We start from the raw sequence: 922,746 nt of genomic DNA, 5'->3' as shown, positions 1-922,746 counted from the left end.
GCTGACCGGCGGTACGCCCCACGTACCGTCGCAACGCCCGCGCGAGATGCGGCTCGTCGTAGTAGCCGAGCCGGTCCATGACGGAGCTGACCTGCGTACCCGCCGACAGCAGTTCGGCGGCGGCCCGGACGCGTCCGATCTGCGCGACGGTGCCCCGGGTGAGGCCGGTGGCGGCCCGGAAGCGGCGCTCCACGGTCCGGCTCGCGGTGGCCGGCAGCCGTCCCTCCAGCACCGCCTGCACCAGCGGGTCCCGGACGATGACGCCGCTGCGGACGAGCCGTGCCACCAGGGCCTCGACGTCGTCCACGCGCGGGGTGTGCCAGCGCTCGCCGTCGAGCCAGAACCGCCCGGAGGTCGTGTCCGGCAGTTCGATTCCCGAGTTCCGCAGGGTCGATGGGGATGCCACCCGCAGCACGGTCCCGACGGCGAACTGCACCCCGACGAACCGGGCGTCCGGCGGCACGGGCGCCGATCCGGCCCGGTCCTCCGGGCCGACGACCGCCGCGAACGGCACACCCCGGGACTCCCAGAACACCAGCCCCCAGGTCTCGCAGGCGACCGACGTCATCTGCGAGACCTGGGTGCTGCGGCTGGTCCACACCGAGGAGACCCACGGTGAGTCCGAGGAACGCGACGTGTTGACCAGCCCCACGGCGGCAACACTACGACGTGGCTGTCAGTCCACTGAGCCGCCGGTGTTCCGGATCAACTGGCGGAGCACCTTGAGGGCCGTCACGTTCCGGGCCCACTCGTGCGGCGTGACCGGATCGTACCGGTTGTGAGCACCAGCACCGGCGGTACGCCCTTCCACCGCAGCGGCGCCTGCGGGTTGCGGACCTCGGTCGGCCAGCCATGCAGCCCATCGTCGAGCCCCACGCCCGGAGGTTGACCTTCATCGCCGGTGCCACCTCGGCCAGTCGGTCCCGGTACGTCTGCACCTGGTCGACGTCGCGCACCGGCAACCGCCAGTCCTGGCAGAAGATGGCGAGGCTCGGGTCCTCGACCGGCTCCTGCCCCGTGATCGCGGTGCGCCGTCGTGGGGCGGGCGGCGTCCGGCGCGGGGCCGGGCTCGCCCGCCGACAGGCCCGCCCGCCGCTCCGACAGTTGCGTCCAGTACGGGCCGAAGAACGTCCACTGGAGGTCGCCGAGCAGGTCGACCGGGCTCATCGGTTGCGACGTCGACGGGGCAAGTCGTCCAGGCCCGGGGTGGATGAGCGTGACCGCTTGGAACGACAGCGCACCTGTCTCGGGCTGGATCAAGGTGACGTGTCCACCCCCGCGTGGTACCGCGGTACCACGCCGGATGGGCACCGTGGTCGGATGGCGGGCCACCCGGCCGTCCGTAACGTCGGCCCGGTGATCGAAGTCCACGACCTGACCAGGAGGTACGGCGGCGTCTCGGCAGTGCGGAACGTGTCGTTCCGCCTGGAACCCGGTGTCCTGCACGGGATCGTCGGCCCGGCCGGTGCCGGCAAGTCCACGACGCTGCGCCTGATGGTCGGGCTGGACCGGGCCACGTCCGGCCGGTGCCTGTTCGACGGCCGGTTCTACCGTGATCTGGCGTACCCGCTGCGGGAGGTCGGCATCCTGCTCGCCCCGCCGCCGGCTCACCCCGGCCGCACCGGCCGCGATCACCTGCGGATCCTCGCCCGGACCCACGGGATCCCGGACCGCCGCACCGACGAGGTCCTGGAGATGACCGGGCTGGCCGACGTCGCGCGGCTGCGGGCCGGCGTCTATTCCCCCGGCCTGCGGCAGCGACTCGGCCTGGCCGGCGCGCTGCTGGGTGACCCGCCGGCCCTGCTGCTCGACGATCCGGCGGCCGGACTGGACCCGGACGGTGTCGCCTGGCTGCGCGCCCTGCTCCGCACGCTCGCCCGCGAGGGCCGGGCCGTCCTGGTCACCGGCCGCCTGACCGGGGAACTGGCCCGCGACATCGACCGGCTGGTCATTCTCGGGCGAGGCCGGGTGCTCGCCGACGCTCCGGCGGCCGAGGTGATCTCACGGAACACGGTCCCGGCGGTGTGGGTCCGCCCGGACCGCCCGGACGACCTGGAGAAGCTGCTGCGCGGGCACGGTGCGGCCGTCGCCCTGCGCCCGGACGGCCGCCTGGAGATCACCGGGCTGACCTCGGCCGACATCGCCGGGCTGGCCGCCCGCGCCGGGATCCTGCTGATCGAGAACACCCCGGTGCACGCCTCCCTCGATGACGTCTACCTGGCTCTGGCCCGCGGCCGATGATCCGCCTCGTCGCCGCCGAGTGGCTGAAACTCCGTACCCTGACATCGTTCTGGATCTGCGCGGGAACCGCGCTGGTCCTCACCCCCGCAGCCGCGGCGCTGTCCGGGCTCCTGGCCGCTGCGGTCCTCCAGACGGTGATCATCGTGTTGGCGGCTGTCGTGCCCGGTTCGGAGTACGCCACCGGAACCATCCGGACGACCTTCCTGGCCACACCCCGCCGGATCGCCGTGATGACCGCGAAGGCCCTGGTGGTGACCGTGGTCGCGGCGGTGCTCGGGGCCGTGTGCCTGATGCTGGCGTACGCTGTCGTGATGCCGGTCGATGTGCGCTACGGCACAGTCGTGGGCCGGTCGGCCGTCGATATCGGATACTGCGTGCTCGTGGCGCTGTTCGCGTTCGCCATCACGCTCGCCGTCAAGCACACGGCGTCCGCTGTCAGCCTCGCCCTCAGCGCAGTCCTGCTGGTCAGATTGGTGCTGATGGTGGTGAGCATGATGTTCGGGGCCGACCCGTCGACGGCTCTCTGGAACCTCTGACCCGTGGAGCCCGACGCCGGGATCCGGGTCTTCTGGGCCGACCATCCCCACCTGGCCACCGTCATCGTCGTCGTGGTCAGCCTCACGGCCGGCCTCGACTTCGACATGCTGACCGGCGACATGACCCGCGCCAGTTGGTGGGCGGTGGCCGTCAACACGGTGATCTCGCTGGCGCTGATCTGGCGGCGGTCGTGGCCGTGGGCGGTGCTGGCGGTGACCGTGACCGGCGACGTCCTGTCCGGCGACACCCAGTTGATCGCGTTCGCCGTGGTGATGTATGCGCTGGTGGTACACCGCTCGTTGCAGGCTGCGACGATCGGCGCGGTGCTCTCGGTGGCCGTGCTCGGGGTGGTCACCTTCCAGCACGAGGGCCGCTACGGGCTCGGCCCCTTCATCGGCCTCTACGGGCTCGCGGTGATCATTCCGGTGCTGGTCGGCGCGACCGTCGCCACCCGCCGCCGGCACGTGCGGTCGCTGGAGGACCGGGCCGCCCGGCTGGCCCGTGAGAAGGAGCAGGAGGGCAAGCTGGCCGCCGCCCGTGAGCGCGTGCGGATCGCCCACGACATGCACGACATCGTCGCCCACAACCTGACCATCATGGTCCGTCTGGCCGACGGCGCGACCGCGGTCGCCGACACCGACCCGGAGCGTTCCCGCAAGGCCGTGCAGCGGGTCGCTGCCCTGGGACGGGAGGCGATGACCGACATGCGCCGGCTGCTCGGCGTGCTGCGCGACGACAGCCCGGACACTCCTGGTGACCTGGAGAGCCTGATCGAGACGTTCCGGATCGCCGGCCTGCCGGTGACCCTGCGCCGCCACGGGCCGGATCCGTCCTCACCGGGTCTGCAGCGGGTGGTGTTCCGGGTCGTGCAGGAGTCGCTGACCAACGCGCTGCGCTACGCCGACAGGCCCACCGACGTCCTGGTCGACCTGGACTACGGCGACGACCAGATCCGGATCGTGGTCGCCGACGACGGCCGGGGCACCACGCCGGCCCCGTCGGTCGGCAGCGAGCAGGGTCTGCACGCGATGCGCGAACGCGTCGCCATGTATGGCGGCACCGTCGAAGCCGGCCGTCAGGTGGTCGGGTGGACCGTACGAGTAAACCTGCCCCATCCCGCAGAAGGCGCCGATGTCTGAGATAACCCTGCTGCTCGTGGACGACCAGGAACTGCTGCGCGAGGGCATGGCCATGGTCCTCGGCGCGGCACCCGGCCTGCGTATCGTCGGTGAGGCCGGCGACGGCCGGGCCGGTGCCCTGCTGGCCCGGGAACGCCGCCCCGACGTGGTGCTGATGGACGTCCGGATGCCGATCATGGACGGGATCGAGGCGACGCGGGACATCGTCGCCCACTGTCCCGGCACCCGGGTCCTCATCCTGACCACCTTCGACCTGGACGAGTATGCGTTCACCGGCCTGCGCGCCGGGGCCAGCGGCTTCCTGCTCAAGGACGCGCCCTCGGCCGACCTGATCGACGCGGTCCGCACCGTCGCAGCCGGCGCGGCGGTGGTCTCGCCCCGGATCACCCGCGCCCTGCTCGACCACTACCAGGGCGGGCGGGCCCCCGACCCGGCGGGCACGAGCCTGCTGGAGGAGCTGACCGCCCGGGAGCGGGAGGTGCTGGTCGCGATCGGCCGTGGACTGTCCAACCCGGAGATCGCCGGGGAGTTGTTCCTGTCCGAGTCGACGGTGAAGACGCATGTCGGCCGGGTGCTGGCCAAACTCGGGGCCCGCGACCGGGTGCACGCGGTGATCTGGGCGCACACGAACGGGCTCGTCTGAGTCGTGTGGTACCGCGGTACCACACAGGATGAGCACCGTGGTCGGATGGCTGCCCGGCGGGGCGTCCGTAGTGTCATTCCCGTGAACGAGGTCGATGAGAACGGCCTCTGAACAGGAGAAACCCGCCCCGCGTCTCGCCGGAAGAGGAATGTGTCATGACCACCAGAACCCGCGTCAACCCCCTCGTGATCTGGGCGCCGGTCTCGGTCGCCTTGCTCGTCGCCGCGTTCGTGGCCTGGATCGGCTGGCCGGTCGGGCCCGCCCGGCTGCCGGAAGGCACCTCGACCGTCGACGTCTATCTGATCAGTGACGAGCTGAGCAAGCCGACCGAGCGCGGCCAGACCGACGGCTGGTTCGGCGGTCTCGGCCTGCCGTGCGGCACCGACGCGTGGTACGTCGAGGCGAACAACACCGCGATGTGCGCGGCGCTGGACGGCCCGAAGGGCACCGTCGTCGTGCACACCAGGGACAAGCAGATCTCGCTGCCCGACGCGTCGCAGACCGCGCTGAAGGTCTGGGCCACCGAGGCCGACGCCGGCACCGAACAGCACACCACCCGCGTCCTGCTGGTGCAGGACAGCACCGCGGTCGCGGTCGTCGCCCTGGCCAGTCCGGCCACCGCTGCCCCGGTCGACTAGCCCCACACCCGACCCGCTTGACGGGCGTCACCGACGTCCGTGGCCCAGTCGCGCCTCTTTTCAGAGACAGGAAGTCCGATGAACACCAAAATCTCCCGAATCAGTGCCCTCGCCGCCCTCGTGCTCGTCTCCGCCACCGCCCAGGCGTGCTCGTCCGGGACGACCACGACCACCACCGCGCCGTCCGCCCCCGCCGGCACCGCCGCCCCCAAGCGCGTGGAGCCGGTCGTCAAGAGCGCCCCGCGGAGCACTCCGGCCGGCAGGAAGCCGAAGCTGCCGGAGGCGCAGTCCCTGGTCACGGTCACTGCCGCGGGCTCCGGCGCCTCGATCACCGACCTGGGCAAGGGCTACCTGAGCGCCTCGAAGAACGGCACGGCGCTCCAGTTCCACCTGATCCACGCCGACGACAAGACCAGCGACTATCAGTTCAGCCTGGCCGGCCCCAAGAATCTGTGCCTGGAACAGGCCCTCGACCCGTTCGGCAGTCTCCGGCTGAAGCCGTGCGACATCGAGAAGTCCGAGCAGCTATTCGTGATCACGCCGGCCGCCGACGGCCACTACATCGGCAGCAAGCACGCCGAGTACCTCTACCAGGGCGTCGGCGATGTCGCGTCGTTCGACGTCACCCCCGACTTCGAGCCCGGCCACTGGACCTTCGTCGTGAAGGGCTCCGAGCCGCTCGACTGACCGGGTCGACCTGCCCGATGCCCGGCCCACCACGGCCGGGCATCGGGTGTTTCCCCAAGATCAAGATCAGATTCTTCATGCCCCATCTCCCTTTGGTCCTTCTCCGCCGCTCGGGCTCACGAGGGGCCATCTCATCGAAGGGCGGCTCTAAGAAAGATCGCAAGAAGGGCAAGAAGAAGCAGGTCAACCCGGCTGCCTGGTGGTGCGCCCGGCAGGATTCGAACCTGCGGCCTTGGGATTAGAAGTCCCCTGCTCTATCCGCTGAGCTACGGGCGCGCTGTGATATCGCGCGAGAAGGGTACCGCCGCACGGGCCCGGCGCGACGGAACGGGTGCCCGGTCAGCGTCGCACGTGCCATAGACGCCGCGCACCTGCGAATCTGCGCCATCGGCCGGCTCAGGCGGGTCGGCGGCTCAGGGGGCGGCGTGCGAGGCGGACTCGCTGTCGGCCGGGCGGCGTGGGGCCGGTGGGGGAGGGGGCGTCGGTCCGGCGTCGAGGAAGGCGTCCGCCCAGCGGCCTACCTCGGTGAGGACCTTGTCGCGTACGGCGGGGCCGGACAACGTCAGGTCGTGCAGGCCGCCGTCGAAGCGGGCGAGCGTGACGTGCTGACCGAGGCGGGGTGCCCAGCGGACCATGTGTTCGACGTCGAGGACGGCGTCGGCGAGGGTCGCCGAGTCGTGCCACTTCGCGCCCCGGAACGAGCGGGTCGAGCAGGCCAGCAGCACCGGCACCGGGATGTCCAGTCCGGCGCGCAGGCGGCGTTGGCCGGTGCGGACGGCGTTGAGCCAGCCGGCCCGGACGGGGAATCCGGCGAGCGGCTTCCAGGCCAGGTCGTAGCTCCATTCGCCGCGATGGTCGGCGTGCAGGCTCTCGCCGTACACGGTGCCGAGGCCGAAGGGGAGGACTCGGTGGGGTGCCCGACGGCCCAGGCGCGCGACGGCGGCTGCGAGGGGTCGACGCACGACCCATGGGGCGTTGAGATCGAAGAATGGGCTGTTCAGGAAGATGCCGTCGACCAGTCCGGTGTCGCGGCGGGCGTCCGCCCAGAGCGAGACGATCAGCCCGCCGGTCGAGTGGCCCATGGCCAGCAGGGTGTCGTGTTCGTCCTCGGTGCGGATGATCTGGGCGGCGGCGTCCAGTTCGGGGAAGTAGTCGGTCAGGTCGCGGCAGAAGTTGGCGGTCTGGTGGGGGAGCAGGCTGCGGCCGTACTTGCGCAGGTCGAGTGCGTAGAAGTCCCAGCCCCGGGCGGCGAAGAAGTCGGCCACGTGGGTCTGGAAGAAGTAGTCGACGAAGCCGTGGACGTAGAGCACCGCACGCCCGGTGGGTCGCTCCGCCCGGCGGCGGACCAGGGTGGCGACCACCGGTCCCTCGTCGTCGCGGCCAAGGTCGATGGTGTGCCGCTCGTAGGGCGGGCCCAGCACGTCGGGTTCCACCGGACCGACGGTACGCCGGGAAGCTACCGCACGGTAGTAGCCCCCGTCCGGCATGGGACGAGGGCTACTGTCGTGCGGCGGATCAGTCGCCGTGGGCGTCGCGGTCGGTCGGTTCGTGCGAGGTCGCGGCCCGCCCACGATCCGGCCCGTACGGCGAGATCTGGTCCACCGGGACCGTCCGGTGCTCCTGCTTGGTCGCGGAGCCACCCCCCGGGATCGGTCCGTCGCTGTCCTGGACCAGCCGGGTCTCGCCGCTGCGGCGCATCTCCGGTTGCTGCACGTTGGGCATGCCGTTCACCTCTCCCTGTTCAGCGCCGCCGGCCGGACGCGTGCCCGGCCGGCGACACGGTCACCTCTCGTCGGTCTTCGTCCCGGCGGTGGCCAGTTCCTCGGCCAGTTCCTCGACCGGGGTCGGCTCGCCGGGCGGGGTGGTGACCCGCAGGTGCTTGTTGTTGCGCGGCTCCTGGCGGGTCTTGGAGTCGTTGAGCTTGCGGCGCAGGTCGTCACGGGCGTCGTTGAGCGCCGCGCGCAGGTCCTCCTCGGAGGAGGTGGTGACGATCTTCTGCCGACCGGCGATCCAGCACTCCAGCGTGACCCGCTGACCCTTGGCCTCCCGGTCCTTGACCGAGAGTTCGAGTTCGGTGGAGTCGGCGTGGAAGCCGGCCAGACGGGCGTCGAGCGTGGCGAACTGGGTCACGATCCAGTCGCGGTCGGCCTGCGAGAAGCCGGCACCCATTCGCAGACACTTCTCCACGGTGGCCGGGTTCTCGCTCATCGCTGCACCTGACCAGGGACGCGGGCGGAACAAGCGATGGTCATCATCATGATCGCTGACCTTTCGTTCGACGTCGCAGGTGCGGTTGGCGAGTTCCTACCCAGGCGGACCACTCCGGAACCTGACGGTTTCCTGTGCGAATCGATCGTCCGCCGTCGGGCGCGGGCCGGGCAGGGGCGGTCGGCCTAGCACACCGGGACCTTGATCAGGCGTTCGTCCACAGGCCGCCAGGTTGTCCACAGGTACGACCGGAGGGGCTGCCCGAGTCAGCCGACGGGCCCGAGGCTGGGCGGCGAGTCGGTACCAGCCGATCCGGATCTCCGCTGGAGGAACGATGTTCGACACCTACGTGACCGTCGTCGGGAATGTCCTGACGGCCCCCGAGTGGCGTCGCACCACGCAGAGCAACACCCTGGTGGCCAACTTCAAGGTCGCCTCCACCGCCCGCCGCCTCGACCGGGACAGCGGGCGGTGGGTGGACGGCAACAGCCTGCGCGTACGCGTCAACTGCTGGCGCAAGCTCGCCGAGGGAGTGGCCTCGTCGGTGATGGTCGGTGACCCCGTGGTGGTCTGCGGTCGCCTCTACACCCGCGACTGGACCGACGACGCCGGCAACCACCGCACCCTCTACGAGCTGGAGGCGGTGGCGGTGGGACACGACCTGTCCCGGGGGCGCGGGCGCTTCCTGCGCAACAAGCCGAACCTGGCGACCAGCACCGTCTCCGACGCCGAGGCCGAGCAGCGGGTGCACGGCGAGCCGACCGAGCCGGTGTCGGACGACGACGCGCCCGCCCTGCCCGAGGACGGGGCGCTCGACGACGACTTCGAGCTGTCCGAGTACGTCCCGGCGGGCAGCGGCTACCCGCAGCACCTGGGCGGCGTCGGCCTGCCCGACCGCAGCGACCGGCCCGGCGGCTCGGACCCGTCGTCGGTCACCGCGCAACGGCGACGGCTCGCCGCCGACCTCCTGCCGCCCGACCCCTTCGACGACCTGCCCGGCACGGGCGACGTCGGCGGGGCGGACGGCCTTTCCGGCATGGGCGGTGGCACCGGGGCGGACGGCTTCTCCGGCACGGGCGACCTCCGGATCGCGGGCGGCCTCGCGGGCGATTTTCCGGGCTCGGACGGCTTCTCGCCCACGGGCGATCTCCCGGGCACGGGTGACGGCACGCCGGGTGGGTCCGAGTCCGGCGAGATGGGCGGCGACGTCGCGGAGTCGACGACGGCCTCGCCGGACGTTCCGGCCGAGTCCGGCGCCGGCGGGACGGTGACCGGGCGTGGCCGACGCGGGCGGGGTCGCGCGCCGCAGCCCGTCTGACCTGGGCGGCTCGGTCGAGCGGCGGTTGCGGTGGCCGGGCTCGGCTAGGCTGGCCGGCCGGAGGTGGTGCGGGTGCGACACGCGGGTGCGGTGGCGAACGCGGCGGGACTCGTCGCCGGGTACGCGTTGGACGCGTACTTCGGTGACCCGCGTCGCGGCCATCCCGTGGCCGGCTTCGGCCGGGCCGCCGCCGCCCTGGAACGTCGGCTCTATCGGCCGCACCGCCTGGCCGGTGGCACCCACACCGCGCTCTGTGTCGGGGGTCCGGTGCTGGCCGGGGCCGCCCTCACGTACGCGACGCGGCGGCAACCGCTGGCCCGCGCGGTGCTGGTGGCCGGTGGCACGTTCGCGGTGCTGGGCGGGCAGAGCCTGCGGCGCGAGGCGCAGACCATGGGACGGGCGCTGCGCGGCGGCGACCTGCCGGCCGCCCGGGCGCGGCTCGGGCACCTGTGTGGCCGGGACCCGTCGACCCTCGACGAGTCGGAACTGGCCCGGGCCACGGTCGAGTCGGTGGCCGAGAACACCTCGGACGCCGTGGTCGCCCCGCTGTTCTGGGGCGCCGTGGCCGGGCTGCCGGGCCTGCTCGGCTACCGGGCGGTGAACACCCTCGACGCGATGGTCGGTCACCGCAACGCGCGCTACGCCCGGTTCGGCACCCCGGCCGCCCGGCTCGACGACCTGCTGAACCTGGCGCCGGCCCGGCTGACCGGCCTGCTGACCGTCGCGCTGGCCCCGGCCGGCAAGGGCGACCGGGAGCGGGCCTGGCGGGTGTGGCGTCGGGACCGCGCCGACCACCCGAGCCCCAACGCCGGGCAGTGCGAGTCGGCGATGGCCGGCGCGTTGGGCGTCCGGCTCGGTGGGCGCAACGTCTACTTCGGTCGGTCCGAGGTGCGGCCGTTCCTCGGTGACGGTCCCCGTCCGGAGGCCCGGCACCTGCCTCGGGCCGCCCGGATCTCCGGTGCGGTCGGCCTGGCCGCGCTGGGCCTCGCGGCGGTGTATCCGGTGACCGTCGGTCGGCTGGTCGGCGCGGTGGCCCGACGACTCGCGGGCGTGCGGTGAGCGGTGGCCTGCTGGTCGCCGGGACCACCTCCGACGCCGGCAAGAGCGTGCTCACCGCCGGCATCTGCCGCTGGCTGCACCGGGAGGGCGTCCGGGTGGCACCGTTCAAGGCGCAGAACATGTCGAACAACTCGGCCGTGGTCGTCGGGCCGGACGGCCGGGGCGGTGAGATCGGGCGGGCGCAGGCGATGCAGGCGGCGGCCTGCGGGCTCGCCCCGGACCTGCGGTTCAATCCGGTGCTGCTCAAGCCGGGTAGCGACCTGAGCAGTCAGGTGGTGCTGTTGGGCGAGGCGGTCGACACGATGACCGCCGGCTCGTTCCGGACCCTGCGTCCCCGGTTGTCCGAGACCGCGTACGCGGCGCTGGCCGAGTTACGGTCCGCGTACGACGTGGTGATCTGCGAGGGGGCGGGCAGCCCGGCGGAGATCAACCTGCGTGACGGCGACTACGTCAACATGGGGCTGGCCCGGCACGCCGGGTTCCCGACGATCGTGGTCGGCGACATCGACCGGGGCGGCGTGTTCGCCGCCATGTTCGGCACGCTGGCCCTGCTCGAACCCGCCGACCAGGCCCTGATCGCGGGTTTCGTGGTCAACAAGTTCCGAGGTGACCTCGGTCTGCTGGCTCCCGGGCTGGACACGCTGCGGCAGCTCACCGGCCGCCCGACGTACGGCGTCCTGCCCTGGGCGCTGGACCTGTGGCTGGACGCCGAGGACTCGCTCGCTTACGGCCGGGTGCTCGGCCGCCCGGCCGCCCCGCGCGGCACCGAGTGGCTCGACGTGGCGGTGGTGCGGCTACCCCGGATCAGCAACGCCACCGACGTGGAGGCGCTCGCCACCGAGCCCGGCGTGCGGGTCCGGTTGACCGTCGAACCGGCCGAACTGGCCGCCGCCGACCTGGTCGTGCTGCCCGGGTCCAAGTCGACCGTGGCCGACCTGGCCTGGCTGCGCGAGACCGGCCTCGCCGACGCGGTCACCGCGCACGTGGCGGCCGGTCGGCCGCTGCTCGGCATCTGCGGCGGTTTCCAGATGCTGGCCCGGGCCATCCACGACCCGGTGGAGAGCCGCCGGGGCAGCGTCGACGGCCTCGGACTGCTGCCCATCGAGATCACCTTCGACCCGCGCAAGACCGTCCGCCAGGCGGTCGGCACCGCCGCCGGGGAGCTTCCGGTCCGGGGCTACGAGATCCACCACGGGTACGTCTCCGCCACCGACCCGGAGGCGACCCCGCTGCTGTGGGACACGACCGGTGCCGGCGAGGGGATGGTGTCGGGGGTGGTGCACGGTACGCACTGGCACGGCACCTTCGAGTCCGACGAGTTCCGCCGCTGGTTCCTCGACCGGGCCGCTCGGATGGCCGGTCGGACCGGCTTCCGGGTCGCCCCGGACACCTCCTTCGCCGCCGCCCGCGAACACACCCTCGACCTGCTCGGCGACCTGGTCGAGGAACACCTGGACACCGCCGCCCTGCGTCGGCTCGTCGAGTCCGGCCCACCGGCCGACCTGCCGTTCATCCCGCCCGGCGTGCCCGGCTAGCGCCACCGCTCGCACCAATCGCGGCGAGGTCGTCGCCCGGCACCGGCGGTGCGGTGAATCAGTAGCGGACGTCGGCGGGCTGGTCGGAGATGGGCATTCCGGCCGAGCGCCACGCCTCCACGCCGCCGATCATGTCGGTCGCCTTGTGCAACCCGAGGGCGCGCAGGCTGGCCGCCGCCAGGCTGGAGCTGTAACCCTGGCGGCACACCACGACGACCTCCATGTCGTAGCTGGTGGCCTCGGGGATGCGCCAGTCGCTGGCCGGGTCCAGCCGCCATTCCAGGACGGTCCGGTCGATCACGATGACGCCGGGCAGGTCGCCCTGTTCCCGCCGCTGCCCGTCGGTGCGGGTGTCGATCACGAGGGCACCCCGGGCGGCGGCCCGCACCGTCTCCTGTGGGGTCAGCCGGTTCATGCCCGAGCGGGCCTGCTCCAGCAACGCCTCGACGCCGGGACTCATCACGGAATGGGACACGGCACGATCATGCCGTGCGGCGCTCCGCCCCGCGGTCCGAAGCGGTGCGGGACAACCCGATCGGTAACGTCGGTGTCCGTGGTGGTGGTCTTCGAGTCGTACGCCGGGCTGGCGAGGCGGGTGCTGGCGGCACCGGCCCGGTTGGGGCGTACCCGGCTGGTGGCCGTGGACGGGCCGAGTGGGGCGGGCAAGACGCTGTTCGCCGCGTGCCTGGCCGACGCGCTCGACGGCCTCGGGCCGGAGGCGGTACGACCGCCGGTGGTGCACACCGACGACCTGCTCGACGGGTGGGACGACCAGCTCACCTTCTGGGCCCGGCTGGAGCGTGACGTGTTGCGGCCGGTGCGGTCCGGTCGGGCCGGGTCGTACCGGCGCTACGACTGGGTGCGCGGATGTTTCCGGCCCGAGCCGGTGTCGGTGCCGGTGGCGTCGGTGCTGATCGTCGAGGGGGTCAGCACGTCCCGGGCCGCCGCCGGTCCGGATCTGACGCTCGCCGTCTTCGTCACCGCCCCGCGACCGCTGCGACTGGCCCGCGCGGTGGCGCGCGACGGCCCGGAGATCCTGCCGGAGCTGCGCCGGTGGCACGACACCGAGCAGGCGCACTTCGCCGCCGACGACACGCAGGCGCGGGCCGATCTGGTGGTCGACGGTGACCCCGGGTTGCCGCACGATGACCGTCACTACTATCTGGCTCGGCCGGGAACCGCAGGTCGGGGCGGCATACCATGCCGGTCATGACCTCACCGATCATGACCGAGTCCGAGTTGCGGGAGGCCGTGACCCGGGAACTGCCCGGCGTCCGGGCCGACCTGGAACGCCTCGTCCGTATCCCGGGCATCGCCTTCGAGGGATTCGACCACTCGCACGTGGAGCGCTCCGCCGAGGCGGTGGCCGAGCTGCTGCGCGGCTGCGGTCTCGACGTCGAGATCGTGCGGGCCGGCGGCCAGCCTGCGGTGATCGGCCGTAGGGCGGCCCCGCCCGGCGCGCCCACCGTCATGCTCTACGCCCACCACGACGTGCAGCCGGTCGGGGACCGGACACTGTGGGAGTCCGACCCGTTCGAGCCGGTCGAGCGGGACGGGCGGCTCTATGCCCGGGGTGCCGCCGACGACAAGGCCGGCATCATGGCGCACGTCGCCGCGTTGCGGGCCTTCGGCGACCGCCTACCCGTCGGCGTGGTGCTGTTCGTCGAGGGGGAGGAGGAGTACGGCTCCGACTCGCTGGAGCAGTTGCTCGCCGACCACCGCGAGACGATCGCCTCGGACGTCATCGTGATCGCCGACTCGACCAACTGGGACGTCGGCGTACCGGCGCTGACCACCTCGCTGCGCGGCATCGTCAACTGCTTCGTCGAGGTGCGCACCCTGGACCACGCCGTGCACAGCGGCATGTTCGGCGGAGCGGTGCCGGACGCGCTCACCACGCTGGTCCGGTTGCTGGCCACGCTGCACGACGAGGCCGGGAACGTGGTGGTGGAGGGGCTGGTCGGCCGGGACGAGGCGAGCGTCGACTACCCCGAGGACCGGTTCCGGGCCGAGGCGGGGCTCGCCGAGGGCGTACGCCTGATCGGCTCCGGCCGGATCACCGACCGGCTCTGGACGCGGCCCGCGCTGGCCGTGCTCGGCATCGACGCCCCGGCCACCGCCGAGGCGCCGAACGCGCTGGTGCCGGCCGCCAAGGCGAAGCTGAGCCTGCGGCTGGCGCCGGGCGACGAGCCGAAGCAGGCGTACCTCGCGCTGCGTGACCACCTGGAGCGGTACGCGCCGTGGGGCGCCCAGGTCGACGTCACCTTCGAGCACGACGGCGCGCCCTGCGTCATCGACGCCTCCGGCCCGGTCTACGACGCGGCCCGCGCGGCCTTCCGCGCCGCCTGGGAGGGCACCGATCCGGTGGACATCGGCGTCGGCGGGTCGATCCCGTTCATCGCCACCTTCCAGGAGATGTTCCCGCAGGCCGCGATCCTGGTGACCGGGGTGGAGGACCCGCACGCGCGGGCGCACGGGCCGAACGAGAGCCTGCACCTGGGCGAGTTCGCCCGGGTCTGCCTGGCGGAGGCGTTGTTGCTGGCCAAGGTGGCCGAGGCGGGCACGGCACCGACTCGGTGACTTTCGCGCGAATGGTGGCTGTTTCCGGCGTGTCGGACGCGCGGCTGTTGTAGCCTCTCGAACATGCGTACGAACGAGGTGATGGCCCGTCTGGAGGCCGCCGTCAGCGCTCTGGGGGACGTCGACGTCTCCGCGTGGCCCGAGGCCACGCTCAAGGAACAGCTCGCCGAGCTGTCCGCCGCTCTGGTCGCCGTGGACGCGTCGTTGTCCCGCATCGCCGAGGAGGTCCGCGCGCGCGGTCTGCGGGTCGAGGAGCCGGTCCCGGCCTGACCCGCCGGAGCAGCTCCCGCGCAGGTGACACCCGCTGTCGGGGGTGGCTGGCAGGATGAGGACGTGCGTTTCCTCGACCTGGCTGCCACCTCCGCAGCCGTCGGTGCCGTCAGCGGCCGACGGGCCAAGGTCGAGCTGCTCGCCGACGCCCTGCGCCGGCTGGACCCGGACGAGGTGGCGGCCGGAGCCGGTTGGCTCGCGGGCGAGCTGCGCCAACGACAGACCGGAGTCGGCTGGGCCGCACTGCGCGACCTGCCGCCACCGGCGGCCGAGGCGACGCTGACCGTGGCCGGGGTCGACGCGGCCATCGACGAGATCGCCGCGGTGCACGGCGCGGGCTCGCAGGCCCGCCGCCGCGATCTGGTGGCCGCGCTCTACACCGCCGCCACCGCCGAGGAGCAGCGCGTGCTGACCGGCCTCTTCCTCGGCGAACTGCGGCAGGGCGCCCAGGCCGGGCTGCTGGCCGACGCGATCGCCCGGGCCGCCGAGGTGCCGGTCGGCGCGGTACGCCGGGCCCTGCTGCTCGCCGGTGACCTGCGGGCGGTCGCGGTGGCCGCGCTCGACGGCGGTGCCCCGGCACTGGCCGAGTTCGGGTTGCGGGTCGGGCGACCGCTCGCCCCGATGCTGGCGCAGAGCGCCGCCACGGTCGACGAGGCGCTCACCGCCACCGGCACCCCCGCCGTGGTCGACGTGAAACTGGACGGCATCCGCATCCAGGTGCACCGCAGCGGCGACGACATCGCCGTGTTCACCCGCAGCCTCGACGAGATCACCGGCCGGGTGCCGGAGGTGGTCGCCGCCGTCCGCGCCCTGCCCGCCCGCGAGCTGGTGCTCGACGGGGAGGCGATCGGGCTGGACGCCACCGGCCGACCGCTGCCGTTCCAGCAGACGTCGAGTGCCGCCGCCCGGCGGGGCGGCGGGGCGTCCGTCGCTCCGGCGGTCCGTGCCGCCGCCGCCCGGACCGGCGAGACCGTGCTCACGCCGTACTTCTTCGACCTGCTGCACCTCGACGGCACGGATCTGATCGACCTGCCCGGCCGCGAGCGGTGGGCCGCGCTCGCCGCCACGGTCGACGCGTCGGTGCTGGTCGGGCGGATCGAGGTGGACGGGCCGGAGCAGGCCGGCGCGGCGTTCGCCGCCGCGCTCGACGCCGGGCAGGAGGGCGTCGTGGTGAAGTCGCCCGACGCACCCTACGACGCGGGTCGGCGCGGTGCGGCCTGGGTGAAGGTGAAGCCCCGGCACACCCTCGACCTGGTGGTGCTCGGCGTGGAGTGGGGCAGTGGCCGGCGCGGCGGCTGGCTGTCGAACCTGCACCTCGGTGCGCGTGATCCGGCCACCGGCGGGTTCGTGATGCTCGGCAAGACCTTCAAGGGGCTCACCGACGAGCTGTTGCGCTGGCAGACCGAACGCTTCCTGGAGCTCGCCGTGGAGCGCGGGGACTGGCTGGTGCGGGTCCGGCCCGAGCAGGTCGTGGAGATCGCCTTCGACGGGGTGCAGACCAGCTCACGCTATCCGGGTGGGGTGGCGCTCCGGTTCGCCCGGGTGGTCCGCTACCGCGACGACAAGACCGCCGCCGAGGCCGACACCATCGACGCCGTACGCGCCATCCACGCCGGCCGCGCGGGCGGCTGACCGGCTCAGGCCGGGCTGGTCGGGGCAGAGCTGCTCGCGGCGGGGCTGCTCGGTGCCGGGTCGGCGGCCCGGTCGCGGGGACGGTCGTCGTCGCTGATCCCGGCCAGTCGGCGGGCCTCCCGGCGGGCGATCCAGCCGTAGCCGAACAGCGTCATCGCCGCGAAGATCCACCACTGCACCACGTACCCGAGGTTCTGCCAGTTGTTGGCGTGCCCCACCGGCACCGCCCGGAACACCGGGTCGGCGGCCGGGGTCTGCTCGTCGAGCAGCACGTACGCCCCGTGCACCGGGTACGGCATCTGCGCGGCGAGCTGCGGAACGGCGACCCGACGGGTCTCCAACCGGCCCTCGCGGCGGGCCACGTTCCCGGAGCCGCTCTCGCTGGCGTGCACCCGGCCCTCGACGGTCACCTCACCGGGCGGTGTCGCCGGCACCTCGGGCTGCGCCATCGCCCCGCCCGGCGCCGGTGGGACCCAGCCCCGGTTGACCAGGACGGCGGTGCCGTCGGCCAGCACCAGGGGGGTGAGCACCTCGAAGCCGACCTTGCTGTCCACCGTCCGGCCCCGGACGAGGACCACGTTGTCGGTGTCGTACCGGCCGGTCGCGATCACCCGGATGAAGGTCCGGTCCTCGGCCGGTGCCGGGCCGACGCTGCCGGGGCCACCGCTCGGCGCGGGCACCGCCTCACGCAACGGCACCGGGTCCATCCGTAGGCCGGCGTCGATGCGCTCGTTGACCGCCGTCCGACCGTGGTAGCGGTCCAGTTGCCAGTTGCCGAGCATCACCATGATCGAGGCGAGGACCAGGGTCAGCGCGAGGATGCCCAGCCAGCGCGGCGTCAGCAGGAACCGGTACACGCCACGAGGCTACCCGTATGACGGGCGCCACTGCGCCGCCCCGCCGGTCGACGTGACGGCCGGGAGACGGGCCGGTCGACGACGGAGCGTGTCGGCTCCGGGGCGGTCCGCTCCGGTCGGGCGGATCGAAGCGGATCGGGACGCCGGGCGGCGCCTACGGGCGTCCGGCGTGGGTTATCGTCACGCGCACGGGGCGCGCCGACGGTCGGCACGCTCTCCGCTCGCGAGGAGTCGATGATGACCGTCGTGCCGCGTCTGGTGCTCAGTGCCCCCTCGTCGGGGCACGGCAAGAACGCGTTGGCGATCGGCATCCTCGCCGCGTTCGCCGACCGCGGCCTCGACGTGGCCGGGTTCAAGATCGGTCCGGATCCGGTCGACGCCGCCTACCTCGGGCTCGCCGCCGGTCGACCCGGACGCACCCTCGACCCCCGGCTGATGGGCACCGACCGGCTCGCGCCGCTGCTGCTGCACGGTGCCGCCGACACCGGGCTCGCCGTGGTGCAGGGCAGCATGGGCCTCTACGACAGCCTCAGCGGACGCTGCGAGACCGAGTCGACCGCGGCGGTCGCCACCGCCCTGCGCAGCCCGGTCGTGATGGTGGTCGACGTCGCGGCGATGGGTCAGTCGGTGGCCGCCCTGGTGCACGGCTTCCGGGCCTACGACGAGCAGCTCTGGATCGGTGGCGTGATCCTCAACCGGGTGGCCTCGGCCCGGCACGAGACGCTGCTGCGCGAGGCGCTCGACGACATCGGCGTACCCGTCTACGGCGCGCTGCGTCGTCAGGACCTGCCGGCCGTGCTGCCGAGTCGACGGCACGGGGTGATGCCGGTGCTGGAGAAGGGCGGCGAGGCCACCCGGGCGGTCCGCCGACTCGGTGAGGCGGTGGCCGCCACCGTCGACCTGGAACGACTGCTCGGGCTGGCCCGGTCGGCCCCCGAACTGGCGGTGTCGCCGTGGTCGCCGCAGCCGGAGGAGGCCGTCGCCCCGCCGCTGCCGGCCGGTGCCGGACGCCCTCTGGTCGCGGTGGCCGGTGGACCGGGCGGCAGTTTCAGCCACGCCGAGACCGCCGAGCTGCTGCGCGCCGCCGGTGCCGAGGTGGTGACGCTCGACCCGTTCGTCGACGAGGTGCTGCCGACCGGCACCCGGGCGCTGGTGGTCGGCGGCGCGCTGCCCGAGTCGTACGCCGCGCAGCTCTCCGCCAACCGGCGGCTCTGCATCGCGGTGGCCGAGTTGGCGCGTACCGGTCGGCCGGTCGTCGCCGAGGGGACCGGGCTGCTCTGGCTGGCCCGGGAACTCGACGGGTTGCCGATGTGCGGCGTGCTCGACGCGATCGGCAGCATCCGGGACGGTCTGGTGGTCGGCTACCGCGAGGCGACCGCCCAGAGCGACAGCGTGGTGGCGAACCGGGGCGAGGTGGTGACCGGGCACAAGGAACACCGTGCGGTGCTCACCCCGCGGGGTGGGCCACGTCCGGCGTGGGGCTGGGCGGGTGGCGCGCCGGAGGGCTTCGTCTGGCGCGGCGTGCACGCCTCCCAACTCGTCCCGCACTGGGCCGCGTACCCCCGGATCGGCGCGCGCCTGGTCGCCGCCGCGGCCACCGAGCCGGCCGCGATTCCGGCCGGTCCCGACCTGGGTGTCCCGATCGCGCCGGCCAGTGTGGTGGCGGCCGAACCGGCCGCCGGAGCGCCGGCCTGAGCGGCGCTCCGGCGTGTGCCGGTCCTCAGCCGACTATCCGGTCCGACGGCGGTACGAAGTCCCGCGTCGGGGTGCCCTTGAGGGCGTCGCGGAGCGTGTTCGACACCGCCGCGATCGGGATCTGCGACTGACCGTCGCCGACCGCGTTGAACGGGTTGTCCGGATCGGAGATGAAGCTGGCCGCGGCCAGTTCCGGGGTGTAGCCGACGAACCAGGCCGACCGGGTGCTGTCCGTGGTACCGGTCTTGCCGGCCACCGGGCGGCCCACCGTGCCGCGCACGCTGTCCGCGGTCGACCAGCCACCGCAGCTTCCCCTGGCCGGGGTGTCCCCGGTGGGACAGCGTGCCGCGTCGGTCGCGGCCCGTGCCGCGTCGGCGTCGACCACCTGGCGGCAGCGCGGCTTGGCGATCTCGCGTTGGATGCCGCCCGGGGTGGTGAACATCGCGGGCGTGCCGTCCCGGTTGTAGATCGCGTTCACCGGGATCGCCTCGCAGTAGCGCCCGTCGGCGGCGATGGCCGCGTACGCGTTGGCCATCTCCAGCGGGGTGGCGTCGGAGACGCCGAGCGTGAACGCGCCCCACTTGTTCGCCTTCGCCGGTGAGGCATGGTCGCGGTCCACGTCGGTACGCCAGCGCAGCCCCAACTGCTCGGCGAGCCGGACGGCCTTCTCCGCCCCGACCTGCTCCTCCAGCCAGACGAAGTAGGTGTTCACCGACTTGCCGAAGCCGGACCACATGGTCTGCGTACCGCTCATCGCGCCGCTGGCGTTGGAGGGCTGCCAGCCGTCGTAGATCTCGGAGCGGTAGCTGTGCGGCGCGTTGAAGGTGGTGTTCAGCGTCATGCCGGCGTCCAGCGCGGCCAGCATCGGGAACATCTTGAACGTCGACCCGGCCTGGTAGCCCGGCAGGTCACCGCCGCCCATCAGCGGCGCCACCGTGTTCGGGTAGTTGGCCCGGACGTTCGGGCCCGCCTCCGGGTTGGAGCTGAGCGGGTTCTCGTCCACCTTCAGCGAGTAGGTACGGTTCACCGCCATCGCCTTGACCCGGCCGGTGCCCGGCTCGGAGACCACGATGCCGTTGGCGAACGGGCTGCCGGTGTTGCCCTCGGTGCCGACGTTCTTCTCCGCCGCCTCCTGGACCTTCGGATCCATGCTGAGCACGATGCGGTAGCCGCCCCGCCGCAGCTTGTCCAGGCGTTCCAGGCGGTTCTTGCCGAACGCGGGCTGGGCGCTCCACCAGTTCTTGAGGTAGTCGCAGAGGAAGCCCCAACTGTTCCACTTCTCCGGCACCGCCGCGCAGTCGTTGGGCGGGTAGGTCAACCGCAGCCGGATCGGCTCGCCCTTGGCCGCCTGAGCGGCGTTCGGCGACAGGTAGCCCAGCCGCGCCATGTTGTCGAGCACGTAGTTGCGCCGCGTGGTGGCGTCCTTCTGGTCAGAGCTGGCCGGGTCGTACTGCGACGGGGACTTCACCAGACCGGCGAGGGTGGCCGCCTCGACCGGGGTGAGTTCCTTCGGCGTCTTGGAGAAGAAGATCTCGCTGGCGGCGTAGATGCCGTACGCGCGGTGACCGAAGTACGCCGAGTTGAGGTAGCGCTCCAGGATCTCCTCCTTGCTCAACTCCTTCTCCAGGTCGACCGCCATCCGCATCTCCTTGACCTTGCGGATCGGCGTCTGCGCGGTGGCCTCCTGCACCTCCTTGGGCGTGGTGGCGCTGTCCCGCAGCGCCATCCGCACGTACTGCATGGTCAGCGTGGAGGCGCCCTGGGAGACGCCGCTGGAGCGGGCGTTGGCCACGAAGGCACGGCCGACGCCCTTCGGGTCGACGCCGTGGTGCTGGTAGAAGCGGTTGTCCTCGGCGGCGACGATCGCCTGCTGCATGTGCGGGGAGATGTCGGCCACCTTGGTGTACTGCCGGTACTCCTCGAAGAACATGGTCAGCAGGGTCTTGCCGTCGGGCGCGTACAGGTAGGAGGTCTCGGCGGGCAGGGCGGTGGCCAGCAGGCGGGTCTTGCTCTCCACGGCGTGCGCGGTGGCCTTGGCGCCGAGGCCGGTCACGGCGACCACGGGGTACGCGACGGCGGCGACGACGACACCGGCGATCAGCCCGGCGCGGAGGAGAGGAACGAGTCGACCTGCGGCGGCAAGGGGTCGATTACTCACACCGACAAGTTATGACATTTCCGATTCGTACATGAGAAATACTCATGAAGTGATCAGTGGTGATGCGGAGCACGCCACCCGCTGCTGTCGCCCGCGCCGCCTTCCCGGCAGGATCGCGGGCATGCACGGTCCGCTCACCGGAGCGTCCCACCCGACCCCCGGACCCGACCTCGCGCACCACGGTGACGCGGAGGTCGGCGACGGCCTGGTCGACCTCGCCGTCAACGTCCGGCGCGCCCCGATGCCGACCTGGCTGGCCGACCCGATCAGAGCCACCCTGGCCGACCTCGCCGGCTACCCGGACCCGCGTCCGGCCCGCGCCGCCGTCGCCGCCCGACATCGCCGCCCGCCGGAGGAGGTGCTGCTCACCGCCGGTGCCGCCGAGGGCTTCGTGCTACTGGCCCAGGCGCTGCGCGGGGTACGCCGACCGGTGGTGGTGCACCCGCAGTTCACCGAACCGGAGGCCGCGCTGCGGGCCGCCGGGCACACCGTGGAGCGGGTCCTGCTCGACGCGGCCGACGACTTCCGGCTGCACCCCGACCGGATCCCGGCCGACGCCGACCTCGTCATGATCGGCAACCCGACCAACCCCACCTCGGTCCTGCACCCCGCCGCCGACCTGGCCGCCCTGGCCCGCCCCGGCCGGGTCCTGGTGATCGACGAGGCGTTCGCCGACACCACCGCCGCGCCCGACGTACCCGGCGAACCCGAGTCGCTGGCCGCCCGGCGTGACCTGCCCGGGCTGCTGGTCGGCCGCAGCCTCACCAAGACCTGGGGACTCGCCGGACTCCGGATCGGCTACCTGCTCGGCGAGGCGACGCTGCTGGCACGGCTCGCCGCCGTACAGCCGCTCTGGGCGGTCGCCACCCCCGCCCTGGCCGCCGCGTCCGCCTGCGCCACCGACGTCGCGGTCCAGGCCGAACGCGCCATCGCCGCACAACTCGCCGCCGACCGCGCCCACCTGGTCGACCGGCTGTCGACCATGCCCGGCGTACGCGTCGCCGGCCGCCCGGCCAGCGCCTTCGTCCTCGTGCACCGGCCCGGTGCCGACCGGCTCCGCGCCGACCTGCGCGAACACGGCTGGGCGGTACGTCGGGGCGACACCTTCCCCGGACTCGGACCAGACTGGCTGCGGATCGCCGTACGGGATCGGGCGACCACGGACGCGTTCATCGAGGTGCTGGCGGGGATCCTGGAGGCATGATGCTGGAGACCACCATCGCGGCGATCGGCCCGCTCGACGAGCCGGCGATGACCGCGGCCCGCCAGTTGCAGGCCCGGCTGACCAAGCCGGCCGGCTCGCTCGGCGCCCTGGAGGAGCTGTCCGTCCGCCTCGCCGGCCTGGCCGGCACCTGCCCGCCGCCGCTGCCGACCCCGGCCGCAGTGGCGATCTTCGCCGGAGACCACGGCGTGCACGCCCAACGGGTCAGCCCCTGGCCGCAGGAGGTCACCGGGCAGATGGTCGGCAACTTCCTGGCCGGCGGCGCCGTCGTCAACGCGTTCGCCCGGCAGGCCGGTGCCTCGGTCACCGTGGTCGACGTCGGGGTGGCCACCCCGCTGCCCGCCCCCGACCCGACCGACGCGGACACCAACAACGGCCTGCCCCGACTCGTCACCGCCCCGGTACGCCGAGGCACCCGCGACCTGACCGTCACCGCCGCGCTGACCCGCGAGGAGGCCACGGCGGCGATCGAGGTCGGCATCCGGGTCGCCGGAGAGCTGATCGACGCGGGCGCGAGGATCCTGCTCACCGGGGACATGGGCATCGGCAACACCACACCCGCCGCCGCGCTCATCGCCGCCCTCACCGGCGTCGACGCCGGTGAGGCGACCGGCCGGGGCACCGGCGTGGACGACCCGACGTACCAGCACAAGATCGAGGTGGTGCGGGCCGCGCTGCACCGACACGCCCCCGACCTGGACGACCCACTGGGAGTGCTCGCCGCCGTCGGCGGGCTGGAGCACGCCGCCTTGACCGGGTTCGTGCTCGGCGCCGCCGCGCGACGCGTACCGGTGCTGCTGGACGGCGTGATCGCGGTCTCCGCCGCACTCGTCGCCGCGGCGCTCGCCCCCGACGCGGTCGGCGCGATGATCGCCGGACACCGCTCCGCCGAGCCGGGCGCCACCGTCGCGCTGCGCCGACTCGGCCTGGCCCCGCTGATCGACCTCGGCCTGCGGCTGGGCGAGGGCACCGGCGCCCTGCTGGCCCTGCCCGTGGTCACCGGCGCGGCCCGGGTGCTGCACGAGGTCGCCACCTTCGACTCGGCCGGGGTGGCCGAGAAGTGAGCGTGAACCCCTACCCGCTCGGACTGCGCCTGGCCGGCCTGCCGGTGGTCGTGGTCGGCGGGGGAACGGTGGCCACCCGCCGGGTACCCGCCCTGCTCGACGCCGGCGCGGACGTGCTGCTGGTGACGCCCGAGATCAGTCCGGCACTGCGCGCCCACGCCGACGCCGGACGGCTGCGCTGGGCAGAGCGCCGCTTCGTCCCCGAGGACCTCGACGGCGCCTGGCTGGTGCAGGTCGCCATCGACGATCCGGTCGCCGCCGCCACGGTCAGCGCCGCCGCCGCCGAGCGGCGGATCTTCTGCGTACGCGCCGACGACCGCGAGGCGGCGACCGCCTGGACCCCGGCGGTGACCCGGCACGGCCCGGTCACCGTGGGCGTCCTCGGCGGCGGCGACCCGCACCGCGCGATGACCGTCCGAGACGCCATCCGCACCCTCCTGCACGTAAGGAAGGGCACCTTACTAACGCCTCAGGTAGAGGAAGGGCCCCTTGTTAACACCCGGACGGGTCGAGGCGGCGAGGTCGCCCTTGTCGGTGCGGGGCCGGGCGACGCCGAACTGATCACGCTCAAGGGCTGGCGGCTGCTCACCGAGGCAGACGTCGTGGTCGCCGACCGGCTGGTGCCCGGCCTGCTGCTCGACGAACTGCGCACCGGCGTGGAACTGGTGGACGCCTCCAAGATCCCGTACGGCCCGTCCCGTACCCAGGAGGAGATCAACCAGATCCTGGTCGACCGGGCACGGGCCGGGGCCTTCGTGGTCCGGCTCAAGGGCGGCGACCCGTACGTCTTCGGCCGTGGCGGTGAGGAACTGCTGGCCTGCGCGGAGGCTGGCGTACCGGTGACCGTGGTGCCCGGCGTGACCAGCTCCATCGCCGCCCCCGCGGCGGCCGGCGTCCCGGTCACCCACCGGGGCGTGGCCCACGAGTTCACGGTGGTGTCCGGCCATGTCGCGCCCGACTCGCCGGACTCGCTGGTGCGTTGGGAGGCCCTCGCCGGTCTCCGGGGCACGCTGGTGATCCTGATGGGGCTCAAGAACCTGCCGAAGATCACCGCCACTCTGCTGGCGCACGGCCGACCGGCCGACACCCCGGCGGCCGTGATCCAGGAAGCCACCACCGGCTCGGAGCGGGTCGTACGCGCCCCGCTCGGCGAGGTCGCCGCCGCCGTGGCCGACGCAGGACTGCGCCCGCCCGCCGTGGTCGTACTCGGTGACGTGGTCACCGCCCTCGACCTGTCCGACTGAAATACGACCGGCCGGCACCCCGAGGGGGTGCCGGCCAGCAGGTCGGTGTGCAGGTCGCCTCTCGGCGAGTGGCGCGACGCGGCTCCAGCCGAACGGTATTCCGCGACGGCAATTTAGGTGAGGCCCGGGGACACTGGATCACACCGACGCCCGATACAACGACGCTCCACCGCTCGTTGTTCCCGTTCGCTGTGGGCTCGCTCGGGGTCTGTTCGCGTGGTGGGCAGGTCTGCGCGGCGGGGTTGCGCGGCGGGGTTGCGCGGTGGGGTTGTTTTGTAAGGAGGGGTCCCGTGCTAACGCCTGGTGTAGAGGAAGGGTCCCCTCCTTACCTCCCACCCCCGCGCGGTGCCGCATCTCGCAGGCACGGGAGACGCCGCCGGCCGGCACCCCAGGTTGCGGGTGCCGGCCGGCGGCGTTCTTGCTCCCCCTTGTCGAGGAAAGTCTGTGCCTGGTGTGGGTCAGCTGTTCCAGTGTGCGGCGACCAGGTCGGCGGCCTGCTGCTCCCACTGGGCGTAGTGGTCGGGGAACGCCGACACCTGCACCGTCTGCGCCGCCACCGTCAGCGGCATGTCCTGCCACCCGTCGACCTGCTTCAAACCCTTCAGGAAGGCGAGGGTCGAGTACTCGGGGTCGGTGATCTGCTCCACCGTGCCCCACCCAGACGACGGACGCTGCTGGAACAGGCCCTGCGAATCGTGGTCGTTGCGGTCACCGAGGTGGCCGAGGTTCTCCAACTTCGACTCCTGAAACGCCGTACCGATCGCGATCACGGCGGCACGCTCGTCCATGCCGGCCTTCTTCGTCGCGGCGATGATCGCCTTGGCGTTGGCGACCTGCTCGTCGGACAGGTCGATGCGGGACTGGGCGCCCTGCACACCGTGCGGGATCAGTTTGCCGGTGTCGGGCTTGTCGGCCTGCACCGCCACCAGGGAGGTGGTGACGGGGGTGGCGTCGGCCTGACCGATGGGACCGGCGAACACACCACCGGCGAAGGCGAGACCAGCGACACCGAGAACACTCTTACGCAGCAGCTTCGAGTTCATCACAAGCTCCATTCGGGGGTAGACGCCACCAGCCCGGAAGGGGGGAAGGACAGGCGACGCAAACGCCGTCAGGCGCTGAAGAAGAAGAGGGGAATCCGACGCACCAGATCCGAGGGGATCAGCGGACCCTGCGACGTCGGGTCAATGCACAACCACCTGCCCGGCCGGACCATTCCCCGGAGGAGGTATCCGCGAGGGCCCTTACGGCGCCGGGACCAGGTACAACCACCGACCGAGCCGAGTCATTCCGACATCAGCCGGCCACCCACCACGGGGCGAGGTAAGCCTCGGTCAGCCACCCGGTTACAACGCCGCCGACCCCACCCCGATTCCATCCAGCACCGACCCATATCCGCCCATAACGGAACATGCATCTCACAGGCCCCCAAACGCCACCTCATGCCGGCCGCAGGGTCGCCATGCGGCCGATGCCCGCCCTGTCCGACCACCCAGATGTCCCGCAGCTCGCAAGTCGTCTTGCCGAACACCGACCACGCACCCGAAAGTCACCCCGACCACGCGCGCCTACCCCCGCAGCAATCCCCAAGGCCGCCCCCAAGATCGCCCCTGTTGATCAAGGAGTTTTGGTCTGGATGGGCGGCGGATCCAGACCAAAACTCCTTGATCAACCACGTCCTCGGGCGGGCCTGGTGGGCGATATGGGAGGGATTGTCAGGAAGGGGTGGGTCGGGGAGCGAGGGGAGCGAGGGGAGCGAGAGAGCGAGGGGGAGGGTGGTGGGAGGCTGGGGGGAAAGAGAGAGACGGCGGAGCGGCCGGGGACCTGGGGTCTCCGGCCGCTCCGGGTGCGCGTACGAGGGTTACTGCTTGAGCATGTTGTCCAGCAGCAGGGCGCAGCGGATCACGCCGAGGTGGCTGTACGCCTGCGGGTGGTTGCCCAGCCCGCGTTCGGCGAGTGGGTCGTACTGCTCGGGGAGCAGTCCGGTCGGACCCGCCGTGTCGATCATCTGGAGGAACAGCTCCTCGGCGTCGGTACGCCGCCCGGTGCGCAGGTACGCCTCGATCAGCCAGGACGTGCAGATGTGGAAGCCGCCCTCCCGCCCGGGCAGGCCGTCGTCCCAGTGGTAGCGGTAGACGACCGGGCCGCTGCGCAGGTCCGCCTCGATCTTGAGCACGGTGGAGAGGAAGCGCGGGTCGTCGCCGGGCAGCAGCCCGGACAGGCCGATCCACAGCGACGAGGCGTCCATGTCCTCGTCGCCGTACGCGACGCTGTACGCCCCGGCGTGCTCGTGCCAACCGTGTTCGAGGACGTTGGCGCCGATCCGGTCGCGCAGCTCCACCCACTCGGTGCGGTCCTCGCCGCCGTGCTGCCGGGTGACGTGCAGCGCCCGGTCGACGGTCATCCAGCACATCACCTTCGAGAAGATGTGGTGCCGGGGAGGCAGACGCGCCTCCCAGATGCCGTGGTCGGGCTCGTGCCAGCGGCGACGGACCGCCTCGACCATGTTCTCCAGCACCCGCCACTCCTCGGGCCGGACCGACCCCCGGGCGTCGGCGGTGGCGGCGATGAGGTCGGCGATCGGGCCGAACACGTCGAGCTGGAGCTGGTGGTTGGCGAGGTTGCCGACGCGTACCGGCCGGGAGCCGGCGTAGCCGGGCAGCGTGTCGATGACGGCTTCCGCGCCCAGCTCGTACCCGTCGACGGTGTAGAGCGGGTGCAGCCGCTCCGGGTGTCCGCCGGTGCGCTCGACACAGCCGTCCACCCAGCGCAGGAACGCCTCGGCCTCGCTGATCGAGCCGAGGTCGACCAGGGCGCGGGCGGTCATCGCGGCGTCGCGCAGCCAGCAGTAGCGGTAGTCCCAGTTGCGGACGCCGCCCAGTTCCTCGGGGAGCGAGGTGGTCGCGGCGGCGAGGATCGAGCCGGTCGCCTCGTGACAGAGGCCGCGCAGCGTGAGCGCGCTGCGGGCGACCAGGTCCCGTGCGGTGGTCGGCAGCCGCAGCGAGGCGACCCAGTCCTTCCAGGGGCGTTCCGCGGCGGCCTGCCGCTCGTGGATCGGTAGCCGGTGGTGTTCCAGGCTGTGCGTACCGAACCGCAGCTCCAGCACGACCTGCCCGCCGAGCGCCGAGAGGTCGACCACCGCCTTGGCGGTCTCGTACCCGCCGTCGTTGCCGACCTCCCACTGCACGCCGGGGGAGTAGAGCGCGATGGGCTCGTTGGAACCGAGCACCAGCAGGCCGTCGCCGACCGGTTGGAGCTGGACGGCGACCTGCGCGAACTCGGGCCGGGGGGCGAACTCCACCCGGACCCGGCCGGTGCCGGCCAGCACCCGGATCAGCGTCGAGTCCCCGGAGATGATCGCGGGACCGTCCGGCGTGGCCTTGGGGTCGGGCTTGTCGAGCCAGTCGGTGACGGTCAGCCCGGACCAGCGGGTCTCCACGGTCATGGTGCCCGACCGGTAGCGCTGGCCCAGCGGGATGCCGCCGCGTTCGGGCGCGACGCTGAAGTGTCCGGCCGGGCTGCCGCCGACCAGGTCGGCGAAGATCGCCGCCGAGTCGGGCTTGGGGTTGCACAGCCAGGAGACCTTGGCGTCCGGCGTGAGCAGGGCGACGGTACGCCCGTTGGCCAGCATCGAGTGCCGCTCGATGGGCACCGCGCGCTCGCCGAACAGCCAGTGCCGTCGGGTCTCCAGGAGCAGTCCGAGCGCGCGGGCGGCCTCGATCGGCTCGTCCACCCGGTAGCCGGCCTTGGTCTCGCCAGGCCCGATCTTGATGCCGACGTCGGGGCCGTGCAGGTTGCCGAAGGCGTTCTCGTCGGTGATGTCGTCACCGATGAAGAGCACCGCGCTGGCGGAGAGCTGGGTGCGGAGCTGGTCGACCGCGGTGCCCTTGTGGGTGGCCACCACGGACAGCTCGATCACCTCCTTGCCCTGGGTGACCGTCACGTCCGGCCAGGTGGCGGGGCCGTTGCGGACCGCCTCGATGGCCGCGCCGGCGATCTCGGGCGCCACCCCACGGGTGTGCACCGCGACGCTCGCCGGTTTGCGTTCCAGGCGTACGCCCGGGTGGACCGCGGCGATCTCGCGCAGTGCGTCCCGCAGCCGGGTGCGGACCGCGATCAGCTCGGGGGAGAGCCGCTCGACGAATCCGATGTCGAACTCGGAGCCGTGGCTGCCGACCAGGTGGACCTCGCTGGGCAGCCGGGAGAGCGCGGCCAGGTCACGCAGCGCGCGTCCGGAGACGACGGCCACGGTGGTCTGCGGCAGCGCGGCCAGGGCGCGCACCGCCGCCACCGACTCCGGCAGGGGTACGGCCTTGCTCGGGTCCTCGACGATGGGCGCGAGTGTGCCGTCGTAGTCGCAGGCGACCAGGAGTTGGGGGACCCGGGCGATCCGGCCGATGGCGGACCGGAGTTCCGGGTCCATGGTGCCCGCCGCCGGGGTGATGATCTCGTGTGAGCCGGCGTTCACGCCGCCTCCATGTCAGGCACACCTAGTTCGGTGAGGAAGGACTTCGCCCAGTGCCCCACGTCGTGGGTGCGCAGATGGCGTTGCATTGTCCGCATACGGCGACGAGCCTCCGGCTTCTCCACATGCACGGCCCGTAGCAGAGCGTCCTTGACCGCGTCGGGGTCGTGCGGGTTGCACAGGAACGCCTGACGCAGCTCGGTGGCTGCGCCGGCGAACTCACTGAGTACGAGCGCGCCCCCGTGGTCCGCCCTCGACGCGACATACTCCTTGGCCACGAGGTTCATTCCGTCTCGCAGTGGAGTCACCATCATCACGTCAGCGGCGGCGTACATCGCAGCCAGTTCGGTCCGACTGTACGACTGATGCAGATAATGCACCGCCGGCACACCGACCCGCCCAAATTCGCCATTAATCCGACCAACCTCGCGCTCGACCTTGACGCGAAGTGCCTGGTAGTGCTCGACCCGTTCGCGGCTCGGCGTGGCGACCTGCACCATAACGGCGTCCGGAACTGTCAACTTTCCGTCAGCGAGCAGTTCCCGGAAGGCCTTGAGGCGTAGTTCGATGCCCTTGGTGTAGTCGAGCCGGTCCACGCCGAGGATGATCGTCTTGGGGTTGCCCAGCTCCTCGCGGATCTCCTTGGCCCGGGCCTGGATCGCCGGGTCGGCGGCCAACCGCTCCATCTCCTTGGTGTCGATGGAGATGGGGAACGCCCCGGCCTTGACCTGTCGACCGTCCACCTGGATCATCTGGCCCTCGTACCGCAGGCCGAGCAGGTGGCGGGCCAGCCGGACGAAGTTCTGCGCGGCCAGCCGCTGCTGGAACCCGACCAGGTCGGCACCGAGCAGCCCGCGCAGGATCTCGGTGCGGAACGGCATCTGCATGAACAGCTCGATCGGCGGGAACGGGATGTGCAGGAAGAACCCGATCCGCAGGTCGGGACGGAGCTCCCGGAGCATGGCGGGCACCAACTGGAGCTGGTAGTCCTGCACCCAGACCGTCGCACCCTCGGCCGCGACCTCCGCCGCGGCCTCCGCGAAGCGGGCGTTGACCAGCCGGTACGCCTCGCGCCAGCGTCGCTTGTAGGCGGGCGTCTCGACGGCGTCGTGGTACAGCGGCCAGATGGTGGCGTTGGACTGGCCCTCGTAGTAGCGCTCCAGTTCCTCGGCGCTCAACGGCACCGGGTGCAGGCGGATGCCCTCCAGGTCGAACGGTTCGGGGGCCGCGCCGGTGCCGCCGGCCCACCCGACCCAGGTGCCCTGATGCTCGGCGAGGACGGGATGCAGTGCGGTGACCAGCCCGCCCGGGCTGCGTCGCCACTGCCGGCCCTCAGGTGTGCTCACCTCGTCGACCGGCAGTCGATTCGCCACTACGACAAAGGAGCTACGGACGGTCACGATCGGCCACCTCCGGGTGCTGACGGGTCCACCGCGATGAGCGTACTGAGCGTAGCTGCGGCGTCTGTTCCCCCGTGCCGGAGTCACCTACCCTTCCCAGACTCCGTCAACCGTGAACGTGATCATGGTGACAGGGCCCGCCGCCTGCCCCGACACCCTGGGCTGCCCCGCGTCGCCCCGGTGGTCTGCCCGGCGACGTCGGGCGGGGCGATGTGGGCGCGGGGCGGCGTACCTGTCAGGATTGACGATGGCGTGCGCGCGGCCGGCTTCCCGGCCGGCGGCGGGCGGTCATCCGGCCCGCACCCGCACCACACGACATTCGGCGATCACCACCGACGGAGGGTAGCCCGTACCGTGGCCCAGTACATCTACGTCCTGGAAAAGGCGCGCAAGGCGCACGGCGACAAGGTCGTGCTCGACAACGTGACGCTGAGCTTCCTGCCGGGGGCCAAGATCGGTGTGGTCGGTCCGAACGGCGCCGGTAAGTCCAGCCTCCTCAAGATCATGGCAGGGCTGGACCGGCCGAGCAACGGCGAGGCCCGGTTGATGCCCGGCTACACCGTCGGGCTGCTGGCCCAGGAGCCGCCGCTCAACGACGCGAAGACCGTCCTCGGCAACATCGAGGAGGCGGTCGCGGACACCAAGGCCAAGCTGGAGCGGTTCAACAAGATCGCCGAGCAGATGGCGACCGACTACTCCGACGAGCTGATGGAGGAGATGGGCCGGCTCCAGGAGGAGCTGGACCACGCCGACGCCTGGGACATCGACTCCAAGCTCGAACTGGCCATGGACGCGCTGCGCTGCCCGCCGCCGGACGCCGACGTGACCCAGCTCTCCGGTGGTGAGCGCCGCCGGGTCGCGCTCTGCAAGCTGCTGCTGGAGGCGCCCGACCTGCTGCTGCTCGACGAGCCCACCAACCACCTGGACGCGGAGAGCGTGCAGTGGCTGGAGCAGCACCTGGCCAAGTACGCCGGCACGGTGCTGGCGATCACCCACGACCGGTACTTCCTGGACAACGTGGCCGGCTGGATCCTGGAGCTGGACCGGGGCCGGGCCGTCGGCTACGAGGGCAACTACTCCACGTACCTGGAGAAGAAGGCCGCCCGGCTCGCCGTCGAGGGACGTCGCGACGCCAAGATGAAGAAGCGCCTCACCGAGGAGCTGGAGTGGGTGCGCTCCAACGCCAAGGCGCGGCAGACCAAGTCCAAGGCCCGGCTCGACCGGTACGACGAGATGGCCGCCGAGGCGGAGAAGACCCGCAAGCTGGACTTCGAGGAGATCCAGATCCCGCCGGGTCCGCGTCTGGGCAACACCGTCATCGAGGCGCACAACCTGACCAAGGGCTTCGGCGACCGGGTGCTGATCGACAACCTGTCGTTCTCGCTGCCGCGCAACGGCATCGTCGGCATCATCGGCCCGAACGGTGTCGGCAAGACCACGCTGTTCAAGACCATCGTCGGGCTGGAGCAGCCGACCGGCGGCTCGGTCAAGGTCGGCGAGACCGTCTCGCTGTCGTACGTCGACCAGAACCGGCAGGGCCTGGCCGGTGACAAGTCGGTCTGGGAGGTCGTCTCCGACGGGCTGGACCACCTCATGGTGGGCAAGGTCGAGATGCCCTCCCGGGCGTACATCGCGGCGTTCGGGTTCAAGGGGCCGGACCAGCAGAAGCCGACCAAGGTGCTCTCCGGCGGCGAGCGCAACCGGCTCAACCTGGCGCTCACGCTCAAGATCGGCGGGAACGTGATCCTGCTCGACGAGCCGACCAACGACCTGGACGTGGAGACGCTGTCCAGCCTGGAGAACGCGCTGCTGGAGTTCCCCGGCTGCGCCGTGGTGATCTCCCACGACCGGATGTTCCTGGACCGGGTCGCCACGCACATCCTGGCCTGGGAGGGCGACGACGAGAACCCGGCCAAGTGGTTCTGGTTCGAGGGCAACTTCGAGGCGTACGAGAAGAACAAGGTCGACCGGCTCGGCGCCGAGGCGGCCCGGCCGCACCGGGTGACCTACCGCAAGCTGACCCGCGACTGATCGGGGCGGATCGTCGTGGCTGACCGGTTCGTCTACCACTGCACCCTGCGCTGGTCCGACCAGGACGCGTACGGGCACGTCAACAACGCCCGCTTCCTCACGCTGTACGAGGAGGCCCGGGTGGCGTTGATGTTCGCCGGTGCCCAGGCCCAGGGGATCGACTCGTTCACCAACGGCGTGGTGATCCGGCGGCACGAGATCGACTATCTGCGTCCGGTCGACTTCGCCCTGCACCGTGCCACCGCCGAGGGTGCGCCCACGGTGCGGATCGACCTCTGGGTGGAGCAGATCCGGGCCGCCTCGTTCACCATCGGCTACGAGATGTACGACGGCGACCTGCTGGTCAGCCGGGCGCGTTCGGTGCTGGTGCCGTTCGACCTGGCCCAGCAGGCGGCTCGCCGGCTGACCGAGCAGGAGCGGACGTTCCTGCTCGGGTACGCCCTCGACGGCGGGACACCGTGACCGGACCGACGGGCGACGGCACCGGGCACGGGATCGCCGACGTCGCCGACGCCGGGGCGTTCCTGTCCCGGCTGGTGCGGTTGGAGAACACGGCCCTGGTCCGGTTGCGGCCCGCCGGTGCGCCGGGCCGTACCGCCCTCTGGGCCCGGCTGCCGTGGGGCGTCCTGGTGGCGCGCACGGTGGCCGGTCCGGGCGCCGGGGACGTCACCGTGGCCGCCGGGAGCCTGCTGGCCGAACTGGCGGCCGGTGGGGCCGTCCTGCCCGCGCGACAGGACGCGCAGTGGCGCTGGGCGTTGCCGCCGGCCGGGAGTCGGTGGGTGGAGACGCTGCCGGGCGGGGAACTGCGTCGGCTCGCCTCGGCGGCGGCGGGCACCCTGCGCGAGGCCGCCGCGCACGGGGTGGCCGGTCGGGCGGTCGGGCAGCGTGCGCTGCGGGACGCCCTGCTCGACCACGTGGCGGTGGTGGTCACGCCGGACGACGAGCCTGCCCGTCCGGTGGAGGTGACCCAGCGGTTGGTGCAGGGTCTGGTTCGGATGGGTTTCCTAGGGCCTGCCGGGGATTCGCCGGAATCGGGCGCGGTCCAGGTCCGTACGGCTGGCCGATGGGTCGGACTGGTGGGACCGTATGGAGCCGTCTGGTCGCAGAAGGCCACGGATCTTGTCGTACGGCCCTCCGTGGCTCATGCGAACGGATGACCCTGGTTCATCCTTCTGGGCTGGGGCTGCCGTTGGGGGGGTGCTTCGTTCCGGCTGTCCGGGTACCGTCCATCCTCGGATCCAACCCACCGTAGGCGACTGGATCCGCTGGGGAGTGAGGTGCGCGAGCGATGCCGTGGTGGTCATGGCGCCCCGGTCCCGCCAGTGGCGGTGACCCGGAAACTCGAAGCAGGATCACGGTGGAAGGCACGGTCCGGGTCGGGCCGCCTCCGCCCCGCCGACCGGGGGACGACCGGTCGGGCGGGGAGCATCCGTTGATCGCCGACATGCCGGCGACCGTCGAACCGGTCACCCTGGGCCGGGTCTGCGACGCACTCGACCTGCTCGACGTGCGCTATCTCGCCGACGGCGACGGCAACCTGTTGGCCATGTGGGAGCGGCACGCGGTGCTGGTCACGCTGGAGGGGCCGGAGGACGAGATCCTGGTGCTCCGGGCCCGGCCGCACGCGACCGTGCCACCGGACTGGGCGGACCGCGCCTACCGGGTGGTCAACGAGTGGAACCACACCCGGCGCTTCTGCAAGGCGTACGTGGGTGACGCCACCGAGCGTGGCCAGTTGCCGATCTACGCCGAGTTGCAGGTGCCGCTCGCCGCCGGGGCCCACGACGCTCTCCTGGTCGAGTTGCTCGACTGTGGTGCGGCGGTGGCGACCAGCTTCGTCGACTGGCTGCACGACGAGGGCGCGCTGCTCTGATCAACCCGACGGGTGCGGCCCGCCGCCGCGCGGGTGGCGGGCACGCCCCGGGCGGGGCGGCTACGCCTCACGCGGACGCGCCCGGGTCCTCCATCGAGTTGACCATGAAGAAGGCCGCCCGCTCCAGGTAGTTCCAGAGCTCGGTCTCGATCGTCGGAGGCAGGTCGAGGCGCTCGACCGCCCGACGCATGTGCCGCAGCCAGGCGTCGCGCTCGGCCGCGCCGATCCGGAACGGCGCGTGCCGCATCCGCAGCCGGGGGTGCCCGCGCTGCGACGAGTAGGTGTTCGGGCCGCCCCAGTACTGCATGAGGAACAGCCTCATCCGGTCGGAGGCCGGGCCCAGGTCCTCCGGGTACATCGGCCGCAGCAGCGGATCGGTGGCGATACCGGCGTAGAACTCGTCGACCAGCTTGCGGAACGTGGGCTCGCCGCCGACGGCCTCGAAGAGCGTGACCGTCTCACCGTTGCGCTCGGACTCACCTGCGGGATTCACCGTTCCATCCTGCCAGGCATCGTCGACCGACGGCCCGACCGGGACGGCCCGCCGAGCGTGGTTCAGCTCACCGCGTGCTGTGGTCGGCCCGGACCCACCTGCTCGGAGCCGGGCGCCTCGGACCCGCTGGCACCGCCCTGAGCGGGGTCGGCACCGGCGCGTCGGGCCGCATCGACGGAGGCGGCCACGGCCCGGTGGTCGGGCCAGCGGAGCGCCACGATCGACATCAGCAGCACGCCCGCGACACTCCACACCCCGACCACGACGGGGATCGGGAAGCGCTCGGCGAGCAGCCCGGTCACCAGCACCGCGGCGCCCTGGATCACCTGTACGCCGGTGGCCATCACGCCGAAGGCCCGGGCCCGGAAGCCGTCCGGCAGGGCCTGCACGAAGAGTCCGTTGGCGACCGGCAGCATGCCGGCGACCGCGAACCCGGAGACGGCGGCGAGCAGCGCCACCATCACCGGTGCGGGATCGAGCAGCGACGGCACCAGGGCCAGCGGCGCGAAGACGGCCAGCGGTCGCATCAGGGCCAGTCGGCGGGTCGGCCCGACGAGCCGCCCGATCAGCAGGCCGCCGAGAATGAAGCCGAGCGGGTGCGAGGCCATGATCACGGCTTGCGCCAGGCCGGTGTTCATGTCGCCCGCGCTCTCGTTCGCCCAGGCGGCGGCGAGCCCCTCGGGCACGATCGAGAAGAGCATGGCGCTGAAGACCAGGACGGCGATCGCCCGCAGCACCGGCGTACCGAAGACGATCCGGAAGCCGTCGGCGGTCTCGCGCAGCAGGTGACTGCGGTGAGCGGTGCTCATCGCCGGTGCCCGGTCGCGGACGCCGAGGCGGACGAGCAGCGCGGAGAGCGCGAAGGCGGTCGCGTTCATCAGCAGCGCGGCGGTCGGGCTGACCGTCGCCACCACGGCGCCGAGCAGGTAGCCGACCACCTGGGCGGCCTGTCCCACGCTGGCGTTGATGGAGAGCCCGACGACGAGCCGGTCACCGGGCAGGATCAGCGGCATCAACGCGGACCGGGCGGCCTGACTCGGTGGGTTGGCCAGGGTGGTGGCGAACAACAGCGCCAGGATCACCGGCACCGGGATGCCCGGGATCGCGATGAGCAGCATGAGCGACATGCGGATGAGGTCGCAGACGACCATCACCTGCCGGTAGCGGTGCCGCTCGGCGATGGTGGCCAGCAGGGGCCCGCCGATCAGCCAGGGCAGGTAGCTCACCGCGAAGGCGGCGGCGGAGAGCGCGACGGACTGGGTCGTCCGGTAGACCAGGAGGGTGACCGCCGCCTTGGCGACGTAGTCGCCGATCCAGGTCAGCGTGTTGGCCGCGAAGACGGCGCGGTACTCACTCTGGGCGAAGACTTCACGGAAGGTGGCCGGGCCTTCCGGAGAAGGTCGCTCGTCGGACACCTTCGCCTCCATCGTCCCGGTGGCGGGCCACTCGTGATGGCCGTTCCGGAACCATCGTCAGATCTGTGGGATCAGCGAGGACGTGACCGCGCTTGGTAGCGCGTGAACCGGATTCTGCCCGATCGTCTGACAACTGGCTAGGGCGAACGGGTGGACGGTCGCATCTCCGACTGAACGAACGGACGATACCCGAGGGGCCACTCGGCCGCGACCCCCGTCGCCCCGCTCAGGTGGCGCCCCCCTGACCGGTCTCACTATCGGAACGAGTAGGTAACCCGGGATAGAGGCGACCCGCCGCGATCCGCGCCGTGATGCCGGAGTTCTCCAGCGCCTCGGCGAGCCGGCGACGCAGCTCCCGGCCGACCGCGAACTGCCCCTCGGCGGTCGTCTTGGCCACCGTCCGGATGACCGTGCCCTCCACCGTCACCTGCTCGACGCCGAGCACGTCCGGCGGCTCCACGATCGACTGGGCCAGCTCCGGGTCGACCGCGACCGACGCGGCGGCGGTCCGCAGCACCGCCATCGCCTCCTCGGTGCCGGCGAAGCCGATCGGCAGGTCCACCACCACCAACGCCCAGCCCTGGCTCTTGTTACCGACCCGGACGATCTCGCCGTTGCGGATGTACCAGAGCACACCCCGGCCGTCACGCACGGTGGTGACGCGCAACCCGACCGCCTCGACCACACCGGTCGCCTCGCCCAGGTCGACGTTGTCGCCGACCCCGTACTGGTCCTCGATCAGCATGAAGAGTCCGGCGAGCAGGTCCTTGACCAGGCTCTGCGCGCCGAAGCCGAGAGCCACACCGGCGATGCCCGCGCTGGCCAGCAGCGGTGCCAGCTCGAAACTGAACTCCTTGAGCACCATCAGCACCGCGATGCCGTAGATGAACGCCGTACTGATGCTGCGCAGTACCGAGCCGATCGCCTCGGCGCGCTGTCGGCGGCGTTCTGGCACGAACTCGCCAGGTTCGGCGGTGGCGGTCGGGATGCGCTCGCGCAGCGGGCGGAGCATGGTGGGCACCCCGGCGTCGCTGGTGGTGCGGACCAGCCGGCGGATCGTCCGGTGCACCAGCCACCGGGCGGACATCGCGAGCAGCAGGATCAGGAGGATCCGCAACGGCTTGATCAGGATCCAGTAGCTTCCCTCGGCGAACCACACCGAGTCGGAGAAACCCCAGACCCATTTGCAGAGGGCCTCGTCCAGGCACTCCGGGCTGGGTGTCTCGTCCGCTTCCGGCGCGGCCGGGGACGGCGTGGGGACGACGGTACGAAGGATGCTGACAATCACCCTGTGTTCGTACCGCAACCGCCCGGCGAGTACACCGCCGCCCCACCGGAGGGTGACCTCGGAGCCGACGGGTCGCAAAGCCGCCCCGGCTACCCAGGATTAGTGCGTGCATTCGCGGTTCCGATCAGGGACGATTGGCGCAACGGACGTCGGTGATCCGGCCGGCGTCGACATGGTGTAGGGCTGTGTCCGACACCGGTCGGCGGTGGCGAGTGTGACTGCCGCTTGACCGGGAGGGTGACGCGATGCCTGACATACGACCCACGGTGGGCTCCGGCGCGCTGGTTCTCAACGCCACCTACGAGCCGCTGTGTGTCGTGTCGGTACGCCGTGCCGCGATCCTCGTCCTCTCCGCCAAGGCGGTCTGTGTCGCCGACGGCGAGGGCATCCTGCACAGCGCGCGCAATGCGCTCCCGGTGCCCTCGGTCGTCCGGCTCACCCGGTTCGTCCGGGTGCCGTACCGCACCCACGTCGGCCTGTCCCGTCGGGCGATCTTCGCCCGGGACGGCTGGCGGTGCGCCTACTGCCGAGGGCCGGCCGAGACGATCGACCACGTCTTCCCGCGCAGCCGGGGCGGGCGGCACGCCTGGGAGAACGTGGTCGCCGCGTGTGCCCGCTGCAACCACAGCAAGGGCGACAAGACCCCGGCCGAGATGGGCTGGCGGCTGCACTCCCCACCGGCCGCCCCGAGGGGGATCGCGTGGCGGGTGCTCGGGCACCGCGCCCCCGATCCGCGCTGGGCGGACTGGCTCGACCTGCGCGAGCCCGAGGCCGCCTGAGCCGCGACGGTCAGCGAGCCTGCACCAGCGAGGCGAACACGATCACGTTGTCCGCGTAGCCGGTGTCGCCGCCGACCCAGCGCCCGCCGCACGTGATCAGCCGCAACTGGGGTCGGCTGAAGTCGCCGAAGACGTCGTCGGCCGGCAACTGCTCCTTGTCGTACCGGCCGACGCGTTCGACCTCGAAGACCGCGACCGAGCCGTCGGAGCGGGCCACCTCGACCCGGTCACCGGTCCGCAACTCCCGCAGGTCCTGGAAGACGGCCGGGCCGGTGCTGGTGTCCACGTGTCCGACGATGACGGCGGGGCCGTACTGGCCGGGGGTCGGGCCCTGGTCGTACCACCCGGCCTCCTGGGCCCGCTCGGCCGGCGGGGCGGCGACGCTGCCGTCCGGCGCGATCCCGACGTTGTGCACCGGAGCCGCCAGGTCGATCTTGCTGATCTCGATGCTGACCGGCTCGCTCGCCGACAGGTTCGGATAGTCCTTCGGTGGGCGGGCCAGCCCGGCGATGAACCGGTCCGGCAGCAGGTTCACCCCGGTCAGCCGCTCGACACCGAGCATCGTGACGATCAGCAGCATCAGCGCGCCGATCACCAGGACCGGCACCCCCGGACTGGACCGGCCGTACCGCCGGTACCGGCCGACCTGCCGTCGCCGGGGCGGCAGCGGCGGGGCCGCCGGGTCGGGCGTACTGACGCTGGCCGACCCCATCTGCGCGGTGACCCGGCCCAGCCGGCCCAGCGTCGTGCCCACCACCCGACGCCAGGCGCGAGGCACCCGACGGGCGGTGGTCCGGCGTGGGCCCGGACCGGGTTCCGGCGCGGGTACGCGAGGGCCGCTCATCGCGACAGCGGGTCAGGAACCGGCCCGACGTCGGCTGCTGACCAGCCCGAACACCACCACTGCGGCCACCGTGGCGGCACCGCCGAGCAGCAGCATCGAGCCGGTGCCGCCGCCCGCGGTGCCACCGCCACCGGTCGCCGGTCCCTTGGTCGGCTGCTCCATGTTCAGCACGGTCAGCGAGGTACTCGCCGTCTGGCCGTTGTCGCAGCGCAGGTTGACCGGGTAGTTCCCGGCCGCCTTGTCGCTCGGCACGGTGACGTCCCCGGTCAGGAAGCCGTTGTCCGGCCGGAGGAAGACCTGACGGAACGCGTCGGAGGTCACCTCGGCCTGCCGGTTGTTGGCGTTGTCGCAGCTCGCCTTGAGGTGCACCCGGGAGCCGGCCTGCACGCTGTTCGGCGTCACCTCGACGAAGGTGTTCTCACCTGCCCGGGCGGGCGATGCGCCGACCAGGACGAACGCCCCGATCAGAGCGAACGCGCCGAACAGTCGGACGATGGTCGACGGGTACGAAACCAGACCCCGCATGATCCTCCCTCCCGGCACCGGTGCACCGGTCCTGCTGGGGCGACCCGCGGCGCATTCCCCCTGCCGGGGCGGCTAACCCGACAGCGGGGTGACCGGCTGCCAGCCCAGCGGAGTGGAGAGGACCATCGTGCTCGACGGCTGCCCGTACGGGGCGAGTCGGTCGATGACCGCCTCGAACTCCCCGATCGATCCGGCCGCGACCTTCAGCACGCTGCACGCGTCGCCGGTGATCCGGTGGATCTCCAGGATCTCCGGCCAGTCGGCCACCTCGGGAACGTGCAGGATGCACCGGGCGCCGTAACAGGACATCCGGATCAGCGCCACCACCGTGCGACCGGCCCGGGTCAGGTCGACGTGGGCGTGGTAGCCGGTGACCACGCCGGTCTCCTCCAACCGCCGGACCCGTTCGGCGACCGCCGGGGGAGACAGGTGCACCCGCCGGGACAACTCGCTGAACGACAGTCGCGCGTCGGCCTGCAGCTCACGGAGCAGGGCCCAGTCCATCTCGTCCACGCGGCGACCTTACGTCCGGCAAGCGAACTGCGGCCAGTGCCTTTCGTTCGGTAGGTCCACCTGGGCAACCGCCGTTGAAGAGGCATTCCGTCCGGCGATCCCACCGCGAGATCATGTCTGGACCGACGCCAGGAAGGAGCGGACGCATGGAGCAGACCGAGCTGCGCCCGGGGACCCGGGCGGCGGTGCGTCCGGTCACCGGCCGCCAGCGGGCGGCCCGCGCCGCGCGCAACGGCGGCGAGCCGACGCTGGAGTTCGCCGAGCGGGTGCCGTACGACGCGTACGTGCAGGCCAGCACGCTGCACCGGTTGCAGCAGCCGCTGAGCGACGACCCGGGCGAGATGTCGTTCCTGATGGTCAGCCAGATCATGGAGCTGTACTTCGGGCTGACCTGCCACGAACTGCGCGACGCCGCCCGGCTGCTGCGCGACGACCGGGTGTGGGAGTCGCTCGCCCCGCTGCGTCGGGCCGCGCTGCACCTGGAGGGGCTCAACGCCGCCTGGCGCGGGCTGCGCTGGATGACCCCGGCCGACTTCAACCGCTTCCGCAACCTGCTCGGCGAGGGCTCGGGCTTCCAGTCGGCCATGTACCGCCACCTGGAGTTCCAGCTCGGGCTGCGCGACCCGGCGCTGATCCGGCCGTTCCGGCGGCAGACCGAGGTGCACGCCGAGCTGACCGCCGGTCTCGCCACGCCGAGCGTCTGGGACGAGGTGGTCGCCCTGCTCGCCCGGCACGGCCACGAGCTTCCCGCCGACCTGCTGGAACGGGACGTGGCGGTCGAGCACGAGCCGCACCCCGCCGTCGAGGCGGCCTGGGTGCGGATCTACGCCGACCCCGGCCCGGACAACCACCTGCGGCTGCTCGGTGAGGCGTTGACCGAGGTCGCCGAAGAGTTCGGCGACTGGCGGCACCACCACATCAAGGCGGTGCAGCGCACCATGGGCGCCAAGGTCGGCAGCGGCGGTTCCGCCGGGCTGGCCTGGCTGCAACGCAGCATGGCCCGGGTGGTCTTCCCCGAGCTGTGGTCCGCCCGTACCGCGATGTGAGGCGACGACGATGACGACGAACGACGCCGAGGCGCCACGCCTCGACGAGGCCGAAGCCCTCCGGCTGGACGCCGCCGACCCCGGACACCGGCACCTGTTCCACGTGCCGCCGGCCGACGGTGGTCACCACCCCGAGGCGGCCTACCTGGCCGGCAACTCGCTCGGTCTGCAACCCCGGGCCACCCGGGACGAGTTGCTGGCCGACGTGGACGCCTGGGGACGGCTCGGTGTCGAGGGGCACCTGGAGGCGGAACGACCCTGGCTGCCGTACCACGAGCTGTTGACGGCCCCGGCCGCGCGACTCGTCGGCGCCCGGCCCACCGAGACCGTGGTGATGAACTCGCTCACGGTCAACCTGCACCTGCTGATGGTCAGCTTCTACCGGCCGAGCGGCACGCGGACCCGGATCGTCATCGAGGACAGCGCCTTCCCCTCGGACAGCTACGCGGTGCGCAGCCAGGCCCGGTTCCACGGCCTCGACCCGGACACCACCGTGGTCCGGCTGACGCCGCGACCCGGCGAGGACGACCTGCGCACCGAGGACGTCACCGCGTACCTGGCCGCCGAGGGGCACACCGTCGCGCTGCTGCTGCTCGGCGGCGTCAACTACCTCACCGGCGAACTGATGGACATCCCGGCGATCACCGCCGCCGGTCGGGCCGCCGGGGCGGTCGTCGGCTGGGACCTGGCGCACGCCGCCGGCAACGTGCCGCTGTCGCTGCACGAGTGGGACGTCGACTTCGCGGCCTGGTGCTCGTACAAGTACCTCAACTCGGGGCCGGGCGCGCTCGGCGGGGTGTTCGTGCACGAGCGGCACCACGGCGACGCGGACCTGCCCCGCTTCGAGGGCTGGTGGAGCACGGCGGCGGCGACCCGGTTCGAGATGACCCCGGTCAGCCGTCCACCGTCCACCGTGGAGGCGTGGCAGATCTCCAACCCGCCGATCTTCTCGATGGGGCCGGTGCGTACCTCGCTGGAACTGTTCGACGCGGTCGGGATGCCCGCGCTGCGCGAGCGCAGCCTGCGGCTCACCGGCTACCTGGAGCGGCTGCTGGACGAGGTGACCGTCGACCGGCCGCTGACCGTGATCACCCCGCGCGACCCGGGGCGCCGTGGCTGCCAACTCTCGGTCAGACTCGGCGAGGGCAGCGCCAGGGAGCTGACCAAGCGGCTCCGGTACGAGCACGGAGTGATCGCCGACGCCCGGGAGCCGGACGTCGTCCGGTTCGCCCCGGTGCCGCTCTACTCGACGTACCACGACTGCTGGCGGGTCGCCGACGCGCTGGCCGCCACCGTTGGGAGAGCTGGATGAGCCGGGAGAACGACGAGATCGCCGTGGTCGGCGCCGGGCTGGCCGGCTGCCTGCTGGCCTGCTTCCTGGCCCGCCGGGGCTATCCGGTGGCGTTGTACGAGCGGCGGCCGGACCCGCGTACCGGGACCGTCGAACGGGGCCGGTCGATCAACCTGGCGCTCTCCGAGCGCGGGCTCGACGCGTTGCGCCGGATCGGGCTCGACGAGCAGGTGATGGCCGACGCGCTGCCGATGCGCGGCCGGATGGTGCACCCGGTGCTCGGTGAGCCCGGCTTCCAGTCGTACAGCGTCTCCGGCGACCGGGCGATCAACTCGATCAGTCGGGGCGCGCTGAACAACGCGCTGCTGGAGGCCGCCGCGAAACTGCCCGGCGTGCGGATCGCCTTCGACCACCGGCTGGTCGGTCTGGACCCGGACACCGCGCGGATGACCTTCGAGACCCCGCAGGGCGCGGTCACCGCGGACGCGCGCGTCGTGCTCGGCACCGACGGCGCCGGTTCGGCGGTACGCGGACAACTGCTCGAACACGGCCTGCTCACCGAGAGCGTCGACTTCCTCGACTACGGCTACAAGGAGCTGACCATCCCACCGGTCGGCGGTGACTTCGCCCTGGACGAGGGTGCGCTGCACATCTGGCCACGCGGCACCTCGATGATGATCGCGCTGCCCAACCCGGACCGCTCCTTCACCTGCACGCTGTTCTGGCCCACCCACGGCACCGCGAGCTTCGCCTCGCTGGGCAGCAGGGCGGCGATCGAACGGCACTTCGCCCAGCACTACCCGGACCTGCTGCCGCTCGCCCCCGACCTGGTCGACGACTACCAGCACAACCCGGTCGGCGTCCTCGGCACGGTGCGCTGCGACCCGTGGCAGGTGAACGGGCGCGTCGGCCTGCTCGGCGACGCGGCGCACGCCATCGTCCCGTTCTACGGCCAGGGCGCGAACTGTGCCTTCGAGGACGTGGTGGAGCTGGACCGCTGCCTGTCCGAGTGCGCCGACGACTGGTCCGCCGCGCTGCCGCTGTTCCAGCAGCGTCGGCAGGGCAACGCCGAGGCGATCGCCCGGATGGCACTGGCCAACTTCGTGGAGATGCGCGACAAGGTCGCCTCGCCGGTGTTCCGGACCCGCAAGAAGATCGAGCACGCCCTGGAGCGGGCGCTGCCCGGACGGTACGTCTCCCAGTACGAGATGGTCTCCTTCTCCACCGTCCCGTACGCGCAGGTGCGCCGCCGGGTCCGTCGGCAGTACCAGGTGCTCGGCGCGGTGGCCGCCGGTGTGCTGGCGACGGCGGCCGGTGCGGCGCTGGCGATCGCGCGCGGGAGGCGTCGATGACCCGCTGGGACCCCCGGCTGATGACCGGGTACGCCCCGGACGGCCCTGTCCTGCTGCGCAACTTCGTCGGCGGCGAGTTCCGCGACGGGGGTCCCCGCTTCACCCGACGGAGCCCGGTCACCGGCGAACCGGTCTTCGAGGCGGTCGAGGCCGGCGCGTCGGTGGTGGACGACGCGGTGGCGGCGGCCCGGGCGGCGCTGCGCGGGCCGTGGGGCCGGATGGGGGAGCGGGAACGCGCCGAGGTGCTGCGCGGGGTCGCCGACGAGTTGGAGCGCCGCTTCGACGACCTGGTCACCGCCGAGGTGGCCGACACCGGCAAGGCCATCTCGCAGGCCCGCACCCTGGACATTCCGCGTGGCGCGGCCAACTTCCGGGCCTTCGCCGAGATCGTGGCGACCGCGCCGACCGAGTCGTTCACCACGGTCACCCCGACCGGCGGCCGGGCGCTCAACTACGCGGTCCGCAAGCCGGTCGGCGTGGTCGCGGTGATCGTGCCGTGGAACCTGCCGCTGCTGCTGCTCACCTGGAAGGTCGCACCGGCGCTGGCCTGCGGCAATGCCGTGGTGGTCAAGCCCAGCGAGGAGACGCCCGCCTCGGCCACGCTGCTCGCCGAGGTGATGGCGGCGGCCGGGGTGCCCGACGGTGTGTTCAACCTGGTGCACGGCTTCGGTCCCGGTTCGGCCGGGGAGTTCCTCACCCGGCACCCCGGCGTGGATGCGATCACGTTCACCGGGGAGTCCGCCACCGGCGGCGCCATCATGCGCGCCGCCGCCGACGGGGTGAAGGCGGTGAGCTTCGAGCTCGGCGGCAAGAACGCCGGGCTGGTCTTCGCCGACGCCGACCTGGACGCGGCGGTCGCCGGGTCGGTCCGGTCCAGCTTCACCAACGGCGGCCAGGTGTGCCTCTGCACCGAGCGGATCCTCGTGCAGCGGCCGGTGTTCGAGGAGTTCACCGAGCGGCTCGCCGCCCGCGCCGCCGAGCTGGCGTACGGCTGGCCCGCCGACGAGGCGACGGTCAACATGCCGCTGATCTCGCACACCCACCGGGACAAGGTGCTCGGCCACTACGACCTGGCCCGGTCCGAGGGGGCGCAGGTGCTGGCCGGCGGCGGGACGCCGCAGTTCGGCGACGCCCGCGACGGTGGCGCGTACGTGCAGCCGACCGTGTTGACCGGCCTCGGCCCGGACGCCCGCACCAACCGTGAGGAGATCTTCGGACCGGTGGTGCACGTCGCGCCCTTCGACACCGAGGACGAGGCGTACGACCTGGCCAACGGCACCGAGTACGGCCTGGCGGCGACCGTGTGGACCCGGGACGTGGGCCGGGCGCACCGGGCCGGTGCCCGGCTGGACGCCGGCATCGTCTGGGTCAACACGTGGTTCCTGCGCGACCTGCGGACCCCGTTCGGCGGGGTGAAGGCGTCCGGCATCGGTCGCGAGGGCGGCGTGCACTCGCTCGACTTCTACTCCGAACTCACCAACGTCTGTGTGGATCTCTCATGAGCGAGCGTAGCGAGCGAATCATCAATGCAGTGCTGGTCGAGGCTCGTGGCGGGTCCGAGCGTAGCGAGGAGCTGACATGACCGTTCACCACGATCGAGCCGCCCGGGAACTGATCGAGGCCCGGGAGAGCGGGAAGCCCTGCCCGCCGCTGCGCGGGCGACTGCTGCCCGAGGGGGACGTCGAGGCGGCGTACCGGGTGCAGCAGGTCCAGGTCCGCGAGTGGCTGGCGTCCGGGCAGCGCCGGGTGGGCGCGAAGGTCGGGCTGACCTCCCGGGCCGTGCAGGAGGCGTTCGGCGTGTACGAGCCGGACTTCGGTGTCCTCACCGACGTCATGGCGGTGCCCGACGGGGCCGAGATCGCCCTGGACCGGCTGCTCCAGCCCCGGGTCGAGGCGGAGATCGCCTTCGTGCTCGGTGCCGACCTGCCCGACGCCCGGGTCACCACCGTGGACGTGCTGCGCGCCGTGGACCACCTGCTGCCGGCCATCGAGGTCGTCGACTCGCGGGTCGCCGGGTGGGACATCTCCATCGTGGACACCGTCGCGGACAACGCCTCCAGCGGACTGTTCGTGCTGGGCACCTCGCCGCGCCGGGTGAGCGACGTGGACCTGCGACTGGCCGGGATGGTGCTGGAACACGCCGGGGAACCGGTGTCGGTCGGCGCCGGGGCGGCCTGCCTCGGCAACCCGCTGCACGCGCTGGCCTGGCTGGCCGGCACGCTGGCCCGCGCCGGTGACCCGCTGCGTGCCGGTGACGTGGTGCTCTCCGGTGCGCTCGGTCCGATGGTGCCGGTGACGCCCGGCGCGACGTACGAGGCGCGCATCTCCGGGCTCGGTTCGGTCCGGGCCTGTTTCGCGAAGGAGGCGTCCTGATGGCCGGCGTGGCGGTGATCGGGTCCGGCAACATCGGCACCGATCTGATGATCAAGGTGCTCCGCTCGGGCGGTGACGCCGACGGCGGCCTGCGGATGGTGGCGATGGCCGGCATCGACCCGGCCTCCGACGGCCTGGCCCGCGCCCGTCGCCTCGGCGTGGCCACCACCGCCGGGGGCGTGGACGGCCTGGTCGCGATGCCCGAGTTCGCCGACGTCGACCTGGTCTTCGACGCCACGTCGGCCGGCGCGCACCGGCACAACGACGCGGTGCTGCGCAGCCACGGACGTACGGTGGTCGACCTGACCCCGGCCGCCATCGGCCCGTACGTGGTGCCGCCGGTCAACCTCGACGAGCACCTGCACGAGACGAACCTGAACATGGTGACCTGCGGCGGACAGGCGACCGTGCCGATCGTGGCAGCGGTCCGCCGGGTCACCCCGGTGGCGTACGGCGAGATCGTCGCCTCGATCGCCTCGCGGTCCGCCGGTCCCGGTACCCGGGCCAACATCGACGAGTTCACCGAGACCACCGCCCGGGCGATCGAAGTGGTCGGCGGCGCGGAACGCGGCAAGGCGATCATCGTGCTGAACCCGGCCGAGCCGCCGCTGCTGATGCGGGACACCGTCTACTGCCTCTGCCCCGACCCGGACGCCGACCGGGCCGCCATCGCCGAGTCGGTCGCCGCGATGGTCGCCGAGGTGCAGGAGTACGTCCCCGGCTACCGGCTCAAGCAGGACGTGCAGTTCGACCGGGTGGACGCGTACGTGCCGACGCTCGGGCGGCAGCTCACCGGCGTCCAGGTGACGGTCTTCCTGGAGGTCGCCGGTGCCGGGCACTACCTGCCCGCGTACGCCGGGAACCTGGACGTCATGACGTCGGCCGCGCTGCGGACCGCGCAGCGTCTGGTCGCCCTGCGCGCCGAGGGGGTGCGGGCGTGAGTACGACGAACGGTGGGACGGTCGTGGACGAGAGCCCGGTGACCGAGCTGTACATCCAGGACGTGACCCTGCGCGACGGCATGCACGCCATCGCGCACCGGTACACCGTCGACCAGGTCCGCACCATCGCCGCCGCGCTGGACGCCGCCGGGGTGGCCGCGATCGAGGTGGCGCACGGCGACGGCCTCGCCGGTTCCAGCGTCAACTACGGCCACGGCGCGGCCAGCGACGCCGACTGGATCGCCGCCGCGGCCGAGGTGATGACCACCGCCAAGCTGACCACCCTGCTGCTGCCCGGCATCGGCACCATCGCCGACCTCAAGGCGGCCCGCGCGCTCGGCGTGACGAGCGTCCGGATCGCCACCCACTGCACCGAGGCCGACATCTCCGCCCAGCACATCTCGTGGGCCCGTGAGAACGGCATGGACGTCGCAGGCTTCCTGATGATGTCGCACATGAACGACCCGGCCGGGCTCGCCGCCCAGGCCAAACTGATGGAGTCGTACGGGGCGCACTGCGTCTACGTCACCGACTCCGGCGGCCGGCTGCTGATGTCCGACGTGGCGCAGCGCGTCGACGCGTACCGGCAGGTGCTGGCGCCGACCACGCAGATCGGCATCCACGCCCACCACAACCTCTCCCTGGGGGTGGCCAACAGCGTGCTGGCCGTCGAGCACGGACGCGTCGTCGGTGCCGACCCGGTCGGCCCGGACGCCCCGCACGGGCGGACCGTCCGGGTGGACGCCTCGCTCGCCGGAATGGGCGCCGGGGCCGGCAACGCGCCGCTGGAGGTCTTCGTCGCGGTCGCCGAACTGCACGGCTGGAAGCACGGCTGCGACGTGTTCGCGCTGATGGACGCCGCCGACGACATCGTCCGCCCGCTCCAGGACCGGCCGGTCCAGGTGGACCGGGAAACCCTCTCCCTCGGCTACGCCGGGGTCTACTCCAGCTTCCTCCGGCACGCCGAACGGGCCTCCGCCCGCTACGGCGTGGACGTCCGCTCGATCCTGGTCGAACTCGGCCGACGGCGGATGGTCGGCGGACAGGAGGACATGATCGTCGACGTGGCGCTGGACCTCGCAGGGCAGGAGAAGACATGATCGGGCCGGACATCGCCGGGATCGCGGCGACACTGGACCGGGCGGCCGACACGGCCACCGCCGTACCGCAGATCGCCGCCGAGGCCGGGCTCGACGTCGACACCGCGTACGCGGTGCAGGCCGCGCTCGTGCAACGCCGCCTCGACCGCGGCGAGCGGCTGGTCGGGCTGAAGATGGGGCTGACCAGCAAGGCGAAGATGGCCCAGGTCGGTGTGGACGAGGTCATCTGGGGCCGCCTCACCGACACGATGCGGGTCCCCGACGGCGGCACCGTCGACGTGACCGGCTTCATCCACCCCCGGGTCGAACCCGAGGTCGCGTTCCTGCTGGACCGGCTGCCCGAACCCGGCGAGCCGGTCGGCGACTTCACCGACGCGGTCCGCGCGGTCGCCCCGGCGATCGAGCTGATCGACAGCCGGTACGCGAACTTCACCTTCTCGCTGCCGGACGTCATCGCCGACAACACCTCGGCCGGCGCGTTCGTGATCGGCCCCTGGTCGCCGGTGCCCGACGGGCTGGACAACCTCGGCGTACTGCTGGAGGTCGACGGACGAGTGGCCCAGGTCGGCTCGACGGCGGCCATCCTCGGCGACCCGCGTCGGGCCCTCGACGAGGGCATCCGGCTCGCCGGTCGGCACGGCGTACGGCTGCGGGAAGGGTGGGTGTTCCTGGCGGGGGCGGCTACGGCGGCGGTGCCGTTGCGGGCGGGGGTTCGGGTGCGGGCTGTCGTCGAGAAGCTTGGTGGTGCTTCGGTTCGGGCTGGGTCGTGATGTCGTTGTTTTCGGGGTCGGGGTCGGGGTCGGGTCTCGGTCTTGGGCCTGGTTGCGCGGTGGGGGTTCCGGGCAGCCCGACCGGCTCCGGGCGGTCAGGCTTGATCCCTGCGCCGGTCGGGCTGCCCGGAACCCCTGACGTGGTTGGCGTTCGCGTCGCTCCGCCCGGTGAGGTCGTGGCTGGGGTGGTGGGCGTTTGCGTTGCTCCGCCCGGTGGGGGTGCGGCTGGGGTGGTGGGCGTTTGCGTTGCTCCGCCCGGTGGGGGTGCGGCTGGGGTGGTTGGCGTTCGTGGTGCTCCGCCGGGTGGGGGTGCGGCTGGGGTGGTTGGGGTTCGCGTTGTTTCGCTGGTTGGGGTTCGCGTTGTGGTGGGGGTGGGGTGTGGGGGCTGAATCGGGGCGGGTGGTTTCCGGGAAGGCGGTGCCTCGGGGGGCCTTTCCACACGTGAAGGTGGCCGGGGGGTTCGTGTTCGTGTCCGGGACGTCGTCGCGGCTGCCGGACAACAGCTTCGCCGGCGTGTCCGTGGACGAGTTCGGGACCACCGACCTGGACATCCGGGTGCAGACGCGCGCCGTCATCGAGAACATCGGTGACCTGCTGCGGTCCGTCGGCGCCGAGTTGACCGACCTGGTGCAGGTGACGTCGTACCTGGTCAACATGAACGACTTCGGTGGGTACAACCAGGTGTGGGCGGAGTTCTTCGACGCCACCGGGCCGACCCGGACGACCGTGGCCGTGCACCAGTTGCCGCATCCCCACCTGCTGATCGAGATGCAAGCCGTGGCCCTGCTTCCCGGAGGAGGTAGTCGTGAGTGAGATCGCCGAGCCGTTCAGCTTTCCCGGCTGGATCGCCGACAACCAGCACCTGCTCAAGCCGCCGGTCGGAAACAAGGAGATGTTCCCCGGCTCCGACGACTTCATCGTCATGGTGGTGGGTGGGCCCAACCAGCGCACCGACTTCCACGTCGACCCGTACGAGGAGTTTTTCTACCAGGTCAAGGGCAACATGCACATCAACCTGATGACCCCGGAGGGGCCGCGTACGGTGCACGTGCGCGAGGGTCAGATGTGGATGCTGCCGCGCAACACCCCGCACTCGCCGCAGCGGCCCGAGCCCGGCTCGATCGGCATGGTGGTGGAGCGGGTACGCGCCGAGGGGACGCTGGAGAAGTTCCAGTGGTACTGCCCCGAGTGCGGGCACAAGGTGCACGAGGTCGAGTTGCAGGTCCGCGACATCGCCGCCGACCTGCCGCCGGTCTTCGGCGCGTTCTACGCCGACGAGGCGGCGCGGACCTGCGAGCGGTGCGGCACGCTGCACCCGGGCAAGGGCTGACGATGGCGGCACCCACCGTGGTGGACGTGCACACCCACGTCGTACCCAGGGGATGGCCGGACCTCGCCGCGGCCTGCGGCGGGTCCGGCTGGCCCTGGCTGCGGGTCGACTCGGAACGCGCGGCCATGATCATGGTGGGGGAGACCGAGTTCCGGCCGATCGGCGCCGAGTGCTGGGACGTGCCGACGCGGCTCGCCGACATGGCCGCCGACGGGGTGGACGTGCAGGTGGTCTCGCCCACGCCGGTGTTCTTCGGCTACGACCGTCCGGCCGAGCAGGCGGTCCGGGTGGCCCGGATCTTCAACGACCTCACCCTGGAGGTCACCTCGGCCGGTGGCGACCGGCTGCTGCCGTTCTGCCAGGTGCCGTTGCAGGACCCGGACGCCGCCTGCGCCGAACTCGACCGCTGCCTGGCGGCCGGGCACGTGGGCGTGGAGATCGGCAACCACGTCGGTGACCGGGACCTGGACGACGCCGGCATCGTGGCGTTCCTGACCCACTGCGCCGAGGTGGGCGCGCCGGTCTTCGTACACCCGTGGGACATGCCCGGCGGGCCCCGACTCGACCGGTGGATGGCGCGTTGGCTGACCGGCATGCCCGCCGAGACGCATCTGTCGGTGCTGTCGATGATCCTCGGCGGCGTGTTCGACAGGGTGCCGCCGACGCTGCGGATCTGCTTCGCGCACGGCGGCGGCAGCTTCCCGTTCTGGCTGGGCCGCGCCGACAACGCCTGGCACCGCCGGGGCGACCTGGTGCGCGGTGCCTCCGCCGCCCCGCCCAGCAGCTACCTGGACCGGTTCTACGTCGACTCGGTGGTCTTCTCCACCCCGGCGCTGCGCCTGCTGGTCGACACCATGGGCGTGGACCGGGTGCTGCTCGGCAGCGACTACCCGTACCCGCTGGGTGAGCGTCCGGCCGGCCGGGTGGTGCACGAGGCCGACTTCCTCACCGACGCCGAGCGCGCCCGGCTGCTCGCCGGCAACGCCCTGCACTTCCTGCAAGGAAGGGCACCCTACTAACGCCTCGTGCATAGCAGGGGTCCCCTGCTTACACCCCCGGCCGCGCCTTTCCGGCGCGTGACGGGTGCAACGGACCTGGTCGGACGGCAGGATGACGACATGGCCGAGCCGCACGACCTGACCGCGCTGGAGCAGGCCGCCGCGATCGGTCGTGGCGAGTCTTCCAGCCTGGAACTGGTCGAGCACTACCTGCACCGGATCGACGCCCTCGGCGACACGGTCGGCGCCTTCGTCACGGTCACCGCCGACGCGGCGCGCGAGGCCGCCCGGGCGGCCGACGCCACCCCGCCACCCCGGCGCGGACCGCTGCACGGCGTGGCCACCGCGATCAAGGACCTGACGCTGACGGCCGGCGTCCGCACCACCTTCGGCTCGGCCGCCTTCGCCGACCTGGTCCCGCCGGTCGACGCCGACGTGGTGCGGTTCGTCCGGGCCGCCGGCCTGGTCAGCCTCGGCAAGACGACCACCTCCGAGCTGGGCTGCTCGCTCTACTCCGAGGGGCTCGTCGCCCCGCCGGCCCGCAACCCGTGGGACCTGGCGTACACCGCCGGCGGCTCCAGCGGCGGCGCGGCGGCGGCGGTGGCGGCCGGTCTGGTGCCGGTGGCCCAGGGCTCCGACGGCGGGGGATCGGTACGCATCCCGGCCGCCCTGTGCGGTCTGATCGGCTACAAACCGAGCCGGGGCGTGGTGTCCGGCGGTCCGCTCGGCTCCGGCGCGTTCGGACTGCCCACCAGCGGGCCGATCGGTCGCACCGTCGCGGACGTGGCCGCGTTCCTCGACGTGCTCGCGCAACCGGTGCCCGGCGAGCCGTACCTGCCGCCACCGCCGCCGGTCGGCGGCCACCTGGGCGCCGCCCGCGCGGCCGACCCCGGACGGTTGCGGGTGGGCCGGTTCACCGCGCCGATGCTCGCCGACGAGCCGGTCCACCCGGACTGCGTCGCCGCGGTGGACCGGGCCGTGACGCTGCTCACCGCCGCAGGTCACGAGGTGGTCGAGGTGCCACCGCCACTCGGGCCCGAGGTCTGGCCGCTGTTCGAGGTCGTCTGGTACGTCCTCGCGCTCGCGCCGGTGCCGCCCGAGCGGGAGGCCGACCTGCTGCCGCTGACCCGCTTCCTGAGGGCGCGGGGCGGCGGGATCTCCGCCGGGACGCTCAGCGCCACACTCGGCGAACTCCAGGCACAGGTACGCCTCGGCGCACGCCGTACCGCCGACTGTGACCTGCTGCTCTGTCCCACGTTGGCGGCCCCGCAGGCACCCGTCGGCTGGTTCACCGAGGGGCGTACGCCGGAGGAGGACTTCGACCTGCAACGGCGGTTCTCCCCGTACTGTGCGGTCTTCAACGTCACCGGCCAGCCGTCGGTCTCGTTGCCCGTGGGGGTGACCGCCGAGGGGTTGCCGGTGGGCGTGTTGCTGACCGGTCGGTACGGCGAGGACGCGAGACTGATCGCGACGGCTGCGCAACTGGAGGGTTCGAGTGGCGGGTGGGATCGCCACCCGCCGGTCTGGCGGGGCGTGGGCTCCGCTAACGTGAATGGCAGCGGAGTCGGGAGGTCACCTCGGTGACCCGCCACCCGGCCCGGTCGAAGTTCTCTCTTTCCGCCTGGGGGCGTTGGGATTGTCTGTAACCGACACCTTGCTGGTCTTCGTCGGCATCCCGGTAGCCGTCGTGCTGGTGATCGCCGGCCTCGTCTACGCGGGCAGCCGCGGCGGTAGCGGCGGCGGCGGTGCCAAGCGGTACCGGCCGGGCCGACCCTTCAGCTTCACGCCGGTGTGGTTCCTCGGCAAGCCGGAGGAACTGGCCGACTCGGCCGGCACCGCGCTGGCGGCGGGGGCACAGGCGCCCGCGCTGAGCAGCCGCAAGCAGGAGCAGGCCGGCGTCGAGGCGCCGGCCGGTGGGACCGGAGGCGCAAGTGACCGTTGGTGAGAAGCAGCCCGAGACCGGTGCGGGCACTCCGCCCGACGTGCTCGACGGCCCGTTCTCGACCCGCCAGTTGCTGCGCATCGACGAGGCGCTGCGTCTGGCCGACCAGACCACCGGCCTGACCTTCTCGGTCTTCGTGGGTGGCCTCGACGAGCCGGTGCGCGAGCACGCCGAGCGGCTGCACCGGCAGCTCGCCGACCCCGACCGTTCGGTGCTGATCGCGGTCTCGCCCAACCAGCGGCAGTTGGAGATCGTCACCGGTCGGCACGCCCGCAAGCGGGTGCCGGACACGTACGCCAAAATCGCCGCTCTGTCGATGGTGGCCTCGTTCGGCGGCGGTGACCTGGCCGGCGGCATCATCCAGGGGCTCGACCAGCTCTCCCGGTACGCCGGCAACGCCTGACCGTTCCCGTACGACGAAGCCCGGCCCCACCTGACGTGGGACCGGGCTCTCTCGTGTCCGTGCGGCGTTCCCGCCCGTGCGGCGGGCCGACCGGCCCGCCGCACGACGCGGGTCAGGCGCTGCGGGCGTCCCGGGCGCGGGCGGCGAGCGCCCGGACCACACCGTCGCGGCCCTCGGCCACCAGCCGGCGCAGCGGACCGGGGTGGCCCTCCTGCGCCAACCAGGCGTCGGTGGCCCCGACCGTGTCCTCGTCGACCAGGTACGCCGGGTACACCAGCATCGCGAACTCCTGTGCCGGCTCGCTGTCCCGGCGTGCCCAGACCTGCCCGACCGAGGCGAAGTACCGGTCCCGGTAGGGCGTGATCAGCTCGACCTGGGCCGGGTGACCGAAGCCCTGCAACAACGCCCGGTTCCGCCAGTTCGGCAGCGCCTCGGCACCGGTGAGCTGGGCCCACACCGCAGCCTTGTTCTCCGCGGTGGGCAGCAGGGCGTGCGCGTACGCGGCCTCCCGCTCGCCGCTGGAGGTCTTGTCGTCGGCCAGCTCGGCCTCGATCTCCGGCACACCGGCGACACCGTTGGCGACCAGCGCCTGGAGCACGCTCCAGCGCAGCTCGGTGTCGATGGTCAGCCCGGCGGTCACCTCGGAGCCGTCCAGCCAGCCGCGCAGGACCGCCAGGTCCTCCCCGGAGCGGGCCGCCGAGACGTACGCCCGGGCCCAGGCCAGTTGGAAGCCGCTGCCCGGCTCGGCGGCGGCGAGCGCGGTCCGCGCGGTCCGGGCCAGGTCGGCCCAGCCGGTCGGCGCCCAGTCCGGGTCGGCGTAGAAGGTGATGGCGGTGCTGACCTGGCGCAGCGTGGCGGTGACCAGATTGATGTCCCGCTCTGCCGGCAACCCGGCCAGCACCAGCGCCACGTAGTCGCGGGTGGCCAGCTCGGCGTCGCGGGTCATGTCCCACGCGGCCGTCCAGCACAGCGCGCGGGCCAGCGACGACTCGAAGCCGGCGATGTGCTGCACCACGGTCGCCATCGAGCGCTGGTCCAGGCGCAGCTTGGTGTACGTCAGGTCGTCGTCGTTGAGCAGCAGCACGTCGGCCGCCCGCACCCCGGCGAGTGCGGTCAGCTCGGTCGACTCGCCGTCGACGTCCACCTCGTACCGTTCGCGGCGCACCAGCCGACCGTCGGTGAGGTCGTACAGGCCGACGCCGATCCGGTGGGTCCGCAGCGTCGGGTGACCCTGCGGTGCCTCCTGGCGGACCAGGACCTGCTGGTACGTGCCGTCCTCGCCGATCGTCAGCTCCGGACGCAGCGTGTTGACCTGCGCCGTCTCCAACCACTGGGTGGCGAAGGTGCGCAGCTTGCGCCCGGAGGCGGTCTCCAGCTCGGTGAGCAGGTCGTCGAAGGTGGCGTTGCCCCAGGCGTGCTTGGCGAAGTACGCCCGCAGACCCGCCAGGAACGGCTCCTCGCCGACGTACGCCACGAGTTGCTTGAGCACGCTGGCGCCCTTGGCGTACGTGATGCCGTCGAAGTTGACCTCGACCGCCTCCAGGTCCGGCATCTCGCAGTACACCGGGTGGGTGGAGGAGAGCTGGTCCTGCCGGTATCCCCAGTTCTTCCGGATGGACAGGAACGTCGTCCACGCCTCGGTGAAGCGGGTGGCGTGCGTGTTGCACCAGTGGCTCGCCCACTCGGCGAACGACTCGTTCAGCCACAGGTCGTTCCACCAGCGCATGGTGACCAGGTCACCGAACCACATGTGCGCCAGCTCGTGCAGGATCGTGTTGGCCCGCTGCTCGTACTCGTAGTCGGTAACCTGCGAGCGGAACAGGTAGTACGACTCGGCGTGCGTGACGCAGCCGAAGTTCTCCATCGCGCCGGCGTTGAAGTCCGGCACCCAGACCTGGTCGTACTTGGGCAGCGGGTAGCGCACCCCGAACTGCTCGTGGAAGAAGTCGAAGCCCTGCGTCGTGATCAGGTTCAGGTCCTCGGCGTCGAGGTACTGCGCCATGCTGGCCCGGCAGAAGTAGCCCAGGTCGATGCCGTCGTGGGCGTACCTGACCTCGTGGTAGGGCCCGGCGCAGAGCGCGGTGATGTAGGTGCTCATCCGCGGTGAGGTGGTGAAGTGCAGGGTCTTGAGACCCTCACCCGCCGCCTCCTCGCGCTCCACCGGCATGTTGGAGACGACCTTCCAGTGCTCCGGGACGGTGGCGTGCCAGGTGTAGACGCTCTTCAGGTCGGGCTGGTCGAAGCAGGCGTACGTGCGCTGCGCGTCGGCGGTCTCGAACTGCGAGTAGAGGTAGGTCTCGCCGTCGACCGGGTCGACGCTGCGGTGCAGACCCTGCCCCGAGGTGGAGTACGCGAAGTCGGCGTCGACGACGAGAGTGTTCTCCTCGGCCAGGCCGGTCAGGGTCAGCCCCTTCTCGGCCGACCAGTCGGTCAGGTCGACCGGGTCGCCGTTGAGCGTCGCCGAGCGTACCGAGTCCGCGGCGACCTCGATGAACGTGCTGGCGCCCGGCTCGCTGCACCGGAAGCGCACCTCGGTGGTCGATCGGTAGGTGCGGCCACCGGCCGCGTGTACGGCGCTGGACAGGTCCAGGTTGATGTCGTACCCGGTCACGTCGAGCAGTCGGGCCCGCTCGGTCGCCTCGACCTGTGTCAGGTTGCGCACTCCCGGCACGTTCGTCTCCATCCCACTATCGCCGCACGTCACGGTCACCTCAGCCGTCGACCGCTCGTGACGGCCGGTCCGAGCCTGAGTCTTCCATGTGTCAAGAGCCGTCGGTGGGCGAGGTCACGCGGTCCAATACCGGCCGATCGCAGCGATGCGGAGTAAAGATGCGTGATAGGCCGGTCGAATCGGCATCTCCGTTGCGAAGGGACCTAAACGTGAACGAGCGTGCCAGCGCCGACATGTGGTTCGACCCGATCTGCCCATGGGCGTGGATCACCTCCCGATGGCTGCTGGAGGTGGAGCGGGTCCGCGACATCGACGTCCGCTACCACGTGATGAGCCTGTCGGTGCTCAACGAGGGGCGGGAGCTGCCCGAGGCGTACCAGGAGATCATGAAGACCGGTTGGGGCCCGGTCCGCGTCTGCATCGCCGTCGGGCAGCAGTACGGCCCGGACGCCGTGCGGAACCTCTACACCGCCATGGGTACCCGGATCCACCTCGGCAAGGAGAAGCGCGGGCCGGAGCTGTACGCCGCCGCGTTGACCGACGCCGGGCTGGACCCGGCGCTGGCCTCGGCGGCCGACGACACCACCCTGGACGCGGCGCTGCGGGAGAGCCACGAGGCGGGGATGCGCCCGGTCGGCACCGAGGTCGGCACCCCGGTCGTGCACGCCCCGGGTCCGGACGGCAAGCAGGTCGCCTTCTTCGGCCCGGTGGTCACCCCGGCCCCCAAGGGCGAGGCCGCCGGCCGACTCTGGGACGGCGTGATGCTGGTCGCCGGTACGCCCGGCTTCTTCGAACTCAAGCGCAGCCGCGACATCGACCCCATCTTCGACTGACCTCGACTCCCGTGAGCCCCGGCCCGAGGGCTCCCGTGAAACGAACGGCTTTGGTGAAAGGAAGGGTCCCCTGCTAACGCCTCCGGTAGAGCAGGGGACCCCTCCTAACGGCGGTGCCGCCATGCCGTCGGCGGCTCGCGTCACCGCTGGCTCCGTGGGCTCGTTTGACCAGGTGTCCGTAGCGGCGATCCGGCAGCGCGTAGCCACGGTTGCCGTCCGCGCACCGCAGCTCGTGGAGGTAGCCATGGCCAAGCACCGTGCGCCCGTCGACGACCTTCAGTGGTGGGAGGAACGCGGCAGCGGCACGGAGCGGAAGGCGGCCGACCTGCGCTGGCCCACCCCCGGAAAGGGACCTGCCGACGTACTGGACCGGTTGTCGACCGGTTCGGGTGTGGTGGGCGTGGCTCGGGTGCCCGCCACCTCCCGCCTGACCCCGCCGGACCGCGATCTGCGCGATCAGGGCCCACCGCCAGGTCGGGCCGCCCGCCGCGTTGTCGACGCCCGCCCGCCGATTACAAGCGTGCGCCCGTCGCCGGCAGACGCCCTTCCACGGGTGACAGGCGTGCGTCGGTCGCCAGCGGACGCCCACCCGCCGGCAGTAGTCGTCCGCCCGCCGGCGTCGGCCGCCCCCGGGCGGCATCAACGGCGCACCGAGCCTGAGCGTTAACAGAGGTCCCCTGCTCTACACGAGGCGTTAACAAGGTGCCCTTCCTTGCGCCGAGTTGCCGCCGAGCTGCCGCCGACCTGCGGCCAACTGGTGGACGGCTTGCGGGTCGGCGGGGGGCGCGGTCACCGCCGCCGGTAGCGTCAGCGGACATGACGGTCGTGCACCCGATCAACCGGGCCTGGATCACCACGGGCGGCACCGGCGCCCAGAACTACGACGAGTTCGCCGACGACGCGGAGATCACCGCGATCATCGAGGCGAACCCGCACAGTGCCCTCGGCATCGAGATGCCGCACCGGGCTCCGGAGAGCCTCGGCAAGTCCTTCGCCGACGCCCTGCCGGACGCGGTGAACCGGCTGGCCGAGGCGAAGGCCGACGGTAGTTACACACCGGCCGAGCAGGTGGTGGTGCTGTACCGCATCAGCGCCCCCGGTGAGGAGTCCGCGTACGGGCTGTGGGTGATGGTCGACACCGACCAGATCTCCACCCGCGCCGACGAGCCGGGTCTGGTCATCCGCAACGAGGACGTCTTCATCGCGAAGGTGCGCGAGCGCGTCGCCTTGGCCGAGACGCTGGGGCATCTGCTCTCGCCGGTGCTGCTGTTGCAGACCGGGCGGGGCGACGAGCTGCACGCCGCGTTGGCCGCCGCCACCGACGCCGCCGGTGCGCCGGCCGCCACCGACACCGACCAGTCCGGCCGTACCCACGCCATCTGGCTGCTCGGTCCGGGTCCGCGCCAGGACGAGCTGACCGCGCTGGCCGGCGGCGGCGAGCTGGTCGTCGCCGACGGCAACCACCGCAGCCTGGCCGCCCAGACCGGCGGTCTGCCGCGCTTCCTGGCGGTCGTCACCACGCCCGCCTCGGTGGCCATCCAGCCGTACAACCGCCTGGTCAGCGAGCTGACCACCACGCCCGACGAGCTGCTCGACCGGCTGCGGGCCGCAGGTGCCGAGGTCACCGAGGTCACCGGCCCGGTCGAGGTCCCGGCGACCGGCGGCACCGTCGTGCTCCAGCTTCCCGGCCGGGCGTACGCGGTGACGCTGCCGCACACCGGCGCCAACCGGCTGGAGAACCTGGACCACGCCCTGGTCGAGCGGCTGCTGCTGCGCGACGCCCTGGGGCTGGACCCGGGCGACAAGCGGATCACCTACGTCGGCGGCGACTACCCGGCGAGCTGGCTGACCGGTGAGGTCGAGGCCGGTCGGGCCGAGTTGGCGGTGCTCGTCGCACCGGTGACCGTGGATGACTTCGTCGCGGTCAACCTGGCCCGGGAGAAGATGCCGCGCAAGAGCACCTGGTTCACCCCGAAGGCGCGCGGTGGCCTGGTCGTCGCCGAGCTGGCCGACCGCTCCTGACCCGACGCCGTCCCGCCCGGCGCCCCGGCGCGACCGACCTCGGCCCCGCCCGTCATCACGGCGCGACCGACCTCGGCCCGGCTGTCGTCACGCGATCTCGGCCCCGCCCCGCCGTCACGGCCAGGCGGGGCCGAGGCGCGTTGCGGGCCGGTGCGCGCCGTCACCGGCGAAGGGCCGCCGGGGGTGCGGAATCGGTCCCGCAGTGCGAGTCGGGAATCGGGTTCCCGCTCAGCGGGTCGGGGTGCGGCCCCCGCTCGGTACGCCGGGGCGGGCCTGACAGACTGCCCGGTATGCGCGTCTACCTGGGATCCGATCACGCCGGTTTCGAGCTGAAGGTGCACCTGGCCAACCACCTCGCCAAGGAGGGCTACGAGGTGGTCGACGTGGGTCCGCACGCCTACGACCCGGACGACGACTACCCGGCCTTCTGCCTGCACGCCGGCGTTCGGGTGGTGGCCGACGAGGGCAGCCTGGGCGTGGTGATCGGCGGCTCCGGCAACGGTGAGCAGATCGCCGCGAACAAGGTGGCCGGGGTGCGGGCGGCGCTGGCCTGGAGCGTGGAGACCGCGCAGCTCGGGCGGCAGCACAACGACGCCAACGTGGTCGCCGTCGGCGCGCGCCAGCACACGCTGGACGAGGCGACCGCGATCGTTGAGGCGTTCCTCACCACCGCGTTCTCCGGCAGCGACCGGCACGCCCGCCGGATCGCCCAGGTGGCCGACTACGAGCGTACCCACCAGTTGCCCGACCTGCCTTGAGCGTGCGGCGGCCGGATCGACCGGGATGCCGCACAACGGTGGGTTCGGCCCGGACGGGCCGCCGGGCCCGGAGACGCCTCGACCGCCGACTCCGGCCGGAATCGCCAGGCGTATCGGCCGTCGGCCGAAGGGCGCCGTCAGCGCCGGGGGAGTTCGTCGCGGGGGGTCCAGTTCCGGCGGACGATGACCATCCGGGCGGCCGCCTCGGCCAGGTCCTCGTCGGTGGGCCGGGCGGCGTCCCGGGCCCGCATCGCCGCGGTCACGTTGACCTGCGACGAGCCGGAGCCGACCAGTCCGCGTAGGCCCCGCTCGCCGTCTTCGGCCGAGCCGCCGCCGCGCCGTCCGCGCGGTGGCGGCTCACCGCCGTCGTGCACGTTCGCGGTGGTCGCCGTGGTGCCGCCGTCGGCGGGCGTGTCCTGCCCGCCGTGATGCCGGTGCCGTCGCCGTCGTCGCTCCGCGTCCGCCATCCCTTGACCGTACCCGCCGTCAGAACACCTCCAGGGCGGACGCGGCGCGGTGCCAGCCGAAGGCGGGACCGGCGGCGGCCAGCGCCCCGGGGCGCAACTCGCGTACCCGACCGGCGTCGGCCAGCGCGGCCAGGCCGACGCCGCCGAGGAACAGCTCGCCGAGGCACCGTACGTCGCAGGCGAGGTCGGCCGGGTCGTCGGTACGGGTGCACTCCGCCTTGTCCGGTCCACCGTGCAACCGCCACCGGCCGGTGTTCTCGGGCAGCAGGTCGTCGTCCACCTCGACGACCACGTCGACATCGGTGGCGTAGCGCCGGGCGGCGAGCGCGGCCGGCACGTCCACCACGCGTACCCAGAGTGCGTCGCTGACCTGGCCGACCAGCATGCGCGGTTCGTTCACCATCCGCAGCAGCGGCTCGTCCACCGCCGCCCGCCGCACCACCACCTGCCGGGTCAGGTCGATGGAGAGCAGCATCCGCCAGATCGCCCGGTACGCGGCCGGGGTGGCCGCCACCACCTCGTCGACCGTGGTCACGCCCTTCGGACCGGCGTTGTGCCACTCGCTCTTGGTGCGGAACAGCCCGTAGCCGTCGACTCCGTCCGGCCCCTCGTGCAGCACCACCCGCAGCTCGGTGGCGCCGCCGCGCTGCGGTTCCGGGTCCGTCAGCACGTACCGCCACCAGCGTTCGTCCCGCTCCGACCAGCCGGGACGGTCGCCGCGGACCCGGTCGTAGACCGTCGCGAGGTCGGCCTGCCGGTCGGTGGGCCGGTCCAGGCGGAGCCGGCCCTCGTCCGACGTCGGAGCCGGCAGGCGCAACTCGGTGGTCTCACCGTTGATCATCAACCGTTGGGCGGCCAGGCCGTACCCGAAGCGGGGATAGATCCGCCCCTCGCTGGCCCAGAGCACCGCGACCGGCTCCCGCCCGGCGTCGTGGATCTCCCGGAGCTGCCGGCGCATCATCGCGCTGAGCAGGCCCTGCCGCCGGTGGGTGGGCGCGACACCGACGAGCGTGACGTGCGCGGCCGGCACCTCGCCGCCGGGCACCCCCAGTTCCCGGCTGTACGCGGCGGCGCTGGCCACCAGCTCCGAACCGTCGCGGACCACCAGGGCGCGTCCCGGTTCGAAGATCGCCCGTTCGGTCTCGTGGGCCTCGGGGTCGACCGCGTGGTGGAACAGCGCGCCGAGGAACCTGCCGATGTCGTCGTAGTCCTCGGGGCGGCCGGTGCTGATGGTGGGAGCGAAGGTGTTCACCGCTCGTGTCTAGCTGATCGACGCGGGTCGGGCGACCGATTTGCGCGCTCGTTACTCTCGAAGTCTCCAGCGGTGGCCGGTGGCCGCCGCCGGTCCAGGGGGAGGGAACGACGACATGGCCGACCAGACGCAGCCGTGGGCGGAGCGCACCGTCGAGGTGCCGCCGCAGTCCGATGCGGGCATTCCGCCCCAACGTGACCCGTACCGGCGGGGTGTGGCCTCGGTCGGTGCCCGCGCGCCGCGCACCGAGCCGTTCCCGGTGGTGGACCACGAGCCCACCGGCACCGGCTGGCCGGGCGGGCCTGCGCCGCGCCGCCCGCTGAGCTGGCACGTGGCGCAGCTCAAGCGGGGCGGGGAGTGGAGTGCGGCCGGCGCGCTGGTCGCGTTCGTGTGCTGGGGGATCTGGGCGATCTCGGGCGGTGGTGACCTGGTCGGCCCGTTCCTGATCTTCATCCTGAGCCTGCTGGTGGGGGTCGGCCTGTTCGCGCTCACCCGGCTTCTCGGCCGGCTGGTGCTGGAACGGCAGCTCGGTCGGGTCCGCCGCAGCGCCCGGGGCGCGCACCTGGTCACGGCGGTCTTCCTGACCGGTCTGGGCCTCGCCTACCTGCAACAGACCCAGTGGATCGTGGACGCCTGGAACTGGCTGTTCAGCTAGCCCGACGCCGCGACGAACACCGGGCGGGCCGACCGTACGGCCGACCCGCCCGGAAGCGGTCGCGCAGCCCGCGACCGAGGTCGTCACTCCACCAGGACGGCTGCCTGCTTACCCGGCGTGACGCGGTTCATCCCCGGAGCACGGCACCCGTCCGTGCTCTCCGCACGTTGGGCATGCGCGGCGGGCCCCGGCGCCGTGCGGCCGGTCACGGACCGCAGTAGAGCAGGCGGTTGGGTGTGCCGCTGCTCACCCCGCCGACCACGCCGACCGTGGCCCGCCCGGTCAGGTAGGCGGCGACCTGCGCCGGGGTCCACCCGGGATTGGCCTGGAGGGCGAGGGCGGCACACCCGGCGACGTGCGCGGTCGCCGGGGAGCCGCCGCTGATGGTGGCGGTGGCGGTGTCCGTGGTGTGCCAGGTCGAGGTGATGGTCGCGCCCGGCGCGTACAGGTCGAGGCAGGAGCCGTAGTTGCCCGACGGCATCCGGGCGTCGGTGATCGTGGTGCCGGCGGTGGTCAACGCGGCCGGCACCCGACCGGGCGAGTAGGCGCAGGCGTTGCCGTTGGCGCTGCCGGCGGTCACCGCGTAGGTGATGCCCGAGGCGATCGAGTTGGTCACCGCCGCGTCCAGCGCGCTGCTCGCGGCACCGCCCAGCGCCAGCACCGCCACCGCCGGTCGGACCGCGTTCGCGGTGACCCAGTCCACGCCGCCGATCACCTGGGCGATGCTGCCGCTGCCCGCACAGGTGAGCACCCGCACCGGGTGCAGCCGGACCCGCTTGGCCACCCCGTGCAGCGTGCCGCCGACCGTGCCGGCGAGATGGGTCCCGTGCCCGTTGCAGTCGTCCGCCGGTAGGCCGTCCACCAGGTCCACGCCGGTGCCGACCCGCCCGCCGAAGTCACGGTGGGTGCCCCGCACCCCGGTGTCGATCACGTACGCGTGCACGTCCGGCGCGGTGTTCGGGTACGCGTACCGGCCGTCCAGGGGAAGGTACCGCTGGTCGATCCGGTCCAGTCCCCAGGACGGCGGATCGAGCTGCACCCCCGGGTCGGCCAGGGTCACGATCCGGTTCTGCTCGACGTGGGCGACCGCCGGGTCGGCGGCGAGTCGACGGGCGGCCGGCTCGCTCAGGCGTACCTCGAATCCGCGCAGCGCCGCGGTGAAGACGCGGTCGACGCGTCCGGCGTACCGGTCGGCCAGCCGGTCGGCGACGGCTGCCGGTGCGACGCCGGTACGCGTCGTGGCCTCGTCGCGGAGCACGACGAGGTAGCTGCCGGCGACGGCGGTGGCCGTGTCGGCGTACCTGATCTCGCCGGTGGCCGGTGCAGCGGCGGCCGGGGTGCCGGTCGGCGGGACCAGGACGGCGGCGGTGAGCAGGGCGGCGAGGGAGGCGCGGATGGCGGCCGGATGTGGCCGGTACGGACGGGGGAGTGGCATGGGTCCTCCTCCTGGCTGCGCCCCCGGGCCGGGTTCTCCGGCGGAGGCGTCGACGGTAGCCAGGATCGTACCCAGATATCCACGAGCATGGATTGATCAGGTGGTTCGGCCGAGGATCTCGCGGGCGGTCTCGCCCATCGGGTCCTCCCGGGTGGGCAGCTTCCGGATCGTCTCCACCATCTCGTCGTGGAAGACCTCGAACAGCCGGTGCAGCTCCTTCGCCGGGTGGTCGGCGTCGTCGACCCGCAGGTCCCAGAGCGGGTACGGCTGGTCGCCGATCACCGTCACGGTCGCCGACCGCGAACCCGCCCGGTCGCCGCCGGCCTGCTCGCCGACCTGGATCGCCCGCAGCAACCGCTCGGCCAACTCCAGCTCGGGGCTGTCCAGGAACACCTCCGCGATCTCGTCGAGCGGATCCGGCCCGACCAGCCGGTTGCCCTGCACCGCGTAGCCCGGCCCCACCAGGTGGCCGGACCAGTCCAACGTGTGCCCGCCGGTGAAGGCGTAGGAGCGGCCCTGGTCGTCGACCATGCCGACCTGCCGTACCTCGCGACCCGGGTCCCGGGCCAGCACCTCGTCCATCACCTCCTGCGGCGACCGGCCCTCGGCGAGCATCGGCAGGCCGTCGTACGCCAGGATCGGGTTGGTCACGGCCTGGGTTGCCACGGCCCCGACACCGGAGCGGACATGGGTCACCAGCTTGCCGACTCCGGGCTTGGCGGTGAGCGCGGCGACGCCCAGCTCACCGGTACGCCGACAGCGGCCCACGATCGAGAAGGTCACGGCCGGTGCCTACCCGGTCGCGCCGTCCGGCACTCGTCGCCGTCCGGGTGACGGTCGCCGGACCTGCACCACTGTCGGCGTGCCGCCACAGCGGAGCCCGTCATTCCGCCAGGTAGCCGGTCGCCGGGTCGATCTCGGCGAGGAACTCCCTGATCGCCTGCACCAACTCGTCCCGGGTCAACGCGAGCCCGCCCGAGTTGGTCAGTCCGAAGCCGTACTCGTGCGGCCCACTGAGCCAGTCGAAGTCGTACGACCCCGGCCGACCGGCCTGTGTGCTCACCCGGAACTGTTCCCCGTCGACGGTCAACAGCACCGACTCGCGGTCGTCGTGCTCCGGCCGCAGGTGCTCCGGCACCAGACCCGGCTCCGGCTCGTCCGACATGCCCGCTCCTCCCCGCCGAAACTGCTGTTCCGGCATAAACTACGTCCGATGGACCAGGCGAGACCGCACACCGTCCAGTCGATCAGCGCCGACCTGCACACGCTCGGCGTCGACGCGGGTGACGTCCTGATCCTGCACTCGTCCAACCGCAGTCTCGGGTTCGTCGCCGGAGGCATCGAGGCGCTGGTGCACGCCCTGCTGGCGACGCTCGGTCCGGACGGCACGCTCGTCGTACCCACGCACACACCGCACAACACCGACCCGGCCGGCTGGCAGCATCCGCCCGTACCCGAGCCGTGGTGGCCGGTGATCCGCGAGCAGACCCCCGGCTTCGACCCGTCCCGTACGCCCAGCCGGTGGATGGGCGCCGTCCCCGAGGTGGTGCGCACCTGGCCGGGCGCCCGGCGCAGCACCCACCCGCAGTTCTCCTTCGCCGCCCTCGGCGCGGACGCCGCCGACATCGTGGCCGGGCACCGCCTCGACGACGGACTGGGCGAGACCTCACCCCTCGGCGCGGTCTACCGACGCGACGGCAAGATCCTCCTGCTCGGCTGCGGCTACGACTCCAACACCTCGCTGCACCTGGCCGAGTGGCGGCAGCCCTCGTCCCCACGCGCCGCCACCGGCTCCTCGGTCCGCCGACCGGACGGCACCAGCCACTGGACGACCTGGGTCGACATCGTCACCGACGAGAGCGACTTCGTCCGCCTCGGCGACGACTTCGAGGCCACCGGCGCGGCCACGATCGGCCGGGTCGGCAACGCCACGGCCCGCCTGATGTCCCAACGTGCGCTCGTCGACTTCGCCACCACGTGGATGACCGAACACCGCTACACCGAGAACGACGCCAGCCCGCGCCGGAAGTGACCATGAGGGTCAGGGCGGCGAGCAGGCCGCCGACCCGATCAGGGCGACAGCGGCAGGATGTCTGCGACGGTTACGTCCGCCTCGTGGATCGTCATGGGCATCATCGTGGCGGTGGAGCAGAACAGGACCTCACGCGTCGCTGTTCGGAAGATTCCGCTCGCTCCAGTCGGCCAGAGGTTGAAGGGCGGCGATCAGCTCTCTGGCGTCGGCGGTGAGGGCGTACGTGATCTGGACCGGGGTGCTGGGAACGACGGTCCGTGCGATGAGCCCGCGCTCCTGGAGTTGCTTGAGCCGCAGAGTCAGTTGCGGATCGGAGATGCCCGGAACGAGAGCCCGGTACTCCTTGAATCGGCGTGCCCCGCGTGCCCCGGCGAGCAGGATCGGCCCGTTCCAACGGGCGCCGATGACGGCGAGGGCACGCAGGATGCGGTGGCAGCCGTCCTCGTCGACGGTCGTGCTGGATGGCGAAGTCACTTCTCAAAAGTAAGCAACTTGGATGCCCTTTGCCAACGCCTGTCGGCAGGCGGGACGCTTCCTCCGACCGACGAGAGGCAAAGGCATCATGACCACACTTTCCGCACCGACGGCCCGGCGGGTCGATCGGGTCGTCGACCAGGTGGACCTCGGCCCGACGCCCATGTCAGCGCGCAGCACCCTGGCCATCGCCCCCGGCAACGACGCCTGGACCGACCCGTTCCTGCTGATGGGCGAGGAACTGGTCAACCAGCCGGGGTTCGACTGGCATCCGCACCGCGGACTGGAGACCGTGACCCTGGTCCTGGACGGTGCCCTCGAACACGGCGACTCCCTGAGCAACGCCGGAGTGCTCGGGCCGGGCGACGTGCAGTGGATGACTGCGGGCCGGGGCGTCATCCACCGCGAGGTCGCCGCCCGCGCCGAGCACGCTCGCGTGATCCAACTGTGGCTCAACCTGCCGTCGCACCTGAAGTTCGTCCCCACCGGTTACCAGGACCTCCGGGCCGGCCGGCAGGCCGTGTACACCGAGCCGGGCGTGCTCGTCCAGGTGATCTCGGGCGAGACCGGGACCGCACGCGGTCCGGCGATCAACCAGTGGCCCATCCTCGGTGCGCTGATCACCCTCGATCCGCGAACCGAATACCGGCAGTTCATCGACGGCGCCGAGCGCGCCTTCGCGTACGTGATCGCGGGGCGGCCGACGATCGGGGGGCGCTCCGTGGGTGCCGGACAGACCGCCTGGTCCGATCCCGTGACCGGTCGGGGCGACGCGACCACACTGATGCTGGCCACCGGCGACGGGGACGAGCGGACCACCGTGTTGCTGTTCGCGGGCCGGCCGATCGGTGAGTCCGTCGTCGCCAGCGGCCCGTTCGTCATGAACACCCGGGCCGAGATCGAACAGGCCTACCGCGACTTCCACTCCGGAAAGTTCGGCAGCATCCCTCGCCATACGCGCCTGCCTGCGGGCACCTGAGAAACCCGAGGAGCGACGACGATGACGACAGTCCTGGTAGCAGGTGCGACCGGAAGCCTCGGAAGCCTGATCGTCGAGAACCTGCTGGAACGAGGCGCCGACGTCCGGGCCCTGGTCCGCGGGGCTTCGAAGCACAAACTGCCGAGCCACCCCCGCCTGACGCCGTACGTCGGCGACCTCACCGACGGCACCGCCGCACTCCTGCCGCTCGTCGACGGCGTGGAGGTCGTGGTGTCCGCGGTACAGGGTGGCCCGGAGATCATCATCGACGGGCAACGGGATCTGCTGCGGGCGGCGGAACGCGCAGGTGTGCACCGGATGATCCCGTCGGACTTCTCGATCAACCTCCACGGGTACGGGTACGGGGTCAACGTGCTGTCCGACCTGCGCCGCACGTTCGCCGACGAGTTCGACTCATCGACGGTCGCGCGCACGTCGGTGTCGATCGGCGCGTTCCCGGAGTATTTTCTCGCCGACGTCCACGAGATCCTCGACCCGGCGGCGGGCACCTTCTCGGTGTGGGGCGACGGCACCCGCCCGATCGACATCACCACGATCCCGGACACCGCCGCGTACACGGCCGCGATCGCCCTCGACCCCCGGACCGCCGGCCGCGAGGTGCATGTGGTCGGCCAGCAGCTCTCCATGCTGGAACTTCGCAACGAGGTCGAGGCTGCATCCGGACGCCGGTGGAACCTGGTGCGCAAGGGCACCCTGCGGGACCTGCACGCGGAGATCGCCCGCCGCCAGTTCACGGCGTCCAGCATGTTCGAGTACCTGGCCCTGCAATACCAGATCGCCATGTTCGACGGGACGGCCTCGCTGCGGGACGTCCGCAACGCGGACTACCCGGACGTGCTGCCGACCTCGGTCGCCGCCTACCTGTCGGGCCCCGGCGCGGCACACTTCGCGGTGCCGGACGAGAACTGGCGGCAGGACGAGTGGCCCACCGCCGTCTGACCGGCTGAGCGGGCGGGCTTCAGCGGTGACCAGGCCGGGCACCCACGCGGCAAGAGGCTGAAAGGAGAGCGGCCCAGGCTCGGCGAGAACGCCGCTGACCTGGGCCGGTGGTGCTGGAGCGGGCGACGAGAATCGAACTCGCACCGTCAGTTTGGAAGACTGAAGCTCTGCCATTGAGCTACGCCCGCGTACGCCCCGACGGATCAGGGCGCGCCGACAGCGTACCCAATGCGCGTCTGCCCCGCGCGGCCGTATCCGGTGCGGCGTCCGTGCCGTCGTCCCGGACGGCGTGCGGATCGCCCACGATGGGGGATGCCAGCCTTAATGTCCTGTTCATCCCGTTCGGCGCGTTGGGTGACGCCCCGGCATCCCTTTGTCGGACCGACGGCATAGACTGCACGTCGCCACGGGGTGTGGCGCAGCTTGGTAGCGCACTCGCTTTGGGAGCGAGGGGCCGTGGGTTCAAATCCCGCCACCCCGACTGCCGCTCGCGGCCGGGCCGTCCCGGGCGCCGGTCGCCGTTCCGGGCGCTGCCGTTCGTGCGGTTCCCGGGCGCTGCCGGCCCGCCGTGCTGGCTCGCCTACACTCTATGGGCTGTAAGAGCGCCCGAGACTCAACCGAGATCCGTCAAGGAGTACGCCTGTGAAGAGCACCGTCGAGACTCTGAGCCCGACGCGCGTGCGGCTCGCCATCGAGGTGCCGTTCGTCGAGCTCGAGCCGAGCCTCAAGAAGGCGTACCGGGAGATCGGTCAGCAGATCCAGATTCCCGGCTTCCGCCGGGGCAAGGTACCGGCCGCGATCATCGACCAGCGGGTCGGTCGGGGCACCGTGCTCAACGAGGCGGTGCAGGAGGCGATCCCGCAGAACATCCTCACCGCGGTCCGTGAGCACGACCTGAAGACGCTGGGTCGTCCCGAGGTGGAGATCACCGAGTTCAACGACGGTGACTCGCTCAACTTCACCGCCGAGGTCGACGTCCGGCCGGAGATCACCCTGCCCGACCTCGCCAGCATCGAGGTCACCGTCGACGAGCTCAAGATCGACGACAGCGAGATCGACGAGCAGGTGAAGAGCCTGCGCGAGCGCTTCGCCACCCTCAAGACCGTGGAGCGGCCGGCCGCCGAGGGCGACTACGTGCAGATCGACCTGCGGGCGACCGTCGACGGCGAGGAGGTGCCGGGCGGTTCGGCCAGCAACATCTCCCACGAGGTGGGCAGCAAGCAGCTCCTGCCGGGCCTGGACGAGGCCGTGGTCGGCCTCTCCGCCGGCGAGGACACCACCTTCACCACGCAGCTCGTCGGCGGGGACTTCGCCGGTCGGGACGCTGACGTGGCGGTGACCGTGCGGACGGTCAAGGAGAAGGAGCTGCCCGAGCTGGACGACGACTTCGCCCAACTGGCCAGCGAGTTCGACACCATCGCTGAGTTGCGCGACGACCTGCGCGAGCGGGTCAGCCGGGGCAAGCGGGTCGAGCAGATCTACGCCGCCCGGGACAAGGCCCTGGAGCAGCTCGTCGAGGTCGCCGACGTGCCGGCGCCGGAGGGTGTCATCCGCGACGAGGTGGAGAGCCGTAAGCAGGCCATGGTCGACCAGTTGGAGCGCATCGGCGCGTCGATGGAGGACTACCTCTCCGCCGAGGAGAAGACCGAGGAGCAGATCGACACCGAGCTGACCGAGGCCGCCACCCAGGGCGTCAAGGTCCAGCTACTGCTCGACACCCTGGCTGACGCCGAGGACACCCAGGTCTCCGACGACGAGTTCGGTCACGAGATCGTGCACCGCGCCCAGCGCGCCGGCATGGCCCCCCAGCAGTACTACGACCAGTTGGTCCGCTCCGGCACCGCCGGTGCGGTCTACGGCGACGTGCGGCGGGGCAAGGCGCTCGCCTCGGTCATGGAGCGCATCAAGATCAAGGACTCGGCCGGCAACGAGGTGAGCCTCGACGCTCTCCGTGAGGCGAGCGAGCAGGAGCACGCGCACGAGCACTGATCGCGGGGTGGGCCACCGTCCGCCGGTAGCGGTGGGTGGTGGCCCGATTCCTTTACCGGGTACGCCTCTCAGGGGTCCTGCGCTGAGAGCGAACAGTGCCCGGACCGGGGCTCTGCCGCCCGGCGCAGCGGTTAGTGTCGGACACGACGGTACGGAGAGCGAAGGGCTGCCATGACCGACATGCACATCCCAGCGAAGCCGCTCCGGGCGATCGACGCCCGTGGCGGTGACACCATTGGCAACCTCGACGACTCGGTCTACAACCGGTTGCTCAAGGAGCGGATCGTCTTCCTGGGCAGCGAGGTGACCGACCAGGTCGCCAACCGCATCTGCGCGCAGCTTCTGCTGCTCGCCGCGGAGGACCCGGACCGCGACATCAACCTCTGGATCAACTCGCCCGGTGGCTCCGTCTACTCGGGTATGGCCATCTACGACACGATGCAGTTCATCGACAACGACGTGTCGACCGTGGCGATGGGCATGGCGGCGTCCATGGGCCAGCTGCTGCTCTGCGCGGGCACCAAGGGCAAGCGCTACGCCCTCCCGCACGCCCGGATCATGATGCACCAGCCCTCCGGCGGCATGGGCGGCACCGCGGCCGACATCGCGATCCAGGCCGAGCAGATGCTCTACACCAAGCGGATGTTCCAGGAGCGGGTCGCCTCCCACACCGGCCAGTCCCCGGCGCAGATCGAGGCGGACTCGGACCGCGACCGTTGGTTCACCGCCCAGGAGGCCGTGGACTACGGCTTCATCGACAAGGTGATCACCGGGGCCGCCCAGGTTCCCGAGGGCGCCGGGACCCTGAGCTGATCGAGGAGCAGACGATGACCGACCTGAGCCTGCCGCCACAGTTCGCGGCCGTGCACAACCGCTACGTCCTGCCGTCGTTCGTGGAGCGCACGTCGTACGGGGTCAAGGAGTCCAACCCGTACAACAAGCTCTTCGAGGACCGGATCATCTTCCTCGGCGTTCAGGTGGACGACGCGTCGGCCAACGACGTGATGGCCCAGCTGCTCACCCTGGAGGGGACCGACCCCGACCGGGACATCATCATGTACATCAACTCGCCCGGTGGTTCGTTCACCGCGATGACGGCGATCTACGACACCATGCAGTACGTCCGGCCGGACATCCAGACCGTGTGCCTGGGTCAGGCCGCGTCGGCCGCCGCCGTGCTGCTGGCCGCGGGCACCCCGGGCAAGCGGATGGCGCTGCCGAACTCGCGGATCATCATCCACCAGCCGGCCACCGAGGGCGGCTACGGGCAGGGCTCGGACATCGAGATCCAGGCCCGGGAGATCCTGCGGATGCGGACCCAGCTGGAGGACATGCTCTCCCGGCACTGCAACCGCGCGGTCGACCTGGTCCGCAAGGACATCGACCGCGACAAGATCATGACGGCCGAGGAGTCCCGCGAGTACGGGCTGGTCGACACGATCCTCACCAGCCGTAAGAAGGGCCTGCTGGCCGCCAACTCGGCTGGCTGACCGGTACCACGTCAGAGGTCGGCGGGGTCTGTCGCCCGCCGGCCTCTGACACACCCGTTTTGGGGGTCGGAGAAAGCTCCGACAGCGGGTAACGTCGGGTCCGTACGACTTGGCCGGGTGACCGGCGGGGTAAGAAGACGGGCGGAGCGGAAGCGTCCGCAGGTCGTGGCCGGGGCTCCGGCCGATGAGTGCAGGGAGAACGTAGGTGGCACGGATCGGTGACGGTGGCGACCTACTCAAGTGCTCCTTCTGCGGTAAATCGCAGAAGCAGGTCAAGAAGCTCATCGCGGGCCCTGGGGTCTACATCTGCGACGAGTGCATCGATCTCTGTAACGAGATCATCGAAGAGGAGCTGGCCGAGTCCGGCGAGGTGAAGTGGGAAGAGCTTCCCAAGCCGATGGAGATCTGCCAGTTCCTCGACAACTACGTCGTGGGGCAGGAGCAGGCCAAGAAGGCGCTCGCGGTGGCGGTCTACAACCACTACAAGCGCATCCAGGCCGAGGCGGCCGGCGCACCGGGCGCCGGTAACGACGGCGTCGAGCTGGCCAAGTCGAACATCCTGCTGCTCGGTCCGACCGGGTGCGGCAAGACCCACCTGGCCCAGACGCTGGCGCGGATGCTCAACGTCCCGTTCGCCATCGCCGACGCCACCGCCCTCACCGAGGCCGGCTACGTCGGCGAGGACGTGGAGAACATCCTCCTCAAGCTGATCCAGGCCGCCGACTACGACATCAAGCGTGCCGAGACCGGGATCATCTACATCGACGAGGTCGACAAGATCGCCCGGAAGTCGGAGAACCCGTCGATCACCCGGGACGTCTCCGGCGAGGGCGTGCAGCAGGCGCTGCTCAAGATGCTCGAAGGCACGGTCGCCAACGTCCCCCCGCAGGGCGGCCGGAAGCACCCGCACCAGGAGTTCATCCAGATCGACACCACGAACGTGCTGTTCATCTGCGGTGGCGCCTTCGCCGGGCTGGACCAGATCATCGAGGCACGCACCGGCCACGGCGGCACCGGCTTCGGTGCCCGTCTCCGGGCTGTCTCCGAGCGGTCCACCGACGACATCTTCAGCCAGGTCATGCCCGAGGACATGCTCAAGTTCGGGCTGATCCCCGAGTTCATCGGCCGGCTTCCGGTGATCACCAGCGTGCGCAGCCTGGATCGCAGCGCGCTGGTCCGCATCCTCACCGAGCCACGCAACGCGCTGGTCCGGCAATACCAGCGCCTCTTCGAGCTGGACGGCGTCGAGCTGGAGTTCGAGCACCCGGCGTTGGAGGCGATCGCCGACCAGGCGATGTTGCGTGGCACCGGCGCCCGTGGCCTGCGGGCGATCATGGAGGAGGTGCTGCTCTCCGTGATGTACGAGGTGCCCAGCAACCCCGACGCCGCCCGGGTGCTCATCAGCCGCGAGGCGGTGCTGGAGAACGTGAACCCGACCATCGTCCCGCGTGAGTTCACCGGCCGTCGGGCGCGGCGCGAGCGCGAGGAGAAGTCGGCCTGATCAGGCCGGTGCCGGGGCCACACGCTGCCGTCGACGGCAGTTCGGTCGTACGCTGGCAGACATGCGCGTCGCTGTCTGCCAGCTCAACTCCCGAGACGACCGTAAGGCGAACCTGGTCGCCGCGGAGGCCCTGATCGACCGTGCGGCCGATGCCGGCGCCGACCTGGTGCTCATCCCGGAGTACGTCGACTACCTCGGGCCATCGGCGGGGATGCCCGCAGCGGAGCCGGTCGACGGTGAGGTCGGCCGCTTCTTCGCCGACGTCGCCCGCCGACGTGGCGTCTGGCTGATCGCCGGCTCCTTCCACGAGTCGGGCCCGGACCCCGAGCACACCTGGAACACCACCCTGGTCTTCGACCGCTCGGGCACGCTCGCCGCCAGCTATCGCAAGATCCACCTGTACGACGTGGAGATCCCCGGTCGGGTCTCGTACCGGGAGTCGGCCAGCGTGGCCCCCGGCGACCGCCCCGTGGTGGTGGACGTCGAAGGCGTCCGCGTCGGCCTGTCGATCTGCTACGACCTGAGGTTCCCGGAGCTGTACCGCCAACTCGCCTCCGAGGGCGGCGCGCATCTGCTGGTGGTGCCGGCGGCGTTCATGATGCACACCGGCCGGGACCACTGGGAGGTGTTGTTGCGCGCTCGCGCGATCGAGAACCAGTGCTTCGTCGCGGCGGCCGGCCAGACCGGCGACCACGAGCCCGCCCGCACCTGCTACGGCCGGAGCATGGTGGTCGACCCCTGGGGTTCGGTGCTGTCCCAGGTGCCCGACGGCCCCGGGTTCGCGGTGGCTGATCTCGACCTGGCCCGGTTGGAGCGCATCCGTGCCGAGCTGCCGAGTCTGGCCAACCGGCGGATGTGACCGGAGCTACCCCTGGAGCAGCACGCCCACCAGGGCGAAGCCGGCGATGGCGGCGGCGGTCACCAGCAGCGCCGTGCTCATCCGCGACGGGCCGCGCCGGACCAACCGCCCGATCGAGGCGACCACCGCGAACAGCACGAACGCACCAATGATCAGCTGCCAGAACGGCAGGAGGAGCCCGAGCAGCGCGTCCTCGGCGAGGACCGGACTGGCGGGCCGGGACACGTCATCCATGCCAGACACTCTGGCACGTCGGGACCGGTCACGGTCGTCGCCGACAGGACAGGTTCCACCGCAGGTGGTCGAGGCGCCGACGGGGGAGACCCGGGGAGGCTGGCACGCGCCTTCGCCGCCTCCGCCCCACGCGGCTGGGCCATGAGGACAACCATCGACGAACCCTGATTTGCCTTCTCCGGGACGTCCGCGTAACTTTCTCTCTGCACGAGGGAGGCCGGGGCAAACCGGCCGAGAACGGGCGCCAGGACCAGATCGACACTCTCGATCTGAGACTGAGCCCGGGTGGTGCGACAGGCTCCATGAGATGGAGTTGCGATCGCGAAGCCGACCGGGTAGAGTTTCGAAGCCGGCAGGGAGCCGGGTGAGTCGCCAGAAATGGTGATCGCCGGTCTGCCGCTTCCCGCGACAGAAACGACCGCCCGATGGGCGTGCGTCAGCGCGGGTCCCGAGCAAGCTACGAAGTAAAAGCCTGAATCTTCAGGTTGCACTACGAGAGCGGCTCAGATAGTTTGGAGCGGTTGCCCCAGACGCGGTCAGGCAAGAGCAGGATCGCGGTTTGGTGTGTGGTTGTTCTTTGAGAACTCAACAGGGTGCTTGATAAGCCAGTGCCAAATTGTTTTATGATGCCCCGTGCCAACTTTTGGGTTGGTGGGGATTCCTTTGGCAACATTTGTTTGTTGCTGGGGTTTGCTTTTCCAATTGGTTTTTGTTGGAGAGTTTGATCCTGGCTCAGGACGAACGCTGGCGGCGTGCTTAACACATGCAAGTCGAGCGGAAAGGCCCTTCGGGGTACTCGAGCGGCGAACGGGTGAGTAACACGTGAGCAACCTGCCCTAGGCTTTGGGATAACCCTCGGAAACGGGGGCTAATACCGAATATTCACTCATGGACGCATGTTTGTGGGTGGAAAGTTTTTCGGCTTGGGATGGGCTCGCGGCCTATCAGCTTGTTGGTGGGGTAATGGCCTACCAAGGCGACGACGGGTAGCCGGCCTGAGAGGGCGACCGGCCACACTGGGACTGAGACACGGCCCAGACTCCTACGGGAGGCAGCAGTGGGGAATATTGCACAATGGGCGGAAGCCTGATGCAGCGACGCCGCGTGAGGGATGACGGCCTTCGGGTTGTAAACCTCTTTCAGCAGGGACGAAGCGCAAGTGACGGTACCTGCAGAAGAAGCGCCGGCCAACTACGTGCCAGCAGCCGCGGTAAGACGTAGGGCGCGAGCGTTGTCCGGATTTATTGGGCGTAAAGAGCTCGTAGGCGGCTTGTCGCGTCGACTGTGAAAACCCGTGGCTCAACTGCGGGCCTGCAGTCGATACGGGCAGGCTAGAGTTCGGTAGGGGAGACTGGAATTCCTGGTGTAGCGGTGAAATGCGCAGATATCAGGAGGAACACCGGTGGCGAAGGCGGGTCTCTGGGCCGATACTGACGCTGAGGAGCGAAAGCGTGGGGAGCGAACAGGATTAGATACCCTGGTAGTCCACGCTGTAAACGTTGGGCGCTAGGTGTGGGGGGCCTCTCCGGTTCTCTGTGCCGCAGCTAACGCATTAAGCGCCCCGCCTGGGGAGTACGGCCGCAAGGCTAAAACTCAAAGGAATTGACGGGGGCCCGCACAAGCGGCGGAGCATGCGGATTAATTCGATGCAACGCGAAGAACCTTACCTGGGTTTGACATCGCCGGAAATCCTGCAGAGATGTGGGGTCCTTCGGGGCCGGTGACAGGTGGTGCATGGCTGTCGTCAGCTCGTGTCGTGAGATGTTGGGTTAAGTCCCGCAACGAGCGCAACCCTCGTTCGATGTTGCCAGCGCGTTATGGCGGGGACTCATCGAAGACTGCCGGGGTCAACTCGGAGGAAGGTGGGGATGACGTCAAGTCATCATGCCCCTTATGTCCAGGGCTTCACGCATGCTACAATGGCCGGTACAATGGGCTGCGATACCGTGAGGTGGAGCGAATCCCAAAAAGCCGGTCTCAGTTCGGATCGGGGTCTGCAACTCGACCCCGTGAAGTCGGAGTCGCTAGTAATCGCAGATCAGCAACGCTGCGGTGAATACGTTCCCGGGCCTTGTACACACCGCCCGTCACGTCACGAAAGTCGGCAACACCCGAAGCCGGTGGCCCAACCCTTGTGGAGGGAGCCGTCGAAGGTGGGGCTGGCGATTGGGACGAAGTCGTAACAAGGTAGCCGTACCGGAAGGTGCGGCTGGATCACCTCCTTTCTAAGGAGCACCATCCGGCGAAAGCTGGTATGGAGCCCGCGATCTGCGAATGTCGGGTCGGGGTGCTCAATTGGCGGAGACACTGGTGAGTTTCGTGTCGGCAACGGCCGGCGGTTTCTAGTACGGCCATCTTCTTTTGGGGGGGTGGTGTGGAGGGATGACTGCTGGTGCGGCTGGTGGGAGATGATGGGCACCCTGTTGGGTCCTGAAGGAACAACTGTTGGGTTGTTTGCTTCAGAACCGGATACCACGGCGTGTGTTGTGGTTGGTGGTTGCCAGGCATGGCCTGGTCTTGCATACCGGATGTCGCCTTGTAGGGGTGGTGTTGCTGGTGTGGGGCTGTGGGTTGTGGGTTGGTTGTTTGTTGAGAATTGCACAGTGGACGCGAGCATCTTTGTGGTCAAGTTGTCAAGGGCGAACGGTGGATGCCTTGGCACCAGGAGCCGATGAAGGACGTGGGAGGCCGCGATAGGCCTGGGGGAGCTGTCAACCGAGCTGTGATCCCAGGGTGTCCGAATGGGGTAACCCGGCACCAGTCATGTGGTGTCACCTGCACCTGAACTCATAGGGTGTGTGGAGGGAACGCGGGGAAGTGAAACATCTCAGTACCCGTAGGAAGAGAAAACAAATTTAGTGATTCCGTGAGTAGTGGCGAGCGAAAGCGGATTTAGGCTAAACCGGTTGCGTGTGATACCTGTCAGGGGTTGCGTGGTCGGGGTTGTGGGACTCTGTGTGGTGGGCTGACACTCACTGAAGAAGTTACAAAACCAGTTGTTAGTCGAATGGTCTGGAAAGGCCGACCGTAGACGGTGATAGTCCGGTAGGTGAAAGCAGCTGGTCTTCTATGGATGTTCCCGAGTAGCGGCGGACTCCTGAAATCTGCCGTGAATCTGCCAGGACCACCTGGTAAGCCTGAATACTTCCTGGTGACCGATAGCGGACGAGTACCGTGAGGGAATGGTGAAAAGTACCCCGGGAGGGGAGTGAAATAGTACCTGAAACCGTTCGCCTACAATCCGTCGGAGCCTTGCGGGGTGACGGCGTGCCTTTTGAAGAATGAGCCTGCGAGTTAGTGGCATGTGGCGAGGTTAACCCGTGTGGGGGAGCCGTAGCGAAAGCGAGTCTGAAGAGGGCGTTTGAGTCGCATGTTCTAGACCCGAAGCGGAGTGATCTAGCCATGGGCAGGCTGAAGCGCGGGTAAGACCGTGTGGAGGGCCGAACCCACCAACGTTGAAAAGTTGGGGGATGACCTGTGGTTAGGGGTGAAAGGCCAATCAAACTCCGTGATAGCTGGTTCTCCCCGAAATGCATTTAGGTGCAGCGTCGCGTGTTTCTTGCCGGAGGTAGAGCACTGGATGGTCTAGGGGGCCCACAAGCTTACCGAAATCAGCCAAACTCCGAATGCCGGTAAGTGAGAGCGCGGCAGTGAGACTGCGGGGGATAAGCTTCGTAGTCGAGAGGGAAACAGCCCAGATCACCAGCTAAGGCCCCTAAGCGTGTGCTAAGTGGAAAAGGATGTGGGGTCGCATAGACAACCAGGAGGTTGGCTTAGAAGCAGCCACCCTTTAAAGAGTGCGTAATAGCTCACTGGTCAAGTGGTTCCGCGCCGACAATGTAGCGGGGCTCAAGTACACCGCCGAAGCTGTGGCATTCACATGTGTACTTCGCGCGAGTCTTCGGGCTTGTGTGCAGGTGTGTGGATGGGTAGGGGAGCGTCGTGCCGGGGGTGAAGCAGCCGAGTGATCGAGTTGTGGACGCGGCACGAGTGAGAATGCAGGCATGAGTAGCGAAAGAAGGGTGAGAAACCCTTCCGCCGGATGACCAAGGGTTCCAGGGCCAGGTTAATCCGCCCTGGGTGAGTCGGGACCTAAGGCGAGGCCGAGAGGCGTAGTCGATGGACAACGGGTTGATATTCCCGTACCCGCGAAGGAGCGTCCCTGATGAACCTCGTTGTGCTAACCATCCGATCCATCCAAGACCTTCGGGTTGAGGGTGGAGAGCGTGGGAACCTGGCGGGTAGTAGTCAAGCGATGGGGTGACGCAGGAAGGTAGCTGAGCCCGGCCGGTGGTTGTGCCGGGGTAAGCGTGTAGGCCGACGTGTAGGCAAATCCGCACGTCATGTGGCTGAGACGTGATGCCGAGCCGATTCAGGTGAAGTCAGTGATCCTATGCTGCCGAGAAAAGCCTCTAGCGAGTTTCGAGCGGCCCGTACCCCAAACCGACACAGGTGGTCAGGTAGAGAATACCGAGGCGATCGGGCGAACTGTGGTTAAGGAACTCGGCAAATTGCCCCCGTAACTTAGGGAGAAGGGGGGCCGGAGACGTGAAGCCCCGCGCGGGTGGAGCGTTGTATGGCCGCAGAGAGCAGGGGGAAGCGACTGTTTACTAAAAACACAGGTCCATGCGAAGAAGTAATTCGATGTATATGGACTGACGCCTGCCCGGTGCTGGAACGTTAAGGGGACCTGTTAGCTCTTCGGGGCGAAGCGGAGAACTTAAGCGCCAGTAAACGGCGGTGGTAACTATAACCATCCTAAGGTAGCGAAATTCCTTGTCGGGTAAGTTCCGACCTGCACGAATGGCGTAACGACTTCCCCACTGTCTCAACCACAGGCCCGGCGAAATTGCATTACGAGTAAAGATGCTCGTTACGCGCGGCAGGACGGAAAGACCCCGGGACCTTTACTATAGCTTGACATTGGTATCTGAGTTAGCTTGTGTAGGATAGGTGGGAGCCGGTGAACCTTGTACGCCAGTATGAGGGGAGGCAATCTTGAAATACCACTCTGGTTGATTCGGGTATCTAACTTCGGACCGTTATCCGGTTCAGGGACAGTGTCTGGTGGGTAGTTTAACTGGGGCGGTTGCCTCCTAAAAGGTAACGGAGGCGCCCAAAGGTTCCCTCAGCCTGGTTGGCAATCAGGTGTTGAGTGCAAGTACACAAGGGAGCTTGACTGTGAGACTGACGGGTCGAGCAGGGACGAAAGTCGGGACTAGTGATCCGGCACTTGCGTGTGGAAGCGGTGTCGCTCAACGGATAAAAGGTACCCCGGGGATAACAGGCTGATCTTCCCCAAGAGTCCATATCGACGGGATGGTTTGGCACCTCGATGTCGGCTCGTCGCATCCTGGGGCTGTAGCAGGTCCCAAGGGTTGGGCTGTTCGCCCATTAAAGCGGTACGCGAGCTGGGTTTAGAACGTCGTGAGACAGTTCGGTCCCTATCCGCCGTGCGCGTAGGATACTTGAGAAGGGCTGTCCCTAGTACGAGAGGACCGGGACGGACGAACCTCTGGTGTGCCAGTTGTCCCGCCAGGGGCACGGCTGGTTAGCTACGTTCGGAAGGGATAACCGCTGAAAGCATCTAAGCGGGAAGCTCGCTTCAAGATGAGGTATCCCACCCACCTTTGGTGGGGTAAGGCCCCCAGCTAGACGACTGGGTTGATAGGCCGGAAATGTAAGCCCGGTAACGGGTTCAGTTGACCGGTACTAATAGGCCGAGGACTTGACTATCAAAGTTGCTACGCGTCCACTGTGTAACTCACAACAAACAAACACACCCCGACACGGACAGTGTTGGTGCGGATTGTGTTTGACATGTTGATAAGGTTACGGCGGTCATGGCGGAGGGGAAACGCCCGGTCACATTCCGAACCCGGAAGCTAAGCCCTCCAGCGCCGATGGTACTGCACCCGGGAGGGTGTGGGAGAGTAGGACACCGCCGGACATCTTCTCGTTTTAGGGCCACCCCCACATGGGGGTGGCCCTAAACGCATTTGTGGCCCGATCACACCACCTTGAACCGGGGCAGCGCGTCAGAGCGCCGGCCGTTAGCGTCACGCGAGTGACGGCGCCCATCGGGGGCACAGGGCCCACCACCGCAGAACCGGACCACATCGCCACCGAGAGAACCAGGTCAGGGCTGTGGCGTAGCCGGGATTTCAGCCTGTTCTGGGCGGCGCAGACGGTGTCGGTGGTCGGCGACGGGTTCGCGTCGGTGGCCGTACCGCTGCTGGTCCTCCAGGTCACCGGGTCGGTGGCGCTGATGGGCCTGCTCACCGCGGTCGCCGGAGTGGCGTCGGTGGTCACAGCCGTGTTCGCCGGAGTGCTGGCCGACCGGGTGAACCGGCGACGTCTGCTGATCGGCGGGGACCTCGCGCGGGCGCTGTTGTTCGCCGCCGTACCGGTGGCGTGGCTGTGGGGGCCGCAGCTCTGGCTGCTCTATCTCGTGCTGCCGGCGAGTGCCGCCGTGGGGATGGTGTTCCGGGTGGCGTACGTGACGGCGGTGCCGGGACTCGTTGACGTCGGACGGATCACCGAGGCCAACGGCAAGCTGTCGGCGAGCTATGCGGTAGCCGGGATCGGGGGACCGCTGCTGGCCGGTCTGGTGGCGGCGCGTTTCGGGTACACCACGGCCATCGCGGTGAACGCCGTGAGCTTCGCGGCGTCGGCGCTCGGGCTGACCGCCGTACGGCTGCGGCAGGCGCGCCGGGAACGGACCACGAGGACGCTGGCGGCGCTGCGGGGCGAGCTGCTGGACGGGGCCCGGTTCCTGTGGCGGCATCCGGTGCTGCGGAGTTTGACGCTGCTGCTGTCGGCGTTCCTGTTCCTCAGCTACGGCCTCGACGACGTGTTGATCTATTACGTCGGGCACGAGCTGGGTGGGTCGGAGCGTACGGTCGGGGTGGTGTTGGGGCTCGCCGCGCTCGGTACGGTCCTCGGCTCGCTGGTGGTGGCGCCGTTGCGACGACGCGTCGGGTTCGGGCCCACCTGGTCGGGCAGCATGGTGGTGGCGGGCGTGGCCGTCGCGGCGGTCGGGTCGGCGCGGACGGTGCCGGCGGTGGCGGCCCTGGCGGCGGCGTACCTCGGCGGGCTGGCGATCGGTGCGATCTGCTCGTTGTCGCTGCGGCAGGAGGTCACGCCGAACCATCTGCTCGGCCGGGTCACCTCGGTGTTCTGGGCGACCCACTACGCGCTCGGCCCGGTCGGCGCGGCGGTGGTGACGTGGGGCGCGCAGGGGTACGGCGTACCCCTGGTGTGTCTGCTGGCCGGCGGTGGGTGTGTGGTGGTCGGGCTGGTGGCGCTCGCCACGCCGGTGGCGCGGGTCGGCGGGCGGTGACCCGGCGGCGGACGTCAGTGCCGGGTCTGCACGGCCTCGCGGATCTGCCGTAGCAACCCGGCGGACTCGTCGATCGAGCGGGACGGGAACATGGCGAGCACCACGCTGCCGTGGTCGGCCCAGCCGCAGACCGCGAAGTCACCGCCCTCGCCGCTGGTGCTGCCGCACTTCATCACCCCGGCGAGCGGGCCCGGGGAGACGTCGCGCAGGCCGTCGATCGCGCCGGTCTCGTCGCCCATCAGCGTGAACAGGCTCTCCAGGTCCCGCTCCGGCTGCCAGAGCAGCGTCGTGCCGCCGAAGAGCAGCACCGACCGGCGGGCGTCGGTCGGGTCCTGGTAGACCGCGCCGAAGCTGCTGTCCAGCCGGATGTCGGCTGCGAGGCCGCTGCGCAGGTAGTCGGCGGTGCTCACCGCGCGGTCGCTGGTGTCCTGGCGCAACCCGGCGATCTCACCCGGAGTGCTGATCCGGGCGTCCTTCTGCTGCATGATCCGCCAACCCCAGGAGCCCAGGGCTCCGACGCCCGCGAACACGAGGACCGCGATCAGCGCCACCGCGATCCGCCAGCGCCGGGATCGGACGGGACGGCGTTCGGGGCCGGTCGCCGCCGCAGGCTGGTCCAGTTCGATGGGCTCGGCGGTCAGGTCGACCACCGGGGTGCCGTCGTCGAGGTGGTGGAGGCTGCGGCGCGCGTCGGACATAGCCGACACCGTACGCGAACCACAGGTGGCGCACGTCGGGTCCGCCGAAGCGCTCCGTAGACTTCGAGGGTGACCGAGAACCTGGATGCCCGACGCCTCGATGCCCCGACCCTAGCCGGCCAGTACCAGCCCGGCGAGGTAGAGCAGCGACGGTACGAGCAGTGGGTAGCCGACGGTCGCTTCCGGGCGTCGGCGGAGAGCGAGCGGCAGCCCTTCACCATCGTCATCCCGCCGCCGAACGTGACCGGTTCGCTGCACATGGGCCACGCGCTGGACCACACGGTGCAGGACGCCCTGGTGCGGCGCAAGCGGATGCAGGGTTTCGAGGCGCTCTGGCTGCCGGGCATGGACCACGCCGGCATCGCCACCCAGAACGTGGTGGAGCGGCAACTCGCCGCGCAGGGCCTGTCCCGCCACGACCTGGGCCGCGAGAAGTTCGTCGAGCGGGTGTGGCAGTGGAAGGCGGAGTCCGGCGGGGCCATCCTCGGCCAGATGCGCCGCCTCGGCGACTCGGTGGACTGGGACCGCGAGCGCTTCACCATGGACGAGGGCCTGTCCCGCGCCGTGCAGACCATGTTCAAGAAGCTGTACGACGACGGCCTGATCTACCGCGCGAACCGGATCATCAACTGGTGTCCGCGCTGCCTGACCGCGCTCTCCGACATCGAGGTGGAGCACTCCGACGACGACGGCGAACTGGTCTCGATCCGCTACAGCGACGACGTGGTGGTGGCCACCACCCGGGCCGAGACGATGCTCGGTGACACGGCGGTGGCGGTGCACCCGGACGACGAGCGGTACCGGCACCTGATCGGCACCGAGGTCGAGCTGCCGTTGACCGGGCGGCGGATCCCGATCGTGGGGGACGCCCACGTCGACCCGTCCTTCGGCACCGGCATGGTGAAGGTCACCCCGGCGCACGACCCGAACGACTTCGAGATCGGGCAGCGGCACGACCTGCCGGCGCTGACGGTGATGGACGAGCGGGGGGTGATCACCGCGCCCGGCCCGTTCCAGGGGCTGGACCGGTTCGAGGCTCGGCCCGCGATCGTCGCGGCGCTCCGCGAGCAGGGTCGCGTCGTCGCCGAGAAGCGGCCGTACGTGCACGCCGTCGGCCACTGCTCCCGATGCCGCACCACGGTCGAGCCCCGACTGTCGTTGCAGTGGTTCGTGAACACCTCGCCGCTGGCGAAGGCGGCCGGTGACGCGGTGCGCGACGGGCGGGTCCGGATCGAGCCGGCCGAGCTGGCCAAGCGCTACTTCGCCTGGGTCGACAACATGCACGACTGGTGCATCTCCCGCCAGCTCTGGTGGGGCCACCGGATCCCGGTCTGGTACGGCCCGGACGGCGAGGTGGTCTGCGTCGGACCCGATGAAGAACCGCCGAGCAGCTCCGGTGACGATCAGGGGTGGCACCAGGACGAGGACGTGCTGGACACCTGGTTCTCCAGCGGCCTGTGGCCGTTCTCCACGCTCGGCTGGCCGGAGCAGACCCCGGACCTGGCCAAGTTCTATCCGACCAGCGTGCTGGTGACCGGCTACGACATCCTCTTCTTCTGGGTCGCCCGGATGATGATGTTCGGCCTGTACGCGATGGACGGCAGGCAGCCGTTCGACGTGATCGCCCTGCACGGCATGGTCCGCGACGAGCACGGCAAGAAGATGTCCAAGTCGTTCGGCAACGTGGTCGACCCGCTGGACTGGATCGACCGGTACGGTGCCGACGCGACCCGCTTCACGCTGGCCCGGGGCGCCAATCCGGGTGGGGACGTGCCGGTCAGCGAGGAGTGGTGCCAGGGCTCGCGGAACTTCTGCAACAAGCTCTGGAACGCCACCCGGTTCGCGTTGCTCAACGGCGCGCACACCGGCGGTCCGATGCCGGACGCCGACAGGCTGTCGACCGTCGACCGGTGGATCCTGTCCCGGTTGGCGCACGTCACGGCCGAGGTCGACGAGCAGTTCGAGGCGTACGAGTTCGCCAAGGTGTGCGACCTGCTGTACCACTTCGCCTGGGACGACGTCTGCGACTGGTACGTGGAGTTGAGCAAGCCGGTGCTGGCCGGTGGCGGTGAGCCGGCCGAGGTCACCCGTCGGGTCCTCGGTCACGTGCTGGACCACCTGCTGCGGCTGCTGCACCCGGTGATCCCGTTCGTCACCGACGAGCTGTGGACGGCGCTCACCGGCGGCGAGACGGTGCTCACCGCGGCGTGGCCGGTCGCCGACCGGGCGCTCGTCGACGACGCCGCCGAGGCGGAGGTCGTCACCCTGCAACGGGTGGTCACCGAGGTCCGTCGGTTCCGCTCGGACCAGGGCCTGCGTCCCACCCAGCGGGTCGCCGCCCGGCTCGACGGGCTGGCCGGTGCCGGTGTCGCGGCACACGAGCCGCTGATCCGGTCCCTGGCCCGGTTGGACGCGGCCGGTGACGACTTCCAGGCCAGTGCCACGCTGGCCATGCCGGGCGAGGTCAGCGTCGCGCTGGACACCCGGGGCTCGATCGACGTGGCCGCCGAACGGGCGCGGCTGACCAAGGACCGCGCGGCGGCCGAGAAGGAGGCCGGGCAGGCCCGGGCGAAGCTGGACAACCCGGCGTTCGTCGGCAAGGCCCCCGAGCCGGTCGTCGCCAAGATCCGTCAACGGCTGGCCGTCGCCGAGGCCGACCTGGCCCGGATCGACGCCGCCCTGGAGGCATTGCCCTCGTGACCGACCGCACCGAGCACACCGATCGCGACCGACCGCGCGGCGACCGGGCCGCGCACGCCGCCTTCGCCCAGGCGGAGGCGGAGCTGGCCGGGCGCGGCTTCACCCGGATGGTCTTCGAGCTGGACCGCATCTCGTCCCTGCTCGACCTGCTGGGCAGCCCGCAGCGGGCGTACCCGTCGATCCACCTGACCGGCACCAACGGCAAGACCTCCACGGCCCGGATGATCGACTCGCTGCTGCGGGCGTTCGGGTTGCACACCGGTCGGTACACCAGCCCGCACCTGGAGACCGTCCGGGAGCGGATCAGCCTGGACGGCGAGCCGGTGGACGAGGCCCGGTTCGCCTCGGTCTACCAGGAGATCAAGCCGCTGGCCGAACTGGTGGACGACCGGTCGGCGGAGCCGCTGACCTACTTCGACATGACCACCGCGTTGGCGTTCGCCACGTTCGCCGACGCGCCCGTGGACATCGCCGTGGTGGAGGTGGGTCTCGGCGGCGCCGAGGACGCCACGAACGTGATCCAGGCCGGGGTGTGCGTACTCACCCCGATCGGGTTGGACCACACCGAGTGGCTCGGCGACACGCTCCAGGACATCGCGGTGGCCAAGTCCGGCATCATCCACCCCGGAGCCACGGTGATCTGCGCCGCCCAGGAGGAGGAGGCCGCCCGGCCGATCCTGCAACGCTGCGCCGAGGTGGGCGCGACCGTCGCCCGCGAGGGCGCCGAGTTCGGCGTGCTGCGTCGGGCGGTCGCCGTCGGCGGGCAGGTGCTCACCCTGCAAGGGCTCGGTGGGGTGTACGAGGAGGTGTTCGTCCCGCTGCACGGCGCGCACCAGGCGCAGAACGCGGCGGTGGCGCTCGCCGCCGTCGAGGCGTTCCTCGGTGCCGGTGCACGGCGGCAACTGGACGTCGAGGCGGTCCGCGAGGGCTTCGCGGCGGCCAGTTCACCGGGCCGCCTGGAGCGGGTCCGGACCGCCCCGACGATCCTGCTGGACGGCGCGCACAATCCGCAGGGAATGGCGGCCACGGTCACCGCACTACAGGAGGAGTTCGCGTTCAGCAAACTCGTCGCGGTGGTGAGCACGCTGGCCGACAAGGACGCGGCCAGCCTGCTGGAACTGCTGGAGCCGGTGGTCGACCAGGTGGTGGTGACCCGCAACAGCTCGCCCCGGGCGCTGCCGGTCGAGGAGTTGGCCGCGCTCGCCGCCGAGGTGTTCGGGCCGGACCGGGTCGAGGTCGCCGAGGAGATGCCGGATGCGATCGAGGCGGCGGTGGCGCTGGCCGAGGAGGACGTACCGGGTGAACTGGCCGGGGTCGGGGTGCTGATCACCGGCTCGGTGGTGACCGTGGCCGATGCCCGTCGACTGCTGAAGCGATGAGCGGGCCCACAGGCGCGCCCCGACCGGACGACAGCCCCGAGCCCCTCACCGGTGACGGTGCCGGATGGGGGCAGCCCGAGGACGGTCCCGGGGCGGGCGGCGACGGCCCGCCGGGACAGCGCCGGTCCGGGCTGCGTGATCCACAGCGGGCGGTACGCGGCCTCGGCGCGGGCACCCTCGCGCTGGAGGCGCTGGTGCTGCTGCTGGCGATCCAGCCGATCCGGGTCGTCGGTGGGGATCTCGGCGGCCCGGCGCTCGCGGCGGTGGTGACGCTGGCCGTACTGGCGGCACTGCTGGCCGGACTGATGCGTCGCCCCTGGGCGTGGCAGGCCGGCACCGTGTTGCAGGGACTACTGCTGCTGTCCGGGCTGCTGCACTGGGCGCTGTTCGCGCTGGGCGTCATGTTCGCGCTGGTGTGGGCGTACGCGTTGCACGTCCGTCGGGTGATCCTGGGCTGACCGGCGGGTCACGCCTCGGCGCGTTCCCGCCACTGGGTCAGTGCGATGCCGTGTCCGTCCGGATCGCGGAACGCCGCCGCCCACACCTCCAGCTTGGCGCCCCGGTTGACCACCCGGGGCGCGTAGGTGAACCGGACACCCGAGTCCCGCATCCGCTCGTAGGCCGACTGGATGTCGTCGACGTCGAGGTTGACGTGCACCAGCCGCCGGTTCATCGGCTGCGCGCCGGTCACCTCGCGCAGCACCAGCCGGGTCGCCCCGGAGGAGAGGACCGCGTTCCCGTTGCCCCGGTCGAGCTCGCGGAAGCCGAGCCGGTCCCGGTAGAACTCCAACGATCGGGGCAGCTCGGTGACGAGCAGGGTGATGCCCACGCCGCTGATCGGGGCGGCCGGGTCGGCGGCGTCCGGGTCGAAGCCGAAGATCGCCTCGTCCAGCTCCCGGTCGTCGACCTGCGGGTCCGCGGCACCGTCGGTGTCCCGAGCGTCGGTCTTCCTGCTCGCGTCGGTCGTCGTGCTCGGAGCGGTCGTCGTGCCGTCGTCGGTCGCGGTCCGCGGAGCGGGTGCCGTGCTCGCGGCGGTCGTCGCCGGGATCGGCTCGTTGCCGGGCGGCGTCGAACGGGTGCGCTCGCCGGTCGCCGGGTACGGGTCGTCCAGCGGCAGGTCCAGCGGGTCGAGGCCGACCGGGGCGGGCGGTGGGTCGACCGTGGGCGCGGTGCTCGCCGTACCGGCGGACGACGCGGCGCCGGGGCGGTCGTCGATCGGCAGGTCGGCGAAGAAGTCGGCCTCGTCCGGGGCGGTGGTGGTCGCCGCGAACCGCTCCTCGGCGGGGGTGCGCGGCGCGGGCGTGGCGCGACGGGGCAGCGGGGAGTCGCTGCTCGGCTCGACCACGGTGCCCTCCAGCACCACCGGTCCGCCGGGACGCTGGCGTACCCGGACCGGGTCGCGGGGCTCGGCCGGCTCGATCGGGTCGTCGCGCAGCGGAGCGCCGAGCGGGTCACCCAGCGGGTCGTGGAAGTCGTCCTCCGGCGCCCGGTCGGCCCACGGCGGGGCCTGCTGCCCGATCAGCACCTCGTCCGGCGGGACCTGCCCGGCGAACTCCTCGGCGAACTCGGGCGGGAGGTCGGCGATGCCGGCCTCGGCGTGGGTGGGCACCTCGTCCCAGAGCACCCGGACGTGTCGCGGGTCGTCCAGCGCCACCCGGATCGGCAGCGTCTGGCCCAGCGACGGCCACTTGGCGACCGGTACCCGGGGCTCGATGATCTTCTTGGACCGGGGCGGCAGCCCGGGCGCGTCGATCACGAGCTGGAGTTCGCAGCGGCCGAAGGCGTACTGGGTGGGTGGCTCGGAGGCGCTGTGCACATGGCCGGCGCCGACGACCCACGTGTGCCCGCCACCGCGCACGGTGGCCAGCGCGATCGCCAGCACCAGCAGGGCGACACCGAGCGCCACGATCGCCCAGCTCGTCATGCCCAGGCCGAACAGCACGACGAAGGCGGCCACGGTGCCGAGCACCGCCGCGATCAGTTTGCGGACCGGAGCGATGGGTCGGTTCCCGCCGTTCGCCACAGTGGACCTCCCGGGTGGTCAGGGCCAGGCTAGGCCGGATCGGGGGCCGGGGGAAGGTCCGACCACCGCGCCGGGGCCGGGACCGGGTCGCTAGGCTGAACCGTACCGAGCCCGACCGGCTTCCGCCCTGAGGAGGAACCCAGCGTGTCCAGCAGCAGCCCGGACGAGCGCACGCTCGTACTGATCAAGCCCGACGCGGTCCGCCGCGGCCTGGTCGGCGAGATCGTCTCCCGCTTCGAGCGTAAGGGGCTGCGGATCGACGCGCTGGCGTCCCGGACGATGGACGCCGCGCTGGCCGACGAGCACTACGCCGAGCACGTGGGCAAGCCGTTCTACCCGCCGCTGAAGACGTTCATGACCAGCGGGCCGCTGGTCGCGCTGGTGCTCTCCGGCGACCAGGTGATCGACGTGGTGCGGGGCCTGATCGGCGCCACCGACGGGCGCAAGGCCGCCGCCGGCACCATCCGGGGTGACCTCGCGCTGTCCAACCGGGAGAACCTGGTACACGCCTCCGACTCGCCGGACAGCGCCAAGCGCGAGCTGGCGCTCTGGTTCCCCGAGCTGGGCTGAACGACAGCGACGAGCCGGCTCGTCCACGGGCCGGCTCAGGCCACGGGCCGGCTCAGGCCACCCAGGGCAACTTGTCCGGGTTGGCCACCAGGAAGATGTCGGTGATCCGACCGTCGGCGGTGCCGAGCGTGACCGCGTATCGGGCGCCGCCCGCGGTGACCACCACGGCGGCCGGCTGACCGTTGAGTTCGGTGCGGTGCACGGTGAGCGGCCAGCCCTTGTCCCGCACGCCCAGCAGGAACCGGACCACCCGCTCCGCGCCGCTGATCGGGTTGCGGGCGGCGCTCACCCGGCCGCCGCCGTCGCTCCACGCGGTCGCGTCGGCGGCCACCAGCTCGGTCAGCCTCCGCAGGTCGCCCTCACCGGCGGCGGCGACGAACGCCTCCAACAGCCGCTCCTGCTCCGCCCGGTCGGCGGTGAACCGGGGCTGCTCGCGTCCGATCCGGGCGGCGGCCCGGTGGTGCAACTGCCGGCAGTCCTCGGCGGACCGGTCGAGCAGTTCGGCGATCTCGGCGTACGGCAGCTCGAACGCGGTGTGCAGGACGTAGACGGCGCGCTCCGGCGGAGTGAGCCGCTCCAGCAGGTGCAGCAGCGCGGTGGAGAGCGAGTCGCGTAGTTCGGCGCGTTCCAACGGACCGAACGGTGACGGGACCGTCGACACCGGCTCCGGCAGCCACTGTCCGACGTACGCCTCCCGGGCGGACTGCCGGGCCCGCAGCCGGTCCATCGACAGGTGGGTCACCACCCGGGACAGGTAGCGGCGTGGCTCGGCCACCCGGCTCCGGTCGACACGGGCCCAGCGCAGGTAGGTCTCCTGGAGCACGTCCTCGGCGTCGTGCCGGCTGCCGAGCAACCGGTACGCCAGGCCGAGCAGCATCGGCCGGTGCGCGTCGAGCGCACCGGCCGCCTCCGCCGCCTCGGTCGGGTTCAGTCGTCCGACGGGAGATCGTTGCGGAAGGTCACCGCGATCCGGTTCCACACGTTGATTGTGGCAATCGCCAGGACCAGATCGGCGAGTGCCTTCTCCGGCCAGACCTTCGCCGCGTCCTCCCACACGTCGTCGGGTACGCCGTGCTCGCCGAGCCGGGTGACCGCGTCGGTCAGCGCCAGCGCGGTGCGTTCCCGCTGGTCGAAGAAGGGCGCCTCCCGCCAGGCGGCCACCGCGAACAGCCGTCGGCTCGACTCACCCGCGCCGAGCGCCTCCTGGCTGTGCATGTCGACGCAGTAGGCGCAGCCGTTCAGGATCGACGCGCGCAGCTTCACCAGCTCCAGCACGGTGTGGTCGACGTTCGCCCGGACGTACTTCTCCAGCCCCATCACGGCGCCGAACGCCCCCGGCGCCACCTTGGCCACGTTCATCCGCTGCATGACAATCCTCCGATGTCTCGGTCCGACACCGCCACGACGGGGGCGGCACGTCGGGGCGTGACAGGTCGCTGCTGTGACGCCGGACACCGTGCCGATCATGGACTTGTGGCGCTGGTTTCGCGCCGTTGTGACCCGTTTTCGGGTCGCCACGTCTCCATGATCGGCGGGGCGGGGTTATCGGGAGGAGGCGGGCGGGCGGGGTGGGTATCATGGGTGGGCATGGCGATGATCCGGCTATCACCGGTGAGCCTCCGGAAGAACGGCCGGGTGACCGGCTCAGTAGAACCGGACGGGTCGGCCCGTCACAGCCGGTCAACGAGCGGGCGGTCGCAAACCGATCGCCAAGCGGGGTGGTACCGCGGGCCCGGCCCGGGGCGCCGGTGACGGCGTACCGGTGACGGCTCGTCCTCGCAGACCCACACGACAGTGAGCGTCAGCGAGGAGAGCGACCCCCGATGGCCTATCCGTTGCACGACCCGACCGCCACCGGCGTCCCGGCCAGCCCGGACCTGCCCGCGGTCGAGCGCCGGGTGCTGGAGCACTGGACGGCCGACAAGACCTTCGAGGCCAGCGTCGAGCAGCGTCCCGCCTCCGGCCGGCAGTCGTCCGCCGCCGGCGGCGGCTCCGCCGACAACGAGTACGTCTTCTACGACGGCCCGCCGTTCGCCAACGGTCTGCCGCACTACGGCCACCTCTTCACCGGGTACGTCAAGGACGTGGTGCCGCGCTACCAGACCATGCGCGGTCGGCGGGTGGAGCGGCGTTTCGGCTGGGACTGCCACGGCCTGCCCGCCGAGGTGGTGGCCGAGAAGCAGCTCGGCATCACCAGCAAGGCGGAGATCCTCGACCTCGGCGTGGCCCGGTTCAACGAGGCGTGCCGTTCCTCGGTGCTGGAGTTCACCCAGGACTGGGAGCGGTACGTCACCCGGCAGGCCCGCTGGGTCGACTTCGCCAACGACTACAAGACCCTCGACCTGGACTACATGGAAAGCGTCATGTGGGCCTTCAAGACCCTGCACGACAAGGGTCTGATCTACGAGGGCTTCCGGGTGCTGGCGTACTGCTGGCGGTGCGAGACGCCGCTGTCGAACACCGAGACCCGGATGGACGACGTCTACCGGGACCGGCACGACCCCACGCTGACCGTGTGGTTCGGGCTGACCGCCGACGAGTCCGCGCCGGAACTGCTCCGGGGGCCGCTCCGGCTGGGCGTCTGGACCACCACGCCGTGGACGCTGCCGTCGAACCTGGCGCTGGCCGTCGGACCGGACATCGAGTACGCGGTGCTGGAGCGCGACGGCGAACGGTACGTCGTCGGCGCCGGGCGCCTCGGCGCGTACGCGAAGGAGCTGGAGGGATACCAGCAGGTCGGCACGGTACGCGGCGCCGACCTGGTCGGGCGGCGGTACACCCCGCTGTTCGACTTCCTCACCGCGCAGGCCGGACCGCAGGCGTACCAGGTGCTCGGCGCGGAGTTCGTGACCACCGAGGACGGCACCGGGATCGTGCACCTCGCCCCGGCCTTCGGCGAGGACGACCAGAACGTCTGCAACGCAGCCGGCATCCCGACCATCGTCACCGTGGACGACCACACCCGGTTCACCGGGCTGGTGCCGCCGTACGAGGGCGAGCAGGTCTTCGACGTCAACAAGCCGGTGATCCGGGAGCTCAAGGAGCGGGGGGTGGTGCTGCGGCAGGACACCTACACCCACTCGTACCCGCACTGCTGGCGCTGCGACACCCCGCTGGTCTACAAGGCGGTGTCGTCGTGGTTCGTCGCGGTGACGACGTTCAAGGACCGGATGGTCGAGCTGAACCAGCAGATCAACTGGACGCCCGGACACATCAAGGACGGCTCGTTCGGCAAGTGGCTGGCCAACGCCCGGGACTGGTCCATCAGCCGCAACCGGTTCTGGGGCTCGCCCATCCCGGTCTGGCGCTCGGACGACCCGAACCACCCGCGCGTCGACGTGTACGGATCGCTGGCGGAGATCGAGCGGGACTTCGGCGTACGCCTGACCGACCTGCACCGGCCGGCAGTGGACGAGCTGGTCCGCCCCAACCCGGACGACCCGACCGGCCGGTCCATGATGCGCCGTGTGCCGGAGGTGCTGGACTGCTGGTTCGAGTCCGGTTCGATGCCGTTCGCCCAGGTGCACTACCCGTTCGAGAACCGCGACTGGTTCGAGAACCACTACCCGGGTGACTTCATCGTCGAGTACATCGGGCAGACCCGGGGCTGGTTCTACACCATGCACGTGCTGGCCACCGCGCTGTTCGACCGGCCGGCGTTCCGCAACTGCCTCAGCCACGGCATCCTGCTCGGCTCCGACGGGCGCAAGATGTCCAAGAGCCTGCGCAACTACCCGGACGTCTACCACGTCTTCGACTCGTACGGGTCGGACGCGATGCGCTGGATGCTGATGTCGTCGCCGGTGCTGCGGGGCGGCGACATGCCGGTCACCGAGTCGAGCGTGCGTGACGCCGTACGACAGGTGCTGCTGCCGCTCTGGAACGTCTGGTACTTCTTCTCGCTGTACGCCAACGCGGACGGCTACCAGGCGAAGCGGAAGACCGACGCGGTGGCGACCGGTGCCGGCAGCCTGCTCGACCGGTACGTGCTGGCCAAGACCAACGAGCTGGTCGAGACGGCCGGCGCGCAGATGGACGCGTACGACATCTCGGGGGCCTGCGCCACCGTCCGGTCCTACCTGGACGCGCTGACCAACTGGTATGTGCGTCGCTCCCGGGACCGGTTCTGGGCGGGCGACACCGAGGCGTTCGACACGCTCTGGACGGTGCTGGAGACGCTGTGCCGGGTGGTGGCGCCGTTGGCGCCGCTGACCGCAGAGGAGATCTGGCGCGGGCTGACCGGCGAGCGGTCGGTGCACCTGACCGACTGGCCGCGGGCCGAGGAGTTCCCGGTCGACCACGAGCTGGTCGCCGCGATGGACGCCACCCGGGCGGTCGCCTCGGCGGCGCTGTCGCTGCGCAAGGCCAAGGGACTGCGGGTCCGGCTGCCGCTGGCGCGGCTGACCGTGGCCAGCCCGGTGGCCGAGCAGTTGCGGCCCTTCGCCGACCTGGTCGCCGACGAGGTCAACGTGAAGGAGGTCGTCTTCACCGACGAGGTGTCCGCGTACTGCCAGCAGGTGCTCACCGTGGTGCCCCGGGCGCTGGGACCCCGGGTCGGCAAGCAGGTGCAGCAGGTGATCAAGGCGGTCAAGGCGGGGGAGTGGGAGTTGGTCGACGGCGCCCCGGTGGCGGCCGGGGTGACGTTGGCCGACGGCGAGTACGAGCTGCGGCTGGTCGCGGCCGACGCCGAGCACTCCGCCCCGCTGCCCGGCGGTGAGGGAGTGGTGGTGCTGGACACGGTGGTCACCCCCGAACTGGCCGCCGAGGGGCTGGCCCGGGACGTCGTCCGGGTGGTCCAGCAGGCCCGCCGCGACGCCGACCTGGACGTCTCGGACCGGATCGTGGTGTCGGTGTCGGCATCGGCGGAGGTGCGCGCGGCGGTGTCCGGGTACGCCGAGTTCGTGGCCCGCGAGGTGCTGGCGGACAGCATCGACTTCGCCGACGACCTGGACGGCTTCGCCGGGGAGGTCGGCGAGGGCGAGCAGGTGACGGTAGCGGTGCGTCGTGTGAGCTGACGCGTGAGCTGACGTGTAAGGAAGGGCCCCCTGCTAACGCCCGGTGTATAGCAGGGGGCCCTTCCTAACATCCCACCCAGCCTGCGGACCGGCGCCACCTCGCGCATGTCGGTGTGCGAGGGTCCGCTACGGTGACACCGCCCCTAACCCGCTCGATCCGCCGGAGGACCAGTGCCGCTGCTCTACACCATCGGCAGGTACACCGTGGCCCCGGCACTGCGGCTGGCCTTCCAGCCGAACGTGGAAGGGCTGGAGCACATCCCGGTGACCGGTGGCGCGATCTTCGCCGGCAACCACCTGTCGGTGGCCGACGAGTTGTTCCTCGGCACGGTGGTGCCACGGCACCTGGCGTTCTGGGCCAAGTCGGACTACTACAAGGGCACCGGGGCGAAGGGCGCGTTCCACCGGTTCGTACTCAACGGACTGGGCGCCATCCCGGTCGAGCGGGCCGGCGGGCGGGCGGCGTTGACCGCCTTCGACGCGGCGATCCCCGCCCTACAGGGCGGCGACCTGGTCGCCATCTATCCCGAGGGGACCCGTTCGCCGGACGGCCGGCTCTACCGCGGACGTACCGGCACCGCCCGGCTGGCGCTGGCCGCCGGCGTCCCGATCATCCCGGTCGGCATGATCGGCACCGACAAGGTACAGCCGATCGGCGCCCGGATGCCGCGACCCGGGCGCGCGAAGATCACCGTACGGTTCGGCAAGCCGCTCGACTTCACCGGCCGCTCGGCGGACCGCACGTCGCTACGGGAGATGACCGACGAGCTGATGGCCGAGATCCAGAAGCTCACCGGCCAGGAGTACGTCCCGCGCTACGCCCCGCCCCGCGCGAAGCCGCCGGCCCCCGGCGAGCCGACGCCGGGTGAGCCGACGCCGGGTCAGTCGGGCCAGCCGGGTCAGTCGACGCCGGGCGAGCCGACCGCCGGCTGAGCGGGGATCGGGGCGGACCCGCTCGTCAGCCGTTCGTCGAGACGATCTGCCGCCGCATCGTGGCGAGCAGTTGGGCGCTGTCGTCCACCGAGAGACCGGTGAAGACCGCGCTGGTGATGCTGCCGTGGTCGACCGAGGTGCAGACCACCACCCCGACGCCGTCGACGTTGCCCACCGCGCACCGCTCGTGCCGTCCCCGCACACCGGTCTCCACGACCTGCGCCTCGCCGAGCGAGTACTGCTGGGTGAGCCGTTCGATCTCGCTGTCGGCGTCGGCCGAGGGGGCGAAGCGGAAGCCGGTGCCGCCGAAGACGGTGACCTGCTTGCCGGCGCGTGTGGTGTAGATACCGGCGAAGGTGTCGTCGGCGAGCAGGTGCGTCTGGCGCATCTGTGACTCCAACTGCCGGGCGGCCTGCGTACTGCGGTCGTCCTGGCGGAGTTCCAGGTCGGCGACCTGGCTCGGCAGCGAGGCGTTCGCCGGGTACTGACTCGCCATCGGGACCCCGTAGTAGGCCGGACAGCCACAGCAGCAGGCGATCGTCAGCAGCAGCATCCACGGCCAGCGGCGGCGCTTCCGGCGGCGGGCGTACCCGGGGGGCGCCTGCCAGCCCGGCGGCGGCGCGGGGGGTCCGGACTTTCGTCCCCGCCAGCCCCGCACCAGCGGCGCAGGCGGAGCGGCCGGTGGTGCCGGCGGAGGGGCGTGCCGTACCTGTGGCTGCGCGGCCGGCTGCGGACGAACCGGCGCCGCCGGGGGCCGCATCGGCGCGGCGGGCGCCGCCGGGTTGGGCCGCCCGGCCAGCGGTGGGTACGCGGCCGGCTGGTGTGCGGGTGGGGCGGACGAGACCGGCGGTGGTGGGTACGCGGCTGGCTGGTGTGCGGGCGGCGCGGACGAGACCGGCGGCGGTGGGTACGCGGCTGGCTGGTGTGCGGGCGGCGCGGACGAGACCGGCGGCGGTGGGTACGCGGCCGGTTGCTGTGCCGGTGGTGCGGACGAGACCGGCGGTGGTACGGGGGTGTAGGACCGGGTCGGTGGGGGTGCGGGGTAGGACAACGTGGGCGGCGGCAGGGCGGGCATGTCCGCCGAGGGCAGGTGCCAGCCGCTGGTGTCGGCCCCGGCCCACGGGTCGACCGGGGTCTGGTGCTCCGGCGCGTCGGCCGGCGCCACCGGCGGCAGCAGGGTGGGCTCGGCGGACATGCCCCAGACGCGGCGGCGTGGCGGTGGCGGCGGTACGGCGGCCGACCCGCTCCAGCGTGGCGCGGGCTCCTCCACGGCCGTCGCCTCGGGCATGATCCGGGTGCCCTGCGGGCCGACCTCGGGGGGCGGTGCCACGGTGGTACGCGCGTCGCCCTCGGACGACACCGACCCGTTCCGCTCGTCGGCCTCGTCGACGGACCGGGTCGGGTCGGCCTCGCCCACCGGCTGGGTCGGGTCGGGCTCGTGTACCGGTCGGGTCGGGTCGGGCTCGGTCCCGGCCCGAGTCTGATCAGTCTCGGCCCCGGACCGGGTGGGGACGACCTCGGCTCGGGTCGGGTCGGGCTCGACCCGCGTCTGATCGGGCGCGGCCTCGGACCGAGTCGGGATGATCTCGGCTCGGGTCGGATCGACCTCAAGTTTGTTCGGGGTGATCTCGGGTCGGGTCGGGTCGAGCGGTGCGGCTGGTGGGGTGGGGCGGGTCGGTTCGGCGGGACTGGTCGGGTCGGCGTCGCCGACCGGCTGGGTCTCGTCCGCCGGCGAGGTGGTGGCAGGCGGTGCGGGGTCGAGGGTCTGCTCCTGGGTGACCGCTGACTCCCCGTTCCGGTGTGTGTCCGGACGGTTCCCGTCGACCGGCCGGTCTGCTCCCGGCTGCGGCTCCGGCATCGCGGCAATCTCCTCTCACGCCGACCCGAGGTTAGTACCGGGGTGCCACCGGAGCAGAACCAGGCCGGGTACCACCGCCGGACGGGGCGGCCGACGACCGGTGGTCGTCGCTGCGGGCCGGGGCCGATTCCGCTGGTTCCCGGGTCGGCCAGGTGTGGCGTGGTGGTCGGTGGGTGTGCGCGTACCCTTGGGCATCATGAGCGTCCCGTCCACCACTCCGCGTCCGGTCGCGGCCAACTCCGTCTGGCCCCGCCTGGAGCCGCTGCTGCCGCAGGTGACCAAGCCCATCCAGTACGTCGGTGGCGAACTGGGAGCGGTGGTCAAGGACTGGGACTCCGCGACCGTGCGCTGGGCGCTGATGTATCCGGACGCGTACGAGGTGGGCCTGCCCAATCAGGGCGTGCAGATCCTCTACGAGGTGCTCAACGAGCTTCCCGACACGCTCGCCGAGCGGACGTACGCGGTCTGGCCGGACCTGGAACGGCTGATGCGTACCCACGAGGTGCCGCAGTTCACCGTCGACGCGCACCGCCCGGTCGGTGACTTCGACCTGTTCGGCGTCTCGTTCGCCACCGAGCTGGGCTACACCAACCTGCTCACCGCCATCGACCTCGCCGGTATCCCGCTGCTCGCGGCCGACCGTACCGACGCCGACCCGGTGATCGTGGCCGGTGGGCACGCCGCGTTCAACCCGGAGCCCATCGCCGACTTCGTCGACGCCGCCGTGCTCGGTGACGGCGAGGAGGCGGTCCTGGAGATCACCGCGATCGTCCGGGAGTGGAAGGCGGAGGGCTCGCCCGGCGGCCGGGACGAGCTGCTGCTGCGGCTGGCCCGCACCGAGAGCGTCTACGTGCCGCGCTTCTACGACGTGGACTACCTGCCCGACGGCCGGATCCAGCGGGTCGTGCCGAACCGGGCGGACGTGCCGTTCCGGGTGCACAAGCGCACCACGATGGATCTGGACGCCTGGCCGTACCCGCGCAAGCCGCTGGTGCCGCTCGCCGAGACGGTGCACGAGCGGTACGCGGTGGAGATCTTCCGGGGCTGCACCCGGGGCTGCCGGTTCTGCCAGGCGGGCATGATCACCCGCCCGGTGCGGGAACGGTCCATCACCACCGTCGGGCAGATGGTGCAGCAGGGGCTGGAGTTCTCCGGTTTCCACGAGGTGGGTCTGCTGTCCCTGTCCTCGGCCGACCACTCCGAGATCGGTGACATGTGCTCCGGCCTCGCCGAGCAGTACCAGGGCACCAACGTGTCGCTGTCGCTGCCGTCGACCCGGGTGGACGCGTTCAACATCGACCTCGCCCAGGAGCTGTCCCGCAACGGCCGCCGGACCGGGCTGACCTTCGCCCCGGAGGGCGGGTCGGAGCGGATCCGCAAGGTGATCAACAAGATGGTGTCGAAGGACGACCTCATCCGCACCGTGGTCACCGCGTACACCAACGGCTGGCGGCAGGTGAAGCTCTACTTCATGTGCGGCCTGCCCACCGAGACCGACGAGGACGTCCTCGAGATCGCCGACATGGCCCACGAGGTCATCCGGGCCGGTCGGGCCGCCACCGGCTCGAAGGACATCCGCTGCACGGTCTCCATCGGCGGGTTCGTGCCGAAGCCGCACACCCCGTTCCAGTGGGCGTCGATGCAGCGCCCGGAGGTCATCGACCACCGGCTCAAGCTGCTCAAGCAGGCGATCAACGCGGACCGGTCGCTGGGCCGGGCGATCGGCTTCCGCTACCACGACGGCGAGCCGTCGCTGATCGAGGGCCTGCTGTCCCGGGGGGACCGCCGGGTCGGCGCGGTGATCCGCCGGGTGTGGGAGAACGGCGGCCGGTTCGACGGCTGGAGCGAGCACTTCTCGTACCAGCGCTGGGTGGAGGCGGCCGACGAGGTGCTGCCCGGGTTCGGGCTGGACCTCGACTGGTACACCACCCGCGAGCGCGAGGAGCTGGAGGTCCTGCCCTGGGACCACCTGGACTCCGGCCTGGACAAGGACTGGCTCTGGCAGGACTGGCAGGATTCGCTCAGCGAGTACGAGCAGGACGACTGCCGCTGGACGCCCTGTTTCGACTGCGGTGTCTGTCCGGCCATGGACACCGAGATCCAGATCGGCCCGACCGGCCGGAAGCTGCTCCCGTTGACCCCGGTCAACGGTCTGAAGCTGCCCACCGGCGCGCAACAGTGACCCCGGCGCCCCGGGTGGGGTGCGACACCGAGGAGCAGGACGATCAGTAGGAAACCTCAGCCCGAGGGCGGCCAGGCGCCGGTCGTCCAGCGCGTCCGCATCCGGTACGCCAAGCGGGGCCCGCTGCGGTTCACCTCGCACCGGGACTTCGCCCGGGCGTTCGAGCGGGCGCTGCGCCGTGCCGCCGTACCGGTGGCCTTCTCCCAGGGCTTCACCCCGCACCCGAAGATCTCGTACGCGAGCGCCGCGCCGACCGGGGTCGCCAGCGAGGCGGAGTATCTGGAGATCGGCCTGCGCGAGCCGGTGGACCCGGCGCAGTTGCGCGAGGCGCTGGACACGGCGCTCTCGCCCGGCCTCGATGTGCTCGACGCGGTGGTGGCCACCGGCAGCGGCCTGGCCGACCGGATCCAGGCGTCCCTCTGGCGGATCGAGTTGCCGGAGGTGGACCCCGAGGTCCTGGCCAAGGCGGTCACCGCGTTCCTGGCCGCCGACGAGGTGCTGGTGGAGCGGATGACCAAGCAGGGGCGGCGGACCTTCGACGCCCGCGCGGCCGTCACCCGCGTCGATGTGATCACGTCGTCGGCGACGCCTTCCGTGGCCCCGGCCGTACCGTGTGCGATACTCGAACTGGTCGTGCGGCAGGTCACCCCGTCCGTACGGCCCGATGACGTCCTTTCCGGCTTCCGCGTGGTGGCCGGCCTGGAACCGCCGGTAGCCCCGAAGGTGACCCGGCTGGCTCAGGGCACGCTGACCGCGCAGGGTGCGATCGTGGATCCGCTGGACGCGGACCGCGACGGGGCAACCATCGGCGGGCGCTGACCGACGGTCGGTGCTCAGACAGGCAGACTTCGCCGGTCGCGCACGCCCGTGCGCCCGGGGAAACACCTTTGCGGCGACCCTGCGTGGCAGCGCTCACCCGCGCCCGGGGAAGCCAGAACTGGAGAACGTCCATGCTCGAGAACGAGCCCGAGGGCGGCGAACGGTCCGGTGCGAACCCGGCCGGCGAGACCGCCGAGAACAGCACCGCCGGCACGGCGGGTGCCTCCTCACCGGTGGCCCCCGACGCGTCGGGGGAGACCGCCGGCACGGTGAGCGGCGCGGCCGACCTGGGCAGCCCGTCCGCCGCCGAGACACCGCCCCGCAGACGGGCCACCCGTCGCCGGGCCACCCCGGTCACCCAGCCGGAGCAGACCGACGCCCCGGTCGAGGCGTCCAGCACCCCGGCGCCGGGCAGCGCGGAGGCCCCGCAGGCGGAGGTCTTCGCCCCGGTCTCCGGTGACCTGGACGAGGCACCGAAGACGCCCCGGCGACGCCGCAAGGCCACCACCGCGTCGAAGACCACCGAGGAGCCGCTGGCCGTAGCCGAGGTCGAGGCGGCCGGTGGAGACGTCGTACCGCCGGTGAAGGTGACCCGTACCCGCCGGAAGAAGGCGACCCCGCCGGCCGAGGCCCCGGCCGTGGTCGAGGAGGCGGTGGCCGAGGAGTCGGCAGCCACGGCCGGTACCGACTTCGGTGCGGCCGAGCTGCCCCCCGAGGGCGCCGCGCCGGTCGAGGCCGCCGAGAGCGACCCGGCCGAGCCGGTGACCCCGGCGGAGCCGGAGGCCGAAGCCGCGCCGGAGCCCCGGTCCCGCCGACGCCGTGCCGCGCTCAGCGCGCCGACGGTGCTGTTCATGGCTCCGGAGGAGGTCACGGCCGCCCGCGCCGCCGCCGCTGCGGCTGCCGCCGCGCCGCCCGCCGAGGAGGAGACCACCGAGGAGCCGGCCGAGCCGACCCGGCGTCGCCGCCGGGGTCGGCGGGAGCCCGAGCCGGAGCCCGTCGCCGAGGTCGAGGTCGAGGAGGAGCCCGCCGCGGAGGCCGAGGAGGCCGCCGACGACGAGGACGAGGACGGCTCGCGGCGTCGCCGTCGGCGTGGCCGCCGGGGCCGGGGTCGGGGTAAGGGCGGCGCCGAGGACCTCGACGACGCCGAGGAGAACGAGGCCGAGGAGGCCGCCCAGGGCGAGGCGGACGAGGCCGAGACGGACGAGTCCGGCGACGAGGGCGACGGCGACGGGTTGACCCGCCGTCGGCGTCGGCGCCGCCGCCGGGGGGCTGGCGACACCGACGGCGGCGCCGACGACGGCGTACCCACGGTGGTGAAGATCCGCGAGCCGCGCCGCACGGTCGACGAGGTGCAGGGCGTCTCCGGCTCGACCCGGCTGGAGGCCAAGCGGCAGCGCCGCCGGGACGGCCGCGAGCAGCGCCGGACCCGCCCGCCGATCCTGAGCGAGTCGGAGTTCCTGGCCCGCCGCGAGGCGGTCGACCGGGTGATGGCGGTACGCCAGCGCGGGGACCGTACCCAGATCGCCGTCCTGGAGGACGGCGTGCTGGTCGAGCACTACGTCACCCGCAACTCCGCCGGCACCATGGCCGGCAACGTCTATCTCGGCAAGGTGCAGAACGTGCTGCCGAGCATGGAGGCGGCGTTCGTAGACATCGGCCGGGGCCGCAACGCCGTCCTGTACGCGGGCGAGGTCAACTGGGACTCCACCGGTCTGGAGGGGCGGGCCCGCTCGATCGAGCAGGCGCTCAAGTCCGGCGACTCGGTGCTGGTGCAGGTCACCAAGGACCCGATCGGGCACAAGGGTGCCCGGTTGACCAGCCACGTCGCGCTCTCCGGTCGGCACCTGGTGTACGTGCCCGGCGGCAACGCCTCCGGGATCAGCCGCAAGCTGCCGGACACCGAACGCAAGCGGCTGCGGGACGCGCTCAAGAAGCTGGTGCCGGACGGCGCAGGCGTGATCGTCCGGACCGCCGCCGAGGGCGCCAGCGAGGACGAGTTGGCCCGCGACGTCAAGCGGCTCCAGGCGCAGTGGGAGGACATCCAGGCCAAGTCGACCGAGGGCGGCGCGCCGGTGCTGCTCTACGAGGAGCCGGACCTGGTCATCCGGGTGGTCCGGGACCTGTTCAACGAGGACTTCCGCGAGCTGGTGATCGAGGGCGACCAGTCGTACGACATGGTCGAGTCGTACCTGTCGCACGTCTCGCCGGACCTGGTCGCCCGGCTCCGCCGACACGTGGGCACCACCGACGTGTTCGCCGCGTACCGCATCGACGAGCAGATCCTCAAGGGGCTCGACCGCAAGGTGTTCCTGCCCTCCGGCGGTCATCTGGTGATCGACCGGACCGAGGCGATGACCGTGGTCGACGTCAACACCGGTAAGTACACCGGCGCGGGCGGCAACCTGGAGGAGACCGTCACCCGCAACAACCTGGAGGCGGCCGAGGAGATCGTCCGCCAACTGCGGTTGCGCGACATCGGCGGCATCGTGGTGATCGACTTCATCGACATGGTGCTGGAGTCGAACCGGGAGCTGGTGTTGCGCCGGTTGACCGAGTGCCTGGGCCGGGACCGCACCAAGCACCAGGTCACCGAGATCACCTCGCTGGGTCTGGTGCAGATGACCCGCAAGCGGATCGGTGCCGGGCTGCTGGAGGCGTTCAGTGAGACCTGTGACTGCTGCAAGGGTCGGGGTCTGATCATCCACACCGAGCCGGTGCCGGAGAAGCCGCGTTCCGGTGGCACGGAGAAGGTCAAGGCGGTCGCCTCGGCCGCGCCGGCCGCCGAACAGGCCAGTGGTTCGTCGCGGCGTCGGGGTCGCAAGAGCGCCGCCGAGCGGACCGTGGTCGAGGTCACCGACACCGAGGAGACCGCCACCGGTACGGCGGACGCGGACTACCACGACACGATGGGCTACGACCTGTCCCGGTACGAGACGGACACGCCGGCCGCTGCGGACGTGGCCGACAGCCAGCAGGGCGAGTCGGCCCGCCTGGCCGCCCCGGACGACCCGGACGCGGTGGGCGAGAGCGACGAGGACGAGGGTGCCGAGGGCGGCACCGGTCGCCGTCGCTCCCGGCGTGGTGGCGCACGCCGCCGTACCCGACCGTGACCGCCCGGCGGTAGACCGGACCCGGTCCGCCGCCCCGACGTCGACGAGCCCCGCCCACGGTGACCTCCGCCGGGCGGGGCTCCGGCGTATCGTGGTCGGTGAGTCGGCGGCGGGACGGCACCACGGCCGGTGACCGGGCGATGGCCGACCGGTGACCTGGTCCGGTGGGGGTGGCCCGGTTTGGGGCTGGCCCCGGCCATGGCGTACGCTAACCTGCGGCGCACTTTGGTGTGCCGAGTTCCCGTGTGCCCGCGCCGCCGTGCCTCTGCTACCCGGCGAGCCGCCGCGGGGACGACCGCCAGCAGCCTCAACGACAGGGAGTCCGCCTCCGATGTACGCGATCGTCAAGACCGGCGGCAAGCAGTACAAGGTCGCCGAAGGCGACGTGATCGAGGTCGAGAAGCTCGCCGGTGCCCCCGGCGACGCGGTGAAGCTCGCCGCGGTGCTCCTCGTCGACGGTGACGACCTGGTGACCGATGCGGCCAAGCTCGCCGAGGTCGAGGTGTCCGGCGAGATCGCCGCGCACACCAAGGGCCCGAAGATCCGGATCCACAAGTTCAAGAACAAGACCGGCTACCACAAGCGCCAGGGTCACCGCCAGCCGCTGACCCAGGTCAAGGTGACCGGCATCTCCAGCGGGAAGTAGGTCGTTCTCAGATGGCTCACAAAAAGGGTGCGTCCAGCTCGCGTAACGGCCGTGACTCCGCGGCCCAGCGGCTCGGCGTGAAGCGCTTCGGTGGTCAGGTCGTCAGCGCGGGCGAGATCATCGTCCGGCAGCGCGGCACCAAGTTCCACCCCGGTGACCTGGTCGGCCGTGGCGGCGACGACACGCTGTTCGCGCTGTCCGCCGGTGCGGTCCAGTTCGGCACCAGGCGCGGTCGCAAGACCGTCAGCATCGTGCCGCAGCAGTAGCTTCGAGGCGAAGCGGGCCGTGGACCTGATGTCCCGGCCCGCTTCGCCATTTCTCACGCGGGGTAGCGCCTCGCTGGAAGGATTGCGGCGTGACGACGTTCGTTGACCGGGTCGTCCTGCACCTGCAGGCCGGCGACGGCGGGCACGGCTGTGTGTCGATCCACCGGGAGAAGTTCAAGCCGTTCGGCGGCCCCGACGGCGGTAACGGCGGCCATGGCGGCAGCGTGTCGCTGGTGGTCGATCCGCAGGTGCACACGCTGCTCGACTTCCACTTCCGCCCGCACGTCAAGGCACCCAACGGCCGCGGTGGCGCGGGCTCCAACCGGGACGGCGCCAACGGCGGCGACCTGGTGCTCACCGTGCCGGACGGCACGGTCGTGCAGACCGCCGACGGCACCGTGCTGGCCGACATGGTCGGCGCCGGCACCACCTTCGAGGTGGCCCGGGGTGGTCGGGGTGGTCGGGGCAACGCCTCGCTGGCCAACGCCCGCCGGAAGGCACCCGGCTTCGCCGAGTTGGGCGAGCCGGGCGAGCAACTGGACGTGGTGCTGGAGCTCAAGAGCGTCGCCGACGTCGGCCTGGTGGGCTTCCCGTCGGCCGGCAAGTCGTCGCTGATCTCGGTGATCTCGGCCGCCAAGCCGAAGATCGCCGACTACCCGTTCACCACCCTGGTGCCGAACCTCGGCGTGGTCCGAGTCGACAACCACACCTTCACCGTCGCCGACGTGCCCGGTCTGATCCCGGGCGCGGCCACCGGCAAGGGCCTGGGGCTGGAGTTCCTGCGGCACGTGGAGCGGTGTGCCGTGCTGGTGCACGTGATCGACACCGCGACGCTGGAGCCGGGCCGGGACCCGCTGGCCGACATCGACACCATCGAGGCGGAGCTGGCCGAGTACGGCGGTCTGGCCGACCGGCCGCGCATGGTGGCCCTGAACAAGATCGACGTGCCCGACGGCCGGGACCTCGCCGAGATCGTCCGGCCCGACCTGGAGGCGCGCGGTCTGCGGATCTTCGAGGTGTCGGCGGCCACCCGGGAGGGCCTCAAGGAGTTCACCTACGCGATGGCCGAGCTGGTGGCGCAGGCGCGGGCCGCCGTGCCGCCGGCCGAGCCGACCCGCATCGTGATCCGCCCCAAGGCGGTCGACGACGCCGGGTTCACCGTCGAGGCGCAGGACGACGGCTCCTACACGGTGCGCGGTGGCCGCCCGGAGCGGTGGGTACGCCAGACCAACTTCGACAACGACGAGGCGGTCGGCTACCTCGCGGACCGGTTGGCGCGTCTCGGCGTGGAGGACCACCTGGCGAAGGCCGGTGCCCAGCCGGGCGATTTGGTGCGCATCGCGGACCGGGAGTTCGACTGGCAGCCGACCCTCTACGCCGGGGCGGACTACGTGCCGGGTTCCCGGGGCCGCGATGAGCGGCTGGAGGAGAAGACGAACCGCGCCAGCGCGGCGGAGCGGTTGGCGGCCCGCAAGGCCCGTCGGCAGCGGCCGGCGGACGAGGTGGAGGCGGCTCCGACGCCGGACGACGCCGGATAGCTCGCTGCGCGGTGCGGCGGCCCCGGTCAGGGGCGGTCGATCGGGTCGTCCAGCCGTGAACCGGTGCCCGCCCGGTTGGACAGCAGCAGGCCGAGGGCCAGCATCCCCAGGGCCAGGCCCAGGTGCAGCCAGTTGTCCGCGCCGTTCACCGGGATCCAGTTGGCGCCGGCCGAGTCGACGACCACCAGGCCGTAGATCCAGAGCACGAGGTACACCGCGCCGCCGCCGATCAGGAACAGCCGCGCGCCGGCCAGACTGCGGGCCAGCGCCAGGCCGACCACGCCGAAGGCGAGGTGGACCAGGTTGTGCAGGACGGAGACCTGGAAGACGCCGAGCAGCTTCGCCTCGGAGTGGTGGCCGGCGAAGGACAACTCGCCGTAGTTCGTGGTGATGCCGGGGACGAACCCGAGCACCCCGATCAGGAGGAAGACCACCGCCAGGATCAGGGCGGCGAGCTGGGCGCGGGTGGTGCGCCGGGCCGGCTTCTCCAGCGACCTGTGCGCCATCGTCGTCACCTCCGTGAGCCCGCGACCGTCGCGGGGTGGGTCCCCGGCTCCGACGATCTCGCATGTACGCCGTCGTCGGGGGCGACTCCGGAGAAATGACGACCAGCGTGGCACTGCGTACCGTGCGCCCCGGTCCGGCACGGCGGGACGGACCCGCCGACCGGGGCGACCCGGTGGTGGGCTCAGTCCAGGTCGAACTCGCCGTCCTGGGCGCCGGCGACGAAGGCGTCCCACTCGGCCTGCGTGAACACCAGCACCGGGCCGTCCGGCTCGGCGGAGTTACGCATACCGATGAGGTCGTCGACGAAGGCGACCTCCACCGCCGCCTCCGAGGTGTCGCCCTCGGCCCGCTGCCAGACCGCCCGGGAGAGGTCGAAGTCGCCCTTGGGGTGCGCTGTCATTGCGTCAGTCCTCCAGTGCAGGGGAATGGGGACGCTCGTTCGAGGCCCCATCGGGCAGGATAAGCGGATGCCGAGCCTGAGCCGTGCAGAGTCGACCGCGCGTGGCGCGTCGATCTCCGTCGTTTCCTACCACGTGGACCTCGACCTCACCGGTGGCGACGAGCGGTTCCGCTCGCTGGTCACGATCCGGTTCCGGGCCACCGGCAGGGAGACCTTCGCCGAGGTGAAGCCCGCGACACTGCTGGCGGTACACCTCAACGACTGTGATCTCGATCCGGCCGCGCTGGACGACAACCGGCTCGCCCTGACCGGGCTGGCCGAGGAGAACACGCTGACCGTCGAGGCGGAGATGGCGTACACGAACACCGGTGAGGGACTGCACCGGTTCGTCGACCCGGCCGACGGCGAGACCTACCTGTACGCGATGTCCTTCCTGGACGACGTGCAACGCATCTTCGCCGCCTTCGACCAGCCCGACCTGAAGGCGCCGGTCACGCTCACGGTCACCGCACCGGAGCACTGGACGGTCGCGGCCAACGGCGCACTGGCCGCCAACCCGGCCCCCGGGCGCTGGGAGTTCGTCCCCACCCTGCCCATCGCCACGTACTTCTTCACGCTGATCGCCGGTCCCTGGCACGTCAGGCGGGACAGCCACGACGGCATCCCGCTGGGGGTGTACTGCCGCCGGTCGCTGGCCGAACACCTGGACGCCGACGCCGACGAGATCTTCACCATCACGAGGCAGTGCCTGGACCGGTTCCACCAGCTCTTCACCGAGCGGTACCCGTTCGGCAAGTACGACCAGGCGTTCGTGCCGGAGTTCAACGCCGGGGCGATGGAGAACCCGGGCCTGGTGACCTTCCGCGACGACTACGTGTTCCGCTCGGCGGTCACCGACTCCGAGCGCGAGCTGCGCGCCACCACGATCGCCCACGAGATGGCGCACATGTGGTTCGGCGATCTCGTCACCATGCGCTGGTGGGACGACCTGTGGCTGAACGAGTCGTTCGCCGAGTACCTGGGCACCCGGGTCACCGCCGAGGCGACCCGGTTCGACCAGGCGTGGACGACCTTCGCGCTGCAACGCAAGGCCTGGGGGTACGCGGCCGACCAGCGTCCCTCCACCCATCCCGTCGCCCCCGAGCGGGTGGCCGACGCGGCGGAGGGGCTGCTCAACTTCGACGGCATCTCGTACGCCAAGGGCGCCAGTGTGCTGCGGCAACTGGTCGCCTGGCTCGGTGACGAGGCGTTCCTGGCCGGGCTGAACGATCACTTCGCCCGGCACCGCTTCGGCAACGCCACCCTGGCCGACCTGCTCGACAGTCTCGCCGCCGCCAGCGGCCGGGACCTGACCGACTGGGCGCAGGCGTGGCTGCGTACCGCGCAGGTGAACACGCTGCGCTCCGAGGTGCGGCTGGACGCCGACGGCCGGTACGCCGAGGCGGCCGTGGTGCAGACCGCCCCGCCGTCGCACCCGGTGCTGCGCCCGCACCGCATCGGGGTCGGCCGGTACGCCGTCGACGGCACCGCCGAGCGGCAGGAGATCGACCTCGACCCGAAGTCCGACGACGGACGTACGCTGCTCACCGGGTTGGTCGGTGAACCGGCGGCGGCGGTCCTGCTGCCCAACGACGGCGACCTGACGTTCGCCAAGATCCGCCTGGACCCGGCCTCGGCCGACGCCGTGTCGCTGCTGCTGCCCGAGCTGGCCGACCCGCTGGCCCGGGCGCTGCTGTGGGGCGAGGCGCTGGACGCCGCCACCGACGGGGAACGGCCGGTGCAGGCGGTGGTCGACCTGATCGGGGCGGCGCTGCCCACCGAGACCGAGGTGATCATCGCCGAGGACGTGCTGGCGCTGAGCCGGTCGCTGGTCGACCGCTACCTCGACCCGGCGGCCCGGCGGGCGGCCCTGGACCGGATCGCCGACGCCTGTCGCCGCTTGCTCGACGGTGCCGCGCCGGGGGAGTCGTTGCAGTTGGCCGCCGTGCGGGGCCTGATCGCCGTGACCACCGACGCCGACCTGCTGGGTGGCTGGCTCGCCGGTCGGGGCGTACCGGCCGGGCTGGCCGTCGACACCGAGCTGCGCTGGTCCGTGCTGGCGCGGCTGGTGACGCTGGGCGCCGCCGGGGAGAGCGAGATCGCCGCCGAGGCCGCCGCCGACCCGAGCGCCGCCGGTGCGGAGCGGGCCGCCGCCTGCCGGGCCGCGCTGCCCGACCCGGCCGCCAAGCAGGCCGCGTGGGAGATCATCGTGTCGAACACCGAGCTGTCCAACCGGCTGGTCGAGGCGACCGCCGCCGGTTTCTGGCGTCCGGAGCAGGCGGAGCTGACCGCCGAGTACGTGACCCGGTACTTCGACGACATGCCGGCCGCCGCGCGGCTGCGTACGCCCTGGGTGGCCGACGGGGTGGCCAAGCTGGCGTTCCCCCGGTACGCGGTGGCGCGATCGACCCGGGAGGCGGCTGCGGCGCTGCTGGCCCGCGACGACCTCACCCCGGGCCTGCGCCGGGTGGTCACCGACGCCGACGACGACCTGCGGCGGGCGCTGGACGCCCGGACGGTGATCGAAGGTACGCCCGCCTGACCTGGTGTCGCCGGGTCGGTGCCGTGGGTCACGGCCCGGCCCGGTGTGAACCGGATTCGGCATAGGATCATGGGGTGCGGGAAGACATCCGGCGGGTCGGGATCATGGGCGGCACGTTCGACCCGATCCATCACGGTCACCTCGTCGCCGCGAGCGAGGTGGCGGACCGGTTCGGGCTGGACGAGGTGGTGTTCGTGCCCACCGGGCGGCCCTGGCAGAAGGCGGACGTGCCCGTCAGCCCGGCCGAGGACCGCTATCTGATGACGGTGATCGCGACCGCGTCGAACCCCCGCTTCCAGGTCAGTCGGGTCGACATCGACCGGGGCGGCCCCACCTACACCGTCGACACGCTGCGCGACCTGCGCGCCGAGTACGGCCCGAAGGCGCAACTGTTCTTCATCACCGGCGCGGACGCGCTGGAGCGCATCCTGAGCTGGAAGGATCTGGACGAGATCTTCGAGCTGGCGCACTTCATCGGGGTGACCCGGCCGGGCTTCGCACTCACCGACGCCCACCTGCCCGCCGACACGGTCACCCTGGTGCAGGTGCCGGCGATGGCCATCTCGTCCACCGACTGTCGGGCCCGGGTCTCCCGGGGCGTACCGGTCTGGTATCTGGTGCCGGACGGTGTGGTGCAATACATCGCCAAACGGCGGCTCTATCAGGATGATTAGCCTGTTTCCTCCCGATTACTGCGGAAAACTGCCGAGTCGGCAATCCGCCGGGTGTGAGAGGCTTGGAGGCATCGCACGGGTGATCGAGGGAGAACGGTGACAGTTTCGGAACGCGCTCACGAGCTGGCGATGGCCGCCGCCCAGGCCGCGGCCGACAAGAAGGCTCAGGACATCGTCATCATCGACGTGGGTGACCAGCTCGCCATCACCGACGCGTTCCTGATCGCCGCGGCCCCGAACGAGCGTCAGGTGCTCGCCATCGTCGACGCCATCGAGGAAGCCCTGCTCGACCTGCCCGAGAAGGCCAAGCCGGTGCGGCGCGAGGGCGAGCGCGGCGGCCGGTGGGTGCTGCTCGACTACGTCGACATCGTGGTCCACGTGCAGCACACCGAGGAGCGCGAGTTCTACGCCCTCGACCGGCTCTGGAAGGACTGCCCCACCATCCCCTTCGTCGACCGGGACCTGGCCAGCGCCGAGGCCGCCACCGGATCCGGCGAGTGACCCGGCTGATCGTCTGGCGGCACGGCAACACCGACTGGAACGCCGCCGGTCGGGTGCAGGGGCAGACCGACGTACCCCTCAACGACCTCGGCCGCGAGCAGGCGCGCCAGGCCGCGCCGCTGCTGGCCGCGCTGCGACCGGACGCCATCGTCGCCAGCGACCTGAGCCGCGCCGCGGACACCGCCGGTGCGCTGTCCGCGCTGACCGGTCTGCCGGTACGCTCCGACGCCCGACTGCGCGAACGCCACTTCGGCCGTTGGCAGGGCCTCCTGCTCGCCGAGGCGTCGGCACAGTTCCCGGCGGAGTTCGCCCGCTGGCGGGCCGGTGACCCCGACCCGGGCGCGGAGATCGAACCGCTGGGCGAGCTGGGCAAGCGGATGGGCACCGCCCTCCAGGAGCTCGCCGACGACCTGGCCGGCCGGACGATCGTCGTGGCCACCCACGGCGGTGCCGCCCGGCAGGGCTGCGGCCAACTCCTCGGCTGGGAGCCGAGCGTGCTGCGCGCCGTCGGCGCGCTGCGCAACTGCCACTGGACCGAGCTGCGGCACGACGCCGACCGTGGCTGGCAGATGCGGACACACAACGTCGGCGCGGTCGACGTACCGCCGGTCACCCCCGGCGGCACCGCATCCGCCCGGCCCGGCTCCGCCGAAGCGGTCTGACGCCGCACCACGCCGATCGGCTACCGTGCCGGGCATGCCCGTCGCGGTCGTGACCGACTCCACCGCCTATCTGCCGCCCGAGCTGGTGCCCGCGCACCAGCTCACGGTGGTGCCACTGACCGTGGTGCTCAACGGGGTCGAGGGGCTGGAAGGCGTCCAGACCTCCCCGGCGGACGCCACCCGGGCGTTGAGCGCCCGACGGGTCGCGGTGAGTACGTCCCGTCCGTCCCCGGAACAGTTCGTCCGGACGTACCGGCGGCTGCTGGACGCCGGTGCGGACGGCGTCGTGTCGGTGCACCTGTCGGCGGGGCTCTCCGGCACCGTGGAGGCCGCCGACCTGGCCGCCGCAGAGTTCGGTGACCGGGTGACGGTGGTGGACAGCCGCTCCTGCGGCATGGGCCTCGGCTTCCCGGTGCTCGCCGCCGCCCGCGCCGCCCAGGGCGGTGCCGACCTGGCCGACGTACGCGCCGAGGCCGTCGCCGCGATCGACCGCACCACCATCTACTTCTATGTCGACACCCTGGAGTTCCTGCGCCGGGGCGGCCGGATCAACGCGGCCGAGGCACTGCTCGGCACGGCACTGTCGGTCAAACCGATCCTCTACATGCCGGACGGCGTCATCGTGTTGTGCGACAAGGTGCGCACGGCCAGCCGTGGCCTGGCCCGCCTGGTCGACCTGGCCGTCGAGGCGGCCGGGGATGCGGAGATCGACCTGGCCGTGCACCACCTGGCCGCACCCCAGCGCGCCGAGACCCTGCTCGACGCGCTCACCACCCGGTTGGGTCCGCGCCTGCACGACACGTACGTCTCCGAGGCCGGTGCCGCCGTCGCCGCCCACGCCGGCCCCGGCCTGGCCTGCGTCGTCACCCACCGCCGCCCCTGACCCCCCTGCGCCGTCCTCAGCACGGTCCCGTGCGTCGCTGTGTGCTGCGTTGCCTGTGTGCGTTGCCTGTGCGGGCGGCCCGCTGTTCTGGGCGCCGATCATGGAGTTGTGGTCCGTACTCCGTGCTTGTCTGTCCTGGTCTGCCGGTGCCATAAGTCGCTGATCGACGGGGTGAGTGCGGGGATGCGGAAAGATGGGTGGGGGTGGGAGGAGGGCGGATGTCCTGTGTGGTGACCGGTGGTGGGCGCGGGGTCGGGCGGGGGATCGTGGAGCGGCTGCTTACCGCGGGTGAGACGGTCGTCGTCGTCGAGCGCGACGGCGACGCGGTGTCCTGGGTGGAGCGTCATGCGGAGAACGGGCGACTCATGGCGGTGGTCGGTGACGCGGCCGACGAGGGCGTCGCCGGGCGCGCGGCCGACCTCGCCGAACGAGCCGGGCCGCTCACCGGCTGGGTGAACAACGCGGCGGTGTTCCGGGACGCGTCCGTGCACGACGCCCCCGTCGGCGAGGTGGTCGACCTGATCACCCGCAACCTGCGCCCCGCCGTGGTCGGCGCGGCCACCGCGGTACGCCGATTCCTGGCCGCCGGCACCGAGGGCGCGATCGTGAACGTCTCCTCCCACCAGGCTGCTCGACCGGTGCCCGGCTGCCTGCCGTACGCCACGGCGAAAGCCGCCATCGAGGGGCTGACCCGCGCGCTCGCGGTCGAGTACGGCCCGCGCGGCATCCGGGCGAACACGGTCGCCCTCGGCTCGGTGACCACCGAGCGGCACGAGGCGTTCATGGCCGCCCAGACGCCGGAGCAGACCGGACGGATCGAGGCGGAGCTGCACCGCCTGCACCCGGTGGGCCGGATCGGCCGACCTCAGGACGTCGCCGACGTGGTGGCGTTCCTGCTGTCCCCGGCGGCGGGTTTCGTCACCGGAGTCACGCTGCCGGTCGACGGCGGACGCGCGGCGCTCGGCCTCGACCCGGAATCCCGCTGACCCGGGGCGGCCCACGCACGACTATCGGCCGCCCGCCGCCCGCCGCCCGCCGCCCGCCGCCCGCCGCTCCTCACCGATGGACCGTGCACGCCCGTGCAAGCGTGAAGGTCACGCTCGATCCCGGATCGAGTGGTATCCGAGCGCGACGATGACCACTCGATCCGGGATCGAGCGTGATCTTGCGGTGGAGGCGACAGCATGGGCCTGAGCAAGGCGGTTGCCAGGCCCGATCTGGCCGCGATGCGGGTGCCGACACCGACGCGGCGGGCACCAGCGCGAGCAGCAGAAGGCAGGCCCCTGCGGTGGGTACACGACGAAGTCCCCAGCCTCGGGCTGGGGGCTTTCGGTGGCTCGGGTGTCAGCCGACCGGGCCGATCCGCTTCGCCGACTCGGCGAAGCCCCGCCAGGCGGCCGGGCCGACGTGCAGGGTGCCGCCGTCACCGCGCTGGTGACGATGACGAAGGAGCCGTCGAGACCGGCGTACGGCCCCGACCGACCTCGGAACGACCTGTATCCGGACGTGCGGCAACTCGGCCTACGACAGCCGGGCGTCCAATCGCTCACGACCGGGTCCATGCGGTGGATCAATCGACCGATCGGCCCCGATGGCGGTACAGCCTGGAAGCATCCTCGGTCCGGTGCGTCCGGCCATAGCACGAACGATGCTTGATCAGGCGGTTGTCCACAGCCGACCGGTTGTCCACAGCCGGGGCGATTGACTGCGGCACGCGTCGGGCTCGCCGTCCTAGCCTCGCGCCGTGTCCAACGACGACGAGGAGACGGCGGTCCGGGATCGCCTGTGGCGGCTGATGTCCGGCACGGCAGCGCACGCTGCCGACCTGCCCACCGATCGACCGTCACCGGCAGGTCGTGAGGTCGGCCTGATGTCGCCGGGCGATACCGGCCCGGACTCCGACGACTTCGCACCGGCCTCGTCGTCCCCGTGGCGCGGACCGACGGAGTGGCCGACCGTTTCGCTACCCGTGCACACGTCCGCTGCCCCGGAGGTCTCGGCGGACACCGGGACCCACGTCGCCGCTGCCCTCAGGTATTCGGCGGACACCGGAACCAGCGTCACCGGTCCGCAGCGGCCTCCGTCGACGCCCTCCGCCACCGTGGTCGCCGATCCGTACCTTGCCTCGGAGCGAACCGGCCGGTCGGGTGCCACGGCGATGCCGGCGGACACCGACGCGACCCCTGCACCGTCCCGACTGCCGGGTCCCGGGGCGTTCGATCCCGGGCGGCGCGGGGTCCGGGTGCTCGCCGTGGTCGCCGTTCTGGTCGTGGTCGTCGCCGCCGGCTGGGCGTGGCGGTCCCGTCCGCAGGTCGAGCCGGTCGTCACCGTCAGCGGTCCGAGTGGGGCCGCCGACGTCGACCCGTCCGGTCCACCCGGTGACGAGCCGATGACCGACCCGTCGGCCGTACCCGCCGGTGAGGTGGTCGTCGCCGTGGCGGGCAAGGTGCGTCGGCCGGGTCTGGTGCGGCTCCCGGCCGGGGCGCGGGTGGCCGACGCCGTGGAGGCGGCCGGTGGGGCGCTGCCCGGGGTGGACGTGGCGATGCTGAATCCGGCCCGCAAGGTGACCGACGGCGAGTTGGTCGTGGTCGGCGTACCGCCGCCGACGCCAGCCGCCCCGGCACCCGGCGTCCCGGCACCCGGCGCCGCCGTGCCCGGTGCGGAATCCGGCGGACGGGTGAACCTGAACACCGCCACGCTCGCGCAACTCGACGGGCTGCCCGGAGTGGGACCGGTGCTCGCGCAGCGGATCATCGAGCACCGCGAGCAGCGCGGCGGCTTCCGCGCCGTCAGCGACCTGCGCCAGGTCAACGGCATCGGCGACGCCCGGTACGAGGAGCTGAAGGACCTGGTGACGGTGTGACCGCCGACGCGAGGGTGCCTGATCTCCGGCTGGCCGGACTGGCCGTGGCGGCCTGGCTCACCGCCCTGGCCGGGCTACACCTCACCGCTGCGCGGGCACTGCTGGTGGCCGTGCTGGCGGCGGCGGTGGGCGTACTGGTCGCGGTGCACCTGCTCGGGTTCGCCGGGCGGCAGGGTGCCCTCGCCCGACGCTACGGCTGGACCGTGGTGGCGGTGTTGATCGGGGTCGTCTGCGGGGGCGCGGCCACCTCGGCCCGACTGGCGGTGCGGGACGCCGGCCCGTTGCGTGCCTTGGTCGACGACGGCGGGCAGGTCAGCGCGGAGTTGACGGTCCGGGACGATCCTCGGGCACTACGCGGCGGCATCGTCGGTCGCCCACCGACGTTGCTGGTGTCGGCCCGGTTGGTGACCGTCACCGGCCCGGCGGGGCACCGGGTCACCACGCCGGCCCGGGTGCTGGTGCTCGCCGACGACCCTGCCTGGCGCGGACTGCTGCCCGGGCAACGCATCACGGCCGAGGGCCGCCTGACCGAGCCGCGCGGCGGTGACCTGACCGGCGCGGTGCTGCTGGCCGAGGGCGCACCCGTCCGGCTCGGGTCGGCGTCGGTGCTGCAACGAGCCGCCGGGGTGCTGCGGGCCGGGCTGCAACGCGCCTGCGCGCCGCTGCCCGACGACCCGGGTGGTCTGCTGCCCGGCCTGGTGGTCGGTGACACCAGCGAACTGCCCGACACGGTCGAGGAGGACTTCCGGGCCACCGGCATGACGCATCTCAACGCCGTCTCCGGTTCCAACGTCGCGATCGTGGTGGGGGCGGTGCTGTTGGCCGCACGCTGGGCCCGTGCCGGTCCGACTCTGGCCGTCGTACTCTGCGGGCTCGCTCTGGTGGGCTTCGTCATCCTGGTCCGACCCTCACCGAGCGTGGTGCGGGCGGCGACGATGGGGGCGATCGGACTCGCCGCGCTGGCCACCGGCCGACCCCGGGCGGCGGTGCCGGCCCTCGCCGCCGGAGTGGCGGTGCTGGTACTCGTCGACCCCGACCTGGCCGGGGACGCCGGTTTCGCGCTGTCGGTGCTGGCGACCGGTGGTCTGCTGCTGCTCGCGCCACGGTGGCGCGACGGATTGCGTCGACGGGGCGTACCGGCGGGGGCGGCCGAGGCGCTGGCGGTCCCGGCCGCCGCGCAGTTGGCCTGCTCCCCGGTGATCGCCGGCCTGTCGGGCACGGTCAGTCTGGTCGCGGTCCCGGCGAACCTGCTCGTCGTGCCCGCGATCGCTCCGGCCACGGTGCTCGGGGTGCTGGCCGCGACGATCTCGCCGGTCTGGCCGGCCGGTGCCCAGGCCGTCGCCTGGCTGGCGCACTGGCCGGCGTGGTGGCTGGTGCTGGTGGCCCGCCACGGGGCCCGCGTTCCGGCGGGCAACCTGCCCTGGCCGGGCGGGGTGTCCGGAGCGCTGCTGCTGGCGGCGCTGACCGTGGCCCTGCTGGTGGCGGTGCGGCGACCGGTGGTGCGCCGCCTGGTGGCGGTGCTGACCGCCGCCGTCGTGGTCGGCACGCTGCCGGTGCGGGTGGCGGCACCGGGCTGGCCGCCGAAGGGGTGGGTGGTCGTCGCCTGCGCGGTCGGTCAGGGCGACGTCGTGCTGCTGCCGGTGGCGGCGGGACGCGCCGTCGTGGTCGACGCCGGACCCGATCCGGCGGCGGCGGACGCCTGTCTGCGGAGACTCGGCGTACGGCGGGTGCCGCTCCTGGTGATCAGCCACTTCCACGTCGACCACACCGGGGGAGTGGCCGGGGTCTTCCGGGACCGTCGGGTGGACACGGTGGTCACCCCCCGCTGGCCGGAGCCGGAGATGGGGCGGGACCTGGTGCACGACACCGCCGCCGCGCACGGTACACCCCTGGTGGCCGCCCCGGCCGGATGGCGGTACCGGGCGGGCGCGGTCGACCTGGTGGTCCTCGGTCCGCCCTATCCCATGCGGGGCACCAGGTCGGACCCGAACAACAACTCGTTGGTGCTGCGGGCCACCGTGGCCGGGGTGCGGATCCTGCTCGCCGGGGACGCGGAGACCGAGGAGCAGCAGGCGTTACGGGAGCATCTGCCGCCGGACGGGCTGCGGGCGGAGGTGTTGAAGGTCGCTCACCACGGGAGCGCGTACCAGGATCCGGCCTTTCTGGACGCGATCGCCCCGGCGGTGGCGTTGGTGCCGGTGGGCGCGGGGAACACCTACGGGCACCCCAACGAGGCCGTCCTGGCCCGGTTGAGTCGGGGTGGGGCGCGGGTGCTGCGGACCGACCGCGACGGGGACGTCGCCGTGGTGGTCGGTCCGTCCGGGCTGGCGGTGGTGGCGGGGGGAGTGGACCTGACCAGGGCCAACCGATGAGCGAATCCGACTTATGGAGAAAGAAGGCTAATTGTATATATGTCTGGATTTGCGCTGAGTGCGGGGTCTGCCAGCACAGTACCGACGAGCAGACTGGACCTCGCCGCAGAGCGTGCGAGTATGGGCGGCGTGACCGCCGCCAATGCCGCTCCCATTGTGCTCGTCCTCGGTGACGAGGAGCTGCTCGCCACGCGTGCGGTGACCGAAACCGTCGCCGCCGCCCGCGCCGCCGACCCGGGTGCGGACGTGCGCGAGTACCAGGCGGGCCAGCTCACCGTGGGCGAAATCGACGAGATGCTGAGCCCGTCGCTGTTCGGTGGGCGACGCGTGCTGGTGCTGCGGTCCGGCCAGGACGCCCGCAAGGATCTGACCGCGGCCCTGCTGGCGTACGCGAAGAATCCCGACCCCGAGGTGCAACTCGTCGTCCAGCATCTCGGCGCTGCCAAGGGCAAGGCGTTCGCCGACGGGCTGAAGGCGGCCGGTGCGCAGGTGCTGCCCGCCACCAAGCTCAAGGGACACCGCGATCGGGTGGCCTTCGTGCGGGACGAGTTCCGGCGGGCGGGTGGGCGCTGCACCGACGACGCGGCCGAGGCGCTGATCGCGGCGGTCGGCAATGACCTGCGGGAACTCGCGGCAGCCTGCTCGCAGCTCATCGCCGACACGGACGGCAAGGTCGACGCCGACACCGTCTCCCGCTACTACCGGGGCCGGGTCGAGGTGAGCGGCTTCACCGTCGCCGACGCCACCATGGTCGGCGACCTGCCCGCCGCGCTGGAGGCGCTGCGCTGGGCCCTGCACGTCGGAGTCGACCCGGTGCCGATCGCGGACGCCCTCGCCGACGGGATCCGCACCGTGGCCCGGGTCGCCTCGGCCGGACGGGGTAGCCCGTTCCAGCTCGCCAGCAGTCTGGGCATGCCGCCGTGGAAGGTCGAACGGGCCCAGCGGCAGGCCCGGGGCTGGACGCCGGACGCTCTGGTCGAGGCCATGCGGGCGGCGGCCGAGTGCAACGCGGCGGTGAAGGGCGGCTCCGACGACCGGGCGTACGCGCTGGAGAAGGCCGTCTTCTCGGTGGCCGCCGCGCGCCAGCAGGGCGGCGCCAGATGAGCGGAGCCCTCCGTGGCTCCTGGGCCACGATCCCGGCCGACGAGGAGCGGTACCGACCGCTCTACGCCCGGGTGCTCGGGCTGCGGGTCGTCAACCCGGGCGGGGTGCTCTGCTTCCTCTTCTTCGAGGGGGCGATCGCGTTGGCCGCCCTGCTCGTGCTCGCCGAGTTGGTGAAGTGGTGGGCGGTACTGGTGCTCCCGGCGGCGGTGGCCGTCATGGTCAAGCTCAACGACCTGGTGGCGGCCGTGGTGGTCCGCTCCGCGGCGGCCGTACCCGAGCAGGAACGCGACCGGTTCCGACGGCAGATGGCACCCGCGGTCGGGCGGGCCCGGGTCGACTGGCTGCCGCACACCGTGCCCGGCGTGGTGCTCCGGTCGGAGCCGCTGCCCACCGTCGACCCGTCGTCGGCGTCGCGGCCGTCCGGCCCGACCGCACCCACCCTGCGTCCGGCCCGCCCGGGCCCCACGGAGACCACGCCGCCCCCGGACGTGTCGAATAAGGTGCCCGGACGGCGCCACCGCCCCGCCGAACCCGGCTCCTGAACCAAGCGGGCCCTCATCGGGCGGGGACGTGCGGAAAGCCCCGAGGCAGTGCCCCGGGGCTTTCCGTCAGATCTGAGGTCGCTGACTCAGGCAGCGAGCGACGTGACGCGCTTGGCGATCGCCGACTTGCGGTTGGCGGCCTGGTTGGCGTGGATCACGCCCTTGCTGGCGGCCTTGTCCAGCTTGCGCGAGGCGTCCTGCATGAGGGTGGTGGCCTTCTCGACGTCACCGGCCTCAGCGGCCTCGTGGAACTTGCGGATGGCGGTCTTCAGCGACGACTTGACCGACTTGTTCCGCAGCCGGCGCTTCTCGTTCTGCCGGTTGCGCTTGATCTGGGACTTGATGTTCGCCACGCGACAGCCTCGTCTTGATAGCTCGGGTTGGTCAGCTTGTGCGCGCGACGAGCATGCGTCATCGCTGCGCGAAAAGCCAGGCTACCAGGTCGGTCGGCACGGGCCAAAACAGCCCTCGCGGGCAGGTGCCGTGCGACCGGGGTCGGTCAGGCCCAACCCTGCCGACGGGCCAGCCAGTCGAGCGCCTGTTCGCCGGTCCACCGCTGGTGCGTCGGCAGGTGGGCCGACGCGGTCGGCGGTGCCGCCGCAGCGGCGGTGAGGTGGTAGCCGGACAGGGCGGCCAGGGTCACGTCGAGCGCGTCGTCGGGTGCGTCGGCGACGGTCGGGTGGGCGGCGAAGAGGACGTCGACGTCGAGGCCGGAGGCGTACCCGGTGATCAGCAGGTTGACCAGGTCGAACCAGGCCGGGCCGTGGCACAGCCAGGTCCAGTCGCAGAACCAGGCGGTGCCGGTCGCGTCGATCAGGACGTTGTCCGCCCGCAGATCACCGTGGGTCAGCGCGGTCGTGGCGGCGGCGTACCGGGGGAGCCGGGACTCCAGCGCGGCGAGGTCGGCGATCCGGCCACGCAGCGGTTCGGGCAGCGGCGGTACCGGTTCCCGCCCGGCGGCGACCTCGCCCCACCAGAGGATGTCGTCGCGGGCGAGGTCGGCGAGCCGGGGCAGCCCGAGGGCGAGCAGGTCGGGCGACGGGTCGGCGAGCGCGGCGGCGAGGTCGGCGTACCCGGCGAGGGTGTCGGCCAGTTCGACCGGGTCCCAGGGCAACTGGGGGAGGCGGCCGTGGATCGGTTCCAGACAGAGCGCGTACCAGTCGGCCTCGAACAGCGTCCAGCGCAGGCGCGGGGCGGGGAGACCGGCGGGCAGGCGGGCGAGGATGGCGGCCTCGCGGGCGTACCAGTCGACCAGGTGTGGTTGCTCGACGCGGGACGCGGCCTTGACGAAGGCGCTGCCGCCGTCGCCGGTGCGCAGCACCGCGGCGAAGCCCCGGGTGAAACCGGCACCGGCGGTCTCGGCGGCGACGACCGGAGCGCCGAGCCGCTCCGACAGTGCGGCGCGGACCGCCTCCGGCAGCGTGTGCCACGGCGGGCGTTGGGCGGTCGCGTGGTACGGCACGGGCGGCGGGGCCGGGTTGCTCACCCGACCATGCTGCCCGGTCCGGCCCCGTCGTCGTGCTCCGCGCGCCGCAGACCCCTGTCCCAGGGGTCTGCCAGACTGCCGGGTCATGAGGACCGACGACTTCTGGCAGCTGATCGACCGGGCCCGCGCCGGTGGCGGGGCGGCGGACGCCGTCGCCGTCCGCGCCGTCGCGCTGCTCGCCGCCCGCGACCCGGAGGAGATCGTCGGGTACGCGCAGCACCAGCGGCGGGTGCTCGCCGCCTCCCACCGGGTCGACCTGTGGGGCGCCGCGTACCTGATGAACTACGGTGCCTCGGACGACGGCTTCGAGTATTTCCGGGGCTGGCTGATGACGCGGGGCCGGGAGGTCTTCGCCCGCGCGGTCGCCGACCCGGACTCGCTGGCCGAGTTGCCGGAGGTCCGGGCGGCCGCACTCAGCGGCGAGGAGTTCCAGTGCGAGGACATGCTCGCTGTGCCGTGGGACGCGTACCGCAAGGCGACCGCGTCCGATCTGCCGGTGGTGCGTGAGGCGGCGCGGACGCCGGACCTGAACGACATGTGGGACTTCGACGACTCCGACGAGGCCCGGCGGCGGCTGCCCCGGCTGGCCGCCCTCTTCGTCGAGCCGCCGCCGGAGTGAGTCCGGGTTCGCCCGCGCGGCGGTCGTCCGCCGGGGACGTGGGAGCATAGAGGGGGCCGGCGGTGCCGGCCCGCTCACGTCAGCCGACCAGAACGGACCGCTGTGCCACCGACGCTCGATCCCGGCGCGAACGCTCCTGGTGCCACCGACCCGGCGCGGATCAGGAACTTCTGCATCATCGCCCACATCGACCACGGAAAGTCGACCCTGGCCGACCGGATGTTGCAGCTCACCGGTGTGGTCGACCCACGGCAGATGCGCGCGCAGTACCTCGACCGGATGGACATCGAGCGCGAACGCGGCATCACCATCAAGAGCCAGGCCGTCCGCATGCCGTGGACCATCCGCGAGGGCGAGCGGTCCGGCGAACAGGCCGTGCTCAACATGATCGACACCCCGGGCCACGTGGACTTCACCTACGAGGTGTCCCGCTCGCTGGCCGCCTGCGAGGGTGCGATCCTGCTGGTCGACGCCGCGCAGGGCATCGAGGCGCAGACGCTGGCCAACCTCTACCTGGCGCTTGAGAACGATCTGCACATCATTCCGGTGCTCAACAAGATCGACCTCCCGGCCGCGCAGCCGGAGAAGTACGCCGAGGAGTTGGCGCACCTGATCGGTGGCGACCCGGCGGACTGCATCAAGGTCTCCGGCAAGACCGGTGAGGGCGTGCCGCACCTGCTCGACGAGATCGTCCGGCAGTTCGTGCCGCCGGTCGGCGACGCGGAGGCCCCGGCCCGTGCGATGATCTTCGACTCGGTGTACGACGTCTACCGGGGCGTGGTCACCTACGTCCGGGTGGTGGATGGGCGGATCAGTGCCCGGGACCGGATCAAGATGATGTCCACCGGCGCCGTCCACGAGTTGCTGGAGATCGGCGTCATCTCGCCGGAGATGGTGAAGTCCGAGGCGCTCGGGGTCGGCGAGGTCGGCTACCTGATCACCGGTGTGAAGGACGTCCGGCAGTCCCGGGTCGGTGACACGGTCACCATCAACGGCCGGCCGGCGGACGAGCCGCTCGGCGGCTACAAGGACCCGAAGCCGATGGTCTACTCCGGCCTGTACCCGATCGACGGGTCGGACTACCCGGCGCTGCGGGACGCGCTGGACAAACTCAAGCTCAACGACGCCGCCCTCACCTACGAGCCGGAGACCTCCGGCGCGCTCGGCTTCGGGTTCCGCTGCGGCTTCCTCGGCCTGCTGCACCTGGAGATCATCGGGGAGCGGTTGGAGCGGGAGTTCAACCTGGACCTGATCTCGACCGCGCCGAACGTGGTCTACCGGGCCATCCAGGAGGACGGCGCGGAGATCATCGTCACCAACCCGAGCGAGTACCCGACCGGCAAGATCGCCGAGGTGTACGAGCCGACGGTGCGGGCCAGCGTGCTGACCCCGAACGACTACGTCGGTGCCGTGATGGAGTTGTGCCAGGGCCGCCGGGGCAGCCTGCTCGGCATGGAGTACCTCTCCGCCGACCGGGTGGAACTGCGCTACACGCTGCCGCTGGCCGAGATCATCTTCGACTTCTTCGACCAGCTCAAGAGCCGGACCAAGGGCTACGCCTCGTTGGACTACGAGCCCACCGACGAGCAGGCGTCCGACCTGGTGAAGGTCGACATCCTGCTGCACGGCGAGCCGGTGGACGCGTTCAGCGCGATCGTGCACAAGGACAAGGCGTACGCGTACGGGACCACGATCGCCGCGAAGCTGCGCAACCTGATCCCGCGCCAGCAGTTCGAGGTGCCGATCCAGGCCGCCATCGGCAGCCGGGTGATCGCCCGGGAGACCATCCGGGCGATCCGCAAGGACGTGCTCGCCAAGTGCTACGGCGGTGACATCAGCCGTAAGCGCAAGCTGCTGGAGAAGCAGAAGGAGGGCAAGAAGCGGATGAAGATGGTGGGCCGGGTCGAGGTCCCCCAGGAGGCCTTCATCGCGGCGCTCTCCTCCGACTCCGGCGACGGCAAGCAGGCGGGCAAGAAGTAGTCGGCGACGGGTGCCGGGCCGGTGGGTCCGGCACCCGGCCACGACGTGCGCGAATGGTGGCCGCATCGACCGGCGACATGACCGGCACGTCGGCCGGTGGTACTCCGATCGGTTTGGGAATTCGGCGTCGAGGGAACTGACTCGCCCGACAGAAAACCCCGCCGAATGACATCTTCTGCTGAGGAGGCCACCATGGAGCTCACCGTCTGGGGCATCATCACCGCACTGTTCGTGGGTCTGATCATCGGCGCGCTGGGCCGCCTCGTGGTCCCGGGCCGGCAGGACATGCCGATCTGGCTGCACATGGTCATCGGTGTCGGCGCCGCGCTGCTCGGCACTGTTCTGGCCCGTGCCGCGGGCATCGCCACGGTGACCGCCGGCATCGACTGGGCCGAGCTCCTGGTGCAGGTCGCGCTGGCTGCGATCGCCGTGGCCGTGGTGGCCGGGGTGGGCGGCCGTCGCCGTGGTGTGACCCACCGGTAACCCCCATACGCCTTCGCGGGCGCCCGGCCGTCGGCCGGGCGCCCGCTGGCGTCTGAGGTAAGGAGGGGGCCCTTTCTATACACGAGGCGTTAGCAGGGGGCCCTTCCTTACCTCCGGCACCTGCGCCGGCTGTGGCCGGTGCCGCGGTCCGCGCTGGCGGCGTCCGGCGGATCGCCCTTCCCGAGCTGCGTGAACGCACTTCTGGGTGATCTCGTGCCGTCTGGGGGCGGAAATTCGGTTTGGGGTTCGGTGGGGTCGGGAAATAGCTCTGTCGACGACAGAAAAACCACGAAAACCGTGGGAAGTCTTTTGTAAAGGAGAACGACCATGGAGCTCACCGTCTGGGGCATCATCACCGCGCTGATCGTCGGTCTGATCATCGGCGCGCTGGGGCGCCTGGTGGTGCCGGGCCGGCAGCCGATGCCGATCTGGCTGCACATGGTGATCGGCGTCGGCGCCGCTCTGCTCGGTACGGTCATCGCCCGCGCTTCGGGCTTCGCCGAGACCGCCGGCATCGACTGGCGGGAGCTCATGCTCCAGGTCCTGCTGGCCGCCGTCGCGGTGGCGCTGGTCTCCGGGGTGGGTCGCAGCCGCCGGGGTGTCACCCGGTAACAGCCGAGTCTCGAAAGGCGCCCGACCGTCGAGGTCGGGCGCCTTTCGTCGTCGTACGTCCCAATTTGCCGGTGGTGTGCCCCGTCCGCGCCGCTACGTCCTGCGATACCGTCGGGTCCGCCCTCTGTCGTAAAGGAAATCTTCGTACTAGGGTGCGACGCAGAAGGTTAATGCCAGGCGGGAGGGGAGTCGCGTGAACAGGTGGAAACGGCTGGTCCCGGTCACCGCCGTGGTGGCCACGACCGCGATGGTGCTGGCCGGCTGCGGTGGCTCCGGGGACGACGCGGCCGACACCAGCAAGCTGACGGTCTGGATGATGGGCGAGGGCAGCGAGGCGCAGACCGCCTTCCTGGACGCGGTGGAGACCGAGTTCCGCACCAAACACCCCGACACCGACGTGGTCGTGCAGTACGTTCCCTGGCTGGAGGCGCCCAAGAAGTTCCAGGCCGCGCTCGCCGGGGGCGAAGGCCCCGACATCACCGAGCTGGGCAACACCGAGACGCAGGGTTGGGCGGCGCAGGAGGCACTCGCCGACGTGACCGACCGGATGAACGGCTGGGCCGAGGGCAAGGACATCCTGCCCGACCTGGTGCGCAACGCCCAGCTCGACGGACGGCAGTACGGCGTGCCCTGGTACGCCGGTGTCCGGGGCATCTACTACCGCACCGACTGGTTCGCCGAGGCCGGCGTGCAACCGCCGAAGACCTGGGACGAGCTGGTGGCGGCGGCCAAGGCGGTGCAGGCCGTCAAGCCCGACACCTACGGCATCGCCCTGCCCGGCAACTCCGAGCTGCCGTTCTACTCGTTCCTCTGGGGAGCCGGCGGTGAGATCGCCACCCAGGAGGGCGACACCTGGACCTCCGGCCTGACCTCGCCGCAGGCGCAGCAGGCGGTGAAGTTCTGGACCGAGCTGGTGACCGTGCACAAGGTCGCCCCGCCGGCCGCCGCCGGGTGGAACGAGATCGACGCGCGGACCCAGTTCGCCACCGGCAAGGCGGCGATGGCCTTCGCCGGGAGCTGGCAGCAGGGCGCGATCGCCAAGGACAACCCGGAGATCGAGAAGGTCTGGGGCACCTTCCCCATCCCGAGCCCTGACGGTCGGCCCGCGCCCGCCTTCGCTGGTGGCTCCGACCTCGCGGTCTGGCAGGACAGCCAGCGTCAGGACCTCGCCTGGGACTACCTCACCGTCCTGCTGAACAAGAAGAACGCCCAGGAGTTCGCGGACAGCCTCGGGTTCTTCCCGGTCTACTCCGACCTGGTGAGCGGCGACCGGTACGCGAATGACAAGATCATGGCGGCGTTCGCGACCACGATGCAGAACACCAAGCTCACGCCGCTCACCCCCAGGTGGGTCGAGGTCAGCCGGACCAAGACGGTGACCCAGGCGATGAACAGCTCGGTCATGAAGGGTCAGAAGACGGTCGAACAGGCCACCGCCGAAGCGGCCGCGGAGATGGAAAGCATCCTCAACGCCAAGTGACCACGCTGACCGAGATGCCGGAGGCCGCCGCCGCACGGGAGACCCCCGTGCGGCGGCGCCGCCGGGTGGACCGCCTGCCGTACCTCCTGCTGCTGCCCTGCCTGGTGATCATCGGCGTGCTGCTGCTCTGGCCGCTCGGCCAGGTGGTGGTGATGTCCTTCCACCGGCTCGACAACGTCCGTCAGTTGCGCGGGGACCGGGACTGGCCCTGGATCGGGCTGGGCAACTACACCCAGATCCTGAGCGATCCGTTCTTCTGGACCGTGCTGCGCAACACGGTGCTGTTCGCCGCGGCCAACGTGGCGCTGACGATGGTCCTCGGCACCCTGGTCGGGCTGCTGCTCAACCGGTTGGGCCAGCGGATGGCGGCGTTCGTGGCCAGTTGCGTGATGCTCGCCTGGGCCACCCCCGCGCTGACCGGCACCATCGTCTGGAAATGGATCTTCAACGACACCAGTGGACTGGTCACCTGGGCCTTCAACGCGCTGCCGGACGGGCTCTCGCAGGCGTTGTTCGGCCGCACCGACTGGACCGGGTACGGCTGGTTCAACTCCCCGCTGCTGTTCTTCGCGATCCTCACGCTGGTGGTGGTCTGGCACTCCTTCCCGTTCGTGGCGGTCAGCGTGCTGGCCGGACTCAAGAGCGTCCCGAGTGAGCTGCACGAGGCGGCCCGGGTCGACGGCGCCGGGCCGTGGCGGGTGTTCTGGCAGGTCACCGTGCCGTTGCTCCGACCGGTCTTCGGCATCCTGGTGGTGCTCTCCACGATCTGGGACTTCAAGGTCTTCACCCAGTACTACGTGCTCGCCGGGGGCACCCAGGACCGGCCCACCTTCATGCTCTCCGTCTACTCGTACGCCGAGGCGTTCTCACCCCCGCCCAAGTACGGTCTCGGCGCGGCGGTCGCGGTGATCCTCACGCTGATCCTGCTGGTCGTCACCGGGGTGTACGTGCGGATGGTGCTCAAGCAGGAGGAGGAGGCGTGACGGCCGACACGGCACCAGCCACCGGAGGTGCCCCGCGGGGCGCCGAGGCGCGTACCCCCGCGCGCCGGAGGGGGAGCGGTGGGCGGCGTGGCCGTACCGTCCGGCGGATCGCCCTCAACGGGGCCGGCCTGCTGGTGGCGCTCTTCGCCGCCTTCCCGGTCTACTGGATGATCACCACCTCGCTCAAGCCGAGCAGTGAGATCTTCGCCAGCACGCCGCGCCCGCTGCCGACCGAGCCGACGCTTGAGCACTACCGCCAGATCCTCACCGGGAACCTGATCCCCGGCGTCAGCTACCTCGACTTCTTCCTCAACAGCCTGCTGGTCGCGGTGACCACGGTGGTGCTGAGCGGCCTGGTGGCCCTGCTCGCCGCCACCGCCGTGGCCCGCTTCCGCTTCACCCTGCGGACCAGCTTCCTGATCATGCTGCTGGTGGTGCAGATGATCCCGCTGGAGGCGCTGGTCATCCCGCTGTTCCTGATGATCCAGCGGCTCGGGCTCTACAACACCCTGCCCAGCCTGATCCTCACCTATCTCGGCTTCTCGCTGCCGTTCGCGGTCTGGATGCTGCGCGGCTTCGTCGCCGCCGTACCCAAGGAACTGGAGGAGGCCGCGGCCATCGACGGCGCCAACCGGGCGCAGATCTTCCGCCGGATCCTGTTCCCGCTGGTGGCACCGGGACTGGTCGCGACCAGCATCTTCTCCTTCATCGTCGCGTGGAACGAGCTGATCTTCGCGCTGACCTTCATCAACCGGCAGGACCGCTACACGCTGCCGGTGGCGATGACCTTCTTCTTCGGGCGCGACGAGACCGCCTGGGGGCCGGTGATGGCCGCCTCCACACTGTTCACCCTGCCGGTGATCGTCTTCTTCCTGCTGGTGCAGCGGCGGATGGTCTCCGGCCTGGTGGCCGGCGCGGTCAAGGGGTGAGGCGGCCGTAGGCTGGCCGGCATGACGGGGAAACTGATCTCGGTGAACCTCGCGGTGATCACCGAGGCGGCGTGGGCCGGTGACGCCAGCGGACGCAGCGGCATCGACAAGCGGCCGACCGACGGGCGGGTGACGGTACGCGCCGACGAGGTGGTCGGTGACTTCATCGGCGAACGGGCCCACCACGGCGGCCCCGACCAGGCGGTGTACGTGTACGCCACGGAGGACGCGCAGTGGTGGGCGACGGAACTGGGACGGGACGTGCCGCCGGGACACCTCGGCGAGAACCTGAGCACGCTCGGGGTGGACGTGACCGGTGCGGTGATCGGGGAGCGGTGGGCGATCGGGTCCGCGCTGTTGCAGGTGACCAAGCCCCGTACGCCCTGCCGGACGTTCGCCGGGTTCTGGGGCGTGCCGGATCTGATCAAGCGGTTCACCGTGCGCGCGGCGCCCGGGGCGTACCTGCGGGTGCTGCGGGACGGGACGGTGGGCGCCGGCGATGCGGTCGAGGTCGTGCACCGGCCGACGCACGGGGTGACCATCGGTGAGGTGTTCCGGGCGCTGAGCCTGGAGCCCGCGCTGCTGCCCCGGCTGCTGGCCGCCGACGACCTGCCCGAGCCGACCCGCGCCAAGGTGCACCGGCGGCTGCGTACGCCCACCGGCTGAGCGTCGCCCGATGCGCGTCGGGCGGTTGCGCCGCGCGGCCGGGTGGCTGCCGTGTGCGCCGCGTGCGCCGTGGGTGCTGCTGGATGTAAGGAAGGGTCCCCTGCTATGCACGAGGCGTTAGCAGGGGACCCTTCCTTACATCAGGTCAGCGGAGCCAGGGGATGTTGCGGTTGAGCTGGCCGCGCTCCTTGAGCTCCTTGCGCAGCGGGATCTCGTCGTCGATGTAGCCGTCCCAGTTGATGCCCCAGTAGTTCGCGGTGTGGGTGCCCTCACCGCAGAGCTGGCGCTGCACCGGCGTGCGGTTGTTCCACCACTCGCCGTCCTTGTCGATGTGCAGCTCGTCCAGCGGGCGGATCCACCGGTAGGTGTAGCCCACGAAGAGCATCTTGCGGGTGATCGTCGACAGGTTCGTCGACCGCGAGTGCCACTGGCGGCGGTCGAAGATGAACGCGTCACCCGGCTTGGCGGTGATCTCGACGGTCCCCTCCGGGTCCGGGTTGTGCACCGAGGTGTCCGCCGGACGGGGCAGCGAGTTCCACAGGTGGCTGCCCGGGATCACCTTGGTCGCGCCGCGACCGGTCTCCGACAGGTCGGAGAGCACGTAGGCGACCTTCAGCGAGAACATCGGCCGGGGCAGGTTCGGGTCCATCGTCTCCGGGTCGGAGTTCTGCCGGTACCCGTCCTGGTGCCACCCCCAGTACGGCTTCTCCGGCTCCAACGCCGGCGGGGTGACGTCGAGGTGGTTGTGGTGCGAGTAGATGTTCCACCCGGCCAGACCCCACATGTACGGGAAGGCGATCGGGTGGGTGAGCAGCTCACCGAAGAGCTCGTCGCGCTCGAGGAAGCCGAGCAGGTGCAGGGTGCCGTCCTTGGTGGTCTTGCCCTTGGCCTTCTCCTCCTCGTACACCCGGTCGACCGCGGCCTCCAGAGCGGCCCGGTGGTCCTCGGTCAGGACGTTGCGCAGCAGGAGAAAGCCCTGCTCGTGGAACTCCTTGCGATCGACGTCGCTGATCGGTTCGTAGCCGGTCCGGTCGCCGTAGTCGAATGCCACGTCGTACCCCTCCCCAAGAGGTGAAACCAATTTCGGGCACAGGCCGCCGATCGTAACTCTCGCCGACACGCCCCGGGGAGTGCCCCGGGGCCTTCTCCCCGTCATCGCGACCCAGGGCGGCGGATCAATCACGTTTGGTCACGGTCGGGCGCGTCCGGCGGGGGATAAGGGCGGATAGCCGGTTTTCGCGGTGACTGCGGGTAAGGAGATCGAGGGCTTTCAGACGTCGGCGTGGACCTCGGCGAAGACCTGCGAGTCGCTGCGGTCCTGCTCCGACAGCCGCGTCCAGGTGCCGCGCTTGGCGGTCCACTCCCGGCCGTCGAAGGTCACCCGCTTCACCCCGTGCTCCTTGGCGTGCGACACCATCCAGTGCGCGTACCGCCAGCCGGCGCGCTCGCCGTCGGCCGACGTGGTCAGCCCGGCGGGGCTCTCCACGAAGTCGCTCAGCCCCCAGTCGAGCGTCAGCCCCTCGGCCAACTTCGCGATCGCCGCCGCGCCGCGCAGCACCGGATCGCCCCCGACCGTGCAGGTGACGGCCGTGGTGGCGTTGCCGAGCAGCGCCCGGGTCAGCACCTCCGACTCGTCGGCCCACTTCTCGTACGCCTCTGGGAAGGCGGAGCGCTGCACCTTCTGGGCGGCGTCGGTGACCCGCATGTCCTCCCAGCCGCGCACCTTCTTCAGCGCCGCGTAGAACTTCCGGGACGCGTACCGGGGGTCGCTGATCTGCTCCGGTGTGCCCCAACCCTGGCTCGGACGCTGCTGGAACAGCCCCACCGAGTCGCGGTCACCGCCGGCCAGGTTGCGCAGCCCGGACTCCTGGTACGCGGTGGCCAGCGCCACCACCACCGCCCGCTCCGGCATCCTGCGCTGGGCGCCGATGGCCGCGATCGTCGCCGCGTTGGCCATCTGCTGCGAGTCCAGCGTCACCTCACCGTCGGCCTGCACCGTGCACGCCCGACTGGCGAACGGCAGCCGCAACTGCTCACCGACCTGCCGCAGGCCGAGGACGATCCCGATCACGGCGATCAGCACGAGGACCACGAAACCCGTCACGACTGCCCGAGCCCGCACCCACACCTCCCGTTATCAAGGTCCGCCAAGCGTACGTCCCGTGTCGACCGGTACGAGCGCTCCGACCGGTTTCCGGTCGCCGACATCCGGTGAGGTTCCCCGCTGCGGCCCGTCCTCACCCGTCGAGTTCGGCGACCCACCGGGGTGAACGCTTCTCCCGGAACGCGGTGACCCCCTCGATGCCGTCACCGGACAGGAAGTAGCCGGTGGACAGCGCGGACAGCTCCGCCAACTCGGCGCGCAGGTCGGTGGCGGCCGGGCGGCGCAGCAACTCCTTCGCCCCGGCCAGCGCCGTCGGGGCACCGCGCACCAGCGAGTCGAGGTAGCGCCGCACCGTGGCGTCCAACTCGTCGCCGGGCACCGCGGTGGTGACCAGGCCGATCTCGGCGGCGCGTCGGCCGTCGAAGGCGTCGCCGGTCAGGTACAGCTCGGCGGCGGCCCGAGGCAGCAGCCGGGGCAGCACCGTCGCCGAGATCACCGCCGGGATCACCCCGATCCGTACCTCGGTGAAGGCGAAGGTGGCCTCCGCCGCGCAGACCGCCAGGTCGGCCGCGGCGATCAGGCCCAGGCCGCCGGCCCGCGCCGGCCCGGCCACCCGGGCCAGCACCGGCTTCGGGCACTCCCGGACCGCCGCGAGCACGTCACCGAGCATCCCGGCGGGGACCGTCCCACTGGCGTACGCCGCCGCCGTCTCCTTCAGGTCCGCCCCGGAACAGAAGACCGGCCCGGTGTGGTCCAGCACGACCACCCGGACCGCGTCGTCGTCGACGGCGGCGGCCACCCCGGTCAGCAGTTCGGTCATCAACGGGGTGGAGAGCGCGTTGCGGTTGTGCGGGCTGTCCAGGGTGAGGGTGGTCACCCCACGGGCCGTGGCGACCCGCACGAACGCGTCGGGAGAGGTCATGTGAGGGCACACTAGTGGCCATGCCCGGCCTCCTTCCAGCAGGCGAACCCGTACCCGCCGACGGGTCGCTGCCCGCCTCCGCCCGCGCCCGAGTCGGGCACCGGGGCTTCGGGGTGTACGTGCACGTGCCGTTCTGCGCCAGCCGCTGCGGCTACTGCGACTTCAACACGTACACCGCCGAGGAACTCGGCGGCGGCGCGAGCCGGGAGGGGTACGCCGACACGGTGCTCGCCGAACTGGCACTCGCCGCGCGGGTGCTGGGCGAGACGCCACCGGGCCGGGTGGAGACCGTCTTCGTCGGCGGCGGCACCCCCACCCTGCTGCCCGCCGACGACCTGGCCCGCATCCTCGACGCGATCGACCGCACCTGGGGGCTGGCCGCCGACGCCGAGGTGACCACCGAGGCCAACCCGGAGTCGGTCGACCCGGTCTCGCTGAAGGAGCTGCGGGCCGCCGGCTACACCCGGATCTCGCTCGGCATGCAGTCGGCCACTCCCGGGGTGCTCGCCGTGCTCGACCGTCGGCACCGCGCCGGCCGTGCGCCGGCCGCCGCACTGGAGGCGCGCGACGCCGGGTTCGAGCACGTCAACCTGGACCTGATCTATGGAACTCCGGGGGAGCGGGCGGAGGACTTCGCCGAGTCGCTGGCCCAGGTGGTGGCGGCGGGCGTCGACCACGTCAGCGCGTACGCCCTGATCGTCGAGGACGGCACCCGGCTGGCCGCGCGGATGCGGCGCGGGGAACTGCCGTACCCGGACGACGACGTCGCCGCGGAGCGTTACCTGGCCGCCGAGGCCGCCCTCGGCGCGGCCGGTTTTTCCTGGTACGAGGTGTCCAACTGGGCGCGGACGCCGGCCGCCCGGTGCCGGCACAACCTGTTGTACTGGACCGGCGGCGACTGGTGGGGCCTCGGCCCGGGTGCGCACAGCCACGTCGGTGGGGTGCGCTGGTGGAACGTCAAGCACCCCCGCGAGTACGCGAGCCGGCTGGCCGCCGGTGAGTCTCCCGGACTGGCCCGGGAGGTGCTCACCGGCGGCGAGGCACACATGGAGGACGTCATGCTCCGGCTGCGGCTCGCGTCCGGGCTGCCGTTGGACGTCCTCGACGACGCCGGTCGGGCGGCCGCCACGCGGGCGGTGGCGCAGGGACTGCTCGCCGCACCCGCCCACGCGGCCGGCCGCGCCGTCCTCACGGTGCGCGGCCGGCTGCTCGCCGACGCCGTGGTGCGGGACCTGCTGCCCTGACCAACCCCTCCGGCGAGGGGTCAGCGCTTCACGAAGGCGTAGGTCATCGGGTAGCGGTAGAGGGCGCCCTCGTTGGCCTTGACCCCGGCGATGATGCCGAAGACCACCGGCACGATCCAGACCAGGAACGGCACGAAGAACAGCAGGCCGCAGGTGATCGCGGTGAGCACCCAACTGAGCAACCCGGCGATCGCCCAGGTGATCTGGAAGTTCACGGCGGCCACCGAGTGCGCCCGGACCACCGGGCTCTGCTGACCCCGGGTCATCATCGCGATCAGTGGCGCGACCCAGCCCAGCAGACCCCCGCCCACGATCACCCCGAGCGGGCCACCGAAGTGGGCGATCAGCGTCCAGGTCTTGTCGTCGTTGTTGGCGTAGCCGCCACCGGGGGGACCGTAGCCGCCCGTCGGGTACCCGACACCGGGCGCGCCACCCGGCGGGTACTCGCCCGGCGGGGGATAGCCACCCGGTGGGGGATAGCCGCCGGGCGGCGGGTAGCCGCCGGACGACGGGTGGTCACCGGGCGGGCCGTAACCGCCGGGCGGCGGGGGCTGGTCGCCGGTGGGCGGCGGATAGTCGCCGGGCGGGGGATAGCCGGGCTGGCCGGAGGAGCCCGACAGTGGAGAAGTGGGGTCGTCACCGGACCCTGGAGGACGAGGTGGTTCAGTCATGTGGCCACGGTAGGTGCCAGCGGCAACGGACGCACCATAGCGACACCGGGGCGTGTCAACCCGTCGGCCGGTCTCCGCCACGACCGGGGCGACTTGATCATCGCGGGCAGGGGAACACCGACGTAGACTGGCACTCGCTACAGTCGAGTGCCAGAGTGTTCCTCTGGCACTCTGAGCGCTCCGGACTGACCTGCGACAGGAGGTGGGGGATGGGTCTCGACGACCGGAAACTCGCCGTGCTCCGGGCGATCGTCGAGGATTACGTCGCCACCCAGGAGCCGGTCGGCAGCAAGGCACTCGTCGAACGGCACCAACTCGGCGTCTCCCCGGCCACCGTGCGCAACGACATGGCCGTGCTGGAGGAGGAGGGCTACATCCGCCAGCCGCACACCAGTGCCGGGCGGGTGCCCACCGACCGCGGTTACCGACTCTTCGTCGACCGGCTCAGCCGGGTCAAGCCGCTCAGCCCGGCCGAACGGCGGGCGATCGAACGGTTCCTGGTCGGCGCGGTGGACCTCGACGACGTGGTGCACCGCACCGTACGCCTGCTCGCGCAACTCACCCGCCAGGTCGCCGTGGTGCAGTACCCGAGCCTGGCCCGCTCCACCGTCCGGCACCTGGAACTCGTGCCGATCTCCACCACCCGGCTGACGCTGGTGATGATCGCCGACACCGGTCGGGTCGAGCAGCGGCTGGTCGAACTGCCCGCGCCGGTCCCCGCCGACGACGTCCTGGACCTACGCCGACTGGTCAACGAGAAGCTGGTCGGCATCCGCCTGTCCGACACGCCACCGCTGGTGCAGACACTCATCGACGAGTGCGCGCCGCACCTGCGCGCGGCCATGACCACGCTCTCCACCGTCCTGCTGGAGACCCTCGTCGAACGGCACGAGGAGCGGCTCGCCCTGGCCGGCACCGCCAACCTGGCCCGGGGCGGCCTGCTCGACTTCCAGGGGTCGCTGCGCCCCATCCTCGAAGCGCTTGAGGAGGAGGTGGTGCTGCTCAAGCTCATCGGCGAGGTCGAGCCGAGCACGCTGCGGGTCCGCATCGGCGACGAGAACCAGATCGACAACCTGCGGGCGGCGTCCGTGGTCAGCACCGGATACGGCCCGGGCGCGACCATCGTCGGGGGGATGGGCGTGCTGGGACCGACCCGGATGGACTACCCCGGAACAATCGCCACGGTGAGGGCCGTGGCACGCTACGTGGGCGAGCTGCTGGCCCAGAACTGACCAGTCAGGGCCGACGGCAGGCTGCCGCCACCGACCGGCGTAACGCGAGACGAACACGAGGACACGGAACCCAGTGGCCAGGGACTACTACGGCATTCTCGGCGTGAGCCGAGGCGCCTCCGACGACGAGATCAAGCGCGCCTACCGCAAGCTGGCGCGCCAGTTCCACCCGGACGTGAATCCGGACCCGGAGGCGCAGGAGAAGTTCAAGGACATCAACGCCGCGTACGAGGTGTTGTCCGACGACCGGAAACGGCAGATCGTCGACCTCGGCGGCGATCCGCTCGCCCCGGGCGGCGGCGGTGCCGGTGGACCGGGCGGCCCCGGTGGCGCCGGTCCCTTCGTCGGCTTCCAGGACATCATGGACGCCTTCTTCGGCGGGGCCACCGGCGCCGGGCGCGGCCCGCGACCGCGTACCCGTCCCGGGGCCGACGCGATCCTGCGGCTCGAACTGGACCTGAACGAGACCGCCTTCGGGGTCGAGGCCCCGATCACGGTCGACACCGCGGTCCTCTGCACCACCTGCACCGGGGCCGGCACCGCCGCCGGCACCCATCTGGCCACCTGCGAGGCGTGCGGTGGCCGGGGCGAGGTGCAGTCGGTGCAGCGCACCTTCCTCGGCCAGGTGGTCTCCGCCCGGCCGTGCACGGTCTGCCAGGGCTACGGCACCACCATCCCGCACCCCTGCCCCACCTGCGCCGGTGACGGCCGGGTCCGCACCCGCCGCTCGCTGACCGTGAAGATCCCGGCCGGCGTCGAGGACGGGATGCGGATCCGCCTGGCCCAGCAGGGCGAGGTCGGCCCGGGTGGCGGCACCGCCGGTGACCTCTACGTGGAGATCCACGAACGGCCGCACGACGTCTTCTCCCGCAAGGGCGACGACCTGCACTGCCGGGTCACCGTGCCGATGACCGCCGCCGCCCTCGGCACCCGGCTGACCATCAAGGCGCTGGACAGCGAGGAGCCGGTCGACGTCAAGCCGGGTACCCAGCCGGGCAGCACACTGCGGCTGCGGGCCCGGGGCGTACCGCACCTGCGCGGTGCCGGTCGGGGTGACCTCTACGTCCACCTCGACGTGCGTACCCCGACCAAGCTCGACGCCGACCAGGAGCGGATGCTGCGGGACTTCGCCAAGACCCGGGGCGAGGAGGTCGCCGAGCTGAGCAAGCAGGGCGGCTTCTTCTCCCGGATGCGCGACGCCTTCAACGGTCACGCCTGAGGTGTCCGCGCCGCTCTTCCTGGTCGAGTCGCTGCCCACCGGCGACTCGACGGTGCTCGACGGCCCGGAGGGCCACCACGCGGCCACCGTGCAGCGGCTCCGGGTCGGCGAGGAACTGCTGCTCGCCGACGGTCGGGGCGGCACCGCCGAGGCCGTGGTCACCGCCGTCGGCCGGGGCACCCTCGACCTGACCGTCACCACCCGTGGGAGCGTCGACGCGGCGAACCCACGGCTGGTGGTGGTGCAGGGCATCCCCAAGGGCGACCGGGGTGAGCTGGCCGTGCAGGCGATGACCGAGACGGGCGTGGACGAGATCGTCCCCTGGGCGGCGTCCCGCTCCGTGGTGCAGTGGCGCGGCGAACGAGGCGTACGGGCCCGGGGCAAGTGGGTGGCGACCGCCCGGGAGGCGGCCAAGCAGGCTCGCCGGGCCTGGTTGCCGGTGGTGGCCGGCGCTCCCGACGAGTCCAGCACGGCGGTGGCCCGCCGGATCGCCGGTGCCGCCGTCGGCTACGTGCTGCACGAGGAGGCGAGCGACCGGCTGACCACCGTCGAGTTGCCCGACCGGGGCGAGATCGTGCTGGTGGTGGGCCCGGAGGGCGGCATCGGCCCGGCCGAGCTGACCGCCTTCCAGGAGGCCGGCGCGCAGCCGGTCCGGCTCGGGCCGTCGGTGCTGCGCACCTCCACCGCCGGAGTGGCCGCCCTGGCCGTGCTCGCCACCCGCCTGCTGCGCTGGTGACCGGGGATGTAAGGAGGGACCCCTGCTATGCCGGAGACGTTAGGAAGGTGCCCTTCCTTACACTGCCCCGGTGAGTACTCCTGACTGCCTGTTCTGCCGGATCGTCGCCGGGGAGATCCCGGCGACCGTGGTCCGCGAGACCCCGACCACGCTCGCCTTCCGCGACATCGACCCGAAGGCGCCGGTACACGTCCTGGTGATCCCCAAGGACCACTACGCCGACGTGGCCACCCTGGCCGCCGGTGATCCGGCGTTGGCCGGAGAGGTGCTGGCCACGGCCGCCGCGGTGGCCGAGGACGAGGGGCTGGTCGGGGACGGCTTCCGGCTGATGTTCAACACCGGCGTGTACGGCGGCCAGGAGGTCTTCCACGTGCACGCACACCTGCTGGGTGGTGCACCGCTCGGGCCGATGCTGGCCCGGAGCGTGGCGTGAGAACAACCGCCTCCGGTCGGCTGGACCGGATGGTGCGGCAGGTCCAGGCCCGGGGACGCGTACCGGCCGTGGCGGCGGCACTGCACCGGGCCGACCGCCCGCCGTGGACGTGCGTGGTCGGCGGCACCGGCAACGACACCGCGCTGGACCCGGACACCCGGTTCCGGATCGGGTCGGTGACCAAGACGTTCACCGCCGTGCTGACCCTCCAGTGCCGCGACGACGGCCTGCTCGACCTCGACGATCCGCTGGACCGGCACCTGGACCTGCCGGCACACGGCGAGTCGACCGTGCGTCGGTTGCTGTCGCACACCGCCGGCCTGCAACGGGAGCCGTACGGCGACGTCTGGGACACGTTACGGGCACCGGACACCGAGCGGCTGGTCGCCGAGTTGGCCCGGGCGGAGCGGGTACTGCCGCCCGGCCGTCGCTACCACTACTCGAACCTGGGGATGGCCCTGCTCGGCCGGCTGGTCGGCGAGGTGCGGGGCGGGAGCTGGGCCGAGGTGCTCACCGAGCGGGTACTCGCCCCGCTGGGGTTGACCGCGACCACGGTCGACCCGGGTCCCCGCGCGGCGACCGGGTTCCTGGTGGACGCGTACTCCGACGAGGCGCGCCCGGAGCCGCCGACCGACTTCGGCGCGGTCGGGCCCGCCGCGCAGTTGTGGAGCACCGCCGGTGACATGGCCCGCTGGGCCGCCTTCCTGGCCGACCCGGCGGCACTGGACCCGACCGGCGCGGTGCTCGCACCGGCGACGCTGGAGGAGATGCGCTGGCCGGTGACGGTCACCGACGAGACGTCGTGGTCGGGTGGCTTCGGCCTGGGCCTGATCCTGGTGCCGCAGGGGCAGCGGGTGGTGCACGTCGGGCACGACGGCGCGATGCCCGGGTTCCTGGCCGGCGTGTACGGCCGGCGGGGCGGCGAGGGGACTCCCGCCGCGTTCGGCGCCGCCGTGCTGGGGTCCTCCGGCACCGCCGTGGAGGTGCTGGAGCTGCCGCACCGGCTGCTCGCCGCCTCGGTCGAGGAGGATCCGGCCGACATCGTGCCGTGGCGGCCGGGTACGCCGGCCCCGGAGCACCTGCGCGGGCTGCTCGGTCGCTGGTGGGGCGAGGGTTTCGAGTACGTCTTCGGCTGGCACGACGGCACCCTGCAGGCCCGGGGCGCCGGTGACCCGTCGGAGAAGCCGCCGGCGGTCTTCACGCCGGTGCCGGAGTGGCCGGACGTGTTCCGGACGGTCTCCGGGCGGGAGGTCGGCGAGTTGCTCCGGCTGACCCGGGACTCCGCCGGTGAGGTGGTCCGGATGCACTGGGCGACGTACCGGTTCACCCGACGGCAGGAGACCTTCGACCGGTACGACTTCCGGGCCGGCGGCTGAGGAGTTTTGTCCACTTGTGCACCAGTCGCCGGATGGCGCGGCGACCACTCGGCCCCGCCCCTGTGAGCAGGCGCACCCGAGGCCACGACCGGCCGTTCCCGGGGGAAATGGGCGGCGTGTCCACGCCGTCGAACCGATACGATGGAGTCAACATCCGCACGCCGTGGCAGCATGCCCGGCGCCGAGATCGAGAGCAGGTGGCGCAGGGCCCCTCGGCCCGACCTATGACCGGCACCCCACCTCCCGGCCCGCCCCGCGTGCAGACCAAGATCACGGTCCCCGACTCGAAGATCATGGTCAACCTGCTCGGCGCGGGTGACGAGATCCTGCGACTGGTCGAGCGCTCCGTGAACAGTGACGTGCACGTACGCGGCAACGAGATCACGATCACCGGTGCCCCCGCCGACAACGCCCTCGCCGAGCGGATCTTCAGCGAACTCCTCGAACTGATCGAGAAAGGCGAGACCCTGACCACAGACGCCGTCCGGCGTACCGTCGGCATGCTCGAACAGGGCGGCGCGGAGCGGCCCGCAGAGGTCCTGACGCTCAACATCCTGTCCCGGCGCGGGCGGACCATCCGCCCCAAGACGCTCGGGCAGAAGCGCTACGTCGACGCGATCGACGCGCACACCATCGTCTTCGGGATCGGCCCGGCCGGCACCGGCAAGACCTACCTCGCCATGGCGAAGGCGGTCCAGGCGTTGCAGGCCAAGCAGGTCAACCGGATCATCCTGACCCGACCGGCGGTCGAGGCGGGGGAGCGGCTGGGCTTCCTGCCCGGCACGCTCAACGAGAAGATCGACCCCTACCTGCGCCCGCTCTACGACGCGCTGCACGACATGCTGGACCCGGAGTCCATCCCGAAGCTGATGGCGGCGGGCACGATCGAGGTCGCCCCGCTGGCGTACATGCGGGGCAGGACGCTCAACGACGCGTTCATCATCCTCGACGAGGCGCAGAACACCACGCCCGAGCAGATGAAGATGTTCCTCACCCGGCTCGGGTTCGGCTCCAAGATCGTGGTGACCGGTGACGTCACCCAGGTGGACCTGCCCGGCGGGACGACCAGCGGGCTGCGCGTGGTCCGGGAGATCCTGGAGGGCGTCCAGGACGTGCACTTCGCGCAGCTCTCCAGCGCCGACGTGGTGCGGCACCGGCTGGTCGGTGAGATCGTCGACGCGTACGCCCGGTGGGACGCCGAGCGGGAGAACCAGCAGGCCCAGGGCGTGCACGCGGTGGCCGGGCGTACCGCCCAGGGCAACCGCGCCGGCCGGCGCCGCTAGACCGAGGGAAGACAGTTGTCCATCGAGATCGCCAACGAGTCCGGTGTCGAGGTCGACACCGACGCCGTGCTCGCCGTCGCCCGGCACGCGCTCGACGAGATGGGGGTCAACCCCCTCGCCGAGCTCTCCGTGCTGCTGGTCGACATCGACTACATGACCGAGCTGAACCATCGCTGGATGGGTGGCGACGGTCCCACCGACGTACTCGCGTTCCCCATGGACGAGGGCAGCGTCGACCACGGGCCGGGGGAGAACGCCGCCGCCGGTGGCGAACCGGCCCTGCTCGGTGACATCGTGCTCTGCCCGGAGGTGGCGGCGAAGCAGGCCGCGACCGCCGGGCACAGCCCCGCCGACGAGCTGCACCTGCTCACCGTGCACGGCGTGCTGCACCTGCTCGGCTACGACCACGCGGAGCCGGAGGAGGAGCGGGAGATGTTCGGGCTCCAGGCCCGTCTGCTGTCCAGTTGGCGGTCGACCCGCTCCCGGTGATGGACACTGTGCTGGCCGCGCCCGCCACCGGCCTACCCGATCTGCAACTGCTCGTCTTCGCGGCCGGGCTGGTGGTGCTCGCCGGTCTGATCGCGATGACCGAGGCGGCCCTGGCCGCGGTCTCCCCGGCCCGCGCCGCCGAACTGGCCCGCGACGGTGCCCGGGGCGCCCGTACGCTCCAGGTGGTCGCCGGTGACGTGGTCCGTCACCTCAACCTCCTGCTGCTGCTCCGGCTGCTCGCCGAGCTGACCGCCACCACACTGGTGGCACTGGTCGCGGTGGACACCTTCGGCGCGGGCTGGCGGGCGGCGCTGATCACCGCCGGGGCGATGACCGTGGTCAGCTTCGTGGTGGTCGGCGTCGGTCCGCGTACCCTCGGCCGGCAGCACGCGTACGCGGTGGGTCGCTCGGCCGCGCCGCTGGTGCGCTGGCTGGGCCGGGTGCTCAACCCGCTGGCGTCGCTGCTGATCCTGATCGGCAACGCGGTGACGCCCGGGCGAGGCTTCCGGGAGGGGCCGTTCGCCACCCAGGTCGAGCTGCGCGAACTGGTCGATCTCGCCGAGCAGCGGGGCGTGGTGGAGCACGGCGAACGGCAGATGATCCACTCGGTCTTCGCTCTCGGCGACACCATCGCCCGCGAGGTGATGGTGCCGCGTACCGAGATGGTGTGGATCGAGTCGGGCAAGAACCTGTCCCAGGCGCTCGCGCTGTTCCTGCGCTCCGGTTTCTCCCGGATCCCGGTGATCGGCGAGAGCGTCGACGACGTGCTCGGTCTCCTCTACCTCAAGGACCTGATCCGGCGTACCCAGGGCGGGGCCGCCGAGGACGCGCAGCTCCCGGTGGCCGAGCTGATGCGGCCGGCGACCTTCGTGCCGGAGTCCAAGCCCGTGGACGACCTGCTCTCCGAGATGCAGGCCGCCCGCAACCACCTGGTCATCGTGGTCGACGAGTACGGCGGCACCGGTGGTCTGGTCACCATCGAGGACATCCTCGAAGAGATCGTCGGGGAGATCACCGACGAGTACGACGTCGAGCGCCCGCCGATCGAGCAGTTGCCGGAGGGCGCGGTGCGGGTCACCGCCCGGCTGCCGGTGGAGGCGCTCGGCGAGCTGTTCGACACCGAGCTGCCGCACGACGAGGTCGAGACGGTGGGCGGACTGCTCGCCCAGGCCCTCGGCCGGGTGCCGATCCCCGGCGCCGAGGCGGAGGTGTCCGGCCTCCGGCTGATCGCCGAGGGCACCACCGGCCGCCGCAACCGGATCGACACGGTGCTGGTGCGCCGGGTCGAGCCGTCCGACACGAAGGAGAACCCGGGTGGCGAGGCGACCGCCTCCCGGGGCGACACCGACCGATCCGAGGAGAGGCTGCCCGCCGATGCCTGAGTCACCCGCCGTACCGACCGCCCGGCCCGCCGACGCCGAACTGAGCGCCGAGGACGGCAAGCTGGTCATCCTCGCCCGGGGTGCCCGGGGTCGGGTGGGTGCCGTGGAGGGCGCGGCCGTCCGGGACCAGGACGGTCGCACGTACGCGGCGGCGAGCGTGTCGCTGCCCTCGCTGACCATCACCGCGCTCCAGTTGGCGGTCGCCTCGGCGGCTGCGGCGGGCGCCACCCGGTTGGAGGCCGCCGTGGTGGTGACCGAGGCGTCCACCCTGGACGGTGCCGGCTACGCGGCCGTACGCGACCTGGCCGCCGACGCCCCGGTCCACCTCGCCGCCCCGGACGGCACGGTCCTCGGCACGGTCACCGCATGAGCGAGCGGAGTGAGCGAATCATCAGGTGCAGTGTGGTGGTGCCTCATGGCGGCGCGGAGCGTAGCGGAGTGCCGGCATGAGCGAGCGGGACTATCGGGCCGGGTTCGCCTGTTTCGTGGGGCGGCCGAACGCCGGCAAGTCCACGTTGACCAACGCGATCGTCGGCCAGAAGATCGCCATCACCTCGAACAAGCCGCAGACCACCCGGCACGTCATCCGGGCGGTGCTGCACCGGCCGGACTCGCAGTTGGTGCTGGTCGACACGCCGGGTCTGCACCGGCCGCGGACGTTGCTCGGGGAGCGGCTCAACGACCTGGTGCGGCAGACCTGGAGCGAGGTCGACGTGATCGGCCTGTGCATTCCGGCGGACGAGCCGGTCGGTCGTGGTGACCGGTTCATCACCGGGGAACTGGCCGAGCTGAAGGCGACCGTGCTCGCGGTGGTCACCAAGACCGATCTGGTCGACAAGAAGCGGCTGGCCGAGCAGTTGCTGGCCGTCAGCGAGCTGGGCGAGTTCGCGGAGGTGGTGCCGGTCAGCGCGGTCTCCAGGCACCAGGTGGACACCCTCGTCGAGGTGATGACGGGTTACCTCCCCGAGTCACCACAGCTCTATCCGGACGACATGCTCACCGACGACCCGGAGCAGGTGCTGGTCGCCGAGCTGATCCGCGAGGCGGCGCTGGAGGGCGTACGTGACGAGCTGCCGCACTCGATCGCCGTGGTGGTCGAGGAGATGATCCCCGAGGGTCGGCTGATGAAGATCTACGCCGACGTGTACGTCGAGCGGTCGAGTCAGAAGGCGATCGTGATCGGGCACCGGGGCGCGCGGCTCAAGGCGGTGGGCACCGCCGCGCGACGGCAGATCGAGGAGCTGTTGGGCACCAGGATCTATCTCGACCTGCACGTCCGGGTGGCCAAGGACTGGCAGCGCGATCCCAAGCAGTTGCGCAAGCTGGGTTTCTGACCGACTCTGCCGCGTACCGGACGAAATGGACGACGAGCGCCGGAGTGGCTGATCGGTACCGGTCAGGCATATGGGAAGTTTCACTAAACTGCTGGGTGGTTGGTCGTTTCCGCGGCGCGCATCAGAGGGTAGGGAGGGTATGCCTCTGCCCCCGGACATAGATGCAGGCTGATGCGAAACCGTTACCTTGACCTGTTGCGTGCACTGGCCATCGTGCGGGTCGTCGTCTACCACGTCACCGGTTGGGCGTCGCTGACCGTGCTGTTCCCGGCGATGTCGGTGATGTTCGCGATGGCCGGGTCGCTGATGGCCGCCACGCTGTACCGGGTCGGCCCGGCTGCGGTGGGGCGGCGGCTGCGGCGGCTGCTGCCGTCGCTCTGGGTGGTCGCCGCGATCTTCGTGCCGGCGATGCTGTTCACCGGGCTGCCGTTGACCCCCAAGGTGTTGCTCTGGCTGTTCCCGGTCGCCGACCCACCGGCGAACTACTGGGGTGCGCTGGCGCTGAGTCCGATCTGGTACCTGCGGGACTACCTCTGGTTCGTGCTCGCCTCGCCGATCGCCATCTGGCTGTTCCGACGGTTCCCGCTGCCCACCCTGCTCGCCCCCTACCTCCTGCTGATCTCCATCGAGTTCGGCATCTACGAGAACCCGCACGGCGTCCTGCGCGAGTTCGGCCTCTACTTCGGCGCGTGGCTGCTGGGCTTCGCCCACCAGGCGGGCATGCTGCGCCGGATGGCCAACCGGGTGCTGGTGCCGGTCGTCCTGACACTCGCGGCGACCGGCGGCGCCTGGATCCTGGCCAACCCCGGTCCGCGCGGCTACGACCTCAACGACATCCCGCTCGGCAACGCCCTCTGGTCGGCCGCGTTCATCCTGGTGGCGCTCGGCCGGGCACCGTCGGCTGCCGCCTGGGTGGACCGCAACGAGGTGGTCGGGCGCGTGGTCACCGTGCTGAACCGACGGGCGCTGACCGTCTATCTGTGGCACATGGCCTTCGTGGTCGCGCTCACGCCACTGGTGGACGTGGTGGGCTGGTCGCACCAGAACCTGCTGGGCCAGGCCATCCGGGTGGTGATGGTCTTCGCCCTGGTCGGCGTGGTGACCGCCGCGTTCGGCTGGGTCGAGGACGTGGCGGCGCAGCGTCCGCCGGAGCTGATCCCCGGTGGTCGCCCGGCGTCGTCTGCCCGCGCACCCCGTCGGCCGGGTGGCACCCCGGCACCGTGCGGTCCTGCGGGGTCCGGTGGGGAGGTGCCGACCGATGGCGGCCGTCCGGGATCCGGTGGGGGAGTGCCGACCGACGACGTCCGGGCCGGCGGGGATGAGCCGGTCGGCGCCGCCCGCGCCGCCGGTGGGGCCGCCCGGCGGCGGGAGAAGTCGGTGCCGGGGCAGCGTGGGCGCGGCGACGACGTCAGCGGGACGTGACGGTGAGGTCGCCGCTGCCGGTGGCGACGTCGAGCACGGGCGTCGCGGACGGGTCGTGCGGTACGCCCAGGTCGGCCGAGCCCGAGCCGACCGTCGAGAACACCTGGTACGCACCGGCCGGCACGGTCAGCTCGACGTGACCGCTGGACGCGTGCGCGCGGGCGGAGGCGGGGCGGTCCAGTTCGACGGTGACGTTGCCGGATCGGGCCTCCGCGTCCACCTCACCACCGAGCCGGTTCGCGGTGATGTTGCCGGATCCGCTGCGGAGCACCACCGACTCCGGCACGTCGTACACCTCGATGTTGCCGGAGCCGGTCTCCACCCGGACCGGGCCGGCGGCGCCGGCCACCCGGACGTCGCCGGAGCCGACGGTGACCTCCACCGCGCCGACCCGGCTCAGATCGACCTCGCCGGAGCCGGCCTCGCCCCGCACGCTGACCCCCTCACCGGTGGTGATCTCGTAGGAGACGCTGCACCGGTTGCCGCAGGAGGTGTCCAGGACCAGTTCGGTGCCGGTGATCTCGTACGACGTCTGCGGTTGGTTGCCCTGGTAGCGCACCACGCGCTTGATGCGGACGCCGTCCACCCCGCCGTCGGCGCGGACCATCACGTCACCGGAGCCCGGCAGCACCCGGATCGCGGTGATCCGGGTGGCCTCGGTGTTGTCGAAGTCCAACCGGCCGAAGGAGAGGTTGTCACACCCGGCGAGCACGATCAGGGTGGTGGCCGCGACGGCCGCCACGACACCCCGGCGAGCGGTGGCGTTCGGCCGCGCGGTGGCGGCCGGCGGTGGGGCGGCCGGCGGTGGGGTGGCGGACCGGCGCGCCGGGGTGGTCAGGTGCAGAGCCATGCCGAGCACGCTACGTCCGGTGCCGGGCGGCGCACATCGGGGTAAGACGGCCTCTCGACCCCGAGCCGACCCTGAGATCCGACCCGGGGGCGAACCCGAACTCCGGCGGGGAGGGAGAATGACGCGATGGCCGGGTACCGCCGACAGCTCTACCGCGACGACGCGGTGGTGCTGCGTGTGCAGAAACTCGGCGAGTCGGACCGGATCATCACCCTGCTCACCCGGCGGCACGGTCGGCTGCGCGCGGTCGCCCGGGGGGTACGCCGCACCACCTCGAAGTTCGGCGCCCGGCTGGAACCCTTCGGCCACGTCGACCTGCAACTCGCCGGTGACCCCAAGGGTGAGCTGGGCAGTTCGCTGCACAGCGTCAGCCAGGTCGAGGGGATCGACCTGTACGGCAAGCGGTTCCTCGGTGACTACCCCCGCTACACCGCGGCCAGCGCCATCGCCGAGACCGCCGAACGCCTCACCCCGGTGGAACGGGAGCCGTCGCTGCGGCTCTTCCAGCTCACCCTGGGTGCGTTGAAGGCGCTGGCCGAGGGCAGCCACGCGACGACGCTGGTGCTCGACGCGTACCTGCTGCGCGGCATGGCGTTGGCCGGTTGGGCACCGGCGTTGACCGCCTGCGCGGTCTGCGGCACCCCGGGGCAGCACCGGTCGTTCTCCGTACCCGCCGGAGGCGCGGTCTGCCCGGACTGCCGCCCGCCCGGCGCGTCCCATCCGGCCCCGGCCACCATCGACCTGATGTCCGCCCTGACCACCGGTGACTGGCGGGTCGCCGACGCCACCGAGAACGGCGTACGCCGGGAGTGCAGCGGACTGGTCGCGGCGCACCTGCAGTGGCACCTGGAGCGCGCGCTACGCTCGCTGCCGCTGGTGGACCGGGGCGGCCCGGCGACCGGCACGGTCCGACCCGGCGGTGGGCGTGCCGGGGCGGCCCCGCCGCGCGACCCGGCCGGCGAGGGCTGACGCCCGACCGGGCGTCGATGGAGTCGAGCAGGGAGAGCCGAGTGATCCGATCCACCAGGGCCGACCGGCGCGCGCCGGTGCCGCCGACGCCGCACCCGTCGGGCGCCCGACCTCCGGCGCTGCCGTCGGAGGCGGTGCCCCGGCACGTCGCCGTGGTGATGGACGGCAACGGCCGCTGGGCCAAGGAGCGCGGGCTGCCCCGCACCAAGGGCCACGAGGCGGGGGAGTTCTCCCTCTTCGACACCGTCGAGGGCGCCATCGAGCTGGGCATCCCCTACCTGTCGGCGTACGCCTTCTCCACCGAGAACTGGCGGCGCTCGCCGGACGAGGTGCGCTTCCTGATGGGCTTCAACCGGGACGTCATCCGCCGTCGTCGGGACCAGCTCGTCGACCTCGGCGTACGGGTGGTCTGGTCGGGTCGGGCCGGACGGTTGTGGAAGAGCGTCATCTCCGAGTTGCAGACCGCCGAGGAGATGTCCCGGGGGAACTCGACGCTGACGCTCCAGTTCTGCGTCAACTACGGCGGGCAGGCGGAGATCGCCGACGCCGCCGCCGCGATCGCCCGGGACGTGGCCGCGGGTCGGCTGGACCCGGGCAAGGTCAACGAGAAGACCGTCGAGCGCTACCTGTACCACCCCGAGGTGCCCGAGGTGGACCTGTTCCTGCGCCCCTCCGGCGAGCAGCGCACCTCGAACTTCATGCTCTGGCAGAGCGCGTACGCGGAGCTGGTCTTCCTGGACACGCTCTGGCCCGACTTCGACCGCCGCCACCTGTGGTACGCCTGCGAGCTGTACGCCCAGCGGGACCGCCGCTTCGGCGGCGCGCTGCCCAACCCGGTGGCCCCGACCGGCTGACGCTTAGCGACCGGTCGGACTGGGTATCAGTGTCGTCAGCAGCCACTGACGGAGGTGAACCCACATGATGCGCAAGCGCGTAGCCCAGTGGGCGGTGATGGCCGTTGCGGTTCCGTTGGCGGCCGCCGGTGCCCGCCGGCTCAGCCACTCGATGGAATCCCGGCGAGGCCCGTCTCGGGCCAGTCGCCTGCTCACGCAGGGGGCGGACCTGATCCGCCCGCAGAAGGCCCGGCGTCGCCGTTTCTTCTGACCTACACAGCGCCGCCCCTGCCGCCGAACGTGGCGGCAGGGGCGGCGTCGTGCGGGTGCGCGGGTAAGGAGGGTCCCCTGCTAACGCCTGGTGCATAGCAGGGGACCCTTCCTTACATCAGGTCCTTACGGTCAGGCCGGCGTCTCGGCGCGGTCGGGGGTGGCCCACAGGGTGTGGAAGGAACCGTCACGGTCGACCCGACGGTAGGTGTGCGCGCCGAAGTTGTCCCGCAGACCCTGGATGAGCGCGGCCGGGAGACGCTGCGCGCGCAGCGCGTCGAAGTAGGCCAGCGACGAGGCGAACGCGGGTGCCGGCACGCCGGCCCGGGCCGCCTCGGCCACCACGCGCCGCCAGCTTGGCACACCGTCGCGCACGGTGTCCGCGAACCACGGCGCGACCAGCAGCGTGGGCAGCTCCGGCTGCTCGTCGTACGCCTGCTTGATCCGGTCCAGGAAGCGGGCCCGGATGATGCAGCCGCCCCGCCAGATCTTCGCCGTGCCGCCGAGGTCGATGTTCCAGTCGTACTCGGCGCTGCCGGCACGGATCTGGTCGAAGCCCTGCGCGTACGCCACGATCTTGGAGGCGAGCAGCGCCCGACGTACGTCCTCGATGAACGCCTCGCGGTCGCTGACCTGCCACTTCTCCCCGGAGTCCGGGAACGCCCGCACGGCGGCCTCACGCTGGTCGACGTGGCCGGACAGCGACCGGGCGAACGTCGCCTCGGCGATGCCGGTGATCGGGATGCCCAGGTCGAGGGCGATCTGGACGGTCCACCGGCCGGTGCCCTTCTGCTCGGCCCGGTCCTGCACCACGTCCACGAACGCCTCACCGGTGGCCGCGTCGGTGTGCGCCAGCACGTCGGCGGTGATCTCGATCAGGAAGGACTCCAGCTCACCGGAGTTCCACTCCCGGAAGATCTCCGCGAGCTCCGACGGGGTCGCGCCCAGGCCGGCCCGCAACAGGTCGTACGCCTCGGCGATGAGCTGCATGTCGGCGTACTCGATGCCGTTGTGGACCATCTTCACGAAGTGCCCGGCACCGTCCGGTCCGACGTGCTCGCAGCAGGACTCGCCGTCGACCTGCGCGGCGATCTTCTCGAAGATCGGTCCGAGCTTGCGGTACGACTCGGCCGACCCGCCCGGCATGATGCTCGGCCCCCAGAGGGCGCCCTCCTCGCCGCCGGAGACACCGGTGCCGACGAAGTGCAGGCCCTTGGTCCGCAGCGCCTCCTCCCGGCGACGGGTGTCGGCGAAGTGCGCGTTACCGCAGTCGATGATGATGTCGCCCTCTTCGAGCAGCGGCACCAACTCGTCGATCACCGCGTCGGTGGGACCGCCCGCCTTGACCATGATGATCACCGCGCGGGGACGCTCCAGCGCGGCCACGAAGTCCGCCAGGGACTCCGTCGGGACGAACGTGCCCTCGTCGCCGTGCTCCGCCACCAGCGACCGGGTCCGCTCCGGCGAGCGGTTGTGCAACGCCACGGTGAACCCGTTGCGAGCCAGGTTCCGGGCCAGGTTGCGGCCCATCACCGCCAGCCCGGTCACACCGATCTGCGCCGTAGCCCGATCCGCCATCCTCGTCGCCACCTTCCGCCGTCTACCTGTAGTGCTGCGACGGTATCGCGGCCGGACCCGCTACCGCTCCGTCCCCCCACCGCTGGTCATCAGGTGGTCGCATAGCGCACGCCACCGGGGGGCGTCGACAATTCGGATGCGTTCCTCGTACCGGCCGGATAGCGTCCGGGACATGCGCTACTGACACCCGCTTCATCGAGCCGGTCCGCCGCGCCGAGGCAACGGTTTCAGCTCCGGCCGCGGGCAGCGTGCCGGAGCGGTCCGGCAGTACGCCTTCCGGCGGAGGTGAGCGACCGGGTCGCCGTACGGGGTGGGTGGATCTGTCGTCCCAACGACGACAGATCCACCCATCCCCGTCGCGGCTCAGCCGATCAGCGGGCGGAAGGTGCCGAGTGCGACGCTGACGCCCAAGGCGGTGACGGCCAGCGCCGTCGCGACGACGACCAGCAGCCAGTCGGCCGCACCGAAGTGCTGCCGGCGGGCGACGGTACGCGGCACCCCGGCGTCGAAGCCGCGCGCGTCCATCGCGACCGCCAGCCGGGTGCCTCGGCGGATCGCCCCGACCAGCAGCGTGAACGCGGTGGACACGAAGAGCCGTAGCTTCGCCACCGGGTTGCGGCCCGCCTCCACGCCACGTGCCCGGCGGGCCATCGCGATCATCTGCCACTCCTGCCCGAGCAGCGGCAGCAGCCGGAACGCCGCCAGCGCGCCGATCGCGAACCGGGCCGGTGCGCGGGCGTTCTGCACCAGGGCGTCGGCCAGGTCGGTCGGATCGGTGGTGGCGAAGACGATCACGCCGGGCAGGGCCACCGCGAACAGGCGCAGCACCAGGCCGAGCGCGGTGAGCAGCACCGTCGAGGTGACCACGACCGGTCCGGCGTCGAGCAGTACCCGGCCGGAGCGGTCCGCGGCGAAGAGCACCAGCGTGACCAGGACGCCCACGGCGGCGACCAGCAACGGCCACACCCGACGGAACAGCACCCGGTAGCGCACCCCGAACAGCGGTAGGACCGCCAGCTCGATCGCGATCGCGATCGCCGGTGCGACCGGGTCCAGCGTCGCCAGCAGCGGAAACGCGAACAGCAGCGCCGCCGCCAGCTTGGCCACCGGATTCCGCCGGGCCAGCGGCGCGTCCGGCCGGGCGACCGGTTCGAGGTCGATCATCGGTACCCCGCCGCAGAAGAGGTCGACGGCGGGGCACCGGGCGGCGTTGCGGGCGTCAGCGTCAGCGTCCGGTCGGCGAGCGCGGCGACGAACTCGGTGTCGTGGGTGACCGTGACCAGGGCGTGGCCGTCGTCGCGTTGCTCGGCGAACAGGTCGACCAGCTCCCGCCAGGTGCGCCGGTCCTGGCCGAAGGTGGGTTCGTCGCAGATCACCAGCCGGGGCGCGGTGGCCAGGGCGGTCGCCACGCTCAGCCGCCGCGCCTCGCCGCCGGAGAGGGTGTACGGGTTCGCGCCGGCCAGCCGGTCCAACCGCAGCCGGTGCAGCAGCTCGTCGACGCGTCGGCGCACCTCCGTCTCGGCGGCACCGGTACGCCGGGGGCCGAGCGCCAGCTCGTCGAAGACCGTACCGGTGACGAACTGGTGCTCCGGGTCCTGGAACACCGAGCCGATCCGGCGGGCCAGTGCGGGTGCCCGCCACCGGTGCGGTGGCGTACGGGCGTCGGCCCCGGCCAGCTCGACGCCGGCCATCAGGCGCCCGGTGCCCGGCTTGAGCAGCCCGCCGAGCAGCACCGCGAGGGTGGACTTGCCGGCACCGTTGGGGCCGAGCACGGCGAGGGCGGTACCGGCGCGTACCGCCAGGTCGGTGGGGGCCAGTCGGGGTGGACGGCCGAGCCGGTCGGCGGTGAGCAACACCTCGCCGGGTCCGGTGGTGGCCCGGCGGGGCGGGATCCGGTGGCCGGGTACCCAGACGCCGTCGGCGGCGAGGGCGTCGCCGTGGGCGGCGAAGACGGCCTCCGGTGGGCCGTCAACGCGGACGCCGCCACCGGGGTCGAGCACCACCACCCGGTCGACCAGCGGCAGGGCGTCGGCCACCCGGTGTTCGACCAGGATCAGAGTGGTGTCGCCGTCGAGCGCGCGGGAGACGGCGGTGCGGACCAGGTCGGCTCCGGCCGGGTCGAGGTTGGCGGTGGGCTCGTCGAGCAGCAGCAGGTCGGGGCGGAGCGCGAGCACTCCGGCCAGGGCGAGCCGCTGCTGTTCACCGCCGGAGAGCGCCGCGGTGGGACGGTCCCGGGGGTACGGGAAGCCGACCCGCCGCAGCGCCTCGTCCACCCGGGGCCAGATCTGCCCGGCGGGTACGCCCCGGTTCTCCAGCCCGAACGCGACGTCGTCGCCGCTGCGGGCCATGACGAGCTGGGACTGCGGATCCTGGAAGACGATGCCGACCCGTTCGCGGGTCTCGGCCGGTGCCCGACCGTCGATCTCGATGGTGCCCTCCCGCTCACCGGAGTCCTCCGGCAGCAGTCCGGCCAACGCGGCGAGCAGGGTGCTCTTGCCGGCGCCGGAGGGCCCGAGCAGCAGCACCCGCTCGCCGCGCCGTACCCGTAGGTCCACGTCGCGGATCGCCCAGGCGCGCCGCCCGGCGTGGCGCCAGCCGAAGCCGCGCAGCCGCACCTCACCCATCTGTCACCCCCGCTGTCCGATCCCGACCCTCGGCCCGGTGGAGCCGGTCGGACCGGCTCCACCGGGCGAGGTCAGACCAGGTTCCGTTCGCGTCCGGCGGGGAAGCGGTCCAGGACACCGGTGCCGGCGAGCGCCCTGGTCAGCGCGTAGCCACCGGCACCGGCGACCACGGTGGCACTGAGCACGGTGAGCAGCGCGTACGGGATGCGGTAGGTGCCCAGTTCGTAGGCGGCGTTCCAGGCGAAGAAGTCGAACAGGGCGGCACCGAGGCCGGTCAGCGCACCGGCGAGCAGTGCCGTCGGCAGCCGGAACGAGCGGTACCGGAAGGCGGCGAAGGCCAGTTCCGCGCCGAGTCCCTGGAGCAGGCCCTGGACGATGGTGATGCCGCCCCACTCGGCACCCAGCAGCGCGGAGACGGTGGCGGCGACCGCCTCGCAGAACAGTGCGGCACCCGGCTTGCGGATCACCAGTCCGCCGAGCACCGCCGGGACCAACCAGACGCCGTACATGACGGCCTGGCTGGCCGGGAAGAAGGCGAAGGCCGGGTCGACCGCCCGCCAGAGCAGGCCCCAGGCCCAGAAGATGACACCGAAGCCGACGGCGATCACCGCGGCCACGACGATGTCCACGGTGCGCCATCGAGTGGTGGTCGGTTGGCTCATGAGTGCTCCCAGTCCAGTGTCGAACCAGGCAAGACGCACGCCGCGTCCGGCGTGGCCGGGCGTGGCGGGCCGGAGGTGGACCGAACTCCCTGCGCTGGCATTACCCAGATCAGGTACGGAGGGTCTGCGGGCGGACCCGCACTCTCAGCGCTGTGCGCTCCCCTGTCGGAGGTGGTGTTGTCCCGCCGACGCTAACACCTTCGAAGATCGACGGACAATGTGATCTACGCAGGTCATGCCGGGTACCGACGACGGGCGTTCCGGCGGTGGTCGGCGCGCGCGGGAACCCGCCCGGTTTCGTGACATCCATCGACGTCATCGGCTCCGGACGGTAATCTCAGGCCGCCGATCCACTTGGCCGAGAGGCGACAGGGTGAGCACAGACACGGACCATGCCGCGCCGGCCGGTGATCCGGAGGGCCGTCCGACGGGCGTGGCCACCGAGGAGCGTCCGGCCCGACCGGGCGGTGGCGAGCCGCCCCGGCGCTGGCTCGGTGACCGGATCGGCTCGGTGGAGATCCTCGCGGGCCTGCTGGTCCTGCTGATCATCTTCCGTGATCCGTTGGCCGGGGCGTTGGACGATCCCCGGATCCAGACGTGGACCACCGTGTTCGTCTCGATCATGGTGCAGGCGGTGCCGTTCCTGGTCTTCGGCATCCTGCTCTCCGCCGTGATCGCGGTCTTCGTACCCCGGTCGTTCTGGGCCAAGGCGCTGCCCCGGCACCCGGCGCTGGCGGTGCCGGCGGCCAGCGCGGCCGGCGTGGTGCTGCCGGGCTGCGAGTGCGGATCGGTGCCGATCGCGGGCTCGCTGATCCGTCGGGGCGTCACCCCGGCGGCGGCGCTGGCGTTCCTGCTGGCCGCGCCGGCGGTCAACCCGATCGTGCTGGTCGCCACCGCCGTAGCCTTCCCCGACAACCCCGAGATGGTCCTCGCCCGGGGGGTCGCCAGCCTGGTCGTGGCAATGATCATGGGTTGGCTCTGGCTGCGGCTCGGTCGGACCGAGTGGATCAGGATGCCGCGCCGCCCGGAGTTGGACGACCCCCGGCGGAGCCGGGCCTTCTGGGCCGCCGTCCGGCACGACGTCACCCACGCCGGTGGCTTCCTGGTGCTCGGCGCGATGGCCGCCGCCAGCATCAACGTGCTGGTGCCGGAGCGCTGGCTCCAGACCCTGGCGGACAACGCCTGGCTGTCGATCCTGGCGCTGGCGCTGCTCGCCGTCCTGCTCTCGCTCTGCTCCGAGGCGGACGCCTTCGTCGCGGCCTCGCTGTCGCAGTTCTCCCTCACGTCCCGACTGGTCTTCCTGGTGGTGGGGCCGATGGTCGACCTCAAGCTGATCTCGATGCAGGCCGGTGTCTTCGGCCGGCGGTTCGCCTTCCGGTTCGCCCCGGCCACGTTCGCGGTCGCCCTGCTGGTGGCCACCGGAGTCGGGATGGTGCTGCTGTGAACCGACAGGCACAGGCGGTGATCCTGCTGCTGCTGGGTGGGGCGGTGATCCGGGCCAGCGTCACCGACCTCTACCTGCGCTACGTCAAGGAGGGCCTGCGCCCGTTCCTGATCGCCGCCGGTCTGCTGCTGGTGGTCGCCGCGGTGATGACGCTCTGGTACGAACTGCGGCCCTCCGTGCCCCGGGCGATGGCCCCGACCGGCGGCGGGTCCACCGGTCCGGCAGGCGATGCCGCGCCGGAGCCGGCCGACCACGACGAGCACGACGGCCACGGCCACCACGAACCCCGGGTCGGCTGGCTGCTCATCCTGCCCGTGCTCGGGCTGCTGCTGGTGGCCCCACCGGCGCTGGGGTCGTACGCGGCGGGGCAGGCCGGCACCGCGCTGAACGCCCCCCGCGAGTCCGACTACCCGCCGCTGCCGGAGGGTGACCCGGTGCAGGTCAGCGTGCTCGACTACGCCTCCCGGGCGCTGTTCGACCGGGGCGCGTCGATCGGCGACCGGCGGGTGGTCCTCACCGGCTTCCTCGCCACCGGCGCCGGTGGCGAGCCGATCCTGGCCCGGATGGTGCTCTCCTGCTGCGCCGCCGACGGGCGGCCGATCAAACTCGGGCTCACCGGTGACGTGCCGATCGGGCTGCCCAACGACAGTTGGGTCGAGGTGGTCGGCCGCTACAGCGACCGGATCGGCCGGGACCCGGTCAACGACGCCGAGATCCCGTACCTGGAGATCGAGTCGTGGCGGCAGGTGCCGGTGCCCAAGCGCCAGTACGAGTAGCGTTCCGGGCATGCACGTCGACGCCCGAGGACTGCGGTTCGAGATCCACCCCGGTGGCCCCGAGTCGGGCGAGCGGGTGCTGCTGCTGCACGGCTTCCCGCAGAACTCCGGCGAGTGGGACGCGGTGACGCCCGTCCTGCACGGCGCGGGCCTGCGCACGTACGCGCTGGACCAGCGGGGCTACTCGCCGCAGGCACGGCCGAGCGAGGTGACGGCGTACCGGCTGGGGGAGCTGGTCGCCGACGCGGTGGCGGTGCTCGACGCGCTCGGCGTGCGGCAGGCGCACGTGGTCGGCCACGACTGGGGCGCCATCGTCGCCTGGGCGCTCGCCGCCGGCCACCCCGACCGGGTGCGTACGCTGACCGCGGTCTCCGTGCCGCACCCGGCCGCCATGGCGCACGCGCTGGCCAACGACCCGCAGCAGAAGGCGCGCTCGGCGTACATGCTGCTGTTCCGGCAGGCGGGCGTGGCCGAGAAGACGCTGCTCGCCCTCGACGCGCTCGGGTTGCGGCGACTGTTGCGCGACGTCGGCGACGACGCCCGGGTGGCCGCGTACGCCGATCCGCTGCGCGAGCCGGGCGCGCTCACCGCGGCGCTGAACTGGTATCGCGCGATGTCCCGCGCCGAGCTGGCGGCGGTCGGCCCGGTGTCGGTGCCGACCACCTTCGTCTGGAGCGACCGCGATGCCGCCATCGGACGGACCGCCGCGCAGGCCTGCGCCGCACACGTGAGCGGCGACTACCGCCTCGTCGAGCTGTCCGGCGTCAGCCACTGGATCCCGGACGAGGCACCGACGCCGCTGGCCGAGGCGATCCGGTCCCGCGCCCGCCCGACCGCCTGACTTCTGCCGGTGTCGTAGCGGGAACGCCGCGTCGACCTGGGGCGGCCGTGCCGCCGTCCGGCCGTCCGGCGGCACGGGCCGTGCGGGAAGCTGGGTGGGGTCGTCGGGCGGCGGCGATCCGAGGGAGGCGGGAGAGAGCATGACGCTGAGTGCCGAGGGCTACCTGGCCGAGGTGACCGCGACGATGACCCGGGTGGCGGGCAGCCAGCGGGAGCAGGTGGCCCGGGCGGCCGACCTGATCGCCGAGGCGGTCCGCGCCGACGGGGTGGTGCACGCCTTCGGCACCGGTCACTCGGAGGCCCTGGCGATGGAGATCGCCGGCCGGGCCGGCGGGCTGGTGCCGACCAACCGGATCGCCCTGCGGGACCTGGTGCTGCACGGTGGAGAGCCGGCCGACGTGCTGGGCCCGAAACTGGAACGGGACCCGTCGGTCGCGCACCGGCTCTACGACCTCGCCCCGATCGGCCCGCGTGACGTCTTCGTGCTCGCCTCGAACTCGGGCGTGAACGGGGCGATGGTGGAGTTCGCCTCGCTGGTCGTGGCGCGGGGCCACCCGCTGGTGGCGATCACCTCGGCGCAGCACTCGGCCCGGATGGAGTCCCGGCACCCGTCCGGACGCAAGCTCGCCGACTTCGCCGACGTGGTGCTGGACAACGGTGCCCCGTACGGCGACGCGACCCTGCCGCTGCCGTCCGGCGGCGCGGTGGGGGCGGTCTCCTCGATCACGGCGGCGTTGCTGGCGCAGCAGATCGTGGTCGAGGTGGTGGCCCGGCTGGTGGCCGCCGACGAGCAGCCGCCGGTCTACCTGTCGGCCAACATCGCCGGGGGCGACGCGCACAACGATGCCCTGGAGGCCCGTTACGCAGGGCGGATCCGGCGCGGTTCCTGAGTCGGTTTCGGGTGGTGCACGGCGGGGCATCTGCGTTCCGCCGGTCGGGGGTGCCGACCGGGTGGAGCGTGTTCCCTCGGAGGTTCGCGGTGTCGAAGGAGACCGAGAAGCAGCGGTGGCAGCGGAACTTCGCTGACCTGCTTCAGGAGTTGCGGGTCGCGCAGACCGGCGTACAGATCCTCTTCGCCTTCCTGCTCACCCTGCCGTTCAGCAACGGCTTCACGCGTACCACGGAATTCCAGCGGGACGTCTACGTGGTCGCGCTGATCGCGGCGGCCGGTGCCACCGCGATGATCATCTCGCCGGTCGCGTTCCACCGGGCTCTGTTCCGGCAGGGCCGCAAGCCGGAGCTGGTGCAGTTCGCCCACAAGATGGCCAGCGCCGGTCTCGCCTTCATGCTGGTCGCGATGGTCAGCTCGGTGCTGCTGATCACCGACTTCGTGCTCCCCCGGCCGATCGCCTTCCTGCTCAGTGCGGTCACCGGCCTGTGGTTCCTCACGTTCTGGGTGATCCTGCCGTTCAGCCGCCGCAACTGGGGCGACGACGACATCGACGACGAGGAGGACCCGAGCGGTCTCTCCCCGGGCTGACCTTGCGGGTCTGGACCGACCATCCCTGGGCGGCCCCCTGACCCCCCGCCCCCCCGCCCCCCCCACCGCCCCCACCTTCGCCGCGTTGATCAAGAGGTTTTGGTCATGACTCGTCGGCGCGGACGGCGCAAACCTCTTGATCAACCCGGCGTGGGGTGGGGGTGGGGTGGGGTTAGGGGTGGGGGTGGGGGTCGTGTAGGCCGAGGCGGCGGAGTTCGAGGGCGGCCAGAGCGTTGACGGTGGTGTCGTCGCCGCGCCGCCACGCCTCGGCGACGTCGGGGGAGATCCGGGTGAGCTTGCGTAGCGGCTGACCGGCCAGGGCACGCAGGGCCAGCAGGTCCCGACCGGCGGGCGCGGCGGCCAGCGCCGCCGCCGAACCGGCTCGCCGCATCCAGCGCACCCGCAGCGGCAGCCAGCCGAACAGCACCAGACCCAGCGGCACGATGAGCAGCCCGACGGCCAACGCCAACGCCAACTGGTCGACCAACTCCTGCTGGTCCCGCCCGGCCTCGGCGAGCGAACGGGCCGCACCGGCCGCCCGCTCGAACGGGCCGGTCAGTTCGTCGCCCACCAACGGCACCCGGCCGACCTTGCCGCCCGCGTCGGCCAGGTTGTCGGCCAGTCCGCCGCCGGCCCCCTCCAGCTTCTGCCCGGGTACGGCCAGCTTCTGCACCAGATCGTGCAGCCAGAGCGCACCCCGGATCGCCGCGTACACCCAGGCGACGACGAGTAGATCGGTGAGGAACTGGCGCAGCGCGGTCGGGAAACGATCAGCGTAGATCTTCACGCCGGACAGCGTGCCACGCTCGGACGTGTCGGGCACTCCCACGGACGCCCGATCCTGGGCGCAGGCGGGATCAGCGGGCGCAGTCCGGGCAGGTACCGAAGATCTCCAGGGTGTGGCTGACGTCGGTGAAGCCGTGCTGGGCGGCCACCCGGTCGGCCCAGTTCTCCACCGTCGGCCCGGCCACCTCGACCGTCCGCCCGCAGGCCCGGCAGACCAGATGGTGGTGATGACCCTCGCTGCACCTGCGATAGAGGTGCTCGCCACCGGGCGGGCGCATCACGTCGATCTCGCCCGCGTCGGCCAGACCCTGCAACGTCCGGTAGACCGTGGTCAACCCGACCCGCTCGCCGCGGTCACGCAGCATCGCGTGCAGGTCCTGGGCGCTGTGGAAGCCCTCCAACTCGGCCAGCAACGCGCTCACCGCCGACCGCTGGCGGGTGTTGCGGACCACCGCACTCTCGCTCATGCCGACCCTCCGCTCCGCTGCGTGCCGGCATTTGTGCTGGGTCTGATGATTCGCTCGCATGGCTCGCTCATGCCGACCCTCCGCTCCGCCGCGTGCCGGTGTTTGTGCTGAACCTGATGGAGCACTCGCTCATGATTCCTCCCCGGCATGGCTGACCGCGTCGGCGACGATGTGCGCGACATGCTCGTCGACCAGGGCGTACGCGATCTCCCGGCCACGTCGGGAACCGCGTACGACGCCGGCCCCGCGCAGCACCCGCAGGTGCTGGGAGACCAACGGTTGCGCGACGCCGAGTTTATCCACCAGCTCGTGCACGCAGCGCTCGCCGTCGGCCAGCTCGCTGACGATGGCGAGCCGGATCGGCGCCGAGAGGGCGCGCAGGAGCTCGCTGGCACCCTCGAAGGCGTCATAGCCGGATCCGCTGGTCACCCTGCAACGGTAACCAATACCGAAGCCGAACCCGTGATCAGGACCGGCTGAGCACCACCTCGTGTGGTTCCGGATCGGGCGTGGGCTGCGGTCGGGAGCGGCGGAGTCGACGCCAGGCGGCGGCCAGCAGGGTGACCACCACGAACGAGGCGATCGCGAGGACCACCACCGAGGCGCCCGGCGCGGTGTCGGCGAGCGCCGCCATCCAGATGCCCGCACCGGCGGCGGACAGGCCCAGCGCCATGGCCGCCGTCATGGTGCTGCGGAACCCCCGGGTGACCTGCTGGGCGGTGGCCACCGGGACGACCATCAGCGCACTGATCAGTAGGACGCCGACGGCCCGCATGGCGATCGTGACGGTGATCGCGGTGGTGATCGCCAGCAGCAGGTTCAGCGCGCGTACCGGCAGCCCGGAGACCCGGGCGTACTCCTCGTCGTGGCAGACCGCGAACAGCGCGGGGCGCAGCGCCAGCATCGCGGCCAGCACCGCCACGCCGAGTACCGCGATGGTGACCAGGTCGTCGCGGGAGGTCGTGGTCAACGCACCGAAGAGGTACGCGTTCAGGTTGGCGCTGGTGCTGTCGGAGAGCCCCACCAGCACCACGCCACCGGCGATGCCGCCGTAGAACAGCAGCGCCAGCGCCAGGTCGCCGGAGGTGCGACCGCGTTCTCGGATCAGCTCGATGGCGATCGCCCCGATGGTGGCCGCGATCACCGCCATGATCACCGGGGAGGTCTGGAACAGCAGGCCGGCACCGACGCCGGTGAGCGCCACGTGTCCGATGCCGTCGCCGATCAGGGCGAGTCGCCGCTGCACCAGATAGATGCCGAGCGCCGGGGCGGCCAGCCCGATGATCAGCGCGCCGATCAGGGCGCGCAGCATGAATTCGTACTGGAAGAGACTCACCTTGTGCTCCACATGCCGGCGGGCTCCTCGGGGCCGTGCGGATGCACGTGGTCGTGGTCCGGCTCCGCGTGGTGCCCGGCCGGGTCCGGGACCGCGCCGTCGTGCGCGATCTGCCCCTGGTGTACGACGATCGCGCGGCTGATCAGCGGCCGGAGCGGGCCCAGCTCGTGCGCGACGAGCAGGACCGTGCCGCCGTCGTCGACGAAACCGCGCAGGGCCGCGGCGAACGCCTCCTGGCTGGCCGCGTCCACCCCCGCCGTGGGTTCGTCGAGCACCAGCAGTTCCGGGCGTCCGGCCAGGGCGCGGGCGATCAGGGTGCGTTGCTGCTGCCCGCCGGAGAGCGTGGAGACGGGGTCCTTGGCCCGGTCGGCCAGGCCCACGGCGCGCAACGCCTCCGCCACCGCCTCCCGGTCGGCCCGGCCGGGCGGACGCAGGATGCCGCGGCGGGCCAGCCGGCCGGAGGCGACCACCTCGGCCACGGTGGCCGGTACGCCGCTGCCCGCGCCGAGCCGCTGAGGCACGTAGCCGAGCCGCTGCCACTGCCGGAACCGGCGTACCCGGTGACCGAAGAGGGTGACCGACCCGGCGGTGAGCGGGACGAGCCCGAGCACGGCGCGGATCAGGGTGGACTTGCCGGAGCCGTTGGCGCCGAGGACCGCGACCACCTCGCCGGTGGTCACGGTCAGGGACACGTCGCGGAGCACGGGGCGGCCGTCGTAGCCGACCACCCCGTGCTCCACGGTGATGACGTCAGGTGTCACGAGCAGCTCAACGCCGTCCTCAAGGTCTGCAGGTTGGTGCGCATCACCGAAAGGTAGTCCCCGCCGTTGTCGGCGGACAGACCCTCGATCGGATCGAGCACCGCGGTCTGGGCGCCGACCTCCTTGGCGATGGTCTCGGCGACCTTCGGGCTGACCAACGTCTCGAAGAAGATCGTGGTGGCGCCGTGTTCCCGCGCCTCCTCGGTCACCGCGGCCAGCCGCTGCGGCGACGGCTCGTCCTCGGGGGAGAGGCCGGTGATGCCGATCTGCTCCAGCTCGTACTTCTGCGCCAGGTAACCGAACGCGGTGTGGCTGACCACGATCTCCCGCCGCTGGCAGGTCTTCAGGCCCTCGCTGAACTCGGTGTCCAGCTTCTCCAGCTCGGTGCGCAGGGCGCCCGCCCGCTGGGTGTACTCGCCGGCCCGGTCCGGATCGACGGCACCGAGGCGTTCGGCCAGCTTGTCGCCGATGGTGGCCAGCCGGGTCGGGTCCAGCCAGACGTGCGGGTCCTTGGCACCGTCCGAGGTCTCCTCGGCGTGCTCGGCCGCGTCGGCCGGCTTCTTCTCGTCGTGGTCGTGACCGTGGTCGTCGTCCTCGTGACCGTGGTCGTCGTCGCCGTGGCTGTGGGTGTGGCCACCGGCGGCGGCGTCGAGCAGCGGCTCCACGGTCGCCACGTCGAAGGCGCGGTCACCGCCGTTCTGGTCGATCGCCTCGTCCACCGCGGGCTGGAAGCCGTGCAGGAAGATGATCAACTCCGCCTCGCTGATCTGACCGACCTGCCCCGGGTTCAGCTCCAGGTCGTGCGGCTCGGCGCCGGGGCGGGCCAGGTTCGTGACCGCCACCGCGTCGCCGCCGATCTGCTCGGCCAGGAACTGCAACGGATAGAACCCGGCCACCACGTCGATCCGATTCGGGTCGGCACCGGCCGGGCTGTCCTCGGTCGAGCAGGCGGTGAGGCCACCCAGGGCGAGCAGGGCGGCCGTGGCGGTGGCCAGAGCGCGCGGAGCGGTGCGGTAGGTCATGACACCGACTCTCCGCGACAACGACAATGATTGTCAAAAACGCATGAGTGCATGTCAGAGCAGCTTCACCAGGCCGACGGTGATCAGCAGGGTGAGCGCCAGCAGCCGGATGGCCCGCGTCGGCGGGGTCTGCACCTGCCAGGTCGTCACCAGCAGCGTGGCCAGAGCGGCGGCGATCGCCAACGTCAGCAGCCCGCCGATCACTCCCGGCGCGAAGAACGCGACCAGCATCAGGAACAGGGTGATCAGGAACACCGTCGTCGGGTTGGCCCGGGCCAGCCGCTCGTGGATCCCGCGCTGCGTACGCTGCATCCCACAGACTCTACGAGGAGGGGGAGCCGGTGCTGGTGACCAACCGGTTCGTGGTCGAGGAAGACGCCGCCGAGGACTTCGCCGGCCGGGCCCACGCGGCCCTCGCCGCGCTCGCCGCCCGGCCCGGCTACCTGCGGGGACAGCTCGTCCGGGCACTGGACGACCCGCGCCACTGGTGCCTGGTGACGGAGTGGGAGTCGGTGGGCACCTACCGCCGGGCGCTCGGTGGTTTCGACGTCAAGGTCACCGCCGTCCCGCTGCTCGCCGAGAGCATCGACGAGCCGTCCGCGTACGAGCCGCTGGCGACTGCGGCGCCCGGCGGGGACGTGGTGGTGGCCGCCAGCGATCGTGCTGCGGGTCCTTACCGGTGAGCCGCCGGGCACTACGCTGGCTTCCATGACCGCTCCCGGACCGGCAGCCCCACCACCGCACCAGCCGCTGCCCGGCCAGCAGGGACCTCAGGCCCCGGGCGACCCCGGTCGGCCGTCGGCCCCGTCCGGCGCGCCGCCCACCGGCGGCCCCGGCGTGCCCCCGCCCACCGGTGCTCCCGGCCTCCCACCGCCGCCCGCCGGTACGCCCGGCGTGCCGCCTCCCGGTACGCCCGGCGTGCCGCCCGCGCCGTCCGGCGGATCGGACCCCGGCACCCCGGAACCTCCGGCCGGGCCCGGCGTGGCCCCGCCGTTCGCGGCACCACCGACCGAAGGCGGCCGTACCCGGCTCTGGCTCGGCCTCGGCGCCGGTGCGCTGGCACTGGTGCTGTGCTGCGGTGGCGGCGGAACGGCCGTGGTCGGCCTGCTGGTCAGCGGGGTGCAGGCGATCGACGAGCAGGGGCGCACGGTCTCCGGCGACTACTACCGGGCGCTCGCCGACGGCGAGTTCGGCCGGGCCTACGACCAGCTCTGCGAGGACGCCCGACGCCGCGAGTCGCGGCAGGAGTTCGAGCGCCGGGCGGCGGCCGAACCGCAGATCTCCTCCTACCGGGTCGGCCAGGTGGACACCACCACGCTGACCGTGCCGGTGGACGTGACCTTCAGCGGCGGTGGGCAGGAACGTCAGCAGGTCGTGCTCCAGCAGGACCAGCAGACCGGTGGCATGGAGGTCTGCGGAGTCAACTGACCGCCCGCAGGTAATGTGCTGGGTCCGGGGCGGGCGGGGTCGTACCGTGGTCCCGGACCGTTCGATTCATCCCACCGTGTCCCCGCCGACCGCCAGTCGGCGTAGGAGGAAAAATGCCAGCCGACCGTATCGACGCCGTCGTCAGCCTCGCCAAGCGTCGAGGATTCGTCTTCCCCTCCAGCGAGATCTACGGAGGCACCCGGTCGGCGTGGGACTACGGTCCGCTCGGCGTGGAGCTCAAGGAGAACGTCCGCCGGCAGTGGTGGAAGACCATGGTCCAGCAGCGGGACGACGTGGTGGGTCTGGACTCCGCGGTGATCCTCTCGCGTGACGTGTGGGCCGCCTCCGGTCACCTGGACGCCTTCGTCGATCCGCTGACCGAGTGCCAGTCCTGTCACAAGCGGTTCCGCGCCGACCACCTGGAAGAGGCGTACGAGGCCAAGCACGGCAAGCCGCTGGCCGCCCTGACGGAGCTGAACTGCCCCAACTGCGGGAACAAGGGCACCTTCACCGAGCCGCGGATGTTCAACGGCCTGATGAAGACCTACCTCGGCCCGGTGGAGAGCGACGAGGGTCTGCACTACCTGCGGCCGGAGACCGCCCAGGGCATCTTCGTCAACTACAAGAACGTCGAGACCGTCGCCCGCAAGAAGCCGCCGTTCGGCATCGCGCAGACAGGCAAGTCGTTCCGCAACGAGATCACCCCGGGCAACTTCATCTTCCGCACCCGCGAGTTCGAGCAGATGGAGATGGAGTTCTTCGTCGAGCCCGGCACCGACGAGCAGTGGCACGAGTACTGGTTGCAGGAGCGCTGGAACTGGTACATCGACCTCGGTCTGGCCGAGGAGAACCTGCGGTTCTACGAGCACCCGCAGGAGAAGCTCTCGCACTACTCGAAACGCACCGTCGACATCGAGTACAAGTTCCGGTTCGGCGGCACCGAGTTCGCCGAGCTGGAGGGCATCGCCAACCGCACCGACTTCGACCTGTCCACGCACAGCAAGCACTCCGGCGTCGACCTGTCGTACTTCGACCAGACCAAGCAGGAGCGCTGGGTCCCGTACGTGATCGAGCCGGCCGCCGGCCTCACCCGCGCGGTGCTGGCGTTCCTGCTGGAGGCGTACGACGAGGACGAGGCGCCGAACACCAAGGGCGGCGTGGACAAGCGCACCGTGATGCGCTTCGACCCTCGGCTGGCACCGGTGAAGGTGGCGGTGCTGCCGCTGTCCCGCAACGAGGCGCTCTCGCCCAAGGCCAAGCAGCTCGCCGCCGACCTGCGCAAGCGCTGGGTGGTCGAGTTCGACGACTCGCAGGCGATCGGCCGCCGCTACCGTCGGCAGGACGAGATCGGCACGCCGTTCTGCGTGACGGTCGACTTCGACACGCTCGACGACAACGCGGTGACCGTCCGGAACCGGGACACCATGTCCCAGGAACGGATCGCGCTGGACCAGGTCGAGCGCTACCTGATCGACCACCTCCCCGGCTGCTGACGTGAAAGGAAGGGCACCCTGTTAACGCCTGGCGTATAGCAGGGGGCCCTTCCTAACACCGCCTGTGCCGGAGCGCCGTCCGGCCAGGCACCGTCAGCCGTGCACCTCGCCGCTGGGTGGCATCGGCGTCGTCGGCACGTCGATGCGTAGCCGGACGGTGGGACCGAGGCCACGCCGGGACTCGTACGCCTCCTCCACCGAGCGCCGTACCCGGTGCGGCTCGCGCCGGATCTGGGCCGGCGTGAAGTGCAGCACGAGGACGCCGAGTCGGCTCAACTCGTTGTGCCGGTCGAGGGTGCGTGCCCAGTCACCGGGGCGGAAGTGGTACTCCTGCGAGTCGACCTCCAGCGCCACCGCCGCATCCGGCAGGTAGCCGTCCGGCGTCGGCGCCGCCCGGCCCGCCGTGTCCCGTAGCCGGGGATTCCAGAGGATCTCCGACAGCACCCTGCTCGCCGCGAGGCAGTCCCGTAGGTCGGCCTCCGGCGCCGACCGCACACCGTGCACCACCTCGGCGAACGCCGTCCGGATCAGCGCCGTGCGGCTGCGCCGGGCCCGACGGATCTCCTCGTCCAGGGCGGCGAGGTCCGCGTACCCCCGCTGCACGGCCTCGGCGACGACGGCCCGCACCGGACGGAGTTGCCGCAGCCCGCGTGCCGCGTCGACCACCGCGCGGGCCGGCGAGCAGACCGGGTAGAGCGGCGTGGCGCGGGCGCTGCCGTCCAGGGCGAGGGCGCGCGAGATCTCCGCGAAGCCGGCGGACGTGCGACGCACGTGATGCGGCACGACGAGTTGGACGGCGTCGGTGCGTGGGCTCTGCCGGAAGCCGTACCAGATCAGTGCGGCCAGGCCGGTCACCTGTGCCTCGGCCCCGGCGTAGAGCGCCGCCGAGATCCGCCGCTGCTCGTCGGTCAGCACGCCGGTGACCAGGGCGTACGTCGCGGGCAGTACCCGCTGCCACAGGCCGCGTCGCGCCTGCCGGTAGAGGTACATGTCGTCGAATCCGGCGGCGAGCAGTTGCGCGCGGCTGACGATCTGCTGCTGGTGTTCGGCGAGGTCGGCGAAGTGGGGAGGGAGGCTGCGCATGTCGGACAGCATCGATCGCGATCTCGTACCGTGGGTGCTCTTCGGTCGGGCCTGTGGACAGCCGCCGGGCCTGTGGACAACCCCGCCGGGCGGCTGGCGATGTGGTATGCGTCGCGTTAGCAGGGGTCCCCTGCTATGCACGAGGCGTTAGGAAGGGCCCCTTCCTTACACTTGGGTGCGTGCCGACAACCGCTCCCGTCCTGCGCCCGCTGACCATCGGGCCGCATCAGGTGTGGCCGCCGGTCGTGCTGGCGCCGATGGCCGGCATCACCAACGTCGGCTTCCGCCAGCTCTGCCGCGAACAGGGCGGCGGCATCTACGTCTGCGAGATGATCACCACGGTGGCGGTGGTCGAGCGGAACCCGAAGACACTGCGCATGATCGCCTTCGGTGCGGACGAGAGCCCGCGCAGCCTCCAGCTCTATGGCACCGACCCGGAGACCACCGCCGCCGCCGTGCGGATCGTGGTCGAGAAGAACCTCGCGGACCACATCGACCTCAACTTCGGCTGCCCGGTACCGAAGGTCACCCGCCGGGGTGGTGGCGCGGCCCTGCCGTGGCGGCGTCGGCTCTTCGCCCGTCTGGTGCGGGCCGCGGTGGACGCCGCGTCACCCGCCGGGGTGCCGGTCACCGTGAAGATGCGCAAGGGCATCGACGACACCCACCTGACGTACGTCGAGGCGGGCCTCGCCGCGCAGGACGCCGGGGTGGCCGCAGTCGCCCTGCACGGGCGTACGGCCGCGCAGCGGTATTCGGGCACCGCGGACTGGGACGCGATCGCCACCCTGAAGCAGGCGCTGGACGTACCGGTGCTCGGCAACGGTGACATCTGGGAGGCAGACGACGCGCTGCGGATGGTCGCGCACACCGGCGTGGACGGGGTGGTGATCGGTCGCGGCTGTCTCGGTCGGCCGTGGCTCTTCGCCGACCTGGAGGCCGCCTTCGACGGTCGCGCCGAGCGCCGACTGCCGAACCTCGGCGAGGTGGCGACGACCATGCGGCGGCACGCCGAGCTGTTGGTCGCGCAGTTCACCGCCGGAGCCCGCAACCCGGCCCGCGGCGAGCGGGACGGCTGTACCGACTTCCGCAAGCACGTCGCGTGGTACCTGAAGGGCTTCCCGGTCGGCGGTGAGCTGCGCCGCGCGTTGGCCATGATCGAGAGGCTGGCCCAGCTCGACGACCTGCTCGGCAAGCTCGACCCCGGGGTGCCGTTCCCGGTGGAGACGCTCGGTCAGCCTCGTGGCCGGACCAACTCCCCGGGCAAGGTCTTCCTGCCCGACGGCTGGTTGGCCAGCCGCGACGACGACACCGTTCCCGAGGGCGCCGAGCTGGACGACTCCGGCGGCTGAGCCCGCCGCACCCGCGCCCGCACTGGCGCCCGGCGGCGGTCGCCGTGGACGGCGGCGGGTGTGGGTGTGGGTGTTAGGAGGGGTCCCCTGCTGTGCGCGAGGCGTTAGGCGGGGGCCCTTCCTTGCAAGCACCGACGGCCGGCCCCTGGTGTGGGGGCCGGCCGTCGGTGGTTGTGGGTGTCAGTGGGTGGTGGCGTAGCCGCGGGTGGCGATCCAGTTGGCGAGGTTGTTGATGTGGAGGTCGTAGCGGGCGTGGTCGGGGTTGGCGGAGTCGGCGATGGTGACGGTGTTGCCGTTGTCGGTGTAGCCGGTGACGCTGATGTAGTGGCCGCCTTCGAAGCTGTGGGTGGTGCCGGTGGTGTCGGTGGTGGTGCCGGCGATGTTGGCGACGACGGCGCGGCTGTCGTCGATGGTGCGGACGATGTCCTGGCGGAGCTTGTCGGTGTGGTGGGTGTCGGCGGTGGGGGTGCTGATTTCTACGGACTTGTAGACGTCCTTGCCGGTTTCGCGGTTGAGGACGGGGGTGATGTCGTTGATGGAGTCGGTGCCGTTCTCGGTGGTGCCCATTTCCTTGGCCATGGTGTGGACGTCGATGTTCTTGCCTTGGACGCTGAGGGCGTTGCGGGCGGCGGCGGGGCCGCAGTAGTAGAAGTTGGGCTGGGCTTCGTAGCGGACGTCGAGTTGACGCTCGCCGTGGCCCTTACGGTCGGCCTGCACCGTGGCGGCGGGCGGACCAGCCGGGGCGGCGTACGCGGTGGTGATCGGGCCGGCGATGGCGCCGCCGGTGAAGGCGAGGCCGGCAGCGGTCAGGGCAGCCTTGCGGAAGATAGCGGTACGCATGATGATCTGAACCTTTCGTCGGGGGTGCGCGCGGCCCACGTGGGGGTGTGCCGGGGCCGTGCGAAAGGGGGAAGGTGCGATCGGAACCGTCGGGGGCCGGGGGCCGCTCACGACGTCCGAGTCGGGTGTAACGCCGGGGGGTGCGGGGTCATTCCGACCCGGTCCCGGGGTGCGGCGCCGGGGGAGGCGTCGCGGTCATGCCATGTACAACCCCCGGCCCCGGCCGGTGATTCCGCGATCGGGGCGGCCACGACGACCTCGCATTCCGGAACGAACCGGACGCCATGGCGCAGGTTTCACCAACCAACCCGGATGCTGAGTGCCACAACGGGCATGCCGCGCGCCCCGGATGCTGGTCGCGGAGGGCCCGATCCGGCCTTTCCCTCGCGCCGCGAAGCGCCGTGGTCGCAGTGACGGCCGGTCGGTCGACCGGGGCGCGCGGGCTGCTCCGGTCGTCAGCCGGTGGGGCTGGTGGGGCGGTCTGGGGAGTTCGGGGATCGGGGAGCGGGCACGGCGCGCTCGCCCGGAGGCAAGGAAGGGTCCCCTACTAACGCCTCGTGTATAGAAAGGGTCCCTTCCTTACCTCCGGGGGGAGGGGTGGTGGGCCAGGGGATCTCGGGTGCGTGGTGGAAGGTGATACCGGCCCGGGTCCAGCGCGGGCCGTGCCCGGCCAGCCGTCGACGAAAGGCGTCCCAGTCGTGGGTGCGGCGGGGTGACCAGCCCAGCTCGGCGATGGCGGGCATGCGGGGCAGCAGCATGAACTCGATCTCGGCGAGGTTCGTCACCGATTCGGTCCAGAGCGGTGCCTCCACCCCCAGCACCGCCTCGGCCGGTACGCCGGTCAGGTGCGTGCCCGGATCCCACTCGTACGCCCGGCGTACGTCGACGAGACCGGCCCAGTCGTGCCCGATCGGCGTGTCCGGGGCGTACTTCATGTCCAGGTACGCGTGGTTGCCGGGGGAGAGGACCAGGCGGGCGCCCCGACGGACCGCGTCGGCGGTCTGCGGGTCGTCGCCGTTCGTGCCCCACCACTGCAGGATCCGCCCGTCGACGTGCCCGGCCGGGGCGATCTGGTGCCAGCCGACGACCGTCTTGCCGAGCCCGGCGACGATCCGCTGCACCCGCTCGACGAACGCGGCGTAGACGTCGGCGGGCACCTTGAACGCCTCGTCGCCGCCGATGTGCAGCCACCGGCCGGGGGTGAGTGCGGCGAGTTCGCCGAGGACGTCGGCGACGAAGTCGTACGTCCGCTCGTGTGCCGGGTCGACGTAGCTGAACCCGACCTCGGTGCCGGTGTACGGCGGTGGCGCGGCCCGGTCCGGGGCGAGTTCCGGGTACGCGGCCAACGCGGCGTTGGTGTGCCCGGGCAGGTCGATCTCGGGGACGACGGTGATGTGCCGCGCCGCGGCGTACGTCACGATCCGGCGGTAGTCGGCCTGCGTGTAGTACCCGCCCGGCCCGCCACCGACCTGGGTCGTCCCGCCGACGGTGCTCAGGTCGGGCCAGGAGTCGACGGCGATCCGCCAACCCTGGTCGTCGGTGAGGTGCAGGTGCAGCCGGTTGAGCTTGTACCGGGCCAGGTGGTCGATGACCCGCAGCACGTCGGGTACGCCGAAGAAGTGCCGGGCCACGTCGAGCATGACGCCCCGGTGCGGGTAGCGGGGCCGGTCGAGGATCGATCCGCCGGGCAGCACCCAGCGCCCAGCGACCGGGGTGGGGTTCTCGATGTCGGCGGGCAGCAGTTGGCGCAGCGTCTGGACCCCGTGGTGCAGGCCGGCGGCGGTGCCGGCGCGGAGCCGTACGCCGTCGCGGGCGACGTCGAGCCGGTAGCCCTCCGGGCCGAGGTCGGGATCGCCGGTCAGGTCGAGGACGATGCCGCCGACCGGGGCGGGCGCGGTGGTGTCGGTCACCGGCAGCGGGTACCCGGTGGCGGGGCGCAGCAGCGCGGCGAGCTGCTCGGCGACGGCCAGGGCGGCGGGGTCGGCGTTGACCCGGATCACCGTGTCGGCGGTGAGCAGGTGGTCGGCGGTGGTGTCCGGGGTGACGCGTTCCGGTGCCGGCACCACGTCGTCGAGCCGTACCGGCGCGGGCCGGGCGAGTTGTGCCGCCGCCTCCCGCGCGGCCGTCTGCGCCAGCTCCCCGGTGCTGCGTACCGCCCCGCCGACCGGGTCGACGGCGGCGACCTCTCCAGCGGCGACCGTGCCGACGGCGGTGGCCTCCGGGGCGGCGGGTGGCGTGCGGTCCGCGGTGGTGCCGGTCCGCGCGGCGGGTACGCCGGCCGGGGCGGTGTTCTCGGGCGGTACGGGGGCGGCGGTGGAGGGCGTGGACACGACGACGGCTCCGAGGGGTGTAGTCGCGGAGGTTCTGGCAATGGTGCGAGGGTGACGCTGCGTGCCGTCAAGAGTACGGGGAGGTCGGCCATTGCGTATTCGTGCACGTGGAAACGTTCCCAGAGACCGTGACGAACGCACCCGGTCGTGATTGCTGTGCCCATTGTCACCGAATGGTCCCGGGGCTCGCGAAGTTCGCTTAGCCTTCGCCCACCGATCGGAATAGTCCCCGGATTACCAGTGGCCGACCCCGGGGCATTCGGAAACTGAACCTTCGTTAAGTGTCAATCCGGGCGCGTGGGAGGCTTTGGTGACGCAGGAAACGGTCGAACGCAAGTACGTCTACGATTTCGCCGAGGGCAACAAGGATCTCAGGGACCTGCTCGGCGGCAAGGGTGCCAATCTGGCCGAGATGACCAACCTCGGCCTGCCGGTTCCGCCCGGCTTCACCATCACCACCGAGGCATGCCAGGCGTACCTCGCCACCGGGGCGGAGCCCGACGGGTTGGCCGACCAGATCGCACGTCACCTGGACTCCCTGGAGCGGGGGATGGGTCGACGGCTCGGCGACCCGGATGACCCGCTGCTGGTCTCGGTGCGGTCCGGGGCGAAGTTCTCGATGCCCGGGATGATGGAGACCGTCCTCAACGTCGGGCTCAACGACCGCTCGGTGCGGGGCCTGGCCCGGCAGGCCGGCGTCTCCACCGATCCGGCCGGCCCCGACTCGACCGCCTCCGGCGGCAGCGCAGATCCGACCGCCTCCGGCGGCAGTCCCGCTCGGGCCGCCTCCGGCGGTAGCGACAGGTTCGCCTGGGACTCCTACCGGCGGCTGATCCAGATGTTCGGCAAGACCGTCTGCGAGGTGCCGGGAGAGGCGTTCGAACAGGCGCTCGACGAGGCCAAGCGGGCCCGGAACACCACCGACGACCTCGACCTGGACGCGGACGACCTGCGGGGACTTGTCGACACGTACAAGAAGATCTTCCGGGAGCACACCGGGCGGGACTTTCCGCAGGAGCCGCGCGAGCAGCTCGACCTGGCCATCCGGGCGGTCTTCGACTCGTGGAACGCGGAGCGGGCGGTGGTCTACCGGCGGCAGGAACGCATCCCGGCCGACCTCGGCACCGCCGTCAACGTGGTGGCGATGGTCTTCGGCAACCTCGGGCCGGACTCCGGCACCGGGGTCGCCTTCACCCGTGACCCGGCCAGCGGCGCGCAGGGCATCTACGGCGACTACCTGGCCAACGCCCAGGGTGAGGACGTGGTCGCCGGCATCCGCAACACCGTGCCGTTGCAGGAGTTGGAGCGGATCGACCGCACCTCCTACGACGAGCTGCTCGACTACATGGCCCGGCTGGAACGGCACTACCGGGACCTGTGCGACATCGAGTTCACCATCGAGCACGGCAAGCTCTGGATGTTGCAGACCCGGGTCGGGAAGCGGACCGCCGCCGCCGCGTTCGTCATCGCCGGTCAGCTCGTCGACGAGGGCCTGATCGACCTCGACGAGGCACTGCACCGGGTCAACGGCGCCCAACTGGCCCAGCTCATGTTCCCCCGCTTCCAGCTCGACCACGAGTTCCAGCCGGTCGCCACCGGCATCGGCGCCTCGCCGGGTGCCGCCGTCGGCCGGGTCGTCTTCACCTCGGCCCGCGCGGTGGAACTGGCCGGTGAGGGCCAGGACGTGATCCTGGTCCGCCGGGAGACCAACCCGGACGACCTCAACGGCATGATCGCCGCACGCGGCATCCTCACCTCCCGCGGCGGCAAGACCAGCCACGCCGCCGTGGTGGCCCGGGGGATGGGCAAGACCTGCGTCTCCGGCGCCGACGAGCTGGACATCGACGTGCCCGGCCGGCGGTTCACCGTGGCCGGGCGGACGGTCACCGAGGGCGACGTGGTCTCCATCGACGGCACCACCGGCAAGGTGTATCTGGGCGAGGTGCCGGCCACGCCGTCCGAGGTGGTGCAGTACTTCGAGGGCGAACTCGACCCGGAGAGCACGGACGACGCGCTGGTCCGGGCCGTACACCGGATCATGTCGCACGCCGACGGCGCGCGGCGGCTGACGGTACGCACCAACGCCGACACCGCCGCCGACGCGGCGCGGGCCCGGCGCTTCGGCGCCGAGGGCATCGGGCTCTGCCGCACCGAGCACATGTTCCTCGGTGACCGGCGTGAGCTGGTCGAACGGCTCATCCTGGCGCGCGAGGCGGACGAACGGGAGCAGGCCCTGGCCGCGCTGCTGCCGTTGCAGCGGGCCGACTTCGTGGAGATCTTCCGGGAGATGGACGGGCAACCGGTCACCGTCCGGCTGATCGACCCGCCTCTGCACGAGTTCCTGCCTCCGTTGGAACAGCTCGCGGTCGACGTGGCGGTCGCCCAGGAGCGCGGCGAGGACGTCGCGAAGGAGGAGGCGCTGCTGGCCGCCGTCCGCCGGATGCACGAGGAGAACCCGATGCTGGGGCTGCGCGGCGTACGCCTCGGCCTGGTGATCCCCGGTCTGTTCGCGATGCAGGTGCGGGCGATCACCGAGGCGGCGGTGGAGTGCGCCCGGCAGGGCGTACGGTCCTGCCCCGAGATCATGGTCCCGCTGGTCGGCGCGGTGCAGGAACTGGAGACGGTACGCGCGGAGGCGGAGCGGATCATCGGCGAGGTGGTCGGTGGCAGCGACGTCGAGGTGCTGATCGGCACGATGATCGAGGTGCCCCGGGCGGCGCTGACCGCCGGGCAGATCGCCGAGGCGGCCGAGTTCTTCTCCTTCGGCACCAACGACCTGACCCAGATGGGCTGGGGATTCTCCCGGGACGACGTGGAGGGTGCCTTCTTCTGGCGCTACCTGGAACTGGGCATCTTCGGCATCTCGCCGTTCGAGTCGATCGACGCCGACGGGATCGGCCGGTTGGTGCGGATCGCCACCGAGGAGGGACGGGCCGCCCGCCCCGGCCTGAAGCTGGGGGTCTGCGGCGAGCACGGCGGCGACCCGGACTCGGTGCACTTCTTCCACTCGGTCGGGCTGGACTACGTCTCGTGCTCGCCGTTCCGGGTGCCGGTGGCCCGGCTGGAGGCGGGGCGGGCTGCGGTGGTCACGGCGGGCTCGGACAGCCGGTGACGCAGCCGGGTCGGTGGACATGCGTCCATCGGCCCGGTATCGGGGACCACTGGCCCGGGGTTCACATCGGAGGTCGACGCCAGGTGATGTAGGGGTCGCGGTGCGGACGTCGACTCGGCAGGGTCGCCATCGGGTTGCGTACCGCCAGCGGGGCGTGCGGATCGGGGCGCTGTGTCGGCAACGTCGGGCGGTGCCGGGCGGCGAGCGCGGCACCGGCCCGGTCGACCACGCCCCGGGCCTCCTCGCGCAGCGCGACCAGATCCGCGCCCGGCTCGGCGACCAGGGTCAGCAGGGCGTCCCGGCCGGCGGGATAGGTGACCACGCAACCGGCGGCGGTGTGCACCACGGACTCGTGGAACTCTCCCCGTCGGACCGTGGTGGCCATCCGATGGCCGAGGCCGAAGCTGGCGGCGGCCAGGGCGGCGAGGTGGGTGGCGTCGGTCGTGGGCAGGTCGCTGGAGATCAGCAGGCCGTCCATGCCGGCGAGGACCACACCGGCGATCTCGGGGCGACGGCGACGCAGCCCACGCAACTCGGTGCCCATCATCGTTTCCGCGTTCACGAGCGTGTCTCTCCCACCGGTCGTGTCTCCGCCTCAACAAGTGACGTTCCGCAGTGGCGACGCTACCTGTCGGCGTCAAGTTAGGCGATCCCGTGACCGTCGGCAATCGGTCGGCAACTCTCGACTGATCGGGGGATGTGACCACGACGGGGGACGTCGTGACCGGGCCGTACCGGCCGAGCGGGCGTAACCTGGGCTCGCCCGTGGACCGTCGTCGCGAAGGGTGGCCGGATGGAATCGCGTACCGCACTGCTGGGAAGTCGTGCCGACGGCCGGCCGGTGGTGCCGGCATGACCAGCGTCTGGACGCATCTGACCGTGGACGCGCGCGACCCGGGACGGCTGGCCCGCTGGTGGGCCGAGGCGCTCGGCTACCAGGTGGTGCGCGAGCTGTCGTACGAGGTGGAGATCCGTCAGTCCCCCGACCGGCTGCCCGGTCTGCTCTTCGTGCGTGGAGGCGGGGTCAAGGAGGGCAAGAACCGGCTGCACCTCGACCTGCGCCCGGCCGACCGGGAGGCCGAGGTGGAGCGGCTGGTCGACATGGGCGCCCGGCACGTCGACGTCGGCCAGGACGGCGACGACTGGACGGTGCTCGCGGACCCGGAGGGCAACGAGTTCTGTGTCCTGCGGCAGGCGGGGGATTGAACGCTGACGGCGCCGAGGCGCGCTGGGTGGGCGAGCCGGCCAAGGACGCCGACCACGGCCGGTCGCCGTACGAGCGGGACCGGGCCCGGGTGCTGCACTCGGCGGCGTTCCGCCGACTCGCCACCAAGACCCAGGTGCACACGGCCGGCACCGACGACTTCCTGCGGACCCGGCTGACCCACTCGCTGGAGGTGGCGCAGATCGCCCGCGAGATGGGCGCGCGGCTGGGCTGCGACCCGGACGTGGTGGACACCGCCGGGCTCGCCCACGACCTGGGACACCCGCCGTTCGGACACAACGGCGAGGCCGCACTGGACGTGGTCGCCGCCGACTGCGGCGGCTTCGAGGGCAACGCCCAGACGTTGCGGGTGCTCACCCGCCTGGAGGCCAAGGTGTACGCCGCCGACGGCACCTCGGCCGGACTGAACCTGACCCGCGCCGCGCTGGACGCCGTCGGCAAGTACCCGTGGACCCGCCGACCCGGCCGGCGCAAGTTCGGGGTGTACGCCGACGACCTGCCGGTCTTCCAGTGGCTGCGCGAGGGGAGCCCGGCCGGCGAGCGGCGCTGCCTGGAGGCGCAGGTGATGGACTGGGCCGACGACGTGGCGTACTCGGTGCACGACGTCGAGGACGGCATCCACGGCGGATACCTGACCCTGGAGCCGCTGCGGGTCGACGCCGACGAGCGGGTCGCGCTCTGCGCCGACGTGGCCGCCGTCTACTCGGCCGAGTCGCCCGACTACCTGGAGCAGACGCTGCTGGAGCTGCTGGCCGACCCGCTGTTCGCCCGGCTGGCCGGGTACGACGGCAGTCACCGGGCGCAGGCCGCGCTCAAGGCCACCACCAGCGTGCTGACCGGACGGTTCGTGGCGACCGCGGTGGCGGCCACCACCGACCGGTACGGGCCCGGGCCGCACCGCCGCTACGCGGCCGACCTCGTCGTACCCCGGCCGCTGCGGGCCCGGTGTGCGCTGCTCAAGGGCATCGCGCTGCGGTACGTGATGCGCCGTCCCGGCGCCTCGCAGCGCTACCAACGGCAGCGGGAGATCCTGACCGAGCTGGTGGCGGTGCTGACGCGGCGGGCGCCGGAGGCGCTCGACCCGGTGTTCGCGCCGTCGTGGCGTTCCGCGCCGGACGACTCCGCCCGGCTGCGGGTGGTGATCGACCAGGTGGCCTCGCTGACCGATCCGGCCGCACTCTCCTGGCACACCCGCCTGCTCGGCACCTGACCGGCCGCGCGCGGGGCTGGGTTTGTGGGGTGTGGGCTTGGGTGTGTAAGGAAGGGTCCCCTGCTAACGCCTGGTGTATAGGAAGGGACCCTTCCTTACATCCACAGCGCGCCGGGCGGCGGGGGATCGGGTACCGGGGTGGACGACCACCGGGTTAGTTAGGCTAGCCTAACCAGATGACGGAGCGCCCGATCAAGGTCACCACCGCCCGCGTGCTGCGCACCGAGCGACCCACCGCGCACGTGATCCGGCTGGTGCTGGGTGGGGAGGAACTGGTCGGGCTGCCGCTCGGCGAGTACACCGACACCTACATCAAGATCGTGTTCCCGGTCGACGGGGTGGTCTACCCGCGTCCGATGGACCTCGCCGCGATCCGGCGCGAGATGCCCCGGGAGCACTATCCCCGGCTGCGGGCGTACACGGTCCGGAACTGGGACGCGGCGGCCGGGGAGATGACCGTGGACGTGGTGCACCACGGTGACGAGGGGCTGGGTGGGCCGTGGGCCGCCGCCCTGCGCCCCGGCGACGAGGTGCTGTTCGTGGGCCCCGGCGGGGCGTACGCGCCGAGTCCGGAGGCGGACTGGCACCTGATGGTCGGTGACGAGAGCGCGATGCCGGCGATCGCCGCGTCGCTGGCCCGGCTGCCGGCCGGCGCGCCGGCGTACGTCTTCGTCGAGGTCGACGGCCCGCTCGACGAGCAGCCGCTGCCCAGCCCCGGCGCGGTGGCGGTGACCTGGCTGCACCGGGGTGCCCGGCCGGTGGGTGAGGCGCTGGTCGACGCCGTACGCGGGCTGGACTTCCCGCCCGGTGCGGTGCAGGCGTTCGTGCACGGCGAGGCGGGTTTCGTCCGCCAGTTGCGCAAGCTGTTGCGGGTGGAGCGGGGGGTGTCGCGTGACGCGCTCTCCATCTCCGGCTACTGGCGGCGGGGCCTGGACGACGAGGGCTGGCGGGCCAGCAAGTCCGACTGGAACCGTCAGGTCGATCTCGACGAACAGGCGCCGGTCCCCGCTCCGGTCGGTTGATCAAGGGCTTGACGAGCCGATTCCCTCGAACCCTGTTAGCGTCATGATCGAATAGGGTTCGAGGTGCCCGAGCCCTCCGAATGCGTTCGCGTCCCGTCGGCGGCCACCTCCGGGTGCCCTGATCCCTGGTCCCGCCCGGGTGATTCGTGCTGAATGCGGCACGTGGCGGCGCGGGAACCGGAGGATTGGTTCGGGGTGACCATGAGCGAAGAGAGTCCGCAACGGCCCGACCGGACGGCCGGTGAAGTCGACCGGACAGTGCTCGGACTGGGCGTCGGCGGCGTGCTGGCCGTGGTGGTCTGGGGCGTACTCGCGCGCGACTCGCTGGCCAGCTTCGGTGAGTCCGGCCTGGCCTGGGTGACCAGTACGTTCGGCTGGTTCTTCGTGGTCGCCGCCAACGCCTTCCTGGTGTTGGCGCTGGTGCTGGCGGTGTCCCGGTTCGGTCGGTTGCGGCTCGGCAGCGACTCCGACGAACCCGAGTTCAGCACGCTCGCCTGGATCGCCATGATGTTCAGCGCGGGCATGGGCATCGGCCTGGTCTTCTTCGCCGTCGCCGAGCCCATCCAGCACTTCACCACCCCGCCGCCGGCCAGTGGCGTCGAGCCGCTGAGCGAGGCGGCTGCCGGGGCGGCCATGCAGTACACGCTGTTCCACTGGACGCTGCACCCGTGGGCGATCTACGCGGTGGTGGCGCTGGCACTGGCGTACTCGACGTTCCGCAAGGGCCGGCAGAACAGCATCTCGGCGGCGTTCCGGCCGCTGATCGGCGACCGGGCCGACGGTGTCCTGGGGCGCTCGATCGACCTGCTGGCCGTCTTCGCCACCGTCTTCGGTTCGGCCACCAGCCTCGGCCTCGGCGCTCTCCAGATCGCCGCCGGACTCGACCTGGTCGTCGGCATCCCGGACAGCACCGCCGTCGAACTGGTGGTGATCGGCGCACTCACCCTGGCCTTCGTGATCTCCGCCTTCACCGGCCTGCACAAGGGCATCAAGTGGCTCTCCACCACCAACGTGCTGCTGGCTTTGGCGCTGATGTTCTTCGTGTTCGTGGTCGGTCCGACCATCTACACGCTTGAGGTACTGCCCGCCTCGATCGGCAACTACCTGGACGACCTGGTCGTCATGTCCACCCGTACCGGCGCCTTCTCGGACCCGTCGTGGCTCGGTGGCTGGACCATCTTCTACTGGGCGTGGTGGATCTCCTGGGCGCCGTTCGTCGGTACCTTCATCGCCCGGATCTCCCGTGGCCGTACGGTCCGGCAGTTCCTGATCGGTGTGCTGCTGGTGCCCAGCGGCGCCAGCGCCGTCTGGTTCGCGATCATGGGCGGCAGCGCGCTGCGGATCCAGACCACCGGCACCCGTGACCTGGTCGCCGACGTCGCCGCCAGCACCGAGCAGGCACTGTTCGGCCTGCTCGACGCGCTGCCCCTGGCGGCGCTGACCAGCGTGCTGGCCGTGGTGCTGGTCGCGCTGTACTTCGTCACCAGCGCCGACTCGGCCTCGCTGGTGCTCGGCTCGCTGACCTCGCGGGGCGCGCTCCGGCCGCACCGGGTGCTGGTGGTCTCCTGGGGTGTGCTGATCGGCGCGGTCGCCGCGGTGCTGCTGCTCGCCGGTGGGCTGGACGCCCTCCAACAGGCCACCATCATGATCGCGTTGCCGTTCGTGCTGGTGATGCTCGGGCTGGCCGCCTCGCTGGTCAAGGACATGTCCGACGATCCGCTGCTCGCGCCGCCGACCCGACCCCGGCGGTCGGGCCTGGCCGCCGCCGTCCGCACCGCCCGCTCCTACGACGACGAGGGCCCACCGCCGGTACGCCGCTACCTGCGCCGTCCTCCCCGCTGACGACGGTGTGAGGAGGGGACCCCTGCTCTACCGCAGGCGTTAGCAGGGGGCCCTTCCTTACACCGTCGGTGGGGCAGGGCAGGATGTAGCCCGAGGGGGTGGCGACATGGCGGGGCGGATCCGGGACGAGGACATCGCGCTGGTCCGCGAGCGTACGTCGATCGCCGAGGTCATCTCCGACACGGTGACGCTCCGGTCGGCCGGCGGCGGCAACCTCAAAGGGCTCTGCCCGTTCCACGACGAGAAGTCCCCCTCGTTCAACGTCTCACCCGCCCGTAACGTCTGGTACTGCTTCGGCTGCGGCGCGGGCGGCGACGCGATCAAGTTCCTGATGGACGCGGAGCACCTCAGCTTCGTCGAGTCGGTGGAGCGGCTCGCCGAACGGGCCGGCGTGCAACTGCGGTACGTCGAGGACGACCGCTCCGCCCCGCGCACCCGCCCGCAGCAGGGCCAGCGGCAGCGGCTCGTCGCCGCGCACGCCGCCGCCGTGGAGTTCTACACCGGGCAGCTCACCACCGCCGGGGCGCGTACCGCCCGGGAGTTCCTGGCCGAGCGGGGATTCGACCGCGCCGCCGCCGAACGGTACGGCTGCGGCTTCGCACCGGAGGGCTGGGACCCGCTCACCAAGCACCTGCGCCAGCGCGGGTTCACCCACGACGAGCTGATCACCGCCGGGCTGTCCCGACCGGCCCGCTCGGGCAGCCTGATCGACCGCTTCCGGCGTCGGCTGCTCTGGCCGATCCGCGACCTGACCGGCGACGTGATCGGCTTCGGTGCCCGCAAGCTCTTCGAGGACGACGACGGCCCGAAGTACCTCAACACCCCCGAGACGCCGATCTACAAGAAGTCGCACGTGCTCTACGGCATCGACCAGGCCAAGCGGGAGATCGCCAAGCAGGGCCGGGTGGTGGTGGTCGAGGGGTACACCGACGTGATGGCCTGCCACCTGGCCGACGTGCCGACCGCCGTGGCGACCTGCGGCACCGCCTTCGGCGCGGACCACATCGGCGTGCTGCGCCGGCTGCTGTTGGACACCGACGCGGTGGCCGGGGAGATCATCTTCACCTTCGACGGGGATGCCGCCGGGCAGAAGGCCGCGCTGCGGGCCTTCGAGGACGACCAGCGGTTCGTCGGGCGTACCTTCATCGCGGTCAGCCCGGACAACATGGACCCGTGCGAGCTGCGCCTGGCAAAGGGCGACCTGGCGGTACGCGATCTGGTGGCCCGTCGCGAGCCGCTCGTCGACTTCGCGCTGCGGCACATGCTCAACCGCTTCGACCTGGACACCGTGGACGGCCGGGTGGAGGCGATGCGCCGGGCGGCCCCGCTGGTGGCCAAGCTCAAGGACCAGGAGAAGCGTCCCGAGTACGTGCGCAAGCTCGCCGGTGACCTCGGCATGGAGATCGAGCCGGTGCAGCGGGCGGTACTGGCCGCCGCTTCGGGGCGCCCGGCCGAGGCGTCGACGCGTTCCGCCCGCGCCGAGCCGACGGTGGACAGTCCGCAGTCGATGGTCGAGCGGGAAGCCCTCAAGCTCGCCCTTCAGGAGCCGGCGCTGGCCGGGCCGATGTTCGACGCGGTCGAGGCGAGCGACTACCGGCACCCGGTGCACGTGGTGGTCCGGGAGGCGGTCACGGCGGCCGGTGGTGCCGCGTCGGCGGCCGGTGGCGCGGTGTGGATCGAGTCGGTCCGGGACGCCTGCACCGACCTGGCGGCCCAGGCCCTCGTCGGTGAGCTGGCCGTGGAGCCGCTGCGGATCGACGGTGAGCCCGACCCCAGGTACGTCTCGATCACCATGGCCCGCCTCCAGTGGGGCTCGGTCACCGCCCGCATCCGGGACCTCAAGTCACGGATCCAGCGGATCAACCCGGTCAACAACAAGGACGAGTACTTCGCCACCTTCGGCGAGTTGTTGTCGCTGGAGCAGCACGCCCGCGCGCTGCGCGAGCAGGCGGCAGGAGGGCTGTAGAGATGGGACTGTTCCGCCGCCGACCGAAGCTGCCACCGGCCGACCGGCCACCGCTGGAGCGCGACGAGCGGGTGCTGGCCTGGTCAGCCGCCGGCAACGGCGAGGGGGACGGCGTGGTGGTGGCCACCAATCTGGGGCTCTGGCTGCCCGGACGCGGCCACCGAATCGGCTGGCACGACATCGTCAAGGCGGTCTGGTCCGGCCGGGAGCTGACCGTCACCCCCGGCGAGCAGGTCGCCGAACGGGACGGGTACGTGGTGGTCGCCGACTGTCCGGCCGAGCGCTACCTGCTGCTCGATCCCGGTGAGCTGCCGCACCAGATCCGGGCTCGGGTCACCAAGTCGGTCGCGTACACCCAGCACCACGCTGTTCCCGGTGGCGCCGGTCGGATCGTCGGTCGGCGGGTGTCCGGCGTCGACGGCCTGACCTGGATGGTCCGCTACGACCCCGGCACTCCCACCGACGACCCGACCGTACTCGCCGAGACCGACCACCTCGTCGCCGCCGCCCGCGCCGCCACCACCCCCACCGACCTCTGACCCGCCCGGCCGCCCTGCTCCGTCACGCCGTCCGCGCCGTCCGCCGAGGCCGCCGCTCGCGCCGTCCGCCGAGGCCGCCGCTCGCGCCGATCAGGCGGCTGCTCGCCGATCGGGCCGCCGCTCGCCGATCGGGCGGCCAGTCACGCCGATCATGGACTTGTGGCACCCGGAAGGATGTGCTTTGCCCCCTTTTATCCTCGCCACAACTCCATGATCGGCGCGGGTCGGGTGGTGTGGGGGCGGGTGGGGTGTGGGGGTGGGTGGGGTGGGTGGGGGGCTAGCGGGGGCGGGCCCAGGTGAGGAAGCGGGCGGCCAGGGCTTCCGGTGGGCAGGTGCCGGCCAGGTCGTCGGCGGCGTCGTACATCATCGAGCCGAGATAGACGAGCAGGCCGGTGCGGTTCTCCCGGTATTCGCCCAGCAACGCCAGCCGGGCCGGTGAGCACGGCCAGCGGGCACCGCACACCCGGCACCGCCAGGACGGTCGGGCCGCGACGTGGGGGCGGTAACGGGCCGTCACCAGTCCCGGTCCCGGGGGAGCGGGATGGGGGTGGCCGGGGGCGGACATCGCCGGAACCGGAATCGCATGGGTGGGCCTCCGTCGAGGTGAATGGGGCGCCGGCCGAGTCGGGTACGCCGACGCCCCGGCCTGGTTCCGCCCGCCGTCCGATCCCGTGAGCGGTCCCGCTGCGTGACAGTCTGGTGAGGACGCGACTACGGTGGGAGGCTTGGCGCGGTGACGCCACGTGCGTCCGGAGCCGTTTCCCAGGCGGTACGACGATGTACGGAGGGTGTCCGTGGACCGCTCGTCCATGCTGGAGCACTTCGCGGAGGAACTTCGGCTGGTCCGGGCCGCTGCCGACATGTCGCAGTCCGCGCTGGCCGAGGCGCTCAGCTACTCGGCCGCGCTGGTGGCGAAGGTGGAGACCTGCGAGCGGAAGCCGAGCCTGGACTTCGCCCGCCGCTGCGACACGGTGTTCGCCGCCGACGGACGTTTCGAGCGCATCCAACGCCGACTCAGCCGGGAGTCCGTGGTGCCGTGGTTCCGCGACTGGGCAGGCATCGAGGCAGAGGCCACCGCGCTGCGCTCGTTCGAGCCGCTGTGTGTGCCGGGGCTGCTGCAAACTGAGGCTTACGCCCGTGCGTTGCTGTCGGGTGGCGGATTGTTCGCTGACGACGAGGTCGAGCAGCAGGTGACCAACCGGTTGGACCGCCAGGCGGCGCTGACCCGTGACCGGCCGCCCCTCTTCACCGTGGTCATCGATGAGTATGTCCTGCGCCGCCGGATCGGCGGGCAGGAAGTGATGCGGGAGCAACTGCGACACCTGGGGAAGACGGGTTCAGCCATGCCCCGGGTTCGGATTCAGGTCGTGCCGCTGGCAGCCGGAGCATATGCAGGGCTCGGCGGGCCCTTCGTGATCGCCACCTCGCCCAACGGAGACGATGTCGTCTACCTGGAGGGCCAACGCCACGGGCAGGTGATCGACCGCCCCGACTACGTTCAGCAGATGGTCGAGGTTTGGGAGTCGATCCGGGGTGAGGCACTATCGCAGCAGCAGTCCCTCGATCTGATAGCGGAGTTGGCGGAGACATGGAGCTGACCGGCGCCCGATGGCGCAAGAGCACCCGCAGCGGCCCCGATGGCGGCAACTGCGTGGAGGTGGCCGACAACCTGTCGGGTGTGGTGGGTGTACGTGATTCCAAGGATCCGGCCGGGCCGGTGTTGGTCTTCGGTCCCGGCTCCTGGCGTGCGTTCGTCACCCAGTTCTCCGAGCGCCCGTAGCGGACGCCGGAGAGGCCCGGTGCCGCCCCACGTCGAGGCAGAGCAGCGGTTGTCAGCCGCCCCGGTAGTAGCGGGCGGCGCCGGGGTGCAGGGAGATCGGATCGGTGGAGGCGGCGCTCTGGCGATCGAAGTTGCGGGCCTCGGGGTGTGCCACGGCCAGGTCGGTCTGGTACGTGAAGAGGAGCCGGGTCAGGTCGTACGCCAGTTGTTCGGGCATGTCGGCGCTGACCAGGATCACGTTGGCCACCGTGACGGTGGGGGTGCCACTCGGCGTGTCGTAGGCGTCCTTGGGTAGCTCGGCGGTGGTGTACACCGAGCCGTGTTCGGCGTTGAGCGGCTCGACCAGCTCGGCGATCGGTAGCAGGGCGAACCGACCCGGTGCGCCGCTGAGCAGGTCGGCGATGCCGGGAGTGGGTAGGCCGCCGGAGAAGAACATCGCGTCCAGGCTTCCGGCCCGCATCCGGGTGACCGTCTCCGGCAGCGACAGCCGGGCCCGGCGTACGTCCCGTTCGGGGTCCAACCCGGCGGCGGTGAGCAGCCGGGCGGCGATGACGTCGGTGCCGGACTTGGGTGAGCCGGTGGAGACCCGCTTGCCGCGCAGGGCCGCGAGGCCGGTGATCTGAGCGTCGGCGCGGACGATGACGTGGGTGTAGTTGCTGTAGACCCGGGCCAGGGCCCGGACCGGTTGGGGCTGGCCGGAGAACGCGCCACGTCCGGCGCTGGCGTCGGCGGCGGTGTCGGCGAGGCTGAAGGCGATCTCCATGTCACCCTCGACCAGGCGGGTGATGTTCTCGCCGGAGGCTCCGGTCGGTTCGGCGCGGGCCTCGTAGCCGGGCAGGTGTCGGCTGATGATGTCGGCGTACCCGCCACCGAGCTGGTAGTAGACGCCGGTGGTGTTGCCGGTGGCCAGGAAGATCCGGCCGTCGTGCCACGGGCGCGGCTCCGGATCGGTTTCGGTGCCGCAACCCGTGGCGACCAGCGCGACCGCCAGCACCGCCGCCACCAGACGCCGTCCGCGACCCCGGGCATCGGGCCTGAGACCTGTGGCGGCAGGCACGGAAGCGTGGACATCCGGCCCGGTCACGCCGGCACTCCGCCGTGTTCCGCCCAGGCCCGCATCGCCGGTTCCAGGGCTTCGGCGACCCGCTGGACCAGGGTGGCCGTCTCGTAGCCGATCTGGCCCAGGTCGCATCCGGCGGAGGCGAGCACCCCGATCAGGGCGCGGTCGCCGACCGCCATCACCAGCAGCACTCCGCCGTCCATGTCGACGATCTGCTGGCGTACCCGGCCGGCGGACATCAGCCGTGCGGCGCCGACGGTCAGGCTGGCCAGGCCGCTGATCACGGCGGCGAGCTGGTCCGCCTGGTCGGTGGAGAGGTGGGGTGAGGCGGCCAGTCGCAGCCCGTCGCCGGAGACGGCGAGGGCGTGCGACACGTCCGGAACCTGCTCGGCGAAGTTCGCCAGGAGCCAGTCCAGGCCGGCGCTGACGTTGGGCATCATTCGGGTCTCCCGGTGTGTCTGGTCTGCTGGTTGCGTCGCATCGCCTGGGCCACCCCGGCCGACAGGGCGGTGAGTCGGGCTCGGACCACCTCGGGGTCGAGCAGGTCGGTGCCGGCCGGTGGGGGAGGTGTGTCGTGCAGTTCGGACTGGAGGCCGCCGCCACGGGTACGCCGGGGTAGCCCGCTCGCGGTCGCCGCGCCGGTTGCCGACCAGGTGGGTCGACCGTCCGAGGGGGCGTGCGCCGACCAGTCCGGCGGCGGGTGCCCCGCCCCGGCACCGGACCAGCTCGGCGGTGCCGTGCCGGGCCCGACGCCCGCCCCGGCCCCGGACCAGCCGGACGAGCCGTTGGCGGCGCGGACCACCGGAAGCGTCATCGTCGGGGCCCGGTGCACGTTGAACTGCTCCGGCGCGGTGCCCACGTCCACCCGGGGCCGCGGAACGCCGATGCCGCCGGGCGTACCGTCGGGCGACCGGAACCAGCCGGCACCGCCGGGCGTGGCCCGGGGCGCGGCGGACGGCCGCCCCTTGACCTCCTCGACCCGGGTGAGGAGCGCCTCGGGGACCTCCACCTGGGCGACCGTGCCCGCACCGGCGCTGTGCAGCCGCACCTGCACCCCGTGCCGCGCGGCCAGGTGGGCCACCACGTGCAGACCCATGCTGCCGGCCGCCGCGCTGGACAGCACGGCGGGTGCCCGCAGCCGTTCGTTGATCTCGGCGAGCCGGACTTCGCCGATGCCGATGCCCTGGTCGTGTACGCGCAACGTGAGCCCGTCGACGGTCCGTCGACCGTCCACGTGCACGGGTGCGTGCGGCGGGGAGTAGGCGGTGGCGTTCTCCAGCAGCTCGGCGAGGAGGTGGACGATGTTGCCCACCGCCGAGCCGTGCACCGCGGCGGCCGGTACGTCGATCTCGACCCGGGCGTACTCCTCGATCTCCGACGCGGCGCCCCGGACCACGTCGGCCAGCAGGTGCGGGCCCTCGTGCGAGCGGCCCGGTTCGCCACCGGCGAGGACCAGCAGGTTCTCGCCGTTCCGCCGCATCCGGGCGGCGAGGTGGTCGAGCGCGAACAGTCGGGCCAGCGCGTCGGGATCGGTCTCCTCCTGCTCGAACTCGTCGAGCAGGCGCAACTGGCGGGTGATCAGCGTCCGGATCCGGCGGGCCAGCGCCTCGACCATCCGGGTCACGTCCATGCGCAACTCGGCCTGCTCACCGGCGAGCCGCAGGGCAGCCCGGTTGACCGTGTCGAACGCCTCCGCCACCTGGGCGATCTCGTCGCGCCCGCGACTGATCCCGGCGGTGGCCTGGGAGGCCGGACCGGCACCGGAAGCGCTGTCGCCGGCCGATATCGCGGTGATCCGTTCGGGCAGTTCCCGGTGCGCCATGGTCAACGCCGCGACCCGTAGTCGCCGCAACCGGCGGCTGGTGCGTACCGCGAGCATCGCGGCGGCGACCAGCGAGGCCAGCGCCAGCGCGCCGGTGGAGCCGCCGGTGACCAGCGCCCGCTGGCGGGCGTCGGCGGCCAGCGCGGCGGCCCGACGGTCGAGTTCGTCGGAGAGTTCGCGGCCCAGCAGGTTGTACCGGCGGATGGTGCCGCTCTGCGCCACGAACCAGGCGTCGCCGTCGGTGCCGAGTGCGGCCGGCTCGCGGTCCGCGTTCAGCGCGCTGTCGCGCATCCGCCGGGCGGTGGAGACGTCACTGCTCTCCATCAACCGGGTGTACGCGGCCGTGGCGTCCGCCCCGGCGATGCGGGAGAACTCGGCCTGCCGCTGCTCCGCCGCGCCCCGCAGCCGGCCGAGTCGGACCAGTTCGCCCTCGGCCAGCTCGCCCCGCACGAAGACGGTCCGCAGCAGGTCACGTTCCAGCGACGCCAGGTGCTCCTGGGCGGCGACCGCGGCCACCTCCCGGGCCCGGTTGGCCAGCTCCGGGTCGCGTACCTGGGCGGGCAGCGCGTCGGCCACCGTGAGCAGCGAATCCACCAGCGCCACGTAGGTCGGGTCGGCGGTCGCGGAGCCCAGTGCGGCCACCCGGGCCTCGTCGAGCTGGACGAGGTACTCGTCCACGCCGTCCAGGGAACGACCCAGGTCGGGAGCGGTCCGCCGGGCGTCCTCGCTGGCCGACCGGTAGCGTGCCACGGCCTCGTCGACCCGCTGGCGCTGTGCGTCGACGAGTTGCCGGCCGGAGGTCCCGCCGCGCTGGCGCAGGGCGGCCGTCTCGCCGAGTTCCCGTTCCACCTCGTGCACCAGCGACACGGTGGCGGTGGCGGTGCCGGCCAGCACCCGGGCGCGTTCGGCGTCGCGGGTGGTCGACAGCGCGCTGTCGGTCTGGATCGCGCCCAGGGCGAGCAGTCCGGCGGTGGCGACGAGGATGGGCGCGAGGAGCTGCGTACGCACCGACCACAGGCGACCGGTGTGATCGGACGGACGGTTGTGCCGGCGTACGCGCGCCAGTGAGGGCAGCGGCACGGGGGTCTCCCGAGGTAGTGGTGGCCGGGCCGGGCCTCTGCGGGAGGCACCGGCCCGGCCGGGGTCGGTCAGCTCGCGCCGAGGTCCTGCAACGCCTTGTCCGCCCCCCGGTGCAGGCCGACCGGGTCGGTCCTGCGGGCGGTGTCCAGAGCGATGCCCTTGGCGGCGGGGTTGGCCTGGGCCAACGCGTCCTTCTTCTCGAACACCGTACGGGTGATCGCGCAGGCCACGTTGGCGTCCAGGTCCTTGCGGACGAGCAGCACGTTGGGGACCACGATGGTCGGGGTGTCCGCCACAGTGGAGTACACGTCCTTGCCGATCGTGCCGGCCTGGTACGCGGGGTTCAGTTCGCTCATCTTAGGCAACAACGGCGTGATGTCGATGAACTTGACCTTGTCCCCCGCCGTGGTGAAGAGGTCCGTCACCCCACCGGTGGGTACGCCGCCGGACCAGAAGAACCCGTCCAGGCTGCCGTCCTTGACGCCCTCGACGGTCTTGGTCAGGTCCAGACGCTGGGCCTGGATGTCGGCGGCCGGGTCGAGTCCGGCGGCCTCCAGCAGGCGGTGCGCGATGACCTCGGTGCCGGACTTGGGGGAGCCGGTGGAGATCTTCCTGCCCTTCATGTCGGCCACGGAGTTGATTCCCGCGTCGGCCCGGACGACCACCTGGGTGTAGTTGTCGTAGATCCGGGCCAGCGCCTCGACCGGCTGCGGAGCGGTGAAGGTGCCCTTGCCCTGCACCGCGTTGACGGCGGTGTCGAAGAGCGAGAACGCCACGTCGTACTGGCCGCCGACGAGCTGTTCGATGTTCTGCACCGACGCGCCGGTCTCGGCCGCCGTGCCGGTGAGCCGACCGCCGGTGCTGCCGGCGAGCTGCCCGGCCAGGGCGTTGCCGACCACGTAGTAGACGCCGGTGGCGTTACCGGTGGCGATGCCCACCCGGGTGTTCTCGGCCACCTCGCAGGTGACGGCGTTCGCGGTGTCGTCCGTGGCGGCGGCACCCTGACGGCCGCCGCAACCTGCGGTGCCGGCCGCGACGAGGGCGAGTGCTCCCACTCCCGCCACGAGCCGCACGTTGATCCGTCCCACTCTTGCTCCTTCCTCGGTCATGCCGGTGATCCGGCTCGCGTCCCGCCGGAGGAGCCGGCGGATCCGCGTCGTACGAGAACGCCCACCGCCATGGCACCGGCCAGCACGGCACCGATCGCGACGGGTACGGGTTGCAGCCAGAGCAGCGTGAGCCCGGCGATCGCGCCGAGCACGCGTTCCGGTACGCCCGCCGGGCCGACCCCGGGCAGCCAGCCGCCCGCCGCGACGGCGAGCACCGCGACGCTGAGCGCGGTGACCGTGGCGGCGACGAGGATCCGTCGTGGACCACCGATGCCGAGCAGTCCGAGACCGGTCGGGGTGACCACGAAGGCGAGCGGGATGAGGTAGGCCGGCAGCGCGTACCGCAGGGTGTGCCACATGGTCGGCACCACCCGGCCGCCGGTGATGGCTGCGGCGGCGACCGCGGCGAGCGCGGTCGGCGGCGACACCTCGGACAGCACCGCGAAGTAGAAGACGAACATCGCCGCGGCGGGGGCGCTGACGCCGAGGTCGAGCAGGGCCGGACCGATGATCACCCAGCCGATCACGAAGGAGGCGGTGACCGGGATCGCCAGGCCGAGCAGGCTCAACGCGACGGCGGCGAGCAACGCGGTGAGCGCCAGCACCACGGCCGGGTCGGAGCTGACCGCACCGGCGGCGTCGACCAGCAGCGCGGCGGCCTGTGGCCCGAGCCCGGTCTTCGTGGTGGTGGCGGTGATGATGCCGGCCGCCGCGCAGACCACGGTCACCGCGAGCACCCCGCGCGCGCCGCCGGAGAGCGCGTCGAGCAGCCGGGGCGGGGTCAGCCGGTGCTCCCGGTCCAGGTAGGACAGCACGATCGCGAGCAGGGTCGCCAGCACCACCGCGCGGGTGGCCGACACGCCGACGGCGAGCAGGCCGACGATGGCGAACAGCGAGGCGAAGTGGTAGCCGGAGCGGGCCAGCAACCGCCAGGCGGAGGTGGCCGGCAGGGCCGCCGCGCGTACCCCGGAGCGCCGCGCGTCGATCTCCACCGAGAGCACGATGCCGAGGTAGTAGAGCACCGTCGGCACCATCGCCCAGCCCAGCACCTGGAGGTAGGAGACGCCCAGGTACTCGGCGATGATGAACGCCGCCGCGCCGAGCGTGGGCGGGGAGAGGATGGCCCCGACGCCGGCCGCCGCGAGCATGCCGCCGGCCCGTTCCGCCGGGTAGCCGGCGCGGCGCAGGATCGGCCAGGTGACCGCGCCGATGCTGACGGTGGTGGCGGCACCCGACCCGGAGACGGTGCCGAGCAGGAAGCCGGAGGCGACCGCGGTACGGCCGGCGGCGGTGCGGGAGCGACGGAACGCCGCCGCGGAGAGGTCGACGAAGAACCGGCCCGCGCCGGAGCGGTCGAGTACCGCCCCGTAGACGGTGAACAGCACGATGTAGGTGGCGGCCACGTCCAACGGGGTGCCGTAGAACCCGCTGTCGGAGTTGTAGAAGGCGTCCACGAGTTGCCCGAAGTCGAGCCCGGCGTGGGCCACCGCCCAGGTCTGCGGCAGCAGCCCGCCGTAGTAGCCGTAGCCGAGGAAGAGCAGGCACACCACGGGCAGGATCCAGCCGGTGGTGCGCCGGCACGCCTCCAGCAGCAGGAGCAGCAGGACGGTGCCCATCGCCACGTCGGTGCCGACGAGCAGGCCCTGCCGGTCGAGGAAGGCGTCGTAGCCGCCGCCACCGCCGGCCAACGCGACCGGCAGCACCGGATAGAGGCAGGCGGCCAGCGCGGCGACGGCCAGCACCCAGTCGACTCCGCTCGGCCCGGTGCGTGGCGGCCGGGCCTGCGCCGGGGACGTGACGTCCCGGTCGGTGCCCGCGTCCCGGCTGCGGCGCAGCCGGTGCAGCCGCAGGTCGGCCGGGTACGCGAGGAAGACCAGCGGGAGCACACCGGCGAGGAAGAAGATCAAATAGTATTTGCTGCCCTGTGCCAGCGGGCGGAACACCTGCCAGAGCGCGAGTAGCGCGATGGCCAGGGTGGCGCCGGTCAGCAGGACGGCGACCGGCCCGGTCAGCGTACGGCCGGGTTTCTCGTCCTCGAACCGTCCGGCCAGTTCGCGCGCGTCCACCTGCGGCGGCGCGTCGGTGCCGGGGGTGGGTCGGTCGCCGGTCGGGGCACCCGGGTCCGGGGCGAGATCGGGGCCGGACCGTTGCCGGGGCACGGTGCCCGGAACGGTTCCGACGGCGCGCGGATCGGCCTCGGGGTCGGCCTCCGCCACGCGGGCACGGGCGCGATTGCCCTCGGGTCCAGAATCATCGGTGAATCGGATAGCCGACACGAGGGGGGACGATACGCGAATTGACACTTCGATGGGAACATTGTCGATCATCGTTTCCCTGAGTGACTTTCATTTTGTTTCAGTCACTCCCCGCTGTGAATGTTTCAGAATAGGTTTCGCGATTGGCGCGGGACGTGCGCGTCAGTCTGTCGGAGGGCTCCGGTTGCCCCGCGTGGTGACGCCGGTTTTGGCCCCTTCGCGGCATTCTGCTGTCACATGTTCGCGTCGAAATGCCAGCGAAACGATTACTCTCCGTGCATATGGTGGCGGGCGGTGGCGGCGCGATCCGGATGGGGTGCCCGGTGCGCGGGGGTGATCTGACGGGCGGGCGCGGGGTGTCCGGGGCAAAAGCGTCGGCGCGTCGTGGTTGACAGTGGGCCATCGACGATTCGGGCCCGTCCCGGTGCTGCGCGAGCGATTCTCCGCTCGTATTTCCCGGGCCCGGACCCGGGCTCCGCGATGCCGACGGCGGCACGGTGCCGACGGTGTCGTCGGCGACACACGTGCGCGGCGCTCGGCGCGTATGTCGCTCAGTGGGTTACCCGAGCGGGCTGGCGGGGCATGTCTCGGGCGAGAACATCGAGGTGAGGGGAGGGGCGATGGCCTCCGAGAAGTCTTCCCGTCCGGACCGGGCCGACGCGGTGCGGCGGCCCACCGACGATCCCCACGACGGTCCGGAGCGCCTGCCGGCCGACCGGGACACCCCCGACGGGCCGACCCGGCTGTCCCGCGACGAGTGGGTGGCGGCGGCGCGGCGGACCGTACGCGAGTTCAGCTCCGACGGCCTGACCGACTGGGCCGCCGCCCTCACCTACTACGGGGTGCTCTCCATCTTCCCCGGCCTGCTGGTGCTGGTGTCCCTGCTCGGCCTGCTCGGCCCGAGCGCCACCCAGGGCGTCCGGGACACCGTCGACCAGGCGGTGCCGGAGCAGAACATCCGCCAGATCATCGACGCCGCCATCGACCAGGCGCAGCAGAACGGCGGCCTCGCCGGTCTCGCCGCCGTGGTCGGTCTGCTGGCCGCCTTCTGGTCGGCCTCCGGCTACGTCGCCGCCTTCATGCGCGCCTCCAACGTCATCTACGACGTGCCGGAGGGGCGACCGATCTGGAAGACCCTGCCGATCCGGGTCGGGGTCACCGCCGTGATCGGGGTGCTGCTGCTGGCCAGCGCGGTGATCGTGGTGTTCACGGGACGGTTCGCCGAGCAGGTCGGTGGCGCGATCGGGGTCGGGCGTACGGCGGTGACGGTGTGGGACTACGCCAAGTGGCCGGTGCTGTTGATCCTGGTCAGCCTGATGTTCGCCATCCTCTACTGGGCGTCGCCGAACGCCCGGCAGGGCGGCTTCCGCTGGGTCAGTCCGGGCGGGGTCCTGGCGGTGGTGATGTGGCTGGTGATCTCCGGCGTCTTCGCGCTCTACGTGGCCAACTTCGGCTCGTACAACAAGACCTACGGCGCGCTCGCCGGTGTGATCATCTTCCTGGTCTGGCTCTGGCTCAGCAACGTGGCGATCCTGTTCGGCGCCGAGTTCGACGCCGAGCTGGCGCGCGGCCGGGCGATCGCGGGTGGCCTGCGGCCGGTCGACCACGAGCCGTACGTCGAGCTGCGCGACGACCGCAAGCTGAAGGGCGACGACGAGACGCAGTGAGTTCGGGCTCGACGGGAACCCCGAACGCCGGGTCCCGTTCCTCCCGCCGGTCGGTGGCCGCCGACCGCCGGGGAGGAACGGGACCCGGCCTCGTCTGCGGCCACAGTGCGATGCGGCGGCGGAGTGATCACTGTCGGCCACCGCATCACGCACCTGGGCAACCCTTTCCTTGATCCACTTTTAGCTTTTGTCTCTCCGGACAAAAGTTGGTGGAATGTCGGCCGAAGATCTGGACAGGCAGCTCGGAAGGCGCCTACTGTGTCGGACACGACACATCGGCGTTGCGTCGATGTGAACGGCATCGATGAAAGGGGTCCCGATGCGGACCGTCGAACCCCTGCATGTGCGCCTGTTGCGGTTGCTCCGCGACCAGGGGGCCGTCTCCCGGGCGGAGCTGGCGGACCGCCTGGAGATCCCCCGCCCCCGGCTGCTGGCCGAGCTGGAGCGGCTGGTGGGACACGGCTACGTCGCCGAGGCCGGGATGGCCGCCTCGCGGGGCGGCCGGCGCTCCACCCTCGTCGAACTGAGCCCGGACCTGCGGTTCGCGGCCGTCGACCTCGGAGCCAGCTCCATCGACGTCGAAGTGGTCAACGGCCGCCTCGAACCCGTGGCCGCGTACGCGGAGACGGCCGACATCCGCTCCGGCCCCAAGGCGATCCTGCACCGGGTCAACGAACTGCTCGCCAAGGCCCGGGTGGACGGCGTCTACGACCGGCTGAACGCGGTCGGCATCGGGGTGCCGGGTCCGGTCAGTTTCCGTGACGGCGTGCCGGTGTCCCCGCCGATCATGCCGGGCTGGGACCGTTTTCCCGTCCGAGAGCTGCTGACCCGCGAGCACGGCTGCCCGGCGGTGGTGGACAACGACGTGAACATCATGGCGATCGGGGAGCGACACGGCGGCGTGGCGCACTCGGTCGACGACTTCCTCTTCGTCAAGATCGGCACCGGCATCGGGTGCGGGATCTATCTGAGCGGCGAGGTCTACCGGGGCACCGACGGCTGCGCCGGGGACATCGGCCACATCCAGGTGGACGGACACGGGCCGGTCTGCTCGTGCGGCAACGCCGGCTGCCTGGAGGCGCTGTTCAGCGGGGCCGCGCTGGCCAAGGACGCCACCGCCGCAGCGCGCACCGGCGCCTCGCCCGCGCTGGCCGAACGGCTGCGCGTGCAGGGGACGGTCACCGCCCAGGACGTCGCCGCCGGAGCCGTCGAAGGAGACGTGGCCTGCATCCAGCTCATCCGCGAGGGCGGTCGACGCGTCGGCAGCGTCCTCGCCGGACTGGTGAGCTTCACCAACCCGTCGATGATCGTCATCGGCGGTGGACTCGCCCAACTCGGGCACGTACTCCTCGCCGAGATCCGCAGCGTCGTCTACCGGCGCTCCCTGCCGCTGGCCACCGGCAACCTGCCGGTCGTCCTCTCCGAGCTGGGACCGCGTGCCGGTGTGGCCGGAGCCGCGGTGCTCGCCAGCGACCTGGCTTTCCTGGAGGCAGCATGAGCGACGCGCCGCTGGTCGAAGCTCCGGACGACACCGTCGCCGGAGAGGTGGTCCTGCGCCTGTCCGACGTGGTCAAGACCTTCCCGGGCGTACGCGCGCTGGGCGGTGTGCAACTGGAGGTCCGGGCCGGCGAGGTGCACTGCCTGCTCGGGCAGAACGGCGCCGGCAAGTCGACGCTGATCAAGGTGCTCGCCGGAGTGCATCGACCGGACTCGGGGCTGGTCGAATGGCGCGGGGAGCCGGTCAGCTTCGCCAATCCGCAGGCCGCCATGCGGGCCGGGATCGCCACCATCTATCAGGAACTCGACCTGGTCGATGACCTGTCGGTGGCGGAGAACGCCTTCCTCGGGCACGAGCCGCGTCGCCTCGGCTTCGTCCGCCGGGGGCAGATGGCCCGGCGTACCCGACAGATCCTCGGTCGGCTCGGGCACGCGGAGATCCCGCCGGGCCGGATGGTGCGGGCGCTGCCGGCGGCCGGCAAGCAGGTGGTCAGCATGGCCCGCGCGCTCTCCCACGAGGCCCGGCTGATCATCATGGACGAACCGAGCGCGGTGCTGGCCCACGACGAGGTGGAAAACCTCTTCCGGATCATCCGCGAGCTGACCGCGCAGGGGATCGCGGTCATCTACATCTCGCACCGGTTGGAGGAGATCCGCGAGATCGGTGACCGGGTGACGGTGCTCAAGGACGGCCGGACCACGGCCGAGAACCTGGCGGCCCGGGACACCCCGACGCGTGACCTGGTCTCCCGGATGACCGGCCGGACCATCGAGTACGTCTTCCCGGATCGCCCCGACAGCACGGGCGTCGGCGACGAGCTGCTCCAGGTCGACGGGTTGACCCGGGCCGGGGAGTTCGCCGACGTCTCGCTCTCCGTCCGGGCCGGGGAGATCGTCGGCATCGCCGGGCTGGTCGGGTCCGGCCGGTCCGAGCTGCTGGAGACCATCTTCGGCGCCCGCCGGGCCGAGTCCGGCTCGGTGCGGATGTCCGGCCGGGCGCTGCGGGCGGGCAGCGTCGGCGCGGCGGTCCGGGCCGGCATGGGCATGGCCCCCGAGGAACGCAAGAGCCAGGCCCTGCTGCTCGGCGAGCCGATCTACCGCAACGTCACGCTGGCCACCTTCAGCAGGTACGCCCGACTCGGGTTCACCGACGTCGGGAAGGAACGCGCCGAGGCGGACCGGATCGCGGAGAAGCTGGAGATGCGCCCGCGCGACGTACGCCGGGCGGTGCGCACGCTCTCCGGCGGCAACCAGCAGAAGGTGGTGGTCGGGCGCTGGCTGCTCGGCGACACCAGACTGCTGCTGCTCGACGAACCGACCCGAGGCGTGGACGTGGGCGCCCGCGCCGAGCTGTACCAGGTGATCCGGCAGCTCGCCGCCGAGGGTGTCGGGGTGCTGCTGGTCTCCAGCGAGGTGCCCGAGGTGCTCGGTCTGGCCGATCGGGTGCTGGTTATGCGGGAGGGTCGGGTCGTGCGTACCGCCCCGGCGGGCGAACTCGACGAGAACACCGTGCTCGACCTCGTGATGGCGGGGTCTCTGATGGAAGGCGCACCGGCATGAGCGAGCGTCAGCGAGCGAATCATCGATACAGCGTGAAGGTGTCCCAGGTCGGCGCGGAGCGAAGCGGAGCGCCGGCATGAGCGAGCGAGCGCCCTCGACGACACAGTTGCCGGCACAGTCGCCGCCGGTGGAGCCGAGCGGGACCGGGGTGACCAAGCACGGGGTGTCCGACGCCCCGACGCGCAGCGGCCGGCTCTCCTTCTGGAGCGGCGAGGGCGGTGAGGGCGCCAAGCGGAACCTGGCTCTGATCGGGGTGCTGCTGGTGCTCTTCGTGATCGGCGCGGCCACCCGCTCCGACCTGTACTCCAACCCCGACTGGGTCTGGGCCAACATGCTCAGCATCCTCAAGCTCGCCTCGGTGGTCGGCGTGGTCACCGTCGGGATGACCTTCGTGATCATCGGAGGCGGCATCGACCTCTCCGTCGGCGCGATCGTCGCGCTGGCCGGGGTCTGGTGCACCACGGTCGCCACCCAGAGCTTCGGTGCCGGCGGCATGATCTTCACCGCGATCGTGGTCGGGACCGCGGTCGGCCTGGTCAACGGGACGCTCATCGCGTACGGGCGGCTGGTGCCGTTCATCGCCACCCTGGCCATGCTGGTGGCCGCCCGGGGACTGGCCGCCGAGATCTCCGACAAGCAGACGCAGATCTCGCAGAACGGCGTGATCAACGGCATCGCCAGCAACGACCTGCTCGGCATCCCGCTGCTGGTCTACATCCTCGCCGCGGTGGTCGCCGCCGGGTGGGTGCTGCTCAACCGCACCACCTTCGGTCGGCGTACGGTCGCCGTCGGCGGCAACCCGGAGGCGGCCCGGCTGGCCGGCATCAACGTCCGGCTGCACACCCTGCTGCTCTATGCGCTCTCCGGCCTCTGCTGCGGCATCGCCGCGATCATGCTCACCGCCCAGGCCACCTCGGCCCAGGCGGCAATGGCCAACCTCTACGAGCTGGACGCGATCGCTGCCGTGATCATCGGTGGCACGCTGCTCAGCGGCGGGCGGGGCACCATCGTCGGCTCCCTGCTCGGTGTGATCATCTTCGCCACCATCACCAACCTGTTCGCGATCAACGGCCTCTCCACCGAGGCGCAGAACATGGTCAAGGGCGGCATCATCGTCGCCGCCGTCCTGATCCAGCAGGTGCAGTTCGGCACCCTCACCCAGTTCTTCCGCCGCAACAACCGGCTCACCACCGGCTGACCTCTCTCGCACCTTCCGCACCACACCGGGCCACCCGAGCGAACGACGGTGGCCGGGTAGCGCACACCCAATTTCCCTCCACCACCTGACATCAGGAGGTCGTCATGACCCAGCACAGTCGCGACATGTCGCGGCGCCGGATGCTCTTCGGCGGGGCGGCCGTCGGTGCCGGCGTCCTGCTCTCCGCCTGCACCAGCAACGAGCAGGGGACGCCCACCGAGGCACAGACCAAGGCGGCCGAGGGCGGCGGTAACGCCGAGCCCGGTGAGCGGGTCACGATCGGTTTCTCCGCGCCGGCCGCCGACCACGGCTGGATCGCCGCGATCACCAACAACGCTAAGGCACAGGCCGGCGCATACTCCGACGTGGAGTTCAACATCGTCGAGGCGGGCGCGGACGCGGCGGCCCAGCGGGCGGCCCTGTCCACCCTGATCTCGCAGAAGCCTGACGTGATCGTGCTGCTGCCGCACGACGGCAAGGAGCTGAACTCGTTCGGCCTGGAGTCGATGGCGGCCGGCATCCCGGTGGTCAACCTGGACCGGGCCTTCCCGGACGCCAAGGCGTACCGGTTGCAGATCAAGGGCGACAACTACGGCATGGGCGTCTCCGCCGCGACCTTCATCTACGAGCAGCTCAAGGCCAAAGGCGTGAGCAACCCGGTGATCGCCGAGATCGCCGGCATCGACTCGCTGGAGCTGACCCAGGAGCGGACGAAGGGCTTCAACGACACCCTGGCCCAGCACGGCCTGCGGGTGGCCAACCGGCGGGCGGCCGAGTTCACCGTGGATACCGGGCAGCGGGAGGCGGCCCAACTGCTCCAGGCGCTGCCGAGGATCGACGCGGTCTGGAACCACGACGACGACCAGGGTATCGGCGTGCTGGCTGCGATCAGCCAGGCCAACCGCAACGAGTTCTTCATGGTCGGCGGTGCCGGCTCGAAGAAGGCGATGGAGGACATCCAGGCCGACAACACGGTGCTCAAGGCCACCGTGACCTACAGCCCGTCGATGGCCTCGTCGGCCATCTCGCTGGCTCGGCTGATCGGCCAGAACCGGGGCATGTCGGATCTGGTCGAGCTCCAGGTGCCCAAGGAGATCGTCCTCGCCTCCGAGACGATCACGAAGGAGAACGCGAGCGACTACCTCAAGCTCGGGTTCTGACACCACGGGGGGAGACCCACCTTGTCCACGACTGACAACCAACTGCGGGTCGGCATGGTCGGCTACGCGTTCATGGGCGCCGCGCACTCGCAGGCCTGGCGGACCGTGAATCGAGTGTTCGACCTGCCGGCGCGGGCCCGGATGGTGGCCGTCTGCGGGCGTGATCCGGGAAAGGTGGCCGACGCCGCCGACCGGCTCGGCTGGGAGGAGCACACCACGGACTGGCGGGAGCTGGTGACCCGCCCGGACATCGACGTGGTCGACATCTGCACACCGGGGGACAGCCACGCCGAGATCGCCCTCGCGGCGTTGGCCGCCGGCAAGCACGTGCTGTGCGAGAAGCCGCTGGCCAACACCGTCGCCGAGGCACGGGAGATGGCCGCTGCGGCGGCCACCGCCCGTGCCGGCGGGACCCGCTCGATGTGCGGGTTCAACTACCGGCGGGTGCCCGCGGTGGCGCTGATGCGTCAACTCGTCGCCGACGGGCGGCTGGGGGAGATCCGGCACGTCCGGGCCAGCTACCTACAGGACTGGATCGTGGACCCGCAGTTCCCGCTGGTCTGGCGGTTGCAGAAGGACCAGGCGGGCTCCGGCGCGCTGGGTGACATCGGTGCGCACATCATCGACCTGACCCAGCACGTCACCGGCCAGCGGATCGCCGGGGTCAGCGCGGTCACCGAGACGTTCGTCAAGGAGCGGCCGTTGCCGAGCGGTTCGAGTGGACTGGCGGCGCAGGCCGACGGTGCCGCCGCCACCGGACCGGTGACCGTCGACGACGCCGCGATCTTCGTGGCCCGACTCGACGGCGGCGCGCTGGCCACGTACGAGGCGACCCGGTTCGCCACCGGTCGCAAGAACGCCCTCCGGGTGGAGATCAACGGGTCGCTCGGCTCGGTGGTCTTCGACCTGGAACGCCTCAACGAGCTGGAGTTCTACGACGCCACGCGGCCCACGGCCGAGCAGGGCTTCAGCCGGATCCTGGTGACCGAGAGCGAACACCCGTACCTGTCGGCCTGGTGGCCGCCGGGCCACATCATCGGGTACGAGCACTCCTTCACGCACCAGATGCGCGACTTCATCGAGGCGGTGGCGACCGGCGTCGACCCGTCGCCCTCGTTCGTCGAGGCGTTGCAGGTGCAACTGGTGTTGGACGCGGTGGTCCGCTCGGCCGAGCTGGGGTCCGCCTGGACCGAGGTGGAGCCGACGTTGGCGACGGTCGCCGCCTGAACCGCCTCCGGTACCGACCGGCGAGGGCCGGCCGCGGTTGCGCCCCGCGGCCGGAACGGGGTCGGTACCGGAGGTCGTGCCACCGGCCACCCGGCCCGGTGACACGAGCAATGCGGTACCTCCGGTGCGGCCGGACCGGGATTCCCCGGTCGCACCGGAGGACCGCCACCGGCGGCAACGTCGCCGCCGGTGGGCAGAGCACGCCGGGTAGGCACCACCCGATCCTCCCCGCCTCTGGGCGGACCTGTTCGCCACGAGTCCTCCGGCCCGGTCACCGACGCCGGTGGCCGACCGGTTGCGGGGGAGGCAGGGGCGCGACGCCGACCGCCCCTGCCTGCTAGCCCCGTCCGTCCGCTCCGCCCGAACACCGGTCGGCGTCGTCGCCGCCGACCTCGACGCCAGCCGGTGAGCTTCATCGGGCGGCGCGGCGGACGGGGCGCATCCGCCCGAAGTGATCCGAAGGAGCGCCATGCGTACGGGTGTCTGGCTGGTGGGGGCGCGCGGCTCGGTCGCGACCACCAGCATCGTCGGGGCGCTCGCCCTGCGGGCCGGTCTGACCGGGCCCACCGGGTGCGTCACCGAGCTGCCCGAGCTGCGCGGCCCGGCCCTGCCGACCTTCGCCGAGCTGGTGTTCGGCGGGCACGACGTGGTCACCACGCCGCTGGCCAAGCGCGCCGAGGCGCTCGCCACCGCCGGGGTGCTACCGGCCCGCCTGGTCGCCGCGTCGACCGAGGAACTGGCCGCCGTGGAACGCGACCTGCGCCCCGCGCCGATCGGTGGCAGTCAGGCCGACCGGGCCGCCGCGACCGTCCGTGACCTCGTCGACTTCCGCGAGTGGCACGGGCTGGACCGGGTGGTGGTGGTCAACGTCGCGGCCACCGAGCCGACGCCCCGACCGCACCCCGGCCACGCCGACCCGGACGCGCTGCGGGCCGCCCTCGCCGGTCCCGACGAGGTACTGCCACCCAGCTCCCTCTACGCGTACGCGGCGGTGACGGCGGGCTGCCCGTACGTGGACTTCACCCCGTCGACCGGGCTCCGGCTGCCGGCGTTGACCACGCTGGCCGACACGCAGCGCGTGCCGTACGCGGGACACGACGGCAAGACCGGGGAGACGCTGCTCAAGTCGGTGCTCGCCCCGATGTTCGCGATGCGCCACCTCACCGTCCGGTCCTGGTCCGGGCTCAACCTGCTCGGCGGCGGCGACGGCGCGACCCTCTCCGAACCGGCCGCCAACGCCGCCAAGGTCCGCAGCAAGCAACGGGTGCTCGGCGAGACGCTCGGCTATCTGCCGCAGGGCGACACCCGCATCGAGTACGTCGAGGAACTGGGCGACTTCAAGACCGCCTGGGACCTGATCACCTTCGCCGGCTTCCTGGGCACCGGGATGCGCCTGGAGTTCACCTGGCAGGGCTGCGACTCGGCGCTGGCCGCCCCGCTCGTGCTCGACCTGGCCCGGCTCACCGCCGCCGCGCACGCCGCCGGGATCACCGGGCCCCTGACCGATCTCGCCTTCTTCTTCAAGGACCCGCTCGGCACCGCCACCCATTCCCTCGGCGACCAGTGGGCCCGGCTCGCCGCGTTCACCCGTCGCCTGCACGCCGGAGGTCGCGATGCCACGCGTGGCTGACCTCGCCGAACTGGTCCGGGCCCCGGCCGCGCTCTCGGTGCCCGGGGACGTGGTGGCCGGTGCCGCGGCGGCCGGTGCGCTCGGCCCGGCTACGCCCGTGCTGGCCACCGCGTCGGTGCTGCTCTACTGGGCCGGGATGGCCGCCAACGACTGGGCGGACCGGCGGCTGGACGCGGTCGAGCGCCCCGAGCGGCCGATCCCCAGCGGCCGGGTCCACCCCGGTCTCGCGGTCGGCCTGGCCGCCGGGCTGACCGTGGCCGGGGTGGGGCTCGCCGCGCTGGGCGGCGGCCGTCGCGCCACCGCCGTCGCGGTGCCGCTGGCCGCCGCCGTCTGGGCGTACGACCTGGCCGCGAAGAACACCGCCGCCGGACCGGCGGTGATGGCCACCTGCCGGGGGCTGGACGTCCTGCTCGGCGCCACCGGTGGTCGACCGTCCCGGGCGGTGCCGGCGGCGCTGACCGTCGCCGCGCACACCTGGACCGTCACCGCCCTGTCCCGCCGCGAGGTCACCGGTGCCGACCGGGCACTGCCGAGACGTACCCTGGCCGGCACCGCGCTGGTCGCGGCGAGCGCCGCGCTGCCGTCCCACCGGAGTGGGCTGACGGCCCCCGGCCGGGTGGCGGCGGCACTGCCCGGAGTCCTCGCCGGTTGGTACGCCGCTCGCTACGGCACCGCCCAGGCCCGGGTGGCCGCCGATCCGAGCGCCGGCCGGGTCCGCGCGGCGGTCGGTGCCGGCATCACCGGGCTGCCCGCGTTGCAGGGCGCGTTGACCGCGCGGGCCGGTGCCGGTCTGCTCGGGCTGGCGGTCGCCGCCGCCGCGCCGTTGGGGCGGCGGCTGGCCCGGCGGGTCTCACCGACATGACCGCCGCCGACTCCGCGAACCCGGGCGGTCTGCGTTTCGGGTACGGCACCAACGGCTTCGCCAACCACCGGTTGGACGACGCGCTGGCGGTCATCGCCGACCTCGGCTACACCGGTGTGGCGCTCACCCTCGACCACGACCACCTCGACCCGTTCGCGCCGGGGCTGGCCCGCCGGGTCGACGCCGTCGGCCGCCGACTGGCCGACCTGGGTCTGGGTCTGGTGATCGAGACCGGGGCGCGGTACCTGCTCGACCCCTGGCACAAGCACGCGCCGACGCTGCTGCACGACGACCCCGCGCTGCGGATCGAGTTCCTGCGTCGCGCGGTGGCGATCGGCGCCGACCTCGACGCCGAGGCGGTCTCGTTCTGGGCCGGTGTCCGACCCGAGTCGGTCCCACCGGCCCTCGCCTGGGACCGCCTGGTCGCCGGCTGCGCGCCGGTGGTCGCGGCGGCCGACGCCGCCGGGGTGACCCTCGGCTTCGAGCCCGAGCCGGGCATGCTGGTCGAGGACATCGCCGACTGGCGTCGCCTGTACGCGGCCCTCGGCGCCCCGCCCCGGCTCGGCATCACCCTCGACATCGGACACTGCCGCTGCCTGGAGCCGATACCGGTGCCCGACTGCGTCCGCGCGGTCGCCACCCACCTGGTCAACGTGCAAATCGACGACATGCGGCGCGGCGTGCACGAGCACCTGGAGTTCGGCACCGGCGAGATCGACTTCCCGCCGGTGCTGGCCGCCCTGCGCGAGGTCGGCTACCGGGGCCTGGTCGCGGTCGAGCTGCCCCGGCACTCGCACGCCGCCCCCGGCGTCGCCGCCCGGTCCCTGGACTTCCTGCACGCCGCCGCGTCGACCGCCGGTGCGGGCGAGGCGACAGCGGTCCCGGGGGCCGCGTGACAGTGCGGCGGACGGCGGAGCACGGAGAGCGCTGACTGGCGAAGCGGAGAGAAGGGGTGCGGACGGCGATGACACCGGACGAGCTGCGGGCGGCCCTGCGGGGCGTACCCGACCCGGAATGGCTGGCGACGGCGCTGGACCGCGTCGCGGCCGAGCCGGCCACGATCGCGCGACTGTTCCCCGCCGCCGGGCGGCACTGCGGCCGGGCCGACCTGCCCGACCTGCCCGGCTGGACCGCCGACGAGGCGGCGCGGGCCCTGCTGCTGACCGCCCTGCCGGCCGGACACGCCACCCAGGCCGAGACGGTGTACCGGACCGGGGACGCGGCCGAGAAGCGGGCGGTGCTCAAGGCGTTGCCGCTGCTGCCGATCGGCGTGGCCGGGGTGCCGCTGCTGCACGACGCGATCCGCACCAACGACACCCGGCTGGTCGCCGTCGCCCTCGGTCCGTACGCCCGGCACCTCGACCCACCGGCCTGGCGGCAGGCGGTGCTCAAGTGCGTCTTCACCGGCGTGCCGCTGGCCGTGGTGGCCGACCTCGACGACCGCGCCGACGGGGAACTGGCGCAGATGCTCGGCGCGCTGGCCGACGAGCGGCGGGCCGCCGGGCGGGACATGCCCGCCGACGCCGTCGCGCTGCTGGACCGGCTGACCACCCACCACAGGGAGGTGTGATGCGGATCTTCGACCCGCACATCCACATGACGTCCCGGACCACCGACGACTACGAGCGGATGGCCGCCGCGGGGGTCCGGGCGGTGGTCGAGCCGGCGTTCTGGCTCGGCCAGCCACGGACCAGCGTCGGCTCGTTCACCGACTACTTCGACTCGCTGGTCGGCTGGGAGCCGTTCCGGGCCGGGCAGTTCGGTGTACGCCACCACGCCACCATCGCGCTGAACCCGAAGGAGGCCAACGACCCGCGCTGCCGGGCGGTCCTCGACGTGCTGCCCCGCTACCTGGAGAAGGACGGCGTGGTGGCGGTCGGCGAGATCGGGTACGACTCGATGACGCCGGAGGAGGACGAGGTCTTCGCCGCCCAGCTCGCGCTGGCGGTGGAGCACGGGCTGCCGGCGCTGGTGCACACCCCGCACCGCGACAAGGCCCGGGGCGTCGAGCGCACCCTCGCCGTGGTCGCCGAGTCGGGGATCGGGGCCGGGCGGGTGGTGGTCGACCACCTCAACGAGGTGACCGTCCGTGCCGTCCGGGACAGCGACTGCTGGCTCGGGTTCTCCATCTATCCCGACACCAAGATGTCGCCGCCCCGGATGGTCGAGCTGCTCAAGGCGTACGGGACGGAGCGGGTGCTGGTCAACTCGGCCGCCGACTGGGGGCGCTCGGACCCGCTGCTGACCCGGGCCACCGGGGAGGCGATGCGGGCGGCCGGGTTCACCGACGACGACGTGGACCGGGTGCTGTGGCGCAACCCGGTGGAGTTCTACGGCCAGTCCGGACGGCTCGACCTGAGCGACGTCGACGCCGAGCCCACCTTCGCCGGTAACTCGATCCTGCGCGGCGGTGGCTGATGCGACTACGCCATCCCGGCGGGCGCACCGTGCACCTCGGGTACTGCACCAACGTGCACGCCGCCGAGGACCTCGCCGGCATCGTCGCCCAACTCGACCGCTACGCGGTGCCGGTCCGGGAGACGCTCGGCGGTGACCTGCTCGGCCTCGGCCTGTGGCTGGCCGCCCCGGTCGCCGCCGAACTGGCCGCCGACCCGGACGCCCGCCGCCGGTTGCGCACCGAGCTGACCGTACGGGGACTGGAGGTGGTCACCCTCAACGGTTTCCCGTACGCGGCCTTTCAGGCGCCCGTGGTCAAGGGGGCGGTGTACCTGCCGGACTGGACCGACGCGCGGCGACTCCGGTACACCCTGGACCTGGCCCGGGTGCTGGCCGATCTGCTGCCCGACGACGCCGTGCGGGGCTCCGTCTCGACCCTGCCGCTGGCCTGGCGTACCCCCTGGGACGCGGCCCGCGCGGACGCGGCCCGGCAGCGGCTGGACCAGCTCGCCGTCGGGCTCGCCACGGTGCAGCGGGAGACCGGGCGGACGGTGCGGGTCGGCTTCGAGCCGGAGCCGGGCTGTGTCGTGGAGAGCAGCGCCCAGGCGGTCGCCGCGCTGTCCGGGACGGACACCGAGCGGCTCGGCGTCTGCCTGGACCTCGCCCACCTCGCCTGCGCCTGGGAGGACCCGGCCGCCGCCCTCGACCGGCTGGCCGCCGCCGGGTTGCCGGTGGTGAAGGTGCAGGTCTCCGCCGCGCTGGAGGCGGCCGACCCGGTCGGCGACGCCGAGGCGCTGCGCCGCTGGGTCGAACCACGCTTCCTGCACCAGACCCGCGCCGGGAGCTGCGCCACCGCCACCACCGGCCCGGCGGCCTCGTCGGGGGCGGGTGACCCCGCCGACCCGGCGTGGGCGGCCGACGACCTGGACGCGGCGCTCGACGCCGGACTGCCCGGTCCGTGGCGGGTGCACTACCACGTGCCGCTGCACGCCCCGCCCGAGCCGCCGCTGGGCTCGACGCTGCCGGTGCTGCGTGACGCGCTGGCCGTCCTGCTCGGCGGCGACGACGCGGGCTGCGACCACCTGGACGTCGAGACGTACACCTGGGGGGTGCTGCCGGTCCGGCGGCGCCCGCGCACCGACGCGGAGCTGGCCGCCGGGATCGCCGCCGAACTGGCCTTCACCCGCGACGAACTGGTCGCCCTCGGGCTGACCCCGACCGAAGCGGTGGTGACGCCGTGACCGAGGCTGGAGGACCGTCGTGAGCCGACCCCTGGTGGTGCTGGACGTGGTGGGGCTGACCCCCCGACTGCTGGCGCACATGCCCCGGCTGCGGGCCGTCGCCGACGCCGGTTTCCAGGCCGAGCTGGGTACGGTGCTGCCGGCGGTGACCTGCTCGGCGCAGTCGACGTTCCTGACCGGGGCGCTCCCCGCCGAGCACGGGATCGTCGGCAACGGGTGGTACTTCCGGGACCTCGGTGAGGTGCTGCTGTGGCGGCAGCACCACGCGCTGGTCGGTGGGGAGAAGCTGTGGCAGGCGGCCCGGCGGGCCGAGCCCGGCTACACCGTGGCGAACGTCTGCTGGTGGTACGCGATGGGCGCGGACGTGAACTGGACGGTCACGCCCCGGCCGGTATACCACGCCGACGGCCGCAAGGAACCGGACTGCTACACCGACCCGCCCGAGCTGCACGACACGCTCACCGACCGGCTGGGCACGTTCCCGCTGTTCACCTACTGGGGGCCGGGCGCCGGGCTGCCCTCGTCGCGGTGGATCTGCCGCGCCGCCCAGCAGATCATCGAGGAAGAGGCACCGGACCTGACCCTGGTCTACGTTCCGCACCTCGACTACGACCTGCAACGCTTCGGCCCCTCATCGCCCCGGGCCGCCGCGGCGGCGGCCGAGCTGGACGGCGTACTCGGGCCCCTGCTGGACGCCGCACGGGACCGGGAGGCGACCGTGGTGGTGCTCTCGGAGTACGGCATCACCGACGTGTCCCGCCCGGTCGACGTCAACCGGCTGCTGCGGGCCGAGGGGCTGTTGCGGGTCTACACGCAGGCCGGGATGGAATACCTGGACCCGTGGACGTCGCGCGCCTTCGCGGTCGCCGACCACCAGGTGGCCCACGTGTACGTGCGGGACCCGGCGGACGTACCGGCGGTGGCGAGGCTCTGCGCCGCGCTGCCGGGGGTGGCCGAGGTGCTCGACGCCGACGGCAAGGCGGCGTACGGGCTGGACCATCCGCGCGCCGGTGAACTGGTGCTGGTCGCCGAGCCGGACGCCTGGTTCACCTACTACTACTGGCACGACGACGCCCGCGCGCCGGACTTCGCCCGACTGGTCGAGATCCACCGCAAACCCGGGTACGACCCGGCGGAGCTGTTCTTCGACCCGGCCGCCCCCGGTGCGGCGAAGCGACGGGCCGGGGTGGCACTGGCCCGCAAGAAGCTCGGCATGCGGTACCTGATGAGCGTGGTCGGTCTGGACGCCGGGGCCGCCGCGGTGCGTGGCTCGCACGGCCGGCTGCCCGCCGACCCCGCCGACGGGCCGGTGCTGCTCTGCTCGGACGGGTCGGCGGCGCGGGACCGGATCGCGGCCACGGAGGTGAAGGGGCTGCTGCTGCACCTGGCCGGGCTCCCGGTGCGGTGACCGTCACGGTGCCGTCCGCCGACGCGGGCGCGTTACGGGCCCGGTTCGACGCCGAGCTGACCGCGTTCCTCGACCGGCAGGACCCGGACTGGCCGGACGGCGCGCCCCGGGGCGTCTTCACCACGCTGCACCGGTTCGTGCTGGCCGGTGGCAAACGGCTGCGTCCGCTGTTCTGCTACTGGGGCTGGCGGGGTGCCGGTGGTCCGGACGGCACCCCGATCGTGACCGCCGCCGCGGCGCTGGAGCTGTTCCACGCGTTCGCGCTGATCCACGACGACATCCTGGACGGCAGCGACCGTCGCCGGGGCGAGCCCTCGGTGCACCGGATCTTCGCCGACCTGCACGCCCGCTCGTCGTGGCGGGGCGACCCCGAGGCGTACGGGCGCAACACCGCCCTGCTCTGCGGCGATCTCTGCGCGGCCTGGTCGGACCAGATGTTCCACGAGTGCGGGCTGGCCGCCGACGCGGTGCACCGGGGGTACGGCGTCTTCGCGTTGATGCGGACCGAGGTGATCGCGGGGGAGTACCTCGACCTGGTGTCCGGGGTCGGCGACGGATCGGTGGCCAGCGCGCTCACGGTGATCCGGATGAAGGCGGCCCGCTACACGGTCACCCGGCCGTTGCAGATCGGTGCCACCCTGGCCGGCGCGCCGTCCGAGCTGGTCAGCGCGTTGGCCGAGTTCGGTGACCCGCTGGGCGACGCCTTCCAGCTCCGCGACGACGTGCTCGGGGTGTTCGGCGATCCGGCGGTCACCGGCAAGTCCGTGTTGGACGACCTGCGCGAGGGCAAGCCGACGGTGATGATGGCGCTCGCCCGCGCCGCCGCCGACCGGTCGCAGAGCGCCCGGTTGCGCGAGCTGTTCGGCAACCCGGACCTGGACGCGGACGGCGCCGCCGAGCTGCGCGAGATCATCGAGAGCACCGGCGCCCGGGACGAGATCGAGCGGATGATCCGGCGCTGTGCCGGGGCCGCGCTGACCGCGCTGGCGGACGTGCCGGTGACCCCGGAGAGCCGTGCGGCGCTGACCATGCTGGCCACCCAGGCGATCGACCGTCGGCGCTGACCCTGCCGCATCGGTGCGACTTTTGATCGAACTGACGAAAGTCGGTGCCGAGTGGGCGGAAGATATAGACACATTGACTAATGTCGTTTAGTGTCATCGCCAGCACCGGATTGTTTCGTCGAGGTGAACCGGCGGCGCGGGAACCCACGACAGCACCACCGCACCCCTCCCGCTACGGCATCCGGCGCGACGGCGCGCGCCCCGCCCTGGCAGTCACTCGTCAGGAAGGGACAGGACACGCATGTCCACCCACCACCACCGCCACCCCGCACGGTGGCTCACCGGCGCCTCGGCGCTGCTGCTGGCCGTCACCGCCGGCACAGTGGCCCTCGGTGCCGGACCGGCCGCCCTCGGCGGCCCCACCCCGGCCCAGGCCCACCCCATCGTCGCCACCGACTTCCAGCAGGTCACCCTCGCCAAGGGCGTGGCCGAGGTCGGCGAGCCGATGACCCTCGCGGTGCTGCCCGACCGCTCGGTCCTGCACACCGCCCGCAACGGCACGCTGCGCCGCACCGACGCGGCCGGCACCACCACCGTGATCGGCACCATCCCCGTCTACACCCACGACGAGGAAGGCTTACAGGGCGTCGGCGTCGACCCCAACTTCGCCACCAACCGGCACGTCTTCCTCTACTACGCCCCGCCGCTGTCCACCCCGTCCGGTGACGCCCCGGCGACCGCCACCGACTTCTCCGCCTGGCGCGGCGTCAACCGGCTCTCCCGGTTCACCCTCAACGCCGACTTCACGCTCAACCAGTCCAGCAAGGTCGACGTGCTGGACGTCCCCGCCGACCGGGGCATCTGCTGCCACGTCGGCGGTGACATCGACTTCGACGCCGCCGGCAACCTGTACCTCTCCACCGGCGACGACACCAACCCGTTCGACTCCGCCGGATACTCCCCGATCGACGAACGGACCAACCGCAACCCGGCCTACGACGCGCAGCGCAGCGCCGCCAACACCAACGACCTGCGCGGCAAGATCCTGCGCATCAAGGTCAACGCCGACGGGACGTACGCCATCCCGGCCGGCAACATGTTCGCACCCGGCACGGCCCGCACCCGCCCCGAGATCTACGCGATGGGCCTGCGCAACCCGTTCCGGATGAGCGTCGACAAGGCCACCGGCATCGTCTACGTCGGCGACTACGGGCCGGACTCCGGCTCCACCACCGCCCGGGGCCCCAGCGGGCAGGTCGAGTTCAACCGGATCACCGCGCCCGGCTTCTACGGCTGGCCGTACTGCACCGGCACGAACACCACGAACGAGACGTACGCCGAATGGGACTTCGCCACCGGCACCGCCGGCCCGAAGTACAACTGCACCGGCGGGGCGACCAACAACTCGTTCCGCAACACCGGCCTGACCACCCTGCCGGCCGCCAAACCCGCCTGGATCCGGTACGCCGGAGACGCCGGCAGCCCGCCGGAGTTCGGCGGCGGCTCGGAATCTCCGATGGGCGGCCCGGTCTACCGCTACAACGCCGCGTCCACGTCGACCACCAAGTGGCCGCAGAGCTTCGACGGCCAGTTCTTCGCCGGCGAGTTCGGGCGTGGCTGGATCAAGCCGATCCACGTCAACAGCGACGGCTCGGTGGGCGCCATCGACGCCTCCTTCCCGTGGAACGGCAAGCAGGTCATGGACATGGCCTTCGGGCCGGACGGCGCGCTCTACGTGCTGGACTACGGCACCGGGTACTTCAACGGAGACGCCAACTCGGCGCTCTACCGCTACGACTACGTCGGCGGTGGCAACCGGGCCCCGACGGCGGTGGCGTCGGCGAACCGGACCTCCGGGGTCGCCCCGTTGACTGTGAGCTTCTCCTCGGCCGGGTCGTCGGACCCGGAGGGCGGGGCGTTGACCTACTCGTGGGCGTTCGGCGACGGCACCACCTCGACGGCCGCCAACCCGAGCAAGACGTACACCGCCAACGGCACGTACAACGCCACGCTGACCGTACGCGACCCGCAGGGCGCCACCGGCAACGCCAGCGTGCAGATCCGGGTCGGCAACACCGCGCCCACCGTCACCATCAACGGCCCGGTCAACGGCTCACTCTTCTCCTTCGGCGACACCGTGCCGTTCAGCATCACCGTCACCGACCCGGAGGACGGCACGATCGACTGCACGAAGGTCCGGATGACCTACGTGCTGGGCCACGACAGCCACGGCCACCAGATCACCTCGCAGACCGGCTGCTCCGGCTCCATCACCATCCCGGTCGACGGTGAACACGACTACGCGGCGAACATCTTCGCGATCTTCGATGCCGAGTACACCGACACCGGCGGGCTCACCACCCACACCCAGCACACCCTCCAGCCGCGCAGCCGGCAGGCCGAGCACTACAAGACCTCCTCCGGCATCGCGGTCTTCGACAAGACCCCCGCCGAGGGCGGCAAGACGGTCGGCAACATCAACAACGGCGACTGGATCGCGTTCGAGCCGTACCGGATCAACAACGTGACGTCGTTCAGCGCCCGGGTCTCCTCGGCCGGCTCCGGCGGCACCCTCCAGGTCCGCGCCGGCTCGGCCACCGGCACCGTGCTCGGCTCGGCCACCGTCCCGGTGACCGGCGGTTGGGAGACGTTCACGACGGTGAGCGGCGCGATCACCAACCCGCCGAGCGGCACCACCACGCTCTATCTCACGTTCGCCGGCACCGGCACCGGATCGCTGTACGACCTGGACTCGTTCACCTTCACCACCGGCAGCGGGAACACCAGCGGCACCGGCCCGATCACCGGCCTGGCGGGCAAGTGCCTGGACGTGCGGAACGCGGCCACCGCCGACGGTACGCAGATCCAGATCTACACCTGCAACGGCAGTGCGGCGCAGACCTGGACGGTGACGCCGAACTCGACGATCCGGGCGTTGGGCAAGTGCCTGGACGTCGACGGTGGTGGATCGGCGGACGGCACGAAGATCCAGCTCTGGACGTGCAACGGCTCCGGTGCCCAGAACTGGTCCGCGCAGTCGAACGGGACGCTGCGGAACCCGCAGTCCGGTAAGTGCCTGGACGTGTCGAGCAACAGCTCGGCCGACGGTCAGGCGGTCCACCTCTGGACCTGTCACACCAACGCCAACCAGCGCTGGGTCCTGCCCTGACAGAAGGAAGGGTCCCCGGCTAACGCCTCGTGTATAGCAGGGGACCCCTCCTCACACCACGAACCGTAGGGAGAGCGACATGCGCCGACTCCTCAGAAGACCCGCCGCCGGCCTGGCCACCGCCGTCCTCGCCGTCCTCGCCTGCACCGCACCCGCCACCCCGGCCAGCGCCGCCGACACCCCGTACGACGTGCTGGTCTTCTCCAAGACCGCCGGCTTCCGGCACGACTCCATCGCGGTCGGCACCCAGGCCATCCGCGACCTGGGCGCGGCGAACAGCTTCACCGTCACCGCCACCGAGGACGCCGCGGCGTTCACCACCGGCAACCTCGCCCAGTACGAGGCGGTCGTCTTCCTCAACACCACCGGTGACGTGCTCAACGCCACCCAGCAGACCGCCTTCGAGTCGTACATCAACGCCGGCGGCGGATTCGTCGGCGTGCACGCCGCCGCCGACACCGAGTACGGCTGGTCCTACTACGGCAACCTGGTCGGCGCGTACTTCCGCTCGCACCCGGCGATCCAGCAGGCCACGGTACGCGTCGAGAACCGCGGCCACGCCGCCACCGCCCACCTGCCACAGAACTGGGTACGCACCGACGAGTGGTACGACTTCCAGACCAACGCCCGCTCCGGCGCACGCGTGCTGGCCACCCTGGACGAGTCGACGTACTCGGGTGGCGTGATGGGTGCCGACCACCCGATCGCCTGGTGCAAGACGGTCAACTCCGGGCGGTCCTTCTACACCGGCGGCGGCCACACCCAGGCCACGTACGCCGAGCCGGCGTTCCGGGCGCACCTGCTCGGCGGCATCCGGTACGCGGCCGGCCGCACCAAGGCCGACTGCCGTGCGGAGACCGGCTACACCACCCTCTACAACGGCTCGACCACCGGCTGGTCCCAGGCCGGGCCGGGCAGCTTCACCAACTCGGACGCCACGCTGACCTCGGTCGGCGGGATGGGCCTGTACTGGTACAGCGCGAAACAGTTCACGAACTACTCGCTCAAGCTGGACTGGCGGCTCGCCGGGGACGACAACTCGGGTGTCTTCATCGGCTTCCCACCGTCGAGCGACCCGAACTCGGCCATCAACAACGGCTACGAGGTGCAGATCGACCCCACCGACGCCGCCGACCGGACCACCGGCGCGGTCTACGGCTTCAAGTCCGCCGACCTCGCCGCCCGCGACGCCGCGCTGAACCCGGCGGGGGAGTGGAACACCTACGAACTGCTGGTGGAGGGGGAGCGCCTCCAGGTCTTCCTGAACGGGTCGAAGATCAACGACTTCACCAACACCGACCCGGTACGGTCGCTCGCCGGCCACATCGGCATCCAGAACCACGGTACGGGTGACGACGTGTCCTTCCGCAACATCCGGATCAAGGAACTGGGCGGGACGAACCCGCCGCCCACCGGCACCGGCCGGATCACCGGCCTGGCGGGCAAGTGCCTGGACGTGCGGAACGCGGCCACCGCCGACGGTACGCAGATCCAGATCTACACCTGCAACGGCAGTGCGGCGCAGACCTGGACGGTGACGCCGAACTCGACGATCCGGGCGCTGGGCAAGTGCCTGGACGTCAACGGCGGCGCCTCCGCCGACGGCACGAAGATCCAGCTCTGGACGTGCAACGGCTCCGGTGCCCAGAACTGGTCCGCGCAGTCGAACGGGACGCTGCGGAACCCGCAGTCCGGTAAGTGCCTGGACGTGTCGAGCAACAGCTCGGCCGACGGTCAGGCGGTCCACCTCTGGACCTGTCACACCAACGCCAACCAGCGCTGGGTCCTGCCCTGACGCAAGGAGGGGTCCCCTGCTAACGCCTGGTGCATAGCAGGGGACCCCTCCTTGCACCCTGCGCCGTCGCGCACCACCCTTGCGCCCGTCGCGCACCACCCTTGCGCGGACGCGCGACACCTTTCGCAACCGCGCGCCGCGCGCCTAGAGTGAAGGCGGCGACCGCGAGGTGGCCGGTGCACCGACGGGAGGCGCAACCCGTCGGTCCCAGGTGCCACCGCGCCCACCGGTCCACACCCTCAAGGCCGCCGCATCCGGCCGCCCTCGCCCCGGTCACGCAGGTACGGAATCCCCACCACACGTACAGGGGAGAAGAACGATGGCGCGACCGATCACGCTGTTCACCGGCCAGTGGGCCGACCTTCCGTTCGACGAGGTGTGCCGGCTCGCCGCCGAATGGGGCTACGACGGGCTGGAGATCGCCTGTTGGGGCGACCACTTCGAGGTCGACAAGGCCCTGGCCGACGACTCGTACGTCGACCGCAAACGGGAGACGCTCGCCAAGCACAACCTCCAGGTCTTCACGATCTCCAACCACCTGGTCGGCCAGGCGGTCTGCGACCACCCGATCGACGAGCGGCACCAGGGCATCCTGCCGGCCAGGATCTGGGGCGACGGCGAACCCGAAGGCGTACGCCAGCGGGCCGCCGAGGAGATCAAGGACACCGCCCGCGCGGCGGCGAAGCTCGGCGTGAACACCGTCGTCGGCTTCACCGGCTCGTCGATCTGGCACACCCTGGCGATGTTCCCACCCGTGCCGCCGTCGATGATCGAGCGCGGTTACCAGGACTTCGCCGACCGGTGGAACCCGATCCTGGACGTATTCGACTCCGTCGGGGTCCGGTTCGCCCACGAGGTGCACCCGAGCGAGATCGCGTACGACTACTACACCACCAAGCGCACCCTGGAGGCGATCGGGCACCGGGAGGCGTTCGGGCTGAACTGGGACCCGTCGCACTTCGTCTGGCAGGAGCTCGACCCGGTCAACTTCATCTTCGACTTCGCCGACCGGATCTACCACGTCGACTGCAAGGACGCCAAGGTACGCACCGGCGACGGTCGCCGGGGTCGCCTGGCCTCGCACCTGCCCTGGGCCGACCTGCGGCGCGGCTGGGACTTCGTCTCCACCGGTCACGGCGACGTGCCGTGGGAGGACTGCTTCCGCGCCCTCAACGCGATCGGCTACGACGGGCCGATCTCGATCGAGTGGGAGGACGCCGGCATGGACCGACTGGTCGGAGCCCCCGAGGCGCTCCAGTTCGTCCGACGCCTCGCCTTCGACGCCCCGTCCGCCGCCTTCGACGCCGCGTTCAGCAGCAAGGACTGACCCTCGCCGACCGGGGGCCGGACAGCCCGGCTCCCGGTCCGCGTGCCCGGCTCCCGGTCCGCACAGGTGCGGTCAGCCGACGGTGAAGACGTGTTCGCTGGCCAGTCGGGCTGCGCCCACCAGGCCGGCCCGATCGGCCAGGTCGGACAGGACGACCGGCATCGTGCCGGTGGCCGTCGGCGCCGACCGGCGGTAGACCACGCCCCGTACCTCGGCGAGCAGGATGTGTCCGAGCCCGGCCGGCGCGCCGCCGATCACCACGATGCCCGGGTTGAAGAAGCTGACCAGACCGACGAGCACCTGGCCGAGGCGGCGCGCGGCGTCGCGTACCAGTGACTGGGCTGTCGGGTCCCCGGCGAGCGCGGCGGCGGCGACGTCCGACACGGTCAGCGTGCCGGCCTCGGCCAGCCGCGTGGCCAGCGGCGCGCAGCGGCCCGTCCGCGCCGCGGCGGTCGCGGCCCGGGTCAGTCCGGCGTCGCCGCAGTACGCCTCCAGACAGCCCACCTCCCCACACGCGCAGGTCGGCCCGTCCTCGGACAGCGGTAGGTGCGCGATGTCGCCGGCGCTGCTGGTCGACCCGCGGTACAGGGTGCCGCCGAGCACCAGCCCACAGCCGATCGCCGTACCCAGCTTGAGGTAGAGAAAATCGTCGAAGGTACGGCCGATGCCGGCGTGCTGCTCGCCCAACGCCAGCACGTTCGCGTCGTTGTCGACCAGCGCCGGGCAGCCCAGCTCGGCGGCGAAGGCGTCCCGGACCGGGAACCGTTGCCAGCCGGGCAGCGCCGTCGGCGCGATGGAGGTGCCGTCGTCGACCGGCCCGGGCAGCGCGACTCCGACGCCGGTGGGTTCGGCGCCCCCCGACTCGGCGCGGAGCTTGCCGACGAGTTCGACACACCGCCCGATCACCGGCTCCGGCCCGCGACGGAGGTCAGCCGGCTCGCTGGACTCGGCCAGCACGTTCAACTCGCCGTCGGTGACCGCCACACTGATCCGGTCGGCTCCGACCAGGACGCCGACGAACCGAACCCCGGCGGCGAGTCGCAGCAGGGACGAACGCCGCCCACCCCGGGAGGCCGCCGGACCGGCGGTCTCCACCAGACCGCGGGCGACGAGACGATCCAGTTCGGTGGTGAGACTGGTACGCGACATGCCGAGCAGATCACCCAGCTCGACCCGGGAACGCGGCCCCTCGTCGCGCAGCAGCCGGACCAGTCGCGCCTGCTGCGGGTTCTCCGGCCGGAGAAGGGCCATCCCCACCACCTCCGGTGCGGAGTCTTCCACGGCGGTGTTTCGGCACTGTGGCCGGAACCGTCCCCGGCCCGCCTGCGCCGACCGGTCCCGCTGCGCCGACCGGTCCCGCCCTGCCCCGGTTCTCGCCCTTGGCCGCCACTTCCTGCCCTGGCTCGTGTGCCCCGATCCTGCGCGACCGGCACCCGCCCGGGCGTGGTGAGGGCGCGTGGCGAGGGGCGGATCGTGTGGTGGGTAGATTTGTTGTCGCTCCAGCGACAACAAATCTACCCACCACGTCGCTCGGCTCCGCCGAGTGTGGCCGGAGGTTGCGCGCGAAGCCTGCGTCGACCGCCGAGCGGGGACACGCGCCGCGTAACGCGGGCGTCGATCGGCGAGCGGGGGAGTTGCCGTGCGTCGTGCCGGCAGGCGGTCGGACGAACAGCATGACGCCGCTAGGACGAGCGGGCGAGTCGGCAGCGGGCGATGTCGGCGTCGCCCGACATACGGCGAACAGCGACAAGCGGTGTACCGCGCCGCCCGGCACCAGCGACAAGCGGTGTACCGCGCCGCCCGGCACCAGAGCGACAGGCGGCGTGCAGCGCCGAAACGCCGAGTAGCGCCCAACGACGGGCGGGTACACAGCGACGGGCCCGGTCGCCTAGGTGGCGGCCGGACCCGTTCGCGGACGGCTCAGAGAGTGCTGCCGTTGGTGCCGGACGACTTGCTGCGGGGGGTGGTGGACGTCGAGCTGGTCGCGCTCGACGAGCTGCTGCCCGCCGTCGCCGGAGTGCCGGCGAAGGTGTCGTCCGCCGGAGTCAGCCCGTGCTTGCCGTTGCTGTGCAGCTTCTCGCCCAGCTTGGAGTGGCCGAGCTTGTCCTTGCCCTCCTGGTAGAGGCGGTTGGCCTGGGCCTGCGCGACCCCGGCCGCCTCCTGCACCGTCGGGTGGTCGAGGACCTTGCGGCCCTGGACCATCAGCTCCTCGTACTTCTCACGGCCGGCACGGGCGCCCAGGACGAACCCCGCAGCCAGCCCGCCAAGGAACATGATCTTTCCGCGCATGGCGGCTCCTTTCGTACCTGGCGCGCTGTCTTCCGTACCCGGAGACCGGGTGACGGTCGATCGAACTCGCGCCTGCGTCATGTCGTCGGCAGTTATCTACCCATCCTCCTCTCCGCTCATACCTCCTTGGGCCGCGATGACGATTTATCCTCTTGCGTCCGGTTGGCGGTCCATCCGATGGATGGGTAACCCCCTAGCCCACGACCCCCCGGAATCCTGTACTCTTGTGCCGGTCGCGCGGCGCGGAGAGATCCGCACCGAGCGGTGGCACGGTCCCCCGTAGCTCAATTGGCAGAGCAGCCGGCTGTTAACCGGCAGGTTTTTGGTTCGAGTCCAAACGGGGGAGCTTCACCTTCTCGTCCCGACGCCCACCGGCAAGCCGGTGGGCGTTCGTCGTATCCAGGCCCGGTCCGCCGAAGGAAGGGTCCCCTGCTATGCACGAGGCGTTAGCAGGGGACCCTTCCTTACCTGCGATCACGCCCGGCCCACCCCGGGATCGGCTGACCCGGGCCTGCCCGCACGGCGGCGTCGGGCAGCGAAAACGGGGACACCGGAGCCGAAGATGATCACCTATGATCCTCGCTGTGCCCGCACCCCTCCCACCGGTGACCTTCGACGTCGCGGCGGCATATCCGCAGGTCGCGACCGGTCGGGACGCTCTGGCGGCCGGTGACTGGCCGGCCCTGCGCGCGCTCGTCGACGCCCAGGACGCACACGGCCGGACCGTCCTGGTCGGCGAGATCGGCGACGCCCCCGACGCGGAGAGGGTCCTGCGCGAGGTGTTCGCCGAGCATCCGGAGGACCCGGTGGCCGGGGCGATGCTCGGCGCGCACCTGATCCGGGCCGGTTGGCGCATCCGCACCGCCCAACAGGCCCAGCATGTCAGCCGGAAACAGTTCGCCGACTTCTTCGACCACCTGCGCCGGGCCGAGCAGATCCTGATCGAGGTCACCGCCCGCCACCCGCAGGACGCGGCAGCCTGGACCCAGCGGATCACCAGCGGTCGGGGACTACAGGTCGGGCAGGCCGAGGCCCGTCGCCGGTACGACCGGTTGGCCGCCCACCATCCACACCACCTGCCCGCGCAGACGTCGCTGCTCCAGCAGTTCTGCCCCAAGTGGAGCGGCACCTGGGAGAAGACCCACGCGTTCGCCCGCGAGTGCGCCGAGGCCGCTCCGCCCGGCGCCGCCAACGCGGTACTCGTCGTCGAGGCGTACCTGGAACAGGCCCTCGACCACGACCGGGTCGAGGCGGCGAGTCAGTTCCTGCGCGACCCGGCGGTGGCCGCCGGGATCCGGGCGGCGGCGGAACGCTCCGTCTGGCACCCCGACTACCGGGACGGCTGGGGTTGGGTGTGGGTACGCAGCACCTTCGCCCTCGCCTTCTGCCTGATGCAGGAGTGGCACCCGGCGGCGCGCGAGTTCGCCGCACTCGGCGGCTTCGGCGACGAGTCGATGTTCGGCTACCTCGGCGACGGGGCGACCGAGTTCCAGCGACTGCGCGCGAAGGCGTACGCGAAGGCCGGTCGGCCGTGATCGCGCACCTGGACACCGACGGGGTCCCCACGCTACTCGCGCCCACCGGCGGGCCGATGCGGGCCGGGCTGACCTTCCGGGTCGGCACCGCCGACGAGACACTGGCCCGGCACGGCATCACCCACCTGCTCGAACATCTCGCGCTCGCCCCGCTCGGCAGCGCCGACTACCACTTCAACGGCGCCACCGGGCCGGTTTTCACCACCTTCCACATGCAGGGCTCCGAACACGACATCGCCGCCTTCCTCACCGCCGTCTGCGCCCACCTCACCGATTTGCCCACCGCACGGTTGGAGGTGGAGAAGGACATCCTGCGGACCGAATGGAGCACCCGGGGCAGCGCGGCCATCGACGACATCCCGCTCTGGCGGCACGGTGCCCGCGACTTCGGGCTGAGCAGCTACCCCGAGTGGGGACTCGCCGCGCTCACCGTCGACGACCTTCGCCAGTGGGCGGCGCGCTGGTTCACCCGCGAGAACGCGGTGCTCTGGATCGCCGGTGACCGGGTCCCCGACGGGCTGACGCTCACGCTGCCCAGCGGCACCCGGCAGCCCGTACCGGCCGCGTCGTCGGCGCTGCCCGCCACCCCGGCGTACTTCGTGCGCGGCAACCAGGCCGTGGTGCTCGACGCGGTGGTGCGGCGCGGACCCGCCGCCGGTCTCTTCGCCGACGTGCTGGAACGCGAACTGTTCCGCGCGCTGCGCCAGGACGCCGGCCTGTCCTACACGATCGCCTGCGGCTACGAGCCGCGCGGCGACGGATACGCCGTCCTGCGCGCCCTCGCCGACGCACTGGCCGAGAAACAGGACGCCGCCCTCGGCGGCTTGGTCGACGTGCTGGCCAAGCTCCGGGTCGGCCGGATCGAACAGACCGACCTCGACGCCGCCGTGGCCAAGCGCATCGAGATGCTGGCCACCGCCGAGGCCGACGCCGCCAGACTGACCGGGTACGCCTTCAACCTGCTCACCGGCGAGCCCAACCTCAGCCTCGACGAGCACCGCGCCGCGCTGACCGCCGTGACGGTGGGCGACCTGCACCGGGTCGCCCAGGAGGTACACGCCTCGACCCTGCTGATGGTGCCGGACGGCACCCGTGCCGACTGGGCCGGTTTCGTCGCCGCCCCCACCACCTCCGCGGCGAATCCCGCCGGCACCGCCCACCGCTCCCGCGACGACGACGGCCAGCTCCGCGTCGGCCCCGACGGCATCAGCTACCTCGGTGACGGCGGCCCGCTCACCGTCCGGTACGCCGACTGCGCCGCCATGCTCGTCTGGCCCGACGGCGCCCGCCAACTGATCGGTCACGACGCGATCGTGCTGCACGTCGAGCCGACCCTGTACGACCTGCGCACACCCGGCCTGGCCGTGCTCGACACCGCCGTACCCGCCGACCGGCAGGTCGCCATGCCACCCCGCGACCCCCAGCAGATCCCACAACCCGGCGCGGTACGCGAGTACCGCGACCGCCGTGATGACGTCCCCCGCCCCCGGCGTGCCCGGCGGGAGACGTTGCTCCTGGTGCTCGGCGTCCTGGCCGTCCTCGGCCTCGGCGGCCGGGCCCTGCTGCTCACCGTCGACGTGGTCCTTGAACCCCCTGCCGAAAACGCCGGCGGGCGGTGGGGTGCGGTCGTCCGAGGCTGGCTGCTCACTGTTATCCTCGCGTTGCCCATCGTCCTGTTGGCGCGGGGGCGACGCCGGTGAGAAGCGGCCACCGATGCTGGCCGGTGATCGACTGGGCGGGATAAGATCCGCGCGGTGCCGGGGCGGTAGCTCAGCCGGTTAGAGCAGGGGACTCATAATCCCTCGGTCACGGGTTCGAGTCCCGTCCGCCCCACCAACGTCACCTGGGGGCACGTCGTCCTTCTCGTTGATGCGGATCTCGGCGATGAAGGCTTCGATGGCGCGTTCGCGTTCGCCGGAAGTGCCATCGGTCATGACGTGGTCGAGGTGGGCGCGCAGCTCGATGGTGCACACTGGCCGCCGCCCTCGTCGCCGCGCTCACCGCCGCCCTGGCCGAGTCGGTCCGGCCCGGTCGACGGGGTCAGCGGGTGGTGCCGTACTCGCCGGTCGACCGGACGTGGGCGCGCACCCACGGCAGCCCCCGCAGCGCGGCGAGCGGGGCGGCCCCGAGGCTGAACAGGATCGAGCGAATCCGCCGTCCGCCGACGATCGCCAGGGCCGCGCAGCACAGCGCCGCGATCACGCAGAACGTCACCAGCCACCAGGCGTTGCGGAAGGCCAGCACCGCCAGCAGCGCCAGGGCGGCACCGGCCCAACCGGCCCGGACCCACCGCTGCGCCCTCGGCAGGTCGGCGGTGTGTCGGCGGACCGCGACCAGCACCCCGGCGGTCAGCACCAGCCAACCGAGGAACCAACCGACGCCGGTACGCCCCAACGGCACGAACGCGGCCACCCCCAGCGCCCCGGCCAGGACCGCCAGCGGGGTGGCCCGGTCCCGGGCCGGTGCGGGGCCGGGCCACGCCCGGTCCAGGAACGACGGTTGGAGTGGCCGGGACCGGAAGTCGTACGGCGAGCCGGGCACCCGGTAGTCGGGCGCGGGCGGCACGGGAGCGCCGGGCAGCACCGCCGATGGTGCCGCACCGGGAGCTCGCTGGCCCGGCGCTGCCGTCTCCGGACTCCGCTGCGCTGGTGGTGATGCCGCCTTCGAGACCGGCTCGGTCGGCGGTGAGGCCGGGGGAGTGGTGCCGACCGGGGTGGAGACCGTCGCGGCGGCCGGGGGCGGAGTCGCCAGGGCGGCCACCGCCGAGGTGCCCGGGGCGGTGGCGGCCGGGTCGTCGTCGGCCGCCACCAGCGGGAGGAAGATCGCGTAACCCCGGGTGCCGGGCGGCACGGTCACTGGGATGGCCCAGGCGGGCTGGTCGGCGGCGCCGGGCCAGACGATGGGCGACAACCCGTCGGTGGGTGGCAGGACCAGCAGCCGGGGTGGCGTTCCGGTGGGACCGGCGTCGGGTGGCACAGGGATGTCGCCGGGTTCCCCGGCCGGGGAACGCTCGGCGGGTGGCGGCTCGGACACCGCGCCCTCGTCGATGGACGAATCGCTGTCACTCTAAGGGCGGTACACCTCTGCGCGTTGTCCCCTCGGCCCCGGATGCGGCGGCCCGTCGGCCCACGCTCACTCGGGCGTGCCGGTGCCCCGGCCCCGGTCGTCCAGGACCAGCGGGGCGCGCCCACGTACGGCGTACCGGATGTGGGTGACCTCGGGGGTGGGCACCACCCGGGTGGGGGACATCTCGATCGCCTCGAAGTCGTCCAGGCCCAGGTCGGGGGTGAACAGGCGCAGACCGTCGCCGAGCACCACCGGCACCACGTGCAGCTCCACCTCGTCCAGCAGGCCGGCCCGCAGCACCTGGCGGACCAGGCTGCCTCCGCCGGCCACCGCCACGTCCCTGCCGCCGGCCGCCTCGCGGGCCCGTGCCACGGCGGCGGCCACCCCGTCGGTGACGTAGGTGAAGCTGGTGCCGCCCTGGCGCAGCAGCGTCGGGCGGGGCCGGTGGGTCACCACGAACACCGGGGCCCGGAACGGCGGCTCGTCGCCCCACGGCACCTCACCGCCGTCGGCCATCCGCCGCCCCATCACGTACGCGCCGGCCGCGCCGAACGACTCGGCGACGATCTCCGAGTTGACGTCGTGCTCGCCACCGGCGAATCCCTGCCGTTCGCGCCACGACGACGCGGCGGTGACCCAGCGGGTGACCCGGAAGAAGCCGTGGCTCTCCGCCGAGTGCATCCAGTCGCCGGTCCCGTCGTGTCGTGGGCCGGCGTAGCAGCCGTCCAGCGACACCGACAGTTGCGCGGTCACCTTGCTCATCTCCGTACCTCCGCTGTCTGCGGCGGGCACCCGCCGCTCACCGGTGGATCGGAGCCGGACCGGCCACTTCTACCGGTCCCCGTTGTGTCCTGGGTCACTCTCACAGCGGGCGGCGCGGCGCAGCAGGTGCCGCCGTTCGGCGTCGTTCCCGGCGAGGTCGGCGGCCCGCCGCCAGGCCACCGTCGCGGCGCTCCGGTCGCCGGCCAGTTCCAGCAGGTGGGCGCGGACCGCGTGCCGGCGGTGGTGGTCGGCGAGTGGCCCCGACTCCACCTCGGTCAGCAGTGCCAGCCCGGCCTCGGGCCCGTGCACCATGCCCACCGCCACCGCCCGGTTCAGCGTCGCCACCGGGTTGGGTGCCAGCCGGTCCAGCACCTCGTAGAGGCCGAGGACCTGCGGCCAGTCGGTCTCCTCGGTGCGCGGTGCCTCGGCGTGTACGGCGGCGATGGCGGCCTGCACCTGGTACGGACCCGGTGGCGAGGTGGCGAGACTGTTCGCGACCAGCGCGCAGCCCTCGGCGATCGCCGCCCGGTCCCACCGTCGGCGGTCCTGTTCGGCCAGCGGCACCAGGTCCCCGTCCGGGTCGACCCGCGCCGCCGCCCGTGCCTCGGTCAGCAGCATCAGGGCGAGCAGTCCGGCGGTCTCCCCGTCGTCGGGCAGCCGCTCGTGCAACCGGCGGGTCAGCCGCAGCGCCTGCCGGGTCAGGTCGGCCCGGCGCAGCTCGGGGCCGCTGCTGGCGCTGTACCCCTCGTTGAACAGCAGGTACAGCACCTGCCGGACCACGGCCAACCGGCGGCCCTGTTCGGCTGCCGGGGGCGGGGCGAACCGTGCGCCCGCGTCGCGCAGTCGCTGTTTGGCCCGCACGATCCGCTGCCCCATGGTCTTCTCCGGCACCAGGAAGGCGGCGGCCACCTCGGCGGTGGTGAGCCCGCCCACCGCCCGCAGGGTGAGCGCGAGCTGCGCCGGTGCGGGCAGCGCCGGGTGGCAGCAGAGCAGGAACAGCTCCAGCAGGTCGTCGCGGGCAGGTGCGACGGCGTCCGGTGGCGGCGCGACGAGCGCGTCCCGTGGCAGGGCGTCGTGGGCGGTCCGTTCCCGGCGGGTCCGGGCCGTCTCGGCGCGGACCTGGTCGACGTACCGGCGGGCGGCCACGGTGTGCAGCCAGCCCGACGGATGCTCCGGTACGCCCTCGCGCGGCCACGCCTCGACGGCCGCGACCAGCGCCTCCTGCACCGCGTCCTCGGCGGTGGCGAAGTCGCCGTAGCGGCGTACCAGGGTCCCCAGCACCTGCGGGACGAGCCGGCGCAGCAGGTCGGCGGTGGCCTCGTCCAGGCTCAGTTCCCGGCCCCGTCCTGGGTCATCAGCGGCCAGACCTCCAGGCCGCCGCCGATTCCGGTGCCCATCCGCAGTCCCGGGTACGAGCGGGCGATCTCCAGCGCACGCTGCTCGCTGTCCACGTCGACCACGAAGTACGACCCGACGTACTCCTTGGCCTCCAGGTACGGCCCGTCGGTGACGACCGGCGCGGCGTCGACCATGCGTACCGCCCGGGGGCGGACCTCAAGGCCCTGCGAGTCGACCAGTTCACCGGAGTCGCGCAGCGCCTGGTTGAAGGCGTCCACCTCGCCGATCAGCGTGGCCAGGTCGCCGTCCGGCAGGCTGCCCCAGACCTCTTCGTTTCCGTAGATCAACATCAGGTACTTCATGTGGCATCCTCATAATGATCGATATGTCCGTAAATAGACAGGACGACGAGTGCTCTCCTGACGCACTGTTGTAGCAGGTGGAGAGGCTGCGGACGGCGGGCCACGTCCGACGAGGCCACCCCATCGACCGGGCGGATGCCCGCCCTTCCCCGACAGCGCCGTCGCCACCGTCATCACACCGGACCACCGGACCGGGCATCCGCCCGCTCCGGCCGTCGCCGTACCTCCCGTCGGGCCGACGGGGCAACCCGCCGGTCACCGCGATCGAGCCAGGAAGGCGCCGCCATGGCCGTTCCCACCGTCACCGCCGCCCTCAACGCGAGCAGCTACGCCCCCGGTGCGCAGATGCTGCTCACCGTCACCTACGGCGACCCGGACACCAAGACGCTCACCGTCACCGTCGTGGTCACCGACGCGCAGGGCAACAGCAGCGCGCCGGCCAAGGTCACCGCCGTCATCGACCCGCTCACCGTCACCGTCACCGACGACTCGGGCCGCACCTGGACACGGGTGTCGGACAACGGCACGGTGGCCGTGTACCGGGCGGTGGCGTGATGGCCCGGGTCACCGTCACCGTGCGCGACTCCACCGGGCAGACCGCCAACGCCGCCGTCGACTACGCGATCACGCCGCCGGTGCTCGGCGGCTACTACCTGTCCGGGAACGCCGACCCGACCGCCGACATGGCCGGGGGGAACTTCCGGTCGCTGACCCAGTACCGCAGTTTCGCCGACAGCTACGTCTTCCCCGGCTACAACCGCCCGTGGCTGGTCACCCTCGGTCGGGGCGGGATCCAGATCAACATGGTGCTGGAGCTCAAGCACTACGGGGCGGCCGACACCGGGGCGCAGACCTTCACCGTCGACGGGGTGCGCTACGTCGTACCCGCTCCGGCGATGACCATCCAACAGCGTCCCGGCGCGGTCTGGCCGAAGGCGTACGGCTACGGCCAGGTGCTCGCCGGGCAGTGCGACGGACTCTTCGCCCGGGCGCTGTCGCAGTACCGCACGATGGGGTTCGGGGTGAACATCCAGCTCGCCTCCGAGCTGGACACCGACCACGAGTTCGGCACCACCGAGTCCGGCCGGGCGTACACCTGGGCGGAGTCGGACGCCCGCGCGGTGCAGGCGATGACGTACATCGTGAACTGGTTCCGGGCCAAGGCGCTGCCGCAGAACACCACCTTCTCGGTCGGTCTCGGCGGCTTCGACCGGCCCTGCTTCCAGCGCACCCACCCGGAGTCGCTGATGTCGCGGCTGGACTTCCTCCAGTGGAACGTCTACGCCACCAGCGCCTCGCACACGGCCCTGGACCGGTTCCGCCGGACCAAGGACTGGGCCGTGGCCGACCTCGGCCCGGTGGCGCTGTCCCGTCCGGTGCTCATCGCCGAGTGGGGCGTACGCGTCGCCGAGATCCCCGACCAGCCGGCCTGGATCGCCACCGTGCCGGCCGCCATCGCCCGGCTGAACGCCGAGCGCGGTCCGATCATCGCCCGCACCAACTACTTCAACTCCGGCTGGGGCACGCTCAGCCCGAAGGCACCCGGACTTGCCGCCCTGCGGGCCGCGTACGCCCGTCCCCCGTACGCCTGACCGTCACCGGGTCATGCGCACCTCCCGGTACGGAGACGCGCACGCCGGGTCGGAAGGTTAACGGACCGCACCGCGACTTGACAGCGACGCCCCTCCGGTTGCATGGTTAGTTACATGAGTAGTGAACCGGCCAACCAGGGCGGCAGGCCAGGGTGGCGGACGTGATGGAGGACGGTCGACCGATCTTTCTCCAGATAGCGGAGCTGCTGGAGAACTCGATCCTGGACGGGACGCTGGCCGAGGAGGAGCAGGTGCCGTCAACGAACGAGCTGGCGGCCTTCCACCGGATCAACCCGGCGACCGCCGCCAAAGGGGTCAACAAGCTCGTCGACGACGGAACGCTCTACAAGAAACGAGGGATCGGGATGTTCGTCTCCTCCGGCGCCCGCGCCAAGCTGCGCGGTCGACGCCGTGACGAGTTCGCCCGGCAGTACGTGCAACCGCTGGTCGCCGAGGCACGCAAGCTCGGCATCGGCCCGGCGGAACTCAAGAGCATGATCGACACCTGGGAGGGGGAGCGATGAGCCCCGTCGTCACCGTCACCGACCTGACCAAGAAGTACCGCGGCGTCACGGCGCTGGACCGGGTCAGTTTCTCGCTTGCCGGGAACCGGATCTACGGCCTGCTGGGACGCAACGGCGCCGGCAAGACCACCCTGATGCAGATCCTCACCGCCCAGAACTTCGCCAGCTCCGGCGAGGTTTCGGTCTTCGGGCAGCACCCGTACGAGAACGAGAGCGTGCTGTCCCGCGTCTCCTTCATCAAGGAGAGCCAGACCTACCCGTCGAACCTCCAGGTGCGGCACGTGCTGCGGGCCGCCAGCCTGGTCCACCCCGGGTGGGACGAGCAGTTCGCGCAGCGGTTGACGGCGGACTTCCGGCTGCCGCCACGACGCAACGTCCGCAAGCTCTCCCGGGGCATGCTCTCCACGCTGGGCATCATCGTCGGGCTGGCCTCGCGGGCGCCGCTGGCCTTCTTCGACGAGCCGTACCTCGGTCTGGACGCGGTGGCCCGGCAGATCTTCTACGACCGGCTGCTGGCCGACTACACCGAACACCCCCGCACCATCGTGCTGTCGACCCACCTCATCGACGAGGTCAGCGACCTGATCGAGCACGTGCTGCTGATCGACGCCGGGCGGCTGCTGCTGGACGAGGAGTCGGAGGCGCTGCGCGGCCACGTGCTCATCGTCTCCGGCCCGGTCGCGGCGGTGGACGAGTTCACGCGTACCGCCACCGAGCTGCACCGGGTGCTGCTGGCCGGCACGGCCCGTGTCACCGTACGTGGTGACTTCGGCCCGGCCGAGCGGGAACGGGCCCGGTCCCTGGGCCTGACCCTGGAGGCGTCGTCGTTGCAGGACACCGTCGTGCGTCTGACCACCTCGGCCGGCGGGCAGGCCGTCGGTGCCACCGGCAAGGAGGCCGTCCGATGAACCGTGTCCTGACGGTCCCCCGGTTGCAGTTCGTCGCCTGGCCCAGCGTGGTCGGCTGGCCCTGGGCGATCCTCTCCCTCAGCTTCCTCATCAACCTGGCCTTCTTCGCCTCCATGGACGGGCGGGACATCGAGCAGACCACCGGTGGCCTGGCCAGCATCTACGTGATGATGTTCATCGCCTGCATCAACGTGATCACCCAGGACTTCCCGTTCGCGATCGGGCTGGGCATCTCGCGTCGCAGCTTCTACCTCGGCAACGTGTTCTCCTTCGGTGCCCAGGCGGTCGTCTACGCGGGGCTGCTCTACCTGCTCGCCGTCATCGAGGAGGCGACCGGAGGCTGGGGCGTCGGCCTGACCTTCTTCGGCATCCCGTTCCTCTGGGTGGAGAACCCGGTGCTGCGGTTCCTCGGCTTCGCGATCCCGTTCCTGCTGCTCGGGTTCCTGGGGATCGCCATCGCCCTGGTGTTCAAGCGGTGGGGCGTCAACGGCATGCTCACCCTGAGCACCGCGACGCTGGTCGTGATCGGCGGGGCCGTGGTCCTGGCGACCTGGCGCGGCTGGTGGTCGGCGATCGGTGACTGGTTCGCCGACCAGTCGGGCGCCGCCCTGCTGGTGGGCTGGCCGGCGTTGTTCACGCTGCCGCTCGCGGTCGCCAGCTATCTGATCATCCGGCGCGCGACCCCCTGACCGTCGACCCGCCGGTGACGACGCCCGACGCGGTTGTTCGGGCGGAACGGGGGCGGCCCCTCCCGACACGACATCGGGAGGGGCCGCTGCGGTCGGTCCCGGTCAGCGCCAGGTGTCGGTCAGCGTGACCGATCCGGCGGTGGCGGTGCGGTTGGCGCCCGACTCCCAGACCACCTGGCCCGAGTCGGTGCGCTTGACGTACTTGTAGGAGAACGCGGTGCCGGCCGGCAGGTTCAGCCCGCCGGTCCAGACCGGGTAGGCGGTCGGTGACAGCCGGACCCCCTTGGTCGGGTCCCAGCCGCCGAGCGCGGGCAGGTCGCCGACGACGTAGACGTTCTGGCCGAGCGTGGTGGTGGCGGTGGCCCGGAAGGAGACCGTGGTGGCGGCCGGCGGGGTCGTGCCCGGCTGGTTCCAGGTGGCGGTCAGGGCGCTGCCGGCGGTGCCGGTGCGGTTGGGGTCGTTCTCCCACTGCACCGAGCCGTTGCCGACCTTGACCAGCTTCCACTCGAACGCGGTGCCCGCCGGCACCGACACCGAGCCGGTCCAGGTCGGGTAGCTGCCCGAGGTGGTGGACAGCTTCACCCCGTTCGCCGGGTTCCAGGAGCCGAGCGCCGGGATCGAGCCGACGACGTACACCTCCTGGCCGAGGTCGGTGGAGACGGTGGCGGTGAACCGGGTCGACCCGGCCGGGACCGACGGGCTCGCGGTCGGGGTCGGTGAGCCGGTCGGGGAGACCGTCGGGGTCGGCGTGGCACCGTCCAGACGGGCCTCGACGTGCAGGGCGACCGCCTGGTCGGCGGCGATCGACGCGGTGAAGGCACCACCGGAGACGGTCACCGCACCGCCCGGGCAGGCCCCGGTGGACCGGTCGTACGCGCCCCGACCGACGTTGCAGTAGCGGCCGTCCGGCAGCGAGGTGGCGAAGCTGCGGCTCCAGGCGCTGTTGGTGGCGTTGAAGGCGGCGTACCCCCGGTTGCCCCGGGCGAAGGCCAACCGCCCGTTGCCGTCGGTGACCACCGACCCGATGCCGGTCCCGGCGACCGCGTTGCGGAAGCCCGGCATGCCCGCCACTCCCGGGTTGCGGTGCTCGCAGATCCAGGCGCTGCCGGTGCAGTCGGCGGCCAGCGTGGTGCCGTTGGACGTGCTGGGCGGTCCCTGCCCGTGCACCGAGCCGAACGCGTAGCTCGACATGAGCTGGGGCCGACCGTACGGGTGGGCCATCATGAACGCGTCCGCCAGGTAGTAGCGGGCACCGCTCTTGTAGGTCAGCGTCGGGTTCTCGCGCTGGGTGTCGTGGTTGTCGACGAAGACGACCGCCTGTGCGGCGGTGAGCCCGCCGTAGTTCGGCAGGTTGCCCAACTGGGCGATGGCGCCGTCGCGGAACGCCGAGGAGACGGCGCGCTGGTAGTCGAAGTTGGTCACCCCGCCGTACGGCGCGTACGCGGTGTAGGGGATCGTGCCGTCGCCGTACACCTCGTGGAACAGGTCCGGCCGACCGCCGAAGCCGGGCACGTCCCGCAACCGGTTGATGATGTCGCCCAGGTGTGCCTCCTGGACGTGCTTGGCGGCGTCCACCCGGAAACCGGCCACCCCCAGGTCGATCACCGCGTTCATGTACTTGGCGATCTTGCGGCGTACCTCGGGGTCGGCGGTGTTCAGGTCGGCCAGGTCGAGCAGCTCGCAGTCCTGGACCTCCTGCTTGTTGCCCCAGTTGCTGATCCGCCGGTAGCAGGGCGCGAAGTCGCCGTAGCCGTAGCTGTCGCCGGAGCCGTCGTTGAACAGGTTGGGGTAGCTGTACTTGCCGTAGACGGTGCCGGCGCTGCCCGGACCGCTGCCCGCCGAACCGGTGCCGCTCATGTGGTTGAGCACCATGTCCACATAGATCTTCACGCCCTGGGCGCGGCAGCGCTGGACCATGTCGACGAACTCGGCCCTGGTGCCGCGCCGGGTCGAGTCCAGCCGGTACGACACCGGCTGGTAGTCCTGCCACCACGGGTACGTGGCGCCTTCGGCGCTGGGCAGCACCACGTGCTCCTGCGGCGGGGAGACCTGTACACCGCCCCAGCCCTGGGGGCCGAGGGTGCTCTCGCACTCCTGCGCGACGGAGTCCCACCGCCACTGGAACAGGTGGACGATCGCGTCGCCGTTGGCGCGTACCTCGGCGGCGCTGGCCGGCGCGGTGCCGGCGGCGACGACGGTGAGACCGGCCGCGACCAGTGTCGCGACCAGGGCCGCGGGTATCGCGGCGCGGGGACGGGGGATTCGCACGGGCCCTCCTCGGGGGACGGTCAGGCAGACGTGGTGACAGCAAGGCTTCCTGCAAGTTATGCAAGAAGTTGCGGTGATGGCGTGACCGTAACAGTGACGTCGATCCTTGGGAACCTCTGATTCACAAGTCGATCCGAGTCTGTCGAGGCTCTTGCGAATGACTGAAATCACTGCAAGAATTTGCGCCCACGTCGGCCGGAACGGTCGGTGGCTCACACCAGCACCGCGCAGACCGCCTGGGCGGCCACAGCACCGGGCCGGGCGAGAGGCGCCCATCGAGGTGACGACCAGCGGCAGGTCACCGAGCAGCCCAGCACCGAAGGCGGGCGGTACGGCGCTGGGCTTTCTATGCTCGGTCCATGGAACTGCGGATCTTCACCGAACCTCAGCAGGGCGCGACCTACGACGACCTGCTGGCCGTGGCCCGCCGCGCCGAGGAGACCGGCTTCGGCGCCTTCTTCCGCTCGGACCACTACCTCAAGATGGGGTCGGTCAGCGGCGATCCGGGCCCCACCGACGCCTGGACGACCCTGGCCGGGCTGGCCCGGGACACCCGCTCGATCCGGCTCGGCACGCTGATGACCGCCGCGACGTTCCGGCTGCCCGGCCCGTTGGCCATCACCGTCGCGCAGGTCGACCAGATGAGCGGCGGCCGGGTCGAACTGGGCATCGGCACCGGGTGGTACGACGCCGAGCACAGCGCGTACGGGATCCCGTTCCCGGCGCTCAAGGAGCGCTTCGACCGGCTGGACGAGCAGCTCGCCGTGATCACCGGTCTGTGGCGTACCCCGCCGGGGGAGACGTTCGCCTTCACCGGCCGCCACTACCAGGTCAGCGACTCACCGGCGTTGCCCAAGCCGGTGCAGCAGCCGCACCCGCCGATCCTGCTCGGCGGCATGGGCGCGAAGCGGACCCCGCAGCTCGCCGCCAGGTACGCCGACGAGTTCAACCTGCCGTTCGTCTCGATCGACGACACGGTCACCCAGTTCGGCCGGGTGCGGGCCGCCTGCCAGGAGATCGGCCGGAACCCGGACGAGCTGACCTGGTCCAACGCGCTGGTGCTCTGCTGCGGCAAGGACGACGCCGAAGTGGCCCGGCGGGCCGCCGCGATCGGCCGGGAGGCGGACGAGCTGCGCGAGAACGGGCTCGCCGGCACGCCCGCCGAGGTGGTCGACAAGCTCGGCCGGTACGCCGAGGTGGGCAGCCAGCGGGCCTACCTCCAGGTGCTCGACCTGGGCGACCTGGACCACCTGGACCTGGTCGCCTCGCAGGTGCTGCCGCAGCTCTGAGTGGTGCGGCAGCGCCGAACGGGCGGCTGCTCCGCGGTGCGGTGTCGCCCCCGGCCCGTCATCAGCGGGTCGGGGTCCGCAGCACGGTCTCCAGCCGCCCGTCGCGGTCGTTGTCGAGGTAGGTGACGTCCGGGATCCCGTCGCCGTCGAGGTCGTACTGCACCACGTCGGCCACGCCGTCGCCGTCGAAGTCGGTGACCACCGCGACGGAACCGTCCAGGTGTCGGCTGACGATCGACCGCGCGCCGCCCTCGATCCGGGGCGGCGGGCCGGGGGTCGGCACCGGCGACGGCGCCGGGCCCGGCGCGGGCGACGGCTGCGGGGTGGGCTGCCCCGCCGGGTACGCACCGGTCGGCGCGCTGGCCGGGAACACCCCGCTGCCGGTCGGGTCGATCTCCTCCTCGGAGGGGTACACGTCGCCACGAGGGGCGGGATCACGGTAGCTGCTCATCGGCGTAGGGTTCCCCGACGGAGCCGACGGTAACCGTCGGCAGGGCAGGGGGAGGTCGCGTGTCGACGCAGCGCAACTGGGCGGGCAACATCCGGTACTCCGCACGGGCGCACCACCGGCCGTCGTCCCTGGACGAGCTGCGTGAGCTGGTCGCCGGCAGCGACCGGATCCGGGCGGTGGGCAGCGGACACTCCTTCAACCGGCTCGGCGACACCACCGGCGACCTGGTCGACCTGTCCGGGCTGCCGGACACGATCCGCCTCGACCCGCAGCGCCGGACCGTCGACGTCCCGGCCGCGATCCGCTACGGCGACCTGGCCACCTGGCTGCACCAGCGGGGGTACGCGCTGGCCAACCTGGCCTCCCTGCCGCACATCTCGGTGGCCGGCGCGGTCGCCACCGGCACCCACGGTTCCGGTGTCACCGTCGGCAACCTGGCCACCGCCGTCGCCGGACTCGAACTGGTCACCGGCACCGGTGACCTGCACACCGTCGACCGGGACTCGGCCGACTTCGCCGGCACGGTCGTCGCCCTCGGCGCGCTCGGCGTGGTCACCCGGCTCATCCTGGACGTGGTGCCGACCTACGACATCCGGCAGTACGTGCGGCTGGACCTGCCCCGTGCCGCGCTGGACGAGGCGCTCGCCGCCGCGTACAGCGTCAGCGTCTTCACCGACTGGCGCTCCACCCTCGGTACCCAGGTCTGGCGCAAGCAGCTCGCCGACCAGCCGCCACCGCCCGCCGACTGGCTCGGCACCACCGCGGCCGACCGGCCCTGGCACCCGGTGCCCGGCATGCCGACGGTCAACTGCACCGAGCAGCTCGGGGTGGCCGGGCCATGGCACGAGCGGCTGCCGCACTTCCGGCTCGGCTTCACCCCGAGCAGCGGCGACGAGTTGCAGTCCGAGTACCACCTGCCGCGCGCCGACGCCGCGCAGGCGCTGGCCGCACTGGACGAGGTGGCCCACCTGATCGCCCCGGTGTCGCAGACCAGCGAGCTGCGGACCATCGCCGCCGACACGCTGTGGCTGAGCCCGCAGTACGACCGGGACACCCTCGCCGTCCACTTCACCTGGATCGCCGACACCACCAAGGTGCTGCCGGTGCTCGCCGAGGTGGAACGTGCCCTGGCCCCCTTCGCCCCGCGCCCGCACTGGGGCAAGGTGCACACGCTGTCGCCCGAGGCCGTCGCGGCCACGTATCCCCGCTGGGCGGACTTCGCCGCGCTGCTCACCCGGCTGGACCCGGCGGGTAGGTTCCGCACCGAGGAACTGGACCGTCTCTTCCCCCGCTGACCTCTCAGAAGATCAAGATCGTGCTCGATCCGGGATCGAGTGGTCTCGGAGCGGTGCTGACACCACTCGATCCCGGATCGAGCACCGTCTCAGTCGAGGCCAGCGCCAGTGGGCGCCCGGCGGTGACGTCAGCGGCCGGCGGTGACCTGGTCGCGCATGCTGCCGCGCTGCACGGCACGGCTGATGTCGCTGGGCGAGACGATGCCGACCAGGCGATCGTCGGCGACCACCAGCGCCCGCCCGTCGGCGCAGTCGTTGAGCCGGGGCAGCAGGTCGGTGAGCTGCTCGTCGGGGGAGGCGAGCACCAGCTCGTCGGAGCGGCAGGCCACCGACTCCAACGTCGTACCGTCCCGCTCGTCACTCGGCACACCGCGTACCCGGTCGAGCGTGACCAGGCCGACCGGTCGGCCGTCCTCGGTCAACGGCAGCGCGGTGTGCCGGTATGCGAACAGATAGTTGTCCACGAAGTCGGCCACCGTCATCTCTCCCGAGGCGGTCTGCGGCTGCGGGGTCATCACGTCGGCCACCCGGATCCCGCGCAGCGCCGAGCCCACCCGCGCCTGCCGCTCCTCCAGGCTGGCCGCGCCGATCAGGAACCAGCCGATCAGAGCCAGCCAGAGCCCGCCGACACCGGCACCGGTCAGGAACCGGAACAACCCGAAGCCGATCAACGCCAGGCCCAGCACCCACCCGGCCCGGGCCGCCACCACCGTCGCCCGGGTCCGATCCCCGGTGGCCTTCCACACCGCCGCCCGCAGCAGCCGCCCACCGTCCAGCGGGGCGGCCGGCAGGATGTTGAATACCGCCAGCAGCAGGTTGATCCCGCCCAGCCAGGCCATCACCCCCAGCCACAGCCCGTGCACCCCGGCGACGCTGAGCAGCATCGCGAGCACCCCGAAGAACGCGCCGATGATCAGGCTGACCAGCGGCCCCACCCCGGCGATCCGCAGCTCGGCACCGGGCGTACGGGCCTCCCCACGCAACTCCGCCACGCCCCCGAACAGCCAGAGGGTGATCCCGCCGACGCCCAACCCGTTGCGCTTGGCCACCACCGCGTGCGACACCTCGTGCGCCAACAGGCCCAGGAAGAACACGATGGCCGCCGCCAGCCCCGCCAGCACGTACGCGACCACCGACCGGTCCGGGTACGACACGGGGAACAGGCTGGCCGACAGGCCCCACCAGATCAGCGCGAAGATGACCAGGACGCTCCAGTTGACCCCGACGGGTACGCCCACGATCCGGCCGAGCCGGAAACTCGCCCTCATGTGTGGCTGATACCCCCACAGGTCGTTTCCATGCCAGCCCGGAACGTCACCGATCGCGCCGACTGGCCGCTTCCCGTGGCCGGCCGCTGGTCAATCGTCGCGAATGGCCGGCCGTGGCAGAGCGTCGGCGGGGCTCTGGAGCGCCTGTCGAGGGCCTGGGCGCGGGTAGAGCGATCGTCAGTCGGCGGTGCCGGCCGGCACCACCCAGGCGGTGGGCTGGCCGGTGATCGTACTGATCATGTCGTAGTCGCCGTCGTAGTGCAGCACCGTGGCTCGATGCCGTTCCGCGGTGGCGCTGATCAATAGGTCAGCCATGGAGAGCGCTCGGTGGTTGCCTCTGTGCAGCGCCTGAAGCTGGATCTCGATCGCCCGGTCCCAGACCTCGTCCGGCGTGGGCAGCCAATGGAAGCCGCCGAGTAGCCAGCGAGCGCGCTGAGCCTCCTTTGCCGTCCGGGCGCTCTGGATCACCTCGATCTCTATCGAACCGCAGACCGCCAGTAAGCCGCGCTCGGACAGTTCGTCGAGGACAGGCGCTACGGCCGGCTTGGGCCAGCGGGCGAGTGCGGATTTGTCGAGCAGGTACAGCTCTCGACTCACGCCGCATCCGGCTGCACGCCGGTGTGGCCGGTGAGGCCCGGCAGTCCACCACCCTTGAGCCAATCGGCGAACTCGCGGCGCTTCTCTCGGTCGACGGCAGCCTTCAACGCCGCGTTGACAGTCGCCTTCTTCGTGGTCGTGCCGAAGATCTTGGCGGCTTCTGCGAGTAGCTCGTCATCGACGTCGAGGATCGTCCTGCTCATCGCTTGGTCCTTCCGGTTCTCAGCGACACTGGCCTGATGATATCAAAGTTCGGTGATCTTGATATCATCGCTCGCGGCCGTGGTCGAGCCGGGTGTCGCCGCTTTTCGCGCGATCACAGGTCGGAGACCTGGCCACCGCCGGTGCCGCTGAGCATGCCACCGCCGACCACGACGCTCGTAACGGTCAGGAAGCTCATCCCGGCCGAGGCGAGGGCCAACGTGGCGCTCGTCATCTCCTCCGGCTTGGCCATCCGGCGTAGGCCGTCCACGTTGACGCGGCCCCATTCGGCCTTTCCGGCTGCCGGTGATGCCCGGCGGGCGTTGCGCCTCCACCAGCGCGGTTTCGGTGGTGCCGGGGCCAGCGAGACGTACTGGCCCAGCTCGATGGCGGCAGTACGGAAGGTCCCGGTGACCGCGCTCTTGCTCGACGAGTACGCGGAGAGGCCGTACCGGGTGATGAACTCGTTGGCGGAGCCGGTGACCAGGATGACGCCGCCCTTGGCCTTGTGCGGGATCTGGTACTTGATGGAGAGGAAGACGCCCCGGGTGCTGGTCTCCGCGTGACTGTCACAGTCGGTCACGCTCGTCTGCTCCAGGGCGGTCCACGGTTCCTGGATTCCGGCGTTGTCGAACGCCACGTCCACCCCGCCGTAGCGCTGGGCGATCCGGTCCACGAAGGACTTCACCTCGGCCGGACGCCGGACGTCGGCCCGCAGGTAGGTCGCCTCGATAGATCGAGGTACGCGAGCTGAAGAAGGTGCTGCGCGGCAACCTCGTCCCGATCGTCGGCTGAGCCGGGTGCGATGGAGGGCCGTACCCGCAGTCGGTCCGCTCCGGCGGTGCTCGTCGCGCGGGGCGGGGCCGGTCCGCTCAGGCGGTGGCCGGTGCGGCGGGTAGTTCGTCGACCACCACCACCGGGCTGCCCTCGGGCACCTCGGCCAGCAGTTGCCGCTGACCACTCGGGGTGAGCCGGATGCATCCGTTGGTGGTCTGCTGGCCCAGTTCGCCGTCGTGGTACCAGGTGTGGATGCCGATGTGGGCGCCGCGCAGCCCGTCCGGCACCGAGTCCGGGTCGTCGGGGATCGAGCCGAGGGCGTAGATGTCGACCCCGCCGTAGACGCTCTCCGGCGGTGGGGTGCGACCCAGGACGAACGTACGGCCCAACGGTGTCTCCTGGCCGCGCTGGCCCAGGCTGACCTGCCAGGTACGGCGGGCGACCCCGTCGCGGTACCAGGTGAGGCGGTACGGCACCCGTTCCACCACGATCTGGTCCCGCAGCGCGACGGTCCGGAAGCCACCGGGCGGCAACCAGGCCAGCTTGCGATTGGCCGACGGCAGCAGCACGGCGGTCCAGCCCTGCTCGCGTCGGGCGATCGGCACGGTGAGCGGCACCTCGCTGATGGTGGGCATCAGGAAGGCGACCGGTCGCCCGCCCGGCCCGTCGTACGCGGCGAGTCGCCGGGTCGGTCGCAGCCCCTCGGTCAACGGGGTGGTGTCCAGGGTGTCCGGATCGTCGGGGAAGCCGGCCGGTGCCGGGTCGTAGGCGATCTCGGGCAGGCCGTCCGGTGCCGGTGCGGCCGACGGGACGATCTCGTCGAGCGGTGGCAGGGTGGTACTCGGCATCTCGGCCCGGTCGCTCGGCCCGGCGATCGGTGCCGGCGTCGACGAGGGCGTCAGCGCCCACCCCGCGTACGCCGACCCACCCAGCAGCACGGCAATGCTCACTGCCGCGACGACCCCCCGCCGCTCCCTACCCCAATCCCCAATCCGCACAACCAACCCTAACAACTCAGACACCCCAAAAACCCCACTTCACCCACCCCACCCACCACCCTGGACCGAGTTGATCAAGAAGTTCGCGTCACGCCCGGGGTCGAATCCGGACCCAAAGTTCTTGATCACCTCACGAGGGGTGGGCGCGGTGGGTGGGTGGGGGTTAGGGGAGGCGGGCGTTGGTGTGGAGGGCTATGGCGTCGTGGGCGGGGACGGTGGCGGCGAACCAGCCGTTGGCGTCGACGGTGATGACCGGGCCGCTGCACGTGCCGTTGGTGAAGGTGCCGTGGATGACGTCGCAGTAGCGGCCGGCGGGCAGCCCGGTCTGGTACGAGCGGCCGGTGATCGGGAAGTCCTCGTCGTTGATGGTGACGAAGCCCCGGCCGGTACGGCTGAAGGCGATGTGCTGGTAGCCGTTGTCGTACCAGTTGCTGACGCCGGTGCCCTCGGTGGCGTTGCGGAAGCCGACCATGTTCGCGATCACCGGCCAGCGGTGCTCGCACTCCCACCCGGAGTAGCAGGTGGTGTTCAGCGTCCTGTTGGTGCCGTCCGAGGGCGGACCCGCGTCGCGGTTGGTGATGGTGTAGCTGGACATCACGGTCGGTGAACCGTACGGCCAGGCCAGCATGAAGGCGTTGGCCAGTGCGTACGTGCCCCGGTCGCGGTAGGTGAGCACCCCGCCGTCGTCGCGCTGGGTGTCGTGGTTGTCCACGAAGACCGACGACACCGAGCTGGGCAGATGGCCCCAACCCTCGCCGAAGTTACGCAGGTAGGCGAGTCGTTCGGTGCGGAAGACCCGGGCCAGGTCCTTGCCGTAGCGGAACTCGTGCACGTCGCCGTTGCCGGTGTACTCCTCGGGCCGGACCGGTTCGCCGGCACCGTAGATGACCTCCTGCACCACGTACGCGGGGCGGTTCAGGCGGCGCAGGATGTCGGCGATGTCGGCGGCGGGCATGTGCTTGCTGGCGTCGAGCCGGAAGCCGTCCACGCCGAGTGACAGCAGGTCGTTGAGGTACCCGGCCAGCCGTGACCGGACGTACTCGGAGCCGGTCTTGAGGTCGGCGAGGTTGACCAGCTCGCAGTTCTGCACCTCGTAGCGGTCGAGGTAGTCGACGATGTCGTCGTTGCCGTTGCGACCGCAGTAGTGGAAGTCCTGCGCCTGGTAGATGCCGGGGTAGACGTGGTGCTGGTAGGTGGACCCGGCCCAGCCGGTGCCGCCGTTGGTCTGGCCGGACATGTGGTTGACGACGGCGTCGACGATCACCTTGACGCCGGCCGCCTGGCAGGTGGCCACCATGGACCGGAACTGCTCCCGGGTGCCCTTGCGGGATTCGATCCGGTAGCTGACCGGCTGGTAGGCGACCCACCACTGGTTGCCGCGTACGTGTTCCTGCGGGGGTGAGACCTGGACGTAGCCGTAGCCCTTGGGGCCGAGTGTGCTCGTGCACTCGGCGGCCACCGAGGGCCAGTTCCACTCGAAGAGGTTGGCGATGACCTTCTTGCCGCCGGTCGGGGCGGCGGCGGCCGGGGGTGTGGTCACGGTGCCGGGTGCGAGGAGGCCGGCGATCACGGCGAGAGCGATGATCGCCGGGCGGAGTCGACGTCGACGCATCGGGTGCTCCTGGGTGGCGGAGGAAGGGGGGTGATGGTGCGACTGCCCGGGTCTTGCAGTCGGGCCTGAAAGTTTCAGCAAGGTTACAAGCGCATTTCGGCGCCTGTCAATGCATGGACGGTCGTGACTGCGTCCGGGGAGGCGGCGGAACCGCTACACGCGCCGGGCCGGGGGACGGTTCGACAACTCGTCGAGAAATTTTCGGTCCGAGCTAATCCGACTGAACGCTACGGACGTACTGGTGGGGGGAACAGGGTCGGCCGGCGGTGCGCCGCCGCGAGACGATCGAGGAGCTAATGGCCCGGGCTACGCAGAACGAGAAGGCGCCTGCCGTCCGTACCAGCACCAGCACCAGAGGCATCCGGGTACGGTCCCGTAGCCAGATCCTGGCGCTGTCGGCGTCCGGCATCGCGGCGTTGTGGGCGCTGATGATGCTCACCAGCGCCGGTCAACGGGCGTACGCCATGGGCTTCTTCTTCACGGAGTTCTTCGCCGGTGTGATCTGCCTGGTCGCGCTGAGCCTGACCGTGATGATGGGGCTGCTGGCCACCGACCGGCTGGTGCTGCTGATCCGGCACCGGGTGCTGTTGCAGTCGGCGCACCGGGCCACCGGCATCCTCGGCGTCGCCGGCCTGGTCTTCCACGTGATCACGAAGATCGCCAGCGGCCGGGCCGGGGTGACCGACGCGGCGGTGCCGTTCGTCGGCGGCCGGGGACTCTACGTCGGCCTCGGCACCATCGCCGCGCTGCTCATGGTGGGTGTGCTCTGGACCGGCATCATCCGGGCCCGGTTCGCCGACGTCGGTCCCAAGTGGCTGTGGCGTGCCCTGCACTCGATGGCGTACCTCTCCTGGCCCTTCGGCATCTTCCACGGCCTCGGTGCCGGGCGCGCGCCGGCCACCTGGGTCAGCCTCAGCTACTGGCTCTGCGTGGTGCTGGTGGTGGTGGCGCTGCTGGTCCGCCTCTCGGTCAGCCTCCAGCGTCGGAGCCGCGAGCAGCACCAGGCCGCCGCGCTCAACGAGGCGATGACCGGTGGCAAGTCCACCGAGGAGACCCGGGGCAAGGGCCTGCTCGGCACCCTGACCGGCCGCCGCGCCGAGGGCGAGGACGGTCGGGAGAAGCGGGTCCGGCGCGACATGAGCTGGGCCGAGAGCACCTCCGGCACCTGGGCCAGCCCGACCATCCGGCGCAACGACCCGGAGCGGTTCACCGTGCCGGTGGTCCCCGAGCCGGGCAGTCTGCGCGAGCCGGTACTTCCCGGCCGGGACCGCCTCGACGAGGAGCTGGAGCCGGTGGTGCGGCGTCCCTCGCGCCGCGAGGAGGAGGAGTTCGAGCGGGCCATCCGCCGCGAGACCGAGCTGATGGAGCCGGTGACCAGACGGCGTGACGAGGAACCGGCCGGTCGACGTACGGTCCGGCGCGACGACGAGCTGGAGTCCACCGGGCGGCGCGCGTACCGCCGGGACGAGGAGGAGCTGGAGCCCGTGGGCCGCCGGGTCCGCGAGGACGATGAGCCGGTCCGGCGCCGTGCCTCCCGCCGCGAGGAGGAGCGCGAGTCGGTGGGCCGACGCTCCGCGCGCCGCCGCGAGGAGGAGCCGGAGTACGAGCGCGAGCCGGGCGGCCGACGCCGCCGCGACGACGAGGAGACCGGCCGGTACCGCCGCTCCCGGGTGGATGACGATGCGGGCACCCGCTACTCGTCCCCGCCCCGCCGCCGCACCGACGAGCCGGAGGAGCCCTGGGACAGCCCGCGTCGCTGGGAGTCGAACGCCCCGATCTCGGCCGGCCCGATCTCCGGCGCGCCGATCTCCGGTTCGCCGATCTCGGGTACGCCCATCTCCGCCGAGCCGCGCAGCGGCGGCGGGCGGCACAGCGTGGAGGACGACGTGCCCGAGGCGGAGAACGACTACTGGCGGCCCCCGGCCCGGTACGCCACGGAGGACGCCGTGGACGACGACACCCCGACCCTGGTCGACCTCGCCTCCCGGCGCGCCCGCCGGGCGTCGGACAGCCGCCGCCGTCGGGCCGACCCGGACAAGGTGGACGGTGCCTACTGGGCCGGGCTGCGAGGGGAGGCCAAGTGACCGAGCGTGCTGTCGTCCCGCCGGTGGCCTGTGTCGGTGAGCCCCGGCTCACCGCCGGGTTCGCCGAGTTCGGCCGACTCGACCTGCGGGCGCACGAGATGGTGCACGGCCCGATCAGCCCGATGGAGCCGTCCAACCTGCTGCGTCTCGCCGAAGGCATCCAGCTCAAGGGCAAGGGCGGCGCCGGGTTCCCGTTCGCCCGGAAGTTGCGGGCGGTGCTGGAGTCCTGTGAACGCCAGGACCTGCCGCCGGTGGTGGTGGTCAACGCCACCGAGGGGGAGCCGGCGAGCTGGAAGGACAAGGTGATCCTCACCCGGGCCCCGCACCTGATCCTGGACGGCGCGGCACTGGCCGCGTTCGCGTTGGACGCCGAGGAGATCGTGCTCTGCGTGGCCGACGACCTGGTCGGCCGGGACTCCCTGATGGAGGCGCTGGACGAGCGGCGGATGCCGGCGCCGACCAGCGTGGTGACGGTGCCGCACCGGTTCATCAGCGGGGAGGGCGGTGCGCTGGTCAACGGGATCAACGGGCTGCCGCACATCCCGCCCGGCACCAAGAAGCGCTCCAGCGACTCCGGCGTGAGCAACCTGCCCACCCTGCTCTCCAACGCCGAGACGTACTCGCAGCTCGCGGTGGCCGCCCGCCTCGGCCCGTACGAGTACGCGGCGCTCGGCACCGACGACGAGCCGGGCACCGTGCTGCTCAGCGTGACCGGCGCGGCCAAGCGGCACGCGGTGGTCGAGTGCGCGGCCGGCACCCCGCTGCGCGAGATCCTCGAACTCTGCGAGGTGCCCGACGGGCCGGGCATCCTGATGGGCGGCTACCACGGCAAGTGGATCACCAGGGAGGCGGCGGAGAAGGCCGAGGTCTCCCGCAAGGGACTCGCCGCCGTCGGCGGGACCCTCGGTGCCGGCATCATCGTGCCGCTCGCCAACGACACCTGCCCGCTCGGCGAGGCCGCCCAGGTGGTGCGCTACCTGGCCGGCGAGTCGGCCGGGCAGTGCGGACCGTGCAAGCGCGGACTGCCCGACCTGGCCCGCGCGGTCGACCTGGCGGTCTCCGGCAGCGCGCCGGTGGAGGTGGTCCGGGCCGCCGCCGGTGACGTCAAGGGGCGCGGCGCGTGCAGCCACCCCGACGGTACGTCCCGCTTCGCGCTGTCGGCGATGGAGGTCTTCGCCGACGACCTCAAGAAGCACACCACCGGCGAGGGCTGCGGCCGACGGGTCAAGGGCATGATGGGCCTGCCCGGAGCCCCCGATCCGGATCCACAGAAGCTGGTCCTGGACTGGTCGCGGTGCGACGGCCACGGCCTCTGCGCCCACGTGGTGCCGGACTTCATCCGACTCGACCAGAACGGCTACCCCGCCTTCCCGCCCACCCCGGTGCCGACCTGGCTGCGGGAGGGCGCCTCGAAGGCGGTCAAGGTCTGCCCGGAGCTGGCGTTGCGGCTGACCAAGGCCTGAGCGTGCCGCGACCGGAGCCGGCACCGGGCAGGCGTGTCGCGACCGAAGCGGGGTGCGTGCGCGTGCCGCGACCGAAGCGGGAGTGCCCGCGCGCGGTGACCGAAGCGGGACCGGGCGGGCGGCCGGTGGCCGTACCAGCGAACCGAAGGAGACACCGATGAGGCCGGTCCGACAGACGCGACGTGCCATCGGTCCGGTCGTCGTCCTGCTCGCCGCCGCGCTGGCGGCCGGCGGCTGCGGTGCCGGGGGCTCGGTCGAGGAGGCTGCGGCCGTGCCGGAGCCCCCGCCCGCCTCGGCGTCTGCGGAGCCCGCCGGACCCACGCCCGGTCCAACCGCCCCGGTGCCGGTGCCCGACACCCTTCGGTTCACCGGGCAGACCCTGGCCGGTACGGAGTTCGACGCCGCCGCCCTGGCCGGTCGCCCGGTGGTGCTCTGGTTCTGGGCACCCTGGTGTGCCACCTGCGCCAGCCAGGCGTGGACCATCGCCGAGATCGAACCCGGCTTCCGCGACACCGTGCCGATCGTCGGCGTCGCCGGGCTCGGCGAACGCAAGGCGATGACCGACTTCGTCACCGAGTTCGAACTCGGCCCGATGCCGCAGATCGACGACCGGCAGGGCGCGCTCTGGAAGCGGTTCGGAGTCGTCGAGCAGAGCACCTTCGTGATCATCGATCGCGAGGGCAAGGTCGCGCACAAGGGGTGGCTGGACGGGGAGGACCTCACCCGCCGGGTCACCGCGCTGGCCGCCTGATGGAGGCACCGCTCCTGCTCGCGCTGACCGCGGGCATGCTCGGCGCGGTCAACCCGTGCGGCTTCGCGATGCTGCCGGCGTACCTGTCGCTGCTGGTCGCCGGGGCCACCGACACCCGGGGCGCGGTCGGTCGGGCGCTCACCGCCGCCGCCGCGCTCACCTGCGGGTACGTGCTGGTGTTCGGCGCCTTCGGCCTGGCCCTGGCCCCGTTCGCCGGTTGGCTGCGTCCCCGGCTGCCGTGGTTCACCGTCGGGCTCGGACTGCTGCTCCTGCTGCTCGGCTGCTGGCTGCTCGCCGGACGACGGCTGCCCAGCCTGCGTCCGCTGACCCGGGCGCCCCGACTGACCCGCAGTTGGCCGTCGATGGTGCTGTTCGGCATGGCGTACGCGGTCGCCTCGCTGGGCTGCGCCATCGCGCCCTTCCTGGCGATCGTGGTGACCAGCCTCCAGGCCGGGTCGACCGGACGCGGGCTGGCGCTGTTCGGGGCGTACGCCCTGGGGATGGGTCTGGTGGTCGCGGTGGCCGCGCTCGGCGTGGCGCTGCTGCGCGGCGAGGTGGTGGCCCGACTGCGGGGCGCGGGGGCCTGGGCCCCTCGGGTGAGTGGCCTGGTACTGCTGCTCGCCGGTGGCTACGTGGCCTGGTACGGCTGGTACGAGGCGCGGCTGGCCGCCGGTCGTCGCGAGGCGCTCGCCGATCCGGTGGTGAGCGCCGCCGCCGGTGTCCAGCGTTGGCTGGCGGCGACCCTGGACAGCGTGGGTCCGGCGGTGCTGGCCGCGGTGGTCGGCGTGCTGGTGCTCGCCGGCCTGCTGCGAAGGAAGGGCACCTTGTTAACGTCTGCGGTAGAGCAGGGGACCCCTGCTCACACCGCACGGGGGCCGCACGCGGCGACCCCCGACGAACCGGTCAGCGCGGGGTGAGTAGGTCGGTGCCGATCCGGTCGCGGAGCACCTCGGGCACCAGCACCGAACCGTCGGGCTGCTGGAACTGCTCCAGGATCGCCGGCAGCAGGCGGCTGGTCGCCAGCGCCGAGCCGTTCAGCGTGTGGACGAACCGGGTCTGCTTGCCACCCGGCTCGCGGTAGCGGATCGCCGCCCGGCGGGCCTGGTAGTCACCGCCCCAGGAGACCGACGAGACCTCCTTGTACTTGCCGGTGCTGGGCATCCACACCTCGATGTCCAACGTCTTGCGCATCGAGGCGCTGGAGTCGCCGGCCGCCAGCAGGCTGCGCTGGTAGTGCAGGCCCAACCCCTCGACCAGGCTCTCCGCGTGGGCGACCATCTGTTCCAGCGCGGCGTCGGCCTGCTCGGGCAGGGTGAACTGGAAGATCTCCACCTTGTTGAACTGGTGGCCCCGCACGGTGCCACGCTCGTCGGAGTGCGAGCCCGCCGCCTCCCGGCGGTAGCAGGGGGTGTACGCGAACACCCGCAGCGGCAGCTTCCCGGTATCCAGGATCTCGTCCTGGTACGCGCCGAGGATCGCCGTCTCCGCCGTCGGCAGCAGGAACTGCCCGCGCGGGGCCGACTGCTTGTCCAGGTGGTACACGTCGTCGTAGAACTTCGGGAACTGGCCGGCGGCGAAGCCCGCGGTGTCCAGCAGCAGGTGCGGCGGGAGCAGGAACTCGTACCCGGCCTCGATGTTGCGCTCGATCAACCAGTTGACCAGCGCCCACTCCAGGCGGGCGCCCAGCCCGGTGTACATCCAGAAGCCCGACCCACCCAGCTTGACGCCGCGCTCGTGGTCGACCAGGCCCAGGGCCCGGCTCAACTCGACGTGGTCACGGATCTTCTCGATCGGCGGGGGCGCACCGAAGGTCTTCACCACCCGGTTGGCCTCCTTGCCGCCCGGGACCACGTCGTCGGCGGGCAGGTTGGGCAGCTCGCTCATCACGCTGCGCAGCCGGGCCTGCACCTCGTCGAGTTCGCTCTCCAACTCGGCGATCTGCTTGCGGCCGACCTCGGAGGTCGCCTCCGGCTCGACACCGGCCCGCTTCGCCTGCGCGTACGCCCGGGCCTCGGCCTTGCGACGCTGGCGTTCCCCGTCGATCTCACTGATCAGCCGGCGACGCTCCCGGTCGAGCTGCTGGATGTCGTCCAACGCCCGGTCGACCTCGGCGGCCTCCAGCCGCTTCGCCAGCGCGGTCGCCACCGCGTCGCGATCCTTCCGGATCAACTCCATGTCGAGCATGCTGCTCCGTACGCCTCCGTCCGGAAGTCGGGTGGACTACCAGATGCTACCGCCGCGCCCGGATCGCCCCGACTCCCGCACCCGGCACACCGATCCTGTTCGGCGGCGCGCGCTCGGTCAGAGCCGGATCGGCATCAGGATGGAGAAGGCGCCCTCGTCGTCCGGACGGCGGATCGCCAGCGGGGTGACCGGGCTGTCCAGTTCGAGCACCAGCCGGCTACCCCCGGCCGCGTCGAGCGCGTCGAGCAGGTACGCACCGTTCACGCCGACCCGCAGGTCGTCGGCGTGGTGCGGGTCGTCGGGGCCGAGCAGCCGCAGCCCGTCGCCCGTCCCCATCCCGAGTACGGTCACCGGCAGCGGGGCACCGGCGTACTCGAGGGTCAGCGTCGGACCGCCCGCCCGTAGCGCGCCGGCCAGCCAGTCGGCGTCCACCGTGACGCGGCGGGTCGGCCCGTGCTCGCCCGCCCGGGGCAACAGCACGTGATAGTCGGGGAAGTCGTCGGGCAGCGCCGTGACGTGCAGCTCCCGACCGGCCACGTCGGCGTGCAGACCGGACGTGGTCAGCGTCAGCCGTACCGCGTCCGTCTCGACGTCCGGGTCGGTCAGCAGTCGACTGAGCCGGTCCACCGCCGCCAGCGGCAGCAGCGTACGCACCGTCGGGCCGTGCACCGCCCCGTCGGCGGTCGCCACCGCCAGCCGGTGCCGGTCGGTCGCCACCAGCCGTACGCCCGTGTCGCCCACGTCGAACAGGACACCGGTGAGCGCTGGCAGCTCCGGGTCGGTCCCGACGGCGAACCGGACGGCGTCCACGGCAGCGGCCAGTCCCGTGCGGTCCAGGACGATCCGGGTGGCGGCCGTGGACTCATCGACCGGCACCAGTGCCCGAATCCGGGAGACCTCGCGGCGCGCGTCGGCCAGTCCGTCGGCCAACCGGCGCAGTTGGGTGTCGAGCAGCCGGTGCACGACGGCCGGTTCGGCGCGTACCGCCTGGGCGATCTCGGCCACCGGCAGGCCGACCCGGCGCAGTCCGGCGACGAGCCGGGCCGTGGCGACCTGGTCGTCGGTGTAGCGGCGGTACCCGGTCACCGGGTCCACCCGGGCCGGCACCAGGACCCCGGCGGCGTCGTAGAACCGCAGGGCACTCACCGTCAGCCCGCTGTCCCGGGCCACCTCGCCGATGCTGCGCAGGTCACGCTCCACCTCGCAGATCCTGCCGCCTCGACCAGGTCGAGGGTCAACCCGGGTGCCGGGCGGATGTGAGGAGGGGGCCCCTCCTATGCACGAGGCGTTAGTAAGGTGCCCTTCCTTTCACCTCACCGGAGGACGCGGAAGGTGAGGCCGGCGCTGGTGAGTCGGGTCAGCAGTGCGTCGCCCATCGCGGTCACCGGCGTGACCTGGCCGGACGTGGCCGGCAGGTCGTCCAGGGCGAGGCAGAGGGCGGACTCGGCGAGCATCTTGGCGGTCTCGTCGTAGCCGGGGTCGCCGCCGGCCACCTCGGTGACCACGCGGTGACCGCCGCCGGTGCCGACGAAACGGACCCGGAACCACGACGTGGCCCGCTGCGCGGCGCTCGGGCCCTGGCCGGAGGCGAGCCGGCCGAGCAGCCAGCGGCGGGCCGGGGGCAGCCGGGTCAGTCCGGCCAGCGCGCCCAGGCCGACGCCGGCCACCAGCACGGTGGGCAGGCGCTTGACCGCTGCGAAGTGCCGGTAGCGGAAGTCCGGCCCGTACTCGGGGCGGGCCTCGGCCGAGCGGCGGACCACCTGCGGGTCGATGGTCGGCAGCGGCACCGCCCAGACCGGCAGGTCCTGCGAGCGGGCCAGCCTGCCCGGCACGGCCCGGACCCGGCGGTCGGTGGGACGCGGTTCGACCGCCCGCCGTTCGCGGGCCACCCGGGACGTCTCGGTCCGCCGGGAGAAGGCGGTCAGCGCCGAGTGGTACGTGCCGGCGGAGAAGCGCCCACCGGCCCGTACGTAGCCGTCCACGCTGATCGGCACGTCGGCCGGGAGCTGCTTGACGGTGAACCAGACGCCCAGGTCGTGCGGAATCGAGTCGAAACCGCAGGCGTGCACCAGCCGGGCGCCGGTGCGGGTCGCCTCGGCGTGGTGCCGCAGGTACATCCGGTCGACGAACTCGGGTTCGCCGGTGATGTCGAGGTAGTCGGTGCCGGCGGTGGCGCACGCCGCGACCAGCGGTTCCCCGTGGTGCACGTACGGGCCGACGGTGCTGGCCACCACCCGGGCCTGCGCGGCCACCGCCCGCAGCGAGTCCGGGTCGGTGACGTCGGCGGTGAGCAGGGGCAGGTCGGTCAGGGACGGCGTGATCGCGACCAGCCGCTCCCGGACCGTGGCGAGCTTGTCGGGGTTACGCCCGGCGATCGCCCAGCGGAGTCCGGCCGGCGCGTGGCGGGCCAGGTACTGCGCGGTCAGCTCCCCGGTGAACCCGGTCGCCCCGAACAGCACGACGTCGTACGTCCGTTCCGCAGCCATCCCGCGATGATGTCATTCACCAGGCCGGACGTCGATCGACGGCGACTCGTGCGGGGTGAACACGGCTCGCAGGCAGTCGTCGGGGTGGTCGCGGAACAACGCGTACCCCTGGGCCGCCCGCTCCAGCGGGAAGTGGTGCGTGGCCAGGTGCTCGGTTCGCAGCTCGTCGCGGGCCATCCGGTCCAGCAGCATCGGGACGTAGCGCCGGCCGTGCTGTCGCGCTCCCCGCACGGTGAGCCCCTTGTGCACCACCGCGCCGGTCGGGAACGCGTCGACGACGCGCGCGCCGCCGTTGAGCACGAAGACGGTGCCGCCCTTACGGCAGGCGTGCACCGCCTCGCGCAGCGCCTCGGGCGCACGGCGGCGTCCGGTGAAGCGGTCCGCCAGGGACCGGGGCTCCTCGGCCGCCCCGCCGACCGCCTCCACGCAGACGTCCGGCCCCCGGCCGCCGCTGAGTTCGCGCAGTTCCGCGAGCACGTCGGTGTGGCGCAGGTCGAGGGTTTCCGCGCCGGTGTGCTGACGGGCCATCAGCAGCCGGCCCGGGTGCCGGTCGACGACCACCACCCGGTCGGCGCCGAGCAACCCGGCCGCGCGGGCGGTCAGTTGCCCGACGGCACCGGCGCCCCAGACCGCCACCACGTCGCCGGGACGGACCGCACCCAGGTCGGCGCCCATCCAGCCGGCTGGTGCGGCGTCCGAGGCGAACAGGGCCCGGTCGTCGCCGACGGACTCCGGCACGGTGAATGCTCCGACGTCGGCGTACGGCACACGGACGTACTCGGCGTGGCTGCCGGCGAAGCCACCGGCGGCCCGGGGCTGACCGAAGCAGCCCGCGACCGGATGCCCCCACTCCGCCTCCCCGGCGGCCGGCTCGGTGCTGCCGTTGTCGCAACACCCCGGCAGCCCGCGTCGGCAATACCAGCAGGCGCCGCAGGCCACCGAGGCGCAGACCACCACCCGGTCGCCGACCCGGTGACGGCGGACCGCCGGACCCACCTCCAGCACGTCGCCGAGGAACTCGTGGCCGAGCACGTCGCCGGGGGAGAGACCGGGTGCCCGCCCGGCGAGCAGCGACAGGTCGTCGCCGCAGGTGGCGCTGCGGCGTACCCGGACGATCATGTCCTGGTCGTTGCGCAGCTCCGGGTCCGGGACCTGGCGCACGGCCAGTTCCCCGCCGGAGGTCCAGCACAGCGCCCTCATCCCGGCGGGCGCGCCGGTCGGTCGGTGGACGGTCGGTCGGCGCGCAACACCTCACCGGCCTCGGCGATCTGCTTGACCTGCCACAACGCCCGGCGGACCAGGAGCTGCGGGTCGTCGCCGACCAGATGTGCGGCGAACCCGGGCACGGCGGTGTCGGGCAGCGGGCGGGCGGCCAGCTCGACGCCCCGGCCACCGGGCGCGGTACGCAGCCGGACATCCACCGCGCCGTCGAGCCGACGCAGCGGCTCGGGCCAGCCGCGTGTCGGCAGCACCTGCTCCGCCGGCCGGTCGACCGTCACCACCTGCCAGCGCCCGACCCGGGCACCGGCGTGGCCACCGCCGCGTGCGGTCCAGCGCCGCGCGATCACCGCGCGGGCGGTACGGGCCGCCCCCTGACCGAGGACGCCGGCCACCGCGACGACCGTCCTGACCCGTCCCACTTCGCACCTCCGGATCCGTGTCCGCCCCGATCGTCCGGATCGGCGGCCCGACCAGCGGACGGAACCTCCCCACGCTCGCCCGGGGTCAGGTGAACCCGGCTCGCCCCGAAGGGGTGAACCGCTGCCGGAGGGGTAACCGCTCGCCGCAGGACCGGGGAGGAGTACGCGTCCGTGGGGGTGGGCCGGATGCCGGATGACCGCAGCACCGTACGGACCGCCGGGGCGGTCGGCGTACCGGCCGGCCCGCCCCTGCTGGCGTCGCGGCTGACGCCTGCCGTACTCCCGAGACCGGTGGTGCTGCGTCCCCGACTGGCCCGGCTGCTGGACGAGGGCGTGGCGTCGCCGGTCACGCTGGTCCGCGCGCCCGCCGGGTGGGGCAAGACCACTCTGCTCGCGTCGTGGCGGCAGCAGGCCGTGACCGGGGCCGACCCGCACACCTCGGCACCGGCCTGGATCTCGGTGGAGGCCGGCGACGACAGTGACCGTCTCTGGTCGTACCTGTCGGCGGCGCTACGGTCGGTCACCGATCCGGGAGCGGATCCGGCCGCGACACCGGTGCCCGACCGGGCCCCGCGCCCGGACGAGCTGGAGGTGCTCGCCGCCGCCCTGGCCGCCCGGGAACGACCCGTGGTGCTGATCCTGGACGACCTGCACCGCGTCACCGATCCGGCCGCCCTGGCCGGACTGGAGTTCCTGCTGCGCCACACCGGGCAGCGGCTGCGCGTGGTGGCGGCCGGACGTGCCGGTCTGCCGCTGGCGGTGCACCGGCTCCGGCTGGCCGGTGAACTGACCGAGATCGGTCCGGCCGATCTGGCCTTCACCACCGACGAGGTGGCCGACCTGCTGACCGCGCACGGGGTGGCGGTGCCGGCCGCCGCCGTCGAGCGGCTGCGCGGACGTACCGAGGGGTGGGCGGCGGCGTTGCGGATCGCCGCGCTCGGGCTGCACGGCCAGCCGGACCCGGACCGGTGGATCAGCCAGCTCGGCGCGGACCAACCGGAGGTCGCCGGTTATCTGCGCGAGGAGGTGCTCGCCGGGCTGGACCCGGCCGACCGGGACCTGCTGCGCCGGGCGGCGGTCACCGACACGGTCTGCGCCGGGCTGGCGGAGGCGCTGACCGGCGACACCGACGCCGAGGCGCGGCTCGGCGCGCTCGCCGAGGACGCCGGGCTGCTGCACCCCGACGGTGGGCGTCCGGTGTGGTACCGCTGCCATCCGCTCCTGGCCGACCTGCTGCACCGCGAACTGGCCCGGCTGCCCGCCGAGGAGCAGCGGGACCTGCACGGCCGCGCGGCGAGCTGGTATGCCGACAACAGTCGACCGGCCGACGCGCTGCGGCACGCGCTCGTCGCCGGGGACTGGACGAGGGCGACCGACCTGTTCGTGACCGACTGGCCGGAGTTGACGTACGACCGGGGCGGCCCCTCCGGTCCGGTACCCGCACCGCCCCCGGCGGAGGCGGTGTCGCGCGACCCGGAACTGGCGCTGGCCTGTGCCGCCCAGCGGGCCCTCGACGGCGACACCGACGCGGCCCATCAGCATCTGCGGCTGGCCGCCGGGCACGCCCGCGCCCTGCCGGAGCCGCGCCGTGGCCGGTTCGCCCGGCTGGTCGCCGCCGTGGAGCTCACCCTGGCCCGGCTGGCCGGTGACCCCGAGGCGGTACGCGTCGCCGTCACCCGCCTACTCGCCACCCGCCCCGAGGCCGCGCGATCCGCCGCCGCATCCTCTGCCGCCGCATCGCCCGCCATCGCGGAGCCCGCCGTCGGGGCGGCCACTGCCGGGCGGCTCGACCTCACCGCCCCGGACGAGGGTGCGGCGGTACGTGTTGAGCGCCCACGGTCGGGCACCGGGGACGACGCCGACGTGCGGGCGGTGGCCGGTACCGCCTCGGCTCTGCTCGCCCTCGACGACGGTGACCTGGCCGGCGCGGCGAGCGGGTTCGCGACGGCGCGGGCGGCAGCCCGGTCGGCCGGTCGCCCGCGCACCGAACTGGTCTGCGCCAGCCGGTGGGCGCTGCTCGCGGCGCTGCGCGGTGAGCTGCGCGCGGCCGAGGAGGCGGCCCGTGTCGCGCTCGCCCTGCCGCCCTGTCAGGGCTGGTCGGCGCAGCTCGACTGCGGGTACGCCTACCTGGCGTTGGCCCTGGTGGCGGTGCACCGGGACCAGGCCACGGAGGCCGAGGCGAACCTGACCCTGGCGGCACCGGCGGGCGCGGAGGCGACGGCCGGCGCGGTGGCGGCCTGGTGCCGGGCGTACCTGCGCGGCGACGAGGGTGATCTCGCCGTGGCACACCGGCTGCTGGTGGAGGCCCGGACCCACTGGTCCGGCCGGGGCGGTGACCTGGACGCCCGGCTGCGGGCGGCCGAGGCGGACCTGCACCGCGCCCGGGGCGACCTGCCGACGGCACGGGACCTGGCCGGTGACCCACCGGCGGCGGCACCGTTGGCGGTGGCCGCCGCCCGGGTCGCACTGCGGGCCGGTGATCCGCGCGCCGCCGCCCGCCTGCTGCCGGACTGGGCGTCGTCGGTCGACTGGCCGCTGCCGGTACGCCTGGACGCCGCACTACTGGAGGCGGTGCTCGCGGCCCGCGAAGGCGACGGTCGGCGGGCCGGCCGGACCGTGGAACAGGCGCTCGACCTGGCGGCCCCGGACGGGTACCGGCGGCCGTTCACCCGGGCCGAGCCGGGGCTGCGGGACCTGCTCGCCGCCCATCTGGACTCCGGTACGGCGCACTGGCCGATGGTCAGCGACCTGGTCCGCGCCGTCGAGGTGCCCGACGAGCGGGGTGCGGCGGACGGGCCGGTGGCGGCACTCGACGAGCCGTTGACCGAACGGGAGCTGACCATCCTGCGGTACCTGCAGAGCATCCTGTCCAACGTGGAGATCGCGGCCGAGCTGTCCGTCTCGGTGAACACCGTCAAGACGCACGTCCGCAACATCTATCGCAAGCTGGACGCCACCCGCCGCCGCGACGCGGTCCGCCGGGCCCGCCAACTGCGCCTCATCTGACCCGCACGAGTCGGACGCCGGACGCGGATCCGACGCCCGGACACGACGGTGGCGGGTGAGCACTCACCCGCCACCGTCGCCACCGCCTCGGCCACGGTCAGCCGGTGGCGTCGTCGACCACGGTCAGGAGGGTGCCCAGGTCGACGTCGCCGTCGTGGCGGTCGCCGTTGACGAACAGGGTGGGACTGGCGTCCACGCCGCTGCGGATCGCGCCGACGAAGTCCTGCCGGATGCGGTCGCCACCGGCGTGCCGCCCGATCTCCGCGTCCACCTCGTCGACCGGCAGGCCGAGCTGCTCGATGCCGAGTGTCAGGTGCACCGGGTCGAGCTGGTCCTGGTGTTCGTAGAGCCAGTCGTGCATCTCCCAGAACCGTCCGCGTCGGCCGGCGGCCTCGGCCGCCTCGGCGGCCCGCTCGGCGTACGGGTGGATGTTCGCGATCGGGAAGTGCCGGTAGACGAGCCGGACGGTCTCCGCCCGCTGCCGCAGCACCTCCTGGAGGTTGCGGTGGGCCGTGCCGCAGAACGGGCACTGGAAGTCGCCGTACTCGACGATCGTCACCGGCGCGTCCACCGGGCCCCGGACGTGGTCGTGCTCCGTGACGGGTGTGCGGAGCCGCGCAGTGACCTGCAGTGGCGTGGTCAGCCGATCGGTCATGTCCGCCAGTCTGCTGCCCGGCCGGGTGAGGCGCGGTCACCCGGCCGGGGTGGTTGCCGTCGACCGGGTGACTCAGCCCAGCACCGGGGCGACCGCGATGTGGTTCTGCACCTCGCGGATGCCGGGCGCGGACCAGACGACCCGTTCGACCTCGGCGCGCTCGGGCATCGAGTGCACCAATCCGCCCAGCAGCACCGTGTCGCCGTGCACGCGTACCGTGACCTGCTCGGCCTCGGTGGCCTGGTTGCGGGCCAGCGCGTCGACGATCCGTTGGACCAGCACGTCGCCGTCGGGGCGTACCGTGGGCCGGACGGCGAGACCGTCGCTCACCCCGCGTACGCCGTCGAGACCGGCGACCGCCTGCTGGGCGGCCCGGCGCTGGTACTCCCACTCGACCTCGCCGTGCAGGGTGACCCAGCCCTGGGAGACCGTCACGTCGATCTGCTCGACCGGCACGAACGCGTGCCACTGGAGGGCGTGGGTCACCGCGGCGGCGATCTGCGGATCGGTGCGCTCCGCGCCGGTGGCCGTGTGCACGGCGAGGTCGTTGGCGACGGCCCGGACCTGGGCGACCCGGTGGGCGGCCCGTTCCGCCGCCCACTTCCTGGCGTAGCCGTCGACCCGTCCGGTCAGCGTCACCACGCCCTCCGCGACGCTCACCCCGATCTCGTGCGGCCGGACCCGGGGCTCCCAGTCGAGTTCGTCGAGCACCGCGGTCCGGATGTGCTCGTCGGTGCGTTGGATCGTCGAGATGCCGACCATCTCCTCGCTCCTCTCGCGGTGGCGGGTGCGGACCGACACCGGTCCGCCGGGACCGAGCCTGGCGGGGGGCCGGGTGATCCGGCCTCACCCGGGTCGGGCGAGATGAACGTAAGGAAGGGTCCCCTGCTATGCACGAGGCGTTAGCAGGGGACCCTTCCTTACATGTCGTCAGGTCAGCGGGCCGGCGGGGGAGTCCGGGCGCTCGACGTCCACGAACTCGATGTCGTCGACGGCCCGGTCCCGGCTGCCGGCGGCCCGCGCGGCACTGCCGGCGGCCCAGCCGATCGCGGCGCCGACCAGGGCCGCGCCGATCAGCAGGGTCCAGGGCAGCGCGGGACGGCGTCCGGCGAGCGCGTCGAAGGCCACGCTGGCCCGGTGACGTGCCTCCTCGGCCGCCGATCCGACCAGCTCACCGGCGTCGTCGGCGAAACCGGCCGAGGTGTGCCGGGCCGAGCGGGCGGCGTCCCGGATGCTGCCGCCCGCCGAGACGAGGTGTTGCCACGCCTGGTCCGTGATCTGTTCCGGCTTGCTGCGACGGTCCAGCAGGTTGCTTCCGAACATGTGGTTCCCTCCTCGACAGTGCCGAAGCCGGTGGCCGGTGCTGACCTCGGACGTCGGCGGTTCGCCACCGAGGCTGTGCCCCGCCGGACGCCACCGCAAACCAGCGTGCGCGCGTCGTCGGTGATGCTAGGCACACTCCGCCACCGGTATCGGGAGGTCGCAGGTCAGGCCGCCGACCGGCGAGGGCACGCCGGGATCCCGGATGTCGGACGGGTGAGCCATGGCCCGCTACCCTGGTTCGTCGGTGCGGGCCTCGGCTTGCCCCAAGTGATAGGAAGTAATAAGTCCGGATATGGGTGATTTGACGCGCCGATGTCCGCGAATTGCTCATCCCGAGGGGTGGCGACCGAGGCCGTCGGAGGAATACTCTCGGTCGCGGCCCGCGTACTGATGAGGCGCCCGTCGTACGGGCGAGTGGAGGTGCTCGCGTGAGCCTGTCGATCCTGCAGACGGTTCGGCCCGGTGGTGTCATCGAGATCGCCCCTCGGGGTGAGATCGACGTCGACACCGCGTACGAGGTGAAAGAGGCCATCGCCGAAGTGCTGGCCAAGGGGCGGCCGGCCCGGATCGAGCTCAACATGCGGCTGGTCACCTTCATCGACTCCGTCGGCATCAGCGCGATGGTCGCCGGCTTCCAGACCGCTGAGGTCAGCGGCGTCAAGCTGGTCGTCACCGAACCCAGTCGGTTCGTGCACCGACAGCTCTGGGTGACCGGGCTGCTCGGTCTCTTCGGCGCACCGGAGCCGTACTACGCCGGTGCCGCCGCCACCCCCGAGGTCCTTCCCGGCGGCTGACCGTCAGTCGCCGTCGAGGCCGGACAGGTTCACGTCGGAGACCTCGGTGACGGCGCGGACCGCCGTCACCGTGGCGTACCCGTCGGCGAGCCACGCCAGGTCGGTGCCGGGCTGCACCGCCTGACCGGGTTCCTCCAACGCGGTCCGCACGAAACCGTGGCCGGACTCGGCGACGGTCATCTGCACCTGCCCGAAGGTCGCCAGCCCCGCCCGACGTACGCCGCGCAGCCGGTCGGGCGGCACGTCCGGCGAGTTGACGTTGAGCACGCTCTCCGCCGGCCCGGCGGTCAGCCGGGGGAGCAGGTCCAGGGCGACGTGGGCGGCGGTGGCCCAGTTCCGTTCGGCGTCGCGTACCCGGGCCGCGGCGGCCACCGCGGCCCCGCCGCTGACGGCGGTCGCCTCACCGGCGGAGAGCACGTCCAGCGACACCGCCAACGCCCGGCAGCCGTTGGCGGCGGCGGTGAACGCCGCGCCCACGGTGCCGGAGTGCAACACCGCCCGGCCCGCGTTCGCCCCCCGGTTGATGCCGGAGAGCAGCACCGTCGGCGGCGGCCCGAACGCGCCGTGCACGGCGATCAACGCGATGAAGCCGGGCGAGCCGCCCACCCCGAAGGCCGGCACCCCGGCCAGCCCCGGCAGCGGATGCTCGTGGACCACCACCTGCCCGTCCTGCTCGACCGCGCTCATCGCGGCGCTGGTGCCGCTCGCCTCCTCCAACGGGGCCGCGACCACCACGTCCAGCCCCCGGTCCACCGCCGCCCGGGCCAGCGCCTGGATACCCGGCGCGGCGATCCCGTCGTCGTTGGTGATCAGCACGCGCAACGTCATGCGCCACCCACCCGGTGCGCCAACTCGTCGGGGGTGGTGCGTTCCTGCCGGCGGACGCCGGCCGGCTCCAGGCGTACCCGGTCCACCAGGCCGGTGATCGAGTCGAGCCGCCCGGTGCCCAGCCCGTGCCGGGTGACGTTCAGCGCGCCGGCCGCCGCGCCGGTCCGGATCGCGGTGCGTACGTCACCGCCGCGCGCCACCACGGCGGCCACGCTGGCGGTCATCGAGTCACCCGCACCTCGCGGGTCGGCCGCCTCCAGGCGGGGCATCCGCACCTCGAAGACCTCGCCGTCGACGAGGGCCAGTGCCGGCTTGTCGGCGCGGCTGACCACCACGTTCTCGGCCCCGTTGGCGTGCAGGTCGTACATCGCTCGGGTGAGCTGCTCCTCGTCGTCGTCGGTTGCGCGACCGTCGGCGATCAGCTCCTCGTGGCTGACCTTGACGAAGAAGACCCCGCTGTCCAGCACGGCGTTGAGGTGGTCGCCGCAGAGGTCCACCACCACCCGGCTGCCGTTGGCGCCGAGGTCGGCGGCGAAACGCCGGTACAGGTCGGCGGGGACCAGCGACGGGTCGTTCGGGCCGCTCAGGATGCTCACCGCCGCCCGCAGTCCCTCGCCGAGCGCCAGGTTGTAGAGCTCGTCCAGCTCGTGTCGGCTCAGCGGCTGCCCGGTCACGTCGACGATCTCCTGCCGGGTGCCCTCCCGACGGTCGTGCACGTACCCGCCGCTGCCGCCGGAGTCGCGCGCCACCACCTTGAGGTCGACGCCCTCGCTGACCAGCAACGGCTCCAGCACCTGTCCGATCTCGCCGCCGAGGGCGGTGCAGAGCACCACGTCGATGCCGTGCGACAGCACCATGCGGGCCTGCCAGACCCCCTGGCCGCCGGGATGCAGGTGCAGTTCCGGCGTGTCGTTGGGCTGGTCGATCGTGACCGTGAGCAGGGGCGTCGGCGCGAAGACCATCACGTGCCCGGTCGGCGCGCTCACGACGCACCGTCGCACTGGGTCCACTGCGGTCCGCTCATAACCGTTCCTCCCGGTCGCCACGAAATGTCCGCTTCGATGTCGACGGTAACCAAGGTGGGCCGAGAGCGCGCGGCGACGGGCGGGGCGGTCCGGGACGGCCGGGGCGGCGTGCGGGAACGACGACGCCGGGTGGACCGTCCCTCACGAGGGCGGCCACCCGGCGTGCCGTGTGGATCAGTACACCGACAGGTGCACGTGGTTGGTGTGGTCGCTGGACGGGTCGCCACGCGCGCCGCTGTACGTGCGCCAGCCGCTGCTGGGCAGCCAGATCTGCTTGTACCAGATCACGTAGAGCACGGCGAGACGGTCGGCGTTGTTGACGTAGAACGCCGCCAGGTTGTTGCCGTACGTCCGGTCGCCGCCGGTGGCGACCCCGCCGAAGCCGTTCTTCTGCGCCGCGAAGTCGCAGGCCCGACCCTTCGGGTGCTCACCCGAGCCGCCCGCGCGGTAGCAGGAGACGTATCTGGTGAAGCCGGCCGCCTTGGTCTGGTTGAGCGCGTGCAGGGTGCGCGGGGTGATGCAGCCGTTGGCCGGGGTGGGGTCGTTGACGCTGCACGACTCGGCCGGCCAGGAGCCGTTGGCGTTGCGGGGCGCGGGCTTGGCCGTCGGGCTGCTGGTGCCGCCGGTGCGCGCCGGGGTCCGGCTGGCCCGCTCCTGCGCCGCGGCCCGCTCGGCCCGCTCGGCGCGTTCCTCGGCCACGGTCAGCGAGCGCTCGGCCTGCTCCTTGCGCTTGGCCATCACGGCCACCTGCTTGCGCTGCTCCTGCACCTCGACGTCGAGGGCCTGCTTGGTCCTGCCGACCTCGTCGCGGGTGGCCCGCAGGTCCCGCAGCGCGCGTTCCTCGTTGGCCGCCACCGCGTCCAGTGCCGCCGCCCGGTCCATGAAGCCGGCCGGGGAGCCGCTGTTGAGCAGCGCCGTCGCGGCACCGAGTCGACCGCCGCGATACGCCTGCGCGGCGATCTCGGCGACCTTGGCGCTGCGTTCGGTGAGCTGGCCCTCGGTCGTGGTGAGCTGCTCGGCGAGCTTCTTCTGCCGGTCGACCGAGCGGTCCAGGGCGGTCTTGGCGTCGAGGTAGCCCTTGCTGGCCGCCTCCAGTTGGGCGCGTAGCGCCGGTGTGCCGCCCTCGTCGCCGACGTCACCGGGGGCCGCGGAGGCAGCGCTGAACGGAGCGAGCGCGGCGCCCAGGGCGAGGGCGAGCCCCGCGGCGATCAGGGCCGCCGTACGGGCGGCCGGTCTCACGGTTGCCACTGCTGGCATGCACATGTCCTTCCGTCAGCCGCCGACCGGGTTAGCTGACGGGTTCGGGACGGAAGATCCCTACCGCTGGACGCGGATGCACCCCTGGAACATGGTTCCCCGGTTCGCCCTCGCGGGCGATTAGGCGGCGGTCACCGCCGGCACCGTCGAGTGCCGCCTGGCGGAGACCGGGTCCGAGCCTACCGGTGCTGGTGGGGACCGTGCAGCCGGTGTGACTCCTGGTGTTCCCCTGACCACGAGTAAACCAGACATAAGGTATTTTTGTTGTCTTTCGCGCTACTGGTCCCGCTACCACTCCACCGTCCCGCAGGCACCGGCACTCGTCGCGGGCTCGATCTGGAGCGTCGCGTGCGTGATGTCGAAGTCCTCGCGCAGCGCCGTCCGGGCCGCGCGGAGCACCGCGCCGACCTCGGCGCCCTCGGCCGTGGCCAGGTGGGCCGAGGCCACCTCCATCCCGGAGGTGAGCGTCCAGACGTGCAGGTCGTGGACGTCGGCCACGCCGGGCACCGCGGCCAGCCGGTCGTGCACGGCGGTGACCTGGAGGTGCTCCGGGGCGGCCTGCACCAGGATGCGGACCGCCGCCCGGCCCAGACGCCAGGTGCGCGGCAGGATGAACGCGCCGATCGCCACCGCCACCAGCGGGTCCGTCCACCACCATCCGGTCAGCGCGGTCAGCGCCGCCGCCGCGATCACGCCCAGCGAGCCGAGCAGGTCCGCCAGCACCTCCAGGTACGCCCCGCGCAGGTTGATGCTCTCCCGCGCCCCGGGACGCAGCAGCGCGAACGCGACCAGGTTGGCGAGCAGGCCGAGCGTGGCCACCACCAGCACCGGCCCGGTCCGCACCTGCGGCGGGTCGCCGAACCGGCGTACCGCCTCGACCAGCACGTAACCGGCGACGCCGACGAGCAGCACCGCGTTGGCCAACGCGGCGAGCACCTCCAACCGATAGAGGCCGAAGGTGCGTTGCGGATGGGCGTCCACGCGCCGGGCGGCGGTGAGAGCCGCGAGCGCCATCCCGATGCCGAGCACGTCGGTGAACATGTGCCCGGCGTCGGAGAGCAGGGCCAGCGAGCCGGTCCGCAGGGCGGTCACCGCCTCCACCACCATCAGCGTGGTGAGCAGCACGAACGCCGCCCACAGCCGGCCGGAGTGGCGGTGTGCGGCGTGCGACACCGCGGCGTGGTGGTGGTCGTGGCCCGCGCCCACGCAGACACCTTGCGCGCTGCGTCCGACCCGGGGCGGAGCTATGCCGACATTGCTATATGTGCGCGCTCAGTCGGTCAGGTCGACCGTGGTCAGCCGCTGGGTGGCCCGGGACAGGGCGACGTAGAGCGTACGCACGCCGGAGCCGGGATCGGCACGGATCTCGCCGGGGGCGACCAGCACCACCCCGTCGTACTCCATGCCCTTGGCCTCCAGGCTGGTCACCACCTGGAGACGCTCGCCGCCGAGCCCGCCCAGCCAGGCCGCGACCTCGTCCCGGCGCGGCACCGGCGTGATCACCCCGACGGTGCCCTCGACCTCGCCCAACAGCGTGCTCGCGGCGGTCAGCACGCTGGTCTCCAACTCCGTCGCCGGCACCACCAGCTCCACCGGGTCGATCCCGGTGGTCCGGACCGCGGTGGGCAGGGCCAGGTCCGGGTACGCCCGGCGGATCTCGGCCGCCGCCACGGCGAAGATCTCCGCCGAGTTGCGGTAGTTGGTGGTGAGCGTGAACCGGTGCCGTCGACGGCGTCCCAACGCCTGGTCCCGGGCCCGGGACAGCTCCTGCGGATCTCCCGTCCACGCGGTCTGCGCCGGGTCACCCACCACCGTCCACGAGGCCAGCCGACCGCGTCGGCCGATCATCCGCCACTGCATCGGTGAGACGTCCTGCGACTCGTCCACCACCACGTGCGCGTAGTCGCGGTAGTCCTCGGGTCGCTCGCGAGCGGCCTGGCGGGCGGCCCGCTGCCGGTCGGCGTACGTGCTCAGCTCGCGCACCCCACCGGCGAGCTGGAACGGGTCACGTTTCGCCCGGGCTGGACGCACCGGCTTGCCGAGCAACGCGTCCAACTCGTCGAGCAGCGCCACGTCGGCGACGGTCGGCCCCTCGGCGGCCAGCCCCCGGTACGCCTGCTCCAGCAGCCGGATCTCGGCCCGGGACAGCAGCCCGGCGGCGTACCGGCGCAGCCGCTCCGGATCGGCCAGCCAGCCGAGCACGTGGCGGGGATGCAGCCGGGGCCACCACGCCTTGAGGAAGTCCCGAAAATCCGTCCGGTCGATCAGCTCGTCCTCGAAGGCCCGCTGCTCGGGCAGCCGGGGGATGCCCAACCGGCGGGCCTGTGCCCAGAGCGCCGCCAGGATGCCGTCGAAACCGGCCCGGCGGACCTCGTTGCGTCGCGCCCCCCGGGGCAGCGCCCGCTCCCGGACGGCGTCCAACTCGGCGCGCTCCAGCCGCAGCAACTGCCCCCGGTAGAGCAGGCGCAGCTCGGCCGGCGAATCGGGTACGCCGTCCCGGGCCGCCCGCTCCAACAGTCGGCGCATCCGCAGCGACCCCTTGACCGCGGCCACCTCGACCGGGTCGGTGCGGGTGGCGACCAGCCCGGGGAAGAGGGTGCCCAGCGAGTGCAGGGTCGCGGTGTCCTCGCCCAGGGACGGCAGCACCGAGGCGATGTACTCGACGAAGACCGAGGACGGGCCGACCACCAGGATGCCGCCACCGGCGTACCGGCTGCGGTCGGAGTAGAGCAGGTACGCGGCGCGGTGCAGCGCCACCGCCGTCTTGCCGGTGCCCGGGCCGCCGGACACCAGCGTCACCCCCGAACCGGGGGAGCGGATGGCCTCGTCCTGCTCGCGCTGGATGGTCGCGACGATGTCGCGCATCCCCCGACCGGTGGTCCGGGACAGGTTCGCCAGCAGCGCGCCGTCGCCGACCACCGCCATCTCCGCCGGAGCGGCGTCCGGGTCGAGCAGGTCGTCCTCGATCCGGGTGACCCGCTCCCGGCTGGACTGGATCGTCCGGCGGCGCACCACACCGAGCGGCTCGGCCGGGGTGGCCTGATAGAACGGGGCAGCCGCCGGGGCACGCCAGTCGACCACCAGGGTCGCGGCGTCCTCGTCCCGGATGCCCAGCCGTCCGACGTGGAACACCTGCCCGTCGCGCAGGTCCAGACGGCCGAAGACGAGCCCCTCGTACTCGGCGTCGAGCACGTGGCGGCGCTGCGCGGCGTGGAACACCATGGCGTCCCGCTCCACCAGCGCGCCGAAGTTTCCGACCCGGGCCAGCCGGTAACCGTCCCGCTCGGCACGGACCGCCGCGCGCCGCAGCTCGGCCAGTCGTGCGTACACCCGGTCGAGATGCCGTTGCTCGACGGCGATCTCCTGGTCCAGGGTGCTCTGGTCCACCGCTTCGTTCTCCTCGTCACGCCGGCCCGGCCAACCGCACGAGATTACGCCCCACCTCGCGGACGTGCGGAGGCACCGGTCCGGGTGCGAGTCCTACCGGCGGCGGGCGCGGCCGGCGGCGGAGCGGCGACCGGTGGGCCGGGCCTCGGCGAGCACCCGATCCAGCACACCGGAGAGCGCCGCGGTGACCTCCTCGGGACGCTCCATCATCAACATGTGCCCGGCCCCGGGACAGACGGTCAGCTCGGTGGCCGGCAGCGCGGCGGCGATCGACTCCGCGCACGGCGGCGGGGTGAGCCGGTCCCGGTCGCCGACCAGCGCCGCCGCCGGCAGGTCCGCCAGCGCGGCCAGCGTCTCCAGCCGGTGCTGGGCGCCGAAGGAGGCCCGGAACCCGCCGATCGAGCGTAGCGAGGCGCGCGCCACCGCAGAGGTGACCAGGCGGATGTCGGTCGGGTCGCAGCGGTCGCCGAAGAGCATCCAGCGAATGCTGGGACGGAGCGCGCGCAGCAGGGCCCGGGGCGGACGCCAGGCGCCGCAGCGGGCGAGCACCCCGGCCCCGGTGGTCTCCGCCAGCCGGATGATCCGGGCGATCCGGGGTGACAGGCCGTAGACCGTGTGCGTGTGCCCCTCGGCGGTGGTCGAGACGAAGACCAGCCCGGCCACCCGGCGGGCGAAGTGCCCGGGGTGCCGGTGCGCGTACTCCATGATCGTCATGCCGCCCATGGAGTGACCCACCAGCACCACCCGCCCGGTCGGCACCACCGCGTCCAGCACCGCGGCCAGGTCGTCACCGAGTTGCGCCAGTGTCGCCGTGGGCAGCGTCATGCAGCTCGACCGGCCATGCCCCCGCGCGTCGTAGCTGACCACCCGCACCGACCGGTACGCCGTGCGCAGCGCCGCCACCTGCCGGTGCCAGCTACGCCCGTCGAGCGTCCAGCCGTGCACCAGGACCGCCGTGACCTCGGCGTCCGCCGGGCCGTCGACGTCCACGTGCAGGCGTACGTCGTCGCTCAGTCGCACCTCGACCGGATCTGACATCGCCACCTCCCCAGGCACACGCGGATGCGGTAACACCGGGGATACCCGGCGGTAACACCGGCTACCCGTTATGAGACCACGCGAATCGGGGTGCTGAGAAGATCCCGGAACCGGGTACGTCGGCAGGACGATCCGGTCAAGCTGGGACCATGGCGACGCCCCGGACGGCCGACCCACGACCGGACGCCCGAGCGGCCGGCGGAACCCCCCGCGCCGCACTGGCCGAACTGCTCGCCGGCAACCGCCGCTTCGTCAGTGGCCAGCCGGTGCACGGACACGACGTCAGCGCCGCCGCCGCGTGCGCCTCCGGCGACCAGCAGCCGTACGCGGTCCTGCTCGGCTGCATCGACTCGCGGGTGCCGCTGGAGGCGATCTTCGATCAGACCTTCGGCTCGATCTGCGTCATCCGCACCGGTGGCCACGTGCTGGACCGCGCGGTCCTCGGCTCGATCGAGTACGTGGTGGACGTGTTGGGCGTACCACTGGTGATGGTGCTCGGTCACGAGCGTTGCGGCGCGGTGGCCGCGACGATCGACACACTGCGTACCGGTCGTCGCCCGTCCGGTGCCCTGGCCCACCTGATCGACCGGATCGCCCCGGCGGTGACCGAGGTGGGGCTGGACGACCCGCAGGTGCAGCCCCTGGCCGTACGCCGGCACGTCCGGCGCACCGTCACGACCCTGCGCGCCGACCCGCTCCTGGCCCCCGCCGTCGCCTCCGGCCGGGTCGCCGTGACCGGTGCCCTCTACACCCTCACCACCGGCGAGGTCGCCCTCCTACCCCCCACCCCCTGACCCGCCCCCCGCCCCGCCGCCGCCCGCTCGGGGCCGCGCGATCATGGACTCGTGGCTCGTGTTCCGAGGCTTTTCATGTGGTTTATCACTGCCACAAGTCCATGATCGACGGGGTGGGGGTGTGGCGCGGCGTCCTGGGGTGACGTGGGCGGGTGGGGACGCGCGAACGCCCGCCGGGTGGGCCCGGCGGGCGTTCGTGATGGTGCGGGTGGTGCGGGGCTCAGCCCTCGAAGACACCGGCCTCGACCAGGCGCTTCTCGGTGGCGTCCCAGCCGTCGCCCGGGTGGGCGGCGTTGAGGCCGTTGATCTCCGCCCGGATCTTGGTGGCGTGTCCGGCGGCGGCCAGCACCCGGATCTCCTCGACGAAGGCCTCGGAGTCGGTGCGCAGGTGCGCGGTCTTGCCGTTGGTCAGGTTCCGCACGTAGGCGTGCTTGCCGCCGTTGAGCGGGATCAGGTACTTGAACTCGCCCAGCACGCTGAGTGCGCCACCCTGGCCAGCCTGGCCGGCCCGGACTGACGCGCGCGCGGTCTTAGAGGTGTTGCTCGCCACGGAGGTACTCCTTGCAGACGTACGGAGGACGGGAAACGTCCGGGGGCTGGTGCGGGCGGTACCGAACGGGTGACCCGCAGAGGCTGTACGCGGCACAGGCCGCCGATGGAACTGTACACGAGCCACGATCCCGGCTGGTCGTCGCGGCGTCACGAGGTGGAACCGCAGTCACCTGTCCGGGTATTCCGACCGGCGGATTTCCCGATTCGCTGGCGCACCATCCGTCACAGGAGTCATCATGTGTTCCAGCAACGCACCCGGTCCGGGTCGAGGTCGTAGGGGAAGACGCACCTCGCTCTCCGGGAGGTCACCGTGCCAACGCGTGGCGTCGTATACGTCCATTCGACCCCGCTCGCCGTGTGCTCACACGTCGAGTGGGCGATCGCGCGCGTCCTTGTCGCGCCGGTCAACCTGCAGTGGACGGCTCAACCCGTCGATCCCGGCGCCCGCCGGGCCGAGTGCGGGTGGTCCGGTCGCCCGGGGACGGGCGCCGAACTGGCTGCTGCCCTCCGGCAGTGGCCCATGATCCGTTTCGAGGTGACCGAGGAGCCCAGCCCGGGCGCCGACGGAGAACGCTTCATGTACGTGCCGGGGCGCGGGCTGTTCCGGGCCACGGTCGGTGCCGCCGGGGACATCCAGCTCGGCGAGGACCGGCTGCGCAGCATCATGGCCGCCGCCCGGGGGCCGGAGGCGCTCGCGCACGCGCTGGACAAGGCGCTCGGCACCGCCTGGGACGCCGAGCTGGAGCCGTACCGTCACGCCGGTGACGGCGCTCCGGTGACCCTGCTCACCCGGGTCGGCTGAGCGGGCGGCCCGAGGCCCGCCACCTCCGGCGGCGTACCGGCCGCCCGTCCACCGGCTGGCGGTCGAGTTGCCCCGGTCCGCGACAAGCTGGTGGGATGGGCCGCGTGTCGACCACCCCTCGGCGCGTCGTCGCCGCGTTCGTCGCCGTGACCGCGTTACTCGTCACCGGCTGCTCGGGAGCCGGGCAGCGACCGGGGACCACCCCGTCGTCGGCCCCGGCCACCGAATCGGCACCGCCGTCGAGCGCACCGCCGGACGATCCGGCCGCCCGGGCCGCCGCGCTGGTCGCCGAACTCGCCGACGAGGACCTGGTCGGCCAGGTGCTGATGCCGTACGCCTACGGCGACCAGGCCACCGAGGTCTCGGCCGGATCGGCGGCCGGCAACCGGAACCTCGGTGGCGTGGACACCCCGGCCGAGATGATCGAGAAGTACCGGCTCGGTGGGCTGATCCTGGTCGGCTTCAGCGCCGACGACCCGACCCAGAGCAACCAGGCGACCACCAACGTCGACAATCCGAAGCAGGTCCGCCAGCTCACCACCGGTCTGCGCGAGGCCGCCGGCAAGCTGCCCGCCGGTACGGCGCCGTTCCTGATCGGCACCGACCAGGAGTACGGCGTGGTGACCCGGATCACCGACGGGGTGACCATGCTGCCCAGCGCGCTGGCCGCCGGTGCCGCCGACGATCCGGCGTTGACCGAGGCCGCCTGGCGGGCCGCCGGCACCGAGCTGGCCGCGATGGGGATCAACCTCGACTTCGCGCCGGTCGCCGACGTGCTGGTGAAGCGCAGCACGGTGATCGGTTCCCGGTCCTTCGGCGCCGACCCGGAACGGGCCGCCGGCCAGGTCGGCGGTGCGGTCCGAGGGTTGCAGGCGTCCGGCGTCGCGGCCACCGTCAAGCACTTCCCCGGGCACGGGCACAGCGCCGTCGACTCGCACGAGGACCTGCCGGTGCTCACCCAGTCGCGCAAGAAGCTCGCCGCCGAGGCGTGGCCCCCCTTCACCGCCGGCATCGAGGCGGGCGCCCTGGCCGTGATGTCCGCCCACCTGGACGTGGCCGAGGTCGATCCGGGGGTGGCCGCCACCTTCTCCCGCAAACTCCTCACCGACGTGCTGCGCGGTGAACTCGGCTTCCAGGGCGTGGTCGTCACCGACGGGATGAACATGCCGCCGGCCCGCCGCTGGGGGCCGGGTGAGGCGGCGGTACGCGCCCTCAAGGCCGGCAACGACCTGATCCTCATGCCGCCGCACGTCGGTCAGGCGTACGACGGGCTGCTGACGGCGCTGCGGGACGGCTCACTGCCCCGGGCCCGACTGGTGGAGGCGGCCACCCGCGTCCTGACCATGAAGTTCACCCTGGCCGACAAGCCGGTCCCGGAGATGTCGACGCTGCGCGCTCCGGCGCACCTCGACGCCGCCGGTGACCTGGCCGCCGCCGCGGTGACCGTGTTCAAGGGCCGGTGCGACACCAGCGGGGTCAAGGGCCCGGTGACCGTCACCGCCTCCGGTGGGCGGGAGCACACCCGGACCGCGCTGACCGAGGCGCTCACCGCCGCCGGGGTGGAGGTGGTGTCCAGCGGCGGCACGGTCGTGCACCTCGTCGGGTACGGCGACGGGGCCCGCGACCTGCGCTCCGGAGCCGCCGTCACGGTCGCCATGGACACCCCGTACGTGCTGGCGCAGGCGGGTTCGCCGACGCTGCTGGCCACGTACTCGTCGAGCCGGGCCTCGATGACGGCGCTCGCCGACGTCCTGGCGGGCAAGGCCGCGCCGCGCGGACGGTCCCCGGTAAAGGTCTCCGGGCTGCCCGCCACCACCTGCGGCTGACCCGCCGACGCCCGGCGGGGCCGACCGGGCCGGAACACGCCACGACCCCGCCGACGCGTGGTGCGTCGGCGGGGTCGGTGCGGCGCTGCGGTGATGTGCGCCGCCGGGTGTCTCAGGCCCGGGTGAAGACGAGCGCCACGTTGTGACCGCCGAAGCCGAACGAGTTGTTCAGCGCGGCCGGGATGTCCATGTGGCGGGCCTTGCCGGCGGCCACCTCGAGGTCGAGGCCGTCGTCCGGGTCGTCCAGGTTGATCGTCGGCGGGACCACGCTGTCGCGGATCGACAGGATGGTGGCGATCGACTCCAGCGCGCCGGCCGCGCCGAGCAGGTGCCCGGACATCGACTTGGTGGCGGTCAGCACCGGGTGGTCGCCCAGCGCCGCGTGCAGTGCCTTGATCTCGGCGATGTCGCCCACCGGGGTGGACGTGGCATGCGCGTTGACGTGGCTGATGTCGGCCCGGTCCACGTCCGCGTCGGCGATCGCCTTCGCGATGGCCCGGATCGCCCCGGCACCCTCCGGGTGCGGCTGGACGATGTCGTAGCCGTCGGAGGTGATACCGGCGCCGGCCAGCCGCGCGTACACCCGGGCACCCCGGGCGGCGGCGTGCTCGGCGCGCTCCAGCACCACGATGCCGGCGCCCTCACCGAGGACGAAGCCGTCCCGGCCCTTGTCCCACGGTCGGGAGGCCCGCTCGGGCTCGTCGTTGCGGGTCGACATGGCCCGCATCGAGGCGAAACCGGCGATCGGCAGCGCGTGGATCACCGCTTCGGTGCCACCGGCCACCACCACGTCGGCCCGACCGGCCCGGATCATGTCCAGACCCAGCGCGATCGCCTCCGCGCCGGTCGCGCAGGCGCTGGCCACCGAGTGCACACCGGCCTGGGCGCCGAGTTCCAGACCCACCCACGCGGCGGGACCGTTGGGCATCAGCATGGGCACGGTGTGCGGGGAGACCCGCCGGGGGCCGGACGCCTCCAGGATGTCGTCCTGGTTGAGCAGGGTGACCGCGCCACCGATGCCGGAGCCGATGCTGACCCCGATCCGTTCCGGATCCGCTCCGGCGTCGACCAGGCCGGCGTCGGCCCAGGCCTGGTGGGCGGCGATCAACGCGATCGCCTCGGAGCGGTCCAGCCGGCGCAGCTTCACCCGGTCCAGGACGGTGGAAGGATCGACCGCCAGTTCGGCGGCGATCCGGACCGGCAACTGACCGGCCCACTCCTGGGTGAGCGCACCCACCCCGGAGCGGCCGGCGAGCATGGCGTCCCAGGTCGACGCGACGTCCCCGCCCAGCGGGGTGGTCGCGCCGAGCCCGGTGACGACGACGTCAGGACGACTCATGATCAGGACTGCGCCTCGATGTAGCTCACGGCGTCCCCGACCGTCTTGAGGTTCTGGACCTCGTTGTCCGGGATCTTGACGCCGAACTTCTCCTCGGCCGCCACCACGACCTCCACCATGGAGAGCGAGTCGACGTCCAGGTCGTCGGTGAAGGACTTCCCCTCGGCCACGTCGTCCGGGTTCACCCCGGCAACCTCTTCGAGGATCTCGGCGAGGCCGGTGGTGATCTCGTCACGGGTCATTGCGGTGGGTTCCTCTCATCGGGATTTCTCGACGGTCGGCGACGCCGTCCGTCACACCTCTGCGCCTGCGCGCCGAGGAGGTATCAGGGGCAGCGGACGACCTGACCGGCGTAGGTCAGGCCACCGCCGAAACCGAACAGCAGCACCGGCGCGCCGGAGGGCACCTCGCGGCGCTCCACCAGCTTCGACAGGGCCAGCGGGATGCTGGCCGCCGAGGTGTTGCCGGACTCGATCAGGTCCTTCGCGACGATCGCCTGCGGGATCTTCAGCCGCTTCGCGATGCCGTCGATGATCCGGGTGTTGGCCTGGTGCGGGACGAACGCGGCCAGCTCCGACGGATCGACCCCGGCCCGCTCGCACGCCTGCAACGCCAGCGGCGCCAGGGCGGTGGTGGCCCACCGGAACACCGTCTGCCCCTCCTGCGCGATGTACGGGCGCCAGCCCTCGATGCGTACCGCCTCGCCGCGTTCCGGCACCGAGCCCCAGACGACCGGGCCGATCCCGGCCGGCTCGCCCTCGGGTGCGGCGGTGACCACCGCGGCACCCGCGCCGTCGCCGAAGATGATGCAGGTCGAGCGGTCGTTCCAGTCGATGAAGTCGGAGAGCTTCTCCGCGCCGATCACGATGGCGTTGCGGCTGGCACCGGCGCGCACCGCGTGGTCCACGGTGCCCAGCGCGTAGGCGAACCCGGAGCAGGCCGTGTTCAGGTCGAACGCCCCCGGGGCGTCGATGCCCAGCTTGGCCGCGACCCGGCAGGCCACGTTCGGGCTGCGGTCGATCGAGGTGCAGGTCGCCACCACGACCAGGTCGATGTCGGAGGCGGTCAGCCCGGAGTTGGCCAGCGCCTTGTCCGCGGCGGCGGCGGCCATGTCGGCGACCGTCTCGTCACCGGCGATCCGCCGGCTGGCGATCCCGACCCGGTCCCGGATCCACGCGTCGTTGGTCTCCACCAGCTCGGCGATCTCGTCGTTGGTCACCACCCGGGACGGCTGGTAGTGCCCCAGGGAGAGGATGCGACTGCCGCTCATGACGAGCCCTTCCTACGGTCGATCTCGGCACGGGAGTCGGACGGACTGAGGCGGACTGCGCTCACGCCTGCCCTCCGGCGACGCGGGCGATCAGGTCGCGGGCGGCGGGCAGCTTGTCCGGGGTGGTCAGCGTCACGATCTCCGGCAGGCCGGGACCCTTGAGCTCCCGCTTGACCAGTCCGGCGAGCGTACCGGCGGGCGGCAGCTCGATCACGCCGGTCACCCCCAGGTCGGCGAGGGTGGCCATGCACAGGTCCCAGCGGACCGGGGCGGTGACCTGGCGGACCAGCCGCTGGAGCATCTCCGCGCCCTGCCCGACGGCGGTGCCGTCGAGGTTGGAGAGCAGGATCCGGGTCGGGTCGCCGGTGGTGACGTCGGCCGCCACCGTGGCCAGCGCCGCCTCCGCGGGAGCCATGTACGGGGTGTGGAAGGCGCCCGCCACCTGGAGCCGGATGACCCTCGTCTGGGCCGGCGGCTCGGCGGCCAGCTTCTCCAGGCCGTCGACCGCACCGGCGGCGACGACCTGCCCGGTGCCGTTGCGGTTCGCGGCGTGCAGCCCGTGCCCCTCGATCGCGGCGAGCACCTCGTCCGGGTCGCCGCCGAGGACGGCGGCCATGCCGGTCGGTTCCAGCGCGCAGGCGGCGGCCATCTCCCGGCCGCGTACCCCGGCGAGCGAGATCGCGGCGTCCGCAGGCAGTGCCCCCGCCAGCGCCGCCGCGCCGAGTTCGCCGACGCTGTGCCCGGCGGTCAGCGCCACGTCCTGCATCGGCAGGTGCTCGGCGGCGAGCAGCGCCGCGGCCACCAGCAGCGGTTGGGTACGGGCGGTGTCCCGGATCTCGTCGGCGTCGGCCTCGGTGCCCAGGTGCACCAGATCGACGCCGGCCAGCGCGGACCAGTGACGCAGCCGCGCCTCGGCGCCGGGCAGGTCGAGCCAGGGAGTCAGGAAGCCGGGTTTCTGAGAACCCTGGCCGGGGCAGAGTACGGCGAGCACGTCTATGACTCTCCCGGATACCCACCGGTTGCGCTGTGCCGACCGGTACCAAACCGCACTAGGACCTTTGGAGGGATCCTACAAAGATTGGTGCTGGTCATCGCCGACCTGTGATCTTTTACCGGTCGGTGGGGCCAATGTCGGGGTCGGCACCACCGGATCCAACCGGCCCACGGTCAACGCCACCCGCAGCGCGAAGGCGTCCCGGGGCGACAACGGGCTGAACCCGGTGACGTCGGAGATCCGCCGCAGCCGGTACCGCACCGTGTTGGGGTGGACGTACAGCGCCCGTGCCGCGCTCTCCAGCGTGCCGCCGGCGGCGAAGAAGGCGTCCAGCGTCTCCAGCAGTTCGCCGCCGGCCCGCACCAGCACCGCGTACACGTCGTGCCGCAGCCGCCGCCGGGCCTCCGCGTCGCCGGCCAGGGCGCGTTCGGGCAGCAGGTCACCGGCGTAGACCGGCCGGGGCGCGGCCGGCCACGCCGGGGCCGCCCGGTATCCGGCCAGCGCGGCCCGGGCCGACTCGGTGGCCTCGTCCAGGCTCGGCACCGAGGGGCCGACGACCACCGGGCCGTCACCGAAGGCGGAGAGCAGCTCGGCGGTGGCCGCCACCGGGTCCGCCGCCCCACCGAGCACGATCACCAGACGGTCCCCGTGCACGCCGCCGATCACCTCGACCCCGACCCGCCGGGCCTGCCGGTAGACGGTGTGCAGCACGGCGGCGACCTCCCCGCCGGGAGAGGGGCCGACCGCCACCGCGACCGGCGGCGCGTCCGTCCAGCCGAGCGCGGCGGCCCGGCTGGCCAGAACGTCCGGCGAGTCGCCCCGCAGCAGCGCGTCGACCAACAGGGCCTGGAGCCGGGCGTCCCAGGAACCGCGCGACTCGGCCGCCCGGGCGTACACCCGGGCCGCGGCGAAGGCGATCTCCCGGGAGTAGCGCAGCACCGCCTCGCGCAACTGCGCCGCCTCGCCCGGTGCGGCCAGGTCGTCGACCTGCTCCTCGACCACGTCGATGGTGACCTTGATCAGGGCGACGGTCTGTTGGAGTGTGATCGACCGGGCCAGCGCCTGCGGCGCGGTGGCGAACACCTCGTCGGAGACCTCCTGGGTGCCCTTGTCCGGGCCGCCGTCGGAGCGCAGCCACTGCACCAGGGAGCGCGCGCCGGCCTGCGCCACCAGCATCACCCAGGACCGCTGGTCGGCGGGCAGCTCCCGGAACCAGGGCAGGGTGTCGTCCATCCGGGCCACGCTGTCGGTGGCCAGCGCGCCGGCGGCCCGTTCGATCCGGCGCAGCGTGGCCGACAGGTCCGTCCCGCCCGACTCGCTCACCCGCCTAGCCTGACATGTCCTGAGCTGGCCCTCGCCGGCAGGAGTCGGGAGCCCCGGAAGCACCCGGTCGGTACGCGCTGCACGGCCCGTCGGAGCCGGCCAGTACGGTAACGAGGCACGTCGGGTGGGCACCGACGGGTGAGGGCGAGCGTGAGGAGACACCGATGGCGCACGGGGAGGCTGACCACGGCTGCGCCCAGGGGGAGCCCTGCCGACTGGGGTCGCACGAGCATCCGGTCCCCGCCAAGCACCACCGTCGGCTCATTGGCCTGGCCGACCCGGGCGACCCCGCGCCGACACGGGCGGCCGATCGTCCCGAGGAGGACGTCGCTCCGGTACGCCCGCGCCCCGTCGACCCCGTGGTGCCGCGCCAGCGTACGGGCGATACCTCGGTGTCGGAGCCGGCCACCGGCGGCTGTCGAAGCGACCGGCCCGGCTGGGCCGGCGCCCACCGGCACGGTCCGGTCCGCCCGGCACTACGTACGGCCCGCCGGGAACGCCCCCCGCGCCGCTGGTGCTGAGGCCCAGCGGATCCGGCAGGGCGGTGCTCGGGCTCAGCGGGTCCGGCGGCGGACCAGCAGTGCGATCCCGGCCAGGCCGAGCGTGATCACCAGCATCACCGCGACGTTCAGCAGGAGCAGGCGACGCAGGTCGCTGAACGCCTCGTTGATGTCCTGGGCGGGGTTGAGCGCGTCCTCCGGGATGATCCGTTCGCCTCCGCCGGCCCCGCCGCTGACCGGTTCGTACGTCCGCTCCAGCGGCACCCCGGCGGTGCGCAGGGTCTCCGACATGCTGAACCGGCCGAGGAACCAGGCCGCGGTGGTCTTTCGGGCGTCCGGCTGCTTGGCCGGTCGGTAGACCCGCGGCCCGCCGACCGCCTTCGGATAGAGGTCGTAGGTCTGCTTCGGAGTGTCACCCGCCAGCACCACGACGGTGTACTTCGGACCGAGGTCGGCCTTCTTGGGCGCGCTCGTCCGAGGCAGGGAACGGCTCACCTGGTCGATGACGGCGGCCACCTGCCCAGGCTCGGTGCCGTGGCGCAGCCGCAGCGGCTCGGCCAGCCCGTGGCCGGTGATGTCGACGCCGGCCGGTGGCGCCTTCGGTGCGGCCTTGGCGGGCTCGACGAAGGCCAGTGACAACAACACCGCGGCGGCTCCACCGATCGCTATCGCGGTCAGTCGCCTCATCCGTCGGACCATGCCGCCTCCTCGCCCCGTCGATGGTCGGCTTGCTGCAGAGTCACGCGTTGGAAGGCCGACGGCGGTAACCGTGCCCACAGGACGGGTAACCACCTCTAAGACTCCGCGGAACGACGATTGGTTGCAGCTGGTGAAACACTAATTGGAACTATCTGCGATCGCGAATCGACCAATGATCAGCCATGGACACGCGGGGCGGATCTTACCTGTACGGAGGCCGTGATGGGGGGCAGGGTAGCGCGTACGCTGCGGTGCTGGACAGTGGTGTTCGGCGTGGCGCTCGGTGTGTCGCTGCTGCTGCCGGTGAACCCGGCCGCCGCGCACAACCAACTGACCGGAAGCGACCCCCGCGACGGTGCCCGCGTCGCGACCGCGCCCGAGCGGGTCGAGTTGCGCTTCCTCGCCCGGCTCGACGAGGAGACCACCACGCTCACGGTCACCGGACCGGACGACGTGGACGCACTCGGCGGACCAGCCAGGATCTCCGGCAACCGGATCAGCGCGCCGTTCACCCCGGGCCGGGCGGGCCTGTACAGGATCGGGTACGAGATCGTCTCCGGCGACGGCCATCCGATCTCCGGAGAGGTCCGGTTCACGCTCACCACCGGTACGCCCGCCGACCCGAGCGCGTCGCCGAGCCTCGCCGCCCCGTCGACACCGCCCGACAGCGCCGCCCCGTCGACCCCGCCCGCGGCGGAGGGCACGCCCACCCCATCGACGTCCGGGCCGCTGGTGGCCACCCCGATGCCCCGATCGGGTGAGTCGTCGGGCGCCGGCTGGTGGTGGACGGGCATCGGTGCCCTGGTCCTGCTCGTCGTGCTGGCGACCGCCCGGCTGATCCGGCGTCGCGGGGCCCGGAAGTAAGGAGGGGTCCCCTGCTATACATCAGGCGTTAGCAGGGGACCCCTCCTTACATGGGACAGCTAGAACAGGCGGGCGCGGGCGGCGCGCAGCCGGGTCAGGGTGCGCTCGGCGCCGAGCAGCTCCAACGACTCGAACAGCGGCAACCCGACCGTCCGGCCGGTGACCGCGACCCGTACCGGTGCCTGGGCCTTGCCGAGCTTGAGACCGCGCGCCGCGCCGACCTCCTCCATGGTGGTCTTGAGCGTCGCCGCGTCCCACGACGTCACCGCCTCGAAGGCGGCGATGGCGTCGTCCAGCAGCTCGCCCGAGCCCTCCTTCATCGCCTTGGCCCAGGCCGCCTCGTCGATCAGCGGCGAGGCGAGGAAGAGGAAGTCGACGTTCGGGACGATCTCGCTGAGCACCGCGATGCGGGTCTGGGCCAGCGGTGCCACCGCGGCGAACGTGGCCGGGTCGAACTCGTCGGGCTGCCACGGCGGCGGCGGAATGCTGCCGGTACCGGTCAGCCACGGCCCGCAGACCTCGACGAACTCCTCGACCGGCAGCGCCCGGATGTACTCGCCGTTGAACGCCCGCAGCTTCTTCTCGTCGAAGAAGGCCGGCGACGGGTTGACCTCGTCCAGCCGGAACTCGTCCTCGATCACCGACCAGGGCACGATCTCCCGGTCGCCGGAGGGCGCCCAGCCGAGCAGCATCAGATAGTTGCGCATCGCGGCGGCGAGGTACCCCTCGTCCCGGTACGCCTCCAGCGCGACCTTGTCCCGTCGCTTGGACAGCTTCTGCCGCTTCTCGTTGACCACCACCGGCACGTGCGCCCAGATCGGCGGCTTCACCCCGAGGGCGTCCCAGAGCAACTGCTGCTTCGGGGTGTTGGGCAGGTGCTCCTCGGCCCGGATCACGTGGGTGATCCCCATCGTCATGTCGTCCACGACGTTGGCCAGCAGGAAGACCGGGGACCCGTCGCCCCGGGCGATCACGAAGTCCTCGATGAGCTTGTTCTCGAAGGTCGGCTCGCCCCGGATCAGGTCGACGACCACGGTCGAGCCCTCGTCGGGCGTACGGAAGCGCAGCGCGCGGCCCTCGCCGGGCGGCAGACCCCGGTCGCGGCAGTACCCGTCGTAGCCGGTGTACTGGTTACCGGTCCGGGCCTGCACCGCCTCCCGGGTGCAGTCGCAGTAGTACGCGCGACCCGAGTCGTACAGCCGCCGGGCGGCGGCGCGGTGCTCGTCGGCGTACGAGGACTGGAACCAGGGGCCCTCGTAGCTGCCCCGCTCGATGCCGATCCAGTCCAGCGCCGACAGGATGCCCTCGGTCCACTCCGGCTTGTTGCGCGCCGCGTCGGTGTCCTCGATACGCAGCACGAACACCCCGCCCTGCTGCTTGGCGTAGATCCAGTTCTGCAGCGCCGAGCGGGCGCCGCCGACGTGGAACATACCGGTCGGGGAGGGGGCGAATCGCACACGTACCGTCACGACCCCCAGCGTACAGATGTAAGGAGGGGTCCCCTGCTATCGCCTGGTGTCGTACCGGGGTCCCCTCCTTTCATCACAGTCTGTCAGGGGACGGAGCGGATCTTCAGGACCAGGACGCTGCCGAGGACGGTCACCGCGGCGGTGGTGGCGTACAGGGCCGGGTAGCCGCCCAGGTACACCACGATCGGGGCGGAGACGGCGGGTCCGAGCACCTGCGGCGCGGAGTTGGCGATGTTGATCACGCCGAGGTCCTTGGCCCGGTCGGTGGCCCTCGGCAGCACCTGGGTGATCAGGGCGGCGTCCACCGACAGGTACACCCCGTAACCGGCGCCGAGCAGCAGCGCGGCGACGATCGCCATCGGCCAGGTGGGGGCGACGGCCAGCAGCAGGGCCGCGACCGCGATCACCAGCCCGGCGACGATCACGAAGACCTTGCGTTTGCCCGAGCGGTCCGACAGCCGCCCGGCGACCACCGTGGTGGCCATCAGCCCGGCGGTGTAGAGCAGGATCAGCACCAGCAGGCCGCCCTCGGGGTCGGCCACCCGGACCTCGTCGGTGAGGAAGTACAGCAGGTAGAGGGTGCCGAAGGCGTTGCCGAGCTGGACCAGGAACCGGGTGATCCAGGCCCAGCCGAAGTCGGGGTACCGGCGCGGCGACACCCACATGCCGGCCAGCAGTCCACGCAGCGGCGGTCGGTGCGTACGCGGCAACGGGTCGTCGGTGGTGCGCAGCGCGAACGGCAGCGCGAACAGCAGCACGGCGGCGGCGATCACCAGGTATCCGGCGGCGTTGCCGCTGACCACGGCGGTGACCAGCACGACGCCGAGCACCAGCCCGAGCGCCTGCGGGATGCCGACCCAGCCGGAGACGCCGCCGCGTTGGGCGACCGGGACCCGGTCCGGTACGGCGGCGGTGAGGCTGGCCAGCATCGCGTTGAAGCAGGTCTGTGCCGCGATCCAGCCGACGACCACGCCGAGCACGGTCTGCGCCTGGGCGAGCAGCGCCAGCGACAGCGCGCCGAGCAGCGCGCCACCGAGGGTCCAGACGTGCCGACGCCCGAACTCCCGGCCGCCGATGCGCAGGCAGGTCCGGTCCGACAGCGCCCCGACCAGCGGGTTGACGATCACCGCGGCCAACGCGCCGAGCCCGGTGACCACCGCCAGCATGGTCTCCTTGTTCGTCGGCGCGATCTGCCCGAGCTGCTGCGGCAGCAGCACCTGGATCGGGGTGAAGAACGCCATCCAGACGCCGAGGTTCGCGGCGAAGAGCAGCGCGATCCAGCCGCGCCGTACCGCGATCGTCGGTTCCGCCAGCGCCGCCGGCAGCGAGGCCGGCGTCGGGTCGACGGTGGTCACCGGGGAGGTTCCCGCCGGGCCGCCGCGATGACCTCGCGCAGCCAGGTGTACGACGACTTGGGCGTGCGCGCTCCGGTGGCGAAGTCGACGTGCACCAGCCCGAAGCGCTTGGTGAAGCCCTCGGCCCACTCCCAGTTGTCCAGCAGGGACCAGACGAAGTACCCGGTCACGTCGACCCCGTCGGCCATCGCCGCGTGCACCGCGCGCAGGTGACCGTCCAGGTAGGCGATCCGGTCCGGGTCCGGCACCCGGCCGTCGGCGTCCGGGGTGTCGTCGTACGCGCAGCCGCTCTCGGTGATCTGGATCGGCGGCAGGTCCGGCCCGTACTGCCGGTGCAGCCAGCCGAGCAGGTCGTGGAGCCCGTCCGGTGCCACCGGCCAGTCGAAGGCGGTACGTGGGTACCCGGTGAGCGGCACCAGCGTGAACGGCAGCGGAGAGCCCTCTTCGGGGGCGCGTACGCCGGTGGGGTTGTAGTAGTTGACCCCGAGCACGTCGAGCGGGGCGGCGATGACGTCGAGGTCGCCGTCGCGGACCACGCCGGTGTCGAAGCCCAGCTCGGTCGGGTAGCCGCGGCCGAGCAGTGGGTCGGTGAAGAGCCGGTTGTGCAGCGCGTCGTAGGCGTACCCGGCGGCGGCGTCGGCCGGGTCGTCGCCGAGCACGCGTACCGGCGAATAGTTGTTGGCGATGGCGACCGGGCTGCTGCTGCGGGCGCGCAGCGCGGCGACCGCGAGGCCGTGGCCGAGCAGTTGGTGGTGGGCGACCGGGAAGGCGTCGAAGAGCAGCGCCTCGCCGGGGGCGTGCTCGCCGGTGCCGTGCCCGAGGCTCATGTGGATGAACGGCTCGTTGAGGGTGATCCAGAGCTTGACCCGGTCGCCGAGGCGGGCGGAGACCGCGTCGGCGTACTCGGCGAAGCGGTGCGCGGTGTCGCGGTGCAGCCAGCCGCCGGCGTCCTGGAGCGGCTGCGGCAGGTCCCAGTGGAACAACGTGGCGACCGGGTCGATGCCGTGGCCGAGCAGCTCGTCCACCAGCCGCTCGTAGAAGTCCAGCCCGGCGGCGTTGACCGGACCGGTGCCGGTGGGCAGCACGCGGGGCCAGGCCACCGAGAACCGGTACGCGCCCACTCCGAGATCGGCCATCAGCGCCACGTCCTCGGCGTAGCGGTGGTAGTGGTCGCAGGCCACGTCGCCGGTGCTGCCGTCGAGGATGCGCCCGGGGGAGTGGGCGAAGGTGTCCCAGATGGAGGGTCCGCGACCGTCGACGTCGGCGGCGCCCTCGATCTGGTAGGCGGAGGTGGAGACGCCCCAGCGGAATCCGGTGGGGAAGTCGGGCATCGGAGCGGTCTGCATGCGCCCTCCCGGCGAAACGCGAAACGTGTTCGGAACTCTAGGGGTCGTGGGAGCGCTACGCCATAGGGTGCCGAGGCGTCGATGGCAATACCTTTCGGCGTGTCTTTGTTAACCCGTCCGCATACGTCCGTTTTTGCGCATACAGTTCCGAATATTGTGGGATGTCCTCACTGGAGGAAGACGGAAATGATCCTCGTGGAACGCAGCGCGCACGTGACGGCACCGGTGAACGCGGTCTGGGACGTGGTACAGCGCGCTGAGCAGTTGCCGGCCTGGCTGGCCGGCGTCCGTGCGGCCGAGGTCCTCTCGGGGGAGGGCTTCGGCAGACGGCAACTGGTCCAGGCCGGGCGTGGTGCCGCACATGAGGCCGAAGTGATCGCCTATCAGGAGCCGACCCTGATCGGCTGGCGCGAACGCGCCAAGGGCGCCGGTGCCCGAGCGGAGGCGCGCACCGAGATATACGTCCAGCTCACCCCGGACGAGGACGAGGGTGGGACGGTCGTGCGGCTCATCGTCGTACGCTGGCCGGCCGGCCCGGTCAAGGCCGCGTTGCTCCGGCTCGGCCTGCGCAGGGTCGGCGCCGACCTGGAGGACTCGCTGGCTCGGCTGACCGACCTGGCCGCCGTCGGCTGACCGACCACCTCCTGGCGTCACCCGCGATGCGGTGGCGGCCCCGGTGTCCCGACCAGGTGCACCCGGGCCGCCACCGTTTTCGACGCCCCTACACGACCACGGTGAAGGCCGCCACGCGTACCTCGTCGAGGTGTCGGAACTCGAAGAACAACCGGTAGGTGCCCGTCGACGGCACGGTGATGCCGAACGCCACCACCGAACTGGCCTGGCTGGCCGCCGCCGGATGGACGTGCAGGTACGCCAGGTCGCCCTGCCGCAACGCGACCAGATGCCCGTACGCGCCTAGGTGTGGTTGCAGGTCGTTCACCGGCTGCCCGAGACGACCGAGCCAGACCAGCACCTGGTGGGACTCCCCGGCACGCAGGCCGCCGTCCAGGGTGACCGTGTAGTCGTCGACCAGGACCGTCTCCTCGGGCGGATCGAGCGGCCGGACCGCGTACCGGCCGGGAACCGGCACGTCGGCCCCGAGGGTGACCCCTGCCTGGGCACCGAGCGGCCAGAAGTCGGCGATCACCCGCAACGGCCCGGGTGCCGACGGTGTGACCCGCACCCGCCAGGTGCCGTCGGGCGACATCTCCGGGTGCAGGTGCTGATATCCGGAGAGGTCACGCCCGACGAGGATCAGGTGCATCCGGCGCTCGTGGTTCTCCTGGAACGCGGTCAGCACGACACCGGTCTGGTCGGTGATCTGGAAGGCCAGTTCGTTCGGCTCGCCGACGGTCAGGGTCGACGTGTGCAGCGTCAGCGTCCAGCCGTCCCGCGAGACCTCCAGTCCACCCGGACCGTGGCCCGCGTGCCCGCCCGTCACGGCGGCGGCCGGTCGGGCCGCACCGCCGGTCGGACCACCGGCCCGACCGGCGAAGAAGCCGACCGCCAGCGACAGCGCGAGCACCAGCGCGGTCGCCGCGTAACGGGTCCCCGGGCCTGCCGTCGGCACCGGGACGTCGGGACCGGCCGGGTGCTCCGGATCGGGCGGCACGCCGACGGGGCCGACGGCGTTCGCCGTCGGCCCCTGGCTGGTCGTCGTCACGGCAGCCGGGGCTGCAACACGAACAGCCCCTGTTCGATGCCGCTGACCACGACGACACCGCTCGGGAAGTACGGGTAGGTGCTCCACGCCCCGTTCATCGAGGAGCTGTTGCTGGACGGGTAGACGTCGAAGAAGCCGGCCTCGGTGGCCCGACCGGCGGCCACGTCGGTCAGGTCCAGGATGCGCAACCCGGCCCGGTAGTTGGCCTGGTAGCTGTACCTCCCCTTGACGTACTGGTTGTGGTCGGTGGCGGCGACACCGGAGGGCGCGCTGTAGGTGCCGATGTGCCGGGGTGCGTCCAGGTCGGCCAGGTCCCAGATGTAGGTCTGGGTGTTCACCCCGCGCCGGGTCTCGTCCAGCTCGTCGTCGAGCAGGAAGTACCGCTGGTCCTCGGTGAACCAGCCCTGGTGGGTGTACGCCCGGCCGGTGTACCCGATGCGGGCCAACTGCCGGGGAGCGGACTTGCTGGTGACGTCCACCACGGTGACGGTGTCCTCGTTGGAGCTGACACAGATCTCCCGGCCGGTGTGGGCGGTGTCGGGACCCCGGTACACCACGCACTGGGTGTCGTGGGTGTATCCGTCGTTGCTGACGCAGCCGGCGTACGTCGGGGACTTCGGGGTCCGGATGTCGACCATGTGCAGGCCGCCGCTGCACGTGTTGGTGCCGACCGCGTACGCGAAGCCGGTCTGCTCGTTGATGGCGATGTTGTGCGAGTTGCCGAACTGGTTGTACTGCGCGTTGGTCGTCCAGGTCTGCGGCGTGGTGACGCCCCGCAACCGGGTCAGGTCGAAGACCTGCATGCCGTGCCCGGACACGTCCGCCACCACGTACGCGTGGTCGCGGTAGACCTTGATGTCCCGCCAGACCGCCGTGCGGTTCTGGTACGCGGGCAGGTTGCCGAGGTAGACCGGCGCGGTCGGATTCGAGATGTCCACGAAGGAGGTGCCGTTGCGGCGACCGACGATCGCGTACTCCTTGCGGGTCTGGGGATCGGTCCAGCCCCAGATGTCGTTCGCCTGGCTGCCGCCGATACTCGTCAACGGCAGGAACGACAGCAGGTCGACGTTGCGGCACGGGTAACCCGCCGCCTGGCCGTTCGTGCAGGCCGTCGCGGCGGCGGCGACCAACTGCTGGGTCGGTTCACGCTGTGCCATGAACTCCTGGGCCGAGGCCCGCCCGGCGGGGGTGGCGGGATCGTGCGCCACCGAGGGCGAGCCGGGTCCGAGCGTCGACACCACCAGTGCGCCGACGGCCAGGGCCAAGCCGATCCGGACGATTCGCATCTGTGCTCCCTCTCGTCGCGCGGGGGCGGACGGCGTCCGAGCCGGCGGAGGACGGCGCGACAGGGGAGTCCACCGGGCCGGCGTGGTGCCCGTGCGGAAGCCGGATGCCTATCGATGATTGTGGATTGGTGATGTTACGGGGGGAAGTCGCTCCCCGATATCGCCTGTGTCATACCGGCACGCCGTCCAGGGGCGGGCGTCGCCGCCGTTCTCGGCGTTCGTGGTGCGGGTACGTGTGTTAGGAAGGGGCCCTTGCTATGCACGAGGCGTGAGCAGGGGACCCTTCCTTTCCCATTTCCCCAGCCCCCGCACGCACTGAAGGAGGGCCCGGCGCACAGCGCCGGGCCCTCCTTCAGTGCGTGCGGTACTAGCTGTCGCCGCCGGTCTCGCCGACCGGGGCGGCGTTCACGTCGTCGATGGCGTACTTCTTGGCCGCCTCGGCCGGTACGTGCGCCGGTACGACGCCCCGCAGCGCGAGCTGCCGCAGCGTGGCGACCGCGATCGACTCGGCGTCGACGCGGAAGTGCCGACGCAGCGCGTGCCGGGTGTCCGACAGGCCGAAGCCGTCGGTGCCCAGCGAGGTCCAGTCGCCCGGCACCCAGCGGGAGACCAGGTCCGGCACCGCGCGCATCCAGTCGCTGACCGCGACCTTCGGCCCGTCGGCGTCGGCCAGCTTCTGCTGGATGTACGGCACCCGCTGTTCCGCGCCCGGGTGCAGGAGGTTGTACGCCTCGCACTCGACCGCGTCCCGCCGCAGTTCGGTCCAGGAGGTCACCGACCAGACGTCGGCGGCCACCCCCCAGTCCTGGGCGAGCAGTTGCTGCGCCTTGAGCGCCCACTGCATGCCGGTGCCGGAGGCGAGCACGTTCGCCCGGGGGGCGTCGCCCTCCACCGAGGGGGCCGCCGCGTAGCGGTAGATGCCCTTGACGATGCCCTCGGCGTCCACGCCCTCCGGCTCGGCCGGCTGGTGGATCGGCTCGTTGTAGATGGTGAGGTAGTAGAAGATGTTCTCCTGCTCCTCGCCGTACATCCGGTGCAGGCCGTTCTCCACGATGTGCGCGATCTCGAACGCGAACGCCGGGTCGTACGCGACGACGGCCGGGTTCGTGGCCGCGAGCAGCAGCGAGTGGCCGTCCTCGTGCTGGAGGCCCTCACCGTTGAGCGTGGTGCGACCGGCGGTGGCGCCGAGCACGAAACCACGGGCCATCTGGTCGGCCGCCGCCCAGAAGCCGTCACCGGTGCGCTGGAACCCGAACATCGAGTAGAAGATGTACATCGGGATCATCGGCTCGTCGTGCGTGGCGTACGACGTGCCGGCGGCGGTGAACGAGGCGACCGAACCGGCCTCGTTGATGCCCTCGTGCAGGATCTGACCGGTGGTCGACTCCTTGTACGACAGGAACAGCTCCCGGTCGACCGAGGTGTACCGCTGGCCGTGCGGCGAGTAGATCTTGGCGGTCGGGAAGATCGAGTCCAGACCGAAGGTACGCGCCTCGTCCGGGATGATCGGCACCCAGCGCCGGCCGAACTGCTTGTCCTTCATCAGGTCCTTGAGCAGCCGGACGAAGGCCATCGTGGTGGCCACCTTCTGCTTGCCCGAACCCCGCTTGACGTCGGCGAAGCGCTCGCTGCCGGGGATGGCCAGGGTCTTGGCCTCGGTCCGCCGGCTCGGCAGGTAACCGCCGAGCTGCTTGCGCCGCTCGTGCAGGTACTGCATCTCGTCGGACTTCTCGTCCGGCCGGTAGTACGGCGGCAGGTAGGGGTTCTCCTCCAGCGCCGAGTCCGGGATGTCCAGGTAGAGCCGGTCGCGGAACATCTTGAGGTCGTCCAGCGTCAGCTTCTTCATCTGGTGCGTGGCGTTGCGGCCCTCGAAGTGCTGACCGAGCGTCCAGCCCTTGATCGTCTTGGCCAGGATCACGGTCGGCTGCCCGGTGTGCTCCGTCGCCGCCTTGTAGGCCGCGTAGAGCTTGCGGTAGTCGTGTCCGCCCCGCTTGAGGTTCCAGATCTCGTCGTCGCTGAGGCCGTCGACCATCTTGCGGGTCCGCGCGTCCCGACCGAAGAAGTGCTCCCGGACGTACGCGCCGGACTCCGCCTTGTAGGTCTGGTAGTCGCCGTCCGGCGTGGTGTTCATCAGGTTGACCAGCGCACCGTCGGTGTCGGCGGCGAGCAGCGGGTCCCACTCCCGGCCCCAGACCACCTTGATCACGTTCCAGCCGGCGCCCCGGAAGAACGCCTCCAGCTCCTGCATCACCTTGCCGTTGCCGCGGACCGGACCGTCCAGACGCTGGAGGTTGCAGTTGATCACGAAGGTGAGGTTGTCCAGCTCCTCCCGGGCGGCCACGCCGATCGCGCCCAGGGTCTCCGGCTCGTCCATCTCGCCGTCGCCGAGGAAGGCCCAGACGTGCTGGTCGGAGGTGTCCTTGATGCCCCGGTGCTGGAGGTAGCGGTTGAACCGGGCCTGGTAGATGGCGTTCAGCCCGCCCAGCCCCATCGAGACGGTGGGGAACTCCCAGAAGTCCGGCATCAGCCGGGGGTGCGGGTACGACGGCAGACCGCCACCGGGGTGCGACAGCTCCTGCCGGAAGCCGTCGAGCTGGTTCTCGCTCAGTCGGCCCTCGACGAACGCGCGGGCGTACATGCCGGGGGAGGCGTGCCCCTGGTAGAAGAGCTGATCGCCGCCACCCGGGTGGTTCTTGCCCCGGAAGAAGTGGTTGAAGCCCACCTCGTACAGCGAGGCCGAGCTGGCGAAGGTGGAGATGTGCCCGCCGACGCCGATCTCGGGACGCTGCGCCCGGTGCACCAGCATCGCCGCGTTCCACCGCACGTACGCCCGGATCCGGCGCTCGATGTGCTCGTCACCCGGGAACCAGGGTTCGCGCTCCGGCGGGATCGTGTTGAGGTAGTCGGTGGTGGTCAGCGACGGTACGCCGACCTGGCGCTCACGGGCGCGCTCCAACAGGCGCAGCATCACGTAGCGCGCCCGCTTGGTGCCACGATCATCGATGACACCGTCGAGCGACTCGACCCATTCGCTGGTCTCTTCAGGGTCGATGTCCGGAAGCTGGCTCGGCAGTCCGGCCGTGATCACCGGGCGCTTGCGTTCCGTAGCCACAGGCGTTCCCTCGGTTGTGTGTGGGATAGGTCTCTAGCGCCATCCTGCCCCGTCGCGGCACTCGGCGTCACGTCCACCCGGCCCAAGGGCGACGCGCGACACACGTACCGAGCAGTAACTTCGGGTCGTCCCGCAGGCCGCGACGGGTGGTAGACGATCTTGCCAGGAAACGCTCCCGAGCGCGCCGGTACAAGATCTCGTAACCGGGCAGAATGGGGGGTATGCGTAGTGAGGTGATCAGCATCCGGACCGGTTCCCGGCCGACCGTCCGGGACATCACCGCCGAGGCCGAGCAGTTCCTCGCCGGGCAGGGCGACGGACTGCTGCACGTGTTCGTGCCGCACGCCACCGCCGGGGTGGCCATCATCGAGACCGGCGCCGGCTCCGACGACGACCTGCTCACCGCGCTGGACGCCCTGCTGCCCACCGACGACCGGTGGCGGCACCGGCACGGTTCGCCCGGACACGGCCGCGACCACGTGCTGCCCGCCTTCGTCGCGCCGTACGCGACGCTGCCCGTGCTCGGCGGTCGGCTCGCCCTCGGTACCTGGCAGTCGGTCTGCCTGGTCGACACCAACGGCGACAACACCAGTCGGCAGGTCCGCTTCTCCTTCCTGCCCGGCTGACCGCCACGCCCGCCCGGCTGATCACGCGAGCGACCGTTTCGGCGGCGCGCCGTCGAAAGTGACGGCGGAGCTGCCCGAACCGGCCGGAACGTAGAATCCGACCATGCTGCGACCGCCCGCCTCGCTGGTCGGCCCGGGTGGGGCCGACCGGTCCCGGGTGGCCGGCGATCTGGTCCGGCGGATCATGCACGTGGCCGCCGCCCTGCGGCACCACCAGGACACCGAGATCGCCGCGTTGGGTCTGACCCCGGCGGTCGCCCGCGCGCTGTACGAGCTGGACCCGGATCACCCGCTGCCCGCCCGCGAGTTGGCCGGGCAGTTGCGGTGCGACCGCTCCAACGTGACCGCGCTCGTCGACAAGCTGGAGCGGGCCGGGCTGGTGGAGCGCCGTGCCGACCCGGCCGACCGGCGGCAGCGGACGCTCGTGGTGACCGACGCCGGCCGGCGGATGCGGGACCGCGTCCACGGCGTGCTGTCCGACTCACGACTGTTGGCCGGGCTCAGCACCGAGGAGTTGGCGCTGCTCGGCGAACTGGTCTGGAAGGTCTCCGACGGCGGCTGCCCGGAGCGGTTCGACGCCTGAGGCCGGTCGGGTGAAACGTGCTCGGGTGGGCGAGGCGTGCCTCGGTCGGTAATGCTGTCGGACGTGACCACCCCGCAGGATCTCGACGACCGGTTCCGGGAGGCCCTGGCCGCCCTCGCCGCGCCGGGGCACCGCGCCGACCCGGCACAGCCGGTGGCCGACGGTGCCACGCTGACCGGCGCAGAGCTGTTGGACCTCTTCGACGCACAGGTCACCAGCCGCCAACTCGACCTCGCCGGACGCTGGCTCCGTAGCTTCGGCGAGGGCTACCACACGATCGGTTCGGCCGGGCACGAGGGCAACGCCGGGGTCGCCGCGGCGCTGCGCCCCACCGATCCGGCCCTGCTGCACTACCGCTCCGGCGCGTTCTACTGCGTACGGGCCGGACAGGCCGCCCGCGACGCGGAGCCCGACACCGGCCGGGAGCCCGACGCGGACCCGACCGGCGACCGCGACGGCCCCACCGCCGACACGTCCGCGCCCGCCGGGCAGGCGACGGAGGACGACCTCGACCGGGTCGAGGACGCGCCGCCGGTCGGCGGGGTCGGGCATGCCGAGGAGGCCCCCCGGGCGGCTGATCCGCTGGACGACGACGAGCGCCCGGCCGGGGAGACGGAGGCCGCGAGCAACGAGCGACCCGACGACGACGGGACCGGCGCCCGTCCGGATGGCGGTGCGGGCGACGGTCGGGCCGTACCGGCGGCGAGGTCCGGGCAGGCGACCGTGAGCGCGCCGGTGACCGTTGGAGACGGCGCGAGCGGCGAGCGGCGGGCGATCGACCCGGCGTACGTGGAGGCGGCCCGGGACGTGCTGCGCGGGCTGGTGGCCTCGCGCGAGGAGCCGATCGCCGGTGGCCGGCACAAGGTCTTCGGCCGCGCCGATCTCGCCGTCGTGCCGACCACCTCCACGATCGCCTCGCACCTGCCCCGCGCGGTGGGCATGGGCCTCGCGGTGGAGCGGCTGCGTCGGCTGGACGCACGCCCGGAGCCGACCTGGCCGGGCGAGACGCCCGCGGCGGCGGCCTGGGCACCCGACGCGATCGTCGTCTGCTCGTTCGGGGACGCCTCGATCAACCACGCCAGCGCCACCGCCGCCTTCAACACCGCCGGCTGGTACGACCACACCGGCCTGCGCATCCCGGTGCTGTTCGTGTGTGAGGACAACGGCCTGGGACTCAGCCTCCGGTCCCCGCAGGGCTGGGTGGCGACGGCGCTGCGGTCGAAGCCGGGCGTGCGGTACTTCGCCGCCGACGGCACGGACCTGGTGGAGACGTACGAGGTGGCGGTCGAGGCGGCGGCCTGGGTGCGCCGGCACCGGCGTCCGGCCGTCCTGCACCTGACCACGGTGCGGCTGATGGGGCACGCGGGCGCGGACGCCGAGAGCGCGTACCGGTCCGCCGGGGAGATCCGGGCCGACCTGGACCGGGACCCGGTGGTGGCCACCGCCCGGCGGCTGGTCGAGGCGGGCCTGGCCAGCGGTGCGGAGCTGCTGGACCGCTACGACGAGGTCGGCTGGCGGATCCGCCGGCTGGCCGAGGGGGTGCTCGACGAGCCGAAGCTGTCCAGCCCGGCCGAGGTGGTCGCCCCGCTGGCGCCCCGCCGACCGCTGCGGGTGGCCCGTGCGGTGGCCGAGGCGGGCGACCGGGCGGCCGGGCCGGGTGCGGGTGCACGGGTCGAGGCGTTCGGCGGCAAGCCGCCGGAACTGGTCGGCCCGCTGACGCTGGCACAGAGCATCAACGCCGCGCTCACCGACGGGCTGCTCGACCATCCGCAGATGGCCGTCTTCGGCGAGGACGTCGCCGCCAAGGGCGGGGTGTACGGGGTGACGAAGGGACTACGGGACCGGTTCGGTGTCGCCCGGGTCTTCGACACGCTGCTCGACGAGACGTCGATCCTGGGCCTGGGGCTCGGTGCCGGGCTGGCCGGGATGCTGCCGGTGCCGGAGATCCAGTACCTGGCGTACCTGCACAACGCCGAGGACCAGTTGCGGGGCGAGGCGGCCACGACGCGGTTCTTCTCACAGGGCGCGTTCCGCAACCCGATGGTGGTGCGGGTGGCCGGGCTGGCGTACCAGGAGGGCTTCGGCGGGCACTTCCACAACGAGAACTCGGTGGCGGTGCTGCGGGACGTACCCGGGCTGGTGGTCGCCGTACCGGCGCGACCGGACGACGCGGCGGCGATGCTGCGGACCTGCCTGGCGAGCGCGGCGGTGGACGGCAGCGTCTGTGTGTTCCTGGAGCCGATCGGGCTCTACCACACCCGCGACCTCTACGCCGACGGCGACGGGGAGTGGCTGGCCGGGTACGCCGAGCCGGGCGCCTGGGCGGGCGCGCACGTGCCGGTCGGGCGGGCCCGGGTGTACGGCGTCGGCTCGGCCGAGGACGTCACGATCATCACGTTCGGTAACGGCGTACGGATGTCGCTGCGGGCCGCGTCGGTGCTGGCCGACGAGGGTGTCGGCACCCGCGTGGTGGACCTGCGCTGGCTGGCCCCGCTGCCGGTGGCGGATCTCATCCGGGAGGCCACCGCGACCGGCCGGGTGCTGGTGGTGGACGAGACCCGGCGCTCCGGCGGGGTCGGCGAGGGAGTGATCGCCGCGCTGGTGGATGCCGGTTATGTCGGTGCGGCACGACGGGTGGCCGCAGTTGACTCATTTGTACCATTAGGTCCGGCTGCTCGTCAGGTGCTGGTGTCCGAGGAGGCCATCACCCAGGGTGCCCGTACGCTGCTGGCACGGTAAATTTCGTTCCACCCGGTGCGCCACTTGCGCCGGAGGGCACAACTGTGTGGACTTTGCCTGACGGCGTTCGAGGGAACGCCGCGAACTCGCCACGAGATGAGGAGGCACGCGACAGTGAGCGCGACCGCTGGTCAGGCTGCCGACGGGGTACGCAGCCTGGCGGACCGGTTCGGCATCGAGCCGGGGATGGTCGTCATGGAGATGGGCTACGACGACGACGTCGACTCCGATCTCCGGGACGCCCTGACGGACCGTTGTGGTGATCTGGTCGACGAGGACACCGACGAGGTGGTCGACGCGGTGCTGGTGTGGTACCGCGACGGCGACGGTGATCTCTTCGAACTCCTCGTCGACGCACTCGGCCCCCTGGCCGACAACGGGGTCGTGTGGCTGTTGACGCCCAAGGCCGGCCGTGACGGGCACGTGGAGCCGAGCGAGGTCGCCGAGTCGGCACCCACCGCCGGCCTGCAACAGACCTCCACCATCAACGCCGGCAAGGACTGGAGCGGGGCTCGTCTCGTACTGCGCCGCGGCGCCAAGGGCAAGAAGTGACCCTGCCCAGCGGTGTGACAGGCTGAGGCCGACCCGACCTGACTCCCGAAGGAGCTCGCATGCCGATCGAGGTTGGCGCGGAGGCGCCGGACTTCGTGCTGAAGGACCAGAACAACCAGGAGGTGCGGCTCGCCGACTTCCGCGGCCGGCGCACCGTCCTGCTGGTCTTCTACCCGCTGGCCTTCACCGGCATCTGCCAGGGCGAGCTGTGCGAGGTGCGGGACAACCTCGACGAGTACGTCAGCGACGACGTCCAGGTACTCACCGTCAGCGTCGACTCGGTGTACGCCCACAAGATCTGGGCGGACCGCGAGGGCTACCAGTTCCCGCTGCTGTCGGACTTCTGGCCGCACGGTGCCGTCGCCCAGGCGTACGGCGTCTTCAACGAGGTCGCCGGCATCGCCAACCGGGGCACGTTCGTCATCGACAAGGACGGCGTGGTCCGGTTCGCCGAGATGAACATGCCGGGCGAACCGCGCGACCAGCACGGGTGGCGCAAGGCCCTGGCCGAGGCCAGCGCCTGACCCGTCCCGAACGGTGGTAACCGTCCGGTCGAGCCGGTGGGCGGCAGGGTAGGCTTGCCAACCGCCGGCTCGGCCGGACGGTGTCCCGGGCGCGTAGCTCAGCGGGAGAGCACTCGCCTTACAAGCGAGGGGTCGCAGGTTCGAAACCTGCCGCGCCCACCAGCACACACGATGGCCCGGAGAGCACTTCTCCGGGCCGACTCCGTATCGACGTGCGGGCGTCGCCGTCTGGGGCGAACCCGGCGCTGACCACAGACCGGCCGCGCGTTGGGGCCGATAGGCAGACGTCGAGGTCGCCGACGTGCGGTATGGGCACGAGACACACGTCGGCGGCGACCTCCTTGGTTCCTCCTTCGGCGCCTGTCGAGCTGAACCGTCTGCGCTATCGCACCTCCGGGCACGGCGCGCCGCAGTCTGGAAGGTCCAACGTGATCCGTCAACGCTCTCAGCTCGACAGGGGCCCAAGGTGCTGTAGACCCCGTGCCAGCCCGGCCCCGTGCCAGCCCGGCCGAACGCCAGCCCGGCCCCGCGCCAGCCCGTGCCACCCACTCCGACGGCGTGCTGACAGGGGTGCGGTCTCGGGCGATCGGAGCCGAGACCGCAAGGGTGCCGCGTACCGTCGTCGTCGGGTCGGTGTCGACGCGGACGGGGAGGGGCGCGAGTGGGCTATGCCGAGGTCGCCGACGTGCGGTTCTGGTACGAGACACACGGCACCGGTCGGCCGCTGGTGCTGCTGCACGGCGGGTTCGGCGCGGTCGAGACCTTCGCCGCGATCCGGCCCGCGCTGGCGCAGCGACGCCAGGTGATCAGCGTCGACCTGCCGGGTCACGGACGCACCGCCGACGTCGACCGTCCGATGCGGTACGAGTCGATGGCCGACGACGTGGCCGCGTTGATCGGTCACCTGGGCCTGGGCCGGGTCGACGTGCTGGGCTTCTCGCTCGGCGGCGGGGTCGGCCTGCGGCTGGCGGTCCAGCACCGGCAGTTGCTCCGGCGGCTGGTGGTGGTCTCCGCGCCGTGCCGGCGTCAGGGCTGGTTCCCGGAGGTGCTCGCCGGGATGCCGGAGCCCGACGAGGCGGCCGGCGAACGGATGAAGGGCATCCCCGCCTACGAGCTCTATCGGCAGGTCGCGCCCCGCCCCGACGACTGGCCGCGACTCTGGGCCCGGACCGGTGAGCTGCTGCGCCGCGAGTACGACTGGTCGGCGGAGGTGGCCGCGCTGACCACCCCCACCCTGCTGGTCTTCGCCGACGCCGACTCGATCCGCCCCGCGCACATGGTGGAGTTCTTCGGTCTGCTCGGCGGCGGCCACCGGGACGCCGGTTGGGACGGTGCCGACCGGCCGGACGCACGCCTGGCAGTGCTGCCCGGGCTCACTCACTACGACATCGTGGACTCGCCCGCCCTGCCGGCGGTGGTGCTTCCCTTCCTCACCCACACCCTGAGCACCCCGGCCTGACCGGGCCGCCGACACCTCGCCGCCGTGCCCGCTCTACCGGGAGTAGCGCAGCATGACCACGCCCGCGCCGATGGGGGTGGCGTCGACCAGGGTGAAGTGCTGTAGGTCGAACGGACGGTCGGCGAGCGGGATGCCGCTGCCGGCGACGATCGGGTTGACCTTGACCATCAGCTCGTCCACCTCGGGCAGCAACTGGCCCGCGAGTCGGCCGCCGCCGCAGAGCCAGATGTCGCCGCCGGGCTGTTGCTTGAGGTCGCGGACGAAGGCGACCGCGTCGCTGGAGACGATCTCCACCGCCGGGTCGTCCGACGGCGGCAGGGAGTGGGCGAAGACGTACTGCTTGAGGTGGGCGTACGGGCTGGCGATGCCGAGCTTCAGTGCCGGTTCGTAGGTGGCCCGGCCCATCAGGACGGCGTCGAACCGGCCCTGCGGGCGGTCGATGCCGAGCTGCGGGTGGGCGAAGGTCGGGAAGGTCTGCGGCCAGTGCGTGGCGAGGTGTCGCGCCACCTCGGGTTCCGGGCCGAAGAACTCGAACGCCCCGTCGGGGGCGGCGATGAGACCGTCGATCGTGCTGGCGACGTAGTAGACGAGCGATCGCAAGCGGTACTCCAATCACTACGGATGTTGTGGTTGACTCCAAACTACAACACCTGTCGTGGTTGTTGTTAGGGTGTTCCTCATGGCACGCAACCCCGAGCGGCGGGCGGCCCTGGCAGACGCCGGGCTGCGAGTGCTGGCGGCGCAGGGCGCGCGCGGGCTCACCCACCGGGCCGTCGACACCGAGGCGGGCGTACCGGTCGGGACCGCCTCCAACTACTTCCGCTCCCGGGACGCCCTGCTCGGCGCGCTCGGCGAGCGGATCTTCGAGCGGTTCGCCCCCGACGAGACGGTGGTGGCCGGGTTGGCCGCCCGGGAACCCTCCACGGCTCTGCTCACCGACTACGTCCGGTACATCGTCGAGCGGACCACCCGGCAGCCGGAACTCACCCGCGCCCTGATCGAACTGCGCCTGGAGGCGGCCCGCCGGCCCGACCTGGCCCGGATCCTCGGTGCCACCCTGCGTCGCGGCTACCGCGACGACGTCGCACACCAACTGGCCGCGGGTCTGCCCGGTGGCGCGTTCGAGGTGGCGCTGTTGCGGTACGCCGTGGACGGGCTGCTGCTCGACCTGCTCACCCCGTCGATCGACGCCGGTTTCGACCCCGATGACGTGGTCGTCGCCCTGGTGTCCCGGTTGTCCGCCGCGCCCTCCTGAGCCCCGATCGCCTGCGGGTACCCCGCCTGCGGCGAGGACTGTTCGTCGGTGCAGCGGGAAGACGTCGACGCGGACGCACCTGGGGAGGAGCGACGGATGACGCGTGCCGGACTGACCATCGGCGTGCTCGGCTCGTACGGCGGGCGCAACCTCGGTGACGAGGCCATCCTCACCGGCCTGCTGGCCGACCTGCGGGAACAGGAGCCGAACGCCCGGATCATCGTCTTCTCACGGAACCCGGCGCACACCGCGTTGGCGCACCCGGACGTCGAGGCGGTGCCGTGGGAGGGGGTCAGCCGCACCGACTCCGCCCTGGTGCTCTCCCAACTCGACCTGCTCATCCTGGGCGGCGGCGGCATCCTCTACGACAAGGAGGCCCGCCGCTACCTGCGCGTGGTGCGGGTCGCCCAGGAACGCGGTCTGCCGCTGCTCACGTACGCGGTGGGGGTGGGGCCGCTCAGCGAGATGGTGGACACCGGCATGGTGCGGGAGACGCTGGCCGGCGCCACCCAGGTCACCGTCCGAGACCAGGAGTCGCGGATGGTGCTGGAGGAGGCCGGGCTGCTCAACCCGATCACCGTCACCGCCGACCCGGCGTTCCTGCTGGAACCGGAGGACTTCCCGGCGGATCTGCTGCGCGAGGAGGGCGTACCGGCGGGCAAGCGGCTGGTCGGCATGAGCGTACGGGAGCCCGGCCGTGCCGCCGAACGGCTCGACGTCGACGGCTACCACCGGCTGCTGGCCCAGATCGGCGACTTCCTGGTGCACCGGATCGACGCGCACGTGCTGTTCGTCCCGATGGAGCGCGACGACATCCGGCACTCGCACGGGGTGCTCTCGCACATGACCGCCGCGGAACGTGGACGCATTCTGCACGGCACCTACTCACCGCAGCAGGTACTCGGGCTGATGCGCCACTTCGACCTGGCCGTCGGTATGCGGCTGCACTTCCTGATCTTCGCCGCGATGATGGGTACGCCGTTCCTGCCCCTGCCGTACGCCGGAAAGGTGTTCGACCTGGCCCAGCGGCTCGGGGTGCCGGCGCTGCGCGGCGTGGAGCGGGAGGTGGAGGGGCCGCTGCTGGCCGAGGTCGACCAGTTGTGGGACGAGCGTGACCAGCGGCGGGAGACCACCGCCCAGCGGGTCGCCCAGGTCTGCGAGGAGGCCCGGGGCACCTCACGGGTCACCCGGTCGGTGCTGGAGAGCCTGCGCACCCGATCCCTGGTCGAGGTCGGCGCCTGACCCACCGTGCCTGACGGGGTGCCCGACGTCCGCGCCCGATGCTCGGGCCGACGCCTGCGACGGGCGCGTCCGGTTGGCGGGCCGCGTCGGGCGTCGGGTGCGGCGGGTGGTCAGACAGCGGGACCTCGCCAGCAGTAGCGCCACTGCCGGCTCTCGGCGTCGATCGACTCCAGCTCGTAGATGTCCGCCCCGGCCAGGCCGCCCGAGCCCAGGTGATGGTGGGTCAGCGGAGGACGGCCGTTGGGGTCCAACTCGACGGTGACCTGCTGCCCGTCCGCCTCGCCACCTACCAACGGGATCTCAACCGAGGATGCCATGCGCCCATCCTGCCCCGCCCGCTGTCACCCGCGCAGCGGATAGCCGGGGGGCGAACGGGACAGCGCAGGCTCCGACGTGGGGCTCGGGTCCGGTCAGGGCAGCGGGAGGAGCCCCGGCGGGTACTCCATGCCGTCGTGCGTGCAGGCGGCGGCGGCCACCCGGGCGGCGTACCCGGCCGCCTCGGCCCAGGTCGCGCCGCGCGCTCGGGCCGCGACGATCCCGGCGGCGAAGGCGTCTCCGGCGCCGTTGGTGTCGATCACCGGGCCGGGCGGCACGGCGGCCGGCACGTGGTGCACCCGGCCGCCGAGATGCAGCTCCGCGCCGTCCGCGCCGTCCGCGCCGCGCGTGACCGTCGGCGCCGACCGTGTCGACGACTGCCACCCGCAGCCCGAGCGCGTGGGCGGCGAGCAGTACCCCGGCACCCGTGTTGCCGATCCGCAGGTCGATCGGGCAGGTCGTCCATGGCGCCGACGGTAGCGGTCCGGCGCCGCCTAAGCTGTCCCGGATGTTTGCAGGGGACCCTTCCTCTACCGGAGGCGTTAGCAGGGGACCCTTCCTTACCGGGCGAGGGGGCGTGCGTGCTGGTCGTGCACGGGGTGTGGCTGCCCGGTCGGGGCCTCGCCGTCTGGGCCGAGGACAGCACCCGAGAGCCGGAGGCACTCCGTCGGCCGGGGCGGGCGCCCCGGGAACGCCCGCACCCGTTCGCCGCCGACCATGCGGCGCTGACCGCCGTGTTGGGCGAGGCCGCCGAACCGGCCGACCTCGGCACCGCGCTGCTGAGCCTGCCCACCCGGGGCGGTTCGCCGCTGGACTCGCCGGAACTGGTCCGGACCGGCGTCGTGACACCGGCCCGGGGGCGGGTCACCCTGGCCGGCTGGCGGGTGCCGGTGCTCGCGTACGGCCCGGATGCCGCGCTGGCGCTGCTGCGCGGTCTCGACGGCGTGTCCGCCGTACCGGGTGCGGCCCTGCGACACCTGGCCGAGGTGGCCGCCTTCGCCGTCGACCTGGCCGAGCGGGGGCGGGTCCTGCCCGGCCTCGCCGCCGTGCCGTCCGCCGCCGTGCCGTCCGCGCACCCGGCCCACCCGGCCCGTCCAGCTCACCGGGCCGTCCCCGCCCGACGGCGGTCCACCGCCCGGGCCGAGTCGACGGCGGCCGGGCGACCCGGAGACGTCGTGCCCGCGCGTGCGGTGTGGCGACCGCTGCTCACCGGCACCGACGCGGCCTGGGCGCGGTCGTTGGCGTTGGCCCTGCCGCCGGTCGCCCGCGCGGTGGTCGAGACGGACCTGCCCGCCCTGCCGACGCCCGGCAGCGACTCCGCGCGTCGGCGGGGCGGCTCGGCGCGCGCCGCCGGGCGGGGAAGTGAAGAGGGGTCCCCTGCTCTACCTGAGGCGTTAACAGGGTGCCCTTCCTTGCATCCAGCCTTGCCGCCGGGTGGAGTGGTGGGGGATGCGCTGGACGTGTTGACCGACGCGGCCGTGCGGGCGGTCCTGCCGGAGACCGCCCTGGCCCGGGGCGTACGCCCCGGCGCGGCGGTGGCGTGCTGGCTCGGTGCGTTGACCGGGCCGCATCGCGGGTTCACCGCCGAACCGAAGGCGCTGGACGTCCTGCGGTCCGAGCTGGACACGTGGCAGCGGGATGCCGCAGGCGGGACGGTACGGGCGAGTTTCCGGCTGGTGGAGCCGTTCACCGAGGAGGTGTCCGGCCCGGTGACGGTGGTGCCGCTGGACCTGGACGCGGCGGTGGCGGATCCGGGCCGGTGGCGGGTGGAGTTCGGGTTGCGCGCGGCCGACGAGTCGGGTCTGCACGTCGACGCCGGTCAGGTGTGGCGCGGCGAGGGCGGCGCCGTCGCGGGCGCGCATCCGCAGGAGACGTTGCTGGCCGAGTTGGGCCGGGCCAGCCGCCTCTGGCCGGAGCTGGACACGGCGCTGCGGACCGCCACCCCGGAGGCGCTGGAGCTGGACGCCGACGGGGCGCACCGGTTCCTGCGCGAGGGCGCGCCGCTGCTGCACGCCGCCGGGTTCACGGTGCTGCTGCCGTCCTGGTGGCAGCGGCCCGCGTCGCGGCTCGGCGCGCGGCTGCGCGCGGGCTCGCGGGCCGCGCCCGGCACGGTCAGCGGACCGACCGACCGGGTCGGGTTGGACGCGCTGGTGGATTACCGCTGGGAGGTGGCGCTCGGCGACCATCCGTTGACCGAGGAGGAGTTGGCCCGGCTGGCGGAGGTGAAGACGCCGCTGGTGCGGCTGCGCGGCCAGTGGGTCGAGCTGGATCCGAAGCGGCTCGCCGCCGGTCTGCGCCTGTTGCGGTCCACCGGCGAGCTGACCGTCGCCGACCTGCTGCGGCTGGGGCTCGCCGACGGTACGCAACCGGACGCCCTGCCGGTGCTGGAGGTGACCGCCGACGGGGCGTTGGGTGACCTGCTCGCCGGGTCGGTGGAGCGTCGGCTCACGCCGCTGGACCCGCCGCCGTCGTTCCACGGCACGCTGCGGCCGTACCAGCGGCGCGGGCTGGCCTGGCTGGCGTTCCTCCAGTCGCTGGGGCTGGGCGGGGTGCTCGCCGACGACATGGGGCTGGGCAAGACGGTGCAGTTGCTCGCCCTGCTGGCCGGTGATCCGGCCGAGGCCGGGCCGACCCTGCTGGTCTGCCCGATGTCGCTGGTCGGCAACTGGCAGCGGGAGGCGGCCCGGTTCGCCCCGGGGCTGCGTGTGCACGTGCACCACGGCGCGCAGCGGGCGCGGGGCGACGACATAGGTGCCGCCGCGCAGGAGGCGGACCTGGTGCTCACCACGTACTCGGTGGCGGCGCGGGACGCGGTGGACCTGGCCGGGGTGGACTGGCACCGGGTGGTGCTGGACGAGGCGCAGGCGATCAAGAACGCCGCCACCCGGCAGGCCGAGGCGGTGCGGTTGCTGCCCGCCCGGCACCGGCTGGCGGTCACCGGTACGCCGGTGGAGAACCGGCTCGCCGACCTCTGGTCCATCATGCAGTTCGCCAATCCGGGGCTGCTCGGCCCGGCCGCGACCTTCCGCAAGCGGTTCGCCGAGCCGATCGAGCGGCACGGTGACGCGGACACCGCCGAGCGGCTGCGCCGGATCACCGGCCCGTTCGTGCTGCGGCGGCTCAAGACGGACGCGTCGATCATCTCGGACCTGCCGGAGAAGCTGGAGATGGAGGTCGTCTGCAACCTCACCGCCGAGCAGGCGGCGCTGTACCGGGTGGTGGTCGACGACATGATGGCCCGGATCGAGTCCTCCGACGGCATCGAGCGGCGGGGCCTGGTGCTGGCCACGATGACCCGGCTCAAGCAGGTCTGCAACCATCCGGCGCAGTTGCTGCGCGACGGTTCCCCGTTGGACGGACGCTCCGGCAAGCTCGCCCGGTTGGCGGAGATCCTCGACGAGGTCCTGGCGGCGGGGGAGAAGGCGCTGCTGTTCACCCAGTACGCCGAGTTCGGCGGGATGCTGCGCGGCCACCTGGCGTCCCGGTTCGGCCGGGAGGTGCTGTTCCTGCACGGCGGGGTCGGCAAGGCCGACCGGGACGAGATGGTGGCCCGCTTCCAGTCCGACGACGGACCGGCTCTGTTCGTGCTCTCCCTCAAGGCCGGTGGGACGGGCCTGACGCTGACCGCCGCCAACCACGTGGTGCACGTCGACCGGTGGTGGAATCCGGCGGTGGAGGACCAGGCCACCGACCGGGCGTTCCGGATCGGGCAGCGTCGCCGGGTCCAGGTCCGCAAGTTCGTCTGCGCCGGCACGGTGGAGGAGAAGGTCGCCGCGCTGATCGCCGAGAAGCGCGGCCTGGCCGCCTCGGTCGTCGGCACCGGCGAACAGTGGATCACCGAGCTGTCCACCACCCGGTTGCGGGAGCTGTTCGCACTGGAGGCCGGGGCGGTGGCCGAGTGACCGAGGGCAGGTTCGCCGACTACGGTCGGCCGCGCCGGGTCGACGGCGGGCTGCGCGCCCGCAGCACCCGGGGCGCCATCGGGGTGTCCTGGTGGTCGCGCCGGTTCCTGGAGGTGCTGGAGTCGTTCGCGCTCGGCACCCGGCTCACCCGGGGTCGGGCGTACGCACGCGCCGGCCAGGTGGTACGCCTCGACGTCCACCCCGGACGCGTGGACGCGGTGGTGCAGGGCTCACGGCCCCGGCCGTACCAGGTCCGGGTCGCGTTGCCGCCGTTTCCGGTCGACCTCTGGGCCCGGATCGAGGCGGAGTTGGCCGCCCAGGCGTTCTTCAGCGCCCGGCTGCTCGCCGGTGACCTGCCGGCCGAGTTGGAGGAACTGCTCGCCGCACTCGGCGCACCACTGTTCCCCGCCGCGGTGGCCGACCTGGAGCAGCACTGTTCCTGCCCGGACGCGGCGGTGCCCTGCAAACACCTCGCGGCCACGTTCTATCTGCTCGCGGAGGCGTTCGACGCGGACCCGTTCGCCCTGCTGCACTGGCGGGGCCGTAGCCGCGACGACCTGCTCGCCCGACTGCGCGAGCTGCGCGCCACCGGGTCCGGTCACGTCGGCGGACCACCCGGCGCGAGCGCCACCGCCCGGCAACCACACGCCCCGACAGCGGGCGCACAGACGGCGGGTGCCCCGACAGCAGACGGCCCGACGTCCGACGGCGACGTGGGGCTTCCGGCGGCCGGTGCGGCACGTGTCCTCACCGACCTGCCGGCCCCGCCGCTCGCCGAGACCGTCGACCGGTTCTGGCTGCCGCCGGTGCCGCTGCCGGACCGCCCGCCGAGCCTGGCGAGTCGACCCGACCTGCTGTTGCGGCAGCTCGGCGCGCCCGCACCGGCGATCGGCGGGCCAGGGCTGGCCGAGCGTCTGCGCCAGGCGTACCGGCAGCTCGGCGAGTGAACGGTCCGGCGGTCAGACCCACCGGTGCCGGTACCGCCACAACAGGGCGGTGTTGACGACCAGCAGGACGGCGTACACCGCCCCGGCCAGCCGGCCGGCGAGTACGGTCGTGGCCGGCAGGGCCGCCCACAACACGATGGTCATCAACAGCAGCATCCGACCCCGTCGCATCCGGGAGCGGTTGTCGAGCCGGGCGAAGAACGCCGGATCGCTCTCCCGGAGATTGCGGGTGATCTGCTCGAAACGGCGCTGGTCCTCTTTGCTGAGCATGTGCCTTCCCCTCACGCGTTCAGCAACGGCGTCGCGGAATACCCACTGGGGTGACGGCTCACGCTCTCCTACTGGTCCTACTTTGGCCGGTCCGGCCGTCCGCACCGGCCCGAGCGCGGCAGGAGTGCGGCGGCGGGTCGGCGGAGCGGGGTCGGACGCCTGAGCGCCGCCTTAGTTCCGCCTTAAATCTGGCTGTGGGGTCGAACCGGTCCGCCGTCGACCGAACGGGTGGGATTGTCACCGACCGTAGGTGGCTCGTGTCGTCCGTGCTGCTCGCGAGGTGCGTACCCGGGTGGCCGGTGCGGGAGCCGACATCCGTTCGCGTTGAGGGTTGCCTTAAGTCGCCCCGGTCGGGCGGGACGGCCCGTCTTGTCGGGGCACATCCCGCTGACTACCTTGCCGTGGCAACCCCTCCGGCAGCAGTCGTCGCACCTCACCACCCTCGCTCGGCCGTGAGCGCGACGCTGGGTAGAAACGGGAACGGTGTATGGCCGACCAGCAGGTGCCACCCCGCCGCGACGAGCACGGACAGGACCCCCGCCCGTACCCCCGATCCCGCCGGCCCCACCCGCACCCCGGACCCCGGCCGCACCACGCCGCCCCGTACCCCGGACCGCAGCCGCACCACGCCGTCGGGTACCCCGGACCGCCGCCGCCACCCGACGTGGACCCGTACGCCCAGGACGGTCGCCCGCAGTGGATCGGACCGGACGGGTACGGCGTGCCGCCGATGCCGACGGGCGGACCGTCCGATCCGGACGGTGGCGACGACGGTGGTCGCCGGGTCGGTCGCCGCCGGGCGCTGGCCGCGCTGGGCGGTACCGCCGCCGTGGTCGCCGGTGGCGCGGCCCTGGCGATGACGCCGCAGGTGCGCGGCCTCCTCGGTGGCGGCGCGGCGGTGGCCGGCGACGCCACCGGGACCACCACGACCGACGGTACGTCGGCCCGCCCCAGCGGGCAGCGGCCGAGTACGGTCCGCACCTACACCGAGCAGAACGAGAGCTACATGGGCTCCCGCGCCGGTGAGGTGCTGAAGAAGAACGCCCCCACCGGCGGCCGGGTCTACTCCGGCCCGGCGCAGGCCGCGGCGGAGACCAAGGTGACCGTCAAGACGGCGCTCAGCAAGGACCCGGCGGTGCACCTGGCCCGCCGGTTGACCTTCGGGCCGACCGCCGCCGTGCTCGCCGAGATCAAGCAACGCGGCATCGACGGCTGGGTGCGTTGGCAACTGGAGCCGGAGAAGATCGCCCCGACCCGGGCGGAACTCAAGCTCGCCGAACTGCCCACCCTGAAGCTCTCCGTCGAGGAACTCCGCGAGCAGCGGGACCAGCTCAACGAGCGGGGTGCCCAACCGGAGCGGGAGATGGTGGACGCCACCGTCGCCCGGCAGATCTGGTCGGACCGCCAGCTCTTCGAGGTGATGGTCGACTTCTGGAACGACTTCCTGCACGTCGCCGCCGAGTTCGACGGCGGTGAGGTGTACCGCAACTCGTTCGACCGGGACGTGGTGCGCAAGCACGCGCTGGGCAGCTACCCGCAGATGCTGCTGGCCGCCAACCGGCACCCGGCCCTGCTGCTCTATCTCAACCAGGTGGACTCCCGGGCGGACGCGGTCAACGAGAACCTGGCCCGGGAGAACCTGGAGCTGTACTCGGTCGGGGTCGACGGCGGCTACACCGAGGCCGACGTCCGCCAGGCCGCGCTGCTCCAGACCGGCCGGGGCGTCCAGGACGGCGCGTACGTCTTCCGCCCCGACCGCCACTACGTCGGCAAGGTCAAGATCCTCGGCTTCCGCCACGCCAACGACTCGGCGGACCCGAAGCGGGCCGAGGCGGCGATCGACGCGTACCTCACCCACCTCGCGTTGCACCCGTCCACCGCCAAGTACGTGGCACAGAACCTCGCCGTCCGGTTCGTCTCGGACACCCCGCCGAAATCCCTGGTGGACCGGCTGGCCAGGACGTACGCCGCGAACCACGGCCAGATCAAGCCGGTGCTGATGACGCTGTTCAGCTCCTCGGAGTTCTGGGCGGCGGTGGGGCAGAAGGTGCGCCGCCCACTGGAGTACCTGGTCGCCACCTACCGCACCCTCGGGGTCTCCCCGGACGCGGCACCGGACCACGACAACGGCGACAACCGCCGCACCCCGTACGCGCGGGGCCTGCGGCAGATCTCCGACAAGCTGCGCGAGTTGGGCCACCACCCGATGGGCCAGCCCACCCCGGACGGCTACCCCGACGTCTACGTCGCCTGGACGTCGGCGGGCACGATGGTCAACGGCTGGAACGAGGCCAACGAACTCCTCGCCGCCAACCGCACCGTGTTCACCCACACCCGGCCGGAGAAGCTGCTGGCCGACCCGCCCGCCACCGCCGGGGCGTACGTGGACGCGCTGGCCCGGCGGCTGGTCCGGCAGAAGCTCACCGACCGGGAACGGGCGCTGATCCTCGACGTCGCCGGGGTCTCCGCCGGCACGAGGGTCGACGCGACATTCGACGGGGCGATCACCGCCGTCGCGCGGGCGATCCTCGCCTCCCCCCAGCACCACCTCCGCTGAGGCACCCGATGGAGGAGCCCGTGTACTCGTACCCCCTGCACCCGGAATGCCCCGACGTGCGGCGACTGGCCGACAACCCGACCGAGGCCCTGCTGCGGGCCGAGGCCGACGTGGTGGCCGCCGAGAACGCCGCCGAGGCGGACCGCTACCGGCGGTTGGAGGAGTTGGAGGAGGCCCAGCAGGACGGGCGCGGGGTGACCCGGCGGACCTTCGTGGCCGGTGCCGCCGCCACCGCCACCGCGCTGGCCACCGCCCAGTTCGTCACCACCTCGGCGTCGTTCGCGGCCACCAAGACCGGCACGCTGGTGCACGTCTTCCTCTACGGCGGCCTGGACGGGCTCAGCCTGGTCGCGCCGAACGACGATCCGGTGCTCGCCCGGGCCCGCCCGGACCTGCTGCTGGCCGACGACTCGCTGGCGCTCGGCCGGGGCTTCAAGCTGACCAGCGCGTTCCGGCCGCTGGAGCGGTGGTTGCGTGCCGGGCAGCTCGGCTTCGTCCCGGGCGTCTCCGACGAACGGTTGTCCCGCAGCCACTTCCAGGCCGCCGACGCCTGCAACCTGGGCGGACTGCCCGGCGAGACCGGCGGGCGGGGCTGGTTGGACAGCCTGGTCGACGCACTCGGCAAGGGCACCGCCTTCCGCAGCGTCGGTGTCGGCAGCACGCTGCCCCGCTCGCTGGTCGGCAACAACGGGGCCATCTCGCTGAACAGCGTCGGCTCGTTGCGCCTCGCCGGTGACGAGCGGTACCGGGAGGCCACCGAGAAGGCCATCCGGGGCCTGTTCACCGGGATCAACCATCCGGTGGAGGAGGCGGTGCGTTCCGGGCTCGGCGCGCTGGCCACCGCGCGCCGGCTCTCCGCCGAGCCGTACCGGCCGGCCGAGGGGGTGGAGTACCGGGGCGTCGGCTTCGCCTTCCAGCAACTCGCGCAGCTCATCAAGGGCGGCGCGAACGTGCGGGTGGCCACCGTCGGCATGGGCGGGTACGACACCCACGAGAACCAGGGCACCGGCGAGGGCGGCCAGCTCTATCGGCGGCTCAACGAACTCGCCGCCGCACTGGCCGCGTTCTTCACCGACCTCGGTGACGCCGCCGCCGACGTGACCGTCATGGTGTCCAGCGAGTTCGGGCGGCGGGTCGCCTCCAACAGCGGCGGCACCGACCACGGGCACGGCGGGGTGGTGACCATCCTGTCCGGCCGCAGACTCGCCGGTCCGCTGCTCGGCACCTGGAACGGATTGAACGCACTCGACTCCGGAGACGTCCCGGAATACAACAACATGTTCAACGTCTACGGCTCGGTGGCCCAGGGTCGGTTCGGGCTCACCAACGCGGAGGTGGACAAGATCTTCCCCCGGATGAAGTACGCCCCGATGAAGTTGTACGCGTGACCCACCACGCGTACGCCGACCGCCGGTCCGGGGCGCGACCCCGCGCCGACGGTCGGCCGCCCGCGCCCCCGCCCCTGCCGGTGGCGACCCGACGCGGGCCCGCCGGCCGGCGGCTGCTGACCGGGCTGTTCCTGGTCGGCCTGGTCGCCAGCGTGCTGCCCTGGTGGCTCGACACCCCGGCCGGGTCGCTCACCGACGCCACCGCGACGACCACCGCCGCCGGTCAGATCACCGGCCTGCTCGCCGGCTACCTGCTGCTGGTCCAGGTGCTGATGATGAGCCGGTTGCCGGTGCTGGAACGGGTGGCCGGCGGCGAGCGGATCGCGGCGTGGCACCGGGACCTGGGGGTGACGCTGCTGGTCGCGGTGCTCGCGCACACCGGCTTCATCCTGGTCGGCTACGGCGGCCTGACCGGCCGCTCGCCGCTGGACCAGGCCGGGGTGATGTTGCGCGAGTACCAGGACATGGTCTCCGCGTTCGCCGCCGCCGGTCTGCTGGTGCTGGTCGGGTTGACCAGCGTCCGGGCGGTCCGCCGGGCGTTGCCGTACGAGCTGTGGCACGCCACCCACCTGGCCGGGTACGCGGTGCTGCTGCTCGGCTTCGCGCACCAGTTCAGCAACGGCACCCAGTTGTTCCGCCCCGGCCCGGTCCGCACCGGGTGGATCGCCTGCTACGGCCTGGTGATCGCCGCTCTGGTGTGGGGGCGGCTGGTCGGGCCGCTGACGTTCAACCTGCGGCACCGGCTGCGGGTCGCCGACGTGGTGGCGGAGAGCCCGGACACCGTCTCGATCTATCTGACCGGCGCCCGGCTGGACCGGCTGGACCTGCTCGGCGGGCAGTTCTTCCGCTGGCGGTTCCTGACCCGGGGCTGCTGGTGGCAGTCGCACCCGTTCTCGGTCTCCGCCGCCGCCAACGGCCGCTGGCTGCGGTTGACCGTCAAGGTGGTCGGCGCGTACACCCGGGACCTGCGTGACCTCGAACCCGGCGTACGGGTCTGGGCGGTGGGGCCGTCGGGCACCTTCACCGCCGCGCACCGGGTCCGCGAGCACGCGCTGCTGATCGCCGGTGGCAGCGGCATCACCCCGCTGCGGGCGATGCTGGAGGAGTTGCCGCCCGGCGCGGCGCTGATCTATCGGGCCCGCACTCCGGGCGACGTGCTGCTGCACCGGGAACTGGACTGGCTGGCCCAGGCCCGGGGCGTGCGGATCTGGTACGTCGTCGGTTCCCGCAACGACCCCGGCCCACGCCAGGTGATGTCGCCGGACGGGCTGCGCCGGCTGGTGCCGGACGTGGCCCGACGCGACGTCTACCTCTGCGGCCCACCCGGCCTGGTCGCGCAGAGCCGACGGCTGCTGCGCCGGATCGGCGTGCCCCGCCGACAGATCCACGTCGGCACCTTCGAGCTATAGGCAGAGGAGTACCGCCCCGATGCGTCGCGCGCTGTTCGCGATCACCGGCCTGGCCGCCGGCACCACCGCGATGGTGGTGCTCAAGGCCGCCCCGGGCACCGGCCAGGTCGCCCAGGAGCCACCGCCCGGCACGGCCACCGGCACGGACGGGCCGACGCCACAGCCGACGGTGGAGGAGTCGGCGGCGGCGAGCCGCGAACCCCGCGCCACCCGGTCACCGAAACCCGCGCGCAGCACCGAGGCCCCGACGAACCGCACCGACTCGTCCGACGCACCCCGGACCCCCTCGGCTCCCCGCACCACCACCGCGCCGCGACCCACCACCCGGACCGTCACCGGCCCGGTGGTCCGCAACGAGTACGGCAACGTGCAGGTGCGCATCACCGTCTCCGGCAGCCGCATCACCGACGCGGTGGCGCTGGAACTGCCGGAGCGGACCGCCCAGTCCGAGCAGCGCAGCGACCTGGTCGACAGCCGGTACAGCGGCGTGGCGGGGCTGGTGGTCGCGCGGCAGAGCGCCGACCTGGACACCGTCTCCGGGGCGACCGCGACGAGCGAGTCCTACCGGCAGTCCCTCCAGGCCGCGATCGACCGGGCCCGCTGATGGCCGCCGGCACCGCGACCCGCCCCGGCCTGCGCCGGGTCGAGCACGTCATGGGTACGCCGATCAGCCTGGACCTCGCCGACGACCTGACCGCCACCGAGCTGACCCGGCTCGCCGACGAGGTGTTCGGTTGGCTGCGCGAGGTGGACGCACGGTTCAGCACCTACCTCCCGGACAGCGAGGTGTGCCGTTTCGACCGGGGCGAGCTGCTGCTCTCCGAGGCGTCCGCGGACCTGCGCCGGGTGCTGGAACGCTGCGCCGACCTGTGGGGCGACACCGACGGGTTCTTCGACGCGTACGCCACCGGCGGGCTCGACCCGTCCGGGTACGTCAAGGGCTGGGCCGCCCAGGTGGCCTCGGACCGGCTGCTCGCGGCCGGTGCCGCGAACCACTGTCTGAACGCGGGCGGGGACGTGCGGGTGCGGGGCCGCTCGTCGACCGGGCGACCGTGGCGGATCGGGGTGCGGCACCCGTGGGACCCGTCGGCGGTCTGCCTGGTGCTGACCGGCACCGACCTGGCGGTGGCCACCTCGGGGGTCTACGAGCGTGGCCACCACGTGCGCGACCCCCGCCGGGGCGCACCGGCGAAGGGACTGCGCTCGGTGACCGTGGTGGGGCACGACCTGGGGCTGGCCGACGCGTACTCGACCGCCGCCCTGGCCATGGGCGTGACCGGCATCGGCTGGGTGGACCGGCTGCCGGGGCACCGGCACGCGGTGGTCACCGAGGACGCCCGCTGCCTGCGCTCCGCCGACCTGCCGCTGGCCGACTGACCGGTGTCGCCGACCTCTAGGCCCAGCGGCTCGGCCGGTGCAGGATCGCCGGTCGGGAGCCGAGCGGCCGGGGACGCCCGGGACGCGAGCCCGGTGGTCGGGTGGCCGCCCAGCGGCGTCCGGGCCGGTGCCGGCGAGGCGGTTCGGTCCCGCCCTGGTGCTGCTCCGTGTGGTCGGTGGACATCGGATCCCCGCTCCCGGCGCGGGCGCGCCGTCGTGGTGCTCAACGAGCAGTTCCCGTCGGGCGTCGCTGTCGGGTACCACACCGACTCGTCGGGGGTGGCTCAGCGACCCCGGCGGGGCAGCGGCAGGTGGCCCGGGACCAGCGCGGAGGTCAGCGTGACGCCGCTGGCCCGCAACTCGTCGACCAGGGTGTTCTGCACCAGGTACGAGTCGGGGAGCTGCCAGCGGGCCTGCTCCGGCGCTACCGCCCAGCGGACCGCTCCCTCGGGCAGCCGGGTGGGTGGTGCCGGCACCCACGAGCCGGGACCGTGCCGCACCACGTGGAAGCAGTGCTCCAACTCGGGACGCAGCGGGTCACCGGGGCGCACCAGGAACATCCAGCGGCCGGTCGGGGTGACCAGCACCGGTCCGCGTACGCCCGGGCCGACCGGGTGCGACCGGACCGCGTCGAGCACGCGTCGGCCCAGGCTGGCGGAGACCTCCAGCACGTCGAATGCGCGGCCGGTGGGCAGCAGGATGCCGTGCGGGCGGGACCGCCACCAGGTGGCCACCCGGGCCGGGTCGGCGCTGGCCGCGTGCTCCCAGTCCTCCAACGCGGGGTGGCAGCCGACCGTCGGGCAGCCGGCCCGGCCGCAGACGAAGCGGCTGCGCGCCAGACAGGCGCCGGGGGTCACCTCCCAGCCGTGCAGCGCGTACCGTACCGCGACGCGGCGCAGCCGGACCCGCTCCAACGGCGACAGACGGACCACGCTCGGTGCGACATTCCCCCACATTGGTGCCATCTCCCCTCGCCGGGCCGACCGGCACCAGCACATACGTCGAACAGCGTCACTGCCGTGGCCTGCGATCGTTTATTTGACAAAGTGGCCGATGCAACTTGCACGAAAAGTACGAGGCTCGGCCGTACGGCTGACGCACAGGCAGTGCGACCAGCGAAAACCTGACATACAGATGGATGGCCGCACCTGCGGATCGGCCCCCGGCCCCCGGCCAGGGCTCCAGCAGCAAGGGGAGGACTGGGGACATGGACGAACTGCCCATCGGGCGGCGGGTTGCTTACTGGCGCGGGCGACGCAAGATGTCGCAACAGGTGTTCGCCGACCGACTGGGTAAGTCCAAGAGCTGGGTCGACAAGATCGAGCGCGGAGTGCGGCGGCTGGACAAGTTCTCCGTGCTCTACGAGATCGCCGACATCCTCCAGATCGACGTGCAACTGCTGCTCGGCAAGGATCCGGAGCGGCGTACCGACACCATGAACTGCATCGACCAGGTCGAGGTCGAGGAGATCCGGGCCGCCCTGGAACGGTACGACTCGATCAGCGCCTACTTCGACGCCAAGCCGGACCCGCCACCGATCGTCGACATGGGCAAGGCGGTCACCCACGCCTGGCTCACCTACCAGTACGGCCGCTACGGCATGCTGACCCGGGCGCTGCCGAAGCTGCTGCGCGACGCCCAGGCGGCCGACGCCGCGTACGGCGGAGAACAGGCCCAGCGCGCGGCGAACCTGCTCGGGCAGGTCTACCAGATCGCCTCCTCGGTGCTGCGCAAGCTGGGGGAGTGCGACCTGGCCTGGCTGGCCGCCGACCGCTCCATCGCGGTCGCCCAGCGCGCCGACGACCAACTGCTCGCCGGGATCGCCACCACCCGGGTCTGCAACGCCCTGCTCGCCATGGGCCGCCCCCGCTCCGCGCTGGAACTGAACGTCCGCATCGCCGACCGGATCGAGTTGGTCGGCGGCACCGACAACCGGGCCGACCGACTCTCGGTCTACGGGATGCTGCTGTTGCAGGGCGCGATGGCCGCCGCCCGGACCGGCGACACCTCCACCGTCGTCGACCTGCTCGACGAGGCGTCCGAGGCCGCCCGCGAACTCGGCAGCGACCAGAACCACTACTGGACGTCGTTCGGGCCGACCAACGTCGAGCTGCACCGCGCGGCGGCCGCCGTCGAGCTGGGCGACGGCGGGCGGGCCGTCGAGATCCACCGCACCAGGATCGTCAACCTGCCGCTCGACGCCATGCTCCCCGAACGCCGGGCCCACCACCTGCTCGACCAGGCTCGCGCCTACTCCCAGATGGGCGACATGGCCAACGCCGGGGAGATGCTGCTGCGCGGTGACCGGCTGGCGCCGTCGGAGATCCGCTGCCGGCCGATCGCCCACGAGGTCATGTCCGAGGTCCTGCGTCGCACACGGGGTGCGCCGCCTTCTCCGATCGCGGAGTTGGCTGAGCACATGGGAGTAGGAGTATGAACTCGGAGCCGGCATGACCGGTTCGCACCGCCACGACGGGCACCAAGAGGTGCTCTACATCATCGCCTGCGGTTCGCCGTTGGCCCGAGACGTGGGCCGGCTCGTTGAGCTGGCCCAACAGGACGGCTGGGACGTCTGCGTGATCACCACGCCGGACGGCGCCAAGTTCGTCGACCGCACCTCGCTGGCCCGCCAGACCGGCCACCCGGTGCGTACGCACTACAAGAACCCGGGGGACCCGGACGTCCTGCCGTCGGCCGACGCCATCATCGTCTGCCCGGCCACCGTCAACACGGTCAACAAGTGGGTGGCCGGCATCGCCGACACCCTCGCCCTCGGGTTGCTGGTGGAGGCACAGGGACGGGGCGTACCGCTGGTCGCCGTGCCGTACACCAACGCGGCGATGGCCGCCCACCCGGCCTTCCGGACCGGGATCGCCCGCCTGGCGGAGTGGGGGGTGACCGTGCTCTTCGGCGACGACGTCTTCCCCCTGCACCCGCCGGGCACCGGCGAGCGGCACCAGCACGCGTTCCCCTGGGCCCTGCCGCTGACCGCCCTGCGCGACCAGCTCTGCCGGACCGGGTGAAGTGAAAGGAAGGGCACCTTACTAACGCCTCCGGTAGTACAGGGGTCCCCTGCAATCACCCGCACACCGGATGCCGCAATCCTCAGCCCGGGCCGTGGCCGTCGCCACGGCCCGGGCGCCGTCGCGCGGCCCGGGCAGTCGCCCGCCGGGAAGCACCCGCCCGGCCGTGCCGAGAAGGCGGGTGAGATGTCCGGGGTCGGCCGGGTGACGTCCCGGAGCGCCGCCGACGCCGGTAAGCTGGCCCGCCGTGAGCACAACCGCAGCCGTGCCGACCGTCGCCGACGTCGTGGCCGAGCTGGAGCGGCGCTATCCGCCCGCCTGGGCCGAGGAGTGGGACAAGGTCGGGCTGGTGCTCGGCGAGCCCGGTGCCCCGGTGCGTCGGATCCTCTGCGTCGTCGACGTGGTCCCGGAGACCGTCGCCGAGGCCCTCGCCGCCCACGCCGACATGATCATCGCGCACCACCCGCTGTTGCTGCGGGGCGTCTCGTCGGTGGCGCCGACGACGTACAAGGGCCGGATCATCCACCAACTGATCAAGGCCGACGTCGCGCTGTACGTCGCCCACACCAACGCCGACGTCGCCGTACCCGGAGTCTCCGACGCCCTCGCCGACCGGCTCGGCCTGACCGACCTGCGTCCGCTGGTGCCGTCCCGGCCGGGCAGCCCCGCCGCCGGCCAGGGCCGGGGCGCCGGGCGCATCGGCGAGCTGCCGCAGCCGCTCACCCTGGCCGAGCTGGCCCGGCACGCCGCCGCCGTGCTGCCCCCCACCGCCATCGGCGTACGCGCCGCGGGCGACCCGGACCGCACGGTGCGTACGCTGGCAGTCTGCGGCGGCGCGGGGGACAGTTTCCTGGCCGACGCGACCGCCGCCGGGGTGGACGCGTACCTCACCGCAGACCTGCGTCACCACCCGACCGGCGAACACCTCGCCACCGGTGGACCGGCGCTGCTCGACGCCACCCACTGGGCCACCGAACGGCCCTGGCTCGACGACCTGGCCACCGGGTTGCGCGCCACGATGCCCGACGTCGAAACCCTGGTGTCCGACCTGGACACCGACCCGTGGACCGTACACGCCGCCTCACCCGCCGCCCCGGAGCGATCCGCAGCGGACGACAAGGAGCCCCGACCGTGAAGGCTGACCCCCAGGTCCAGCGCCGCCTGCTCGACCTCCAGGCGATCGACACCGCCCTCGCCCAGCTCGCCCACCGCCGCCGGGCGCTGCCCGAGCGCGCCGAACTGGAGGCCCTCGCCCGGGAGCTGTCGTCGCTGGAGGACGAGCGGGTCCGCGCCCAGGTGGCCGTCGACGACCTGGACCGGGACATCGCCCGGCTGGAGAAGGACGTCGACCAGGTCCGCGCGCGCAAGAAGAAGGACGAGGACCGGCTCGCCGCCGGTGGCGGTCCGGCCCGCGAGCTGGAGGCGCTCCAGCACGAACTGGTCTCGCTGAACCGTCGGCAGAGCGACCTGGAGGACGCCGAGCTGGAGCTGATGGAGCAGCGCGAGACCGCCCAGTCGACGCTGGACGGCGTGGAGCAGCGGCTGGCCGAAGCGCGCGAGCGGCGGGCCGCCACCGAGCAGCGCCGCGACGAGGCCCTGGCTGAGATCGGCCGCGAGGAGGAGTTCAAGCGCTCCGCCCGGCAGCCGCTCGCCGGTGACCTCCCCGCCGACCTGGTGCAGCTCTACGACAAGATCCGCACCGACACCGGGCTGGGTGCCGCGCTGCTGACCGCCGGCCGCTGCGGCGGCTGCCGTCTGGACCTCTCCGGCGCCGACCTGGCCCGGATCCGCAAGACCGACCCCGACGAGGTGGTCCGCTGCGAGGACTGCCGCCGGATCATGGTCCGTACCAACGAGTCCGGGCTGTAGGCGGTGGCACCGCGTACCGTGCTGGTCGAGGCCGACGGCGGCTCCCGGGGCAACCCCGGCCCGGCCGGCTACGGCGCGGTCGTCCGTGACCAGGCGACCGGCGAGGTGCTCGCCGAGTGCAGCGAGTCGATCGGCACCGCCACCAACAACGTCGCCGAGTACCAGGGCATGATCGCCGGCCTGACCGCCGCCGCCGAACTGGGCGCCAGCGAGGTCGAGATCCGGATGGACTCCAAGCTGGTCGTCGAGCAGATGTCCGGCCGCTGGCAGATCAAGCACCCCGGGCTGCGTCCGCTCGCCGCCCGGGCCGCCCAGCTCGTCGGCCGGTTCGACGCGGTCCGCTTCACCTGGATCCCCCGGGACCGCAACACCCACGCCGACCGGCTGGCCAACGCCGCGATGGACGCCGCCGCCACGTCGGGCACCGCCACCCCGACCGTCACACCACCGCGTACCGTCGAGTCACCGCGCCGCGTCGGCGGCCCGGAACCGGCCGGCGGCGGCGCGAGGCAGGTCGCCGCCCGCGCCGAGTCGCCCGGCACCGACCCGAGCAGCGCCCCGGTTTCCTGGGAGCCGCGCCCCAGCTTCACCGCCACCCGGCTGATCCTGGTCCGGCACGGCGAAACCGAGTACACCGAACAGGGCCGCTACTCCGGACGCGGCGACATCCCGCTCTCCGCGAAGGGCAAGGCTCAGGTGCGGGCCACCGCCGCCCGGGTCACCGCGCTCGCCCCCGACACCGCCGCCGTGGTCAGCTCACCGCTGTCCCGGTGCACGGCGACCGCCGAGGCCATCGCCGCCGCGATCGGCGACATCCCGGTACGCCGCGACGACGAGCTGATCGAGTGCGACTTCGGCGCCTGGGAGGGCCGGACCTTCGCCGAGGTACGCGAACAGTGGGCCGGCGAACTCGACGCCTGGCTGGCCTCACCCCGGATCGCCCCACCCGACGGCGAGTCCTTCGACGAGGTCGCCCAACGCTGCACGCGGGTGGTGGAGCGACTGCTCGCCGCGTACCCCGGTCAGACCGTGGTGGTGGTCTCGCACGTCTCGCCGATCAAGCTGATGCTGCGCGACGCGCTCGCCGCCACCGACGCCTTCCTGCACCGCCTCTACCTAGACGCCGCCGGCATCTCCATCCTCGACCGCTGGCCCGACGGCGGCGTAGCCGTCCGCTCCATCAACGAAACCCCCTACCTCCCCTGACCCGCTCTCCCTGGTTGGTGGCGGTGGCGGCGGACCTGCTGGCGGTTGATCAAGAGGTTTCGGTCACTGTTCGCGGGGATCCAGACCCAAACCCCTTGATTAACCCCCGGGGGTACGGGGGTGGGGTTATTCGCCGAGGGGGCCGTTGGCCAGTTCGGTGACGATGTCTAGGTGGCCCAGGTGGCGGGCGTACTCCTGGACTAGGTGGAACAGCACCCGTTCCAGGGATGCCGGGTCTGCGCCGTTCCAGCGGGGGCCGGGGGCACCGACGGCGTCTAGGTCGGCGCTCTGCACCACGGTGCGGGTGTGGGCGCCCTGCGTGCGCAACTCGGCTACCAGGTCCGTCACGCTCGTCTCCGGCGGTACGTGCCAGCGGCCGTCCCGCCAGTCGCCCCACGGCTCGGCCACCGGCCGACCCTGGAAGCCCCACTCGATCCAGCGCAGCTCGACGAAGCGCAGATGCCGCAGCAGCTCCAGCGGAGTCCAGCCCGACGGCAACCGGCTCGCCCGCACCTCCGTCTCGGGCAGCGCCGACACCTTGGCCAGCACACTCTCCCGGAAATAGTCGAGGTAGCGCAGGAACACCTCAGCCCGCCCGTCGGCCGGGACCGTAGGCTCGGGAAACGGCGGCAGCGTCGTCATCGGCCCATTATGCGTACTCCCGGACTACCCGGCCTGCGGTCCTGCCGGCGCAATAGGCGGCGACCCGGTGTCGTTAGGATGAGCGTGCGACGGACGAGTCGACCGGGCGGTCGCGTCGGCGGGCTGCGGCCCGCCGCCGAGGAACGTCCGGACTCCACAGGGCAGGGTGGTTGTTAACGGCAACCCGGGGCGACCCGCGGGACAGTGCCACAGAAAACAGACCGCCGACCCCAACGGGGACGGTAAGGGTGAAACGGTGGGGTAAGAGCCCACCAGCACCCCGGGTGACCGGGGTGGCTCGGTAAACCCCACCCGGAGCAAGGCCAAGTAGGGCCGTCACCGCAAGATGACGACCCGCGCAGACGCTTGAGGGCTGCCCGCCCGATGTCTGCGGGTAGGCCGCACGAGCCTGTCGGCGACGGCAGGCCGAGATGGATGGCCGCCGCCGGTGCGAACCCCGCAAGGGGTACGCGCCGCGCACAGAATCCGGCGTACAGGTCGACTCGTCCGTCGCCCACCAGCTCAGGGCCTGACCTGATGCCAGCCAGCGAGGAGCGCACCCGCAACGCGATCGACGGTTTCATCGTCTTGCGTGGTGATGCGGTGCGAGCAGCGCAGATGCGGTTACTGAGTTGCGTTTTTGGCGTTTACGGCGCATGTTGGCAAGTATGAGTGGGGAACTCCTGACCACTGGGCAAGCGGCCAACTTGCTGGGGTCGTCGCGTCAGCAGGTGGTCAACTTGTGTGAACGCGGAGACCTGCCGTTCGTGTGGGTGGGTGCGCACCGCAAGGTCAGGCGGGAGCATGTCGAGGCGTTGTTGCGGCCCACACGGGCGTTGACCCGTGATCAGCTCAAGTCGCTGTGGCTGCACCAAGCGGTGGCGGGCGGCCTGGTCGTCGATCCGGACGAAGTGCTGGGTAAGGCTGCGGAGAACCTTGATCGACTACTCCGGCAGCATCGGGGGACCATGACCGAGGTATGGCTGAGGCGCTGGCAGGACAAGATCAACGAAGGCGTGGGGTCTGTCCTGCGGTCTTTGACGTCGGAAGACCCGGAGGCTGTCGAGTTGCGGCAGAATTCGCCCTTCGCTGGCGTGCTCTCGCAGCCGCAGCGTCGGAAGGTTCTTGAGTCCTTCAAGCGCAGCGGCGGAGGCCGGGCGGCATGAAGCGCGCAGAGCTGGAGCATGTCCTGAGATCGGCGGGTCGGATTGTCGAAGACCGGAACGTCCTCATCATCGGCAGTCAGTCGGTGCTGGGGACGATTCCGGAAGGTGATCTTCCGTTGGAAGCCACTGCCTCGATGGAGGTAGATGTGGCGTTCTTTGACGACCCGGACGATCAGAAGGCCGACCAAATCGACGCGTTCATCGGCGAGTTCTCGCCGTTCCACGAGACGTTCGGCTACTACGCCCAGGGCGTGAGTGTGTCGACTGCGGTGTTGCCTGATGGCTGGCGTGACCGTTTGGTGCTGGTGGAGTCCGACAACACCCAGCCGGGACGTGGCTATGCACTTGATCCGCACGACTGCGTGGTGTCCAAGCTGGTGGCCGGCAGGGAGAAGAACACCAAGTTCGCTGACGCGTTGCTCCGAGCGGGCCTGGTGAGACCGGACGTGGTCGCCGAGCGAATCGAACTCCTGGCCGACGTGCATCCCTCGGTGATGAAGCGCCTGCGGGACTGGATCGCCGCTTATCAGCCGGGGCCTGAAGCCGTCGGTTAAGACGGATCGCCCGAAGCTGCTGACGGCCCAGGGCGGGTGCCCCACAACTCCAGCCCTGGTCGGAGCAATCCGGCACACAGGAAACCGTCCGTCGCCTACCAGCTCAGAGCCCTGAAAATCGTGTCGGACTCGCGTGGTCGGTCATCGACGCCCACCACAAGGATGTCTGTACGCGCTGTCAACCGCACACCACCTGCCCGAGGCTCGAAGGCGCCGCAGCGACCGTCAACGCCTGGCGTACCTCGGTCGGGAGAACTGCTGTACCTCACCCGGGAGGCCAGTCCGCAGTTCCACAAGTCGATCCACTTCCGACCGATCAGGGTTCTCGACTGGACGACGTTCGGCGGCTGGATCTTGCTCGAGAGATACCGGCTCGACCACTGCGGTCAGGCCACCGAGCGGCGGCCGGTGTTCGTCCTCGTCGCCGGTCTGAGAACGGCCTCCGACGCCACGTGACGGCGCGATCAGCGAGCCCGACGCATGAAACGGCGTCTGTTCCGCGTGCTGAGGGCTTCGCTGCTGGCGTTCGTGCGGTAGACAGTTCGACGGACGTGAGTGGGCGTTCCGTGCCGAGGTGCGGGACTGGTGGAGGGTTGGCGGGATGGGCGAGAGAGGCGACCTCACCCGGTACGCGTACTGGTCGGAGCGGCGGGTGCGGTCCATCGCCGAGGACGGTGGGATCGACCTCAGTCCACGGTGGCGGTCGAAGGTGGCCCTCTCGGTGCCACTGCTCAACTCCACTGCCGAGTTTGAGCGGGAGCCTCGTACGCTCTTCCGGAACGAGATCGCGGACCGGATCGAGCGCGCGATCGGGGATCTGGCGGTGGAGGACTTCGTCACGCCACCCAGGGTTCGCTTCGCCAAGGGGCGGGGCCAGGTCGAGTTCACGCATCTGGTCGGCTGCCGGCCGCCGCGCGTCGTCGTCGGCGTCCGGTCGGTGGCGTCCGACGGTAGCCGCGTCGCCGTCTGCCTCTTCGGCAGTACGGACAACCTCGCCGGCTTCGTGAGCGCGGGAGAGCAGTACGTCGGCGCCGGTAGTGGGGCCAGTTCGTCGGGGTCGTCGATCAGCGGTTGGCTGGTGAGCGGATTCCCGCAGGGCCGGTCTGAGCCGATCGACGCGCAGTCGGTCTCGCGTGAGGCGGTGTCCGTCGCGTTCGGCAACGGTGCGGGCGACGGCGGATCGTCGCGGCGTGACCGGGAGCAGCCGGAGTTCAGCTTCGACCGGGTGACCGACTCGGAGTGGTTCGCCGAGATCTACAGCGACGTGGTGCTCGTCCCGGATTGGTGGACCGAGCGCACGTCGGTCGACCGGGTGCTGATCGGCGCTCCCCTGTGGGTGCGGACTCCGCGCGGGCGGGCCGATCGTCGTCGCGCGATGAACGCGGCCCGGTGAACGTTCCTGGACACCGCACTAGGGTGGCGGTGGGCTCACCGCCATCGTGTGGCGAGGAATCACGCGCGGCGCGTGGCGCACACGATGGCGGTGAGCCCGGCTTGCGGCAGAAGTCAGACCTGGGCGAGCAACCGAGGTCAGACCTGCGCGAGCAGCGCGGCGAGGCGTGCCGCTACGGGTGGGGCGTGCAGGTGGAGGCGGGCCACGTTGATCGCGTCGGCGCCGACCACGGAGAGCAGGGCTTGCGGGCCGACGGCGTACACGGAGAAGTAGCCGGCCTGGTTGCGGACGGTGGACTGCTGGAACTCGCCCTGGCCGAGTCGGAGGCTGACCTGCCGGCCGAGGCCGAAGGTCGCCGCCGCCATCGCGGCCAGGTCGTCGGGGTCCAGCGCTGGTGGTACGTCGTGGGTGATGCGCAGACCGTCCACCCCGCCGAGGACGCTTCCCTGCACGCCGGGGATCTGGAGGCGCAGCTCGGCGAGTTCGGTGCCGATGGCCGGGTACGGCAGTTTCGGGTTGCCGGCCAGCGACGGGGGGAGCCGGTGCGGTGGCGGGGTGACCGGGCGTTGCGCGGTGCGGCGGGGCAGGAAGGTCTCGCTCACAGTTCGAGGCGCTCCTCGATGCTGCGCAACTGGTGCCGGGCCAGAGCCAGGTTCGAGCGGGTCTTGCTCAGCATCAGATAGAGGAACAGGCCCTTGCCGTTGGCGCCGTTCAACGGCCGGATGATGTGGTACTGACCGCCGAGGGTGATCAGCATGTCCTCGATCTCGTCGTTGAGCTTGAGCATCTCGATGGTCCGCATCTTGGCGCGTACCACGTCGGTGTTGCCGGCGGCGGCGACGGTCAGGTCGATCTCCGGTGTGCCGCCCGCGACGCCGAGTGTCATGCCGCTGGTGTAGTCGACGAGCGCGACGCCGATCGCGCCGTCGATCGTCATGGCGTCCTTGAGGGCGGTGTCGAGGTTGGCCATGGTGCCTCCATGTTCGGCTGGCGTCCGGGTCCGCGCCAGCTCGTGGTCTTCACCAGGGCCCGGCCCCGGTGAGGAAATCTCGGACGAGAGTGGCACATGTGACACGTGCTGTGAATCCGGGTCAGCACGATCGGACTGAGCGGGCCACGCTCGGTGACCGGCGGGCCGGTCGAGTTCGTCGCTGCGGCTGATGTCTCGGTGCCGATGTCGTCTGCTACTCAGTCCGCGACCTGGGCATCAGCGGCTGACCGACTTCGTTTCGGGGTGGCGGCGGGTATCCGGGGACGAGCAGGGAGTACCACCGACCGCACCGGGCACAGCATGTCGGGTGCCCGGTGCCGCCGCACCCCTAGTTTGGGTGGCGCAAGGGAAGGAGGAACCGGGTGCTGGAGCGTCTCAACCAGGCCATGGAGCACATCGAGCGGCATCTCGACCGGCCGGTCGACGCCGGTGAACTGGCGCGGATCGCGGTCACGTCGGAGTACCACTTCCGGCGGCTGTTCTCCGCGCTGGCCGGGGTCCCGCTCTCCGAGTACGTGCGCCGTCGCCGACTCACCGTCGCGGGGGCGGAGGTGGTCGCGGGGGAGCGGACGCTGCTCGACATCGCGGTCCGCTGGGGGTACGGCTCGGCCGAGGCGTTCGCCCGCGCGTTCAAGGCGGTGCACGGCATCGGGCCCGGTGAGGCGCGGCGTACCGGCGCGGTGTTGCGGGCACAGCCCCGGATGTCCTTCCGCCTGACCGTCGAAGGGAGCAGCAGCATGCGATACCGCATCGTGCAGAAGGAGCCGTTCCGGCTCGTCGGCCGCAGGGCCCGGGTGCCGTTGGTGCACGAGGGCATGAACCCGGCCATCGTGGCGTTCGTCAGGACCATCGAACCGGCGACCCGGGACCGCATCGAGGCGCTGTCCGACCAGGAGCCGGTGGGCGTGGTCAACGTCGGGGACGGCCTCGCCGACAGCCGCGCCGAGGGCACCGAACTGGACTACTGGTACGGCGTGGTCACGAGCGCCGACGTGCCCGACGACCTGGACGCCATGCCGGTGCCGGCGGGCACCTGGGCGGTCTTCGAGACCTCCGGGACCGTTCCGGAGGCGGTGCAGGACCTGTGGCGGGACGTGTTCACGCAGTGGTTCCCGTCCAACCCGTACCGGTCCCGGCCCGGGCCGGAGATCTCCCGTACCCGGATCTCGGCCGACGGCAGCCGTGCCGACGCGGAGCTGTGGATCCCGGTGGAGCCGGTCGCGGCCTGAGCGCTCAGGCCGGCGTACCGGCGAGGTCGGCCAACACCCGGCGCTGGAAGGTGCGGGCCTGCGGGCCGGACGGGGGTGGGCCGCCGTCGCGGGCGGTGATCGACCGGGTCACCAGGTCGGCCGTCGCGGCGTCGACGAGCGGTCCGGCCTCGTCCAGCAGCCGCCGTCCGGCGGCCACCTTCGGCAGCCACACCCCGTGGTGCAGGCGTACCCAGGACCGGCACGCGCCGAGCACGGCGTCCTCGGCTCCGGGTGCGGGCACGTCGCCGGGCGGCAGCGGCAGTGCCAGCCACCACCGCAGCGCCTCCACCACGAGCCGCCGCAGGTCGTCGGGGGACAGGTCGGTGAAGACGTCCGCGGCGGGCGGGCCGAGAAGGGCCCGCCCGCTCTGGTGCAGGATGCTGCGGTCCAGGCCGTACCAGAACAGGCCGTCGGCGGGCGGCCGGTCCGCCGGGCCGTACGACACCCGGAAGTCCATCCCCGCGCCGGTGTTCAGCTCCACCTCGAAGCCCGGATCGGGCGTGCCCGACCGGGCCACCTCCCACCGGTACACCACCAGTTCCAGCCCGCGCGCCGGGCAGGGCAGCGCCTCGTGCCGCAGCCGCGCCACCAGGTCTGCGGCGACCGCACGGTCCAGCGGCGCGGCGCAGACCAGCGCCACGTCCACGTCACTGCGCCCCGGCTGGTACGCGCCCGACCCCACCGAGCCCGCCGCGTACGCGCCGCGCAGGTCGTCGCCGAGCACCTCGCGGGCGGCGGCGACCAGGTCGGCCAGGTAGCGCAGCGGCGCGTCAGGCATGTTCGAGTTCGCCCGGCTCACCCCAGAGCATCCCGGCGGGCAGGAAGAACGCCGACACCTCGGTGCCCAACGCGTGCCTGATCACCATCCGGGCGTGCTCGTCGAGGTCGGGCAGCCGCCCCGGGGCGAACCACCGCACGTCCAACGACTCGTCGTCGTCGACCCGCAGGTCGCCGCCGAGAAGACGGCAGCGGAAGCCGAGGTTGAGGTACTCGCAGCGGTCGCCGTTCGGGTACGTGCGCGGATGCGTCACCGCGCTGCTCAGCCGCAGTGGCTCGACCTCCAGGCCGGTCTCCTCCAGCACCGCGCGGACCACCGCGCCGGCCGGCTGCTCCTCCGGCTCGACGAAGCCACTCACCACCGACCATCGCCGGTCGTCGGCGAGTCGGGAGAGCAACAGCTCGCCCGCGTCGTTCCGGACCACCGCGCTGACGCTGGGTAGCCAAATCAGCTCGTGTCCGACGTGTTCACGCATCCGCAGGATGTATTCCGGTACGCCCATCCGGCGACCTTAGCCGGGCGCCGATCGGCCCTCGCATCCGGTCAGGACGAAGTGACGAGTGACCCGATTCCCCTGGCAGAGTTGGATTTCTGCAACTCGGACGCGCTCGGTGCCCGCGCCGTCGCGGGGTGCCGACATTTACGCGGCAGGCGTCCGCGTCCGCCGCCACAGTGACAGTCACTCGTGTACGGAGAGTGGTCGAGCTGCATCGACATTTTGTATTTTTCGCTGTTTTCGCACGTAAAGCCACATGCAGGTCTACTGTGGAAAAGCCTGGTGACTTGCAGTGTTCCGGTGGCGGGCGGTCGCATCCCGATGCACAGTGATCCCATGAACGACATCGGACATGGGCGCTACTACTGGTGTACGCGGCACCACCGGGTCGAGCACGAAGCCGACGTGTGCCCTGCCCGGCACGTCCTCGGCCCGTACGCCTCGGCAGCCGACGCGGAGAACGCCCTGCAGAAGGTGCGGGAGCGCAACGAAGCGTGGGAGGCCGAGGACGCCCGGAGGGCCGAGGAGGACGGGGAGGAGAAGTAGCCGACGCGGGACGACCTCGCGTCGCGACACCACGTGCGCCGCGAGGGCGGTGGCACGTCCCCAAGGAGGAACCGAGATGGCCGAAGCACAACAGGCCACCCGACCGGCCGCGACGCGAACACCCGCCCGGCAGACTGCCGCCACGGACCGCACCGCCGGCCTCACCCGTACGCCGACCACGCGTCGCGCGAACGGCACCGCCCCGGCCACCCGTACCGCGTCCGGTGGTGCCGGCCGGGCCCCGGCCTCCAAGCGCACCACCGCCACGGCCCCGGCCGCCCGGCGGGCCACCCCGGCGACCCCGGCCGCGACGGCGACCGCGACAGCGGGCACCACGACGGCCCCCGCCCGCAAGCGCGCCGCCGTGAAGGCACCCGCCAGCCAGATCACCGCAGCGACCCCTGCGGCTGCCGGTCGGAAGACCGCGCCCGGGTCCGCTGCGGCTGCCGTCGGTGCGAAGTCCGCGCGTGTCGTCGGTGCGAAGTCCACCGCCACCACCGCTGCGGCGAAGAAGACCACCTCGGCGCGGGCCGGGTCGGGCGAGGGTCGGACGGCTCCGGCCCGCACCACGACGGCGGCGAAGCGGGCACCGGCCAAGGCCACGACAGCGACGGCGACAGCGGCCCGGACCACGGCGGCCCGGACCACCGGTACCCGGAGCACGACCACTCGGAGCGCGGCGGTCGGTAGTGCAGCGGCCCGAAGCACGGCGGCGCGCACCACTGCCGCCAAGGCGTCCACGAGCGCGGCGACCCCGGCTCGCAAGACCGCTCCCGCGCGTAAGGCCGCTTCCGCTACGCGTAAGACCGCGCCTGCACGCAAGGCTGCTCCCGCGCGTAAGGCCGCTCCCGCCGCGCGTAAGACCGCGCCCGCGCGGAAGACGACGACGGCGCGGGCTACCGCCGCGCGCAAGGCCCCGGCTACGAAGACCACCACAGCGGCCGGTAAGGCACCCGCGCGCAAGACCACCACGGCGTCGACCCGGACCTCCGCCCGTACGACGGCGGCGAAGGCGCCCGCGAAGAAGGCCCCGGCGAAGAAGGCGTCCGCCGGTCGCGCCGCCCCGGCGACGAAGACGACGGCTGGTCGGACCGTTTCCGCCCGTAAGGCTGCTCCGGCCAAGAAGACGGCGGCGGGTCGGGCCGCTCCGGCCCGTAAGACCGCTCCCGCCAAGAATGCCTCGACTGGTCGGGCCGCTCCGGCCCGTAAGACCGCTCCCGCCAAGAATGCCTCGACTGGTCGGGCCGCTCCGGCGCGCAAGGCCGCTCCCGCCAAGAAGACCGCGACAGGTCGCGTCGCTCCCGCACGGAAGACCGCTCCGGCGAAGAAGGCGACCGCGACCCGGCCGGCCGCGACACGCAAGACGGCGACCGCAGCGAAGAAGACGACGACCCGGGCCACAGCGGCGCGCAAGTCCGCACCGGCCACGAAGGCTGCGGCGAAGGCGACGAGCAGCGGTACGGCGGCCCGCAAGTCCGCCGCCCCGGCGAAGAAGTCCACCGCCTCGGCGCGCAAGTCGACAGCACCGGCCCGGAAGTCGACAGCACCGGCCCGCAAGTCCACGGCGAGCACGACGACCAGGGCGAGCACGACGACGAGGGCGTCGGCCCGCAAGTCCACGGCCCCGGCGAAGAAGGCCACGACGGGCGCCGCGAGCCGTGCCCGCAAGTCCACTGGTCCGGCGGCCACGTCGACCGCGAAGCGGACGACGACCTCGACGACCTCGGCCCGCAGGGCCACTCCCGCCAAGTAGCCGACCTCAACTCAGCCTCCGGCGTCTTCCGCTGAGCAGGTCTCCCGGCCCGCCCACCCCGGCCGGTCATCGACGCGCGATCATGGAGTTGTGGCTGCTGCGAAAGCCGTGAAAGTGGGCAAAGCAGCAGCCACAACTCCATGATCGGCGCGTGCAGACCAGGGCGGGTGGCGGACACTGCCTCGCGGTCCGGTTGAGGCAGCAGGATCAGGGATGTTGTGCGGATCTTTCCGGCCCGGGGGACACCGGCGAGCAGGGTCGGGCAGGTGAGGGCGGTCGGCCGGGCGGACACCGCGGGGCGTGGGCGGCCGGACGATCGCCCCTGGTCGGCGTCTGCGCCAGGTCGCCGGACCCGCCATGGACGTGTGGTGGCGGGGGGTCGGTCGGGGGAGGGCGGGGAGCGCGGGGGGCTGTCAGGATTGGCCCATGGTCATCCGACGGGTTGTCGCACCTCGCATCGACTTCGGCGGGCTGCGTCGTGAGTTGGGGCTGCCTGAGGCGTACCCCGAGCAGGCGCAGCGGGAGGCCGACGAGGCGGTCGCCGCGCCGCCCCGACCGGCGGTGGACCGGACGGATGTTCCGCTGGTCACGGTGGACCCGCCGGGCTCGCGGGATCTGGACCAGGCGATGCACCTGAGCCGCCGTACGGGTGGCGGGTTCCGGGTGCGGTACGCGATCGCGGACGTGGCCGCGCACGTACGCCCGGGTGGTGCTCTGGAAGAGGAGACCTGGCGGCGGGGGCAGACGGTCTACCTGCCCGACGGCAACGTGCCGCTGCATCCGCACAGCCTCGGCGAGGGGGCGGCGAGCCTGCTGCCGGAGGTGGACCGGGCGGCGGTGCTGTGGACCATCGACCTGGACGCCGACGGCGCGACCACGGGGGTCTCGCTGGAACGGGCGCTGGTGCGCAGCCGGGCGCAGTTGGACTATCCGAGTGTGCAGGCCGACGCGGACGCGGGTCGGTTGCCGGAGCCGATCGCGTTGTTGCCGGAGATCGGTGCGCTGTTGACCGCCCGGGGTCTGCGCCGGGGTGCGATCAACCTGCCGATACCGGAGCAGGACGTGGAGGCCGACGGCGACGGGTGGCGGCTGGTGCTGCGGGCTCCGGTGCCGATGGAGGAGCACAACGCGCAGATCTCGCTGCTGACCGGGATGGCGGCGGCGGACCTGATGCTGGCCGGCGGGATCGGCCTGTTGCGGACGATGCCCGCGCCGAAGCCGGAGGCGGTGCAGCGGTTGCGGGCGGCGGCGGGGCCGCTGGGCGTGCACTGGCCCGAGGACATGGGCGTCGGGGAGTTGCTGCTGGGGCTGGACCCGGCGCAACCGAGGGCCGCTGCCTTCGTCGACCAGGCGGCGGAGCTGATGCGGTCGGCGGCGTACACGGCGTTCGACGGCGAGGTGCCCGAGCAGCCGGCGCACGGTGGGGTGGCGGCCGCGTACGCGCATGTGACGGCGCCGCTGCGACGACTGGCCGACCGGTACGCCACGGAGGTCTGCCTGGCCCTGCACGACGGCCGGACGGTGCCGGACTGGGCCCGGGAGGCGTTGCCCCGGCTGCCGGCGGTGATGTCGACGACGGACCGCGCCGCGTCGGCGGCGAGTCGGGGCGCGATCGACCTGGCCGAGGCGGTGTTGTTGGCGCACCGGGTGGGGGAGACGTTCGACGCGGCGGTGCTGGACGTCGACGCGCCGTCGAACGGCAAGGGGCGCGCGAACCGTCCGCCGGGCGGTGCGGTGGCCCTCGACGACCCGCCGGTACGGGCCCGGTGCACCGGCGAGTTGACGCCCGGCACCCGGGTCCGGGTCAGGCTGGTCACGGCCGACCCGACCACCCGTACCGTCACGTTCGACCTCGCCTGAACCGGCCCGGCCGTCGGCCGACGCGCGCGACAGCACGAACGGTTCAGGTCGACAGGCGCGGCGGTGCGTAGTCGAGGCGCTGCGGGCGGTCGTGGACGGACCCGCCCAGGGGAGTTTGTCACAGCTCAGGGCGCTGCTGCGGGGCCGCTGGATTTGCGAGGATGGCGACCATGGCATATGACGCGAGCGACCTGCCCGACGTTTCCGGGCTCACCGTCGGCATCATCGGTGGCACCGGTGACCAGGGCCGGGGGCTCGCCTACCGGTTCGCCCGGGCCGGTCAGACGGTGCTCATCGGATCCCGGTCCGCGCAGCGCGCGGCCGAGTCGGCCGCGGAGATCGCCGCCCTGCCCGGAGTGCCGGCCGAGGGCAGCGTGACCGGGGCGGACAACGAGGAGGTGGCGCGCCGCAGCGACGTGGTGATCATCGCGGTGCCGTGGGACGGGCACGCCGCCATCGTCGCCGCGCTCGCCGCACCGCTCGCCGGCAAGATCGTGGTCGACTGCGTGAACCCGCTCGGCTTCGACAAGCAGGGCCCGTACGCGCTGCCGGTGGCGGAGGGCAGCGCCGTCCAGCAGGCCGCCGCGCTGCTGCCCGACTCCCGGGTCTGCGCGGCGTTCAACCACGTCAGCGCGCCGCTGCTGGCCGACCCGGAGATCGACCGGATCGAGCTGGACGTGTTGATCTGCACCGAGGAGCGGGAGCTGGTCGGGGTCGTCGGCGCGCTCGCCGCCCGCATCCCGGGCATGCGGGGCATCTACGCCGGTCGGCTGCGCAACGCGCACCAGATCGAGGCGTTCACCGCCAACCTGATCGCGATCAACAAGCGCTACAAGGCGCACGCGGGCGTCCGCGTCACCGACGTCTGAGCAGACCGTACGAAGCAGCGGCCCGCCGGATCCCCGGCGGGCCGCTGGCGTACGCAGGGTCAGAAGACGGCCTCGACACCGGCCTTCTTGCAGGCGGCGGTCAGGTCCTCGCCGGCCTTGGTGAAGGTCGGGTTGTCGGCGGCGGTGGCCGGATCCGCGGCGGCTGCCGCCCGACCCGCCTCGGTGCTGAACTTGCCGAGCGCGGCGGCCACCTTGCTGTCGCCACCACCGGTGGCGGCGAGCGTGGTCATCTCCTTCTCCAGCCCGCCCAGGATCTTCTTGAACACGGCCGGGGTCGGCTCGCCGCCGGATTGCATGGCCTTGACGAGTTCGGCCCGCATGCCGTCACTGGCCTTCTTCGCCGACTGGCACAGCTTCTTGTCGCCCACCACGTCGGCGGCGCTGGCCGTCGACGGCGCGGAGGCGTCGGGGGCGGGCGGGGTGGCCGAGGACGGCGCGGCCGAGGAGGGCGGTACGACGGACGGGGCGGTGTCGGCGGCGGTGTCGGTCGAGTCCCCGCCGCAGGCGGTGAGCGCCAGCAGGCAGGCGCACGCCAGGGTCAGGACGGAGGTGTGCAATCGCTTCACGGGCCGGTACGTTAGCCGCCTTCCCACGATCTCGCTGCCCGGTTCCGACCGGCACCGCCGGAGGGCCGGGGCAGGTCAGCGCGCGTCACGGCCCGCGAGTGCGCCCCACGGGCCGTGACGACGCGCTCAGAAGGTGTGTTCGGCGCCGGGGAACTCCCCGCCGCGTACCTCGTCGGCGAAGCGTCGGGAGGCGTCGCCGAGCGCGCCCGCGAGGTCGGCGTAGCGCTTGACGAACCGGGGCGTCCGGCCGGTGCGCAGCCCCGCCATGTCCTGCCAGACCAGCACCTGGGCGTCGGTCTCCGGGCCGGCGCCGATGCCCACCGTCGGGATGCTCAGCTCGGCGGTGATCCGCTTGGCGACCTCGCCGGGCACCATCTCCAGCACCACCGCGAAGGCGCCCGCCTCGGCCACCGCCCGCGCGTCGGCGAGCACGTCCTCGGCGGTGTCGCCCCGGCCCTGCACCCGGTAGCCGCCGATGGTGTGTTCGCTCTGCGGCGTGAACCCGATGTGCGCCATCACCGGGATGCCGGCGCCGACGACGGCGGCGATCTGGTCGGCACAGCGCCGGCCGCCCTCCAGCTTCACCGCGTGGCAGCCGCCCTCCTTCATGAACCGGACGGCGGTGCGCAGGGCCTGGGTGGGGCCCTCCTCGTACGAGCCGAACGGCAGGTCGCCGACGACGAGGGCCTGCCGGGTCGCCCGGACGACGGCCCGAACCAGCGGCAGCAGCTCCTCGGCGGTCACCGGCAGGGTGGTCTCGTAGCCGAACACGTTGTTGGCGGCCGAGTCGCCGACCAGCAGCACCGGGATGCCGGCGGCGTCGAAGATCGAGGCGCTGTACTGGTCGTACGAGGTGAGCATGGGCCACTTCTCGCCGCGTTCCTTGGCGGCGATCAGATCGCGGGTGCGGACCCGTCGGGTGGCCGGGCCGCCGTAGAGGGCGGTCACCTCGGCCGGGCTGGACTCCACCATGACTGTCTCCTTCCTCGAGGCCGCGTACGCGGTCCCCGGGCTCTGCCGCGATCGTCGCACCGGCGGCCCCGGTCGCGGCAGGGCGCAGTGGAGGATGTCACTCGCCGGTGGTCAGCCGTCCTCACGCCAGCGGTTGGTGATCGGCAGACGGCGGTCCCGTCCGAACGCCTTCATCGAGATCTTCGCCCCGGGCGCGGACTGTCGGCGCTTGAACTCGGCGGTGTCCACCAGCCGGAGCACCCTGTCCACCATCGCCGGGTCGTGGCCGGAGGCGACCAGGCCGTCGCGGCCCAGGTCACCGTCGACGTAGCCGATCAGGATCGGGTCGAGAGCGTCGTAGTCCGGCAGCGCGTCGCTGTCGAGCTGGCCGGGGCTCAGCTCGGCGCTGGGCGGCTTGCCGATCGAGTTCTCCGGGATCGGCGGCGTCCCGCCCCGCCGGGTCGCCTCCGCGTTGCGCCAGGTGGCCAGCCGCCAGACCAGCGTCTTCCAGACGTCCTTGATCGGGTTGAAGCCGCCGACCGAGTCGCCGTAGAGGGTGGAGTAGCCGACCGCCAGTTCGCTCTTGTTGCCGGTGGTGAGCACCAGGTGGCCCTCCTGGTTGGACAGGGCCATCAGGATGACCGCGCGTACCCGGGCCTGGAGGTTCTCCACCGCCACCCCGGACAGCGACATGTTCGCCAGGAAGGTGTCCACCATCGGTTGGATGGGCTCGACCCGGTAGTCCAGGCCGGTGCGCTTGGCCAGGTCGGCGGCGTCGTCGCGGCTGTGCTCGGAGGAGTGCTGGCTGGGCATGGAGAGGGCGACCACCCGGTCGGGACCGATGGCGTCCACCGCGATGGCGGCCACCACCGCCGAGTCGATGCCGCCGGAGAGCCCGAGCACCACCGAGGGGAAGCCGTTCTTGTCGACGTAGTCGCGCAGGCCCAGCACCAGGGCCTGCCACACCTCGGCCTCGTCGGCGACCGGCTCGATGGTCCCGCCGTGCGCCGGCGGGCCGTCCGGTGTCGGGGGCAGGCCGTCGATCGCGCGCCGCACCATCCGCAGCCCGCCGGTGAGTTCCGCGCCGTCGCGGGCGCCGCCGAGGGTGGCGCCCGGACCGGTGCCCGTCTCCGGCAGGTCCACGTCGTGTACGAGCAGGTGCTCGACGAACTGGGGTGCCCGGGCCAGCAGCGTGCCGTCCGCCGCGACGATCATCGAGTCGCCCTCGAAGACCAGCTCGTCCTGGCCGCCGACCATGTTGACGTACGCGATGGTGGCCTCGGCCTCGGCGGCGCGTCGGCGGACCACCGGCAGCCGCAGGTCGTCCTTGTTCAGCTCGTACGGCGAGCCGTTGATGGTGACCACCAGCCCGACCCCGGCGTCGCGGGCGGCGGCGAACGGGCCGCCGGCCTGCCACAGGTCCTCGCAGATGGTCAGTGCCACGTCCACCCCGCCGAGCCGCACCACGGTCAGCGTGTCACCGGGCACGAAGTAGCGGTCCTCGTCGAAGACGCCGTAGTTGGGCAGGTGGTGCTTGAAGTAGGTGACCACCACCTCGCCCCGGTGCAGCAGGGCGGCGGCGTTGCGGGCTCCCCGGCCCGGCTCGGCGTCCGGGCTGACCTGGGGCGGACCGTCGGCGTCGAGGTAGCCCACCACGACCGGCAGGTCGCCCAGCCCGTCGGCGGCCAGGTCGGTGGCGAGACGGCGCAGCGCCGCCTGTGAGGCGGCGACGAAGGACCGCCGGAACACCAGGTCCTCGACCGGGTAGCCGGTCAGCGCCAGCTCCGGAAAGAGCGCGATCCGGGCACCGGCGTCGGCGGATCTCCGGGTCCACGAGCGGATCATCTCGGCGTTGCCGGTGATGTCGCCGACCCGGGGGTTGACCTGGCACAGAGCGAGACGCAGGGTGGGCATGTCCTCATCTTGCCCACGGTGGGCGGCCTCGACACGTCGTGTCCGTGCAGACCACACCACCCGGCGACCGTGGGTCGGGACTGGGCGGGACGCGATGGCCGCGGGTCGGTTAACGTCTGCGTAATCGGGTCGGTGGAGACTGGTCGGTCAGGTCGGGTAATCACCGTCCGAAGCCGGACATAGCGTGTCGCGGAAGGTTGGGGCAGTGGACCGTCAGCAGGAGTTCGTCCTCCGCACGCTCGAAGAGCGCGACATCCGTTTCGTCCGGCTCTGGTTCACCGACGTGCTCGGCACGCTCAAGAGCGTGTCCGTCGCCCCCGCCGAGCTGGAGGCCGCCTTCGAGGAGGGCATCGGGTTCGACGGCTCGGCGATCGAGGGCTTCGCCCGGGTCTTCGAATCGGACATGGTCGCCATGCCCGACCCGACCACCTTCCAGGTCTTCCCGTTCGAGGGCGGGGTCAGCGGCGAGAGCGCCCGGATGTTCTGCGACATCCTGCTGCCCGACGGCGGGCCCTCCTGGGCCGACCCCCGGCACGTGCTGCGCCGGGCGCTGTCCCGGGCGGCGGAGAAGGGCTTCACCTTCTACACCCACCCGGAGATCGAGTTCTTCCTGCTGGAGAACGGCCCGATGGACGGCAGCGTGCCGGTGCCGGTGGACAGCGGCGGCTACTTCGAGCACACCACGCACGCGGTGGCCCGCGACTTCCGCCGCCAGGCGGTGCTGTCGTTGGAGCGGATCGGCATCTCGGTCGAGTTCAGCCACCACGAGGTCGCCCCCGGCCAGCAGGAGATCGACCTGCGCTACGCCGACGCGCTGACCACCGCCGACAACATCATGACCTTCCGGCACGTGGTCAAGGAGGTGGCGCTCTCCACCGGCGTGCAGGCCACCTTCATGCCCAAGCCCTTCACCGACCAGCCCGGCAGCGGCATGCACACGCACCTGTCGCTGTTCGAGGGGGAACGCAACGCGTTCCACGACGCGGGCGACCCGATGAAGCTCTCCAAGGTGGCCCGCGCGTTCATCGCCGGGCTGCTGGTGCACGCCCGGGAGTACACGGCGGTCACCAACCAGTGGGTCAACTCCTACAAGCGGCTCTTCCCGCAGGCGTTGCCGGACCGGGTCACCGAGAGCCCGGCGTACGTGTGCTGGGGGCACCTGAACCGCTCCGCGCTGGTCCGCGTCCCGGCGTACGGCAAGCCGAACTCGGCCCGGGTGGAGGTCCGCTCGCCCGACTCGGCCGCCAACCCTTACCTGGCCTTCGCGGTGCTGCTCGGCGCCGGGATGAAGGGCATCGAGGAGGGGTACGAGCTGCCGCCGGGCGCCGAGGACGACGTCTGGTCGCTGACCAGCGCCGAACGCCGCGCCATGGGGTACGAGCCGCTGCCGGAGAACCTCGCCGAGGCGATCGACGTGATGGCCGGCTCGGAGCTGGTCGCCGAGGTGCTCGGCGAGCACGTCTTCGACTTCTTCCTGCGCAACAAGCGCGCCGAGTGGGAGCAGTACCGCCGCGAGGTCACCCCGTACGAGCGCCAGCGGTACCTGTCGCTGTAGGACCGCCACCACCGCCCGGGTGGGCGTTGCGCGGTGCCGCTATCGTCTCGATCACCGTGCCGGCGCCCGCCGGCCGCAGACGGTGGGGAGGCAGTCGGTGCTGGAGGATCTGCTCAGCGGAGCCTGGCAGAGCGTGGTGTTCGGGGTGGTCGGCGTCGGGCTGATGGCCGCCGGTTTCGTCCTGGTCGACCTGCTGACCCCGGGCAAGCTGCGGGACCTGATCTGGATTCGCCGCAACGCCAACGCCGGTCTGCTGCTCGCCGCCAACCAGCTCGGCGTCGCCGGGATCGTCTTCACCGCGATCCTGACCAGCTACAGCGACTTCGCCAAGGGGCTGGCCTCGACGATCCTGTTCGGAGTGATCGGCCTGGGCATCATGGCGCTGGCCTTCTTCGTGCTGGACCTGCTCACCCCCGGCAAGCTGGGCGAGGTGATCTGCTCCGACGAGCCGCACCCGGTCGCCAAGGTCAGCGCCGCCACCCACTTCGGTGCCGCGCTGATCGTCTGCGCCTGTATCGCCTGAGCCGACCCATGCGACCGAGGGGCGGCATCCGGACGGATGCCGCCCCGCACGGTGTCACTTCCCGGGGGTCCCAGCGGGGCCGCCCCGGCCGGCCCAGCCGCCCGGCCCGCCGAACACGCCCGCCTCGACGGCCGCGGTGATCGCGTCGGCCTGTTCCTGGGTGAGCTTGCCGTCCTCGACCGCCTGCGCCAACCGCTCGGCCAGCGCCTCCTTGCGGTCCTCGGGGGAGCCCTTCGGCCCCCGGTCCCCATCGGGACGCTCGCGGCCCTCGCCGTCCGGGCGGCCCTGCGGCTTGTGCTCCTCGCGGAGCTTCTCCAGCGCGGCGGTCACCTTCTCGGTGGGTACGCCCAACTCCTCGGCCAGGGCCTCGGCGAACTGCGCCCGGTGCGCGCCCCGCTCCGGCCGCTTGTCGTCCTGCTGCTCGGCGCTCGCGCTGGCGCTCGGGGTGGCCTTGTCGTCGGCGAGCGCCACCGTGGGGGCGGCGATCCCCACGCCGAGCAGACCCGCGGCGGCCAGTCCGGCCAGCAGGTGCTTCTTCGAGATCGTGCGGGACATCGGTCCTCCAACTCGTCGGTGATGCGATGACGTCACCGACAGTGACCAGCCTGGCTGGGGTCGAGCCGTGGCGAACCTGTCAGCGAGCTGGCAAAGTCAGCAAATATTCGGGACGAACCGGACGTTCAGCCGGTTCACCGGACAGCCGGCTCCACGGTCACCGTGCCGGCGTCGGCGTCGAGGACGGCCCGGGTGCCCACCGGCACGCTGAGCTGACCGGGCCCGTGCCCGATCGGCAGCCCGCCCAGCACCGGCACGCCCAGGTCGCCGAGACGTTCGGTGAGCACGTCGGCGACGCCCACCGGCCAATCGTCGGCGCAGTCGGTGAACTGGCCCACCGCCACCCCGGCCAGCCCGTCCAACGCACCTGCCCGGCGCAACTGGGTCAGCATCCGGTCGACCTTGTACGGCGGCTCCTGGACGTCCTCCAGCAACAGCACCGCGCCGGTCAGGTCCGGCATGTCCGGCGTGCCCACCGTTGCCACCACCAGGCACAGGTTGCCGCCCAGCAACCGGCCGACCGCCCGGCCCGGAACGCGTACCGGGAAGGTGTCCTCGTGCTCGACCGCGCGCACGGTGACCGGTGCGGTGCTGGTCAGCGCCGCGTGCAGGGACTCGGCGGACGCCAGCGGCGTGCGCTCGTCCCGCCAGGCCGCCCCCGGCCCGTGCACCCCGGCCAGCCGGGCGCCCCGCCACAGCGCCAGTTGCAGCGCGGTGATGTCGGAGAACCCGGCCACCACCTTGGGATCGCGGCGCACCGCCGCCATGTCGATCGCGTCCACCACCCGCTGCGCGCCGTACCCGCCCCGGGTGCAGATCACCCCGCGTACCGTCGGGTCGCCGAAGGCGGTGTTCAGGTCGGCCGCCCGCAGCGCGTCGGTGCCGGCCAGATAGCCCTGCCGCGCGTAGACGTGCGGGGCGGGCACCGGCCGCAGGCCCCAGCCGGTGAGCAGCTCGATGCCCCGGGCCACCCGTTCCGGACGGGTCGGCCCGGACGGCGAGACCAGCATCACGGTGTCGCCGGGGCGCAGCGCCGGTGGGCGTACGACGGGATCAGGTGCGATGTGGTGGGACACAGCGGCAGAGCCTAGTCCCGCGCGCCGGGCCGGTCGGCGAGACCGGATAGCCTCGACGGCGTGGCAACCGCGTTGGTGATCGAGAACGACCCGACCGACGATGCGCGACGGCTCGGCGAGTGGCTGACCGAGGCCGGTCTGGAGCTGTCGGTGGCGCGCCCGCACGCGGGCGACCCGCTCCCGACCGACCTGGACGGGTACGCCGCGCTGGTGGTGCTCGGCGGCGACCAGCAGGCCTTCCCGTACCCGGACGGCAAGCCCGGCGCGCCCTGGCTGCCGGCGGTGGAGGGGCTGCTGCGCAAGGCCGTCCGGCACCGCGTCCCGACACTGGGGGTCTGTCTCGGCGCGCAACTGCTCGCCACCGCGCACGCCGGCACCGTCGAGCGCAGCACCTCCGGGCCGGAGGTGGGCCCCGGGGTGGTCGGCCGGCGCGACGCCGCCGAGAACGACCCGCTGTTCCGGTACGTCCCGCTGATCCCCGACGTGCTCCAGTGGCACACCGACGAGATCACCGAACTGCCGGCCGGGGCGACGCTGCTGGCCGCCTCCACCCGCTTCCCGCACCAGGCGTTCCGCCTCGGTGACCGGGCCTGGGGTCTGCAGTTCCACATCGAGTGCGACGCCGAGATGATCGCCGAGTGGGCGACCGACTCGGCGGTCCTGGCCGAACTCGACTACGACCCGGAACTGGTCGTCGCCGCCTGTGCCGAGGTGCTGGCCGACGTGGAGGACGTCTGGCAACCCTTCGCCGCCCGGTTCGCCGCGCTGGCCCTGGGTGAACTGGACGACAGCGGGTCGCGCCGCAGCCTGCCGCTGCTCGGGCACTGATGGGCCGCCCGAGCAACGCCACCGGCCGGCTCGCCCGGTACGGCTTCGGCATCACCGACGACGACGCCGGTGCCCGCGCCGCCGACCTGCTCGGCCCGGACGGGCTCGACCTGTGGCGGGCGCAGACCCAGGAACCCACCGGTGAGAAGGCCCAGGAACTGCTCACCGCGCTGTCCCGGGCCGCCGACCCGGATCTGGCGCTGCGCCAACTGCACCGGATGGTCGAGGCCGAGCGCCGTGCCGTGGCCCGCCCGAACGGCGGCACCGGCCCGGCGGCGCGTCAGCGCGGCGCCGGCCCCGGACAGGCCACCGCCGCCGAGGGCGGCCCGGTGGCCGCCGCACCGACCGGTGGCATCGGCGTCGGGTCGCCCCTGCTGGCCGCGCTGCACGACGACCCGGGACTGCGCCGTCGACTGATCGCCGTGCTGGGCGCCTCCTCGGCGCTGGGCGACCACCTGGTGGCCAACCCGGACCAGTGGGCGGTGCTGCGCACCGAGCCGGACGGGCTCGCCCCGACCGCCGACGGGCGGCTGGACCTGACCGGCGAGGGCAACCCGGTGGCGGTGCTGCGTCGGGCGTACCGGCTGGCGTTGCTGCGGGTCGCGGCGGCCGACCTGACCGGCGGGCGCGGCCTGGAGCAGACCATGGCGGCGCTCTCCGCGCTGGCCGACGCCACGCTCTCCGCCGCCTACGCGTTCGCCGTGGCCGAGCTGCCCGAGGGCACCCGCAAGCCCCGCCTGGGCGTGGTGGCGATGGGCAAGTGCGGTGGCGGCGAGCTGAACTACGTCTCCGACGTCGACGTGATCTTCGTGGCCGCCGAGGACGACGACCTGGCGGCGGCCACCACCGTCGCCACTCGGCTGATCCACATCTGTGGGCTGGTCGCCTGGCCGGTCGACGCCGCGCTGCGCCCCGAGGGTAACCGGGGGCCGCTGGTGCGTACGCTCGCCAGCCACCTGGCGTACTACCGGCGCTGGGCCCGCACCTGGGAGTTCCAGGCGCTGCTCAAGGCCCGTCCGGCCGCCGGTGACCTGGCGCTCGGCCGGAAGTGGATCGACGAGCTGGCACCGCTGCTCTGGCACGCCGCCGAGCGGCCCGAGGCGGTCGAGGACGTCCGGGCCATGCGTCGGAAGATCATCGACAACATCCCGCCCAAGGAGCAGGAACGCGAGATCAAGCGCGGCCCCGGCGGCCTGCGCGACATCGAGTTCGCGGTGCAGTTGCTGCAACTGGTGCACGGCCGGGGCGACGAGTCCCTGCGCGTACCCGGCACCATCCCCGCCCTGCGGGCACTGGTCACCGGCGGCTACGTCGGCCGGGCCGACGGGGAGGCGCTGCTGCGCGGCTACCGCTTCCTGCGCGGCGTCGAGCACCGCCTGCAACTCCAGGGCCTGCGGCGCACCCACACCGTGCCGACCGAGCCGGGCGCGCTGCGCTGGCTCGCCACCGCGCTCGGCTACACCGCCGCGCCGGGCCGCAGCGCCGTCGAGGAGTTCCGCGCCGAGTGGGTCACCCACGCCACCGAGGTACGCCGACTGCACGCCAAACTGCTCTACCGACCGCTGCTGGAGTCGGTGGCCCGGGTACCCGCCGACGGTCTGCGGCTGACCCCGGAGGCGGCCCGCAACCGCCTGGAGATCCTCGGCTTCGCCGACCCGGCCGGGGCCCTGCGTCACCTCCAGGCCCTCACCGGCGGGGTGAGTCGCACCGCCGCCATCCAGCGCACCCTGCTGCCGGTGCTGCTCAGCGAGTTCGCCGACGCCCCGGAACCCGACCGTGGCCTGCTCAACTACCGCCAGGTCTCGGACTCCCTCGGCAGCACCCCCTGGTATCTGCGGCTGCTGCGCGACTCCGGCCCGGTGGCCCGCCGGCTGGCCCGGGTGCTCTCGTCCTCCCGGTACGTCGCCGACCTGCTGACCCGGGAACCCGAGTCGCTGCGTCTGCTGGCCGAGGAGAGCGAGCTGACCCCCCGGCCCCGTGAGGTGCTCGGCGACGGGTTCGCCGCCGCGGCGGCCCGCCACACCGACCCGGTCGAGGCGATCCGGGCGGTCCGCGCGCTGCGCCGCCGGGAACTGCTCCGGCTCGCCTGCGCCGACGTGCTCAGCCACGCCGGTTCGCTGACCCCCACCCGCCCCGACACGGACCGCTCGACGCTCGGCGACGTCATCACCGTCGGCACCGCGCTGGCCGCCGTCACCGACGCCACCCTGGCCGCCGCGCTGCGGACCGCCCGCGCCGCCCAGCCGACCATGCCCGACCTGAAGTTCGCGGTGATCGGCGTGGGCCGCCTCGGCGGGTACGAGTCGAACTACCTCTCCGACGCCGACGTCCTCTTCGTCTACGAGGCACCCGAGGGCGTCGCCGAGAGCGCGGCGAGCGCCGCCGCCCACGCCATCGCCGAGGATCTGCGCCGGTTGCTCGGCATGCCGGCACCCGACCCGGCGCTCGGCGTCGACGCCGACCTGCGCCCCGAGGGCCGGCAGGGGCCGCTGGTCCGCAGCCTCGCCGCCTACCAGCAGTACTACGCCCGCTGGTCCCGGGTGTGGGAGGCACAGGCGCTGCTGCGGGCCCGCTGCGTCTGTGGCGACGCCGACCTGGGCACCCGCTTCGAGCAACTGGTCGACCCGGTCCGGTACCCGGCCGACGGCCTCACCCGGGAACAGGTCGTCGAGATCCGTCGGATCAAGGCCCGGGTGGAGACCGAACGACTGCCCCGGGGCGCCGACCCGGCCACCCACACAAAACTGGGCCGGGGCGGCCTCGCCGACGTCGAGTGGGCGGTGCAGTTGCTCCAGTTGCAGCACGCCGGTGCCCACGAGTCGCTGCGCGGCACCCGTACCCTCGACGCCCTCGCCGCCGCCCGCGACGCCGGGCTGATCGACCCGGTCGACGCCGAGGCGATGACCGCCGGCTGGACCCTGGCCGCCCAGGTACGCAACGCCCTCATGCTGGTCCGGGGCCGGGCCGGCGACCAACTGCCCCGACACGGCGTGGAACTGGCCGGCGTGGTCCGGCTGCTCGGCCGCGACGACCCGGGCGAGTTCCTCGACGAGTACCTGCGCACCGGCCGCCGCTCCCGCACCGCCATGGAACGCGTCCTGGCGATGTAAGGAACGGCACCCTATTAACGCCTGCGGTAGAGCAGGGGTCCCCTGCTAACGCCCCGTCGACCGCAGCGCCCGCTCAACTGCCGAGGGTGTACGTGCCGGCGCGCGGCACCGTGACCGCCGTCCAGTCCCCGTGGGTGGAGACGGTGGCGCCGCCGGACGCGGTCAGCCAGCGGCTGTGCCGCACCCGGACCGGTACCGTACCCGCGTCCGAGGTGCGGAAGGTGACCGAGGCGCCGCTCGCGTGAACCAGTTCGGCGGGGGCACCGACCAGGGGAGTCGGGTCGGTCACCGCGTACAGCCGCCAGTGCTCGTCGGACCAGACCTCGGTCAGGTACGGCAACCCCGCGCTCACCAGCTCGGCCTCGGCTCGGCCGACCCAGGACAGTGGCGCGTCGGGCACCGCGATGTACTGCACCGCGTACTCGTCGAGCCAAGCCCGGTAGCTGTCGACGGTCAGCGGTACGCCGGTGCCCGCCGCGCCCGGCACGCTGGTGAAGAAGATCGGATTGCGGTCGATGTCCGCCTGCCGCAGCCAGCCCCGGGCCAGCGGCACGTCACCCATCCGGGCGGCCTCCCAATAGTTGCGGGTCGGTGGCACCTCCACCCGACCGGTCAACCCGCGCCGGTCGAGTTCGGCGCGCAGCGGGGCGAAGTAGCCGGGCGCACTGGTCGGGTCGCCGATGCTGCGCAGGTCGGCGGAGACCACCGGTGGCTGCCACCAGCACACCGCCGCCAGCAGCACGGCGAGTGCCACCGCCGCCCCGCCCCGCCGCCTCGGCCGCGTCGATGCTGCGGGAGGCGCGGTGTGGTCGGGCGGGGCCGGGGGACCGGCCTGGACCGATCGGCCGGGCTCGGTCGGGGCGGCGGATCGCGGTGCGATGCACAGGTGGCGCGCCGAGCGGGCCAGCCAGGCGGGGGGACGGGCGGCGGCGGCCAGGAGCGGCAGGGCGAACATGGTCGCCAGCCGGGTGGCGTTCAGCCCGACCGGGGTGTGCACCAGCGCCGCCGCGACCACCCCGCCCGCTGCCAGCACCGCACCCGACCGCACCGGGCGGTAGCCGACCAGCACGGCCACCAGCAGGGCGGTTACGGTCGCCCGGATCGTGTCGGTGCGGCTGATGTTCATCCAACCGCCGTCACCGAACAGCAACGCGGTCACGCCCAACGGCACCGCCGCCGCCACCGCGACGGTCAACCCGTCGGCGTACCGGCGGGACAGCACCAGGGCGACCCCGGCGAGGCCGACGAACAGCCCGGCCACCGGACTGGCCGCCGACGCCAGCAGCGCCGCCACCCCGGCCACCACGAGCGGTCGCCAGGCGCTGCCAACGCTCGCGCGGAAGCCGACACCTCCGGCGCGGGCTGCCCCGTCGGGGACGGACGAGCGGGCAGCCGGTCCGGTGTGCCAGGTGAGGGCGAGCAGGGCGGCGAGGCCGAAGGCCACCCCGAGGCCGTACGTCACCCGGCCGGAGACCAGGTTGCCGGTGATGGTGACCACCCCGACCAGGCTGCCGAGCAGCGGCCGGGGCACCCCGGTGCGGACCAGCAGAGCGGCGAGGAGGGCCGACGCCGCGACCACCGCGATCACGCCGGTGAGGCGTACCCCGAGCAGGGCCATCACCGGCTGGGTCAGCAGGCTGTAGCCGAACTGCTGGACCCCGGCGTACCAGCGCAGGTCGACCGGGGTCGCACCGTGGGTGGCGAAGAAGTCGGCCCGGGCCACCTGCGCCGCCAGGTCCGAACCCATCGCCGGAAGGATGAGGTACGCCACACCGAGCGCCCCGGCGCACGCGGCGGCCAGCGCCACCACCCGACTGCCCCGCATGCCCACCTCCGTACCGCGCTCACGGTACTGGCAGCATGTCGGACGTGCCCCATCACCTCGTGCGCTGGACCGGACTGGCCGGATCGATCATGCTCGCCGTGGCGGCGTTCCTCGGCGGCGCCCTGCCCGACGGCGACCTGCGGCCCACTCCGCTGCGCATCTGGCAGGGGCCGTACGGGCCGCTGATCATCGCGTTGTGGCTGTTCGGCACGGCCGCGATGGCGTTCGCCTGGTGGACGTTGCGGGACCGGGTGCCGTCGGCCCGCTGGGCGCTGGTCACCGCCGGGCTCTGGCTCGTGCCGTTCCTGTTCACGCCGCCGCTGGGCAGCCGGGACGCCTACGCGTACGCCTGTCAGGGGGCGAGCTTCGCCAACGGCATCAGCCCGTACGAGTACGGCGTCTCCACGTTGCCGTGTCCGTGGCTGGACACCATGTCCTTCATCTGGCGGGACACCCCGGCGCCGTACGGGCCGCTGTTCGTGGTGCTCTCCGGCGCGATCGTCGCCGCGACCGGCTCGTTGATCGCCAGCATCGCGTTGTTCCGGGTACTCGCGGTGGCCGGTGTGCTGCTGACGGCGGTGAGCCTGCCGGTGCTGGCCCGCCACAGCGGGGTACCGGTCGGCCGGGCACTCTGGCTGGCGCTGGCCGGTCCGCTGGTGGGCGTACACCTGATCTCCGGGGTGCACAACGACGCGTTGATGGTCGGGTTCATGGTGGCCGGCCTGGCCATCGTGGTCAGCCGACCGGCCCGGCCGTGGCCGCTGCTGGCCGGTGGCGTCGTGCTCGGCATGGCCGCCGGGATCAAGGTGACCGCGCTGGTGGTGGTCCCGTTCGCGGCGCTGCTGGCGATCGGTGGCGGGTTCTCCCTGCGCGGGCTGCTGCGCCACGGCACCCCCGTGGTCGGCGGGGCGGTGGCGACGCTGATCGCGGTGACCCTCGGCGCCGGACTGAACCTCGGCTGGATCACCGGGCTGTCGCACGGCAACGAGGTGATCGCCTGGACCTCGCCGCCGACCGCCGTCGGGCAGACCGTCGGGTACGTGCTGCTGCCGTTCGGCCTGCACGTCGACGCGCTGCCGGTCACCCGGGGGATCGGCATGGCCGTGCTCGCGGCGCTGCTGGTGTGGCTGTGGTTCCGGGCGCGTCACCGGGAACCGCTCTGGCACGCCGCGCTGGCGTTGACCGCCACCGTCGCCCTCGCGCCGCTGTTCCACCCCTGGTACTGGTTCTGGCCGCTGGCGCTGCTCGCCGCCACCGCCCACCGCACCTGGTGGTTCAGCGCGGTGACGGTGTTCGCGGCGTTCCAGGTGCTGGCCGACGGCACCGGCCTGCCCCGGTACACCAAGACGGTCGGGGCGCCGCTGATGACGCTGTTCGTGATCTGGGTGGCGGTCCGCTTGGTACGGTCGGCTCGGGCGGCCCGCCGCCCGGTTCCCGTCGACTGAGGAGAGGCACGCCGGTGACCGAGACCGGCGTCCGACCCACCTCCACCCGGGACCGCCGCGTCCGATATGTCGGTCTGCTGGGGGCGTTGGCTCTCACCGTCACCGCGTACGTCGGCGGCGCCCTCCCCGATGCCACCGCCCGGCACTGGCACCCCGTGCCGACCGTGCTGCTCTGGCTGCTCGGCACCACCGCCATGGTGGGCGCCTGGTGGGCGCTGCGTGGTGGCGCCCCGTCGACCGGGTGGGCGGTGCGCACCGCCGCGCTGTGGACGGTGCCGCTGCTGTTCAGCGCGCCGCTGGGCAGCCGGGACCTCTACTCGTACGCCTGCCAGGGCTGGGTCTACGCCGAGGGCGGTGACCCGTACGCCACCGGCGTGGCCGAGGCGGGCTGCCCATGGCTGGACGCGGTCGCCCCGGTGTGGCGGGACACCGCGGCACCGTACGGCCCGTTCTTCGTCCTCCTCGCCGCGCTCGCCGTGGTCCTCGGCGGCAGCCTGGTCGGCACGCTGGTGCTGCTGCGGGTGCTGGCGGTGGCCGGGCTGGTGTCGGCCGCGCTCTGTCTGCCCGGCCTGGCCCGGGCGGCGGGGGCGCCACCCGCCCGGACGACCTGGCTGGTGCTGGCCTGCCCACTGGTCGGGGTGCACCTGGTGTCCGGCGCCCACAACGACGCGGTGATGCTCGGCCTGCTCCTGCTCGGCCTGCTGCTGCTCGTCCGACGCCCGACGTCGGCCGCTGGCGTGTCGCCGGGTGGTTCGTCGGGCGGCGCGGGGTCGTCGGGCGGCGCTGCTCTGCCCGGCGGTGCTGGGCCGTCGACCGTCGGGGGGACGTCCGACGCGGATCGGCCCTCGACCGGCAGGGTGCCGCCGGGCGTCGCTTGGTCGCCCGGAGTCGGGCCGCCGGTGGGCGTCGCGGGGTGGCCTGCGGTCGGCGCTCTGGTGGCCGCCGGGGCGCTGCTCGGCCTGGCGGTCTCGGTGAAGGCGACCGCTGTGGTGGTGCTGCCGTTCGCGGCACTGGCGGCGGTCCGTGGCCGGTACACGGTCGCGGCCCTGCTGCGCGACGGCGGTCTGCTTGCCGCCGGTGTGCTGGGTGCGCTACTGGTGTCCTCGCTGCTGTCCGGTCTCGGGCTGGGCTGGATCGGTGGACTCGGCAGCAGCGGCGACACGGTGCAGTGGACGTCACCGCCGACCGCCGTCGGCATGCTCGTCGACTATCTCGGTGCGGCGGTCGGGTTGCCGCCCGTCGGTGTGCCGGTGGCCCGGATCGTGGCGCTGGTCCTGCTGGCGGTCCTGCTGGTGCTGCTCTGGTGGCGCACCTGGTCGTCGCTGCACGGCTCCCGCGACGCTTCTTCGCCCAACTCGCCTGGTGTCGGTCCGCCGCCCGGCGTCGCCGTGTCCGGCACCGGCCCGGACGTCGGCCTGCGTGAGCCTGGAACGCCCAGCGTGGCGGCGACCGGCGCGGCGGGGCCCAGCGTGGGGGCGACTGGCATGGCGTCGACTGGCATGGCGTCGACTGGCACGGCGTCGGTCGATGTCGGTGCGGACCGCATTCGGGTGGCGCTGCTCGGAGCCGGGCTGGCGCTGGCCCTCACCGTCGTGCTCGCGCCGGTGTTCCATCCCTGGTACGCGACCTGGCCGCTGGCGCTGCTCGCGCTGGCGGCGACCCGGACCACCTGGTTCCTGGTGCCCGTCGCGGCGGCGTCCTTCCTCGCCCTGCCGGACGGCACCAACGTGGCCCGGCTGGTGAAGGCGCCCGGCGCGGTGGCGATGACCCTGTTGGTGATCGTGCTGGCGGTCCGGTTCCTGCCCCGGCAGCGCCGGACCCGCAAGTCACACTGAGCCCCGTTGCCGCGAAGCCGGGTCGCACACCGCCCGGCGGCCGGAGGTGGGTAGATTTGTTGTCGCTCCAGCGACAACAAATCTACCCACCTCCCTGCGGACAACGTCAGCCCCACCGGCTGCGCCGCCACAATCTCTTACGACGGCCCCGGCGTGGCCCCCCGCACGGCCCCGGCGTGGCCCCCCGCACGGCCCCGGCGTGGCCCCGCGCGGTCCCGGCGCGATGCCCGCGATGCCCGGCGCGATGCCCGGCGCGAGGCCACCATCTCCGCCCAGGCAGGCAACCAGCCCGGCCACCCACACCGCACTGCGTGGCACGCACGGGCGCACGGGCGTAGGGGCAGAAGGGCGGAGGGTTCGGACAGAGAGGGCGGGCAGGGGTCAGCCGTGTGCGTCGCGCGGGTCGGGCAGGAACCCGCAGGCGTGGGGGTCGTTTGCCCGTAACACGTTCGGGCCGGCCCCGCGGTAGCGGAGCCGGCCCGAACGACGCTGACCGGAATCAGCAGTCGAAGTACATCGCGAACTCGTGCGGGGTCGGGCGCAGACGCACCGGGTCGACCTCGTTGGCGCGCTTCCAGTCGACCCAGGTGGAGATCAGGTCGGGGGTGAAGACGCCGCCCTCCAGCAGGTAGTCGTGGTCGGCCTCGAGCGAGTCGAGCACGGCCGGCAGGGAGCCGGGGACCTGCTTGACGTCGCCCCACTCCTCCGGCGGGAGGTCGTAGAGGTCCTTGTCGATCGGCGCCGGCGGCTCCATCTTGCTCTTGATGCCGTCCAGGCCGGCCATCATCATCGCCGAGAAGGCGAGGTAGACGTTCGCCGACGGGTCCGGTACCCGGAACTCGACCCGCTTGGCCTTCGGGTTGCTGCCGGTGACCGGGATGCGGGTGCAGGCGGAGCGGTTGCGCTGCGAGTAGACCAGGTTCACCGGTGCCTCGTAGCCCGGCACCAGGCGACGGTACGAGTTGACCGTCGGGTTGGTGAACGCCAGCAGCGACGGCGCGTGGTGCAGCAGACCACCGATGTACCAGCGGGCGGTGTCGGACAGACCCGCGTAGCCGGTCTCGTCGTAGAACAGCGGCTCACCGCCGAGCCAGAGGCTCTGGTGGGTGTGCATGCCGGAGCCGTTGTCGCCGAAGAGCGGCTTCGGCATGAACGTCGCGGTCTTGCCGTTGGCCCAGGCCTCGTTCTTCACGATGTACTTGAAGAGCTGCAACTGGTCGCCGGCGTGCAGCAGGGTGGAGAACTTGTAGTTGATCTCCGCCTGGCCGGCGGTGCCGACCTCGTGGTGCGAGCGCTCCACGGTGAAGCCGGTGTCGATGAGGCGACGCACGATGCTGTCCCGCAGGTCGGCGTAGTGGTCGACCGGGGGGACGGGGAAGTAGCCGCCCTTGTACGCGGTCTTGTAACCGCGGTTGCCGCCTTCTTCTTCGCGGCCGGTGTTCCAGGCGCCCTCGATCGAGTCGATGTAGTAGAACGACTGGTGGGCGGAGGTCTCGTGGCGGATCGAGTCGAAGATGTAGAACTCGGCTTCGGCACCGAAGTAGGCGGTGTCGGCGATCCCGGACGCGGCGAGGTAGGCCTCGGCCTTCTTCGCGACGTTACGGGGGTCGCGGGAGTATGCCTCGCGGGTGAACGGGTCGTGGATGAAGAAGTTCAACGCGAGGGTCTTCTGCGCCCGGAACGGGTCGATGAAGGCGGTGGCGACGTCCGGGAGCAGGAGCATGTCCGACTCGTGGATCGCCTGGAAGCCCCGGATCGACGACCCGTCGAACGCGAGACCATCAGTGAAGAAGTTGTCATCGACGGACTCCACCGGCAGATTGAAATGCTGCATCACACCGGGCAGATCACAAAACCGTACGTCGACGAACTTCACGTCCTCGTTCTTGAGGTAACGCAGGAGTTCCTCGGGATTGGCGAACACTCGTCCTCCTGGCACGTCCACGGGGTAGCTAGGCTCCTGGCGACGCTATGGCCGTGCGGTTGCCCGGCCATGTCTCCAGTGTTTCTGCCGTGTTACGTCCCTCGCGTTGCGTCATGTTCCCTGGTGGGGTGGACGCGATACGCGACGGACTGGTCCGGCTAGGCCAGTCTAGTGAAAATTGCTGCGATTGACCCTTTTCGGTATCACGTGCCGGACCTGGGCCGGGCGCGTACCGGCGTGCTGGCTAGTCTTGTCCGCTGTGACGACCGAGCCACACCACGCGCCGCCGCCCGCCACCGACCCCACCTTCGTCCCGGCCGACCTGGGGCGGCGGTTCGGGGCACTGGTCATCGACTGGGTGCTCTGCCTGCTCGCGTCGGGCCTGTTCGCCAGCCCCACCGGAGACCCGTGGGCGCCGGTCGTCGTGCTGATCGTGATGTACGGCTTCTTCCTCGGCCTGTTCGCGCAGACCCCCGGCATGTACATCACCAGGATCCGCTGCGTGGCCTGGGCCGACGGCGGACGGATCGGACTGGTCCGGGCATCGCTGCGCGGCGTACTGCTGGCGCTGGTCGTCCCGGCGTTGCTGATGGACCAGCACCGTCGGGGCCTGCACGACCGCCTCAGCGGCGCGGTCGTCGTCCCGGCCGCACGCGTACGCGCCGGGCGCTGACCGCCCGACCCGGCCTCAGCGGCCCCGGCTCTGCCGGAAGGCACCGCGCGGCGGGCGCAGGTTCTTGGGGATCGCGCCCTTGGGCATCTGCGGCCGGGCGGTGAGCGCCTTGAGCCGCTTGTCCAGCGAGTTGACGTCCTTGCCGCTGAGGTTGCGCGGCAGCCGCATCAGCGTCATCCGCAGCTTGCGGATCGGCAGCTCGCCCTCGTCCTGGCCGATGACGTAGTCGTAGAGCGGCGCGTTGCCGATCACCTTGGCCAGCCGGCGCTTCTCCTGGCCGAGCAGTCCGCGTACCCGCTGCGGGTTGCCCTCCGCAAGCAGGATCACGCCCGGCTTGCCGATCACCAGGTGGACCATGTCCATCTGGGTGGTCGAGCTGACCGCGGGGGAGACCCGCCAGTCGCCCCGCATGCTCTCCATGATCTGCGCGGCGGCGCCCGGCTGCCCCTCGGCGGCGTTCATCATCGCCCGGTTCGACCGCAGGTTGAGCACGATCAGCAGGGCGAGCAGGGCGAGCAGGATGCCCAGCGGCAGCCACAGCCAGCCCCAGATCATGACCGCGACCACGGTCAGCGCGAGCGGGATGAGCACCGCGCCGGCCGCCAGTGGCGCGAACCACTTGTCCTGCTTGGCGGTGAACCGGAACACCAACCCGATCTGCTTCAACCGCTGGCCGAACGAGACCTTCTCCTGGGGCTTTGCCATGGGTGCAAGTCTAGTGGTCGCCCGCCGTGCGGTTGATCCCCGTCCGGCCCTGCCCGTCGAGCACTGCTCGCCGACCCGTCCTGACCACGGTCCGCGCGGTCGGCCGTCGGCTCAACCGGCGGCCGACGACAGGAACGCGCCGGCTCAGCCGGCGACGGCGACGCTCTCGCGGGCGGCCAGCGCCTGCTGGTAGAGGCGGCCGGCCCGGTAGGAGGAGCGCACCAGCGGCCCGCTCATCACCCCGGCGAAGCCGATCTCCTCGGCCTCCTCGCGCAGCTCGACGAACTCCTCCGGCTTGACCCAGCGCTCCACCGGGTGGTGCCGGGGGGAGGGACGCAGATACTGCGTGATCGTGATCAGCTCGCAGCCGGCGGAGTGCAGGTCGCGCAGCGCCTGGGAGACCTCGGCGCGCTCCTCGCCCATCCCCAGGATCAGGTTGCTCTTGGTGACCAGCCCGGCGGCGCGGGCCTGGCTGATGACGTCCAGCGAGCGCTCGTAGCGGAACGCCGGCCGGATCCGCTTGAAGATCCGCGGGACCGTCTCGACGTTGTGCGCCAGCACCTCGGGTCGGGCGCCGAACACCTCGGCGAGCTGCTCGGGGACCGCGTTGAAGTCGGGGATCAGCAGCTCGACGCCGCAGCCCGGTTGCAGGGCGTGGATCTGGCGGACGGTCTCCGCGTACAGCCAGGCGCCGCCGTCGGGCAGGTCGTCCCGGGCGACGCCGGTGATGGTCGCGTACCGCAGGCCCATCGAGACCACCGACTCGGCGACCCGGCGCGGCTCGTCGGCGTCGAACTCGGCCGGCTTGCCGGTGTCGATCTGGCAGAAGTCACAGCGGCGGGTGCACTGGTCGCCGCCGATGAGGAAGGTGGCCTCCCGGTCCTCCCAACATTCGTAGATGTTGGGGCAGCCGGCCTCCTGGCACACGGTGTGCAGCCCCTCGCGCGAGACCAGCCCGCGCAACTGGGTGTACTCCGGGCCCATCTTGGCCTTGACCTTGATCCACGGTGGTTTGCGCTCGATCGGCGTCTCGGCGTTGCGGGCTTCGATCCGCAGCAGTCGCCGCCCCTCGGGGGCGGGCGTCGCGGTACGCGCGGCCTGGCCGGTCGTTGGCGCGGAGTGCTCGATCGTCACAAAACGAGCCTACGCCGGATGGTGGCCGTCGATGAACAGGGGCGACGGCCGTCACCTCGGAAATCCTGTGACGCCGGACACCGAGGGCGAGAATTGTGCGTCACAGGAAGGCGCGGGCGGGTGCTAGCGTTGCCGTTCGAGAGCGACGACGGAGCCGAGTAGCGCCCCGATCCGCCAGTTGAAGAGAGCCGCCGGTTGCTGCGAGGCGGTCTGGTGTCGGGCCGTGAAGACCCTCCCGAGCTGCGGGAAGAACGGCATGTGCGGTGCAAGGAAGGGCACCCTGCCAACGCCTACGGCAGAGCAGGGGACCCCGCCTCACACCCACGCCCAGTAGAGCCCGCCCGGCTGGCCCCGGTGAAAAGGCGACGAATGAGGCTCCCGTCTCGACGGGGGCGAAGGTGTGGTGGCACCGCGAGGTTCCCGCTCGCCCACACCTCCCGGGGATCGCGTTGCGATCGACGAGGAGGTAACCGTGCAACGCATCCTGTCCGACCGACTCACCCCGCACACCGGCCGTACCGTCCGGATCGCCGGCTGGGTCCACCGCCGCCGACTGCTCAAGTCGGTGGCCTTCCTGATCGTCCGGGACGCCGCCGGTCTCACCCAGGTGGTGGTCACCGACCCGGCGGTCCGCGCCGAGATCGAGGCGCTTCCCGAGGAGAGCGTCGTCTCCGTCGAGGGCACGGTGGTCGCCAACGCCACCGCGCCCGCCGGGGTCGAGCTGACCGATCCGGTGGTACGCCCACTCGGGCCGCCCGCCGTACCGCCGCCGTTCGACCTGTACCGGCCGACGCTCACCGCCACCCTGCCCACCCAGCTCGACCACGCACCCGTCGCGTTGCGCCACCCGAGCCGCTCGGCCGCGCTGCGCGTCTCGGCGGCGGCGGTGGCCGGGTTCCGCGCCACGCTGGACGCCCAGCGGTTCGTCGAGATCCACACCCCGAAGGTCGTCGGCTCGTCCACCGAGAGCGGGGCGAACGTCTTCACCCTCGACTGGTTCGGCCGCCCGGCGTACCTGGCCCAGTCACCGCAGTTCTACAAGCAGCTCATGGTCGGTGTCTTCGAGCGGGTCTACGAGGTCGGGCCGGTGTTCCGCGCCGAGCCGCACGACACCGTACGGCACCTGGCGCAGTACACCAGCCTCGACGCCGAACTGGGCTTCGTCACCGACCACCGGGACGTGATGGCGGTGCTGCGGGACACCCTGGCCGGCATGATGGCGACGGTCGACGACCGGGCCGGAGCCGCGCTGGCCACCCTCGGCGTGCCGGTGCCCGCCGTACCGGCGCAGATTCCCGACGTGCACTTCACCGAGGCGCTGCGGATCGCCGGGGCACCCGCCGACGAACCCGACCTGGCGCCCGCGCACGAACGGGCGCTGGGCGAGTGGGCTCTGCGGGAACACGGGTCGGACTTCGTCTTCGTCACCGGGTACCCGATGGCGAAGCGGCCCTTCTACACCCACCCCGATCCCGAACGGCCGGACTACTCGAACGGCTTCGACCTGATCTTCCGTGGCCTGGAACTGGTGACCGGCGGGCAGCGGCTGCACCGGCACGCCGACTACCTGGCCGCACTCGCCGCCCGGGGCGAACCGGTCGAGCCGTACGCCGGATACGTCGACGCCTTCCGGCACGGCATGCCGCCGCACGGTGGCTTCGCCATCGGTCTGGAACGCTTCGTCGCCCGGCTGACCGGAGCCGCCAACGTCCGCGAGGTCACCGCCTTCCCCCGCGACCTGCACCGCCTGACCCCCTGACCGGCCCACCTTCCTGACCCACCCACCGCCCCGCCGCCTGCGGTCCGCCGTCCGATCGCGTCGATCATGGAGTTGTGGCAAGGGAATCGCGGATGCAGTTCCGTTTTGCCCCGACCACAACTCCATGATCGCCGGCCGGGGCCGGGGCCGGGGCCGGGGCGGGCCGGGGCGGGCCGGGCAGGGGCGGGGCGGGGGGACGGGTCAGGTCAGGTGGCGGAGCTTGGCGCGGGCGGCGCGGCGGGCGAGCGGGCCGAGGTCGTCGATCACCTCGACCAGTACGGCGAGCCGTTCCAGGGCGTCGAAGGCGGCGCGGGCACCCTCCGGGTCCACGCCGTCGTAGAGTTCCAGGCCGATGAAGGCGGCGCTGACGGCCCGGGCCAGCCCGGCGGGGTCGACGACCGGGGCGACCGGCGAGCCGTCGAGCAGTCGGTGCAGCACCGACTCGATCTCCACCGTCCAGATCCGCAGGGCTGCTGCGGTGGACTCGGCGAGTGTGGGGTCGTTCTGTGCGCCGGCCAGCAGTTGGGCCAGCACCGCCAGGTTGCCCTCGGCCTGTTCCTGCAGGTGCAGGGTACGTCCGACGTCGAGCAGTTCACGCAGGGAAGAGACCTCGGCGAGGCGGGTCCGGTACACGGCGACCCGGGCGGTGGTGACGCTCCGGCACGCCTCGGCCAACAGGTCGTCCACGCTGCCGAAGTGATAGAAGACGAGGGCCTGGTTGACTCCGGCCGCAGCCGCGATCATTCGCGCCGACACACCGGCGATGCCGTGCTCGCGGATCGCGGCGATGGCACCGTCGATCAGTTTGTCCCGGGTGGCCATGGTGTCCTCTCGTCTACTCCCGGGGATTCTCGCGCAGCGGTCGTACGGCGGCGGGCACCGGTGCCCGGTGTGACGGGACGTGGTCGACGGTGAAGCTGCCCTGGTAGCCGAAGAGCGGGCCGACCCGGCGATTGGTGACCCGGACCTCGATGCGGAACCGGTCGGCCCGGTCGTCGTACCACTCGCGTACCCGTGCCTCGCCGGTCAGCGCGGCGGGGCAGGGCAGCCCGTTCGGGAACCGCTGGACCCCGCTGCGGATGGTCAGCCCACCGGCGGCGTCGACGGACGGGTGCAGATCGACCGCGAGGTGCTGGTGCGTACCGAGATAGTCGACCAGGACCCCGCGACGGGCGCTCCAGACCATGGTGGCGTCGAAGCGTCGCCGTCGGTGCGGGGCGACCTGGAAGGTGCGGACGAAGGTCAGCGTGGGGCGGCCGTACGTGTCGGTGTAGGCGTAGTTCTCGATGGTGAACGGGATCTGCCCGCCGGTCTCCGGGAACAGGATGTGCCGCAGGGCGCCGAGGCGCAGGAACGGCCACGTGAAGGCGCCGCCGCGCCACACACGGTCCATCGTCCCGGTGCCGACGCAGCCGAGGTCGGTCTCGCCGTCGACCGCGAACCGGTGGCGCAGACGCGGGTGCAGACGGTCGAAGTCGGCACCGAGGGCGTGCTGGAAGACGGAGGTCACAGGCGCTCCAGGAGGCGAGGTGGCCGGGCGGCGAGGCGGTCCGGCGGGCGGCGTCGGCAGCGTCGGGCCGCCGGGGTGTGCGGGTGCGGGGGTACCAGACAGGCGAGCGACGCGGCGACGACGAGTGCCGCCACGGCCGCCGTCCGGCCGGCGGTCCCGGTCGCCGCGGTCGCGGTGACCACCGCGAGCAGCCGGAGGGCGACGTCGCGGACCGCGTTGGCCCGGGCGCGTTCCGGTGGTACGCCCGCCGTCAACCAGAGCCGGAGCCGGTCGAACGACCACGCGGTGGCCCAGCCGAACAGCGGCCGGAAGGCGAGGTCGGCGAGCCGACCCGCGAGACCCCACCGAGGGGTGTACGAGTAGCCGGTCAGGAACCGGACCCCGTGCGGCCCGGGCAGGTATCGCCAGTGGCCGGAGCCGGCGGCGACCAGTGAGCGTGGATCGTCGGAGCCGAACCGCAGCGCCGAGGTGCGGGTGCCGTCGGGTCGCTGGCGCTCACCGGCGTGTACGCCCCACCCGCGCACGCTGAGCCCGGGCAGGAGGGTGGTGGCGTACCGGAATCGGGCGGGCCGGCTGCCCGGCACCGGATCGATCCGGCTGAAGCGCAGGTCCCACCGGCGATGCTCGGCGGGATCCTGGGTCACCCGCCACACCTGCTCGATCGGCGCGTCGATCGAGGTCTCGACATAGACGCATCGCATGTCCACCCCCGGCGTTTGAGCGACTGCTTAAACGTAGCCGAATTTGAGCACTCGCTCAAGAGGGGGTGCGGAGAGTCCGCCGGTGTGCGACGGCTCCGGCGGTCAGATGGCGACGATGGTCGGCAGGTGGCGCTCGACGACGGGGAGCACCTCGGCGACGGTGACCGGGCGGCCCAGCTCGGCCGAGAGCGAGGTGACTCCGGCGTCCCGGATGCCGCACGGCACGATCCGGTCGAAGTGGGTCAGGTCGCAGTCGCAGTTGATCGAGAACCCGTGCAGGGTCACGCCCCGGGCGACCCGGATGCCGATGGCGGCCACCTTGCGGTCCGGCCCCCGCTCGTCGGCCGGCACCCAGACGCCGCTGCGTCCGTCGACCCGGGTGGCGGTGAGGCCGAGTTCGGCGCACACGTCGATCAGCAACCGCTCGACCCGCCGGACGTACGCGACCACGTCGACCGGGTCGGGCAGGCGCAGGATCGGGTAGCCGACCAGTTGCCCCGGACCGTGCCAGGTGATCTTGCCGCCGCGATCCACGTCCACCACCGGGGTGCCGTCCATCGGCCGGTCCCACGGCTCGGTGCGCTTGCCGGCGGTGTAGACGCTCGGGTGCTCCAACAGCAGCACCGTGTCGCCCTGCGCCCCGGCGACCACGGCCTCGTGCAGGCGGCGCTGCTCGTCCCAGGCGGCGGTGTAGTCGAGGACGCCGGCAGGTACGGCCGTCAGGCCGGAGGTCGTCGCGGTCACGCTCACCAGCCTAGACCCGTACCCGCTGGTCACCTTCGGTGAGCCGGCTCACGGACCGGGCGGCTCACCGCTGCCCGACCCGCCACAGCCAGACGTCCTCGACCCGTTCCGGCTCGCCGAAGAGCAGGGTCAACGTCCGGCGTACCGCCTCCTCGTCGACCGGCCACTTGGCGCCGTGCACCTCGTCGGGGAGCACCACCGTCTCGATCCGCCAGTGCTCCAGGTCGGCGCGCACCTCCTCGCGGGTGCCCTCGGTGACGATCGGCGGCAGGCCGCTGCGCGCGGCCTGGTCGAGCAGCGCGCCGAACGGACGCGGCACCGGCCCGATCCGGCCGCGGCCGTCAGGCCCGCCGGGGCCGAGGAAGAAGCCGGACGGGATGGCGAACTCGCCCTGCCGGTTCGCCAGCGCGTACGCCTGCCAGCGCTGGCCGTCCGGATAGACGTCGAGGGCCAGCGGCGCCGGGGTCAGCACCCCGCCCGGGGAGACGTAGTCGCGCCATGCGCCGGAGGTGATGAAGCGCGGGATCGGCTCCCGTTCGATGGTGAGCAGCGGCGTCGGGAACAGCGGCACCAGCGCCACCGCGAAGGCGGCCGTCCAGGCCACCGCCGCCGCCCGCCCCGGCCGGTGGTCGCGGAGCCGGTCCACCGCGAACGCCAGCAGCAGCCCGATCACCGGCGTCACCACCAGCGCGAGTCGCGCGGGCAGCGCCGCGTTCACCACCGGTAGGTGCCCGAGCAGGTCGAACGGCATGGGCAGGTCGGTGCGGTGCCCGTTGACCTTCGCCACCGGCCCGAAGGAGAGGGCGGTGAAGGCCACCGCGAGTACGCCCAGCCCCCACAGCGTGGCCCGGCGTCGCGGTGTGGCCGACCGCCACAGCAGGACGAAGCAGGCGACGGAGAGCAGCAGCAGGGGCAGCCCGAAGAAGGAGTTCTCCTCGGTCGGGTTCGGCGCCAGCGAGGTGCCCAGTCCGGCCTCGCCGGCCAGCGAACGACGCGGGTAGGCGGCGTACGCGGCGATGTCCTCAGAGTGGATCACCGAGTCGAAGCCGGTGCCGTGGAAGCGCTGCGGACCGGCGAAGTGCAGCCAGAGCGGGTACGCCAACAGCACTCCGGCGACCACGGCGGTCACCGCGAGGCCGCGCAGGAACGACGGCAGGACGGATCGGGCCTCGACCCGGTTGGCGGGGTGCAGCGCCCAGACGGCGACGAACAGGCCGAGCGCCAGCGCGGTGAAGAACAGCCCCTCGGCGGCGATGGAGAAGGAGATCGCGACGAGGACGCCGAGGATCGCCCCGTCCCGCAGCGGGTGCGCCGACCGGCGCAGCACGAACAGCCGCCACACCAGCAGCGGCACCAGCCAGCCGGCGGTCCAGTTCAGGTGGGCGTTGGCGTGCGAGACCATGCCGGGGGAGAAGCCGATGAACAGTCCGCCGACGGCGGCGGCGAGTCGACTGCCGACGAGGTGCCTTGAGAGCAGCCAGTACCAGGCGACGGCGGTGGCGGCCAGGTTCAGCGTGAGGATCACCAGGAAGGTGGCCGGCGGCCCGATCAGGTACGTCAGCGGGGCGAAGACCACCGCGTACACGGTGATCGAGGTGTTGACCGCGAGGTTGACGCCGTCCGGGACGTTGATCAGGTACGTGAAGAACGGGTTCTCCCCGTGGCTGACCGTGTGGCCGCCGAAGGCGAGCAGCCACTCGAACAGCGCCTGGTCGCTGGAGTTGACCGTGATCGCGCGACCGTTCGGGTCCCGCCACAGTCCGCTGGTCACCCAGACGGCGAGCGCCAGCGCGATCAACGCGACCAGCAGGTCGGCACGGCGGTCACGGGTGACGCGCGGCGGCGAGGTGGTCAGGGACGCCGAGGACGGGGAGCTGGGCACCTAGCGGACGTTACCAACCGCACCGGACACCTCAGGTCAGACCCGTAGTTTGTAAGGAAGGGTCCCCTGCTAACGCCTGGTGTAGGTAAAGGGGCCCTTCCTTGCATCGGGTCAGTCGTGCAGGGCGGCGTGCAGGGCGGTGGGCAGGTCCGGGTGACGGAAGGTGAAGGCGGCCCGGTTGAGTACGCCGGGCAGGACCCGCGTACTGGTCAACGCCTCCTGGGCGAAGCCGCCGAGAACCGCCTTGAGGGCCAGCGCCGGGATCGGGATGATCGCCGGACGGCGCAACTGGCGGGCCAGCTCCCGGGTGAACTCGGCGTTGGTGACCGGTGCCGGGCCGACCGCGTTCACCGGGCCGCTCAGGTCGGCGCGGGCCAGCAGGAACGTGACCGCGCGCAGCCAGTCGGTCATCGAGATCCACGGGATCCACTGGCGTCCGCTGCCGAGTCGACCGGCGATGCCCAGCTTGAACGGCAGCAGTTGTGGTTTGAGCAGCCCACCGTCGCGGTGCAGCGGAAGTCCGGTGCGCAGCCGCACCACCCGTACCCCGGCGTCCTCGGCCGGCCGGGTGGCCGCCTCCCAGACCCGGGCCACGTCGGCCAGGAAGCCCTCACCGGCCGGCGCGTCCTCCTCGACCACGCGGTCTCCGGTGTTGCCGTACCAGCCGATCGCCGAGGCGTTCAGCAGCACCTCGGGCCGGTCGGACTCGGGCAGGCCGGCGATGGTGATGGCCAGGGTGCTGGTGGTGTCCACCCGGCTGGAGCGGATGAGTTGCTTGTACTGGTCGGTCCAGCGGCGGTCGCCCACCCCGGCGCCGGCCAGGTTGACCACCGCGTCCGCCTCCGCGACCAGCGCCGGGTCGAGCTGCGCCGCCGACGGGTTCCACTGCCGCTCGTCCGGGCGGCGCGGTGGTCGCCGGACCAGCCGGGTGACCTCATGCCCGTCGGCCACGAGCAGGTCGACCAGTCGGGTGCCGAGGAAGCCGGACGCGCCGGCCATCAGGATCCGCATACAGACATCTTCGGGTACGCGCAGCCGTCCGGCTGGGTCGAGTCGGTCACGCCGATGTCTCGGCTGACCCGACGCGGACATGTCACGGGTGTGGGTCGGGTGGGTTCTCGTGCCACCGGGCGCGGTAGGCGGCCTCGGCCGCCTCGTGGGCGGTGCGCTCCTCGAAGACCGCCGCGCGCAACGCGTGCCGCCCCTCGGACATCACCACCACCTCGATGACGATCATGCCGACCAGGATCACGGCGAGCACGCCGAGCGCGAGCAGTCCGGGCAGCGGCATGGTGATCGGGATGGCGAGCGCGAGCAGGACCACGGTGCCCAGCCGCAGCCAGGACAGGGTGCGCAGGGTGCGCCACTGGAACAGCATGTTCCCGGCCAGATAGCAGAGCACCCCGGAGAAGAGCAGCGGTACGTCCGGCCCGTGCGCCGGCTGGCTGATCGGGACACCGGGCTCGGCGATGTCGTGCACGATGCTCTCGGCGCCGAGCGCGAACAGCAGGATGCCGGAGATCATCGGCAGATAGAGGTAGGCGTACGCGTCCCGGGCCATCAGCACCCGGGGGCGGCCCTGGCTGGCGTGCAGCGCGATCCGTGCGGCGGGACCGATCACGTCGTAGTGGATCCACCACATGGCGGCGCTGAAGACGATCCCGAGTACGGCGGCGGTCACCCCCGGCAGGGTGGGCGGTTGGCCGAGCAGGTTGCTGCCCAGGCCGATGGAGATCACCGACTCACCGAGCGCGATGATCAGGATCAGGTCGTACCGTTCGGTCCAGTGCTCGGCCGAGGTGACCCCCCAGCCCCAGGTGCGGGCCAGCAGCCCGGTGCCGTACTGGAGCAGCACGACGCTGATCCAGAGGCCGTCCCGGAGCAGGGCCGCCCTGCCGTCGTTGGACAGGTGGCCGGGGAGCAGGGCGGCGACGAGCAGCAGGGCGGTGCTCAGGGTCAGTTCGGGGGCGTACCGGAGCAGTTGACGGCGTTCCACCGGGTCGTCCCGGACGGCGCGCAGGAACAGCGCCAGGTGCACGGCCCGGATGACCACGTAGCTGACCGCCACCACGACCGGCCCGGCCTCGGTGCCGCCGGAGTCCATGAACGCCTGGGGCAGCGCGAGCGCGAAGCAGAACAGCGCGGCCATCCCGACGATCATCAGGACGGGTACGAAGCCCTCGCCGATGCGTACCCGGGTGGCCACCACCGTGTGCACCACCCAGCACCACCAGAGCACGGCGAGGACGAGCAGGGCGTGCAGCAGTTGCCGGTCGGTGATGTTGGCGGCGGTGGCCCGGGCGATGTTGAAGAAGGAGAAGACGAACACCAGGTCGAAGAAGACCTCGAACTTGTCGACCCGGGCACCCGGTGCGATCTCGACCGCCGGTCCCAGCCGGTGCCGTCGGCCCCTCTCGTCCACGGCCTGAGTTTCGCAGCGGCGCAGGTCACCCGGGGCGCGTTTCGGATCAGCCCGCCGGGCGGTGGCGCAACCCGTCCATCAGCAGATCCAGCAGTCGTCGTGCCTGGTCACGCTGGTCCCGACCACCTGAGGCGAGACTGACGCCGCTGAGGCCGACCAGGACGTCGGCGGGGTCGACGTCGGCGCGTACGGTGCCGGCCGCCGCCCCCGCCTCCAGCAGCAGGCCGATCGCGCCGAGGAGGCGGTCGCGGCTCTGGGCGTACGGGTTGGCGCCGGCGGCGATCACCAGCCGGAGCGCGTCGGCCATCTCCCGTTTGGTGGTGAGGTAGTCGATGAACCGGTCCATCCACTCCCGGATCGCCTCGACCGGGGGCAGGCGGTCGTGCAGTTCGGTCGCCGCGTCGCAGAGTTTCGCCAGCTCGTTGCGGTAGGCCGCCTCGACGAGCGACTCGCGGGTGGGGAAGTGCCGATAGAGGGTGCCGATGCCGACCCCGGCGTCCTTGGCGATCGAGTCGAGGGTTACCTCCGGGCCTGCCTGGGAAAACGCCCGGACGGCCGCGTCCAGCAGCCGCTCGCGGTTGCGCTGGGCGTCGGCGCGGAGCGGTCGGGGACCGGTCTGCGGCACGTCTCCTCCTGAACTGGGCCTGGACCCGGGTAGCAAGCGGAGGATCCTCCGGTTAGTGTGGTGGTAACGGAGGAGCCTCCGCTTCTCATCGTAGCGACGGTTCACGTCCGCCGCGCCTCTGTCGACAAGGATGGATCATGACCATCGGCACGCCTGTCAGCACCCCGTTCACCGCGGAGTCCACCGCGCTGGAGGTCGTCGCGGGCATCGACCTCACCGGCCGTCGGACCGTCGTCACCGGCGGCGGATCGGGCATCGGGGTCGAGACCGCCCGCGCGCTCGCCGCCGCCGGAGCCGACGTCACCCTGGCCGTCCGCCAACCGGACCAGGGCCACCGCGCGGCCGAGGAGATCACCCGTACCACCGGCAACGACCGGATCACGGTGGCCGCCCTCGACCTGGTCGACCCGGCCTCGGTCGCCGCCTTCGTGGCGAACTGGGACGGCCCCCTGCACATCCTGGTCAACAACGCCGGCATGATGGCCTCGCCCGAGATGCGGACGCCGCAGGGCTGGGAGATGCAGTTCGCCACCAACCACCTCGGCCACTTCGCGCTGGCCACCGGGCTGCGCCCGGCCCTGGCCGCGGCCGGTGGCGCCCGCGTCGTCTCGGTCAGCTCGGCGGCACACCTGCGCTCACCCGTCGACTTCGACGACATCCACTTCGCGCGGCGCGAGTACGAGCCGTGGACCGCGTACGGACAGTCCAAGACCGCGAACGTCCTCTTCGCCGTGGCGGCGAGCCGCCGCTGGGCCGACGACGGCATCCTGGTCAACGCGCTGCATCCCGGAGGGATCCGCACCAACCTCCAGCGGTACGTGGACGAGGCGGAGCTGGCGCGGATGCGGACCGCCAGCGGCCCGTCCGCCCCCTGGAAGACGCCCGAGCAGGGGGCCGCCACGTCCGTGCTGGTGGCCACCTCACCGCTGCTCGACGGGGTCGGCGGGCGCTACTTCGAGGACTGCCAGCAGGCCGGACCACACGAGCCCGGCACCCGCACCGGCGTCGCCGCGTACGCCGTCGACCCGGAGGCCGCCCAGCGGCTCTGGCAGGTCAGCGAGCAGACCCTGGCCGGTTGAGCCCGCAGGCGTTGCAGGTCGGGGTGCCGGCAGGTGCCGGTGGCGACCCGGTCGGCCGCACCGACGAACGAGGGCGCCCCGGTCAGGTGACCGGGGCGCCCTGTCGTGCTGCTGGCGGCGGTTACAGGCCCAGCTCGGCCTCGAAGTTGCCGGCCTCCAGGCGCTCCTTGACCGCGACCAGGAAGCGGGCCGCGTCGGCACCGTCGATCAGTCGGTGGTCGTAGGAGAGGGCCAGATAGATCATCGACCGGACCGCGACGACCTCGCCCAGCTCCGCGTCGTTGACCACGACCGGACGCTTGACGACGGCACCCGTGCCGAGCATCGCCGACTGCGGCGACGGCACGATCGGGGTGTCGAACAGCGCGCCCCGGCTACCGGTGTTGGTCAGCGTGAACGTCGCACCGGCGATCTCGTCCGGGCTGATCTTGTTGGTCCGGGTGCGCTCGGCCAGGTCGGCCACCCGCTTGGCGATGCCGCCCAGGTTGAGGTCACCGGCGTTGTGGATGACCGGCACCAGCAGGCCGCGCTCGGTGTCCACGGCGATGCCGAGGTTCTCGGCGTCCGGGTACGTGATCGTCCCGCCGTCGAGGTCCATCCGGGCGTTGACGATCGGGTACGTCTGGAGCGCCTCGATCGCGGCGAGGGCGAAGAACGGCAGGAACGACAGCTTGACGCCGTGCCGGGCCAGGAACGAGTCCTTGGCCTGCGCCCGCAGCTTGGCGATCTTGGTGACGTCCACCTCGATCACGGTGGTGAGCTGCGCCATCTCGTGCAGCGACTGCTGCATCCGCTTGGCGATCGCCGAACGGATCCGGGGCAGCTTCTCGGTGGTGCCACGCTTGGCACTCGGCTGCGGCTTGGCGGCCGGCTTGGCCGCAGGCGCGGCGGCGGCCGGCTGGGCCGCGGCGGGCGCGGCCTGGGCGGCCTTGGCCTTCTCGGCCGCGTCCAGCACGTCCTGCTTGCGGATCCGACCACCGACACCGGTGCCGTTGATCGCGGCGAGGTCGACGCCGTGCTCACCGGCCAGCTTGCGGACCAGCGGCGTCACGTACCCGGCCGCCTGCTCGCCGCCGTTGGACGGTGCCGCCGCGCGCTGCGGGGCGGGAGCGGCCGGCTGGGCGGCCCGCTCGACCTTGGCCGGCTCCTTGGCCTGCTCGGCCTCTGGCGCGGGCTCGTTGTACGAGGCACCCGGCGTCGGCTCGGTGACCTCCTGCTTCGGCTCGGGCTTGGCCTCGGCCTTCGGCTCCGCCTTGGGCTCGGGCTTCGGCTCCGGCTCGGCCTGGGCCGGGGCGGCACCGGCCGCACCGACCACGGCCAGCGTGGCGCCGACCTCGGCGGTCTCGTCCTCGGCGACCTTGATCTCCAGCACGGTGCCGGCGACCGGGGAGGGGATCTCGGTGTCGACCTTGTCGGTGGAGACCTCCAGCAGCGGCTCGTCCACCTCGACGGTCTCGCCGACCTGCTTGAGCCAGCGGGTGACCGTACCCTCGGTGACGCTCTCGCCGAGGGCCGGCATCTGCACCGGGGTGCCCTCGCCCGACGGCGCGGCGGCCTGGGCCGGCTGCTCGGCCGGCTCCTCGACGGCCGACTGCTCCGCCTCGGCCTGCGGCTCCTCGGCCGCCTCGGCGGCCTGCTCGGCGGGGGCCTCGTCCTGCTGCGGGGCGGACCCGCCGCCGGCCGACTCGCCCTCACCGGAGATGACCGCCAGCTCGCTGCCGACCTCGGCCGTCTCGTCCTCGCCCACCACGATCCGGGTCAGCACGCCGGCCGCGGGCGACGGGATCTCGGTGTCGACCTTGTCGGTGGAAACCTCGAGCAGGGGCTCGTCGACCTCGACGGTCTCACCCTCCTGCTTGAGCCAGCGCGTGACGGTGCCCTCGGTGACGCTCTCGCCGAGCCGGGGCATGGTGACCGATACCGGCATGTTCTCCAGACTCCTTCATTTCCCTGGTGGGGGGATCATCGCCCGTCGCCGGACGCCGCGGGTTGTCGTGGTCAGGCGTGCGCGTGCAGCGGCTTGCCGGCGAGGGCCAGGTGCGCCTCGCCCAGGGCTTCGTTCTGCGTCGGGTGGGCGTGCACGAGCTGCGCCACCTCGCCCGGGTACGCCTCCCAGTTGTAGATCAGCTGCGCCTCGCCGACCAGCTCGCCGACCCGGGCGCCGACCATGTGCACGCCGACCACCGGGCCGTCGTCGACCCGGACGAGCTTCACGAAGCCGGCCGTCTTGAGGATCTGGCTCTTGCCGTTGCCGCCGAGGTTGTAGTTGTAGGTCTTGACCTTGTCGGCGCCGTACTGCTCCTTGGCCTTGGCCTCGGTGAGGCCGACCGAGGCCAGCTCCGGCTCGGAGTAGGTGACCCGGGGGATGCCCGCCTCGTCGATCACGGCCGGGTTCTGGCCGGCGATCTCCTCAGCGACGAAGATGCCCTGCTGGAAGCCACGGTGGGCGAGCTGGAGGCCGGGCACGATGTCGCCGACCGCGTACACGTTCGGCACGCTGGTGCGCAGCCGCTCGTCGGTCAGCACGTACCCACGGTCGGTCTTGACGCCCTGCTCCTCGTAGCCGAGGTCGGCGGTGTTCGGGCCCCGGCCGACGGCGACCAGCAGCAGCTCGGCCTCGACCGTGTCGCCCCCGGCGATCGTGACCTTGACGCCGTTGTCGGTCTTCTCGACCTTCTCGAACGGCTTGCCGACCTTGAAGTTGATCTTCCGCTTGCGGAAGGCCCGCTCCAGCGCCTTCGACGACTCCTCGTCCTCGGCGGCGACCAGGCGGGGCAGCGCCTCGATGATGGTCACGTCCACCCCGAAGGACTTCCACACGCTGGCGAACTCGACGCCGATCACGCCGCCGCCGAGCACGATCGCCGAGCTCGGGACCCGGTCCAGGGTCAGCGCGTGGTCGCTGGTGATGACCCGCTCGCCGTCGACCTCCAGGCCGGGCAGGCTCTTGGCGTACGAGCCGGAGGCGAGCACCACGTTGCGGCCGGTGTACCGCTTGCCGTCCACCTCGACCGCGTTCGGGGCGACCAGCTTGCCGGCCCCCGCCACGAAGGTGATGTTCTTGGAGCCGCCGACCAGGCCCTGCAGACCCTTGTAGAGGCGCGAGATCACGCCGTCCTTGTACGCGTTCACCCCGGCCATGTCGATGCCGACCAACTCGGCCTTGATGCCGAACTGCTCCGACTCGCGGGTCTGGTCGGCGATCTCGGCGGCGTGCAGCAGCGCCTTGGTCGGGATGCAGCCGTTGTGCAGGCAGGTGCCGCCCAGCTTGCCCTTCTCGACCAGCGCGACGTTCAGGCCCAACTGGGCGGCGCGCAGGGCGGTCGCGTAGCCGCCACTGCCACCTCCGAGGATGACGATGTCGAAGGTTGCGTCGTTCGGCTCGCTCACGTCCAACTCCCAGGTCGCGTCGCTGCATCGGGGGTCACGGCGGGGTAACAGGGGCACACCCCACCTCGGCCATCTTGTCACCACCGTGCGGAAGCCGCGTACCGAGGTGCCCAACGACACGTTGTCGCCACGTACCCTTGGCACTGCCTTCGACGACGGACGCGTGGGGAGACGGCTCGGTGGGACTGTTCCGGCGACGCAAGCAGGCACGCGCGGTTGACTCCGACCGTACGGCCAATCGCGCCGATCTGGAGCACTTGGAGAACTTTGTCCGGACCCGTAAGGGTGTCGAGGCGTTCATCGAGCCCCGCACCACCGTGACCGAGACCACCGTCATCCTGATCGCCGACGACGGCGAGTGGACCCGGCGTCGCATCGACGGGCCGGACGGGGCACGCCGCTTCGCGTACCGGGTCGGCATCCCGGTCTACGACATCGCTTTGATGGGCTACCCGCAGCGGATGCGCGACTACAACGAACGCCGCAAGCGCCGCCCCGAGCAGTACTGAGCCGACCCCGTCCGCCGCGCGCGGCATCTCGGGCTCGGTGCGGCTCCGGCTGGATGTAAGGAAGGGTCCCCTGCTATACGCCAGGCGTATAGCAGGGGACCCTTCCTTACCCGAAGCCCTGCCCGATCAGCCGTTCGCGGTCACGTCGTCGATCAGGTGCAGCAGGGTACGCACCGGGACGCCGGTGCCGCCCTTGGTCCAGTAGCCGGTCGCCTCGCCCGAGTGGTACGACGGACCGGCGATGTCGATGTGCGCCCAGGCGACGTCGTCGGTGACGAACTCGCGCAGGAACACACCGCCCTGAAGCATGTGACCGGCCCGGTCCATGCCGGCGTTGACCTGCGAGATGTCGGCGACGTCCGAGTCCATGCCCTTGCGCACGTCGTCCGGCAGCGGCATCGGCCAGGCCGGCTCGCCGACCGCGTCACCGGCGTCGCGGACCCGCTCGCACAGCTCGGCGGTGCCCATCAGGCCGGAGATCCGCTTGCCCAGCGCGACCACCTGCCCGCCGGTGAGGGTGGAGGTCTCGAAGAGGTAGTCGCAGCCGTCGGCGCAGGCGCGGGCCATCGCGTCACCGAGGATCATCCGGCCCTCGGCGTCGGTGTTGAGCACCTCGACCCGCTTGCCGTTGAACATGGTGATCACGTCACCCGGCCGGTACGACGTCCCGGACGGCATGTTCTCCGCCATCGGCACGTACGCGGTCACCGTCACCGCCGGCTTCAGCTCCGCGACGGCCAGCATGGTGGCGGCCACCGCCGCCGCCCCGGCCATGTCGGACTTCATCTCCCACATGCCCTGCGCGGGCTTGATCGAGATGCCGCCGGTGTCGAAGGTGATGCCCTTACCGACCAGCGCCACCCGCTTGCCGGTGCCGCCGCCCTCCGGGGTCCAGGTCAGCTTGACCAGGCGCGGCGGGGCCTCCGAGCCCTGACCGACCGCGATGATGCCGCCGTAGCCGCCCGCACGCAGGGCGACCTCGTCGAGCACCTCGACCTCCAGACCGGCCGCGCGGCCGGCCTCGGCGACCGCGTCGGCGAAGACCGGCGGGCGCAGCTCGTTCGGCGCCACGTTGACCCAGTCCCGGGTCTGCCGGACCGCGGCGGCCACCGTCCGGGCCCGGGTCACCTCGGCCTGTGCGCCGGAGTCGGCGGCGTCCGGCACCGCGACCAGCACCTCGGCCACCGGCTCGCGCCGGGTCGGCTGCGGGCGGGTCTTGTAGCCGGCGAAGCGGTAGCCGCCCAGCAGTGCCCCCTCGCCGACCGCGCGCAGCGCGGCGGGGCCGTCGGCGTCGTCCGGCAGCGGCAGGGCGAGCGCCACCCGGGAGGCGCCGGCCAGCGCCCGTACGGCGGCCCCCGCCGCCCGCCGCAGGGTCTCCGGGGCGGGCGCCGCACCGGTGGGCTCCGGGCCGAGGCCGACGGCGGCGACCAGCGGGGCGGTGACGGTGCCCAGGGTGGCCAGTTTGATCACCTCGCCCGGTCCGCCGGTCGCGCCGAGCAGTGCCAGCGTCTCGGTCAGCTTGCCGTCGAAGGCGGCGGCGATGCTCTCGGCGCCGCTGGCGAGCAGCAGTGTGCCGGCGAGGCCGCTGGTGGCGTCCTGCGCACCGGTCGTGCTGTGCACGCCGATCACGATCGCGTCGACGGCGAGTTCGGCGGGGTCGGTGTCGACCAGGCTCAGGGTGGTGCTGGGCGATGTCACGGAAGCTGCTCCCGGGCGGGCCGGGCCGGCCGCGTGTGGCGTACCGGCGGTTCGGTTGGTGCCGGCGGATGAGGTACCCGTCGGACGTCGGTGCTGCCCCGCCGGTTCCTCCGGTGGGTCCCGCCGATGCTAACCAGACCGGTCCGCCCCGGTAAGTTCCCACCCATGACCGACGTGACCACCGACGCCGCCGAGACCCGGCTGCGTCGTTCCCCGCTGGCCGAGCGACACTCCGCACTCGGTGCCAAGTTCGCCCCGTTCGGCGGCTGGGAGATGCCGCTGGAGTACGCCGGTGGCGGAGTGCTGCGGGAACACACCGCGGTGCGGACCGACGTCGGCGTGTTCGACGTGTCGCACCTGGGCAAGGTACGGGTGACCGGGCCGGGCGCGGCGGATTTCGTGAACTCCTGCCTCAGCAACGACCTGGGGCGGATCGGTCCCGGACGGGCGCAGTACACGCTCTGCTGCGACGAGGCCACCGGCGGCGTGGTGGACGACATCATCGCCTACCTGTACGCCGACGACCACGTGTTCCTGATCCCGAACGCCGCGAACACCGCCGAGGTGGTGCGCCGGCTGCGCGCCGCCGCGCCGGAGCAGGTCACGGTCACCGACGAGCACGAGGCGTACGCGGTGCTGGCGGTCCAGGGACCGCGTTCGGCGGCGCTGCTGGCCGGGCTGGGTCTGCCCACCGAGCACGGGTACATGAGCTTCTCGCCCGCCGCCCTCGACGGGGTGGCGCTGACCGTGTGCCGCACCGGCTACACCGGTGAACTGGGCTTCGAGCTGGTGGTCCCGGCGGCCGACGCGGTCACCGTCTGGGACGCGCTGTTCGCCGCCGACCCGCCGCCGCGCGCCTGCGGGCTGGCCGCCCGGGACACCCTGCGCACCGAGATGGGGTACCCGCTGCACGGGCAGGACCTGTCGCTGCAGATCAGCCCGGTGCAGGCCCGCTCCGGCTGGGCGGTGGGCTGGGACAAGCCGGCCTTCTGGGGGCGGGACGCGCTGCTCGCGGAGAAGGCCGCCGGTCCGACGCGTACGCTGCGCGGACTGGAGGCGGTCGACCGGGCCATCCCGCGCCCCGGAATGGCGGTGTACGACGGGGACACCCGGGTCGGCACGGTCACCAGCGGCACGTTCAGCCCGACCCGCAAGCAGGGCATCGCCCTCGCGCTGGTGGACACCGCCCCGGCCCTGACCGACGGCACCGAACTCCAGGTGGACGTGCGCGGTCGTCGCCTGGCGGTCCGGCTGGCCCGGCCACCCTTCGTCGACCCCTCCGTGACGTGACGGGCGGCCCTGCGTCACGTGCCGGTCGCCCCGGCGTGACGTGACGGTCGCGCCCCGGGTGCGGTGACTCAGGAGCGGGGCGGCTCCCCGGCGTCCAGGACGGCCTGGGTCCAGCCGCCCTCGACGACGCCGGAGGTGTCCAGGACGGCCCAGTCGACGACGTCGGCGACCTCCACCTCGACCGGCGAGCCGATGCGGACCGAGGGATCGGTGTTGGCGTCACTGGCGCTGGCGCCGACGATCCGCTCTGGCGTGTCCCACCCGGTCACTCCGGCCCAGACGTACTCCGGGCCGTCGTCGCCCGGCAGCCCGTACTTGACCACGAGCTGGGTCTGCGGCGGGAGCTGGCCGGCGCGGAAGCGGGCCCGGATGTCGCCCAGCCCGGCGCGGGCGGTGGCCACCGCCCGACTCATCGCGTCGCCGGAGCGCGCGTACCGCACGTCGGGCTGGATACCGGCGAACAGGGTGCCGCAGGCGGCGGCGAAGTAGCGTCCGTCCGGGCCGGGGTGCCCGGCGGGTGGGCGCAGGCTCAGGAACGAGTCGGCCTCCGGGTCGGTGGCCGGGTCCAGTTCCAGCCGCAACAGCACCGGCGCGGTCGCCCCGTGCTGCTCCGGATTGCCGTACGCGACGGCGATGTCGTGCCCGGTGACCGTGGCCAGCACCGGCAGCGGCACGAACGCCGGCACCTCCTCGCCGGCCAGCCCGTCGGTCCAGTCCCGCAGCAGCCGACGGGCGGCGCCGGTCATCACCGCGCCCCAGGCCCGGGTGAGGTGGTCCGGCACGCCCTGGGTCTGCAACTCCAGCAACCCGAAGCGGCGCAGCCCCTTGGTGGTGAACCAGAGCCCCTCGGCATCCGAGGAGTACGGCACCAGCACCCAGTCGACCAGTCGGACCCGACCCTCGGCGTCGGGCAGCGAACGCAGCGCCGCCGCCGGGTCCAGGAACTGCAACCCGAACACGTCGACCACGTCGCCGCCGACCTCCTCGGCCACGGCGGCGGCCACCGCCCGGGCCGCCCACTCGTGGGCCGGCGGCCAGCCCGGCCGGTACTCGGCCTGCACCACCACCAGGTGACTCGCGGCGGCCAGCCGGTCGAGCTGCTCCTTGCTGGCCCCGAACGCGGTGAGCAGGTCCGGCGGCAACTCGGGGAACTCGCCGATCGGGCGGATGTCGACGCTCATCAGCGGGCTGTCCAGCATCTGCTCGGCCAGCCCGTGCACCGGCTCGGCCAGCCGACCGGCCAGGCCGCGGACCGCCGTGCGGGCGGTCACCGACGGCAGCCCCACCGTCGGCACCAGATAGGTCGCGGTGAGCGACTCCGGGACCGGTACGGGCAGGAAGTCGTCGGTGATGAGCATGTCGTCCCCAGGGTGGCCGCGCCGGTGCTGTCGACAAGGAACGCTACCCGCCGACGGCCGTGCCGCTCAGCCGGACAGCACCAGACCCAGGTAGACCAGCGTGGTGACCAGCTCCACGGTGGCACCGAGCACGTCGCCGGTGATGCCGCCGAGGCGGCGTACCACGTGTCGCAGCAGCCCGGCCGCGACGGCCAGCGCGGCGAGCACGACCAGCGGTCCCTGCCAGGGGCGGTCCGGCACGGCGGGGACCGCCGCCAGCGTCACGGCGACCGTCGCCACGGCCAGCGGGACCGGCCCGACGGTGCCGGCGACCAGCGCGCCGAGCCCGTCCGGGCGGGCCGCCGGGACACCCCGACGGCAGGCCAGCGAGACCCCGAGCCGACCGGCCGCCACCGCCGCCAGCACCGCCGCGAAGGCCGCCGGCCCGGACCGACCGACCACCTCGGCCAGCGCCGCGGCCTGCACCAACAGGACGAGCACCAGGGCGACCACGCCGAACGGCCCGACGTCCGGCTTCTTCATGATCTCCAGCGCGGCCGGGCCACGCCGGTACGACCCGAGCGCGTCCACCGTGTCGGCCAGCCCGTCCAGGTGCAGGCCCCGGGTGAGCAGCGCGCCCGCCGCGACGGTCACCCCGGCGGCGACCAGCGGTGCGGTGACCGCGCCGAGCGACAGCAGCAGGACGCCGAGTGGTACGGCCAGCAGCGCACCGACCACCGGGGCGAGCGCCATCGCCGTACCGGCCGTGGTCCGGTCGATCCGGCCGGCGCGTACCGGCAGGATGGTGAAGGTGGTCAGGGCCAGCCGCGCCCCGTCGCCGAGCCGGGGCTCAGCCGGCACGCGTGCCCTGCTCCGCCGGTTCGGTGCTGGTCGGCCCCGGGCCTGCCGGCTCGGGCTCGCGGAAGTCCGGCTCGTCGGTCTCGGCCGGCGGCTCCGGCTCGTCGGTCTCGACCGGCTCCGTCGCGTCCGCGCCGTCGGGCGACGGGCGGGGCGGCAGCGCGGCGGCCAGCGCCAGCACCGAGCGCAGCAGCGGCAGCACGGTCAGCGCGTTGGCGCCCTCGCCGAGGTCCAGGCGAAGCTGGGCGAGCGGGCTCAGGCCGAGCACGTCGGAGGCCAACTTGACGGCCGGGTGTCCGCCGTGGTCGGCCAGCATGCACCAGTGCCGTGCCTGCCCGGCCAGGTCCCGGCTGACCAGGCCGGCGGCCACACCGACCGGTCCGTCCAGCAGCACCGGAGTGCGGCGCGCGGTGGCACCCAGCAGGATGCCGGTGGCCACGGCGATGTCCCCACCGCCGAGCTGGGCCAGCACGTCCTTGGCGTCCCGGGAGGCCCGCCGGGTGCGGTGCAGGGCGTCCCGGACGGCCGCACAACGGGCCATCCAGGCCACGTCGTCGATCTCGCCGTCCGCGGTGACCACCCGGCCGAGCACGGCGGGCGCCTCGGCACCGGCCGTCGCGGCCAGCACCGCCGCCGCCGCAGCCTCCGTGCCGGCGCCGCACGCCGCCACCACCAGCAGTTGTACGCCCGAGTCCACCGCCTCCTCGGCCAGCCGCCAGCCGTACCGCAGCGCGGCGTCGACCTGCTCGGCGGTGAGCGCCGGGCCGTGCTCGATCGCGGCGGCGGTGGGCGCCGGAACCACCTGCAGGCTCGCCCCGCTCTCGGCGGCCAACCGGGCGAGTACGCCCTGGCCGGCGCGGGCCGCCTCGGCACGCCGGGCCGACTCCCCGGCCGGGGTGCCGGCGGCGCTCCCGCCGTCGTGGTCACCGTGCAGCAGCAGCACCCGGACCGACTGCCAGGGTGCCGGCGTCGGCGTGCCCTGGGTGGCGGCGGCGAACGAGACGACCTGTTCCAGGACGCCGAGTCCGGCGCCCGGCACGTCGAGCGTGGCCAGCCGCTCCACCGCCTGCGGACCGGCGTAGTCGTCGGGCATCGGCAGTTCCATGCCCGGCTGGATGACCAGACCGGTGTCGGCCACCGGCAGCGTCATGGTGGGTGCGGTCCAGCCGGTGTCGTCGGCGGCCGGGACCGGGGCCGGTGCGGCCGGTGCCGCCGGGGCGCTCACCGGAGGCGAGGCGGGCAGCGGCGCGGCGGGACGCGCGTGGCTCGGGCCGCCCTGTGCGGGTACCGCCGTGCCGTTGACGGCGACGGACGGGCCCGGCGCGGACTCGGTGGCCGGAACCGGGTCGGGTGCGGTCGGCTTCAGCCGGACCGGTTGGCCGGCGACCACCAGCACCACGGCGTCGCAGGCGTCCGCGACGGCCCGGTTGACCGCGCCGAGCGCGTCGGTGAAGGCCCGGCCCAGCGGCGTGGTCGGCACCAGGGAGAGGCCGACCTCGGGACTGACCAGCACCAGCCGTGCCGGGCAGTCCCGGACGGCGGCGGCCAGCTCGGCGACGGTGGCGGTGTCGTCGGCCGGCTGGTGGCCCGGGTCGAGCAGCACGGTGACCCAGCCGCCGAGGTCGTCGACGAGCAACGTCTCGTCCGGCCGCGCGGCGGCGAGCACGTCGGCCAGTCGGCGCGGGTCGTCCGCCGTCTCCTCGGTGCTCCAGGTCGCCGGCCGGCGCTCCCGGTGCGCGGCGATCCGTGCCGCCCACTCCGCGTCGTCGTCGCCTCCGCCGGCGGCGGTGGCCACGTACCGGACCGTGGCCGCGTCGGCCACCAGGGACTCGGCGAACTCCGACTTGCCGGAGCGGATGCCGCCGAGCACCAGGAGCGTGTTCCACCCGTCTAGGGACATGGCTCGTACCTTAACGGCCGGCCGCGCGCGGGCGGCATTCGCAGGGCGGTGCGGCGACGCCTCCCGCGCCAGCTCACCGATGCTCGGGGGACTGGTACATGTAGTCGTTGGGGTTGACGTCCGCCGGCTTCGGGTCCTCCTGCCAGGCACCCTCGCCGGGACGGGCGACCAGGGCGTCGATCAGTTCCTCCCGGTCCATCTCCCGAGCGCCCTCGATACCGCCGTGTACCGCGATGTCGCGAAGCTGTGCCGTGTCCATCTCCGGGATGGGTGTCGTCATCGTCTCGCCTCCGTGAAGATCCGGTTCCTCGGGAGATACCCGGCCCGGCGAGGGTCAACCGCGTGCCGGAGCACCCTCGACCGGCGCCCGTGGTCGGGCGGTCGGCCGTGCGGTACGACTACGCTGGCGCCAGGTCCGTCCCAGCGGGACATCAGCGGCGAGGGGAGACGCGCACATGGCGTGGAGCTGGCGGTACGAGGGCGCGAACGGCGAGTCGGTCGACGGGCCGGGGGAGTCGTTCGGCAGCCAGGCGGACGCCGAGTCCTGGGTCGGCCAGACCTGGCGCGAGCTCGCCGCGTCCGGCGTCACCTCGGTCGCCTTGCTGGAGGACGACCGGGTGGAGTACCGGATGAGCCTGCAACCCCCGGCGGAGTGATGACGCCCCGGGACTCCGAGCCGCTGGTGCTGGGGGTGCCCCGGGCCGCGTTCCGGCCCAGCCCGGTGTTCCTGGCCCTGGTCGCGTTGCTGGTCACCAGCGCACTACTGACCTGGCACGGGGTGGGCAACGTCCGCCTCGCCGTGTTCGGCTTCGTGGTCACCGGCTGGCTGGTGTCGCTCTGTCTGCACGAGTACGCCCACGCCCTGGTCGCGTACCGGTTCGGTGACCGGGGGGTGGCCCACCGCGGCTACCTGACGCTCAACCCGCTCAAGTACAGCCACCCGCTGCTGTCCATCGCGTTGCCGGTGGCGGTGGTGCTGCTCGGCGGCATCGGACTGCCCGGCGGCGCGGTCTGGGTGGACCGGCACGTGATCGCCGGACGACTGCGGCACACCCTGGTCAGCCTCGCCGGCCCGGCCACCAACGTGGTGTTCGCGCTGGTGCTGGTGGCGGTGCTGCGCCTCGGCTCGTCGGGCGGCGGGCCGGTGGAGTTCTGGGCCGCCGTCGCCCTGCTCGCCTTCCTCCAGGTCACCGCCAGCCTGCTCAACCTGCTCCCGGTGCCCGGACTCGACGGCGGCAACATGATCCAGCCGTGGCTGAGCCCGCCCTACCGGCGGATGTACGACCTCTTCGCGCCGTACGGCTTCATCCTGCTGTTCGCGCTGCTCTGGAACCCGACGATCGGCGGCTGGTTCTTCGACGCGGTCTTCGCCATCGGTGACCTCCTGGGCCTGCCGCCCTGGCTCTACGCCACCGGCCTGGACCTGGTCCGCTTCTGGCAGAGCTGAACCGGGGGTCCCGGCCGGGGCAGGTGAACGCCCCGGCCGGAAACGGACCGGATCAGGGGCGCTCGGCCGGGGACTCGGTACGCGCCGGGTCCCGCTCGGTGACCGGCTCCACGATCTCGTCGATCGCCTTGAGCAGACCGGCGTCGAGCTTGACCCCGGCCGCCTTGACGTTGTCGTGCACCTGCTCGGGGCGGGACGCGCCGATGATCGCCGAGGAGACGTTCGGGTTCTGCAGCACCCAGGCGACGGCGAGCTGGGCCATGGTCAGCCCGGCCTGGTCGGCCAGCGGCCGGAGCTGCTGCACCCGGGTCAGCACGTCGTCGGTGAGCCACTTGGCGATGAAGCCCGCGCCGGACTTCTCGTCGGTGGCCCGGGAACCGGCGGGCGGCGGCTGGCCGGGAAGGTACTTGCCGGTGAGGACGCCCTGCGCCATCGGCGACCAGACGATCTGGCCGATGCCCAGCTCCTCGGAGGTCGGTACGACCTCGCTCTCGATGACCCGCCAGAGCATCGAGTACTGCGGCTGGCTGGAGACCAGCGGGATGCGCAGCTCCCGGGCGAGGGCGTGGGCCTCGCGGATCTGCGACGCCTTCCACTCGGAGACCCCGATGTAGTGCGCCTTACCGGCGTGCACGACGTCGGCGAACGCCTCCATCGTCTCTTCCAGCGGCGTGCTGTAGTCGTACCGGTGGGCCTGGTAGAGGTCGACGTAGTCGGTCCGCAGCCGGCGCAGCGACCCGTTGATCGACTCCATGATGTGCTTGCGGGACAGTCCCCGGTCGTTGCGGCCCGGACCGGTGGGCCAGTACACCTTGGTGAAGATCTCCAGGCCCTCGCGCCGCTCCTGCTCCAGCGCCCGGCCGAGGACGTCCTCGGCGCGGGTGCCGGCGTACACGTCGGCGGTGTCGAAGGTGGTGATGCCGGCGTCCAGGGCGGCTCGGACACAGGCGAACGCCGCATCCTCCTCGACCTGCGAGCCATGGGTGATCCAGTTGCCGTACGAGATCTCGCTGACCATCAGGCCGGAGCGGCCCAGGTGTCGGAATTCCATGCCACGACCCTAGCCCCACCGGGGGTACGAACGGCCAGGGCGATTCTCGACGCACCGGCGGGCGTGGCCGTCCGTCCCCGGTGGCGTGCCGGGCGCGGACGGGACCGTGTCCCCGGCCGCGACGGCTGGACCGTCCAGGTCAGAGCGTCGGGCTGGTGTCGCTGAGCAGCCCCTCGATCTCCGCGACGACCTCGTCCGGGTTGCGGAACATCGGATCGATGAGCGACCCGCCGCGCCGGTCCAGCGCGCCCCACTGCCCGACCCCGTTGGTCGCCAGGAACGCCACCGGATGGATCAGCAGCACCGGGTGGGCCGGGGCGACCAGCACCTGACCGGTCCGGTCCACCACGCCCTTGCGCCCGGCCAGGTCGACCACGGCGAGTCCCTCGTCGGTGAAACCGTCGACGTACCGGCCGTCGGCGAGCGTGGTGTGGAAACCGTGGTAGCGGGTCGGCACCACGATCTGCCCGGTGCGGTCGACGGCACCCCATCCGTCGCGGCGGACCGCCGCCACGCCCCGGCGGAACGGTCGCACCTCGGCGAAACCGGGCGGCACCACCACCGCACCCGCGGTGTCCACCGCCAGCCAGCCGCTCTCGTCCCGCACCACCCAGGCCAGCCCGTCGGAGAAGGGCCGGGCCGCCAGGTAGGTCGGTTCGACAACCGTCTCGCCGGTCAGGTCGATCAACGACCACCGGTCGTTCGGCGCGCCGCGTACCCAGGCCAGACCCTCCCGGAACGGCTGGGCCTCGGCGTACCGGGCCGGGACGACCAGGTCACCCTCGCCGTCGGCGTACCCCCACATGCCCTCGTCGCCGTCGCGGGTGGGCACCGGGGGCCGCTCCCGCTCCAGCACCTCGTCCCAACTGCGCGGGTACGGCCCGAAGCCGCTCTCCTCGGCGCGCGCGGCGACCGCGTCCAGCCCGGTGCGTACCCGGGCCAGCAACTCGGCGTCCCCCTCGCCGCGCAGGTCGAGGGCCCGCTCGAAGTGGTGGCACGCCTCCATCAACCGGCCCTGGTCATAGCAGGACCGCGCGGCGTGTTCGTGCAACGCGGCGCGCAACCGGTCCGGCAGCTCCACCGAGTTGGCCTCCGCGAACAACCGGTCGGCCTCGGCGAACTCGCCCCGCCACCGCAACACGTGCGCCAAGCGCGCCTGTGCCAGCGCGGACCGCCGCAGCTCGCCGGTCGCCTCCGCGTAGGTCAGCGCCAACCGGCCGTCGTCCAACGCGTCGTCGAGATCACCGAGGACACGCGACGCCACCGCCCGCAGGCTCAGCAACCGGGCCCGGGACCGGTTGTCCAGGGCGGAGGCGAGCTTGTCGGTGAGCCCCTGCCGGAGTTCCCGCAGTTCCTCCGGATCGTCGACCGTCTCGCGCAGCGTCGTCGGGTCGAGCCGCCAGGGGTAGTGCGTCAGCACCTGCTCCGGGTCGGCCGGTGCCTCGGGCTCATCCTCCGGCTCCGGCTCGTCCCGCTGTTCCGGCCCGGCCGCTGGTTGCGGCTCGTCCTCCGGCGCTGTCGGGTCGGTGTCCGCCGCCGGCCGGTCGTCGCCAGGCCGGAGGTCGCCGGTCCCGCGCAGGAGGTCGTCGGTGACCGTCGGCGGGGGGCCCGACGCCGTGGTGCCGATGGTCTGCGGCACTGAGGTGCCCGGGGACGTCTGGTGCGGCGGTGCGGACACCGGCGCGGCCGACGCCGACGGGCCGTCGAGATCCGCGAGGGTCTCCGCCTGCGGCGGGGCGGGCACGGCGGAGACCGGGGCGGCGGGTGGTGCGGAGACCGTCGCTGGCAGACCCCGGTCGGCTGCGTGTGGGCCGGGTGGTGCGGAGACCGGTGCCGACGTGTCGAGGTACGGCGGTGCGGAGATCGGTGCCGGCAGGTCCCGGTCGGCCGAGCGTGGAGCAGGTGGTACGGAGATCGGCGTCGAGAGGTCGAGGGCCGGTGGTGCGGAGACCGGGATGGCGAGCTGCGGAATCCGGTCCGCCGGATCGAGATCGGACGGACTGGCGGCGAACGGCGCGGACGTCTCCGGGAAGACGGGCGCGGACACCGGCCGGTCCGGTGGTCCCGAGACCGGCCGGTCCGGGATTCCGGAGATCGGGCGTGCGGGCGGCCCGGAGACCGGGCGTGCCGGGGCGTCGGTGTCGGAGTGCAACGACGGCGTGGCAAGAGCCGGCGTCGGCGGTCCCGAGACCGGCCGCTCCGTCTCCGTCGGTCCGGCGGCGAACCACGATGGCTCCGGTGCCTCCGGGGAACCGTGACGGGCGGGCCGGTCGGGGGTGACTGCACCGGGACCCGCCGCCCCGAACCATCCCGCGCCGTTCTCGGGCGGCGGCGGGGACGGCGAGTGCGCGGCCGGTTCGGCCGGCGACGGCAGGAAGCGGGTCGGCTTCCGGTCGGCGGGCCGAGGCTCCGGCACGGACCGCTCGACCGGTGGTCGCTCGATGGGCGGGCGTTCGACCGGCGGGCGTACCGGCCCGCCAGCCGCCGGCGCGGGCGGTGCGGAGACCGGGCGGTGGCCGGGTGGCCCGCTGACCGGGCGGTGCGCGGGCGGTGCGGAGACCGGCGGTGGGGCAACGGCGGGGCGGTGGCGCGGTGGCCCGCTGGCCGGGTGGTGGCCAGGTGGTGCGGAGGTCGGTGGCGGTGCGGCGGCCGGGCGGTGGCTCGGCGGGGCGCTGACCGGGCGGTGCGCGGGCGGTGCGGAGACCGGACGGACCGGTGGCGGACCGGCGGCGGGCGGTGCCGCCGCGACCGAGGGCGCCGGGCTCGGTGGCGGGGTCGCGACGACCGGCTGGTCGTGCAACGGAGCGGGACGGACCTGGTGCTCGTGCAGCGGCGCCGGGCGTACCTCGTGCTGGTGCAGCGGTGCGGGGCGGACGGTGTCTCCGGTCGGCGCGCGGTTCCCGGCGGCTGCGGCAGGCCGGTCCCGGTTCGGGTCCGGGCGGTCGAGGCGGTCCCGGTCGGGGCGGGTGCCGGTGGGCCGGTCGCGGTCGACGTCGTCGGGCCGGTCCGGGACCGCGGCGAGAGGCCGGTCCCGGTGCGTGACGTCGGGCCGACCCCGCTCCGGAGCGGGGGAGACCGGCCGGGCGCGGCCGGCCGCGGGCGACACCGGACGGTCCGAGTCAGGTGCGGGCGACACCGGTCGGTCGGGGACCACCGACAGGTGGGGACGACCGGGCCGGGGCACGTCGCCGTCCGGTGCGGGGGAGACGGGGCGGTCGAGGTCGGGACGCCGCGCGGCCGGGCGGTCCGCCTCGAACCGCTCGGGCCCGGCCGGGGCCGGGAGGTCGGCGCGACGACGCTCGTCCGGCTGGTACCGCTCGGTGTCGGGCTCGGCAGCCGCCGGCCGCTGGTACTCGCGGTGGTCGCGCCCGGTGCTCGGACGCAGCGGCCCCGGCGCGGGCCACGGCAGGTCTCCGCCTGCGGGCGGCTCCGGTCGCGCTGGGTCGGGACGATCCCACTCGTCGCGGGGAGCGCGGATCGGCTCCTCGTCGACGTAGCCGTCCGGGTACGGGGCGCTGTCCGGGTCACCCACGCTGAAGTCGTCGCGGTAGTCGTACCGTTCCACCGCCGGTCGGTCGTCGAACGACGGCTCGCCGGGGTGGCTGCTCCACTGGTAGCGGGGTCGCGAGGAGGATTCGCCGGGCGGTCGGCGGTCGGCGTCCTCGGCCGGTCGACGCGTCGCGGCGGCCCGCCGCCGGTCGTCGTCCGGCTCCGATGTCCAACCGGGTTCCCGACGACTCGCCGGCGAGACGGGTGCGTCCCGGTCCCAGCGCCCGTCGCGCCCCACGGGTTCGGCACGGCGCGGACGCTGGGGGCGGCGGTCGGGGTCGCGCTCGTCCCATCGGTCCGGGCCGCGCCGGGCATAGCGCTCCGGGTCCCGGTCGTCGTGTCGGTCCGGATCCCGGCGGGCGTAACCGTCCCGGTCGTCGCGTCGGTCCGGCTCGCGTCGCGCATAGCGGTCGGGGTCACGTCGGTCGGGGCCGTGTCGGTCAGGGCCGCGCCGGGCGTACCGGTCGGGGTCTCGGTCGTCGCGTCGGTCGGGGTCGCGCCGGGCGTACCGGTCCGGGTCGCGGCCGTCGAGGTCACGTCGGTCGAGGTCACGTCGGTCGGGATCGCGTCGGTCGGGATCGCGTCGGTCGGGATCGCGGTCGCGCCAATCCGCGTCGCGGCGCTCGGGAGCGTCCCAGCCGCGTCGGTCCGGGTCGCGTCGGTCCGGAGCCCGGCGGTCGTACCGGTCGGCGTCGCGGCGGTCCTCCTCGGGCCGGACGTGACGGTCGGCGTCGTGTCGGGCGTACCGGTCCGGTTCCCGAGGGTCGCGTCGGTCCGGGTCGCGTCGGGCGTAGCGGTCGGGCTCCCGCTGGTCGCGGCGGTCCGGGCCGGGTGGGGCGTACCGGTCGCGTCGCTCCGGGTCCCTGGGCGGGAACCGGTCCGGGTCGCGTTGGTCGCGGCGAGTCGGTGCACCGGCGACACCCTGCGCGCCCGTTTCGGACCAGGTGATCCCGTCCCGTCCGCGTTCGGACCAGCGACCCTCGGCGTCGGGCCGTTCCGGACGCGGACCGGCGGGGGACCGGTCGTACGGCGGCGCGCTGGTGGGTCCGTCGTGGCGTCGGGGCTCCGGGACGTCCTGCCGTCCCGGGCGGCCGTCCGGCTCGTCGTCCCAGGAGCGGCCGACGTACGTGCCGTCGGGTCGGGTCGGGGCGAGTGGTGGCACCTCGGCGCGGCCGACGGCGCTGGACCGGCTGCGGCCGGGTGGCGGCTGGTGGTCGAGGCCGATGTCGCCCGGGTATCGCTGGCCCGGGAACTGGGGTTGCCATTCGGCCGTCGGTTCGAGGACCCAGGAGGGGTCGGCGGGGCCGGGCCACCGGTCGGCGTAGCCGCGACTCATCCGCCGGGCCCGTCGCTGCGGCCGGGACGTCGCCGGGTGGCGGCGCCGGCTGCGGCACGGTGGTCTCGGGGTGGCCCGGCGGGCGGGATGGCACCGGAAGGCACGATCACGGCAGACCACGGGACCGACGTCCGCCCGCTCACGGGCGTGCCCCGGTGGTCGGCTCGCGTCCGCTCGCTCACGCCGATGTCACCTCGTCGGAAATGGTCGCGCTGGGCACCCCCGCAGGCCGGTGAAGTCGCTCGTCCCGGCACCGAATGGCTGCGCATGGAGGGTAGCGGCGCGGGCTCGTTCACCGCCACTGCGGCACCCTCGTCGAACCTAAACGTTATCCTATTGATCAGGACATTTAGGTCTTTGGTCGGGTCGGAATTCCGGCGATCCGCCACCCTTGGTCAACTCGCCGTCGCGCCGCCCGTCGCGGCTCAGGGATGCTCCATCACCAGCACCGCGAAGGTACCCGGCGCGAGGGCCTCGTAGCGGTGCGGGGCGTCGCCGGGGAAGGTCGCGTAGTCTCCCGGGTCGAGTTCCACCTGCTCCTGCTCGGGGCCGCAGCGCAGTCGGCCGGAGCCCACCACCACGTGTTCCACGCTCCGCGGGGTGTGCGGGTCGGCGGTACGCACCCGGCCCGGTTCCAGCTCGATCAGGTACACGTCCCGGCGGGCGTGGGCGGCTCCGGCGGTCAGCAGCGTGCCGACGAAGTCGGCGTGCTCGGAGCGGATGCGGGGGCCGTCGCCGGCCCGGATCACCCGGACCGTGGTGGCCGGCGGCTCGACCAGTCGACTGAACGGCACGTCGAGCGCCACTCCCAGCGCCCACAGTGTCTCCACGCTGGGGTTGCCGACGCCGGACTCCAGGTGCGACAGCGTCGACTTGGCGATGCCGGCCCGCCGGGCCAGCTCGGTGAGGGAGATGCCCACCCGCCGCCGTTCGTAGCGGAGGGCGGCGGCGATGGTGGCCAACGGGGGAGTGGGTTCGGGGGCCATGGTTCGCTCCGTCGGTCATGCTGTTCTATTTGACGAACATCAGCGGCGTGTTCATCATGATGAACCATGCGTATGCCAGAACGAACACCGGGGGCCGGCGTACTTCGGGACGTCGCCGCCATCGCCGTGGCGATGATCGCCGTGGGCGCCTCGTTCGGCGCGGTCGCCGTGGCGGCCGGAATCCCCGGCTGGGCCACCGTGACCATGTCGGTGCTGGTGTACGCCGGTGGCGCCCAGTTCATGGCGGTCGGGTTGCTGGCCGCCGGCAACCCGGTCGCCGCCGTCTTCGCCGGGCTGCTGCTCAACGCCCGGCACCTGCCGTTCGGGCTGACCCTCGGTGACACGATCGGCCGCCGGTTGCGGCACCGCCTGCTCGGCAGTCACCTGATGACCGACGAGGCGACCGCCTTCACCCTGGCCCGACCGCCCGGTGCGGACCGTCGCCGGGCGTTCTGGCTCGCCGGGGTGCTGCTCTTCCTCGCCTGGAACGTCGGCACCGTGCTCGGCGTGCTGGCCGGCGGGGTGGCCGGTGACCCGGCCGCGCTCGGGCTGGACGCGGCCTTTCCCGCCGGCCTGATCGCCCTGCTGCTGCCCAGCCTGCGTGACCCGGAGACCCGGCGGATGGCGCTGGTCGGTGCCGTGGTGGCGGTACTCACCACGCCGCTGCTCCCTGCCGGACTGCCGGTGCTGCTCGCGTTGGCCGGCCCGGCACTACTGGCCGTCCGGCGGATCCGGACCGGTCCGACGTCGGCCGACGCGCCGGTGTCCTCGGCGGCGGTCGACGCACCGCAGACCCGTGCGCCGGAGGGTTCCGTGCCGGGCGGCCTGATAGAGAACGCTGCGCCAGGGGACGGCCCGGTACCCGCCGACACGCCGACGGTGGACGCGCCGGGGACCGAGCCGGTGCCGGCCGGGCGAGGGGAGAAGGAGCCGTGCTGATCGCGGCGATCGTGGCGCTGGCCGTCGGGACGTACGCCTTCCGGGTCGCCGGGGTGCTGCTGCGGGACCGGCTCGACCTGCCGGCGTGGGCGCGGCAGTTGTTGCCGGTCGGCGCGGCGGCCCTGCTGGCGGCGCTGGCGGCCACCGCGGCGCTGACCGAGTCGGGCGGGTTCGCCGGTTGGGCCCGCCCGGCGGGGGTGCTGGTCGGGGTGGCGCTGGCCTGGCGGCGCGCGCCGTTCGTGGTGGTGGTCCTCGCCGCCGCCGGCACCGCCGCCGGGCTGCGCCTACTCGGCGTGCCGTGACCGCTGTCGGTCTGCGACGGGAACCTGCCGGAGCGGTCGCCGCCGGGTGGCGGCGACCGTCGGATCAGACCGGGTCGCCGATGGCGACGCGCGGCTCCGGCGTACGCAGCTTGCGGAAGGTGATCGACCGCATGATGGCGTAGAAGTAGAGCGAGCCCATCCGCTGGTCGGTGCGCGGGAAGCGTTCCCGGACCAACTTCTTGATCTTGCGCGAGATGAGCACGGAGTCGATCACCACGCCCAACGCCAACGCGCCCCAGAGCAGGTTGGACGCGAGCCGGATCTCCGGAGGCATCGCCTGGTTGGAGCCGATCAGCACGACCAGCGCGCCGCCGAAGAACCAGGTGCCGACGGTACGCCGGGAGTCGACCACGTTGCGGGCGAGCAGCCGCTCCGGCCCCCGGTCACGGGGGCCGCCCTCACGCCGGAACTCCGCCGACGCCTCGGCCCGCCGCTGGCGACGCAGCGCCTTGGCCTCTTCCTTGCTCAGCGGCTTGGTCGCGCCGGCCGGTCGACGGCCGGTGGTCGGCCGCTTGGGCGTCTCCCGCCCCTTGCTCGGCGTGTAACCACGCGCACGAGTGGACTCCGACTCCTCCTCGGCCGGGGTCTCCGGCTCGGTGACGGGATCGGCGAGGTCGGCGGACTTACGACGAAACAGCGACGGCACGCGGCAAGGGTAGCCAACGCCACGAGCCCGGTGCACATCGCGGGTGCACCGGGCTCGTACGGGAGTGGCCGGGTCAGGGGCGCTCGACGTGCGCGCCGAGGTCGGCGAGCTTCGCCTCGAAGTCCTCGTAGCCCCGGTTGATCAGGTCGACGCCGTACACCCGGGAGGTGCCCTCGGCGGCCAGCGCGGCGATCAGGTGGCTGAAACCGGCCCGCAGGTCGGGGATGACCAGGTCGGCGGCGTGCAGTTTGCTCGGCCCGGCGATCACCGCCGAGTGCTTGAAGTTGCGCCGGCCGAAGCGGCACGGGGTGCCGCCCAGGCAGTCCCGGTAGACCTGGATGTTCGCACCCATGGTGTTGAGCGCCTCGGTGTAGCCCAGCCGCTGCTCGTAGACCGTCTCGTGGACGATCGACAGGCCCCGCGCCTGGGTCAGCGCCACCACCAGGGGCTGCTGCCAGTCGGTCATGAAGCCCGGGTGCACGTCGGTCTCCAGGGCCACCGCGTTCAGCTCACCGCCCGGGTGCCAGAACCGGATGCCGCCCTCCTGGCCCGGGTGCCCGAGCTTGGGCGGACGGGCGTCGGTCACCTCGTACTCGCCGCCGACCGAGCGGAAGACGTTCAGGAAGGTCATCATGTCGGCCTGCTCGGCACCGAGCACCTCGACGTGACCCCGGGTGGCCAGGGCCGCAGCGGCCCAACTCGCCGCCTCGATCCGGTCCGGGATCGGCCGGTGGGTGTAGCCGTGCAGCCGGGGCACACCCTGGATCTCGATGACCCGGTCGGTGTGCACCTTGATGATCGCGCCCATCTTCTGCAGGACGCAGATCAGGTCGATGATCTCCGGCTCCACGGCGGCGTTGCGCAGCTCGGTGACGCCCTCGGCCATCACGGCGGTGAGCAGCACCTGCTCGGTCGCGCCGACACTCGGGTAGGGCAGCGAGAACTTCGTGCCGTGCAGACCGTTCGGGGCGGACAGGTGCAGCCCCTCGGGCGTCTTGTCGACGGTGGCGCCGAACTCCCGCAGTGCCTGGAGGTGGAAGTCGATCGGGCGGGGCCCGATGTGGCAGCCGCCGAGGTCCGGGATGAAGGCGTGCCCGAGACGGTGCAGCAGCGGCCCGCAGAACAGGATCGGGATCCGGCTGGAACCGGCGTGCACGTTGATCTGGTCGGTGCTCGCGCTCTCCACGTTGGCCGGATCGAAGACCAGCTCGCCGTCCTCGAGACCGTCGGTCACCTTGACGCCGTGCAGCCCGAGCAGACCCCGGACCACCTCCACGTCGCGAATCTTGGGTACGTCGAACAGCCGGCTCGGGCTGTCGCCGAGCAGGGCGGCGACCATCGCCTTGGAAACCAGGTTCTTCGCACCGCGCACGCGGATCCGCCCTTCGAGCGGGGTGCCTCCGTGTACGACCAGGACGTCGTCGGTCAACGCAACCTCCAGCGCGTGCGTGCTGCCGTATCGATGTGGGTCACCGCGGGTGGCTACCCACGGCGCGGTCGCGGCCAAACGCACACGCCCGCGGTGTCTCGTCCGCCCGGCAGCATAGCCCTCTGTGATGAGAATGGATCCGGTCACACTACCCCTGGGGGCATTTATCGGTGATCCGGCACTTTTGTGTACGGCAATGGTTGCCGAGAGTGATCAGGAGCCCGGTAGTGCGAGCATCTGGTCCAGCGCCACCCGCGCGTGGTGCGCGGTGTCGGCGTCGACGGTGATCCGGTTGACCACCCGACCGCCGACCAGCTCCTCCAGCGCCCACACCAGGTGCGGCAGATCGATGCGGTTCATCGTCGAGCAGTAGCAGACGGCCTTGTCCAGGAACATGATCTGCTTGTCCGGGTGTGCCAGCGCGAGCCGGCGGACCAGGTTCAGCTCGGTGCCGACCGCCCAGGCCGAACCGGCCGGCGCCGCCTCGATCGTACGGATGATGTACTCCGTCGAACCGACCAGGTCGGCGGCGGTGACCACCTCGTGCCGGCACTCCGGGTGCACCAGCACGTTCACCCCGGGCACCCGCTCGCGGACGTCGTTGACGCTGTCGAGGGTGAACCGGCCGTGCACCGAACAGTGCCCCCGCCACAGGATCATCCGCGCGTCGCGAAGCTGCTCGGGCGTCAGCCCACCACCCGGCTTGTGCGGGTCGTAGAGCACGCAGTCGTCCAGCGTGAAGCCCATCTCCAACACCGCCGTGTTGCGGCCCAGGTGCTGGTCGGGCAGGAAGAGCACCTTCTCGCCCTGCTGGTACGCCCACTGCAGGGCCCGCTCGGCGTTCGACGAGGTGCAGACCACCCCGCCGTTGCGGCCGACGAACCCCTTGATGTCGGCCGACGAGTTCATGTAGGTCACCGGGACCGTCTGCGCCGCGATGCCCAGCTCGGTCAGGACGTCCCACGCGCTCTCGACCTGCGGCAGCGCGGCCATGTCCGCCATCGAGCAGCCGGCCGCCAGGTCCGGCAGGATCACCTGCTGCGCGTCCGAGGTGAGGATGTCGGCGCTCTCGGCCATGAAGTGCACGCCGCAGAAGACGATGTACTCCGCGTCCGGCCGGGCCGCGGCCTCGCGGGCCAGCTTGAACGAGTCACCGGTCACGTCGGCGAACTGGATCACCTCGTCACGCTGGTAGTGGTGCCCCAGCACGAAGACCCGGTCACCGAGCGCGGCCTTGGCCGCCGCCGCCCGGGACACCAGATCGGGGTCGCTCGGTGCCGGCAGGTCACCCGGACACTCCACGCCACGCTCGGTGGCGGGATCGCTGCCACGGCCGAGAAGCAGCAGCGCAGTCGCGGTGTTGGAGGGCTCAACCCAGGTCGACGTCACGCTGACCATGGTCCCACAGCATGACCAGCGTGCCGCCCGAGCCGGTGTGGGCTGCCACACTGCCAGGCATGCGCGTACTGCTCTGTCCGGACAAGTTCGCCGGCACGCTGCCGGCCCCCGAGGTCGCCGCCGCGGTGGCCGACGGCTGGCGGGAGATCGCACCCGGCGATGATCTGCTGGTCAGGCCGTTGGCCGACGGCGGGCCGGGCTTCCTCGACGTACTCGCCGGTGCGCTGTCCGGTCGGCGGGTGCCGGTGCCGACGACCGATCCGCGGGGCCGTGCCGTGCCCGGTGAGATCCTGCTCACCGACGACGGCGCGACCGCCTGGCTGGAGAGCGCCCAGGCGTGCGGACTGCACCTGCTCGACCCCGCCGAACGGGACCCCAGGGCCACCACGTCGTACGGACTGGGCCAGTTGATCGGCGCCGCCGTCGAGGCGGGCGCCCGGACGGTGGTCGTCGGGCTGGGCGGCTCCGGCACCAACGACGGCGGCGCCGGGATGATCACCGCGTTGGGCGCCGTGCCGCTGGACGACACCGGCAACGCCCTGCCGTACGGCGGTGCCGCGCTGGCCGCCGCCGCCACGCTCGACGGGGCGCCCCGGCTGCGCGACGTACGCCTCATCGCCGCCACCGACGTCGACAACCCGCTGCTCGGGCTGCACGGCGCGAGCAACGTGTTCGGGCCGCAGAAGGGCGCCGACCGCGCCGACGTGCTGCTGCTCGACGCCGCGCTCGGACGCTGGGCCGAGGTGCTCGAACGCGACCTGCCGGGCTGCCCGAGCGGGCTCGGCGCGCTGCCCGGTGGCGGCGCGGCCGGTGGCGTCGGCGCCGCGCTGCTGGCCCTCGGCGGCCGGTGCGAATCCGGGATCGGACTGGTCAGCCGCGCGATCGGGCTGGAGACCGTGCTCGACGAGGTCGACCTGGTCGTCACCGGCGAGGGCAAGTTCGACCACCAGTCGCTGCGCGGCAAGGTGGTGGCCGGGGTGGCGGGCGCCGCCCGGGACCGGGGCGTACCGTGCGTCGTACTCGCCGGCCAGGTCAGCACCGGGCGGCGCGAGGCGGCGTCGGTCGGCGTGACCGACGCGTACAGTCTGGTGGAGCACTTCGGCGGCGAGGAACGCGGCGGCCTGGCGGCGGCGATGGAACGACCGGCCCAGGGGCTGCGGGAACTCGGCTCCCGCCTGGCGCGGCAGTGGAGTCGCTGACCTCCGGTCGTCCCCGGCGTGGCCCCGGTGTCCGGCCCGCCCCGGAGGAGCTGGTCACGCTGCCGGGTCACCCGGCGCTCGGCGGCCTACAATCAGAAGCTGGACCGCTGTGGGAATCGCTGACCGGCGAACGACGTTGGCCAGGGGAAGACCACTTCTTCGAACGCGCGCAGGGAGAATTCCACGTGACCACGCCAGCGCAGACCGAGTCGACCGAGGCCAAGGCCCCCACGTCCGTCGTCCTCACCGACGTCGCGGCGCAGAAGGTCAAGGCCCTGATCGAGCAGGAAGGCCGCGACGACCTGCGGCTCCGCGTCGCCGTGCAGCCGGGTGGCTGCTCCGGCCTGCGGTATCAGCTCTTCTTCGACGAGCGTTCGCTCGACGGTGACGTCGTGACCGACTACGACGGTGTCGAGGTGGTCGTCGACCGGATGAGCGCCCCGTACCTGACCGGCGCCACCATCGACTTCGCCGACCGGATCGACGCCCAGGGCTTCACCATCGACAACCCCAACGCAGGCAACTCCTGCGCCTGCGGCGACTCCTTCAGCTGAGTCTCGACGCCCCGACGGCGGGACGGCCCAAGAGGGCCGTCCCGCCGCCGCACCCCCCCCGCTCCCGCCTGCCGGCGGTGATCAAGAGGTTTTGGTCGTGTGGGGGCCGGTGGGAGGGCGAAAACCCCTTGATCAACCTCGCCGGTCGGGGGTAGGTGGGCGGTGGGGGGAGGTTGGGCGGGCTGGTCGCTCGGCGGGCGTGGTGCCGGTAGGCTGACCGCGCCCTGATCCCGACCCCGAGGGTTGACATGAAGATCGCCGTGACCGGCTCGATCGCCACCGACCACCTGATGAGCTTCCCGGGCCGGTTCGCCGACCAGCTCATCGCCGACCAGCTACACAAGGTCTCGCTCTCCTTCCTGGTGGACGACCTGGTGCTGCGCCGGGGCGGAGTGGCGGCGAACATCGCGTTCGGGATGGGGCAGCTCGGCCTGCGCCCGGTGCTGCTCGGAGCCGTCGGCGCCGACTTCGCCGACTACCGCTCCTGGCTGGAGCGGCACGGGGTGGACTGCGACTCGGTGCACGTCAGCGAGGTGGCGCACACCGCCCGCTTCGTCTGCACCACCGACACCGACATGTGCCAGATCGCCTCCTTCTACGCCGGTGCGATGAGCGAGGCGCGCAACATCGAGCTGCACCCCGTCGCGCAGCGGCTCGGCGGGCTGGACCTGGTCCTGGTCGGTGCGAACGACCCGGCGGCGATGCTGCGCCACTCCGCCGAGTGCCGCGAGCGCGGCTACCGGTTCGCCGCCGACCCGTCCCAGCAACTCGCCCGGATGGAGGGTGAGGACGTGGTGGCGCTCATCGACGGCGCCGAGTACCTGATGACCAACGACTACGAGAAGTCGCTGTTGCAGAGCAAGGCCGGGCTGAGTGACGCGCAACTGCTGGACCGGGTCCGGATCCGGGTCACCACGCTGGGCAAGGAGGGGGTGGAGATCGCCGGTCGGGACTTCGCGCCGATCCACGTGCCGATCGCCCGCGAGGCCCAGGCGATCGACCCCACCGGCGTCGGCGACGGTTTCCGCGCCGGCTTCTTCACCGCGCTCTCCTGGGGCGTCGGTCTGGAGCGTGCCGCGCAGGTCGGCTCGCTGCTGGCCGCGCTGGTGCTGGAGACCGTCGGCACCCAGGAGTACCAGGTACGCCGCGACCTGTTCGTCAAGCGCCTCGCCGAGTCGTACGGCGACGAGGCCGCCGACGAGGTCCGCCCGCACCTGCTGCCCTGACCGTCGCACCGTCGCGTTGTTAGCAGGGGACCCCTGCTATGCACGAGGCGTTAATAAGGTGCCCTTCCTTTCACAGCGACCGGCGGACGTCGTACCCGGGGCCGGGTGCGCTTCCCAGGAACTCCTGTTGGCGCATCCGGCACCAGGCGGGGATGTCCACCGCCGCCGCCGGATCGTCGGCGAGGACGCGGATCACGGCGCCGACGGGTAGGGACGGCAGCCGGCGGGCCAGCGCGATCACCGGCAGCGGGCATCGCTGACCGAGACAGTCGAGTACCTCGTCGGGGGTGGTCACAGCCCCACCACCCCCGCCTCGGCCCGCAGGTCGGCCACGATCTGCGGCAACTCGGCGAGGAAGCGGTCCACGTCCGCCTCGGTGGTGCCCCGGTGCAGTGAGACCCGCACGTTGCCGTGGGACAGCACCCCCATCGCCTCCAACACGTGCGACGGGCGCAGCGTCGACGAGGTGCAGGACGAACCGGACGACACGGCGAAACCCCGCCGGTCCAGCGCGTGCAGCAGCGCCTCGCCGTCGACGTAGAGGCAGGAGAAGGTCACCAGGTGCGGCAGCCGGCGCACGGGGTCGCCGACCACCTCCACATCCGGCACGTCGGCCGCCACCCGGGCCCGGATCCGGTCCACCAGCGGCGCCATCCGGGCCGCCTCGGCGTCGGCGTCGGCCGCCGCCGCGCGCAGGCTCGCCGCCGCCGCGACCACCGCCGGCAGATTGACCGTGCCGGGCGTACGCCCCGACTCGTGCTCGTCCGACGGCCACGGCGACTCCCAGCGGGTGCCCTTGCGGACGGCCAGCAGCCCGACGCCGGGCGGCCCGCCCCACTTGCGGGCGCTCGCGGTCAGCACCGACCAGCCGGCCGGCACCGGCATCCGCCCCACCACCTGGGCAGCGTCGACGCACAGCGGCACCCCCGCCTCGGCGCAGGCCGCCGCCGCGTCCTCGACCGGTTGCACGGTGCCCACCTCGTGGCTGGCGGCGATCAGCGCGGCCAACGCCACCCCGGGCCCGGCCACCGCCGCCGACCAGGCGTCCAGATCCAGCCGGCCGGACCGGTCGACCGGGACCTCGGTGGTGGTGCCGCCGCGCGCCACGTGCTGCTCGGCGGCGTGCAGCACCGCCGAGTGCTCGATCGCCGAGTGCACCAACCTCGCCCCGACACGTCGCCGACCGGCCAGGCCACCCAGCACGGCGGCGTGCGCCGCGCTCGTGCCGCTGGGGGTGAAGGAGAGTTCGTCGGGGCGTACGCCGAGGGTGTCCGCCGTCGCCTCGCGCGCGGCGTCGAGCAACTGGCGGGCGCGGCGGGCCTGGGTGTAGAGCCGATCCGGGTCGGCCCATCCGTCGTCGAGGGCGGCCAGCAGCGCCTGCCGGGCGACCGGATGCAGCGGCGCGGCGGTGGCCGCGTCCAGATAGACCGGGGAAGGAATCACGTCTGCCCACGCTATCGCCTCGGTCCGCGCAAGATCCCCCGTCCAGGGCCGAGACTGACCCCAACCGGGTCGAGCCCGTCATGGTCGAGTAATCTGCGACCGTCGGTGACGCCTTTGCCGCTGGTGTGGCGGCTCCGCTCGGCGGAGCCGGCCGGACCGAGGAAGCACCGCGGCGCGCTAGGGAGGCAGGACCAGGTGGTCGCAAGGAGTTCGGAGGTACGGCCGACGGCCGTACGGCGCAGCGCATCCCCGGGAGCCGTCGGGCGTCGGGGGCGTCGTGTCGGGCGTCTTGCCGGGCTCGGCTTCGGCGGGGCGGCGCTGCTGGTCCTGCTCACGGGTTGTGACGTCGGCGCGGCGTTCGGCGGCTTCGGCTGGCCCCAGGGCGGCATCACGCCGGAGTCCCGGCGGATGTACGACCTGTGGATCGCCTCGTGCATCGCCGCGCTGGTGGTCGGCGTCTTCGTCTGGGGCCTGATCTTCTGGTGCGTGGTGCGTTACCGCAAGCGCGGCAATGAGCTGCCCGTGCAGACCCGCTACAACCTGCCGATGGAGTTCCTCTACACGATCGCCCCGGTGCTGGTCGTGGCCGTGCTCTTCTACTACACCGCGGTCGTGCAGACCGACGTGGTGAAGACCACCAACAACCCCGACGTGACCGTCGAGGTCGTCGCCTTCAAGTGGAACTGGCAGTTCAACTACCGCGACGGCCAGGGCGTGGACGCCAACACGACCGCCTCGGTGCTCGGCACCAGCGAGGTCATCCCGATCCTGGTGCTGCCGAGCAACCGGTCCATCCGGTTCGAGGAAACCAGCCGCGACGTCATCCACTCCTTCTGGGTGCCGGAGATGCTGTTCAAGCGGGACGTGATGCCGGGCAGCATCCGCAACGTCTTCGAGGTCTCCTCGCTAGAGTCCGAGGGCGCGTACGTGGGCCGCTGCGCCGAACTGTGCGGCAGCTACCACGCCTTCATGAACTTCGAGCTGCGGGTCGTCTCGCCGGAGAACTTCGACCGGTTCCTCGCGGCCAAGCAGGACGGGGCGTCGACCCAGGACGCGCTGACCTCGATCGGCGAGGAGCCGTACGCGGTGACCACCAAGCCGTTCGAGACGCGCCGCACCCAGGACAACTTCAACCAGGCCACCACGGCCGGCGCGGGAAGCTGAGGTAACCCCGGATGAAGACCGAGTGGCGCATCTTCCTGATCATCGCGGCGTTCCTGCTCTTCGCGACGTTCCTCTACGGCGGCTGGACCTGGGCCGACTCGGACGGCCGGGTCGAGTGGATCGGCACCGTGGCCCTGCTGCTGTCGTTCCTGCTCTGCTCGATGTGCGGCGGCTTCTTCTGGTTCGTCTCCCGCCGGATCGACCTGCGTCCCGAGGACCGTCCCGACGGTGAGATCGCCGACGGCGCGGGCGAGATCGGCTTCTTCAGCCCCGGCAGCTACTGGCCGTTCGGGCTGGCCCTGTCCGCCGCCATCGCCGGCCTCGGCCTGGTGTTCTGGCAGCTCTGGCTGCTCGTCGCCGGCATGGTGGCGGTGGTCTTCGCCACCTGCGGCCTGCTGTTCGAGTACTACAGCGGCACCCGGCGCACCGCCGAGCACTGACCGGCACCCCGACCTGCGGCGAAGCCCGCCTCCCTCCGGGGGAGGCGGGCTTTCCCGTGTCCCGTGGCCGCTGTTCACCCTCATGATCCGCACAACTTCTCGGATAGTGCTGTGCGCCGGGCTGGAGTGCGTGGCGTGCGGGTGGTGCGTCAGGCGAGGCGGCGGCGTGGGGGTGTGTCAGGCGGCGTGGCGCGGGCGGACCGTCCGGCGGACGGGCGGGGTGGCACGCGCGAGCGAGGCGTAGGGGGCGACGAGGATCGCCGTGCCGCACCCGGTGCAGAGGAGTTCGGGACAGTCGGGGCCGTGGCCGTCGGCACAGGGCGGCGTCTCGAAGGCGCGGATGTCGTCGCAGGTCTCACAGTGCAGCTCACGTACCAACATGGGCGTCTCCTCCCGCGCGTGCCGCCGGCGGCGTGTGGCGAACTACTCGCCTGTAGTTTTCCACGGCCGTGCGACAGCCCGCGCACGCGGAGGCGCCGGACGGGACGGCGGAGCCTGCGCGGCGACCGGCCCTGACGGGGGGCGGGTCAGGCGGTGGCGACCTCGATCCAGCGGTCGAGCGTACGGGCGGCGGTGCCGGAGTCGATCGACTCGGTGGCCCGGGCCAGGCCGGCGCGCAGGGCGTCGGTCAGGTCGCCGTCCAGCGGGCCCTGGGTGGCCAGCGCGGCGGCGGCGTTGACCAGCACGGCGTCGCGTACCGGGCCGGGTTCACCGGCGAGCAGCCGACGGGCCACGTCGGCGTTGTGGGCGGCGTCGCCGCCACGCAGGTCACTGAGGGCGGCCCGGGGTATCCCGAGGTCCGTGGCGTCCACCACGGTCTCCCTGACGGTGCCGCCCTGCGCGATCCAGAAGCGGGTGGGCGCGGCGGTGGTGAACTCGTCCAGGCCGTCCTCGCCCCGCATCACGACCACCGAGTCGCCCCGGGCGGCGAAGACGGCGGCCATCACCGGTGCCATGGTCGAGTCGAAGCAGCCGACGGCACCGGCGCGGGGGCGGGCCGGGTTGGTGAGCGGGCCGAGGAAGTTGAAGGCGGTGGGTACGCCCAGCTCGCGGCGGACCGGACCGGCGTGCCGCATGCCGGGGTGGAAGCGGGCGGCGAAGCAGAAGCCGATACCGGCCTGCTCGACGCAGCGGGCTACCCCTTCGGGACCGAGGTCCAGCGGGATGCCGAGGAACTCCAGCAGGTCGGCGGTGCCGCAGGAGGACGAGGCGGCCCGGTTGCCGTGCTTGACGACGCGTACGCCGGCTCCGGCGACCACCAGGGCGGTCATCGTGGAGATGTTCACGGTGTGCGCCAGGTCACCACCGGTGCCAACCACGTCCAGCGCGGTGGCGCGTACCTCCTCGGGCAGCTCGACCGGGACGGCCTGGCCGAGCATCGCCTCCACCAGCCCGGTCACCTCGGCCGGTGTCTCGCCCTTGGCACGTAGCGCCACGGCGAAGCCGGCGATCTGGGCCGGCGCGGCCGAGCCGGACATGATCTCGCCCATCGCCCAGGCGGTGTCGGCGGCGGAGAGTTCCTCGCCGCGCAGCAGCGCGGTGAGCAGGTGTGGCCAGGTCCGATCGCCCATGACGGGCCTCCCGAGCAGACGAGTGCGGGTGGGACGGGACCGGCGCCGGCTCGCCCGGCGCCGTGGCGGTGCCGGAGTCGGGCGTGCGTCAGGCGGGGGCGTGCGTCCGCAGGACCTCGGCCACCGTGGCGGCGGTGGTCACCGGGTCGAGCGGGTGGACCAGGGTGGCGTCGACCTCGGCGTACGCGGCCAGCCACCGGTCGGCGGCACGGGCGATCACCACGCAGGTCGGCGGGGAGTTCTCGTAGTCGTCCTTGATCTGCCGGGCGATGCCGAGACCGCCACCGGGGCTGGCCTCACCGTCGAGCAGCATCAGGTCGATCTCGTAGTCGTCGACCACCCGGACGCACTCGGCGTAGGTGGACGCCTCGACGAACTCGACGCGCAGGTCGGACGCGGGGCGGGTGCCCACGGCGAGCCGCATCCTGTCCCGCACCTGCGGGTCGTCGCTGTAGAGCAGGACGGTGCACAGACGCTCACTCATGCCGACACTCCGCTTCGCTCCGTGCCGTCGCCTGGCACCACCGCACCGAGTCCGATGACTCGCTCGCCGCGCTCGCTCATGGTCAGACTTGCTCCCACCTCGTAGCTGCGCCGCCGATCGTACCGGTCGTGCCGACGCGCGGGACACGCCGCCCCGCACGCCCCGCCGACCGGCTCAGGTGGCCGAGCCGGCGGCGGTCTCCGCCGCGCGTTGGCGGGCCTCCTGGCGGTCCAGTTCGCGGTCGACCCGGCGCGCCTCCCGTTCGGCCGAGCGCATCCACTGCACCACCAGCACGCCGAGCATCGTCACGCTGACGAACTCGCCGCCGGCCCACAGGATGCCGCCGGCCAGGACCTGGTCGTCCCACGGGTCGGCCCAGCTCAGCCCGAGCGAGGGGTACCAGTCGCCGCCGAACAGGGTGCTGCTCTGCATGACGGTCAGCCCCAGCACGGTGTGGAACGGCACCGACAGCAGCATCAGCAGGGCCCGGCCCGGGTACGGCCAGCGGCCGGGCAGCGGGTCCAGGCCGACCAGCGGCCAGAAGAACAGGCAGCCGGTCATGATGAAGTGGGCGTGCACCACCTCGTGCGCCCAGACGCTCTCCAACGTGAAGCGGTACAGGTCGGTGAAGTAGAGCGCGAACGGGTTCACCACGAAGATGGCGAACGCCACCAGGGGGAACGTCCAGATCCGCACGATCCTGCTGTGCAGCACCGCCAGCAGTCGCTTGCGGGGGCGGGTCGGCAGCGTACGCAGGGCCAGCGTCACCGGCGCGCCCAGCGCCAGGAAGATCGGCGCGATCATGGAGAGCACCATGTGCTGGACCATGTGCACCGAGAGCAGCGTGGTGTCGTACGCGTGCAGCCCGCTGACCGTGACCGAGGCGATGCCGCCCAGGCCGGGCCCGAGGAAGAAGACCGTCCGGGCGATCGGCCAGCGGTCCCCGCGCAGCCGCAGCCGGTGCACTCCGTAGAGGTAGAGAGCGGCGGCGACGACCAGGACCACGGCGAGCCAGTTGTCCAGCCTGGCCTCGGTGACCACGGCGGTGATCTGGAAGGGCGGCGGGCCGGCGTCGGCCGCGAGCCACCCGGCACCACCGGTCACCGGGGCCGTCGCCGGGCTGATCGCGCCCGCCGTCAGCGACGACGCGGCCGATGCGGCCAGCGTGATCGGGTCGGTTTCCAGCACGCCAATCAGCCTAGGTCAGGCGAACCGGACGGTACCGATCGGGCCACTCGGACCACGGGTTTCACCCCCCGCTGATCGCCGGCCGTGGTCAACGGCAATAATGACCGCGTGACTGCGGCCCCAGCCATTGACAAGAGCCGGATCCACTCTCTGACGCGGCCCAACATGGTCAGCGTCGGGACGATCGTCTGGCTCTCCAGCGAGCTCATGTTCTTCGCGGCGCTGTTCGCCATGTACTTCTCCATCCGCGCGGCGGCGCCGGAGCAGTGGGCGATGCACACCGAGGTCCTGAACATCCCGTACGCGACGACGTTCACGACGATCCTGGTGCTGTCCTCAGTGACCTGCCAGATCGGCGTGTTCGCCGCCGAGCGGGGTGACGTGCACGCGCTACGGCGCTGGTTCACGATCACCTTCGTGATGGGCCTGATCTTCCTGCTCGGCCAGCTCAACGAGTACCGCGAGCTGGTCCACCACGGCATCAAGATCAACGCGGACGGTTACGGGTCGATGTTCTACCTGACCACCGGCTTCCACGGCCTGCACGTGGCGGGCGGTCTGGTCGCCTTCGTGATCTTTATGATCCGCACCACCATGGGCCGGTTCACGCCGGCCCAGGCCACCTCGGCGATCGTCGTGTCGTACTACTGGCACTTCGTCGACGTGGTCTGGATCGGGCTCTACGCCATGATCTACTGGCTTCAGTGATCTTGGCGCGTCTCGCGCCGTGCCGCTGCTTCACCCCCGCAGACAAGGTCCAACCGGTTAAGGACACAGGTCATGACTTCTGACAACGACCGCCGACGCGGCCTGCTCGCGCGGCTGCGCGGGCGGCCCGCGGCGCCCAGCAGGGGCCGCCGCCGGCTGGGTGCCGCGGTCCGGCTGGTCGCCGCGCTGATGCTGGCCGGCGGCGCCTACACCGTCCTCGCCCCGAGCGTGTCGGCGCAGGAAAACCCGCCGCTCAGCAGTGCCGCCGCAGACGGCAAGGCGCTGTTCGACGTGAGCTGCGTGACCTGTCACGGTCGCAACGCGCAGGGGGTCGAGGGGCGCGGGCCGAGCCTCATCGGCGTCGGCGCGGCCTCGGTCGAGTTCCAGGTCAGCTCGGGCCGGATGCCGATGGCCCGGCAGGAGGCCCAGGCGGCGCGCAAGCCCGTCGTGTTCAGCCCGGACGAGATCGACCAGCTCGCCGCGTACGTCCAGGAGCTCGGCGGCGGACCGGTCGTGCCGGCCGGCGACAACCTGCACGAGGACGGCAACATCGCGGTCGGCGGCGAGCTGTACCGGATCAACTGCTCGCAGTGCCACGCCTTCAGCGGCGGTGGCGGTGCCCTCTCCTCCGGCAAGTACGCGCCGAGTCTCGCGCCGGCCACCGACCGGCAGATCTACGCCGCGATGCTGAGTGGCCCGCAGAACATGCCGGTCTTCGGTGACAACCAGATCACGCCGGAGCAGAAGGCCGACATCATCGCCTACATCCAGCAGACGCTGAAGTCCGACGGCGACCCGGGCGGGTTCAACCTGGGTCGGTACGGACCCTCCACCGAAGGTGTGGCGATCTTCCTGATCGGCATCGTCGCGCTCGTCTTCGCCAGCCTCTGGATTGCGGGCAAGTCGTGACCGACCGAACGAGCACCCACATGGAGCAGCCGGCCCACGCGGGCCGCGAGACGGTGGACGTGAACGACCCGGCGCTGAGCCGGTTCGACATCGTCCGCGAGGGCGCCCGTCGGGACGACATCGAGATCGTCCACTACGAGGAGCAGGTCGCCCCGGGCAGCAGGGCCGAGCGCCGACTGGTCCGTACGGTGGCGGCGATGTTCCTGGTCACCGGGCTGGCCGCGACGGCCTTCCTGGTGGTCTACATCTGGTGGCCCTGGGAGTACCAGCCGGGCCGTGGCGGGGACAAGTACTTCACGCCGCTGCTCGGCACGACCCTCGGCATCGCCCTGCTGGGCATCGGCTTCGGCATCCTGACCTGGGGCAAGAAGCTGCTGCCCAAGGAGGTGTCGATCCAGGACCGGCACGAGGGCGTGGTGGCCACCGAGGACCGGACGATCACCGGGCAGACCATGCTCTACATGGCCGACGAGCTCGGCGTGAAGCGTCGCCCGCTGCTCGGCATGTCGCTGCTGGCCGGTCTGGCGCCGGTCGGTGCGGTCGCCGCGGCGCCGCTGATCGGTGGCCTGATCTCCGACCCGCACGCGAACGACCAGATGATGACCACCGGCTTCGCCCCACAGGACGGCCAGAAGATCCGGCTGGTCCGCGAGGACGGTCGGCCGATCCGTCCCGCCGACATCAGCGCCGGTGGCCAGATCACCGTCTTCCCGGGCATCGAGCACGGGGTCAGCAACCGGTACGCCGACTCGCCGACCCTGCTGATCCACCTGCGGGACGCCGACGCCGAGACCTCGCGCCGCAACAACGAGCGTGAGGGCCACGGCGACTACATGTGGGGCAACTACGCCGCCTACTCGAAGATCTGCACGCACGCCGGCTGCCCGGCGAGCCTCTACGAGCAGCAGACCAACCGCCTGCTCTGCCCGTGTCACCAGTCGCAGTTCCTGATCACCGACAACGCCAAGCCCATCTTCGGTCCGGCCAGCCGGCGACTGCCGCAGCTACCGATCGAGGTGGACTCCGAGGGCTACTTCGTGGCGACGTCCGACTACACCGAACCCGTCGGGCCCGACTTCTGGGAGCGGCCGTGAAGCGGCGCAAGTTTGACGTAGCAGCGGTTCCGGGCAACACCGCCCGGGCGGTCGACGACCGCTTCCAGGTGGCGACCCCCCTGCGCAAGCTGCTCAACAAGGTCTTCCCCGACCACTGGTCGTTCCTGCTGGGCGAGATCGCGCTGTTCTCGTTCATCGTGCTGCTGCTGACCGGTGTCTTCCTGACCTTCTTCTTCGAGCCGACGATGACCGAGGTCATCTACAACGGCAGCTACGCCCCGCTGCGGGGTACGCCGATGTCGGCCGCGTACGCCTCGACGCTGGACATCTCGTTCGACGTCCGGGGCGGCCTGATCATGCGGCAGATGCACCACTGGGCCGCGCTGCTGTTCATGGCGGCGATTGTGGTGCACATGCTCCGGATCTTCTTCACCGGCGCGTTCCGCAAGCCGCGTGAGACCAACTGGATCATCGGTTCGCTGCTGTTCTGGGTGGGCTTCCTGGCCGGCTTCACCGGCTACTCGCTGCCGGACGACGGCCTCTCCGGTACCGGTCTGCGGATCGCCTCGGCGATCATGCTGTCCATCCCGGTGATCGGCACCTGGGTGACCGCCGCGGTCTTCGACGGCGAGTTCCCCGGCACGATCATCATCAGCCGGTTCTTCATCGCCCACGTGCTGCTCATCCCGGGTCTGCTGGTCGCGCTGATCAGCGTCCACCTGGGCCTGGTCTTCAAGCAGAAGCACACCCAGTGGCCGGGGCCGGGCCGGACGAACAACAACGTCGTGGGCGAGCGGATGTTCCCCCGGTACGCGATCAAGCAGGGCGGCTTCTTCATGGTCGTCTTCGGCGTGATCGCGCTGATGGGCGGCCTGATCCAGATCAACCCGCTGTGGCTGTTCGGCCCGTACGAGGCGTGGGTGGTCTCGGCGGCCAGCCAGCCCGACTGGTACGTGATGTTCCTGGACGGCTCGACCCGGTTGATGCCGGACTGGGAGATCACGATACCCATCGGCGACGGATACGTGATCCCGCCGCTGTTCTGGCCGACGGTGGTGCTACCGGGCATCCTGGTCGGGCTCTCCACGCTCTATCCGTTCATGGAGGCCCGCTACCTGAAGGACTACCGGAGCCACAACCTGCTCCAGCGTCCCCGCGACGTGCCGTTCCGCACCGGCCTGGGCGCCATGGCCATCACGTTCTACGTGCTCCTGACGCTCTCCGGCGCGAACGACGTCATCGCCGACAAGTTCCACATCAGCCTGAACGCGATGACCTGGGCGGGCCGGATCGGTCTGCTGCTCCTGCCGCCGCTGGCGTACTACGTGACCTACCGGATCTGCCTCGGTCTGCAACAGCACGACCGGGAGGTGCTGGCCCACGGTGTGGAGACCGGCATCATCCGGCGCCTGCCGGACGGTCGGTTCGTCGAGGTGCACCAGCCGCTGACCACGCCGGACGAGCACGGTCACACCGAGCTGGAGTACGCGGGCTGGGTGGTGCCGAAGAAGATGAACCGGCTCGGTGCCCTCGGCCCGGCGATCCGGGGCTTCTTCTACCCGATCGAGAAGCCGGCCGAGGCGCCGGTCTCGCCGGGTCACCCGCCCGTCGAGCCGCGCCCCGAGCGCGAGGAGATCGGCAGCGGGGAGCCCCGCCGCTGAGGTCCGTCACCGTGTGACGTGGCGCCCGCCGGAGTCCTCCGGCGGGCGCCACGCCCGTTGTGGGCCATCCACCCCGTCGTCGGCGGTTCCCGGCCCGTCGCGGGATCGCAGGAATAACCCCGGCCAGCCGGGTATCCGTGCGGTCCAACGTCTCAACGGGGAGGAAGCATGTTGGGTATCAAACGCCTCGGCCTGCTGGCCGCACTGGTGCTGGTGGGTGTCGCGCCCGCCGCGGCAGCGCAGGCGGCGGCGCAGCCTTCGGAACAGGACACCCAGTACCTGCAGGCGGTGCACCAGGTCAACCTGTACGAGATCGCCGCTGGTGAGCTGGCCCAGAAGAAGGCCGAGAACCAGCAGGTCAAGGACCTGGCGCAGCAGTTCGTCACGGACCACACCGAGCTGGACCAGTCGGTGCAGGACGTGGCCGGGCAGCTCAACGTCCAGTTGCCGAACGAGCCCACCCCTGATCAGCGGACGGCTCTCGACCAGCTGAACAACGCCAGTGGTGCGGAGTTCGACCGGCTCTGGGTGACCCAGGGTCTGGCCGGCCACCTGCAGGCCATCCAGGCGACCCAGACGGAGATCTCGCAGGGTACCGAGCCGCAGGTGGTGCAGCTCGCGCAGACCGCGCTGCCGGTGCTGCAGGCGCACTACGACGCCCTGGTGACGCTGGCCGAGGAACTGGGCATCCCGGTTCCGGAGACCAGCGCCAGCGGTACGCCGGGCCCGGGTGGCACGGTGCCGGCTCCGGGTGGCACCACCCCGGCTCCGGGCGTCACCGAGGAGACCCCGGGTGGCACCACCGAGTCTCCGGTGCCGGGTGGCACCGAGGTCCCGGTGCCGCAGGAGAGCTGATCCGGCGGTGACACGCGGCGAGTCGGTCCGTCCTACGGGATGGACCGGCTCGTCCCGTCGTGGTGGAACGTGGGCCACGTCCTCGACACGCGTGCTGGTGCGGGAGGCGGGCCACGTCGTCGACCCGGCTCGTCCGGGCGGACCTTTCAGCGTCAGTGGTGCGCGAAGGATCCCGTACCGGGGCCGGGGTGGCGCGTCAGTCGGTGGCGCCCAGGCCGATCGCGAACGCCTCCTCCAGGTCGTGCCGGGAGTACGCGCGGAAGGCGATGTGCGACTCGGTGTTGAGCACCCCGGGCACCTTGGAGATGCTGCCGGCGATGATCTGCGCGATCTCCTCGAACTCGCGGACCCGGACCATGGCGATCAGGTCGACGTGTCCGGCCACCGAGTAGACCTCGCTGACCCCGGGCAGGTCGGCCAGCGCCTCGGCCACCTCGGGGATCGAGTCGGTGGCGCAGTCGATCAGGACGATCGCGGTGATCACGGCAGGTCTCTCCGTTCGTCGGCGTCGCTGCTCATGCTATGGCCTGCCGCCCGGACCCGCCGCGGAGTACCGGTGCCGTACCCGACCGGCCGGAAGCGGGGTCAGGTGGCCGGGACGGTGAGCCCGGTGGCGGTGCGGATCACCTCGTACAGGCGTTCGCCGGTGTCCACCGTGGCCCCGGGCCAGACCACGCTGCGGGTCACCTCGCCGGCCACGGTGGCACCCGCGCCGACCACGCTGCGGTGGCAGTCGCCGGTGACGGTGGCGCTCGGGTCGACCAGGCTGCCGTCGCCCGCCGCGTGCAGGTTGGCGGCGAGGTAGTCGGCCGGGGTGCCGGTGTCGACGAAGATCCCCGGGTAGGGGACGACGGTCAGCCGCCCGTCGGCCTCGGCCGGTCGCCAGACCGCCCGGACCAGGTCGCCGAAGACCGGCGGCAGGTCGCGGACCAGCCGCCAGGGGAGCAGGGAGAAACCGGTGAAGACGTGACCGTCGAAGGTGCCCGGTGCGGTCGGGTCCGGCGCGGGTCGGCCGAGCAGGCGTACGGAGTCGCCGTCCCAGTCCCGCAGCAGCGCGGCGATGTCCGGCCCGGGCGGTGCGGCCGGGTCGGCCAGGTACGCGTCGGCGTTGCCGACCAGCACGCCCCGTCCGCCGATCCAGTCCCGGAGCCGACCCAGCCCACCTGCGGTGCCGAGTGGACCGTCCGGTTCGACGGAGAGGTGGGCGCGCGTGCCGACCCGCTCGACGACCTGCTCGCCGAGGTAGCTGGCGTTGACGGCGACCGTCTCGGGCCCGGTCAGGCCGAGACCGCCCAGCCGGGCCAGGGCCCGGTCCAGCAGCGGCACGTTGCCGACCGGGCAGAGCGCCTTGGGCACCCGCTCGGTCAGCGGGCGCAGCCGGGTGCCCTCCCCGGCGGCGAGCACCACCGCGCAGATCCCGCCGGCCGGTGTGCCGGTGTGACCGGCGGCGCCGGTGTCCGGGCCAGCCTCTCGGCCGGTGTCCGGGCCGCTCATGGTGCCGTGTCGGGTAGCGGCGGCGGGAACCGGTCGGTCAGCGGGCCGATGCCGTAGTAGGCGAGCAGCCGGGCGGTGGGCCAGGTCAGCTTGGGCAGGTCGTCCAGCGGATGCCAGGCGGCCTCGAAGACCTCCGCCCCGTCCACCGTCAACTCGGTGGTCGACGCCGGCACCTCAGCGGTGAAGACCATGTCGACCCAGCCCTTGGCGTGCACGATCGCGTTCGGGGTGGCCGGGGTCAGCTCGGCCGGAGGGAGCCGGACACCGGTCTCCTCGTGCAGCTCACGGGCCGCGCCGACCGCCGGGTTCTCGCCGCGTTGCAGCAGCCCGGCGGGAAGTGTCCAGCCGCGACCCGGTGGCTGGCGCAGCAGCAACAGCCGGCCGGCGCCCTCGGTCTCGCTGTCACGCAGCAGCGTGACGGCGCCGACGATGTACTTGGGTACGGCCATCCGGACCAGTTGCCGACGTACCGGCAGGGGCAGCCGGTAGAAGACCTGGTACGCGACGGCACGTGCGGCGCGGCGCGAGCGGGGGATCATGGTTCCAGGCTAGTGGCCGTACGCCGGGTGCGCGCCGCGGGACGGCGGGACGGTCACTGCCGGTGGTCGACCAGGTCGATGAGCTGGCGTACCACGGTATCCGGTTCGATCACCCGGTCGAAGACCGCGACCAGCAGGGTCTCCAGGTCCGGGTAGCCGAGTTCCTCGGAGAGCCGCAACAGCGGTAGGTCGCTGGCCAGGCCCCGGTTGTGCTGGCGCAGGGCCAGCCCGATGGTGGCCCGGCCGAGACGGACCTTGTCGCTGATCGAGATGCCGGGTTCGCTGTGATCGGCGAACCACCGGTTGATCTGCATCTGCGCGTGCGGCGACTTGACGAAGCCGAGCCACTCCCGACGTGGGCCGCGCGGGGCGACCTCGGCGTCCAGGCCGCACTCCGCATCGGTCTCGGTGAAGATCTCGACCACGTCGCCCTCCTCCAGTTCGGAGGAGAGCGGCGCCAGCCGGCCGTTGATCCGGGCGGCCAGGCACCGGTCACCCCGGTCGTTACCCAGCTCGTACGCCAGGTCGACCGGGGTGGCCCCGGCGGGCAGCACGACCTGCCGACCGTCGGCGACCACCTGGATCTGCGCCTCGGACAGGTCGCAGCGCAGTGTGTGCAGGAACTGCGCCGGGTCGGCGGCGTCCTGCTCCCAGTCGAGCACCCGGCGCAGCCAGTCGAGCTGCTCGGCGCGCGCGGTGCCGGAGCGCGGGAAGCGGAAGTCGGCGACCACGCCGTACTCGGCGGAGCGGTGCATCTCCTCGGTGCGGATCAGCACCTCGACGGTGCGGTTCTTGGGGCCGCAGACGGTGGTGTGCAGCGAACGGTAGAGGTTGTTCTTCGGCGAGGCGATGAAGTCCTTGAACCGGCCCGGCACCGGCCGCCACAGCCCGTGGATCGCGCCGAGGGCGGCGTAACAGTCGGTGGACGGGCCGTACACCACGACGGTGATCCGGGGCAGGTCGTACGGGACGGTGTGCCCGCCGGCGACGGTGTCCTTCCAGATCGAGTAGAGGTGTCGGGGGCGTGGGGCCACCGTGGCGTCCACCCGGTCCCGGCGCAACGCCACCCGGGCCTGGGTCACCACCTCGGCGAGGTAGCTGTCCCACCCGGGGCGGTCGTGCACGTGCCGGGCGATGCGGGAGTGCTCGTCCGGCTCCAGGTGCAGCAGCACCACGTCGTCCAGCTCCCGTTTCAGGGTCTGGATGCCGAGCCGGTCGCAGAGGGGCACCAGCACCTCCTGCGTCTTGCGGGCGATCCGCTCCCGCGAGGCCGCCGAGCGCACGCCCAGGGTGCGCATGTTGTGCAGACGGTCGGCGAGCTTGATGACCAGGACCCGGACGTCCTTGCCGGCCGCGATGATCATTTTGCGGATGGTCTCCGCCTCGGCGGCCTTGCCGTAGAACGCCTTGTCGAACTTGGTCACCCCGTCGACCAGGTGCGCCACCTCGTGGCCGAAGTCCTCGGCCAGCGCCTGCAACGTGTAACGGGTGTCCTCCACCGTGTCGTGCAGCAGCGCCGCGACCAGGGTGGTGGTGTCCATGCCCAGGTCGGCGCAGATCTCGGCGACCGCGAGCGGGTGCGTGATGAACGGCTCCCCGCTCTTGCGGAACTGCCCCCGGTGCATGTTCTCCGCGATGGTGTACGCCCGGCGCAGCACCGCCGGGTCCGTGCCGGTGTGGATGGCACGGTGGGTGCGGACCAGATGGCCGACCGGTTCGGCCTCGGCCGTGGGCCAGGTCAGCAGCGAACGGAGCCTGCGGGCCAGGGGCAGCTCGCCCGGCTGTGTCGGGAGCGCACCGCCCAGGGCGCCGCCGTGTCCGGCGTCGACGTCCACCTGGGACACCCCCTCACGCCCACCCCTCGGGCGCCGGGAGACCGGCAACCGGGAGCAGACCCTCGAATCGGGCAGGACTGCACTTCCTTAACAGAGTAAGTGAGCCGACGTAGTCCGATCGGACAGTTGCTCATGAGCGTTCGGACCAGAGTTGGTGAGATGCGCCGCTCTCGGCCTTCTCCAGCAGGTCGCGGAAGCGGCCTGCGCCGGCCACCGGGGAGGCCCATCCGTCCGACATCTCGACCAGCCGGGTCTCCGGTCGCTCCAACCAGGACAGGATCCGTTCGGACTCCTCCGGGGTGGCCGCCGGGACCGGACCGTGACCGGGCGACACCGTCTCGGCGGTGGCCCGGATCGCGGTCAGCGTCGGTCGGGGGTGGAGCCCGGCGGGGGAGACCCCGGCACCGGCCAGTCGGCCGTGCCGCACCAGCGCCAGCTCCCAGCCACCTCCGGCGGCCGGGTGGGCGGCGGCCAACTCGGCGATCCCGCTCAGCGCGGCGAGCCGCTGCATGCGGACGGTGGCCCGCAGCACCGCGGCCAGCCGGGACCGCAGCGTGGCGGCCTCCTCGTAGCGCTGGGCGGCGGCGAGCGTCTCGATCCGGGCGAGCAGGGCGTCCACCACCGGCTGCGGGTCACCGGTGGTGGCGGTGGCGAACGGCCGCACCGCGCGGTCGTCGTACTCCTCGGGGGTGATCCGGTGCTCGCAGGGCGCCGGGCAGCGACCCAGCTCGGCCAGGGCGCAGGCCGGGGTGATCGTGCGCAGCGACAGTCGGTGGGTGCACTGGCGCAGCGGCACCGCGTCGTGGAAACCGGCGGCGGCCAGCTCCGCGGTGCGCCGCGAGGTGAACGGGCCGAGGTAGGCGCGGTCGTCGGGGGAGATCGCCCGGACCACCGACAACCGGGGATACGGCCCGTCGGTCAGCTTCAGCCAGACCATCCGCTCCGGGAACTTCGACCGCCGGTTGTACGGCGGCGCGTGCGCCCCGATCAGCCGCAGCTCGCGGACCTCGGCCTCCAGCGAGTGCGCGCACTCGACCGCCTCGACGCGCTCGGCGGCGGCCAGCATCTCCGACATCCGGGCGCGTTTCTCGGCGGCGGTGAAGTAGCTGCGGACCCGGGTGGCGATGTCCCGGGAGGTGCCCACGTAGAGGGGCCGGTCGTCGGCGGCCCGGAAGATGTAGACGCCGGGGGAACGGGGCAGGCCCTCGGCGAGGTGCCGCTTGCGGCGTTGGGTCGGGGTGACCGCGCGGGAGAACTCGATGGCGTCGCCGACGGTGTCCACCCGGTGACCGCCGAGCCGGCCGATGAGCCCGTGCAGGACGTCCACGGTGGCCCGGGCGTCGTCCAGTGCGCGGTGGGTCGGCTGGGTGCCGGCCCGGAAGTACGCGGCCAGCGTGGCGAGCTTGCGGTTGGGCACCTCGTCACGCAGCAGCACCCGGCGGGCCAGCGCGGCGGTGTCCAGCACCCGGGGATTGGGCCAGCGGTAGCCGTGCCGGGCACAGGCGGCCTTGAGGAACCCGACGTCGTACGGCGCGTTGTGCGCCACCAGCACGGCGTCCGCGACGAACTCCAGGAAGCTCGGCAGCACCTGCTCGATCGGTGGCGCCGGCAGCAGCATCGCCTGGGTGATGCCGGTCAGCACGGTGATGAACGGCGGGATCGGCACCCCGGGATTGACCAGGGTGCCCAGCACCCCCAGCTCCTCGCCGCCGCGCACCTTCACCGCGCCGATCTCGGTGATCCCGCCGCCGTCCGGGGCGCCACCGGTGGTCTCCAGGTCGACCACCACGAACGTCGTCGCGTACAGGGGCAGCGCCGGGTCGACACCGTCGACGGTCGGGTCGAGCCCGGCCAGCGCCGGCTGGAGATACTCCTGTTGTGCCATCGCGGGCACGCTAACCGGCCGGTGCGACACTCCGGTCCCAGGCGTCCCACCGGCCCCGCGCGTCGGCCCCGGTCTAGGATGAGAGATCGGCTCACTCACCAGGCGGTGGGCCCGGTCGCGGTGGGAGACTTGCCACATGCCCCTCACCGAGCCGTCCGACGACAACCTCCCAGCGGAGGAGCAGGTCGTCGCGGTGCCGGCTGCCGGTGAGGCGGGTTCTGCCGACGGGGCGGCGACCGCTGGAGAGCCGGCGGAGCCGGAGCCGAGCCTGCCCGAGCCGGTCCGCCAGCGGATCGTCTCGCTCACCGCCGCCGTGCTCCCCAGCCTGCCCTCCGACGAGGTGCCCGTGCCGCTGCGCCGGGTCGCCAAGTTCGCCCCCAACCGCCGGGCCCGCCTCGGCGCGCCCGTGATCGCCGCCCAACTCACCGCCGATCCGCTGTTCCGGCAGCGGGTCACCGCCCGGGTCCTGGCCGACGCCGGTGACCTCGGTACCGCCGTGGTGGAGGGGACCGCGCCCGCCGCCGCCGACCCGGTCGAGGTGGCGGCCCTGGCCTACCTGGCCCGACCTCGGGGCTGGCGCGAGTTGATCGACGCCAGCGGCGCGGCGGTCCGGGCCGAGGCGGACAGCGCGGTGGTCGCCGAGCTGGTCCGCCTGGCCGAGCAACGGGCCACCCGCGCCGAGCACGACCGGGCGGTGGCCCGGGTCGAGGCCGACAAGCTGCGCGACGAACTCGCCCGGGTCCGCGAGGAACTGGGTCAGCTCCGGGAGGAGGCCCGCCAACTGGCCCGTACGCTCCGGGAGACCCAGGTCCGCGAGCGCCGGGCCGCCGAACTGCTCGCCACCGAGCGGGGCCGGGCCGCCCGCGCGGCGGCCGACGCCGACGCCGAGCTGCGTCGGGCCCGGGCCCGGCTGGCCGAGGCCGAGTCGGCGGCCGGGGTGGCCCGGGCCAGCGCCAAGGAGGCCCGCTCGGTCGACGACGCACGGCTGTGGCTGCTGCTGGAGACCATCGGCCAGGCCGCCCTCGGGCTGCGTCGCGAGCTGGCCCTGGACCCGGTCGACAAACTGCCCGCCGACTTCGTCGCGGACAGCTACGCCGACTCGTCGGCGGGCGCCCCGGCCGGGGCCGCCGCCCGCGCCCAGGACACCGACGACCCGGGTCGGTTGGACCAACTGCTCGCGCTGCCCCGAGCCCACCTGGTGGTCGACGGCTACAACGTGACCAAGCGCGGCTTCGGCGAGATGTCCCTGGAACAGCAGCGCAAACGCCTGATCACCGGCCTCGGCGGCATCGCGGCGCAGACCGGCGACGAGGTCACCGTCGTCTTCGACGGGGCCGAACGCATGCACGGCCTGCCGCCCACCCCGCGCGGGGTGCGGGTGCTGTTCTCCCGCAAGGGGGAGACCGCCGACGAACTGATCCGTCGGCTGGTCCGCGCCGAGCCGCCGGGACGCGCGGTGGTGGTGGTCTCCTCGGACCGGGAGGTCGCCGACGGCGTACGCCGCCACGGCGCGTACCCGCTGGGGGCCGACTCGCTGCTGCGGCGGCTGTCCCGCTCCTGACCGGGCCGGGTGTGACCGCCCGGCGCGGAGGTCGGGTCGACGGCGTGCTCGGTGTGATCGACGGGGCGTGGCCCCGGTCGCGGCGGGCAATAGGATGAGCGCCCATGGCGAGGAGGAACGGCGAGATGAGGCGCACCGCGGGCGTCGGGCCCGGTGCCGTCCGTGGCGACGGCGGGGTGCCGCGGTGAGCCCGCGCGGCTGGGCGGTACTCACCCTGGCCCTCCTCGGCCTCGCCGTGGTGCTGGCCGCGTTGGTGCTGGTCCCGTGGCAGCGCCCGCCGGCACCCCGCGCCGACCAGCTCGCGGCGTTGCGTGACCTGCCCACCGAGCAGGTCGAGCGGGCCCGGGAGTTCCGGGCGGCGCTGCGCCCCGGCGGCTGGGCCGCGTTGGGCATCGGCCTGCTGGTGGCGCTGGCGCTCGGGCTGACCCCGCTGGGCAGCCGCCTGGTCGAGCTGGCCGGGCGCCCGTTCGGCGGGCACTGGATCGCCCAGGCGATCCTCGGCGGGCTGGCCGTGGTGCTCGTCGCCGACCTGCTGACGCTGCCCTTCTCCGCCTGGCGGCACAGCGTGCTCACTCGCTACGGGCTGGCCACCAACGGGTGGGGCGGCTGGACGGTGGACCTGCTCAAGTCGTACGCGGTCAGCGCGGTGATCGGCGCGGTGGCCCTGCTCGGCTTCTACACCGTGATCCGGCTGGCGCCCCGCTGGTGGTGGGCGTTCGGCGCGGCCGGCGCGGCGACCCTGGTGGTGCTGCTCTCCTTCGTGCTGCCGGTGCTCGTCGAGCCGGTGTTCAACCGGTTCAGCCCGATGGAACCGGGCCCGTTGCGGACCGAGCTGATGGACATGGCCGCCCGCGACGGCGTACCGGTGCGCGACGTGCTGGTGGCCGACGCGTCCCGGCGCACCCGCGCGGTCAACGCGTACGTCTCCGGGCTCGGCCCGACCCGGCGGGTGGTGGTCTACGACACCCTGCTGCGGGAGGCGACCCCGACCGAGGTGAAGGCCGTCGTGGCGCACGAGCTGGGCCACGCGCGCGACCGGGACGTACCGATCTTCACCCTCACCGGCGCGCTGGGCGCGGCGGCGGCCGTGGTGGCGCTCTACCTGATCGGTTCCTGGCCGCCGCTGCTACGCATGGCCGGGGTCGACTCGATCGCCCAGCCCCGCGCGTTCGCGCTGCTGCTGGCTCTGGTCACGGTGGCCGGGCTGGTGTCCACGCCGGTGCAGGCGCTGATGTCACGGCGGCTGGAGGCGCGTGCCGACGCGCACGCGCTGGCGCTGACCGGCGACCCGGCCGCCTTCGAGGCGATGCAGCGCCGGATCTCCTCGGTCAACCTCGGCGACCCGGACCCGCCCCGCGGGGAGTACCTCTACTCCGCCACGCACCCGTCCACCGTGGAGCGGATCGCCGCCGCCCGCGCCTACGCCCGAGAGGCCGGCCGATGAGCCGCACGTTGTTGATCACGAACGACTTTCCGCCCCGACCGGGTGGGATCCAGTCCTTCGTGCACAACCTCGCGGTGCACCAGCCCGCCGGCTCGGTGGTGGTCTACGCGTCCAGTTGGCACGACGCCGACAAGTTCGACGCCGACCAGCCGTACGAGGTGGTGCGCGAACGCACCCGGGTGCTGCTGCCCACCCCGCTGATCGCCCGACGGGCGGCCCGGCTCGCCCGCGCGTACGACTGCGACACGATCTGGTTCGGCGCGGCTGCCCCGCTCGGTCTGCTCGCGGACGGGCTGCGGCGGCGGGCCGGCGTACGGCGGGTGGTCGCCCTCACCCACGGGCACGAGGTGGGCTGGGCGGCGCTGCCGATCGCCCGGACGGCGCTGCGGCGCATCGGCCGTGGGGCCGACGTGGTGACGTACCTGGGCGAGTACACCCGCACCCGGTTGGCGCGGGCGTTGGACGGGCTGACCGACCTGCGGCGGCTCGCGCCCGGGGTGGACGTGGACTTCTACCACCCGTCGGTGGACGGCAGCGGGGTACGGCACCGGTTGGGGCTGTCCGACCGGCCGGTGGTGGTCTGCGTGTCCCGGCTGGTGCCGCGCAAGGGGCAGGACATGCTGATCCGGGCACTGCCGCTGGTCCGCCGCCGGGTGCCCGACGCCGCGCTGCTGGTGGTCGGCGGCGGCCCGTACCGGGCGACGCTGGCCCGGCTGGCCCGCCAGGCCGGGGTGGAGCGGGACGTGGTGTTCACCGGTTCGATCCCGGCGGCCGAGCTGCCGGCGCACTACGCGGCCGGTGACGTCTACGCGATGCCCTGCCGCACCCGCAACCGGGGACTGGACGTCGAGGGCCTCGGCATCGTCTACCTGGAGGCGTCGGCGGCCGGACTGCCGGTGGTGGCCGGCGACTCCGGCGGCGCGCCCGACGCGGTCCGTGAGGGGGAGACCGGCTACGTGGTCGACGGGCGCGACGTCGCCGCGCTGACCGACCGGCTGGTCACCCTGCTCACCGACCGGGACCTGGCCCGCCAGTTCGGGGCGGCCGGTCGTGCCTGGGTGGAGCAGGAGTGGCGCTGGCAGACCCAGGCCCGACGGCTGTCCGACCTGCTCACCGGCTGACCGCAGGGGCAGAGGTAAGGAAGGGTCCCCTGCTAACGCCTGGTGTATAGCAGGGGACCCTTCCTTACCTCTCGACGTCAGCGGATGAGGGCGTGGATGTCCTCGGCGGGGGCCGGACGGCCGAAGTGCCAGCCCTGGCCGGCGTCGCAACCGATCGCGCGCAGCCGCTCGGCCTGCCCGACGGTCTCCACCCCCTCGGCGGTCACCGTCAGGTCCAGCGCGTGCGCCAACGAGACCAGCGAGGCGAGGATGCGCTCGTTGGCCCGGTCGCCCGGGGAGCGCAGCCCACGGACGAACTCACCGGCCACCTTCAACTCCGTCACCGGCAGGTCACGCAGGTACGCCAGGTTGCTGTAGCCGGTCCCGAAGTCGTCGATGGCGATGCGTACGCCCAGGTCGGCCAGGGTACGCAGGGCGCGCACCGGCTCCTCGGCGCTGCTCATCATGGTGCTCTCGGTGATCTCCAGTTGCAGCCGCTGCGGCGGTAGGCCGGTCCGCCGCAGCAGGGCGCGTACCTCCTCCACCAGGCCGGGCCGGCGGACCTGGCGTACCGCGAGGTTCACGCTGACGTACGGCGGTTCGCCGGTGGCGGCGGTCCAGCCGACCGCCTCCCGGCACGCCTCGGCGAGGACCCAGGCACCCAACGGCACGATCAGCCCGGTCTCCTCGGCCAGCCCGATGAAGCTGTTCGGCCGCAGCACTCCCAGGTCCGGGTGACGCCAGCGCACCAGCGCCTCCACACCGAGCACCGAGCCGTCGTGCAGCGACGTCAACGGCTGGTAGTCGAGGTAGAACTCGCCGCGTTCCAGGCCGGCGGGGATCGCCGCGCTCAACGCCTGGCGGGCCTGCTCGCGGCTGTCGCGTTCGACGTCGTACAGCGCCCAACCACCGCCACCGGCGGTCTTGGCCCAGTGCAGCGTGCTGCCGGCGGCGCGCAGCAGATCGTCGGGGGAGGTGTCGGCGGCCCGCCGTTCCACGATCCCGACGCTGGCGGTGACCGTCACGTCGTGCCCGCCGACCACCACCGGCTCGGAGAGCGCGGAGAGCGCCGCCTCGGCGACCGCGACCACGTCACCGGTGCCGGTGGACCGCTCCACCAGGACCACGAACGCGTCGCCGCCGAGTCGGGCCACCAGGTGCGGCTCCACCGCCCGGGACAGCCGCCGGGCCGCCGCCACCAGGGCCCGGTCGCCGACCGAGTGGCCGTACGAGTCGTTGACCCGCTTGAAGCGGTCCAGGTCGAGGAAGCACAGCCCGACCCGCCGCCCGGCACCGATCGTGCCGTCGAGCGCGGCGACGAGCCGCTCGGCGAACAGCGTGCGGTTCGGCAGACCGGTCAGCGGGTCGTGGGTGGCCTGGTGACGGAACCGGGCCTCGCTGGCCCGCAACGCCCGCTCCGCGTCGACCCGGGCGGTCAGCGCGGCCCGGCGGATCGACTCCTGCTCGTCGAGCGTCCGGTCGTGCAGGGCCCGGGCGTAGCCGGTGGCGATCGCGGCCAGCAGCCGGGCCATCCGGTCCTCGATGTCGTCGGCGACCAGGTCGAGGTCGCGGACCAGCCGGAGTTGGATCACCTCGACGGTCCGGCCGAGCGCCTCGGCGGAGGCGATGTGCGCGGCGACCAACTCGTTGGCGACCCGGTGGCCCACCCGCAGATCGAGCGGCTCCGCCCGGAGCGCCTCCGCGAGCTGGTCGGTGAGCCGCTGCAACAGCAGCTCCAACTGCGCGTGCGGCATCGGCAGGTAGCTGGTCCCGGAGACCGCCTTGGCCCAGGCGCGGGCGAACGTGCCGGCGCAGGACCGGCCGTCCGGGGGCTCAACCACCGAGCCGCCCGACCCCGCCCAGGAATACCGCCTGCTCGGCGTTCTCGGCGCTCTCCGGAGTCTCCGGACGCCACTGCGGCACCCACACCACCCCGGGCTCGACCAGCTCGAAGCCGTCGAAGAACGCGGTCAGCTCGGCCCTGCTGCGCACCCACAGCGGGCTGTCGGTGCGCTGGTAGACCTCCTCGGCCTCGGCCCGCTGGGCCTCGTCGCGACCGTCGTCACTGGCCTGCGAGAGCACCAGGTGGCTGCCGGGCGCCAGCGCATCGCGCAGCGTCCGCAGCACGTCGGCCGGGCGGTCGTCGTCCGGCACGAAGTGCAGCACCGCGACGACCAGCACGGCGACCGGCTGGGAGAGGTCGAGCAGGGCGTTGACGTCGGGATGGGCGAGGATCCGCTCGGGATGGCGGAAGTCCTCCTGGACCACGGTGGCCCGTTCGGCGTCGGCCAGGATCTCCCGGCTGTGCGCCACCGCCACCGGGTCGACGTCGACGTAGACCACCCGGGAGTCGGGGGCGTGCCGCTGGGCGATCTCGTGCACGTTGCCGACGGTCGGGATGCCCGACCCGATGTCCAGGAACTGCCGCACTCCGGCGGCGGTGAGGTACTGCACGGCGCGGCGCAGGAACGCGCGGTTGGCCTGGGCCATCAGCGGTGCCTCCGGCACCAGCGCCATCATCGACCGGGCCGCCGCCCGGTCGGCGGCGAAGTTGTGCGAGCCGCCGAGATAGTAGTCGTACATGCGGGCGACGCTGGGTCGTTCGACGTCGATCGTCTCGGGTGACCAGTCCGGCCGCTGCATGCCACACCCCTTCGCGCCAGCCGGGGCGAACCCGCCCCGGCCGGTATTCTGCCCCGCCTGGGCGCAGGAGGCCATAGCGCGATCACGGAGAAGTCATTGACGTGCGGAGATGCGTTTTCCCGCCGGTGCGGAGACCCACCGCCCCGGCGGCGAGGACGTGCCTCGACGCCGGGTGTCGCGACGGGTGGGTCAGAACTTCGGCGCGTCCGGCGCTTCGAGCAGGCCGAGCCGCAGCGCGGTCATCAGCGCCTGGGCCCGGTTGGCCGCGCCCAGCTTCTCATACAGCTTGGAGATGTGGGTCTTGGCGGTGGACTCGCTGACGAAGAGCTGCTTGGCGATGCCGGCGACGCTCATCCCGTCGGCGAGCAGGCGCAGCACCTGACCCTCGCGGGGGGAGAGCTGCGGACCGGACGGGGCGAGCCGCCGCTTCATCGCCTCGGCCAGGTCGGCGGCGGTGAAGGCGCTGGGCGAGGAGGCGGCGTGCCGGGCGGCGGCCACCACCTCGTCGGCGGGCGCGGTCTTCGGCACGAACGCGCTGGCCCCGGCCTCCAGGGCACCGAAGAGCTGGTCGTCGCCCGCGTACATGGTGAGCACCACGATGCCCATGGTGGCGCTGGACTTGCGCAGCGCGCGGGTGGCCTCCAGGCCGCTGCCGTCGGGTAGCCGCAGATCCATGATCACCACGTCCGGCTGCAACGCACCGGCCTGCCGCACGCCCTCGGCCGCCGTCGCCGCCTCGCCGACGACCTCGAACTGCCGGTCACGCTCGAAGGCGTGGCGCAGGCCCTTGCGGATCAAGTCGTGATCGTCGACAAGGAGGACCTTGGTACGAGTGGCCGGTGTCGGGCTTGTGGTCATCCTCGGGTTACTCCCCTTCTGCTGCTGCGGCGCTACCGCGAACGTTATCGCGCCGGGGCGACGAACCGACCACCACCGCTACGGTCGTCCCGCTCGGCTGTCGCGGCCTGATCTCCAACCGGCCTCGGATACGTTCCGCTCTCTCGGCCATGATCGCAAGACCATAGTGCCCGTCCGAGCGCTGGTCACCTATGCCGTGACCGTCATCCGACACTTCGATCTGCGCGTACGGCGGATCCACCTCGCAGGTGACCCAGAGATTGGACGCTCCGGCGTGCTTGCGCGCGTTGGTGACCGCCTCCTGGGCGATGCGCAGCAGCTCCGCCTCGGTGGCGGCGGGCAGCCGCGCGGTGGACTCGTCCAGCGACAGGTGCACCCGCAGCCCGCCGGAGGCACCGACGGTCCGGGCGTACTCGGCGATGGCGGCGGCCAGGCCACCGTGCCGGTCCACCTCGCTGCGCAGCTCGAACAGGCTCAGTCGCAGCTCGGTGATCACCCGGGTGACCTCCTGGCGCAGCGTCCGCAGCGCGTCGGCGGTCTCCTCGGCGTCGTCGTGCACGGTGGCCAGGGCGTTGTCGATGCCGTAGCCGACCATCACGAGTTCCTGCGCCACCCCGTCGTGGATCTCCCGGGCCAGTCGCTGCCGTTCCTCGTTGGTGGCCAGCGAGCGGACCTCGTCGAAGAGCAGCGCCGCTTCCAGGCGCAGCGCCGCCGGTCCGGTCAGCGCGGTCACCTGGGACACCACCGTCGGCGGGTACGCCTGCCCGGCATCGGCCTCCAACACCACCAGCCCGACCGTACGCAGCCCGGCGACCAGCGGCACGATCAGCGCGGAGACGTCGTTGCCCCGGTGCGTGCGGGACTGCGAACGGGCCGCGGTCTGCGGCTGCTGGCTGGCCCAGGCGTCGGCGATGGCCGAGTCGGCGTCGAGCGTCGTCTCCCAGTCGACCCGGTCGGCGCCGATCTGGGCGAGCACCACCAGCCGCCCGCCGCCGCTGGCGGAGAGCACCGCACCCCGGTCGGTGCGGGCCACCGTGCGCAACTCCTCCAGCAGGTGCTCGGAGATGCCGCCCGGGTCGAGGGTCGCCCCGGGCAACTGCCGGGCCACCGTACGGAGCTGGGTGAGCAGGCGGGTCGCCTCGGCGTACGGCTGCGGTTTGCCCTCCTGCCGGACCTGCATCACCCGGTGCAGGGTGCTGGCCGCGTACAGGCCGAGGGCGGCCAGGATCAGCCACTGGGCGCAGACCGCCAGGTAACCGGGCTGGCTGAGTTGGCGTACCCCGCCGACCTCGGTCAGTGCCCCGGCGACCAGCAGGGTCCCGGCGACGACGGCGATCAGCGTGGCGCCCTCGCGGAAACGTCGGCGCAGCGCGGTCACGGTGACCGGCACGGCCAGGTAGGGCAGTACCGCCGAGGCACCCAGCCCGCCGACGTGACCGCCGACGGTGGCGACCGCGGCGACCTGGCTCGCGGCCAGACCGAGCACCATCACCTCGGCCACCCGGCTCAGCGGCCCGACCAGGCGGTGCTGGGGCGCCAGCAGTGCGGGCACCCCGGCGACCGCGAGCAGGGCGATCCACCACAGTTGTGCCACGTCGCGGGTGGCGAGCAGGGTGAGGACGGCGACCAGCGCGAGTACGACCACCCGCGCCGCCGCGGCGAGCGGGTGGGAGCGGGCCAGGGCCGATGTCGAGGCGGGCACGTGACGGATCGTAGTCAGGCGCCGTAGATGTCGGCGATCTCCGCCGCGTACGTCTTGTGGACGACCTGACGCTTGACCTTCATCGACGGGGTCAACTCGCCGGTGGCCTCGGTGAAGTCGCGGGGCAGGATCCGGAACACCTTGATCGCCTCGGCCTTGGAGACCGACTGGTTGGCCTTGTCCACCGCGGCCTGGATCTCCGCCCGCAACGCCTCGTTCTCGCGCAGCGACTCGACGTCGGTCCCGGCCGGCAGCCCGGTCGACTCCAGCCAGGCCGGCAGGGCCTCCTCGTCGAGGGTGACCAGCGCGGCGATGAACGGCTGCCGGTCGCCCACCACCAGGCACTGGCTGACCAGGCGGTGCGCCCGGACCTGGTCCTCCAGCACGGCCGGGGCGACGTTCTTGCCGCCGGCCGTCACGATGATCTCCTTCTTCCGGCCGGTGATGGTCAGGTAGCCGTCGCCGTCGAGCGAGCCGAGGTCACCGGTGTGGAACCAGCCGTCGGCGCTGATCGCCTCGGCGGTGGCCGCGTCGTTGTGCCAGTACCCCTGGAACACCAGGTCACCGGCGATGAGGACCTCGCCGTCGTCGGCGATCCGGATGGTCACGCCGGGCAGCGGGCGTCCGACGGTGCCGATGCGGGTGAAGTCCGGCAGGTTCGCCGAGGCGGCGGGGGAGGTCTCGGTCAGGCCGTACCCCTCGCAGACGGTGACCCCGACGCCCCGGAAGAAGTGCCCCAGGCGTGCGCCGAGCGGCGCGCCGCCGGAGATCGCGTCCCGACACCGGCCGCCCAGCGCGGCCCGCAGCTTGGCGTAGACCAGCCGGTCGAAGAGCGCGTGCTGCACGCGCAGGCCCAGGCCCGGTCCGGACGAGGTCTCCAGCGCCTCGCTGTACGCGATGGCGACCGCCTCGGCCCGCGCGAAGATCTTGCCCTTGCCGGCGGCCTCGGCCTTCTGCTTCGCGCCGTTGTAGACCTTCTCGAAGACCCGGGGCACGGAGAGCACGAAGGTCGGCTTGACCTCCTGCAACTCGGCGACCAGGTGCTTGGGGTCGGCGCAGTGCGCCATGGTCACCCGGGCGTGCACCACGCCGATCTGGATGAGCCGGGCGAAGGAGTGCGCCAGCGGCAGGAACAGCAGGGTCGACGCGTTCGGGCGGAACAGGTTCGGCAGCACCGGGACGGCGTTGGCGATGTCGGCGTACATGTTGCGGTGGGTCAGCACGCAGCCCTTGGGCCGTCCGGTGGTGCCGCTGGTGTAGATGATGGTGGCGACGTCCGAGGAGCGCAGGGCGGCGCGTCGCTGGTCGATCTCGGTCGGTTCCACCGCCGCGCCCGCGGCGACGAGGTCGTCCACGCCGCCGAGGTCGATCTGCCAGAGGTGGGCCAGGTCGGGCAGGTCGTCGCGGACCCCGGCCACCAGGGTGGCGTGCGCGGTCGTCTCCACCACGACGCCGACCGCACCGGAGTCGGCCAGGATCCAGGCGGCCTGCTCGGCGCTGGAGGTCTCGTAGATCGGCACGGTGACCGCGCCGGCCGCCCAGATCGCGTAGTCGACCAGGGTCCACTCGTACCGCGTCCGGCTCATCAGCGCGACCCGGTCACCGGGCTGGACCCCGGCCGCGACCAGGCCCCGGGCCACCGCCACCACCTCGTCGCGGAACTGCCGGCAGGTCACGTCGACCCACCCGCCGGAGGCGTCGCGCCGGACGAACTGGACCGAGTCGGGTGCGGCTTGGGCGTTGCCCCAGACCGGGTCGGTGAGGTTGGCGGAATCGCCGACCGTGACGATCGGCGGGACGGAGAACTCGCGCACCTGCACTCCCTCGTGCTCGCTGGCCGGATCTGCCGCCCGAGCGGCTGGAGTGAAACCTACCGTCTGGCCGGCGTACGAGCACATCGCAGGTGGGGCGGCGCGGCGCGGGGCCCAGCACGGACGGGTAGCCTCCCCCCATGGCGGACTCCTCCACCCAGTCGATCACCATCGGCGCGCCACCGGACCGGGTGGTGGCGGTGATCTGTGACTTTCCGAGCTATCCCGAGTGGGCCGAGGCGGTGCGGCAGGCCGAGGTCGTCGAGGAGTACGAGGACGGCTATGCCAGCCAGGTCCGGTTCGTCCTCGACGCCGGGGTGATGGCCGACGAGTACGTGCTCGAGTACGGCTACTCCGAGGACCTGTCGCACATCGAGTGGCACCTGGTGGCCCCCTCGAAGATGCAGAAGTCCCAGCGCGGCTCGTACGACCTGGTCGCCGCCGCCGACGGGGGCACCACCGTGACGTACACGCTGGAGGTGGAACTCGCGGTCGGGATGCTCGGGATGTTCCGCCGCAAGGCCGAGAAGATGATCATGGACGCAGCGTTGAAGCAGCTCAAGCGCCGGGTAGAAACACTCGGTGCGGCGCAGTGACGCGTCCGGCGACCCGGTCGCCACGGTAGAGGAGCCCAGCATGGGTGCGACAGATCCGGGTACGGCCCGGGAAGAGGCGGAGCGGCTGGTCGCCACTCTGCTGGCCGGCGTACGGCTGGCCGCCGCCGATCCCGGCGCCGGGCCCCTCGGCCCGCTCGGTGGGATGGTGACAGGTGTCCTCGGTCACAAGGGCGCCCCCGGCGGCCGGGGCGGCCACCCCGAATCCACCGGCGCCGGTTTCGCCACCGGTGCCGCAGAATGCTGTGTCTGTCCGGTCTGTCGAGGTATCGCCGCGTTGCGCGACCCGAGTCCGGAGTTCGCCGAACGACTCGCCACCGGTGCCGGCGACCTCGCCGCCGGTCTGGCCAGCTTCCTGCGGGCCTTCACCCCGGCCGAACCGCACGCCGACCCCACCGCCCCGCCCCGGTCCGATCCCGGCCACGCCGGGGCCCCGTCCGCCTCCTCGGCACCCACCGCCGGCCCGTCCACGCCCAGCGGGCGCAGCCCGGACAGCGACCACGTGTGGCGCGAGGCCACCCGTACCGGGCATGATTCTCAGCCGGCACCGGAGCGGGACGTCTGGTCCGCCGCCACCCGGGCGGAGGACGACGCCGCACCGGTCGCCACGCCCGTCGACGCCGCCGGGCCGGTCGGGCCGACCGCACGCCGCACGCCGGGCGACCGCCCGGTGGTGCCCGCCTCGCGGGTGCCCGACGGCGCGCCCGCGCCGGCTGACGAGCCCGCAGCGGAGGCGGAGGCCGTGCCCGGCGGACCGCAGGGCGAGCCAGGCGACGGGGCCTGACCAGGGAGGACCCGTACCACCGGCGAGGGCAGGTGCGCGGGGCGGCACAGCAGAGGGGAGTGGCGGCGGTGACGCTGACCATCGGAGTCGACGTCGGTGGCACGAAGGTGGCCGGCGGTGTCGTCGACGACACCGGCAGGGTTCTCGTGCAGACCCGACGGGACACCCCCGCCGACGACGTCGGCAAGACGCGGGACGTCATCATCGAACTGGTCACCGAGCTCGCCTCCGGACACGAGATCCAGGCGGTCGGCATCGGCGCGGCGGGCTGGATCGACGCCGGCCGTTCGACCGTCCTGTTCGCCCCCAACCTGGCCTGGCGCGACGAGCCGCTGCGCGCGTACGTCAGCGCCGCCGTCGGGCTGCCGGTGATCGTCGAGAACGACGGGAACGTGGCCGCCTGGGCCGAGTTCCGCTACGGCGCCGCCCGACAGGCCGACGACTCGATGGTCATGTTCACCATCGGCACCGGGGTCGGCGGCGGCATCGTGCTCGGTGGTGAGCTGGTCCGGGGCGCCAACGGCATCGCCGCCGAACTCGGGCACATGCTCACCGTGCCGGACGGCCACCAGTGCGGCTGCGGGCGGCTGGGCTGCATCGAGCAGTACGCCAGCGGCAGCGCCCTGGTCCGCTTCGCCCGTGCCGCCGCCCGGCAGGAGCCGCACCGCGCCACCGCGTTGCTGGAACTCGCCGACGGCGAGGCCGAGGCGATCACCGGCCCGATGGTGACCGCCGCGGCCAAGGGCGGTGACCCGGTGTCCGCCGAGGCGTTCGCCCAGGTCGGGCGCTGGCTCGGCACCAGCCTGGCGGACATGGCGCAGATCCTCGACCCGCAGGTTCTGGTCGTCGGCGGTGGCGTCATCGACGCCGGTGACCTGCTGATGGGCCCGACCCGGCGCTCGTTCACCGATGCGCTGGCGCAGCGCAGCCGGTTGCCGGTGGCCGACATCCGCCCCGCCGAACTGGGCAACTCCGCCGGCGTCATCGGCGCGGCCGACCTCGCCCGACGGATCTGAGATGAGCACTCCCGACGTGCCGCTGCGCGTCGTGTCGTACAACGTGCACGGCCAGCGCGACGACACCGCCGCGCTGGCCGAGGTGGTCCGCACCACGGCACCGGACGTGGTGGTGGTCCAGGAGGGCCCGCGTCGATTCCGGTGGCGGGAGAAGTCCGCCGCGCTGGCCGAGTCGTTCGGCCTGGTGGTCGCCGCCGGTGGACTGCCCGCCCTGGGCAACCTGGTCCTCACCGACCTGCGGGTACGGGTGACCGACGCCCGGTGCCGGCGGTTCCCGCTCACCCCCGGGCGGCACCTGCGCGGCGCCGCGTTCGCCGACTGCGTGGTGGGCCGGTCCGCCCGGTTCACCGTGGCCGGCTCGCACCTGTCCACCGACCCGACCGAGCGGCCCGGCCAGGCGGAGCTGTTCCGGCGGGACCTGACCGCCGCGCCGTACCCGGTGATCGCCGCCGCCGACCTCAACGAGGAGCCGGGCGACCCGGCGTGGCGGACCGTCGCGGAGGGGCTGACCGACACGGCGGTGGCCGCGGACCGCGCCGACCGGCTCACCTACTCCTGCGCGAACCCCCGGCGGCGCATCGACGCCCTCTTCGTCGACCCCCGGATCACCGTGGTCGACTACGACGTGCTGGACACCCCGCTGACCCGCCGCGCCAGCGATCATTTTCCGATCCTGGTCGACCTGCTGATACCCGCCGCCGACTGACGGTTGGCGCTCCGGCGGGCTGGACAACCCGCTCCGTAGTGGAGAGGATTTCGCGCGACCCGGCACCCGTGCGGAGACGAAGGAGACCCCGGTGCCCACCCCCACCGAGCACCACGGTCGGTCCGAACCGGAGACGACCCCCCTCGCCCGCAGCCGTGACGGTAGTCCGGTCTCCGACCGTGGCGACACCGTCTGCGTCATCGGCGCGGGCGCCAGCGGCCTGACCGCCGTCAAGAACCTCGCCGAGCACGGCTTCGGTGTCGACTGCTACGAACGCGAGACGGGCATCGGCGGTGCCTGGAACTGGCGGCACGACCGCAGCCCGGTGTACGCCAGCACGCACCTGATCTCGTCGCGACCGTTCACCCAGTTCCCCGACTTCCCGATGCCCGACGACTGGCCCGACTACCCGCACCACAGCCAGGTGCTGTCCTACTTCGAGCGGTACGCCGACCACTTCGACCTGCGCCGGCACATCTGGTTCGGCACCGAGGTGGTGCGGGTCGAGCCGGTCGGCGACGACCGCTGGGACGTCACCACGCGCAGCACCGGCGGGTACGGTCCGGAGCGCACCTCCCGGTACGCCGCCGTGGTGATCGCCAACGGACACAACTGGTCGCCGAAGCTGCCCCGCTACGAGGGACTGGAACAGTTCCGGGGCGAGGTGATGCACGCCTCGTCCTACAAGGACCCGGCCCAGTTGCGGGGAAAACGGGTGCTGGTGGTGGGCGCCGGCAACACCGGGTGCGACATCGCGGTGGAGGCCGCGCAACAGGCGGCACGCTGCTGGCACTCCACCCGTCGGGGCTACTGGTACGCCCCGAAGTACGTCTTCGGTCGCCCCGCCGACCAGGTCAACGACACGCTGCTGGCGTTGCGGGTGCCGCTGCGCGTACGGCAGTGGCTCTATCACCGTACGCTGCGGCTGACCGTCGGCGACCTGACCCGTTTCGGCCTGCCCCGGCCCGACCACCGGGTGTACGAGACGCACCCCATCGCCAACAGCCAGCTCGTCTACTACGTCGGCCACGGCGCGATCACGCCGGTGCCGGACGTGACCCGGTTCCACGCGCACTCGGTGGAGCTGACCGACGGCCGGCAGATCGACCCGGAGGTGGTCGTCTTCGCCACCGGCTACCTTCCGCGCTTCGAGTTCCTGGACGCGGGTGTCCTCGGCGACGACGAGGGGGTGGGCCGTCCCCGGTTGTGGCTGCACGCCTTCGTGCCGGAGCATCCGACCCTCGCGGTGACCGGGCTGGTCCAACCGGACTCCGGGTTGTTCACGCTGTCGCACTGGCAGGCGGTGCTCTTCGCCCGGCTGCTGCGGCTGCGGACCACCCGGCCGGACCGGGCGACGGCGTTCGCCGCACGGGTCCGGGCCGGTGCCGGTGAACGCTACTCGGGTCAGGTCAAGGACTCGACCCGGCACTGGTTCGAGGTCGGCCACGCCGACTACCTGCGTGTGCTGGAACGCGCGCTGCGCGACCTGGAGGCCAAGTGAGCGTGAGTGAGCGGAGTGAGCGAGCCATCGGGCTCAGTGCGGGGGTGCCTCGCGCCGCCGGGGAGCGAAGCGAGGCGGCGTCGTGAGTGACCGGGTGCGGGTGATGCGGGCGTGGGAGTGGGCGAGGCCGGTCCGTCCGGTGCGCCGCGAGGTGCTCAGCGCCACGCCCGAGCTGGAGGAGGGGCGGCCACCGCTGCTGTTCGTGCCCGGCTTCGGGCACGGTGCCTGGGTGTACGCCGAACACTGGCTCGGGCACGCCGCCGCGCGGGGTTTCCCCGCGTACGCGGTGAGCCTGCGCGGGCACGGCGGCAGTGGTGCGGCGCCGGACGCGACGCTGCGCGCGTACGCCCACGACGTGGTGCAGGTGGCGGCGGGCCTGCCGCGTCAGGCGGTGCTGGTGGGGCACGGCGCCGGGGCCCTGGTGGTCGCACACGCCCTGGCCCGGTATCCGGCCCGGGCAGCGGTGCTGGTGGCGCCGGTCCTCGGCGGATGGGCGACGTTCGGTGCGGCGCTGCGGCGCAATCCGCTCGGCACGCTGCCGGCGGTCTTCGGCGGCGGACTGCGCCTGAACCGCCGCCAGTTGTTCAGCGGTGAGCTGCCCGAGGCGGACGCGCGCCGCCACACCGGCCGGTTGGGGCGGGCGGCCCGGCGGGCGCAGTGGCGGCTGCTGACCGGGGCCGAGCCGGAGCCACCGGTGGGCCGTCCGCCGATGTTGGTGCTGGGCAGTCCGGACGACCGGGTGGTGCCGCCGTCGGCGCTGACCGGGGCGGCCCGCCGCTACGACTCGGCACCGCTGCTCTTTCCCGGCATGGGGCACGACCTGATGCTCGACGCGCGGTGGCAGGAGCCGATCGACGCGATCCTGGACTGGCTGGACAAGGGCCCGGCGCGCGACGTCCGTCCCTGAACACGCGACCGTGCGGCCCGGACCGGTCCGCGCGGGCCGGGCCGGGCCGGCTCAGCCGCTGGTGAGGTGGGTGACCAGGTCGCCGCTCTGGTCCAGGGTGGAGAGGTAGGACCGGGCCCAGGCCCGGATGTCGTGCTGGTGCAGGTGCTCGCGCATGGCCCGCATCCGGGTCCGGACGTCCGCCGGGTCGGCCCGCAGCGCCGCGAGCAGGCCCTGCTTGAGCCCCTCCAGGTCGTGCGGGTTCACCAGGTACGCCTGCGGAAGCTCGGCCGCTGCTCCGGCGAACTCGCTGAGCAGCAGCGCGCCCGCGTCGTCCACCCGGGCGGCGACGTACTCCTTGGCGACCAGGTTCATCCCGTCCCGCAGCGGGGTCACCGCCATCACGTCGGCGACCCGGTAGAGCGCGGCCAGTTCGGCCCGGTCGAACGGCTGGGTCAGGTAGTGGATCGCCGGCTCGCCGACCCGGCCGAACTCGCCGTTGATCCGGCCGACCTCGCGTTCGACCCGGTCGCGGAGGATCTGGTACTGGCCGACCCGCTCCCGGCTGGGCACCGCGACCTGCACCAGCACGGTGTCGCGGACCTTGACGTGGCCACCGGCCAGCAACTCGCTGTACGCCTTGAGTCGCTGCTCGATGCCCTTGGTGTAGTCCATCCGGTCGACGCTGAGGATCACGTGGTCCGGGCCGCCGAGGTCCTGTCGCAGCCGCCGCGCCCGCTCCGCCACGGTCGGTCGACCGGCCAGCGCGGCCATCTCGGCGGTGTCGATGGAGACCGGGAACGCGCCGATGCGCACGACCCGGTCCTCGACCGCGATGCGCCGGTCGGTGGCCGGCAGGCCCAGCACCTTGGAGACCAGTTGGGCGAAGTTGTGCGCGGCCTGGGCCCGCTGGAAGCCGACCAGGTCGGCGCCGAGCATGCCGTGCAGCAGCTCGGCACGGCGGGGGAGCTGCATGAACAGCTCCGGCGGCGGGAACGGCACGTGTAGGAAGAAGCCGATGCGCAGGTCGGGCCGGAGCGTGCGGAGCAGCCCCGGCACCAGTTGCAGGTGGTAGTCCTGCACCCAGACCACCGCGCCGGTCTCGGCGACCTCGGCGGTGGCCTCCGCGAACCGCTGGTTGACCCGCTGGTACGCGTCCCACCAGCGCCGGTGGTGCTCCGGCTGCTCGACCGCGTCGTGGTAGATCGGCCAGAGCGTCGCGTTGGCGAACCCCTCGTAGTGGTCGCGTAGGTCCTCGCCGCTGAGCGGCACGGCGTGCATCCGCACTCCGTCGACGTCCGGCAGGCTGGGCGCGGGACCGGTCCCGCCCGCCCAGCCGACCCAGGTCGCCGGGGTGTGTCGTAGCAACGGGTGTAGCGCACTCACCAGCCCGCCTGGGCTGCGGCGCCACTCACAGGCGCCGTCGAGCGCCACGTTGTCGTCGATGGGGAGGCGGTTGGCCACCACCACGAGAGAACTCTGTCGCATCTCGGGCATTCCGATCAGCAGGGGAGTGACCGCCACGAGAAAGGAACAACCGGGCAGTCGGCGGGTGACGTGACGTACTGCGGTATTCCTACTGACAGTAAGTTACACCACTGTTACGTCCCCTGGCGTGGGCGGTCCGCGTCCCGGTATCCGGGCGGCTACCGTACGCGGTGGGCGACGATCGGCTCAGACCACCGCGCCGTCGTCCGGCCCCCGGTCCTCGGCGTCGCCGGGCCGCAGCCGCCAGACCAGCGTGACGAACCCGGCCAGGATGCCGGTGAAGCCGAGCAGCGTCACGATGCTCGGGTCGGCGGGGAGCAGGTCCGGGAAGAGGAACAACACGAAGCCGAGCACCACGGCGAGGACGCCCGCCATGGCGTACTTCGACACCCGGGGCAGGGGTGGGGGCGGCGGCGGGACGTACCGTTCGTCGTCGTCGGGGTTGTCCGGCAGGTCCGCACCGAAGGTGTCCAGGCCCTCCAGCAGCGACGGGCCGTCGCCGTCGCGGGGACCGCGTCCCACCGAGACGCCGGAGACGTCGGCGGCGTAGGGCAACCGGCGTACGTCGGTGGCGGTCGGGCCGGTCGGCTCCTCGGGCGTCGGCCGGGGGGTGGTGATCGTGCTGCTGCCGCCGTCGGCCTGGTCGTCGACGTTCTCCGCGGCGGGCCACGGGCGGTCCCCGCTGCCGGGCGAGTCGTGGAAGCCGGCGACGATGCGTTCCCACTCGGCGTCGATGTCCGGTTCCTCGGCGCGGGGCGGGCCGGACTCGTCGGCGAGCTGACTGAGATAGTCCCGAGCGGTGCTCAGGTGCGAGCGGTCGACGTAGAGCCGGTCGACCGGCCGGGCCGGGACCGTGGTGGTGCGGGTGACCGGGTTCAGGTCGGCGGAGGGTTGCAGATAGGCGGCGATGCCGCCGGCGGCCAGCACGTCGAGCAGGTGCTCACCGACGCGCGGGTCCACGTCGCCGGCGATGGCGTACTCGCTGGCGTCGAGCCCGTTGTCCCGCCGTCCCCGGCGGGCCCCACCCGCTGACACCGGACCATCCTCCTCATCGCGCCGCCGGCGCGCCCCGCGTCCAGCCCCTCGGCGCGCCCCCGCACGCCGTGCTCTGAATCGTGACACGTCCGGGGTCGGTTCGGGGAGTGCCTTGTGGCGTGGGGTACGAAGTCGGTGTCCGTGCCGCTGGTCGTGGCCGTGCCTCTATGTCCGTTCTTGCTCGGAGCGTGCCAGGGGACACGGCCGCGACCACGCTCCGCCGGTGGGCGGGTCGGCCCGCTCGGACGTTGTGGCGGACGGTGGAGCTTCGTAGGCTTCCTGCCACGCGGCCGTGCCGTCGCGACGACCGCCTCGCGAAAGGACGCCGGTGCTGTACTGGCTCTTGAAGTACGTGTTCCTCGGCCCGCTGTTGAGAGTCGTCTTCCGGCCGCAGGTGGAGGGCCTGCACCACGTACCGGCGACCGGCCCGGTGATCCTGGCCAGCAACCACCTCTCCTTCTCCGACTCGATCTTCACACCGCTGATCGTGCCGCGGAAGGTCACCTTCGTGGCCAAGGCCGAGTACTTCACCGGCACGGGCCTCAAGGGCCGGCTGACGAAGATGTTCTTCGTCGGCACCGGCACCATCCCGGTCGACCGCTCCGGCGGCCAGGCCGCCCGCGCCGCGCTGGACACCCAGCTCACTGTGCTGCGCGCCGGTGGCATCGCGGGCATCTACCCGGAGGGCACCCGGTCACCCGACGGGCGGCTCTACCGGGGCAAGACCGGCGTGGCCCGGCTGGCGCTGGAGAGCGGCGCGCCGGTGGTGCCGGTGGTGATGCTCAACCTGGACGAGATCCAGCCGCCGGGCACGATCGTCCCGAAGCTCGCGCGGGTGCGGATCCGCTTCGGCCCGCCGCTGGACTTCTCCCGGTACGCCGGCATGTCCGGTGACCGCTTCGTCGAGCGCGCCGTCACCGACGAGATCATGTACGAGCTGATGGAGCTCTCCGGCCGCGAGTACGTCGACGTGTACGCGCAGAAGCTCAAGACCGCGCCCACCCCCGCACCGGCCGCCCCGGTCGCCGCCTGAGTCGACCCCGGGGCGACGGTCAGGAGGCCAGCGTCCGGGCGCCCGACCCCGCCGGGTGGGCCAGGCGGAGCAGACCGGGCGCGCCGTTGCGGTGCGCGAACGCGCGTACCTCGGTCAGCGGCCCGCTGCTCGCCGCCGGGTCGTCCGCCGAGGCCAGCTCCCGCACCGCGAACGTCAGCGCCAACATCCGGTCGGTCACGTCGGGGATCCCGGCGTAGATCTCGGCGGCGGCCAGGTGCAACTCGGCCGCGCGCCGATGGTCGCCGTCGGCACCGGCCAGTGCGCCGGTCACGGTCCGCAACGCCGCCTCCGACCAGGGCGTACGGTGCCCCACCTGATCCAGCATGGCGCGGACCCGGGCCGCCGGCTTGCGTCCGGCCAGGGTGGCCGCCCAGCCGACGGCGGCGATCCACTCGCCGCTGGCCAGCGCGGGCACCGTCGTCCACGCCTCGGCCAACTCGTCGACGAGCGCGGCGGCCTCCTCGGTGCGCTCCTGCAACGCCCGGCACAGCGCGGCCATCGCCACCATCGTCCAGTGCAGCCGGTGGAAGCCGCTGCGCCGGGCGGTCTCCAGCGCGGCGGCCACGTCGTCGCCGGGCGTCTGCGCGTCCGTCGTCTGCCGGGGTGGCCCGGCGGCCGGCGGCACCGGCTGGCCCCGCAGCACCAGCAGGCAGGAACGCAGTCCGCGTACCTGCATGTCCCAACTGCCGGTGGGGGTGTCGACGAAGGCCTCGGCGGCGGTGAGCAGGCGCGGGAAGTCCCCCTCGAACCAGGCCCGCATCGCCTCGCCCGAGTAGCTGGTGGTCAGCGTCTGCCCGCTGGCGGTGCGGGCCGGTGCCGCCGAGAGCAGCGCGTCCGAGCGCAGCCAGTCGCCCTCCTCACGGACCGCGTACGCGAGGTTCTGGGTGGCCCGGGGCAGCGCCAGGAGCTGACCGGCCCGGCTGAACTCGACCAGGGCGTGCAACTCGTCCAGGCCGGCCCGGTCACCGGCCTGGTACCGGGCGGTGGCCGCGGTGATCCGCGCGTTGGTGCGGATCTCGGCCAACCCGAGCCGCTCGCCGATCTCGGCGGCGGTGGCCGCCGCCGCCACCGCCGGATCGCGCTCGTAGTTGAGCATGTGCAGCCGACCCAGCTCGGCGAAGGCGTCGGCCTTCTGGGCGCTGTCCGGCAGCGGCTCGAACAGCCGGACCGCCCGGTCCAGGCAGACCAGCGCCGCCGGCCGGTCGGCCCGCAGCCAGGCCGCCTGGCCGAGCAGCGTCCAGGCCCGCGCCGCGCACGCCTCGTCGCCGCAGGCCAGCAACCGGTCGGCAAGCGTCTGCACCTGCTCCGGCCCGCCGCCGGAGAGGAACGCGTTGCCGTCCCGGTAGAACGAGATCTCGGTGCTGAGCAGCTCCAGTTGCAGCCGGCCCACCGGATCGGAGTCGTCGGCGAGACCGAGTGCGCGGGCCGCGTGGCTGGCGGCGGCGTCCAACCCGTGCAACGCGTACGCCCGGCGGGCCGCCCGGTGCAGCGCGGCCCGGGCCGGACCGGCGTAGCGGCGGGTCTCCAGGTCCAGTGACCGGGCGATCTCGTGCGCCGCCCAGCGGTGGTGGGCCAGCACCTCGGCCAGGTCGGTGTCCCGGCTCTGCGACAGCGTGTCCAGCCAGTCGGCCGTCCGGTCGTGCCGGGCCACCCGCTCGGTACGCGGCAGCCGCTGATAGCACACGTCGCGGACCAGTACGTGCCGGAAGCGGTACTCCGGCTGGCCGGCCATCGTGGACGCGGCCTGCTCGTGCACGAAGTCACGCTGCTCCAACCGGCGCAACGCGCGCTCGACCGCCTCCACCGGCTGCCCGACGGCGGCGGCCACCGCGCCGGGCCAGAACTGCACGCCGACCACGGCCGCGGCCAGCAGCACCGCCCGGTCCTTCGGGTCGAGCAGGTCCACCCGGTTGGCGATGACCGCGTGCACGCTCTCCGGCATCGGCAGGTCCAGGTGCTTCTCCAGCGACCAGCCGCGCCCCGACTGCCGCAACGCGCCCTGCTCGATCAGCATCCGGACGTACTCGTGCGCGTAGAGCGGGTTGCCGCCGGCCACCTCGATCAGCGGGGTGAGCAGGTCGGCCGAGAAGGCGGCCTGACCGAACATGTGCGCGTACAACGCGGCGATGCCGGTGTCCCGCAGCGGCGGCAGGGTGATGGTCACCGAGCCGGTGATCGTCCCGGCCCAGCTCGGGTCGCGGTCGACCAGCTCGGGACGGGCGGTGCAGAGCAGCAGCAGCGGCACGTCCCGGGCCGCCGCGCCGAGCAGTTCCACGAAGCGCAGCATGGCGTCGTCGGCCCAGTGCAGGTCCTCGAAGACCAGCACGGTCGGTCGGCGCGTGGCCAGGGCCAGCAGGAACCGCCGCCAGGCCGACTCGGCCTCCTCGGCCGGCAGCGGCGTACCGGCCAGCCCGACCAGCGGGCGCAGCGCGTCGGCGACCCGGTCGCGTTCGCCGGGGCCGACCAGTTCGGCGACCGCCCCGGTGAGCCGCTGCGCCGCGCTGGTGGCCGGATCGGTGTCCAGGATGCCCGCCTCGGCCTTGACGATGTCAGCCAGCGCGGCGAACGTGACGTTCTCCCCGAACGGCGGGCAGCGCCCGATCCGCCAGGTCAACGGCTCGTCCACCAGCCGGCCGGTGTGCCGGTGCAGTTCGCGTACCAGCCGGCTCTTGCCGATCCCGGCCCGGCCGAAGACGGTGACCACCTGCGGGCGGCGGTCGCGCAGGCTGCGGTGCAGCGCGTTGACCAGCATGCCCAGCTCGTGCTCGCGGTCGATCAGCGGCGTGGTGTCCGGCTCCCGGTCGGTGGCCTGCTGGCGTACCGCGGACAGCGCCAGCCACACCTCCGTCGGCGCGGACCGGCCGCGCAGGGTGACCGGCGGCTGCTCGTCGTAGCGGATGGTGTCCCGGGTGAGCGCGTGCGTGGTGCCGTCCACCAGCACCCCGCCGGGCGGGGCCACCGACTGCAACCGGGAGGCGGTGTTCACCACGTCGCCGGCCACGATCGCCTGTCCGCCGTCGCGGGCCGCGGCCACGTCCACCAGCGCCTCGCCGGTCGCCACGCCGACCCGGAAGCGCAGCCCGTCGGTGCCGGTGGGGGTGAAGCGGGTCAGCACCCGTTGCAGCTCCAGACCGGCGCGGACGCAGCGCAGCGCGTCGGTCTCGGTGGCCACCGGCGCGCCGAACAACGCCATCACCGCGTCGCCGATGTACTTCTCCACCACCCCGCCGTACTGCCCGACCACCCGGCGGGCGGCGGAGAAGAAGCCGGTCTGCATGCCCCGGACCAGCTCCGGGTCGGCCCGTTCGACGTACGGCGTGAAGTCGATCAGGTCGACGAAGAGGACGCTGACCCGACGTCGGTCCTCCTGGGGGATCGCCGCGTGACGGTCGCTGCCGGCCCGGGGCGTGCCACAGGAGGTGCAGAAGGCCACGTCGGCGGCGAGCGGGTTCAGGCAGTGCGGGCAGACGGCGCCGAGCTCCGCACCGCAGCCACCGCAGAAGCGGTCGCCGTCGGCGGCGGTGCGTCCACAGCGATCACACTGTGCGGCGATGACACCCTCCACTGGCGAGCCCCCGACGCCCGGGGGCGCAGGTCCGAGTATTGCTGCCCGGCGGATTGTCGGGTACCGGGCTGTTGGCTTGTGGACACTCCTCCGGGCGGTCCGACGTGTACCGAACGGCTAGATTCAGGCAGCCGATTCGTTGACACGCTGATCAGGGGGACAGCCTCATGGTGTACGTCATGTTGAAGAGTGACTGGACCGACGGTAACGGAGTCACCCACCCCGCCGGTGACTCGGTGGACGTGGACGCCGCCACGCTCGCGCTCCTGCAGGCCCAGGGCATCGTCGGTGAGGTGCCGGGCTCGGGCAAGGACGGCACCGACTGGGCCGGTCCGGGCGGTACGGACTGGGCCGGCCCGGGCAGCACCAAGCCCTGACCTGGACGGTACGCGGGCGGGGCCGGGGACGATCGTCCCCGGCCCCGCCCGTTCGTCGTGCCCGTTCGTCGCGGTGGGTCAGCGGTCGCTCATGCCCGCCCGGCGACGCAGGGCCGGTACGTCGGTGACGACGATCCGCCGCCCCTCGGTCCGCAGCCAACCCCGGTTGGCGAACGACCCGATCGCCTGGTTGACGCTCTGTCGCGAGCCGCCGGCCATCTCGGCGAGCTGGCTCTGGTTCAGCTCGATGGTGATCATCGGGGCCTGACTCTCCCCGGCGAGCCGGACCAGCGTCTTGGCGACCCGACCCGGCAGGTCGAGGAAGACGTGGTCGGCGTTCTGCTCGGTGAGCCGACGGATCAGCGCGCCCAGTGAACGCATCACCGCGTCCAGGATCCGCGGGTTGGAGTGCACCAGCTCCATGAAGGCGCCCCGGGACAGGGCCAGGGCGGTGCAGTCCTCGATCGCCTCCGCCGAGGCGGACCTCGTGGAGGCGTCCAGCAACGAGACCTCACCGAGGACGTCCGGCGGTCGGATCACCGACAGCACGGCCCGTTCGCCGGTCGGCGCGGTGCGGAACACGGCCACGGCACCCCGCCGCAGCACGATCAGTGACTCGCCGGGGTCGTTCTCCACGAACAGCAACTGACCCTTGCGGTACGTCCGGGGCACGGCCGCGGCGATGACCCGCTGACGCACCTCCGGCTCCAGCCCGGCGAACATCTCCACACCCGTGAGCGCGTCGCCCGGCTCCGGCAGGCGCATCTCCACGGCCCCACCCCTCCCCGGTAAAGGACCCAACTCGCTCACCGGGTGAGCCTGGCGGCCCCTGACGAGGTGGTCTGACACCCGTACGGCGTCCGGCAGCGGTAACACATCAGATCATGACGGTCCGGTCGCTTGCTGTACACCCCTCAAATCACTTCCGTGACAGCTTCGAGCTGCGAGCTCTCCCAATCCGGACGATTGGAAACGCTCCCGGGGTGGGTGACCCGGCCGATCGGGCCCGGCGGGCGTCGGCGAGGATGGCGGGGATGGCCTACCGCTACTTCTACGACTGCGAATTCATCGAGGACGGCCGGACCGTCGAGCTGGTCTCGATCGGCGTCGTCGACGAGTACGACCGCGAGTTCTACGCGGTCTCCACCGAGTTCGACGCCGCCCGCGCCGTGCCCTGGGTACGCCGCAACGTGCTGGACAAGCTGCCGTCCCCGGCCGACCGGGCGTGGCGGTCGCGGGAACGCATCCGCGACGAGCTGTACGACTTCCTGGTCGAGCCGATCCGTGACCGGCCCGGCGAGGAGTTGGAGCTGTGGGCCTGGTACGCCGCGTACGACCACGTCGCGTTGGCGCAGCTCTGGGGTGCCATGCCGGCGTTGCCCCGGGAGATCCCGCGCTACACCAAGGAACTGCGCCAGCTCTGGGAGGAGCGGGGGCGGCCCCGGCTGCCCAACGCCGACGCGGCCCGGCACGACGCCCTGGTCGACGCCCGGCACAACCTGGCCCGGTGGCGGGCGATCACCGGGTCGTGACGCTGGTGTCCGCCCGGTGCGGCGATCGGTGGTTTGGTCCGTTCCGTCCCGGGCATCGGTGTGGCCAACGGTGCCGAGGCGAGGGAGCGTGACGAGGTGTTGACCGTCCGGGACGCCCGGCGCCGGATCACCGAGTTGATCAGGGCGGCCGGTGTCTGCACCCTCACCACGACCTCCCTCGACGGCCGGTTGGTCGGCCGTCCGATGACCCTGCAACGCGCGGACTTCGACGGTGAGTTGTGGTTCTTCGCCTACGCCGGGTCGTCGACCGTGCGCCAGTTGCGGGTCAACGCGGAGGTCGAGGTGGGCGTGCACGACCCGGACGGTCAGGTCTGGGGGGCGATGTCCGGTACCGCCCGGGACGACTACGACCCGGCGCGGGCGCAACGGCTGTGGCACCCCGGGTTGGCCGCGTGGTTCCCCGACGGGCCGGCGACCAGCGGATTGACGTTGGTCGCGGTGCACGTCACCGCGGCCCGGTGCTGGGACGCCCGGGACGGCCGCACGGTGGGCCTGCTGGGGCAGGGTGGCACCGCGCCGGGTGGCGGTCCGACGTCGGGCGAGGACGACGGCTACTGACTGGTAACCGGGGCGCGGTGTGAGGTGGGCCGGTGCGGCGACTACAGTTCGGAGGGACGGCCCGCCCCGGGCCGGCAACGGTGCCGAGGTCTGACCTGACACGTATCCTGGGGCTTGATCGGGCTTGACCGAATTGCTCCCAGGAGGATGAGCGGATCATGCGTATCGGCGTGCTCACCGGCGGCGGCGACTGCCCGGGTCTCAACGCGGTCATCCGGGCGGTGGTCCGTAAGGGCGTCGCCAGCTACGGCCATGAGTTCGTAGGGTTCCGGGACGGCTGGAAGGGCCCGCTGGAGGGTCTGTCCCGTCCGCTCGGCATCGCGGAGGTCCGGGGGATCCTGCCGCGCGGCGGCACCATCCTCGGCTCCTCGCGGACCAACCCCTTCAAGATCGAGAACGGCGTCGAGCGGATCAAGGAGAACCTGGCCGCGCAGGGCGTCGACGCGCTGATCGCCATCGGCGGCGAGGACACCCTCGGTGTCGCCACCAAGCTGCACGAGCTGGATGTCAAGGTCATCGGCGTGCCGAAGACCATCGACAACGACCTCGGCGCCACCGACTACACCTTCGGCTTCGACACCGCGGTGAACATCGCGATGGAGGCGATCGACCGGCTGCACACCACCGCCGAGAGCCACCACCGCACCCTGGTCGTCGAGGTGATGGGCCGGCACGCCGGCTGGATCGCCCTGCACGCCGGCCTGGCCGGTGGCGCCAACGTGATCCTGCTGCCCGAGCGGCAGTTCGACGTCGAGCAGGTCGCCGGCTACGTCGAGAAGCGCTTCCAGCACCAGTACGCCCCGATCGTCGTGGTCGCCGAGGGCGCCCAGCCGCTGGAGGGCCAGATGGTCCTGCAGAACCAGGAGCTGGACTCGTTCGGTCACGTCCGGCTCGGCGGCATCGGCCAGTGGCTGGCCGAGCAGTTGGAGGCCAAGACCGGCAAGGAGGCGCGCACCGTCGTGCTCGGGCACATCCAGCGCGGTGGCACGCCGACCGCGTTCGACCGGGTGCTCGCCACCCGGCTCGGCCTGCAGGCGATCGACGCCGTGCACGAAGGCGACTGGGGCAAGATGGTCGCGATGCAGAGCACGGACATCGTCCGCGTCCCGCTCGCCGACGCCACCCGCGAGCTGAAGACCGTGCCGCTGGAGCGGTACGCCGAGGCCGAGGTCTTCTTCGGTAGCTGATCGTCGTCCCGAGGCCGAGGCGGGCCACCCGGCCCGCCTCGGCCTCGGCACCCGAAGGGGGTACGTCAGGTGTCAGCCGGGGTGCACACCGTCGCGGTGATCGGCGCGGGCAAGATCGGCGAGCTGATGCTCTCCGGCCTGCTGCGGTCCGGCTGGCCGGTGGACCGGCTGCTGGCCACCGCCCGACGGCCGGCCCGCGCCGAGGAGATCGCCGCCCGCTACGGCGTCCGGGTGGTGGACAACCTGACCGCCGTCGACGAGGCCGACGTGCTCGCCGTCTCGGTCAAGCCACAGGACGCCGCCGCCCTGCTGGACGAGATCGGGCCCAAGGTGCCCGCCGACAAGCTGGTCATCTCGCTCTGCGCGGGCCTGCCCAGCAGCTTCTTCAGCCGCCGGCTGTCCGAGGGCACCCCGGTGGTCCGGGTGATGACCAACACCCCGGCCCTGGTCGACCAGGCGATGACCGCCATCTCCGCCGGGGCACACGCCACCGGCACGCACCTGGCGCTGGCCGAGGAGATGTTCAAGCCGCTCGGCGCGACGATCCGGGTTCCCGAGACCCAGCAGGACGCGGTCACCGCGCTCTCCGGCTCCGGCCCGGCGTACTTCTATCTGCTGGTCGAGGCGATGACCGACGCCGGCATCCTGCTCGGCCTGCCCCGGCAGGTGGCGCACGACCTGATCGTGCAGACCGCGATCGGCTCGGCGGTGATGCTGCGCGACTCCGGCGAACACCCGGTGAAGCTGCGCGAGGCGGTCACCTCGCCCGCCGGAACCACCATCTCCGCCGTACGCGAGCTGGAGAACCACGGCGTACGCGCGGCGTTGCTGGCCGCCCTGGAGGCGGCCCGCGACCGGGCCCGCGAGCTGGCCGCCCAGGCCGAGTGAGCGGCGACGCCGGTACGCGCTGACGCCGACCCGGCGGCGCGGGTCCCGGCGGGCTCCGGCCGGTGCCGGGCGTGCCGCATACTGTCGCGGTGTTCACACTCGCCCAGGCCCGACACCTGGTGGCCACCCTGCACCCCCGCATCGACGAGCTGATCCGGGTCCGGGCCGACCTGGCCGAGTTGCAGATCGACCTGGCCACCCACGGGCTGAGCGCGCTCGGCGGCCGACCCGAGGTGAAGGCCCTGGAGGCCCGGCTGCACGCCATCCTCGACGAGCTGCGTCAACCCGGCATCGAGGTCAAGAGCCTGGCACCGATCCTGCTCGACTTCCCCGGCGAGCGCGACGGCCGCCAGGTGCTCTGGTGCTGGCTGGAAGGCGACAGCGACGTGCGCTGGTACCACCGCGCCGACTGCGGCTTCGCCGGCCGCCGCCCGCTCTGAGGCGCCGGTGCGGCCGAGGCGACCGACGACGGGAGACCGCTGATGTTCGCACTGGCCCTGACCGAGGACGCGCAACTGCGCCCGCTGAATCCGTGGCAGGCCGAGGAGTTCCTGGCCAACCTGGACCGGGCCCGGGAACACATCTCGCCCTGGGTGGGGCCGTCCTTCGTGGCGACCGACCTGGACGGGGCGCGGCACGTGTTGCAGCGGTACGCCGACCGGTGGGCCCGGGACGGCGGCGGGATCTGGGGGATCTGGCTCGGCGACCGGCTGGTCGGTGGGGTGCTGCTGGTGTCGTTCGACGCGGCGACCGGGGTCTGTGAGGCAGGCTGCTGGCTGGAACCGACGGCCGAGGGGCGTGGCCTGGTGACCCGCGCGGTAGAGCGGATCATCGACTGGGCGCTCGTCGAGCGCGGCCTGCACCGGGTCGAATGGCGCACCAACGCCGGCAACGTCCGCAGCATCGCGGTGGCCCGTCGGCTCGGGATGCGGCGTGACGGCGTACTCCGGGAGGTGTTGTCCCGCCCGGACGGGCGGGTCGACCTGGAGGTCTGGTCGGTGCTGGCGCCGGAGTGGCGGGCCCGCCGCGCGGGCGCGGCGGCTGGCGACGGATGAACCTGGAGTCGGGACCGGCACCCGTGCCGTGTCGGGGAGGGCTGACGGGTCAGCCGGCCTCGGCCAGGGCCGCGCGTACCTTGTCGGCGTCGCCGGGGGCCTCCTGCTGCCAGTTGGCCGGATCGGCGGAATAGACCGTGCCGTAGGCCGGGGTGTCCGGCTGGAACCGCCAGCTCTCGGCAAGGCTGCCGGCGTCCACCGCGTCGTAGCCGATGCGGTCGAGGAACGCGGTGACCACGGCCTTGGCCTCGGCGTCGTCACCGGCGATCGGCAGCGCGCTGCGGTCGGCCGCGCCGCTCGGCCGGGCCAGGGAGGACAGGTGCCTGAAGTGGATGTTGTTGAACGCCTTCACCACGCGCGCCTCGGGCAGGTGACGTTGCAGCAGCTCGCTGCTGGTGGCAGTGCCCTCGTCCAGTTCGGGGAACCGACCGTCGCGCTGCGGGTAGTAGTTGTTGGTGTCGACGACGACCTTGCCGGCCAGCGGCGCGACCGGCACCGCCCGGTACGCCTTGAACGGGATGGTGACCACCACCAGGTCGCCCGCCTCGGCGGCGGCGTCGGCGGTGCCCGCGCTGGCGCCCGAGCCCAACTCGTCGACCAGGTCGGCGAGCGTCTCCGGCCCGCGCGAGTTGCTCACCACCACCTCGTACCCGGCGGCCACCGCCAGGCGTGCCACGGTGCTGCCGATGTGTCCGCTCCCGATCAACCCCACGACCGACACGCCAGATCCTCCCGCCACACGCCGACCCGTCACGTCCGAACCTACCCCCGCCTCCGGCCACCGACCCGGGGTTCTCGCCGGATCCGGTCCACCCCGCCGATCATGGACTTGTGGTGCGCCCCAACGGGACTTATGGGTCATAAAACCCGCCACAACTCCATGATCGCCGGGGCTGGGTGTGTGACTGTGCGCGTCGCTGGACGACGGTGCGAGTCGCGGCGGGGCTCAGTCGAGCGTGCGTACCCGCCAGCCTGCGCCGCTGCCGCCCGGTGTGCCCAGTGTCCGTACACCCTCCGCGGCTCATCAGACGCCGACCCCCGCGTTGATCAAGAAGTTTGGTCACGGAAGGGGCAGGTCTGAGGGTGCAAACTCCTTGGTCAACTCCGGTGACGCACACCGTCGGGGGTGGGGCGGCGAGGTCAGGGAGTGGGGAGGGTCTTTTCGATGGTGGTGCGCAGGGTGGCGTCGTCGGGGGTGACGGTGGGGGCGAACCGGGCGGCGACGGTGCCGTCCGGGGCGACCAGGAACTTCTCGAAGTTCCAGCGGACGTCGCCGGTGTGGCCGTCGGCGTCGGCGGTCTGCACCAGGGCGGCGTAGAGCGGGTGCCGGTCCGGGCCGTTGACGTCGACCTTCTCCGTGAGCGGGAAGGTGACCCCGTAGTTGACCTGGCAGAACTCGCTGATCTCGGTGGCGCTGCCCGGTTCCTGGCCGGCGAACTGGTTGCACGGCACGCCGAGCACCACCAGCCCCCGGTCGGCGTACTCGTCCTGAAGTTGCTGGAGGCCGGCGTACTGCGGGGTGAGGCCGCAGCGGGACGCCACGTTGACCACCAGCAGCGACTGGCCACGGTACTGGGGGAGGTCGGCCGGGCCGCCGGTGAGCGCGCCGATCGGGATGTCGAAGACGGTCATGACCGCGAGGCTACCGCCGGCTGGTCCGGCTGCCCGGAGCGCCGCGCGGTGATCTACCGCTCGGTAACCGATGGTCGGTCGACGGCGGGTGCGGCGCGGCTCGCGGAAGACGGAGCCGCCGCCGGTGGCGGGACCACGTGGGCCCCACCACCGACGGCGGATCGTTGAGTGCCGAGTCCTCAGGAGGCGGCGGGTTCGAGCGTGCCGGCGTAGTCCGGGTTGGCCTTCAGCCACTCCTCGACGGCCTTCTCCTCGTCGTTCTGGTGCACGTTGAACATCAGGTCCTCCAGCGAGCCGAGCTGCTGGGTGTCCATCTTGAACTTCTTCAGCATCTCGGTGACCTCGGGGAAGTCCGCGCCGAAGCCCTGGCGGGCCAGGGTGTTGATCTCCTCGGTGCCGCCGAGCGTGCCCTTCGGGTCCGCCAGGTCCTTCAGCTCGTAGTTCGCGTAGGCCCAGTGCGGGTGCCACAGGGTCACCACGATCGGCTTCTGCTCCTTGATCGCGCCGTCCAGCGCGGCCAGCATGGCCGGGGTCGACGAGGTCTTCAGGCTCAGCTTGCCGGTCAGACCGTACTCCGGGATGACCTTGTCCTGGGTGGCGGCGGTCAGGCCGGCGCCGGGCTCGATGCCGATGATCTCGCCGTTGAAGGTGCCGGCCTTGTCGGCCAGGTCCTCGAGCGAGTTGACGTCGCTGACGTACTGGGGCACGGCGATGCTCAGGCGGGCGTCGTCGTACCAGACGCCGAGCTTCTCCAGGTTGTCGCCGTACTCCTTCATGTAGTCGGCGTGCGTCTGCGGCAGCCAACTGTCGAGGAAGAGGTCGATGTCGCCGGTCGACAGGCCCTGGTAGACGATCCCCGCCTCGACGTTCTTCAGCTCGACCTCGTAGCCCTTCTCCTCCAGCAGGTTCTTCCAGAGGTACGAGGCGGCGATGGCTTCGTCCCAGGACATGTAGCCGATGGTGATCTTCTTGTTGTCACCGCCGGAGCCGCCCGCGGAACCGTCCGAGTCACCGCAGGCGGCGGCACCGGTCAGCGCCAGGGCGGCGGTGGCCGCCAGCGCGACTCGGCGTACCAGTTTGCTGCTCCACATGTGGAGTTTCCTTCCCTCGTTGCTCTGCACCGGCGGAACTCGCGGTAGCGAGGCAGGGCACCGGCAACGGGACTTCCCTGCGTGGGTCAGGACGGGGGTCAGACTCGTTGCATGGCGCGTTGCGCCTTCGCGGACGCGGTGCGCGCGCCGATCGAGTCGGTGAGGCGGTCGAGCACCACTGCCAGGATCACCACGGCGATGCCGCCCTCGAAGCCGGCGCCGACCTGGACCCGGGCGAGTGCCGTCATGATCACCTCGCCGAGACCGCCGGCACCGACCATCCCGGCGATGACGACCATCGACAGCGCCAGCATGATGACCTGGTTGACGCCGGTCATGATGGTGGGCAGGGCCAGTGGCAGTTTGGTGCGCAGCAGGATCTTCCACGGCGAGGCGCCGAACGCCTCACCGGCCTCGATGACCTCGCGGTCGACCTGGCGCAGGCCCAGCTCGGTCAGGCGTACCCCGGGCGGCATGCTGAACACCACGGTGGCCAGCACCCCGGGCACGGCGCCGACACCGAAGTAGAAGATGGCCGGGATCAGGTAGACGAAGGCGGGCATCGTCTGCATCAGGTCGAGCACCGGTCGGACGACCGCCGAGGCGCGGCGGTTCTCCGCGATGAAGATGCCCGTGGGTACGGCGAGCAGCAGGGCGAGTCCGCTGGCCACCAGGACCAGCGCCAGGGTGCTCATGGTCTGGTTCCAGATCGGCATCCCGGCCACCATGCCGAGTCCGAGCGCGGTGCCGAGGGCGAACTTCCAGCTTCGCAGCCACCAGCCGAGCCCGGCGAAGATCAGCACCATGACGATCGCCGGAGGTGCGGTCAGCAGGTCCACCAGTGGCTCGACCAGCGCGTCGACGGTGGCGGCGATGCCGTCGAAGACGGCGGACAGGTGCTCTCTCGACCAGTCGACGGCGGTCTTGAACGCGTCGCCGATCCGGATGTACGGCAGCAGGTCGTCGAGACCCTCGGCGCGGTTCATGCGGACCCTCCCGTGAGGCGGACCGACGGCTCGGCGGCCACCTGGACCGGCACCTGCGGTGCGCTGTCGCTTGCGGTCGGCGTCGTGTCGGCCGCTTCGCCTGGCTGACCTGCGTCGGCGGTCGGCGTCGTGTCGGCGGCCTCCGCAGTGGCGGTGTGCTCGCCGACCTCGGCGCTGATGCTGCCCAGGGCGCTCAGCAGCGTGACCCGTGGAATCACGCCGGCGAGCCGCCCGGCCGGGTCGACCACGGCGACCGGTGCCGGACTCTCGGCGCAGGGCGCGAAGATGTCGGCCACCGGCGTCGTGTCCTCGACCGTTCGGGCGTACTCGGTCGAGACGATCTCCTGGAGGTTCTTCAGTCCCTCCCGGACCGCCCGGGCGGCGTCGTCGGCGGTCACGGTGCCCAGGTACCGCTTGTCGCGGCCGGTGATGTAGACGGCTGACGTCTGGGTCTCGCGCAGCACGCGGGCGGCCACCCGTGGGCCGGAGTTCACGTCCACGACGCCGAGTGGTCGCTCCATGACCGCCGCCGCGGTGAGGATCCTGGTCCGGTCGACATCGGCGACGAACTGGGCGACGTAGTCGTTGGACGGGTCGGTGAGGATCTCCTCGGCGGTGCCGATCTGGACGATCCGGCCGGCGCGCATGACCGCGATGCGGTCGCCGAGGCGCATCGCCTCGTTGAGGTCGTGCGTGATGAACACGATCGTCTTGCCGAGCTCGGCCTGTAGTTCGAGGAGTTGGTCCTGCACCTCGCGGCGGATGAGCGGATCGAGCGCGGAGAAGGCCTCGTCCATCAGCATGATGTCGGTGCCGGCGGCAAGCGCGCGGGCCAGGCCGACCCGCTGGCGCATGCCGCCGGACAGTTCCTGCGGCAGCTTGTCCGCCCATTTGTCCAGGCCGACCATCCGGAGCGCCTGCATTGCCTTCTCCCGGCGCTCGGCGCGGGGCATGCCCGCGACCTCCAACGCGTAGCCGGCGTTGTCCAACACCGTCCGGTGCGGCTGGAGCGCGAAGTGCTGGAAGACCATGCTGATCTTCTCGCGGCGCAGCTTGCGCAGCGCGGCGGGCTTGAGCGTGGTGATGTCGACCCCGTCGACCTCCACCGTGCCGTGCGTGGCGGGCAGCAGGCCGTTCAGCATCCGGATCAGGGTGGACTTCCCCGAGCCGGACAGGCCCATGACCACGAAGATCTCACCGCGTGCGACCTCGAAGTTCGCGTCGACGACCGCAGCCGTGACCGGCAGCCCCGCCAGCTCCTCGTCCCGGCCTGCGCTGTTCCTGAGGATCTCCATCGCCTTGTCGGCGCGGTTCCCGTAGATCTTGTACAGGGAGTTCACTCTGAGTGCGGACACGGTCTCCATTCCAAGGGCATGTGGTACGAGGCCAATTCTCGGGCTACGTACGCAGGCGCAGCTATCGATGTTCTCGTGCCGTGGGGCCGACCGAAGGCAGGGCGGTCCCAGGTGAGCGGGGTCCGACCCTACCCGACAGGTTTCCGCAGGCGAAAACGTCGGAACAATCTGTGCCGGAAGTGGAGCAGCGCGAATGCGCTGCGGTCATTGCGGGCAGCATGGGAGGCACAAGCGCGGTTCTGGGATGGAGGATCGGTAATCAGCCGGGACCTCCGACGGCGGCAATTTCAGGGCAAATCGGTCGATCGAGAGTCGTGGCGATCACGTCGTGTAGCCGTGGATGTTCCGATGGCTTCTGCTCGTCCGTATGCCCCACGCGCCTCCCGGCGGCCGGTGGCGCCGCATTCTTCGGCTGCGGGGATCGGCACGCCATTGCTTGTGATGAATTCGATCGATTCCGATATTCACGGATTCGACATGGAATCTTCGTGAAACCGAGACGGAATCTCCATGGGGTCTACACGGTTTCGACGGGCTCCGAATTCCGGCATCGGCGGTATGTGTAGCGAGCGGCCGGTGTCGATGGATGTTCGGCGGCGGGTGTGATTTGACCGGCAACCTGGCGGGCTGTCGGTGGTGATCCGGCCCCGATCCGGGCGTGTTGGGTGGTGTGCCCGATTTCGCCGGTACGGGTGGGTGGCCCGACGGGCGCGTGCAGGTGGTGTCGCCCGGCGGTGGACGCTGGTTCCGCTGCTCGGGGGTGGTGTGCTCCGAGGTCGGAGGGGTTCCGGTCGGGCCGGTGATCGATACATGGACATCTTGACGAAGTGGTGTCGTGTGAGTAGCGTCTCCTCATCCTTTTGGAAAGTTTCCTAACTGTTTGGAGACGCCACATGAAGAGATCGCTCCGCCGGGCCCTCTGGGTCGGCGCCGTGGTCGCGGTGACCGTCGCCACGGTCCCGATGGCCTCGGCGTTCGGCGCCGGAAGCGTGACCACCTCGTTCAGCCGGGTGTCGGACTGGGGGACCGGTCACGAGACGCGGGTCACCGTCACCAACGGCTCGACGGCCACCGTCAGCACCTGGCGTATCGAGTTCGAGCTGCCCTCGGGCACCAGCATCAGCAGCTCCTGGGACGCCGACGTCACCCGCAACGGCAACCGCTACGTGGCCGTCAAGAAGAGCTGGGCCGGTGGGCTGGCCCCGGGCGCCTCCTTCAGCTGGGGCTACAACGGCACCGGTGCGTACCGTGCGCCGTTGAACTGCACGGTCAACGGCGTGGCCTGCGGCGGTGGCACCCCGCCGCCCACCACGACGCCGCCCACCACCACCCCGCCGACCACCGCTCCGCCCACGACCCCGCCGCCCACCACCCCGCCCCCGACCACGCCGCCGCCGAGCGGCCAGAAGGTCGTCGGCTACTTCACCCAGTGGGGCGTCTACGGCCGCAACTACCACGTCAAGAACATCCACACCAGCGGCTCGGCGGCCAAGCTGACCCACATCCTGTACGCCTTCGCCAACACCACCGGCGGCCGGTGCACCATCGGTGACAGCTACGCCGACTACGAGAAGGCGTACACCGCGGCGGAGAGCGTGGACGGCGTCGCCGACACCTGGGACCAGCCGCTGCGGGGCAACTTCAACCAACTGCGCAAGCTCAAGAAGATGTATCCGCACATCAAGGTGATCTTCTCGGTCGGCGGCTGGACCTGGTCTGGCGGCTTCACCCAGGCCGCGCAGAACCCGACCGCCTTCGCGGAGAGCTGCTACAACATGGTCGAGGACCCGCGCTGGGCGGACGTCTTCGACGGCATCGACATCGACTGGGAGTACCCGAACGCCTGTGGCCTGACCTGTGACGCCAGCGGCCCGAACGCGTTCAAGAACGTGATCAGCGCGCTGCGTACCCGGTTCGGTTCCTCGGCGTTGGTGACCGCCGCGATCACCGCGGACGGCAGCAACGGCGGCAAGATCGACGCGACCGACTACGCCGGTGCCGCGACCCACCTCAACTGGATCATGCCGATGACGTACGACTACTTCGGCGCCTTCAACGCGCAGGGGCCGACGGCGCCGCACTCGCCGCTCAACTCGTACACCGGTATCCCGCAGCAGGGCTTCTGGTCGGACGCGGCCATCCAGAAGCTCAAGAGCAAGGGCATCCCCGCCAACAAGCTGCTGCTCGGCATCGGCTTCTACGGCCGGGGCTGGACCGGGGTCACCCAGACGACGCCCGGCGGCACCGCCACCGGACCGGCCCCCGGCACCTACGAGCAGGGCATCGAGGACTACAAGGTGCTCAAGAACACCTGCCCGGCCACCGGCACCGTCGGCGGCACCGCGTACGCCAAGTGCGGCAGCAACTGGTGGAGCTACGACACCCCGGCCACCATCGGCGGCAAGATGACGTACGCGAAGAACCAGGGCCTCGGTGGCGCCTTCTTCTGGGAGCTCTCCGGAGACACCAGCAACGGCGAGCTGATCGGCGCCATCAAGGGCGGTCTCGGCTGAGCCGAAGGCCGACGCATCACCCACACGACGGGGAGGGGCCGCACCGGCCCCTCCCCGTCCGCCTGCCCACCCACCGCGCATCAGTCGGTGGGGCGTGCGCACGCGGGTACGGCGGGCGGGTGCGGGTGCGGGTGCGGTGTAAGGAAGGGGCCCTTCCTATACGAAAAGCGATAGGAAGGGCCCCTTCCTTACATCAGTGGCGGGTGTGACAGACTCGCCGATCGAGCGGACGGGAGGTGACGACAACGATGCCGACGAGGTTCCGGCGGTCGGTCGTCAGCGCCGTGCTGCTCGCGACGATGCCGTCCGCGCTGGTCGGGTGCGGCCTGCTCGGCGGCGGGGACGAGGCGCAGCAGCCCGGCCGGGCGCCCGCCGAGGAGGCCATGACCAAGGCCCGCGAGCGGGTGCAGGCGTACCTCGACGCGATGGCGGCCAAGGACGTGGCGGCCGGGCGCAGCCAGCTCTGCGCCGCGCTGCACGAGGCGTTCGACGCCGCCGCCACCGGCCCGAACGGGGACTTCGCCGACCACTTCGAGGTGCCGCGCTCCGAGATCGTCGACATCCGGCCCGGGGCGGCCGGGCAGGAGGTCAGCGTCTCGGTCACGGTGACCGCCGGTCGCCGCGAGGCCACCCGCGCGCTGCTGTTCACGGTCACCAGGGACGGACTCGACTGGTGCATCTCCGCCGAACGGCCGGGCGGGAACAGCCCCGCCCCGGTGGCGCCGGACGGCAGCGCCCCGGCACCGACTCCGTGACCTGCCTCGCCGCCTGACCCGTCCATCTGCCGGAACCCGGCCCCTCGCCGGTCACCCACCCGGCCGGTCGCCGTACGCTGGGATTCATGCGCCATGAGTGGCATCAGTTGAGCCATCCGTCGGTGGGCAGCCCGGTGTTGCAGACCAGCCGTCCGACCGTGAACTCCGCCGAGGACGACGCCCTCGGCCTGGACCGCTGGCGGGAGCTGCCCCGGGCCCAGACCCCACCCTGGCCGGACCCGGCCCAGGTCGCCGAGGTCTGCAAGGTGCTCGACCGGGTTCCGTCGGTGGTCGCGCCGTACGAGGTCGATCAGCTCCGTCGGCGCCTCGCGCTGGTCTGCGAGGGCAAGGCGTTCCTGCTCCAGGGCGGTGACTGCGCGGAGACCTTCGCCGACAACACCGAGAGCCACCTGCTGGCCAACGCCCGCACGCTGCTACAGATGGCGATCGTGCTCACCTACGGCGCATCGCTGCCGGTGGTCAAGGTGGCCCGGGTGGCCGGGCAGTACACCAAGCCGCGGTCGCTGCCGACCGACGCCCGTGGGCTGCCGGCCTACCGCGGCGACATGATCAACTCGCTGGAGGCCACGCCGGAGGCGCGCGTCGCCGACCCGCAACGCATGATCCGGGCCTACGCGAACTCGGCCGCCGCGATGAACATGCTCCGCGCCTACCTCTCCGGCGGGCTGGCCGACCTGCACGCCGTGCACGACTGGAACAAGGGCTTCGTGCGCAACTCCCCGGCCGGTGAGCGGTACGAGGCGATCGCCCGCGAGATCGACCGGGCGCTCGCCTTCATCCGGGCCTGTGGGATGACCGACGAGGAGGCGTTGCGTACGGTCACCCTCTACTGCTCCCACGAGGCCCTCGCGCTGGAGTACGACCGGGCGCTGAGCCGGGTCTCCGACGGCCGGCCGTACGGTCTGTCCGGGCACTTCCTGTGGATCGGTGAGCGGACCCGGCAGATCGACGGGGCGCACATCGACTACATCTCCCGCATCGCCAACCCGATCGGCGTCAAGCTCGGCCCGACCACCACGCCGGACGAGGCCATCGAGCTGTGCGAGAAGCTCAACCCGGACAACGTCCCCGGCCGGCTGACGTTGATCAGCCGGATGGGCAACCACAAGGTCCGGGACGCGCTGCCGCCGATCGTGGCGAAGGTGACCGCCGCCGGGGCCAAGGTGGTGTGGCAGTGCGACCCGATGCACGGCAACACCCACGAGTCGTCCAACGGCTACAAGACCCGGCACTTCGACCGGATCGTCGACGAGGTGCTGGGCTACTTCGAGGTGCACCGGGGGCTGGACACCCACCCGGGCGGCCTGCACGTCGAGCTGACCGGCGAGGACGTCACCGAGTGCCTGGGCGGCGCGCAGAACATCGCCGACCTGGACCTGCCCGGCCGGTACGAGACCGCCTGCGACCCGCGCCTGAACACCCAGCAGTCGTTGGAGTTGGCGTTCCTCGTAGCGGAGATGCTCCGTGGCTGACGCGAGGAGTGAGCTTGCGAGCCCCGCAGTCGGTAGCCCAGAAATGACAGTGGCTGACGCGAGGAGTGAGCTTGCGAGCCCCGCAGTCGGCGGCCGAAGGGACAGTTGTGGCTAGGTTCATCGACTTGCGGTCGGACACGGTGACCCGGCCGACCGCCGGGATGCGGGAGGCGATGGCCACCGCCGAGGTCGGCGACGACGTCTACGGTGAGGACCCGACGGTCAACGCGCTGGAGGCCGAGGTCGCCGCGCTGTTCGGGCACGAGGCGGCGCTGTTCTGCCCGAGCGGGTCGATGGCCAACCAGATCGCCCTGCAACTGGTGGTGCCGCCCGGCGCGGAGTTGCTCTGCGACGCCGACGCGCACGTCATCACGTACGAGATGGGCGCGGCTGCCGCGTACGGCGGAATCACCTCGCGGACCTGGCCGGCGGTGGGCGCGGAGATCGACCCCGACGTGGTCGCCGGCATGGTCCGGCCGGACGGCTACTGGGCGGTGCCGACCCGGGCGATCGCCGTGGAGCAGACCCACAACCGGGGTGGCGGCGGGGTGATCCCGCTGGACACGCTCCGCGCGTTGCGTGAGGTGGCCGACTCCGCGCAGGCGGCGCTGCACTGCGACGGTGCCCGGATCTGGCACGCGCACGTCGCCGACGGGGTGCCGTTGGCCGGGTACGGTGCGCTGTTCGACACGCTGTCGGTCTGTCTCTCCAAGGGGCTCGGCGCACCGGTCGGTTCGCTGGTGGTCGGCAGCGTCGAGCGGATCGACCGGGCCCGCCTGATCCGCAAGCGGATGGGGGGCGGAATGCGGCAGGCCGGCATCCTGGCCGCCGCCGGACGGTACGCCCTGGCCCACCACGTCGACCGGCTCGCCGAGGACCACGCGAAGGCGGCCCGGCTGGCCGAGGCGATCGCCCCGTTCGGGGTGCTGGCGAATGTCGTGCGGACCAACCTGGTGCCGTTGGACCTGACCAAGGCGTCCCTGGACGCGCCGACGCTGGCCGCCGCCGCTCGTGACGAGGGCGTCCTGGTCTCGGTCCTCGGCCCGCGTACCGCACGGCTGGTGACCCACTTCGACGTGGCCGACGACGAGGTGGACCGGGCCGCCACCGTGCTCACCGGCATCCTGCGCCGCTGATCGGTCCGCCGCCGCGCGTTCGCGCACGGCGGCGGGTCGCGGCGACCTGGGGGAGCCGGTCAGGCGGGGACGAGGCGGCGCAGCGTGGCGATGTCGGCGGCGTGGCCCTCGTATCCCTCGGTGGGCGTCTCCACCAGGATCGGTACGCCTGCGGTGGCCGGGTGCCGCATCAGCTCGGCGAAGGCCGGCTCGCCGATCGTGCCCTTGCCGATCGTCTCGTGCCGGTCGCGGGTGGAACCGCACAGGTCCTTCGAGTCGTTCGCGTGCACCAGCCGCAGCCGGTCCGCACCGACGGTGGCGACCAGGGTGTCCAGCGTCTCGGTCATCCCGCCCTCGGCGGCCAGGTCGTGCCCGGCGGCCCAGGCGTGGCAGGTGTCGAAGCAGACGCCGAGCCAGGGGTGACGATCCACCGCGTCGAGGTAGGGCCCGAGATGCTCCACCCGGCTGGCCAGGGAGCGGCCCCCACCGGCACTCGGCTCCACCAGCAGCATCGGCCCGCCGTTGGCGGCGGCCGAGTCCAGCAGCGGCAGCAGCGACTCGCGTACCTGCCGCATGGCCGCGTCGGCGTGCCCGGCGTCGACCGCGCTGCCGGCGTGGAACACCACCGCACGCGCGCCGATCGCGGCACCCCGGCGCAGCGCATGGGCGAGGCTGTGCACCGAGCGCTCGACCGTGGCCTCCGTCGGTGACCCCAGGTTGACCAGCAGCGACGCGTGGATGTACGCGGCCACGCCGCGTTCGGCGCAGCCGTCGCGGAACAGCGCGTCCTGCACCGGGTCGCCGGCCGGTGTCGCCCAGCCCCGGGAGTTGCCGACGTAGACCTGAGCCACCTCGGAGCCGGCCGCGTCGACGTACGGCAGTGCCGCCTTCGCCAGCCCGCCGGAGGTGGGCGTGTGCGAGCCGAGCGGCCGGTGGTCGGGGTGCGCGGCCGTCATCAGAAGCACCCGATGGTGATCTGGCTGCCGGGCGGCACCTGGGCGTTCTCGCTCGGGTTCTGGAACCGGGCGACGGCGTTCGGGTTGAACTGCACGGACACCTGGAAGCCCGCGCTCTCCAGCACCTGCTTGGCCTGCTGGCAGGGCAGGTCGACGACGCGGGGCACGGTCACCTGCGGCGGCCCCTCGCTGACCTCCAGCCGGACCTGGGCGCCCTTCTCCACTCCGCTGCCGTCGGCCGGGCTCTGCCCGAGCACCTCGTCGCGGGGCTTGTCGGACTCCTTGTAGGTCGGCTCGACCAGCACCAGGCCGAGCTGACCGATGATCCCGCGTGCCTCGTTGAGGCTCTTGCCGACCAGGTTCGGCACGGTGATCGGGGCCCGTCCCTTGCTGAGGAAGACGGTGATCTCCTGCCCCGACTTGACCTCCTCGCCCGCCTCCGGCTTGGTGGCCACCACCATGCCCTCGGGCAGGCCGTCGTCGTACCGCTCCGGACCCTTGACGACCTTGAGCTGGGCGTTGGCCAGGTCCGCCTCGGCCAGGTCGAAGTCCTTGCCGACCACGTCCGGCATCGGGAACCGGTCCGGCCCCAACGACAGGGTCAGGGTGATGGTGCCGCCCCTGAGGATCCGGGCGGCGGAGGCCGGCTCCTGGGTCAGCACACCGTCACGCGGGACCTCGTCGTCGTACCGGGGCTCGGCGTAGCGCACCGTGAAGCCGCCCTGGGACGCCTGGGACTCCGCCTCGACCTTGCTCATGCTGACCAGTTCCGGCGCGGTGGTGTACCGGCCGACCCCGAACCACCAGCCGCCGAGCGCGGCGACCAGCCCGAGCACCACCACGACGGCGGCGATGGCCAGACGCCCGCCGGAGTCCCCGCCGAACAGGCGGGCACGCAGCGCGGCCAGGTGGGCGGGCAGCCCGTCGGCGCCGCTCGGCGCGGCCCGGCGTCGGCCCCGGGGCGGCGGACCCGCGCTGCCCTCGGGCAACCGGGCCCAGGGCGGTCGCTCGGGCGGGCGGACCGTCGATACGACCATCGTCGGCTGGGAGACCACCGGCCCGTCGGCGAGCGACGGCAGCATGGCGGTGTGGCTGTTCGCGGTGCCGAGGCCGTCCCGGGCCACCTGCACCTCGGCCAGCAGGGCCCCGGCGTCGGCGGGACGCCCTGCCGGGTCACGCCGGGTGGCCCGGGCCACCAGGTCGTCGAGCACTCTGGGCAGGCCGGGGACCAGCGTCGAGGGTGCCGGGACGTCCCGGTCGACGTGCTGCCAGGCGATGTCGATCGGCCGGTCGCCCTCGTATGGCACCCGGCCGGTGAGCATCTCGAACAGCACGATGCCCGCCGAGTAGACGTCGGTGCGGGCGTCCGCGCGGCCGTCGGTGACCAGCTCCGGGGCGACGTACGCCACGGTGGCCATCAGTTGGTTGCCGTTGTCGTGGTCGGTGCTGGCCTCGACCGCGCGGGCCAGCCCGAAGTCGGTGACCTTGACGACCCCGTCGACGAGGTTGGCCGGGCCGCCGCTGGGCGCCTCGGCGACCAGCACGTTCTCCGGCTTGATGTCGCGGTGCACCAGCCCGGTCCGGTGGGCGGCGGCGATCGCCGCCAGCATCTGCTCGGTGATCGCCAGCGCCTCGTCCGGGTTGAGTCGGCGTCGCTCGGCCAGCACCTCGCGCAGCGTGCGACCGCGCACGTACTCCATCACCAGGTAGGGCATGCCCTCGTGGGTGCCCTGGTCGTAGACCGCCACCACGTTGGGGTGGGTGAGCCGGGCGATGGTCTTGGCCTCGTCGGTGAAACGGTCGACGAAGCCGGCCAGCCCGGGGCGTCCCGGCGCACCGGCGGTGGCGTGAATGGTCTTCAGCGCGACGGTGCGTTCGAGCCGCTCGTCGGTGGCGGTGTACACGGTCGCCATGCCGCCACGAGCCACGCGACCGCGGATGCGGTAGCGCCCGTCGATCAGCGAGCCCAGCAACGTGTCGGCGACCTGTGTGTCCATCGGCAGGGAGTCTATGTGTCCGGGGGTGGAAGGCAGAATTATGTGTTCGGGTGGTAGGTAGAACAGGATGCTACCGCCGTGGCCGCCTCCGTGGGGCCACCCTGGGTACTCCGGGTGCCGCCATCCCTGCTCAGCGCAGTGATGGGAGGTCGTTGACCCGGGGGGAGGGGGGCATGGCAGGGTGGTCCGGTGACCGACTCCGTACCCGCCGAGGGCACCGCGTCCGAGGCCGGCCCCGCCGACTGGCTGACCCTGCCGGACGTCGCCGAACGGCTCGACCTGACGATCAGCAAGGTCCACCAGCTCATCCGGGATCGCGAGCTGATCGCGGTACGCCGCGACGGCGTCCGGCGGATCCCCGCCGACCTGGTGGCCAACCGCACCGTGCTCAAGCACCTGCCCGGCGTGCTCACCCTGCTGGCCGACGCCGGCTACGACGACGAGGCCGCGCTGCGCTGGCTCTACGAGCCCGACCCGTCCCTGCCCGGCGGCACCCCCGCCACCGCCCTGGGCGGCGACCAGGCCCGCGAGATCAAGCGCCGGGCACAGGCCCTCGGCTTCTGACCTGCCGCTGACCGACCGGCAGACGGACGTGCCCGCGACGGAATCGTGCGCGACCGGGCCGCCCGCGGCGAACCCGTCGGCGGCGCGGTCGCGTGGCCGCGCCGCTCAGTCGGCCCGGCGGGTGGCGGCGATGGCCAGGTCCACCAGGGCCTGGCGGGCCTCGGTGTCCAGGTCCACGGCGGTCAGTGCGGCGAGCGCCACGTCGGTGAGCGTGACGATGCGCTGCTCGGTGCGGGCCAGCGCCCCGGTCGAGCTGATCAGCTCACGCAACCGGGCCACGCCCTCGGTGTCCAGGTCGGCGTCGCCGAGCCCGGCCAGCAGCAGCGCGCGCCCGGCCTCGTCGCTGGCCTCCATCGCCGCGGCGACCAGGTACGTCCGCTTGCCCTCGCGCAGGTCGTCACCGGCCGGCTTGCCGGTCTGCGCGGGGTCGCCGAAGACCCCCAGCACGTCGTCGCGCAACTGGAACGCCTCACCGAGCGGCAGCCCGTACGCCGAGTAGGCGATGCGGACGTCGGCGGGCGCGTCGGCCAGCGCGGCGCCGAGCAGCAGTGGCCGCTCCACCGTGTACTTCGCCGACTTGTACCGGGCGACCTTGCCGGCCCGTTCCAGCGAGGTGTCGCCGGTGGCCTGGGTCACCACGTCCAGGTACTGCCCGACGGTGACCTCGGTGCGCATCTCGTCGAAGTCCGGCCGGGCGCGGGCCACCGTCCGCGGGTCGAGCCCGGCGGAGTGCAGCAACTCGTCGGACCAGACCAGGCAGAGGTCACCCAGCAGGATCGCCGCCGCGTCGCCGAACCCGTCGGGGTCGCCGCCCCAGCCGGCCGACCGGTGTCGGGCGGCGAACCGGCGGTGTACCGCTGGCTCACCCCGTCGGGTGTCCGACCGGTCCATCAGGTCGTCGTGGATCAGGGCGCTGGCCTGGACGAACTCCAGCGCGGCTAGGGCCGTCACCACCGGATCGGTGTCCACTCCGCCGGCGCCCCGGTATCCCCAGTAGGCGAAGGCGGGGCGCAGCCGCTTGCCGCCGCCGAGCACGAACGCCTCGATCGCCTCGGCCACCGGCAGCAGCGCGTCGTCGACACCGGTCATCCAGGTCCGGCGGGCGGCGAGGAAGTCGGCCAGTGCCTTGTCGACGCGTTGGCGCAGGCCGGCACGGTCGACGGGGGAGACGGGAGCAGCGTGGGTCACGTCCCGACGCTAATGGGTCGGGGCCGGACACGGCGAGCCACCCGCCGTCCGGCGCGCCGTGGCTCACCTGCGCAACGGCCGCTTGGGCGGGCTCCGGGCACGTCCCCACCCCTGGGAAGGTGCTGGGGGTACGGGGGACCGGCCGCTAGAGTCGGGGCGTGGCGCTCGGACTTCCCTCGATCCTCCCGAACTCGCAACCGGCGATCGGGGAGTTGGTCCGTGACTGTCAGCCGACCTTCTCCTTCGAGTTCATGCCGCCCAAGACCGAGCAGGGTGAGCGGCAGCTCTGGCAGGCCATCCGCGAGTTGGAGCCGTTGCGCCCCTCGTTCGTCTCGATCACCTACGGTGCCGGCGGCACGACCCGGGACACCACGGTCGCGGTCACCGAGCGGGTGGCCACCGAGACCACCCTGCTGCCGATGGCCCACCTGACCGCGGTCAACCACTCGGTGGCCGAGTTGCGGCACGTGATCGGCCGGCTGGCCAGCGTCGGGGTGCGCAACGTGCTGGCGGTGCGGGGCGACCCGCCCGGCGACCCCAACGGCGAGTGGGTGCCGCACCCGGACGGCGTGCACTACGCCGAGGACCTGGTCCGCCTGGTGCGTCGCTCCGGCGACTTCAGCGTCGGCGTCGCCGCCTTCCCGTACCGTCACCCCCGCTCGCCGGACATCGACACCGACACCGAGCACTTCGTCCGCAAGTGCCGGGCCGGTGCCGACTTCGCGGTGACCCAGATGTTCTTCGACGCCGACGAGTACCTGCGCCTGCGTGACCGGGTGGCCGCCGCCGGGTGCGACACGCCGATCCTGGCCGGGGTGATGCCGGTGACCCGGATCGGCACGATCGAACGCTCCGAGCAGCTCTCCGGGGCACCCTTCCCGCCGGCCCTGGCGGCGCGGTTCGAGCGGGTCGCCGACGACCCGGAGGCGGTCCGTCGACTCGGCATCGAGCAGACCAGCGAGATGTGCCGGCGACTGCTCGACGAGGGCGTGCCCGGGATCCACTTCATCACCTTCAACCGCTCCACCGCGACCCGTGAGATCTGGCAGAACCTGCGGGTGGGCGCCGCGACGTGACGCGGCGGGCGCGACACCTCAGCGCCGTCGGGTCGGTTGAACCGTGGTGGGCAGACAGCTGAACTGGAACGAGTACGCCACGGCGTGGGCCCGGCTGCACGGCGGGTTCGATCCCCGGGCGGCCACCCCCGTGGTACGCGGCTGGCTCCGTTTCGCCTACCACGTCGGATTCCTGCTCGGTCGGCTCCGGGTCGGCCCGACCGCGGTCACCGTCTTCGGTGTGCTGCTCTGCCTCTGCGTACCGCTGTTCGCCGGACGGCCGGGCGACGGGCCGTTCCTGGCCGCGTTGTTCGTGCTGCTCGCCTCGGTGGCCGACAGCGTCGACGGCGCGGTGGCGGTGGTCACCGGCCGTACCACCCGGCTCGGCTACGTCTACGACTCGCTGGCCGACCGGCTCGGCGAGGCCGCCTGGCTGGTGGCGTTCTGGCTGGTCGGCGCGCCGGGCGGCCTGGTCGCCGCGGCCGGCGCGCTGTCCTGGCTGCACGAGTACGTCCGGGCCCGGGCGGTCGCCGCCGGGATGCGGGAGATCGGCGCGGTGACCGTGGGGGAGCGACCCACCCGGGTCTGCGTGGCCGTCGCCGGGCTTCTGCTGGCCGGCCTGACCGGGCTGATCGAGTTGGATCTGGCGGCCGGCACGATCACCATGGCGACGGCGGTCTGGGTGCTGCTGGCCGCCTTCGGCCTGGGCCAACTCCTCTCGGCCGTCCGCCGGGCCCTGATCGACGCCGACTGACCCGCCGACCCGGCGGTAAGGAAGGGTCCCCTGCTCTACCGCAGGCGTTAGGAAGGTGCCCTTCCTAACATCCCCGCCGCGCCGCACCCGCCGCGCCGCACCCGCCGCGCCGCACCCGCCGCGCCGCACCCGCCGCGCCGCACCCGCCGCGCCGCACCCGCCCGCGTCGCCGTGCGCCGCGCCCGCCGCGCTGTGCCCGCCCGTGCACCGTTACCAGGCGGGGCCGATCTCGTCGGCGACGATCTGCGCGGACAGGGTCACCATCGGTAGGCCACCGCCCGGGTGACTGGAGCCGCCGACCAGCCACAGGCCGTGCGCCGCCCCCCGGTTGGCGGGGCGGAGCAGACCACCGGCCGTGCCGTAGATGGCGCCACCCGGCGCGCCGGTGGAGTCGGCCAGGTCGGCCGGGGTACGGATCTCGCGGAACACCAACCGGTCCCGTACGTCCATGCCCCGCTCGGCCAGCACGTCCAGGATCCGGTCGGCGTACGCCGCCGCCAGCCCCGGCCGCCGCCAGTCCATCGCCCCGGGCGCGGTGCCGTGGCGGGCGGCGTTGACCAGTACGAACCACGACTCGTGTCCGGTGGGGCGGACCGCCGGGTCGTCGGCCACCGTGACGAAGACCGTCGGGTCGGTGGCCGGACGGGCGCGTACACCCCGACCCGGGGCACCGAAGATCGCGTCGAACTCGGCGTCGTAGTCGTGCGGGAAGAAGACGGTGTGGTGGGCCAGCCCGGAGTCGCCGCGTACGCCGAGCAGCAGCACGAAACCGGCCAGGCTGCGGTCGGTGAGCCCGGCCAGCCGACGCCGGTCGGGCAGCAGGTCCCGGTAGACGGTGAGCGCGTCGACGTTGGCCACCACCACGTCGGCCGGCACCGGGGCGGCCTGCCCGTCGACGCGTACGCCGTGCACCCGCCCGCCCGCCGCGTCGATCCGGGTGACCGCGGCGCCGGTCCGGACCACCACGCCGAGGTCCAGGCAGCGCGACAGCAGCGCGTCGGCGAGGCTGCCCAGCCCGCCGCGCAGGTACCAGCCGCCGAAGGCCAGTTCCGCGTAGGGGACCGCGACCAGCGCGGCGGGCGCGCGACGGGGGTCGGCGCCGGTGTACGTGGCGTACCGGTCCAGCAGCATCCGCAGCCGAGGGTCGGACAGGTGGGCGCGTCCCAGCCCACGCAGGCTCTGCCCGGGGCGGATGGCGGCCAGGTCGCCGAGCCGCCAGGCCAGCCGGGTCAGGTCCCGGGGCGAGTCGACGCGGCGGCGCAGGATGTCGTGCTCGGAGGCCCGCCACACCCGGCCGGCGCGCCGCCACAGCCGCTGCCAGTCGGCCGCCGCCCGGTCGCCGAGGGTGGCGCCGATGCGGGCGGCGAACTCCGCCGGGTCGGCGCAGGAGTCCAGCACCGGCCCACCGCCGGGGAAGACGTGCCGCACGATCGGGTCCAGTTCGACCAGGTCGACGTACTCGTCGAGCTTGGCCCCGGTCGCCTCGAACAGCTCGTGGAAGATCCCGGGCAGGGTGAGCAGGCTGGGACCGGTGTCGAAGTGGAACGACCCGGAGGCGGTGTCGTGCGTGTACCGCCCGAGTTTGCCGCCGACCGTGTCGGCCCGTTCGAGGACGGTCACCTGGTGCCCGGTGACGGCCAACCGGGCGGCGACCGCCAGTCCACCCACTCCGGCGCCGACGACCACGATCCGCGCCATGCGATGTCCTCCCAGAGTGGGCCTACCAGGGCCTAGCCGACCGGTCGGCCGCGCCAGGACAGGCGCCGCCGCTTGCGCAGATGGTACGACCGTACGGTCAACCAACCGAGGACCGCGACCGACACGGGGTGGCCCAGCGCGTCGGGCCAGGCCCGCCCGCCGGTGGCGCGGGCGCTGACCACCCGCCCGACCACCCCCAGCAGGTACGCCGACAGCGCGAGCGCGGCCACCACGGGCGCGCCGGCCAGCAGCGCGCCGACGGCGACCAGCGGCGGCGCGGTGTAGAGCAGGAGCAGCAGGCACATGACCACGGCGGCGGCGAGCGGATGCCCGAACGTGGCCCACAGCGACTTGGTGTAGCCGTCGCGCAGTTGCGGCCAGTCGTCGTACATCCGGCAGGCGGCCAGCCGGGAACCGTCGGCGAGGGCGATCCGGCCGCCGGACCGCTTCACCGCCCGGGCCAGCTCGATGTCTTCCAGCACCCGGTCGGCCACCGCCGCGTGCCCACCGGCCCGCAGGTAACCGGCCCGGTCCACGACCAGGAACTGGCCACCCGCGGCGGCCAGCGACGGCCGGGGCGAACGCTCCATCGCGCGTAACGGCAGGAAGGTCAACCACAACCACTGCAACAGCGGCTGCACCAGCCGGTCCGCCGCCGTGCGCGCCACGATCCGCGGGTACGGCGACAGCAGCGCCGCCCCGGCGGCCCGCAGTTCGGTCACCGCCGCCGCCACCGCGTACCGGTCGAGCACCACGTCGGCGTCCACGAAGACCAGCGCGGTGGTCGACGGTTCGGCGCGGGCGGCCAGTTGCCAGCAGGCGTGCGGTTTGCCCAGCCAGCCCGGCGGCGGCGCGATCCCGGTGACCAGGGTGACCCGGGGATCGTCGCCGACCACCGACCGGACCACGTCGGCGGTGCCGTCGGTGGACCCGTCGTCGAGCACCACGACCCGCAACCCGGGTACGCCACGCTGGGCGAGCAGGGACCGCAGGCACGGGGTCACCCGGGCGGCCTCGTCGCGCAGCGGCAGCAGCACCGTCACCGCCTCGGTGACCTCGACCGGCCCCGACACGGGACGGCGCAGCCAGCGGCCGGCGTTGACCAGGGTGTGCCCGGTCAGCCCGACGAGCACGCCGAACACGGCGAGCGACAGGCCGGAGGTCGCGCTCATGCCGGTACGCGCGGCGAGGTGCCGGTCGTCCCGAGCCGGATGGTCCGCTCGCTCATGCCGGGACGTCGGCGCGGAGCCGGGGTTCGCTGCCGGTGTGCCCCGATCGGCGCTGCCGCAGCAGGCTGACCGCCAGCGGCACCGCGACGACCGCCATGCCTACCGCACCCCACAGCGCCGACGCGGGCAGGTCCAGGAAGACCGCGTGGGCCAGCACGCTGGAGCCGTACGTCCACAGGTAGAGCGCGTACAGCGGATGGTCGGTGGCGTCGGTGGTGTTCACGGCCGGTCCGGCGAGCGGGCGCAGTGCGGTCATCATGAGCACCGCGAACAGCAGCCAGCCGAGGTAGTTGCTGACCGGGATGCCGGGCAGGCCGGGCAGCGCCGGGGTCGGGTCCCGCCACACCCAGTGCCCCTCGGCCACCATCTGCGGGTCGAGGAAGAGATCCCAGGTGGCCAGGCCGACGGTGGCCAGCGCGATCCGGGTCGGCCACCGCCAGCGGCCCGCCGCCACCGCGATCCGGGCGGTGAGCCGGGTCGCCACCAGCCACGCCGGCCAGGCCATCCAGGTCCAGGCCAACGGGATGATCAGCGGTACGCCGGCCAGCTTCGGGCCGAGTTGTCCCGAGTAGTCGTAGCTGCCGAACGGGAAGCCGGTGGCGACGCCGAGCGCCTCGATGGCGAAGCCGCCCCCGGTCGCGGTGGCGATCAGCGCCGCGGCCGTACGCGGTCCACGGGACAGCAGCGCGTGGCCGACCGAGAGCAGGTAGCCCAGCACGACGGTGGCCACGGTCAGCCGGGCCCGGGTCGTCCCGTCGGTCAGCGGATAGCCGATCTGGGCCAGCACCAGCAGGGCGAGCATCGCCCAGGCGTAGACCCGGGCACGACGGGCGGAGGGCGTCACGGCTGTCCGGGCCGGTCCGGGGGCGGCGTCGGGCCGGGCAGGGGCAGGTCCCGACCGAGTACGCCGAACGGGCGCTCGTCGCCCGGGAACCGGAAGTCGCGCAGCACGTCGACGAAGCCGAACCGACGGTACAGCCGCCAGGCGCGCGAGGTGCTCTCGTCCGCCTCCGGGGTGGACAGCAGCGTGGTGGCGCCCTCGGCCATGGTGAGCAGCGCCCGCAGTTGACCGGCGCCCAGGCCGTGCCCCTGCGCCGGTGGCCGGACGTGCAGTTCGACCACCTCGAAGCAGTCGGTCAGCCAGCGCTTGCGGTCGCCCTGGTCCAGCGCCCGCCAGACCTGGTCGTGCCACCACTGGCCGGGCCCGCCGACGTAGCCGTAACCGAAGCCGGCCAGGTGCCCCTCGCTGGTCAGGCTGGCCACGGCGCGGAAACCGGGCCGACGTACGTGGGTGGCGATGTAGCCACGGCGGGCCTCCAGCAGGTCGGCGCGGTATCCCATCGCCTCGCCGTAGACGGCGACCACGTCGTCCAGCCGCCGGAGGAGATCGTCCGGCGTCCACCGCACCAACCTCATGCCCGCTCACCCTTCGCCGGGTCGTCCGCGTCGCCGACCCACCCCAGTACCGTCCGGTCACCGACCACGTCACGTACCTCGAATCGCGCGAAGAGTTCCTCCGCGTACCACCGCTCGGTCGGGGTGCGGGTGATCGCGGCCCGGTGCTCCGGGTGACGGTACGCGAACGCCACCAGATCCGCCGGTTCCCGCCACACGCTCACCGTGCCCTGCCAGCCCAGGGGCGCCTCGCCGACGCCGAACCGGGCCAGCAGACCGGGCGCGGTGTGCAGGGCGGCGGCGACCGGTGGGACCGCCCGCCAGAAGGTGAGCGCTCGCGCCGGACGCAGTCGGGCCCGGGTCAGCGCCAGCACCGGCCCGTGGACCGGCCCACCGGCGGGCTCGCCGAACGGTCGCCGACCGGACCACTCGCCCCGGCTGGTCAGCGGGCGCAGGTCGACCCGTACCCCGGACCGGGCGATGCCGGACCAGGCCCGCTCCACCCGCGATCCGGCGAACCGGGCCGCGGCGGCGGGGGAGTCCCACACGGTCAGCGCGGCCCAGCGGGTGAGGTCGGCGTCGCCCGGCCCGAAGCCGGTGCCGGTCCCGGTGCCGAGCAGCTTGCCGAACCGTACGCCGGGCAGCGCGCGCAGCCGGCGCGGGTCGAGTGCCATCCGGCCCAGCGCCCGGCCCAGGGCGGCCCGGGGAATCCGCCACACGTGCAGGGTGACCAGTTCGGGGACGGTCTCGGTGCTACTCACGCCACGTCGGTGGGGGTTCCACGGGTGACCCGCAGCAACTCGGCGTACGTGGTGGGGAAGACCGCCTGCGGCACGCCCCCGGCGGCCCAGACCTCGTCGTACTTCTCCAGCGCGGTGTCGACGAGCGTGCGCAGCGGGCGCGGGTGGCCGACCGGGGCGACCCCGCCGATCACCTGGCCGGTGTGCTCCTTGACGAACTGCGGGGTGGCCCGGCGCAGCCGGGTGACCCCGAGCCGGGTGGCCAGCACGTCGGTGTCCACCCGGTGTGCGCCGGAGGTGAGCACCAGCAGTGGTTCACCGTCGGCGTCGAAGACGAGCGAGTTGGCGATCGCGCCCACGTCGACACTGAGCGCCTCGGCGGCGGCTGCCGCGGTGTGCACCGCGTCGGGCAGCAGCCGGACCAGGGCCCGCGTGCCGGAGCCGTCTCGGGTGTACGGGCCGTCGAGCGCGTCCTGCACCGCCTGGACGTTCGGGTGTGACTGCATTCCGCCATTCTTCCCGGTATGCCGACGGCCGACGCACCCGGCCACACCCCTGCCGACCGGCGTCGGGTCACTCCGGCAGCCCGGCGCGTCACACGTTGCGTTTTCGTCGGGGGGAAGGTGTACTGTCAGCAGTAGTTAGAACGAGTGTTCGATAGCTGGTGTCGCCGGCGCACATCGAGCGTTCGTTCCAACCCCTCGGGAGCGGGTGTTTCGCGGCATCGGCTCCCGTCAGGTGCGGTGCCGCGGATCGCACCTGGGCTCCGGGCAGTCGCGAGTCCGGACCCGTCAGGCAGGCCGTCGGCCGCCGCCCACGACCCCCGGGCGGCGGCCGACGGACCCGCCGGTAACGCCGGCCGGGTGTGGTGTGGGGAAGCTCCGCACCCGGCCGGCCACCCATCCGGTGCGTCTTCCTCCGCACCACCCGCCGCGGGCGCATGCCGCGTCGACGGGTTCCACCCGTCGCGCGACCGCCCCGCTCCGGTCCACGTGGAGGAGACCATGCCGACCAGTCCGGCCCAGGCGCCGACGGTGCCCGCGCACGTGCTGCCGCACCGCACTCCCGCCCAACTGCTCACCGTGGCCCGACAGGGCCTCGCCGAGGCTGCCCGGACCGGCCCCGACGGCCTCCGGTACGCCGCCGCCCACCTCGCGGCGCTGCGCGCCGCCGCCGCGGTGCTCGCCGCCCGCGCCCGTCCCGCACCGACCCGACGCAACCGGATCACCAGCGTCTGGGTCCTGCTCGCCGTCGTCGCCCCCGAGCTCGACGAGTGGGCCGCCTACTTCGCCCTCGGTGCCGGCAAGCGCGCCGCCGCCGAGGCCGGCATACCTCGGGTGGTCACCGCCCGGGAGGCCGACGACCTGCTCCGCGCCGCCGAGGAGTTCGTGACGGTGGTGGAGGCCGCGCTCGGCCTGGCACATCAGCCGGCGATCGACGGTCTCGTCGCCTGAGTCGTGGCGTCCGGCCGCCACCGGCGGGACCCAGGGTGGCCGGACGCCGCCCGGCACGGCACGTCCATGCCGATCCAGCACCGCACTGATTCCACGTACACGCAGCACCAGCACCACCCACCGGCGGGCAACCGGTGGCGACACGACGGGGGGTAGGTCCGATGGCGGGCCGCATGGTGGTCGGTTCCGCCGCGCTGGCCGGGCTGGTGCGTCCGGCCAGCGCACCCGACCCGGCGGGTGGCCACCGGATACTCCCCGTCCGGCCCGAGTTGACCGGGCTGCTGCCCGGTCGTGGGCTGCGACGGGGGAGCACCATCGCGGTCGGCGTCGGGCAGCCTCGGCACAGCGGCACCACCTCGCTGCTGCTCGCCCTGCTCGCCGAGGCGTCCCGGGCCGGATCCTGGTGCGCCGTGGTCGGGATGCCGACCTTCGGCGCCGGTGCGGCGGCCGAGGCCGGGATCGCCCTGGACCGGCTCGCCCTGGTGCCGCAGCCCGGCCCCGAGTGGCCCACCGTGGTCGCCGCGCTCATCGACGGGGTCGACGTGGTGGTCACCGCGGTACCCGCCACCGTCTCCACCTCGGTCGCCGCCCGGTTGGCCGCCCGAGCCCGCCAACGCGGCAGCGTGCTCGTGCCGTACGGCCGGTGGGACGGGGCTGACCTGACACTCCAGGTGGTCCGGGGCGCCTGGGAAGGGCTCGGGGCGGGCCGGGGCAGGCTGCGTCGCCGGGAGGTGACCATCTCGGCACACGGGCGGGGTGCGGCCGCCCGCGCCAAGGAGCTCACGGTGTGGTTGCCCGGCGACGAGTCGACCCGCGTCATCCCCCGCGCCACCACCGCCCGGCCACACCCCGCCCGGTTCCGCGTGTTGACCTCCCCCCACCGCGCGAAGCACACGACATGAGCGCGCGTGCGCGAGCGGATCATCCGGGCTGTGGAGCTTCATGGCGGCGCGGAGCGTCGAGCTTGAGCGAGCGTGCGCGAGCGGGTCGTCAGCGCTGTGGTGACTCATGGCGGCGCGGAGCGTCGGCATGAGCACGCCGGCTCGGACGTTGCTGCTCTGGTGTCCGGACTGGCCGGTGCTCGCCGCCGAGATCGTCGACGGGGTGTCCGCCACCGGGCCGGTCGCGGTGCTGCACGCCAACCGGGTGGTCGCCTGCTCCGAGCAGGCCCGGGCCGAGGGGATCCGCCGGGGGCTGCGTCGGCGCGAGGCGCAGGGGCGTTGTCCGGGGCTCACCGTCGTCGACCACGATCCCGGTCGGGACGCCCGGGCGTTCGAGCCGGTGGTGGCCGCGGTCGAGGAGGTGACGGTCGGGGTCGAGGTGGTCCGCCCCGGGGCCTGTGCGCTGGCCGCCCGGGGGCCGGTCCGGTACTTCGGCGGTGAGGAGGCGGCTGCCGAGCGGATCGTCGAGCACGTCGCCCAGAGCTGCGCGGTGGAGAGCCAGGTCGGCATCGCCGACGGGGTGTTCGCCGCCGGGCTGGCCGCGCGGGAGGGGCGGATCGTGTCGCCGGGTGGGACGCCGGAGTTCCTGGCCGTCCAGCCGGTCGAGGCACTCGGTCGCCCCGCCCTGGCAGACCTGCTGCGCCGGCTCGGGGTGCGGACGCTCGGCGACTTCGCCGCGCTGGCCGCCGGTGACGTGTTGGCCCGGTTCGGGTTCGACGGGGCGCTGGCCCACCGGTTGGCCACCGGTGGCGACGACCGGCCACTGGCGGTCCGACGCCCACCCGTGGACCTGACGGTCACCGCCGATCTGGACGAGCCGATCGAGCGCGTCGACGTGGCGGCGTTCGCGGCCCGGACGCTGGCCGAGCGGCTGCACGAGCGGCTCGCCGGGTACGGGCTGGCCTGCACCCGGCTCGGCATCGAGGCGGTGACCGCGCACGGCCAGGAACTGCACCGGGTCTGGCGGCACGACGGCCTGCTCGGCGCGGCGGCCATCGCCGACCGGGTCCGCTGGCAACTGGACGGCTGGCTCTCCGGTGGTGGCCGGCGTGGCGACCGACCGCCCCGGCCCACCGCGGGGATCGTCCGGCTGCGGCTGGTGCCGGACGGGGTGCTGGCCCAGGCCGGTCTGCAACCGGGGCTGTGGGGCGAGACCGGTGCGGAACGCGAGCGGGCACACCGGGCCCTGAGCCGGGTGCAGGGACTGCTCGGCCCGGAGGCGGTGGTCACCGCCGTACTCGGTGGGGGCCGGTCGCCGGCCGACCAGACCCGGCTGGTGACCTGGGGCGACGAACGGTTGCCGGCCCGCCCCGGCGCCGTGCCGCTGCCGGGCGAGCCCGACGCTCGCCACGGCGACGCATGGTGGCTGCCTGGAACCGGCGAGGCCATGACGCCTGTCCCGGTCGGTGTCGACGGTGGCACCCCGCGCGCCCGTCGCTTCACCGGGATGGGCACCGTCGCCCCCGGCACCGGTGGAGGACCGGCCGCCGTCGGGACGAGTGGGATCGGCTCCGGCAGCTCCGAGGCCGGAGTTGTCGGGTCCGGGGCGACCTCTGGCGGGTCCGGGGGCGGTGCCGTCAGGTCGGGGACCGGGGGCGAGGGTAGGTCGGGTCGGGGCGGCGGCCGGGCGAGTGTGGGGTCGGCCGTACCGTCCTGGCCGGGGCGACTGCCGCCGCCCTCACCGGCGGTGGTGCTGCCCGTCCCGCTCGCCGCGAGCGTGCTGGACGCCACCGGTGCGCCGGTCGTGGTGAGCGCGCGATTGACGATGAGCGCCCCGCCCGCCCAGTTGATCATCGTGGTGCAGGCCGGGGCTCAGGTCATCCGGACCGACGTGTCGACGACGACTGCCGGCAAGGTCGATGCGTCGGCCGGGGACACCGGCGGGGGTGCTGCCCGGGGTGGTGCGTGGGACGGGATCGTCGCCCGGCGTGGTGTGCCGGTCGAGATCGTCGGCTGGGTCGGCCCGTGGCCGGTCGACGAGCGGTGGTGGGCCCCGGCCGAGGCGTGTCGGCGGGCTCGTTTCCAGGTCCGCCTGGCCGACGGTAGCGCTCTGCTCCTCGCCGTCGAAGCCGGCCGGTGGCTCGTGGAGGCGGTCTATGACTGAGGTGGAAGTGAATCTTGGTGCGTTCGGGTCCCCGGGAGGGCCCCCGGCCGTGCGGGAACGCACCAGGACCTCGGCGGGCGGGGTGGGGCGGTGAGCTTCCACAATCCTCGGCTGCCCTGGTCGGAGTTGGAGCGGGTGCTCTCCGGGCGTACCGAGCAGGGCGAACGGCACCTGCGGGTGGTGGATCCGCTCGCGGTCGACGCCGACGGCGGCGACTCGCCGGCCTGGAGCCGGAGCCGGGAGCAGTACCGTCCGCCCGAGCTGGCCCGCCCCGACGGTGCGGTGCCGTACGCCGAGCTGCACGCGCACACCAACTTCAGCTTCCTCGACGGGGCCAGTCATCCGGAGGAACTGGCCGAGGAGGCCGTCCGGCTGGGGCTGACCGCGCTCGCCGTCACCGACCACGACGGCTTCTACGGCGTGGTGCGTTTCGCCGAGGCGGCCCGCGCGCTGGACCTGCCGACGATCTTCGGGGCGGAGCTGTCCCTCGGCCTGCCCGGTCCACAGCAGGGCGTACCCGACCCGCACGGCAACCACCTGCTGGTGCTGGCGCACGGCCACGAGGGGTACGCGCGGCTGGCCGCGACCATCGCCCGGGCCCAGTTGCGGGGCGGGGAGAAGGGCCGTCCGGTCTACGGTGAGCTGGAGGAGGTGGCCGCCGACCTGCGCGACCACGTGCTGGTGCTGACCGGCTGCCGCAAGGGGCACGTGCCGTCCGCCCTGCTCACCGAGGGGGTGGACGCGGCGGCCCGGGAGCTGGACCGGCTCACCGCGCTGTTCGGCGCGGAGACGGTGGCGGTGGAGCTGACCGACCACGGGCACCCGGTCGACGGCGACCGCAACGACGCGCTGGCCGAGCTGGCCGCCGCCGCCGGGCTGCCCACGGTCGCCACGAACAACGTGCACTACGCCACCCCCGGCCGGCGTCGGCTGGCCACCACCGTCGCCGCCGTACGGGCCCGGCGCAGCCTGGACGAGATCGACGGTTGGCTGCCCGCCGCGGGCACCGCCCACCTGCGCAGCGGTGCCGAGATGGCGGCGCGGTTCGCCGCGTACCCGGGGGCGGTGGCCCGGGCCGCCGAGTTCGGCGCGGAACTCGCCTTCGACCTCCAGCTCGTCGCGCCCCGGCTGCCGGCGTACCCGGTGCCGCCGGGGCACACCGAGATGAGCTGGCTGCGGCACCTCACCGGGGCCGGCGCGCGGGAACGCTACGGCCCGCGTGAGGCGCACCCGCAGGCGTACGCGCAGCTCGACCACGAGCTGAACATGATCGAGGAGCTGGGCTTCCCCGGCTACTTCCTGGTGGTCTACGACATCGTCGACTTCTGCCGACGGGCGGACATCTACTGCCAGGGCCGGGGCTCGGCGGCGAACTCGGCGGTCTGCTACGCGCTGCGGATCACCAACGTGGACGCGGTCCGGCACCGGCTGCTGTTCGAGCGCTTCCTGGCCCCGGAACGCGACGGTCCGCCCGACATCGACGTGGACATCGAGTCCGACCGTCGGGAGGAGGTCATCCAGCACGTCTACACCCGGTACGGGCGGGAGCACACCGCCCAGGTGGCCAACGTGATCTCCTACCGGCCCCGGTCGGCGGTGCGGGACGTGGCCAAGGCGTTCGGCTTCTCGCCGGGCCAGCAGGACGCGTGGAGCAAGCAGATCGACCGGTGGGGTGACGTGGCCACGGTGGACGTGCCGGAGATCCCCGAGCAGGTGATCGCGTACGCCAACGAACTGACTGGTGGCTCGGGGAGGTGGGCGGGCTTCCCCCGGCACCTCGGCATCCACTCCGGCGGCATGGTGATCTGCGACCGGCCGGTGATCGAGGTCTGTCCGGTGGAGTGGGGGCGGATGCCCGGCCGCAGCGTGCTCCAGTGGGACAAGGACGACTGCGCCGCCGTCGGCCTGGTCAAGTTCGACCTGCTCGGCCTGGGCATGCTCTCCGCCCTGCACTACGGGTACGACATGATCGGGATGAGCCTGGACCTCGGCGACATGTCGCTGGAGGACCCGGAGGTCTACGACATGCTCTGCCGGGCCGACTCGGTCGGGGTGTTCCAGGTGGAGAGCCGTGCCCAGATGGCCACCCTGCCCCGGCTGCGCCCCCGGACGTTCTACGACCTGGTGGTCGAGGTGGCGTTGATCCGGCCCGGCCCGATCCAGGGCGGCTCGGTGCACCCGTACATCCGGCGCAAGAGCGGGCAGGAGCCGGTGACCTTCCCGCATCCGTTGATGCGTAACGCGTTGGAGAAGACGCTCGGCGTACCGCTGTTCCAGGAGCAGTTGATGCAGCTCGCCATCGACCTGGCCGGGTTCGACGCGGCCGGGGCCGACGAGTTGCGCCGGGCGATGGGCGCCAAACGGTCGGTGGAGCGGATGGCGAAGATCGCCGACCGGCTCTACCGGGGCATGGCCGAGCGCGGCATCACCGGCGAGCTGGCCGACGACGTTTACCGCAAGCTCACCGCGTTCGCCAGCTACGGCTTCCCGGAGAGCCACGCGATGAGCTTCGCCTACCTGGTCTACGCCAGCTCCTGGCTCAAGCGCTACCACCCGGGCCCGTTCCTGGCCGCGCTGCTCAGCGCCCAGCCGATGGGCTTCTACTCGCCGCAGACCCTGGTCGACGACGCCCGTCGACACGGCGTGGAGGTACGCCGCCCGGACGTCAACGCCAGCGGCGCGAAGCCGGTGCTGGAGTCCACCCCGCAGACCCGCTGGGGCAGCCGGCCCGGTGAACCGCCGCACGCCTGGGGGGTGGACGGGCCGGCCGTCCGGCTGGGGCTGTCCAGCGTGCGTACCCTCGGCGATCCGGTGGCCGAGCGGATCGAGGCGGAGCGGACGGCCAACGGGCCGTACCGCGACATGCCGGATCTGGCCCGGCGGGTGGGTCTGACCGCGGCCCACCTGGAGGCGCTGGCCACCGCGGACGCCTTCGCCTGTTTCGGGCTGACCCGGCGGCAGGCGCTCTGGGCGGCCGGCGCGGCGGCGCAGGACCGGCCGGGTCGCCTGCCCGGCACGGTGACCGGCGCGACGGCACCCACCCTGCCCGGCATGGAGGAGGTGGACCGGCTGGTCGCCGACGTGTGGGCCACCGGACTGTCCCCGGAGCACCACCCGGCCCGGTTCATCCGCCCCCGGCTGGACGCCCTGGGCGCGGTGCCGATCGACCGGCTGGGGCGGGTGGAGCCGGGCCGCCGGATCCGGGTCGGCGGGATCGTCACCCACCGGCAGCGGCCGGCGACCGCAGGTGGGGTCACCTTCCTCAACCTGGAGGACGAGACCGGCATGCTCAACGTCACCTGCTCACCGGGGCTGTGGCAGCGGCACCGGCGGGTGGCCCGGACCAGCTCCGCGCTGGTGGTGCGCGGGCTGTTGCAGCGGCACGAGGGAGTGGTCAACCTGGTCGCCGACCGGCTGGACGCGATCGAGCCGCCGGTCACCCCCGCGTCCCGCGACTTCCGCTGACGGTCCGCCGCCGACGGCGTGCCTCGCCGCACATGATCGGCCGGGCAGGCCCTAGGCTCGACCGGGTGGAACAGACCCCGAATCCGGCCGGGCCGCCGCTCACCCCCCGTACCGCCGTGGTCTGGTCGGTGCTCCGCGCCGAATTGGACCGCCGACCCGCCGCCGAGCTGACCGTGCTCGACGTCGGCGGCGGCACCGGTGGCTTCGCCGTGCCGCTGGCCCGGGCCGGGCACCGGGTCACCGTGGTCGACGCCAGCCCCGACGCGCTGGCCGCACTCAGCCGCCGGGCCGCCGAGGCCGGGGTGGCGCAGCGGGTACGCGCGGTCCAGGGCGACGGCGACGCCCTCGCCGGACTGGTCGAGCCGGCCAGCGTGGACCTGGTGCTCTGCCACGCCGTCCTGGAGGTCGTCGACGACCCGGCACCGGTGGTGGCCGCGCTGGCCGGGGCGCTGCGGCCGGGCGGTGCGGCCAGCGTGCTGGTCGCCGGGCGGGCGGCGGCGGTGCTCGGCCGGGCGATGAACGGCCACCTGGACGTGGCGACGGCGCTCGCCGCCGACCCCGACGGCAGCGCCGGCCCCCGGGACACGCTGCGTCGACGGTTCGACGCCGACGGCGCCACCGCGCTGCTGGCCGCCGCCGGGCTCGCCGTCGAGGAGATCCACGGCGTACGCGTGCTCGCCGACCTGCTGCCGGCGGCCGTGGCGGACGGCCAGCCGGGTGCCCTGCTGGAGCTGGAACGGGCGCTGGCAGCCCGGCCGCCCTGGCGGGACCTGGCGGCGCAGTTGCACCTGTTCGCCCGCCGTCCGGCATGACCGGCCCGGACGGGTCGGCCGTGGCACCCCCGGTGTCAGGAGGGGACCCTTCCTATGCACCAGGCGTTAGCAAGGTGCCCTTCCTTACACCCGTCAAGCCCGAGTACGGCGGCGGCAGCCTCGCCGACGTACTGCCCAGCGCGCTCGCGGTGCTCGGTGTGCCCGGCGCCGTCGACCTGCTCGGCCTCGGTGTCGACCTGCCCGGTGTACGCCGGATCGCGGTGCTGCTGGTCGACGGGCTCGGGTGGTACCAGATCCCGACCGCCGCGCCGTACGCGCCGACCCTGGCCGGACTGACCGCGGCGGCCGGTCGGCCACTCACCTGCGGCTTCCCCTCCACCACCCCGACCAGCCTGGTCACCCTGGGCACCGGGGCGGCACCCGGCGCGCACGGGGTGCTCGGCTTCACGCTGCGGGTGCCCGGCAGCGAGCGCGTGCTCAACCACATCGAGTGGTCCGGCGACCCGTCGCCGCTGCGGTGGCAGCCGGTGGCCACCCAGTTGGAGCGGGCCCGGGCCGCCGGGGTGGCGGTGACCGTGGTCAGTCGGCCGGAGTTCGGCGGCAGCGGCCTGACCCTGGCCGCGAACCGGGGCGGGGACTACCGGGGCGCGACCGGGGTGGACGCGGTGGCCACCACGATGCTGGCCGCGTTGACCGCCGGACGTGGCCCCACCCTGGTCTCCGGCTACCACCCGGACGTGGACCGCGACGGCCACCTCAGCGGCGTCGACTCGGCGCCCTGGCGGACCTCGGTGACCGAGGTGGACGGGCTGCTGGCCCGGTTGGTGGACGGGTTGCCGCCGGACGGGGCGTTGCTGGTCACCGCCGACCACGGGCAGCTCGACGTGCCCGCCGCGCACCGGTTCGACCTGGACACCGACCCTCGGCTGACCGCCGGGGTGCGGGTGGTCGCGGGTGAGCCCCGGGTGCGGTACCTGCACACCGCGCCGGGTGCCACCGCCGACGTGGTGGCGGCCTGGTCGGCCGTGCTCGGCGACGCCGCCCGGGTGATGGTGCGGGACGAGGCGGTGGCCGCCGGCTGGTTCGGGCCGGTGCCCGAGGCGCACCTGGAGCGGGTCGGCGACGTGGTGGTGGTCTGCAACGACACGTACGCCGTGCTGGCCAGCCGGTCGGAGAGCCCGACGGTGTCCCGGCTGGTGGCCTTCCACGGCGCGGACACCGCGGCGGAGATGACGATTCCGCTGCTGGTGCTGCGGGGCTGACCGGCCGTCGGCGTCCTACCCCGGGGTTAACCTGCCAGGGTGGGACGCAGTCAGTCGTTGCCCCGGGGCGGCGATCCCCGGTTCGGGCCGGACTCCGATGACGCCGGCTGCCCGATCCTGCACGTCGACATGGACGCCTTCTTCGCCTCGGTGGAGGTGCGCCACCGGCCGGAGTTGCGTGGTAAGGCCGTCGTGGTCGGCGGGGTCGGCCCACGCGGCGTGGTCAGTTCGGCCAGCTACGAGGCCCGGCGGTACGGCGTCCGCAGCGCGATGCCGACGATGCGGGCCCGGGCGCTCTGCCCGCACGCGGTGTTCCTGCCACCGGACTTCAGTCGCTACTCGACCGCCTCGCGGGCGGTCATGCAGATCTTCCGGGACGTCACGCCGCTGGTCGAGCCGCTCTCCCTGGACGAGGCGTTCCTGGACGTCGCGGGGGCCCGGCGACTGTTCGGCCCGCCGGCCGTGATCGCCCGCCGGATCCGCGAGCGGGTCGCCGCCGAGCAGGAGCTGACCTGTTCGGTGGGGGTGGCGTCGAGCAAGTTCGTGGCCAAGCTCGGGTCGACCCGGGCCAAGCCGGACGGCCTGCTCGTGGTTCCGGCCGCGCAGGTCCTCGACTTCCTCCATCCGTTGCCGGTGGCCGCCCTGTGGGGGGTGGGGGAGCGGGCCGAGCAGAGCCTGTTGCGGCTCGGGCTGCGGACGGTGGGCGACCTGGCCCAGGCCCCGCCGGGAATGCTGCGGACCGCGGTCGGCGCGGCGGCGGCTGCGCACCTGCACGAGTTGGCGTGGGGACGCGATCCGCGTCGGGTCAGCCCGGAGCACGCGGAGAAGTCGATCGGCGCGGAGGTCACCTTCGACGTCGATGTCCGAGATCCGACCGAGATCCGGCGTACGCTGCTGGGGCTCGCCGAGAAGGTCGGCGGCCGGCTGCGCGCTGCCGGGCAGGTGGGACGCACCGTGTCGCTCAAGGTGCGGATGGCCGATTTCCGCACCGTGAGTCGGTCGCGCACCCTCGACGTGCCCACCGACGTGGCCCGGGAGATGTTCGACACGGCCTGGTCGCTCTACACCGCTCTGGCACCGGGTGAGCGGATTCGCCTCGTCGGCGTACGGGCGGAGGGTCTGTCCCCGGCGGACGAGACACCCCGGCAGCTCGCGCTCGGTGCGCCCGAGCGGGGCTGGCGCGAGGCGGAGGTCGCGGCGGACGCCGCGGCTGCCCGATTCGGGCGGTCCGTCATAGGACCGGCCAGTCTTCTCGGGGGGCGTGATCCCCGACGAAATGAAAATCCGACGCGGCCGTAGGTCGTCCCGCTTTCCGACGCGCGAGGGCCCTCGTAGACTTGCGGGTAAGCAGCCGGTTGGCTGCCACGGTCTGTCGGTCCGACCGGACCGACCAACGTGACCGGGGAGGAGTGCCGTGCCGCTCTCGGAGCACGAGCAGCGGCTGTTCGAGCAGATCGAGCGGTCGCTTGCCGAGGACCCCAAGTTCGCCTCGGCCGTGCGCGCCAGCGACCCGCGTTTCCACGCGCGGCGTCGCCTGCTCGTCGCTGCCGGCGTGATCGTCGCTGGCCTGGCGTTGTTGGTCTATGGCGCGGTGATCAAGACTCCGCCGTTGGCAGTGGCGGGATTCGTTGTCATGCTGGCCTCGGCCGCGTTCGCGGTGCAGTCGCACCGTCGGGCGCAGTCACCGGACCTGCACGTCGTCGGAGGCACGGCGAGTCGTCGCCGGTCCCGGGGACGGTCCGGCCGCCGGTCGGGGGGGTTCCTCGACCGGATGGAGGACCGGTGGCGTCAGCGCCCGGAGGGGCACCGCTGACCCGCTGTTCCTGACGGCGGGGCATCCGTCCCGGATCTGACCGGTCCGGGGCGTTCCGGCGTGCGGCGGACGGGTGTCGTCCGGGTGCCTTCGGGGTGCTCGGGGCGACGCGGCGACGTGGCGCGTTCCGCGCTGCCCAACGGGCGGCGACGTGGAGACCCGGCGACGGCAGACCACGCGGCGACAGAAGAACCACGACGGGCCGGGTACCGGTGGATGTCCACCGGTACCCGGCCCGTGTCGTCGTGCCCGGTCCGGGCAGCGGTCAGCGGCCCGCGCGGCTCGCGATCAGTCGGCGCGGACTGAACCGCAGCAGCCGGTGACGTACCTGACCACCGGAGTTCACCAACCGCGACGAGGTGTCCGCGACGGTGGTGCGCCAGCGCTGCAACACCGACGGCGGCAACACTGTCGCCATCAGTCGGGTCCGCCGGTCGGCCCGCTCGGCCAGCGCGCCGCGTACCGTCCGCAGGGCCGTGGGCAGCGGCTCCCCGGTCAGCGGGTCGCGCGCGTACCGGGCCCGCTCCTCGGCGCGGCCGAGCAGGCGGGCCGCCGTGCCGGCCCCGGTGTCCGGTGCGAGTGCCTCCCGGACGAGCCGGTCGGCGGTCGCCCGTGGGGTCTCCGTCCGGTCCACCCGGATCCGGTAGTCCACCAGGGTGTCGAGCAGTTCGTCCCAGGCGGCGTGGGCGTCCGCCCGGGCCCGGTCCGGGTCGGCGTCGACCGTCATCGCCGGTCGGTGCTCCCCGGTGGCGGTGGCCTCCGACGCGTCGACGGTCCGGATCACCGGTGCGGGCCGACCTCGGCGGTGGCGCAGCGCGAGCCGACGCAGCGCCGGCACGGAGAGCAGGACCAGCAGCGCGAGTACGCCCACGGCGAGTAGCCAGGGCCAGCGTGGCGCCTGCGGGGTGGGCGCTCCCGGAGCGGCGCCGACGGCCGGGTCGTCACCCTCCTCGAACTGGTTCGGTCCGGCGTCCGGCCCGGCCGACGGGTCGGACGCGTCGGGCGCGGCCGTCGGGTCGGCCTGCGGAGTGTCCTCCTCGGGGGCGTCGACGTCCGGCGCCCAGGCGGACCGGGTCGAGCCCGGTACGCCGTAGGCCGGGGTGGCGTCGAAGGGCACCCACCCGATCTGGTCGAAGTACACCTCGGTCCAGGCGTGCAGGTTGCGGTTGGTCAGGATGAGGGTGTCGGCGGTGCGCCGGTTGCCGTTGGTGAAGCCGAAGGCGACCCGGGCCGGGATGCCGGCGTCACGGACCATCCAGGCCAGCGCCGCCGCGTACTGCTGGCAGTAGCCGGCCTTGTTCTCCAGGAAGTCGAGGATCTCCTGCCCGCTGGTGCCCTGTTCGGTGCTGAGCTGGTAGGTGAAGCCGTTCTCCTCGGAGAAGTAGTCGTAGATCGCGCGGACCTTGTCGTACTCGGTGCGCTGGCCCCGGATCAGTTCGGCCACCAGGGTCCGCACCTCGGGCACGTCGGGGGTAACGGTCTGCTGGACCCGCCGGGGATCGTCGGCGGACAGCGCCCGTGCCGAGCGCAGCGCCTGCGGCGTGTACGTCGAGCGGACGTAGTCGAACGAGTACGACTTCTCCCGGGAGTTCTCCCGGTTGGAGAAGACCACCTGCAGGTCCTGGTCGTAGAACCAGTTGCGGTTCAGGTCGGTGAAGCCGACCGGCTCGGCGTAGACCGGCATCAGCGGCATGGCCAGGGACCGGGTCACCTCGACGGTGGCCCGGTGCCGGGTCCGCTCGACCCCCCGCACCTGCTGGGTCGACGGGTCGGGCAGCTCACCGGTGACCCGGCTGCCGTTCGGGCCGCGTACCCGGAAGCCGTCGCCGCGCAGCTCGTCGGCGACTCCGAAGCGCAGGTAGAACGGATCCTCCTCGGTGGTGGTCACCGTCACCAGGTCGGTGGTCTCGGACTGGTTGAGCGTGCCACTGAGCGCGGCGAACAGGTCGACCCGGCCGGGGGAGCCGCCGAAGCCCTGCCCGCCCAGGCCGTTGCCGACGCCGGAGTTGAAGTTGTTCATCAGGCCGGAGGTCATGCCCGGCACGGCCAGCGGCACCAGGACGGCCAGCGCCAGGCCCACCACCGCCAACCGCCGACCGGCGGCGGCCAGTGGGGACGCCTCCCAGACGTCGACGTCGCGGCCGTCGCCGGTGAACCGACGGCCGAACCGCCGGACCCGGTCGACGTTGTCGGTGACCAGCAGCCAGAGGAAACCGGCGGCCCCGATGGCGAACGGCAGCGGCGGGACGCTGTCGACGTAGACCGCGACCGGCACCGAGTAGATGGCCAGCATCGGCAGACCGGCCAGCGCGGGCCGGCGCAGCCCGACACAGAGCACGTCCACCAGCACCGCGACGCCGCCGATACCGAGCACCGTGATGAACAGCAGCGGGTCGGTGTCGGGCACCTTCACACCGTGCGAGCGCATGTCGTCGACCGAGCTGCTGAGCAACTCGGCGAAGTGCCCGAAGGTGGCCGGCGTGGGCAGCACCGCGAGCAGTTCCTCGCCGCTGGGGAACAGCCAGGTCAGGGCCAGGGTGAGGCCGGCGACCATGGCCAGGATCTGCGCCCACAGCGGGGTCCGACCGAGCCGGGCCAGCGCCGCCGCGGCGGCCACCGCGGCCACCGCGATGACCGCCTGCACCAGCCAGGTCCACCGTTCGAAGATGGCCGACAGCGGCGCCGCCGCGAGCAGGGTCGCGGCGGCGGCCACCAGACCCAGGTTCCGATGGGCGATCATGAGGGGGACCTTCCGTTCATCGCACGCCGCCGGCCACCGTCTCGGCCATCGCCGCCCGCAGGGCGAAACCCTGCGAGCCCCGGCCGGCCTGCGGCCAGAGCGCCGGCAACCGGCCGCCGTGGTCGACGCCGATCACCCGCCAACCGGACTGCATGAGCGCCAGCGCGGCGGTGTCGTGTGCCTGGTCGGCCTCGGCCCGGGCCGACGCCGGCAGGTTCAGCCAGGCGGAGCTGTCCAGCAGGAAGCAGACGCAGGTCGCGCCGTTGGCCCGGAGCCCGGACAGCAGCTCCGCCTCGGCCGTGCTCAGCGACCCGAAGACGCCGATGATCAGGCCGCCGTCGGAGCGCTGCCGGACGTGTTGCACCAGGGTGGTGATCTCGACGCGTTGGTCCAGCCGGACCTCCGCGAGTTGGTCGAGCAGCAGACCGTCACCGGCGCCCTCGGTCGCGTCCACGTCCGCGCCGGAACCGGTGACCAGGCGCAGCTTGTAACCGCCCTGGCGCAGGTGCACCGCGATGCTGGCGGCGGCCGAGACGGCCCACTCGAAACTGGCCGTCGGGCCGTCGCCCTGGTGGCCGTACGCGCGGGTGTCCAGCAGGACGGTCGCCCGGCTCTCCCAGGGCTGTTCCTCCCGGCGCACCATCAGCTCCCCGGTGCGCGCGGTCGACTTCCAGTGCACCCGGCGCAGGTCGTCGCCGCGCCGGTACTCACGGGTCGCCGCGTCATCCTCGCCGTGCACCGCCACCGAGCGGGCCCGGCTCTCGCCGCTGCCGGCGTACTCGCCGGGCAGCCGCACCGCCGGCAGCGGCACCACCTGCGGCACCACGGTCAGCGAGTCGGTGCCCGGGAAGGCCCGGCTCAGCTCGCACAGACCGAACGGGTCGGTCATCCGGACCACCAGCGGCCCCACGTCGTACCGGCCGCGCACGTCGGCCCGCACGGTGTACGCCACCGAGCTGGCCTGGTGCGCGCCGAGCCGTTCCAGCACCACCCGGGGCCGGCTGCCGAGCGCGTACGGCAGTCGGTCCTCCAGCAGCAGGGTGCCGGTGGGCAACCGGGACAGGTTCTGCAACCGCAACACCATCCGGGCGGTGGCGCCGACCGGTACCCGGTGCGGGTCCAGCGAGCGGTGACAGGCCAGCTTGTAGCGGCTGCGGCCGACGTAGAGCGCGGCGAGCAGCGGGAGGACGGCCAGCAGCACGGCCACCCGCAGCAGGTCCTTCTCGCCGAGGATGCCGGCGGAGACGGCGGCCGCCAGCGCGGCCGCCAGGAAGGAGCGACCGCGGGTGGTCAGGCCGCGTAGGCCGTCACGCACGTCACGGCCTCCGGGGTTCGAACGGAGCCCGACCGTTGCCGTTGCCGTTGCCGGCCGGCGGCCGGGTGTCGTACGGCGAGCGCTGCCGGTCGTGCGGCAACGGCAGCCGGTGCACCAGGTCGGCCACGATCGCGTCGGTGGTACGCCGGGCGAGCTGGGCGTCGGCGGTGGGGATGAGCCGGTGCGCCAGGACCGGTACGGCGAGTACCTGGAGATCGTCGGGGAGGACGTAGTCGCGTCCGTCGAGGGCGGCCACCGCGCGGGCGGTGCGCAGCAGTTGCAGCGTGCACCGCGGGGAGGCGCCGAGCCGCAGGTCGGGTGCCTCACGGGTGGCGGTGACCAGGTCGATCGCGTACTGCTTGACCGCGTCGGCGACGTGCACCTGCCGGACGTGACCGATCAGCCGGCGCACGGTGTCGGCGTCGGAGACCGGGCGCAGCGCCGGCAGCGGGTCGACCGCGCCGTGGCCGTCGAGCATGGCCAGTTCGGCGTTCGGGTCGGGGTAGCCCATCGCGATCCGGGCGGTGAAGCGGTCCCGCTGCGCCTCGGGCAGCGGGTACGTGCCCTCCATCTCGATCGGGTTCTGGGTGGCGATCACCATGAACGGGGTCTGGAGCTGGTACGTCACCCCGTCGACGGTGACCTGCCGCTCCTCCATGCACTCCAGCAGCGCGGACTGGGTCTTCGGCGAGGCCCGGTTGATCTCGTCGCCGACGACCAGGTTGGCGAAGACGGCACCCGGCCGGAACTCGAAGTCGTGGGTCTCCTGGTTGTAGACGCTGACGCCGGTGACATCGCTGGGCAGCAGGTCGGGGGTGAACTGGATGCGGCGCACGGAGCAGTCGATGGAGCGGGCGAGGGCCTTGGCCAGTTTGGTCTTGCCCACGCCGGGCACATCCTCGATGAGCAGATGACCCTCGGCGAGCAGGACGGCCAGAGCGAGCCGCACGGTGGCGGTCTTGCCCTCGATGACCTGTTCGATGTTGGCCACGATGGCGTCGCTCGCTGCGCGGAACTCGTCGTGCGGCAGCAGTCCGCCAACTTCGTCCCAGGTCTGTTGTGTCACGGGCCTCCTCCTCGTCGCCGTCACGGCAGCTCTGAACAGAGCACCTGGACCCGCCGTTGGGTTCGCGACGTGCGAGCCTCGTCTGCCGCAGCAATCTCACTGGCCTCTCAGGCTAACCATGTTTCTCGCCAACGCCGACCGGCGCAGGTGTTTGGGTGGGTAGAGAGGCATTTGTCGTGCACGCAGCGCACGTCGTCGGTTCTGTCGGGTGAAGGGTCCGAGGGCTCCGTTCCGGGACCGGGACGGGCGCGGCGGACGGGGTACTGGGCAACGGCGCCGTAGGGGTCGCGGTACACTGCCGGTCATGGCCGGAGTCTTCCTGCTTCTTACCGAGCCGTGCTGATGCGCTGACGGCGCGACAGCACGGCGGCCCCTCCTGTGCGAGGGGCTTTTTCGTGCCCGCCGGGGCCCGGGGCGGGCCGCCGAGCACGGACACGAGACCAGCCAGCACGGAGAAGACCCCGCCGGTCGACGCGAGGAGAAGGCCATGACCGAGGCAGCCGCCAACGACACCCCACCGTTCCGGTACACCGCCGTGCTGGCCGACGAGATCGAACGCCGCTGGCAGGACCACTGGGAACGCGAGGGCAGTTTCCACGCGCCGAACCCGTCCGGCCCGCTGGCCGACCCGGCCCACCCGCGCTCCGGCGCGGAGAAGCTGTACGTGCTGGACATGTTCCCGTACCCGTCCGGCGCCGGGCTGCACGTCGGGCACCCGCTGGGCTACATCGGCACCGACTGCTTCGCCCGCTACCAGCGGATGGCCGGGCGCAACGTGCTGCACGCGATGGGCTTCGACGCGTTCGGCCTGCCCGCCGAGCAGTACGCGGTGCAGACCGGCACCCACCCCCGGACCACCACCGAGGCCAACATCGAGCGGTACCGGGAGCAACTGCGACGGCTGGGGCTGGCCCACGACCAGCGGCGCTCGGTGGCCACCATCGACACGGACTTCTACCGCTGGACGCAGTGGATCTTCCTGCAGATCTTCAACTCCTGGTACGACCGCGAGGCCGGTCGGGCCCGCCCGATCAGCGAGCTGACCGCCGAGTTCGCCGCCGGGACCCGGCGTACCCCGGACGGTCGCCCGTGGGCCGAGCTGTCGTCCGCCGAGCGTCGCGCGATCGTCGACGACCACCGCCTGGCGTACGTGTCGCAGGCGCCGGTGAACTGGTGCCCGGGCCTGGGCACGGTGCTGGCCAACGAGGAGGTCACCGCCGACGGCCGCTCCGAGCGCGGCAACTTCCCGGTCTTCAAGCGCAACCTGAAGCAGTGGATGATGCGGATCACCGCGTACGGTGACCGGCTGCTGGACGACCTGGACAAGCTGGACTGGCCCGAGCCGATCAAGCTGATGCAGCGCAACTGGATCGGCCGGTCCACCGGGGCGCACATCGACTTCCCGACTCCGACCGCGCCGATCCGGGTGTTCACGACCCGGCCCGACACCGTCTTCGGGGCCACCTACATGGTGCTGGCGCCCGAGCACGAGCTGGTCGACGCGCTGGTGCCGGCGGCCTGGCCGGAGGGGACCCGGGACGCGTGGACCGGTGGGCACACCGATCCACGGGCGGCCGTCGAGGCGTACCGCAAGTCGGCCGCCGCCAAGACCGACGTCGAGCGGCAGGCCGACACCAAGGAGAAGACCGGCGTCTTCATCGGCGCGTACGCCACCAACCCGGTCACCGGCGGGCAGATCCCGATCTTCATCGCCGACTACGTGCTGGCCGGTTACGGCACCGGCGCGATCATGGCGGTACCCGCGCAGGACGAGCGGGACTGGGCGTTCGCTGAGGTCTTCGAGCTGCCGATCGTGCGTACCGTGCAGTCGCCGGAGGGCTTCGACGGCAAGGCGTACACCGGGGAGGGGCCGGCGATCAACAGCGCCGCGCCCGAGCGCGGCCTGGACCTGAACGGACTGGGGGTGGCCGACGCCAAGGCTCGGATCATCGCCTGGCTGGAGGCCGACGGCACCGGCCAGGGTGCGGTGACCTACCGGCTGCGGGACTGGCTGTTCAGCCGGCAGCGGTACTGGGGCGAGCCGTTCCCGATCGTCTACGACGCCGACGGCGTGGCGATCGCGCTGCCGGAGGAGATGCTGCCGGTCGAACTGCCCGAGGTGGACGACTTCTCGCCGCGCACCTTCGACGCGAACGACGCCGACAGCGACCCGGAGACGCCGCTGTCGCGCCGCCGCGACTGGGTCGAGGTCGAGCTGGACCTGGGGGACGGGCCCAAGCGGTACACCCGGGAGACCAACGTGATGCCGCAGTGGGCCGGCTCCTGCTGGTACGAGCTGCGCTACCTGGACCCGACCAACGACGAGCGCTTCGTCGACGCGGAGACCGAGCGGTACTGGATGGGGCCGCGCGGTGAGGGCGACTGCGGTGGCGTCGACCTGTACGTCGGCGGCGCCGAGCACGCCGTGCTGCACCTGCTGTACGCCCGGTTCTGGCACAAGGTGCTGTTCGACCTGGGGCACGTGTCGTCGTTCGAGCCGTTCCGCAAGCTGTTCAACCAGGGCTACATCCAGGCGTACGCGTACACCGACGCGCGGGGCGCGTACGTGCCGGCCGAGGAGGTCGTCGAGCGTGACGGCGGCTGGTTCCTGGGCGACGTCCAGGTCAACCGCGAGTACGGCAAGATGGGCAAGTCCCTGAAGAACATCGTCACCCCGGACGAGATGTGCGCCGCGTACGGCGCCGACACGTTCCGGGTCTACGAGATGTCGATGGGGCCGCTGGAGGTGTCCCGCCCGTGGGAGACCCGGGCGGTGATCGGCTCGTACCGGTTCCTGCAGCGGGTCTGGCGGGCCGTCGTCGACGAGCAGACCGGCGAGTCGCGGGTCACCGACGAACCGGCCGACGAACAGACCCGGCGGCTGCTGCACCGGGTGATCGACGGCGTCCGGGGCGACATGGAGGGAATCCGGTTCAACACCGCGATCGCCAAGCTGATCGAGCTGACCAACGCGGTGACCCGGCTGGCGAGCACCCCGCGCGAGGTGGCCGAACCGCTGGTGCTGATGGTGGCGCCGGTGGCACCGCACATCGCCGAGGAACTGTGGCGGCGGCTGGGCCACCAGACCTCCCTGACGTACGCGGACTTCCCGGTCGCCGACCCGGCGCTCCTGGTCGCCGAGACCGTCACCTACCCGGTGCAGGTCAACGGCAAGGTCCGGGGCCGGGTCGAGGTGCCGGCCGACGCCGCCGAGGACGACGTGCGCTCCGCCGCGCTGGCCGCGGTGGCGGGTGCGTTGGCCGGCAAGGAGCCGCGCAAGGTGATCGTGATCCCCGGCCGGATGGTGTCCGTCGTCGCCTGACGTTGTTGGTGTGGTGAAAGGAAGGGTCCCCTGCTAACGCCTCGTGCATAGCAGGGGACCCTTCCTCACACTCGACGGCCGCGGCGGCCGTCGCGGCCGGGCTGCGTGGGCGGCAGCCGATGACCTGGCCCGCCTCGTCCGAGGACCCAGACTCGTCGCAAGGTCGTGCTCGATCCTGGATCGAGTGGTCTCGTCGCGGCACGCAGGCCACTCGATCCAGGATCGAGCGGGATCATGCCGTGCGGGGGGCGTCAGGGAGCAGGCGGGGGCGGGGTGGGAGAGGGTGGGCGGCGCTCTGTGGTGCGGCGTCGGCGTTCGGCGAGCCACCAGCGGGTGAGCAGCACCGCGCTGGCGATGAAGCCGAGCGCGGCGGGGGTGGCGGCGAGCCAGTTGATCTCGTTGGGGCTGGTGACGGCGGCACCGACCGCGGCGTAGCCGAACGCCGACGGGGCGGAGGCGATCACGCTGCCGACCAGGAACGGCAGGATCCGCGCGCCGGTGGTGCCGTAGCCGTAGCTGACCAGGCCGTATCCGGAGATCGGCAGCAGTCGTACGGTGATCACGCCGAGCACGCTCTGCCGGGTGAACCAGCGGTCCAGTCGGGCCAGCCGGCCCCGGACCCGTTCGGCGACGAACTCCCGCCCGAGTATCCGGCCCACGGAGAAGCCGATCGCCGCCGCCAGCAGGGCCGCGCCCAGCGCGTACGCAGCACCCTCCAGCGCGCCGAAGACCGCGCCCGCGGCGAGCGTGATGAAGGTGCGGGGGACCAGGGCCACCAGCAGCAGCGCGCCGCCGAGGACGCCGGCGACCGGGGCGAGGCCGCCCAGCCGGTCGCCGAACTGCGGCAGTGCCGTCGGGTCGGGGTGGGGCACCAGCACCAGGGTCACCCCGAACCCGGCGATCAGGAGCAGCAGCAGGCCGAACCGGACGGCCGACGGTGTGGTGGCGACCGGCTGCACCGATCGCCAGTACCGCGCGAGCCGCCGGCCGGCCGCGATCATGCCCGGGCGGCGGTCACCGCGGCCCGGCGTTCGGCCCGCAGCCGATCGGCCCAGGTGTCGTCGAGCGGCGGGAGCTGCTGCGCGCCGGTGGCCCAGCGCAGCAGCAGGTCGGCCAGGGCCGGGTTGCGTGCCAAGGCGGGACCGTGCGAGTACGTGCCGAGCAGCTTGCCGCGCCACGCCCCCTCGGTGGTGCCGTCGTTGCCGACCCCGGCGGTGACCCGGGCCAGCGGGGAGACCTCGGCACCGAGGCGGGTGCGACCGCCGTGGTTCTCGAAGCCGGTCAACGGGGGCAGGCCCAGCCGGGCGTCGATGTCACCGGCGAGTTCGCCGACGGCCCGGGTCTCGCCCCGGTCCGAGGAGAGGTCGAGCAGTTCCAGGCCGCGGTACTGGGTGCCCTTGGCGAAGAACGAGGTGCCGAGCAGTTGGTATCCGGCGCAGACGCCGAAGACCACCGAGCCCTGGGCGACGGCCCGGTGCAGACCGCCGTCGGTGAGCAGCCGCTGGGCGCCGAGCGCCTGCGGACCGTCCTCGCCGCCGCCGATGAGGTAGATGTCGGCGGTGGTGGGCATCTGCTGGTCGGAGCGGACCTCCAGCACCTCGATCGGGAAGCCGCGCTGCTGCGCCCGCCGGGCCAGGATCAGCATGTTGCCCCGGTCGCCGTAGGTGGAGAGCAGGTCGGGGTAGATCCAGACGATGCGCAGGGTCTCAGTTGACACGGTCCAACTCCGCTCGGATGTCCTGGAAGGCGGTGTAGTTCGCGATGACCTCCAGTCGCCCCGGCGGCACCGCGCGGAGGGCGTCGTCGAAGGTGCGTACGTGCTGGAACGGCACGCCGTTGACGTCCAGCCGGACCGCCAGGTCGTACGCCCGGTCGCCGGTGATGAGCACCTGACGTCCGCGTAGTGGGGCGAAGTCGACGTCGAAGAGCCAGGAGGTGTCCAGCCCGTCGGGGTCGCGGGCGTTGATGGAGAGCAGTGTCGGGGCGTGCTCGGCCATGTCGAACGCCTCCAGCCAACTGGCCGGGTTCTTCGCCAGCAGCAGCCGGACCAGCCGACCGTCCCGCTCCACCTGCGCGTACCGACCGGCGACCGAGGTGACGTCGCCGAGGCGGGGGACCGCGTCGAACGGGCGTACGCCGAACTCGGCGGCGAGGGCCAGGGCGGTGGCCGCGTTGCCGATGTTGACCTTGCCGGGGAGCTGGAGCTTCACCTTGTACCACGCGCCGGTGGGGTCGAGGACGCCTTCGTCGTCGACGGTCCACTGCGGCTGCGGTCGGCGCAGCGGGCAGCCGCTGCACCACCACTGCTCGCCGGAGCGCTGGATGGTCGAGCCGCACTCGGGGCAGACCCACGAGTCGTCGTGCCAGCGCTGACCGGCGGAGAACCAGGTGACGTGCGGTGGGGTGATCCGCTGGTCGTGGGCGGCTGGCGGGGTGGCCGCCCAGACCACCATCGGGTCGTCGGCGTTGGCCACGATGCGGATATCCGGGTGCCGGACCAGGGCCGCGCGCCAGAGCTGCGCCATCATGGCGACCTCCTTGGCCCGGTCGAGCTGGTCACGGGAGAGGTTGAGCAGCGCCACCACGTGCGGCTCGGTCGCCTCGATCACCTGCGCGAGGTAGTGCTCGTCGACCTCCAGCACGGCGTACGGGGTGCTGCCCGCCTTGGCCAGGGCGGAGGTGTGCCCGGTGGGCATGTTGGCGCCGAAGGAGTTGGTGGCCACCCTGCCGAGCACGCCGACGGCGGCGGCGGCCAGCCGGGTGGTGGTGGTCTTGCCGTTGGTGCCGGAGACCAGCGCGATGGCCCGTCCGGCAGAGAGGTGCGCCAGCAGGTCCGGGTCGATCTTGAGGCCGATCCAGCCACCGATCACCGAGCCGTCGCCACGGCCCGCAGCCCGCGACAGGGCTGCGGCGGTCCGTGACACGGAGCTGGCCACCTTCGCCCGTAGGGGCATCTTCGCGTCCGTCACGCGAGCGAGGTTACCGGACCAGACTACCCCTCAGATCGCCGCCGACGGTGTTCCGTTCTGTCCACTTCGTCGGTGAGTGGGGTGGTGGGCCTCCGGTCCGGCCCTAATGGATCTATGTCGGATAGCGGACCCCGTCCGGCGCCCCGCCGCCCTCCACTCCGCTCCACCCCGGCTGACGTGCGGTTTTGTGGCGCGCAGCGGCGCGCCACGCGGGCGATTCTGGTTGCGGGTGGAGGGAAGTGGAGTAGAGTGGGGCGCATTGGTGGGGCCGGGAGGGGCCCACCGGCCCGGGGGGTCAACGGCGCGCGAACGCCGTTAAGGGCGAGGGGGTTGGGCCGATGTTTCTCGGCACCCACACTCCGCGCCTGGACGACAAAGGCCGGTTGATCCTTCCGGCGAAGTTCCGGGATGAGCTGGCGGGGGGTGTCGTGATCACCAAAGGGCAGGAGCGCTGCCTCTACGTCTTTCCGACGCCTGAGTTCCAGCACATCGCGGATCAGTTGCGTGCGCAGCCGATGACGCACAAGGCGGCCCGGGCCTACAGCCGTGTCTTCTTCGCCAGCGCGCACGACGAGATACCCGACAAGCAGGGCCGGGTGACCATCCCGGCACACCTGCGCAGCTACGCGGGGCTCGACCGGGACCTGGTGGTCATCGGTGCGAGCACCCGGGTGGAGATCTGGGACAAGGTCGCCTGGGAGACCTACCTCGCCGAGAGCGAAGACGACTTCGCCGACATCGAGGAGGGGGTGCTGCCAGGCGGTCTGTGAGGGCGTGGCGACGCCCGACGTACTGCGAGATCTCCAGCCGCTTTCGAGCTCCTGGCATCCCTTCCCCGGTGCCAGGCACACGATCCGCACGCAGGACCACGGGGTCCGGCGTACGGGTCGAGAGCGGATGGGGATCTGGCGGTACGACGGCACGGCGTCGTCCGACGAGCAGGACGCGAGAACGAGACCGGTTCAACCAGTGGGGGTCGACATGGGGGAGCTACGCGGCACGCATGTGCCGGTGCTGCTCGAGCGGTGTCTCGAGCTGCTCGCCCCCGCGCTGGGTCGAGGCGGCCGTACGGTCCACGTCGACGCGACGCTCGGTCTGGCCGGGCACGCCGAGGCGGTGTTGCAGGCACATCCGGAGACGATCCTGGTGGGTCTGGACCGCGACACCGAGGCACTCGCACACGCACGGGTGCGGCTGGCCCGGTTCGCCGACCGCATCCACCTGGAACACGCGGTCTACGACGAGTTGCCCGACGTGCTGGACCGGTTGGGGTACCCGTCCGTGGACGGTGTGCTGTTCGACCTCGGTGTCTCCTCACTGCAACTCGACGCGCCCGACCGCGGGTTCGCGTACGCACAGGACGCGCCGCTGGACATGCGGATGGACCAGACCCGGGGGGTGACCGCCGAGGAGGTGGTCAACACCTACTCGCATCCGGATCTGGCCCGGGTGCTGCGGGTGTACGGCGAGGAGAAGTTCGCCGGACGGATCGCCTCGGCGATCATCCGGGAACGGGACCGGGGCCGGATCACCTCGTCGGCGCGACTGGCCGAGTTGGTGCGGGAGTCGATCCCGGCACCGGCGCGGCGAACCGGGGGACACCCGGCAAAGAGAACGTTTCAGGCTTTACGGATCGAGGTAAACAGAGAACTGGCAGTGCTGGAGACGGCGCTGCCGGCCGCTCTGGACAAGCTTTCCGTCGGCGGTCGCATGGTGGTCCTGTCCTACCACTCGTTGGAGGACAGGCTCACCAAGCAGGCGCTCGCCGACCGGGTCCGCAGTACGGGCCCGGTCGACCTCCCGGTCGAACTGCCCGGGTCGGAGCCGACGTTCCGGCTGCTCAGCCGGGGCGCGGAGCTGCCCGGGGAGGGGGAGGTCGCCGCCAACCCGCGCGCCGCATCGGTGCGGCTGCGGGCGGCGGAACGGATCGACCCGCAGGCCCGGCACCAGGGGCGTACCGACCGCGAACGGTACCGGCGCCGGGTCAAGGCGATGCACCAACCGGGGACGGGGTCGGCCGCGGAAACCGGAGGGGGACCGCGGCGGACGCCGGGGGACACGGACGAAGAGGGGGAGGGAATATGAATGTGAGCAAGCGCCGGGACGTCGCCGGCGTCGGGCAGCGCACACCGCGGTCGGGGGGCCGGATCGCGGCGGAGCGGACCCGAGTGGCCGGGAACGACACCCGGCGGCAGGACCGGGTGAGCCGGCTGGACGACACTCGCGCCCGGGGGGCGCGCGAGTTTCCCGTCCAGGGCAGCGCCGCACTGCGTCCGGTGGAGCGGCCGAGTGTCGGCAAGCCGGAGCGGGCCGAGTCACCGCGGCTGCGGGTCGCCCCGCCGCCGCCGGTGCGGGTGCCCCGGGCGCCGTTCGCGGCGCTCGTGGTGGTGCTCGTCGTCGGCGGAGTGCTCGGCATCCTGGCCGTCAACACGAAGATCAACGAGAACGCGTTCCGGCTCGACGAACTCCAGCAGCAGCAGGCCAAGCTCGACGTGGAGCAGCAGCAGCTCAAGAAGCAGATCGCCGAGTCGGAGTCGCCGGGCAACCTGGAGGCGCAGGCCCGCCGTCTGGGGCTGGTCGAGTCGGGTGAGCTGGCGTACATCCGGCTGCCGGACGGCAAGATGATCGGCGTGCCGCAGCCAGCCAGCGGTCAGGTGTCGATCACCAGCCAGCAGGGCTCGGAGGGGTAGGCCTTGCCCTCGAGATCAGACGAACCGCGCCGGGACGCCACAGGCTCCCGGCGCGGTTCTTCCCGTAATGGGGGTACGCCGGACGAGCGCGGCGGCGAGCCGGGTATCGGCGGCATCTCCGACGCCCGTGCGTACACCCCCCGGGGGCGCACCGTCCGCGACGGCGGCGGTCGGGCCGAGCAACGGCGCGACCCGCGTACCAGCCGGACCCAGGACCCGTTCCGGCCGGCGTTGCAGGTGCTCGACGGTGGGCGGTCCGCCGCCACCCGGGGCGGCACCCGGGCGGCAGCCGTACCTCGGCGGGAGGCCACCGCCGGCCGGACCACCGTGGTCCGGACCGTCACCGACCGCACCCCCCGGGGTGAGGCACCGGCCGGGACGCCCCGACGTCGCGTCGGCGGCCGGGAACCGCGCCGGGGTGACCGTCCGGCCGCGCGCCGACCGGGCCGCAAGGCACCGCGTCCGCCCCGGCTCGCCGACCCGGGACGTCGGCTGCGGCTGGGCACCGCGCTGGCCCTGGCCCTCTTCGTCGCCATCGGCGTGCGGCTCGTCGTGCTCCAGGCCGTCGACACTCCGGCGTACGCCGACGGCGGCATGGCCGACCGGCTGCGGACCGTGCCGCTGCCCGCGCCGCGCGGAGCGATCTTCGACCGGGACGGCGCGGCCCTGGCGCACAGCGTCGAGGCCCGCTACGTGTACGCCGACCCGACCCGGATCAAGGACATCACGGCGACCGCGCAGACGCTCTCCCCGCTGCTCGGCATGCCCGCCTCGGAGTTGGCCGAGAAGATGAAGCCGCGCAAGCGGATTAGCGGCGTCGACTCGCAGTTCGAGTACCTGGCGCGTGGGGTCACCGTGGCCCGGGCCCGGGAGATCATGGAGTTGGCTCTGCCGGGCATCGCGGTGCACCGCGACGAGCGGCGCGAGGTCCCCGGCGGTGACCTGGCCGCCAACCTGATCGGTTTCACCAGCCTGGACATGGTCGGGCTGGAGGGACTGGAGGCGCGCTACGACGACCTGCTGCACGGCGAGGACGGGCAGCGTGTCTTCGAGGTCGGCCTGGGTGCGTTGGCCGCGCCCATCCCCGGTGGCTACAGCCGCACCACCAAGGCCAAGCCGGGCAGCTCGATCGTGCTCACCATCGACCGGGACCTGCAGTACACGGTGCAGCGGATCCTCAGCGAGCGGATGAAGGCGGTGCAGGGCAGCACGGGTGCCGCGGTGGTGCTCCACGCACGTACCGGGGAGGTGCTGGCCCAGGCCAGCCATCCCACCTACAACGCGGCGAAACCGCAGTCGAGTGACCCCACCGACCGGGAGGACGCGGCCACCAGCTTCATCGTCGACCCGGGTTCGGTGCACAAGGCGATCACGTTCGGGGCGGCGTTGCAGGAGGGCGTCATCACCAAGGACACCGTCTTCCCGGTCGCCAACGGAATCCGCAAGGGCGACACGTGGTTCCGGGACACGTTCCCGGCGAACGGGAGGCGGATGAGCGTGGCCGGGATGATGGCCCACTCCTCCAACGTCGGCACCATCCAGATCGCCGACCAGCTCGGCCCGGAGCGGCTGCTCGACTACCAGCAGCGGTTCGGGCTCGGCAAGCCGACCGGTGTCGGGATGCCGGGCGAGGCGGGTGGGCGGCTGCTGCCGGTGCAGGAGTGGAGCGAGTCGTCGCACGGCTCGGTGCCGATCGGGCACAGCGTGGACGCCACCCCGTTGCAGATGGCCGCCGCGTACGCCGCCATCGCCAACGACGGCACGTACGTGCAGCCGAGGCTGGTCAAGGAGACGATCGGGCCGGACGGGAAGCCGACACCGGCCGAGGCGTCGACGACCCGTCAGGTGCTCAGCCCGGACAACGCCGCCGCGCTGCGCACCATCCTGGAGGCGGTCACCACCGTCGACAACGCCACCGGCCTGGCGGCGGCGGTGCCCGGTTACCGGGTGGCGGGCAAGACCGGCACCGGGTGGCGGCTGGTCGAGGGGAAGAAACAGCCCGGCGAGGTCGCCTCGTTCATCGGGATGGCGCCGGCGGACAATCCGCAGTACGTGATCGCGGTGTTCGTGCACAGCCCGAGTGGTGGCGGCGGCCGGGTCGCGGCACCGGCTTTCAAGGAAATGATGACCTTCGCGCTGCGGCATTTCCGGGTGCCGCCGTCGAGCGATCCGGCGCCGAAGTTCACCGTATTCCCGTAACTGTCGTCGTCGTCAATTCCTCGGGTCGCCGGCACCGCCACCGGCGACCCGAGGAATTGACGTACGCACATTCGTCGACCTGTTTTCCGGTGTTTTTGCGGCGACCGTGCCCGGGTGCGTCGTCTTTCCGAATCCGCCCGCCTCGAAATGGTCGTCCGGTGACGACGTCGTCCGGATCGCGCCCGCTGCGGTGGCCGGGCACCCGGTGACCGCGCGCTCAGGCGCGCCGACGGCGGTACGCCTGTCGGGTGCACCGGCTGCCACCTGCGGTTCGACTTCGTGCGGCGGAGATTCAGGCGCGCCGTGCGGCCGGGCCCGGGCGACCGGGTAGGGTCTGACGCCGTGCGCGGCAATCCTCGTCCCCGTACCGTGACCGGAATCCGGCTCGGTGACCTAGCCGCCCTGCTCACCGTGGCGCCCTCCACCAGCGCCGATCCGTTGGTGACCGGGGTGACCCACGCCAGTCAGGAGGTCCGACCCGGCGACCTGTACGCGGCCCTGCCCGGCGCGCGCCGGCACGGCGCGGAGTTCGCCGCCGGTGCGGCCCAGGCCGGCGCGGTCGCGGTGCTGACCGACCCGGCCGGTGCCGAGTCGGCCGCCGGCACCGGACTGCCGGTCCTGGTGGTCGACGACCCGCGCGCGGTGCTGGGCCCGGTCGCCTCGACGATCTACGGCGACCCGACCGCGCACCTGCTGACGATCGGGGTCACCGGCACCGCCGGGAAGACCTCCACCGCCTACCTCGTCGAGTCCGGGCTACGTGCCGCCGGCCACACCACCGGCCTGATCGGCACCGTCGAGACGCGCCTGGGCGACCTGGTGGTGGACAGCGTGCGGACCACGCCGGAGGCCACCGACCTGCACGCGATGCTCGCCGCCGCCCGTGAGCGGGGCGTCACCGCAGTGGTCATGGAGGTCTCCAGCCACGCGCTGGCGATGGGCCGGGTCGGCGGGGTGCGATTCCGGGTGGGCGGCTGGACCAACTTCGGCTCCGACCACCTGGACTTCCACGCCGACGCCGAGGACTACTTCGCGGCCAAGGCGCGGCTGTTCGACGGGCGCTGCGCGGTGGAGGTGCTCAACCGCGACGACCCGGCGCTGGAGCCGCTGTTCCGGCCGGCCACGGTCAGCTACTCGGCGGCCGGTGACCCGACCGCCACCTGGTGGGCCGACAAGATCGACGGCGACGGGTACGCCCAGCGTTTCACCGCGCACGGCCCGGACGGGTTGACGCTGCCCGCCGGGGTGGCGCTGCCCGGCCGGCACAACGTGGCGAACGCCCTGCTGGCCATCGCCGCGCTGGTCGCCGCCGGAGTCGACCCGGCGACCGCCGCCGAGGGGGTGGCCGCCTGCGGTGGCGTACCCGGGCGGCTGGAGTCGGTGGGCGTGGCCGGCGGGGTACGCGGGGTGGTCGACTACGCGCACAAGACCGACGCCGTGGTGGCCGCGTTGGCCGCACTGCGCGAACTCAGCGCCGGCCGACTGATCTGCGTGATCGGTGCGGGCGGCGACCGGGATCGGGGCAAGCGGCCCCTGATGGGTGCCGCTGCCGCGGAGGGAGCCGACGTGGTCGTGGTGACCGACGACAACCCGCGCACCGAGGAGCCGTCGGCGATCCGCGCCGAGGTGCTCGCCGGTGCCTACCAGGCCGGTGCGGCGGCTCGGATCATCGAGGTGGCCGGGCGTCGCGCGGCGATCGACGAGGCGGTCCGGCTGGCCGAGCCGCAGGACGTGGTGGCGCTGTTGGGCAAGGGCCACGAACGCGGCCAGGAGATCGCGGGCGAGACGCACCCGTTCGACGACCGGACGGAGCTCGCCGACGCGCTCCGGGCCCGTTTCGGGGACCTGGCGGGCCAGCGGTGATCGCGCTGCGCCTGGCCGAGATCGCCTCGGCCGTCGACGGTCGGCTGGTCGACGCCGACCCCGCCGCACAGGTCACCGGCAGTGTCGAGTTCGACTCGCGCAAGGTCGTCGCCGGTGGACTCTTCGTCGCGTTCGACGGGGAGAAGGTCGACGGGCACGACTACGCGGCGGGGGCCGTGGAAGGCGGCGCGGTGGCGGTGCTGGGCACCCGCGAGGTGCCCGGCGTACCGATGATCGTGGTCGCCGACGCGCTGACCGCGATGGGCCGGCTGGCCCGGGCGGTGGTCGACCGGCTGCCGGAGCTGACCGTGGTCGGGCTGACCGGTTCCTCCGGCAAGACCACCACCAAGGATCTGATCGCCCAGCTCACCGCCCGACTCGGGGAGACGGTGGCGCCGCCCGGCTCGTTCAACAACGAGCTGGGGCACCCGTACACCGCGTTGCAGGCCGGGCCGACGACCCGCTACCTGGTGATGGAGAAGGGCGCGCGGGGCATCGGCCACGTGCGCTACCTCTGCGAGGTGGCACCGCCGCGCATCTCCGTGGTGCTCAACGTCGGGGTGTCACACATCGGGGAGTTCGGTTCGCAGGAGAACATCGCGGTGGCCAAGGGCGAACTGGTGGAGGCGCTGCCGGCCGACGGTCTGGCGGTGCTCAACGCCGACGACCCGCTGGTCGACGCGATGGCGAGCCGCACCGTGGCCCGGGTGGTCCGGTACGGCGAGGCGGCGCACGCCGACATCCGGGCCGAGGACGTGACGCTGGACGAGCGTGGCCGACCGGCGTACACCCTGGTGACGCCGGAGGGGGACGCGCCGGTGCGGCTCGGGCTCGCCGGGCGGCACCAGGTTTCCAACAGCCTGGCCGCCGCGGCGGTGGCCCGGGAACTGGGCATGCCGCTGACCGAGCTGGCCGTCGCGCTGGGCGCGCTCGGCTTGGTCTCCACCCGTCGGATGGACGTCTTCGAACGCACCGACGGGGTGACCGTGATCGACGACTCGTACAACGCCAATCCGGCGTCGATGGCGGTGGCGCTGCGCGCGCTCGCCGGCATCGGCACCGGGAGGCGGACCGTCGCCGTGCTCGGCTACATGGCCGAGCTGGGTGACTTCGAGACGCAGGGGCACGCCGACATGGGCCGTCTCGCGGCCGAGCTGGGCGTCGCCCGGCTGCTGGTGGTCGGTGAGGCCGCGGCGCCGATTCACCACGGGGCGACATCGGTAGGTGACTGGGGAGGAGAGTCGGTGTTGCTCACCGATCAGGCGGCGGCCGTCGAGGTGCTGCGCAGCGAGCTACGACCGGGCGATGTCGTCCTGGTGAAGGGCTCCCGGTACCGGACCTGGGAGGTGGCCGACGCGCTGCGCGTCGAGGCGGCCGCAGACGGCGAGGGTGACGCTTCGTGAGAGCGGTCATCGTGGCCATCGGGGTGGCCTTCCTCGTCTCGCTGTTCTGCACCCCGATCGCGATCAAGGTGTTCACCCGGCTGAAGGCCGGGCAGCCGATCCGGGCCGAGGGCCCGCAGATGCACCAGGGCAAGAAGGGCACCCCGACCATGGGCGGGGTGGTGTTCATCCTGGCCACCGTCATCGCGTACGTGGCCGGGCACCTGGCCCTGACCACCCTGCCGGACGCGCAGATCGCCCAGGTCGAGCCGACGATCACCGCGCTGGTGCTGCTGGGTCTGATGGTCTTCTGCGGTGCGGTCGGCTTCGTCGACGACTTCCTCAAGGTGCGTAAGCGGCACAGCGGCGGGTTGAGCGCGCGGGGCAAGCTGCTCGGCCAGATCCTGGTCGGTGCGCTGTTCGGGGTGGTGGCGCTCTACTTCCCGTCCACCATGACCGACTCCAGCGGGGAGGTGACCAACACCGAGACCGTCGGCAGCACGACGCTCAGCTTCATCCGGGACATCCCGGCGCTGGACGTCACCAAGATCGGCGCGGTGATCATCTTCATCTTCGTGGTGATGGCGGCGACCAACGGCGTGAACCTCACCGACGGCCTCGACGGTCTGGCCACCGGTGCCTCGGTGATGGTGCTCGGCGCGTACGCGGTGATCGCGTTCTGGCAGTACCGGCACTGGTGCGCCGACCCGTCGTACACCGCCAACCCGAACAACTACTGCTACGCGGTCCGGGACCCGCTGGAGATCGCGTTGATCGCCGGTGCCGCCGCCGGTGCCTGTGTCGGCTTCCTCTGGTGGAACACCTCGCCGGCCCGGATCTTCATGGGCGACACCGGCGCGCTCGGCCTGGGCGGCCTGATCGCCGGCATGGCGATGTCCACCCGGACGGTGCTGCTGCTCCCGATCATCGGTGGCCTGTTCGTGATCATCACGATGTCCGTGGTGATCCAGATCATCTCCTTCAAGACCACCGGCAAGCGGGTCTTCCGGATGTCGCCGCTGCAACACCACTTCGAGCTCGCCGGCTGGAGCGAGGTCAACATCGTGGTCCGCTTCTGGATCATCGCCGGCATCGGTGTGGCCATCGCCCTCGGCCTCTTCTACAGCGACTTCCTGGCCAACATGGGCTGACCCCCACCACCCCGCCCGCACCCACGCCCCTCGCCCGGCTCGGCGATCATGGAGTGGTGGCATGGACGAAAGCCTCATCTCGGGACTTTTCGCCAGCCATAACTCCATGATCGCGGAGACAGGGCGGGTGGGGACGGCGGGGCGGGCGTGTCGGAGGGTGATCGGGAGGCAGCGGAATGTGGCTGAACGCAAGTTCGACACGCCGACCGGCCGGTACCGCCGGTGTCAGGTCCCCGGAGCGGCGATGATGGCGCTGTGGGGGAGGTGCGAGAAGACGACGGCGCGCGGCCTGCCCGGCGGTCGTCCCGGGTAGGGCCCGCCGGGGGGACGTCCGTGGCGGTCGGGACCGAGGAGGTGGCGCGGCCGGGTGGATCGGGAGCGACCGGCGGCACGCGCGCGAACGCCGGATCGGGTACCGGTCGTACCGGCGGATCGGGTACGGCCGGCGCGGCACCGGGTGGTGGGCCGTGGCGGGGCCTGGACGCGGTGGGCGGGTTGGCCGCGCTGCGTGGCCTGCTGTCCCGGCCGCTGGCCTCCTACCACCTGCTGCTCGCCAGCGCCGGACTGCTGCTGCTGATCGGCCTGACCATGGTCTTCTCGGCCACCAGCGTGCGCGACTACGCGCAGGGCGGCAGCGCCTCGACGTCGCTGACCAGGCAGGCGATCTTCGCGGTGATCGGCATCGTGGTGTTCTGGGCCTGCCAGCGGCTGCCCGCCAGCACCTACCGGTCGCTGGGTCGCCCGGCGCTGGCCGTCTCGGTGGCACTGCTGGTGGTGCTGAACCTGCTGGAGGCGTACGGGCGGCTGACCGACGGCGATCCCCGGATCGGCCCGCTGGAGGCCGACCTGCTCTGGCTGTACGTGTTCGGGTTCGGCCTGCAACCCTCCGAGCTGGCGAAGTTCGCCCTGGTGCTGTGGGGGGCGTACGTGCTGGCCCGCAAGGGCGCGGCGCTGGGCTGGTGGCGGGAACTGGCCACCCCGCTGTTCCCGGTGGTGGCCCTGATGTTCGTCCTGGTCGGCTACAACGACCTGGGCAGCATGCTCTGCCTGCTGGCCCTGGTGGTCGGTCTGCTCTGGGCGGCCGGGGTGCGGTTGCGGATCTTCGCCGCGCTCGGCGCGATCGGTCTGGCCGGCATCGGACTGCTGGTCGCGGTGGCCTCGCTCGGCGCCGGCTCCGGCGTCCGTGGCGAGGAGAACTACCGGCTGGCGCGGCTCACCGTCTTCTTCAACCCGCCGCCGCTGGACGACTGCCGCGACGCGCTCTGCTACCAGATGGTCCAGGCCCGCTACGCCATCGCCAACGGCGGCTGGTTCGGCACCGGGCTGGGGCAGGGGCGCACCAAGTGGGCCTGGCTGCCGGCGGCCGAGAACGACTTCATCTTCGCGGTCATCGCCGAGGAACTCGGCGTGGTCGGCTGCGCGGTGGTGGTGGTGCTGTTCGCCGTGCTCGCCTACACCGGCCTGCGGATCGCCCGCCGGATCGACGACCCGTTCCGCCGGCTGGCCGCCGCCGGGGCCACCGCGTGGCTGGTCGGCCAGGCGTTCATCAACATGGGTGGCGTGATCGGGCTGCTGCCACTGACCGGTGTGCCGCTGCCGTTCATCTCCGACGGCGGCAGCGCCCTGGTCGTCACGCTCGCCGCCGTCGGCATGCTGGCCTCATTCGCCCGGGCGGAACCCGATGCGGCCCGGGCCCTGCATGCCCGTCCGCCGGCCCGATGGGTCCGACTAGTGTGGGCTCCGTTGCCGCCGCTTCCCGGCCGGCGCCGCCGCGCGGCGCCGCCGACGGCTGCCCGTGGGTCCGTACCCCAGGCACGCAAGCGGCGCAGGGACGACCAGGCCGCACCGCGTGGCACCCGGGAGAGCCGGGGCCGTGGCGGGTCGGCGGACGAGAGGAGACGTTGATGGGTCCGCTGCGTTCGGTGGTGCTCGCAGGAGGTGGCACCGGGGGGCACATCTACCCGCTGCTGGCCTTCGCCGACTGCCTTCGCCGACACGACCCCGGCGTCCGGATCACCTGCCTCGGCACACCCAAGGGCCTGGAGAACGAGCTGATCCCGCCGGCCGGCTACGACCTGCGCAACATCCCGGCCTACCAGTTGCCCCGGTCGGTCAACCTGAACCTGGTCCGCACGCCGGGCCGGATGTGGACCGCGGCCCGCGCCGCCGGCAAGGTGATCGACGAGGTGCGCGCCGACGCGGTGGTCGGCTTCGGCGGGTACGTGTCGGTGCCGGCGTACCTGGCCGCGTGGCGGCGGGAACTGCCGATCGTGATCCACGAGGTGAACGTGCCGCCGGGCGTGGCCAACCGGCTGGGCATGAAGTTCACCAAGCACGTGGCGGTCGGCTTCCCGCACCAGCCGGCCCAGGCCGAGTCGCTGCGGGACGCCCGGGTGGTCGGGGTGCCGCTGCGCCGGGCCATCGCCGGGCTGGACCGCGCCGCCATGCGCAACGCCGCCCGCGCCCACTTCGGACTCCGTCCCGACCTGCCGGTGCTCTTCGTCGCCGGTGGCTCCCAGGGCGCCCGGTCGATCAACCTGGCGGTGGCCGGGGCGGCCAAGGAGCTGGCCCGCAACGGCATCCAGGTGCTGCACGTGATGGGTGCCCGCAACGAGCCGGTGCCGATCCCGACCGACCTGCCGGTGCCGTACGTGACCCTGCCGTACCTGTCCGACATGGATGCCGGGTACGCCGCCGCGGATCTGCTGCTGGGCCGGGGCGGGGCGATGACCTGTGCCGAGGTGGCCGCGATCGGCCTGCCGACCATCTACGTGCCCTACCCGCACAGCAACCAGGAGCAGAAGCGTAACGCGCTGCCGGTGGTGGAGGCCGGTGGCGGGCTGCTGGTCGACGACGCCGAGCTGACCCCGGACTGGCTGGAGCGGACGGTGATCCCGCTGGTCCGCGACCCGCAGCGGCTGCACGCGATGGGCACCGCCGCCGCCGCGTACGGCCGGCGGGACGGCGACGAGGCGCTGCTGAACTTCGTCTACGAGGCGGTGAACCGGTGAAGCGACCGGATTCCCGAACGAAAGGTTGGTCCCGATGACCACGTTCAGCCCGGCCGGCACGCTGACCGCCGAGGACCTGGGCCACATCCACCTGATCGGGGTGGGTGGCGTCGGGATGAGTGGCCTGGCCCGGCTCTTCCTCACCCGGGGGTTGCCGGTCTCCGGCAGCGAGCTGCGGGAATGGCCGTCCCTGGCCGGTCTGCGGGCGCTCGGCGGGACGATCCACATGACCCACGAGGCGACCAACCTGGACGGTGTGGACACGGTCGTGTATTCCTCGGCCATCCCCGCCGACCACCTGGAGATGGTCGAGGCGCGGGAGCGGGGGCTGCGGGTGCTGCACCGGTCGGAGGCGCTGGCGGCGGCGATGACCGGCCGGCGCACGGTGGCGGTGGCGGGGACGCACGGCAAGACCACCACCACCTCGATGGTGACCATGGTGCTCCAGCGGGCCGGCACCGATCCGTCCTTCGTGATCGGTGGGGAGATCTCCGAGGGCGGCTCCGGGGCGCACCACGGCACCGGTGAGTACTTCGTGGTCGAGGCGGACGAGAGCGACCGCTCGTTCCTCATCTACCGGCCGTTCGTCTCGATCATCACGAACGTCGAGGCCGATCACCTGAACACCTACGGTGACCTGGCCACCCTGGAGGCGGCGTTCGCCGAGTTCGCCCGGCTCACCGACCCGGCGGGTTTCGTCATCACCTGCGCCGACGACCCGGGCGGTCGGCGGCTGGCGGCCACGCTGCGCGCCGAGGGGCGGCGGGTGTACACCTACGGCGAGGCCGACGACGCCGACCTGCGGTTGAGCGACATCGTGTCGTCGGCCCAGGGGGTGCGCTACCGGGCCCACGTCGACGGCCGGTCGCTGGGCGAGTTCCGGCTGCCGGTGCCGGGTCGGCACATGGGGCTCAACAGCGCCTCGGCGGTGCTGGCGACGTACCTGCTGGAGCTGCCGCTGACGGCGGCCGAGGCCGCGTTGGCGGCCTTCCCCGGCGTCCGCCGACGGTTCGAGCGCAAGGGCGTGGTGGACGGGGTGCTCGTCTACGACGAGTACGCCTACCACCCGACCTCGATGACGCTGGCCCTGCAGACGCTGCGGGAGGTGGCCGGGGAGGGACGGCTGATCGTCGTCTTCCAGCCCTACCGGCTCTACCGCACCCGGGACCTACAGGCGGAGATCGCCGAGGCGCTGGCGATCGCCGACGAGCTGGTGCTGCTGGAGGTCTTCGGCCCGGGCGAGCTGCGCGGCCCGGGCGAGGGTTCGGCGGCGCTGATCCAGGCGGTGGAGTTGCCGGCGGCGCAGAAGGTCTTCGTCGAGTCGTGGGAGGACGCGCCGGTGGAGGTGGCCCGGCGGGCCCGTCCCGGTGACGTGGTGGTGACCATGGGCGCTCCGCCGATCTCGCTGATGGGCGACGAGCTGCTCGTCGCGTTGACCGCGCGGGCCGCAGGTTCGCCGGTGGCGGCCGGCGGTGGCACGGCGCTCGGCGTGGACCGTACGGCGGAATGAGTCCCGGCCCGGCGCGCGGGCGCGGCACCGGTGTGGACGGCGGCGGAGGTCGCCGTCCCACCCGGCGGTGGCAACTGGTCCGGGCGGGCCGGGACGCGGTGCCCGCCTCGACCCGGCGGTTCATGGCCCGGGCCCGGCGTCGGCGGATGCGCGCCGCGCTGCCCTGGGCGGTGGCCGGTGGCGTGCTCGCCCTCGCCGGTCTGGTCGTGTGGACGCTGCTGGGCACCGGCCTGTTCGGGGTGCGCGAGATGCGGGTGGAGGGCGCCGAGCTGGTCACCGCCGTGCAGGTGCGGGACGTGGCCGGGGTGCCCGACGGCGCGCCGCTGGCCCGGGTCGACCTGGCCGAGTTGGCCGCCCGGATCGGCACGCTGCCGCCGGTGGAGCGGGCCACCGTGCACCGGGACTGGCCGGACGGGCTGGTGGTGCGGCTGACGGAGCGGACCGGTGTGGCGGTGGTGCCGCGTGGGCAGCAGTTCGACGTGATCGACGCGTCCGGGGTGGCGTTCCGGACGGTGCCGCAGCGGCCGGACGGCCTGCCGTTGCTGCGGCTGACCGACGCCGGGCCGGAGGATCCGGACACCCGGGCGGGGCTGACGGTGCTCGGCGAGCTGACTCCGCAGTTGCGCGGTGAGCTGGTGGAGGTACGGGTCGAGGGACTGGCCCGGATCAGCGTGCTGCTGCGCGAAGGCCGCACGGTCTTCTGGGGTGACGCGACCCGTGGGGCGGATAAGGCCCGGGTCGCCACCGCCCTGCTCGGCGAGGAGGCCGACCGGATCGACGTCAGCGCGCCGGACGTGGTCACCTTCCGGTGAGTGACCGATCAGGCTGTGAGGCGCCCCGCTCCACCGGCGACACGCCGGAAAGGTCCTTGGCACATCGCTCGGCTGCGCTTACGTTGCCCGGAAGAGGATCAGTGGTTGACATAACTGTAACCCTCTAGTAGAGGGTGAGGGTTTGCCTCGCGACCTCGCTGGTGACAGCCGAGTCGACCGCAGGTCTGGCCACGCCGAAGCCGGTCGGGGAGCAGCCAATCTCGAAGGGAAAGGACCGGAGATGACACCTCCGCACAACTACCTGGCGGTCATCAAGGTCGTCGGCATCGGGGGCGGCGGCGTCAACGCCGTCAACCGGATGATCGAGGTTGGGCTCAAGGGCGTCGAGTTCATCGCGATCAACACGGACGCGCAGGCGTTGCTGATGAGCGACGCCGACGTGAAGCTCGACGTCGGTCGCGAACTGACCCGGGGCCTCGGCGCCGGGGCCAACCCGGACGTCGGCAAGAACGCCGCCGAGGACCACCGCGACGAGATCGAGGAGGTGCTCAAGGGCGCCGACATGGTCTTCGTGACCTGCGGCGAGGGCGGCGGCACCGGCACCGGCGGCGCTCCGGTGGTGGCGAACATCGCCCGCAAGCTGGGCGCGTTGACCATCGGTGTGGTGACCCGTCCCTTCTCCTTCGAGGGCAAGCGTCGGCAGGTGCAGGCCGAGGCCGGCATCGACGAGCTGCGCAACCAGTGCGACACCCTGATCGTCATCCCCAACGACCGGCTGCTGGCCCTCGGCGACCGCAACATCAGCATGATGGACGCGTTCCGCACCGCCGACCAGGTGCTGCTCTCCGGTGTTCAGGGCATCACCGACCTGATCACCACGCCGGGTCTGATCAACCTGGACTTCGCGGACGTCAAGAGCGTGATGAGCGGCGCGGGCAGCGCGCTGATGGGCATCGGCAGCGCACGCGGTGAGAACCGTGCCGTGGAGGCCGCCGAGGCGGCCATCTCCAGCCCGCTGCTGGAGCAGAGCATGGACGGCGCGCGTGGCGTGCTGCTCTCCATCGCGGGCGGCTCCGACCTGGGCCTGTTCGAGATCAACGACGCCGCTCAGCTGGTCACCGACGCGGCGCACCCGGACGCCAACATCATCTTCGGTGCGGTGATCGACGACGCGCTCGGCGACGAGGTGCGGGTGACCGTCATCGCCGCCGGATTCGACGGTGGCACTCCGGCGTACAAGGCGGCCGAGTCGCCGCGCAAGACCAACCAGAACCAGCCGACGCAGCCGAGCACGCCGGTCGTGCCGTCGCCCGCCGTGCCGGCGCCACCGCAGTCGCCGCGTCGGGTGCTGTTCGACGACGTCGACGTGCCCGACTTCCTCAAGAACGGGTCCTGAGCGGCACCGATGACCGACAGCCCCGCACTGGTACGACCCGACCGGCGTGCCGAACTCGCCGCCGGGCTGGCCCGGGTGCGCGCCCGCATCGCCGACGCGTGCGCCGCCGCGGGCCGGGACCGGGCCGAGGTGACGATGATCGCGGTGACCAAGACCTACCCGGCCGCCGACGTGGTCGCGCTGGCCGGGCTCGGCGTGACCGACGTGGGGGAGAACCGCGACCAGGAGGCGGCCCCGAAGGCCGCCGAGGTCGCCGCGGCCGGCGTCGCGCCCCGCTGGCACTTCGTCGGTCGGCTGCAACGCAACAAGGTGAAGTCGGTGCTGCGCTACGCCGACATGATCCAGTCCGTCGACAGCGTGCGGCTGGCGTCCACGTTGGCCGCCGCAGCCGGCGGACGGGACCGGCCGTTGGAGGTGTTGGTGCAGGTCAGCATCGACGGCGACCCGTCCCGGGGCGGTGCGGTGCCGTCCGGTGCCGACCCGGACCTCGGGCTCGGTCCGGTCACCGAGGCGGTGGCCGCCGCACAGGGCCTACGGCTGGCCGGACTGATGGCGGTGGCGCCGCTCGGCTGGGAACCGGAGCGGGCCTTCGCCCGACTGGCCGAGCTCGCCGCCGAGGTGCGTGCCGCGCATCCGGACGCCACGGTGCTCTCGGCGGGTATGAGCGGCGACCTGGAGGCGGCCATCGGCCACGGCGCGACACATGTCCGCGTCGGTAGCGCGTTGCTCGGAATGCGTCCCACGCTGCGGTAGCCTGGCCGCGAGAGAAGCAAATTACATCAGTGTTGTTTGCGGGAACGGCCTTCCTCGCCACGGGGGGCGTGACGTGCAACGCGAATTGCGCGTCGGAGGATTGCCGTTCCGGTCCAGTGGGCAGGAACGGCCCACTCGCGACAGGCGACACGGCGGGGGCGTGTGCCGCACGGCGGACGGGAAGGGCGCGGGGATGGGTGCACTGCGCAAGGCGGGGGTCTGGCTCGGACTGGTCGAAGAGGACGAGGAGCGGGCCTACGACGACGGTGGCTACGAAAAGGGTGGCTACCGCGAGTCGCGTTACCGGCAGAGCCGGTACGCCGAGGAGTTCGCCGACGATGACGACGACGAGGTGGACGAGGCGCCTGCGCCCCGGCCACGGCTCGGCGACCGGGGGCGGTTGAGCGAGCGCGCCGGAGGCCGCCTCGGTGACTCCGACCGGCTGGAGTCGGAGCGGCCGGAGCGGTCCGAGCGGTCCAGCGTGCGGTCGATCACCCGGGCGTCCGCCGACTCGTCCGGCGGGACCACCTACCACACCCGGGACAACCTGGCCCTGGCGCCGCAGGTGCAGCCGCGTGAGCGGGTGATGCCCGAGGAGGAGCAGCGCTACCAGATCACCACGCTGCACCCGACCACCTACCGGGAGGCGCGGACCATCGGCGAGCACTTCCGGGACGGCGTACCCGTGATCATCAACCTCACCGAGATGGACGAGGCGGATGCCCGCCGTCTGGTGGACTTCGCCGCCGGGTTGGCGTTCGGGCTGCGCGGTACGATCGAGCGCGTGACCAACCGGGTGTTCCTACTCTCGCCGGCCAACGTCCAGGTCACCGCGGAGGACAAGGCCAAGATCGCTGAGGGTGGGTTCTTCAGCCTGAGTTGACCCGCCCGACCCGAGGGACGCCACAAGCCGTGTTGTCGATCTTGCTACAGGTTCTCTACCTGATCACGTATGTCTTTCTGATCGTTCTTTTGGCCCGTTTCGTGTTGAGCGCCGTCCTTCAGTACGGGCGGCGTTGGCAACCTGGTCGCGGAGCATCGGCCGGACTGGAATCCGTGTGGAGCGTCACTGATCCCCCGCTCTGGGCGTTGAGGCGTGTGATCCCTCCGCTGCGAATTGGTACCGTGAGCATCGACCTGGCCTCCCTTGTGCTCCTGGTTATCCTGTTCGTGCTGATGAGGTTTGTGTTAGAGCCGGCGATCATCAGGACCGCCTGATGACCGACGCGCTATCGCGGCCGCAACTGACCCGAGGAGTTTCGATGCCGCTGACCCCGGCCGACGTCCACAACGTCGCCTTCAAGAAGCCGCCGATCGGCAAGCGGGGCTACGACGAGGAGGAGGTCGACGCCTTCCTGGACGAGGTCGAGCGCGAACTCGCCCGTCTGATCGAGGAGAACAACGAGCTGCGCGCCCAGGTGGAGCGCGGCGGTCGGGGCGGCGCCCCGACCGGTCCCGGTGGTGACGCCCGCCTCGCCGCCGAGCTCAACGACGTCAAGGCGCAGCTCGACCGCGTGCAGCGGGACAAGGCCGCCGCCGAGCAGGCCGCCCGCGCGATGCAGGCCGAGCTGGAGCAGACCCGCTCCGCCGGTGGTGCGGTGCCGGGCGGTGACGGCGAGCAGCAGGCGCTGCGAGTGCTGATGATGGCCCAGCGCACGGCGGACGACCACGTCTCCGACGCGCGCCGCGAGGCCGACCAGTTGCTCTCCGAGGCCCGTTCCAAGGCCGAGGAGGTCACCCGTGAGGCGCGGGCCAAGGCCGACGCGCTGGAGCGGGACGCCCGCCAGCGGCACCAGGAGGCCATGGGCGGCCTGGACGCCAAGCGCACCGCGCTGCAGAAGCACATCGAGGAGCTCAAGCAGTTCGAGCGCGAGTACCGCACCCGGCTCAAGGCATACCTGGAGAGCCAGTTGCGTGACCTCGACGGTCGCGGTCAGGGCCTGGAGGCCGAGATGACCCGCGGGGACGGCAACCGGGCCGCCGGCAACGGCCTGGCCGCCGCCGGGCTCGCCGGTTCCTACGGCGGCGGTCGCTCCGGTGCTCTCGAGGCCGGTCGCTGACTCGGGCCGGTGACCGCCGTCGACACGGCGGTCGCCCGCCCTGCCTGATCGGTACGACGCGGCGGGGGTGAGCGGTGATAGTCGTCAGTCTTGCGCTCATCCTCGTCGCCGTGGTGCTGCTGGTGCTCGGTCTGGCCGGTGGCTCCAGTCCGTTGCTGGTCGTCTCGATCGGCGCCAGCCTGCTGGCCGCCGTCGCTCTGGTCACCGGCGCCCGCCAGGCCGCCACCGGCCGCGCGGCGGCCCGTGGTGACCGGCCGCCGGACGACGCCACCGGGACGACCGTCCAGGCGAGCCCGTCGGGCATCCCGACACAGCACGTCCCGCCGACCGTCGACACCGGCGACTCCGGGTGGCGGCAACCACCCGGTTCGCCGGTGACGGTCGACGCGGCGGGCCTCATCGAGGGTGCGGTGGTCGACGGGTACGACGACGAACCGGCCGCCCAGCAGATCACGCCGGAGCAGGCCGCCCGGCTGGCCCGGCTGCCGGACGAGGTCCGGGTGGTGGACGGACGGCCCCGCTACCATCTGGCCGAGTGCGTGCATCTGGTCGGTCGCGACCACGAGCCGCTGCCCGCCGCCGAGGCGGCGGAACTCGGCTTCACGCCGTGTGGGCTCTGCGCCCCCGGCACCGTCCTGCTCTCCGAGTCCGGCCGCCGCTGAGTGGTGGCCGAGGTGCTCACCGTCGCCGTACGGGTGAAGCCGGGGGCGTCCCGGGCCCGGGTGGGTGGCCGGTTCGACGGCCCGCACGGTCCCGCCCTGGTGATCGCCGTCAACGCTCCGGCGGTGGACGGACGGGCCACCGAGGCGGCGCGTCGTGCGTTGGCCGACGCGCTCGGCGTCCGACCGTCGGCCGTGTCACTGCGGGCGGGCGCGGCCAGCCGCGACAAACTCTTCCTGATCGCCGCCGCCGGGCCGGAGCCGGTGTCACGGCTGTCCCGGTTGCGCGACGGCGCGGCCCCGCCCGGCTGACCGGCAGGACCCCGGATCGGGGGTACGGGGGCGGCGAACCGGCTGGCGACGTGGTCGCGATCTGCTAGCGTTCCCCGTGCCCCGGTAATGGCATGAAACGGGGCGGATGGTGCGTTTCGGTGCGGCAGATTGTCGGACGCCTGTACGTTCCGTATCCTTGCCAACCTCCGGAGTGCGCGGCCAGGTCGCCGCGCGCCCGTTCTGTACCTGGGGCAGCCGATGTCGGCGGCCCCTGTTCAGGTGCCGCGGACTTCCCGTGGCGCCGTGGCCGAGGGAGCGACTATGGCCAAGCCAGCCGACACCAGGACCGCAGGCCGCAAGCCGGCGCCGAAGTCCACCCGCAGTGCCGCGGAGACCGAGAAGATCCGTGCCGCGCTGGCGGCCCGCCATGACGAGTTGCGCGCCGAGTACGATCAGACGCTGAGCGAGATCACCGAGCTGCAGCGCGACCGCCTGACCGACTCGGCCGGGGACGACCAGGCCGACACCGGGACCAAGACGCTCGAGCGGGAGCAGGAGATCTCCCTCGCCAACAGCATCCTGGAACGGATCACGCAGGTCGAGCGCGCGCTGGAGCGGCTCGACGAGGGTGGTTACGGCTGGTGCGCGCGGTGCGGCAACCCCATCCCGGTGGAGCGCCTGGCCGCGTTCCCGTCGGCCACCCTCTGCGTGACCTGCAAGCAGCTGGAGGAGCGGCGCTGAAGGCTGTCTCCCCGGCACTGGTGCGCGGCGGTGCGTCCGCACCGCCGCGATCGTCGATGGGGAGCGAATGAGCGCAGCACCGCCCGCGGGACCCGGCACCGCCGAGCCGGACGCCGCCACGAAGTCGCGGCGCCGGCCGGTCACGCTCCTGCTCAGCCTGGCGCTGTTCGCGGTGGCGGTCGACCTGTTCACCAAGCACCTGGCGCTGCAGGAGTTGAGCGACCGGGAGCCGGTACGCCTGCTCGGCGGTGCGCTGTACCTCTCGCTGACCCGCAACAGCGGGGCCGCGTGGAGCATGGGCTCGGACTACACCTTCGTCTTCCCGGTGATCGCGGTCGGCGTCCTGGGCTGGATCGCCTGGATGACGCGGACGCTGCGCTCGGTGCCGTGGGCGATCTCCCTCGGCCTGGTGGTCGGCGGCGTGACCGGCAACCTGATCGACCGGATCTTCCGCGCCCCGGGTTGGTTCGTCGGGCACGTGGTGGACATGATCAGCGTCTTCGACCCGTACGGCCGGGTCTTCCCGATCTTCAACATCGCGGACAGCGCCCTGGTCTGCGGGGTCGTGCTCGCGGTCGGTCTGGAGTTCACCGGCCGCCAGCGCGACGGCACCCGGGCCGTGGGCGAGGAGCGGCCCGTACCGGCGGCCACAGACGACGACGCGACGCCGGTCGGTGACGCCGACGCCGGTCCCCGGGCCGAGGCGCCGACGACCGACGACGGACGGCGGGAGCGGGCGTGACGGCCACCTTCGCCGCCGGCGGCGACCACCGCAGCCTGCCCGTTCCCGACGGCCTCGACGGGATGCGGCTGGACCAGGCCGTGGCCCGGCTGTTCGGCCTCTCCCGCACCGCCGCCGCCGCGCTCGTCGACGACGGGGCCGCGCTCGTCGACGGCGCGGTACGAGCCAATTCGCACAAGGTGCGGGCGGGCTCCTGGCTGGAGGTGACGCTGCCGCCGCCGGCCACCGCGCCGGTGGTGGTGCCGCAGGCGGTGCCGGGACTGCGGGTGGTGCACGCCGACGACGACATCGTGGTGGTGGACAAGCCGGTCGGCGTGGCGGCGCATCCGAGCCCCGGCTGGTCGGGGCCGACGGTGATCGGCGGGTTGGCCGCGATCGGGCACACCATCGCCACCAGTGGCGCGGCCGAGCGCCAGGGCGTGGTGCACCGGCTCGACGTCGGCACCACCGGCGTGATGGTGGTGGCCAAGAGCGAGCAGGCGTACAGCGTGCTGAAGCGGGCCTTCAAGTACCGCGAGGTGGAGAAGCGGTACCACGCGGTGGTGCAGGGGCACCTGGACCCGCTGCGCGGCACCGTGGACGCCCCGATCGACCGGCACCCGCACCACGACTACCGCTGGGCGGTGGTCTCCGGCGGCAAGCCGAGCATCACCCACTACGACACCATCGAGGCGTTCCCGTCGGCCAGCCTGGTCGACGTCCGGCTGGAGACCGGTCGCACCCACCAGATCCGGGTGCACTTCTCCACCCTGCGGCATCCCTGCGTCGGTGACCTGACGTATGGTGCGGATCCGACGCTCGCCGCCCGGCTCAAGCTGGATCGGCAGTGGTTGCACGCCAGAGAGTTGAGCTTCCAGCACCCCCGTACGGGGGACGAGGTCCGCTTCGTCAGCGACTACCCTGACGACCTGGGACGTGCGCTGGAACTCCTCCGCGACTGACGCGCCCCACCCGTCCCGACCCACCCGACGAGGGGGCTGCCCGTGCGTGCCGGCGACCTGCTGCGGCAGTTGGACCAGCGGCTGCTGCCCCGTATCGCCGCCGCGACGACCCGGCTCGGGCAGGGGCCGACCCGGGTCCCGTTGCTCGGATGGGTGGCGGTGCTGTCCTGCGCCGCCGTGCTGACCACCGCCGTGCTCGCCACCAATGGCCCGCCGGTGCCGGACCGCACCGTCGGTGAGGTGACCCGGGTCGGGGTCTCCGACGGCGACTCCATCCCCGGCTACGAGCGCACCGCCGCTGCCGACCTGGCCGCGCTGGGCGGCGCGTCCCGCACCGACGGCACGTACGCGCTGGTCTCGTTGACCGAGTACCGCACCCCGCAGTCGCTGGCGGCGGTCGTCGGCGACGTCGGCGTGGCGGTGGTCTTCGGTCGGGTGCCGTTGCCGGAGCGACAGACCGAGATCGTCCGGATCCCCGCCCAGCGGCTGCCGGAGGACGTGACCGCCGGGATGACCCGGTTGGCCGAGCGCAAGGAGCGGGAGGCGACCGACTACCGGGCGCGGGCCGCCGCGCTCGGCGGCGGTGGACCGCAGCAGCGCGAGTTGCGTGAGCTCTACGAGAGCGGCGCGCAGGTGGCGGCGGCGGAGGCCACCGCCTACCGGTCCGGTTGTGCCTGCCTCTACGCGCTGGTGGTCCGGGCCGCACCGGCGCAGTTGCGCGGCGTGGCCGCCCGGCCGGGTGTGCGGGTGGTCGACCCCGCCCCGGAGGTACGGCGGTTGGAGCGCGCCGTCTTCACCCCGCCGCTGCCCGAGCAGCGGGACGTGGTCCGGCCGCCGATCGACCACGGTCACACCGCGTCGCCGATGCCGACCACCGCGACGGGCTCGCCCGCGCCGTCCTCGACTGCGGAGCGCGACACGTCGGCTTCGCCGGAGGTGACGGATTCGTCACCATCACCGGTGGTTCCGTCGTCGGCACCCCCCGTCATCCCACGTGAGACACCCTCCACCTCGGTGGACAGTGCCGAGGAGAGCGAAGCGAGCCCGACACCGTGACGGTTGCGGACACATCGGTACGCCGCCCGGTGTGGCCTGAACGAGGTTTCGTTCGTAGCCTGTCAGACGGAAACCAAAGCGCTGGGAGGGCGAGCCGTGGACGGCAGCGAGACCGGTTGGGGACGGCCCGCCGAACCGGCACCGCGATGGCGGGCGCTGCTGGATCGAGCCCGCCTGGGTGGTCGCGGCAGCGACCAGCCCGGTGACCGGCGCGCCGACGAGGAACAGTCGCCGCCACCGTCGCCCGATCCGCTGCCGCGCCGCGGGCCGGGCCCCGGCTATTCCGGGCGGGTGGCGCCGGTCGGGCCGCCTCCGGTCGGACAGTCACCGGTCGGACCTCCGCCGCCACACCGGCAGCCGTACGGTGTGGAGCCCGGCTACCGGGCCGAGGCGAGTTACCGGGTCGAGCCGCCGCGTCCCGCGCCGAGCTACTCCGGGCCGCCCGGCGGGCACCCGGTCGAGCCCGGCTACCCGGGCGATCCGGGGTATCCGGGCGATCCGGGGTATCCGCCGGTGCCCGAGCAGCGCCGACCCGAGCCACGCCGCCCCGACCAGCGCGGTGCCGAGCCGCCCGAGTCGCGGTACACGCTGCTGGACAACGGCTACCGGCACGCGGCCCCGCCGGTGGAGTCGCGGTACGCGTTGCTGGACAACGGCGGCTACCAGCCGCCCGTACCGCCGGCACCCGCACCGCCCGTGGCCCCGCCCGGGCCGCCCGCCCAGGGGTCCCCCACCGGGCCGCCGGGCGCGGGGGTCGGCGGTCGCCCGGGACGCTTCGAGTGGCGGGCGCAGAACGCCGGTGGTGACCTCGAACGAGCCGCCGCCGTGCTCCGGCGCGACCTGGGCACCCCCCGGGTGGTCGCCTTCGCCAACCCCAAGGGCGGCGTGCACAAGACCACCGCGACCGTGCTGGCCGCCGCCACCGTCGGCAGCGTACGCGGGCGAGGCGTACTCGCCTGGGACGACAACGAGTTGCGGGGCACCCTCGGGCTGCGCGCCGGCAGCGCCCGACATGCCCGGACGATCCGGCACCTCGTCTCCGACCTGGTGCAGATCGAGATCCGCGAGGGGCCGGAGCTGCTGGAGATCCTCGACGACTACCTGCGACACGCCTCCGACGGCTCGTACGACGTGCTGGCCGGTGAGGAGAGCCCCCGGTTCGCCCAGCGGCTGGACCAGTTCACCGTCAAGCGGGTACTCGAACTGCTGCGCCGGACCCACGACGTGATCTGCGTGGACACCGGCAACAACGTGGAGAGCCCGAACTGGCGCACCGTCATGCAGGCCGCCGACCAGCTCGTGGTCACCACCGTGCCGCGCGAGGACGCCGCGTTCAGCGCCGACTGGATGCTCGACCTGCTGCACGAGGAGGGGATGGGTGAGCTGGCCGACAACGCGGTCACGCTGATCTCCTGCCCGACGCCGGGTCGGCTGCCGTTGCAGGGTGATCTGGAGCGGCACTTCGCGACCCGCACCCGGGCGGTGACCGTGGTGCCGTACGACCCGGCGCTGGAGACCGGCTCCTCGATCGAGTACCACCAGCTCCAGGGTGAGACCCGGCAGGCATGGCTGCGGGCGGCGGCGGCGATGCTGGAGCCCTTCGGCCGGTGACGCGTCGGGGCGGCTCACCACCGACGGGAGTGGCGTAGTGGCGACACCGTGCGCGGCGTCCGACGGCAACTGCGAGGATCATCGGGTGAGCCCGGAGACCCCCGCCGCCGAACCGCCCGCGCCGGTACCGCCGGCCGTCCCGCAGCCGCCGCCCGGACCGCCGCGCCGTCCCGCCCGTACGCTGCGGGTCGGTGCGCTGACAGCGCTCGTGATGGGCCTGCTGGGCGTCCCGCTGGGGCTGCTCTGGGCGGCGCTCGCCCCGGCCACCCCAGTGATCAAGAGCGCTCCCGGTCAGGCCGTCTACGGGCAGGCGCAACCGGAGCAGCCGATCGCCGCCGACGGCTGGTTCAGCCTGCTCGGCCTCGGTTTCGGGGTGCTCGCCGCGCTCGTCGTCTGGCTGGTGCTGCGGCACTACCGAGGGCCGGTCGGACTGGTCGTCGTGGTGACCGGCGGCCTGGCCGCCGCCCTGGTCGCCTGGCAGGTGGGGCGCCGCATCGGGTTGGGCGGCTACGAGCGGCTGCTGGAGGGCGCGCCGGACGGCACCCGGCTGGCCAAACCCGCCGACCTGCGGGCCGGTGGCATCGAGATGGTGCTCGGCGTACTGCCGGTGCCGCACGGCAACCTGCTGCTGCCGGCGTTCGGCGCCGCGGTGGCGTACACCCTGCTGGCCGGTTGGTCCCGGTGGCCGTCGCTGCGGCCCGAGCCGGAGCCCGACCCGGCCTGGTTCGTACCGCCGGCCGGCTTCCCGGGCGGCGTCGCACGGCCGCCGCTCGACCACCCGGGCGGGCCGGTGCCGCCGTCAGCCGGGCACCCGGGCGGCACCGTCGGCTACCTGGGCGGCACCGCGCAGCCGCCGGTCAGTTCGGAGTCGGCGGCGCCGTGGCCAGCTCCGCCAGCGGCACCGGCACCGCCCGCACCTGGCGCAGCAGAGCCGCCTCGCGGTTGAGTAGCGTCAGCTCGGCGCGCAGCCGGGCGGCGGTGTCGTCGATCGCCAGCAGCCGTTGCCGGTCGGCCACGGTCAGCGCGGCGGTCGCGGCCACCAGGTGGGAGAGCACCGTCGGGTCCTCGGGCAACTGCTCGCTGAGCTGCTCGGGCTCGGCCCGCATCAGCCCGAGGTACTGCCGGAACACGGCGGTGACCCGGGCCGCCAGCAGCGCGGCGGCCTCGTCCGGGCCGCTCGGCTCGGGCAGCCACTGCACCTCGGCCGTCAGGTACGGCGCGGAGGCGGAGTCGATCTCGGTGACCCGGAACCGTCGCTTGCCCACCGTGACGATGTCGAACCCGCCGTCGGGCAACTCGGCGACCTCCCGCAGCTCGGCGGTGCAGCCCACCTCGTGCAGGGTCACCTCGCCGGTGCCGGGGGTGACCCGGCCGGGGCCGGGGGCGACCTCCCAGCCACTGCGGATGGCCACCACACCGAACTCGCGGGGCGCGCCCGACGGCAGGTCGACCAGGTGGCGGACCAGCGCGCGGTAGCGCTCCTCGAAGATGTGCAGCGGCAGCACCAGACCGGGGAAGAGCACCGTGGTGAGCGGGAACACCGGCAGCCGTGCGGTCACGTGATCGAGCGTAGCCCCACCCGGTGCCACCGGCGTGTCCCGGCTCACCGTCCCGGACAGCGGGCGGCGTCGGTCGGCCCGGAGACGGGCCGCCTAGACTCGCAGGGGTGTTGAACCGGATCGACCTGCGCGGTGGCGAGCCCGACCCACGCCACCTGCTGCCCCGTGCCCAACTCGACGTGTCGGTGGCCGTCGAGCGCATCCGCCCGATCGTCGAGGCGGTCCGGGAGCATGGTTACCCGGCGGTCCGCGAGGCCAGCGAACGGTTCGACGGGATCGCCCCGGAGGTGCTCCGGGTGCCGGTCGAGGCGATCGCCGAGGCGGAGGGCACCCTCGACCCGCAGGTCCGCGCCGCGTTGCTGGAGTCGATCAGTAGGGCCCGCAAGGTGCACGACGACCAGCGGCGCACCGATCACACCACCCAGGTCGTGCCGGGCGGCACGGTCACCGAGCGCTGGGTGCCGGTCGACCGGGTGGGTCTCTACGTCCCCGGCGGCCTGGCGATGTACCCGTCGACCGTGGTGATGAACGTGGTGCCCGCCCAGGCGGCCGGAGTCCGGTCGCTGGTGGTGGCCTCGCCGCCGCAGAAGGAGAACGGCGGGCTGCCGGACGCCCGGGTGCTGGCCGCCTGCGCGTTGCTCGGCGTCGAGGAGGTCTACGCCGTCGGCGGGGCGCAGGCGGTGGCCATGCTGGCGTACGGCTGCGCGGTGGACGCCGCCGGGAGCGCGCACTGCGCTCCGGTCGACATGATCACCGGGCCGGGCAACATCTGGGTCACCGCCGCCAAGCGGCTGCTGCGCGGCGTGGTGGGCATCGACGCCGAGGCCGGTCCGACCGAGATCGCCGTCCTCGCCGACGACACCGCCGACCCGGCGCACGTCGCCGCCGACCTGATCAGCCAGGCCGAACACGACCCGCTGGCGGCGAGCGTGCTGGTCACTTCGTCGGTGGCGCTGGCCGACGCGGTGGACCGCGAACTCGCCCGGCAGGTGCCGGCCACCAAGCACGCCGACCGGGTCGCCACGGCGCTGGGCGGGGAGCAGAGCGGCGTCGTACTCGTCGACGACCTGGCCGCCGGGCTGCGGGTGGTCGACGCGTACGCGGCGGAGCACCTGGAGATCCAGACCGTCGACGCCCGGGAGTGGGCGATGCGGGTCCGCAACGCCGGGGCGATCTTCGTCGGCGCGTACTCGCCGGTGTCGCTGGGCGACTACTGCGCCGGCTCCAACCACGTGCTGCCCACCGGCGGTTGCGCCCGGCACTCGTCCGGGCTCTCGGTGCAGTCCTTCCTGCGCGGCGTCCACCTGGTGGAGTACACCGAGGAGGCGCTGCGGGAGGTGGCTCCGCACGTGGTGGCGTTGGCCACCGCGGAGGACCTGCCCGCACACGGCCAGGCGGTCTCCGCCCGATTCGCCGGGGAAGCATCATGACCGAGCTGTCCGACCTGCCGATCCGGGACGATCTGCGCGGGCTGTCGCCGTACGGCGCCCCGCAGCTCGACGTGCCGGTGCGGCTGAACACCAACGAGAACTCCTACCCGGTGCCGGAGCCGGTGGTGGAGGCGATCGGCAAGGCCGTCGCCGCCGAGCTGCGGGACCTCAACCGGTACCCGGACCGCGACGCGGTGGCGCTCCGCGCCGACCTGGCCGAGTACCTCGGCCACGGACTCACCACCGACGGCGTGTGGGCGGCCAACGGCTCCAACGAGATCCAGCAGCAGCTCCTACAGGCGTTCGGCGGGCCGGGGCGGACCGCGCTCGGCTTCACCCCGGCGTACTCGATGCATCCGCTGCTGGCGTTGGGCACCGGGACCCGGTGGGTGCCGGCCCGGCGCGGCGCCGACTTCGGGCTGACCGCCGACGAGGCGGTGACCCAGGTCCGCGCGCACCGGCCCGACGTGGTCTTCCTCTGCTCGCCGAACAACCCCACCGGCACCGCGCTCGACCCGGCGGTGGTCACCGCCGTGTTGGACGTGGCGCCGGGCATGGTGGTGGTCGACGAGGCGTACGCGGAGTTCGCCCGGCCGGGCACGGTCAGCGCCCTGGCGGTGCTGCCCGGGCACCCTCGGCTGGTGGTGACCCGCACGATGAGCAAGGCGTTCGGGTTCGCCGGTGGGCGGCTGGGCTACCTGGCGGCCGACCCGGCCGTGGTGGCGGCGGTGCAGCTCGTGCGCCTGCCGTACCATCTCTCCGCGCTCACCCAGGCCGCCGCGCGGGCGGCGCTGGCGCACCGCGAGACGCTGCTCGGCACCGTCGCGGAGATCATGCGCCAGCGCGACCGGATCGTCGCCGCGCTGCGCGAGCGGGGCCTGCGGGTGGCCGACAGCGACGCCAACTTCGTGCTCTACCAGGTGGGCGGCGACCAGAGTGTGGCCTGGCGCGCGCTGCTGGCGCAGGGGGTGCTGGTCCGCGACGTCGGCCTGCCGGGCTGGCTGCGGGTCACCGCCGGCACCCCGGCCGAGACCGACGCCTTCCTGGCCGCCGTGGACGAGACCCAGCGCGAGGGCCAGGCCGCCCCGCCGCGACCGAAAGGCACCACATCATGAGCCGGACCGCCCGGGTGGAGCGGATCACCAAGGAGACCAAGGTCCTGGTGGAGATCGACCTCGACGGCACCGGAGCGGTCGAGATCAGCACCGGGGTCGGTTTCTACGACCACATGCTGCACCAGATCGCCCGGCACGGCGGTTTCGACCTGACCGTGCAGACCGTGGGTGACCTGGAGATCGACGCCCACCACACGATGGAGGACACCGCGTTGGCGCTGGGCGCCGCGTTCGACCAGGCGCTGGGCGACAAGGCCGGCATCCGGCGGTACGGCTCGGCCGTCGTCCCGATGGACGAGGTGCTGGTCCGGGCCGCCGTCGACCTGTCCGGCCGGCCGTACGTGGTGCACGACGAGCCGGCGCTGGCGCCGTACATCGGGCCGGTCTACCCGACCAGCATGACCCGGCACATCTGGGAGTCGTTCGGTCAGGCGGCCCGGATCACGCTGCACGTGGACGTGCTGCGGGCGGCCCGCCCCGGTGGGCACCCGGACGCCCACCACGTGGTGGAGGCGCAGTTCAAGGCGGTCTCCCGGGCGCTGCGCGAGGCGACCGCGCTGGACCCGCGCTCCGCGGGCGCGATCCCGAGCACCAAGGGCGCGCTGTGACCGGCCGGAGTGCGCGCGGGCGGGGGTGCCGCTGATGGGCGCGGTGCTGCCGACGCTGCTGCTGATCTTCGCCGGGGTGCTGGTGGGCGGGACGCTCTCCCTGCACCGGCAGGGCGCGCCCCGGGGCGCGGTGGTGGTCTGCGGTCTGCTGGCGCTGCTGGCCAGCGTCGCCGGTGTGCTGTGGCTGCTGCCGGGGGAGGGATAGTGGCCGACGTGAACAGCGGTGACGAGGGCATGCGTCGGATCGTGGTGCTCGACTACGGGTCGGGCAACCTGCGCTCGGCGGAACGCGCGATGGCCGCCGCCGGTGCCGACGTGGTGGTCACCGGGGACCTGGCCGCCGCCGCCGAGGCCGACGGTCTGGTGGTGCCCGGGGTGGGTGCCTTCGCCGCCTGCATGGCCGGCATCGAGGAGATCGGCGCGGGTCCGGTGGTCGCCGAGCGGGTCGCCGCCGGTCGTCCGGTGCTGGGCATCTGCGTGGGTATGCAGATCCTCTTCGAGTCCGGCGACGAGCACGGGGTGGTCACCAAGGGGCTGGGTCTGCTGCCGGGTGGCGTCAGTCGGCTGCCCGCCGCCCGGTTGCCGCACATGGGCTGGAACACCGTGCAGGCGCCGGTCGGTTCGGTGCTCTTCGCCGGACTGCCCGCCGACAGCCGCTTCTACTTCGTGCACTCGTACGCGGCCGGTGACGTGGCCGCGCTCACCGAGGCCGGCGCCAAGGTGACCACCGCCCACCACGACGGCGACTTCGTCGCGGCGGTGGAGCGGGGTTCGTTGTCGGCCGCCCAGTTCCACCCGGAGAAGTCGGCCGACACCGGTGCCGCCCTGCTGCGCAACTGGCTGGCCACGGTGCCCGTCGGTGACTGACCGGGGCGGGGCCCGGCGACCGGGCCGGACGCGGGGGCGCCGGTGAGCAAGGAACGGGCCCGCCGTCGCGCGGTCCGCGAGGCGGAGGCCGCCCGACGTCAGGTGGTCCGGGAACGGGCGATGGCCCGTCGGGCCCGGCGTCGCGCGCTGGTCCGCCGGTTCGTGCCCACCGTCCGCCGGGGCCGGACCGGCCGGTTGCTCCGGTACTCCCGGGGTGAACGCGCCGCGATCGTGGCGCTGACCCTGGCTGCGGTCGTCCTGATCTGGCTGCTCGTGCCCGATCCGGGGCTGCGGCTGTTGTTGATCGTGTTGTTGTTGCTCGTCCTGCCGGTGATCGTGGTGATCGCCCTGAACCGCCGTTCCTGATCTGAGAGGACCAAGATTCGTGAGCCTCACCCTGTTGCCCGCCGTGGACGTCGCCGACGGCCAGGCCGTCCGACTCGTGCAGGGCGCCGCGGGTAGCGAGACCACCTACGGCGATCCGCTGGAGGCCGCGTTGGCCTGGCAGCAGGACGGTGCCGAGTGGATCCACCTGGTCGACCTCGACGCGGCGTTCGGCCGGGGCTCCAACGCGGCGCTGCTCGCCGAGGTGGTGCGCCGGCTCGACGTACGCGTCGAACTGTCCGGCGGCATCCGTGACGACGCGTCCCTGCGGGCCGCGCTGGCCACCGGTGCCGAGCGGGTCAACATCGGCACCGCGGCGCTGGAGGACCCGCAGTGGTGCGACCGGATCTGCGGCGAGTACGGCGACCGCGTCGCCATCGGGCTGGACGTGCGGGGTCGTACCCTGGCGGCGCGCGGGTGGACCCGCGACGGCGGTGACCTGTACGAGGTGCTGGAGCGGCTGGACAAGGCCGGTGCCTCCCGGTACGTGGTCACCGACATCACCAAGGACGGCACCATGCGCGGGCCGAACCTGGACCTGCTGCGGGCGGTGTGTGGACGCACCGACGCCCCGGTGATCGCCTCCGGGGGTGTCTCGACCCTGGACGACCTGCGGGCGTTGGCGACGCTGGAGCCGATCGGGGTGGAGGGCGTGATCGCCGGCAAGGCGCTCTACGCGGGCGCGTTCACCGTCGCCCAGGCCCTGGAGACCCTCGCCGAGCGGTAAGGAAGGGCACCCTGCCAACGCCTGCGGTAGAGAAAGGGTCCCCTGCTGACACCTCACCCGGCCGGAGCCCGGGTACGGCCGGTCAGCGCACCGGCACCGAGCGATAGGCTTCCGGCATGACGGTGGCGGTGCGCGTGATCCCCTGTCTCGACGTGGACGCCGGTCGGGTGGTCAAGGGGGTCAACTTCCTCGACCTGCGGGACGCCGGTGACCCGGTCGAGCTGGCGGCGGCGTACGACCGGGCGGGCGCGGACGAGCTGACCTTCCTGGACGTGACCGCCTCCTCCAGCGACCGGGGCACCATGCTCGACGTGGTGCGGCGTACCGCCGAGTCGGTCTTCATCCCGCTGACCGTGGGCGGTGGTGTGCGTGCGGTGGCGGACGTGGACACGCTGCTGCGCGCCGGGGCCGACAAGGTCGGGGTGAACACCGCGGCCATCGCCCGGCCGGAGCTGATCGCCGAGATCGCGGACCGGTTCGGCCGGCAGGTGCTGGTGCTCTCGCTGGACGTACGGCGGGCACCGGCCGGCACCACCGACAGCGGCTTCGAGGTGACCACGCACGGCGGACGGCGGGGGACCGGGCTGGACGCGGTGTGGTGGGCGGCGCGCGGCGCGGAGCTCGGCGCCGGGGAGATCCTGCTGAACTCGATGGACGCCGACGGCACCAAGGCCGGGTTCGACCTCGAACTCATCGCCGCGGTGCGCCGGGTGGTCGACGTGCCGGTGGTGGCCAGCGGTGGCGCGGGCGAGGTGGCGCACTTCCCCCCGGCGATCGGCGCGGGTGCCGACGCGGTCCTCGCGGCGAGCGTCTTCCACTTCGGCGAGCTGACCGTCACCGAGGTGAAGGACGCCCTGCGCGGGGCGGGTCACCCCGTCCGCTGATCCCGGCGTCGCGCCCGGGACGCTGATCCGGCCGCGCGGCGCGGGCCGTCGAACCCGGCGGTCAGCCCCGGCCGGAGTGGCCCTCGGGCGAGCGGCGGGGCATCGGGATCGAGCGAACCAGATATTCCTGTACGGCTGCGGCGTGCTCGGCTTCGTCGAGGTGCCATTCGGCGTTGCCGGGCGGGTGTCGTCGGCTGAGCACGCCCTGCACGGTGTCGACGGTGGTGGCCAGCCCGGCGCTGGGTCGGGTCCGCCAGAGCCGTTCGCCGTCGGCGGTGAGCCGGAACCAGCCGTCGGAGACGTCCACGAGGCCGGCGCCGAGCAGTCGACGGATCGCACCCTCGATGTCGTGTCGTTCGGGCAGTGTCCGGTCGAGGTGGTCGGCGGTGGAGATCACGTCGGCCAGGCGTACGCCCTCGGGCCTGCGTGTTGTCGGGGAACGCCGGTGCCTCCCCGCGCCGCTGGCGATCACCAGCGAGACGAAGATCCACGCATCGGTCCGACGCCAGGCGTTCTCCCCCATGTGGAGATTCTGCCGTCAGCCCGGCGGGAAGGAAACACCACCCGACCTACTGCGACTCTGCGTCACTGTCCGATAGCCGAGGGTCGATGTGGTGTGTCGGTCGCCGGTGCCACCGGTGCGTGGGGTGGCGTGGCGGCGCCGTCAGGTGGCGGGCGCGGTCTCCACCGGGGCGGGACCCGGCTCGGGGGTGTCGAGGACCGGCAGGAAGAACTGGGCGAGCGGGCCGATGGTCAGCGCGTACGCGACGGTGCCGAGGCCGACCGTCCCACCGAGCAGCCAGCCGACGCCCAGCACGCCGATCTCGATGGCGGTGCGGACCAGGCGCAGCGACCAGCCGGGCCGGCGGGCGACGAGGCCGGTCATCAGCCCGTCGCGGGGCCCGGGGCCGAGCCGGGCGCCGAGGTAGAGGGCGGTGGCGACGCCGTTGCCGACGATGCCGGCCACCAGCAGTGCGATCCGCAGCGGTAGCGGCCCGCCGGTGGGCAGCACGGCCAGCGTCGCGTCGACGGCCAGGCCGATCACCACCACGTTGGCCACGGTGCCGATGCCGGGGCGTTGCCGTAGCGGGATCCAGGCCAGTAGCACCAGGGCGCCCACCAGGATGACCGTGGTGCCCATGGTCATCCCGGTCAGGCGGGACAGCCCCTGGTGGAACACGTCCCAGGGGTTCAGGCCCAGCTCGGAACGGATCATCAGCGCCATGCTGAAGCCGTAGAGGAGGAGGCCGACGTGCAGTTGGGTCAGTCGTCGGACCGGCCGGTGGCGGAGGTTGCCAATCAGGGTCACGCGTGCCACTCTAGGGGCCAATCTGGGCGCGCATAGAGCCAATTTTCGGGGAGTGGCCATGGCGAGTCAGGTCCGTGGGGTGCAATTGGCCCGACTGCTCGGCCAGTGGCATGCCCTGCCCGGGCGACGACGCAGTCCCGACTACGCCGCGCTGGCCGGCGCGGTACGCGGCCTGCTCGCCGACGGTCGACTGCCGTTGGGCGTACGCCTGCCGGCGGAACGGGACCTGGCCGAGGCGCTGCGGATCAGCCGGACCACCGTCACCGCCGCCTACCGCGAACTGCGCGACAGCGGGCACCTGTCCAGCCGCCGGGGTGCGGGGAGCTGGACCCGGCTGCCCGGTACGCACCGGGTGGCGCCCAACGGGCTGTGGATCCCGCTGGACGACCGGGACATGATCGACCTGGGCGTGGCGGCGCTGGCCGCCCCACCGGAGCTGCTGCCGGCGGCCCGGGCCGCCACTGAGGATCTGCCCCGCTATCTCGGCGGCGCCGGCTATCACCCGACCGGCATCATCGAGCTTCGGGAGGCGGTGGCCCAGGGCTACACCGACCGGGGACTGCCCACCTCGCCCGATCAGATCATGGTCACCAACGGCACCCAGCACGCCCTGGACCTGGTTCTCCGACTGGCCCTGGCACCGGGCGGCGGTGTGCTGGTCGAGTCGCCGAGCTACCCCAACGCGCTGGCCGCGCTGGCCGCCCGGCGGGCCCGGATCACCACGCACGGCCTGGCCGCCGACGCCACCGGCTGGGACGCCGACCTGATGCTCGGCTCACTCCGACAGGTACGCCCCCGGGTCGCCTACCTGATCCCGGACTTCCAGAACCCGACCGGGCACCTGATGGCGGCGGAGCTGCGTGAGCGGTTGGTGACCACCGCCCACGCCGTCGGCACCGACCTGGTGATCGACGAGTCCTTCGTGGACCTCCCGTTGGACGGCACCGCCCTGCCGCCGCCGACCGCGAGTTTCGACCGGCACTCCCGGGTGGTCAGCATCGGGGGCATGAGCAAGCCCTTCTGGGGCGGCCTGCGGATCGGCTGGATCAGGGCGTCCGCGCCGCAGGTGCAGCGGCTGGCCGCGGCCCGGGTCGGCGTCGACATGTCCAGTCCGGTGCTGGACCAACTCGTCGCCGTGCACCTGCTGGCCGCCGCGCCGGGCATCGTCGCCGCCCGGCGTACGCAACTCGCGGCGCAACGGGACGCGTTGCTCGCCGCGCTGGCCGACCGACTGCCGGAGTGGCGGGTCACCGTGCCGCGCGGCGGTGTGACGCTCTGGGCCGAGCTGGACGGCCCGATCTCCAGCGCGCTGGCCCGGGCGACCGAGGAGGTCGGCGTACGCCTGGCGCCGGGTCCCCGGTTCGGCCTGGACGGCACGTTGGAACGCTTCCTGCGGCTGCCCTTCACCCTGCCCGCCGCGGATCTGGTCGAGGCGGTGGGTCGGATCGCCGCGGTCCGGTACGACCTGGACCGCACCGGGCTGCCCCGGTGGCGGGAACCGAGCGTCATCGCCTGACCGGGGTCCCGCCGGTGCCGATCCGGCTGATCGACCTCGCCCGTCGGTCGGTGGCGGGCAGACTGCCGAGGTGGACGGACTGAGAGGTGTGCGGTGGTCGCGCGGGGTGCGGCCGGGGGCACCCGGGTCCCGCGCCACCCGCCTGGAACTCTTCTACGACCTGGTCTTCGTCTTCGCCTTCATCCAGGTCACCACGCTCACCGCCGACAACTTCACGCCGCGCGGCCTGCTCCAGTGCGTGGTCGTGCTGGTGCTGCTGTGGTGGGCCTGGACCGGCTTCGCGGTGATCGGCAACCTGGTCCGTACCGACCAGGGGGTGCTGCCCTTCCTCGCGTTCGCCACCATGGGCGGGGCGCTGGTCTTCGCGCTCGCCATGCCGCAGGCGTTCCGCAGTGAGGCCGGTGGGCTGTCCGGGCCGCTGGTCTTCGCGATCTGCTACTTCCTGGTCCGGGCCGTCCAGGTGGGCATCCTGGGCTGGCTGGCCCGGGGCGACCCCGAGCTGCGTCGCCGTTTCCTGGCCGCGACGGGACGGGCGGCGGTGGTCGGCACGCTGGTGCTGGCCGCCGCGCTGCTGCCGCAGCGGCTCGCCGACGAGCCGGGCGAGGTCGGGCTGCGGCTGCTGCTCTGGATCGCGGCGATCGTCGTCGAGTACGGAGCGGCAGTGGCCCTGGGCAGCAGCAACTGGACGCTGCTCTCGGCCGGGCACTGGGCCGAGCGGCACGCCCTGATCGTGCTGGTGGCGCTCGGCGAGACGATCATCGCGCTGGGGCTCGGCGCGGGCTTCGTCGTCGAGCTGCCGCTGACCTGGCTGGTGATCATCTCGGCGATGCTCGCGGTGGCGGTGGTCGCCGCGCTCTGGTGGGCGTACTTCGACACGCTGGCGCTGGCGCTGGAACAGGTGCTGCACCGCACCCGGGACCCGCGAGCGCGGTCGGCCTTGGCCCGCGACGCCTACACCTACCTGCACCTGCCGCTGGTCGCCGGCCCGATCCTGTTCGCGCTCGGGCTCAAACGGGTGCTCAGCGGTGCCGCCGAGCCGGCCACCCCGGCCGGGAGCCTGCTGCCCGGCGGGGACCTGCTGGTGCTGCACGGCGGGGTGGCGGTCTATCTGGTGACGTTGGTGGCGCTGGGCTGGTGGGTCCTGCACACGATCCGGTGGCCGACCGTCGGTGGCGTGTGTCTGCTGGTGCTGCTGGTCCCGGTCGCCGCCCAGGTGCCGGAACTGGTCGCCCTGACGCTGCTCACCGTGGTCGTGCTGGCGGTGGCGGTGGTGCAGACGCTGACCGACGCGACGCTGCGCCACCAGGTCCGGGAGGTGGCGATGGCCGAGCAACTCGCCACCGAGGCCGAGCAGACCACCTGGCGGGGGCGCCACCTGTGAGCGGGTACGCGTCGGCCCCGCGCCCACTGCTGGGCACGGGGCCGACGACGGGCGGCCGGTAGGCGAGGGCGGTCAGATCTCGGCGACCGTGCCCGCGTACATCTTGTCGATCTCGGCGGAGAAGTTGCTCTCCACCCCACGCCGCTTGATCTTGAGTGACGGCGTGATCTCGCCGTCCTCGATGGTCAGGTCGCGCGGCAGGATGGTGACCTTCTTGATGGTCTCCCAGCGGTTGAGCTTGGTGTTCAGCTCGGCCACGTACTGCTCCACCATGGCCTGCGCCTCCGGCGAGGAGACGATCTCGCCGTACGGGCGGCCCTCCAGGGGAGTGCCCGCGGCCCAGCCGGCGATCGCGTCCGGATCCAGCGTGACCAGCAGGGTGCAGAAGTTGCGGGCCTGCGCGACGACCACCGCCTGCGAGGTGTACGGGCAGGTGGCCTTGAACATGCCCTCGATGTGCGACGGCGCGATGTACTTGCCGCCGGACGTCTTGACCAGGTCCTTCTTCCGGTCCGTGATGCGCAGGTAGCCGTCGGCGCCGAGGCTGCCGATGTCACCGGTCCGGAAGAATCCGTCCTCGGTGAAGACGGCGGCGGTTTCCTCCGGCAGGTTGTGGTAGCCGCGCATGACCGGCCGTCCCTTGATCAGGATCTCGCCGTCGTCGTCGATGCGGCACTCCAGGTCGCCCATGGCCTTGCCGACGGTGCCGATCCGGAGTTGCCCCGGCGGGTTGACGAAGTTGCCGGCGCTGCTCTCGGTCAGCCCGTAGCCCTCGGAGATCGGCAGGTTCGCCGCGGCGAAGAAGGTGGCGATCTCCGGGCTGAGCGGCGCGGCACCGGACACCAGCACCCGGATCCGCCCGCCGAGGCGGGCCTGGAGCTTGCTGAAGACCAACTTCTCGGCCACCGCGTACTTGAGCTTCAACCCACCCGGCACCGGCTTGCCGGCCTGGTCGAGGGCGACCTTCTCCTTGCCGACCCCGACCGCCCAGGCGAAGATCTTCGCCTTCGCGCCGCCGGCGTCCTGCGCGGTGGTCACCGACTTGTTGTAGACCTTCTCGAAGACCCGGGGCGCGCCGCACATCAGCGTCGGGCGGACCACCGAGAGCAGCTCGACGAGCTTGTCGACCCGCCCGTCCACGTACGTCGGCATGCCGACGTGGGTGGTGCCGCAGAGCAGCGTCTTGCCGAACGAGTGCGACAGCGGCAGCCAGAGGTACTGGAGGTCGTCCTCGCGCAGCAGGCCCACCGCCTCCTGAGCCACCCCCTCCCAGCACCAGCCGCCGTGCAGCAGCTCGACGCCCTTCGGGCGGCCGGTGGTGCCGGAGGTGTAGATCAGGGTCGCCAGGTGCTCCGGACCGATGCCGGCCACGATGCGGTCGACCAGCTCCGGGTCCTCGGCGAGCCGCTGGGCGCCCTGCTCCTCCAGTTGGGCGAGGGTCAGTTGGGGCACTGCCGCCGCCGGGTCGGGCTCGCCGTCGAAGAGGACCACGTGGGTCAGTGCGGGCAGGTCCGCGCCGACGATCTTGGCGGCCTGGGTCGGGTCCTCGGCGAACAGCACCTTGGAGGCGGAGTCGGCGAGGATGTAGGTGGCGTCCTGCGGTTCGGTCGTCGGGTAGACCGTGGTCGTCGCGCCGCTGGCGCACATGATGCCGAAGTCGGCGATCACCCAGTCGAGCCGGGTGTTCGCCAGGATCGCCACCGGGTCCTCCTGGCCGACGCCCAGGCCGTGCAGACCGGCGGCGACCGCCTTCGCCCGCGTGGCGACCTGCGTCCAGGTCAGCCAGACCGGCGTGTTGTCCGGACCGGGGTGGGCGAAAGCGTGGCGGTCGGGGGTGGCCGCCACACGCTTGAGGAACATGTCAGGAATGGAACGGTACGGTACATCGAGAGCCATCGCTGTAGCCGCCTTCGGGGGTGGAGGCGTGACGGTCGTCACGTCGGTGTTCGTTACCGAAGAGTATTGCCTGCGCCCGGGCATCGGCTAGCCCTGACGATCATCCACGGCCCCCGTACCGGCCGATGCCGGTGTCGTGCTACGCGTACCGCTCGGCGGCTCGGGACCAGTCGTAGGTGGCCCGGATCCAGTTGCGGCGGGCCTTCAGCGCCGGACGGACCACCTCGCCGTGGCTGGCCAGCAACCCGTTCTCGGCGGTCAGGTACGCGCTCAGGCCGTCGTTGAACCGCTCCGCGGCGGCCCGCAGCGCCGCCGTCTCGTCGCCGGTCTCCCCGGTCAGCACCGTGACCAGGTTGTGCGCGTCCGGGCCGTCCCGGTGCTCCTTGCCGTAGGAGAAGACGTCGTTGCACCAGCAGACCAGGTCGGCGGCGAGCAGGTCCAACTCGGCCCAGTCGGGATCGGCCCGCTGGTCGACCGGCGGGAAGCCGTCCAGGGCCAGATCGGTGAGCGTGATGCTGGGATAGACGCCGCCGGTGTGTCGGCGCATCTGGACGTACTCGTCGACCGGCGGCACCCGCCCGTGCTCGCGGTTCGCCGCCTCCCACAGCAGCGCCAGCAGGTAGCCCCGCATGGCGGCGGTGAAGTGCAGCAGCACCGCCGGTCGTCGGCGGGCCCGCACCCGCTGGCACAGGTCGGCCAGCGCGAGCCCCAGGGGCCCGGCCGTGTCGACCGCCGCCTCCGTCGGCGTGCCCTGACGGTCCAGCACGTCGAGCAGCGCGGCCACCGTCGGCGCCAGTCGGGTCGGGTCGCTGCCCAGGCCGTCCTCGTCGCAGGCGTCGTCCATGACGAACAGCCAGGAGATCAGGTCGGCCAGCAGGCGCAGCCCGTCCAGCGACGCCTCCGGGCAGGCCCGGCCGGCCAGCCCGGCTGCGTCCGCCCGGCGCAGGCGTTGCCCGTTACTGATCAGACCCAGGTGTTGCGCCCAGTCCGTACTCTCCCGGGCAACCTGCTCGGTGTCGTGATGCCGGTCGCCGGAGAACGGTGGCTCCCGCAGGGCCGAGACCGCAAAGCTTCGCATCGGGCTCCCTGTCACGCCGCCCCCCCACGAGGCAGCGCGGACAGCGTACGGGAGCAGTGCGCAGGGCCGGGCGATCGGACGAATAACGTTTCGGATATCGCCGTGACCGGTTCCGCACAGACGGTTAGAAGCCCAGGTTGGCGTCGCGGAGCCGCTCCGCCGACTCGGAACCGCCCTCGACCTGCACCCGCGCCGCCCGCTGCCGGCCACTCAGGAACAGCACCAGCTCGCTCGGCGCGCCGATCAACCCCAGCGCCTCCTCGCCGCGTCCGGCGGTCACCTCGCCGTGCCCGGGCGCCCGGACGGTCACCCGGGCCGGGAAGCGACGCAGCGTCATCCGGGCCAGGGTGGAGACCCGCCGCCACAACGCCTGGTCCAGGCCGGTCGGCAACACGCGAGGCTGCCATTCGGGCTGGGCCCGCCGGACGTCCTCGTGGTGGATGAAGAACTCCATCAGGTTGGCCGGCTCGTCGGTGAGCGGGTTGCTCACCGGACTCCACACCGGTGGCCGGCGTACCTGGCCGAGCAGGTCGGCCCAGTCCTGGGCGGCGATCTCGAGCCGGACCCGCTCGGCGCGGTCGCGCAGCGGACCGATCAGGATGCCGGCGGCGGCGTCCGGCCGCCGCTCCCGCACCACGAGGTGCGCGGCCAGGTCACGGATGGTCCAGCCCTCGTTGAGCGTCGGGGCGTCCGGACCCAGGGTCGACATCAGGTCGGTGAGCGCCTCGCGCTCCGACCGGGCGTAGCGCGGCATGTGGTGATCGTAGGCGCAGCGGGCCCGGTCCGCCCGGTCGGCGGCGACTCGCGGGGTGACGTCGGACATATCCCGGCGGGTCGGCGGGACCGGCGCGCTGCGGTAAGGATGAGGGAGGATCGTGGTGGCTTACGGCGGGGGAGATACGTGGCGAGCGGGACTAGTCGGGAGGTGCTCGGTCGCGGGCTGGCCGTCCTGTGGCGGGCCATCCGTGAGCAACCGAGGATCTTCGCGGTCGCGGTCAGCGGCAGTGTGCTGTTCGGCGTGATGGTGGTGGGCAGCGCGTTCGTGGTCGGCGCGGTGGTGGGCGACGTGGTCGTCCCGGCCATCGAACGCGGGGCGGTCGGTGTGAGCGCACTGGCCCTGGCCGCCGCCGCGCTGCTCGGGATCAGCGTGCTGCGGGTGGTCGGCATCTTCGGCCGACGGCTCGGCGCGGGATACATGCAGTACCGCCTCCAGGCCGACTACCGACGTCGGGTCACCCGCCGCTATCTGGAACTGCCGCTGTCCTGGCACCACCGCAACGCCACCGGCACCCTGCTGTCCAACGCCAACTCCGACGTGGAGGCCGCCTGGCACCCGATCGCGCCGCTGCCGTTCGCGGTCGGCACGCTGGTGATGCTGGTCGGGGCGGTGGCGTCGCTGTTCGTCACCGACTGGGCGTTGGCCCTGGTCGGGTTGGCCGTGTTCCCGGCGCTGTTCGCGCTCAACGTGGCCTACTCCCGCCGGATGGCCCCGCGCCAGGCCCGTGCGCAGCGGCTGCGTGCCGAGGTCAGTGGCATCGCGCACGAGAGCTTCGACGGCGCGCTGGTGGTCAAGACGATGGGTCGGGAGGCGCAGGAGACCGACCGGTTCGCGGCCCGCGCCGGTCAGTTGCGCGACGCCCTGATCTCGGTCGGGCGGCTGCGCGGCATCTTCGACCCGATGCTGGAGACCCTGCCCAGCCTCGGCACGCTCGCCGTGCTGGTGGTCGGCGCGTACCGGTTGCAGCAGGGCGCGATCTCGGTCGCCGAGCTGGTCAGCGTCGCGTTCCTCTTCACCGTGCTGGCCTTCCCGGTGCGGGCCATCGGCTGGGTCCTGGCCGAACTGCCGCGCAGCGTCGCCGGGTGGGACCGGGTCCGCCGGGTGCTCGACGCCACCGGCGAGATGCCGTACGGCAGCACCCGGCTCGACCCGGACGCCGAGGCGCCCGCCACGCTCTCCTTCACCGACGTCGCCTTCGCCTACGAGCCGGCCGAGGCGCACCTGCCCGGCGCCGAGGTGCTCGGCGAGGTCACCTTCACCGTGCCGGCCGGCAAGACGGTGGCGCTGGTCGGGCCGACCGGTGCCGGCAAGTCCACCGTGGCGTCGCTGGCGGTGCGGCTGGTCGACCCCCGCGCCGGGACGGTCGGCCTCGACGGCGTGGACGTGCGCGAGCTGACCGCCGACTCGTTGGCCGGCACCGTGGCACTGGTGGCGCAGGTGCCGTTCGTCTTCGACGACACCGTCCGGGCCAACGTCTCCCTGGACCGGCCGGGTATCGACGACGAGGCCGTCTGGGCGGCGTTGCGCCTGGCCGAGGCCGACGGGTTCGTCGCCGCGCTACCGCACGGGTTGGACACCATGGTCGGCGAGCGGGGCACCTCGCTCTCCGGCGGGCAGCGGCAGCGACTCACGTTGGCCCGGGCGCTGGCCGGGCGCCCCCGGCTGCTGGTGCTCGACGACGCCACCAGCGCGGTCGACCCGCGTGTGGAGGCCGCCATCCTGGCCGGGCTGCGCTCGCCCGAGGCGGGCGGCTCCGGTGCGTCGATCCTGGTGGTGGCCTACCGCCGGGCCACCATCGCCCTCGCCGACGAGGTCATCTATCTGGAGCAGGGGCGGGTGGTCGCCCGCGGCACACACGCCACGCTGCTGGACACCGTGACCGGCTACGCCAACCTGGTCACCGCGTACGAGCAGGCCGAGGTCGACCAGGAACGGCAACCGACGTACGACGAGGTCACCCCGCTGACCTCCGGCCTGGAGGTGGACCGGTGAGCGCGAGGAACGCAGCGGAGCGGAGTCCCGCAGTCGCGAACGAAGGACGGCACCGGTGAGCGCGAGTGTGACGACGGAGGTGCCGGAGCCGGCGGAGTCGACCTGGCGGACGCTGCGCCGGGGGTTGGCGCTGTCGCCGGAGTTGCGGGTGGGACTGGGCGGCACCCTCGCCCTGGCGCTGGTCTACATGGTCGGCCGGGTGGCAGTGCCGGTGGCGGTGCAGCAGGGCATCGACCGGGGCATCGTCGGTGGGCTCGACCTGCACGCCTTGTTCGTCGTCGTGGCGGTCACCGCCGCCGTGCTGGTGGTGACCACCGCCTCCGGCTATCTGATGATGCGGCGGCTGTTCACGGTCAGCGAGACGGCGCTGGCCGGGGTCCGGGTGCGGGCGTTCCGGCACGTGCACGACCTGTCGATGCTGCACCAGCAGTCCGAGCGGCGGGGTTCGCTGGTCTCCCGGGTCACCAGCGACGTCGACCAGATCACCCAGTTCCTCCAGTGGGGCGGGGTGATCCTGCTGGTGAACCTGGGGCAGCTGGCGGTGACGACGGCGGTGATGCTGGCGTACTCGTGGCAACTGACGCTCGTGGTCTTCGCGGCGTTCGTGCCGGCAGTGCTGGTGATCCGGTTGATCCAGCGTCGCCTCGCCGCCGCGTACGGGGTGGTGCGGCAGCGGACCGGCACGTTGCTGGCGGCGGTCGGCGAGAGCGTGGTCGGCGCGCCGGTGATCCGGGCGTACGGCATCGCCGGCCGGACGTCGCGGCGGTTGGACGCGGCGATCGACAGTCAGCAGCAGGCGCAGCGCAAGGCCATCCGGATCAGCATCCTCGGCAGTTCGGTGGGGGAGTTGGCGGCCGGGGTGGCGCTGGCCGGTGTGGTGGTGCTCGGCGTGTACCTCGGCGCCGACCAGACGTTGAGCATCGGTGCGATCACCGCGTTCCTGTTCCTGGTGACGCTGTTCATCCAACCGGTGCAGATCGCCACCGAGGTGCTCAACGAGGCGCAGAACGCGATCGCCGGGTGGCGGCGGGTGCTGGACGTGCTGGACGTCGCGCCGGACGTGGCCGACCCGGGCCCGCAGGGGCGGGAGCTGCCCGGTGGTCCGCTGGACATCCGGTTCGCGCAGGTGCGGTTCGCCTATCCGGACGGGCCGACCGTGCTGCACGACGTGAGCCTGGACATCCCGGCGAAGAGTCGGGTCGCGGTGGTGGGCGAGACGGGCAGCGGCAAGACGACCTTCGCCAAGCTGCTGACCCGGTTGATGGACCCGACGGCGGGGGCGGTGCTGCTGTCCGGGGTGCCGTTGACCGACGTCCGCTTCGACTCGCTGCGGTCCCGGGTGGTGATGGTGCCGCAGGACGGTTTCCTGTTCGACGCCTCGGTGGCGGACAACGTGCGGTTCGGTCGTCCCGAGTTGACCGACGAGCAGCTCACCACGGCCTTCAGTGACCTGGGGCTGGCCGACTGGCTGGACGGGCTGCCGGCCGGGTTGGCCACCGGGGTGGGTGAGCGCGGCGAGGCGTTGAGCGTCGGGGAGCGGCAGTTGGTGGCGCTGGCCCGGGCGTACGTGGCCGACCCGGATCTGCTGGTGCTGGACGAGGCGACCAGCGCGGTCGACCCGGCCACCGAGGTACGCCTGCAACGGACCCTGGACGCGGTGACCCGGGGGCGGACCACGCTGGCGATCGCGCACCGGCTCTCCACCGCGCAGGGCGCCGACGAGGTGATCGTGGTGGACCGGGGGCGGATCGTGCAGCGCGGGCCGCACGAGGAGTTGGTCCAGGACCCGGACTCGATCTACGGCCTGCTCTACGCCTCCTGGTTGGAGCAGACGCGGTGAGCGGCGCGGACGTGGCGCGGCGACGCCGTGCCCGGATCCGGTGGACGTCGGCGGCACGATGCCCTAGTCTTCGGGTTAGGTAAGCCTAACCTTAGAAGGAGGTCGTGCCATGCGGCCGAGTCCTGCCGAGATCGTCCGTACCCTCGTCGCGGGCCGGTTGGCCGGTCTCGTCCACGTGGCCTGCCGGCCCGGTCTGCACCACGTCCGTCACGTCACCGACCGCGACGGCCGGGTACTGCTGCTGGTCCCGGTGGTCAGTGACCTCACCGCCGCCCTGCGCGCCACCGGTCCGGACCGCCCGCTCGCGGTGGCGCTGGACGTGCTGGACCTGCCGCCCGCCGCGGGCGCGCCGTCGCTGGGCCGTGCGCTGGTCTCCGGCTGGGTACGCCAGTTGACCGGCCCCGAGGAACGCGCCGCCGCGCTGGACTTCGCCGAGGCGGATCCCACCGGGGACCTGCTCGACGTCGGCACCCGGTTCCGGCTGTGCCGCTTCGAGGTGGAGCAGGCCCAGTGGGACCGCGCCGGCACAGTGCGCCGGATCGACCCGGCGGCGTACGCGGAGGCGGAGCCGGACCCGCTGCACCCGGTCGAGGCGGTGCTGCTGGCCGACCTGGCCGACCGGTACGCCGACCGGCTGAGCGCCTACCTGTGCCGCCGACTGGGGCGCACCGGCGTCGACGTGACGCCCCGGGTGGAGCGGATCGACCGGTACGGGATGCTGGTCTCGTTCGGACACGCGGGTGCCCGGCACCGGACCCGGCTCGCCTTCACGCGTCCGGTGGCCGGACACGACGAGATTCCCCGGCTGTTCGACGAGATGCTGCATCCGGCGGCCGGCGCCTGAGTGCGGCTCAGTCGACCAGTTCGCCGGTGAGGTAGCGCTGCACGGTCGGCCCGACGGTGGCGACCAGGGTCTCCGGTTCGGCGGAGGCGATCGGCTCCAGCCGGACCACGTGCCGCATGACGGCGAGCCCGATCAACTGGGTCGCCACCAGCCCGCCGCGCAACGGAAGCTGGGCCGGGTCGACGTCGAGGTGGTCGAGGATCCGGCGCAGCACCTGGGTCGTCAGGAACTCCCGGACCAGCCGGGCGGTCCACTCGTTGCCGACCGCCGACCGCAGCAGGGCCACCCCGGCGACGCCGGCCGGTGAGTCCCACACCGCGACGAACGTGCGGACCAGTCGTTCCCCGACCCCGTCGCGGTCGCCCGCGAGCACCGCCGGCAGCAGTTCCCGAGGGTCGACCGGCGCCTGCACGGCGGCCAGGAACAACTGCTCCTTGCTGCCGAAGTAGTGGTGCACCAGCGCCGGGTCGACCTCGGCGGCGGCGGCGATGGCCCGGATGGTGGCGGCGTCGAAGCCCCGCTCCGCGAAGGTGGCGCGGGCCGCGGTCAGGATCGCGTCCCGGGTCGCCGGATTGCCGGGTCGCCGTCCGCTGCGCCGTGCCATCGCCCTCTCTTCCCGCTCGGTGCCCCGTCAGCCGCTGCGCCGCCGCAGCGTGGCCGAGGCGAGCACCAGCGCCAGCACCGCCGCACCGGCGACCACCGCCACGTCCCGCCACATCGTCGCGGTCGGCTCGGCGTGCGCGCCCACCTCCTGAAGGGCCTCGACGGCGTACGACAGGGGGAGCACGTCGCTGACCGCCTGCAACCAGCCGGCCATCTCGTCGCGCGGCACGAACAGCCCGCAGAGCAGCAGTTGTGGGGCGACCACGACCGGCATGAACTGTACGGCCTGGAACTCGGTGCGGGCGAAGGCACTGCACAGCAGCCCGAGCGCGACGGCGAGCACGGCGTTCAGCGCCGCGATCAGGATCACCAGTGCGCTGCTGCCGGCGGTCTGCAGACCGAAGACCCGGTACGCCACGGCCGAGGCGATGGTGGCCTGCACCGCACCGGCCAGCCCGAACGCGATGCCGTAGCCGAAGAGCAGGTCGGTGCGGGCCAGCGGGGTGGTGAGCAGCCGTTCCAGCGTGCCGCTGGTCCGCTCGCGCAGCATGGCGATGCTGGTCACCAGGAACATGATGAGGAACGGGAAGAAGCCGAGCATCACCAGCGCGATGCGGTCGAAGGTGGACGGCTGGCCGGGCGGGGTGGGCTGGTCGGCGTACATGTAGTAGACCAGGGTGAGCAGCGCGGTGGGCACCAGCACCAGCAGCGCCACCGTACGCCGGTCGTGGCGCAGTTGCCGCAGGATGCGGCCGACGGTGGCGGCCAGGATTCGCGGGTTCATCGCGCCTCCCCGCCGGTCGTGTCGCCGGCCTCGCCCGCCCGGATCAACCGCAGGAACGCCTCGTCGAGGTCGTCGACCCCGGCGGCGGCCCGGATCGCGGCCGGGGTGTCGTCGGCGATCAGCCGTCCCGCGCGGATCAGCAGTAGTCGGTCGCAGCGGGCCGCCTCGTCCATCACGTGGCTGGAGACCAGCAGGGTCGTCCCGGCCGCCGCGAGTGCGTGGAACCGGGCCCAGAGCTCGGCCCGCAGCACCGGGTCCTGGCCGACGGTGGGTTCGTCGAGCACGATCAGCTCCGGCTCGCCGACCAGCGCGCAGGCCAGTGACGCCCGGCTCCGTTGCCCGCCGGAGAGGGTGCCGACCATCTGCCCCGCCGCCGGTGCCAGCCCGACGTCGGCCACCGCCCGGTCCGCCTCGGCCCGGCCCCGGCCGTGCAGCGCGGCGAAGTATCGGGCGTTCTCGCGCACCGTCAGATCCGCGTAGACGCTCGGTGCCTGGGTGAGGTAGCCGACCCGGTGGCGCAGCTCCGACGCGCCGGCCGGGTGCCCCAGCACGGTCACCGTGCCGGCGGTGACCACCTGCACCCCGACGACCGCGCGCAGCAGTGTGGTCTTGCCGCTGCCGCTCGGGCCGAGCAGCCCGGTGACCGCGCCGCGCGGCACCCCGGCGTCGATCCCGTGCAGTACCCGCCGTCCGCCCCGGTCCACGACCAGGTCCCGGACGGCGATCGCCTCCGCCATCGCCCACCTCCAGAACTCATCACCTGTTGAAATCAACGGTAGTTGAATTTCACCGGACGAGCCAGGCCCCGATTTCGCCATAGCACGGGCTTTAGCCTTCGTATCGGACAGTGTGTCCGGTGTCGGGCATTGCGCCCGGATCGGACCTGCGGCACGATGGCGCAGTGGATCACGCTCCGTCACCGGACAGTGGGTTCTTCGACGACTGGGCCGCGCGGCTGCGGGCGAGCGCCGACCGGCCCGTGGTCGGCATCCTGCTGCGCGGAAGCCACGCCCGTCGAGCCGCCACTCCGCACAGCGACGTCGACGTCGACGTACTCGTCGGCGGAGCACCGTACGCCGTCCGCCGGGCGTACCTCGCGGAGCACTCCGGACGGCTGACCCACGTCTCGGTCGCCGCCCGCGACATCCACTCCTGGGTGACGCGGCTGGGCGAACCGGCCGACTGGGCGTTCGGGCTGCCGGTGACCGCTCCGACGCGGCTGCTCTGGGCCGATCCGCACTGGCGGGACCGGATCGACCTGACCGTGCTCTGCCAGCCGGCCGACGAACCTCGGCTGGAGGAGTTGATCGCCACCCTCGGCAAGGTGGCCGCCGCCCGCGATGCCGACGACCCGCTCGGCGTCCGGCTGGCCGCCGCCGACCTGGCCCGGCTCTGCCCCTCGGTCCTGCGGTTGGCCAACCCCTCGGTCCGGGTGGTGTCCCGCCGCTCGGCCTTCGCCGCCGCACTCGACCTGCCGGTGGCCCCGCCCGGCTACCGGCAGGACATGCTGCGCTGTCTCGGCCTGCTGCCCGGGGCCATCGGGCAACTCTGGGCCGCCGCGGTCCGGCTGGTCGCCGGTACCCTGCCGCTGATCCGCCCGTACGCCGCCGAGGTGGCCGAGGCCGCCGGTGACGACTTCGCCGAAGCCCTGCTCGACGGACGCCTGGACCGGTACGTCACCCAGTTGCGCCAGCCCGTCGCCCCTGCGCCGTCCGCCAGCCGGGAGCCCACTGGGGTGCCGGCGCCGCGTGCGGGACAATGGGTCACTGTGCCCGTACCTGACGCGCCGACGAGCGGCGCCCACCCCTCCCCGCCGGAGCCGCCGGTCGGCCCGGACCGGCCGTCGCGACTCGACCCGGCGATCGCCGCGCGGCTGCGCCGTACCCCCGACGGCCTGGTCGCCGCCGTGGTCCGCCAGCACGACAGCGGTGAGGTGCTGATGGTGGCCTGGATGGACGACGAGGCCCTGCACCGCACCCTGACCACCGGCCGGGCCACCTACTGGTCGCGCAGCCGCCGCGAGTACTGGGTCAAGGGCGCCACCTCCGGCCACCACCAGTACGTCCGGTCCGTGGCGCTGGACTGCGACGGTGACGCGGTGCTGGTCAGCGTCGAGCAGGTCGGTGCGGCCTGCCACACCGGCCAGCGCACCTGCTTCTCCACCGAGCTCCCGGTGACTTCCCGTGAGGTGGGCCCGTGACCGACGGCACGGTCAGCCCGGATCTGGCCACCTTCACCGACCTGGCCGCCCGCTGGCGGGTGGTGCCGGTCACCCGACGGCTGCTGGCCGACGCGGAGACGCCGGTCGGGGTCTACCGCAAGCTCGCCGGTGGACCCGGGACGTTCCTGCTGGAGTCCGCCGAGCAGGGCGTCGGCACGTCGGGGCTGGCCTGGTCCCGCTACTCCTTCGTCGGCGTACGCAGCAGCGCCACCCTGGTCGAGCGGGACGGCTCGGCCGCCTGGCTCGGCGAGCCGCCCGCCGGGCTGCCTGCCACCGGCGACCCGGTCGAGGTGCTGCGGGCCACGGTGGCGGCGCTGGCCGGGCCGCCCGGAGAGCAGGACCAGTCCGTGCCCCCGCTGACCGGCGGCATGGTCGGCTACCTCGGCTACGACCTGATCCGCCGCTTCGAACGGCTGCCCTCGCTCACCGAGGACGACCTGCGCGTACCCGAACTGGGCATGATGCTCGCCACCGACCTGGTGGTGCTGGACCACTTCGACGGCTCGGCCATCCTGGTCGCCAACGCGGTCCTGCCCCCGCTCGACGATCCGGGCCGCGAGGCGCAGGTGGCCGCCGCCTACCACCACGCGGTGGGCCGGCTGGACGCGATGACCACCGCGCTGTCCCGGCCGATCCCGCCGATGGTCTCCACGGTCCGCCGCCCCAGCGCCGACGAGGTGCGCAGCCGTACCCCCGAGGGCGGCTACCCCAAGGCGGTCGAGGCGGCCAAGGAGGCGATCCGGGCCGGCGAGTGCTTCCAGATCGTGCTCGCCCAGCGGTTCGAACGCGACACCGACGCCGACCCGCTGGACGTCTACCGGGTGCTGCGCACCACCAACCCGAGCCCGTACATGTACCTGCTGCGCTTCGACGACTTCGACATCGTCGGCTCGTCGCCGGAGGCACACCTGAAGGTGACCGCCGAGGTCGACGGCGAGCGGCGCGCGCTGCTGCACCCGATCGCGGGCACCCGTCCGCGCGGCGCGACCCCGGAGGCCGACGCCCGGCTCGCCGCCGAACTGCTCGCCGACCCGAAGGAACGCGCGGAGCACGTGATGCTCGTCGACCTGGGCCGCAACGACCTGGGCCGGGTCTGCCGACCGGGCACCGTCGAGGTGCCGGAGTTCGCCACCATCGAGCGGTACAGCCACGTCATGCACATCGTCTCCACCGTGGTCGGGACGCTGCGCGCCGACCGCACCGCCTTCGACGCGCTGGCCGCGACGTTCCCGGCGGGCACGCTGTCCGGCGCGCCGAAGGTGCGCGCCATGGAGATCATCGAGGAGCTGGAACCGGTACGCCGGGGCCTGTACGGCGGCACCGTCGGCTACTTCGGCTTCGGTGGCGACCTGGACATGGCCATCGCCATCCGCACCGCGCTGATCCGGGCCGGGCGGGCGTACGTGCAGGCCGGTGCCGGGGTGGTGGCCGACTCCGATCCGGCCGCCGAGGACCAGGAGACCCGGAACAAGGCCGCCGCGGTGCTCGCCGCGATCGCCGCCGCCGAGACACTGAGGCCAGCCCGATGAGTGAGCAGGTCCGGTCCGTGTCGGGTCGGCGCGAGTTGGCGTACGCCGTGCTGCTCTGCCTGGCCGGTGCGGGGCTGGCGCTCTGGGCGGTGACCCGCACCTGGGCGGTGGACACCGACGTGGTGGGCGTGCCGACGCCGCTGGCGGACGAGGGACGGACCGGTACGCAACTGTTGCCCTGGTTGCCGGCGCTCGCCCTGGTCGGGCTGGCCGGTGGTGGCGCGGTGCTGGCCACCCGTGGCCGGCTGCGGCAGGTCCTCGGCGGGTTGCTGGCGCTGCTCGGCCTGATGCTGGCCGGTGGCGGCGGGTACGGGCTGGTCGCCGACCTCGGCGACCAGGTGGCCCGGCAGTGGCCGGCGCTCACCCTGCTCGGTGGGCTGCTGGCGGCGGTCGGTGGGCTGCTGACGGCGCTACGCGGGCGGCACTGGCCGGCGATGGGTGCCCGGTACGAGCGTGGGTCCCGGCCGTCGGCACCGGCGGCGGGCCCGATCCGGGGGGCCGGCACCGTCGAGGCGTGGGACGCGCTCGACCGGGGCGAGGACCCGACCGAGCGTTGAGTACGACCGGGCCGGCGGGTCAGCCGACCGGCTGGTGGTCCCGGGCGCGGCCGGCGGCGAGTTCGGCGACCAGCCGGTCCAGCGCGGCCCGCTGGTCGGCGCGGGCCCGGTCGGCGCAGATGGCCTCCCAGGCGTTGCCACGGGCGGTCCGGATCCGGGTCGGGCCGACCACGGCGCGTTCCACCGTGTGGACGACACCGACGGCGAGCGATGCGACGGTACGCGAGATGGTGGTGAGTCCGATGGTCTGCTGCGGCGCGGAAGAGTTCATGATCACCCCGGGGAGAGATCGTCGTGGCGATGGGGTAGGCGCGTCATCGAGTGTGCCCGAGTCCGATGCTGCTCGGTTCACGTTTCGCGGTGATGACCACGACATCAACACTGCGGCAGGCGGTCTGAGCAGGCAACGGGCCGTTCGGCCTTGACCTTGCTCACAGCATCGACCGGCCTCGACGGGAGTGGACCGGTAAGGTCGGGGCTGCCGTCGATATGGGTGGGTGTCGATAAGGGGGTGACGCAGCGTCACTCCCTGTTCGCGCAGGTCGGTCATTATGCCGCAGCCCATTTCGTGAGGCGCGCCATACCCCCACCGGTCGGTGCCAGGTGGCGGCACCTAGCATCGGCCCATGACACCCGGAGAGGGGAGTCCGTTGGTGACTGCTGAGCATCCGCACGCGGAGGGGAACGAGGCCGGCCCGGCAGCGTCCGGCAGCGTGCTCGACGAGATCCTGGCCGGCGTCCGCGAGGACGTGGCCCGGCGGCAGGAGCAGGTCCCGATGGAGCGGATCCGCGAACTCGCCGCCGCCGCCCCGCCGCCGCTGGACGCGTACGCCGCGCTGCGCCGGCCCGGCGTCGCGGTCATCGCCGAGGTGAAGCGCTCCTCGCCGTCCAAGGGGAAGATCGCCGACATCGCCGATCCGGCGGACCTGGCCGGTGACTACGCGGCCGGTGGCGCGCGGGCGATCAGCGTACTCACCGAGGGGCGCTGGTTCGGCGGTTCGCTGGAGGACCTCGCCGCCGTCCGGGCCGCGGTCAGCGTCCCGGTGCTGCGCAAGGACTTCGTGGTCTCCAGCTACCAGGTGCACGAGGCCCGCGCGCACGGTGCCGACCTGGTGCTGCTGATCGTCGCCGCGCTGGAGCAGAACGTCCTGGTCGGGCTGCTGGAGCGGATCGAGTCGCTGGGCATGACCGCGCTGGTCGAGGTGCACGACGAGGAGGAGGCCGACCGGGCCCTGGAGGCCGGCGCGCAGGTGATCGGCGTCAACGCCCGCGATCTGCGTACGCTGGAGGTCGACCGGTCGGTGTTCGAGCGGATCGCGCCCGGTCTGCCGAGCAACGTCGTCAAGATCGCCGAGTCGGGTGTCCGTGGTCCGCACGACCTGATCCGCTACGCCTCGGCCGGGGCGGACGCGGTGCTGGTCGGTGAGGGTCTGGTGACCCAGAAGAGCCCGCGGGAGGCGGTGGCCGAACTGGTCAACGCCGGTAACCACCCCGCCACGCCCCGCCCGGTGCGCTGACGCCGTCGCGGCGAGAGGAATCGACATGAGCGAGCCTGTCGAGCGAATCATCCACGCGGTGACTGATGGCGGCGCGCAGCGGAGCGGCGTGCCGGCATGAGCGAGCCTGTCGAGCGAGTCATCGGTGCGGTGGTGCCTCACGGGGGCACGCAGCGGAGCGGAGTGTCAGCGTGAGCGAGCAGGCGTCATTCCCGGACGCGGCCGGACATTTCGGCCGGTTCGGTGGTCGGTTCGTGCCGGAGGCGCTGGTCGCCGCGCTGGACGAGCTGGACGCGGCGCACCGCGCGGCGATGGCCGACGAGTCGTTCCGGGCCGAGTTCGCCGCCCTGCTGCGCGACTACGCCGGCACCCCGTCGCTGCTCTACGAGGCCCGCCGGTTCTCCGCCCGGGTCGGCGCCCGGGTGCTGCTCAAGCGGGAGGACCTCAACCACACCGGCGCGCACAAGGTGCGCAACGTGCTCGGTCAGGCGCTGCTGACCCGGCGGATGGGCAAGAAGCGGGTGATCGCCGAGACCGGCGCCGGTCAGCACGGCGTCGCCACCGCCACCGCCGCCGCCCTGTTCGACCTGGACTGTGTGGTCTACATGGGGCAGGTCGACACCGAGCGGCAGGCGCTCAACGTGGCCCGGATGCGGATGCTGGGCGCCGAGGTGGTGCCGGTGACGAACGGCTCCCGCACCCTCAAGGACGCGATGAACGAGGCGATGCGGGACTGGGTCGCCAACGTCGACGACACGCACTACCTGATCGGGACCGCCGCCGGTCCGCACCCGTTCCCGGCCCTGGTACGCGACTTCGTGCGCGGCATCGGCGACGAGGCGCGGGCCCAGTGCCAGGACCTCACCGGCGGCCTGCCGGACGCGGTCACCGCCTGTGTCGGTGGCGGCTCCAACGCGCTGGGCATCTTCCACGCCTTCGTCGGTGACCCGCAGGTGCGGCTCTACGGCTTCGAGGCCGGCGGCGACGGGGTGACCACCGGGCGGCACGCGGCCAGCATCACCGGCGGCTCCACCGGTGTGCTGCACGGCACGCGGACCTTCGTGTTGCAGGACGAGGACGGCCAGACCGTCGAGTCGCACTCGATCTCGGCCGGACTGGACTACCCGGGCGTCGGGCCGGAGCACGCCTGGCTGCACGACACCGGCCGGGCCCACTACCTGCCGGTCACCGACGACGAGGCGATGGCCGCGTTCGAACTGCTCTGCCGTACCGAGGGGATCATCCCGGCGATCGAGAGCGCGCACGCGCTGGCCGGCACCCTGGCCGTGGCCCCGAAGCTCGCCGCCGAGCTGGGCCGGGAGCCCACCATCGTGGTCAACCTCTCCGGGCGCGGCGACAAGGACGTGCACACCGCCGGCGAGTACTTCGGCATCCTGGGTTCGGAGCGAAGCGGAGCGGTGTCATGAGTGAGCGTCAGCGAGCGAATCATCGGTTCCGTGCCCTGGTGTCTCATGGCGGCGCGGAGCGAAGCGGAGCGGTGTCATGAGTGAGCGTCAGCGAGCGAATCATCTCGCCCTGGTGTCTCATGGCGGCGCGGAGCGAAGCGGAGCGACGGCATGAGCCGGATCGGCGGGGTGTTCGAGAAGGCTCGGGCCGACGGCCGGGCACTGTTGGTCGGCTGCATGCCGGCCGGCTTCCCGACGGTCGAGGGCAGCATCGCCGCGATGAAGGCGATGGTCTCGGCGGGCGTCGACGTGATCGAGGTGGAGATCCCGTACTCCGATCCGGTGATGGACGGTCCGGTGATCCAGCGGGCCAGCGACATCGCGCTGGCCGGTGGCGTCCGTACCCGGGACACGCTGCGGATCGTGGAGGAGGTCGCGGCCACCGGTGCGCCGGTGGTGACGATGACCTACTGGAACCCGATCGAGCGGTACGGCGTGGACGCCTTCGCCCGGGACTACGCGGCGGCCGGCGGCACCGGGCTGGTCACTCCCGACCTGATCCCCGACGAGGCCCAGGAGTGGCTGGCCGCCTCGGACGCGCACGGGCTGGACCGCACGTTCCTGGTCGCCCCGTCGTCCACCGACGCCCGGCTGGCGATGACCGTGGAGCACTGTCGTGGCTTCGTCTACGCCACCGCGATCATGGGGGTCACCGGGGCCCGGGCACAGACCTCGGAGGCGGCGCCGGTGCTGGTGTCGCGGGTCCGGGAGATCAGCGAGATCCCGGTCGGCGTCGGGTTGGGCGTGGGCACCGGGGAGCAGGCCGCCACCGTCGCCGGGTACGCCGACGCGGTGATCGTCGGCAGCGCGCTGATCCGTTGCCTGCTGGACGCCCCCGACCAGGAGGCCGGGCTGACCGCGCTGCGGACGCTCAGCGCGGAACTGGCCGAGGGCGTACGCAACCCGGCCCGCTGACCCGACCCGTACGCCATCTGCGGGTGGGGCCCGGCGCGCGCGACGATCCGGCGGACAAATAGCCCAGCGGACCACGGAACCCGGGCGCATGAGGCGGACCGGGGTGACGTTCCGGGGGTCCGCAGCGGTAGCGTGTGCACCCGTGAGTCTCGCCTCGCCGACGTTCCTGGCCGCCCTGCCCAGCCCGAGCAACGCCGTATGGCATCTCGGCCCGATCCCGCTGCGGGCGTACGCGCTGTGCATCATCGCCGGCATCGTGGTGGCCTGCTGGGTCACCGAGCGGCGGTTGCGCCAGCGTGGCGTGGCCCCCGGTGCGGTGCTCGACATCGCCCTCTGGGCGGTGCCGGCCGGCATCATCGGCGCCCGGATCTACCACGTCATCACCTCCCCGCAGGCGTACTTCGGCACCGGCGGCGACCCGATCAAGGTCTTCTTCATCCACGAGGGCGGCCTGGGCATCTGGGGTGCGGTCGCCGGTGGCGCGGTCGGCGCCTACATCGCCGCCCGGCAGCTCGGCATCCCGTTCGCGGTGGTCGCCGACGCGCTGGCACCGGGCCTGCCGCTGGCACAGGCGATCGGCCGGCTGGGCAACTGGTTCAACAACGAGCTCTACGGCGGCCGGACGGACCTGCCCTGGGGGCTGGAGATCCACCGGATGGACGGCGGTCAGGCGCTGCGCGACGAGGCGGGCCGACCGATCCTGGAGGAGGGGCTCTATCACCCGACCTTCGCGTACGAGGCGCTCTGGAACGTCGGCGTCGCCGCGTTGGTGTTCTTCCTCGACCGCAAGCTGCGCCTCGGCCGGGGTCGGGCGTTCGCCCTCTATGTGATGGGGTACACCGCCGGCCGGTTCTGGATCGAGATGATGCGGACCGACGACGCCACCACCATCCTCGGCGTACGCCTCAACGTCTGGACGGCGGCCCTGGTCTTCGTCGGCGCGTTGATCTACTTCCTGCGGGTGCGCGGGCCGCGTGAGTACCTGATCCCGGTGGGGCTGCCGGTCGCCACCACGGCACCGGCCGACTCCGACGTCTCCCAGGTCGACCTGTCGGCCACGCGTGCCGGCCGGACCGAACCGGCGGTGCCGGAGGGCTACCGGGTGGTCAGCGAGGAACAGTTCGCGCACTGGCGGCAGACCGGCGAGGCCCCCGACGAGGTGACGAACCCCGCCGACCCCGCCCCGGGCACCGGCACCTCGACCGATGACGACGAGGACACCCCGACCGCCGCCGAGGGCGCGTCGGCACGTCCGGCCGATCGCGACAGCTGAGGCCATGCGCAGCGCGGTGGTGGTCGGCGGCGGGCTCGGCGGCCTGGCGGTCTCCGGTGCGCTGGCCCGCTCGGGATGGCAGGTCACCCTGCTGGAACGGGCCGACCGGATCCGTCCCGAGCCGACCGCCGTGGTGCTCTGGCCCAACGGCGTACGGGCGCTGCGGGCCCTGGACCTCGGTGCCGGCCTGGAGGCCATCGCCACCCCGCTGCCCGACGGCGGGGTACGCCGCCCGGACGGGCACTGGCTGGTGCAGCCCCGGCAGACCCCGGCCGAGCGCCTGCCGGTCGTGGTGCACCGGGAGGACCTGCACGACACACTGATCGCGGGCCTGGGTGAGCGGGTCGAGCTGCGGACCGGCGTGACGGTACGCACCGTTCGCGCAGCCCCGGGGGCCCGGCCGGCGGTCGGTGACGGACGGCAGACCTTCGAGGCGGACCTGGTGGTCGCGGCCGACGGCGCGGACAGCGTGATCCGCCGCCAGCTCGCCCCGGAGGCGAACGTCATCAGTTCCGGCTGTGCCGCCTGGCGCGCGGTGATCCCCTGGTACCGCGCACCGAATCTGGCCGACGGCGCGCCCGTCGGCGGGGAGATCCTCGGCGCCGGCTACCGTTTCGCCGCCGCCTCGCTGGGCGAGCGCGGCTCCTCCGGCGCGTCCAGCCGGGGCGGCATCTACTGGATGGCGACCGCCGCCGGGGCGCCCCGTCCGGAGTCGCCGGAGACTCAGTTGGCGCTGCTGCGCCGCTGGTACGCGGGCTGGCCCGCACCGGTCGACGAGCTGCTGGCCGCCACCGACCCGGCCGACCTGGTGCAGCAGGAGATCCGCGAACTGCGCCCGCTGCCCAAGTCGTACGGCTTCCCGGTCGGGCCGGGCGGGGTGGTGCTGCTGGGCGACGCCGCCCACGCCATGCCGCCGCACCTCGGGCAGGGCGCCTGCCTCGCCTTCGAGGACGCCGTGACGCTCGCCGCCCTGTTGCGCGAGTCCACGCTGCCGGACGCGGTGCTCGCGTACGACCGGACCCGCCGCCCCCGCGCGGCGACGGTGGTCCGCCAGACCCGCCGCATGTCGGCGGTCCTGCAGACCCGAGGCCGGCTGGCCCTACGCGCCCGCGACGCCGCCCTCGGCACCATCACCCCCCGCCTCCTCGGCAGCGCCGCCTCGGTGGCCGCCCAGTGGCGCCCCCCAACCTGACCCAACCCCCGCCCTCCCGCGCCTCCCCGCCCTAGCGTGCCCGCGCCGCCCCGCCCTAGCGTGCCCGCGCCTCCCCGCCCTAGCGTGCCCGCGCCGCCCCGGCTCGCCGCTGCGCCCGCCCGCGCCGCGCCACACACTCGCCTCGCCGCCGTTGCCGCTTCCTGTGCCCTGCCGCGCTCGCCTCCTGTGCTTTCGCCGCGCGCCTCCCCCTGCCTTGCCGCGCGCGCCTCCTGCCTTGCCGCGTCGATCATGGAGTTGTGGCGGAGACAAAAGCCGCAAAAAATGCCAAATCACCGACCACAACCCCATGATCGGCGGAGATGCCTCACGGTGCGGCATGGCGCGACGCCTTGCCCCGCCGTGAGCCGCGCCGGCCGGGGCCTGCCACCCGCAATCCGCCGCCATCCCTGTTGATCAAGAAGTTTCAGTGCTAGTTGATTACCACGAGCGCCCAAAATTCTTGATCACCGGGGTGGGCGACCGGGGTGGGCGACCGGGGTGGGTGGCGGGGTGGGTGACCGGGGCGGGCGACCGGGCGCGGGCGACCGGGCGCGGGGGACCGGGGTGGGTGACGAGGGTGGGGGTGTCAGGGGGTGACGGTGGGGGGGTTGGCTATGCAGGCGGTGCCGACGCGGTGGAAGCCGACGCGTAGGTAGACCCGGGCGATCTCCTCGCTGCCGGCGGAGAGGAAGACCAGGTCGGTGCCGCCGTCCAGCAGGGCGCGGGCCAGGGTCGCGGTGACCGCGGCGGCCAGGCCCCGGCGGCGGGCGCTGGGCAGGGTGGCCACTCCGGCGATCTCGGCCACGTCGCCGACCCGCATGGCCATCCCGCTGGCCAGCGCGCCCTCGGTGGGGGTCTCGGCCAGGGCGGAGAGGCGGCTGCCGTCGGCGATCCGGGCTCGTTCCTCGTCCAGCGCGGCGACGTCGAGGCCGATCATGGCCGCGTCGCGTTCGGTCGGGCCGCCGGGGCCTCGGCCGGTTCCGGGTGCCGCGAAGCCGACGGCCGCGACGGCCCGGCGGGCGGCCACGTCGGCGGCGAGGTCCGGCGCGGCGGCGGTCAGCATCCGTACCGGCACGTCGGTGTACGTCGCCGGGTCGCCGACGGCCTGCGGGTCGAGCACCATCAGTGGGGCTTCGAGTACGGCGAGTCCGGCCGAGCGGGCGACCGCGAGCAGGTCGGGGTTGATCTCGTGGATCCATTCCAGGGCCTCGGGCAGGCCGAGTTCCCGCTGCCGGTTGCGTACGGTGGTCAGATCGGCTAATGAGGGCGGATGGTCCGCGTCGAGGCGCGGACGGGCATAGAACGGCCATCCGGGGCCTTCGCGGACGAACAGCACGCACCCGCCGTGTTCCTCCGCGCGGGCCGCGTCGCGGGGTACCGCGTCGTAGAACCGCTCCAGCCGATCGAGCAGGTCGGCGTACCGTCTATCCACCGCGCGAGACTACACGTCCCAGACTCTGGACGGTGTGATCAATCTGCACTGGCCTTGCGCACCGCGCCCTAACGTAGACTCAATAGTCCGATACAGGGCCGACGTCGTCCCGACCATGATCCACGCCTGAGTGACGACAGGAGGCCCGGGTGGCCTTTGCGTACCCACACCACCCCCAGCCGGCACCGCGCGACGGCCAGGTAGCGTCCCCTGCCGGCCTGTACGACGCCGCCCACGAGCACGACGCGTGTGGTGTGGCCTTCGTGGCGGACCTGCACGGGCGGCGCTCGCACACGGTGGTCGCCAGCGGTCTCGGCGCCCTGTGCCGGCTGGACCACCGAGGTGCCCGGGGCGCCGAACCGAACACCGGTGACGGCGCGGGCATCATGATCCAGGTGCCGGACGCGTTCCTGCGCGCGGTGGTCGACTTCCCGTTGCCTCCGGCCGGCGAGTACGCCACCGGCCTGGTCTTCTTCCCCGACGACGACGCCGCAGAGGCCCGTGCCCGCCAGGTGATCGAGAAGTACGCCCTGGTGGAGGGCGCCGAGCTGCTCGGCTGGCGGGACGTCCCGGTCGACGCCTCGGACCTCGGCGAGACGGCCCTGGCGGCGATGCCCCGGGTACGGCAGCTCTTCCTCGCCGCGGACCGGTTGACCGACACCCCCGCCGGACCGGCCGGCTCCCCGCTGCGCGGCATCGAGCTGGAGCGGGTCGCGTTCTGCGTCCGCAAGCAGGCCGAGCGGGAGTCGGCCGAGCGCGGCGTGCCGGCGTACTTCCCGTCGCTGTCCGGGCGGACCATGGTCTACAAGGGGATGCTCACCCCGGACCAGTTGCCCGCGTTCTATCCGGACCTGACCGACGAGCGGGTGGACAGCGCCATCGCACTGGTGCACTCGCGCTTCTCCACGAACACGTTCCCGTCCTGGCCGCTGGCCCACCCGTACCGGTTCATCGCGCACAACGGTGAGATCAACACGATCCGCGGCAACCGGAACTGGATGCAGGCCCGCGAGGCGCTGCTGCGGACCCCGGAGCTGTCCGGCAACATCCGCCGGGTCTTCCCGATCTGCACCCCGGCCGCCTCCGACTCGGCCAACTTCGACGAGGTCCTGGAGCTGCTGCACCTGGCCGGGCGCAGCCTGCCGCACGCGGTGCTGATGATGATCCCGGAGGCGTGGGAGAACGACCCGGACATGGCCGCCGACAAGCGGGCCTTCTACCGGTTCCACGCCAGCCTGATGGAGCCGTGGGACGGTCCGGCGTCGGTCGCCTTCACCGACGGCGAGATCGTCGGCGCGGTGCTCGACCGCAACGGGCTGCGTCCGGGCCGCTGGTGGCAGACCGCCGACGGGCTCGTGGTGCTGGGCAGCGAGGCGGGCGTGCTCGACCTCGACCCGGCCACCGTGGTCGCCAAGGGTCGGCTCCAGCCCGGCAAGATGTTCCTGGTCGACACCACCGCCGGTCGGATCGTGCACGACGACGAGATCAAGACCGAGCTGGCCGCCGCCCAGCCGTACGCGGACTGGCTGCACGCCGGGCTGATCGAGATGGACGACCTGCCGCACCGCGAGCACGAGGTCTACACCCACGACTCGGTACGTCGCCGCCAGCAGACCTTCGGCTACACCGAGGAGGAGCTGAAGATCCTGCTCGCCCCGATGGCCCGTACCGGCGCGGAACCGATCGGCTCGATGGGCACCGACACCCCGATCGCCCCGCTGTCCACCCGGCCACGGCTGCTCTACGACTACTTCCACCAGCTCTTCGCCCAGGTCACCAACCCGCCGCTGGACGCCATCCGCGAGGAACTGGTGACCAGCCTGGCGACGACCATCGGGCCGGAGGGCAACCTGCTCGACCCGGGCCCGGCGAGCTGTCGGCAGATCGTGCTGCCCCACCCGGTGATCGACAACGACGAGCTGGCCAAGATCCTCTCCGTCGACGAGGACGGCGACCTGCCCGGCTTCAAGGCGGTCCGGGTCTCCGGGCTCTACCGGATCCGGGACGGCGGCGCCGGCATCAAGGCCCGGCTGACCGAGATCTGCCGGCACGTCTCCGAGGCGATCGAGGACGGCGTCCGCATCCTGGTGCTCTCCGACCGGGACTCCAACGCCGACCTCGCACCGATCCCGTCGCTGCTGCTCACCGCCGCGGTGCACCAGCACCTGGTCCGGGAGCAGACGCGGACCCAGGTGGCGCTGATCGTGGAGTCCGGGGACTGCCGCGAGGTGCACCACGCGGCGGTGCTCATCGGCTACGGCGCGGCGGCGGTCAACCCGTACCTCGCCTTCGAGTCGGTGGAGGACATGATCTCCACGGGTGCCCTGGCCGGGGTCGAGCCGCACACCGCGATCCGCAACTACGTCAAGGCGCTCGGCAAGGGCGTCTTGAAGATCATGTCCAAGATGGGCATCTCCACCGTGTCGTCGTACTGCGGAGCGCAGGTCTTCGAGGCGGTCGGCCTGGAGACCCGGCTGGTACAGCGGTACTTCCGGGGCACGCCGAGCACGATCAGCGGCGTCGGGCTGGACGGCATCCACACCGAGGTGGCCGCCCGGCACGCACTGGCCTGGCCGCCGCCGGGAGCCGAGGCCGCCGCCGGACTGCCGGTCGGCGGCGAGTACCAGTGGCGTCGCGAGGGCGAGCTGCACCTGTTCAACCCCGAGACGGTGTTCCTGCTCCAGCACGCCACCCGTACCCGGCAGTACGACGTGTTCCGCGCCTACACCACCAAGGTCGACGAGCTGGCCGCGAAGGCCGGGTCGCTGCGCGGGCTGTTCCGGCTGCGCACCGGCGAGCGGACGCCGGTACCGATCGAGGAGGTCGAGCCGGCCAGCGAGATCGTCAAGCGGTTCGCCACCGGCGCCATGTCGTACGGGTCGATCTCGGCGGAGTCGCACGAGACCCTGGCGATCGCTATGAACCGCCTCGGCGGCAAGTCCAACACCGGCGAGGGCGGCGAGGACGTCGAGCGCCTCTACGACCCGGCCCGCCGCTCGTCGGTCAAGCAGATCGCCAGTGGCCGCTTCGGCGTCACCAGCGAATACCTGGTCAACGCCGACGACCTCCAGATCAAGATGGCCCAGGGTGCCAAGCCCGGCGAGGGCGGTCAGCTCCCCGGCAACAAGGTGTGGCCGTGGATCGCCCGGACCCGGCACGCCACCCCCGGCGTCGGCCTGATCTCGCCGCCGCCGCACCACGACATCTACTCGATCGAGGACCTCGCCCAGCTCGTACACGACCTCAAGTGCGTCAACCCGGCCGCCCGGGTGCACGTCAAGCTGGTCAGTGAGGTGGGTGTGGGCACGGTGGCCGCCGGGGTGGCCAAGCTCAAGGCCGACGTCATCCTGATCTCCGGTCACGACGGCGGCACCGGCGCATCCCCGCTGAACTCGCTCAAGCACGCCGGCACCCCCTGGGAGCTGGGCCTGGCCGAGGCACAGCAGACGCTGCTGCTCAACAAGCTGCGCGACCGCGTCACCGTGCAGGTCGACGGCCAGCTCAAGACCGGCCGCGACGTGGTGGTGGCGGCGCTGCTCGGTGCCGAGGAGTTCGGTTTCGCCACCGCCCCGCTGATCGTCTCCGGCTGCGTGATGATGCGCGTGTGTCACCTGGACACCTGTCCGGTCGGCATCGCCACCCAGAACCCGGTGCTGCGCGAGCGCTTCAACGGCAAGCCGGAGTTCGTGGAGAACTTCTTCCTCTTCCTCGCCGAGGAGATCCGTGGCTACCTGGCCGAGCTGGGTCTGCGCAGCATCGACGAGGCGATCGGCCGGACCGAGCTGCTCGACGTCGCCCCGGCGGTCGCGCACTGGAAGGCCGGCGGGATCGACCTCCGACGCGTACTGCACCTGCCGGAGCTGCCCGAGGGCGCCGCGCGCCGGGGCGTCCGGGCCCAGGACCACGGCCTGGAACTGGCGCTGGACAACGAGCTGATCGCGCTGGCCGCCCCGGTGCTGGACGCGCCGGCCGACGGGACGCCGGTCGGCCCGGTCCGTGCCGAGGTGACGATCCGCAACGAGCACCGCAGCGTCGGCGCCATGCTCGGCGGCGAGGTGACCCGCCGGTACGGCGGCGCCGGGCTGCCCGCCGACACCGTCGAGTTCACGCTGCGCGGCACGGCGGGCCAGTCGTTCGGCGCCTTCCTGCCGCGCGGGGTCACCATGCGGCTGCACGGCGACGCCAACGACTACGTCGGCAAGGGCCTCTCCGGCGGGCGGCTGGTCGTCCGGCCGGACGCGTCGGCGCCGTTCGTCGGCACCGGCGCCGAGCCCGGCCAGCGGGCCGAGGACCAGATCATCGCCGGCAACACCATCCTGTACGGCGCCACCGAGGGCGAGGTGTTCCTGCGCGGCCGGGTGGGGGAGCGGTTCGCGGTGCGCAACTCCGGCGCGGTGGCCGTCGTCGAGGGCGTCGGTGACCACGGCTGCGAGTACATGACCGGCGGCACGGTGGTGGTGCTCGGCCCGACCGGACGCAACTTCGCGGCCGGCATGTCCGGCGGTACCGCGTTCGTCTGGAACCTCGACCGGCGGCGGGTCAACACCGAGCTGGTCGACCTCGCCGCCCCCGGCGAGCAGGAGCGGGTCCGGCTGCACGAGCTGGTGCAGCGGCACTTCGCGGAGACCGACTCGGCGGTGGCCGAGGCGCTGCTCAAGCGTTGGCCGGAGGCGGTGGAGGAGTTCACCGCCGTGGTACCCCGGGACTACCGCCGGGTGATGGAGATCATGCGGGCCGCCGAAGCCGCCGGCCAGAACGTCGACGACGCGGTGATGAGTGCGCTCGCGCCGACCGCGCAGCCGCCGCAGGCGGCACCCGCGTCGATGCCGGTTCCGTCCGCGTCGCGGGCGGTCGCCCAGGAGGTGGCTCGTGCCTGACCCGAACGGTTTCCTGCGCTACCCCCGGCGGATGCCGGCGCGTCGGCCGGTGCCGGTGCGGATCAGCGACTGGCGCGAGGTCTACCCACCGGCCGGTGAGGAACTGATCCGCGAGCAGGCCACCCGGTGCATGGACTGCGGCATCCCGTTCTGTCACAGCGACACCGCCGGGTGCCCGCTGGGCAACCGCATCCCGGACTGGAACGACCTGGTCCGCACCGGCAACTGGGACGCGGCGGTGGAGTCGCTGCACGCCACCAACAACTTCCCCGAGTTCACCGGCCGGCTCTGCCCGGCGCCCTGCGAGGCGGCGTGCGTGCTCGGCATCGGTGGCGGCGCCCCGGTGACCATCAAGCAGGTCGAGGTGGAGATCGCCGACGCCGCGACGGCCCGGGGGCTGACCCCGCAGCCGAGTCCGACCCCGTCCGGGCGGTCGGTGGCGGTGGTCGGCTCCGGCCCGGCCGGGCTGGCCGCCGCGCAGCAACTCGCCCGTGCCGGGCACGCCGTCACGGTGTACGAGCGCGACGACACCCCGGGCGGTCTGCTGCGGTACGGCATCCCCGACTTCAAGCTGGAGAAGCGACACATCGACGCCCGGCTGGCGCAGTTGACCGCCGAGGGCGTGGTGTTCCGTACCGGCGTGAACGTCGGCGTCGACGTCACCGCCGCGCAGCTCCGGGCCCAGCACGACGCGGTGCTGCTGGCCTGCGGGGCGTTGCAGGGCCGGGACACCGACACCGCGGGCCGGCACCTGCGCGGGGTGCACCAGGCGATGGCGCACCTGGTCGCCGCCAACCGGGTGGTCGCCGCGGCCGGCGCGGGCCGTCCCGCGCTGGCCACCCTGCCGGACGGTACGCCGATCGACGCGGCCGGCAAGCACGTGGTCATCATCGGCGGCGGCGACACCGCGGCGGACTGCCTGGGGGTGGCGCACCGGCAGGGCGCGGCTGGCGTCCACCAGCTCGACCTGTACCCGCGACCGCCGCAGGTCCGCGACGAGGAACGCGACCCGTGGCCGACCTGGCCGTGGATCCTGCGCGAGTACGCGGCGCACGAGGAGGGCGGCGAGCGCGTCTTCGCGGTCGCGGTGCAGGAGTTCGTCGACGACGGCACCGGTGCGGTCCGCGCGGTGCGGATCGCCGAGGTGACCGTCGAGAAGCGGGACGGCCGGCGGATCCTCACCGCTGTCCCGGGGACCGAACGGGAGTTGCCCGCCGACCTGGTGCTGCTGGCCATCGGCTTCGAGGGCACCGAGGAGCAGCCGCTGCTGACCCAGTTCGGGGTGGCCCGCAACGCCCGGGGCGCGATCGACTCGCGGGGTGACTGGCAGACCGGGGCCGACGGGGTCTTCGTCGCCGGTGACATGCACCGGGGCGCGTCGCTGATCGTCTGGGCCATCGCCGAGGGCCGGGCCGCCGCCGCCGCGATCCACGAGTACCTCGGTGGCGTCGGCACTCTCCCGGCACCCGTACACGCCGCGTCCCAACCGCTCGCTGTGTAAGGAGGGGTCCCCTGCTAACGCCTCGTGCATAGCAGGGGACCCCTGCTGACAACCGCGCACCGCACACACGCCCGGCCGTGCCTCGGCCGGGCGTGCTGCGTCTGCGGGGCGGCGGCTATTCACTTCATCTGCATGTTTCGATAGCATTACCGGCTAGTAACAACCCCTGGCCACGCGCGCGGTCCACGGGCTCCACCACCACCCTCTGTGGAGGACCGTCATGTCCCACCGTCCGCTGGCCCGTGCCCTCGCCACGCTGGTCGCCCTCGCCACCGCCACCCTCGGCGCACTGGCCGTACCCGGCGCCGCCCAGGCCGCCGCGCCCGTGCACTACGTCGCGCTCGGCGACTCGTACTCCTCCGGGGTCGGCGCCGGCCCGTACGACCTGTCCACCTGCCTACGCAGCCAGAAGTCGTACGCGCCACTGTGGGCCGCCGCCAACGCGGTGGCCAGCTTCCGCTTCCCGGCCTGCGGCGGCGCGGTCACCGCCGACGTGCTCGCCAACCAACTCGGCGCACTCAGCGCCACCACCACGATGATCACCATCACCGTCGGCGGCAACGACGCCGGATTCGCCGACGTGATGACCAGTTGCCGCTTCGGCAGCACGTCCACCTGCACCACCGCGGTCAACGAGGCCAAGGCGTTCGCCACCGGCACCCTGCCGGCCCGGCTGGACCGCACCTACGCCGCCATCCGCGAACGCGCCCCGAACGCGCGGCTGATCGTGCTCGGCTACCCCCGCCTGTTCGAGACCCGGTCCTGCGGACTGCTGGCGATGAGCACCTACAAGCGCACCATCCTCAACGAGGCGGCCGACGTCCTCGCCGAGGTGACCGCCGACCGGGCCGCCGCAGCCGGTGCCACGTTCGCCGACACCCGGCCCACCTTCGCCGGCCACGGCGTGTGCGGCGCCCAGCCGTGGATCCGCGACGTCACCGGCGTGATCGAGGCGTACCACCCCAACGCCGACGGCTACCGGTACGGCTACCTGCCCGCGCTCAACGCCGTCACCGGCTGACCGTTCGTCGTGAAAGGAGGGGTCCCCTGCTATGCACGAGGCGTTAGCAGGGGACCCCTCCTTTCAGCACTCAGCACACGCCCATTCGCCCGCCGCCGTACCGGGACGAGGCCGACACGGGGGCGACGGGACCGTGCCCGGATCGCCGCTGTCCGTTAGGGTTTCAGCGGACCAGGCGGCCGTCGGCGGAGGGGCACACGTTGGGCAGGCTCGCGTCGGCGTACGGGCAGGCGATGGCCGCCCACCGGGCCGCCCGGGCCCACCTCGACTCCGCCCGTGACGCGTTGCGCGGCGCGGTGCCGGTCACCCCGGCCGCCGACGTCGACCTGGTGACCCGACTGGCCCGGGTCGGCACCGCGCTGGCCACCCCGACGCCCGGCACCCCCCTGGTGCGCCAGCCCGTGCCGGTACGCGTCGGCGAGGCGGTCGTCGCCGGTGGTGGATTCCCGGTGCTGCTCCCGCTCGGTGCCGGGCACCACCTGGCGGTCGACACCGACGCCCGGCACCCGGCCGTGGCCGCCCTGCTGCGGGCACTCGTGCTGCGGCTGCTGGCCACCGCCACGCCCGGCGGCGTCCGGGTCGCCGGGCTGGACACGGCCGCTCTCGGCGCCACCTTCGGTCCCCTGCGTCCGCTGGTCGACGCCGGGGTGATCGACCCACCGGCCACCACCGAGGCGGACGTCACCGCCCTGCTGGACGCCACCGAACAGCACGCCCGGGACGCCCGCCGCACCGACCGGCCCGACCAGGAACTCCTGCTGGTCGTCGCCGTGTCCGTCCCGTCGCCCCGCGAGGCGGCCCGGCTCGCCGCGCTCACCCACGCCGGCCCCGCCGCCGCGGTCTGTGTCCTGCTGGCCGGCTGGCCGCCGACCGGCCCCGGGGAGTCCGCGCCACCGCTGGGCTCGACCACCGTGGTCCGACTCTCCGACGACCAGGCCCGCGCCGGCGACGCGTCGGGCCGGTCGTCGTCGTCCGGGTACGTCGGCGCGTCGGCCCGGGTCGGTGACCCGCCCGCGACGCCGTTCAGCGCCGACGGCAGCGGACTGCGCGTTCCGGTACGTCTGGACGGCGACGCGCCGCCGGCCTCGGTCGCCGCCCTCGCCACCCATCTGGGCGACGCCGCCCGGCGCGGTGCGGCGGTCACCTTCGCCGACCTGCTGCCCGGGCAGCGCTGGGCCGCCTCGGCCCGCGCCGGTCTGCGTACCGTCGTGGGCCGCGCCGGACGCGATCCGTTCCGCATGGCCTTCGACGACGCCACCCCGCACTGGCTGGTAGGCGGACGCACGGGTGCCGGCAAGACGGTCTTCCTGCTCGACGTGCTCTACGGGTTGGCCGACCGTTACTCCCCGGCCGAGTTGCAGCTCTACCTCCTCGATTTCAAGGAGGGGGTGAGCTTCACCGAGTTCGTCCCGACCGGGCACGACCCGTCGTGGTTGCCGCACGCCCGCGCCGTCGGCATCGAGAGCGACCGCGAGTACGGCGTGGCCGTCCTCCGCGAGCTGCGCCGTGAACTGCACCGGCGGGCCACCGCACTCAAACGTCACGGCGTCACCAAGCTCGCCGACCTACCCGCCGACACACCGGTGCCCCGGATCGTCGCCGTGATCGATGAGTTCCAGGTGCTGCTGGCCGGCAACGACCCGCTCGCCCGCGAATCGGTGGACCTGCTGGAGGAGTTGGCCCGCAAGGGCCGCTCGTACGGCGTGCACCTGGTGCTCGCCAGCCAGAGCACGACGGGGATCGAGGCCCTCTACGGCCGGGCCGACGCGGTCTTCGGCCAGTTCGCGCTGCGGGTGGCGCTGGCCGGCGGCGGGGGAGTGCTCGACCAGCTCAACGACGCGGCGGCGACCCTGCCGGTCGGCTCGGCCGTGATCAACACCGCCGCCGGCGCCCCCGGCGCGAACACCGTCGTCCGGTTCCCCGACGCGCACGCCGCCGGGAGCGAGCTGACCCGGCTGCGGCACGACCTGTGGCAGGCCCGTCCGCCGGGCGCGCGCACGCCGTCGGTGTTCCGGGGGTACGACACCGCGCGCGTCGAGGCCGACGCCACCTTCACCGGCCTCCGTCCCGGCGGGCGGCGTCCCCTGGCCCTGGTCGGCCGCACGGTCGACGTGGACGGCACCACGGCCATGTTCATCATGGACACCGCGCCCGGTCGTCACCTGGCCGTGGTGGGCACCTCGCCCACCGGTGCCGAGGTGCTGCGCGCCGCGACCCTGAGCCTCGCCCGACAGCACGCCCCCGGCGAGGCGACCTTCCTGCTCGCCCCGCTGGTCGCCGCCGCCGACTCGGCCGCCGACGACATCGCCGCCGCGCTGACCGCCGCCGGACACCCGGTGCAGCGGCTGGACACCGCCGCCCTGCGCGCCCGGATCGGCACCCTCGCCACGTCCCCGCCCGACTCCGGCCCCGGGGCTGACGGGCCCGATGTCGCGGTGTCGTCCGACGGACCGGCTGGCGCAGCGCGTACCTACCTGGTGGTGTTCGGTATGGACGCCGCCGCCGGGCGACTCGCCGAGACGGATCCCGCGACCTTCCGTTGCGGCCACGACGACCTGCGGACCCTGTTGCGCCAGGGTCCCGGCCACGGCGTGCACCTGCTCGGCTGGTGGCGTGGCCTGCGTCGACTCGCCGACGACCTCGGCGGAACCCAGAACCGCGACGACGTCGCCTGCCTGGTCGCGTTGAACGTTCCCGGCGCGGACCTGGGTCTGCACCTCGGCGTGCACGACCTGGCGTACACGCCCCGGCCCGACCGGGCACTGCTGGTGGACCGGCACGACCAGCGGGTCCGGTTGATCGTGCCGTTCGCCCGGGACGGGCACACCCCCGACGGGCAGGAGTGAGGCGTGTCCAGCTTCGACGAGTACGCCGCACTGCTGCGGCATCTCTCCGCACAGCAGCGCGCGGGTGAACAGGACACCGCCGCCAAGACCGAGCGCCACACTCACCTCGGCGCCACCGTGGACTACCTGCACCGCCGCCTGCTCGCCCAGGGGCAGCGCCTCGACCACCTCGGCCGCACCATCGGCCTGGACCCCGGCACCGCCGGACCGCCGCCGGGCTTTCCGCCCGGGTCCGGTCCGCCGATGCCGGGTGCCGCGCCGGTGTCGGGTGTGCCGGTCTCCGGTGCGCCCGATCCCGGCCCGTCGGGCGGCACGTCGGCCTTCGGCATGCCGGGTGCCGGGTCGGTCTCGGGGACGCCCGAGCCGCCGGCTGCCGCCGGTCACCAGCCGGTGGCCGGGGGACCGTGGGGACCGTCGGGTTCGCCGGGGACGGTGGGGACCGGCGGCGCAGCCGCCGCGCCGGGGCAGCCGGGTGTCGGGGCGTACCCGCAGCCGGGGAGTTCGGGGACGGACCGGGCGTTGCCGGTGGCGGTGAGCGCGACGGAGGTGGGGGTACCGGCCCAGCGGGCCGGTACGGTCGACCCGGCGACGGAGCTGGAACTGGCGCGGCGTTGGGCGGACGAGGCGGACCGGTACGCCCAGCAGGCCGAGATGCTGGCGCAGCGGCCGGCGCTGCTGCCGAGCTGGTCGCCGATGGCCCGGGCGGTCGCCGTGTACCTCGGCTTCTCCGGTGTCGCCGTGATCCTCATGCTGGTGATGGTGCTCGCCTCCGGCGTCGGTGCGGTCGGCTTCGGCACCCTGATCGCCTGGATGTGCGCCGGACTGCCCGCAGCGGCCCTGATCGGTGCCTGGCTGGTGCTGGGCAAGTGGGGGCGGCCCGCCAGCGGTGCCGCCACTCCGCCCCGGTACCCGCTGCTGGGCTTCCTGCTCTGCTTCCTGGCGGTGCCGCTCGCCTACTGCGGCTACCTGCTGCTGTTCCGCGCGCTGCGCTGACCCGGCCGCGGCCTCGCGGCGTGGCGGGCGGCGGAGCGTGGGGCGCGGTTGGGTGTGGCGGCCTCGTGGCGCGGCGGGCGGCGTGGTGCCGCGAAGATTGTTGTTCGGGCGCTGTCGAGCTGGTGGTTCGGGTGCGCGGTGCGGGTGGTCGCGGTGGGCGGACGGATCTCGTACGCTCCTGTGTGGTCGCGGAGGCGGTCGAGCCGGGGAGGGCATGTGAGCGCAGCGGAAATGATCGCCCGGTTGGCGGCGGCCGCGCAGAAGCTGGACGAGGCGAAGGCCAAGACGGCCGCCGCCGCCCAGGACGCGGCCGAGGCGCGGCAGCTCGTCGCGGGAGCGTTGCAGGGGGTGGCCGCCGGGCCGCTGATCGGGATGATCGACTCGTACCGGCAGGCGCTCGCGCAGGCCGCTGAGGGCGGTGGCCCAGCCCGGCAGCACGTCCAGGAGACGATCACGAAGGTACGCGCGCTGGGCAACTGACCACGCGCCGATCGACGATCACGGGGGTGGCGGATGGACCGCGACGGCGGGGTGTTGGACGGGTTCCACCTCGGGTACGTGCCGCCCGGTGTCGGTGACGAGGTGTCGGACTTCTCCAGCGAGTGGGAGGACGTCGCTCTCACCAGCCGCTTCTGGGAACGGCGGACAGCCGATGGGCATCGGGTGGATCTGCGCGTCCACGTGCTGCGTGGGCCACGGCTCACCGACCTCGACGCGGTACGCGACTTCCTCGCCGCCTACCTGGAGCGGGATCCGGCGCAGTGGCGGCTGACCGAGTTCCCGCATGAGGACGGCTCCGGGCTGACCGACGACACGCAGGCGTTCTGGCTTGTCGAACCGGGTGTGGCCGTCACCGTGCTGACGATCCCGGAGTTCGCCGACGCGCTCGCGGCGACCGCGCTGGCCGTCCGCGCCGCCCCCTGACCACCGCCCTCGACGCGGTGACGTGGTCGCCGCCTGCGACGCCGTGAAGCGATCGACGCGGTGGCGTCGCCGTGTCCTCCAACGCAGCCAGCGTACGTGGGCTCCGACGAGGCGGATCACCTGTCGCCAGGCCCGGTTGACGGGTCCCGACTGGAGCGAACCGAGTTGGCGACGTGCCTTCCACCCGCTGAGCGGTCGATCCGCCACGCGCATCAGGTCGTCGAGTTCGTCCATCGGCGATCCGACGCGCAGCAGCCTGCGGACGTCGTTCCACTCGAACGCCTCCGCGAGTTCCACCACGAGATCGCGATGAGTGATGAACAGCCGCGGAACCGATTCGGTGACCGGGAACCTCAGGTTGTAGACGATCAGGTCGAAGTCGTACGACTGGTCGTCTTCGTGGCGAATGCCGGTCCTGAGCATCCAGCTCATGCAGTCGTCCCAACCGGGTGCGGCGGCCAGACGTGGGCGGCGGACCTCGTCGCGCGGGCCCGGTCGACCCGGGGGCGATGGGCCTCCGACTCGCGCGCGTCGTCGTGTGACGGCGGCATCCGCAGGTACGCGCACAGCATGCCATCGACACGCACCGTCCGCCGGTACCGCCCGTCTGGGGTTGCGGCGGGACTTCCGGCGCGGTACGCCATGCGTACGCAGATCCGCCGATGGCTCCGGGTGCCGACCCGGCGGCGGTCTGGAAGTCGAGGATGGAATGGAATTCCTGACCAGTCCCGAGCTGTGGATCGCGTTCGCGACCCTGCTCCTGCTGGAGATCGTGCTGGGCATCGACAACGTCGTGTTCATCTCGATCCTGTCCGGTCGGTTACCTGAGCACCAGCAGGCCCGCGCCCGGATGATCGGTATCTCGCTCGCCCTGATCACCCGGCTGATCCTGCTGGCCTCGTTGTCCTGGATCATCGGCCTGACCGCTCCGCTGTTCACCGTGCTCGGACAGGAGATCTCCGGGCGGGACCTGATCCTGCTGCTCGGCGGGTTGTTCCTGGTCGGCAAGGCGACGTACGAGATCCACGAGCACCTCGAAGGATCCGACCACGCCAGGTCCGGCAAGAAGGCCGCCTCGTTCGGCGTGGTCATCGCGCAGATCCTGGTGCTGGACGTCGTCTTCTCGCTCGACTCGGTGATCACCGCGGTCGGCATGGTCGACGAACTCGCCATCATGGTGGCCGCCGTGGTGATCGCGATGATCATCATGTTGGTCTCGGTCAATGCGGTCAGCAACTTCGTCAACCAGCATCCGACGGTCAAGATGCTCGCCCTGTCGTTCCTGCTGATCATTGGTGCCAGCCTCATCGCGGAGGGCCTCGACCAGCACATTCCGAAGGGCTACGTGTACGGCCCGATCGCCTTCTCGATCTTCGTGGAGTTCCTCAACCTGCGGGTCCGGTCGCGCCAGCGACGCCGTCAGGAGAACCAGCCGGTGCAACTGCACCCGACGTACGTCAAGAACGGTCAGGCGCGGCCCGAGCCCGAGCCGGAGAAGGCCCCGGCCGGCTGACGCCCGTACCCGTCCGGACGCCGCACGCACCCGGTCGGTGCGTGCGGCGTTCGCCGTCCGGCGGTGTGGACCGCGAAGAGATCGCTACCCGCGCGTAACTTTTCATTGACGTTTCCGGATCGTGGCCCGCATCATCGAGGCACGGTCGATCGGACACCCCACCACCTCCACCCGGCAACCCCGGGATCCCCCTTGGGAGGTGCAGCGATGCTGCTCCGAAAGGCTGTCCCCGTCCTGGCCCTGGCCCTCGCCGCCGTCCTGGCGCCCCCGGCCGCCGCCACCGCCGCCCCCGGTGCCCCGGAACCGTCGGCGAACACGACCACCACCACCGACGGACTGCGGGCCCTGGCCGGGGCCAACCCGGTCATCGTCGTCGGCGGACTCAGCGGCTTCGCCGCCGTCTACGAACCCCTCGCCGCCCGGTTGCGCGCCGACGGGTACCGCGTCTGGATCCACCCGCTGCCGAACCTCGGGCTCGGCGACATCAGCGCCTCGGCCGGTGGCCTGCGCAGTTTCGTCGGACAGGTCCGCGCCAGCACCGGCGCGGCCAAGGTCGACCTCGTCGCCCACTCCGAAGGCGGCCTGGTCAGCCGGTATTACATCAAGAACCTGGGCGGTGGGGACACGGTCGGCCGCTACGTCAGCCTGGGCACACCGCAGTACGGCACGTACGTCGCCAACATCGTGGCCTTCCTCGGCCTGGGTAGTTGCGCGGGCGTGATCGCCTGCCAGCAGATGACGATCGGCTCGTCGTTCCTCACTGCCCTCAACGCCGGTGACGACACCCCCGGTGACGTCCGGTGGACCACCGTGCGTACCCGGCAGGACGAACTGGTCCGCCCGGTCGACAACGCCATGCTGGCCGACGGGGCGACGAACGTGTTGATCCAGTCCAGGTGCCCGCTGCGCGTCGTCGGGCACCTCGGACTGGTGGCCGACGGCACCACGTACTCGGTGATCCGCCAGGCCCTCCGCGACCAACCCGTCAACCCCGCCTGCCTGGCCCTCTGACTCACCCGCCCGCCCCCGCCCCCGCCCCCGCCCGCGCCCGCGCCCGCCCCTCTGGCCCCGCCGATCATGGAGTTGTGGTGAAGGAAACGTGGCGTTACAACCGTTTCGTCACTGCCACAACTCCATGATCGTCGGGGAGAGGCCGCGGCGGGGAGAGGCCGCGGCGGGGAGAGGCCGCGGCGGGGAGAGGCCGCGGTGGGGAGGGGCGTGGGGCGGGGTCAGGTGGCGGTGGCGAGGGACTCGTACTCGGCGTCGGTGAGGTCGATGCGGGCGGCGGCGACGTTCTCCTCCAGGTGGGCCACCGACGAGGTGCCGGGAATCGGCAGCATCACCGGCGAACGGCGCAGCAGCCAGGCGAGCGCGAGCTGGGCGGGCGTCGCGCCGTGCTCGGTGGCGATGGCGTCCAGCGGACCGCCGGGGCGGGCCAGCTCGCCGGTGGCGATCGGGAACCACGGGATGAACGCGATGTCGTTCCCCTCGCAGTACGTCAGCACCTCATCGGCGCTGCGGTCGGCCACGTTGTAGAGGTTCTGCACCGAGACGATCGGTGCGATCCGGCGGGCCGCCTCGACCTGCGCGACGGTCACCTCGGAGAGCCCGATGTGCTGGATCTTGCCCTCGTCGCGCAGCAGCACCAACTCGCCGAGCTGGTCCTCCAGCGGCACCTTCGCGTCGACGCGGTGCAACTGGTAGAGCCCGATGCTCTCCAGGCCCAGGTGGCGCAGGCTCAGCTCGCACTGCTGGCGCAGATACTCCGGGCGGCCGACCGGGCGCCACACGCCCGGGCCGCCGCGGGTCAGGCCGGCCTTGGTCGCGATGACCAGATCGTCGGCGTACGGGTGCAGCGCCTCTCTGATCAACAGTTCGGAGACGAACGGCCCGTACGAGTCGGCGGTGTCGATGAAGGTGACGCCCAACTCGTACGCCCGGCGCAGCACCCGGACCGCCTCGGCCGGGTCCTTCGGGTCGCCCCAGACGCCCGGGCCGGTGATCTGCATGGCCCCGTAGCCGAGCCGGTCGACGGCCAGCTCCCCGCCGATGCGGTAGGTGCCGGAGTGCTTCGCGGGCCTCGGGTCGGTGTCGCTCGCCATTCGCCGTTCCCCTCGTGTCGTTCGTCGGTGACCGGGCTGGTCACCCTGGGATACACCTTCCCCCTGGCGCGGGGGTGCGCCGCCGGGAGCGGGTACCCGATCGTGGTCCGCCCGGCGGAGATGATCAACGGAGCGGTCGGGTCGAATCCGATCAGCGGCCGGTGCGGGTCACCGGTGGCGTGAGACGCTCAGGGGTACCGCCGTGCGTGCCGCCGCAGGGCGTGGATGAGCTGCGGAAAGGAACGTGATGGCAGGAGAGCCGCGGGTCGACTTCGCGCTCGACACGTTCGAGTGCATCGTGCTGTATCCGGGTACCGCCGGGCGGGCGTTGCCGGCCGAGACCATCCAGCGCCTCCAGGCCGAGCACGCCGAGCACATGGCGGCGTTGCAGCGCCGGGGGATCATCCTGGTGGCCGGGGCGGTGGACGGCAACGACGCCCGGGAGCCGGACCCGCCGCTCGGCTTCGGGCTGGCGCGCACCGGCTCGGTGGACGACGTACGCAGCGTGATGGAGGCCGATCCGGCCGTGCAGGCCGAGCTCTATCGGGTGGACGTGATGACGTTCCTCTGCCCGGCGGGTTCGCTGGAGTTCCCGCTGGCCAAGACGGAGAGCTGAGGCGGGGACGGGATTCGGCGGACGATCTTCGTGCGGTGATGGCGCGAGCACCCTCGGTCACCGCAGTGGAGCGCCTCACCGGCCATTGGTGTCAGGGGCGTACCATTCCGGCGCGCGGTCGCTGTTGCCCGCCGTCGACGTCCGGTGCGGCTTCGCCCGCCGGCTGCGCGCGTTCGGCGCGCAGCGTTGGACAATCGTTCCGCAATGCGCAAGGGGTCGGCCCGTGGTCCGACCTGGAGGAGAGACTAGCCTGATGGGCGTGACACGCCGCGCGAAGATCGTCTGCACTCTTGGCCCCGCCACCTCGTCGCCCGAGCGCATCCGTGGGCTCGTCGAGGCCGGCATGAATGTGGCGAGGCTCAACTTCAGCCACGGCAGCCACGCCGACCACGAGGCCGTCTATCGGCTCGTCCGGGAGGCGGCCGAGGCGGCCGGGCAGCCGGTGGCGATCCTGGCCGACCTACAGGGACCGAAGATCCGGCTGGGCCGGTTCGCCGACGGGCCGCACGAGTGGCGTACCGGCGACTCCGTCGTGATCACCGGCGACGAGATCCTGGGCAGCAAGGAGCGCGTCTCCTGCACGTACCGCCGCCTGCCGCAGGAGGTCAAGCCGGGCGACCGGCTGCTGATCGACGACGGCCGGGTGGCCGTCGAGGTCACCGACGTGACCGGCAACGACATCCGGGTGCTGGTCACCGAGGGTGGACCGGTCAGCAACAACAAGGGCGTCTCGCTGCCCAACGTCGCGGTGAGCGTGCCGGCCCTCTCCGAGAAGGACGCCGCCGACCTGCGCTTCGCGCTCGGTCTCGGTGTCGACCTGGTGGCGCTCTCGTTCGTCCGCTCGGCCGACGACATCAAGCTCTGCCACTCGATCATGAGTGAGGTCGGCGTGCACCGGCCCGTGCTCGCGAAGGTCGAGAAGCCGGAGGCCGTCGACCACCTGGAAGCGATCGTGCTGGCCTTCGACGGCGTCATGGTCGCCCGCGGCGACCTCGGCGTGGAACTGCCGTTGGACGAGGTCCCGCTGGTGCAGAAGCGCGCCGTGCAGCTCTGCCGGGAGAACGCCAAGCCGGTCATCGTGGCCACCCAGATGCTCGACTCGATGATCGAGAACTCACGCCCGACCCGCGCCGAGGCCTCCGACGTCGCCAACGCCGTCCTCGACGGCGCCGACGCGGTGATGCTCTCCGGCGAGACCAGCGTCGGCAAGTACCCGGTGCTCACCGTCAGCACCATGGCCAAGATCGTCACCACCACCGAGGCCGGGTCCATCGCCGTGCCCCGGCTCCAGCACGACCCGCGTACGCACGGCGGGGCGCTCACCGTCGCCGCCTCCTCCATCGCCCGGGCCATCGGCGCCAAGGCACTGGTCGCGTTCTCGCAGACCGGCGACACCGTGCGTCGGTTGAGTCGGTTGCACTGCGACCTGCCGCTGCTGGCCTTCACCCCGGTCCCCGAGGTGCGTCAGCAGCTCGCCCTCTGCTGGGGCGTGGAGACCTTCCTGATGCCGTTCGTCCAGCACACCGACGACATGTTCCGGCAGGTCGACCAGGCGCTGCTCGGGCTCAACCGGGGCAACCCCGGCGACCTGGTGGTGGTCGTGGCGGGCAGCCCGCCCGGCAGCCCCGGCTCGACCAACACGCTGCGGGTGCACCAGCTCGGATCGCTCGTCGACGCCGCCACCGCGAGGGCGTTGCAGTGACCGACGGCGAGGGGACCATCGTCGGCCAGGCCGCCGTCGACCAGTTGCTGGAGGTGCTCGACCTGGAGTCGACCGGCACCATGTCGTTCCGGGGGATGAGCCCCCTGGTCGGCCCGCAGCGGGTCTACGGCGGCCAGGTCGCCGGCCAGGCACTGGTCGCGGCCGGGCGCACCGTCGCCCCGGACCGGGTGGTCCACTCGCTGCACGGCTACTTCGTCCGCGCCGGGGACCCGGCCGAACCGATCGCGTACGAGGTGGAGAACATCCGCGACGGCCGGTCCTTCTCGGTCCGCCGTTCGGTGGCCCTGCAACACGGCAAGCCGATCTTCTTCATGTCCGCCTCGTTCCAGCGGCACGAGGAGGGGCTCGACCACCAGACGCCGGTCCCGCCGGACGTGCCCGCCCCGGACGACGTGCCGACGATGTCCGACCGGTTGGCCCGTTACCCCGAACGGCTCGGCATCTGGGGGCAGATCCCGCGCCCCATCGACGTGCGGTACGTCGGTGAGCCGGGTTGGGTCCGCCCCGGTGACCGGCCGGCCGAGAAGCACCAGCGGGTGTGGATGCGGATCGACGGCAAACTCCCCGACGATCCGCTGCTGCACGCCTGCGCCCTGACGTACGCCTCCGACCTGACCCTGCTCGACTCGGTGCTCTCCGTGCACGGCGAGGTGTGGGGGCCGGGCGGGGTGGTCGGGGCCAGCCTGGACCACGCCCTGTGGTTCCACCGCCCGTTCCGGGCCGACGAATGGTTCCTCTACGACTGCGGCAGCCCGTCCGCCTCCGGTGCCCGTGGGCTGGCCACCGGCCAGTTGTTCACGATCGACGGTCGGCACATCGCCAGCGTGGTGCAGGAGGGTCTGCTGCGCCGGGTGGGCGAGTAGCCGCGACCGCCGGTCGCGCCGCCGGGCGACCGCGTAAACCGATCGGTCAAGGGGTGATCGTCCGGCTGGATCGGGTGGCCCGCTAACCTGTCCGGCATGCGACTCTCCGCTCGGGTGGACTACGCCCTCCGCGCGGTCACCGAGCTGGCCTCGGTGACCGGGGCTGGGCGCGGTCGCCCGGTGACCGCCGACCAGATCGCCCGCGCCCAGGAGATTCCGCCGAAGTTCCTGGAGAGCATCCTGCTGCAACTGCGCCGGGGCGGCATCGTGCAGGCGCAGCGGGGACCGGAGGGCGGCTACTGGCTGGCCCGCCCGGCCGAGGAGATCTCCCTGGCCGAGGTGATCCGGGTGATCGACGGACCGCTGGCCCACATCCGTGGCCAGCGTCCCGAACAGCTCGGCTACCACGGGGCGGCCCGCGCCCTACAGGACGTCTGGATCGCCCTGCGCGCCAGCGAACGCCAGATCCTGGAGCTGGTCACGATCGCCGACGTGGCCCAGGGCACCCTGCCCGAGCAGGTCACCAAGCTGGTCGCCGACCCGCGCGCCTGGACCTGATCCGCGTCGACCCGGGGGAGTCCCCGTCGGCCCTGGCCGTGGCGGCTCAGACGGCCCCCACCCGGCATGTCGTGTGGGGGCGCCGCCCCGATCGCGGACCCGCGTCGTCTCACTGACCGATCAGAGGGTTGACCGGAGGGCACCCCGTACCGCATTCTCGACCAAGTTGATAGGAGATGCCAAAAAGCTAGGGGGCGTCCGTGCGCAAGTTGCTCGTCATCGCACTGGTCGGGCTGGCCGCGCAACTGGTCGACGGTGCGCTCGGCATGGCCTACGGACTGACGTCCACGACCCTGCTGCTGGTGGTCGGCATCGCGCCGGCCGCGGCGTCCGCCTCGGTGCACCTGGCCGAGATCGGCACCACGCTCGCCTCCGGGGCGGCGCACTGGCGGTTCGGCAACGTCGACTGGCGGGTGGTACGCCGCATCGCCCTGCCGGGCGCGATCGGCGCGTTCGCCGGGGCCACCTTCCTGAGCTGGCTCTCCACCGAGTCGGCCGCCCCCTGGATGGCCGCCATCCTGTTCACCCTCGGCGCGTACCTGCTCGTCCGCTTCTCCCGGCCGCTGCGCCGCAACCCGGCCGCGGGTCAACTGCGCGGGCGCTTCCTCGGTCCGCTCGGGCTGGTCGCCGGCTTCGTCGACGCCACCGGCGGCGGGGGATGGGGGCCGGTCGCCACGCCGGCCCTGCTGGCCTCCGGTCGGATGGAGCCGCGCAAGGTGATCGGCTCGGTCGACACCTCCGAGTTCGTCGTCGCCGCCTCGGCCAGCCTCGGCTTCCTGATCGGCCTCGGCACCGAGGGCTTCCTGCTGCCCATCGTGCTCGCCCTGCTCGCCGGTGGCCTGATCGCCGCGCCCATCGCGGCCTACCTGGTGCGGATCATCCCGGCCCAGATGCTCGGCGCGGCCGTCGGCGGCGTGATCGTGCTGACCAACGCCCGCGTCCTGCTGGGCGCCGCCGAGCTGCCCAGCGGCGTGCCGGTGGTGGTCTACGTGCTGCTGGCCGCCGGATGGGTGGCCGCGCTGGTGCTGGCGGTGCGGGTGCTGCGGCGGACCCGCCGCGAGGAGGCGCTCGCGGCAGCCGCCGCACCGGTCGACCGCACCGCGTCGCCCACCGGGGCCCACGACACGCCGACCGACGCCGACAGCAGCACCCGCGCCCTCTCCGGCGCGGACCGCTGACGGCCCGCCGGTCGTACCGTCCTCGGTGATCCGACTCCCGGACCACCGAGGGACCACCCGCGCGTGGGTGGCCCGACGCCCCTGACTCAGTCGGCGGCGGTACGCGCGGCCTGAGACACCAGCTCCCAGGCCCCGTCCACGTGGACCTCGGTGGTCTGCGGCGCACCGACGGCCAGCCGCAGCGTGTACCGGCCGGCGACCCGGGTGTGCGTCAGGTGGACCCGACCGGTGGCGTTCACCGCCGCCAGCAACCGCTCGTTCGGCTCGTCGTCGCCCCGCAGCCGGAAACAGACCAGCGCGTACGGGTTCCCGGCGACCAGTTCGAAGCGGTCGTCGGCGCGTACCCGGTCGGCGAAGCGGGCAGCCAGGGCGACCCCGCTGCGAATGTGCGCGCGCAGCCCCTCCACGCCGTACCAGCGCAGCACGAACCAGAGCTTGAGCGCGCGGAAGCGCCGACCCAGCGGCACCTGCCAGTCCCGGTAGTCGATCACCGCACCGGACTCGGTGGCCGCGTTGCGCAGGTACTCGGGCAGCACGGTCAGCGCCTCGACCAGCTCACCGGCGTCGGCCACCCAGAACGCGTCGCAGTCGAAGCCGGTCAGCAGCCACTTGTGCGGATCGAAGCAGTAGGAGTCGGCGTACTCCAGTCCGTCGTGGCCGAACCGCAGCTCGGGGCAGACCGCCGCCGAGCCCGCGTACGCGGCGTCGACGTGCAGGAAGACGCCGTGCTCGGCGCAGATCGGCCCGATCTGCGGCAGTGGGTCCACGGCGGTGGTGGAGGTGGTGCCGACGGTCGCCACCACCAGGGCGGGGATCACTCCGGCGGCGATGTCCGCCTCGATCGCGGCCCGCAGCGCCGACGCCGACATGGCCCGGGTCTCCGGGTCCACCTCGATCAGCCGTACGCCCTCGGCGCCGAGCCCGGCGATCCGGGCGGCCTTCTCCACCGAGGAGTGGCCCTCGGTGGAGGTGTAGACCCGGTACCGCCGGTCCACGCCGACCTGCCGCCACCGTCCCCGCGCGGCCCGGTGCACCGCCACCAGCATGGCGACCAGCGTGGCGGAGGAGGCGGAGTCCTGGATGACCCCGCCGCCGGGGCCGCTGGAGCGGAACCTGCGCGGCAGGTCCATCAGGTCGGCCAGCCAGTCGAGCAGCACCGTCTCCAGCTCGGTGCAGGCCGGGCCGGTGGCCCAGAGCATCCCCTGCACGCCGAGCCCGGCGCTGACCATGTCGCCCAGCACGCTGGGTCCGCTGGTGTTGGCCGGGAAGTAACCGAAGAAGCCGGGATGCTGCCAGTGGGTGAGCCCGGGCGTCACCACCGAGTCCAGGTCGGCGAGGAGCGCCTCCACCGGTTCGCCGTGCGTCGGCGGTCCGGCCGGTAGTCGGGCGGCGACGGTGCCGGGTGGATCCGGCGAGGTGACCGGGCGCTTGTCGAGGGTGGCCCAGTAGTCGGCGATCCAGTCGACGACCGCGTACCCGGCCTGACGGAACTCGTCGGGAGTCATGTGCCGCGCCATGACATGAGTCGATCAAGAAAGCGGGCACGGTGGCAAGCGGCCGTGCGAGACTGAGAAGGCGGTGAGCAGAGAAACGGACAGGCACCGGGCCGCGATCGCGGAATCCGCACAATCGCAGCCCGGTGCCCCACACCGCGGCACCCCCGACCCGTCCCGACCGGGGAGTGCCGTACCACCACCGGTAATAAAGTTAGGCGGACTCCGCGTCGCGAGGGTGACGCTGCCGTGAAGATCGTGTTTCGCGTCCACGGGAACGCTGTGACCTGGATTACTGCCTCAGCGGCGCAGACCCCCGGCCACCTCGGTCGCGATCAGCTCGAACGACCGCACCCGGTCGGCCACGTCGTACACCATCGCGGTCAGCATCAACTCGTCCGCACCCGTCCGCGCCAGCAACTCACCCAACTGCCGACGGACCGTCTCCGGCGACCCGACCGCCTGACCCTCCCGACGCTGCACCACGAACTCCCGCTCCAGATCCGTGTACGGATACGCCGCCGCCTCCTCCGGAGTGGCCAGCGGCTCCGGCCGCCCCGACCGCAGCCGCAGGAACGACAACCCCGCCGGCCCGGACAGCCACTCGGCCCGCTCGTCGGTCTCCGCGCACACCGCGTTCACCGCCACCATCGCGTACGGCCGCTCCAGCCACTGCGACGGGCGGAAACTCTGCCGGTACAACGCCAACGCGGGCAGCGTGTTCTGCGCGCTGAAGTGATGCGCGAACGAGAACGGCAACCCCAGCGCACCCGCCAACCGGGCACTGAACCCACTGGACCCCAGCAACCACACCGCCGGTCGCTGCCCCCGCCCCGGGGTGGCCGTGATCGGCCCCGACCCGTCCTCGCTGAAGTACTCCATCAGGTCGGCCAACTCGCGCGGGAAGCCCTCCGCCGACAACCCCTCCATCGTCCGGCGCAACGCCAACGCGGTCACCTGGTCGGTGCCCGGCGCGCGACCGATACCCAGGTCGATGCGGCCCGGATGCAGCGCCTCCAACGTGCCGAACTGCTCCGCCACCACCAGCGGCGCGTGATTCGGCAACATCACCCCACCCGACCCGAGCCGGATGGACTCGGTGTGCGCCGCCAGATGCGCGAGCAGCACCGCCGGTGCCGACGACGCGATGGCCGGCATGTTGTGGTGCTCGGCCACCCAGAACCGGCGAAAGCCCAACTCGTCGGTACGCCGGGCCAACTCGGTGGTGTGCCGCAACGCCTCGGTCGCGGAGGCGCCGGCAGCGACGGGGGCCAGGTCGAGGACAGACAACGGTACGTCGATCACACGGCTGGCCAACCCGTCGGGGGCCACCTTTGTTCCCCACCGACGACCGACGTGAGTCAGCCCATTCCCCGCGCCTGCTCGAAGATCAGGCTGGTCTGGCTGTGCTGCACCGCCGGATCCACGGCCAGATAGTCGAGGACGAAGTCCCGCAACGCCTCCGCCGACGCCGCCCGCACGTGCAGCACGTAGTCCTCCGCCCCGGCCACGTGGAACACCGACACCACCCCCGGCAGGCGCACCGAACGCGTCCGGAACGCGTCCACCGCCGCCCGCGCGTGCGCGGTCAACCGCACCGACACCAACGCCTGCAACGGCAACCCCACCGCCGCCGGGTCCACCTCGGCGTGGAAACCCCGGATCGCCCCGCACTCCCGCAAGGCCCGGGTACGCGCCAGACACGTCGACGGCGCCACCCCCACCCGCTCGGCCAGCGCGTTGTTCGGCAACCGCCCGTCGGCGGTCAACTCGGTCAGGATCGCGCGATCGGTGTCGTCCAGGGCCGCGAACGGCCGCACATCGTTCGGAACGAGGGGCATGAAGCCATCCTCCACCGAACATCATCGCTACGGATAGAGCTGATGGCGAATGATCTTCGGAAGTATTGTCATCACGGCGCGTTATGTTCGATCCTTGCCGCCATGACGACCGTGGACACCCGAGCCGTGCACGCCGGCCGCGACGACCTCGCCGCCCTCGGCGTCCACGTGCCGCCGATCGACCTCTCCACCACCAACCCACTGCCCTCGGTCCACGACGGCGGCGACGCCTACGAACTCCTCGCCACCGGCGGCACCCCGACCCCCGGCACCAGCGCCGTCTACCAGCGGCTCTGGAACCCCACCGTGGCCCGCTTCGAGACCGCCCTCGCCGAACTCGAAGGCACCACCGACGCCGTCGCCTTCGCCAGCGGCATGGCCGCACTCACCGCCGCCCTGCTCGCCGCCACCCGCGACGGCAAACGACACCTCGTCGCCGTCCGCCCCCTCTACGGCGGCACCGACCACGTGCTCGCCACCGGCCTGCTCGGCACCGACGTCACCTGGGCCCGCCCCGACGAGGTCGCCGCCGCCGTCCGCCCCGACACCGCCCTGGTCGTCGCCGAGACCCCCGCCAACCCCACCCTCGACCTCGTCGACATCCGCGCCCTCGCCGACGCCGCCGGTGACGTGCCCCTGCTGATCGACAACACCGTCGCCACCCCGGTACTACAACAACCCGCCCGCCACGGCGCCGCGCTCGTGCTGCACAGCGCCACCAAGAGCATCGGCGGACACGGCGACGTCCTCGCCGGCGTCGTCGCCTGCGACCCGCACTGGGCCGCCCGGCTACGCCAGGTCCGGGCGCTCACCGGCGCGGTCCTGCACCCGCTCGGTGCGTACCTGCTGCACCGGGGCCTCCAGACGCTGCCGCTGCGGGTCCGCGCCCAACAGGCCGGCGCGGAGAAACTCGCCGCCTGGCTCGCCGACCACCCCGCCATCGAACACGTGCACCACCCCGGACTCGACGACGACGCCGGGCTCATCGGCCGCCAACTCGCCGGCCCCGGCAGCCTGCTCGCCTTCCGGGTACGCGGCGGCGCACCCGCCGCGGCGGCCGTCGCCGGTGCCTGCCGCCTGATCACCCACGCGGTCTCGCTCGGCGGCGTCGACACCCTCGTCCAGCACCCCGCGTCGCTGACCCACCGCCCGGTCGACGGCGACGCGAAACCCGACGGTGGCCTGCTGCGGCTCTCGGTCGGACTGGAGGACCCCGAGGATCTGCGCGCCGACCTGGCCCAGGCCCTCGACGTCGCCTGAGTCACGGGCCACGGTCAGGACTTCGGCCCGACATAGCGGTCCAGCACGGCGACCGCCTCCCCGACGCGCGACGGAGAGACTGTTGCGGCGGTTCATCCGCCAGGCCACGCCGAGCAGGTCCAGCGCCCACTGGCACAACCCCATGATGTCGGCCGACTCGTTGACGAACATGTAGCGCGGATAGACGTACGTCCGGCCCCGCACCGTGACCCGGTTGGCGCAGCGGGTCCCGTCGGAGTGGAAGAGCCCTCGGACGAAGTGGCCCGCGTGTTCGGTCAGGATCTCCCACTGCCAGGATGCCGGGACGATCGGGCGCTCGTGCTTCTTGCCCGGCCCGTGTTGTGGGAGAAGGCATGGCCAGTGGTTGCCGGCGCTCTGCATCGCCACGCAGCCCTGCTTCTTGACGCGTTGGACCTTGTTGGCCAGCACCGACCTCATCGCCGTGTCGCAGGCCTCGATCAGGTCCGGCCAGGCGTCGGCGCAGTAGATTCATAACACCGGTACCCGATCGGTCGTAACGAGATGCCCGTCGCCGAGATAGAGGCCGAGCAGGTACGCGTAGGCGGCCGGGTCCGCCGGACCCTCCTGGCCGGGGCGGCATCGGAAGCAGCGGTCAGCGCTGCTCGCCATCGTCGGCTCCGGGCGATCGACGCACCAATGCCATACGGTGGTGTAGGGAAGCGAGAGGGCGCGTGCCGCCGAGCGGATGGTGTGGCCCCGGGCAAGAAGATCGCGGACATGTGCCCGCATCTCAGGAGGATGCACGACGACATCATCGAACACACGTATGACAAGAGTGCCGGGAGCGGGATTCGAACCCGCAAGCCCTTTCGGGCAGAAGTGTTTGAGACTTCCGTGTATGCCGTTCCACCATCCCGGCGGGTGGGGCTTACTGTACCCGACTACGCTCGTGCGGGAGCATGGGTGGTAGCCGTGCAAAAACGATCGTGGGAGTGGCTCGTGGCCGAGACGCAGACGGATGCCGCGCGCAGGCGGGTACTGATCGCCGAGGACGAGGCGCTGATCCGGCTGGACCTGGCCGAGATGTTGGCCGAGGAAGGCTACGAGGTGGTCGGGGAGGCCGGTGACGGCGAGACCGCCGTACGTCTGGCCGAGGAGCTCAAGCCCGATCTGGTCATTCTCGACATCAAGATGCCGATCATGGACGGGCTGGCGGCTGCCGAGCGGATCGCCGGTGCCCGGATCGCCCCGGTGATCATCCTGACCGCGTTCAGCCAGCGTGACCTGGTCGAGCGGGCCCGGGCGGCCGGTGCGATGGCATACCTGGTCAAGCCGTTCCAGAAGTCCGACCTGGTGCCGGCGGTGGAGATCGCCCTCTCCCGCTACTCGGAGATCGCCGCGTTGGAGGCCGAGGTCGCCGGGCTCAACGACCGGCTGGAGGTCCGCAAGACCGTCGAGCGGGCCAAGGGCGCGCTGATGACCACGTACAACATGACCGAGCCGCAGGCGTTCAAGTGGATCCAGCGCACGGCGATGGACCACCGGATGACCATGAAGGAGGTCTCCGAGCGGATTCTCGCCGAGACCGCCGGTGGCGGCGAGGCCACCCGCCCGGCGCCCTGACCGCCCACCGGCACGGGGCAGTCGTGATGCCCCTCGGCCGTTAGCATCTGGCGGCATGGGTGCCCGGCGTTCCACGCTGACGCGGCGATTCGGTTCGCCTCGTGTGGGCGTGTCCCGGGTTCGGCGGTCGTTCCTGCTGGTGTTCGGCCTGCTGGCGCTGGTGCTGGCGGGGTGCCCGGCACCGCAGCGGAACGACGCCGGTCCGGAGCCGGCGCGGCTGCGCTGGGAGCGGGTGGAGTTGCCGAGTCCGTCGGAGCCGGGTCGGGTCCTGCTGCGGGACCTGGTGGCCTGTGCCGGGCACTGGTATGCGGCCGGTGCGGTGGCGGATCCGGCCGGAGCGACCAGCCCGGCGGTGTGGTCCAGTCTGGACGGTGCGACGTGGACGCCGGTGCCGTTGATCGCGGATTCGTTCTACGGGCGGCAGAGCGTGCTGTTCTCGGTGGGCTGCCGGGACGGCGCGGTCGCCGCGGTCGGCGGCAAGGTCGGTGGCGCGCACGGCAATCCCCGGGTGAGCACCTGGTGGCAGCGTCGGGACGGCACGTTGGTCGAGGTGGCGGCCTCGTTCGAGCTGTACGGCGGCCCGAAGGCGGTCAACGTGTCCCGGTTGGCCGGTGGCCCGGACGGGTGGTTGATCGTCGGGAACAGGGCCAGCGGTGCGGCGGTGTGGGTGTCGTCGGACGCGGCGGAGTTCGCGATCGTCGAGGCGGCGCCGGAGCTGGCCAGTGACGGTCAGGGTGTGACGTGGGTGTTCGACGCGGTGGCCGGGCCGTCCGGCTGGTCGGCGGTGGGTGGGCTGTTGGCGCCGGGGCGCATCGACCGGGATCCGGCGGCGTGGACCTCCTCGGACGGGCGTACCTGGCAGCGGACGGTCCTGCCGGGCGGCCAGGAGTACGAGGAGATGCAGCGGGTGGTCCTGGTCGACGGGGTGCCGTTGGGGGTGGGTCTGCGCGGGCGACAGTTCGGCGCGTGGCGTCGGGAGCCGGGCGGGTGGACGGCGGCGGGCCGGTTCGGCCAGGTGGCCGGTGGGGTGCCGTCGGTCGGTGGGGTGGCCGTCTCCGTCGGGCAGGTGCTGGCGGTGGTGTCCGACGGCGAGCGGTACGGCGGTTGGCTCTCCGGTGACCGGGGCGACGGCTGGCGGCCGGTGGAGTTGCCGGTGGCGGCGCCGGTCGGGGCGGCTCGGGCGGTGGCGCTGGCGGCGGAGGGTGGGCGGTGGTGGTTGGCGGTCGACGACGGGGCGCAGACCTCGATGTGGGTGGGGCACGCCGACCCGCCGTAGGAGTGAGTTCGCTGTCACTCTCGGTGGTTTTCGGAGTGGAAACATGATCTTCACGAGGGTGCCGCACGGCATGTCCGTCCGGGCGTGTCGGCGGTGTTCCGGGGTGTTCCAACAGGCGGACAGGTGTCGGCTAACGACCGGTCAGCGGATTGACCTGTTACGGGAGTGGCAGGCTTGACGGCTCTCTTCGTAACGGTTTCGCAGACCCCGCTCCGACCTCTTCCTTGGCCGAATGAGTGTGGGTACGCTCCGCCAGCACGAGCCGTAATGCAGGGGGCGTCCCTGCCCGGTACGCGGTGGACGGGCCACACCTTGTCGCCGCCGAGCCGGGTCCCAATGCCCACCTGCTTCTGGAGGAGGTCAGGAAGCCGTGAGGCGAAGCTATTCAAGGGCGCTGGGTACTGCCGCGCTCGCCGCGGTGCTGGTCGCCGCCGCCGGGTGTCAGGACGCCGGTGGTAGCGGCGACAACACCGCGTCGGGTGACTGCGGTGGCAAGATCGCCATCTTCGGCGCGTTCACCGGCGACAACGCGGGTCTGGTGCTGCCGTCGCTGAACGCCGCGAAGCTCGCGATCAAGCAGCACAACGAGGCAAACGCCGACTGCAAGGTCGAGATGGTCGAGTTCGACACCCAGGGTGACCCGGCGCAGGCGACCCCGGTCGCGAACCAGGTTGCGGGTGACACCTCGTTCCTCGGTGTCATCGGTGGTCACTTCTCCGGTGAGTCGGACGCCACCATGCCGGTCTACGAGGCCGCCGGTCTCGTGATGGTCGCCCCGTCGGCGACCCGGACCGACCTGACCCAGAAGGGCAACAAGTCCTTCTACCGGGTGGTCGGCAACGACGGCACCCAGGCGGGCGCCGTGGCGACCTACCTCAAGGGCGAGAACGCGCAGCGGGTCTTCCTGATCGACGACGCCAGCGCCTACGGCGCCGGTATCACCGCCGAGCTGACCAAGAACCTGGGCGCCACCGTCGCGGCCAGCGACAAGATCCAGGAGCGGCAGTCGCAGTTCGAGGCGACGATCTCCAAGATCAAGGCGGCGAACGCCGACTTCGTCTTCTACGGTGGCTACACCCGGGAGGCCGCGCCGCTGGTCCGCCAGATGCGGGCCGCCGGTGTGCAGGCGAAGTTCATCGGTCCGGACGGCCTGTACGACCCGGCCTTCCCGGCCGGTGCGTCCGGTGGCGCCGACGGCTCCATCATCACCTGCCCGTGCCTCCCGCCGGACAAGGCCGGTGGCACCTTCACCGCCGACTACCAGGCCGAGTACGGCCAGCTGCCGGGTTCGTACGGTGCTGAGGGCTTCGACGCCGCGCAGATCTTCATCGACGCCTTCAAGGACGGCAAGAAGTCCCGCGCCGAGATCCTGGAGTTCGTGAAGAACTACGACAAGCAGGGCGTGTCGAAGTACATCAAGTTCGACGCCAACGGCGACGTGGACCCGTCGAGGGTTGTCATCTGGGCCTACCAGATCAAGGGCACGGAGATCTCTCCGCTGCAGGAGCTCAAGCTCAGCTGACGAACAGTATCGGGGTGCGGCCGGGGTGATCCCCCGGCCGCACTCGATGCAAGGAGACCTGGTGAATTTCGCGGACCTCTTCAGCCACATCGGTCAGCACACCGTCGACGGGTTGTCCAAGGGGGCGATCTATGCCCTGATCGCTCTCGGTTACACCCTGGTGTACGGCGTCCTGCGCCTGATCAACTTTGCCCACTCCGAGGTCTTCATGGTCGGCACCTTCGCGGTGCTGGGCCTGTGGACGGCCTTCGGGGTGGAGAACAACCCGCCGCTCGGCCAAGCGGTGATCTTCCTGGTACTCGGCCTGATAGTCGCGGCGATAGCCTCCGGCGGCACGGCCCTGGCGATCGAACGGGTCGCGTACCGACCGCTGCGGCGCAAGAACGCGCCGCCCCTCATCTTTTTGATCACCGCGATCGGTCTGTCGCTGGTACTGGTGGAGATCTTCGGCCTGGTGCTGCCGAAGCTGCTGGGCGACCTGGTGCCGTCCATGTTCGGCCGGGGCCGGATCATCCTCGGCATGCCGACGATCATCGAGCAGAAGACGCTGTTCACGATCGGCAACACGGAGATCAACAACGTTCAGTTGATCGTGATCGTGTCCGCGGTGGCGATGATGGCGGTGCTCGACTGGTTCATCAACCGCACCCGGTACGGCCGGGGTGTGCGGGCGGTGGCGCAGAACCCGGAGACGGCGGCCCTGATGGGCGTCAACCAGGAGCGCGTGATCATGCTGATCTTCGTGCTCGGTGGCATCATGGCGGGCGCGGCGGCGCTGTTGTGGGGCATGCGTTTCGGCTTCACGCAGAACAGCATCGGATTCGTGCTCGGCCTCAAGGCGTTCACCGCGGCCGTCCTCGGCGGCATCGGTAACCTGCGCGGCGCGTTGCTGGGTGGGCTGTTCCTCGGCATCGTCGAGGTCTACGGCGCCACCATCTTCGCGTCCAACTGGGAGGACGTCATCGCCTTCGTGGTGCTGGTCATCGTGCTGATGTTCCGCCCGACCGGCATTCTGGGCGAGTCGCTGGGGAGGGCCCGAGCATGATCGACAAGATTCGTGACCTGGACCGTAAGCGCACCAACGCCCTGCACTCGGTCGGCGACCGGTGGCGGGCGCTGCCGAAGTGGCAGCGGGTGCTGTCCTTCGTGGCCTTCGTGATCTTCCTCTACTACCTGCCGCTGCTCGGCATCCCCGGCCTGACCTGGCTGCGGACCGACTCGATCTCGGGTGGTAGCAACTGGGCCGGTGTGCTGTTCACCTGCGCCGTCTACGTGTTGGTGGCGATCGGTCTCAACGTCGTGATCGGCCTGGCCGGTCTGCTGGACCTGGGCTACATCGGCTTCTTCGCCATCGGCGCGTACGCGGTGGCCCTGTTCGGCTCGGTGAACTCGCCGGTCGTGAAGTGGATCCAGGCGGAGTTCAACCTCCCGACGACCTGGGCGGTGGCCTGGGCGATCTGTGTGTTCATCGCATTGGTGATGTCGCTGATCTCCGGGGTGATCCTGGGCTGGCCGACGCTGCGGCTGCGCGGTGACTACCTGGCCATCGTGACGCTCGGCTTCGGCGAGATCATCCGGATCGTGGCCCGTAACCTGGAGGGCGTCACCCGGGGTCCGCAGGGCATCTCGGCGATCCCCGGCCCGGAGGGTCCGCCCTCGCCGGACAACCAGGTCTTCGGCCTGGTCGACGTCAAGCCGTGGTACTGGCTGGCGATCACCGTCGTACTGCTCATGGTCTTCGCGGTGCGCCGGCTGGAGAACAGCCGGGTCGGCCGGTCCTGGCTGGCCATCCGGGAGGACGAGGACGCTGCCGCGGTGATGGGCGTCTACCCGTTCAAGTTCAAGCTCTGGGCGTTCGCCATCGGTGCGGCGCTCGGCGGTTTCGCCGGCTTCCTGTTCGCCAGCCGGTACGCCTTCATCGACCCGACCCAGTTCAACGTGAACCTGTCCATCCTGTTCGTGGCGATGGTCGTGGTCGGTGGGTCCGGCAACATGGTCGGCGTCTCGGTGGGTGCGGTGCTGCTGGCGTACCTTCCGGAGCGGTTCCGTGAGGTCGCCGACTACCGGTGGTTGGCCTTCGGTCTGGCCATGGTGCTGGTGATGATCCTGCGTCCGCAGGGCCTGATCCCCAGCACGCGACGGGCCCGCGAACTGAAGGACCGTGCGGCGGAGGCAGAGGAGGCGCCCGCTCATGTCTGACGAGACCAACACCCCGTCCGACGCGACCGAGACCACGGCGGCGCCGAAGATCCCGGCACAGCCGGGACCACGCAAGACGCTGTTGGAGATCGACGACGTCACGCTGCGCTTCGGTGGCGTGGTCGCGCTCAACGGGATCAGCTTCGAGATCAACGAAGGCGAGATCCTCGGCCTGATCGGGCCGAACGGCGCCGGCAAGACCACCTGCTTCAACGTGATGACCGGGGTCTACAAGCCGACGTCGGGCGCGGTCCGGTTCCGTGGTGAGCGGGTCACCGGTCGCAAGCCGCACCAGATCAGCCGGCTGGGCATCTCCCGGACGTTCCAGAACATCCGGTTGTTCCCGGAGATGTCCGCGCTGGAGAACGTCATGGTCGGGACCGACTCCCGGCACAAGACGAGCGTGCCCGGCGCGCTGTTCCGGCTCTACCGGGTGCGGCCCAAGGAGGAGGAGCTGCCGCAGGTCACCGCCTCCGGCGGGATCGTGCGGACCTGGCAGACGGTGCGGCGTAGCTTCGCCAAGACCTTCGGTCTGTCCCGGCACATCCTGGAGGAGCGGGCCGCCGAGGACAAGGCGATGGAGCTGTTGCGCTTCGTCGGCATCGCCGACCGGGCGAACGACGCGGCGCGCAACCTCCCGTACGGCTACCAGCGACGACTGGAGATCGCCCGGGCGCTCGGCACCGAGCCGAAGCTGCTCTGCCTGGACGAGCCGGCGGCCGGGTTCAACCCGGCCGAGAAGGAGGATCTGCTGGGGCTGATCCGCCGGATCCGGGACAAGGGCGTGACGGTGCTGCTGATCGAGCACGACATGCGGCTGGTGATGGGTGTCACCGACCGGATCGTGGTGCTGGAGTTCGGCACCAAGATCGCCGATGGTCTGCCGGCCGAGGTCAGTCGAGACCCGCGGGTGATCGCGGCGTACCTGGGGGAGCCCGCCGATGCTGCTTGAGTTGGACGACGTCAGCGTCTCGTACGGTCGGATCGAGGCGTTGCACGGCATCAGCCTCACGGTCAACGAGGGCGAGGTGGTGGCCCTGATCGGTGCCAACGGCGCCGGCAAGACCACCACCATGCGGGCGATCTCCGGGATCCGTTCGCTGTCCGGCGGCCGGATCACCTTCGACGGCGAGGACATCAGCAAGCTCCGTGCCGACCTGCGGGTGGTCCGGGGTCTGTGTCAGTCGCCCGAGGGCCGGCAGATCTTCCCCGGTATGACGGTGCTGGAGAACCTGGACATGGGGGCGTACACCCGGCGGGACCACGCCGGCATCGCCGCCGACCTGGAGAAGGTGCTGGAGCTGTTCCCCCGGCTGCGTGAGCGGCGCAAGCAGGCCGGTGGCACGCTCTCCGGCGGTGAGCAGCAGATGCTCGCCGTCGGTCGGGCGCTGATGAGCCGGCCGAAGCTGCTGCTGCTGGACGAGCCGTCGATGGGCCTGGCCCCGATGATCATCCAGCAGATCTTCGACATCATCGTGGAGATCAACCAGCAGGGCACCACGGTGCTGCTGGTGGAGCAGAACGCGCAGCAGGCGCTCTCCCGCGCGCACCGGGCGTACGTCCTGGAGACCGGGCGGATCGTCAAGGAGGGCACCGGGCAGGAACTCCTGCACGACCCCTCGATCAAGGAGGCGTACCTGGGCGTGGCCTAGCCGCCGCGAGCCGTCGACGGCCGCCCGTCCCCGCGTCCGGGGGCGGGCGGCCGTCGACGTTTCCGGTTGGCCGCCGGTGCCGCCGCGCCGGGGGTGTCGGGGGCACGGACTAGAGTCGCTGCCGTGACAGCTACGACGCCGCGCCTGCTCCTCGTCGACGGACACTCCCTGGCATACCGGGCGTTCTTCGCCCTGCCGGTGGAGAACTTCTCCACCACGACCGGGCAGCCGACCAACGCCGTCTACGGCTTCACCTCCATGCTGATCAACGTGCTGCGCGACGAGCGGCCGACGCACATCGTGGTCGCCTTCGACGTGTCCCGCCGCTCCTTCCGCACCGAGAAGTACGCGGAGTACAAGGCCGGCCGCAGTGAGACGCCGACCGACTTCAAGGGCCAGGTCAGCCTGGTCAAGGAGGTCCTGGCGGCGTTGCGGGTGCCGGTGGTGGAGAAGGAGGGCTACGAGGCCGACGACGTCATCGCCACGCTCGCCTGTCAGGCCCGCGACCAGGGCATGCCGGTGCTGATCAGCACCGGCGACCGGGACGCCTTCCAGCTCGTCGACGACCAGGTCACCGTGCTCTATCCGCGCAAGGGCGTCTCCGACCTGGCGCGGATGGACCCGGCCGCGATCGAGGCCAAGTACGGGGTCGGCCCGCAGCGCTACCGCGACCTGGCCGCGCTGGTCGGCGAGACCAGCGACAACCTGCCCGGCGTCCCGGGGGTCGGCCCGAAGACGGCCGCCAAGTGGATCAACACGTACGGCGGGGTGGAGGGTGTCATCGCCCGCGCCGACGAGATCAAGGGCAAGGCCGGTGACAGCCTGCGCGAGCGGCTGGCCGACGTGATCCGCAACTACGAGATCAACTGCCTGGTCACCGACCTCGACCTGCCGGTGCGGCCGGAGGACGCCCGCTGGTCGGGGTGGGATCGCGAGGCGGTGCACCAGGTCTTCGACACTCTCCAGTTCCGCATCCTGCGGGACCGCCTCTACCAGTACCTCGATGCGGTGGAGCCGGAGGCCGAGGCGGGCTTCGACCTGACCGGCGAGGTGCTCGCCGCGCCCGGTGCGCTGGCCGGGTGGCTGGAGACGCACGCGACGGCCGGTACCCCGGTCGGCGTCGCGGCGAAGCTGGACACCGGCCCGAACCGGCGGCACACGGCCGTGGTCACCGGCATGGCGCTGGCCACCGCCGACGGCGCGGCGGCGTGGTTCGACCCGAGCGCGTTGGCGCAGGACGACGAGACGGCCCTGGCGGGCTGGCTGGCCGACGAGAGTCGGCCCAAGGTGCTGCACGACAGCAAGCCGGCCGTGCTGGCCTTCGGCGCGCACGGCTGGTCGCTGGCCGGCATCGCCCGGGACACCCAGATCGCGGCCTACCTGGCCCGCCCGGACCAGCGTTCGTACGACCTGACCGACCTGGCGTTGCGCTACCTGCACCGGGAGCTGCGGGTCGACGCGCCGGACGACGGGCAGCTCACGCTGGACGGGTTGGGCGGCGACGGTGAGGCCGAGCAGAACCTGATGGTGCACGCCCGGGCCACCCTCGACCTGGCCGAGGCGATCGACGCCGAGTTGTCCCGCGACGGGGAGCAGTCGGCGCGGCTGATGGCCGGGGTGGAGTTGCCGCTGATGCGGGTGCTGGCCGCGATGGAGCGCACCGGCATCGCCGCCGACACCGACTACCTGTCGGAGTTGGAGGCGCACTTCGCCGCCGAGGTGAAGGCCGCCGCCCAGGGCGCGTACGCGGTGGTCGAGCGGGAGTTCAACCTGGGCTCGCCCAAGCAGCTTCAGGAGATCCTCTTCGGTGAACTGAACCTGCCCAAGACCAAGAAGATCAAGACCGGGTACACCACCGACGCCGACGCCCTGCAGTGGCTCTACGCGCAGACCGAGCACCCGCTGCTGCACCACCTGCTGCGGCACCGGGACGTGGCCAAGCTCAAGTCGACCGTGGACGGTCTGCTCAAGTCGGTCTCCGACGACGGGCGCATCCACACCACCTTCAACCAGACGGTGGCCGCCACCGGCCGGCTCTCCTCCACCGAGCCCAACCTGCAGAACATCCCGATCCGGACCGAGGAGGGGCGCCGGATCCGGCGCGCGTTCGTGGTGGGTGAGGGATACGAGTGCCTGCTCACCGCCGACTACAGCCAGATCGAGATGCGGATCATGGCGCACCTGTCGACGGACGACGCGTTGATCGAGGCGTTCAACTCCGGTGCCGACTTCCACGCCGCCACCGCCTCGTCGGTCTTCGGGGTGCCGGTCGCCGAGGTGACCCCGGACCAGCGGCGCAAGATCAAGGCGATGAACTACGGCCTGGCGTACGGGTTGAGCGCGTTCGGTCTGTCCCAGCAGCTCGGCATCACCGCCGAGGAGGCGCGCGGGCTGATGGAGGACTACTTCGCCGGCTTCGGCGGGGTCCGCGACTACCTGCACGAGGTGGTGGCACGGGCCCGCCAGGACGGCTACACCTCCACCATCCTGGGCCGCCGTCGCTACCTGCCCGACCTGGTCAGCGACAACCGGCAGCGGCGGGAGATGGCGGAGCGGATGGCCCTCAACGCGCCGATCCAGGGCTCGGCGGCGGACATCATCAAGGTCGCCATGCTGCACGTGGACACCGCGTTGCGGGAGGCGGGCCTGCGTTCCCGGATGCTGTTGCAGGTGCACGACGAGTTGGTCTTCGAGGTGGCGCCGGGGGAGCGGACGGCGTTGGAGGAGTTGGTACGCCGCGAGATGGGTGCGGCCTATCCGCTCTCCGTGCCGTTGGAGGTGTCGGTCGGCGAGGGCCGGGACTGGAACAGCGCCGACCACTGACCCCGTGTGCCCGGCTCCGGCGGCCGACGGTCAGGCGGTGATCGCGGTGTCCGTGGGACCGGCCGCCGGGGCGGTGTCGGGCGAGGGGCCGGTGACCGGGGACGCCGCGCGCAGCGCGTCGGCGAGCCGGTCGCGCAGCGCCACCTGGGCGGCGATGCGGGCGTCCAGCACGGCCAGGCGCTCCCGGGCGATCCGTAGCCCGACGGGGGAGGGCGCTGCGGCGGCCACGTCCCCGTCGAGGCAGGGCAGGAAGGCCCGCACGTCGGTCAGGGTCAGCCCGCCGGCCAGCAGGTGCCGGATGTTGCGGACCCGGACGACGGTCCGCTCGTCGTACTCGCGGTAGCCGTTGGCGGCCCGGTACGCCTCGATCAGGCCGTGGTCCTCGTAGTGGCGCAGCGCCCGGGGCGTGCTGCCGGTGGCGTGGGCCAGTTCCCCGATCCGCACCCCGGGCACCGTCCTCTCACGCCACGACCGCGCCACCGTCGACGGGCAGCACCACCCCGGTGACGAAGGCCGCCGCCGGTTCGCAGAGCCGCAGGATCGCCCACGCTACCTCGTCGGGGTTGCCGATCCGGCCCAGCGGGGTGTGTGCGAGTTGCCAGGCGCGGATCGCCGCCTGCTGCGGCGGGGTGAGGCCCTGGTGCGTACCGATCGGGGTGTCGATCGCGCCGGGGGCGACCGCCACCACGCGGACGCCGCGCGGTGCCAACTCCACCGCCCAGCTCCGGGTCAGCGAGTCGAGGGCGGCCTTGCCGGCGGCGTAGAGCGCGGAGCCCGGCCAGGCCCGCTGCCCGACCGCGGTGGTGACGTTGACGATCACGCCCCGGCTGGCGGTCAGCGCCGCGACGGCCGCGTGGGCCAGCCGGATCGGGGCGAGCAGGTTGGTCTCCAGTTGCCGGCGGGCCGCGGCCTCGTCCAGGTCGGCCAACTCGCCGCCGCCGGCGATGCCCGCGTTGTTGACCAGGACGTCCAGCCGGCCATGCCGGTCGACGGCTTCGCGGACCACCCGGTGGGGCGCGCCGGTGGCGGTGAGGTCGACGGCGAGTGGCGTGATCAGAGGGTGGCAGGTCGCGGTCTCGGCCAGCGGGGCGGCGCGCCGACCCACCGCGACGACGTGCGCTCCGGCGGTGCCGAAGGCGCGGGCGGTGGCCCGGCCGATTCCGGTGCCGGCGCCGGTCACGACGACGACTCGGCGTGGCAGGTGGTCGTTCATGCCGCCGATCGTCGGACCCTGCCGTCAGTGGCAGGGTCAAGCCGCGCCTCAGCGGGCCGGGCCGCGCCGGTTCTTCGGTGGGCTGCCGTGTCGTTCCAGTGCCTTCCGGGACGGGCCACCGGGCGGGGGCAGCGGGGCCTTGACCGGATCATGGCCCCAGTTCATCAGCGAGTACCGCCAGCGGGTGTCGCGTACGTCGCCGCTGGGCCGCTGCGCCATGTGTCGCCGGACGTAACCGACGACCTTGCGCATGTGCTTGTAGTCGGCGGCGCTGAGCTGGTCGCGTTTGCGGCGGAGCAGGTCGACGATCCTGCGGCCGGACTCGTGGCCGACCGACTCGCCGCCCTCGGTCCCCTTCTTCTGCCAGCCGACGTGCTTGGACTCCGGCGTCTCCAGCCACTGCTGGAGTTCACCGGGCTTCATGTTCACCGCCTCGGTGAACTCCCGGTAGGTCTGCTGGTCGTCAGTCCCGCTCACGGCGCAGCACCTCCGGGTGGTGGGCGACGTCCCGGCCCGAGTCGTCGTTGCGGACGCGGTACTGCGGGGCCTGCGGCGACGCGTTCACGGTGTGCCCGCGCACCCGGGTGCGTCCGGTCAGCTTCTCCTGCACCACGCCGTGCGCCCGGCCGCTGTGGCTGGCCCAGGAGACGTGGTCGCCTCGGCGGAACTCCTTCTCGGCCATGGCGCGGGTTACCCGCGGGCGTGGGGCGGAAACGACGCTCGACCCGACGTCGGCGGGGCAGGATCAGGCGCCCCGCTCGGCGACGAAGATCGCGCTGCCGGGGAAGAGTCGGCCGCGCAGCGGACTCCACTGCCCCCAGATCCCCTCGTGTCCCGCCGGCCACTCCGGCTCCACCAGGTCCACCAGGTCGAACCCGGCACCGACCAGTTCGCGGACCCGGTCGCCGAGGGTGCGGTGCTGCTCGACGTAGGTGGCCACGCCGGTCTCGTCCTGCTCGACGTACGGCTGCCGGTCGAAGTAGGAGTGCACGGCGGTGAGCCCGCCCTCGCCGGGGTCGTCGAGGAAGATCCAGCGCATCGGGTGGGTGACCGAGAAGACCCAGCGTCCGCCGGGACGCAGGACCCGGTGCACCTCGCGCATCAGGGCCGCCGAGTCGTCGACGAACGGCACCGCGCCGAACGCCGTGCAGGCGATGTCGAAGCTGCCGTCGGCGAAGGGCAGCGCCAGCGCGTCGGCCTGGGCCAGCGGTACGCGTACCCCGCTGCGGTCGGCGGCGCGCGCGGCGTGGCGCAACATGCCGGCGGACAGGTCCACCGCGACCGGGTGGGCGCCCTGGGTGGCCAGCCAGCGGGCGCAGGACGCCGCGCCGCAGCCGACCTCCAGCACCCGGCGTCCGGCCGTCTCGCCGAGCAACCGGGCGTCGGCCTCGCGCAGCCCCTCCGGGCACCAGACGAAGTCCACGTCGCCCAGGAAGGTCCCGTGTTCGGCCTGGTAGGCGTCGGCGTCGGTGTCCCACCAGTGGCGGTTGGCGCGGCGGATCTCGGCGTCGCCGACCCGGCGCCGGGTCACCCGGTTGTCGTCGTTCACCCGCTCACGCTAGGCGTCCGGAAGGGGTGGGACGGCGGTGGGCCGGGGTGTCGTGGTGTCGGCTGGCCGAAATCTCCGCTTTCGCGGGTGGTGAGGTGATGAGCAGACGGGAGGGCTTGCACGCTGTGGTAATGCAGCGGGTAGGGTAGACGATGCGCTCGCGGATCGCGTGTCTCGGCAGGGAGCAGGTGCGCGGTCGACGGAGTCACATCAAGATCTCGTTCAGCGATTTCCGGGTGGTGGGTCCGCCGGCGGATCCGTTGGCGCGCACAGGTCACCGCGACACCAGCCTGCTGTGACACACCATCCGACCGGAGCAACCGCCCACATGACGAGCAGCATCGAGGCCCCCTCGAGCGCCACCAAGGTCACCGTCGACGATCTCGGCTCTGAGGAGGCTTTCCTCGCCGCGATCGACGAGACCATCAAGTACTTCAACGACGGCGACATTGTCGAAGGCACCGTCGTCAAGGTCGATCGGGACGAGGTCCTGCTCGACATCGGCTACAAGACCGAGGGCGTCATCCCCTCTCGTGAGTTGTCGATCAAGCACGACGTGGACCCGGCAGAGGTCGTCTCGGTCGGTGACCACATCGAGGCCCTGGTCCTCCAGAAGGAGGACAAGGAGGGGCGGCTGATCCTCTCCAAGAAGCGGGCGCAGTACGAGCGGGCCTGGGGCACGATCGAGAAGATCAAGGACGAGGACGGTGTCGTCCGCGGTTCGGTCATCGAGGTGGTCAAGGGTGGCCTCATCCTCGACATCGGGCTGCGCGGCTTCCTGCCCGCCTCCCTGGTCGAGATGCGGCGCGTGCGCGACCTGCAGCCGTACGTCGGCCGCGAGCTCGAAGCCAAGATCATCGAGCTGGACAAGAACCGCAACAACGTGGTGCTGTCCCGCCGTGCCTGGCTGGAGCAGACGCAGTCCGAGGTGCGCACCGAGTTCCTCAACAAGCTCCAGAAGGGGCAGGTCCGCAAGGGCGTCGTCTCCTCGATCGTCAACTTCGGCGCGTTCGTCGACCTCGGCGGCGTGGACGGTCTGGTGCACGTCTCCGAGCTGTCCTGGAAGCACATCGACCACCCCTCCGAGGTGGTCGAGGTGGGCCAGGAGGTCGAGGTCGAGGTCCTGGACGTCGACCTGGACCGCGAGCGGGTCTCGCTGTCGCTGAAGGCGACCCAGGAGGACCCGTGGCGGCAGTTCGCCCGCACCCACGCGATCCAGCAGATCGTGCCGGGTAAGGTCACCAAGCTCGTGCCGTTCGGTGCGTTCGTCCGCGTCGACGACGGTATCGAGGGCCTGGTGCACATCTCCGAGCTGGCCGAGCGCCACGTGGAGATCCCCGAGCAGGTCGTGCAGGTCGGCTCCGAGGTCATGGTCAAGGTCATCGACATCGACCTGGAGCGTCGCCGGATCTCGCTGTCGCTCAAGCAGGCCAACGAGGGCTTCGTCGAGGGCGAGGAGCACTTCGACCCGACCCTCTACGGCATGGCTGCCACGTACGACAACGAGGGCAACTACATCTACCCGGAGGGCTTCGACCCGGAGACGGGCGAGTGGCTCGAGGGGTACGACAAGCAGCGCGAGACCTGGGAGAACCAGTACGCCGAGGCGCGGCAGCGGTGGGAGGCGCACCAGAAGCAGGTGCAGACCTCTCGGGCCGCCGAGGCCGAGGCCGCTGCCAACCCGCAGCCCGCCCCGACCGGCACCACCACCTCGACCAGCGCGGCCCCGAGCCGGCAGGCCGAGGAGCCCGCGGGCACCCTGGCCACCGACGAGGCGCTCGCCGCTCTGCGGGAGAAGCTCGCCGGCGGTAAGTGACCCGCTGCTGACGACGACGGGCCCCGCCCCGACCTGGATCAACCGGGTCGAGGCGGGGCCCTCGCCGTCGACCGGCACGCTGAGGCGACCCCGCCTCGCGGGCTTGGCGCAGCCGCCCTGGTCAGGTTGACTGGTGCCGTGTTGAAGATCGGACTCACCGGCGGGATCGGCTCGGGTAAGAGCGCGGTGGCGCGTCGGCTGGTCGAGCGCGGGGCGGTGCTCGTCGACGCCGACCGGATCGCGCGGGAGGTCGTCGCTCCCGGCACCGACGGGCTGGCCGAGGTCGTCGCCGCCTTCTCCGAACGGGTACTCGACGCCGACGGCGCCCTGGACCGGCCCGCCCTGGGCGAACTGGTCTTCGCCGACGAGTCGGCCCGCCGCCGCCTGGAGGCCATCGTGCACGGCCGGGTGCGGGCCCGTACGGCGGAACTGGTCGCCGCGGCACCACCGGACGCCGTGGTGGTCAACGACGTACCGCTGCTGGTGGAGGTGGGACTGGCCGCCACGTACCACCTGGTGGTCGTGGTGCGCACCGAGGTGGAGACCCGGCTGCGCCGGTTGGCCCGCGACCGGGGGATGAGCCGGGCCGAGGCGGAGCGGCGGATCGCCGCGCAGGCCGACGACGCCCGCCGCGCGGCGGCGGCGGACGTGCTGCTCGGCAACGACGGCACCCTCGACGACCTGCACGCGTCGGTCGACGCGCTCTGGCGCGACCGGCTGGTGCCCTACGAGGTCAACCTGCGGCGGCGTCGGCCGGTCCGGCTGGACCGGGCACGCCTGGCCGAACCCGACCCGACCTGGCCGCAGCAGTACGCGCGGCTCGCCGCCCGGATCCGGCACGCGGTCGCCCCCGCCGACCTGCGCGTGGACCACATCGGGTCGACCGCGGTCACCGGCCTGGCGGCCAAGGACGTCATCGACATCCAGCTCAGTGTGTCGTCGTTGGCCGAGGCGGACGGCCCGATGGCCGACCGGCTCGCCGACGCCGGTTTTCCCCGGCTGCCCGGCGAGTGGTGGGACACCGCGCGCACCGGCGGTGGCCGGTGGGCGAAGCGGCTGCACGGCAGCGCCGACCCGGGCCGCCCGGTGCACCTGCACATCCGGGAGGCCGGCTCGCCCGGCTGGCGGTATGCCCTGCTGATGCGTGACCACCTGCGTGCCGATCCGGACCGGCGGGCCGCGTACCTGGGACTCAAGCGGGAGTTGGCCGCCTCCGCGCCGGAGAGCGGTGCGTACGCCACGGCGAAGGACCCGTGGTTCGACGAGGAGCACCTGCGGGCCGAGGAGTGGGCCGCCCAGACCGGGTGGCGTCCCTGACCGTCCGGGTGGTTCAGGTCGGCGGGGTCAGCCGGGGCACCCGCCCGGTGGTGAGGTCGAGCTGTGCCCAGGCTCCGGCCGGCGTACGGGCCTCCAGCCGGCGCAGCAGTCCGGTGCGGTCGATCCAGTAGCGGGTCGGTCCCGGGGCGGTGTCGACCTCGACGACGTCCACCGGCACACCGGCGTGGCTGTCGCCGCGGATCCGCCGGGTGCCGCCCTGCGGGCCGGTGCCTCGGGCGGCCCGCAGCGCGGCGGTGACCAGCGGGTCCAGCGCCGAGGTGGGGTGCGGGCCGGTCCGCCAGCCGGTGGCCGGAGGCGGCAGCGGCGGCCGTGCCGCCGGGTCCGTGGCGGACCGGGTCTCGATCCGCGCCACCGTGCGCCGGTCGTGCCGGACCAGCACGCGGCGGTCCGTGGCGTCGAGTGCGGTGACGCCCAGGTACGCGGTGCCCGCCGTCCAGCTCAACCAGCCGGCGCCGCGCAGGTCCAGGCCGATGTCGACCGGGCCGACCAGGGTGGCGGTGGCGCCACCGGCGGCGCGGAGCCGGGCGGGCAGCCGGTGCCAACGGTTCCGTTCGGCGGTGGTGAGGGCACGGGGCAGTCCGGGGCGACCGCCGAGCGCGTCGACGGGGCGCAGCGTGGGCCGGTCGGCCCGGTGCACCTGGAGTTGCACCTCGCCGACGCCGGGCAGGGCGGTCTCGACCCGGTGCAGCCGTCCCGCGACGTCCAGCCAGTACCGGGCGGGGTCGCCGGGGGCGGTGCGGGGCGCGGCGGTGGGCGATCCGGTCGGGGCGGTGTCGCCGGTCGGGGCGGTGGTGCCGGACGCGGCGGGGCGCGGCAGAGCCGTCTCCAGCACGTCGACCTGCTCGCCGCCGACCTGCTCGCGTCGCAGCCAGCGGCCGGACACCCCGTCGGCGGGCTCCGGCCGGTCGCGGGCCAGGTCGAAGACCAGGCCCAGCACCGGGTCGAGGGTCCGGTCGGCGGGCAGTCGCCAGCCGTCGCCCGGGGGCAGCAGCGGTGGCATGGCGGGGGTCGACATCGCCTCCGGGTCGGGGCGGACCACGGTCACCGTGGGGGTGGCCTGGACCAGTCCGCGCAGCGGGCCGGCGCCGGGGCCGCTGACGTCGAGGTAGACCAGTCGGCGGGACCAGTCCACCCAGCCGAGCAGGTCGGTGCGGCCGGTGGTGCCGGTCACCGTCAGGTGCAGCCCGGCCCGGACGTCCCGGTAGTTGACGACCCGCATGGCGGCCAACCGGTCCCGCTCGGCTGCGGTCAGCGCGCGGGCGGGTGGTGCGGCGGGTTCCCAGTTCACCAGCGTCGCGACCAGGGTGACGGCGGAGGCCGCGGCGGTCAGGGCGAGCGCGGCCAGGACGACGCGGCGGCGCCGGGCGGCGGTCTGCCGGGACTGCTCGGCCTCCTGGTGCGCCCCGGCGAGGTCGTCGTCCTCGGCCGGGTTGCCGGCCGCCGGGTCGAGCATGCCGTGCACCAGGGCCGCCCGGCGCACGCCGGGGCGCGGTCGCGGTGCACCGGTGGCCGGGTCGGGCCCGGTCAGGCCGAGGATCTCCGGTGGGGCGGTGCCGGCGCGGTGCCGGCGGGCACCGGCCCGGTGGCGGCGGTCGCCCCGCCCGGTCGGGCCGTCCGTCGGGCGGCCGGGCCGGTTGGTCGCGTCAGGCCGGGTGTGGGCGTCGGTGGTGCGCGCCTGAGGCGGGGTGTGCGCGTCGGCCGGGTCGTCGGGGCCGGTGTCGTCGGAGGCCGGTCGTGAGGTGTCCTTCACGGGAGGTTGAACGGGGCGGACCGGGCTGGGGTGACGAGGTGGCGGCGCTCGCGGCGGCCGGTCTGCGCGTTCGGCGCGACCACGTCGGGCGCGCACGCCGGGCATGCCGGGTGCTGCGGCCTTCGGTGCCGGGGGCGGCGTGGCCTGTGGGGCCCGCCACCGGCCCGGTCGGCCGCCGCGAGCGGCCTACGGAAAAAGCGTAGCCGGGTGAGAAGAACCACACAATGCGAATATCGAAGCCGATCAGGTGCCGCCTGTAGTCGCGGCGCAGTGTCGGTCCCCCGGCGTACGGTTGACCTCATGGCGCTCGACATTCCCCGGCTGGACGGCCGTTTCCAGGTCGTCAGCGAGTTCCAGCCGGCCGGTGACCAGCCGGCGGCGATCGACGACCTGGAGCGACGGGTCCGTCGTGGCGACCGGCACACGGTGCTGCTCGGCGCGACCGGCACCGGCAAGAGCGCCACGACCGCCTGGCTGGTCGAGCGGCTGCAACGGCCCACGCTGGTGCTGGCGCCCAACAAGACGCTCTGCGCCCAGCTCGCCAAGGAGTTCAGCGAGCTGTTGCCGGACAACGCGGTGGAGTACTTCGTCTCGTACTACGACTACTACCAGCCCGAGGCGTACATCCCGCAGACCGACACGTACATCGAGAAGGACTCCTCGATCAACGAGGAGGTCGAGCGGCTGCGGCACTCGGCCACCATGTCGCTGCTCACCCGGCGCGACGTGGTGGTGGTGGCGACCGTCTCGGCGATCTACGGGCTGGGCACCCCCGAGGAATACCTGGACCGCGCGGTGCGGGTCGCCGTCGGCCAGGAGTTCGACCGGGACCAGTTGCTGCGCCGGCTGGTCGACATCCAGTACGCCCGCAACGACATGGCCTTCCAGCGCGGCACGTTCCGGGTCCGCGGTGACACGTTGGAGATCATCCCGGCGTACGAGGAACTCGCCATCCGCATCGAGCTGTTCGGCGACGAGGTGGAGAAGCTCTACTACCTCAACCCGCTCACCGGGGACGTGGTGCGCGAGGTCGACCATCTGCTGATCTTCCCGGCGACGCACTACGCGGCCGGGCCGGAGCGGATGGAGCGGGCGATCCGCGACATCGAGACCGAGTTGGGCGAGCGCCTGGCCGAGCTGGAGCGGCAGGGCAAGCTGCTGGAGGCGCAGCGGCTGCGGATGCGGACCACGTACGACATCGAGATGATGCGGCAGGTGGGCTTCTGCTCCGGCATCGAGAACTACTCGATGCACATCGACGGCCGGTTGCCCGGCAGCCCACCGCACTGTCTGCTCGACTACTTCCCCGACGACTTCCTCACCGTCGTCGACGAGTCGCACGTGACGATCCCGCAGATCGGCGGCATGTTCGAGGGCGACGCCTCGCGTAAGCGGATGCTGATCGACCACGGGTTCCGGCTGCCCAGCGCCGCCGACAACCGCCCGTTGCGGTTCGACGAGTTCCTGGAGCGGGTCGGCCAGATGGTCTTCCTGTCGGCCACCCCCGGGCCGTGGGAGCTGGAGCACGCCCAGGGCGAGTTCGTGGAGCAGGTGATCCGTCCGACCGGCCTGGTGGACCCGGAGGTCGTGGTCAAGCCCACCAAGGGCCAGATCGACGACCTGATGCACGAGATCAAGCTGCGCACCGAGCGCGACGAGCGGGTCCTGGTCACCACGTTGACCAAGAAGATGGCCGAGGACCTGTCGGACTACCTGCTGGAGAACGGCATCCGGGTGCGGTATCTGCACTCCGAGGTCGACACGTTGCGTCGGGTCGAGTTGCTGCGGGAGTTGCGGCGGGGCGACTACGACGTGCTGGTCGGCATCAACCTGCTGCGCGAGGGCCTGGACCTGCCCGAGGTGTCGCTGGTGGCGATCCTGGACGCGGACAAGGAGGGCTTCCTGCGCAGCGGCCGGTCGTTGATCCAGACCATCGGTCGCGCGGCCCGTAACGTCTCCGGTCAGGTCCACATGTACGCCGACAAGATCACGCCGTCGATGGCGGACGCGATCGAGGAGACCGACCGGCGGCGGGCCAAGCAGATCGCGCACAACGAGGCGCACGGGATCAGTCCCGAGCCGTTGCGTAAGAAGATCCACGACATTCTCGACGACATCTATCGCGAGGCGGAGGACACCGAGGCGACCCGGGTCGGCGGTGCGGTGCGCCAGTTGTCGCGGGGCAAGGCGCCGGTCAAGGAAACCCGCAGCCGGAGCCGGGGCGGTGCGGCCACCCCGGCTCGTGAGGGCATGGCGCGGGCCGAGTTGGCGCAGCTCATCCAGGAGCTCAACGACCAGATGCTGGCCGCCGCGCGGGAGTTGCAGTTCGAGTTGGCCGCCCGGATCCGCGACGAGGTCGCCGACCTCAAGAAGGAGTTGCGGGGGATGGACGCCGCCGGGGTGACCTGACGCCCGGGGCGGATGTGGTGGCGCGCGGCGATATCGGTTCGTTGCATAGCGCGAGCGAGGTATTGCCGTGCGTGACTGTCCTGCGTACTCTCCCACGGTGGGGAGGCCGGGATGCCGTTGTCAGCAAGTCCTGTCATCCGCCGGGTACGGCTCGGCGCAGAGCTGCGCCAGCTTCGCCGCGGGGAGTCGCTCACCTTGGAGCAGGTCTGTGGCCAGCTCGGGTGGGCGTCCACATCCAAGTTGTCGCGCATCGAGCTGGGTCAGAGTCGGCCGGATCTGGCCGACGTGCTCGACCTTCTCGACGTCTACCAGGTGCCGGCACCGCAGCGTGAGGCGTTGATCGTCATCGCCCGGGACGCGGCGGCCGGTCGCGGCTGGTCCCGCGCGCTGGGTGAGATGGGGGAGCGACAACGCGCGTACGCGGAGCTGGAGGCGGGTGCGGCCGGCATCGTCGAATACCAACCCTCGGTGCTGCCCGGGCTGGTGCAGACTCCGGCGTACGCCCGGCTGCGGCTGACCGCCGCCGCGCTGATCGCGCCCGAGTTGGACCTGGAGGCCGAGGTGCGGGCGCGGGGGCTGCGGCAGCAGGTGCTGCGCCGGGCCGATCCGCCGCACTACACGGCCCTGCTGGACGAGCGGGTCTGCGCCCCCGGAGGTCTGCCGGAGGACGTCTGGCGGGAGCAGTTGTGGCACCTGGTGGCGCTGACGGAGCTGCCGCACGTCACGATCCGGCTGGTGCCCGGCGACACCCCGCCGCACGAGGGTGTGCATCCGCTGGCGGGCTTCTCCTGGTACGTGTTCCCCGATCCGGCGGATCCCCGCACGGTGATGGTGGAGACGCTCACCACCGACCTGCGGTTGGTCGCCGAGGCCGACATCGCGCGCTACGAACGGATGGTCGACTGGCTCTCCGCGGCGGCGTTGCCGGCCGTCGAGACCGCGTCGGTGCTGGCCCGGCAGGCGGAGGGGCCGGAGATCCCCCGGCCCGCCGACCCGGTCGGGGAGATGTCGACCGTGGAGCGCGACACGGAGCGGCTCGCCGGCTGACCCGCGCCGCCGCCCACGACGCAACGGGGTGCGCCGGGCGCGGACGACCGTGCGGTGACGCGCGGCCGCCGGGCCCGGCGCGCCCCCGAGCCCGTCGGGACCGGCAGCCGCGCATCGCGGTGCACGGTAGACGAGGGGTACGACAATTTCCGCCGGGACGCCGACGGCGCGCCCTCAGGCGGGTACGTCGTCGAAGTGCTCGACGAGCGGTGGACCGGCGAAGTACGGACCGATCAGCCCGCGCCACTGCGCGAAGCGGTCGGTCTGCCGGAAGTTGACCTCGTGCGCCTCGACCGAGTCCCACTCGACCAGCAGCACGAACCGGGTGGGGGACTCGACTCCCCGGGTCATCCGGACCGAGCGGCAGCCCGGGGTGTCACGCAGGACCGGGTGCGCCGTGCGGTACGCGGCGGCGAACTCGTCCTCCTGCCCCGGGATCACGTCGATCAGCGCGACTTCAAGCACCATGTCAGCAGCCTCGCACGGCGGGCGGGTGGCGGTGGGCGCAGGGGTCTGTTCCGCCGCCGGTCGGCGCTCCAGGGTGAGCGCGCGAAGGACCGGGAGGACCTGTGATCGACTGGCTCACCAGCACGGCGTTCAGCGTCGCCGGGGCGGGCATCGAGCCGGTGGACGCGGTCTTCTCCTCCGAGGAGTACGGCACGGAACTGGCCCGGCGCTTCGACGCGGTGGCGGTCTGCGTGGACCCGGACCGGCGCACGGTGCCGGTCTCCGGCACGGCGGTCCGGGCCGATCCGGTGGCGCACTGGCGGTGGCTGAGCCCGCCGGTGCGGGCCTGGTTCGTCGGTGGTGGGCGCCGAGTCGGGTGGTCCCTGGCCGATCCGCTGCCCCGGCCACCCACGACACCTAGCCTCCTAGGAAGCTGTAGGCGGCGTGTGCCGGGCCACCCGATGCACGCACACCGGCGACCCACGCCCCGACCTCGGCGGGTGTGCCGAGCGCCGGGGCGTCGACCGCCCGCACCTCGTCGGGAGATCGCCAGAGGGTGGCGACGGCGACCCGCGCTTCGGCACCGTGTCGCACGCCCACCCCCAGGCCGGTTGCACCCCTGGCTCCGGACGATAGGAAACTTTCCGCCGATCGACAATCCTCAGTCCGCATCTTTACTCCGATCGGCCGGGTCGTCCGGACCGGGCGTGCCGCGGTGATCGTCGGACCGGGCACACTGGTGGGCCGGTGACCGTGCGGGGAAGGGTGAGAACGTGGGCCTGGAACGGGACTGGCGGCTCGTGGGTGCGCCCGACGCGCGGGACCTCGGAGTTCTGGTCGGGGGCGCGCGAGGTGCTGATCGAGGCGATGCGGCGGGTGCACGGGCCGTTCGACGCGTACCTGCGCGCCGGGCTGGGGGTCACCGACGAGACGGTGGCGGCGGTGCGGGCGCACCTGTTGGAGTGAGGTGGTGGCGGTCGCGCCACAGCCGGGCGGAGATGTCGGCGACCAGTCGGCGGGCGTGTGCGTCGGCCGGGCCGCTGGGCTGTGCCTCGGTCAGCGGGGTGGTGGTGCAGACCACCAGCAGGTAGGGCGCGGCATCGGCGGGGAAGACCACCGCGGCGCCGTGGCGTACTCCGCGTACCCAGCCGTTCTTGTGGGCCAGCCGGGTGCTGGCGGGCAGGCCCTCGGCGATGTCCTGGCGGACCTGTTGGGCGCAGAGCACGTCGAGCATCGCGGCGCAGGCGGCGGGTGCGGCGATCGGTCCGGGACGGGTGGCGCCGACGGCGACGGCGCGCAGCAGGGCGGCCAGGTCGTCGGCGGTGACCAGGTTGGTGATGCCCGCGTCACGGGCGGCGAGGTCCTCGATGCCCCGGGTGGTGACGCTGTGCCGGGCGCCGGCCGCCGCCCAGACCTCGGCGACGGCGGGACGGCCGACGTGTTCGAGGACCAGGTTCGTGGCGAGGTTGCTGGACCGGACGATCATGCGTTCGGCGAGCCAGCGCAGCGGTTCCTCCCGCCCGAGCCGGTCCCAGACGTCCTGGTCGTTGTCGTACTCCCGGACGCAGGAGTACGCGGGCGCGTCCGGCAGGGCGGAGGTGAACCGGTTGCGGACCGGCACCGGGGTGTCCAGGTCGAGCCGTCCGGTCTCGGCGGTGCGGTGCAGCGCGGCGAGCACCGCGAGTTTCATGGTGCTCGCCGCGTAGTGGGTGGCCTCGGCGTGTCGGGTCCAGGTGGGCGGGGCGTCGAGGCGCCCCGCGTACACCGAGATCGTGCCGGGTTCCCGGTCCAGCCGCGCGTCGAGGTCGTCGGCGGACATGGCAGGGGTCAGCCGGCGTGCTTGCGGCGGGCGGCGGTGCGCGCCCGCTGGGTCTGGTCGAGCACGACCTTGCGGATGCGTACGGCGACGGGGGTGACCTCGACGCACTCGTCCTCGCGGCAGAACTCGAGGGCCTGCTCCAGCGACAGCTTGCGCGGCGGGATCAGCTTCTCGGTCTCGTCGGCGGTGGAGGAGCGCATGTTGGTGAGCTTCTTCTCCTTGGTGATGTTGACGTCCATGTCGTCGGAGCGGGAGTTCTCCCCGACGATCATGCCCTCGTACACCTCGGTGGTGGGCTCGACGAAGAGCTGGCCGCGCTCCTGGAGGTTGGTCATCGCGAAGGCGGTGACCGCGCCGGCCCGGTCGGCGACCAGCGAGCCGTTGTTGCGGGTGCGCAGCTCACCGAACCACGGCTCGTACGACTCGAAGACGTGGTGCAGGATGCCGGTGCCGCGGGTCTCGGTGAGGAACTCGGTGCGGAAGCCGATCAGGCCGCGCGCCGGGACCAGCCACTCCATCCGGATCCAGCCGGTGCCGTGGTTGACCAGTTGCTCCATCCGGCCCTTGCGGGTGGCCAGGAGCTGGGTGATCGCGCCGAGGTAGTCGTCGGGCGAGTCGATGGTGAGCCGTTCCACCGGCTCGCAGGTGCGGCCGTCGATCTCGCGGGTGACCACCTGCGGCTTGCCGACGGTCAGCTCGAAGGACTCGCGGCGCATCTGCTCGACCAGGATCGCCAGGGCCAGTTCGCCTCGGCCCTGCACCTCCCAGGCGTCCGGGCGCTCGGTGGGCAGTACCCGCAGCGACACGTTGCCGATGAGTTCCTTGTCGAGCCGGTCCTTGACCATGCGGGCGGTGACCTTGGCACCCTTGACCCGGCCGACCAGCGGCGAGGTGTTGGTGCCGATGGTCATCGAGATGGCCGGTTCGTCGACGGTGATCAGCGGCAGGGCCTTCGGGTTCTCCGCGTCGGCGAGGGTCTCGCCGATCATGATCTCCGGGATTCCGGCGACGGCGATGATGTCGCCCGGGCCGGCCGAGTCGGCGGGCTTGCGCTCCAGGCCCTCGGTCATCAGCAGCTCGGAGATGCGGACCCGCTGGGTGCTGCCGTCGGTGCGGCACCAGGCCACGGTCTGGCCCTTGGCGATGGTGCCCTGCCGGACCCGGCACAGCGCGAGGCGGCCGAGGAACGGGGAGGCGTCGAGGTTGGTCACGTGGGCCTGCAGGGGTGCCTGCTCGTCGTACGCGGGCGGCGGGATGGTGTCCAGCAGGGTGCGGAACAGCGGCTCCAGGTTGGGGCTGTCCTGGGGTACGGAGCCGTCGGCGGGCTGGGTCAGCGAGGCGATGCCGTCGCGGGCGCAGGCGTAGACGATCGGGAAGTCGATCTGCTCCTCGTCGGCGTCGAGGTCGAGGAAGAGCTCGTAGGTGTCGTCGACGACCTCCTTGATGCGGGCGTCGGGGCGGTCCACCTTGTTGATCACGAGGATGATCGGCATCCGGGCCTTGAGGGCCTTGCGGAGCACGAAGCGGGTCTGCGGCAGCGGGCCCTCGCTGGCGTCGACCAGCAGCACCACACCGTCGACCATGGTCAGGCCGCGCTCGACCTCACCGCCGAAGTCGGCGTGGCCGGGGGTGTCGATGATGTTGATGGTGACCGGGTCGGAGCCGTCCGCCGGCAGGTAGCGCACGCCGGTGTTCTTGGCGAGGATGGTGATGCCCTTCTCGCGTTCGAGGTCCATCGAGTCCATCACCCGCTCGGTCACCTCGCCCCGGGCGCCATAGGCGCCGGCCTGCCGCAACATGGCATCGACCAGGGTGGTCTTGCCGTGGTCGACGTGAGCGATGATGGCGACGTTGCGAAGGTCGGTGCGCAGCTGCATGAGCTCCATCCTCCCGCCTGGTCGGTAGCCGCGTGGCGTCGGGGTCACCGGAGAGTGGGGCCGCGCGGTGACGGAGAGCACTGTCACACTTGCAGGGCAGTCCTGCCGAGGTGATCCGGGGGCGCCGTGCACGACCTGCTGAACTCGGTGCAGAACCTGCCACCGGGTCTGATCTACGTGGTGGCGGCGCTGGTGGTCGCGGCCGAGACGGCGCTGCTCGTCGGGTTGGTCGCGCCCGGGGAGGCCACGCTGCTGTTGGTGGGCTTCCTCACGTACACCGGGACGTTGCGGCTCGGTCCGGCGTTGGTGGCGATGGTCGTCGCGGCGGCGGCGGGGGACGCGGTGGCGTTCCGGGCCGGGCAGCGCTACGGGCCCCGGTTGCGGGCGAGTCGCTGGGGGGTGCGGGTGGGACCGCAGCGGTGGGCCCGGGCGGACGCGATGCTCGACCGGATGGGCGGCCGGGGGGTGCTGACCGCCCGCTGGGTGGCGTTCGCCCGGACGCTGGTGCCCCGGCTGGCGGGTGCGGCGGGCATGCCGTACCGCCGGTTCGTGCCGTGGAACCTGGCCGGGGTGGCGACCTGGGTGGGTGGGTCCGTGCTGGTCGGGCATCTGGCGGGCGAGTCGTACGAGACGGTGTCCCGGCTGCTCGGGCGGGCCACCGGCGCGGTGCTGGTGCTGATCGCCGCGCTGCTCGCGGTGGTGCTGGTCGGGCGGTGGCTGGGGCGTAATCCGGATCCGGCGCGGGCGTTGTTGACGCGGGCCGCGCGGCTGCCGCCGTTGCGCTGGCTGTCGGCCCGGTACGGGCTGCTGTTCTTCCTGCTCAGTCTGCGGCTCGGTCCGGCGTGGGCGTTGCTGGCGAACCTGGCGGTCGGCGTGGTGCTGCTGTTCGTGGTCGGTCTGGTCATCGCCTGGGCGTTGCGGACGGTGGTCCGGCACAGCGGTCTCTCGCTGGTGGACGGGGCGATCGCGGGGTGGTTCGCGGCGCGGCGGACGCCGGACGCGGTGGAGGCGACGCAGGCGGCGGTGTCGGTGCTTCGGGGGTCGTCGCTGATCGTGGTGGTGGCGGTGGTGGCGCTGGTGCAGGCGTGGCGGCACCGGCCGTGGCAGGCGGACCTGCTCAGTGTGGTCGGCACGGTCGGCGCGTTCGTGCCGTTGGTGGTGCTGGCGGTGGTGGCCGACCTGGCCGCCGGAGGTCGGACGGTGCTGTTTTCCACGCAGAACGTGGTGGTCACCGCCAGCCTGTGCACGCTGGCGTGGTTGCTGTCGCGGGGGGCGCGGTGGCCGTTGGCGGTGGCGGCCTGGACGGTCGCGGCGGTCGGGGTGGTCGCCATCGGCGGGGCGCGGCTCTATCTGGGGATGAGCACGGCCAGCGGGACGGTGGGGGCGGTGTTGCTGGGGGCGGCGTGGCCGGCGGTGTTCATGGTGGCGTGGGCCACTCGGGACCGGGCGGTGACGGCCGGGCCGGGGCGCGATCCGGGTTTCGGCCCGACGGTGTAGCCGCGAGGGGGTTGACCTGGGCGGGGTGGATGTGCGGGCCGCGGATCACGGCCGGTGGCTGTTAGGGTGCGGCGGGCTCGTCACTGCCGAAGGGGGTCGACATGGGACGGAGCGTCACCAGGCTGGGCGTCGCGTTGCTCGCCGCGCTGTTGCTGGCGACCGGGGGTGGTTGCGCCAGAGTGGACGCTCCCGCTGCGGAGGTGCCCGCGCCGGTCGCGTTGCCGACGGAGTCGACTGAGCCGACGGAGGCTGACGGGTCGGAAGGCCCGGACGAGGCGAGTCCGACGCCGAAGGCGGTTCAGTCGATGGGGGCCGCGCCCCGGTCGGCTGCCGCGTCGTCGTCGCCGTCGGTGAGTGTCCGGCCGACGCCGCGACGCAGCGCCCCGGCGCCCCGCCGGGTGCCGAAGCCGCCGACGGAGACCAACGTGCCGCCGAAGCAGCCGAAGCCCGCGCCCAGTGGCTGCCGGCCCACGTACAAGGGCGAGCAGGCCAGCCGGGCGCAGGTCAAGGCGGCGCTGACCGACGCGGCAGGTCGGACGTACTGGCCGACCTCCGCGCCGGACATCCGCGTTCCGTTGGATCTGATCAAGGCGACCGCCTGGCAGGAGAGCGGGTGGCAGTCCAACATCGTCGCCTGCGACGAGGGCATCGGCCTGATGCAGGTGATGCCGGACACCGCGACCTGGATGAACCAGCGGTTCGGGCAGAACTACGACGTGTGGGACTACCGGGACAACGCCTACCTCGGCGGCACCTATCTGGCCTGGCTCACCAAGTACATCGGTGACATGTACTTCGACGCCGACTACCGGCTGGACGCCAGCCTGTGCACCTCGGGCGTACTGGACTCCTGTCTGCTCAACGCGGTCATCGCCGCGTACAACTTCGGTCACGGGGCGGTGGCCCGGCCGGGACAGCCGCTGGCCATCCCGAATCCGGGTTACGTGCGCAACGTACGGGCGCTCATGTCGGAGTGCGTCTGCCTGGGGTTCTGATCGCGGGTGATCCGGCCGGGCCACCAGAACCTCTCGCCGAGCAGGAACGCCAGCGCCGGCACGACGACCGTGCGCACGAGCAGGGTGTCCAGCAGGACGCCGAGGCAGACGATGATGCCGATCTGGGTCAGCGTGATCAGCGGCAGCACGCCGAGCAGCGCGAACACGGCGGCGAGCAGGATGCCGGCGCTGGTGATGACGCCGCCGGTGGCGCGGAGCGCGGAGAGCATGCCCTCCCGGGTGCCCGTGGTGCGGGCGTCCTCCCGGGCCCGGGTGACCAGGAAGATGTTGTAGTCCACGCCGAGCGCGACGAGGAAGACGAAGGCCAGTAGCGGCACCGTGGTGTCCAGCGCCGGGAAGCCCAGGACGTGGTCGAAGAGCAGCCACGCGCCGCCGAGGCTGGCGAAGTACGACGCGACCACGGTGACCACCAGCAGCACCGGGGCGACGATGCCGCGGAGCAGCAGGACGAGCACCGCACCGACCAGCAGCAGGATCAGCGGCAGGATCATCCGCAGGTCCCGGTCGTCGGCGGCGGCGGAGTCGTAGTCTCCGGCGAGGCTGCCGCCGACCACGGCGCCGGAGAGGTCGTCGACGCCGGACGGGGCCGGGGGTGCCGAGTCGGGTACCGCGGCGACGGCGTCGCGCAGCGCGACCAGGGTGCGGTTCGAGGCGGCGGTGCCGGGTTCGGCGTCGAGGACGACGTCGATCTGGGCGACGGCGTCTCCGGCCGGGCCGGGGCGGGCGGAGGCGACCCCGTCGACGGCGGTGGCGGCCTCGGTGACGGCCGCAACGGCGTCGGGGTTGGTCATCACCGCGACGGGTTGGGTGGTGCCGGCGGGGAAGGCCCGGCCGAGGGTCTGTGCGCCGGCCACCGCCTCCGGCTCGACCCGGAACTGCGCGGTCTCGGACAGGCCGGTGCGCAGGCCCAGCCCGCCGAGGGCGAGGGCGGCCAGCAGCAGGGTGGCCAGCGCCGCGACGGGCACCGGGCGGCGGATCACGGCGGTGCCGAGGCGGCCCCAGATCCGGCCTTCGCGGCCGACGCTGCCGACCTCGGGCACCAGCGGCCAGAACAGGCGGCGTCCGCCGAGCACCAGGGCGGCGGGCAGTACCAGCAGCGCCGAGGCCATCGCGAGCAGGATGCCGGTGGCGCAGGCCACGGCGAGGGCCCGGTTGAGTTCCCGCTCGCTGAGCAGCAGCGTGAGTACGCCGAGCATGACGGTGCCGCCGCTGGCCAGGATCGGTTCGGCGGTGCGGCGCAGGGCCTTGCGCATCGCGACGAAGCGGTCCTCCTCGCGGCGGAGTTCCTCGCGGTAGCGGGCGATGAGCAGCAGGGCGTAGTTGGTGGCGGCGCCGAAGACGAGGACGCTGGCGATGCCGGTGACGGCGCCACCGGCGAAGTTGATGCCGACCGCCGGGATGAGGGTGTCCAGGGCGCGCAGGGTGAGCTGCTCGGTGGCCGCCACGATGGTCAACGGGACCAGCCAGAGCAGTGGGCTGCGGTAGGTGACCAGCAGCAGGACCGCGACGACGGCGGCGGTGAAGGCGAGCAGGGTGAGGTCGGCGCCCTCGAAGACCTTGGTGAGATCGGCGGTGAAGGCGGGGCCGCCGGTGACCTCGACGGTCAGCTCCGCGGGCAGTGCGGTGAGCGTCTCGCGCAGCTCGGCCACCTGGTCGGTGACCGCCTGCTGGCCGTCGGCGGTGGACATTGGCACCACGACCAGGGCGACGGTGCCGTCGGGGGAGACCTGGGGCGGGACGACCTGGCCGCCGACGGCGAACTCGGTGAGACCGGCGGATCCGGTGGTGATGGCGGCCTGGTCGGCGTCGGTCAGCGGGGCACCGTCGTCGCGGCTGACCACCACCACGGCGGCGGAGACGTCGCTTTGCGGTATTTCGTCCTGGAGTAGCTCGACCTGGGTCGACTCCCAGCTATCCGAGAGCCCGGTGGCGGAGACCGGCGCCGGGTTCTCGGGGGTGGGCAGGGCGAAGACGATCGCCCCGAAGGCGAGCGTCAGCAGGACGGTGAGCCAGGCTGCGCGGCGGCTGCGCGCGACACGGGTTGACACGGACATCCGGGAAGCCCCTCGAACAGGTCTCTCGACAGACAGATATCTAGACAGTCGAGAGTTTTGCCCATCAAGATAGAAGTGGCAACCACGGGCGGGGTGAGAATCTCGACAACGATGGTGGACGTCCGGCTGGGTATGCTCCGACGCGGGCGTACGGGAGGGGAAGCGGCGCGACGTGGCGGCTCAGGGGATGTACCGGCGGCGGGATACCCGCCGGGACCTGCTGATCGCCGAGATCACCGCCGAGCTGCGCCGCTACGGCGTGGACGCCCAGCACGTCGGGCACGCCTTCGCCGGGCAGCACGGGCTCAACGTCACCGACCTGCAGGCGCTGATCGCGGTGATGGACGCCGAGTTGGCCGACGCGCCGATCACTCCCGGACGGCTCGGCGAACACCTCGGCATCTCCTCCGGGTCGGTCACCGCCCTGATCGACCGGCTGGAACGGGGTGGGCACATCCGGCGGGACCGGGATCCCACCGACCGGCGCAAGATCCTGCTCCGCTACGCCGACCGCGGTGCCGCGCTGGCGATGGACTTCTTCCGGCCGTTGGGCGAGCGCACCGACCGGGTGATGAGCGGCTTCCGCGACGACGAGCTGGAAGTGGTGTACCGCTTCATCTCCGCGATGGGCGTCTCGCTGCGCGAACACCGGGACACCGTCCGCGGCGCCCGACCCGAGCCGCCCCGTCGCCGGACGGACTGACCCGATGTGGGAGCGACTGACGTCGGCGCTCGCCGGGGCCGCGCTGCGGTTGCCGCCGGCGCGTACCCGTCGGGTCACCGTCACCCGGGACGTCCCGGTCCGGACCCGCGACGGGGTGATCCTGCGGACCGACCACTACCGCCCCGACCTGGCCGACGCGCCGACCGTGCTGATCCGGACCCCGTACGGGCGGGGTGGGCCGATGCGGCTGCTCTGCCGGCTCGCCGCCGAGCGTGGATTCCACGTGGTCATCCAGTCCTGCCGGGGCACCTTCGGCTCCGGCGGCTCCTTCGACCCGTTCGTGTTCGAGCGCGACGACGGGCTGGACACCCTCGACTGGCTGCGCCGGCAGCCCTGGTGGCGGGGCGCGTTCGGGATGTTCGGCGCCAGCTACCAGGGTTTCGTGCAGTGGGCGCTGGCCGCCGACGCGGGTCCGGAACTGCGGGCGATGGTCGCGGTGGCCACCGCCTCGTCCACCCGCGACTCCACGTACGCGGGCGAGTCCTTCGCGCTGGACACGGTGCTGACCTGGGTGGAGCTGCTCCAGGCGCAGACCGTGCCGTGGCTGGCCCGGCAGTGGGAGCTGAAACGGGGTCAACCCCGGCTGGCCGCCGCCCTGGCACACCTGCCCCTGGTCGAGGCGGACCGGATCGCCACCGGGGTCACCGTGCCGTTCTTCCAGGAGTGGCTGGAGCACCACACCCCGCAGGCCGACTACTGGCGTACCCGGATCTTCGACGACCGGCTCGACCAGGTGCGGACCCCGGTGGCGATGGTCAGCGGGTGGCACGACATCTTCCTGCCCGCCCAGTTGCGCGACTACGCGGCGCTGCGCGCCACCGGCGTCCGTCCGAGGTTGGTGGTGGGGCCGTGGACCCACGGCAGTCCCGGCCTGTTCGTGGCCGCGTTGCGCGAGGGGCTCGGCTGGCTCGACGAGCACCTGAACGCCCCCGCCGCCGCCCCGCCCGACCCCGCGGCTGACGCACCGGTGCGGGTGCACGTGGGCGGCGTCGGCGGCGGGTGGCGTGACCTGCCCGACTGGCCGCCGCCGGCCCGATCCGTCCGGTGGCACCTGCACCCCGGCTTCGCGCTGCGCGCCGCGGCGCCGGTGCCGTCCCCGCCGGACGGCTTCTGGTACGACCCGGCCGACCCGACCCCCTCGCTGGGTGGCCCGCTGCTGGTGGCCCAGCGCGCCGGGCCGTTCGACAACCGTCCGGTCGAGGCGCGGCCGGACGTGCTGACCTGGACCACCGATCCGCTGGAGCAGGCGGTCGAGGTGATCGGCCCGGTGCGGGCGGAGATCCACCTGCGCAGCGACCTGGACCATCTGGACGTCTTCGTGCGACTGTGCGACGTGGACCGGCGGGGCCGTTCCTGGAACGTGTGCGACGGGTTGGTCCGCGTCGACCCGCACCGGTTCCCCTGCGACGCCTCGGGCGTGGTGACGGTGCCGGTGGAGATGTGGCCGACCGCCCACCGTTTCGCCCCCGGGCACCGGTTGCGGTTGCAGGTCTCCGGCGGGGCCCATCCCCGGTACGCGCGCAACCCGGGCACCGGCGAGCCACTCGGTGATGCTGTCACTCTCCGTGGTGGACGTCGGGAGATCATCCACGACCCGGAACATCCGTCCGCAGTGGTCCTGTCGATCCTCCACTCTGCCTCACAGCCTATTCCAAGCTGAATAAACCGCCTCTGAGCTGGGCATTCGTCCAGAAGTGGGGTTATGGTGGGAACACGCCCGGCGCTGTGCAACCAATGGCCGGGAGCGCTTGTACAGCCTGCCTACCGCGCACGCGGTGTCACTGCCGTGCCCGGCCCCCGACGAATCAGCAGAGGGGGGAACCATGACGCGGGCACCGGCGAACCTGATGGCCGTCCGCAGCTTGCTGCTCAAGCACCTCAACCGCGATCCCAACCGGGCACGCGACGAGGACCTGGAACCCAACGAGGTCGGCATCGTCGGCGACGCCAACCATCGCGGCGGATACCACACCGGGTCCGACCGGGTGGTCGCCAACGACTACTCGGTGGTCGAGTCGCCCCGGGACCGCAACGGTCTGACCCTGGACGCGGCCGCGCTGGACGTGGGCATGTTCCGGGTCGCCAGCGGCGGTCGTACCCACGACCTGTCCACGTTCTCGACCTGGTGTGTGGCCCAGTGCGTCGCCAACACGGCGGACACCCGGGACATCCGCGAGATCATCTATTCACCGGACGGCAAGGTGGTGCGGCGGTGGGACCGGCTGGGGCGGCGCAGCACCGGCGACAGTTCCCACCTGTGGCACACCCACTTCAGCTTCTTCCGGGACTCGATCAAGGCGGGACGTGACCAGACGCCGCTGTTCCGCCGCTACCTGACCACCATCGGACTCATCACGTTGGAGCAGGAGGAGACGGACATGACCCCCGAGGAGCACAACTGGCTCAAGACCGTGCACCGCAACCTCACCGTCCTGGACGGACGCAACCCGATCGGGCAGACGTACACCCGTACCACCACGGGTGAGGACCACACCGACCCGAAGTTCCAGGTCGGGCACCCGACGTTGCGGAGCCTGGGCGCGCAGTTGACCGCGTTGCAGACCGCGGTGGAGACGCTGGCCAACCGCGACTTCACCGACGAGCAGGCGATCATCACCGGTGTGCTGGCCGGGCTGACGCCCGAGGAGATCGCGGCGGCCATCCCGCCGACCGTGGCCGAGCAGGTCGTGCGGGAACTCGGGCGGCGGCTGGCCGCCTGAGGCGAGATCGGTGGACGTGTGGTGGGGGCCGGCCGGCCGCCGCCACCCCGGCACGGGTCACATCGGTCGGACGTTGTCCGCCTGCGGCCCCTTCTGCCCCTGGGTCACGTCGAACTCGACCTTCTGGCCCTCGGTCAGCTCCCGGTAGCCACTGGTCGCGATCGCCGAGTAGTGGACGAAGACGTCCGGGCCACCACCATCCTGTTCGATGAAGCCGAAGCCCTTTTCCGAGTTGAACCACTTCACGGTGCCGGTTGCCATGCGTTCTCTCTCCCTGTTCCAGGCGGGCGACCGCCGGCTCCACGCCGGTGGCCGCCCGATACCTTCCCGACAGTAACCGGTGAATAGCGGATTTGCGGGGCGAAGCGCCTCAGGGAGTCGGCGGCGGGGCGAGCCGGGCGGTGGAGAGACGGATCAGGGATGACCCGGAGCACACCGTACGCAGTGTGGGGCGGAATCCTGATGTTCACACCGACGGTCAGGCAATAGCGTACGAGGCATGGCGAACCAGCTGGCCCAGGTCGGAGAACTCCCCGTGGCCCTGTTGATGGCGGTGCTCGGGGTGGTCATGGTCTTCGACGCGGTCCCGCTGTTCGGCGTCCTGGTCCCCGGCGACGTGGCGATCCTCGCCGCCGTGGCGGTCGGCACCCCGGCCACCGGGCTGGCCACCTTCGTCGCCGTGGTCACCGGATGTCTCGCCGGCTGGTCGCTGACCTTCCTCGTCGGCCGACGGTGGGGCGAGGACCTGCGCCACAGTCGCTTCGGCGGCTGGGTCGGCGAGACCCGCTGGGCCACCGCCGAGGTCATCCTGCGCCGCAACGGCGGCCGGCTGGTGCTGGTCGCCCCGTTCCTGCCGGTGTTCAACGCGCTGCTGCCGCTCGCCGCCGGCGGGCTGAACATGTCGTACCCGCGTTTCCTCGGCTTCGCCTCGCTCGGCGCGGGCGCGTGGGCCGGGCTCTACCTGCTGGTGGGCACCGCGTCGCGGTCGCTGATCGGGCTGCTGCCCGGCGGGGCGAGCCCGATGCTGGTCACCATGGTCGGCGGCCTGCTGCTGGCCGCCCTGGTGCTGCTCGGCGTGCGTCGTCGGCTGGGCGGGGTCACCCACTGACACGGCGACCCCACAACCTCACCAGCCTCGGGCGCGCCACTCGGCCAGTTGCGGGCGTTCCGCGCCGAGCGTCGAGTCCCGGCCGTGACCCGGATAGAACCAGGTCTCGTCCGGCAGCCGGTCGAACAGCTTGTGCTCCACGTCGTCGATGAGCGCTGCGAAGCGCTCCGGGTCCTGGTCGGTGTTCCCCACCCCACCTGGGAAGAGGCTGTCCCCCGTGAAGAGGTGCGGGGTGCCCGCCGGGTCGCGGTAGAGCAGCGCCACCGAACCCGGGGTGTGCCCCTTGACGTGGATCACCTCCAGGCCGCAGTCGCCCACCGGCACCGTGTCCCCGTCGGTCAGGGTCTGCGCCGCGATCGGCAACCCCTCCGCGTCGTCGGCGTGCACCAGCGCGCGGGCCCCGGTCTTGGCGACGACCTCCTCCAGCCCCACCCAGTGGTCCATGTGCTGGTGGGTGGTGACCACGGCGCGCAGCCCGTCGTCCCCGATCAGCTCCAGCAGCCGGGGCGCCTCGTTGGCGGCGTCGATCAGCACCTGGTCACCGGTGTGCCGACAGCGCAGCAGGTACGCGTTGTTGTCCATCGGTCCGACCGACAGCTTGGTGATGGTCAGGGCGTCGAGCTCGCGTACGGCCGGCGGGCCGCCGGGGGTGACATCTCCGCGGTAGGTCATCGTCTTCCTAGATCCATTCCGGTGGGCGGGGCAGGTCACCGTCGGGAGCGACGGTCAGGGCGGTGCCGGTGCTGCGGCCGGTCAGCCAGGCGGCGAGTTCCGCCGCCGGACCGGTGACGACGGGCGCCCCCGCGCGCTCGCCCACCACCAGTTCGTGACCGGCGCCGTCGAAGCGCAGCACCATCGGCGGTGCGTCGTCGCGGCCGGCGAAGCCGGTGGCCACCTCGTGCAGCAGCCGGTGGCCGAAGGTCGGCGACCAGTCCGCCGGCCGGTAGGCGGCGGCCAGGTCGACGTGGTGGATCTCCACCTCGCGGAGCCGTCCCCAGACCAGCAGGGCGGCCGGCCAGGGACCCCGTCGGGTCTCGACGGTGGCCGCCCAGGCCGGCGCCGGCATCGCCGCGACCGCCTCGGCGAACCGGTCCGCGCTGCGGCGCAGGTCGTCCAGGTGCTCCTCGGGCGGGCGGGTCGCGCCGGCCTCGATGTCGGCGTCGCGGGCCTGCGCGCTGGCGTACTGCGGGATCGACTCGCCGGTGCGCGCCGAGGTGAGCAGGTTGGCGAATCCGTCGGCGTTGCGACACACGTGGGCGAGCACGTGACCCCGGGTCCAGCCGGGCAGCAGCGACGGCGCGGCCAGGTCGTCGGCGTCGAAGGTGGCCGCCGTGCGCAGCAGTCGAGCGGTGGCGTCGGTCACGTCGCCGGTGAGTAAAAGGGGGTCTGTCGTCACGTTCCGACCCTAGCCGCCGCGCCGGTCCGCGTCGCCGGGGAATTCACTTCCGGCGGGGCACCCGTGGGCCTACCGTCGTCAGTGGTTCGCGGCGTCGGGTGGAGGAGGTGGCGGTCGAGCATGAGCATCACTTTGACCGCCCTGGGCTGGGACGCCGAGCGGGCGGCGCATCTGCGACGTGTCCGTACCGATCATCGTCCGGGCCGGGTGGCCCGGGTCGACCGTGGGGTCTGCACCGTGCTGACCGAGGCGGGGCCGGTGCGCGCCACCTCCGGTGGGGCGGTGCTGGTCGCCGCCGCCGGTGACCCCACCCGACTGCCCGGCGTGGGTGACTGGGTGCTGCTCGGGCACTGGCCCGACGCCCGGATCACCGTGGAGGCGGTGCTGCCCCGGCGGACCGCGTTGGTGCGGCGCACCGCCGGCAAGGACGCCGCCGGTCACCTGTTGGCCGCCAACCTGGACGTGGCCGCCGTGGTGGAGGCGGTGCACCCGGCGCCCGACGCCGCCCGCGTGGAGCGGCTGCTGGCGCTGGCCCACGAGTCCGGCGCCCGGCCCCTGGTGGTGCTGACCAAGACCGACCTGGCGGCCGACCCGGCCGCGGTGGCGCGGCAACTCGCGGCGCTCGCGCCCGGCGTGCCGGTGCTGCCGGTCAGCGCCGAGCACGGGGTGGGGCTGGAGCCGTTGCGCGCCGAGGTCGGCGCCGGACGCACCCTGGGCCTGCTGGGACCCTCCGGTGCGGGCAAGTCGAGCCTGGTCAACGCGCTGGCCGGGGCGACGGTGATGCCGACCCAGGCGATCCGGCGGGTGGACGGCAAGGGCCGGCACACCACCACCTGGCGGGCGCTGGTGCTGCTGCCCGGCGGTGGGGCGGTGGTGGACACCCCCGGCGTCCGGGCGGTCGGTCTGCTCGACGGCGCGGCCGGGCTCGACCGGGCCTTCGGCGACATCGCCGCGCTGGCCGCCGAGTGCCGGTACGGCGACTGCGGGCACGAGGTCGAGCCGGGGTGTGCGGTGCAGGACGCGCTGCGGGCGGGTGAGCTGACCGCCCGGCGCTGGGAGAGCTGGCGGCGGTTGCACCGCGAGATCGCTCACGAGACCCGACGCCGCGCGGCTCACCGGCCTCGCCGTCGGGGCAGATTGTCGTAGGGCGGGTCTACAGTTGCCGGGGCGCTTTCTCCGCGCCGGCACAACCGCTGGAACCAGCCCGAAAAGGCCGGTTCTCCTCCGAAAGCGGACAGATCTTCCTTCGTCATTCTCACCCGGGAGTACACGGACCGTGGCCGACCGTTTGATCATTCGTGGCGCACGCGAGCACAACTTGCGTGACGTCAGCCTCGACCTGCCCCGGGACGCCCTGATCGTGTTCACCGGGCTGTCCGGTTCGGGCAAGTCGAGCCTGGCCTTCGACACGATCTTCGCCGAGGGGCAGCGCCGCTACGTCGAGTCGCTGTCGTCGTACGCGCGGCAGTTCCTCGGCCAGATGGACAAGCCGGACGTCGACTTCATCGAGGGCCTGAGCCCGGCGGTCTCGATCGACCAGAAGTCGACCTCCCGTAACCCGCGCTCGACCGTCGGCACCATCACCGAGGTCTACGACTACCTGCGGCTGCTGTTCGCCCGGGTCGGTGTGCCGCACTGCCCGGTCTGCGGCGAGCGGATCTCCAAGCAGAGCCCGCAGCAGATCGTCGACCGGGTGCTCGCGATGGCCGAGGGCACCCGCTTCATGGTGCTCGCCCCGGTGGTGCGCGGCCGTAAGGGCGAGTACGTCGACCTCTTCGCCGAGCTGCAGTCCAAGGGGTACGCCCGGGCCCGGGTCGACGGGGTGGTGCACCAGCTCACCGACCCGCCGAAGCTCAAGAAGCAGGAGAAGCACACCATCGAGGTGGTGATCGACCGGCTCAGCGTCAAGGCCGGCGCCAAGCAGCGGCTGACCGACTCGGTCGAGGCGGCGCTCGGCCTGTCCGGCGGTCTGGTGCTGCTGGACTTCGTCGACCTGGCCGAGGACGACCCGGGCCGGGAGCGCCGCTACTCCGAGCACCTGGCCTGCCCGAACGACCACCCGCTGGCGATCGAGGACCTGGAGCCCCGGGTCTTCTCCTTCAACGCGCCGTACGGCGCCTGCCCGGAGTGCACCGGCCTGGGCACCAAGAAGGAGGTCGACCCGGAGTTGGTCGTCCCGGACCCGGAGCGCAGCCTGCGCGAGGGCGCGATCCAGCCCTGGGCCACCGGGCACAACCTGGAGTACTTCCTGCGACTGCTGGAGGCGCTCGGCGAGGCCGAGCACTTCGACGTCGACACCCCGTGGCGGGCGCTGCCGTCGCGGGCGCAGAAGACCATCCTGCACGGCTCCGACGATCAGGTGCACGTGCGCTACCGCAACAAGTACGGCCGGGAGCGCTCGTACTACACCGGCTTCGAGGGCGTGGTGCAGTGGATCGAGCGCCGGCACTCCGACACCGAGTCGGAGTGGTCCCGGGAGAAGTACGAGGGGTACATGCGCGACGTGCCCTGTGCCGCCTGCGGCGGTGCCCGGCTCAAGCCCGAGGTGCTCGCCGTCACGCTGGCCGGGCGCAGCATCGCCGAGGTGTGCAACCTGTCCGTCGGAGAGTGCGCCGACCTGCTGGCCGGCATCGAGCTGACCGACCGGCAGAAGCTGATTGCCGAGCGGGTGCTCAAGGAGATCAACGCCCGGCTGCGGTTCCTGCTCGACGTCGGTCTGGACTACCTCTCGCTGGACCGGCCCGCCGGCACGCTCTCCGGTGGTGAGGCGCAGCGCATCCGGCTCGCCACCCAGATCGGTTCCGGCCTGGTCGGCGTGCTCTACGTGCTGGACGAACCGTCGATCGGGCTGCACCAGCGCGACAACCACCGGCTGATCGAGACCCTGGTCCGGCTGCGTGGCCTGGGCAACACGCTGATCGTGGTCGAGCACGACGAGGACACCATCCGCACCGCCGACTGGATCGTGGACATCGGTCCGGGGGCGGGGGAGCACGGCGGGCAGATCGTGCACAGCGGCTCGGTGCCGGAGCTGCTGACCAACCCGGAGTCGATGACCGGGGCCTATCTGTCCGGTCGCCGGGAGATCCCGATCCCGGCGGGACGCCGTGGGCAGACGCCGGGCCGGGAGCTGGTGGTGCACGGCGCCCGCGAGCACAACCTGCGCAACCTGACGGTGAGCTTCCCGCTGGGCCAGCTCATCGCCGTCACCGGGGTCAGCGGGTCGGGCAAGTCGACCCTGGTCAACGACATCCTCTACGCGGTGCTGGCCAACCAGATCAACGGTGCCCGGCTGGTGCCCGGCCGGCACACCCGGGTCGGTGGGCTGGAGCACGTGGACAAGGTCGTCGGCGTCGACCAGTCACCGATCGGCCGTACGCCGCGCTCGAACCCGGCGACCTACACCGGGGTCTGGGACCACGTGCGCAAGCTGTTCGCCGAGACCACCGAGGCCAAGGTCCGGGGGTACGGGCCGGGTCGGTTCTCGTTCAACGTCAAGGGCGGACGCTGCGAGGCGTGCTCCGGCGACGGCACCATCAAGATCGAGATGAACTTCCTGCCCGACGTGTACGTGCCGTGCGAGGTCTGCAAGGGCGCCCGGTACAACCGGGAGACCCTGGAGGTGCACTACAAGGGCAAGACCGTCTCGGACGTGCTGGAGATGCCGATCGAGGAGGCGGCCGAGTTCTTCTCCGCCATCCCGGCCATCCACCGGCACCTCAAGACGCTCGTCGACGTGGGGCTGGGCTACGTCCGGCTGGGCCAGCCGGCGCCGACCCTCTCCGGCGGTGAGGCGCAGCGGGTCAAGCTCGCCTCCGAGCTGCAGAAGCGGTCCACCGGACGCACGGTGTACGTGCTCGACGAGCCGACCACCGGCCTGCACTTCGAGGACATCCGCAAGCTGCTGCTGGTGCTGGAGGGTCTGGTCGACAAGGGCAACACGGTGATCACCATCGAGCACAACCTCGACGTGATCAAGAGCGCCGACTGGCTGATCGACATGGGCCCGGAGGGCGGTCACCGGGGCGGCACGGTGCTCGCCACCGGCACCCCGGAGGAGGTCGCCGAGGTCACCGAGAGCCACACCGGGCAGTTCCTGCGTGGTGTGCTCAAGCTGGACGGCACGGCCAAGGGCGCGAAGGCGGCCACCGCCCGGGCCGCCAAGGCCAACGGCGCCAAGGCCGGCGGTGCCAGGACTAATGCTGCCAAAGCCGGTGGTGCCAAGGGCGACGGTGCCAAGACGCGCGGTCGCAAGGCGGCCACCGCCCGCTGACCCGCAGGCCCGACCGTCGCCCGTGCGGCGGTCGGGTCCACCCGTCGGGGTACGCCGGAGTGGCCGATCGGGTGAACCACCGGGCAGAGTGGTGCGTGTCGTGAGACGTAGCCACGGATCATGCACGGTGGTAGCCGAACAGAGAAACGAGGCAGCATGAGTGACGAACAGGTGCTGGCCGGTGCGGACACGCGTACCCGACGGAGTCTGCTGACCGGCGTGGGCGCGGTCGGCGCGGCGGTGGTGCTGGCCGGGTGCGGCGGCGGTGACGACTCCGGTGACGGCGCGGCCCCGACCAGCGGTGGCCCGGAGGTCACCAACACCGGAGACCCCGGTGGCGGGGACCGTGCGGGAGCCCAGTCCCTGGCCAGGACCGCCGACATCCCGGTCGGCGGGGGCGCTGTCTTCGCCGCCCAGGGCGTGGTGATCACCCAGCCCGCCGCCGGGGAGTTCAAGGGGTTCGACCCGATCTGCACGCACCAGGGCTGCCCGGTGTCGAACGTCGACGGCGGGACGATCAACTGCACCTGTCACGGCAGCAAGTTCTCCATCGAGGACGGCTCGGTCAAGGCCGGGCCGGCGACCACCGGCCTGCCGGCCAAGGAGGTCAAGGTCGACGGGGACCAGATCTCGCTGGCCTGACCGGGGCACGCGGACACGGGCGCGGCCGGGGCGATCTCGCCCCGGCCGCGCCCGTGTGTGTCACTGCGCGTACGCGGACAGCTCCCACAGCGAGAAGCCGTACGTGGTGGCCCGGGTGAGCCCGTACACCCGCACGTAGCGGGCCTGTTGTGGGGCGAAGGTCAGCACGTCGGTGCCGCCGTCGCCGGCCGTGGTCGACCAGACCGTCCGCCAGGTGCCGCCGTCGTCGGAGACCTCGACGCGGTACGACCGGGCGTACGCGGACTCCCAGGCCAGCACCACCCGGCCGACCTGCCGCACCGAGCCCAGGTCCACCCGCAGCCACTGGTTGTCCGACCAGGAGCTGGCCCAGCGGGTGTTCAGGTCACCGTCGACGGCACGGCCGGCACCGTTGCCGAGTTGGCTGCTGGAGGCGGTCACCGGACGCCCGGTGGCCAGATTGGTCACCGCGTCGCCACGCCGGGCCGGGAACGACACCACCTGCTGGTAGGTGGGGCGGTTCTGCCAGGCGATGGTGGCGTGCTTGATCCCACCCAGCGGCGACTGGACGATCGCGTCCGCGCACCACTGGTCACCGGCGGCGCAGGTGGCGTCGCCCGGGTACGTCTGGGTGGCCGGGGTCGTCGACGCGGTGCGCAGCGTGTCCAGCAGCACCTGACGGCACGTGCCCAGGTTGCCGGCGCCGCAGAAGGTCCGCCCGGGGCCGCCGGCGACCGGGTCGCCCAGCACCGCCCGCAGGTCCTTGTCGACGTAGCCCCACCAGCCGTACTGGAACGCCGAGCCCTTGTGGGTCTGCGCGCTGTTCGCCGACGACGGCAGGTTCGACACGTCGCCCTGTTGCAGACCGGACGGCGATTCGTTGATCTGCATCGCGTTGATCACCGACTGGTAGAGGTCCGTGCCGAGCTGGTCGCGGAAGATGCCCCGCACCAGCAGCGGCCACCAGGCGTCGAAGGTACGGATCGCCTCGGCGTGCTGGTACACCTTGGCGCCCTTGGCGGTCTCCACCCGCAGCGCACCCGCCTGCCGCCAGGCCTTGAGTCGGTTGATCTCGGTGGTCAGTGCGCTGTCGGTGACCGGTTGGCTCTCCAGCACCCGGATCAGCTCGCCGAGCACCTCGGCGCCGCGCAGGTCGGTCAGCCCGGCCCGCTGCACCAGCTCGGTCAGCGAGGCCCGGTCGAACTTGCGGCCCGCCGAGATGGCCGCCTTCATCGGCTTGTCCAGCAGATCACCACGGTGTACGGCGCCGAAGCTGAAGTTGCCGTCGGCGGCACCGAAGTCCTTGGCCTGCTTGTTGTTCCAACTGATGTAGTAGTCCTGGTTGATCGACTGCGGGTGGGCCGAACGCGGCGCGTACCGGGCGGTGCCGGTCGCCGGGTCGAAGTCCTGCCACTCGTAGGCGCGTTCGGCCTTCATCGGCAGGTTCGGGTTGCTGCCGTCGGCCCGCACCGGGTTGAGTCCGGAGTTGAAGTACGCCGACTGGGAGGAGTTGACGTAGAACCAGTTGAAGGCGTACTCGACGCTGTGCGCGGAGGTGAGGAACGCCTCGGCGGAACCCATCTGGGTCGGGTCGTTGAACATCTGGAAGCCGATGGCCGAGTCGGCTTCGCGGCCGTAGGTGGACCGCAGTTGGGTGAACGCGTGCGGCACTCCGCCCACCGTGCCGCGCCAACCCACCAGGCCCAGTTTGGTACGCCAGGCGACCAGCTTGTACGAGCCGGCTGCGGTGCCGTCGGCGACGGTCGGGGTCCACCGGTTGACCCGGGACAGCTCCTCCATCGCCTGGCACTGGCCCCGGAACAGGTAGTGGTTGCTGGCCAGCGTCGGCGTACCGCCGCCGGGGACGCAGAGCGGCACCGCGTACGTGTCGGTGATGTCGTGGATCGAGGAGGTGGCGCTCCAGGCGTAGTCCTGACCCCGGCCGAGCAGGACATAGAGGTTGAGTCCGGCGAAGGCGGCGCCGCGGGCGCTGATGCCCGGTCCCTGCAACTCCTGCACCATCAGCAGTTGCGGGGAGAAGTAGCCGGTCTGCGGCCCGAAGACGGCGATCGGGTGGCCGGTGGCGGAGTGGGCGGCGGAGACCACGGCCGCGTTGGACATGCCCCGGTGCGCCGGGTCGATGGTCAGCCCGGAGAGCGCGGCGGCCAGCTCCGAGCTGCGGTTCGAGGTGGTGGCGGCGGTGGCGGAGCCGGTCGGGTCGGTGAAGATCGGCTCGACCCGGGTCGACCCGGCGTCCGGCAGCACCACGCTGGGCGCGTTCGGCGAGGCGTCACCGTACGGGAAGCTCTGCCCGTCGTGCAGGGTCAGCACGGTCTCCGGGTCGTTCTGCCCCCGGAAGGCGTTCCACACCCGATCGCCCTCGGTCGGACCGAACTTGGCCCGGGAAGCGATGCGCACCAGCGCCGACTGCATCTCGGTGCCGCCGCCACCGCCGAACAGACCGCCGACGACCCCGGCGATGGCGATCAGGTCGGTCATCACGAACGGCTTCGGCCCACCGGCGTTGGTGATCGCGTCGAGGTGACCGGTCAGCACGTACTCGCCGGGGCAGTTGCGGTTGGCCATGCAGGTCCGGATGTAGGCGTTGACCCCGGCGACGTACTCCTGCACGTCGGCGTAGAGCTGCTCGCCGCGTGCGCCGCCCTTGCCGCGCAACGCGTTCACCTGGGCCTGCAGGTCCGCCTCGGTGTACGGGGAGGTGCGCCACACGCTCTGCTCCAGCGCCCGGTTGCCCGGTGCGCCACCGGCGAACGGGGTCAGCGTGCCCCGGCCGACGTGCCGTAGCAGGTCCATCGTGAAGAGTCGGTCCTCGGCTCCGGCGTACCCGGCGCCGTACATGGTGCCGCCTCGCGTGGTGCCGGTGATGTGCGGGACACCGTTGGTCCGGTCCCGCACGATCCGGACGTCGGAGCGCGGGGAGTAGTCGCGCTCGACCTGGCTGGGGGCGACGCCGAAGGAGGCGTCCCGGAAGAATGTGCTGACCTGGTCCTCGCGCAGCCCGGCGTAGCCGTAGACCAGGTTGGCGTACGTGTCGAGCTGGTCGGCGGAGTGTCGGGGCAGTGTGCCGAACGCCTGGTTGCCCAGGACCTCGACGAGGGTGGCGTTGCCGTTCTGGCCGGGCGGCAGGATCTCCGAGCACTCGCCGAGGCAGTAGTCGTTGGCGGCGAAGGCGTTGCCGACGTTGACGGCGAGGGTGCCGGCGTCGGGGGCGGGCGCGGTGGCGGTGGCGGGGGACGACGCGCCGACGAGCGCGGTGGCGACCGCGACGGCGGCGGTCGCACCGGCGAGCAGCCGGCGGGTGGCGGTGTGACCAGGCATGGCGATCCTCTGTGGACGGGGGACCATCGGGCGGGATCATTACGTGAAGAACATTCGGTTACTGGATGGTAGGCGTCGGCACCCGAGATTGGAAGGCGTCAATCGCGACTCCCCGGTACGCCGGCCCCACGCGGGCGGAGAAAGGGGCGAGTGGGGATGATCAGGGCTGTCGGGGGTGGCGACTAGTCTCGGAGTGTGGCTGATCCGTCGACCTACCGTCCCGCGCCGGGCACCATCCCCGAGGCGCCGGGGGTCTACCGCTTCTACGACGGCACCGGCCGGGTGATCTACGTCGGCAAGGCGCGCAACCTGCGCAGCCGGCTCAACTCCTACTTCGGCGACCTCTGGGGCCTGCACCAGCGCACCCAGCAGATGGTCACCACCGCCGAGTCGGTCGACTGGGTCACCGTCGGCACCGAGGTCGAGGCGCTCCAGCTCGAATACCTCTGGATCAAGCAGTACGACCCGAGGTTCAACGTCCGCTACCGCGACGACAAGTCGTACCCGTACCTGGCGGTCACCCTCGACGAGGAGTACCCACGGTTGCAGGTCATGCGGGGCACCAAGCGCAAGGGGGTGCGCTACTTCGGGCCGTACTCGCACGCCTGGGCCATCCGCGAGACGCTCGACCTGCTGCTGCGGGTCTTCCCGGCGCGGACCTGCTCCGCCGGGGTGTTCAAGCGGGCCGGGCAGGTCGGCCGGCCCTGTCTGCTCGGCTACATCGGCAAGTGCTCCGCGCCCTGCGTCGGCAGCGTCACCGCCGAACGGCACCGCGAGATCGTCGACGACTTCTGCGACTTCATGGCCGGACGCACCGACACCATGGTGCGCAAGCTGGAAGGCGAGATGGTCGAGGCCAGCGAGGCGCTGGAGTTCGAGCGGGCGGCCCGGCTGCGCGACGACGTCGCCGCGCTGCGCCGGGCGATGGAGAAGCAGACCGTGGTGCTCGGCGACGGCACCGACGCCGACGTGGTGGCATTCGCCGACGACCCGCTGGAAGCCGCGGTGCAGGTCTTCCACGTGCGCGGCGGCCGGGTACGCGGCCAGCGCGGCTGGGTGGTGGAGAAGACCGAGGACCTCAGTACCGGTGACCTGGTGCACCACTTCTGCACCCAGGTCTACGGCGGCGAGCAGGGCGAGACCGACGTCCCGCGCGAACTGCTGGTGCCGGAGCTGCCCGCCGACGCCGACGCCCTCGCCGACTGGCTCTCCGAGCACCGGGGCACCCGGGTGACGCTGCGGGTGCCGCAGCGCGGCGACAAACGCACCCTGATGGAGACGGTCGAACGCAACGCCAAGGACGCGCTGGCCCGGCACAAGCTCAAGCGGGCCGGTGACCTGACCACCCGCGGCAAGGCACTCGACGAGATCACCGACGCGCTCGGGCTGCGGACCGCACCGCTGCGCATCGAGTGCTTCGACATCTCCCAGATCCAGGGCACCGACGTGGTGGCCAGCATGGTCGTCTTCGAGGACGGTCTGCCCCGCAAGAGCGAGTACCGCCGTTTCATCATCCGGGGCGCCACCGACGACCTCTCCGCGATGTCCGAGGTGCTGCGCCGCCGCTTCGCCCGCTACCTCGACGCCCGCGCCGAGACCGGCGAGGTGGGCGTGGAGTCCGCTGCCGACCTGGCTGCCGCCGGCCCGGCTGCCCCCGGTGCGGCGACGCTCGGCGGTGTGGACGTCGCCGAGGACGAGCCGAAGGTGGGTGTGCTGGTCGACCCGACCACCGGACGGCCGCGCAGGTTCGCGTACCCGCCGCAGTTGGTGGTGGTCGACGGCGGCGCACCACAGGTGACCGCCGCCGCGCAGGCGCTGGCCGAGCTGGGCATCGACGACGTGGCGCTGTGCGGCCTGGCCAAGCGGCTGGAGGAGGTCTGGCTGCCCGACGACGACTTCCCAGTCATCCTGCCACGCACCTCGGAGGGGCTCTACCTGCTCCAACGGGTACGCGACGAGGCGCACCGCTTCGCCATCACCTTCCACCGGCAGCGCCGCTCCAAGCGGATGACCACCTCCGCGCTGGACAGCGTCCCCGGCCTCGGCGAGGTACGCCGCAAGGCGCTGCTGCGCCACTTCGGCTCCCTCAAGCGCCTCTCGGCCGCCACCGTGGACGAGATCACCGAGGTCCCCGGCGTCGGCCGCCGCACCGCCGAGGCGATCCTCACCGCACTCGGCGCCGCCGACAGTCCGGCCGCCACCGACTGATCCGGACGGCCGGTCCCGACAACGACCGCCTCGTCGACCCGCGCGGCAGCCCGAGCGGGCGTCGTCGGCGCCTCGTCGGCTTCTACGCGATCTCGGGCGTGGTCAGGTTCCCTCCGAACTGGTCGAGCACCAGGCTGGTCGGCGCGAGCGCGACCGTGTCGGCGGTGTCGATGTCGGCACGCCGCCGGGGCCTGCCAGATGGGGTACCACGACTATCGAGCTGACTGCGTCGGCGGATCACTCCTTCCGAGAGCACGGACGGTTCAGCTCGACAGGCGCTGACCTGGTGGGAAGGAGGGGGCACCGCCCGCTGGGCCCGCCGACATCGCCCGGCCGGGGGCCGAGCAGCAGCGGGCGCCGAGCAGCGGACGGTGAGGGGGGCAGCGGAGCAGCGGGCGATGAGCGACGGGCGTCGTGCAGCGCGCGGTGAGCGGGGGCAGCCGAGCAGCAGGTGGGTGAGCCGCGCGGACGGGTGCCGTTGGCGGGCGGGTGAGCGGCGGGTCAGGCCGGGTCGGCAAGCACCCCGAGGATCTGCTCGCCGTACTTGGCCAACTTGTTCTCGCCGACGCCGCTGATCCGCGACAGCTCGGCCAGCGACGACGGGGCGTCGGCGGCGATCTGCCGCAACGTGGCGTCGTGGAAGATGACGTACGCGGGTACGCCCTGTTCCTTGGCGGAGGCCGCGCGCCAGGCGCGCAGGCGCTCGAACGTACCGGCTGCCTCGGCCGGCAGTTCCGCGACCACGGTGGCCGCGCCCCGGGGCTTGGCCGTCTTCGCCGGGCGGGCCGGCTCCCGGCGCATCATCACGGTACGTCGGCGGCCGAGCACCTCGGCGCTGGCGTCGGTGAGCGCCAGGGTGCCGTAGTCACCCTCGACGGCGAGCAGGCCCTCGGCGAGCAACTGGCGCACCACGCCCCGCCACTCCGCCTCGCTCAGATCGTCGCCGATGCCGAAGACGGTGAGCGAGTCGTGCCGGTGCTGGACGATCTTGTCGGTGCTCTTGCCCAGCAGGATGTCGACGCAGTGTCCGGCGCCGAACCGCTGGTTGCGTTCCCGATCCAGCCGGAACACCGTGGAGAGCAGCTTCTGCGCGGCGACCGTGCCGTCCCAGGACTCCGGCGGGGCCAGGCAGGTGTCGCAGTTGCCGCAGTCACCGTCCAGGCGCTGGCCGAAGTAGTCGAGCAACTGCACCCGGCGGCAGCGCACCGTCTCGCAGAGCGCCAGCATCGCGTCGAGGTGCGCGGCGAGGTTGCGCCGGTGGGCCAGGTCGCCCTCGGAGGTGTCGATCATCTTGCGTTGCTGGACGACGTCCTGGAGCCCGTACGCCAGCCAGGCGGTCGACGGCAGGCCGTCCCGGCCCGCACGGCCGGTCTCCTGGTAGTAGCCCTCGACCGACTTGGGCAGGTCCAGGTGGGCGACGAAGCGGACGTCCGGTTTGTCGATGCCCATGCCGAAGGCGATCGTCGCCACCATCACCACGCCGTCGGCGCGCAGGAAGCGCTGCTGGTTGGCGGCGCGGGTGGCCGCGTCCAGACCGGCGTGGTACGGCAGCGCGTCGATACCGTTGGCGGTGAGGAACTCGGCCGTCTTCTCCACCGAGGCGCGCGACAGGCAGTAGACGATGCCTGCCTCGCCCGGGTGCTCGTCGCGCAGCAGCGCGAGCAGTTGCTTGCGCGCCTCCCGCTTCGGCACGATCCGGTACTGGATGTTGGGCCGGTCGAAGCTGGCCACGAAGTGCCGCGCGTCGGTCAGGTTGAGCCGGTTGGCGATCTCCGTACGGGTGGCGCTGGTCGCGGTGGCGGTCAGCGCGATGCGGGGTACGCCCGGCCAACGCTCGTGCAGCATCGACAGGTTGAGGTAGTCCGGCCGGAAGTCGTGACCCCACTGCGACACGCAGTGCGCCTCGTCGATGGCGAACAGGCTGATCCGGCCCCGGTCCAGCAGGCTCAACGTGGCCCGGCTGGCCAGCGCCTCCGGGGCGAGGTAGAGCAGGTCGATCTCCCCGGCGACGAACTCCGCCTCGACCACCCGGCGGGTGTCCAGATCCAGCGTGGAGTTCAGGAAGCCGGCGCGCACCCCGACGGCGGTCAACGCGTCGACCTGGTCCTGCATCAACGCGATCAACGGCGAGATCACCACCGCCACACCGTCACGGACCAGCGCCGGAATCTGGTAGCACAGCGACTTGCCGCCACCGGTCGGCATCAGCACCAGCGCATCCCCGCCGGCCGCCACGTGCTCGATGACCTCCTGCTGGAAGCCACGGAAGGAGTCGTACCCGAAGACCCGCCGCAACACGTCGAGCGCCGCTGTCACCTTCTCGGCGACGGGCGCGTCGGAGGTGGCCAGGTCGGTGAGGCTCACGTCGGCGGGGGAGACCATCCGAGGATTCTACGAGCCGGCCCGCCGGGACCGCCGTTCCCCGTCCACGTTGCGCGACTGGCCGGGCAGCACCCGGATCGTGGCAGTACACCTGGTCTCCACCCGGCGTGTCGACCAGTTGTGGTGCCACGTCGACGGCTGGTGGGTTCAGTAGCTCGGGGGGACCGGGACACGTTTGGCCCAGCGGACCTCGCCGTCGTCGTCGACGTGGCAGAAGGCCACCACCAGGCGGGTCGGATCCTCCAGCGGCAGCGCGCCGGGGTCGAGGCGGTACACCCCGATCAGGCTGCCGTCACCGGTCGCCCGGGTGCCGATCGCGCCGACGTGCGGTGCGCTTCCCTGCGTACCGTCGGGCTCCTCTCGGACGGCGGTGTCGGCCAGCCAGTCGTAGCGGGCGGCCAGCACCTCGTACTCGGTGGACCAGCCGAATCCGGCGTCGCCGGCGGCGTCGAAGCCGCCCTCGGGGTGCAGCACCCGGGGCGGTGAACTCCGGTCGTCCAGCAGCATGACCTGGTAGTGGCCCTTGCGGGGCGGTCCGGACCAGCGCAGTCGCAGCACGACCGACTGCCGGTCGGGATCGCCGTGGACCCGGTCGGTCGCGTGCGGCCAGCCGAACGCGGCGGCGGCCCGCCCCACCCGGTCCGGCTCGGGCAGGCGCGCCTCGGCGGTCACCGCGACCTGGTCGCCGCCGTGTGCCCACTCACGTTCACGTTCGACGAGACGATCCACCGTGGCCAGCACCGCGATCGTGACCGAGACAAGGGCCACCACCCAGCGCAGCCGCGCCCCGTGCCTCCCCATTTCCGGAGGATAACGGCCTCGGGCGTCACGTGCCGTCAGTCAGCCGACACGACCCGTGAAAGGAGGGGGCCCTTTCTAACGCCTCGTGTATAGCAGGGGACCCTTCCTTACCTCCCAGGCCGCGCGGGGACGTGCTGGTGGGCGGGTGCGGCGGTGCGCTCCGGCGGGTCGGGCCCGGCGAGCTAGAGTCGGCGCTTGACCATGCCCGGTCGGCTCCGACCGCGGCGCCACGGCTTGGGGGTTGATGGGTGGGCGAGGCGCACACGACCGGTCACCACGGCGGCGTACCCGGTGCGCAGTCCGGGATGGTGGCCGGCGAGACGGACACCACCCTGGTCGTGGTCACCGGCCTCTCCGGTGGCGGGCGCAGCACCGTGGCCCGGGCCCTGGAGAACGTCGGCTTCTACGTGGTGGACAACCTGCCGCAGGCGCTGCTGCTGGACATGGCCGAGCTGGCGGTGAAGGCCGGTGGGGCCGCCCGGCGTACGGCGATGGTGCTGGACGTTCGTTCGCGTGCCTTCTCCACTGACCTGGCCGAGGCGATCCGGGAGTTGAAGGAGCGCGGCTACGCCCCCCGGGTGGTCTTCGTCGACGCCGACGACGAGGTGCTGATCCGGCGTTTCGAGAGCGTGCGGCGCTCGCATCCGTTGCAGGGCGACGGGCGGCTCGCCGACGGTATCGCCGTCGAGCGGGGACTGCTGGAGGAGGCCCGCGACCAGGCCGACGTGATCATCGACACCAGCCACCTCAACGTCAACCAGCTCCGCCGACGCATCGAGGAGCTGTTCGGCGGGGAGGACGCGCGGCGGCTGCGGCTGACCGTGATCTCGTTCGGCTTCAAGTACGGCCTGCCGCCGGACGCCGACTTCGTGATGGACGCCCGGTTCCTGCCCAACCCGTTCTGGGTGCCGGAACTGCGCGAGCACACCGGTCGGGAGGAGGCGGTCAGCGCGTACGTGCTGAGCCAGGAGGGTGCCGACGCGTTCGTCGACGGGTACGCGGACCTGGTCGGCGCCACCACCGCCGGTTTCGAGCGTGAGGGCAAGCGGTACCTGACCGTGGCGGTCGGCTGCACCGGCGGCAAGCACCGCAGTGTGGCGATCGCCGAGGAACTGGCGGCCCGGTTGCGTCGTGCCGGGCTGGCCGCCAACGCACAGCACCGGGATCTGGGGCGCGAATGACGGTCCGGGTGGTGGCCTTCGGGGGCGGGCACGGGCTGTCCGTGTCGTTACGGGCGTTACGTCGCTGCGCCCCCGGACTCGACCTCGACATCACGGCGGTGGTGACCGTCGGCGACGACGGCGGCTCCAGCGGGCGGCTGCGCGCCGAGCGGGGCGGACTGCCTCCCGGTGACCTGCGGCAGGCACTGGTCGCGCTGGCCGGCGACCATCCGGCCACCCGCCGCAGCGCCGGGCTGTTCCAGCACCGCTTCGTACCGGCGACCCGGGGTCTGCCCGGCCGGGGCGACGGGCTGGGCGGGCACGCGGTCGGCAACCTGGTGATCGCCGGGTTGATGGAGCAGCTCGGCGACCCGGTGGCGGCCCTGGAGCACGCCGGGGCGATGCTCGGCGCGGTCGGGCGGGTGCTGCCGATGTCCTGTGAGCCGGTCGACATCGAGGCCCGGGTACGCGCCGCCGACCCCGGCCGCCCGGACGAGGTGAGCACGGTACGCGGCCAGCACCAGGTGGCGGTCACCACGGGCCGGGTCGAGTCGGTGCGACTGACCCCGCAGGCGCCGGCGGCGTGTCCGCAGGCGGTCGCCGCGATCGGTACCGCCGACTGGCTGATCTTCGGCCCGGGAAGCTGGTACACCAGCGTCCTGCCGCACCTGCTGGTGCCGCAGTTGGCCGCGGCGATCCTGGCCAGCCCGGCCCGGCGCCTGGTCACCCTCAACCTGGCCGCAGAGAAGGAGACCCTCGGCCTCTCCGTCGCCGATCACCTGGCGGCGCTGCGCTGGTACCTGCCGGAGCTGACGGTCGACGTCGTGCTCGCCGACGCCAAGGCGGTCGGTGCTCCTGAGCCGGTCGACCGTGCGGCAGAATCCCTGGGAGCCCGACTGGTCCTCGCTCCCGTCGCGGTCGATGACGGCACTCCCCGGCATGATCCGGCCGCCCTGGGCGCCGCCCTGGTGCCCGTACTGGGCGCCGATCGTTAGACACGTACGTAATCTCCGGCGACACGCCGGAACGGGTCCGTGAGGGGACGCACAATGGCGATGACGGCTGCGGTCAAGGACGAGCTGAGTCGGGTCGACGTGCCCAAGCCCTGCTGCCGGCGGGCGGAGATGGCCGCGCTGCTGCGGTTCGCCGGTGGGCTGCACATCGTCTCCGGGCGGGTGGTGGTGGAGGCGGAGCTCGACACCGGCGCGGTGGCCCGTCGGCTGCGGCGGGAGATCGCCGAGGTCTACGGGTACTCGAGCGAGATCCACGTGCTGGCCTCCGGCGGGCTGCGCAAGGGCAGCCACTTCATCGTCCGGGTGGTCAAGGACGGCGAGGCCCTGGCCCGGCAGACCGGCCTGCTGGACGTGCGGGGCCGACCGGTGCGGGGGTTGCCGCCGCACGTGGTGGCCGCCAACGTCTGCTGCGCGGTGTCCGCGTGGCGGGGTGCCTTCATGGCGCACGGTTCGTTGACCGAGCCGGGTCGCTCCAGCGCCCTGGAGATCACCTGCCCGGGGCCGGAGTCGGCGTTGGCGCTGGTCGGCGCCGCTCGCCGGATCGGCATCACCGCCAAGCAGCGGGAGGTGCGCGGCGTCGACCGGGTGGTGGTCAAGGACGGTGACGCGATCGCCGCGCTGCTCACCCGGGTCGGCGCCCACTCCAGTGTGCTGGCCTGGGAGGAGCGCCGGGTCCGCCGCGAGGTGCGCGCCACCGCCAACCGGTTGGCAAACTTCGACGACGCCAACCTGCGGCGTTCGGCGCGGGCGGCGGTGGCTGCCGCCGCCCGGGTGACCCGGGCACTGGAGATCCTCGCCGAGGACGCGCCCGAGCACCTGACCTCGGCCGGCCGGCTGCGGCTGGAGCACCGGCAGGCGTCGCTGGAGGAGCTGGGCGCGTTGGCCGACCCGCCGTTGACCAAGGACGCGATCGCCGGGCGGATCCGCCGGCTGCTGGCGCTGGCCGACAAGCGGGCCCGTGACCTGGGCATCCCGGATACCGAAGCGGCCGTCACGCCCGACATGCTCGTGGTCTGATAGGACGGTGGGTCGTCCCGGCGCGGGCGGGCCGGTGAGGCGTGCCCTCGCCGCCGCGCGTCGTCGAGGCGGTGTGGCGTCCGGCGGTGCGGGTGAGGGCAACCACCCGGCGCGGCACGGCTCGCCGCGCTCGGATATGGTCGCTGCGTACGGCAAGGGGGCCGGCACCGGCGCTCCCCGCCGAACCCACCGCCTCGGGGCGGTCAGGTCCCTCGGACCGCGGCGGGGTGGCCGAGATGAACCGTCAACGGCCGGCTCCAACGGTCGGCGCACATCACTTCGCCGGCCGAGGGTCTCCACGCCGGCGAACCAGAACGCGAGGAGATGGGACCTGTGACCATCCGGGTTGGCATCAACGGCTTCGGCCGGATCGGCCGTAACTTCTTTCGGGCAGTGCTGGCGTCCGGCGCTGACGTCGAGGTCGTGGCCGTCAACGACCTGACCGACAACGCGACGCTCGCTCACCTGCTCAAGTACGACAGCATTCTGGGTCGCCTCCCGCACGAGGTCAAGGCCACCGCCGACGAGATCACCGTCGGCGGCAAGACCATCAAGGCGTACGCCGAGCGTGACCCGGCCGCCCTGCCGTGGGGTGACCTGAACGTCGACGTCGTCATCGAGTCGACCGGGTTCTTCACCGACGCCACCAAGGCGAAGGCGCACGTCGACGGCGGGGCCAAGAAGGTCATCATCTCGGCGCCGGCCAAGAACGAAGACGTCACCGTGGTGATGGGTGTCAACCAGGACCAGTACGACCCGGCCAAGCACACCATCATCTCGAACGCCTCCTGCACCACCAACTGCCTCGCGCCGATGGCGAAGGTGCTGCACGACACGTTCGGCATCGAGCAGGGTCTGATGACCACGATCCACGCGTACACCCAGGACCAGAACCTCCAGGACGCGCCGCACTCCGACCTGCGTCGGGCCCGGGCCGCCGCGCTGAACATCGTGCCGACCTCGACCGGTGCCGCGAAGGCGATCGGCCTGGTGCTGCCGGAGCTCAAGGGCAAGCTGGACGGGTACGCGCTGCGGGTGCCGATCCCCACCGGCTCGGCCACCGACCTCACCGTGACCGTCGGTCGGGAGACCACGGTGGACGAGGTCAACGCCGCGCTGAAGGCCGCCGCCGACGGTCCGCTCAAGGGCATCCTGACCTACAACGAGGACCCGATCGTGTCGGCCGACATCGTGACCGACCCGGCGTCCTGCATCTTCGACGCGCCGCTGACCAAGGTGATCGGCAACCAGGTCAAGGTCGTCGGCTGGTACGACAACGAGTGGGGCTACTCGAACCGTCTGGTCGACCTGGTCAAGCTGGTGGGTAAGTCGCTGTGAGCATCCGCAACCTCGACGACCTGCTCGCCGAGGGGGTGTCGGGTCGGCGCGTGCTGGTGCGCGCCGACCTGAACGTCCCGCTCGACAAGCAGACCGGGGCCATCACGGACGACGGTCGTATCCGCGCGGTGCTGCCGACGCTGGGCGCGCTGGTCTCGGCCGGCGCGAAGGTGGTCGTCTGCTCCCACCTGGGCCGTCCGAAGGGCGCACCGGATCCGCAGTTCAGCCTCACCCCGGTCGCCGGTCGGCTCGGTGAGCTGCTCGGCGCGCCGGTGCACTTCGCCACCGACACGGTCGGCGAGTCGGCCCAGGCCACCGTGGCGGCGCTCGCCGACGGCGAGGTGGCGCTGCTGGAGAACCTCCGCTTCAACAAGGGCGAGACCAGCAAGGACGACGCCGAGCGTGGCGCGTTCGCCGACCAGCTCGCCGCCCTGGGCGACGCGTACGTCGACGACGCGTTCGGTGCGGTGCACCGCAAGCACGCCAGCGTGTACGACGTGCCGGCGCGGCTGCCGCACGTCGCGGGTCGCCTGGTGCTGCGCGAGGTGGAGGTGCTCTCCACGCTCACCGGGTCGCCCGAGCGGCCGTACGTGGTGGTGCTGGGCGGTTCCAAGGTCTCCGACAAGCTCGCCGTGATCGAGGCGCTGCTGCCGACCGTGGACCGGTTGCTCATCGGTGGCGGTATGTGCTTCACGTTCCTCAAGGCGCAGGGCCACGAGGTGGGTACCTCGCTGCTCGAGAAGGACATGGTCGAGACCTGCCGCAACCTGCTGGAGCGCGGCGCGGGCAAGATCATGCTCCCGGTCGACGTGGTGGCCGCGGACGCCTTCGCCCCGGACGCCGCGCACGACGTGGTGCCGGCCGACGGCATCCCCAGCCACCGGGTCGGGCTCGACATCGGGCCGGAGACCGTGGCCGGTTTCGCCGCCGCGCTGCGTACCGGCACCCGGACGATCTTCTGGAACGGCCCGATGGGCGTGTTCGAGATGGCCGCGTTCGCGAGCGGTACCCGGGGGGTCGCCGAGGCGATCGCCGAGTCCGAGGCGTTCAGCGTGGTCGGTGGCGGCGACTCGGCCGCGGCGGTGCGGTTGCTCGGCCTGGACGAGAAGTCCTTCGGCCACATCTCCACCGGCGGTGGCGCCTCCCTGGAGTACCTGGAGGGCAAGACCCTCCCCGGCATCGCGGCCCTGGAGAACTGACTGATGGCGAGTGCTCCCCGCCGGCCGCTGATGGCCGGCAACTGGAAGATGAACCTCAACCACCTCGAGGCGAACCTGCTGGTGCAGAAGCTGGCGGCCAGCCTCAACGAGAAGCAGTTGACCGACGTGGAGACGGTGGTCCTGCCGCCCTTCACCGACCTGCGCACGGTGCAGACCGTGGTGGAGGGCGACAAGCTGCTCATCGGCTACGGCGCGCAGGACCTCTCGGCGCACGCCTCCGGCGCGTACACCGGTGAGATCGCCGGGTCGATGCTGGCGAAGCTGGGTTGCACCTACGTGGTGATCGGCCACTCCGAGCGGCGTGCCTACCACGACGAGGACGACGCGCTGGTCAACGCCAAGGTGCAGGCCGCGCTGGCCAACGGGCTCACCCCGATCCTCTGCGTGGGGGAGGGGCTGGACGTCCGTGAGCAGGGCGGGCACGTGGCGCACTGCGCCGACCAGCTCGACGCGGCCCTCAAGGGGCTCACCGCCGAGCAGGTCACCAAGGTCGTCGTCGCGTACGAGCCGGTCTGGGCGATCGGCACCGGCAAGACGGCGACCCCGGAGGACGCCCAGGAGGTGTGCGGCGCGGTGCGGTCCCGGCTCGCCGAGACCTTCGACCAGGCCACCGCCGACCAGGTCCGGGTCCTCTACGGCGGGTCGGTGAAGTCGTCGAACGTGGCCGCGATCATGGCGCAGCCGGACGTCGACGGTGCCCTGGTGGGTGGCGCCAGCCTCGACGCCGAGGAGTTCGCGAAGATCTGCCGGTTCCCGGAGCACATCACCGGCTGATCGCTCGCTATCCTTGACTCCGCCCGTCCGCCGGTCGGTGCCGCCGTGCCCGACCTGTCCGGGCGAGGATCGTAACGAGAGGACTGACCCCCGCCATGCCGATCTGGTTCGCCTACACGTTGATCGTGTTGCTGGTCATCACGAGCGTGCTGCTCGTCCTGCTGATTCTGCTGCACCGGGGCAAGGGCGGTGGGATGTCCAGCATGTTCGGCGGTGGAGTCAGTTCCAGCCTGGCCGGGTCGTCGGTGGCCGAGAAGAACCTCGATCGCTACACCGTCCTGGTGGGCATCGTGTGGTTCGCCTGCATCGTCGGGCTCGGGCTCTGGCTCCGGCTCGAAGTCGGCACGGGGGTCTGAGCGGCCACTCCAGTCGTACAATCTGCGCGCGGTCCGTCACTCGACGGGCCGCGCGCAGTCCGTTTCACCCGCTGCACCGCGTCGCCCGCCGTCCACCCCTCGACGGCGGTCCCCTCCGACGACAGGAGCGAGCGCCGTGTCGAACGGCCAATTCATCCGGGGCGCCCGGGTCGGGTCCGCGCCCCCACGCCATCCCGAACGCCATAAGCCGGTTCCGTGCCGGTCGGTGAGCTACTGGTGCCGTAACGGGCACCGCACCGACATCCGTCTGGCGGCCGAGGTGGTGGCCCCACCCACCTGGGACTGCCCGCGTTGTGGTCTACCGGCCGGTCCGGACGCCCACGACCCGCCCGGCCGGGTGCGGGCCGAGCCCTACAAGAGCCACCTGGCGTACGTGAAGGAGCGGCGGACCGAGGCGGAGGGGGAGGCGATCCTCGCCGAGGCCCTCGCGGCGCTGCGCCGCCGACGCGGCACCCGCTGAATCCCGGCGCCCACCGAGTCCGGCGGGGCCGAGCACGCGGTCGGATGTAAGGAAGGGTCCCCTGCTATGCATCAGGCGTTAGCAGGGGACCCTTCCTTACATCGCGGCAGCGCGACGTCGCGTCAGCGTCAGCGCAGGCTGCGGAAGCGGGCCGGGAGGTCGGCGGCAGCCGCGCGGTCCAGCAGCCAGAGCGTGCGGCTGGTGCCCTGGACGCCGGCCGCCGGCACCTGCACCGGCCCGGCACCGGCCAGCGCCATGCCGACCGCCTGGGCCTTGTCGGATCCACCGGCCACCAACCAGACCTCCTCGGCGGTGTTGATGGTCGGCAGGGTCAGGGTGATCCGCACCGGCGGCGGCTTGGGGCTGCCCCGCACCGCGCTGACCGGACGGCTCTCGTAGTGCACCGGGTGCTCGGGGAAGACCGAGGCGACGTGCCCGTCCTCGCCCACACCGAGCATCAGCACGTCGAAGTGGGGCAGGACGGCGGTACCGGGTCGGGCGGCCCGGGCCAGCTCGGCCGCGTAGAGGGCGGCGGCCTCCTCCGGGTCGGCGCCCGCGTCCGACGGCGGCATCGGGTGGACCCGGTCCGGGTCGATCGGCAGCGCGTCGAGCAGCGCCGCGCGCGCCTGCGTCTCGTTGCGGTCCGGGTCGCCGGCCGGCAGGAACCGCTCGTCGCCCCACCAGAAGTCCACCCGGGACCAGTCCACCGCGTCCTTGGCCGGCAGGGTGCCGACCGCCCGGTAGACCGCCGCCGCGATCCGCCCGCCGGTGAGGACCACCGCCGCCTGGCCCCGTTCGGCCTGCGCGTCGAGCAGCTTCACCACCAACCGCGCCGCGACCGCCTGCGCGAGCAGATCCGCGTCGGCGTGTACGGCGACACTCGCCTCAGTCATGCTGTCCTTCCGCGACCGCACGGCGGTCGGTGTCGTGGGGTTTCCGGGCCGGACGGTCAGGAACCGGTGCTGGTCGAGTTGTGCGCGGTGACGCCCGCCTCGGCGCGCTGCGCGGTGCTCGGGTCCTTCCAGACGTGTACCCGCTGGCCGGAGCGCCGGTCCAGGTTGGTCAGCCCGGCGAAGGCGCCGAGCGCCTCGGCGTACACCTGGTCGGAGCCGAGCCGGCGCAACTCCTCGGCGAGTTCGTCGCCGAGCGGGCGACGCACCAGCGGCAGCACCCGGTCCTCCTGACCGGTACGCCGGAAGACGGCCATGCTGTCGTCCCGGGTCAGCGTCAACTCGTCGCCGTTGGCGCAGCGCAGTTGCACCTCGCGCATCCGGGGGAACCCCTTGGTCCGCTCCCAGCGCGGCTTGATGCCCAGCCGGCTGCGTAGCCAGCCACGCATCAGCGCGGCGGTCGGATCGGTCGGCGGCGCGACCACCGCCGCCTCGGTGAGCTGCGCTTCGGTGGTGTCGAAGGCACCGGCGACCAGGGTGCGCCACGGGGTGATCCGGGTCCAGGCGAGGTCGGTGTCGCCGGGGGCGTAGTCGCGGGCCCGCAGCCGCAGCGCCTCGATCGGGTCGGCGGCCTGGGCGGAGTCGGTGATCCGCCGGTCGGCGACCACACCGAGGAAGTCGGTGGCGATCTCGTCCGGCGGCTCCCCGTGCCACCAGGTGACGACCGGTACGTCCGGCACCAGCAGCGGCATCACGACGGACTCGGCGTGCAGCGCGAGGCGGCCGTACATCCGCATCACCACGGCCTCGCACGGGCCCAACCGGCCGCCGACGACGATCTCCGCGTCGAGGCGGTTACGGTCCCGGTCGACGTCGGAGCGGACCACCACGAGCAGCCGGCACGGGTGCGCGGCGGCGGCGATGGTGGCCGCCGCCTCGGCCTCGCGGACCCGCTTCTCGTCCACCACCACGATCAGGGTCAGGGCCATGCCGCTGGCCACACCACCGGCACTGCGTCGTTCGGCGGCGAGCGCCTTCACCACCTCGTTGCCGGTGGTGTCCCACAATCCGATCAACGGAGCCTCCTGGTTCGCTCGCGGTGCCCGATCACGCCCGCCGCCAGGCGCGGCCTTCGCGGGCCAGCATCTCGTCGGCGGCCCGGGGACCCCACTCGCCGGCCCGGTACGGCTCGGGCTTGGTGCCCTCCCAGGCCGCCACCAGCGGGTCCACCACCGCCCAGCTCTGTTCGACCTCGGCGGCGTCCGGGAACAGCGTCCGGTCCCCGATCAGCACGTCCAGGACCAGACGCTCGTACGCCTCGGGACTGGACTCGGTGAACGCCTCGCCGTACTGGAAGTCCATCGCGATGTCGCGGACCTCCATCGTGGTCCCCGGCACCTTGGAACCGAACTTGAGCACCACGCCCTCGTCCGGTTGGACCCGGATGACGAGCTGGTTGTTGCCGAGCATCTCCATGTCGGCCGGGGTGAACGGCAGGTGCGGGGCCCGCTTGAACATCACCGCGACCTCGGTGACCCGTCGGGGCAGCCGCTTGGCGGCCCGGATGTAGAACGGCACCTCGGCCCAGCGGCGGTTCTGGATGCCCAGCCGCACCGCCACGTACGTCTCGGTGGTCGAGTTCTGCGGGACGCCGTCCTCCTCCAGGTACCCCTTGGCCCGCTGGCCGCCGACCCAGCCGGGCAGATACTGCCCGCGTACGGTGCCGTCGGCGACGTCACGGGGCAGGGTGATCGCCTTGAGCACCTTCAGCTTCTCGGCCCGGATCTCGTCGGCGTCGAAGCTGGTCGGCTCCTCCATCGCGACCAGGGCGAGCAGTTGCAGCAGGTGGTTCTGGAGCACGTCGCGGGCGGTGCCGACGGAGTCGTAGAAGCCGGCCCGGGAGCCGATGCCGACGTCCTCGGCCATGGTGATCTGCACCGAGTCGACGTACTGCGAGTTCCACAGTGGCTCGAAGAGGCTGTTCGCGAACCGCAGCGCGAGGATGTTCTGGACCGTCTCCTTGCCCAGGTAGTGGTCGATGCGGAAGACGTCCTGTCGGGTGAACACGTCGTCGACCAGGTCGTTGAGCGCCTTGGCCGAGGGCAGGTCGTGCCCGAACGGCTTCTCCACCACGACCCGCCGCCAGCCGCCGCACTTCTCGTTGTCGGCCATGCCGGTGCGGGCGAGTTGCTTGAGCACCACCGGGAAGGCGGCCGGGGGGATGGAGAAGTAGAACGCCGCGTTGCCGTGGATGCCGTGGCTGTCGCGCAGCCCCTCCAGGCAGGAGGCGAGGTTGTCGAACGCGGTGTCGTCGTCGAAGGAGCCACCGACGAACTTGATGTTGTGTTCCAGCCGCGACCAGACTTCCTCCCGCCACGGGGTGCGGGAGTGTGTCTTGGCCGCCTCGCGGGCCAGCGACGCGAAGTCGCCGTCGCGCCAGTCCCGCCGGGCGAAGCCGACGACCACGAAACCGGGCGGCAGCAGCCCCCGGTTGGCGAGGTCGTAGACCGCGGGCAGCAGCTTCTTCTGGGCCAGGTCACCGGTGACTCCGAAGATCACCAGAGCGCAGGGCTCCGGGATCCGCGGCAGCCGCCGGTCCTGCGGGTCGCGCAGCGGGTTCACGCCGCCTCCTCGCTCCGCTCGTCCACGTCGTCCATCGTCATGCCCGCAGCGACCCGACCGCGTCGATCAACCGGGCCAGGCCCGCCGACCGCTCGGTCAGGTGCAGGTGCAGCAGCGGGCGTCCACGACCGGCCAGGGCGCGCCGGTCGCCGGCGGCCTGCGCCGCCTGTCGTTCCCCGAAGGTGTACGGCTTACCGGGCACCGGCAGATCAACTCTGACCGTACCGGTTATCTGAAGAAAGCTACCCGCCTGCGGACCACTCTTGTGGTATTGCCCGGTGGAGTGCAGGTAGCGGGGTCCCCAACCGAAGGTGACCGGTCGTCGGGTCAGCGCGGCCAGCAGCGGGCGCAGCCGTGCGGCGTCGGCCTCGGCGTGCGGGTCGAGGTAGGCGGTGACCGCCAGGTAGTCGTGGTCGCCGAGGCCGGTCAGCAGGTGGCGCAGGGCGTCGGGCAGGTCGTCCGGGGTGCCGGGCGAGGCGTACACCTCGATCGCGTCGGTGGTGGACGACGGTGTCGGCAGCGGCGTCGGGTCGGCCAGCGCCGCCTCGGTGTGCCGGGCGGACCCGGTGGCGTCGGGCCGGTCGAACGGGTCGACGCCGAGCACGCTCGCGGCGACGGCGGCGGCGTACTCCCAGGCCAGGAAGTGGGCGCCGAGCGGGCCGTTGACCGTCACGTCGGGTCGGACGCCACCGGCGGGCAGCGCCCCGGCGGCGAGCGCGCCGCCGTAGCCGACGGTGAGGACGTCCGGCCCGGTCAGGCCGGGGTCGTCCGGGGAGTCGACCACCACCGGCAGGATGCCCTGACCGTCCTTGCCGGTGGCTGCGGCGAGCAGGTGCTCGACCCAGTCGCCCAGCCCTTCGACGCCGGTGCCGTCGCCGACCAGCGCGACCGTGTCCCGTCCCGTCGTCGCGGCGGCGGCCAGCGCGGCGCCGAGCGCCAGGGCGGGGTTGTCCCGCGGGAGCGGCAGCGACTCCGCGAACGCGTCGGCCTGGTCGAGCAGGTCGGCCACCGGGACACCGGCCAGCGCGCAGGGCACCAGTCCGTACGCGCTCAACGCCGAGGACCGTCCGCACACCGGCGGGTCGGCGGGGACGGTCATCGCCTGCCACTGCGCGGCGGCGTCCGCCAGCGGCGAACCCGGCTCGGTGACCACCACGAAGTGCCGGCCCGCCTCGGCCTCGCTCAGCCCCGAGTCGAGGAACGCCTGCCGGTAGGCGCGTCGGTGGTCGTCCACCTCCGGCGTCGCCTCGGCGGCACCGGTCAGGACCACGACGGTGCGGGCCAGTCGGTCGTCCAGGGTGGCCCGGACCCGGCCGGGGTCGGTGGTGTCGAGCACGGTCAGCGGATGACCGGTGGTGCGGGCGACGGCCTCGGCGGCGAGCGGGGTGCCGCCCGTGCCGAGCAGCACCACGTGGTCGAGGTCGGCCAGTTCCGCCGTCAGTTCGGCGAGGCGGGGGAGCAGCTCCACCCCGTGGCCGGGCCGGCCGGCCGCCGAGAGGTCCCACAGGGGTGGGTCCTGGGCGGCCAGCCGGGCCGGCACGTCGGCGTCGACCAGGGCCTGCCGGGTCGAGGTCGGCGTGCTGCCGTCCACGGCCTGTGCGCCGTGCACGGTGAGACCTCCCGCCGACTCGGCGGGTGCGGCCAGCAGGTCACCCACGCCGCCACCCGGATGGGGCGGCGGCGTGGGAGACGTCTGGTCGCAGGGTCACGCATTGCCTCCGGCACGCGCGGCGGCGTCGGCGTTGTCGTGAGCGGCGTCGCTCGGGTGGCCGCTGCCCTGCCCGGCGGCGGCGAGCGACTTACGGACGCCGTCGAGCAGTTCGCCCCAGCTCGCCTCGAACTTCTCGACGCCCTCCCGCTCCAGCGTGTCGATCACGTCGGCCAGGTCGACACCGACCGCACCGAGGTCGGCGAAGACCTGCCGGGCGTCGTCGTACGCGCCGGTGACGGTGTCCGGCCGGGTCTCCCCGTGCTCGGCGTAGGCGTGGATGACCGACTCCGGCATGGTGTTGACCGTGCCCGGCGCGATCAGCTCCTCGACGTAGATGACGTCCCGGTAGTCCGGGTTCTTCGTCGAGGTGGAGGCCCACAGCGGACGCTGCGGGTGCGCCCCCGCAGCGGCGAGCGCCTGCCACCGGTCGCTGGAGAAGACCTCGGCGTACCGCTCGTAGGCCAGTCGGGCGTTGGCCACGGCCGCCTTGCCGCGCAGGGCCTTGGCCTGCTCCGTGCCGACCTTCTCCAGTCGCTTGTCCACCTCGCTGTCGACCCGGGAGACGAAGAACGAGGCCACCGACGTGATCGTGGACAGGTCGTGCCCGTTGGCCTTGGCCTGCTCCAGGCCGGCGAGGAACGCCTCCATCACCTGCGAGTAGCGGTCCAGGCCGAAGATCAGCGTCACGTTGACGCTGATCCCCTCGGCGAGCGCGGCGGTGATCGCCGGCAGACCGGCCTCGGTCGCCGGGATCTTGATGAACAGGTTGGGCCGGTCGACCAGCCACCAGAGCGCCTTGGCCTCGGCGACCGTCTTCGCGCTCTCGTGGGCGAGGCGCGGGTCCACCTCGATGGACACCCGACCGTCGACGCCGCCGCTGGCGTCGTACGACGGGCGCATGACGTCGCAGGCCCACCGCACGTCGTACGTGGTGAGCATGCGGACGGCCTCTTCCACCTCGACACCCCGGGTGGCCAGGTCACGAAGCTGCCAGTCGTACTCGTCGGCGTCGCTCAACGCCTTCGCGAAGATCGTCGGGTTGGTGGTCACCCCGACCACGTGCTTGTCCCGGCGGAGCTGGTCGAGCCCGCCGGAGCTCAGTCGTACCCGGGAAAGGTCGTCGAGCCACACCGCCACCTGCGCGGCGGAGAGCTCACCCAGCCTGTCGGTCGTCATTCACGCGCTCCCCTCAGTTGCCGGTCGTGAAACCGGTGATGTCACCGACCCGGGTCAGCGCCGCGTGCGCGGCGGCGACGATCCGGTCGGGGGTGAAGCCGAACTGCTCGAAGAGCACGGAGTGCGGGGCGCTCGCGCCGTAGTGCTCCAGGCTGACGCTCTCGCCGCAGTCGCCGACGATGGCCTGCCACGACATCGCGATGCCCGCCTCCACGCTCACCCGGGCCTTTACCCCGCGTGGCAGCACCGACTCCCGGTAGGCCTCGTCCTGCGCGAAGAACCACTCCTGGCAGGGCATCGAGACGACCCGGGTGGGGGTGCCGTCGGCCTCCAGCCGTTCCCGGGCGGTCAGGCAGAGCTGCACCTCGGAACCGGTGCCGACGATGATCACCTGAGGCTTGCCGTTGGACGCCTCGGCCAGCACGTAGCCGCCCTTGGCGGTGCCCTCGGCCCCGCCGAGCTGCGTCCGGTCCAGCGTGGGCAGCGCCTGCCGGCTCAGCGCCAGCGCGGTCGGCCGGTCGGTGTGCTCCAGCGCCTGCCGCCACGCCCACGCCGTCTCGTTGGCGTCGGCCGGCCGGACCACGTCCAGGCCGGGGATGGCCCGCAGCGCGGTCAGGTGCTCCACCGGCTGGTGGGTCGGACCGTCCTCGCCGAGACCGATCGAGTCGTGCGTCCAGACGTAGACCACCGGCAGCTTCATCAGCGCGGCGAGCCGCACGGCGGGACGCATGTAGTCGCTGAACACCAGGAACGTGCCGCCGTACGGGCGGGTGCCGCCGTGCAGGGCGATGCCGTTGAGGATGGCGCCCATGGCGTGCTCGCGGATGCCGAAGTGCAGCGTCCGGCCGTACTCGTGGCCGGGGAACTCCTTCGTCGCGAACTGGCTGGGCACGAAGGAGGGCTCGCCCTTCATCGTGGTGTTGTTGCTCTCCGCCAGGTCGGCGGAGCCGCCCCAGAGCTCGGGCAGCACCGGCGCGAGCGCGGCGAGCACCTTGCCGGAGGCGGCCCGGGTGGCGACGCCCTTGGCATCGGCGGGGAACTCCGGCAGCGCCTCGGCCCAGCCGTCGGGCAGGATCCGCCCGGCCAGCCGGTCGTACAGCGCGCGGCGCTCCGGGTTGGCCTCGGACCAGGTGCCGAAGGCGGTGCTCCACTCCTGCTGGGCGGCGTCGCCACGACCCAGCGTGCCACGGGTGTGGGCGAGCACCTCCTCGGTGACCTCGAACGTGCCGGCCGGGTCGAAGCCGAGGATCTCCTTGGTGGCGGCCACCTCGTCGGCGCCCAGCGCCGAGCCGTGGATCTTGCCGGTGTTCTGCTTGTTCGGTGCGGGCCAGCCGATGATGGTGCGCAGCCGGACGAACGACGGGCGACCGGTCTCGGCCTTGGCGGCCAGCAGCGCCTGGTACAGCTCGTCGACGTTCTCGTGGTAGTCGCCCTGGTCGGCGTCGCCGGTACGCCAGTCGACCGTCTGCACGTGCCAGCCGTACGCCTCGTAGCGGGCCGCGACGTCCTCGCTCAACGCGATCCGGGTGTCGTCCTCGATCGAGATCTCGTTGTCGTCGTAGACCACGCAGAGGTTGCCCAGTTGCTGGTGCCCGGCCAGCGCGCTGGCCTCGTGGGTGATGCCCTCCTCGATGTCGCCGTCGGAGGCGATGCACCAGATGTGGTGGTCGAAGACCGACTCACCCGCCTCGGCCTCCGGGTCGAACAGGCCGCGCTCCCGGCGCGCCGCCATGGCCATGCCGACGGCGTTGCCCAGGCCCTGTCCGAGCGGGCCGGTGGTGGTCTCGACACCCGGGGTGTGCCCGTGCTCGGGGTGACCCGGTGTGAGCGAGCCCCACTGCCGCAGTGACCTGAGGTCGTCCAGGCTCAGCGGGTAGCCGGCGAGGAAGAGCTGGATGTAGAGCGTCAGGCTGGAGTGACCGGCGGAGAGTACGAAGCGGTCCCGGCCGGGCCAGTTCGGGTCGGCGGGGTTGTGACGCATCACCCGGTTGAACAGCAGGTACGCCGCAGGGGCGAGACTCATCGCGGTGCCCGGGTGGCCATTGCCGGATTTCTCCACGGCATCTATGGCCAGGACGCGGACGGTGTCCACGGCACGGCGGTCGAGGTCGGACCAGTCAAGTGCGGGGTGCGCAGGTCGGTTGGCAGCCACGGTGGTTTGTGCTCCTCGGCGAGATGGGCGGAACCCTCACAGGTGACCCTATCGAGCGCCACTAAACGTGCGCCCGAGGATCTCAGCATGCTGGTCTGTACGTTTCCGTTCCGCCCAGCGGTTCAGTCGCGGGTGTGACGGCCCGCACCGTTACCGGGTCGCCCGGGCAGCCAAAACGACAACGCGTAGTGTGTGGGGCGGTGTGTGGACCCCGGGCGGGTCCCCGCCGCCGTGACCTCCCCTGCCGAAGCCGGAAGGTGGCAATCCGTGAGCATGATCACCGAGCGCCCCGTCAGCAACCCTGCCGGGCAGACGCCGGTGCGCGCGACGGAGGAGGTGCCGGTCCGCTCCCGCGACCTGCGGGCGGTGGTGGCGGCGTACGTGACGCTGACCAAGCCGCGGATCGTGGAGTTGCTGCTGGTCACCACGGTGCCGGCGATGATGCTCGCGCAGGGCGGGATGCCGTCGTTGTGGCTGGTCGCGGTGGTGCTGGTGGGCGGGTCGCTCGCCGCCGGTGCGGCCAGCGTCCTGAACTGCTACATCGACCGGGACATCGACCAGGTGATGCGGCGTACCAAGCGTCGTCCGCTGCCGGCGCACACGGTGACGCCGCGTAACGCGCTGGTCTTCGGTCTGGTGCTGGCGGTGGTCTCGGTGGCGCTGATGGCGGCGTTCACCAACCTGCTCGCCGCCGGTCTGACGCTGGCCGCCATCGTCTACTACGACGTGGTCTACACGCTCTGGTTGAAGCGGACCACGGCGGCGAACACGTTCTGGGGCGGCGCGTGCGGGGCGGCGCCGGTGCTGATCGGCTGGGCGGCGGTGACCGGATCGCTGTCGCCGATCGCCTGGGCGCTGTTCGCGGTGGTCTTCTTCTGGCAGATGCCGCACTTCTACCCGCTGGCGATGAAGTACAAGGACGACTACGCCCGGGCCGGTATCCCGATGCTGCCGGTGGTGGCGTCGGTGCGGCGGGTCAACACGGAGATCATCCTGTTCGCCTGGCTCACGGTGCTCACCTCGCTGTCCGTCTGGGCGCTGGGCCTGAGCGCGGTCTACGGCGTGCCGACGCTGGTGGTGGGCGCGATCTTCCTGGTCGAGGCGCACAAGCTGGCCGGTCGGGCCAGCCGGGGTGAGCCGGTCAAGCCGATGCGGCTGTTCCACTGGTCCACCACGTACCTGACCATCGTCTTCGCCGCCGCCGCGCTCGACGCCCTGATCTGACGCAAGGAAGGGCACCTTCCTACCGTCTCGCGTATAGGAAGGGTCCCTTCCTAACAATCGGCCTGCGACGAACGAATGTCGTTTGTCTGCTTTGTCGCACTATTGACACCCACCGCATGATCGGTCTGATCCGACCTTGCCTGATGGCATTGATGGCGCTCTGCGGCGCCGATTAGGGTGATTCGACCGGATAAATTCGGTCAAAACTCCTGGTGGGGGTCTTAAACCAGCAGGTAATCGGTATCACAAAAGCTTCCCTGTTCTCGCCCTTTCGCTTGCATCTCTGCTTAGGCTTCGCGTTATGGCAGATGGTTCCGATACGACGCTGACGGCTGATCAGACCGCCTCCGGCGTGGCCCCGAGCGGGCTGGTCGCGGGTATCAAGTCGTTCGCCGCCGGGCACGGCGGGGCGAAGGCGGTCATCGAGTACGTCGGCAAGCGTGGGGCGCGGATCGTCCTGGTGGGTTCGGACGGTGCGTGGGGCGACCAGTTCGCGGAGGACACCGGGGTCGCCCGGGAGGCGTGCGCGGCGGCTGGTGTCGCCGTGGAGAACGCCTGGGAGCGGGAGTTGATGGACCAGATGCGGCCCAGCAACGACCTCTGGCGTTCGATGGCCCGCCGCACCATGGCCCGCTAGACAAGCCGCACTACAGATAGATAGAGATAGATTGACTAACCACCACCAGTCGACCCGGGGGAAACCCCGGGTCGCTCTCGTCACCTGTACCGAACTGGCCGACCTGGAGCCGGACGACCGCCTCGTGATCGGCCCGCTCGCCGACCGCGGGGTCACCGCCGAGCCGGTCGTCTGGGACGACCCGGCCGTCGACTGGTCCGGCTACGACCTGGCGATGCTCCGCTCGCCGTGGGACTACATATCCCGCCGCGACGAGTTCGTCGCCTGGGCGACCCGGGTCCCCCGACTGGCCAATCCGGCCGACGTGGTGCGCTGGAACACCGACAAGCGCTACCTCGACGAACTGTCCGCCGCCGGTGTGCCGACGGTCCCCACCGCCTGGGTGGCCCCCGGCGAGCAGTGGCGACCACCGGCCGACACCGGCGAGTACGTCGTCAAGCCCTCGGTCAGCGCGGGCAGCCAGGACACCGGCCGCTACGACCTGGCCGACCCGGAACACCGCGACCTCGCCGTGGCCCACGTACGTCGGCTGGGCGCGGCCGGCCGGGTCGCCATGATCCAGCCGTACCTGAGCGCGGTGGACTCGGCCGGCGAGACCGCGCTGCTCTACTTCGCCGGTCCGGACGGGCCGACGTTCAGTCACGCCATCCGTAAGGGACCGATGCTCGCCGGGCCGGACCTCGGCGTGGGCGGCCTGTACCGGGCCGAGGAGATCGCCGCACGCACCGCCGGTGCCGATGAGCTCGCGGTGGCGCAGCGGACGCTCGCGGCCGTGCCCGGCGGACCGGAGCGCCTGCTCTACGCCCGGGTGGACCTGATCCCCGGCTCGGACGGGGCGCCGGTGCTGGTGGAGCTGGAGCTGACCGAGCCGTTGCTGTTCCTCGGGCACGCCGACGGTGCCGCCGACCGCCTCGCGGACGCGATCCTCGCCCGGATGGGCTGATCGTTCCCGTTCCGGCCGGTGTCGCACCGGCCGGGGCCCGCGGGTGTCTTCTCAGGCGTGCGCGGCTACCGGCTGCTCGGCCGCCGCGGACCTCTCGTCCGGTGCCGGGCCGACCGGGCGGCGTTCCCGGATCGACCAGAGCACCGCCAGCGTGCAGAGCCAGACCAGGCAGGACCCGAGCATGTGCGCGCCGACCAGCAGCACCGGCAGGTTGGTCAGGTACTGCACGAGGCCGATCACACCCTGGGCCAGCTCGACCGCGAGCAGCACTCCGGCGGCCCGTACGGCGCGGGCCGGCGCGCCGACCGCGCGTAGCGCCAACCAGAGGCCGACGGTCAGGCCGATCAGCAGGAAGACCAGGTCGGCGTGTACCTGGGAGACGGTCTGCGGGTCGAGGCCGTTGCGGACGGCGTTCGCGTCGCCCGCGTGCGGGCCGCTGCCGGTGACGGCCACCCCGACCACGATCACCGCGGCACTGGCCAGCACGGTCAGCCAGGTCAGCGTCCGCAGCGCGGAGGGCACCACCGGCACCGTCGGCCCGTCCGGCTCGCGCACCCGCCGCCAGAGGGCGTACGCGACGAGCAGCAGCACCATCGAGACCACGAAGTGGATGCCGACCACCGAGGGGTGCAACTGGGTGCGGACGGTGATCCCGCCGATCACCGCCTGCGCCACGATGCCGAGCACCACGCCCAGGGCCAGCGGCACCGTGCCCCGGCGGCGCGGCCGGTGTGCCAGCACGGCCAGCAGCGTGGCGCCCGCGATGAACACCAGCGCGAAGGTGAGCAACCGGTTGCCGAACTCGATCACCCCGTGCACGCCCATCTCGGCGGTGGTGGTGTACGAGTCGTCGGTGCACCGGGGCCAGGTGGGGCAGCCGAGGCCCGAGGCGGTGAGCCGGACCGCCCCGCCGGTGACGACGATCACCGTGTTCGCGACGATGTTGGCGTACGCGAGTCGGCGCAGCAGGGTGGTGGAGACCGAGAATCGGGCGGGTCGCTTCACGAAGCGAATCCTACGCACCGTAGTTGACGCCGATCGGGTGACTCCGCCCGCTCGGTGGTTCGGATCACCGGACCCCGCGTTTGCAGGCGCCTGGCGAATTACGTAACGTGGGCGTTGTGAAAAAGGCGGCAGGGCTCCCCGGGCACCCGCCGGCAGCCGGTTCGGCCGCCGGTGGCCCGGTGTCGTCCGCCCCGGATGCGCCCGCCGCCGACCTGTCGACCCGGGACCGGGTCACCCAGTTGCTGCTGGAGCGTCGCGCCGCCACCGCCGCCCAGCTCGGCGACGCGCTGGGGCTCAGCCCGGCGGCGATCCGCCGGCACCTGGACGCCATGCTCGCCGACGGTGACGTGGTGGCCCGCGAGCAGACCGTACGCGGTCACCGTGGTCGGGGACGCCCGGCCAAGGTGTTCCTGCTGACCGACGCGGCCCGGAGCCGCTGCGGCACCCACCACTACGACAACATGGCCACCGCGGCGCTGCGGTGGATCGCCCGTACCGGCGGCTCCCGCGCGGTGGAGGACTTCGCCGCCGAGCAGGTGGCCGCGTTGGAGGCACGCTGTCGGGCCGCCCTGAGCGACGCCGGGGACGATCCGATGGCGCGTGCCGAGGCACTCGCCGCGGCGTTGACCGCCGAGGGATACGCTGCCAGTGCGTCCACGATCGCTTCCGGCGGCCAGCTCTGCCAGCACCACTGCCCGGTGGCGCACGTGGCCGCCGAGTTCCCTGCGTTGTGCGAGGCCGAGACCACGGTGATCTCTCGCCTGGTCGGCACCCACGTGCAGCGCCTGGCCACCATCGCGCACGGCGACGGGGTGTGCACCACGCACATTCCGGGTTCGTCGCCTGCCCAGTCCGGTAAGACCGTCACCACTGTGAGGACAGATAGATGACCGAGCAGATCGTCCAGCCCCTGACCCAGGAGGAGCAGCTCGCCGCCCTGGGCAACTACGAGTACGGCTGGGCCGACCCGGACGTCGCCGGGGCGGTCGCCCAGCGTGGCCTCAGCGAGGCGGTGGTGCGGGACATCTCGGCCAAGAAGAACGAGCCGGCGTGGATGCTCGACCTGCGGCTCAAGGGCCTGCGGCTGTTCGGGCGCAAGCCGATGCCGGCCTGGGGCGCCGACCTCACCGGGATCGACTTCGACAACATCAAGTACTTCGTGCGTTCCACCGAGAAGCAGGCCGCGAGCTGGGAGGACCTGCCGGAGGACATCAAGAACACCTACGACAAGCTGGGCATCCCGGAGGCGGAGAAGCAGCGCCTCGTCGCCGGTGTGGCCGCCCAGTACGAGTCCGAGGTGGTCTACCACAAGATCCGCGAGGACCTGGAGGAGCAGGGTGTCCTCTTCCTGGACACCGACACCGCCCTCAAGGAGCACGAGGACGTCTTCAAGGAGTACTTCGGCACGGTGATCCCGGTCGGCGACAACAAGTTCGCCGCCCTGAACACCTCCGTCTGGTCCGGCGGCTCGTTCATCTACGTGCCGAAGGGCGTGCACGTGGAGATCCCGCTGCAGGCGTACTTCCGGATCAACACCGAGAACATGGGCCAGTTCGAGCGGACGCTGATCATCGTCGACGAGGGCGCGTACGTGCACTACGTCGAGGGCTGCACCGCGCCGATCTACTCCTCGGACTCGCTGCACAGCGCCGTGGTGGAGATCATCGTCAAGAAGAACGCCCGGTGCCGCTACACGACCATCCAGAACTGGTCGAACAACGTCTACAACCTGGTCACCAAGCGCGCGGTGTGCCACGAGGGCGCGACCATGGAGTGGATCGACGGCAACATCGGCTCCAAGGTGACCATGAAGTACCCGGCGGTCTACATGACCGGCGAGCACGCCAAGGGCGAGGTGCTCTCGGTGGCGATGGCCGGCGAGGGTCAGCACCAGGACGCCGGTGCCAAGATGGTGCACGCCGCGCCGCACACCAGCAGCACGATCGTGTCGAAGTCCATCGCCCGGGGCGGCGGCCGGACCTCCTACCGGGGCCTGGTGCAGGTCCTGGAGGGCTCGCACAGCAGCGCCAGCACGGTCAAGTGCGACGCCCTGCTGGTGGACACCATCTCCCGCTCCGACACCTACCCGTACGTCGACATCCGCGAGGACGACGTGTCGATGGGGCACGAGGCGACCGTCTCCAAGGTCAGCGAGGACCAGCTCTTCTACCTGATGAGCCGGGGCCTGAGCGAGGACGAGGCGATGGCGATGATCGTGCGCGGCTTCATCGAGCCGATCGCCAAGGAACTGCCGATGGAGTACGCCCTGGAGCTCAACCGCCTGATCGAGTTGCAGATGGAGGGCGCGGTCGGCTGACCCGCCCACCGGCGGGCCGGCTCGCGTCGGCCCGCCACCCTCGCACCACAGACCGTCGTCGTGAGAACAGACCAAGGACGAGATGACTACCCAGGCTTCCGCGCCGCCGCCGAGCACCAAGTCGCAGGCGCTGCGCTCGTACGACGTCGCCGACTTCCCGGCCCTGACCGGCCTGGAGGAGGAATGGCGTTTCACCCCGCTCAAGCGGTTGCGCGGGCTGGTCGGTGACGACCGCACCGCGACCGGCACGGTCCGGCACGAGTACGCCGACCTGCCCGAGGGCGTGACGGTGCAGCGCGTCGACCGGGACGACGAGCGGGTCGGCAGCGTGCTGACCCCGTTCGACCGGGTCAGCGCGCTGGCGTACGGCGGTGCCGGGCAGGCGCTGCTGGTGCGGGTCGCCCGGGAGGCCGTACCGGCCGGGCCGGTGACCGTGCGGGTGGTCGGCGAGAGCGCCGACGGCGTGGCCTTCGGGCACACGGTCGTGCAGGTGGAGCGCTTCGCCGAGGCGACCCTGGTGCTGGAGCACGTCGGTTCGGCGACGCTGGCCGACAACGTCGAGGTGACCGTGGCCGACGGCGCGAAGCTGACCCTGGTCACCGTCTCCGACTGGGCCGACGACGCGGTGCAGGCGCAGCACCTCAAGGTGAAGCTGGGCCGGGACGCCCGTGTGGTGCACGTCCAGGCCACGCTCGGCGGCGACCTGGTGCGCCAGTTCACCACCGTCGAGTACACCGACCGGGGTGGCGAGGCCGAGTTGTACGGCGTCTACTTCGCCGACTCGGGCCAGCACCTGGAGCACCGCCAGCTCGTCGACCACACCGTGCCGGACTGCCGCAGCTACGTCGGCTACCGGGGCGCGTTGCAGGGCGAGAGCGCCCGGACGGTCTGGGTCGGCGACGTGCTGATCCGCGCCGAGGCGACCGGCACCGACACGTACGAGATCAACCGGAACCTGCTGCTCACCGACGGCGCCCGGGCCGACTCCGTGCCGAACCTGGAGATCGAGACCGGCGAGATCGCGGGTGCCGGGCACGCCAGCGCCACCGGCCGCTTCGACGACGAGCAGTTGTTCTACCTGATGGCCCGGGGCATCCCGGAGGCCGAGGCCCGCCGCCTGGTGGTGCGCGGCTTCTTCGCCGAGCTGCTCAACAAGATCCCGGTCGAGGAGCTGCGCGAGCGGCTCGGGGCGACCATCGAGGCCCGCCTGACCAAGGCCGGCGCCTGATGATCCGTGTCTGCGCCGTCGAGGACGTGCCGAAGGGCACCGCGGTCAGCGCCGACATCGACGGCACCGCGATCGCGCTCGTGCACGCCGAGGACGACGTGTTCTACGCCGTGCACGACGAGTGCTCGCACGCCGCGGTGGCCCTCTCCGAGGGGGAGGTGTCCGGCTGCACCCTGGAGTGCTGGCTGCACGGCTCCCGCTTCGACCTGCGTACCGGCGAGCCGAGCGGGCTGCCGGCGACCGAACCCGTACCCGTCTATCCCGTCGAAGTCCGCGACGGCGACATCTACGTCAGCCTGACGCCGAGTAATGGAGTGACCCGATAATGAGCACCTTGGAGATCCGTGACCTGCAGGTGTCGGTCAAGCTGCCCGAGGGTGAGCTCAAGCCGATCCTGGCCGGTGTCGACCTGACCGTGCGCTCCGGTGAGACGCACGCGATCATGGGCCCGAACGGCTCCGGCAAGTCGACCCTGGCGTACTCGATCGCGGGTCACCCGAAGTACGAGATCACCGGCGGGTCGGTCACCCTCGACGGCGTCGACGTGCTGGAGCTCTCCGTCGACGAGCGGGCCCGTGCCGGTCTGTTCCTCGCCATGCAGTACCCGGTCGAGGTGCCCGGTGTGTCGGTGGCGAACTTCCTGCGGACCGCCAAGACCGCGCTGGACGGCGAGGCGCCGAAGCTGCGTACCTGGGGCGGCGAGCTGCGGGGCGCCATGGAGCGCCTGCACATGGACCCGGCCTTCGCCCAGCGCAACGTCAACGAGGGCTTCTCCGGCGGTGAGAAGAAGCGGCACGAGATCGTGCAGCTCGAACTGCTCAAGCCGAAGATCGCCATCCTGGACGAGACCGACTCCGGCCTCGACGTGGACGCGCTTCGCGTGGTCAGCGAGGGCGTCAACCGGGTCCGCGACACCGGTGACACCGGCCTGCTGCTGATCACCCACTACACCCGCATCCTGCGCTACATCAAGCCCGACTACGTGCACGTCTTCGTGGCCGGCCGGATCGTCGAGGAAGGCGGCCCGGAGCTGGCCGACAAGCTCGAGGAAGAGGGCTACGAGCGGTACGTCGCCGGAGCCGGGTCGGCGCGGGCCTGAGCCGAGGGAAGGGCCGGTCACGACGATGACCACCATCGCGATCCCGTCCGGGATGCCGCAGTACGACGACGTGCCCGGCTACGACGTGGCGGCGGTACGTGCCGACTTCCCGATCCTCGATCGGGAGGTCAACGGGCATCCGCTGGTCTACCTGGACAGCGCCAACACCTCGCACAAGCCGCGTCAGGTGCTCGCTGTGCTGGACGAGCACTACCGTCGGCACAACGCCAACGTGTCCCGGTCGGTGCACACCCTGGGCACCGAGGCCACCGAGGCGTACGAGGGGGCCCGGGCGAGGATCGCCGCGTTCGTCAACGCGCCGAGCGCGGACGAGGTGGTGTTCACCAAGAACTCCACCGAGGCGATCAACATCGTCGCGTACGCCTTCTCCAACGCCTCGCTGCGCGCCGACGGCGACCCGCGGTTCCGGCTCGGGCCCGGTGACGAGGTGGTGATCTCCGAGATGGAGCACCACTCGAACATCGTGCCGTGGCAGTTGCTCTGCGAGCGGACCGGCGCGACGTTGCGCTGGTTCCCGGTCACCGACAACGGCCGGCTGGACGAGTCGGGGCTGACGGACCTGGTCAACGAGCGGACGAAGATCGTCTCGCTGGTGCACATGTCCAACATCCTCGGCACGGTCAACGCCACCTCGCGGATCACCGCACGGGTGCGCGAGGTGGGTGCGCTGTTGCTGCTGGACTGCTCGCAGTCGGTGCCGCACATGCCGATCGACGTGGTCGACCTGGACGCCGACTTCATCGTCTTCACCGGGCACAAGATGTGCGGTCCGACCGGCATCGGGGTGCTGTGGGGGCGGGCCGAGCTGCTGGCGGCGATGCCGCCGGTCTTCGGCGGTGGCTCGATGATCGAGACGGTGTCGATGGACGGCTCGACGTACGCGCCGCCGCCGGCCCGGTTCGAGGCGGGTACTCCGCCGATCGCCGAGGCGGTCGCGCTCGGTGCCGCGGTGGACTACCTGACCGGCCTCGGTATGCGGGCGATCCAGTGGCACGAGAAGCAGCTCACCGCGTACGCGTTGGACGCTCTGGCGACCGTGCCGGGCCTGCGGATCTTCGGTCCGGAGGTGCCGGTGGGTCGGGGTGGCACGATCTCGTTCGCCCTGGCCGACGTGCACCCGCACGACGTGGGGCAGGTGCTCGACTCGCTCGGTGTGCAGGTGCGGGTGGGTCACCACTGCGCCCGCCCGGTCTGCCGGCGCTTCGGGGTCCCGGCGACCACGCGGGCCTCGTTCTACCTCTACACCACCACCGAGGAGATCGACGCCCTGGTGGCGGGTCTGGAACAGGTGCGGACGGTGTTCCGATGAGCCGGGCGACGTCCGGCGACTCGACGGGAGGTCGGCCCGATGCAGCTTGAGTCGCTCTACCAGGAGATCATCCTGGATCACTACAAGCACCCGCACGGCCGTGGCCTGCGGGACGCCGCCGACCCGGCGGCGCAGGTCGGCGAGGCGCACCACGTCAACCCGACCTGCGGCGACGAGGTGACCGTCCGGGTGGCCACCGACGGCACCGTGCTGCACGACGTGTCGTACGACGGCATGGGCTGTTCGATCAGCCAGGCGTCGGCGAGCGTGCTGCACGAGTTGCTGACCGGTCGGGACACGGCGGCGGCGTTCGAGGTGCACGAGGCGTTCGTGGCGCTGTTGTCCAGCCGTGGCCAGGTCACGGCGGACGAGGAGGTACTCGGCGACGGGGTGGCGTTCGAGGGTGTCGCCCGCTATCCCGCCCGGGTCAAGTGCGCGCTGTTGCCGTGGATGGCGTTCAAGGACGCCGCGGCACGCGCCGGTGTGGGCGCGAGCCCGACGGAGGTGAAGGCATGACCGAGGAAACCAGCACGCCGGAGAACGGGGCCGTGGCCACCGAGGCTGCCTCGCCGGTCGCGGCGACCGGCGGCAAGGCCGCCGTCGCCGACATCGAGGAGGCGATGAAGGACGTCGTCGATCCGGAGTTGGGCATCAACGTGGTCGACCTGGGTCTGGTGTACGGCGTGCACGTCGACGACGACAACATCGCGACCCTGGACATGACGTTGACCTCGGCGGCCTGCCCGCTGACCGACGTGATCGAGGACCAGGCCCGCCAGGCGCTGACCACCGGTCCGGGGGGCGGCCTGGTCGGCGACATCCGGATCAACTGGGTCTGGTTGCCGCCGTGGGGGCCGGACAAGATCACCGACGAGGGGCGTGACCAGCTCCGCTCGCTCGGCTTCAACGTCTGAGCTGACGACACGGCGCCCGGAGCCCGGCTGTTGGCCGGGGACTCCGGGCGCCGTCGTGCGCGCGGTGGGTGTCCGGGGCGACGCGCGCCCCGGTCGCTCGCGACGGCGGACGGTGTGAGCCGCCCGCCGTCGCGTCAGGTCACAGGGTCAGCGTCCAACTGTCCAGGTAGCCGGTGTCGGCGCTGGCGGAGTCCTGGACCCGCAGCTTCCAGGCGCCGTCGGCGGCCTTGCCGGACAGGTCGCGGGTGTAGGTCTGGAAGATGTTGTCGGCGCTGCCGCCGGTGCGGTTGTGCAGCACGTAGGCGGTGCCGTCCGGGGCGATCAGCGAGACGGTCAGGTCACCGATCCAGGTGTGGAAGATGCGTACCTCGACGGTGCTGGTGGCACTGGCGGCGCGCCCGCACCCGTGGATCACGATGGTGCTCTCGATGGTGCTGTTGTCGTTGATCGGGTAGTCGGTGGCGTTGCCCTGGGTGCAGCCGGGCGGGCCGTTCACGGTGAGCGTGAAGGTGGCGCCCTGGGTGGTCTCCGGCCCGGTGCCGAGCACGGTCACCGTGTAGAGACCGGGCACGGTGCCGGCGTCGGCGCTCAGGGTCAGCGTGGCGGTGTCGCCGGAGGTGACGGTGGTCGGGCTGAAGCTCGCGGTCACTCCGGTCGGCAGGCCGCTGACGCTGAGTGCGACGCTGTGCGGCGTACCGACCGTGGTGGTGGTGCCGACCGTGGTCGTGGTCGAGTCGCCCGGGTCGACGGTGCCGCTGCCCGGGGCGAGGGTGAGGGCGAAGTCCTGGGTGGGCGGCACGATGTTGCCGGTGTAGAGCAGCTTGTTCGGCGAGCCGACGCCCGGGTTGGTGACCACGCCGTCGGTGGCGTCGGCGACCAGCAGGTCGCGGATCTGCTGCGGGCTGTAGCCGGGGTTGGCGGCCACGGCCAGGGCGGCGGCACCGGCCACGTGCGGGGCGGCCATCGAGGTGCCGTTGATGGTGTTGGTGGCGGTGTCGCTGCCGATCCAGGCCGAGGTGATCGCGCTGCCCGGGGCGAAGACGTCCACGCAGGTGCCGAAGTTGGAGTAGCTGGCGCGGGCGTCGGTGCTGGTGGTCGCGCCGACGGTGATCGCCTCCGGGGTGCTGGCCGGCGAGTAGTTGCAGGCGTTGGCGCTGCTGTTGCCGGCGGCGACCGCGTACACCACGCCGTCGGCGACGGACCGGGCGACCGCGTCGTTGGTGGCCTGGTCGCGGCCACCGCCGAGGCTCATGTTCGCCACCGCCGGCTCGCCCGGCTGGTGATCCGCGGTGACCCAGTCGATGCCGGCGATGACCTGCGCGTAGGTGCCGCCGCCGCCGTTGTCCAGCACCCGTACGCCGACCAGGGTCACGCCCTTGGCCACGCCGTACGCGGTGCCGCCGACCGTGCCAGCGACGTGGGTGCCGTGGCCGTTGCCGTCGTCGGCGCTGCCGCCGTCGATGGCGTCGAAGCCGGTGACGGCCCGCCCGCCGAAGTCGTTGTGGGAGAAGCGGATGCCGGTGTCGATGATGTACGCGGTGACTCCGGTGCCGTCGTTGGGGTAGGCGTAGCTGTTGTTCAGCGGCAGCGCCCGCTGGTCGATGCGGTCCAGGCCCCAGGACGGGGTGGGGGACTGGGTGTCGGCGATGCTGACGGTGCGGTTCTGCTGGACGTACTCGACGGACGGGTGGGCCGCCAGCCGCTTGGCCGCCCGCTCGGTCAGCCGGGCCTCGAATCCGCGCAGGGCGTCCCGGTAGGTGCGGGCGATGCTGCCGCCGTGCCGTTCGGCGAGGGTCTTGGCGGTGGCCCCGACCTGTGCCCGGCTGACCGCCGAGTCCTTGAGTACGACGATGTACGAGTCGGCGACGGCGGCGGCGTCGCCGGCGTGCACGATCGCACCCTCGGCGGGAGCGGCCTGGGCGGGCGCGGCGACCGCCACCAGGGTGAGTGTCGCCGCAGCGGTGAGGGCGAGGCGCCAGGGACGCCGGGACGGCTGGGAGAGGAGCATCTCCCGCCTCCTTTCGATGCGCAGCCGACCCGTTTGTGACGGGCCGACCGGTGACCGTGGAGCGGACTGACACAGATGGTAGGACCTCAACGCATCGATGTTGAGAGATATAATTCGCCCCGCGAATCGCGTAGCATGGTGGATTTCAGCATCCACGATCATGAATCATTTGGTCGAAACAAGCCGGAAACGTGGGCCATTGGTGGGAGGTGGGCGTTGTCCGTTGTGGATGCTCATAAACGTCCCGTGGTCAGGGCGAGTGTCGGCTGGCGAATCGGGTGTGTCCGCTACTGATCCACATGATTCGACCGGGAATGATTGTCGGACGGCAATTCGTTGCGGGGATGTTCGCAATTCGGTCCCATTGACGAGACGCGTGGACAGACAGCCTGCGGCTCGTCAACCGGGGCTCCGGTGGGAGCCGCGGTAAATGCGTGGCACCGGCCGCGCGTGGGGCGTAAGGATGGCGGCGTGCGGACGTACCCGATGATGCCCTGCCCGGTCGCCGTGCCCGTCGCCACGGGCCGACAGCCGGTCGCGCCCGGGTCCCCGCCACCCGACCCGCCGTCGTGACCGGCGCGTTCCTGGCCGGCGTGGTCGCCGGCTACGGCGTCGCCGTCCCGGTCGGTGCCATCGCGGTGCTCATCGTGGGGCTCACCGCGCGCACCTCGTTCCGGGTCGGTGCCTCCGCCGCGCTCGGGGTGGCCACCGCCGACGGCCTCTACGCCGCGGTCGCGGCGTTCGGCGGCGCGGTCGTGGTCGGCTGGCTCGCCCCGCTCGCCACACCGCTGCGGCTGGTCGCCGTCGCGGTGCTGCTCGCCCTCGCCGCGCACGGCGCGTGGCGGGCGCTGCGCACCGTCGGCCCGACCCGGCCGCCGCCGGGTGCCGACGGTGGTCCGGCCCCCGGTGCGGTGCGGCGCGGGCTGGACACCCCGCTGCGGGCGTACGTCGGGATCCTCGCGCTGACCCTGCTCAACCCGGCCACCGTCGTCTACTTCACCGCGTTGGTGCTCGGTCGCGGTGGCCGGGACGGTTCCGGGGCGGGCACGGCGGCGCTGTTCACCCTCGGGGTGTTCATGGCCTCGGCCAGTTGGCAACTCGTGGTCGCGGCCGGCGGCACGCTGCTCGGCCGAACGCTCACCGGCGCGCGGGGACGACTGGTCACCGCCCTGCTGTCGAGCGCCATCATCGCGGCACTCGCCGTCGCCCTGCTGCTCGGCGGTTGACCCTCCGAAACGGACCGTCGACAGTGTGACGATCTCGTGAAGGTCGCGTTGCGTCGAGCGCGGACGGCCCTCTCCCAGAGGATCTTCCCCTGTTCGGCTGATGTTCGTCCTCCGCCGTCCGTCTAGGGTCTGCCCCATCCATCGATCACCCGCACTGCCCGTCGACCCGGACGGTGCGGTCGGTCGCACCCCCTCATCACCAGGGAGACGAGTTGAGGAGCTTCCTCACCCCTCGACCGGGCGGACGGTCCGGACACACCCGGTCACACCGACCCCGCCTGGCCGCCACGCTGGCCGTGGCATTGGTGGCGACGATGTCACCGGTCCTGCTCACCTCCACCCCGGCCGCTGCCGCCCCGTCGGCCGACGGCCCGTGGCGCAAGGTGGACGGCACACCCGCCGCCACCAAGTCGGGCCGTCCAGCGGCCATCGAGGCGACGAGACTGGCCGCCTACACACTGGACCGGGCCGGCATGGCGCGCCTGCTGGAGAGGGCACCGGCGGAGCAGCGCCGCGCGGCGGGCCAGCCGCAGCAGGTGGTGTCCCTGCCCGCTCCCGACGGCACGTTCCAGCGGTTCGCGCTGGTCGAGTCGCCGGTGATGGAGCCGGAGTTGGCCGCCGCCCACCCGGAGATCAGCACGTATGCCGGCACCGGCCTGGACGACCCGACCGCGACGATCCGGGCCGACCTCACCCCGCTGGGCTTCCACGCCTCCGTCCGGTCCGCCGACGGGGCCTGGTACATCGACCCGTACTACCACCGCGACCAGAGCCTGTACGCCAGCTACTTCGCCCGCGACCTGACGAACCAGAACGGTGAGTTCGTCGAGCGCGAGGACGTCGAGTCGGCGGCGCACCACCTGCACGACGAGATCGAGGAGGCGCACGACGAGCCGGTCGCCGGCCCGCTGGTGACCCTGCGCACCTACCGCCTCGCCTTCGTCACCGACCCGTCGTACGCCACCTTCTTCGGCGTGGAGAACGTGACCGCCGCGAAGGTCACGCTGATCAACCGGGTGAACCAGATCTACGAGGACGAGACCGCGATCCGGCTCGTCCTGGTCAACGACACCGAGAAGACGAACCTGAACACCCCGGCGTTGGCCACCGAGCCCAACGGCCCCTGTGGCAGCTCCGGTTGCTACACCCCGGCACAGCTCACCGGATGCAGCAGCGGTCTGCTCAACCGCAACCGGATCGTGCTCGGCCAACTCGTCGGCGCGGGCAACTACGACGTCGGCCACATCGGTCTCGGCCTCAGCGGCGGCGGTGTCGCCGGTCTCGGCGTGGTCGGCGGCGACGGCAAGGCGCGCGGCTGCACCGGCCTGCCCAACCCGGTCGGCGACTACTTCGCCGTCGACTACGTGGCACACGAGATCGGGCACCAGTTCGCCGGCAACCACACCTTCAACGGCAACCAGTGGAACTGCTCGGGCGGCAACCGCAGCGCGGCCAACTCGTACGAGCCGGGCAGCGGCTCGTCGATCATGGCGTACGCGGGCATCTGCCAGCAGGACAACCTCCAGCCGCACACCGACCCGTACTGGTCGCACCGGACCTTCACCGAGATCACGAACTACGTGACGTCGAACCGGCCGGCGATCAACGAGGTGCAGACCGTCTCGCTGCGCGACTTCGACACCGCCGGTGACTCGTTCACCCTCGGCTACGGGGCCGCGACCTCGGCGCCGATCGTGCGCGGGGCCAACTACACCACCGCCGGGATCAAGGCCGCCATCGAGTCGATCGCGGGCTGGCCGGCGGGTGCGACGGTCACCGTGGCCGCCTTCGGGGGCAGCGGCACGCTCAACGACACCGGATTCCAGGTCACCTTCGGCGGCACCCTGGCCGCGACCAACGTGGCCCCGCTGACCCTGGGCGACCTCACCGGCGTCACCGGTTTCGTCGGCGAGACCGCCAAGGGCGGTGCCGTCGACAACGGCGGCCACCTGGTCGAGCAGACCACCAACCACGCCCCGATGGTCACCGTGCCGGACGGCCTCACCATCCCGGTGCGTACGCCGTTCGCGCTCACCGGCAGCGCCACCGACGTCGACGGCGACACGCTCACCTACCTGTGGGAGCAGAACGACCGGGGCGGCAGTGCCGGTACCGCACTGATGAACAACACCAAGACCAACGGACCGCTGTTCCGGGTCTTCGGCGAACCGGCGTGGGTGTCGCCCGAGGACGCCCTGAAGTACCACTCACCGGGCCAGAACGCCGTCACCACCGACTCGACCCGGGTCTTCCCGGACCTCGCGCAGGTGCTGGTCGGCAACACCAACGCCCGGACGGGCGCCTGCCCGACCCCGCCGGCACCACCGGCCAGCGGCAGCGCCTCCAACGTCCCGCCGGAGATCCTGGACTGCTACTCGGAGTTCCTGCCCACCCGGGACTGGGTCGGTGTGAACAACGACCGGACCCTGAACTTCAAGCTCACCGCCCGGGACGGTCGGCCGGGCGGCGGCGGCATCGGCAGTGCCGACATCGCGCTGCGGCTGGCTCCGGACGCCGGACCGTTCCTGGTCACCTCGCAGGCGGAGGCCGCCGTGCTCGACGGTGGTACGTCCCAGACCGTCACCTGGGACGTCGCCGGGACCGACGCGGCACCGGTGAACGTGAGCCACGTGAAGATCACGCTCTCGGTCAACGGTGGCGACAGCTTCCCGTACGTGCTGGCCGAGAGCACGCCGAACACGGGTGGCGCGACGGTGACCCTGCCCAACGTGGCGACCGACGAGGCGCGGATCAGGATCGAGGCGGTCGACAACGTCTTCTTCGCCGTCAACGACGCCGAGTTCGGCGTCCGCTCCGCCCCCGAGGTGTCCACCGACGCCCCGACGGACGGCGTCGGCGTGCAGTACAGCGACGCGCTGGCGCCGACGGTGACGGTCCGGGCGACCGACGCCGACGGTGCCGGATCGGCGCTGACCGCGACCGCCACCGGCCTGCCCGCCGGTCTGGCGCTCACCGTGGCCGGCACCTCCGGGCCGGACACCCGTCCCGGCACCCGGAGCTGGACGGTCACCGGCACCACCTCGGCGGCCCCGGGCACGTACCCGGTCACCGTCACGGTGACCGACGGCACCGGGCTGGTCGGCAGCACCACGTTCACCGTCACCGTCGCCCCGGAGAACGCGGCCGTGACCTGGGCCGGGGACACCCTGGTCAGTACCGCGACCGCCGGTGCCGCCGGTCGCGTCCTGTTGCGGGCGGTGCTGCGGGACAGCTCCGTGCTGCCGTCGTCGGCCGACACCACCGGCGGTGACCTGCGGACCGCCACGGTGACCTTCACCGCGGGCGGGGCCACGCTCTGCACCGCTCGCGTGGACCTGGTCGCCCCGGCCACCACCACCGGCACGGCGGCCTGCACGGCGACCCTGCCGGCGGGGGCGCACACGGTGACCGCCACGGTCGGTGGCAACTACACCGGGAACACCGCCGCCACGGTGACGGTCGCCCGTTCCGACGGTGGATTCCTCACCGGGGGCGGTCACCTGACCGTCACCCGGTCGGCCGGTACCCACCCGGCGGACCGGGCGTCGAAGGTGTCGGTGAACCTGAACGCGAAGCCGGCCACCGCGAAGAAGGCGGCGTCGGGCCACGCGGAGATCACGTACCGGTCCGGCGGCACCGACTACACGGTGCGGACCAGCGCGGTCGACGGTCTCGGCATCACCTCGGCCGGTAAGTTCGCGTCGCTGCGATACCAGGCCGCGCTCTACGACGGCCGGGGCAAGCTGGTGGCCGCCGGCCTGACCCTGGCCGTGACGGTGACCGACCGGGGTGCTCCCGGGCGGCACGACACCGTGGGGATCACCCTCTGGCAGGGCGGCACCCTGGTCTTCTCGTCCGACTGGACGGGAGCCGGGACCGGCGAGGTGGCGCTGACCGGCGGCAACCTCACCGTGCACTGAGCGGCGGGCAGGCCGGGCAGGTGCGTCCTGCCCGGCCTGCCGTCCGTCGATTGCCACCACCAGAACACCGGTGAGCTCCACCACTCGTCGGAATATCCGCAGGTCGGAGTCGTATTGTCGCGAAGGTAATCCCGATTGCCCAGATAGGAAATCCGGCGACAGGAGGACTCATGGCCAGCACCCTCGACCTGCCCACCCCGCTCGTGTCCACCGAGTGGCTCGCCCAGCACCTCGACCACCCGGACCTGCGGATCCTCGACGCGACCGTGCACCTGGCCCCGCCGAGTGAGGCCGGCCAGGACTGGTCCCAGACCTCCGGCCGCCCCGAGTACCTGACCGCCCACATCCCGTCGGCGGCGTTCGCCGACATCATCGACGACCTCTCCGAGCCGGACGGCGGCTGGTTCACCCGGCCCTCCCCGGAACGCTTCGCGGCGGCGGCGGGGCGACTCGGCATCGGCCCGGACACGGCGGTCGTGGTCTACGCGGCCAACGTCTTCTGGGCCACCCGGGTCTGGTGGCTGCTGCTCGCGAACGGCTTCGACAAGGTGGCCGTCCTGGACGGCGGATTCGGCAAGTGGACCGCCGAGGGCCGGCCGACCCGTGACGGCGAGGAGAGCTACCCGCCCGCGCAGTTCGTCGGTACGCCCCGTCCGGAGCTGTTCGCCGATCTGGACGAGGTCAAGCAGGTGGTGGAGAGCGGCAGCGGAGCCTGCCTGATCAACTCGCTGTCGCCGGAGGACCACCACGCCACCGAGACGATCAGCTACGCCCGCCCCGGTCGGATCCCGGGCAGCCGCAACGTCTTCGTCGCCGCCCTGCTCGACCCGACCGACGGGACCTTCCGGTCGGTGCCGGAACTGCGGGAGATCTTCCAGGAGGTGCAGGCCCAGCCGGGCCGGAAGGTCACCTACTGCGGCGGCGGCATCGCCGCCACCGGTGACGCCCTGGCGCTGCGCCTGATCGGGGAGACCGACGTGGCGGTGTACGACGGTTCGCTGCGCGAGTGGACCAGCGACCCGTCGCTGCCCGTCGAGGTCGGCTGAGCACGCCGCGCCGCCCGTACGCCTTCCGGCCCGCCACGCCGTCGCACTGGCGGGCCGGAAGGCTGTGTGGCGTCGTCTCGGACCCCGGCTCAGCGGGACGGTGTCGACAGGCTCAGCGAGACGGTGTCGCCACGATCTGCCGGAGGGCGGCCCGGACGCCGCCGGTCCGGATCAGACGCAGGGCCTCGACGTAGGCCTCGACGAACCGGGGGGAGTCCGCGAGGGTGCCGAAGAGCGACCGGTCCTCGATGAAGGTGGTCGGGGCGTCCCCGTTGCGCCGCGCGGCAGCCATCAGACCGTCCCGGCGCGGATCCACCACGTCGATCGGCCGGCCCTGTTCGTCGGTGCCTTCGGCGTACCGTGCCCAGGCCGCCACCACGGCGGCGCAGACGCCCACCGGCCCGCCGTCGGCGAGCTGCGCGGTCACCACCGGCAGCAGGAACTTCGGGATCCGGTCCGAGGTGTCGGCGCAGATCCGGGTCAGCGGATCCTGGATCTCCGGGTTGCCGAAGCGCTCGACGACGGTGCGGCCGTACGCCCGGAAGTCGACCCCGGCGATCGGCTTGAGCGTGGGTACCGCCTCCTCGTCGATGTAGCGCAGCAGCAGCGCCCGGACGTCCGGGTCGGTGATGGCCTCGTGCACGTACCGGTGCCCCAGTAGGAAGCCGAAGTAGCAGAGCGCCTGGTGCGTGCCGTTGGCCAGGCGCAGCTTCATCAGCTCGTACGGCTCGACGTCCCCGACGATGTCCACACCGACGTCCTCCAGCGGCGGACGGCCGGCGACGAAGGTGTCCTCCAGCACCCACTGGTGGAACGGCTCGGCGGTGACCGGCCACCGGTCCCGGTAGCCGAAGGTCCGCTCCAGGTAGGCCCGGTCGGCGTCCACCGTCGCCGGGGTCACCCGGTCCACCATGGAGTTCGGGAAGGAGACCTCCTGCTCCATCCACCGGGCCAGCTCGGGGTCCTTCATCCCGGCGAAGCCGAGGAACGCGGCGCGCGACACCTTGCCGTTCTCCTGGATGTTGTCGCAGGACATGACGGTCAAGCCGCCCAGGCCACGGTCCCGTCGCAGGCGCATCGCCTGGAGCACCAACCCGAACGGTGTCGCGTTCGGCACGTCGGCGTCCAGGTCCGCGCGGATCGGGGCGGAGTCACCGGTGAACTCGCCGGTCACCTGGTCGATCCCGTACCCACCCTCGGTGATGGTCAACGACACCACGCGGGTGGCCGGGTCGGCGATGCGCTCCACGACGCCGGTCGGGTCCTGAGGGGCGTACCCGGTGCTGAGCAGCGAGCCGATCACCCGGTTGCGCCGGCTGCCGTCCGGCTCCTTCACCGTCAGCGTGTAGAGGTGGTCCTGCGCGGCGAGCCGGTTGCGGGTGCCCTCGTCGGCGGGGCGGACGCCCACGCCGTGCACCGCCCAGTCCAGTCCCTGCCCCCGGCGCAGCAGTTCGTCGAGGTACATCGCCTGGTGCGAGCGGTGGAAGTGCCCGACACCGAAGTGCACGATCCCGCCGCGCAGTGCCGCCCGGTCGTACCGGGGCGCCTCGACCTCGGTGGGCAGCGAGGTCAGGCTCGCGTTGCTCAGTTCCCTCATCGCTCTTTCCGTTCTGTGGGCCGCAGCGCGGCCAGGTTGCCGCCGGAGATCCGGCAGATGTCGGCCGCGAGGTCCATCGCCTCGCGGGCCAGATCGCGCCACCGCGCCGCGTCCAGGTCGACGCCGTCCTCGGCGAAGCCGCACACCAGGCGGGCGAGGGTGGCGTCTCCCGCACCCATCGTGTCGACGACGGGTCCGGGTCGGTCCGGTACGGGTGCGGTCGCCACGACACCGTCGGCCGTGTGCACCGACACGCCGTCGGCGGCCCGGGTCAGCACCACCACCCGTACCCCCGATCGCAGCAGCTCGGCCACGAACTGCTCGGGGTCCTCGACGTGCAGGTCGGCGAGGTCCTGCAGGCTCAGCTTGACCACGTCGGCGACGGTGGCGAGCCGGCGGAGCCCCGACCGGTAGGCCGCGACATCGCGCACCAGCGTGGGCCGCACGTTGGGGTCGACCACGAAGGTCCGTCCGGTCCGGCGGACGACGTCGACGAGCGCCTGCACCTGGTCGAGGTCGTCCAGCGGGTACGAGTTGACCACCAGGACGGCCCCGCCGCCCATGGTCGCCACGTCCGCCGCCGTGTACGCGTACCGCCGATCGTGGATGGCCGCGGAGAACTCGTAGACCGGCTCTCCCGCCACCCGCCGGGACGTCGCCGTTCCGGTCGGCAGCGCGCAGGACAGCGGTACCAGGGTGACGTCCTCGGCGGTGACCGCCTCCCGCAACCAGTCGCCGAGGCCGTCGGCGGAGACCGGTGACACCAGTGCCGCCGGTGTCCCGAGTCGCCGGACGCCGACGGCGAGGTTGAATCCGGCGCCGCCGGGGTGGCGGGCACGGGTGCCGTCCGCGTTCTCGATGACGTCGGCGAGCAGGTCGCCCACCACGACCACGCCGGACGGTGCTGTCCCGGCTCCGGTCGACGCGGTCACTGGAGATTGGTGTGGTTGTGGCTCATCGTGCCGGCCGGGTCCGGCAGCGCCCGCATCAGCTCCAGCACGACGGAGTCGAGCAGGATCAGTGCCGACTGCTCGAAGAGCGTGCCGCCGAACTGTCGGCTGGCGTCCGCCGGCAGGACGATCGAGCCGTCCGCGAGATCCCGTAGTGGGCTCTGACGTTGGTGGGTCACCAGCAGCACCTTCGCCCCCTCCGACCGGGCGATCCGGGCGAAGCCGACGCTGACCGGGGTCCGCCCGCTGCCGGACACGATCACCAACGTGTCGCCCGAGCGCACCGACGGTGCGGTGGCCTCGCCGACGAAGTGCGCCGCCAGGCCGAGGTGCATGAATCGCATCGCGGCCATCTGTGCGGCGAGCCCGGAGCGGCCCTGCCCGGAGAGGAACAGTCGGCCGCCGGCCACGTCGTCGAAGCAGGAGACGAAGCGGTCGTACTCGTCGACGGGCAGCGCCGCGAGGACGGACCTCAGCTCGGTGCCGCTCAGGTGCCAGGAGTCGACAGGTCGACCTGTGCTCTGATCCATGCCGCTTCTCCTTCCGGGTCGGTGGCCTCGGTGACGCCCGAGCCGATCACGACGATGTCGGGGGCGACCGCCAGGGCGCGGGCGAGGTTGGCGCGTCCGATGCCGCCGGCCAGGGAGACGCGGAATCCGCGCGCCCGGCGTTGGGCCACCCGGTCGATGTGGTCCTCGGTGCCGAGTCCGGCCCGCCGGGTGTCGGACGGGGCGTGCAGGGCCAACCAGACGTCCTGTGGTGCCCGGCCGTCCAGCAGGGTCTCCGCGTCCAGCTCGCCGTCGAGGATGGTGTCGAGCACCACCTCCCGCCCGTACCGCCGGGCGACCTCGTCGGTGTCGCGGCGGGTGGCGGGGGAGGCGTGCGCGAGCACGGTCATCATGGCGGCCCCGGCGGCGAAGACCATCTCGGCCTCCAGGCGTCCGCCGTCGGCCGTCTTGGTGTCGGCGAGCACCGGTGTGTCCGCGCCGAGTTCCCGGACGGTGCTGATGGCGGCGAGCCCGAAGCGCTTGAGTACGGGCGTGCCGACCTCGATGAGGTCGAAGTACCGGCCGACGCGCGGGATGAGCGCGAAGTGCTCCGGCGCGTCGATGGCGAGTTGCAGTCGGATCGCCACGGCCTAGCCCTTCGGCTCGGGAGCGTGCAGACCGGTGATCACCTTCAGCAGCGAGTCCGGGGTGAACGACGACGTCGGCTCGTCGGCCACGACCCGGCCCAGGCGCAGCACGACGATGCGGTCGGTCACCTGGAGCACGTGCGGCAGCGTGTGCGAGATGAAGATGACGCCCAGACCGCGTTCCCGCGCTCCCGCGATCACCTTCAGCACCTCACCCGACTGTCGGGCACCGAGGTGGTTGGTGGGCTCGTCCAGGATGATCACCTTGCGTGCCCAGGCGACGGCACGGCCGATGGCCACGGCCTGCCGCTGCCCACCGGAGAGCTGGTTGACGTTGCGACGTACGCCGGTGGTCAGGCCGATCCCGGCCCGCTCCAACTCCTCGTGCGCGACCCGGGCCATCGCCTTGTTGTCGAGGAACCCGAGCTTGCCGAGCAGCCCCGGCCGTCGGCGTTCCCGTCCGAGGAAGACGTTGCCGCTGATGGTGAGGTCGGGGCAGAGGCCCGAGTCCTGGTACAGCGTCTCGATGCCCGCCTGGAGCGCGTCGTGCGGCGACTTCCACTCCTGCGGCACGCCGTCGAGATAGACGCTGCCGGTGTCCGGCCGGTGCGCGCCGGAGAGGACCTTCACCAGGGTCGACTTGCCGGCTCCGTTGTCGCCGACCAACCCGATGATCTCACCGGCCCGGACGGACAGGTTGACGTCGGTCAGCGCCCGGACGCTGCCGTAGGACTTGGTGACCTCGCGGGCCTCGTAGATGGGTGCGTCAGCCACGGCCGGCTCCCCTCCTGGTACGGACGTTGATCTGCTGGACGCCGACCGCCACCGCGATCAGGACGCCGATGACCACCTGCTGCCAGTTCGGTGCGACGCCGATCAGGATCAGGCCGCTCAGCACCGCCGTCGTGATGAGCGCGCCGAGCACGGTGCCGGACATCCGCCCGATGCCACCGGCCAGGCTGGTGCCGCCGATGACCGCCGCGGCGATCGCCGCCAGCTCCTGGCCCTGTCCCGAGGTGGGCGAGCCCGAGCCGAGCCGGAAGTAGACGAACACGCCGGCCAACCCGGCCAGCAACCCGGCCAGCATGTACACCTTCAACAGGTGCCGTTCGACGTTGATCCCGGCACCCCGGGCGGCGAAGCCGTTGGATCCCACCGCGTACGTCCAGCGGCCGAACCGGGTGAAGCTGAGCGTCAGCCACGCGACCGCCAGCACGGCGAGCACGACGATCAGTGGGATGGTCAGCAGGTTCAGGTACTGCGTGTTGCCGAGCCGGATCACCTCGGCGGGGCCGCCGGCGATCTGGACCCCGCCGGTCAGCACCAGGGTCAGCCCGGCGGCGGCGCCCATGGTGGCCAGCGTGGCGATGAACGGTGCCAACTTGGCCCGGGTGATGAGCAGCCCGTTGACCAGGCCGACCGCGAGACCGGTGGCGAGGGCCACCACCACGCCGACGGCGATCGTCGTGGCGGTGGCCGTTCCACCCTCGTTCAGGGATCTCATCGTCATCGCGCAGGCGACGCCGCTCAGCCCGAGCGTGGACCCGACCGACAGGTCGATGCCGCCGGTGATGATGACGTACGTCTGCCCGATCGCCAGCAGGATGACCGGGGCCCAGTCCTGCAGGATGTTGGCGAAGGCGAACCGGCTGAAGAACAGCGGGTTCATCGCCGTGAAGAAGACCACCATGACGACGAGGACGCCGAGCAGGATCACGTCCTGCCGCATCAGTGTCGCCAGCAGGCGGCTGCCGCGCGTCTCGCTCGCCGCCTGTGTGGTGTCGGCCGTCATGGCGCTCCTCCTCTGGAGATCCGCATTCCCCTGGTCGCCGGCTACTGGGTTGGGTACTGGTACTGCTCGGTCTCGGCCAGGTTGTCGTTGGTCATCACCACGTTCGCCATCACGACGTCCTTCTCGATGCCGTCGACGTTCTGGTCGCGGATCGTGTCCACCAGGTTCTGCAGGGCGAGCGCGGCCTGGTCGCCGGGCTTCTGCGCGACCAGGGCGCTGTAGATGCCGGCCTTGAGGTCGGCCACCTGGTTCTCGTACGCGTCGTAGCCGATGAGCTTGACCTGCTCGGCCTTGCCCGCGTTGCGCAGCGCGGCCACGGTGCCGGAGCCGGAGGTACCGTCCACGGCGAAGATGCCCTTGAGGTTCGGGTGCTTCAGCAGGATCGTGTTGACCGCGGAGGTCGCCCGGGCCGGCTGGCTGTTGGCGTACTCCTTGCCGACGAGGGTGATGCCCGGGTACTTCTTCAGCTCCTCGGTGAAGCCCTCTTCGCGGAGCTGGTTGGTGGTCGCCGTCGGCGAGCCGGACATCAGGAAGACCTCACCGGACTCCCCGATCTGCTCGGCCAGGGTCTGCGCCGCCTGCCGGCCGCCCTCGCGGTTGTCGCCGGTGATCGCCGAGGTGAGGTAGCTCTGGTCGGTGACCGTGGTGTCGACGGTCACGACCGGGATGTTCGCCGACTGCGCCTTGGTGACGCTGGGCTGTAGCGCGTCCGGGTCGGTGGGGACGAGGACGAGCCCGTCCACCCGCTGGGTGAGCATCGAGTCGACGAACGGGATCTGCGACTGCGGCGAGTACTCGTCGGGCGCGCCCTGCCACAGCAGCCTGATGCCCAGCTCCTGTGCCTTCGCCTCGGCACCGACCTGCATGGCCTTGAAGAACGGGTCGGAGGCGATGCCCGGGACGAACCCGATGGTGAGCTGCCCCTCGCCGCCGTCCCCGGCGGAGTCGTTCCCACAGGCGGCCACCGAGAAGGCGAGCGTGCCGGCCATGGCTACACCGATAACTGTCCGGAATGTCCTCTTCATGCCACCAGATCCTTGTCGACTAGTCAGACCAACCTCAGGGGAGTTCCGCCTCCCGTAGTCCTGCCGGGCCGTGTCGCGCCGTCGGACATCCCCACCAGCGCTTCGATGGATGCGCAACCGCTTGCGCACCTCGAAGATGGCGGAACTTTACCCCCGCGCAACCGCTTGCGCAAGGGCTTGCTTTTGGCTAGATTGAGCTCCTTCTCGCCGTGGTCCCCGCAGTCGCGGGGCCGGTCGCGAGCCGGGGGAAAGGGTGCAAAACGACGTGGCGACGATGGCCGAGGTAGCGCGGATCGCCGGGGTGTCGACGACGACCGTGTCCCATGTGCTCAACAAGACACGCAAGGTCGCCCCGGAGACCGAGGAACTCGTGCGCAAGGCGTTGGAGTCGACCGGCTACCGGCACAACCTCGCCGCCCGGGCCCTGGCCACCCAGTCCACGGACACCATCGGGCTGGCGATGTCCGTGGTCACCAACCCGTACTTCGCCGCGCTCATCCGGGACATCGAGCGGCACCTGCGCCGGGCCGGGTACACCCTGATCCTGGCCGACACCAACGACGACCCCGAGGTCGAGTTGGACGTCATCAACCACCTGCTGGCCCGGCGGGTGAGCGGCCTCATCGTGAACCCGCTCGAAGGCAACAGCGAACTCACCCAGTGCCTGCGGAAGCTGCTCGACGATCAGTTGCCGACCATCTTCCTCGACCGCCGGTCGGCGCTTCCGGGCGACCAGGTGTACTCCGAGTGCCTGGACTCGATCCATCACCTCACCGCCCACCTGGCGGCCCAGGGGCACCACCGGATCGGCTACGTGCGGGGCGCCGTGCGGGAGATGTCGGCCCAGGACCGGCTCGCCGGCTACCACCGGGCCGTCGCCGAGTTGGGGCTCGCGGACGATCCGAGTCTGGTCATCGCCGGTGAGTCCGACGAACGCGTCACCGAGCAGCGTCTCCTCGAACACCTCGCCTCGGACGGTCCGGCCACCGCCCTGGTCGTCTCGAACAACCAGATGACCCTCGGCGCGCTGCGCGCCATCCGGCGTGCCGGGCTGAAGGTGCCCCACGACATCGCCCTGGTCTGCTACGACGACTTCGAGTGGGCCGACCTGTTCGACCCGCAGATCTCGGCGATGGCGCAGGACGCCGCCCGGCTCGCCTCGACCGCCGTGGAACTCCTGCTCGCCCGGATCCGGCGACCGGACCGGGTGCCGCAGTCCGTGGTGGTGCCGGCCACCTTCCGGCACCGCGACTCGTGCGGATGCGGACGCGGCACCCACCCGGCACCGGGGAGCGTGGACAGTGTCCTGGCCGCCGGCTGACACGCTCACGCTCGCCGGACTCGCCGACCGCGCCCGGGCGATGTCGGCGGGTGCCGACCGGACGCTCATCGGCATCGTCGGTCCGCCCGGCGCCGGCAAGAGCACCGTCGCGGAGGCCCTCGTCCGGCTGCTCGGTCCGGACGCCGTCCTGGTGCCGATGGACGGCTTCCACCTGAGCAACGAGGTCCTCGCCGCACTCGGCCGCGCCGACCGCAAGGGCGCTGCGGACACCTTCGACGCGGACGGCTACCTCGCCCTGCTCCGCCGACTACGCGACCAGACCGACGAGGTCGTCTACGCGCCGACTTTCCGCCGCGACATCGAGGAGCCGATCGGTTCCAGCATCCCGGTGCCCCGCACCACCCCGATCGTCGTCACCGAGGGCAACTACCTGCTGCTCGACTCCCATCCGTGGAAGTTCGTCCGCGACCTGCTCGACACCACCTGGTATCTGGAGGTGGCCGAAGAGGTACGCCTCGACCGGCTCGTCGCCCGCCACGTCGCCTTCGGCAAGACGCCCGACGCGGCTCGGGCCTGGGCGAAGGGCAGCGACCAGGCCAATGCGGCCGTCATCGCCGAGTCGAGCCGCTCCGCCGACCTGCTGGTCCACCTCGCGGCGAGCGACTGAGGGTCCCGCCGCCACCTGTCCCCGCCCGGCGGTGCCGTCCCGCCCGCCTGCCGTAAGGTCGGGTGATGAGCAGCCGACCCGCCGCCGGGGGAGGCCGGTGGGTCGAGGTCGACCCGGCCCGGACCGAACGCTGGGTGGCCGGCTTCGCCGACCGGCACGGCCCGTTCGCCGCCACCGCACAGGAGTACGGACTCCTGCTCGCCGCCCCGGACGGTGCCACCGCCGAACTGCACACCCCACCGGGCGCGCCGGTCACCGCCGACCTGGAAACCTTCGTCGCGGAGGCCGTCGTACCCCGCCGGATCGGACTGCTGCTGGCGCGCAAGGGCGCGGTGGCGGTCGGCGTCGCGGAGGGGGAGGAGCTGCCGGTACACAAGGTCGACACGCGGTACGTGCAGGGGCGTACCGCGGCCGGTGGCTGGTCGCAGCAGCGGTTCGCCCGGCGGCGCGACAACCAGGCCAAGGCCGCGATCGCCGACGCGGTCGACCTGGCGGTCCGCCTGCTGCTGCCACAGGCAGAGCGGCTGGACGCGGTGGTGGCCGGTGGCGACCGGCGGGCCGTGGACACCGTGCTGGCCGACCGTCGGCTCACCGCACTCGCCGCGCTGCGCGCCGACCGGCTGCTCGACGTACCCGAGCCTCGGTATACGGTGCTGCTGGCCGCGACCGCCGCCGCCCGCACCGTGCACATCCTGATCCGCGACCCCGACTGAGCGGCACGGACCGGCCCCGGTCGACGCCTCCGACGAAGGGCGTCGACCGGGGCCGTCCGCACCGCGTCAGATCGCGCCGCTGAAGGTGTCGCAGGAGGCCGGGGTGCCGGATTCGTAGCCGCGGCTGAACCAGCGCTTGCGGTCCGCCGAGGAGCCGTGCGTGAACTCCTCCGGGTTCACCGGTCGGTCGGCGCGCCGGGAGATGGCGTCGTCGCCGATGGCCTCGGCGGTGTCGATGGCCTCGGCGATGTCCTGCTCGGTGATGCTGTTGAAGATCTTCTGGCCGCGATCGTCGGCGGTACCGGTGGCGTTCTTGGCCCAGGCGCCGGCGAAGCAGTCGGCCTGCAACTCCAGGCGCACCGACAGGTCGTTGGCGTTGCCGGGGTCGCGCTGCTGCTGGCGGCGGACCTGCTCGTTGGTGCCGAGCAGGTTCTGCACGTGGTGGCCGTACTCGTGGGCCAACACGTACGGCTGGGCGAACTCACCGGTGGCGCCGAGCTGCGTGGCGAGCACCTCGTAGAAGGAGAGGTCGATGTAGACCAGCGAGTCGGCCGGGCAGTAGAACGGGCCGACGCCCGAGTCGGCCTGACCGCAGGCGGTGCTGACGGCCTGGTCGAAGAAGACGGTACGGGTCGGCCGGTACTGCTCGCCGAACGCCTCGGGCAGGGCGGTGCGCCAGTACGCCTGGATCGAGTTGACGTAGAGGTTGTTGCGGCAGTCGAGCTGCTCCAGCGCGTCCGGGGCCTCGCAGCGCTGCTCCAACGCGGTGTTGTCGCCCTGCTCGCCGCCGCCGGTCATGGCGTTCAGTCCGAAGCCGCCACCGACCAGCGCCACCAGCACGGCGATGACGAGCCCGACGATGCCGCCGCGGCCACCGCCGATCGGGATGGGGATGCCCAGCCCGCCGCCGCCTCCACCGCCGCCTCGCCGGTCCTCCACCTGGCTGGTGTCGATCCGCGCGTTCTCGTTCAGCTCCATCATGACCCCGATCAGTCGGTGGCTCGCGGGCCGGAACCGTTCCGGACGGCGAATCGGTACCCGACGATCTTGCTCGGTAATCCGCGTTCGCCGTTCACCGGGGCCCGGTACAATCGAGCTGTGCTGCTCTGCGAAGGCTGAACGCCCCGCGCCGACGGGTCACCATGATCCGCCGGCGCTTTCGTGTGCCCTGAGTCAGCCCTGCGGATCCCGAGAGCGAGTACCCCGACATGATCACTGCCAGCGGCCTGGAACTGCGCGCCGGTGCCCGGATCCTGCTGTCCGACACCACGCTGCGGGTGCAGCCGGGGGACCGGATCGGCCTGGTCGGCCGCAACGGCGCCGGCAAGACCACCACGCTGAAGGTGCTGGCCGGTGAGGGCCAGCCGTACGCCGGGCAGGTCGACCGGCGCAGCCCCGTCGGCTATCTGCCGCAGGACCCCCGTACCGGCGACCTGGAGGTCACCGGCCGCGACCGGGTGCTCTCCGCGCGGGGCCTGGACACCCTGATGGCCGGGATGAAGGACCTGGAGGCGAAGCTCGCCGACGGCGGTGACGAGAAGCTGGTCCGTCGGTACGGCGCGCTGGAGGACCAGTTCGCCGCGCTCGGCGGGTACGCGGCCGAGGCCGAGGCGGCGCGCATCTGCGCCAACCTGGGGCTGCCCGACCGCGCCCTGGCCCAGACCATCGGCACCCTCTCCGGTGGTCAGCGTCGTCGCATCGAACTGGCCCGGATCCTGTTCCGGGACGCGGGCGACAACGGTGGCGGCATCCTGCTGCTCGACGAGCCCACCAACCACCTCGACGCCGACTCGATCACCTGGCTGCGCGGCTTCCTGGCCAACCACAAGGGCGGTCTGGTGGTCATCTCGCACGACGGTGACCTGCTGGAATCGGTGGTCAACAAGGTCTGGTTCCTGGACGCCACCCGTTCCGTGGTCGACGTCTACAACCTGGGCTGGAAGGCGTACCTGGAGGCGCGGGAGACCGACGAGCGGCGACGCCGCCGGGAGCGGGCCAACGCCGAGAAGAAGGCCGGCGCGCTGATGGCCCAGGCGGACAAGATGCGGGCGAAGGCCACCAAGACGGTGGCCGCGCAGAACATGGCCCGCCGGGCCGAGCGCCTGATGTCGGGTCTGGAGGAGGTCCGGGTCGCCGACAAGGTGGCCAAGGTGCGGTTCCCGGCCCCGGCGGCGTGCGGCAAGACTCCGCTGACCGCGAACAGCCTGTCCAAGTCGTACGGGTCGCTGGAGATCTTCACCGACGTCGACGTGGCGGTGGACCGGGGTTCCCGGGTGGCCATCCTGGGGCTCAACGGCGCCGGCAAGACCACGCTGCTGCGGATGCTCGGCGGGTTGCTCAAGCCGGACACCGGCGAGGTACGGCCCGGGCACGGGCTGCGGCTGGGCTACTACGCGCAGGAGCACGAGACGCTCGACGTCGGGCGGACCGTGCTGGAGAACATGCGGGCCGCCTCGATCGAGCAGACCGACACGGAACTGCGCAAGATCCTCGGTGCGTTCCTCTTCTCCGGTGAGGACGTGGACAAGCCCGCCGGGGTGCTCTCCGGTGGCGAGAAGACCCGGTTGGCGCTGGCGACCCTGGTCTGCTCCGGCGCGAACGTGCTGCTGCTGGACGAGCCGACCAACAACCTCGACCCGGTCAGCCGGGAGCAGGTGCTCGACGCGATCGCCCGGTACCCGGGGGCGATCGTCCTGGTCACCCACGACCCGGGCGCGGTGTTGGCGCTCAAGCCGGACCGGGCCATCCTGCTGCCCGACGGCGACGAGGACGCCTGGAGCGACGACCTGCTGGAACTGGTCGAACTGGCCTGACCGGATGCAAGGAAGGGCACCCTGCTAACGCCCGGTGTATAGGAGGGGTCCCTTCCTAACCCGCACCGGGTCAGCGGGCGAGGGCGCGGTCGTCGAGGGCCGGTCCGGTGTGCCGGCACGCTCTCGGGTGCCGACTGTCGTCACCTATCGGGAAGCTGACATTGCATAGCGTGTCGGTTGGCGAATAGTTGATATCTGGCGCATGATCGTTCGAGGCGGTCTAATAGGTGGGACCGTATCCGAACCGCACAGTCTGGGACGTGAGGACACAGCATGGCAGCCACTGGCACAGCCACCAGCACTGAGAAGGGTCGCCGGATCGTCGGAGCCGAGCGTCAGACGCTCGCCAAGGACCTCGTCAAGCGGTACACCGGAGGAGAGAGCATCCGTGCTCTCGCGGCCTCGACCGGCCGATCCTACGGGTTCATCCACCGCGTGCTCACCGAGTCCGGGGTGCAGCTGCGGCAGCGCGGCGGCGCCCGGCGCCGCAAGAAGGCGTGACCCGCCCGTCAGCGTCGTACACCACCACCGCGACCCGGGCCGCCCGGTGACCACCGAGGCGACCGGGGTCCGGCTGGAGTGTGACGGGCCGATCGCCACGGTCACCCTGTGTCGGCCCGACGTGCTCAACGCGCAGACCCCGTCGATGTGGCGCGCGATGAGCGATTTCTCCCGGGACCTGCCCGGTGACGTACGTGTCGTGGTCGTCCGGGGTGAGGGGCGGGCGTTCTCCGCCGGCCTCGACCTGGCGGTCGTGGGCGCCACCGGGCCGGGATCGTTCGCCGAGCTGGCCGCGCTGCCGGAGGCGGAGTGTGCCGACCGGATCGCCGCCCTGCAGGGCGGCTTCACCTGGCTGCACCGTCCGGACGTCATCTCCGTCGCGGCCGTGCAGGGGCATGCCATCGGTGCCGGGTTCCAGCTCGCCCTCGCCTGCGACCTGCGGGTGCTGGCGCAGGACGCGAAGCTGTCCATGGCCGAGGTGACGCTGGGCCTGGTCCCGGACCTGGCCGGCACGAAGCGCCTGGTGGAGTTGGTCGGCTACGCCCGTGCGCTGGAGATCTGCACCACCGCCCGGCGGATGGACGCCGCCGAGGCGGACCGGCTCGGCCTGGCCACCCTGGTGGTGCCGAACGCGGAGCTGGACGACGCGGTGCGCGACCTCACCGCCGGGTTGGTGGCGCACCAGCGTGACGCGGTGGTGGAGATCAAGGCGCTGCTCGCCGGTGCGTCCGGGCGGACGCACGCCGAGCAGCAGCGGGCCGAGCGGGAGGCACAGACCCGACGGATCCGCGATCTCGCCGGGTACGCAGAATAGTAAGGACCGTTCGGGAAGATCCGGGTTACTCACGAGGTTGTCGTAGCTGTCGGGAGAATTGACCCGACGGCGTACTGAGGCCCTTCCCGGAGGTGTGTGTGTCCAACCCGATGGCCGCCGGCGGCATGGGCGGTTGGAGCATGCTGCGATCGATGCGTAACGGTGACGAGATCTCCAGTCACCGGTTGCAGCGCGGGGTCGCCCAGCGGATCGTGGCGTTCGCCCGGCCGTACCGGCGCGACATCGTCGTGTTCCTGCTGACCGTGATCGTCGCGGCGGTGATCGGGGTGGCCACCCCGTTGCTCGCCGGTCAGGTCATCGACGCGATCACCCGGGGCGGCTCCGAGGCCGGCGCGCTGGTGATCCGGTTGGCGTTCTTCATCGCCGGCCTGGCCGTCGCCGACGCGATGCTCTCCCTCGCGCAGCGCTGGTATTCGGCGCGCATCGGCGAGGGCATCATCCTCGACCTGCGTACCCGGGTCTACGACCACGTGCAGCGGATGCCGTTGCAGTTCTTCACCCGCACCCAGACCGGTGCGCTGGTCAGCCGGCTCAACAACGACGTGATGGGTGCCCAGCGGGCCTTCACCTCGACGCTCTCCGGCGTGGTCAGCAACGTGATCCAACTGCTGCTCACCGCCGCCGTGATGCTCACCCTCTCCTGGCAGATCACCGCGTTGTCGCTGGTGCTGCTGCCGGTGTTCATCATCCCGGCCCGCCGGGTGGGCCGGCGGCTGGCCGAGATCACCCGCGAGTCGTACAACCTCGACGCCAAGATGAACGCGACCATGACCGAGCGGTTCGGGGTCGCGGGCGCGCTGCTGGTGAAGCTCTTCGGCCGTCCCGACGCCGAGGCCGGCCGGTTCGCCGCCCGCGCCGAGCGGGTCCGGGACATCGGCATCACCTCCGCGATGTACTCGCGGACGTTCTTCGTGGCGATGCTGCTGGTCGCCTCGCTGGCCCAGGCGCTCACCTACGGGCTCGGCGGATGGCTGGCGGTCACCGGCGAGGTCAGCGCCGGTACGGTTGTGACGCTCGCGTTGCTGCTCACCCGGCTCTACGGTCCGCTCACCGCGCTGAGCAACGTCCGGGTCGACGTGATGAGCGCGCTGGTCTCGTTCGACCGGGTCTTCGAGGTGCTCGACCTGGACCCGGCGATCAAGGAGCGGCCCGACGCCGTCCCGGTGCCCCGCGACGCCGGCCGGGTCGAGTTCCGCGACGTGCGCTTCCGCTACCCGAGCGCCGCCGAGATCTCCCTCGCGTCGCTGGAGGAGGTCGCCACGCTGGACCGTACGGTCAACGAACCGGTGCTCAAGGGCGTCTCCTTCCGGGTCGAGCCCGGGCAGATGGTCGCCCTGGTCGGGCCCTCCGGCGCGGGCAAGTCCACGCTGTCCATGCTGATCTCCCGCATCTACGACGTCAGCGACGGTCAGGTGCTGGTCGGCGACGTCGACGTACGCGACGCCACCCTCGACTCGCTGCGGGACGAGATCGGTGTGGTCACCCAGGACTCGCACCTGTTCCACGAGACGATCGCCGAGAACCTGCGCTACGCCAAGCCGGACGCCACCGACGACGAGCTGTGGGCGGCACTGGCCGGCGCGCAGGTCGCCGACCTGGTCCGGGCGCTGCCCGACGGGCTGGACACCACCGTCGGCGAGCGCGGCTACCGCTTCTCCGGCGGCGAGAAGCAGCGCATCGCGATCGCCCGGCTGCTGCTCAAGGCACCGTCGATCGTGATCCTCGACGAGGCGACCGCGCACCTCGACTCGGAGAGCGAGGCGGCGGTGCAGCGGGCGCTGGCGGTGGCGCTGACCGGGCGTACCGCGTTGGTCATCGCGCACCGGCTCTCCACGGTCCGCGACGCCGACCAGATCCTCGTCCTCGACGAGGGCCGCATCGTCGAGCGTGGGCGGCACGACGAGCTGGTCGCCGTCGGTGGCCTCTACGCCGAGCTGTACCGCACCCAGTTCGCGGTCGCCGACTCGCCGACCCCGCACACCGACCAGGCCATGATGGAGCCGGTGATCATCCCGTCGCGGGAGTACCTCGCGGACGAGGCGCTGCCGCCCGCCGCCGCCAACTGACCGCCGTTCACTGCCGGTTCGTCGCCTCGCGGAGTTCGGCGAAGGCGGCACCAAGCGCCTGCGGGGTGTAGTGGGCGTTCAGGCCACTCGGGTTGGGCAGCACCCAGAGACGGGCGCCGGCCAGCGACTCGGGCTGCAGACCGAAGGTGGCCTTCGGGCGGGCGAAACCGATCCGGTACGCGGTCACCCCGACCACCGCCACCCAACGCGGTCGGTACGCGGCCACCTTGCCGGTCAGCTCCCGTGCCCCGTCCACCAGTTCGGCGGCGGACAGTTCGTCGGCGCGGGCGCTGGCCCGGGCCACCACGTTGGTGATGCCCAGCCCGAGCCCCGGCAACTCGTCCTGCTCGCTGGGATGCAGCAGGCGCGGAGTGAACCCGCCCCGGTGCAGTGCCGGCCAGAACCGGTTGCCGGGGCGGGCGAAGTGCCAGCCGGTCGCGGCCGACCACAGCCCGGGGTTGATCCCGACGAACAGTACGTCCAACCCGGGCACGATGACGTCCGGCAGCAGCCGGTCCACCGCCGCCGCCAACTCCTCGCGGGTCGGCCGGTACCCCTGGTCCACGCGACCGGTCCGCGGCGCAGGTCCGGGACCCGGTTCCGCCGCGCGGCGAGTGCGCCGGCTCGGGCCGTCGCCCGGCTGCCCGGCCCCAGGCCGCCCGGTCTCCGGCTGGCCGCTCTCCGGTTGCCTGGTCACAGGCCCCGCAGCGCGCCGCCGTCGACCGGGATGGTGACCCCGGTCAGGTAGCTCGCGGCCGGGGAGAGCACGAACGCGGCCACCCTCCCGAACTCGTCGGGGTCGCCGATGCGGCGCAGCGGGATGCCGGCCTCGGCCTCGGCACGGGCCCGTTCGGGGTCGCCGCTGGCGGCGAAGAGTTCCCGGTTCCGGTCGGTCATGATCCGTCCCGGCAGCAGCCCGACCACCCGTACGCCCCGAGGGCCGTACTCGTCGGCGACGTCCTTGGCGACCCCGGCCAGACCGGGGCGCAGCCCGTTGGAGATGCCCAGCCCGGTGACCGGGCCCCGCGCCGAGGTGGACAGCACCAGTGCGATGGCGCCTCCGCCGGGCAGCGCCCCGGCCACCGTGCGCACCGTTCGTACGCTGCCCAGGAAGATGGTCTCGAAGGCCGCTCGCCACTGGTCGTCGTCGACCGAGGCGGCGCTGCCGGGAGGCGGCCCGCCCACCGACACCAGGGCGCCGTCGAGTCGGCCGAAGTGCTGGTGCGCGGCCTGCACCAGCCGTTCGGGCGTATCCGGGTCGGTGAGGTCGGCGGTGATGCCGACGGCGTGCTCCGGTCCGCCGAGGGCGGCGGTGGCGGCGGCCACCGTGTCGGCGTGCCGGGCCGAGAGCACCACCCGGGCGCCGTCGGCGACCAGGCACCGTGCCGTGGCGTGACCGAGGCCGCGCGAGGCGCCGGTGAGCACGTACACCCGGTCGGTGAGTCCTAGATCCATGCCACCGATCCTGCCGCAGCCGGTGCACGTCCGGCATCCCCGGGTCCGCGCACCGCCGCTGGCCCGGATGTAAGGAGGGGGCCCTTCCTATACCGCAGGCGTTAGCAGGGTGCCCTTCCTTACGTCCGGAGGAGGCGTACGCGGCCGGCTAGTTGGACCGCGACAGCGCCGTCGACGCGTGCGAGTGCGGGGGATCGGCGGGGGCGTGGTGCCCGCCGGCCGTCGTAGCGCAGGGTGGCCTCCCGCACGGCGAGTTCCTCGGCGCCCAGCGGTGGCAGTTCGGCGCGGTCGCGCAACGCGCGGGCGAGGTCCCAACCGTCGCGCAGGCCGCCACCGGTGGGCCGGTCGGCGGCCCAGGTGAGGAAGGTCGACGGCCAGCGTGCGCCCAGGGCGGCGCTGAGCAGCGGCCAGTGCCGGGCGACCTCACCGGCCCGCTTGCGCAGCAGTGCCGCGCGCGCGGCGGCCAGCGGTGCGGGAGCGAACCCCGGAGGCGGCGGGCCACCGGCCACCAGCGCGGCCACCAGTCGTGCCTGTCGCTCGGCCAGCGTGTCGCCCGGCGTGGGCGGCTCGTCGGCGTCGGCGCTCACGTCACCACCGGGAATCCGCAGGCGGTGGCGATGGCGTCCAGTTCGGCGTGCAGCTCGGCGGCGGGTGGGTAGTGCCCGTCGCGCTCCAGCATGACCGCCGGTGGCCGCTGGCGTGCGCACAACTCGGCGAGCAGGTCGATGACGTCCTGACCGATCGGGTCGGTGTGGGTGTCGTGGTAGAAGCCACCGTGGTCGGCGCCACCGGCGACGTGCACGTACGCGACGCGCTCCAACGGCAGCCGGTCCAGCAGGTCCAGCGGATCGGTGGCCCGGTTACGGGCGTTGGCGTGCACGTTGGCGATGTCGAGTAGCAGCAGCGCGTCGGTGCGGTCCAGGATCTCGGTGAGGAAGTCGGCCTCGTCGAGTTCGTCGTCCGGCCAGTCGAACAGCGCGGCGATCGGCTCCAGCGCGATCGGCACCGGCAGGTCGGCCCGGGCTCGCGCGACGTTGGCGCAGACCACGTCGACCGCCTCGCGGGTGCGGGGCAGCGGCAGCAGGTGCCCGGCCTCCAGCCCACCGGCCCGGACGAAGGCGATGTGTTCGCTGACCAGAGGCGCTGACACCAGTTCGGCGACCGCCGCCAGGTGGCCCACCCGGGCCGGCTCGACCGGTTCGGTGCCGCCGAGGGAGAGTCGTACCCCGTGTGGCACCACCGTCACGCCGCGTCGACGCAGCGCGACCAACCCGTCCGGTGGGTCGGCGGGGGACACCCCCTCGGCGACCACCTCGACGAAACGCAGGCCGGGCAGATCGGCGACGAATCCGGCGATCTCCGGCCGCCAGCCGATGCCCACCCCGTGCGGGCCGGTCATCCGCCGCACCCACCGCCGCCGCACCCGCCGCCGCCTCCGCCACCGCCACCGCAGCCGCCGCCGCTGTCGCTCGCGCCCGCAGTGCTGCCACCGCCGCAGGCGGCGGTACCGCTGGTGCCGGTCGCCGCCTGGCGCTGGAGCTCGGCCTGCTGGGCGAAGGTGGGGTCCATGGCCCAGATCGTGGCGCTGCCGTAGAGGGCCACCGCCATCGCGGTGCCGGCAGCACCGTAGGTGGCGTACGACGGATTGCTGCGGGGTGCCAGGTGGTGGTTGCGCATGCGGAGCAACCGCAGCGCCGCGTCGGCGGCCTTGGTCCGTCGGGGCACCAGGGCGAACAGCAGGGTGCTCAGCACGCTCAGTGCGAGGACGACGACGATGAGATACCAGACCGGTCGCCCGTTGGCCACGCCGGCGAAGATGCGCGCGATGCCGACTGCGGACAGCGCGGCCATCAGCAGCGGGCCGATCCGCAGGGCCGTCCGCTGTTCCGGGGTGACCAGCAGTCCGTGCCGGTCCAGGTCGTCCCGCAGCTCGGTGAGTGCCCGGCTCACCCACTCGGTCGCGATGACCCGGCGGGCGGGGAGGCGTTGACCGGCGGCGTGGTGGACGGCGCGGTCGAGCGGGGTCGCGCCGGGAGGCAGGGCGGCGTCGGCGGTCAGCCGGTGCTGCTTGTCGACCCCGATCACGCCCTGTCCGCGCAGCGCGCCGATGGCGGTCCAGACCGCCAGGTTCTCGCCGCCGTTGAGGTAGGCGACCTGCTGTGGGCCGAGCTGGTCGGCGGGGGGCGAGGAGCGGCCGGACAGCACCGCCCGGCGGTGGATCAGGGTGCCGACGACGAGGACGAGCGCCGCCGCCAGGTAGAGAAACAGGAAGGTGCGGCTGGGAATGCCCCAGGTGTGGAAGTCCGCCACGGGATCCGTCATGGCCTGCTCCTGTCGCGCGAAGGGGACGCGCACTCATTGTGGAGCGCGGACGCCACCGTGCCGAGGCCGGGACGGCGGGGTTATCGCGCCGTTACCGGCCGTTCAGCGGCGGCGGACGGCTTCCTCGACCAGATCGAGGACGGGACCGAGGTCACCGGCGGGTCGCCCCATGGCCAGGTGCAGGACCAGGCCGTCGTAGGCGAGTTCGAGGAAGCGGGCCAGCACGTCGATGGGTACGTCCTCGCGCAGCACTCCGGCCTCGCGTTGCCGGGCCAGGCGTTCCCGGGTGGCTTCGGCGATCGCCGCCGAACGCTCGGCCCATCGCTTGGCGAAGGCCGGATCGGTCCGTAGCCGTCGGGAGACCTCCAGTTGGCTGCCGAGCCATCCGGTGGTGTCCGGGGAGACCGCGCGGGCCAACAGGTCCCGCATGACCTGGACCAGACCGTTGCGGGCGACGGTCTCCACCATGGTCGCCGCGTCGTCCTCGGCGACGGCCAGGAAGAGCGAGTCCTTGTCGCGGAAGTGGTGGAAGATCGCACCTCGGGACAGTCCGGTCGCCTCCTCGAGCCGCCGCACGGTCGCGCCCTCGTAGCCGTGCCGGGCGAAACAGGCGCGCGCGGCGGTGAGGATCTCGTGTCGACGGGCGTCGAGCTGGTCCTGACTTACTCTGGGCACGTCACGATCGTGTCAGCTCACCCGGGGTAACGCAAACCGTACGTACGGCTTGGAAATCGGGTTCCGGTCAGGGTCGGTGCCGGTACGACATCACCGCGTAACCTCCGGGCCTGTCGGGCGGGTACCGGATTCCCGTAAGGTGCCCGAGTGCCGCTGCTCCTGCTGGATCTGGACAACACCCTGCTCGACCGGGCCGGGCCGTTCCGCACCTGGGCAGAGCGTTTCCTCGACGGCATCGGCGCGCCCGCACACGACATCGAATGGCTGTTGTCGATCGACGCCGACGGGCTGACCGATCGGTGGGACGTCGCGGACGCCATCCGGGACCGGTACCGCCTGCGGATGCCCTCCATCGATCTGGTCGAGGAGTTGCACGACGGCGTCGTCGAGTTCACCCGGCTCGATCCGCTGGTCGCCTGCGCGCTGCGGATCGCCGACGACGCCGGCTGGATGCCCGTGGTGGTCACCAACGGCGCGGTCCGCCAACAGGACACCAAGATCCGACGTACCGGCCTGGACCGGTACGTGGCCGACTGGGTGATCTCCGAGGAGGCCGGGGTCAGCAAGCCCAACCCGCGGATCTTCGCGCTGGCCGCCCAACGGGCCCGGATGCCGCTGCGCGGCGCCTGGGTGATCGGCGACGGTCCGGAGGCCGACATCGGCGGCGCCACCGCGGTCGGTCTGCCCAGCATCTGGTTGCACCGGGGGCGGCCCTGGACGGACGCCCGGTTCGCGCCGACGGTCACCGTCGACACGGTGATCGCCGCCATCGCCGCGATCATGGGCGCTACCGGTGGCGCGGCGGGGCGTACCCGCGCCTGACGTCGAAAACCGGTTGCCGCGGCGCGCCGACGCGACGAGCATGGTCCGCGCATCGTGCTGCCGGGCGTGCGCCCGGTCGAGGAGAGGAGGTCGGTCATGGCCGTTCTCGCAGGTCAATTCCTGCCTCCATCCACCTCGAACAAGGGACGACCAGCGCAGTGCGCGATCACGACTCCTCGGTGCCGCAGCGCCGAGCCCGCGGCAAGCGCCGCTTCGACGACGACGAACCACACTTCCTGAAGCGCGGGCGGCCGTCCGGCCCCGCCCCGACCGATCCGGACGACGAGCCCGACCCGGAGACCGGCGAGGTCTGGTCCTCCTGGGACGACGCGGTGCACGGCCCGCAACCCCATCCCGCATGGCTGGTCACCGAGCTGGCCGCCAAGGACACCGAACTCGGGGTGCTCAAGACCGGCAAGGAGGCCGACGTCCATCTGGTCCGCCGAGCCGTGCCGGAGACCGATCGGGCCTGCCTGCTGGCGGCGAAGCGCTACCGCGATCCCCGACACCGGCTCTTCCATCGCGACGCCGGGTATCTCGAAGGACGGCGGGTGCGTCGTTCCCGGGAGATGCGCGCGATGACCGGGCGGACCGCGTTCGGCCGGCAGATGGTCGCCGGGCAGTGGGCGGCGGCCGAGTTCGCCGCGCTGGCCCGGCTCTGGGAGATCGGCGAACGGTACGGCACGGTCGCCGTGCCGTACCCGGTGCAGTTGCGCGGCACCGAGCTGATGCTGGAGTTCCTCGGCGACCCGGACCAGGGGCGGGCCGCGCCCCGGTTGGCCGAGCTGCGCCCCGAGGCGGGCGAGCTGCGCAGGCTGTGGGAGCAGCTCGTCGACGCGCTGGTGGTGCTGGCCCGCGCCGGCTACGCGCACGGTGACCTGTCGCCGTACAACCTGCTGGTGCACCAGGGGCGGCTGGTCCTGATCGACCTGCCGCAGGTGGTCGACGTGGTGGCGAACCCGCAGGGGCGGGACTTCCTGGCCCGGGACGTACGGGTCGTCGCCACCTGGTTCACCGCCCGGGGCCTGCCTCAGGAGCCGGACGGTCTGACCGATCTGCTGGCCCGCGAGGCCGGTCTGCGCTGACTGACGTCGGTCGGCCCGGACGACGGGGCTCCGGGTGGCGGTCCCGCCGCCACCCGGAGCCCGGCGGGTGCCTACTGGAGGTACCGCTCGACCTCGGGCACCGGGCGTGCGCCCTGGGCGTCGGGGTCGCCGTGTGCCTGCCGCGCGGCGCGTCGACGGCGGAGCAGGTCCCAGCACTGGTCGAGGGACTCCTCCAGCGCACGCAGCCGGGTACGGGCCTCGTCGTCGGTGCCCGCCTCGTGGGCCTGCGCCTCGGCGCGCAGTCGGTGCTCCTCGTCGACCAGATCGGAGATCCGGCTCAGGATGGTCTTGTCGTCCATGCCCTGAGCCTGGCACAGCGAGACGGGTCGTGCCCGCATTCTCCGGGCGGAGCCCGCCGGTGTGGGCGGCCGGTCGTCGCGCCCGCCGAGCAGGTGTCGTCCGGTCGCCGGATGATCGCGCTCGGCTATATCGCGAGGTCGGGACCGGCCATGACAAAGATCACCTGGCGGGTCGTCGGCCCACCGGCGTAAGGAGTCGGGCCGCAGGTCCGCCCGGTCGGCTTGTTCGGGGCGGTAGAACCCCACTGAGCAGGGACGATGCGCCGGCGGTCGATGTCGGTCACCGGCCCGCTGTGGACCGGGGCGCCTGCGGCGGTGGGTGACGACGACGTGCCGGAGCGCTCTCTTCTCTGTGGACACCGGGAATTTCCACCATGAACATTCCTCGCCACGCGACTAGTGAGGACTGCTATTGCGATGTCATGCTCATCGCAACCGAGGCATTTCGAAGAGTGACGCCCCTCCACCCCGGGGGCCTGTGCAACTGGGAGCCGACGACGTGAACTGCGCCCGACGCCGGAGAGCGGCATCGATACCCCTGCGACGTGCGTTGCCGAGTCTGCTGCGTCAGGCACTGGTCGGTTTCGGAGAACAGTCTGCGGGTGCGGTGGTCCGGCTCGATCGCGGCGCGCCGCGCCCGTACCTCAGCACGTCTCCCGAGATCGCCGTTCGGCTCCACGCGGGAATCGCCGAGGTGATTCTGCGGCCCGCCCAGGGTGTCGCGGCGTGAGTGCCGAGACCGAGGTGTCGCCGGTCGGCCCGGGCGACCAGATGACCGACTCCGCCGAACAGGGCCGGATCTGCGCCCGCGCCGCCAAGGGGCAGCGTGATCTGACGGCGGTGGCCGCCGCGTACCCCGAGCTGTTCCCGCCCCGGCCCTTCGACGCCACCCTGTTCGGCGACGTGGCGATGGCGATCGCCTTCTGCGCGCCCTGGTGTGACCTCGATCGGCTCCGGGCCGCCCACCGGGCGGTGCTGTGGGGCTTCGCGGTGGACCGGCTGATCGACCACGAGGCCCGCTCGCGCGACGAGATCGACCGGCTGGCCGTCCGCTGCCTGGCGGTCGTCGACGGCGCGACGCCGCAGGAGGGTGACCAACTCGGTGCCCTTCTCGCCGAGCTGCGCGACGAACTCGCCACGGTGCCCGCCTTCGCCGCACACCGCGAGCGCTGGCGGGAGGAGACCCGCAAGGTACTCGACGCGATGGCCCGGGAGTGGGACTGGCAGCAGTCGCCGGACACGCGGCCCGGCTTCGCGGAGTACCTGGACAACGCCGCCAGCCTGGCCTGCACCGTGGTCAACGTCGTGCACTGGATCCACGGCGACGATCCGGCCACCCTGGCGCACCTGGACGCGCTGCTGGCCGCGAGCGACCAGGTGCAGCGCATCCTGCGCCTGGTCGACGACCTCGGCACGTACGAGCGCGACCTGCGCCGGGGCGACCTGAACGCCCTGCTGCTGGTGTCCCGCGCCGAGGTGGAGAAGCGGATCGCCGTACTGGTCGCCGAGGCCCGGGAGCAGCTCGCGACGCTCCGGGTCGACTGTCCGGTGGCGGTCGACCACCTGGCTCGGCAGATCGGCTTCAGCAGCGGCTTCCACCGGTCCACCGACTTCTGGGGCACGCCGTGACGGCGACCGGCGTGACCGGGCCGGAGACGGCGCAGAGCCTCACCGATGAGGCCGCCGACCTGGTCGCGGACCTCGACCGGGTCCCGGCCGGGCAGGTGAGTGCCTCGGTCTACGAGACGGGTCGCCTGGTCGCCGACGCCCCGTGGCTCGGCGGCCACGGCCGACGGTTGGCGTACCTGCTCGGCCGACAGGGGGCGGACGGCGCCTGGGGCCTGCCCGGCGGGTACGGCCTGGTGCCGACGGCGAGCGCGGTGGAGGCCCTGATCGCGGTGCTGGTCCGGGACGAGCCGGCGGACCGTGTCGGCCCGGCGCGGTCCGACCTGGTGGACGCCGCCACGCGTGGGCTGACCGCGCTGGCCGCACGGCTGGAGACCGGCGCGCCGCTGCCGGACACCCCGGCCGCCGACCTGATCGTGCCGGCGCTGACCGGCCGCATCGACGCGCACCTGACCCGGCTGCGCGACCGGGGCGCCCCGGCGCTGCCCGGCCTGCCTCCGCTACCGCGAATGGATCGGCGACGCCTCGACGCGGTCTCCGCCCTGCTCGCCACCGACCGCCCGATGCCGCGCAAGCTGTGGCACGCCTACGAGGTGCTGGGACCGAACGCCGCGGCCCGCGAGGAGGTCCGCCCGATCGACGGCGCGGTGGGCGCCTCACCCGCCGCCACGGCCGGGTGGCTCAACCACCAGCGGACGCCGGACCGGGCCGCCCGGGCGTACCTGGACGAGGTGGTTGCCCGGCACGACGGCCCGGTGCCGTGTTGCACCCCGATCACCGTCTTCGAGCGGTCCTGGACGCTCGGCACGCTCATCCGGGCGGGCGTACCGGTCCGACCGTCGCCCGCACTGGTGGCCGGGCTGGCCGCCGCGCTCGGACCGGACGGCGCGGCGACCGGGCCGGGGCTGCCGGCCGACGCGGACACCACCTCGGCCACCCTGTACGCCCTGGCCCGACTGGGTCGGCCGGTCGACCCGAGCAGCCTGTTCCGCTACGACCTCGGCAGTCATTTCTGCACCTGGCGCGGGGAGGACGGCGACTCGATCACCACCAACGCCCACGTGCTGGAGGCGCTGGGCTGGCACGCCCGGCACCCTCGGCAGGGAACACACCGGTACGGCGCCCGGGTGGACGCCCTCGGTCGCTGGTTGCGTGAGGTGCAGCAGCCGGACGGCCACTGGACGGACCGGTGGCACGCCTCGCCGTACTACGCCACCTCCTGCGCCGCCCTGGCGCTGGCCGGTCACGCACCGCCGGAGGTCGCCGGGGAGGCCGTCGACCGGGCCGTTGGCTGGGTGCTCGACACCCAGCGTGACGACGGTGGATGGGGACGGTGGTCGACCACCACGGAGGAGACGGCGTACGCCGTGCACGTCCTGCTCGGCGCGGGCGCCCGGCGACCCGGCGCGGTGCAGGCCGCCACCCGGGCGTTGCCGCATCTGCAGGTCGAGGGTGTCGACGACCCTCCATTGTGGCACGACAAGGACCTCTACACCCCGGTCCTGGTGGTACGCGCGGCAGTGCTCGCGGCACGGCGTCTGGCGTTCGAGTCCGGTGTGGCAGGACGTGGCGGTGCGGGCTCCGCGGCCACCCACCAGGGCATGATCACGAGCGCTTGAGTTGCTCCGACGACGCTGTTAGCGTGCGCCGGGGTCGGTGCGTGTGTCGCCCGCCTGACTGACCGATCGACTCGCTCCGGGCCAGGGACGGTGTAATGGGTTCCCGCAGTTCGAATCTGCGTACCAAGATCGTGGCCCTGTTGGCTTCGCTGGTGGCACTCTGGAGCTTCACCGCCTGGGTGACCATCCGCGAGGGCGTCAACCTCGTCGGCGTGCAGGCGCTCGACGCGCGGGTGTTCGACCCCACCGAGCCGCTGCTGTTGCAGTTGCAACTGGAACGCCGGACCTCGCTGGCGTATCTCGGACGCCCCGAGGACCGCGGGCGTGGTGAACTCGTGCAGGTACGCCAGCGCACCGACGAACTGGCCGCCGAGTTCGAGGAGTCGGCCGGGCACTGGCAGGTCGGCCTGCTCGGCAGTGATTCCCTCCAGCAACGGATCGGCGACCTGAACCGGGGGCTCGCCGCGCTGTCGGACACCCGGACCGCCGTCGACCGTCGCAACATCGGTCGCGGCGAGGCCGGCGGGGCGTTCACCCAGGTGATCGAGTCGATCTATCGGGTCTACGACGAACTGGGCAACCTCGACGACGACCAGGTCGCCGAAGACATCACCCAACTGATCCAGCTCAATCGGGCCCGGGAACTGTTGTCCCAGGAGGACGCCCTACTCGCCGGGGTGCTGGCCGCCGGCCGGATCACCTCGAGCGAACGCGCGGAGTTCACCCGGATCGTCGGTGCCCGCCGGTTCGTCGCCGAGCAGGCGGTCGTCCGGCTGCCGGAGGCGGACCAGGCCCGGTACCAGCAGGTGTCCTCCGGGGCGAACTTCCGTCGGCTGGCCGACCTGGAGAACCAGGTGATGCTGGCCGGCAACGGCACCCGGGTGCCGTTCAGCGCCGAGGCGTGGGGCGACGCCACTGGTCCGGCACTGATCGACATCGGCGACGTGGTGGTCATCGGTGGGGACGACGTGGTCGAACGGGCCACCCCCGTGGCCGTCGGCGTCATCGTCCGGCTGGTGCTCGCCGCCGGCCTCGGCCTGCTCGTCGTCATCGCCTCGGTGGTCGTCTCGGTCACCACCGCCCGCGCCCTGGTACAGCAGTTGCAGCGCCTGCGGGACGCCGCGTTCCAGTTCGCCAACGAGCGACTGCCCAGTGTGGTCGATCGGCTCGGGCGTGGCGAGCAGGTGGACGTGGCCAAGGAGGCGCCGCCGCTGCGCTTCGGCGACGACGAGATCGGCCAGGTGGGCCGGGCGTTCAACGTGGTGCAGGAGACCGCCATCCGGACCGCGGTGGAACAGGCGGAGCTGCGCCGAGCGGTGCGCGACGTCTTCCTCAACCTGGCCCGACGTACCCAGGACCTGGTGCACCGCCAGCTCACCCTGCTGGACTCGCTGGAGCGCCGGGAGCAGGACGCGGAGGAACTGGAGGACCTGTTCCACGTCGACCACCTGGCCACCCGGATGCGGCGTAACGCGGAGAACCTGATCGTGCTCGCCGGCTCCACGCCCGGCCGGGCCTGGCGCCGCAGCGTGCCGATGGTGGACGTGGTCCGTGGCGCGGTCGGTGAGGTCGAGGACTACACCCGTGTCCAGGTGCTCCCGATCAGCGGGGTGTCGCTGGCCGGACGGGCCGTCGGTGACGTCATCCACCTGCTCGCCGAACTGATCGAGAACGGGCTGTCGTTCTCGCCGCCGCACACCATCGTCGAGGTGCGGGGACAGGTGGTCGCCAACGGGTTCGCCATCGAGATCGAGGACCGTGGTCTCGGTATGACCGAGGAGGACCTGGCCGCCGCCAACCAGCGCATCGTGGACCGCTCCGAACCCAACCTCGCCGACGCGTCCCGGTTGGGCCTCTACGTGGTGAGTCGGTTGACCGACCGGCACGGGTTGCGGGTACAGCTCAAGGAGTCGCCGTACGGTGGGACGACCGCGGTGGTGCTGGTCCCGAGCGATCTGATCATCGTGGACGGCGCACAGCCGGCCGTACCGCCGTCGGACTCCGGGGACGAGGCTCCGGCGCTGCCCGCCGGGCCGGGCCCCGGCAGCGAGGAGCGGTCACCCGCAGCGGTGGCGGTGGCGTCGCCCGCCGCGCTGCAGGAGACGGCGGTCGGACCGGCCGTGCAGACCTCGGCCGCCCCCGCCGAGGAGACGACCGGTCTGCCGACCAGGTCCCGTCGTCGGCCCGGCCAGTCCGCACTGGACGGACCGACCATCCCGATCGAGGTGCCGGTAACCTCGGTGCCGGGTGAGGGCCCGGCACGGCCATTGCGCATGCCGGCCGACGCCGTGGCCGCGCCCGGAGCGCCGACCGGCCCGTCCACCTCGGCGGCGGCCCCACCCGAGCCGGGTACGCCGACGGCGCCCGAGCCCGACCTGGGGCGTACCGAGTCGGGTCTGCCGGTGCGGGTACGGCAGGCCAGTCTTGCCCCGGCGCTGCGCGACGAGCCCGGGGCGACCGACGGCGGTGAGGACGTGATCCGCGAACCAGAACAGGTTCGACGCATGATGAGTTCGTACCAGACGGGCACCCGGCGCGGACGCTCCGACGCCGCTAGGTTGCTCGATGGTGGCCGGCGCGCCGAGGACGGGTCCGACGGCGCCGACCAACAGGCGACCTGATCCGTGTCGCTGGCCCGGTTGCCCGGGTCGACGCCGGTCAGGCCCAGATGAGCACGGCGAAGAGCCGGGGAGAAGAGGACGACGAAGTGGCGCAGAAGACGGCTTCGAGTGCCGACCTGACGTGGTTGCTGGACGACCTCGTCGGCCGGGTCAAGCAGGCCGAACACGCGGTGGCGCTGTCCGCCGACGGTCTGCTGATGGCCTCGTCGCAGGGGCTCAGCCGCGACGACGGCGAGCACCTGGCAGCGATGGCGGCCGGTATCCAGAGCCTGGCCCGCGGTGCGGGCAAGCGGTTCGGTGGCGGACAGGTCCAGCAGACGATCATCGAGATGCAGTCGTCCTTCCTGTTCGTCACAGCCGCCGGCCGTAACGCCTGTCTCGCGGTGCTGGCCACCGAGGACGCCGACGTCGGCCTGATCGCGTACGAGATGGCGATGCTGGTCACCAGGGTCGGCAAGTACGTCGCGTCACCGTCCCGGGCCGTCGAGCAGGCCGGCGAGGAGAAGTAGCCGGATGACGGTGCAGGGAGAGTTCGCGGACCACCAGTGGGTGGACGACCACGCCGGTCCGGTCGTCCGTCCGTACGCGGTGACCGGCGGCCGGGCCCGCCCGGTCACCGGCACGTTCGACCTGATCTCCCTGGTGACGGCGACCCGCACGGACGTCTCCCCGGAGCTCGGTCTCGGCCCGGAGCACCTGGCGATCGTCGGCCTCTGTCAGCGGATCCAGTCCGTGGCCGAGATCGCGGCACACCTGGACCTGCCGGTGGGCACCGTGCGGGTCCTGCTCGGCGATCTGGTGGCACGCAGTCTGGTGCAGATCCGGGAGCCGCACACCACCGTCGGCATACCCGACCACAGCATTTTCGAGGCGGTTATCAATGGACTACGGGCACTCTGAGCGGCCGTCGGGTGCGGTCGCCCTGCCCACCGCGATCAAGATCCTGGTCGCCGGCGGCTTCGGGGTCGGCAAGACCACGTTGGTCGGGGCGGTCAGTGAAACGCGCCCGCTGCGCACGGAGGAGGTGCTGACCGAGACCGGGGTCGGCATCGACGACCTCTCCGGCGTCGAGGCGAAGCAGACCACCACGGTGGCGATGGACTTCGGCCGGATCACGGTCAGCGAGGATCTGGTGCTGTACCTGTTCGGTACGCCGGGTCAGGACCGGTTCTGGTTCGTCTGGGACGAGTTGGCGCTCGGTGCCATCGGCGCGGTGGTGCTGGCGGACACCCGCCGGCTCGCCGACTGCTTCCCCTCGATCGACTACTTCGAGGGGCGCGGCACGCCGTTCCTGGTCGCGGTCAACTGCTTCGAGGGGGCGCGCTCGTACCGCCTCGACGAGGTGCAGGCCGCGCTGAACCTCGACCCCGAGGTGCCGGTGCTGCTCTGCGACGCTCGCAACCGGGAGTCGGTCAAGGAGGTGCTGATCACCGTGGTGGAGCACGCGATGAAGATCCGGGAGGCCCGTGCTCGCACCGTCGAGTGACGGCGGGTCCCGCGCTCTCGGCCCGACGAACGACGGGCGCCCTCCCCGAGCGGGGAGGGCGCCCGTCGGCGTTCGTGGCGTCAGCCGGCGATCATGCGCCGCAGCACGTACTGCAGGATGCCGCCGTGCCGGTAGTAGTCCGCCTCGCCCGGAGTGTCGATCCGCACCACCGCGTCGAACTCCACGCCGCTGTCGGTGCTGACCCGCACGGTACGCGGGGTCGAACCGTCGTTGAGCGCGGTGACGCCGGTGACGGTGAACGTCTCGGTGCCGGTCAGCCCCAGCGAGTCGGCGCTCTCGCCGGTCGGGAACTGCAACGGCAGCACACCCATGCCGATCAGGTTCGAGCGGTGGATCCGCTCGTACGACTCGGCGATGACCGCCTTGACGCCCAGCAGCATGGTGCCCTTGGCCGCCCAGTCCCGCGACGAGCCCGACCCGTACTCCTTGCCGGCCAGGATGACCAGCGGGATGCCCGCCTCCTGGTAGGCCACCGAGGCGTCGTAGATCGAGGTCTGCTCGCCGGTCAGGTGGTTGACGGTGAAGCCGCCCTCCACCCCGGGGACGAGCTGGTTACGCAGCCGGATGTTGGCGAAGGTGCCCCGGATCATCACCTCGTGGTTGCCCCGACGCGAACCGTACGAGTTGAACTCGTGCCGCGGCACGCCGTGCCCGGCCAGGTACTCGCCGGCGGGGGAGTCGGCCTTGATGGATCCGGCCGGGGAGATGTGGTCGGTGGTCACCGAGTCACCCAGCTTCGCCAGCACCCTGGCGGGACCGATATCGAGAACAGGCGTCGGCAGGCGCCGCATGCCCTCGAAGTACGGGGGCTTGCGCACGTAGGTGGACTCGCCGTCCCAGGCGAAGGTGTCCCCGGTCGGCGTCGGCAGCGACTGCCAGCGCTCGTCACCGGTGAAGACGTCGGCGTACGCGGAGCTGAACCCGCCGGCGCCGATCGCCGAGGCGATGACGTCCTGGATCTCGGCGGTGCTCGGCCAGATGTCGCGCAGGTAGACCGGCTGGCCCGCGCTGTCCTCGCCGATCGGCTCGCTGGCCAGGTCGATGTCCATCGTGCCGGCCAGCGCGTACGCCACCACCAGCGGCGGGGACGCCAGGTAGTTCATCTTGACGTCGGGGTTGATCCGGCCCTCGAAGTTGCGGTTGCCGGAGAGCACCGACACCACGGCGAGGTCGGCCTCGTTCACCGCGGCGGAGACCTCCTCCGGCAGCGGGCCGGAGTTGCCGATGCAGGTGGTGCAGCCGTAGCCGACCAGGTGGAAGCCGAGCTTCTCCAGGTACGGCGTGAGGCCGGCGCGCTCGTAGTAGTCCATGACGACCTTCGAACCCGGCGCGAGGGTGGTCTTCACCCACGGCTTGCGGTTCAGGCCCTTGTCCACGGCGTTGCGGGCGAGCAGCGCCGCGCCGATCATCACCTGCGGGTTGGAGGTGTTGGTGCAGGAGGTGATGGCGGCGATCACCACCGCGCCGTGGTCCAACTCGTACTCGCTGCCGTCGGAGCCGGTGACCCGGATCGGGTTGCTGGCCCGCCCGCCGGAGCCGACGGCGGCGGTGACCAGGTCACGCGGGGCGTCGGCCGGGTCGTTGACCTCGTTGGCCGGGGCGTCGCTGGCCGGGAAGGACTCGGCGCTGGCCTCGTCGGCCGGGCCCGCCGTGCCGAACGGCTTGTCCTGCTGCGGCACGCCGGGACGACGGCCAAGGTCGCCACCGGTCTCGTCGGCCGCGACGTAGTCGGTGAGCGCGGCGCGGAACAGCGTCTTGGCGCTGCCCAGCGGCACCCGGTCCTGGGGACGCTTGGGTCCGGCGAGCGAGGGCTCGATGGTGCCCAGGTCGAGTTCCAGGTGCTCGGAGTACTGCGGCTCGGCGGCCGGGTCGTGCCAGAGGCCCTGCTCCTTGGCGTACGCCTCGACCAGCGCGACCTGCTGCGGGTCCCGGCCGGTCAGCTCCAGGTAGCGCACGGTCTCCGCGTCGATCGGGAAGATCGCGACGGTGGAGCCGTACTCCGGGGACATGTTGCCGATGGTGGCCCGGTTGGCCAGCGGCACGGCGCTCACGCCGGGGCCGTAGAACTCGACGAACTTGCCGACCACGCCGTGCTTACGCAGCATCTCGGTGATGGTCAGCACCAGGTCGGTGGCGGTGGTGCCGGCCGGCATCTCGCCGGAGAGCTTGAAGCCCACCACGCGGGGGATCAGCATGCTGACCGGCTGGCCCAGCATGGCCGCCTCGGCCTCGATGCCGCCGACGCCCCAGCCGAGCACGCCCAGGCCGTTGACCATCGTGGTGTGCGAGTCGGTGCCGACGACGGTGTCCGGGTACGCCTGGCCGCCGCGCTCCATGATCGTGCGGGCCAGGTACTCGATGTTGACCTGGTGCACGATGCCGGTGCCGGGCGGCACGACCTTGAACTCGTTGAAGGCGGTCTGGCCCCAGCGCAGGAACTGGTAGCGCTCCTTGTTGCGGGTGTACTCCAGCTCGACGTTGCGCTCGAAGGCGTCCTCACGGCCGAACAGGTCGGCGATGACCGAGTGGTCGATGACCAACTCGGCGGGGGCGAGCGGGTTCACCTTGGTGGGGTCGCCGCCGAGTTCGTGGACGGCCTCACGCATGGTGGCCAGGTCGACCACGCACGGTACGCCGGTGAAGTCCTGCATCAGCACCCGGGCCGGGGTGAACTGGATCTCGACGTTGGGGTCGGCGGTCGGGTCCCAACCGCCGAGCTGGCGGATGTGTTCGGCGGTGATGTTCGCGCCGTCCTCGGTCCGCAGCAGGTTCTCCAGCAGGATCTTCAGGCTGTAGGGGAGCCGTTCGTGGCCCTCCACCTGGCTGATCTTGAAAATCTCGTAGCTCGCGTCTCCGACGCGTAGCTGGGTCTTCGCACCGAAGGTGTCGAGGCTCGCCACGTCGTACTCCTTCACACCAGCGACCGTGAGTAGTCCTGAGCAGTCTGTCGCACCGGCCGGAGGGTCGCCGTGGTTAGGCAACACTTACCGCCGATCCGCGCCGTCAACAAAACCGTACGTCCGTCTTGCTATGAGTGCAAGCCGTCGGTCGCAGAGTGGACGCGGGGGTGCGGGTGTGGGTGTTAGGAGGGGTCCCCTGCTATGCGTGGGGCGTTAGGCGGGGGCCCTTCCTTGCAAGCACCGACGGCCGGCCCCTGGTGTGGGGGCCGGCCGTCGGTGGTTGTGGGTGTCAGTGGGTGGTGGCGTAGCCGCGGGTGGCGATCCAGTTGGCGAGGTTGTTGATGTGGAGGTCGTAGCGGGCGTGGTCGGGGTTGGCGGAGTCGGCGATGGTGACGGTGTTGCCGTTGTCGGTGTAGCCGGTGACGCTGATGTAGTGGCCGCCTTCGAAGCTGTGGGTGGTGCCGGTGGTGTCGGTGGTGGTGCCGGCGATGTTGGCGACGACGGCGCGGCTGTCGTCGATGGTGCGGACGATGTCCTGGCGGAGCTTGTCGGTGTGGTGGGTGTCGGCGGTGGGGGTGCTGATTTCTACGGACTTGTAGACGTCCTTGCCGGTTTCGCGGTTGAGGACGGGGGTGATGTCGTTGATGGAGTCGGTGCCGTTCTCGGTGGTGCCCATTTCCTTGGCCATGGTGTGGACGTCGATGTTCTTGCCTTGGACGCTGAGGGCGTTGCGGGCGGCGGCGGGGCCGCAGTAGTAGAAGTTGGGCTGGGCTTCGTAGCGGACGTCGAGTTGACGCTCGCCGTGGCCCTTACGGTCGGCCTGCACGACGGCGGCGGCCTGGACGCCCGGGGTGGCCTGGGCGGCGATCGCGGGTGCGGCGATGCCTCCGGCGGTGGCGGCGGCAGCGGCGATGGTCAGAGCGGTCTTGCGCAGCATGGTGGTACGCATGATGATCTGTACCTTTCGTCGGGGGTGTGCGGCGATCTCCCGTGGGGGACGGGTGTGCCGCGGGGGATGTGCCGGGCCGTCGGGGTCCGCGCGGTGGGGACTGCCTACGACGTCCGGGCCAGGTGTAACGCCGGGGGGTGCGGGGTCATTCCGACCCGGTCCCCGGGGTGCGGCGCCGGGGGAGGCGTCGCGGTCATGTCATGTACAACCCCCGGCCCCGGCCGATGATTCCGCGATCGCAGGGGGCCACGGCCATCCGACGAGCGCCCACGGAACCGGGCAGACGGGCACGAACCTCCGAGTCGTCGACCTGGCGTCGGCGACGACCACGGCGGCGGTGAGTGCACGTCGACCGCCGACGCCCCGGGGGTGCGCGTTTCCGGCACAACGCAGCGGGAAAGCGCCCGGCTCGCGAGGAGGCCGTCGACTTCAGGGGAGCGCGTCGTGTGGCAGGAGAGCCGGTACATCGCCACCCGGGAGCGGCTGTCCCCGGTGGCCGGGGCGCCGCTCTGGTGCGACGCGCACGAATTCGGCCTCCGGGGTGACGGTGTCACCAACGACCAACCGGCGTTGTCCGCCCTGGTCGACCGGCTCGGCGAGGGGTACGCCGCCGACGGCCGGGCCCGGGTCATCTACTGCCCGCCGGGGATCTACTCGATCCGGGACGCGGGCACCGTCTGGCGCAGCGGTGTCTCGCTGATCGGCGCGGGACCGGGCGCCACCCGTTTCCTGCTGAGCAACGAGGGCAACCGCGCGGACCCGACGCCGCTGGCCTTCTGGACCACGGTGCAGCACGGCGCCGATCGAGACCGGCACATCGCCGACTGCACCTTCGCCGACTTCGAGATCGACGGCTCGGGCGTGGCCATGGCCGAGTACAGCTATCTGGCCAAGGGGCTCGGTCTCCAGTACGTGGTGCGCGGCGTGTTCCGCAACCTCTACATCCACCACACCGGTGCGACCGGGCTGGGGTGTGACTTCCTCCAGGACAGCCTGATCGACGGCGTGGTGGTGGTCGGCTGCGGACGGCTGGACAACGGCGAGGAGATGGGCGGCGCGGGTATCGGCATCGGCATCGGCGGTTGGGGCGAGGTGGAACGCTGCACGATCGCCAACTGCACCACCCTCGGCAACGGCACCAACGGGATCTTCCTGGAGTTGCAGAAGTCGTACTGGACACCCCCGCGCGGTTACCGCATCCTCGGCTGTCACAGCCAGGCCAACCGGTTCGGCATCTCCGACTGGGGTGCCGACGGGCTGATCGTCTCGGCCTGCACCATCACCGGGAACCTGGAGGCCGGCTTCGACGTCTCCGCCAACGGCACGGCGGGCATCGCCGGTCGGGGCGGCATCCTCAGCGACTGCGTGATCGACCGCAACGTCCGCGACGGCATCAGCATGGGCAACACCCCCGGGCCGTACGCGATCCGGGGCAACCGGATCAGCGGCAACGGCTGGTACGGCTATCACCAGCACGACCTGGGCGCCGGGTACCAGGGCCCGTCGTCGGACGTGGTGATCAGCGGCAACGAGTTCTGGGACAACGGTCTGGACGCGATCCGGATCGACCGGCCGATGGTCGACGCGGCGATCGTGGACAACCGGATCCGCAACAACGGTCGGCAGTGCGCCCCGGAGTCGACCGGCTCCGGCGAGTCGGTGCGCTACGGCCGCCGGGCGGTGACCGACCGGTCGGCGGACTGGCCGACCAACGGGCACCGGGGCAAGGTGCTGCGGGTGGGCTCCCGGATCGCGGTGGTGGTCGGCAACAGCGACACGGACCTGGACCTGGCCGAGCTGCGACCGGACGCGGCGACCGCGTGGAACCAGGACGTCCCGTCCCCGGGTACGACGTACCACCTGCCCGCGGCGGCACCGGTGCGCGCCGGCATCGTGGTCAACGCGCACTTCGACTCCGCGTCGGTGCGCGGCAACCGCATCTGGGACAACCGTGAGGAGCCGACCCAGACGCACGGGCTGTGGATCACCGAGCGGGGCTCCTGCGTGTCCTGCCGGGTGGAGGACAACGACCTCGCCGGCAACGCCGAGAGCGCGCTGCGGTTGGACAGCCCGCCGGTGGGCGGTCGCTGGGACCGCAACCACGTCGAGATCGACTGAGCGGTTCTCAGCCCGCGTCGTCGGGCCGGGCGGCCTCGGCGTGGCGGTCGCGCAGCCGGGCCCGGATCTCCTCCGGGGTGTACGCGCGCCGCCGCCGCTCCGCCCGGGCGATGACCACGCCGGAGGCCGCGACCCCGGCCAGACCGGCCAACCCGAGGACCTTCCACCACCGCATCCGTTGCCGCATCCGCATAGGGTAGTCCGTCATGAGCATCAGCCTGGACGAGGCGGTGGAGCTGACGCGTACCGGTGACGTGTGGGTCTTCCGTGGCCGCAGCGTGCCCGACCGTGCCATCCAGTCGATCACCAACAGCCCGGTCAACCACGTGGGCATGGCGGTCGTGCTGGACGACATGCCGCCGTTGATGTGGCACGCCGAGCTGGGTCGGTCGCTGCCGGACATGTGGACCGGTACCCACCAGCGCGGGGTGCAACTGCACGACCTGCGTGACGCGGTCTGTGTCTGGGCCAACCGGTACGGCCAGCGGGCCTGGCTACGTCAGCTCGACCCGTCGGCGGACGCCGAGATGGAGCGGTCGGTGCTGCGGACCATCGCCCGGCTGGACGGGACGCCGTTCCCGTCGACCGCGCAGCTCGCCTGGCGGTGGATGCGGGGGCGGGTGCCGGCGGTGCGGTTGCCGGCGGTGCGGCGGCAGCGGGCGGCCAGCGACCGCGAGCGGAGTACGGAGCGGGAGCGGACCCTGGAGACGGCCTACTGCGCGGAGGTCGTCGCGGTCACCTACGAGGCGATGGGCCTGCTGCCTCCGGGCAAGCGGCCGAACTGGTACGACCCGGGCCGGTTCTGGAGCGGTGACGACCTCGGCCTGCGGGACGGTGCCCGGTTGGGCAGCGAGATCGAGGTACGGATCCCGGAGCGCTGAGGTTTCGCCGACCGGCGTGGTGGCAATTGCATGCCACGTGAATGCTTCCACCGATCTCGACACGCTCACCGAGTTCTTCGACCGGTACGGCGTGGCCCTGACCGTCGGCGACCTGCCCGCGATCGCCGGTTGCTACGCCCTGCCGGGGTTGGTGGTCGCGGACACCTACAGCTTCTCGTTCACCTCCCCGGCAGCGGTGGCGCTGTCCTTCGTGGGCGCGGCCCCCGACTACGCCGAGCGTGAGCTGGTCGCCGCGCACGCCGACATCGAGGAGGTGCAGCAGGTCTCCGCGCTGCTGACCGAGGTGGCGGTGCGGTGGGAGTTCCTGGACAGCCAGGGCCGACAGGTGCCCGGCGAGCGGTACCGCTATCTGCTGCGGGCCGCCACGGAGGGCCCGGTCATCTGCACGGTCATCCGTACCGGCTGAGTCGCGGCGCGGCACGGTCCCCATTGCCCGGCCGGGGCGGGGAGTCGGCCCGGCGGGTCGGACGACCCGGCCCCACCCGTTCCGTCTCCGCTTGCGCCGTGACTAGGCTGTCGCGTCGGTGCGACGAGGGGGGACCTCAATGGCAGTGCGGCCGTCGGGTGCCGAGACCACGGAGCCGGCCCGTCGACGGGCGCTGGCTCGGATGATCGCTTCGGCGCCCTGGGTGGTGGTCTCGGTCGGCGTCGGTGTGCTGGCGGTGCTGCTGGTGGCCGCGGCGCTGGCCTTCCGGGGGCCGGAGCAGCCGTCGGCGTGGCAGCCGGGGCCGGCGGTGGCGCTGCCGACACCGTCCACCTCGGACTCGGGCACGTCGGTCCCGTCCGCGCCGGAGCGGCTCAGCCCGGCGCCGGGCGGCTCCGTCACGTCCGCGTCGCCCGGGTCGTCGGCGCTGCCGACCCCGCCGTCGCGGACCGCCTCCCCGGCCGGGCGGTCGGAGGTCAGTCGGTCGCCGAGTCGACCGACGTCCGTCCCACCGTCTCCACCCGCCGCATCCGGCGTGCTCACCGCCAGTTACCGGGTGAGCGGCGCGGTCGAGGCGGATTCCTTCCGGGCCCAGGTGGTGGTGCGCAACGGCACCGCCGAGGCGCGCGACTGGCAGGTCGAGTTGCGTTTCACCGGTGACGTCACCGGGGTCCGCGCGTCCAGCGGTCCGGGGGTCTCGGTGAGCATCAAGGGCGGTGGATGGTACCTGCTCAGCGGGACGGTGCCGCTCGCCGCCGGCGCACAGCAGACGGTCGACCTGCGGTTCACTCGCACCGGTGGCGGGGAGTACCCCGCCCACTGTGTGGTCAACGGTTCCACCTGCGGCGTGTGATGACCGTACTGTTAGGACGGTTCGGTGATTCCCTGGGGACTTTTCCCTTTCGCTGAAGATCGTTACGCTTGCCCGGCTGCCCGCTGAGGAGATTCATGTCCGGTATGCGTCGCGCTCCGCGTCATCTCTCATCCCCTGGTCCCGCCGTCGCGTCATCTCCCTGGGTTCTGATGTCGATCGGCCTGCTCGCCATGGTGATGCTGTTCGTCATCGCGATCGGTGCGTACCGGGGGCCGGGTCCGGAGTTCGATTCGGCCCCGCCGGGACCGGCCGTCGCGCCGCCCATCCCCGAGCGCGCGTCCTCGGCCGGGCGGGAGGCCGCGAGCCCGCCGGCACCGGCGGTGCCCGGCCTCTCGCCACGCAGGACCGACCCGCCGGGCGAGGCCGACACCGCCTCGCCGGAACAGTCGCCACCGGCTGTGTCGACCCCGGAGCCGTCGCCGTCCGCGCCGTCGCCGCCGCGCAGCAGCGCCGCTCCGGCGGCGAAGCCCGCCCCGATCGAGGCGCGGTACCGGGTGATGGACACCTTCCAGGGCGGCTTCATCGCCGAGGTGCTGATCCGTAACACCTCGCGCAGCGATCTGGGGTGGGTGGCGCGGGTCGAGTACGCGGGCGGCCGGGTGGTGACCGCGTGGCTGGAGGGGGTTCCGCAGGGCACGTTCGACGGTCGCCGGGGCACGTTGACGTATCGCAGCGGTCCCGACCTGTCGGCGGAAGCCTCGGTGGCGCTGCGCTTCCACATCGAGTTCGCCGATCCGTCGCCGAGGAACTGCTCCGTCTCGGGGCGTGCCTGTAGCCGTCGGTGACTCCCGGTCCGCCGATCGCGGGCCGCCGTCGACCTCTTCCTTACGCAAGAGACTGCTCTGTTGCCGCCATGTTTGCAAGGTATTGCAAAGTATTTCGGCAAGGGCTAGCGTGCGGGCCAATCAGCAGCCAGCGGAAGGCCGTCGATGAAACCCCCGCCGTTATCGCGTAAGGCCCTGCTCGCGTTCGTCTTCCTGCTCACCCTCACGCTGGCCGGCGCGCCGGTCGCGGTACCCGGGAGCGCCACCGCCGCCGGTCGGCCGACCGGCGGGGCGCCCAGCGTCACCGGCGCCGTCACCTGGACCACCGAGCCGTCCGCCGCCGCCCTGCTGGCGGCGGGCACCGACGAGCGGGCGACGGCGGAGCAGTTCTACTTCGTACTGCCGGACCGGTTCGCCAACGGCGATCCCCGCAACGACCGGGGCGGCCTGACCGGCGACCGCCTCAGCACCGGGTACGACCCGACGGACAAGGGCTTCTATCAGGGCGGTGACCTCAAGGGCCTGATCGATCGGCTCGACTACATCGAGGGGTTGGGCACCACCGCCATCTGGCTCGCCCCGGTCTTCGCCAACCGGCCCGTGCAGGGCGAGGGCGCTGACGCGTCGGCCGGCTACCACGGTTACTGGATCACCGACTTCACCCAGGTCGACCCGCACTTCGGCACCGCCGCCGACCTCCAACGTCTGGTCCAGTCGGCGCACCGGCGCGGTATCAAGGTCTACCTCGACGTGATCGTCAACCACACCGCGGACGTCATCAGCTACACGGAGAACCGACAGACCTACGTGGACAAGGCCACCACGCCGTACCGGGACGCGCAGGGCCGGCCCTTCGAGGACCGCAACTTCGCCGACGGTACCCGGCCGTTCCCCGAGGTGAACACCGAATCCTTCCCCTACACCCCGACGTTGCGCACCCCGGCGGACGCGACGGTGAAGGTGCCCTCCTGGCTCAACGACCCGACCATGTACCACAACCGGGGCGACTCGACCTTCGTCGGCGAGAACAGCGAGTACGGTGACTTCGTCGGGCTCGACGACCTGTGGACCGAGCGGCCCGAGGTGGTCCGCGGCATGACGAAGATCTACGCCGACTGGGTGCGCTCCACCGGTGTGGACGGCTTCCGACTGGACACCGTCAAGCACGTCAACATGGACTTCTGGCCGCAGTTCAGCCAGGGCGTCAACCAGGCCGCGGCGCGCGCCGGCAAGCCGGACTTCTTCATGTTCGGCGAGGTGTACAGCGCCGACCCGGAGATCGCCTCCCGCTACGTCCGGCAGGGCGGACTGCCGGCCACCCTGGACTTCGGCTTCCAGGAGGCGGCGCGCGGCTTCACCGCCGCCGACGGCTCCGCCTCCGCGCTCGCCGACCTGTACGCCCGCGACGACCTGTACGCCGCCCGGGACACCGACGCCAGCCGGCTGCCCACCTTCCTCGGCAACCACGACATGGGCCGGATCGGCTCGTTCATCGTCAACGGCGACACCGATCCGGCCACCCACCTGCGTCGCGACCAACTCGCCCACGAACTGATGTTCCTCACCCGCGGCCAGCCGGTCGTCTACTCCGGCGACGAGCAGGGCTTCACCGGCGCGGGCGGGGACAAGGACGCCCGGCAGCCGATGTTCGCCACCCGCATCGCCGACTACCTCGACGACGACCTGCTGGGCACCGACCGCACCCACGCCCGGGACCAGTTCGACCGGGCGCACCCGCTGTACCGGACCATCGCCGGGCTGGGACACCTTCGTGAGGCGCATCCGGCGCTGCGTGACGGTGTGCAGGTGACGCGGCACGCTGCCGACGGCAGGGGCGTCTTCGCCTTCTCCCGGTTCGACCCGCGCGACCGCACCGAGTACGTGGTGGCGGTGAACAATGCGCCGACCGCGCAGACTGTCACCGTGGACACCTGGTCGGCCGGCACCACCTTCACCGCCCTCTACGGCGCCGGTGGTCGGCGGGCCGCCGCCGCCGACGGCACGCTGACCGTGACCGTGCCCCCGCTGTCGGCGGTGGTGCACCGGGCCGGTCGGCCGGTCGCCCTGCCCGCGGCCAAGCCGGGTCTGACCATCACCAACCCGACGGGTACGCCGGTGGCGACCCGGGCCGAGGTGACCGCCCGGGTCAGCGGGGATCCGCTGGCCACCGTCACGGTGGCGGCCCGGGTGGCGGGCGGCCGGTGGACGCTGCTTGGCTCGGCGCACCGGGCGCCGTACACGGTGCACCACGACCTGACCGGGCTGGCCGCCGGCACGAAGATCGAGTACAAGGCGGCGGTGCGGGACGACCGGGGCCGCACCGCCACCGCCCGCTCCACCGCCACCGTGGGTACCCCGCCGACGGGCGCGTCCCGCGACTGGCTGGTGGTGCACCACCACCGCCCGGACGGCGACTACGACGACTGGGGCCTGTACGCCTGGGGCGACATCGATCCGGCGTACGCGACCGAGTGGCCGCAGGGCCGCCCGTTCACCGGCACCGACTCGTACGGGCGGTTCGCCTGGGTGAAGCTCAAGCCGGGGGCGAAGTCGGTCGGCTTCCTGGTGGTCGACGCGGACGGTAACAAGGACGTCGAGAACGACCGGACGGTGGACGTGACGCGCACCGGCGAGGTCTGGGTCAAACAGGGTGACCCGGCCACCTACCCGAGCCGGGAGGAGGCAGCCGGAGCACCGGCACCGCCGGTCGAGGAGGGCGTGGCGGTGATCCACTACCACCGGCCGGACGGCGACTACGACGGCTGGGGACTGCACCTGTGGGACGGCGCGGCCACGCCCACGGACTGGGCCCGGCCGATGCCGCCGACCCGGGTCGGCCCGTACGGTGCCGAGTTCCGGGTGCCGCTGGCCGAGGGTGCGACTGGGCTGAGCTACATCATCCACTCCGGGGACGCCAAGGACCTGCCGCAGGACCAGCGGCTCGACTTCGCCGAGGCGGGGCGGGAGGTCTGGCTGCTCGCGGCGACACCGGGACGGCTGCTGCCGCCCATGGCCGGCGGCGACGGCGGCGGTGACACCGACATCACCCGGCAGGCGGCGCACTGGATCGACCGGGGCACCGTCGCCTGGCGTGCCGGTCCCACCGACGGCCGGGCGTACGCGCTGGTGACCGCTCCCGCCGGTGGGGTACGCGTGGTCGACGGCGAGCTGGTCGGCACGTACACCTCGGTGCCGTTGACCGCGCGCCGCAACGGGCTCACCGAGGCGCAACGCGACCGGTTCCCGCACCTGTGGGATCGGCGCGCCTTCACCCTGGACCAGCGGGACCTGGCGAAGGTGCCGGCGGCGCTGCGCGGGCAGGTACTGGTGACCGAGCGGGCCGCCGACGGCACCCTGCTCGGTGCCACCGGCGTGCAGATACCCGGGGTCCTCGACGACGTCTACGCTCCGGCCACCACCGCCCGCCTGGGTGCCACCTTCACCGGTGGCGTGCCGTCCCTGGCGGTGTGGGCGCCGACCGCGCGGACGGTGTCGGTGGAGCTGTTCGACTCGCCGACCGCCACGCCGCGCGTGGTGGCGATGCGCCGCGACGACCGCACCGGCGTGTGGTCGGTGCGCGGGGCGCGGGACTGGACCGGCCGGTACTACCGGTACCGGGTACAGGCGTGGCAGCCGGCGGCCCAGCAGGTGGTGACCGCCTCGGTCACCGACCCGTACTCGGTGGCGTTGGCGGCGGACTCCACGCACAGCCTCATCGCCGACCTGACCGACCCGAGGTGGGCACCGGCGGGCTGGTCGGCGCTGCGCAAGCCGGGCGCGGTGCCGCCGGCCAGGGTGCAGATCTCCGAGCTGTCGGTGCGGGACTTCTCGATCGCCGACGGCACCGTGCCGGCCGACCGTCGCGGCACGTTCCTCGCCTTCACCGACCCCGGCACCGCCGGGATGCGGCACCTGAGGTCGATCGCCGACGCGGGGGTGACCCACCTGCACCTGCTGCCCGTTTTCGACTTCGCCACCATTCCGGAACGGCGTGCCGACCAGCGTCAGCCCGACTGTGACCTGACCGCCGCGCCCCCGGACTCCGAACGCCAGCAGGAGTGCGTCGCGGCGGTGAAGGACACCGACGGCTACAACTGGGGGTACGACCCGCTGCACTACACCGTCCCCGAGGGCGGGTACGCCGTCGACCCGGACGGCACGCGCCGGACCGTGGAGTTCCGGCAGATGGTGGCCGGGGTCAACGGCGCCGGCCTGCGGGTGGTGCTGGACGTGGTCTACAACCACACCTCGGCCGCCGGCACCGACCCTCGCTCGGTGCTCGACCAGATCGTCCCGGGCTACTACCACCGGTTGCTCGACGACGGCGCGGTGGCCACCTCCACCTGCTGCGCCAACACCGCGCCCGAGCACGCCATGATGGGCAAGCTGGTGGTCGACTCCCTGGTCACCTGGGCCAAGGCGTACAAGGTGGACGGGTTCCGCTTCGACCTGATGGGCCACCACCCGAAGGCCAACATCCTGGACGCCCGTGCCGCGCTGGACCGGCTGACCGTGGCCCGTGACGGCGTGGACGGCAGGAAGATCCTGCTCTACGGCGAGGGCTGGAACTTCGGCGAGGTGGCCGACGACGCGCGGTTCGTGCAGGCGACGCAGGCCAACATGGCCGGCACCGGGATCGGCACGTTCAACGACCGGCTGCGCGACGCGGTGCGCGGTGGCGGCCCGTTCGACGAGAACCCGCGCCACCAGGGCTTCGCCTCCGGGCTGTTCACCGACCCCAACGGCGACCCGGTCAACGGCTCGGCGGCCGAGCAGCGGACCCGGCTGTTGCACCAGCACGACCTGGTCAAGGTCGGCCTGACCGGCAACCTGCGCGGCTACCGGTTCACCGACTCCGGCGGCCGGGAGGTGACCGGAGCCCAGGTGGACTACAACGGTTCGCCGGCCGGGTACACCGAGGCCCCGGGCGAGGCGATCACCTACGTGGACGCGCACGACAACGAGATCCTGTACGACGCGTTGGCCTACAAGCTGCCGCAGGGCACCTCGGCCACCGACCGGGCCCGGATGCAGGTGCTGGCGCTGAGCACGGTGGTGATGGGGCAGGGCGCCGGGTTCGTGACCACCGGCACCGAGCGGCTGCGGTCGAAGTCGCTGGACCGCAACTCGTACAACTCGGGGGACTGGTTCAACCAGATCCGCTGGGACTGCACCCAGGGCAACGGGTTCGGCATCGGGCTCCCACCGGCCGAGGACAACCGGGACAAGTGGCCGTACGCCCGACCGTTGCTGGCGGATCCGGCGTTGGTCCCGGACTGCGCGGCGATCGCGCTGACCGACGCCCGGTACGCCGAACTGCTGCGGATCCGGGCGTCCACGCCGGTCTTCGGGTTGCCCACGGCGCAGGAGGTGCAACGGCGGGTCGCCTTCCCGCTCTCCGGCCCCGAGGAGACGCCCGGGGTGCTCACCATGACTCTGGACGCGCGTGGCCTCGGCGGACAGTGGCGGTCGGTGACGGTGGTCTTCAACGGCACCCCGCAGGCGGCGACGCAGCGGGTCGACGCGCTGCGCGGGGCGGACGTGTCGTTGCACCCGGTGCTGCGGTCCTCGGCCGACCCGGTGCTGCGGACCGCCGCGTTCGAACGGGCCAGCGGCACGTTCCGGGTGCCGGCGCGCAGTGTGGCGGTGTTCGTGCAGCGGTGACACGTGGTCCGGCCCCGCCGGTCCGATCCGTGGATCGGTCCGACGGGGCCGGGTCGTCACCTCGGCGTGGTGCTCAGCCGAAGCAGTTCGGAATCGCGGTGATGCTTCCGGCGCAGTTGGTCGGCTTGTTGGCGGTGATCGCGGACTTGTCGTCCACGTTCACCTGACCGACGAAGCTGAACACACCGCCGGCGGTGAGGGTCGCGAAGTTGTGCGACACCTTCGTCCGCTCCAGGTCGATCTCGCCGGAGACGGTGAAGATGCCACCGCCGACACCCAGCGGGCCGACGGCCCGGTTGCCGCTGATCTCGCTGTTGCGGAAGGTCGCCTCGCCGGTGCCGTTGAAGACACCGCCACCGAAGAAGCCGGCCTTGTTCTCGACGATCTTGCTGTCCGAGACGTTGGCGATCGCCCGGAAGCCGAGCGCCAGGCCGCCACCGACACCGACGGTGGTGTTCTGGGCGAGCTCGACGTGCGCCAGCTCCAGGGTGCTGTCGTCGCCCGCCGCGGTCACCCCGCCGCCGGCCAGGACCGCCGTGTTGTGCAGGATCTTCGAGTGCTGCACGGTGGTGTTGCCCTCGATGTCGAGCAGGCCACCGCCGAAGCCGAGCACCTCGTTGCCGGTGATCTCGCTCTTCTCGATCAGCGCGGTTCCGCCGTCGATGTCCTCACGGAAGATGAAGGCGGCGCCGTTGGCGACACCGCCGCCACCGATGATCGCGTCGTTGTTGATGATCCTCGACTCGGCCACCCGCAGCACGCTGGCGTTGAAGACGCCGCCGCCGTACAGGAAGGCGGTGTTGTCGGCGACCGTGGTGCGGTGCAGGTCGGCCTTGCCGAAGTTGGCCACGCCGCCACCGACGCCACCGGCCTGGTTGGCGACGATGTGCGTGTCGGAGAACGACACGGTGCCGCCGGGCTGCACGAGCACGCCACCACCGTCGTTGGACTCCGGCTCCAGCAGCACCGAGGGAGCGGCCTTGGCCTGGGCGGCCTTGAGCGCGGCACCCTTCGGTGCGGCCTGCAGCAGCGGCAGGTACTCCTTCTTGGCCTCGGCGGCCTTGGTCGCCTCCACCGAGTTGGAGAACCGCGACCACACGGCCTCGGGAGTGTCACCGTTGACCGGCAGTGCCCGGGTCTGGCCGTTCTTGATGGTCAGGCCCTTGACGGTCAGGTTGCCGCCGCGACCCACGTTGAGGATGCGGAACTCCTCGGCCGTGGCGTCCCGGACGATCTTGGTGTCGTGCCCCTTGAGGACGACGTTCTCGGTGATGACCGGCAGGCCGTTGGGGCCGGTGCCGTCACCCAGGTCGGAACGGGTCAGCGTGTAGGTGCACCCCTTGGCGAGGTTGAGCACGCCGCCGTGGTTGTCGTTGGCGAAGACCAGCGCCTGGATCAGCTTGTCGGAGTCGCAGGGCACCTCCTTCTCGTGGTCCTTGCGCTCGTCGCCGCCACGGTCCTTGTACTCGCCGCCACGGTCCTTGCGCTGGTCGTCGCGCTGGTCGCCACCGCGGTCCCGCTTCTTGCCCTCGTGCCCCTCGGCGGCACCCGGGCCCCGGTCGCTGTCCGAGCTGACCTGCTGCGCGGTGGACCAGCGCAGACCGTCGGCGCTGACCGCGCCGGCGCCGATCCCGACGGCGGCGATGCTGACCACACCGGTGAGACCGGCGACGCCGCTGGCGAGCCAGAAAGCGCGACGCCGCTTCGGCGCCACCTCCGGCTCCGCGGCGTTGTTCTTAGCTTGGTAGTTGGACATCGGAGCTCTCTGCCCTCTCGTCGTACCAGACAGGGTCGTCACACGCGGGTGAGCTTCCCCTGCTACAAATCGGTTGTAGCTCCCACATGAACCGTATGAGAGTGTTCCTCGCTTCGCGCCCATATCCGAGACAACCCCACATTCGGTACGGGTTGCGCGGGAGTGATGGAAGGGTGCAATACGGGCAAGCTCGGTGCGATCAGCCGCTACGGCCCGAGCGGGCGGTACGCGACCCGGGCTCCTCCGCCGCGCGGCGGAGGAGCCCGTCTATGTGGTCGTGCTCTGGATTCATCCGTGCGCAGAAGGAACGATCAGCCGAAGCAGCGGTCCGGGACGACCGGGCTGCCGACGCAGTTGGTCGGCCGGTTGGCCGTCACTGCCGAGCTGCGGTCGATCTCCACGTCGTCGTTGTTGGTCCAGATGCCACCGGGCGGCAGCACCGAGAAGTTGGCCCTGACCGTGGAACGTTCCAACCGGACCTGGCCGCCGTCGTTGTAGATGCCGCCGGCCACCGAGTTCTGGCCGACCACCCGGTTGGCCACGATCGCGGTGTCCCGCACGACGGCGGTGCCGCCGTAGGTGGTCAGCCCGCCACCGTTGCGCTCGGCGACGTTCTCGGTGATCTCGCTGCGGTCGATCACCGCAGTGCTCTCCGGGCCGACGCCCAGCCCGCCCGAGGTGTCGTCGGCGGAGTTCCGGGCCACCAGGGCCTTCTCCAACGCGAGCTGTCCGTCGCCGAGGGCGAGCAGACCGCCGCCGTCCTCGCCGCTGTGGTTACCGACGATCCTGGTCTCGGTCAACGTCGCGGTGCCCCGGTAGGTGAGCACGCCACCTGCGTTGTCGGTGGCCCGGTTGCGCTCGATCGTGCTCTTCCAGACCCAGAGCGTGCCACCGCCGCCGGGGAACCCGAGACCGGGGACACCGTTGCCGATGCCACCGCCGTCGACCGCGCTGTTGTCGGTGATCGTGGCCTCCTCGACCCGGAACACCCCCGCGTTGAACACGCCGCCGCCGACGCCACCGGCACTGCTGGTCGCCACCCGGCTGTGCGCCAACCGGGCGGTGCCGAAGTTGGCGATCGCGCCACCGTTGCCGCCGGCGTGGTGCAGCAGGAACTCGCTGTACTCGACGTCGGCCCGGCCACCCCGCTGCACGAGCAGACCGGCGCCGTCGCCCGGCTCGACGTCCACCAACGTGGTGTCGCCGCCGGCCCCGGGTGCGGTGGTGCTCGTGGCGGCGGGGGCCTTCGTGGCGGCCTTGGCGGCCTTCGCGCCGTTCGCGCCCGCCCCCGCCTTCGTCGGCTTCGCCACGACCTTCGCGGAGAGGTCGACCTTCGCCCTCGCCGCCGCGATCGCGTCGGCCTCGGTCAGCCCACCCTTGACGACGACGTTCTTCAGGGTCAGGTGACCGCTGCGACCCACGTTCAGAATCCGGAACGCCTCGGCGTTGGCCGCCCGGACGATCGTGGTGTCGTGGCCGGCGAGCGTGACCGCCTGGGTGATCACCGGCAGACCGTTGGGGCCGGTGCCGTCTCCGACGTCGGAGCGGGTCAGCTCGTAGGTGCACCCCTTGGCCAGTTCCAGCGTGCCGCCACGGTTGTCGTTGGCGTACTCGATGGCCTGGATCAGCTTGTCGCTGTCGCAGGGCACCTCGCGTCCCCGCTCCTTGTCGTCGCGGCGCTGCTCGCCGGAGTACGCCTCGTGGCCCGTGCGGTCCGCGCCCTGCTCCTCGCCACTCCGGGTGGCCTTGTCGTCGGTCCGGCCGCCCGCCTCGGCGGTCGGACCGGGAGCCTCCGGTCTCGGTGCGGCCGCCGGCTGGGCGTCCGAGGTGTTGTTCCGGTCGCCGGACTTCTGGTCCCGAGCGGCCACGCCGCCCAGAGCGGCTAGACCGACCACCCCGGTGAGCCCGGCGACTCCGGCGGCCACCCATATCTTGCGTCGGCGTCGACCTGGCGGGACCGGAGGCGGCCCGCCGTACGAAGTCAACTCGTCATTGGACATCAGAGCCTTCCGCCCTTTCCTCCTACCAGACTGACCCGCACCAGTACGAAGCAGTGCGAGTAGCTACAAACAGCCTGTAGCCTCTGATGACCACCGTATGAGAAGCATCTTCGCGAGGATGACTAATACGAAAAAACCCCATAACTGCCCCAGTTCGGGCGTGCGGCTGCCAATCGGGGAGAGCGGCACCGAAAGTGCCGGGCGCCCTCTCCCGGACACGACGAAGGGCGGGCCTTTCCTCAGCGGTGGACGTCCACCCCGGGGAAAGGCCCGCCCTTCGGCGGGTCGTACGGGTCAGCCCGGCAGGCGGGGGCCCGCCTCGCGCTGCTCGGCCAGCCAGGTCTCCACCTCGTCGGCACGACGCGGCAGGCCGGCCGACAGGTTCACCGCACCGGCGGCGGTGACCAGGATGTCGTCCTCGATCCGGATGCCGACGCCCCGCAGCTCCTCCGGCACCAGCTCGTCCTCCGGCTGGAAGTACAGCCCCGGCTCGACGGTGAGCACGTAGCCCTCACCCAGCTCGCCGTCGCGGTACTTCTCCTTGCGCGCGTGGGAGCAGTCGTGCACGTCGATGCCGAGCATGTGCCCGAAGCCGTGCAGCGTCCAGCGCCGGTACACGGTCGACGACTCGTCCATCGCCTCGTCCACGCTCACCGGCAGCAGCCCCAGCTCGGCCAGCCCCTCGGCGAGCACCCGCATGCAGGTCAGGTGGACGTCCTTGAACTTCACACCGGGCTTGATGAACTCGATGCCGGCCTGCTGTGAGGCGTAGACGATGTCGTAGACCTGGCGCTGCAACGGAGTGAACCGGCCGTCGACCGGCAGCACCCGGGTCACGTCGGCGGTGTAGAGGTGCTGTCCCTCCACGCCCATGTCCATCAGCAGCAGCTCACCCGGACGGGTGACGCCGTGGTTGTGCACCCAGTGCAGGATCGTGGCGTGCTCACCGGCTCCGACGATCGAGCCGTACCCGACGTCGTTGCCGTCGTGCCGTGCCCGCAGCGCGAAGACGCCCTCCAGCAGCCGCTCCGAGACGCCCCGGTCGGCCGGCAGCACCCGGGCCACGTCCTCGAAGCCGCGTACCGTCGCGTCGATCGCGTCCTGGAGCTGGGCGATCTCCCACTCGTCCTTGACGAGCTTCAACTCCGACACGGCGATCGCCAGTTCCCGGTCGCGGGACGGCTGGCCGTCGGCCCGGGGTCCGTCGTACGGGCGCACGGCGGCGTCCACCGCGGCGTCGAACCCGCGCAGCACCCGGGTACGCGCCGGGGCCAGGTCGCCCAGCGCCGCCTCCAGCTCGGCCAGGTCGGCGGTGGGCAGCCCCAGCTCGGTCGACTTCTCCGCCAGGGTGTGCCGACGGCCCACCCACAGCTCACCGTGACGACTGCGGAAGAACTCGTCGGTCTCCCGTGAGGAGCGGGGCCGCATGTACAGGGTGGCGTCGTGCCCGGAGCCGTCGGGCCGCAGCACCAGGACGCCGTCCGGGTCGTAGTCCCCGGTCAGGTACGCGAAGTCGCTGCCCGGACGGAAGCGGTACTCGGTGTCGTTGGCGCGGACCTTCTCCCCGCCGGTCGGGAACACCAGGGTCTCGCCCGGGAAGGCCGCGGAGAGTTCCGCGCGGCGCTTGGCGTAGTTGGGTACCTCCGGTCGGGGACCGACCGGCAGCCCGGTGTCCCGCCAGCCCTGCCGCATGAACGACAGGAACGCCGGTGGGAAGTCCGGGTCGTGCGACTCCGTGCCGTCGGCCGGCTTGCCGTCGGTGCGTTCCTCGGTCATTCCCCGCTCCCTTCGCCGCATCGCTGCTGCCGACGGTACCCCGAAACCCCTTCCGGTCCAGAGCCCGGCAGTGCCGCGACGCCCGATCCGGACGCGTGGAAAGATGACGGCCATGTGCGGACTCCTGGCCTTTTTCAGTGCCCGCGGCGACGCCGCCGCCCACCGCGACAACATCGCCGCAGCGCTGGAATGCCTGCACCACCGCGGCCCGGACGAGACCGGCGTCGAAGTGGTCGGGGACGCCTCCGGCCGGTACGCGGACGGGGTGTTCGCCCACAAGCGGCTCGCGATCATCGACGTGGCGCTCAGCCACGAGCCGCTGCCCTACGCCGACGGCCGCTACCTGCTCACCTTCAACGGCGAGATCTACAACTACATCGAGCTGCGCGAGGAGCTGATCCGCGACTACGGGGCCCGGTTCGCCACCAACGGTGACGGTGAGGTGATCGTCGCCGGCTACCACTACTGGGGCGAGCAGGTGCTCACCCGGCTGCGCGGCATGTTCGCCTTCGTCATCTGGGACCGGCAGGAACGGCGGGCGTTCGGTGCCCGCGACTACTACGGCATCAAGCCGCTGCACTACCTGGAGACCGCCGACGGGCTCTACCTCGCCTCGGAGAAGAAGGCGCTGCTGCCGTTCGCGCAGTCCGCGTACGCCGGGGACGCCGGGGTGGACACCGCGAACCTGAGCCACTACCTGACCCTGCAGTACGTCCCCGAGCCGGGCACCCTACACAAGGGGATCAGCCGGATCGGTTCGGGCGAGTACCTCACCTGGACCCCGGGCGGACGGATCGACGTGCGGCGCTGGTACCGGCCGGTGTTCCGGCCCGGCCCGGTCGCCGACGAGCAGAAGCTCTACCACGAGATCCGCGAGACGCTGCGCGAGAGCGTCCGCATGCACATGCGCTCCGACGTGCCGGTCGGGTCGTTCCTGTCCAGCGGCATCGACTCCACCGCGGTGGTGGCGCTGGCCCGCGAGTTCAACCCGAACATCCTCACCTTCACCGTCGGCTACGACGTGCCCGGGTACTCGGAGATCGACGTCGCCCAGGAGTCGGCCCGCCACCTCGACGTGACCACGATCCCGACCAAGATCGGGCCGCAGGACATGATCGACGCGCTGCCGAAGATCGTCTGGCACCTGGACGACCCGGTGGCCGACCCGGCGCTGGTGCCGCTCTACTTCGTCGCCCAGAAGGCCGCCGAGCACGTCACCGTGGTGCTCTCCGGCGAGGGGGCGGACGAGTTCTTCGGCGGGTACACGATCTATCGTGAGCCGCTGTCGCTGAGCAGCGTCAACGGGCTGCCCGGCGGGGTCCAGAAGGGTCTGCGGGCGGTCTCCAAGGCCATCCCGCAGGGGGTCAAGGGCAAGAGCTTCCTGGAGCGCGGCACCACGCCGCTCGAGGAGCGCTACTACGGCAACGCGCGGATGTTCACCGAGGAGGAGAAGCAGCATCTGCTGCGCCGCTACGACCCCTCAGTGCGCTACACCGACGTCACCGCGCCGATCTACGCCGAGTGCACCGAGCTGGACGACGTCACCAAGATGCAGTACGTCGACCTCTACACCTGGCTGCGCGGGGACATTCTGGTCAAGGCCGACCGGATCTCCATGGCGCACTCGCTGGAGGTCCGGGTGCCGTTCCTCGATCGCGACGTCTTCGAGGTGGCGGCGAAGATCCCGGTCGACCTGAAGCTGCCGCCGCGCTCCGACGCCACCAAGTACGCCATGCGCCAGGCGTTGCAGGGTGTGGTGCCGCCGGCCATCGTCAACCGCAAGAAGCTGGGCTTCCCGACCCCGACCCGGGTCTGGCTGCGCGGCGAGATGTACGAGTGGGCCCGGCACGTGCTGAGCACCTCCGGCGCCGGTGACCTGCTCGACCTGTCGTACGCACTGCGCCTGCTGGACGAGCACAAGCGCGAGGAGGCCGACCACTCCCGCAAGGTGTGGACGGTGCTGATCTTCTGCATCTGGCACGCCATCTTCGTGGCCAAGACGCTGGACCCGGGCATCCAGCGCAACCAGTCCGCGCTGCTCACCAAGCCCGTCGTCGGCTCCATGGTCCGCTGACCCGAGGCACGAACGAGCCCCCCTGCGCCTGTCCGCAGGGGGGCCGTTTCGCGTGCGACCGCGTCAGCGGGCGGCGCAGGTGACCGTCGGTAGCGAGGAACTGCTACCACTGGCCAGGAAGCCGAACGTCGTGCTGCCGTTGACGCCGAGACTTCCGTTGTACGACACGTTCGTCGCGGACACCGTCGACCCGGACGAGGTCTGGGTCGCGTTCCAGACCTGGCTGATCTGCTGGCCGCTCGGCCAGGTCCAGCTCGCGGTCCAGCCGTTGAGCGCCGCGGTGCCGTTGTTCCTGACCTCGACCTCGCCCTGGAAACCGCCGGACCAGGTGCTGGTCACCCGCAGGGTGGCAGCGCAGCCGCCGGTGCCGGCCGGCGGGGTGGTGGGCGGAGGCGTGGTTGGCGGCGGGGTGGTCGGCGGAGGCGTGGTGGGCGGCGGGGTGGTGGGCGGCGGCGTGGTGCCGCCACCGATCCCGGTCACCTCACCGTTGCCGCCGTCGAAGGCCACGTCGGAGCAGCCGAAGAAGTTCTCCTGGCTGTCCGAGCGGACCCACCGCGAGTAGATGATGTGCCGGCCGGTCTTGTTGGCCGGCAGCGTCCCGGTGAAGTAGTAGTGGCCGTCGTTGGTGCCGACCGCGCCGCGCTGCGGCGGGTTGGTCACCGTCAGGAATGGCTGCTCCTCCAGGTCGCTCCAGGCCAGCGCCCGGGTCGGGCTCCAACTGTTCTTGGTCACGTAGAAGTAGAACGTGCCCGGGTGGTGCGCCCAGTTGCTGTACCGGAACTCGATGGACCGACCGGCGGTCAGGTGGGTGATCGGCCAGTCGTTGCGGGCCAGGTCGAAGCCGCGGAAGCCGGTGGCGCCGCCGCTGCACAGTTGGCCGTCGGGGATGAAGCCGGTGGTCCGCCCGTTGGCGTCCGAGCGCAGCACGCTGAACCAGTTGTACAGCGAGTTGGCACCGGACTGGGCGACCGCGGCGGAACAGGCCGGGTTCTGCGGCCGGATCTCACCGGTGGGGGAGAGGCCGTCGCGCCAGCACAGGAACGTACGGGCGCCCGGCGTCATCGCCGCGCCGTGCGCGGCGGCCGGATCGGGGCTGGCCGTCACGGCGACGACCGCGCTCGCGGCGAGGGTGACGGCCGCGAAGAACATCGCGGCCAGACGAGGTCGGTGCACAGGTTCTCCTGACTCGCGGGGCACACCGTGCGGGGTGGCCCCGCCGAAGCGCGCGGGAGGGTGAAGTCCGCTCCCGCAGCTAGGGGCGAATGCGACGATGCGGCGACGCGTGCACGGGGTCTATGCCCTCCCGGCACGATGCCGCCGGTGATATGTCGACGCGTTGTGTATGCCCTCGCGTGTCCATGACCCGGCACCGATGACGCGCAGCCCCCGCGCCATCCGGCACCACCATCCCAGCACGTCACCGCCGTCGACGCAATAGCTGTTCCTCGATGTGCACGACGCCGGTTCGCGTCCGCCGGTGCACGCCAATACCGTGGCGTGTACGCCCGGCGGCGGACCGCTGTGCCAGCCTGGGCGGCAGCGGACGGCCGACGGAAGGGACCGGGATGGGATACGCGGTGGTGCTCGGCGAGGCGCTCGTCGACCTGCTCGACACCGAGAGCGAGGGCGGGCCGGTCTTCCGGCAGGCCGTCGGCGGCGGCCCGTTGAACGTGTCCGTCGGCATCGCCCGGCTCGGCGGCGCGGCGCAGTTCGTCGGCTCGCTCGGCGACGACGTACTGGCCGGACGGATCCGGGACCTGCTGACCGCCGAACGGGTCGGGACGGCCGGGGCGCGCACCGTGCCGGGGCCGACCACGTTGGCCGTCACCACCTTCGCCGGCCCCGAGCCGGACTTCCGCTTCTACGGCGACCCGCCCTCCTACGCGCTGCTCACCGCCGACGACGTCGACGCGGCCCTGGTCGAGGGCGCCGACGTGCTCTACTGCGGGTCGATCGTGCTGCTGGAGCCGACCACCCTGGCCGCCGGCCGCCGGGCCTGGTCGCTGGCGTCCGGGCTGCGGGTCTTCGACCCCAACGTCCGTCCCCGGTTGCTGCACGGAGCACAGGCGCTGACCGAGTTGCGCGGGGTGGTCGCCGAGTTCGCAGCCGGGGCGCACCTGGTCAAGCTGAGCACCGCCGACGCGGAGCTGCTCTACCCGGGCGAGCCGGTGGAGTCGGTGGCGACGTACCTGCGCGAGGTGGGCGCGGGCACCGTCGTGGTCACCCTGGGGCCCGAGGGCGCGGTGGTCGCCGCCGCCGGTGCCGATCCGGTACGCGTGCCCGCGCCGAGGGTCGACGCGGTCGACGCCACCGGCGCGGGGGACTCGGTGATGGCCGCGCTCGTCGCCGACCTGCTCGTCGACGGCGAGCCCACCGAGCCGGACGGCTGGACCGAGCGGGTGGCGTTCGCGCTGCGGGTCGCCGGGCTCGTCTGCGAGCGGCCGGGCGGGGCCGTGGCCATGCCGACCCGGGCAGAGGTGCGCGAGCGCTTCGCCGACTGAGGGCGCCGGATCAGGCGGTGCCGTCCAGCTCGGCGTAGCCGCGGCGGGCCGCGATCAGTGCCGGGCGGGCCGGGAAGGGCGCCTCGGCGGCGACCCGCTCCGGCGGCGCGCCGCCGGTGTGCCCGGCCCGGATCAGCCAGGCCAACTCGGCCAGTCGGGCGTGCTGCGCCCGGACGAACTCGGGGTCGACCGGATCACCGTGTCCGGGCACCACCACGGTCGCCGGGCTGGTCCACCGCAGCAGCTCGGCCACCGCGTCCGGCCACTGCAACGGGAACGAGTCCTCGAACGCCGGTGGCCCGGACTGCTCCACCAGGTCACCGACGACCAGCACGTCGGCCTCGGGCACCTGCACCACCAGGTCGGCGTCGGTGTGGCCGCGCCCGGGATGCCGTAGCACCACCCGTCGACCGCCGACGTCGACGACGGCCTCGGTCCGGACCGTGTCGGTGGGGGCCGACAACGGCGTGTCCGCCACCTCGGCGGCCAGCTCCGGATGCTCGTCGCGCAGCTCCGCGTACGCCTGGCGGCGCAGCCCGTCCGGATCGCCGCGCATCGCCTCGGCGGCGAGATGGTGCGCCCAGACCGGGCGGGGCGGGGCGGCGGCGAAGGTGGCGTTGCCGAACCAGTGGTCGTAGTGGTGGTGGGTGTTCACGATCGTCAGCGGGGCACCGGTGACCGCCCGGACGGCGGCGGCCAGCTCGGTGGCCTGCCGCGCGCTGGAGAGCGTGTCGACCAGCAGCGCCTCGCCGTCGCCGCAGACCAGCGTGACGTTGACCGCGAGCAGGGGCTCACGTAGCACGTGCACCCGGTCGGCGATCTCGACGAATCGGACCGTCATGACGGTCGGCCGGCGCGTTCGACGAACCGCTGCCGGTCGACCACGACCCGTTCCACCCGGCCCTCTGCCACCCGCTGTCCGCCCTCGGTCACCTCGACGTCGAAGACCAGCCGCCGCCGGTCGACCGTGGTCAGGGTGGCCTGCGCCGCCACGGTGCGGCCCACCGGCGTGGCGGCCAGGTGTGTCAACGCGACCCGGGTGCCCACGCTGGTCGCGCCGGCGGGCAGGTGCGACGCGCTCGCCGCCACCGTCGCCGCCTCGGCCAGCGCCAGCACCCGGGGAGTGCCGAGCACCGGTACGTCACCGGAGCCGACCGCCTCGGCGGTGTCGGCGTCGGTGACGGTCAACTCGACCCGGGCGGACAGACCCGGAGTCAGGGCGAGATCCGACTGCACCTGCATGGGCACAGCGTATGGGCTCGCCGCGTCCTCGGCGACGCGTGCCGCCGGATGGCCCGGTCCGTCACGCTGCCAGTGGTCCCGGCACGGCGGCGCGGCACGCAGGTGGTCCTGCGTGGGACGCCCCAGGGTGCGCCGTTAACCTTGTCCGCGATGTCTGCCGTGACCGACCCCCAGCCCCCGGCCCCGACCGAGCCGTCCGCCTCGCCCGACGGCGGTCGCCGCCGCGTGATCGCGATGTCGGTGTGGAGCGTCGCCTTCGTGGCGGGCTGGCTCGTCATCGGCCTGCCCACCGACCCGCTGTACGCGTTCTTCTGGATCTGGGCGGGGACCATCGCGTGGAACTCCGCCCGCCCGTGGCGCAGTCACCTGCGCTTCGCCCGGGACTGGGTGCCGGTGGTGCTGCTGCTGGTCGCCTACAACCTGTCCCGGGGCTTCGCCTACCACGACGGGACGATCCCGCACGCGTACGAGCTGATCCTGGCGGACCGGTTGATGTTCGGCTGGGCGATGGACGGTCAGGTGCCCACCGTCTGGTTGCAGCAGCACCTCTACCACCCCGAGGTGCGGTGGTGGGACGTACTGGTGAGCTGGGTGTACTTCTCGCACTTCGTGGCCGCGCTGGCCGCCGCCACCGTGCTCTGGATGCGGGAGCGCAGCCGCTGGGCGGCCTTCATGCGGCGCTGGTTCTTCCTCTGCGCCACCGGCCTGGTCACCTACTTCCTCTACCCGGCCGCGCCGCCGTGGTGGGCGGCGCAGAACGGGCTGATCGAGGAGGTCGCCCGGATCTCCACCCGGGGCTGGCGGGCGTTCGGCATGCACGGCGCCGGCAACCTGCTCAACGCCGGTCAGCTCGCCTCGAACCCGGTGGCCGCGATGCCGTCGCTGCACACCGCCTTCGCGCTGTTCGTGGTGCTGTTCTTCCTGAACAGCGTGCGCCGTCGGTGGTGGCCGCTGCTGCTGGCGTACCCGCTGGCGATGACCTTCACCCTGGTCTACAGCGGCGAGCACTATGTGATCGACGTCCTGGTCGGCTGGGCGTACGTCGGAATGACCTTCCTGGCGGTCGGCGCGGCGGAGCGGTGGTGGGCCCGCCGCAAGGCCCGCCGGGCCGCGACCGACCCACCTCCGGACGACCGGGATGCACCGGCGGAACCACCGGTGGTCCCGGCCACCCGTTGACCGGCGGCCGTCAGCCGCGACGGGCGGCCTGACCCCGGGCGGTCAGCTCGGCCGCCAGCGCCCAGGCGTCGGCGAGGTCACGGTCGACCGCCGCCGCGCCGGCCCCACCGGCGGTGTCCACGTGCACGGTCGCCAGGCCGAGCAGCCGCTGGATCGGGCCCTGCACCACCCGGACGCTCTGGAACCGGGCGTACGGCACCATGGTCAGTTGGCGGGTGAGCAGCCCGGACCGGACGGCGAAGACCTCGTCGGTCAGTCCGGCACCGAGCACCTGACGGCTCAGCGGATTGACCCAGCGGGCCCGAGTCGGCGGCGGGACCAGCGGCAACGACGCCAGGGTGACCCCGGGCAGCACCTCGGCGAGGATGGTCTCGCCGGTCGCCAGGTCCCCCACCGGCAGCAGGCGGTCCGGGCGGTTGCGTTGGTCGGGCTCGCCCGCCGCGTAGCCCGCCACCTCCAGGCGCATCCGCAGCCAGCCCTTCATCCGCCAGAGCAACGGCCAGGTCATCCCGACCGTCTGCACCCGGTGCAGCGGCACCGTCTGCACCCGCGTCTCCAGCAGGCCGTTGCGGATACGTAGCCGGTCGGCGTCCCGCGCGAGCTGGAACCGCCAGTCGTCGAGCACCCGACGGACGGGTTGCAGCAGGATGCCCGCCATCGCGGTCAGCGTGCTCGCCACCGCGATGAACGACCACGAGCCCTCCGACAGGAACTGCACGGTGACGAAGGCCACGCCGAACGGCAGCAGGAACGCCTGCGGGGTCAGCAACTGGCTGATCAGCAGGTCCCGGTTCTCGACCGCGTGCAACGGCCGTCCCGGCGGCGGGACGGCCGCCTCGCCGGCCGTCGTCTCCGCCTGCTGATCCGCCGGCCCGCCCGCCGACACCGCGCCGGTGGCGGCCCGGGCGACGGCCGGTCCGCCCGCGAGCGCCAGCAGACGCTGCCGCAACGCGGACGCCTCCGCGACGCTGAGGTACGCCAGCGGCGCCTCCGTCTTGCCGCCCCCGACCACCTCCAGCCGTAGTTCGGCCAGGCCGCTGAGCTGTGCCAGCAGCGGTCGGACCACCTCGACGGCCTGGAGCCGCTCCAGCGGGATGGCGCGGGTCCGCCGCCAGAGCAGCCCCTCGTGGATGCGTAGTTCCCGACCCACCACCTGGTACCCCGTGTAGTACCAACTGATCACGGCCAGCACGGTGGCACCGAGCGCGAGCACGATCACCATGGCCACGAACCACCCGAACCCGACCCGGGACAGCGTCGACCAGGACAGCCCGGCGATGACCACGACCAGCGACTTCGCGCCGTGCAGCGCCGGGCTCAGCGGGTGCAGCCGCTGCCGCGCCTGCGCCGGGTCCGGCGACCCGCCGGGCGGGTGGCCCGGCCCGACCGGATAGGGCGGGTAGGGCGCTCCCGGCGGGTACGGCATCGCGGGCGGATACGGCGTGCCCGGTCGGTGGGGCGTCGCCTGCGGGAACGGCGTGCCGGGGGCGACTGGCGGGGCATTCGGCGCGAGCCCAGCCAGTGGTCCGCCCTGGGTCTGCTCCGGTGGAGGTGCCGCCGAGGTGTCCGTACCCGGCGTTCCGGCGGCGGTGACCGGTGGCGCCGTGTCGCCGGTGCGGGGCTCGGGTCGGTCCGGTGCCGCCCCGACCGGGCCCGTCACAGCCCTTCCGCCCGGTCCTCGCCCAGCGCGGTGAGCCGGTCCCGCAGCCGGGACGCCTCGGCCGGACGCAGGCCCGGCACCCGGGCGTCGCTGGCCGCCGCAGCGGTGTGCAACTGCACGGTCGCCAGGTCGAACGCGCGTTCCAGCGGTCCGGCGCTGACGTCCACGAACTGCATCCGGGAGTACGGGACGATGGACAGGCGCCGCACCAGCAGCCCGTGCCGGACCAGGAGATCGTCCTCGCGTTCGGCGTAGCCCCAGGCGCGTACCGCGCGGACGATGGTCACCGCCCGCCAGGTCGCGAACAGCAGCACGACACCGAGCGCCACGCCGAACGGCCAGGTGCCGCCGAGCGCCCAGCCGATGCCGATGCCCGCCGAGAGGACGGCCACCACGGCGGACAGGCGCAGCAGCTCCACCCAGATCAGGTCGGACGAGATCGACTGCCACCGAACGGTGTCCGGCCAGGGCTCCAGCGGACCGGCCGACACCGGGGCGTCATCGCTCACCGTGCTGATCCTTCGTGCGCGACTGCGGGGCTCGCAAGCTCACTGGTCGCGCTCACGGTGCTGGCCTCGTTCGCGACTGCGGGGCTCGCAAGCTCACTCCTCGCGCTCACCATGAGAGTCCGTTGTTGGCGTTCACTCTTCGAGCGTAGGCGATCCCGGGAGCGGGGTGGCCTCGCGCAGGAAGCCGCGCGCGGTGAGGAAGTCGCCGAGCGAGGAGCGGTGCAGCTCACAGGCGAGCCAGGTCTTGCGCCGCTCCGGCGTGTGCAGGCGGGGGTTGTTCCAGCGCAGTGCCCACCCGGCAGGGGCGCGACACCCTCGGGCCGAACAGAGCAGAGCCTCGGCGGGAGTGTCGGAATCGTCCATCGCACCCAGTCTAGGGCGACGGGAGAGAGTGAGCGCCGGGCGGCCACGGGGGAAGCCGCCCGGCGACGGGAGAATGGTACACACGCCGGGGCGGCATCTGTCCACTGGCGATCGGCGATTCGCCTGGCGCGCGACGGCGTGGCGGAAATCGGTCGCTCCCACAGTCGGTACTCAGTCGGGCATGCGAGGCTTGGTGACGCACACGACGCAACGACCGAGCACGCTGTGGAGGACCGGTGGCCCAGCCGACCACGCCCGACGCTCCGACGCCGAACGGGGCAACGCCCTCGGCGGTCCCGCCGCCGACCACTCCGGCGCAGGACGCCACGCTGCTGGAACGGGCGCTGTTCGAGATCAAGCGGGTGATCGTCGGGCAGGACCGGATGGTCGAACGGATGTTCGTGGCGCTGCTGGCCCGGGGGCACTGCCTGCTGGAGGGCGTACCCGGCGTGGCCAAGACGCTCGCGGTGGAGACGCTCGCCCGGGTGGTCGGCGGGTCGTTCGCCCGGGTGCAGTTCACCCCGGACCTGGTGCCGGCCGACATCATGGGTACCCGGATCTATCGGCAGTCCAGCGAGAAGTTCGACGTCGAGCTGGGGCCGGTGTTCGTCAACTTCCTGCTCGCCGACGAGATCAACCGGGCACCGGCCAAGGTGCAGTCGGCGCTGCTGGAGGTGATGAGCGAGCGTCAGGTCTCGATCGGCGGCGAGACGCACCGGGTGCCCAACCCGTTCCTGGTGATGGCGACGCAGAACCCGATCGAGCAGGAGGGCGTCTACCCGCTGCCGGAGGCGCAACGGGACCGGTTCCTGATGAAGATCGTGGTGGGCTATCCCACCGACGCCGAGGAGCGGGAGATCGTCTACCGGATGGGGGTGGCCCCGCCCGAACCCACCGCGGTCTTCGACACCGCCGACCTGATCGCCCTGCAACAGAAGGCGGACCAGGTCTTCGTACACAACGCGTTGGTCGACTACGCGGTCCGGCTGGTGCTGGCCACGCGTACGCCGGCCGAGCACGGCATGCCCGACGTGGCGCAACTGATCCAGTACGGCGCCAGCCCACGCGCCTCGCTCGGGCTGGTCCGGGCGACCCGGGCACTGGCACTGCTGCGCGGCCGGGACTACGCCCTGCCGCAGGACGTGCAGGACATCGCGCCGGACATCCTGCGGCACCGGCTGGTGCTCAGCTACGACGCGCTCGCCGACGACGTACCGGCCGACCACGTGGTGCACCGGGTGATGTCGACCATCCCGCTGCCGTCGGTGGCACCCCGGCAGCAGGCCACGCCACCGGGTGCGGTGGCCCCGACGTCGGGGTGGCCCGGGCAGCGGCCGTGACCCCGGGTACCCCTTCACCCCAGCAGCCACCGACCGTGGCGGACAATCGTTCCGGCGCGGTGCTGTCCCGGTTGCAGCTCATGGTCACCCGGAAGCTGGACGGGCTGTTACAGGGCGACTACGCCGGTCTGCTGCCCGGTCCGGGCAGCGAGGCGGGGGAGTCGCGCGAGTACCGGCCCGGTGACGACGTCCGTCGGATGGACTGGCCGGTGACCGCGCGGACCACCACCGCGCACGTGCGGCGTACGGTGGCCGACCGGGAACTGGAGACATGGCTGGCGGTGGACCTCTCGGCCAGCCTGGACTTCGGCTCCGGCCGGTGGCTCAAGCGGGACGTGGCGATCGCGGCGGCGGCGGCGATCACGCACCTGACCGTGCGGGGCGGCAACCGGATCGGTGCGGTGGTGGGCAGCGGCGGTGAGCGCCCCGCCGCGCCACGGGGTCGACGGGCGGCGCCGGAGCCGAGCGGGCCGGGACGTCTGGTCCGGCTGCCCGCCCGATCCGGGCGCAAGGAGGCGCAGGGCATGCTGCGCGCGATCGCCGGTACCCCGGTCCAGCCGGGCCGGGGCGACCTCGGTGTGCTGATCGACATGCTCAACCGCCCGCCCCGGCGGCGTGGGGTCGCGGTGGTGGTCTCCGACTTCCTCGCCCCGCCGGCTCAGTGGGCCCGACCGCTACGCAAACTGCGGGTCCGCCACGACGTGCTGGCGATCGAGGTGGTCGACCCGCGTGAGCTGGAACTGCCGGACGTGGGGGTGCTGCCGGTGGTCGATCCGGAGACCGGGGAGCTGCACGAGGTGCAGACCGCGGACCCGAGCCTGCGGCACCGCTACGCGGCGGCGGCGGCTGCCCAGCGAGCCGAGATCTCCGCCGCGATGCGCGCGGCCGGCGCCGCGCACCTGAGACTTCGTACGGACCGAGACTGGCTGCTGGACATGGTGCGTTTCGTGGCCGCCCAGCGGCACGCCCGCACCCGGGGGACGACGCGATGATTCGACTGCTCCAACCGTGGTGGCTGCTGGCGGTGCTGCCGGTGCTGGCCCTGGCCGCGCTGTACGTGTGGCGGCAGTTCCGCCGCCGCGAGTACGCGATGCGGTTCGCCAACGTCGACCTGCTGCGAACCGTGGCGCCGAAGGGGTTGGGCTGGCGGCGGCACGTTCCGGCGACCGCGTTCCTGCTCGCCCTGCTGGTGCTCGCCGGTGCGCTGGCCCGTCCGGCGGTGGACACCCGGGAGCCGCTGGAACGGGCCACCATCATGCTGGCCATCGACGTGTCGCTGTCCATGCAGGCGGACGACGTGGCGCCCAGCCGGCTGGAGGCCGCGCAGGAGGCGGCCAAGCAGTTCGTCGGGGAGTTGCCCGAGACGTACAACGTCGGGTTGGTGTCGTTCGCCAAGTCGGCCAACGTGCTGGTGCCGCCGACGAAGGACCGGCCGGCGGTGACCAGCGCCATCGACGGGCTGGTGCTGGCCGAGGCGACCGCGACCGGTGAGGCGGTCTTCACCTGTCTGGAGGCGATCCGCTCGGTGCCGGCCGATGGTGCGGCGGGCATTCCGCCGGCCCGGATCGTGCTGCTCTCCGACGGCTTCCGGACGGCCGGTCGTTCGGTGGAGGAGGCGGCCGCGGCGGCGCAGGCGGCGAACGTGCCGGTCTCCACCATCGCCTTCGGCACCGACACCGGGCACGTGGACATCGGTGGGCAGTTGCAGCGGGTACCGGTGGACCGGATGGCGCTGGCCGAGCTGGCCGAGACGACCGAGGGCTACTTCTACGAGGCGGCCACGGTCAACGAGCTGAAGCAGGTGTACCAGGACATGGGCAGCTCGATCGGGTTCCGGACCGAAGCGCGGGAGATCACCCAGTGGTACGCGGGCATCGCCCTGCTGTTGGCGCTGTGCGCCGGGGCGTTCAGCCTGCTCTGGTCGTCCCGGATGCTCTGACCGGTGGGGCCGCCGTACTGGCGGATCATGAGGTCGGCGGGCGGGTCGGAGGTCGAACCGCCCGCCGACGTCACGAGCGGTGGGGCCTGCGGTCGGGGGCGCGCGGTCAGTGGGTGGTGCTGGCCAGCACGAAGAGCACGGCCACCCAGACGGCGGCGAGGGTGAAGCCCAGCGGGGCGACGTAACGGCTCATGGAACGCTCCGGGTGGCGACGGCGGTCCGGGCGGGGTGGACCGCGTGAGGGTGGATCGAGGAGGCGCACACGAAGTCGTGACCGAACGGCTTCCGGTCGCACCCGCGCCCTCCGCCGCCCCGGCGGAGGGGCCGGGCGGTGGTGCTCAGGGCGGGTGCTGGGGAGCGGGGCCAGCTCAGGCGGAGCGGTGCTCAGCGTGACTGGCGGTCGGCCCGGCCACGACTGGGAGGATCGCTATCTCGCACAGCGATCACCTCCTGCGGTCGGGGTCCGGGCGGGCGGGCGCCGTCGGGCGGCCCGCAAACGCGATGATCGTACACCTGCGGTGGCGTGCGGGCCCACTCGGCCGAGCGGCCCCGCCGACGCGGCCGTTCATCGGCGGTGCCGGGCGGGGCGGGTTAGTGATTACCGTGCGGTAGCGCCTAGTCTCCAACCCGCAGCGATCTTCCGGAGAGGACCCACCGTGTCTCGAACTGTGCTGGTTACCGGCGGCAACCGCGGAATCGGTCTGGCCATCGCCCAGGCGTTCGCCAAGCAGGGCGACCGGGTGGCGATCACCCACCGGGGCAGTGGAGCGCCGGAGGGGCTGTTCGGTGTGCGGTGCGACATCACCGACGCCGAGTCGGTCGACGCCGCGTTCGGTGCGGTCGAGGCGGAGTTGGGGCCGGTGGAGGTGCTGGTGGCCAACGCCGGGATCACCGACGACACGCTGCTGCTGCGGATGTCCGAGGAGCAGTTCACCCGGGTGTTGGACACCAACCTGACCGGTGCGTACCGCTGCGCCAAGCGCGCCTCGGGGAAGATGCTGCGGGCCAAGTGGGGACGCATGATCTTCGTGTCCTCGGTGGTCGGTCTCTCCGGCGGGGCCGGTCAGGTCAACTACGCGGCCAGCAAGGCCGGCCTGGTCGGGGTGGCCCGCTCGATCACCCGGGAGTTGGGCACCCGGAACATCACCGCCAACGTCGTGGCGCCCGGCTTCATCGAGACCGACATGACCGCGGTGCTGACCGCGGAGCGCAAGGCGGAGATCCTCAAGTCGATCCCGGCCGGTCGGATGGCCGCGCCGGACGAGGTCGCCGCGGTGGTCACCTGGCTGGCTGGTGACGGTGCCGGGTACGTCTCCGGCGCGGTCATCCCGGTCGACGGCGGCCTCGGTATGGGCCACTGACCCTGAGCACGGAGGAATGAGCTTAATGTCCGGACTGCTGGCCGGTAAGCGGCTGCTCGTCACCGGCGTCATCACCGACGCCTCCATCGCCTTCTCGGTGGCGAAGCTCGCCCAGGAGAACGGCGCGCAGGTCGTGCTCACCGGGTACGGCCGGCTCTCGCTGGTGGAGCGGATCGCCAAGCGGCTGCCCGAGCCGGCACCCGTCATCGAGCTGGACGTGACCAACTCCGAGCACCTGGCCGGGCTGGCCGACAAGGTCCGGGAGCACGTGGACGGGCTCGACGGGGTGGTGCACTCGATCGGGTTCGCGCCGCAGAGCTGCCTCGGCGGCGGCTTCCTCGACGCCTCCTGGGAGGACGTGGCGACCGCGCTGCACATCTCCACGTACTCGTACAAGTCGCTCGCGACGGCGGCGCTGCCGCTGATGTCGCCGGGCGGCGCGGTGGTCGGCCTGACCTTCGACGCCACCCAGGCGTGGCCGGTCTACGACTGGATGGGCGTGGCAAAGGCCGGGTTGGAGTCCGCCTCCCGCTACCTCGCCATGCACCTGGGCAAGCAGGGCATCCGCAGCAACCTGGTCTCCGCCGGGCCGCTGCGCACCATGGCTGCCAAGTCGATCCCCGGCTTCGAGCAGTTCGAGGACGCCTGGTCCGAGCGGGCCCCGCTGGGCTGGAGTCTGACCGACCAGGAACCGGCCGCGCGCGCCTGCCTGGCGCTGCTGTCCGACTGGTTCCCGGCCACCACCGGCGAGATCGTGCACGTCGACGGCGGCTATCACGCCATCGGCGCCTAGTGATGTAAGGAAGGGTCCCCTGCTACCGCCTGCGGTATAGCAGGGGGCCCTTCCTAACGTCCGGGACCCGGCGGCGTTACCGCCCGGACCCGGGGGCGTTGCCGGGGCGCCGTCGGCCACCGGCAAGAATGGGTCCATGGCGTACGACGCGGTGGTCCTGCTCTCCTTCGGCGGCCCGGAGGGGCCGGACGACGTGCTGCCCTTCCTGCAGAACGTGACCCGGGGGCGGGGTGTGCCGTCGGAGCGGCTGGCCGAGGTGGCCGAGCACTACCAGCACTTCGGGGGAGTGTCCCCGATCAACCAGCAGTGCCGGGACCTGCTCGCCGCGATCCGCGCGGACTTCGCCGCCCACGATCTCGACCTGCCGGTCTACTGGGGCAACCGCAACTGGCACCCGATGCTCGCCGACACCGTGGCGCAGATGCGCGACGACGGCGTACGGCGGGCGCTGGCGTTCGTCACCAGCGCCTACGGCGGGTACTCCTCCTGCCGGCAGTACCAGGAGGACGTCACCGCCGCGCGGGCGGCGGTCGGTGCCGACGCGCCGGTGATCGAGAAGCTGCGCCAGTTCTGGGACCACCCCGGTTTCGTCGAGCCGCACGTGCACGCGGTCCGCGAGGCGCTGGCCGGGCTCGACCCGGCCCGGCGGGAGAGCACCCGGCTGGTCTTCACCGCCCACTCCGTGCCGATCTCGGCGGCTGACAGCGCCGGGCCGCACGGCGGCCGGTACACCGCCCAGCTCGCCGAGACGGCGCGGCTGGTGCACGCCGCCGCAGCCCCGGACCTGCCGTACGACCTGGTCTGGCAGAGCCGCTCCGGCCCGCCGCACGTGCCGTGGCTGGAGCCGGACGTCAACGACCACCTGACCAGCCTCGCCGAGCAGGGTGTGACCGGGGTGGTGGTCAGCCCGATCGGGTTCGTCTCCGACCACCTGGAGGTGGTGTGGGACCTGGACACCGAGGCGCTGGACACCGCCAAGCAACTCGGCCTGGACTTCGTCCGGGCCGCCACCCCCGGCGCCGACCCGCGCTACGTCGCCATGGTGCGGGAACTGGTGCGGGAGCGGACCGACCCGGACGGCGCACGGCTGCGTCGTCGCCTCGGCGAGCTGCCGATGTGGGACACCTGTCCCACCGTCTGCTGCGTCCCGCCGCGCCGTCCGTCCTGACCGCACCGACGGCCCGACACCCCAGGGATCACGATCATGCATGACCGCAAGCCCGTGCAGAGCTGGCTCACCGACATGGACGGCGTGCTGGTGCACGAGGGGCAGCCCGTGCCGGGCGCGCCGGAGTTCGTCAACCGGCTGCGTGCCTCCGGCAAGCCGTTCCTGGTGCTGACCAACAACTCGATCTACACCCCGCGCGATCTTCAGGCCCGGCTCGCCCGGATGGGACTGGACGTGCCGGAGCAGGCGATCTGGTCGTCGGCCCTGGCCACCGCCCAGTTCCTGGCCGACCAGCGGCCCGGCGGCACGGCGTACGTGATCGGGGAGGCCGGGCTGACCACCGCCCTGCACGCGGTGGGCTACGTGCTCAGCGACTTCGCGCCCGACTACGTGGTGCTGGGGGAGACCCGCACCTACAGCTTCGAGGCGATCACCAAGGCGATCCGGTTGATCGACGCCGGGGCGCGGTTCATCTGCACCAACCCGGACGCCACCGGCCCGTCGGTGGAGGGCGCGTTGCCGGCGGCCGGATCGGTGGCCGCGATGATCTCCAAGGCGACCGGGGTGGAGCCGTACTTCGTCGGCAAGCCGAACCCGATGATGATGCGCTCGGCGTTGAACACGATCGACGCGCACTCGGAGAGCACCGCCATGATCGGCGACCGGATGGACACCGACATCCTCTGTGGCCTGGAGGCCGGGTTGGAGACGATCCTGGTGCTGACCGGGATCAGCAGCCGCACCGAGGCGGAACGCTACCCGTACCGCCCGTCCCGGATCGTCGACTCGGTGGCCGACCTGATCGACGAGATCTGAACCGGCGTGGGCGGTCTCAGGGCCGCAGCGGGGCGTTGCAGGCGGCGACCAGGGCCTGTCGGCAGGCCGTGGTGAGCGGCCGCAGCGCCGCGTCGCGCTGCTGGGCCTCGTGGTTGTTCACCGCGCCGCCCGGTGCCGCGTGCCCGGCCAGCGCGAGCACCCGGTCGAGCACGGCGGCGCGGGCGAACAGCCGGCGGGAACGGGGGTCGAATCCGGGCGGCAGGTCGGTGGTGCCGTCGGGGCGGCGCAGTGCCTCCAGGGCGCCGGCCAACTCGGGGCGCCACTGGGCCACGTCGAGCCGGGTGAGCGCGGCGGTGGTGTCGGCCAGTGCGGCGGCCAGCTCCGCCTCCGCCTCGGCGGCACCGGGCAGGGTGAGGGACGCCGCCGGGGCGTTCGGTGGGAGCGGGTAGACCCGCCAGAGCACGGTCTCGAAGGTGTCCCCGGAGCCGGAGGTGTGCACCCGTACCTCGGGGATCAGGCCGAGCGCTCCGGCGATCATCGCCTCGCCGGCGACCAGGGCGGCCCCGGCGAAGTCGCCGGGGCCGGGTAGCCCGCGCGGGTCGCCGGGGGCCGGCAGCACCAGCCGGATCTCGTCCGGGGAGAGCTTGGCCAGGGTGGGCAGGGCGTCCCGCAGCGGCACGTCGGTCCAGGTACCGGGTGCGTCGGCGACGAGGTGCTCCTCGTCACCGGCGACTTCGTCGGCGACCTCGTCGAAGGGGACGAGCCCGGCGCGCCATGCGCGCACCCAGGCAACGAACCGGCTCGACCGGCGCGGCGCGAGGATGGCCGCACCCGCAGCGGGGGTGGACATGCCGAAAGAGTACGTGCTGACGCCTACCCCTGTCTCGGCTGCCGCGCGCCCGCCTCCCCGGCGCGTCGATCATGCGACTCTGCCACGTGATTTGTTTGTTCATACGGCTTTTGCAACGCTGCGTACCGTCTCGGCCGGGCAAGGCGGCGGCGAGTCGGCGGCGGCGCGGGCGGGGCCGCCGGTTAGCGTGATCGGATGGGGCGGCGGTATGGCGACGACGTGTTGGCGGGGGACTGGCGGCGGCGGAAGGTGACCCCGGAGGTCGACGCCGAACCGGATCTGGTGGTCGAGGACGCCGACTCGGGCTTCTGCGGTGCGGTGGTCGGCTTCGACTCCGGGGCGGTCGTGCTGGAGGACCGGCACGGCAAGCGGCGCAACTTCCCGCTGCTGCCGGCCGCGTTCCTGCTCGACGGTCGCCCGGTGACGCTGCGTCGACCGGCCCGCGCCCCGGTGCCGGCCGCGCGTCGGCGTACCGCGTCCGGTTCGGTCGCGGTGGACGGGGTCCGCGCCCGGGTCGCCCGGGCCAGCCGGATCTGGGTCGAGGGCGTCCACGACGCCGCCCTGGTGGAGCGGATCTGGGGTGACGACCTGCGGATCGAGGGCGTGGTGGTTGAGCCGTTGGAGGGCGTCGACGCCCTCGACGACCGGGTACGGGAGTTCGGGCCCGGACCCGGCCGTCGGCTCGGTGTCCTCGTCGACCACCTGGTGCCCGGCTCGAAGGAGAGCCGGATCGTGGCCCGGGTGAACTCCCCGCACGTGCTGGTCACCGGGCATCCCTACGTCGACGTGTGGCAGGCGGTGAAGCCGTCCGCGCTGGGCATCGCGGCGTGGCCGGTGGTGCCGCCGGGACGTCCCTGGAAGGAGGGCGTCTGCGCCACTCTCGGGGTGGTTGAGCCGGCCGACATGTGGCGGCACATCCTGTCCCGGGTGAACACCTTCGCCGAGGTGGAGACGCCGCTGATCAACGCCATGGAACGCCTGATCGACTTCGTCACCGAGCCTGCCTGAGTGATCGCGGTCGGGGCGGGGGTCACGGGGCGTCGTCGGGGGTGCGGGTGAACAGGAACGTGGCGATGTCCAGGGTGACCGGGCGGCCGGCGGGGTCGCGGTGGACCCGGAGGACCTCGCCGACCTCCGCGCCGCTGTGCCCGCGCCAGCGGTCCGGGCCGTCCGGGCGGTAGCGGCTGACCCGGTCGCCGCGCAGGGTGCCCACCAGGTCGCCGGTGGCGTGGTCCCAGGTGACGTCGAGTGCGGTGCCCATCCACCACCAGCGGCCGGTCAGCGCCGCCACGTCGGCCGGGGGCGGGGCGTCGGCGGGTCGCCACGGCCGGACCGGTGTCGGCTCGGCGTCGAGCACCCGGTCGAGCACCTGAAGGCCGAGCGGGCTGATGCCGCCGGTGCGGAAGCCGTACGAGTTGGCGAAGCCGACCAGACCGGTACGGCTGGACCGGTGCACCAGCAGCACGGCGACGTGGCCGGGCATCGAGCCGCCGTGTCCGACGTAGACGCGGTCGCCCTGGCGGGTGAGTTGGATGCCCAGCCCGTAGCCGCCGCGCCAGGAGTCGAGATCGGTGAGGAACACCGGGGCGCACATCTCGTCGAGGGTGTCCCGGGCCAGGACGGCGGGATCGGGGTCGGCGAGGAACGCGGCCCATCGCGTCAGGTCGGCCACGGTCGACCAGAGCTGTCCGGCGGGGGCCATCGCCCCGGTGTCGGTACGCGGCTCCTCGCGCAGCGTGTCGTGCCACGGGTGCACCACGTACCCGGGGGCGTACGGCGTGGTGGCGGCGTAGGTGGTGCGGTGCATGCCCAGCGGCGCCAGGATCCGTTCCCGCACCAACTGCGCCCAGCCGGTGCCGGTGATCCGTTGCAGCGCGCCGCCGAGCAGACCGAACGCCAGGTTCGAGTAGTGGTGGGTGCGGTACGCGGGCAGCGCGATCTTGGGAGTGCCGAAGTCGGCCAGCAGGGTGTGCAGGTCGACGCCCTCGCTCCGCTCCCACCAGGGGCCGTCCGGTTCGCGTTGCAGCCCGCCCGCGTGCCCGAGCAACTGGCGCAGGGTGATCGACCCGGCGGCCTCGGCCTCGGGCAGGTGCCGTCGCAGCGGATCGTCGAGCGCCAGCCGTCCGGCGTCGCGCTCCTGCATGATCAGCACGGCGGTCATGGTCTTGGTGATCGAGCCGATGCGGTACTGCAGGTCGGCGTCCGGTCGGGGATGTCCACCGGCGGCGGCCAGGTGTGCCAGTGTGCCGTCGCGCACCACGCCGACCACGAGTGAGGGCACGTGGCCGGCGGACTGCGCGTCGGCCACCAGGGCGTCGATGTGCCGTACTGTTTCCGGACGCAGGGACACGAAGGCTCCTTCGACGGCGGTAGTCGGGCGTCTCCGATCATGACAGTTCGATGACACGTGCATTGTCATGTCACGATCGTTACGTGGATGCCGTGCTGTGGATCGTGCTGGGTGTGGTACTAGCGGTCGCTGAGATCTTCACGGCGACCCTGTTCTTGATCATGTTTTCGGTCGGTGCCTTCGCCGCCGCGGGCGCCGCCGCGCTCGGGGCGCCGGTGGCGATACAGGCGGTCGTGTTCGCCGCCGTGTCGGCGGTGACCTTGCTCGCGGCGAGGCCGGTGATCCAGCGGCACAGACAGACCGCGTTGGAGACCGGCGAGACCGCCTTCGGGGTGGAGGCGATCGAGGGGTCGTCGGCCCTGGTTCTGGAGCAGGTCGACGCTGGCGCGGGCATGGTGAAGATCGACGGCGAGGTGTGGAGCGCGCGGGCGTACGACGCCACACAGGTTTTGGCACCCGGTGAACGGGTGCAGGTCATTCAGGTCAAGGGAGCGGTAGCCCTGGTCTGGCGGGACGTTTCGACGCCCGGTGAGCTACCCGAAGTGGAGAGGTGAACGGATGGAACTTGTCGTACCCGTCCTGTTGATAGCGGTCGCCCTGATCTCGGTGATCACCCTGGCGAAGTCGGTGCGGATCGTGCCGCAGCAGCGTCAGGACGTGGTCGAGCGGCTCGGTCGGTACAAGCGGACGCTCAACCCCGGGCTGAACATCCTGGTGCCCTTCGTCGACGCGGTGCGCACGAAGGTGGACATGCGCGAGCAGGTGGTCAGCTTCCCGCCGCAGCCCGTGATCACCTCGGACAACCTCGTCGTCTCGATCGACACCGTGCTCTACTTCAAGGTCGTCGACTCGGTCCGAGCCACCTACGAGATCTCCAACTTCCTCCAGGCGATCGAGCAGCTCACCGTCACCACGCTGCGGAACGTGATCGGTTCGCTCGACCTGGAGCGCGCGCTGACCAGCCGTGAGGAGATCAACCGGCACCTCTCCGGGGTGCTGGACGAGACCACCGGCCGGTGGGGCATCAAGGTGACCCGGGTGGAGATCAAGGCGATCGAGCCGCCGCCGAGCATCCGCGACTCGATGGAGAAGCAGATGCGCGCCGAGCGGGACCGCCGGGCCGCGATCCTGAACGCCGAGGGTCACAAGCAGTCGCAGATCCTCTCGGCCGAGGGTGAGAAGCAGGCCGCGGTGCTGCGCGCCGACGGTGACCGGCAGGCCCGCATCCTGCAGGCCGAGGGTCAGGCCAAGGCGGTCCGTACCGTGTTCGACGCCATCCACCAGGCCAACCCGAGCCAGAAGGTGCTGGCCTACCAGTACCTCCAGGCCCTGCCGCAGATCGCCAACGGCACGGCCAACAAGGTGTGGATCGTGCCGGCCGAGCTGACCAAGGCCCTGGAGGGCATGGGGGGCGCGCTCGGCGGCTTGAACCAGATGGTCGGCGACGCGCCGACCCGCCAGGCGTCCGAGGACGCCAGCGCGGTGGAGCGGGAGGCGGCCGAGGCCGCGCAGGCCGCCGCCAAGGCGGCCCAGGAGATCCACAACGAGGTACGCGTCGCCGAGGCGCAGGCCACCGGCGGTGGCAAGGAGCCGCAGGGTCTGCCCGCACCCGAGCCGGTCTCGCCGGGAAGTCTGCTCAACGACCCGGCCGACCAGCGCCAGCGGGGCTGATCCGAGGTCGGGTCGGGCCGGGGTGATCCGGTCCGGCCCGGCGTCCGGACAAATGCGAAAAACGCTCATGAGGCGCCCCGGTGCCTGCCACCATCGGTCCTAGGCGGGTGGTGACCAGGCATCGGGGCGCCTCGGCGTGTCCCGGCACCGCTCGTGGGATGAGCGAGGTGACCGATGGATCCGCTGAAACGGCTGTGGTCCCCGCCGGAGGTGCCCGGGGCACACGACCCCGCCGGGCCGCTCGGCACCCGACGTACCGGTGGAGGCTTCGGCGTCCTGCCCTTCGTGGACGATCCGGGACCACCCGGCGTGGCGACCAACGCGAGTTGGGCCTGGTCGCTGCGCCGCCTCGCCCGCGCCGCGGTCTGGCTGCTGCCCGCGTACGCGATCCTCTACGGCGCGGTGGCCATGGCCAGCGACGGCGGGGTGGGCAACGACCCGTATCCGGCCGACGGCCGCGCGGTGTACCTGATCGGCTGGGTCGCCGCGATCTGGCTCGGGCTGCTGGCCCTGCTCGGCCTGGCCGGTCTGCTCGCCGCCACCCGCAGTCGCCGCAGCGCGGTCGCCGGGCTGCTGGTCAGCATCGCCGGCACGGTGCTGATGCTGCCCTTCGCCGGGTTCGCCGAGGACACCCCGGTCTTCGGGGCCACCGCCCGGTCGCTGGTGCTGGTCGGCGCGACCTTCTACAGCGTGGGTTGGCTGCTCACCGGGTGGGCGGTGGCCCGGTCGGGGATGTTCAGCATGGGCGACGGCACCATGCTGATGATCGCCAGTCCGCTGCTCGGCCTCGGTGGGGCGCTGATCGGCTCGTTGCAGACCTTCGGGGCGATCTTCGTGTTGATCGCCGGCATCGGCATCGCCTACCGGTCCGGTCGACTGCTGCCCCGGGAGATCCTGCGCGACGCCACCAGCGCCAGCGTCGCGACGGCGGGTCCGCCGGCTCTGGGGCCGACAGGGCCCGGCGGGCCCGGCCCGCTGGGTACGGCGTGACGTCCGCCGGATGTATGGCCGGATGTAAGGAGGGGACCCCTGCTATGCACGAGGCGTTAGTAGGGGGCCCTTCCTTGCGCCGGTCGTCTGCGGCGGGCGTCCTGTATGTCCTGGTCTATCCTCGCCACCGTCGCTGGCCAGCGCAAAGACCTCTGGCATCTGGCCGTGAATTGGCTGACAACTGGCCCGATTCGGTAGTCGGATCGCGGCATTCGCGGCAATCCTGGTGACCATGGCCACCCCTACGCCACTGTCGCGACTGCTCACCGTCCTGCTGGCCGGCGGGCTCGTCGGCCTCGTCGTGGCGGGGCTCATGCTGCCGGTGAACCTGGTCGCCGGACTCGGCGTGAAGGCGGCGCTGGGCAGTTACGCCGACCTGCCGGACGTGCTGCGTACCCCGGCCACCCCGCAGCGCTCCTACCTCTACGCCAACGACGGCAAGACGCTGATCACCACGTTCTACGACGTCAACCGGACGGACGTGACGCTGGACGAGATCGCCCCGGTGATGCGGCAGGCGATCGTGGCCGCCGAGGACCGGCGCTTCTACGAGCACAGCGGGGTGGACCTGCGCGGCATGGCACGCGCCCTGGTCACCAACGTCACCGAGGGCGGCACCGAGCAGGGTGGCTCGACGCTGACCATGCAGTACGTGCGCAACGTGCTCAAGACCGACTCGACCCGCACCAGCGAGGAACAGGCCGCGGCCACCGAGCAGACCGTCGGGCGCAAGCTCCAGGAGATCCGGTACGCCAACGCGCTGGAACAGCGCCTCGGCAAGGACGAGATCCTCACCCGCTATCTCAACATCGCGTACTTCGGTTCCGGGGCGTACGGGATCGCCGCCGCCAGTGAGCGCTACTTCTCCAAGGTGCCGGCGGATCTGACCCTCGACGAGGCGGCGCTGCTGGCCGGTCTGGTGCAGGCACCCGAGGCGTACAGCCCGATCGACGGTGACGCCGACGCGGCGCTGGCCCGTCGGGGGTACGTGCTGGACGCCATGGTCGCGACCGGCGCGATCACCGCGGACCAGGCGGCCGAGGCCAAGGCCGAGGAGTTGGACCTGGACCCCAGCGAGCAGGCCAACGGCTGCGCGGCCACCGCCGGGGGGCGGGACGGGTGGGGCTTCTTCTGCGACTACCTGCGCCGGTGGTGGATGGAGCAGCCGCAGTTCGGCGACACTCCCACCGAGCGCGAGCAGGCGTTGCGCCGGGGCGGCTACACGGTGGTCACCTCGCTCGACCCGGAGGTCCAGGCCGCCGCGCAGGAGGAGGCCATCAGCGTCTACGGGTACCGCAACCCGCGCGCCCTGCCGATCGCGGCGGTCGAGCCCGGCACCGGTCGGGTGCTCGCCATGGCGGTCAACCGCCACTACAGCCTCGCGGACAACCCGGACGGGCAGGCCAACTACCCGAACACGGTGAACCCACTGATCTCCGGTGGGCCCGGCGTGACCGGTTACCAGGCCGGCTCGACGTTCAAGCTGTTCACCATGCTCGCCGCGCTGGAGTCCGGCCGGACGCTGTCCACCGGGTACGACGCGCCGAGTCGGCTGCCCACCCGGTATCCGGCCGAGGGGGACAGCAGTTGCGACGGCCGGTGGTGCCCGGCCAACGCCAACCCGGCCTGGATGGACGGGTACCGGATGATGTGGGACGGCTTCGGTCGCTCCGTGAACACGTACTTCGTCTGGTTGGCCGAGCAGGTCGGGCCGGCCAAGGTGGTGGAGATGGCGCAGCGCCTGGGCATCACGTTCCGGGCCGAGGCGGACGCGACCTTCGCCACCCAGCGTGCCGCCGACTGGGGCGCGTTCACCCTCGGGGTGTCCGCCACCACCCCGCTCGACGTGGCCAACGCGTACGCGACGGTGGCAGCGGAGGGAACGTACTGCGCGCCGCTGCCCGTGGTGTCGGTGACCGGCCCGGACGGTGCGCGGCTTCCGGTCGGTGACCCCTCCTGCCGGGAGGTGCTCGACGCCGACGTGGCCCGGGCCGCCACCGACGCGGCCCGCTGCCCGGTGGGTCAGCAGTCCGCGTTCGGGCAGTGCAACGGCGGTACCGCCACGGCGGTGAGCGGGATCCTGGCGGGGCGCCCGGTGGCCGGCAAGACCGGCAGCTCCGACGGCGCCGCCACGGAGAGCTTCGTCGCGTACACCCCGCAGGTCGCGGTGGCCGGCATCGCGGCGAACCCGGACGACCCGAACGACTCGGTCGGTGCCACCGTGCAGTCCCGGGTGATCGCCGGGGTGGCCCGGATCATCGCCACCGCGGTCGAGGGGGAGCCCGAGCAGTCGTTCACCGCGCCCAGCCGGGAGTTGGTGGGTACGCCGCGACGGCCGGTCGAGCGGGACCCGGTCGTGGATCGCCGAACCAGCGAGAACCCGCTGTCCGACCTGCGCCGCTGGTTCCAGGGCCGAGGCTGACGACGGCTGTAAGGAAGACGGCTGTAAGGAAGGGTCCCCTGCTATGCACCAGGCGATAGCAGGGGACCCTTCCTTACAGCCGACCGCGTGCAGCGTCAGCGGCGCGGGCGGTACGTGCTGACGACGCTGGGCAGGCCGCGACGGATGATGCCCGCCCAGTCGGTGTCGCCGCGCAGCACCGCCGCCGCGGTCTTGCGGGCCTGCTCGGTGGTGAAGTGCGGCGGCATCATCAGCTCGGCCGGGTCCACCAGCGCGTTGATCACCGTCGGGCGGTCGGCGCGCAGCGCCCGGTCCCAGGCCTGCGGCACCTGGTCGGGGTGGTCGACGAGTTCGCCGCGCAACCCCAGCACCTCGCCCCACTGGTGGTAGGCGATGTCGGGCAGTTGCTGACTGTCCGGGAACATCGGCGTGCCCTCGGTGGAGCGCTGCTCCCAGCTCACGAACGCCAGGTCGCGGTTGTTGAGCACCAGCACCACGAAGCGCGGATCGGCCCAGCCGCGCCAGTACTTGGCCACGGTGATCAGTTCGTTGACGCCGTTCATCTGCATCGCGCCGTCGCCGATCAGGGCGACCAGCGGGCGGTCCGGGTGGGCGAACTTCGCCGCCAGGGCGTACGGCATCGCGCCGCCCATGGACAGCAGGGTGCCGGAGAGGCTGGCCAGCATGCCGGGCCGGACCTGGACGTGCCGGGCGTACCAGGCGGTGGCGGTGCCGCAGTCGACGGCGAGCATCGCGTCGTCGGGCAGCCGTTCGCTGAGGCTGGCGAAGAGCATCTGCGGGTTGACCGGGTCGGCCTGCTGGGCGGCCAGTTCCCGCTGGGCCTGCCGCCAGGCGGCGGTGGCGCCGGCGATGGTCTGCCGCCAGCGGGTCGGTCCGGGCCCCGGGCCGAGTTCGCGCAGCAGGGCGCGCAGGGTGGGCGCGGCGTCGCCGGTCAGGTTCACCTCGGTGGGGTAGCGCAGGCCGAGTTGGGTGCCGTCACGGTCGATCTGTACGGCCCGGGCCTGCCCGGGTGCCGGATAGAACTCCGAGTACGGCATGTTGCTGCCGACGATGAGCAGTCGGTCGCACTCCTTCATGAGCTGCCAGCTCGGGCGGGTGCCGAGCAGGCCGATGGCCCCGGTGACCCAGGGTTCCCGGTGGTCCACCGCGGTGAACCCGAGCAGCGCGGTAGCCACCCCGGCACCGAGCCGGTGGGCGATCTCGCGTACCTCGTTCTCGGCGCCGAGGGCGCCCTGCCCGACCAGCATGGCCACCCGCTCGCCGCCGGCCAGCACCTCGGCGGCGTGCCGGACGTCGGCCTTGGGCGGCACGGTCGGGCCGCTGCTCGGCACGCTGCTGGTGTGGTAGTAGCCGTGCGCGTGCGGCGGGTTCGGCACGGCGGCGAGATCCTGCACGTCGAGCGGCAGGACCAGCGCGGTGACGGTACGCCGGGCCAGCGCGGTCCGGCAGGCCCGGTCGACCAGGTGCCGTACCTGGGACGGGTGGTCGAGCTGGGCGAGGAAGGCCGCCGCGACGTCCTTGTAGAGCGCGAGCAGGTCCACTTCCTGGTAGTAGCCGCCGCCCTCGGCGGTGGTGGCGGTGTGCCCGACCAGCGCCACCACCGGCTGGTGGTCCAGCTTGGCGTCGTAGAGGCCGTTGAGGGCGTGGATGGCACCCGGACCGCTGGTGACCAGCACGCAGCCGATCGACCCGCCACCGTACTTGACGTGGGCGGACGCGGCGAAGCCGGCGGTCTCCTCATGGCGTACCTGGACGAACTGCGCCTGCTCGCTCGTGCGTTGCAGGGCGGAGGTCATGCCGTTGATGCCGTCACCGGGGAAACCGAAGTACCGCCGTACGCCCCAGCAGGCGAGCCGCTGCACGATGTGATCGGCGACGGTGGCGTCCCGGGGCAGTGGCCACGGGTCCGCCGGTACGAGGGTGTGGTCTGCGCTCACCTGGTCCGCCTCTCCGGTCGGGCTCACCCCCGCGAAGGGTGGGCCCGGCATTCCCCGGCTTCCCAGGACAAAACCAGGCATTCTTCGGGTACGCCGTCGAGGCGCCCGGCCGATCTACCCAGCTCTCGGTGCGGTAGAGGCCGTGCGCAGGGGACATCCGCCGGCAGTGGTTCAGCGTTGGCTGACGATGACCCGGGCGGGGCCGTGGTGGCCGAGGGCGACGCTCACCGCGTCGGCGGCCTCGATCACGGCGGTCGCCAGGGCCGCCTCGCGGGCGGCCAGGTTGATCGCCGACAGCGGGCCGGAGATGGACAGCGCGGCGACGATCTCACCCGAGGCGTTGCGGATGGGCGCGGCGAGGCAGGCCCGGCCGAGGGCGAGTTCCTCCTCCTCGGTCGAGTAGCCGCGCGCCCCGCTGGTGGCCAGTTCGGCGTCGAGGCGGTCGTGGTCGGTGATGGTGCGGTGGGTGAACCCGACCAGGTTCTCGCCCAGCAGGACCCGCCGCTGTGCCGGGTCGAGGCCGAGCAGCAGTGCCTTGCCCAGACCGGTGGCGTGCAGCGGAATCGACTGGCCGATCAGCGAGAACGCCCGGGGTGCCGAGCGGCCCTCGAAGTTGCCCAGGTAGAAGCCCTGGTCGTCGCGGCGGATCGCGAGGTTGACCCCGAGACCGTGCTCGGCGGCGAGGTTCTGGGCGGTCTGTCGGGCGGCGCGGTAGACGGGGGACTGGTTGAGCGCCACGCCACCGAGGGTCACCGTCTTCGGACCCAGCCGGTAGAGGTTGGAGATCGGGTCGCGTTCGACCAGGCCGAGGGATTCCAGGGTGCTCAGCAGCCGGGACGCGGTGGAGACACCGAGCCCGGCCTGCCGCGCCACGTCGGTGACCCGCAACTCGGGGCGTCCGAGCAGGAAGGCGTCGAGGATCGCCACTGCTCGCAGGATGCTCTGATTCGATCCGTTGTCGGAAGTCACGTGCGTCCTCTGATATCGGGTTGCGGCATCGACACTGTAGCGGCCGGCCGGGTCGATCTCGGTTTCAGTCCTGGGTATTTCGGACCCTTATCCGGGCGGTCAGCGACAGTGACACCGGGACGTCGAAGGGCAGTGAGGAGTGCCCCAGCGCCGACCGGGCGTGTCGTCCCCGGTCACCGAAGACGTCCCGCAGCAGCTCCGAGGCGGTGTCGGCGACCGGGACGTGTTCGGTGAATCCGGGGGTGGCGTTGATCGCCACGGTGAGCGTCAGCAACTGCTCCACGTCGTCGAGGGAGCCGGCGGCGGCGCGCAGGGTGGCGAGCAGGTTCAGTGTCGCCTGGCGTACCGCCGCCTGCCCGTCGGGCACGCTCAGCTCGGCGCCGAGCTTGCCGGTGGGCAACGGGTGCCCCGGGCGGACCGGGCCGTGCCCGGAGAGCACGGCCAGGTCGCCGCTGACCACCACGGTGTCGTACGCCCCGGAGGCGGTCCGCGCCGGTGGCAGCGTGATGCCGAGGTCGGCGAGGCGACGCTCGGGGGAGGTGCCGTCGGTGCCGCTCACCCGCGTACGCCCCAGTCCGCGTTGATCGCGGCGGCCCGCTCGGCACTGATCGCGCCCGCCGTCGGTGCCTCGGCGAGGTGCCGGATCAGCGTGACCGTGCGGTCCCGCACCGCCTCGAAGAGTCTGCGGCCCTTCTCCACGTCGTGCTTGGCTGGGTCGCCGAGTGCGCCGTTGGTGCTGAACTCGGCCAGTGAGCGGGGCGTGAACCCGCCGACGGCCCGGTCTGGGATGGCCTGACCGCGCAGCAGCTCGTGCGCCGAGGGCAGCAGGGGAGCGGGGCCGCCCAGTTCCTCGGTCACCACCACGTCCGGCACCAGGTGCAGCGCCAGGCTGGTCTCCACCTCGCAGGCGTGGCCATACATCTCGGACTGGGCGATGTCCACCACCACGTCGCGGCCCATCATCGACCAGTGGACCACCGCCACGGTGTGCCCGGTGCGCTGCTTGTACTCGGTCAGGAAGGCGGGCAGGAAGGCCAGGTTCCCGCCGTGGCCGTTCATGATGACGAACCGTTCCAGGCCGTGCCGGGCCAGGCTGGCCAGGTAGTCCTCCAGCAGCGAGCAGAGGGTGCTCACCCGGGCGGTCAGGGTGCCGGGGAAGTCCATGTGGTGTGGGGAGAAGCCGACCGGGATCGGTGGCGTCATCAGGGCCGTACCGTCGGCGGCGGCGACCACCTCCTCGGCCAGCCGTTCCGCGATCCGGTAGTCGATGCCGGCCTTGAGGGCGGGTCCGTGCTGTTCGGTGGCACCGAACGGGATGACTCCGACGGTGGCGGTGGTCAGTGCCTCGCGTACCTGGGGCCAGGTCATGTGGTGGAGTCGGTAGTCGCTGGTCACGGTGCTCCTTCGTCGGTGTGCGGGACGTCGGCCGGGAACGGATGCGGGGCGAAGACGTTGGGTGAACCGCCGGTGTGCAGGAACAGCCACGAGCCCGGACGGTCGTCGGCGAGCAGCGTGGCCATCGCCTTGCTGTTGTAGGTCAGGTCGAGGAACGCGCCGCTGGCCCGCGCGGTGGCCCGTTGCGCGGCGACGGCCGCCGCCGTGGGCACCCCGTGGCCGCCCCCGAGTTGGCCGTCGGTGACCTCCAGGGACACCTCGTCGAGCAGGGTGTCGGGCAGCCCGGCCCGGTCGAGCGCGGCGGCGGCCCGGTCGCGGACCAGCGCCCGCAACCGGGCCGCCGGGGCGAGCGCGGAGGCGACCACCAGTCCGACGGTGGCGCGGCGGGCGGCCAACGCCGCCAGGACGCCACCGGCGGTGTTGCCGGCGCCACCGGCGAGCATGATCCGCTCCGGTGGCCGCTCGGCGAGGGCGTCGGCGAGTTCGTCGACGACGGCGGTGGTGGCCAGCGCGCAGAGGGTGCTTCCGGGTGCGGTCCGGACGTCGACGACGGCCGTCGTCGCCCCGGTCGTCCGGCCCTGCTCGGCGATGGCGGTCATGGTCTGTGCCTGGACGGGATCGAACGCGTCGGTGGTCCGCACCCAGTGCAGGCGGGCGCCGGTGAGCTCGTAGAGCACCTGGTTGCGGCTGGGTTCGGCCGGTGGTTCGCCGCGCAGCACGAGATGGACGCCGAGGCCGGCGGCGCGAGCGGCGGCGGCCACCACCCGGCAGAGGTTGGACTGTGGTCCGGCCGAGGTGACGACGGTGTCGGCGCCGGCCTCGCGGGCCTGGCCGAGCAGGACGTCGACCTGACGGACCTTGTTGCCGCCGAAGGCGAATCCGCCGTGCTCCTCGGCGATCACGACGGGGTTGCCGGCCGGGTGCAGGGTGGGCGCCGGCCAGCAGGTGACCGGCCAGCGGTGGATCCCGACGCGGGGCAGGGCCCGTACGGTGTCGGTCAGCCGGGGGTCCGGGCGACCCCAGGGTGCACTGCCACCCATGGTCAGAACCGCTCGTACTGCTGGTAGAGGGCACCGACCGACTCGCCGGCCCGGACCCGCTGCCGGATCTCCGTCTCGGTGCGGACCGTCGCCTCGGCCTCGACGAGCACGTCCATCGCGATCGCGCGGGGCACGACGACCACTCCGTCGCTGTCGCCGACGATGATGTCGCCGGGGTGCACCGGGACGCCGCCGCAGACCACCGGGGACTGCATGTCGACGACGTTCCAGCGGCCCTTGGCGTCGCGGGCGCTGCGGAACCGGTTGAAGACCGGGAACTTCAGCGGCAGGATCGCGCCGGTGTCGCGGACACCGCCGTCGATGACGGCGCCGACGGCGCCGCGCGCCATCGCTCCGTTGGTCAGCAGCTCGCCCCAGTGGCCGACCGTCCGGTCACCGGCGCAGTCGAAGACCGCGACCTCGCCTGCGGAGAGCTCGTCGATCATCCGGGCACCCAGGCGTACGGAACGGTCGGTGCTTCGTTCGGGGCGGCCCAGCGCGGTGAAGGCCACGCCCGCCACCGCCATGTCGGTGGTCAGCGGCAGCACATCGGTCATCACCTGGTGCCACAGCCCGGCATCGTCCAGCGCGTCGGCGATCGCCGCCACGTAGAGCTTGCCGAAACGGCGGCAGATCTCCTCGACCGGCGGGGTTTCCATCGAACTCCATTCATTGATTGGAACGTGGTTGCACGGACAGTACATGACGTTCCATTCTCAGAACATCCCTTGCAGCCTGTGGAATGGGCTGGTAGGAATCCCTGCAACAGGTTGCGCTGGCTGCATCCGGGCCGACCGAACCGCGAGAGACGGAGAGACGATGTTGAGAGCGGCAGTCGTGGGGATGGGCTGGATGGGTCAGCTCCACGCCGGGATCTACCACCAGCACCCACGGGTCGACCTGGTCGGTCTGGTCGAGCCGGATCCCGCCGCGGAACAGCCGCTCCGCGACCGGTTCGGCGTACCGGTGCACCGTGACATCGCCGAACTGCTCGACCGGGTGGACGTGGTCAGCGTCTGCACCCCGGACCACCTGCACCCGCAGACCACCATCCCGTTCCTGCGGGCCGGCGTCCGGGTGCTGGTCGAGAAGCCACTGGCCACCAGCTCCGCGGACGCGCAGCGGATCCTCGACGCCCGACCCGACCCGCACGCCCTCTCGGTCGGCCACATCCTGCGCTTCGACCCCCGGGTGATCCGCGCCCGCGAGCTGGTCCGTTCCGGCGAGCTCGGTCCCCTGTGGCACGTCGACGTCTGGCGCGACACCACCCGCACGGTGGCCGTACGACCCTCCGAACGCACCAGCGTCGCGTGGTTCCTCGGCATCCACGACGCCGACCTGGTCCGCTTCGTCACCGGGCTCACCGCGGTCCGGGTGGCCGCCCTCGGTCGGGCGGTGCTCTCCGCCCACGCCGACGCGGTCTACGCCACCGTCCGCTACGAGGGCGACGTCATCGGCTCGATGGAGAACAACTGGACGCTGCCCGACGGACGACCCAACCGGGCGCTGGCCGGGTTGCGGGTGGTCGGTGAGCACGGCTCAGTCGAGATCGACCTCGGGCACGTCGACCTGCTGCACGCCACGGCGGACGGGGCGGTCAACGGCGACACCCGCAACTGGCCCAGTCGCGCCGCCAGCGGCGTGTCCAACATCCGCACCGAGGTGGAGGAGTTCGTCCGGGCCGCCGAGGAGGGCGCACCCGCGCCGGTGCCCGGTGAGGAGGGCCTCGCCGCCGTCCGGGTGGTCGAGATGATCCACGCCTCGCTGGCCGCCGACGGCGCGCCGGTCGGGGCCGGAGACACCCGGTGACCGCCGACGTCCGATCTTGGCTGGGCGGCCGGTACACCGACCCGGCCGCCGGGCGCTACCAGGTGTGCAGCCCGGTCGACGGCGAGGTCGTGGCCGAGGTGCACCGGGCCGGACCGGACACGGTGGACGAAGCCGTCCGGGCCGCGTCGGCGGCGGTCGTCGCCGACCGGCGCAGCAGCCCGTACGCGCGCCGGGACCGCTGCCTGGCCGTGGCCGACCGGCTGACCGTCCGACGCGAGGAGATCGCCGCCCTGGTCACCGCCGAGACCGGGCGTACCTACCAGGGCACGCTGGCCGAGGTGGACAAGGCCGCCGAGGGCTTCCGGCTGGCCGGCGAGGAGGCGATCCGGCTGGCCGGGCGTACGCCACCGGTCGCCGCCACCGACAAGCTGGTGACGACCCGATGGCGGCCGACCGGCGTGTGGGCCGTGGTCACCCCCTGGAACTTCCCGGTGAACATCCCGGTCGAGTACCTCGGTCCGCTGGTGGCCACCGGCAACGCCGCCGTCTGGAAGCCGGCACCGACCACGGTGGCCTCCGCCGATCTGGTGCTGCGGTGCATGGTCGAGGCGGGCCTGCCCGAGGGGCAGGTGACCCTGGTCGCCACGGACGACACGAGCGTGGCCGAGTACCTGGTGGGCCATCCGCAGGTGGTGGGCGTCGGGCTGACCGGCAGCACCGCCACCGGCACGGCGGTGGGCCGACGGGCGGCCGGCAAACGACTCCTGCTCGAACTCGGCGGCAACGGCCCGATCATCGTCTTCGCCGACGCCGACCTGGCGCACGCCGCCGACGCGATCGCCGTCTCCTGCTTCACCGCCTCGGGCCAGATCTGCAGTGCCGGTGGTCGGGTGCTGGCCGACGCGCGGATCGCCGGTCCACTGGCCGAGGCGGTCGCCGCCCGCGCCGGGGACTACCCGACCGGCGACCCCTACCAGCCCGCCACCGTGCTCGGGCCGGTCCATCTGCCCGCGCTGGCCACCCGGTTCGAGGAGCAGGTCGGTGCGGCGGCCGGCGGCGGAGCCCGGGTGCTCACCGGCGGCCGGCACCTGTCCGGCTTCCCCACCGGGCAGTACCTGCCGGCCACCGTGGTCGGCGACGTCGCGGTGGACGCGGCACTGAGCCGCCAGGAGTCCTTCGCGCCGGTCGCCCCGATCGTCCCGCTGCCCGAGTCGGAGCTGGTCGCCGAGGCCAACCGGAGCGGGTACGGGTTGTCCACCGCCGTCTTCACCGCCGACCTGGGTCGGGCCCTGGACGCCCTCGACGACCTGGAGTTCGGCAGCGTCGTCGTCAACGACCGCTCCACCTACTGGGAGCTGCACCTGCCCTTCGGCGGCTGGGAGGGCAAGGACTCCGGGACCGGCCGGGTGGGTGTCCCGGCCGTCGTCCGCGCGGTCTGCCAGCAGCAGACCCTCTCCCTGTCCCGCCCGTGACCCCGCCCCAGCGGCAGAACCGGAAGGTGGTGAACCTTTGATCAACTACACGATCCGGAGACTCCTGCTCGCCGTCGTCATCCTGTGGGGCGCGCTGACCCTGGTCTTCGCGGTGGTCCGGCTGGTGCCCGGTGACCCGGTCAGCGTCATCCTCGGCCCCGACGCCACCGCCGAGGAGGTCGCCGACGCCCGCCGGGAACTCGGCCTGGAACGCAACGTCGTGATCCAGTACGCCACCTTCCTCGGCCGGGTGACCCAACTCGACTTCGGACAGTCGTTCCGGCACAACCGGGACGCCTTCGAGATGGTCATCGAACGGCTGCCCGCCACCGTCACCCTGGCGCTGACCGCGATCTGCATCGCGCTGGTGGCCAGCTTCCTGCTCGGTATCGCCGCGGCGCTGCGCCCGCGCGGTGTCGCCGACCGGGCCATCTCGGTGCTGTCGCTGATCGGCCAGTCGCTGCCGAGCTTCTGGGTCGGCATCATCCTGCTGCTGATCTTCGCCCGGCAGCTCGGTTGGCTGCCCAGCGCCGGCAACAGCACACCGCAACACCTGATCCTGCCGGCGGTCACGCTGGCGCTTCCCTTCACCAGCATCCTGGTCCGGTTGATCCGGTCCGGGCTGCTGGAGGTCCTCGGCGAGGGCTACATCCAGACCGCCCGGTCCAAGGGCCTGCGGGAGAGCGTGGTGCTCTTCCGGCACGCGCTGCGCAACATGTTGATCCCGGTGGTCACCGTCGCCGGGCTCCAACTCGGCGCGCTGCTCGGCGGCACGGTCGTGGTCGAAGAGGTCTTCTCCTGGCCCGGCCTGGGGCGGCTGCTCGTGGACGCGATCGGCAACCGGGACTACACCGTGATCCAGGCCGCCATCGCCTTCGTCACCACCGCGTTCGTCCTGGTGAACCTGGTCGTGGACCTGCTCTACGCGTACATCGATCCTCGCGTGCGGGTGGTGAACTGATGGCTGACGCTACTGCGACCACGGCCCTGCGGACCCGGTCCCGACGCCGACCACCGGCGCTGCTGTTCCGGCTCTGCCTGGGCATCATCGGCCTGGCCGTGCTGGCCGGCGTGATCGGCCCCTGGCTGGTGCCGTTCGACGTGACCGAGACCAACCTCGCCGACCGGCTGCAATCGCCCGGTGCCGTGCTCTCCGACGGCTCCCGTGCCTGGTTCGGCACCGACGACGTCGGGCGCGGCATGCTCAGCCAGATCCTCATCGGCGCCCGGGTGTCCCTGCTGGTGGGGGTGGCGACCCTGCTGATCTCCGGCCTGTTCGGCACCGTGGTCGGCATCGTCGCCGGTTTCGTCGGTGGATGGGTGGACGGCCTGCTCATGCGGTTGGCCGACATCCAGCTCGCCTTCCCCTCCATTCTGTTGGCCATCCTGATCGCGGCCCTGCTCGGGCCCAGCCTGGTCAACGTCATCGCGGTGCTGGCGGTGACCATCTGGGTGATCTTCGCCCGGGTGGCCCGGGCGCAGACCATGGCCGTGCGCAACCGCGAGTACGTCGACGCCAGCCGGGTGCTCGGCGCCCGGCCGCTCTTCCTGATCTGGCGGTGCATCCTGCCCGCCTGTGCCGCGCCGCTGCTGGTGGTCGCCACCGTGGAACTCGGCATGGTGATCATCACCGAGGCCGCCCTGAGCTTCCTCGGGCTCGGCACTCCGACCGCGACCCCGAGCTGGGGTCTGACCATCGCCAACGGCCGCGGCTACGTGGCCGACGCGTGGTGGATCTCCACCCTGCCCGGTGTCGCGCTCTCCCTGCTCGTCGTCGCCTGCGGGGTGGTCGGCGACGAACTCCGCGACCGGCTCGATCCACACCTGAAGCACCGGTGAGGTCGCGGCCGACCCTTCACGAGCGAACGATGGAGGAGACAATGACATGGATAAGCAGAGCACGTCGGCCCCTGGTGGCCGGCCTGCTCGCGATGACCCTCGTCGGTGTCGGCGCCGCCTGCGGCGGCGGTTCCGGTGACGGCGACCAGGACCAGACGCTGCGGGTCGGGGTGCCGATCCGGATGCTCTCGGTCGACCCGCACGGCACCGCCATCTCCGACCGCAGCACCCTGACCCTGGCCCTGCACCTGTTCGACCCGCTGGTCGCCTCCGAGGGCGGCGAGATCACCGGGCGGCTCGCCGAGAGCTGGGAGAACGTCGACGACACCACCACCCGGTTCACCCTGCGTCAGGGCGTGACCTTCCACGACGGGTCGCCGCTGACCAGCGCCGACGTCAAGGCGTCGCTGGACCGGCTCTTCGCGGCGAGCACCGCCCTGGCCCCGCTGTTCGCCACCATCGAGGAGGTCAAGGCTCCCGACGAGCAGACCGTCGAGGTCATCACCAGCCGGGCCACCGGCTCGCTGCTGACCAACCTCTCGATGGCGTACATCGGCAGCAAGGCCCAGATCGAGTCGGGCGAGATCGAGAGCCGTCCGGTCGGCACCGGCGCGTTCAAGCTGGAGGACTTCCGCTCCGGCGAGCGGGCCCACATGGTCGCCAACGAGTCGTACTGGGACGGCGCGCCCAAGTACGAGCGGTTGGAGTTCCAGGAGATCTCCGAGGACGCCGCCCGGCTCACCGCGCTGCGTACCGGTGAGATCGACGTGACGTACTCCCTGCCGCCGGACCAGCTCGACCAGGTACGCGGGTTCGACCAGGTGACCGTGGAGAGCGGGCCGAGCGCGACGTTCTACGTGATCTGGTTGAACAACGCGCGCAAGCCGTTGGACGACCCGAAGGTCCGGCAGGCGCTGTGGCACGCGGTCGACTTCTCCTCCATCCAGGAGAACCTGTTCGGCGAGAGCGCCGTACTGGCCAAGGCGCCGGTGCCGCAGTCGGTGTTCGGCGCGGCGCAGTTGCCCGGCTACACCTACGACCAGCAGCGTGCCCGGCAACTGCTGGCGGAGGCGGGCTACCCGAACGGCTTCACCACCAGCATCCAGTGGAGCGCGAACTGCTGCGCCAACATCCGGCCGCTGGTCCAGTCGATCCTCAGCGCCTGGAAGGAGGTCGGGGTGACGGTGGAGATGCAGGAGAAGGAAGCCGGGCAGTGGCTCGACGACCTGCTGGCCCTGGAGTGGGACATGAACATCCAGGACGGCGTCGTGGTCACCCAGGACGCGGAGTTCGTGCTCGGTCGGCTCTACACCTGCGCCGCCAAGCGACTCGGCTACTGCAACGAGGAGTACGACCGGGTCATCGCCGACGCCTCCCAGGAACTCGACCCGCAGGAACGGCAACGCAAGCTCCAGCGGGCCCAGGAGATCCTCTGGGCCGACGCGCCCGGTGCCTGGCCGTTCGAGCTGACCGCCTCGGCCGCCTGGCGCGACCGGGTCAGCGGCTTCGGTCCGCCGCCGACCAACGTGCCCGACTTCCGTGGTGTCTCGCTGAACTGACCGCACCGGCCGGGTGCACCGGCCGACGAGGAGGACCTGATGTCCCTGCTGTCCCTGCACGACGTCGTCGTCGAGTTCGACTCCCGGGTGGGACCGGTGCGGGCTCTGGACGGGGTCAGCCTGGACGTCGCCGAAGGGGAGACCCTCGCCCTGCTGGGCGAGTCCGGCAGCGGCAAGAGCGTCACCGCGCAGGCCATCCTCGGCCTGCTGCCCCGGCCCGCCGGCCGGATCGCCGCAGGCCGGATCACCTTCGACGGTACGGAGCTGACCACGGCCTCGGCACGGCGGATGCGCGCCGTCCGCGGTGGCGAGATCAGCATGGTCTTCCAGGATCCGCTCTCCTCGCTCAACCCGGTGCACCCGATTGGTCGGCAGATCGGCGAGACGCTGCGGGTGCACCGGGGCCTGTCCAAGGCCAAGGCCCGCGCCGAGGCGCTCGATCTGATGCGCCGGGTCGGCATCCCCGACCCGGCGCGCCGGATCGACGACTACCCGCACCAGCTCTCCGGCGGGATGCGGCAACGCATCATGATCGCCATCGCGATCGCCCTGCGCCCGCGCCTGATCATCGCCGACGAGCCGACCACCGCGCTCGACGTCACCGTCCAGGCGCAGATCCTGCAACTGCTCGCCGACCTGCAACGCGACTACCGGATGGCGCTCATCCTGATCAGCCATGACCTCGGCGTGGTGGCCGCGCACGCCAGCCGCATCGCGGTCATGTACGCCGGGCGCATCGTCGAGACCGGCCCACTGCGCCAGGTGTACGAGAACCCGGCCCACCCGTACACCCGCAGCCTGCTCCAGTCGGTGCCGACGCTCACCGCGCCCACCGAACGGCTCACTCCGATCCCGGGTGCGCCGCCGTCGCCGGAGGCCCTGCCACCCGGCTGCCCGTTCCACCCCCGGTGCGCGTGGCGGGTCGACCTGTGCACGCAGCAGCGGCCCACGCTGGAACTGCTGCCCACCGCCGACGGCCCGGGACGCGCCGCGGCCTGCCATCGCTCCGAGGAGGTACGCGACGATGCCTGACCCCACCGAGCCGGCCCTGTTGGAGGTCGAGGACCTGCGGGTGCACTACCCGATCCGGTCCAGCGTGCTGCGTCGCACGGTCGGTCACGTCCGCGCCGTCGACGGTGTCTCCTTCCGGATCGGGGCCGGCGAGACCCTGGCACTGGTCGGCGAGTCGGGCTGCGGCAAGACCTCCACGGCCCGCGCCCTGATCGGTCTGGAACGCGCCACCGGGGGCACCATCCGCTTCGACGGCCGTGACCTGACCCGCCTCAGCGCGGCCGAACGTCGCCAACTCACCCGCCGGGTGCAGTACGTCTTCCAGGACCCGTACGCCTCGCTGAACCCACGGCTCACCGTCCGGGAGATCCTCCGCGAGGGCTGGTTGATCCACCGTGACCTGGTGCCGCGCCGCGAGCAGGCCGACGAGGTGGTCCGGTTGCTGGAACAGGTGGGGCTGACCGCCGCCCACGCCGACCGGTACCCGCACCAGTTCTCCGGCGGCCAACGGCAACGCATCGGCATCGCCCGCGCGCTGTCGATGCGACCCGCCCTGATCATCTGTGACGAGCCGGTCTCCGCGCTGGACGTGTCGATCCAGGCGCAGATCCTCAACCTCCTCGCCGACCTGCGCGCCGAGATGGGTCTGTCCTACCTGTTCATCTCGCACGACCTGCACGTGGTGCGCCACGTCAGCGATCAGGTCGCGGTGATGTACCTCGGCACCGTCGTCGAGCAGGGCCCGGCCCGGGAGGTCTTCGAGTCGCCGACCCACCCGTACACCCAGGCGCTGCTCTCCGCGGCGCCCGACCCGTTCCCGTGGCGGCAGCAGGGTCCGGAGCCGATCGTGCTCGCCGGTGACCTGCCCTCCCCGGCGGACCCGCCGTCGGGCTGCCCGTTCCGTACCCGCTGCTGGTTGGCCCGCCCGGAGTGTGCCGAGCACCGGCCGCCGCTGGTCGGGGAGCGACACCGGTGGGCCTGTCCGGTCGTGTCCGCACCGGCGGTCTCCCGGTGAGCCGACGGGTCCTGGTCACCGGCGCGGCCGGAGCGATCGGCACCGCCCTGGTCGCCGCCTTCCTGGCCCGGGGGTGGCGGGTCGCCGCGCTGGACCGGCGGCAGCCGGAGCCGGCGGTCGCTGCGGAGCCCGGAGCACCGGTGGCCGAGTCCCCGACCAGGTTGACCTGGCTGGCCGCCGACGTGACCGACGCGGCGGCCGTCGAGGCCGCCGTCGACCGGCTCCGCGCCGACTGGGGTGGACTCGACGTCCTGGTCAACAACGCCGCCGTCGGTCCGCCCCGGGCACCGGTGGGCCGGGAGACGGCCGCACACCTGCGCGGCGTGTTGGAGGTGAACCTCGTCGCCCCGCTCGCCCTGGTCCAGGCCACGCTGCCGCTGCTCGCCGTCGGGGACGCGCCCGCCGTCGTGCAACTCTCCTCGATCGGCGGCTCCCGGGCTTTCCGGGGCAACGCGGCGTACGTGGCCAGCAAGGGCGGCCTTGAGGCGATGACCCGCGCCCTGGCGCTGGACCTGGCCGGACGCGGCATCCGGGTCAACGCGGTGGCCCCCGCGATGGTGCGTACCCCGGGTTGGGACGACGCCGGACCGGAGGAGGTCGCCCGGCGTACCGGCCTCGTCCCCCTCGGCCGCCCGGGCACCCTCGCGGAGATCGCCGCCGCGGTGGGTTTCCTCGCCGGACCGGAGTCCGGCTACATCACCGGGGTGGTGCTGCCGGTCGACGGCGGTCTGGGCGCCCAGGCGTACAGCCCGGTGGAGGAACCCGGCGTCGCCGCCACCCTCGACGCCGGGGACGACTGATGCGGATCGCCACGCTGGCCCGGATGCTGCCGCACCCGGAGACGGTCTGCGTCGGCGCGGACGGGCACCTCTACGCCGGACTCGCCCTGGGCAGCCCGCAGGGGCGCGGCCCGATCGTCCGGATCGACCCCGACGACGGCTCCGCGCAGTGGTTCACCGACACGGGCGGACGGATTCTCGGGCTCGCCCGCGCCGGAGACGGTCTCGTCGGGTGCGACGTGGCCCGGGCGGAACTGGTCCGGATCTCCTCCGACGGCGTGGTCACCGCCCGCCTCGGCACCGCCGACGACCGGCGGCTGCTCCGCCCGAACGGCTGCGTCGTCGACGCCGCCGGAGGCGTCTGGTTCACCGACTCCGGCACCGCCACGGCCGGCGAACCGACCGGCTCGGTCTGCTACGCGGCACCTGGACAGACCGGGACGTGCCGGGTGGCCGCCACCGACCTGGTCTATCCCAACGGCATCGGGATCAGCCCGGACGGCAGCACCCTGTACGTCTCGCTGACCCGGGACAACACCCTGCTGGCCTTCGACGTGGTCGGTCCCGGTCGGCTCTCCGGCCGTCGCACGGTCGCCACCGGTGGCGCGCTGGCCGACGGACCGGACGGGCTCACCGTCGCCCCCGACGGCACCTGCTACCTGGCGGTCACCCGGGGCTCCCGGGTCGTCCGGATCACTCCCGGCGGCCGGGTCGACACCGTGATCGAGGCACCCGACCTGCTGCGGATGCCGTCCCACGCGGCGCTGCACGGCACCCGGCTGCTGGTGCCCTCGCTGTTCGGCGACACCGTCACCGCCGTCGACCTCGCGCGGGGCGGGGCGTCGGGCGAGTAGGGTCGGCAGGTGGTCGTGCACCGGTTGAGCAGAGGTGAGGCACGGCGGATCGCGGTGCACGCGCAACTGCTCGCGGCACCGCGCCCGACCGATCTGGTGGCGGTCGTCGAGCGCCTGACGTTCCTCCAGATCGACCCGACGGCGGCCATCGCGCCGAGTGCCGACCTGGTGCTGTGGAGCCGGATCGGCCCGACCTACGACCCCGCCGACCTGGTCCGGGCCGTCGAGACCGATCGGAGGCTGGTGGAGACGGTCGCCTACATCCGCTCGCCCCGCGACCTGCCCGCCGTGATCGCCGAGACACGCGGTGCCGAGATGCACCCGACCATCCGGGAGTGGCTGCACGGCAACGAGTCGTTCCGCCGCGACATCCTGGCACTGCTGGCGGAGTCGGGGCCGCTGCTCTCCCGGGACATCCCCGACACCAGCGTCGTGCCGTGGCCGTCGTCGGGGTGGACCAACAACCGCAACGTGACGAAGATGCTCGAATCCCTGGCGCTGCACGGCCACATCGCGATCTCCGGCCGTAAGGGGCGGCAGCGCTACTGGGACCTCCCCGCCCGCGTCCACGCCGTCGAGCTGCCCGAACTCGATCACGATCACGCAGTCCGGCTCCGCAACGAGCGCCGACTCGCGGCCCTCGGCATCGCCCGGTCCACCGGTACGCAGATGCCGGGTGAGTCGCCGTACGTCGGTGACGCGGGAGAGGAGGCCGTCGTCGAGGGCGTACCGGGCGTCTGGCGGGTGCACCCGGCGTACGTCGGGCTGCCCTTCGAGGGGCGTACGGCGTTGCTCTCCCCGTTCGACCGGCTGATCCACGACCGGGTACGCACCGAGCAGCTCTTCGACTTCGAGTACATCCTGGAGATGTACAAGCCCCGGGAGAAACGCCGGTGGGGCTACTTCGCCCTGCCCGTCCTGCATCACGACCGGCTCGTCGGCAAACTGGACGCGACCGCCGACCGCAGGAGCGGCCGACTCGTGGTCAACGCCGTTCACGAGGATGTCCCCTTCACCGCCGCGATGACCGCCGACGTCCACGCCGAGATCCAGAACCTCGCCGGTTGGCTCGGACTCACCGTCGACGACTAGGTGTCGTACTCGCCGAGATCCCACGGCGGGCTGAACGCCATGTAGTCGCCCGGCTCGACGGTGACCCACCAGGTGTCGTCGTCCTCCTCCGGCGCGCGGGGGATCAGGCCGAAGATGGTGCCGTACCGGTCGACCGAGAAGGGTTCGACCTCGATGCGGTCGAAGGTGACGCTGCCCAACTCGGCCAACCGGGCCTCGTACGCCGCCCGCCGCGCCTCGCGGTCCATCAGCGCCCTCGGGCCGAAGGCGTCGATCCTCGCCTCCAGGAACCGTCCGTCGGCATCGAAGAGGTAGAGGGCGACGAACTCCTGGCCGTCGTCGTTGCCGTGGGTGCCGGGCTCGAACGGGGTGGTGAGGAAGAACTGCCGACCGTCGCCGGTGCGTCCCACGTGCTCGGCGTGGTAGTCGTCATGGTCGATGGCCAGGCGGGTCGGTGGTCCGGCGTCCATCCAGCGGGTCCTCTCGCGTCCACGGGTGAGCCGCAGCGGTCACCCCGGCCACATCATGGCGGGCCGGTACGACACGGGCGACCGTCGTGCAAATAGCGGTCGCTGGTGACGGACAGACGCCCGGACCGCCGATGGATTCAGGACCCGCGGGCGACCCTCAAGTGCCGAGTCCAAGTCGCGGAAGTGCACGATCGCGTTGCTGAGCGGGAGGTCGGAACGTCGACCCACGAGTTCGTAGAGACCGCTCTCTGATCGCGATACGCCCGATTCCCTGTGCCCGAACCACCGCATGAGTCCATGATGGACATCGTCGATCACCACTTCCACCCTCTGTCGCAGGCCGGACCGGGCGGGGTCGACTCGGGGCTACGAGTGCCCCTCCTGCGTCGGAAGCCGGCGACGGCTCGGGCGCGGTGCGAAGCTGGCGATCACCGCCATCTCGGCCCTCGATCTTGGGAAACCGAGGGGACACCGAGCGGATCGGGTCGGACCACTACGGCACCCGTCGAAGTCGGTCCGGCAGAATCGGCGGGTGCCCGTCCACCTGATCACCGACCCCGACGACGAGCGGATCGGCGACTACCGTGCGCTGACCGACGTCGAGTTGCGGACCCGCTGGGAGCCACCACACGGCCTGTTCATCGCCGAGGGGGAGCTGGTGCTGCGCCGGGCGCTGCGGGCCGGGTACCCGGCGCGGTCCTACCTGATCGACGCCAAGCGGGTCGACCAACTCGGCGACCTGGACACCGGCGACGCCCCGGTCTACGCCGCCAGCCAGGACGTGCTGCGCGAGGCCACCGGATTCCACGTGCACCGGGGGGTCCTCGCGTCGTTCCGGCGCACACCGTTGCCGAGCGCCGCCGAGGTGCTCGCCACCGCCCGCCGGGTGGTGATCCTGGAGGACGTCAACAACCACACCAACCTGGGCGCGATCTTCCGGGCGGTCGCCGCGCTCGGGGTGGACGCGGTGCTGCTCTCGCCGTCCTGCGCCGACCCGCTCTACCGGCGTAGCGTACGGGTCAGCATGGGGGAGGTCTTCGCCGTGCCGTACGCGAAGCTGGAGCCCTGGCCGGCGGCGCTGGACCAGGTCCGGGCCGCCGGGTTCACCGTGCTGGCGATGACCCCGGCCCCGGACGCGGTGCCCATCCAGCGGCTGACGCCGGAGCAGCGGGCCCGCGCGGCGCTGCTGCTCGGTGCCGAGGGGGCCGGGTTGACGGCGGCGGCGATGACCGCCAGCGACGTACGCGTGGTGATCCCGATGCGGCGCGGCGTGGACTCGCTCAACGTGGCCGCCGCCACCGCCGTGGCCTGCTGGGAGTTGGGCCGCGACGACGCCTGACCGTCGAGGTTCGGGCCGACCTGCGGGTACCGTGTCGCCCGTGTTCCCTACCGTCCGTGAGGTCCTCGCGTTGGACCCGGTCCGCCACGGCGCGCCACGCCTGGTCGCCGGGGAGGCGGGACTGGACCGGCCGGTGCGCTGGGTGCACGTGGCCGAGGTACCGGACATCGCCACCCTGCTGCGCGGCGGTGAACTGGTGCTGACCACCGGCATCGGGCTGCCCGGCGAGGATGCCGGGCTGCGCGCCTTCATCGGGGATCTCGCCGGGGTCGGCGTCTCCGGGCTGGTGGTCGAGCTGGGCCGTCGCTACCACACCGGGGTGCCCCGGGTGATGGCCGCCGCCGCCGAACGGCACGGGTTGCCGCTGGTGGAGTTGCGCCGGGCCACCCCGTTCGTCCGGGTCACCGAGGCGGTCCACGCACTGATCGTGGACGCGCAGCTCACCGAGTTGCGGGCAGCGGAGGAGATCCACCAGCGGTTCACCGAGCTGTCGGTGGAGGGCGCCGATCCGGGCGAGGTCGTCCGGCAGGCCGCCGAGTTGTCCGGCTGTCCGGTGGTGTTGGAGAACCTCTCCCGGCAGGTGCTCGCGTACGACCCGGCGCGGGAGAACGCCGAGTTGCTGCTCGACCGGTGGGAGCAGCATTCGCGACGGATCCAGCCGGTCGGCCGTACGGTCTACGACCCTGACAGCGGCTGGCTGGTGACCATGGTCGGGGCCCGGGGGGAGGACTGGGGACGGCTGTTGCTGCGCTGGCCGGGCGGGGGCGAGTGGAACTCGGCGCGGGATGCGGTCACCGGTCCGGTCTCGCCGCCGAACCGGTTGACCATCCTGGTCGAGCGGGCCGCGTCGACGCTGGCACTGGGGCGACTGATCCGGCGCGACGCCGAGGGACTGGAACGACAGATCCACCGCACCCTGCTCACCGCGTTGCTGGACCGCTCCCGTCCGGTGGACGAGGTGGCCCTGCGGGCACGCGGGCTCGGGCTGGTGTTGGAACGCCGACACCTGGTCGGGGTGGTGGTCCGGCACCGGGCCGACGACCCGGAGAGCGCCTCGACCGGGACCGGTGACGGGGACGATCCCGGTCCGGCCCGGCTGCGGGACCTGGCCGAGGCGGTGGGCCAGGCGGTGCGGGAGGCGAACCTGACCGGCCTGACCAGTGCCGTGGACGACCAGGCGGTGGGAGCGTTGCTGGCCCTGCCCGACCCGGCGGCGGAGGAGCGGGCGCTGGCCTCGTTCGCCGCCGCGCTGCGCCGGAACCGGCCCGAGTCGAGATCTTCCGACTCGGCTACGACCCGGGCTGCCGGAGCCGGGAAGGGAACCGAGCCGGCTCGGGCGGTGGGCGGTGGCAAGAGCGCCGAGCCGGGCCGGGGCGCCGGTGGGCTCATCATCGCGGCCGGCTCCGGGGTGAGCAGCCTGCGGGAGGCCGGCCGGTCGCTGATCGAGGCCCGGCAGGTCGCCGAGGCCGCCCGCAACGACCGCCGGGACCTGCCGATCTTCCGGCTGCCGCACGTCGGGCTCGCCGGGCTGCTGCACCTGCTGCGCGACGAGCCGCGCCTGCAGACCTTCGTCGAGCGTGAGCTCGGGGCATTGTTGGCGTACGACGCCCGGCACCCGCGTGAGCATCTGCTCGGCACCCTGCGGGCGTACCTGGAGCAGGGCCGCAACAAGTCGGCGGCGGCCGTCGCGGCACACCTGTCCCGACCGGCGTTCTACGAGCGGCTGGCCCGCATCGGCCGCATCCTCGACGTCGACCTCGACTCCGTCGACGCCTGCCTCTCCCTCCACGTCGCCCTGCTGGCCCTCGACGCCATCCGCACCTCCTGACCCACGCCCGCCGCGCCCCCGCCCGCCGCCCCCGCCCGCCGCCCCCGCCCGCCGCGCCCGGCCTCCGCCGCGCACCGCCCCCGCCGCGTCGATCATGGAGTCGTGGTGAGAACAAAAGCCGCGTTAGTGGCGATATCGACTACCACAAGTCCATGATCGCCGGGCCCAGGCAAGGCCCAGGCGTGGGGTCGGGGCGCTCGCGGCCGGGGCGTGCGGCACGATCGGTGCGCGGAACCGCACCGAGGCGGCGGCCTACGCGATCCGGCACCGGCTCGCCTGACGCCCGTCACTCGCTCAGCGAGTGCAGGGCCTTGGTGTAGGCGGGCGGGACGTAGCTGGGGCCGCCGCCGGGAGTGAAGACGTCGGAGGTGGCGGCCGTGGCCCACGCGCTGTCCGGCACGGCGGCGACCAGGGTGCGGACGACCGGGGCGTCGCGCCAGTCCGGCTGCTGGGCGAGCAGGCTCAACGCCACCACCGACTCCTCCACCTCGCCGACGCACTCGAACGGCTTGTGCCCGTCCACGCCGAGCAGTTCCCGGTAGCCGGGGATCTGCGACTCGTCGGCGAGCAGGTCACCGCCGAAGATGCGGGTGATCCGCTCGCGGGACATGAACGGGGCCAGGGCCAGGAAGACGAACCGGCACTTCGGGCAGTCGCGGCACCAGCGCTCGCTGGCGTCGCGTAGCTTGAACGCCGCGTTGCAACTGGTCACCACGTCGTCGTACCGGTCGATGCCGGCGAACAGTCGGGCGATGTGCAGCTCCGACAGCGGGCGCAGCAGGGAGAAGTACGGTTCGGTGAGCCCGGCGTGCTCGGCCAGCGCCGCCCGGAGCAGCCCCTCGGCCTCGACGCCCTTGGACCACTGGTGGTTGACCTCGTGGCCGTTCCAGATCAGGTTCGGGTCGGAGGCGGACCGCTCGTTGGACATGACCACCGGACCCAGCCCGTGCAGCACGGCGGTGGCGACCGCGATCAGCGAGTTGATCGCGGTGACCGGGATGTGCCCGTTGCGGGCACCGGCCGCGTTCAGCTCGAACAGCACCGGGTCGAGGCGTCGCCGGGCGGCCAACGGGGTGAGCCCGGAGGCGGCGTTCACCGCCGTGATCACGTGGTTGGGGTTGACCGAGAAGGGGACCGGGTCCAGGCCGGCGCGACGCATCGCCTCCAGGCTGACGATCGAGTCCTTGCCGCCGCCGACCGCGCTGAGTGGTCGCCGGTCCGAGTTGTCGTGTTCGGCGACGGCGGCGACCCGACCCTGCGGGATCACCGGGGACAGGTCGAGCACGTACGGCAACTGGTTGCGGTACGCGTACTCGGCCAGGCCCTTGGTGTAGACGGCGGTGACGAACTCGGCGGCGGCCGGGCCCAGCGGCGCCGGCAGCACCAACTGCCCCGGCGCGGCGGCCTTGTAGTAGCTGACGCCGGCCACCACGTGCAGCAGCTCCAGCACCCGGCCGAGCGCCGCCACGGCGGCGTCCGACGGCGACTCGTCCGGCACCGGAAGCGTGATCACCTCGGTGAAACGCTGCTCGCCGTCGGGCCCGGTCAGGGCGTAGTCGAACAACGCCTCCCCGGTCGAGAGATCGATCGAGTAGGACGGGAAGGTGAACGCGTCCATCCGCGCCAGTTGCGTATTGGGCACACGCCATACTAGGCCCTGGTTCGTCCGGCCGTGCCCGGCTCCGCCGGACCCCGCACGTGCCCCGTTGTCGTCGCACCCGAGGAGAAGCTGTGCGCCTGTCTGACCTGCGCGGACGTACCGTCGCCGTCTGGGGGGCGGGTCGGGAGGGCCGGGCCGCGGTGATCGCGATCGCCGCCCACGGCCCGGCCGATCTGGTCGCCGTCGACGACAGCGCCAATTTCCTCTCGCTGCCCTGGGAGGGGCCGCTGGCGGAGGCGGCCCCGCTGGTCACCGGCGAGGAGGGCTTCGTCCGGTTGGCCGCTGCCGACGTGGTGGTCCGGTCGCCGGGCGTGCCGCAGACCCACCCGTGGCTGGTGGAGCTGCGCCGCCGGGGCGCCACCGTCACCCAGGGCACCTCGCTGTGGATGGCCGACCACGGTTCGCGCACCGTCGGGGTGACCGGCAGCAAGGGCAAGAGCACCACGTCCAGCCTGATTCACCACCTGCTGACCGCGGTGGACCGGCCGAACGTCTTCGGCGGCAACATCGGCGTACCGACGCTGGACCTGCCGGAAGCCGAGCTGTACGTGCTGGAGCTGTCCAGCTACCAGTGCAGCGACCTGACCGACTCGCCCCGGGTCGCGGTGGTCACCGCGCTGTTCCCGGAGCACCTCGACGCGCACGGTGGCGAGCGGGAGTACTACCGGGACAAGCTCAACCTGCTGGCGTACGGGCCGAACACCGTGGTCGTCAACGGTGGCGACCCCCGGCTGCTTGTCGAGTTGGGCGACCGCGCGGCGGTACGCGCCGGCAGCGCGGAGTCGGTGAACGTGGCCGCCGGCCCGGACGGTACGCCCTGGTTCCACCGGGTCGACCAGCCGTTGTTCCCCCGGGCGGTGCTGCCGTTGGTCGGTCGGCACAACGAGGGCAATCTCTGCGTGGCGCTGGCCGTGCTCGACGCCCTCGGCGTGGATCTGGTCGAGCGCAAGGACACCCTGGCCGTGGCGGTCGCCGGCTTCCAGGGGCTGGCCCACCGGTTGACCGAGATCGTCGACCCGTCCGGTCTGACCTTCGTCGACGACACGCTGGCGACCAGCCCGTACGCGGCCATGCACGCCATCGACGCGTACGACGGGCGGCCGTTGACCGTGATCGTCGGCGGTACCGACCGGGGCGTGGACTACACCCCGCTGCGCGAGCACCTGGCCGAGCGGGAGCTGACCGTGATCGGCATCCCGGACAGCGGGCCGCGGATCGTCGAGGCGTTGGACGGGCTGCCCAAGGTGCGTACCGAGCTGGTCGAGGAGCTCGCCGACGCGGTCCAGTTGGCCCGGCAGGTCACGCCGGCCGGTGGCGTGGTCCTGCTCTCCCCGGCCGCGCCCAGCTACGGCCGGTTCCGCAACTTCGAGCACCGCTCCGAGGTCTTCGCCGAAGCGGTCCGCGCCACCGCCCCGGCCTGACCGAGCCCGTCAGGCACTCGTGGACGGTCGCTGCGCCAGGGTGGTGTGCAGCGTACGCATGGAGCGGATGGCCGAGCGGATCTCCTGGAGATACCGGCCGGGGGTGAGGGTGGGCTCCGGCAGGTCGTCCAGGTCGGGTCGGGCGGGGTCCACGCCGACGGTGTCGATCTCGCAGCCGTACGGCACCGCCAGGGTGCGCAACGCGTCGCAGTGCTGGAACGGTACGTAGATCGGTGCGGTGACCAGCAGGACCGGTTCGCCGGGGGAGAGCCGGGCGTGCTCGGCCCAGAACCGCTGGGTGTCGGCGGTGTGTGCGCGTCGCCGCTGCGGCTCGCTCGACGGGGCGGCCAGCACCCGCACCGGCGGTAGCCCGGTCGGCCGGTAGGTCCGCGACGACCAGGAGTGGTGCGGATGCCCGGCGTCCACGCCGTCGGTGGAGTCCGGTTCGCGGAGTCCGAAGGTGCGCCGGACCGCCGAGTCGAGCACGTCGACCTCGGTGTCGCCGCCGCTCACGTCGGCGTCGGCGAGCGTGCCGCGTTCCGTCTCGGACAGTGGCCGGAAGCTGCCCAGCACCGCCACCTCGCCGGTCACGTCGACCCGGTCGCGCAGCAGGTGGGCGGCGTAGGCGACCCGGCGCAGGCAGGCGTGGGCCAGGCCGCCCAGCACCACCAGGTGTGCGTACCGGGTGTGGGCCGGTGGGCGGGGCCGGACCAGCCCGAGCGCGTCGGCGGCGGCGAGGACCCGGGCGCGGCGGCCTGCGTCGAGGTCGGGTTCCCGGGCCTCGGGTCGTTCCCGGCCCGCACGGAAGTCCCAGTGCGTGGCGGAGAACCCGTCGAGCGCGGCCAGCGTGGCACCGAGGTCGCCGCCGGGCCATCGGCCGCCGAAGCAGGCCACCAGGTCCCGTATCGGCGGGCTGTCGATCCAGCGGTTGATGCCGTCGATGATCGCGGCGGCCGGGTCGGTGGGACCGCCGCCCGGCAGCGGGACCAGATCGGGGGAGCCGGTGGGCGGCGGTGCTCCGGCCGGCCCGGCGACGGGGGGTGGGGCGGCCACGGGCGGTGGGAGAGGACGCTCGGGCACGGATCGGATCGTACCGGCCGGTGGCCCGGCGTGACGGTCGAGCGGGCCGGTGGGCGGCCGTTGACGTTCTGTCAACGGCTGTCGACCAGCGGGCGACACGTTGGCTCTTGTCCGGGCAACGACGGTGGTGACACCGTCGCGGTTACCGCGAACCGAAGGGTGCGACGATGACCGACGATCTGCTGGCCCGGCACCGGGCCGTGCTGCCGTCCTGGATGCCGCTCAACTACGCCGAGCCGATCGAACTGGTCTCCGGCGAGGGCCGCCGGGTCACCGACGCCCAGGGGCGCACCTACCTGGACTTCTTCGGCGGAGTGCTGACCAACATGATCGGCTACGACATCGCCGAGATCCGCGAGGCGGTGCAGCGGCAACTGTCCACCGGGATCGTGCACACCTCGACGCTCTATCTGATCCGGCAGCAGGTGGAGTTGGCCGAGAAGATCGCCCGGCTATCCGGGATCCCGGACGCCCGGGTCTTCTTCACCAACTCCGGCAGCGAGGCCAACGAGGCGGCGCTGCTGATGGCGACCAACTACCGCCGCTCGCACCAGATCCTCGCGGTCCGCAACAGCTATCACGGCCGCACCTACGCGACGATGGGCGCCACCGGCAACCGGGGCTGGTCGGCCAGCGCGCTCAATCCGCTCCAGGTGGCCTGGCTGCACTCCGGTGAGCGGCTGCGCGGCCTGCTCGCCCGGCTGCCGGAGGGCGACCGGGTCGACGCGGCGGTGGAGGATCTGCGCGAGGTGCTCGCCACCCAGACCTCCGGCGACGTGGCCTGCCTGATCGCCGAGCCGATCCAGGGTGTCGGCGGGTTCGTGCACGGGCCGGACGGCCTGTTCGCCGGGTGGAAGAAGGTCCTCGACGAGCACGGCATCCTGCTGATCTCCGACGAGGTGCAGACCGGCTGGGGGCGCACCGGCGAGCACTTCTGGGGCTACCAGGCCCACGGCGTCACGCCCGACCTGCTCACCTTCGCCAAGGGCGTCGGAAACGGGTTCGCCCTGGCCGGGGTGGTCGGCCGGGCGGAGGTGCTGGAGTCGGTGCCGGCGATCAGCTTCTCCACCTACGGCGGCAACCCGCTCAGCACCGCCGCCGGCAACGCCGTCCTGGACTACCTGCTCGACCACGACCTACAGGCCAACGCCGCCCGGGTCGGTGCGGTCCTCGGCGACGGCCTGCGCGCGGCGGTGGCCGGTCTCGACCAGGTCGCCGAGGTACGCGGCAAGGGCCTGATGCTGGCCGTGGAGTTCGTCCGTCCGGGCAGCGGCGAGCCGGACCCGGCGCTGACCGGGCGGGTGTTCGAGGCGTGCCGGCAGGGTGGGCTGCTCGTCGGCAAGGGCGGGCTCTACGGCAACGTGCTGCGGATGGGACCGCCGCTGACGCTCACCGAGGAGGAGGCCCGCGAGGGGCTGGCCATCCTGGTCGAGGCGATCCGGGCCGCCGTCAGCGAGGAGGTTGACCGGTGAGCGCGAGGAGTGAGCCGGTTCTGCGAGCCCCGCAGTCGCGAACGGAAGGCGGTGCCCTGAACCTGATCGGGCACTTCGTGGACGGTAAGCGGGTCAGCGGCACCTCGACCCGGCGTGGGGACGTCTTCGACCCGGCCACCGGTCGGCGTACCGGGCAGGTGGAGCTGGCCTCCGTCGCGGACGTGGCGGTCGCCGTCGAGGCGGCCGAGCGCGCCGCGCGGACCTGGCGCGACGCGTCGCTGGCGAAGCGGACGGCGGTGCTGTTCGCCTTCCGGGAGCTGGTCAACGCCCGCCGGGACCGGCTCGCCGAGGTGATCACCGCCGAGCACGGCAAGGTGCTCGCCGACGCCGCCGGGGAGGTGCAGCGCGGCCTGGAGGTCATCGAGTACGCCTGCGGCATCCCGTCGGCGCTGCGCGGCGGTTTCAGCGAGAACGTTTCCACCGAGGTCGACTCGTACAGTCTGCGGCAGCCACTCGGCGTGGTCGCGGTGATCAGCCCGTTCAACTTCCCGGTGATGGTGCCGCTGTGGTTCGTGCCGGTGGCGGTCGCCGCCGGTAACGCCGTGGTGCTCAAGCCGAGCGAGAAGGACCCGAGCGCGGCGCTGCTGCTGGCGGAGTGGTTCGCCGAGGCCGGCCTGCCCGACGGGGTACTGAACGTGGTCAACGGCGACGCCGAGGCCGTCGACGCGCTGCTGGATCACCCGACGGTCAAGGCGGTGTCGTTCGTCGGTTCCACCCCGGTGGCCCGGCACGTCTACCAGCGCGGCACCACGGCCGGTAAGCGGGTGCAGGCCCTCGGCGGCGCGAAGAACCACATGGTGGTGCTGCCCGACGCGGATCTGGACCTGGCCGCCGACGCGGCGGTCAATGCCGGGTTCGGGTCGGCGGGGGAGCGGTGCATGGCGATCTCGGCGCTGGTCGCGGTGGAGCCGGTCGCCGACGACCTGGTGGCCCGGATCGCGGACCGGATGGCCGGGCTGCGCACCGGTGACGGGCGGCGTGGCTGCGACATGGGTCCGCTGGTCACTGCCGCGCACGCGGAGCGGGTCCGGGCCTACGTCGAGGCGGGGGTGGCCGCCGGGGCGGTGGCGGTGGTCGACGGGCGGAACGTGACGCCCGACGGCGACCCGGACGGCTTCTGGCTGGGCCCGACCCTGTTCGACCGGGTCACCCCGGACATGTCGATCTACACCGACGAGATCTTCGGTCCGGTGCTGTCGGTGCTGCGGGTGGCTTCGTACGACGAGGCGGTGGAACTGGTCAACGCCAGCCCGTACGGCAACGGCGCGGCGATCTTCACCAACGACGGCGGGGCGGCCCGCCGCTACCAGCACGAGGTGGAGGCCGGCATGGTCGGCGTCAACGTGCCGATCCCGGTGCCGATGGCGTACTACTCGTTCGGCGGTTGGAAGGCGTCCCTCTTCGGCGACCTGCACGCGCACGGTGCCGACGGGGTGGCGTTCTTCACCCGGGGCAAGGTGGTCACCAGCAGGTGGCTGGACCCCCGCCACGGCGGGGTCAACCTCGGCTTCCCCACCCAGACCTGAGCAGGCGCAGGACACCCGCACCGGCCAGGTAGGCGACCAGGGCGGCGACCGGCAGCCCGAGCGGCTCCGGTGCGGTCTTGGCGGTGGCGCTGTTGGCCACCAGGGCGTACCCGACGGCGCCGAAAGCGGCGACGGCCGTGACACCCACCCAGCGACTGGTGGGCCGGCCGTCCGTCGGGGTGGAGCGGCCGGTGCGGGCCTCGATCGGGCCGAAGACCGCGACCAGGGCGGCGAGTACCACGGTGAGCAGCAGTACCCAGGGCAGCCGCCAGGCGAGCCAGGCCGCCGACCCGGCCGACGGGGTGGGCAGGAGACCCAGCCGGTCCAGTGCGCCGACCAGCAGGATCACCGCGCTCAGGTGCCACAGGAAGACGGTCAGCACGACCGAGTTGACGGCGATCACGGCCTGCCAGGGTCGGCTGCGGTGCAGCCACCGTTCGGCCCGCTCGCGCAGCAGCAGGATGAGCCCGAGTTGGGCGGTGGCCACGGCCAGTAGCGCGATGCTCGGCGGGGCGGCGTTGTCCAGTCGCTGGCCGGGGATGTTGATCATGCTGATCGGGTACGGGCCCGGCCCGGTGAGCAGCACCGCGACGCCCAGACCGGTGACGGTCAGGACCAGGGCGGCGCGGCGGGACATCGGCAGGCATCTGGTCCATCGGTGCGCCCTTCGTGGCCGGGCCGTGCCGTTCCCGCTCGGGTCGCAGTGCCCTCGGCGGGCGTCGTACCAGGCGAAGCCGACCTGGTGCACGGCCAGCCAGCCGAGCAGGTAGTTGGGCAGGGCCGCCGTCTCGTGGCCGGTCGCCCGCCCGAGGTCCCCGGCGGCCACGAGCAGCGCCAACGCGATCGGCACGGCCAGTCCGAAACGGCGGTGCAGCGCGTACGTGAGCGGGGTCAGCGGCACCACCACGAGATAGGCGGCGAGGAACCACAGCGGGATGGTGGCGAACCAGACGACGGTGCGGACCATGTGCGGCTCGGCCCCGACCAGCCGGGCCACCAGCGCGCTTCCGACCAGCGCCAGCACCAACGCGCTGGTCGGGCGCAGCAACCGGGCGCTGCGCCCCAACAGCCACCCGGTCGCGTCGCCGCCACGGCTGCGGTGCGCGGCCAGCGAGGCGGCGTTGGCGTAGCCGCCGACCAGGAAGAAGACCGGCATCACCTGGACCGCCCAGGTCAGGGGAAGGGCCCACGGGATCGCGGGCAGGGCGGAGTGGCCGTCGGGCTGCCCGTGCTCGTCGTAGCCGATCGTCGCGACCGCCCAGTGTCCGAGGACGACCATGATGATCGCCAAGGCGCGCAGCAGGTCCAGGTAGCGCTCGCGGTCAGCCGGCGTCCGTGCGGCGAGTCGGGCCAGGCGGCGCATGATCCGAGGGTATGCGCCCGTGGCGTACAGCGGACGGCTGACCGCCGTCCGGGGCGGCCGAACGCAGTCCGGGCGGGGCCGCCGAGAATGGCACGATGAGATCCGTGGACGGCACTCCGGTCACCCTCAACCCGTACGATCCGCACTGGGCGGTGCTGTTCGCGCAGGAGCGGGTCACCCTCGAAACCGTTCTGAAGCGGTGGCTGGTGGGGCCGGTCGAGCACATCGGCTCGACATCGATTCCCGGCCTGGCGGGAAAACCGATCATCGACATGATGGCGCCGGTACGCAGCCTCGCGGAGGCGGTCGCCGCCATCGAAGTGGTGACCGCACTCGGCTACCGCAACGGCGTGCACCGCCCGGAGGAAGCGCACTATTTCTTCAAGCCGGCGACCGACAACTGGTGGGAGCGCACTTTTCAGCTCCACCTCACCGAGCCGACCTCGCTGCTGTGGCGGCGACGGATCGCGTTCCGCGATGCGCTGCGGGGACACGCGGACTATCGGTCCCGGTACGAGCGACTCAAGCGCGATCTCGCGCAGGCTCACGGCGTGGACCTCGCGGCTTACGCCCGCAACAAGGACGACTTCGTCAACGAGGTCCTCGGTGTCCGCCACCGGACGCAACCACCGGCCGTCAGTGACCCGGAACGGTGACCATCCGATCGAGCAGCGGGCCGGCTTCCCGCCGCATCTGCGGTGGTGGCCCTGATGTCCGGTGCCAAGAACGGCACCTGACTGCCCGCCTCATCGGTCTTCCCGGCCCCTTTGCTCTGCTGCACCCCACGCAACGAATTCGCGCCGATCATGTTGCGCCGGTCGAAGCAGAGCAAAGGGGGTCGAGGGGGCGGGGCCGGCTGCTTCCAAGGTGACCGACTGGCATCTTCGAGGATGACGTCAGTCGATGTCAGTTCTATCGCCCGAGTGCGAATGCGGGAGCTGCCGCGTGGCCGTCGGCAGCGACGCCGACCGGAGCCCCAGGGCGGTCGGGGTGGCCGGTGGCGGGTGGGTCAGGTGGGTGGGGGGACCAGGCGGGCGTGCAGGGCGGTCGGGTCGGTCACCTCGGGCAGTTCGCGGGCGGCCAGCCAGGCGGCTGCGGCGGCACCGTCCCCGGCCGATCGGACCGGGGCGTGCGGCCAGCGTCGTCGGGCCTCGGCGTGGACGGCGGCGGCCAGCGGGGTGTCGCCGGTCAGCAGCCCGCCGCCGAGCACCAGGACGTCGGTGTCGTCGGCCGGTCGGATCCGGCCGACCGTGTCGGCCAGGTGAGCGCCGGCCGCGTCCAGCAGCGCGACCCCGGTCGGCTCGCCGGAGGCGGCGGCGTCGAGCACCAGCGGGGCGAGTCGGGACAGTTCCACCGGTGGGCGGCGGGTGACGACCTGCACGAGCGCGTCGACGGTGTCCCGGGGGCGTGCGGCGACCTCGGCGGAGCCGGTCAGTTCGGTGAGCACCCGTCGGCCGAGGTCGCCCGGGTCGGTGCCGCCGTCGAGGGCGGTGAGCAGTCGACGTACCGCCGCTCGGCCGAGCCAGAAGCCGGAACCTGCGTCGCCGAGCAGCCAGCCGTGCCCGTCGGCGACGCGGTGCAGGCGCAGGTCCCGGACCTCGGCGGCGATCGCGCCGGTGCCGGCGACGAGGACGGTGCCCCGTGGTGCGGCGGTGCCCGAGGCGTACGCGACGAGGGCGTCGCCGTGCACCGCGTACGGGCAGCGCAGCCCGGCGGCCCGCCAGGCGTCGGCGAACGCGGCGCGTCCGGTCGGGTCGGCCTGGAGACGGCCGGCTCCGGCGAGTCCGACGGCACCGGCGCGTACCCGGGTCGGGTCGATGTCGGCCAGTGCCGCGCGCAGGGCGGTCAGGAGTTCCCCGGCGGCGCGGGTGGCGCCGTGACTCGTGGGGTTGCCGCCACCGGCTCGGCCGGTGCCGAGGCGGTCGCCGCCGAGGGTCACGGCGAGCGCCCGGGTGGACGTGCCGCCGATGTCGAGGCCGATCACGACGGTGTCGGACATCGGCGCCCACCTCCTTGATCGATCTACGTTCATGCTGGTCGCGGCACCTCTTCAGGGCAAGGCGCGGATCCGGCGTCGGATGGTGCGCCAGGTAACAGTTTGAAAACTTCGCCCACGGTCTTGACACGGAGGTGGCTTCAGTAAGAACTTTTACCACTATCAGTTAACAGTCTTTTCCGAAAGGCGTCCCATGGTTGATCACGAGGCGGACACCTCCGCGGGCACCGCGGTGGCCGACGCCGACCGGGTTGACCGGCGGGGCGCCCTCGGCGTCGGCTCGGGCGGGATACTCGCCCGAGTGCGCAGCGGGTCCGACGAGCTGACCGGCGCGCTGCGCCGGGTCGCCGAGCACGTCCTGAGCGACCCGGAGGCGGCGGCGCGGGCCACCATCGTCGAGTTGGCCGAGCGCAGCGGCACCTCACCGGCGACCGTCACCCGGTTCTGCCGGGCGATGGGCTTCGACGGCTACGCCGACCTGCGGCTGGGCATCGCCGCCGAGACCGGCCGGGCCCGGTCGGCCGGCTGGACCGTCGACATCGGACGCGAGATCCAGCCCGGCGACCCGCTGGACCGGGTCCTGGAGCAGATCATGGCGGCCGACACCCGGGCCATGCACGACACCGCCGCGCTGCTCGACCTCGACGAGGTGGAACGGGCCGCGAACGCCATCGCCGGGGCGAGCCGGGTCAACATCTTCGGGGCCAGCGGCAGCGCCCTGGTCGGCGAGGAGATGCAGTTCAGCCTGCATCGCATCGGGGTGGCCGCCTGGGCGTGGAACGACGTGCACTCCGGGCTCGCCTCCGCCGCACTGCTGCGTCCGGGCGACGTCGCGTTGGGCATCTCGCACAGCGGCCAGACCCGGGAGGCCATCGAGATGGTGGCCGAGGGCGGCAGCCGGGGCGCGACCACGATCGCGCTCACCGGCTTCCGTCGCTCGCCGCTGGCCGAACTGGCCGACATCGTGCTGCTGACCGCCAGCCACGCCACCACGTTCCGCCCGGACGCGCTGTCGGCCCGGCATCCGCAACTGGTCGTCCTCGACCTGCTCTACATCGCGGTCGCCCAGCGCACCCACGACCGCGCACACGCGGCCTTCCGGCGTACCGCCCAGGCCGTCGACGGACACAAGGCCGCGAGGGGAGCCAGCGCATGATCAGCGCCCAGGGGTACGCGGACGCGGTCCGCCCCGTCCTGGACCGTCTCGTCGACCGGGGGCACGAGCCGCTCGGCCGGGCCGCCGACCTGATCGCCGCCAGCCTGCGCGACGGCGGGGTGCTCCAGGCGTTCGGCGCCGGGCACTCCGAGGCGTTCGCCGCCGAGCTGGTGGCCCGGGCCGGCGGGCTGGTGCCCACCAACCGGCTCACCCTGCACGACCTGGTGCTGCACGGCGACGCCCCGCGCGACGTGCTCGCCGACCCGAAGCTGGAGCGCGACCCGGCCATCGCCCACCAGCTCTACGAGATCGCCGCGCCGCAGCCGCAGGACGTGTTCGTGGTGGCGTCCCAGTCCGGCATCAACGGCTCGGTGGTCGAACTGGCCCTGCTGGTCACCGGTCGCGGTCACCCGTTGATCGCGGTCACCTCGGTCGAGCACACCGGACGGGTCGCCCCGCGCCACCCGTCCGGCCGGCGGCTCGTCGATCTCGCCGACGTCGTGCTGGACAACGGCGCGCCGTACGGCGACGCACTGCTGCCGCTCGAGGGCGGCGGCGCGGTCTGTGCGGTCTCCTCGGTCACCTCGGCGCTGCTGGCGCAGTTGCTGACCGCGGAGGTCGTACGACGGTTCCACCAGGCCGGAGAGGCACCCCCTATCTACCTCTCCGCCAACGTCCCCGGTGGGGACGAGCACAACCTCGCCCTCGAGTCGCGGTACGCCGGACGTCTCCGGCGCACCGCCTGACCCGACACCACAAGGAGAGTCAGAGATGTCCGTTTCCCCCGATCTCAGTCGCCGGACCCTGCTGCGCCGCGCGGCGGCCGCGGGCCTCCTGGTGACCCCGGCTGTGGGTCTGCTCAGCGCCTGTGCGGGCAGCACGCCCAGCGAGAACACCGACAACGCCGGGGAGAAGAGCACCGAGAACCCCTTCGGCGTGCAGGCCGACAGCGCCGTGAAGGTGGTCATCTTCAACGGTGGACTGGGTGACGCCTGGGCGAAGGAAGACCAGGCGATCTTCAGCGCCAAGCACCCGAACGTCACCGTCAACATGAGCTCCACCCAGAAGATCAAGACCGAAGAGCAGCCCAAGATGGCGACGCAGCCCAGCGACGTCGTGATGAACTCGGGCGCCGACATGATGGACATCAGCACCCTGGTCAACGAGGGTGCCATCGAGCCGTTGGACGACCTGCTCGCGGCCCCGGCCTGGGAGGGTGGGGGCACGGTCGCCGACACCCTGCTGCCCGGCACCGTCGCCGACGGCACCTTCCAGGGCAAGTTCTACGTGGTCAACATCGCCTACACGGTCTGGGGCAACTGGTACAACTCGGCGCTGTTCGACCGGGAGGGCTGGGCCCCGCCGAAGACCTTCGACGAGTTCTTCGCCCTCGCCCCGAAGATCAAGGCCAAGGGCATGTCGCCGTACGTCTACGACGCGGTGCACGGCTACTACCCGCGCTGGGCGCTGATGGCCACGGTCTGGAAGTCGGCCGGCAAGCAGGCGGTCATCGACATCGACAACCTCAAGGAGAACGCCTGGCGTGCCGACGGCATCCTGCCGGCCCTGGAGGTGTGGGAGAAGCTGGTCAAGGACAAGCTGGTGCTCCCGGGCAAGCTCGACCACACCCAGTCGCAGCAGGCCTGGCTCGACGGCAAGGCGGCCTTCATCCAGGTCGGCACCTGGCTGAAGAACGAGATGGCGGCGACCATCCCGCCGGGCTTCGAGATGAAGATCTCCGACTACTGGGGCCTGGGCGCCACCGACAAGGCGCCCAACGACGTCTACGCCGGTGCGGGCGAGGGCATCGTGGTGCCGAGCAAGGCCCCCAACAAGGCGGCGGCCAAGGAGTTCCTGCGGGCCGTGCTCTCCAAGGCCGGTTCGGCGAAGTTCGCCGAGCTGACCAAGTCGCTCGCCTCCACCGCCGGCTCCGGCGACAACGTCCAGGACTCGGCGCTGGCCAGCGCCAACGAACTGATGAAGAACGCGCCGAAGGACCTGGTCTCGATCAAGTTCTGGAACTTCTACGCGGACCTGGACAAGGAGAGCCAGAACCTCTCCCAGGAGCTGATGGCCGGCCGGCTCACCGCCGCGCAGTTCGTCGACAAGATGCAGGCCGCCGCCGACAAGGTCGCCAAGGACTCGTCCATCACCAAGCAGACCCGCGACGCGTGACACCCGCCGGATCCAACCGAACGAGGAAGTGAGAGACATGCGGCACGGTGTTGGCCGTTTCGTCACGGGTTTCCTGGCACTGCCGGTCGGCCTCTACGTCTTCTACGTGGTGTGGCCGTTCCTGCAGGCCGCCGGGTACTCGCTGACCGACTGGGGAGGCTACTCCGACAGGCAGCAGTTCGTCGGGCTGGACAACTACATCCGGCTGTTCTCCGACGAGCTGATCAGGAAGGCGTTCTGGCACAACGTCTTCTTCCTGATCACCGTGCCGCTGTTCACCATCGCGCTGGCCCTGTTCCTCGCGTTCCTGCTCAACGTGGGCGGACGCGAGGACAAGGCCGGCATCCGGGGCGTCTTCGGCTCCGGGTTCTACAAGGTGATCTTCTTCTTCCCGCAGGTGCTGTCCCTGGTCGTCATCGCGGTGATGTGGCAGCAGATCTACCGCGCCGACAGCCAGGGCCTGATCAACGGCATCCTGATGAAGATCGGGCTGGTCAGCGAGGAAGACCCGATCACCTTCATGTACGACCCGGAGCCCTTCCTCGGCGTACCGGCGGTGTTGTGGTGGCTGTTGCTGATCGCGGTCTGGAGCGGCGCCGGCTTCTACATGGTGCTGTTCTCGGCGGCCATGCAGTCGATCCCCAAGGACGTCTACGAGGCGGCCATCCTCGACGGCGCGGGCCGCTTCCACACCTTCTTCCGGATCACCCTGCCGCTGCTGCGGGACACCGTCTCGGTGGCCTGGGTCTACCTGGGTTTCATCGCCCTGGACATGTACGCCCTGGTCTTCGTCATGACGCCCAGCCAGGGCGGACCCAACCACGCCAGCGAGATCTTCGCGTCGGTGCTGAACTTCACCGCCTTCCAGAAGGGCCAGTTCGGCTACGCCTGCGCGATGGGCGTGGCGCTGGCGATCTTCACGATCCTGCTGGCCGCGCTCCAGCTCCGGATCACCCGTCGTGAGCGGATCGAGTACTGAGGAGACCTGGACGATGAGCACGGTGACCCACACCCCGGGTGGCCAGGCCGGGCCCGACCAGGCCCCGCCGCCGGGGCGTACGCCGGCCGACCGCGCCCCCGTCGGTGGCGGTCGTGCCGGGGCACGGTTCTTCAACGGCTTCTCGCACCTCTTCCTCGCCGTCTGGGCGATCATGGTGGTCTACCCGCTGCTGTGGGTGGTGATGTCGGCGCTCAAGACCGACTCGGAGGTGATCCGCAAGCCGCTGTCGCTCATCCCGGAGCAGTTGCAGTGGGACAACTTCGCCCGGGCCTGGACCGAGGGCCACATCGGCGAGTTCTTCCTCAACACCGTGCTGGTGCTGACCGGCAGCGTCTTCCTCACCATGCTGCTCGGCTCGATGGCCGCCTACGTGCTCGCCCGGTACGAGTTCCCCGGCAACCGGCTGATCTACTACATGTTCCTGTCCGGCCTGACCCTGCCGATCTATCTCGCCGCGGTGCCGCTGTTCAAGGGCGTCTACAACACCGGCGTGGCGCTGCCGTTCCTCGGCCCGAACAAGCACCTGATGCTGATCCTGGTCTACGTGGCGTGGTCGCTGGCGTTCACCGTCTTCTTCATGCACTCGTTCTTCCGGACGCTGCCCAACGCGATCGCGGAGGCGGGCATGGTCGACGGGGCCTCGCACAGCCGGCTGTTCTTCAGCGTGATGCTGCCGATGGCCAAGCCCGGCCTGATCAGCATCGGCATCTTCAACGTGCTCGGCCAGTGGAACCAGTGGTACCTGCCGACCCTGCTCATGCAGTCGGTGGCCGGCGAGCCGAAGAACCAGGTCATCTCCCAGGGCCTGATCGAGCTGTCGGTCAACCAGGGCTACCGCTCCGACTGGTCCGGCCTGTTCGCCGGGGTGACGATGGCGATGCTGCCGGTGCTGATCGTCTATATCGTCTTCCAGCGCCAGGTGCAGTCCGGCCTCACCGCCGGCGTCAGCAAGTAAACGCCTACCGTCCCGCCACCGGCCGGTGGCGGGACGGTAGCGGCGTGCGACGCCCGGCAGCCCGGCTCAGACCGCCGAAGTCGTACGAGCGGGACGACCTTCGCGACCGGCTGGCCCGTCCCCGGTCGAGGACCTTGACCTCGACTTCGGTTGAGGTTGCACGATGCCCTCTGGCCAACCGAGGGAGCAATCGTGATCGACCCTGCCGCTCGCATCCGGATCGCCCGACCGTCCCGTGACCTGGCCGTCGCGGAGCACTTCTATCGCGCCGGGCTCGGCCTGCACGTGCTCTACCGGGGCCAGGGCGGTCCCGGCGAGCATGACCTGATCATGCTGGGCTGGCCCCGCGCCGCCTGGCATCTGGAACTGGTCGGCGGTCCGCATCTGGCGGTACGACCGACACCGGGCCCCGAGGACCTGCTCGTGATCTACCTCGGCGACGTCCCCGACGCGGAGTTGGTCTCCCGACTCGTGTCCACCGGTGGCCGCCGGGTCTCCCAGAGCGCCTACTGGGATCGGTGGGGGATCACCGTCGAGGACCCGGACGGCTACCGCCTCGTGCTGTCCCACCGTTCGTGGTCGAACGCCGACTGACTCCGCTCCCGCTCGCCGGGGTGTCGTACCGGGGCGGAAGAATGCCGTTCGTGCTGGTGGCGGTGGTGCCTGACGAGCGGGGCGGGGGAGTGCTGCAACCCCTCGACCCCACGGGCGCCGCCGTGGGGCCGCCGGAGCCGGTCGCCGACCTGGCCGCCGCGGTGGCCGCCCGGGAGCGGTCCGACTCGCCGCGCTGGGTCTGGGCCGCCGGCACCACGCTCTATCCGGCGCTGCTGCGCGCCGGGGTCCGGGTCGCGCGCTGCCACGACGTGGAGCTGACCGAGGCGCTGCTGCTCGGCTACACCGGCCGCTTCGGCGAGCCCCGGGCGCTGGCGGCGGCCTGGGCGCGGTTGACCGGCGCGCCGGTGCCGGCCGACCCGCCGCCGCGCGTGGCCGCTCCGCCGGGCGGCGGGCAGGACGCGCTCTTCGACGCCGTGCCCGGGCCGCCGGGTCCGGGCATCGCGGCACTGACCGGGGTGTACGCCGATCAGCTCGACCGGATCGCGGCGACCGAGGCGCCGGGACGGTTCCGACTGTTGGTGGCGGCCGAGTCGGCCGGTGCGCTGATCGGTCCCGAGATGGGTGCGGCCGGCCTGCCCTGGCGTGCCGACGTGCACGACGAGGTCCTGACCGAGCTGCTCGGGGAGCCGTCCCCGGTCGGCGGCCCGCCGCGTCGGCTGGCCGAGTTGGCCGCGCGGATCGCCGAGGCGTTCGGCGTACGGCAGGTGCACGCGGACAGCCCGGCGGAGCTGCTGCGGGCGTTCGCGCGGGTCGGGGTGGAGCTGCCGAACACCCGCGCCTGGGTGCTGCGGGGGGTGGACCATCCGGCGGTGCCGCTGGTGCTGGAGTACAAGGAGCTCTACCGGATCTGGACGGCACACGGGCGGGCCTGGCGGGACGCGTGGGTCCGTGCGGGGCGGTTCCAGCCCGAGTACGTCCCCGGTGGGGTGGTGTCGGGCCGATGGGCGACCCGGGGCGGTGGCGCGTTGCAGATCCCGAAGGTGATCCGCCGTGCGGTGGTGGCCGATCCGGGGTGGCGGTTCGTGGTGGCCGACGCGGGGCAACTGGAGCCCCGGGTGCTGGCGGCGGTCTCCCGCGACGCTCGGCTGGCGGCGGCCGGCGCCACCGGTGACCTGTACGCCGCGCTGGCCCGGGACGCGTTCGGCGGCGACCGGGGCCGGGCCAAGCTCGCCCTGTTGGGGGCGATGTACGGGCAGACCGGCGGCTCGGCGGTGCCGGCGCTGGCGGTGCTGCGACGCAACTACCCGACCGCCTTCGGCCATGTCGAGGCGGCGGCCCGCACCGGTGAGGCGGGCGGGCTGGTGCGGTCGTGGTTGGGGCGTACCTGCCCGCCGGGGACGGCCGGGTTCGATGCGGGTGACGACGGGCCGTCCGACCCGGACGCGGCCGGTGACCCGCAGTCGCCCCGAGCCCGGGCGGCCCGGTCCCGGGGCCGGTTCACCCGCAACTTCGTCATCCAGGCCACCGCCGCCGAGTGGGCCTCGACGCTGCTGGCGGTGCTGCGCGGCGAACTGGCCGGCACCGACGCCGAGTTGGTCTTCTTCCAGCACGACGAGGTGATCGTGCACTGCCCGGCGGCGCAGGCCGAGCGGGTCGCCGAGGCGGTCGAACGGGCCGGTCGGCGGGCCACCGCGCTGTTGTTCGGCGAGACCGCGGTGCGGTTCCCGCTGGACCTGTCGGTGGTGGAGTGCTACGCCGACGCGGCGTGAGCGGCGCTCGGCTGACCGGATCGGGGCCGTCGACTCCCGAGGACGCCTAGGGTGGGCGTTATGCGTAGATCGGGGCGGGTGCGGGTCGACAGGGCTCGCCGGTGAGCGCGGCCGTCGGGCAGCGGCACACCCGACTGGAGGGGTACGACAAGGTGACCGGCACCGCCCGGTACGCGGTGGAGTACCCGGCGGCGGACATGGCGTACGCGTGGCTGGTGCCGGCGACGGTCGCCCGAGGCGTCGTCGCCGAGGTGGACAGCACGGCGGCCCTGGCGGTCGACGGCGTGCTGGCGGTGCTGCACCACGACAACGCGCCCCGGCTGCTCCCCGGGATCGACGCGGAGGTGTTCCGTCTCCAGGACCCGGTGGTGCACTTCCGGGGGCAGGCCGTCGCGCTGGTGGTGGCGCAGACCTCGGAGGCGGCCCGGGAGGCGGCCGGGCTGGTCCGGCTCCGCTACGACGTGCAGCCGCACCAGACCCGGCTACCCGCCGGCGACGACGGTTTCTATCGGCCCGACCACGTGAACCCGAGCTACCCGACCGACGTGTTCACCGGTGACTTCGACGCCGGCTTCGACGCCGCCGAGGTGCGGTTGGACCTGACCTACCGCACGCCGTCGTATCACCACAGCCCGATGGAGCCGCACGCCTCGACCGCGCAGTGGCGCGACGGGTGTCTGCTGGTGCACGACTCCAGCCAGGGGGCCGGGGCGGTCCGGGAGGTGCTGGCCCGGCTGTTCGGGCTGCCACCGGAGTCGGTGCGGACGATCAGTCGACACGTCGGCGGCGGCTTCGGCGGCAAGCTCTACGCCAAGGTGCCGGCGGTGCTGGCCGCGATGGCGGCGCGGCACGTCGACCGGCCGGTCCGGCTGGCGTTGACCCGTCAGCAGACGTTCGGCCCGGTGGGTTACCGGACGCCGACGGTCCAACGGATCCGGCTCGGCGCGCACCGGGACGGACGACTCGTCGCCGTCGGCCACGACGCGCAGAGTCAGACCTCGTACGTGACGGAGTTCGCCGAGCAGACGGCGGTCTACACCCGCCACATGTACGCCACGCCGCACCTGCGGTCCACGCACCGGGTGGCCCGGCTGGACGTGCCCACGCCGCTCTGGATGCGGGCGCCCGGGTTCACCCCGGGTTCGTTCGCGTTGGAGTCGGCGTTGGACGAGTTGGCGCTGGCCTGCCGGGTCGACCCGGTCGAGTTGCGCCTGCGCAACGACACCCCGGTCGATCCGGCGAGTGGAGCGCCGTTCACCAGCCGGAACCTGGCCGCCTGCCTGGCCGACGGGGCACGCCGGTTCGACTGGGCGCGGCGGGACCCGACGCCCCGGGCCCGGCGGTCCGGCCGGTGGCTGTTCGGCACCGGGATGGCCGGGTGCACCTATCCCGCCCGGGTCCGACCGGCCGCCGCGTCGGCCGCCGCCCTGCCCGACGGCAGCTTCGAGGTACGGATCAACGCCACCGACATCGGCACCGGCGCCCGGACCGCGTTGTGGCAGGTGGCCGTGGACGCGCTCGGCGTACCGTCTCGCCGGGTCCGGATCGAGGTGGGGGACACCGCCCTGCCGGCGGCCGACGTGGCCGGCGGGTCGATGGGGCTGACCTCGTGGAGTTGGGCGGTGCTGCGGGCCTGCGAGCGGCTGTGTGACCGGCTCGTCGCGGCGTCGGGTCCGGTGCCGGCCGAAGGGCTGCTGGTCGAGGTGAGCACCGACGAGGAGGTCGCGGCGCAGCCGACGTCGCCGCGCTTCGCGTACGGGGCGCAGTTCGCCGAGGTCCGGGTGGACCAGGAGACGGGGGAGGTGCGGGTGCTGCGACAGCTCGGGGTCTTCGCGGTCGGCCGGGTGGTCAACCCGACCACGCTGCGCAGCCAGTTGATCGGCGGGATGACCATGGGCCTGTCGATGGCGCTGCACGAGGTGGGTGCCTTCGACCACCGGTACGGCACCTGGGCCAACCACGACCTGGCCGGCTACCACGTCAGCAGCAACGCCGACGTGCCGGCGGTGCAGGCGTACTGGGTGCCGGACGCCGATGCCGCGGTCCACCCGCTGGGCGTCAAGGGGGCCGGGGAGATCGGCATCGTCGGTGCCGCCGCCGCGATCGCCAACGCCGTGCACCACGCCACCGGGGTACGCGTCCGGGAACTCCCGGTGACCCTGGACAAACTGCTCGTCGGCTGAGGTCGCGTCGCGCAGAGTTCACCCTGACTTCGGCTGTCGAGCATTGTGGAATTGGGCCGCGTGACCGTGTCTCACCTGCGGCTTCTTTCACGTTTTCGGTGTGCCACCCTGGTGCCTCCAACCCGACCACTCCGGTCGGGGAGGTGACGATGCCGGGGAGGCGGAATGGCCAGACGCGTCTATGTGCACATCGGTGCCCCGAAGACGGGCAGCACCTTCGTGCAGAACGTGCTCTGGAGCAACCAGGACGTGTTGCGTAAGGCCGGGATCCTGCTGCCGGGCAGCGCGGTGGCGCACGACCAGGCGATGGCGGATCTGCGTGCGGCGCACTGGCGTGACGCCGAGGTGTACTGGACGTGGGACCGGCTGGCCGAGAAGGCGCGCCGGTGGTCCGGCGACGTGATCATCAGCAACGAGGGGCTGGGTGCGGCGACCAGTGCGCAGGCGGTCCGGGCGATCGAGAGCCTGCAACCCGCCGAGGTGCACGTGATCGCGGCCGGGCGGGACCTGTGGCGGACCTTCCCGTCGACCTGGCAGCAGAGCATCCGGGCGCGCAGCACCTGGCGTTTCGACGGCTTCCTGCGGGCCGTCGAGGCGGGCCGCTTCGACACCTTCTGGGACAACTACACCGCGCCTCGGATGCTGCGCCGCTGGGGTGACCTGGTGCCGGCGCGGCAGCGGCACCTGGTGGTCGTGCCGCCACCCGGTGCACCGCGAGAGCTGCTCTGGCGCCGTTTCGCCGGGGTGATGGGCATTCCGGACGGTCTGTGTGAGCTGACCGCACCGACCTCGAATCCCTCCCTGGGTGCTGCGGAGAGCGAGTTGCTGCGCCGGGTCAACCAGGCGCTGGGGGACAGGTATCCGCTGCGGACGCCGTACCAGAAGGTGGTGCAGCGGCACCTGGTCGACGCGGTGCTCAAGGAGCGCGCCAACGATCTGCGGTTCGGTGTCGACCTGAACCGGGCCGCGTGGGTGTGCGACCTCGCCGAGCAGCAGATCGCGGAGATCCGGGACTATCCGTGCTCCGTCGTGGGTGACCTGGCGGAGCTGCGGCCGACCGGGATGGAGCGGACCGTCAGTCCCGACGAGTTGGACGACGGACAGTTGCTCGACGTGGCGATCGAGACGATCGTCGGCATGCTCGGGCACGCCGACTCGCTCGGTCGGCGGGCCGAGGGGCAGGGCGACGAGATGCTGGCGCGCCTGAAGGCGCGGGCCGCCGGTGGCGTCAAGCGTCGTCTCCGGCTGGCCGGTCGCCGGTCCTAGGTCGGGCGTCCACGGGAACTGGCCGGTCTGCGGCGCGCCAGACGCGAGCGACCGGCGACCCGTCAGCGGGCCGCCGGTCGTCACTGCCGCCGCCGGTCAGGCTCCCGCAGCCGACTTGAGATCAGCAGCCCGATCCGTGTTCTCCCACGTCAGATCCGGCAACTCCCGACCGAAATGCCCATACGCCGCAGTCTGCCCATAAATCGGCCGCAACAGATGCAGATCCCGAATGATCGCCGCCGGACGCAGATCGAACACCTCCGACACCGCCTTCTCGATCGACGCCACCGGCACCGTCTCCGTACCAAACGTCTCCACGAACAAACTCACCGGATGCGCCTTACCGATCGCATACGCCACCTGCACCTCACACCGCTCCGCCAACCCCGCCGCCACCACGTTCTTCGCCACCCACCGCATCGCATACGCCGCCGACCGATCCACCTTCGACGGATCCTTACCCGAAAACGCCCCACCACCATGCCGCGCATACCCACCATAGGTATCCACAATGATCTTCCGACCCGTCAACCCCGCATCACCCATCGGACCACCGATCTCAAACCGGCCCGTCGGATTCACCAACAACCGATACCCCTCCACCTCCAGACCCAGACCCTCCAACTCCGGCCCGATCACATGATCCCGCACATCCGGCGTCAACAACGACTCCAACGAGATGTCCGCCGCATGCTGCGACGACACCACCACCGTGTTCAACCGCACCGGACGCAAACCCTCATACTCGATCGTCACCTGCGTCTTACCATCCGGACGCAGATACGGCACCGTCCCATCCTTCCGCACCGCCGACAACCGCCGCGCCAACCGATGCGCCAACGCAATCGGCAACGGCATCAACTCCGGCGTCTCCGAACACGCAAAACCAAACATCATCCCCTGATCCCCGGCACCCTGCGCATCCAACGCCGACTCCGACGACCCCGTCCGCAACTCGAACGCGTTATCCACACCCTGCGCAATATCCGGCGACTGCGCCCCAATGGAGATACTCACCCCACACGACGCCCCATCGAAACCCTTCTTCGACGAGTCATACCCGATACCCAGGATCGTCTCCCGCACGATCGACGGAATATCGGCGTACGCCTTCGTGGTCACCTCACCCGCCACATGCACCTGACCAGTCGTGATCAGCGTCTCCACCGCCACACGACTATGCGGATCCTGAGCGAGCAGGGCATCGAGAATACCGTCGCTGATCTGATCAGCGATCTTGTCCGGGTGGCCTTCCGTGACCGATTCGGACGTAAAGAGGCGGCGTGACACGCTTGTCCTTCCCAGAGCGAGACGGGGTCAGTGGATCGGGCGTTCCGTGGAATCACCCGTCAACGCAGCCTGCCATGCGGCGACCGGTGGCGGCGAGTCCATGTGTTCGGGAACGCGGACATGGATGACGGAAGGACCGCTTCGGCTGACCGACTCCTTGACGAGAAGGTCGAGTTGTTCCAGGTCGGTCGCCTTGCCGCCGGGCGGGCCCATGCCGGCGGCCAACAGCACCGGATCGATGCGGCCGGGGTCCACTCCGAAGTACCGCCCGTCGAGGTAGAGGTGCTGGATCATCTTGATCCACCCCATCGACGTGTTGTCCAGGACCACGTAGGTGATGGGCAGGTCGAGCCGGCCCGCCGTCTCCCAGTCGCCCAGACCCATCGCGACGCTTCCCTCGGTGGTCAGGCAGAGCACCCGTTCGCCCGGGTGTCCGACGGAGACGCCGATCGCGGCGGAGATGGCGAAGCCCATCGGGCCGTGACCCCGGGGGATCACGACGCGCCAGCCGTCGCCCGGCGCCTCCCAGTAGGAGGCCAGGTAGGGCGTGGGCGTGCCTGCGTCGGCGACGACCCAGGTCGTCGGGCCGAAGGCGCGATACAGGGCGTGGACGACGTCGCGGGGACGCAGCCGGTCCGCGCCGGGGTCGGGCTGCGGCCCGCTCTCCTGCTCGATCCAGCGTCGACCTGGAATACCTCACCGACGACGCGGGTCGACGGGGCGCGGCCTTCGGTCACTGGGCCGGTTACGTCGGCGCGGCGCTGGCCGCCCTGCACGTACGCGGACAACTGGTGGCCCCGCTGCGCGCCACCGACCGCGCGGAACTGGACGCGGCGCTGAGCAAGGGGCACGGCGACCAGGTGCGGGCGTTGGTGATCGGGGCGCGGGGACGCAGTGGCCGAGGTGCCGTCGCGGCGCTGACCGTCGCCGGGGTGGCGGTCACCGCGTGGGATCTCGCGGAGACGCGTGAGCTGGACCGCGAAGCGGTGCTCGATCACGACGTACTGGTCAACACCGTGCTGACGCAGACGCCCGCACCCCCGTTCGTCCGTCCCGAGGACCTCGACCACCCGCACCGCCGGTTGTCCGTGATCAGCGACGTGACCTGCGACGTCACCTCCGAGTGCAACCTGCTGCCGATCTACGACCGGCCGACGGACTGGACGCAGCCGGTGCGGCGGCTGCGTGCCACCGCACCGCTGGACCTGATCGCCATCGACAACCTGCCGTCGCTGCTCCCGAGGGAATCGAGCACGGCGTTCTCCGCGGACCTGCTGCCGCACCTGTTCACCCTCGCGGACGGGTCGCCGGTCTGGCGGCGTGCACGCGACCGGTTCGAGGCGGCGTCGACCGCGTCGCACGACACCCCTGGGAGGAAGTCTTGACGGTGGCTCTGATTCCGCCGACCGGACGAGTGCACTGGCTGGGCACCGGAATGTCGACCGGTAGCGGCCTGGGCATCGTGTGCGACCTCGCCGTGGAGACCACGGTGTGGGCGCGCACCGAGGTGAAGGCTGCGGCCTGCCTGGAGCGTCTCGGTCTGTCCGGGCGGGCACACACCAGGGCCTACTCGGCGCCGGACCTCGCGGCCCGACTGGCCCCGGGAGACCTGGTGGTGTCGATGCTGCCCTCCACCGAACACGCCGGGATCCTGCGGCTCTGCATCGCCGGATCGGCGCACTTCGCCAGCTCCAGCTACGTCTCGCCGGAGGTGGCCGCGCTGGCGGGGGAGGCCGAGCGGGCCGGTCTGGTCGTGTTGACCGAGGCGGGACTCGACCCGGGCATCGACCACCTGTTCGCCCATCGCCTGGTCGACCTGGCGGAACGGGCGACCGCCGACGCCGGGGCGGTGACCGCCCGGTTCGTGTCGTACTGCGGCAGCTTTCCGGCGGTGGCCAACGACTTCCGCTACCGCTTCGCCTGGGCGCCTCGCGGGGTCCTGACCGCGTTGCGGACGCCGGCGCGGTACATCGAGGACGGCCGGGAGCAGCGCGCCGATCGTCCGTACCGGACGGTCCGCGACGTCGTCCTGGACGGCGAGTCGTTCGAGGTCTATCCCAACCGGGACAGCCTGCCCTATCTGTCCACCTACCGGTTCCCGGCGTCCTGGAAGGTCGACACCTTCGTCCGGGGGACGGTCCGGCTCGACGGGTGGACCGAAGCGTGGGAGCCGGTCTTCGCGCAGGTGGAGCAGGGCGACGACGCGCAGATCGACCGGCTGGCCACGCAACTCGCCGAGCGCTATCCGGCCACCAGCGACGACCACGACCGGGTGGTGATGTTCGTCATGCTGGACGTCACGACGGCCGACGGTCGCACCTGGTCCGGCGAGTACACCATGGACGTCCGAGGCGACGAGCGGGAGAATGCCACGCCGCGCCTGGTCTCGGTGGCGTTGGCCGGCGGCATCGGGAGTTCCTCTCCGGCGTGGAGTACTACGTCAACTCGGTCAGCCGCGACGGCGCGCACCGGGTCGTGGGAGGTATGGCGGTATCACAAGCGCCCGGTGTCCGGGCGCACCGTGTACGACTTCGAGGACCTGCTGGCCTGGGAGGACCCGACGGCCCGACGGATCGCCGACTATGCCACGGCGGTCCTCGACGCGCTGGAGATCCACAACGGGGCCGGCCACACCGAGGTGATGCTGACCGAGCGGGGGGCCGGTCCTGGTCGAGTGCGGTGCCCGGCTCGGCGGCGGGCAGATGCCCGAACTGCTGTCCCGGTGCACCGGCACCAACCAGGTCGACAGCCTGGCCGAGGCGATCGCCCGTCCGGAACGCTTCACCGGCGCGGGCGCGGGCGCGGACGCGATCAGCGGCTACCGGCTCGGCGCTCACCTGCGCTGCGTCAACCTGCTGAGTAACCGACCCGGCACGATGCCACCGGACGAGGCGTGGGCGCCGGTGCGCGCGCTGCCGTCCTTCGACAGCATGGTGCTCAACCTGCCGACGAACACGCCGCTGGCCCGGACCATCGACATGGCCACCTGCCCCGGCACCGTCTACCTCTGCTCCAGTGACCAGGACCAGGTCGAGGCTGACTACCAGCGGTTGCGTCGTCTTGAGGACGAGGGGCTGTACGAGCAGGGGTACTGATCGTGGTCGCCTCCGTGCTGTCACCGCAGCACGGAGGCGGCCAGCAGGCGCAGTTCCTTCTCGTCCTCGACGTAGTCGGTGCCGATGGTGATCGTGGCCAGTTCTCCCAGGTGGGAGACGTGGGTGCCGCCGCACGGCATCGTCGCCACCGGGGTCGTCTCGCACCGCCAGGTCCGCTGCGCGGTGAACAGGTCCGCTCCGGCGACGGTCACCGGGGCGGCCGAGGCCACCCACTTCGCCAGGATCTCGTTGGCCCGCTCGACGTAGTCGTCCAGTTCGGCCAGCAGCCGGGCGTGGTCGAAGCCCTTGCGTCGCAGCGACCTGCCCAGCCGGTAGCGGTCGACACTGCCGCCGAGGTGGTGGCGGCTGTCGATGAGGGCGGCGGCGTCGAAGTTGCGGCTGCCCCGGGAGTCGCGCGGCGCCTCTTTGGACCACAGTTCCTCGGTGGCCTCGTTGAAGGCGTAGGCGACCAGGTGACAGCCGGTGTGGGCGGCGCTGAGGCTGCGGCGGCGTGCGACGTCGACGGCCAGTGTCGCGGTCCGTCCCCGCCAGCGGCTCGGATCCTGCTCGACGAGGTGGGCGACGGCGAAGACGTGGCCGTCGTCGCCCCGGCGTGCGGTGACCTCGGGACCCACCCGGATCTGTCCGGTGTCCCGCTCCGCGGTGAGGATCTGGGTGTCGACCACGGGCAGCACCTCGGTGTCGACGGTGAGCGTGCCGTGGTCGGCGGGTTGGTCGGGCCAGACGGTGTCGATCGGGTGGAACGGGGTGCGGTCGGTGACCACGGCCCAGCGCCCGGGGGACACCGGCAGCACCTCGATGATCCGGGCGCGGCCCTCGGTCTCGCCGCGGTGGTAGCTGATCCGGCTCTCGGTGATGCGGGTCGCCGCACGCGGGTCGGTGGTCGATCCCGGTCGGACGGGGGGAGCGGTCGGCTCCGGCGCGTACGCCACGGGCGGCTCGGCAGGAGAAGAAGTCACCGGTGATCCTCGACATGACTGACGAACGCGGTCAATGTATCAGCATCCGCGGGTCGCGTCGGGGACGGTGGGCGGACACGGGGTGCGTCGACTACCGGTCCGTCGCGGCCAGGTCCAGCAGCGTACGCACGACGGCGTTGCGGGCCAGCGGCACCTTGAAGGCGTTGTCCGGCAGCGGCTGCGCGTCGGCGAGTTCGGCCTCCGCGGCCCGGCGCAGTCGGTCCTCGGTGGGCGGCCCATCGCGCAGCATGTCCTCGGCGCGTCGGGCCCGCCACGGCCGGTGCGCCACACCGCCCAGCGCGATCCGGACGTCGCGGATGCGCCCGTCGGCCAGGTCGAGGGCGGCGGCGACCGAGACCAGAGCGAACGCGTACGAGGCGCGGTCGCGGATCTTGCGGTAGTGGGAGCGGGCGGCGAAGGGCAGCGGGGGCAGGTCGACGGCGGTGATCAGTTCCCCGTGGGCCAGCACCGTGTCGGTCTGGGGCGTCGATCCGGGCAGCCGGTGCAGCTCGGTCAGCGGGATGGTGCGGCTGCCGTCCGGGCCGGTGGTCTGCACCAGGGCGTCCATCGCGGCCAGCGCCACGGCCAGGTCGGACGGGTGGGTGGCGACGCATTCCGGGGAACTGCCCAGGATCGCCAGCTCGCGGTGGTGTCCCTCGACGGCGGAGCAGCCGGTGCCCGGGGCGCGCTTGTTGCACGCCGTGGTGACGTCCTGGAAGTAGGGGCATCGGGTGCGTTGCAGCAGGTTCCCGCCCACCGTGGCGAGGTTGCGCAACTGGGTGGAGGCGCCGGCGAGAAGCGCCTGAGCGACCACCGGGTAGCGACGTCGGATCACCGGCTCGGCGGCCAGGTCGCTGTTGGAGACGCCGGCTCCGACGCGGACGCCGCCGTCGGGCAGCTCCGTCACGCTGCGGGAGGTGACGTCCCGCAGGTCGACCAGGAGATCGGGGCGGGCCACGTCGAGCTTCATCAGGTCCACCAGGTTGGTGCCGCCGCCGAGGAAGGCCGCCTGTGGTGAGCGGGCGAGCAGGGCGACCGCGCCGGCCAGGTCGGTGGCGCGCTCGTACCGGAAGGGCCTCATGGCCGGGCCACCTCCTGGATCGCCGGGATCATGTTCGCGTACGCGGCGCAGCGGCAGAGGTTGCCGCTCATCCGCTCGCGGATCTCGTCGGGGTCGGCGGTGAGATCGACCGGGCCGTGCCCGTCCGGCTCGCGGGTGGTGACCGCGCTGGGCCAGCCGGCGGCTGCCTCGGCCAGCATGGCGACCGCCGAGACGATCTGTCCGGGCGTGCAGTAGCCGCACTGGAAGGCGTCGTGCGCGATGAAGCTCTGCTGGACGGGGTGCAGTCGACCGTCGCGGGCGAGTCCGGCGGCGGTGACCACGTCGGCGCCGTCGTGGGCCACCGCCAGCGCGAGGCAACTGTTGGCGCGTCGTCCGTCGAGCAGCACCGTGCAGGCACCACACTGGCCGTGGTCGCAGCCCTTCTTGGGGCTGGTGTTGCCCAGCCGCTCGCGCAGCGCGTCGAGCAGGGTGGTGCGGGTGTCGACGGTGAGCCGGTGGTCGGCGCCGTCCACGCGGAGCGTGATCTCGGTGTCCATGGATCGTTCCCCGGGGATCGTGGGTCGGCGAGTTATCGCCATTAAACGGATCCGCAGCGTCCAAAGTTGTTGAAAGCGATAAAAAGGTACGCAACGACGTCTGGGGTGGGGAGTGGTCGGCGGATGTTGGCGGAGGTGTGGCCGTTCGTCGAGCGGCGGTACGCGGTCGGGCAGCCGGTCGTGCTGGCCCGGCTGGTGCGGCGGACCGGCCCCGGTTCCCGGCCGCTGGGCGCCACCATGGCGGTGGCCGCGGACGGTGGCTGGACCGGCTCGGTCTCCGGCGGTTGCGTGGAGGGGGCGCTGCTGGCCGAGGCCCGCGCGGTGCTCGACGGTGCCCGCCCCCGCCTCACCGCGATCAGTCCCGGCGCGGAGCTGATGCCCTGGGAGGCGGCGCCTGCCTGCGTCGCCGAGCTGGGGGTGTTGATCGCGCCGGTGCCCTCCGGTGCGGTGTACGCGACCATCGGGGCGGCTCTGGCCGCGCGCCGTCCCCTCGCGGTGGCCGTCGCGTTGCGGGAGCCGTTCGACTGGTCGGTCGCGGCGAGCCGGGACGGGCTGCCCGCCGACGGGGAGCATTTCGTCGAGCAGTGGCGTCCCGGCCCGCTGCTGGTGCTGGTGGGGGCGACGGACCTGGCCGCCGCGGTGGCCGCGCTGGCCGTGCCGATGGGCTACCGGGTGGTGGTGGTCGACCCGCGTCCCGCGTACGCCGATCGGGAGCGGGTTCCGGCGGCCGACGACGTGGTCTGCGACTGGCCCGACCGGTGGCTGGCCGCCGCCCCGGTGGGGGAGCGGGACGCGGTGCTGGTGTTGAGCCACGACCCACGCATCGACGACCGTGCGATCCGTGCCGCGTTGTCCGGTCGGGTCGGGCATGTGGGCGTACTGGGGAGCCGGGAGTCGCATGCGCGGCGGTTGACCCGGTTGGCTGGCCTCGCCGGTCTCGACCGACTCGCCGGTCCGGCGGGTCTGGACCTCGGCGGGGACTCGCTGGCCCAGACCGCGTTGTCCATGCTTGCCGAGGTGGTGGCGGTGGCCAACCGGCGGGCGGGCGGCCGGTTGCGGGACGCGCACGGTCCCATCCGCATCGGCGATGCGCTGCCGGTGCCCGGGTGAGCCGATCCGTCCGGGCGGGTGGGTGCGGCATACGTCCGGCCCGCACCGAAGGATGAGCTAGTTACCTAATTTATCCGATTTGCCCCGCCACTCTCCTCCGGCCGTGGTCGTTGCAAACGATGTGCGTCGGACGGGACGGACAGCGCCACGGTGCTCACCCGGTCCCACACTGGAGGGAGCGCGGTTCTGAACCGGATCGCAGGAATGATCATCGCGGCGGGCGGCGGCCGTCGCATCGGCGGCCCCGAAGCACTGCTGCACCAGGGCGACAAGCCCCTGGTCGACCAGATGATCGACACGCTGACGGAGGCGGGCTGCGGGCAGATCGTCGTCGTCCTCGGCGCCGCCGCCGACCAGGTCCGCGACACCGCGGACCTGGACCACGCCACCGTCGTGGTCAACCGGGCGTGGGGCACCGGAGTCGGCTCGTCCATCCGTGCCGGTCTGGCCGGCATCGACGACGCCCGGGTGGAGGCGGCGGTGGTGGTCCCCGTGGACATGCCCGGGTTGACCGCCGAGGCGATCCGCCGGGTCACCGCGCTGCCCTTCCCCGACGTGCTGGTCTGCGCCACCTACAACGGACTGCGCGGCTACCCGATGCTGTTCGGCCGTCGACACTGGCCGGGCATCGCCACCCTGGCCAGTGCCGACGTCGGTGCCCGGCCCTACCTGCTGGCGCACAAGGACCAGATCGTCGACATCGCCTGCGACTCGGTGGCCGACGGCAGTCGGGTGGACACCCCCGAGCTGATGGCGCTGTACGGTCTGACCGTGCCCGAGCAGCGTGTCGGCGTCTGACCCGCTCAGTCGGGCAGGACGTTGCCGGCGGCCAGGCGCTGGTACCAGTGGGCGCTGTCCTTCCAGAGCCGCGCCTGGGTGTCGTAGTCGACGCGGATGATCCCGAACCGGCGGTCGTAGCCGTACGCCCACTCGAAGTTGTCCAACAGCGACCAGACGAAGTAGCCCCGCACGTCCGCGCCCGCCGCCATCGCGTCGTGTGTGGCGGCGATGTGCCGGCGCAGGTAGTCGACGCGGCGGTCGTCGTGCACCGCGCCGTCGGGCGAGACCATGTCGTCGAAGGCGGCCCCGTTCTCGGTGATCATCAGCGGCAGGTCGGGGTACTCGCGGTGCAGCCGCAGCAGCAGCTCGGTCAGACCGGCCGGCTCGATGTTCCAGCCCATCGCGGTGTACGGGCCCGGCTGGGGCAGGAAGTCGACCCGGTCGGCGCCGACCCAGGCCGAGTGCGCCGACCGGCCGTGGCCGTCCGCGCTCGACCGGGCGGAGACCCCGTCCCAGGCGCGGACCAGGGTGGTCGAGTAGTAGTTGACGCCGAGCACGTCGAGCGGGATGCCCGCGGTGCGCTCGTCGCCGTCGTGCACGAACGACCAGTCGGTGACCGCCGCCGTGTCGGCGAGCAGGTCGGCCGGGTACGCGCCGTCGAGCATCGGGCCGAGGAAGGCCCGGTTGGCCAGCGCGTCGATCCGGCGAACCGCGTCGGCGTCCGCCGCCGAGTCGGAGGCCGGGCGGATCACGTGCAGGTTGAGCGTGACCGACAGCCGCGCCGCCGGGGCCAGGTCGCGGATCACCCGGCCGGCCAGGCCGTGCGCCAGGTTCAGATGGTGTACGGCGCGCAGCGCCGCCGCCGGTTCGGTGCGCCCCGGCGCGTGCACGCCGGAGGCGTACCCGAGGTACGCCGAGCACCACGGCTCGTTGAACGTGGTCCAGGTGTGCACCCGGTCGCCGAGCGCCCCGACGATCGCGGTGGCGTAGTCGGTGAAACGCAGCGCGGTGTCCCGCTCCGGCCAGCCGCCGGCGTCCTCCAGTTCCTGCGGCAGGTCCCAGTGGTAGAGCGTGGCGACCGGCTGCACACCACGCGCCAGCAGCCCGTCCACCAGCCGGGAGTAGAAGTCCACGCCGGCCTGGTTGACCGGGCCGGAGCCGCCGGGCTGCACCCGGGGCCAGGCGATGGAGAAGCGGTACGCGTCCAGCCCGAGCGCGGCGATGTGGTCCAGGTCGGACTCCCACCGGTGGTAGTGGTCGGCGGCGACGTCGCCGGTGTCCCCGTTCAGGGTGCGTCCCGGTGTGTGACTGTAGGTGTCCCAGATCGACGGTCCCCGGCCGTCGATCCGGGCTGCCCCCTCGATCTGGTACGCGGCCGTGGCCGACCCCCAGACAAAGCCCTCGGGGAACACGACATCACTCACTTCGCCACCTCCGTGACCTCGCAGCGGTACCCCGACGAGTCGCCCGCCACCACCTCGGCGGTGGCCGTCCCGTCGCGGTGGTACACCTCGAACTCCGTGCCGGACCCGCCGTCGGGCGCCGGCACCCGGACCCGGGTCCGCTGGCCCGGCGCCGGAGCGTACAGGCGCAGCGTGACGTCGTCCGCCCAGCGGTAGTCGGGTCGGTCGGTGACGGTCCCGAACGGGATGACCGAGCCGGGCCGGGCCAGCACCGGGACGCTGTCGAAACCGTGCTTCTCGGTGACCCAGCACGGGCCGGTGACCTGCGCGCCGCTGGTCAGGTGGGTCCAGGTGCCGGCCGGCACGTAGTAGGTGACCTGCCCGTCGGCGCTCATCACCGGGGCGACCAGCAGGTCCGGGCCGAGCATGTACTGCCGGTCCAGGTACGCGGCGGTCGGGTCGTCCGGGAACTCCAGGACCATCGGCCGCATCACCGGTACGCCCTCCCGGTGCGCCTCGTCGGCCGCCGCCGCCAGGTACGGCATCAGCGACATCTTGAGCCGGGTGAACCGGCGCAGCACGTCGACCGCCTCCGCGTCGTAGGCCCACGGCACCCGGTACGAGCCGGAGCCGTGCAGCCGCGAGTGGGAGGAGAGCAGCCCGAAGGCGATCCACCGCTTGAACACCGCCGGGTCGGGCGTGCCCTCGAAGCCGCCGATGTCGTGGCTCCAGTAGCCGAAGCCCGAGGCGGCCAGCGACAGGCCGCCGCGCAGCGACTCGGCCATCGCCACGAAGGTGGACTCGCAGTCGCCACCCCAGTGCACCGGGAACTGCTGGCCGCCCGCAGTGGCGGAGCGGGCGAAGACGACCGCCTCGCCCTCGCCGCGTTCGGCGGTCAGCAGCTCGAAGACGGTCTTGTTGTAGAGGTGGGAGTAGTAGTTGTGCATCCGCTGCGGGTCGGCGCCGTCGTGCCAGACCACGTCGGTCGGGATGCGCTCGCCGAAGTCGGTCTTGAAGCAGTCGACGCCCATGTCCAGCAGCACCTTGAGCTTGTCGGCGTACCAGCGGGCCGCGTCCGGGTTGGTGAAGTCGACCAGCGCCATCCCGGCCTGCCACTTGTCCCACTGCCAGACCGACCCGTCCGGGTTGCGGACCAGGTAGCCGGCCTGCCGGCCCTCCTCGAACAGGTACGACCGTTGGGCGATGTACGGGTTGATCCAGACGCACACCTTGAGGCCGCGTTCGTGCAGCCGGCGCAGCATCCCCTCCGGGTCGGGGAAGGTCGCCGGGTCCCAGATGAAGTCGACCCAGTGGAACTGCCGCATCCAGAAACAGTCGAAGTGGAACACCGACAGCGGCAGGTCCCGCTCGGCCATCCCGTCGATGAACTCGGTGACCGTCTTCTCGTCGTACGAGGTGGTGAACGAGGTGGACAGCCACAGCCCGTACGACCAGGCCGGCACCCGGGCCGGGCGGCCGGTCAACGCGGTGTAGCGGCGCAGCACGTCCTTGGGCGTGGGTCCGTCGATCACGTGGTAGGTCAGCGACTGCCCCGGCACGCTGAACTGGGTCTGCGACACCACCTCGGAGCCCACCTCGAAGGACACGTGCTCGGGGTGGTCCACGAACACGCCGTATCCGGCGCTGCTGAGATAGAACGGCACGTTCTTGTACGCCTGCTCGCTGGCGGTGCCGCCGTCGGCGTTCCAGATGTCGACGGTCTGGCCGTTCTTGACGTACGCGCCGAAGCGCTCGCCGAGGCCGTAGATCGTCTCGCCGACACCGAGCGAGAGCCGGTCGTGCACGTACTTGTGGCCCTCGGCGTCGGTGACCACGCCGATGCTGCGTTCGGTGGACGAGGTGACCAGCTTGTCGCCGCGCAGGAAGTCGACCCGCCACGGGCCGGTCAGCGCCACCCGCACGGTCAACTCGCCGGTGGTCAGCCGGGCGCTGAGCCCGGTGACCTCCACCTGCACCGGGTGTGCGGCGCTGTCGGCGAGGGCGAAGCGGGGCTGTTTGGGCAGCCCGCCCGAGTGGTGTCCGACGGTCACCCCGACCACGCCGGGGGCGGGGGAGAAGAAGCGCACGGTGACCACCGGGCGGTTCAGGGTGTCACCGCGTCCGGTGATCCTGCCGATCGGGGCGAAGACGGTGAAGGACCGCTCGTCCGGCTCGACCGACTCGACCGTGCCGGGGCGCAGCACGCTCACCCCGGGACGCAGTTGCCAGTATCCGTCGGTGAACTTCACTTGTCGGCTCCTGCCGTGATGCCGCGCGCCAGGGTGCGCTGGAAGACGAGGAAGAACAGGATCGCCGGGAGCAGACTGAGCAACGCGCCGGCGTTGGTGGTGGGAGCGTCCATCAGCCGATCCCCCTGCAACGAGGCGAGCGCGACCGGGATGGTCTGGGTCTGGTTGTCGATCAGCATCACCAGGGGGATGAGGAACTCGTTCCAGGTCCAGATGAAGAAGAAGACCAGCAGCACCGAGATGGTGGGCCGGATGTTGGGCAGCACCACCCGCCACAGGATCCGCCACCTGCCGGCGCCGTCCAGTGCGGCGGCCTCCAGGAGTGGACGCGGGAAGGTGCTGAGCACGGAGGCGAGCAGGTACGTGCCGAAGGCGGCCTGGATGACGGTGAAGATGATGATCACCGCCAGGCGGGTGTTGTAGAGCCCGGCCTCCTTGGCGAAGTGGTAGAGCGGGTAGATCAGGGCCTCCTGCGGCAGCATGTTGGCCAGCAGGAACAGCCCGATGATCCAGAGCCGGCCGCGGACCCGGCCGATGCCGAGCGCGTACGCGCTGAGTAGGGAGACGACCACGGCGAGCACCGCGACGGAGCCGGAGATGAGGACCGAGTTCCACAGTTTGACCGGGAAGTCGACCTGGTCCCAGTAGGTGCGCAACCCGGTGGTGTAGAACTCGGTCGGCCAGCTCAGCGGGCCGTTGGTCGAGTAGTCACCGGGTGACTTGAACGCGTTGAGCAGCATGAACGCGAACGGCACCAGCATCACCAGCGCGGCGACGGTGACCAGGGCCAGCACGATCCAGCGGGTGATGCCCCGATGGTGCCGGTCGGGCACCCGCCGGGTACGGCCGCCGGTGCGGGGTGGGGTGAACGTGACGGCCATCAGATTCCTCCGTCGCGGCGTTCGGCGCGGTTCTGCGCGCGGATGAACAGCACCGCCACCACGACGATGATCAGTGTCAGCACCATCGAGATCGCCGAGCCGTAGCCGACGTTGAGCCGCTTGAAGAAGGTGAAGTAGGCGAAGTAGGAGGGCACGTTGGTGGCGTTCTCCGGGCCGCCCCGGGTCAGCGCGTAGATCGGACCGAACACCTTCATCGCGGCGATGGTGCAGGTCAGGCCGACCACGAAGGTCTCCGGCCGGATCTGCGGGAGGGTGATCGCCCGGAACCGTCGCCACCAGCCGGCGCCGTCGATCTCGGCCGCCTCGTAGAGTTCCGGGTTGACCCGTTCCAGCGCCGCCATGAACACGACCACCGGGTAGCCGAGCTGCACCCAGATCATCACCGCCATGACCACCGGCAGTGCGGTGCCCGGGTCGCCGAGCCAGTCGTGACTCAGCGCGCCGAGCCCGATCGCGTCGAGCAGTCCGTTGAGCGCTCCGTCGGGTCGCAGGATCCAGCCCCAGACGATGCCGGCCACCACGACCGGCAGCACCTGCGGCAGATAGAAGGCGGCCCGCAGGGCGGCGGCGGTACGCGGCCGGAACCGCCGTCCGATGGTGTCGAACAGCACGGCGGCGAGGACCAGGCCGATCAGGGTGGGCACCACCACCATCGCGACGATCATCGCGACGGTGTTGCGGAACGAGGTCCAGAAGACGTCGTCGGTGAGCAGGGTGCGGTAGTTGTCCAGGCCGATGAAGCTGGGGTCGCCGACGCCGGACCACTTGGTCAGGGACAGGTAACCGGTGTAGATCAGCGGGCCGCCGATGACGAGCAGGAACAGCACCGCGCCGGGCAGCAGATAGAGCCAGTAGCCGGCGTCGGGGCGTCGGGGGCGGCGCGGGGTCTTGCCCGTCGGGGGTGACGGGGTCGCCCCCGGGCGGGCGGCGACGGTGTCGGGCACTGCCATGGGAGGTCCTTCCAGGGTGGGGCGGGCGTCACCGTGGTGACGCCGACGGGTACGCCCGCCCCCGCCGCCGCTCAGTCGCGCGTGATCTCCGCGACGCCGTCCTGGTAGGGCTTGGCGATCGCGTCGAGGACCTGCTCGGGCGACCGGGACTGGTTGATCAGGCCCTGGAAGCCGGAGACCAGCACGTCGTAGTAGCCGGGCACCGGCCAGTCCGGGTAGAAGGCCAGGCCGTCCTGGCCGCTGATGGTGTTGAAGTTCTCGATCAGCTTGCGGTCCTTCTCGTCGCTGATCGTGGCCGGGTCGCCTGCCACCGGCACGCCCCCGTTGTTGCCGATCAGCGCCTGGATCTCCGGCCGCATGGTGATGTCGATGAAGTCGTACGCCAGGTTCTTGGCCTTGCTGGTCTCCGGGACCACCCAGAGGTTGCCGGAGGAGCCGGCGTGCATCGTGTTGCCGGGGAAGAGGAAACTGTCCCAGTCGTAGGAGATCTCGCTCTTGAAGCGGCCGTACCACCAGCTACCGGAGACGATCATCGGTACCTTGCCGGAGATGAACGAGGTGCCCATGTCCTCGGCCTTGAGGCTGGCGGAGTCCTTGGCGATGTAGCCCTTGCGGACCCACTCGGCGAAGGTGTCCGCGCCGTACCTGAGCGGGTCGGCCTTGAAATCCACCGGGTTGGCGTAGAGCTGGTAGTCGTTCACGAAGCTGCGGTCGGCGCGGGAGAGCGCGAGCTGGTAGAAGAGCTGACCGGCCGGGTACTCGGCGCCGGACATGCCCAGCGGCGTGACGCCCTTGGCGACGAAGGTGTCCATCGCGGCGGTCATCTCGGCCAGCGTCGTCGGCACGGTGACGCCGTGCTCGGTGAAGAGTTCCTTGTTGTAGTAGACCATCACGTACTCGCCGTAGTTGGGCACGCCGTACCAGTTGCCCGAACCCATCACGCCGTTGTCGTACCGGGCGGTGGTCTGCAGGCTGGGGCTCAGTGCCTTGTCCCAACCGCGTTCGGTGGCCTCGGCGGTCAGGTCGGTGAGCAAGCCCTGCGAGGAGAGCAACCCAGCGGTGGCATTGCCCTTGTTGTACTCCATGATGTCGGGGCCCTCGGCCGAGTTGATGATCATCCCGGCGTTCTGCTGGATCTGCTCGAACGCCTTGCGCTCGAAGCGCACCTCGACCCCGGGGTGTTCGTCTTTGAAGATCTCGATGGCCCGGTCCCAGGCGATGCCCATCGCGCTGTTCGCGCTCTCGTAGTGCCAGAGCTTGAGGACGTTGGCCCCGCTGTCGTCCCCGTCACCGCCGCAGGCGGCCAGGCTCGTCGCCGTGAGCGCGGCCACCGTGGCCGCCACGGCTACGCTGCGGAATCGTCGCATTGCTAGTCTCCCTGTTGAGTATCGAGCCGGTACTCCTCAAGCCCGTCGTCGCGTGGCAGCGCGACGGCGGGCTGCTTCACTGTCCGGAGCCGGCTGGTCGCCGCCGGCCCCCGTGTCACTCGTGCCGGCCGTACGCGGCGGAGCGCTGGATCCACGGACCTCCAGCGCGCACGGCAACAGTTGCTGGTGGATCTCGTCACGACCGCCGTCGAGGTGACGCAGCAGCGTCTCGATGGCGATCCGGCCGACCGCCGAGCCGGGTGAACTCATCGCGGTCAGCGCGGGCGTGGCCAGTTCGGCGACCTGGGGCGAGGTGACCATCGAGACGACCGAGACGTCGTCGGGGACCGTCCGACCCCGGGCGGCCAGTTCGCCGAGCAGACCGAAGACCGCGTTCTCGTTCATCGCCAGGATCGCGGTCAGGTCCGGTGCCTGCCGCAGCGCGGTGTCCAGCGCGGCCCGGCCCCCGGCGGCGCTGTCCTCGGCGGGGATCATCAGTGGTTCCAGGGCGTGTCCGGTCATCGCGGCGGTGAACGCGTCCCGGGTCCGCAGCGCCGGGCCGTAGCCCTCGGCGAGGGTGTCGGCGGAGTGGTTGACGTAGACGATCCGGCGGTGTCCGAGGTCGACCAGGTGGCCGACAGCGTCCTCGACGGTCTGCGCGAAGTCGATGTCCACGTAGGACAGCCCGCTGGTGTCCGCGGTGCGACCGATCAGCACCAGCGGTACGCCGACCTCCCGCAGCACGTCCACCCGGGGGTCGTGCACCTGTACCTCCATCAGCAGCGCGCCGTCGAGCATCCGCTGGCTGGCCAGCCGGCGCAGCTCGTCGAGGTCGCCGACGCCGATGGGGGAGAGCACCAGGTGGTAGCCGGCCGCACCGGCGGCGGCCGCCGCGCCGGTGACGAAGGCGGTCTCGGTGGCCCCGAGACCCCGCTCGTCCATCGGCAGCAGCAGGCCGAGGATGCGGCTGCGGCGGCTGGCCAGCCCGCGGGCCATCGCGTTGGGCTGGTAGTCGAGCGCGGCCATCGCGGCGAGGACCTTGTCCCGGGTGGCCTGGGAGATCGGGCGGGTGCCGGTGAGCACGTACGACACGGTGCTGACCGAGACCCCGGCGCGACGCGCCACGTCCTGCATGGTGGCCACGGGCACCTCCCTCGCGGGCTCGTCGAAACGCTTCGACTAAGCGGTTCGACAGAAGGTAGGTCACGTGTTACAGCCACGTCAATACCCCATGACAAACCGACGTCAAGGCCCCCGGCCGCCCCCTCGCCGCTCTCCCGCTACCCCTCGCGACACTGCACTCGCCCGTCGATCATGGAGTTGTGGTCACCGCAGGCGTCACCACGGTCGCCGAGGCGGCCTTTCAAGATCGCCTATGGCACCCCGGTCTGGAGCCACTGGTCGGGATCGCCGACATTCGGGTGGTGCACTGCCAGGTCTCCGCGCAGACGGCCTTCGACCGCGTCCGGCGACGACAGGACGAGGTCGCGACCCGGCGGGCCCATGCGGATGCGCACCTCGGCGGCCGACAGACCCATGCCGTCCGCCACCACGAGTTTCAGCCCGTCCGGCTCGACGTACCCGAGATCGAGGTGGACGCCAGCGACGGCTACCGTCCCGGACTCGACGAGATCGTCGCCTTCGTGGACGCCGGGCGATGAGCCGATCGCCAGCGGCCCGGCCGGTGGATGGTTCCCGGCGCGAGGAGGGGTCAGATCAGATATCGAGGTGGAACTTCTCCAGCACCGACGGGGCGACCAGGCCCAGCGCGGCCAGTGCCGAGACGACCATGAGCCCGGTGCGTACGAAGACGGTCTCGGTCCGTCCGCCGGCCCGCATCGCGATCTTGTCGGGCAGGCTGATCGGTGTCCACATCCGCCGTTTGATCGGGATCGGCCACAGGATGGGTACGCCGGCTCGGGTGATCATGTCGCCGAGGATGTGCACGAACGAGCCGACCCCGACCGCCAGCCCGATCATCGGATAGCCGCGGTCACCGGGCAGGTTGACGGCGGTGAATACGGCGGCGCCGGCCGAGACCAGCGTGACGATGACCCAGCCGGCGCGCGCGGCCCACTTGTCGAACAGGCCGCGCAGCGCCAGACCGATCATGAAGAACAGGATGCCGATGACCGCCCACTTGCCGTACTGGACGCACAGCGTGGTGGTGCCCCAGCCGACCAGCACGGTGAACGGGATGGTGTGGGTCAGCGTCCGGTGGCCGTTGTTGCGCTTCGGGTCCCGACTGAGTTTGGTGGCGTAGTAGACGCCCAGCGAGATCTTCTCCACCACCTCGGCGACGAACAGCGAGAAGACACCGAAGGTGCGGGCCACGGTCGCGCCGCCCCGGTTGCGGGTCACCTTGCCGGACAGGTCGATGTCCGGCAGCAGCGCGGCACCGGCGCAGACGGCGGTACCGACGGCCAACGCCAGCGGCGACTGCTCGTAGTCGTAGAAGTGCTGGAGCGCCCAGGACCCGCTCAGCCATACCGCCGCGCCTGACAGCGCGTGCGACGGACCCATCATCTCGGCTCGCCCTCCCCAGGGATCTTGAGCGCCAAAACTACGTCACTGTAGTTCTCCGCCACGCCGCAGGGGGACCGGCGTTCTCCTCCACAAGGGACAGCGCCGTGGCGCTGCCCGGGGAACGGCCCGACCACCAGGGAGTATGGCAGCGCCGAAGGGCTCACCGAACCGCTTGTGTCGGCCATGGGACGCGGCGTACCGCCGACCTGTCGTAGCCCGGCGGTACGGTCTCCGGGACGTCGTCGCCGCACATCGGCGCTTCCGGACGGGGTGCCCGCATGCCCACAGAGATCACTTTCGACAGGATCGCCCCGGTGGTGCCGGTGCGTGACCTGGACGCCGCGCTGGACCGCTACCGGCGGCTCGGCTTCACCGTGCGCGCCCACACCGGGCCCGAGCGGTACGGATTCGTCGAGCGGGACTCGGTCTCGTGGCACCTGACCGAGTGGGCCGAACACGACCCGACCCGCACGGCGTCGGCGCTCTACCTGTACGTCTCCGATGCCGACGCGCTGCATGCCGCCTGGGCCGCCTCGGGTGTCGACGGCCGGCTGGGCGAGCCTCACGACACCCCGTACGGGCTGCGCGAGTTCGCCTACGTCGACCCGGACGGCACGCTGCACCGCATCGGCGCACCCGTTCCCGCGCTGGGTTGACCGGACGGGCGGGCCAGCCACCGTCGCACGACGCGCCGCGCCGAGCCGGCTACGCCCGGTGCGCCGGTGTCACGTGGGCGTGCTCTCCCTGCGGACCGAAGAGCGTGAGCAGTTCCGCGGGCCGCTCGTCGGCGCTGCCGATCCAGTGCGGGATGCGGGTGTCGAACTCGGCCGCCTCGCCGACGCCGAGCCGGAACTCCTGATCGCCGAGGACGAACCGGACGGTGCCGTTGAGCACGTAGAACCACTCGTATCCCTCGTGGGTCTGCGGTTTCGTCGTCGGCGACCGCCCCGCCGGCGGATAGATCACCTTGTACGCCTGGACGCCGCCGGCCCGCCGGGTCAGCGGCACCAGCACCAACCCGGCGCGCCGGATCGGCCGGAGGTGGATGCGCGGATCGCCGGTGGGCGGCGCCGCGACCAGATCATCCAGCGGTACGCCGTACGCCCGCGCCAGCGGCAGCAGTTGCTCCAGTGTCGGGCGCAGCTTGCCGTTCTCGAGGCGGGACAGGGTGCTCGCCGTCAGGCCGGTCTCGCTCGCCAGCGCCGCCAGCGTGGTCTGACGCGCTCGGCGCAGCGCCCGCAGTCGCGGCCCGACACCGGCCAACACGTCCCCGGCAGAGTCGTCCATGCCCCGATGATTGCGGATCTGCAAGAGAAATTGCAAACGGGCAAAGGTGTTGGTGATGCTGGCGGCACCGCACCGCGCGATCGGCCTGCCGGACGCCGGTGCGCCGACCTGACGAAAGGGCACCAATGGACGCCACCGGAGCATCGGACCCGAACGGGCCGGACGACGCCGTTCGGTTCTGGGAGCGGCACTACCGCTCCCGGCGTACCTGGGGCGGACGGGCCAACCCGCTGCTCGCCGAAACCGCCACGCCACTGCATCCCGGCGACGCCCTCGACCTGGGCTGCGGTGCCGGCGGCGACACCCTATGGCTGGCTCGCCACGGGTGGCACGTCACCGCCGTGGACATCTCCGCCACCGCCGTCGACCGGGTCCGGGCCCGCGCCCGCGAGCTCGGCCTCGGCGACCGGGTCGTCACCGAACGGCACGACCTGACCAGCGGCTTCCCGGCCGGCCGGTTCGACCTCGTCTCCGCCCAGTACTTCCACACGCCGTTCGCGATGCTGCGCAGCCGGATCCTTCGTACCGCCGCACGGGCCCTGCGCCCCGGTGGACACCTGCTGATCGTCGACCACGGCTCCACCGCCCCCTGGTCCTGGAACCAGGACCCCGACGTCCACCACCCGACCCCGCACGAGGTCGCCGCCGACCTCGAACTGGACCCCGCGCACTGGACGGTGCTGCGCGCCGATGCGCCCCATCGTCGCGCGACCGGACCGGCCGGTCAGGTCGCGACCGTCATCGACCACGTCCTGCTCATCCGACGTGCCACCGGAACGGAGTGACGGACGTGCCGACCGACCGCCCACGACGAACCCGCGCCCGGGCCCGGGACACCGGACCGGCCTGGACCGGCGCCGACGAGAAGGCCACCCTGCGAGGCTTCCTCGACTACCTGCGTACCTCGATAGCGGACAAGGTCGCCGGCGTCGACGAACCGCAGGTCCGTACGGCCGGGGTGCCCTCGGGGACCAACCTCCTCGGGTTGATCACGCATCTCACGCACGTCGAACGCTTCTACTTCCTCGGCGAGACCGTCGACAACTGGCGGGCGACCATGCGGCCGTCCGCCGACGACACCGTCGAGGGCGTACTCGCCGAATACCGGGCCACCGTCGAGCGGGCCAACCAGGTCATCGACGCCTGCCCGGACCTGTCCCATCCCGCCCCGCGACCGCCTCGACGCGGACCGGCGCCGTCGATGCGGTGGGTGCTGGTGCACATGATCGAGGAGACCGGCCGGCACGCCGGCCACGCCGACATCCTCCGCGAACGGATCGACGGCTCCACCGGCCGCTGACCGGCCCGTCACCATCGACCCCAACCATCGGTGTGTCCTCTGACGTTCTAGAGCGGTGAGGGGGTGGGCATGGTCCAGTCGTTCCACGAGTTCGTGGTGCATCGTTCGCCGGGGTTGTCGCGGACGGCGTATCTGCTGACCGGGGATCATCAGCTCGCCGAGGATCTGTTGCAGGTGGCGTTGGCGCGGACGTATCGGCATTGGCGGCGGGTTGCCGATGGTGACCCGGAGGCGTACGTGCGTCGGGTGATGTATCACCAGCAGGTGTCGTGGTGGCGGCGGCGTCGGTTGGTGGAGCGGCTGGAGGCGCAGCCGCCGGAACGGCCGGCCGGTGACGGCACCGAGGCCAGCGCGTTGCGTCTCAGCCTCGCTGCCGCGTTGCGGCAGCTGACTCCGCGTCAGCGGGTGGTGATCGTGTTGCGGTTCTACGAGGACCTGACGGAGGCGCGGGTCGCCGAGGTGTTGGGTTGTTCGGTCGGCACGGTCAAACGCCATGGCCATGACGCATTGCGGCGGCTCCGGCAGATCGCCCCCGACCTGGTCGACGACACGGCCGAGAGGAGTGCACGGTGACCAGCCGACTGCGCGAGGCGTTGCGGGACACGGCGGAGGACGCGCCGGTCTACCCGGTGTACGAGCGGGCGCTGGCCACCGCACGACGCACCCGACGCCGGAACCGGGGCGCGGCAGCGCTGGTCCTGGTCCTGGTCGCGCTCGCCATGACAGTGGCGCCGGTGGGGCGCGCCCCGAGCGTGGACCCGGCCGACGGGGTCGCCGGTGCGCTGCCGGACCGGATCGGCCTCCCGCCGATCGGTGCGCTGCACGTCACCGACCGACCGCGCCTCGGCCCGGCCGCCGTCCTGTTCAGCGGGGAACGAGGGCGGCTGAACGGGCCGGACCCGACGGGTTACGTCGGGGCGGTCGGTGCCGACTCCGATCGCTATCGGATCCTGCGGATGGGAGCCCATTCGCCGGCCGGCGAGAAGGTGCTGCTGTCCCCGGACGGCCGGTACATCGCCCGGTCCGCCGACGATCCGGAGCGGCCGGGTGTCGACGTCATCGACCTGGTCACCGGTCGCACCCGGCACGTCGAGAGCACCTCGGAGCACGTGACGTTCGCGTACCCGGCGGGGTGGACACCGGACGGCCGGCACATCGCCATGGTGGACATCGTGTTCGCCGACGCGCGGCAGTCGAGCCTACGGTCGGTGCTCAGCGTCGTCTCGGTCGACGGGCGCGAGCGGACTCGCGTGCGCGAGGCAGCCCACCAGCAGATCTTCGCTCACCCGGTCGCGTTCACGCCGGCCGGCGACCGGCTCGCCTACCAGGTCGGCAACACGGTCTGGGTGGCCGCGCGGGACGGTACGCGGCTGTCGTCGTTCGCGGTGCCCTACGAATCCACGTTGGCCGGCAAGGGAGCGTGGACCCCGGACGGTCGATGGCTGACCCTGGCCACCCGTCGCGTGGACAGCACTGAATGGCACCTGCGCCGGGTGGACCCGCTGACCGGCCGCGACGCCGGAACGCTGGACCTGCCGGCCGTCTCCGACGTGACCACCATCCGCCTGCTCGGCTGGGGACCGGACGGGTCCGCGCTGGTCGCGGGCTTCATCCCGAACCCACTGTCGCCCGCCCGGTTCGACCAGCCGTTGGAGATCGACCAGCGCACCTCGTCCGGCAGCGTGCGGGGTGTCCGGGTGCTCGCGCTGACTCCGGGTGCTGACGAGCCGCGTACGGTGCTGACCGCTCCGGATCAGATTTTCGCGATCGACGTGGCCGACGGTGTGATCGAGAGCGGTCGGGTGCGGGAGGCGAGTCCGCCCGGTGGGGTGGGCGGCCGGTTCTGGTGGTGGACGGGGCTGATCATCCTGGTCTGGGGCGGGATCGCCGCCTATCGGGGCCGGGTCGGGCTGGCGCTCTGGTTCGATGACCGGCGGGTCCGGCGGGCCCGTGCCGCAGCGGGCGAGGAGTGATCAGCTCCACCAGCGTTTGCGGGGCGCCCGGACGGTCACGTCGCCGAAGATCGCCCGGCAGGTCACCTCGATCACCGGGCTGCCGGGGGTGACCGGACCGGTCAGCTTCGACTTCTTGTCACCGAAGACCGCGCTGCCGGTGAGCCGGACGTCGGTGCCCTCCGGCACGACGATGGTGATGCTGCCGAAGATCGCGTCCGCGTCGATGCGGATCACGCGGGCGGAGAGCTGGGCCTCGTGCAGCTCGATCCGGCAGTCGCCGAAGACGGCCCGTGCTTCGATCAGTTCCGGTGCCGCCCAGGCGCCCTTGCGGACCTCGCTGCCGAAGATCGCCAGGAGCTTCTCCGGGGTCGGGGCGTGCCCGCCCAGGGGCTGCACGCTACGGCCGGGGTGATCCGGCAGGTCCGTGGTCAGCCGGGCCAGCTCACCACGCGTCTGGGAGGCGTGTGCGGCACCGGCCCGCTCGGTGTACTCGTCGAGGGTGATCCGGCCCTCGGTCACCGCCTTGCCGAGCAGGTCCACGACCTCCTCCCGCTCCCGGTCGGAGACTCGCAGCCGGTCAGTGTCGTCGTGCCGTTCCCGTTCCACGCCCCCGAGCCTAGCGGCGTGCCGCACCGACCCACCCCACCCGGCCTCCGTCGATCCTCCAGGACAGCCGGTGATTCAGGCGCCGAGGAGTCAGCGGCGGGGGCGGAAGCCGGAGCGGATGGTGGCGAACTGGGCGGTCGAGGGCTCCCAGTCGTACTCGTGGGTGATCCAGCCGAGCGTCCAGGCGCGGTCGCGGACCCGCCCGTCCGGCACGAGTTGCGTGGCACGGAGCCGGTCGCCGTGCGGGGTCAGCCAGCCGAACTCCCACGCGGTGGCGTCGCCCATCCGGCCGAGCCGGAACTCCTGGTACCCGGGGAGGGTGCCGGCGGCCAACTCCCGGTCCCGGACCGCGCGCAGCCGCGCCACCGGGCCGAGGCTGGTGTCGGTGCTGCGGGCGACGGTGAGCGCGCGCCCGGTCGCCGGGTCCTGGAAGCAGGCCACGTCGTCGTCGCGGGAGTACCGCCACTGTTCCGGCAGGGCCACCCGGAAGTCGGTGCGGTCGGTGTGCCAGGCCCAGCCGGACGGTGGCCGGAACGTCTCGTCGTCGGGCACCGGCGCGGCGGTGTCGAGCGGCCCGCCGTCGACCCACGGTCGCACGCAGGGCAGCGGCGGTGGTACGAGTCCGCCCGGCGGCGGTGGGGGCGGGCGTCTCCCGTCGGGTGGGGGCGGACCACCCGGGCCCGGGTTCGGGCCACCGGCTTCGTAGGGGGCCGTCCCCGGCCACGATTCGGTGACCCCGTGGGGTGCGTCCGGGTGGTCGTCGCCGGTGCCCACCACGGTCAGCGCGGTACCGATACCGGCGGCCATCGCCACCAGGACGGCGACGGCGGCGAGCGCCCAGGGCCGTGCCACCGCACCTCGCTCGCGGTCCGGCTCGCCGGTGCGGGTCCGCAGCTTCAGCGGAGTGGTTTCGTCCGGCAGGTCGTCCCGGTCGTCGGGAGCGGCCGTCCTTTCCTCGATGGTGGGAGCGGCCGGGTCACCCTCCGTCCGATCGTCGGCGTGGTGTCCGGAGGTGGGGTGGTGCGGGCCGGGGTCGGGGGATCGCCCGTCGCCGGGCAGGGGAGCGGTCTCGTCACCGGTCTGCGGTGGGGTCTCGTCGGGGCCGGCGGCGGCGAGCAGTCGGCGGCGGGTCTCGGGGTGGTCGGCGCGGTGCGCGGGGTCGCGGCGCAGCAGCCCGGCCAGGACAGCCGAGAGCGGCCCGGCGTGGCGGGCCGGGTCCGGTGGTGCGCAGGCCAGCGCGCTGAGGGTGGCCATGGCGGTGCTGCGGGCGTACGGCGAGCGGCCCTCGACGGCCGCGTAGAGGGTGGCGCCGAGCGACCAGAGGTCGGCCGGCGCGCTGGACACGCCTTCGGCGGCGCGTTCGGGGGCGACGTACTGCGGGGAGCCGAGGATGGTACCGGCGCCGGTCATCGCTCCGTCGCCGTCGAACACGGCCAGCCCGAAGTCGGTCAACAGGACCCGGCCGTCGTGGGCGAGGAGCACGTTGGCGGGTTTGACGTCGCGGTGCAGGACGCCGGCACTGTGGGCGGCCTGCAACGCCTCCAGCAGGGCCAGGCCGATGCGGGCGGCGCGTCGCGGAGGCAGGGGCCCGTCGGTGTCCAGGACGTCCTGGAGGGTGCGCGAGGGCACGTACTCCATGACGATCCACGGGGTGCCGCCGTCGGAGACCACGTCGTAGACGCGGACCACGTTGGGGTGGTTGAGCCGGGCGGCGGTGCGGGCCTCGCGCAGCGTCCGGGCGCGCAGGTGGTCGAGTTCGTCACCGCCGAGCCGGGCCGGCAGGACGACCTGTTTGACGGCGACCTGCCGGTGCAGCAGTTCGTCGTCGGCCCGCCACACGGTGCCCATCCCGCCGCGACCGACCAGGTCGAGCAGTCGGTACCGGTCGGCGATCAACGCTCGCACGTGTCCCCCATCCACCGTCCGGCGTACACCTTAGCCAGCGGATCGGGGATCACCTATCTCGTGCGCGCGTGTCTCGACGGTGAGCCGGCGGCCCCTCACACGGCCAGCAGGTTGCCGTCGGGGATGGTGATGGCGCGGCGGCGGGGTACGGAGTCGACGACGGGGTGCCGGGAGTGCGTGGGCCCGTGGTCGCGGCGGGCGACGGCGTAGGTCTCGGCGGTGCGGGCGGCGATGGTGGCCCAGCCGTACCGGCGGCCGACCATGGTGCGGGCCGCGCGGGCGACGCGGCGGGCGAAGACCTCGTCGCCGAGAAGTTGGCCGACCGCGCCGGCCAGTGCCGACGGATCGCTGTGCGGGAAGGTCACGCCGGTGACGCCGGGTTCGACGATCTCGGCCAGGCCGCCGGTGCGCGCCACCGCCAGGGGTGCGCCGGCCGCTGCGGCCTCCAGTGCGACCATGCCGAAGGGCTCGTAGAGGCTGGGGACGACGGTGGCGTCGGTGGCACCGAGGACCGCCGGGAGCTGGGTGTTGTCCAGGAACCCGGCGAAGCGGACGGTACGGCCGAGCCCGAGCTGCCCGATGCGGTCCTCCAACTCGCCCCGGTACGGGCCGTCGCCGGCGATCAGCACCCGCAGCCCGGGGTGCCGTTCCCGTAGCTCGGGTACGGCGTCGACGAGGTGCTGCACGCCCTTCTCGTAGACCAGTCGGCCGGCGTACCCGAGTAGTGGGCCGTCTCCGGCGAAGCGGGCACGGGCGGTGGCGACCGCGCGGGGGCGGGCCCGCCAGGCCCGGTCGTCGACGCCGTTGGGGACCACGTCGACGTGTCCGGCGGGTACGTCGAACAGCGTGGTGATCTGCTCGCGCATGTAGCCGGAGCAGGCGATCAGTCGGGTGGAGGCGTTGCTGAGCCAGTGTTCGACGCCGTGGATGGTGCGGTTCATCTCCTCGGGCAGCCAGCCCTGGTGTCGGCCGGCCTCGGTGGCGTGGATGGTGGTGACCAGTGGCAGATCCAGGTGTTCGGCGACGGTGATCGCGGTGTGCGCGACCAGCCAGTCGTGGGCGTGGACGACGTCGTAGTCGCCGGTGTCGGCGGCGCGCAGCGCGGCGCGGGTGAGGGTGTGGTTGAACGCCATCGTCCAGGCCAGCAGGGAGCCGGTGGCCAGGGGGAAGGTGACCGGGTCCTCGGCGGCCCGGACGACGCGTACGCCGTCGACGTGTTCCTCCAGCGGCGCGCCGTCGGCGTGGCGGGTGACGACGGTGACCTGGTGGCCGGCGGCGGCCAGGGCGACGGAGAGGGCGTGCACGTGGCGGCCGAGTCCGCCGACGAGGACGGGTGGGTACTCCCAGGACAGGATCAGCACCCGCTGCGAGCGTGCGGGGTTGATGTCGATCACGTCGGCGTTCGGTGACATACGCGCCCCCTCGGAGTCGTCCCCGCGCGCCCGGCAGCAGGCCCCCCGGCGGGCCTGTCGGTGTCGCGGCTGGATCGGGACCAATCCTGGTCGGGCCTGGATAACCAGCGGAGACGTAGCCGTTGCGGTGGTGTAAAGGGCTGCCGGCGGCTGGGCCGGTGTGGGGTGGCGGTACCGCCCGACACCGGTCTGCGACATTCGTAGGAGTCGATCGGTGGTTTGTCCCGCAGGTGTCGGATGACCTACCACGTCCGGCTTCGTAGGTTCTATTCGGACGGTGTACCGACCGACCCTGGGTCCGCCCGCCAGCCGGTGCGCGGCGGTCGACGTCGGGTGCCGGGAAGGAGAAGCAGGATGCGAACCACGAGGCGATGGTGGGTTCCGGCGGTGGCGGTCGCGGTGATCGCCGCCGTCCTGCCGGTGACCCCGGCGGCGGCGCAACCCGTGTCCGCCGGCACGGGACCGGTCGTCGCGGACGGCGTCACCCAGCCGGTGTTCGGGTACGCCGATGCGATCCGCGAACGGATCTTCGTGACCTCCGACGTCGACACCGACGCCGACGGCGCGCTGGACGTCGTGGCGATGGACATCATCCGGCCCAAGGCCAGCGATCAGGGCCTGCGGGTGCCGGTGGTGATGGACGCCAGCCCGTACTTCTCGACGGTCTGCCGGGGCAACGACAGCGAGTGCAAGGCGGACCTGGACGGCGACGGCCTCAACGACCGCTGGCCGCTGTTCTACGACAACTACTTCGTCCCGCGCGGCTACGCGGTCGTCCTGCTGGACATGATCGGCACCAACAACTCGACCGGATGCCCGGTGACCGGCGGGCGGGCGGACAACATCAGCGCGCCGACCGGCATCGACTGGCTCAACGGCCGTCGCAAGGGCGTCGACGCCGACGGCAACGAGGTCGTCGCCGACTGGCACAACGGCCGGACCGGCATGATCGGCAAGTCGTACGACGGGACGCTGGCCAACGCAGCCGCCGCCACCGGCGTCGACGGGCTGACCACCATCGTGCCCATCTCGGCGATCTCCAACTGGTACGACTACTCGCGCAGCAACGGGTTGGTGACCCGGGCCAACAACTACTCGGGCAGCCTGGCCAACACCGTCACCGATCCGGACCGGCGGCAGTACTGCGCCCCGGTGCGGACCCAGCTCGGCCAGGGCGGTGACGACGCCACCGGCGACTACAACGACTTCTGGGCGGAACGGGACTACCTGCCGCACGCGGGCCAGGTCAAGGCCAGCGTCTTCGTGGTGCACGGCATCAACGACGACAACGTCCGGGCCGACCACTTCAGCAAGTGGTGGTACGCGCTGGCCGAGCAGAACGTGCCGCGCAAGCTCTGGCTGACCGGCACCGGGCACATCGACCCGTTCGACTTCCGGCGCGCCGAGTGGGTGCGGACCCTGCACCGCTGGTTCGACTTCTGGTTGCACGGCATCGACAACGGGATCATGCGGGAGCCGACGGCCGACGTCGAGCGGCTGCCGGACGTCTGGGAGACGCACGCCGACTGGCCGCTGCCGGCCAGCCGACCCACCCAGGTGTTCCTGCGGCCGGGCACCGACGGTGGCCCCGGCGGGCTGTCCGTGCGCTCGGGCCCGGGCAACCGCTCGGCGACGTTCCGGGACACCCCGACGATGAGCCAGGCCACCGCGATCCGGCACCCGTCGGACCCGTCGGCCAACACGGACAACCGGCTGGTGTTCCTCTCCGCGCCGCTGACCGCGCCGCTGCACATCTCCGGTACGCCGATCGTGCGGATCAAGGCGTCGGTCGACGGAACGGACACCAGCTTCGCCGGGCTGCTGGTCGACTACGGCACCCGGGAGCGGTTCAGCACCAGCGGCGACGGCATCCAGACCCGCAGCACCGAGGACTGTTGGGGCGAGGCGGCCACCTTCGGCGGGTACGCGGAGGAGGGCTGCTACCGGCAGACCGTCAAGACCGTGGCGAGCAACCCGCAGGAGCTGGTCACCAAGGGGATCGTGGACGGGCTGAACCTCGACTCGCTGTACGTGTCGACGCCGCTGGTGCCGGGCGCGAAGTATGGCGTGGACGTGCCGCTGATGCCGGAGGACTACGTCTTCGAGACCGGGCACCAGATCGGCGTGGTGCTGCTCGGCTCCTACTCCGGCTACAGCAGCCGGGCCAAGCAGACCCGGGCGCAGATCACCGTGCACTTCGACAGCACCCGGATCACCCTGCCGGTGGTCGGTGGCCGTCCGGCCGCCGTCGCGGCGGGTCTGGGCTGACCGACGGGCCCGGCTGACCCGCCGGGCCGGGGCTGACGTTGGTGGGGCGTCCCGTGCGGGCGCCCCACCTTCCGGGTCAGCGGCGGGCGCGCAGCAGCTCCGCCACGGACCAGGCCTGGAACGGGCAGCCGGTGGCGATGTGCGGGGACGCGCCGTCGGCGGTCTCGCTGACCGACCCGAGGCCGTACTCGGTCAGGTGCGCCTCCAACCCGGTGAACAGCGTGTCGACGGCCAGACCGGCGCGTCGGCTGGCGTCGGCGTACGGGCCGATCAGCCACGGCCAGACGGTGCCCTGGTGGTAGGCGCTGTCCCGCTCGGCCGGTCCGCCCCGGTGCCGGCCGAGGAAGCCGGGGCAGTCGGGGGAGAGGCTGCGCGGGCCGAGCGGGGTGAGCAGCCCGGCTCCGACCAGACCGACGGCTCGCGGGTCCGGCTCCAGCGGCGCGAACGGCAACGACCAGGCCAGGAGCTGGTTGGGGCGCAGCAGGTCGTCGTCGTGGAAGGCCGCGCCACCGAGCGGGTACGCCGGGGCGGGCGCGTCGACCACGTCGTTGAGCCAGCCGCCCGGGGCGGGGAAGCGGTCCCGGAACGCCTTGACCGCCCGTTCGTGCAGTCGGTGCAGCCCGTCGGAGTCCTGCCCGGCCAGGTCCGCCAGTTCGGCCACGCCGGCCACCCCGTTGATCCACAGCGCGTTGACCTCGACCGGCTTGCCGTGGCGAGGGGTGACCGGCACCCCGTACACGCGGGCGTCCATCCAGGTGAGCGCGGCTCCGGGGGCACCTGCGGTGAGCAGTCCGTCGGCCGGGTCGACGGCGATGCCGTAGCGGGTGCCGGCCAGGTGGGCGTCGAGGACACCACGCAGCGCCGGCAGCAGTTCGTCGCCCAGGTCGGTGTCGCCGGTGACGGTGACGTGGCGGCTGACCGCGTGCAGGAACCACAGGGTGCCGTCGACGGTGTTGTACTCGACCCGGCCGGTGTCGGCGGTGTTGGCCAGCATCCCCTCGGACAGCGTGGCCGCGTACGAGCGCAGCAGCTCACGGCCGCGATCGGCCCAGCCGGTCCGCAGGAACAGACCCTCGTAGGAGATCATCGTGTCCCGGGACCAGGCGCCGAACCACGGGTAGCCGGCGACCACCTCCACCGGCGCGTCGTCGGTGCGCACGATGAACGCGTCGGCGGCAAGGGCCAGGGTGGCCTCGACGTCGTCGGCGGGCTTGGCGGAGGCGACCACCTCCCGGTTGCGGCGGCGGGCCGCCGCGACCACCTCGGTGGCCGGCGGCGGTGCCGCAGCCGCGTCCTGCGCCCAGGCCAGCACCGACACGGTGTCGCCGGGGTGGCGCAGGGTGTCGCGGAACTGGCCCGCGTACCAGAGGTCCTCCTCCGGGTGCAGGCCGCGTGCGGCCTCCTCGCGGTGGTAGACGCCCCGCCACCAGTGGCCCTGCGGGGTCCAGCCGGGCCCGGACAGCCGGTAGGCGCCCTCGATGACCGCGCCGCCGTCGACCGGGTCCATCCGCAGCGGCGGACCGTCGGCGCGCCGCTCGCCGTGGGCGTCGCGCCAGGTGCACGCCGCCGCCAGCTCCAGCTCGACCGGACCACCGCTGATCAACCGGTGCACCACCGCCACGCAGGAGCGGCCGTGCGACATGGCCAGCTCCCGCTCGATCACGACGTCCCCGATGCGCCACCGCCACCGGGGCAGCCCGTCGGTCAGGTCGAAGCGCTCCAGCAGCTCGAAGCCGCGCGGGTCGACGTCGCCGGAGACCCACTCGTGCGCGCCGAGGCGGACCCGGGCCCCGGAGGGCAGCAGCACCGACGGGTCGAGGCTGACCAGCCCCACCTTGCGGGCGGCCGGTGTGTCGCCCGGCACCACCAGCAGCCCGTGGTACCGGCGGGTGCGCAGCCCGCCGACGGTGCCCATGGCGTACCCGCCGAGGCCGTCGGGCACCAACCACTCGCGGCCGGCGGCGCTGGTCAGCTCCCCGCAGACCTGCGAGCCGAAGCGAATCTCGATCAACTTTCCTCCACCGGCGGCGAGGTGTAACACGACACGACGACAATGGCCGCTGTGGTGAAGTACCCCAGCGGCGTCGAAGATGTAAAGGTGATCACCGAAGGTTCACCCTCCGCCCCGGCCCCCGACGCGGAACGGCTCCGGCTCGCCCAGGCTGATGCCGGCGAGCAGGACTGGCGTGCATGGGGTCCCTATCTGTCCGAGCGGGCGTGGGGGACGGTACGGGAGGACTACAGCGAGCACGGCACAGCCTGGGACTACTTCCCCCATGACCACGCGCGGTCCCGAGCCTACCGGTGGTCCGAGGACGGCATGGCGGGCGTGTGCGACGACCGACAGACCTTCTGTTTCGCCCTCGCGCTCTGGAACGAGCGGGACCCGATCCTCAAGGAACGGATGTTCGGTCTCGGCGGGGACGGCGGCAACCACGGCGAGGACGTCAAGGACTACTGGTGGTACGAGGACTCCACGCCCACCCACTCGTGGATGCGCTGGCGTTACCACTACCCGCAGGCCGCCTTCCCGTACGACGAACTGGTCGCGGTCAACGGGCTGCGGGGGCGGGACGACACCGAGTACGAGCTGGTCGACACCGGCATCTTCGACGACGACCGGTACTGGGCGGTGACCGTCGACTTCGCCAAGGCCACCCCGACGGACCTGTGCGTGGTGGTCACCGTGGTCAACCGGGGGGACCGGTCCGAACGGCTGCACGTACTGCCGCACCTGTGGTTCCGCAACACCTGGGCGTGGGGGCTGCCCGGCGGTGACCGGGTGCCGCAGATCGTCGGGCAGGGGGCGCGGCTGGTCGGTGAGCACTGGGTGCTGGGGCAGGTCCGGCTCGAAGGCGACGGCGACCCGACGCCGCTGCTGTGCGACAACGACACCAACGCCGAGCGGCTCTGGGGACTGCCGAGCCGCACGCCGTACCCGAAGGACGGCATCAACGACCACGTGGTCGACGGAGCCGAGACGGTGAACCCGGAGCTGACCGGCACCAAGGGCGCGCTGCACTACGTGCTGGACGTACCACCGGGCGGACAGCGCCAGATCCGGCTGCGGCTGACCCGCACGGCACCGCCGCCCGGCGCCGTCGACCCGCCCCCGGCGGACCTGGGCGACGGCTTCGAGGCCGTGGTGTGGGCGCGGCGGGCGGAGGCGAACCGCTTCTTCGACGGGGTGATCCCGACCAAGGCCAGCGCCGACGAGACGCTGATCGCCCGGCAGGCCATCGCCGGGCTGATGTGGGGCAAGCAGTTCTACCACTTCGACGTCAAACGGTGGCTCGACGGCGATCCGGGGTCGTCGCCGCCGGCCGGGCGCCGACACGGGCGCAACAGCGCCTGGTGGCACATGACCAGCTTCGACGTGATCTCCATGCCGGACCCGTGGGAGTACCCGTGGTACGCCGCGTGGGACCTGGCCTTCCACTGCGTGAGCATCGCGCGGGTGGACCCCGGCTTCGCCAAGGACCAACTGCTGCTCCTGCTGCGTGAGTGGTATCTGCACCCCAACGGGCAGATCCCGGCGTACGAGTGGGCGTTCGGCGACGTCAACCCGCCGGTGCACGCCTGGGCGGCGTTGAAGGTGTTCGAGATCGACGGCAGCCGGGACCACGACTTCCTGGCCCGGATGATGCACAAGCTGCTGATGAACTTCACCTGGTGGGTCAACCGCAAGGACACCGGCGGCAACAACGTCTTCGAGGGCGGTTTCCTCGGGTTGGACAACGTCGGCCCGTTCGACCGGTCGGCGGCGTTGCCGGTGGCCGGGGTGCTGGAGCAGTCCGACGGCACCGGCTGGATGGCGATGTACGCGCTCAACCTGCTGGACATCGCCATCGTGCTGGCCGAGCACGACCGCACCTGGGTGGACACCGCGACGAAGTTCTTCGAGCACTTCACCTACATCGCGGCGGCCGCGTACGACCAGGGGCTCTGGGACGACGAGGACGCGTTCTTCTACGACGTGCTGCGGCTGGCCGACGGGACGAAGGTGCCGTTGAAGGTGCGCTCGGTGGTGGGGTTGCTGCCGCTGGCGGCGGTCACCCGGCTGCCCGCGCGTACGCTGCACCGGCTGCCGGAGTTGGGGGCCCGGCTGCGGTGGTTCCTCACCCACCGCCCGGAGTACGCCTCGGTGGTCGGCGCCCGACGCATCGGCCCGGACGGGCGGCAGCAGCGACTGCTGTCCATGTGCGGCCCGGAGCAGGTGGTCCGGCTGCTCGCCCGGATGCTGGACACCGACGAGTTCCTCTCCGAGTACGGCCTGCGGACGCTGTCCCGCGCACATCTGGACAAGCCGTTCGCGGTGACCCTGGGCGGGCAGGAGTTCTGCGTCGGCTACGAGCCCGCCGAGTCCACGAGCGGGCTGTTCGGCGGCAACTCCAACTGGCGCGGTCCGATCTGGATGCCGACGAACTTCCTGCTGATCAGCGCGTTGCGGGATTACGCGGCGTTCTTCGGCGAGGACCTCCAGGTGGAGTATCCGACGCGCTCCGGGGTGAAGAGGACGCTGGACGAGATCGCCGACGACCTCTCCGCCCGGCTGATCGCGTTGTTCACCCGCGACGACTGGGGGCGGCGGCCGATCTACGGCGCGGCGCAGTTGTTCCAGACCCATCCGGACTGGCGGGACCTGATCGCCTTCCCGGAGTACTTCCACGGCGACAACGGCGCCGGGCTCGGTGCCTGGCACCAGACCGGCTGGTCGGCGCTGGTCGCCGACCTCATCCTGACGCTGCGGCGCTGACCAGGCGCGGCAGAGTCGCCATTCCGTCGCGAGGGGGCCACCGGTGGGCGTCGCGACTACGCTCGGCGGGGTGTCCGGAGCAGAGCACGGAGACGGTGTGCCGGGCGGCGACGCGATCGTCGCGACCGCCGGGCGGTTGGCCGAGGCCGAGGGGTGGGCGGGGGTCACCGCCCGCCGGTTGGCCGAGCGCGCCGACGTGGACCTCGGGGCCCTCTACGAACGCTTCGCCGATCGGGAGGCGGTGGTCGCCGCGGTCGCGGTGCGGGGCTTCGCCGACCTGTCCGCCGCGTTGACCGCCGCCCGCACGGGGGTGGACCGGCCGGCCGAGGTGTGGCCGGCGGTGATGGCGGCCTATCTCGACTTCGCCTACGCGTACCCGGAGATCTACGACGCGATGTTCGCTCACACTCCGGATCTCACGCTCGGTGCCGAGGAGGTGCCGGAGACCGTCGCGGCGGCCTTCGGTGAGCTGCGCGCGGCACTGACCGCGTCCGCCGCCGCGCAGGACGACGACACGCTCGCCGAACTCGGCTGGAGCCTGTTGCACGGCATGGTGATGCTGACCCGGGGTGGTCGGTTGCGTCCCGAGGCCCAGGAGCAGCGCGAGCGGCTGCTCGGCAACCACCTGTTCAGCCCGCGCTGATCCGCTCACCTCGCCGGTGGCGTGGGGCTGTTGCCGTACGTGCCGGGGTCACCCGGTCGCCAGCCGGCCCGCGCGCCCGGTCCGGTGCCGCTTCATGTGCTCTCGATGTGTGCGTGAACATTGTGGTCATCCTCCGGGCCTGCAACGGCGGCGCGAACCAGCAGTGGACTCGACGTAGCTGACAGCGACCCTCTGCGGGGGCCAGGCGTGTCTCCGCCTGGCCCCGGGCCGACCTCTCGTCGGCCCGAGCGAGGACGCGACCACGGACCTGAGGCGCTGCACCGCTCATCGGGGGTGCCGGCTACCGCAGTAGCGTCCGGATCCTGTCGTCTGCGTGGGTCTGTCTCGACGGGACGATTTATCGGGTCGCCGGGGTCGGTGCGGTTGCCTAGGGTCGCAGCGTGACACATGAACCGATCGAGCCGGGCCGGGTGCTGGTCTTCGACGCGGACGACACGCTCTGGGAGAACAACGTCGTCTTCGAGCGGGTGATCGACGACTTCCTCACCTGGGTGGACCATCCGACCCTCGACCGGGCGCAGTTGCGGTCGGTGCTCGACGACATCGAGCGGGCCAACGCCGTGGCGCACGGGTACGGCAGCAAGGTCTTCCTGCGCAGCCTGCGGGAGTGCCTGGAACGGCTGCGGGAACGCCCGGCGACCGAGGCGGAGCGCCGCGAGATCGACGAGCTGGCGGTGGCGCTGGTGAACCACCAGGTCGAGCTGATGCCGGGGGTGGCCGACGCGCTGGACGAGTTGGCCGGGCGGCACGAGTTGCTGCTGCTGACCAAGGGGGAGCGCGAGGAGCAGCAGCGCAAGCTGGACGCGTGTGGGTTGCTGCACCACTTCGCGGCGGCGCACATCGTGCCGGAGAAGAACGTGGCGACCTATCACCGGCTGAGCCGGGAGCACGGCGTCGACCCGACCCGGGCATGGATGATCGGCAACTCGCCGCGGTCGGACATCCTGCCGGCGCGGGCGGCCGGCTGGGGGGCGGTGTTCATCCCGAACGCCAACACCTGGGTGTTGGAGCACGACGAGTTGGACCCGAGCGACGAGGGCGTCCTGCATCTGCGCGCCTTCCCCGACCTGCTCAGGCACTTCTGAGGCCGCCGGGCCGGTCCGCTGTAGCTCCGACCGGGTCAGCGCTTCACGCCCGTCAGGTGTTACAGGCTCCTGCCGCTTTTTCCCGTGGCCGGCAATAGTGCGTACCGGCCCGCGCGGGCTCGGCCCTGGCACGCCTAGCCTCGGCCCAGGTACCGCGACCCGCCGGGGTGGGTCACGGTACCGGGTCCGGTCGTGGGGCACCGTGGAGCTGAGTGCCGGCGGGCCGGCTGCCGTGCTGGGGCTTGCTGACACGCGCGTCGGTACGCGGCCGGTGCGCTGCCCACGCCGGACGGGTCAGGGCCGGAGCGTGCGGCTCCGGTCCTGACCCGTGTCGTCGGGTCGGCTCAGGTGGTCTCGCCGCGCACGATGGCGACGGCGACCCGGCAGAACTCGTCCATGTCGGGCTGGAAGGCCGCGGCGATGTCCGGGTGCAGGCCGGCGCGGGTCTCGTCCAGCAACTGCTGGCAGACCTGCTCCACCGGCTCACCGGTGTAGGAGTCCCGGATCCGGTCGGCGGCCACCTGGAGTGCCGATGTCAGTTGCTGCTCCAGGGGCCCACGCAGTTTCTCCTGGACCGGGTCACGCGGTTCCAGCGTGACGTGTGGCTCCGACATCGGTGCTCCCTTCGTCGGCGGCAGCGGTACCCGACCACCACCGTCCGTCAAACCACGTTCGGTACCGCGGCGACGCGTACCTGGTACGAGAATTCCTCGCCCGGCTCCTCCAGGTACGACAACCGGCGGATCTGCCTGTCGTCGTCGTAGAGGGCCACATCGACGAGGACACCGAGGTGGGCGAGGCCGATGCTGGTGACCCGCTTCTTGTCCTGCAACACCGCACACACCCCGCCCAGCAGGGTGCTGGCGTCGGAGGTGCGGTGCCCGGGCGGGCAACGCAGCGTCAGGTCCACCTCGATCGGGCCGGACAGTGGGGTCCAGCCGGTCTTCTGTGCCGCCTCGCAGGCGGCCTGGAGCAGGGCGCGGACCCTCGTCGCCTGCCGGTGGCCGGCGGCGAAGATGGACAGCGCCTCGGTCTTGACCGGTGGCAGGCCGCTCACCTCGAACGTCAGGGCGAGAGCGCGGGTGTCCTGCACCACGGCGGCACCTCCTCGTTGGGGACGATCCTGCCCAACCGGTGGACCGGTGACGGGGTGTTCCCGCGAGAACCCACCGATCGGCGGATCGGGGTGGGCCGGTGGCGTAACGGCGGCGACGGCGTACGCGCTGGCGGCACGGCAGGTGTCACGCTAGTCGACCGGATGGACGACCGGTATCACTCAAGCGGTGGGATGCGGCGCGAACGCACAGAACTCGTTACCCTCCGGGTCGGCCAGCACCCACCAGCTCACCGTGTCGTCGGGCTCCCGCAGCAGACTCGCCCCGGCGGCGATCAGCGCGGACGGCTCGGGGGCGACGAGGTCGACGTCCCAGTGCATGCGGTTCTTGACCGTCTTGCGTTCCGGCACCGTGTCGAAGATCCAGAAGTCCCACGGGAACCCGGCCGCACCCACGATCTTGGCGTACCCCTCGTCACTGGGGTGTACCTCGCCGCCGACGACGCCGGACCACCAGGCCGCCTGGGCGGCCGCGTCGGCGGAGTCGACCACCAGCTCGAACGGCCCGGGAGCAGCGTCCCCGTCGGGCGGGACGGCACAGAACAGGTTGCCCTCCGGGTCGGCCAGCACCCACCAGTCGATCTCCGAGTCGGGCTCGCGGACGATCCGCGCGCCGGCCGCCAGCAGCGCCGTCGGCTGCGGCTCGGCCAGCCACAGATCAAGATGTACGCGGGTCTTGGCGGTACGCGGCTCGGGCACCCGGTTGATCCAGATCGACTCGGCCGAGGGCCGTCCGGCCGGCGGGTCGACCCTGCCGTCCCCGTCCCCGGTGTCGACCAGGCTCCCGTGGAGGATGCCGGCCCAGAATCCGCCCAGGGCACGAGTGTCGGCGGCGTCGAGACAGAGGTCCTTGAAGCGCGCGAGCATGCCGCCGATCCTGCCCCCAACCCCACCCACCCGCACCCCGCCCCGCCGCACCCCGCCCCACCGTGCCCGCCGTTCCGCGCCCTGGCGCGCCGATCATGGAGTTGAGGTCGCCGAGAACACGGAGTGTCCGGACATCTCGGGGGCCACAAGTCCATGATCGACGCGGAGGGGGCGACCAGCGCGGGATGGGCAGGTTCCGTACAGGGGCCGCGCCGCTCGGGGGGGTGACCGAGCGGCGCGGGGCGGCGAGGTGGGTGGTCGGCGGGGGAGAGGTCAGCGGCGACCGCGCTTGACCTCGTGAAAGGCCGACATGCGGAGCAGCGGGAGCAGGTTGTCCCAGAGAGTCAGGGTGTCGTCGAGGTCGGGTACCTCGGTGAGGATCGGGCCGTGCAGACCCCGGTCGGCGCCGGGGACCATCAGCACCGGCGAGCCGATGTCCGGCCCGGCCGAGCCGAACGCCAGCGCGTGCGAGGCGTGCACCTCGGTGTCCCAGCGGTCGTCGTCCAGCGCCACGGCCACGTCGTCGAGACCGGCCGCCGTCACCGCCTCCGCCACCAGCTTGTCGCTGGGCGGGTTGCCGGCATCGTGGGTACGGGTGCCCAGCTCGGTGTAGAACCGGCCGGCGTCCTCGTGGCGGTCCGCCGCGCGCAGCGCCTCCACCAGCCGCAGCGCCCGGCCCGACGCCGCCATCGCCTCGGCGTACTCCGGTGGGGCCTGGCCGCCGCTGAGGATGCTCAGGCTGAACGCCCGCCACTCGATGCGCAGGTCACGGGCTTCGGCGGCGGCGACCAGCCAGCGCGACGTGCGCCAGGTCCACGGGCAGGCGGGATCGAAGAAGAAGGTGGCGTCCACCGCCCGAGACTAGCTCCCACCGTCCGGGTCGGCCTCCGGTGTGACCTGGACCACGCAAAGTGACGTTTACGTCGTGTCGCGCGGTGGGTTTCGCGACTTCCCGGCTCGGGCAGTGTTGCAGCCACGAGGCGCCGGGGCGGCGAACCAGCAGGTCAGAAGCCCTGGCCGTGTCGTCGTGCGCCGGGGCACGAGACCTCTTCCCCGGTTGTCGGCCGAGACCGAGGGAGGGGTCATGGATCAGCCGTACAGCAGGCCCGGTGCCGTGGTGCCGGGCGACGCCCCGGAGCGTGGCGGAGTGCCGGTATGAGCAGACGCCGACCTCGGGCACGTGTCGCGGCGGCGACCGCCGCGCTGACCTTGCTGGCACCGATGGCCGCCTGCGCCTCCGGCGGCGACGGCGGGGTGCCCACGATCAACCTCTACTACCCGCCGGAGGAGAACTTCCAGCAGGTGGTCGACCAGTGCAACGCGCAGGCCGGCGGGCGCTACCGGATCGACTACCGCGTGCTGCCCCGGGAGGCCGACGAGCAGCGGGTGCAGATGGTGCGGCGGCTCGCGGCCGACGACGACGGCATGGACGTGCTCGGCCTCGACGTCACCTGGACGCAGGAGTTCGCCGGCGCGAAGTGGATCCTGGAATGGACCGGGCAGGACCGGGCCGAGGTCGAGGACGGCACCCTGGAGGGACCGTTGGAGACCGCCCGGTACGAGGACAAGCTCTTCGGTGCGCCGAAGAACACCAACGTCCAACTCCTCTGGTACCGCAAGGATCTGGTGCCCGAGCCGCCGACCACCTGGAACGAGATGATCCAGATGGCGCAGCGGCTCAAGGAGCAGGGCCAGCCGCACCAGGTGCTGACCATGGGCGCCCAGTACGAGGGCCTGGTGGTGCTCTACAACACCCTGGTGGCCAGCGCGGGCGGCAACATCCTCGACGCCGAGGGCACCGAGGCCGCGATGGACGAGGGCGCGGTGCGGGCGCTGGAGCAGCTCCGCGACTTCGCCACGTCCGGCGTGACCTCGCCGTCGTTCAGCAACGCGATGGAGGACCCGGTCCGGCTCGACTTCCAGTCCGGTAACGGTGCCTTCCAGATCAACTGGCCGTTCGTCTATCCGGCCATGCAGGAGGCCAACCCGCAGTTGGCCGAGCAGGTCGCCTGGGCGCGGGTGCCCGGCATCGACGAGGGCACGCCCGGCCGGGTCACCATCGGCGGGATCAACCTCGCGGTCAGCTCGCACTCGAAGCACCCCGCGGAGTCCTTCGAGGCGGCCAGGTGCCTGCGCAACGCGGAGAGCCAGAAGTTCTCGGCGATCAACGACGGTGTGCCGCCGACCATCGAGAGCGTGTACGACGACCCCGAGATGGACGAGGCGTACCCGATGAAGGAGACCATCCTCGAACAGTTGCAGGACCCGGCGGTCCGGCCGCTGACCCCGGCGTACCAGAGCATCTCGACGGTGATGTCGGCGATCCTGTCGCCGCCGTCGGCGATCGACCCGCCCGCGACCGCGGACGAGCTGCGTGACGCCATCGCGGACGCGCTGGAGTCGAGGGGGGTCCTGCCGTGACCGAGCGAACCACGACGACCGGCACCGACCCGGTCGACGAGACGACCGACGCCGCCCGATCGGTGCCCGCGCAGCGGTCCCGCCGTTCCGCCAAGGTGCCGCTGAGCGAGAACAAGCGGGCCGAACGGAAACTGGGCTGGCTGCTGTGCGCACCGGCCGCGCTGGTCATGGTCGCGGTGACCGGCTATCCGATCCTCTATTCGGTGTGGCTGTCGTTGCAGCGCTTCGACCTGCGCTTCCCCGACGAGCGGGAGTTCGTCGGTCTGGACAACTACGTCACCGTGCTGACCAACGACTTCTGGTGGACCGCGTTCGGCGTGACGATGCTGATCACGGTGGTCACCGTCGCCGTGGAACTGGTGCTCGGCATGGGGCTCGCGCTGGTCATGCACCGTACGCTGGTCGGCCGGGGCATCGTGCGGACGGCGGCGCTGATCCCGTACGGCATCGTCACGGTCGTCGCCGCCTTCTCCTGGCGGTACGCGTGGACCCCCGGCACCGGCTATCTGGCCAACCTCTTCTCCGACGGCGCACCGCTGACCGAACGGGCCAGCTCGCTGGCGATCATCATGCTGGCGGAGATCTGGAAGACCACGCCGTTCATGGCGCTGCTGCTGATGGCGGGGCTGGCGCTGGTGCCGGAGGACCTGCTCAAGGCGGCCTCCACGGACGGTGCCACCGCCTGGCAGCGGTTCACCAAGGTGATGCTGCCGGTGATGAAGCCGGCGATCCTGGTCGCTCTGCTGTTCCGCACCCTCGACGCGTTCCGGGTCTTCGACAACATCTACGTGTTGACCAACGGGGCCAACCAGACCTCGTCGGTGTCGATGATCGCCTACAACAACCTGATCCGGGGCCTGAACCTCGGTATCGGGTCGACCATGTCGGTGCTGATCTTCATCGCCGTGGCGATCATCGCATTCATCTTCGTGAAGCTGTTCGGTACCGCTGCCCCCGGCAGTGACGACGGGGAGAGGCGCTGAGATGGCCGACACCACCAAGGTCAAGCTCCAGTGGGGCGTGATGAACACGATCGTGGTCGTCTTCGCCCTGATCCCGGTGCTCTGGATCATGTCGTTGTCGTTCAAGACGCCGGCCACGCTGACCGACGGCAACTTCATCCCACGCGAGTGGACGCTGGAGAACTACCGCAACATCTTCGCCACCGACCAGTTCGTCCGGGCGCTGATCAACTCCATCGGCATCGCGTTGATCGCCACCACGATCGCCGTGGTGCTCGGCACCATGGCCGCGTACGCGATCGCCCGGCTGGACTTCCCCGGCAAGCGCCTGCTCGTCGGCGTCGCCCTGCTGATCGCGATGTTCCCGCAGGTGTCGCTGGTCTCGCCGCTGTTCGAGATCGAGCGGCAACTGGGCCTCTTCGACACCTGGCCGGGGTTGATCCTGCCGTACATCACCTTCGCGTTGCCGTTGGCGATCTACACGCTGTCCGCCTTCTTCAAGCAGGTCCCCTGGGATCTGGAGAAGGCCGCGAAGATGGACGGCGCCACCCAGGGCCAGGCGTTCCGGCGGGTCATCGCCCCACTCGCCGCGCCCGGGGTCTTCACCACGGCGATCCTGGTCTTCATCTTCTGCTGGAACGACTTCCTGTTCGCCATCTCGCTGACCTCCACCGAACGCTCGCGCACGGTGCCGGTGGCGTTGTCGTTCTTCACCGGTGAGTCGCAGTTCGAGGACCCCACCGGGGCGATCTGCGCCGCCGCAGTGGTGATCACCGTACCGATCATCCTGTTCGTCCTCTTCTTCCAACGCCGCATCGTCTCCGGCCTGACCTCCGGCGCCGTCAAGGGATAGGTGATAACTCGTGGCTGACATCGTGCTGGACAAGGTGAGCAAGAAGTTCCCGGACGGCACCACGGCGGTGCGGGACGTCGACCTGGAGATCGCCGACGGCGAGTTCGTGATCCTGGTCGGTCCCTCCGGCTGCGGCAAGTCCACCACGCTCAACATGATCGCCGGGCTGGAGGACATCAGCTCCGGTGACCTGCGCATCGGCGGCGAACGGGTCAACGACAAGGCCCCCCGGGACCGGGACATCGCGATGGTCTTCCAGTCCTACGCGCTGTACCCGAACATGACCGTCCGGGAGAACATGGCGTTCCCGTTGCGGCTGGCGAAGCTGGACAAGGAGACGATCAACCGCAAGGTCGACGAGGCGGCCAAGGTCCTCGAACTGACGTCGCTGCTGGACCGCAGGCCGGCCAACCTCTCCGGTGGGCAGCGGCAGCGGGTCGCGATGGGCCGGGCGATCGTCCGCCAACCCAAGGCGTTCCTGATGGACGAACCGCTGTCCAACCTGGACGCCAAGCTGCGGGTGCAGATGCGGACCGTGGTGTCCCGCCTGCAGAAGAAGCTCGGCACCACCACCGTCTACGTCACCCACGACCAGACCGAGGCGATGACCCTCGGCGACCGCGTGGTGATCATGCGAGGTGGGGCGGTCCAGCAGGTCGGACCGCCACAGGAGCTGTACGAGAACCCGAACAACCTCTTCGTGGCCGGATTCATCGGCTCCCCGTCGATGAACTTCCTGCCCGCCACCATCGAACAGGGAACCCTGCGTACCGCCCTGGGTGACGTGCCGATCGGCGACCGGATCCGCCGCGAACTGGAGGCCGCCGACGCCTCCCGGGACCTGATCCTCGGCATCCGGCCCGAGCACTTCGAGGACGCCGAGCTGATCGACGAGGAGACCCGCCGCCGGGGCATGGAGTTCGAGGCGCCGGTGGACATCGTCGAGTCGATGGGCTCGGACAAGTACGTCTACCTGACCGTCGAGGGGGAGCGGGCCACCGCCGCCGAACTGGAGGAGCTGGCCGCCGACACCGGTGCCGCCGACTTCGCCGGTGGCGGGTCGAACCTGGTCACCCGCCTGTCGGCCGAGTCGACGGTGACCGAGGGCGAGAACCGGCGGGTCTGGTTCAACCTGGAGAAGATCCACCTGTTCGACCCGTCCAACGGCCGCAACCTCACCCTCCACGAGGGCCGCGCGGCCGGCACCCTGGACGCCTGACCGCGTACGCCCGGCGCCCCTCGACGTCTCCCGTCGAGGGGCGCCGGCCTTGTCGCGCCCGGGCGCTCCGGTGCCCGGGCAGAGAGAGGACCAGGGGTCGGGAGACACAACCTCGACCACCTCCTCGCTCTGATGCCCCCGCATCCGGTGACCTCTACTGGTGGGCGCCATCGAAGATGCAGGCACTAGGTATGCCTAGGCGGCCCGCGTACTCCGCTAAACCCGGGTGAGCAGTGAAGATAGGTATTCGTTGCCCGATGTGGCGGCACCCGTGTCAACCGACGATTGATCCATCAGCGGTTGACAAGGAGACAAGCCATGTGGATGGACCCGGACACGATGCTGGCTCTGGCGAACGATCGTCGCCGCGAGTTGATCGCCGAGGCCGACAGCGAGCGCCTACTCACCAACGCCCGTCGGGCCCGCCGGGTCCGTCACACCCTGGCCGTCCGTGGACAGCCCGACGGTAACCTCACGTCGTGCGAACCATCCGCGGCGGTGCCAGCCCAGTGATGATCGGGCGGGAAAGCGAGCTGCGCCGGTTGGCGCAGCTCGCTTCGGCGCGTGAGCCGGCGGTTGCGCTGATCGCGGGCGAGCCGGGCATCGGGAAGACCCGGCTGGTGCACGAGCTGCTGACCACCGTGTCGGCGGAGACCGTCGTGCTGGTCGGCCAGGCGGAACCCGGCTCGCTGTCCCGGCCGTACGAGGTGCTCCTGGGCGCCATCGACGGCCGTCCTGGCAGCGGCGAGGAGCAGCTTGCGGCCCTCGCGGACCCGCGGCGCAGCCCGGTCGAGCGCCTGCACACCGGCCTCGCCATCCTGGCCGACCTGATCGGCGACTCCCCTGCGGTCATCGTCTTCGAGGACCTGCATTGGGCCGACTCGGAGAGCGCGGCGCTGTTCGAGCGGATCGCCGACCAGCGCGGGCCGCGGCTGCTGATCGGAACGTACCGGCCGGACGAGGTGACCCGCCGCCAACCGGTGGCGGGCCTGCTGGCCCGGATGGAACGCCGGCACACCGTCACCCACGTACGCCTGGACCGCCTCACCCCCGCACAGACCGCGGCGTTGCTGGCGGCGGCCACCGGCGCTCCGGCGCCGCTACGCGCCGTGGCGGCACTGCACCACCGCACCGGTGGCAACCCGTTCTTCCTGGAGGAGTTGCTGCGTGCGCTGCCCGGGTACGACGTGGAGGCGCTGGTCGAGCAACCGCTGCCGTGGAGTCTCGCCGAGGTGTTACGCCGACAGGTCGACGACCTCGACCCGGTCAGCCACCGCGTCGTCGAGGCGGCCACCGTGCTCGGCCACCGCATCCCGTTCGACTTGCTCGCCGACGTGACCGGTATGGGCGAGGACGAGCTCATCGCCGTGTTGCGCGACCTGGTCACCCGGGGCGTCCTGGTCGAGTCCGGCGACGACGAGTTCGCGTTCCGGCACGCACTGGTGCGCGAGGCGATCGTCGACCAGATGCTCGGCCGGCAGCGCCGCCGGCTACACGAGAGGGCACTCGACGTACTCCTGAGCGGCGGTGCCTCCGACCCGGCCATGGTGGCGCACCACGCTCGCGGCGCCGGCCGGTACGACGACATGGTCGCCGCGGCCCGCCGCGGCGCTGAGTTCTCCCTCTCCATCGGCTCCGCCTACCAGGCCCTGCAACTGGCGGAGATGGGTCTCGACGAGATGCCCGACGACACCGACCTGCTCGCCTCCGCCGCCCGAGCGGCGTGGTTGGCCGGACTGCTGGATGACGCCCTGCGGTACGGCCGACGCTGGCGGGACCTCGCCGACACCACGACCGACCGGGCTGAGTCGCTGTACCTCCTGGTGCGCATCGCGTGGGAGTCCCGCGAGACCGACGAGATGCGCGCTTTGACACGCGACATCGGGAACCTGATCGCGCAGCTTCCCCCCGGCGCCGACCAGGCGCGGGCGATGACCGCGATCGCGCAGTCGGCGTACCTGCGCGGCGACTGCGACGCCGTCCTGCTCTGGTCCGACCGCGCGCTGGCGCTGGCGGACGAGTTCGACCTGCCAGCCGTACGCCTGGCCGCGCTGATCGAGAAGGGTGCGACGCTTGTCGAGCGCCCGCAGACCGCCGCCGACGGCCGCAGGATCCTGTCCGCTCTCGTCGACGAGGCCGAAAAGGCGGGCGAGTGGGTGCTGGCCGCCCGTGCCCTCGATTTCCTGGTGCACGGCGAGCCACCCACCTCGCCGATCGAGCACGCCGAGACACTGGAGCGAATGCGGGTCGACGCCGAGCGAGCCGGCTTCGAGTCACTCGCGGTGGCCACGTACTTCCAGGGACGAGCCCGGCTGGCGGTGCGGGCCGGCGACCTGCGCGCCGCGACCGGGGCGCTGGAGGAGGGGCGCGAGCAGGACCGCAGCTACCGGCGCCGGGGCCGCTGGGCCGACTATCACGGGGTCTTCCTCGCCGGGCTCTATCTGGAGGCCGGCGAGCTGGATCAGGCCGAGCAGCTCGTCACGGACCTGGCGGCGCTGCCCGACAACTGGCCGGCGACGATTCCCAGCCTCGCGTTCCACCTCGCCTGCCGTCGCGGCGACCTCCCGCGCGCCGAAGCGAGCCTGGAGGAACTCATCGCGGCCCTATCCAGGCAGCCCTGGCGCAGCAATGACACGGCCCACGATCTGATCTCTGCCGCGCTTCACATCGGCTTGCCGACGCACCGGCTCGACCAGATGGCCGCCGCGCTACTCGATGCCAACGTATGGGACGCCTACCGGACGCTCGTCGATGCCCAGCTCGCGGAAGCACGCGGCCGGCACGTCGAGGCGCTGGCCGGCTACCTGTCCATCGCAGAGGCACACATCCTGTCTCCGGCGACCCGCGGCACCGTACGCGTCGGCGCGGCCCGTTGTCTGCTCGCCGACGACCAGCGCGAGGAGGCTGCCGCCCAGGTGGAGGCGGCCGTACCCCTGCTGGCCGAATGGCGTGGCTGGCGGGTCGCCCAGCTCGCCCACGTCCGCGCCCAACTGGGCATGGCCCCGGTCGACGCGGCACCCGCGGTCACAGGTCCGACCGCCCTGACCCCCCGCGAGCGGGAGGTGGCAGTACTGATCAGCGACGGGCTGACCAATACCGAGCTGGCCCGGCGCCTCTACATCTCACCGAAGACCGCCGCCGTTCACGTCTCGAACATCCTGCGGAAGCTGGGCGTCTCGTCCCGGACCGAGGTGGGTGACCTCGTCGGGCGGCATTGACCGCCACCGCCGATCAGGCAGCCGTGCTGCAACGGCTGGCAGCGACGCTGCGGGATGCAACAGGTTGCGGCTACTCGGCGGCCACCTGTCGCGTCAAGCGCACCAGGCCGGCTTTGCCCCGTCGGCGTGAGGTGATGCGGGTGTGCCGGTGCGCGGAGCGGAATCCGCTCTGCGAACGACACTCGAACCCCGCCCGAGCGGGCACCGGTCATCCGGCGGCGTCCGGCAGGGCGTCGATCAGCGCGGCCTCCCGGGCGCTGCTCAACCCGGCGCGGCGATCCCGGTGCAGCCCTTCGGCACGTTCCCAGGCGAGGGTGTCGGCCAGCAGGTCGGTACGCGGGCGGTGCCGGAGACCGGCGGCCTCGGCCGCCGCACCGCTGCGGGCCGCCCAGCCGCGCGCTGCCGGGTCGGCGATCCACATCGGCAGCGACTCCGGGCCCATGTACTCGGCCACGCCCTGCGCCACCAGCCACGCCGGGTCCGCGTACCCGAGCGGACCGGTGTGGCCGGCCACGGCCCGGGACCGGGCGATCCAGTCGGCGAAGGGTACGACCGGGCCGACCGCGTTGAACGTGCCGACCGTGCCGGCCCGGGCGCTGTCGAGCAGCCAGGCAGCCAGGTCGCGGACGTCGACGACCTGGGTCGACAGCTCGGGGGCACGGGGTACCAGCATCGGCGTGTCGGGGTCGCGGGCGGCGCGGGCGACCCAGTAACCGGACCGGCCGCTGTGGTCACCCGGCCCGCCGATCAACCCGGCGCGGGCCACCAGGGCGCGGTCACCCACCTCGCTCATGGTGATCTGCTCGCAGGCCACCTTCGCCGCGCCGTACTCGTCGCGGTCGACCGTGTCGTGGGCCGTGGCGGGCAGCGTGGCCGCCGACTCGTCGGCGCCGGGGGTGTCGTGGTCGGCGTAGGCGCTGACCGAGGAGACGTAACTCCAGTGCCGGGCCCGGCCCCCCAGGGCGTGCAGCGCCTCCCGCACGAAGCGCGGCTGCCACGACACCTCGACGACGGCGTCCCAGTCGCGGTCGCGCAGCCCGTCGTACGCGTCGGGGTCGCCCCGGTCGGCGGCCACGAGAACCGCGCCGGGCGGCACCGTCCCGCTCTCGCCCCGGGCCAGGCAGGTGACCGCGTACCCCCGGTCGACCGCCTGCCGGGCGACCTCGCGTCCGAGCCATGCCGTCCCGCCCAACACCAGAATCTGCATGTCCGTCAGCGAAGCAGCGAGGTACGCGGCACGCCAAGGTTCTTCGCCGACGGCAGAAGCCTGCGGGCGTACGCCACCGGTCGTAGGCTCGATGTCATGTTCCGCGACGAGGATCTCGCTCTGCTCGCCCGGCCGCTGCACGCCTTCCTCACCGTGGCGCCCCGGGGCGACCGCTGGCCCGCGCCGCGCCCGGTGTGGTTCGAGGTCACCGAGGACGGGGACCTGCAGATGTTCTCGCTGCCGGACGCGCCGAAGCTGGACCGTATCCGGGAACGGCCCCGGGCCTCCGTGGTCGTGGCCGCGCCGACCGGTGAGCCGGAGCACTGGGTGTCGGTGGAGGGCCCGGTCACGCTGCACGACGACGGTGGCGTGGAGTTGGCGACCCGGCTCGCCGAGCGGTACTACGACATGAGCGATCCGAAGCGTCAGAGCATGGTCGACGAGTGGCGCAGCGCGGGAGTGGTCCGCATCCTGCTGCGTCCCGAGCGGGTGAACCGCTTCTCCGTGTGACGGTCCGCGCCACCGGCTAACCGGGTCCGCTGTTGACTCTCAGGCGGCTTGAGACGCCAGGGTGGTGGTCATGAACGAGTGGTTGTCGATCGGGGACGTGGCCCGGCGTACGGGTCTGAGTGTCAGCGCCATCCGGTTCTATGCCGACGAGGGCATCGTCGCGCCGGCCGGGTACACCGGTGCCGGGTACCGGTGCTACGACGCGCGGGGCGTGGCTGCCCTCGAACTGGTACGGACGCTGCGGGATCTGGGGGCGGGGCTGGACGAGATCCGTCGGTTGCTGGCCGACGAGATCACGGTGCGGGATCTCGCCACGGCCCATCTGGCGCTCGTCGAGCGGCAGATGGGTCAGCTACGTAACCGCCGCGCGGTGCTGCGGGCGGTCGTGCGGCAGGACAGCGAGGCCGGGCAGGTGAGTCTCGTGCACCGGCTGGCGTCGATGTCCGACGACGACCGTGAGCAGCTCGTGGAGGAGTTCTGGGCCGAGGTCACCGACGGCCTCGACCTGCGGGAGTTCGTCGACTACCTGCGCCCGTGGCGGCCCCGGCTGCCGGCGGACCCCACCGGCGAGCAGCTCGATGCGTGGGTCGAGCTGGCCGACATGGTCCGTGACCCCGAATTCCGGCAGGCGGTGCGCCGGTTCTTCGGCGAGACCTTCACCGCCACCGGCGACGAGCGGGCGGACCCGTCGGCGGAGGCGGACGTCGCGGCGCAGGTCGAGATCCTCGCGCAGGCCAGGGCCGCGTCCGAGGCCGGCGTACCGGTCGACTCCCGGGAGGCCCGGCAGTTGGCGACGCGGTGGGTGGCGTTGGCCGCGAGTCGCAGCGGCGAACGAGACCTGACCGAGGTACGGCGGCAGGTCGCCGCCGCCGACCCCGGTCCGCAGGTGCGCCGACACGCCGCGCTGCTCGGCAGATATCACGCGCTGACCGCCACCATCAACGGCACGCCGCAACCCGTGGTGGACGCACCGGCCTCGACCTGGCTGCACGCGGCCGTCGCCGCCCTGACCTGAACCGCCCCGACACCCGTCAGGACAGGATCTCGACGTACCCGTCGGTGCCGTGCACCCGGATCCGTTGCCCGTCCCGGATCAGTCGGGTGGCTCCCTCGACGCTCACCACGGCCGGCAGGCCGTACTCCCGGGCGATCACCGCGCCGTGGGTCATCAGGCCGCCCACCTCGGTCACCAGACCCGCGACGCCGAGGAACAGCGGCGACCAACTCGGGTCGGTGTAGGCGGTGACCAGGATGTCGCCCGGTGCGAGGTCGGCCTGCCCGAGGTCCAGCACGACGCGGGCGCGTCCCTCCACGGTCCCGGTGGAGACCGGCAGGCCGACCAGGGCACCGGCCGGCACGTCGTCGCGCCGGTACGCCCCGGTCAGCGCCTCACCGTCGGAGGTGAGCACCCGGGGCGGGCTGAGCGCGTGGTACGACCGGAACGCGTCCCTGCGCCGCCGGAGGAGTCCGGCGTCCACCCGATGCGTACGCGACACCTCGTGGAACTCGCCGAACGTGAGGTGGAAGACGTCCTCGACCTCGGCGAGCACCCCGGCCCGCACCAGGCGTTCGGCCTCGCCCAGCAGGGCCTGCCTGTAGACGAGGTAGCGGCTGACGATGTCGTACTTCGGGTACTCCCGGTACCCGACGAAGGTGCGGACCCGGTCGATCATCCGCTTGGTCTCGTCGGCCTTGGCCGCCCCGTCGGGCAGGGCCCGCAACCGGGACAGGATCTCCTGCTCCTTCTGGCGCGCCCGCCGCCGACCGTCCGTGACGCGTCGCCCGGCCTCGCCCGGGGCGAAGTTGCGGACGTTGTCCAACAGCACCGGCAGCAACGTGCTCGGGCGCTCGCACCACCGTGGCCGGGTGATGTCGATCTCGCCTACGCCCCGCATCCCGTACCGCTCCAGGTACGCCTCGATCGCGGCACGTGCCTCACCGCCGCCCTCGACCTCGGGCAGCCCGTCCAGGAAACCGTCGTCGCCGACCCTCGCCAGTAACGCCACCACCTGCGGGTACGGGCGGATCACGTCGGCGACGTCGAGCAGCGCCAGACCCATCTCCGAGGTGACGTTGTCGGGTACGGCCAGCGTGAGCGTGTCGGCGGCGTTCTTCTCACCCAGCCACTCCCACAACCGGTCGTTGAGCCACCAGGTGGCCTCCATCCCCGCCCTGATCGCCTGCCCGCTCAGCGGATCGGCGAGGACACGCTTGTGCTCCTCGAAGGCCGCCAGCAGGAAGTCGAACAGCTCGGGCCCGGTCCTCGTGGCGATGTCGCGCCGCAGCGCGGCGATCGACGTCCGGCTGCGCTCGACCAGCTCGGCGACGATCGCCGGGTCCGTCGGGATCGGGGCGGGAGCCCCGCCGGCCGGTGGACCGGCGGCAACGGTGTCCGGCGGCGTCGGCACGAAGTCGCCCCGGTCCAGGACCGCCTGCAACGCGTCCCGGGTCAACGGGTCGGACCGGCCGATCATGTCCAGGAAGGCGGCGCGTCCCGGGCCGGCCAGCATGCGGATCGCGTCGACGAACAGCCGACCACCGGCCTCGACCATCGGCGCCATGGCCGTGAGCTGCCACATCGAGATGCCCAGCGGCCTCATCGGGTCGGTCATCATCTGCTGGTGGCCCACCGAGACGTAGACGTGGTTGCCGGGGTCGACGCTGTCGGGGACGGGGAACAACGTGGTGATCGGGCGACTCTGCACGACGTGGAACCGGCCGTCGGCCAGGCACCACTCGATGTCCTGCGGCCGACCGAAATGCGCCTCGATCCGCCGCCCGAGCTGCACCAACGCCACGACCTGCGAGTCCGTCAGCGCCGGTTGCCCACGCCGGGACCCCTCGACCGGCACCTGCGTGGTCCCGCCGCCCGGCAGGGCCTGCACGGCGAGCTGCTTCGCGGCGACCGACCGGCCGATGACCTCGTCGTCGCGGACCCGGTAGACGTCCGGGTTCACCAGCCCGGCGACCAGGGCCTCACCGAGCCCGAAACCGGCGTCCACGGTGGCCACCCGCCGGTCACCGCTGACCGGATCGGCGGTGAACAGCACGCCGGACGCCTCCGGGACGACCATCTGCTGCACCACCACCGCCATCCGCACCGCCCGGTGGTCGATGCCGTTGCGCTGACGGTAGGCCACGGCCCGCTCGGTGAACAGCGACGCCCAACAGCGCCGTACGTGCGCCAGGACCGCCTTCGGCCCCACCACGTTCAGGTACGTGTCCTGCTGCCCGGCGAACGACGCCGACGGAAGGTCCTCGGCCGTCGCGCTGGACCGCACGGCGTAGGCGGTCTGCTCTCCGTACCAGGCGAGCGCGTCGATGATCGCGGCCGTGACCTCGCCCGGGACACTGACGCCCTCGATGATCCGGCGGATCCGCGCACTGTGCGTGCCGATCGTCTCCCGGTCGTCCGCCGCCGGGCGGGCCAACTCGTCGAGCAGCGTGCCGACCGGCGCGTCCGCGATGATCCGCCCGAAGGCGTCCGTGGTCACGCAGAAGCCGGCCGGCACCCGTACGCCGTCGATGCGGGACAGCTCGCCCAGGTGCGCGCCCTTGCCACCGACGACCGCGATCCGCGTCGCGTCCACCTCGTGAAGATCCACCACGTACTGCTCGGTCATCGCGACACCTCCGACCCCGACGGGCACCCCGGCCCGACCTCCCCGTGACTGCCGTCAGTCGACCTCAACACCTGCACGTCTGCCCCCGTTTCCGCAGGTTGTGGACTCGGCCGGCAGATTCTGCGGCATACCGGGGGCCTTGCCGCAAGCCCCCCGGTGCGCTATACGTTAGGAAGGGCAGGGAGAGATCTCCTTGCCCTTCGTCGTCGACAGGCCCAGGTGAGCGGCGCTCGGGTTCACCGCAGCCGGGTACGCACCACCAGGTCGTGCAGGTCGTACACCGCACCCGGCTGGGGCTGCTCGGGCAGAGCCATCGATCACGACGGCCGGTGGCCCTTGAACTATGCTGCGGTGAGCGTCGCGTGCCGGTGGCAGGCCGTGTCAGGCATGGAGGCGCCCTACCGAGGGAGGCCGACGGTGTTCACGTCGCATCCTTCGTCCTCGCGTGTCTGAGCGCGAGACGACCAGGCTCGTCGCCTGGAGCTATGAGCTACGCCAGGTCCACAGCCGTCTCCGCGCGGCGCTCGACCTCGTCCGCACCGCGGTCGCCGACGGGACATCCGGCGAGGCGGCCACCCGTGAGCTGCTGCTCTACTGCCACGGGTTCTGCGCCGCCCTCGACGGACACCATCGGGGCGAGGACGACACCCTGTTCCCGGCGATCGAGGCGGCCCACCCGGAGCTGGCACCCGTGCTCCGTCACCTCCGCCAGGACCACTCGATGATCGCGCACCTGCTCGGCGGCCTCCAGGCCGCCATCGACCGGGCCGCGCCGGTCGCCGAGCTGGATCGCCACCTGGAGGGGGTCGCCGCGATCATGGAGAGCCATTTCCGGTACGAGGAGCGACAGTTGCTCCGGGTCCTGGAGACACTCTCCCTGGACGCCGCACCCGGCCAGGTCCTGGGTCCGCTCTGAGCCCCCGACCGGAAACTCCGTGGCCGGGTGGCGGCTGCCGCGACGACAATGCTCGGCTCAGCGCCGGGGCGCGGCCTCCTGGAGCAGCCCACGGGCGGCCATGAAGGTCCGCAACGTCTCGGCGTCCTCGGCGGACATCAGCCGGCGGGGGATGACCGTCGCCGGCATCCGGTCGACGTACACGACCCAGAACTCCGGGGTGTCCTTCACCCGGGAGACACCCTCCCAGGCGATGCCACCGGACTCCGAGCCGCTGCGCATCATGATGTTGTCGTCGGTGATGTCGTAGCTGCCGTCCACGGCGTAACCGCTGGAGCGGCGCCGGGCCCGCAGCCGCACCCACGGCCAGTAGAGGATCGCCAGCAGGCCAAAGATGGCCATCGCCATCCACAACGGCGTGATCTGCGCACCCCACGACGACCCCCGGGAGAGCAGCAGACCGATCACGCCGACCGTCAGCAGCACCGCGCCGACCGAGGCGTACCTGCGGAGCTGGTCACTGCTCATCGCCGCGGCCACCCGGCCGGGGTAGGCGGGATCGGCGGGGATGTCGAAACGGATGTGCACGCCGCAACGATAGTGCGCCGCACCCGCCTGCCGCGCAGCGCCGCGGACACGCCCGCCGGTCGGGCCGTGCCGTCACCGGCCGTAGCGGGTCACGCGGACGCCGACTGCGGCGGCGTGGCCTTCTGCGGGTGGAACGTCTCGTGCCGGGCCAACATCGCGACGAACTCGACGATCTTCCGTTCCCGGGTCCGGGCCTGCTTCACCGCGTTGAGGCGGTGCACGAAGGCGTACCGGTTGGTCTTGGTGAGCACGTCGAACATGGCCTGGGCGGCGGGTTCGGCGGCGATCGCGGCGAGGAGGTCGGCGGGCACCTCGGCCTCCGACGACGGGGCGTACGCGGCGGCCCACCGCCCGTCCGCCTTCGCGGCCTCCACGGCGGCGCGTCCGGCGGGCAGCATCCGCCCCTGCTCCTCCAGCCGCGCCACGTGCGCCACGTTGCGCTGAGACCAGATACTGCGCGGTCGACGCGGCGTGAACCGGATGCAGGAGGTCTCCTCGTCCCGCTTCCTGGCCTGACCGTCGATCCACCCGACGCACAGTGCCTCGTCGACCGCCTGCTGCCAGGTCAGCGTGGTGACCGTGCCGCCCTTCTTGGTCAGGGCGAGCCAGACACCGGGCGACGTGGCATGGTTGGCCGACAACCACGCACGGAGCTCGTCGGCGTCCGCCACGATCAACTCATCCAGGGCATCGCTCGCCATGTCGGTAGGCTAGCCCCTGCCTTGCGGCGGCACCGTCACCTGCCGGGCGGCCCGTCCGGCACCCGGGCGGGTCCGGACTGCTATCGCCGGGCGGCAGCGGTCCGCTGGCGTGCCGATTCGTACAACACGACCGTCGCGGCGGTGGCCGCGTTCAGGGAGCTGGCGGACCCGAACATGGGGATCCGCACGAGCTGGTCGCAGGCATCCCGCCAGCCGGAGCTGAGGCCGGTGGTCTCGTTGCCGATCAGTGCCAGCGTGGGCTGGGTGAAGTCGTGTTCGGCGGCGTCCAGCGCGCCGCGCTCATCGGTTCCGACGATGCTCATGCCGATGCCGTCGGCGCGCACGTCGGCGACCCAGGACAGCACGGCCTGCTGCAAGGGCACCCGGACCACGGGCAGGGCGAACAGCGATCCGGTGCTCGCCCGGACCGCCTTCGGGTCGTACACGTCGGCGGCGTGACCGGTGATGATGACGCCGCACGCGCCGAAGGCGTCCGCGGACCGCACGAGCGTCCCGATGTTGCCGGGGCTGGTGGGCCGATCGAACACGACGGTGAGCATGCTCGGCCCGAGCGGGATCCGGCGCAGGTCGTCCTCCGGCAGCGCGACCACGGCCAGCAGCTCCGGAACCGTGTCCGCCTTGCCGCCCAGTTCGTGCATCAGGTCACGGGAGACGGCGATCTTCTCGGCCCGGACGGTGTCCAGGGCCTCGCGTGCCCAGCCGGAGAGTTGAGCGCTGGTGTCGTAGAGCAGCTCGCGGATCTGCCAGCCGTGTTCGACGGCCATGCTGATCGGGCGTACGCCCTGCACGAGGAACTCGCCGCGCCGCTGCCGCTTGGTCCGGTTACCGAGGAGCGCCTCCCACTGCTGGAACCGCGCATTGCGGCCACTCACCCGCAGACCCACCGCCACCCCCGCCTCCGTCGCACACCCACGCCCTGCCTGCCGCGCCGGACCGGCCACCGCGCCGCAGTGGGGAACGGTGACAACCTACCGCGCGCCACCGGTGGTTCCCTGACGGGCCGCGACGGCGCTGCCGGACGGAGGCTCGGTGAGCACCCGACAGAAACGGTGCGGCAAATGTCGAGTGACCCCCATCGGTGCCGCCGCACGATGGGAGCATGGACGACACGACCCTGGTATCCCGCTTCCTCCGCGACGGTTTCGTCAAGCTGGAGGGCGCTGTCGCGCCGCGCGTGGCCGCGGACTGTGCGCGGCTGCTGTGGCGGGAGACCGGCTGCGATCCGGACGATCCGGCGACGTGGACGCAGCCCGTGCACTGGGTGGCCGGCATGGCGCAGGGGCCGTTCGCCGCCGCACCCAACTCTCCGTACCTCCATCACGCGTACGACCTGCTCGTCGGCGCGGGACGCTGGGAGCCGCGCTATTCGCTGGGCACGTTCCCGCTGCGCTTCCCGCACGAGGAGGAGCCGGACGACGCCGGCTGGCACATCGAGGGGAGCTATCTGCCGGAGGGCGAGAGCTGGTACTTCACGAATCTGCGCTCCAAGGGCCGGGCGCTGCTGATGCTGTTCCTGTTCAGCGCGGTCGGTGCGGAGGACGCCCCGACCCGGATCCGGGTCGGCTCACACCTCGACGCGCCGAAGATCCTGGAGAAGTACGGGGAGGACGGAGCGAGCGGGCTGACCCTGGCACCCGACCTGGTGGCGGCGTCGGACCACCGGCCGCTCGCCCTCGCCACCGGATCCCCGGGCGACGTCTTCCTGTGCCATCCGTTCCTGGTGCACGCGGCGCAACCGCACCACGGGGTACGGCCGCGTTTCATGGCCCAGCCGCCGCTGATGCCGGCCGCGCCGTACGAACTGGAGCGGGTCGACGGCGCGTACTCGCCCGTGGAGATCGCGATCCGTCGGGGCCTCGGCCAGGACACCCCCGGCCCGGACGGAGACGGCACCGACCGCAGGGCCGGGTAGGTGGCCACCGCTCCCGCAGGCCAGCCCGAGACGGGCTAGCGCAGTGTCTTGCGCATCTGCTGCGTGACCACCCGATAGCCCGAACTCTGGTAGAGCCGCCGAGCCCGGTCGTTGTCCCCGAACACGTTCAGCTCCAGGGACGAGACGCCGTGTCGGCGGACGACGTCCTCGCCGGCCGCCAGCAGCTTGCGCCCGTTCACCGCACAGGCGACCTACCGGCAGGGGCCCTACCGGGAGCCGGTCATCGGTCTGCCGGCCATCGCCCGGATGTGGGAGGACGAGCGGACCGGTCCCGACGAGGTGTTCCACCTGACCAGCGAGATCGTCGCCGTGGAGGGTGACACGGCGGTGGCGCGGCTGGAGGTCCGCTACGGCGACCGGGTGCCGCAGGAGTACCGCGATCTGTGGATCATGCGTTTCGCCGAGGACGGTCGCTGCGTCTCATTCGAGGAGTGGCCCTTCTGGCCGACGCCGTCGACTGCCGACCCCGCCGCCGAGAGCTGACCGGGGTCGCTCAGCGTCCGGTGATGCCGTCGACGAGCTCGCGCAGGATGTCGGCGTGCCCGGCGTGCCGGACGGTCTCGCTCGTCATGTGGGCCAGCACCCAGCGCAGGGTGCGAGGCTCGTCGTCCACCGGCTGGGCGGTGCGACTGTCGATGCTGGGTGCCGCATGGATGTGTGCGTCGCTCTCGGCGATCGCGCGGCGGTAGTCGTCGATGACCTGTGCCGCGCTGAGGTCCGGGCCGACCGTCATGTCGAAGTCGACGTCGGCGTGACGGGTGTCCCCGGCCAGGGTGTACCCGAACCAGTACCGTTCCGCGTCGGTCAGGTGCCGGACCAGGCCCAGCAGCGTCGTGTCGGAGACGACCAGGCGGCGTCGTAGCTGTTCCTCGTCCAGGCCGTCGACCTTCTTGAGGACGCAGGACCGGGCGAAGGCGAGGAACGCCAGAGCCGTGTCCAGTTCGCCGCCGTCGTTGAGGGGGACACGTTCGCGTTGCGACTCCAGCATGGATCCGACCCTACGTCGTGGCGGCGGCCGGGGGGAGTCGGCGCAGCGCGCGCAGGGTCAGCACGGCGAAGGGCACGCCGACTGCCAGGACGGCGACGACCTGCTCGGTCCGGGGCCGTCGGCGGGCTAGGCCGGGCCGCTGCTGGCGTGGTACGCGTCCTTGGCGGCGACCACCGTCGCCTGAAGGTGCTCCGGGCCGACGCCATGGACGTTGAGCGGCGGGTGCAGACGCCGGACGAGTTCCGCCTCGATGGTCGTCGGCTCCGGGTCCTCGGCCCACGTCAACCGCAGGTGCGTGGTCATCCAGGCGGTCAGCCGTGCCTCGTCCTCCGGCACCAGGACGACCCGGTCGGTCCACGTCGTCCGGTATGCCTCCGACACCAGGAGCCCGGCGAGGGTACGGCGCAGCGTCGAGCTGCCCGATCGCCGCAGGTGGTTGCGCAGAATCCGGCCCCGCAGGCTGGTCGCCCGTCCCAGATACAGCATCCGCAGCGACGGGACGTGCTCGTTCGGCGGCCCGGGGAGATCAGGCAGAACCAGCGGGTCGGCCCACCAGGCGTAGACGCCGCCGCCCCGGCTGAGCCGCTTGGTGGCGACGTCGAGTTCGGCCGGTACGCCGGAGAGCAGCCGCAGGGCCGCGTCGATCCGGTCTTCGTCGGAGGGGAGGTCGTCGGGGCGTGCCTGGGGAACGGTCATCGAGACCATCCTAGGTGCCGCGCCGATCGTGCTCGGCCTGCCGGGCGTGGGAAGGTGGTGTCCGCCCGGGCCGTCATGGCCCGCAGCGTGACGGTGCCGGGCTCTGACGGTGGGCCGGAGGGGTTTCGCCGGACGTCGGGAACGGGTAGCGGTCATCCATGGATCGCAATCTGGCCAAGGCCCTCCAGGTCGCGTGGGAGATGCCGGAGTTCCGGGACGGGCTGCGGCACCTGGTCGATCTGGACGAGGTGACGCACCTGCTGGCGAGGTTGTCCGTGGCGGACCGGGACCACGAGGTGGAACGCAGTCTCTTGACGTTGCTGCGTACCGGCCTGGACACGACGGAGATCCGAGAAGCGGTGTTGTTGCTGCTGGAGCGGGACGAGGTACGCCGCCCCCTCGTCGCAGCGGTGCAACCGCTGGTCGAGCAGCCGGGCCAGGCGGCGGCCATCGCGTCTGCGGCCGAGGACCCCACGGTACGGCGCGAGGTGCGGGCGGCCCTGGACAACTCCCGGGTGCGTGTGCTGATCTGGCAGGCGATCGACGATCAGATGAGTGACAACCGGTTCGGTCTGATCCGTCGGGCGGCGGTGCTGTTCGTCCGACATGCCAGCGTCCGGCGCCTGGCCTGGGCGCTACGCCGACACGGTGCACTGCGGGAACTACGGCGCGACCCGTGACCGGCACTGCCGTGGTCAGCCTCGGGCACCGATGGTGGCCGCTGCTGCAGCGGCCCACCGGTCGAGCCACCGTACGACCGCCGTCGGGTGCGGTAGCTCCAGGTCGCCGTCGGAGTGTGTCTGCGACGCCACTCAGGAGCTCGGACCGCTCACCTGCTCGAAGCGGAACTCGCGGATGAAACAGTCACGCGGTTGTGCCACGGCGAACAGGACGCAGTCGACGACCGACCGTGCGGTGAGGTCGCTGTCCGCCTGCCGGGGCCCGTCCTGAACGAAGTCCGGCGGGAACAGGGAGATCACTCGGATCCCTTCCGGTCGGAGCCGGTGCGACAGGATCTCGGCGAGTCCGGCATGGGCGTGCTTGGCCGCGTAGAACGCCGGATGCGCACCCGAGCGGTGGTGGCCCACCTCGCCGCACGCGGAGATCATGTTGACGACGTCCGGCCGCGTCGACGCGCGCAGCAGCGGCAACAGGTGCTTGGTCAACAGCGCGGTGCCGGTCCCGCCGGCAGCCATCACACTCTCGATCATGTCGTCCGCGACGTCTGCCAGGTCGTCACCGTGGATGTAGGGGGCACCGTTGTTGACGAGTACGTCGAGGTGGCTCGTCCGGTCGGCCAGGGCCGCCGCGAATCCCCGCACCGAGTCCGGCGCAGCGAGGTCGCAGGGAAAGGCATCGGCCCGGCCTGCTCCGCGCCGGTTGATCGCCTCCGCGACACGTTGTGCCGCTGCCAGGTCGCGGGCCGAGAGGAAGACCTGCGCACCGCGTGCGGCGAACGCCTCGGCGAGAAGTCGACCCGTGCCACGTGCGGCACCGGTGAGGGCGACGCGCAGACCGTCAAGATCCATGGCCGCCAGTGAAGCACCTCAACCCTGGTTGAGGTCAACGAAGCGGTGCCGTGTCCGCCTACGGCGCCGGTTCCAGGACGACGACCGGGATCTCGCGGGTGGTCTTGCGCTCGTAGTCGGCGAAGCCCGGGTAGGCGGCCTTCTGCGCGCTCCAGATCCGCTCCCGTTCGTCACCCTCGGCGACCCGGGCGACCAACCCGACCGTGTCGGTGCCGATCTCCGCCCGGACCTGCGGATGCGCGACCAGGTTGTGGTACCAGTCGGGATTGGTGGGTGCCCCGCCCTTGGACGCGAACACGGCGTAGCCGTCGTCCAGCTTCTGGTACATCATCGGGCTCACGCGCGTCTGGCCACTCTTGGCGCCGACGGTGTGCAACAGCAGCAGCGGCGCGCCTGCGAACTGGCCACCCACTTGCCCACCGTTGGCGCGAAACTCGGCGATGATCTTCTCGTTCCAGTCGCTCATGGATCCCCCTCGCCCCCGTGCATCGGCTCCGTGACCACGATTCTGACAGTCCCAGCGGTCGATGACACGGTGACGCGGGTGAGCGGCGATGGCCCGTCTCCCGCTTCGCATCTCCGGCATCGTCAGGCCACGACCGGTCTGACGCATTTTCACGACAGGTTGTCGGTATCTTGACGACAGGTTGTCGCATAAGGCAGGGTGCGGGCATGCAGAAGCTGACCGTGGTCACCGGTGCGTCCACCGGCATGGGTGCCTCAACCGCCCGCGAACTGGCCCGCCAGGGGTTCCACGTGCTGGCGGGTGTGCGACGCGACCGCGACGCTGACGCCGTCCGCGCGACCGGCATCGAGCCGGTCATCCTCGACATCACCAGACCCGAGCAGGTGGCGGCACTCGCCACGCGGGTCGACCAGGATCCGCGTACGCTGCACGCCCTCGTCAACAACGCGGGAATCCAGGTGAATGCGCCGGTCGAAGCCCTGCCAATGGCGCAGTGGCGGTGGGTGTTCGAGGTCAACCTGTTCGGCCACGTCGCTGTCACCCAGGTGCTCCTGCCCGCGCTGTTGCGTGGCAAGGGCCGCGTGATCAATATCAGCTCGATCGGCGGTAAGGCCGCCATGCCGACGTACGGGGCGTACGCCGGTGCGAAGTTCGCCCTGGAGGCGGTGAGCGACGCGCTGCGGCGGGAGGTCGCGCCGCTGGGCGTACCGGTGGTCGTGGTCGAGCCCGGCGGCGTCCGGACGAAGATGGCCGCCCGTGGGGTCGCCACGGCGAACCGACTGGCTGCCGGGATGACGCCGGAGCAGGACGCCCGGTACGGCAGCCTGATCCAGGCGATCAACACGTTGATGGAGACGGGTACGGCGTCTGGTGTGACCGCCGACGCCGCCGCCCGGGTCATCGCGAAGGCCGTGACGGCCCGCAGGCCGCGGACCCGCTACCCCATCGGCCGTGACGCCGCCCTGGTCATCGGCCTGACCCGGCTGCTCTCCGACCGGATGCTCGACCGCGTCATCGCCGCCAACCTGCGCCGCCACTACCCGAAGGCAGCCACCGGATGACCCGCTGTCGTAGGGAAGGATGACGGGATGCCGCGGATTCGGGGATCCAGCATCGACGAACACCACGAGATGGTCTGGGCCGATCTCGCCGAGGCGACGCGGCAACTCCTGCTCGAACGCGACTACGACTCGATCAACATGGGCCACATCGCGACCCGGGCCGGGCTCGCTCGCAACACGCTGTACAACTACGCCCGTGACCAGACAGCGTTGGTCCTGGCACTGACTCAGCGGGTGGGGCAGCCCACGGTCGACCGGGTGGCCGCGATCGCCGCGCGTTCCGCAGACCCGGCTGCGGAACGGATGCGGGAGATCATCGAGACGGTCCTGGTCGCGTTCCAGGACCCGGTTCTCCAGCTCATGTTCCGGCCCGGCTCCGGCCTGCCGTTCGTCGACGTGCCGAAGGGGCCGAGCAGCCCGTTCCACGCGATAGTCGTCGAGGTCGAGAACGTCGTCCGGGACGGCGTCGAACGCGGCGAGTTCCGCGATGTCGGCGATGTGCACCTCGCGGTGGAGCTGCTCTCCGGCGTCATGCGTGCAGGTGCGGAACGCATCGGCCGGAACCCGGCCACCTCCTCATCCACAATCCACGCCGCACGGGAACTCATCCTCGCCTCTCTCGACGACCGCTCGGACTAGTACTCGGAGTACGCGCAGAAACGCCGGCCAAAACCATGGTCAGCGTACGTCGCGCGGCACACCTCTCGACGTGGTGGGGCTACGGTGCGGAGCTGATGTCGGTGCGCAACCGGGCGTGCACATGGACGTCATGCCACCCGTCGGCGTGCCGCAGGTGCCCGCGCAGGGTGCCCTCGACGCCGAATGCCGCCTTCTGCGCGACCCGACAGGACGCCGAGTTGGCCACCGAGTGGACCAGGAAGATCCGGTGCATCCGCAGGGTGCCGAACGCCCACGATGTCAACGCCTGGACCGCACGCACGGCGATACCTGTTCCGCGAGCAGCGGGCAGGACCCAGTACGAAAGCTCCGCCGACGCCTGCGACAGCAGGATTGTGCGGAGGCCGACCTGACCGACGACGTGATCATCACTGCTGCGGGCGATAGCCCAGCTGGCATTGGATTCGCCCGCCCACTGGCGGTCCCAGTCCGCGATCCAGTCCTGCGCTTCGTCGTCGCTGTCCATTCGGCGCAGGTGCCACCGTTGGATGTCGGGACACGCGAACGCCGCCCGTACCGTGCCGGCGTCCGTGTCACGCCATGGTCGTAGGAGCATGCGCTCACCGGCGGCCAGACAGGGCTGAACGGTGTCACGCAGGAGGCCGGCGGGCAGGGCGGGGCCGACAAGGCGGGGCATGAGTCCATCTTCGCCGATCACGCATGATGCCTCGACGGTCTGCGGCATGGGCGTGGTAGGTCCCGCGTGCTAGCGCGCCGGGGGCTCAGGGGTATCGCGGGGCGTTGCGTGGGCGCTCATAATCGGCGACCGTCGGGAGGACGGGGAGCACGAGCATCAGGACCAGGTAGGCCACGGCGAGTAGTCCGCCGGTGAACAGGGTCAGCAACAGCGCGACGGTGCGTAACCAGTCGACGCGGAACTCGCCGTACGCCGCGACGCCGAGACAGACGCCGCCGAACCACTTGCCTTCGTTGATCCGGCACCAGAATCGGCCACGCGGCCTGCCCCCGGAGGGCGGTGGCGCGGAACGTGCCGCGGGCCTGCGCGTACGTGGCCGCCGGCGGCGAATGTGCATGGCGGCACGCGAGGGAGCGCGGCATGATCATTGCGTGGAGCGCCGTCGAACGATCGTCCTGGTCGATGACCTGCGTTCGTTCGTGGACGGGCGCGATGCCGAGGTGGCCCGGACGAGTGCTGCCGGAGTGGAGTTGATCGGTCGGTACCGGGACGGGCGCATCGACGAGTTGTGGCTGGACCACGACCTGGGTGGGGACGACACGATCTGGCCGGTCGTGGAGATCCTGGAACGGGCCGCGTTCGAGAAGCGCCCCCTCGACATCGGCGTGGTCAATGTCCACTCCGCCAACCCGGCGGGCGTCGCGAAGATGGTGCAGGTTCTCCGGCACCGGGGCTACCGCGTGCAGGTCGCGTCAGGCTCCACGGACGTCGGCTATCTCGGCGGCCTGACGGCGAGCTGATCGGGACGAGTGCCCGCCCAGCGGTCAGACGTCGGCTTCGAGGGCGAAGGTGTTGCCGTCCGGGTCCTGGAACCACGCGATACGTCCACCGCCGGCCCGAGCGGTGATGCCCCTGGCGTCATGTTCGAGCCCGTCATACCGAATGAACTCGACGCCGGACGACCCGAGTTCGTCGACGATCCGGTCGATGTCGTCGACGTACCATGTTGCCAGGGTCGCCGGGCTCATTCCGGCCGTGACCGACTGGTAGACGTTCAGGGCCGCCATGCCGCTGGCACCATAGACGCGGCTGCCGTCGGCGATGGTGGCGCTCGGGCCCGACTGCAACGCCGGTAGGCCCAGTGTGCCTTCGTAGAACGCGACCGCCCGTTGGATGTCGGACACGGCGATCGACGCCCTGAGGTGATGTTCGCTCAACGGCATGAGTCACTGTCGCACACGCAGGCGGGTCTGCGGGGCTGACTGATCTCGTGCCGGAACCCACTCAGGCGTCCTGCCGGGCTGTCGTCGCCGTTCTGCCGCGAGCGAAGTCGCTTGTCCTGTTGCGGCGCGCTGCGGAGGATCGGTGGATGGATCTCCTCACCGCGGAACGGCGACTGCACGCCGCCCAGCGCGCCGCCGACGTCGAGTCTCTCGACGCGCTACTGCACCCGCAGGTCGTGGCCGCCGGACCGGACGGAACGGTCTTCACGAAGGACGACGACCTGGAGAGCTACCGCTCCGGTGCACTGCGCATCACCAGCCTGGTGGAGGAGTCGCTCGACGTCCAGGAAGACGGTCGGACCGGGGTGACTCGCATGGTCGCTGCGGTGGATGCCGTTCAGGGTGGTGCCGTGGTGTCCGCGCGGCTGCGCTACACCCGACTCTGGGTGCGGGAGGACGGCGACTGGCGGGTGTTGGCCGCCACCTTCGTGCCGGTCTAGTCAGCCTCAGCAGCCGTGTATCGGGGTTCTGGGGTCAGGTTGCCGTTCTGCCGGCTCCTCGGTGCTGCTGAGCGCGGCCAGCAGCCGCAGTCCGTCCTCGGTGGCGCTGCCCTCCTCGGCCGACAGCACGAGCAACTCCGTCCCGGAGTCGTCCGGCAGGTCAGAGTCGCGTGCTCGTCGGCCACGTCCGGCCACCAGAACCGATTCCGGAGCGGGACCGCATGCCGGAACCATCCACCGACGGCAGTGTTCCGTGATGCGGTCCCGAGACGCCGTGGAGGCGACAGAGGTCGGCGTACCGAGGTGGCGGCCCGATCGACCGGGGATCGTGACGACGTCGGTGGGGTGAGTTGGCCATGTCAGGATGGTGGGCGTGGCGCATCAGGCTGTCGACATCGCTGACAAGTTGTCCCACTTCTCCGAGCACTGGTCACCGAAGGTGGTGGCCCGGCTCAACGACTACGAGATCAAGGTCGTCAAGGTGCGTGGCGAGTTCGTCTGGCACACCCACGAGGACACCGACGAGCTGTTTCTCGTGGTGAGCGGGGAGCTGACCATCCAGTTGCGCGACGGCGACGTGGTCCTGCGTCCGGGGCAGTTGTTCGTGGTGCCTCGTGGCGTCGAGCACTGCCCGGTCGCCGACGGGGAGGTGCACGCGGTCCTGATCGAGCCGGCCGGTGTGGTGAACACCGGCGATGCCGGTGGTGCGCTGACTGCCCCCTACGACGACTCGTTGCTCTGACCGTCGAGTCCTTGGCGTGGTGTGGCTAGCATCCCGAAGGTGACTCAGGACAAGGGTGCCGACGGGCGCAGCCGGCTCGCCGGTTTCGACGGCGTGATGCTCTTCGCGACGATGCTCATCCTCGTCGGGTATCTGCTCCCGTGGTTCCGGCAGTCGCCACGGCACCTGTGGTGGTACTCCGGTTGGGAGTACGCCAGCCTCAGCACCGGTGGGGGGTGGACGCTCTGGACGTTCGCCTTCCTGCTGGTGGCGGTCGTGGCCAGTTTCTGGGCCCGGACCGTCGTCGAGGCGGCGATGGCCGCGTTGGCTGCCGGGATCGGCACCCTGGTGATGGCCTGTGCGGTGGTGGCGGCCAGCTTCGGCAACATCGGGCGACGCGACAACCTGAACTCGGTCGCGGAACTGCCCTTCGGGCTGGGGCTGCCGCTGATGGCCGTCGGCCTGGGCCTGCTGATCGCCACCGCCTGCCGAGACGTCGTCCGCGCCTGAGGGCTGTTTCCTGGTCACCGCCGGTCGGAGAGGGCCGCGCCACGTTCGGCGGGGCAGCCGGGGCGGCGTCAGCTCCGGAACGTGCGGCGGTAGGTGTCCGGTCCCGGCAGCGGCGCGACGGCCGTCGGGTCCGCTCGGGGGATACGTACCGTCGGCTGGCCGCCGCCGGTCAGGACCTCTACGCGGTCACCGCGCCGCTGGTGGTGGAGGCCGTGGACCGGATCCTCACCGGCCGGACCAGGGTGTCGGCGTCGCCGCGGCGGCGACCGTGTCCGGTGGGGAAGGCTAGTCGGGCCAGGTCACGCGGGGTGGGAGGGCGAGGAAGTCGGCGTAGCGGTGCAGGGCCTGCTCGACCTGTGTGCGCTGTGCCGGGTCGAGCGGGACCAGTGGTTTCACGGCCAGCGTGACCCTGGTCTTGGCCAGGGTGCGTTTCCAGGTGCCGACGACCCGGCCGCCGATCACGATGGTGGCCTGGAAGACGCCGTTGCCGCCGGGGATGATGGCCTGCTTGTGGGCGGGGTCGAGCATCAGCGTGCGGTCCTTGAAGCCGAGTAGGTACTCGTCGAAGCCGGGTAGGGCCAGCACGTCGGGGGTCGGTGTGCGGGGTGCGTCGAGTAGGGCGGGCGGCAGGACCGCTTCGGTGTCGTCGACCTGGACGGTGGTCAGGTCGTCCCCGGCGGCGGCGATGGCGCGTTTCGCGTCGGTGGCGGTCAGGCCGGTCCAGCCGGCGAAGTCCTGTCGGGTGGTGGGGCCGTGGCTGCGGAAGTAGCGCAGGGCCAGGGTGGCCAGGGCCTCGTCCCGGTCGGGTCGGTGCTGGCCGGGCGCCCACTCGTCGAGCAGTGCGAAGGTCTGCTCGGTGCCGAGATTGGGGGCGATGCAGGTGACGCCGCGCTGGCTGGCGTACCAGAGCAGGTGGTAGCCGCGCTGGCCGGCGGAGTCGATGCCGGCGGCGACCAGGGCGGCCACGCAGTCGGTGCGGGTCAGCCGACCGCCGTCGGCCAGGGTGGTGCCGAGCACGTCGGCGGCGCGGTCGGCGTCGGCCTCGGTCAGGCCGAGGAACTCGCGGCGTGCCGCTGCGCCGGCCAAAGCCCGTACGCGGGTCAGTTCCAGCATCCAGCGGGCGTCGCGGGCGGGGACGAGGTGGATGGTGCCGCGCATCGGCCAGGTTCGCAGGGCCTCCCGGCGTTCCAGTGCGGCGTGCACGTCGGTCTGGGTGGCGCCGGGTAACCGTACGCCCAGCGACCACAGGCCGCTGTTGATCTCCTGGGCCTGCATGGCGCCGAACCACTCGACGACCTCGGCCACGGTCTGCGGCGTGGCGGCGGGGGTGGCGCTGAGCAGGAGGCTGGTCATCCGCAGGGCGAGAGCGTCGGCGCCGGTCAGCGTCGTGCCGGTGAGTGCCACTTGCGCCGCCTTCCGTGGTCGGTCGAGGGCAGCTTAGGCCCGGGTACCGACAGTCGGGTGCTTTCCGGCGGGTCAGCGGCCCTGGCGGGGCTGGGGCACGCGGACCGCTGCCATGCCGGCGGCGACGGCGGCCTCGATGCCCAGGTCGGCGTCCTCGAAGACCAGGCAGGCGTGCGGCGGTACGCCGAGCAGCTCGGCGGCGCGCAGGAACGGCTCCGGGTCGGGTTTGGGGCGGGTGTAGTCACCGGCGCAGACCAGCACGTCGAACCGGTCGAGGATGCCGAGCGCGTCGAGGGAGGCGGTGACGGCTTCGCGGGTGCTGCCGGAGACCACGGCGAAGGGGATGCGTCCGTGCGCGTCCTCGATGTGGTGCAGCACCCCGGGGATGCCGGCGGCGGTGGGCAGCAGCCGCTGGTAGTGCTCCTCGCGGCGGGCGACCACGGTCTCCACCGGCATGTTCAGGCGTTGCTGCTCATTGAGGGCGTCGACGATGTCGAGCGTCGGTCGGCCGGCCCAGGCATAGAAGAGGTCCTCGGGGAAGGCGCACTCCCATTCGTCGAGCGCCTGCCGCCAGGCGGTGTAGTGCAGCGGCATCGAGTCGACGATGGTGCCGTCGCAGTCGAACAGGTACGCCTGGAAGTCGCCGGTGGGCAGGGGCAGCATCACCGGCCCAGGTTATCCGGCGCGGCCGGGTGCCCTCCGGGCGGCTCAGAGCCGTTGGTACATGACGAGCAGGTCGACGTGGCCCTGGGTGGGGTGGCGGAAGCCGTCGGGGATGCGGCCCACCACGTCGAAGCCGAGCGAGCGCCACAGCGCCACGGCGCGGGTGTTGGTGGCGACCACGGCGTTGAACTGCATCGCGTGGTAGCCGTCGGTGCGGGCCAGGTCCAGCACGTGGGTGCCGAGGGCACGGCCGATTCCGCGTCCGGCGGCGGCCGGGGCGACCATGAAGCTGGCGTTGGCCACGTGGTCGCCGGGGCCGAGCTGGTTGGGGGTCAGTTTCGCCGAGGCGAGCACGGTGCCGTCGTCGTCGACGGCGACGACGGTGCGTCCGGGTGGGGGGACCAGCCACATGTCGCGGGCGAGGGTCTCGTCGACGTCGCGGGGCCAGGTGTAGGTGTCCCCGGCGGAGACGATCTCGCGCAGGAAGGGCCAGATGCCGGGCCAGTCCCCGGCGGTCGCGGTCCGGATCTGCATGGTCGCGAGCATGCCAGCCGGGTTGCCGGGCCGATCGTCGGGGGCGGTGTCAGAGCGGGCGCGCGGTGGGACGACCGGAGGACGGGACCGGGTGTCCGTCGACCGGTGGACAGGGCGTGCGGCGGGGTCGGTCGAATCCGACGAATGTTTGTCGACGCAAGCAACGGGTAGTCGCGGGAGCTTACCGACGATCACGGCAGGAAGGACGTAGGCGATGGCGGCACAGGTCAAGGTGGCGGTGATCTACTACAGCGCGACCGGCATCACGTACCAGATGGCGCAGTCGGCCCGGGAGGCCGCCGAGGAGGCCGGTGCGGAGGTCCGGTTGCGCAAGGTGCGCGAGTTGGCCCCGGACGAGGCGATCCGGTCGAACTCGGGTTGGGAGGCACACCGGCTGGAGACCCAGGACGTCGAGGAGGCGCAGCCGGACGACCTGAGCTGGGCCGACGTGGTGATCTTCGGCTCGCCGACCCGGTACGGTCTGATCGCCGCGCAGCTCAAGCAGTTCATCGACACCACCGGGCCGCTGTGGGCGCAGGGTGCGCTGGCCAACAAGGTGTACTCGGCGTTCACCTCGACAGCCACACATCACGGTGGGCAGGAGTCGACGTTGCTGTCGCTGTTCCACGTCTTCTACCACTGGGGCGGGATCGTGGTCGCGCCCGGCTACACCGAGCCGAGCCAGTTCGTCTCCGGCAACCCGTACGGTGCGTCGCACACGAGCAACAACGGTGAGACCGCGCCGGACCACGTGGCGCTGGAGGCCACGGCGTTGACGGCCAAGCGGGCGGTGCGCATCGGTGCGGCGCTCAAGCAGGGCCTGGCCGGCTGACTCAGGGACCGGCGGTCCGGGCGGGGGCTCTCATACCCGCCCGGACCGTCGGCCGTGAACAGCGCTACCCCGGATCGGGCCGGCTATGCCTGCCCGGTGGTGGACAACTCGCCGGCCGGTGCCGGCAGCAGCTCGGTGAGCAGGTCGGCCAGCACCGCGACGCCGTCCGGGCTGAGCACCGATTCGGGATGGAACTGCACCCCGGCGAAGCCCCGGCCGCGCAGCGCGTGCACCGCACCGTCGACCTCGTCGCGGGCCACCTCGACCGGGCCGTACCCGCTGTCCAGGTGGTCGGTGTCGGCGTGGGCGGTGAAGGTGGCGTAGAAACCGACCCGGCGGGGCGTGCCGGAGAGCACGACGGTGCGTTGCATGCCCTGGTAGGGGGCGTCGCGGCGGGTGACGGGCAGCCCGAGCAGGCCGGCGAGGAGTTGGTGGCCGAGGCAGACCGCCAGGGTCGGGTGCCCGGCGTCGAGCAGGTCGGTGAGCAGGTCACGCAGCCGCTGCATCTTGCTGGTGTCGCCGGTGGGGTCGCCGGGTCCGGGTCCCACGACGACCAGGTCGTGGTCGTGGACCGGGCCGGTGGTGTGCCACGGTCGGACGGTCACCGTCAGGCCGAGGGCACCGAGTTGGTGGGCGAGCATGCCGGTGAAGGTGTCCTCGCCGTCGACGATGAGGGCCCGGCGGCCGGCCAGGGCGGGCAGAGCCAGGGCGCCGGTCGGCCGCTGGTCGAGCCAGAACCGGGCCAGCGGGGCGTTGCGGGCGGCCAGTGCGGCGCGTACCTCGGGGTCGTCGGCCAGGCGTCGGGGCGGCTGCGGCCCGCTGCGGGGTGCCTGCGGTCCCAGGCCGAGGGCGGCCAGCACCCCGGCGGCCTTGGCGTGGGTCTCGGCGACCTCGGCGGCGGGTGTGGAGTGCCGGACCAGGGTCGCCCCGACCGGCACCCGCAGCTCACCGGTGGGGGAGAGTTCGGCGGTACGGATCAGGATCGGCGCGTCGAGGGTCTGCCGGCCGTCGTCGTCGTGGCCGAGCAGCGCCAGCACCCCGGCGTAGTAGCGGCGGCCGGTGCGTTCGTGTCGGGCGATGACCCGGCAGGCGTTCTCCATCGGGCTGCCGGTCACCGTGGGGGCGAACATCGTCTCCCGCAGCACCTCGCGTACGTCTCGGCTGCCGTGCCCGGCCAGGAGGTACTCGGTGTGCGCCAGGTGCGACATCTCCTTGAGGTACGGCCCGACCACCTGACCGCCGCGGTCGGCCACCGTGGCCATCATCTTCAGCTCCTCGTCGAGGACCATGTACAGCTCCTCGGTCTCCTTGGTGTCGGCGAGGAAGCGCAGCAGGGCGGCCCGGTCGGCGGTGGTGCCGGTGTGTCGGAAGGTGCCGCTGATCGGGTTCATCATGACCAGCCCGTCGTCGACGCTGACGTGCCGTTCCGGGCTGGCGCCGACCAACGTGCGGGTGCCGGTGTGCACCACGAACGTCCAGTACGCCCCGCGTTCGCGGTGCAGCAGCGACCGGAGGGCGGCCAGCGCGGCGGCAAGCGGCGTGCCCTGGACCCGGGCGTGCAGCGTGCGGTGGATGACGAAGTTGGCGCCCTCGCCGCGTCCGATCTCCTCGGCCAGCACGCGGGCGACGACGGCGGCGTATGCGTCGTCGGGGACGTCGAAGGCGGCGTCGGTGGCGCGTACCGGGCCCTCGGGTAAGGCGTCGAGGACGTCGGTCAGCGGCACCCGGACGTGCCGCCCGATCCGCAGGAACTCCAGCGGTACGCCGTCGTCCACGCAGGCGAAACCGCGTTCGGTGACCTGCCGGAACGGCACCAGCGCCAGCGTGGCCGGGCCGGGCACGTCGGTGGGCAGCGGCAGGTCGGCCAGTCGCGCGGCGGTGTCCACCGTGCCGGTGAACAGGTCGAGGTGGGTGGCGTCGTCGCGGCGTACCAGGGCGAACGGGCCCGGGTCGGTGCCGTCGGCGAGCGCGGTGAGCAGGTCGGTCAGTGCTGTCATCGGTCTCTCCTGGGGGCCGGGAGCCGCCGTTGCGGCGGCCCACGGGCCGGAAAACCGTGACCGGCGGCCGCCTCGTCGGGCGGCCGCGTGGATGACGCTACGCGTGCAGGAGGGCCGCCGGGTCGGCGGGCCACCAGCAGGACAGGCGCGTAGGCATGGGCACACCCTACGCGCGGTGCGGGCGGTGGGGAAGCCGTTCGGCGGACCCGCGCGGGCGGTGACGCCCGGGTGCCGACGCCAACGGGTACGTTGACCGCGATGAACATTCTCGCGCTGGATCTGGGCACCTCCTCGGTGCGGGGGCTCGTGATGGACGCCGACATCCGTCCCCTGCCGGGGGCGTTGGCGCGACGCAAGACCGTGCTCACCGTCGACGGCGACGGCGCCGGCACCCTGGACCCTCGGCAGTACCTGGCCTGCCTGGTCGAGTGCCTCGACGAGCTGCACGCACACGGTCACCTGCGCGAGGTGGACCTGATCGCGGTCAGTGCCCAGTGGCACTCGGTGCTGCCGCTGGGCGTCGACGACGCACCACTGGGCCCGGTGCTGACCTGGCTGGACACCCGCCCCGAGCCGTCGTCGGCGTTGGCCGGGCCGGTCGACCCGGTCGACTACCACCAGCGCACCGGCACCTGGTGGCACCGCTGCTACTGGTCGGTGCGCCTGCCGTGGCTGCGCGAGCACGCCGGTGTCCGGGTGGGCCGCTTCACCGGCCTGGTCGAGTACGCGCTGGGACACCTGCTCACCGACGCGCCGATGTCGATGTCCCAGGCCTCCGGCACCGGCCTGCTCGACCTGAGCACGCTGGACTGGGATCCCGAGGCGTGCGCGCTGGCCGGCGCCCGGGGCGAGGACCTGCCCGACCTGGCCGACCGGGACTGGCGGGGTCGGCTGCGCGGCGAGTACGCCCGCCGTTGGCCGGACCTGGCGCAGGCGTCCTGGACGGCCCCGGTCGGCGACGGTGCCGCGTCCAACGTCGGCTCCGGCTGCATCGACGACAGTCGGGCGGCGGTGACCGTCGGCACCTCCTCGGCGGTACGACTGTTGCAGCGGATGCCGGCGCACGCTCCGCAGTCGCCGCTGCCGCAGCGACTGTGGCGCTACCGTGTCGACCACGACCACGTGGTCACCGGGGCGGCGTACTCCTCGGGCGGGAATCTGTTCGCCTGGGCGGACCGGGTGCTGCGGCTGCCCACCGGCCCGGCGCTGGAGCGGGCCCTGGGGTCGTTGCCGCCCGGCGAGGGCGTACCGGTCAACGTCGGTTTCGGCGGCGATCGTCCCCCCGGCGACCGGAGTGCCGGCTCCGGTGAGCTGCGCGGACTCGGTTTCGGCACCACCTCGGTGCAGGTCCTGGCCGGGCTGATGCACGGTGTGTGCGAGCAGGTCGTGGATGACCTGGTGCGGCTGGAGTCGATGGTCGGACGGCCCACCGACGTGGTCCTCGGCGGCGGCGCGATGGCCGCCTCGCCCTGGTGGCGCCGCACCTTCGCCCAGGTGCTCACGCCCCGTCGGGTCGACTTCGGACGTCATCCGGAGATCGGGGCCACCGGCGCGGCGCTCGTGGCGACCGGCCGGATCACCGATGCCGTGGTGGTGGCCGACATCAGCCGGACGGATGATCAAGCTCCGGCGACCCCGGCATAGGGTGGCGACCGGCGGTCTCGTCCTGAACCCTTCGTCAGGGCAGGGCGTTGACACTGCTCGGGGGCCTGGTTGGATGGACCGCGCTCCCCGAGGTCGCGGCGGGCGCGTGGGGAGGAGGACCCTGTGGGTGCAGCACATCAGACACCCGAGGTGTCAGCGCATCGCCGACGGCGGTTCGACGTCCGGGTGGTGCCCCACCGGCGGCGGTCCGCGTTCCGGTTGCGGGACTGGCGGATGCGGACCAAGCTCGCCGCCGTGCTGGTCATCCCGTCGGTGGCGTTCCTGGTCATGGCCGGAGTGCAGGCCCAGAGCCTGGTCGGGCGGGCGAGCACCCTCAGTGACTTCGCCGCGCAGGTCAGAGTCGGTGAGGAGATCACCTACCTGGTGCACATGCTGCAGCAGGAACGCGACCGTACCGCCGGGGAACTGCCCGTGCTGCGGGCCAGCGCGGACGAGGCCGGCCGCGCGGCGATGCTGGGGTCGTTGCAGCAGTACCGGGAGGCCACCGACGACGCGGCGCGGGCGCTGCGGGAGGTGGCCGAGCCGGTGGCCGAGGCCGACCCGGCGTGGCGGGACGTCTACTCGGTGGCGTCGCAGGCGGTGCAGCAGGTCGAGTACATCCGCGGTGTGATGGCGACCGTGGTGCTCAGCGACGACACCATCCTCGGTAACTACCACCGGGCCATCGAGGGGCTGCTGAACCTGCTCGCCCAGCCGGCGCCGGGTAACGACCGCCCGGAGCTGGCCGACGCGGTGCTGCGGTACGTGCAGTTCGCCCGGGCCAAGGACTTGTCGGCGCGGGTCCGCGCGGAGGTGTACGCCGCCGCGCGGGACAGCGGCTACAGCGCCGACGGCGGGGCACGGCTGGCCGAACTGCGGGCCCGCCAACTGACCGCGCTGGGCGTGTTCCGGATCGCCGCCACCAACGGGCAGGTGGCCCGGTACGACGAGATGAGTGTGACCCCGGTCTTCGCCGCCACCGCTGAGCTGGAGGATCGGGCGATCGCCCAGATCGCGGCCGGTCGGTTGGTGCTGACCGGCGGCCAGTGGTGGGAGGCCGGCGACAACCGTCACGAGCTGCTGCGCCAGTACGAGGCCGAGGTGCTGGCCGAGGCGGTGCAGCAGGCGGAGGCGGCCAGCAGCTCCCAACTGCGTCAGACGCTGCTGCTGATCGGTGCGATCATCACGGTGTTGCTGGTGGCAGTGCTGATCTCGGTGCTGGTCGGCCGGTCGTTGGCCCGGTCGATCCGGCTGCTGCGCTCGCAGGCGTTGCGCATCGCCCAACTCGAACTGCCGGAGGCGCTGGCCCGGCTGCGGTCGGTCTCCGGCGGCGTACCGCCCATCGAGGTGTCCCCGGCGGTGGTCCGTTCGCTCGACGAGATCGGTGAGCTGGCCGAGGCGTTCGTCGCCGTGCACCGCAGCGCCGTCGGGGTGGCGGTCGAGCAGGCGAACATGCGGCGCAACGTCAACGCCATGTTCGTCAACCTCGCCCGACGTAGTCAGGTGCTGGTCGAGCGGCAGTTGGAGCTGCTCGACGACCTGGAGCGGGAGGAGGGCGACCCGGAACAGTTGGAGAACCTGTTCAAGCTGGACCACCTGGCCGCCCGGATGCGGCGTAACGACGAGAGCCTGCTGGTGCTGGCCGGCACCGAGTCGACGCGGCGGTGGAACCGGCCGATCGGGCTGGGCGCGGTGCTGCTGGCGGCCAGCGCCGAGATCGAGCAGTACCAGCGGGTCCGGCACGAGGCCGTGGCCGACCTGCACGTGGTCGGGCACGCCGTCGGTGAGCTGGTCCACCTGCTGGCCGAGTTGCTGGAGAACGCCACCGCCTTCTCCCGCCCCGACACGGTGGTGCAGGTGATGGCGCGGGCCGAGGGCCCCGGCGCGGTCGTCGAGATCGCCGACCAGGGCATCGGTATGAGCGAGACGGCGTTGGCCGAGGCGAACGCCGTGCTGGCCACCCCGCCGGCCGCCGACGTGGCGACCGTGGAGCGGATGGGTCTGTTCGTGGTCAGCCACCTGGCGGCCCGGCACGGCGTCGAGGTGCGGCTGCACGGCGGCGTCGGGGGCCTGGTAGCCCGGATCAAGCTGCCCGGCGCGCTGCTGGCGGCGCCGAGCGTCGAGCCGGCGCCGGCGCCGCGGATCCCGGCCGGCATGACCGCCCGTCCCGGCCCGGTGGAACTGCCGGTCGCGGGCCGTCGACCGACCACCGTGCCGCGACAGACCCATCCGGTACGCGCCGAGGACGTGCTCGCCCCGGCGGCGGCCGTTCCGGTCGGTGGTGGAGGCTGGTGGTCCCGGGAGGGACCGTCCGGGGCCGTACCGACGACGGGTGTCGGGCAGCCGGCACCGCCGACGGTCCCGGTGACCGCCGGCACCAACGCCCGTGGCCTGCCGATGCGGGTCCCGATGGCGCAATTGAGTTCGGTGACCCAGCCGGCCCGCCCGGAGCAGCAGCGGCCGGTTCGGCACGACCCCGACCCGGAGGCGGTCGGCGGAATGTTGTCGAAGTTGTACAGCGGTGTGCGGCGGGCCGAGGCCGAGGAGACCATGCAGTTTCCCGTGCCACCGTCGGGTTTCTGGAATGAAGGGGGACAAAGGTGACCACCTTGTCGCAGCAGGCTCGGGATCTGAGCTGGCTGGTCAGCGCATTCGCGGAGCGGGTGCCGGGAGTGGCCCACGCGATCGTGGTGTCCTCCGACGGGTTGCTGGTGGCGATATCGGACAACCTGCCCCGAGACCACGCCGACAAGCTCTCCGCCGTCACCTCGGGTCTGATGAGCATCACCGCCGGTGCCGCGCAGATGTTCGACGGTGACGTGGTCAAGCAGACCGTCGTCGAGATGGGGCGGGGCTACTTCCTGGTGATGCAGGTCCGCGACGGGTCGATCCTGGCCACCCTGGCCGCAGCGGACGCCGACATCGGCGTGGTGGGCTACGAGATGGCCCGGCTGGCCAAGCAGGCCGGGGAGATGCTGACCCCGGCGCTGCGCGCCGAGTTGCAGCAGGCCCTGCCCCGCTGACCCGGTCCGGCCGGAGGACCTGACCTCCCGGATGCGGTGCCCTCGGCCTACCGCAGGCCGAGGGCACCGGGGGTGCCGCGTCGGGAGGCGAACCACCAGGCGACGGTGGCGGCGACGGCGATGACCCCGCTGAACACGAACGGTGCCTCGATGCCGGCACCGGCGGCCAGCGCGCCGCCGGCCAGTGCGCCCAGCGCGGTGCAACTGTAGGTGACCATGCGGGAGGCGGCGATCACCCGGCCGAGTAGGCCACCGGGCACGAGCCGTTGCCGGACGGACAGGGCGGCCACGTTGAGCACGGCGAACGCCGCGCTGGTGGCGACCACCACGACCACGGCGGCGGCGCGGTGCGGGGTGACGGCCAGCAGCACGGGGACGCCGGCGGTGACGGCCGTCGACCAGGTGAGCACGTGGCGGTGGCGGAACCGGGCGACCAGCCGGTCGGCGGCGAACGAGCCGATCAGGCCCCCTGCGGCACCGGTTGCCAGCAGCAGGCCGAAGCCGAACGCGCCGAGGCCGAGGGCGTCGCGGGCGTAGAGCACGAAGATCGCGAACCAGGCGGTGTCGGCGGCGGCCACCGCGGCGGTGACCAGCACCAGGGTACGCAGCATCGGCTGGCGGATCAGCCACCGCAGGCCGGCCAGGATGCCGTCGCCCTCGGCGGTCGGCGTCTCGTCGGTGGGTGCGCCGGTGCTCCGGTGGGCCAGGGTCAGCGGCAGGGAGAGCACGAGCATCACGGCCAGGGCGAGGGTGGCGCCGTTGACGGCGAAGGGGATGGCCGCGCCGACGACGAACAACATCGCGCCCACCGGGGGACCGACGAACTCGTTGCCGACGATCTCCCCGGCGACGAGGCGTCCGTTGGCCTTCTCCAGATCGGCGTCGGCGACCAATCGGGGGACGGCGGCCTGGGCGGCGGTGTCGCGGAGGGTCTCGCCGATGCCGAGCAGGAACGCGGTGACGACGACCAGGGCGATGGTGGCCCAGCCCAGGGCCACTGCGGTGGCGAGGGTGGCCAGCACGACGACCCGGGCGGTGTCGGCGGCGGCGAGCAGGGTGCGGGCGCTGCGGCGGTCGGCGAGGGCACCGGCGAGCAGCCCGGAGACGAGCCAGGGCAGGAACTGGGCGGCGGCGGCGACGGCGACGGCCAGCGGATCGTCGGTGAGTGCCGCGGCGAGCAGCGGGAACGCGGCGACGCGGATGCCGTCACCCAGGTTGGCCAGGGCGGCGGCGCTCCAGAATGTCCAGAACGGCCGCCCCAACGGGGCGCGATCGACCATGCGGCCGACCCTAGTGCAGGGCCGGGGCGGGCGCGGACCCGCGTCGCTGCCGGAACGGTGCGGGTCACCGCCGGAGGGGAGTGGTTGGCAGGGGTCCCCTGCTATGCACGAGGCGTGAGCAGGGGACCCCTCCTTACACCTCAGAGGGCGTTGTCGGCGATGACCTGGCGGTACCAGTGGGCGCTGCGCTTGAGGACGCGGCGCTGGGTGGCGTAGTCGACGTAGATCAGGCCCCAGCGCTGGTCGTAGCCCTCGGCCCACTCGAAGTTGTCGAGCAGCGACCAGACGTGGAAGCTCTCCAGCGGCACGCCGTCGGTGACGGCGCGGTGGGCGGCGGCGAGGTGGTCGCGCAGGAAGGTGACCCGGCTGGTGTCCTCGACGGTGCCGTCGTCGGCGAGTACGTCGGGGGTGGGCAGGCCGTTCTCGGTCACGGTGAGCGGGATGGGGCCGTAGTCGCGGGTGACCCGGGTCAGGATGTCGTACATGCCGTCCGGGTAGATCTGCTGCCACTCGGCCTCGGAGGTGGGCCAGCGGCGCACGGTGCCGCCGGTGGCGGTGACGTAGATCGGGGTGTAGTACTGCACGGCGAGCAGGTCGATGGGGGCGGAGATGATCTCCAGGTCGCCGTCGCGGATGCCGCGCACCATGCGGCTGTCCGGTCCGAGGTCGGCCAGGACGTCCTCGGGGTAGCTGCCCTTGAGGGCGGAGTCGAGGTAGAGACGGTTCTCGTAGCCGTCGTAGAGGCGGGCGGCCTCGGCGGCGGCGGGGGAGTCGTCGGCGGGGTAGCAGGGGTGCAGGTTGAAGGCGGGGCCGATGCGGCCGGTGCCGCTGGTGTCGCGCAGTGCGCGGACCGCGAGGCCGTGGGCGAGCTGCAGGTGGTGGGCGACCAGGTAGGCGGCGTCGGGATCGCGCAGGCCGGGGGCGTGGTGGCCGGAGAGGTAGCCGTTCTGCACCACGGTCTTGGGTTCGTTGATGGTCAGCCAGACCGGGACGCGGTCGCCGAGGGCGTCGAAGAGGATGGCGGCGTAGTCGGCGAAGCGTTGGGCGACGTCGCGGGACTCCCATCCGCCGGTGTTCTGCAACGCCTGGGGCAGGTCCCAGTGGAACAGGGTGGCCATCGGGGAGATGCCCCGCTCGTGCAGGCCGTCGACGAGGCGGCGGTAGAAGTCGAGGCCGCGTTGGTTGGCGGGGCCGGTGCCGTCGGGCTGGATGCGCGGCCAGGAGATGGAGAACCGGTAGCTGCGCAGCCCCAGGTCGCGCATCAGATCGAGGTCGTCGGCGTAGCGGTGGTAGTGGTCGGCGGCGATGTCCCCGGTGTCGCCGTTGCGGATGCGTCCGGGGGCGTGGCTGAAGGTGTCCCAGACCGATTCGCCGCGGCCGTCCTCCTTGGCGGCGCCTTCGATCTGGTAGGCGGAGGTGGCCGCGCCCCAACCGAAGTTCTGCGGGAAGGGCAGCCGGGTGGCCGGGCTGGTCTCCGGCGCGGTGCGGTCGGTGTCGCCGGGCTGGCAGCCGGCGAGGGTAACGGCGGCACCGGCGGCTGCGGTGGTGCCGATGGCGGCGCCGGCGGGGGTGACGGCAGTGGCCGAGAGCGCCGCGTGGCGCAGCAGGTCGCGCCGGGTGAGTATCGACATGGAGTTCTCCTCGTGGATGGTTGACCGCCTGAGCCCTCGGGAGCGCTCCCAATACAGGGTAAAGGGTGGGCGGTGCCCGCCAAGGGCCGGATCGTCGCAGGTCCGGGGCTGCCTTGGCGGCGGGAACGGCTGGGGGTGGGAAAGATGGCGCTGCCGGTCGGGCATCGGGTCGGCGAGACCGGGGTGCGCTGGATTCCGCAGTGCGCGGACCGGGATGGCGCGCGCCCGAGGCGGTCGGCGGGCGTCGCACGGTCGGCGGGCGGGTCGACTGCCGGTGCGGGGCGCGCGTGTGACGCGCGTCTGACCCGTCGGCCTCTTTTCCCATCGTGAACGGGGGTTTAGTGTGGGGACGGGGGAGGGCAACCCCCGTCCCCACCGTGTTGCGGTACACGCACGGGCGGATTTGGCGTCCCAGTCGTGCGTGTCGCGCGGGAGCCGGGCCACGCGAGTGGCTTGAGGTCCACCTCCCTCCACTGTGGTGGGGCGGCGGCTGACGGCGGTGTCCGGGCTGGCCCGCCGTCGGCCTCTGGTCTACTCCCCGGTGCTGTGGGCACAGCCCCGGGTGATCTTCTTTTTGGAACCTCGTCGATGGAAGCGCTCCCATCGACGTTGCTGCGACTGTAACGCCCGTCACGGCTTTGTGAAAGCCCCAAAACGAGATCGAAACAAGCCGGTGTTTCCGGAAGTTCCTGTGCTGGATCTGGGAGCGCTTCCATGGCACACTGTCGATCGACCGCGTGGAGCCAGATACGCGTGAGTGCAGGTTGCCGAGGGCAGCCCGGCTTGTCCGGTCCGGCGTCCTGATCGCAGCGGGGAGCAGCAGTCGTACGACGGCGCCCCCGCCGCCCCCGGCCTTCGTGCCGACAGTGAGACCACCATCCACTCGGCGCCTCGCGGACACTCTGTCGGCGCGGCGTCGCGCCGGGGCGGCACCGTCCCCGGCCTGCCCGAGGAGACACCGCGCAGATGAAGAATCTGGCAAGACGTCGGCGCATGGCGTGGCTCGCCGCCGCGGCGCTGGCGATCGGCGGGGTGACCGTGCCCGCCGCCGCCGCACAGGCCGCACCGGCCTGCGACGTGGTCTATGCGACGAACGACTGGAGCAACGGCTTCACCGCCAACGTCACCGTCAAGAATCTCGGTGACCCGATCACCGGCTGGACGCTGAAGTTCGCCTTCCCCGGCAACCAGCGCGTCACCCAGGGCTGGTCGGCCCGGTGGACCCAGAGCGGCAACGAGGTCACCGCCGTCAACGAGTCGTACAACGGCAACCTGGCCACCGGCGCCAGCACCACCATCGGCTTCAACGGCTCCTACAGCGGCAGCAACCCCAAGCCGACGTCCTTCTCGGTCAACGGGGTCACCTGTGGCGGTGTGCCGCAGCAGCCGCCGACGGTGAGTCTGTCGGTGCCCGCCGGGCCGTTCGTGGCCCCGGCCGACGTGCCGCTGACCGCCACGGCCAGTGACGCCGACGGGACCATCACGAAGGTGGAGTTCTACCGCAACGGGTTGCTGGTCTACACCGACACCACCGCCCCGTACGCGTACACCCTGGAGGACCTGCCGGCGGGTTCGTACACGGTGCAGGCGCGGGCGTACGACAACGCCAACCTCTCGGCGGTGGCCGAGCGGACCTTCACCGTCACCGCGGCCACCGGGCCGGCGCTGGTCGCCACCCCGTCCTCGGTGAGCGTGCCGGAGGGCGGCACCTCGACGTTCAACCTCAAGTTGGACCGGGCGCCCACCTCGAACGTCGCGGTGAGCCTGGTGCGCACCGGTGACTCGGACATCAGCGTGACCCCGTCCACGGTCACGCTGACCCCGAGCAACTGGAGCACCGGCGTCACCGTGACCGTCGCGGCGGCGGAGGACGCCGACACCGTCGGCGGCACCGCCACCATCACCGCCTCGGCCACCGGCTACGCGCCGCTGGCGATCACCGTCACCGAGATCGACAACGACGTGCCCGGCGGTGGCGACGGCGAGTACGTGGAGCGGTTCCTCGCCCAATACGGCAAGATCAAGAACTCGGGCTACTTCAGCCCCGAGGGCGTGCCGTACCACTCGATCGAGACGCTGATCGTCGAGGCGCCCGACCACGGCCACCAGACCACCTCCGAGGCGTTCAGCTTCTGGCTGTGGCTGGAGGCCTACTACGGGCGGGTGACCCAGAACTGGGCGCCGTTCAACAACGCCTGGACGGTGATGGAGAAGTACATCATCCCGTCCTCGGCCGACCAGCCGACCGCCGGCGCCGCCGGTGACGCCAGCTACGCCGCCGAGCACGACCTGCCCAACCAGTACCCGTCGCAGTTGGACACGTCGGTCCCGGTGGGCCGCGACCCGCTGCGCTCGGAACTGCAGCAGACCTACGGCACCGGCGACATCTACGGCATGCACTGGCTGCTCGACGTCGACAACACCTACGGCTTCGGACGCTGCGGCAACGGCACCACCCGGCCGGCCTACATCAACACCTTCCAGCGCGGCACCCAGGAGTCGGTCTGGGAGACCGTGCCGCAGCCGTCCTGCGACACGTTCCGCCACGGCGGCCAGTACGGCTACCTGGACCTGTTCGTCAAGGAGTCCAACGCACCGGCGCGGCAGTGGAAGTACACCAACGCCCCGGACGCCGACGCCCGTGCCGTGCAGGCCGCCTACTGGGCGCTGACCTGGGCCAAGGAGCAGAACAAGCAGGCCGACGTGGCGGCCACCGTGACCAAGGCCGCCAAGATGGGCGACTACCTGCGGTACGCCATGTTCGACAAGTACTTCAAGCGGATCGGCAACTGCGTCGGGGCCAGCCAGTGCCCGGCCGGCAACGGCCGCGACTCCGCGCACTACCTGCTGTCCTGGTACTACGCCTGGGGCGGCGCGTACGACGCCGGCCAGAACTGGTCGTGGCGCATCGGCTCCAGCCACAGCCACTTCGGCTACCAGAACCCGTTCGCGGCGTGGGCGCTGACCAACGTCAACGAGCTCAAGCCGCGCTCGTCCACGGCGGCGGCGGACTGGACCAACAGCCTCAACCGGCAGCTGGAGTTCTACACCTGGCTCCAGTCGGCCGAGGGCGGCATCGCCGGTGGCGCGACCAACAGTTGGGGCGGGCACTACGGCACGCCGCCGGCCGGCACGTCCACCTTCTACGGCATGTTCTACGACGAGGACCCGGTCTACAACGACCCGCCGTCGAACCAGTGGTTCGGCATGCAGGTCTGGTCGATGCAGCGCATCGCCGAGCTGTACCTGGTCAGCGGCAACGCGAAGGCCAAGGCGCTGCTGGACAAGTGGGTGCCGTGGGCGATCGCCAACACCACGGTGGGCACCAACTGGTCGATCCCGTCGGACATGCGCTGGACCGGCCAGCCGACCACCTGGAACCCGACCAACCCGCAGCCCAACACCAACCTGCACGTCGAGGTGACGGTCAAGGGCCAGGACGTCGGCGTCGCCGCCGCCTACGCCCGCACGCTGATCGCCTACGCCGCGAAGTCGGGTGACACGGCGGCGAAGACCACCGCCAAGGGTCTGCTGGACGCCCTGCACGCCAACAGCGACGCGCAGGGTGTCTCGACGGTGGAGAAGCGGGGCGACTACCGCCGCTTCGACGACGTCTACGACGCCTCCACCGGGCAGGGCCTCTACATCCCGCAGGGATGGACCGGCCGCATGCCCAACGGCGACGTCATCGCCCCGGGCAAGAGCTTCCTCGACATCCGGTCGTTCTACAAGAACGACCCGGCATGGCCCAAGGTCCAGGCCTACCTCGACGGTGGGCCGGAGCCGGAGTTCCGCTACCACCGGTTCTGGGCACAGGCGGACGTCGCCATGGCGTACGCCGACTACGGGAAGTTGTTCCCCAACGGCTGACCGAAACTCCTCCGGGTGGGCGGTGACCCACCCGGAGGCTTCGGCCGGGCCTCGGGGGTAGAGGCAGGTACCGGCCGAACGACGGCCTGACACCCACGGTCAGGCCGGGGTGGGTCGGCCCCTCTGGCCGACGCAGCGGAGCGGTCGACCCACCCCACCGCCCCGATTTCGGGGACGGGTACCTAGATCGCAGAAAAAAGTGACCGCCCCGGGATCACAACCCGGCCCGGGACGGAGTAACGTACATCACCGGAGAGGCCGCTCCCCCCGTGGCGGCCTCTCCCTTATTGTGCGGGCTCTTTACCGTCCGCCCCGGCAGCCGACGCCGCCTCCGGCACCACCGGGTGTCGTATCCCCGGATGACCGGCCGGCAGCGACCGGCGGATCACCGCCCAACTCACCGCCAACGCCGCGGCCACCAACGGCCACGTCATCCCCACCCGGGCCGCCGCCAGACCCAGCACCTGCCCACTCAGATACAGCGGCACGAACACCGCCAGCCGCACCACGTAGGTCGCCGTCCAGACCCAACTGGCCCGCCCGTACGCCCGCAGCAGCGCCGGATCCCGCCGCCACCGCCCGCGCTGACCCAGCGCCGTACCCACCACCACACCCAGCAGCGGCCACCGCAGCACGATGCTGGCCGCCCACGCCAGGGCACTGGCCGCGTTGGCCAGCAACTGCACGAGGAAGAAGTCCTCGGCCCGCCCGGTACGCACCACCACCAGCGCGGCCACACAGACGGCCAACAGCCCGATCACCACCGACCGGGGTCGATCGCCACGCCGCAGCCGCCACCCGGCCACCACCGCCCCGGCCACCACCGCCGCCGCCACCCCGACGCGCACCGACTGACCGGCCACCAGCCACCCCACCGTGAAGGCCACCGGAGGCACCGTGGCGTCGACCGCCCCCTGACGCCCACCGAGCAGGTCGGCCAGCGACTCCGGCCGCTGGACCGCCGCCGGGTCGCGTTCCGACGTACCGGTCACCATCTCCTCCTTCACCTGCGCCCCAACCTATCCCCGCGACACGGGCGGGCCACCGGCCATCCGGCCCCACCGTGCCGCTAAGTTGTCCGGGTGCGCGTGACGCCCCGGGGTGGGACTGCGGTCTGGCTCGTCGTCCTGGTCCTCATCCAGGTGGCGGCCTTCATCGTCGTGTGGCGCCTGGCCCTCTACACCGGCCTCGGCCAGTGGATCGACACCGTCGCCCTGGCCGGCAACCGGATCGGCCGCGACCACATCCAGGAACCCGTCGACCGCATCCTCAACGCCATGTCCGTGGTGTCCCTACTCGCGGTCACCATCACCATCGGCTTCATCGCCCTCATCCGCGGCCGGATCGCTCTCGCCGTCGCCGCCACCGCGCTGATCGCCGGCGCCAACGTCACCACCCAACTGCTCAAGTACGGCCTGGCCCGCCCCGACTACGGCATCGACCCCGAACGCGCGTTCGTCGGCAACAGCCTGCCCAGCGGCCACACCACCGTCGCCGCCTCCGTGGCCGTCGCCCTGGTGCTGGTGCTGCCACCCCGGGTACGCGCCCTCGGCGCGGTGATCGGTGCCACCTACGCCGCCGCCGCCGGAGTCGCCACCCTGTCGGCCGGCTGGCACCGCCCCAGCGACGCCGTCGCCGCCTACCTCGTCGTCGGCGTCTGGGCGGCCCTGGCCGGACTCCTGCTGCTGGTCACCCAACGCGAACAGGCCGAGGTGGAACCGGGCGACGCGCACCGGCTCACCGCCATCCTGCTCGGCGTCGGCGGCCTCCTGGTGATCGCCGGTTGCGCCCTGGCCCTCTGGTGGCTCATCGGCGTCCGCGGCACACCCCCGCAGGCACTCGGTCGCCGCCCCCTGTTCCTCGGGTACGCCGGCAGCGCCGCCGGCATCGTCGGCACGATGGGCGTGGTGATGGCCCTCGTGCTGGCCTCCGTGCACCGCATCGTCCCCCGCCACCAGGGCTGACCCGTGCCCGGTCCTGACCTTCACCGGTCGGTCCGCGCCGCCTTCGCCGCCGAGTGCGCCCGACTGGGCGAGGTGCTGACCACCCTCGACGACGCGGACCTGACCCGCCCCACCGGCTGCCCGCCCTGGAACCTGGCGCAACTGCTGGCCCACGTCCACACCGGCGTCGGCCGACTGACCGACATGCTCGCCGACCCGGCACCCGCCCAGGCGCGGGTCGACGCCGCCGAATACTTCGGCGCGGCCAAGTTCACCCCACAGGTCGACGCCGACCGGATCGCCTCCGCGCAAGCGTCCGGAGACGTCGACAGCGCGTCCCGGCTGGCTGCCGAGTTCGACCGCGCCTGGCGGGCCACGGTCGCGGCCGTCGACGCGTACCCGCCGGACCGGGTGGTGCGGACCCGGCACGGTGACGCGATGACGGTGACGGAGTTCCTGCGTACCCGGGTGCTGGAGGTCGGGGTGCACGGCCTGGACCTGGCCGCCGCCCTGGACCGACCGGCCTGGCTGACCCCCGCCGCCGCACAGGTGATCGCCGACCTGTTGACCGGTGGGTGGGACGTCCCGGGGGAACTGGGCTGGGACCGGATGGCCCTGATCGCCAAGGCCACCGGGCGCAGCCCGCGCAGCGCCGCCGAACAGGCCCTGCTCGACAGCGCGGGGCTGCGACTGCTCTCCTTCGGCCGCTGAGGCGAACCGGGAATCTCTCCGGAGTTCATCGTTCCGTGGTGGAACATGAACCCACCTATTGAAAGATAGACTTCGATATACACATCGAGTAACGTCACCTTCACCCACGGTGTGGCGACGGGTGCGACACCGGCCTCACGGCACACCACAGCCGGATGCGGAGGTCGGAGATGCAGGATGAACAGCACCGTCGTCGGTCGGTCAGTCGCCGGGACGTGATGCGCGGCGCGGCCGTGCTCGGCGGTGCCGCCGCAACGGTCGGGTTGGCCGCACCGGGCAGCGCGGCGGCGGCTCCCGGCTCCGCAGCGGTGCAGCCGGCACGGGCCAGCCTGGCCGGGCTCGACGACTGGCTGGGCTCCCTGGTGCAGGTGGCGAGCGTGGCGGCGAACGTCCTGCCGATGCTCGTGCTCGCGCAGCGGGGGCAGACCTCCGACCCGTACCAGACCGGTGGCGTGCAGTTCGAGGTGATCAACATTGATGGTGAACCGAACCTGTACGCGCACAACGTCTCCGGTGACGACGTGGGACTCTCCTACACGTTGACCCAGTCGGAGCCGGCGACGAACACCAGCGTGTACCAGCCGCTACCCAAGGGCGGCGCGTACAAGTGCGAGCCCGACCTCCACGCATTCACCGACGGCCAGGTCTTCGTGGCCCCCAACCCGGCCTCCACCGGGCTCGCCGGTGGACTGGCCCGCACGCTGAGTTTCGCGGTGCGCGGCCTGACGATCGGGGCCGTGGTGCAGGTCGTCGGTGGCGTCAAGCTCTCGGTGACCAAGGACCCCGCGACCGGATCGTTCACCGCGGTCATCGAGGCCACCGGCACCCCGAAGACGCTGCGGGCCCAGGTCGAGGCGACCGGCCCGGACGGCAATGTGGTCCGCGCCGTGTGGGACGCCTCCGGCTCACCGAATCGGCCGAACAACGACACCATCAACCTTCCGCTCCCGGCCGGGGTCAACCTCGACCCGGTGGTGCAACTGCTCCAGCTCTACGTGGACCTCGACGCGCCCGGACTGGACGCGGTCACCGCCGACCGCCGCAGTCAGGTGGTCTACCTCTGATCGATACGCTGCGCCGACCCTCGTCCCGCCACGCTGTCGCCTGCACCAACTGCCGCCAGAACAGCGCTGCCGCCGCACCGTCGTAGGAGGCGTGCTGGTGGTCCTCGGCGAACGGGCTCACCAGAGGGTGACGGTCGTCGGGGTCGGGTCCTCGGGTTCGGCCGGCCGCACCCGTCGAGCGCATTCCGAGCGTAGGTGCGGTCAGGCGGGGGAGCGCGGTGCCGGGACGTGTGGGACGGCGGTCCGCAGGTGGTCCAGGACGACCGGGTCGATGCGGCCGGGCACCAGTCGTTCCTCCAGGTTCTCCATTCCGGCCCAGGCGACCAGGGCGTCCTCCGGCTCGGTCGGGTCGGCGGGGTGCCCGAGCGCGGTGAGGAGTCCGGCGACCTCGGCGGCGAGGGCGCCGGCCAGGGTGAGCAGGGTGGCCGGGTCGGGGCGGCTGAACATACGGGTGTGCAGCGCGAGCAGCCGTTCCAGTTCGGTGATCGGGTCGGGGTGGTCGTCGACGCGCAGGTCGATGGCGACGTCGCCGGTGCCGGCGTACCCGCTGCCTTCTCGGACGACGAGCAGGGCGGCGCTCTGCTGGCCGCGTCGGTCGCCGCCGGCGGTCTGGCCGGCGCGCAGCGCGGCGACCAGCCGCTGCGCGAAGGGCAGGTCGGTGCCGGTGAGCCAGGTGTCGCGTAGGGCGTCGATCACCTCGGGGCCGGTGAGGATGTTGCCCTGGGCGGCCCAGCCGTCGCCGGCCTGGCCGCCGGCCCAGTCGCGGCAGTTCGGGCCGGTCCAGGTGGCGCCGGGGCCGGTGGCGGCGACCACGCCGAGTTGCCGGTGGTCGCGTTCCGGGTCGGCGGCGACGAGGCCGGCGACGACGTGGGCGGCGGGTACGCCGGTGCGCAGCAGGGCCAGTCCCTGCGGCCGGTAGGCGAGGTTCACGTGGGCCTGGGTGGCGATCGCGCCGAGGTCGGCCTCGGCGGCCGGGACGAGGGCACCGGCGGCGAGGAAGCGGCTGGCCACGACGATGCCGTGCGTGCGGCCGTCGGGGGAGCGGGCGACGAGCGAGAAGGTCACGACAGCCAGGTTAGCGCTGGTCAGGGCCGTATTGCCGGTGCCGGACGCCGGGGGTGTCAGAAGGGTGGGGCGGCCGGTTCGGGTGCCTTGTTGCGGGCGCGTAGGGAGTCGGTGAGGGCGACCACGCCGAGCACCACGAGGACCAGGGCCTGTGAGTAGACCGGAGGATGGTGGGTGGCGACCGGTACGGCGGCGGCCAGTACCAGCGCCGAGATCCAGCGAGGTGCGGAGACGCGGTGGAACACCTCGTACTCGAAGCGGGCCCGGCCGAGCAGGAACACCACCGGCCCGCCGAGGATCATGACGATCCAGGCGGGTTCGGGTTGGTAGAGCGGGTGTTGGATGGCCAGCTCGTAGCCGACGGCGGTGGCGGTGAGCCCGATCACCATGACCAGGTGGGTGTCGGCGGACGACCGGCCGATGCCGGCCGGTTGTCGGGCGTGGGCGACCGCCTCGCCGAGGATCTGACCGGCGCGCTGCACGTAGATGCGCCACAGCAGGATCGAGGTGGCCAGTGCCAGCGCGAACGCCACGGTCTGTGACGGTGGGTAGGGGCCGTCGCTGTAGGAGAAGCCGGCGACCAGCACGGTCTCGCCGAGGGCGATGAGGAAGAACTGCTGGTAGCGCTCGGCCAGGTGTTCGCTGGAGATGTCCCAGCGGGAGACCGTGGAGCGGCCCAGTCCGGGCACCGGGTAGCCGTACCGGCCGGAGAGGTATTCCAGACCCAGCGCGCTGGTCCAGAGGATCACCCGCAGGTGCACCGGCAGTGTCGCGCCGATGATCCACAGCACGCCGGAGGCGGTGAAGGTGATCGCGGTGCGGGCCTTCAGGGCCCGTTCGGGGGTGCCGTACGCGAGCAGGATCAGCGGGCGGGCGACCTGCGCCACCACGTACGCCACCGCGAAGGCCAGCCCGGAGGCGGTGATCGCCTGGGGGATCGCCACGCCCATCACCATGCTGCAGACCAGGGCGATCATGACGATGAGCTGTACCCCGCCGTGGTACGGGTCGTAGCGGCTGGTCGCCCAGGCGGTGTTCTGCCACAGCGCCCAGAGCGCGAGCAACAACAGCAGGGTCTTCAGGCCGCCGGTCACCGGGGTCCACCCGGAAGCCCCTCCCGGTTCCAACGCGAGGTCCTCGAACGTGCGGGCGGAGATGCGGGTGAGGGCGAACACGAAGACGAGGTCGAAGAAGAGTTCCAGGAACGTGGCCCGGCCCGGTTGGGACACCGGCGCCAGCCGACCGGAGAAACGCGTCACGGTCGGCCGCCCCGTCCGCCGGTCCAGCTCATCCTGCTGTCGTAGCACCGTGCGGCGCAGCTCAGCGGCGTATTCCGGGAAGCCGACCAGATCTTGCTCGGCGGGTGCGGCAACGGGCACCATCGACCGATGACGACGCGATGGGCAATGACGGTGCCGTTGGGCGCGATCCCGCTCGCCGACCACGCCGCGATGTACGCGGCCCTGACCGACGCCGGTTTCACCGACGTGTGGTCCGCCGAGGTCAACGGCGCCGACGCGTTCACCCCGCTGGCCCTCGCCGCGGCATGGCAGCCCCGACTACGGCTGGGCACCGCGGTCGCGCCGGTGTTCACCCGGGGGCCGGGCCTGCTGGCGATGAGCGCCGCCGCGCTCGCCGACGTCGCTCCCGGCCGGTTCGCCCTCGGCATCGGCGCGTCGTCGCCGGTGGTGGTCTCCGACTGGAACGCGGTGGAGTTCACCGAGCCGCTGCGGCGGACCCGGGACGTGCTGGCGTTCCTGCGGGCCGCGTTGCGCGGAGAGACCGTCGACGGGGACTTCGACACCTTCGCGGTCCGCCGGTTCACGCTGGAACGGCCGCCGCTGGTGCCGCCGCCGCTGCTGCTGGCCGCGCTACGCCCGGGCATGTTGCGGTTGGCCGCCGCCGAGGCCGACGGGGTGATCCTGAACTGGCTGGCCGCCACCGACGTGCCCCGGGCGGTGGCGGAGCTGGGTGAGCGGCGCCCGCAGTTCGACGTGGTCGCGCGGATCTTCGTCTGCCCGACCGAGGACGTCGACTACGCCCGCGCCCTGGGCCGCCGGATGATCACCAGCTATCTCACGGTGCCCGCGTACGCGGCGTTTCACCGCTGGCTCGGCCGCCAGGAGGCGCTGGCCGACATGTGGCGGGCCTGGACGGCCGGTGACCGACGCGGCGCGCTGGCGGCGGTGCCGGACGAGGTGGTCGACGCGTTGATCGTGCATGGCTCACCCGAGCGGTGCCGGGCCCAGGTGCGCCGCTATACCGAGGCCGGGGTCCAGGTGCCGGTGCTGGCGCTGCTGCCCACGCCGGAGGTGCCCGCCGGGGACCCGGCGGCGCTGGCCACGCTGGTGGCCCGGCTCGGCCCCGACACGGGGGCGGGGGCGGCGTGAACCTCACCGACCGGGTCGCGGTGATCACCGGTGCGGCCGGGGGCATCGGGGCGGCGTTGGCCCGCCGCTTCGCCGCCGAGGGTGCCGCCGCGCTGGTACTGGCCGACGTCGACGGGGCCGCCGCCGACACCGTCGCGGCGTCGGTCGGCCCACAGGCGTACGCGGTGACCGTCGACGTCACCGACGAGGAGCAGGTCCGGGCCCTGATCGCCGACGTGCAGCGCCGCCACGGCCGCATCGACGTGTTCTGCGCCAACGCGGGGGTGACCACCGGCGGGGGAGTGGAGGTCGACACCGCCGTCTGGGAGCGGGCCTGGCAGGTCAACGTGCTCGCGCACGTCTACGCGGCCCGGGCGGTGCTGCCGGAGATGGTGGCCCGGGGCAGCGGCTACCTGCTGCACACCTGCTCGGCGGCGGGGCTGCTGACGGCGGTCGGCGACGCCCCGTACTCGGTGACCAAGCACGCCGCCGTCGGGTTCGCCGAGTGGCTCTCGGTGACCTACCGCGATCAGGGCATCCGGGTCAGCGCTCTGTGCCCGCAGGGCGTGGACACGCCGATGCTGGCCGACGGGCTGGCCGCCGGGCACCTGGGCGCGCGGGTGACGGCGGCCTCCGGTGTGGTGCTCAGCCCGGACGACGTGGCTGCGGCGGCGGTGGCCGGGATGGCCGAGGAGCGGTTCCTGATCCTGCCGCACCCCGAGGTGGCCGACTACGCCCGTCGTCGTGCCGAGGACCCCGACGGCTGGCAGTCGGGGCTGCGCAAACTGGTGCGCCGGCTGCGGGCCGCCGACCGGTAACGCCGCCCGGGGGTCAGCGGTGCCAGCGCAGTGGCCCCGGATGCACCGACCAGAGGAGCCGTCGCCACCAGGACCGCCCGGCCCGCAACCGGCTCGTGTAGGTCCCGGCGGCTCCGGCGGCGGCTCCGGCCTGTTCCTCGGTGACCGCACCGGGAGCGAAGCCGACCTGGTTGACCAGCCGGGCCAGGTCGTCGACGGCGACGTACGCTTGATTCGTCGGCCCGCCCTCGATATCCCCGGCCACGCCGGTGGCCCCGGCCGCCCCGGTGCCGTCGTCGGCCCCGCGTGTGATGTCGGCCCCGAGTTCGGCGTCGGGTCCGCGCGCAGTCTCGGCCCTGAGTTCGGTGTCGGCCCTGGGTTCGGTGTCGGTCAGGGCCTGGCGGGCCCGTGCGGCGACCTCGCTGGCGGACAGGTCGGCGGGCACCGGCTGCCCGGCCAGCCGCAACGCGTCGGTCAGCTCCCGCCAGGCGCCGACGATCCGGTCACCGGGGTCACCCCGCGACAACCGGTCCCGGGTCTGCGCCCGCCGCAGCACGGCCAGTGTGGCCAGCACCCCCACCACCACGAGCAGCAGCCCACCGGTGGTGCCGGCGGCCAGCACCGACCTCGGCATCCCACCGGAGCCTTCGGGGCCGCCCGGGGCCGCCTGGGCGGGGGGCGAGGCGGTCGGTTCCAGCGTCGGCTCCGGCTGCTCCGACGGTGGCGGATCCTCCGGCTTGGGCCGGAAGTCCTCCTCCACCGGGCGGGGTTCCTCGTCGGGGCGGGGCAGCGGATCGAACGACACCCACCCCAACCCCTCGAACAACACCTCCGGCCACGCGTACGCGTCGGCGGCCCGCACCGGTCCGGCACCCGGCGCGGCGAACCCGACCACCACCCGCGTCGGCAGCCCCGCCAACCGGCCCAGCACCGCGAAGGAGGCGGCGAACTGTTCCGAGGTGCCGCGCTGCCCACCGGCGTTACGCGGCCCGAAGAGGAAGAACCCCAGATTCGGGTACGCGTGCCCGCTGGGGGCGTCGGCGACCAGCCGGTAGTGCTCGGCGAGCCACTGCTCGATCGCCGCCGCCCGCGCGTACGGGGCGCCGTTCTCCTCCACCAACTGGGTGGCCAACCGCCGTAGCTGCTCCGGTACTCCGTCGGCGACGTGCAGCACCCGTGCCACCACGTCACCGGCCGGGGTGTTCGCGGTGGCCAGCAGGTTCACATCCGGGATCTCGCGCGCCGAGGTCACCGTGTACCGCAGTCCGGGGGAGAGCCCGTCGGGACGGATCAGGGTGCCGGTGGCCGGGTCGTACGCCACCCGCGCCCCGGACACCTCCACCGGTGTGGGGACTGCGGGCAGGAGCCGTCCACTGAGTTCACCGACGGTGATGTCCTGCCGGAGGGTGTCCACGGTGGTGTCCGGGGACGGGTCGGGGGCCGGCAGGATCCGTCCGGCGTTGCGGTAGGTGGCGCCGACCCGCCAGGTGACCCCGTCGTAGTCACTGAGCACCGCCAGCCGGATCCGCACTCCCTCCGGCGGCGGGGTGGCGTCGGGCCGCTCGGTGGACACCTGGAACAACTGCTGGTCCGGGTTGAGCGCCCAGCCGGAGATGCGGATCAGCGGGTTCTCGTCCAACGTCTGCACCTGCGGCGGCTCCACGTACCGTCGCGGGTCCACCGGTCGGGTGTCCACCAGTGCGGCCACCGCCGGACCCAGCACCGCCGCCATCGCCACCACCACCGCCGTGCCGGCGGCCGAGGCGGCGGCCAACCGGAGTCGCACCCGGGCGCGTACCTCTGGGGCCAGAGCCGCCACCGGGTCCGGGCCGGCCTCCTTGCCGGAGACGGCCAGCCCGAGCGCGGCGACCGCCACCAGCGCTACCGTCGCGCCGATCGCCGGTGTGGCGTTGGGCCCCACCACGTAGACGGCACCGGCGTAGAGCAGCACCGGCGGCAGGTAGCCCAGCAGCACCCGCCCGGCCCGCACCGCCACCTCCGCGCCGGCCAGCCCGGTCAGCCAGGCGGCCACCACCGGCAGCAGCACCGTGTCCGGGGTCGGTTCCACCGGGATCATCGCGGTCAGCAGCCGGGGGATCGCGTTGCGGGCGGCGTCGCCGACGATCTCCGCGAAAGCGCCCGGAAGCTGCGCCCGGCCCGCCGACAGGTGCAGGCACCACGCGGTGTACCCGGCCATCGCCAGCACCGACACCGGCGCCACCAGCCACGACGGCAACCGCCGCGCCACCACGCTGACCAGCACCGACCCGAGGGCCGCACCGGCCACCAGCAGGGTCAGCAGCGTGTCGGCGTACACCCGGCCGAGCACCACCCCGGCCAGCGTGACCATGGTGACCAGGGCCAGTGGCACCGGCACGGCCCGCAGCCGGCTCACCACCGCCGTACCCCGTCCCACTCGGCGGCGAACGCCGCGCCGTCGGCCGCGTCGACGACCACCAGCCCGGCCGCGCCCGGCGGCGTCGCCTCCGCCGCGCCGAAGACCCCGACCACCACCGACGGGTACGCCCCGCGCAGCGCGCCGACGTGCCCCAGGTCCGGGCGGCCACCGGGGCCGGTCAGGACGACCAGGGTGTCGCCGAGGCGGTCGCGGCGCAGCCGGGCCGCCGCCTGCTGCACCGTGCCCTCGGTGTGCAGCGCCACCGCCGCCAACCGGTCCAGCGGTCCCACCGCACCGTCGTCCTCGACGCTGTCCGCTGGTGGTGCGGCGACGAAGAGCAGCACCACCGGCAGGTCCTCGCGGACGGCGGCGGCCACCACCGACGCCGCCGCCTCACACGCCGACTCGAAGGACTCGGCGACCCCGTCCACGCGGTCCGGATGGGCGGCGATCCGGTTGTCCACCAGCACCACGATTCGCGGCAGGCTGGTGTCCACGTTCTCCCGCACCATCAGCTCACCGACCCGGGCGCTGGTGCGCCAGTGCACCCGCCGCAACTCGTCGCCCACCACGTACTCCCGCAACGAGTCGAAGGTGATCGAGCCGTGCGGGACGGCGTCGACGCGTCCGTCCAGGCTGCGCCCGGCACCGGTGGGCACCGCCGACAGCGGGTGGATCCGTGGGTGCACCCAGACCGGCACGCTGTCGCCGTAGGAGCGGGCCAGCACCACCAGACCCAGCGGGTCACGGCGGGTGACGCGCAGCGGCCCGACCGGCACCACCCCCCGCCGCACCGTCGGGACGTCGTAGCGGACCACGGTGTCCGTCCCGGGGCGCAGCCGCAGCACCGGCACCGGCACCACCTGGTCACCGCAGCGGTCGGTGGCCAGCAGGTTCGCCGCACCCCACCGTCCCGCGTTGCGGACCGTCACGGTCATCGACGCCGGGTCACCCCGACCCACCCGGTCCGGGTCCGCTTCCCGCCGCACCTGCAGGCGGGGGCGTCGGGCGGCGGTCACGGTGGCGACCGCGACCGCACCGCCCGCCGCCACGCCGAGCAGCGTCAACTCCGGGTACGCGAACCGGAAACCGGCACCGGCCAGCACGACCGCAGCCACCAGCAGCCCGACTCCCCGGGCGGTGATCCGCACGACAGGCGCCCGGCGGTCAGGGGTGCGCCGGGGCGGGCTGCCCCGACGGCAGCGGCACCGGCACCGAGGCGACGGACTGACGCAACACGTCGGCGGCGGTCACGCCACGCACCTGGGCGTCCGGGGTGAGCAACAGCCGGTGCGCGAACACCGGCTCGGTCAACGTCTTGAGGTCCTCCGGCATGATCCAGCCCCGACCGTCGATCAACGCGTACGCGCACGCCGCCCGGGTCAACGCGATCACCCCACGGGGGCTCACCCCCACCCGCACCTGCGGATGCGTACGCGTGGCCGCCGCCAACCGCACCGCATACGCGTAGAGCGGCTCGGCGATGTGCACCCGGCGGGCCATCCGCACCATCTCGCCCAGGGTGGCGGTGTCGGTGACCGCCGCGAGCGCCTCGGGGGACCGCACCGTCGCCCCGCGCAGCACCTCCACCTCCACCGACTCGTCCGGATACCCCACCGACAGCTTCACCAGGAACCGGTCCAACTGCGCCTCCGGCAACCGGTACGTGCCGTCCATCTCCACCGGATTCTGCGTGGCCACCACCAGGAACGGCTGCGGCACCGGATGGCGTACCCCGTCGACGGTGACCGTGCGTTCCTCCATCACCTCCAGCAACGCCGACTGCGTCTTCGGTGATGCCCGGTTGATCTCGTCAGCGATCACGATGTTGGCGAACACCGGCCCCGGATGGAACTCGAACCCCCGGGTCGCCTGGTTGAAGATCGTCACCCCGGACACGTCCGACGGCAACAGGTCCGGCGTGAACTGGATCCGCCGCCACTGCCCCTTCACCGTCGCCGCGATCGCCCGCGCCAACGTCGTCTTACCCACCCCCGGCACGTCCTCCAACAGCACGTGCCCCTGCGCGAACAGGGCGGTCAGCGCCAGCCGCACCACCTGCGGCTTACCGAGCACCACCGAGTTGACGTTCTCGGCCAGCCGCGCGGCGAGGGCGGCGAAACCCTGCACCTCCTGCTGGGTGAGCGGTTCGTGGCTGTTCACGGTGGTGCTCCTCGGCCGAATTGGATCAGCAGGTGGGCAGGACGGCGATGTCGTCCCCACCCTCCAGGTTGAGCCAGGCCCAGGGGATGTAGTTACGTCCGCTGTACTCGACCTGCACCCACCAGGTGCTGCGCTTGTCGTTGTTGTAGATGTAGGCGTACACCTCTTCGCCCCGCACCCGGCAGTACGCCTTCAACCGGTTACCCGGCCGCGCCCACCCGACCTGCCGGTCGTTGTCCTGCCTCGGCACCGAGAAGATCTCGTTGCCGTTGCGGCCGTCGCGGTCCCGATCGCAGTAGGTCGCCTCCGCACCGGAACTCCCGTTGTTGCAGGTGGCGATGCCGAACAACGCGTCCGTCGCCTGCACCCGACGCGCGGAACCGTCACCGGCCGCGTTCGTCGCCGTCACCGTGAACGTGTAGTCCGTCCCCGGCGACAGGCCGTTCATCGTGATGCTGGAACAGGGACCACTGCGCGCCGTCTGACCCGACCGGGCCAGGGTGCACGTCGCCTGCCCGCCACCGGCGTCCACGGTGAACGTCACCGTCGCCGACGTCGCGGTCGCCGACGACCCGGTCACCGTCACCCGGGGCCGCGCCACCGTCCGCGCCGTCGTCGTGGCCTGCGGACCCTCACCTGCCTCGTTGACCGCCCGCACCCGCACCGTCACGTTCTGCCCGTCACCCAGGTCACTGACCGTGGTCTGCGTGTCGGTCACCTCGGTACGCCGCTCACCGACCTCCACCACGTACCCGGTCACCGGCCGACCGTTGGCCGCCGCCGGTGCCCACTGCACCGACACCGTCCCCGACCGGTCCCCGACCGTGCCGGCCCGCAACTCCAGCGGCTCACCCGGCACCGTGAACGGCACCACCGTGTCGCTGACCGGCGACGACTCCGACGCCGCACCCTTGTCGTTGACCGCCACCACCGTGAACGCGTACTGCGTGCCGTACTCCAACTCACCGGCCTTGATGACCAGCTCCTCACCGGTCGCCTCACCGACCGGGGCGTTGGTCCCCGCCGACATCGCCGTCACCGCGTACCGGGCGATCCGGTTGCCCTGCCCGTTCGCCGCAGGCCAGCTCACCACCACCGTGCCGTCCGCGCGGGCCTGCGCCGACACACTGGCTGGCGCATCCGGCACCGCCGCCGTCGGCGTCACCGGATTACTGGTCCGCGTCGGACCCGCACCCTCGGCGTTGACCGCGTGCACCGCGAACCGGTACGTCTCCCCGTTGGTCAACTCCTTGATCTGCACCGACCGCTGGTTCGCGCCCACCTCGCGACGCTGCCCGGCACCCTCCACCACATACCGGATGATCTCCGCGCCGTTGGCCGGCGCCGGCCGCCAACTCACCCGCGCCTGCGCGTTCCCGGCCGCCGCGCTCACGTTGCGCGGCGCACCCGGCTTACCCACCTGCGGCTTCTTCGGCGGCGGAGGCGGCGGCGGAGGCTCCACCGGCGGATCACCACCGAGCACGTCGTTGGCGTACTTGTCGACCTCCCGCACCAGGTGCGAATCGTCCACCACCCGGGCCGTCGCCGCCTCCGGCGCGTTGATGAACAGGTGGTTCTCCCGCACCTCCAGGTCCAGCGGCCCCCGCCACCGACCCCGGATCGTGTCCACCAACGTGCCCGCCGCGTCGAACGCGTACACCGTGCCCGACGCCTCGTCCGCACAGTAGAACCGGCCCGCCCAGGCCACCGCCGGACTCAACCGGTCACCCTCACCCGGCACCGTGAACGAGCGCACCTCACCGGCATCGGTGATCGCGTGCACCTGCCGCTGCCCGGCCACCGTCACCGGCACCACCGGCCCACTCGTGCGCACCGGCATCGTGCCCGGCCCGGTCAACGTCTGCGCCAACGCGGTCCGCCGCGTCTCACCCCGCACCACCGTCACCAACGCCCCGGCCGTACGGTCCAGCACCGCCACACCGTCGTCCAGCGTGGAGACCACCAACTCGTGACTTGGCCCCGCCACGTCGTACGTCTCCACCCGCTGCGGCCCCACCTGCGCGCCCCCGGCCGACTTCGACGGCAGCACCGCCGGGGTGATCGCCGAGACCGTGCCCTCGGCCGGCACCGCGATCCACAACCGACCCTTACCGTCGAACGCGCCACCGGTGATCCCCGGCGGATACCGCACCGGCTCACCCACCGGCGCCAACGACCGCGGATCCAACTGGCGCACCACACCCTGCACCGCGTCCACCACGAACGCCGCGTCCTCGTGCAACGCCACGCTCACGCCCAGCCCCGGCGCGGTGGGCGTGGTCGCCGTGATCTGCAACGTCGCCAGGTCCAACGCGCTGATCTGACCGGTGTGCAGATCCCGCAGCACCAACACCCGGTCGGTCTGCGTGACCTGCATCGGATGCCGCCGACCCGCCGGCACCTCCACCCGGGTGTCCACCCGCGCGGTCACCCCGTTGACCCGCGCCAACTCACTGCGCGCCGAACTCCACAACCACGAACTCGCGTCGAAGCTGGCCACCGCGTTGTCCGCCGAGCCCAGACCCAGCACGGTCAGACCCATCGCCGCCAGCAACGCCAGCACCGTCCCCACGGTGACCAGACCACCGCGTACCCGCGACCGGGATCGGGCGGTGCGGCTCGGAACGGCCTCGTCGGTGCTCGCCACAACCGGCTGCCTCTCGTATCGTCCTGGCCGGTGGCGCCCCCAGACGGCGACCCCTCCCCTGAACCGGGAGCCATCATATGGTCACGCCACGCACCCCGGGAACCCACACCGTCCGCCGGTGAACACCCAGCGTGGCGTGTCGTCGGCGTGTCCCGCCCCGACTGTCCCACCAGGACCCGCCCGCCCACCGACCGTGAGCGACGCTCAGTTCTGACCCGCGCCGGACTCCCGTGTCGTACACACCTGACTGGACGTCGCGAACTCGTTCGTCCCGTACACCGCCAACACCGTGAAGCAGTAGTCCACTCGCGAATTCAACCCGTTCACCGTGTAACTGGTCTGCCCCTGACCCACCGTGGCCAGCACCCCCAACGCCTGCCCGGCCCGCCCACCGGCCACCATGAACGGCACCATCCCGCCCGACGGATCCGTCCACGTCAACCTGATCGTGGCCGCATCATCGCGCAACTCCAACTCCGTCGGCGGCGGACCCGGATCCGCCGCCGCCGACTCGACCGGCGCCGTCGGCGACGCCGCCTGCCGATCGTTCACGATCAACACCCCGAGCCCGATCACCGCGACCAGCGCCACCACCACGGCCACGATCGCCACCACGATCGCCGCTCGATTCCGCCCCGACCCCGACTGCGCCACCGGGAACGCCATGCCCCCCGCCGACGCGGGCTGCCCAGCACCCGGCTGCCCCCAGGACTGCGGCGGGTACGCGGCGCTCTGCCCTGGTGGGTACGTTGCCTGCCCGGCCGGGTCGTACGGCTGCTGCCCACCGGCCGCCTGCGGATGCTGCTGGTGCGGGTACTGGTGGGGTTGATTCTGGGCCGGTACGCCTCCGGGACCGTAACCGGCGGTGCCCGCCGTCGGCGCGGTGCTGGTACCCGGGTAGCCGGGCGGCCCGTAGCCCGCCGGGGTCCCGGCCGGAGGACCGCTTGCCGGGGCGTACCCGGGACCGCTGACCGGTGGACTGCTGGCTGGGGCGTACCCGGAGCTGCTGGTCACGGTGTATCCGGGGCCACCTACTGGCGGATCGCTGGTTGGGGCATACCCGGGTCCGCTTGCCGGTGGGCTGCTCGCAGGTGCGTGGCTCGGGCCATGGGCTGGCGGGGTGCTGACGGGGGCGAATCCCGGCCAGTTCGCCGGTGGGCTGCTGGTCGGGGCGTAACCCGGCGGGCCGCTGACGGGCCCCGGGGCGGTCGATCCGCTGGTCACCGGGTAGCCGGTCTGCGGGTAGCCCGACTGCTCGACAGCGGGGGTGCTGCTGAAGGGTCCGCCAGGCGGCGGGTAGGTCGGTGCTCCACTGACCGGGGGGTAGCCAGGTGAGCCACCCGTCGCCGGATAGTCGGCTGGTGAATGGCCGGCTGGGCCGTGGGCCGTTCCATCGCCGGTCGTCCCACTGATGCTCGGATAGCCGGGCGATCCGCTGGCGGGCGGATGACCGGGGGGCGCGGAGCTGAGCGACGGGTAACCGGTCGGTCCACTGGTCGGACCCGGCTGGGGCAGCGGCGCGGTCGGATCCTGCGGCCCGGACGTCGAGCTCGTGGCGGGCATGCCGGGGAATCCCGGTGCCGGCGGCTGATGGGTCGAACCGGGGTACGGGGGAGGGGGCGGCGGCGCACTCACGGGTGCCCAACTGCTCGGCCCACCGCTGGTGGGTGGCGCGCTGACCGGTGGTGCACCAGCCAGTGACGCACTGGTCGGTGGCGCACTGGTCGGTGAGGTGCTCACCGGTGGCGGGATGACCGGGAGCACGCTGGTCGGCGGCGCGCTCGTCGGTGCTCCACTGGTCGGTGGTGCGCTGATCGACGGACTGCTGTCTGGTGGTCCGCTCACCGGTAGTGCGCTGATCTGCGGATTGTTGCTTGGCGGTCCGCCGGTGAACGGACTGTTCGTCTGGACCGCACTCGTCGGTGGTGAGGGCGGTCCGCTGGCTGGCGCTCCGCTTACCGGGGCGTCGCTCGGCGGAGCGTCGTCCGGGTTCGCGTCCGAGGCTGGCGAAGCGGTCTCGGGGGAGCGGCGAGCCCGTGCTGCCTCCTCGGCCAACAGCGGGCCGATCTGCTGAACCCGTACGGTCGGGCGCGTCCACTGCGGCCCACCGGGCGAGCCGTTCCCCTCCGGCGTCGCCTGCCCGTCGGGTTGCCGCTGTCCGTCGGGCGACCTCTCCTTGTCCGGGGACCCCGGCCCGACCGGCGTCCTCGGTTCGGCCGAGACCCCTGCAAGGGCTGAATCGTCGGCCTCGCCTGATGCGCCTGGCGACGCCGATGGCACCGGCTCGGTTGCCAACGTTCCCGGTTCGGTTGGCACCGCCGACTTGCCCGACGGGGCCGAGTCGGCATCGTCCGGCGTCGAGGCGTCGTGTGCCGGCGGTATCCGGAGAACGCTCGTCTCCTCGTCGGCCTCGACGGGCGTGAGGCGCGCCGTCGGTGCGGCGGACGTTGCTGGGTCGGGAACGGTGGTCGGTACCGGTGGTGGTGGAACCTCGCTCTCGCGGACCGGCAGCCTCAGCGCGATGGTCGGCTCGGCTGCCTCCGGTGACGCGACCGGGTGAGCAGCCTGGTCGTGGAGGGCCGTCCGGGCCAGCGGCACCGTCGGAGGCTCCGGCACGACCGGAGGCGGCGGAATGCGCGGCGGTGCAGGCACGACCGGCGGTACTGGCGGCACGCCAGGGGCATGCGAGCCCGGTACGGCGCGCGGGTGCGGCACGGCCGACGCCGGTGGTGTCGAGGCCGGTGGTGCCGAGGCCGGGGCGGACGGGGCAGCGGCACCCTCGCCGAACGGGGACGTCGACTGGCGGAAGGACCCGGCGGCGGTCGAGGCGTCGTGCGGCTTCCAGGCGGTCGACAGCACCGCCAGCGAGATCGTCGGCTCGTTCAGGACCCCGTGCGTCGGCGTGGGCGCCGGTTCCGGTTGGCGAGGAGCGGGCACCGCCGGCTGCGGCGCCGGAGCGGCGTCGCCGAGATACTCGCGCGCCGTGCGTACCGCCGGATGATCGGCACCGAGCACCGCGGGGCCGGCAGCGGCCACGCGGGTGTAGTTGCGGCGGGCCTCGTGGCGGTTGCCCAGCTCGTCCGCGACGGACCCCAGCTCGAAGGCCAACGCCAACATCAACGGGTCTGCGTGCGGCCACCGCCGCTCCCCGGCCGCGAACGCCTCCTCCAACACCCGCCGTGCCGCGCTCGGATCGTCGGCCTCCCGGTGCAGTCTGGCCAGCAGGTGCGCGGTGCTCAGCGCGTCCGGATGATCCTTGCCCAGCGACGGCGGCACCGACTCGACCACGTCGGTGAGCAGCTCACGGGCGGCGGCGAGGTTGCCCGCGCCACGCAGCGCCAGAGCCCGCTGCTGGGCGACGGCCAAGGGAGAGGCATGGGACACACCGCCATGCTGCCGGGTACGGGCACCGTGACGCCAGCCGGACCCGCACCGACAGGCCCGCCAGGGCCGGTCAGATCGGCCGGAATCGGCCTCGGGATGCTGATGTGCATGATCCACCGGCGGCGTGTACAGTAACTCCCCGTGCGGCCCGCCGGGCGGCCTTCTGGTGATGGATCACCGAGGTCGACACGGTAGGCTGGACACAGCAAGTCCGGGTGGCGGAATGGCAGACGCGCTAGCTTGAGGTGCTAGTGCCCGTATAGGGCGTGGGGGTTCAAGTCCCCCCTCGGACACAAAAACGCGGCGTTTGCGCCCAGTTTCACGTGCTGGTGGTCAAGCATGCTTGACCACGCGAATCTTCTCTTCTTCACGGTCGCTGCTCGGTTGGTTCCGGGTGGTGGTGGCCGTGGTTGACACCTCGACAGGCCCGGTGATTCCACCGGTGGTCCTGTCCGACCCGGGTTCGGCGGCCGAGCGCTCGACGAGCGGCGGGTTGCGTCGTGGTCCGTTGCCGATGTCGTCGCTGCCGGAACGTTGCACGAGTCCCCGCGTCTACGGTGTGGCCGCGCTGGAGGGCAGTGGCCGGCTGCGGGACCGGTTCGTGGTGGGTGCCCTGGGGTGGCGGCCGGGTACCCGGTTGGACATTCGGGAGCGGGCCGGGATCGTCGTCGTGCGCGGTGATGATCAGGGTGTGTTCCGGCTGACCGGTCAGGGGCATGTACGTCTTCCCGCGGCGGTGCGGCACTGGTGCGCTCTACGGACGGGCGATCGGCTCCTTCTGGTGGCGGATCCAGCGGTGGGGCTGCTGCTGGTGTGTCCGATGGCGACGCTGGACGAGATCGTCACTCAGGCCCATGCCGCTGTGTTGGCTGGTGGTGTGTCGTGAGTGGTGCGAGTCGAGCTGAGTTGGACGCGGCGCGGTTGTTGTTGGCGCGGATGGGCATCTCGGCGGCGGACCTGGTGGAAGCCCCGGCGGACCGTCCATTGGCGCCGACGTTCGCGGATTATGTGCCGGTCGTGTCGGCGGCGGTCAGCGTGGGGACGCGGCGGGCGTATGGCTCGTACTGGAAGCGGGTGGTGGAGCAGTGGGGGCAGCGTCGGCTGGATGAGCCGACGCCGTCGGAGATCGAGCAGCTCGGCGAGTACGTCAAGGCGCACGTGGTGGCCCGCCGTAACGCGCGGGGTGGGCGTAGCGCGGTGGAGCATCTGATCGCGGCGTTGCGGTGCCTGTACAAGCGGGCGGTAGCGGATGGGTATATCGCGGCGGCGGATAATCCGGCGGCGAAGGTGGCCAAGCCGCGTCGGTTGCCGAGTACTCGGCGGGCGGTGGCGGATGCCCGGTTGGCGGAGATCAACGAGGTCGCGGCCCGTACTGGGGATGATCCGGTGTTGGACAGTCTGTTGCTGCGGTTGCATACGGAGACGGCGTGTCGGCGGGGTGGGGCGTTGGCGTTGCGGCCGGTGGACCTGGATCCGGAGCAGTGCCTGATCCTGCTGCGGGAGAAAGGCGACACGACGCGGTGGCAGCCGGTGTCGCCGACGCTGATGCGGCACCTGCAATGGCACGCCGCCGACCGGCACGCCGCTCCTGCGGGGCAGTTGCTGCGGTACCGCGACGGGCGGCCGATCGGCCGACGGCGTTACGACCACCTGTGGGTGCGTATCGGTGAGCACCTGCCGTGGGTGTATGTGCAGCAGATCAGCACCCACTGGCTGCGCCACACCACGTTGACGTGGGTGGAACGCAACTTCGGGTACGCGGTAGCCCGTGAGTATGCCGGCCACTCCGACAGTGGCAGCAGCGCCGGTACGACGGCAACCTACGTGCGGGCAACGCTGCACGAGGTGGCACGCGCCCTGGCGGCGTTGACCAACGAGCCACACCCGCTCGCCTGACCGATCACACGACGAAGGATGGTCACGCTGCTGGCGGCAGAGGTTGCGGTGAGAGCTGTGCCTCCGGCAGGGGCGACCCGACTTCAGGATGAAGTTGCCGAACGTTTGCGGTCGTGGGTGGTAGTGGATTAGGGATGCCATCCCGTCGGCCGCCGACCCAGGCAAGCCGAGCGGGCCAGGGTGACGAGGTGGAGCGCCCAAGGGCGGTAAGTCGGCGGTACCTTGGAGCTGGCGATCGATTGAAGAGGCGGAGAAGATCATGGTGAAGGAAGTGAACGAAACCGGCGATGATGATCTCTAGCGCCCCAGTTCAGGTAGTCTGCTCCCCGCGCACGCGGGGGTGATCCCCGCTCGGTGGCGATGTTGCCCAGTGGCTCGGCCTGCTCCCCGCGCACGCGGGGGTGATCCCATCCACGATCCGTCGACGCCGCTGACGGCGGACTGCTCCCCGCGCACGCGGGGGTGATCCGGTGCGATCCACGTCGGTGAGCCGGTCGGCTAGCTGCTCCCCGCGCACGCGGGGGTGATCCCTCGCGGGTCACCTTGGCGTGGAACAGGTCCGACTGCTCCCCGCGCACGCGGGGGTGATCCCCGACTCCAACCGGGACAGCCGCACCAGCAGACCTGCTCCCCGCGCACGCGGGGGTGATCCCCCGCGCAGTCCCGGCCGCACCCCGCAGATCCTCTGCTCCCCGCGCACGCGGGGGTGATCCCCACGTCAGAAAGATTCCGATGACGTTGCTAGCCTGCTCCCCGCGCACGCGGGGGTGATCCCCCCATGGAAGCCGTTGGCAACTTCAACCAGACCTGCTCCCCGCGCACGCGGGGGTGATCCCGTCGGGAAGGTGCCGCGCAGGCGGGGCGGCAGCTGCTCCCCGCGCACGCGGGGGTGATCCCGGACGTACGGGAAAGCGTGAAAGCGAGCTAGGCTGCTCCCCGCGCACGCGGGGGTGATCCGCGGCCCTCATGGGCAGCGGCCCAGCGGTACGTCTGCTCCCCGCGCATGCGGGGGTGATCCCAACACGGTGGCCCAGATGAACCCGGGCGCCGGCTGCTCCCCGCGCACGCGGGGGTGATCCCGCCGGCCCGTCAACCCCGCCGAATGGCGCGGCCTGCTCCCCGCGCGCGAAGGGGCTCAGTCGCGCGTCACGTGCTCCCGCCACGCACCGGGCGACGGCGCGCGCAACAGCCGATCCACCATCTCCTGCGCCTCAACCTGCGTGTCGAACTCCCACCGCAACGTCCGGCCCGTCTCACGGTCACCAGTGCGGGCGACCACCCTCCAGCGGGTCTGACGGACCAACCACACATCCCGACGCGACAACCGGCCCCACGCCCCGTTCCACCACCGCCTGACCGCCTGATCCACAACCCGAATCGTGCGCATGTTCGATCACGTGAAGCGTGGTGGGCACCAGGGCGGCAAGGACGCCCCCGGACTGCACCGCTGCTATGGTCCTGCCCCCCCACCAGCGCCGACGGCACCGGCCGGGCGGGGAACCGCCGTGGCAGGGCGAGGGCGCCGGCACGCGCGGTGCCGGCGCCCTCGCCCTGGCCTGGGAGCGTGTCGGACCGTCCGCCTAGGGTGCGCCGCATGTACTTCGTGTACCGCGCCCGGGAAGAGTCGCCGCTGGGCAAGCGGGTGGTCACCCTGCCCGACGCGACGGTGCTCGACTGGTTCCGTCGCGGCTGGGAGCACGACGACCCGGACGCCTTGATCCACAGCGAGCTGGGTGGTGACGTCTACGGCCTGTCGTCGATCTTCGAAGAGATTCCGGAACACCACCTGCCCCGGCCGGAATCCGTCGACGACCTGCGCGCCCTGTTGAGAGAACACCTGTGGGTGGAGGGCGACGAGGACACCTTCATCCGGCTCGACGCACACGCGTTACGCGTCCGCACCGACGACGACGAGGTGGACCTCACCTACTACTTCCTCGACGACGAGGCCGCCGCCTCGCGTGACCGGGTGGCGTTCCTGCTCCACGGCACCTGGCCGTTGCCCACCGACGCGGCCGCGCCCGGCGCGAATTTCAGCCACGGCGTGCCGGTCCGTACCGTCCGGCTGGCCGCATCCGGCCCGCAGGCGGTGTACTCGGTCCGCCTCTGCTGGCAATCACCCGACTCCCACCGCAACCTGGACCTGGCGGGTGCCATCGTCTTCCCCGGCCTGACCCTGCCCGACCTCGCCACCCACCTCCGCAGCGCCGACGACCCCGACATCCACCACTGGCCCCATGACGCGCAGCTACTCAGAGCCCTGATCGCCCCGGCAGACGCCGACCTCAGCGGGTCACTGCACCGCTACGCCCGACTGCCCGGATACGCCCCCTTCTCCGACCGCCGTGACCAGCTGCCCACACCCGCAGACCTCGACGACATCCGAACGCCGCTGCCCGCCCAACCCGCTACCAAATCGCTGATCATCGTGGAGCCGCACATTACGCAGGTCGCCCGCTACATCGACGACTTCTTCGGCTTTGACCAGTGGTTCCTCTTCGACACCCGATGGGCGGCAGCCCAACCCGACCTGGCCCGCTCGCTGCTGCGCTACGCGGCCCACTGGGACCCATTCGCCTAACCCGACCAGCGGACCCTCGTCCATGAACCGGCGACACCACCCGGGCGAACATCCCGACGAACACCAAACCCAGACGCCGAGCAGCTGCCGGAGCCATCCCGGAGCCCGGCAGCCGCCCGTGCCCTTGGGGGAGCGGCACTGCGCGATCAGGACTCGCCAGGTCACCGACCGGGCGACGTCGAGGGTGTATCACCTACCAGGCATGCTGGTCGTCCGCGTCAGGTGGAGGCAGCGGAGCGTACTGCTGCCAGACACCGTCGCGGCACATGTACAGCCGGAAGTACGACTCCTCCTGGTCCATCAGGAACACCTGCACCCGCTGCGGATAACGCCAGGGCATCGTCCGGATATGGGTGAGCAGCGTGTCGAGGTCGGCGTGGTTGAGGGCACCGGCCCAGACCTCGCACTCCGGGTTCTTCCCACCGCCCCATTGATGGGACTCGGGATCGGTCAACGACCGTAGTGCGCCGACTCCTCGGGCTTCGTCGCCGTACGCGTTCGGGCTGGCCTCGGCTCGCCGCGGCGCCTCGCGTTCCAGCCAGCCACTCAATGACCGTACCGTGCCGTGATCCGCCATGTCCGCCTGCACCATCAAGTTCGCCACCCAGCTCACCCCGACATGCTCCATGACACGGCGGCACCACACATGCCGGCCGAGCGAAGCGACCATGGTCAACCTCACACGCCGTCGGCGAGGCTGGCGCGGCCGCAGGCCCGATCGGAAGCAGATCCGGGCGTCCAGATCCGCCGCTGGTGGGGCAAGCCGTCACACCACCTGGGCAACACCTCCGCAGGCGGTAACTGCCCGGACATCTGGCAGTTGAGCAACCGGGACATGACGATGATCGAAGCCGATCTCAACGCCACCTGTCTCGGTCGACTGCCCGAAGAAGGGCTCTGTCGACCCGGGTGGGCGGCATATCATCATCCCCCGATCGACATGATCGCGGCGAAGGTGGACATCTCTGATGCGTGAACTCCTCGGTGGAGACCCAGGTGAGTTGCTGGACCTCGACGACCAAAGCAATGTCCCGTCATGCGCTTCTCGGATAGGCCATCCGCAGGCATCGGTGGTCTCGATAGGTGTGCTGCTCGCTGGAACGGTTCGTGGGGTGGCGCCATCGCGGCCGTGATCGAGAGAATCGAGCCTTTCGCCCGTCGGCGAACGTGACGACCGAACCTGGACTGCTCGGACCCCAGATCATCCTCTCCATGCTCGTCTTTGAGTCTGGGGATCGGGGATCCAGGTGATCTAGGAACCCCCAGTGGGCACGGAAACCCCAGGGGGTTCCGAACTGCAAAATGCGAGCTAAATCGGCAAAACGGACAGTGAGTTGGGTGACAAGCATCAACGCATCACTATCTTCCCTGTTCGGGAACCGCTGCGCCCGGCCACTGCGCCGGGCGAGGATCGCAACGCCTTACCGCGCTGCCCGCGCTGGCTGGCGGCCTGCTTGGCTGCGCCCGGCCACTGCGCCGGGCGAGGATCGCAACCCTGCGGGTTTACCGAGCCGCTCGCGTAGGTCGACGGCTGCGCCCGGCCACTGCGCCGGGCGAGGATCGCAACTTCGATGCAGGTATCGAGGGTGTCGTTGTCGGCGGCAGGCTGCGCCCGGCCACTGCGCCGGGCGAGGATCGCAACTTCCAGGGGCGACGTATGCGCGTGACGCGGGTCGACGCGTGGCTGCGCCCGGCCACTGCGCCGGGCGAGGATCGCAACCGCAAGGTCGCGGGGGCGGTGAAGCGCAACGTCGCCGGGCTGCGCCCGGCCACTGCGCCGGGCGAGGATCGCAACCGCCGTCCCGTCGGTGAGCCGGGCGGCGCGACCCGTGCTGCGCCCGGCCACTGCGCCGGGCGAGGATCGCAACGCCGCGACCTGCGTCCCATCGAGCACCAGGACCATGGAGCTGCGCCCGGCCACTGCGCCGGGCGAGGATCGCAACCGCCGTCCCGTCGGTGAGCCGGGCGGCGCGACCCGTGCTGCGCCCGGCCACTGCGCCGGGCGAGGATCGCAACGCCGCGACCTGCGTCCCATCGAGCACCAGGACCATGGAGCTGCGCCCGGCCACTGCGCCGGGCGAGGATCGCAACGAAGAATCGTCGGTGATCTTGTACGATCCCGCGCATGGGGCTGCGCCCGGCCACTGCGCCGGGCGAGGATCGCAACAGCGGCTCCGGCTGAAGCAGCTGGGTGCGGAACCAGGCTGCGCCCGGCCACTGCGCCGGGCGAGGATCGCAACAGTGATGGCGCCGATCGTTTCGACCCGATCCAGCGGGGCTGCGCCCGGCCACTGCGCCGGGCGAGGATCGCAACCGGCCGTCGGCCATCCGGCTCAGTCGTACGTAGAGCGTGCTGCGCCCGGCCACTGCGCCGGGCGAGGATCGCAACGACTACCGGCCCGGGGAGCATGTGACGCTCCTCGGGCCGCTGCGCCCGGCCACCGCGCCGGGCGAGGATCGCAACGCGTAGGCGTTGGCGTAGGCGGCCGACAGCGCCCGCCGCTGCGCCCGGCCACCGCGCCGGGCGAGGATCGCAACGCGGCGGCCACCGGCACGACCCGGTACCGGCTGGGTGCTGCGCCCGGCCACCGCGCCGGGCGAGTTGTTGCACCGCCTGGTATCGCTCGGCGGTTCGAGCCGCCAGTACCCGGGGTCGGCCCCGGACATCAAGGTGCGCGTCTGGTAGCGGCGGCGCCGGATTCTGCGCCGGTGGCTGCGTCGGGGTGAAGGCCGCCTTGATGCAGCCGTGGTGCGCGGCGACGGTTTTGTCCACCGCTTGGCACAGGTTGTGCCACAGGTGCCACCGGTCGGCGACCTGCACTGCTTGCGGGGCACCGGCTCGGGCGGCCTCGGCATAGGCCCGGCCGCGGTCGCGGCACACCACGTCGATATCGGGGTGATCTGCCAGCCACGCCGTGACCGGCCCGGCGTCGCGTCCCTCAAGTACCTCGACCGGACGACGGGTTTCCAGGTCCACGATGATCGTGGCGTACATGTGACGCCGGCGCAGCGCGAAGTCGTCGACACCGACGACGCGCACGTCACCGACGGGCGGCTCCGGCAACACACGCACCAGCCGCAGCAGGGTGTCTTTGGCGACCGGCAGCCCCAGCCGTCGAGCGAGGCGAGCCGCTGGCCGGGCCGCGAGAGCGACCGCGACCTGCGCCAGCTGCTGCTGCAGCACCGGCGTCCGCCGTCCGTGCGGCTGGGTCAGACCTGACACCTGCTCGACGAACGTCACCGCCGGACAGACCTGAGACACGCACTTGAAGCGCCGGACCAACAAATCGATCACCACGGCGCAGCCACCGAGCGCGGCATCGGCCAGCCGACGCCGATACGTGCCATGCATACGCACCGAGGTCGTGCTGCAGTGCGGACAACGACTCCCACGTGCCCTCGGCCGCGCCCGCAACACGATCATCGCGGCCGATCGCTCGATCGCCTCGATGACGACGCCAGACAGATGCGGGAAAACCTTGAGCAATGTGGACTGCACCGCGAGGATCTTGGCGCTCGCTACTTGCCGTCACAAGATCAGCGACAGAGCCAGATCAGCCGTACTCACCTCTGCACTCCAACGAGTACCCCGACAATCGGCGCACTTTCTGCGTGGGTGGAGGGCTCGCCGTTGACAGAAGGTGTGTCGACGGGGGCTGTTGGGAGGGGGTGGGATGGCCGACGAGGACGACCAAGGTGATCGGCTGGCTGCGGACCGCAAGCTTTGGAGCCTGGTGGAGGCCGACCGCTTCGCCGGGCGGTCGTGGAGCCGTCTCGTAGACGTGATGGTGGCGGCCGCTGTCGCGCAGATGCGCCGTGATCTGCGTACCGAGCAGATCTTTCGTCACTGTGTCCGGCGGGGCTGGTTGCTGCATGCGCCTGACTGCTGGGCGCATGTCGACCAGGACGGCATGGTGCAGGAGAGCGTCGCGAAGGCCCTGGAGGTGTTCGTCCGGCGGTGTCAGGCCGGTGCGGGCTGGGATCCGGATCGGGGGTCCACTCTGCATGACTATTTTCTCGGTCTGTGTCGCGGCGAGTTCGCCAATGTCTTTCGCCGCTGGCTTACCAGTAGGAGCAGGACGGAGGTCGAACTGCCATCCGACGATGCCGGACCGTCCGTGCTGCGCTCGGAACAGGACCCCGCTCGATCGGCACTGGCGAAGGTGGTCCTGGACAAGATCAAGAACACGGACGTGCTGTCTGATCTGCAGCGGACGTTGCTGTTCGGGCACGCCTACGGGCTGACCCACAGCCAGCTCGCGGAGCGGTTCGGCATCTCGGCGAAGGCCGTCGAAGGTCAGATCCACCGGGCGCGTCGACAGCTTCGGAAGGAGGGAATCACATGGTGAACGCCAACTGGCCGGCTCGTTCCGGTATCGCATCGCTGCATGCCGTTGCACGGCAGCCGTGCGCACCGGACAGCGACCCTGAACTCGAGTTCGAAGACCTACTTCGAGCGTCCTCGCTCGGTGCCGCGATGGTCGATGCGGTGCCGCAGGACCGGGCGACCGACGACGAGATCACGACGATCCGAGCCCGCGCGGGCGTTGCACACCTCCCGTCTCGGCCCGGCCGACCAGACCCCAACTCCGAGGGAAGCGAGGCGCCGGGCCGGCTCGGCCGGGACGAGGAAACCGCGGTGTGGAGGCTGGTCGAGCGTGCCCAGGCTGGCGAGGCCGAGGCGTTCGGGCTGATCTACGACCGTTACGTCGACACCGTCTTCCGCTTCGTCTACTTCCGGGTCGGCAACCGCCAGCTCGCCGAGGACCTGACCGCGGACACCTTTCTGCGCGGGCTCAAGCGGATCGGTAACTTCACCTGGCATGGCCGCGACCTCGGCGCCTGGCTGGTCACCATCGCCCGCAACCTGGTCGAGGGCCACTTCAGGTCCGGCTACTACAGGCTCGAGGTCACCACCGGCGACGTGACCGACGCCGACCGACACGAACGACCGGAAAGGAATCCGGAGGCATGGATCATTGACCACATCACCGATCCGGTGCTGCTGACGGCAGTCCGGCGGCTGTCCTCCGACCAGCAGAAGTGCATCGATCTTTGCTATTTGCAGGGCTTCTCGATCGCCGAGGCGGCTCGTGCGATGCGAAAGAGCGAAGGCACCATCAGAGCACTGCAAAATAGGGCTGTGCGCACACTGGCCCACCTTCTACCAGACGGCTTCCAGCCATACCCGCCCATGTGACGAGATCTGCTCCCCGCGCACGCGGGGGTGATCCCTGGGACCAGGTCGGCGGGCAGGCCGCCACCGCCTGCGACCAGACCCACCAAAGACACGCACAGGCATCGATCAACTAGATCGTGTTAGGAGCTCTTAAGAGTTCCCGCCATCGGTCTCGGAAGGTGCTGCGCAGGGAGTCGTGGAAGAGGCGGTAGACGGTCATGCCGTTGTCCCGATCTGTGATCAGGTAGGCGCCGAGCCTCGAGTTCAACAGCGCGACGATGTCCGAGTCGCCGTACTGGCCGCCGTCCTCGTCGACCGCGCTGGCGACCAGCGGCCATAACCCGCGCCAAGGCAGCCCGGCCCCGAACGCGAAGGCGACGGCTCGCATCAGGACGACTGCGCGGTGCCGGTCGGCGGCGCTCGCGATGCTGTTGTGCAGGTCGTCGCGGAACACACCGAGCAGTCCGTCGTCGAGTGCCTTGAGCCACGAGGGATCGTCGGCCTGAATAACCTTCTGACGTCCGGCGAGCGATGAGGCGGCGATCCGGGCAACCAGGAACGAGCGGGCGGCGCGGGTGCCGACAGCCCCCGCGACACCTGCGGTGTCCGCGATGTCAACCGACGCGTACGGGGAGTTCCTGGTGCGTGTCAAGATGCTCTGCACGTAGGCGACGACATCGCGCTGGTCCCACCATGGTGCCTCGTCCACCGGGATACGGTCGGCCTGCAGGACGGACTCGGCCAAGTCGGCCAGTGGCATCGCGGCGGGCGAAGGACCCACGTGCGCCGCACGGTTCGGCGCGGCGAGTGAACGGACGCCGATGAGCAGCCGGATCTTCGGGTTCGCGGGGTCGGGCTCCAGGAAGGCGAGCACTTCACGGACGAGCACGACCGGATCCGTCGCCTCGTCGAGGGCATCGATGACGACGGTGATGGGCGACACCCGGGAATTGAGCCAGGCATGGAACGAGGCGAGGCGCTGATCCACGGTGGGCTCCGGCGAGCCGGTCTCCGGCGGGGGTACGCGCAGGGCATCGCAGATCTGCTTCAGGATTTGCGTATGCAATTTCCCGGTGGCCAGGACGGCGACGTCGACGGCGTCGAGCGGGGGCCGGAGCCCGGCCGGCACTGCAGCGATCTCCTCCGCGTACTCCTCGGCGAACTGTCGGTCGCTCAGGGTCACTAGGCGCGCTAGGACTGCGGATTTGCCGCTGCCAGCACCACCGGAGATGACCGTCACACGGGGCCAGCTGGTTGCGGCGGCGATCAACTTGCGCATGAGGGCGCCCCGCCCGGTGAAGAGCCAACCGGCCTGTTCGCCGGTGGCCACCCCGCGCGAACGCGGTGACCAGTGGGTCTCCAGTTCCTGTTTGGGCAGTGCGAGCTCGTGCCGGGCGGGGCCGATCTCGAGTACGGCGCTGCGCTGGTGGTGCGGGTTGGGCAGGCAGACGTGTGGCCCTGCCAACTGGCCGCCGTAGAGCGGATACAGCGACTGGCCAGGCCCCAGGTGCTCCTGCACGTCCTGGACGAACGCCGCCACGTCGATGTACGGGCCTTCCCCGTAGCGTCGACCTTCCGGTTCGCGCAGTGCGTCGAGGAACTTGACGATCGCAGAGGTGAGTGCCCCGGTCACCGCCTTCTCGTCGCGAGTGACGCTCGGTAGAATCAGCCACCGGCGGTGAAGCTGCCGACTCAGCCGCATGGCATCGTGCGCGACCTGGCCGGCGTAGCAGGCGTCAATGATGATCAGCAGGTGGTGGATCGGTGTGTCGGCCAGCCAGCTGATGAGGTCGGAGGTCCGCAGCGCTGTGGTAGCGAGCATGGACCCGACGCTCTTGCGCAGAATCAAGTAGTGTGTCGAGTCGGCCTCGACGCCGTGGCCCGTCACGTACAGCACTGCCGCGTCAGCGTCCGTCCACACGCGGTCGCGGGCGAGATGCTTGAGCCGGCCCCGGATGTCGTCCTCGGTAGGGTCGTCGGCGAGTTCGGGCCAGCGCAACTCGAATCGCCGGTCGGTCAGGTGTTCGGCGCAGAGCCAATCACGCAACACCGCCACTTCGTCATGGACACCCGGCAGGTCCTCCCACGTCGGGTCTTCGTACGTGGCAGTAGCGATGGTCACGAGATGACGTCGAAGAACGTCAAATTCGTCAGTCATGGACGAGGCCCGACCGGGAAGGGCGAGTTGACCTCACAAGCGGCACGATACCGTCGAATTTTCGTCAGGGCGAGCGGACACGGCGGCCCTCTCGGGCGAATATGCTGACCGAAGTGTGACGGCGTGCTCTTCGGAAGGATACCGTTGTGGACCCGTATGATGGCACCCAACGTCGCATCGCTGACCTGCTCGTTGCCTACGTGCGGCAGGCCAGTCTCGGTTGGCTCGGCGTCAACGCCTACATTCGGCAGCACCTGCCGACTCACGCATCGAGCGGTGACCTTCTCGCCGATCTGGTGAAGGACACGGGATTTCTGGGGGCGGTGGATCCGGAGCGGCTGTTGCCGGAGTTGCCGCCGCTGTCCGAGCATTCCGATCCAGCGGTGAGCGGTGTCGTGCGGGCCTACATGCGGCTCGGGGCGTCGCGGGTCGGCGGCACCTTCGTACAGCGGGTGGTCAATCTCGATCTCGAGTACGCCAGCGAGGAGCTGGGCCGTCGACTCGATGCGAGCGCTTATGCCGACTACCTTCCGTGGCGGCTGCTGTTTACCGCGGGTCGGCAGGCCGCCGTACTGGAACGGCCCCAGATCGGTTCACAGGACATCTCGGCGCTGGCCACCGCGGACCTTGACACCGGCGAGGTGCTGGTCACCTCCACCGAGGACCACCACATCCAGACGTGGAGCGCCGACACGGCGGGGCAGCTCCTGGATTGGAAGGCGCACCACGAGAGTATCCCGGCGCTGCTCCTGGTCACCGTGGCGGGTGCGCCGCGACTCGTGTCGGGCAGCGCGGACGGCACCGTGCGACTGTGGGATCCGGGCTCGGGCATGCTGCTGAGCCGCGCGCCCACTGCCTCGCCCGTCACGTGCGTCACCCGGCAGGACGTTACGGAATTGGTCGTGATCGCCGGTGGGGAGGACGGAATGTTGCGCAGCCTCCGCATGGAGCCCGGCGCGCTGCTCGGTGAGTGGCACGCCCACCGGGACGCGGTGTCCGCGTTGACCGCCGGAGACCTCGCCGGAGTGCCCGTGGTGGTGTCGGGTGGCCTGGATCGGGTGGTCAACGTCTGGCGCACGACCGACCGGGAGAACCTGCTCAGCCTGACCGGCCCCACCGGCAGCGTCATGGCGGTGGCGGTGGGACGGTCGGGCGAGCGCTCCTTCGTAGCGTCGGGCAACGCTGACGAGTCGGTCTGGTTGTGGGACGGTGTCACCGGCGAGGCGATGCATCGGTTCGCCGAGCACGAGGCGGGTGTGACTAGCCTTGCGTTCGCCGTGGTGGCCGGTGTGCCGATGCTCGCGTCGGGCAGCAGCGACATGACGATCCGGCTCTGGGACTGCCTGACCGGCACTTGTCGGATGGTGCTGCACGGTCATCTAGGCGGCATCCGCGGGCTTGCTTTCCGCATGCTGGGGGATGAGCTGCGGCTGGTGTCGGCGAGCGCCGATCGGTCGATCCGCGTATGGGATCCCGCAGATGGTCACAGCGTGGCGCCGCCGGCGCCGTCCGCTGGCGGGGTCGCCAGCATCTGGCAGTGGGGCCGGGCCGCGACGGTGGCACGCAGTTCGCCGGACGTGCACGCCGGCCCAGTCCGGTCGGTCGCGTTCGCTGAGCTCGACGGGCGGCGGAGCATCGTCTCCGGGTCCCAGGACGGCCGGCTGCATGTTCGTGACGGGACGACCGGCGAGTTGGTGGAGGGGTGGCACGGCCACGACGGCGGCACGTTGGCGGTGGCCACATTCGAGGTCGACGGGCGTGCGATGGTGCTCTCCGGTGGCCACGACGCGATGGTGCGGCTGTGGGACGCGCGGGGTGGCGCTCCCGTCGCTGAGTTCCCCGGTCATGCCCGCAGCGTGTGGGGCGTAACCGCTGGATGCCTTCACGGGCGGCCGGTACTCATTTCGGGCAGTCGCGACCGTACAGTCCGCGTCGTCGACGCGTTCGACGGCAGGACGTTGCACGTGTTGAAGGGTTCGCAGGAGAGGATCTGGGGCGTCGCCTACCAGACCGTGGACGGACGGCCGGTGATCGCGGCCGCCAGTACCGACCGCAGCATCTGGATCTGGGACGCGGACTCGGGACACCTCATCCGCCGGCTTCATGGACATACCCGAGGTACGCGGTTCGTTCGATTCGGCCGGGTGCGTGGGAAGACGGTTGTCGTTGCAACCAGTGCGGATCGGACAATTCGCGTCTGGGACTATACGACTGGTGTGGCAACGATTACACTTCGCGGTCATACAGATGGCGTCTGGGGTGTTGCGATAGGGACGTTCCAGGACCGGGCCGTCATCGTGTCCGCCAGTGATGATCTTTCGGTCCGGGCCTGGGACGTGCAGACGCGCCGATTTCTGAGCCTGCCCCAGGCGTCACCCGCATACGCGGTGGACCTGTGGGAGGGGCATGTCGCTATCGGCACGGATCGCCATGTTGTCGCCATCGACCTTCAACCTTCATTGTTCGACGAAATGGATGGGTGACTTCCGTTGAGCGTGCAGCCAGAGGCGGCGCGCGATGCATTTGATCAGGCATTCGATCGTGTCGTGGCGACGATGCTTCAGGTGAAAACGGTTCCACCGGATGATCTGGCGATGTCCGATGCCGGGGTCAGTTCGTTTGGGCTCGTAAATCTCATGATGGCACTCGAGGACGAGTTCGGTCGGATGTGGCCACTCGAATACCTCGCGGCTCCTTGCCAGATGACAGCCCTCGGTGTCCTGCGATCCCTGACCCGGGAAGTGTTGTGTGGGGAGGACCAGATGAAGACACGCCCCATAGGCGAGACGTGATGCGCTCCCTCGCGGCATCGGACCTCAACGGGCCGAATCGGGCAGATGCTCCCATCGCCACTTGTCACTGGCAACTCTTGGCCCATGCGTTGAAGAGGAGCGGTCATGGTGACTACGCGGAGATTCTCGGGCTGGCGTGGGGCTGCCAGTTCAGAGGACCCGGGGTCCTGTTCGGCGCGATGACCTGGAACCAGGTGCTGACCGAGGTCTGCGGCGTCGTGGTCACGATCGAAAGGTTCGGCGATCCCGTCGCCGCGCGAACACGGGAGCTCGACCTCTCCGCCGCCGGTCGCCCCTTCGTCGCCGAGGTGGACGAGTATCACCTGCCCGGTCACCTCGCTTCCGAGCGGCACGTCATCCATGCCGTCCTCGTGCTGGAGCGCAGCCCGGCGGCGGTCCGTTTCCTCGCCGCGCGATCGGGCGATCAGGTGATGACCGTGACCGGTGATGCCTACGAGACGATGCGTGGTGCGCCGTGCCGGGGGCGGGTCGAGCCTATGAAGCTGTACGCGCTGACCCGGGACCCGATCCGGAAGCCTTCCCCGGCGGCGGTGCTGTCCGCGGTACGGCGCCACCTGGGACAGACGCATGCCCGGTCTACGCTTGCGCTGGAGGCCTTTCTCCGCTGGGCCGGACACGGCGACGGTCAGATCGACGTCTGCCGGGCCGCCGGAGAGCGTTACCAGGCCGCCAAGCTGTTCCGGCACCTCGCGGCACATGGTGTCCCGGAGGTGGTGCCGGTCCGGGACCGCCTCGTGAGCTTGGCCGACGACTGGTACCTGGTGCACATGCTCGGGACGTACGACGACCGGCTCGTCGGTCACCGTCGAGAGCGTGTGATCCGCCTGCTGGAGCGGCTCGTGGACGCGGAGCGCGAGGTCACCGCGATGGTGCTGCGATGAATCCCGGCAACCGGGCGACGGGAGGCGCGACCGCTCCGACGGCCGCCCAGGACGCTGCCGACATGCCGGCGGCGCTGCGTCGGGCGTTCGCTGCTGACATCGAGCGATGGGGACGGGTCAGGAACCTCACCGCCGCCGTCGCTCGATCGGTGCCGACGTGGCAGGCGACGGTTCGTGCTGAGCACATGTACGTGTCATTGACCCGGCTGGATGCGGCCACGCAAGCGGTCCTATGCGTGTACACGTCCATGTTGAACGGATGCGCGTACTGCGTCGACGATGCTGCGGCGGTCGCGCTGGACGAACAGGTCACGGCCGCGCAACTGCGTACGCTCGCCACGCCGTTTGCCGCGTTCGACGCTCGCGTCGTGGCGGGGCTGGAGTATGCCAGGTGGGTCGTCCTCGCGCCATCGGCGATACCGCCGGAGGTCGTCGGCACGCTGCGCCGGTACGTCGATGACGAGGAGCTGTTGGAGCTGACCGCGGTGGTGGCCATGAAGTGCTTCTGGAACCGTTTTGTGTCGGCCTTGGGAATTCCACCCGAGGGTCGTTGTGCCGACCCGGACCTGATCCGCGACCTCTGCAGGCTCGGCGCGGTGCTCCGCGCCGGCGGCGACCCTACCAGGCCGGTATGACTCGGGCGGCCCGACCGGGCCGGTACGTGCTAGGCGTCAACACGGGCCCTCACGACGGCTCCGCCGTGCTGCTCCGCGACGGTGAACTGATTGCCATGGTCGAGCAGGAGCGATTGAGCAGGAAGCGGTATGCACGGGGCGAATCCCCGTCCGAAGCGGTCGCCGCCTGCCTCCGTCACGGCGGAATCGGCCTCGGCGACGTGCACACAATCGCGGTTGGATGGAACGTGCCCCGTCTCTGCGAGGTTGAGGGAGTGCGATACGACCGCACCGAGTTCCTGCGTTGGATGCTAGGCCCGCTGTGGGACTCCCGGACGACCGTGGATCTGCGATTCGTCGAGCACCACGTCGCGCACGCCGCGAGCGCCTTCTACACCAGCGGCCTCCGTCACGCCGCGATCCTAATCGCCGACGGCCGCGGAGAGACGGTGTCGACCAGCCTTGCAGTAGGCGGGCCCAGTGGGATCGAAGTGATCAAGACGTGGGGAATTGAGGCGTCACTCGGCCACCTCTACGGCTGGGTGGCCGACTGGGTAGGGCTGTCCCACTGGGGCGCGGGCAAGCTAATGGGACTAGCCGCCTACGGCCGGCCCGACCAGTCGGTGCCATTGGTCGCGACCCCGGACGGTTACCTCGTCCGCGGGAGCCCACCACCGGACGCACCAGCCCGCCAGCAATTCATGCTCTCCCGCAGCCGCACCCGCGCATGGCTGCGCACCGCCACGCCGCCCTTCAGCGCCGGCAGCGGCGACGACGTGATGGCGTACGCGGATGTCGCTGCCTCCATGCAACAGGCGCTGGAGGAGACCATCCTCTCGTTGGCGCGGCTCGCGGGTCGGCTCACGGGCGCCGACCGGCTGGTGATGGCGGGCGGCGTGGCGCTCAACTGTGCCGCGAACGGACGGCTGCACCGCGCGGGACTGTTCGACGAGGTGTGGGTGCCTCCGTTCCCGCACGACGCGGGGGTGAGCCTCGGCGCCGCGCTGTTGGCCGAGCGTGAGATCGCTGGCGTGGCGCCGCCCCCATCGAGGCTCGCGCACCCGTTCTGGGCACCGACCCCGCCCGGGCTCGACAAGCCGCCACTGCGACGGCTCAGCGGGTTCGAGGTGAAGCAGCTTGACGACGCGTCCGTCCCGGACGTCGTCGCACGGCACCTGACCGACGGCCTGGTGGTCGGGTGGTGGCAGGGGCGCGCGGAGGTCGGCCAACGTGCTCTGGGCGCTCGCAGCATCCTCTGCGACCCGCGTCGGTGGCAAGCCCTGTCACACGTCAACCGGCTCAAGGGTCGGGAGCAATGGCGTCCTCTGGCGCCGGCGCTGCCGGCCAGCGAGTTCGGCCGCTTCTTCGACGGGGAGCCCAGCGCACTCGCTGATTTCATGCTGGCGGCCTGGCCGGTCCGGGCCGGGTCGCGGGCACACATCCCGGCCGCCGTGCACGTGGACGGCTCTGCCCGTCCGCAACTGGTCCATTCCCGCCACGACCGGTTCTACCGCCTCCTGAGGGCGTTCGGGGAACGCACCGGTGTACCCGTGCTGGTCAATACCTCTTTCAACGTGGCGGGCGAGCCCATCGTGCTGACCGCCGACGACGCGGTCGACACGCTGCTGCGCAGCGACCTCGACGCACTCGTACTCGGTGATCTGCTCATCCGCCGTCCGACCGCCAGGCCGCTGTCACGGGCCCGGACGGCCGCCGAGCGGCCCCTTTCGTTTACGCCGTGGGCGGCACCGGCGCGTACGCCGGGTGGGTCGCCCCTCGTGCCGGCTCACACCGAGCCTTCGGGCGAAGGGAGCGCAGCCCTTGTCGACGGACAATAGGCGAACGTGGGCGGATGTCATCCGGCGAGTCCTGCGAGAGCACGCCCGCCTACCGGTGTCGGTCGAGAAGCTCGAAGAGCACACCGACCTGTACCACGCAGGAATGACATCGCTTGCCAGTGTCAGTGTGATGCTTGCACTTGAGGACGCCTTCGACGTCGAGTTCCCGGACCACCTGCTGACGAAGCAAACCTTCACCAGCATCTCCTCCATCAAGGCCGCGCTGCGCGAAACCACGGTGGGAGGGGCCGCATGACCAGCACCAGCGTCGACCCGGCCTCGCTGCAGGGGCGGGCTGCGGTGATTGCGGACGAGGTGACCAGCGCGTGGGCCGCGGCTGTCGACCGTGAGGGTCGGTTTCCCACCGAGTCGTTCGGCGCGTTGCGACAGTCGCGGCTGCTGTCGGCACTGGTACCTCCCGCGTTGGGTGGGGAAGGGGCCGGAGTGACCGACGTCGCTCAGGCCGTCGACGTGCTCGCCCGCCGTTGCGCATCGACGGCGCTCATCTTTGCCATGCACCAGATCCAGGTCGCCTGTCTCGTGCGGCACGGCCGCAGCCGGGTTCTCCAGGACGTTCTCCGAGAGGTCGCCGACCAGCAGATTCTGCTTGGCTCGGCAACCTCGGAACAGGGCGGCGGGGACGACATCCGGGCCAGCGCGTGCGCCATACACCAGCGTGACGGCGTTGCCCACGTGGACAAGCGCACCCGAGTAATCTCCTACGCCGAGGAGGCAGACGCCATCCTCGTAACGGCGCGACGTACCCCGACCGGCCCACTCAGCGATCAGATACTCATGGCCTGCCGACGTAATGATCTCGACCTGCAGCGCACCGGAGAACCCGAACTGATGGGGCTCCGTGGCACCAGGAGCCTGCCGTACCGTCTCCGTGCCACCGCGCCGCTCGACGCGGTGCTGGACGACTCCTTCGAGACCATTCTCGCGACGACGATGCTGCCCGTGGCGCACACGCTGTGGGCGGCGGCCTGGCTCGGCATCGCGACCGGAGCACTCGAACGCGCGTCGCGCTTCGTCCAGGCGGCGGCGCGAAGGGCTCCCGGGACGATGCCGATTGGCGCCGTCCGCCTGGCCGGACTGTCCGCAGCTCAGCAACAGCTACGTGAACTGGTGTACGCGGCAGCGCGGCGGCTCGATGAGCGTGACGGCGTCGCCCCACCGACGCCCGACGACACAGTCTTCATGAACAATCTTAAGGTGTCGGCTTCCGCATTGTGCGTCGATGTGGTGAGTGGTGCCTTGGTGGTGATCGGGATGGCCGGCTACCGGGAAGAGGGCGAGTATGCGATGGGGCGGATGCTGCGTGACGCCTACGGCGGCCTCGTCATGGTCAACAACGATCGGGTGCTCAACGGCACCGCGCAGTTTCTGCTTTCCGTCCGGAGGTGGTGATGATCGACGACGGTGGACCGGCCGGTTTCCGTGCCGCGCTCGTGGAGGCGGGGCACCTGGTGCCGTTGGGCCCGGCCGGGCTGTACGCCTTCACCGGTGGGTTCGAGTCCATCGTCCAGGCGGTCGATGCGTGGCTGCTGACGCTCACCAGCGGTGACGAAGCGCTGCATCTGCGTCTGCCCCCGGTGTGCGGAACGGACGATTACCTCCGCGCCGGCTACCTCGCCTCCTTTCCGCAGCTCGCCGGGGCCGTGTACGGCTTCGACGGCGACGAGGGCGACCACACCGTGCTGCGCCGGCAGCACTGGACCGACCGCCTTGCCCCGGCGGGTCTCATGCTGGTGTCCGCGGCGTGCCAGCCGGTCTTTCCGATGTTCCGAGGGGAGCTGCCCAGACCCGGGCGGCGGGTCGACCTGTTGGGTCACTGCTTCCGGCGGGAACCATCGGTGGACCCGGCCCGTATGCAGTCGTTCCGGCAGCGGGAGTTCCTGTTCCTCGGCAACGCGGCCGACGCGACGGGGTTCCGCGACCGTTGGGTCGAGCGCGGACAGGATGCGATGCACGAGCTGCGGCTACCGGTTCGGGCCGTCACGGCGAATGATCCCTTCTTCGGTAGGGCCGGAAAGCTGCTCGCGACGCATCAGCGGAAAGATGGCGCGAAGATCGAACTCGTCACGGAGCTCTACCACGGCGACAGTTCCACCCCCACCGCTCTAGCCTCCTGCAACGCCCATGGCGACCGCTTCGGTCACGCCTTCGACATCAGGTGTGCCGACGGGGCGACCGCACACACCAGTTGTGTCGGTTTCGGGCTTGAACGGCTCGCCTTGGCGTTGCTCCGGGTGCACGGACCCCATCCCACCGCCTGGCCCGCGCAGGTCCGCCGATCGGTCGGCGTATGAGACGTGTACTCGCCGTCTCCCGACAGGATCACGTCGCTCACCCGCTGCACGGTTGCGACCAGATCTGGAGCGAGACAAGTTGCAGTCTCGACGTGTGGGTCGAGGTGATCCACGCGCTTGGCCTCGACCCTGCCGCGGGACTTGCCTCAACGCTGTCCGCCGACTTCCTCGACGACCAGTGGCAGTTCCTGAAGTTCCCGCCGGAAGACCTGCGCGACGTCTTCGGGCTGGTTGTCGACGAGGTGACCCTCTGGCGGCCGCTGATCGACCACATCGAGCACTTCCTGGGTGCCGGACGGTTGTTGACGGTCGAGGTCGACTCGTGGTTCCTGCCCGACACCGCCGGCCGGTCTTATCACACCGAGCACGTGAAGTCGACGATCGTGCCGAACGCGGTCGACCGTGCCGGCAGGCGGCTGGAGTACTTCCACAACACCGGCTACCACGATCTGTCCGGCGACGACTTCGAGGGGCTCTTTCTGGCCGGCGACGGCGGCGGGCACGGCCTTCCCCCGTACGTGGAGGTGGTCCGGCTCGACGGGGTCGTTCGGTCCGACGTACTGCCGCGGGCTCTCCGGGCGGCGCGCTCGCACCTGGCACGCCGGCCCGCCGACAACCCGGTGGACCGGCTCGGCCACCGGTTGGAGGAGGAACTGGTTCAGCTGTCGCGGTGGAACGAGGACATGTTCCACCGGTATGCGTTCGCGACCGTTCGGCAGTGTGGCGCGACGGCCCAGCTTGCCGGCTCGTTCGCCCGCTGGCTGCACGGTCGGGCGGATCTTCCGCTGCACCGTGCGGCGGAGTGCTTCGAGACCGTCGCTGCGGAGGCCAAGAGTCTGCAGTTCAAATTGTCGCGGATCACTCGCGGCCGTGCTGTCGAGACACGACCTGCGGTAGCTGTCATGGCGGCCAACTGGGCGAACGGCCTCGCCGTGATGGCAGCTGGGGTGGGCGACGGATCACCGATCGGTCACCCGGCGGAGAGGGTTTCGCGATGAACCTGCTCGACGTCGCCGAATGGGAGGCGCTCTCGTCGCCGCCCGGGGCGGCGGAGTCGCCGGAGGACCTGCCCGACGATGGCTGGATGCCCGCCCGGGTGCCGGGCACCGCCGCTGAGGTCCTGCGGGTCAACGGCAGGGCACCGGTGACCGGGGAGGAACTGGACGGGTGCGACTGGTGGTGGCGCACCGTCATCGATGTGGCGCACTGCCCTGCCGGTTGGTTGCTCACCGTGGAAGGGCTCGCCACCGTGGCGGACGTCTGGCTCGCCGGAACGCACGTGCTGCACAGCGAGAACATGTTCCGGTCGCATGCCGTTGAGCTGGCCGCCCTGCCGCGTACGGTCACGGTCGAGATCCGCTGCCGGGCGGCCCTACCCCTCGTGACTGCCCGGCGCCCTCGACCGCGTTGGAAATCCTCACTCGTGACGCAGCAGGGGTGGCGCTGGTTGCGCACGTCACTGCTCGGGCGTGCCCCGGCCTGGGCCGGTAGCGCACCGCCGGTCGGTCCGTGGCGAGCGGTATCGCTGCGCGCCGTGGACCGCCCGTACGTCGTGAGCCACCACCTGTCGGCCCAGCTTGACGGCGACGAGGGTGTGGTGGCGGTGGAGGCCGGGCTCGTGGCGCCGGAACCGGCGAGGCGGGCAACGGTCTACGTCGGCGACGCGTTCGCCGAGGCCTCCCTCGCCGATGGTGCGCTGCGCGCCCGGGTACGGGTGCCGCGGGTGCGGCCGTGGTGGCCGCACACCCACGGTCTGCCGTACCGCTACCCGGTCTCGGTCGTGGTTGACGGGTACGAGGTCCGGCTGCGCGACATCGGATTCCGCAACGTCACCGTGGACCGCTCCACCGGCGGTTTCCAGCTCCGATTCAACGGCGTGCCGTTGTTCGCCCGTGGCGCTTGCTGGATGCCACCGGACCCTGTCTCCCTGCGCGCGGACACTGCACAACTCCGCGCCACGATCGAACTGGCGCGCGACGCCGGGTTCAACATGCTGCGCGTCGTCGGGGGCACGCTGTACGAGACGGATACCTTCTACGACCTGTGTACCGAGGTTGGCATGCTGGTGTGGCAGGACGTCATGTTGGCGACGCTGGACCCGCCTGACGACGACGGGTTCCTCGCGGAGCTGGCAGCTGAGGTGACACAACTCGTCGAGCGGGTGTCCGGTCGACCCTGCCTCGCCGTGCTCAGCGGCGGCAGCGAGACCGAACAGCAGCCGGCGTTGCTGGGTATCCAACGCGACCGCTCGGCCGTGACGGCGGTCGACACGCTGATTCCCGAGTTGCTGCGGCAGCGTGTGCTGGAGGTGCCGTACGTACCGTCGACTCCCACCGGCGGTGTGCTACCAACGGATGTCTCGTCCGGTGTCGCTCACTACTACGGCGTCGGTGCCTACCTGCGGCCCCTGTCGGAGGTCCGGACCGCCGGGGTGCGCTTCGCCGCCGAGTGCCTGGCACTAAGCATTCCCCCGGAGGCTCCGGGGGTGGAGCGGTGGTTCGGATCAGCTGCTGTCGCAGGTCACCATCCGGCTTGGAAGGCGGGTGTGCCGAGGGACCGCGGCGCCTCGTGGGATTTCGAGGATGTCCGGGACCACTACGTGCGCCAGGTTTTCGACGTGGATCCGATGCTGGTGCGGATGGAGGACCCGCAGCGGTACCTCGACCTCGGCCGTGCGGTCACGTGCGTGTTGATGACGGAGGCCTTCGCGCGGTGGCGGCGGCCCACCTCCGGGTGCGCCGGAGCGCTGGTCTGGACACTGCGGGACCTCGCACCCGGTGCCGGCTGGGGCCTGACGGACAGCGGTGGGGCTCCCAAGGCGCCCTGGTACGCGCTGCGGCGGGTGCTCGCTCCGGTCTCCGTGCTCGTGAGCGACGACGGGCTGAACGGCCTCGTCGTGATCGCCTGCAACGACACTAAGGTGGCGATAGCGGCGCGCTTGGAGATCCGCCTCTGGTCCGTGTCCGGTGTCCCGCTCGAATCGGTGTCCACACAGGTCGTCGTGCCGGCGCGGGAAGGGATGGAGATCCGCCTCGACGAAGTTGTGGGCCACTTTACCGACGCCGGCCACGTGTACCGGTTCGGTCCGCGCATATGGGATGTGCTGCGGGTGAGGTTGATCGGAGCGGACGGCTTGGTGCTCGCCGAGCAGGTCGCGCTTCTCGGCGAACACCTGCGACCGGCGTACGACGGGGGATTGAACGCGGTGGTGCAGCGGACCGACGACGGGTGGCAGGTCGACATCGCTGCCACCCGGCTCGCGCAGTGGGTCGCCATCACCTGCGCCGACTATCAACCCACCGAGTCGTGGTTCCACCTCGCACCCGGGACGGAGCGCCGGGTGCGGCTGGATCCGGTCCGGTCCGGTGCAGGTCGACCGATCGTCCGGGTGCGGGCAATGAACGTGCCGGAGACGGCGGCCGCATATGGTTGCTCGGCGTCCGAGGACGAGTTGGAGGAGTGCGGGTGACCCTGATCGTCGGCGTACATGGAATCGCGAAGCACCACTCCGGTCGTCATCAGTTGTTGGCCGACTGGCGGCCGGCGCTGTTGGACGGCGTCGAGCGAGCCACCGGTCGCCGCGTCGACCACGTCGACCTCGACCTTGCCTTCTACGGCGACCTCTACCTGCCGCCGAGGACATCCGGAGGGTGCAAGGGCAACGAGGAGGCAGACGCACTCGATGGTCTGAGCGACGAGGAACGCGCCGATGTCGAGGAGATGCTCTCGGAGATGGTCACACCGGAGGACGTGGCAGCCGCCACCGCCTACCTGGCAGGGGAGAAGGGCTACACCCGAATGCCTACACCGCTCCAGGTGCTGCTGCGGGCCTTGGGGATCCGCTTCAGGTCGGCTTCCGCGATCACGGCCGTGGGTGCCCTGCGGCAGGTGCGCGGCTACCTGCGTGACGTCGCGTTGAAAGCCGAAATCGACCAGCGCGTCACGGAAAGCGTGACATCCGGATGCCGGGTGCTCGTCGGCCACTCGCTGGGATCGGTGGTGGCCGCCGAGTACCTTCGGCGTACCCCGGATCACGGCGTTGCGCTGCTGCTCACGCTGGGGTCACCGCTCGGGCTGCGATTCGTCCGGTCCCGCTTTCCCGCTTCCTCGATCGACGTTCCCACCTGGGTGAACATTCGAGACCGCCGTGATCCAGTGGCGAGTGCCGGCTCCTTACGGCCGTGGTGGCCGCAGATCGCAGAGGCGGACGACATCCTTGTCGAGAACGGGGCCGACACGCACGCGGTTGAGCGGTACCTCAGCCGGAGGGCGACGGGCGAGGTGCTCATCCGTGCTGTTCCCGAACTCGTCGGCCGTGAGTGGCGCAATGTCCGTCAGCGGCTAGGCGAAGGTGATGACTCCCTGCAATGCCACCAAACACCAAGCCAGCCCGGCTAACACAGCGAGGCCGCCGAGAGGTGCTCATCTAAACAAGAGGCTACAGAAGGCGAGGCGAGAACCGTCATGCTCCCCTCCAGTCAGGGTCATTGCGTAGTTGGGTAACTGCTGGTCGCGGTGGCGATGAGGTCGTGTGGGCGACGGTTGGCGCGCGGCTACTGCAGGCAGTCGGCCGCGATCATCGTGAAACCCTACGCACCCGCCACCGCATCGCTGAGTGGCGGGGAGAGGCAGGAGACTGGGTGGGCGCAGTCGCCGCGTTCGAGGACTTGCTCGCTGACCGCCTGCGGCTGTCGGGCCCCGATGACTCCGACACTATGGCCACCCGACACCGCATCGCCGAATGGCGGGCCAAGGCAGGCGATGCGGTTGGCGCGGTCACGGCTTTGGAAGAGTTGCTCGCCGATCAGCAACGTGCGTTGGACCCCGACCATCCCGACATCCTGCTCACCCACCGCAGTATCGCTGCTTGGCGAGCAGACACGGGTGACTGGGCTGGCGCGGTCGCCGCGTTGGAGGTCCTTCTTGCTGTCCAGCTGCGCGTGTCGGGGCCCGACCGTCGCGACACGTTGGCCGCCCGCGCCTTCCTTGCCGATCGACGAGGCAGGGCAGGGGATGTTGAGGGAGCGCTCGCCGCGTTGGAGGAAGTGCTTATTTCCCGGGTGCAGGTATTAGGTCCCTACCATCGCGACACCTTCGCCACCCGCCGCGCCCTCGCCGGTTGGCGCGGAAGGGCAGGAGACTGGGCCGGCGCAGTCGCCGAAACGGAAGCCCTGCTCGCCGACCAGCTACGTCGGTTGGGCCCCAACCATCGCGACACCTTCGCCACCCGCGGCGCGCTCGCTGACCGCCGGGGAAGGGCGGGAGACTGGGCCGGCGCAGTCGCCGAAACGGAAGCCCTACTCGCTGATCAACTGCCTGTGGTCGGCCCCAGGCATCCCGACGCCCTGCGCACTCGTCGTCACCTTGCTAATCGGCGAAGAAGGGCGGGGACCGAGTCGCCGCGCTCATCGCGATGAGGATTCCGGGCACTGCTCAAGGAAAATTGGCGGAGTCCAAGACTACTCAAACCGCATCAGCCGTGCAGGTCGGCAAAGCCGCGAACGGCCCTGACGTCAGCATGAGCGCACCGCGTCGGGTCGTGGAGGCGCGTTCGGCTGGGAATGCTCGCGCGCAGAGACAGGTCCGGAACGCCCGGGCTCCGGACCCGTCAAGAAAGGCTGATCTTCAACCGAGCGGGATAGCGCCGGTAAGGCGCATTCCAGGTTGGGCATCGGTTCGTGTCGATCCCGAGACACGCCCAAAGCCAACACTCCAGGTCGAGCTCGATTTCAAGGTGTTGACCTTCGAGGCGACTCGAACCCCAATGCTGCAACCGTCGTCGCAATCGCGAGAAGCCGAGGCGGTCGGTGCGAGGTGCTGCGACCGGCGCGGAGGTGGACGCGCACAAGCCCGATTCGGCCGTGTATCTGCTGACGCTGCAACGGCTCGGGCTGCCGGCGCAGGAGGCGGTTGCCCTCGAGGACACCGCGCACGGCGTGGCGGCGGCACACGCGGCCTGGCTGCACTGCGTGGCGGTACCGAACCCGCATGCGGACCACGCCCGCTTCACGGCTGCGGACCTCCTGCTGACCAGCGCCGCAGACCTGTCCCTGGACGCGGCCATGGCCGCACTGGCCGGACGCGCGGGCCGCCTCCGCTGAGCGGCGTAGCGGCCATGACCGCAGCGATCCGAAAACTCGTTCGGAGCGGCGAGATAGCAAGGCCAGGATCCACGCTGAAGCCGCCAGCGTGTATCCGCATAGGCTCTATAACCGTGGACGAGGATCGCTTCGAGCGTTACGACCGGTACGAACGGAGCCTCATAGAGGTTCTTGACCTGCTCGGCCTTGCGCACCCGCCCGCACCGTCCGGCGACGAGCGCACCAACCAGAAGGTCCGGCGACACTGGCAATGCCACGTAGCCCTCATGATCATGCGGGAGGCGGCGCCACAGCAGCCCGAGGAACTGTTCGAACCGCTCATGCGCGCCGCCGTCTACGAACCCGACCCTAGCCACACCCAACGGCACATCAGGCCAGCGCTGGCTGCCTTCGGCCGCAGACGCGTGCAGACGAGGCTTCTCGAGTACCTCCGGACGGGAACCACATACGAGATCATCGGCGCGGCGGACGCCTGGTACTGCTCGTACCTCCGCGTCGCGGGCAGCGAGGTCGAGGACGATCCGTGCACCGACCTGCGGCGCGACTTCCAAGAAACCGGCCTGCGCATATACCTGGCCAACGACGATCCAGCAGTCCGCCACCACCTCATCTCGTTGCTGAACCTCCGCGCCGACAAGAACCCTCCAGAGCTGCGCCCTCTGGTCGCCAAGGTGCTCCGAGTCGCCCATTCCGTCTGAGGGGGATCACTTCCGCTTCGCTCGAGGTTCGTCCCTGCCGTCGGCCCAGCACCCCCGACTGCTTGTCTCGCTTCTGGGGTTGACCCGGTTTGACGGACAGGGTCGGTAAGTTGATCTCACGCTACCTTGTTGGTTGGCCTGCGGAAATAGGCGGTCGATTCGTACTCGGCCGGACTCATGTAGTCCAGGGTGGAGTGGCGGCGGCGGGTGTTGTACCACCCCTCGATCCAGTCGAAGATCGCCGCGTGGGCGGCGGCTCGGGTGGGCCATGGCCGCCGGTCGAGTAGCTCGGTCTTGATCGTGGCGAAGAACGACTCGGCGACGGCGTTGTCCCAGCACTGTCCTCGGCCGCCGACAGACAGCCGTACCCGGTGTCGGTCGGCCAGGCGGGCGTACTGGGTGCTGGTGTATTGACAGCCCCTGTCGCTGTGGAAGATCACCGGCCCGGTCGGACGTCGGCTGGCGATCGCGTGGGACAGGGCCTGGGCGGGCAGGTCGGTGCGCAGATGATCGGCGGTGGCCCAGCCGACGACCCGTCGCGAGGCGATGTCGATCACGGTGGCCAGATACAGCCACCCTTCCCAGGTGCGGATATAGGTGATGTCCCCGCACCAGCGGGTGTCGACCCCGGTCGCGGAGGTGGTGAAGTCCCGGCGGACCAGATCCGCCGGCAACGCCGCTGACGGGTCGGGCACGGTGGTGGTGCGCCACCGTTTCGGCGCCCGACCGCACAATCCCGCCGTGCGCATCAACCGAGCGATCCGCTTGCCGGAATGCCGCCGTCCCCGCGCGGCGAGTTCGGCGCGCACCCGAAGGGGCACCGTAGGTGCCCGCCGAGCCCGCGTGGACATCCACGATGCGGGCGATCAGGTCGACATCGTCACGGTCCCGCCGCGACGGGCCGGCGCGGTGCTGGTAGTAGGCGGACCGGGAGACCTCCAACAGCTCACAGGAACGCTTCACGTTCCCATCGGGCCGCGCATTCTCCGCCTCGATGAACGGGTACACGTTCACCGGGTCTCCTTCGCGAAGAAAGCCGTGGCCCGTTTCAGGATGTCGACGTCCTCACGCAGCCGACGGTTCTCCCGCCGCAGCCGCGCCAACTCATCCCGCTCGTCACTGGTCAACCCATCCGACCGCGCGACGGCGTCGAGGTCAGCCTGCTTGACCCACTCCCGCACCGCGGTCTCGGTCAGGTCGAAGTCCCTCGCGACCTGCGCGACCGTGCGGTCACCGCGCCGGCACACCTCGACGATCTCCGCCTTGAACTCCGGCGTGAACGCCCGACGCGGCCGGCGTGGCTTCTTACCCATGCCTTCCATGATGAACATCCTCCCGAGGAGCACACAGCCCCTCTGAGCTGGGATGTCCGTCAAACCGGGTCAGGCCCAGCCTACGGCGACGAGCGCGTACGACGGTGCCGGACCCGGCCGCGGCGAAAGCGGCGGACCTGATCGGCCGGGACTTCACCGCCGGGCAGCCGAGTCAGCGTTACGTCGGTGACATCACCTACTTACCGGTCGGTGAGCGCGGGTTCCTCTACCTGGCCACCGTCCTGGACCTGCACTCCCGGCGCCTCGCGGGCTGGGCGATCGCTGACCACATGCGCACCGACCTGGTCATCGACGCCCTGAACGCCGCCCAGCGGACTCGGGGCAGCCTGCACGGGGCGATCATGCACACCGACCACGGAGCCCAATACACCTCCCGGGCCTTCGCCGAGGCCTGCACCGCAGCCGGGGTCCAGCAATCGATGAGCACGATCGGTAGCTCCGCCGACAACGCGGCTGCGGAGTCGTTCAACGCGACCTTCAAACGCGAGACCCTGCAAGGCCGCCGCGCCTACACCGACGAACGCGAAGCACGACTGACCTCGTTTCGCTGGCTGCACCGCTACAACACCGTCCGACGCCACTCACGGCTCGGACAACAATCACCGATCACCTACGAGAAGAGCACCCGGCCAGCGCCAGCTACGCTGGCCCCGGCCGCATAAACCCCGTGTCCAGGGTCAGGGGTCAAGCCCCTGCTGACTGACGCCGGGCCATCAGACAACTCACCGTCCAGTTTGTTAGCGGGGCGCCAGCACCGGCATCCGTTTCTGCGCCGTGTCGATGATCGGGGTGCCGACCTGCACCGGCGAGTCCGAATCCTGGGGGCCGTCCGGCTCGGCAAGCCGGTGCGTCGCCCGCAGGGCCCCGGCAAAGTCGTCAGATGATGCCGAGCAGTGTCAGCGGGCGGGTGCTGTCGCGGGCGTGGTGTCGGTTGGCGGCGGCGATGTTGGTGATCCCGGTCAGGCGTAGGGCGCTGATCGCGGCGTTGCGGAGGGCGGCCATGATTTCGGGGCCGGTGCTGGTGCGGATCTGGCTGCGGTCTTCGTCGTAGGTGACGTCGCGTACCCAGTGGACCTTGTTCTCGATCGACCAGTGCCCGCGGATCCAGCCGGCCAGCTGTGCCGGTTTCGCCTGGTGGGGTCGGAGGTCGGTGATGGCGTAGACGGTTTCGGTAGTGAAGCGTTTCGGCTGGTCCAGGCGGCGTCTGCGGCGGCGGATCTGGATGGCCTGGGTGGCGTGCGGGAAGTCGATGCCGGTGGAGATCGTCAGGATCTTGCAGCTGCGGATCTCGCGGCGACCGTGTCCGCGGTCGGTGTCGCGTGCGGCGTCCGGGACTGCCCGCCAGGGCAGTGCGGTGAGCTGGGCGTGTAGGTGGGGCTGGTTGCCTTTGACGGTGAGGATCCAGTGCGCGCCGCGTTCGGCGAGGTAGGTGACGTGTTCACGCTGGCAGTGCAGGGCATCGGCGGTGATCACCGTATCGCGTAGGTCGCTGATCTGGTCGAGCAGCGGCGCGAACCGGGTGATCTCGTTGGTCTTGCCGTCCACGTCGATGCTGGCCAGGACCACACCAGCGGCCTGGTCGCAGGCGGTCATCACGTGCCGGGCCGGAGTGTCGGTGGTACGGGAGCCGCGCAGGGCCTTGCCGTCGACGGCGATCGCCCGGCCGGCCGTCGAGGTGGTGGCGGTGGCCCGACCGGCGAGCCAGACACCAATCGCCGCAGTCAGTAGCTGCGGGTCCATGGCCTGCAACAACCGACGGATCATCGCTTCCGACGGGCGCCGATCCGGGGTCATGCCCAAGGCGAGAGCCGTTGCCGCCGGCACGTCGGCGACCCATTCGGCGATCGCCGTGTACGAGCGGTAGCCGGCGACCACGGCACACACCGCTGCGGTGACCACGACGGTCAGCTGGTGCCGGACACCTCGCCGGGCTCGTGGATCAGGCAGACCAGCGAGCGCTTCGGGCAGCCCACCAGCGGTTTCGGCAACGGTCAGAGCCGGTGCGCAGGACAGGGACGAGATCAGCGATGATGGCAGTGCGGGCATGACTCACTTCGGCGATCAGCATGGCGTAGGAACCTTGATGATCTTCTGAGCCGGTCATGCCCGTCTTGCTGCCACCACCAACGGCGCTTCTACTCCAAGCCTCACAAGTCAGACACCGTCACGACTTTGCCGGGGCCCTGCGTCGCCCGCTTGGACGTTCTGCTCGACGTCGCAGAGTTCAGTAGCTGAGTCCGCCGGTCCAGCCGCGTGGCTGCTTTCTAGGGTGCGTCTCACGCCGGGTGCCATGGCTTGCTCTGCTTACACTCTGTCTCGCGAGGAGCCGGAGCACCTTGTCCGCGCATCTGCTGTGGAATCGGTGTCAGTTGGATCGGAGTAGCTGCGTGGGGCACGAGGACGAAGACAGCGTCGAGGCGACCGACCTCGAACCCGGGCGTGATGTATACGAGGGAAATAAGCTGCTCCGCATCGCGTCTACGATGCCGACCGCCGACGTCGAAGTTGTGCGGCGGCACCTGTCGGAGATGGACAACTTCAGAGAGCTCGCAACCGATGCGGTCAACGTTCTCGAGAGGCAGCACCAGTCCACGCTCGCGGCCAACATCCGAAGTCAGGAATGGTTCCATCGCGCCTGCCAGGACACGCGGGAGATCCTCCGGGACGTGCTCGCCGGAGACCTGGAATGGGAGCAGCGGCGGTATGTCCTCGACCTGCTGATGAAGCTCCTGCAGACGCAAGGCGAGAAGGACACGGAGAACAAGAGCCTGCTCAAAACGCTGTCTGACAAGCTGTCCAACAAGACGGTGGTGATGGGAGGCCTCGCCGCCGCCACCCTCCTGGCAGCGACGGCCATTGCTCCTAAGGCGGCGCGGCAGATCGGGCAAGTCATACGAAGAGCTTGACCTCGAATACGATCGATGGGACCGGCCTCCGTGCCGACCTGGTCGGCGAGGGCGTTCGGGTGCTCGCCGGCCTGCTGGCCGAGCCAGGTGGCGTACTCGCCCGCGCGGCCCGGTACGCCTTGGTGGTATTGGTGCCATGACCGACCTGGCCCGCCTTGCTGGCACCACCACCGGCCGCTCTCCCACGCCATCACGTGAGCTAGTGGGTGCGGCTGTCCGTGCAGACGCCTTCGGCCAGGTCGCCTAGTGGCAAACCGACAGCGTGCACGATGCCGTGCAGGACGCCGATCGTGCTGATGCAGCCCTGCTCGACCTCAACCACGAACCGCCGTCGTGCAAGTCGAACCTTTCGACGTTTCTCGGCGAAGGGCACCATGGAGCGGTGAACGCCGACCTGCGCGACGATCTTGTGAGGGCGTCGCTCGTGATGACGACCGTCGACGATGCTGGACAGCGACGCGAGGCAGTGGACTGGTTCATTGCGGCCCGGCCTGCGTTGATGGAACTCGTCAAGACTGGTGCGCCGGATGCAGTGGAGCTGCTGAATTCGATGATCCCCTTTCTGGTGGTGCTTAAGGATTGGTCGACGCTCGCCGATCAGAGCGAACGAGGCCGCCGCCTAGCGGTACTCGCCGACCATCTCCTGATCTTCACCCAGAATCTTGGCATAGCCCTACAGCATCTTGAGCGTGACGTGGCGGCGGAGCGGATGTTTCGCGAGGTCGTTGACGTGGCCGAACGATTCGGCGCGGACGGCTTGCGCGCCCGGGCCCTTGCCCACCTCGGTCAGCTGCGACGGCAAGCGCGCCTCTATGACGAGGCGGCGGATCTGTATCACCGGTCGGCCCTCGCCTATCGCGCGTGCAGTGACCGGGCCGGTGAGGCGCGTGCCCTCGGCGACGTCTCACAGATGGCTGACGCGACGGGGTACCACGAGGCAGCGATCCGGTACGCCGAGCAGTCGCGGGAGCTGTTCCGGGGCGCTGGCGATCTCGAGGGTGAGGCACGTGCCGTCCGCGCGCTCGCTGGAGCGCGCATGATCCAGGACCGCGTTCATGCCGCCGCGGAGCTCTTCGACGAGGCGGTCGCCCTGTTCGACGCCGTGCCGTCGCCGTCCGCCGCTGCCGAAGCGGCCTTCGCCGCGAGTGACTTCCTGGCCCGGCGGTGCGGTGATCTTCCCGGTGCCATCCGCTTCGCCGAGCTGGCCGAGGCACGCCTTCCAGAGGACCCTCAGGTCGTCGCGTGGCGGACGCAACTGGAGACGGAGGCGGACCTTCGTCAACTGTGTGCGGCTCCCAGCAGGGTTGCGGGTGAACGGCTGATGGCGGCGCGGCCGTTGCTCCGTACCGAACTTGCTCTTACTCTTGCTCTTCAGCTTCGCCGTGACTGCTCTGCTCGGGACCGCCGCCGGTTGGACATTCTGGTGGCGCATCCGGAATCCGCCCTGGCCGCACGGCTCGACGCGCAATGGCGGTGGCTTCAGGACCTGTCGGGTAGGACCACGCTGCCGGACCGATTGCGTGGTCTGCTACACCGGTCGCTGCTCGACGACGGGGAGCAGAGCGAGATGTTACTGGAGTCGATGATTGCGACCGTGACCGCGGATCGATATCCCGCCGTACACGGCTTGCTCCTCCTCCTGCGGGCGCAGGCGGTCGAGGCCGGTGCGGAAGGCCGCCGGCGCGAAGCCATCGACCTAGCTTCCGCGGGGGCGGACCTGCTGGAACGGGCGGGCGCGGATGAACTGTCCGCCACTGCACTGGCAATGGTGGGCAGTTGGTGGCGTCGGCTGGACGGTCCCGATCCGCGCGGTGAGGCGGACGAAGCGATCCGAGCGCTGCGGCGTGCTCTGCGGACGTGGCGGCGCCGGAGTCATCCCGACGAATGGGCGAGGGCAATGTTGTCGCTCGGCAACGTCTATCGTGAGTACCCTGTGGACCGACGGACGTCCGTACTGCGGGCGCGGGACCGGATCACCGCGGCGCTGACGGTCCTTACCCTCGAGCACGAGCCGGAGGCCCATGCGACCGCGCTGATGAATCTAGGCCTCGTCTGGTCGGCGGAGGAACTGGCGGACATCCCCGGTAGCCTCGCCCGCGCCGAGGAGATGCTGGCTCGGGCGCTCCCGCTGCTGCGTGAGCCCGGCGCGGTGGCCGCATGCCACACCAATCTCAGCCTCGTCCTGCGCGCCCACGTCGAGGGCGATCGAGACGCGAACCTCGACCGGGCGTTGCACCACGCCCGCGCTGCCCAGGCCTATTACGACTCTGAAGGAAGCCCAACGGACCGCGCGGACGCGGCGAATGCCGTCGGCACTGTCCTCATGATGCGAGCCAGCGCGGAAGGCAGACCCGCTCCGGCCGAGGCGGTCCAGAGCTATCGCGGCGCTCTGGCGCTAGTGCCGATCGACCGAGCGCCGATGGCCCACGCGGGCATCGCAGGAAACCTGGCCAACGCCCTGGAGTCATGGGCAACGCAGGATGCGGCGCACCTCGCCGAGGCGGTGCGCCTTTATGAGACGGCTGTGCGGCTGTTCCGGTGCCACGGCGCCGTCGCCGAGGAGAGCAAGGCCAGTCGCAATCTCGCGTACGCGCTGAGCCGGCTACCCGACCCGGACCACGACCGCATCGTCGCGCTTCTCGACCGATGCCTCGCCGGTCGGCCGGTCGCCGAGGTCCCCGAGCAGTGGGTGGAGTCAGCCGTCGACCTCGCGGAGGCCCTTACCGCACGCGGTCGAAGCGGTGATGCGCAACTGGCAACGGACCTGCTCGAAGGCTGTCTCCAACTGGTGATCGCGGGCAAGGCCCTCCACCAAGCTGGCAGGGTTTATATCACCCTCGGGCATCGGTGCGGGGCCACAGAGGACTGGCTGCGGGCGGCGCAATTCTTCCGCGAGGCTGTTGCCGAGGTGGAGAACCGCTACGGCACAGTCGTGGCAGGTTCCGGCCGCGAGGCGGAACTGTCGCGCGCGGCCGGCCTGCACCAGGACGCCGCGTACGCCCTCGCCCGGTCTGGCCGGCTTGAGGAGGCAGTGACGGTGCTCGAGAACGGCAGGGCACGCGAACTCAGCCGATTGCTGGACCGCGACCGCAGTGACATCGACCGGCTGCGCACACAGGCCTCACGACTGGCGGAGGAGTACGAGGCCGCCGTCGCTCTGCTCGCGGACGCGGAGCGCCAGCAACGCATCCTGACGCCCGAGGACGAGGCCCAGCGCTGGCAGGTACGCGGCATGCTGGCCGATGCGCAGGCCCGGCTGCGATCTGTACTGGAGGCGATTCGGTCGCTACCCGGCTTCGCGGACTTCGCAAAGCGACCGGTTGACGCGCCGTTTCGCGCAGCGGCGCCCGAGGAGCCGCTCTGCTACCTGCTTACCGCCCGGCTGGGCAGCGCCGCTCTGCTCGTTACTGCTTCCCGTGACATCATCCCTTGCTTCGCCCCGTTGGCCGTCGACGTCCTTTTCGACACGCTGGTGTCCGCCGAGGCCGCATACGACGACACGGTGCTCGATCTGCTCGGAAGCAGCTTCCTCGGCATGGTTGGCGAGTTGCTCACCGAGCAGGGCGTACCGGCCGTGGTCCTCGTGTCGACGGGACTGCTCGGCGCCCTGCCACTGCATGCCGCGCGCTACCACAGAGCGGGCCGGATCCGTCACCTCATCGACGACGCCGACATCTCTTATACGCCGTCCGCTCGGGCACTGCTCGCTGCGCAAGACGTGACGCCATCCGAGCGGACCCGGCTGCTCACGGTGCGCCCCGACGACGCTTTGCCCCATACCGTCCGAGAGGTCACTGCGGTGCAGAGGCTCTTCAGCGGTCCGGTGCAAAAACTCGTTGGAGCGGGGGCCACCCGGGAGGCGGTTCTCGCCGGGTTCCGCGATGCCACCCACATTCATCTCGCCTGCCACGGCAGCTACGACCCGGTGCAGCCGTTGCGGTCGTGCCTGTACCTCGCAGGACTCGACCATCTGAGCGCACTCGACCTCTTCGACCACGGCCTCCTGCGCGATGTGCAACTGGTCGTCGCCTCCGCCTGCGAGAGCGCGGTCACCGACGTCGCTCGCGCCCCGGATGAGGCGTTCGGACTTCCGGGGCTCCTCGGCTACTGCGGAGCGGCGACTGTGGTCGGCACGCTGTGGAACGTGAACGACAAGTTCGCGGCCCTGCTGATCAGCCGCTTCTACGCACACTACCGGGAGGGCGACACTCCCGCCCGGGCTCTGGCCAGGGCCCAGCGATGGATGCGCGACGCCGGTCTCAAGGACCTAACGCAGTTTGCCGCCGAAACCGGAGTGTCCCCCGGGCCGCGCCTTGTGGCCGCGCTGCCTCAGATGTGGGCTCCCTTCGTGGTGATCGGGAGCTCCCGCAGGCCAATGCAGTCCTGACACTGCCGATAGCAGCCCTTACGAGCTCGGCACCGGCGCGGACACGCGTGCCCACACCGCCACTCGGTCAGGATGGAAGCCGCACAGAACGTGTGCTGCGGTGTGCAGTGCGCCTGGCGTCTCGCCTGCGCTGCCCAGTGCACGGCCAGGGCACCCTCGGAGCCGCTCCGGCCACATGTCGGCTCTGCCCGAAAACCGGGGTGGCGTTGACCCAAATTGAGCCGACGGCGTGGCAGTATCCGGCAAATTGAAGGGCAGAGGAGGTGAACCACCTGCCGGTGAGCGCTCGCCCTGGGTTTGCCGTGGAAGAGATCGACAGGCGCGCGCCGGATGTCGGTCGGGTCGTGTTGTCAGCGCCGGCTGAACTTCAGGCGGAGCGGACAGGTCGAACCACCAGAACGTCCCGGACGGGCCAGCATCGACTGCCAGCCAGCGCGCCAGGCTCCAAACCGCCCTCCGGCGAGCGCATAGACGGAGTAGACGTTGCAGGCGCGACGAGCACTCCGATACCGGCGGCAGCGTGGCGAGCATGCCTGACGGTTTGACCTGTCAAGGCGGCACCGATGCCGACGGGCGTCCCCGCGCCCTCCTGGGGGTTGCCAGCAGCGCATTAGTTCTGGCGTTGCCGGTTCGGCCGGTACCCAAACCTGGAGCTTCGGCGCTGTTACGAGGCGAACAACCTGAGCACCGCAGTCACAGCCAGCAGGACGAGCGCCAGCATCAGCGCGGCGATCGCGGTGTTCACCGCGCGATACTTCCGGCTCGCCACGGTCGCATTGCCCCAGATCTGCCCGGATATCTCCGTGAGCAGGGCCGGGCGGTCTGCGATCAGCTCTGCGAAGGCTCGGGCGTACGCGTGGGTGTCGCGTGGGAAGCGGTGCGTGATGCCGCGGTAGTAGAGCAGGCTCACCGGCGCCGGCCCGACGGACACGCGAGGACGCAGCGCTATTCCCGCGCTGACAGCGGCCACCACGACTGCGGCTGCGGTAATCGATGCCACAACGGCGAAGGCAACCCCTGGCTTCTTCGCCTGGCTGACGAGAGCGTAAAGCAGTCCGGCAACCACCCCGGTAGACGCAAGCGTGGCGGCGGCCTTGGTTTCGGCATGCTTGACCCACTCGACCACGAGCATCAGGGTGCGCCAGGCGTTGTCTGCCGTCGGAAGTTCAGGCGGTGGCGGCGGCGAGGAGACAGGCCGCTGCTGACCTGGCGAGCGTCGTAGAAAGCCCATCCGATACCTCTCACTCTCATGGTCGTACCGAGCCGATCCACACCCAGGCGAATCCGGTGTACTCCTTCACTTTGACGAGATGGCGTTCGAACCGCTCGGGTGCTAGCCGCGCCCAACCGGGGCGAATCACGAACCGGTGCAGCGTGTCCGACACCATGGCGACCAGGTCTACCCCGGGATTGCCGCCGACGGCTTGGCGCAGCGGGGAACTGTTGAGCAGGCGAGAGATCTCGAGTATGGCTTCGCCGGAGAACCCTAGGTCGCCTATGCCGGCAAGGCCAACCGAGATGGCCACCCGGAGGCGGATCCGGTCCTGGTAGCGCGCGTTGTCGTCGGCCAGTTCGCGGTCGAAGCCATCTAGGAGCATCGGCAGCGCTTTGTGCAGCTGAATCTGCGAAGGCAGGAACACGTTCATGCCGTCGCCGGTGTGCTGACGATCGGTGTCAGTCAGGCGGAGGCCGAGGCCCTGCGCTACCCGGTGGCACATTTCGGCGAGCCGCTTCTGCGCGTCTGCCTGGGCCGGCCCGGAGCGGCCGCTGTACCCTACGATGTCCACGCCGAAGCCCAACCGCAGCTCGAGCCTTGAGCCTTCCTCGTTGTCATCGGCGGCCGGGTCGGCCGGTGGAACGGCCAGGACCGAAGGCACCGCGTCAGCGCTCATCTGTCCGGGGTCGAGGAGTAGGCCTCGCACAGCCTTAACCTGCTCCAATAACGTCTCCAGGTAGGAGATGTCATCCGGAATTTGCCGGCACAGCCATTCGCCAAGAGACCGGTCCCCGCCGATTGGACGGTCGTACGCCGAATGCATATTGTCCAGCGCGATGTCGACCGTGCGGAGCATCGTCCGTAAGGCGGACAGTGTGTTGATCAACCGCAGCTCGTCCGTGCGAGGCATGGTGATCGGGTCCGGGCCGGACGCCCGGTTCAGTCGGGCGGTGATCTCCGCCTCGAGTCGGCGCAACGGGCGGCCATCGCCACGCACCCGGTCCTGATAGCGCAGCTTGGTCGCGTGCAGCAAGTACCGGCCCAGGGGCGGAAGCACAGAGGTGCCGTCGCTCCACGTGAAGCCGCTGAGTACATCGTCGTCCTGCCCAGTGGCGAGAACGACGAACCGGCGGTGGGAGCCGTTGCCAGCCGCGGAAGCCTCCCAGACAGCGAGGTCGTGCGGGCCGCGGTGCACGTCGGTCCACCAGTCGGGCCTGTCGGCCGGATCTGCCGGCAGGGCGGCACGGACCGCATCGGTAAACGTCGCGACTTCTGGACTGGGGCTCGATGACTTCGCCTGAAAGATCACCGCGAGCCCGAGGAAGGCACCGGTGCCGTCCGACGCGAGCCTCTGCCACCACCGATCGAAGTCGGTCCATCCTGGACCGCTCTCTTGGCCGCTGCGCGGACCAGCGAAGGCAACTGAAAGGTTCAAGACGTCGTGTTCGCGGCGCACAATAGCCTGATAATTGATGCCCGGATCCTGCCGGCCCGCCAGCACCTGGTCCGCGCCGACCTTCGCAACCGTTTCGGGCAGCTCCGTAGGCACGCGCGGAATCGGCTCGGTCATCACCCGCCGACACCGGTGCCAGATGTGACCCAGCTGACGCCAGGCCACACCGGCGTTCGGGCCGTCCAGAGGCGCGAACAGATGCGCCACGAACTCCTGTTCAACGAGTGCTGGAGGCACGCTCACCGTCCGGCCGGTCGTCCGCCGTCACGTCTGTCCGCGGCGCGATGCCGTCGAGGGCGTGCACGAGCCGGTTCTGGCGATCCCGAACCGGCGCACTCGGCTGACTCGCCGGCTTCGTTCCGATGCCGCGCAGCCGGACAGGACCTTGCACTTCCAGATCAGCGGTCGCAGCTCGCAGCCCCGCCGCGTCACCAGCTGCGAACGCCTCTTCCATTGCCCGCAGGATCTCCTCAACCCGCTCCCATCGTTCTGGGGTGAGTCGCCAATCCGCCAGGTCTCGCAGAACGTTGAGTGCATCGGTGACAGTCTCCGGATCCCACCGAGTGTCCATAGTCGCTTACTGTATCCGGGCCGCGACAGCTCGGGATCATCCGAAGCGGGCGGGATGGTCGGCACCCAGGTGCAGGTGGGCCGCCCAAGCCGTCGGCCACTCCGGGTACCTGTCATAGAGCTCCGAGACGGTCGCCTGCAGCGCCCGGGCCGGGGTCGCGCCCCGCATGTGCGCATATACACGGTCGGCGGCGCGAACCGCCACGGGGTCCGGCACAGGCCAGAACGTCGCTATGACGTCCGCAAACCCGGCCCATTGCAGTGCTGAGGCGAGATGGATGTTCTCGTCAGGAAGACTGGGACCGCCTCGCGCGGTCGAGCAGGCAGATAGGTAGGCGAGCGACCTTGTTCGCGTCGTCGCGATCCGGAGCGCGAAGAGGTCACGGACGCGCAGTGGGCCGTCGTGTAGCGAAAGATGACTGTCCGATGGGCGAGCCAGATCCGTGGTCGCGTGGCAGGCGAAGTGCGCCCAGTCCGCTTCGGCGAGCAGATCGAGAACCCGTTGCCGGGTCGCTCTCTCTGCGGCGACCGCGACGGTGGCATCGCCGAGGTGCCGGGCGACGATGTCCGCCTCCCGTCGTGCCCCCGGCAATGCGAGATCATCCTCGCTCTGCGGGACGGCCACGGTTAGCGGACTGCTTACCGGGCGCGGTGCGCCGGACCCGAGACTGCGTAGCGTCGTGGCGTACGAGCTGACCACTTGGTGTAAGGCTGACCTAGCCGTGCCCTCTCCAGCGCGATGGTGCCCGGCAGCATGCAGGGGAAGGAAGGACAACGGACCGGTCGGCATCCACCAGAGCCGCATAGGCACACCGATCTGCCCGCACCGGGCGAGCACAGGTCCGATCACGACGTCCCAGAGCCAGGCCAGCGTCTCCAGCAGACGCTCGTCAGTGATATCCGACAGGCCCGACGCGTGCCCGGCGACATCACCCATGGTGAGACCCGGCAGCGGAACAAGTCGGGTGGCCGTGGACGTCAGGACCAACGCGTCACACCGCTGCGGTGCAACGTTGACGATCACCACTGTCCGGTCACCGAGCCCTGCGCGCAGCGCGGCCGCCCGCGGCGCACGCAGGAAGTCCTTGAGCTGGGCAGTGGCGCGGATCTCCGCGAGTACGGCGTCACGCTCCAGCACGATGCTGTGCCGGCTCCCGACAGCTGGGGAGCCTTCCCGCTCGCCCGATTCCAGCAGCCTGTGCAGCGCGTCGAGACGATCCGCGAGTTCGGGCACGTGCCGGCGCACCTGGTCAGTTCCGGCTGTGGCGCCCAGCGCCTGGGCGATCATGACGCCACGGCCGCGTTCCAACACTTCGACTGCGGTGTCCAGGTCGCCGAGCTCAATCGCGCAGGCAGCTGCGGTCGTGGCGAGGGCTGGGAACCGCCCGAGCAGGCGTTCTTGGTCGTCCCGGCCCAGGCCAGGCCCTGCGACTAGGTCGAGCAGGTCGATCGCGCGGGCGAACCGGTCAAGTGCCGCACGGTTGTCGCCGGCGCGTAACCGCAGGTGCCCGAGGGCCTGCGCAGCGAGGGCACGCGACTGAGCTGGCGCCTCCTGGGTGGAAACCAGCCGTTCGTACGCGCGGGCGGCTTCTTCCTGCGCATCCCGCTCTCCGGTGCGTTGGTGCCCTAGTTCATGCGCCCGGCCGAGGTTCAGCAGCGCCTCAGCGAGTTCCGGGTCCTCCGGTCCCGCCGCGCCAACCGCGTCGCCCAGCACGGCGATCGCACGGGACAGCGCAGCCGGTTCACGTGTCAACGTCGCCGCGCTGAGCAGCACCGAACCCAGGTTCGCGAGGTGCATGAGGCGCTCCGGACGACCAAGCATCGTCGTGTCGGCGGCGATTCTCAGCAACTCGGCGGCCTCGTCCAACACGTCCGGGTCTGCGGTGCTGACTCCCATGCGGTGCAGCGAGTTGGCGAGATCCGCCTGATGACGAGAGTGCTCCGGACCGTCGGGTGGGGACTGCGCGACCACGTCCCGCAGCAACCGCACAGACTCGTCGAGCGCCGCGGTGTCCGCGATCGCGTCGTAGCGGTTCCGCAGGGCGATCGCCAGGTTTCCCCGATATGCCGGGAGGTCTGGATGGTCGTCGGGGAGCAGCCGGACCGCCTCACGCCTAGCCCCGATCGTCTCGTCGAGCGCGACGACATCGCCCGTACGGGTGAACAGCACCCGGCAGCTGGTGGCGAACCAGCTAAGCCAGAGCGGACGGTCCGGATCGTTCGACCGCAGGTCCCGCAGGCAGTAGTGCAACCGGTGAATCGCCTCGAGCAGCGGCTTTTGGTCGCCGGTCGCCTGCGCCAGGGCGGTGAGCACACGGCCTAGTGCCGCGAGGCAGCCCGGCACGGCCGGATGGTCGGGCGGCACGAGCGCGACGGCTGCCCGCGCCGTTTCGAGCGCCTCGGTGAGGTACTTTCGCGCGCCAGTGTGGTCCCAGGCGTACATCAGTGTGTTGGTCAAATTGCTGAGGATCTGTGCTGCGGCGTCTGGTCTATCGGGGACGGCGTCGGCAGCGGCGCGATGCGCCGTTACAGCCTCCGGCAGCAAGTCGATCCGGCTCGTGTGTTCCATCGTGCGCAGTAGGCCGAGGCCCAGGTTGGCCTGGGCCGCGAAGTAGCCGGGCGCATCCGCGTCGAGGTCGCCGGCGGCCGACCGAAGCAGCTGCAGCGCTTCCTCGAGGACACCGTGGCGTCCCGTACGTTCGCTCGTCCGGAGCAGGCACATTCCGAGATGGGAGCGCCAGATCGGGGGAGCCGAGTCGGCCGCGCGGTCGAGCGCTGTCCGATACGCCTGTTCGGCCGCCCGCATCGGCGCCGGCTCCCCGGTCGCCTCGAAGAGCAAATACCACGCCGTCCCCACGGTGGCGACGTGAGCGGGGGGAGCGGTGCCGGGATTGACCAGTGCCGCCAGCGAGTGTACGGCCCGGCATAGGGCGTCCACGTCGCTGTCCTGACGGGCCTGCTGGACCATCTGACGAGCCCGCGTGTACGAGGCTTCGGAATCTATCATGGCTCACATTCCGTAGTGGATGACAATTGCCCCAAAGTGTTGGATGATTCCGTACTCGTGCCGAAACCTTCGCGTTAGCAGCGTTTACGACCGAGGTGGAATCATTCAACCCGTACCTCTTGCTAATACGGCTCGCCTCCACCTTGGACACCAGCAATAGCCGCCCGACCCGGGAGGGAATCTGGGCGGCTTTCCTGGCAAGAATCCTCGTGACCCTGGCCCAAGCCTCCAGTTCTTGCCGGAGCCGATGGTTCCCGATCGGGAGTCGCTGGTTGTTCGCGATGCGAGGTCGAGCTGGCCTTTCAGGCTCCGCATCGTTCTTTGCACGATAGCGTTCTGCGCCCGCAGGACGTCGGGGCGGCTCCGGGTGGAAACACCTCCTTGCGGGCGGGGGCAGGCGCGTCGTCGGGCAGCCAACCTCTCGGCGGATTTCGGGGTAGCGCCGCGACCGCCCGGTGTTGCGCGACGGACGGGCGGACAGCCATGGCGTGGGGTCCACGGACGGCATGCCGCAGGAAGCCGCGACGCTCAAGCGCCTCCAGTTAGACGATCCCGACCTCGTGGCCGCAGTGCTAGCCTCAGCCCTTCGTTAAGGGTTGTCCAAGGAGTGGACCGAGAACGAAGAAGTGCCTTCTGATCAGGGAAAATAGGGCTTGTCGAAGGTCCCATAGTCCCGCCACGGAAGGCACTTGCAGGGTGAAGGCTACCGCAACACGTCCGAAGATCATCGTGACTGGAGACGGGCGGGGCGTGGTCGGTCATGCCGGTGCCCGGCTGCTCGCTGATCTCGCCGATGCCACCGGGTTGACCAGCGCGTTCAGTGAGGCCATGGCGGGTCTGCGGCAGCGTCGCAGCGGTCATGATCCGGGCCGGATCGCTGTCGATCTGCGGTGATGATCGCCGATGGCGGTGAGGCCATCGCTGACTTGGCCGTGCTGCGTGACCAAGCGGCTCTGTTCGGGCCGGTCGCCTCCGCCCCCACGGCCTGGCGACTGTTGTCACGACTCGACGAGACGCTGTTGGCGCAACTGCGTGTGGCGCGGGCCCGAGCTCGGAAGGTCGTCTGGGCCCAGTACGCCGAGGTCCGCGGTCACCTGCCGCAGCCTGCGGTCGCCGGCCAGCTGGTCGACGGCCTGGTCCTGGACATCGACGCGACCATCGTGATCTGCCACTCGGAGAAGGAAGCGGCGACCCGCACCTGGAAGAAGACCTTCGGCTACCACCCGTTGCTGTGTTTCCTGGACAACACCGGAGAAGCTCTCGCCGGGCTGCTGCGCGAGGGCAGGGCCGGTTCCAACACCACCGCCGACCACATCACCGTCCTCGACCACGCCCTCGCCCAGGCCCTCGCCCAGATCCCCGACGCCTACCGGCACGGCACGCCGATCCTGCTCCGCGCCGACGCTGCCGGGTCCAGTCACGAGTTCCTCGCCCACATCCGCAGCCTGCGGGACCAGCACCTCGATATCCGGTTCTCGGTCGGCGCCGCGATCACCGAACCCATACGCGAGGCGATCCGGGCCGCAACTGGTTGGATCCCCGCCGTCGACACCGACGGTGAACTGCGCGAACACGCCGAAGTTTGCGAGATCAGCGGCCTGTTCGACGCCGGCGGCTGGCCTGAGGGCACCCGCTTCCTGGTCCGCCGGGAACGCCCGCACCCCGGTGCCCAGCTGTCGCTGTTCGACACCGTCGAGGGTTGGCAGCACCAAATCGTCGCCACCGACACCCCGCCCGGCACCGGCAGCATCCAGTTCCTGGAAGCCCGCCACCGGGCTCACGCCCGGATCGAAGACCGCATCCGCACCGGGAAAGACACCGGCTTCGGCCGGTTCCCGTCCCGACTGTTCGCGATCAACCATGCCTGGCTCCAACTCGCGCTGACCGGCATCGACCTGCTCGCCTGGACACAGAATCTGCTGCTCGACAGTGACCTCGCCACCGCTGAGCCCAAGAAACTGCGCTACCGGCTGCTACACGTCGCAGCCCGGATCACCCGCACCGCCCGCCGAACCCGGCTCGCTATCGCCAACGACTGGCCCTGGACCGACGCATTGACCAGCGCATTCACCGCTCTCGCCGCGTTACCCCGACCCACCGGCTGACCCCGCAGCCCCACACCGCTACCAGCCGACGCGGAGGAACCCGGCCCCACGCCGGGCCCTCAACATGCCGCCAAAACGCCAGCAACCACCTAAATCAGACTCATAGGGAACCAGCTATGCAACCACACTCAAATGAAAGACCGAGGCTAATGTACTGCCGGACGTCACGCTCAAGTATCGTCCGTACGCAGGGACTCCGAAGGGATGCGGTGGGGTGGCAGCAGATTCCGCGCAGACCGCCCCCGTGGGAGCGGCCGGACCGGCTGGCGCGCGGGCCGGGATCAAGACGCGCCGCACCGCGCTCGGCACGCATGTGTTCGATCGCCGAACCGGGATGAACCTATTCATCGATCAGGCGGGGACCGACGAGTCCGTCGCTCTCGCGCCGCGGCAGGTCTCGGTGGCCCTGACCAACGCGTGTGACCTGCGATGTTCCTACTGTTATGCGCCCAAGACACCAGGCCGCCACGACACCGCCACCGTGGTGGCGTGGGCGAAGGAACTCGACGCGCACGGCTGTTTCGGGGTCGGGTTCGGCGGCGGCGAGCCGACACTGGTCACCGGCTTTCCCGAGATGTGCCAACTCGTCGCAGCGCAGACAGATCTCGCCGTCACTTTCACCAGTCACGGTCACCATCTCACGGCCTCTGTCTGTACCCGGCTCGTCGGCGCGGTGCACTTCATCCGGATCAGCATGGACGGCGTCGGGCAGACTTACGAACGGCTACGGGGACGACCGTTCGGCGCGTTGCTCGACCGCCTCGCGGATGTCGGGGACGTGGCGCCGTTCGGCATCAATGTCGTGGTCAACGAGCGGACGGTGCACGAGCTCGACCAGGTCGCCGACGTGGCGACGCAGGCCGGTGCGCGCGAACTCCTGCTTCTCCCGCAGCAACCCACAGCCCGCTGGCACGGCATCGACCAGGCCACCCTGTCAGAGATGCGGGCCTGGCTAAACCGCTATCGGGGACCGCTGGCGGTCACGATCGGCGCGACCGGCATCCAAGGGCTGCCGGTGACCGCGCCGGTCCCGGGAGAGCAGCCACTGGACGCCTACGCGCACATCACCGCCGACGGCGTCCTGAAGAGATCCTCGTACCAAGCCGGCGGATCGCCGATCGGAGAGGACGGAGTCATGGCCGCCCTGTCGGTCCTGCGGACCACCGGAGCTACCCCGTGAGGATCTGGTGGGGATACGGCTCCGAACACTCCATGAACCTCGTCATGGTCGGCAAGTTCGCCTCCGCGGGCGAGGCGGGCGCCGTGAAGGAGCTCATCGACCGGCTGGCCTCCGGCGTCCAAGACGACCTCGACGCCGGCAGGATCGAGTACGGCCAGCCGCCGTCCCGGTTCAGTGATTCGATGCTCGCCCTGCTCCAAGCCCTCGAGGTGCACAGCCTCGGCCCGGCCGAACTCGAACAGCTGGCGTACAGCGCCAATGTCGTGGCACGCGGGGACTCGGTGGTGATCCGTACCGACGAGACCGAAGTCCAGGCCTACATCAAGATCCTCCTCACCAAGGGCGCTCGCATCGAGATGTTCTCCGCCCACGACTTCCCGGAGGAGGGAAAGCGCCTCGACGAGGACGGTGTGCGACGCAATGGGTAGCGTCGGCTGGGACACCTTCGGCCGGTTGCCGGGCGCCGCCACCTACAACTTCGAGATGCTTTGCCGCCATCTGATGCACCGCCACTACGGTGCGCGCGGGGATTTCAAGGCCACCGCCAATCAGGCTGGCATCGAGTTCCATCTCAGACTCGACCAGGACTGCGCGCTCGGCGAGGCGGGTCGGTGGTTCGGCTGGCAGTGCCGATGGTACGAGCTCCCGCCAGGGCGGGCGATCGGCACCACCCGAAGAGACAAGATCGAGAAGGCCGTCAAGGACACCGTCCGCGATCTGCCGGGCCTGACCGACTGGGTGCTGTGGACACGCCATCCCCTCACCAAGAAGGACCAGGATTGGTTCTACGAGCTGAAGCCGATCGCCGGCAACATGCGACTTACCCTGTGGACCAGCGCGAACGTCGAGGAGCATCTGGCCGGCCCGGGGCAGCTGTACCGAGAGACCTACTTCGGTGAACTCGTCCTGACCCGGGAAACCCTGCGGGAACTCCACGCACGTGCCGTCGCCCCGGTCCGTTTCCGCTGGCTGCCCGAAGCTCACCAGCCGGTCAACGCCGAACGGTCCATTCAGCGGATGCTCGGCGACCGCGGCGCGCGGACGCAGCTCAGCGCCGCCGCATCGACACTCGAGATCCCGGGCGCCGGGCTACCGGCCGACGTACCCGCTGCTCTGCGTGACGAGACCGAGGCGTTCGTCGCGACGCTCGCCGCCAGCCGTGACCAGTGCCTGGCGGTGGCCGCCGACCTCGAACGGGCGGACTGGCAGGCGCTCCGCAGCCGCTGCGTCACTACTCCCCGGGTAAGTACGCAGCATCGCGTGTTGTTGCGCAAGCTGCGCAACGCCCGCAGCGCGGTGGCGCTGCCGGCGACCAATGCGCTGGACGACCTGGACAAAGCGCACGCCCTAATCATGGTGATCGCGGACCATATTGACGTCCGGCTGGTCGCGGTCGTTGCCGACGCGGGTAACGGCAAGACCCACCTCGCCGCCCAGCTCACCGCCGACGGCGGCGATCGTCCCGCGGGCATCTTTCTGCACGGCCGTCAGCTCGGCACCCGGGACACCCTCGACGATCTCGCGCAGACGGTGTCGATCGGTGGCCGGGCCTGTCCGACCATGGAGGCTCTGCTAGCCGCGCTCGATGCCGCCGGCGAACGCGCCCAGCGGCGGCTTCCGCTCGTGATCGACGGACTGAATGAGGCGGAGGACCCCCGCGGCTGGAAGTATCTGCTCGGCGCTGTCGAGCCGCTCCTGGCCCACTACCCGCACGTGCTGCTGGTAGTGACGCTGCGCAGGAGGTTCGTCGACGAATGCCTGCCCGCGGGAACGCGGCAGCTGACGATCGACGGGTTCGGCAGCGACCGACAGCCGGCGCTCGACCGCTATTTCGCCCACTACCGGATCGACACAACGGACGCTGACCTGCCGGAACAGGTCGTTGACAAACCGTTGACGCTGCGCCTGTTCTGCGAGGTGACCAACCCCGACCGGCGCGAGGTCGTCGGCCTGGAAGCCATGCCCGGCTCGCTCACCGCGGTCTTCGACCGATACCTGGACCAGGCCGCCGATCGCATCGCCCAGCTGGCTCCAGCACACCGCCGGGTCTACGCCGCCGACGTGCACGTAGCACTGACGAAGATCGGAAACCTGCTGTGGGATCGGCGCGCCAACGGCATCGAGTTCGAGCGGCTCCGGCAGCTGGTCGACCAGGATCCGCACTGGGACTCCAGCATGGTCGGCATGCTGGAGCAGGAAGGCATTCTTCTGCGCGCGCCGATACGCGCACACCCCGGCAAATTCGGCATGATCATCAGTTTCGACGAGCTGGCCGGGCACATCATCGCGGACTCGCTGATCGCGGCACGGAACCGTCCAGCCGTCGAAAAGTGGCTCGGCGACCCGGCCACCATCGATGCGCTCACCACCGGCCGCGATGGTGCACACCCGCTGGCCGAGGACATCGTCGCCGCCCTCGCAGGCCTGCTGCCACGGCGCCGACAGCAGCAACTGTGGACCCTGGTCCAGCAGCCGCTGCGCAGTCGTGCGCTCCCGCTGACCACGGCGCTCGAGGCCCGCTACCTCGATGCGGCCACCGTCGACGCACTGGGTAGTCTCCTGTGCGATCCTGGCGCCGATCACAGTCGGCTATTCACCAGCGGGCAACTGCTGCGGGGTGCTCTCTCCCATCCGCTCAACGCGACCTTCCTGCACGACACGCTGAGCGGGATGGAACTCGCGCAACGCGATCTCGTCTGGACGGAATGGGCCCGGTCACGATGGCAGGACCTGGCCAAGGACCTGCGCGATCTGCAGCAGCGCTGGAGCACGGCCGAGACGACCGACCAGCGGGACCACCTGCGCGCCCGGTGGGTGATGTGGCTACTGACCAGCACCCAGCGCAGGTTGCGGGAGCAGGCTACCCGGACGCTGTACTGGTTCGGCCGGCGCTGCCCGGACGAGTTGTTCGCACTCACCCTCGAAGCTCTGAAGATCAACGACCGGTACGTCGGCCAGGGCACCGTCGCGGCGGCCTACGGCGTGGTACTGGCCCACCAGCGCAACGCCACGGACCTCACGGCTCTTCCTGAACTACTCACCGAGCTGCGCGACACGCTGCTCGGACCCACCGCGACCCGACCCACCGATGACTGGCTCATCAGGCTCTACGTCCGCGGGATCATCCAGTTTGCGCACCAGTTCCGGCCGGACGCCCTGCCCGCGGGCATCCCGACACCGGACGACGCCGTGTTCGGCCTTCCCGCGACCGCCGAGCCGCTGCCCGCCGGCGACCCACGCAGTGACGAAGTCAGCGCGGCCCTGCAGCCCGACTTCGAGAACTACACCATCGGCAGCCTGCTCGAGGACCGAGCCAACTACGACCGCGACCATCCCCGCTACGTGCAGTTGCTGGCCGATATCCGAGGCATCATCTGGGCGCTGGGCTGGCGGGAGGCCACCTTCGGCCCGATCGACGACCAGATCGAAAGCGCCACCTACGCCGCCCGGTCCCGCGGGACCGGTAACACCGAGCGCTACGGGAAGAAGTACAGCTGGATCGGCTTCTACGCCACGGCGGGGCGGATGGAAGCCGGCGGCGAGCGCTCCCCGGATCAGGAACGCATCTCCGACCTGCCGGTCGATCCGTCGTTCCCCGACCGTCTGGCACCGCTGCCGGCGACGGTGCCCGACTGGGCGCGAACCAGTCCGCTGCTCGTCGAGGACTGGGTGGTCGACGGTGCCGTCGACCTAGCCCCAGAACTGGTCGAAGCTCCACGGCTCGGCGGGCATGAAGGACCGTGGATCGCCGTCGGCGGGCATCTGGAGACCGGCGCACAGGCAGCCGGCCGAAGCGTGTGGGGCATGCTGTTCGCGCTGCTGGCGACCGAGGCAGACGCCGATGCGATCACCGAAGCGGCCATCGAGGCGAACTACCCCGGGCGTCACTGGTTCCCGGAGCCGCCGCAGGACTACTACACGTTCGCGGGAGAGGTCCCGTGGCATCCGGACTTCGCACGCAACGCCCACGAGGTGTGGCCGGGCAACCCGTACGGCAGGTCAATGAATATCGGCGGTACCGAGGTCGAGGTGGAGGTGCTCGCGCACCGCATCACCTGGCAAGGCTACGACCCGTCCGAGACCGGCATCGGGACGGTTCTCGTCCCGTCGAAGTCGCTGTCGCAGGCGATGCGGCTAAGCGCCGGTCCACAGGCGTTCCACCAGTTCGATCAGGCGGGCGCTCCCGCGAGCCTGTCCTACGGTCCCCCGCCACGGATGACCGGTCACCTGCTGTACCTGCGGCGCGATGTGCTCCAGCAGTACGCCCGGGGACGGCATCTGGTCCTGCTGTGGTGGGGTGAACGGCACCCCCGCCCGTTCCCTTCCCGACGTCCACCATGGGTCGCAGAGGCATGGAAGGCCAACAAGCAGGTATGGCGCGAGGTCCGGCACCTCGACCTTTCGTAGCATCCGGCGCCGGCGCACCGTAGCACGGCGCCGGGACTAAGCATCTACATCAACCAGATCCGCCGAAGTCCCGTCGACACCGCGCCGACCGAAGCCGCCGCCAGGGGCTCGCTTCGCCGAGTTCACCGAGGCGTGGGGCGGCAAGTATCCAGCGATCGTCCGGTTGTGACAACAGGCCTGGGCGGAGTTCGTGCCGTCCCTGGCCTTCGACGCCGCGATCCGTACCGTCGTGTGCTCCACCAACGCCATCGAGAGCGTCAACGCCCGCATCCGCCGCGCCGTCCGCTCTCGCGGGCACTTGCCGAACGAGGCCGCCGCGCTCAAATGCGTCTACCTGGCCGTGATGAGTCGCGACCCGACCGGGCAGGGCCGCCGGCGGTGGACCATGCGCTGGAAACCCGCCCTGAACGCCTTCGACATCGCCTTCGAAGGACGCCTGTCCGCAGGCCGCAAGTAGCCGTCTACAGCCCGAGTTACACCGTTCGTTTGGCCCTGTCTCACTTTCGGTGGTGACGGAGGGTGCTGTTATCCGAGGAGGATGCGGTGGCGGAGCAGGGTGAAGCCTGCTCGTCCGTGCATTTGACGTGCGATTCGTTTGGTTTTGGTGTTGACGCCTTCGGTGGGGCCGTTGCTGTAGGGGAGCGTGAGTGCGGCGTTCACGGCGTCGCGGTCTCGTTCCAGGCCCCTGGTGAAGGCGTGCAGATGAGGTAGATCGACCGCGCGAACCTGCAGGACCCAGTGCGAGAGCCGGTCGGTGTTTCCGGGCTGAGGCGTCAGGAGTTCGGCGAAGCCGGCGACTACGGCGGCGAGTTGGGTCATCTCTGGGCAGGCGGCGGTGAGCCCTGCCAGTAGATCTTGGTGCTCGGGTTTGAGGTTGTCGGGTCTGGTGAGGATCATCCGGGCGAGCCGGCGTGGGGAGATGTGGCTGCGGTCGGCGTCCGCGCGGCCTTGGTTGATGTACTTGTGCAGGAGGTTGAGGCAGCCGGTGAAGCCGAGGCTCTTGATCTCTTCGAAGAGGTGCTTGACGCCGACGCCGGGGTCCTCGGCTCGACGTTTGCGTAGGTGTTCGCGGTAGGGGTCGACGAGGCTGGCACGGTATTTGGGGACGCGGAGCATCCGCTCGGGCCGGTCGGCTCGGGCGTAGCGTTTGACGGTGTTCAGGGCCAACTGCAGGCGGCGGGCGCACTCCAGCAGGCCCACGCCTTGGCCGAGGAGGTCATGGACCTGGTGCCAGCGTTGCTGGGTCGTCTGCGCGCGGGGACCGTCGTAGATGGGTGCGTCCAGGACGGGAGCCCAGCAGGTGCTGTGCGCCTTCACCTCGCTGCGGGCGGCTTCGCATAGGTTGTGCCATAGGTGCCACCTGTAGGCGACCTGCACCGCGTCTGGCAGGGCTCGGCGGATGGCCTCGGCGTAGGTGGCCGAGCCGTCGCGGCATACGACCTGCACGCCGGGATGTTCGCGTAGCCACGCTTCGAGGGTGTCGGCGGTGCGGTCGGTTAGCACGTCGATCCGCTCATGGGTCTCGGCGTCGATCACCACGGTGGCGTAGCGGTGCCGCCGACGCAGAGCGAAATCGTCAACGCCGATCACCCGGGGCGTGCGCCCGATGGGCAACGGGATGCGCAGCAGGGCGCGCAGGGCCGTGTGACGGGACAGGCCCACCGCGAGTATCGCCAGCAAACGCGACCCGGCCCGGCCCGCCAACTCCTTGACCACGGCTTTGACCTGCTTGTTCAGACGGGCTGTGCGGCGCTGGTATCGCTCCAGCACCCCAGGAACCTGTTCGCGGAAGGTGTGGCGGCAGCCGCGCGTCGGGCACACCAGACGCCGTACCCGCACGCGGACCACCACCCGCCGCCCGTCGATCGGAACGTCCGCCACCGTCCGCCAGTGATAGCCGTGGACCCGTCGCGACGAGGCCCCACACCTCGGACAGACCGCGGTGTCCTGCGGCGTCCGGGCCCGCACCACGATCCGCTCACCCTCGTCGGCCACGTCCTCGATGACCAGCGGAGACAACCCCGAGAACACCGTCTGTACAAGCCTGTTGACATCCTCCACATAGGAACAACGACACCGGCCACCCTCCGTCACCACCTAAAGTGAGACAGAGCCGTTGGCGAGACAGGCCCCCTGACCACCTGATCCACGATCTGAATCGCACGCATGTTCGATTGCGGGGCTGTTGCGTGCCCCGTTTGCCGCCGCGGCTGGGATCAGCAGGCGATAGAACGGCCGTACCTGGTCGTGCTGTGACATCGGGGTGGGTGGCTCTCCCGGCCGGGATCTATTGCCCTACAGCAGGGCGGCGGTCAGGGCAGCAATCGCTTTGGCGTCGTTGTCCGTAAGAAGCGCGCGTAGACGGCGGGTCGCAGCATGATACTCGCGTTTGTCCAGTTTCAGGCGATTGATGATGCGGCCCCATTCGACGTCGTCGTCTACCACCTCCGCAAGTGCGGTGAGGGCTGGACGCCCGCCGACGCTGATGGAGAGTTGCCGCAGCAGAGCTGGCCAGCGGATCAGAATCTCCGACGCCACGACGAGGCGGCATGCGAGCTGCACCGCAGCTTGGTATGGAAGACCAGGCTGTGCGTACAGCGCTATCCGAAGGTTGAACTGCCACACGTTAAGCAGGCGCTTGGTTTCCCGACCAGAAACATCAGCGGCAGCTAGGCGTTGCCACAGCGCTGTACGGACCTCGGGGTCGCGTTCGAGGACGTGACTGTCGAGCACTGCCTGCACGGTGGTCGAAGTGTCCGGTGTCAACGGGTCGGTCAGCGCCGGCGAATCACTTCTCGTGAACTGCCCGGGAGTATCCGGTTTTGCGTCGTTGGTGTCGTCGGGTCGGCTGCTTGCGGGCTGGGATCGCACGGGGCCGAGAAGACCGGCGAGGTAGCTGTCGAGGTGTTCTGCGGTCAGGCGCCGTAGCGGGATCGGAAGTTGGATCAGCTTTCGCAGGAAGCTCCATCCGGGCCCAGGGTCATCGCCGAAGGTGATGGCGGTGCTGTCCTTGATGTGGTCATAGATTTGCCCGAGTTGAGCGGCGACGATCGTTTGGTCCAAGCCGATAACAAATCGCGCGCCGCCGAGCGATCCCGACAGGAATAGATTGATGGCTTGTAGGACCTCAACAGCGGCACTCGGCGCGCATCTGTCGAGGTCGTCAACGAAGATGACCAGTTCCCGCCCACTGCGGTTGAGTTTGTCGAGGACGTCTTTGACATCGTGCTGAACCAGGTAGAGGCTCCCGGAACGGGCGTGGTGTAACGGGTCTCGCAGGATTGCGTCGCTTGTGCCTCCAGCGAGGACGTTACTCATAACGGGACCGCTAAACAACTCCTCTGGAATGAATGCCTCCGCCCGACCGAACAGATACCGGGCTCCCGTGTGCCCGAGTCCAGCAGCCAGCAGCGTGGCCGGAATTGCCCACGCCCAGATCATGGCGTCGACCCCGAGCGGGGTGACGTTCGGATTCAGTCGCATGAATTGAATGGCTATAGGTGCGACTAGCGCGAACAATGACAGCCCCAACAGTGGTGAGGATACGCCGCGCCATAAGGCTCGACGTAACGGTGTGATGTCGAGTCGTTGTGCGTTGCGCGCGAGCCAATAGCGTCGTTGCGCTCCCCGGCTGGGACACATGGCGCTGACTGCGGCGTGGGTGATCACTCGCACCAGACCAGCCCAAACTTGCTCGCTTGACTGGTGCGCCCACGGTTCGAACATCGCCACGACAGGTGGGCCGCCACGCTCCTCTGCCGGACTACTCGCCGCTGCTGCTTCTGGTCGGCGCCATACCTTGAGCAGCCAATGGGCGCCCGCCGGTGTGAGCCGCCATGCCTGTCGCCGATCGATGAGACGTTGCCAACGACTTTGGTTGCCCCGCCGTTGCGCAGACCAAGCCGCATCGCGAGCGGTGAGTGCCTGATACACAAGGCGGATCGTGGTCGTCTTTCCCGTGCCCCACGGTCCTTCCACACCGATGACGACCGGCCCGCCAGACAGAGCTCCGTCCGCAGTCGTGGGGTCCAGCGCCTCAGTCAGTACGTTTACCATCGCTGCGCGGCCGAGAAGGTCTTTCTTGGCGGGCGCGTCCGCAAACCCTCTCGTTCCCACAACGGGGCTCGTCGGAGCGACGTCAGTAACGTTGGCCGACTCGACCACCGGAATATCCACCGGCTTCGGGTCAGTTGGCGGCCTGAGCCACTGTCGTTTCACGTGCTCGTCGACGAAGGCGCGGATCACCGGAACCGGAGTGACGATCGCATAGCCAGCGCGGTCGCGGGCCTTGACAATGCCCACGACTCGGTGATTTACCCGGTCAGTCACCGCTGCCCCGGACGCACCGTTGGGGAGTGGGTGTCCAGTGAGACTAAGGGCGCCCCGGGAACCGCGTGTCGGTACGTAACCAGTGGCCGTCATGACCGCTGACCATGCGGCGAAACCGCGTGGTGACCTGTTGCCATCGTCCCCGTAGCCGTGGACTTCGACAGAATCGCCGAGTCCTGCTCGTGCTGTAGCAAGCTGTAGCACGGTGTGTCCACGTAGGCCGGACACGCGTAGTAGCGCAAGATCCGGCGGCGGCGTCAGTGAGCCTTCCCAGGATTCAGGGTCGGCCACCAGGAGCTCCGCCCTATGCCGCTGCCGGGCCTGCCGGACCTGCAAGTAAGTGTCTTTGCCCTGACTCAGGGCCGGTCTCACGACGTGTGCGCAGGTGAGGACCATCTGCGGACCGATGAAGAAGCCACTGCCTAGCGGTTCCCACTCATTATCCCTGGGGCCCCAAATCTCGACGATCGACTCGTCGACTGTCATAGAAGAATCATCCACACGACTGTCCATAGACCATGAGCCATTTTCATCGTGACGGTGCAGGTCGCGGGTGGTGCGGGAGGCCGGTGTCCAGGTAGGACGAGGCTCCCGGTAAGACAGCAATCGACCAAGATCAGATGCCCCAACCGGGAGCCTCGCTGTGCTGTCTTACCCTGCCGCGATTCCGTTGTCCACCCGCAGCCTGAACCACCTCGCCGCCCTCATCCGAACCCGCCGCCAGCAGCGACGGTCCCGGTGGCGACGCCTCGCCCCCGGCCGGCAAGCCCTGCTCGCCCTTGCCCACTTGCGCAACGGCGACACCCTGGCCCGCCTGGCCGTCGGATTCGAGATCGGCGTCACGACGGCCTGGCGTTATGTCCGCGAGGCCATCGACCTGCTCGCCGCGACCGCCGGCGACCTGGCCACGGCCATGACCAGGATCCGGCTGCTCGCCTACGCGATCCTCGACGGCACCCTGATCCCGATCGACCGGGTCGCCAACCAGAAGCCGTACTACTCCGGGAAGCACAAGCGTCACGGAGTGAACGTGCAGGTCATCGCCGACGCGGCCGGACGTCTCGTCTGGGCCTCGGCCGCGCTACCCGGCTCGACGCACGACCTGACCGCCGCCCGCGCCCACGGCATCATCGACGCCTTGACCAGCGCCGACGTGATGACCTTCGCGGACAAGGGCTATCAAGGCACCCACGGCAGCGTGCGCACCCCGTTCAAGCGGCGCCGCTTCCGGCCGAAGCTGTCATCCCGGCAGAGAGCCGTCAACCGGGCCCACGCGAAGATCCGCGCTCGAGGCGAACGCGCGATCGCCACCCTCAAGACCTGGAAAATCCTGATCAAGCTGCGCTGCTGCCCACGCCGAGCGACCGCGATCGTGCAAGCCATCCTCGCCCTGCACCACGTCGAAGCCGACCGCCACGCACGATGAAAATGGCTCAATGTTGGTCGCGCACTTCTCGGGCGTGTCCTCCGCCTGCTGATGGACAGCGGCTGCGCTCCGTGACGCCCGGTCTGCGGCAGATCCGTGCGCTTCGTCGTCACCGTCCGCTGACGCATTCAGTGCGGTGAGGCTTTGAAGTCCGGCCCGTCGTTCGGCACGACGATCGGTGAATGCCCTGCGCGGATGATGTCAACGGCTAGGTCGGCGAAGACGAGTGAGAGGTTGTGCCCGTTTGTCTCGATGGCCGCTTCGTGGAACGGGATGCCGATGGAGCGAGACCAATGGTCGGCGTCGGTCGACTCCGTCACGAGCCTCATTCCCGGGTACAGGTTCTGCCATTTCACGCCCCATACGTATCCGTCGAGGTCGCGGCCGTGGTCATAGTCGATGAGCCGGTCGTCGAGCGACTCGCGCCACACCTGCGGCGGGACGGCGGATACCACGGTGGCACGGACGCAGTACGTGAACCGGTACCGAAGGTGCTGTGAGGCGATTCCGGTACGCGGATCGGCGGTCGCGGAGATGAAGACGTCGTAGTCGCGCATGTGATCGGCGAAGCCGTGGAACACGATGGCTTGGTCGAACACCTCGTCAAACGCGGTCTGGATGCCGGTGGTGTCCACCACCAGATCTTGCACCGACCGTCACGCTGGTGGGAACACTCACCCGGCGTTGAGGTCGGTGACGAGGGTACGCAGCCAGGACTGCGCGAGGGCCGGTTCCCGACCGATCGCGCGGGCCAGGGCGTGCCGGCCGGACTGGCTACGGCCGTAGCCGACCAGCGCCGCAGCCTCCGCAAGAGCCTGCCGGGTGCGTTCGTCACGGCCGGGACCGTCGACCTCGGCCAGCCAGCGGTCCGGCCGTAACGAACGGGTCAACTTGGTCTGGAAGTCGCCGAAGTACGACCAGACGGCGCCGTCGAGGGACACGTTGACGACCGCTCGCGCCGGCAGTTGCCGCGTCCAGGCGGCTTCCTGCTGCCAGCGATAGGTGTTCGGGCTGGTCTTGCGGCGGACGGTCACGCCAACGAACCGCAGCTTGCGCCGGATCACCGGCCACGGTTCGCGCTGCTCGTCGATCCAGTCTCGTAGCAGGTCGAACAGGTCGGCGAAGGTGTTACCGCCGTCGACCACATCCACGAACGTCACCGGCCGGCGCCGCCGCGCCAGGCTGCGCGGCGTCACCTGTATGCCCGTCAGGATCTCCCGGGCCCGGGCATGCTCGGCTGGTGTCAACGCGCGCCGTCGCCACCGGCGCCCAGTACCGGTGGCCGCGCGCTGGAAAGACAGCGGCAGCCGCCACAACAGGCGCCCGCTGTCGCTGGCGAGAGCACCGCTGAACAGGTCGAACATCGAGTCCAGGGACCTGCCGACGAAGACCAGATCACCGTTGCCGCTGCGCGCCAGCACCTTTCCAGCGCAGGCCACCAGGTCATCGAGAAACCACAGATCCGGCGTGCTCGTGCCGGCCAACAGCGAACCGAGATCGTCCGGCGAGACAAGGTTCCACCGGAACGGCACCAGACTCCTCGCTTCGGACATGTCCGCGATACTGCCATGATCAACGGCGAACATCCGAGTCCACCGGATCCCAGACAGCCTGAGGTCCAGCGGCGCATGCGATCGTCCCCGGGCAACTCGCGTTCTGCGGCATTGGATGCCGCGAGCCTGCGCCGTCAATCTCCACTGCTGGCTACGGGGTAGAGCACCGGGTTGATCGCAGCAAGGGTGCCCGACAGACGAGCGGCTCCTTGACGAATGCCTGGATCAGGATCTTCGAGCAACGCGTCGCACATCCGCACCGCAGCGTCACGTTCGCTGGCGTAGATCATGTACACGTCCCGGACTGCGGTGAAGATCCAGTCTGCATGGTTGTCATCGGCGTCCGCCAGCGCTCCCGCGACCAGCGCCAGACCGGCCAGGTCTTTCCGACGAAGCAGCGCATCCGCGGTCACGAGGGTCACGAACGTGTCGTCAGCATCAAGCAGAAGCCGTCGCAGCGGCTGTGCCGACTCCGGCATCTCCGCAAAACTCGCCAGGGCCCGGCCGGCATCCGCCCGGTCCTGGTAGGCGCCGCTGCCGCCCAGCCCCAGCAGCGCCACAACCACGGCACGTCGAGCTTCCACGTCCATGCCCGTCATCATCGAGGACCTCCGTTCGCGTTCCCGCCCCGACTCCGACCTACCAGCCACACGAAACCGACTACCGATGTCCGATGGCGAGCACACAGCGGCAGATCCGGATAGCGGCGGGTGCCGCGTCTGGGCTCAGTGGACCACTCGGACTGTCGTGCCCGATCGTTACGATCATCTGCCATGACTCGCACCACGCCACCGCGGCCGCTGGACGTTACGGAGCTCTTCCCCGAGTTGAGGGAGCACTCGGCGACGGCCACCCGGCTGCATCCCCGGCCCGGTACACCGACGGTCGGCGACAGTTCGGTGGGTGGCCCGCTGCTTTGGCCGGCTGGTGAGGCCTGGCCAGTATGCACAGATGGCGATGCCCACTACATTTTCCGGCTCCAGACGCCTTCGACGGTCCGTCGCAGCCGGGAGATCTACGAGGCGGCGCAGTCCCGTGCCGACGCGACAGGCACTCGTTACGCCTTGACCGACGAGGAGCGAACGCAACTGCCGGGTCTCGACTTTTCCGAGCCGCACAGCCTGGTGGACCAGCCGATCTCGCTGGTCCCGGTGACGCAGCTGTATCGCCGGGACGTTCCCGACTTCGTCGGCTCGGACGACGCCGATCTGTTGCAGGTGCTGTGGTGCCCACTGGACCACCCCGAGGAGGGCTACAACCCGCGGGTACGGCTGTACTGGCGCCGCAGCGCCGACGTCAGCCAGCCCTTGGCCACGGCTCCCGAACCGCCCGTCGTCAACGACTCCTATCTGCCCACCCCCTGCAACGTGTACCCCGAACAGATTCGCGAGTACCAGTACGGCGGACTGCTGCCCGAGGAACTCGACGCCCGGATCACCGCCTGGGAGGAGGAGACCGAGGGGGAGGCCGACGAGGAGGAAGGAATCGACTACCAGTTCGACTTGTCACTGGCGCCGGGCTGGAAAGTGGGCGGCTTCGCGAACTGGTCGCTGACCGACCCGCATCCGGTGGACTGCGCGGAGTGTGGCACCGCGATGACACTTCTGCTCACCGTCGATTCCAGCGAGTGGCACGGGTCGGGCGGCAGTTGGCGGCCGATGGAAGAACCGCCGCAGGCTTTACCCAACCCCACCGATGTCTCCATCGGCCGGGGCTATGCCTTGTACATCTTCCTCTGCCCGGTCTCGTTCGATCACCCGCCAGCCACCGCCATGCAGTGACCTCTTTGAACGTCGGCGTCCGAAACGGCGCACTGTTGTCGGCAAAGCCGTGAGTGGCTGATCATGTTCCGGAGGCCATGTAGGCGGCGAGGATGTAGTTGGGGTGGCGGTCGAGGTTCTTGCGGGCGCGGTCGTAGCGCATGGTGGTGCGCGGGTCGGCGTGGCGGGCGGCGATCTGCACGTCGCGGAGGCTGACGCCGGCGTCGAGCATGGTAGTCACGAACGTGTGGCGCAGCATGTGCGGGTGCATCCTCGGCATCCGGATCCCTGCGGCGTGGGCGAGGTGTTTGAGTCGGCGGGTGGCGGCGTGCCGGTCCATCCGCCCACCATGGATGTTGCGCAGGATCGGCCCGGCGTTGCGGTCGTCGACGGCCCGGTCGATGGCTCGGGCCACCGCTGGCGGTAGTGGGACGAGGACGACCTTGCCGCCTTTACCGCGTACGCGTAGGACCCGGTGGCCGTGTTCCTCGCCGGGTTCGGTGATGTTCGACCCGCAGGCTTCGAAGATCCGCAGCCCGAGCAGGCCCAGGAGCGCGACCAGGGCGAAGTCGTTCGGGTTCGAGGAGTTGCGGGCGGTGGTGATCAGGGCTTCGAACTGTAGGTGCCCCAGTCCGAGGGTCGGTGATTCGGCTGGCACGGTGGGTCGGCGGACGTAGTCGGCCGGTGAGTGCTCCAGGATGGTGGCGATGACGCAGACCCGGTAGAAGCCGACCACGACGGACAGCCGACGGGAGACGGTCGAGGGCTGGTACCGGCGGATGTCTTGCAGCCATCGCACGTACCGCTCGATGTCCACCCGCGCCGTAGCCAGCGGGTCCAGGTCGTGGTCGGCGCACCAGCGCAGGAAGACACGTAGGTCGGACTCGGTGTGCACGCGAGTCTGGCCGCGGTAACGGCCCAGGAAGGCCGACACCGCGGCGCGCACAACGAGTTGATCGGCCGGTACCACAGGAGACGCGGAAGCAGGAGAGGTAGCCATACATCACCGTGCGTCACCATCGGTGATGAACACCAGTCCACCCCGAGCGGCAGATGCGGGCGTCGGGGTCCACTTGGCACGTCGCGTCAGGCCGTCGTCAGCTCAGCCCCAGATTGTGCTGTTCGAGGGCGGCCTCAATGATGTCCAGTGCTTTCGGCCCCATGCCGTGCAACCTGGCAAGCTCCGCGCGCGGCACACCCGCGAGCTGGCGTAGCGCGGTGTAGCCGGCAGCGTCCAGCGCCCGCGTCGCAGGTGCGCCGATCTTCGGCAAGGTGTCAAGGGACAAACTCACCGCTCGATGCTAGACCGCCGACCCCACCTCCGATGCACTTGTCGCGGCATGTCCGGATGGCGCTGTCGACGCGCACGCCATCCCGATGCTCTATGAATGGCAAGGCCTACGTGTCCACTTCATCGGGCAAGCAGCCGGTGTCCGGCGGTGGTGATCCGGCGCCGAAGCCGTCGCGGCGCGTTTCAGTCCAAAATACAAGCTCGCGATAGTCGCCGATTACGAGAGCGCCGCGAATGGGGAGAAGGGTGCAATCTTGTGCCTGGAAGGCTTGTACTCGTCGCACATCATCGAATGGACCGCCTCCTCCTCGGCAATGCCGAAATTGCACGCGCCGCGGTAGGTGCGCTCGCTGGGTCGCAGATCGCGGTACACGTAGGCATGATCCAGCACGTAGATGAGCACCGCGAGAGCGTCGGCCCGGCAGGGCGTGCCCTCCTCGATCAGCCGGCGCACGGCGGACACCACCCGGCTCGCCGAACCGGGGGTGACCGCGACCGCATCGTCCACGGCGACGAGGGACGCGTCGTAGCGGCTGAGCGGGCGGTCTCGCGGTCGCCAACGTTGTCCAGCCGCCCCAACGGCGGTGGGCAGGCGGTCATCAGCGGGGGCCGAAGACCGAGCCCAGCCTGGACAGCCGAGCGTTGTCCAGTTCCCACTGCAGCACGGTATCGAGCGTGTCGAGTGCCCGCCCCTCGACCGTGGCCTTCGTGCTCTGCACGCCGTCGACCACCTCGGGCAGGGCCGCCACCACCGCTGCGACGGCGGTCCGGATGGGCTCGTCGGCCCCGTCTGCCACGGCCCGGATCAGGTCCACCACCGGGCTGCGGGCGGTGCCCGCGTAACGCACGGCGATCCGCTCGAGGCCAGCCGGCATTCCGGCCCCCGCCTCCCGCGTGGCCGCCGACAGCCCGGCGAGGAGGAACTCGGTCAGTTCGCTGCGGCCTACGGCGAGACCGGGCAGCACCGCCGCGACCGCAGCCCGGGTCGCTGTCTCCGCACGCGTCTCGGCGCCGCCGTCTTCCGGGGCGTCCGCCTGGTAGGCCAGCCGCCGACGACCCGCGGTGTTCATCTGGAACAGCACCATGAGCGTCATCGCCCGGTAGAAGTCGCTCACTCCGTCGGCACCCGCCAGCGCGGCCAGCCGCGGCACAGCGTCCGGGGTGGCGGGCACCACCGAGCCCTGCGGGAACGCCTCGTTCGCGATGGCCGCGATCAGGTCGCCCACACCGTCGAAGGTCCGCCCCTCGAAGGGCACCACCTCGGCGGCCGCACGAAGATCGGCGGCAGGACGACGGAAACCACCGCACTTGAGTCCAGGAGGCGCGGGCAGAGACGGCGCGGCGGCCGTCTGCCCGCCGACGAGCTCCGCGCGGATCCGGTCGGCCTCGGCCCGGTCGAGCTCGTGCGCGAGGCCCTCCCGGGAGAAGCGCTCGATCGCTTGGTCCGGAAACTGGCCGCACGCCGAGTTGACCTGCCCGCCGTACTTCCGGGCAATGGCCGCGACGGCCTTCTTCTCGGCCGGTGAGACCTCCAGTGGCCCCTCGTAGGGTGGGTCCACCGCCAGTGAGTGGGCTCGCCACCAGCCGGCGAAGCGACCCTCCAGCGGGTTGGTCGGCACCTCACGTACCGCGACCAGCAGGTGGCCGCGCTCGGCCAGCTTCTCGGCGACGGCATAGGCCGAAACCTCATCCGGCACCGACACGACGAAGCGCATCTCACGAATCACGGCGACATCCTATCGACGATGGGTCAGGCTGCCCGGCCCCTGCAGGGGCCGGGCAGCCCAGGGTTCAGGACAGCAGGGTGCCGCCGTGCACCTTGATGCCATAGAGTTGCCCGTTGCGGTAGATCTCGAAGCCGCGCTGCCCCTTCGGGTATTTCTTCTTGCCGCCCGCCGCAGGAACCGCCTGCCGCCACTTCGCGCGTCCGCTGAGTCGGCCACCGAGATCCCGGATCGAATTCTCACACCAGGGGCAGACGTTGCGGCTCGCCGAGCCGTGCAGTGGCTCGTACTTCGAGTCCAAGGCATGCTTCAGGGCGTTCATCTCGGCGTGCAGGTCGTCAAAGTTGACCGCTTCTTCCTCGTTGCCGCGCAGCGCCGCCTTCTGCGCCGCAGACAGTCCCTTGCCGTTGGCGGCGACCACGTCGACGTAGGTGACCGTGCCGTCCGGCAACACCTTCTTGCTGCGTACGACCGCCGTCGTGCCGAGCTTCCACTGGAAGTAGCCCGACGCGGTGCCGTCCCGGCGCAGGTCGTGCAGCTCCTTGGCTCGGTGCTCGAGGATCGAGCAGGCTTCTGCGTTGTGGACCAGGACCGGCGTGCCACCGGCGACGACGTAGTACGTGTCGATGTCGTCGACGTCGAGGTTGTGCACCGTGGCGACGGCACCGTAGGCGACCACCGCGATGACCGTGACTCGGGCGCCGTCCGGCGTGAGCAGCTGCATGCCCGCCTTCAGCGCGCCGGCGTCCAGCCACTGCCGCTCGTCTTCCACCCAGACCGGGTGGCCGTCGGTTGCGGTCACGGTGCCGTCCCCGGCGCCGTCGCCGTCACCATCGACGCTGATCTTCACGAGCTGCTTCTCACCAGTGCCCGTGATCACCGACGTGACAGGGCGGATGCCATCCGCACCGGTCTCCGGGTTCCGCGCGACGACCTGGTCATCCACGTCGACGGCCTCGATCGGCTTGGTGCTGCCGTCGGCCATCAACACCCGCGTACCGGGTAAGAAGCTGTTACAGCCCTTGGCGAAGATGCCCTTCGCGGCGTTCTTCAACGGCCCGATACCTCGTGCCGCGTTCTTGGCCTGCCGCACGCCGGGAACCATGCCGGCGATGCCCGACGCACAGCCGCCGACGTCACCACCCGTACAGGACTTGGCCGTGTCGATCGCTCCGGCGACGGCCGCCACCGCACCGGCCGCCGCGGCGACCACCTGCGCGGGCGGGGGCAACACCGCCGCGACCATCGCCACGGTGCCGGCCACCGACGCGATCGTGCCGGCGTTGTCGACCACCGCCTTGGTGGCCGCCTTGGCGCCGTTCGCCACCGCACTGGCCGTCTTCTGGATACCGTTCTTGATGGCACCCCAGAACAGGCCGTCCGGGTCGGAGAACGTCGTCGGGTTGTTGTTCGAGTATGCGTACGGGTGGAGCCGTTGCGGGTCGTGCTCGTCGATCTCGGGGTCGACCGAGATGAACGCGCCGGTCCTCGGGTCGTAGTACCGGGCGCCGAGCAGGGTCAGTCCGGTCGGATCGTTGATACCGCCCACGAACCCGCGCTGACCCGAGGGCCACTGCGGGGTCGTCGATCCGTCGCGTGGGTTGCCGTACGGGTCGTTGTACTTGATCGTCGCGGCCCGGGTGACCGAGTTGACCGCCCAGGTCGCGGAGTCCTGGGCGTCCGACGCCAGCCAGATGATGTCGCCCACGCGGCTGGTGGTGTCGGTCCGTGATGCGATCGTGTCGCCGGCGTGCTCGTAGTACCGCGTGGCGCTGGTGTTCGTCGGCGACGAGGTGTACTCGTTGCCGAACAGGAAGGCGGTGGCCGCCCCCTTCGGGTCGATCCGCGCGATGCGGTTGCCGTCGACGTCGTACACCATCGTGGTGTCGCCCTCCGGCCCGCTGATCTTGGTCAGCTTGCCGTGCGGACTCCACTGGAACGTCTCGGTGCGGTCGCCCACCTTGCGGTACTTGAGGTTGCCCCGTTTGTCCCAGTCGTAGTGGTCGACCTGCTCGCCGGTCGTGATGGTGCGCACGCCGTGCGGCTGCGCACCGGCCGCGTACCGGTAGGTCGAGGTCTTACCGGTGAGCTTGTCGCTGGTGGCGGTCCGCGACCCGTGTTCGTCGAGCGACCAGGTCTTCCAGTACGGTGCCTTGCCACCCGCGGCGGCCGGCCCGGCGCACTCGGTGGCCACCTGTGTCCATGCCTCCGTCAGGCGACGCAGGTGGTCGTAGGTGAAGCACTGGACGTCTTCCTCACCCACGCGCGGGGTGTTGTCCGCGTCCACGGGCCGGTTGGCGACCGAACGGACGTTTCCGATCTCGTCGTAGTCGTACGTGACTGCGGCCACGTTCGGCACGCTGCCGTCGCGGTCGAACCAGAACTCCGACAGCCGCCGGGTGGCGTCGTCGTAGACGTAGTTCTGGTACGCCTGCGGCTTGTCCCCGACCGGCGTGCCGAGCCAGCGGTTGAGCACCTCGCCGTACGGCGAGTAGGTGGTCCGGTCGACGTAGGTGCGGGTGGTGCCGGACGGCGAGGAGGTGCCCGTCAGCTTGACCACGTTGCCGAGGTCGTCGTACGTGCGGGTCAGTCCCTCCTTCTCCATCGGGCCGATCTTCGGCAGGCTGGAACGCCACGGCAGGCCGTTCGCGGTGTACGTGTACGTCGCGACGTAGGTGCCGGCAAGTCCCGTCAGCCCCGGCATCGCCGGGATGGTGACCTCCTCGTCGACGACCTGGTACGCGTCGCTGTACTCGAAGATCTCCTTGCTGAAGGAGTGCCCGCCGACGATCGAGGTCGACTTGCTGAGGTGTCCCTTCGCGACGGTGTCGTAGGTCCACTCCGCCGCCTTGACGCCGTTGAACAGGCGCTGCTTCTGCCGGCCCAGGTCGTCGTACGTGGTCGAGACCACGTCGCCCTCGGCGTCAGTCGACTTGGTGACGTCGTCGCCGTTGTTGTACTCGAGTACCGTGGTGCCCTTGTCCGGGTCGATCGTCTTGATCTCACGACCACGCAGGTCGTACTCGTACCGCCAGGTGCGGGCCCCCTTCACCACGGTCTCGAGGTCGCCGCGCGGCGTGTACGTGTACGACGTGCTGTCGAACGCGCCCTCCGGCGTGGGACCGTGGAACTCCCGCTCCTCGACGATGTCGCCGTCGACGTTCTCGATGGTCGCGGTCGCGGTGCCGCCCTTCGGCGGCGTGACGGCCACCTGCCAGCCCAGCGAGTTCCCGCCGTACTCGGTGGTGGTGCCCCACTTGCGGACATTGTGCGACCAGAGCGCCTCCTCCACGACGCGGCCCAGCCGGTCGTAGGTCGACACGGTCCGGCTGCGGTCCTCGCCCGGTGTGACAGCCAGTAGATCGGTGCCCGGCTTGCCGGCGGCGTAGTTGCCGTCCGACTTGTACTGGACCTGACCGCGCTCGTTGTAGCCGGTGCCGGTGACCAGGCGGGCGTCTTTGCCGTCCTTGTTCTTCTGCGCGTCCTCCTGGACCTGCACCGACCGGTAGAGCGAGTCGAACAAGCCGATCTCGGTGATCTGGTTGTTGTTCGGGCCGAGCCGCTTGGTGGTCACCGCCAGCGGCCCGTTGGCGCGGACCAGGTAGGAGAACTCCAGGTTCGGCGTGGCGGTCTTGGCTCGGCCTGGCAGCCAGACCTTCGCCAGCCGGCCCATCGGGTCGTGCTCCAGGTCGGTGCGCTTCTTGTTGGCGTCCAGGATCGAGGTGGGTGTGGCCCACGCCGGGTTCTGGTCGGTGATCACCTCGTGTTCGAGTGCGTTGCGCGTCCGGGTCTGGGTGACCGGGCCCGGACCCGCCG

800 protein-coding genes, 8 tRNA genes, 3 rRNA genes, 1 other RNA gene, 12 pseudogenes, 2 CRISPR repeat arrays and 2 riboswitches (2 of these 828 only partly in view) are annotated in these 922,746 nt (G+C 71.9%); of the genes and pseudogenes, 486 read left to right on the top strand and 338 right to left on the bottom strand.

Annotation, left to right across the window (positions count from 1 at the left end; all coding sequences use genetic code 11):
• Nucleotides 1-652, bottom strand: the 5' portion of a protein-coding gene (locus tag ACQVFL_RS24375; protein WP_431727682.1) for a helix-turn-helix domain-containing protein. Its footprint begins 107 nt before the window's first position; only the first 652 of its 759 coding nucleotides appear in the window; its start codon is at nt 650-652; the stop codon falls past the left edge of the window.
• 668 nt (nt 653-1,320) lie between these two features.
• Between ACQVFL_RS24375 and ACQVFL_RS24370 the strand changes: the two genes are divergently transcribed.
• From ACQVFL_RS24370 to ACQVFL_RS24345, 6 genes are all read left to right on the top strand, one after another.
• Complete coding sequence (locus ACQVFL_RS24370) at nt 1,321-2,241, top strand: ATP-binding cassette domain-containing protein (RefSeq protein WP_431727681.1); 921 nt, start codon at nt 1,321-1,323, stop codon at nt 2,239-2,241.
• On the top strand, nt 2,238-2,777 hold the full coding sequence (locus ACQVFL_RS24365; RefSeq protein WP_396690898.1) for a hypothetical protein: 540 nt from the start codon (nt 2,238-2,240) through the stop codon (nt 2,775-2,777). Before ACQVFL_RS24370 ends, ACQVFL_RS24365 begins: the two co-directional genes overlap by 4 nt.
• 3 nt (nt 2,778-2,780) lie before the next feature.
• Entirely contained in the window at nt 2,781-3,917 is a 1,137-nt protein-coding gene (locus tag ACQVFL_RS24360) for a sensor histidine kinase (protein WP_396690900.1), read from the top strand.
• A complete protein-coding gene (locus ACQVFL_RS24355; RefSeq protein WP_396690902.1) occupies nt 3,910-4,560 on the top strand; it encodes a response regulator in 651 nt (216 codons plus the stop codon). Before ACQVFL_RS24360 ends, ACQVFL_RS24355 begins: the two co-directional genes overlap by 8 nt.
• 155 nt (nt 4,561-4,715) lie before the next feature.
• Entirely contained in the window at nt 4,716-5,198 is a 483-nt protein-coding gene (locus ACQVFL_RS24350; RefSeq protein WP_431727680.1) for a hypothetical protein, read from the top strand.
• A gap of 78 nt (nt 5,199-5,276) precedes the next feature.
• Nucleotides 5,277-5,885, top strand: coding sequence for a hypothetical protein (locus tag ACQVFL_RS24345; RefSeq protein ID WP_431727679.1), 609 nt, complete (start codon nt 5,277-5,279; stop codon nt 5,883-5,885).
• 200 nt (nt 5,886-6,085) lie between these two features.
• On the opposite strand, the gene ACQVFL_RS24340 is transcribed toward ACQVFL_RS24345, so the two are convergent.
• From ACQVFL_RS24340 to ACQVFL_RS24325, 4 genes are all read right to left on the bottom strand, one after another.
• Nucleotides 6,086-6,161, bottom strand: a tRNA-Arg gene (locus tag ACQVFL_RS24340).
• A 137-nt stretch (nt 6,162-6,298) separates the two neighbouring features.
• Nucleotides 6,299-7,318: an alpha/beta hydrolase gene (locus tag ACQVFL_RS24335; RefSeq protein WP_431727678.1), complete on the bottom strand. Its 1,020-nt coding sequence runs from the start codon at nt 7,316-7,318 to the stop codon at nt 6,299-6,301.
• 82 nt (nt 7,319-7,400) lie between these two features.
• Nucleotides 7,401-7,607, bottom strand: coding sequence for a hypothetical protein (locus ACQVFL_RS24330; protein WP_350700231.1), 207 nt, complete (start codon nt 7,605-7,607; stop codon nt 7,401-7,403).
• 60 nt (nt 7,608-7,667) lie between these two features.
• Nucleotides 7,668-8,093 (bottom strand): HPF/RaiA family ribosome-associated protein, encoded by a 426-nt coding sequence (locus ACQVFL_RS24325; protein ID WP_350700232.1) that lies wholly within the window; start codon nt 8,091-8,093, stop codon nt 7,668-7,670.
• A 334-nt stretch (nt 8,094-8,427) separates the two neighbouring features.
• On the opposite strand from ACQVFL_RS24325, the pseudogene ACQVFL_RS24320 reads away from it, so the two are divergent.
• From ACQVFL_RS24320 to ACQVFL_RS24310, 3 genes and pseudogenes are all read left to right on the top strand, one after another.
• Nucleotides 8,428-8,866 (top strand): annotated as a pseudogene (locus ACQVFL_RS24320) (single-stranded DNA-binding protein); the annotation flags it as partial.
• Nucleotides 8,867-9,483: 617 nt separating this feature from the next.
• Nucleotides 9,484-10,470 carry a cobalamin biosynthesis protein gene (locus tag ACQVFL_RS24315; protein WP_431727677.1) on the top strand — a complete coding sequence of 329 codons (987 nt, stop codon included), beginning with the start codon at nt 9,484-9,486 and terminating at the stop codon, nt 10,468-10,470.
• Nucleotides 10,467-12,005, top strand: a complete 1,539-nt coding sequence (locus tag ACQVFL_RS24310) for a cobyric acid synthase (protein WP_431727676.1) — start codon at nt 10,467-10,469, stop codon at nt 12,003-12,005. Before ACQVFL_RS24315 ends, ACQVFL_RS24310 begins: the two co-directional genes overlap by 4 nt.
• Before the next feature lie 58 nt (nt 12,006-12,063).
• Here ACQVFL_RS24310 and ACQVFL_RS24305 read toward each other — a convergent pair whose 3' ends face one another.
• Nucleotides 12,064-12,465, bottom strand: coding sequence for a rhodanese-like domain-containing protein (locus ACQVFL_RS24305; RefSeq protein ID WP_396691029.1), 402 nt, complete (start codon nt 12,463-12,465; stop codon nt 12,064-12,066).
• A gap of 93 nt (nt 12,466-12,558) precedes the next feature.
• Between ACQVFL_RS24305 and ACQVFL_RS24300 the strand changes: the two genes are divergently transcribed.
• The 4 genes from ACQVFL_RS24300 (at nt 12,559) to ACQVFL_RS24285 (ending at nt 16,487) form a co-directional block, all read left to right on the top strand.
• The gene (locus ACQVFL_RS24300; protein WP_396690913.1) at nt 12,559-13,218 is read left to right on the top strand and encodes a uridine kinase; all 660 of its coding nucleotides are present in this window, start codon (nt 12,559-12,561) and stop codon (nt 13,216-13,218) included.
• 11 nt (nt 13,219-13,229) lie between these two features.
• The gene (locus ACQVFL_RS24295; protein ID WP_431729884.1) at nt 13,230-14,585 is read left to right on the top strand and encodes a dipeptidase; all 1,356 of its coding nucleotides are present in this window, start codon (nt 13,230-13,232) and stop codon (nt 14,583-14,585) included.
• Between the two features lie 63 nt (nt 14,586-14,648).
• Nucleotides 14,649-14,855, top strand: coding sequence for a hypothetical protein (locus ACQVFL_RS24290; RefSeq protein ID WP_117230950.1), 207 nt, complete (start codon nt 14,649-14,651; stop codon nt 14,853-14,855).
• 63 nt (nt 14,856-14,918) lie between these two features.
• Nucleotides 14,919-16,487 (top strand): ATP-dependent DNA ligase, encoded by a 1,569-nt coding sequence (locus ACQVFL_RS24285; protein WP_431727675.1) that lies wholly within the window; start codon nt 14,919-14,921, stop codon nt 16,485-16,487.
• A gap of 5 nt (nt 16,488-16,492) precedes the next feature.
• Here ACQVFL_RS24285 and ACQVFL_RS24280 read toward each other — a convergent pair whose 3' ends face one another.
• On the bottom strand, nt 16,493-17,344 hold the full coding sequence (locus ACQVFL_RS24280; RefSeq protein WP_431727674.1) for an SURF1 family cytochrome oxidase biogenesis protein: 852 nt from the start codon (nt 17,342-17,344) through the stop codon (nt 16,493-16,495).
• Between the two features lie 237 nt (nt 17,345-17,581).
• Between ACQVFL_RS24280 and ACQVFL_RS24275 the strand changes: the two genes are divergently transcribed.
• A complete protein-coding gene (locus tag ACQVFL_RS24275; RefSeq protein ID WP_396690918.1) occupies nt 17,582-19,039 on the top strand; it encodes a cobyrinate a,c-diamide synthase in 1,458 nt (485 codons plus the stop codon).
• Nucleotides 19,040-19,064: 25 nt separating this feature from the next.
• Here ACQVFL_RS24275 and ACQVFL_RS24270 read toward each other — a convergent pair whose 3' ends face one another.
• On the bottom strand, nt 19,065-21,197 hold the full coding sequence (locus ACQVFL_RS24270) for a transglycosylase domain-containing protein (RefSeq protein WP_396690920.1): 2,133 nt from the start codon (nt 21,195-21,197) through the stop codon (nt 19,065-19,067).
• Between the two features lie 121 nt (nt 21,198-21,318).
• Between ACQVFL_RS24270 and cobC the strand changes: the two genes are divergently transcribed.
• From cobC to cobA, 3 genes are read left to right on the top strand one after another with little or no spacing between them, the layout of a single operon-like run.
• Nucleotides 21,319-22,401 carry an Rv2231c family pyridoxal phosphate-dependent protein CobC gene (gene cobC / locus ACQVFL_RS24265; RefSeq protein ID WP_431727673.1) on the top strand — a complete coding sequence of 361 codons (1,083 nt, stop codon included), beginning with the start codon at nt 21,319-21,321 and terminating at the stop codon, nt 22,399-22,401.
• On the top strand, nt 22,401-23,483 hold the full coding sequence (gene cobT, locus ACQVFL_RS24260) for a nicotinate-nucleotide--dimethylbenzimidazole phosphoribosyltransferase (RefSeq protein WP_431729883.1): 1,083 nt from the start codon (nt 22,401-22,403) through the stop codon (nt 23,481-23,483). Before cobC ends, cobT begins: the two co-directional genes overlap by 1 nt.
• Nucleotides 23,480-24,727 (top strand): uroporphyrinogen-III C-methyltransferase, encoded by a 1,248-nt coding sequence (gene cobA / locus ACQVFL_RS24255; protein ID WP_396690923.1) that lies wholly within the window; start codon nt 23,480-23,482, stop codon nt 24,725-24,727. The genes cobT and cobA overlap by 4 nt, the downstream gene beginning before the upstream one ends.
• Nucleotides 24,728-25,185: 458 nt before the next feature.
• On the opposite strand, the gene ACQVFL_RS24250 is transcribed toward cobA, so the two are convergent.
• From ACQVFL_RS24250 to ACQVFL_RS24240, 3 genes are all read right to left on the bottom strand, one after another.
• Nucleotides 25,186-25,770: a hypothetical protein gene (locus tag ACQVFL_RS24250; RefSeq protein WP_431727672.1), complete on the bottom strand. Its 585-nt coding sequence runs from the start codon at nt 25,768-25,770 to the stop codon at nt 25,186-25,188.
• A gap of 818 nt (nt 25,771-26,588) precedes the next feature.
• The gene (gene otsB / locus ACQVFL_RS24245; protein WP_396699074.1) at nt 26,589-29,150 is read right to left on the bottom strand and encodes a trehalose-phosphatase; all 2,562 of its coding nucleotides are present in this window, start codon (nt 29,148-29,150) and stop codon (nt 26,589-26,591) included.
• 41 nt (nt 29,151-29,191) lie between these two features.
• Complete coding sequence (locus ACQVFL_RS24240; RefSeq protein WP_396698976.1) at nt 29,192-30,592, bottom strand: alpha,alpha-trehalose-phosphate synthase (UDP-forming); 1,401 nt, start codon at nt 30,590-30,592, stop codon at nt 29,192-29,194.
• A 354-nt stretch (nt 30,593-30,946) separates the two neighbouring features.
• On the opposite strand from ACQVFL_RS24240, the gene ettA reads away from it, so the two are divergent.
• From ettA to ACQVFL_RS24220, 4 genes are all read left to right on the top strand, one after another.
• A complete protein-coding gene (gene ettA, locus ACQVFL_RS24235) occupies nt 30,947-32,623 on the top strand; it encodes an energy-dependent translational throttle protein EttA (protein ID WP_396698978.1) in 1,677 nt (558 codons plus the stop codon).
• Between the two features lie 15 nt (nt 32,624-32,638).
• The gene (locus ACQVFL_RS24230; protein WP_396698980.1) at nt 32,639-33,085 is read left to right on the top strand and encodes an acyl-CoA thioesterase; all 447 of its coding nucleotides are present in this window, start codon (nt 32,639-32,641) and stop codon (nt 33,083-33,085) included.
• Nucleotides 33,082-33,780 carry a hypothetical protein gene (locus tag ACQVFL_RS24225; RefSeq protein WP_396698982.1) on the top strand — a complete coding sequence of 233 codons (699 nt, stop codon included), beginning with the start codon at nt 33,082-33,084 and terminating at the stop codon, nt 33,778-33,780. Before ACQVFL_RS24230 ends, ACQVFL_RS24225 begins: the two co-directional genes overlap by 4 nt.
• 131 nt (nt 33,781-33,911) lie before the next feature.
• Entirely contained in the window at nt 33,912-34,496 is a 585-nt protein-coding gene (locus ACQVFL_RS24220; protein WP_396698983.1) for a YbjN domain-containing protein, read from the top strand.
• Nucleotides 34,497-34,563: 67 nt separating this feature from the next.
• On the opposite strand, the gene ACQVFL_RS24215 is transcribed toward ACQVFL_RS24220, so the two are convergent.
• From ACQVFL_RS24215 to ACQVFL_RS24205, 3 genes are all read right to left on the bottom strand, one after another.
• On the bottom strand, nt 34,564-34,989 hold the full coding sequence (locus ACQVFL_RS24215; RefSeq protein WP_396698985.1) for a globin: 426 nt from the start codon (nt 34,987-34,989) through the stop codon (nt 34,564-34,566).
• A 62-nt stretch (nt 34,990-35,051) separates the two neighbouring features.
• A complete protein-coding gene (locus ACQVFL_RS24210) occupies nt 35,052-36,416 on the bottom strand; it encodes an MFS transporter (protein ID WP_396698987.1) in 1,365 nt (454 codons plus the stop codon).
• A gap of 214 nt (nt 36,417-36,630) precedes the next feature.
• On the bottom strand, nt 36,631-37,692 hold the full coding sequence (locus ACQVFL_RS24205) for a mechanosensitive ion channel family protein (protein WP_396698989.1): 1,062 nt from the start codon (nt 37,690-37,692) through the stop codon (nt 36,631-36,633).
• A gap of 245 nt (nt 37,693-37,937) precedes the next feature.
• Between ACQVFL_RS24205 and ACQVFL_RS24200 the strand changes: the two genes are divergently transcribed.
• Nucleotides 37,938-38,471, top strand: a complete 534-nt coding sequence (locus ACQVFL_RS24200) for an HNH endonuclease (protein ID WP_117230470.1) — start codon at nt 37,938-37,940, stop codon at nt 38,469-38,471.
• Between the two features lie 10 nt (nt 38,472-38,481).
• On the opposite strand, the gene ACQVFL_RS24195 is transcribed toward ACQVFL_RS24200, so the two are convergent.
• From ACQVFL_RS24195 to ACQVFL_RS24185, 3 genes are all read right to left on the bottom strand, one after another.
• Entirely contained in the window at nt 38,482-39,315 is an 834-nt protein-coding gene (locus ACQVFL_RS24195; protein ID WP_396698993.1) for a class F sortase, read from the bottom strand.
• Between the two features lie 12 nt (nt 39,316-39,327).
• Nucleotides 39,328-39,840 (bottom strand): hypothetical protein, encoded by a 513-nt coding sequence (locus ACQVFL_RS24190; RefSeq protein ID WP_396698995.1) that lies wholly within the window; start codon nt 39,838-39,840, stop codon nt 39,328-39,330.
• Nucleotides 39,841-39,912: 72 nt separating this feature from the next.
• Complete coding sequence (locus ACQVFL_RS24185; protein ID WP_396698997.1) at nt 39,913-40,353, bottom strand: Lrp/AsnC family transcriptional regulator; 441 nt, start codon at nt 40,351-40,353, stop codon at nt 39,913-39,915.
• Between the two features lie 146 nt (nt 40,354-40,499).
• On the opposite strand from ACQVFL_RS24185, the gene ACQVFL_RS24180 reads away from it, so the two are divergent.
• The 14 genes from ACQVFL_RS24180 (at nt 40,500) to ACQVFL_RS24115 (ending at nt 53,899) form a co-directional block, all read left to right on the top strand.
• Nucleotides 40,500-41,399 (top strand): tryptophan 2,3-dioxygenase, encoded by a 900-nt coding sequence (locus tag ACQVFL_RS24180; RefSeq protein WP_431727671.1) that lies wholly within the window; start codon nt 40,500-40,502, stop codon nt 41,397-41,399.
• 10 nt (nt 41,400-41,409) lie between these two features.
• Complete coding sequence (kynU, locus tag ACQVFL_RS24175; RefSeq protein WP_396699001.1) at nt 41,410-42,711, top strand: kynureninase; 1,302 nt, start codon at nt 41,410-41,412, stop codon at nt 42,709-42,711.
• A complete protein-coding gene (locus tag ACQVFL_RS24170) occupies nt 42,708-44,042 on the top strand; it encodes an FAD-dependent oxidoreductase (protein WP_396699002.1) in 1,335 nt (444 codons plus the stop codon). Before kynU ends, ACQVFL_RS24170 begins: the two co-directional genes overlap by 4 nt.
• A gap of 20 nt (nt 44,043-44,062) precedes the next feature.
• Entirely contained in the window at nt 44,063-45,544 is a 1,482-nt protein-coding gene (locus tag ACQVFL_RS24165; RefSeq protein ID WP_396699076.1) for a 2-hydroxymuconic semialdehyde dehydrogenase, read from the top strand.
• A 76-nt stretch (nt 45,545-45,620) separates the two neighbouring features.
• The gene (locus tag ACQVFL_RS24160; RefSeq protein WP_396699004.1) at nt 45,621-46,415 is read left to right on the top strand and encodes a 2-keto-4-pentenoate hydratase; all 795 of its coding nucleotides are present in this window, start codon (nt 45,621-45,623) and stop codon (nt 46,413-46,415) included.
• Nucleotides 46,412-47,356, top strand: coding sequence for an acetaldehyde dehydrogenase (acetylating) (locus ACQVFL_RS24155; RefSeq protein ID WP_431729882.1), 945 nt, complete (start codon nt 46,412-46,414; stop codon nt 47,354-47,356). The genes ACQVFL_RS24160 and ACQVFL_RS24155 overlap by 4 nt, the downstream gene beginning before the upstream one ends.
• A gap of 38 nt (nt 47,357-47,394) precedes the next feature.
• On the top strand, nt 47,395-48,456 hold the full coding sequence (gene dmpG, locus ACQVFL_RS24150; protein WP_396699080.1) for a 4-hydroxy-2-oxovalerate aldolase: 1,062 nt from the start codon (nt 47,395-47,397) through the stop codon (nt 48,454-48,456).
• Nucleotides 48,453-49,226, top strand: coding sequence for a 2-keto-4-pentenoate hydratase (locus ACQVFL_RS24145; protein ID WP_431727670.1), 774 nt, complete (start codon nt 48,453-48,455; stop codon nt 49,224-49,226). The genes dmpG and ACQVFL_RS24145 overlap by 4 nt, the downstream gene beginning before the upstream one ends.
• Before the next feature lie 348 nt (nt 49,227-49,574).
• A complete protein-coding gene (locus ACQVFL_RS24140) occupies nt 49,575-50,039 on the top strand; it encodes a RidA family protein (RefSeq protein ID WP_396699082.1) in 465 nt (154 codons plus the stop codon).
• A complete protein-coding gene (locus ACQVFL_RS24135; protein WP_350700438.1) occupies nt 50,032-50,556 on the top strand; it encodes a 3-hydroxyanthranilate 3,4-dioxygenase in 525 nt (174 codons plus the stop codon). Before ACQVFL_RS24140 ends, ACQVFL_RS24135 begins: the two co-directional genes overlap by 8 nt.
• A 2-nt stretch (nt 50,557-50,558) precedes the next feature.
• Nucleotides 50,559-51,575: an amidohydrolase family protein gene (locus ACQVFL_RS24130; protein ID WP_396699008.1), complete on the top strand. Its 1,017-nt coding sequence runs from the start codon at nt 50,559-50,561 to the stop codon at nt 51,573-51,575.
• Between the two features lie 99 nt (nt 51,576-51,674).
• Nucleotides 51,675-53,138, top strand: coding sequence for an amidase (locus ACQVFL_RS24125; protein ID WP_431727669.1), 1,464 nt, complete (start codon nt 51,675-51,677; stop codon nt 53,136-53,138).
• 52 nt (nt 53,139-53,190) lie between these two features.
• Nucleotides 53,191-53,499 (top strand): aa3-type cytochrome oxidase subunit CtaJ, encoded by a 309-nt coding sequence (gene ctaJ / locus ACQVFL_RS24120; protein ID WP_431727668.1) that lies wholly within the window; start codon nt 53,191-53,193, stop codon nt 53,497-53,499.
• A complete protein-coding gene (locus ACQVFL_RS24115; RefSeq protein WP_396699012.1) occupies nt 53,486-53,899 on the top strand; it encodes a DUF5130 family protein in 414 nt (137 codons plus the stop codon). Before ctaJ ends, ACQVFL_RS24115 begins: the two co-directional genes overlap by 14 nt.
• 112 nt (nt 53,900-54,011) lie before the next feature.
• Here ACQVFL_RS24115 and pepN (ACQVFL_RS24110) read toward each other — a convergent pair whose 3' ends face one another.
• Entirely contained in the window at nt 54,012-56,561 is a 2,550-nt protein-coding gene (pepN, locus tag ACQVFL_RS24110) for an aminopeptidase N (RefSeq protein ID WP_431727667.1), read from the bottom strand.
• 218 nt (nt 56,562-56,779) lie between these two features.
• Between pepN (ACQVFL_RS24110) and ACQVFL_RS24105 the strand changes: the two genes are divergently transcribed.
• From ACQVFL_RS24105 to ACQVFL_RS24095, 3 genes are all read left to right on the top strand, one after another.
• The gene (locus tag ACQVFL_RS24105) at nt 56,780-57,403 is read left to right on the top strand and encodes a disulfide bond formation protein DsbA (protein ID WP_431727666.1); all 624 of its coding nucleotides are present in this window, start codon (nt 56,780-56,782) and stop codon (nt 57,401-57,403) included.
• Between the two features lie 816 nt (nt 57,404-58,219).
• Nucleotides 58,220-59,425: a DUF1015 family protein gene (locus tag ACQVFL_RS24100; RefSeq protein ID WP_431727665.1), complete on the top strand. Its 1,206-nt coding sequence runs from the start codon at nt 58,220-58,222 to the stop codon at nt 59,423-59,425.
• A 290-nt stretch (nt 59,426-59,715) separates the two neighbouring features.
• Nucleotides 59,716-60,183, top strand: coding sequence for a ribose-5-phosphate isomerase (locus ACQVFL_RS24095; RefSeq protein WP_396699018.1), 468 nt, complete (start codon nt 59,716-59,718; stop codon nt 60,181-60,183).
• A 137-nt stretch (nt 60,184-60,320) separates the two neighbouring features.
• Here ACQVFL_RS24095 and ACQVFL_RS24090 read toward each other — a convergent pair whose 3' ends face one another.
• Together ACQVFL_RS24090 and ACQVFL_RS24085 are read right to left on the bottom strand one after the other, a co-directional pair.
• Nucleotides 60,321-60,650: a hypothetical protein gene (locus tag ACQVFL_RS24090; RefSeq protein WP_396699019.1), complete on the bottom strand. Its 330-nt coding sequence runs from the start codon at nt 60,648-60,650 to the stop codon at nt 60,321-60,323.
• A gap of 19 nt (nt 60,651-60,669) precedes the next feature.
• The gene (locus ACQVFL_RS24085; RefSeq protein ID WP_431727664.1) at nt 60,670-61,902 is read right to left on the bottom strand and encodes a GNAT family N-acetyltransferase; all 1,233 of its coding nucleotides are present in this window, start codon (nt 61,900-61,902) and stop codon (nt 60,670-60,672) included.
• Between the two features lie 115 nt (nt 61,903-62,017).
• Between ACQVFL_RS24085 and ACQVFL_RS24080 the strand changes: the two genes are divergently transcribed.
• A complete protein-coding gene (locus tag ACQVFL_RS24080) occupies nt 62,018-62,557 on the top strand; it encodes a hypothetical protein (RefSeq protein ID WP_396699023.1) in 540 nt (179 codons plus the stop codon).
• A 205-nt stretch (nt 62,558-62,762) separates the two neighbouring features.
• On the opposite strand, the gene ACQVFL_RS24075 is transcribed toward ACQVFL_RS24080, so the two are convergent.
• The 3 genes from ACQVFL_RS24075 to ACQVFL_RS24065 all read right to left on the bottom strand — a co-directional run bounded on the left by ACQVFL_RS24075 (nt 62,763) and on the right by ACQVFL_RS24065 (nt 65,157).
• Nucleotides 62,763-63,992: a S8 family peptidase gene (locus ACQVFL_RS24075; protein ID WP_396699025.1), complete on the bottom strand. Its 1,230-nt coding sequence runs from the start codon at nt 63,990-63,992 to the stop codon at nt 62,763-62,765.
• A 96-nt stretch (nt 63,993-64,088) separates the two neighbouring features.
• Nucleotides 64,089-64,775, bottom strand: coding sequence for a DUF1028 domain-containing protein (locus ACQVFL_RS24070; protein ID WP_431727663.1), 687 nt, complete (start codon nt 64,773-64,775; stop codon nt 64,089-64,091).
• 100 nt (nt 64,776-64,875) lie between these two features.
• Nucleotides 64,876-65,157: a hypothetical protein gene (locus ACQVFL_RS24065; RefSeq protein ID WP_396699029.1), complete on the bottom strand. Its 282-nt coding sequence runs from the start codon at nt 65,155-65,157 to the stop codon at nt 64,876-64,878.
• Nucleotides 65,158-65,205: 48 nt separating this feature from the next.
• Here ACQVFL_RS24065 and ACQVFL_RS24060 point away from each other — a divergent pair, with 48 nt between their 5' ends.
• Complete coding sequence (locus ACQVFL_RS24060) at nt 65,206-66,024, top strand: aminoglycoside N(3)-acetyltransferase (protein WP_431727662.1); 819 nt, start codon at nt 65,206-65,208, stop codon at nt 66,022-66,024.
• A 129-nt stretch (nt 66,025-66,153) separates the two neighbouring features.
• On the opposite strand, the gene ACQVFL_RS24055 is transcribed toward ACQVFL_RS24060, so the two are convergent.
• A complete protein-coding gene (locus ACQVFL_RS24055; RefSeq protein ID WP_431727661.1) occupies nt 66,154-66,498 on the bottom strand; it encodes a winged helix-turn-helix transcriptional regulator in 345 nt (114 codons plus the stop codon).
• Between the two features lie 88 nt (nt 66,499-66,586).
• On the opposite strand from ACQVFL_RS24055, the gene ACQVFL_RS24050 reads away from it, so the two are divergent.
• Entirely contained in the window at nt 66,587-67,477 is an 891-nt protein-coding gene (locus tag ACQVFL_RS24050) for a pirin family protein (protein WP_431727660.1), read from the top strand.
• Between the two features lie 21 nt (nt 67,478-67,498).
• Nucleotides 67,499-68,437 (top strand): NmrA family NAD(P)-binding protein, encoded by a 939-nt coding sequence (locus ACQVFL_RS24045; RefSeq protein ID WP_431727659.1) that lies wholly within the window; start codon nt 67,499-67,501, stop codon nt 68,435-68,437.
• Between the two features lie 114 nt (nt 68,438-68,551).
• Here ACQVFL_RS24045 and ACQVFL_RS24040 read toward each other — a convergent pair.
• Nucleotides 68,552-68,625, bottom strand: a tRNA-Gly gene (locus ACQVFL_RS24040).
• 219 nt (nt 68,626-68,844) lie between these two features.
• Here ACQVFL_RS24040 and ACQVFL_RS24035 point away from each other — a divergent pair.
• The 6 genes from ACQVFL_RS24035 to ACQVFL_RS24010 all read left to right on the top strand — a co-directional run bounded on the left by ACQVFL_RS24035 (nt 68,845) and on the right by ACQVFL_RS24010 (nt 74,276).
• Nucleotides 68,845-68,918 (top strand) — tRNA-Pro (locus tag ACQVFL_RS24035).
• 161 nt (nt 68,919-69,079) lie between these two features.
• The gene (gene tig / locus ACQVFL_RS24030; RefSeq protein ID WP_396699066.1) at nt 69,080-70,426 is read left to right on the top strand and encodes a trigger factor; all 1,347 of its coding nucleotides are present in this window, start codon (nt 69,080-69,082) and stop codon (nt 70,424-70,426) included.
• A gap of 171 nt (nt 70,427-70,597) precedes the next feature.
• Nucleotides 70,598-71,239 carry a ClpP family protease gene (locus ACQVFL_RS24025; RefSeq protein ID WP_131052514.1) on the top strand — a complete coding sequence of 214 codons (642 nt, stop codon included), beginning with the start codon at nt 70,598-70,600 and terminating at the stop codon, nt 71,237-71,239.
• Nucleotides 71,240-71,253: 14 nt separating this feature from the next.
• Nucleotides 71,254-71,916 (top strand): ATP-dependent Clp protease proteolytic subunit, encoded by a 663-nt coding sequence (locus ACQVFL_RS24020; RefSeq protein WP_396699069.1) that lies wholly within the window; start codon nt 71,254-71,256, stop codon nt 71,914-71,916.
• A 205-nt stretch (nt 71,917-72,121) separates the two neighbouring features.
• Nucleotides 72,122-73,417 carry an ATP-dependent Clp protease ATP-binding subunit ClpX gene (clpX, locus tag ACQVFL_RS24015; protein WP_396699071.1) on the top strand — a complete coding sequence of 432 codons (1,296 nt, stop codon included), beginning with the start codon at nt 72,122-72,124 and terminating at the stop codon, nt 73,415-73,417.
• 61 nt (nt 73,418-73,478) lie between these two features.
• Nucleotides 73,479-74,276 carry a carbon-nitrogen hydrolase family protein gene (locus tag ACQVFL_RS24010; protein ID WP_396699072.1) on the top strand — a complete coding sequence of 266 codons (798 nt, stop codon included), beginning with the start codon at nt 73,479-73,481 and terminating at the stop codon, nt 74,274-74,276.
• Between the two features lie 6 nt (nt 74,277-74,282).
• On the opposite strand, the gene ACQVFL_RS24005 is transcribed toward ACQVFL_RS24010, so the two are convergent.
• On the bottom strand, nt 74,283-74,510 hold the full coding sequence (locus ACQVFL_RS24005) for a hypothetical protein (protein WP_350700503.1): 228 nt from the start codon (nt 74,508-74,510) through the stop codon (nt 74,283-74,285).
• Between the two features lie 709 nt (nt 74,511-75,219).
• Here ACQVFL_RS24005 and ACQVFL_RS24000 point away from each other — a divergent pair.
• From ACQVFL_RS24000 to ACQVFL_RS23985, 4 genes are all read left to right on the top strand, one after another.
• A 16S ribosomal RNA gene (locus ACQVFL_RS24000) occupies nt 75,220-76,735 on the top strand.
• Nucleotides 76,736-77,133: 398 nt separating this feature from the next.
• Nucleotides 77,134-80,246 (top strand): 23S ribosomal RNA (locus tag ACQVFL_RS23995).
• Nucleotides 80,247-80,343: 97 nt separating this feature from the next.
• Nucleotides 80,344-80,460 (top strand): 5S ribosomal RNA (gene rrf, locus ACQVFL_RS23990).
• The 16S, 23S and 5S rRNA genes sit together here, the layout of an rRNA operon.
• Before the next feature lie 117 nt (nt 80,461-80,577).
• Nucleotides 80,578-81,852, top strand: a complete 1,275-nt coding sequence (locus tag ACQVFL_RS23985; RefSeq protein WP_431727658.1) for an MFS transporter — start codon at nt 80,578-80,580, stop codon at nt 81,850-81,852.
• 14 nt (nt 81,853-81,866) lie between these two features.
• On the opposite strand, the gene ACQVFL_RS23980 is transcribed toward ACQVFL_RS23985, so the two are convergent.
• Nucleotides 81,867-82,550, bottom strand: a complete 684-nt coding sequence (locus ACQVFL_RS23980; protein WP_431727657.1) for a hypothetical protein — start codon at nt 82,548-82,550, stop codon at nt 81,867-81,869.
• A gap of 69 nt (nt 82,551-82,619) precedes the next feature.
• Between ACQVFL_RS23980 and ACQVFL_RS23975 the strand changes: the two genes are divergently transcribed.
• The 3 genes from ACQVFL_RS23975 (at nt 82,620) to ACQVFL_RS23965 (ending at nt 87,087) form a co-directional block, all read left to right on the top strand.
• Complete coding sequence (locus tag ACQVFL_RS23975; RefSeq protein WP_396698830.1) at nt 82,620-85,250, top strand: valine--tRNA ligase; 2,631 nt, start codon at nt 82,620-82,622, stop codon at nt 85,248-85,250.
• A gap of 107 nt (nt 85,251-85,357) precedes the next feature.
• A complete protein-coding gene (locus ACQVFL_RS23970) occupies nt 85,358-86,629 on the top strand; it encodes a bifunctional folylpolyglutamate synthase/dihydrofolate synthase (protein WP_431729881.1) in 1,272 nt (423 codons plus the stop codon).
• Nucleotides 86,626-87,087, top strand: a complete 462-nt coding sequence (locus tag ACQVFL_RS23965; protein WP_396698828.1) for a DUF4233 domain-containing protein — start codon at nt 86,626-86,628, stop codon at nt 87,085-87,087. Before ACQVFL_RS23970 ends, ACQVFL_RS23965 begins: the two co-directional genes overlap by 4 nt.
• 8 nt (nt 87,088-87,095) lie before the next feature.
• On the opposite strand, the gene ACQVFL_RS23960 is transcribed toward ACQVFL_RS23965, so the two are convergent.
• Nucleotides 87,096-88,652, bottom strand: a complete 1,557-nt coding sequence (locus tag ACQVFL_RS23960) for a VOC family protein (protein ID WP_431727656.1) — start codon at nt 88,650-88,652, stop codon at nt 87,096-87,098.
• A 144-nt stretch (nt 88,653-88,796) separates the two neighbouring features.
• Here ACQVFL_RS23960 and ndk point away from each other — a divergent pair, with 144 nt between their 5' ends.
• Nucleotides 88,797-89,222: a nucleoside-diphosphate kinase gene (ndk, locus tag ACQVFL_RS23955; protein ID WP_431727655.1), complete on the top strand. Its 426-nt coding sequence runs from the start codon at nt 88,797-88,799 to the stop codon at nt 89,220-89,222.
• A 52-nt stretch (nt 89,223-89,274) separates the two neighbouring features.
• Here ndk and sigJ read toward each other — a convergent pair whose 3' ends face one another.
• Both sigJ and ACQVFL_RS23945 read right to left on the bottom strand, forming a co-directional pair.
• Entirely contained in the window at nt 89,275-90,201 is a 927-nt protein-coding gene (gene sigJ / locus ACQVFL_RS23950) for an RNA polymerase sigma factor SigJ (RefSeq protein ID WP_396698824.1), read from the bottom strand.
• Nucleotides 90,150-90,590 (bottom strand): carboxymuconolactone decarboxylase family protein, encoded by a 441-nt coding sequence (locus ACQVFL_RS23945; RefSeq protein WP_396698822.1) that lies wholly within the window; start codon nt 90,588-90,590, stop codon nt 90,150-90,152. Before ACQVFL_RS23945 ends, sigJ begins: the two co-directional genes overlap by 52 nt.
• Before the next feature lie 455 nt (nt 90,591-91,045).
• Here ACQVFL_RS23945 and ileS point away from each other — a divergent pair, with 455 nt between their 5' ends.
• Both ileS and ACQVFL_RS23935 read left to right on the top strand, forming a co-directional pair.
• Nucleotides 91,046-94,237 (top strand): isoleucine--tRNA ligase, encoded by a 3,192-nt coding sequence (gene ileS / locus ACQVFL_RS23940; protein WP_431727654.1) that lies wholly within the window; start codon nt 91,046-91,048, stop codon nt 94,235-94,237.
• Between the two features lie 171 nt (nt 94,238-94,408).
• Nucleotides 94,409-95,170 (top strand): lysophospholipid acyltransferase family protein, encoded by a 762-nt coding sequence (locus ACQVFL_RS23935; protein WP_396698819.1) that lies wholly within the window; start codon nt 94,409-94,411, stop codon nt 95,168-95,170.
• 25 nt (nt 95,171-95,195) lie between these two features.
• On the opposite strand, the gene ACQVFL_RS23930 is transcribed toward ACQVFL_RS23935, so the two are convergent.
• Complete coding sequence (locus ACQVFL_RS23930) at nt 95,196-97,028, bottom strand: hypothetical protein (RefSeq protein WP_431727653.1); 1,833 nt, start codon at nt 97,026-97,028, stop codon at nt 95,196-95,198.
• 196 nt (nt 97,029-97,224) lie between these two features.
• Here ACQVFL_RS23930 and ACQVFL_RS23925 point away from each other — a divergent pair, with 196 nt between their 5' ends.
• The 6 genes from ACQVFL_RS23925 (at nt 97,225) to obgE (ending at nt 105,589) form a co-directional block, all read left to right on the top strand.
• On the top strand, nt 97,225-99,210 hold the full coding sequence (locus ACQVFL_RS23925; protein WP_396698817.1) for a TIGR03960 family B12-binding radical SAM protein: 1,986 nt from the start codon (nt 97,225-97,227) through the stop codon (nt 99,208-99,210).
• A 99-nt stretch (nt 99,211-99,309) separates the two neighbouring features.
• Nucleotides 99,310-100,029, top strand: a complete 720-nt coding sequence (locus ACQVFL_RS23920; RefSeq protein WP_396698846.1) for a TIGR03936 family radical SAM-associated protein — start codon at nt 99,310-99,312, stop codon at nt 100,027-100,029.
• A gap of 131 nt (nt 100,030-100,160) precedes the next feature.
• Nucleotides 100,161-103,139, top strand: coding sequence for an Rne/Rng family ribonuclease (locus tag ACQVFL_RS23915; protein ID WP_431727652.1), 2,979 nt, complete (start codon nt 100,161-100,163; stop codon nt 103,137-103,139).
• Nucleotides 103,140-103,470: 331 nt separating this feature from the next.
• Complete coding sequence (gene rplU / locus ACQVFL_RS23910) at nt 103,471-103,785, top strand: 50S ribosomal protein L21 (protein WP_117229528.1); 315 nt, start codon at nt 103,471-103,473, stop codon at nt 103,783-103,785.
• An 11-nt stretch (nt 103,786-103,796) separates the two neighbouring features.
• A complete protein-coding gene (rpmA, locus tag ACQVFL_RS23905) occupies nt 103,797-104,051 on the top strand; it encodes a 50S ribosomal protein L27 (protein WP_091077796.1) in 255 nt (84 codons plus the stop codon).
• Nucleotides 104,052-104,140: 89 nt separating this feature from the next.
• Complete coding sequence (gene obgE / locus ACQVFL_RS23900; RefSeq protein WP_431727651.1) at nt 104,141-105,589, top strand: GTPase ObgE; 1,449 nt, start codon at nt 104,141-104,143, stop codon at nt 105,587-105,589.
• 26 nt (nt 105,590-105,615) lie between these two features.
• Here the strand turns inward: obgE and ACQVFL_RS23895 are convergent, their stop codons facing one another.
• Nucleotides 105,616-106,095, bottom strand: a complete 480-nt coding sequence (locus ACQVFL_RS23895; RefSeq protein ID WP_431727650.1) for a DUF4383 domain-containing protein — start codon at nt 106,093-106,095, stop codon at nt 105,616-105,618.
• Nucleotides 106,096-106,277: 182 nt separating this feature from the next.
• Nucleotides 106,278-106,496 carry a DUF397 domain-containing protein gene (locus ACQVFL_RS23890; RefSeq protein WP_093407559.1) on the bottom strand — a complete coding sequence of 73 codons (219 nt, stop codon included), beginning with the start codon at nt 106,494-106,496 and terminating at the stop codon, nt 106,278-106,280.
• Nucleotides 106,497-106,563: 67 nt separating this feature from the next.
• Between ACQVFL_RS23890 and pepN (ACQVFL_RS23885) the strand changes: the two genes are divergently transcribed.
• The 10 genes from pepN (ACQVFL_RS23885) to ACQVFL_RS23840 all read left to right on the top strand — a co-directional run bounded on the left by pepN (ACQVFL_RS23885) (nt 106,564) and on the right by ACQVFL_RS23840 (nt 118,678).
• A complete protein-coding gene (gene pepN, locus ACQVFL_RS23885; RefSeq protein WP_431727649.1) occupies nt 106,564-109,077 on the top strand; it encodes an aminopeptidase N in 2,514 nt (837 codons plus the stop codon).
• Between the two features lie 74 nt (nt 109,078-109,151).
• Nucleotides 109,152-109,751, top strand: coding sequence for a nicotinate-nucleotide adenylyltransferase (gene nadD, locus ACQVFL_RS23880; RefSeq protein WP_396698804.1), 600 nt, complete (start codon nt 109,152-109,154; stop codon nt 109,749-109,751).
• Between the two features lie 96 nt (nt 109,752-109,847).
• Entirely contained in the window at nt 109,848-110,252 is a 405-nt protein-coding gene (gene rsfS, locus ACQVFL_RS23875; protein WP_396698802.1) for a ribosome silencing factor, read from the top strand.
• Nucleotides 110,249-110,914 (top strand): histidine phosphatase family protein, encoded by a 666-nt coding sequence (locus tag ACQVFL_RS23870; protein ID WP_396698800.1) that lies wholly within the window; start codon nt 110,249-110,251, stop codon nt 110,912-110,914. Before rsfS ends, ACQVFL_RS23870 begins: the two co-directional genes overlap by 4 nt.
• Nucleotides 110,915-110,948: 34 nt before the next feature.
• Nucleotides 110,949-111,797, top strand: coding sequence for a DegV family protein (locus tag ACQVFL_RS23865; RefSeq protein WP_431727648.1), 849 nt, complete (start codon nt 110,949-110,951; stop codon nt 111,795-111,797).
• 218 nt (nt 111,798-112,015) lie between these two features.
• The gene (locus tag ACQVFL_RS23860) at nt 112,016-112,783 is read left to right on the top strand and encodes an SDR family NAD(P)-dependent oxidoreductase (RefSeq protein ID WP_396698798.1); all 768 of its coding nucleotides are present in this window, start codon (nt 112,016-112,018) and stop codon (nt 112,781-112,783) included.
• Between the two features lie 1,172 nt (nt 112,784-113,955).
• The gene (locus tag ACQVFL_RS23855; protein WP_396698844.1) at nt 113,956-114,660 is read left to right on the top strand and encodes a helix-hairpin-helix domain-containing protein; all 705 of its coding nucleotides are present in this window, start codon (nt 113,956-113,958) and stop codon (nt 114,658-114,660) included.
• Nucleotides 114,657-117,032 (top strand): ComEC/Rec2 family competence protein, encoded by a 2,376-nt coding sequence (locus tag ACQVFL_RS23850; protein ID WP_396698796.1) that lies wholly within the window; start codon nt 114,657-114,659, stop codon nt 117,030-117,032. The genes ACQVFL_RS23855 and ACQVFL_RS23850 overlap by 4 nt, the downstream gene beginning before the upstream one ends.
• A 120-nt stretch (nt 117,033-117,152) precedes the next feature.
• Nucleotides 117,153-118,136 carry a DNA polymerase III subunit delta gene (gene holA, locus ACQVFL_RS23845; protein ID WP_396698794.1) on the top strand — a complete coding sequence of 328 codons (984 nt, stop codon included), beginning with the start codon at nt 117,153-117,155 and terminating at the stop codon, nt 118,134-118,136.
• Nucleotides 118,133-118,678 carry a hypothetical protein gene (locus tag ACQVFL_RS23840; RefSeq protein WP_431727647.1) on the top strand — a complete coding sequence of 182 codons (546 nt, stop codon included), beginning with the start codon at nt 118,133-118,135 and terminating at the stop codon, nt 118,676-118,678. The genes holA and ACQVFL_RS23840 overlap by 4 nt, the downstream gene beginning before the upstream one ends.
• An 86-nt stretch (nt 118,679-118,764) precedes the next feature.
• Here the strand turns inward: ACQVFL_RS23840 and rpsT are convergent, their stop codons facing one another.
• Together rpsT and ACQVFL_RS23830 are read right to left on the bottom strand one after the other, a co-directional pair.
• On the bottom strand, nt 118,765-119,031 hold the full coding sequence (gene rpsT / locus ACQVFL_RS23835; protein WP_117229515.1) for a 30S ribosomal protein S20: 267 nt from the start codon (nt 119,029-119,031) through the stop codon (nt 118,765-118,767).
• 146 nt (nt 119,032-119,177) lie between these two features.
• The gene (locus ACQVFL_RS23830) at nt 119,178-120,164 is read right to left on the bottom strand and encodes a phosphotransferase (RefSeq protein WP_431727646.1); all 987 of its coding nucleotides are present in this window, start codon (nt 120,162-120,164) and stop codon (nt 119,178-119,180) included.
• A gap of 85 nt (nt 120,165-120,249) precedes the next feature.
• Here ACQVFL_RS23830 and ACQVFL_RS23825 point away from each other — a divergent pair, with 85 nt between their 5' ends.
• From ACQVFL_RS23825 to ACQVFL_RS23790, 8 genes are all read left to right on the top strand, one after another.
• Nucleotides 120,250-120,783 (top strand): DUF4240 domain-containing protein, encoded by a 534-nt coding sequence (locus ACQVFL_RS23825; RefSeq protein ID WP_396698788.1) that lies wholly within the window; start codon nt 120,250-120,252, stop codon nt 120,781-120,783.
• Nucleotides 120,784-120,885: 102 nt separating this feature from the next.
• Nucleotides 120,886-122,763, top strand: a complete 1,878-nt coding sequence (gene lepA, locus ACQVFL_RS23820; RefSeq protein ID WP_396698786.1) for a translation elongation factor 4 — start codon at nt 120,886-120,888, stop codon at nt 122,761-122,763.
• A gap of 192 nt (nt 122,764-122,955) precedes the next feature.
• Nucleotides 122,956-123,246, top strand: coding sequence for a GlsB/YeaQ/YmgE family stress response membrane protein (locus ACQVFL_RS23815; RefSeq protein WP_350699747.1), 291 nt, complete (start codon nt 122,956-122,958; stop codon nt 123,244-123,246).
• Between the two features lie 327 nt (nt 123,247-123,573).
• Entirely contained in the window at nt 123,574-123,858 is a 285-nt protein-coding gene (locus ACQVFL_RS23810) for a GlsB/YeaQ/YmgE family stress response membrane protein (RefSeq protein ID WP_396698784.1), read from the top strand.
• 193 nt (nt 123,859-124,051) lie between these two features.
• Complete coding sequence (locus ACQVFL_RS23805) at nt 124,052-125,338, top strand: sugar ABC transporter substrate-binding protein (RefSeq protein ID WP_431727645.1); 1,287 nt, start codon at nt 124,052-124,054, stop codon at nt 125,336-125,338.
• Nucleotides 125,335-126,321 carry a carbohydrate ABC transporter permease gene (locus ACQVFL_RS23800; protein WP_431727644.1) on the top strand — a complete coding sequence of 329 codons (987 nt, stop codon included), beginning with the start codon at nt 125,335-125,337 and terminating at the stop codon, nt 126,319-126,321. The genes ACQVFL_RS23805 and ACQVFL_RS23800 overlap by 4 nt, the downstream gene beginning before the upstream one ends.
• 107 nt (nt 126,322-126,428) lie before the next feature.
• A complete protein-coding gene (locus ACQVFL_RS23795) occupies nt 126,429-127,250 on the top strand; it encodes a carbohydrate ABC transporter permease (RefSeq protein WP_431729880.1) in 822 nt (273 codons plus the stop codon).
• Between the two features lie 21 nt (nt 127,251-127,271).
• The gene (locus tag ACQVFL_RS23790) at nt 127,272-127,916 is read left to right on the top strand and encodes an MOSC domain-containing protein (RefSeq protein WP_431727643.1); all 645 of its coding nucleotides are present in this window, start codon (nt 127,272-127,274) and stop codon (nt 127,914-127,916) included.
• Between the two features lie 145 nt (nt 127,917-128,061).
• Here the strand turns inward: ACQVFL_RS23790 and ACQVFL_RS23785 are convergent, their stop codons facing one another.
• The 3 genes from ACQVFL_RS23785 to ACQVFL_RS23775 form a co-directional block, all read right to left on the bottom strand.
• Nucleotides 128,062-128,967, bottom strand: coding sequence for a phytanoyl-CoA dioxygenase family protein (locus tag ACQVFL_RS23785; protein ID WP_396698776.1), 906 nt, complete (start codon nt 128,965-128,967; stop codon nt 128,062-128,064).
• 219 nt (nt 128,968-129,186) lie between these two features.
• Nucleotides 129,187-130,044 (bottom strand): hypothetical protein, encoded by an 858-nt coding sequence (locus ACQVFL_RS23780; RefSeq protein WP_431727642.1) that lies wholly within the window; start codon nt 130,042-130,044, stop codon nt 129,187-129,189.
• Nucleotides 130,045-130,153: 109 nt separating this feature from the next.
• Nucleotides 130,154-130,942: an enoyl-CoA hydratase-related protein gene (locus ACQVFL_RS23775; protein ID WP_431727641.1), complete on the bottom strand. Its 789-nt coding sequence runs from the start codon at nt 130,940-130,942 to the stop codon at nt 130,154-130,156.
• Between the two features lie 20 nt (nt 130,943-130,962).
• On the opposite strand from ACQVFL_RS23775, the gene hemW reads away from it, so the two are divergent.
• Nucleotides 130,963-132,186 carry a radical SAM family heme chaperone HemW gene (hemW, locus tag ACQVFL_RS23770; RefSeq protein WP_431727640.1) on the top strand — a complete coding sequence of 408 codons (1,224 nt, stop codon included), beginning with the start codon at nt 130,963-130,965 and terminating at the stop codon, nt 132,184-132,186.
• Nucleotides 132,187-132,206: 20 nt separating this feature from the next.
• Here the strand turns inward: hemW and ACQVFL_RS23765 are convergent, their stop codons facing one another.
• The gene (locus ACQVFL_RS23765; RefSeq protein ID WP_431727639.1) at nt 132,207-132,857 is read right to left on the bottom strand and encodes a DUF4870 domain-containing protein; all 651 of its coding nucleotides are present in this window, start codon (nt 132,855-132,857) and stop codon (nt 132,207-132,209) included.
• Between the two features lie 209 nt (nt 132,858-133,066).
• Between ACQVFL_RS23765 and hrcA the strand changes: the two genes are divergently transcribed.
• From hrcA to ACQVFL_RS23710, 11 genes are all read left to right on the top strand, one after another.
• Nucleotides 133,067-134,089, top strand: coding sequence for a heat-inducible transcriptional repressor HrcA (gene hrcA / locus ACQVFL_RS23760; RefSeq protein ID WP_396698766.1), 1,023 nt, complete (start codon nt 133,067-133,069; stop codon nt 134,087-134,089).
• 73 nt (nt 134,090-134,162) lie between these two features.
• A complete protein-coding gene (gene dnaJ / locus ACQVFL_RS23755; RefSeq protein WP_396698764.1) occupies nt 134,163-135,308 on the top strand; it encodes a molecular chaperone DnaJ in 1,146 nt (381 codons plus the stop codon).
• Nucleotide 135,309: 1 nt separating this feature from the next.
• Complete coding sequence (locus tag ACQVFL_RS23750; protein WP_431727638.1) at nt 135,310-136,044, top strand: 16S rRNA (uracil(1498)-N(3))-methyltransferase; 735 nt, start codon at nt 135,310-135,312, stop codon at nt 136,042-136,044.
• A 70-nt stretch (nt 136,045-136,114) separates the two neighbouring features.
• Nucleotides 136,115-136,477, top strand: a complete 363-nt coding sequence (locus ACQVFL_RS23745) for a histidine triad nucleotide-binding protein (RefSeq protein WP_431727637.1) — start codon at nt 136,115-136,117, stop codon at nt 136,475-136,477.
• Between the two features lie 29 nt (nt 136,478-136,506).
• Nucleotides 136,507-137,853 carry a serine hydrolase domain-containing protein gene (locus ACQVFL_RS23740; protein WP_431729879.1) on the top strand — a complete coding sequence of 449 codons (1,347 nt, stop codon included), beginning with the start codon at nt 136,507-136,509 and terminating at the stop codon, nt 137,851-137,853.
• A 224-nt stretch (nt 137,854-138,077) separates the two neighbouring features.
• Nucleotides 138,078-139,136 (top strand): PhoH family protein, encoded by a 1,059-nt coding sequence (locus ACQVFL_RS23735; RefSeq protein WP_396698758.1) that lies wholly within the window; start codon nt 138,078-138,080, stop codon nt 139,134-139,136.
• A gap of 15 nt (nt 139,137-139,151) precedes the next feature.
• Nucleotides 139,152-139,625, top strand: coding sequence for an rRNA maturation RNase YbeY (ybeY, locus tag ACQVFL_RS23730; RefSeq protein ID WP_396698756.1), 474 nt, complete (start codon nt 139,152-139,154; stop codon nt 139,623-139,625).
• Complete coding sequence (locus tag ACQVFL_RS23725; RefSeq protein ID WP_396698754.1) at nt 139,601-141,007, top strand: hemolysin family protein; 1,407 nt, start codon at nt 139,601-139,603, stop codon at nt 141,005-141,007. The genes ybeY and ACQVFL_RS23725 overlap by 25 nt, the downstream gene beginning before the upstream one ends.
• Nucleotides 141,000-141,377 (top strand): cytidine deaminase, encoded by a 378-nt coding sequence (locus tag ACQVFL_RS23720; protein ID WP_396698752.1) that lies wholly within the window; start codon nt 141,000-141,002, stop codon nt 141,375-141,377. The genes ACQVFL_RS23725 and ACQVFL_RS23720 overlap by 8 nt, the downstream gene beginning before the upstream one ends.
• 76 nt (nt 141,378-141,453) lie before the next feature.
• Complete coding sequence (gene era / locus ACQVFL_RS23715; RefSeq protein ID WP_431727636.1) at nt 141,454-142,341, top strand: GTPase Era; 888 nt, start codon at nt 141,454-141,456, stop codon at nt 142,339-142,341.
• A 171-nt stretch (nt 142,342-142,512) separates the two neighbouring features.
• A complete protein-coding gene (locus tag ACQVFL_RS23710; RefSeq protein WP_396698748.1) occupies nt 142,513-143,763 on the top strand; it encodes an acyltransferase in 1,251 nt (416 codons plus the stop codon).
• Here ACQVFL_RS23710 and ACQVFL_RS23705 read toward each other — a convergent pair.
• On the bottom strand, nt 143,750-144,613 hold the full coding sequence (locus ACQVFL_RS23705) for a DUF4097 family beta strand repeat-containing protein (protein WP_431727635.1): 864 nt from the start codon (nt 144,611-144,613) through the stop codon (nt 143,750-143,752). The genes ACQVFL_RS23710 and ACQVFL_RS23705 overlap by 14 nt on opposite strands.
• A 126-nt stretch (nt 144,614-144,739) precedes the next feature.
• On the opposite strand from ACQVFL_RS23705, the gene recO reads away from it, so the two are divergent.
• From recO to ACQVFL_RS23690, 3 genes are all read left to right on the top strand, one after another.
• A complete protein-coding gene (gene recO, locus ACQVFL_RS23700) occupies nt 144,740-145,582 on the top strand; it encodes a DNA repair protein RecO (RefSeq protein ID WP_396698744.1) in 843 nt (280 codons plus the stop codon).
• Nucleotides 145,583-145,659: 77 nt separating this feature from the next.
• The gene (locus tag ACQVFL_RS23695; RefSeq protein ID WP_396698838.1) at nt 145,660-146,436 is read left to right on the top strand and encodes an isoprenyl transferase; all 777 of its coding nucleotides are present in this window, start codon (nt 145,660-145,662) and stop codon (nt 146,434-146,436) included.
• A gap of 64 nt (nt 146,437-146,500) precedes the next feature.
• On the top strand, nt 146,501-146,686 hold the full coding sequence (locus tag ACQVFL_RS23690; protein WP_176095300.1) for a hypothetical protein: 186 nt from the start codon (nt 146,501-146,503) through the stop codon (nt 146,684-146,686).
• 131 nt (nt 146,687-146,817) lie between these two features.
• Here the strand turns inward: ACQVFL_RS23690 and gndA are convergent, their stop codons facing one another.
• The 4 genes from gndA to ACQVFL_RS23670 form a co-directional block, all read right to left on the bottom strand.
• Nucleotides 146,818-148,263 carry an NADP-dependent phosphogluconate dehydrogenase gene (gene gndA, locus ACQVFL_RS23685; RefSeq protein ID WP_396698740.1) on the bottom strand — a complete coding sequence of 482 codons (1,446 nt, stop codon included), beginning with the start codon at nt 148,261-148,263 and terminating at the stop codon, nt 146,818-146,820.
• 363 nt (nt 148,264-148,626) lie between these two features.
• The gene (locus ACQVFL_RS23680; RefSeq protein WP_431727634.1) at nt 148,627-149,427 is read right to left on the bottom strand and encodes an energy-coupling factor transporter transmembrane component T family protein; all 801 of its coding nucleotides are present in this window, start codon (nt 149,425-149,427) and stop codon (nt 148,627-148,629) included.
• Nucleotides 149,424-150,887 (bottom strand): ABC transporter ATP-binding protein, encoded by a 1,464-nt coding sequence (locus tag ACQVFL_RS23675; protein ID WP_431727633.1) that lies wholly within the window; start codon nt 150,885-150,887, stop codon nt 149,424-149,426. The genes ACQVFL_RS23680 and ACQVFL_RS23675 overlap by 4 nt, the downstream gene beginning before the upstream one ends.
• A 71-nt stretch (nt 150,888-150,958) precedes the next feature.
• A complete protein-coding gene (locus ACQVFL_RS23670) occupies nt 150,959-151,549 on the bottom strand; it encodes an ECF transporter S component (protein WP_396698734.1) in 591 nt (196 codons plus the stop codon).
• A gap of 69 nt (nt 151,550-151,618) precedes the next feature.
• A riboswitch (TPP riboswitch) is annotated at nt 151,619-151,723 on the bottom strand.
• 199 nt (nt 151,724-151,922) lie between these two features.
• Here ACQVFL_RS23670 and ACQVFL_RS23665 point away from each other — a divergent pair.
• The 5 genes from ACQVFL_RS23665 to ACQVFL_RS23645 all read left to right on the top strand — a co-directional run bounded on the left by ACQVFL_RS23665 (nt 151,923) and on the right by ACQVFL_RS23645 (nt 156,089).
• Nucleotides 151,923-152,993 (top strand): permease, encoded by a 1,071-nt coding sequence (locus ACQVFL_RS23665; RefSeq protein WP_396698732.1) that lies wholly within the window; start codon nt 151,923-151,925, stop codon nt 152,991-152,993.
• Nucleotides 152,990-153,769 carry a TIGR03943 family putative permease subunit gene (locus tag ACQVFL_RS23660; RefSeq protein WP_396698730.1) on the top strand — a complete coding sequence of 260 codons (780 nt, stop codon included), beginning with the start codon at nt 152,990-152,992 and terminating at the stop codon, nt 153,767-153,769. The genes ACQVFL_RS23665 and ACQVFL_RS23660 overlap by 4 nt, the downstream gene beginning before the upstream one ends.
• Before the next feature lie 10 nt (nt 153,770-153,779).
• Nucleotides 153,780-154,610: an alpha/beta fold hydrolase gene (locus ACQVFL_RS23655; RefSeq protein ID WP_431727632.1), complete on the top strand. Its 831-nt coding sequence runs from the start codon at nt 153,780-153,782 to the stop codon at nt 154,608-154,610.
• A gap of 139 nt (nt 154,611-154,749) precedes the next feature.
• A complete protein-coding gene (locus ACQVFL_RS23650; RefSeq protein ID WP_431727631.1) occupies nt 154,750-155,499 on the top strand; it encodes a sugar isomerase domain-containing protein in 750 nt (249 codons plus the stop codon).
• A gap of 89 nt (nt 155,500-155,588) precedes the next feature.
• Nucleotides 155,589-156,089 (top strand): DUF6328 family protein, encoded by a 501-nt coding sequence (locus ACQVFL_RS23645; RefSeq protein WP_396698725.1) that lies wholly within the window; start codon nt 155,589-155,591, stop codon nt 156,087-156,089.
• A 172-nt stretch (nt 156,090-156,261) separates the two neighbouring features.
• On the opposite strand, the gene ACQVFL_RS23640 is transcribed toward ACQVFL_RS23645, so the two are convergent.
• The 7 genes from ACQVFL_RS23640 to ACQVFL_RS23610 all read right to left on the bottom strand — a co-directional run bounded on the left by ACQVFL_RS23640 (nt 156,262) and on the right by ACQVFL_RS23610 (nt 160,773).
• On the bottom strand, nt 156,262-156,876 hold the full coding sequence (locus ACQVFL_RS23640; protein ID WP_396698723.1) for a hypothetical protein: 615 nt from the start codon (nt 156,874-156,876) through the stop codon (nt 156,262-156,264).
• A 70-nt stretch (nt 156,877-156,946) separates the two neighbouring features.
• On the bottom strand, nt 156,947-157,342 hold the full coding sequence (locus ACQVFL_RS23635) for a Fur family transcriptional regulator (RefSeq protein ID WP_396698721.1): 396 nt from the start codon (nt 157,340-157,342) through the stop codon (nt 156,947-156,949).
• A gap of 129 nt (nt 157,343-157,471) precedes the next feature.
• Nucleotides 157,472-157,771, bottom strand: a complete 300-nt coding sequence (locus ACQVFL_RS23630; RefSeq protein ID WP_350699805.1) for an ArsR/SmtB family transcription factor — start codon at nt 157,769-157,771, stop codon at nt 157,472-157,474.
• Between the two features lie 37 nt (nt 157,772-157,808).
• Entirely contained in the window at nt 157,809-158,678 is an 870-nt protein-coding gene (locus ACQVFL_RS23625) for a metal ABC transporter permease (protein ID WP_431727630.1), read from the bottom strand.
• Nucleotides 158,675-159,439, bottom strand: a complete 765-nt coding sequence (locus tag ACQVFL_RS23620; protein ID WP_431727629.1) for a metal ABC transporter ATP-binding protein — start codon at nt 159,437-159,439, stop codon at nt 158,675-158,677. Before ACQVFL_RS23620 ends, ACQVFL_RS23625 begins: the two co-directional genes overlap by 4 nt.
• A complete protein-coding gene (locus tag ACQVFL_RS23615) occupies nt 159,436-160,461 on the bottom strand; it encodes a metal ABC transporter substrate-binding protein (protein ID WP_431727628.1) in 1,026 nt (341 codons plus the stop codon). The genes ACQVFL_RS23620 and ACQVFL_RS23615 overlap by 4 nt, the downstream gene beginning before the upstream one ends.
• 54 nt (nt 160,462-160,515) lie before the next feature.
• A complete protein-coding gene (locus tag ACQVFL_RS23610; protein ID WP_396698712.1) occupies nt 160,516-160,773 on the bottom strand; it encodes a hypothetical protein in 258 nt (85 codons plus the stop codon).
• 29 nt (nt 160,774-160,802) lie between these two features.
• Between ACQVFL_RS23610 and ACQVFL_RS23605 the strand changes: the two genes are divergently transcribed.
• The 3 genes from ACQVFL_RS23605 to ACQVFL_RS23595 all read left to right on the top strand — a co-directional run bounded on the left by ACQVFL_RS23605 (nt 160,803) and on the right by ACQVFL_RS23595 (nt 163,382).
• Entirely contained in the window at nt 160,803-161,144 is a 342-nt protein-coding gene (locus ACQVFL_RS23605; RefSeq protein ID WP_396698710.1) for an antibiotic biosynthesis monooxygenase family protein, read from the top strand.
• 235 nt (nt 161,145-161,379) lie between these two features.
• Nucleotides 161,380-161,889, top strand: coding sequence for a hypothetical protein (locus ACQVFL_RS23600; protein WP_396698836.1), 510 nt, complete (start codon nt 161,380-161,382; stop codon nt 161,887-161,889).
• A 113-nt stretch (nt 161,890-162,002) separates the two neighbouring features.
• Nucleotides 162,003-163,382 (top strand): glycine--tRNA ligase, encoded by a 1,380-nt coding sequence (locus tag ACQVFL_RS23595; protein ID WP_396698708.1) that lies wholly within the window; start codon nt 162,003-162,005, stop codon nt 163,380-163,382.
• Between the two features lie 93 nt (nt 163,383-163,475).
• Here ACQVFL_RS23595 and ACQVFL_RS23590 read toward each other — a convergent pair whose 3' ends face one another.
• A complete protein-coding gene (locus ACQVFL_RS23590; protein ID WP_431727627.1) occupies nt 163,476-164,465 on the bottom strand; it encodes a type IV toxin-antitoxin system AbiEi family antitoxin domain-containing protein in 990 nt (329 codons plus the stop codon).
• A 179-nt stretch (nt 164,466-164,644) separates the two neighbouring features.
• Between ACQVFL_RS23590 and dusB the strand changes: the two genes are divergently transcribed.
• Entirely contained in the window at nt 164,645-165,814 is a 1,170-nt protein-coding gene (dusB, locus tag ACQVFL_RS23585) for a tRNA dihydrouridine synthase DusB (RefSeq protein ID WP_431727626.1), read from the top strand.
• Between the two features lie 180 nt (nt 165,815-165,994).
• Here dusB and ACQVFL_RS23580 read toward each other — a convergent pair whose 3' ends face one another.
• The gene (locus ACQVFL_RS23580) at nt 165,995-166,654 is read right to left on the bottom strand and encodes a C39 family peptidase (protein WP_431727625.1); all 660 of its coding nucleotides are present in this window, start codon (nt 166,652-166,654) and stop codon (nt 165,995-165,997) included.
• Nucleotides 166,655-167,109: 455 nt separating this feature from the next.
• Complete coding sequence (locus ACQVFL_RS23575) at nt 167,110-168,984, bottom strand: family 20 glycosylhydrolase (RefSeq protein ID WP_431727624.1); 1,875 nt, start codon at nt 168,982-168,984, stop codon at nt 167,110-167,112.
• A gap of 307 nt (nt 168,985-169,291) precedes the next feature.
• On the opposite strand from ACQVFL_RS23575, the gene ppdK reads away from it, so the two are divergent.
• A complete protein-coding gene (gene ppdK, locus ACQVFL_RS23570; RefSeq protein ID WP_431727623.1) occupies nt 169,292-172,096 on the top strand; it encodes a pyruvate, phosphate dikinase in 2,805 nt (934 codons plus the stop codon).
• 61 nt (nt 172,097-172,157) lie between these two features.
• Here ppdK and ACQVFL_RS23565 read toward each other — a convergent pair whose 3' ends face one another.
• The gene (locus tag ACQVFL_RS23565) at nt 172,158-172,658 is read right to left on the bottom strand and encodes a roadblock/LC7 domain-containing protein (RefSeq protein ID WP_431727622.1); all 501 of its coding nucleotides are present in this window, start codon (nt 172,656-172,658) and stop codon (nt 172,158-172,160) included.
• Between the two features lie 290 nt (nt 172,659-172,948).
• Between ACQVFL_RS23565 and ACQVFL_RS23560 the strand changes: the two genes are divergently transcribed.
• From ACQVFL_RS23560 to ACQVFL_RS23535, 6 genes are all read left to right on the top strand, one after another.
• Entirely contained in the window at nt 172,949-173,302 is a 354-nt protein-coding gene (locus ACQVFL_RS23560; protein ID WP_396693487.1) for a VOC family protein, read from the top strand.
• The gene (locus tag ACQVFL_RS23555) at nt 173,299-174,531 is read left to right on the top strand and encodes a deoxyguanosinetriphosphate triphosphohydrolase (RefSeq protein ID WP_431727621.1); all 1,233 of its coding nucleotides are present in this window, start codon (nt 173,299-173,301) and stop codon (nt 174,529-174,531) included. The genes ACQVFL_RS23560 and ACQVFL_RS23555 overlap by 4 nt, the downstream gene beginning before the upstream one ends.
• Before the next feature lie 176 nt (nt 174,532-174,707).
• Nucleotides 174,708-175,553, top strand: a complete 846-nt coding sequence (locus ACQVFL_RS23550; RefSeq protein WP_431727620.1) for a siderophore-interacting protein — start codon at nt 174,708-174,710, stop codon at nt 175,551-175,553.
• Between the two features lie 201 nt (nt 175,554-175,754).
• Complete coding sequence (locus tag ACQVFL_RS23545; RefSeq protein WP_431727619.1) at nt 175,755-177,395, top strand: BCCT family transporter; 1,641 nt, start codon at nt 175,755-175,757, stop codon at nt 177,393-177,395.
• Between the two features lie 106 nt (nt 177,396-177,501).
• Entirely contained in the window at nt 177,502-179,361 is a 1,860-nt protein-coding gene (dnaG, locus tag ACQVFL_RS23540) for a DNA primase (protein WP_431727618.1), read from the top strand.
• A gap of 2 nt (nt 179,362-179,363) precedes the next feature.
• Nucleotides 179,364-179,900, top strand: coding sequence for a hypothetical protein (locus ACQVFL_RS23535; RefSeq protein WP_396693477.1), 537 nt, complete (start codon nt 179,364-179,366; stop codon nt 179,898-179,900).
• Between the two features lie 277 nt (nt 179,901-180,177).
• Here ACQVFL_RS23535 and ACQVFL_RS23530 read toward each other — a convergent pair whose 3' ends face one another.
• Complete coding sequence (locus ACQVFL_RS23530) at nt 180,178-180,417, bottom strand: flavin reductase (RefSeq protein WP_431727617.1); 240 nt, start codon at nt 180,415-180,417, stop codon at nt 180,178-180,180.
• Nucleotides 180,418-180,643: 226 nt separating this feature from the next.
• On the opposite strand from ACQVFL_RS23530, the gene ACQVFL_RS23525 reads away from it, so the two are divergent.
• Complete coding sequence (locus ACQVFL_RS23525) at nt 180,644-181,498, top strand: helix-turn-helix domain-containing protein (RefSeq protein ID WP_431727616.1); 855 nt, start codon at nt 180,644-180,646, stop codon at nt 181,496-181,498.
• Complete coding sequence (locus ACQVFL_RS23520) at nt 181,489-181,680, top strand: DUF397 domain-containing protein (RefSeq protein WP_396693470.1); 192 nt, start codon at nt 181,489-181,491, stop codon at nt 181,678-181,680. The genes ACQVFL_RS23525 and ACQVFL_RS23520 overlap by 10 nt, the downstream gene beginning before the upstream one ends.
• 52 nt (nt 181,681-181,732) lie before the next feature.
• Here the strand turns inward: ACQVFL_RS23520 and ACQVFL_RS23515 are convergent, their stop codons facing one another.
• From ACQVFL_RS23515 to ACQVFL_RS23495, 5 genes are all read right to left on the bottom strand, one after another.
• Complete coding sequence (locus ACQVFL_RS23515) at nt 181,733-182,683, bottom strand: TAXI family TRAP transporter solute-binding subunit (protein WP_396693468.1); 951 nt, start codon at nt 182,681-182,683, stop codon at nt 181,733-181,735.
• Nucleotides 182,684-182,760: 77 nt separating this feature from the next.
• Nucleotides 182,761-183,180, bottom strand: a complete 420-nt coding sequence (locus ACQVFL_RS23510) for a roadblock/LC7 domain-containing protein (protein WP_396693466.1) — start codon at nt 183,178-183,180, stop codon at nt 182,761-182,763.
• Nucleotides 183,177-185,570, bottom strand: coding sequence for a nitrate- and nitrite sensing domain-containing protein (locus ACQVFL_RS23505; RefSeq protein ID WP_431727615.1), 2,394 nt, complete (start codon nt 185,568-185,570; stop codon nt 183,177-183,179). Before ACQVFL_RS23505 ends, ACQVFL_RS23510 begins: the two co-directional genes overlap by 4 nt.
• Nucleotides 185,571-185,710: 140 nt before the next feature.
• Complete coding sequence (locus ACQVFL_RS23500; RefSeq protein ID WP_396693462.1) at nt 185,711-186,730, bottom strand: TAXI family TRAP transporter solute-binding subunit; 1,020 nt, start codon at nt 186,728-186,730, stop codon at nt 185,711-185,713.
• Nucleotides 186,731-186,747: 17 nt separating this feature from the next.
• Nucleotides 186,748-188,967 carry a TRAP transporter permease gene (locus ACQVFL_RS23495; protein ID WP_396693460.1) on the bottom strand — a complete coding sequence of 740 codons (2,220 nt, stop codon included), beginning with the start codon at nt 188,965-188,967 and terminating at the stop codon, nt 186,748-186,750.
• A 659-nt stretch (nt 188,968-189,626) separates the two neighbouring features.
• Between ACQVFL_RS23495 and ACQVFL_RS23490 the strand changes: the two genes are divergently transcribed.
• From ACQVFL_RS23490 to ACQVFL_RS23410, 17 genes are all read left to right on the top strand, one after another.
• On the top strand, nt 189,627-190,673 hold the full coding sequence (locus tag ACQVFL_RS23490) for a YihY/virulence factor BrkB family protein (protein ID WP_396693458.1): 1,047 nt from the start codon (nt 189,627-189,629) through the stop codon (nt 190,671-190,673).
• 319 nt (nt 190,674-190,992) lie between these two features.
• Entirely contained in the window at nt 190,993-192,171 is a 1,179-nt protein-coding gene (locus tag ACQVFL_RS23485; RefSeq protein ID WP_396693456.1) for an ROK family protein, read from the top strand.
• Complete coding sequence (locus ACQVFL_RS23480; RefSeq protein ID WP_431727614.1) at nt 192,168-193,730, top strand: sugar ABC transporter ATP-binding protein; 1,563 nt, start codon at nt 192,168-192,170, stop codon at nt 193,728-193,730. Before ACQVFL_RS23485 ends, ACQVFL_RS23480 begins: the two co-directional genes overlap by 4 nt.
• 76 nt (nt 193,731-193,806) lie before the next feature.
• Nucleotides 193,807-194,928: an ABC transporter permease gene (locus ACQVFL_RS23475; protein WP_396693452.1), complete on the top strand. Its 1,122-nt coding sequence runs from the start codon at nt 193,807-193,809 to the stop codon at nt 194,926-194,928.
• 104 nt (nt 194,929-195,032) lie between these two features.
• Nucleotides 195,033-196,088, top strand: a complete 1,056-nt coding sequence (locus ACQVFL_RS23470) for a substrate-binding domain-containing protein (protein WP_396693450.1) — start codon at nt 195,033-195,035, stop codon at nt 196,086-196,088.
• 54 nt (nt 196,089-196,142) lie between these two features.
• The gene (locus ACQVFL_RS23465) at nt 196,143-197,315 is read left to right on the top strand and encodes a Gfo/Idh/MocA family protein (RefSeq protein WP_431729878.1); all 1,173 of its coding nucleotides are present in this window, start codon (nt 196,143-196,145) and stop codon (nt 197,313-197,315) included.
• A gap of 469 nt (nt 197,316-197,784) precedes the next feature.
• The gene (locus ACQVFL_RS23460; protein ID WP_396693449.1) at nt 197,785-198,945 is read left to right on the top strand and encodes an inositol-3-phosphate synthase; all 1,161 of its coding nucleotides are present in this window, start codon (nt 197,785-197,787) and stop codon (nt 198,943-198,945) included.
• Nucleotides 198,929-199,807: an SCO3242 family prenyltransferase gene (locus ACQVFL_RS23455; protein WP_396693448.1), complete on the top strand. Its 879-nt coding sequence runs from the start codon at nt 198,929-198,931 to the stop codon at nt 199,805-199,807. The genes ACQVFL_RS23460 and ACQVFL_RS23455 overlap by 17 nt, the downstream gene beginning before the upstream one ends.
• Nucleotides 199,804-200,703 carry a sugar phosphate isomerase/epimerase family protein gene (locus ACQVFL_RS23450; RefSeq protein WP_431727613.1) on the top strand — a complete coding sequence of 300 codons (900 nt, stop codon included), beginning with the start codon at nt 199,804-199,806 and terminating at the stop codon, nt 200,701-200,703. The genes ACQVFL_RS23455 and ACQVFL_RS23450 overlap by 4 nt, the downstream gene beginning before the upstream one ends.
• 68 nt (nt 200,704-200,771) lie before the next feature.
• Nucleotides 200,772-201,377, top strand: coding sequence for an EboA domain-containing protein (locus ACQVFL_RS23445; protein ID WP_431727612.1), 606 nt, complete (start codon nt 200,772-200,774; stop codon nt 201,375-201,377).
• The gene (locus ACQVFL_RS23440) at nt 201,377-202,225 is read left to right on the top strand and encodes a TatD family hydrolase (protein WP_396693443.1); all 849 of its coding nucleotides are present in this window, start codon (nt 201,377-201,379) and stop codon (nt 202,223-202,225) included. Before ACQVFL_RS23445 ends, ACQVFL_RS23440 begins: the two co-directional genes overlap by 1 nt.
• The gene (gene eboE, locus ACQVFL_RS23435) at nt 202,225-203,445 is read left to right on the top strand and encodes a metabolite traffic protein EboE (protein ID WP_431727611.1); all 1,221 of its coding nucleotides are present in this window, start codon (nt 202,225-202,227) and stop codon (nt 203,443-203,445) included. Before ACQVFL_RS23440 ends, eboE begins: the two co-directional genes overlap by 1 nt.
• A gap of 19 nt (nt 203,446-203,464) precedes the next feature.
• Entirely contained in the window at nt 203,465-204,853 is a 1,389-nt protein-coding gene (locus ACQVFL_RS23430; protein WP_396693439.1) for an alkaline phosphatase family protein, read from the top strand.
• On the top strand, nt 204,850-205,917 hold the full coding sequence (locus tag ACQVFL_RS23425) for a polyprenyl synthetase family protein (protein ID WP_396693437.1): 1,068 nt from the start codon (nt 204,850-204,852) through the stop codon (nt 205,915-205,917). The genes ACQVFL_RS23430 and ACQVFL_RS23425 overlap by 4 nt, the downstream gene beginning before the upstream one ends.
• Nucleotides 205,918-206,158: 241 nt before the next feature.
• Nucleotides 206,159-209,026, top strand: a complete 2,868-nt coding sequence (locus tag ACQVFL_RS23420) for a PQQ-dependent sugar dehydrogenase (RefSeq protein WP_431727610.1) — start codon at nt 206,159-206,161, stop codon at nt 209,024-209,026.
• A 79-nt stretch (nt 209,027-209,105) separates the two neighbouring features.
• Nucleotides 209,106-210,821 (top strand): lectin, encoded by a 1,716-nt coding sequence (locus ACQVFL_RS23415; protein ID WP_396693433.1) that lies wholly within the window; start codon nt 209,106-209,108, stop codon nt 210,819-210,821.
• A 319-nt stretch (nt 210,822-211,140) separates the two neighbouring features.
• The gene (locus ACQVFL_RS23410; protein ID WP_396693431.1) at nt 211,141-212,148 is read left to right on the top strand and encodes a sugar phosphate isomerase/epimerase family protein; all 1,008 of its coding nucleotides are present in this window, start codon (nt 211,141-211,143) and stop codon (nt 212,146-212,148) included.
• Between the two features lie 72 nt (nt 212,149-212,220).
• Here ACQVFL_RS23410 and ACQVFL_RS23405 read toward each other — a convergent pair whose 3' ends face one another.
• Both ACQVFL_RS23405 and ACQVFL_RS23400 read right to left on the bottom strand, forming a co-directional pair.
• Complete coding sequence (locus ACQVFL_RS23405) at nt 212,221-213,399, bottom strand: ROK family transcriptional regulator (RefSeq protein ID WP_431727609.1); 1,179 nt, start codon at nt 213,397-213,399, stop codon at nt 212,221-212,223.
• Nucleotides 213,400-214,068: 669 nt separating this feature from the next.
• On the bottom strand, nt 214,069-214,437 hold the full coding sequence (locus tag ACQVFL_RS23400) for a hypothetical protein (protein ID WP_431727608.1): 369 nt from the start codon (nt 214,435-214,437) through the stop codon (nt 214,069-214,071).
• A gap of 273 nt (nt 214,438-214,710) precedes the next feature.
• Between ACQVFL_RS23400 and ACQVFL_RS23395 the strand changes: the two genes are divergently transcribed.
• The 4 genes from ACQVFL_RS23395 to ACQVFL_RS23380 all read left to right on the top strand — a co-directional run bounded on the left by ACQVFL_RS23395 (nt 214,711) and on the right by ACQVFL_RS23380 (nt 217,808).
• Nucleotides 214,711-214,783, top strand: a tRNA-Asn gene (locus ACQVFL_RS23395).
• Nucleotides 214,784-215,021: 238 nt separating this feature from the next.
• Nucleotides 215,022-215,972 (top strand): tetratricopeptide repeat protein, encoded by a 951-nt coding sequence (locus tag ACQVFL_RS23390; RefSeq protein WP_431727607.1) that lies wholly within the window; start codon nt 215,022-215,024, stop codon nt 215,970-215,972.
• Nucleotides 215,969-217,672, top strand: a complete 1,704-nt coding sequence (locus tag ACQVFL_RS23385) for a M16 family metallopeptidase (RefSeq protein ID WP_431727606.1) — start codon at nt 215,969-215,971, stop codon at nt 217,670-217,672. Before ACQVFL_RS23390 ends, ACQVFL_RS23385 begins: the two co-directional genes overlap by 4 nt.
• A gap of 59 nt (nt 217,673-217,731) precedes the next feature.
• A tRNA-Ile gene (locus tag ACQVFL_RS23380) sits at nt 217,732-217,808 on the top strand.
• Nucleotides 217,809-218,012: 204 nt separating this feature from the next.
• Here ACQVFL_RS23380 and ACQVFL_RS23375 read toward each other — a convergent pair.
• From ACQVFL_RS23375 to ACQVFL_RS23360, 4 genes are all read right to left on the bottom strand, one after another.
• Nucleotides 218,013-219,005 carry a DUF4153 domain-containing protein gene (locus ACQVFL_RS23375; RefSeq protein ID WP_431727605.1) on the bottom strand — a complete coding sequence of 331 codons (993 nt, stop codon included), beginning with the start codon at nt 219,003-219,005 and terminating at the stop codon, nt 218,013-218,015.
• Between the two features lie 99 nt (nt 219,006-219,104).
• Complete coding sequence (locus ACQVFL_RS23370) at nt 219,105-219,800, bottom strand: dihydrofolate reductase family protein (protein WP_431727604.1); 696 nt, start codon at nt 219,798-219,800, stop codon at nt 219,105-219,107.
• Between the two features lie 69 nt (nt 219,801-219,869).
• Nucleotides 219,870-221,132 carry an RNA polymerase sigma factor gene (locus tag ACQVFL_RS23365; RefSeq protein WP_431729877.1) on the bottom strand — a complete coding sequence of 421 codons (1,263 nt, stop codon included), beginning with the start codon at nt 221,130-221,132 and terminating at the stop codon, nt 219,870-219,872.
• The gene (locus ACQVFL_RS23360) at nt 221,129-221,500 is read right to left on the bottom strand and encodes a YciI family protein (protein ID WP_396693417.1); all 372 of its coding nucleotides are present in this window, start codon (nt 221,498-221,500) and stop codon (nt 221,129-221,131) included. Before ACQVFL_RS23360 ends, ACQVFL_RS23365 begins: the two co-directional genes overlap by 4 nt.
• Nucleotides 221,501-221,785: 285 nt before the next feature.
• Between ACQVFL_RS23360 and ACQVFL_RS23355 the strand changes: the two genes are divergently transcribed.
• The 5 genes from ACQVFL_RS23355 to ACQVFL_RS23335 all read left to right on the top strand — a co-directional run bounded on the left by ACQVFL_RS23355 (nt 221,786) and on the right by ACQVFL_RS23335 (nt 225,213).
• The gene (locus ACQVFL_RS23355) at nt 221,786-222,055 is read left to right on the top strand and encodes a hypothetical protein (protein WP_396693415.1); all 270 of its coding nucleotides are present in this window, start codon (nt 221,786-221,788) and stop codon (nt 222,053-222,055) included.
• Nucleotides 222,055-223,092: a hypothetical protein gene (locus ACQVFL_RS23350; protein ID WP_396693414.1), complete on the top strand. Its 1,038-nt coding sequence runs from the start codon at nt 222,055-222,057 to the stop codon at nt 223,090-223,092. Before ACQVFL_RS23355 ends, ACQVFL_RS23350 begins: the two co-directional genes overlap by 1 nt.
• A 164-nt stretch (nt 223,093-223,256) precedes the next feature.
• The gene (locus ACQVFL_RS23345; RefSeq protein ID WP_396693543.1) at nt 223,257-223,616 is read left to right on the top strand and encodes a GntR family transcriptional regulator; all 360 of its coding nucleotides are present in this window, start codon (nt 223,257-223,259) and stop codon (nt 223,614-223,616) included.
• Nucleotides 223,613-224,524 carry an ABC transporter ATP-binding protein gene (locus ACQVFL_RS23340; protein WP_396693412.1) on the top strand — a complete coding sequence of 304 codons (912 nt, stop codon included), beginning with the start codon at nt 223,613-223,615 and terminating at the stop codon, nt 224,522-224,524. The genes ACQVFL_RS23345 and ACQVFL_RS23340 overlap by 4 nt, the downstream gene beginning before the upstream one ends.
• A complete protein-coding gene (locus ACQVFL_RS23335; RefSeq protein ID WP_431727603.1) occupies nt 224,521-225,213 on the top strand; it encodes an ABC transporter permease in 693 nt (230 codons plus the stop codon). Before ACQVFL_RS23340 ends, ACQVFL_RS23335 begins: the two co-directional genes overlap by 4 nt.
• 102 nt (nt 225,214-225,315) lie before the next feature.
• Here ACQVFL_RS23335 and ACQVFL_RS23330 read toward each other — a convergent pair whose 3' ends face one another.
• Complete coding sequence (locus tag ACQVFL_RS23330; protein WP_431727602.1) at nt 225,316-227,481, bottom strand: carbohydrate-binding module family 20 domain-containing protein; 2,166 nt, start codon at nt 227,479-227,481, stop codon at nt 225,316-225,318.
• Between the two features lie 359 nt (nt 227,482-227,840).
• Between ACQVFL_RS23330 and ACQVFL_RS23325 the strand changes: the two genes are divergently transcribed.
• Entirely contained in the window at nt 227,841-228,770 is a 930-nt protein-coding gene (locus tag ACQVFL_RS23325) for an LLM class F420-dependent oxidoreductase (RefSeq protein ID WP_396693403.1), read from the top strand.
• 61 nt (nt 228,771-228,831) lie between these two features.
• Here ACQVFL_RS23325 and ACQVFL_RS23320 read toward each other — a convergent pair whose 3' ends face one another.
• Complete coding sequence (locus tag ACQVFL_RS23320) at nt 228,832-229,221, bottom strand: thrombospondin type 3 repeat-containing protein (RefSeq protein WP_396693401.1); 390 nt, start codon at nt 229,219-229,221, stop codon at nt 228,832-228,834.
• A 59-nt stretch (nt 229,222-229,280) separates the two neighbouring features.
• On the opposite strand from ACQVFL_RS23320, the gene ACQVFL_RS23315 reads away from it, so the two are divergent.
• Nucleotides 229,281-230,516 (top strand): D-arabinono-1,4-lactone oxidase, encoded by a 1,236-nt coding sequence (locus ACQVFL_RS23315; RefSeq protein WP_431727601.1) that lies wholly within the window; start codon nt 229,281-229,283, stop codon nt 230,514-230,516.
• A 128-nt stretch (nt 230,517-230,644) separates the two neighbouring features.
• Here the strand turns inward: ACQVFL_RS23315 and ACQVFL_RS23310 are convergent, their stop codons facing one another.
• The 6 genes from ACQVFL_RS23310 to ACQVFL_RS23285 all read right to left on the bottom strand — a co-directional run bounded on the left by ACQVFL_RS23310 (nt 230,645) and on the right by ACQVFL_RS23285 (nt 235,969).
• Nucleotides 230,645-231,784 carry a site-2 protease family protein gene (locus ACQVFL_RS23310; protein WP_431727600.1) on the bottom strand — a complete coding sequence of 380 codons (1,140 nt, stop codon included), beginning with the start codon at nt 231,782-231,784 and terminating at the stop codon, nt 230,645-230,647.
• 177 nt (nt 231,785-231,961) lie between these two features.
• Nucleotides 231,962-232,381: a PIN domain nuclease gene (locus tag ACQVFL_RS23305; RefSeq protein WP_431727599.1), complete on the bottom strand. Its 420-nt coding sequence runs from the start codon at nt 232,379-232,381 to the stop codon at nt 231,962-231,964.
• Nucleotides 232,378-232,584, bottom strand: a complete 207-nt coding sequence (locus ACQVFL_RS23300; RefSeq protein ID WP_431727598.1) for a type II toxin-antitoxin system VapB family antitoxin — start codon at nt 232,582-232,584, stop codon at nt 232,378-232,380. Before ACQVFL_RS23300 ends, ACQVFL_RS23305 begins: the two co-directional genes overlap by 4 nt.
• A gap of 113 nt (nt 232,585-232,697) precedes the next feature.
• Nucleotides 232,698-233,543 (bottom strand): SDR family NAD(P)-dependent oxidoreductase, encoded by an 846-nt coding sequence (locus tag ACQVFL_RS23295; RefSeq protein WP_431727597.1) that lies wholly within the window; start codon nt 233,541-233,543, stop codon nt 232,698-232,700.
• Entirely contained in the window at nt 233,455-234,309 is an 855-nt protein-coding gene (locus tag ACQVFL_RS23290; protein ID WP_431727596.1) for a L,D-transpeptidase, read from the bottom strand. The genes ACQVFL_RS23295 and ACQVFL_RS23290 overlap by 89 nt, the downstream gene beginning before the upstream one ends.
• Before the next feature lie 211 nt (nt 234,310-234,520).
• Nucleotides 234,521-235,969: an alpha-amylase gene (locus ACQVFL_RS23285; RefSeq protein ID WP_431727595.1), complete on the bottom strand. Its 1,449-nt coding sequence runs from the start codon at nt 235,967-235,969 to the stop codon at nt 234,521-234,523.
• Between the two features lie 296 nt (nt 235,970-236,265).
• Here ACQVFL_RS23285 and ACQVFL_RS23280 point away from each other — a divergent pair, with 296 nt between their 5' ends.
• The 4 genes from ACQVFL_RS23280 (at nt 236,266) to ACQVFL_RS23265 (ending at nt 241,184) form a co-directional block, all read left to right on the top strand.
• The gene (locus ACQVFL_RS23280; protein WP_431727594.1) at nt 236,266-238,053 is read left to right on the top strand and encodes a hypothetical protein; all 1,788 of its coding nucleotides are present in this window, start codon (nt 236,266-236,268) and stop codon (nt 238,051-238,053) included.
• A complete protein-coding gene (locus tag ACQVFL_RS23275) occupies nt 238,050-239,516 on the top strand; it encodes an NADH-ubiquinone oxidoreductase-F iron-sulfur binding region domain-containing protein (protein WP_396693385.1) in 1,467 nt (488 codons plus the stop codon). The genes ACQVFL_RS23280 and ACQVFL_RS23275 overlap by 4 nt, the downstream gene beginning before the upstream one ends.
• A 157-nt stretch (nt 239,517-239,673) precedes the next feature.
• Entirely contained in the window at nt 239,674-240,267 is a 594-nt protein-coding gene (locus tag ACQVFL_RS23270; RefSeq protein WP_431727593.1) for a TlpA family protein disulfide reductase, read from the top strand.
• Complete coding sequence (locus ACQVFL_RS23265; protein ID WP_431727592.1) at nt 240,267-241,184, top strand: cytochrome c biogenesis CcdA family protein; 918 nt, start codon at nt 240,267-240,269, stop codon at nt 241,182-241,184. The genes ACQVFL_RS23270 and ACQVFL_RS23265 overlap by 1 nt, the downstream gene beginning before the upstream one ends.
• Here ACQVFL_RS23265 and serS read toward each other — a convergent pair.
• The 5 genes from serS to ACQVFL_RS23240 all read right to left on the bottom strand — a co-directional run bounded on the left by serS (nt 241,171) and on the right by ACQVFL_RS23240 (nt 246,505).
• Nucleotides 241,171-242,451, bottom strand: a complete 1,281-nt coding sequence (gene serS / locus ACQVFL_RS23260; protein ID WP_431727591.1) for a serine--tRNA ligase — start codon at nt 242,449-242,451, stop codon at nt 241,171-241,173. The two genes, ACQVFL_RS23265 and serS, sit on opposite strands and share 14 nt — an antisense overlap.
• 117 nt (nt 242,452-242,568) lie before the next feature.
• Nucleotides 242,569-243,639 (bottom strand): MerR family transcriptional regulator, encoded by a 1,071-nt coding sequence (locus ACQVFL_RS23255; protein WP_431729876.1) that lies wholly within the window; start codon nt 243,637-243,639, stop codon nt 242,569-242,571.
• Between the two features lie 125 nt (nt 243,640-243,764).
• Nucleotides 243,765-244,937 (bottom strand): saccharopine dehydrogenase family protein, encoded by a 1,173-nt coding sequence (locus tag ACQVFL_RS23250; protein WP_431727590.1) that lies wholly within the window; start codon nt 244,935-244,937, stop codon nt 243,765-243,767.
• 12 nt (nt 244,938-244,949) lie between these two features.
• A complete protein-coding gene (locus ACQVFL_RS23245) occupies nt 244,950-246,137 on the bottom strand; it encodes an alcohol dehydrogenase catalytic domain-containing protein (protein ID WP_431727589.1) in 1,188 nt (395 codons plus the stop codon).
• Nucleotides 246,134-246,505, bottom strand: coding sequence for a hypothetical protein (locus ACQVFL_RS23240; RefSeq protein WP_431729875.1), 372 nt, complete (start codon nt 246,503-246,505; stop codon nt 246,134-246,136). The genes ACQVFL_RS23245 and ACQVFL_RS23240 overlap by 4 nt, the downstream gene beginning before the upstream one ends.
• A gap of 258 nt (nt 246,506-246,763) precedes the next feature.
• Here ACQVFL_RS23240 and ACQVFL_RS23235 point away from each other — a divergent pair, with 258 nt between their 5' ends.
• Nucleotides 246,764-249,583 carry a LuxR C-terminal-related transcriptional regulator gene (locus tag ACQVFL_RS23235; RefSeq protein ID WP_431727588.1) on the top strand — a complete coding sequence of 940 codons (2,820 nt, stop codon included), beginning with the start codon at nt 246,764-246,766 and terminating at the stop codon, nt 249,581-249,583.
• 97 nt (nt 249,584-249,680) lie between these two features.
• Here the strand turns inward: ACQVFL_RS23235 and ACQVFL_RS23230 are convergent, their stop codons facing one another.
• The 3 genes from ACQVFL_RS23230 to ACQVFL_RS23220 all read right to left on the bottom strand — a co-directional run bounded on the left by ACQVFL_RS23230 (nt 249,681) and on the right by ACQVFL_RS23220 (nt 251,561).
• Nucleotides 249,681-250,226, bottom strand: coding sequence for a DsbA family protein (locus ACQVFL_RS23230; RefSeq protein WP_396693536.1), 546 nt, complete (start codon nt 250,224-250,226; stop codon nt 249,681-249,683).
• 84 nt (nt 250,227-250,310) lie between these two features.
• Nucleotides 250,311-251,000: a BON domain-containing protein gene (locus ACQVFL_RS23225; protein WP_396693373.1), complete on the bottom strand. Its 690-nt coding sequence runs from the start codon at nt 250,998-251,000 to the stop codon at nt 250,311-250,313.
• Nucleotides 251,001-251,168: 168 nt separating this feature from the next.
• Nucleotides 251,169-251,561, bottom strand: coding sequence for a hypothetical protein (locus tag ACQVFL_RS23220; RefSeq protein ID WP_396693371.1), 393 nt, complete (start codon nt 251,559-251,561; stop codon nt 251,169-251,171).
• A 428-nt stretch (nt 251,562-251,989) separates the two neighbouring features.
• On the opposite strand from ACQVFL_RS23220, the gene ACQVFL_RS23215 reads away from it, so the two are divergent.
• Complete coding sequence (locus ACQVFL_RS23215) at nt 251,990-252,355, top strand: STAS domain-containing protein (RefSeq protein ID WP_357216275.1); 366 nt, start codon at nt 251,990-251,992, stop codon at nt 252,353-252,355.
• 3 nt (nt 252,356-252,358) lie between these two features.
• Here ACQVFL_RS23215 and surE read toward each other — a convergent pair whose 3' ends face one another.
• The 6 genes from surE to ACQVFL_RS23185 all read right to left on the bottom strand — a co-directional run bounded on the left by surE (nt 252,359) and on the right by ACQVFL_RS23185 (nt 259,890).
• Nucleotides 252,359-253,183: a 5'/3'-nucleotidase SurE gene (gene surE / locus ACQVFL_RS23210; RefSeq protein WP_396693369.1), complete on the bottom strand. Its 825-nt coding sequence runs from the start codon at nt 253,181-253,183 to the stop codon at nt 252,359-252,361.
• On the bottom strand, nt 253,180-254,145 hold the full coding sequence (locus ACQVFL_RS23205) for a PfkB family carbohydrate kinase (RefSeq protein ID WP_396693534.1): 966 nt from the start codon (nt 254,143-254,145) through the stop codon (nt 253,180-253,182). The genes surE and ACQVFL_RS23205 overlap by 4 nt, the downstream gene beginning before the upstream one ends.
• A gap of 237 nt (nt 254,146-254,382) precedes the next feature.
• Nucleotides 254,383-255,465, bottom strand: a complete 1,083-nt coding sequence (locus ACQVFL_RS23200) for a coiled-coil domain-containing protein (RefSeq protein WP_431727587.1) — start codon at nt 255,463-255,465, stop codon at nt 254,383-254,385.
• A gap of 4 nt (nt 255,466-255,469) precedes the next feature.
• Nucleotides 255,470-255,602: riboswitch (cyclic di-AMP (ydaO/yuaA leader) on the bottom strand.
• A gap of 151 nt (nt 255,603-255,753) precedes the next feature.
• Nucleotides 255,754-256,671, bottom strand: coding sequence for a cation diffusion facilitator family transporter (locus ACQVFL_RS23195; RefSeq protein ID WP_396693365.1), 918 nt, complete (start codon nt 256,669-256,671; stop codon nt 255,754-255,756).
• Nucleotides 256,672-256,737: 66 nt separating this feature from the next.
• Complete coding sequence (locus ACQVFL_RS23190) at nt 256,738-258,852, bottom strand: HelD family protein (RefSeq protein WP_396693363.1); 2,115 nt, start codon at nt 258,850-258,852, stop codon at nt 256,738-256,740.
• A 93-nt stretch (nt 258,853-258,945) separates the two neighbouring features.
• Complete coding sequence (locus tag ACQVFL_RS23185; protein WP_396693361.1) at nt 258,946-259,890, bottom strand: alpha/beta fold hydrolase; 945 nt, start codon at nt 259,888-259,890, stop codon at nt 258,946-258,948.
• 149 nt (nt 259,891-260,039) lie between these two features.
• Here ACQVFL_RS23185 and ACQVFL_RS23180 point away from each other — a divergent pair, with 149 nt between their 5' ends.
• Nucleotides 260,040-260,684: a carbonic anhydrase gene (locus ACQVFL_RS23180; RefSeq protein WP_431727586.1), complete on the top strand. Its 645-nt coding sequence runs from the start codon at nt 260,040-260,042 to the stop codon at nt 260,682-260,684.
• A gap of 220 nt (nt 260,685-260,904) precedes the next feature.
• Here ACQVFL_RS23180 and ACQVFL_RS23175 read toward each other — a convergent pair whose 3' ends face one another.
• A complete protein-coding gene (locus tag ACQVFL_RS23175) occupies nt 260,905-261,234 on the bottom strand; it encodes a hypothetical protein (protein ID WP_117229745.1) in 330 nt (109 codons plus the stop codon).
• A 312-nt stretch (nt 261,235-261,546) separates the two neighbouring features.
• On the opposite strand from ACQVFL_RS23175, the gene ACQVFL_RS23170 reads away from it, so the two are divergent.
• Nucleotides 261,547-262,038: a DUF3145 domain-containing protein gene (locus ACQVFL_RS23170; RefSeq protein WP_396693357.1), complete on the top strand. Its 492-nt coding sequence runs from the start codon at nt 261,547-261,549 to the stop codon at nt 262,036-262,038.
• A gap of 95 nt (nt 262,039-262,133) precedes the next feature.
• Nucleotides 262,134-263,864, top strand: coding sequence for a glycoside hydrolase family 3 protein (locus tag ACQVFL_RS23165; protein ID WP_431727585.1), 1,731 nt, complete (start codon nt 262,134-262,136; stop codon nt 263,862-263,864).
• Between the two features lie 112 nt (nt 263,865-263,976).
• On the opposite strand, the gene fabF is transcribed toward ACQVFL_RS23165, so the two are convergent.
• The 6 genes and pseudogenes from fabF to ACQVFL_RS23135 form a co-directional block, all read right to left on the bottom strand.
• Nucleotides 263,977-265,203, bottom strand: coding sequence for a beta-ketoacyl-ACP synthase II (gene fabF / locus ACQVFL_RS23160; protein WP_396693353.1), 1,227 nt, complete (start codon nt 265,201-265,203; stop codon nt 263,977-263,979).
• A 2-nt stretch (nt 265,204-265,205) separates the two neighbouring features.
• Nucleotides 265,206-265,445 carry an acyl carrier protein gene (locus ACQVFL_RS23155; protein ID WP_053653162.1) on the bottom strand — a complete coding sequence of 80 codons (240 nt, stop codon included), beginning with the start codon at nt 265,443-265,445 and terminating at the stop codon, nt 265,206-265,208.
• 83 nt (nt 265,446-265,528) lie between these two features.
• Complete coding sequence (locus ACQVFL_RS23150; protein ID WP_396693351.1) at nt 265,529-266,473, bottom strand: beta-ketoacyl-ACP synthase III; 945 nt, start codon at nt 266,471-266,473, stop codon at nt 265,529-265,531.
• Nucleotides 266,474-266,546: 73 nt separating this feature from the next.
• Nucleotides 266,547-267,464 (bottom strand): annotated as a pseudogene (locus ACQVFL_RS23145) (ACP S-malonyltransferase); the annotation flags it as partial.
• A 78-nt stretch (nt 267,465-267,542) separates the two neighbouring features.
• Entirely contained in the window at nt 267,543-268,853 is a 1,311-nt protein-coding gene (locus ACQVFL_RS23140; protein WP_396693349.1) for a PucR family transcriptional regulator, read from the bottom strand.
• A 491-nt stretch (nt 268,854-269,344) separates the two neighbouring features.
• Nucleotides 269,345-269,989 carry a hypothetical protein gene (locus ACQVFL_RS23135; RefSeq protein ID WP_396693345.1) on the bottom strand — a complete coding sequence of 215 codons (645 nt, stop codon included), beginning with the start codon at nt 269,987-269,989 and terminating at the stop codon, nt 269,345-269,347.
• Between the two features lie 222 nt (nt 269,990-270,211).
• Here ACQVFL_RS23135 and ACQVFL_RS23130 point away from each other — a divergent pair, with 222 nt between their 5' ends.
• Nucleotides 270,212-270,853 carry a copper resistance protein CopC gene (locus tag ACQVFL_RS23130; protein WP_431727584.1) on the top strand — a complete coding sequence of 214 codons (642 nt, stop codon included), beginning with the start codon at nt 270,212-270,214 and terminating at the stop codon, nt 270,851-270,853.
• 59 nt (nt 270,854-270,912) lie between these two features.
• Here ACQVFL_RS23130 and gltX read toward each other — a convergent pair whose 3' ends face one another.
• The 3 genes from gltX to ACQVFL_RS23115 form a co-directional block, all read right to left on the bottom strand.
• A complete protein-coding gene (gene gltX / locus ACQVFL_RS23125) occupies nt 270,913-272,322 on the bottom strand; it encodes a glutamate--tRNA ligase (protein WP_431727583.1) in 1,410 nt (469 codons plus the stop codon).
• Between the two features lie 83 nt (nt 272,323-272,405).
• Nucleotides 272,406-273,677, bottom strand: coding sequence for an MFS transporter (locus ACQVFL_RS23120; RefSeq protein WP_396693340.1), 1,272 nt, complete (start codon nt 273,675-273,677; stop codon nt 272,406-272,408).
• The gene (locus tag ACQVFL_RS23115) at nt 273,674-275,023 is read right to left on the bottom strand and encodes a GH1 family beta-glucosidase (protein WP_431727582.1); all 1,350 of its coding nucleotides are present in this window, start codon (nt 275,021-275,023) and stop codon (nt 273,674-273,676) included. Before ACQVFL_RS23115 ends, ACQVFL_RS23120 begins: the two co-directional genes overlap by 4 nt.
• 186 nt (nt 275,024-275,209) lie before the next feature.
• Here ACQVFL_RS23115 and ACQVFL_RS23110 point away from each other — a divergent pair, with 186 nt between their 5' ends.
• The gene (locus ACQVFL_RS23110; RefSeq protein ID WP_131054674.1) at nt 275,210-275,656 is read left to right on the top strand and encodes an SRPBCC family protein; all 447 of its coding nucleotides are present in this window, start codon (nt 275,210-275,212) and stop codon (nt 275,654-275,656) included.
• Between the two features lie 88 nt (nt 275,657-275,744).
• Here the strand turns inward: ACQVFL_RS23110 and ACQVFL_RS23105 are convergent, their stop codons facing one another.
• The 3 genes from ACQVFL_RS23105 to aceE form a co-directional block, all read right to left on the bottom strand.
• A complete protein-coding gene (locus ACQVFL_RS23105; RefSeq protein WP_431727581.1) occupies nt 275,745-276,686 on the bottom strand; it encodes a hypothetical protein in 942 nt (313 codons plus the stop codon).
• Complete coding sequence (locus ACQVFL_RS23100) at nt 276,683-277,972, bottom strand: choice-of-anchor B family protein (protein WP_396693334.1); 1,290 nt, start codon at nt 277,970-277,972, stop codon at nt 276,683-276,685. The genes ACQVFL_RS23105 and ACQVFL_RS23100 overlap by 4 nt, the downstream gene beginning before the upstream one ends.
• Nucleotides 277,973-278,339: 367 nt before the next feature.
• Nucleotides 278,340-281,084: a pyruvate dehydrogenase (acetyl-transferring), homodimeric type gene (aceE, locus tag ACQVFL_RS23095; protein ID WP_396693332.1), complete on the bottom strand. Its 2,745-nt coding sequence runs from the start codon at nt 281,082-281,084 to the stop codon at nt 278,340-278,342.
• Nucleotides 281,085-281,305: 221 nt separating this feature from the next.
• Here aceE and ACQVFL_RS23090 point away from each other — a divergent pair, with 221 nt between their 5' ends.
• The 7 genes from ACQVFL_RS23090 (at nt 281,306) to ACQVFL_RS23060 (ending at nt 287,567) form a co-directional block, all read left to right on the top strand.
• Nucleotides 281,306-281,710: a YjbQ family protein gene (locus tag ACQVFL_RS23090; protein WP_396693330.1), complete on the top strand. Its 405-nt coding sequence runs from the start codon at nt 281,306-281,308 to the stop codon at nt 281,708-281,710.
• Between the two features lie 103 nt (nt 281,711-281,813).
• Nucleotides 281,814-282,293, top strand: coding sequence for a MarR family winged helix-turn-helix transcriptional regulator (locus ACQVFL_RS23085; protein WP_396693328.1), 480 nt, complete (start codon nt 281,814-281,816; stop codon nt 282,291-282,293).
• Nucleotides 282,294-282,344: 51 nt separating this feature from the next.
• Entirely contained in the window at nt 282,345-285,032 is a 2,688-nt protein-coding gene (locus tag ACQVFL_RS23080; RefSeq protein WP_431729874.1) for a thiamine pyrophosphate-dependent enzyme, read from the top strand.
• 114 nt (nt 285,033-285,146) lie between these two features.
• Nucleotides 285,147-285,584, top strand: a complete 438-nt coding sequence (locus ACQVFL_RS23075; protein WP_350698451.1) for a DUF3052 domain-containing protein — start codon at nt 285,147-285,149, stop codon at nt 285,582-285,584.
• Nucleotides 285,585-285,643: 59 nt separating this feature from the next.
• Nucleotides 285,644-286,108, top strand: coding sequence for a peroxiredoxin (locus tag ACQVFL_RS23070; RefSeq protein ID WP_396693326.1), 465 nt, complete (start codon nt 285,644-285,646; stop codon nt 286,106-286,108).
• An 87-nt stretch (nt 286,109-286,195) separates the two neighbouring features.
• Nucleotides 286,196-286,270, top strand: a tRNA-Val gene (locus ACQVFL_RS23065).
• 499 nt (nt 286,271-286,769) lie between these two features.
• The gene (locus ACQVFL_RS23060; RefSeq protein ID WP_396693324.1) at nt 286,770-287,567 is read left to right on the top strand and encodes an alpha/beta fold hydrolase; all 798 of its coding nucleotides are present in this window, start codon (nt 286,770-286,772) and stop codon (nt 287,565-287,567) included.
• 33 nt (nt 287,568-287,600) lie between these two features.
• On the opposite strand, the gene ACQVFL_RS23055 is transcribed toward ACQVFL_RS23060, so the two are convergent.
• Nucleotides 287,601-288,167 carry a dihydrofolate reductase family protein gene (locus ACQVFL_RS23055; protein WP_431727580.1) on the bottom strand — a complete coding sequence of 189 codons (567 nt, stop codon included), beginning with the start codon at nt 288,165-288,167 and terminating at the stop codon, nt 287,601-287,603.
• Nucleotides 288,168-288,246: 79 nt separating this feature from the next.
• Between ACQVFL_RS23055 and ACQVFL_RS23050 the strand changes: the two genes are divergently transcribed.
• Together ACQVFL_RS23050 and ACQVFL_RS23045 are read left to right on the top strand one after the other, a co-directional pair.
• A complete protein-coding gene (locus tag ACQVFL_RS23050; RefSeq protein ID WP_396693320.1) occupies nt 288,247-288,822 on the top strand; it encodes a TetR/AcrR family transcriptional regulator in 576 nt (191 codons plus the stop codon).
• Nucleotides 288,823-288,918: 96 nt separating this feature from the next.
• Nucleotides 288,919-290,064, top strand: coding sequence for a polysaccharide pyruvyl transferase family protein (locus ACQVFL_RS23045; RefSeq protein ID WP_396693318.1), 1,146 nt, complete (start codon nt 288,919-288,921; stop codon nt 290,062-290,064).
• A gap of 110 nt (nt 290,065-290,174) precedes the next feature.
• Here ACQVFL_RS23045 and ACQVFL_RS23040 read toward each other — a convergent pair whose 3' ends face one another.
• Both ACQVFL_RS23040 and ACQVFL_RS23035 read right to left on the bottom strand, forming a co-directional pair.
• Nucleotides 290,175-290,381 (bottom strand): hypothetical protein, encoded by a 207-nt coding sequence (locus ACQVFL_RS23040; RefSeq protein ID WP_396693316.1) that lies wholly within the window; start codon nt 290,379-290,381, stop codon nt 290,175-290,177.
• Nucleotides 290,382-290,474: 93 nt separating this feature from the next.
• Nucleotides 290,475-290,804, bottom strand: coding sequence for a PfkB family carbohydrate kinase (locus ACQVFL_RS23035; protein WP_431727579.1), 330 nt, complete (start codon nt 290,802-290,804; stop codon nt 290,475-290,477).
• 156 nt (nt 290,805-290,960) lie between these two features.
• Between ACQVFL_RS23035 and ACQVFL_RS23030 the strand changes: the two are divergent.
• The 3 genes and pseudogenes from ACQVFL_RS23030 to ACQVFL_RS23020 all read left to right on the top strand — a co-directional run.
• Nucleotides 290,961-291,668 (top strand): annotated as a pseudogene (locus ACQVFL_RS23030) (ATP-dependent helicase); the annotation flags it as partial.
• Nucleotides 291,669-291,809: 141 nt separating this feature from the next.
• Nucleotides 291,810-294,281 (top strand): annotated as a pseudogene (locus tag ACQVFL_RS23025) (DEAD/DEAH box helicase); the annotation flags it as partial.
• Nucleotides 294,278-295,228 carry an SWIM zinc finger family protein gene (locus tag ACQVFL_RS23020; RefSeq protein ID WP_431727578.1) on the top strand — a complete coding sequence of 317 codons (951 nt, stop codon included), beginning with the start codon at nt 294,278-294,280 and terminating at the stop codon, nt 295,226-295,228. The pseudogene ACQVFL_RS23025 and the gene ACQVFL_RS23020, both read left to right, overlap by 4 nt.
• A gap of 12 nt (nt 295,229-295,240) precedes the next feature.
• Here ACQVFL_RS23020 and ACQVFL_RS23015 read toward each other — a convergent pair whose 3' ends face one another.
• Entirely contained in the window at nt 295,241-295,498 is a 258-nt protein-coding gene (locus tag ACQVFL_RS23015) for a DUF3040 domain-containing protein (RefSeq protein ID WP_396693310.1), read from the bottom strand.
• A gap of 487 nt (nt 295,499-295,985) precedes the next feature.
• Here ACQVFL_RS23015 and ACQVFL_RS23010 point away from each other — a divergent pair, with 487 nt between their 5' ends.
• Genes ACQVFL_RS23010 through ACQVFL_RS22990 form a run of 5 tightly spaced genes read left to right on the top strand, consistent with a single transcriptional unit; the run spans nt 295,986 to nt 302,229 of the window.
• Nucleotides 295,986-298,055 carry a DUF1800 domain-containing protein gene (locus ACQVFL_RS23010; RefSeq protein ID WP_431727577.1) on the top strand — a complete coding sequence of 690 codons (2,070 nt, stop codon included), beginning with the start codon at nt 295,986-295,988 and terminating at the stop codon, nt 298,053-298,055.
• A 20-nt stretch (nt 298,056-298,075) separates the two neighbouring features.
• On the top strand, nt 298,076-299,443 hold the full coding sequence (locus ACQVFL_RS23005; RefSeq protein ID WP_396693306.1) for a DUF1501 domain-containing protein: 1,368 nt from the start codon (nt 298,076-298,078) through the stop codon (nt 299,441-299,443).
• Nucleotides 299,440-300,852 (top strand): ferredoxin reductase family protein, encoded by a 1,413-nt coding sequence (locus ACQVFL_RS23000; protein WP_431727576.1) that lies wholly within the window; start codon nt 299,440-299,442, stop codon nt 300,850-300,852. Before ACQVFL_RS23005 ends, ACQVFL_RS23000 begins: the two co-directional genes overlap by 4 nt.
• Before the next feature lie 19 nt (nt 300,853-300,871).
• Nucleotides 300,872-301,456, top strand: a complete 585-nt coding sequence (locus tag ACQVFL_RS22995; RefSeq protein WP_431727575.1) for an FMN-binding protein — start codon at nt 300,872-300,874, stop codon at nt 301,454-301,456.
• Between the two features lie 50 nt (nt 301,457-301,506).
• On the top strand, nt 301,507-302,229 hold the full coding sequence (locus tag ACQVFL_RS22990) for an FAD:protein FMN transferase (protein ID WP_396693530.1): 723 nt from the start codon (nt 301,507-301,509) through the stop codon (nt 302,227-302,229).
• A gap of 284 nt (nt 302,230-302,513) precedes the next feature.
• Here ACQVFL_RS22990 and ACQVFL_RS22985 read toward each other — a convergent pair whose 3' ends face one another.
• A complete protein-coding gene (locus ACQVFL_RS22985; protein WP_396693300.1) occupies nt 302,514-303,185 on the bottom strand; it encodes a bifunctional DNA primase/polymerase in 672 nt (223 codons plus the stop codon).
• A gap of 251 nt (nt 303,186-303,436) precedes the next feature.
• Between ACQVFL_RS22985 and ACQVFL_RS22980 the strand changes: the two genes are divergently transcribed.
• The 5 genes from ACQVFL_RS22980 (at nt 303,437) to ACQVFL_RS22960 (ending at nt 308,327) form a co-directional block, all read left to right on the top strand.
• Complete coding sequence (locus ACQVFL_RS22980) at nt 303,437-304,666, top strand: helix-turn-helix domain-containing protein (protein WP_396693298.1); 1,230 nt, start codon at nt 303,437-303,439, stop codon at nt 304,664-304,666.
• A gap of 13 nt (nt 304,667-304,679) precedes the next feature.
• On the top strand, nt 304,680-305,252 hold the full coding sequence (locus ACQVFL_RS22975) for a flavoprotein (RefSeq protein ID WP_396693296.1): 573 nt from the start codon (nt 304,680-304,682) through the stop codon (nt 305,250-305,252).
• Nucleotides 305,253-305,499: 247 nt separating this feature from the next.
• Nucleotides 305,500-306,387, top strand: a complete 888-nt coding sequence (locus ACQVFL_RS22970) for a Nif3-like dinuclear metal center hexameric protein (RefSeq protein WP_431727574.1) — start codon at nt 305,500-305,502, stop codon at nt 306,385-306,387.
• Nucleotides 306,384-307,121: a zinc ribbon domain-containing protein gene (locus ACQVFL_RS22965; RefSeq protein ID WP_396693292.1), complete on the top strand. Its 738-nt coding sequence runs from the start codon at nt 306,384-306,386 to the stop codon at nt 307,119-307,121. Before ACQVFL_RS22970 ends, ACQVFL_RS22965 begins: the two co-directional genes overlap by 4 nt.
• A 3-nt stretch (nt 307,122-307,124) precedes the next feature.
• Complete coding sequence (locus ACQVFL_RS22960; RefSeq protein ID WP_431727573.1) at nt 307,125-308,327, top strand: bifunctional RNase H/acid phosphatase; 1,203 nt, start codon at nt 307,125-307,127, stop codon at nt 308,325-308,327.
• A gap of 126 nt (nt 308,328-308,453) precedes the next feature.
• Here the strand turns inward: ACQVFL_RS22960 and ACQVFL_RS22955 are convergent, their stop codons facing one another.
• Complete coding sequence (locus ACQVFL_RS22955; protein WP_431727572.1) at nt 308,454-308,969, bottom strand: DinB family protein; 516 nt, start codon at nt 308,967-308,969, stop codon at nt 308,454-308,456.
• Between the two features lie 94 nt (nt 308,970-309,063).
• Between ACQVFL_RS22955 and rnpB the strand changes: the two genes are divergently transcribed.
• From rnpB to ACQVFL_RS22935, 4 genes are all read left to right on the top strand, one after another.
• An RNA gene (gene rnpB, locus ACQVFL_RS22950) (RNase P RNA component class A) lies at nt 309,064-309,479 on the top strand.
• 158 nt (nt 309,480-309,637) lie between these two features.
• Nucleotides 309,638-310,135, top strand: a complete 498-nt coding sequence (locus ACQVFL_RS22945) for a helix-turn-helix domain-containing protein (RefSeq protein WP_431727571.1) — start codon at nt 309,638-309,640, stop codon at nt 310,133-310,135.
• On the top strand, nt 310,132-310,689 hold the full coding sequence (locus ACQVFL_RS22940; RefSeq protein ID WP_431727570.1) for a DUF6036 family nucleotidyltransferase: 558 nt from the start codon (nt 310,132-310,134) through the stop codon (nt 310,687-310,689). The genes ACQVFL_RS22945 and ACQVFL_RS22940 overlap by 4 nt, the downstream gene beginning before the upstream one ends.
• 601 nt (nt 310,690-311,290) lie before the next feature.
• Nucleotides 311,291-312,082, top strand: a complete 792-nt coding sequence (locus tag ACQVFL_RS22935) for a hypothetical protein (RefSeq protein WP_431727569.1) — start codon at nt 311,291-311,293, stop codon at nt 312,080-312,082.
• Nucleotides 312,083-312,219: 137 nt separating this feature from the next.
• Here ACQVFL_RS22935 and ACQVFL_RS22930 read toward each other — a convergent pair whose 3' ends face one another.
• Nucleotides 312,220-312,684 carry a roadblock/LC7 domain-containing protein gene (locus ACQVFL_RS22930; protein ID WP_396693280.1) on the bottom strand — a complete coding sequence of 155 codons (465 nt, stop codon included), beginning with the start codon at nt 312,682-312,684 and terminating at the stop codon, nt 312,220-312,222.
• Nucleotides 312,681-313,052, bottom strand: a complete 372-nt coding sequence (locus ACQVFL_RS22925) for a hypothetical protein (protein ID WP_431727568.1) — start codon at nt 313,050-313,052, stop codon at nt 312,681-312,683. The genes ACQVFL_RS22930 and ACQVFL_RS22925 overlap by 4 nt, the downstream gene beginning before the upstream one ends.
• Nucleotides 313,053-313,435: 383 nt before the next feature.
• Between ACQVFL_RS22925 and ACQVFL_RS22920 the strand changes: the two genes are divergently transcribed.
• Nucleotides 313,436-314,302 (top strand): AraC family transcriptional regulator, encoded by an 867-nt coding sequence (locus ACQVFL_RS22920; protein WP_396693276.1) that lies wholly within the window; start codon nt 313,436-313,438, stop codon nt 314,300-314,302.
• A gap of 4 nt (nt 314,303-314,306) precedes the next feature.
• On the opposite strand, the gene ACQVFL_RS22915 is transcribed toward ACQVFL_RS22920, so the two are convergent.
• The 3 genes from ACQVFL_RS22915 to ACQVFL_RS22905 form a co-directional block, all read right to left on the bottom strand.
• Nucleotides 314,307-315,101: a nucleotidyltransferase domain-containing protein gene (locus ACQVFL_RS22915; RefSeq protein ID WP_431727567.1), complete on the bottom strand. Its 795-nt coding sequence runs from the start codon at nt 315,099-315,101 to the stop codon at nt 314,307-314,309.
• Nucleotides 315,094-315,603, bottom strand: a complete 510-nt coding sequence (locus ACQVFL_RS22910; RefSeq protein WP_396693272.1) for an NUDIX hydrolase — start codon at nt 315,601-315,603, stop codon at nt 315,094-315,096. Before ACQVFL_RS22910 ends, ACQVFL_RS22915 begins: the two co-directional genes overlap by 8 nt.
• A 258-nt stretch (nt 315,604-315,861) precedes the next feature.
• Complete coding sequence (locus ACQVFL_RS22905) at nt 315,862-317,892, bottom strand: hypothetical protein (RefSeq protein ID WP_431727566.1); 2,031 nt, start codon at nt 317,890-317,892, stop codon at nt 315,862-315,864.
• A 430-nt stretch (nt 317,893-318,322) separates the two neighbouring features.
• Between ACQVFL_RS22905 and ACQVFL_RS22900 the strand changes: the two genes are divergently transcribed.
• Nucleotides 318,323-319,756, top strand: coding sequence for an RNB domain-containing ribonuclease (locus ACQVFL_RS22900; protein ID WP_396693268.1), 1,434 nt, complete (start codon nt 318,323-318,325; stop codon nt 319,754-319,756).
• Nucleotides 319,757-319,926: 170 nt separating this feature from the next.
• Nucleotides 319,927-320,625, top strand: coding sequence for an NADPH-dependent F420 reductase (gene npdG / locus ACQVFL_RS22895; protein ID WP_396693266.1), 699 nt, complete (start codon nt 319,927-319,929; stop codon nt 320,623-320,625).
• 59 nt (nt 320,626-320,684) lie between these two features.
• Here npdG and ACQVFL_RS22890 read toward each other — a convergent pair whose 3' ends face one another.
• The 3 genes from ACQVFL_RS22890 to ACQVFL_RS22880 form a co-directional block, all read right to left on the bottom strand.
• Nucleotides 320,685-321,212, bottom strand: a complete 528-nt coding sequence (locus tag ACQVFL_RS22890; protein ID WP_431727565.1) for a hypothetical protein — start codon at nt 321,210-321,212, stop codon at nt 320,685-320,687.
• 126 nt (nt 321,213-321,338) lie between these two features.
• Nucleotides 321,339-322,184 carry a 3-methyl-2-oxobutanoate hydroxymethyltransferase gene (gene panB / locus ACQVFL_RS22885; protein ID WP_396693262.1) on the bottom strand — a complete coding sequence of 282 codons (846 nt, stop codon included), beginning with the start codon at nt 322,182-322,184 and terminating at the stop codon, nt 321,339-321,341.
• 111 nt (nt 322,185-322,295) lie between these two features.
• Nucleotides 322,296-324,077 carry an NAD+ synthase gene (locus ACQVFL_RS22880; RefSeq protein WP_431727564.1) on the bottom strand — a complete coding sequence of 594 codons (1,782 nt, stop codon included), beginning with the start codon at nt 324,075-324,077 and terminating at the stop codon, nt 322,296-322,298.
• A 205-nt stretch (nt 324,078-324,282) separates the two neighbouring features.
• On the opposite strand from ACQVFL_RS22880, the gene glnA (ACQVFL_RS22875) reads away from it, so the two are divergent.
• Nucleotides 324,283-325,632, top strand: coding sequence for a type I glutamate--ammonia ligase (gene glnA, locus ACQVFL_RS22875; RefSeq protein ID WP_131054872.1), 1,350 nt, complete (start codon nt 324,283-324,285; stop codon nt 325,630-325,632).
• 97 nt (nt 325,633-325,729) lie between these two features.
• Nucleotides 325,730-326,155, top strand: a complete 426-nt coding sequence (locus tag ACQVFL_RS22870; protein WP_396693257.1) for a DUF350 domain-containing protein — start codon at nt 325,730-325,732, stop codon at nt 326,153-326,155.
• 54 nt (nt 326,156-326,209) lie between these two features.
• On the opposite strand, the gene ACQVFL_RS22865 is transcribed toward ACQVFL_RS22870, so the two are convergent.
• The gene (locus tag ACQVFL_RS22865) at nt 326,210-326,710 is read right to left on the bottom strand and encodes a hypothetical protein (RefSeq protein WP_396693255.1); all 501 of its coding nucleotides are present in this window, start codon (nt 326,708-326,710) and stop codon (nt 326,210-326,212) included.
• 134 nt (nt 326,711-326,844) lie between these two features.
• Complete coding sequence (locus ACQVFL_RS22860; protein ID WP_431729873.1) at nt 326,845-327,720, bottom strand: S66 peptidase family protein; 876 nt, start codon at nt 327,718-327,720, stop codon at nt 326,845-326,847.
• A 126-nt stretch (nt 327,721-327,846) separates the two neighbouring features.
• On the opposite strand from ACQVFL_RS22860, the gene ACQVFL_RS22855 reads away from it, so the two are divergent.
• On the top strand, nt 327,847-328,614 hold the full coding sequence (locus tag ACQVFL_RS22855; RefSeq protein ID WP_431727563.1) for a type 1 glutamine amidotransferase: 768 nt from the start codon (nt 327,847-327,849) through the stop codon (nt 328,612-328,614).
• A complete protein-coding gene (locus ACQVFL_RS22850; protein WP_431727562.1) occupies nt 328,614-331,724 on the top strand; it encodes a bifunctional [glutamine synthetase] adenylyltransferase/[glutamine synthetase]-adenylyl-L-tyrosine phosphorylase in 3,111 nt (1,036 codons plus the stop codon). Before ACQVFL_RS22855 ends, ACQVFL_RS22850 begins: the two co-directional genes overlap by 1 nt.
• Before the next feature lie 73 nt (nt 331,725-331,797).
• Here the strand turns inward: ACQVFL_RS22850 and ACQVFL_RS22845 are convergent, their stop codons facing one another.
• On the bottom strand, nt 331,798-333,549 hold the full coding sequence (locus tag ACQVFL_RS22845; protein ID WP_431727561.1) for a hypothetical protein: 1,752 nt from the start codon (nt 333,547-333,549) through the stop codon (nt 331,798-331,800).
• A 44-nt stretch (nt 333,550-333,593) separates the two neighbouring features.
• Here ACQVFL_RS22845 and mptB (ACQVFL_RS22840) point away from each other — a divergent pair, with 44 nt between their 5' ends.
• The gene (gene mptB / locus ACQVFL_RS22840) at nt 333,594-334,994 is read left to right on the top strand and encodes a polyprenol phosphomannose-dependent alpha 1,6 mannosyltransferase MptB (protein ID WP_431727560.1); all 1,401 of its coding nucleotides are present in this window, start codon (nt 333,594-333,596) and stop codon (nt 334,992-334,994) included.
• A 14-nt stretch (nt 334,995-335,008) separates the two neighbouring features.
• On the top strand, nt 335,009-336,829 hold the full coding sequence (gene mptB, locus ACQVFL_RS22835; RefSeq protein WP_431727559.1) for a polyprenol phosphomannose-dependent alpha 1,6 mannosyltransferase MptB: 1,821 nt from the start codon (nt 335,009-335,011) through the stop codon (nt 336,827-336,829).
• A gap of 499 nt (nt 336,830-337,328) precedes the next feature.
• Here the strand turns inward: mptB (ACQVFL_RS22835) and glnA (ACQVFL_RS22830) are convergent, their stop codons facing one another.
• Nucleotides 337,329-338,753: a type I glutamate--ammonia ligase gene (gene glnA, locus ACQVFL_RS22830; RefSeq protein WP_396693244.1), complete on the bottom strand. Its 1,425-nt coding sequence runs from the start codon at nt 338,751-338,753 to the stop codon at nt 337,329-337,331.
• Between the two features lie 259 nt (nt 338,754-339,012).
• Between glnA (ACQVFL_RS22830) and ACQVFL_RS22825 the strand changes: the two genes are divergently transcribed.
• Nucleotides 339,013-339,426: an RDD family protein gene (locus ACQVFL_RS22825; protein WP_431727558.1), complete on the top strand. Its 414-nt coding sequence runs from the start codon at nt 339,013-339,015 to the stop codon at nt 339,424-339,426.
• 15 nt (nt 339,427-339,441) lie between these two features.
• Here ACQVFL_RS22825 and ACQVFL_RS22820 read toward each other — a convergent pair whose 3' ends face one another.
• The 3 genes from ACQVFL_RS22820 to ACQVFL_RS22810 all read right to left on the bottom strand — a co-directional run bounded on the left by ACQVFL_RS22820 (nt 339,442) and on the right by ACQVFL_RS22810 (nt 341,544).
• Complete coding sequence (locus ACQVFL_RS22820) at nt 339,442-340,131, bottom strand: DUF4191 domain-containing protein (protein WP_396693241.1); 690 nt, start codon at nt 340,129-340,131, stop codon at nt 339,442-339,444.
• A 144-nt stretch (nt 340,132-340,275) separates the two neighbouring features.
• Entirely contained in the window at nt 340,276-341,265 is a 990-nt protein-coding gene (gene lipA / locus ACQVFL_RS22815; RefSeq protein WP_131055717.1) for a lipoyl synthase, read from the bottom strand.
• 123 nt (nt 341,266-341,388) lie between these two features.
• A complete protein-coding gene (locus ACQVFL_RS22810; RefSeq protein WP_431727557.1) occupies nt 341,389-341,544 on the bottom strand; it encodes a hypothetical protein in 156 nt (51 codons plus the stop codon).
• Between the two features lie 193 nt (nt 341,545-341,737).
• On the opposite strand from ACQVFL_RS22810, the gene aspS reads away from it, so the two are divergent.
• Complete coding sequence (gene aspS / locus ACQVFL_RS22805) at nt 341,738-343,024, top strand: aspartate--tRNA(Asn) ligase (RefSeq protein WP_431727556.1); 1,287 nt, start codon at nt 341,738-341,740, stop codon at nt 343,022-343,024.
• 201 nt (nt 343,025-343,225) lie between these two features.
• Here aspS and ACQVFL_RS22800 read toward each other — a convergent pair whose 3' ends face one another.
• The 8 genes from ACQVFL_RS22800 to ACQVFL_RS22765 all read right to left on the bottom strand — a co-directional run bounded on the left by ACQVFL_RS22800 (nt 343,226) and on the right by ACQVFL_RS22765 (nt 350,908).
• Nucleotides 343,226-343,846 carry a TetR/AcrR family transcriptional regulator gene (locus tag ACQVFL_RS22800; protein WP_431727555.1) on the bottom strand — a complete coding sequence of 207 codons (621 nt, stop codon included), beginning with the start codon at nt 343,844-343,846 and terminating at the stop codon, nt 343,226-343,228.
• A 13-nt stretch (nt 343,847-343,859) separates the two neighbouring features.
• Nucleotides 343,860-344,534 (bottom strand): DUF4166 domain-containing protein, encoded by a 675-nt coding sequence (locus ACQVFL_RS22795; RefSeq protein WP_431727554.1) that lies wholly within the window; start codon nt 344,532-344,534, stop codon nt 343,860-343,862.
• Complete coding sequence (locus tag ACQVFL_RS22790; protein WP_431727553.1) at nt 344,531-345,235, bottom strand: SRPBCC family protein; 705 nt, start codon at nt 345,233-345,235, stop codon at nt 344,531-344,533. The genes ACQVFL_RS22795 and ACQVFL_RS22790 overlap by 4 nt, the downstream gene beginning before the upstream one ends.
• A gap of 102 nt (nt 345,236-345,337) precedes the next feature.
• Nucleotides 345,338-345,979, bottom strand: coding sequence for a lipoyl(octanoyl) transferase LipB (lipB, locus tag ACQVFL_RS22785; protein ID WP_431727552.1), 642 nt, complete (start codon nt 345,977-345,979; stop codon nt 345,338-345,340).
• Nucleotides 345,980-346,043: 64 nt separating this feature from the next.
• Nucleotides 346,044-347,861 (bottom strand): DUF2079 domain-containing protein, encoded by a 1,818-nt coding sequence (locus ACQVFL_RS22780; protein ID WP_431727551.1) that lies wholly within the window; start codon nt 347,859-347,861, stop codon nt 346,044-346,046.
• Between the two features lie 111 nt (nt 347,862-347,972).
• Nucleotides 347,973-348,872 carry a TIGR01777 family oxidoreductase gene (locus ACQVFL_RS22775; protein ID WP_431727550.1) on the bottom strand — a complete coding sequence of 300 codons (900 nt, stop codon included), beginning with the start codon at nt 348,870-348,872 and terminating at the stop codon, nt 347,973-347,975.
• A gap of 82 nt (nt 348,873-348,954) precedes the next feature.
• The gene (locus ACQVFL_RS22770; protein ID WP_396693226.1) at nt 348,955-350,283 is read right to left on the bottom strand and encodes a low temperature requirement protein A; all 1,329 of its coding nucleotides are present in this window, start codon (nt 350,281-350,283) and stop codon (nt 348,955-348,957) included.
• 46 nt (nt 350,284-350,329) lie between these two features.
• Complete coding sequence (locus ACQVFL_RS22765) at nt 350,330-350,908, bottom strand: TetR/AcrR family transcriptional regulator (RefSeq protein WP_396693224.1); 579 nt, start codon at nt 350,906-350,908, stop codon at nt 350,330-350,332.
• Between the two features lie 137 nt (nt 350,909-351,045).
• On the opposite strand from ACQVFL_RS22765, the gene ACQVFL_RS22760 reads away from it, so the two are divergent.
• Nucleotides 351,046-351,987, top strand: coding sequence for an SDR family NAD(P)-dependent oxidoreductase (locus tag ACQVFL_RS22760; protein WP_396693223.1), 942 nt, complete (start codon nt 351,046-351,048; stop codon nt 351,985-351,987).
• A gap of 121 nt (nt 351,988-352,108) precedes the next feature.
• Here ACQVFL_RS22760 and sucB read toward each other — a convergent pair whose 3' ends face one another.
• Nucleotides 352,109-353,914 carry a 2-oxoglutarate dehydrogenase, E2 component, dihydrolipoamide succinyltransferase gene (gene sucB / locus ACQVFL_RS22755; protein ID WP_431727549.1) on the bottom strand — a complete coding sequence of 602 codons (1,806 nt, stop codon included), beginning with the start codon at nt 353,912-353,914 and terminating at the stop codon, nt 352,109-352,111.
• Between the two features lie 71 nt (nt 353,915-353,985).
• Entirely contained in the window at nt 353,986-355,377 is a 1,392-nt protein-coding gene (gene lpdA, locus ACQVFL_RS22750) for a dihydrolipoyl dehydrogenase (protein ID WP_396693219.1), read from the bottom strand.
• A gap of 179 nt (nt 355,378-355,556) precedes the next feature.
• On the opposite strand from lpdA, the gene ACQVFL_RS22745 reads away from it, so the two are divergent.
• Nucleotides 355,557-355,886 (top strand): hypothetical protein, encoded by a 330-nt coding sequence (locus tag ACQVFL_RS22745; protein WP_396693217.1) that lies wholly within the window; start codon nt 355,557-355,559, stop codon nt 355,884-355,886.
• 126 nt (nt 355,887-356,012) lie between these two features.
• Here ACQVFL_RS22745 and ACQVFL_RS22740 read toward each other — a convergent pair whose 3' ends face one another.
• Nucleotides 356,013-357,584: a leucyl aminopeptidase gene (locus tag ACQVFL_RS22740; protein WP_396693215.1), complete on the bottom strand. Its 1,572-nt coding sequence runs from the start codon at nt 357,582-357,584 to the stop codon at nt 356,013-356,015.
• A 165-nt stretch (nt 357,585-357,749) separates the two neighbouring features.
• On the opposite strand from ACQVFL_RS22740, the gene gcvT reads away from it, so the two are divergent.
• Nucleotides 357,750-358,874 carry a glycine cleavage system aminomethyltransferase GcvT gene (gcvT, locus tag ACQVFL_RS22735; protein WP_431727548.1) on the top strand — a complete coding sequence of 375 codons (1,125 nt, stop codon included), beginning with the start codon at nt 357,750-357,752 and terminating at the stop codon, nt 358,872-358,874.
• Nucleotides 358,875-358,942: 68 nt separating this feature from the next.
• Here the strand turns inward: gcvT and ACQVFL_RS22730 are convergent, their stop codons facing one another.
• The 4 genes from ACQVFL_RS22730 to ACQVFL_RS22715 all read right to left on the bottom strand — a co-directional run bounded on the left by ACQVFL_RS22730 (nt 358,943) and on the right by ACQVFL_RS22715 (nt 363,249).
• Nucleotides 358,943-360,232, bottom strand: a complete 1,290-nt coding sequence (locus ACQVFL_RS22730; protein ID WP_431727547.1) for a DUF2314 domain-containing protein — start codon at nt 360,230-360,232, stop codon at nt 358,943-358,945.
• A gap of 66 nt (nt 360,233-360,298) precedes the next feature.
• Nucleotides 360,299-361,072 carry an adenosylcobinamide-GDP ribazoletransferase gene (locus ACQVFL_RS22725; protein WP_431727546.1) on the bottom strand — a complete coding sequence of 258 codons (774 nt, stop codon included), beginning with the start codon at nt 361,070-361,072 and terminating at the stop codon, nt 360,299-360,301.
• Complete coding sequence (gene cobU / locus ACQVFL_RS22720) at nt 361,062-362,969, bottom strand: bifunctional adenosylcobinamide kinase/adenosylcobinamide-phosphate guanylyltransferase (protein WP_431727545.1); 1,908 nt, start codon at nt 362,967-362,969, stop codon at nt 361,062-361,064. Before cobU ends, ACQVFL_RS22725 begins: the two co-directional genes overlap by 11 nt.
• A 73-nt stretch (nt 362,970-363,042) precedes the next feature.
• Entirely contained in the window at nt 363,043-363,249 is a 207-nt protein-coding gene (locus ACQVFL_RS22715) for a hypothetical protein (RefSeq protein WP_396693206.1), read from the bottom strand.
• Nucleotides 363,250-363,424: 175 nt separating this feature from the next.
• Between ACQVFL_RS22715 and ACQVFL_RS22710 the strand changes: the two genes are divergently transcribed.
• A complete protein-coding gene (locus ACQVFL_RS22710; RefSeq protein ID WP_396693204.1) occupies nt 363,425-363,625 on the top strand; it encodes a hypothetical protein in 201 nt (66 codons plus the stop codon).
• Nucleotides 363,625-364,416 carry a site-2 protease family protein gene (locus ACQVFL_RS22705; protein WP_396693202.1) on the top strand — a complete coding sequence of 264 codons (792 nt, stop codon included), beginning with the start codon at nt 363,625-363,627 and terminating at the stop codon, nt 364,414-364,416. The genes ACQVFL_RS22710 and ACQVFL_RS22705 overlap by 1 nt, the downstream gene beginning before the upstream one ends.
• Before the next feature lie 52 nt (nt 364,417-364,468).
• Here ACQVFL_RS22705 and ACQVFL_RS22700 read toward each other — a convergent pair whose 3' ends face one another.
• The 3 genes from ACQVFL_RS22700 to ACQVFL_RS22690 all read right to left on the bottom strand — a co-directional run bounded on the left by ACQVFL_RS22700 (nt 364,469) and on the right by ACQVFL_RS22690 (nt 371,338).
• Entirely contained in the window at nt 364,469-365,467 is a 999-nt protein-coding gene (locus ACQVFL_RS22700) for an aldo/keto reductase family protein (RefSeq protein WP_396693200.1), read from the bottom strand.
• 139 nt (nt 365,468-365,606) lie between these two features.
• Nucleotides 365,607-370,352: a WG repeat-containing protein gene (locus tag ACQVFL_RS22695; protein WP_431727544.1), complete on the bottom strand. Its 4,746-nt coding sequence runs from the start codon at nt 370,350-370,352 to the stop codon at nt 365,607-365,609.
• A gap of 425 nt (nt 370,353-370,777) precedes the next feature.
• On the bottom strand, nt 370,778-371,338 hold the full coding sequence (locus ACQVFL_RS22690; RefSeq protein ID WP_431727543.1) for a helix-turn-helix domain-containing protein: 561 nt from the start codon (nt 371,336-371,338) through the stop codon (nt 370,778-370,780).
• A 66-nt stretch (nt 371,339-371,404) separates the two neighbouring features.
• On the opposite strand from ACQVFL_RS22690, the gene ACQVFL_RS22685 reads away from it, so the two are divergent.
• Both ACQVFL_RS22685 and ACQVFL_RS22680 read left to right on the top strand, forming a co-directional pair.
• The gene (locus ACQVFL_RS22685) at nt 371,405-372,277 is read left to right on the top strand and encodes an AzlC family ABC transporter permease (protein WP_431727542.1); all 873 of its coding nucleotides are present in this window, start codon (nt 371,405-371,407) and stop codon (nt 372,275-372,277) included.
• On the top strand, nt 372,271-372,579 hold the full coding sequence (locus tag ACQVFL_RS22680) for an AzlD domain-containing protein (protein ID WP_396693192.1): 309 nt from the start codon (nt 372,271-372,273) through the stop codon (nt 372,577-372,579). The genes ACQVFL_RS22685 and ACQVFL_RS22680 overlap by 7 nt, the downstream gene beginning before the upstream one ends.
• 64 nt (nt 372,580-372,643) lie before the next feature.
• Here the strand turns inward: ACQVFL_RS22680 and ACQVFL_RS22675 are convergent, their stop codons facing one another.
• The 3 genes from ACQVFL_RS22675 to nadA all read right to left on the bottom strand — a co-directional run bounded on the left by ACQVFL_RS22675 (nt 372,644) and on the right by nadA (nt 376,064).
• A complete protein-coding gene (locus ACQVFL_RS22675; protein WP_396693191.1) occupies nt 372,644-373,246 on the bottom strand; it encodes a DUF3043 domain-containing protein in 603 nt (200 codons plus the stop codon).
• A 73-nt stretch (nt 373,247-373,319) separates the two neighbouring features.
• Nucleotides 373,320-374,675 (bottom strand): UDP-N-acetylglucosamine 1-carboxyvinyltransferase, encoded by a 1,356-nt coding sequence (gene murA, locus ACQVFL_RS22670; RefSeq protein WP_396693189.1) that lies wholly within the window; start codon nt 374,673-374,675, stop codon nt 373,320-373,322.
• Between the two features lie 213 nt (nt 374,676-374,888).
• A complete protein-coding gene (nadA, locus tag ACQVFL_RS22665; RefSeq protein WP_431727541.1) occupies nt 374,889-376,064 on the bottom strand; it encodes a quinolinate synthase NadA in 1,176 nt (391 codons plus the stop codon).
• A 68-nt stretch (nt 376,065-376,132) separates the two neighbouring features.
• Here nadA and ACQVFL_RS22660 point away from each other — a divergent pair, with 68 nt between their 5' ends.
• The 3 genes from ACQVFL_RS22660 (at nt 376,133) to ACQVFL_RS22650 (ending at nt 379,052) form a co-directional block, all read left to right on the top strand.
• Nucleotides 376,133-377,272, top strand: coding sequence for a glycerate kinase (locus ACQVFL_RS22660; protein ID WP_396693185.1), 1,140 nt, complete (start codon nt 376,133-376,135; stop codon nt 377,270-377,272).
• Nucleotides 377,273-377,457: 185 nt separating this feature from the next.
• Nucleotides 377,458-377,826, top strand: coding sequence for an iron-sulfur cluster insertion protein ErpA (gene erpA, locus ACQVFL_RS22655; protein WP_007072244.1), 369 nt, complete (start codon nt 377,458-377,460; stop codon nt 377,824-377,826).
• Between the two features lie 248 nt (nt 377,827-378,074).
• Nucleotides 378,075-379,052: a carbohydrate kinase family protein gene (locus tag ACQVFL_RS22650; protein WP_396693183.1), complete on the top strand. Its 978-nt coding sequence runs from the start codon at nt 378,075-378,077 to the stop codon at nt 379,050-379,052.
• A 70-nt stretch (nt 379,053-379,122) separates the two neighbouring features.
• On the opposite strand, the gene ACQVFL_RS22645 is transcribed toward ACQVFL_RS22650, so the two are convergent.
• Nucleotides 379,123-379,347: a sulfurtransferase TusA family protein gene (locus ACQVFL_RS22645; protein ID WP_396693181.1), complete on the bottom strand. Its 225-nt coding sequence runs from the start codon at nt 379,345-379,347 to the stop codon at nt 379,123-379,125.
• Entirely contained in the window at nt 379,344-380,495 is a 1,152-nt protein-coding gene (locus ACQVFL_RS22640; RefSeq protein WP_396693179.1) for a cysteine desulfurase family protein, read from the bottom strand. The genes ACQVFL_RS22645 and ACQVFL_RS22640 overlap by 4 nt, the downstream gene beginning before the upstream one ends.
• Before the next feature lie 195 nt (nt 380,496-380,690).
• Between ACQVFL_RS22640 and ctaC the strand changes: the two genes are divergently transcribed.
• Both ctaC and ACQVFL_RS22630 read left to right on the top strand, forming a co-directional pair.
• Nucleotides 380,691-381,659, top strand: coding sequence for an aa3-type cytochrome oxidase subunit II (gene ctaC / locus ACQVFL_RS22635; protein WP_396693177.1), 969 nt, complete (start codon nt 380,691-380,693; stop codon nt 381,657-381,659).
• 11 nt (nt 381,660-381,670) lie between these two features.
• On the top strand, nt 381,671-382,099 hold the full coding sequence (locus ACQVFL_RS22630; RefSeq protein ID WP_396693175.1) for a cytochrome c oxidase subunit 4: 429 nt from the start codon (nt 381,671-381,673) through the stop codon (nt 382,097-382,099).
• A 177-nt stretch (nt 382,100-382,276) separates the two neighbouring features.
• On the opposite strand, the gene ACQVFL_RS22625 is transcribed toward ACQVFL_RS22630, so the two are convergent.
• From ACQVFL_RS22625 to ACQVFL_RS22610, 4 genes are all read right to left on the bottom strand, one after another.
• Nucleotides 382,277-382,480: a hypothetical protein gene (locus tag ACQVFL_RS22625; RefSeq protein ID WP_396693173.1), complete on the bottom strand. Its 204-nt coding sequence runs from the start codon at nt 382,478-382,480 to the stop codon at nt 382,277-382,279.
• Nucleotides 382,481-382,626: 146 nt separating this feature from the next.
• Complete coding sequence (gene trpD, locus ACQVFL_RS22620) at nt 382,627-383,670, bottom strand: anthranilate phosphoribosyltransferase (RefSeq protein WP_396693171.1); 1,044 nt, start codon at nt 383,668-383,670, stop codon at nt 382,627-382,629.
• A gap of 88 nt (nt 383,671-383,758) precedes the next feature.
• Complete coding sequence (locus ACQVFL_RS22615) at nt 383,759-384,154, bottom strand: hypothetical protein (protein WP_396693169.1); 396 nt, start codon at nt 384,152-384,154, stop codon at nt 383,759-383,761.
• A gap of 174 nt (nt 384,155-384,328) precedes the next feature.
• Nucleotides 384,329-385,279: a cytochrome c oxidase assembly protein gene (locus ACQVFL_RS22610; protein ID WP_431729872.1), complete on the bottom strand. Its 951-nt coding sequence runs from the start codon at nt 385,277-385,279 to the stop codon at nt 384,329-384,331.
• Between the two features lie 171 nt (nt 385,280-385,450).
• Between ACQVFL_RS22610 and ctaE the strand changes: the two genes are divergently transcribed.
• The 5 genes from ctaE (at nt 385,451) to ACQVFL_RS22585 (ending at nt 390,530) form a co-directional block, all read left to right on the top strand.
• Nucleotides 385,451-386,050 carry an aa3-type cytochrome oxidase subunit III gene (gene ctaE / locus ACQVFL_RS22605; RefSeq protein ID WP_162854382.1) on the top strand — a complete coding sequence of 200 codons (600 nt, stop codon included), beginning with the start codon at nt 385,451-385,453 and terminating at the stop codon, nt 386,048-386,050.
• A 72-nt stretch (nt 386,051-386,122) separates the two neighbouring features.
• A complete protein-coding gene (gene qcrC, locus ACQVFL_RS22600) occupies nt 386,123-386,959 on the top strand; it encodes a cytochrome bc1 complex diheme cytochrome c subunit (protein WP_396693167.1) in 837 nt (278 codons plus the stop codon).
• Nucleotides 386,960-386,979: 20 nt separating this feature from the next.
• On the top strand, nt 386,980-388,053 hold the full coding sequence (gene qcrA / locus ACQVFL_RS22595; protein WP_431727540.1) for a cytochrome bc1 complex Rieske iron-sulfur subunit: 1,074 nt from the start codon (nt 386,980-386,982) through the stop codon (nt 388,051-388,053).
• A complete protein-coding gene (gene qcrB / locus ACQVFL_RS22590; protein ID WP_396693163.1) occupies nt 388,050-389,675 on the top strand; it encodes a cytochrome bc1 complex cytochrome b subunit in 1,626 nt (541 codons plus the stop codon). Before qcrA ends, qcrB begins: the two co-directional genes overlap by 4 nt.
• A gap of 168 nt (nt 389,676-389,843) precedes the next feature.
• Nucleotides 389,844-390,530, top strand: coding sequence for a DUF4142 domain-containing protein (locus tag ACQVFL_RS22585; RefSeq protein ID WP_396693161.1), 687 nt, complete (start codon nt 389,844-389,846; stop codon nt 390,528-390,530).
• Nucleotides 390,531-390,726: 196 nt separating this feature from the next.
• Here the strand turns inward: ACQVFL_RS22585 and ACQVFL_RS22580 are convergent, their stop codons facing one another.
• The 5 genes from ACQVFL_RS22580 to ACQVFL_RS22560 all read right to left on the bottom strand — a co-directional run bounded on the left by ACQVFL_RS22580 (nt 390,727) and on the right by ACQVFL_RS22560 (nt 396,283).
• The gene (locus ACQVFL_RS22580) at nt 390,727-391,014 is read right to left on the bottom strand and encodes an Lrp/AsnC family transcriptional regulator (RefSeq protein WP_117228404.1); all 288 of its coding nucleotides are present in this window, start codon (nt 391,012-391,014) and stop codon (nt 390,727-390,729) included.
• 101 nt (nt 391,015-391,115) lie between these two features.
• Nucleotides 391,116-392,024 carry a nucleotidyltransferase family protein gene (locus ACQVFL_RS22575; RefSeq protein ID WP_431727539.1) on the bottom strand — a complete coding sequence of 303 codons (909 nt, stop codon included), beginning with the start codon at nt 392,022-392,024 and terminating at the stop codon, nt 391,116-391,118.
• Entirely contained in the window at nt 392,021-392,563 is a 543-nt protein-coding gene (locus ACQVFL_RS22570) for an NUDIX hydrolase (protein WP_431727538.1), read from the bottom strand. The genes ACQVFL_RS22575 and ACQVFL_RS22570 overlap by 4 nt, the downstream gene beginning before the upstream one ends.
• A 53-nt stretch (nt 392,564-392,616) precedes the next feature.
• Nucleotides 392,617-394,398 carry a RelA/SpoT family protein gene (locus ACQVFL_RS22565; protein ID WP_431729871.1) on the bottom strand — a complete coding sequence of 594 codons (1,782 nt, stop codon included), beginning with the start codon at nt 394,396-394,398 and terminating at the stop codon, nt 392,617-392,619.
• Between the two features lie 130 nt (nt 394,399-394,528).
• A complete protein-coding gene (locus tag ACQVFL_RS22560) occupies nt 394,529-396,283 on the bottom strand; it encodes a DEDD exonuclease domain-containing protein (RefSeq protein WP_431727537.1) in 1,755 nt (584 codons plus the stop codon).
• A 136-nt stretch (nt 396,284-396,419) separates the two neighbouring features.
• On the opposite strand from ACQVFL_RS22560, the gene ACQVFL_RS22555 reads away from it, so the two are divergent.
• The 3 genes from ACQVFL_RS22555 to ACQVFL_RS22545 all read left to right on the top strand — a co-directional run bounded on the left by ACQVFL_RS22555 (nt 396,420) and on the right by ACQVFL_RS22545 (nt 400,409).
• The gene (locus tag ACQVFL_RS22555; protein ID WP_396693153.1) at nt 396,420-397,844 is read left to right on the top strand and encodes an NYN domain-containing protein; all 1,425 of its coding nucleotides are present in this window, start codon (nt 396,420-396,422) and stop codon (nt 397,842-397,844) included.
• 184 nt (nt 397,845-398,028) lie between these two features.
• Nucleotides 398,029-399,288, top strand: a complete 1,260-nt coding sequence (locus tag ACQVFL_RS22550; RefSeq protein WP_431727536.1) for a M48 family metallopeptidase — start codon at nt 398,029-398,031, stop codon at nt 399,286-399,288.
• Nucleotides 399,285-400,409: a glycosyltransferase family 4 protein gene (locus tag ACQVFL_RS22545; protein ID WP_431727535.1), complete on the top strand. Its 1,125-nt coding sequence runs from the start codon at nt 399,285-399,287 to the stop codon at nt 400,407-400,409. Before ACQVFL_RS22550 ends, ACQVFL_RS22545 begins: the two co-directional genes overlap by 4 nt.
• 77 nt (nt 400,410-400,486) lie before the next feature.
• Here the strand turns inward: ACQVFL_RS22545 and ACQVFL_RS22540 are convergent, their stop codons facing one another.
• The 5 genes from ACQVFL_RS22540 to ACQVFL_RS22520 form a co-directional block, all read right to left on the bottom strand.
• Complete coding sequence (locus ACQVFL_RS22540; RefSeq protein ID WP_396693522.1) at nt 400,487-402,142, bottom strand: putative bifunctional diguanylate cyclase/phosphodiesterase; 1,656 nt, start codon at nt 402,140-402,142, stop codon at nt 400,487-400,489.
• Between the two features lie 79 nt (nt 402,143-402,221).
• Nucleotides 402,222-403,031 (bottom strand): SAM-dependent methyltransferase, encoded by an 810-nt coding sequence (locus tag ACQVFL_RS22535; protein ID WP_396693147.1) that lies wholly within the window; start codon nt 403,029-403,031, stop codon nt 402,222-402,224.
• A 189-nt stretch (nt 403,032-403,220) separates the two neighbouring features.
• On the bottom strand, nt 403,221-403,889 hold the full coding sequence (locus ACQVFL_RS22530) for a response regulator transcription factor (RefSeq protein ID WP_088972416.1): 669 nt from the start codon (nt 403,887-403,889) through the stop codon (nt 403,221-403,223).
• A gap of 7 nt (nt 403,890-403,896) precedes the next feature.
• Nucleotides 403,897-405,591 (bottom strand): histidine kinase, encoded by a 1,695-nt coding sequence (locus ACQVFL_RS22525; RefSeq protein ID WP_431727534.1) that lies wholly within the window; start codon nt 405,589-405,591, stop codon nt 403,897-403,899.
• Between the two features lie 14 nt (nt 405,592-405,605).
• Nucleotides 405,606-407,405 (bottom strand): AMP-dependent synthetase/ligase, encoded by a 1,800-nt coding sequence (locus ACQVFL_RS22520; protein WP_431727533.1) that lies wholly within the window; start codon nt 407,403-407,405, stop codon nt 405,606-405,608.
• A gap of 137 nt (nt 407,406-407,542) precedes the next feature.
• Between ACQVFL_RS22520 and ACQVFL_RS22515 the strand changes: the two genes are divergently transcribed.
• The 6 genes from ACQVFL_RS22515 to ACQVFL_RS22490 all read left to right on the top strand — a co-directional run bounded on the left by ACQVFL_RS22515 (nt 407,543) and on the right by ACQVFL_RS22490 (nt 412,930).
• Nucleotides 407,543-407,998, top strand: coding sequence for an SRPBCC family protein (locus ACQVFL_RS22515; RefSeq protein WP_396693141.1), 456 nt, complete (start codon nt 407,543-407,545; stop codon nt 407,996-407,998).
• Nucleotides 407,999-408,038: 40 nt separating this feature from the next.
• Nucleotides 408,039-408,800, top strand: coding sequence for a hypothetical protein (locus tag ACQVFL_RS22510; RefSeq protein ID WP_396693139.1), 762 nt, complete (start codon nt 408,039-408,041; stop codon nt 408,798-408,800).
• A gap of 68 nt (nt 408,801-408,868) precedes the next feature.
• Nucleotides 408,869-409,816, top strand: a complete 948-nt coding sequence (locus ACQVFL_RS22505; protein ID WP_396693137.1) for an ROK family glucokinase — start codon at nt 408,869-408,871, stop codon at nt 409,814-409,816.
• Nucleotide 409,817: 1 nt separating this feature from the next.
• Nucleotides 409,818-410,522, top strand: a complete 705-nt coding sequence (locus tag ACQVFL_RS22500) for an endonuclease/exonuclease/phosphatase family protein (RefSeq protein ID WP_396693135.1) — start codon at nt 409,818-409,820, stop codon at nt 410,520-410,522.
• 91 nt (nt 410,523-410,613) lie between these two features.
• The gene (locus ACQVFL_RS22495) at nt 410,614-412,023 is read left to right on the top strand and encodes a flavin-containing monooxygenase (protein WP_431727532.1); all 1,410 of its coding nucleotides are present in this window, start codon (nt 410,614-410,616) and stop codon (nt 412,021-412,023) included.
• 103 nt (nt 412,024-412,126) lie between these two features.
• Entirely contained in the window at nt 412,127-412,930 is an 804-nt protein-coding gene (locus ACQVFL_RS22490; RefSeq protein WP_396693520.1) for an alpha/beta hydrolase, read from the top strand.
• 51 nt (nt 412,931-412,981) lie between these two features.
• On the opposite strand, the gene ACQVFL_RS22485 is transcribed toward ACQVFL_RS22490, so the two are convergent.
• Both ACQVFL_RS22485 and ACQVFL_RS22480 read right to left on the bottom strand, forming a co-directional pair.
• Nucleotides 412,982-414,397 carry a trehalose-6-phosphate synthase gene (locus ACQVFL_RS22485; RefSeq protein WP_396693131.1) on the bottom strand — a complete coding sequence of 472 codons (1,416 nt, stop codon included), beginning with the start codon at nt 414,395-414,397 and terminating at the stop codon, nt 412,982-412,984.
• A gap of 186 nt (nt 414,398-414,583) precedes the next feature.
• Entirely contained in the window at nt 414,584-415,432 is an 849-nt protein-coding gene (locus ACQVFL_RS22480) for a DUF308 domain-containing protein (RefSeq protein ID WP_396693129.1), read from the bottom strand.
• A gap of 328 nt (nt 415,433-415,760) precedes the next feature.
• Here ACQVFL_RS22480 and ACQVFL_RS22475 point away from each other — a divergent pair, with 328 nt between their 5' ends.
• Entirely contained in the window at nt 415,761-416,465 is a 705-nt protein-coding gene (locus tag ACQVFL_RS22475) for a lysophospholipid acyltransferase family protein (protein ID WP_396693127.1), read from the top strand.
• Nucleotides 416,466-416,484: 19 nt separating this feature from the next.
• Here ACQVFL_RS22475 and ACQVFL_RS22470 read toward each other — a convergent pair whose 3' ends face one another.
• Nucleotides 416,485-420,051: an ATP-binding protein gene (locus tag ACQVFL_RS22470; RefSeq protein ID WP_396693125.1), complete on the bottom strand. Its 3,567-nt coding sequence runs from the start codon at nt 420,049-420,051 to the stop codon at nt 416,485-416,487.
• A 179-nt stretch (nt 420,052-420,230) separates the two neighbouring features.
• Here ACQVFL_RS22470 and ACQVFL_RS22465 point away from each other — a divergent pair, with 179 nt between their 5' ends.
• Nucleotides 420,231-420,428, top strand: coding sequence for a hypothetical protein (locus ACQVFL_RS22465; protein ID WP_236146062.1), 198 nt, complete (start codon nt 420,231-420,233; stop codon nt 420,426-420,428).
• A gap of 78 nt (nt 420,429-420,506) precedes the next feature.
• Here ACQVFL_RS22465 and ACQVFL_RS22460 read toward each other — a convergent pair whose 3' ends face one another.
• Nucleotides 420,507-421,199 (bottom strand): Crp/Fnr family transcriptional regulator, encoded by a 693-nt coding sequence (locus tag ACQVFL_RS22460; RefSeq protein ID WP_013735136.1) that lies wholly within the window; start codon nt 421,197-421,199, stop codon nt 420,507-420,509.
• A 263-nt stretch (nt 421,200-421,462) separates the two neighbouring features.
• On the opposite strand from ACQVFL_RS22460, the gene ACQVFL_RS22455 reads away from it, so the two are divergent.
• From ACQVFL_RS22455 to ACQVFL_RS22430, 6 genes are all read left to right on the top strand, one after another.
• Entirely contained in the window at nt 421,463-421,960 is a 498-nt protein-coding gene (locus ACQVFL_RS22455) for a polyadenylate-specific 3'-exoribonuclease AS (protein ID WP_396693123.1), read from the top strand.
• Between the two features lie 33 nt (nt 421,961-421,993).
• On the top strand, nt 421,994-422,539 hold the full coding sequence (locus ACQVFL_RS22450) for a pyridoxamine 5'-phosphate oxidase family protein (RefSeq protein WP_431727531.1): 546 nt from the start codon (nt 421,994-421,996) through the stop codon (nt 422,537-422,539).
• Nucleotides 422,540-422,697: 158 nt separating this feature from the next.
• The gene (locus tag ACQVFL_RS22445) at nt 422,698-423,726 is read left to right on the top strand and encodes a 6-phosphofructokinase (RefSeq protein WP_117228420.1); all 1,029 of its coding nucleotides are present in this window, start codon (nt 422,698-422,700) and stop codon (nt 423,724-423,726) included.
• Between the two features lie 69 nt (nt 423,727-423,795).
• On the top strand, nt 423,796-424,614 hold the full coding sequence (proC, locus tag ACQVFL_RS22440) for a pyrroline-5-carboxylate reductase (RefSeq protein ID WP_396693118.1): 819 nt from the start codon (nt 423,796-423,798) through the stop codon (nt 424,612-424,614).
• Nucleotides 424,615-424,703: 89 nt separating this feature from the next.
• Nucleotides 424,704-425,054, top strand: a complete 351-nt coding sequence (locus ACQVFL_RS22435) for a DUF2203 domain-containing protein (protein WP_396693116.1) — start codon at nt 424,704-424,706, stop codon at nt 425,052-425,054.
• Between the two features lie 42 nt (nt 425,055-425,096).
• Complete coding sequence (locus ACQVFL_RS22430; protein ID WP_396693114.1) at nt 425,097-425,669, top strand: GNAT family N-acetyltransferase; 573 nt, start codon at nt 425,097-425,099, stop codon at nt 425,667-425,669.
• A 49-nt stretch (nt 425,670-425,718) separates the two neighbouring features.
• Here the strand turns inward: ACQVFL_RS22430 and ACQVFL_RS22425 are convergent, their stop codons facing one another.
• From ACQVFL_RS22425 to ACQVFL_RS22405, 5 genes are all read right to left on the bottom strand, one after another.
• Nucleotides 425,719-426,390, bottom strand: a complete 672-nt coding sequence (locus ACQVFL_RS22425; RefSeq protein ID WP_396693113.1) for an NADPH-dependent F420 reductase — start codon at nt 426,388-426,390, stop codon at nt 425,719-425,721.
• 419 nt (nt 426,391-426,809) lie between these two features.
• A complete protein-coding gene (locus ACQVFL_RS22420) occupies nt 426,810-427,301 on the bottom strand; it encodes a glutathione peroxidase (RefSeq protein ID WP_396693111.1) in 492 nt (163 codons plus the stop codon).
• A 179-nt stretch (nt 427,302-427,480) separates the two neighbouring features.
• Entirely contained in the window at nt 427,481-428,392 is a 912-nt protein-coding gene (locus ACQVFL_RS22415; protein WP_396693109.1) for a glycine betaine ABC transporter substrate-binding protein, read from the bottom strand.
• Nucleotides 428,393-428,490: 98 nt separating this feature from the next.
• The gene (locus tag ACQVFL_RS22410) at nt 428,491-429,378 is read right to left on the bottom strand and encodes an ABC transporter permease (RefSeq protein ID WP_431727530.1); all 888 of its coding nucleotides are present in this window, start codon (nt 429,376-429,378) and stop codon (nt 428,491-428,493) included.
• On the bottom strand, nt 429,375-430,742 hold the full coding sequence (locus ACQVFL_RS22405) for a quaternary amine ABC transporter ATP-binding protein (RefSeq protein WP_431727529.1): 1,368 nt from the start codon (nt 430,740-430,742) through the stop codon (nt 429,375-429,377). The genes ACQVFL_RS22410 and ACQVFL_RS22405 overlap by 4 nt, the downstream gene beginning before the upstream one ends.
• Before the next feature lie 884 nt (nt 430,743-431,626).
• On the opposite strand from ACQVFL_RS22405, the gene ACQVFL_RS22400 reads away from it, so the two are divergent.
• The 4 genes from ACQVFL_RS22400 to ACQVFL_RS22385 all read left to right on the top strand — a co-directional run bounded on the left by ACQVFL_RS22400 (nt 431,627) and on the right by ACQVFL_RS22385 (nt 436,630).
• A complete protein-coding gene (locus ACQVFL_RS22400; protein ID WP_396693103.1) occupies nt 431,627-433,246 on the top strand; it encodes a glycosyl hydrolase family 18 protein in 1,620 nt (539 codons plus the stop codon).
• A gap of 248 nt (nt 433,247-433,494) precedes the next feature.
• The gene (locus tag ACQVFL_RS22395) at nt 433,495-434,001 is read left to right on the top strand and encodes a hypothetical protein (RefSeq protein ID WP_396693101.1); all 507 of its coding nucleotides are present in this window, start codon (nt 433,495-433,497) and stop codon (nt 433,999-434,001) included.
• 86 nt (nt 434,002-434,087) lie between these two features.
• Nucleotides 434,088-435,494: a class II 3-deoxy-7-phosphoheptulonate synthase gene (locus tag ACQVFL_RS22390; protein WP_396693099.1), complete on the top strand. Its 1,407-nt coding sequence runs from the start codon at nt 434,088-434,090 to the stop codon at nt 435,492-435,494.
• A 161-nt stretch (nt 435,495-435,655) separates the two neighbouring features.
• Nucleotides 435,656-436,630, top strand: a complete 975-nt coding sequence (locus ACQVFL_RS22385; RefSeq protein ID WP_396693519.1) for a threonine aldolase family protein — start codon at nt 435,656-435,658, stop codon at nt 436,628-436,630.
• A 59-nt stretch (nt 436,631-436,689) separates the two neighbouring features.
• On the opposite strand, the gene ACQVFL_RS22380 is transcribed toward ACQVFL_RS22385, so the two are convergent.
• Both ACQVFL_RS22380 and pknB read right to left on the bottom strand, forming a co-directional pair.
• Nucleotides 436,690-437,565, bottom strand: coding sequence for a deoxyribonuclease IV (locus ACQVFL_RS22380; RefSeq protein WP_396693097.1), 876 nt, complete (start codon nt 437,563-437,565; stop codon nt 436,690-436,692).
• Nucleotides 437,565-439,562: a Stk1 family PASTA domain-containing Ser/Thr kinase gene (gene pknB, locus ACQVFL_RS22375; protein ID WP_431727528.1), complete on the bottom strand. Its 1,998-nt coding sequence runs from the start codon at nt 439,560-439,562 to the stop codon at nt 437,565-437,567. Before pknB ends, ACQVFL_RS22380 begins: the two co-directional genes overlap by 1 nt.
• A 189-nt stretch (nt 439,563-439,751) precedes the next feature.
• On the opposite strand from pknB, the gene ACQVFL_RS22370 reads away from it, so the two are divergent.
• On the top strand, nt 439,752-440,126 hold the full coding sequence (locus tag ACQVFL_RS22370) for an Rv2175c family DNA-binding protein (protein WP_396693093.1): 375 nt from the start codon (nt 439,752-439,754) through the stop codon (nt 440,124-440,126).
• A gap of 105 nt (nt 440,127-440,231) precedes the next feature.
• Here the strand turns inward: ACQVFL_RS22370 and ACQVFL_RS22365 are convergent, their stop codons facing one another.
• The gene (locus ACQVFL_RS22365) at nt 440,232-441,314 is read right to left on the bottom strand and encodes a polyprenyl synthetase family protein (protein WP_396693091.1); all 1,083 of its coding nucleotides are present in this window, start codon (nt 441,312-441,314) and stop codon (nt 440,232-440,234) included.
• Between the two features lie 158 nt (nt 441,315-441,472).
• On the opposite strand from ACQVFL_RS22365, the gene metF reads away from it, so the two are divergent.
• Together metF and ACQVFL_RS22355 are read left to right on the top strand one after the other, a co-directional pair.
• On the top strand, nt 441,473-442,390 hold the full coding sequence (gene metF / locus ACQVFL_RS22360) for a methylenetetrahydrofolate reductase [NAD(P)H] (protein WP_396693089.1): 918 nt from the start codon (nt 441,473-441,475) through the stop codon (nt 442,388-442,390).
• Nucleotides 442,391-442,433: 43 nt separating this feature from the next.
• Nucleotides 442,434-443,123: a CDP-alcohol phosphatidyltransferase family protein gene (locus ACQVFL_RS22355; protein ID WP_117228446.1), complete on the top strand. Its 690-nt coding sequence runs from the start codon at nt 442,434-442,436 to the stop codon at nt 443,121-443,123.
• A 210-nt stretch (nt 443,124-443,333) separates the two neighbouring features.
• Here the strand turns inward: ACQVFL_RS22355 and ACQVFL_RS22350 are convergent, their stop codons facing one another.
• The 6 genes from ACQVFL_RS22350 to ACQVFL_RS22325 are packed head-to-tail and all read right to left on the bottom strand — an operon-like array spanning nt 443,334 to nt 448,691.
• Nucleotides 443,334-444,821, bottom strand: coding sequence for a phytoene desaturase family protein (locus ACQVFL_RS22350; RefSeq protein ID WP_431727527.1), 1,488 nt, complete (start codon nt 444,819-444,821; stop codon nt 443,334-443,336).
• Nucleotides 444,822-444,853: 32 nt separating this feature from the next.
• Nucleotides 444,854-445,993, bottom strand: coding sequence for a glycosyltransferase (locus ACQVFL_RS22345; RefSeq protein ID WP_396693085.1), 1,140 nt, complete (start codon nt 445,991-445,993; stop codon nt 444,854-444,856).
• 52 nt (nt 445,994-446,045) lie between these two features.
• Entirely contained in the window at nt 446,046-446,852 is an 807-nt protein-coding gene (locus ACQVFL_RS22340; RefSeq protein WP_431729870.1) for a carotenoid biosynthesis protein, read from the bottom strand.
• 38 nt (nt 446,853-446,890) lie between these two features.
• Nucleotides 446,891-447,466, bottom strand: coding sequence for a GNAT family N-acetyltransferase (locus ACQVFL_RS22335; protein ID WP_396693083.1), 576 nt, complete (start codon nt 447,464-447,466; stop codon nt 446,891-446,893).
• On the bottom strand, nt 447,463-448,206 hold the full coding sequence (locus ACQVFL_RS22330; protein WP_396693081.1) for a monooxygenase: 744 nt from the start codon (nt 448,204-448,206) through the stop codon (nt 447,463-447,465). Before ACQVFL_RS22330 ends, ACQVFL_RS22335 begins: the two co-directional genes overlap by 4 nt.
• Nucleotides 448,203-448,691, bottom strand: coding sequence for a YbaK/EbsC family protein (locus tag ACQVFL_RS22325; protein ID WP_431727526.1), 489 nt, complete (start codon nt 448,689-448,691; stop codon nt 448,203-448,205). The genes ACQVFL_RS22330 and ACQVFL_RS22325 overlap by 4 nt, the downstream gene beginning before the upstream one ends.
• A gap of 498 nt (nt 448,692-449,189) precedes the next feature.
• On the opposite strand from ACQVFL_RS22325, the gene ACQVFL_RS22320 reads away from it, so the two are divergent.
• The 8 genes and pseudogenes from ACQVFL_RS22320 (at nt 449,190) to ACQVFL_RS22285 (ending at nt 459,997) form a co-directional block, all read left to right on the top strand.
• Nucleotides 449,190-449,639, top strand: a complete 450-nt coding sequence (locus ACQVFL_RS22320; protein ID WP_396693077.1) for an SAV_6107 family HEPN domain-containing protein — start codon at nt 449,190-449,192, stop codon at nt 449,637-449,639.
• A gap of 161 nt (nt 449,640-449,800) precedes the next feature.
• Complete coding sequence (locus tag ACQVFL_RS22315; RefSeq protein ID WP_396693075.1) at nt 449,801-450,541, top strand: hypothetical protein; 741 nt, start codon at nt 449,801-449,803, stop codon at nt 450,539-450,541.
• A gap of 127 nt (nt 450,542-450,668) precedes the next feature.
• A pseudogene (locus tag ACQVFL_RS22310) lies at nt 450,669-452,372 on the top strand (DNA polymerase Y family protein); the annotation flags it as partial.
• Nucleotides 452,373-452,774: 402 nt separating this feature from the next.
• Complete coding sequence (locus ACQVFL_RS22305; protein ID WP_431727525.1) at nt 452,775-456,149, top strand: error-prone DNA polymerase; 3,375 nt, start codon at nt 452,775-452,777, stop codon at nt 456,147-456,149.
• Between the two features lie 32 nt (nt 456,150-456,181).
• A complete protein-coding gene (locus ACQVFL_RS22300) occupies nt 456,182-456,961 on the top strand; it encodes a methyltransferase domain-containing protein (RefSeq protein ID WP_350696340.1) in 780 nt (259 codons plus the stop codon).
• The gene (locus ACQVFL_RS22295) at nt 456,958-458,184 is read left to right on the top strand and encodes an alkaline phosphatase family protein (protein ID WP_396693070.1); all 1,227 of its coding nucleotides are present in this window, start codon (nt 456,958-456,960) and stop codon (nt 458,182-458,184) included. The genes ACQVFL_RS22300 and ACQVFL_RS22295 overlap by 4 nt, the downstream gene beginning before the upstream one ends.
• A 39-nt stretch (nt 458,185-458,223) precedes the next feature.
• Nucleotides 458,224-459,483, top strand: coding sequence for a DNA polymerase IV (locus ACQVFL_RS22290; RefSeq protein WP_431727524.1), 1,260 nt, complete (start codon nt 458,224-458,226; stop codon nt 459,481-459,483).
• Between the two features lie 115 nt (nt 459,484-459,598).
• Entirely contained in the window at nt 459,599-459,997 is a 399-nt protein-coding gene (locus ACQVFL_RS22285) for a DUF3040 domain-containing protein (protein WP_131056765.1), read from the top strand.
• Between the two features lie 265 nt (nt 459,998-460,262).
• On the opposite strand, the gene ACQVFL_RS22280 is transcribed toward ACQVFL_RS22285, so the two are convergent.
• From ACQVFL_RS22280 to ACQVFL_RS22270, 3 genes are read right to left on the bottom strand one after another with little or no spacing between them, the layout of a single operon-like run.
• Complete coding sequence (locus tag ACQVFL_RS22280) at nt 460,263-462,737, bottom strand: transglutaminaseTgpA domain-containing protein (RefSeq protein ID WP_396693066.1); 2,475 nt, start codon at nt 462,735-462,737, stop codon at nt 460,263-460,265.
• A gap of 16 nt (nt 462,738-462,753) precedes the next feature.
• Nucleotides 462,754-464,052, bottom strand: coding sequence for a DUF58 domain-containing protein (locus ACQVFL_RS22275; RefSeq protein ID WP_396693064.1), 1,299 nt, complete (start codon nt 464,050-464,052; stop codon nt 462,754-462,756).
• Nucleotide 464,053: 1 nt separating this feature from the next.
• A complete protein-coding gene (locus ACQVFL_RS22270; protein WP_350696348.1) occupies nt 464,054-465,118 on the bottom strand; it encodes an AAA family ATPase in 1,065 nt (354 codons plus the stop codon).
• A gap of 487 nt (nt 465,119-465,605) precedes the next feature.
• Here ACQVFL_RS22270 and leuS point away from each other — a divergent pair, with 487 nt between their 5' ends.
• Nucleotides 465,606-468,440, top strand: coding sequence for a leucine--tRNA ligase (gene leuS / locus ACQVFL_RS22265; protein WP_431727523.1), 2,835 nt, complete (start codon nt 465,606-465,608; stop codon nt 468,438-468,440).
• Nucleotides 468,441-468,691: 251 nt separating this feature from the next.
• On the opposite strand, the gene ACQVFL_RS22260 is transcribed toward leuS, so the two are convergent.
• The 3 genes from ACQVFL_RS22260 to ACQVFL_RS22250 are packed head-to-tail and all read right to left on the bottom strand — an operon-like array spanning nt 468,692 to nt 471,394.
• Nucleotides 468,692-469,441 (bottom strand): TVP38/TMEM64 family protein, encoded by a 750-nt coding sequence (locus ACQVFL_RS22260; protein ID WP_431727522.1) that lies wholly within the window; start codon nt 469,439-469,441, stop codon nt 468,692-468,694.
• Nucleotides 469,438-470,157 (bottom strand): type 1 glutamine amidotransferase, encoded by a 720-nt coding sequence (locus ACQVFL_RS22255; protein WP_396693058.1) that lies wholly within the window; start codon nt 470,155-470,157, stop codon nt 469,438-469,440. Before ACQVFL_RS22255 ends, ACQVFL_RS22260 begins: the two co-directional genes overlap by 4 nt.
• Nucleotides 470,147-471,394 (bottom strand): MurT ligase domain-containing protein, encoded by a 1,248-nt coding sequence (locus tag ACQVFL_RS22250; protein ID WP_396693515.1) that lies wholly within the window; start codon nt 471,392-471,394, stop codon nt 470,147-470,149. The genes ACQVFL_RS22255 and ACQVFL_RS22250 overlap by 11 nt, the downstream gene beginning before the upstream one ends.
• Before the next feature lie 353 nt (nt 471,395-471,747).
• Here ACQVFL_RS22250 and mraZ point away from each other — a divergent pair, with 353 nt between their 5' ends.
• From mraZ to ACQVFL_RS22130, 24 genes are all read left to right on the top strand, one after another.
• On the top strand, nt 471,748-472,179 hold the full coding sequence (mraZ, locus tag ACQVFL_RS22245; RefSeq protein ID WP_396693056.1) for a division/cell wall cluster transcriptional repressor MraZ: 432 nt from the start codon (nt 471,748-471,750) through the stop codon (nt 472,177-472,179).
• 211 nt (nt 472,180-472,390) lie between these two features.
• Entirely contained in the window at nt 472,391-473,494 is a 1,104-nt protein-coding gene (gene rsmH / locus ACQVFL_RS22240; protein WP_431727521.1) for a 16S rRNA (cytosine(1402)-N(4))-methyltransferase RsmH, read from the top strand.
• Nucleotides 473,491-474,099, top strand: coding sequence for a septum formation initiator family protein (locus ACQVFL_RS22235; RefSeq protein ID WP_396693052.1), 609 nt, complete (start codon nt 473,491-473,493; stop codon nt 474,097-474,099). The genes rsmH and ACQVFL_RS22235 overlap by 4 nt, the downstream gene beginning before the upstream one ends.
• A 3-nt stretch (nt 474,100-474,102) precedes the next feature.
• Complete coding sequence (locus tag ACQVFL_RS22230; protein WP_431727520.1) at nt 474,103-476,298, top strand: penicillin-binding transpeptidase domain-containing protein; 2,196 nt, start codon at nt 474,103-474,105, stop codon at nt 476,296-476,298.
• Nucleotides 476,299-476,601: 303 nt separating this feature from the next.
• Nucleotides 476,602-478,161 (top strand): UDP-N-acetylmuramoyl-L-alanyl-D-glutamate--2,6-diaminopimelate ligase, encoded by a 1,560-nt coding sequence (locus ACQVFL_RS22225; RefSeq protein WP_396693048.1) that lies wholly within the window; start codon nt 476,602-476,604, stop codon nt 478,159-478,161.
• The gene (locus ACQVFL_RS22220) at nt 478,158-479,564 is read left to right on the top strand and encodes a UDP-N-acetylmuramoyl-tripeptide--D-alanyl-D-alanine ligase (RefSeq protein WP_431727519.1); all 1,407 of its coding nucleotides are present in this window, start codon (nt 478,158-478,160) and stop codon (nt 479,562-479,564) included. The genes ACQVFL_RS22225 and ACQVFL_RS22220 overlap by 4 nt, the downstream gene beginning before the upstream one ends.
• Nucleotides 479,561-480,694: a phospho-N-acetylmuramoyl-pentapeptide-transferase gene (gene mraY / locus ACQVFL_RS22215; protein WP_396693044.1), complete on the top strand. Its 1,134-nt coding sequence runs from the start codon at nt 479,561-479,563 to the stop codon at nt 480,692-480,694. The genes ACQVFL_RS22220 and mraY overlap by 4 nt, the downstream gene beginning before the upstream one ends.
• Before the next feature lie 495 nt (nt 480,695-481,189).
• Nucleotides 481,190-482,599, top strand: a complete 1,410-nt coding sequence (locus ACQVFL_RS22210) for an FtsW/RodA/SpoVE family cell cycle protein (protein ID WP_396693513.1) — start codon at nt 481,190-481,192, stop codon at nt 482,597-482,599.
• Nucleotides 482,599-483,705 (top strand): undecaprenyldiphospho-muramoylpentapeptide beta-N-acetylglucosaminyltransferase, encoded by a 1,107-nt coding sequence (murG, locus tag ACQVFL_RS22205; RefSeq protein WP_396693042.1) that lies wholly within the window; start codon nt 482,599-482,601, stop codon nt 483,703-483,705. The genes ACQVFL_RS22210 and murG overlap by 1 nt, the downstream gene beginning before the upstream one ends.
• Before the next feature lie 34 nt (nt 483,706-483,739).
• Nucleotides 483,740-485,215 carry a UDP-N-acetylmuramate--L-alanine ligase gene (murC, locus tag ACQVFL_RS22200; protein ID WP_396693040.1) on the top strand — a complete coding sequence of 492 codons (1,476 nt, stop codon included), beginning with the start codon at nt 483,740-483,742 and terminating at the stop codon, nt 485,213-485,215.
• Nucleotides 485,216-485,247: 32 nt separating this feature from the next.
• Nucleotides 485,248-486,027 carry a cell division protein FtsQ/DivIB gene (locus ACQVFL_RS22195; RefSeq protein WP_431729869.1) on the top strand — a complete coding sequence of 260 codons (780 nt, stop codon included), beginning with the start codon at nt 485,248-485,250 and terminating at the stop codon, nt 486,025-486,027.
• A 241-nt stretch (nt 486,028-486,268) separates the two neighbouring features.
• Entirely contained in the window at nt 486,269-487,384 is a 1,116-nt protein-coding gene (gene ftsZ / locus ACQVFL_RS22190; RefSeq protein ID WP_396693038.1) for a cell division protein FtsZ, read from the top strand.
• A 9-nt stretch (nt 487,385-487,393) separates the two neighbouring features.
• Entirely contained in the window at nt 487,394-488,137 is a 744-nt protein-coding gene (locus ACQVFL_RS22185) for a YggS family pyridoxal phosphate-dependent enzyme (RefSeq protein WP_396693036.1), read from the top strand.
• Between the two features lie 193 nt (nt 488,138-488,330).
• Nucleotides 488,331-489,020 (top strand): cell division protein SepF, encoded by a 690-nt coding sequence (locus tag ACQVFL_RS22180; RefSeq protein WP_396693034.1) that lies wholly within the window; start codon nt 488,331-488,333, stop codon nt 489,018-489,020.
• 29 nt (nt 489,021-489,049) lie between these two features.
• The gene (locus ACQVFL_RS22175; protein WP_111212523.1) at nt 489,050-489,355 is read left to right on the top strand and encodes a YggT family protein; all 306 of its coding nucleotides are present in this window, start codon (nt 489,050-489,052) and stop codon (nt 489,353-489,355) included.
• Between the two features lie 44 nt (nt 489,356-489,399).
• Nucleotides 489,400-490,197 (top strand): DivIVA domain-containing protein, encoded by a 798-nt coding sequence (locus tag ACQVFL_RS22170; protein WP_396693031.1) that lies wholly within the window; start codon nt 489,400-489,402, stop codon nt 490,195-490,197.
• A 74-nt stretch (nt 490,198-490,271) separates the two neighbouring features.
• On the top strand, nt 490,272-490,859 hold the full coding sequence (locus tag ACQVFL_RS22165) for a hypothetical protein (protein WP_396693029.1): 588 nt from the start codon (nt 490,272-490,274) through the stop codon (nt 490,857-490,859).
• Between the two features lie 3 nt (nt 490,860-490,862).
• Nucleotides 490,863-491,168, top strand: a complete 306-nt coding sequence (locus ACQVFL_RS22160; RefSeq protein ID WP_396693027.1) for a DUF167 domain-containing protein — start codon at nt 490,863-490,865, stop codon at nt 491,166-491,168.
• A gap of 282 nt (nt 491,169-491,450) precedes the next feature.
• Nucleotides 491,451-491,870 (top strand): TraR/DksA family transcriptional regulator, encoded by a 420-nt coding sequence (locus tag ACQVFL_RS22155; protein ID WP_117227075.1) that lies wholly within the window; start codon nt 491,451-491,453, stop codon nt 491,868-491,870.
• A gap of 67 nt (nt 491,871-491,937) precedes the next feature.
• On the top strand, nt 491,938-492,612 hold the full coding sequence (lspA, locus tag ACQVFL_RS22150) for a signal peptidase II (RefSeq protein ID WP_431727518.1): 675 nt from the start codon (nt 491,938-491,940) through the stop codon (nt 492,610-492,612).
• Nucleotides 492,609-493,553: an RluA family pseudouridine synthase gene (locus ACQVFL_RS22145; protein ID WP_396693023.1), complete on the top strand. Its 945-nt coding sequence runs from the start codon at nt 492,609-492,611 to the stop codon at nt 493,551-493,553. Before lspA ends, ACQVFL_RS22145 begins: the two co-directional genes overlap by 4 nt.
• A gap of 42 nt (nt 493,554-493,595) precedes the next feature.
• Nucleotides 493,596-494,609 (top strand): hypothetical protein, encoded by a 1,014-nt coding sequence (locus tag ACQVFL_RS22140; RefSeq protein WP_396693021.1) that lies wholly within the window; start codon nt 493,596-493,598, stop codon nt 494,607-494,609.
• 96 nt (nt 494,610-494,705) lie between these two features.
• A complete protein-coding gene (locus tag ACQVFL_RS22135) occupies nt 494,706-496,220 on the top strand; it encodes an AAA family ATPase (RefSeq protein ID WP_396693019.1) in 1,515 nt (504 codons plus the stop codon).
• Nucleotides 496,221-496,257: 37 nt separating this feature from the next.
• The gene (locus ACQVFL_RS22130; RefSeq protein WP_431727517.1) at nt 496,258-497,166 is read left to right on the top strand and encodes a DUF2567 domain-containing protein; all 909 of its coding nucleotides are present in this window, start codon (nt 496,258-496,260) and stop codon (nt 497,164-497,166) included.
• Here the strand turns inward: ACQVFL_RS22130 and ACQVFL_RS22125 are convergent.
• Nucleotides 497,078-497,779, bottom strand: coding sequence for an LON peptidase substrate-binding domain-containing protein (locus ACQVFL_RS22125; protein ID WP_396693016.1), 702 nt, complete (start codon nt 497,777-497,779; stop codon nt 497,078-497,080). The genes ACQVFL_RS22130 and ACQVFL_RS22125 overlap by 89 nt on opposite strands.
• A gap of 107 nt (nt 497,780-497,886) precedes the next feature.
• On the opposite strand from ACQVFL_RS22125, the gene hisD reads away from it, so the two are divergent.
• From hisD to hisF, 8 genes are all read left to right on the top strand, one after another.
• Entirely contained in the window at nt 497,887-499,209 is a 1,323-nt protein-coding gene (gene hisD, locus ACQVFL_RS22120; protein ID WP_431727516.1) for a histidinol dehydrogenase, read from the top strand.
• Nucleotides 499,206-500,324, top strand: a complete 1,119-nt coding sequence (locus tag ACQVFL_RS22115) for a histidinol-phosphate transaminase (RefSeq protein ID WP_431727515.1) — start codon at nt 499,206-499,208, stop codon at nt 500,322-500,324. Before hisD ends, ACQVFL_RS22115 begins: the two co-directional genes overlap by 4 nt.
• Entirely contained in the window at nt 500,321-500,932 is a 612-nt protein-coding gene (hisB, locus tag ACQVFL_RS22110; RefSeq protein WP_396693010.1) for an imidazoleglycerol-phosphate dehydratase HisB, read from the top strand. Before ACQVFL_RS22115 ends, hisB begins: the two co-directional genes overlap by 4 nt.
• A gap of 34 nt (nt 500,933-500,966) precedes the next feature.
• A complete protein-coding gene (locus ACQVFL_RS22105; RefSeq protein WP_396693008.1) occupies nt 500,967-501,137 on the top strand; it encodes a hypothetical protein in 171 nt (56 codons plus the stop codon).
• A gap of 29 nt (nt 501,138-501,166) precedes the next feature.
• On the top strand, nt 501,167-501,799 hold the full coding sequence (gene hisH, locus ACQVFL_RS22100) for an imidazole glycerol phosphate synthase subunit HisH (RefSeq protein WP_396693510.1): 633 nt from the start codon (nt 501,167-501,169) through the stop codon (nt 501,797-501,799).
• Between the two features lie 42 nt (nt 501,800-501,841).
• Nucleotides 501,842-502,165, top strand: coding sequence for a hypothetical protein (locus ACQVFL_RS22095; protein WP_396693006.1), 324 nt, complete (start codon nt 501,842-501,844; stop codon nt 502,163-502,165).
• Nucleotides 502,166-502,184: 19 nt separating this feature from the next.
• Nucleotides 502,185-502,910 carry a bifunctional 1-(5-phosphoribosyl)-5-((5-phosphoribosylamino)methylideneamino)imidazole-4-carboxamide isomerase/phosphoribosylanthranilate isomerase PriA gene (priA, locus tag ACQVFL_RS22090; protein ID WP_396693004.1) on the top strand — a complete coding sequence of 242 codons (726 nt, stop codon included), beginning with the start codon at nt 502,185-502,187 and terminating at the stop codon, nt 502,908-502,910.
• Nucleotides 502,911-503,026: 116 nt separating this feature from the next.
• A complete protein-coding gene (gene hisF / locus ACQVFL_RS22085; RefSeq protein WP_350696400.1) occupies nt 503,027-503,794 on the top strand; it encodes an imidazole glycerol phosphate synthase subunit HisF in 768 nt (255 codons plus the stop codon).
• Nucleotides 503,795-503,855: 61 nt separating this feature from the next.
• Here hisF and ACQVFL_RS22080 read toward each other — a convergent pair whose 3' ends face one another.
• Together ACQVFL_RS22080 and ACQVFL_RS22075 are read right to left on the bottom strand one after the other, a co-directional pair.
• On the bottom strand, nt 503,856-504,317 hold the full coding sequence (locus ACQVFL_RS22080; protein WP_396693002.1) for a hypothetical protein: 462 nt from the start codon (nt 504,315-504,317) through the stop codon (nt 503,856-503,858).
• A 141-nt stretch (nt 504,318-504,458) separates the two neighbouring features.
• The gene (locus ACQVFL_RS22075; RefSeq protein ID WP_396693000.1) at nt 504,459-505,103 is read right to left on the bottom strand and encodes a YitT family protein; all 645 of its coding nucleotides are present in this window, start codon (nt 505,101-505,103) and stop codon (nt 504,459-504,461) included.
• A gap of 58 nt (nt 505,104-505,161) precedes the next feature.
• Here ACQVFL_RS22075 and ACQVFL_RS22070 point away from each other — a divergent pair, with 58 nt between their 5' ends.
• Entirely contained in the window at nt 505,162-506,619 is a 1,458-nt protein-coding gene (locus ACQVFL_RS22070) for a PLP-dependent aminotransferase family protein (RefSeq protein ID WP_396692998.1), read from the top strand.
• A 70-nt stretch (nt 506,620-506,689) separates the two neighbouring features.
• Nucleotides 506,690-508,000 (top strand): low temperature requirement protein A, encoded by a 1,311-nt coding sequence (locus ACQVFL_RS22065; RefSeq protein WP_396692996.1) that lies wholly within the window; start codon nt 506,690-506,692, stop codon nt 507,998-508,000.
• 72 nt (nt 508,001-508,072) lie between these two features.
• Here the strand turns inward: ACQVFL_RS22065 and ACQVFL_RS22060 are convergent, their stop codons facing one another.
• The 3 genes from ACQVFL_RS22060 to ACQVFL_RS22050 form a co-directional block, all read right to left on the bottom strand.
• Nucleotides 508,073-509,896: an AMP-dependent synthetase/ligase gene (locus ACQVFL_RS22060; protein ID WP_396692995.1), complete on the bottom strand. Its 1,824-nt coding sequence runs from the start codon at nt 509,894-509,896 to the stop codon at nt 508,073-508,075.
• 139 nt (nt 509,897-510,035) lie between these two features.
• A complete protein-coding gene (locus tag ACQVFL_RS22055) occupies nt 510,036-510,974 on the bottom strand; it encodes a terpene synthase family protein (protein WP_396692993.1) in 939 nt (312 codons plus the stop codon).
• 124 nt (nt 510,975-511,098) lie between these two features.
• Entirely contained in the window at nt 511,099-511,728 is a 630-nt protein-coding gene (locus ACQVFL_RS22050; protein ID WP_396692991.1) for a TIGR03085 family metal-binding protein, read from the bottom strand.
• A gap of 147 nt (nt 511,729-511,875) precedes the next feature.
• On the opposite strand from ACQVFL_RS22050, the gene ACQVFL_RS22045 reads away from it, so the two are divergent.
• The 3 genes from ACQVFL_RS22045 (at nt 511,876) to ACQVFL_RS22035 (ending at nt 516,428) form a co-directional block, all read left to right on the top strand.
• Nucleotides 511,876-513,744: an ABC transporter ATP-binding protein gene (locus ACQVFL_RS22045; RefSeq protein ID WP_396692989.1), complete on the top strand. Its 1,869-nt coding sequence runs from the start codon at nt 511,876-511,878 to the stop codon at nt 513,742-513,744.
• 55 nt (nt 513,745-513,799) lie between these two features.
• Nucleotides 513,800-515,584, top strand: coding sequence for an ABC transporter ATP-binding protein (locus ACQVFL_RS22040; RefSeq protein ID WP_396692987.1), 1,785 nt, complete (start codon nt 513,800-513,802; stop codon nt 515,582-515,584).
• Between the two features lie 109 nt (nt 515,585-515,693).
• Nucleotides 515,694-516,428, top strand: coding sequence for a DUF2470 domain-containing protein (locus tag ACQVFL_RS22035; RefSeq protein WP_396692986.1), 735 nt, complete (start codon nt 515,694-515,696; stop codon nt 516,426-516,428).
• Nucleotides 516,429-516,435: 7 nt separating this feature from the next.
• Here the strand turns inward: ACQVFL_RS22035 and ACQVFL_RS22030 are convergent, their stop codons facing one another.
• The 3 genes from ACQVFL_RS22030 to ACQVFL_RS22020 are packed head-to-tail and all read right to left on the bottom strand — an operon-like array spanning nt 516,436 to nt 518,552.
• Nucleotides 516,436-517,032 (bottom strand): TetR family transcriptional regulator, encoded by a 597-nt coding sequence (locus ACQVFL_RS22030; RefSeq protein ID WP_396692984.1) that lies wholly within the window; start codon nt 517,030-517,032, stop codon nt 516,436-516,438.
• A gap of 27 nt (nt 517,033-517,059) precedes the next feature.
• Nucleotides 517,060-517,815: an ABC transporter permease gene (locus ACQVFL_RS22025; RefSeq protein ID WP_396692982.1), complete on the bottom strand. Its 756-nt coding sequence runs from the start codon at nt 517,813-517,815 to the stop codon at nt 517,060-517,062.
• Nucleotides 517,812-518,552 carry an ABC transporter ATP-binding protein gene (locus tag ACQVFL_RS22020; RefSeq protein ID WP_431727514.1) on the bottom strand — a complete coding sequence of 247 codons (741 nt, stop codon included), beginning with the start codon at nt 518,550-518,552 and terminating at the stop codon, nt 517,812-517,814. Before ACQVFL_RS22020 ends, ACQVFL_RS22025 begins: the two co-directional genes overlap by 4 nt.
• A 110-nt stretch (nt 518,553-518,662) precedes the next feature.
• Between ACQVFL_RS22020 and ACQVFL_RS22015 the strand changes: the two are divergent.
• The 4 genes and pseudogenes from ACQVFL_RS22015 to ACQVFL_RS22000 form a co-directional block, all read left to right on the top strand.
• Nucleotides 518,663-519,403 (top strand): annotated as a pseudogene (locus ACQVFL_RS22015) (phosphoribosyl-AMP cyclohydrolase); the annotation flags it as partial.
• A 180-nt stretch (nt 519,404-519,583) separates the two neighbouring features.
• Nucleotides 519,584-520,015: a phosphoribosyl-AMP cyclohydrolase gene (gene hisI, locus ACQVFL_RS22010; RefSeq protein ID WP_396693508.1), complete on the top strand. Its 432-nt coding sequence runs from the start codon at nt 519,584-519,586 to the stop codon at nt 520,013-520,015.
• Nucleotides 520,012-521,565 (top strand): anthranilate synthase component I, encoded by a 1,554-nt coding sequence (locus ACQVFL_RS22005; RefSeq protein WP_431727513.1) that lies wholly within the window; start codon nt 520,012-520,014, stop codon nt 521,563-521,565. Before hisI ends, ACQVFL_RS22005 begins: the two co-directional genes overlap by 4 nt.
• Nucleotides 521,562-522,122 carry a Trp biosynthesis-associated membrane protein gene (locus ACQVFL_RS22000; RefSeq protein WP_396692976.1) on the top strand — a complete coding sequence of 187 codons (561 nt, stop codon included), beginning with the start codon at nt 521,562-521,564 and terminating at the stop codon, nt 522,120-522,122. Before ACQVFL_RS22005 ends, ACQVFL_RS22000 begins: the two co-directional genes overlap by 4 nt.
• A 19-nt stretch (nt 522,123-522,141) precedes the next feature.
• On the opposite strand, the gene ACQVFL_RS21995 is transcribed toward ACQVFL_RS22000, so the two are convergent.
• Nucleotides 522,142-522,393, bottom strand: coding sequence for a hypothetical protein (locus ACQVFL_RS21995; protein ID WP_396692974.1), 252 nt, complete (start codon nt 522,391-522,393; stop codon nt 522,142-522,144).
• 442 nt (nt 522,394-522,835) lie between these two features.
• Between ACQVFL_RS21995 and trpC the strand changes: the two genes are divergently transcribed.
• The 5 genes from trpC to ACQVFL_RS21970 all read left to right on the top strand — a co-directional run bounded on the left by trpC (nt 522,836) and on the right by ACQVFL_RS21970 (nt 528,464).
• The gene (gene trpC / locus ACQVFL_RS21990; RefSeq protein WP_396693506.1) at nt 522,836-523,639 is read left to right on the top strand and encodes an indole-3-glycerol phosphate synthase TrpC; all 804 of its coding nucleotides are present in this window, start codon (nt 522,836-522,838) and stop codon (nt 523,637-523,639) included.
• Nucleotides 523,640-523,809: 170 nt separating this feature from the next.
• Nucleotides 523,810-525,045: a tryptophan synthase subunit beta gene (gene trpB / locus ACQVFL_RS21985; protein ID WP_431727512.1), complete on the top strand. Its 1,236-nt coding sequence runs from the start codon at nt 523,810-523,812 to the stop codon at nt 525,043-525,045.
• 150 nt (nt 525,046-525,195) lie between these two features.
• Nucleotides 525,196-525,999 carry a tryptophan synthase subunit alpha gene (trpA, locus tag ACQVFL_RS21980; protein WP_396692970.1) on the top strand — a complete coding sequence of 268 codons (804 nt, stop codon included), beginning with the start codon at nt 525,196-525,198 and terminating at the stop codon, nt 525,997-525,999.
• Between the two features lie 142 nt (nt 526,000-526,141).
• Nucleotides 526,142-527,272 carry a prolipoprotein diacylglyceryl transferase gene (gene lgt, locus ACQVFL_RS21975; RefSeq protein ID WP_396692968.1) on the top strand — a complete coding sequence of 377 codons (1,131 nt, stop codon included), beginning with the start codon at nt 526,142-526,144 and terminating at the stop codon, nt 527,270-527,272.
• 4 nt (nt 527,273-527,276) lie between these two features.
• The gene (locus tag ACQVFL_RS21970; RefSeq protein WP_396692966.1) at nt 527,277-528,464 is read left to right on the top strand and encodes an FAD-dependent oxidoreductase; all 1,188 of its coding nucleotides are present in this window, start codon (nt 527,277-527,279) and stop codon (nt 528,462-528,464) included.
• A gap of 586 nt (nt 528,465-529,050) precedes the next feature.
• Here ACQVFL_RS21970 and ACQVFL_RS21965 read toward each other — a convergent pair.
• Nucleotides 529,051-529,896 (bottom strand): GNAT family N-acetyltransferase, encoded by an 846-nt coding sequence (locus ACQVFL_RS21965; protein WP_396692964.1) that lies wholly within the window; start codon nt 529,894-529,896, stop codon nt 529,051-529,053.
• A 149-nt stretch (nt 529,897-530,045) separates the two neighbouring features.
• On the opposite strand from ACQVFL_RS21965, the gene gltB reads away from it, so the two are divergent.
• The 9 genes from gltB to ACQVFL_RS21920 all read left to right on the top strand — a co-directional run bounded on the left by gltB (nt 530,046) and on the right by ACQVFL_RS21920 (nt 544,582).
• Entirely contained in the window at nt 530,046-534,773 is a 4,728-nt protein-coding gene (gene gltB, locus ACQVFL_RS21960) for a glutamate synthase large subunit (RefSeq protein WP_431727511.1), read from the top strand.
• Nucleotides 534,766-536,274, top strand: coding sequence for a glutamate synthase subunit beta (locus ACQVFL_RS21955; protein ID WP_396692960.1), 1,509 nt, complete (start codon nt 534,766-534,768; stop codon nt 536,272-536,274). Before gltB ends, ACQVFL_RS21955 begins: the two co-directional genes overlap by 8 nt.
• 220 nt (nt 536,275-536,494) lie before the next feature.
• Nucleotides 536,495-537,295 carry an SGNH/GDSL hydrolase family protein gene (locus tag ACQVFL_RS21950; protein WP_396692958.1) on the top strand — a complete coding sequence of 267 codons (801 nt, stop codon included), beginning with the start codon at nt 536,495-536,497 and terminating at the stop codon, nt 537,293-537,295.
• A gap of 200 nt (nt 537,296-537,495) precedes the next feature.
• Nucleotides 537,496-540,141 carry an FtsK/SpoIIIE domain-containing protein gene (locus ACQVFL_RS21945; RefSeq protein WP_431727510.1) on the top strand — a complete coding sequence of 882 codons (2,646 nt, stop codon included), beginning with the start codon at nt 537,496-537,498 and terminating at the stop codon, nt 540,139-540,141.
• A gap of 3 nt (nt 540,142-540,144) precedes the next feature.
• A complete protein-coding gene (locus ACQVFL_RS21940) occupies nt 540,145-541,134 on the top strand; it encodes a hypothetical protein (protein WP_431727509.1) in 990 nt (329 codons plus the stop codon).
• A 216-nt stretch (nt 541,135-541,350) separates the two neighbouring features.
• Nucleotides 541,351-541,614, top strand: coding sequence for a DUF6244 family protein (locus ACQVFL_RS21935; protein WP_350696440.1), 264 nt, complete (start codon nt 541,351-541,353; stop codon nt 541,612-541,614).
• 33 nt (nt 541,615-541,647) lie between these two features.
• On the top strand, nt 541,648-542,058 hold the full coding sequence (locus tag ACQVFL_RS21930; protein ID WP_431727508.1) for a hypothetical protein: 411 nt from the start codon (nt 541,648-541,650) through the stop codon (nt 542,056-542,058).
• A gap of 709 nt (nt 542,059-542,767) precedes the next feature.
• Entirely contained in the window at nt 542,768-543,571 is an 804-nt protein-coding gene (locus tag ACQVFL_RS21925; RefSeq protein ID WP_396692952.1) for a TerC family protein, read from the top strand.
• Between the two features lie 207 nt (nt 543,572-543,778).
• On the top strand, nt 543,779-544,582 hold the full coding sequence (locus ACQVFL_RS21920; RefSeq protein ID WP_431727507.1) for an esterase/lipase family protein: 804 nt from the start codon (nt 543,779-543,781) through the stop codon (nt 544,580-544,582).
• Between the two features lie 218 nt (nt 544,583-544,800).
• On the opposite strand, the gene ACQVFL_RS21915 is transcribed toward ACQVFL_RS21920, so the two are convergent.
• On the bottom strand, nt 544,801-545,673 hold the full coding sequence (locus ACQVFL_RS21915) for an aldo/keto reductase (RefSeq protein ID WP_431727506.1): 873 nt from the start codon (nt 545,671-545,673) through the stop codon (nt 544,801-544,803).
• A 247-nt stretch (nt 545,674-545,920) separates the two neighbouring features.
• On the opposite strand from ACQVFL_RS21915, the gene ACQVFL_RS21910 reads away from it, so the two are divergent.
• The 5 genes from ACQVFL_RS21910 to ACQVFL_RS21890 all read left to right on the top strand — a co-directional run bounded on the left by ACQVFL_RS21910 (nt 545,921) and on the right by ACQVFL_RS21890 (nt 550,611).
• Nucleotides 545,921-546,289, top strand: a complete 369-nt coding sequence (locus ACQVFL_RS21910) for a YciI family protein (protein ID WP_350696456.1) — start codon at nt 545,921-545,923, stop codon at nt 546,287-546,289.
• Between the two features lie 253 nt (nt 546,290-546,542).
• Nucleotides 546,543-547,991, top strand: a complete 1,449-nt coding sequence (pyk, locus tag ACQVFL_RS21905) for a pyruvate kinase (protein WP_396692946.1) — start codon at nt 546,543-546,545, stop codon at nt 547,989-547,991.
• Nucleotides 547,988-548,875, top strand: coding sequence for an acyl-CoA thioesterase (locus tag ACQVFL_RS21900; RefSeq protein WP_431727505.1), 888 nt, complete (start codon nt 547,988-547,990; stop codon nt 548,873-548,875). Before pyk ends, ACQVFL_RS21900 begins: the two co-directional genes overlap by 4 nt.
• Before the next feature lie 96 nt (nt 548,876-548,971).
• Nucleotides 548,972-549,433, top strand: a complete 462-nt coding sequence (locus ACQVFL_RS21895) for an RrF2 family transcriptional regulator (protein ID WP_396692942.1) — start codon at nt 548,972-548,974, stop codon at nt 549,431-549,433.
• A 200-nt stretch (nt 549,434-549,633) separates the two neighbouring features.
• Nucleotides 549,634-550,611, top strand: a complete 978-nt coding sequence (locus tag ACQVFL_RS21890) for a sulfite exporter TauE/SafE family protein (RefSeq protein ID WP_396692940.1) — start codon at nt 549,634-549,636, stop codon at nt 550,609-550,611.
• A gap of 86 nt (nt 550,612-550,697) precedes the next feature.
• Here ACQVFL_RS21890 and ACQVFL_RS21885 read toward each other — a convergent pair whose 3' ends face one another.
• The 3 genes from ACQVFL_RS21885 to ACQVFL_RS21875 all read right to left on the bottom strand — a co-directional run bounded on the left by ACQVFL_RS21885 (nt 550,698) and on the right by ACQVFL_RS21875 (nt 553,945).
• Nucleotides 550,698-552,128 (bottom strand): pyridoxal-dependent decarboxylase, encoded by a 1,431-nt coding sequence (locus tag ACQVFL_RS21885; RefSeq protein ID WP_431727504.1) that lies wholly within the window; start codon nt 552,126-552,128, stop codon nt 550,698-550,700.
• 276 nt (nt 552,129-552,404) lie between these two features.
• The gene (locus tag ACQVFL_RS21880) at nt 552,405-553,409 is read right to left on the bottom strand and encodes an LLM class flavin-dependent oxidoreductase (protein WP_396693502.1); all 1,005 of its coding nucleotides are present in this window, start codon (nt 553,407-553,409) and stop codon (nt 552,405-552,407) included.
• Nucleotides 553,410-553,465: 56 nt separating this feature from the next.
• Nucleotides 553,466-553,945: an Lrp/AsnC family transcriptional regulator gene (locus ACQVFL_RS21875; RefSeq protein ID WP_396692936.1), complete on the bottom strand. Its 480-nt coding sequence runs from the start codon at nt 553,943-553,945 to the stop codon at nt 553,466-553,468.
• Between the two features lie 102 nt (nt 553,946-554,047).
• Here ACQVFL_RS21875 and ACQVFL_RS21870 point away from each other — a divergent pair, with 102 nt between their 5' ends.
• Complete coding sequence (locus ACQVFL_RS21870; RefSeq protein WP_431727503.1) at nt 554,048-555,205, top strand: trans-sulfuration enzyme family protein; 1,158 nt, start codon at nt 554,048-554,050, stop codon at nt 555,203-555,205.
• Between the two features lie 489 nt (nt 555,206-555,694).
• Here ACQVFL_RS21870 and ACQVFL_RS21865 read toward each other — a convergent pair whose 3' ends face one another.
• Together ACQVFL_RS21865 and ACQVFL_RS21860 are read right to left on the bottom strand one after the other, a co-directional pair.
• Nucleotides 555,695-555,835, bottom strand: a complete 141-nt coding sequence (locus ACQVFL_RS21865) for a hypothetical protein (RefSeq protein WP_396692930.1) — start codon at nt 555,833-555,835, stop codon at nt 555,695-555,697.
• Between the two features lie 167 nt (nt 555,836-556,002).
• A tRNA-Leu gene (locus ACQVFL_RS21860) sits at nt 556,003-556,085 on the bottom strand.
• An 80-nt stretch (nt 556,086-556,165) separates the two neighbouring features.
• On the opposite strand from ACQVFL_RS21860, the gene ACQVFL_RS21855 reads away from it, so the two are divergent.
• From ACQVFL_RS21855 to polA, 8 genes are all read left to right on the top strand, one after another.
• Nucleotides 556,166-556,789 (top strand): ANTAR domain-containing response regulator, encoded by a 624-nt coding sequence (locus ACQVFL_RS21855; protein ID WP_396692928.1) that lies wholly within the window; start codon nt 556,166-556,168, stop codon nt 556,787-556,789.
• 109 nt (nt 556,790-556,898) lie between these two features.
• The gene (locus tag ACQVFL_RS21850) at nt 556,899-558,065 is read left to right on the top strand and encodes a hypothetical protein (RefSeq protein WP_396692926.1); all 1,167 of its coding nucleotides are present in this window, start codon (nt 556,899-556,901) and stop codon (nt 558,063-558,065) included.
• Between the two features lie 370 nt (nt 558,066-558,435).
• On the top strand, nt 558,436-559,587 hold the full coding sequence (locus ACQVFL_RS21845) for a branched-chain amino acid ABC transporter substrate-binding protein (RefSeq protein WP_131053255.1): 1,152 nt from the start codon (nt 558,436-558,438) through the stop codon (nt 559,585-559,587).
• A 61-nt stretch (nt 559,588-559,648) separates the two neighbouring features.
• Nucleotides 559,649-560,632 carry a branched-chain amino acid ABC transporter permease gene (locus tag ACQVFL_RS21840; RefSeq protein WP_396692924.1) on the top strand — a complete coding sequence of 328 codons (984 nt, stop codon included), beginning with the start codon at nt 559,649-559,651 and terminating at the stop codon, nt 560,630-560,632.
• A complete protein-coding gene (locus ACQVFL_RS21835) occupies nt 560,629-561,786 on the top strand; it encodes a branched-chain amino acid ABC transporter permease (protein WP_396692922.1) in 1,158 nt (385 codons plus the stop codon). The genes ACQVFL_RS21840 and ACQVFL_RS21835 overlap by 4 nt, the downstream gene beginning before the upstream one ends.
• Entirely contained in the window at nt 561,779-562,738 is a 960-nt protein-coding gene (locus ACQVFL_RS21830) for an ABC transporter ATP-binding protein (RefSeq protein ID WP_396692920.1), read from the top strand. Before ACQVFL_RS21835 ends, ACQVFL_RS21830 begins: the two co-directional genes overlap by 8 nt.
• Complete coding sequence (locus ACQVFL_RS21825) at nt 562,728-563,438, top strand: ABC transporter ATP-binding protein (RefSeq protein WP_396692918.1); 711 nt, start codon at nt 562,728-562,730, stop codon at nt 563,436-563,438. The genes ACQVFL_RS21830 and ACQVFL_RS21825 overlap by 11 nt, the downstream gene beginning before the upstream one ends.
• Nucleotides 563,439-563,561: 123 nt before the next feature.
• Nucleotides 563,562-566,261 (top strand): DNA polymerase I, encoded by a 2,700-nt coding sequence (gene polA / locus ACQVFL_RS21820; RefSeq protein WP_431727502.1) that lies wholly within the window; start codon nt 563,562-563,564, stop codon nt 566,259-566,261.
• A 30-nt stretch (nt 566,262-566,291) separates the two neighbouring features.
• On the opposite strand, the gene ACQVFL_RS21815 is transcribed toward polA, so the two are convergent.
• The 5 genes from ACQVFL_RS21815 to ACQVFL_RS21795 all read right to left on the bottom strand — a co-directional run bounded on the left by ACQVFL_RS21815 (nt 566,292) and on the right by ACQVFL_RS21795 (nt 569,023).
• Nucleotides 566,292-566,705 (bottom strand): MerR family transcriptional regulator, encoded by a 414-nt coding sequence (locus tag ACQVFL_RS21815; RefSeq protein ID WP_396692914.1) that lies wholly within the window; start codon nt 566,703-566,705, stop codon nt 566,292-566,294.
• 16 nt (nt 566,706-566,721) lie between these two features.
• The gene (locus tag ACQVFL_RS21810; protein WP_431727501.1) at nt 566,722-567,474 is read right to left on the bottom strand and encodes an SDR family NAD(P)-dependent oxidoreductase; all 753 of its coding nucleotides are present in this window, start codon (nt 567,472-567,474) and stop codon (nt 566,722-566,724) included.
• A 48-nt stretch (nt 567,475-567,522) separates the two neighbouring features.
• Nucleotides 567,523-567,951, bottom strand: coding sequence for a DUF3140 domain-containing protein (locus tag ACQVFL_RS21805; RefSeq protein WP_396692910.1), 429 nt, complete (start codon nt 567,949-567,951; stop codon nt 567,523-567,525).
• Nucleotides 567,938-568,156 (bottom strand): DUF2945 domain-containing protein, encoded by a 219-nt coding sequence (locus ACQVFL_RS21800; protein WP_431727500.1) that lies wholly within the window; start codon nt 568,154-568,156, stop codon nt 567,938-567,940. Before ACQVFL_RS21800 ends, ACQVFL_RS21805 begins: the two co-directional genes overlap by 14 nt.
• Nucleotides 568,157-568,219: 63 nt before the next feature.
• A complete protein-coding gene (locus ACQVFL_RS21795; protein WP_431727499.1) occupies nt 568,220-569,023 on the bottom strand; it encodes a class I SAM-dependent methyltransferase in 804 nt (267 codons plus the stop codon).
• Nucleotides 569,024-569,351: 328 nt separating this feature from the next.
• On the opposite strand from ACQVFL_RS21795, the gene rpsA reads away from it, so the two are divergent.
• Both rpsA and coaE read left to right on the top strand, forming a co-directional pair.
• Nucleotides 569,352-570,839 (top strand): 30S ribosomal protein S1, encoded by a 1,488-nt coding sequence (gene rpsA, locus ACQVFL_RS21790; protein WP_117227135.1) that lies wholly within the window; start codon nt 569,352-569,354, stop codon nt 570,837-570,839.
• 138 nt (nt 570,840-570,977) lie between these two features.
• Complete coding sequence (coaE, locus tag ACQVFL_RS21785) at nt 570,978-572,156, top strand: dephospho-CoA kinase (protein WP_431727498.1); 1,179 nt, start codon at nt 570,978-570,980, stop codon at nt 572,154-572,156.
• 13 nt (nt 572,157-572,169) lie between these two features.
• On the opposite strand, the gene ACQVFL_RS21780 is transcribed toward coaE, so the two are convergent.
• Nucleotides 572,170-573,927, bottom strand: a complete 1,758-nt coding sequence (locus tag ACQVFL_RS21780; RefSeq protein WP_431727497.1) for a hypothetical protein — start codon at nt 573,925-573,927, stop codon at nt 572,170-572,172.
• Between the two features lie 300 nt (nt 573,928-574,227).
• Here ACQVFL_RS21780 and uvrB point away from each other — a divergent pair, with 300 nt between their 5' ends.
• Both uvrB and ACQVFL_RS21770 read left to right on the top strand, forming a co-directional pair.
• On the top strand, nt 574,228-576,336 hold the full coding sequence (uvrB, locus tag ACQVFL_RS21775; protein WP_396692900.1) for an excinuclease ABC subunit UvrB: 2,109 nt from the start codon (nt 574,228-574,230) through the stop codon (nt 576,334-576,336).
• Between the two features lie 111 nt (nt 576,337-576,447).
• Nucleotides 576,448-577,383 carry a helix-turn-helix domain-containing protein gene (locus tag ACQVFL_RS21770; protein WP_431727496.1) on the top strand — a complete coding sequence of 312 codons (936 nt, stop codon included), beginning with the start codon at nt 576,448-576,450 and terminating at the stop codon, nt 577,381-577,383.
• 174 nt (nt 577,384-577,557) lie between these two features.
• Here ACQVFL_RS21770 and ACQVFL_RS21765 read toward each other — a convergent pair whose 3' ends face one another.
• Entirely contained in the window at nt 577,558-577,851 is a 294-nt protein-coding gene (locus tag ACQVFL_RS21765) for an antibiotic biosynthesis monooxygenase family protein (protein WP_396692896.1), read from the bottom strand.
• Nucleotides 577,852-578,595: 744 nt separating this feature from the next.
• Here ACQVFL_RS21765 and ACQVFL_RS21760 point away from each other — a divergent pair.
• Nucleotides 578,596-578,796, top strand: coding sequence for a tyrosine-protein phosphatase (locus tag ACQVFL_RS21760; RefSeq protein WP_431727495.1), 201 nt, complete (start codon nt 578,596-578,598; stop codon nt 578,794-578,796).
• Here ACQVFL_RS21760 and ACQVFL_RS21755 read toward each other — a convergent pair.
• Complete coding sequence (locus tag ACQVFL_RS21755; protein ID WP_431727494.1) at nt 578,750-579,649, bottom strand: serine hydrolase; 900 nt, start codon at nt 579,647-579,649, stop codon at nt 578,750-578,752. The genes ACQVFL_RS21760 and ACQVFL_RS21755 overlap by 47 nt on opposite strands.
• A gap of 8 nt (nt 579,650-579,657) precedes the next feature.
• Nucleotides 579,658-581,526, bottom strand: coding sequence for a translational GTPase TypA (gene typA / locus ACQVFL_RS21750; protein ID WP_396692890.1), 1,869 nt, complete (start codon nt 581,524-581,526; stop codon nt 579,658-579,660).
• A 126-nt stretch (nt 581,527-581,652) separates the two neighbouring features.
• On the opposite strand from typA, the gene ACQVFL_RS21745 reads away from it, so the two are divergent.
• Nucleotides 581,653-583,023: a DedA family protein gene (locus tag ACQVFL_RS21745; protein ID WP_396692888.1), complete on the top strand. Its 1,371-nt coding sequence runs from the start codon at nt 581,653-581,655 to the stop codon at nt 583,021-583,023.
• Between the two features lie 101 nt (nt 583,024-583,124).
• Complete coding sequence (locus tag ACQVFL_RS21740) at nt 583,125-584,018, top strand: transglycosylase SLT domain-containing protein (protein WP_431727493.1); 894 nt, start codon at nt 583,125-583,127, stop codon at nt 584,016-584,018.
• On the opposite strand, the gene ACQVFL_RS21735 is transcribed toward ACQVFL_RS21740, so the two are convergent.
• Nucleotides 583,964-586,093 (bottom strand): MMPL family transporter, encoded by a 2,130-nt coding sequence (locus ACQVFL_RS21735; protein ID WP_431727492.1) that lies wholly within the window; start codon nt 586,091-586,093, stop codon nt 583,964-583,966. The two genes, ACQVFL_RS21740 and ACQVFL_RS21735, sit on opposite strands and share 55 nt — an antisense overlap.
• Nucleotides 586,094-586,280: 187 nt before the next feature.
• Between ACQVFL_RS21735 and ACQVFL_RS21730 the strand changes: the two genes are divergently transcribed.
• The 3 genes from ACQVFL_RS21730 (at nt 586,281) to ACQVFL_RS21720 (ending at nt 589,537) form a co-directional block, all read left to right on the top strand.
• Nucleotides 586,281-586,796, top strand: a complete 516-nt coding sequence (locus ACQVFL_RS21730; protein WP_396693500.1) for a MarR family winged helix-turn-helix transcriptional regulator — start codon at nt 586,281-586,283, stop codon at nt 586,794-586,796.
• A gap of 4 nt (nt 586,797-586,800) precedes the next feature.
• Nucleotides 586,801-588,477 (top strand): CocE/NonD family hydrolase, encoded by a 1,677-nt coding sequence (locus ACQVFL_RS21725; RefSeq protein ID WP_396692882.1) that lies wholly within the window; start codon nt 586,801-586,803, stop codon nt 588,475-588,477.
• A 163-nt stretch (nt 588,478-588,640) separates the two neighbouring features.
• On the top strand, nt 588,641-589,537 hold the full coding sequence (locus ACQVFL_RS21720; RefSeq protein ID WP_431727491.1) for a hypothetical protein: 897 nt from the start codon (nt 588,641-588,643) through the stop codon (nt 589,535-589,537).
• A gap of 57 nt (nt 589,538-589,594) precedes the next feature.
• Here the strand turns inward: ACQVFL_RS21720 and ACQVFL_RS21715 are convergent, their stop codons facing one another.
• Nucleotides 589,595-589,798, bottom strand: coding sequence for a cold-shock protein (locus tag ACQVFL_RS21715; protein WP_396692878.1), 204 nt, complete (start codon nt 589,796-589,798; stop codon nt 589,595-589,597).
• A 238-nt stretch (nt 589,799-590,036) separates the two neighbouring features.
• Here ACQVFL_RS21715 and ACQVFL_RS21710 point away from each other — a divergent pair, with 238 nt between their 5' ends.
• Entirely contained in the window at nt 590,037-590,645 is a 609-nt protein-coding gene (locus tag ACQVFL_RS21710) for a DedA family protein (RefSeq protein ID WP_396692876.1), read from the top strand.
• 18 nt (nt 590,646-590,663) lie between these two features.
• Here ACQVFL_RS21710 and ACQVFL_RS21705 read toward each other — a convergent pair whose 3' ends face one another.
• Complete coding sequence (locus ACQVFL_RS21705; RefSeq protein ID WP_431727490.1) at nt 590,664-591,317, bottom strand: MBL fold metallo-hydrolase; 654 nt, start codon at nt 591,315-591,317, stop codon at nt 590,664-590,666.
• Nucleotides 591,318-591,324: 7 nt separating this feature from the next.
• Nucleotides 591,325-592,041, bottom strand: a complete 717-nt coding sequence (locus ACQVFL_RS21700) for a maleylpyruvate isomerase family mycothiol-dependent enzyme (RefSeq protein WP_431727489.1) — start codon at nt 592,039-592,041, stop codon at nt 591,325-591,327.
• A 120-nt stretch (nt 592,042-592,161) separates the two neighbouring features.
• Here ACQVFL_RS21700 and rsgA point away from each other — a divergent pair, with 120 nt between their 5' ends.
• From rsgA to ACQVFL_RS21685, 3 genes are all read left to right on the top strand, one after another.
• Nucleotides 592,162-593,187, top strand: a complete 1,026-nt coding sequence (gene rsgA / locus ACQVFL_RS21695) for a ribosome small subunit-dependent GTPase A (protein ID WP_431727488.1) — start codon at nt 592,162-592,164, stop codon at nt 593,185-593,187.
• Nucleotides 593,188-593,317: 130 nt separating this feature from the next.
• Entirely contained in the window at nt 593,318-596,314 is a 2,997-nt protein-coding gene (uvrA, locus tag ACQVFL_RS21690) for an excinuclease ABC subunit UvrA (RefSeq protein ID WP_431727487.1), read from the top strand.
• Between the two features lie 156 nt (nt 596,315-596,470).
• The gene (locus tag ACQVFL_RS21685) at nt 596,471-596,956 is read left to right on the top strand and encodes a Rieske (2Fe-2S) protein (RefSeq protein WP_396692869.1); all 486 of its coding nucleotides are present in this window, start codon (nt 596,471-596,473) and stop codon (nt 596,954-596,956) included.
• Between the two features lie 60 nt (nt 596,957-597,016).
• Here the strand turns inward: ACQVFL_RS21685 and ACQVFL_RS21680 are convergent, their stop codons facing one another.
• Entirely contained in the window at nt 597,017-600,274 is a 3,258-nt protein-coding gene (locus ACQVFL_RS21680; RefSeq protein ID WP_431727486.1) for a penicillin acylase family protein, read from the bottom strand.
• Nucleotides 600,275-600,469: 195 nt separating this feature from the next.
• Between ACQVFL_RS21680 and uvrC the strand changes: the two genes are divergently transcribed.
• Nucleotides 600,470-602,482 carry an excinuclease ABC subunit UvrC gene (gene uvrC / locus ACQVFL_RS21675; protein ID WP_431727485.1) on the top strand — a complete coding sequence of 671 codons (2,013 nt, stop codon included), beginning with the start codon at nt 600,470-600,472 and terminating at the stop codon, nt 602,480-602,482.
• A 501-nt stretch (nt 602,483-602,983) separates the two neighbouring features.
• Here uvrC and recQ read toward each other — a convergent pair.
• Both recQ and ACQVFL_RS21665 read right to left on the bottom strand, forming a co-directional pair.
• Nucleotides 602,984-604,864, bottom strand: a complete 1,881-nt coding sequence (gene recQ, locus ACQVFL_RS21670; RefSeq protein WP_396692864.1) for a DNA helicase RecQ — start codon at nt 604,862-604,864, stop codon at nt 602,984-602,986.
• Nucleotides 604,865-605,011: 147 nt separating this feature from the next.
• Nucleotides 605,012-605,665 (bottom strand): hypothetical protein, encoded by a 654-nt coding sequence (locus ACQVFL_RS21665; RefSeq protein WP_431727484.1) that lies wholly within the window; start codon nt 605,663-605,665, stop codon nt 605,012-605,014.
• A 305-nt stretch (nt 605,666-605,970) separates the two neighbouring features.
• Between ACQVFL_RS21665 and rapZ the strand changes: the two genes are divergently transcribed.
• From rapZ to ACQVFL_RS21625, 8 genes are all read left to right on the top strand, one after another.
• On the top strand, nt 605,971-606,846 hold the full coding sequence (rapZ, locus tag ACQVFL_RS21660; protein ID WP_396693498.1) for an RNase adapter RapZ: 876 nt from the start codon (nt 605,971-605,973) through the stop codon (nt 606,844-606,846).
• Nucleotides 606,843-607,820, top strand: a complete 978-nt coding sequence (locus tag ACQVFL_RS21655) for a uridine diphosphate-N-acetylglucosamine-binding protein YvcK (RefSeq protein ID WP_396692860.1) — start codon at nt 606,843-606,845, stop codon at nt 607,818-607,820. The genes rapZ and ACQVFL_RS21655 overlap by 4 nt, the downstream gene beginning before the upstream one ends.
• 54 nt (nt 607,821-607,874) lie before the next feature.
• On the top strand, nt 607,875-608,855 hold the full coding sequence (gene whiA, locus ACQVFL_RS21650; RefSeq protein WP_131052178.1) for a DNA-binding protein WhiA: 981 nt from the start codon (nt 607,875-607,877) through the stop codon (nt 608,853-608,855).
• A 333-nt stretch (nt 608,856-609,188) separates the two neighbouring features.
• Nucleotides 609,189-610,193 (top strand): type I glyceraldehyde-3-phosphate dehydrogenase, encoded by a 1,005-nt coding sequence (gene gap, locus ACQVFL_RS21645; RefSeq protein ID WP_396692858.1) that lies wholly within the window; start codon nt 609,189-609,191, stop codon nt 610,191-610,193.
• A complete protein-coding gene (locus ACQVFL_RS21640) occupies nt 610,190-611,392 on the top strand; it encodes a phosphoglycerate kinase (protein ID WP_431727483.1) in 1,203 nt (400 codons plus the stop codon). Before gap ends, ACQVFL_RS21640 begins: the two co-directional genes overlap by 4 nt.
• 3 nt (nt 611,393-611,395) lie before the next feature.
• Complete coding sequence (gene tpiA / locus ACQVFL_RS21635) at nt 611,396-612,187, top strand: triose-phosphate isomerase (RefSeq protein ID WP_131052176.1); 792 nt, start codon at nt 611,396-611,398, stop codon at nt 612,185-612,187.
• A gap of 95 nt (nt 612,188-612,282) precedes the next feature.
• Nucleotides 612,283-612,543, top strand: a complete 261-nt coding sequence (secG, locus tag ACQVFL_RS21630; RefSeq protein WP_131052175.1) for a preprotein translocase subunit SecG — start codon at nt 612,283-612,285, stop codon at nt 612,541-612,543.
• A 136-nt stretch (nt 612,544-612,679) separates the two neighbouring features.
• Nucleotides 612,680-613,024, top strand: a complete 345-nt coding sequence (locus ACQVFL_RS21625) for an RNA polymerase-binding protein RbpA (RefSeq protein WP_431727482.1) — start codon at nt 612,680-612,682, stop codon at nt 613,022-613,024.
• A gap of 128 nt (nt 613,025-613,152) precedes the next feature.
• On the opposite strand, the gene pgl is transcribed toward ACQVFL_RS21625, so the two are convergent.
• From pgl to tkt, 6 genes are read right to left on the bottom strand one after another with little or no spacing between them, the layout of a single operon-like run.
• Nucleotides 613,153-613,917 (bottom strand): 6-phosphogluconolactonase, encoded by a 765-nt coding sequence (gene pgl / locus ACQVFL_RS21620; RefSeq protein WP_396692851.1) that lies wholly within the window; start codon nt 613,915-613,917, stop codon nt 613,153-613,155.
• Nucleotides 613,918-613,973: 56 nt separating this feature from the next.
• Nucleotides 613,974-614,990 (bottom strand): glucose-6-phosphate dehydrogenase assembly protein OpcA, encoded by a 1,017-nt coding sequence (locus ACQVFL_RS21615; protein WP_431727481.1) that lies wholly within the window; start codon nt 614,988-614,990, stop codon nt 613,974-613,976.
• A 31-nt stretch (nt 614,991-615,021) separates the two neighbouring features.
• Nucleotides 615,022-616,536, bottom strand: a complete 1,515-nt coding sequence (zwf, locus tag ACQVFL_RS21610) for a glucose-6-phosphate dehydrogenase (protein WP_431727480.1) — start codon at nt 616,534-616,536, stop codon at nt 615,022-615,024.
• A gap of 37 nt (nt 616,537-616,573) precedes the next feature.
• Entirely contained in the window at nt 616,574-618,193 is a 1,620-nt protein-coding gene (locus ACQVFL_RS21605) for a glucose-6-phosphate isomerase (protein ID WP_431727479.1), read from the bottom strand.
• Between the two features lie 48 nt (nt 618,194-618,241).
• Nucleotides 618,242-619,423, bottom strand: coding sequence for a transaldolase (gene tal / locus ACQVFL_RS21600; RefSeq protein WP_431727478.1), 1,182 nt, complete (start codon nt 619,421-619,423; stop codon nt 618,242-618,244).
• Nucleotides 619,424-619,436: 13 nt separating this feature from the next.
• Entirely contained in the window at nt 619,437-621,575 is a 2,139-nt protein-coding gene (tkt, locus tag ACQVFL_RS21595; protein WP_396692841.1) for a transketolase, read from the bottom strand.
• A gap of 267 nt (nt 621,576-621,842) precedes the next feature.
• Here tkt and ACQVFL_RS21590 point away from each other — a divergent pair, with 267 nt between their 5' ends.
• The 3 genes from ACQVFL_RS21590 (at nt 621,843) to ACQVFL_RS21580 (ending at nt 624,379) form a co-directional block, all read left to right on the top strand.
• Complete coding sequence (locus ACQVFL_RS21590; protein ID WP_431727477.1) at nt 621,843-622,799, top strand: heme o synthase; 957 nt, start codon at nt 621,843-621,845, stop codon at nt 622,797-622,799.
• A gap of 301 nt (nt 622,800-623,100) precedes the next feature.
• Nucleotides 623,101-623,436 (top strand): hypothetical protein, encoded by a 336-nt coding sequence (locus ACQVFL_RS21585; RefSeq protein ID WP_117227172.1) that lies wholly within the window; start codon nt 623,101-623,103, stop codon nt 623,434-623,436.
• A gap of 31 nt (nt 623,437-623,467) precedes the next feature.
• Nucleotides 623,468-624,379, top strand: coding sequence for an ATP-grasp domain-containing protein (locus ACQVFL_RS21580; RefSeq protein WP_431727476.1), 912 nt, complete (start codon nt 623,468-623,470; stop codon nt 624,377-624,379).
• A gap of 51 nt (nt 624,380-624,430) precedes the next feature.
• Here the strand turns inward: ACQVFL_RS21580 and ACQVFL_RS21575 are convergent, their stop codons facing one another.
• Nucleotides 624,431-625,402, bottom strand: coding sequence for a heme A synthase (locus ACQVFL_RS21575; RefSeq protein ID WP_396692833.1), 972 nt, complete (start codon nt 625,400-625,402; stop codon nt 624,431-624,433).
• 98 nt (nt 625,403-625,500) lie between these two features.
• On the opposite strand from ACQVFL_RS21575, the gene ACQVFL_RS21570 reads away from it, so the two are divergent.
• From ACQVFL_RS21570 to ACQVFL_RS21535, 8 genes are all read left to right on the top strand, one after another.
• Nucleotides 625,501-626,274 (top strand): helix-turn-helix transcriptional regulator, encoded by a 774-nt coding sequence (locus ACQVFL_RS21570; RefSeq protein WP_396692831.1) that lies wholly within the window; start codon nt 625,501-625,503, stop codon nt 626,272-626,274.
• Nucleotides 626,271-627,701 (top strand): Fe-S cluster assembly protein SufB, encoded by a 1,431-nt coding sequence (sufB, locus tag ACQVFL_RS21565; protein WP_117227176.1) that lies wholly within the window; start codon nt 626,271-626,273, stop codon nt 627,699-627,701. Before ACQVFL_RS21570 ends, sufB begins: the two co-directional genes overlap by 4 nt.
• 82 nt (nt 627,702-627,783) lie before the next feature.
• Nucleotides 627,784-628,929, top strand: coding sequence for a Fe-S cluster assembly protein SufD (gene sufD, locus ACQVFL_RS21560; protein WP_431727475.1), 1,146 nt, complete (start codon nt 627,784-627,786; stop codon nt 628,927-628,929).
• Nucleotides 628,929-629,255: a non-heme iron oxygenase ferredoxin subunit gene (locus tag ACQVFL_RS21555; RefSeq protein ID WP_396692827.1), complete on the top strand. Its 327-nt coding sequence runs from the start codon at nt 628,929-628,931 to the stop codon at nt 629,253-629,255. Before sufD ends, ACQVFL_RS21555 begins: the two co-directional genes overlap by 1 nt.
• On the top strand, nt 629,255-630,028 hold the full coding sequence (gene sufC, locus ACQVFL_RS21550; RefSeq protein ID WP_131054272.1) for a Fe-S cluster assembly ATPase SufC: 774 nt from the start codon (nt 629,255-629,257) through the stop codon (nt 630,026-630,028). Before ACQVFL_RS21555 ends, sufC begins: the two co-directional genes overlap by 1 nt.
• Before the next feature lie 25 nt (nt 630,029-630,053).
• Nucleotides 630,054-631,358, top strand: a complete 1,305-nt coding sequence (locus ACQVFL_RS21545) for a cysteine desulfurase (protein ID WP_396692824.1) — start codon at nt 630,054-630,056, stop codon at nt 631,356-631,358.
• 39 nt (nt 631,359-631,397) lie between these two features.
• The gene (gene sufU / locus ACQVFL_RS21540) at nt 631,398-631,874 is read left to right on the top strand and encodes a Fe-S cluster assembly sulfur transfer protein SufU (RefSeq protein WP_396692822.1); all 477 of its coding nucleotides are present in this window, start codon (nt 631,398-631,400) and stop codon (nt 631,872-631,874) included.
• A complete protein-coding gene (locus ACQVFL_RS21535) occupies nt 631,871-632,272 on the top strand; it encodes a metal-sulfur cluster assembly factor (protein ID WP_396692820.1) in 402 nt (133 codons plus the stop codon). The genes sufU and ACQVFL_RS21535 overlap by 4 nt, the downstream gene beginning before the upstream one ends.
• Nucleotides 632,273-632,411: 139 nt before the next feature.
• Here the strand turns inward: ACQVFL_RS21535 and ACQVFL_RS21530 are convergent, their stop codons facing one another.
• Nucleotides 632,412-634,280, bottom strand: a complete 1,869-nt coding sequence (locus tag ACQVFL_RS21530) for a S8 family peptidase (protein ID WP_396692818.1) — start codon at nt 634,278-634,280, stop codon at nt 632,412-632,414.
• Nucleotides 634,281-634,849: 569 nt separating this feature from the next.
• Here ACQVFL_RS21530 and ACQVFL_RS21525 point away from each other — a divergent pair.
• The 3 genes from ACQVFL_RS21525 to ACQVFL_RS21515 all read left to right on the top strand — a co-directional run bounded on the left by ACQVFL_RS21525 (nt 634,850) and on the right by ACQVFL_RS21515 (nt 640,472).
• Complete coding sequence (locus tag ACQVFL_RS21525) at nt 634,850-635,506, top strand: LysE family transporter (protein WP_396692816.1); 657 nt, start codon at nt 634,850-634,852, stop codon at nt 635,504-635,506.
• Nucleotides 635,507-635,820: 314 nt separating this feature from the next.
• Nucleotides 635,821-639,426: a M12 family metallo-peptidase gene (locus ACQVFL_RS21520; RefSeq protein ID WP_431727474.1), complete on the top strand. Its 3,606-nt coding sequence runs from the start codon at nt 635,821-635,823 to the stop codon at nt 639,424-639,426.
• Nucleotides 639,427-639,596: 170 nt separating this feature from the next.
• Complete coding sequence (locus tag ACQVFL_RS21515; RefSeq protein WP_396692812.1) at nt 639,597-640,472, top strand: sulfurtransferase; 876 nt, start codon at nt 639,597-639,599, stop codon at nt 640,470-640,472.
• A gap of 112 nt (nt 640,473-640,584) precedes the next feature.
• Here ACQVFL_RS21515 and ACQVFL_RS21510 read toward each other — a convergent pair whose 3' ends face one another.
• From ACQVFL_RS21510 to ACQVFL_RS21480, 7 genes are read right to left on the bottom strand one after another with little or no spacing between them, the layout of a single operon-like run.
• Complete coding sequence (locus ACQVFL_RS21510; RefSeq protein WP_396692810.1) at nt 640,585-642,069, bottom strand: mannitol dehydrogenase family protein; 1,485 nt, start codon at nt 642,067-642,069, stop codon at nt 640,585-640,587.
• On the bottom strand, nt 642,066-643,001 hold the full coding sequence (locus ACQVFL_RS21505; RefSeq protein ID WP_396692808.1) for a PfkB family carbohydrate kinase: 936 nt from the start codon (nt 642,999-643,001) through the stop codon (nt 642,066-642,068). Before ACQVFL_RS21505 ends, ACQVFL_RS21510 begins: the two co-directional genes overlap by 4 nt.
• Nucleotides 642,998-643,549 (bottom strand): SIS domain-containing protein, encoded by a 552-nt coding sequence (locus tag ACQVFL_RS21500; protein ID WP_396692806.1) that lies wholly within the window; start codon nt 643,547-643,549, stop codon nt 642,998-643,000. Before ACQVFL_RS21500 ends, ACQVFL_RS21505 begins: the two co-directional genes overlap by 4 nt.
• A complete protein-coding gene (locus tag ACQVFL_RS21495) occupies nt 643,507-644,154 on the bottom strand; it encodes an orotidine 5'-phosphate decarboxylase / HUMPS family protein (RefSeq protein ID WP_396692804.1) in 648 nt (215 codons plus the stop codon). Before ACQVFL_RS21495 ends, ACQVFL_RS21500 begins: the two co-directional genes overlap by 43 nt.
• A gap of 3 nt (nt 644,155-644,157) precedes the next feature.
• Nucleotides 644,158-644,928 carry an ATP-binding cassette domain-containing protein gene (locus ACQVFL_RS21490; RefSeq protein ID WP_396692802.1) on the bottom strand — a complete coding sequence of 257 codons (771 nt, stop codon included), beginning with the start codon at nt 644,926-644,928 and terminating at the stop codon, nt 644,158-644,160.
• Entirely contained in the window at nt 644,921-645,946 is a 1,026-nt protein-coding gene (locus ACQVFL_RS21485) for an ABC transporter permease (RefSeq protein WP_396692800.1), read from the bottom strand. Before ACQVFL_RS21485 ends, ACQVFL_RS21490 begins: the two co-directional genes overlap by 8 nt.
• Before the next feature lie 41 nt (nt 645,947-645,987).
• On the bottom strand, nt 645,988-646,935 hold the full coding sequence (locus tag ACQVFL_RS21480; protein ID WP_431727473.1) for an ABC transporter substrate-binding protein: 948 nt from the start codon (nt 646,933-646,935) through the stop codon (nt 645,988-645,990).
• 310 nt (nt 646,936-647,245) lie between these two features.
• Between ACQVFL_RS21480 and ACQVFL_RS21475 the strand changes: the two genes are divergently transcribed.
• From ACQVFL_RS21475 to ACQVFL_RS21465, 3 genes are all read left to right on the top strand, one after another.
• The gene (locus ACQVFL_RS21475; RefSeq protein ID WP_396692796.1) at nt 647,246-648,292 is read left to right on the top strand and encodes a LacI family DNA-binding transcriptional regulator; all 1,047 of its coding nucleotides are present in this window, start codon (nt 647,246-647,248) and stop codon (nt 648,290-648,292) included.
• Nucleotides 648,273-648,920: a nucleoside/nucleotide kinase family protein gene (locus ACQVFL_RS21470; protein ID WP_431727472.1), complete on the top strand. Its 648-nt coding sequence runs from the start codon at nt 648,273-648,275 to the stop codon at nt 648,918-648,920. The genes ACQVFL_RS21475 and ACQVFL_RS21470 overlap by 20 nt, the downstream gene beginning before the upstream one ends.
• Before the next feature lie 65 nt (nt 648,921-648,985).
• Nucleotides 648,986-649,633 carry an acVLRF1 family peptidyl-tRNA hydrolase gene (locus tag ACQVFL_RS21465; RefSeq protein WP_431727471.1) on the top strand — a complete coding sequence of 216 codons (648 nt, stop codon included), beginning with the start codon at nt 648,986-648,988 and terminating at the stop codon, nt 649,631-649,633.
• Between the two features lie 66 nt (nt 649,634-649,699).
• On the opposite strand, the gene ypfJ is transcribed toward ACQVFL_RS21465, so the two are convergent.
• Nucleotides 649,700-650,611 carry a KPN_02809 family neutral zinc metallopeptidase gene (ypfJ, locus tag ACQVFL_RS21460; RefSeq protein ID WP_396693496.1) on the bottom strand — a complete coding sequence of 304 codons (912 nt, stop codon included), beginning with the start codon at nt 650,609-650,611 and terminating at the stop codon, nt 649,700-649,702.
• Between the two features lie 230 nt (nt 650,612-650,841).
• Here ypfJ and ACQVFL_RS21455 point away from each other — a divergent pair, with 230 nt between their 5' ends.
• From ACQVFL_RS21455 to ACQVFL_RS21440, 4 genes are all read left to right on the top strand, one after another.
• Complete coding sequence (locus ACQVFL_RS21455) at nt 650,842-652,446, top strand: ABC-F family ATP-binding cassette domain-containing protein (protein ID WP_396692790.1); 1,605 nt, start codon at nt 650,842-650,844, stop codon at nt 652,444-652,446.
• Between the two features lie 273 nt (nt 652,447-652,719).
• Nucleotides 652,720-652,947: a helix-turn-helix domain-containing protein gene (locus ACQVFL_RS21450; protein WP_007072022.1), complete on the top strand. Its 228-nt coding sequence runs from the start codon at nt 652,720-652,722 to the stop codon at nt 652,945-652,947.
• Nucleotides 652,948-652,993: 46 nt separating this feature from the next.
• The gene (locus tag ACQVFL_RS21445; RefSeq protein ID WP_396692786.1) at nt 652,994-653,761 is read left to right on the top strand and encodes an enoyl-CoA hydratase/isomerase family protein; all 768 of its coding nucleotides are present in this window, start codon (nt 652,994-652,996) and stop codon (nt 653,759-653,761) included.
• 110 nt (nt 653,762-653,871) lie between these two features.
• A complete protein-coding gene (locus ACQVFL_RS21440) occupies nt 653,872-655,848 on the top strand; it encodes an ABC transporter ATP-binding protein (RefSeq protein ID WP_396693494.1) in 1,977 nt (658 codons plus the stop codon).
• 7 nt (nt 655,849-655,855) lie between these two features.
• Here the strand turns inward: ACQVFL_RS21440 and mug are convergent, their stop codons facing one another.
• The 6 genes from mug to ACQVFL_RS21410 form a co-directional block, all read right to left on the bottom strand.
• Nucleotides 655,856-656,413, bottom strand: a complete 558-nt coding sequence (mug, locus tag ACQVFL_RS21435; protein ID WP_431727470.1) for a G/U mismatch-specific DNA glycosylase — start codon at nt 656,411-656,413, stop codon at nt 655,856-655,858.
• Between the two features lie 128 nt (nt 656,414-656,541).
• Entirely contained in the window at nt 656,542-657,303 is a 762-nt protein-coding gene (locus ACQVFL_RS21430; protein WP_431727469.1) for an SDR family oxidoreductase, read from the bottom strand.
• Between the two features lie 119 nt (nt 657,304-657,422).
• Entirely contained in the window at nt 657,423-657,890 is a 468-nt protein-coding gene (locus ACQVFL_RS21425; protein ID WP_396692783.1) for a hypothetical protein, read from the bottom strand.
• Nucleotides 657,887-658,702, bottom strand: coding sequence for a DUF692 domain-containing protein (locus tag ACQVFL_RS21420; protein ID WP_396692781.1), 816 nt, complete (start codon nt 658,700-658,702; stop codon nt 657,887-657,889). Before ACQVFL_RS21420 ends, ACQVFL_RS21425 begins: the two co-directional genes overlap by 4 nt.
• Nucleotides 658,699-659,625: a TIGR04222 domain-containing membrane protein gene (locus ACQVFL_RS21415; RefSeq protein ID WP_431727468.1), complete on the bottom strand. Its 927-nt coding sequence runs from the start codon at nt 659,623-659,625 to the stop codon at nt 658,699-658,701. The genes ACQVFL_RS21420 and ACQVFL_RS21415 overlap by 4 nt, the downstream gene beginning before the upstream one ends.
• A 102-nt stretch (nt 659,626-659,727) precedes the next feature.
• Nucleotides 659,728-660,300, bottom strand: coding sequence for a TetR/AcrR family transcriptional regulator (locus tag ACQVFL_RS21410; RefSeq protein ID WP_396692777.1), 573 nt, complete (start codon nt 660,298-660,300; stop codon nt 659,728-659,730).
• 147 nt (nt 660,301-660,447) lie between these two features.
• On the opposite strand from ACQVFL_RS21410, the gene ACQVFL_RS21405 reads away from it, so the two are divergent.
• Together ACQVFL_RS21405 and ACQVFL_RS21400 are read left to right on the top strand one after the other, a co-directional pair.
• The gene (locus tag ACQVFL_RS21405; protein WP_396692776.1) at nt 660,448-661,122 is read left to right on the top strand and encodes an HAD family hydrolase; all 675 of its coding nucleotides are present in this window, start codon (nt 660,448-660,450) and stop codon (nt 661,120-661,122) included.
• Nucleotides 661,123-661,280: 158 nt separating this feature from the next.
• A complete protein-coding gene (locus tag ACQVFL_RS21400) occupies nt 661,281-662,207 on the top strand; it encodes an RIO1 family regulatory kinase/ATPase (RefSeq protein WP_396692774.1) in 927 nt (308 codons plus the stop codon).
• A gap of 71 nt (nt 662,208-662,278) precedes the next feature.
• Here the strand turns inward: ACQVFL_RS21400 and ACQVFL_RS21395 are convergent, their stop codons facing one another.
• A complete protein-coding gene (locus ACQVFL_RS21395) occupies nt 662,279-662,527 on the bottom strand; it encodes a DUF2630 family protein (RefSeq protein ID WP_396692773.1) in 249 nt (82 codons plus the stop codon).
• Between the two features lie 726 nt (nt 662,528-663,253).
• Between ACQVFL_RS21395 and ACQVFL_RS21390 the strand changes: the two genes are divergently transcribed.
• The 6 genes from ACQVFL_RS21390 to ACQVFL_RS21365 all read left to right on the top strand — a co-directional run bounded on the left by ACQVFL_RS21390 (nt 663,254) and on the right by ACQVFL_RS21365 (nt 669,879).
• Nucleotides 663,254-664,156: a terpene synthase family protein gene (locus ACQVFL_RS21390; protein WP_396692771.1), complete on the top strand. Its 903-nt coding sequence runs from the start codon at nt 663,254-663,256 to the stop codon at nt 664,154-664,156.
• The gene (locus ACQVFL_RS21385; RefSeq protein WP_431727467.1) at nt 664,153-665,772 is read left to right on the top strand and encodes a prenyltransferase; all 1,620 of its coding nucleotides are present in this window, start codon (nt 664,153-664,155) and stop codon (nt 665,770-665,772) included. The genes ACQVFL_RS21390 and ACQVFL_RS21385 overlap by 4 nt, the downstream gene beginning before the upstream one ends.
• 95 nt (nt 665,773-665,867) lie before the next feature.
• Nucleotides 665,868-668,393, top strand: coding sequence for a nitrate- and nitrite sensing domain-containing protein (locus ACQVFL_RS21380; protein ID WP_431727466.1), 2,526 nt, complete (start codon nt 665,868-665,870; stop codon nt 668,391-668,393).
• Nucleotides 668,394-668,479: 86 nt separating this feature from the next.
• On the top strand, nt 668,480-668,902 hold the full coding sequence (locus ACQVFL_RS21375) for a roadblock/LC7 domain-containing protein (RefSeq protein WP_431727465.1): 423 nt from the start codon (nt 668,480-668,482) through the stop codon (nt 668,900-668,902).
• A gap of 4 nt (nt 668,903-668,906) precedes the next feature.
• Complete coding sequence (locus ACQVFL_RS21370; protein WP_396692764.1) at nt 668,907-669,293, top strand: DUF742 domain-containing protein; 387 nt, start codon at nt 668,907-668,909, stop codon at nt 669,291-669,293.
• A complete protein-coding gene (locus tag ACQVFL_RS21365; RefSeq protein WP_396692762.1) occupies nt 669,274-669,879 on the top strand; it encodes a GTP-binding protein in 606 nt (201 codons plus the stop codon). The genes ACQVFL_RS21370 and ACQVFL_RS21365 overlap by 20 nt, the downstream gene beginning before the upstream one ends.
• Nucleotides 669,880-669,959: 80 nt before the next feature.
• On the opposite strand, the gene ACQVFL_RS21360 is transcribed toward ACQVFL_RS21365, so the two are convergent.
• On the bottom strand, nt 669,960-672,815 hold the full coding sequence (locus ACQVFL_RS21360) for an aconitate hydratase (RefSeq protein ID WP_431727464.1): 2,856 nt from the start codon (nt 672,813-672,815) through the stop codon (nt 669,960-669,962).
• Between the two features lie 274 nt (nt 672,816-673,089).
• Nucleotides 673,090-673,749 carry a C39 family peptidase gene (locus ACQVFL_RS21355; RefSeq protein ID WP_431727463.1) on the bottom strand — a complete coding sequence of 220 codons (660 nt, stop codon included), beginning with the start codon at nt 673,747-673,749 and terminating at the stop codon, nt 673,090-673,092.
• A 444-nt stretch (nt 673,750-674,193) separates the two neighbouring features.
• Here ACQVFL_RS21355 and ACQVFL_RS21350 point away from each other — a divergent pair, with 444 nt between their 5' ends.
• Nucleotides 674,194-675,867 carry a right-handed parallel beta-helix repeat-containing protein gene (locus ACQVFL_RS21350; protein WP_396698559.1) on the top strand — a complete coding sequence of 558 codons (1,674 nt, stop codon included), beginning with the start codon at nt 674,194-674,196 and terminating at the stop codon, nt 675,865-675,867.
• Between the two features lie 7 nt (nt 675,868-675,874).
• Here ACQVFL_RS21350 and ACQVFL_RS21345 read toward each other — a convergent pair whose 3' ends face one another.
• Nucleotides 675,875-676,075 (bottom strand): hypothetical protein, encoded by a 201-nt coding sequence (locus ACQVFL_RS21345; protein WP_396698702.1) that lies wholly within the window; start codon nt 676,073-676,075, stop codon nt 675,875-675,877.
• On the opposite strand from ACQVFL_RS21345, the gene ACQVFL_RS21340 reads away from it, so the two are divergent.
• The gene (locus ACQVFL_RS21340) at nt 676,074-676,748 is read left to right on the top strand and encodes a hypothetical protein (protein WP_396698561.1); all 675 of its coding nucleotides are present in this window, start codon (nt 676,074-676,076) and stop codon (nt 676,746-676,748) included. The genes ACQVFL_RS21345 and ACQVFL_RS21340 overlap by 2 nt on opposite strands.
• A 37-nt stretch (nt 676,749-676,785) precedes the next feature.
• A complete protein-coding gene (locus ACQVFL_RS21335; RefSeq protein WP_350696623.1) occupies nt 676,786-677,175 on the top strand; it encodes a hypothetical protein in 390 nt (129 codons plus the stop codon).
• 102 nt (nt 677,176-677,277) lie between these two features.
• On the opposite strand, the gene ACQVFL_RS21330 is transcribed toward ACQVFL_RS21335, so the two are convergent.
• Nucleotides 677,278-677,736, bottom strand: a complete 459-nt coding sequence (locus ACQVFL_RS21330; RefSeq protein WP_431727462.1) for a hypothetical protein — start codon at nt 677,734-677,736, stop codon at nt 677,278-677,280.
• Between ACQVFL_RS21330 and ACQVFL_RS21325 the strand changes: the two genes are divergently transcribed.
• The 3 genes from ACQVFL_RS21325 (at nt 677,729) to pulA (ending at nt 684,495) form a co-directional block, all read left to right on the top strand.
• Nucleotides 677,729-678,046, top strand: coding sequence for a hypothetical protein (locus tag ACQVFL_RS21325; RefSeq protein ID WP_431727461.1), 318 nt, complete (start codon nt 677,729-677,731; stop codon nt 678,044-678,046). The genes ACQVFL_RS21330 and ACQVFL_RS21325 overlap by 8 nt on opposite strands.
• Nucleotides 678,047-678,216: 170 nt before the next feature.
• Nucleotides 678,217-678,852: a cellulose binding domain-containing protein gene (locus ACQVFL_RS21320; protein ID WP_431727460.1), complete on the top strand. Its 636-nt coding sequence runs from the start codon at nt 678,217-678,219 to the stop codon at nt 678,850-678,852.
• 144 nt (nt 678,853-678,996) lie between these two features.
• Nucleotides 678,997-684,495 (top strand): pullulanase-type alpha-1,6-glucosidase, encoded by a 5,499-nt coding sequence (gene pulA, locus ACQVFL_RS21315; protein ID WP_431727459.1) that lies wholly within the window; start codon nt 678,997-678,999, stop codon nt 684,493-684,495.
• Between the two features lie 73 nt (nt 684,496-684,568).
• Here the strand turns inward: pulA and ACQVFL_RS21310 are convergent, their stop codons facing one another.
• The 3 genes from ACQVFL_RS21310 to ACQVFL_RS21300 all read right to left on the bottom strand — a co-directional run bounded on the left by ACQVFL_RS21310 (nt 684,569) and on the right by ACQVFL_RS21300 (nt 690,027).
• Complete coding sequence (locus ACQVFL_RS21310) at nt 684,569-686,251, bottom strand: hypothetical protein (RefSeq protein ID WP_431727458.1); 1,683 nt, start codon at nt 686,249-686,251, stop codon at nt 684,569-684,571.
• 311 nt (nt 686,252-686,562) lie between these two features.
• Entirely contained in the window at nt 686,563-688,251 is a 1,689-nt protein-coding gene (locus tag ACQVFL_RS21305) for a right-handed parallel beta-helix repeat-containing protein (RefSeq protein WP_431727457.1), read from the bottom strand.
• 294 nt (nt 688,252-688,545) lie between these two features.
• Nucleotides 688,546-690,027 carry an aminopeptidase P family protein gene (locus ACQVFL_RS21300; RefSeq protein WP_431727456.1) on the bottom strand — a complete coding sequence of 494 codons (1,482 nt, stop codon included), beginning with the start codon at nt 690,025-690,027 and terminating at the stop codon, nt 688,546-688,548.
• 112 nt (nt 690,028-690,139) lie between these two features.
• Here ACQVFL_RS21300 and asnB point away from each other — a divergent pair, with 112 nt between their 5' ends.
• Nucleotides 690,140-692,101 carry an asparagine synthase (glutamine-hydrolyzing) gene (gene asnB / locus ACQVFL_RS21295; RefSeq protein WP_396698576.1) on the top strand — a complete coding sequence of 654 codons (1,962 nt, stop codon included), beginning with the start codon at nt 690,140-690,142 and terminating at the stop codon, nt 692,099-692,101.
• Between the two features lie 63 nt (nt 692,102-692,164).
• On the opposite strand, the gene ACQVFL_RS21290 is transcribed toward asnB, so the two are convergent.
• On the bottom strand, nt 692,165-693,250 hold the full coding sequence (locus ACQVFL_RS21290; RefSeq protein ID WP_396698694.1) for a lytic polysaccharide monooxygenase auxiliary activity family 9 protein: 1,086 nt from the start codon (nt 693,248-693,250) through the stop codon (nt 692,165-692,167).
• Between the two features lie 416 nt (nt 693,251-693,666).
• Here ACQVFL_RS21290 and ACQVFL_RS21285 point away from each other — a divergent pair, with 416 nt between their 5' ends.
• Nucleotides 693,667-694,602, top strand: a complete 936-nt coding sequence (locus tag ACQVFL_RS21285) for a carbohydrate kinase family protein (protein WP_431727455.1) — start codon at nt 693,667-693,669, stop codon at nt 694,600-694,602.
• A 10-nt stretch (nt 694,603-694,612) separates the two neighbouring features.
• On the opposite strand, the gene ACQVFL_RS21280 is transcribed toward ACQVFL_RS21285, so the two are convergent.
• Together ACQVFL_RS21280 and ACQVFL_RS21275 are read right to left on the bottom strand one after the other, a co-directional pair.
• On the bottom strand, nt 694,613-695,443 hold the full coding sequence (locus ACQVFL_RS21280; RefSeq protein WP_431727454.1) for an MBL fold metallo-hydrolase: 831 nt from the start codon (nt 695,441-695,443) through the stop codon (nt 694,613-694,615).
• Nucleotides 695,440-695,844: a thioesterase family protein gene (locus ACQVFL_RS21275; protein ID WP_431727453.1), complete on the bottom strand. Its 405-nt coding sequence runs from the start codon at nt 695,842-695,844 to the stop codon at nt 695,440-695,442. The genes ACQVFL_RS21280 and ACQVFL_RS21275 overlap by 4 nt, the downstream gene beginning before the upstream one ends.
• Nucleotides 695,845-695,994: 150 nt before the next feature.
• Here ACQVFL_RS21275 and ACQVFL_RS21270 point away from each other — a divergent pair, with 150 nt between their 5' ends.
• Nucleotides 695,995-697,023 (top strand): phosphatase PAP2 family protein, encoded by a 1,029-nt coding sequence (locus ACQVFL_RS21270; RefSeq protein ID WP_396698583.1) that lies wholly within the window; start codon nt 695,995-695,997, stop codon nt 697,021-697,023.
• Nucleotides 697,024-697,033: 10 nt separating this feature from the next.
• On the opposite strand, the gene ACQVFL_RS21265 is transcribed toward ACQVFL_RS21270, so the two are convergent.
• From ACQVFL_RS21265 to ACQVFL_RS21255, 3 genes are all read right to left on the bottom strand, one after another.
• A complete protein-coding gene (locus tag ACQVFL_RS21265) occupies nt 697,034-698,449 on the bottom strand; it encodes a PH domain-containing protein (RefSeq protein WP_396698696.1) in 1,416 nt (471 codons plus the stop codon).
• A 230-nt stretch (nt 698,450-698,679) separates the two neighbouring features.
• Nucleotides 698,680-699,192 carry a PH domain-containing protein gene (locus ACQVFL_RS21260; RefSeq protein WP_396698585.1) on the bottom strand — a complete coding sequence of 171 codons (513 nt, stop codon included), beginning with the start codon at nt 699,190-699,192 and terminating at the stop codon, nt 698,680-698,682.
• Nucleotides 699,193-699,324: 132 nt separating this feature from the next.
• A complete protein-coding gene (locus ACQVFL_RS21255) occupies nt 699,325-699,555 on the bottom strand; it encodes a hypothetical protein (protein ID WP_396698587.1) in 231 nt (76 codons plus the stop codon).
• Between the two features lie 236 nt (nt 699,556-699,791).
• Here ACQVFL_RS21255 and ACQVFL_RS21250 point away from each other — a divergent pair, with 236 nt between their 5' ends.
• Genes ACQVFL_RS21250 through ACQVFL_RS21240 form a run of 3 tightly spaced genes read left to right on the top strand, consistent with a single transcriptional unit; the run spans nt 699,792 to nt 702,834 of the window.
• Complete coding sequence (locus ACQVFL_RS21250) at nt 699,792-700,895, top strand: AAA family ATPase (RefSeq protein WP_396698589.1); 1,104 nt, start codon at nt 699,792-699,794, stop codon at nt 700,893-700,895.
• Nucleotides 700,874-701,887, top strand: coding sequence for a DUF58 domain-containing protein (locus tag ACQVFL_RS21245; RefSeq protein WP_431727452.1), 1,014 nt, complete (start codon nt 700,874-700,876; stop codon nt 701,885-701,887). Before ACQVFL_RS21250 ends, ACQVFL_RS21245 begins: the two co-directional genes overlap by 22 nt.
• Nucleotides 701,884-702,834: a VWA domain-containing protein gene (locus tag ACQVFL_RS21240; RefSeq protein ID WP_396698593.1), complete on the top strand. Its 951-nt coding sequence runs from the start codon at nt 701,884-701,886 to the stop codon at nt 702,832-702,834. The genes ACQVFL_RS21245 and ACQVFL_RS21240 overlap by 4 nt, the downstream gene beginning before the upstream one ends.
• 106 nt (nt 702,835-702,940) lie before the next feature.
• Here the strand turns inward: ACQVFL_RS21240 and ACQVFL_RS21235 are convergent, their stop codons facing one another.
• Entirely contained in the window at nt 702,941-703,096 is a 156-nt protein-coding gene (locus tag ACQVFL_RS21235; RefSeq protein WP_396698596.1) for a hypothetical protein, read from the bottom strand.
• Nucleotides 703,097-703,490: 394 nt separating this feature from the next.
• Here ACQVFL_RS21235 and fabG point away from each other — a divergent pair, with 394 nt between their 5' ends.
• From fabG to ACQVFL_RS21215, 4 genes are all read left to right on the top strand, one after another.
• Nucleotides 703,491-704,195, top strand: coding sequence for a 3-oxoacyl-ACP reductase FabG (gene fabG / locus ACQVFL_RS21230; protein ID WP_396698598.1), 705 nt, complete (start codon nt 703,491-703,493; stop codon nt 704,193-704,195).
• A gap of 25 nt (nt 704,196-704,220) precedes the next feature.
• The gene (gene fabI / locus ACQVFL_RS21225; protein ID WP_396698600.1) at nt 704,221-704,988 is read left to right on the top strand and encodes an enoyl-ACP reductase FabI; all 768 of its coding nucleotides are present in this window, start codon (nt 704,221-704,223) and stop codon (nt 704,986-704,988) included.
• 136 nt (nt 704,989-705,124) lie between these two features.
• The gene (locus ACQVFL_RS21220) at nt 705,125-706,156 is read left to right on the top strand and encodes a ferrochelatase (protein ID WP_431727451.1); all 1,032 of its coding nucleotides are present in this window, start codon (nt 705,125-705,127) and stop codon (nt 706,154-706,156) included.
• Nucleotides 706,157-706,192: 36 nt separating this feature from the next.
• Nucleotides 706,193-706,972, top strand: coding sequence for an HAD-IIA family hydrolase (locus ACQVFL_RS21215; protein ID WP_396698604.1), 780 nt, complete (start codon nt 706,193-706,195; stop codon nt 706,970-706,972).
• Between the two features lie 16 nt (nt 706,973-706,988).
• Here the strand turns inward: ACQVFL_RS21215 and ACQVFL_RS21210 are convergent, their stop codons facing one another.
• Nucleotides 706,989-707,783 (bottom strand): hypothetical protein, encoded by a 795-nt coding sequence (locus ACQVFL_RS21210; RefSeq protein WP_396698606.1) that lies wholly within the window; start codon nt 707,781-707,783, stop codon nt 706,989-706,991.
• Between the two features lie 195 nt (nt 707,784-707,978).
• Between ACQVFL_RS21210 and ACQVFL_RS21205 the strand changes: the two genes are divergently transcribed.
• Complete coding sequence (locus ACQVFL_RS21205; RefSeq protein WP_396698608.1) at nt 707,979-708,791, top strand: DUF3097 domain-containing protein; 813 nt, start codon at nt 707,979-707,981, stop codon at nt 708,789-708,791.
• 22 nt (nt 708,792-708,813) lie between these two features.
• Here ACQVFL_RS21205 and ACQVFL_RS21200 read toward each other — a convergent pair whose 3' ends face one another.
• Complete coding sequence (locus ACQVFL_RS21200) at nt 708,814-710,133, bottom strand: serine hydrolase domain-containing protein (protein WP_396698610.1); 1,320 nt, start codon at nt 710,131-710,133, stop codon at nt 708,814-708,816.
• An 83-nt stretch (nt 710,134-710,216) separates the two neighbouring features.
• Here ACQVFL_RS21200 and ACQVFL_RS21195 point away from each other — a divergent pair, with 83 nt between their 5' ends.
• From ACQVFL_RS21195 to ACQVFL_RS21180, 4 genes are all read left to right on the top strand, one after another.
• A complete protein-coding gene (locus tag ACQVFL_RS21195; protein ID WP_396698612.1) occupies nt 710,217-710,687 on the top strand; it encodes an NfeD family protein in 471 nt (156 codons plus the stop codon).
• Nucleotides 710,688-710,691: 4 nt separating this feature from the next.
• Nucleotides 710,692-711,804 carry an SPFH domain-containing protein gene (locus ACQVFL_RS21190; RefSeq protein ID WP_396698614.1) on the top strand — a complete coding sequence of 371 codons (1,113 nt, stop codon included), beginning with the start codon at nt 710,692-710,694 and terminating at the stop codon, nt 711,802-711,804.
• A gap of 174 nt (nt 711,805-711,978) precedes the next feature.
• Nucleotides 711,979-712,794: a hypothetical protein gene (locus ACQVFL_RS21185; RefSeq protein ID WP_396698616.1), complete on the top strand. Its 816-nt coding sequence runs from the start codon at nt 711,979-711,981 to the stop codon at nt 712,792-712,794.
• Between the two features lie 232 nt (nt 712,795-713,026).
• Nucleotides 713,027-715,216: a transglycosylase domain-containing protein gene (locus ACQVFL_RS21180; RefSeq protein ID WP_431727450.1), complete on the top strand. Its 2,190-nt coding sequence runs from the start codon at nt 713,027-713,029 to the stop codon at nt 715,214-715,216.
• A gap of 95 nt (nt 715,217-715,311) precedes the next feature.
• Here the strand turns inward: ACQVFL_RS21180 and ACQVFL_RS21175 are convergent, their stop codons facing one another.
• From ACQVFL_RS21175 to ACQVFL_RS21150, 6 genes are all read right to left on the bottom strand, one after another.
• Nucleotides 715,312-717,153: a thiamine pyrophosphate-requiring protein gene (locus tag ACQVFL_RS21175; protein ID WP_431727449.1), complete on the bottom strand. Its 1,842-nt coding sequence runs from the start codon at nt 717,151-717,153 to the stop codon at nt 715,312-715,314.
• A 171-nt stretch (nt 717,154-717,324) separates the two neighbouring features.
• The gene (locus ACQVFL_RS21170; protein ID WP_396698622.1) at nt 717,325-718,122 is read right to left on the bottom strand and encodes an IclR family transcriptional regulator; all 798 of its coding nucleotides are present in this window, start codon (nt 718,120-718,122) and stop codon (nt 717,325-717,327) included.
• A gap of 64 nt (nt 718,123-718,186) precedes the next feature.
• Nucleotides 718,187-718,681: a RidA family protein gene (locus tag ACQVFL_RS21165; RefSeq protein ID WP_396698624.1), complete on the bottom strand. Its 495-nt coding sequence runs from the start codon at nt 718,679-718,681 to the stop codon at nt 718,187-718,189.
• On the bottom strand, nt 718,678-719,517 hold the full coding sequence (locus ACQVFL_RS21160; protein ID WP_396698626.1) for a creatininase family protein: 840 nt from the start codon (nt 719,515-719,517) through the stop codon (nt 718,678-718,680). The genes ACQVFL_RS21165 and ACQVFL_RS21160 overlap by 4 nt, the downstream gene beginning before the upstream one ends.
• Nucleotides 719,514-720,557, bottom strand: coding sequence for a pyridoxal-phosphate dependent enzyme (locus tag ACQVFL_RS21155; protein WP_396698628.1), 1,044 nt, complete (start codon nt 720,555-720,557; stop codon nt 719,514-719,516). The genes ACQVFL_RS21160 and ACQVFL_RS21155 overlap by 4 nt, the downstream gene beginning before the upstream one ends.
• 2 nt (nt 720,558-720,559) lie before the next feature.
• The gene (locus ACQVFL_RS21150; protein WP_161595072.1) at nt 720,560-721,216 is read right to left on the bottom strand and encodes an RraA family protein; all 657 of its coding nucleotides are present in this window, start codon (nt 721,214-721,216) and stop codon (nt 720,560-720,562) included.
• A 160-nt stretch (nt 721,217-721,376) separates the two neighbouring features.
• Between ACQVFL_RS21150 and ACQVFL_RS21145 the strand changes: the two genes are divergently transcribed.
• Genes ACQVFL_RS21145 through ACQVFL_RS21100 form a run of 10 tightly spaced genes read left to right on the top strand, consistent with a single transcriptional unit; the run spans nt 721,377 to nt 731,948 of the window.
• The gene (locus ACQVFL_RS21145; RefSeq protein ID WP_431727448.1) at nt 721,377-722,366 is read left to right on the top strand and encodes a Gfo/Idh/MocA family protein; all 990 of its coding nucleotides are present in this window, start codon (nt 721,377-721,379) and stop codon (nt 722,364-722,366) included.
• On the top strand, nt 722,363-723,799 hold the full coding sequence (locus ACQVFL_RS21140; protein ID WP_431727447.1) for an aldehyde dehydrogenase family protein: 1,437 nt from the start codon (nt 722,363-722,365) through the stop codon (nt 723,797-723,799). The genes ACQVFL_RS21145 and ACQVFL_RS21140 overlap by 4 nt, the downstream gene beginning before the upstream one ends.
• A gap of 37 nt (nt 723,800-723,836) precedes the next feature.
• A complete protein-coding gene (gene nikB / locus ACQVFL_RS21135; RefSeq protein WP_431727446.1) occupies nt 723,837-724,760 on the top strand; it encodes a nickel ABC transporter permease in 924 nt (307 codons plus the stop codon).
• The gene (locus tag ACQVFL_RS21130; protein WP_396698637.1) at nt 724,760-725,638 is read left to right on the top strand and encodes an ABC transporter permease; all 879 of its coding nucleotides are present in this window, start codon (nt 724,760-724,762) and stop codon (nt 725,636-725,638) included. Before nikB ends, ACQVFL_RS21130 begins: the two co-directional genes overlap by 1 nt.
• Before the next feature lie 41 nt (nt 725,639-725,679).
• The gene (locus ACQVFL_RS21125) at nt 725,680-727,197 is read left to right on the top strand and encodes an ABC transporter substrate-binding protein (RefSeq protein WP_396698639.1); all 1,518 of its coding nucleotides are present in this window, start codon (nt 725,680-725,682) and stop codon (nt 727,195-727,197) included.
• Nucleotides 727,198-727,236: 39 nt separating this feature from the next.
• Nucleotides 727,237-728,229, top strand: a complete 993-nt coding sequence (locus ACQVFL_RS21120) for an ABC transporter ATP-binding protein (RefSeq protein WP_396698641.1) — start codon at nt 727,237-727,239, stop codon at nt 728,227-728,229.
• Nucleotides 728,222-729,223: an ABC transporter ATP-binding protein gene (locus ACQVFL_RS21115; RefSeq protein ID WP_396698643.1), complete on the top strand. Its 1,002-nt coding sequence runs from the start codon at nt 728,222-728,224 to the stop codon at nt 729,221-729,223. Before ACQVFL_RS21120 ends, ACQVFL_RS21115 begins: the two co-directional genes overlap by 8 nt.
• On the top strand, nt 729,220-730,023 hold the full coding sequence (locus ACQVFL_RS21110) for an SDR family NAD(P)-dependent oxidoreductase (RefSeq protein ID WP_431727445.1): 804 nt from the start codon (nt 729,220-729,222) through the stop codon (nt 730,021-730,023). Before ACQVFL_RS21115 ends, ACQVFL_RS21110 begins: the two co-directional genes overlap by 4 nt.
• Nucleotides 730,023-730,856, top strand: a complete 834-nt coding sequence (locus ACQVFL_RS21105; RefSeq protein WP_431727444.1) for an SMP-30/gluconolactonase/LRE family protein — start codon at nt 730,023-730,025, stop codon at nt 730,854-730,856. The genes ACQVFL_RS21110 and ACQVFL_RS21105 overlap by 1 nt, the downstream gene beginning before the upstream one ends.
• Nucleotides 730,857-730,865: 9 nt before the next feature.
• Nucleotides 730,866-731,948, top strand: coding sequence for a DNA glycosylase AlkZ-like family protein (locus ACQVFL_RS21100; RefSeq protein WP_431727443.1), 1,083 nt, complete (start codon nt 730,866-730,868; stop codon nt 731,946-731,948).
• Here ACQVFL_RS21100 and ACQVFL_RS21095 read toward each other — a convergent pair.
• Nucleotides 731,945-732,397 (bottom strand): hypothetical protein, encoded by a 453-nt coding sequence (locus ACQVFL_RS21095; RefSeq protein WP_431727442.1) that lies wholly within the window; start codon nt 732,395-732,397, stop codon nt 731,945-731,947. The genes ACQVFL_RS21100 and ACQVFL_RS21095 overlap by 4 nt on opposite strands.
• Nucleotides 732,398-732,929: 532 nt before the next feature.
• Here ACQVFL_RS21095 and ACQVFL_RS21090 point away from each other — a divergent pair.
• Together ACQVFL_RS21090 and ACQVFL_RS21085 are read left to right on the top strand one after the other, a co-directional pair.
• Entirely contained in the window at nt 732,930-733,736 is an 807-nt protein-coding gene (locus ACQVFL_RS21090; protein ID WP_431727441.1) for a TrmH family RNA methyltransferase, read from the top strand.
• 31 nt (nt 733,737-733,767) lie between these two features.
• Complete coding sequence (locus ACQVFL_RS21085; protein ID WP_431727440.1) at nt 733,768-735,564, top strand: PucR family transcriptional regulator; 1,797 nt, start codon at nt 733,768-733,770, stop codon at nt 735,562-735,564.
• Between the two features lie 286 nt (nt 735,565-735,850).
• On the opposite strand, the gene ACQVFL_RS21080 is transcribed toward ACQVFL_RS21085, so the two are convergent.
• Entirely contained in the window at nt 735,851-737,206 is a 1,356-nt protein-coding gene (locus ACQVFL_RS21080; RefSeq protein WP_396698663.1) for a hypothetical protein, read from the bottom strand.
• 89 nt (nt 737,207-737,295) lie between these two features.
• On the opposite strand from ACQVFL_RS21080, the gene murD reads away from it, so the two are divergent.
• Nucleotides 737,296-738,645 carry a UDP-N-acetylmuramoyl-L-alanine--D-glutamate ligase gene (gene murD / locus ACQVFL_RS21075; protein ID WP_431727439.1) on the top strand — a complete coding sequence of 450 codons (1,350 nt, stop codon included), beginning with the start codon at nt 737,296-737,298 and terminating at the stop codon, nt 738,643-738,645.
• A gap of 9 nt (nt 738,646-738,654) precedes the next feature.
• Here the strand turns inward: murD and ACQVFL_RS21070 are convergent, their stop codons facing one another.
• The gene (locus ACQVFL_RS21070; RefSeq protein ID WP_431727438.1) at nt 738,655-739,725 is read right to left on the bottom strand and encodes a hypothetical protein; all 1,071 of its coding nucleotides are present in this window, start codon (nt 739,723-739,725) and stop codon (nt 738,655-738,657) included.
• 167 nt (nt 739,726-739,892) lie between these two features.
• Here ACQVFL_RS21070 and ACQVFL_RS21065 point away from each other — a divergent pair, with 167 nt between their 5' ends.
• Both ACQVFL_RS21065 and ACQVFL_RS21060 read left to right on the top strand, forming a co-directional pair.
• The gene (locus ACQVFL_RS21065; RefSeq protein WP_431727437.1) at nt 739,893-741,197 is read left to right on the top strand and encodes an aspartate aminotransferase family protein; all 1,305 of its coding nucleotides are present in this window, start codon (nt 739,893-739,895) and stop codon (nt 741,195-741,197) included.
• 56 nt (nt 741,198-741,253) lie between these two features.
• Entirely contained in the window at nt 741,254-742,744 is a 1,491-nt protein-coding gene (locus ACQVFL_RS21060; RefSeq protein ID WP_431729868.1) for a CoA-acylating methylmalonate-semialdehyde dehydrogenase, read from the top strand.
• On the opposite strand, the gene ACQVFL_RS21055 is transcribed toward ACQVFL_RS21060, so the two are convergent.
• Nucleotides 742,716-744,107, bottom strand: coding sequence for an acyltransferase family protein (locus ACQVFL_RS21055; RefSeq protein ID WP_431727436.1), 1,392 nt, complete (start codon nt 744,105-744,107; stop codon nt 742,716-742,718). The genes ACQVFL_RS21060 and ACQVFL_RS21055 overlap by 29 nt on opposite strands.
• 104 nt (nt 744,108-744,211) lie before the next feature.
• Here ACQVFL_RS21055 and ACQVFL_RS21050 point away from each other — a divergent pair, with 104 nt between their 5' ends.
• Complete coding sequence (locus ACQVFL_RS21050; protein ID WP_431727435.1) at nt 744,212-744,763, top strand: GrpB family protein; 552 nt, start codon at nt 744,212-744,214, stop codon at nt 744,761-744,763.
• A 353-nt stretch (nt 744,764-745,116) separates the two neighbouring features.
• Here ACQVFL_RS21050 and ACQVFL_RS21045 read toward each other — a convergent pair whose 3' ends face one another.
• Complete coding sequence (locus tag ACQVFL_RS21045) at nt 745,117-746,106, bottom strand: N-acetylglucosamine kinase (protein ID WP_431727434.1); 990 nt, start codon at nt 746,104-746,106, stop codon at nt 745,117-745,119.
• A gap of 190 nt (nt 746,107-746,296) precedes the next feature.
• Between ACQVFL_RS21045 and ACQVFL_RS21040 the strand changes: the two genes are divergently transcribed.
• From ACQVFL_RS21040 to ACQVFL_RS21000, 9 genes are all read left to right on the top strand, one after another.
• Entirely contained in the window at nt 746,297-747,259 is a 963-nt protein-coding gene (locus ACQVFL_RS21040; RefSeq protein ID WP_396698677.1) for a MurR/RpiR family transcriptional regulator, read from the top strand.
• Nucleotides 747,256-748,005 carry a sugar isomerase domain-containing protein gene (locus ACQVFL_RS21035; RefSeq protein WP_396698679.1) on the top strand — a complete coding sequence of 250 codons (750 nt, stop codon included), beginning with the start codon at nt 747,256-747,258 and terminating at the stop codon, nt 748,003-748,005. Before ACQVFL_RS21040 ends, ACQVFL_RS21035 begins: the two co-directional genes overlap by 4 nt.
• A 25-nt stretch (nt 748,006-748,030) precedes the next feature.
• Entirely contained in the window at nt 748,031-749,434 is a 1,404-nt protein-coding gene (ngcE, locus tag ACQVFL_RS21030; protein WP_396698681.1) for an N-acetylglucosamine/diacetylchitobiose ABC transporter substrate-binding protein, read from the top strand.
• Between the two features lie 37 nt (nt 749,435-749,471).
• Nucleotides 749,472-750,413: a carbohydrate ABC transporter permease gene (locus ACQVFL_RS21025; RefSeq protein WP_350696753.1), complete on the top strand. Its 942-nt coding sequence runs from the start codon at nt 749,472-749,474 to the stop codon at nt 750,411-750,413.
• Between the two features lie 13 nt (nt 750,414-750,426).
• Nucleotides 750,427-751,389 (top strand): carbohydrate ABC transporter permease, encoded by a 963-nt coding sequence (locus tag ACQVFL_RS21020; RefSeq protein WP_396698684.1) that lies wholly within the window; start codon nt 750,427-750,429, stop codon nt 751,387-751,389.
• 192 nt (nt 751,390-751,581) lie between these two features.
• Nucleotides 751,582-751,983, top strand: coding sequence for a VOC family protein (locus ACQVFL_RS21015; protein WP_396698686.1), 402 nt, complete (start codon nt 751,582-751,584; stop codon nt 751,981-751,983).
• Nucleotides 751,984-752,003: 20 nt separating this feature from the next.
• Nucleotides 752,004-753,713: a bifunctional 3'-5' exonuclease/DNA polymerase gene (locus tag ACQVFL_RS21010; RefSeq protein WP_431729867.1), complete on the top strand. Its 1,710-nt coding sequence runs from the start codon at nt 752,004-752,006 to the stop codon at nt 753,711-753,713.
• A gap of 101 nt (nt 753,714-753,814) precedes the next feature.
• Nucleotides 753,815-755,896 (top strand): xanthine dehydrogenase family protein molybdopterin-binding subunit, encoded by a 2,082-nt coding sequence (locus tag ACQVFL_RS21005; protein WP_431727433.1) that lies wholly within the window; start codon nt 753,815-753,817, stop codon nt 755,894-755,896.
• 165 nt (nt 755,897-756,061) lie between these two features.
• Nucleotides 756,062-757,162 (top strand): hypothetical protein, encoded by a 1,101-nt coding sequence (locus ACQVFL_RS21000; protein ID WP_431727432.1) that lies wholly within the window; start codon nt 756,062-756,064, stop codon nt 757,160-757,162.
• Between the two features lie 96 nt (nt 757,163-757,258).
• Here ACQVFL_RS21000 and metK read toward each other — a convergent pair whose 3' ends face one another.
• Nucleotides 757,259-758,452, bottom strand: coding sequence for a methionine adenosyltransferase (gene metK, locus ACQVFL_RS20995; RefSeq protein ID WP_431727431.1), 1,194 nt, complete (start codon nt 758,450-758,452; stop codon nt 757,259-757,261).
• A gap of 27 nt (nt 758,453-758,479) precedes the next feature.
• Nucleotides 758,480-759,055 (bottom strand): thiamine pyrophosphate-dependent enzyme, encoded by a 576-nt coding sequence (locus ACQVFL_RS20990; RefSeq protein WP_431729866.1) that lies wholly within the window; start codon nt 759,053-759,055, stop codon nt 758,480-758,482.
• A gap of 188 nt (nt 759,056-759,243) precedes the next feature.
• Between ACQVFL_RS20990 and ACQVFL_RS20985 the strand changes: the two genes are divergently transcribed.
• Genes ACQVFL_RS20985 through ACQVFL_RS20975 form a run of 3 tightly spaced genes read left to right on the top strand, consistent with a single transcriptional unit; the run spans nt 759,244 to nt 761,547 of the window.
• The gene (locus ACQVFL_RS20985) at nt 759,244-759,837 is read left to right on the top strand and encodes a hypothetical protein (protein WP_431727430.1); all 594 of its coding nucleotides are present in this window, start codon (nt 759,244-759,246) and stop codon (nt 759,835-759,837) included.
• A 2-nt stretch (nt 759,838-759,839) separates the two neighbouring features.
• Nucleotides 759,840-761,315 carry a saccharopine dehydrogenase C-terminal domain-containing protein gene (locus tag ACQVFL_RS20980; protein WP_431727429.1) on the top strand — a complete coding sequence of 492 codons (1,476 nt, stop codon included), beginning with the start codon at nt 759,840-759,842 and terminating at the stop codon, nt 761,313-761,315.
• Between the two features lie 13 nt (nt 761,316-761,328).
• Nucleotides 761,329-761,547 carry a hypothetical protein gene (locus ACQVFL_RS20975; protein ID WP_431727428.1) on the top strand — a complete coding sequence of 73 codons (219 nt, stop codon included), beginning with the start codon at nt 761,329-761,331 and terminating at the stop codon, nt 761,545-761,547.
• Nucleotides 761,548-761,567: 20 nt separating this feature from the next.
• Here the strand turns inward: ACQVFL_RS20975 and ACQVFL_RS20970 are convergent, their stop codons facing one another.
• From ACQVFL_RS20970 to ACQVFL_RS20960, 3 genes are all read right to left on the bottom strand, one after another.
• On the bottom strand, nt 761,568-762,527 hold the full coding sequence (locus tag ACQVFL_RS20970) for a hypothetical protein (RefSeq protein ID WP_431727427.1): 960 nt from the start codon (nt 762,525-762,527) through the stop codon (nt 761,568-761,570).
• 91 nt (nt 762,528-762,618) lie between these two features.
• Entirely contained in the window at nt 762,619-763,608 is a 990-nt protein-coding gene (locus ACQVFL_RS20965; protein WP_431727426.1) for an FAD binding domain-containing protein, read from the bottom strand.
• A complete protein-coding gene (locus ACQVFL_RS20960; RefSeq protein ID WP_431727425.1) occupies nt 763,605-764,126 on the bottom strand; it encodes a (2Fe-2S)-binding protein in 522 nt (173 codons plus the stop codon). The genes ACQVFL_RS20965 and ACQVFL_RS20960 overlap by 4 nt, the downstream gene beginning before the upstream one ends.
• Before the next feature lie 123 nt (nt 764,127-764,249).
• Here ACQVFL_RS20960 and ACQVFL_RS20955 point away from each other — a divergent pair, with 123 nt between their 5' ends.
• Nucleotides 764,250-765,236, top strand: coding sequence for an XdhC family protein (locus tag ACQVFL_RS20955; RefSeq protein WP_396699209.1), 987 nt, complete (start codon nt 764,250-764,252; stop codon nt 765,234-765,236).
• Between the two features lie 204 nt (nt 765,237-765,440).
• A complete protein-coding gene (locus ACQVFL_RS20950; RefSeq protein WP_396699211.1) occupies nt 765,441-766,034 on the top strand; it encodes a nucleotidyltransferase family protein in 594 nt (197 codons plus the stop codon).
• 5 nt (nt 766,035-766,039) lie between these two features.
• On the opposite strand, the gene ACQVFL_RS20945 is transcribed toward ACQVFL_RS20950, so the two are convergent.
• From ACQVFL_RS20945 to ACQVFL_RS20920, 6 genes are all read right to left on the bottom strand, one after another.
• Nucleotides 766,040-767,440, bottom strand: coding sequence for a GH1 family beta-glucosidase (locus tag ACQVFL_RS20945; protein ID WP_431727424.1), 1,401 nt, complete (start codon nt 767,438-767,440; stop codon nt 766,040-766,042).
• The gene (gene yicI / locus ACQVFL_RS20940; protein ID WP_431727423.1) at nt 767,437-769,668 is read right to left on the bottom strand and encodes an alpha-xylosidase; all 2,232 of its coding nucleotides are present in this window, start codon (nt 769,666-769,668) and stop codon (nt 767,437-767,439) included. Before yicI ends, ACQVFL_RS20945 begins: the two co-directional genes overlap by 4 nt.
• The gene (locus tag ACQVFL_RS20935) at nt 769,665-770,549 is read right to left on the bottom strand and encodes a carbohydrate ABC transporter permease (RefSeq protein ID WP_431727422.1); all 885 of its coding nucleotides are present in this window, start codon (nt 770,547-770,549) and stop codon (nt 769,665-769,667) included. Before ACQVFL_RS20935 ends, yicI begins: the two co-directional genes overlap by 4 nt.
• Complete coding sequence (locus tag ACQVFL_RS20930) at nt 770,549-771,520, bottom strand: carbohydrate ABC transporter permease (protein WP_431727421.1); 972 nt, start codon at nt 771,518-771,520, stop codon at nt 770,549-770,551. The genes ACQVFL_RS20935 and ACQVFL_RS20930 overlap by 1 nt, the downstream gene beginning before the upstream one ends.
• Before the next feature lie 71 nt (nt 771,521-771,591).
• Nucleotides 771,592-772,887, bottom strand: coding sequence for an ABC transporter substrate-binding protein (locus ACQVFL_RS20925; protein ID WP_396699220.1), 1,296 nt, complete (start codon nt 772,885-772,887; stop codon nt 771,592-771,594).
• Between the two features lie 36 nt (nt 772,888-772,923).
• Complete coding sequence (locus ACQVFL_RS20920) at nt 772,924-774,021, bottom strand: LacI family DNA-binding transcriptional regulator (RefSeq protein WP_431729865.1); 1,098 nt, start codon at nt 774,019-774,021, stop codon at nt 772,924-772,926.
• Between the two features lie 188 nt (nt 774,022-774,209).
• Here ACQVFL_RS20920 and ACQVFL_RS20915 point away from each other — a divergent pair, with 188 nt between their 5' ends.
• On the top strand, nt 774,210-774,548 hold the full coding sequence (locus tag ACQVFL_RS20915; protein ID WP_431727420.1) for an ATP-binding protein: 339 nt from the start codon (nt 774,210-774,212) through the stop codon (nt 774,546-774,548).
• A gap of 55 nt (nt 774,549-774,603) precedes the next feature.
• Here the strand turns inward: ACQVFL_RS20915 and ACQVFL_RS20910 are convergent, their stop codons facing one another.
• A complete protein-coding gene (locus ACQVFL_RS20910) occupies nt 774,604-775,413 on the bottom strand; it encodes a metal-dependent hydrolase (protein WP_350700646.1) in 810 nt (269 codons plus the stop codon).
• 278 nt (nt 775,414-775,691) lie between these two features.
• On the opposite strand from ACQVFL_RS20910, the gene ACQVFL_RS20905 reads away from it, so the two are divergent.
• Complete coding sequence (locus ACQVFL_RS20905) at nt 775,692-776,069, top strand: bleomycin resistance protein (protein WP_431727419.1); 378 nt, start codon at nt 775,692-775,694, stop codon at nt 776,067-776,069.
• Nucleotides 776,070-776,118: 49 nt separating this feature from the next.
• On the opposite strand, the gene ACQVFL_RS20900 is transcribed toward ACQVFL_RS20905, so the two are convergent.
• The gene (locus ACQVFL_RS20900; protein ID WP_396699225.1) at nt 776,119-776,700 is read right to left on the bottom strand and encodes a helix-turn-helix domain-containing protein; all 582 of its coding nucleotides are present in this window, start codon (nt 776,698-776,700) and stop codon (nt 776,119-776,121) included.
• Nucleotides 776,701-776,825: 125 nt separating this feature from the next.
• Between ACQVFL_RS20900 and ACQVFL_RS20895 the strand changes: the two genes are divergently transcribed.
• From ACQVFL_RS20895 to ACQVFL_RS20880, 4 genes are all read left to right on the top strand, one after another.
• Nucleotides 776,826-777,485: an SAM-dependent methyltransferase gene (locus ACQVFL_RS20895; RefSeq protein ID WP_396699227.1), complete on the top strand. Its 660-nt coding sequence runs from the start codon at nt 776,826-776,828 to the stop codon at nt 777,483-777,485.
• 5 nt (nt 777,486-777,490) lie between these two features.
• Nucleotides 777,491-778,000, top strand: coding sequence for a DinB family protein (locus ACQVFL_RS20890; protein WP_431727418.1), 510 nt, complete (start codon nt 777,491-777,493; stop codon nt 777,998-778,000).
• Nucleotides 778,001-778,069: 69 nt separating this feature from the next.
• On the top strand, nt 778,070-778,573 hold the full coding sequence (locus ACQVFL_RS20885; protein WP_431727417.1) for a SigE family RNA polymerase sigma factor: 504 nt from the start codon (nt 778,070-778,072) through the stop codon (nt 778,571-778,573).
• Nucleotides 778,570-779,973 (top strand): TolB family protein, encoded by a 1,404-nt coding sequence (locus ACQVFL_RS20880; protein WP_396699233.1) that lies wholly within the window; start codon nt 778,570-778,572, stop codon nt 779,971-779,973. Before ACQVFL_RS20885 ends, ACQVFL_RS20880 begins: the two co-directional genes overlap by 4 nt.
• On the opposite strand, the gene ACQVFL_RS20875 is transcribed toward ACQVFL_RS20880, so the two are convergent.
• The 3 genes from ACQVFL_RS20875 to ACQVFL_RS20865 all read right to left on the bottom strand — a co-directional run bounded on the left by ACQVFL_RS20875 (nt 779,974) and on the right by ACQVFL_RS20865 (nt 783,878).
• Entirely contained in the window at nt 779,974-780,561 is a 588-nt protein-coding gene (locus ACQVFL_RS20875) for a DUF1707 SHOCT-like domain-containing protein (RefSeq protein ID WP_431727416.1), read from the bottom strand.
• A gap of 90 nt (nt 780,562-780,651) precedes the next feature.
• On the bottom strand, nt 780,652-782,466 hold the full coding sequence (locus tag ACQVFL_RS20870; RefSeq protein ID WP_431727415.1) for a serine/threonine-protein kinase: 1,815 nt from the start codon (nt 782,464-782,466) through the stop codon (nt 780,652-780,654).
• A 95-nt stretch (nt 782,467-782,561) separates the two neighbouring features.
• Nucleotides 782,562-783,878, bottom strand: a complete 1,317-nt coding sequence (locus tag ACQVFL_RS20865; protein WP_396699240.1) for a glycosyltransferase family 4 protein — start codon at nt 783,876-783,878, stop codon at nt 782,562-782,564.
• Nucleotides 783,879-784,232: 354 nt separating this feature from the next.
• Between ACQVFL_RS20865 and ACQVFL_RS20860 the strand changes: the two genes are divergently transcribed.
• On the top strand, nt 784,233-786,146 hold the full coding sequence (locus ACQVFL_RS20860; RefSeq protein WP_431727414.1) for a Xaa-Pro dipeptidyl-peptidase: 1,914 nt from the start codon (nt 784,233-784,235) through the stop codon (nt 786,144-786,146).
• Nucleotides 786,147-786,222: 76 nt separating this feature from the next.
• On the opposite strand, the gene ACQVFL_RS20855 is transcribed toward ACQVFL_RS20860, so the two are convergent.
• Entirely contained in the window at nt 786,223-788,157 is a 1,935-nt protein-coding gene (locus ACQVFL_RS20855; RefSeq protein ID WP_431727413.1) for an amylo-alpha-1,6-glucosidase, read from the bottom strand.
• Nucleotides 788,158-788,199: 42 nt separating this feature from the next.
• Here ACQVFL_RS20855 and ACQVFL_RS20850 point away from each other — a divergent pair, with 42 nt between their 5' ends.
• The 3 genes from ACQVFL_RS20850 (at nt 788,200) to ACQVFL_RS20840 (ending at nt 792,651) form a co-directional block, all read left to right on the top strand.
• Complete coding sequence (locus tag ACQVFL_RS20850; protein ID WP_396699246.1) at nt 788,200-790,902, top strand: MGH1-like glycoside hydrolase domain-containing protein; 2,703 nt, start codon at nt 788,200-788,202, stop codon at nt 790,900-790,902.
• A gap of 70 nt (nt 790,903-790,972) precedes the next feature.
• Nucleotides 790,973-791,545: a TetR/AcrR family transcriptional regulator gene (locus ACQVFL_RS20845; protein WP_431727412.1), complete on the top strand. Its 573-nt coding sequence runs from the start codon at nt 790,973-790,975 to the stop codon at nt 791,543-791,545.
• 431 nt (nt 791,546-791,976) lie between these two features.
• Complete coding sequence (locus tag ACQVFL_RS20840) at nt 791,977-792,651, top strand: HAD family hydrolase (RefSeq protein ID WP_396699285.1); 675 nt, start codon at nt 791,977-791,979, stop codon at nt 792,649-792,651.
• Between the two features lie 344 nt (nt 792,652-792,995).
• Here the strand turns inward: ACQVFL_RS20840 and ACQVFL_RS20835 are convergent, their stop codons facing one another.
• The 4 genes from ACQVFL_RS20835 to ACQVFL_RS20820 form a co-directional block, all read right to left on the bottom strand.
• Nucleotides 792,996-793,265, bottom strand: coding sequence for a hypothetical protein (locus ACQVFL_RS20835; protein WP_350699500.1), 270 nt, complete (start codon nt 793,263-793,265; stop codon nt 792,996-792,998).
• A gap of 47 nt (nt 793,266-793,312) precedes the next feature.
• The gene (locus ACQVFL_RS20830; protein WP_396699287.1) at nt 793,313-793,744 is read right to left on the bottom strand and encodes a hypothetical protein; all 432 of its coding nucleotides are present in this window, start codon (nt 793,742-793,744) and stop codon (nt 793,313-793,315) included.
• Nucleotides 793,745-793,927: 183 nt separating this feature from the next.
• A complete protein-coding gene (locus tag ACQVFL_RS20825; protein WP_431727411.1) occupies nt 793,928-794,632 on the bottom strand; it encodes a VOC family protein in 705 nt (234 codons plus the stop codon).
• A gap of 273 nt (nt 794,633-794,905) precedes the next feature.
• A complete protein-coding gene (locus ACQVFL_RS20820; protein WP_396699254.1) occupies nt 794,906-795,484 on the bottom strand; it encodes a DsbA family protein in 579 nt (192 codons plus the stop codon).
• Between the two features lie 303 nt (nt 795,485-795,787).
• Here ACQVFL_RS20820 and ACQVFL_RS20815 point away from each other — a divergent pair, with 303 nt between their 5' ends.
• From ACQVFL_RS20815 to ACQVFL_RS20790, 6 genes are all read left to right on the top strand, one after another.
• Nucleotides 795,788-797,053 carry an ABC transporter substrate-binding protein gene (locus ACQVFL_RS20815; protein WP_396699256.1) on the top strand — a complete coding sequence of 422 codons (1,266 nt, stop codon included), beginning with the start codon at nt 795,788-795,790 and terminating at the stop codon, nt 797,051-797,053.
• Between the two features lie 62 nt (nt 797,054-797,115).
• Complete coding sequence (locus tag ACQVFL_RS20810) at nt 797,116-798,036, top strand: carbohydrate ABC transporter permease (RefSeq protein ID WP_431729864.1); 921 nt, start codon at nt 797,116-797,118, stop codon at nt 798,034-798,036.
• Between the two features lies 1 nt (nt 798,037).
• A complete protein-coding gene (locus tag ACQVFL_RS20805; RefSeq protein ID WP_350699490.1) occupies nt 798,038-798,868 on the top strand; it encodes a carbohydrate ABC transporter permease in 831 nt (276 codons plus the stop codon).
• A 10-nt stretch (nt 798,869-798,878) separates the two neighbouring features.
• The gene (locus ACQVFL_RS20800; RefSeq protein WP_396699258.1) at nt 798,879-800,087 is read left to right on the top strand and encodes an ABC transporter ATP-binding protein; all 1,209 of its coding nucleotides are present in this window, start codon (nt 798,879-798,881) and stop codon (nt 800,085-800,087) included.
• 318 nt (nt 800,088-800,405) lie between these two features.
• On the top strand, nt 800,406-800,600 hold the full coding sequence (locus ACQVFL_RS20795; protein ID WP_396699260.1) for a hypothetical protein: 195 nt from the start codon (nt 800,406-800,408) through the stop codon (nt 800,598-800,600).
• On the top strand, nt 800,567-803,305 hold the full coding sequence (locus ACQVFL_RS20790; RefSeq protein ID WP_431727410.1) for an ATP-binding protein: 2,739 nt from the start codon (nt 800,567-800,569) through the stop codon (nt 803,303-803,305). The genes ACQVFL_RS20795 and ACQVFL_RS20790 overlap by 34 nt, the downstream gene beginning before the upstream one ends.
• Nucleotides 803,306-803,513: 208 nt before the next feature.
• Here ACQVFL_RS20790 and ACQVFL_RS20785 read toward each other — a convergent pair whose 3' ends face one another.
• Nucleotides 803,514-804,512, bottom strand: coding sequence for a reductase (locus tag ACQVFL_RS20785; protein WP_431727409.1), 999 nt, complete (start codon nt 804,510-804,512; stop codon nt 803,514-803,516).
• 96 nt (nt 804,513-804,608) lie between these two features.
• Between ACQVFL_RS20785 and ACQVFL_RS20780 the strand changes: the two genes are divergently transcribed.
• Complete coding sequence (locus ACQVFL_RS20780; protein WP_431727408.1) at nt 804,609-805,022, top strand: pyridoxamine 5'-phosphate oxidase family protein; 414 nt, start codon at nt 804,609-804,611, stop codon at nt 805,020-805,022.
• 70 nt (nt 805,023-805,092) lie between these two features.
• The gene (locus ACQVFL_RS20775) at nt 805,093-806,037 is read left to right on the top strand and encodes a MerR family transcriptional regulator (protein ID WP_431727407.1); all 945 of its coding nucleotides are present in this window, start codon (nt 805,093-805,095) and stop codon (nt 806,035-806,037) included.
• A 16-nt stretch (nt 806,038-806,053) separates the two neighbouring features.
• Here ACQVFL_RS20775 and rph read toward each other — a convergent pair whose 3' ends face one another.
• A complete protein-coding gene (rph, locus tag ACQVFL_RS20770) occupies nt 806,054-808,645 on the bottom strand; it encodes a rifamycin-inactivating phosphotransferase (protein ID WP_431727406.1) in 2,592 nt (863 codons plus the stop codon).
• A 445-nt stretch (nt 808,646-809,090) separates the two neighbouring features.
• Between rph and ACQVFL_RS20765 the strand changes: the two genes are divergently transcribed.
• Nucleotides 809,091-809,561: a hemerythrin domain-containing protein gene (locus tag ACQVFL_RS20765; protein WP_396699271.1), complete on the top strand. Its 471-nt coding sequence runs from the start codon at nt 809,091-809,093 to the stop codon at nt 809,559-809,561.
• Between the two features lie 57 nt (nt 809,562-809,618).
• Here ACQVFL_RS20765 and ACQVFL_RS20760 read toward each other — a convergent pair whose 3' ends face one another.
• The 3 genes from ACQVFL_RS20760 to ACQVFL_RS20750 form a co-directional block, all read right to left on the bottom strand.
• Nucleotides 809,619-810,128 carry a YcxB family protein gene (locus ACQVFL_RS20760; RefSeq protein ID WP_396699273.1) on the bottom strand — a complete coding sequence of 170 codons (510 nt, stop codon included), beginning with the start codon at nt 810,126-810,128 and terminating at the stop codon, nt 809,619-809,621.
• A gap of 89 nt (nt 810,129-810,217) precedes the next feature.
• A complete protein-coding gene (locus ACQVFL_RS20755; RefSeq protein WP_396699276.1) occupies nt 810,218-810,829 on the bottom strand; it encodes a YdeI family protein in 612 nt (203 codons plus the stop codon).
• Between the two features lie 80 nt (nt 810,830-810,909).
• The gene (locus ACQVFL_RS20750; RefSeq protein WP_431727405.1) at nt 810,910-811,740 is read right to left on the bottom strand and encodes a TrmH family RNA methyltransferase; all 831 of its coding nucleotides are present in this window, start codon (nt 811,738-811,740) and stop codon (nt 810,910-810,912) included.
• Nucleotides 811,741-811,949: 209 nt separating this feature from the next.
• Between ACQVFL_RS20750 and ACQVFL_RS20745 the strand changes: the two genes are divergently transcribed.
• Nucleotides 811,950-812,762 (top strand): phytanoyl-CoA dioxygenase family protein, encoded by an 813-nt coding sequence (locus ACQVFL_RS20745; protein ID WP_431727404.1) that lies wholly within the window; start codon nt 811,950-811,952, stop codon nt 812,760-812,762.
• A 35-nt stretch (nt 812,763-812,797) separates the two neighbouring features.
• On the opposite strand, the gene ACQVFL_RS20740 is transcribed toward ACQVFL_RS20745, so the two are convergent.
• Nucleotides 812,798-812,962, bottom strand: coding sequence for a GNAT family N-acetyltransferase (locus ACQVFL_RS20740; protein WP_396698228.1), 165 nt, complete (start codon nt 812,960-812,962; stop codon nt 812,798-812,800).
• Between ACQVFL_RS20740 and ACQVFL_RS20735 the strand changes: the two genes are divergently transcribed.
• Nucleotides 812,949-813,266, top strand: coding sequence for a nuclear transport factor 2 family protein (locus ACQVFL_RS20735; RefSeq protein WP_431727403.1), 318 nt, complete (start codon nt 812,949-812,951; stop codon nt 813,264-813,266). The genes ACQVFL_RS20740 and ACQVFL_RS20735 overlap by 14 nt on opposite strands.
• Before the next feature lie 10 nt (nt 813,267-813,276).
• Here ACQVFL_RS20735 and ACQVFL_RS20730 read toward each other — a convergent pair whose 3' ends face one another.
• The gene (locus ACQVFL_RS20730; protein ID WP_431727402.1) at nt 813,277-813,771 is read right to left on the bottom strand and encodes a DinB family protein; all 495 of its coding nucleotides are present in this window, start codon (nt 813,769-813,771) and stop codon (nt 813,277-813,279) included.
• Here ACQVFL_RS20730 and ACQVFL_RS20725 point away from each other — a divergent pair.
• Nucleotides 813,770-813,901, top strand: coding sequence for a hypothetical protein (locus ACQVFL_RS20725; protein WP_396698234.1), 132 nt, complete (start codon nt 813,770-813,772; stop codon nt 813,899-813,901). The two genes, ACQVFL_RS20730 and ACQVFL_RS20725, sit on opposite strands and share 2 nt — an antisense overlap.
• Here the strand turns inward: ACQVFL_RS20725 and ACQVFL_RS20720 are convergent.
• Complete coding sequence (locus ACQVFL_RS20720; protein ID WP_396698236.1) at nt 813,898-814,467, bottom strand: GIY-YIG nuclease family protein; 570 nt, start codon at nt 814,465-814,467, stop codon at nt 813,898-813,900. The two genes, ACQVFL_RS20725 and ACQVFL_RS20720, sit on opposite strands and share 4 nt — an antisense overlap.
• Nucleotides 814,468-814,625: 158 nt before the next feature.
• Here ACQVFL_RS20720 and ACQVFL_RS20715 point away from each other — a divergent pair, with 158 nt between their 5' ends.
• On the top strand, nt 814,626-815,147 hold the full coding sequence (locus ACQVFL_RS20715; RefSeq protein ID WP_431727401.1) for a hypothetical protein: 522 nt from the start codon (nt 814,626-814,628) through the stop codon (nt 815,145-815,147).
• A 132-nt stretch (nt 815,148-815,279) separates the two neighbouring features.
• Here the strand turns inward: ACQVFL_RS20715 and ACQVFL_RS20710 are convergent, their stop codons facing one another.
• Both ACQVFL_RS20710 and ACQVFL_RS20705 read right to left on the bottom strand, forming a co-directional pair.
• Entirely contained in the window at nt 815,280-815,996 is a 717-nt protein-coding gene (locus ACQVFL_RS20710; RefSeq protein WP_396698240.1) for an SDR family NAD(P)-dependent oxidoreductase, read from the bottom strand.
• A gap of 58 nt (nt 815,997-816,054) precedes the next feature.
• The gene (locus tag ACQVFL_RS20705) at nt 816,055-816,462 is read right to left on the bottom strand and encodes a nitroreductase family deazaflavin-dependent oxidoreductase (protein ID WP_396698242.1); all 408 of its coding nucleotides are present in this window, start codon (nt 816,460-816,462) and stop codon (nt 816,055-816,057) included.
• A 206-nt stretch (nt 816,463-816,668) separates the two neighbouring features.
• Between ACQVFL_RS20705 and ACQVFL_RS20700 the strand changes: the two genes are divergently transcribed.
• Together ACQVFL_RS20700 and ACQVFL_RS20695 are read left to right on the top strand one after the other, a co-directional pair.
• Complete coding sequence (locus tag ACQVFL_RS20700; RefSeq protein WP_431727400.1) at nt 816,669-817,523, top strand: SDR family NAD(P)-dependent oxidoreductase; 855 nt, start codon at nt 816,669-816,671, stop codon at nt 817,521-817,523.
• 27 nt (nt 817,524-817,550) lie between these two features.
• The gene (locus ACQVFL_RS20695; RefSeq protein ID WP_431727399.1) at nt 817,551-818,162 is read left to right on the top strand and encodes a TetR/AcrR family transcriptional regulator; all 612 of its coding nucleotides are present in this window, start codon (nt 817,551-817,553) and stop codon (nt 818,160-818,162) included.
• A 79-nt stretch (nt 818,163-818,241) separates the two neighbouring features.
• Here the strand turns inward: ACQVFL_RS20695 and ACQVFL_RS20690 are convergent, their stop codons facing one another.
• Both ACQVFL_RS20690 and ACQVFL_RS20685 read right to left on the bottom strand, forming a co-directional pair.
• Nucleotides 818,242-818,886, bottom strand: coding sequence for a GNAT family N-acetyltransferase (locus ACQVFL_RS20690; protein WP_431727398.1), 645 nt, complete (start codon nt 818,884-818,886; stop codon nt 818,242-818,244).
• A 37-nt stretch (nt 818,887-818,923) separates the two neighbouring features.
• A complete protein-coding gene (locus tag ACQVFL_RS20685) occupies nt 818,924-819,235 on the bottom strand; it encodes a PspC domain-containing protein (protein WP_431727397.1) in 312 nt (103 codons plus the stop codon).
• A gap of 34 nt (nt 819,236-819,269) precedes the next feature.
• Between ACQVFL_RS20685 and ACQVFL_RS20680 the strand changes: the two genes are divergently transcribed.
• A complete protein-coding gene (locus tag ACQVFL_RS20680; protein ID WP_431727396.1) occupies nt 819,270-819,638 on the top strand; it encodes a cyclic-phosphate processing receiver domain-containing protein in 369 nt (122 codons plus the stop codon).
• A gap of 24 nt (nt 819,639-819,662) precedes the next feature.
• Here ACQVFL_RS20680 and ACQVFL_RS20675 read toward each other — a convergent pair whose 3' ends face one another.
• Nucleotides 819,663-820,061 (bottom strand): VOC family protein, encoded by a 399-nt coding sequence (locus ACQVFL_RS20675; RefSeq protein WP_431727395.1) that lies wholly within the window; start codon nt 820,059-820,061, stop codon nt 819,663-819,665.
• A gap of 146 nt (nt 820,062-820,207) precedes the next feature.
• On the opposite strand from ACQVFL_RS20675, the gene ACQVFL_RS20670 reads away from it, so the two are divergent.
• Nucleotides 820,208-820,561, top strand: a complete 354-nt coding sequence (locus tag ACQVFL_RS20670; RefSeq protein ID WP_396698251.1) for a nuclear transport factor 2 family protein — start codon at nt 820,208-820,210, stop codon at nt 820,559-820,561.
• A 6-nt stretch (nt 820,562-820,567) separates the two neighbouring features.
• Here the strand turns inward: ACQVFL_RS20670 and ACQVFL_RS20665 are convergent, their stop codons facing one another.
• On the bottom strand, nt 820,568-820,756 hold the full coding sequence (locus ACQVFL_RS20665) for a hypothetical protein (protein ID WP_431729932.1): 189 nt from the start codon (nt 820,754-820,756) through the stop codon (nt 820,568-820,570).
• Between the two features lie 178 nt (nt 820,757-820,934).
• Between ACQVFL_RS20665 and ACQVFL_RS20660 the strand changes: the two genes are divergently transcribed.
• Both ACQVFL_RS20660 and ACQVFL_RS20655 read left to right on the top strand, forming a co-directional pair.
• Nucleotides 820,935-821,303 (top strand): cupin domain-containing protein, encoded by a 369-nt coding sequence (locus ACQVFL_RS20660; protein WP_396698253.1) that lies wholly within the window; start codon nt 820,935-820,937, stop codon nt 821,301-821,303.
• 39 nt (nt 821,304-821,342) lie between these two features.
• Entirely contained in the window at nt 821,343-821,792 is a 450-nt protein-coding gene (locus tag ACQVFL_RS20655; protein WP_431727394.1) for a hypothetical protein, read from the top strand.
• A 285-nt stretch (nt 821,793-822,077) separates the two neighbouring features.
• Here ACQVFL_RS20655 and ACQVFL_RS20650 read toward each other — a convergent pair whose 3' ends face one another.
• The 3 genes from ACQVFL_RS20650 to ACQVFL_RS20640 form a co-directional block, all read right to left on the bottom strand.
• Nucleotides 822,078-823,145 carry a winged helix DNA-binding domain-containing protein gene (locus ACQVFL_RS20650; RefSeq protein ID WP_431729863.1) on the bottom strand — a complete coding sequence of 356 codons (1,068 nt, stop codon included), beginning with the start codon at nt 823,143-823,145 and terminating at the stop codon, nt 822,078-822,080.
• A gap of 123 nt (nt 823,146-823,268) precedes the next feature.
• Nucleotides 823,269-823,859 carry an HAD family hydrolase gene (locus ACQVFL_RS20645; RefSeq protein ID WP_396698387.1) on the bottom strand — a complete coding sequence of 197 codons (591 nt, stop codon included), beginning with the start codon at nt 823,857-823,859 and terminating at the stop codon, nt 823,269-823,271.
• 45 nt (nt 823,860-823,904) lie between these two features.
• On the bottom strand, nt 823,905-824,393 hold the full coding sequence (locus ACQVFL_RS20640) for a GNAT family N-acetyltransferase (RefSeq protein WP_396698257.1): 489 nt from the start codon (nt 824,391-824,393) through the stop codon (nt 823,905-823,907).
• A 214-nt stretch (nt 824,394-824,607) separates the two neighbouring features.
• Between ACQVFL_RS20640 and wrbA the strand changes: the two genes are divergently transcribed.
• Nucleotides 824,608-825,225, top strand: coding sequence for an NAD(P)H:quinone oxidoreductase (gene wrbA / locus ACQVFL_RS20635; protein WP_396698259.1), 618 nt, complete (start codon nt 824,608-824,610; stop codon nt 825,223-825,225).
• Nucleotides 825,226-825,308: 83 nt separating this feature from the next.
• Here the strand turns inward: wrbA and ACQVFL_RS20630 are convergent, their stop codons facing one another.
• Complete coding sequence (locus ACQVFL_RS20630) at nt 825,309-827,222, bottom strand: anthranilate synthase family protein (protein ID WP_431727393.1); 1,914 nt, start codon at nt 827,220-827,222, stop codon at nt 825,309-825,311.
• 258 nt (nt 827,223-827,480) lie between these two features.
• On the opposite strand from ACQVFL_RS20630, the gene ACQVFL_RS20625 reads away from it, so the two are divergent.
• From ACQVFL_RS20625 to ACQVFL_RS20615, 3 genes are all read left to right on the top strand, one after another.
• Nucleotides 827,481-828,866 carry an FGGY family carbohydrate kinase gene (locus ACQVFL_RS20625; RefSeq protein WP_431727392.1) on the top strand — a complete coding sequence of 462 codons (1,386 nt, stop codon included), beginning with the start codon at nt 827,481-827,483 and terminating at the stop codon, nt 828,864-828,866.
• A 150-nt stretch (nt 828,867-829,016) separates the two neighbouring features.
• Complete coding sequence (locus tag ACQVFL_RS20620) at nt 829,017-831,470, top strand: sensor histidine kinase (RefSeq protein WP_396698265.1); 2,454 nt, start codon at nt 829,017-829,019, stop codon at nt 831,468-831,470.
• The gene (locus ACQVFL_RS20615; protein ID WP_431727391.1) at nt 831,467-831,889 is read left to right on the top strand and encodes a roadblock/LC7 domain-containing protein; all 423 of its coding nucleotides are present in this window, start codon (nt 831,467-831,469) and stop codon (nt 831,887-831,889) included. The genes ACQVFL_RS20620 and ACQVFL_RS20615 overlap by 4 nt, the downstream gene beginning before the upstream one ends.
• 47 nt (nt 831,890-831,936) lie before the next feature.
• Here ACQVFL_RS20615 and ACQVFL_RS20610 read toward each other — a convergent pair whose 3' ends face one another.
• Together ACQVFL_RS20610 and ACQVFL_RS20605 are read right to left on the bottom strand one after the other, a co-directional pair.
• Nucleotides 831,937-833,169 (bottom strand): MFS transporter, encoded by a 1,233-nt coding sequence (locus ACQVFL_RS20610; RefSeq protein WP_431727390.1) that lies wholly within the window; start codon nt 833,167-833,169, stop codon nt 831,937-831,939.
• Nucleotides 833,170-833,309: 140 nt separating this feature from the next.
• On the bottom strand, nt 833,310-834,800 hold the full coding sequence (locus ACQVFL_RS20605) for a GH1 family beta-glucosidase (protein ID WP_431727389.1): 1,491 nt from the start codon (nt 834,798-834,800) through the stop codon (nt 833,310-833,312).
• Between the two features lie 975 nt (nt 834,801-835,775).
• On the opposite strand from ACQVFL_RS20605, the gene ACQVFL_RS20600 reads away from it, so the two are divergent.
• Nucleotides 835,776-838,670 (top strand): glycoside hydrolase family 48 protein, encoded by a 2,895-nt coding sequence (locus ACQVFL_RS20600; RefSeq protein WP_396698389.1) that lies wholly within the window; start codon nt 835,776-835,778, stop codon nt 838,668-838,670.
• 284 nt (nt 838,671-838,954) lie between these two features.
• Here ACQVFL_RS20600 and ACQVFL_RS20595 read toward each other — a convergent pair whose 3' ends face one another.
• The gene (locus ACQVFL_RS20595; protein ID WP_431729862.1) at nt 838,955-839,665 is read right to left on the bottom strand and encodes a DUF3159 domain-containing protein; all 711 of its coding nucleotides are present in this window, start codon (nt 839,663-839,665) and stop codon (nt 838,955-838,957) included.
• Between the two features lie 87 nt (nt 839,666-839,752).
• Between ACQVFL_RS20595 and ACQVFL_RS20590 the strand changes: the two genes are divergently transcribed.
• From ACQVFL_RS20590 to ACQVFL_RS20580, 3 genes are all read left to right on the top strand, one after another.
• Nucleotides 839,753-840,634, top strand: a complete 882-nt coding sequence (locus tag ACQVFL_RS20590) for a phosphatase PAP2 family protein (RefSeq protein ID WP_431727388.1) — start codon at nt 839,753-839,755, stop codon at nt 840,632-840,634.
• A 3-nt stretch (nt 840,635-840,637) separates the two neighbouring features.
• Nucleotides 840,638-841,324 (top strand): maleylpyruvate isomerase N-terminal domain-containing protein, encoded by a 687-nt coding sequence (locus ACQVFL_RS20585; protein WP_431727387.1) that lies wholly within the window; start codon nt 840,638-840,640, stop codon nt 841,322-841,324.
• 170 nt (nt 841,325-841,494) lie between these two features.
• Complete coding sequence (locus ACQVFL_RS20580; RefSeq protein WP_431727386.1) at nt 841,495-842,388, top strand: hypothetical protein; 894 nt, start codon at nt 841,495-841,497, stop codon at nt 842,386-842,388.
• Nucleotides 842,389-842,589: 201 nt separating this feature from the next.
• On the opposite strand, the gene ACQVFL_RS20575 is transcribed toward ACQVFL_RS20580, so the two are convergent.
• Together ACQVFL_RS20575 and ACQVFL_RS20570 are read right to left on the bottom strand one after the other, a co-directional pair.
• Nucleotides 842,590-843,453: a DUF1028 domain-containing protein gene (locus ACQVFL_RS20575; RefSeq protein ID WP_431727385.1), complete on the bottom strand. Its 864-nt coding sequence runs from the start codon at nt 843,451-843,453 to the stop codon at nt 842,590-842,592.
• A 56-nt stretch (nt 843,454-843,509) separates the two neighbouring features.
• On the bottom strand, nt 843,510-844,835 hold the full coding sequence (locus tag ACQVFL_RS20570; RefSeq protein ID WP_396698280.1) for a low temperature requirement protein A: 1,326 nt from the start codon (nt 844,833-844,835) through the stop codon (nt 843,510-843,512).
• Nucleotides 844,836-844,859: 24 nt separating this feature from the next.
• On the opposite strand from ACQVFL_RS20570, the gene ACQVFL_RS20565 reads away from it, so the two are divergent.
• Nucleotides 844,860-845,843 carry an LLM class F420-dependent oxidoreductase gene (locus tag ACQVFL_RS20565; RefSeq protein WP_431729861.1) on the top strand — a complete coding sequence of 328 codons (984 nt, stop codon included), beginning with the start codon at nt 844,860-844,862 and terminating at the stop codon, nt 845,841-845,843.
• The gene (locus ACQVFL_RS20560) at nt 845,840-846,640 is read left to right on the top strand and encodes an SDR family oxidoreductase (RefSeq protein WP_396698282.1); all 801 of its coding nucleotides are present in this window, start codon (nt 845,840-845,842) and stop codon (nt 846,638-846,640) included. Before ACQVFL_RS20565 ends, ACQVFL_RS20560 begins: the two co-directional genes overlap by 4 nt.
• A 13-nt stretch (nt 846,641-846,653) precedes the next feature.
• Here ACQVFL_RS20560 and ACQVFL_RS20555 read toward each other — a convergent pair whose 3' ends face one another.
• The 5 genes from ACQVFL_RS20555 to ACQVFL_RS20535 all read right to left on the bottom strand — a co-directional run bounded on the left by ACQVFL_RS20555 (nt 846,654) and on the right by ACQVFL_RS20535 (nt 854,841).
• On the bottom strand, nt 846,654-848,969 hold the full coding sequence (locus tag ACQVFL_RS20555; protein WP_431729860.1) for a DUF3488 and transglutaminase-like domain-containing protein: 2,316 nt from the start codon (nt 848,967-848,969) through the stop codon (nt 846,654-846,656).
• 41 nt (nt 848,970-849,010) lie between these two features.
• A complete protein-coding gene (locus ACQVFL_RS20550) occupies nt 849,011-850,168 on the bottom strand; it encodes a DUF58 domain-containing protein (protein ID WP_431727384.1) in 1,158 nt (385 codons plus the stop codon).
• A 16-nt stretch (nt 850,169-850,184) separates the two neighbouring features.
• The gene (locus ACQVFL_RS20545) at nt 850,185-851,180 is read right to left on the bottom strand and encodes an AAA family ATPase (protein WP_396698286.1); all 996 of its coding nucleotides are present in this window, start codon (nt 851,178-851,180) and stop codon (nt 850,185-850,187) included.
• A 25-nt stretch (nt 851,181-851,205) separates the two neighbouring features.
• Nucleotides 851,206-853,827, bottom strand: coding sequence for a fibronectin type III domain-containing protein (locus ACQVFL_RS20540; RefSeq protein WP_431727383.1), 2,622 nt, complete (start codon nt 853,825-853,827; stop codon nt 851,206-851,208).
• 204 nt (nt 853,828-854,031) lie between these two features.
• Nucleotides 854,032-854,841 carry a hypothetical protein gene (locus tag ACQVFL_RS20535; RefSeq protein ID WP_431727382.1) on the bottom strand — a complete coding sequence of 270 codons (810 nt, stop codon included), beginning with the start codon at nt 854,839-854,841 and terminating at the stop codon, nt 854,032-854,034.
• Between the two features lie 649 nt (nt 854,842-855,490).
• Between ACQVFL_RS20535 and ACQVFL_RS20530 the strand changes: the two genes are divergently transcribed.
• Nucleotides 855,491-855,901: a hypothetical protein gene (locus ACQVFL_RS20530; protein ID WP_431727381.1), complete on the top strand. Its 411-nt coding sequence runs from the start codon at nt 855,491-855,493 to the stop codon at nt 855,899-855,901.
• 847 nt (nt 855,902-856,748) lie between these two features.
• Here ACQVFL_RS20530 and ACQVFL_RS20525 read toward each other — a convergent pair.
• A pseudogene (locus ACQVFL_RS20525) lies at nt 856,749-857,211 on the bottom strand (tetratricopeptide repeat protein); the annotation flags it as partial.
• Between the two features lie 209 nt (nt 857,212-857,420).
• Here ACQVFL_RS20525 and ACQVFL_RS20520 point away from each other — a divergent pair.
• The 4 genes from ACQVFL_RS20520 to ACQVFL_RS20505 all read left to right on the top strand — a co-directional run bounded on the left by ACQVFL_RS20520 (nt 857,421) and on the right by ACQVFL_RS20505 (nt 861,688).
• A tRNA-Leu gene (locus ACQVFL_RS20520) sits at nt 857,421-857,504 on the top strand.
• A 50-nt stretch (nt 857,505-857,554) separates the two neighbouring features.
• The gene (locus ACQVFL_RS20515) at nt 857,555-858,097 is read left to right on the top strand and encodes a hypothetical protein (RefSeq protein ID WP_431727380.1); all 543 of its coding nucleotides are present in this window, start codon (nt 857,555-857,557) and stop codon (nt 858,095-858,097) included.
• Nucleotides 858,094-859,107 carry a tyrosine-type recombinase/integrase gene (locus ACQVFL_RS20510; RefSeq protein WP_431727379.1) on the top strand — a complete coding sequence of 338 codons (1,014 nt, stop codon included), beginning with the start codon at nt 858,094-858,096 and terminating at the stop codon, nt 859,105-859,107. Before ACQVFL_RS20515 ends, ACQVFL_RS20510 begins: the two co-directional genes overlap by 4 nt.
• Before the next feature lie 319 nt (nt 859,108-859,426).
• Nucleotides 859,427-860,188: direct repeats of the CRISPR family, unit length 30 nt; unit sequence CTGCTCCCCGCGCACGCGGGGGTGATCCCC.
• 513 nt (nt 860,189-860,701) lie between these two features.
• Nucleotides 860,702-861,688, top strand: coding sequence for a hypothetical protein (locus ACQVFL_RS20505; protein ID WP_431727378.1), 987 nt, complete (start codon nt 860,702-860,704; stop codon nt 861,686-861,688).
• Nucleotides 861,689-861,881: 193 nt separating this feature from the next.
• Here the strand turns inward: ACQVFL_RS20505 and ACQVFL_RS20500 are convergent, their stop codons facing one another.
• Nucleotides 861,882-862,238: a hypothetical protein gene (locus tag ACQVFL_RS20500; protein ID WP_431727377.1), complete on the bottom strand. Its 357-nt coding sequence runs from the start codon at nt 862,236-862,238 to the stop codon at nt 861,882-861,884.
• 15 nt (nt 862,239-862,253) lie between these two features.
• Here ACQVFL_RS20500 and ACQVFL_RS20495 point away from each other — a divergent pair, with 15 nt between their 5' ends.
• Entirely contained in the window at nt 862,254-862,664 is a 411-nt protein-coding gene (locus ACQVFL_RS20495) for a hypothetical protein (protein ID WP_431727376.1), read from the top strand.
• Nucleotides 862,665-863,069: 405 nt separating this feature from the next.
• Nucleotides 863,070-864,226: a CRISPR direct-repeat array (repeat unit 37 nt; unit sequence GCTGCGCCCGGCCACTGCGCCGGGCGAGGATCGCAAC).
• A gap of 268 nt (nt 864,227-864,494) precedes the next feature.
• On the opposite strand, the pseudogene ACQVFL_RS20490 reads toward ACQVFL_RS20495, so the two are convergent.
• A pseudogene (locus tag ACQVFL_RS20490) lies at nt 864,495-865,112 on the bottom strand (ISL3 family transposase); the annotation flags it as partial.
• Nucleotides 865,113-865,362: 250 nt separating this feature from the next.
• On the opposite strand from ACQVFL_RS20490, the gene ACQVFL_RS20485 reads away from it, so the two are divergent.
• Together ACQVFL_RS20485 and ACQVFL_RS20480 are read left to right on the top strand one after the other, a co-directional pair.
• Nucleotides 865,363-866,037, top strand: coding sequence for an RNA polymerase sigma factor (locus ACQVFL_RS20485; protein WP_431727375.1), 675 nt, complete (start codon nt 865,363-865,365; stop codon nt 866,035-866,037).
• Complete coding sequence (locus ACQVFL_RS20480) at nt 866,031-866,888, top strand: sigma-70 family RNA polymerase sigma factor (RefSeq protein WP_431727374.1); 858 nt, start codon at nt 866,031-866,033, stop codon at nt 866,886-866,888. Before ACQVFL_RS20485 ends, ACQVFL_RS20480 begins: the two co-directional genes overlap by 7 nt.
• 109 nt (nt 866,889-866,997) lie before the next feature.
• Here ACQVFL_RS20480 and ACQVFL_RS20475 read toward each other — a convergent pair whose 3' ends face one another.
• Nucleotides 866,998-868,989, bottom strand: a complete 1,992-nt coding sequence (locus ACQVFL_RS20475; RefSeq protein ID WP_431727373.1) for a caspase family protein — start codon at nt 868,987-868,989, stop codon at nt 866,998-867,000.
• 182 nt (nt 868,990-869,171) lie between these two features.
• On the opposite strand from ACQVFL_RS20475, the gene ACQVFL_RS20470 reads away from it, so the two are divergent.
• From ACQVFL_RS20470 to ACQVFL_RS20405, 14 genes are all read left to right on the top strand, one after another.
• On the top strand, nt 869,172-871,508 hold the full coding sequence (locus ACQVFL_RS20470) for a hypothetical protein (protein ID WP_431727372.1): 2,337 nt from the start codon (nt 869,172-869,174) through the stop codon (nt 871,506-871,508).
• A 6-nt stretch (nt 871,509-871,514) separates the two neighbouring features.
• A complete protein-coding gene (locus tag ACQVFL_RS20465; RefSeq protein WP_431727371.1) occupies nt 871,515-871,817 on the top strand; it encodes a hypothetical protein in 303 nt (100 codons plus the stop codon).
• Nucleotides 871,817-872,719 carry a hypothetical protein gene (locus ACQVFL_RS20460; protein WP_431727370.1) on the top strand — a complete coding sequence of 301 codons (903 nt, stop codon included), beginning with the start codon at nt 871,817-871,819 and terminating at the stop codon, nt 872,717-872,719. The genes ACQVFL_RS20465 and ACQVFL_RS20460 overlap by 1 nt, the downstream gene beginning before the upstream one ends.
• Entirely contained in the window at nt 872,716-873,354 is a 639-nt protein-coding gene (locus ACQVFL_RS20455) for a carboxymuconolactone decarboxylase family protein (RefSeq protein WP_431727369.1), read from the top strand. Before ACQVFL_RS20460 ends, ACQVFL_RS20455 begins: the two co-directional genes overlap by 4 nt.
• A 65-nt stretch (nt 873,355-873,419) precedes the next feature.
• The gene (locus tag ACQVFL_RS20450; protein WP_431727368.1) at nt 873,420-875,171 is read left to right on the top strand and encodes a carbamoyltransferase family protein; all 1,752 of its coding nucleotides are present in this window, start codon (nt 873,420-873,422) and stop codon (nt 875,169-875,171) included.
• Nucleotides 875,098-875,427, top strand: coding sequence for an acyl carrier protein (locus ACQVFL_RS20445; protein ID WP_431727367.1), 330 nt, complete (start codon nt 875,098-875,100; stop codon nt 875,425-875,427). Before ACQVFL_RS20450 ends, ACQVFL_RS20445 begins: the two co-directional genes overlap by 74 nt.
• On the top strand, nt 875,424-876,581 hold the full coding sequence (locus ACQVFL_RS20440; protein WP_431727366.1) for an acyl-CoA dehydrogenase family protein: 1,158 nt from the start codon (nt 875,424-875,426) through the stop codon (nt 876,579-876,581). Before ACQVFL_RS20445 ends, ACQVFL_RS20440 begins: the two co-directional genes overlap by 4 nt.
• Nucleotides 876,582-876,622: 41 nt before the next feature.
• Nucleotides 876,623-877,483: a hypothetical protein gene (locus tag ACQVFL_RS20435; protein WP_431727365.1), complete on the top strand. Its 861-nt coding sequence runs from the start codon at nt 876,623-876,625 to the stop codon at nt 877,481-877,483.
• Nucleotides 877,480-878,481 (top strand): DUF1839 family protein, encoded by a 1,002-nt coding sequence (locus tag ACQVFL_RS20430; RefSeq protein WP_431727364.1) that lies wholly within the window; start codon nt 877,480-877,482, stop codon nt 878,479-878,481. Before ACQVFL_RS20435 ends, ACQVFL_RS20430 begins: the two co-directional genes overlap by 4 nt.
• Nucleotides 878,478-880,952: a glycosyl hydrolase 2 galactose-binding domain-containing protein gene (locus ACQVFL_RS20425; RefSeq protein ID WP_431727363.1), complete on the top strand. Its 2,475-nt coding sequence runs from the start codon at nt 878,478-878,480 to the stop codon at nt 880,950-880,952. The genes ACQVFL_RS20430 and ACQVFL_RS20425 overlap by 4 nt, the downstream gene beginning before the upstream one ends.
• The gene (locus tag ACQVFL_RS20420; protein ID WP_431727362.1) at nt 880,949-881,881 is read left to right on the top strand and encodes a hypothetical protein; all 933 of its coding nucleotides are present in this window, start codon (nt 880,949-880,951) and stop codon (nt 881,879-881,881) included. Before ACQVFL_RS20425 ends, ACQVFL_RS20420 begins: the two co-directional genes overlap by 4 nt.
• Nucleotides 881,882-882,123: 242 nt before the next feature.
• Nucleotides 882,124-882,900, top strand: coding sequence for a tetratricopeptide repeat protein (locus ACQVFL_RS20415; protein ID WP_431727361.1), 777 nt, complete (start codon nt 882,124-882,126; stop codon nt 882,898-882,900).
• Nucleotides 882,901-883,290: 390 nt separating this feature from the next.
• Nucleotides 883,291-883,584, top strand: a complete 294-nt coding sequence (locus ACQVFL_RS20410; RefSeq protein ID WP_431727360.1) for an HAD-IA family hydrolase — start codon at nt 883,291-883,293, stop codon at nt 883,582-883,584.
• 113 nt (nt 883,585-883,697) lie between these two features.
• Nucleotides 883,698-884,282, top strand: coding sequence for a hypothetical protein (locus ACQVFL_RS20405; RefSeq protein ID WP_431727359.1), 585 nt, complete (start codon nt 883,698-883,700; stop codon nt 884,280-884,282).
• A 116-nt stretch (nt 884,283-884,398) separates the two neighbouring features.
• Here the strand turns inward: ACQVFL_RS20405 and ACQVFL_RS20400 are convergent, their stop codons facing one another.
• A complete protein-coding gene (locus tag ACQVFL_RS20400) occupies nt 884,399-885,091 on the bottom strand; it encodes an IS3 family transposase (protein ID WP_431727358.1) in 693 nt (230 codons plus the stop codon).
• Nucleotides 885,092-885,292: 201 nt separating this feature from the next.
• Complete coding sequence (locus tag ACQVFL_RS20395) at nt 885,293-885,595, bottom strand: transposase (protein ID WP_431727357.1); 303 nt, start codon at nt 885,593-885,595, stop codon at nt 885,293-885,295.
• Nucleotides 885,596-885,675: 80 nt separating this feature from the next.
• Here ACQVFL_RS20395 and ACQVFL_RS20390 point away from each other — a divergent pair.
• Nucleotides 885,676-886,278, top strand: a pseudogene (locus ACQVFL_RS20390) (IS3 family transposase); the annotation flags it as partial.
• Nucleotides 886,279-886,492: 214 nt separating this feature from the next.
• Here the strand turns inward: ACQVFL_RS20390 and ACQVFL_RS20385 are convergent.
• A complete protein-coding gene (locus ACQVFL_RS20385) occupies nt 886,493-887,563 on the bottom strand; it encodes an ISAs1 family transposase (RefSeq protein ID WP_431729859.1) in 1,071 nt (356 codons plus the stop codon).
• 440 nt (nt 887,564-888,003) lie between these two features.
• Here ACQVFL_RS20385 and ACQVFL_RS20380 point away from each other — a divergent pair, with 440 nt between their 5' ends.
• The 3 genes from ACQVFL_RS20380 to ACQVFL_RS20370 all read left to right on the top strand — a co-directional run bounded on the left by ACQVFL_RS20380 (nt 888,004) and on the right by ACQVFL_RS20370 (nt 892,909).
• Nucleotides 888,004-888,522, top strand: a complete 519-nt coding sequence (locus tag ACQVFL_RS20380; RefSeq protein WP_431727356.1) for a hypothetical protein — start codon at nt 888,004-888,006, stop codon at nt 888,520-888,522.
• Nucleotides 888,519-888,662 carry a hypothetical protein gene (locus tag ACQVFL_RS20375; RefSeq protein ID WP_431727355.1) on the top strand — a complete coding sequence of 48 codons (144 nt, stop codon included), beginning with the start codon at nt 888,519-888,521 and terminating at the stop codon, nt 888,660-888,662. The genes ACQVFL_RS20380 and ACQVFL_RS20375 overlap by 4 nt, the downstream gene beginning before the upstream one ends.
• 122 nt (nt 888,663-888,784) lie before the next feature.
• Nucleotides 888,785-892,909 (top strand): CHAT domain-containing protein, encoded by a 4,125-nt coding sequence (locus tag ACQVFL_RS20370; protein ID WP_431727354.1) that lies wholly within the window; start codon nt 888,785-888,787, stop codon nt 892,907-892,909.
• Between the two features lie 664 nt (nt 892,910-893,573).
• On the opposite strand, the gene ACQVFL_RS20365 is transcribed toward ACQVFL_RS20370, so the two are convergent.
• From ACQVFL_RS20365 to ACQVFL_RS20350, 4 genes are all read right to left on the bottom strand, one after another.
• On the bottom strand, nt 893,574-894,035 hold the full coding sequence (locus ACQVFL_RS20365; RefSeq protein WP_431727353.1) for a Pycsar system effector family protein: 462 nt from the start codon (nt 894,033-894,035) through the stop codon (nt 893,574-893,576).
• A gap of 121 nt (nt 894,036-894,156) precedes the next feature.
• Complete coding sequence (locus ACQVFL_RS20360) at nt 894,157-895,785, bottom strand: CATRA conflict system CASPASE/TPR repeat-associated protein (protein WP_431727352.1); 1,629 nt, start codon at nt 895,783-895,785, stop codon at nt 894,157-894,159.
• A 10-nt stretch (nt 895,786-895,795) separates the two neighbouring features.
• Nucleotides 895,796-896,149, bottom strand: a complete 354-nt coding sequence (locus ACQVFL_RS20355; protein ID WP_431727351.1) for a CATRA system-associated protein — start codon at nt 896,147-896,149, stop codon at nt 895,796-895,798.
• A 36-nt stretch (nt 896,150-896,185) separates the two neighbouring features.
• Nucleotides 896,186-899,116: a CHAT domain-containing protein gene (locus tag ACQVFL_RS20350; RefSeq protein ID WP_431727350.1), complete on the bottom strand. Its 2,931-nt coding sequence runs from the start codon at nt 899,114-899,116 to the stop codon at nt 896,186-896,188.
• 735 nt (nt 899,117-899,851) lie between these two features.
• Between ACQVFL_RS20350 and ACQVFL_RS20345 the strand changes: the two are divergent.
• The 5 genes and pseudogenes from ACQVFL_RS20345 to ACQVFL_RS20325 form a co-directional block, all read left to right on the top strand.
• Nucleotides 899,852-901,260 (top strand): annotated as a pseudogene (locus ACQVFL_RS20345) (IS1380 family transposase).
• 214 nt (nt 901,261-901,474) lie between these two features.
• Nucleotides 901,475-902,440 (top strand): radical SAM protein, encoded by a 966-nt coding sequence (locus tag ACQVFL_RS20340; protein ID WP_431727349.1) that lies wholly within the window; start codon nt 901,475-901,477, stop codon nt 902,438-902,440.
• On the top strand, nt 902,437-902,868 hold the full coding sequence (locus tag ACQVFL_RS20335) for a DUF6375 family protein (protein WP_431727348.1): 432 nt from the start codon (nt 902,437-902,439) through the stop codon (nt 902,866-902,868). Before ACQVFL_RS20340 ends, ACQVFL_RS20335 begins: the two co-directional genes overlap by 4 nt.
• The gene (locus tag ACQVFL_RS20330) at nt 902,861-906,847 is read left to right on the top strand and encodes a hypothetical protein (RefSeq protein WP_431727347.1); all 3,987 of its coding nucleotides are present in this window, start codon (nt 902,861-902,863) and stop codon (nt 906,845-906,847) included. Before ACQVFL_RS20335 ends, ACQVFL_RS20330 begins: the two co-directional genes overlap by 8 nt.
• 69 nt (nt 906,848-906,916) lie before the next feature.
• Nucleotides 906,917-907,304, top strand: a pseudogene (locus tag ACQVFL_RS20325) (transposase); the annotation flags it as partial.
• A gap of 68 nt (nt 907,305-907,372) precedes the next feature.
• On the opposite strand, the gene ACQVFL_RS20320 reads toward ACQVFL_RS20325, so the two are convergent.
• From ACQVFL_RS20320 to ACQVFL_RS20310, 3 genes and pseudogenes are all read right to left on the bottom strand, one after another.
• Nucleotides 907,373-908,908, bottom strand: coding sequence for an ISL3 family transposase (locus ACQVFL_RS20320; protein WP_431727346.1), 1,536 nt, complete (start codon nt 908,906-908,908; stop codon nt 907,373-907,375).
• Between the two features lie 234 nt (nt 908,909-909,142).
• Nucleotides 909,143-911,149 carry a KAP family P-loop NTPase fold protein gene (locus ACQVFL_RS20315; protein ID WP_431729858.1) on the bottom strand — a complete coding sequence of 669 codons (2,007 nt, stop codon included), beginning with the start codon at nt 911,147-911,149 and terminating at the stop codon, nt 909,143-909,145.
• Between the two features lie 3 nt (nt 911,150-911,152).
• A pseudogene (locus ACQVFL_RS20310) lies at nt 911,153-911,662 on the bottom strand (S1 family peptidase); the annotation flags it as partial.
• Nucleotides 911,663-911,819: 157 nt separating this feature from the next.
• Between ACQVFL_RS20310 and ACQVFL_RS20305 the strand changes: the two are divergent.
• A complete protein-coding gene (locus ACQVFL_RS20305; protein ID WP_431727345.1) occupies nt 911,820-912,602 on the top strand; it encodes a transposase family protein in 783 nt (260 codons plus the stop codon).
• Nucleotides 912,603-912,730: 128 nt separating this feature from the next.
• Here the strand turns inward: ACQVFL_RS20305 and ACQVFL_RS20300 are convergent, their stop codons facing one another.
• The 3 genes from ACQVFL_RS20300 to ACQVFL_RS20290 all read right to left on the bottom strand — a co-directional run bounded on the left by ACQVFL_RS20300 (nt 912,731) and on the right by ACQVFL_RS20290 (nt 914,757).
• Entirely contained in the window at nt 912,731-913,237 is a 507-nt protein-coding gene (locus ACQVFL_RS20300; protein WP_431727344.1) for a HalD/BesD family halogenase, read from the bottom strand.
• 39 nt (nt 913,238-913,276) lie between these two features.
• A complete protein-coding gene (locus ACQVFL_RS20295; protein WP_431727343.1) occupies nt 913,277-914,155 on the bottom strand; it encodes a hypothetical protein in 879 nt (292 codons plus the stop codon).
• Between the two features lie 134 nt (nt 914,156-914,289).
• Nucleotides 914,290-914,757, bottom strand: coding sequence for a hypothetical protein (locus tag ACQVFL_RS20290; protein ID WP_431727342.1), 468 nt, complete (start codon nt 914,755-914,757; stop codon nt 914,290-914,292).
• A gap of 171 nt (nt 914,758-914,928) precedes the next feature.
• Here ACQVFL_RS20290 and ACQVFL_RS20285 point away from each other — a divergent pair, with 171 nt between their 5' ends.
• Nucleotides 914,929-915,936: a hypothetical protein gene (locus tag ACQVFL_RS20285; RefSeq protein ID WP_431727341.1), complete on the top strand. Its 1,008-nt coding sequence runs from the start codon at nt 914,929-914,931 to the stop codon at nt 915,934-915,936.
• A 61-nt stretch (nt 915,937-915,997) separates the two neighbouring features.
• Here ACQVFL_RS20285 and ACQVFL_RS20280 read toward each other — a convergent pair whose 3' ends face one another.
• From ACQVFL_RS20280 to ACQVFL_RS20260, 5 genes are all read right to left on the bottom strand, one after another.
• On the bottom strand, nt 915,998-916,810 hold the full coding sequence (locus tag ACQVFL_RS20280) for a tyrosine-type recombinase/integrase (protein WP_431727340.1): 813 nt from the start codon (nt 916,808-916,810) through the stop codon (nt 915,998-916,000).
• A gap of 202 nt (nt 916,811-917,012) precedes the next feature.
• A complete protein-coding gene (locus ACQVFL_RS20275; protein ID WP_131051034.1) occupies nt 917,013-917,207 on the bottom strand; it encodes a DNA-binding protein in 195 nt (64 codons plus the stop codon).
• Nucleotides 917,208-917,423: 216 nt separating this feature from the next.
• Entirely contained in the window at nt 917,424-917,714 is a 291-nt protein-coding gene (locus ACQVFL_RS20270; RefSeq protein ID WP_431727339.1) for a hypothetical protein, read from the bottom strand.
• A gap of 91 nt (nt 917,715-917,805) precedes the next feature.
• Nucleotides 917,806-918,933, bottom strand: a complete 1,128-nt coding sequence (locus ACQVFL_RS20265; RefSeq protein ID WP_396699770.1) for a hypothetical protein — start codon at nt 918,931-918,933, stop codon at nt 917,806-917,808.
• 64 nt (nt 918,934-918,997) lie between these two features.
• On the bottom strand, nt 918,998-922,746 hold the 3' portion of the coding sequence (locus tag ACQVFL_RS20260; RefSeq protein WP_431727338.1) for an RHS repeat-associated core domain-containing protein. 2,983 nt of this gene lie beyond the right edge of the window; the window shows 3,749 of its 6,732 coding nt (coding positions 2,984-6,732); its start codon lies beyond the right edge, outside the window; its stop codon occupies nt 918,998-919,000.

Source organism: Verrucosispora sp. TAA-831 (assembly GCF_050780145.1).
Classification (GTDB): domain Bacteria; phylum Actinomycetota; class Actinomycetes; order Mycobacteriales; family Micromonosporaceae; genus Micromonospora.
Note: the sequence above shows the minus strand (reverse complement) of the source record. Positions and strands in the feature narration are given on the sequence as shown.

Coding starts and splice junctions, on each gene's coding strand:
- ACQVFL_RS22410 (WP_431727530.1), bottom strand. CDS start 429,378: ATGAACCGCGCCGAGGGTCTCGACGACCTGCTGCCGTACATCCGGATC.
- ACQVFL_RS21835 (WP_396692922.1), top strand. CDS start 560,629: ATGATCGACAAGATTCGTGACCTGGACCGTAAGCGCACCAACGCCCTG.
- ACQVFL_RS21950 (WP_396692958.1), top strand. CDS start 536,495: ATGTCCCACCGTCCGCTGGCCCGTGCCCTCGCCACGCTGGTCGCCCTC.
- ACQVFL_RS24200 (WP_117230470.1), top strand. CDS start 37,938: ATGCCTGACATACGACCCACGGTGGGCTCCGGCGCGCTGGTTCTCAAC.
- ACQVFL_RS21430 (WP_431727469.1), bottom strand. CDS start 657,303: ATGGATCTAGGACTCACCGACCGGGTGTACGTGCTCACCGGCGCCTCG.
- ACQVFL_RS22455 (WP_396693123.1), top strand. CDS start 421,463: ATGGCCTACCGCTACTTCTACGACTGCGAATTCATCGAGGACGGCCGG.
- ACQVFL_RS23080 (WP_431729874.1), top strand. CDS start 282,345: ATGCTGTCGGACGTGACCACCCCGCAGGATCTCGACGACCGGTTCCGG.
- ACQVFL_RS24010 (WP_396699072.1), top strand. CDS start 73,479: ATGCGCGTCGCTGTCTGCCAGCTCAACTCCCGAGACGACCGTAAGGCG.
- ACQVFL_RS23235 (WP_431727588.1), top strand. CDS start 246,764: ATGCCGGATGACCGCAGCACCGTACGGACCGCCGGGGCGGTCGGCGTA.
- ACQVFL_RS23535 (WP_396693477.1), top strand. CDS start 179,364: ATGGGACTGTTCCGCCGCCGACCGAAGCTGCCACCGGCCGACCGGCCA.
- otsB (WP_396699074.1), bottom strand. CDS start 29,150: ATGGACCCGGAACTCCGGTCCGCCATCGGCCGGATCGCCCGGGTCCCC.
- ACQVFL_RS22180 (WP_396693034.1), top strand. CDS start 488,331: ATGGGTGCACTGCGCAAGGCGGGGGTCTGGCTCGGACTGGTCGAAGAG.
- ACQVFL_RS21355 (WP_431727463.1), bottom strand. CDS start 673,749: ATGCGTACCACCATGCTGCGCAAGACCGCTCTGACCATCGCCGCTGCC.
- ACQVFL_RS20330 (WP_431727347.1), top strand. CDS start 902,861: ATGGGTAGCGTCGGCTGGGACACCTTCGGCCGGTTGCCGGGCGCCGCC.
- ACQVFL_RS24190 (WP_396698995.1), bottom strand. CDS start 39,840: ATGCGGGGTCTGGTTTCGTACCCGTCGACCATCGTCCGACTGTTCGGC.
- ACQVFL_RS23110 (WP_131054674.1), top strand. CDS start 275,210: ATGATCCTCGTGGAACGCAGCGCGCACGTGACGGCACCGGTGAACGCG.
- ACQVFL_RS22715 (WP_396693206.1), bottom strand. CDS start 363,249: ATGACGACACCCATCCCGGAGATGGACACGGCACAGCTTCGCGACATC.
- ACQVFL_RS23410 (WP_396693431.1), top strand. CDS start 211,141: ATGGCGCGACCGATCACGCTGTTCACCGGCCAGTGGGCCGACCTTCCG.
- ACQVFL_RS24145 (WP_431727670.1), top strand. CDS start 48,453: ATGATCGGGCCGGACATCGCCGGGATCGCGGCGACACTGGACCGGGCG.
- ACQVFL_RS21290 (WP_396698694.1), bottom strand. CDS start 693,250: ATGTTCTTCGCGGCCGTCACCCTCGCCGCGAGCGCGGTCGTCGCCGTG.
- sucB (WP_431727549.1), bottom strand. CDS start 353,914: ATGCCGGTATCGGTCACCATGCCCCGGCTCGGCGAGAGCGTCACCGAG.
- ftsZ (WP_396693038.1), top strand. CDS start 486,269: ATGACACCTCCGCACAACTACCTGGCGGTCATCAAGGTCGTCGGCATC.
- asnB (WP_396698576.1), top strand. CDS start 690,140: ATGTGCGGACTCCTGGCCTTTTTCAGTGCCCGCGGCGACGCCGCCGCC.
- ACQVFL_RS21530 (WP_396692818.1), bottom strand. CDS start 634,280: ATGCTCCTCTCCCAGCCGTCCCGGCGTCCCTGGCGCCTCGCCCTCACC.
- whiA (WP_131052178.1), top strand. CDS start 607,875: ATGGCGATGACGGCTGCGGTCAAGGACGAGCTGAGTCGGGTCGACGTG.
- ACQVFL_RS23200 (WP_431727587.1), bottom strand. CDS start 255,465: ATGCCAGCAGTGGCAACCGTGAGACCGGCCGCCCGTACGGCGGCCCTG.
- ACQVFL_RS23965 (WP_396698828.1), top strand. CDS start 86,626: ATGAGCGGGCCCACAGGCGCGCCCCGACCGGACGACAGCCCCGAGCCC.
- ACQVFL_RS21680 (WP_431727486.1), bottom strand. CDS start 600,274: ATGCCTGGTCACACCGCCACCCGCCGGCTGCTCGCCGGTGCGACCGCC.
- ACQVFL_RS20565 (WP_431729861.1), top strand. CDS start 844,860: ATGACGGTGCCGTTGGGCGCGATCCCGCTCGCCGACCACGCCGCGATG.
- ACQVFL_RS22615 (WP_396693169.1), bottom strand. CDS start 384,154: ATGAGTGAGCGTCTGTGCACCGTCCTGCTCTACAGCGACGACCCGCAG.
- ACQVFL_RS20955 (WP_396699209.1), top strand. CDS start 764,250: ATGTTGGCGGAGGTGTGGCCGTTCGTCGAGCGGCGGTACGCGGTCGGG.
- ACQVFL_RS24005 (WP_350700503.1), bottom strand. CDS start 74,510: ATGGATGACGTGTCCCGGCCCGCCAGTCCGGTCCTCGCCGAGGACGCG.
- ACQVFL_RS21895 (WP_396692942.1), top strand. CDS start 548,972: ATGCGACTCTCCGCTCGGGTGGACTACGCCCTCCGCGCGGTCACCGAG.
- ACQVFL_RS23130 (WP_431727584.1), top strand. CDS start 270,212: ATGGGGGGCAGGGTAGCGCGTACGCTGCGGTGCTGGACAGTGGTGTTC.
- ACQVFL_RS22400 (WP_396693103.1), top strand. CDS start 431,627: ATGAAGAGATCGCTCCGCCGGGCCCTCTGGGTCGGCGCCGTGGTCGCG.
- ACQVFL_RS21830 (WP_396692920.1), top strand. CDS start 561,779: ATGTCTGACGAGACCAACACCCCGTCCGACGCGACCGAGACCACGGCG.
- ACQVFL_RS21345 (WP_396698702.1), bottom strand. CDS start 676,075: ATGACGGACTACCCTATGCGGATGCGGCAACGGATGCGGTGGTGGAAG.
- ACQVFL_RS22880 (WP_431727564.1), bottom strand. CDS start 324,077: ATGCCCACCCTGCGTCTCGCTCTGTGCCAGGTCAACCCCCGGGTCGGC.
- ACQVFL_RS22925 (WP_431727568.1), bottom strand. CDS start 313,052: ATGGCCAACCTCGACACCGCCCTCAAGGACGCCATGACGATCGACGGC.
- ACQVFL_RS23220 (WP_396693371.1), bottom strand. CDS start 251,561: ATGTTCGGAAGCAACCTGCTGGACCGTCGCAGCAAGCCGGAACAGATC.
- ACQVFL_RS23840 (WP_431727647.1), top strand. CDS start 118,133: ATGAGCGGAGCCCTCCGTGGCTCCTGGGCCACGATCCCGGCCGACGAG.
- ACQVFL_RS20860 (WP_431727414.1), top strand. CDS start 784,233: ATGCGAACCACGAGGCGATGGTGGGTTCCGGCGGTGGCGGTCGCGGTG.
- ACQVFL_RS24100 (WP_431727665.1), top strand. CDS start 58,220: ATGACGGTCGTGCACCCGATCAACCGGGCCTGGATCACCACGGGCGGC.
- ACQVFL_RS23135 (WP_396693345.1), bottom strand. CDS start 269,989: ATGGTCCGACGGATGAGGCGACTGACCGCGATAGCGATCGGTGGAGCC.
- ACQVFL_RS23455 (WP_396693448.1), top strand. CDS start 198,929: ATGCCACGCGTGGCTGACCTCGCCGAACTGGTCCGGGCCCCGGCCGCG.
- qcrC (WP_396693167.1), top strand. CDS start 386,123: ATGACTTCTGACAACGACCGCCGACGCGGCCTGCTCGCGCGGCTGCGC.
- lspA (WP_431727518.1), top strand. CDS start 491,938: ATGAGCGCAGCACCGCCCGCGGGACCCGGCACCGCCGAGCCGGACGCC.
- ACQVFL_RS23320 (WP_396693401.1), bottom strand. CDS start 229,221: ATGAGCAGCTACCGTGATCCCGCCCCTCGTGGCGACGTGTACCCCTCC.
- ACQVFL_RS23970 (WP_431729881.1), top strand. CDS start 85,358: ATGGTCTTCGAGCTGGACCGCATCTCGTCCCTGCTCGACCTGCTGGGC.
- ACQVFL_RS22430 (WP_396693114.1), top strand. CDS start 425,097: ATGTTCGCACTGGCCCTGACCGAGGACGCGCAACTGCGCCCGCTGAAT.
- cobT (WP_431729883.1), top strand. CDS start 22,401: ATGCTGGAGACCACCATCGCGGCGATCGGCCCGCTCGACGAGCCGGCG.
- ACQVFL_RS20610 (WP_431727390.1), bottom strand. CDS start 833,169: ATGGTCGATCGCGCCCCGTTGGGGCGGCCGTTCTGGACATTCTGGAGC.
- ACQVFL_RS22105 (WP_396693008.1), top strand. CDS start 500,967: ATGGGCGCGGTGCTGCCGACGCTGCTGCTGATCTTCGCCGGGGTGCTG.
- ACQVFL_RS21655 (WP_396692860.1), top strand. CDS start 606,843: ATGACGGTCCGGGTGGTGGCCTTCGGGGGCGGGCACGGGCTGTCCGTG.
- ACQVFL_RS24090 (WP_396699019.1), bottom strand. CDS start 60,650: ATGGCGGACGCGGAGCGACGACGGCGACGGCACCGGCATCACGGCGGG.
- ACQVFL_RS23420 (WP_431727610.1), top strand. CDS start 206,159: ATGTCCACCCACCACCACCGCCACCCCGCACGGTGGCTCACCGGCGCC.
- ACQVFL_RS22955 (WP_431727572.1), bottom strand. CDS start 308,969: ATGACGACGCTGCCGCCGTTTCCCGAGCCTACGGTCCCGGCCGACGGG.
- ACQVFL_RS20865 (WP_396699240.1), bottom strand. CDS start 783,878: ATGTCACCGAACGCCGACGTGATCGACATCAACCCCGCACGCTCGCAG.
- ACQVFL_RS20685 (WP_431727397.1), bottom strand. CDS start 819,235: ATGCACATTCGCCGCCGGCGGCCACGTACGCGCAGGCCCGCGGCACGT.
- secG (WP_131052175.1), top strand. CDS start 612,283: ATGCCGATCTGGTTCGCCTACACGTTGATCGTGTTGCTGGTCATCACG.
- ACQVFL_RS21150 (WP_161595072.1), bottom strand. CDS start 721,216: ATGGAAACCCCGCCGGTCGAGGAGATCTGCCGCCGTTTCGGCAAGCTC.
- sufU (WP_396692822.1), top strand. CDS start 631,398: ATGCAGCTTGAGTCGCTCTACCAGGAGATCATCCTGGATCACTACAAG.
- ACQVFL_RS23270 (WP_431727593.1), top strand. CDS start 239,674: ATGAGGCCGGTCCGACAGACGCGACGTGCCATCGGTCCGGTCGTCGTC.
- murG (WP_396693042.1), top strand. CDS start 482,599: ATGGGTCCGCTGCGTTCGGTGGTGCTCGCAGGAGGTGGCACCGGGGGG.
- rph (WP_431727406.1), bottom strand. CDS start 808,645: ATGACCGAGCAGTACGTGGTGGATCTTCACGAGGTGGACGCGACGCGG.
- ACQVFL_RS20630 (WP_431727393.1), bottom strand. CDS start 827,222: ATGACAGCACTGACCGACCTGCTCACCGCGCTCGCCGACGGCACCGAC.
- ACQVFL_RS20920 (WP_431729865.1), bottom strand. CDS start 774,021: ATGCAGGACGTGGCGCGTCGCGCCGGGGTCTCGGTCAGCACCGTGTCG.
- ACQVFL_RS23155 (WP_053653162.1), bottom strand. CDS start 265,445: ATGACCCGTGACGAGATCACCACCGGCCTCGCCGAGATCCTCGAAGAG.
- ACQVFL_RS20460 (WP_431727370.1), top strand. CDS start 871,817: ATGCGCTCCCTCGCGGCATCGGACCTCAACGGGCCGAATCGGGCAGAT.
- ACQVFL_RS23225 (WP_396693373.1), bottom strand. CDS start 251,000: ATGGTCGGCATCTCGACGATCCAACGCACCGACGAGCACATCCGGACC.
- ACQVFL_RS20350 (WP_431727350.1), bottom strand. CDS start 899,116: ATGGTCCAGCAGGCCCGTCAGGACAGCGACGTGGACGCCCTATGCCGG.
- ACQVFL_RS21310 (WP_431727458.1), bottom strand. CDS start 686,251: ATGTCCAACTACCAAGCTAAGAACAACGCCGCGGAGCCGGAGGTGGCG.
- ACQVFL_RS20485 (WP_431727375.1), top strand. CDS start 865,363: ATGGCCGACGAGGACGACCAAGGTGATCGGCTGGCTGCGGACCGCAAG.
- ACQVFL_RS22295 (WP_396693070.1), top strand. CDS start 456,958: ATGACCGGCCCGGACGGGTCGGCCGTGGCACCCCCGGTGTCAGGAGGG.
- ACQVFL_RS20710 (WP_396698240.1), bottom strand. CDS start 815,996: ATGGATCTTGACGGTCTGCGCGTCGCCCTCACCGGTGCCGCACGTGGC.
- ACQVFL_RS21925 (WP_396692952.1), top strand. CDS start 542,768: ATGGAATTCCTGACCAGTCCCGAGCTGTGGATCGCGTTCGCGACCCTG.
- ACQVFL_RS20850 (WP_396699246.1), top strand. CDS start 788,200: ATGGCCGCTGTGGTGAAGTACCCCAGCGGCGTCGAAGATGTAAAGGTG.
- ACQVFL_RS22710 (WP_396693204.1), top strand. CDS start 363,425: ATGGCGTGGAGCTGGCGGTACGAGGGCGCGAACGGCGAGTCGGTCGAC.
- ACQVFL_RS23345 (WP_396693543.1), top strand. CDS start 223,257: ATGGAGGACGGTCGACCGATCTTTCTCCAGATAGCGGAGCTGCTGGAG.
- holA (WP_396698794.1), top strand. CDS start 117,153: ATGGGCGGCGTGACCGCCGCCAATGCCGCTCCCATTGTGCTCGTCCTC.
- ACQVFL_RS23440 (WP_396693443.1), top strand. CDS start 201,377: ATGCGGATCTTCGACCCGCACATCCACATGACGTCCCGGACCACCGAC.
- ACQVFL_RS24065 (WP_396699029.1), bottom strand. CDS start 65,157: ATGTCGGACGAGCCGGAGCCGGGTCTGGTGCCGGAGCACCTGCGGCCG.
- ACQVFL_RS21770 (WP_431727496.1), top strand. CDS start 576,448: ATGCCGTTGTCAGCAAGTCCTGTCATCCGCCGGGTACGGCTCGGCGCA.
- ACQVFL_RS23635 (WP_396698721.1), bottom strand. CDS start 157,342: ATGAGCGAGAGTGCGGTGGTCCGCAACACCCGCCAGCGGTCGGCGGTG.
- ACQVFL_RS21340 (WP_396698561.1), top strand. CDS start 676,074: ATGAGCATCAGCCTGGACGAGGCGGTGGAGCTGACGCGTACCGGTGAC.
- ACQVFL_RS24345 (WP_431727679.1), top strand. CDS start 5,277: ATGAACACCAAAATCTCCCGAATCAGTGCCCTCGCCGCCCTCGTGCTC.
- ACQVFL_RS20555 (WP_431729860.1), bottom strand. CDS start 848,969: ATGGTCACGCTGGCCGGGGTGGTGCTCGGCCGGGTGTACGCCGACACG.
- ACQVFL_RS23735 (WP_396698758.1), top strand. CDS start 138,078: ATGACCGGCACCCCACCTCCCGGCCCGCCCCGCGTGCAGACCAAGATC.
- ACQVFL_RS23405 (WP_431727609.1), bottom strand. CDS start 213,399: ATGGCCCTTCTCCGGCCGGAGAACCCGCAGCAGGCGCGACTGGTCCGG.
- ACQVFL_RS21065 (WP_431727437.1), top strand. CDS start 739,893: ATGACCGACGATCTGCTGGCCCGGCACCGGGCCGTGCTGCCGTCCTGG.
- ACQVFL_RS23705 (WP_431727635.1), bottom strand. CDS start 144,613: ATGGCTCTGCACCTGACCACCCCGGCGCGCCGGTCCGCCACCCCACCG.
- ACQVFL_RS22945 (WP_431727571.1), top strand. CDS start 309,638: ATGAGTGGGGAACTCCTGACCACTGGGCAAGCGGCCAACTTGCTGGGG.
- ACQVFL_RS21320 (WP_431727460.1), top strand. CDS start 678,217: ATGTCGATCGGCCTGCTCGCCATGGTGATGCTGTTCGTCATCGCGATC.
- ACQVFL_RS21970 (WP_396692966.1), top strand. CDS start 527,277: ATGCGCAGCGCGGTGGTGGTCGGCGGCGGGCTCGGCGGCCTGGCGGTC.
- ACQVFL_RS23165 (WP_431727585.1), top strand. CDS start 262,134: ATGGGCCGCGTGTCGACCACCCCTCGGCGCGTCGTCGCCGCGTTCGTC.
- ACQVFL_RS22575 (WP_431727539.1), bottom strand. CDS start 392,024: ATGAGCGGCCCGGACACCGGCCGAGAGGCTGGCCCGGACACCGGCGCC.
- ACQVFL_RS22690 (WP_431727543.1), bottom strand. CDS start 371,338: ATGGCCCCCGAACCCACTCCCCCGTTGGCCACCATCGCCGCCGCCCTC.
- gcvT (WP_431727548.1), top strand. CDS start 357,750: ATGACCGACGTGACCACCGACGCCGCCGAGACCCGGCTGCGTCGTTCC.
- ACQVFL_RS22445 (WP_117228420.1), top strand. CDS start 422,698: ATGCGTATCGGCGTGCTCACCGGCGGCGGCGACTGCCCGGGTCTCAAC.
- ACQVFL_RS21280 (WP_431727454.1), bottom strand. CDS start 695,443: ATGACGGTCCGATTCGTCGAGATCGCCGACCGGGTGCACGTGCTACGT.
- ACQVFL_RS23310 (WP_431727600.1), bottom strand. CDS start 231,784: ATGAGGGCGAGTTTCCGGCTCGGCCGGATCGTGGGCGTACCCGTCGGG.
- ACQVFL_RS21875 (WP_396692936.1), bottom strand. CDS start 553,945: ATGCCCCTCGTTCCGAACGATGTGCGGCCGTTCGCGGCCCTGGACGAC.
- pknB (WP_431727528.1), bottom strand. CDS start 439,562: ATGGACACACAGGTCGCCGACACGTTGCTGGGCTCGCTGATCGACGGG.
- ACQVFL_RS21535 (WP_396692820.1), top strand. CDS start 631,871: ATGACCGAGGAAACCAGCACGCCGGAGAACGGGGCCGTGGCCACCGAG.
- ACQVFL_RS22025 (WP_396692982.1), bottom strand. CDS start 517,815: ATGAACCCGCGAATCCTGGCCGCCACCGTCGGCCGCATCCTGCGGCAA.
- ACQVFL_RS20570 (WP_396698280.1), bottom strand. CDS start 844,835: ATGGTGCCCGTTGCCGCACCCGCCGAGCAAGATCTGGTCGGCTTCCCG.
- ACQVFL_RS20900 (WP_396699225.1), bottom strand. CDS start 776,700: ATGGACGACTCTGCCGGGGACGTGTTGGCCGGTGTCGGGCCGCGACTG.
- ACQVFL_RS22325 (WP_431727526.1), bottom strand. CDS start 448,691: ATGCAGTCACACCCGAACGTCCAGGCGGTGCAGGACGCGCTCGACGGC.
- ACQVFL_RS22800 (WP_431727555.1), bottom strand. CDS start 343,846: ATGGCCACCCGGGACAAACTGATCGACGGTGCCATCGCCGCGATCCGC.
- ACQVFL_RS22115 (WP_431727515.1), top strand. CDS start 499,206: ATGACCGAGCTGTCCGACCTGCCGATCCGGGACGATCTGCGCGGGCTG.
- ACQVFL_RS21740 (WP_431727493.1), top strand. CDS start 583,125: ATGGGACGGAGCGTCACCAGGCTGGGCGTCGCGTTGCTCGCCGCGCTG.
- ACQVFL_RS20650 (WP_431729863.1), bottom strand. CDS start 823,145: ATGACCAGCCTCCTGCTCAGCGCCACCCCCGCCGCCACGCCGCAGACC.
- ACQVFL_RS20295 (WP_431727343.1), bottom strand. CDS start 914,155: ATGTCCGAAGCGAGGAGTCTGGTGCCGTTCCGGTGGAACCTTGTCTCG.
- ACQVFL_RS20480 (WP_431727374.1), top strand. CDS start 866,031: ATGGTGAACGCCAACTGGCCGGCTCGTTCCGGTATCGCATCGCTGCAT.
- ACQVFL_RS23050 (WP_396693320.1), top strand. CDS start 288,247: ATGGCACGCAACCCCGAGCGGCGGGCGGCCCTGGCAGACGCCGGGCTG.
- ACQVFL_RS21485 (WP_396692800.1), bottom strand. CDS start 645,946: ATGACGGCCGACACCACACAGGCGGCGAGCGAGACGCGCGGCAGCCGC.
- ACQVFL_RS23765 (WP_431727639.1), bottom strand. CDS start 132,857: ATGACTGAACCACCTCGTCCTCCAGGGTCCGGTGACGACCCCACTTCT.
- ACQVFL_RS21545 (WP_396692824.1), top strand. CDS start 630,054: ATGACCACCATCGCGATCCCGTCCGGGATGCCGCAGTACGACGACGTG.
- ACQVFL_RS21480 (WP_431727473.1), bottom strand. CDS start 646,935: ATGGCCGGCACGCTCGCCTTCTCGGTGGCCGCCTGTGGGAACGACTCC.
- rpsA (WP_117227135.1), top strand. CDS start 569,352: ATGACGAGCAGCATCGAGGCCCCCTCGAGCGCCACCAAGGTCACCGTC.
- ACQVFL_RS23895 (WP_431727650.1), bottom strand. CDS start 106,095: ATGGCGCACAGGTCGCTGGAGAAGCCGGCCCGGCGCACCACCCGCGCC.
- ACQVFL_RS22685 (WP_431727542.1), top strand. CDS start 371,405: ATGCGTATGCCAGAACGAACACCGGGGGCCGGCGTACTTCGGGACGTC.
- sufD (WP_431727475.1), top strand. CDS start 627,784: ATGACTACCCAGGCTTCCGCGCCGCCGCCGAGCACCAAGTCGCAGGCG.
- ACQVFL_RS22985 (WP_396693300.1), bottom strand. CDS start 303,185: ATGTGGGGGAATGTCGCACCGAGCGTGGTCCGTCTGTCGCCGTTGGAG.
- ACQVFL_RS22695 (WP_431727544.1), bottom strand. CDS start 370,352: ATGAGTCGCGGCTACGCCGACCGGTGGCCCGGCCCCGCCGACCCCTCC.
- ACQVFL_RS22080 (WP_396693002.1), bottom strand. CDS start 504,317: ATGGGGGAGAACGCCTGGCGTCGGACCGATGCGTGGATCTTCGTCTCG.
- ACQVFL_RS21995 (WP_396692974.1), bottom strand. CDS start 522,393: ATGAACTCTTCCGCGCCGCAGCAGACCATCGGACTCACCACCATCTCG.
- ACQVFL_RS23855 (WP_396698844.1), top strand. CDS start 113,956: ATGCCGGCGGACACCGACGCGACCCCTGCACCGTCCCGACTGCCGGGT.
- ACQVFL_RS23360 (WP_396693417.1), bottom strand. CDS start 221,500: ATGAAGTACCTGATGTTGATCTACGGAAACGAAGAGGTCTGGGGCAGC.
- ACQVFL_RS24365 (WP_396690898.1), top strand. CDS start 2,238: ATGATCCGCCTCGTCGCCGCCGAGTGGCTGAAACTCCGTACCCTGACA.
- ACQVFL_RS21450 (WP_007072022.1), top strand. CDS start 652,720: ATGGCAGCCACTGGCACAGCCACCAGCACTGAGAAGGGTCGCCGGATC.
- ACQVFL_RS23470 (WP_396693450.1), top strand. CDS start 195,033: ATGACCCAGCACAGTCGCGACATGTCGCGGCGCCGGATGCTCTTCGGC.
- ACQVFL_RS20745 (WP_431727404.1), top strand. CDS start 811,950: ATGGACGACACGACCCTGGTATCCCGCTTCCTCCGCGACGGTTTCGTC.
- ACQVFL_RS22280 (WP_396693066.1), bottom strand. CDS start 462,737: ATGATCGCCCATCGGAACCTGGGTCTGGTGGCCGCCGCCGCGACCCTG.
- npdG (WP_396693266.1), top strand. CDS start 319,927: ATGGCATATGACGCGAGCGACCTGCCCGACGTTTCCGGGCTCACCGTC.
- surE (WP_396693369.1), bottom strand. CDS start 253,183: ATGACGTTGCGCGTGCTGATCACCAACGACGACGGGATCGCCGCGCCG.
- ACQVFL_RS21370 (WP_396692764.1), top strand. CDS start 668,907: ATGACGGTGCAGGGAGAGTTCGCGGACCACCAGTGGGTGGACGACCAC.
- ACQVFL_RS20805 (WP_350699490.1), top strand. CDS start 798,038: ATGGCCGACACCACCAAGGTCAAGCTCCAGTGGGGCGTGATGAACACG.
- ACQVFL_RS23280 (WP_431727594.1), top strand. CDS start 236,266: ATGGCCCGGGCTACGCAGAACGAGAAGGCGCCTGCCGTCCGTACCAGC.
- ACQVFL_RS24075 (WP_396699025.1), bottom strand. CDS start 63,992: ATGCCACTCCCCCGTCCGTACCGGCCACATCCGGCCGCCATCCGCGCC.
- ACQVFL_RS22570 (WP_431727538.1), bottom strand. CDS start 392,563: ATGATCCCCCGCTCGCGCCGCGCCGCACGTGCCGTCGCGTACCAGGTC.
- ACQVFL_RS21275 (WP_431727453.1), bottom strand. CDS start 695,844: ATGCAGGTGCAGTCGGATCTCGCCCTGACTCCGGGTCTGTCCGCCCGG.
- ACQVFL_RS23335 (WP_431727603.1), top strand. CDS start 224,521: ATGAACCGTGTCCTGACGGTCCCCCGGTTGCAGTTCGTCGCCTGGCCC.
- ACQVFL_RS23150 (WP_396693351.1), bottom strand. CDS start 266,473: ATGAGCGGCAGTCGCATCCTCTCCCTGGGGCACTACCAGCCGTCCCGG.
- ACQVFL_RS22170 (WP_396693031.1), top strand. CDS start 489,400: ATGCCGCTGACCCCGGCCGACGTCCACAACGTCGCCTTCAAGAAGCCG.
- ACQVFL_RS21380 (WP_431727466.1), top strand. CDS start 665,868: ATGGGTTCCCGCAGTTCGAATCTGCGTACCAAGATCGTGGCCCTGTTG.
- ACQVFL_RS21215 (WP_396698604.1), top strand. CDS start 706,193: ATGCATGACCGCAAGCCCGTGCAGAGCTGGCTCACCGACATGGACGGC.
- ACQVFL_RS22250 (WP_396693515.1), bottom strand. CDS start 471,394: ATGCCCCTACGGGCGAAGGTGGCCAGCTCCGTGTCACGGACCGCCGCA.
- ACQVFL_RS24290 (WP_117230950.1), top strand. CDS start 14,649: ATGCGTACGAACGAGGTGATGGCCCGTCTGGAGGCCGCCGTCAGCGCT.
- ACQVFL_RS21520 (WP_431727474.1), top strand. CDS start 635,821: ATGTCACCGGTCCTGCTCACCTCCACCCCGGCCGCTGCCGCCCCGTCG.
- ACQVFL_RS23480 (WP_431727614.1), top strand. CDS start 192,168: ATGAGCGACGCGCCGCTGGTCGAAGCTCCGGACGACACCGTCGCCGGA.
- ACQVFL_RS21000 (WP_431727432.1), top strand. CDS start 756,062: ATGGCCAGACGCGTCTATGTGCACATCGGTGCCCCGAAGACGGGCAGC.
- ACQVFL_RS23245 (WP_431727589.1), bottom strand. CDS start 246,137: ATGAGGGCGCTGTGCTGGACCTCCGGCGGGGAACTGGCCGTGCGCCAG.
- ACQVFL_RS23350 (WP_396693414.1), top strand. CDS start 222,055: ATGGCCCGGGTCACCGTCACCGTGCGCGACTCCACCGGGCAGACCGCC.
- ACQVFL_RS22000 (WP_396692976.1), top strand. CDS start 521,562: ATGAGTGAGCAGGTCCGGTCCGTGTCGGGTCGGCGCGAGTTGGCGTAC.
- ACQVFL_RS20700 (WP_431727400.1), top strand. CDS start 816,669: ATGCAGAAGCTGACCGTGGTCACCGGTGCGTCCACCGGCATGGGTGCC.
- ACQVFL_RS21130 (WP_396698637.1), top strand. CDS start 724,760: ATGGCTGACGCTACTGCGACCACGGCCCTGCGGACCCGGTCCCGACGC.
- ACQVFL_RS23790 (WP_431727643.1), top strand. CDS start 127,272: ATGACGGGGAAACTGATCTCGGTGAACCTCGCGGTGATCACCGAGGCG.
- ACQVFL_RS21455 (WP_396692790.1), top strand. CDS start 650,842: ATGATCACTGCCAGCGGCCTGGAACTGCGCGCCGGTGCCCGGATCCTG.
- ACQVFL_RS21510 (WP_396692810.1), bottom strand. CDS start 642,069: ATGAGGGAACTGAGCAACGCGAGCCTGACCTCGCTGCCCACCGAGGTC.
- ACQVFL_RS21465 (WP_431727471.1), top strand. CDS start 648,986: ATGAGCAGCCGACCCGCCGCCGGGGGAGGCCGGTGGGTCGAGGTCGAC.
- ACQVFL_RS20905 (WP_431727419.1), top strand. CDS start 775,692: ATGCCCACAGAGATCACTTTCGACAGGATCGCCCCGGTGGTGCCGGTG.
- ACQVFL_RS22935 (WP_431727569.1), top strand. CDS start 311,291: ATGGGCGAGAGAGGCGACCTCACCCGGTACGCGTACTGGTCGGAGCGG.
- ACQVFL_RS22630 (WP_396693175.1), top strand. CDS start 381,671: ATGAAGACCGAGTGGCGCATCTTCCTGATCATCGCGGCGTTCCTGCTC.
- ACQVFL_RS22185 (WP_396693036.1), top strand. CDS start 487,394: ATGACCGACAGCCCCGCACTGGTACGACCCGACCGGCGTGCCGAACTC.
- ACQVFL_RS20690 (WP_431727398.1), bottom strand. CDS start 818,886: ATGCCGCAGACCGTCGAGGCATCATGCGTGATCGGCGAAGATGGACTC.
- ACQVFL_RS21725 (WP_396692882.1), top strand. CDS start 586,801: ATGTGGGAGCGACTGACGTCGGCGCTCGCCGGGGCCGCGCTGCGGTTG.
- ACQVFL_RS23520 (WP_396693470.1), top strand. CDS start 181,489: ATGGAGCTGACCGGCGCCCGATGGCGCAAGAGCACCCGCAGCGGCCCC.
- trpA (WP_396692970.1), top strand. CDS start 525,196: ATGAGCCGGATCGGCGGGGTGTTCGAGAAGGCTCGGGCCGACGGCCGG.
- ACQVFL_RS22865 (WP_396693255.1), bottom strand. CDS start 326,710: ATGTCCCGCACGATCTCGAAGAAGCACCTGCTGGCCGGACTGGCCGCC.
- trpD (WP_396693171.1), bottom strand. CDS start 383,670: ATGGGCGATCGGACCTGGCCACACCTGCTCACCGCGCTGCTGCGCGGC.
- ACQVFL_RS23810 (WP_396698784.1), top strand. CDS start 123,574: ATGGAGCTCACCGTCTGGGGCATCATCACCGCGCTGATCGTCGGTCTG.
- ACQVFL_RS23185 (WP_396693361.1), bottom strand. CDS start 259,890: ATGTCAGATCCGGTCGAGGTGCGACTGAGCGACGACGTACGCCTGCAC.
- ACQVFL_RS21105 (WP_431727444.1), top strand. CDS start 730,023: ATGCGGATCGCCACGCTGGCCCGGATGCTGCCGCACCCGGAGACGGTC.
- ACQVFL_RS23710 (WP_396698748.1), top strand. CDS start 142,513: ATGCGAAACCGTTACCTTGACCTGTTGCGTGCACTGGCCATCGTGCGG.
- ACQVFL_RS23615 (WP_431727628.1), bottom strand. CDS start 160,461: ATGACCTACCGCACCGCTCCGCGCGCTCTGGCCACCGCCACGGCCGCC.
- ACQVFL_RS20675 (WP_431727395.1), bottom strand. CDS start 820,061: ATGCCGTTGAGCGAACATCACCTCAGGGCGTCGATCGCCGTGTCCGAC.
- ACQVFL_RS21920 (WP_431727507.1), top strand. CDS start 543,779: ATGCTGCTCCGAAAGGCTGTCCCCGTCCTGGCCCTGGCCCTCGCCGCC.
- ACQVFL_RS24130 (WP_396699008.1), top strand. CDS start 50,559: ATGGCGGCACCCACCGTGGTGGACGTGCACACCCACGTCGTACCCAGG.
- ACQVFL_RS23045 (WP_396693318.1), top strand. CDS start 288,919: ATGACGCGTGCCGGACTGACCATCGGCGTGCTCGGCTCGTACGGCGGG.
- ACQVFL_RS22345 (WP_396693085.1), bottom strand. CDS start 445,993: ATGAGCGCGACCTCCGGCCTGTCGCTCGCCGTGTTCGGCGTGCTCGTC.
- ACQVFL_RS23010 (WP_431727577.1), top strand. CDS start 295,986: ATGGCCGACCAGCAGGTGCCACCCCGCCGCGACGAGCACGGACAGGAC.
- era (WP_431727636.1), top strand. CDS start 141,454: ATGAGCGAGCGGGACTATCGGGCCGGGTTCGCCTGTTTCGTGGGGCGG.
- ACQVFL_RS20425 (WP_431727363.1), top strand. CDS start 878,478: ATGAACCTGCTCGACGTCGCCGAATGGGAGGCGCTCTCGTCGCCGCCC.
- cobU (WP_431727545.1), bottom strand. CDS start 362,969: ATGTCCCTAGACGGGTGGAACACGCTCCTGGTGCTCGGCGGCATCCGC.
- ACQVFL_RS24350 (WP_431727680.1), top strand. CDS start 4,716: ATGACCACCAGAACCCGCGTCAACCCCCTCGTGATCTGGGCGCCGGTC.
- ACQVFL_RS22260 (WP_431727522.1), bottom strand. CDS start 469,441: ATGATCGCGGCCGGCCGGCGGCTCGCGCGGTACTGGCGATCGGTGCAG.
- eboE (WP_431727611.1), top strand. CDS start 202,225: ATGCGACTACGCCATCCCGGCGGGCGCACCGTGCACCTCGGGTACTGC.
- ACQVFL_RS21025 (WP_350696753.1), top strand. CDS start 749,472: ATGCGGCACGGTGTTGGCCGTTTCGTCACGGGTTTCCTGGCACTGCCG.
- pulA (WP_431727459.1), top strand. CDS start 678,997: ATGAAACCCCCGCCGTTATCGCGTAAGGCCCTGCTCGCGTTCGTCTTC.
- ACQVFL_RS21180 (WP_431727450.1), top strand. CDS start 713,027: ATGGCCACCCCTACGCCACTGTCGCGACTGCTCACCGTCCTGCTGGCC.
- ACQVFL_RS22420 (WP_396693111.1), bottom strand. CDS start 427,301: ATGACCGTCTTCGACATCCCGATCGGCGCGCTCACCGGCGGCCCGGCC.
- ACQVFL_RS20715 (WP_431727401.1), top strand. CDS start 814,626: ATGGATCGCAATCTGGCCAAGGCCCTCCAGGTCGCGTGGGAGATGCCG.
- ACQVFL_RS20455 (WP_431727369.1), top strand. CDS start 872,716: ATGAATCCCGGCAACCGGGCGACGGGAGGCGCGACCGCTCCGACGGCC.
- ACQVFL_RS20705 (WP_396698242.1), bottom strand. CDS start 816,462: ATGAGCGACTGGAACGAGAAGATCATCGCCGAGTTTCGCGCCAACGGT.
- ACQVFL_RS23250 (WP_431727590.1), bottom strand. CDS start 244,937: ATGGCTGCGGAACGGACGTACGACGTCGTGCTGTTCGGGGCGACCGGG.
- ACQVFL_RS20935 (WP_431727422.1), bottom strand. CDS start 770,549: ATGGCCGTCACGTTCACCCCACCCCGCACCGGCGGCCGTACCCGGCGG.
- fabF (WP_396693353.1), bottom strand. CDS start 265,203: ATGAGTCGTCCTGACGTCGTCGTCACCGGGCTCGGCGCGACCACCCCG.
- hrcA (WP_396698766.1), top strand. CDS start 133,067: ATGGGTCTCGACGACCGGAAACTCGCCGTGCTCCGGGCGATCGTCGAG.
- ACQVFL_RS23545 (WP_431727619.1), top strand. CDS start 175,755: ATGAGCGAAGAGAGTCCGCAACGGCCCGACCGGACGGCCGGTGAAGTC.
- ACQVFL_RS20440 (WP_431727366.1), top strand. CDS start 875,424: ATGACCAGCACCAGCGTCGACCCGGCCTCGCTGCAGGGGCGGGCTGCG.
- ACQVFL_RS21720 (WP_431727491.1), top strand. CDS start 588,641: ATGACGCGGGCACCGGCGAACCTGATGGCCGTCCGCAGCTTGCTGCTC.
- ACQVFL_RS21095 (WP_431727442.1), bottom strand. CDS start 732,397: ATGGACGCCGGACCACCGACCCGCCTGGCCATCGACCATGACGACTAC.
- ACQVFL_RS21755 (WP_431727494.1), bottom strand. CDS start 579,649: ATGTCCGCCGACGACCTCGACGCGCGGCTGGACCGGGAACCCGGCACG.
- ACQVFL_RS21910 (WP_350696456.1), top strand. CDS start 545,921: ATGGCAGGAGAGCCGCGGGTCGACTTCGCGCTCGACACGTTCGAGTGC.
- ACQVFL_RS23825 (WP_396698788.1), top strand. CDS start 120,250: ATGAGGACCGACGACTTCTGGCAGCTGATCGACCGGGCCCGCGCCGGT.
- ACQVFL_RS23650 (WP_431727631.1), top strand. CDS start 154,750: ATGACGCTGAGTGCCGAGGGCTACCTGGCCGAGGTGACCGCGACGATG.
- ACQVFL_RS21220 (WP_431727451.1), top strand. CDS start 705,125: ATGGCGTACGACGCGGTGGTCCTGCTCTCCTTCGGCGGCCCGGAGGGG.
- ACQVFL_RS23890 (WP_093407559.1), bottom strand. CDS start 106,496: ATGACAGCGCACCCCAAGGGCGACTTCGACCTCTCCCGGGCGGTCTGG.
- qcrA (WP_431727540.1), top strand. CDS start 386,980: ATGGAGCAGCCGGCCCACGCGGGCCGCGAGACGGTGGACGTGAACGAC.
- ACQVFL_RS20930 (WP_431727421.1), bottom strand. CDS start 771,520: ATGGCAGTGCCCGACACCGTCGCCGCCCGCCCGGGGGCGACCCCGTCA.
- ACQVFL_RS21395 (WP_396692773.1), bottom strand. CDS start 662,527: ATGGACGACAAGACCATCCTGAGCCGGATCTCCGATCTGGTCGACGAG.
- ACQVFL_RS23085 (WP_396693328.1), top strand. CDS start 281,814: ATGCTGCGACCGCCCGCCTCGCTGGTCGGCCCGGGTGGGGCCGACCGG.
- ACQVFL_RS21730 (WP_396693500.1), top strand. CDS start 586,281: ATGTACCGGCGGCGGGATACCCGCCGGGACCTGCTGATCGCCGAGATC.
- ACQVFL_RS22030 (WP_396692984.1), bottom strand. CDS start 517,032: ATGGCACGGCGCAGCGGACGGCGACCCGGCAATCCGGCGACCCGGGAC.
- ACQVFL_RS22070 (WP_396692998.1), top strand. CDS start 505,162: ATGGCGAGTCAGGTCCGTGGGGTGCAATTGGCCCGACTGCTCGGCCAG.
- ACQVFL_RS21045 (WP_431727434.1), bottom strand. CDS start 746,106: ATGTCCGACACCGTCGTGATCGGCCTCGACATCGGCGGCACGTCCACC.
- ACQVFL_RS20580 (WP_431727386.1), top strand. CDS start 841,495: ATGCAGGATGAACAGCACCGTCGTCGGTCGGTCAGTCGCCGGGACGTG.
- ACQVFL_RS23300 (WP_431727598.1), bottom strand. CDS start 232,584: ATGAGCAGGACGATCCTCGACGTCGATGACGAGCTACTCGCAGAAGCC.
- ACQVFL_RS21665 (WP_431727484.1), bottom strand. CDS start 605,665: ATGGGGAGGCACGGGGCGCGGCTGCGCTGGGTGGTGGCCCTTGTCTCG.
- ACQVFL_RS20595 (WP_431729862.1), bottom strand. CDS start 839,665: ATGGTGACCGGTACGTCGGAACGCGACCCGGCGGCGGTCCAGCGGCCG.
- ACQVFL_RS22465 (WP_236146062.1), top strand. CDS start 420,231: ATGTTGAAGAGTGACTGGACCGACGGTAACGGAGTCACCCACCCCGCC.
- ACQVFL_RS22315 (WP_396693075.1), top strand. CDS start 449,801: ATGGCGGGCCGCATGGTGGTCGGTTCCGCCGCGCTGGCCGGGCTGGTG.
- ACQVFL_RS23865 (WP_431727648.1), top strand. CDS start 110,949: ATGCCCGTCGCGGTCGTGACCGACTCCACCGCCTATCTGCCGCCCGAG.
- wrbA (WP_396698259.1), top strand. CDS start 824,608: ATGGCGGCACAGGTCAAGGTGGCGGTGATCTACTACAGCGCGACCGGC.
- ACQVFL_RS22385 (WP_396693519.1), top strand. CDS start 435,656: ATGCGGGAGGCGATGGCCACCGCCGAGGTCGGCGACGACGTCTACGGT.
- ACQVFL_RS21020 (WP_396698684.1), top strand. CDS start 750,427: ATGAGCACGGTGACCCACACCCCGGGTGGCCAGGCCGGGCCCGACCAG.
- ACQVFL_RS23690 (WP_176095300.1), top strand. CDS start 146,501: ATGATGCGCAAGCGCGTAGCCCAGTGGGCGGTGATGGCCGTTGCGGTT.
- ACQVFL_RS22650 (WP_396693183.1), top strand. CDS start 378,075: ATGAAGATCGCCGTGACCGGCTCGATCGCCACCGACCACCTGATGAGC.
- ACQVFL_RS24195 (WP_396698993.1), bottom strand. CDS start 39,315: ATGAGCGGCCCTCGCGTACCCGCGCCGGAACCCGGTCCGGGCCCACGC.
- ACQVFL_RS20290 (WP_431727342.1), bottom strand. CDS start 914,757: ATGATGACGGGCATGGACGTGGAAGCTCGACGTGCCGTGGTTGTGGCG.
- ACQVFL_RS22490 (WP_396693520.1), top strand. CDS start 412,127: ATGCGGGCGTGGGAGTGGGCGAGGCCGGTCCGTCCGGTGCGCCGCGAG.
- ACQVFL_RS21115 (WP_396698643.1), top strand. CDS start 728,222: ATGCCTGACCCCACCGAGCCGGCCCTGTTGGAGGTCGAGGACCTGCGG.
- gndA (WP_396698740.1), bottom strand. CDS start 148,263: ATGGCGGATCGGGCTACGGCGCAGATCGGTGTGACCGGGCTGGCGGTG.
- ACQVFL_RS20695 (WP_431727399.1), top strand. CDS start 817,551: ATGCCGCGGATTCGGGGATCCAGCATCGACGAACACCACGAGATGGTC.
- ACQVFL_RS21555 (WP_396692827.1), top strand. CDS start 628,929: ATGATCCGTGTCTGCGCCGTCGAGGACGTGCCGAAGGGCACCGCGGTC.
- ACQVFL_RS22730 (WP_431727547.1), bottom strand. CDS start 360,232: ATGCTCATCACCGACGACTTCCTGCCCGTACCGGTCCCGGAGTCGCTC.
- tal (WP_431727478.1), bottom strand. CDS start 619,423: ATGACGACCGACAGGCTGGGTGAGCTCTCCGCCGCGCAGGTGGCGGTG.
- ACQVFL_RS21710 (WP_396692876.1), top strand. CDS start 590,037: ATGGCGAACCAGCTGGCCCAGGTCGGAGAACTCCCCGTGGCCCTGTTG.
- ACQVFL_RS23915 (WP_431727652.1), top strand. CDS start 100,161: ATGCTCGAGAACGAGCCCGAGGGCGGCGAACGGTCCGGTGCGAACCCG.
- ACQVFL_RS23860 (WP_396698798.1), top strand. CDS start 112,016: ATGTCCTGTGTGGTGACCGGTGGTGGGCGCGGGGTCGGGCGGGGGATC.
- ACQVFL_RS21865 (WP_396692930.1), bottom strand. CDS start 555,835: ATGGCGAGCAGCGCTGACCGCTGCTTCCGATGCCGCCCCGGCCAGGAG.
- ACQVFL_RS22235 (WP_396693052.1), top strand. CDS start 473,491: ATGAATGTGAGCAAGCGCCGGGACGTCGCCGGCGTCGGGCAGCGCACA.
- ACQVFL_RS22320 (WP_396693077.1), top strand. CDS start 449,190: ATGCCGACCAGTCCGGCCCAGGCGCCGACGGTGCCCGCGCACGTGCTG.
- ACQVFL_RS22915 (WP_431727567.1), bottom strand. CDS start 315,101: ATGCCTGACGCGCCGCTGCGCTACCTGGCCGACCTGGTCGCCGCCGCC.
- dnaG (WP_431727618.1), top strand. CDS start 177,502: ATGGCGGGGCGGATCCGGGACGAGGACATCGCGCTGGTCCGCGAGCGT.
- ACQVFL_RS20975 (WP_431727428.1), top strand. CDS start 761,329: ATGCCACCGGACGAGGCGTGGGCGCCGGTGCGCGCGCTGCCGTCCTTC.
- ACQVFL_RS21500 (WP_396692806.1), bottom strand. CDS start 643,549: ATGGATCAGAGCACAGGTCGACCTGTCGACTCCTGGCACCTGAGCGGC.
- ACQVFL_RS20885 (WP_431727417.1), top strand. CDS start 778,070: ATGGTCCAGTCGTTCCACGAGTTCGTGGTGCATCGTTCGCCGGGGTTG.
- typA (WP_396692890.1), bottom strand. CDS start 581,526: ATGCAGCTGCGCACCGACCTTCGCAACGTCGCCATCATCGCTCACGTC.
- ACQVFL_RS20725 (WP_396698234.1), top strand. CDS start 813,770: ATGGATCCGACCCTACGTCGTGGCGGCGGCCGGGGGGAGTCGGCGCAG.
- ACQVFL_RS22050 (WP_396692991.1), bottom strand. CDS start 511,728: ATGCCGCGCTACGCCCGGTCGGAGCGCGAGGCGCTCACCGACCTGATG.
- ACQVFL_RS22060 (WP_396692995.1), bottom strand. CDS start 509,896: ATGGCTCTCGATGTACCGTACCGTTCCATTCCTGACATGTTCCTCAAG.
- ileS (WP_431727654.1), top strand. CDS start 91,046: ATGGCCTATCCGTTGCACGACCCGACCGCCACCGGCGTCCCGGCCAGC.
- ACQVFL_RS23180 (WP_431727586.1), top strand. CDS start 260,040: ATGGCGACGCCCCGGACGGCCGACCCACGACCGGACGCCCGAGCGGCC.
- ACQVFL_RS22845 (WP_431727561.1), bottom strand. CDS start 333,549: ATGCGGGGCAGTCGGGTGGTGGCGCTGGCCGCCGCGTGCGCCGGGGCG.
- ypfJ (WP_396693496.1), bottom strand. CDS start 650,611: ATGGAGCTGAACGAGAACGCGCGGATCGACACCAGCCAGGTGGAGGAC.
- ACQVFL_RS23815 (WP_350699747.1), top strand. CDS start 122,956: ATGGAGCTCACCGTCTGGGGCATCATCACCGCACTGTTCGTGGGTCTG.
- ACQVFL_RS22975 (WP_396693296.1), top strand. CDS start 304,680: ATGACCGGTTCGCACCGCCACGACGGGCACCAAGAGGTGCTCTACATC.
- uvrB (WP_396692900.1), top strand. CDS start 574,228: ATGGCGCTCGACATTCCCCGGCTGGACGGCCGTTTCCAGGTCGTCAGC.
- ACQVFL_RS21685 (WP_396692869.1), top strand. CDS start 596,471: ATGAGTGACGAACAGGTGCTGGCCGGTGCGGACACGCGTACCCGACGG.
- ACQVFL_RS23415 (WP_396693433.1), top strand. CDS start 209,106: ATGCGCCGACTCCTCAGAAGACCCGCCGCCGGCCTGGCCACCGCCGTC.
- ACQVFL_RS22300 (WP_350696340.1), top strand. CDS start 456,182: ATGATCGGCCGGGCAGGCCCTAGGCTCGACCGGGTGGAACAGACCCCG.
- ACQVFL_RS20505 (WP_431727378.1), top strand. CDS start 860,702: ATGTACTTCGTGTACCGCGCCCGGGAAGAGTCGCCGCTGGGCAAGCGG.
- ACQVFL_RS22850 (WP_431727562.1), top strand. CDS start 328,614: ATGGGCCGCCCGAGCAACGCCACCGGCCGGCTCGCCCGGTACGGCTTC.
- ACQVFL_RS20835 (WP_350699500.1), bottom strand. CDS start 793,265: ATGTCGGAGCCACACGTCACGCTGGAACCGCGTGACCCGGTCCAGGAG.
- ACQVFL_RS21125 (WP_396698639.1), top strand. CDS start 725,680: ATGACATGGATAAGCAGAGCACGTCGGCCCCTGGTGGCCGGCCTGCTC.
- ACQVFL_RS23980 (WP_431727657.1), bottom strand. CDS start 82,550: ATGTCCGACGCGCGCCGCAGCCTCCACCACCTCGACGACGGCACCCCG.
- ACQVFL_RS22055 (WP_396692993.1), bottom strand. CDS start 510,974: ATGCGAAGCTTTGCGGTCTCGGCCCTGCGGGAGCCACCGTTCTCCGGC.
- ACQVFL_RS21190 (WP_396698614.1), top strand. CDS start 710,692: ATGGAACTTGTCGTACCCGTCCTGTTGATAGCGGTCGCCCTGATCTCG.
- ACQVFL_RS23340 (WP_396693412.1), top strand. CDS start 223,613: ATGAGCCCCGTCGTCACCGTCACCGACCTGACCAAGAAGTACCGCGGC.
- ACQVFL_RS20640 (WP_396698257.1), bottom strand. CDS start 824,393: ATGCAGATCCGGACCGCGACCGCCGGGGACTGGCCCGGCATCTGGCCC.
- ACQVFL_RS22510 (WP_396693139.1), top strand. CDS start 408,039: ATGGGTGCGACAGATCCGGGTACGGCCCGGGAAGAGGCGGAGCGGCTG.
- ACQVFL_RS21300 (WP_431727456.1), bottom strand. CDS start 690,027: ATGACCGAGGAACGCACCGACGGCAAGCCGGCCGACGGCACGGAGTCG.
- ACQVFL_RS21255 (WP_396698587.1), bottom strand. CDS start 699,555: ATGGACGATTCCGACACTCCCGCCGAGGCTCTGCTCTGTTCGGCCCGA.
- ACQVFL_RS21825 (WP_396692918.1), top strand. CDS start 562,728: ATGCTGCTTGAGTTGGACGACGTCAGCGTCTCGTACGGTCGGATCGAG.
- ACQVFL_RS22820 (WP_396693241.1), bottom strand. CDS start 340,131: ATGGCAAAGCCCCAGGAGAAGGTCTCGTTCGGCCAGCGGTTGAAGCAG.
- ACQVFL_RS21055 (WP_431727436.1), bottom strand. CDS start 744,107: ATGCGCCGCCTGGCCCGACTCGCCGCACGGACGCCGGCTGACCGCGAG.
- hisH (WP_396693510.1), top strand. CDS start 501,167: ATGCGTCGGATCGTGGTGCTCGACTACGGGTCGGGCAACCTGCGCTCG.
- ACQVFL_RS21765 (WP_396692896.1), bottom strand. CDS start 577,851: ATGGTGCTTGAAGTCGCGCTGATCGACGTGATCCCGGGGCAGGAGGAC.
- rpmA (WP_091077796.1), top strand. CDS start 103,797: ATGGCTCACAAAAAGGGTGCGTCCAGCTCGCGTAACGGCCGTGACTCC.
- ACQVFL_RS22555 (WP_396693153.1), top strand. CDS start 396,420: ATGCCCCTCACCGAGCCGTCCGACGACAACCTCCCAGCGGAGGAGCAG.
- ACQVFL_RS24060 (WP_431727662.1), top strand. CDS start 65,206: ATGGACCAGGCGAGACCGCACACCGTCCAGTCGATCAGCGCCGACCTG.
- ACQVFL_RS22535 (WP_396693147.1), bottom strand. CDS start 403,031: ATGCAGCGGCCGGACTGGTCACCCGAGACGATCGACGTCGAACGACCC.
- recO (WP_396698744.1), top strand. CDS start 144,740: ATGGCCGGGTACCGCCGACAGCTCTACCGCGACGACGCGGTGGTGCTG.
- ACQVFL_RS22625 (WP_396693173.1), bottom strand. CDS start 382,480: ATGTTGGTACGTGAGCTGCACTGTGAGACCTGCGACGACATCCGCGCC.
- ACQVFL_RS20780 (WP_431727408.1), top strand. CDS start 804,609: ATGTTCCGCGACGAGGATCTCGCTCTGCTCGCCCGGCCGCTGCACGCC.
- ACQVFL_RS20720 (WP_396698236.1), bottom strand. CDS start 814,467: ATGACCGTTCCCCAGGCACGCCCCGACGACCTCCCCTCCGACGAAGAC.
- ACQVFL_RS22335 (WP_396693083.1), bottom strand. CDS start 447,466: ATGAGGTTGGTGCGGTGGACGCCGGACGATCTCCTCCGGCGGCTGGAC.
- rplU (WP_117229528.1), top strand. CDS start 103,471: ATGTACGCGATCGTCAAGACCGGCGGCAAGCAGTACAAGGTCGCCGAA.
- ACQVFL_RS22545 (WP_431727535.1), top strand. CDS start 399,285: ATGAGCCGCACGTTGTTGATCACGAACGACTTTCCGCCCCGACCGGGT.
- ACQVFL_RS23465 (WP_431729878.1), top strand. CDS start 196,143: ATGGTCGGCTACGCGTTCATGGGCGCCGCGCACTCGCAGGCCTGGCGG.
- ACQVFL_RS23015 (WP_396693310.1), bottom strand. CDS start 295,498: ATGCTCAGCAAAGAGGACCAGCGCCGTTTCGAGCAGATCACCCGCAAT.
- ACQVFL_RS23445 (WP_431727612.1), top strand. CDS start 200,772: ATGACACCGGACGAGCTGCGGGCGGCCCTGCGGGGCGTACCCGACCCG.
- ACQVFL_RS23945 (WP_396698822.1), bottom strand. CDS start 90,590: ATGCAGCGGATGAACGTGGCCAAGGTGGCGCCGGGGGCGTTCGGCGCC.
- ACQVFL_RS20785 (WP_431727409.1), bottom strand. CDS start 804,512: ATGCAGATTCTGGTGTTGGGCGGGACGGCATGGCTCGGACGCGAGGTC.
- ACQVFL_RS20910 (WP_350700646.1), bottom strand. CDS start 775,413: ATGATGGGTCCGTCGCACGCGCTGTCAGGCGCGGCGGTATGGCTGAGC.
- ACQVFL_RS23550 (WP_431727620.1), top strand. CDS start 174,708: ATGACGGAGCGCCCGATCAAGGTCACCACCGCCCGCGTGCTGCGCACC.
- ACQVFL_RS21415 (WP_431727468.1), bottom strand. CDS start 659,625: ATGACGGATCCCGTGGCGGACTTCCACACCTGGGGCATTCCCAGCCGC.
- ACQVFL_RS20670 (WP_396698251.1), top strand. CDS start 820,208: ATGGATCTCCTCACCGCGGAACGGCGACTGCACGCCGCCCAGCGCGCC.
- ACQVFL_RS24250 (WP_431727672.1), bottom strand. CDS start 25,770: ATGAACTCGAAGCTGCTGCGTAAGAGTGTTCTCGGTGTCGCTGGTCTC.
- ACQVFL_RS21270 (WP_396698583.1), top strand. CDS start 695,995: ATGTCTGCCGTGACCGACCCCCAGCCCCCGGCCCCGACCGAGCCGTCC.
- ACQVFL_RS23265 (WP_431727592.1), top strand. CDS start 240,267: ATGGAGGCACCGCTCCTGCTCGCGCTGACCGCGGGCATGCTCGGCGCG.
- ACQVFL_RS22020 (WP_431727514.1), bottom strand. CDS start 518,552: ATGGCGGAGGCGATCGCCGTCCGGGACCTGGTCGTGGACCGGGGCGGA.
- ACQVFL_RS23490 (WP_396693458.1), top strand. CDS start 189,627: ATGGCCTCCGAGAAGTCTTCCCGTCCGGACCGGGCCGACGCGGTGCGG.
- ACQVFL_RS24025 (WP_131052514.1), top strand. CDS start 70,598: ATGACCGACATGCACATCCCAGCGAAGCCGCTCCGGGCGATCGACGCC.
- ACQVFL_RS20825 (WP_431727411.1), bottom strand. CDS start 794,632: ATGCTCGCGCGCTTCAAGGACCTCTGTCTCGACGCCGCCGACACTCGT.
- ACQVFL_RS22585 (WP_396693161.1), top strand. CDS start 389,844: ATGTTGGGTATCAAACGCCTCGGCCTGCTGGCCGCACTGGTGCTGGTG.
- ACQVFL_RS24220 (WP_396698983.1), top strand. CDS start 33,912: ATGCCGTGGTGGTCATGGCGCCCCGGTCCCGCCAGTGGCGGTGACCCG.
- ACQVFL_RS21475 (WP_396692796.1), top strand. CDS start 647,246: ATGGCCGAGGTAGCGCGGATCGCCGGGGTGTCGACGACGACCGTGTCC.
- ACQVFL_RS24170 (WP_396699002.1), top strand. CDS start 42,708: ATGAGCCGGGAGAACGACGAGATCGCCGTGGTCGGCGCCGGGCTGGCC.
- ACQVFL_RS21185 (WP_396698616.1), top strand. CDS start 711,979: ATGGATCCGCTGAAACGGCTGTGGTCCCCGCCGGAGGTGCCCGGGGCA.
- mraZ (WP_396693056.1), top strand. CDS start 471,748: ATGTTTCTCGGCACCCACACTCCGCGCCTGGACGACAAAGGCCGGTTG.
- ACQVFL_RS21440 (WP_396693494.1), top strand. CDS start 653,872: ATGGCCGCCGGCGGCATGGGCGGTTGGAGCATGCTGCGATCGATGCGT.
- ACQVFL_RS24275 (WP_396690918.1), top strand. CDS start 17,582: ATGACCGTCGTGCCGCGTCTGGTGCTCAGTGCCCCCTCGTCGGGGCAC.
- ACQVFL_RS24095 (WP_396699018.1), top strand. CDS start 59,716: ATGCGCGTCTACCTGGGATCCGATCACGCCGGTTTCGAGCTGAAGGTG.
- ACQVFL_RS21885 (WP_431727504.1), bottom strand. CDS start 552,128: ATGGCGCGGCACATGACTCCCGACGAGTTCCGTCAGGCCGGGTACGCG.
- ACQVFL_RS22155 (WP_117227075.1), top strand. CDS start 491,451: ATGGCCAAGCCAGCCGACACCAGGACCGCAGGCCGCAAGCCGGCGCCG.
- ACQVFL_RS23590 (WP_431727627.1), bottom strand. CDS start 164,465: ATGCGCAGCCTCCCTCCCCACTTCGCCGACCTCGCCGAACACCAGCAG.
- ACQVFL_RS24355 (WP_396690902.1), top strand. CDS start 3,910: ATGTCTGAGATAACCCTGCTGCTCGTGGACGACCAGGAACTGCTGCGC.
- ACQVFL_RS23400 (WP_431727608.1), bottom strand. CDS start 214,437: ATGCGCGGAAAGATCATGTTCCTTGGCGGGCTGGCTGCGGGGTTCGTC.
- ACQVFL_RS23070 (WP_396693326.1), top strand. CDS start 285,644: ATGCCGATCGAGGTTGGCGCGGAGGCGCCGGACTTCGTGCTGAAGGAC.
- ACQVFL_RS20960 (WP_431727425.1), bottom strand. CDS start 764,126: ATGGACACCGAGATCACGCTCCGCGTGGACGGCGCCGACCACCGGCTC.
- ACQVFL_RS20895 (WP_396699227.1), top strand. CDS start 776,826: ATGGACGCCACCGGAGCATCGGACCCGAACGGGCCGGACGACGCCGTT.
- ACQVFL_RS24370 (WP_431727681.1), top strand. CDS start 1,321: ATGGCGGGCCACCCGGCCGTCCGTAACGTCGGCCCGGTGATCGAAGTC.
- ACQVFL_RS20815 (WP_396699256.1), top strand. CDS start 795,788: ATGAGCAGACGCCGACCTCGGGCACGTGTCGCGGCGGCGACCGCCGCG.
- ACQVFL_RS21800 (WP_431727500.1), bottom strand. CDS start 568,156: ATGGCCGAGAAGGAGTTCCGCCGAGGCGACCACGTCTCCTGGGCCAGC.
- ACQVFL_RS23285 (WP_431727595.1), bottom strand. CDS start 235,969: ATGCGTCGACGTCGACTCCGCCCGGCGATCATCGCTCTCGCCGTGATC.
- ACQVFL_RS22775 (WP_431727550.1), bottom strand. CDS start 348,872: ATGCGGATCCTGATGGCCGGCGCGTCCGGCTTCCTCGGCACCCGACTG.
- tpiA (WP_131052176.1), top strand. CDS start 611,396: ATGGCGAGTGCTCCCCGCCGGCCGCTGATGGCCGGCAACTGGAAGATG.
- ACQVFL_RS21285 (WP_431727455.1), top strand. CDS start 693,667: ATGGGATACGCGGTGGTGCTCGGCGAGGCGCTCGTCGACCTGCTCGAC.
- ACQVFL_RS21810 (WP_431727501.1), bottom strand. CDS start 567,474: ATGAACGACCACCTGCCACGCCGAGTCGTCGTCGTGACCGGCGCCGGC.
- ACQVFL_RS22990 (WP_396693530.1), top strand. CDS start 301,507: ATGGGTACGCCGATCAGCCTGGACCTCGCCGACGACCTGACCGCCACC.
- ACQVFL_RS21305 (WP_431727457.1), bottom strand. CDS start 688,251: ATGTCCAATGACGAGTTGACTTCGTACGGCGGGCCGCCTCCGGTCCCG.
- ACQVFL_RS23580 (WP_431727625.1), bottom strand. CDS start 166,654: ATGCGTACCGCTATCTTCCGCAAGGCTGCCCTGACCGCTGCCGGCCTC.
- ACQVFL_RS21515 (WP_396692812.1), top strand. CDS start 639,597: ATGGCCAGCACCCTCGACCTGCCCACCCCGCTCGTGTCCACCGAGTGG.
- ACQVFL_RS21705 (WP_431727490.1), bottom strand. CDS start 591,317: ATGACCTACCGCGGAGATGTCACCCCCGGCGGCCCGCCGGCCGTACGC.
- ACQVFL_RS21120 (WP_396698641.1), top strand. CDS start 727,237: ATGTCCCTGCTGTCCCTGCACGACGTCGTCGTCGAGTTCGACTCCCGG.
- ACQVFL_RS22900 (WP_396693268.1), top strand. CDS start 318,323: ATGGTCATCCGACGGGTTGTCGCACCTCGCATCGACTTCGGCGGGCTG.
- ACQVFL_RS23115 (WP_431727582.1), bottom strand. CDS start 275,023: ATGCAGACCGCTCCGATGCCCGACTTCCCCACCGGATTCCGCTGGGGC.
- fabI (WP_396698600.1), top strand. CDS start 704,221: ATGTCCGGACTGCTGGCCGGTAAGCGGCTGCTCGTCACCGGCGTCATC.
- ACQVFL_RS21265 (WP_396698696.1), bottom strand. CDS start 698,449: ATGCCGTACCCGCCGGGAGCGCCCTACCCGCCCTATCCGGTCGGGCCG.
- ACQVFL_RS24165 (WP_396699076.1), top strand. CDS start 44,063: ATGACCGGGTACGCCCCGGACGGCCCTGTCCTGCTGCGCAACTTCGTC.
- ACQVFL_RS21735 (WP_431727492.1), bottom strand. CDS start 586,093: ATGTCCGTGTCAACCCGTGTCGCGCGCAGCCGCCGCGCAGCCTGGCTC.
- ACQVFL_RS23560 (WP_396693487.1), top strand. CDS start 172,949: ATGACCAGCGTCTGGACGCATCTGACCGTGGACGCGCGCGACCCGGGA.
- ACQVFL_RS24180 (WP_431727671.1), top strand. CDS start 40,500: ATGGAGCAGACCGAGCTGCGCCCGGGGACCCGGGCGGCGGTGCGTCCG.
- ACQVFL_RS23740 (WP_431729879.1), top strand. CDS start 136,507: ATGGTGCGGCAGGTCCAGGCCCGGGGACGCGTACCGGCCGTGGCGGCG.
- ACQVFL_RS23670 (WP_396698734.1), bottom strand. CDS start 151,549: ATGAGCCAACCGACCACCACTCGATGGCGCACCGTGGACATCGTCGTG.
- ACQVFL_RS24020 (WP_396699069.1), top strand. CDS start 71,254: ATGACCGACCTGAGCCTGCCGCCACAGTTCGCGGCCGTGCACAACCGC.
- ACQVFL_RS22700 (WP_396693200.1), bottom strand. CDS start 365,467: ATGGAATTCCGACACCTGGGCCGCTCCGGCCTGATGGTCAGCGAGATC.
- pyk (WP_396692946.1), top strand. CDS start 546,543: ATGGGCGTGACACGCCGCGCGAAGATCGTCTGCACTCTTGGCCCCGCC.
- ACQVFL_RS24330 (WP_350700231.1), bottom strand. CDS start 7,607: ATGCCCAACGTGCAGCAACCGGAGATGCGCCGCAGCGGCGAGACCCGG.
- ACQVFL_RS22515 (WP_396693141.1), top strand. CDS start 407,543: ATGGCGGACTCCTCCACCCAGTCGATCACCATCGGCGCGCCACCGGAC.
- ACQVFL_RS23450 (WP_431727613.1), top strand. CDS start 199,804: ATGACCGCCGCCGACTCCGCGAACCCGGGCGGTCTGCGTTTCGGGTAC.
- ACQVFL_RS22995 (WP_431727575.1), top strand. CDS start 300,872: ATGCGTCGCGCGCTGTTCGCGATCACCGGCCTGGCCGCCGGCACCACC.
- ACQVFL_RS20395 (WP_431727357.1), bottom strand. CDS start 885,595: ATGGGTAAGAAGCCACGCCGGCCGCGTCGGGCGTTCACGCCGGAGTTC.
- ACQVFL_RS23325 (WP_396693403.1), top strand. CDS start 227,841: ATGGAACTGCGGATCTTCACCGAACCTCAGCAGGGCGCGACCTACGAC.
- ACQVFL_RS24125 (WP_431727669.1), top strand. CDS start 51,675: ATGGCCGAGCCGCACGACCTGACCGCGCTGGAGCAGGCCGCCGCGATC.
- ACQVFL_RS21035 (WP_396698679.1), top strand. CDS start 747,256: ATGATCAGCGCCCAGGGGTACGCGGACGCGGTCCGCCCCGTCCTGGAC.
- ACQVFL_RS22790 (WP_431727553.1), bottom strand. CDS start 345,235: ATGCGATGCGTCTATGTCGAGACCTCGATCGACGCGCCGATCGAGCAG.
- ACQVFL_RS23775 (WP_431727641.1), bottom strand. CDS start 130,942: ATGACCTCTCCCGACGCGTTCGTGCGGGTCGCCACGGCCCGTGGGGTG.
- ACQVFL_RS22530 (WP_088972416.1), bottom strand. CDS start 403,889: ATGACCACAAGCCCGACACCGGCCACTCGTACCAAGGTCCTCCTTGTC.
- ACQVFL_RS22395 (WP_396693101.1), top strand. CDS start 433,495: ATGCCGACGAGGTTCCGGCGGTCGGTCGTCAGCGCCGTGCTGCTCGCG.
- serS (WP_431727591.1), bottom strand. CDS start 242,451: ATGCTCGACATGGAGTTGATCCGGAAGGATCGCGACGCGGTGGCGACC.
- ACQVFL_RS23655 (WP_431727632.1), top strand. CDS start 153,780: ATGCACGTCGACGCCCGAGGACTGCGGTTCGAGATCCACCCCGGTGGC.
- ACQVFL_RS20775 (WP_431727407.1), top strand. CDS start 805,093: ATGAACGAGTGGTTGTCGATCGGGGACGTGGCCCGGCGTACGGGTCTG.
- ACQVFL_RS22860 (WP_431729873.1), bottom strand. CDS start 327,720: ATGCTGGTCTCGCCGTCCGGGCCGACCCGTCCGGAACGGGTGGCCCGG.
- ACQVFL_RS20625 (WP_431727392.1), top strand. CDS start 827,481: ATGAACATTCTCGCGCTGGATCTGGGCACCTCCTCGGTGCGGGGGCTC.
- ACQVFL_RS23100 (WP_396693334.1), bottom strand. CDS start 277,972: ATGCGAATCGTCCGGATCGGCTTGGCCCTGGCCGTCGGCGCACTGGTG.
- ACQVFL_RS21870 (WP_431727503.1), top strand. CDS start 554,048: ATGACGACCGTGGACACCCGAGCCGTGCACGCCGGCCGCGACGACCTC.
- ACQVFL_RS20925 (WP_396699220.1), bottom strand. CDS start 772,887: ATGCGACGATTCCGCAGCGTAGCCGTGGCGGCCACGGTGGCCGCGCTC.
- ACQVFL_RS22940 (WP_431727570.1), top strand. CDS start 310,132: ATGAAGCGCGCAGAGCTGGAGCATGTCCTGAGATCGGCGGGTCGGATT.
- ACQVFL_RS20605 (WP_431727389.1), bottom strand. CDS start 834,800: ATGTCGATACTCACCCGGCGCGACCTGCTGCGCCACGCGGCGCTCTCG.
- ACQVFL_RS21930 (WP_431727508.1), top strand. CDS start 541,648: ATGGACCGCGACGGCGGGGTGTTGGACGGGTTCCACCTCGGGTACGTG.
- ACQVFL_RS22380 (WP_396693097.1), bottom strand. CDS start 437,565: ATGACGGCCGCGCACCCCGACCACCGGCCGCTCGGCTCGCACACGCCC.
- ACQVFL_RS22910 (WP_396693272.1), bottom strand. CDS start 315,603: ATGGGCGTACCGGAATACATCCTGCGGATGCGTGAACACGTCGGACAC.
- pgl (WP_396692851.1), bottom strand. CDS start 613,917: ATGACTGAGGCGAGTGTCGCCGTACACGCCGACGCGGATCTGCTCGCG.
- ACQVFL_RS21155 (WP_396698628.1), bottom strand. CDS start 720,557: ATGGGTGGCAGTGCACCCTGGGGTCGCCCGGACCCCCGGCTGACCGAC.
- cobC (WP_431727673.1), top strand. CDS start 21,319: ATGCACGGTCCGCTCACCGGAGCGTCCCACCCGACCCCCGGACCCGAC.
- ACQVFL_RS23510 (WP_396693466.1), bottom strand. CDS start 183,180: ATGATGCCCAACGTCAGCGCCGGCCTGGACTGGCTCCTGGCGAACTTC.
- ACQVFL_RS20355 (WP_431727351.1), bottom strand. CDS start 896,149: ATGGACACTCGGTGGGATCCGGAGACTGTCACCGATGCACTCAACGTT.
- ACQVFL_RS22660 (WP_396693185.1), top strand. CDS start 376,133: ATGCGCGTACTGCTCTGTCCGGACAAGTTCGCCGGCACGCTGCCGGCC.
- ACQVFL_RS20795 (WP_396699260.1), top strand. CDS start 800,406: ATGTGGATGGACCCGGACACGATGCTGGCTCTGGCGAACGATCGTCGC.
- ACQVFL_RS24080 (WP_396699023.1), top strand. CDS start 62,018: ATGGCCGACCAGACGCAGCCGTGGGCGGAGCGCACCGTCGAGGTGCCG.
- rsgA (WP_431727488.1), top strand. CDS start 592,162: ATGAGCATCACTTTGACCGCCCTGGGCTGGGACGCCGAGCGGGCGGCG.
- ACQVFL_RS23460 (WP_396693449.1), top strand. CDS start 197,785: ATGCGTACGGGTGTCTGGCTGGTGGGGGCGCGCGGCTCGGTCGCGACC.
- ACQVFL_RS22980 (WP_396693298.1), top strand. CDS start 303,437: ATGGACGAACTGCCCATCGGGCGGCGGGTTGCTTACTGGCGCGGGCGA.
- ACQVFL_RS24325 (WP_350700232.1), bottom strand. CDS start 8,093: ATGAGCGAGAACCCGGCCACCGTGGAGAAGTGTCTGCGAATGGGTGCC.
- ACQVFL_RS22415 (WP_396693109.1), bottom strand. CDS start 428,392: ATGTGGAGCAGCAAACTGGTACGCCGAGTCGCGCTGGCGGCCACCGCC.
- ACQVFL_RS23475 (WP_396693452.1), top strand. CDS start 193,807: ATGAGCGAGCGAGCGCCCTCGACGACACAGTTGCCGGCACAGTCGCCG.
- ACQVFL_RS21040 (WP_396698677.1), top strand. CDS start 746,297: ATGGTTGATCACGAGGCGGACACCTCCGCGGGCACCGCGGTGGCCGAC.
- kynU (WP_396699001.1), top strand. CDS start 41,410: ATGACGACGAACGACGCCGAGGCGCCACGCCTCGACGAGGCCGAAGCC.
- ACQVFL_RS23370 (WP_431727604.1), bottom strand. CDS start 219,800: ATGAGCAAGGTGACCGCGCAACTGTCGGTGTCGCTGGACGGCTGCTAC.
- hisB (WP_396693010.1), top strand. CDS start 500,321: ATGAGCCGGACCGCCCGGGTGGAGCGGATCACCAAGGAGACCAAGGTC.
- ACQVFL_RS21240 (WP_396698593.1), top strand. CDS start 701,884: ATGATTCGACTGCTCCAACCGTGGTGGCTGCTGGCGGTGCTGCCGGTG.
- ACQVFL_RS24210 (WP_396698987.1), bottom strand. CDS start 36,416: ATGGAGGCGAAGGTGTCCGACGAGCGACCTTCTCCGGAAGGCCCGGCC.
- ACQVFL_RS24295 (WP_431729884.1), top strand. CDS start 13,230: ATGACCGAGTCCGAGTTGCGGGAGGCCGTGACCCGGGAACTGCCCGGC.
- ACQVFL_RS22035 (WP_396692986.1), top strand. CDS start 515,694: ATGCGGCCGAGTCCTGCCGAGATCGTCCGTACCCTCGTCGCGGGCCGG.
- ACQVFL_RS21145 (WP_431727448.1), top strand. CDS start 721,377: ATGTTGAGAGCGGCAGTCGTGGGGATGGGCTGGATGGGTCAGCTCCAC.
- ACQVFL_RS20965 (WP_431727426.1), bottom strand. CDS start 763,608: ATGAGGCCCTTCCGGTACGAGCGCGCCACCGACCTGGCCGGCGCGGTC.
- ACQVFL_RS23680 (WP_431727634.1), bottom strand. CDS start 149,427: ATGATCGACCTCGAACCGGTCGCCCGGCCGGACGCGCCGCTGGCCCGG.
- ACQVFL_RS21365 (WP_396692762.1), top strand. CDS start 669,274: ATGGACTACGGGCACTCTGAGCGGCCGTCGGGTGCGGTCGCCCTGCCC.
- pepN (WP_431727649.1), top strand. CDS start 106,564: ATGCCGAGCCTGAGCCGTGCAGAGTCGACCGCGCGTGGCGCGTCGATC.
- panB (WP_396693262.1), bottom strand. CDS start 322,184: ATGGTGGAGTCCAGCCCGGCCGAGGTGACCGCCCTCTACGGCGGCCCG.
- ACQVFL_RS21420 (WP_396692781.1), bottom strand. CDS start 658,702: ATGACCGGCCCGCACGGGGTGGGCATCGGCTGGCGGCCGGAGATCGCC.
- rsmH (WP_431727521.1), top strand. CDS start 472,391: ATGGGGGAGCTACGCGGCACGCATGTGCCGGTGCTGCTCGAGCGGTGT.
- ACQVFL_RS22350 (WP_431727527.1), bottom strand. CDS start 444,821: ATGGCGCGGATCGTGGTCGTCGGCGCCGGAGTGGGTGGACTGGCGGTC.
- ACQVFL_RS22760 (WP_396693223.1), top strand. CDS start 351,046: ATGACCATCGGCACGCCTGTCAGCACCCCGTTCACCGCGGAGTCCACC.
- ACQVFL_RS22500 (WP_396693135.1), top strand. CDS start 409,818: ATGAGCACTCCCGACGTGCCGCTGCGCGTCGTGTCGTACAACGTGCAC.
- ACQVFL_RS22705 (WP_396693202.1), top strand. CDS start 363,625: ATGACGCCCCGGGACTCCGAGCCGCTGGTGCTGGGGGTGCCCCGGGCC.
- ACQVFL_RS23720 (WP_396698752.1), top strand. CDS start 141,000: ATGCCTGAGTCACCCGCCGTACCGACCGCCCGGCCCGCCGACGCCGAA.
- ACQVFL_RS22340 (WP_431729870.1), bottom strand. CDS start 446,852: ATGCTCGCCCTGCTGGTGCTGGCCCAGATCGGCTATCCGCTGACCGAC.
- ACQVFL_RS24160 (WP_396699004.1), top strand. CDS start 45,621: ATGACCGTTCACCACGATCGAGCCGCCCGGGAACTGATCGAGGCCCGG.
- ACQVFL_RS23355 (WP_396693415.1), top strand. CDS start 221,786: ATGGCCGTTCCCACCGTCACCGCCGCCCTCAACGCGAGCAGCTACGCC.
- ACQVFL_RS23610 (WP_396698712.1), bottom strand. CDS start 160,773: ATGCAGCGTACGCAGCGCGGGATCCACGAGCGGCTGGCCCGGGCCAAC.
- ACQVFL_RS23090 (WP_396693330.1), top strand. CDS start 281,306: ATGCGTAGTGAGGTGATCAGCATCCGGACCGGTTCCCGGCCGACCGTC.
- ACQVFL_RS20730 (WP_431727402.1), bottom strand. CDS start 813,771: ATGCTGGAGTCGCAACGCGAACGTGTCCCCCTCAACGACGGCGGCGAA.
- ACQVFL_RS21205 (WP_396698608.1), top strand. CDS start 707,979: ATGGGGCGGCGGTATGGCGACGACGTGTTGGCGGGGGACTGGCGGCGG.
- ACQVFL_RS20645 (WP_396698387.1), bottom strand. CDS start 823,859: ATGCTGCCCCTGCCCACCGGCGACTTCCAGGCGTACCTGTTCGACTGC.
- hisF (WP_350696400.1), top strand. CDS start 503,027: ATGACGGTGGCGGTGCGCGTGATCCCCTGTCTCGACGTGGACGCCGGT.
- ACQVFL_RS20430 (WP_431727364.1), top strand. CDS start 877,480: ATGAGACGTGTACTCGCCGTCTCCCGACAGGATCACGTCGCTCACCCG.
- ACQVFL_RS21585 (WP_117227172.1), top strand. CDS start 623,101: ATGGCAGATGGTTCCGATACGACGCTGACGGCTGATCAGACCGCCTCC.
- recQ (WP_396692864.1), bottom strand. CDS start 604,864: ATGGTCTCCCCCGCCGACGTGAGCCTCACCGACCTGGCCACCTCCGAC.
- ACQVFL_RS21915 (WP_431727506.1), bottom strand. CDS start 545,673: ATGGCGAGCGACACCGACCCGAGGCCCGCGAAGCACTCCGGCACCTAC.
- sufB (WP_117227176.1), top strand. CDS start 626,271: ATGACCGAGCAGATCGTCCAGCCCCTGACCCAGGAGGAGCAGCTCGCC.
- ACQVFL_RS22390 (WP_396693099.1), top strand. CDS start 434,088: ATGCGCCATGAGTGGCATCAGTTGAGCCATCCGTCGGTGGGCAGCCCG.
- ACQVFL_RS23930 (WP_431727653.1), bottom strand. CDS start 97,028: ATGCCGGAGCCGCAGCCGGGAGCAGACCGGCCGGTCGACGGGAACCGT.
- murC (WP_396693040.1), top strand. CDS start 483,740: ATGACCACGTTCAGCCCGGCCGGCACGCTGACCGCCGAGGACCTGGGC.
- ACQVFL_RS23205 (WP_396693534.1), bottom strand. CDS start 254,145: ATGGTCTTCGCGCCGACGCCCCTGCTCACGGTCACGATCGACCAGCCC.
- ACQVFL_RS24050 (WP_431727660.1), top strand. CDS start 66,587: ATGACCACACTTTCCGCACCGACGGCCCGGCGGGTCGATCGGGTCGTC.
- ACQVFL_RS22560 (WP_431727537.1), bottom strand. CDS start 396,283: ATGGCACAACAGGAGTATCTCCAGCCGGCGCTGGCCGGGCTCGACCCG.
- rapZ (WP_396693498.1), top strand. CDS start 605,971: ATGGTGGCCGGCGAGACGGACACCACCCTGGTCGTGGTCACCGGCCTC.
- sufC (WP_131054272.1), top strand. CDS start 629,255: ATGAGCACCTTGGAGATCCGTGACCTGCAGGTGTCGGTCAAGCTGCCC.
- ACQVFL_RS23925 (WP_396698817.1), top strand. CDS start 97,225: ATGAGCGTCCCGTCCACCACTCCGCGTCCGGTCGCGGCCAACTCCGTC.
- ACQVFL_RS20950 (WP_396699211.1), top strand. CDS start 765,441: ATGATCATCGCGGCGGGCGGCGGCCGTCGCATCGGCGGCCCCGAAGCA.
- ACQVFL_RS23675 (WP_431727633.1), bottom strand. CDS start 150,887: ATGGGTGAGGTGCGGCTGCGCGGCTTCGGCTGGCGCCACGCCGGGCGG.
- ACQVFL_RS21715 (WP_396692878.1), bottom strand. CDS start 589,798: ATGGCAACCGGCACCGTGAAGTGGTTCAACTCGGAAAAGGGCTTCGGC.
- hemW (WP_431727640.1), top strand. CDS start 130,963: ATGCCCGGCCTCCTTCCAGCAGGCGAACCCGTACCCGCCGACGGGTCG.
- ACQVFL_RS23485 (WP_396693456.1), top strand. CDS start 190,993: ATGCGGACCGTCGAACCCCTGCATGTGCGCCTGTTGCGGTTGCTCCGC.
- ACQVFL_RS22485 (WP_396693131.1), bottom strand. CDS start 414,397: ATGCGACAGAGTTCTCTCGTGGTGGTGGCCAACCGCCTCCCCATCGAC.
- ACQVFL_RS22540 (WP_396693522.1), bottom strand. CDS start 402,142: ATGCCGCACGCGCAGTTGGAGCTGCTGTTGCAGCGGCTCACCGACCAG.
- ACQVFL_RS21210 (WP_396698606.1), bottom strand. CDS start 707,783: ATGTCCACCCCCGCTGCGGGTGCGGCCATCCTCGCGCCGCGCCGGTCG.
- ACQVFL_RS22405 (WP_431727529.1), bottom strand. CDS start 430,742: ATGGAGACCGTGTCCGCACTCAGAGTGAACTCCCTGTACAAGATCTAC.
- ACQVFL_RS24305 (WP_396691029.1), bottom strand. CDS start 12,465: ATGAGTCCCGGCGTCGAGGCGTTGCTGGAGCAGGCCCGCTCGGGCATG.
- leuS (WP_431727523.1), top strand. CDS start 465,606: ATGACCGAGGCAGCCGCCAACGACACCCCACCGTTCCGGTACACCGCC.
- ACQVFL_RS23595 (WP_396698708.1), top strand. CDS start 162,003: ATGCCAGCCGACCGTATCGACGCCGTCGTCAGCCTCGCCAAGCGTCGA.
- ACQVFL_RS23040 (WP_396693316.1), bottom strand. CDS start 290,381: ATGGCATCCTCGGTTGAGATCCCGTTGGTAGGTGGCGAGGCGGACGGG.
- ACQVFL_RS24045 (WP_431727659.1), top strand. CDS start 67,499: ATGACGACAGTCCTGGTAGCAGGTGCGACCGGAAGCCTCGGAAGCCTG.
- ACQVFL_RS20755 (WP_396699276.1), bottom strand. CDS start 810,829: ATGGCGAGCGATGCCCTGGATGAGTTGATCGTGGCGGACGCCGACGAG.
- ngcE (WP_396698681.1), top strand. CDS start 748,031: ATGTCCGTTTCCCCCGATCTCAGTCGCCGGACCCTGCTGCGCCGCGCG.
- ACQVFL_RS20285 (WP_431727341.1), top strand. CDS start 914,929: ATGACTCGCACCACGCCACCGCGGCCGCTGGACGTTACGGAGCTCTTC.